This is a genomic window from Myxococcus sp. MISCRS1 (assembly GCF_026626605.1).
GTDB lineage: Bacteria > Myxococcota > Myxococcia > Myxococcales > Myxococcaceae > Myxococcus > Myxococcus fulvus.
The window spans coordinates 9,523,200-10,445,945 of sequence record NZ_JAPNKB010000001.1; the positions used below are offsets into that span (position 1 = coordinate 9,523,200).

The window sequence follows — 922,746 nt, forward strand, 5'->3', positions numbered from 1 at the left end:
GTATCCAATCTGGGGCCGAAGGTGAGCGCGGCGATGCGGATGGTCTTCAAGGAGGAGGACCTGCCGCGCAACAGCCTGTACGGGGATGGCACGCCCATCCGCGATGCGGACCTGGAGGAGGTGCGCGAGGCGTTCCTGAAGACGACGTTCGCGTTCCCCTGGCAGGCGGGGGACGTGATGCTGCTGGACAACATGCTCGTGACCCATGGCCGGACGCCCTTCGCGGGGGCGCGTCGGGTGGTTGTGGCGATGGGCGAGATGCGCTCCGAGCGCGACAGCTGAGCGGCAGGGGGCTCCCATCTTCGCGGTCCTGAGACATCGTGACTTCGCGCTCATCTGGTGTGGCCAGCTGGTCTCCGGGCTCGGGGACTGGCTGCGCAACATGGCGCTTTTGTTCTGGGTCTTCTCCGTCACGGGGGGCGAGTCCCCCGTGGCCACGGCGGCCATCACCGTGGCGACGACGGCGCCCGCGCTCCTCTTGGGGCTGACGGCGGGGACGCTGGCGGACCGGTGGGAGCGGCGCAGCGTCATGGTGTTCTGTGACGCCGCACGGTGCGTGCTGAGCCTGTTGCAGCTGGTGGCGGTGGCGAAGCAGAGCCTGCCGCTGGCGTACGCGGTGGCCTTCTGCTCCAGCGCGGTGGAGCAGCTGTATGACCCGGCGCGGGTGGCGTTGATCCGCTCCACGGTGCCACGCGAGGACCTGGTGGCGGCCAGCTCGCTCAGGCAGGCCACGACGAGCGCCATCATGATTCTCGGCATGGCGCTGGGCACGGGCATCTACTTCGTGCTGGGGCCGTGGGTGAGCTTCGCGCTCGACTCGGCGTCCTTCCTGGTGGCCATGTGCATCAACCTGGCCATCCGCGCGCGCTGCGTGAGCGTGCCGTCCGCGCAAGGCACGTCCGTGCTGCGCGAGGCGAAGGAGGGGCTCGCGTACGTCCGGGGCAGCGTGTTCGTGCGCAGCCTGCTGGGGCTGGGCGCGCTGGCGATGGCGGCCTCGGGGCTCATCGAGGTGGTGCAGCTCTACCTGGTGACGCGGGAGCTGGGGCTGCCCGAGGAGCGGCTGGCGTGGCTGGGCACGACATTGGGCGTGTCCATGTTCGCGGGCTTCGCCGTGGCGGGGAGCCTTCACCGGCGGCTCCGGCTGGAGTGGCTGCCGGGGCTGGGGCTGGGCGTGTGTGGCCTGGGCGTGCTGCTGATGGCGGTGGCGCCGACGCTCGCGGTGGCGATGGGCGGCATGGTGTTCATCGGCCTGGGCAACGTGCTGCTCAACGTGGGCCTGGGGCCGCTGATGCAGACGCACGTGGAGCTGGGGCTGCTGGGGCGGGTGATGGGCGTCTTCCGCTCCGTGAGCACCGCGTGCCTGCTGCTGGGCGCCAGCAGCGCGGGCTACCTCATCGACCTGGTGGACACGCGGCGGATCACGGGGCTTGCGGGCGTCATCCTGATGGTGGCGGCGCTGGTGGCGGGCACCCGACTGGCCCGGGCCGTCACCGCGCTGCGCGCCGCTCCCCGGGTGGAGCCCCCTCGCGCGGCCGTCAGCGTGGAGTGAGCGGACGCGTGGAGGCCCTCGTCGACAGGCGCGGTGCACGCGTGGGCCGGGCACCAGGCTGGCTCGTCCTCCTGCTGCTGGCGTGGGGGCCGTCCGTCCTCGCGCAGGTGCCCACGGTGGAGGTGGAGGGGCGCCGCCTCCAGGCGAGCCGGGTGGACAAGGGGCCCTCGCTGGACGGCGTGCTGGATGACGACGCGTGGAGCAGCGCCGCCTTCACCAGCGACTTCCTCCAGAAGGAGCCCGTGCAGGGCATGCCCGCCTCGGTGAAGACCGAGGTCGCCTTCGTGTACGACGCGGACGCGCTCTACGTGGGCGCGCGCATGTCCAGCCTGGGCCCGGAGGACATCGAGACGGTGATGACCCGGCGGGACGAGAGCGGCTCGGCCGAGCGGCTCATCATCTCCCTGGACACGTACCGCGACAGGCGCACGGCCTACAGCTTCGCCGTCACCGCGGCCGGGGTGCGGGTGGACTGGTACCACCCGGATGACCACGAGTACGTCGTCGACCTGTCCTTCAACCCGGTGTGGGAGGCGCGCACCACGCGGACGGCGGACGGGTGGGTGGCGGAGCTGCGCATCCCCTTCTCGCAGCTGCGCTTCGACGCGGCCGACGAGCAGGTGTGGGGCCTCAACATCCAGCGCGTCATCCCGCGTCGCAACGAGGACGACTTCTGGGTGGTGGTGCCGCGCGACATCACCGGCTGGTCCTCGCGCTTCGGCGAGCTGTCGGGCCTGCGCGGCGTGGCGCCATCGCGTCGCGTCGAGCTGCTGCCGTACGTGACGGGGGACTGGCGCCTGGACTCGGGCGCCAACCCGCGCGAGGGCACGCCCTTCGAGGACCGGCGCGCGTACTCGGCGCGCGTGGGCGTGGACGGCAAGGTGGGGCTGGGGCCCAACCTGAACCTGGACGTGACGGTGAACCCGGACTTCGGGCAGATCGACGCGGACCCGGCCCAGGTCAACCTCACGGACTTCGAGGTGGTGGTCGACGAGCGGCGGCCCTTCTTCACCGAGGGCAGCCAGCTGTTCAACAACAACAACACGAACAACAACGGGCCCGCGTACTTCTACTCGCGGCGCATCGGCGCGGCGCCGCGGCTGCGCGCCAGCGCGGACTACGTGGAGCCCTCGCGGGCGACGCCCATCTGGGGCGCGGCGAAGCTCACCGGGCGCCTGTCGTCGGGGCTGTCGCTGGGCGTGCTGGGAGCCCTCACGGGCGAGGGCTACGCGGACACGTACGACTTCGCGACCCAGGAGCAGGGGCGCGTGAAGGTGGACTCGCGCACGGGCTTCGGCGTGCTGCGCGCGCAGCAGGAGCTGGGCAGGGGCTCGACGGTGGGCGCCACGCTCACCACCGTCCACCGAGACATCGGCGAGGGCGAGGGGCGCACGGGGGAGCTGGCGCGCGAGGCGTACACGGGCGGCGCGGACTTCCGGCTGCGGCTGCGCGACGGCGAGTACATCGTCTCCGGCTTCGCGGGCGGCAGCCTGGTGCGAGGCGACCCGGCGGCCATCAGCCGGCTGCAGCGCTCCAGCGCGCGCTACTTCCAGCGGCCGGACCAGACCTACGTCCGGTTGGATCCGGAGGCGCGCTCGATGTCGGGCTACACCGTGGGCGCGAAGGTGGTGCGCCAGAGTGGCGAGCACTGGCTGTGGAACGGCAGCGTGGGCGTGGAGTCCCCGGGCTTCGAGCTCAACGAGCTGGGCCGGCTGAGCACCACGGACGACGTGGACCTGAACCTGGGGCTGTACTACCGCGAGACGAACCCCGGCACGTTCCTGCGCGGCTACAAGGTGGGCCTCCTGACGTACGGAAACTGGAACCACGGCGGCACGCGCACCGTGAACCAGTTCATGCTCAACGGCGAGGTGACCTTCCCCAACTTCTGGGAGGCCAGCCTGCTCGTCACCTACTACCCCCGCGCGTTCTCGGACCAGCTGACGCGCGGCGGTCCGCTGATGCAGACGCCCCAGGGACTGGAGGCGAACCTGCTCCTGAACAACAACGCCTCCGGGACGAACCTGTGGGAGGTGGACGCGCTGGCGTGGACATACGAGGACGGCAGTGGTGGTGGCACGTTGACGGGCACCGTCACCGTGCAGCCCCTGCGCAACCTGCGCCTGTCGGTGGAGCCCGTGGGCTCGCTGTACACGGAGGCCCGTCAGTACATGGCCACGCTGGACGGCGGCCGCGAGGAGACGTATGCGCGGCGCTACGTCTTCGGCGCGGTGCGACGCCGCGAGCTGGCGCTGCGCTTTCGCGCCAACCTCTTCATCACCCCGGACCTGAGCCTGGAGGCCTACGCGGAGCCGTTCGCGTCCAGCGGTGTCTTCAGCGCGCCCGGTGAGCTGGCCCGGGCGCGGGGACGTCAGCTGCGCAGGTACGGCCAGGACGGCACGTCGCTGTCTCGAGGCGAGAACGGGGACTGGGACGTGACGGACGGCGCGAGCGGCTTCCAGCTGGCCAACCAGGACTTCAACGTCCGCTCCTTCCGCAGCAACGTGGTGCTGCGCTGGGAGTGGCGCCCGGGCAGCACGCTCTACGCGGTGTGGCAGCAGGACCGCTCCGCGGATTCGCTCGGGGGCAACGCGCTGGCGCCCAAGGCGCTGGGCGACGCGCTGCTGAGCCCGGGGGGACACACCTTCGCGCTCAAGCTGTCGTGGTGGTTCCCCGCGGGCTGAGCTTCACGGTGGCTCAGTCGTCGTCATCGTCATCGCCGTCGCCCGCGCCATCCCAGACGCTCCCGGCGGCCGCGGGCGTGGGGATGTCGAAGGTGCACTTCAGCTCGTCTCCACTCGCATAGCGATAGACGAAGTGGCCCTCGGCGTGATCATCCGCCAGCACCTCCACCGTCAACGTGCCGCTCGCGGGGACCCCCGAGCGCTCCGGGTAGCCCGTGCCGCTGCCCCCCGAGTCCGAGCGCGTGGGGCGCCAGCGCTTCACCCCGGAGCCCTCCTCGGGGGCCAGGGCAGCGCCGGTGTTGACGAGCTGCGCGGTGCGAGGGGCGTCGCCCCTGTCGAACGCCGCGCCATCCACGAGCTCGATGTCCACGCCGAAGTCGGAGAGCGTCGCCTGCCCGTCGGGCAGGTAGCTGATGAACAACAACGGGTCGATGACCCCGAAGCGGTCTCGCGTCAGGCGCGAGTACTCGCCGTCGATGGGCCAGTCCACCTGTTCTCCCTGGAGGGTTCCTCGACATTCCCCCCGGGCCTCCCGAGGATCTCCACAGGCCGTGGTAAGCAGGAGCGTGACGACACCCGGAACCGCCGCGCGACGAAGCCATGCGTTCATGCGGCCATCCTACGGGCCTTCGTCACTTTTCCCGCGTGGGTCGCGACCGCCTCCCTCCGTGCCGCGGCGCGTCCCGACGCACGCTCACGGGGGCGACAGCGGCAGGTCCTCGAGCCCCAGGGGAGGGTGGCCCGTGACACGCTCGACGTCGGAGGTGACGGTGGACATCTCCCCGGAGGCGATGGCCGTATAGGTGCTGACCCACGCGTCCACCTGCCACTGGGGTGCGCCGTAGTGCGCGCGCGAGCGGTAGGCCTCGTCGATGCTCTCGGCGTAGTAGCGGATGGGCCTGCCGAGCCTCCGCGTGAGCACCTGGGCGATGTCGTCGAAGCCCAGCGCCGCGGGGCCCGTCAGCGTGAGCGTCTGTCCCCGATGCGGCTCCGGATGGAGCAGCACGGTGGTGGCGACGTCGGCGATGTCCGACTGGGCGACGGCGGCGACGCGCCCGTTGCCCGCGGGTCCCCGGATGATGCCGTCCTCCCCGGCGAGCAGCGGCAGGAAGTCCAGGTAGAGGCTGTCGCGCAGGACCACCGACGCGAAGCGCTGCTCGCGAAGCTTCTGCTCGGTGGCCCAGTGGTCCCTGGCGAAGGTGAACGTCGCGTGGGGGGCCGCGCCCTGGAACGACGTGTAGACGAGCGTCTGCACGCCCACCGAGGCCGCGGTCTCGATGAAGGCGAAGTGCTCATCGAGCCGCGTGGGGGCCTCCTTCGCGGACACGAAGAGCACCGTCTTGATGCCCTCCAGCGCCCGGGAGAGCGCGGCTCGGTCCTGATACGTCGCGACGCGCACCTCGGCGCCGGGCAGGTGGGGGGCGCGCTTCTCGTCGCGGACGATGAGCCGCTGGGGGACGCCCTTCTCGGCGAGCTGTCGCGCGACGCGCCCGCCCAGCTTGCCCGTGCAACCGGTGACGGCAATCGATGGCTCCGCCATGGACTCTCCCTCGGGGTCTCAGTTCGACTGCGTCATCCGGATGACGGGCTTGAGCGTGTCGCCCTTCTCGGAGTCCTTGGCCGCCTCGTTGATCTGCGTCAGCGGGTAGAACTTCACCAGCTTGTCGAACGGGAACCTGCCCTGCGAGTAGAGGTCGATGAGCTGGGGGATGAAGACGTCCGGCACGCTGTCGCCCTCGACGATGCCCCGGATGCTCTTGCCGGGCACCATCAGGTCATTCACGTCGAAGCTCGCGGTGGTGCCCATGGGGGGCGCGCCCACGACGCCGCACGTGCCCAGGATGTCGAGCGCGTCCACGGCCTGCCGCAGCACACTGGGGTGGCCGGTGGACTCGAGCGTGAAGTCCACGCCCTTGCCGCCGGTGACGCGGCGGATGAACTCCACCGCGTCCTCGTCCTGGCCGTTCACCGCGTGCGTGGCGCCCAGCTCCAGCGCGAGCTTGAGCCGGTGGGGCTTGGTGTCCACGGCGATGAGGGTGGTGGCGCCCGCGAGCCTCGCGGCCATGATGGCGGAGAGGCCCACCGCGCCGGAGCCGAACGCCGCGAACGAACGTCCCGCGGTGACCTTCATCGAGTTGAGCACCGCGCCCGCGCCGGTGGAGATGCCGCAGCCGAGCGGTCCGAGCAGCTCCAGCGGCACGTCCTTGCGCACCTTGACGATGTTTCGCTCGGTGGCGATGGCCAGCGTGCCGAAGGAGGACTGACCGAAGAAGTGGTCGTGCAGCGGCTTGCCCTCCTTCTGCGTGGCGGTGGAGCCGTCGATGCGCCCGCCGCCCATGTTGCGCGCGAAGAACTCGCGGCAGTAGGCCGGGTGCCCGGACTGGCACAGGTCGCACTTGCCGCAGAAGGTGAAGGCCATGACGACGTGGTCGCCCGGCACCACCTTGGTCACCCGGCTGCCCACGCGCTCGACGATGCCCGCGCCCTCGTGGCCGAGCACCGCGGGCAGGGGCACCGGGTAGTACTGGTCCCGGACGATCATGTCCGTGTGACACATGCCGGTGGCGACCATCCGGACGAGCACCTCGTCGGCCTGGGGCGCGTCGATGGTGACGTCCTCGAGTTGGAAGGGACCGCCCTTCTTCCAGACGACCGCGGCCCTGGCCTGGGTTTGCTCGCTCATGGACTTCGTCCTCCGTCGCTTTCGGTACCCGCCAACGGTACGGATGGCCCGGAGGGCAGGGGAGCCTGCCGTGTGCCTCGAAGGGAACGCGGGCAGGCCCGCCCGTGCCCCCCCGCCGGGATGGACGGGCCTCCAGGCTGGCGGACGTGCGGGTGGTCGTCGCGCTCCAGGAGTCGGCGCGCACGGGGCGCGCGGTGAAGCTGCCGCCCTTCGAGCGTCGTGAGCGGCCGTCCATCGACCAGCTCATCACCCGTCCGGCCTTCGCGCCGCCCGAGCCGGTGAACGCGCCGTCACCCACGCTGGAGTGACACGTCCAGCTCCGCGACCCGCTGGGGGGCCAGCCCGAGCAGCGCCTTGCCGAGGCGCGCAGCGGCGTCCCCCGCCTCCCTCCGCCAGGCGATGCGCCACGGCCGCTCCAGGGGCCCGGTGTCCAGCCGCCGCAGGACCAGGTCGCCGCGCGCGAGGTGGGGCGCGACGATCCACTCCGACAGCACCGCGACACCGAGCCCCGCCCGCGCCAGGTCCAGCAGGGCCTCCGTGAGCGGGATGCGCTCGACGCGCAGGCGCGGGCGCTCCCGGCCGAAGATCTGGTTCACGAACCAGACGTCCTGCGCCCTGGGGGTGTGCGACGTCAGCAGGGTGTGGGCCTTGAGGTCCTCGGCGGTGAACGTCTTTCGCGCCGCCAGGGGATGGGACGGCGCGACCACGAAGACCAGCTCGTCGTGGAAGAGCGGGCGCACCTCGAAGGTGGAGGAGCGGCGCAGCGGGGAGTTGGTGAGCAGCGCCACGTCGATGTCGCCCGCCTCGAGCGCGGGGAGCGGGGACAGCGTGTGCTCCACCGCCAGGTCCACCGTGAGCCGGGGGATGGAGCGGCGCAGCTCCATCAGCAGGGACGGCAGCCAGTGATAGGCCGTGTAGCACTCGCACACCAGCCGCAGGCGGACGGGCGGCGTGGCGGGGGTGCGCACCTCGCGCTCCAGTTCTCCCAGCTCGACCAGCAGCTTGCCGGCCCCGGCGACGAGCCGGCGCCCCGCGTCCGTGAGCACGAGCCCGCGCGGCGTGCGGTCGAACAGGGAGGCCCCCAGCTTGTCCTCCGCGGAGAGCAGGGCGCGGCTGACGGCGGGCTGGGTGAGGTGGAGCAGGGACGCGGCCTGCGCCGTCGTGCCGGCCGAGGCCAGCGCCATCACCACCCGCAGGTCCTTGATGTCCAGGCGGGTGCTCGGAGGCGGAGCGATGTCATCCATGCATCGAGCCTATGCCAAGGATGCGTTGGACGCATAGGGTGGGGAGGGGCAGAGTCACGGGCGTTCCCGAGGGGCATCCAGCCCCGCCTCGTGGAGGTATGCCCATGCAGCTGTATTTCCTGCCGATGTCCTGCTCGCTCGCGACCCGGATCTCCCTCTACGAGGCCGGCGCGGACGTCCGCTTCATCCCGGTGGACCGCAAGACGAAGCAGACCGCGGAGGGACAGGACTATCGCGAGGTCCATCCGATGGCGCTCGTCCCTGCGCTGCGCAAGGAGGATGGGGCGCTGCTCTTCGAGAGCACCGCCATCCTCCAGTACATCGCCCACCGCTGGCCGGAGGCGAAGCTGGCCCCGGTGGACCCGCAGGGCCGGGAGCAGCTCCACCGCTGGCTGTCCTTCATCGCCACGGAGCTGCACAAGGTGGTGTTCGCGCCCGTGTTCGACCTGCACTCACCGAACGCCGTGAAGGAGTATGCGCTGGCGAAGGCGCCCGCGAGGCTCGACGTCGTGGAGCAGCACCTGTCGGGTCGCGAGTTCCTCCTCGACGCCTTCAGCGTGGCGGATGCCTATCTCTTCGTCGTCCTCAACTGGTGTGGCGCCACGCCGCTGGACCTGAAGAAGTGGCCCGCGCTGAGCGCCTACGTGGCGAGGCTGCGCGAGCGCCCGAACTTCGCCAGGGCGGTGAAGGAGGAGTGGGCCCTCTATTCGGAGCGCAAGGCCGCGCAAACGTAGCCGCGGGGGGCAATCCAGTCCCCGCCGCCGGGACGACAGGCTTTGACAAGGGCGGGGTCTGGGATTAGGGATGGGCGCAACGCGCATCTGGGGGGCCGGGACGCGCGAGTGAGAGCCCATGACTTCTCGTCCCGTGTCCCTGTGCGTCGTGCTGCTGCTGGTCTCGTGGCTCGGCGCCTGTTCCTCCGGTGGACAGCCGCCCACCCCCAATCCCTCCCGCGCCCCCGGGGTGGCCCGGCTCCAGCTCGACACGGTGGTGGTGGAGCCCGGCGCGCCGACGCCCATGCGCTGCACCGCGTCCGACCCGGATGGCGACGCCGTGACGTATGTCTTCGACTGGGGCGGTACGACGAGCCTGGTCACCTCTCCGGAGGTCCCGAGCGGCACGACGTCCGGCGTGGTCGCGACCTTCGAGCGGGAAGGGACGTTCCAGGTCCGCTGCCGCGCGGTGGACTCCCATGGCACCGCGGGCGAGTGGTCTGCCGCGGTGGCGCTGACCGTCCGGGACGCCTCGCCGGCGGGCACCTGGGAGCTGCGGGTCCGCGTCGTGGGGAAGGGGCGCGTGACGAGCACTCCGGTGGGAATCGACTGCTCGGAGGCGTGTGACGCGCGCTTCGCCACCGGGACGCGCATGACGGTGGAGGCCGAGCCCGCCGAGGGGTGGCGCCTGCTGGAGATGAAGCCCTGCCAGGGCGCGGCGCGAAGCTGCGAGGTGGTCATCGACGGCGACCGCTTCGTGACCGCGCTCTTCGCGCCGGAGACCGACGCGACGCTGTCCTGGCAGCGCTCGGGCGCGCGCCTGCCCGGGTCGCCGCAGTGGAGCCCCGACGGGACGCGGCTCACCGCGTTGGAGGGGACCTCGAGCGGCGGGCCGCTGCGCATCTGGGACGCGCGGAGCGGCGCGGTGACGCGGATGATCTTCGCGCCGGCCGACGCGCGCTTCGTCGGGCTCGCGTGGAAGCCGGAGGGCAACACGCTGGCCGCGGGGCTGTCGACGGGCCGCGTGGTCCTGCTGGACGCGGTGACGGGCGCCACGCTGCGCACGTGGGCCGTCCAGGGCGGGGCCGTGGAGGCGCTCGCGTGGAGCCCGGATGGCGCGCGCCTGGCCACGGCGACGAACGCGAGCAAGGAGGTCCATGTCTGGGACGCCGCCACCGGTGAGCGCGAGGGCGCGCCCCTGACGGCGGTGGACCGCGTGCGTGCGCTGACGTGGAGCCCGGATGGCTCACGGCTCGCGATGGAGGCGGGCCGGTGGGGCGGCGCCTTCTCGCAGTGGGTGGAGTTCCACGGCGTGGGGACGCGGACGCTCGAGGAGCTCTTGGAGATCCCCGGCGGCTTCGCGTGGAGTCCGGACGGGACGCGCTTCGCGGTGGGCTTCGAGGGCGAGGTCCGGGTCTACCTCACCGCGGGCTACCTCCTGGAGTCCACGTACAAGGGCGACTGGAGCCGGGCGACGCTGGTGGAGTGGAGCGCGAACGGGCGCTGGCTCGCGGTGGGAGACCCGATGCGCAAGCTGTTCGTGCTGGACGCGGCCACGGGCGCCGTGCTCGTGGATGCCAGCCAGACGCCGCCGACGGGCACCGCCACGGGCTACGACGCGCTGAGCTTCCATCCCACCGAGCCTCGCTTCGCGGTGGTGGATGACCTGCCCACGTCGGTCCTCGATGTCTTCACCCTGGAGCTGGACAAGGCGACGGTGGTCCGAAGCGAGCTGCTCGCGCACGACCTGTCGGTGGAGAGTGTGGCGTGGAGTCCGACGGGCGCGATGCTCGCGTCCAGCGGGGGCGAGGGAAAGGTCCAGCTGTGGGGGCCCGGCGGTGAGTGGTTGCGGACGCTCACCCGCCCCGGCGGGAAGCGGGTGCGGGCGCTCGCCTGGAGCGCGGATGGAACGCGACTGGTGTCGGGAGGCGATGACGGCCTCGTGCATCTCTGGAACGCGGCGGACGGGACGCTCGCGCAGCTCCCCATCACCCAGTCACCGGCGACGCTGGCCATCGACCACGTCGGCCTGAGCCCGGATGGAACCCTGCTGGCCACGGCGGCGAGCTCGCCGGGTCTGCCCACCGAGCGGGGTGTCATCCGCGTCTTCCGTGTCGGCACGGGCGCGGAGGTGTTCCGCTTCCCGGAGGGCGAGCGGCGAGTCCTGTCGCTGCAGTGGACGCCCCAGGGCCAGCTGGTCGCCACCTTCGTGGACGTGGGCTGGTCCATCTGGAACCCCACCACCCGCGAGGTGTCGACCGTCCCGGCGCATGGCGCGGACCTGTTCCGAGCCGCGGCGCTGAGCCCGGATGGGACGCGGCTCGTGTTGGGCAACAACGTCGGCCTGTTCGTGCGCGAGGTCGCCACGGGCAGCCTCGTCATGTCGGCGACCACCTCCGTCTGGCCGCTGTCGCTCACGTGGAGTCCGGACGGGCGCCGCTTCGTGGGAGGGACCCTGGCTGGACAGGTCCTGGTCTGGGACACGGCCCGGTTCGAGAGCCCCGCCGAAGTCATCGGCTTCCACGAGAGGGGCGTCGCCGCCGTGTCGTGGCGCTCCGCGGAGGACCTCATCGCCACGGGCGGTGGTGACGTGGCCGTGCGGGTGTGGCGCTTCGTGCCGTGAGCCTCACCGGGGCCTGAGCGAGGCGTCCGGGGGGAGCTCGAGCCGCGAGCTCCCGTCATGCGTCGTCACGCGGAGGACCTCCCGGGGGTCGAACGCCTCGGCCAGCGACTCCGACGCCGTGCACAGCAGCACCTGGGCATGGCGCGAGGTCTCTCGCACGCGCTGGACGGTGTCCCAGATGGCGGCGGGCGGCGGGTCCGCGTCGGGGGCCTGGAAGAGCACCAGCGTCCCCACGTCCTGGGGCGTCCGGCCCTCCACTCGCACGCCCCGCAGGAAGCACCGCATCTCCCACAGCACGCTCTCCAGGACGTTGCCCACGTACCAGCGCTCCAGGTCGTCGGTGCTCGTGCCCGCGGGGGGATCTCTCGACGGCTCCTGGGGGGCCAGCTCCGCCAGCGAGGACTCCTCGCGAGGCGCGTCCAGGTCCGGGTCCACCAGCAGCGCGGACAACCCGACGAGCAGGTCCGCCAGCTCCCAGCACACCCGCCACGTGTCCGTGCCCGTCCGCCGCAGCTCGACGCCGTAGTCGTCCGTCCGCAGGCCCAGCTGCAACCGGATGGACTCCCCCCCGGGCGCGGCCGGTGAGCCGCCTGCCTCCCTCAGGTGCCGCTGGAGCTGTCCCTCGGCCAGGGCCCGCAGCAGCTCGAACAGGTGGACGAAGTCGCGCGTCGCCGTCCCCTCGGTGTCCACCAGGACACAGATGGCGCCTGGGCGCAGCTCGACCTCCCGCAGGGAGCGGAAGCCCGAGACTCGGAGGCGGGTGAGGTCCGTCGGCATGCCCGCAGCCTATTCCAGCCGTCCGGATGCGGGAGATCCCTGATGCGGACCGGGACCGCGAGCATCGAAAGGGCGGCACTCCGGGTCGAGGTCCGCGCTCAACGTACGAAAGCCGACATCGTGCGCGAGGCGGAGGTGCGGGCCGTCGTCGGAGCCATGTTACGGGAGGCTTCCGCGTGTGGTCCCCCGCTGCCGGACGCGCTCTCCCATGACAGGTGTTCTCCCGTGCTGTGTGCGCGGACCTCGGGTCCGTCGGATGGTTTCCCAGGAGGGACAGTCCTCCTCGCGTGGAGGGCGTGAGTCGTGACTCCGCCTGCCCCGGACGGCTCGCGCTCGAGGGCCACGCGCTTCGGCCCGCTGCTGCCCACCGCCACCCTGGCGGGCTTCATCGTCGCGGCGCTCGCCATCTTCGTCATCGCCATCCTGTCGTACCGCTCGCTCGAGTCCCACGCGGACGCGGCGGCGCTGGTGCGCCACACGATGGAAGTGGTCGAGCGGATGAAGACGCTCCTGTCCACGCTGAAGGACGCGGAGACGGGCCAGCGCGGCTTCCTGCTCACGGGGGACCGCACGTACCTGGAGCCCTACACCAGCGCCAGCCGCGCCGTCTCCGAGCAGCTCGTGGGCATCCGCGAGAGCGTGTCCGACAACGCCGCGCAGGTGCAGCGGGTGGACGCCTTGAGGCCGCTCGTCGAGGCGAAGCTGGCCGAGCTGCAGGCCACCATTGATTTGAAGACGGGTGGGCAGGGGGAGATAGCCCTCGTGCGCGTGCGCTCGAACGAGGGCATCGAGCTGATGAACCGCATCCGCGTCCTCGTGGACCAGATGGAGAACGAGGAGCGGCGGCTGCTCGCGGACCGCACGACGGCGTTCCAGGCCTCGGCGACGCTGTCGCTGGTCATCAGCTGGCTGGGCGCCGCGGTGCTGCTGTCCCTGATGGGCATCTCCGCGTACATGACGTCCCGCGACTACCGCGCCCGCTCCATCCAGGGCTGGATGCAGCAGGGGCAGACGCTGCTGGCCGCGCGGATGCAAGGGGGGCCGGGGCTGGAGCAGCTGGGCGACCAGGTGCTCCAGTTCCTGGCCTCGTACCTGGATGCGCACGTGGGCGCCATCTACCTGGCGGACGGGCTGGACCACTTCCACCGCTTCGCGGGCTACGCGCTGCCCGCCTCCTTCCCAGCAGGGGACTCGCGGCTGCGCCCCGGCGAGGGCCTGGTGGGGCAGGCGCTGAAGGAGAACCGCACCTTCCACGTGAAGGACGTCCCGGAGGGCTACCTGCCCATCAACTCGAGCCTGGGGCAGGGGCGGCCGAGGCACCTGGTGGTGTTCCCCACGCAGGTGGACGGCAAGGTGAACGCGGTGGTGGAGCTGGGCTTCCTGCACGCGGTGCACCCCTCGGACCTGGAGCTGCTCCAGCGGGTGGCGGAGCCCATCGCCATGGCGGTGCGCTCGGCCAATGACCGCACGCGCCTGGAGCAGCTGCTGGAGGAGACGCGGCGTCAGTCCGAGGAGCTGCAGGCCCAGCAGGAGGAGCTGCGCGCGTCCAACGAGGAGATCGAGGAGCAGAGCCGCGTGCTGCGCGACTCGCAGGGCCGGCTGGAGCAGCAGCAGGCGGAGCTGGAGCAGACCAACGTGCAGCTGGAGACGCAGACGCGCCTGTTGGAGCGCCAGCGCGACTCGCTCACGAAGGCGCAGGCGGAGCTGACGCAGAAGGCCACGGAGCTGGAGCGCACCAGCCGCTACAAGTCCGAGTTCCTGGCGAACATGAGCCACGAGCTGCGCACGCCGCTCAACAGCTCGCTCATCCTGGCCAAGCTGCTGGCGGACAACAAGACGGGCAACCTCACCGAGGAGCAGGTGAAGTTCGCGCAGACCATCAGCTCCGCGGGCAATGATTTGCTCGCGCTCATCAACGACATCCTGGACCTGTCGAGAATCGAGGCGGGCAAGGTGGAGGTGGTGCCCGAGGTCTTCAGCCTGCCGCGCTTCGTGGAGGGCCTGGGACGCTCGTTCCAGGTGCTGGCCCAGGAGAAGAAGATTGGCTTCTCCACGCGCGTGGACCCCGGGTGCGCCGAGTCGCTGGAGACGGACCCGCAGCGGCTGGGGCAGGTGGTGCGCAACCTGCTCGCCAACGCGCTGAAGTTCACCGAGCGGGGCGAGGTGTCGCTGCGCGTGTCGCCGGCGGGGCCGGGGCGGGTGGCGTTCGCGGTGAGCGACACCGGCATCGGCATCCCCGCGCACCTGCAGGGCCTCATCTTCGAGGCCTTCCGACAGGCCGACGGCAGCACACACCGCAAGTACGGCGGCTCGGGGCTGGGGCTGTCCATCTCCAGGGACCTGGCGCGGCTGTTGGGCGGCGACGTCATGGTGGTGAGCGAGGCGGGGCGGGGGAGCACCTTCACCGTCACGGTGCCGGTGGTGCTCGCCACGTCGGGCACGGGCGCCAGGCCCGCGGCATCCGCCGAGCCCTCGTCCACGCAGTGGGTGGCCAACGCGGTGGCCCAGCTGCCGGCCCCGTCGGAGACGGACGGCGTCTCGGGGCTGAGCGCGCCCATCGAGGATGACCGCGAGCGGCACACGCCCGGCGCGCGCCTCATCCTGGTGGTCGAGGACGACGTGCGCTTCGCGGAGATTCTGAGGGACCTGTCCCGGGAGCTGGGCTTCCTGTGCGTCGCCACGGACCGGGGCGGGGCGGCCTTCGACGCGGCCGTCGCATACCAGCCGAGCGCCATCCTCCTGGACATGAACCTGCCGGACCAGTCCGGGTTGATGGTGCTGGACCACCTCAAGCGCGACCCGAGGACGCGGCACATCCCCGTGCACGTCATCTCCGTCACGGACGCCTCGCGCGAGGCGCTGGAGCGCGGCGCGGTGGGCTACGCGCTCAAGCCCGTCAGGCGCGAGCAGCTCATGGAGGCGGTGCGCAAGCTGGAGACGCGCCTGTCGCCGGGCGTGCAGCGCGTGCTGGTGGTGGAGGACGACGCCCGCCAGCGCGAGAGCATCGAGAAGCTGCTGGAGAGCGAGGACGTGCGCATCGACAGCGTCGCCACCGCGGCGGAGGCGCTGGAGCGGCTCCAGCAGAACACCTTCGGCTGCATGGTGATGGACCTGAACCTGCCGGACCTGAGCGGCTACGAGCTGCTCGAGCAGATGGCGGAGCTGGAGACCGTGTCGTTCCCGCCCGTCATCGTCTACACGGGCCGCTCGCTCACCCGCGAGGAGGAGCAGCGCCTGCGCCGCTACTCCAAGTCCATCATCATCAAGGGCGCGCGCTCGCCCGAGCGGCTGGTGGACGAGGTGACGCTGTTCCTGCACCAGGTGGAGTCGAAGCTGCCGCCGGACCGGCAGCGGATGCTCCAGGTCGCCCGCGACAGGGAGGCGGCGCTGGACGGACGGCGCATCCTGGTGGTGGAGGACGACGTGCGGAACATCTTCGCGCTCTCCAGCGTGCTGGAGCCCCGGGGCGCGAAGGTGGAGATCGCCCGCAACGGCCGCGAGGCCCTGGAGCGGCTGGCGGACAGCCTGGCGCAGACGACGCAGGGCGTGGACCTGGTGCTGATGGACATCATGATGCCGGAGATGGATGGCATCACCGCGATGCGCGAGATCCGCAAGCGCGCCGAGTGGCAGAAGCTGCCCATCATCGCGCTCACGGCGAAGGCCATGCGCGACGACCAGGAGAAGTGCCTGGCGGCGGGCGCGAACGACTACATCGCCAAGCCGCTGGACGTGGAGAAGCTGCTGTCGCTCATCCGCGTCTGGATGCCCAAGGCGTAGGCCGGGCCTGCTTCCGCGCATGGACTCCATGGCCCAGGACATCGAGCTGAGGCTCCTGCTCGATGCCATCTATCTGAAGTACCACTACGACTTCCGTCGCTACGCCACCGTGTCGCTGCAGCGCCGGCTGGTGCTTGCGGCGGAGAACTTCGGCTGCAAGACGCTCTCCCAGCTCCAGGATCGGCTGCTGCACGAGCCGCTCGTCTTCCCGGCGCTGCTGGACTACCTCACCGTGCAGGTGAGCGAGATGTTCCGCGACCCCTCGTACTTCCGCGCGGTGCGCGAGTCCGTGGTGCCGATGCTGCGGACCTATCCGTCGCTGAAGCTGTGGGTCGCGGGCTGCTCCACCGGCGAGGAGGTCTACTCGCTGGCCATCCTGCTGAAGGAGGAGGGCCTGTTGGAGCGCACGCTCATCTACGCGACGGACATCAACCCCGGCGCGCTCCAGAAGGCGGAGGCGGGGGTGTATCCGGTGGACCGCATCGCCACCTTCACCCAGAACCACGTGGCGTCCGGCGCGCGAAGCTCCCTGTCGGACTACTACACGGCGGCGTACGGCAACGCCGTGTTCGACCGCTCGCTCAAGAAGCATGTCGTCTTCTCGGACCACAGCCTCGCGACCGACAGCGTGTTCGCCGAGGTCCAGTTCCTGTCGTGTCGCAATGTGCTCATCTACTTCGACCGCGAGCTGCAGGAGCGCGCGCTGGGGCTGTTCAAGGACTCCCTGTGCCGCAAGGGCTTCCTGGGCCTGGGTGCCCGCGAGTCCATTCGCTTCTCCCAACACGAGTCGGCGTTCTCGGTGGTGTCCCGGGACGACCGCATCTTCCAGAAGGGGTGACAGGTGATTGCTCCCAGGAAGGAACACATGGAGTCGTCGCCCGCGGTGAAGTGCCTGCTCGTGGATGACCTGGAGGAGAACCTCATCGCGCTGGACGCGCTGCTCAAGCGCGACGACGTGGAGGTCCTCCAGGCGCGCTCGGGCGCCGAGGCGCTGGAGCTGCTGCTGGAGCACGACGACGTGGCGCTGGCGTTCCTCGACGTGCAGATGCCGGAGATGGATGGCTTCGAGCTGGCGGAGCTGATGCGCGGCATGGCGCGCACGCGGCACATCCCCATCATCTTCGTGACGGCGGGCTCCACCGACAAGCGGCGCCTCTTCAAGGGCTACGACACGGGCGCGGTGGACTTCCTCTACAAGCCGCTGGAGCCGCTGGTGCTGCGCAACAAGGCGGAGGTGTTCTTCCAGCTCCACCGGCAGAAGCAGCAGCTGGCCCGCCAGCTCGACGAGCTGACCGAGACGCTGCGGCTCAACGAGATGTTCACCGCGGTGCTGGGCCACGATTTGCGCAACCCCTTGAGCGCCATGCTCACGGCGGCGGACCTGCTCCAGCGGCGCTCGGAGGACGAGCGCGTCCGGAAGACCGCGGGCCGGATGCTGTCGAGCGGCAAGCGCATGGGGCGCATGATCGAGGACGTGCTGGACCTGGCGCGGGCGCGGCTCGCCGGGGGCATCCCGCTCCGACGTGGGGAGACGGACTTCGGCGCGCTGGTGCTGCGCATGGTGCAGGAGCACCAGTCGGCGTCGACGCGGCCCGCCATCGAGGTGTCCCAGCAGGGAGACCTGGTGGGGGACTGGGACTCGGACCGGCTCGCGCAGGTGGCGTCGAACCTCATCGGCAACGCGCTCCAGCACGGCGACGCGAGCGAGCCGGTGCAGCTGCGGCTGGACGGGACGGACGTGGATGCGGTGCGCTTCTCGGTGAGGAACCTGGGCGTCATTCCGCTGGACCTCCAGCCGCACCTGTTCGACCCGTTCCGGGGCGGCGCCCAGCGACGAGGGCGCACCGGCGGTCTGGGGCTGGGGCTCTACATCGTCCAGCAGATCATCCAGGCCCACCACGGCGCGGTGGAGGTGGAGTCGGGCTCCAGCCCCTACACCGAGTTCCGGGTGAGCCTGCCGCGCCGGGGCACCGAGGTCATCAAGCTGTAGCGGCGGCTATTCGCCGCGCAGCACGTCGTTGACGCTGATGCCGCGGCCCTTGGGCAGGAGCGCCTCGAGCGCGGCGGCGTCCTCGGGCTTGGGCGTCCACAGGCCGGCCTTGGCGTTGGCGCGCACCTGCTCGGCGGAGGTGGCGCCGGCGATGACGGAGGCCACGGTGGGCCGGGCCGCCAGTCCCCCCATGGCCACGTCGAGCAGGGAGAGGGAGCGCTCCTTCGCGAAGGTCTCCAGCTTCTCGATGGCGTCGAAGACCTTGTCGGCGAGCAGGCCGCCCATGTTCCACTGCTTCACGCGCGTGTTCTCGCCCGCCTTCGCGCCGCGCTGGTACTTGCCGGTGAGCAGGCCGCTGGCGAGCGGGAAGTAGGGGAGCAGGCCGATGCCGTGCTCCTGCAGCGCGGGGACCAGGTCCTCCTCCACGCTCCGGCCGATGAGGCTGTACTCGTTCTGGGCGCTGATGAAGCGCTCCATCCCGCGCGTGCGGGAGAGCCACTCGGCTTGCGTCACCTGCCAGCCCTTGAGGTTCGACGAGCCGATGTAGCGGACCTTGCCCTCGCGCACGAGCTCGGTGAGCGCGCTCAGCGTCTCCTCGAGCGGCGTCGCCGGGTCGGGCCAGTGCAGTTGGTACAGGTCGATCCAGTCCGTGCGCAGCCGCCGCAGGGAGCGCTCGATGGCGCGGCGGATGTAGCGGCGCGAGCCGCGCGCGCCCCAGTCCGCGCCGTTGTCTCCCTTCAGGTCGCTGCCGAACTTGGTGGCGAGGATGACGTCGCCCCGGCGCTTGCCCAGCGCCTCGCCCAGCAGCTCCTCCGACGTGCCGTAGGAGTCCGACGTGTCGAACAAGGTGATGCCGGCGTCCAGCGCCGCGTCCACGACGGCGCGCGTGCCCTGCGCGTCGATGCGCAGGCCGAAGTTGTTGCAGCCCAGGCCCACCGTGGAGACGGTGAGGCCGGAACGGCCGAGGCGGCGGTAGGTCATCTGGGTCATACGGGCTCCTGTGACTTCGGTGGCGGGGGAGGTGGATGACGTGGCGTGGCCCCGCCCGTCAAGGCGCGAGCGTGTGGCGCGGGGCCCGGCGCTGGTTTTCACACGAGGGACTTCCCGGCGCCGCGAGGCGATGTACGCGGGACGCGGCCGCGCTCTTGAAGCTCGATGACCGTGGGACGCTGGCGGCCGGCAAGCGCGCGGACTTCGTGCTGGTGGAGGGCCACCCCGCGGCGGACATCCTGGACACCCGCCGCATCGTCGGCGTGTGGCACCGGGGCAAGAGGGTGAGTGGCGGTGTGGAGGAACTCACGCCCTGAGCAGGAGGGGCTCCCCGCGCCCTCGTTGCCATGGAGCGCGAGACGCAGCCCTCCGTCCCGGGGTGAAGTGGCCCCGCGCGCGTTCGTCCTCCGCGCGGAGCCGTGGCGGGTCCGCAGGCTCACTTCGTCCCGCTGAGTGCGGGACGGAGCCGTGAGCCTCAGGCCGCGCCGCCCTCGGCGTACAGGCGCTTGTGGTCGCGAATCTCCGTGAGGCGGAACGCGCCCGGGGGCGGAGCCTTCGTCTCGGGCGCATCCGAGCCCAGCTTCATCAGCCGCTCGTACTCCTCGATGGGCACGCGCTCGCGCCGGGCCAGGACGGTGTCCAGGTCCGCGCGCGCCATGCGCTCGGCGGCCTTCTCCCCGACGACGCCGGAGAAGAACTCCGCCATGCAGCCGCTGCCGTAGGACAAGAGCCCGATGCGCTGGTTCGCGAGCTTCGCGCCCTCGCCGTGCAGCAGCCCCGCGAGCGCCAGGTACAGCGACGCCGTATACACATTGCCGATGCGCGCGTTGAGCCCCAGCGACGAGGCCACCTGCGCGTCATAGCTCGCGGCCGACTTCGCCAGCTCCTCGCGGGCCTCCGGCGTCCCGGCCTTCGAGTCCTTCGCGTCCTCCAAATCACACAGCCGCAGCTGCGTATGCGCCTTGCGCGCCATCTTGCAGAAGGGCACGTGGTACGCGATGCGCGCCAGCTGCTCACCCGGCAGCGAGCCGGACCAGCGCACCAGCCCCGCCGCCACCGCCTTCTCGCGCCAGCCCCGGTACGCGCCGGACAGCGCCTCCAGGTAGCAGCTGATGGAGTAGTGCCCGTCCACCACGGCCTCCCGCCGGCCGATGGGCCGCCAGAAGTCATACACATCCATGGTGCACGTGCCGTTGAGCCCCACGTCCAGGGCCAGCAGGTCCGGCTGCTCGGACACCAGCAGCGCCACCGCGCCGCCTCCCTGCGTCGGCTCGCCCGCCGTGTTCAAGCCATACCGGGCGATGTCCGCGCACACCACGATGGCGACCTTGCCCGCACCCGCGCCGGAGGCGATCCACTCCGTCGCGGCCATCAGCCCCGCGGTGCCGCCGTAACAGGCGTGCTGCGTGTCATACGTGCGCATCGTCCGCGGCAGCTTCAGCAGCCCCTGGACGTGGGACGCGACAGGCTTGGAGTGGTCGATGCCCGTCTCCGTGCCCACCACGAGCATGCCCACGCGCGACGGGTCCACGCCCTGCTGCCGGAGGAGCCTCGCCGCCGCCGTGGCGGCCAGCGCCACCGTGTCCTCACCCGGGTCCGTGACGGCCATCTCCCGAGCGCCGAGCCCCGAGGTGAACTTCGCCGGGTCCACGTTCCGGGCGCGCGCCAGGTCCTCGATGTCCACGTACCGGGAGGGCACCGCGACCGCCAGGGCCTCGATTCCAACTTTTCTCTGCATGGGCTTCCTCATTTCCAACTCGAGCGTCGATGTCTGGGGTTGCAGGATTCTTCTGCTCACGCCTCTGGTGGCACCAAGACCAACCGGCCCGCCACCTCGCGGTTCTCCAGTCGGAAATGCGCCCGCGCTGCTTCAGCCAGCGGAACCGTGTCCGTGACGAACTGGCGCACCCCGCCCGTCGCCGTCAGCCGGAGTGCTTCATCGAGCTCGGCCTGATTCGTGGCATACGCACCGATGATCTCCAGCTCCTTGACGATAATGAGCCCGGGATTCACCTGCACGAGCCCCGACTCCAGATTGCCCACCACGACGAGCCGGCCGCCGGGAGCCATGGCCTTGAGCGTCTGGTCGAAGGTGGCGCTGCCGACGATCTCCACCGCGAGGTCGACACCTTGGCCCTGCGTCCGCTTGCGCACCTCCGCCGCGAAATCCAGCCCCCGAGACAGGATGACCTCATCCGCGCCGGCGGCCCGCAAGGGCTGCACCTTGGCTTCGCCAGACGTCACGGCGATGACTCGCGCTCCGTCCAGCTTGGCCAATTGCACCGCGGACATTCCCACGCCGCCGCTGGCCCCGGTGATGAGCACTGTTTCACCCGCACGGATGCGACCGCGCGTGCGCAGGGTGTGCACCGCCGTGCCCGTGGTGCAGCACACCGTGGCGGCCTCCGTCCAGGGGAGCGACGACGGCACGCGGCCCAGTCCCGCGACGGGCGCCACCATGAACTGGGAATACCCGCCCGGCAGCTCCTCGCCGAAGAAGCGGTTGTCCGTCTTGCACAGACTGTTACGCCCGCTGCGGCACAGCGCGCAGGTGCCACAGGACATCCGCTGGAGCGTCGCCGCCCGGTCGCCTGTCTTCCACCCCGGTGTCTCAGGCCCCACCGCGACGACTTCACCCGCGGCCTCGTGGCCGAGAATCGCTGGCACGTGGGTGCGAGGCAGGTTGCCGCGACGGTTGATGACATCGTGATAACAAACCCCGCAAGCGTGAACCCGCAGCAAGACCTCACCCTTGCCCGGTGCGGGCACGGGGACGTCCTCCAGCTTCAAGTTGCCGGCTTCACCAAAACTGCGCAGAACAATGGCCTTCATCTCGTACCTCCGCGAGACACAAAAGTCGAAACAGGGATGTCTGGATTCAGCGACCGACGAGCTGGTCTCGCAGGCCGCGAGGGTCCAACGCGCGGATGGCGGCGACGGTGCGCGCGTCCGGCAGCGGGGTGATGGTGAGCGAGTCGTCCACCGTGAAGTCGAAGCCCGTGCGCTCGGCGATGTCCTCGGTCGAGGCCCACGGGTGGCGCGCCTTCAGCCTTGCACCGGAGGCGCCCAGCTCGAAGACGCCCAGGTCGGAGATGAGCCGCACGTCGCGGCGCGGGTCCCGGGTGGTGGCCACCTGCACCTCGGGCACCAGGTTGCGGCGGGACTGGCGCGGCACCAGCAACACGGGGCGGTGGACCCACTGGCGCAGCGTCGCGGCGCCGGCCACGCCGGGGAACTTGGTGCGCGGGCGCTCCAGGCTGCCGCTCGCCGTCATGTTGGTGCTGCCGGTGGCATCGACCTCGGCGGCGCCGAAGAAGACGGTGTCCACCCGGCCCCGGCGCGCGTGGTCGAACAGGTCGGGGATGGTGATCTCCGCCGAGCGCCCCTCCAGGTAGCCCAGGTCCTCGGAGGAGGGGAGCAGCGAGGAGATGTCCGGGTCCAGCGAGCCCACGCAGGCCAGGTACGTCAGGCCCGGCGCGTGCGTGGCGCGGGCCACGGCGATGGCGAGGATGGCCAGCGGCGAGGCGACGCCCGTGGCCACCACGGCGCCGTCGTCAATCTGTCGCGCGAGCAGGGAGACCACGGTCTCCGCGGGGGTGATGTCCAGGGCCGCGCTCATGCCGCCCTCCGCGTCTTCAGCGAGGCGAGGAACTCCGCCTCCTGGCCCGTCTCGGCGAGCGACAGGTAGCGCGCGAGCATCGCGTCGTCGTGGGGATACAGCCCCGCGCAGCCGGTGGGCAATGCGCCGCCGGGAGCGAGGACGATGCGGTCCACCTGGAAGCCGGGGATGGTGGCGCGAGGCAGCCTGGTCACGCGCTCCTCCACCGTGGCAATCACGCGGCGCGCGGCGCCCGCCACGAGCAGGTCCGTGGTGGGGTCCTCCATGTACAGGTTGCCGCGCTCGTCCGCGGCGCGCGCGTGGATGAGCGCCACGTCCGGGAAGTACGCGGGCTCCACCGGGACGCTCTCACCGGTGAACGGGTCCACCACGGTGCGCGGCGGCTCCGCCTGCGCGAGCCCCGACACATCCGCGTCCGGCGCGGGGATGAAGGGCAGGCCCATGGAGGCGGCGCGCAGGCGCTGGACGACGCGGTAGCCGTCATGCTCGCGCCACGACAGGGTGCCCTGTTCGATTCCCCGCTTGATGCAGGGCATGGGGCGCACGCGGCCCTCCAGGCTGAGCGCGCCGAAGGCGATGTCCAGGTGGGCCAGACACCCGCCCGCGACGAGCAGCTCGGCGGGCAGCGGGTTGGGCAGCGAGATGAGGCGCAGCCCTCGTCGCTCCTGGGCGATGAGCTCCATCACCAGCGCCATGGGCGCGCGGCCGAGCATGAAGCCGCCCGTGGCCAGCGACGCGCCGTCGGGGATGGACGCGACGGCGTCTTCCAGCGAGCACCAGCGCGCGGTCTTCACGTCCCCTCCGTTCCGGAGCGAGACACCATGCGCAGCGAGGACACCCCGGGCTGGCCATCCACCGCGGCGGCGACGATGGGCGGGAAGAGCAGCTCCACCATGCCGTCGGCGATCTGCTCATCCGAGAGACGGCCGTCGGGCTTGAACCACTTGTAGACCCACAGCACCATGCCCAGGAACGAGAACGCGCCGATGGTCGGGTCCACGGGACGGATGCGCCCCTGCTGCGCGGCCTGCGAGAAGGCCTCCTCCAGGAAGTCGACGTAGCGCTTCTTGCGGCTGTCGATGAACGCGCGCGCCTCACCGGTGAGCGTGGCGTGCTCGTGGAGGATGATGATGACCTCCTTGCTCCACCCGCGCGTCACCAGCAGGATGTTGTGGCGCATGCACGCGCGCAGCCGCTCCACCGGGTCCGCGATGTCCTGCACGCGCGAGAGGACCTGCTCCTCGAACAGGTCCATCCCGTAGTTCATGATGGCGAAGAGCAGCTGCTCCTTGTTCTGGATGTGGTGGTAGAGCCCCGCCTTCGTCATCCGGCACGCGGCGGCGATCTCCTGCATCGAGGTGCCTTCGTAGCCGCGCTCGCAGATGAGCCGCGCCGCCGTCTCCAGGATGGCCTTGTAGCGCTCGCCTTCATCCGGCTTCCGTCCGCTATGCGTCACGTGTGCCTCGTCACGGTGGACTGTAAAGTTTTCAAAAGCCACGACCTACCGACCGGTAGGTAGCACCGGTCGACGCGAGGTGTCAACGCGCTCGTGCGCCAGGGGTCGTGGGCCCCGCGTAGGAGTTTCAGGGGGTTGGGGAAGTGCTGGGGCTTCTGGGCAGGTGGATGGCCCTGTTCGGCGGGTCCATTTGAAGTCCCTGTTCGTAGCGGAGGCGTGGAATGCGATGCCGCCACCTCGAAGATTGTCTCTTCGAGGGTCGCGCTCCGGCCCCCTGGGTCCTTCCGTCGGGTCCACGCGATGTGGGAGGCCGGCGCGACGGTGGCACGTGTGGCCGTCCGCCGTGCCGTGTCCCGGTGATGCCTAGCTTGATGAGGCTTCGTGCTCGGCGTCTTCGCGCGCGAGTCGCGGCATCGGACGGTGGGGTGGGGAGGGGGACGACGGTCATGGCTGCGCGTCGACAGGCGGACATCCTGGTGGTCGGTGGAATCAGCAGGGACTTCCTGGTCCAGGGGCCTCGGCTCCCGAGGCAGGGGCAGAACGTGGAGGGGCACCTGTTCCTGGAGAGCCTGGGAGGAAAGGGCGCCAACGCCTCCGTGGCCGCCGCGCGTCTGGGGGCCCGGGCGACGCTGGTGGGGCGGGTGGGCGCGGATGCCCGGGGGCTCGGGCTTTTGGAGCAGTTGGAGGGCGAGGGCGTGGACACGCTCGCCGTGACGAGGGACCCGGGCGCGAGCACGGGCGTCGTGCTCGAGATGGTGGATGAGTCAGGGCACCGGCAGAGCCTGTCCGCGGAAGGGGCCAACCGACGGATGCGAGTCCCCGACGTGCTCGCCGCCGAGGAGCGAATCTCCCGCGCGGATGTCCTGCTGGTGCAGTTGGAGGTCCCGCTCGAGGTCGTCGTCGCGGCGGTCCATGTCGCGCGGGCCGCGGGGACGCATGTGGTGTTGGACCCGGCGCCGCCCACGGCGCTGCCCGAGGAGCTGCTCGAGGCGGTCCATGTCATCCGGCTCAATGACCTGGAGGCGGAGGTGCTGACGGGCGTCGAGGTGGTGGACCGCGAGTCCGCCCGTCAGGCGGCGGAGAACCTGTTGCGGCGGGGCGTCGGCTCCGCGGTGGTCGCCGCGCCGCAGGGCAACCTGCTCCTCGGGTCCGAGGCTGAGCTGTGGCTGCCCAACCTCCCCGTGGACTGGGTGGATACCACGGGGGCGGGAGATGCCTTCTCCGCGGCCCTATGTGTGGCATTGGGTGAGCGGCGCTCTTTATCCGACGCGGCCCGCTTCGCGCACGCCACGTCGGCCCTGGCCACGATGCGGCTGGGGGCGCTGTCGGGGCTGCCGAACCGCGAGCAGGTGGAGTCCTTCATGGCGCGTCTGGCCATGTCGGCGCTGTCGGGCGAGTCGGCCCGGTGGTGACGGAGGCGCCAGCGCCCGTCGCGGGTCTCTGGCTCAGGCCGCTCGACGGGCTCGGATGCAGATGAAGCCCGGGGCCTGGGACAGCTCCTCGAGCAGGCGTGGGTCGGCGACCTTCATGTCGTCGTGCGGCTTGGAGCGGCGAGGCCGAGCGACTCGTCCGCCTCGTTCGTGTCTGCCATGCGCGGCCTCCCGGTCGAGGGAGACCACGCTATGTCATGAGTACGCGGTCGTCGAAAGGGTTCTCCGGCCGCGCGCTCACCCGCGCTCGAGGTGACGGCGTCAGCTCAACCGCCTACCACCCGTTCCGGTACCAGGAGTGCCGCAGGGCGCCATCCGAACCGATGTAGAAGACGTCCATGTGGCCTGACGCCTTGCTCACGCCCTCCGGCGCGGAGGCCAGCTCGCCGCCGAGCCACGTCCAGCCGCTCCAGCTCGCGCCATTCCAGGTGTTGCTCCACAGCGCGTTGTCCGCGGTCCGGGCGAACACATCCAGCAGGTTCACCCCTCGGGAGACGACCGTGGGTGACGAGATGAAGTTGCCGCCCAGGGAAGACCAGCCCACCCACGTGGTGCCATTCCAATACTTCTGCACGATGGTGTTGTCCGTGGCCCGGGCGAACACGTCGATGCGGCCGGACCCCCAGCTCACCGCCGCCGGGTCCGAGGCAATCGTGCCGCCGAGCGAGAACCAGGAGCTCCATGTGGAGCCGGTCCAGAAGGACTGCCACACCGCGTTGTCCGTGCCACGCACGAACACGTCCATCCGGTTCGAGCCCCACGATGCGACGGTGGGCCCCGAGGCGAAGTTGCCGCCCAGCGACGACCAGGCCGTCCACGTCGTCCCGGTCCAGGACTTCTGATGGATGGCGTTGTCCGAACCCTTGGCGAACACGTCGATGCGGCTGGAGTCACGGCTCACGGCCGCCGGGTCCGAGGTCAGCGTGCCGCCGAGCGGGAACCACGAGAACCAACCGGTGCCATTCCAGTAGGCCTGCCACAGCTGGTTGTCCGTGCCGCGAGCGAACACATCCAGCCGGTTCGTGCCGCGCGCGGCGACCGCGGGCGCGGAGGTGTGGTTGCCTCCCAGCGACTCCCAGGGAACGCCATACGTCTGCTGTGCGCCCACCTGGTCCGTGACGCTGAGGTTGCCATCCCCCGCCCACTGGGGATTGCAGTAGTTCATCACCGAGGCCAGGTCCCACGCGCCGATGGTCTGGTCACCATTGGAGCCCTGCGGAGGCTCCGTGCAGGAGCCCGGCGTGTCGGGGCGATTGTGCTCGTGGGCGTAGCCCAGGGCGTGGCCGAACTCGTGCACGGCGATCGTCTCGATGCAGTACTGGCGCGTGTTCTGGCAGTCCTGGCTCCAGTTGTTGAACGTGAAGTTCAGCACCACGCCCGCGGCGACGCCGTTGATGGCGTTCCCCAGCCCCTTCGCATGCGGGCCGACATCGCTGATGTTGAGCCGGATGCCCATGGCCCCCGCGGCGCAGGTGCCCCAGCCGGTGAAGCGGACTCCCGAGCGGGTCGCCCACGTCCGCTCCACCGCGTCGCGCACCCACTGGCGCTGCGTGCCGTCATTCGCTCCCGGGTTCTCCCAACACACGGGGATGCTCATCGGCCGCCACAACCGCGTGGAGGCCACGTAGAGCTCGGCTTCGCTGTTGACCATCTCCTCCCCGGGGCCCGTCGTCTGCGTGCTGCTCCCACAGCCGGCCAGTGCTCCCAATCCCAAGGTCGCGAGCAGCGCTCCACCGCGGCGGACTGCCATTGCCATCAGCATGGTGTTCTCCCCCCCCCTCCATTGTCAGACGGGACCGGATGGGTCCTCTCGCCCTGGCAAGGAAGTCGGGAGTATGTCTGCCATATGGGTAGGCATGCTGCCAGTGAATTGTGGGTGCCGGCATTGTTCGGGCTCGGCTGGAGGATTCTTGTGTTGTCGTTGCGTGCCCGCACCAGCCAATCATTGCCCGCAAGTTCAGTCGGTGCTCCGTTGAACGCCGGAAAAGCCGAGTCTCTATTGGAGCTGCAAAGTACAACCGGGATGAAGCGTCGCTGCCCTCCTCATGGCGCCCCGCTGCCTGATTCCAGCCGGGTGTGATATGTCTTGCCATGCATGCTGCCGGCAATGGCGCTCTCCAGGGCAGCGCACCGGGAGTTCCATGAAGTCGACGCGGTGGACCGTCCTCTCCTTCCTGTTCCTGTCGGCGTGTGTCACCAAGACGGAGATCACCCGTCTACGGGCCGGTCCACCCCAGCTGACGGCAGCCGAGTCCCTCTACGTGTTCATCCCCGCCGACGGTGTCTATGAAGACAAGCGGTCCGCGGGCTCGGCCCGCAGTCGCTCCGCTTCCAGCGCATCGTACACGGGGCGTACCCCGTTCTCGGCCGCCTTGCGCGAGGCTTCGCTGACCGCTTCGGCCTTCTGCCGCGTGTCGTCCTCGAACGGGAGCACGGGGTTCTTCGCGTCACGGGCCGCGGCCTGGGTCAGCAACTCCAGCTCGAGGGCATCCGGCTCCAAGCCGAACAGCTCCACGAGCCGGGACACGGCGGTGTCCTGGAGTCCCCGGTGGTTCAGCAGCAACGCCGGTGACTTCCGCGCGCGATAGCCTTCCAGCCCCGCCTCGCACAGTCGCGCGAGGACCCGTGCGCCGTACTCCTCCAATGACAGCTCGGACAACTGCGCCGTGCCGAGCCCCACACGTGCGGGCTCCAACACCCCCGGCAGCATGTGCGCGCCCCGGTGCTTCTGATGTGAGGCCATGACCTCCACCGGGTCCCGATACAAGAACAGCCACGGTACCCCGGGAAACGCCCGCTCGAGCAGCGGCAGCTCCAACACGTGCCACGCATCCAGCTTGAGGAACACCGCCTGCTCCTCGGGGTTCCTCTGCTGGCCCAGCCCGGCCACCACCGCCCGCAGCCACTCGATTCGCCGCGCCTCATCCACCCACGGGAGCCGCGAATGGATGCGCAGCACCGTGTCCACGGGGGCCGCCTCGGACAGGACGATGTGGCGGGGCAGCGATGCCAGCAGTTGCGCGAGCAGCGTGGAGCCGCAGCGGGACATGTGGAACACGAGCCCTCGCACCGGCAACCCCGGGTGCGACGACTGTCTCTCCACCAGCGTCTCCATCGACGTCCGATGTCGGAAGAGCAGGGGGAACGGATGCCGCAGCCGGCGCTCCAGCGTCTCGTCGAAGAACGGGTCCGTGAAGCGCTGGCTCCCCAGGTGACACCAGTCGACCCAGGGCTGCTCACCCTCGACCTGCAGCCGTGCTGGTATCCACCCGTCCAGCCGCGAGCTCACACCCACGTCCCCAGCCACCGCTTGCGCTCCTCGCGCATCAGCTCGCGAAGCTCCGCCTCCGTGAAGTGACAGCCCCGCTCCGCCCCCAACCGGATGGCGAGCGCGATGAACCCAGGCACGTCCTTCGGCTCGCGCAGCGCCTCCTGGAGCACCCCGTCCTCCAGCACCCGCACGCGGAAGCGCTCGAAGTCCTCAAGCGACACGGGAGCCACCTTCCTCCGTCACGGCCCTCGCGAAGACGTCCCTCAGCCAATCATCCACCACGCAGTCGAGCACCAGGTGCACGCGGTCCGTGTCCCCGGAGTTGTCCACGCGGTGGGGCAGGTTGAAGTTCAGGTACCAGCACTCCCCGGGCCTCATGTCCACGCGCTGGCCCGAGAGCACGAAGCTCACCTCCGGATGCGTGACGATGGGGACGTGGATGCGCACCTCGCCATCCTCGAACGCCAGGTTGTAGTCCGTGTGCTCGCGGATGTTCGCGCGGGCCGCGAGCTTCAACAGCCGCGCCGAGCCGATGGGACACCGGAACATCGCGAGCGCCTCCCGGAACGCGGGGTGACGCCCGAGCAGCGGCGTGTCCGCGTACTCCTGTCGCGCGGTGGGGTCGGGGTAGATGCGCCCCTCCATCCCTCCCACCGAGCGCAACGGGACGCCGCTCCACTCGCCCTCGTAGAAGCGGGTGTTGAAGTGCGGCACCCACGCCTCCGGGGGCACCCGCGCCAGCTCCTCCTGGAGACGGCTCACGTCGAAGCGAAGAGGCAATCGCAGCCGGTCGGGCACGGAGGGCGGGGCCATGAGCCCCTGTTCTACACCGTTCCCCTGTCCCTCAGCCCGGGGTGCTCCGCCTTCACCCGCGCGAGCGCCGCATGGGCCCGGGCGAGCGTCTGCCCCGGGTCCTCCTCACCCTCCACGGCCACGGCGACGGTGTGGACCTCGAACGTCTCCAGCTCGGAGAGCAGGTGCTCCCGCAGCGCCTCGGTGGCACCCGCGTCCAGCCCCGGCAGGGCCACCAGCAGCGTGCCGCCCTCCCACCGCACCGCGAAGCCCGTGGGCGCCCCCACCGGCTCCAGATGCCGTGCCACATCCCGCAGCGCCGTGTCGCCCGCGTCGAACCCGTGCCGCAGGTTGAGCCGACCGAGCCCCACCAGGTCCACCAGCAACACGCCGCAGGGCACGCCGTCCCTCCGGCATCGGCCAATCTCACGCAGCAGGCGCTCTTCACCCGCGCGTCGCGTGGCCAGTCCCGTCAGCGCATCCACCCGCAGCATCCGCTCACGCTCGTCGCGCGGAGACACGCCCCCCGGCTCCGAGAGCGTCAGCAGCTGCGCCATGCCGCCCGGGATGGCGAACGGCCGCGCCACCCACCGGATGCGACGGGGACGTGGGTGCTCCAGCGTCAGCGACAGGTGCAGCCCCCGCGACGTGTCCGACGCCAGGTCGAGCAACGGCGAGTGCCCCGTCGGGTCCGCCGTCAGGCTGGCGACGTGCTGACGGAAGGTGTCGAAGGTCAGCTTCGCAATCCCCTCCAACGGCAGCCCCAGCAGCTCCGCCAGCGCGGCGTTGCCCGCGAAGGGCTGCCGGCCCGGAGCCACCAGCAGCGTCGCCACGTCGAGCGCTTGAATCGCGTCCCGCACCTGCGTCAGCGCGGCCAGCTCCGAGCGCGAGGGCTCCTGTCGCGAGCGGCTCCAGTCCCTCGCCTCCGTCCTCGCCCGGGACTTCAGCTCCAGGTCCCCGGCCACGCGCCGGGCCAGCTCCCGCAGCGCCGCCATGTCCTCGGTGCCGAGCACCAGGGGCCGCGTGTCGATGACACACAGCGTGCCCAGCACCTCACCGCTCGGCGTCACCAGGGGCGCGCCCGCGTAGCTGCCGACGATGCCGTCGCGCACCAGCGGGTTGTCCTTGAACACCGGGTGCCGCGTGGCGTCCGGGACGACCAGCGGCTCGCGCCCCATCACCACGTGGTGACAGAACGCCCAGTCCCGGGGCGTGCCCCTGTCGCGCGCCAGCGCGTGCGGCAGCCCCACGTGCGCCTTGAACCACTGCCTGTCTCCCAGCACCAACGTCAGCAACGCCACGGGCACGCCGAAGGCCTGCGCCACCTCGGTGACGAGCTCCTGCAGCTCCGCCTCCGGAGGGCCGTCGTCCACCAGGTGCAGCGCGTCGATGTGCGCCAGCCGCTGGTGCTCGTCGTCGGGGCCGCTCTCCGTGGGCGTGGCGGGCAGGGGACGCTGTCCCGCGAGGACCCGACGCACGGTGTCGCGCACCGTCTCCGTCGGCGCGCGTCGGCTGAGCAGCGAGTGGATGCCGAGCGCCTCCTTGAGCTGCCACGCGCGCACCCGCAGCTCGTCGAACGCCGTCACCACCACCACCTGCGTGCCGCCCGCGTCCTGTCGCTCGCGCAGCCACGACAGCAGCGTGAAGCCATCCACGCGCGGCAAGGCCAGGTCCGTGAGCAACAGGGCCGGGGCGCTGCGCTGGCGGACCACCTCCTGGGCCTCCGCGCCATCCCGGGCCAGGATGCCCTCGAGCCCTTCCCCCGCGACGAGGGTGAGCAGGCTGGCGGCGCGGTGGGGGTCGGGCTCGGCGATGAGGGCGTAGCGGGCCATGTCTCACCGATGCTGCCACGGATGGGCCCGCGCCGGTGATGGTCGCCACCGCGCGAGGTTGTTCGGGCAACGCTGCCCGCCCGGCCGCTACCGGCCCTCGCCCGGCGGGGCCGACGTCCCCGGCGCGGACTGGGGATAGCGCACGAAGAGTCGACGCAGGGCGCCACGCTGACGGCCCAGCTCCTCCGCCCGGAGCGCCGAGTCCACCAGCAGCATCAACCCCAACCCCAGGCCCCCGGGCACCAGCGGCAACACCCAGCCCAGGTCCGCCGCCAGCCACCCCACCAGCGCCATGTGCAGCACGCCGAGCACCAGCGCCGTGCTCCCCACGGCCCCCAGCGTCCGGACGCGGCGACAGCGCCATCCGAAGAGCCACAGCAGGGCCACGGTCTCCAGCAGGCCCATGAGCGCCACCCAGCCCGACGAGCGCATCAGCCGGTCCGCGCGGAGGTTGTCCAGCGCGAAGGCGTGGATCTCCACCCCCGGCACCGCCACCTGGCCCGGCAGCGTGCTCTGCCCGTGCAGCCCCGTCGCGGTGACGCCGACGAAGAGCGTCTTGCCCCGCAGCGCCAGGTCCAGCCCCACCGAGCGCGGGTCCGCCTGGAGCACGTCCGCCAGGCTCACCCTCGGCAGCCAGTCGGGTGAAGGCAGCCGCATCAGCGGGGCGCCCTGGTCCACGCTCGCCCGGCGCAGCAGGGACTCCGACTGCTCCGGCATCAGCTTGAGCGCCGTCGCCAGCGCCAGCGAGGGCCACCTCCGGCCGTCCACGTCGACGGCGAACGGGTAGCGCCGGATGACGCCATCCGCGTCCACCAGCATGTTCAAGGTGCCGCTGCCGTGCGCCGCCATCCGCAGCGGGGCGATGCTGCCCGCGACGCTCCGGGCCTGGAGCCGCAGCCGGTCCACGGGCATCGACACCGAATCGGCGGCCGCGGTGTCCTCGAGCGGCGCCATCATCGAGACCTCGTCCATCAACGCCGCGGCGCCCAGGATGACGGCGCCGTTCTCCCCGAGCGCCTCCGCCAGTCGCGCGTCGCCGTCCTGCTCGCGCAGCCGGTCCTCCAGGTCCGCCACCAGCGCCGCGCCCGCGGGCTGCCCGGCGAGCCCCGACTCCCGCAGCGCCGCCAGCACGTCCTCGCCCAGCTCCAGCGCGTCGCGCGGCCCGGGCTGGTCGAACACCACGTCCACCGCCACCGCCGCCGGACGCTGCGCCGCCAGGGCCTTGAAGGCCCGCGCCCACGTGGCCCGCGACAGGGGCCAGCGCTCACCCAGCGCCATCAGCGCCCGGTCATCCACCTCCACCAGCACCAGGTCCGCGCTGCGCGGGACACCCGGCAAGAGCCGGCTGACGACCTGGTCATAGAGCGAGCGCTCCAGGGGCCCCGGCGCTCCGCCCGTCGCCGCCGTCACGCACGCCAGCGCCACGCCCACTCCCGCCGCCACCAACCGAAGCAGCCCCGGAGAGGGGCGGGGAAGCCAGGGGCCTCGCGCAGGCGTGTCGGGGCTCGGGTTCATCGGCGCGTCTCAGGGCCTCAGCTCGAACGCATGGATCTTGGAAGGGAAGCCGATGAAGTCGTCCTTGTCCACCGGCAACACGCGCCAGAACCACTTGCCCGTGTGCTCACCGGGCACTGTCAGCGTGAGGCCCGTGGCCTCGAGGGTCCGCACGCCCGCGGCGAAGTCCGCCGTCCGCGCCAGCTCCACGCGGTAGTGCTTCGCCTCCTTCACCTCGAACCACTTCAGCGTGGGCGGCGTGGTGAACGTCCCGCCGCGGGGCCCTTCGAGTCGCGGCGCCGTGAGCAGCGCCCGGGGCGCCTCGGGCGCGACCCCCGGCAGCACGCGCGAGCCCTGGCCCGCGCCCACGTCGACCTCCGCCCCCTGCGCGCCGAGCGCCACCTTGCCCTCGAGCGTCTCCAGGCGGCTGACGCCGTCCTCCTTCGCCGTCACGCGGAACTGCGTGCCGCGCACCCCGGCCACCGCGCCGCGCGTGCGCACCTCGAACACGGAGCCCTCGCCACCGGGCGCGGCCACCGTCTCCACCGAGCCCTTCAAGAGCTCCAGGCGGACCACGCGCGTGCCCTGGGCGCTCAGCTCCAGGGTGCCCAGCCGCAAGAGGCTGTCGGGCTGCACACGCACCCGGCTCGCGTCCGCCAGCTCCAGCTCCGCGCTCGCGTCGCTGGCCGTCTGGAACAGCTCGCCCGTGTGGAGCGAGTCACCGATGGCGCGCGGCTGCAGGGCGTCCTCCGTGGCGCCCGCCAGGATGCTTCCACCCGCCGCGCGCACGCGGGCCACGCGGGGCTGCGCGGGGCGCTCGACGTAGGCGAGCTGGAGCTGCCCCGGCTGTCCCGGCACCGCGGGAGGCGCCACCACGGACACGCGCGTCTGGGGCACGCCCGCCGCCACCAGCACCTGCGCCGCCGCCTTCGCCACCGCGAGGCCCTGGCCTCCCAGCCGCTCCGCGTCCGGCAGCCGGGCGGCCACCGTCACCGAGCGGATGGCGGGACGGGCCACGAGCGCCTGTCCCACGTGCTTCAGGCACTGCTCCGTCTCCGGGCCCTGGGGCGCGAGCGTGCGGCCCAGCTCCACGCGGCCATTGTTGAAGCGCACGCCGCCGCACGGCTCCGCGCCCTGCGACTGCGCGAGCACGGGCGAGCCCGAGAGCGTCAGCACCATCAGCCAGGAAGTGGACCGACTCATGGCGTGGCCTCCCCCGCCGAGGAGTCGGCGGCCTTCACGATGTTGAATTCGACGCGGCGGTTGTTCTCGCGTCCCTTGGGCGTCTTGTTGGTGTCCACCGGCTTCGTCTCGCCGAAGCCCACCGCCTCCAGGCGCTCCGGCGCGATGCCGGACTTCACCAGGAAGGCCTTCACGTTGTTGGCGCGGCGCTGCGACAGGTCCAGGTTCTTCGCGTCCGAGCCCTGGCTGTCGGTGTGGCCCTCCACGCGCACCAACTGGAGCTGCGGGTTCGCCTTGAGCACCGAGGCCACCTGCGCGAGCAGGCTGAACGACTTGGGCAGGATGACGTCCTTGCTCGTGGCGAAGTAGACCTTCTCCAGGATGACGATGCGCGAGCCCTCCAGGCGCACGCTCGACGTGCCCTGGTCGGGGCAGCCGTCCTCGTCCTTCACGCCGTTGATGGTCTCCGCCTCCAGCGGGCACGCGTCGGCCGTGTCGGGGATGCCGTCCCTGTCGTTGTCCGGGTCGGGGCAGCCGTCCGCGTCCTCGAAGCCATCCAGGTCCTCGGGCTCGCTGGGGCAGCGGTCCTCGCTGTCGACGATGCCGTCCTGGTCCGTGTCCACGGGGGCGGGGGGGAGCGTCATCGGCGCGCTCGCCTCGGGGGCCTGGGTGGGTGCGTCCTCGGACGCGGGAGCGTGCTCGCCAGGCGAATCGGGGCAGCCGTCCTCGTCCTGATAGCCGTTGAAGGTCTCCGGCTCGCCGGGGCACACGTCCGGTCCATCGAGGATGCCGTCGTTGTCGTCGTCCGGGTCCAGGCAGTGGTCGTCGTCCTGGAAGCCGTCGTAGTCCTCGGGGCCGAGCGTGCACGCGGGGGCTGACGAGGGCGCCGAGGACGCCGTCCAGCTCAGTCCACCCAGCACGCGGAAGCTCGGGGTGCCGTAGCCTCGGGTGAGGCCGGGGCCCGCGCCCACATGGGCCGCGAGCTCACGGGTGAAGCGGTACTTCACCGCGCCGAGCGCCTCCAGGGGCCGCTCCTCCGTGTTCGTCTCCTTCAACCCCAGCGCGCCCGCGAGCGTCGCGGCGACCGAGAGCTTCTCGGTGAGCGGCACCTCGGCGCCGATTCCGTACGCGAACTCGCTGCCCACGCGCAGGTTGCGCAGCCGCTCCTCGCCGCGCAGGTTCACGCCCACGTTGGCGAGCAGGCGCACGCGCTCGGTGGCCCACTCGGCGATGAGCCTCGGCTGGAAGGTGAGCCCGTCGGAGCCCAGGAACTCGTCGCCTCCCGAGGTGGGAATCGTCACCGACGCGGCCACGGCCAGGTGCAGGCCTCCGTCCGTGGACAGGAGGCGCGCCTTGGGGACCAGCCGCAAATCCCCGATGCCCGTGGCATCCACGCCCTGCGCCAGCGACGGGGCCACCTCGCCCGCGGGCTGCGACGTGGTGGTGGAGATGGGCAGCGCCACGCCGACCTCCAGCCAGTCGAACAGCGCCAGCGCGCCCAGCACGTCCACGGTGAGCTGGCTGTCGACGATGCGGTAGACGAACGCGTCCCGCCTCGGGTCCAGCAGGTTGAGCGGATCATCCGCGTAGTTGACCGACAGCCCCAGGTTCCAGTCGAGGTGCCGGCCCACGCGCGCGCCGTGCAGCCCCAGCACGTCATAGGCGCCCGGTCCGGGCTTGTACTGCTGCACGTCGATGGCCTGGGAGGCGGGAATCTGTGCCTGGGCGCCGCTCGCCAGCAACAGCGCCAGCGCGAACCACGCCCACGGGCGGGTGGGAGGAAAAAGCACTCGCATGCTCCGACGGTGCCAGAAGGGCACCACCCACATCAACGTGCCGCCAACAATTGCGACACGTGTTGGGCCAGGGAAGGCAGGGGTTGCGGCTTGGGCAAGACCAGGTCGACGCCGAGCTCACGGGCCCGGGCCGTCAGCTCCGGAGAAGCGAAGGCCGTGAGCAGCACCACGCGGGTGTCCGGGGTGAAGCGGCGCACGAAGTCCGCCAGCACCAGCCCCTCCTCGGACTGCGTGCCGCTCAGCCGCAGGTCGCTGATGACCAGGTCGTAGCGGCCCGTCGTCATCAACCCCAGCGCCTCATCGAGCGCTTGCGCCGAGTCCACGCGGTAGCCGGCCCCCGAGAAGAACTGCCCCAACACCCAGCACAGGGTGGATTCGTCGTCGACGATGAGGAGGTTCTGAGACACGCGGCCGCCGGAGAGCAAGCCTGGGGCCAACCGTACTCAGGCCCCCCGCGATACGACTTTCCCGATACTTGCGGGCTGTCGCCCGGTGCCTCGTCCACCTTGCGTCCAGATCACGGATCCGATTTCTGGAATCCAGATCTGTTGATTCCCAAACGCTTGAGGCGCTCGTAGAGGGAGGAGCGGGGGATGCCCAGGCGGACGGCGGCGCGCTCGACGTGGCCGTTCTCCCGGCGAAGCACGCGCTCGATGTGGCGGCGCTCGAGCTCCTCGAGGGTCAGGTCATCCTCGGCGGCGGGCTCGTCGGGGGAGGACTCGAAGCGCAGGTCGCCGCGGGACAGGGCGCCGCCGCCGGAGAGCAGCACGGCGCGCTCCAGGACGTTGCGCAGCTCGCGGATGTTGCCGGGCCAGGCGTAGCGCATCAGGGCCGTCTCTGCGTCCGGCAGGAGGCCCACGCCGCCGCGTCCGCGCGCGGTGCCCATCTCCGCGAGGAAGCTCCGGGCCAGCACGGGGATGTCCTCGGGGCGCTCGCGCAGGGCGGGTACGTGGAGGATGAGGGTGCTGACGCGGAAGTACAAATCGCTGCGGAAGCGCTTCTCGCGGGTGGCGGTGCCCAGGTCCTGGTGCGTGGCGGCGATGAGGCGCACGTCGACGCGCCTGTCGCGCACGTCGCCCAGCCTCCGGAAGCGCTTCTCCTCCAGCACCTTGAGGAGCTTGGGCTGGACGGTGAGGTCCATGTCGCCAATCTCGTCGAGGAAGAGGGTGCCCCGGTCGGCGACCTCCAGCAGGCCCTGCTTGTTGGCCACCGCGCCCGTGAAGGCGCCCTTCTCGTGGCCGAACAGCTCCGAGTCGAGCAGGTCCCGGGACAGCGCCGCGCAGTTGAGGTCGACGAAGGGCGCGTCGGCGCGGGGGCCGCCTTCATGCAGCCAGCGCGCGAGCACGCTCTTGCCGCTGCCCGTCTCGCCGGTGACGAGCACGGGGCTGTCGCTGTGCTGCATGCGCTCGGCCTCGGCGCGCAGGTTCTGGATGGCGACGCTGGTGCCCAGGAACGGGTCCACCGAGGCGCGCGCGGTGCGCGACAGGTCCGCGCGCAGGCGCTGCCGCTCGCGGCGCTGGGCGACCAGGCGCTCCAGCACGACCTTGAGGACGGCGAGCTCCACGGGCTTGGTGAGGAACTGCTCGGCGCCCTCCTTCACGGCCTGCACGGCCAGCTCGATGGAGCCATGGCCGGTGAGGACGACCAGGGGCACGGCCGCGTCGATCTCCTTGAGGCGCGGGAGCAGCTCCAGGGCGGTGCCGTCCGTGAGGCGGTAGTCCACCACGGCCACGTCGGGGCGGTGCGTGCGGAAGACCTCCTGGGCCTCGGCGATGCTCTGGGCTTCGTCCACGTCGAAGCCGTGGGCGGTGAGATAGCCCCTCATGCCGAGCCGGACGCCGGGCTCGTCGTCCACGAGGAGGATGCGGGTACGGGTCATGAGGCGAGCGAGTCTAGGGGCACGGTGGCCGGAGGCGAGGAAACCGCTGGTAGCAGCAGGGTGACTTCGGCGCCACCCTCGGGGTGGTTTCCCAGGCGGATGGCGCCCTGGTGCTCCTCGAGGATGCGCTGGACGATGGACAGGCCCAGGCCGGTGCCACCCCGGCGCTTGCTGAAGAAGGGCTCGAAGACGTGGGGCAGGTCCTCCTCGCGGAAGCCCGGGCCGCCGTCGCGCACGGTGCAGCGCACCCAGGCGCGGCCCTCCTCCTCGAGCACCGCGGTGGACACGCGCACGGTGGCGCCCGCGGGGGAGTGCTGCACGGCGTTCTCCAGCACGTTGCGGAAGACATGGAACAGCCGCCGCGAGTCCATGCGCACGGGCGGCAGGGACTCGGTGAGCAGCGGCGCCACGGCCACGCGGGCCTGCTCGCCGGTGAGGGCGCACGCGGCCAGGGCCTCCTCGACGACGGGGCGCACGGGGCCCTCCACCCATTCGCCGCGCGTGGGCCGGCCGTACTCGAACAGCTCCTGGGTGAGGTGGTTGAGGCGGCGCACCTCGCCGCGCAGGACGTCCATGTACGGGGCCAGGTCGGCGCGCTGGCCCACGGTGGCCTCCACCGCGTCCACCACGGCGGAGATGGAGAAGAGGGGGTTTCTCACCTCGTGGGCCACGCCCGCGACGATGGCGCCCATGACGGCCATGGTCTCACTGCGGCGCAGGCTGGCCTGCAGCTCGAGCAGCCGGGTGACTTCGGTGGCGACCAGGATGATGCGTGAGTCGTCGCCTCCGGCCTCGTCGACCCAGGCGGCGGACAGCTCCCAAGTGCGGCGCGAGCGCGGGTCGGTGACTTCGCGGGTGATGGTGCCGTGGGTGCGGCGCAGCTCGTCGATGAGGGGCGGGGTGCTGGACCAGGGCGGCATGCTGGCCGCGGTGGACAGGGGCTGGCCGGAGGGGTCCAGGCCCCCGAACAGCGCGCAGGCCGGGGCGTTGAGGCGGTGGATGACGCCGTCCGCGCCGAGCACGAGCAGGGGGGCGGCGACGGCGTCGAAGGTGCGGGTCCACTCCTGGGCGGAGCGGCGGAAGCTGTCGTGGAGGCGCTGGCGCAGCTCGTCCGCGAGGTAGCGGTCGGTGATGTCGGTGACGACGCAGCCGACGTGGAGCTCGCCCTGGGCGTCTCGCGCGGAGGCGGCGGCGCGGCTGCGGACCCAGCGCACGCGGCCGTCGGCGCAGATGAGGCGGTGTTCCAGTTCCACCTCGGAGCCGGGGGCGAGCGACTCGATGCGGGAGCGGTAGCGCGCGCGGTCCTCGGGGTGGATCATCTCCGCCCAGAGGCGGGGCGGGCCGCCGCCGGGGGAGGGCTCGACGAAGGCGGAGGCGGGGTAGCCGGTGGTGCGCTCGATGACGGGGGTGCAGTAGAAGTCGCGCAGCCTGCCGTCGCGCAGCTTGCCGCCCCAGAGGTAGTCGGGCAGGGAGCGGGTGAGGACGTCGAGGCGGCCCTCGTGCTCCTGGAGGGATTGCTCGGCGCGCATGCGCTCGGTGAGCTCGGAGAGGGAGGCGATGACGCCGAGGACTTCGCCGCCGGCGCCGCGCACGCGCGAGTAGCTGCCGAACCAGAAGCGGGGCTCGCCGGGGGCGGCGGGGGTTTCGACTTCGAGGCAGGTGTCCTGGACGGGGGCGTCGGTGCCGAGGGCGCGCTCGAGGCGTGGGGCGAGGAGTCGGCCCAGCTCGGGCATGACCTCGGTGACGTGGCGGCCCAGGTGTCCACCGGCGGGTAGGCCGTTCATGGCGGCGAGCGCGGTGTTGACGTGGATGTAGCGCAGGTTGCGGTCGAAGAAGGCGAAGCCGACGGGGGTGACGTCCATGAGGGCGTCGCGCAGGGCGCTGGAGTCACCGGCGCTGCGGAGGGCTGCGTCGCGCTCGCGGCGGGTGCGCTCGCGGGCGTGGGCGAGGAGGAGGGCGGGGACGCCCGCGCAGGTGAGGACGAGCGCGGAGGTGGCGAGGATGCGGGGCAGGGGATTGGCCGCGTCCGCGCTGGTCCAGGCCCATTCGATGAGGGCGGCGAGCGCGGCGGCGGTGAAGGCGGCCAGGAGCATCTGACTGCGTGAGGGGAACTCGTGCATGGGGGCGTGGGCCGCGCGAGCCTACCTGGAATCCAGGGGCGCGCCGTGCATCGAGGCCCAGGGACGGGTGCTCTCGTCGTCTGGTGGGCAAGGGGGCGGGTCCGGGGTGCGCCGCGGGGGTGGCTCAGACTCCTGGCCGCGGCGCGGCGTCATGGGGCGAGCGAGCGAGGAGGTCCTGGACCTCTTCGTCGGAGGTCTGGTCGAAGTGCCGGTACCACAGGCCCACGGCGCCGAAGGGCTCCGGGGTCCGGGCACACACCATCTCGTCGACGAGCGGTGCCAGGGTGTCGCAGGTGTCGGGAGGGGCGACGGGGACGGCGACGGTGATGTGGGAAGGGTGTCGCAGGCGCAGGGCGGCGACGGCGGCGCGCATGGTGGAGCCGGTGGCGAGCCCGTCGTCGACGAGGATGACGTCGCATCCGTGGACATCGAGGGCGGGGCGGCCCTGGCGGTAGCTGACTTCGCGACGCTGGAGCTCGCGGGTTTCATGCGCGGTGACGGCGTCGAGCTGCGCGGAGGTGATGCCGAGCTCGTCGATGACCTCGGGGTTGAGGACGCGTGTGCCGCCAGTGGCGATGGCGCCCATGGCGAGTTCCTCGTGGCCGGGCGTGCCCAGCTTGCGGACGATGAAGACGTCCAGCGGGGCGCCGAGCGCGCGGGCGACTTCATAGGCGACAGGGACACCGCCGCGTGGGAGCGCGAGCACGCGGGTGTCGGGACGGTGGGCGTGGTGGCGGAGCAGCCGCGCGAGGGCCCGGCCCGCCGTGGAGCGATCCTGGAACGCGGGTCCTGTCATGTGTGGCTCCTCGGTGCGTGGAGGCTCCTGCCTCGATTCACTTCTCAAGGTGGGCACGTGCGCGTCGGAACCCGATGTCTGCCGTGAGGCCGCGGTCTTGGCTGGTAGTCTGAAGGGCATCCATGACGACTGTGCACCACCGAGGTCTGTGGCCTCATGAGGTCATCAGAACGCGTACGGGGATGTTTCTGGAGGGGGCGGATGGACGCAGGCAGGCCGAGGCCCTGCCCCGGTTGACCGTCGAGAGCATGGCCACCATTGACGATGGTCCCGAGCGGCTTCTGGTCGTGCTTCGAATCTGGCCCGGCCCTGTGTTCGAGCTGACCTGTCCCTGGCAGTTCGCGCCGTCCGAGTTTCTGACCCGCCCGGGCTCATCACTCTCTTTCATCGATACGAGGATGCTGGACCTGCCCGTGGGGGGGCCGCCGACGTGGGCCTTCATCCGGGCTTCAGGTGTGATCCTCAACGCGTTGTCATCAAGGCTGCTCTTGCAGTCCTCAAGTGAAGGTGCGCGCCGCGAGAGTGCCTACTCCCGAGGCGGCCTCATCTCTCCCTTGCAGGACTCAAGGACAGGCCCGTCGAACGGCTCACGCGTCGTATTCGAGCTGGATCCACTCTTCTTCGATGACGCAGCGAGAGCGCACGTGCACTCGGATGAAGTGCTCGACGCCCTCGCGGCCCGGTTCTCCTGGCTGACCATCGCCCAGCGCGCATCGGACGTTCGCGCGGGCGACCCGTGGTCGCCGTGAGCCTCTCTACGCGATGATGTTCGGCTTGCCCGGCTGCCCGGGAGGCGGCGGGTCGTGAATCCCCGGCGGCGAGATGTCAGGCGGCAGGGGAGGCTCGATCTCCGGCGGTTGCTTGCGCGGCGGCTCCTCGGCGGGAGGCTGCCGGAAGGGCGGCTCATGCTGGGGCTGCCGAGGGTCCGGCTCCTTGACCGGCGCGTTGGGCTCGGGCTCGGGAGGCAGGGGCGTCGGGTGCGGAGTCCCGGGGATCGGCGGCTGCTGCGTGGGCATTCTTGCGGCGCTCCTTGAAGGGATTCGGTCCGTCTGCCCGCTCAAGGTGTGCACGCCCGGCCATGCGGGCACCTTCCCGCACACGCTCGCGTGAGACACCCAGGCACTCGTGGCCCTCACGCGAGGGGGCCGTGCTCACGGGGCCCGGCTCGGACGTCCCGTGGTTGCTGCATCGCGCCATGTCCGCCGTCAGGTTCTCCCGATGGGACTTATCGACAACCCAACAGGAGGCACTTCATGAAGGCAGCCATTTGGGGGCTCGGGGGACTGGGGCTGGGCGTGGGGCTGATGTACTGGAGCGATCCACGCAGCGGCCGCTGGCGCAGGTCTCATCTACAGGGCAGGGCCGTGCACGCCGCCCACGAGGCCAGCTCCGCGGTCGACGTCGTCCGCCGCGACCTGGCCCAGCGCTCGCGAGGCCTGTTCTTCGAGTCCGTCAGTCGCTTCCGCTCGGAGCCCGTCGACGACGTCACCCTCACCGAGCGTGTCCGCGCGGCCCTCGGACGGGTCTGCTCGCATCCGGGCTCCGTGAAGGTGTCCGCAAGGGACGGCATCGTCACGCTCGAGGGCTCCATCCTGCTCGAGGAGCTCAAGTCCGCCGTCCCCTACCTCGGCCGCGTCCGAGGCGTGCGCGGCGTGGACAATCGACTGCTCCCCTTCGCCCAGCCCGGCCGCCAGTCCGAGCTCCAGGGCGGCATCGCGCGGCGACGCCCCTTCGGCTCCAAGCACTGGTCCCCCTCGTCACGCTTCTTCGGCGCGCTCGGAGGTATCTCCCTCGCATCCTGGGCGCTCCAGCAACGCGGTGTCCTGGGCTCGCTCCTGGGACTCGGCGGCGCGGTCCTCGGCATCCGCGCGCTCAGCAACCTGGAGCTGCGCCGGCTCACGGGGATCGGCGCGGGGCCTCGCGCCATCACCCTGCACAAGGACATCACCGTGAACGCGCCCGTGGAGGAGGTCTTCGCCTTCTGGGACGCGATGCAGAACTTCCCGCGCTTCATGACCCACGTGGACGAGGTGCGCGTCGACGAGCGCGGTCGCTCCCACTGGAAGGTCCGTGGCCCCGCCGGCCTCCACTTCGAATGGGAAGCCGTCGTCACGAAGCGAGTGCCCAACCAGCTCCTCGCCTGGAAGAGCGTGAAGGGCACCTCCGTGGAGAACGCCGGCGTCATCCACTTCGAGCCCACCGCGAAGGGCGGCACCCGCGTGGACATCCGCCTGTCATACAACCCGCCTGCCGGCGCCATCGGCCACGCCTTCGCCCGCCTGCTGGGCGTCGACCCCAAGCGGCAGATGGACGACGACCTCCTGCGCTTCAAGTCCCTGCTCGAGCGCGGCAAGGCCACCGGCCACGAGACCGTGACGCGCGAGTCCCTGGCCCCGAACCGGAGCGGGCGGACCTCCCTGATGCACTGACGCGCCGCCGTCACGCAGGATTTGCGCGCCCCGGACCATGCGCTCCGAGGCGCGCATTTCTTGCGTGCCACCGGGTCGCCCGGACCCGCTGCGGGCTGGCGCGGTGCTTGCTGCGGAGTTGCTCGTCCGATGTGGGGCGAGCGGTTAATGTCCGCCCCGAAACCATGGCGGAAACCTTGTTCGAGGAGCTGAAGCGGTACGTGGGGTTCGGAGCGCGGGACGAGCTGTCACTCGTCGGCCTCCACTCCCTCGCGAAGCCGCACTTCCCCCGCATCGCGCGCGTCTTCTACGACCGCATCCTGGAGCACGAGGGCGCCCGCCAGGCGCTCGAGGGCGGCGAGAGCCAGGTGGGCCACCTGCGAGGCACGCTCCAGGTCTGGATGGACCAGCTGCTGCGCGGCCCGTGGGATGAGGCGTACTTCGCGCTGCGCTGCCGCATCGGCCGCATGCACGTGCGAATCTCACTGGAGCAGCACTACATGTTCGGCGCGATGAACGTGCTGCGCCAGGAGCTCAACGCCATCATCGACACGGCGTTCACCACCCAGCCCCAGGTGCTCCACGACACGCGCGCGGCGCTCGGCCGCATCCTGGACCTGGAGCTGGCCATCATGCTCCACACCTACCGCGAGGACCTGCTCGCGCAGCAGGCGCGCACCGAGCGCCTGGCCACCTTCGGCCAGCTCGTCGGCTCCATCGGCCACGAGCTGCGCAACCCGCTGGGCGTCATCGAGACCTCGCTCTACATCCTGCGCAGCCGTCAGGGCGCCACGGTGGACGAGCGCACCGCCAAGCACCTGGACCGCATCGGCGAGCAGGTGGGCATCGCCAACCACATCGTGTCCGACCTGCTCGACATGATTCGCGACCGCCCCCTCCAGCGGCAGGAGGTCTGGTTGGACGAGGTCTGGCAGGAGGCCCTCAAGGCCGTGGTCCGCCCCGAGAACGTCCGTGTCAGCGCGGAGGGCCTGGTGTCCCTGCCCGCGGTGCACGGTGACGCGGGGCAGCTGCGCCAGGTGTTCGTCAACCTGCTGGAGAACGCGGTGCAGGCGCTCGAGGAGTCCGGCGGGGACATCTCGCTCCACGGCTCGACGAGCGACGCCGGTCAGGTGGAGCTGGTGCTGGAGGACTCGGGGCCCGGCCTCAGCGAGGCCATCCGCGAGCGCCTCTTCGAGCCGCTGATGACCACGAAGGCGCGGGGCATCGGTCTGGGCCTGCCGCTCGTGCGCCGCATCCTGGAGCGGCACGGCGGCTCCATCACCTACGCGCCCCGGGCCGGCGCGGGTGCCCGGTTCGTGCTCCAGCTCCCCAAGTCCCCCGAGGAGGGCACTCGTGCGACGCTACCTCCTGCTCGATGACAACCGGGCGTTGGCGGAGAACCTCGCCGAAATCCTCCGCGACGAGGGCCACCAGGCCACCGTCGTCTCCACGGGCGACGAGGCCCTGCGCGCGGTGGGCGCCACGCGCTTCGACGCGCTGGTGACGGACATGCGCATGCCGGGGATGAGCGGCGCGGACGCGGTGCGCTGCATCCGGCGCGTGGACCCGGGCATCGCCACCGTCGTCATGACGGCCTATCCCCGCGAGGACGACCTGGAGACCGCGCGGCGTGAAGGGCTGCTCGCGGTGCTGCCCAAGCCCGTCCCCATCTCCACGTTGATGGAGCTGCTCGCCAACGCACGACGCGACGGCCTGGTGGTGGTGGCCGAGGACGACCCGGCGCTCAGCGACAACCTCTCCGAGCTGTTGCGCGCCAGGGGCTTCTCGTGCGTGACGGTGAGCTCCGCGCTGGACGCGGACCTGCTCTCCTGCGCGATGCCGTTCGCCGCGCTGGTGGACCTGCGCATGCCGGGAGGCCCGGACGGCGAGGCCCTGCGTCGCCTGCGCGCGCGCTTCCCCAGTCTGTCCACCTTCGTCATGACGGCCTGGCCGGACCTGGCGCCCCTCGGCGAGGGCGTGGATGTCTACTCGAAGCCCTTCGACACCGGCGCGCTCATGGGCGCGCTGGAGACCGCGCACGCCGCGCGCCCCGTGTCCTCTCCATGACCGAGCCCAACTCCCAGTCCCCCGCGCGGGTCCTCGTCGTGGACGACAACGCGGCGTTCCTGGACAACCTCGATGAGCTGCTCGGCGACGCGGGCTACGTGGTGCACGCGGCGTCGACCTGTCGGGGCGCGCGGGAGAAGGCTCGCGACGGGTTCGACGTGGCGCTGGTGGACCTGCGGCTGCCGGACGGAGACGGCACGGCGCTGGCGGCGGAGCTGAAGGAGGGCTCGCCGGACTCGGAGGTGGTGCTGCTCACCGGCTTCGCCACGCTGGAGACGGCGGTGGCGGCGGTGCGCGCGGGCGCGTGCGCCTATCTCATGAAACCCTGCGCGCCGCGAGAGCTGCTCCTGACGCTGGAGCAGGCGATGCGGCAGGTGCGGCTGCACGCGGAGAAGCGGGAGCTGGCCCGACGCGCGCAGGTGACGGAGAAGCTGGCCGCGGTGGGGACCATGACGGCGGGGCTGTCCCACGAGATTCGCAACCCGCTCAACGCCGCGGCCCTCCAGCTGTCCGTGCTGGAGCGTCGGGTGCGCAGGCTGCCGGACCACCAGCAGGGCACGTTGCTGGAGCCGCTCCTGCTCGTGCGCGACGAGATTCGCCGGCTGGACCACATCCTGGAGGACTTCCTCCAGTTCGCCCGGCCCCGTGAGTTCCGCCCCGGCTCCGTGGACGTGAAGGCGCTGGTGCGCCGCGTGGTGGACCTCTTGAGCAGTCAGGCGGAGACGCGCAAGGTGTCGCTGACGCAGGTGGTGCCGGAGTCGAACCTGCCCGCGCTCTCCGGTGAGGAGGAGCGACTGCGGCAGGTGCTCATCAACCTGTGCCTCAACGCGCTGGAGTCCACGCCCGCCGGAGGCCACGTGACGCTCACCGTGGGCACCGAGGACACGCGCGTGTGGCTCACGGTGGACGACACCGGCTCGGGCGTCCCGGAGGCGATGAGGGATCGCATCTTCGAGCCCTTCTTCACCACCAAGGCGCAGGGCTCCGGGCTGGGGCTGCCCATCGTCCACGCCATCGTCACGCAGCACGGCGGGACGCTGGAGGTGGGCACCGCGCCGAGCGGCGGCGCCCGCTTCCTCCTGCGGCTCCCGATGGCGCGCTAGGACGACGCGCCACCGGGGGCTTCACGTCACTTCAGAAGCCGGCGACGGGAGGCGTCACCACGCTGGACGCGGAGACGCTCGCGCAGAGGATGCAGGCGCTCTGGCTGGAGCCGTCCGCGCGCTTGCCGGGCTTGTCCGCGCTGGCGAGCTGCTGGTCCCTGCCGCCACCGGGCTCGTTGGTGAACCAGATGTCGAACTCGTAGTGCACGGGCACCGGCTTGCCGTCGAGCGTCGCGGGCTCGTAGCGCCACGTCGTCAGGGTGCGGATGACGCCTTCCTCCAGACCGGAGAGGCTCTGCAGCGACTTGCAGTTGGTGACGCTGCCCTCGGCGGTGATGGTGCACCGGGTGACGATGGAGCCCTTGGGGACGGCGGAGATGCGCGAGCGCAGGTTCTGGGTGATGTCCTGGAAGGCGAGCCGCTGCCCGGACACGAAGCGGGGCGGGGTGATGCCGGGCCCCAGCGTGAAGGCGCCGTCGTCCTCCGGTTGGGGACGGGGCGGCGTCGGCGCGGCGGGCGGCGTCGTGGCCGGAGTGAGCGCGGGCAGCGCCGCGGCCATCACCTGCATCGAGATGCTGTCGTGCTCCACCTGCGCTTCGTCCACCGGGGCTTCGTCCACCGGCGTCTCGTGGCTCTCCACGGCCACGGCCTCGGAGGGGACGGCGGGCTCCACGTCGAGCGGGTAGGGCGTCCTGGGGAGCTGCGTGCGCGCAATCCCCTGCGTGTCGGGGATGAGCAGCGGCCGGGGGCTGGGCTCGCGCGCCTTGCGAGGCGCGGTCGAGACCTTGTGGAGCACGCGCGTCGGACGGCTGGGCGTCTTGGAGGTCAGGTCGAGCGGGAGGATGCGGGGCGCCGGAGCCACCAGGGGCCGATGCACGGGCGGGGTGACCTCCGTGAAGGCGCGCTCGTGCTTCGCCACCGGCGCCACGTCCAGGGCCTGGGGCGCCACGGCCATCGCCGTCATCGGCACCTGTGAGGAGCCCAGCGCCACGGCGAGCGCCGCGCCACCCAGTCCACTCACCAGCCGCCACGAGCGACGAGGCGCCCGCGTGTCGGGGACCGACAGCAGCCGCCGGATGCGGCCCAGCAGCGAGCCCCCATCCGCGCCCAGCGCGAGCAGCGCGGACGGCGGCGCGCGCAGTTGCTCGATGTGCGCCAGCGCGCGGGCGTAGAGGACCGCGTCGCCACACGACTGCACGGCCTGGTCATCGGCGCAGTGCTCGCGCTCCTCGCGGATGCGGTGGGACAGCCACCAGACGGCCGGGTGGTAGAACAAGAACGTCTCCACCAGCGCCTGGAGCAGGTTGACCAGGTAGTCGTGCCGCTGGATGTGCGCGAGCTCGTGGGAGAGCACCGCCTCCAGCTGCTGCGGCGACAGCCCGGTGATGGCCCCCGCGGGCACGAGGATGAGCGGACGCCACAGGCCGATGACCTGGGGCACGTCGATGCGCGTGGACGCCATCAGCCGCACGGGGCGCGACATCCGCAGCTTCGCGAGCGCGCGCTCCATTGCCTCGCGCCAGACGCTGTCGGGCTCGCGGGTGTGCAGCCGCGACAGCCGCTGCGCCGCGTACCAGGAGACGAGCGTCCGGGCCGACAGCAGCAGCACGCCGGCGCACCACGCCGGCAGCAGCCAGGGCCGCAACAGCTCCAGCCAGGTCACGGTGACCTCGGCCGTGGGCGCCAGGTCCGCCACCACGACCTCGCGGGCCACCGCCGCCGGAGCGAGCGCCTGGGGGGCGAGGCCCAACGAGGCCGCCGCGGCCGGACCCTCCATGAGGGCCCTCAGGAAGGTCACGAGCGGCAACACCGCCATGGTCGCGAGCCCCAGGCACGCGACGCCATAGCGCCCCTTCGCCGAGCGGCGCGACATCATCGCCAGCAGCCCCGCCACGACGAGGGCCACCGCGCCGCCCTGCCAGACGAAGTCGATGAGGGCCCGTTCCAGCGCGTCCAGCACGTGCATCACTTCCCCCGCCTCTCGTGCTCGTCCAGCAGCTTCCGGATCTCCGCCAGCTCCTGCGCCGAGGCCCGCTTCATCGACAGGGCCTGGGCGACGACGCTCGACGCCGAGCCCCCGAAGGCGCGGTCCATCAGGTCTCGCAGCAGGTCACGCTGCGTGCGCTTCTGGCTGAGGGCCGCCTCGTAGACGTGCGTGCGCTCACTCTCGTCGCGCTGCACGAGCCCCTTCTCCGTCATGTTCTGGAGGAGCTTGAGGACGGTGGTGTAGCCGGTGTCCTTCTCCTGCGTGCCTCGGAGGGAGTCATGCACCTGCCGCACGGTGCTGGGCCCCAACTGCCAGAGGACTCGGAGGATGGCCAGCTCGGCGCGCGTCGGCTGCGGTGGAACGGGCGTCATTCGCGAAAGTATTACGACGTATGTCGTATCTGTCAACGACACTCGTCGTAGATGCCCAGGGACGGGACACCGCGTCAGCGCGGGAGGACGGGTGTCCCGGGGCGCGGCTCAGGACTCCGCGGCCAGGTCCGGGCCGTTGGGCTCGTCGCCGTCGAGCCGGGCGTGGGCGCCGTCCGACTGGGCGCCGTACTCCTTGAGGCGGTACTGGATCTTGCGCACGCTGATGCCCAGCACCTCCGCCGCGCGCGAGGTGGAGCCCTGCACCATCTCCAGCGTGCGCAGGATGGCCTCCCGCTCGATGGCGGCCAGCGTGGCGCCGGGGATGAGCGAGCCCTGGCTGGTGCCCGAGGGCCGGGGGCCGCGCAGGACCGGGGGCAGGTCGTCGGTGGTCAGCTCCTGGCCCTGGGTGAGCACCACCGCGCGCTCGATGGCGTTCTCCAGCTCGCGGATGTTGCCCGGCCAGTCGTGCGCGAGCAGGGCCTGGAGCGTGCCCGGGGCCAGCCCCCGGACCTGCTTGCCGTAGGAGTCGCCGTACTTCTCCAGGAAGTGGTTCACCAGGGCGGGGATGTCGCTCTTGCGCTCGCGCAGGGCCGGGAGCGTCACGCTGACGACATTGAGCCGGTAGTAGAGGTCCTCGCGGAAGCGGCCCGCCTTCACCTCCGCGGCCAGGTCGCGGTGCGTGGCGGCCACGATTCGCACGTCCACCTTGAGCGTCTGGGTGCCGCCCACGCGCTCCAGCTCGCGCTGCTGGAGCACGCGCAGCAGCTTCACCTGCACGGTGGGGGAGATCTCCCCGATTTCATCCAGGAACAGCGTGCCGCCGTCGGCCAGCTCGAAGCGGCCCTCCTTGCGCGCGATGGCGCCGGTGAAGGCGCCCTTCTCGTGGCCGAACAGCTCGCTCTCCAGCAGGTTCTCGGACAGCGCGGCGCAGTGCACGCGGATGAAGGGCTTGTCGCGGCGGGGCGACTCCTGGTGCAGCGCCTGGGCGATGAGCTCCTTGCCCGTGCCGGACTCGCCCAGGATGAGCACCGTGGCGCGCGTGCTGGCCGCGCGGCGGATGACGTCGTAGATGCCCTGCAACTGCGGCGACTCGCCGATGATGTCGTGGAAGCGCCGCACGCGGGTGCGGACCTGGTCCCTGAGCGCCTCCGCCTCCTGGCGCAGGCTGCGCTTCTCCAGGGCCTTGGACAGGGTGACGAGCACCTGGTCCGCGTCCAGCGGCTTGAGCAGGAAGTTGTCGGCGCCGGACTTCATCGCCTCCACCGCCATCTCCACGCTGGCGAAGGCCGTCATCATGACGAACGTGGCGTCGCTGCCCTGCTCGCGCGCGGCGCGCAGCAGGCTCAGGCCGTCCATCTTCGGCATGCGCACGTCGGTGAGCACCACGGCGGGGGAGAAGTCCGCCACGCGCGCGAGCGCCTCGGCGCCGTCGGCGGCCTCGGCCACGTCGTAGCCCTCCTCGTTCAGGATGGTGGCGATGGCTTTGCGGGCGTTGTCCTCATCGTCGACGACCAGGATGCGCTGTGCGGACATGGGCGGGGGCTCGGGGTCAGGGGAGTGCGAGACTTGTGGGTTCGCGAACGACGGGGCGGGCGGCGCGGGCGTGCCACGTCTCCACCACGGGCTCGATGCGCGGGGATATCTGGATGACGGAGCTGGGGAAGCAGTGCGCGGGCAGCTCCGCGAAGATGCGGCGTACCACCTCCGCCTCCGCATCGGTGGCCACGGCCACGTGGGGGCGGACGATGATGTCGGTGAGGTGCGGCGCCTGGCCGGGGCTCGCCACCAGCCGGGCCACCGCGCAGCTCTGGTAGAAGAGGATGGACACCTCCGCTTCGCGCGCGCGCTCCAGGAAGGCCAGCAGCGTGCGGCCCTCGACAGCGCCCACCAGCAGCGTCTCCGGGGCCCAGCGGCCGGCCTCCGTCGCGCCTGGCTCCACCAGGGGCAGGCCGATGGGAACGGGGGGCGCACGGTCGCTCGTCAGGACGGCACCGTGGTCGCCTTGCCAGTAGAGACGCGTTTCGTACTCTGTGACGGTAACGGACGTCATGGGCGCTCCTCCCGCAGAGCCTTGTGCCGGCATTGCCCCTTCAACCCGTGTGCCGGGACAGTGCTTCATGGTGGACCCAGGCTTCGTCCTGGAGTCCTGGAGGTGCGGGCGAGGGTAGCTCATGGCAGCCCGAAGATTCGCAGGACCCAGGGGCCTGTCGCGCTGACCAGCAGACAGCCGGCCACCATGAGGGGAAGTCCCAACCGCAACAGCTCCGAGGTCTCCAGTCCTTCTCCCGCGGCCATGGCGTTGGGAGGGGTGCTGATGGCGAAGGGGATGCCGAAGGCGCACCCCATGGCGACGAGGATGGGCGTGGACGCGGAGGGCTCCACGCTGAGCGCCAGCGGCATGAGGAGCGCGGCGGTGCCGGTGTTGCTCATGAGCGCGGACAGCGCCGCGGCGACGACGACGAGCGCGCCGAGCCGGGCCGACGGGGGCCAGGTCGAAAGGCTCGCGCCGTCGAGCGCATGGGCCACCAGCCCCGAGTGCTCCAGCAGCTTCCCCAGCCCCAGCCCTCCGGCGATGAGCAGGAGGGTGGACCAGTCGAGCTTCTTGAGGTCCTCGCGTTCGAGCAGGCCCGTGCCGAAGAGCAGCGCGGTGGCTCCCAGGGCGACCACGGGAGCGGGCACGCCGTGCACGGGCTCCGACAGCCAGGCCACCACGCACGCGGCGCTGACCCAGAGGACCTTCCGGCCTCGGCCATCCAGCGGACGTGTCACCTGTGCGGGCAAGGACAGGGTGCCGCCCAGGCGGAAGCGCAGCAGCACCAGTCCGAAGCCCAGCACGAGCATCAGCGCCGTGAGGGGCAGGGCGAACGCCATCCAGCCCGCGAAGGTGACGTGCGCGTAGGCGCTCGCGGCGGACACCGCGAGGGCGTTGGGGCCGCTGCCCACGGGCGTGGCCATGCCGCCCAGGTTCGCGCCCAGCGCCACGCCCGCGAGCAGGGCGGGCCGCAGGGACGTGCCGGGAGGCGAGGTGTGGAGGACGGGACGGAGCGCGGCGAGCATCATCGCCGCCGCGGCGACGTTGGACATCCACATGGAGAGGAAGGCCACGCCGCCCATGACGAACAGGAGGAGTAGCCGGGGGCGTCCGCGCGACAGGCGCACCACGTGGCCCGCCACGGCGGAGTCGAGGCCGTGACGCATCGCCGCGACCTCGAGCGTGAAGCCGCCCAGGAAGAGGATGAGCACGGGGTCCGCGCACCAGGTGAGCACGGACGAGAGCGCGTAGTCCTTCCCCAGCGGGCCGAGCACCACCGGCGTCGCCCCGAGGAGCAGGAGGGTGGGGACGAACGGCGGGACCAGCTCGGTGAGCCACAGCACGAGGCAGACGCCGGCCACCAGCACCGTGCGCGACGCGACCTCGCCCTGCACCCCGAACGCGGACAGCCACGCCACCGCGGCCAGCCCCACCAGCGCCAGTGCGGGCCGCACCCAGCGGCGCACGGGGGGCGGGGGCGCCGCGTCGGGCGCTGGGGAGGTGAGGGCCTCGGCTTCACGTATCGAGGCGAGGGGAGCGTTCATGGTGGGAGTCGGTTGCGCGGTGGAGCGAGGGCCCGCGTCGGGGGCGCGTTCGTGGCCGAGGCCCATCGACGCGAGGGAGCATCGTCCGACCCGGCAGGCGCCCCGCGAGGGAGCGGCCGACGTGGGACCGCGGCCCCACGTCGAAGAACTCAGGCGTTGAACTCGCGCGCCAGCTCGCGGCGGTCCTTGTCCTCGATGAGGTGTTGCGCGTAGCGCACCAGGTCCGCCTCGGTGATGAGGCCCAGCAGCGTGCCGTCGCTGCTCACCACCGGCAGGCAGCCGAACTTGTTGCGCAGCATCATCACCACCGCGTCGCGCAGGGAGGCCTCGGGCGCGACCGTCGTCACCTCGCGCGTCATGATGTCCGCGGCCCACAGCGGCTGCGCGGCCGGATCATTCGCGCTCGTGGCCGCCGCCCGCAGCAGGTCGCGGTGGGTGATGAGCCCCACGAGCTTCCCCTGGCGCACCACGGGCAGATGCCGGATGCGGTGCAGCCGCAGCAGCTCTTCCGCCTTGCCCAGGTTCTGTGTTTCCTTGAGCGTGACCACCTCGCGTGTCATCAGCTCTCCGACGATCTGCATGTGTGGCGCTCTCCGGGTGAGTGTGGATGCCTCCAGGAGGCATTGCAGGACGGGGGCCAGCCCCGGTTCCCTCGGGCAACGGTGATTGCGGCCTGTGGCGCGCGCAAGGTTTGCGCGTCGAGGGGTCGTCCCGCATTCCTTGCGCCTGACTGTTCGCCGGTCGGCGCCTGGCTCCGCCCCCAGGCTGGGTTGAACCCCGTCCCCATGTGCGCTAGATGCTCACCCAGTCGCTAGGGGTGCCCCTTGGAAGGGGCTGAGACGGCCGCGCGGCGCGGCCAACCCTTGGAACCTGAACCGGGTCATACCGGCGGAGGGAAGCGGCCCGAAGCTTCCTTCCGGAGGCTTCGTCTGCCTTCCCGCCCGTCCTCGAGGAGAGAGAGATGAGCGGAGCATCCAAGAGCCTGAAGGTCGATGGGAAGCTGTTGGAGGGCATCAGTCGAGGCCCCCTCCCTGCCTCCCGCAAGGTGTACGTGAGCGGGGCGCTGCACCCGGACGTGCGCGTCCCCCTGCGCGAGATCTCGCAGACCCCCACGCGGCATGGCCACGGGCCGGACGCGCGGCAGACGCCCAACCCCGCGGTGCACGTCTATGACTCCAGCGGCCCGTACACGGACCCGGAGGCGGACATCGACCTGCGCCGGGGCCTGGCGGCGACGCGCGAGGCGTGGATCCACGCGCGAGGCGACACGCGCGAGCTGGAGGGAATCACCTCCCAATACGGCCTCCAGCGCGAAGCGGACCCTCGGCTCGCGGGGCTGCGCTTCGGCCACCGCCGCAAGCCGCGCGTGGCGCGAGCGGGCAGCAACGTCACCCAGCTGCACTACGCCCGGCGCGGCGTCATCACCCCGGAGATGGAGTACGTGGCGCTGCGGGAGAACCTGCGCGTGGAGGCGTCGCTCGCCGCGCAGCACCCCGGACACTCGTGGGGCGCGGCCATCCCGCGCGTCATCACCCCGGAGTTCGTCCGCGACGAGGTGGCCCGGGGCCGCGCCATCATCCCCGCGAACATCAACCACCCGGAGCTGGAGCCGATGATCATCGGCCGCAACTTCCTGGTGAAGATCAACGCGAACATCGGCAACTCCGCCGTCACCTCCTCCATCGAGGAGGAGGTGGAGAAGATGGTCTGGTCCATCCGCTGGGGCGCGGACACCGTGATGGACCTGTCCACCGGGCGCAACATCCACGAGACGCGCGAGTGGATCCTCCGCAACGCGCCGGTGCCCATCGGCACGGTGCCCATCTACCAGGCGCTGGAGAAGGTGGGCGGCAAGGCGGAGGACCTCACCTGGGACATCTACCGCGACACGCTCATCGAGCAGGCCGAGCAGGGCGTGGACTACTTCACCATCCACGCCGGCGTGCTGCTGCGCTACGTGCCCCTCACCGCCAGGCGCCTCACGGGCATCGTCAGCCGAGGCGGCTCCATCCTCGCCAAGTGGTGCCTCGCGCACCACCAGGAGAACTTCCTCTACACGCACTTCGAGGAGATCTGCGAGATCATGAAGGCGTACGACGTCAGCTTCAGCCTGGGGGACGGGCTGCGGCCGGGCTCCATCGCCGACGCGAACGACGCGGCGCAGTTCGGCGAGCTGGAGACCCTGGGGGAGCTGACGAAGATCGCCTGGAAGCACGACGTGCAGACGATGATCGAAGGCCCGGGCCACGTGCCCATGCACCTCATCCAGGAGAACATGACGAAGCAGCTCGCCGTGTGCGGCGAGGCGCCGTTCTACACGCTGGGGCCGCTGACGACGGACATCGCGCCCGGGTACGACCACTTCACCAGCGGCATCGGCGCGGCGATGATTGGTTGGTTCGGCACCGCGATGCTCTGCTACGTGACGCCCAAGGAGCACCTGGGGCTGCCGGACCGTGACGACGTGAAGGAGGGCGTCATCACGTACAAGATCGCCGCCCACGCCGCCGACCTGGCCAAGGGGCACCCGGGCGCCCAGGCGCGCGACAACGCCATGTCCAAGGCCCGCTTCGAGTTCCGCTGGGAGGACCAGTTCAACCTCGCGCTGGACCCCGAGCGCGCCCGCGCCTTCCACGACGAGACGCTGCCCGCGGAGGGCGCCAAGGTCGCCCACTTCTGCTCCATGTGCGGACCCCAGTTCTGCTCCATGAAAATCACCCAGGACGTTCGCGACTACGCCGCGAAGACCGGAGTCTCCGAGGAGGCGGCGCTGGGGGCGGGGATGGAGGCGAAGGGGGAGGAATTCAAGAAGGCGGGAAGCGAGTTGTATCGCTGAGCAAGAAACCCGGAATCGAGGGCGTCAAACGACGCTGTGCCTCACCTGTCCGAGACGTGACAATCAGAGTGTGTGCATGCCATGGTAGGTGGGCATGGGCGCGGCGTTCGCGCCCTCGATGATCGGGAGGGGAGACTTCATGGAGACTCCGCCGCGGGAACAAGTGGGTTCGTACATCACCGGCACGCCGATGCCGACCCAGGACGAGAAGACGATGGCGCTGATTGCCCATATGGGCACCATCCTGGGCAACTTCGTGGGACTGGGCTTCGCCGTTCCGCTGGTGCTGATGCTGACGAAGGGCAAGGAGTCGTCCTTCATCCGCGAGCACGCGGTGGAGTCGCTGAACTTCCAGATCACCATCTTCATCGCGGCGGTGGTGGCCTCGATCACGCTGTGCGTGGGCATCGGCTTCGTGCTGCTGCCCATCGTCGGCGTGGTGGCGCTGGTGTTCTCCATCATCGCCGGCCTCAAGGCGAACGAGGGTCAGCTGTACAGGTACCCGTTCGCCATCCGGTTGGTGAAGTAGTCCAGCGCGGGGCTCCCCATGGGAGCTCCGGTTGCACCGGGCGGGTCATGCGCGAGTCGCGCGGGCCCGCCCGTCGTGTTCCTGGGGGGCGCGGCCTCAGCCGCCGATGCCCATCATCGACAGCAGGGTGGCGCCGTTGCCGGGCTCGGTGAAGCGGTGGCCCTCCGGCTTGTCGCCCAGCGCCGCGCGGATGGCGCGCGCCAGCTCCACGTCGGTGGCGCCTCCGCGGATGAGCTGGTGCAGCGGCGCCTGCGCGCGTCCTCCCAGGCAGCTCCTCAAGTCCCCATTGGACGCCACTCGCACGCGGTTGCAGCCGCCGCAGAAGTTCTGCGTGAGCGGTGAGATGAAGCCCACGCGGCCCCCCGGCGCGCGCCAGTACCGCGCGGGACCGGAGGTGATGGAGTCCGCGGCCGCGCCCGTCTCCTCGGGCTCCGGTGACAGCTCGAGCCCCTCGCCGCGCAGCCGCTCGATGAGCTCCGCGGTGGGCAGGGGCTTGCCCTGCCCGAAGGGCATCAGCTCGATGAAGCGCGGCGTGATTCCCCGCGCGTGCGCGTACTCCACCAGCGCGCGCGCCTCGTCGTCGTTCACCCCGCGCATCACCACGACGTTGAGCTTGAGCGAGCCGTAGCCGACCTGGGCCGCGCGGTCGATGCCGCGCAGCACCGCGTCGAAGTCGCCCTGCTTGGAGATGCGCCGGAACGTCTCCGCGGACAGCGTGTCCAGGCTGAGGTTGAGCTGGTCCACGCCCGCCTCGCGCAGCGGCGCGGCCAGTGACTCCAGATGGCTGGCGTTGGTGGTGATGGCCAGGTGCTGGATGCCCGGGATGCCGGAGATGCGCCGGGCGACCTCCAGGATGTCCGGGCGGATGAGCGGCTCGCCGCCGGTGAGCCGCACGCGACGGATGCCCAGGGCCGCGAAGAGGGCGGCGATGCGCCCGAGCTCCTGCGCGTCGAGCAGGTCCTTCTTCCCGCCCCACGACGCGGGAGAGCAGTACGTGCAGCGGAAGTTGCAGCGGTCCGTGATGCTCAGCCGCAGGTACGTCATGCGGCGCCCCTGCGCATCCAGCAGGGGCGCAGCGAGTGGATCCGTCTGGAGGGCGGGCATCGTCACGGGCGGCCTGACCTCTTAACAGCCGGCTGGCGGCTGTTCATCTCATTCCCCGACGACGGGCTCAGCCTTCACTGCCTGTCGCCGAACGGATGGCGGTGACCTTCGGCTCGGTCGGCTCACTCGGACCCGAGCGCGGGGCGGCGGGGACGGTCTCCAGCTCGTCGTCCAGGTCCGTCAGGCGGGCGAGCTCCGCCTCGGCCTCGTTCGCCTCCTGCTCGGCCACGGGGAGCTGGAGCTTCTTCTTCTTCATCTCCTCCTTGATGTGGATGAGCCCTTCCTCGCCGATGTCGAGGAACGCGCGCACCACCTCTGGATCGAACTGAGTGTTCGCGCAGCGGCGGATCTCCTGGATGGCGTTGCCGAACGTCGTGCCCTTGCGGTACGGGCGGTCGCTCGTCATCGCGTCCAGCGTGTCCGCCACGGCGAAGATGCGCGCGCCGATGTGGATCTCCTGCCGCGACAGGTTGCGCGGATAGCCCGCGCCATCCCAGCGCTCCTGGTGCGACAGCACGATGGCGGACGGCGTGGACAGGAACGGGATGGCCTGGATCATCTGGAAGCCGATCTCCGGATGCTTGCGCATCTCCAGCCACTCGTCCGGCGTCAGCTTGCCCGGCTTGAGCAGCACCGCGTCCGGCACGCCAATCTTGCCGATGTCGTGCAGCAGCGCGCCGCGGCCGATCTCCTCCAGCTCCTTGCCTTGGATGCCCATTCGCCCGGCGATGGCGGACGTGTAGCTGACCACGCGCTGCGAGTGGTCGCTCGTCTCGTGCTCGCGCGCGTCCAGCGCGGCGACCAGGGCCAGCAGCGTGTTCTGGTAGGTGTTGGCGATGTTGTGCAGCGCGCTTCGCAGCTCCGCGGTGCGATCTCTCACCTTGCGCTCCAGCTTCTTCTGGTAGCGCTTGCGCGCCATCTCGATGCGGCGCTTGGCGAGCGCCCGCTCGATGGCCCGGATGAGGTCCGTCAGCTTCGGTGGCTTGAGCAGGTAGTCCACCGCGCCACGGCGCAGACAGTCCACCGCGGACTCCGTGTCCCCGTAGCCGGTGAGCATGATGACGGACGTGTCCGGCAGTCGCTCCCGCAGGTTCTCCAGGAGCCAGAGGCCGTCCTTGCCCGGCATCTTCATGTCGCTGATGACGAGCGGGGTGTCCTCTTCGCCCGCCACGTCCAGCGCCATCTCGGCGCCGCTCGCGACGACGCAGTTGTAGCCCTCTTCACGCAAGAGGACCGAGATGACGTCTCGCACGGAGTCGTCATCGTCGACGATGAGGATTCGGGGTGGTGCAGGGGGGATGGCTTCCACGGCGGGAGATTCTAGAGGTTTCCGGGTTTCAATGGCGAATGAGTCAGGGAAATTACCACCTTCCTCCACTTGCAGGTTGACAGTCCAGTGCGGCGGTCCAGAAGGCGACCCTGGCAGGCAGAGCGGGCAGGCGGGCGGAGCCCATCGGGCAGGTGGGATGCAAGGTGTTCAGGCGCGGGCCCGGGTGCCTCCCCGGTCATAGCGGAAGGGGGCGAGGTCCAGGGTGGTGCGCTCCCCGAGGACGGCCTGGGCCACGAGCTTCGCGGTGATGGGGGCCAGGAGGATGCCGTTGCGGAAGTGGCCGGTGGCGAGGAAGAGGCCGGGCGTGGGCCCCTCGCCCAGGTAGGGCCGCTTGTCCTCCGTCCAGGGACGGAAGCCGGCCCACGTCTCCGTGATGGGCGCCGAGCCCAGCTCCGGGCACAGCTCCAGGGCCATGTCGAGGATGCGCGCCAGTCCCGCCGCGGTCACCTGCTTGTCGAAGCCCACCAGCTCCATGGTGCTGCCGGCGATGACGCGGCCGTCCGCGCGCGGCACGACGTAGCCCTTCTCCGAGGTGAGGACGCGCTGCAGCAACGGCAGGCGCGTCTGGAGCTGGATCATCTGCCCGCGCGCGGGCCGCACCGACTTCGCCTCCACGCCCGCGCCCTGGACCAGGGAGGACCAGGAGCCCGCGGCGAGGACGATGGCGTCCGCGCGCAGCACCTCGCCATCCAGGTCCACGCCCACCGCGCGGCCGTCCTCGTGGACGATGCCGCGCACGTAGCCGCTGCGGAACTCGGCGCCCACGCGCGCGGCGGCCATCGTCAGCGCGCGCACCAGCAGCCGGTTGTCCACCTGGTGGTCATCCGGGAAGTGCGCGGCGGCCACGGCCCTGGCGGACAGCTTCGGCTCGAGCGCCCGGGCCTGCTCTCCGTCGAGCAGCTCCGCGCGCAGGCCCATGCCGCGCTGCCACAGGACGGTGGCCTCCAGGTGATGCACGGCGGTGTCGGCGAAGGCGACCTTGAGGATGCCGCAGGGCCGGTAGGCGATGTCCACGCCGGACAGCTCGCGCAGCTCCTCGGCGAAGGCGGGGTAGAGGCCGCGGCTGCGCAGGCACAGGTCGAGGAAGGGGCCCGGACCGTCCGACTCCATCTGGGGGGCGAGCATGCCCGCGGCGGCGCTGCTGGCCTCCGCGCCGGGGATGGAGCGCTCCAGGACGGTGACGCGCGCGCCCGCCTGCCGCAGCCGCAGCGCGATGCCGCAGCCCATGATGCCCCCGCCCACGATGATGACGTCCGAGACTCGCATGGCCTTGCTTCCTGCTCGCCCCGTCGAGGGTTTGCAAGCGGCATGACGCAGGTCGAGTTGACGGCGGGGCACCTTTGCCATTACTGATGGAGCCGTGCGTCTCTCTTCCGTGCATCCCCATCATGCGCATCATCGGCTCGGCCCCGACGGGACCGTTCGCCATGCGCATGCCTGGGTGAGCCACTAGACGCACCACCCTCCCGGCACCTGCCGCAGCGACCGAAGGCCCGTCCCCCCTGGACGGGCCTTTTTTCGTTTCCGCGCGGCCACCGTTCCCCCGCAGTCCCCCGCAGGTCCACCCATGTTGCTGAAGATCGCTCTTCCCAACAAAGGCCGCCTCTCCGAAGAGGTCCGTGAGCTTTTCAACGATGCGGGCCTGGAGGTCCGCGCCCGAGGCGAGCGCGCGCTCACCGCGTCGCTCGGCGGCGAGTTCGAGGCCATCTTCGTCCGCGCGCAGGACATCCCGGAGTTCGTCGCGGACGGCGCGGCGCACGCGGGCGTCACCGGCTGGGATTTGGTGAACGAGGCGGGCCGTGAGCTCGAGCACCTGATGGACCTGGAGTTCGGACGCTGCCGCCTGGTGGTGGCCGCGCGAGAGGAGAGTGGAATCAGCCACGCCAACGACGTGCGTGACGGCATGCGCGTCGCGTCATGCTTTCCGCGTCTGACGCAGGACTACTTCGCGCGCCGGGGGCAGAGCGTCACGGTGGTGCCCGTGTCGGGCGCGGCGGAGATCGCGCCGCACCTGGGCATCGCGGACATCGTCGTGGACCTGACGTCCACCGGGTCCACGTTGAAGATGAACGGCCTGCGCGAGGTGGCCACCGTGCTGGAGTCCAGCGCGCGGCTGGTGGCGTGCCAGGCGAACGTGCCGGAGGCGCGGAGGAAGCTGGAGGAGCTGAAGCTCGCGCTCGGCTCGGTGCTCGCGGCGCGGGGCAAGCGCTACCTGATGGCGAACGTGCCGAAGGACGAGCTGCCCCGGGTGCGTGAGGTGTTGCCGGGACTCAACGGTCCCACGGTGGTGGACGTGCTGGACGGAGGCCGGTTCGTGGCGGTGCACGCGGTGGTGCCGGCGAAGACCATCTACCGCACCGTCAACGCGCTGAAGACGCTGGGGTGCGAGGGCATCCTGGTCACGCGCATCGAAAGGCTGGTGGCGTGATGATGTCGCTTCCTTCGTTCCTGCGGTACCGGGGGCCGCTGGCCAGCCTCTCGCGTCAGGACCGTCAGCGGTTGTTGGAGCGCGGTGGGGACGTGGACACGCGCATCGCCGCGCGGGTGCGGGAGCTCATCGCGAAGGTCCGCCTGGACGGGGACTGGGCGCTGTTCGAGATGGCGCGGCAGTTCGACCGGGCGGAGCTGTCCTCGCTGGAGGTGCCCCGGGCGCGCTGTGAGCAGGCGCTCGCGTCGCTGGAGCCCTCGGTGGCGCGGGCGTTGGGGCGCGCGGCGCGCAACATCGCGCGGGCCCACGAGGCGCAGAAGCCGCGCGCGGTGGAGGTGGAGACGGAGCCGGGGGTGTTGGTGGGACGCAGGCCCGACCCGCTGGGCCGCGTGGGGGTGTATGCGCCCGGCGGGCGAGCGGTGTACCCGAGCAGCGTGTTGATGGGCGTGGTGCCCGCGAAGGTGGCGGGCGTGGGGGAGGTCATCGTCTGCTCGCCGCCGGGGCCGGATGGCCTGCCGCACCCGAGCGTGCTGGCGGCGGCGGTGCTCGCGGGGGCGGACCGGGTCTTCGCGTTGGGGGGCGCGGGCGCGGTGGCGGCCATGGCGTACGGCACGGAGAGCGTGCCCCGGGTGGACCGCATCGTCGGGCCGGGCAACGCGTACGTGGCGGAGGCCAAGCTCCAGGTGGTGGGCGCGGTGGCCATCGAGGCGCCGGCGGGACCGAGTGAAATCCTCGTCGTCGCCGACGAGACGGCGAGCCCCGAGGCGGTGGCGCGGGAGATGTTGGCGCAGGCCGAGCACGACCCGGATGCCGCGTGCGTGACGGTGGCGCGCGGTGAGGGGGTGGCGGAGGCCGTCGCGGAGCAGGTGCGTCGGCTGGCGGAGGACGCGAAGCGGCAGGAGATCGTCGCGGCGGCGCTGCGCTCCCGGGGCGCGGTGCTGAGCGTCGCCTCGCTGGAGGAGGCGTGGCCGTTCGTGGCGGACTTCGCGCCGGAGCACCTGTTGCTCGCCACGGCCGCGCCCTCCGCGGACCTGGCGAGGGTGCGCAACGCGGGCACCGTCTTCCTCGGTGAGCGCTCGTCGGTGGCGTACGGCGACTACATGACGGGCTCCAACCACGTGCTGCCCACGGCGGGGCTGGCGCGGGCGTACTCGGGCCTGAACCTGCTCGACTTCTACCGGTGGACCACCTACCAGCGCGTGGAGCGCGCGGCCTCCGAGGCGCTGGCGGAGGACGTGGGACTGCTCGCCGACAGCGAGGGGCTGTTCGCGCACGCCGACGCCGCGCGTGCCTGGAGGGGCGCATGATTCCCCTGCGCGAGTCCTTCCGGGACATCCCCCTGTATTCACCGCCGAAGCGGCCGTGTCGCGTGGACCTGAGCGACAACACGAACCTCTTCGGCGTGCCTCCCGCGGCGGAGCGGGTGCTGCGCGAGTCCCGTCCGGAGTCACTGTCCCGTTACCCGCGAGGCTACGCGCCCGACCTGCGCAACGTCCTCGCTTCTCGGCTCGGTGTCGGTGTCGGGTGCGTGACGACGGGCTGTGGCTCGGACGACGTGTTGGACAGCGCGCTGCGCGCGTTCCTGGAGCCGGGTGAGGTGCTCGCGTTCCAGGACCCGACGTTCGTGATGATGCCGCTGTTCGCGAAGGTGAACGGCTTGAAGGCGGCGCCGGTGCCCCTGCGCGCGGACTTCGACGTGGACCCGGAGGCGCTGCTGGCCACGGGGGCGAAGGTCATCTACCTGTGCTCGCCGAACAACCCCACGGGCACGTCGCTGTCCCGCGCGGCGGTGGAGCACGTGGTGGAGAAGGCGCCGGGCATCGTCATCATCGACGAGGCCTACGTGGAGTTCTCCTCGGCGCCGGACTTCCTGGGCCTGGCGCGCACGCGGCAGAACGTGCTGGTGACGCGGACGTTCTCCAAGGCCTATGGGCTCGCGGGCATGCGGGTGGGATGGGGCGTGGGCAGCCCGGCGCTCATCGCGGAGGTGGAGAAGGCGCGCGGACCGTACAAGCTCACGACATTGGCGGAGTCGATGGCCGTCGCCGTCCTGCGCGAGGACCGGATGTGGGTCGAGGCCCAGGTGGTCGAGGCACGGAAGAATCGTGAACATCTCCGCGCGGAATTGATGTCGATGGGGCTGTCGCCGCTGCCCTCGGAGGGCAACTTCCTGATGGTGCCGATGCCGGACGCGCTGGGAGTGGCCCAGCGGATGCGTGAGCGGGATGTGAACGTGAGGGCCTTCCAGGGGCTGACCGGCGTGGGGGATGCGCTCCGGATCGGCAGTGGACCGTGGCCCATGCTCGAGGCGGCGCTCGTGGCGCTGCGGGAGTCCTTGCGATGAGAGTCACCCTGTTCGATTACGGCGCTGGAAACCTGCACTCGCTCTCGAAGGCCCTGGCCACGGAGCCAGGCGTGGAGGTTCACGTCGAGGTGGATCCGCGCCGGGCAGTGGACACGGATGTGCTCGTGTTGCCCGGTGTGGGGGCGTTCGGTCTCGCGTCGGCGAGGCTGGCGCAGGGGCGGGACACGATGCGTCTGGCGCTGGAGCGAGGGCTGCCGTGCCTGGGCATCTGCCTGGGGATGCAGCTGCTGTTCGACTCGAGCGACGAGGGGGCGGGGAAGGGGCTGGGCTACTTCGCGGGCCACGTGCAGCGACTGGCGGCCCGGCGGGTGCCGCATATCGGCTGGAACCAGGTGGACGAGGACAGCACGTTGTCCGGAGCGAAGCTGGACACCGTGTACTACGCGCACAGCTACGTGTGCCGGGTGGCGGACCCGTCGCTCGTCACCGCGTGGACGACGCACGAGGAGGACCGCTTTCCCGCGGCGGTGCGCCGAGGGAAGGTGGTGGGTGTGCAGTTCCACCCGGAGAAGTCGTCGGCCTCGGGTGTGGCCTTCGTGCGGGCGTTCCTCCGTGAGGTGCGCTCATGAGGGCCATCCCAGCCATCGACCTGCGCGAGGGGGCCTGTGTGCAGCTCGTCGGAGGCTCGTATGACGCGGAGCGGGTGCGAGTGGATGACCCGCTCGACGCGCTTCGGCACTGGCGTGGCTTCGGCTTCCGTTCCTTTCACGTCGTCGACCTGGACGCGGCGCTGGGGCGTGGCTCCAACGCTCGGGTGGTGACGCGACTCACGTCGCACGAGCCGGGGCTCGCCTTCACGGTGGGCGGGGGTGTCCGGGACACCGCGCGGGTGACGGCGCTGCTGGAGGGAGGTGCCTCGGGGGTGGTGGTGGGCACGAGGGCCATCGAGGACGCGGGGTGGCTGGCGGAGGTGACGGAGCGCTTTCCGGGGCGCGTGGTCGTGGCGGCGGACGTGCGCGGGCGGGAGGTGGTGACGCGAGGTTGGACGGCGGGGAGTGGCAGGACGCTGGACCAGGTCCTCGCGGTGCTGGAGCCCTTGGCGCTCGGTGGGCTGTTGGTGACGGCGGTGCACAAGGAAGGACAGCTGGAGGGCGTGGACCTGTCCCTGATGCGCGAGGTGGTGGCGCGCAGTCGTCACCGGCTCTACGCGTCGGGGGGCGTGACGACGATGGACGACCTGCGGGCGCTGGCCTCGGCGGGGGCGTACGGAGCGGTCATCGGCATGGCGCTGTACACGGGACGACTGGATGCGCGTGAAGTCGCGCGGGAGTTCGCGGAATGACCCTGGTCACTCGGGAGACGAAGGAGACGCAGGTGCGCGTGGAGGTGTCGCTCGGTCGCGGGGCGACGCAGGTGGACACGGGGCTCGTGTTCTTCGACCACATGCTCTCCACCTTCGGGCGCTACGCGGGGCTCGACTTGAAGCTGCATGCGCGGGGTGACCTCAAGCACCACCTGATGGAGGACGTGGCGATCACGTTGGGGACGGCGGTGCAGCGGGTGATTCCCGCGACGGCGGCGCGCTTCGCGGAGCGGACCATTCCCATGGACGACGCGCTGGTGCAGGCGTGCCTGGATGCCGGGGGACGCTTCTTCTACGAGGGCCCGCTGAAGAACCGGCTGTACGAGCACTGGATGCGCTCGTTCTGTGAGCACGCGAAGGTGACGCTGCACCTGCGGGTGCTGCGTGGGAAGGACCGTCACCACGTGACGGAGGCCGCGTTCAAGGCGCTGGGGCTCGCGTTGCGGGACGCGATGGTGGATGGCGGCACGGTGTTCAGCATGAAGGGCTCCGTGGCCCTGGAGGTGACGTGATGCTCACGCGACGACTCATCGTCTGCCTGGACGTGAAGGGCGGCAGGGTGGTGAAGGGGGTCCGCTTCGAGGGGCTTCGCGACGTCGGAGACCCGGTGGAGCTGGCGCTGCGCTACGAGCAGGAGGGCGCGGACGAGGTGACGTTCCTCGACATCTCCGCGAGCGAAGAGGAGCGCGAGACGCTCTGGGATTTGGTGCGGCGCACGGCGGAGCAGCTGTTCATTCCGCTGACGGTGGGCGGCGGTGTGCGCACGGTGGAGGACGTGGGCCGGGCGCTGCGCGCGGGGGCGGACAAGGTGAGCATCAACTCGGCGGCGGTGGCTCGGCCCGAGCTGCTCACCGAGTGCGCCGAGCGCTTCGGAGCCCAGTGCGTGGTGGCGAGCATCGATGCTCGCAAGGAGGGGGAGCGCTACCGCGTCTACACGCATGGAGGGCGAAGGCCGACCGAGCTGGACGCGGTGACCTGGGCCCAGGTGTGCGTGGCGCGTGGGGCAGGGGAGGTGCTGCTCACGAGCATCGACCAGGACGGCGCGCGTTCGGGCTACGACCTGGAGCTGACCCGGAGGGTGGTGGACGCGGTCGCCGTGCCCGTCATCGCCTCGGGTGGCGCGGGCAGCGCGGAGCACGTGAGGGATGGGCTCACGCGAGGTGGCGCGGACGCGGCGCTGGTGGCGGGCATCCTCCACGATGGGCTCACGACGGTGGGCGCCATCAAGTCGCTCCTGCGTTCGAGCGGCCTGCCGATTCGGAGCACGCCATGACCCGGACCTTTCGCTGCGCGATGCGCGTGTCCGAGGCGCGATGTCTTCGCGACATCGAGCCCGCATCGAGGAACATCATCACCCGGTCGCGCCGCGCGAGCGCCGCGGAGCACGGGGGCACGAAATGACTCGGACTCTTCACGGTGCGACGCGCGAGCCCGCGCCCCGAGGGGTGCCTGCCGGCGGCGGTGCTTCGCTCAAGCCCCTCCGGTCGCTTCGGACGAACACGGTGGGAAACAGGAGCATGAGATGACGACCCAGGGACTGATGCAGGCGGCGGCGGAGGTCGCGCGCTCGGCGGGTGACGTCGCGCTCAAATTCTTCCGAGGAGGCATCGCGGTGGACACCAAGAGCGACGGCACACCCGTCACCGTGGCGGACCGCACCGCGGAGCAGACGGCACGCGAGTGGCTCGAGAGGCGCTTCCCCGAGGACGGCATCCTCGGCGAGGAGTTCGGTGAGACACGCCCCGGCGCGAAGCGTCGCTGGATCCTCGACCCCATCGACGGCACCAAGACCTTCATCCGCGGAGTGCCGCTGTGGGGCACGCTCGTCGCACTGGCGGAAGGTGAGCGCATCCTCGTGGGGGCCGCGTACTTCCCCGCGGTGGGCGAGCTGCTCGTCGCCGCTCCTGGCGAAGGTTGCTTCTGGAACGGCCAGCGCGCCCGCGTCTCCGAGCAATCCGACCTCGCCCGCGCGGTGGTCCTCTCCACCGACGAGCGCTTCTCCCAGTTCCCCGAACGAGGCGAGGCCTGGCGCCGCTTCACGCGGGACGCCGCCGTGTCGCGCACCTGGGGTGACTGTTACGGCTACCTGCTCGTCGCCACGGGGCGCGCGGAGGTGATGGTGGACGAGCTGCTCTCGCCCTGGGACGCGGCCGCGCTCCAGCCCATCATCGAGGAAGCCGGCGGCGTCTTCACCGACTGGACCGGCAAGCGCACCGCCTTCGGCGGCAACGGCATCGCCACCAACGCGGCGCTGGCCCGACTCTCACGCGAGCGCCTGGGCGCGACGAGGACCCCCTGATGCTGGACCTGGACACACTCGACTTCACCAAGGGCAACGGGCTCGTCACGGTGGTGACCCAGGACGCGGCCACGGGCGACGTGCTGATGGTCGCGCACGCGGACCGCGAGGCCCTGGAGCGCACGCTCGCCACCGGCGAGATGCACTACCGCTCCCGCTCGCGAGGCCTCTGGCACAAGGGCGCCACCAGCGGGAACACCCAACGCGTCGTCTCGCTGTCCGCGGACTGCGACAGGGACGCGGTGCTCGCTCGCGTCCACAAGGCCGGCCCCGCCTGTCACACCGGCGAGGAGACCTGCTTCGGCGCCGGTCGCTGGGATGCGCTCGCCGCGCTCGACGCCACGCTCACCGAGCGCGCTTCACACGCCCCGGCGCGAGACGAGAAGCCCGGCTACACGCGACGCCTGCTCGGCGACAGGAACCTGCGACTCAAGAAGCTGGGAGAAGAAGCCGCGGAGCTGGTCACCGCCTGCGCGGACGCGGACGCGAGCCGCGCCGTGGAGGAGGCCGCCGACCTGCTCTACCACCTGCTCGTCGCCATCAAGCCCCTGGGGCTCTCGCTCGAGGATGTGAAGGCCGTGCTCGCTCGTCGCGCGGCACCCCAGGTCTCAAACGACACGAGATGAGGCCGTCACACTTCACGTGAAATCCACGCGGGGCTGTCCGGACATTCCACGTATCAGCCCCCGAATTCCGGACGTGTCAGCGTCGACCCAGCGGGATTTGTCCGTCACGGCTGCATCCTCACAGTCGCACTGCGACGAAGAGGTGCGCGCCCCCAGCAGTGACTCTCTTCAATGAAAGGAGTGTTCCTGCTACACATCCAGACGCGCGGCGCAGTGGAGAACGCCGGCCGGGCGCTTCGTGGCATCGAAACCGTCCGCCTCACCGGAGGCATCGTGAACGGCCCCACCACGTACAAGGCAGAGCTCATCGACCGAGTCATCTTCTCCCGCTGGCAGAATCCTCCGACCAAGGAGGACGTCGCGGCGATCCTGGCTCAGATGGAAGAGGCGGCGACGAGCCTCAACACGCGCCTCATCTACATCGGCTCCGTGAGCCCGAAGTCCAAGGTGCCCGACGCGAACGAGCGCACCATCCTCAACAACTTCCTGGTGGACGCTCGCAAGAAGTGTGTCGAGCAGGCGTGGCTCATCTACGAGGGCACGGACCTGCAGCACAACCTCCAGCGCGTCATCATCTCCGGCGTGCTCATCCTCACCCGCACCTTCGACAACTTCCTGTCGGTGGCGAAGTCGGGCGAGTCCATCGTCAAGGACGTGAGCACCGTCCTGAAGAAGGACGCGGCGCCCATCTTCCAGCTCGCCAAGGAGCGCGGCCTCGTCGCCTGAGGCCGCCCCGGCGCGAACTCACCGGACGCCGAGTATCTCCAGCTCCGCGAGCTGGCCGTCCGCGCTCTCGGGGAACACGCTGACCGCGTCCACGTCCACCTGCGGCACGGTCAGCACGCAGCTCTCCCACGCGCCCGTGCCCTGGTAGCGGCACACCGTGGGGTTCACGAACGAGAAACCTCCCTCCGGGTCACCGAGCCCCACGCCCTTCGGGGTGCGCACGATGGCGCGCAGCGTGCCCGCACCCTTCGCCCGGACGCGCACGCCCACCAGGTGCTTGAGCGTGGGCGCGTAGCCCGCGCGCAGCGCCCCATCCGCCGCCCAGCGTGAGGTCTTCGACGCGTTGCTCACCGCGACGCGCGTGTTCTCGTCCCCGTCGAAGGCCTGGAAGCCGGGCTGGGCCCCGGTGAGCTGATCCGGCTTCACCGGCTCGGTCTCCACGCGCGGCGCGCTGACGAGCGTCCGGAGCGTGGGCACCTTGTCCCCCTGCTGGAGTGCCGCCGCGCGCAGCACGGACACGGGAAGGAGCCCGGCCCCCTGGCAGCGGGGGGCGAGACCCTCCAGCAATGGGAGCACCGTCGCGGGCAGGGCGACCTCCGCCTGGGCGGCCGGGGCCAGCCCCAACCGGACGAGGGTGTCGCAGGCTCCCGCCGTGCCCGGCCCCGCGTGCTCCAGGTTCCACAGCAGCTCCGGGACCTCCGGCGCGCGGCCCACCGTGGCGTCCAGCAGGGCCTGACCCACGCGCTGCGCGCAGGGGTTCACCGGGCCCGGGCACTGCTCGCACAGCGTGGCCAGGAGGCCCCGCAGCGGAGTGTCCACTCCCTGGCTGAACGGGGCCCGGGCATTCAGGGCCGGCCCCAGCTCGCAGGCGCGCGCGGTGGGCTGGGCGCAGGCCTTCAGGCGCGCCCGGGCATCGTCCAGGATGCTGGGGACCTCGGGGGCGCGCAGGGCGGCGTCCAGGGCCCGCTCCAGGGCGAGACAGTCGGGCGAGCCGAGCGTGACGGGGGCGGCCGGGGAGGCGGCGGCCCGGGCGGGGGGGCGCTCGGGCGGGGCAGCGCTCGTCACATCCTGGTGCGTCACGCACCACAGACGGCCGAAGGCGATGAGCGCCACGAGCATCAGGAGGAGGGTTCTGAGCGGGAAACGGCGCACGAGCAATCTCCTTGATTCCAACCGGGAGCGGGGGTTATCAGCCCCACCGGGTTCCATCCGCAAATAATGACGGAGGCGTGCGTGGCTGAGACGTTCGACGTGGTGATCATCGGTTCGGGCCCTGGCGGCTACGTGGGCGCCATCCGCGCGGGGCAACTCGGGCTGAAGACGGCCATCATCGAGAAGGACAAGCGTCTGGGTGGCACGTGCCTCCACCGCGGGTGCATCCCCACCAAGTCCCTGCTGTGGACGGCGGAGCTGTTCCACCACGTCAAGGAGGCCGGGGACTTCGGCATCGACCTGTCGAGCCCGACGGTCAACTGGCCGAACGCGATGAAGCACAAGGACAAGGTCGTCACCAAGGGTGCCAACGGCATCGACTTCTTGATGAAGAAGAACAAGGTGACGGTCATCAAGGGCCACGGCCGCATCGCGGGCAAGGGCAAGGTGGAGGTCACCGCCGCCGACGGCACCAAGCAGGTGCTGGACGCCAAGAACGTCATCATCGCGACGGGCTCGGTCCCCAAGTCCCTGCCGAACGTGCCGGTGGACCACAAGCGCGTGCTCAACAGCGACTCCATCCTGCAGATCGAGCGCATCCCCAAGAGCATCATCGTCCTGGGCGCGGGCGCGGTCGGCTGTGAGTTCGCGTCCATCTTCAACCACGTGGGCAGCAAGACGGCCATCGTGGAGTACCTGCCGGCGCTCTTGCCCATCGAGGACGCGGACATCTCCAAGGAGCTGGAGAAGATCTTCCGCCGCCGCGGCATCGACGTGCACACGGGCTCCGCGGTGGAGAAGGTGGAGCACACGGCGGACGGCGTGCGCGTCACGATGAAGGTCGGCAACGAGACCAAGACGCTGGAGGCGGAGATCCTCCTGTCGGCCGTGGGCCGCTCGCCGGTGACGGACGACGTGGGCCTGGACAAGACGTCCATCAAGACCGAGCGCGGCTACATCAAGGTCGACTCGATGCTGCGCACCAGCGAGCCCAACGTCTACGCGGTGGGCGACGTCATCCCCACCCCGATGCTGGCCCACATGGCCAGCGCCGAGTGCGTGGTCGCGGTGGAGCACATCGCGGGCAAGAACCCGCAGCCCATCAACTACGACCTCACCCCGTCCGCCACGTACTGCTACCCCGAGGTCGCCTCGGTGGGCCTGACGGAGAAGAAGGCCAAGGAGCGCGGCTACGACGTCAAGATCGGCAACGCCCCGTTCGGCGCGGTGACGAAGTCCGCCATCACCAACGAGTCCACGGGCCTCATCAAGATCGTCTCCGACAAGAAGTACGACGAGGTGCTGGGCATCCACATCATCGGTCCGCACGCCACGGAGCTGCTGGCCGAGGCCTGCGTCGCGCTGAAGCTGGAGATCACCACCGAGGAGCTGGCGGGCACCATCCACGCCCACCCGACGCTCTCGGAGATCGTCCACGAGGGCGCCGAGGCCACGCTGGGTCACCCGCGCCACTTCTAGTCGGCGAGGGTGGAGGACGGGCGCCCCTCACGGGTGCCCGCTGGGGCCGTCCCGGAGCGCGAGCTTCGAGGGCGGCCTCTCCATTTCCGGCGTCCTCCCGATGCCCAGGTCCAGCAGCTCCGCCAGGTCCAGCGCGTCCAGCAGCGCGTGCCCTCGCGAGTCGTTGTTGAAGTAGACCCAGGCGGTGTGGCCCGCGTCCCTCCACCGCTTCAAGTCGCGCGCCACGGGGCGCAGGGCCGCCTTGCCGTAGCGGCCCATGTACCGGGCCTCGGTGCCGTGGAAGCGCAGGTAGCGAAAGCCCCCGGTGGGGTGGGGAATCGGCTCGGGCAGCAGGTCGTGCTCGCAGAGCCCGGCGCGGTGCCGCTCCAGGACGTCCAGCACCTCCGGGTGGTACCAGGCGGCGTGACGGAACTCGACGACCTGGCGGATGCCCCGAGGCTGGTGGGCGAGGAAGCGGTCCAGCTTCTCCGGGTCCGCCCGCGTCATGTGGGGCGCGAGCTGCCAGAGGATGGGGCCCAGCTTGCGGCCCAGGCGCAGGACGGGGGCGTAGAAGCGCTCCAGGCCCTCGTCCACGTCGGTGAGGCGCTTGAGGTGGGTGAGGAAGCGGCTGCCCTTGCAGGCGAAGCGGAAGCGGCCGGGGACCTCGTCGCGCCAGCGGTCCACGGCCTGGGGCGTGGGCAGCCGGTAGAAGGTCGCGTTGAGCTCCACCGTGGGGAAGACGCGCGCATACCAGGAGAGCCAGCGGCGGGCCGGCAGGCCGGTGGGGTAGAAGCGCTGCTTCCAGTCCTTGTAGACGTACCCGCTGGTGCCCAGGTGGATGGCGGCCATGGGCTTCAGGCTGGGCATCCGGGGGCCCCGGTGCTCGCCGACAGGGGGCTGCCCGGCCGGGGCGCGGGCATTAGTAGGGAGACGACGTGCGCGAAGGCCCTGCGGGTGCTAACGCCTCGCGTTAGAGGCTTCCCGCTTGAACGTCTTCCGCCCAAACCATAGAAGGCCCGCGACCCATGGCGACTCCTGACCGGTTCCCTCTCCCCCAGGTGACAGAGACGACCCGCAAGCCGGACTGGCTGAAGGTCCGCCTGCCTCACGGCGAGGGGTACGAGCGGGTCAAGGCCATCGTGAAGCGCACGAAGCTGGCCACCGTGTGCGAAGAGGCCCGCTGCCCGAACATCGCCGAGTGCTGGGGTGGTGGCACGGCCACGGTGATGCTGATGGGCGAGGTCTGCACGCGCGCGTGCCGCTTCTGCCACGTGAAGGTGGGCGCTCCGCCGCCGTTGGATCCGATGGAGCCCATCCACCTGGCCCAGGCCGTCAAGGAGATGGACCTGGAGTACATCGTCGTCACGTCGGTGAACCGGGATGACCGGCCCGACGGTGGCGCCAGCCACTTCGCCTCCGCGATCCGCGAGCTGCGCCGCGAGAGCCCGCGCACCATCGTCGAGGTGCTCATCCCCGACTTCAAGGGCGTGGAGAAGGACCTGGCCACGGTGGCCGAGGCCCGGCCGCACGTCGTCGCGCACAACGTGGAGACGGTGGAGCGGCTGACGCCGACGGTGCGGGACCGGCGCGCGAAGTACGCCCAGTCGCTGCGCGTGCTCGAGTACCTGAAGAACCGTCCCGAGGGCCTCTACACCAAGACGTCGGTCATGGTGGGCCTGGGCGAGACGGACGCCGAGCTGGAGCAGACCTTCAAGGATTTGCGCGGCGTGGGCGTGGACGTGCTCACGCTGGGACAGTACCTGCAGCCCTCGCAGTACCACCTGCGCGTGGAGCGCTTCGTCACTCCGGCGCAGTTCGAGTCGTACAAGAAGCTGGCCGAGTCCTACGGTTTCCTCTACGTGGCCTCGGGTCCGCTGGTTCGTTCCAGCTATCGCGCCGCCGAGTTCTTCATGAAGGGCCTGATGGAGCGCGAGCGCTTGGAGCGACTCGGCTGAGCGGGCCCGATTCGAGCCTTGACGCAACCCCCGTTCCTCTCGGAAAGACACCCCATGGCAACCTTCGAATTCAAGCTCCCCGACCTCGGTGAAGGCGTGATGGAGGGCGAGCTGGTCAAGTGGCACGTCAAGGCCGGCGACGTCGTCAAGGAAGACCAGGTGCTCGCCGAGGTGATGACGGACAAGGCCACCGTCACCGTCCCCAGCCCGAAGGCCGGTCGTGTCATCCAGACGCACGGCAAGGAAGGGGACATCGCGAAGGTGCACCACCCGCTGGTGACGATGGAGATCGAAGGCGCCGCGCCGGTCCAGGCCGCGGGCCACGGGGCTCCCGCTCCGGCGGCGTCGGCGGCGGCGCCCGCTCCGGCGGCTGCCGCGGCGTCGACGCAGGCGACGAAGGTGCTGGCCACGCCGGTGACGCGTCGGATGGCGCGTGAGCACGGGCTGGACCTGACGACCATCTCCGGCAGTGGTCCGCAGGGGCGGGTGACGAAGGCGGACGTGGTGGCGGCGCTGGAGGGGGGCGGCGAGCAGAAGAACGTGGTGGTGGCGGCGCCGGCCCAGGCGCGTCCCGCGGCGCCGTCCGTGTCGACGGGGCGGTCGGATGAGCGCGTGCCGCTGCGGGGCCTGCGCAAGAAGATCGCCGAGAAGATGGTGCGCTCGAAGTTCACGATGCCGCACTTCGCCTTCGTGGAGGAAGTGGACGCGACGGAGCTGGTGGCGCTGCGGGCCCGGCTCAACGCGCAGCTGGCGGCGGTGGGCGACAACACGAAGATCAACTACCTGCCGTTCATCATCAAGGCGACCATCGCCGCGCTGAAGCGCTTCCCGCACCTGAACGCCAACTTCGACGAGGCGGCGCAGGAGCTGGTGGTGCGCGGCGAGTACAACATCGGCATGGCGGTGGCGACGCCGGACGGCCTGACGGTGGCGGTGGTGAAGGACGCGGACCGGCTGACGCTGGCCGAGCTGGCGCGCGAGACGTCGCGGCTGGGTGTGGCGGCGCGTGAGCGCAAGCTGAAGATGGAGGAGCTGACGGGCGGCACCTTCACCATCACCTCGCTGGGGCAGACGGGCGGCCTGTTCGCCACGCCCATCATCAACCACCCCGAGGTGGGCATCATGGGCGTGCACAAGCTCAAGAAGCGCCCGGCCGTGGTGAAGGACCAGGTCGTGGTCCGCGACATGATGAACCTGTCGCTGTCGTGCGACCACCGCGTCATCGACGGCTCGGTGGCCGCGGACTTCGTGTACGAAGTCATCAAGTACCTCGAGAAGCCGGACATGCTGTTCCTGGCGATGACCTGAGGTCCCTGGATGCGGGCCCGGTGAGCGGAGGCTCCCGGGCCTCGTGTCCACGGTAGGGCGTCCCGTGGGGTTGCCAGGGGACGGACCGCCCGCTCGACGGAGGTCGGGCGGTGGTCCTCCAAGACGGTTAGGCTCTGTCGGTATGGCCGAGAACCCTCGCGAGCTGATCCGCGCCGCGCAGTCCGCCGAGCTGAGCGGTGACGCGCCTCGTGCGGTGGAGCTGTTGTTCCAGGCCGCGACGCTCTTCCAGCGCGCGGGGAACGCACCTCGGGCGCTCCAGTTGCTGCGCCATGCGCGCCGACTGGATGCGCGCCGCGCGGACATCGCCGACGAGGTGGCGCGACTCGAGCGGATGTCGGCGATGGACGCTGACGAGCCTGCCCCTCCAGCGCCCTTGATGATGGGAGGCGAGGAGGGTGTCTCGCCATTGGAGCTGGCGTTGAGGCAGCGCCTCATCGAAGCCGCGCTGCGCGAGGAGGAGGCGCCTGGGCTCGCGCAAGCACCTGCCGAAGTCACCGCGTGGGTGTTGGACGCAGAGGTGAGTGAAGACCTGCAGCGCCTGGAGGCCCAGCTGTCGCGTGGGAGCGACTCGTACGAGGCCGAGGCGTCGCGAGATGACGCGCTCGCTCCGACGGACGAAAGCACAGGAGCGTCTCCGGGAAGGGCCGGGCCGCCTCGACAGGGGTGGGTCGCTGATCCGCACGACAGCATTGGCGCTGGTGTGACGTCGCGCGTGACAGCCGGAGCTTCGCCATGCTCGCGATCAGCCGACGATGGGGGAGGAGAATCTCCCGAGCAGGGAGGACTCGCGCCGCGAGGCCGGAGCAGGGTCGGGGCCGACAGCGAGCGCTCTGGCTCGACGCGTGGCCAGTCGTCGGGCGTGACAGCCGGAGTGCCGGCGCGGGACTGGGAACTGGACGCTGACGACAGTGCGAGTTCCGGCGAGGGCTCGAGCGTGGCAGCCCGAGCGTCGCCAGACTTCCGATTCATGGCCCGGAGCGCAGGTGCGCGAAGTCGAGCACGAAGCTTCGGTGGCGATCGACTCATGGGTGGCGCTGGCTCTGACGATGCGTCCTGGAGTCCAGGGCTGCTCGATGCGTGGGATGGCCCGGTGGCTGGCGTGTCCGGAGCCGATGACACGTCGGGCGCGGTGGGGTCGAGCAGCGCATCCGAGGTCGAGGATGAGACCTGGCTTCTGGGGGACCAGGGCGAGTTCGTGAGCGCCGAGGCGAGCCAGCCCCACCTCTTGGGTGTGACGGGAACCCGTCCGTTCGGAGCGCCGCTGCGCGAGTCGTCTGACGAATTCGAAGGCGGTGAGGATGACGTCGCGCGCGAGCCTCACGACGTGGAGGACACGCCACCCCAGCGTCGACGCAAGCCGCGCATCATCGAACGTGGCCCCACCCGCGCGGACGTGACGCTGGACGCGTGGTGCTCGTTCTGTTGCCGACCTCGCGCGGAGATTGGTGAGCTCGTCGCGGGACCGGCGGGCGCGTTCATCTGCAAGGCCTGCCTCACGGCCTCATCATCCCTGTTCGGTGACTCGGTGAGCCCGGTGTCGCTCCCGGCCCGTCCTCGCGTCGAGACGCCGACTCCGAGCGCGCCGGACTTCATCGGGCAGCCGGAGGCGCGGAGTGCGCTCATCGATGCACTCCGCACGGGCGTCCGCTGCGTGCTGCTCATCGGTGCGGAGGGCTGTGGGAAGAGCACCTTGCTCCAGATGCTCCAGCGAGAAGGGCAGGGCGCTCTCACCACGGTCGACGCGCTCACGGCGGCTCCATCCTCCACGCCGCTGTTCATCGAGGACGTGGACCAGCTGACCACGGAACAGCAGCGCACACTCAGCGCCTTCCTGGGTCGGGCCTCGAGGCCCACGGTGGTGCTCAGCGCGCGAGGCACGTCACCTACGTCGAGCAAGCTCGCGCTGCGTGGAAATGGCCTCCGCCTCAACGTCCCCACCACGGACGCCCTGTCGCGTGCCGTGAGCGGCACCGTCACAGTGAGCATCCTGGAGCACGTTCAGCGCCTCGTGTCCCTGCGTCCGCCCACGTCCGCCGAATACAGGGACATGGCCCGGGCCCACCTCGCCGCGCGTGAGCACACGACGACGGTGTCCGAGAAGGCCCTCTTCGTGCTCGTGGCGGAGGCCGCGCGTTCCCCGCGCGCGGGCCATGAACTCCAGGCGCTCCTTCAGCGCATCCCCCCAGGCACCTGGGACCTCGACAAAGTCACGAAGCCAGCCCCTGCTCGCAAGGGGCGGCGCAAGAAGGGAACGTCGTGAACACCATCACCGTCTACCGGCTCGGCCGGGTGGAGTACGAGGACGGCCTCGAGCTCATGCGCCTGTTCGGCGACGCGCGTCGCGAGGGGCTCTGCTCGGACGCACTGCTCCTCCTGGAGCACCCGCCCGTGCTGACCCTCGGCCGAGGCGCGAAGCGCGAGAACATCACCGCCTCCGACGCGAGCCTCTCCGCCGAGGGCGTCCAGGTCTTCGAGACCAATCGCGGCGGCGACGTCACCTACCACGGCCCCGGGCAGATCGTCGGCTACCCCATCTTCCTGCTCCCCGAGTCGCGCCGCGACGTGCGTCGCTACGTGCGCGACGTGGAGCGCTCCATCATGCAGGTGCTGTCCGAGTGGGGCATCACCGCCGGCCCCATCCCCAAGTGGCCCGGTGTGTGGATTGGCGAGGAGGGCGCCCCGGACGCGCGGAAGATCGCCGCCATCGGCGTCCACATCTCCCGCTGGCTCACCACGCACGGCTTCGCGCTCAACGTGAACACGAAGATGGAGCACTTCCGCTTCATCGTCCCGTGCGGCATCCGCGAGGCCGGCGTCACGTCCATGCAGCGCGAGCGTGGCAACGCCATCCCCGTGTCCGACGTGGAAGAGGCCCTGGCTCGCAGCTTCTGCGCCGTGTTCGACAGCGAGCGCGTCGATGCGCCGCCGCCCATGTCCACCGTCAGCGTCGCCGTGGTGCGCGGACATGGCCCCGAGGCCCGCGTCCTGCTCGTGCGCCGCCGCCCCGAGCGCGGAGGCTTCTGGCAGATCCTCACGGGCCGCGTGGAGCCCGGTGAATCACCCGCCCAGGCCGCCGCCCGCGAGCTCGAGGAGGAGACCGGACTGCGCCTTGCTCCCAAGGACCTCCACTACCAGCACGCCTTCGCCATCGGCGAGACCCTGCCCCCCGTGCTCGCGCGGGAGAACGGCTTCGCCGTCCAGGCCCCTCCGGACGCGGACGTCCGCCTGGGCCCGGAGCACGACACCTTCGAGTGGGTGGACGTGCCCACCGCCCTGGAGCGCCTGCCCTTCGTGGGATTGCGCGAGACGGTGAAGCGCGCGGTGGCCCGCCAGCGCGGCGGCGCCTGAGCTACAGCGAGAGGACCATCGCCTCCTTGGCGGCGATGGCCTCCGGGCGGTGCTTGCGCACCTGACGCAGCAGCTTGTCCATGGCCACGTCGTCGCGGGACGGGTCGTGGTGGAAGAGCACCAGCGTCTTGACCTCGGCCGCGTCCGCGGCGGCCACGGCGGCCTGCCACGTCGAGTGGCCCCAGCCCGTGCGCGCCGGCCCACTGCGGCCGTGGTACTCGTCCTCCGTGTACATGGAGTCGTAGATGAACAGGTCCGCGCCGCGCGCGAACTCGAACATCGCCGCGTCCAGCTCGCTGCCGTGCTCCACGTCCGTCGCGTACACCACGGACCTGTCGCCGCACTCCACGCGGTAGCCCAGGTTTCCGCCCGGGTGGTTCAGCTCCAGCCACCGCACCTTCGCGGGGCCCACCCGCAGCGTGTCCCCGGGCGCCAGGTCCCGATACGTCAGCTTCGCGCGGAACGTGCCCTCGGCCGTCACCGGGAAGTAGGGCTGCACCATCTGCCCGCTGAGCAGCTCGCGCGTGCTGCGCCCGTTGCGCGCGGGCCCGTTCACCGTCAGCTCGCTCGTCGGGATGAAGATGGGCGCGAAGAAGGGGAGCCCCTGCAGGTGGTCGTAGTGGTAGTGCGAGATGAAGATGTTGCCGCGCACCGGCGACGTGCCCGACGCCAGCAGCGCGTCACCCAGCGCTCGCGCCCCGGAGCCCAGGTCGAAGATCAGCAGCTCGTCCCCGCACCGCACCTCCACGCACGGCGTGTTGCCCCCGTAGCGCTTCGTCTGCGGACCCGGGGCGGGGATGGAACCGCGCACACCCCAGAAGCGCACCTCGAACGGCACGCGCGCCTGATTGCGCACGGCGGTGTTGCGCCGCCGCGCGGGCGTCTTCTCAGCCGGCCTTGGCTTCCGTGTCGTCGTCCTCGGCGAAGAGCTCAATCAGGTGCCCCGTACGCTCGCGCTTCGTCCTCAGGTAGTCGACGTTATGCGGATTGTGCTCGGTCCGGGAAGGGATTCGACGCAGGACCGGAATCCCTTCCTCCACCATCCCGGCGATCTTCAGCGGGTTGTTGGTGATGAGGTCCACCGAGCGTACGTCCAGCGAGCGCAGCATCTCCGCGGCGATGTCGTAGCTGCGCAGGTCGTCCGCGAAGCCCAGCTGCCGGTTCGCCTCGTACGTGTCCAGCCCCTTGGCCTGCAGCGCGTACGCCTTGATCTTGTTCCCCAGGCCGATGCCCCGGCCCTCCTGCCGCAGGTAGAGCACCACGCCCAGGCCCTGCTGGGTGATGAAGTCCAGCGCCCGGTCCAGCTGCTCGCGGCAGTCGCACTTGAGGCTGCCGAAGACCTCGCTCGTCAGGCACTCGGAGTGGATGCGCACCGGCACCCCCTCCACGCCCGACACACTCCCCGCCACGAGCGCCACGTGCTCGCGGCCGTTGCGCTTGTCCCGGAAGACGATGGTCCTCAGCGGTCCACGCCCCGTGGGGACGTCCGCCTCCGAGAAGCGCTCCAGGTGCTGGGTGGGCTTTCGGGTCGGAAGGACCTGGGGTGAGCGAGTATCCGACATGGTGTTCTGTTCTCCGGCTGCGAGGCCCCCTGTTTGGTGCCCCACGGAACGCAAGTCAAGGCGGACTCACCAACGGAGCCCACCTGGAATCACGGAAAGGATGCGTGACGGACACCTTCGGTTTCTCAAGCCCCCCAGGAGACTGGTAGCAACTCCACACCGTCCCCATGAGACAAGCTGCTGGCCTCCCGGGGGAAGTGCAGCAGGTGCGTCGCGGAGGCCGCGGAGCGCAGCGCTCCGGACGTCTGGGTGGACAACGGCCGTGCCCACAAGCTTCCTTCCCGCCAGGTGGCCGTCACCCGGACGAAATGCGCCAGCCCCGGGCTCTTGGCCAGGCGGCCGTCCAACCGCCCGGACACCCGGATGGGGGCTACGTCCGAGTGCCCCAGCAGGCGGCGCAGCGCCGGCCGGACGAACAGCTCGAACGTCACCAGGGACGAGGTGGGGTTGCCGGGCAGGCCGAAGAACAGCGTGCTGCCGCGCTTGCCCACCACCAGCGGCTTGCCGGGCTTGATGGCCACGCGCCACAGGTGCTGTTCCACGCCCAGGGCCGCCAGGACCTCCTTCACGTAGTCCCGCTCGCCCACGGACACGCCCGCGCTGGTGAGCACCACGTCGAAGCCGTGGGCGCGCGACAGGAACTCGCTCACCGAGTCCCGCGTGTCCTGCGCGATGCCCAGCAGGGACGGCAGTCCGCCCGCGCGGCGCACCGCCAGCGCCAGGGACGGGGCGTTGGTGTCGACGATGCGGCCCTTGGGGGGCTCGTCGGCCCGGCACAGCTCGTCCCCGGTGGAGAGGATGGCCACCCGGGGCGCGCGGGGGACGGGGATGGACAGCTGGCCCTGGCCCCACAACAGCCCCAGCTCGGGGATGCCCAGGGGCGTGCCCCGGGCCAGCAGCAGCGCCCCCTCGTGGGCGTCCTCGCCCCGCGGCCGCACGAACTGGCCGGACTCCACCGCCTCCAGGATGTCCACCTGATCCGCGCCGCCGTTGGGGACGGGGCGGGCGCGCTCGCGCATCACCACCGCGTCCGCGCCGTCGGGCAGGGGGGCGCCGGTCATGATCCGCACGCAGGTGCCCGGGCGGACCTCGTGCCGGGGCGTGGCGCCCGCGTAGACCGTCTCCAACACGGGCAGTCTCACCGGCAAGGGCCCCGTGAGGTCGGAGGCGCGCACCGCGTAGCCGTCCATGGCCGAGTTGTCCCAGGGGGGCAGGGTGCGCTGGGCCATCACGTCCTCCGCCAGCGTCCGGCCCAGGCCCTCGTCCAGGGACACCCACTCCGTGGCCAGGGGGGGGACCAGGGCCAGCACCCGGGCCCGGGCCTCGTCCTCCGGCAGCAGTGTCGCGGCGTCGTTCATGCGCGTGTTCTCCAGGGCTGTTCGCACCCAAAGTCCGAGAGAAAATCAAGTGTTAGTTTGACAGCCCTGCTGATCATCGTTACAAGCTCCAATCATCGCGAAGCCTGCCAGTCCTCCTGGGGGTGGCTTGGCAACCCGTTGAAAGTACACGGGAACTCTCAAGGAGACAGCGTCGATGGCCAAGCCCAAGTCCGGGGCCAAGAAGGCGACTCCCGCTGGAAAGACTGGCGCGAAGCCCGCCGCGAAGAAGGATAAATCCGCCCGGCTGGATCTGATCAAGAACGCGTCCAAGCGCGTCGCCACCTCGACGACGAAGGCGGTCAAGGCCGTCGCGGAGACGGTGGCCAAGGGCGCGAAGTCCGCGGCGAAGAAGGTGGCCGCGGAGGTCGCCCCCGAGAAGGGCAAGGCCGCCGAGAAGGCGGAGAAGGTCGACAAGACCGAGAAGGCCGCCGCGACCAAGAAGTCCGCCGCCAAGCCCGCTCCCGCCGCCAAGTCCGCCACGGCCAAGGCTCCGGCCGCCCCCGCGGCGAAGGCGCCCGCTGGCAAGGCCGCTGGCGGCAAGGCGGGCTCCAAGGCCTCCGCGCCCGTCATCCCCGCCGTGGAGAAGCCCCGTCCCCGCGCCACCAAGCTGCCGCCTCCGGGCGAGCCGCTCACCAAGCGCGAGATGGAGCAGCTGCTCACCGCCGGTGAGGGCCGCGGCGTGACGGGCGAGGGCAGCCTCAAGGGCCGCCTGGTCGTCCTCAACGAGATGCCCAACCTGGTGGTGGTGGGACGCGACAAGCGAGAGCTCACCTTCCTGCTCCAGGGGCCGGACCAGGAGGTCCTGCCGGCGTACGTGAACCACAAGGTCTCCGTCAGCGGGTTGATCCGCAAGACGACCAACCACGGCGGCGTGGTGGACGTGCGCAAGTACTCCGCCAAGAAGCCGGAGGCCGAGGTGGTGGAGGCGCCCCCGGCGGACACCGAGCCCCGGCTGCGCTACCTGTCGCCCGGCGAGGTCTCCATGGTGACGGCGGCCGGCATGGGCGCGGGCATCAAGGGCTTCGCGGCGGTGCGCGGCAACCTCGAGATGACGGGCGAGGAGTTCGTGCTCGTCGTGTCCAACGGCGGCACCCGTCAGCAGGTCTCGTTCCTCATCGAGGGCAAGGCCGCGGTGAAGGGGCTGCGCAAGTTCGTGGGCCACACGCTGCAGGTCATGGGCGTGGTGGACAAGACGTCCGGTTGGGGCGGTCGCATCGGCGCGGAGAACGTGGAGCCCCGTCCGTCCGAGGCGCGCGCGGTCTCTCGCGACGAGATGGAGCTGGTCCACATCGAGGGCGAGGTGCCCACGAGCGTGGACGTGAAGCTCAACCACGGCCTCACCGTGCGCCTGCCCGAGCAGCCGGGCTTCACCTGGGCCATCGAGCCCACCGCCGCCAAGCGCGTGGGTCTGCGCGAGGCCAACTTCGAGCCGGGCCTCAATGGGGGACCGGCCACCCGCGAGTTCTTCTTCACCCCCCGCAACCCGGGGACATCCGAAGTGGAGTTCTTCCTGGCCAAGGCGCTCGCGCCGGGCCTGGTGGACCGCTCCTTCAAGATCAACGTCACGGTCAAGCCCTGAACGTCGCTTCCCGGAGGAGGACTCCGGGAAGCAGTCGGTCGCCGGGGGGTTCCCGCCCGGCCGCTTCGGGCTTACCCGTTCCCGTAGCGGCCGAGCCGCGACCCCACCGTGAGCATTCCTCCCGACCTTCTCCAGCAGATTCTCTCCGACGCAGACCACCCGCTGGGCATCAAGGAGCTCCTGCGACTCGCGGGCCTGCATCCTGGCCAGCAGACCGAGCTCAAGCGCGCCCTGCGCGAGCTGGTCCGTCAAGGCGCCATCGTCAAGGAGGGCAAGCGCTTCCTGCGCCCCAGCCCCCGTCGTGACGAGGCCGTACGTCCTGCCCCCGCGCACCCTGAGCAGGCGCGTCCGGAGGCGCCCCGCTTCGGCAAGGCCCACTTGAACGACTCCCGCGCCCGCTTCCAGGGGCATGGATCGCGCGGACAGGAGGGCGGCCGTTTCCAGGACCGTGGTGCCCCGTCACGTGGCGCCCGCGACGCCGGACGCCATGGCGGTGGCCGGCGCGACGACTGGCGCGAGCGCTCCGGTCAGCGAGGCCGGAGGGAGCGCCGCTTCGGCGAGGTGCTCGACACGGTGGAGGGCATCCTCCACGTGCATCAGAACGGCTTCGGCTTCGTGCACCCGGTGTCGGGCGAGGGCGAGAACATCTTCCTGCCGCCGGGCGAGGCGCAGCGCGCGCTCGACAATGACCGGGTGGTGGTGGAGGTGGCGGGGCGGCCCGGACGTTACGAGGGGCGGCTGGTGCAGGTGGTGGACCGACGCCGCGAGCTGGCGGTGGGCGTCTACACCGCGCACGGGCGCCACGCGCTGGTGCTGCCGACGGACACGAGCCTGCCGGGGCCCATCCGCGTGCCGTTCACCCAGATGGCCCAGGAGGGCGACCTGGTGAAGGTGCGCCTGGGCGTGGGCGCGAACCTGTTGGACCCGGGGCGTGGGTTGATCGGCGAGGTGGCCGGCTCGCTCGGCAAGCCCGGCACGCCGAGCTCCGAGGTGATCGGCATCGCCTACTCGCAGGGCTTCTCGGACGAGTTCCCGCCGGAGGTCATGGACGAGGCGGACCGCTACGCCGTCACGGTGTCCGAGGACGAGGCGCGCGGCGAGCAGCGCCGCGACCTGCGCGCGATGGCGCTGGTCACCATCGACGGCGAGGACGCGCGCGACTTCGACGACGCGGTGTACGTGGAGGAGCAGCCGGGAGGTTGGCGGCTGGTGGTGGCCATCGCGGACGTGACGCACTACGTGCGCGAGCGCAGCGCGCTGGACGCGGAGGCGCTCCGGCGCGCGACGTCCGTGTACCTGCCGGACCGGGTGCTGCCGATGCTCCCGGAGCGGCTGAGCAACGGCATCTGCTCGCTGCGTCCGGACGAGGACCGGCTGTGCATGGTGGCGGACATGACGTTCGACACCCAGGGCCAGCGGCGCTCGTCCACGCTGTACCCGGCGGTGATGCGCAGCCAGGCTCGGTGCACGTACAACGAGGTGCAGGACGTCCTCGATGGCAAGGACGTGCCGCACCGCAACGCCTTCAAGCCGCACTTCGAGCGGATGATGTCGCTGGCGCGGGCGCTGATGAAGATGCGCAAGGAGCGCGGCGCCATCGACTTCGACCTGCCCGAGCACAAGGTCGTCGTGGGCAAGGACGGCCTGCCCGAGCGCATGGACAAGCGCGAGCGCAAGGACAGCCACCGGCTCATCGAGGAGTGCATGCTCGCCGCGAACGAGGCGGTGGCGCGCTTCTTCCAGGACGAGGGCCTGCCCACGGTGTACCGGTTCCACGGCGAGCCGGACGAGGAGAAGCTGGCGGCCTTCGCGGCGCTGGCGCAGGCGTATGGCTTCAAGCTGCGCTTCGAGGACGGGGTGTCGTCGAAGGAGCTGGACGCGTTCATCAGCCAGCTGGCGGGCCACCCGGAGCAGCGGGCGCTGAACCAGCTGCTGCTGCGCTCGATGATGCAGGCCGTGTACACGGCCTCGAAGGTGGGGCACTACGGGCTCGCGGCCGAGCACTACCTGCACTTCACCTCGCCCATCCGTCGCTACCCGGACCTGCTGGTGCACCGGCTGCTCAAGGCCCACTGGGCGAGGGCAGGCCGCAAGCCGTCGCAGGCCATGCTCGAGCGCGAGGAGGAGAAGCTCGAGGACATGGCGATGCAGTGCTCGGATCGCGAGCGCGCGGCCATGCAGGTGGAGCGCGAGGTGGTCTCGTTCTACGCGGCCCTGATGATGAAGGACCGCGTCGGCGAGGAGTTCGCGGCCACCATCGCGGCCATCACCGACTTCGGCTTCTTCGTCGAGCTGGACGAGGTGCACGTCGAAGGCCTGGTGAAGGCGGAGACGCTGGGGCCGGGCTCGAAGCTGGACAAGCAGACGCACGCGCTGGTGTACCCGAACGGGCGCCGCGTCCGCGTGGGCCAGAAGCTGCGCGTGCGGTTGCTGTCGGCGAACCCGACGGCGCGGAAGATCGACTTCGAGGCGCTCCAGTTCGACGGCGAGGCGCCGCTGGCGCGTCGTGAGGGCGGAGCGTTCTCGCACCGTCGTCCCGAGCGCCGCGAGCAGGTCGCGCATGGCAAGCACCGGGCCGAGCGGCCGGGGCGCTGGGAGCGCGAGGAGAAGAAACAGGGCTCCGCCCGAGGCTGGGCCGCGCGCGAGGAGCCCTCGAGTCCCCGCGGCCGGTTCGTGCGGGAAGGGCGCCGCGAGGAGCCCGCGCGGGGCGAGGAGAAGTTCAAGCAGCCCTGGCGCGACGAGTCGGCGAACAAGCCCCGCGAAGGTCGTCCCGAGCGGGAGGGCCACGGTGAGAAGCGTCGGGTCTTCGTGCGCCCCGAGCAGCAGGGTGCCGAGGTGCGAGGTGCGCAGTCCGTGGAGCAGGAGTCCTCCGCCGTGAAGACGTTGGAGGCCCCCTCCGCTCCCGAGGCGACGGGTGGCTCGCCGCATCCCGGATTCGACCGGCTCCGCGCCCTGGCCGCGCAGGGGCAGCGGGGCGGCGGTACCCATGGTGCCAAGGGCGGGCGTCCGCACGCGCCGCAGAAGCACGGTCACGGCGGGAAGCCCGCCTCGAAGGACACGCGCTTCCACCACCGGCCGCCGCCGAAGTTCGAGCCGCCGAAGCCTCGCGAGGAGACGGATGCCGCGTTCTCGCCCGAGAACTGGCAACCCTCCGTTCCCGCCGAGCCTCCCGCGAAGCCGCCGGCGGCCCGTGAGTCGCGCGACGTGACGACGCACGTGGAGCCGTCGGCTCGTGCGACGCCAGGGGTGGTGTTGACCGCGGAGCCCGTGGTGACGACCGCTCCGGAAGCGGTCTCCCGTCCGGTGACGCCGCCTGCTTCGCGGGTCCGTCCGGCGGACGTGATGGACGCGGAGGTCGTGGGAGAGGCCCCCGCGAAGAAGCGCTCCCCGCGTGCGAAGCCGAAGCGCGAGTCCTCCGCCCCGAGCACACGGAAGACGGCCACCAGGCCCGCGGCCACGAAGAAGTCCGCGAAGAAGCCCGTGGCCGCGAAGAAGGCGCCCAAGGCGAAGGCGGCCAAGGCCACGACGCCCAGGTCGAAGCCCGCGAAGGTCAAGGTCACCGCGCCCAGGTCGAAGCCGGCGAAGTCCAAGGCCGTGCCCGCGAAGTCCAGGACGGCTCGGGCTCCGACGAAGGCCGCCGCGAAGAAGGGCAAGAAGGCCGCGCCCGCGAGCAAGCCTCGCGGCACGGGCAAGGCTCGAACGAAGCGCTGAGCACCGAGCCAGGCCGCGCGAGCGACAGTCGCTCGCCGCGCGGTGTGGGGCAGGTGGGCCACATGATGTGGGGTGGTCCCCCCTGAATCCACGCGGATGCAACAGTGACGGCGGCACCTGCTCCCAGGTGACTCCGTGCGAGCGCCCCATGGCATGTCACTTGCCTTGGGGACGCGAACACACGACGCGTGTGCGCACAGTCATCTTGTCGAGGAGTGGAGCATGCGAGCCGTCCGGCCGGGCCGACGTTCGTCACCTTGGGTTCTCTGCCTCGCGCTCGGTGTCGCGAGTGTGCTCACGGCCTGCTCCTCCGATGACCCGGTCGACGGGAACCCCAAGCCCGACGCGGGCACGGGCGCTGATGGCGGCACGGGCTCCGACGCGGGAGGCAACCCCGACGCGGGTTCGTCCGGCTCCGACGGTGGCGCGTCCACGCCGGATGGTGGACCCGGCCCGCTGCCTCCGTTCACCTGGGGAAGCGGGCCGGAGACGGGCTCCATCTCGGGGGACGTGTGGACGCCGGGGCGTGACTCGACGGGTCTGGTGAACGAGGCCTCCTGGGCGCTGGTGCCCAAGGGACGCTGGATTGAAGTCGCGGGGACGCCGCTCACCACGCTCGACGCGGAGGTCAAGGCTGCGCTCCCGGGCTTCAGCGACCTGGGCTCGCAGGGCATCGCCGGGGTCATCAACGCGTACTCCGGCATCGCGCTGGATGCGCCGAGGGCGCGGTGGTGGGCCTTCGGCGGTGGCCACGCCGACAGCTCCAACAACGGCCTCTATCGCTTCGACATGGCGCGGATGCGCTGGAGCATCGAGCAGCTGCCGGACAACTCCGCGAGCTGGACGAACGTCCCCTGGGGCAACACCTACAGCGGCTATCCCCCCGCGGAGGCGTACGCCAAGGCGCATCCGGACAGCGACGTCTATTCGGACGAGTTCTTCGACCCGGACCGTCCCGCCGCGTCGACGCGCAACCCCACCGCGCGCCACACGTACAACGGGCTCGTCTACAACCCGGACCTCGACGAGGTGGCCACCGGAGTCCGGCGCATGTGGCGCTACAGCCTGAAGACTCGCACCTGGACGCGCCACAATCCGTTCAACACGCCGGGGGCCTCGTATGACGGCTCGAAGGGCTACGGCGGCGCCGCCGGCTGGACGTTCTGGGACGAGGTGCGCGGGCGCTACATGTTCGGCCCCACGGAGAACTACAACTATTCGCAGTGGTGGTCCTTCGGCCCCGAGGACACGTCCTGGAAGTGGGAGGTCGTCACGCCTCCCGCCTGGCACTTCGCGCAGATGGCCCGCGTGGGCCGCGTCCTCGTGAGCTTCCCCGCGCCGGGACACGAGGAGCCGCACGTGCAGATGCCGCGGTTGATCACCTACGACCTGGACACGACGAAGTGGAACGACATTCCACTGCGGAGCGACCTCGTGCGGGCGCGCTGCTATCCCGAATACTTCGAGGGCATGGTCTTCGCCCACGTGCCGCCGCTCAATCGCTACATCGCCGCGTTCCGGTATGACCGCGACGGGGACGGCTCCTTCGAATACCGCACCTACGAGGTCGACGCCGAGGCCCGCACCCTGCGCGAGGCCCCCCAGTGGGAGGCGGGCGCCTTCGGCGGCTGGCATGACCTGGTCAAGAACCGCTTCTTCTACCAGGCCACGCACGATGCCCTCGTCTATGTGCGCAAGGGCGAGGAGAACCTGCGAGTCTTCAGGTTGCCCTGAGCGGATTGCCTTCACGCTCAGCGCGAGAGTGATGTGATTGGGAGCAAGAAGGCCCTGCCTTTGCTGGCGGGGTCGTTTTGTTTTCACAGGCACATGAAAAAAAGTCCTGGATCTGCGTAGTCCGTAGAGAGCGGAGGTCCAGTGAGAGCAGCCCTTTCCGCATGTATCGTCCTTGCAACAAATCATGAATATGCGGGATCAATCGCCCCCCGCATGATAGGAAGCGCGCCCATGCGCACTTCCCTTCGGCTGTCTTCCCTCGTCCTTGCGTCGTCCTTCATCGTTGGTTGCCTCGGTCCCGAGGCGGAGCCGACGCCCGAGCCCGTCCAGGCCACCCAGGAGCAGGAGGCCACGGACCCCAACTTCCGCGTCTACAACATCGTCGAGGCCGTGCTGCCCGCCGGCAACTATGACGGCGTCGCGGGCAACGAGTGTGTTGCCCTCCTGAACCCCGAGCACCGCCTGCGCAAGGTCATCCTGGTGGCGCCCGCGGCCGCCAACGGCAGCTGCGCGCTGAGCGGGTACACGGCCGGCTCCGCCCTGAGCTTCACGTGGGGCGACACGTCCGTCTACCAGGGCTCCGCCGGCATCGCCTCCATCCGCGCCGCGCTGTCCGACTCGAACGGCGCCGTGCACCGCGTCGTCGGCTCCATCACCAACGAGGCCGCGGCCCTGGCCAGCCTCAACGCGTTCCTCGCGCAGCCCACCGCGACGCAGGGCGCCCAGCTGGGTGGCTTCACCGCCGTCCGGGTCCACTCCATCTATGACTTCGAGGGCCAGGAGCAGGTCAATGCCGAGGCCGCCTACCAGTCCGTCCGCGTCACCCAGCCCTGCGAGAACCCTGGCTCCCCTGAGCTCGTGGCGCGCGTGAACAACGGCTTCGTCTACGGCTACTCCGCCAGCAACACGGGCAGCTGCCACAGCGGCTGGTTCACCGTGACCCGCCGCTACAACCGCAACTGGCAGCTCGTCTACAACTACTCCTACTCGGAGTGATTCGCCGCGCCGCTCGGGCGCTCCCGTGAGGGCTCGAGCGACGCGTGGTTCCGCCGGTGCCCGCCATCCTGGGCGGGCGCCGGTGTAATGCGGTCGGACGCCTTCCATTGACTGCCATTGCGCCGCGCCGGGCGCGATGTGTGCCGTTGGGGGTGTCTGTCGTGCGGGTGGGCGTGGGTGCCACACCTGGGATTGCCGCCATCCCCCTACCCAGACGCCCCGCAAACAGACATCGTGTGGCCCGCGAAGTGCCACTTCGATGCGCCTCGAGCGTCCAGGACGGGTTGCCCGATGACCCAGGAGCCGCAGCAGAGCCTCGGACGTTATGAGCTCCTCGCCCAACTCGGCAGGGGAGGCATGGCGGAGACGTGGCGCGCGCGGCTGGTGGGCGCCGCCGGAGTCACCAAGCCCGTCCTCATCAAGAAGGTGCTCCCGGAGCACGCGAACGACGAGGCCTTCATCGCGATGTTCATCAGCGAGGCGCGCATCTCCGCCACGCTGTCCCACGGGAACATCGCGCAGGTCTTCGACTTCGGTCGGATGGATGGCCAGTACTTCCTGGCCATGGAGCTGGTGGATGGCCAGCCGCTGCACCGCGTGTTGAGGCGCGCGGCGAAGACGGGCCTCGCGTCGATGCCCATCCCGCTGGCCACGTACATCGCGATGGAGATGTGCCGCGGGCTGCACTACGCGCACTCGCGCACGGACGACCAGGGCGTGCCCCTGCACATCGTCCACCGCGACATCTCCCCCGACAACGTCCTCATCAGCTACGAGGGACAGGTCAAGATCGTCGACTTCGGCATCGCCAAGGCGCGCATGCTGCGCAGCTTCCACACCGAGCCGGGCATCGTCCGGGGGAAGTACCTCTACTTCTCACCCGAGCAGGCCCGGGGCCAGGAGGTGGATGCGCGCACGGATGTCTGGGCCACGGGCCTGGTGCTGTACGAGATGCTCTGCGGTCAGGCTCCGGTCTCCGGCTCGGAGGCCCTGGTCATGTCGAAGCTGGCGCACGGCGAGTTCCCCTCGCCGCGAGAGGTGCGCAAGGAGCTGCCGAACGCGCTGAATGAGATTGTCATGCGGGCGCTGTCCGTGGACACCCGGTTCCGCTACGAGTCGGCGAACGCCTTCGGTGACGCGCTGGCCGGATTCCTCCATTCCTTCGCGCCCCGCTTCGGGATGTCCAACCTGGCGTACCTGGTCCGCGAGCTGTTCCGCGAGGACCTGCTGCAGCAGGGAAGGGACCTCGCGGTGCCGGCCTCGTTCGTCGAGGAGCTGAGCGCGTGGCGAGGCACCGAACACGCTCCGACGCGCGCGCCCACGAAGCAGACCCGCGTTCTCCAGGACGTCGTGCCCACGACGCCGCTGCCCGGGAGAGGCCAGGCCAACCCCGAGCCGCCTCCGTCCGCTCCCCAGGAGCCGCCGAGCCGGTCCTGGCGCTGGGGGCTCCTGGCCGCCGGAGGACTGGTGGCGATGCTCACGCTGGCCCTGCTGCCCTGGGTGCTCGATGACGGGCCTCCTCCCGCGCCGCCCCCGCCGCCGGGGCCCCTGGAGCCCTTGGGGGAAGGAGGCCCGGAGGTCCTGGCCGGGAGCGGCAGCGCGCTGGGGACATCGGACTCGACCTCCGAGGTCCAGGGTGTCCCCGTGGCGGAGGCCGAGTCCGTCGCCGACCATCCCGACGCGACCTCCATCCGCCTGGACTCCCGTCGACATGTCTTCCGCGTGCCGGGGGAGATGGTGGCCTTCTTCCACCTGTCCCCGTCCGCCACGTACTCCCTCTGGGAGCCGGGCTTCTCGGCCCGGAGCCCGCCGCGCGCGGTCCTGGAGCCGGCTGTGTATGCCGAGCAGCCCATCTTCTATCTGCTCGCCGGAGATGCCGTCCCCGTCGCCCAGCGTCAGGGCGTCGTTCCGCGGCGTCCGCTGGCGCTCAAGGGCATCCGGTCCGTCGCCCTGTTCACGCTCGGGGAGCCCATCAAGGACGACCTCAGCCCGCAGAACGTGTCCCTGCGCGATCCCCACGAGCGCTCCGAGCGGCGCTTCATCTTCCATCCGGAGCCCATGCGGGTGTCCACCGCCCAGGGCTTCCTGCTCCGGGGGCTGGACGCCCGGCAGACGTACACCGTGTCCCTGGCTCCCGTGGGCGAGGGCGTCTTCCCGAGGGGCCGCCCGCTGGGGCCCGCGAACCACGCCGCCTGCGTCGAGTGGTCCCCGGGCAACGCCCTGCCGAAGCTGGACCGGTACGGCGACCCCATCCGGATGCAGCCCGTGCGCTTCTTCCTGTCGGGGACGCGCGAGGTGAAGGTCCGAGGCATCCAGGGGCTGCGCTGCGGTCTGCTCGACGACGATGTCTCGGACAACGAAGGTGAGGTCGAGGTGCGGGTGAGCTCGGCGGATGCGCGACGGCCCAGGAGCCCGAGCCCCGCCGCGTCCTCGACTCCCGACGACGAGGCGGCCCGGCTGTACGCCGAGGCCCAGCGGCTGTCGCGCGCGGGGAAGACCCACGATGCCTTCCTGCTCGCCGAGGACTGTCTCTCCAACGTGCCGGAGCAGGCGAGCTGTCTGCTCCTCTCCGGCGCCATGCAGGCACGTCTCAACCGGATGGAGGGCGCCCGCGAGCGTTACCGGACGTTCGTGAAGCGCTATCCCGCCCACCCCGAGGCCGCCAGGGTGCGCCAGCTCCTCGAGGACTATTCCAAGACACGCTGATGCCTCATGGCTGTCTCGGTACGACCGCCAGGAAGCATCCCGATTCAATCGGCACTCCGACGCCCGCGGAGGTGTCCGCCGCGGGCGTCGGCTCTTCAGGCAGAGCCTGGGTGGGCCTGACACACGCGCTTCGTGTCACGCCCGGATGGGTGGCTCAGAGCGGCTTGGCGATCTTGGACAGGAACGTGTCTGGGGTCCCCAGGATGGTGTTGCCCTGGTAGTGACCGTCCACGTAGCCGCCGACGTAGAGGTTGCCTGTCCCGTCCACGACGACACCCATGCTGCGCACGTCCTTGGCCACGCCGTTGATGGCCGCGGTCTCCTGCTGGATGACCCACTGCAGGTTGCCGGTGTGGTCCAGCTTCGCCACGTAGTTGTGGACCTTGCCTCCGCTGGTGTCCGTCACCTGCGTGATGTCCGCCACGCCGCCGCCCGTCGCGTAGATGCCGCTCGCGTCGACGTAGAGCCCCATCGCGAAGGAGCCGGAGCCCGAGTCGAGCTCCCACACCCACTGCTTCACGCCCGAGGGGCTGAAGCGGGCCACGAACACGTCGATCTGCGGGGTGACGTTGGGCACGCCATCCATGCCGCCACCCGAGTAGCCCGCGAGATACACGTTGCCCGTCGCATCGACCTGCGACGCGTACAGGTAGGCCGCCGTTCCGGGCGCACCCGCAAGCCGGGTCCACTGCTTCACGCCGTCGGCGTCGTACTTGGTGATGAAGGCGTCCTGGGGGCCCGTGAGGGTGTTTCCATCCAGGTTGCCGTCCGTCCAGCCGGACACGTAGACATTGCCGAGGTCATCCGCGGCGGCACGGCGACCATGGGTCGTCTTGCCGGCAACGCCCAGCTGTCGCGTCCACAGCCTGGTGCCGTCGGGGCCGTACTTCACCACGAAGGCGTCATAGCTGCCGATGCGCGTGTTCCCATCCAGGCCACCGTTCGTCAGGCCCACCAGGAAGGCATTGTCATTGGCATCCACCGCCACGCCGTAGCCCTCCGTCTGGGCATTCGCGACGCCAATCTGGCGCGTCCAACCATGGACGCCCGTGTAGCGATAGCGCATCAGGAACGCGCTCGACCCTGGAATGGACGGGTTGCCGTCCAGTGATCCCGAGGTCCATCCCGCGACGTAGATCTCCTCGAAGCTGCGGTTGCGCGCCACGCCGTAGCCCAGGGCGATGTTGCCCGCTGCGCCGATCTGCTTGTGGAACAGCAGGTTGCCATTCCAGTCTCGCGCCGAGAGGAAGGCATCCATCTGGCCCACCGCGGGCTGGCCCGACAGGCCCACCGAGGTCATCCCCGTGGCGTAGGTGCGCCCCGCCGGGTCTCCCGCGAGGTCATGGATGCGACTGAATCCCCCCGTGCCTCCGGTGGTCCGGGTCCACAGCGAGGACGTCATGGGGTAGGGCTGACAATTGTAGAACTCCAGACGTGAGATGGAGACCACGACGTTGCCCGCGCGGCTGTCATTGTCATCCGTCACGCTGATTCGATACTTCTTGTACGCGCCGGGGGAGCTGACGGCGAACTCGCGGCGCTCGTGGCCGGCCCAGCCCGTCTGGTTGGTTCGGGTGTCCATCACCGTCCAGGCGCTGCCGGTCCACCCCTCCAGCGTCCAGTTCTTCGGGGCGCGGGTGGTGATGGTGCCGTTGCCGTAGGTGACGGCATATCGCTGCACCAGCTGGGAGGTGCTCGGAAACTCATAGGCCAGCCACGCAGGTGTCTGTCCCTGGGTCGATAGCCAGAAGCTCGCCGCGTTGTCGAACCCGAGCCATGGCTGATAGCTGGGGTCATACATGCTGGAGGCAGATGCGACGCCCGACGGGACGTTGTTCCCCGTCATCACGGGGATGAGGCTGGTGCACGTCAGCCCCTGCTCCTGCGCCGACAGACTTGCGTCCGCCTTCTCCTCCTTCGCATCCACTCCGTCGCAGCCGACCAGCGCCAGCGCGCTGGCGACAAAAATGCTCCGAATCGTTCGATGACTCATCACGGTGTCTCCTCTCGACTTCCGCGTGCCGGATGGCACACGTCTCCCGGGCGCGTTCGTTCGTCGTCCCGGTCAGGCTTTGATGGCGATTGATTCGGGCCACAGTGACTCTGGGACTTGTGAAGTCTGACGGACTCTTTGTGTCAGTGTGTTTCCGGAGCCGTGGAGTAGGCTCGGGCGGGAGCGAGGGGAGGTCCCTCGTGTGACGGGGGAACTCCATGCGATACGTCGTCCCGTTCGTGCTGCTCTCCGCGACTTCCGTTGTCGCATCCACGCCAGCGCCGGAGGGGCAGGGTGGGGAGTACGTGGCGGTCATCTGGGGAGGCGGCAAGGACGCGGAGGCCGCGAAGGCGTCCGTGGCGAAGTGGGAGTCGGAGCGGGAGCTGGTCGCGAAGGCGCTCGTGTTGGCGGAGGGCTTTCCGAAGACGGTGTCGAGCGGCTCGGTGCCGGGGCTCAACCCGGGTTTCGAGGTCGTGTTGCTGGGGTTCTGTCGGAGTGACGAGTCCGCGGTGCAGCGCCGCTTGTTGAAGGCGTATCACCCGTTCATCTACGAGCGGCCGGTGACGCAGGCGGTGTCCGCGTGTCCGAAGTGGAAGGAGGCGGGGGGCGAGCGCGTGGTCCAGGAGCCGGCGATGTTGAAGGTGGGGCTGAGCGGCGTGACGCTGACGCGCGTCGTCTCCCGGCCGAAGCCTCCGGTGTCGTTGGGGAATGGGCGGGTGGTGCTGTGGCTGGACGTGGTGGCGCGCGACGCGGCGGGCAAGTACCTGGGCAAGGTGAGCATGGAGGACGAGCACTCCCCGACGGGCATGGGGATGGAGGGCTGCGACACGACGCTGGAGCCCTCCCGCAAGACGGCCTTCGTGGTGACCCGGCGCTGCACCTACGCGGCGGGGGCCGCGTGCAACTTCCTGCCGAGCGACACCACGCGCACCGTCGTGAAGTGGGACGGGCAGAAGCTGGTCGAGGAGGACAAGGTCATCGAGAAGCGGGAGCTGAACTACGACAAGGACTGCGCCGAGTAGCCCGAGGGCTCACGTCGACGTGCGGGACGATGACGGCTGTCAGGGGGCTGATGACTGCCGTCATCAGGCGACGCGGGGAGACCCGGGAGAGGGTGCTCGCCAACCGATGGAAATCAGGAGGGCTGCGCGTCCAGGTGGCGCGACACGGGCATGGCATGTGGGGTGCAGTGGGGAGGGGCATCGCAGTAACGACCCATCCGCCGCACTTCGAAGGAGCCTCCCATGTCCCCCCGCATCGGTAAGAAGCTGACCCGCTCCAACACGCTGCCGTCCTCGTCCACCCCGAAGGTGTTCCAGCCGAAGCCGCTGGGGCGGGCGAACACGCTGCCGGCCTCGGCGCCGTCCTCGCAGGTGACGAAGCCGGTGACGACGCAGCCGACGGCGGGCGCGCAGCCCGCGGTGGAGCCCAGGCCGCTGAAGCACCCGGGCATGGTGGAGGGCCAGCCGTCGTACAGCCCCTTCGAGAAGACCACGGGCCAGGCCTCGGACATCATGGTGAGCGGCGGGGACAACAAGCTCACGGCTCCGGCGGGCGCCCAGCCGAACATGCTCGTGGACCGGCCTGGCAAGACGTTCCAGAAGGACACCTTCGGTGGGGGTTCGCTGAGTGGTGGCACGGGCTCGGTGCAGGCCTCGACCACGCGGTACGACGCTCCGGGCGTGCACCACTACTCGGCGCAGGCCGAGGTGAACGGGCCCAACGCGGCGTTCGAGTTGCAGAAGACGCACGCGGGCCGGTTCGGCGTGACGAGCGGTCAGATCACGGGTGAGGCGAACAGCTTCAAGGCGCAGGGGCAGGCGGGGCTGTCGTACGACCGGCACAACCACGCGTACACGGCGGCGCTGACGGGCAAGGCGGAGACGGGCGTGGGGGTGACGGCGAGCGCGAACCACGACTTCAACCGGCACGTGGGTGGCTACGTGAAGGGTGAGGCGAAGGCGTCGGCGACGGCGTACGCCGAGGGCGTGGCGAGCCTGGACCCGAGGACGGCCACGGCGATGCTCTCCGGTCAGGTGGGCGCGGCGGCCACGGCGGGGGCGTACGGCACGGCGGGCGGGCACCTGGGCCGGCTGCACGGCTCCGTCACGGGCGGCGTGGTGGCGGGCGCGGCGGCGCAGGCGGGCGGCAAGATTGGGTTGGAGAATGGCTTCTTCAAGCAGTCGGCGGATGTGAATGCCGCGGCGGGCGTGGGCACGCACCTGAAGACGGACGTGGCGGTGGACCTGCGTCACCACATCAAGCCGGGCATCGCGTCGGGTCTGCGTCCGGCCGCTGGACTGGGCACGAGCGTGGCCTCGCCCGCCAACACCCTGGAGCCCGAGAAGTCCCGCATGGAGAACTTCTTCTCGAAGGTCTTCCACCAGTCCTGAGGCGTGCGTCGGGCGACCGGGTCGCCACGGTGAAGAACGAAGCCCAGCTCCCTGGTGGGGGCTGGGCTTCTGTCGTTCGTGCTCGTGCGCGGGTCAGAATCTCTTGATCAGCGCATCGTAGATGTTGCTGTCGACGGCGAAGCCCACGAAGAACCCAGGCCGCATGCCCTTCCACGTCTTCTCGGTGGGGATGTCTCCATCCCCCGTGAAGCTGCTGCCCACGGTGTAGCCCTTCGTCAGGCGCGTGTTCTTGTGCAGGCTGAGGCCCAGCGCCAGGGAGAGCGAGCCTGTGTAGGTGAACGCGAGCCCCACGACGGCATCCTCCGTGGGCGAGGTCGGCTTCACGGCCGCGAAGACGTTGAGGAAGTAGTCCAGCTCCGTCATCGCTTCGTAGTCCACCCCGGTCACCATCCATGTCGCACCGACATAGACCGCGAGGCCCTCCCGGTCCGTCACCTCCTGGACGAGCTGGGACGAATCCGTCTCGAAGCGCCGGGTCGTGGCCGTGTCGAATCCCACCATGGCCGTGGCGGCGAGGTGATAGCGGGGCCGCACCCGGGCTGTGACCACATTTTCGACGGAAGAGGACGCTGCTTCCGGAGTCGTTCCTGCTTCCTTCTGGCGCTTGGCTTCATAGCCGGAGAGTGGATGGACTTCGTATGAAAGGGCGCCCGCTCCACACCGGAACATCTGCCCTACGGGAACCAGCTTGAACTTGATAGGGCGCGCGCGCTCGTCGGGTTTCACGCCTGGGGGCACCATGTTGGGATCCGCGCCCTCCTTGGCCGACGGGGCCTCTTTCTGACGGAAGGTGTTGACGACCTCACAGTTCTTCGAGGTGATTCTCGGCATGCGCTCTTCAGTCTCGGGCAGGAGGAATGCCACTTGGATCCACTCTCCCTCCGAGACAGCATTGTCCATGGGAGATGCAATCGCACCCGATGGCAGGTGTACGAGAAGGATTCGCTTCCTCTTGTTGTCAATCGCCTTCAATTGCGTGAGCAGGTTGTTTTTGAGTGTTGATTCGTTTCCCAGCCAGAACTCAAGCGCACTTACGTCAATCGAGTCGGTCTTCGAAGTGTCCTCTTCTCCGAAATAAGAAACCGAGTCACCCTCCTCGGTCTTACAGTCGATGGGCGAACTCACCGCGCCAGCTGTGTTCATCTGGACCTGGAGGAACGCCGTCTCGCGTTTGCCGAACTTCGCACGCTCCAGGGTGAGCACCGCCAGGTTGCCACCTTCGGCGGGTGGGGAGATGCCGTCGAGTGGGAAGGAGACGACCTCGACAGGAGTTGTTTGCTTGACGAGGGAGGCGCTTTCCAGTTTCGAGCCAACAGGGACGGTGACTTCGATGCGAAGAAACTGCTCTTTCGTCTCCACGCCCTTTTGTTTCATCGTGCAGACGGGCGCGCCATCTTCCTGCTTGTAGACCTCATACCGGTACGTTGTCTCCTCCGCCCTGGCGAGACAGGAGAAGAAGATCACGCACCCCGCCGCGATGATCTTATTGCAATGCATTGAAGACCCCTTCCGCGCGAATGACCATGGTGTGCTTGTCGGCTGAACCGACGACAAATCCAATCAGGCGGCCTGCGTCATCCAGGACACAGGCGCCGCTGTCTCCCTCCTCCGTCACCCGGCCAGCGAGGCGGATGAGTGAGCGCATCCTCCCGTCAACGCCGAAGTCGGCCGGGGCCTCGAGCGCATCAATCCACGACCTGCGCTCACCATCGACGGTGATGACACGGACGCCGATGTCGTGCTCGGAGGACTTCAGCGTGCGGACCCGGACAGGCGACCGCGTGGCGCGAGCGATATCGTTGGCCTGCAGCGGCCCAGCCCGCGCACCGTCGATCTCCTCGTCGTCGCGGTAGCGCCTCACCACGCCCGCGGGGATGCTCCGTCCTCCCGGGAGCAACACCGTCACCTGTCTCCCCGTGGCCTTCGCCACGTGGCCGGAGAAGTAGATGTCTCCGGTGTCGAAGGCCGCGCTGAGCGTACCGAGCTTCTCTCCCACTCTCACTTGCGTGAGGTTGCCCGGGCGCACCGGTGTCCCCCATTGCTTCGTCCCTGTGGGCAGCTCCTGCACGTCCAGCATCACGGTGTGACGCACTCCTTCGACGCGTGCCTGGAAGGGGCCTTCGATGAGCGAGCGGACCTCGCGTGGTGGCTTCTTCTTTCGCACCCAGACGATGAGCGAGTCCGCCTGGCGTGGCAGTCCGCCCGTGTATTTCACGCCCCAGGACACGCCCACGACGTCCCGTCTGCGCAGGAACTTGCGACGCGCGGCCGTGAGGACCTTCTCACGGGCGCTCTCCGAGAGCTTGAGCTGCCGCCTGACCCAGGGAATACGTCTGTCCTGGTCCTTCGAGCGCGCCAGCTTCTCCTCGAGCCAACCCTTCATCCCAGGATTGGCGCGGAGGCTCGCGCGCAGGACCTCCTCGATGGAGAGCTGACCCGACTGTATCGCGCCCAGTGCTTCGAGGACCACGCCGCTTGAGGACGCGCTCATGGGCGGGCTCTTCTCTCCAATGCTTCAGCCAGACGCTGCTCTTCACGGTGACGTGCGGACATTCATCCTCCCGATGAAAACCGGCTCGATGGCGCCAGCCCCCCCTCGCACCTGGCACCATCGAGCCCACCCCCGTCGTTTGCGTGGGGCGCGCTTCCCCGGTGAGCAAAGCCCATGCCCGGTTCAGTCCAGTCGTGGACACACGTGCTCTCGCCCGGGGTGGTGTCCAATCGATTTGAATGCGCCGTGGGGGACTGTCCACTGGAGTTGACAGTCCAGGGAGCCGTCATTCAGAGGAGGCGGGCTGGCGCGCGGATTGCTCCTGTCGCGCGGCGAATGGGCTCAGCTCATTGCAGTGAATGACTTGTTCCTGGCGGGGTGTCGCAGCCACCGCCGGGGCTCGACACTCTCAATCCACTACCCCAGGAGCAGAGATGCCAGACGTTCCCCTGGCCGTATCCACCGAGGAGTATGGCGCCGCCGATATCGAACCCAAGGCGACCCCGCAGGAACTGAGGCGGTGGTGGCTCCGGGACACCATCGGGCCGCGTTTCCATCCCTATATCGTCAAGCGGGTCCGCGAGGAGACGACCTGCGACGGCCTGCGGATTTTCTATTTCCAGCTCGCGCGCAGGGAGGACCTGCGGGACCCCGTCGACCCCACCCAGCCGAAGCTCTTCATGGTGGAGTTGACGCAGCAGTTCCGGATCTGCTGGCCGGATCTCCCCTCGACTGCGCCGCGGGCGACGGACAAGCATCCGTATGGTTTCCTCATGCTGTCGGAGGCCTGGGAGCGCAGTGCGAATCTGGACCTGGGGACGGCCCTCAATGTCACGACCCTGAGGGAGGGTGGGAAGAAGTGGCCCATCGCGGCGAGCAGCAAGATGTTGCTGCGCGCCCTGAGTGAGGACGAGGCTCTGGAGGACACGCCGCTGCTCGAGGTCCTCAACCAAGTCATGTTGTCCCTTCGCTAGGAGCCCGCGCTCATGAAAACCCATCTCACGGTCGTTTCCTATACACAGGACTTTCAGGGCCTCTTCGAAACCATCGATGATGTGATTGAGTCAAGGGGGCCGATGCAAGATCAGAAGGTTCGGCCGAGCCCCCCATCGTCACATACCCTGGTCGAGCGCTGTCAGTACTGGCAGAACCTCCCGAACATCGCGTTGAATGTGGGCCGTCCCATCGACCTGCTGGACCTGGTGGGACATGGCTCGTCGGAGGAGTTCGAGCTCGGCGACGACACGTTCCTGGTGAGCGCAGTCGAGCCTCCTGGGGTCATCGCCATCCTGAAGCGGCTCAAGCCGCATCTCGCGCCCGATGCCCAGATCCGGCTGTTGGGCTGTGGGACCGGCGTGGGGGAGAGTGGACTGAAGATGCTGAAGAACGTCTCCAGGGCCCTGGAGCGAGAGGTGTTCGGCACGACCGTCGAGTTGCTCTCCACGGACTTCGTTCCCGGTGGCTTGAGCGAGGAGTTCACCTCGGCGTGGCTCTACTCCTCGCGCAACGACGTGCCGACCGCCGCCGGCAGCCGCGATGACACCTCCAGCCTGGTCCCCGAGCAGCCCGGACCCTGGACGCGGAGGCTGCCGGGATTCGAGGTGATGGGGCGCGGCGAGCCCCTCTGCGGCGCGGGGTTCAGCCTCCGCGTCCAGGGGAAGCCAGTCACCGTGTCCGCGGACCGACGGTGGGTATTCATCAAGGATGAACGGGAGCAAGCGCCCCTGATGCTGCGCTGGCCCAAGGTCGAGCCCGCGCCCGCCCTGGAGCAACTGCTGTCCACGCTGCGCTGAGCGCACGCAGCGCGCTCAAGGGTGCTCGGCGCAGCGCAGGCCGAGCGCGAAGTCGAAGCGCCTGGAGGGGAGGTGGGTACTCCAGGCGACGTCGTCGTGTCGCTCCTCGAGCGGAGAGTCCCAGCGGCCTCCGGTGGAGATTCGCAGGCCCTCGTTCTCTCCTCGCGTTGAGATGCTCCGCGTCCACTCCCCCACGTTCCCCGCCATGTCGAGCAGGCCGTAGGGGCTGCGGTCCTCGGGGAAGGAGCCCACGGGGGCGGCGGCGGAGTGCCCATCGTCTCCACTGAGATTCGCTTGAGGCTCTCGCCGTTCCACCATCCAGACAGTCCTCCTCCGGGGTGCCGGGTTCACCTCCGTGGCTCCGGGGCCGAGCGTCAGCCCTCCGCGAAAGGCCTTGCGCCACTCGTCCTCGGTGGGCAACTGCTTGCCCATGTATCGGCAGAAGGCCTGCGCATCGGCGGCGTCCACCCCGGTGACGGGCATGGCGGGCTCGAGCATCCGACTGAAGATGGGCAGCTTCGGCGGATGCTCCCGCCGCTCGAAGGTCTGCGGGAGGATTTGTGATTCGAAGAGCCGGAACTGCCCGTTGGTGACCTCGGTCCGGTCGAGCGAGAAGTCCGCCACCTCGACGAGGTGCTCGGGCTCTGGCGAATCCTCCGACTCCGGCTTCCAATACGGGCCCGCGGGGATGGGAATCGAATCCACCCTCGATGCCGCGCAGGTGGGGATGGGGAAGCGCAGCTCCCGCGGCGGCCCCCGCTGTCGGTCATCGAAGTCCGGCAGTTGCCGCAGGCGCACGATGGATGGCGCGCAGCCCGGACGCTCCACGATGAGCCAGGACATGCGCGAGGGCGCCTCGACACGCTCGCGCAGGCTCCCGTCCGGCATCCGGCGGAGTCGGCTCCGCAACAGCTCCTGCGCGGAATAGGATCTGGCTTCTTCCGGGCTGGACGTTTCATCCGCGGGCCGCAGGGTCCAGTCCAGGTCCATGTCGGCTGCGCGAGTCCACTGCTGCTTCACGGGGTCGAAGTCATGGGGCTCCAGGACCAGCTCGAACTCCCCCATGTTCGCGGCGGCCAGGCGGATGTCGTCCTGGCGGCGGATGGCCTCGAGCTGCTTCTCCCGGAACGCCCAGGCGGCCAGGAGGGAGACCAGGGCTATCAGGGCGAGGGCCGCGACATAGCCTCCCAACATCCACCTGCGTCGGCGTGTCAGGCTGCGCGCGCGTTGGCGACCTGCCTCCAGGAACTCGCGCGAGCGCGTCGGGAGTCGGACGTCCCACTCCGTGACACGCCAGAGCGCCTGGCTCAGCGCCTCGTCCGTCCAGGTCTCGCCAACCTGCCGCCCGCGCTGCTCCCAGAGCTGGGATGCCTGCTCCAACTGCTGAACGAGGACGCGCTCCTCGTGGGTCTCCTCGAGCCAGCGCGTCAGGTCCGGCCAGGCGAGCACGAGCGACTCGTGGGCCAGCTCGATGAAGGGCTCGTCCGTCTGGGGCTCCCGGGTGACGGTCACCAGCCGATTGGTGAGGAGCCGCTCGAGGACCCGCGCCCCCTCCGCGCCCAGCCCCTCCAGCAGCTCCGTCTGAGGGCGGGGGCGGCGGGTGCCCGCGGCGGTCACCAGTCGTAGGAGCAGCGCCCGCGCCTTGTGGAACTCCTCGGTCGGGAGCTGACGCAGCAAGCGCTGTGCATGCGAGGCCAGCGCGCCACCCACGCCGCCCAGCGCCTCGTGGACGGAGGCGAGCAGCAGCCGTCGCTTCGTATCCCGCTGCTCCCAGAGCGCCATGCAGGCGAACTGCAGCAGCGGAAGGCCCGCGGCGAGCTCCTGGACTTCGGCCACCAGCCGCGGAACGAGTGAGGCGTCATCGGTCGAATAGCCGACCCGGCGCAGGGGACCGCTGATGGCCTCGTGGAGCGCCGCCGGGCCCAGTCGCGCGAGCATGAAGGCCGCCCCAAGATGGGGCCGCAGCGGCTCCTGCGAACAGTAGGCGCCCAGATAGTCATCCCTGAGCACGAGGACGACGCGCCACCGGTCATCCGCGGCGGCGATGGCGGCCAGGCACGTGGTGAACTGGAGCCGCTCCTGGGGCGCGGCGAGCGTGAAGACCTCTTCGAACGCATCGAAGGCGAGGAGCACCCGCGTCTGCGTCACCTCACCGCGCCGCCGCAGCAGCCGGACCCCTTCGCCAGGGCGCCGGGCGAGGACCTCCCTGGTGGCCTCGGCGGTAGCCTCGTCCTCGAGCCCCGCGACCAGCATGGCGGCCAGCCTCCCCAAGGGGTTCGGGCCAGGGCGTGTGACGAGCACCGACCAGCGGTCCATCTGCCGCAGCCGGGGAATCACGCCGGCATGGAGGAAGGAGCTCTTTCCGATGCCAGAGGGCCCCACCAGCGGGACGAGCGGCTCGTGGCGCAGGCGTTCGATGAACGCATCCAGCTCCGGCTCCCTGCCGAAGAAGTCCTCGGCGTCCCCCTCCGTGAAGGGGTGCAGGCCCCGGAAGGGCGTGAGGTCTCCCGCGCGGCTGTGCCCCGGGCCGAGGGCTTCCGCGAGCGCCTGGGCGACCTGCTGCGCGGAGGGCCGATGCGCGGGGGCGATGGCCAGGCATGCTCGCAGGAGTTGGCCGACGGGGAGCGCCAGCTCGCGTGGTGAGTGCTCGAGAGGCCAGGGGGAGAAGACGAAGCTCGCGAGCTGCTCATCGGTCAGCGGCCTTCGTCCCTCGAGCAATTCGAAGGCGATGATGCCGAGCGACCACACGTCGATGGCGGGTGAGGGAGGCGCTCCGTGCCAGCGCTCGGGAGCCATGTAGGCGGGAGTTCCCGATGCGGCGCCCTGCTCGGTCCCCGCGTGGCGGGCCAGTCCGAAGTCGACGACGCGGACCCGTCCGTCCCTGGGCAGCAGCACGTTCTCGGGCTTGAGGTCCGCGTGGATGATTCCATGGCGGTGGGCTTCGGCGGTCGCCTCGGCGATGGCGCGGCAGATGCGGAGCGCTTCGTTGGGACCCGGCGGCTCGTGGGTGAGTCGATGCCTCAGGGATTCGCCGTCGATGTACTCGAGCGCGAGGTAGGGGCGGCCGTGGTGCTTGCCCACGCCGTGCACCGTGATGATGTGCGGATGGTTGAAACGCGCCGTGGTCCGGGCTTCCTCCAGGAGCCGCTCCGCGTTCTGCTGGCCCAGCAGCTCGACCTTGAGGAACTTCAGCGCGACCCGGCGTCCGAGCGAGAGGTCCTGGGCGAGGAATACCTGCCCCATGGCGCCTTCACCCAGCGGCTTCAGGATGCGAAAGCCGTCCACCACGCTGTCGACTTCAAGGATGCCCTCGCTCTCGGTCAGGAGGGCGAGCTCGGGGCCGCGCGCCATGTCGCGAGTGTCCGCCACCCGGGAGGATGGGTTCAACCGGGAGGCCCACCCGACTCCCCAGGAGAGGCGCTGGGCGGGTCTCGCCATGAAAGGGCCGTGGCGGCTGGGTTGAGTCGCTCACTGGAGGGCTGCCTTGGTTGGCGTTGAAACCATCATGGGTTTCGAATGCCCGACGAAGAGGCGAAGCGATATTCCCTGCCAGTCTGTCTGGAGCCGCGAAGGAGGTTCGGGGTGGGGCATCCCAGACCTCTGCCGATTCTCTCTTGCAAAGAGAGGCGTGCGGGGCCGTCTGGGGGCGGATTGCAGTGCTCACTTTCTTACCTCTCTCAGCCTGCCGGGCTAGGGTGCGCCATCGCCCGCAGTCGTTTGGATAGAACACAGGCCATGACCGCCGCCCCCTTTCGTCTGGGAATGCTCATCCCGGAGTTCCCCACGCAGACCCATGCCTTCTTCTGGCGGGAGATCACCGCCCTGCGCGCCATGGGCGTGGAGGTGCATGTCTTCTCGACGCGGCGTCCGGTGGAGGACTGCCCCCACGAGTGGGCTGCGCATGCGGCCGCTGAGACCACGTATCTCTTTCCGCCCAGGCTCTCTTCGGCGCTGGTCTCTCCAAGGGACTTCCCGGGCATGGCCCAGGCGCTCACGTACGTCTCCAAGCTCTCGGTGGGTGTGAAGCAGAAGGCTCGGGCATTGGGGATGCTGGCCTGCGCGGTGGACTTCCTGCACCACGCGCGGGAGCGGAAGCTGGACCACGTGCATGGGCATTCGGCCGCGGATGCCGCGCATGTGCTCGCGCTGTGCCGGATCCTGGGAGGGCCGCGCTACAGCTTCCATCTCCATGGGGATTTGCCTGTGTATGGGACGGACCATGCCGCGAAGGCCTGGGATGCCACGTTCGTGGCCGCCGCCGCGCGCCCCATGCAGCGCGAGCTCATCGAGTCCGTGGGGCTTCCTCCCGAGCGGACGTATACCCTGTGGATGGGCGTGGACACGGACCGCTTCCGCCCTCCGGCGAAGCGTGCGCAGTCTCCTCGGGGACTGCACCTGGTTTCGATTGGGCGACTCAATCTCTGCAAGGGGCACGTGCATACGTTCGCGGGGTTGCGCAAGGCGTTGGACCGGGGCCTGCGTGCGCACCTGACCTTGGGCGGGCGAGGGCCTCACGAGGAGGAGATCCGTCAGTCCATCGCCCGTTTCGGATTGCAGGCGCATGTGGACATGGTGGGGCCGCTCGGAGAGGCCGCCGTCATCGAGCTGCTGCACGGCGCGGATGCCTTCGTGCTGTCCAGCACGGGGCTTGGAGAGGCTTCGCCCGTCGCGGTGATGGAGGCGATGTCGTGTGGTGTCCCCGCGGTCTGTTCCATCATTGGTGGTACGCCGGACATGATTTCCGATGGGACGGATGGGCTGCTGGTGGGGCAGGGGGACGAGGAGGGGTTGGCGAAGGCCTTCCTCCGGCTCGGGCAGGACACGGCGCTGCGTGAGCGGATGTCCCGCGCGGCCCGTGAGCGTGCCGTGCGCTCCTTCGATTATCGCGAGACGAGTCGGAGCCTGCTGGATGCCATCCAGCAATCGCGTGCGCCGCAGCGCCGGGCCGCGTGACGGGCGGTCGGTCCGCGTCTGAATCCTCCGGGCTTGTGGTCTACTCGCGCCGCACCGCATCCATGTGCGGCGCTTGAACGACACACCTGGGGATGACAGATGACATCGACGCGTCCGACGAAGCTGACGGTGATTGGCAGTGGCCTCATGGGAACCGCGCTGGCGCGAGCGTTCGCCACGGCTGGGCACGAGGTCGCGGTCTGGAACAGGACCCACGCCAAGGCGCAAGCGGTGGGCAGTGGAACGCTGGCGTTCGAGAAGTTGAGTGAGGCGGTCGCGGGCCGCGAGCTTGTCGTCGTCTCGCTGTCGAACTACGCGGCCTGCGCGGAGTTGTTCTCCTCGCCGGGCGTCTCAGCGGCGCTCGCGGGGAAGACGCTCGTGCAGCTCACCAGTGGGTCGCCGGCGGATGCGCGCAGTGGCCTGGAGTGGGCGAGCGCTCACGGTGTGGACTACCTGGATGCGGCGATCCTCGCGTATCCCGCGTTCGTGGCCACGGAGTACGCCACCGTCTTCTACGCCGGGTCGCGAGCTGTCTTCGAGCGACACGTGGGGGCGCTCCAGGCGATCGCGAAGAACTCCGTGTATGTCGATGAGAAGATTGGGTCGGCGGCGACGCTCGACTGCGCGATTCTCGAGGCGTACTACGGCGGCACGCTGGCGGTCCTCCACGCCGCGGCCATGTGTAAGGCGGAGGGGTTGGATCCGAAGTTGTTCTTCGCCCAGAAGAGCTCGTTCCTTGGATTGATTTCTGTCACCGCCGACGCCGCGCAGGGAATGGTCGAGCGCAATGACTTCACGGGTGACCAGTGCAGTCTGAATACCCATGTCGCGGCCCTCGAACACATCGTCCGGCTGAGCAGCGATGCGCGCATCAGCACCCGCTTCCCGCGGGAGTTGTTGGAGAACTACCGGCGGGCCCTCGGTGCGGGGCTGGGTGAGCAGGAGTTGCCCGCGGTGTTCCGGACGTTGGAGAAGGACTGAACCTCCGATTCAGTCCCCGAGTGCGCCTGCGATTGCCGCGATGAACGTAGCTGGCGATGTGCTCTTCGGGCGATCGCTGACCTGGCCGTCTCCCAACTCGACGACACGCCAGACTCCGTCCGCGCGCAGCACGAGGTCGACCGTGACGAACGGCAGGTCAAGTGCTGCCACGGTAGATGCAATGGATTGGAGATTGGTACCCGTCGGCAGGTCACCAGGTGTATCGGGATGCGCGGTGACGAGGATGCACTGTCCATGGACCCACCACGTCCTCGCCTCCGTGGTGGTGAACTGCTCGAAGGCCCGGACGACCAGTCCGCCCGCGAAGTCCTCTCCGCGCAGCTCCAGGAACCTGCGGGCCACGGCTCGGGCCGCTGGAAGGTTCGCGGCGTCGGGAACGTACGAGGCTTCTGCCCAGGAGTGCTTGAGTGACTTCACATAGTCGCGCAGCACCGCGGGTCCCGAGCCCAATCGCGAGCAGCAGGCGTCGAATGCGTCCAGGTCCGGCCCATCTTCGATGAGCGCGGTAGAAGGGTGGGCACACGGTGATGCTACCTCCGGAATAGCGATTTCCGAGGTTCTCGCGCGGAGGGTGGAAATGGACCTCCGCGCAGATGTCCGGACGTCCTGGTCGCCTTCCTCCTCGCTGCGCGGCGAGTGCGTGCGGCCACTGTTGGCTTCCTCGAACGTGTCAGTCGTGCGTGCCAGGATTTGGGGGCTTTCCGTGGAAGGCTGCGAGAGGAAGAGGAATGCGTGCTGGCCTTTGGGTGGTGGGTGTCGCCCTGCTGTTCGTGGGCTGCGCTGGGGCTGAGTCGTCGACTCGCAGGGACACGTTCCATCAGCGCGCGGGACTTCCCGGGGAGCGGTGGAGCGTTTCGGGCGAGGACCCCGAACGCGAACAGGAAGCCGAAGAGGCCGACACCTCATCGAGGCAACCGCTCTACCGCCGCCACATGTTCCGGGAGTCTGTGTCCCTCGGGGCAGGCCGTAGGCAGCAGGATGCGTTCGATGTCCTGCTTCAGAGTGCGGGACTCGAAGAGCGCGACACGCGGCCAGTCGCGGGAAGTTCTCTCTCACCGACTCACGCGGCGCGACTCCTCAAAACGCTGTTGAAGAGGGACGTGACGCTCGGCCAGTTTCCTGCGCGTGTCGCGGTGGGCTTCCTGTTGCGGGAGGTGCTGGCGACGGGTGAGGTGTCGCGGGGGGAGCTGGTGCGCCGGGTGGCGCGCTTCAACCATCTGGCGGTGCTTCGGCCTGACGGGCGCCTCGCATGGGTGCATAGCGGAAGGACACAGCAACGGGTGGGGGATGTGGAGTGGAAGGACGGGGCCTTTCGAGCGCACGGCTTCGAACTGGGTCGCTTCTACGATGGGCGGACTGGCGTCTTCCGGTTGCTGAACGACGAGCTGCGGGAGGAGAACGGCTTCCCACTGGCCGACGTCCACGATGATGCCGACGTCATCAGCCGCACCCTGGACGGGGCCGAAGAGGCGTTCGTCGGGCTCGCCCTCGCGGTGGGCAAGTTCTTCTCGACGTCACCAGCGGACAACCTCGCGGCGCTCCGGGAGATGCCCGCCGCAGTGGTGGCACTACTGGAGTCATCGCCCGAGTACCTGGAGCGCTTCCAGTACATGCCGCGGGGCGAGCAGGTGCAGGCCGTCTCCAGACTGGTGACGAACCTCGTGGCCACCTGGGGGACCGTGTCCGCCGCGACGCGCACGCTGGGGGGAACAGGCTTCGCCACGTCAGAGGTCCCAGCGCTCGTGTTGGCCGCCGATGGCACCGTCGCCATGCGACTCGTGTCCGCATCGACGGGGCGTGCTGCGGCGGTGCTGAGCGGTGGGCCAGGCGCCGCCATCGTCCTTCAGCGCGCAGGGGAGGGAGGAGGCTCCAGTTCGACGCCACCCGCTGGCCCTGGCGGCATGAAGTCCTACTCGTCGTTCAAGTCCTTCAAGCGAGCGATGGGCCCCGCAGGTCCGGGGAAGGAGTGGCACCACATCGTCGAGCAGACCGACGGCAATGTGGGGAGGTTCGGACCGAAGGCGATCCACAACACGGAGAACGTCGTCGCGCTCGACAAGGAACTTCACATGAAGGTCAGCGCGTTCTATTCGTCGAACCAGCGCATCTCAGGAGGCAAGACTGTGCGTGAGTGGCTTAGGGCTCAATCGTATGAGGCTCAGCGCGAATTTGGGTTGAACATCCTTCGCGACTTCGGAGCTCTCCCTTAATGAAGACGCCCGCAAAGTCGTTGTCGCTTCAAGCCCTTGGTGCGCTCTATGCGGAGGCTGCCGCTGCACATGGTGCTGGGAGCGAGTCCGGCGACTACCGAGCGACCAACGCACAATTTCGCAGGATTGACGCGGCCTGGAGAGAGCTTCGAGCACGAGGCGCTGAGGGCACAGGCGTGCTTGCGAGTTTGATGGTCAGCGAGAATCCACACGTGAGGGGATGGGCGGCTTCGCACGTCCTAGAGGCAATGCCCGAGGCTGCGGAAGCTGTTCTTGGCGAACTCGCTAATGGCCCCCCCGGGGTCGCCCGGTTCAATGCGGAGATGGTTCTGAAAGAGTGGCGGGCCGGTTCCTTGAAGTTCGACTGAGGAAGGGGCAATGGCGCTATCGATTTCGCAGTTGGTCGAGGAGTTTGCAGAGAACGTCGCCGCCCAAACGGACTCCATTTGGCGCGGTGATGCCAAGACCGGGAACAAGCATGCGAATCGATGCATCGCCGCGTTCAAGAAGCTGCGTGCTCACGGAGATTCAGGGCGGGACGCGCTGGCCCAGTTGTTCACGCACCCACGGATGGACGTGCGCACCGCTGCTGCGACCTACCTGCTTCGGTACAGAACCGTAGAAGCCAAGGCCGTGCTCGAAGAAGCGGCGAAGGGCGAAGGGCTCATTCCCTTTGAGGCTCAGGAGGCGTTGAAGCGCTGGGCAGAAGGCGCCTGGAGCCTCGATCCGGAGTAGCGCCAGCAGCGCGCTCGCTTGGCCAGGAGAGAAGAGGTCCCCCGACTTGCTGGCCTGTGTCGGCTCGCGCTCGTCGAACTTCACCTAAGAGCGCTCGTGTCGTTACCCGGACTGGCGTAACGCCGTAGTAACGCCACTCAGCGGTCAAAAACGAACGGGGTTGGACAGTTCGCACCGTCCAACCCCGCGTTTTTACATGTCCCCGACGGGATTCGAACCCGTGTTACCGGCTTGAAAGGCCAGCGTCCTGGGCCTCTAGACGACGGGGACGTCGTCACTGCATGAGTCGCGGGGGGATCGAACCCCCGACCCTCGGCTTAAAAGGCCGGTGCTCTACCATCTGAGCTAGCGACTCGCACTATTCTTTTGTCCAAAATCCTCGGGCAACCCTCCTGGGCCCCGGAGGCAGGCGCTTCCTACCAGCACTCCTTCGCGCTTTCCACTGGCGAGCGCACGTCCGGCATCCTGACAGTGGCGCGCTCGTCACTTCGGGCACACCCGTCCTCTCGGCCCCCACCTCCGTCAGCCATCGGCGGTATACAACTCCCATGTCCCAGGACCTCTCCCCAGATGAGCACGATGACCTGGAGGCCGAGGACGGCGAGGAGAAGGCTCCGTTCCGTCGCTACCTCACCCGCTCGGGCGCCGAGCGGATGCACCGGGAGCTCATCCGCCTGCTCAACGAGGAGCGCCCCAAGGTCACCGCCGAGGTCTCCGCCGCCGCCGCCCAGGGCGACCGCTCCGAGAACGCCGAATACATCTACGGCAAGAAGCGCCTGCGCGAAATCGACCGCCGCATCCGCTTCCTCCAGCGCCGCCTGGACACCGCCACCATCGTCACGCCTGCTGAACAGACCGACCGTGCACACGTCTACTTCGGCGCCACCGTCACCCTGGAGGACGAGGACGGCCAGCGCACCACGTACCAGATTGTCGGGTCCGACGAGATCGACGCCGCCGGAGGTCGCATCAGCGTGGAGTCCCCCATTGGACGCGCCCTCCTGCGCAAGGGCGTGGGCGACACCGTGGAGGTGCGCCGCCCCCGCGGTGAAATCGAGCTGTCCATCGTCGACATCCGCTACGACTGAGTGAGGACGCCCCCATGCCTCGGACGCTGCCCATCAACCCCCGCTTCCGCCGCATCTATCAGCACCTGAGCGGGGCGGACCTGGCCGCGCCCGAACTCGAGGAACTCTCCCTCGAGGACCTCGGCCTGGGCGACTCGCAGAAGTCCCGCGTCGGCCTGCTCTTCGGCACCTACAGCCACCCGGGCCTCGAGCGCGTCCTGCGCGCCTACGGCCTCATCCAGCGCGCCGAGGAGCGCGTGGGCCCCGTGGAGCTGCGCGTCCAGGGCGAGGACCCCTTCCGCCCCCGCGTCATCCTCTGGAGCCGCCGCTTCTACGCCCCCGTCGCCGACCTCTCCCTGCGCATGGCCACCGGCGCCGAGGTCGGCCTGGGCGACGCGCTCGCCACCGCGCCCCTGCTCTACGTGGACGCGCTCCTGCTCCAGAACCCGGGTCGCCCCTTCGACTGGCACCGCCCGCCGCTCCCTGGCCAGAGCCACCCCGGGCTCGCGCTCTCCGCGCAGCTGCTCGAGGTGCTCATGCTCATGGCCCGCCGCATCGGCGCGGAGGCGCTGGCCCTCACGCCCTCCACCTTCGCCGCCGCCAGCGTCTATGACCGGCGCTTCCTCTTCGTGGACGGCGCCGCCCAGGGCCGCTTCCTCGCCATGCGCGACGCCGGAAGAGGCCGCCCGCGCTGGCTGCTCGCGTGGGCCGTGGAGCTGGGCTGCCTGCGCGACGCGGAAGGGCAGCCCGTTCCCTTCACCCCCATGCCCATGCTCGCGCCCCTGAGCCGCCGGTTGATCCGCACGTTCGACGCGAAGCGCTGGGCCGAGGCACGCGAGCAGACCGGACGACAGCCCCTCACGCTCGACGAGGAGGCGCTCCAGCAGCGCTTCCCCTGGCAGCGCATGCCCCCGGGGCCTCCGCCCGAGCGGCTGGCGGAGCTGCTCGGGTATGATCCGCTCGCCCCCGTGCTGGCCCACTGAGCCGCGCGCCCCCGGAGTGTCGGCCAGCCCACGTCCCCCCCTCAGCGAACGCTTCGACGGGAGGACCGGTGCGGGGCGTGGGGTTTCGAACAGCCCGCGTTCACGCACGAACACGGCTGCTTCCGTGGGAGCCGCTGCGTATATTGGAGTGAGCGTCAGGCATAGCCACGTCGCACGGTCACCAGCGGTCGCACCCGTACCCATCAAGGTCGCGCGAACCCACGATGCGAAAGAACTTCATCCTCGACACGAACGTCCTCCTGCATGATCCGCGCAGCATCTACGGCTTCGAGGACAACAACGTCATCATCCCCATCTACGTCATCGAGGAGATCGACCAGTTCAAGCGCGACCTCTCCGAGCTGGGCCGCAACGCCCGCCTCGTGGCCCGCTACCTGGATGGTTTCCGCGCGGAGGGCTCGCTGAAGGAGGGCGTACCCCTGCCTCGCGGTGGCATGCTGCGGGTGTCCTTCACGGACCGTGAGCTGCCGCTGTCCATGGCGGACAGCAACCTGATGGACAACCGCATCCTCGCGGTGGCCATCGACCTGATGGAGCAGGAGCCGGACACCCAGGCCGTCTTCATCACCAAGGACACCAACCTGCGCATCCGCGCGGACGCCCTGGGCCTCATCGCCCAGGACTACGACACCGAGCGGGTCGAAATCACGGAGCTGTACACCGGCTTCACCGAGCGGCTGGTCCCCAAGGAGCTGGTGGACCAGATGTACAAGCCCGGCGCCGAGGTGGAGCTGCCCGACGTGGACACGCTCTTCCCCAACCAGCTCGTGCTGCTCAAGGACGAGACGAACCCGTCCCACACCGCCATGGGCCGGCTGCACGGGCTCAAGAACCGGCTGGTGCCGCTCCTGCGCCAGAGCAAGGAAGGCACCTGGGGCATCCGCCCGCGCAACATGGAGCAGGCCTTCTGCCTGGACCTGCTGCTCAACGACGACATCAAGCTGGTGACCATCGTCGGCAAGGCGGGCACGGGCAAGACGCTGCTTGCCATCGCCGCGGGCCTGCAGAAGGTGACCGAGGAGAATCTCTACCAGAAGCTCCTGGTGAGCCGTCCCATCTTCCCGCTGGGGCGCGACATCGGCTATCTGCCCGGCAGCGTCGAGGAGAAGCTCAACCCCTGGATGCAGCCCATCTTCGACAACGTGGAGTTCCTGATGAACCTGAGCCGCGCGGACAAGAAGGCCGGCCGTGGCTACCACGAGCTGTTGGACCTGGGGCTGATGGAGATCGAGCCGCTCACGTACATCCGCGGCCGCAGCATCCCCAACCAGTTCATCATCGTGGACGAGGCGCAGAACCTCACGCCCCACGAGGTGAAGACCATCATCACCCGCGTGGGCGACAACACGAAGATCATCCTCACGGGGGACCCGTTCCAGATCGACAACCCCTACGTGGATTCGACCAACAACGGCCTGGTGCACGTGGTCAATCGCTTCAAGAGCGAGAAGATCGCCGCGCACATCTCGATGGCCAAGGGTGAGCGCAGCGCCCTGGCCGAGCTCGCCGCCAACCTGCTCTAGGCACCTGGGGTGCCCAAGCGATAGAGACGTGTCATGAAGAAGGACGGACCTGGAGACGCGCCCCCGGAAGAAGGGGAGAAGAAGCCCCTCATCGAGTACCCCTCGGTCTACACCTTCAAGGTGATGGGCAAGCAGGGCCCTGGCTTCGCGGAGCACGTCAGGGAGCTGTTCCGCCGGGCCATGGGCACGGAGATCTCCCCGGACTCCATCAGCGAGCAGCCCAGCAGCAAGGGCACCTATGTCTCGCTGAGCGTGTCGGTGTACCTGCTGTCGGAGGAGCAGCGCCGGGCCATCTACGACCTGCTCCACAAGGACCCGCGCGTCATCTATCACCTGTGACGCCAGGGGCTCGGGAGGGGGCTCCCTCTCGTCCGTCTCTGGAAGTCCGGACGGGGTTGGGTATATGAGGAGTCCATGAGCCCGGCAGAGCCCTTTCCGCTGTACCACCCCGCGGACGCCCGGCGCGCGTTCAGCTCGGACGACGTGACCCGGCGTTTCGCCAAGGTGGCCCAGCTGGAGCCGGGCTCGCAGGTGCTCGTGCTCGGGTGTGGCCCGGATGCCAGCGCCGCCCTGGTCCTGGCCCGGGAGATGGGCTGCACCGTCATGGCCGGCGACACGGACGAGTCTCATGTCGCCGCCGCCCGGGAGCGGGTCCGCAACCAGGGCCTCGGCGACCGGATCGAGGTCCGGGGCGTGGCCCTGGACTCCCTCGGGCTGCCAGACGGTGCCTTCGACGCCATCCTCATCCCGGGGCGGGTGCTCTACACGCTGAAGGGGACGATGTCCGTCCTGCGGCCGCTGCTCGCCAAGCGCGGGCGGCTGGGGATGACCTTCCCCGCAAGGGTGGGGCGCGTGGTCCCCAAGGCCGCCGCCGAGCTGTGGGAGCGCCGTCTGGGCGCGCCGCTGCTCCTGCCGCGTGAGCTGCTCATGTCGCTGGAGATGGGCGGGTTCGAGCCGGAGTCGGCCGAGACGCTGCACGACACGGAGCTCGACGACTATTACCGCGAGGTGGAGGCCAGCCTGCGTCCGACGTCGGGCCCCCAGGCCTCGTCGCTGCGCGAGGAGCTGGCGCTGCACCGCGAGAGCAACGGCAAGGCCAGCGTCAGCTACGCGTTCCTGGTGGGACGCCGCAAGGAGCCGGGCGAGAAGCCCCCGGCTTCGCGCGACCGCGGCTGATTCACGTCACCCCGCGTGTCCGGGAGCGCCTCCGTCCGTCCTGGGCGCCTCGCTGCATCCTCGTCGCATGGCTGCATCGCCCGGTGCCCGGGCGACGTGAAGGCGGCGGTGCGTTGGAGTCGCGCCCCTTGGGAGGGCGCGTGCGCTTCAGCTGCCGACGTGGCGCCTAGTTCAGCGCGCCGTTGAAGTCGACCAGCTCGATGGACTCGGGCGCGACGGACAGGCTGACCTGGTCGCGGTAGCCGGCCGCGTCGCCGCCGACCTGGAAGGGCATGGGGCGCGCGAAGCGGATGGTGGCCTCGCGGACGTGGAAGTCGTGCAGACCCTCCGGGAACCAGCGGCCGGCCCACATGCGCGGCAGGTTCGCCAGCACCTGCGTGGGCGTCACCTGGCCCAGGCGCAGCTGCATGAAGCCGCGACGGCCGCACGAGAAGGGGAACATGCGCAGGCCATAGCCGTAGAAGGGCATGGTGCCCGCCGCCGCCATCATCAGCTTCCCGCGGAAGAGCACGTCGCCGGGCGCCAGCGGCGCACCCTGGGGCTGGCCATCCGGGCCCAGGCGGTAGGCCTCGCTCGACGGGCCGTTGACGACCTCGCACTCCACCCAGGTCGAGTTCGTCAGGTAGTGCGGCACCGTCTTGCACGCCACCGCGGAGAAGTAGCCCCCGCTGCCCGTGAGCACGCTCTTGAAGAGCCCCTTGCCCAGGTTCTCCTTCACCCAGATGTAGTCGTTGAGCACCTTGCCATCCACGCCCAGGCCGGCGAACGGCGCGCGCTGCCCGTCCACCATCAGCAGGTCCATGGGGCGGAAGCCGGGCACCTCACCCGTGCGGGCGCGCAGCACGTCGTTCAGGATGCCGTCGCCCCGGGTGCCGGAGGCGTTGACGTGGTTGGCGATGCCGTTGCCCGTGCCGAGCTTGAGGATGCCGAAGCGGGGCACCGGCTGGCCGGCGAAGCGGCCTCGCGGGCCCACCTGCTGAAGCACCTCGTTCACGAAGCCCATGAACGTCCCGTCACCGCCGCCCGTGAAGACCATCGGGTAGCCCCGCTCGAGCACCGTCTGCGCGATGCGGCGCCCGTCCAGCTCCGAGCGCGACAGGAACAGGTCCTGCTCCGGCACCACGTGCGACAGGGACTTCACCACCCGGGCGTCCACCTTCCGGGCGTTGGCGTTGAGCAGCACCGCGACCTTGGGTTCGACGGAGACTTCCGCCGAGGGGGCGCGGCGGAGGTCCGGAGAGCGCAGGGGCTGAACCAGCATGGGGACATGCTCCAGGGTAGGTGCGGGTGGGGGGACCCGACATCGACGCTGGCCGTACTGTGCACTTTCATTGCCAACGGGTGACGCGGGGCGTCAGCAGGCAGGCAGGCACGTCATTCCAGGGGGTTGCAACGTTGGTTGCTGTGCCAAAGGCCGGCCGGTTGCTACCTCGGGGTGACGGGGGTGTAGAGCGGGTTACGCACCCGTGGCGTGAAGGTGGCGATGGCGTGACGCGGCAGGCGGCCTCATGCGCACTGCGCTACGCACCCAGGAGCATCACCTTGAGGCGTGAGGAGCCGACACCACTGCCTGGTTTGACACCCGGGGGTGGGTGGTTACGTTGGGCGTACATCAGGAGCTTTTGAAGAAAACGCAGTCATTTCCGGAGGATACGAACCGTGGGCAAGATTATTGGGATCGACCTGGGCACCACGAACAGCGTGGTGGCGATCATGGAGGGTCGCGAGCCCAAGGTCATCGTCAACGAGGAAGGCAGCCGCATCACGCCCTCGGTGGTCGCGTTCACGAAGGATGGCGAGCGCCTGGTCGGCCAGGTGGCGAAGCGCCAGGCCATCACGAACCCCGAGCGCACCATCTATTCCATCAAGCGCTTCATGGGTCGCCGGTTCGACGAGGTCTCCGAGGAGACCAAGCTGGTGCCCTACAAGGTCTCCCGCGGCCCCAATGGCGACGCGCGCGTGGACCTGGATGGCAAGCAGTCCAGCGCGCCGGAGATCAGCGCGCAGGTGCTGCTGAAGCTGAAGCGGGCCGCCGAGAACTACCTGGGCGAGAAGGTGACGGAGGCGGTCATCACCGTCCCGGCGTACTTCAACGACGCCCAGCGCCAGGCGACCAAGGATGCGGGTGAGATCGCCGGCCTGACGGTGCGGCGCATCGTGAACGAGCCGACCGCGGCGGCGCTGGCGTACGGCCTGGACAAGAAGAAGGACGAGAAGATCGCCGTCTACGACTTCGGCGGCGGCACGTTCGACGTGTCCATCCTGGAGGTGGGCGAGAGCGTCGTCGACGTGCTCGCGACCAACGGTGACACGCACCTGGGCGGTGACAACATCGACCAGCGGATCATGGATTGGCTGGTCGTCGAGTTCAAGAAGGACACGGGGCTGGACGTCACCAAGGACAAGATGGTGATCCAGCGCCTGAAGGAGGCGGCGGAGAAGGCGAAGATCGAGCTGTCGAGCGCGACGGAGACGGACATCAACCTGCCGTTCCTCACGGCGGACGCGTCGGGTCCCAAGCACCTGAACGTCAAGCTCACGCGCGCCAAGTTCGAGGCGATGATCGACGACCTCATCGAGCGCTCGCTGGAGCCGTGCCGCAAGTGCCTCAAGGACTCGGGCCTGGACCTGAAGGACCTCAGCGAGGTCGTGCTCGTGGGTGGCACCACGCGCATCCCGAAGGTGCAGGAGGCGGTGAAGCGGCTGTTCGGCAAGGAGCCGAACCGCTCGGTGAACCCGGACGAGGTCGTGGCGGTGGGCGCCGCGGTGCAGGCGGGCGTGCTCTCCGGCGAGGTGAAGGACATCCTCCTGCTGGACGTGACGCCGCTGTCCCTGGGCGTGGAGACGTTGGGCGGGGTGATGACCAAGCTCATCGAGCGCAACACCACCATCCCCACGCGCAAGTCGGAGACGTTCTCCACGGCCGCGGACGGCCAGTCGCAGGTGGAGATCCACGTGCTCCAGGGTGAGCGCGAGATGGCGAACGACAACCGGAGCCTGGGCCGCTTCCACCTGACGGGCCTGCCCCCGGCGCCGCGTGGCGTGCCGCAGATCGAGGTGACGTTCGACCTGGACGCCAACGGCATCCTGAACGTGAGCGCGAAGGACAAGGCCACGGGCAAGGAGCAGAAGGTCACCATCACCCAGTCCTCGGGCCTGGCGAAGGACGAGGTGGAGAAGATGGTCGCCGCGGCCCGCGAGAACGAGGCGGCCGACAAGGACAAGCGGGAGCTGGTGGAGCTGAAGAACCAGGCGGAGGCCCAGGCCTACGGGGCCGAGAAGCTCATCAAGGAGAACAAGGAGAAGCTCTCCGCGGATGTGGCGAAGGGCCTCGAGGACGGGGTGGCGGAGCTCAACAAGGTCCGCGAGGGCCAGGACAAGGACGCCATCAAGTCCGCGCTCGAGAAGCTCCAGGCCGCCAGCTACAAGGCCGCCGAGGAGATGTACAAGGCGACGGGCGGGGCGCCGGGTGGCGAGCCGCCTCCGGGGGCTGCTCCTGGCGCGCAGCCGGGCGCGAAGAAGGACGACGTGGTGGACGCCGAGTTCCGCCAGTCGTGATGCCGGGGCCGTGAGGCCCGTGCGTTGAGTCAGAAGGGCCGGTACCTCCGCCACGCGGGGGGCCGGCCCTTCCGCTTTGCGGGCGCGTGCGGCCGGCCCTCCGGGAGTCGGGATGGGCGTATGTGGAGCGAGACGCGGCGCTGACGCAAACGCCCGAGGACACTGGGGCGAGCGTGGGTGAGGGGGATGCAACGTGGGGCGGCTCCACGCAGTCTCGTGAGGTGCCCGCATGTCCCGAGTCCTGTCCCAGCAGTCGTCCGTCCTCGCGCTGAACATCGAGCCCGAGCCCGGAGCGCTCCCCGTCGACGCGTCGGCCACGAGGAAGACGCAGTCCGCGTCCGCGTGGCAGGAGGCCAGCACGCTGGAGGTCTTCCGGGGGCCAGCCTCGAGCGGTGGCGGTGTCTCGCCTGGGGTGGGGCCCCGATGCGGTCCCATGACGGGGACACCGAACGACTTCGACTTCGCGGTGGGGGGCGCTTTTCCTCCACGCCCCACGGGCAACGTGCGGGAGCAGATGAAGCAGGGAGCCCTGACGGTCGCCCAGTCCGAGGCGGCCGCGGCGAGCCTGCTGCTGGGGAAGGGGACGGTGGTGGACGCCTACGCGCGAGGGCACCTGCGGCTGCTGGACCCGAGTCCTCCCCTCGAGGGGGCTCCCACCTCCCTGACGGACTACACCAGCGTCCTGCCCGGCGTGGCGCCGGAGGTGGCGTGGGACTACCTCGTGCGCAATCCCGGTCCGGTGTTCGAGGCCGCGGGCATCCGGCTCCAGCCGGCCACGGGCGCGCTGGCGGACGGGGCGAAGGTGTTCCTGGAGGAGAAGGGGCCTCCGCCCGTCTGGGCGCCCGTGACGTTCCGGCTCGAGCCGGAGAAGCACACCGTGCACATCACCACGCTGGACGGACATCCCCTGCGGGGGACGAACCGCTTCGTCTTCGAGGACGACGGGGCGGGTGGAGCGCGACTGCGCCAGTACTCGGCCTTCCAGGGCAGCTCGCCCGCCACGTCGGTGGGCATGATGCTGATGGACCCCATCGAGCGGCAGCATGACATCTGGCGCTCCGTGCATGCGCATCTGCATGACACGCTGGCCTCTCGCTGACATAGAACCAGGGTGGAGGTGACACGGATGGTGCTGAGGACGACACCCCCGGGACATGATGTGATCCTCTACGACGGGCACTGCCGCATCTGCAGCGGCGCGGCGCGCGAGTTCCAGCGGCTGCTGGGCGGACGGGGCACGGAGCTGCGCTCGTTCCGGGACGAGGGCGTGCTGGAGGCCTTTCCGGGCATCAGCGCGGAGCGGTGTGAGCTGGCCATGCAGCTGGTCCGCGCGGACGGGCGGGTGATGGAGGGCGCCGAGGCCATCGTCCGGGCGCTGGGCCGGCATCCCCTGGGGAAGCTGTTGTACGTCTATTACGTCCCCGGACTGCGGCAGCTGGTGGATGTCGTGTACCGGGCCGTGGCGCGCTATCGGTTCCGGATTGCCGGGCGGACCTGCACGGATGGCGGTTGCGAGGTCCACTTCAAATAGACGGAGGGCGGCGGGTAGCATGGGGCCAACCCCGCTGCCTCCGGATAGTCCGTGCAATCACAGCCGACGACGTACCTCCAGGCCGCCCGGGCCTTTCGCCACTTCTTCAATGAGTTGCGGGATGTCTACCTGGAGCGGGAGACGCTCTTCACGCAGCTGGAGCTGGCGCTCCTGAGCCGGGAGCACGTGCTGGTGGTGGGGCCGCCGGGGACGGCCAAGAGCGCCATCGCCAGCGCGGTGCTGGGGCGCATCATCGACGAGAAGACGGGACTGCCGTCGCTGTTCTCCAAGCAACTGGCGGAGTCCACCGTGCAGACGGACCTGCTGGGGCCGGTGGACTTCAAGGTCCTGACGGAGACGGGGCGCACGGAGTACCTCACCGACGAGGGCATGCTGGGCTCGCAGCACGCGTTCCTGGACGAGGTCTTCGACGGCCGGGACATGCTGCTGCGCTCCATCCTCAACGTGCTGTTCGAGCGCGAGCTCAAGCACGGGCGGCGGGTGACGGCGGGCCGCACCGAGTGCGTGGTGATGACGAGCAACCGGTACCTCTCCGAGGTGCTGGCGCGCTCGCCGGAGCTGCTCCTGGCCTTCGCGGACCGGCTGAGCTTCATCAGCTTCGTGCCCAAGTCCTTCGCCCGGAAGGAGAGCCGGGCGGCCATGCTCCAGCGCTTCGAGCACGGCGCGCGAGCGGACCTGCGCGCGCCGCTCTCGCTGCAGCAGGTGGACCTGCTCCAGGACGCGGTCGCGCGCGTGCGGGTGCCCAGCGTGGTGATGGAGGGCGTGGAGCTCCTGACGGACGCGCTGGAGCGCGCGCTGACGTCGCACGTGTCCAAGCTGCCCGACTACGTGCCGACGAAGTACTTCTCCCAGCGCTCGGCGGTGAAGGCGCTGTGGGCGCTGAAGGCGGCGGTGGTCCGGGATCAGATCTACCGGCGGCCCGAGCGCCCGCTGGAGGCCTCCGTGGAGGACCTGGACGCGCTGCGCTGGTTCTTCCTGCTCGGAGGGCCGCCCTCGACGGAGACGGACGCGCTGCTCAAGTCCGTGGTCGACCCGAGGGAGCGCGCGCAGCTCGAAATCGTCCGGCTGGAGCAGCGCACGTTCGACGAGGTCATCGCCCAGGTCCGCCAGGAGCTGGGGGGCGGGCTGGAGCGCGAGGCCCAGGCGCTGGCCGCGGCGGACGAGGCCACCACGGTGGAGGCGCTGTCGCGCAACTGGCAGCCGGCCATCGCGTCCACCTCCGCGCGCAGCCTCATGTCCAAGCTGATGCCCGGTCCGCGCCACCTGCAGAACCGGGTGCCGCTGCTGGCCGCCGCGCGCGCGCTGGTGGCGGCGATGGACCAGCGGCTGGCGCGAGGCATGGCGGGGCAGGGCGAGGGGCGCGGCGGCCTGTCCCTGCTGACCTCGTTCCAGGACGTGCTGGAGCTCTGCCGCGTCCTCCCCGAGCTGAAGCCCGGGCTGACGCCGCTGAGCGAGGCCACCGCGCGCTTCCTCGAGGGCGCCCTGGAGATGATTGCCCTGACCGCGGAGAGCGCGGACTTCGAGGAGGGCCTCAAGCTGGAGGGGCTCGTCGGGCTGGCGGACAACCTGGAGGAGGAGCTGTCGCGGATGGCCGACCTGATGGGCCTGCTGGCCGAGGGCGCCCCGGCGACGGTGGAGCGGCTGCGCAAGGTGGAGGTCGACGCGCGCAAGCGGGTGGTGGGCGCGCTGCGGCGCCGGGCCACGGTGGCCTTCCAGGGGGCCTCGCCGCGAGGCCGCAAGGAGCCGCTGGAGGCGCTGGCCGCGGACTCGCGTCGGCTGTCCCAGCTGGAGCAGTCCCTCATCGCGCTGGACCCCAGCCAGCGCAGCTTCAAGGAGGAGCTGCTGCTGCCGCTGGGACTCTCGTATGCGCGCGAGGTCCTGTCCTCCACGCCGTTCGAGCGCGTCGAGCAGTACGGCCGCGCCGTGCAGTCGGTGGTCGAGAACCTCCGACGCGAGGGCCTCCCGGTGGATGTGGTGATGCGCGAGTGTCAGGGCATCCTCGACGGACGTCTGCGGGAGCACGCCAAGGCGCTCACTCGCGAGGTGGCGAGCCCTCCTCCCGCGGCGGCCTCGGTCATCAACGGCGATGCGTACGTCTTCTATCGCGGTGAGTTCTCCGCCAGGGCGCCGGACGGAGAGCTGGCCGCGCTGCTGGGGCTGGACGGACAGCTCGCGTTCACCCGTGGCGGTGGGGCGTCGGCGTTCTTCTCGGAGGAGGCTCGCGCGGCGGTGGCCCAGGCGGAGCTCGCCTTCCTCCAGTCGCGGGTGAAGTTCCTGCGCAGCTGGTTGACCCAGCTGCTCACCTCGCTGCCGGCGCCGGAGGCCTTGAAGGAGCGCAGCGAGGTGGAGCGCACCGTGGACCGGCTGGTCCGCAGCCGCTTCCCGTTGCTGGCGTTGAAGGAAGGCGAGCTGGTGCGGCTCAAGGGCGTGTTGTCACTGCTCTCGGGGCTGCCGGGAGAGGTGGGGGAGAACGCGCGTCGTCTGGGGACGTTGCTCCATGGCATCGAAGAGGACTTCGGGCGCTACAGCCGGCAGGTGCTGGAGCGCCGGGCCGCGGCATGAGCGCACCCGGGCCGCATAGTGCCGAGAGGCGGGGCTGAGCATGCTCTCGCGGCGGCTCACCGAGTTGCGAGCGCGGCTGGACGCGCTTCGTCAGCCTCCACCTGCAGCGGGCGGGCCACGGTGGTGGCCCTTCGGCCGGAAGGTCACGGGGACCGGGGACCTGTCGCTGCCAGTTCTCGAGGCGTTGGACCGCGAGCTGGACCGCGTGGGAGTCCACACGTCGGCGGATGCCCTGCTGCTGCATGCCCTGGGGGCTCGTCGCGGGCGCGCGGGCTCGCTGTCCCAGGGCCTGCAGGCCCGCGCGGGACAGGCGCTCGGGGAGTTCGAGGAGCGTCTGGGCCGCGTGGAGCGGGCATGTCGGGCGGGAGTGCTGCCCCCGGGGACACTCTCCATCCTCGAGCGGGCCTTCGTCCGGCTCGCTCGCGCGGTGAAGGTGGCCGACCTCTTCCTGCGGCCCTGCACGGAGGACCTCCCGGACGAGGACTTCGTCGTCTACGAACGTCCAGCGTCCGCGAGCCGACCCCAGCGGCCTCCGAGCAGCGCGCGGATGGCGGTGGCCGAGTACTTCGCGACACGGGCCCGGGAGAATGTCGCCGACGTCGTGCAGAAGCGCAGGGACCTGGACCTGGCGCATGAGATGTTGCTGCGACTGGGGGCGGACCATGACCGGGAGCGGGCGCTGCCGCTGCGTCGCGACGTGGCCGAGGCGCGGGAGCGCACGCGCGCGGTGCCCGCGGTCCGCTCGCTCGAGGAGCTGCTGCGTCACGTGCGGCACACCGCGCGCCACGAGCCCCAGGTGGCCTATCGCTCGCTGCGTGGCCTCTATGAGCGGGCCCTGGAAGCAGGGGACCTGGAGCTGGCCTCCGCGGCCCGCTCGAGCCTGGAGCCCTTGCTCCCCACGCGGACGCACCTGACGGTCATGGTGGAGAACGCGGAGCGCGACGCCCTGGCCGACTGGTTCGGCGAGGCGCCCCAGCCGGCGCGGCCCGAGGTCGACGCGCCCCGCCCGGACGAGCTGCTGGCCGACCTGGCCTTCTCGTTGCGCCCCGAACAGCTCGCGACCTTCGAACTGGCCGCGGGCTGTGCCCGGTACTTCGACGTGGAGGACGCGCTCTCCGAGGAGATCGTCCTGGCGGAGACGAAGACCGCCCGGCGTGTGGCGCGCCGCGTGCCCTATCCCACGCAGACGATGACCTTCGAGACGACAGGCGCCCTGCACGAGGTGAACAACTTCGTGCTGACGGACCCGCGCATGCTCCTGAGGGACCTCGCCGCCAACCGGCAGCTGGTGCGGGCGTACGTCGAGGACGCGCCGCCACCGCAGTCGAAGAAGGTGAAGCGCACCGCCGTGCGCGTCTACGTCTGTGACGCGTCCGGCTCCATGCATGGCGCCCGCGCCCGCTTCCGTGACGCCCTCATCATCGCCGAGCTCAACAACCTGCGCGTCAAGGCCCGCAGGGGCGAGTCGTTCGACCCGCTCTACTTCAGCTTCTTCAACGACGTGCCCACGGAGCTGGCCCGCGTGGACACGGCCGTCGAGGCCACCCGGCAGATAGAGCGCCTCTTCCGCGACTCGCCCGCGGAGGGGCAGACGGACATCTCGCTCGCGCTGATGTCCGCCTTCGACTCCATCCGCGCCGCGCAGGGCAGGGACCCGTACCTGGCGCGCGCCACCGTGGTGCTCGTCACCGACGGTGAGGACCGCGTGGACCTGGACCTCATCCGGCGCACGCGCGCGCCCATGGGCTCGCTGGACATCGCCCTGAGCTTCATCTCCCTGGGCGAGGAGAACCCGGACCTGCGCTCGCTGGTGCGCGAGCAGCGGGCCTCCGGGCTGCGCGCCTTCTACCACCACCTCTCCGACGAGGAGATCCTCTGGGCCCGCACCGAGTTCGACACACCCTGGCGCACGCTGCTGCCGCGTGACGTACCCGCCACGCCGGACGCGCTGGAGCTGCTCGCGCCGCACCTGGAGGCGCTCGAGGCCGTGGCGAGCGGACGCGGCTCGAACACGCCTGTCGCGGTGGAGGCCTCGTTCGAGGCGCTCTTCCCTGAATCGCCCCCCAGACCCGAGGGCGGGCAGGTTCCTGGCGCGGACGTGGTGGGCCGGGTGGTGGACATCCTCGGCGCGCTGGTGGAGGCCACGTCCCTGGCTCCCGCGGACAAGCGCGCCACCGAGAGCGTCGTGCTCCTCCAGCACCTGCTCACGGTGTATGGGCTGACCCCCGCGCGCTACCTCGCGGCGCTGTCCGTCGGCGGACCCTCGGTGGAGGACGCGCTGTCACGAGTGCGGCTGTTGTGCCGCCCCTTCGGTTAGGCTTGCCGCACGCCATGTTCTTCGGCCTCTGGAAACGCAAGAAGGAGCGCTCCCGGCCAGTGGACCCGCTGGCCGCCTTCGACGAGCTGCTCGAGAACCTGGAGCGGCAGGCCTCCGAGCTGCGCAAGTCCGCGGCCACGCTGCTCGCCCTCAAGGGAGAGCTCACCCGCGCCGTGGAGCGCTACACGCGCCGCCTCACGGAGCTGGACGCGCGCCGCGCCACCGCGGAGTCCCGCTCCGACGCCAAGGCGGTGGCCGTGCTGAAGAAGGACCGCGTCCAGGCCGAGGCACTCCTCGCCTCCACCCGCGAGTCGCTGGAGCGTGCCGAGGCCGACGGTGCGCTGCTCCTGGAGGCCGCCGCGGAGCTGGGCGAGCGCGTGGAGGAGCTGCGCCGTGAGCGGGAGAGCGCCTCCGCGCGCCTGGTGATGGGCGGCATCGTCACCGACGCGCTGAAGGAGCGTGTGGCGCGCTTCGAACAGGCGCTGGTGGTGGACGCGGCGCGCGACGAGGTGGAGCGCGCGCACGCGCTGGCGGAGGTCTACCGCGAGGAGCTGCGGGAGAAGGCGGACTGAGGCTTCAGGTCCGGCGTGCCGTCTGGTGGAGCTCGAGGACGATGTTGCCGCCCTTGAAGAGGCGCACCGCGCCGGACGTCTGGCTCACCACCAGCGCGATGCAGTGCGTGGTGGAGGTGATGCCCGCGGCGGCGGCGTGCCGGGCGCCCAGGCCGAGCGGAATCTTCACCGCCTCGTCCGCGGAGGACAGGTAGCGCCCCGCGGCCAGCACCACGCCGTCCTCGCGGATGACGAAGGCGCCGTCGAGCACGCTGAAGTTCTTGATGGCCTCGCGAATCTTCGGGTCCAGCACGTTCCGCTCCGCCTCGGAGAGGCCCTGGAACGGATTGATGGTCATCTGCCGGCTCTTCTCCAGCACCGTCGTGTGGTCGCCGATGGTGATGATGGTGCCGATGGGGTGACCCTCGAAGCCCTCCTGGCCGATCTGCAGCGCCAGCTGGATGAGCGCGTCCACCACCTGGGAGTTGAACTCCTCGCCCAGCTTCACGCCCTCGATGGCGAGCCGGTCATCCAACGAGCCACCGATTCGCATCTGCATCAGCGTGTCGGGAGCGCGGCCCACTCGCCCCGTCATGCAGAGCACCAGGTCGCCTTCCTTGAAGGCCCCCTGGGAGAGCGCGGAGACGAGCGCCACCTTCACCCGCTCGGTGCGCGAGTAGTCGTAGGCGGGGATGACGAGCGCGCGGACCTTCTTGAGCTGGTGCTCCTGTGCCAGCTTGTCCAGCGTCACCGCGTACACGAGCTTCTTGCGAGCAGGCCTGCCGCGCAGCTCCTCGGGAGGGATGGGCGTGTCGCAGATGTAGAGGAAGTGATCGACGTCACTCTTCGCGGCCAGGGAGAGGGCCGAGCGCAGGAACTCCCGATCGAACTTCGTGTTCTCGCTCAAACGCCCCTCCCTTCACCCGCAGTTCGTGACCACGTCAGCTTGACACCGAAGGCTCCCTGAATAAAGCTTTCGGGCCCTTTTTTTGGGGGACAGGGCCCAAAAACCCTCGCGTACTGGAGCGAAGGCTGTGAACCAGAAAGATCTCAAGCGTTACAAGAAGATGCTCGAGGACAGCAAGGCGAGCCTGCTCGAGAGCGCCAAGAAGACCCTGGTGGAGGAGTCGAGCTTCGACACCGACGATCTCCCCGACGAGATCGACCTGGCCTCTTCCGAGTATGCGCAGTCGATGGTGTTCAGACTCCGCGACCGCGAGAAGTTCCTGCTGCAGAAGATTGATAAGGCGCTCGAGCGCATCGAGAACGGCTCGTTCGGCGTCTGCGAGCGTTGCGAGGAGGACATCTCCCCCAAGCGGTTGGAGGCGCGTCCGGTGACGACGCTCTGCATCCGCTGCAAGGAAGAGCAGGAGAAGAAGGAGAAGTCCTACGGCTGATGGCCGTGGGGTCCTGGGGCCGCGCGGGAGGAGATGTCCCGTGCGGCCCGGGGAGTCAAAGCGCGGGGCGGTGCCTCAGGCCAGCGGTGCCTGGATCTCCACCCTCAAGAGCTGCCGACCGATGAGGTAGTGGTCACCGTTGTCGACGAAGGTCGGGCCGGCCAGCCGCATGAAGGTGCCGTTGGACGAGCCCACGTCGCGCACCGTCAGCCGGTCCTGGCGCACCTGCAGCACCGCGTGCCGGCCGGAGACGAAGCCGTCAGTGGGGAAGGTGAGGTCGCCTTGCTCGCGGCCCAGCAGGTTGTCGCCCTCGCGGAGCGGATAGGCCGCGCCCTTCAGGCCCCCCTCCAGCAGCTGGATGAGCCGCAGGCGGTAGCCGGGATCCGGTGAGCCCCAGACCTGGGTGCCTCCCGGGCCGGGTGTCGCGGTGGGGATGGGCTCCAGCACCAGCCGTTGCCGACCCAGACGCAGCTCGCCCCCGGGGGACAGCTCCCGCTCCTGGCGCAGGCGGACGAAGACGCCGTTGGCGCCTCCCACGTCCTCCACGGCCAGGCGCGCGCCGGAGAAGAAGAAGCGCATCTGCACGGGCATGATGAAGGGGTCGTCCGGGAGCGGGATGTCACCCTGCTGACCGCAGGTGAGGGTGTCGCGCTGCATGCGGACGACGGACTCGGGGCCGCCATCGGCCCGCACCACGCGGATGGAGACCTGGGGCCGCGAGGACAGGCTGGCCACGGCCATGACCATGGTGCCGGAGCGCAGCGGCGAGCCGCAGGCTCGGCAGACGGTGGCATCCCGGGGGTTCTCGGTGTCGCAGCGGGGGCAGTATTCCATCGCTTCCATGGGGCTGGGCGGGTTCTACCAGGGGTGGAGCGCGGTTGCTCGCATTGCGCGCGGCTTGCTCATCACCCGAGCGACGTGGTGAACTTCCAGCCCCACCCTTCGGGGACGTTTGACTTGCACTGCCCCTCCTGCGGCGCTGACGCCCAAGAATCCTCCCGTTTCTGCCCGGCCTGCGGCGCGACCCTCGTGCGCACGGCGGATGCTGACGATTACGTCGGCATGACGATTGCCCAGAAGTACCGGGTCGAGGCCCTCATCGGCGAGGGGGGCATGGGCAGGGTGTTCCGGGCCCGGCAGATCTCCCTCGACAAGGTGGTGGTGCTCAAGGTGCTGCGGCACACGTTGCTGTCGGACGAGCGCACCGTGGCGCGCTTCCAGCGCGAGGCCAAGGCGGCCAGCCGGCTCAACCACCGCAACTCCATCAGCGTGCTGGACTTCGGCCAGGCCGAGGACGGCGCGCTCTTCATCGCCATGGAGTACGTGGCGGGGCAGGACCTGCACCAGATTCTGAGCCGCGAGTGGCCGCTGGGCGAGGCGCGCGTGGTGCGCATCGTCAGCCAGGTGCTCGGCGCGCTGTCGGACGCGCACGGCGCGGGCGTCATCCACCGGGATTTGAAGCCCGAGAACATCATGGTGGAGCAGCGGCGCAACGAGCCGGACTTCGTCAAGGTGCTCGACTTCGGCATCGCGAAGATCACCGACTCCACGGACGACGGTCCGGCGCTCACCCGCGCGGGCTTCGTCTGCGGCACGCCCGAGTACATGTCGCCGGAGCAGGCGCGCGGGGCGCAGCTGGACCACCGCTCGGACCTGTACGCGGTGGGCGTCATCCTCTACCAGCTGATGACGGGGCTGCTGCCGTTCGAGTCCGACTCGGCGGTGGGCTTCGCCACCAAGCACCTCACCGAGGAGCCGCCGCCCCCGACGCGGCGTCGGCCCGACGCGCGCATCTCCCCGGCGATGGAGCGGCTCATCCTGCGCACGCTCTCCAAGGACCCGGATGATCGCCCGGCGAACGCGGAGGCCTTCCGCGCGGAGCTGCTGGCGGTGGAGAAGGAGCGCCGTCGCGAGGCGGCGGGCTCGCGGCGTCCCCAGCCCTCGGCCGTGCTGGCGCCGCTGCCGCGCAAGTCCGGCGGCCGCCCCGACGATGCCCGGGATGCTACGGCCCCCGGGTGGGGCAGCGAGATGACGGTGGAGGCCACCGTCCGCGCGCTTCCGGACGTGCTCTCGCCGCTGCCCTCGGGCGCCGACGTGATGCCCGCGACGCGGGAGAAGACGGACTCCGTCGTCCCCACGCAGCCCGGCGTCGGTGGGGGTGGACTGGCGTTCTTCTTCAAGTCGCTGACCGTGCTGCTGGTGCTGGGCGCGGGGCTCTTCTACGCCTACATCTATTACACGCAGGGTGCGGGGAAGGGCGGGGGCTCGCCCTTCGCGATTCCCTCCAACGCCCCGGTTCCCGGCAGGACGGGGAGCGTCATCCCCTCGGATGCGGACCAGCCGCTGTACGAGCGGCTGATTCCGGCGCCCGATCGCAACCTGGAGCTGTCCAAGAAGCACGCCCAGGATGGCGATCAGTCCCTGGAGCGGGGGAAGCTCGACATGGCCGCCACCAGCTACCGGCAAGCGTTCGAGGCGAACCCGGACCCGGAGCTGGCGCTGAAGCTGGGCGAGGTCTACTGGCAGCGGGACCAGCAGGATGAGGCCCGGAACTGGTGGATGCGTCACCTGCGCGACGTGCGGGACTCGCGGGCCCGCGCGCTCATCGAGCAGCGGCTGGGCGGCAGCGTGGCCCGCCCGTCGGCTCCGTAGCGTCGGTGCGTGGGTCGGTGGTGTCGGGTGGGGGGCCCGCCCGCGCGACTCCGCCGCTCCGTAGCGTCAGTGCGGTGGCGTCGGGTGGGGGTTGCCTGCCCGCGCCGACCCTGCCTCGTTCCCATGCAGGGCGGGGTGCTCGTCTTCACTGGCGGGGGGCGTGCTGCCACGGACATGCTGAGACCGCGGAAGGGTCGTCCTCAAGAGGTGCCGCTCCGCGGAGGGGCCATCTTCAGTGGCGGCACCGAGCCTCGCGAGGCCCCGGCTTGCTATCGGGCCTCATCGAGGCATGACTCGTCTCGCCCGAAGCGGTCATGCGCTCCCGCGCATGCTCTGATGCGTGCTGCTCGTGGGACGTCCGTGGGCGCCCGAACGGAGCACACCCGCTCGCTCAGGCGAGCGTCTCCACCTGCAGCACGTGCTGACCCAGCCGGACGCGGTCGCCCGGTCGAAGCGGGCGCTCCTCGCCGGGAGGGATTCGCACGTAGGTACCCAGGCCTCCGGACAGGTCCCTGAGCAAGGCACCCGTCGGAGTGGGGGACAGCTCGCAGTGCCGACCCGCGAGGCCCTCGTCGCCGGGGAAGCTCAGGTCGCAGTGGGCCTGTCCCAGGGTGAGCAGGGGCGCCGCCGTCACCACCGCGCGGCCACCTCGGCCGCCCATGATGACCTCCTCGACGCCGTACACCGCCTGCCCGAGCGGCACGGGCGCGCCGTACACCGTGGGCCGACCCGGCACCGGCGCGACGGGCTCCAGGCGCCCCGTGAAGCGGAACAGCCGCTGGCCCGCGCTGAAGTGCGTGCGCGCCGTGATGGCCTCGGTGCCCGCCACCGTGACGAACACCCCTGAGGCGCTGTTCTCGTCGCGCACGAAGAGCGCGCCGTCCTTCACCAGGAACGTCGCATGGAGCGGCGAGACGAACCCGTCATCCGGGAAGAGGATGGCGCCGCGCTGCCGGCCCACCACGCACCCCGTCACCGGCAGCTTGTAGCGCTGCCCCCGCGTGGACCCGGCGATGACCGCCAGCCCGAAGCGCGAGGCCGCCGGTGGAGGGCGGGGCGCCGCCACGGCCGGGGCGGAGGTCCCCGTGCGTCCGGGCATCGCCGCGTCGGGCACCGGCGGAGGCGGCCGGGTGTTCGCGGGGCCCTGCGGCGCGGCTCGGGGCGCCAGGGACGGAGGCGCGTTGCCCGCGGGCTGCGCCGCCGGAGGGCGGGTGTTCGCGGGGCGCTCCACCATCAACCCCGCGGCGGCCGTGGGGGGCGGCGTCCGGGCGGACGGCCTCATCCCCGGCGGAATGGCGCTGGGCGGGGGCGGGGTGGTGGGAGGACCCACGGGTTCGGAGCCCCGAGGCCCGGGGAAGGAGGCGACGGCCGCCGGGCGGCCTCCCTGGGGTGTCACGGCGGGCGGGGGGCGGCCCGTGGTGGCCGGCTTGGACGCGGGGGCCTTGGCGGTGGGCGCCTCCCCCGTGGCCTGGCCGCACAGCACACAGGTGGCCGAGCGCGGCGGATTGAACCCGTCACAGTTCGGGCAAACCACGGAGAGAGCCGACAACAAGAGCTGTGACATGGGCGGAGGCGAATCTACGAGCGCGTAAAACGTCGGGTCAACGAAAGCGAACGCGACGGGTGGGACAATCCCGGAAGAGAAATGTGACAGGCACTGTGGGGCAACGTTGCCCCCCCTCCGGCACGAAGTTACGATTCCCCCTGCTTCGATGATCCGCCTGAACGACATCCTCCAACGGGTTTCCTCGTACCACCCGGACCCCGACCTGGACATCATCAAGAAGGCCTACGTCTACTCGGCCAAGGTGCATCAGGGCCAACTGAGGAAGTCGGGAGAGCCCTATCTCGTCCACCCGCTGGAGGTCGCCGGCATCCTCGCCGACCTCAAGCTGGACGAGGCGTCCATCGTCACCGGGCTGCTCCACGACACCATCGAGGACACGCTCGCCACCGCCGAGGAGCTCACGGAGCTGTTCGGCGCCGAGGTGGCCCAGCTGGTCGACGGCGTCACCAAGCTGTCCAAGTTCTCCGCGTCCGCCAGCCTCTCCCAGGAGGAGAAGCAGGCGGAGAACTTCCGGAAGATGATCATCGCGATGGCGCAGGACATCCGCGTCATCCTCGTGAAGCTGGCCGACCGCACGCACAACATGCGGACGCTGGACCACATGAACGAGGAGAAGCAGGCGCGCATCGCCCAGGAGACGCTGGACATCTACGCGCCCCTGGCGAACCGGCTGGGCATCTCCTGGATCAAGACGGAGCTGGAGGACCTGAGCTTCCGCTACGTGAAGCCGCAGGAGTTCTTCGGGCTGCAGGAGAAGCTCAACAAGCGCAAGAAGGAGCGCGAGAAGTACATCGAGGACACCTGCGACCTGGTGCGCACCAAGCTGGCCGAGCGGAGCCTGAAGGGCGACGTGAGCGGCCGCTTCAAGCACGTCTACAGCATCTACAAGAAGATCAAGGCGCAGGGCATCGACTTCGATCAGATCCACGACATCATCGCGTTCCGCATCATCGCGCCCACCGCGCCCGCCTGCTACGAGGCGCTGGGCCTGGTGCACGAGATGTGGAAGCCGGTGCCGGGGCGCTTCAAGGACTTCATCGCGATCCCCAAGCCGAACATGTACCAGTCACTGCACACCACGGTGATTGGCCCCTTGAGCGAGCGCGTGGAGGTGCAGATCCGCACCGCGGAGATGCACAAGATCGCCGAGGAAGGCATCGCGGCCCACTGGAAGTACAAGGAGGGCAAGGCGGTCATCTCCAAGGATGACGAGAAGTTCGCCTGGCTGCGCCAGCTCATGGAGTGGCAGCAGGACCTGAAGGACCCCAAGGAGTTCCTCGAGACGGTGAAGGTGGACCTCTTCACCGACGAGGTCTTCGTCTTCACGCCCAAGGGCGACGTGCGCTCGCTGCCTCGCGGCGCGACGCCGGTGGACTTCGCGTACGCCATCCACTCGGACGTGGGCAACCGGTGCGTGGGCGCCAAGGTGAACGGAAAAATCGTTCCCCTGCGCTACAAGCTGAAGAACGGCGACACGGTGGAGGTGCTCACCAGCCCGCAGCAGCACCCGTCCAAGGACTGGCTCACCTTCGTCAAGACGAGCCGCGCGCAGCAGCGCATCCGCGGCTTCATCAAGCAGCAGCAGCGCGAGAAGAGCCTGCAGCTGGGCCGCGAGCTGACGGACCGCGAGCTCAAGCGCTTCCAGCTCAACTTCAACCGCCTGCTCAAGAACGGCGAGGTGAAGCGCGTCGCCGAGGAGCTGGGCTTCCGCGTCGAGGACGACCTGCTGGTGGCCGTGGGCTACGGCAAGGTGACGCCGCAGCAGCTGGTGCAGCGGCTGGTGCCCGAGGAGAAGCGCAACGAGGCGGAGGCCACGCCGCGAGGGGAGTCCTCCGGCAACGGCGCGTCCTCGGGGGGCTCGTCCATGCTGCCCGGCCTGTCGCGCGTGACGGACCTGGCCAAGCGCCTGGTGGGCCGCAGCAACCGCAGCGGCGTGCAGATTGGCGGCGTGGATGACGTGCTGGTGCGCTTCGGGCGGTGTTGCAACCCCGTCCCCGGCGACCCCATCGCCGGCTTCATCACCCGGGGACGGGGCGTCACGGTGCATACGGTGGGGTGCGAGAAGGCGCTCGCGACGGACCCCGAGCGGCGCGTGGACGTGAGCTGGGATGTGCGCGGTGACTTCAAGCGCCCCGTCACCCTGCGCGTGCTCACCGCGGACCGCACGGGCCTCTTGGCGGACATCTCCAACATCTTCTCGAAGAAGGGCGTCAACATCTCCCAGGCCAACTGTCGGGCCACCGGGGATGACCGGGCCGTGAACACCTTCGAGGTCATCATCTCCGACCTGAAGCAGCTCACGGACCTGATGCGCACCATCGAGCGCTTGAGCGGCGTGTACTCCGTGGAGCGAATCTAAAGGGCCGCCATTCGTGGTAGAGCGCCCAGGAAATCCGGCGGCCACCTCCGGCCGCCCGACTCCTCGAGGTGCGCTCCATGGCTCGACAGACCATCCACTCGGACCAGGCCCCCAAGGCCATCGGTCCGTACTCGCAGGCGGTGCAGGTGGACTCGGGGAAGATGACCTTCCTCTCCGGGCAGATTCCCCTGGACCCCGTCACCATGGAGATGGTGCCGGGGGACGTCGTCGCCCAGGCGGAGCGGGTGATGCTCAACCTCCAGGCGGTGCTCAAGGCGGCCGGGCTGGACTTCAGCCACGTGGTGCGCAGCACCATCTACCTCACGGACCTGGGTGACTTCGCCCGCGTCAACGAGGTCTACGGCCGCTACTTCACCGGCGCCCCGCCGGCCCGCGCCACCGTCCAGGTCGCGGCGCTGCCGCGCGGCTCCAAGGTGGAGATCGACGCCATCGCCGTGTCCTGAAGTCCCGCGCCTCCGCGGCGTGTGAAAGCAAGAGGCCGTCGGACCCAAGCGGTCCGACGGCCTCGAGTGCTTCAGGGCTGCAGCGAGCGGACTACTTGCGGTCCGCCGCCACCGCGCCCGCCTTCTTCAGCTCCTCATCGATGACGCGCTTGAAGGCGTCGAACGGCTGGGCGCCCACCAGGGTGCGGCCGTTGATGAAGAACGTCGGGGTGCCGGTGGCGCCCAGACGGCCGGCGTCCGCCGCGTCCGCCTCGATCTGCTGGGCGAACTTGTTGCTGTCCAGGGCGGCCTTGAACTTGTCCACGTTCAGGCCCAGCTCCTGCGCGTACTTGTCCAGCGAGGCCCGGTCCAGCGCGCGCTGGTTGGCGAAGAGCTTGTCGTGCATCTCCCAGAACTTGCCCTGCTCGTGCGCGGCCAGCGCGGCGGCCGCGGCGGCCTTGGCGTTGGCGTGCATGGGCAGCGGCTGGTTGCGGAAGGCCACCTTCACCTTGCCCTGGTACTGGTCCTCGATCTGCTTGAGCGTGGGGACCACGCGGCTGCAGAACGGGCACTCGAAGTCGGAGAAGGCGACGATGGTGACGGGCGCGTTCGCGGGGCCCTTCACCGGGGCGTTGCCGACGTCGACCTTCTGGACGGGCGGCTCGGCGGGGGCGCCGGGGGCGGCGGCGGCCGGGGCGTTGGCCACGTTGTCCGCGTTGAGCTTCGCGTACAGCTCCTCGGGCTTGGTGCCGGAGGCCAGCAGCTTGTCGGCCTTGGCGATCTCCTCGTCGATGAGGCGCTTGAAGGCGTCGAAGGGCTGCGCGCCCACGAGCTCGCGGCCGTTGACGAAGAACGTCGGGGTGCCGTTGGCGCCCACGGCGCTGCCAGCGGCGCTGTCCGCCTCCACCTTCGCCTTGAACTTGCCGGAGTCGAGCGCGGCCTTGAACTTGGCGACGTTCAGACCCAGCTCCTGCGCGTACTTCTCCAGGGAGGCGCGGTCCAGGGCCTTCTGGTTGGCGAAGAGCTTGTCGTGGTACTCCCAGAAGCGGCCCTGCTCACGCGCGGCCTCGGAGGCCTCGGCGGCCGCCTTGGCGTTGGCGTGGAAGGACAGCGGCTGGTGACGGAACACCACGCGCACGTCCTTGGGGTAGTCCTTCTTGATCTGCGTCAGCGTGGGGACGGCGCGGCTGCAGAACGGGCACTCGAAGTCGGACCACTCGACGATGGTCACCTTGGCGGTGGCCGGGCCGAAGGAGGCCGAGTCGGCCGGCACGTCGATCTTCTTCACCGCGGGGGCCTGCTGCTGCTGCTGGGCCGCCTTGGGGGCGGCGCGCTCGGCGCCCTTCTCGATGATCTTCGCGTAGACCTGGGCCGGGCGGACGCCGCCCTTCACCAGGGCCTCGGCCTTGCCGAGCTCCTCGTCGATGAGCGCCTTGAAGTTGTCGATGGGCTGCGCGCCGGAGAGGAAGCGGCCGTTGATGAAGAAGGCGGGCGTGCCGCTCGCGCCGAGCTGGCCGGCCAGCGTCTGGTCCTTCTGGATGACCTCGGACAGCGCGGGGCTGGCCATGTCGGCCTTCCACTTGTCCAGGTTCAGGCCCAGCTCCTTGGCGTACTGCTCCAGGGAGGCGTCATCCAGCTTCTTCTGGTTGGCGAAGAGCTTGCCGTGCATCTCCCAGTACTTGCCCTGCTCGCCAGCGGCCAGCGCCGCGAGGGACGCGGGCTTGGCGCGAGCGTGGAAGGAGAGCGGGTTCTGCTTCATCACCACGCGCAGCTTCTTGCCGTACTCCTCCTCCAGCTTCTCCACCGTGACGTTCGCACGGCTGCAGAAGGGGCACTCGTAGTCCGAGAACTCGACCAACGTGATGAGGGCCTCGGGGTTGCCCCGGGTGGGGGAACCCTCGACGGGAACCTTGAACACGGTGGGGTCCACCGGACGGCGCGCGGGGTTGGCCTGACCAGCCTGAGCGGCGGGCTTGGTTTCGGCCTTCGTGGGAGAGCCGCTGTAGACGCGGCCGCCGACGAAACCAAGCACCAGGCCGACCAGCAGGGCCACGATGATATTGGGCTTCATGGGTGGGTTCTGCTCCTTCGCCATAGGTCCGACTCCGGCCCCGAGCGTGGATGTACGAGAAAAGTCGAGAGGGCCGGGGTACTTAACAGAGGGATTTCCAGACACGCAAGCCGAGTGGAAGCCCTCCGGGCTCGCCACCAAGGCCCCTCAGGGGCCCGAAAACTGGGCGGTTCTCGGAAAAATTCCGCACGCTCGGATCTCACCCATGGGAGACAGTTCGCGGATGGACAACAGCGTGCGAGTGGACACCTCCGGCAGGCCTTGTCCGGTGCCCATCCTGGAGATCGCCAAGGCGATGCGGCGGCTGCCCGTCGGCACGCTCGTGGAGCTGGTCTCCACCGACAGGGGCCTGGAGGCGGATCTGCCCGCCTGGTGCGAGGCCACGGGCCACGAGCTCGTCCGCCTGGAGCGCAGGGAGACGAGCTACGTGGGCTGGGTCCGCAAGGTGGGTTGAAACCCGGTGGCTACAGCAACTGGAGGACGCGGTCCTCCAGGCGCCGGCCGCGGCTGACGCCGAGGATGAGCACGCCGCTCTGGAGCAGGTGGGCCACGACGCGGCTGATGACCTCCTCGGGAGGCACCTGACCGCCGAAGCGCACCACGAGGACGTGCTCGCCCTCCAGGCGCGCGTCGGTGACGTGGGGGAGGGTGGCGATCTCCGGTGGGATGACGGTGCCGCGGGCGATCTGCACGCGGAACTCCGCGCCCTGGCCGGTGAGCTCGGACATGCTGCCGTCCTGCGCCAGCGTGCCCTTGTCGAGGATGGCCGCCGCGTCGCACAGCTCCTCCAGTTCCTGGAGGTTGTGGCTGGAGACCACCACCGTCTGGCGGCCCTTCATGTCCTTGATGACCTGGCGCACCTGCGCGGCGATGCGGGGGTCCAGTCCGGCGGTGGGCTCGTCGAGCAGCACCAGCGGGGGCTGCCCCATGAGCGCCTGCGCCATCGCGGTGCGCTTGGCCATGCCGTGGCTGAGCGCCTGCGTCTGGACGTTCCAGGCCTCCATCAGCCCGACCTTCTCCAGCGCCTCGCGGGCCTCGCGCTCGGGGGCGTCGAGGTCGGACAGCTTCGCCCAGTACATCAGGAGCGCGCCCACCTCCCAGCCGGGGGGCAGCACCGCGTCCTGGGGCAGGGCGCCCAGCCGGCCCTTGAGGGCGCCGGGGGTGGTGGGGTCCACGTCCATGACCTTGAGCGTGCCCTCGGACGGATAGAGGTAGCCGCACATCATGGAGAAGGTGGTCGTCTTGCCAGCGCCGTTGGGGCCGATGAGGCCATACACCGCGCCCCTGGGCACGGAGAAGCTCACGTTGTTGACCGCGACCTTGGGACCGAAGCGCTTGGTGATGCTGAACAACTCGATGGCCAGCTCGCTCACAGGTCCCTCGCGCGCAGGGCGCCGTAGGCACCCAGCAGGAAGATGGTCGCGAAGCCCGCGTAGGCCGCGCCGCTCACGCCGAACTCGGTGAAGCTCGGGTGCAGCAGGTTCCCGGCGTAATAGGAAGGCGACAGGTAGCGCAGGAACCGCAGGGCTCCCTCCTCCTGGCCCGACGCCGCGCCCACCGTGCTGGAGGCCCGGCCCACGGTGTCCATCAGCCAGAAGACGAACAGGAGGATGAAGTTGAAGACCAGGCTCACCGCGGGGCTGCGGAAGAGGCTGGAGCACAGCGTGGTGAGCGCCACGTAGGACAGCGAGAAGACGATGGCGGCCATCCAGAACTTGAGCAGGTTGAGGCTCAGCGCGGCGAAGCCGAAGTCCGGGTTGGCGATGCGCGCGTAGATGAAGATGGCCAGGTCGATGACGAGCACCAGGCCCACCAGCAGCGCCGCCTGGGACAGGAACTTGCCCAACAGCACCGAGGAGCGGCGGGCGCGCACCGTGAGGTAGCGCATGGAGCGCGGGCCGACTTCACCGCTGATCTGATCGAACCCCATCAGCGCGACGTAGGCGGGCAGGAAGAAGAGGGTGACCTTGAAGACGAGCAGCACCTCGATGGGCACCTGCGCCAGGGCCTCCATCATCGCGGTGTCGTTGCTGGTGAGGAAGCCCAGCACCCCCTTGCGCATCTCCTCGGCGAAGCGAGCGGACGTGTCCGCGTCCGCGCCGCCGGCCTCGGCGAGCTTCTGGTTCACCGCGGCGCGGACTTCACGGGCGAGCCAGCCGACCACCAGCAGCACCAGCGCGGAGAACATGCTGTAGAGCCCGAGCAGCACCACCGCGCGCCCGCTGCGCACGGCCCGGCGCAGCTCCGCGCTCCAGATGACCAGGGTTTCTTTCAGTCCGTCCAAAGTGTGGGGGACCCTACTGGGGAGGTGCACACGCCGTCGCCTGGTTTTTGACGAGGGCGCCGTTCGGGCGGGCAGGGAAGCGTCCGTGGACAGCGGGCCGCCAGCCGCTAGGATTCGCCTGCCTCCCCCCTCCTCGCCCCCCTCGCGCCGCACATGACGATTCGCCGACGACTCCTGTCCGCCGCCGCCCTGCTGCCGCTCTCCCTCCTGCTGGGCGCGAACGCGTCCCCGCCCGGGAGCGCTCCGGCCGTGGGCCCGGAGGACGCGGGCGTCGTGGCGTCCTCCCCGGAGGCGGGGAGCGTGGCGATGGCGCCCGAGGACGCGGGGCCCGGGGCCCACGCGGGCGGCGGCGGTCCGCTGGAGGCCCAAGGAATTCCGGGAGAGGACGGCGGCTCGGACTCGGAGGCGGTGGCGGCGGCCGCGGTGCAGGGCGGGGCGGACGGTGGGCTGGCCACGCTGGTGACGGTGCCCGGGCTGGTGCCGCCCTCGCCGGTGCCCTCGCGGCTGACGGCGCCTCCCATCACCACGCTGCGGACGATGGCGAAGTCCCAGGACCTGCTGGCGCGCGCGAAGCTGCAGGGTGAGCGACTGGTGGTGAAGGAGAAGAACGGTGAGGAGAAGGTGCTCACCGTGGACCCGGTGCTCCAGGCGCAGTTGACGAAGATCCTCCGCGACTACGAGGTGCCGTACGGCGCGGCCGTGGTGCTGGAGCCGTCGACGGGGCGGGTGCTGGCGCTGGCGGAGCACTCGGCGGCGCAGCCGGAGCTGCGGGGGCTGCCGTTCCGCGCGGTGTTCCCGGCGGCGAGCATCTTCAAGATCGTCACGGGCAGCGCGCTCCTCGAGGCCGGTGTCTCGCCGGAGATGGAGGAGTGCTTCCACGGCGGCAAGCGGCGGCTGACGGAGCGGCACCTGGAGGACAGCGAGCGGGACGGGGCCTGCTATTCCCTGGCGATGGCGATGGGCAAGAGCGCCAACGTCATCTTCGCCAAGCTCACGCAGAAGCACCTCTCCGCGGAGGTGCTGCGGCACATGGCCGCGCGCTTCCGCTTCAATCGCGCCATCGACTTCGTGGTGCCCACGGACGTGTCGCTCGCGGCGGTGCCGGAGGAGGGCTTCGCGCTGGCGAACACGGGGGCGGGGTTCGGGGATGTCTACCTCTCGCCGCTGCACGGCGCGCTGGTGGCGTCCGTGGCCGCGAACGATGGGCTGTGGGTGGCCCCGGTGCTGGTGGAGCCCGAGCCTCGGCCCGGCGTGTTGCTGCCCCCCGAGGAGCCCGAGCGCGTGCTGACGTCCGAGGCGGCGAAGGCGCTGACCGACATGCTGGAGACGACCGTCACGCACGGCACCGCGCGCGGCGTCTTCCGGGAGCGGCACTTCCGCGTGGACGACGCGGTGGGCAAGACGGGCACGCTCGCGGACCGCAATCCCTTCCGGGACTACTCGTGGTTCGTCGGCTTCGCGCCCCGGGACAACCCGCGCGTCGCCGTGGCCGCGCTCGTGGTCAATGACCCGAAGTGGCGCATCCGGGGAACGTGGCTCGGACGTGAGGCCATCCGGCTCGGACTCGAGCGAGTGCCCGCGCCCGTCGAAGTCACCGCGCCCGCGTCGGCGGCTGGCAAGCACTGAGCGCGAGGCCCGCGTGGCCTCCTACCGCGCGGTGAGCTTCACCAGCCCCATGTCCACGAAGCCGTGGAGGAACTTCAGCGCGTCGAGCTCCTGCAGCGGCGACACGTGGACGATGGCGGCGATGTCCCGCCGTCCGTCGATGCGCGACAGCAGGTAGCGCTCCGGCGCGGTGAGCTGGAGCGTCTTGAGGTTCGCGGGCGCCACCAGCAGCGCCGGCACCTTCGCCGAGTCCATCAGCTCCCGCCGCAGCTCGGCCAGCAGCTTCTCCTGCGCCGACTTCACCAGCGCCGCGGAGCGGGGCGACGGGGACATCTCATGCGCCTGCCGCGCGAGCGCCTCGCCATCCCGGACATTGCCCGCGTCCAGGAAGAGCTGCGCTGCCTGCAGCACCTCGTCCGAGGACGACTCCGCGCCGATGACGCCGCCCTCCTGCTTCTCCTCCTCCACCACCGCCGCCGTGACGGGGACGGGCGCCTCGTCCGACACCTTCACCGCGTCCAGGCGATAGAGCGCGTACAGCCGCTGGTACAGGAAGAAGTCCGTGGCGTGCAGCGCCCGCGCCATCCCGTCGATGCTCAGCCCGTCATGGATGAGCTGGATGATGCGCTCGTCCATGCTGCCGGGCTTGCGCTCGGGCAGCTTGCGCTCGTCCACCGCCAGCCGCGTGCCGCCCGTGGGGAACACCGCGCGGATGGCCTCCCACGCCGTCTCCCGGAACTCGCCCTCGCGGTGGATGTCCACCAGGTCCACTTCCACATCCAACCCGGCGATGTCCGGCGCCGTGTCCGAGGCCTCGAAGGTGAACTCCCCCTCCTGCCAGTGGAAGGCGTCCAACATCATCTCCCGGAACTTGTGGCTCAACGTCGAGCGCGCCATCGCCTCCGGCACCACTCCCGACGTCGCCAGCACCTTGCCCAGGAACACCCGCGTCTGGGCTTGCGTGGCGAAGGCCTTCTCCAACTGGGCCTCCGTCAGATGCCCCATGTTGATGAGGAATTGACCGAAGAACTCCCGAGGCTGATTGGAGCTGGCGCAAACGACCTGCCCGTCACGCAGGACCCATTGCTTGCGCACGTCCCCGCGCTCCACCTTGAGCGAGCCCGTGGCCCGTCGGTTCCCGAGGTAGACGACGAGGTCCTTGAGGGGCATCGTCGAGAAGTCACCAGTCAGGCCGCGCATCGGCCGTCCATCCTGCACGCCATGAGAGTCGAGATCTACTCGAAACCCAAATGCTCGCTCTGCGACAAGGCAGCCGACGTCGTGGAGGCCGTCCGCGCTCGCATCCCCTTCGAGCTGCGGCTCATCTCCATCCTGGAGTCCCCGGAACTGTTCGAGCGGTGGCGCTACGACATCCCGGTGATCGTCATCGACGGGGTGCCCGCCTTCAAATACCGCGTCACGGAGGCCGAGCTGGAGGCCCGGCTGCGTGAAGTCCAAGGTGGCATGTCCATTGCTAAAACCGCTGCCCAGGATGGGTAGCCGAATGCCCTTCCCCAGGAAATCCGGGGGGATGAAGAGGTCAGGGAAGGGCTGGAGACTGTAATTCCGGGCACGCGCCGGAGGAGCGGTGGAGAAAATTCTGGTGGGGAGGCGGATGTGGTGAGCGTTCGACGCAAGCGGGTGGGGAAGGCGGGACAGCCGCCCACCGTGCTGCTCATCGAGCCGAGGGCGGACGACCTGGAGCGGACCCGGATGCTCCTCGGGGAGGCCGGCTTCCGTGTGGTTCCCGTGACTCGCTTCGACGCGGCGGTGCCGCTGTTCGAGGTCATCCGGCCGGAGGCGGTGATCCTCGCGGTGCAGGCGCCCGACTTCAGCGCCGTGCAGGTGGCCCGGCGGCTGCGGCAGCTCAGCCGAGGCACCGTGCCCCTGCTGTACATGGTGGACCCCCAGGACGCGGGGGCCTACCAGCACTGCCTGGAGAAGGGGCAGTGCGTGGACGTGGTGCCGCGCGGGGGCAGCGGGGCGGAGCTGGCGGTGAAGCTGCACGCGCAGCTGCGGCTGAAGGCCGCGGTCCTGCGGGCCGCGGCGGGTGAGGAAGAGGACACGGCGCTGGCGCTGCATGACCCGGTGACGGGCGTCTACAACAAGCCGTTCCTGCTGGCGCTGATGGGGTTGGAGGTGCGCCGGTGCGAGCGCTACGGCGGGACGTTCTCCGTGGTGGCGGCGGAGGTGGGGGGCTGGAGCGCGCTTCGCAAGGAGTACGGGCGGGGCATGGCGGAGCGTCTGCTGGTGTACAGCGCGGTGGTGCTGGGGCAGACGGTCCGCGAGGCGGACGCGGTGGCCCGGGTGGGCGACAGCCAGTTCGCGCTGATGTTGCCGGGCACGCCCGCGGAGGCGGTGCCGGTGTTGTTGTCGCGGGTGGCCGCGAGGTTCGAGGCGGCCCGCTTCCAGGTGGATGGACGGGTGGTGCGCACCACGTTGGAGCTGGGGGCCGTGAGCTTCCCGGACACCGTGGGGACGCCGATGCAGCTCTTGAGCGCGGCGCAGCAGGAGATGCGGCGCACGCGTGAATTTCGTCGACTGACCGGGTCCATGACCCGGCTCTCGGTGTGAGGATGGGCGGAGGTTCGATGCAGAGGGCGAGCGGAGGCGAGGGGATGGATCGGATCGCGGTGCTGGTGGTGGATGACGAGGAGTCGGTTCGCACCTTCCTGTCCGAGTTGCTTGGGAGCGCGGGCTATCAGGTGCGCTGTGCGTCCAGTGGCGCGCAGGCGCTGGAGATGCTCGCGGGAGGCTCGTTCGACGCGGTGTTGCTGGACGTCGTCATGCCCGAGATGAGCGGCCTGGAGGTGTTGCGCCGCTACCGGGGGCAGGGCGGCAACGCCCCCGTCGTCGTCCTCAGCGGCCTGACGGGCGCGGACGACGCGGTGCGGGCGATGAAGATGGGCGCCAGCGACTACCTGTCCAAGCCGTTGGGCAATGACGAGCTGCAGGACGCGCTGGCTCGCGCCCTGGGGACGCGTGCCCCGGAGCGTCAGCCGGTGGTTCAGGGCGTGGTGCCCCGGCCGGTGGTGGACACGGGCGCGGACGCGCGCGTGCTCATCTCCACGTCGCCGTCCATGCGTCGGGCGCGCGCGCTGGTGGAGCGCATCGCGAACGAGAACGTCCCGGTGCTGCTGTTGGGCGAGTCCGGCACGGGCAAGGAGGTCATCGCGCGTGAGATCCACGCGCGCAGCCAGCGCCGCGGCCGTCCCTTCATCAAGGTGAACTGCGCGGCGCTGCCGGGCGAGCTGCTGGAGAGCGAGCTGTTCGGCCACGAGCGCGGCGCCTTCACGGGCGCCACGGCGGAGAAGCCCGGCAAGTTCGAGCTGGCCGACCAGGGCACCATCTTCCTGGACGAGATTGGCGAGATGGCCATCCGGCTGCAGGCCAAGCTGCTCCAGGTGCTGCAGGACGAGGAGTTCTTCCGCGTCGGTGGCAAGAAGAGCGTGCGCGTGGACAGCCGCGTGGTGGTGGCGACCAACCGCGACCTCGAGAAGGAGATTGCCCTGGGCAACTTCCGCGAGGACCTCTACTACCGCCTCAACGTGGTGGCCATCCGGCTGCCGCCCCTGCGCGAGCGGCGCGAGGACGTGATGCCGCTGACGGACCACTTCCTCAAGAAGTACGGCCGCCAGTACATCTCCGGCGTCAACGAGCTGCCCACCGAGGTGCTCCAGGCCTTCGCGGACTACGACTGGCCGGGCAACGTGCGCGAGCTGGAGAACATGGTGCGCCGGCTGTGCGTGCTGAAGGACCCGACGCTGGTGCTCGACGAGCTCCACGGCGAGGGCCGCGCTCCCGCGAGCGCCCCGTCGCTGCCCACCGCGTACGCCGGCGACGACAGCGTCTACGGCGGCCGGGGCATGGAGGAGCCCGTGCGCGCGCCGCCGGCCTCGTCCGTCCAGGTGCTGGAGATGCCCTCGCGCAACGTGGCCGGCGCCACGGCCCTGTCCCACATGCAGCCGCACGCGCCGACGCCCGTGGTGCACGAGCCGCTCAACTCGGTGATTCCGGCGCCGCGCTACGTCAACCCGTTCGACGTGCCCCAGCCTCCGCCTCCGCCCCCGCCGACGGGCGAGCTGTCGCTGAAGGACATCGGCAAGCGCGCGGCGATGCTGGCCGAGCGCGAGGCCATCCTGGCGATGCTCCAGCGCACCGCGTGGAACAAGCGGCGCGCGGCTGGCAAGCTGCGCATCAGCTACAAGGCGCTGCTCTACAAAATCAAGGAGTGCGGAATCATCGACCCGCGCGCCAGCGCGGAGCTGTAGTCGACACGTCCCGCCTTGCGTTCGCCCCCCGCTCCCGTTATCGCGGGGGGCATGACGCCACCTCTCGTCCTGCTGGGCTCTGGATACACGCTGACGCGGCTCGCGGTCAGTCAAGCCCGGGCGGGGCGCGAGGTGCTCGCGACCACCAGGGACACCGCCCGCCGCGAGGAGCTCCAGCGCGCGGGCGCCCGCGTCGCCTCGCTGGAGGACGCGCTCCTCCAGACGAAGGGCGCGCACGTGGTCGTCTCGATTCCGCCCGAGGCCGGGCTCGACGTGGCCCTGGCCCAGGCGCTCTCGGCCCAGCCCCCCGCGCGGCTGATGTACCTGTCCTCCACCGGCGTCTACGGCGGCGCGCGCGGCGTGGTGGACGAGGACACGCCGGTGGACGTCACCTGGCCCGCGTCGCTGCCGCGACTGGAGGCCGAGTCGCGCTACCTGCCGCTGGGCGCGATGGTGCTGCGCATCGCCGGCATCTATGGCCCGGGGCGCGGCGCGCACTCGCGGCTGCTCTCCGGCAACCTCCGGCTCCCGGACAAAGGCGGGCGCATCTCCCGCATCCACGTCGATGACCTGGGCGCGGCCATCCTCGCGGTGCTCGAGCGCGGCACGCCGGGCGCGCTCTACTGCGCGGCGGATGACCGGGCCGCGCCGCTGGAAGAGACCGTCACCTGGCTGGCGCACCGGCTGGGCATGACGCCGCCGCCCCGCGTGCCGCTGGAGACGCTGCACGAGTCGCTCCGGGGAGATCGGGCCATCTCCAACGCGCGGCTCAAGGAGCTGGGCTGGTCGCCGCGCTACCCGGACTTCGTCCAGGGCTTCACCGCGGTGCTCAAGGAGGAGGGGCGCTCGAGCGGAGAGGGGGACATCGCCCTGCGCCCCATCTTCCCCTCGGAGGTGGAGGCCTTCTTCGCCCTGCGGCTGCGCGCGCTCAAGGAGCACCCGGAGTCGTTCGGCACCTCGTTCGAGGAGGAGTCCCTGCGCTCGCTCGACGAGATGCGCCCGCGGCTGGAGTCGAGCGACTCGCAGCGGGTGCTCGGCGCCTATGATGGGACGAAGCTGGTGGGCATGGTGGGCGTGCGCCGGGAGCCTCGCCGCAAGAGCGCGCACAAGGCCGTGGTCTGGGGCATGTACGTCCCGGCGGAGGCGCAGTCGCGCGGGCTGGGCCGCCGGCTGCTCCAGGCCGCCATCGCCGAGGGACGGAAGCTGCCCGGCGTCGAGCAGCTCCTGCTCGCCGTCGTCGCCGGCAACACGTCCGCGCACGCGCTGTACCGCTCCGTCGGCTTCCAGACCTACGGCGTGGAGCCCCGGGCCTTGAAGATCGGCGGCGCCTACGTGGACGAGGAGCTGATGGTCCTCACCTATTAGCCCCCCGCCCGAGTCGAGGCCCACATCCGCGCACCTGCGCCACTCGACGTCGGGGCGTGTCCTCACGGGCAGGTGACAGTTCCAGGGCAGGGTGGTGTTCCAGTGGGCGGAGGGCGCGGCGGAGGCCTGGAGATGGGCTTGTGGACCGCGCTGGAGGCTTCGTGAGCATGGCCCTGTGCACCCCTGACTGGCTGCTGGAGCGGATTGCCCTGGGCGAGCTGTCCCCGGACGCGCTCGCCGACGCTCGCGTCCGGCTGGAGCGCGAGCCTCACGGGAGGGCCCGGCTGGCGCGGCTGGAGGCGGACTCGGCCCAGACGCTGGCCCGTCATCCCCCCGAGGACTTCGCCCGGGAGGTCGCCCGCCGCGCGCGCACCGCGGACGTCCAGCGCGAGAGCGCGGCGCGCGACCCGGGCTGGCATGGGCTGTCCATGGGGCTGCCCGTGGCGGCGTCCCTGGTGCTGCTCATGCTGTCGGCCCAGCCGGAGCGGCTGGCGGAGCCCCCGGCGCTGGTGCCCGCGCGGGTGGAGCTGATGGAGGAGACGGTCGGCATCAAGGGCGACGCGCGGCTCCTGGTGTACCGGCAGCACGACGGCTCCACGGAGCTGCTCGCGGACCGCACGCGCGCCCGGCGTGGCGACTTGCTCCAGCTGAGCTACCTCGCCGGCGGACGGCGCTACGGGACGGTGGTGTCCGTGGATGGCCGGGGGGCGGTGACGCTCCACCACCCCACCACGCTGGTGGGCAGCACCCGGCTGCAGAAGGGGGACGCGGTGTCGCTGGCGCACGCGTACGAGCTCGACGACGCGCCAGCCTTCGAGCGCTTCTTCTTCGTCACCTCGGATTCACCCATCGATGTGGGCCTCGTGCTGGAGTCCGCGCGGAAGCTCGCACGTCAGCCCACCGAGGCGAGCACCCGGCCGCTCCCGCTTCCGGGTACCCTGGCCCAGACATCCTTCACGTTGGAGAAGGTGCCGTGATGGCGCGGTCACTCCTGTTCCTGTCCCTGTTGCTTCCCACCCTGGCCACGGCGGCCCCAGCCGGTACCCCTGCGTCCAACCCCGTCGCCGTGCGCCGGTTCGCGCTGCTCGTGGGCGTCAACGACGGCGGCGCGGGCCGCGCGAAGCTGCGCTACGCCGTCACCGACGCGAACGCCTTCGGCCAGGTGCTGGAGGAGCTCGGCGGCGTGCAGCGGCAGGACCGGATGATGCTGCTCGAGGGCGACCGCAAGGCGCTGGAGAGCGCGCTGGCCCGCTTCAAGGCGATGGTCGCCGCGGGCAAGACGCCGGGCGGACGCACCGAGGCGCTCATCTACTACTCCGGCCACTCCGACGAGGAGGGGCTGCTCCTGCATCAGGACCGCTTCGGCTACCGCGAGCTGCGGCAGGCGCTGGAGCAGCTCCCCGCGGACGTGCGCATCGCCATCCTGGACTCGTGCGCCTCCGGCACGCTGGCGCGCTCGAAGGGCGGCGTGCGCCGCCCCGCGTTCCTGGTGGACACGTCCACCGCCGTGCGGGGCCACGCCATCCTCACCTCGTCGTCGGAGGACGAGGTGTCGCAGGAGTCGGACCGCATCGGCGGCTCGTTCTTCACGCACAACCTGGTGTCGGGCCTGCGCGGCGCGGCGGACGCCACGGGGGATGGCCGCGTCACGCTGCACGAGGCCTACCAGTTCGCCTTCCACGAGACGCTCGCGCGCACGGAGCGCACGCGCGCGGGCGCGCAGCACCCGGCCTATGACATCGAGCTGGCCGGCACGGGCGAGCTGGTGATGACGGACCTGCGCACCACCTCCGCGGTGCTCGTCATGGACGAGAACGTGGAGGGGCGCCTGTTCATCCGCGACGAGCCCGGGCGCCTCGTGGTGGAGCTCAACAAGCTGGCGGGCCGCTCCACCGAGCTGGGGCTGCAGCCGGGCCGCTACACGGTGACGCGGGAGTCGCGCGGCGCCAGCTCCCAGGCGGTGCTCACGGTGGGCGACGCGGGCCGCACCGTGCTGGCCCACACGGCGTTCGTGGCGATGCAGGGCGAGCTGACGGCGATGCGTGGCGGTGGCGCTCCGGTGGCCGGCGCGCAGGGGCCGATGGTCGAGCCCCTGGCTCCCGCGCGCGGCAACTTCCGCTTCGTCAACCTGGGCCTGGCCCCGAAGCTCCAGACGAACGACCTGTGGGGCGGCGGGCAGCAGATGGACAACGCGCTCTCCATCTCCCTGGGGCTGGCGACCATGGGGCGGCTGGATGGCTTCGCGATGGCGCTGGGGGCGAACTGGGGCTCGGGTGAGACGCACGGCGTGCAGACGGCCCTTGGCGGCAACGTGGCGCGCGACATCATGGAGGGCGCGCAGCTCGCCGTGGGGGGCAACTGGGTCAGCGGCAGGGCGGAGGGCCTGCAGGCCGCGGTGGGCCTCAACATGGCGAGCCAGGGCGGCTTCCTCGGTCAGCTCGCGGTGGGCGCCAACGTGTCGCGCGCGTCCATGAGGGGCGTGCAGATGGCGGTGGGCAGCAGCTGGGTGAACGGCGACATGGACGGCTACCAGGCCGCGGTGGGCATGAGCTGGGTGGCCGGGACGATGCGCGGCGTGCAGATGGCGGTGGGCGTCAGCCGCGTGAACACCCTCCATGGCGCGCAGCTGTCGCTCATCAACGTGGGCGGAGACGTGACGGGCGCGCAGGTGGGCCTGATCAACGTCGCCGGGAAGATGAACGGCCTGCAGCTGGGCATCGTCAACGTGGCCAACAACCTGGAGTCCGGCGTGCCGGTGGGCCTGCTCAACATCGTGCGCAACGGCCAGTTCCACGTGGAGGCCTACGGCAACGACTTCAACTACGCCAACGTCGCGCTCAAGGTGGGCAGCCGCTACCTCTACACGACGCTGGTGGTGGGCATGGGCGCGGTGCCGGACCACCGGGGCCCCAGCCACTGGACGACGGGCGTGGGCCTGGGCGGCCACGTGCCGCTGACCGAGCGGCTCTACTTCGACGTGGACGTGGTGTCGAACACCATCCACGAGTGGGGCGGGGCGCTCGCGGACAACCGGATGCTGCACCAGGGGCGGTTGATGGTGGGCTACGCGTTCGCGCCGCGCTTCGCCATCTTCGCGGGTCCCACCTTCAACATCCTGCACGCCACGGACGGCGAGCCGGTGACGGCGCTCAGCCGGTTCTCCAAGTCGTCGGACCGCGACGTCCTGATGTGGGCTGGTGTCCAGGCGGGTCTGCGCCTCTGAACGGAGCGTCAAGGGAGCCACTCATGGGGTTCGAGCCCCGGGGTGGCCCCGAGCGGAGCGGATGGCTCCCATCAGTCGGACGAAGCCGGGACGACCTGGAACGGCTTTCCACTGGGTGCTCCACGGTGCGAGGCTGGATGAACGGCCAACGGCATGGCCGGGCAACCCTTGCCCTGGGGGCACGATGTCCAAGTTGCTGTTCGCGGCGTTCAACGAGGGCTCCAGCCTCTCGATGTCAGGCCAACACGAGGCCGCGATCTCCGCCTTCGACAAGGTCCTCGCCGTGGACCCGAAGCACTTCCCGGCCCTGACGGCGCGGGGGTCGTCCCTGGCTCGGCTCGGCCGCGCGGAAGAGGCCCTGCGCTGCTTCGAGCGCGCCATCGAGGTGGACCCGTCCGCCGCGGACCCGCATCGCGAGGCCGCCCTGTGTCAGCTCGAGCTCGGGGAGCCCGAGGCCGCCGCCCAGCTGATGGGCCGCGCCACCCAGCTCAACCCGGAGCCCGGCTACCGCGAGGCCGCCGCCATCGAGGTCTACGAGCGCGGCAACGCGCTGCTCACCCGAGGCTCCCGGCGTCCCGACAAGGCGCGCTATCGGCTGGCCCGGTACACCTTCGAGCTCGCCCTGGAGCTGTCTCCCGCGTACGTCGAGGCCGCCAAGGCCTTGTCCGACGTCTGGGAGAACCTGGGCGACACGACCCAGCGGGACCACTACGCGCAGCTGGCCCTGCGGCTGCGGCCCGCGGGCCATTGAAGCAGGCAGCGGGGCAGGGGGCCGCGTGCCCCGAGGCGTCCGCTCGCTCGGGACGGGCCGCGTGCCCGCGCGTGGACGCATCCGCGCGTCCCCGATGTTACAAGTCGCGCGACCCGGTCCGCGCCCACTCAAAGACCTACAAGACAGAGCTGTCTGGAGATTCCGAAGATGATCGTCATGCTCGAGCCGGACTCACCCGAGTCCGTGGTGTCCGCCGTCCTCCAAGCCGCCGCCCAGTACAAGGGGGTGACGCCGCGTCCTCACGTCATCGAGGGCGCGGAGTTCACGGTGACGGAGGTGTACCTGCTGGGCTCCACGGCCCAGGTGCCGACGGAGGTCTTCGAGCAGATTCCGGGCGTGCGGCAGGTGGTGCGGGTGTCGCAGAAGTACCGGGTCATCGGCCGGCACAAGGGCCAGCGCACGACGACGGGCTTCGAGTACAACGGCGTGACGTTCGATGAGCGCTCGGTGCAGTTGTTCGCGGGCCTGTGCGCGGTGGACACGAAGGAGAACGTGGAGACGATGATGGCGGCGCTCGCGCGCCACGACATCCGCACCACGCGCATGGGGGCGTACAAGCCTCGCACCAACCCGTACGAGTTCCAGGGCCTGGGCGCGGCGTGCCTGCCGTGGGTGTTCGAGTCCGCGGGGAAGCACGGCATCAAGGTCGTGGCGATGGAGGTGACGCATCCTCGCCACATCGACGAGATTCGCGACGCGCTGGAGCGCTCGGGCAACGCCACGGGGGTCATGCTCCAGGTGGGCACGCGCAACGCGCAGAACTTCGAGCTGCTCAAGTCCATCGGTCAGCAGCGCGTGTTCCCGGTGCTCTTCAAGCGCGGCATGGGAATCACCCTGGAGGAGTCCCTCAACGCCTGCGAGTACATCGCGAGCGAGGGCAACCCGAAGATCGTCTTCTGCCTGCGTGGCGTGAAGACGCACCTGGGTGACCCGCACCGCAACATGGTGGACTTCGCGCACGTGCCCGTGGTGCGGCGGCTCACGCGCATGCCCGTGTGCGTGGACCCGTCGCACGCCATCGGCCGCGCGGACCTGCCGCCGGACGGCTTGCCGGACATCTTCCACGCGATTGGCCAGGGGCTCATCGCGGGCGCGTCCATGGTGCTGGTGGACTTCCACCCGCAGCCCGAGGCCGCGCTGTGCGACGGCCCGCAGGCGCTGCGCATGGAGCAGCTCGGCGCGCTCCAGCGCTACACGCAGATCATCCGCGAGGCGTACCAGTCCGCCGTGAAGAACGGCGACGGCCTGACGGCCTGATGACGCCCGCGCGGCGTGGCGCTCGCCTCAGGCCACGCCGTAGCTGCCGAGCACGCGCAGGGTGATGCACGCCGCCTGTGCCGCCTGCACCGCCTCGCGCACGCGCGCCTCCTCCAGCGCCCCCTCGACATCCAGGCACCAGACGTACTCCCACGCCCGGCGCTGAGGCCGCGACTCCAGTCGGGACACGTCCAGCCCTCGCGCGGAGAACGCCCCCAGCACGCGGTACAGCGCCCCAGGCTCATTGGGCACCGTCAGGGCGAGCGCCGTCTTGCGCCGCTTCCACGTGTGCTCGGGCTGCTGCCCCAGCGTGACGAAGCGCGTGTGGTTGTCCGACGAGTCCTCCACGCCGTCCTCGAGCACCACCAGCCCGTACAGCTCCGCCGCCAGGCTGCTGGCGATGGCCGCGGTGCGCGGGAGCGCCTCGCGAGAAACCCTTCGCGCCGCGATGGCGGTGTTCGTCTCGGGCACGGGCCTGAGGCCGCGCCGCCGCAGATAGCCCGCGCACTGCGCCAGCGCCTGCGGATGCGACAGCACCTGCTCCACGTCCTCCAGCGCGAGTCCCGGGGGCGCGACGAGGCAGTGGTGGATGCGCAGCGACAGCTCACCTGAGATGGGCAGGTCATGCTCCAGCAGCAGGTCCACGCTCTCCGCCACCGGCCCGCCCAGCGAGCTCTCCACCGGAATCACGCCGCTGTCCACGAGGCCCTCGGCCACCGCCTCGAACACGGCGCGGAAGGTGGGGCAGGGGACCGCCTCGACGTCCGGCCCATACAACACGCGCAGGGCCTCTTCCCCATACGCGCCCGGCTCTCCCTGGAACGCGACGCGAATCTCCGAGGGCGACAACTCATCCATGGCTTCCCTCGGCCCGCGCATACGTGCCCAGCACGCGCAGGAAGGACGTCAGCGGCCGGATGTCCTCCAGCGCGGCCGTCAGCGGCGCGGAGGCCGCATGTCCCTCCACGTCGACATAGAACCGGTACTGCCACGGCCGCCCCGGGATGGGCCGCGACTCCAGCTTGCTCAGGTTCACACCCCGCAGCGTCAACCGCTGGAGCATCTCTCCCAGCGTGCCCGGCTTGTGCTCCAGCACCATCAGCAGCGACGTCTTGCACGGCACGCCCGGCGCCAGCGGCGTGGGCTCGCGGCCCACCTCCACGAAGCGCGTGTAGTCGAACTCCGGCTGGAGCTCGCGCGCCAGGACCTCCAGGCCGAAGCGCTGCGCGGCCGTCTCGCTGGCGATGGCGGCCACCGTGGCGTCGTTGCGCTCACGCACCTTCTGCGCCGCGCCACCCGTGTCCGAGTCCGGCACCGCCCGCACCCACGGCAGCTTCTCGCGCAGGTACGTCTCACACTGCGCCAGCGCCTGCGGATGCGAGATGACCTCGCGCAGCCCCTCCAGCTTCGCGCCCGGCAGCCCGAGCAGCCGGTGGTCCACCTGGCTCACCAGCTCCGCGGTGATGACCACGCCGCCCTCGGCGAGCAGGTCGTACGTCTCGTTCATGCTGCCGGCGGTGGTGTTCTCGATGGGCAGCAGCGCCAGGTCCTGCTCGCCGCGCCGCACCGCCTCCACCACCTCGCGCGCATCGTCGAACCCGGTCAGCAGCACGCCGCCCGCGCGGCCCGTGTAGAGCCTGCGCGCGGCCAGGTGGCTGTAGGAGCCCTCGACGCCCGGATAGCCCACGCGCAGCGGCGTCGTGTCCAGCCGCGTGACGAGCGCCTGCTGCCGCGCCACCGACATGTCGATGACCAGCCGCCAGATGCGCTCCGTCTCGTGCGGGTCCAACCCGTGCTCGGACGCGCGCGTGCGGATGCGGCGCAGCAGCAGGTCCTCGCGACGCTGGTCCCGGAACGGCGCCGCGGTGGCCAGCTTGGAGCGCGCCACGTCGTCCGCCAGGTCCATGCGGCGGCGGAGCGCGTCGAGAATCTCCTCGTCCAGGTTCTCGATGGCGGTGCGCAGCGCGTCCAGGTCCGGCGAGGTGCTCATCGCCCCGGCTCCCTCAGCTCGCGGGACATCAGGTGGTGGGGCCCGATGCCGGGCAGCTCGAACGGCTCTCCGTGCTGGATGAACCCGAGCGAGCGATAGAAGCCCGAGGCGGTCGACCGCGCGTTGCACCACACCTGCGTGCCCTTCTGCGTCACGGCGTGCTCCATGCACGCCTTCAACAGGGCCGCGCCCAGCCCCTGTCCCTGGCGTCCGTGCTCCACGGCCATGCCCCGCAGGCGCCACGCGGTGATGGCCTTCAGGGCGTAAGGTGGCGGCTCCCGATAGATGGAGGCCACCCCGAGCAGGCGGCCTTCCGAGTACAGGCCCAGGTGCACGGTGTCCGGGTCGTCATCTCCAGGATAGACGACGGCCTCGGGAGGCTGGTGGGGGCGAAGCACGGCGCGGCGCAGGCCACGGGTCTCCGCGGCGGGAATCCGTCGGATTTCGGAGGGGCTCACGCTTTCGAGTATGCCGTTTTCCGACCTCGTGCGTCCTCATTCCGTGGAAGCCGTCGAGGAGGTCTTTCCGCCGTGAAGGGTACCGCCATCCTGGAGGAGCCTGGAACTCCAGCGCGCGCCACCGCCGCGCCCGGGTTCGAGTCGCTCCTGGAGGCGGAGCAGGCCGGGCTGCTCCGCCTGGCCCGGCGGCTGGTGTGGGACGCGGAGGAGGCGAGGGACGTGGTGCAGGCAACCCTGGCTGATGCCTACGAGAAGCGCCACGGTTTGAAGGACTTGCAAGCGGGGCCCGCATGGCTGCGGCGCATCCTGGTGTCCCGCGCGATGAGCCACCTGCGCAGGCGGCGCGTGTGGAACGTGCTGCGTGATGCGTTGGATGGGGGCACGCCCCTGGAGCTGTCGCCGGAGGAGCGCTTCGTCGGCGCCGAGCGCTGGCGGGCCCTGGGCCGCGCGGTGCGGGCGCTCCCGTCGCAGCAGGCCACGGCCTTCAGCCTTCGCTACCTGGAGGGACTCGAGTTGGACGCTGTCGCGGAGGCCATGGGCATCGAGCGGGGCACCGTTCGCATCCACCTGTATCGCGCGCTCAAGAAGCTCAAGGCCGAGCGGGCCCTCGAAGGAGAAACGCCATGAGATGCCACGACGTGGCCCCCATCCTCCTGGAGTCCTCGCCCCCGTGGCCTCCCGAGGCGCGCGCCCACCTGGAGGGCTGTGAGGAATGCCGGACGCTCGCGGCCGTGCATGCCTCGGCGTCGCGGCTGCGCCTGCCCGTGACGCCGCCCCTGACGCCGGTGACTCGCGAGGCCGTGCTGGGCGAGGTGCGCCGCCGCAGGGTGCGCCGCCGTGTCGTCGCGGGAGTGGTGGCGTCGTGCTGTGTCCTCACCCTGACGTGGCTGACGCGGTCCGAGTCGCCGGCGCCCCGCGTGTCGGAAGACACCTACGTCCAGGTCGACGACACCGCGCCCCGGTCCGAGCTGGAGCTGCGCCGCGCGGACACGGAGGCCGAGCCGGAGCCGGAGGCCCTGGCGCAATGGGGCCGCACCTCGCTGTCCGACCTCTTCACCGAGGTCCGTGGCTACACGCGGCGCGACGCCGTGTACCGCGATGACCTCTACCGACCTTTCGGGGCGATGGCCGCGTGGCTGCGCCCCCCGGATTCCCGCGCGCTGGAAGCACCGCCGTTCCGAACGGCGATTCAACCCATCAGTTACCAGGAGTCGATGCCATGAAGCTTCGCACGTCCATGTTGTTGGCCGCGGCGGCGTTGAGCCCGCTGCTCGCATCCTCGCCCGCACAGGCCCAGTCCGAGCCCGAGAACATCGTCGTCCACCGCGCCGGCCCGGGAACGCTGCACGTCATGGGGCCCGCGGACAGCACGCTCCCGCTGGGCCCGCTGCCTCCCGCCGCGCACGGCATCCCGCCGCAGGTGGTGGAGAAGCTGGGCATCCCCCGGGACGTGGCGAAGCAGATTCAAGACCTGACGTTCGACGCGAACGAGGCCGTCATCCCGCTGGAGGCGGACCTCAAGCGCGCGCAGCTCCAGCTCGAGCGCCAGCTGCGCGCGGACTCCACCGATGAGAACGCGGTGCTCAAGCAGGTGGAGGAGGTGGGCCGCGCGGAGACGGCGGTGCGCAAGAACCGCCTGTCGTTGATGGTCCGCATCAAGCGACTGTTGGGTCCCGAGCTGTGGCGCAAGGTGGAGGCGGAGATGGGCACGATGCGCATCCAGAAGCGCATCGAGCTCCGCAAGGGCTTCCCGGGCGAGGACGGCCCCAGCCCCAGCGGCCCCTTCCCTGGCGGCTCCTTCCCGCGCAAGCCGTAGCGTTCCGGACAGACGCGGGCTCTTTCGGTGGACCCCTCCAGGGAAGGACGAGGGGGCCCGCGTATCCTGGGAGGCATGGCCCACCTTCCGGATTCGGAGCGTCAGCTCAAGGAGGATGCCGCCCAGCTCCAGCGGCTGGGGTACGCGCAGGAGCTGTTGCGCGGCATGGGGGGCTTCTCCAACTTCGCCGTCTCCTTCTCCATCATCTCCATCCTCACCGGCGCCGTGACGCTGTATGGCCATGGGCTGCGCTTCGGCGGGCCGATGGTGATGGGCGTGGGCTGGCCGCTGGTGGCGGTGATGACGCTCACGGTGGCGGCGAGCCTGGCGCAGCTCGCGTCGTCGTTCCCCACCGCGGGCGCGCTGTACCACTGGGCCGCCATGCTCGGCGGTCCCCGCGTGGGCTTCTTCACCGCGTGGCTGAACACCCTGGGCCAGTTCGCGATTACGGCGGGCATCGACTACGGGCTCGCGGAGTTCCTCGCGGACATGCTCGGCTGGCCCCGCGAGCGCATGTCCGTGCTGCCGCTGTACGCGGGCATCCTGCTGTCCCACGCGGTGCTCAACCACGTGGGCGTGCGCGTCGTCGCGTGGCTCAACGACTTCTCCGCCTGGTACCACGTGGGTGGGGTGGTGGTGCTCATCGGCGCGCTCGCGCTGTTCGCGCCCAAGCAGGACGCGGCCTTCCTGATGACGCGCTTCAGCTCGGAGACGCCGCTGTATGCCTATGGCTTCCTCATCGGCCTGCTCCAGGCGCAGTGGACCTTCACCGGCTATGACGCCAGCGCGCATGTCTCCGAGGAGACGAAGGACCCCACGCGCAATGCCCCCTGGGGCATCTTCCTGTCCGTGGCCGTCAGCGCCGTCGCGGGATACCTCCTGCTGGGCGCGGTGACGCTGGCCATCCAGGACCTGCCCACCACGGCCGCCGCCGCCAACCCGTTCCTCCATGTGCTCACGCAGGGCCTGGGCCCCGCGCTGGGCGGCGCGCTGGTGTGGGTGGCCATCGGCGCCATGTGGTTCTGTGGACTGTCCTCGGTGACGTCCAACTCGCGCATGCTGTTCGCCTTCGCGCGCGACAACGGCCTGCCCGCGTCGAAGTGGCTCGCGAGCGTGTCGCCGCGCTTTCGCAGTCCCGCCGTGGCCGTCTGGGTGTCGGTGGCGGGCAGCGGCCTGGTCGCGCTGTGGAGCGAGGCGTACGCGGCCATGGTGGCGCTGAGCACGCTGGCGCTCTACGCGTCCTATGCCTTGCCCGTCTGGGTGGGCCTGCGCGCGCGCCGCTCCGGGACGTGGTCGCACCGAGGGCCGTGGGACCTGGGGCGCGCGTCGTCGTGGGTCAACGTCGTCGCGCTGGTGTGGTGCGGGGTGGTGATGGTGCTGTTCGTGCTGCCGCCCAACCAGCTCGCCGGCTACACGTTCGCCGGCGCGCTGGGGCTGTTGGGCCTGTACTGGGCGCTGGTGCAGCGGCACAGCTTCACGGGGCCGAAGGTGACGCTGCTGCGGCCCCCGGAGGCCGCGGCTACTTCGGCAGCGCCGTCTTCCCCATCTTCAGGATGAGCTTGAAGTGCTCGGCGGTGACGGGGGCCACGCTGAGCCGGCTGCGGGTGATGAGCGGGAAGTCCTTCAGCGCGGCGGTGGCCTTGACGGTGGCCAGCTCCACGGGCGCCTTGACGGGGACGACGGCGGCCACCTTCACGGAGGCCCAGTCCTCACCCGGGGCGGTGGAGTCCTCCGTCGCCAGCGTGAGCACCCGGGCCACGCCCACCACGGCCTTGCCCTCGTTGGAGTGGTAGTAGAGGCACAGGTCCCCGGGCTTCATCGCCCGCAGGTTGTTGCGGGCCTCGAAGCTGCGGATGCCCGTCCACTCCGTCTGCTTGTCCTTCTCGAGCTGCGCGTACGGGTACACCGACGGCTCGCTCTTGATGAGCCAGTACTGGGTCTTCGACATGGCGGCGCACCATAGAGCAAGGCCGCGTCGCCGCGCGCGGTGTTCCTCAGTGCAGCAGGTCCGACGCCTGCCTCCCGGGCCCCGAGGACGTCAGGCACTGGGCCGCCCACGTCAGCCGCTCCACCTCCCGCAGGCTCGCGAGCATGGCGGCCGCCACGTTCCGCGGACTCTGGAAGTGGAAGTCCCCCCGGCGCGTGCCCTCGGTGAAGACGGACTCCAGGAGGGCGAGCTCCCGCGCGTGCAGGTCCACGACGTACAGGTCGATGAGCGGGAGGATGTCGAGCAGGGCATCGAAGGAGACGTTCAGCTCCCGGAGGATGCGCTCGGTCTGCTCCTGGCGGACCTCCACGAAGGTGCGCACCTGCTGCTCGGGGGAGGGCGCGCGGGCGACGGCGCGCTCCAGCGCCTCCATCGCCGGCACGCCGTGCTGCCGCACCACCTCGATGAACAGCGCCTCCTTGGTGGAGAAGTGGCGGAAGACCTGGCCGTGCTCCAGCCCCGCGCGCCGCGCGATGTCCTCGAGCGACACCCGGGTGAAGCCGAGCTGGGCGAAGTGCTGTGTGGCGGCGGTGAGGATGGCGGTGCGCTGCTGCGTGCTCAAGACGGACCTCGCTGTCTGGGGGACGACGGCTACATGGAGAGGCCCGCGGCGAAGCTGACGACGAGCTCTCGGGTCTGGGGGGCCCGCGTCACATCCAGGCCCAGGGCGGGGACGGCGACACTGCGCAGGTACATGCGCAGCCCGGCGCCGGGGGCGACGTAGCGCGTGACTGTATTCCTCCACTCCACGTGCCCGGCGTCGACGAAGGCATGCGCGGTGAAGGTCGCCAGGCTGGGACTCCAGAGGGGGACCTGGTACTCGAGCGTGGCGATGGCGGCCTGCTCCGCCCAGAGCGTGGCCAGCGTGAAGCCGCGCGTGCCCGTGCGCTGTCCCAGCAGCACCGCGTCCAGGGTGGAATCTCCGTCCACGTATTCGAGCGTGCCCGACAGGGTGAGCGCATGGTTCCCGAACAACGCATGGGTGTAGGCGGCCGTGAGGGTCGCCTGTCGGTAGTCCCGGGAGCCACTGCCCAGGTCGAACCCCTGACGCAGGTTCAGACGCGCGAACAGACCTTCGTTGAAGAAAAAGTGGAAGTCCTGTCCCAGATACTCCGCCACGGCGCTGACGCCCTGCGCGTGGCTCCGTTCAGGAGCGGGCTCGTCCTCGCTCGCGCGGAGCGGCCGGTTGAAGATACCGAACAGTCCCGCGCCCACGTTGAGCTCGGGCGTGAGCTGGTGGCCGAGCACGCCGGACACGTCCAGGCGTCGGTCCGTGTACTCGTCGACGACGATGTCACGCACGCGACGCTCGCGGTCCAGCTTGGCGTACTGCCCGAAGAGCGTGCCCGTCCACCTGCTGCCGCGGATGCCCGGGTCCTTGTACAGCGAGAAGACGTTGCCGCCGCGGTTGCCCGCCATCGCCCCGAGCACGAAGAGCTTGTGTAGGCCGAAGACGTTGCTCTCCAACAGGAACAGCCCCGCCTGCCACTGGCCGTTGCTGGAGGTGAACATGGGGATGGGCAGCAGCGTCCAGCGCTCCTCCACCTTGATTCGCAGCGCCACGCCGTCGCCCTCCTGACGCGTGCGCACCTCGACGTGCTCGAAGAGCTTCAGGTTGAGCAGCCGTCGCTTCAGCTCCTCCGTCGCGCCGGCGGTGAGCAGCTCCCCGGGCTGGGTGCGCAGCGCGCGCAGGATGACGACCTCCTGGGTGCGCTCGTTGCCCTCGATGTCGATGCGCTCGATGCGCCCCGTCAGCTCCGGCTCGGGTGCGGGCGGTGCCTCGGGCGGGGGGACGGCGCGGGACAGCTCCGGGGTGGGCGCGTCCGGGGGCGGCTCCTGGGCGCGCGCGTCCGAGGGCATCAGCGCGGTGTTCAGCGCGAGCACCAGCCACGCCGGTGGATACGTGCACACGCAGGAGGAGAAGGGCTTCATGCGCGGGGTCTCCTGGCCGCGTCGAGGCGCGAGGCGCGGGCCCGCGCGCGAGCGGGCGAGGGCGGACGGTGGAGCGGCTTCATGGTGGGAGCCAGGCGGGCGGGTGGAGGTCGTCCGAGCCTCCGCCTGGGGTCGGAGAAGAGGTGAGGGGCGCCGGGGGTGTCTGTCATGGCCCGGCTCCGGGGTCAGTCCTGAGGGACGCGCACGGTGTCGTGCAGGCGGTCCATGAGGCGGAAGAGCGTCTCCAGCTCATCCGGGGGCAGCGTGGCGAAGAAGCCCGCGAGCGCTGTCTCGATGCGCTCGCGGATGCCCTCGTAGATGGACCGGCCCTCCGGGGTGAGGGCGTTGACCACGCTGCGGCGGTCCGAGGGGTGGCGGGTGCGCTCGACGAGCCCGCGGGCCTCGAGCCGGTCCACCACCCCGGTGATGCTCTTGTCGTGGATGTCCGCCAGGCGCGACAGGGCGCCCGTGTTCAAGGGCCCTTCGTGGCCCAGCCAGATGATGACGTGGCTCTGGGGAGAGCTCAGCTCGTGCGCGTCGCAGAACTGCTTGACGGGGTCGCGCAGCACGGAGCGGTCCCGATTGAAGTCCAGCAGCTTCCCGAAGAACCGCGCGCCCTGCTCGCGCAGCCCCCGCGAGCTGTCGACGGCCGCCTTCGTCGCCTTCTTCCGCATGGAATCGCACCCACTCCCGCCAGACGCTCCCCTGAGGGACTGCCCCGGGCGCGGCACGTGTCATGCCCTGGAGAGATACACCATGTTGCCGATATTCCGCAATGTGGAATATCCGTGATGCGTCGGGATGGGGGTTTCCCTGGCGTGGCGGGGCGTGAAGCGGGCTGGCGGGGTCCCACCGCGCGCGTTACCTGTGGCCGCGCATTCTCACGAGGGAACGAATGGACCTGGACTTGAAGGACAAGGTGGCGTTGGTGACCGGCTCCACGGCGGGCATCGGCCTGGCAATCGTGGAGGCGCTCGCGCGCGAGGGGGCGGAGGTCATCGTCAACGGCCGCACCCAGGCGCGCGTGGACGCGGCCATCGCCGAGGTGCGCCGCAAGCAGCCGCAGGCGCGCCTGCGCGGCGTCGCGGTGGACCTGGGCACCGCCGAGGGCGCCGGCCGCTTCATCCAGCAGGTGCCCCACGTGGACATCCTGGTCAACAACCTGGGCATCTTCGAGCCCAAGCCCTTTGAAGACATCTCCGACGAGGAGTGGCTGCGCACCTTCGACGTCAACGTGATGAGCGGCGTGCGCCTGAGCCGCCACTACCTCAAGGGCATGCGCCAGAAGGACTGGGGCCGCGTCGTCTTCATCTCCAGCGAGTCCGGCGTGCAGATTCCGGTGGAGATGATTCACTACGGGGTGACGAAGACGGCCCAGATTGCCCTCGCGCGCGGCATCGCCGAGGGCCTGGGCGGTACGCAAATCACCGCCAACTCCATCCTCCCGGGCCCCACGCGCTCCGAAGGCGTGGAGGTGTTCCTGGGCGAGCTGTCGCGTCAGCAGGGCGTGGACGTGGCCACGGTGGAGAAGGGGTTCTTCAAGAGCGCCAGGCCCTCGTCGCTGCTCCAGCGCTTCGCCACCACCGACGAGGTCGCCGCCCTGGTGGCCTTCGTGTGCAGCCCCAAGGCCTCCGCCATCAACGGCGCCGCGCTGCGCGTGGACGGCGGCGTGGTGCGCGCCATCCCCTGAGGTCGTCGCGTGGACGACATCCAGCCACCCCCGAGTCTTGGGCGAGGCTGAAAAGAAGAAGGCCCGGCGTCCCATGGGACACCGGGCCTTTTTACTGTCACGGCGTCGGGCGTCAGGCCTGGTTGGCCATGCCGCGCGCCGTCTCCTCGCCAGGCTTGCCGCTCAACAGCGCGCTGCTCGCGTACAGGGCCAGGCCCACGACACCCAGCGCCGCGGCCTCCGTCTGCGCCATGAAGGCCACGCCCATCCACGCCATCACACCGGTTCCCATCGCGAACGCCGCCGCCACCGCCCCCGCTGCCTTCCTCATCCGCTGGCTCCCTGTCTGCTGGGCCCACTGGCCCGTTGTGGAAACAAAACTCCTCCCGCTCAACAGACTTCAAACCGCGTGCCGAGCACCCACCGTGCGGATTGAGAACCCACATGCCCCGCGGTGGGAAATCGTCTTCCATCAACAGGGCTCGGACTGTCGAAAGGACCAGACTCCTACCCTGTCGGATGCCAGTAATTCTTCCCGACCCGCGCGACGCCACAACGTGGGCAGTTTCGTAACCCACGGCGATCCATGGGCTTTCCCTCACAGGGCTCAGTGGCACACCCGCTGCTATGGCAACCGCGCCGAGAGCGACGGTCACCGCGAGGTGCGGGACCTCGGACGACATCCGCAGCGAGACGAGGGAGAAGACGATGGGCAAGACGAGCGCGGGGTTCTGGACGGTGTTGGGGGTGATGCTGCTGGGCGGGTGCGCGCACCAGCCGGCGGTGAAGGTGGACAACTCCGAGCAGCCCTACCGCATCGGTCGTGAGGACGTGCTGGACATCGCGGTGTGGCGGGACGCGGAGCTGAGCCGCACCATTCCCGTCCGTCCGGATGGCTTCATCTCCATGCCGATGGTGGGCGAGGTGCAGGCGGCGGGCAAGACGCCCACGGAGCTGGCCGAGTCGCTGAAGCAGAGCTTCCAGTCGTATGTGCAGGAGCCCCGCGTGACGGTCATCGTCCGCGAGGTCAACAGCAGCCGCGTGTTCGTCACCGGCGAAGTCACGCACCCGGGTGCCTATCCGCTGCGCGGCCGCGTGTCGCTCATCCAGGCCATTGCCCTGGCGGGCGGCTTCACGGACTTCGCCAACTCGGACGGCATCGTGGTCATCCGCAGCGACGGCAACGGCGGGCAGATTCCGGTGCGCTACAGCGACCTCATCTCTCCGGACGGCGGTCAGGACGTCATCCTGCGTCCCGGCGACACCATCGTCGTGCCGTGAAGGGGCGTCGAGGGCAGTCGGGTGGCGGTGGGTCCATGGGTCGAGGGTGGCGTAGGCGAGGGAGGACGACGGTGAAGGGCGACTGGAAGAAGTGGTTGCTGACAGGCCTGATGCTCACCGCGCCGGCGGCATCCGCGGCGACCGTGTGGGAGCCTCGGCTGCGCATCTCCGCCGAGGAGCGCTACGACGACGACCTGCGCCTGGGCGGCCCGGATGCGACGGGCGGCCAGCTGATGACGAAGCTGTCGCCGCGCGTGGGCGTGCAGGGGCGCGACGGGCGGCTGGACCTCAACAGCTTCTATGCCGCGGACGTGCTGATGCGGCATGGCTCGGGCAAGGTGACGCTGGACCACCGGGGTGGGCTGGAGCTGCGCCACCTGCTGTCTCGCAGGCTGCGGGTGGACTCCAACGTGCGGGTCTTCCGCGTCACGGACCCCATGTCCCTGCCGCGTGACGGCCTGGCGCGCTCCACGTCGCCCACGTTCTACACCCAGGCCCGCGTGGGCTTGACGGGCCGCGCCACGGACCGCATGGACGTGCGCGTGGGCTACGGGCTGGAGGCGGTGCGCATCCTCGAGGATGGCCAGAAGGCGGGCTATGCGCATACGCCGTCGCTGGAGCTGATGTATCGCACCACGCGCCGGCTCACCCTGGGCATGGAGTACCGCTACCAGGGCTTCCTGTATGACAATGAATTGTCCCAGTCGCACGGCGTGGCGGGGACGCTGCGCTACCGGCTGACCCGCCCGACGACGTTCATCGCCCGGGCGGGCCCGGTGCGCTACCTGGCGCCGACGGGGCAGGAGGGCGGCTGGGTGCCTCGCGTCAACCTGGAGCTGGCGCGCGAGGGCGAGCTGTTCGACCTGGGAGTCGCGGTGGGACATGACCTGGTGGGCGCGAGCGGCTTCGCGAACGCCCTGTGGGCGGACTACGCGACGGTGTCGCTGGCGCGCAGGTTCAACCACCAGCTGTCGGCGTTCGGCGCGGCCAGCTTCTTCCGCAACGGGCGGGCGCCCGGGCGGGACTGGTCGACGTTCAGCAGCACCCCCCTGGTGTCGCAGGGGTACGCAGTTGGAGGCGGAGTGGAGTACCGCTTCAGCCGCCAGGTGGCGGCTCAGGGGGCGGTGGATCGGATTGCCCAGGTGGGCGTGGCGGACTCGGCGGGCGTGGCGGGCGACCTGACGCGCAACGTATTCGCGGTCCGTCTCATCGTGACGGCGTGGTGACAACACGTGAGTGGGTTGGAGGAGGAGCGAGTCATGGAGCGTGGGATGACGGCGGACCAGCTGCTGGCCTCACTGTGGCGCCGCAAGGCGTTGGTGGGAGCCATCGCGGCAGTGGTTTTCGCGGTGGGCGCGGCCATCGTGTTGACCCGGCCGAGCATGTACGAGGCGTCGGTGGTGGTCCGCGTGGAGCCGCAGCGGCCCGGTGAGGAGATGGTGCAGCGCACGGTGAGCGAGCTCATCGAGCAGCGGTTGCTCACCGTTCGACAGGAGCTGCTGGCACGGCCCGTGCTCCAGAAGGCCATCGAGGAGATGAACCTCTACCCGGACATCGTGTCCGAGAAGGGCATGGAGGCGGCCGTCGCGCAGATGCGCAAGGATTTGACGGTCCGCGTGGAGGGTGAGACGGCGTTCGAGCTCACCTATGCGAACCGCGACCCGCAGGTGGCGTCGCAGGTGGCCAACCGGCTGCCCACCATCTTCTCCGAGGAGACCCTGAAGCTGCGCCAGGCGCAGGCGGCGCGCGCCACGGACCTCTTCAACGAGGAGATGGTGCAGATGGGCAAGGCGGTGTCCAACTGGGAGCACAAGATTGCCCAGTTCAAGGTCGCCCACCTGGGCGAGCTGCCCGAGCAGATGGAGATGAACATGCGCGGGCTCGAGCGGGTGTCGCACGAGCTGCAGACCAAGTCGGAGGAGCTGCGCGTGGCGGAGGCGCGTCGCTCGGACCTGGCGCGGGCTCGCAACGCGGTGGACAGCGAGGCGGGGCGGCTGGAGGCGGCGGAGAGCGGGCTGACGCGGGCCCTGGTCAACGCCCGCACCACGTGGACGGAGGACCACCCTGAGATCAAGCGCATGTCGTCGGAGCTCGCCGGCATGACGGAGCGCCGCAAGGAGGCCGAGGGCCGGCTGTGGGCCGAGCGCGCCGAGCGCACCCGGGTGGCCAGCCTCATCGGCAGCATCCAGAAGGAGATCGTCGACCTGCAGGGCAAGGCGGAGGCCTACCAGGCGCGGCTGAACAACACCCCGAAGTGGGCGCACGAGCTGGCGGTGATGAACCGCGACTACGAAATCGCGCGCACCAAGTACCAGAGCGTGGTGAGCCGCAAGGTGGAGGCGGAGATTGCCCAGGAGCTGGAGGCCAAGAGCGCCAAGAGCCTGTTCAACGTCATCTCCCCGGCGGGGGTGCCGGTGACGCCCGCCCGGCCGGACAAGTTCGCGGGGATGGTGATGGTGCTGCTGGTGGCGCTGGGCCTGGGCGTGCTGGCGGGAGCGGTGCTGGAGATGCGGGATGACAGCCTGCGCGACGGGACGGAGGTGCGCCAGCGCCTGACCCTGCCGGTGCTGGCGGTGGTGCCGGACATGCAAGGCAAGACGGAGCGGCGGGTGCTGATGCCTTCGTCGGGGTCGCGCAACAACGTGTCGAACCCCACCTCGTTGAACTGACACCCACGGAAAGGACGGAAGACGGACATGGATCAGACGATGGAGCGGGCGGGAAACTTCCTCCCCCGGGTGGATGACAACGCGGCGAATCCGAACGCGGTGGACCGGCGGGTGGTGACGCTGACGGCGCCGGCCTCGGCGGCGGCGGAGCAGTACCGCAGCCTGTACTACCGGTTGGAGCGGATGCGGGAGCTGCGGCCGATGAAGGTCGTGGCGCTCACCTCGGCGATGCCGGGCGAGGGCAAGACGGTGACGAGCGTCAACCTGGCGATGGCGGCCGCCCGGGCGAACCCGGACCGGCGCATCCTCCTGGTGGACGCGGACCTCCGGCGCGGCGGGGTGGCGAACACGCTGGGGGTGCGCAACAAGACGGGCCTGGCGGAGCTGCTCACGGGCGAGGTGGAGGTGCGCGACGTGGTGCGCCGCTTCAACTCCACGCGCCTGGCGCTCATCCCCGCCGGCGCCACGCCGGAGGAGCCGTCGCAGGTGCTGGCGAGCCCTCGCATGAAGCAGTTCCTCAAGGCGGTGCGTGAGGGCTTCGACGAGGTGTACATCGACCTGCCGCCCACGCTGCCCTTCGCCGACGCGGCGATCCTGGGCCACCAGGTGGACGGCGTGCTGATGGTCATCCGCGCCAACGTGACGCCGGGCAAGACGGTGCACCAGGCGGTGGAGCAGCTGGCCGGCGCGCCCATCCTGGGCTGCGTCCTCAACGGCGCGGAGGTGCACGCGACGCCGTATCTGAAGAACTACGAGAAGCAGAAGTAGAGAGGCGGAAGACCCTCCGCCCCGGCTCCCGGTGACGGGGCAGGGGCGGAGGGCTTTGTCGGGGGGGCGGGTCGTCGTGAGTCGGGCGGGTTGGTCGGAGGGGCAAGTGCTCCGGGTCTTTCACCACTATTTTTCAGCCAAGAAGCTGACGTTTTTTCTCGCCGAGAGCTCGGCAATCGCATTGGCCTGCGTGATGGGCGCGGCGGCCTGTGCGGCACTCTTCGCGCCCGAGGGCACCCGGCCGCCGATGGCGGCGCTGTGGCCCACGTTGCTGGGGCTGGGCGCGGCCTTCGTCGTCACGTTCCAGTTCACGCTGTACCTGTTGGACCTGTACGACCTGCGCGTCGCCGCGGAGGACCGGGCGCGCGGCTACCGCTTCCTGAAGGCCGCGGGGGTCACCGCGATGGTGACGGGCGGGCTGATGCTGGTGGCCCCGCTGCTGTTCCCCGTGGCGCTGCCGCCGGGGGCGCTGCTGGGCGGGGCGATGGGCGCCCTGGCCGGAACGCTGGTGGTCCGGGTGTCCATCCGCGCCCTGGTCGGCGCGCCGGACTCGGTCCTCATCGTCGGTGACGGCCTCAAGGCCCGCGCGGTGGCGAGCGCCATCGAGGCGGGCGGCGAGGGCAGCTACCGCGTCATCGGCATGGTGGACCCGCGCTCCAGCCAGGAGCCGCTGGACCAGATGGCGGCCCGATTGGGCGCGGCATATGTCGTGCAGGCTGCTGACGACATGCGCGGGGCCAACTGGGTGGACTCACTGCTCATCTGCCGACTGCAGGGACGTCGCGTGTACGACGCGACGGGGTTCTGCGAGCGCGTGCTGCGGCGGATTCCCGTGCAGTTCCTCCGGGCGAGCGACTTCGCCTTCGCGGACGAGCTCACCGTGTCGCCGCTGCGCCGGGCCTTCAAGCGGGCCTTCGACCTGGCGGTGGCGTCGCTGCTGCTCACGCTGTCGGCACCGTTCCTGCTTCTGGTGGCGGTGGCCATCAAGCTGGACTCGAAGGGCCCGGTGTTCTACCGGCAGGAGCGCACGGGCCTGGGCGGCGCGACGTACTACTTGTGGAAGTTCCGCAGCATGCGGACGGACGCGGAGAAGAACGGCGCGGTGTGGGCGCGGGCGAACGATGACCGTGTCACGCGGGTGGGCAAGTTCATCCGCCGCACGCGAATCGACGAGATTCCGCAGGTGTTCAACGTGCTGATGGGGGAGATGAGCTTCGTGGGTCCGCGGCCTGAGCGGCCCGTGTTCGTCGAGCAGCTCAAGCAGCAGATTCCCTTCTATGGGCTGCGCGAGGCGGTGAAGCCGGGCCTGACGGGCTGGGCCCAGATTCGCTACCCCTACGGGGCTTCGGTGGAGGACGCGCGCAACAAGCTGGAGTTCGACCTGTACTACGTGAAGAACGGCAGTTTGTTCCTCGATGTGGGAATCATCTTCCACACCGTGAGACATGTTCTTCTCGGTCGTGGAGCTCGGTAGGTACACCTCCCGCGGGCCCTCCTCCTCGTGAAGGGGAGGGGGCCCTAGGGGACCCGCCAGGGGTGGCGGGTCGGGCGTCGTGGATGGGGGTTGGGACATGGTGGGGATGGACATGGATTCGCCGCTCCCGGAGTCGTGGGAGGAAGCGCGTGCCCGTCGGGAGCGCGAGCGGGAGCGGGAGACGGAGCGCAACGAGCTGTTGCAGTCCCAGGTGGACCGGCCCACGCGCATCGTCGCCATCGGCGGCGGCACGGGGCTGCCCATGGTGCTCCGGGGCCTGGCGCGGCGCGCGACGCCGAAGGCGGGAGATCCGGGCGTGGACATCACCGCGGTGGTGGCCATGAGCGACGACGGTGGCAGCTCCGGGCGCCTGCGCCGGCTGCACGGCGCGCTGCCGCCCGGTGACATCCGCAACTGCCTGGTGGCGCTCGCCGGCGGCAAGAGCGCGCTCAAGGACGTGTTCCAGTTCCGCTTCGGCGGGGCGCGCGGCCTGGCCGGGCACGCGGTGGGCAACCTGCTCATCGCCGCGCTCGCGGAGCTGAAGGGCGACTTCCTGGAGGCGGTGCGCATGTCCGGGGAGCTGCTCGGCGCGCGGGGCAACGTGCTGCCGTGCACGCTGGCCTCGGTGCAGCTGGTGGCGCAGATGCACGACGACACGGAAGTGGTCGGCGAGCGCAACATCTGCCGGGCCCAGGGCCGGGTGCGCAAGGTGTCCCTGAGCCCGCGCTCTCCGCCGCCGGTGGACGGCCTCCTGGAGGCCATCTATGCCGCGGACCTGGTGGTGATTGGCCCGGGCTCGCTGTACTCGAGCCTGCTGCCCAACCTCTTGGTGGACGGCGTGGCCCAGGCGCTGAAGGAGACGCGCGCGCTGAAGGTCATGGTGGCCAACCTGATGACGCAGCCGGGGGAGACGGACGGCATGTCCTGCCTGGACCACGTGCAGGCGGTGCGCGAGCACGTGGGGCCGGTGCTGGACGCGGTGCTCGTCAATGGCACGGAGCCCTCGCCGGAGGCCATGCGGCGCTACGGGCGGCGCGGCTCGTTCACGGTGAACGTGGACACGCGCGAGCTCATCGCCGCGGGCGTGGTGCCGGTGCGGGCGGACCTCCTGAAGGAGGGGTCCAGGATCCGACACGACAGCCGCAAGGTCGCCGCCTGCCTGCTGAAGATGGCGCGCAGCGGCTTGTAGCCGAGCAACCCCATCACCACCTTGGGCGCCCGAACATGGAAGCAACCCTGAGCAGTCCCGGGCCGCGTGTCGTCGAAGTCGATGACCGCGCGGCCTTCATGGCCCTGGAGTCGGAGTGGAACGCGCTCGTCGAGGCCACGACGGACGAGCTGTTCTACCGCCACGAGTTCATCCGCATCTGGCTGGACAACTTCGCGCCGGGGGCGCGGCTGCGCGTGCTGACGCTGCGAAACAGCGAAGGCCAGCTCTCCGCCGCGCTGCCCCTGTGGGAGGAGCGCACCAACCTGTACGGCGTGCCGGTGCGCCAGCTCTCCGCGGCGGCGAACACGCACTCCTGCCGGTTCGACCTGCTGGCCCGCGAGCCGGACGCGGCCGCCGCGATGTTCCTGTCCCACCTGCGTCAGCAGGGTGGGTGGGACGTGCTGCGGTTGACGGACGTGCCGGATGGCGGCGCGGCGTGGCGGCTGCACGCGGCGGCGCAGGCGGCCCGCATGCCGGTGGGCGCGTGGGAGTCGCTCCAGTCGCCGTACATCCCGCTGCCGGGCACGCGCGAGAAGTTCCAGGCGTCGCTCCAGTCCAAGTTCAAGGCGAACTGCAGGCGGCGTCGCCGCAAGCTCGAGGAGAAGGGGAAGGTCACCTTCGAGCGGGTGGACGGTGGCCCGGGCCTGGAGGGCACGCTGGAGGAGGGCTTCCTGCTGGAGCAGAGCGGCTGGAAGGGCGAGCGCGGCACGGCCATGGCGCAGGACACCGCGACGCGGGGCTTCTACACGGAGCTGGCGCGCGACGCGGCGTACCGGGGGAAGCTGGCGCTGTACTTCCTGCGGCTGGACGGCCGGCCGGTGGCCTTCCACTACGGCCTGGAGCACGGCGGGCGCTACTTCCTGCTCAAGCCCGGCTACGACGAGCAGCTTCGCGAGTGCAGCCCCGGCCAGCTCCTGATGGAGGAGGTGGTGGGGACGTGCATCGACCGGAAGCTCGGCGAGTTCGACTTCCTGGGGCCGGACATGGTGTGGAAGCGGGACTGGACGGACCAGGTCCGGCGCCACACGTGGCTCTACATCTTCAATGACTCCGCCTTCGGCCGGGCGCTGTGCGCGGCGAAGTTCCGGTGGACCCCCGCGGTGAAAGAGGTGGTGGCGAAATGGAAGCGATGACTCCCTCGGGCCGGCTGTTCGTTCCGTCGCTGCCCACGCTGTGGCCCCACATGCTGGTGTCCAAGCCGAGGCCCGGCTCGCTTCCGCCGTTCTCCTCGCCCAACGTCCGCTACTTCTACTTCGCCCGCAACGCGGTGTGGTTGACGGTGAAGATGCTGGGGTTGGACAACGGCGAGGTGCTGATGCCCTCCTACCACCACGGCGTGGAGGTGGAGGCGCTGGTGGACGCGGGCGCGACGCCGCGCTTCTACCGCGTGGGCAGCCGCTGGGACGTGGACCTGGAGGACGTGGCCCGGCGCATCACCCCGAAGACGAAGGCGCTGTACCTGACGCACTACGCGGGCTTCCCGGGCCCGGCCGCTGAGATGCGCAAGCTGGCCGACCAGCACGGGCTGGTGCTCATCGAGGACTGCGCGCTGTCCTTGCTCTCGTCCGACGGCGCGGTGCCGCTGGGGACGACGGGCGACGTGGGCATCTTCTGTCTGTACAAGACGCTGCCGGTGCCGAACGGGGGCGCGCTGGTGGTGAACGGGCCGCGCTCGTACAGCCTGCCGGAGCCTCCGGCGCCGCCGTCCGCGTCGACGTTCAGCCACACGGTGTCCGCGCTGTTGCAGAACCTGGAGCTGCGCGGCGGCGCGGTGGGCCGCGGCCTGCGCGGGCTGGTGCGCACGGTGGGGCACGGCACGGTGAAGGCGGCGAGCATCGAGCGGGTGGCCACGGGCACGCAGCACTTCGACCGCAAGCACGTGGACCTGGGCATGAGCCCGCTGACCAAGCGCATTGCATTGGCGCAGGACCTGGAGTCCATCGTCGAGAAGCGCCGTCGCAACTACTTCTACCTGCTGGGCCGGCTGCGCGACGTGTCGACGCCGCTGTTCAACCAGCTGCCGGCGGGGACCTGCCCGCTGTTCTACCCGATGGTGGTGCAGGAGAAGGCGGAGGTGCTGGCGCGGCTGAGGGCGAAGGGCATCGACGCCATCGACTTCTGGAAGCGCTTCCATCCTGCGTGTGACGCGGGGGCCTTCCCGGAGGTGGCGCAGCTGCGGCGCAGCATCGTGGAGATTCCGTGCCACCAGGACCTGTCGCCGGAGGTGATGGCGGACGTGGCGTCGGTGGTGCGCGACGCGGTGCGGTCGGAGAATCGGTCGAAGAAGCGCGCGGGTTGAGCCGGACGGTGGGTTGGGAGGGGCGTGAAGCCCCCTCCGAGGAGGCGGGGCGGTGATTCGCGAGGACGAGCTGAGGCAGGGGCCCAAGGCCGCGCGGCGGCTGGACGTGAGCGCCGTGGGCAGTCTGTCCGCGCTGGCGGGGATGAGGGCCGAGTGGGACGCGCTGCTGGATGCCAGTGACGCGGGCCCCTTCAATGCGTGGGAGTGGCTGTATCCGTGGTGTCGGCGCATCGCGCCCCAGCGGCGCCCGCTGGTGCTCACCGCGCGCGACGCGGCGGGCACGCTGGTGGGGTTGTTGCCGCTGGGCCTGGAGACGCGCCGAGTCGCGGGCGTGCCGGTGCGTCGCCTGGGCTTCCTGGGCGAGACGCACGTGGGCAGCGACTACCTGGACGTGCTGGCGCGGCGCGGGCTGGAGCGCGACGTGGCGGAGTCCTTCGCGCGGATGCTGGTGGCGCTGCGCGAGGAGTGGGATGTGCTGGACCTGACGGACCTGCGAGAGGACTCCGTCACGGTGGACGTGCTGCGCGAGGTCTTCCGCGGGCACGACGTGCGGCTGTCGGAGCGGTACGTGTGTCCCTACGACGTGTTGGACCCGCGCGAGCCGTTCGACGCGTTCCTCAAGCGCACGGGCCGGCGCGACAACTACCTGCGCCGGCGCAAGTGGCTGGAGAAGCAGGAGGGCTATCGCATCGAGCGCACGGAGGCGCCGGGCGAGCTGGCCGGGCCGATGACGGACTTCTTCCGGCTGCACTCGGCCCGGTGGGCGGAGGACGGCGGCTCCCAGGGCATCAAGGGCACGGGCGTGGAGGCCTTCCACCGTGACGCCACGCAGTGGCTGGCCGAGCGCGGCCGGCTGTGGCTCTACACGATGAAGGTGGGCGGCAAGGCCGTGGCGTCCGTGTACGGCATCGTCCACGGCAACCGCTTCGTGTACTTCCAGTCGGGCTACGACCCCGCGTGGCGCAACCGCAGCGTGGGCCTGGTGCTGGTGGGGGAGAGCTTCAAGGACGCGCTGGCGGCGGGGCTCACGGAGTACGACTTCCTGCGCGGCACGGAGACGTACAAGTCCGACTGGGTGTCGAAGCAGCGGCGCACGGTGTCGGTGCGCGTGCACTCGGGCACGAAGGCGGGGCAGTGGTACTCGCGCGCGGAGGAGCTGGCGCGCAAGGCGCGCAACGCCGCCAAGCAGGTGCTGCCGGGCACGTGGGTGGAGAAGGTCCGCCGGCTGCGTCGGCGCCGCGCGGCGGTGCACTGAAGACAGCGTCGGGTCGGCGCCCCGGAGTGAAGCGGGGCGCCGAGGGGGGCGACTAGTTGCAGTAGAAGTTGAGCGTCTGCGAGTAGCGGCCCGACAGGGTGCCGAACTCGGTCAGCGTGCCGTCGCAGTCACAGTACTCGCGACCCACCTCGACGCCGTTCACCGTCCAGTAGCGGTTGAAGGAGCGACGCCCGTCGCAGGCCCAGATGAGGCCCTGCTCGCTCGACTCGAGCGTCTCCGTCTCGGACGGCGGCTGCTGCTCCGGGGCGCCACCACAACCACTCAGGACCAACGCGACGACACAGGCCAGCTTCGCGGAGTACTTGAACATGTCGAGCTCCCTACCAACGACGGGGGGACGGCGAGACATGTCTACCACGAAGATGACATCAGACCCGGATAAACTGTAGTGACTGTGTTACGTGAGCCTTGTCTCAGGGCACGTTGGCGATGTCCGCGCGGAGCTGGGCGATGGCGGGCCCGAGTTGGGGCGGCTGCATGTTGCGCGGCACCTCGACGGAGAAGCGCTCGAAGTGCTCCAGGGCCTTCTGCTTGTCGTCGCGGCGCAGGGCCAGGCTGCCCAGGAAGATGAGGGCCTCCTGCGCGTCGGGCCAGGTGTTGACCAGCTCGGTCAGCTCGGCCTCGGCGCCCTGGAGGTCGCCCTTGGTGGCGCGCAGCACGCCGCGGTGCACGCGCAGCTCGACGTGGAACGGGTCCACCGCGAGCCCCTTGGCCGTCACCTGCGCGGCCTCCTCGAACTGCTGGCGGCGGATGAGCTCGTGGCTGAGCATGGACGCGGCGTCCAGGTCGCCGGGGTTGGACTCCAGCCGCGCGCGGGCCTGGGCGAGCTCCGGGTCCTGTGACTCTCCCATGCCGCCCTGCTGCGCCTGCTGACCGGCCGCGGCGCCTGGGGGCATGCGGCCGGTGGCCTCCTGGCCGTCGACGCGGGTCTGCTGCTCGGAGACGAGCAGGTAGCCCAGGCCGCCGAAGAACAGGACGATGCCGGCGCCCCACAGCGCGCCGGACAGCTGGGGGTTGCGCGCGGACCAACCGGTGGGCGCGGGCAGCTCGCGGGCGCGGGGGCGGCCGTCGCCGCTGGAGGTGGCCTTGCGCTTGAGGTGCTCGTCCTTGGCGCGCAGGGCGCCGGCGGCCTCGCGCTCCAGGCGGGACTTCTCCGTGGCGTACTGCTCGGGGGCCAGGTTGTGCTTGTCGGCCTCCAGCGCGCGGAGCTGGTCGATGAGGGACTGGGCGCGCTGGCTCAAGTCGTCGAGCACGCCGTCCTTGGACGGCTCGGGTGGGGTGGCGGCGATGGCGCCCCGGCTGCGCATGTAGAGCAGCCACGCGGCGGCGGCGACGAAGGCCACGGAGAGGACGATGATTCCGGGCAACCAGTTCGTAGGCTGAGGCTGCATGGCTTAGCGCTCCAGCTCCCGGCGCACGGCCTGGAGGTAGGGGTCGGCGTCATCCGCCGCGGAAGGGGGGCCGCCCGGCGCGGCGGGGGCGGAAGGCGAGGTGGCCTGGGCGGTGGGCTCCAGGGCGGGGCCCTGCTGCAGCTGTCTCCAGATGACGAAGCCGCCCACGACGAGCAGCGCGACGGGGCCCAGCCAGACGAACCAGTTGAAGCCCTCGGCCTTGGGCTCCAGGAGGACCCACTCGCCGTAGCGCGACACGAAGAACTCGACCACCTCCTGGTCGCTCTTCCCCTCGGAGACGAGCTCCCGGACCATGTCCAGCTGCGCGCGGGCCATGGAAGACGGGCTGTCGGAGATGGAGAGGCCCTGGCACACCGCGCAACGCAGCGTCTTGCCGAGCTTCTGGACGCGCTCCTCCAGGGCCGGGGCGAGAGGCTCGCTCGCGGCCTGCTGGGGCGCGAACTGGCCGGTGACGAGGCCGAAGGCGAGGGTCAGGGACAGCAGGGCGGCGGTCATCGGAACTCCCGGAAGCCGTCTTAACTAGCGCTACCGCCCGGTGTTGGACAGCGAAACCTGAGCGCCGGGCGCCTGCCCCGCTTCCCGGACTGTAGGTGGGCATCCGTCACGGCCGGGCCGGCGCCGGCCCGGGCGGGGCACGGCCGCGACGCAATGGTTGGTCGCCCGGTTCGTTCCCGGTGGAGCATGGGACGCCGCCGGGCCGGCTCGGATGGAGCGGGGCGATTCAACTTCCTTGGAGAGCGGAATGAAGCTGGCTTGGATGGATGCGGGTGTCGCGGTGGGCCTGGGGTTCTTGTTGGCGGTCTCCCCGGCGGACGCGGCGAGCCGCAAGGACAAGGAGGCGATGGAGCGGCTGGCGGCGAGGTACCACGCGCTCAACCAGTTCAACGGGAGCCTGCTGGTCGCGGACGAGACGGGCATCGTCCTCAAGAAGGGCTACGGCCAGGCGAACATGGAGTGGGGGATTCCCGCGGGGCCCGACACGAAGTTCCGCATCGGCTCCATCACCAAGCAGTTCACCGCCACGCTCATCCTGCAGCTCGTGGGTGAGGGCAAGGTGGGCCTGGAGGACCCGGTGACGAAGCACCTGACGGACTACCGTCAGGACACGGGCTCACGCGTCACGGTGACGCACCTGTTGAACCACACCTCCGGCATCCCCAGCTACACGTCGAACCCGAAGTTCGGCGACGTGGCCAGAGACCCCTTCACCGTCGACGCGTTCGTGAAGGAGCACTGCTCGGGGGACCTCCAGTTCGAGCCGGGGACGAAGTACGCGTACAACAACTCGGGCTACTTCCTCCTGGGCGCCATCATCGAGAAGGTGACGGGCAAGACGTACGCGCAGGTGCTGGAGGAGCGCATCTTCAAGCCGGCGGGCATGAAGAACACGGGCTACGACGTGTCCGCGACGGTGCTGCCCAAGCGCGCGTCGGGGTACGACTTCAAGTCGGGCCAGTACGTCAATGCGGACTACCTGGACATGGGGTTGCCGTACGCGGCGGGCTCCATCTACTCGACGGTGGAGGACCTGTACCTGTGGGACAAGGCGCTGCAGGGCACCTCCCTGTTGTCGGAGGAGCTGAAGAAGAAGATGACGACGCCGGGCCTGGACCAGTACGGCTTCGGGGTGTCGCTGGAGCCGTTCAGGCTGGATGACGGCAAGACGAAGCTGACGGCCGTCTACCATGGGGGTGGCATCAACGGGTTCAGCGCCTTCTTCGTGCGGGTCCCGGAGAAGAAGCAGGTCGTCGTCGCGCTCTCCAACGTGGGACGCGGCGCCAGCCCCCGGCCGCTGTCCGCCGGCGTGCTGAGCATCCTGAACGGCGTCGCGCCGAAGCAGCCGCTCAAGTCCATCGCCGACGAGGTCTCTCGCATCCTGGCCACGGGCACCGCGCAGCAGGCGCTCGCCACGTACCAGCAGCTCAAGGGCAGCAAGGCGGGCGCCGAGTACTTCTTCGGCGCGGGCGAGCTCAACCGCGTCGGGTATGACCTGTTGCGCGGGGGCCGCGTGCCGGAGGCGATTGAAGTCTTCAAGGCCAACGTGGAGCAGTTCCCCGAGGACGGGAATGTCCACGACAGCCTGGGCGAGGCGTACCTGGCCCAGGGGAACAAGGCCCTGGCGAAGGCGAGCTATCGCCGCTCGCTGGAGTTGGATCCGTCCAACACGAACGCGGAGAAGGTGCTCAAGGAGATGGACGCGCCCGAGGCGAAGAAGGCCCCCTGAGTCGCGCGGCGGCTTCATCGGGCTCGCGTGATGACACGTCACGCGAGCCTTTGACGTGTCTGGCTCCAGGGCGGACACGTCAGGATGGTCGGACTTCGCGTGGCGCGCGGGGGCTGACAAGCTCAGCGCTTCGCCACCAGCCGGTTCTCGCGTCCGCGCTCCTCGTAGTCGGGCCAGCCGAAGACACCCTCGGAGTCCTCGACTCCGAGCTCCGCGGTGTCCGATGCGCGCAGGGCCTCGAGCTGGCCGCTGTCGCGCAGCTCGAGCAGCATCGCGACGAGCATCTTCCCGAGGTGCTCCTCCAGTCGCGCATGCGCCTCGGGGGTGCCCCACGTCCCATCCTCGCGGGCCGCGAGCTTCACGCCGTCGAGGCCCACCAGCGCCGGCTTGTGCTCCATCACGTCCGGCCAGCGGGGGACGAGCAGCTCCGCGAAGTCGTCATGGGTCATGCCTTCGCCCGGTTCGGACTCCGGGTTCAGGTCGAAGCCCACGTTCAGCGCCCCGTTTTCGGTGGAGTACCGGAGCGCCAGCCGCTGCACGGGCCGCGGGTCCTTGTGGCTCCGCGCGAAGTCCTTCACCGCCTTGGCCAGGAACCTCGAGACGCGCGCCTGCTCCTTGCCCAGGTCCAGCGGGGCGACCTTCTTCTTCGGCGGAAGCTCGACGTAGTACGACGCGCGGAAGGCGCCCTCGGTGCCCTCCCACGGCGCCAGCGCGATGAACGCCTCCGTCTGGTGGCCCTTGTCGCTCTTCAACACCAGGTCACACCAGTACGTGGGTTGCGGGTGCAGGCGCGTGGTGCGGAAGATGGACCACTTCGGCTGTACGAAGGGCTTCAGCTTCGCGCTCGCGACCCGGTAGCCGCTCGTGCCGAGCCCGCGGATGAAGCTGTCGTTCTGCTTGGGCGGGCCTGACTTCGGGAAGTCGGGATGCTCGTGGGCCCGCAGGGCGGCCCAGTCCCGCGCATCGAACAGCTCACGCCAGCGGTCCACGAAGGCGACCGCGCCAGGGGGGAGGGGAGGGGAGGACGACATGCCTCCGCTCTACCTCAACGGCCGCGAGGCTTGGGCTCCTCCTCGTCGTCCGGGCCCATGTCATCCGGGTTTCCCTCGTCGTCCGGATACATGTCATCGGGGTTCGGGTCCTCGACACGCTCCGTCTCGTCGAGGCCGTCGTCATACGCGGGCGCGGGGGCCAGCGCATCCCGCGACTCCCGCAGCTGACGGACCACCTGGACGCCCATGGCCGCCAGGCCCACGACGAAGATGAGCGGCCCGGGTGACAGCTTCAGGTGCAACAGCGCCCACAAGAGCCCCACGCCCAGCGCGCCCACTGGCGCGAAGCGCGTCCACGCGGGGCGGGACACCTCGGGCCTCAGCGCGAGCAGCGCCAGCACCGACAAGAGCAAGAGCTCCACCAGCACCGCGCCGGACAGATCCCATCCCGTCAGGGTGATGGTGCCCGCGTTCGCGGAGTACAGGACGTCATCCGCGGCCCGCTGCGCGCCGATGACCCGCAGCTCCGGCGGACCCGAGGGCACGGGCGCGTCCGGCACCTCCGGCAGCGTGCTCAGCGTGGCCCACGGCGCGAACAGCGTCAGCAAGGCCAGTCCCACGCCGCCGAGCGTGAGCACCGACGGCATCACCAGCAGCTGGCGCAGGTCGAACCAGCGCGCGAGCACGCCGTCGGGGCCGGCAATCACCTTCCGCCACTGGTCATGGATGATGAGCCCGGAGGCCAGCAGCCACAGCACGGGCATCACGCCAATCCCGAGCATGCGGAAGCTCAGCGCCGCCAGCAGCGCGCAGAAGGCCGCGGGAATCTCCGGGCGGTAGAGCACCTCCGGCAGGAGCTTCGTGACGCCCTGGGCCTCGCCCGCGAGCCTCAGCTCCCGCGCCAGCGTCAGCACCGCGCCCACCACCGCGAGCAGCGCGCCCACCACGCCCACGCCATCGAAGGCGGGGAGGATGGAGAGCGCCAGCGCGAACGACAGCACCGCGAGCCCCACGATGCTCTGCGAGTGCGCCGGCACGCTCGCCAGCCACCTGGGGCCGTCATATCCGGGGCGCGACTGGCCCGGGTCCGTGTCCTCGGCGGTGTCGCGGCTGCCCGCGGGCACGTAGGCGGCGCCCTGGCTGTGGGCCTCCGCCTCGTCGAGGATCTCCGCCGCGTAGGACGGCTCCTCCATGGCCCGTCGCGTGGAGTTCGTCCGCAGCGCGGGGCGCGAGCCCGTCAGCCCCTGGGGGCTCTCCGGCATCTTGCCGCCGCAGTTCTCGCAGTACTTCAGCCGCGCGTTCGAGGACTCACCGCACTCCGGGCACCGCATGAACCCACCTTGCTGTGCGGAGGGCGGGGGGAGCCCTCACGGTCAACGCAAGTCGTGGAATAACACGAGGTTTTCACCGGAAGCGAGAGGCCCCAGGTGAAGCGCGGGTGACGGTTGCAGCTCCTACGGACGCTGGGCCTCGGCGGCGGACGGGCTCGCCGTGGTCAGCTCGCGGATGCGCCGGGTGAGCGACTCCGGGTCGATGGGCCCCACGTGCTTGCCACGGATGGTGCCCGCCGGGTCGATGAAGTACGTCTCCGGCACCCCCGCCACGCCGTAGCTCACCGCCATGCGCGAGCGCGGGTCGATGAGCTGCGGGAAGCTGTACCCCTGGCGCCGCAGGAAGGCGCGGGCGTTGTCCTCGGAGTCCTCGAACACCACGCCCAGGAACACCGCCTGCGAGCCGTACTCGCGCTGGCCCCACTCGAGCACCGGGTGCTCGTACTGGCACGGCCCGCACCACGACGCCCAGAAGTTGATGACCACCGGGCGGCCCTTCAGGTCCGCCAGGCTCACCTTCTCGCCGGTGTCCAACGAGCGCAGCACGAAGTCCGGCGCGGGCTTGCCCGTCAGCATGAAGGGTACCTCGTGCGGGTTTCGCCCGAAGCCCTTGTAGAGCACCGTGAGTAGCGCCACGGAGAGGACGACGAAGCCCAGCGTGTAGCGCCAGCGCTTCATGCCGCCCCCCGTTCCGCGTCACCCCCGGCGAGGCTCGCGCCCACCTCCGCGCTCGACAGCGCCACCGCCGCCTTGCGCCGCGGCCAGATGGCGATGAGCGTGCCCAGCACCAGCAGCGGGATGCTCCACCAGATCCACCCCACGAGCGGGAAGACCCAGACGTTGAAGCTCGCGTTGCCGGCCTGCTCGGAGAACGCCATCAGCGAGACGTAGAAGTCCTCGCCGGCCGTCTCGCGCACCGCGGGCGTGCCGATGGGGTCCGTGCTCCGCTCGTAGTAGTTGAGCCGGGGCTTCATCTCCGTGACCTTGCCGCCCGGCGTCGTCACCTCCACGCGCGCGGCCACGAAGGTGCGGTGCGGCTCCTCGCCGCTCATCAGCCCCAGGTACTTCAGCTGGTAGCCGTCGAGCTGCATCGTCTGGCCCTTCTTCAGCGTGCCGGACGTGTGCTTGACGTACGCGGACGACGCGGCCACCGCGACGATGATGAGGACGATGCCCAGGTGCACCACGTAGCCGCCGAAGCGGCGCTGCGCCTTGGTGGCGCTGGTGACGAGCGCGGTGAACAGCCCCTCCTTGCGCTCCGACATGCGCACGCGCACCGGCGCCACCAGCTCGCGCACCGTGATGACGGTGACGAAGCCCGCGAGCCCGAAGGTGAGCAGCGGGTAGACGCCGCGCAGCCCCACCGCGAAGCACACCGCGGTGACGATGAGCCCCACCACGGCGGGGATGATGAACTGCCGACGCAGCGTGGCCTTGTCCGGCGTGCCCCACGGCAGCACCGGGCCCACGCCCATCAGGAACAGCACCGCGATGCCGCCCGGCACCGCCATCTTGTTGAAGTACGGCTCACCCACGCTCACGCGCACGCCGCGCACCGCCTCGGACACCAGCGGATAGAGCGTGCCCAGCAACACGGTGAAGGTGATGGCCACGAACACCAGGTTGTTGACCAGGATGCTCGCCTCGCGTGACACCAGCGAGCTCATCCGCCCCTCCGGCACCAGCAGCGGCCCGCGCACCGCCAGCAGGCCGATGCACAGCACCAGCAGCACGCCCAGGAACACCAGGAACGTGGGGCCGATGTCCGACTGGGTGAAGGAGTGCACCGAGTTGAAGATGCCCGAGCGCGTCATGAACGTGCCCAGGATGGTCAACACGAAGGACGCCAGCGCGAGCGACAGCGTCCACAGCTTCAGCATCCGCTTGCGCTCCTGCACCATCGTCGAGTGCATGAACGCGGTGGCCGTCAGCCACGGCAGGAAGCTGGCGTTCTCCACGGGGTCCCACGCCCAGTAGCCGCCCCAGCCGAGCACGGCGTAGGCCCACCACGCGCCGAGGATGATGCCGATGGACAGGAACAGCCAGGCGACCAGCGTCCAGCGCCGCAGGGGCGCCATCCACGCCTCGCCAATCTCCCCGCGCAAAAGCCCCGCCACCGCCACGCCGAACGGCACCGTCATGCCCACGTAGCCCAGGTAGAGGAAGGGCGGGTGGATGACCATCAGGATGTGGTTCTGCAGCAGGGGATTGGGCCCCGGGCCGTCCGGCGGCACCGGCGACACGGCGCCCCAGGGGTTGGCGGGGCCGGCGATGAGGAACGTGAAGAACACGCCCACCGCCAGCATGGTGCCCAGCGCCAGCGACATGTAGCGCGCGTGCTCGCGGCGGTGCAGCCATGCGAAGGCCGCCACGTACGCGCCCATGATGAAGCCCCAGAAGAGGATGGACCCCTCCAGCGCGCTCCACAGCGACACCACCGTGTAGAGCAGCGGCGTGTCCCGGCTGCCCACCTGCGCCACGTACTTCACGCTGAAGTCGTGCGAGACGAGCGCGTACACCATCACCAGGTTCGCGGCGATCATGCAGCCGGCGAAGCCCCACACCGCGCGCATCACCCACGGGAAGCCCGCCTCGCTGCGGCGCAGGCCCGTGACCAGGCCGACCAGCGCGCCGAAGGTCGCGAACGCGAGCCCTCCGAGCACCAGTCCGTATCCAAGCGAGCCGTTCACCGCGCCTCCGCTCCGGGCGTCGCGCTCGCCGTCGTCGAGCTGTCCGACAGCGTCTCACGCCACTTGTTCGGGTCCTCGCCCTCCTTGGGGGCGCGGTACTCGTTCGAGTGGTTCACCATCAGCCGGTTGGAGCTGAACACGCCGGAGGCGTCGTACGTGCCCTCCACCACGACGCCAATCTTGTCGCGGAACATCTGCGGCGGCGTCTCCGTGGAGCGCACCAGCACGCTGGCGGCGCCCTCCGTCACGTCGTTGGCGACGCGGAAGTGCAGGGTGGTGTGCTCGGCGTTCCACTGGATGCTGCCGGGCTGCACCACGCCGCCCAGGCGGATGGTGGCCGTGTAGGCCTTGTCCCCCTGGGCCAGCATCTCCGACGGGCTCCAGTAGTAGACGAGGTTCTCACCGATGTTGCCGAAGGCGACGAAGCCCAGGCCAGCTCCCGCGACGAGCAGCGCTCCCAGGGCGAAGATCCGATTACGGGCGACAGGCGTCATGACCACTTACTCCTTCGCGTCCTGCGAGGCCTGGGGCCGGCGCAGCCAGAGGGACAGCGAGTAAAGCACGAGCGCTGCCACGGTGATGCCGTAGCAGGCCCAGACATAGCCCCAGCCCCCCTGGATGCGGCCACTTCCCACCTGGCCCGCGGCCTGGGCGAGGACTCCCAGCGTCGTCAGCGTCGTCATGGTCAGGCCACCTTCGGGGTGTTGTGGACATCCGGCGCGCCCGCACCGGGCAGCGCGTCCGGCAGGGCCACCTCCGCCCGGCGCTCGGCCAGGGCGATGCGGTAGCGCTGGATGAGCAGGGCGATGGTGACCATCAGCATGCCGATGGCCGCCACGCGCAGGGGCAGCACCATCTGCGGATCCACCGTCTTCGGGCTCGACTGCACCTGGTGCAGGCTTCGCCACCAGCGCACCGAGAACCAGACGATGGGCAGGTTGATGGCGCCAAGAATCGCCACCACCGCGCTCCACGTCGCGCGCTTGTCGGGGTCCTCCACGAAGCGCCGCAGCACCAGGTAGCCGGTGTACGTCACCAGCATGATGGCCTCCGACGTCAGGCGAGGGTCCCACGACCAGTAGACGCCCCACGTCGGGCGGCCCCAGATGGCCCCGGTCACCATGCCCAGCGCGCCCAGCACCAGCCCCACCTCGGCCGAGGACTCCGCCAGGGAGTCCAGCTTCCAGCCCGGCTTCGACTTGAGCAGGTGCGCCACCGCCATCACGAAGTTCAGGAACATGGCCAGCATGGCCACCCACTGGAGTGGCACGTGCACGTACATGATGCGCTGCACGTCACCCATCTCCCGGTCCGGAGGTGCCCACGCCAGGCCCAACCACCAGCCCGCCGCGAGCACGCCCAGGCCCACCACCGGGAGGCCCCACTTGATGAGCTTGTTCATCCGTCAGTCCTCGATGATGCGAGGGAAGAGCATGAAGCCCACGCCCCAGTAAATCAGATTGAAACCGAGCAAAAGCCCCAGCCATGAGCCCAACTGATTCATGGGGTCTCCCTGCAATACGAGGGTGGTCGCCTTGGCCGCGGACAGCAGGGCAGGGATGACCAGCGGGAACAATAGCAGAGGCAGGAGCACATCCCTTGCCCGGGCATTGCTGGAAATCGCGGCGTACACCGTCCCCGGTGCGCTGAGGGCCAGGCTGCCGAGCAGCAGGACACTGCCCAGGTCCACCGCGCCCATGACCACCCGCACGCCGTACAGGGCGACCATGACGGGCAACAGCAGGATGCCCAGCGCGACGAGGAGCAGCGCGTTGCCCAGGGCCTTGGACAGGTAGATGGCGCGGGGGTCCGCGGGGGCCAGCCGCACGCCGTCCATGCAGGCGTTCTCGGACTCGACGCGGAAGGACTCGCCCAGGGCGAGCACGCTGGCGAAGAGGATGGCCAGCCAGAAGTAGCCGCCGGCGTTCTTCTCCAACAGGCGCGTGTCCGGGCCCAGCGCGAAGGAGAACATCAGCAGGGTGGCCAGCGCGAAGAAGACGATGGCGTTGAGGCGCGCGCGGGTGCGCCACTCGATGAGCAGGTCCTTGCGCAAGAGGGCCAGCGTGGCGCCCATGAGTCCGAGGGGCCGGGGGCGCTGGGGGCTTGTTGGCAGATTCACGCCGACACCGCCCGTCCGTCCTGCAGGTGCAGGCGCTCCTCGCACAGGGACAGCCCCTGGTCGATGAGGTGCGTCGCCAACACCACCGTGACGCCGCCCGACTTGAGCTGGGCGATGATGCCCTCCATCTCCCGGATGCCCTCCGGGTCCAGCTCGCCGAAGGGCTCGTCCAGCAGCGCGATCGTCGGGGCCTTCATCAGCAGCCGGGCGATGGCCAGGCGCTTTCGCATGCCGGCGCTGAAGCCGCGCACCGGGTTGTCCGAGCGCTTGCCCAGGCCCACCCGTGCGAGCAGGCCCTCCGCCGCGTCCTTCGGCGAGGGGTGTCCCAGCAGCCGCGCCAGCACGGTGAGGTTCTGGTGCGCGGTGAGGTCCTCGTAGAGGAAGCTGGCGTGGGACAGGAGCGCCACGTCGCGGCGCAGCTCGTCGCGGTGCACGACGGCGTCCTTGCCCAGCACCTCCACGCGGCCCGCGGTGGGGCTCAGCGCGGTGGCGAGCATGCGCAACAGCGTCGTCTTTCCGGAGCCGTTGTGGCCGGTGAGCAGCAATGAGCGTCCGGCGGGGAGCGCGTACGTCAGCCGCGCCAGCGCCCAGCGACGTCCATAGCGCTTGCTGACGTCATGCAACGCGAGCGCGGCAGCGGCGGAGTGGGGAGTCATCGGGATGCTCGTTCGTATCCGGAATCGCAACTGTCATCCAGTGAAACCCGGGCGGCTGGCCGGCCAGGGGTGGGGCGACCCTGAAGACAGGAAAGTTTTTCCAATGGGTGGGGCACGGTGTGCCCGCGTGGTCCGCCGTGTTTCCCTGGTGCAACGTGTCCAGCCGTCGTCATCCCTCTCGTCCCGCCGGGCGTCCCCCCGAGCGCGGACGTCAGGCGCCTGAATCGGCTATGGCATCACCCCTGCAATGGCTCCCGCGCGAGTTGGAAGTTCCCTGAGGGGAACGTGGGCCAGGGGTTCCTTTTCCGCGGAGGGCGTGATGGCAACGGCGAGGGTCTTGCGGAGGGCGGTCAAGGCGGCGACCGCTGGCGTGCTGCACTACAGCGGCATGCGTCGGGCGATGGCGGCCTATCGGAGGGTGCAGTCGGGTGGCAGGCGCATCCTCATCGTGAGTTATCACCGCGTGGTGAGCGACTTCACCGGGGAGCTCCAGCGCTCCATCCCGGGGTTGCTCATCAGCCAGGAGACGTTCCGGCGTCATCTCGAGGAGGCCTCGGCGGCCGGCTTCGAGCTGGCGTCGATTGGCGACGCGGTGGACGTGATGTCGGGCCGGAGGGTGGCGAAGAAGGACCTGTGCGTCATCACCTTCGACGACGGGTACCGGGACGTGTACCGGTACGCGTACCCCATCCTGAAGCAGATGGGCGTGCCGGCCATCACCTATCTGCCAACAGCGTTCATCGGCACGAAGCGGCGGTTCAACCATGACCGCCTCTTCCACCTGCTCAGGCGCGCGCAGGAGCGGCACTACCACCCGGTGTACGCGGCGCTGCCGGAGGCGTCGATGGAGCTGCTGGGCCCCATCCTCTCCGGACAGAAGACGGTGTCCGCGGCGCTGGATGACTTCATCGGAGAGCACCCCACGCGGGTGCTGACGGCCATCATCGACGCGCTGGAGCAGCAGCTCGGCGGTGGCCAGGACCTGGTGCCCGAGCAGGGCGACGTCATGAACTGGGACGAGGTGCGCCGCATGGCGCGCGACGGGTTCGAGTTCGGCGCGCACACGCTGGGGCACACGGTGTTGACGCTGGAGCCGCAGGCGGTGGTGGAGCAGGAGATCCTCGAGTCCAAGCGGACCATCGAGGCGGAGGTGGGCATCCAGGTGCGCGACTTCGCGTACTGCAACGGGTGGTACTCGGACGAGGTCATCCGCGTGCTCGCCGCGAACGGCTTCCGCTCGGGCGTGACGACGGAGGACCTGCCCAACCGCATCGGCGGGGACCCGTTCACCCTCAAGCGCAAGGTGCTGTGGGAGAACTTCAGCCTGGGGATGCTCGGGGACTACTCGTCGCCGCTCACCGGCTGCCAGCTGGATGACTGCTTCGGGTTGCTCGGCGTGAGCCGCCCGGTGCCGGGGCGCAGGACGCACTCCTTCCGCGGCGGCCTGATGGGCAACGTGCTGGCGACGCCCGACGGAGCGGCCCTGAAGGAGGCTCCGTGAGCGGAGCGGCATCACCGGCGGCGGCGGGGGGCTCGTTCCTCGGCCGCGCCGGTCCCCTGGTGTTGGCCCGGCTGTTCACCGCCGGGCTGACGCTGTCCATTCCGCTCGTGCTCGCTCGGGTGCTGAACCTGGACGAGTACGGCACGTACTACCAGCTGTTCCTCATCGCCACGACGCTCTACTACGTGCTGCCGTTCGGCGTGGTGCAGAGCCTGTACTACTTCCTGCCGCGCACCGGCGAGAAGCGGCCGTACCTGGGACAGACGCTGCTGTTCATGTCGGGCGCGGGCGTGGTGGGCGCGCTGCTCGTCTTCGCGTTGATGGGCCCGGTGGCGGGGTGGTTCTCCAACCCGCGGCTGCTCGACTACCGCTGGGAGCTGGCGGCCTACACGGCGTTCCTGCTGGGCAGCTTCCCGCTGGAGGTGTCGCTCACGGCGCAGGGGCGCACCAAGGCCTCGGCCGTGGTGTACCTGGTGTCGGACGCGGTGCGGGCCTCGGTGATGGTGCTGCCGCCGCTGCTGGGCTTCTCGTTGCATGGGCTGATGGTGGCGGTGTGCGGCTTCACGGCGCTGCGCTTCGTGGCGACGTGGGTCGTCTGTCTGCGCGGTGTCACGGGGCCCCTGGTGAGCGGGCCGCTGCTGCGCGCGCAGCTGGCGTACGCGGCGCCGTTCGGCGCGGCGATGTTCCTGGCGATTCCGCAGCAGAACGCGCACCTGTACATGGTGGCGGGCGCGGTGGCGCCGGCGATGTACGCGCTGTACCGCGTGGGCTGCTTCCAGCTGCCGGTGGTGGACCTGCTCTACACGCCCACCAGCGAGGTGCTGATGGTGCGCCTGGGGGAGCTGGAGCGGGAAGGGCGCCTGGAGGAGGGCGTGGACGCGTTCCGCGAGGCGGCGGGGAAGCTGGCGTACGTGTTCCTGCCCTTCGCGGCGTTCCTCTTCGCGGCGGCGCCGGAGTTCATCGGCGCGCTGTTCGGCGAGAAGTTCCTGCCGGCCGTGCCCGTGTTCCGCATCAGCGTGCTCGGGGTGGTGCTCTCCATCCTGCCCATGGACGGGACGCTCAGGGCGCGCGGGCTGACGCGGGCCATCTTCGTGTCGTACGCGGTGAAGGCGGCGGTGACGGTGCCGCTGGTGTACTTCGGCGTGAAGCACCTGGGGATGCTGGGCGGCATCGGCTCGTGGGCGGTGGCGGAGGTGGTGGGCAAGGTGCTGCTGCTCACCCGGATTCCGGCGGCGCTGTCCACGCCCCGACGCTCCTTGCGTCTGGTGGACGTCATCCCGTGGCGGGAGCTGGGGCGCGCGTCGCTGGCGGCGGGGGCGGCGGGGCTGGCCGTGTTCGTGCTCCGGGCGGCGGCGCAGGGGGCGTGGGGGCACCTGCCCCAGGGCTTCTTCTGGCGCGTGCTGCCGCTGGCGGTGGCCGGGGTGCTCTTCTCGGTGGGCTACGTGGTGATGCTGTACGTCGCGGGGGTGCGGCCGCTGGCGGTGCTCGCGGGCCTGCGTCCCCGGAGGACGGCCTGAGGAAAAGTCGGGATGCGCCTGGGGCCTACTTCCCTCTCGGGGGAACGGTACCTAGGTTGCTCCCCGTCGCGAGGTTGGGTCAGGGGAGGCGTGGATGGGTGTCGATGCGATGACGTTGTACCGGATGGCTCGCGGTTTGCGGCTGAAGAAGGTTCCGTTGCTGCCCGCGCTCTTGCGCAAGGCCATCTACTACCTGCACAGCTCCTACGTCCCGGACGAGGCCGACATCGGCGAGGGGACGCAGCTGGGCTACGGCGGAATCGGCGTCGTCATCCACAAGGCGGCGAAGATCGGCCGCCACTGCCTCATCTCTCAGCAGGTGACGATTGGTGGACGCTCGGGCATCGAGGGCGCGCCCATCATCGGCGACTACGTGCGGGTGGGCGCGGGCGCCAAGATTCTCGGCAACATCCACATCGGTGACTTCGCGGTCATCGGCGCCAACGCCGTGGTGCTCAAGGACGTGGCGCCGGGCTCGGTGGTGGCGGGCATCCCCGCGCGGGTCATCCGGCAGGATCCGGATCCGCTGACCACGTATCAGCGGGAGATGGGGCTCTTGCCGCGTCGCTCGCCGCTGTCGGCGGTGCCTCCTTCGGCGTCGTCGGTGCCGAGCTAGGGCCTGCCATGCGCGTGCTCCTGGTGGGAGACCATCCGCCTCCGTTCGGGGGCGTGGCGATTCACGTTCAACAACTTCATCGGTTCCTGCGCAGCCGTGGGGTCGAAGCGAAGGTGCTGGACATCGGGAAGGGCGGCCGGCCGGTTCCGGACGTGCTCCCGGTGCGCAGCCCCGCTCACTTCGGCCTCAGGCTGACCGGGTTTCTCGCCTCGGGGTGGACGGTGCATGTCCACACCAGCGGGAACAACCCCAAGGCCTGGCTGCTCGCGGCCATGGTGGCCGGGGTGCCCGCGGGTCGGGCGCCCCGCTTCATCACGCTGCACTCGGGGCTCTTGCCGGACTACCTGGCGGCGTCCGCGGCGCGGCGCGCGTTCGCCCGGGTGGCGCTCGCGGGCTACACGCGCATCATCGCCGTCTCGCTGGCGGTGCGTGAGGCGCTGCTGTCGTGCGGCGTGCCGGCGGAGAAGGTCCTGGTGCAGCCCGCCTTCTGCGCCTCGCAGGTGCAGGCGGGCGAGGTGCCCGTGAAGGTGGAGGCCGCGCGGGCCCGGCGGCGTCCGTTGCTGACGATGGCGCACCACCCCTCGCCCGTGTACGGGCGCAAGGTGGCCTTCCGGGCGCTGCGGAAGTTGATGGAGTCCCATCCGGACGTGGGGCTGGCGCTGTTCGGCCCCGGGACGGACTCCGAGGAGTTCATCCGCGACGCGCGCGAGCTGGGCGTGGCGGGGCAGCTCGAGGTGCTGGGAGAGCTGGACCACCCCGCGGCGTTGGGGCTCATCGCGCGCGGCGATGTCTTCCTGCGGCCCACGACGCATGACGGGGACTCCATCTCCGTGCGCGAGTCGCTGGCCCTGGGCGTGCCCTGCGTGGCGAGCGACGTCTGCGCGCGGCCGGAGGGGACGCGGCTGTTCCGGGCGGGGGACGCGGCGTCGCTCGCGACGAGCATCGGCGAGGCGGTGGCGGCGGGGCCGGCGAAGGTGGCCTCGCCCGACGTGGGGCCGGTGTTGCTGGAGCTGTACGAGGCGCTGGCGCCTCGTCGGTCCGCGCCCGTGCAGGCGGCGCCCGCGGCATGAGCGGTTCTTCACACGAGATTCGCGGGACTCCCGCGAGGACTTCAGACACAGGGGAGATGAGAGATGCGTCGCAGTGATGACCTGGATTTGACGCGCCGGGCGCTCCGAGGGCGCGACCTGGTGGTGTTCTCCAACGACTGGGACGGCGACCCGCTGTCGAAGGTCCACATCATGCGGATCCTCTCCAGGGACAACCGCATCCTCTGGGTGAACAGCATCGGCAACCGCGCGCCGAAGGCGAACGCGCACGACGTGAAGCGCATCTTCTCCAAGCTGGAGCGCTTCACACAGGGCCTGCGCGAGGTGGAGCCCAACCTCCACGTCCTGTCGCCGCTGGCCATCCCGTTCTACGGCTCGGAGATGGTGCGCGGGGCGAACCGCGAGCTGCTCCGGCTGCAGGTGCGCCGGGCGATGAAGCAGCTGAACTTCCAGCGGCCCATCTCCTGGAGCTTCCTGCCCGCGTCGGCGCCGGTGTCGGGCACGCTGGGTGAGGAGTTCGTCGTCTACCACTGCGTGGACGAGTTCTCCGCCTTCAGCGACACCAACGGTCGGCACATCGCGGAGCTCGAGGACCGGCTCCTGCGTCGCGCGGACCTGTGCATCACGTCCGCCGAGCGTCTGAGGGACAACAAGTCCCGCGTCAACCCGCGCACGGTGCTGGTGCGTCACGGCACGGACTTCCGCCACTTCGTGAAGGCGTGTGATCCGACGACGGTCATCCCCGCGGACATCGCGAACCTGCCCAAGCCGGTCATCGGCTTCTTCGGGCTGGTGGCGGACTGGGTGGACCAGGACGCCATCATCGCCACGGCGCGCGCGCACCCCGAGGGCTCGGTGGTCATCATCGGCAAGACGACGCCGGACTGCGATGACTCCCGGCTGCGGGCGGAGCCGAACATCCACATGCTCGGCCGCAAGGCGTACGCGGACCTGCCGGGTTACAGCCGCGCGTTCGACGTGGCGCTGATGCCGTTCAAGATCAGCGAGCTGACGCTGAACGCCAACCCGCTCAAGGTGCGCGAGTACCTGGCCTCGGGTCTGCCGGTGGTGTCCACGGACCTGCCGGAGGTCCGCAAGGTGGGCCTGTGCAAGATCGCCAAGTCCACCGAGGACTTCGTGGCCAAGGTGGACGAGTGCCTCGCGGAGGGCCCGGGCCCCAGCCGCGAGCGCGCGGAGAAGATCTTCAACGAGAGCTGGGACGCGCGCGTGGACGAGATTCGTCACCACGTGGGCACGGCGATGGTGGCCGCGGGCAAGTCGCTCTGAGTGTCGGGGCTGCCGGGCGCGGTGGTCTCGCGCCCGGTGTCCACGTGAGGACGGGACTCAGGAACGGTTGAGCGATTGTCGGCCCGCCACGGTGCGCTCCAGGTGCGCATAGAGGCGGGCCACTCGCGCGTAGTCCGAGGGCTTGACGGTGGCTTGTCCGAGCAGTCGGTTCAGCTCCGCCTTCGCGTCCAGGTAGTGCGACGCGGGGATGCCGCCGTCCTGTTCGAGGAGCCGCGCGGCCTCCGCGTCGGCGAGGGTGGGGGAGATGCCCAGGCGCTCCTGCAACTGCTGACGCAGGGAGGTGTCCAGCTCGGGGAGCAGGGACTTCTCCACCTTCGCGCGTCGCATGAGCCAGCCCATGCTGCGCACGTACTCCAGCGCGGAGCGGTGTTTCTCCTCCCGCTGCGGCCTCGGCGCGCCGAAGCGCGTGCCGCGTGAGAACGCATAGAGGCCGCTGACGACCAGGACCTGCGCGACGAAGACCCAGATGCCACGCGACAGCGGAGGCGGGGGCGCGAGCTGGTGGTGGTGCTCGTCGATGACGAGCGGGCCCCGGGCCGCGAGCGCGTTCCAGAAGCGCGCGTTGTCGAGCAGCTCGATGCGGCGGTTCTCCAGGAGGTCCGCTCCGGCGAGCACGTAGATCTCGCCCTGTCCGAGCGCACGTCGCCACACCGTCACCGCGCCGCCGAGCCCCGCGAGCGGAATCGCGTCCGGGTGCTCCATGAGGATGCCGCGGTCCTGGGAGACGCGCAGCGTGCTGAGTCCGCGAAGGGGACCCGCGCCCAGCCACACGTCCACCGTGGTTCCACCCGCGTCCGCGAGGTCCGTGGAGAGCCCGCGCTCGCTCGCGGGCAGCAGGGGACCGGGCTCCAGACGGAGCCACTTCTCCAGCGCGGCCTGGTGCATGCCGAGCTCGCGCGTCGACAGGTACACGAGCGTGCCGCCCTGCTCGACGAAGTGCTCGACCTTGCGCACCTCCTCGTCCGTCACGGGGCTGCCGATGGGGGAGGCCAGCACGAGCGTCCGGGTGTCGGCGGCGAGTGACTCCAGGGAGGCGAGGTGCGTGCTGACCGCGCGTCCTCCTTCTTGGAGGAACAGGTAGAGCGCGCGGGCGCCTTGGGGGCCCGTGTTCTCCACGGAGGGAACGGGCGAGTCGGGTGCATCCGCGCGTGTGGACAGGCCCATCGCCAGCGCGATGGCGATGAGGACCCCGAAGACGATGAGCGTCCGTGCGTTCTTCACGGCGTGACCTCCTGCTCCCCAGGCGCGGTGCCCGCGATGGAGCGGGCACCGGGCCGTGCAGAGGGGGCGTGAGGACGCGCACTTCGCGCGGGATGAAACAGGCTCCCGACTTCAGCGGCGAGGCTGTCGCGTGTCGTCGACCCGCCGAGGTCACGCGGTCGCAGCGACGAAAGAGGTCCGGCTTCAGCCGCCGGAACGAGCTTGCGTGTCGTCGGCCATCTCATGCCGCCGCCTCCGCGCCGAGCGTGCCGAGGAGCCGCTCCACCGCTTCGAGGAACCGCGTGGCCTCGTCCACGGGGACGGGGGACAGGGAGTAGAAGGCGTGGTCGTACCACTCCACCAGACGCTCCACCTCCCGGGTGAGCGAGGCGGGGGCTCCTCGCGACGGCAGCTCCGAGGCCAGCTCCCGGTTCGTCTTCACGCGATCGGGGCGCGCCAGCCGGCGCTCCTCCAGCGCGGACAGCATGGCCAGCAGTGCCTCGCGAATCGCCTCGCGTGAATCGTTCGCCAGGGCCGTGCGCGCGCGTCGCAGGTGCTCCGGTGGCGCGTCCAGCACGAGCGGCGCCGCGGGCCCGACACCGTCCTGTGCTCGCCCCGGAGCGCGCCCCCGACGCATGGCGCGAACCTTCAGCACGCCCCACAGCACGAGCGCCATCGCCAGTCCCAGCATCACCGTGCGAGTCGCCACCGCGAAGCCCTGGGCCTCGCGCGACTCGAACAGTCCCTCCAGCCACGCCTCCAGCTTGCGCAGCCACTGCTTCACCAGATCTCCGTGCCGCTGCCGCGCGCGAGCGAACTCCGGCCGGTCCAACACGGACTTCAGTCGCTGCTGCTCGCTCCCGGGCAACTCCGTCACCGGCTCGCCGGAGCGGGCCTCCTGCTCACGCAAGCCACACGCGCGCTCGAGGAACGCCGTCACCTGCTCGACGCGCTGAGCATCCGTCGCGTCCTCGGGTGCAGGAGGCAGCGGGACTCCCCCGAGCCTCCGCTCCAGTCGCTCCAGTGACGCGGACACCTCGGAGGGGCCCGCGCGCAGCGCCTCCTCGAGCGAGCGCGCCGTGTCCTCCCGCTCCTCGCAGGGAAGCGCGGTCAGCAGGAGCATCAAGGGCAGGAAGGACACGGACACGGGCGCGCGAGGTCAGGCGGCGAGCGGCGACGTCGGTGAGGTATCGCCGCCCAGCCGCTGCTCCAGGTCCAGGGCTTCCCGGCGCACGCGCAGGTCCAGGTAGAAGAACGCGCAGACGACGAAGTTCACGGGGGAGAAGAAGGACTGGGCCATGACCTGGAGCAGCTCGACGGGCACCAGCAGCCACTGGGGCGTGCGGGCGATGGTGTCCGCGGAGAACGGGTTGCCGTAGGGCAGCATCACCAGCCAGGAGGGGATGCCGAACAGCAGGTGCACCGAGAACAGGATGAGGCTGACGACGGTGAAGAGAATCATCCCCCGCACCACCACTCGCCCCATGAAGCCCGGCTCCACGCGCCCCGACAGCAGCGTCCCCGAGCGCTGGAAGGCGGCCCACGCGCCCAGGTCCTCCATCGCCAGCACCGGCGGCAAGAGCAGGAAGCGCAGGAAGTACCAGAGCATGGCACCCACCATGCCCAGGCCCAGCACCAGCGCACCCAGGATGAGCACCACCGCGCCCAGCGCCTGCGAGCCCATCGCCGACACGACTCCGCCCACGACGAGCACGATGATGCCGGGGACACACGCCACCAGCATCACCAGCAGCGACCAGCCCAAAGACAACACGAACGCCCCCGTCACCGGCCCCACCATGGAGAGGCTGCGGCGCAGGCTGTCCGCGGGGCTCACCGGCGTGCCGAGCTGCGTGGACACCACGAAGCGGGAGGTGGCGACCATCGCCAGCCAGTAGCTCCAGATGAGGAACGAGAACATCCCGCCCCACAGCACCATGGCGAGGGCGGACTGCCCCAGCATCTCGAACGGCTTCTGCTGGGCCAGCACCTGCTGGTCGGGGGAGTACAGCATGGGCGTCAGCACCCGCGTGAGCTGGAGCACGCCCTTGGTCGCGATGTAGTTGACCAGCGAGTAGCCCAGGCTGAGCACGAAGAGGGGCTTGAGGTGGCCGCGCCAGAAGGTGACGGAGCGGTCGATGAGCTCCCCCAGGGCCAGGGGACGCAGCGCGGATGCGGAGGCAGGTGAAGTCACGGGACCGGCAGCATAGCCCGGGGCGGGCAGGCCGCGAGCAGCGTGCGCGCCGCGCGCGCCGGGTCCTCCGCCTCCAGCACCGCCGAGATGACGGCCACCCCCGCCGCGCCCTCCAGCGCAAGGGCCCGCTCGCTCGTGATGCCCCCGAGCGCGAGCGCCGGGCACCCGAGCCCGCCCGCCAGGGCACGGAACCCCTCGGGACCGAGCGGTCGCCGCGCATCCCCGGGCTTGGAGCCGGGCGCGTGGACGGGGCTCACCAGGGCCAGGTCGGCGCCGCTCGCATCCAGGGCCTCGGCCTCGTCGTGCACGGCCACGCTGAGGAGTCGGCCCGCGGGCAGGCGAGGGCGGACCTGCGCGGGCAGCAGCCCGTGGGCGGGCAGGTGCAGATGGGCGTCCACCAGCAGCGCCACGTCCAGCCGCCCGTTGATGAACAGCGGATTGCCCCGGGCATGGCAGAGCGCGGCGAGCACCCGGGCCTCCTCGAGGAACCCGCGCGAGGTGGCCTCCGGATGGCGGTGCTGCACGGCGACGTCCGGTCCCGCGTCCAGCGCGCGGGACAACGCCTCCAGCAGGCGCCCCCGAGGAAGGCGCCAGTCGGTGATGACGACGAGCCGGGGGAGGGTGGGCGCCACGGGAGCGTCCTGTCCGTCCGCGGAGAAGGCTACTGGACGATGCCGTCGATGGGGCTGGACGCGGAGCCGTAGGCCTTCCGGGGGATGCGGCCGGCGAGGTACGCGTCGCGGCCCGCCTCCACGGCCTTCTTCATGGCCACGGCCATGCGCACCGGGTCCTGCGCGCCGGCGATGGCGGTGTTCATCAGCACGCCGTCCACGCCCAGCTCCATGGCGATGGCCGCGTCGGACGCGGTGCCCACGCCTGCGTCGACGATGACGGGCACCTTCACCGTCTCCAGGATGAGGCGCAGGTTGTGCGGGTTGCGGATGCCCAGGCCGCTGCCGATGGGCGCGCCCAGCGGCATCACCGCCGCGCAGCCCGCGTCCTCCAGCTTGCGCGCGGTGATGGGGTCATCGCTGGTGTAGGGCAGCACGGTGAAGCCCTCCTTCACCAGGATGCGCGCCGCCTTCACCGTCTCCTCGACGTCCGGGTAGAGCGTCTTCTCGTCGCCGAGGACCTCCAGCTTCACCCACTTGCTCATGCCCAGCTCCTCGGCGAGCCGGCAGGTGCGCACCGCGTCGTCGGCCGTGTAGCAGAGGGCCGTGTTGGGCAGCAGGCGCAGCTTCTGCCGGTCGATGAAGCTCATGAGCGACGCCTCGCCCGTGGCCTTCAGGTCCAGCCGGCGCACGGCCACCGTGACCATCTCCGTGCCCGAGGACTCGTGGCACTGCTTCATGATGGCGTGGCTGGGGTACTTGCCGGTCCCCAGGATGAGGCGGGAGGAGAACGTCACCCCCGCGATGGTGAAGGGCTTGTCCTGGATGCTCATGGCCATCTCCTCGCTACCCGCCGCCGACGAAGGTGACGATCTCCACGCGGTCCCCCGGCTGGAGGCGGTGCTCGGGGTGGCGGGCGCGGCGCACCACCTCGGCGTTCACCTCCACGGCCACGCCCGGGCCGCCGACCCGAAGCGACTCCAGCAGCGCCGAGAGGGTGATGGCCTCCGGCACCTCGCGCGTTTCTCCGTTGACCCAGACCTGCACGGCGTCACGGCTCCTTGCGATGGGGACCCGGGCACGCACTACAGGGGCCCTCTCGTGCTGTCAACGCACACTCCGGCAGTACGTCCGCCAGCGTCACCGCTATACTCGGCGCCATGCTCATGGCTCCCAGCAGGCTTGTCTCCACCGCGCTCGTCGTCGCGCTCGGGCTGCCCGTCACCGCCGCCGCCGCGGACCCCGTCGCGACCCTGGATGCCCCTGTCCGCGCGCCCCAGCCCCTGCTGCACGGTCACCGGTATGCCTTCGTCGCGGGCGGCGTGCTGGCCGTGGGGGGGCTGGGCCTGGGCTTCTTCGCGCAGGGAGAGGCGAAGCGCGCGCAGAGCCTGTCGTCCGCCCGGGAGGCGAGGAGCACGCTGGACCGCGCCCGCTCGGCGTCCACCGCGGCCAACCTGATGTACGCCGCCGCGGGCGCCGCCGTGCTGTACGGGCTGGTGCTGGAGCTGCTCCCGGACGAGGCCGCCGACACCGCCAGCCTCACCTACCACTTCTGACCGAGTCCCCAGTGGCCCTCCGCTCTCCTGTCCCCCTCCTGGCCTGCGGTGCCGTGCTGGTGGCCGTGGCCTGCTCCATCAACGTGGACGACCTCGCCGGGCGCGCCTGCTCGGACGACACCGAGTGTCCCTCCGCGTATGCCTGCACCGCCGTGGCCGCCGACGGCCAGCGCACGTGCGAGGTCATCTATCCCCCCAGCTACGCCGAGGCCGACGGCGGCACGGACGCGGGGCCGGTGCCCACGTACTGCAAGGACGTGGCGCCCATCCTCGCCGCCAGCTGCGTGAGCACCTGCCACGGCGCGGACACCAGCGGCAGCGGCCAGTCCTCGTTCCGGCTGGACTACTACGAGCCCACGGGCAACGGCGCGCCGGGCGCGCGCGCCAAGGCGCTGCGCATCCGGGTGCGCACGTCGGACCTGAAGGACATGCCTCCCTCGGGCAGCGGCGTCACCCAGCCCACCGCCGAGGAGCGGGCCCTGGTGGCGCGCTGGGTGGCCGGTGGTGCTCCCTTCTGTGACAGCCCCGATGCCGGGCCCTGACGTCGCGGCCGTTCCCCCTCGCTTCCTTCGTCCCCGGTTTCTCCCGAGCCCAACATGAAGAAACTCCTCGCGGGCGCCACCGGCGCGGCCGCCCTCCTCGTGGCCTGCACCATCGACGTGGCGGACTTCACCGGCAAGACGTGCGAGACGGCCGGCGACTGTCCCGACACGCACGTCTGTGTCGCGGTGAGGCAGGGGCAGGGGCGCACGTGCGAGGTGCTCGGCCTGCCCGGGTCCGACGCGGGCCCCAGCGACGCGGGGCCGGTGCCCACGTACTGCGACGACGTGCAGCCCATCCTCGCCGCCAGCTGCGTGAGCACCTGCCACGGCGCGGACACCAGCGGCAGCGGCCAGTCCTCGTTCCGGCTGGACTACTACGTGGCGCCGGATGGCGGCGCGGACGGTGGTGGACTGCCGGGCGCTTTCGCGAAGGCGGAGAGAATCCGCGCGCGCACTTCGGTGTTCCAGGACATGCCGCCCTCGCCGACCACCGTCCCGTTGCCCACGGCGGAGCAGCGTGCCCTCGTCGCCCGCTGGGTGGAGGGCGGCGCTCCGTTCTGCGATGACGCCGACGCGGGCGGCGGCGCGCCGGATGGCGGTTCTCCGGACGCTGGCGGCGACGCGGGGCCGTAGTCCATCAGCGCCTGGAGCACGGGGAGAAGCCGGCGCCTCTCAGGAGGCAATCCGTTTCTCTCCGATGGGCCGTGTCGGGGAATGTTCCCACGCAGAGCGGCCGGGCGAGCAAGGCCCGGGCGCACGCCGAGGGCCCCCTGTGTCCTCCCGCGCGTGTGCGCAACCCCTGTGCAAGTTCGAGGGGAGCGCTCACTTTCTGTCCAACACCGGGGAACACTCACTCCGGACAGCCTACCGAAAGGGGCAGGACGAACATGCGCAAGCTCATGATGGCGGTCGGTGCGGTCGCGGCGATGGCGATGGTGACCGGTTGCAGCAAGCGGGACAACGTGGCGGAGCAGCGCCAGGACGTCGCCGAGGCGCAGAGCGAAGCCCGCCAGGAGGTGGCGGAGATTCGCCAGGACGAGCAGCAGGACATCGCGAACACCCAGCGCAACGCGCAGGAGGACATTGCCGAGTCCCAGCGTGAGGCGAACGAGGAGATCGCCAGCGCCCAGGAGGACGTCCGCGATGAGCAGGCGGACCTCGCCGAGGCGCAGCGTGATCGCAACGAGGAGCTGGCCCAGGGCGGCTCCGGCACGGCGGGCGCCATGGCGGCGACCACCAACGTGTCCGGTCGCGTGCTCTCCACCAGCGGCAGCTCGCTGACGGTGGTGGACACCTCCAACAACCGTCAGCTCAAGCTGAAGACGAACGACCAGAGCCGCATCCTCCAGAACAACCAGGAGGTGAAGCTGGGTGATCTGAAGGAGGGTGACCAGGTCCGCGCGTCGTACGTCATGGATGGCAAGGACATGGTGGTCCGCGAGCTGAACGTCACGCAGAACGTGACGCCCACCAAGTAACCCACGGGGCGCGGTCGGGCGGCTCGTCTCCTCACGGGCGGCCCAGGGACGGCTCCCACTCCGGTGGGGGCCGTTTCCTTTTTTCCCTGAATCCATTCTGAAGGGTCGGAAGTGCGTGTCGGACCTGGATGGTAGGGAGGATGCGTGAGGTTTCCTCACGCCTTCCCAACCCTGGGGAGGTCCTTCGCACCAGGAGCCGTCCTTCGCATGGGCACCCACCACCCGGACCAGCCTTCCCTCAAACCCTTCATCCTCTTCTCCGCGGGCGCCACGTCCTATGAGTTGATCCGCTACCTGGGCTCGCGTGGCTCGGGGGAGCTGCTGCTCGCCCGCAGGCACTACGCGGACTCGCCCGGCGACCTGGTGCTCATCAAGCGCCTGATGGACGCGGAGGACGAACTCGGTCGGGCGCGGCTGCGCGAGGAGGTCAAGCTGCTGATGCGGCTGTCGCACCCGTCCATCGCGCGGGTGTTCCTGGTGCGCGTGCACGACGGCTCGCCCCACCTCGTCATGGAGTACGTGGAGGGCCAGAGCCTGGAGACGCTCATCAGCTTCGCGGCGCTGCGGCGCCGGCCGCTCTCGGAGGCCTTCACCGCCTACGTGGGGGAGCAGCTGGCGGACGCGCTCCACCACGCGCACTCGCTGGAGGATGACCGGGGCAGGCCCCTGGGGCTCGTGCACCGGGACGTCAGCCCGCGCACGCTGCGGCTGGACGCGCGCGGCCACGTGAAGCTGGCGGACTTCGCGCTGGCGTGGGCGCGGCTGCCGGGGCGCGTGGCCACCGAAGGCCACGTGGTCCGCGGAGACCTGGCGTATGCGTCTCCGGAGGTGTTGCTGCGCCGCCCGGTCGACGGGCGCTCGGACCTGTTCTCCCTGGGCGTGGTGCTGCTGGAGCTCGCCACCGGGTTGCACCTGCTGGACCTGGAGCCGGTGGAGCGCGCGGCGCTCGCGGCCGGCCCGCACGCGGACGCGGAGGTGCTCCAGGCGGAGTCGCCCAGCTGGCTGCCCCTGCCGTTGATGGCGGCGCGCGTGGCCTGCTTCGCGCCGGAGCACGTGGAGCATGCGACGCGGTCCCTGTGCTCGCCGCTGCGCTCCATCCTGGCGCGGCTGCTGCGCCGGGAGCCGGAGGAGCGCTTCCAGACGGCGCTGGAGCTGCGGGACGCGCTGCGTGGGGTGCTGGCGGGGCGGGGGTACACGTATGGCCCGCCGGAGGCCGCGCGGGAGGCCCTGCAGGTGCGCCAGGAGGCGCGCTCCCGGGGGCAGGCCGCGGACGTGCTGTCCCCGGAGGACGCGCTGGCCGGGCTCGCCTTCCCCCGTGGCGTCATCGCCACCGGGACATGAGGCCCGGCGTGGGTCGGAGGGTGCTTGTCTGGGGCCGTGGGATGGGCAGACTCAGGCACCTATGGGTGACGTGAACGAGCTCCACCAGCGCTGGTGCATCGCGGACGGACACGCGGACTCCCTCATGTGGAACCGGGATTTGTGTGTCCGCTCCGACGAGGGGCACGTGGACTTCCCCCGCCTGCGGGAGGCGGGGGTGAAGCTGCAGTGCTTCACCATCGTCACCCGGGGCTTCCCCTTCATCGGCGGCTTCCCGGTGTTCGCCGCGTGGCGCGGCTGGCCTCGGGAGGCGCGCGCCAGCGAGTGGACGCGGGCGCTGTGGCAGCTCGAGCGCATGGCGGAGTTCTGCCAGCGCTCCGGGGACACGGTGCGCGTGGCCGACTCGCGTCAGGTGTTGGACGACAACCTGGCCCAGGGGCGGCTGTCCGCGGTGCTGGGCGTGGAGGGCGGGCACGCCATCGAGGGGAAGGTGGAGCGGCTGGCGGAACTGCACCGCCGGGGCGTGCGCTTCATGGGGCTCACGCACCTGTCGAACAATGACCTGGGCGGCTCCTCGTTCCCGATGATGGGCAACCGGGGGCTGACGACGCTGGGCCACGAGGTGATGGAGGAGATGGCCCGGCTGGGATTGAGCGTGGACGTGGCGCACGCCTCCGAGCGCACCCTGGAGAACCTCTTCTCCCATCCCTCGGTGCGCTACTTCTGTTCGCACACGGGGGTGCGCGCGGCGGGGGGCGGGTGGCGCAACCTGAGCGACGCCTCGCTGCGCTTCATCGCGGACCGGGGTGGGGTGGTGGGAATCATCTTCGCCCCCGTGTACCTGGGCGGAGACTCGGTGGACGACGTGGTTCGCCACATCGAGCACGCGGTGGACGTCATGGGCGAGGAGGGCGTGGGCCTGGGCTCGGACTACGACGGCATGGTGCCCTTGCCCAAGGGCATGAAGGACGTCACGGACCTGCGCCTGCTCACCACGGCACTGCTGCGCCGCCATCCGGAGTCCTGGGTGGAACGTGTGATGGGCGCAAACTTCCGGCGTTTCTTCCAGTCGACACTGGGTGGTTGACCGGGAGCGGGACGCTCGAAATATTGGGTTCAGCCCATGAACCGCTCCTTCCTCGCACTCGTGTCCGCTGTTGGCTCCCTCCTCCTCACCGCCTGCGGTGGCCCCGGCTCGGGGGACGACTGCGACGAACCGGGGAGCTTCATCTGTCAGGAGGCCGTCCTGGCCCTGGAGTGTCGTTCCGGCAAGTGGCGGCAGCTGCCGTGCCGGGGCCCGCTGGGGTGCCGCGAGTCTGACGAGGCGGTGCGCTGTGACACCTCCGGCAACGGCCCGGGGGATGCGTGCGCGGCCAGCGCCGAGGGGCGGGGCCTGTGCCGTCAGGACGGGAAGGCCATCCTGGAGTGCCGCGAGGGCATCCTGGTGGAGACGGCCTCGTGCACCTCCTGCGTGGTGGAGGACACCGAGGTGTCGTGCCAGCCGTGAGGCGGTGAAGGCGGACGTCAGGAGTCCCCGGCGCGCGACGTGTGGTAGCCTCGGCGCGCCGCTCGCGGGACTCCGATGCGACTTCCGATTCAAGCCTTTGGAGCCTGACACGCTGGTCGTTTCACTCTTCCCCGAGCGGCGCTCCTCTCGTCTTCCCGGAGGCAGTGCGCGCGATGGCCTTGCCCGCAGAAGTCCGTATCGAACAGGTCGCCCGAGAGGACCTGGTGATGTTCGTCAACGCGTGCTTCTCCTGCACGGGCCAGCGGGAGTTCTACGGTGACGCGCGCGGGCAGTCGGTCTCCATCGAGTTCCTGCACCAGTACATCCTGGGCAACTACCGGCGCCTCTACCGCCGCACGCTCGCGGCGGGCATCAACCACTTCAACCAGGCGCAGATCATCCTCAACCTGCTCGCCGCCGGCAGTCCCGTGGACCCGGCCGGGCGAGCGGAGGAGGGGGCCCTCATCGCCGCGGCGCTGCGCCGGCTGCCCACGCAGCGCGCGTTCCGGGTGTTGGAGTCGCTGCGCTCGCGGCACGTCAACAACCGCCGCAGCCGCGCCATCGTCCGGGAGTACCTGGCCGGGCGCTCGAACCTCTCCTTCGACGCGGTGAAGTACCGCTCCAAGCTGCGCGCGGCGGTGGTGCACGGGCACGTGAAGCTGGAGGGCGAGCTGGGGCCGTTCCTCTTCAAGGGCTGGAAGAAGCGGGTCTTCACCCAGCCGCTGTTCGAATCCTTTCGTCGGGCGCACTTCGCGCAAGAAGCGCTCTACGAGCTGCCCTACACGGTGGCGGAGGGACTGGCGCAGAAGCACGGCGTCCCGCGCGACGTGTTCCTCCGACACATCGAGCCGCGCCTCACCCAGGCGGAGCGCCTGCGACTCCAGGAGTCCGCCGCGCGCGAGGGGGGCGTGGAGCCGGCGGTGGACCTGTCCCGCGCGCCGCTGACGAAGCTCGCGCTGTATGTGTTGTCATTGAAGGCGGAGGCGCGGGCCTCTCGCCGCGAGGAACTGCACACGGCGCTGGAGGGCTCGGCGGCGCGGGTGCTGGCGCGCGCGAAGCCCGCGTTGGGGAAGGTGGCGGCGGTGTTGGACCGGAGCTATTCGACGTCGGGCTCGCTGCAGAAGCGGCGGCGTCCGCTGGCCGTGGCGTTGGCGACGCACTACCTGCTGGCCTCCGCGGCGCGGGAGTACCGGGCCTTCTGGACGGGCGAGCCCGTGGAGGACCCGTTGACGGTGTCGGCGCGCGGGCAGACGGACCTGGCCACGCCGCTGTTGGATGCGCTGGAGTGGGGCGCGGAGCTGGTGGTCATCGTCTCGGATGGCTACGACAATGACCCGCCGGGCGCGGTGGCGGAGCTGACGCGGGTGTTCCGTGAGCGCCTGGACCGGGACCGGCGCACCGCGCTGGTGCACGTCAATCCCGTCTTCGACGCGGAGGAGTACGCGCCGCGCTCGTTCGGCGGAGCGGTGGCCACGGTGGGCGTGCGAGACGCCGAGGACGTCCCGACGGTGCTCGGGTTCGCGCGCTTCGCGGAGGGCACGGCGTCGCTGGCGGAGCTGGAGCGCTATCTGTCCGGACGCGTGGATTCGTGGCTGAAGCCCCAGGTGCATGAAGGCGCGGACGAGGTGGAGGCATGAGCGACACGCGACTCATCCGGCGACTGGAGGCGCACGGGCTGCGCTTCGCGCCCGCGCAGGCGTGGAACCGCATGCGGCTGGTGCCGGTGCTCCGCGACGAGGTGCGGGACGACCTGCGCTTCGCGCGCCGCGAGTACTCGGAGTGGGCGGCGGTGGTGTCCCTGGAGGGTGAGCTCGAGGGCCGCGGCCTCAAGTACATCTCCTACGTCCCGCACGGCATGGTGGTGAGCTGGGGCCAGCGCCAGGCGGACGCCGTCTACGGCACGCGGCTGAACGCGCGTGACGGCAAGAAGGTGATGGCCGGCCCCGTCCCGGTGCGCCTGTTGCACCGCATGGTGCACCGCGAGGACAAGAACCAGCTGCGCATGTTGCCCCTGCATCTGGCGATGGAGGGCTTCCTGGCGCAGCACTTCGGCGGGCCGGAGATCGCCTGGTCGGAGTACTCACGCGACGCGCTGACCTACGGGCTCAATCCCCGCATGGAGTCCTCCGTCCCCGGGTGGCTCAGCTCGGTGTTGGACGGGGCGCTGCGCACCTTCGAGGTCCACGAGAAGCAGGTGGGCCTGCTGCTCTTCAACGCGGATGAGCTGCTGTCCGCCTTCGTCGTCTCGCATCCCGACGACTACCGCGTCCTGCACCGCACGCTGCTCGAGGACTTCTACGGCGAGCTGCTGCTCCAGTACGGCTATCTCCAGGAGGTCGTCGAGCTGTGGACGCCACTGGACGCGAAGCGGGTGTCGAGCCTCGGTGACCTGCGCGCGGAGGTGACGCGCATGCGCGAGGACTGGGGCGCCTTCCACGGCTTCATGGCCGGAGGCCTCTTCGGCGTCGAGGTGTCGTCACAGAAGGTGTACGAGGCCGGCCCGTATCTCCTGCAGCGCTTCCACACGAGCCTGGTCCCGTCGGCGGAGAACCACCTGGGCGAGGCCATCGTGGACAAGGACGGCACGCTTCAATACCTGAAGACGTACCGCCTCTCCGCGGCGCAGACGCGTCGCGCCTACCTGCTGCAACGGCTCGCCCAATCCCAGTGGAACCTGGACGAGGTCGCCGAGCACATGGGCTCCACCCGTCAGGAACTCGTCACCCGCATCCAGAACGCGGGCTTCGGTTATCTCCTCAAGGCACATGTCCTCGAGGAGGCCCGCCGACTGGCGACCCGTGGGCGCTGAGTTCCTCAGAGTGACGCGAGGAATGAGTCCAGCACCGCGTTGACGCGCTCGGGCTGCTCCTGGTTGGCCAGGTGCGCGGCGCCGGGGATGACCTCCAGCCGGGCTCCCGTCACCAGGTCCGCCATCTGCTTCGCCTTCTCGGGCGGGGTGATGGCGTCGTGCTCTCCCGCCACCATCAACGCGGGCCCCGCGTAGCGCGCCAGGATGTCCTTGCTGTCGGGACGCAGCGCCATGCCACGCTGGGCGGCGGCGAGGGCCTGGGGCGAGGCCGCGCGCATCTGCGCCTCCACCGCGCGACCCACGGGTGAATCCGCTCCCGAGCCGACCAGCTTGGACAGCAGGGCCTGGATGACGGGCTCCACGCCTTTTTCGAGCGCCTCCTTCGCGGAGGCCTCGCGGCGCGCCTTGCCAGCGTCGTCATCCGCGGTGCACTGCGTGTCCATCAACACGAGGCCCGCAACCCGCCCCGCGTCCTCGCGCAGCAGCGCCATGGCCGCGTAGCCACCCATGGACACTCCACCCACCACGGCCCGGTCGATGCCGAGCGCATCCAGCAGCGCCAGGGTGTCCTGGGCGATGACGGACATGAGGGTGGGGCCCTCGCCGAGCCCGCTCCCGCCGAAGCCCCGCGTGTCCGGAAGGATGAAGCGGTAGCGGCCCGACAGGGCCTTCACCTGCGCATCGAAGGACTCCCCGTTGAGGGGAAAGGCGTGCAGCAGCACCACCGCCGGGCCCTGGCCCACGTCGCGGTAGTGCAGGGAGAGGCCATTCACGGTGACGGTCGGCATGCATCCTCCAGCGAGCGGCCTCACAGCCACTGCTTGCGTTTGAACCAGAAGAAGAGGGACACGGGCAGGGCGACAATCGAGACCCACATGGCGATGTACGAGCCCCGTCCCGACAGCGCATCGAAGTTCTGTCCGAAGAATCCGACGATGAACGAGAGCGGCAGGAAGATGGTGGCGAAGATGGTGAGCTGCTTGGTGATGTCGTTCGTCTTGTTGGCCACCATCGACAGGTAGCCGTCCATCACGTTGCCCAGGATGTCGCGGCCCGCGTCGATCTGCTCGTACAGCCGCACCAGGTGGTCGTACACGTCGCGGAAGTAGAGCGTGGAGCGCTCGTCGACGTGGGGGATGCCTCGTCGCGCCATCAGCCCCACCACGTCGCGCTGGGGGGAGAGCACCCGGCGCAGCTGCACCAGCATCCGCTTCAGCTCGAAGATGCGCTGCAACTGGGCCTTCTCCACCTGCTCGAAGATGGCCACCTCCAGGTCCTCCAGCTCGTCGCTGAACGTGTCGAGGATGGGAAACTGGGCATCCACCAGCCCGTCCGCCAGCAGGTAGAGGATGAAGTCCGTGCCGCGCCCCAGGGTGGTGGCAGGGTCCGCGCGCACGCGCTGTCTCACGGACTCCAGCCCGTTGAAGGGCAGCTCGTGCACGCTGATGATCCACTCCTTGGCGAGGAAGAAGTGGTGCTCATGGAGGGTGAGCTGGCAGACGTCCTTGCCCGCGCTGAAGCCCTGGAGCACGACGAAGACGTGGTTGGGGTACTCCTCCAGCTTGGGGCGCTGGTCCAGGTGGAGGCAGTCCTCGACGGCCAGCTTGTGCAGGCCGAAGCGCTCGGCGAGCCGGGCCATCTGCGCCTCGTCGGGCTGGAGGACGTCGATCCACTTGCGCCCCTCCTCGGCGAGCAGCTCCTCACCCCCGGTGAAGAGGGCTCCGTCCTTCAGCAGACAGACCTGAATCATCCCGTAGCGCTCCCGGGCCTTGCGGCGCGGCCCCGGTCCGAGTGCTAGAACTCCCCCGCGCGGAAGTCGAGCGCTAGAGTGTGCCCCCCGTGTCCGCAGACGCCGAGAACCCGCAGGCCTCCCTGACTCCGAGGCTCGAAGAAATCCTCCAGGCCCACCCCGACGGCGCCTTCGCCGGCCGGCTGCGCAAGGTGTACGCCGCCGCCGCCCAGGCCATCGCCCGGCTGAGCGACATGGACCTGGTGAAGTACGAGACGCCCGTGGTGGATTCCAGCCCGGACCTCTCCCTCTGGGAGGAGATGGCGCCCGTCATCCGTGACACGGTGATGGACGTCAACGCGCTCCTCAACGTCATCCGCGTGCAGTTCCCCGCGCAGCCCGGTGGAAACCTGGCCGACCTGGTCCTGAGCGGCACCAAGGACCCGGGCATGCTGATGCATGACGCGATGACGCAGCTGGCCCAGGGCATCACGCAGCTGGGCGAGGCCATGCGCAACCCCTCCGTGGTGAGCGACCGGTGGACGCTGCTGGCGGAGATCCAGCGCTTCCGCTCGAGCTTCCGTGAGCGCGTCAGCAACCTCGTGTTCGAGACGGCGAGCACGCTGGGCGAGGTGACGCGGGCGCAGGTGGTGCCCGGCCACGAGGCGGAGGTGAAGGCCGCGGTGACGGTGCGCGCCATCTCCGCGGACCTGGGCCGCATCCTGACGGCGCGGCTCAACAAGGTGCGTGAGGCGGAGGCGCAGGACGTGCAGTGGAACGCGCAGCAGCTCCAGACGGAGATGGACGCGTTCGGCCGCACGGCCGCGTACCGGAACCTGCGCGCGCAGGACAAGCGCCACATCGTGGAGATGCGCGCGGAGGTGGGGCGGCTGGCCATCCTCGCCAACCCCTCGCGCGAGGAGCTGCTGAAGGTCGTCAGCGAGCTGGACACCTTCGTGCGCGGCCTGTCCGCGGTGAACCAGCGGCAGATCCTCATCATCCACGACCGCGAGGTGTGGGCCTCCTGCGGCGTGAAGCTGGAGCGGGCCCTGTCGCTGGTGGACGAGGACGCGCCGGTGTCCGCGCGGCTGCTCGCCGAGGCGGCCCAGGCGGCCCAGGCGCTCTACGGGCGCGCGTCGGACATGGACGCGTTCCTGCGCAAGGCGCGCAAGCAGCCGCTGGCCCAGCTCACGGGCCCGGAGCTGGGGGCGACCATCGAAATCTTCCAGGGACTGCTCGCCCAACTGGACGTGATGTGATGCCGGCCTCCAGCAAGGTCGTGACGCCGCGCCCGCTGCGCGAGGCGGACCTGTCCCGTGTCGAGGGCGTCTTCACGGACGTGGATGGCACGCTGACGACGGGCCACAAGCTGCGCTCGGACACCGTGCGAGCGCTGGAGCGGCTGTCCGACTCCGGGCTGCGCGTGGTGCTGGTGAGCGGTCGTCCGGCGGGGTGGGGTGAGGCGTGGGCCCGACAGCTCCCGGTGGACGGCGTCATCGTGGAGAACGGTGGCCTGTTCTTCCTGCGCGGCAAGCGAGGGCTGCGCAAGGTGTACCTGGAGGCGCCCGCCGAGCGCGTGGCGAACCGGCGCAGGCTCCAGGCCGAGGTCGCCCGGGTGTTGAAGCAGGTGCCCGGCGCGCGGCTGTCGGTGGACAGCGCGTACACGGAAGTGGACCTGGCCGTGGACTACAACGAGGAGGCCCGCCTCGGTGAGGAGGGTGCTGCTCGCATCGAGTCGCTGCTGCACGCGCGAGGCGTGACGGCGGTGCGCTCGTCGGTGCATGTGAATTGCTGGCTCGGCCGCTTCGACAAGCTGAGCGCGACGCGGAGATTCGCGCGGGTGGCGTGGGGGGAGAAGCTGGAGCCCCGAGACGGCCGCTACGTGTACGTGGGGGATTCTTTCAACGACGCCCCGATGTTCCAGGCTTTCGAGCTGGGAGTGGGCGTGGCCAACGTGCGCGCGGTGCTGGACCGCATCGACGCGCCGCCGGCCTTCATCACCCGGGCGGCGGAGGGCAAGGGCTTCGAGGAGCTGGCCCGGACGCTGCTGGCCCGGCGGAGCCGAAGGGCTCGTGAGGAGTGACACCGTGAATGTCGTGAAGTTGGAGCTGGCGCGCGGACTGGGACGGCACCTGCGCGCGGGGCACCCGTGGGTGTTCCGCAAGGCGCTGGAGCACGTGCCGCGCATCCCCGCCGGCAGCGTGGTGGACCTGACGGAGAATGGGAAGTTCGTCGCGCGTGGGTATTACGATCCGCACTCGGCCATCGCCGTGCGGGTGCTGACGCGCGACTCGCGGGACACGGTGGACGCGGGCTTCATCACCCGGCGCGTGCGCCAGGCGCTGGCCGAGCGCCAGTCGCTCATCGACCTGACGGACACGGACAGCTACCGCCTGATCCACGGCGAGGGCGACGGTCTGCCGGGCGTGGTGGTGGACCTCTACGCGGGCTGGGCGGTGATGAAGCTGTACTCGGCCGGCCTGACGCCGTACCGGCCGCTCATCATCGAGGCCTTGAAGGCCGGGGTGCCGGGGCTCAAGGGCATCGTCGGCCGCGACGAGGTGGCGCGCGATGACGTGGAGGAGGACGAGGGCCGAGGCACCGGGCGCATGCTGTACGGCCCGGAGGCGCCCGAGCAGATCGCCATCCGCGAGCGCGGCGTCACCTTCATGGTGGACGTGTGGCGCGGACAGAAGACGGGCTTCTTCCTGGACCAGCGGGAGAACCGTCACCTCATCCGTCGACTGGCCAAGGGCCGCGACGTGCTCAACTGCTTCAGCTTCAGCGGAGGCTTCTCCGTCAACGCGGCGCTGGGCGGGGCCAACAGCGTGTTCTCCGTGGACCTGGACCCGGAGGCCATCGCCCTGGCGCGCGAGAACTTCACGCGCAACGGGCTGCCCGCGGAGAAGCACGACTTCCTCGCGGCGGACGTGTTCAAGGTCATCCAGTCCTTCAAGGACGAGGGCCGCACCTTCGACCTGCTCATCCTGGACCCGCCCGCCTTCGCCAAGAGTCAGCGCGCGGTGCAGGCGGCCATCGACGGGTACGCGTCGCTCAACCGTCAGGCGCTGGGCATCCTCCGGCCCGGTGGGCTGCTGGCCACGGCGTCGTGCTCAGCGCGCGTGAGCCCGGATGAGTTCATGGGCGCGGTGCGCGAGGCGGGCTTCAAGGCGGGCGTGGACCTGGCGCTCGTCGAGGAGCGCTACCAGCCGCCGGACCACCCGGTGCGCCTGCAGTTCCCGGAAGGGAAGTACCTCAAGTTCTACGTGCTGCAGGCCGTCTGACGCGCGCTTGCTGCTCGCCGTCGCGTGGGGGCGCCGCGGAGCTTGGGGGATGAGTGTCGCTCCCTCCCGGTCGGGGAGGGGGCGTGCCCCAGGCGAGTGGCCGTGCTCCGGCCGGTGCCTCACCACCCTGGCTTGCTGCGAGGCGCGAGAAGCCGAGGTATGCGGCTGGCGGACTTGCGCCGCGCTCAGGTCCCGAAGACGCGCGACGCCACGCGGTCCAGCACGGTGGTGCCCCACGTGAGGCTGGCCTTCATCAGCCGCTCCATGTCCTTCGTGAAGGCGGAGCCCACGGGCAGCTGCGTGTAGTCGCGGCTGAGGAACAGGCTCTTGTTCTCCGTCTCGAAGTCCACGGTGCCGCCGCCCGCGTCGGTGCCTTCCTCGGCCTCACGACGGAAGCCGTCGATGACGCCCGGCTTCGGGTCCTCGCGGAAGCGGTACACCAGCGCGCTGCACTCGAGCGTCTGCGTCGCCTCGTGGTGCTCGAAGTAGAGCTGCGCGTCGCCCACCATCGCGCCGCCGAAGCCCTGCGCATTGAGGCCCTCGCTCATCCCCGCGCCCTGCGTCTGCAGATACCAGCGCACGAGCTCCCGCGCGGCCTCGCGCGTCATCGGGCCGCCCGGCGGGGGAGGGGGCTTCGCCAGGCCCATGGTCGACAGGAGCCACTGCAGGTGGCGGGAGAACGCGAGCGCCATGTCCGAAGCCCTCCTACGTCACTTCGCGGGGATGACCTTGGAGGCCACGCGCTCGAACACCTCGCTGCCCCAGCGCAGGCTCGCCGCCATGAGCTTGCTCAGCTCCGAGGCGAAGACCAGGTCGATGGGCGGCGTCTGGTACGAGCGGCTGAGGAAGAGGCTCTTGCTCTCCGACTCGAAGTCCACCGTGCCACCGCCGGCGTCCGTGCCCGCGGCCTGCTCGGCGCGGAAGCCCTCGAGGACGCCGGGGCGGGGCGCGTCACGGAAGCGATAGATGAGGGCGCTGCACTTGAGCTCGCCGGTGTCCTCGGAGTGCTCGAAGTACAGCTGCGCCTCGCCCACCGACACTCCACCGAGCCCCTTGGGATTGAGCCCGGGGCTCAGGTGGACGCCCTGAGCCCGAAGATACTCCTGCACCAGTTGAGTGGCCTCGTCACGCGTCATGGTGGTGGTTTACCACGACTGGCGTGTGGGCCATCAGAACTGGCCGGCGCGAGCCTGCTCGAACGGGACGCGGTGGTTCAGGTACGTGCCCACCAGCGAGTGCGCGCCCGAGAACACGGTGTCCTCGGAGAAGTAGTGCACCTGCGCGCCCTTGCCCGCGTGGCGCAGCATGTCCGCGGGGCTCCAGCCCTTGCCGCCCAGACCGAAGAGCGTGGGGACCGCGTCGCGGTTGTTGATGTAGTGCACGTAGTTGGGGCCGTCCGGATAGGTGCAGGCGGCGGCCGCGAACGTCTCCACGTTCAGCTTGCTCATCGTCTGCTCGACCTGCTCCTTGGTCATCCCGTCTTCGATGCGCAGCCGGCGCGCCACATCCGACAGCGCGCGCGAGGTGATGAGGCCACCCTGGCTGTAGCCGACCAGGTGCACGTCCCGGCCCGCCTTCAGCTCGTTGTAGACGGTGTCCGCCAGCGTATCCACGGCCGGGTTGGTGCCCTTGTCCAGCTTGTCCTTCACGGCCTGGAACAGGTCGGCGACGGTGCCCTGCGTGGAGTTGTGGATGCCGATGGTGCGCATGCCCGTCGTGTCCGCGAGCGCCTGCAGCTCCGCCGTCTGCTTGGCCAGGTCCGTGCGCATGCCGTTGGTGTAGATGACCGTGGCCGTCGCGTTCGGGTTGTTCTTCGGCGTGAAGGCGGGGATGTCGCTCAGCGGCGTGCCGGGCTCGAACGTCTGGCCACCAGCGCCCACCAGCTTGCCGTCGTAGACCTTGTCCTTCGAGCCCGGGGGCGCCGTGAAGACACCGGCCACCGTCGCCGTGCCCCTCGCCTTGCCGCTCTCGAAGCCATCCACCACCGCGTTCGCGCGCGCCGCGCTCGGCTGCACCGCCGGCGTCGCCACGGTGTTCACTTCCGACGTGCGGCCAACAGGGGTCCGGGGGGTGGTGCCGACGACGGGGCGGCCACGCTCGATGGTGCTCATGCTGGAGGGCTCCTGCGGACTACGACGGGGGGATGGAAGATGACGTCCTTGCCCCATTGTCCCAGGAAGCCGTCCGAAGTTGCGCACGAACGCGGTAATTCGCTCCAAACACTCAATTCCGACGCGGTGCGTCGTGGTGACTTGTCGCGTCACATCCCGAGTGAAGCGGGGAAGCCGAGCCGAACCCGAGGTGCTCTCCAGGGTTGGAGGTCTTCCGAGGGGCGGTGCGGGCAGGAGTATCGGTCCGGCGCCCGCCCTCCTATGGTGGATTCCATGGTCCAGAAAGGTCAGTTCCTGGAGCGCTCCACGCTCATCCCCGTGGGCGCGGAGGTGATGGAGGGCACGGCGCATCGCGGCAAGCGCGCGCCTCCGTTGCTCATCATCCCGCCGCGGCCGGACGAGGGTGGGGGGATGGATCACGTCATCGCCGCGGAGCTCGCCTGGGCGGCGGCCAGCGCGGGCTTTCCCACCCTGCGCTTCAACCACCGGGGCGTGGGCGCGAGCCAGGGCAAGCGGGGCAAGGACCTGGCGTTGCTCGAGGACGCCGAGGCGGCGATGCGGGTGCTCCTGGAGACGGCCGGCACGAGCGCGGTGGCGGTGGCGTCGCTGCACGGCGGCGCGCAGGTGGCCCTGGCGCTCCAGGCGCGCTTCCCCGCCGTGGGGGGCCTGTGCCTGGTCGCGCCGGCGGACGTGGACCCGGCGGTGCTGGGGCGCGTGACGTGCCCGTTGCTGGTGGTCCAGGGGGAGGGGGACGCACGGATGCCTCGGGCGGCGGTGTCGGCGGCGGTGGCCCGGGCGGGGGGGGATTTCGAGGTCATCGACGACGCGGGCGCCACCTTCCAACGCAACCTCCCGCAGGTGGGGCACGCCCTGTCCACCTGGCTCCAGCGCCTCTCCGGCGGTTGACCGATGCTCCGCAACCCAGCGGACTTCTTCACATTTCTTCAGCCTCCCGCACTTGCACGCCGGGAGAGTGGGCGTACAGACTGTCCGTGCAGACCCAATCGTTTCTCCGTTCGTTCGTAGGGTCTTCCGGAAGCGTGCCTCGTTCCTCAAGGAGCAACCCGATGCGGATGGTGCGATGGAGTTTGGGCGGAGCCGCGCTGGCCCTGGCCGTGACGGTGGCGCCCGCGTGCAAGTCCGCCCAGAGCGAAGCCGAGCGCCCTGCGCCGCCTCCCGCCTCGCTGGTGGACGCGGTGGATGTGGTGCCCCACGCCATCGTCGTGGACTTCAAGGACGGCACCACCAAGGCGGAGTTCGACGCCTGGGAGGCCGACTGGGGCGTGGACCTGGAGCTCAACTCGGTGGAGAGCGCCGACGAGGCCCTCACGCTGGCGGTGGGCGTGGACGACGTGGCGGGCGTGCTGGAGAAGATCCGCCGGCACCCGAGCGTCGAGGCCGCCGAGCCGCTGATGGAGGTCCGCGCGAGCTTCACGCCGAATGACCCGGAGTACGCGCGGCAGTGGAACCTCCAGATGATCGACATGCCCAAGGCCTGGGAGCGCAGCCGGGGCAAGGGCGTCGTCGTGGCCGTGCTGGACACGGGCATCGCGTACGAGGACCACGAGGACTTCAAGCAGGTGCCCGACCTCAAGGGCGTGAAGTTCGTGGCCGGCTACGACTTCGTCAACGACGACGAGCACGCCAACGATGACCACGGCCACGGCACGCACGTGGCGGGCACCATCGCGCAGGCCACCAACAACGGTGAGGGCGTGGCGGGCGTGGCCTTCGAGGCGACGCTGATGCCGGTGAAGGTGCTCAACCACTTCGGCGGTGGCACCACGGCGGACATCGCGGACGCCATCCGCTTCGCGGCGGACAAGGGCGCCAACGTCATCAACATGTCGCTGGGCGGCGGTGGCTATTCGCAGGTGATGGCCCAGGCGGTGGAGTACGCCCGCAAGAAGGGTGTCACGGTGGTGGCGGCTGCGGGCAACGGCGGCCGCGCGCACGTGGAGTTCCCCGCGGCCTATCCCGGCGCCGTGGCGGTGTCCGCGGTGGGGCCGGAGGGCTCGCTCGCGCCGTACTCGTCCTATGGCAAGGAGCTGGACATCGCCGCGCCCGGTGGTGACAAGCGCCGTGGGGACGCGGGCGGCATCATCCAGAACACCATCGACCCGAGGGACGTGTCGCGCTCCGTCTACGCCTCGTACCAGGGCACCAGCATGGCCACGCCGCACGTGGCCGCGGTGGCCGCGATGCTGTACTCGGCCGGCGCCAAGGGGCCCGACGAGGTGGAGAAGGCGCTGTACGCGGGGGCGACGAAGGTGGCGGACCAGGCGTGGACCGAGCAGTACGGGCACGGCCTGCTCAACGCGGAGGCGTCGCTGGCGTCGCTCGGCGGTGGCATGTCGCGCTGGCCGCCGCTGTACTGGGCGCTGGCGCTGCTGGCCTTCGTGCTGCTGACGCTGCGCGGCCGTGAGCGCCCGGGGTACCTCAACGCGCTGCTGCGTCCAGCGTTCCTCGTGCCGCTGCTGCTCTCCACGGTGGGCGTGTACTTCGTGCGCGCCTGGTTCATGGGCACGGCGGGCGCCGCGGGAGACGTGGTGGAGATGGCCTCGCTGCCCATCCCGGATTGGGAGCGCATCATCTTCGGCCGGGGTCGCACGGTGAACCCGCTGTTCTACAGCGCGCTCATCCCCGTGCTGCTGTCGCTGCCCGCCATCGGATGGAAGGGGATGCGCTCGGCGGTGGGGGGCCTCGCGCTGGGCTTCGCGGGCTTCCTGGCGTACTCGGCGTGGGCGGGCGCTCCGGCGCTCTCGTGGATGCCCTTCGCGTTCCTGGCGAAGCCGTGGCTGGGTTCAACACGGTCGTCTGCCTCATCGTCGCTCGCGCCATGCTCAAGCGTGAGGACGTGCCGTGACGCTCACCGGGCGCGTTGTGTTCCGTGACATCGAGACGGGCGTGTGGGTGCTGGAGGCCGATGACGGCACCACGTACCAGCTCGCGGGTGGCGACCGGCACATCAAGAAGGACGGCCACCGCATCGAGGCCGAGGGCCGCGTGGACAAGGACGTGCTCACCGCCGCGATGGTGGGGCCCGTCTTCCACGTGAGCTCGTATCGCTTCGTCTGAAGTGGGGGGCCGGGGTTCGCTCCGGTCCTCGCTTGTCGCGGAAGACGTCAGGTGCTGGCCCGTGAGCCTGGGCCAGGCGCGGGTACGTCCTGCCGCCAGCGTTCCTGTCCGTGATGGGCTCGTGGGCGCGCTGTCTTGTGACGTGGCACGCCGCGCCGAGACGACCATCGTCAGGGCGACGTGCCGAACCGCGCTTGCTCCATGGCATGAGAGCCGCCAGCGTCGGGGTGGCGGCACCACGTACGCAAGTCGCTCAGTGAGCGGCGCCCATCAGCGCCCAACCGTTGGCTTCGCGGCCGCTCACGGTGACTTGGTACCGCCTTCGGCCTTGTGCGCGCGCGCCTGACGCGTGCGCTCCTCGCTGTACGCCTCCAGCGGAGCCTCTCCCCGGCGCACGGCCTCGCGGAGTTCCTGCAACGACTCCCGCTCCGCTTGGAGCCCCGCGGGCGCGTCCTTCTTGAGTGGCGCCAGCGGGTGGGCCACGTCATGGAGGTTGAGCGCGATGCCGCGCCGGTCCACCACGGCGAGCAGCACCAGGGACACCGTCGCGGCCACCACCCACGGCAGCACCAGCTTCGCCAGCGACGGCACGGGCTTCGTCTCCCGCGCGCGCGCGTCGCTCACCGCGATGCCGGTGCCCCAGACGGGGACCCACCGCGACATGCCCAGCAGCGCGAGCACTCCCGCCCAGCCGAGGCTCGCCAGCATCAGCACGTCCTGGGGGCTGGTGTCCGTGTCCGCGGCCTCGGTGCCCATCGACTTCGCCACCAGGAACGCCGCCGAGGACACCAGGTTGTTGGCCGCATGCGCGGCGATGCCGGGCCACAGCGAGCCGGTGCGCAGGTAGAGCCAGCCAAACAGCAGGCCCAGTTCCACGCGCGCCACGAAGCCCACCGGGTCCAGGTGGAACGCGCTGAACACCACCGCGGAGATGACCAGGGCCGTCGTGGGCGAGCGCGGCGACGGGGGCGTCAGGCCCCGCTGGAAGACGCCTCGGAAGAACAACTCCTCGCAGATGGGCGCGGCGACCGTCACGCCCGCCAGGATGATGGCCAGCTCCACCGGCGTCTGCTGCTCGAAGAGCCGCGAGCCATCGAACATGTCCTTCATCCACTCGGGCGCGAGCTTCTGCGCGGTGAACTGGATGGGCACCACCAGCGCGAAGAAGTTGGCGATGCCCAACAGGAAGCCGAAGAGCGTCGACACCGGATGCAGCGGCGTCAGCCCCGTGAAGAGCGCGGGCTTCCATCCTCCGAGGCGCGGCAGCAGCCACCCCAGCGCCATGAAGATGAAGACCTCGGTGAACCAGATACCGAAGGCCGCGTTGAGCAACTGGACGGAGCCGCCCACCAGGATGAAGAGCACCAGCGCCAGGGCCGCCCCGCCGAGCGCCAGCATCCGAGGGCTCCTGGGCTCCGGAAGGGGAGGCTCGGAGGGGCCCGTCGGCCCGAGGGGCGCGGCGTCGCTGGGGGCGGAATCTTCCAATTTGTCGTCTCCTTGACGCGAAAAGCTGAACTGTCGCGACAGCAGGTTCTCTATACTGTCAGCACCTTGACGTCCTACATCCTGGCTCGAACGGTGCAGCGGACGTGGTGGAAGCCCCCTCGAATCCTTGGCGCTGTCTGTGCCCTGGGCCTGGGGCTGGGAGCAACGACGTCGCACGCGTCGGCGTTCCTGGTGGAAGCGCGAACCGAGGCGCAGGCGTACCAGATTCGTGCGTGGCGTGGCAGCACGTCGGACGACCCGGTGCTGCTGCCAAGGCGGCGAATCGTCCAGTACCTGGGGCTCAACGCCTTCGAGCTCGCCACGGGGCAGGACCTGGGCTTCGAGTCCAACATGCGCATCTGGGCGGACTTCGGTCTGCCCAAGGGTGAGGCCGAGCGCGTCGACGGGCTGAAGTCCGAGGACGCGGAGCTGCTGCACGCGTACGTGCGCTACGCGAAGGGCGGCTTCGAGGGACGGCTGGGCCGTCAGCTCTACACGGACGTCTCGGACATCATCGCGTTCGATGGTCTGCGCGCGCGCTACGTGACGCGCATGGGCCTGGGCGCGGAGCTGTACGGCGGCCTGTGGGTGAAGGGCGCGAGCTTCCTGGGCTCGTCCGTGTATCAGCCGGACGGTACGCGGGAGAGCGACTCGCGGCGGCTGGACCAGGGCGTGGCGGGCGCGGACCCCACGCTGGATTCGATGGAGCCCGTCTTCGGCGCCAAGCTGCTGCTCGAGGACCTGAAGGGCTTCAACGCCGCGGTGGGCTACCGCAAGGCGATGGTGGAGGGGAAGACGGACCTGGAGCGCGCCACGGTGGAGGCGCGCTATGGCCGGGGCCTGGGTCTCAACGCGCTGGCCGGCGTGGACTACGACGTGCTGCAGGGCAAGGTGGCCCAGGTGCGCACGCAGGTGCGCTGGGACGGCACGCGCGTCGCGACGACGCTGGAGGTGATGCGCCTGTCGCCCGTGCTGTCGGCGGACTCCATCTGGTACTACTTCGCGTGGGCGCCGCGCGACGAGGCGCGGGTGCGCGTGGACGTGTTCACCCCCGGCCCGCTGCGCTTCTACGTGCAGGCGCTGGGCAGCCGGTACAACGAGAACGTCAACCCGGAGATGGCCATCGCCTCGCAAGTGGACGCGGAGGGCGCGCCGGAGTCCACCAGCGTCGGTGGGGCGGCGGGCGCGGCGTGGCGCTCGGGCGCGTTCCGCTCGGCGCTGGACGTGACGTACCGCACGGGCTTCGGCGGAGACCAGCTCTGGGGCGACCTCACCGGTGGCTACACGTTCGACCGGGAGCGCTTCACGCTGGACGCGCGGGTGTCCTTCGCGCGCATCTTCGACAGCTTCAACGCGCGCCTGGGGGGCAACTTCTACGGCGCCCAGGTGTGGGCCAGCCGGGCCCTGACGCGCGCGACGCGGCTGTCGCTGGTGGTGGAGCAGAACTTCAATCCCTTCACCGACTCCGACACCAAGGCCTTCCTCCTCTTCGACCTGAAGGCGAGCTTGTAGATGCTTCACCGTCAGAACCGACATGCACTGCTCGCCCTGGCCGCGCTCGCCATGCTGGTGGGCGCCGGCGTCGCCTGGGCCGCCACGGCCCGCGAGCGCAGCCTGGCCGTCTATCCCGCCCAGCACGTCCCGCTGCGCTTCGACCACGCCCAGCACCTGGAAGCGGGCGCCGAGTGCACCACGTGCCACGACTCGGCCCGCGCCAGCGCGTCCTCCAAGGACCTGAACCTCCCGGGCCACGAGGAGTGCGAGACCTGCCACGACATCGAGGCGGGCCGGAAGGGCAAGCCCACGGACCCTCCGTCCGCGTGCAACACCTGCCACCCGGGCTTTGACGCCACCGTGCGCAAGGAGCCCGCGAAGCTGTCCATGCCTCCGGCCAACCTGCACTTCAGCCACCAGCAGCACGTGGACAAGAAGGTGGAGTGCTCGGTGTGCCACGGCGAGATGAAGGACGTGAAGCTGGGTACGCGAAACCAGCTGCCGAAGATGGCCACGTGCTTCAAGTGCCACGACGGCACCGTGGCCTCGAACACGTGCGCGACCTGCCACCCGACGGAGCCGTCCGGCCGGCTCAAGCTGACGTTCGACTCGGGCCTGCTCAAGCCCATGCAGGGCAACCCCCTGGGCCTGGACCACGGCCCGCGCTTCGAGTTCAACCACGGGGCCCGCGCGTCGACGGACCGGCTGGTCTGCATGCAGTGCCACAGCGAGAGCTACTGCCAGACGTGCCATGACGGCATGCAGAAGCCGCTGTCCATCCACCCCAACGACTTCATCACGCTGCACCCGGTGCAGGCCCGGACCAACTCGCCCCGGTGCGAGAGCTGCCACCGCGCCCAGTCGTTCTGCGCCGCCTGCCACGAGCGTGCGGGCGTGGGCATGGACGCGGCCCAGTCGCTGCGGCCGCGCAACCAGAAGGTGCACCCGGACTACACCACGTGGGTGGAGCTGCCCGGACCGCAGCACCACGGCATCGCCGCCTCGCGGGATTTGACCAGCTGCATCTCCTGCCACCGCGAGGAGTCGTGCATGAGCTGCCATTCGGAGCTGTCGCCGCGGCGGCAGATCAACCCGCACCCGGCGGGCTTCGCGCAGTCGTGCAAGAAGCTGGCGTCGGCGAATGACCGCGCCTGCCTCAAGTGCCACTCGTCGGAGAGCCTGGCGCAGAAGGGGTGCCGGTGATGGGCGCGCGCTCGAGTCGGTTCGTCGCAGGAGTGCTGCTCGCGCTGTCGTCGCTGTCCGGGTGCCTGGAGCCCGGGGACGCCATCTACCTGCCGCGCGACACGGTGCCGCCCCGGGTCGTCTCCACGGCGCCGGGAGGAGGGGAGACGCTTCCGAGGGGCGGCTCCCTGCGCGTCACCTTCTCCGAGGCCATGGACGTGCGCAGCCTGCGCCCCGGCTTCGCGGTGTTCTCCGGTCGGGATGAGCTCCCGCTGGTCCTCACCGCGCCGCCCGTGCCGGAGCTGGACGAGGATGTAGAGCGGGGCGACGTCCCGTACACGGTGGAGGCCGCCTTCGCCGAGGGCGTCGTGCTGACGCCCAACACGCAGTACACGCTGGTGCTGCGCACGGTGCTCACCGACTACGAGGGCAACCCGCTCTCCAGCGAGATTCGCATCGTCTTCCGCAGCGCGCCGTGAGGTGAGCCCTCGCGGGCCCGTCGCTACATCTGGAAGAACTCGAAGCTCTGTCCCGCCTCCTTGCCGTCCTTCTTCCCCTCGATGCGGGCGGTGAGGCGGTTGGCGGTGGGGCGCTGGTAGAAGATTCGCTGCGGGTAGTCGTGCTGCGGGTTCTCGAACAACACGCCGTTGCTGTTGCAACGCAGCATCTTGAAGTCCGAGGGCGGCCGTCCCATGGGCTGGGCCACGAAGTAGAGCCCGTCCTTGCGCGCCTCGATGCGCATGTACTCGAAGAACACCGTCTTGCCCTGGACGATGGTGCGGCTCACCCCGAAGAGCGTGCCGCCCGCCGCGGGCGTCCAGTGCTCCTCCATGAGGTTGCCGGCCGTGTCCTGACGCCAGCTCCCCGCCAGCCAGGCTACGTCATGGATGGAGTCGCCACACTCACGCGAGGCGGGCTCACGGGAGTTCGGCGTGGAGCCACAGCCGAGAAGCGGGGAGGCACCGAGGACGAGGGCCAGGAGGGCAGGGCGAGCAGTCATCCGCCCATCCTCCCATGCCCCGCTGACGGGCCGCACCGTCCTCGAGGAGGCGGCGCGGCCCGGTGTCGACACGTCAGCGCTGCAGGTACTCGCGGATGCTCTCGACCAGCTGCTTGCGCGCGTCCGCGTCCGTCGCCTGGGGACCGACCTTGAGCTTCTTGTCCTCTTCGACGAGGAGCTTCTGGTCCTGCAGGTACGTGACCGCGTTCTCCAGCGTCACCTTGGCCAGGGACTCGGCGGCGGTGATGCGACCGGCGTGGTACTCGGCGCGGCCTGTCTCCAGGGCCAACCGGAGGAAGGCCTTGCGGTCCTCGGCGACGCCCGTGGCCACGTCGTTGAGCGTCATCGCGGCCAGCAGGTACGCCTCCAGGTAGTCGCGCAGCAGGTCCGCCAGGAACTCCAGTTCCGGCTGGGCGTGGGGCTCGGGCGCGACGCTCAGCGTGTCGCCCTCGTGCATCACCAGGCCCATGCGCACCAGCCGCTCCACCGTCTCCGCGAAGATGGTGTCGAAGGTGGTGTTCACCCGGTAGATGAACTCGAGCTTGAACAGGCGCGAGAGGAACAGCGCGCGCGCCTTCACGTCGTCGTACGAGGCGGACGTGCCGGCGGCCAGCATGGCGTTGGCCACGAGGCTGCGCGCGGCCACCAGGTTCATCAGCGTGTTCTTGTAGAAGGACATCTCCGCGCGGCGGTCGTCCTCCACCTGGTAGATGACGTCACCCTTGGCCTCCTGGGTGCGCACCATCTCGTCGCCGATGAAGGTGCGCATCGCGTCCTGGATGGGCCCCATCGTCTCGGGGTTGCTGGGGGCGTTGCCCAGCTCGCGCGACTGCGGCGCGCCGTCCTCCTGGGCGATGCGGCGCAGGATGCTGATGCGGTCCGCCAGCTCCCGCTGCGTCAGGCCCCGGCGACGGTGCGCGAGCAGCGACGTGCTCACCAGCGCGTGCGGCGTCACGGTGGACACCTTGCTGATGCCGTACATCACGCGGTTGCCGAGCGCGCGGACCAGGCCCTTCTTCTGCTCGTCCGTCACCGGCTGCTCGGGGTCGAGCCCGCGCTCCTTCATGAACTCCACGAGCGAAATCGGCTCGTCGAAGCCCAGGTGGATGCGGCCATAGCGCGCCGCGAGCACCTTGGGCGTGCTGAGCAGCGCCTTGAGGTCCTCGGGCTTCTTCTCCCCGCCGGCCAGCTCCTTCGAGTAGCTGCCCGACTCGACGACCTTCTCGTAGTCGATGGCCACCGGGACGAAGAGCAGGTCGTTGCGCGCGCCCTCTAGCACCGATTCCACCTGCCAGGTGAACATGCCCAGCTTGGGGGAGAGCAGCTTGCCCGTGCGCGAGCGGCCGCCCTCGGGGAAGAACTCCTGGTGGATGCCGTCGTGCACCAGCTTGCGCACGTAGGCCTTGAAGGACGCGGCGTAGACCTTGTCGCCCTTGAACGAGCGGCGCAGGAAGAACGCGCCGCAGCGGCGGAAGATGCTGCCCAGGGGCCAGAAGGACAGGTTGGCGCCGGCGGCCACCAGCGGCACCGCGTAGCCGCGGTTCCACAGCACCCAGCTCATCACCAGGTAGTCCATGTGGCTCTTGTGGCTGGGGCACAGGACGATGGGCGCGCGGGTGGCGGCCTTGAGCGCGCGGTGCAGGCCCGCCTCGTCCACGTGCATGCCGTCGTAGATGCGGTTGAACACCCAGTCGAGCAGCGGGGCGACGAAGGCCAGCGTCGTGGGGCTGGGCTTCGCGGCGATGGCCTCCAGGTTGCGGCGGGCCTCGCGCAGCACGCTCTCCTGCTTGCGGCCGGACTGCGCGGCGTGCTCGTCCACCACCTTGCGCAGCTGCCTGTCGCGCAGGGTCTCGTCGATGATGCGCACGGCCGGCTTGGCCGGCGGTCCGAACACCGCGCGCGTCTCCCGGGCCAGGTGCACGTGCAGCGTGCTGCGCACCTTGCGCGCGAGCACCTCCACCGAGTCCTTCGGGTTCTGCTCGGCGAAGGCGCGCAGGTCGATGGGCTCTCCCACGCGGAACTGCGCGCGCTTGTAGTTGCGGAAGAAGGCCAGCATCGAGTGCAGGAAGCCCGGCGCCTCGGGGCTGCCGAACACCATGTCCACCCAGTTGGGCTTCAGGCGCGCGCTGCGCTTCTCCCAGACGAACAGCTCGGGCACCAGGTACACGGGCCGGTCCGACGTGCGCGCCAGCTCCACCAGGGCGGGGAAGGGGTCCTCGTGCGTCTCCTTCCCGGACGCGTGCAAGAGCGCCGTGCGCCGCAGGAAGACCAGGCCGCTGCCTCCCTGTTGGCGCGCGTACTCGAAGCGCTCCAGGAACGCGCCGCCCTGCTTCGTCTGGCGCCACGGCTTGGTGAACCACGGGCGCAGGTTGGACACCGCCCGCACGGGCGGCAGGCTCCGGCGCACCATGGCCCAGGTGAGGTAGAGGAAGTTCACCCACGCCGTGGAGCGCATGACGTGCACCACGAACCCCTTGGCGTGGAGGTTTCGCAGCTCGTCCTCGGCCTCGGGTGGGAAGTGGACGCTCTCCAGATAACGAGTGCCCAGTGCCCGACCCATCGGGCCGAACTCCGCCTTCAGCAAGGACTCTCCCTGATTCGCAGACTGCGACAGCGCGGTTTCCAAGGCAGCCCCCGGGGCTACATGTTCTCGGGTGTCGGAATGCCCAACAAGGTCAGACCCGACGCGAGCGTAACCCGCGCCGCGTCCGCCAGGGCGAGTCGCGCGGAACGCAGCGCGTCATCCCCTTCGACGTTGATGCGCTTGTCGCGCTCCTGGTTGCCGAGCGTGTAGTAGCGGCTCAGGGCGGCGGCCACGTCGAGCAGCAGGCGGGCCACGAGGCTGGGCTCGTACTGCTCGGCCGCGTCGCGCACCACCTCGGGCAGGCGCATGATTTCGCGCACCAGGGCCTGCTCCTCGGGGAGCGTCAGCAGGCTGGCGTCGTAGGTGGCGGGCGCGCCGCCGCCCTTGCGCAGCACGTTGACCACGCGCGCGTGGGCGTACTGGAGGTAGGGGCCCGTGTGGCCCTCGAAGCTCACCACCTCGTCCCAGTCGAAGGTGTAGTCGGTGGCGCGCTTGTGCTTGAGGTCGCCGAAGGCGATGGCGCCCAGGCCGATCTGCTCGGCGAGCTTGTCCGGGTCATCCGTCTGGAGCCGGCCGGCTTCCTGGTTCTCCTTCACCTTGGCGGCGGCGCGCTCCTTGGCCTCGTCGAGCACGTCGTTGAGCTGCACCACCTGGCCCTTGCGCGTGCTCATGCCGTGGATGCGGCCGAACGCCACGTGCACGCACTTGTCCGCCCACGGCTGGCCCATCTCCTTCAGCGTGCGGAACACCTGACGGAAGTGCAGCGCCTGGTCCTGGGCCACGACGTAGAGCGACTTCTCGAACTGGAAGCGCGTGTGGCGGTCCTCGGCGGCGGCCAGGTCGCGCGTGGCGTAGAGCGTGCTGCCGTCGTTCTTCTTGAGCAGGATGGGCGGCTCGTTCTCCGCGTAGGGCAGGTCGACGATGAGCGCGCCCTGCGACTCCTTCACGCCGGGCTTCTTCGCAATCTGCTCGATGACCGCGTCCATCTTGCCCTGGTAGCGGCTCTCGCCCTCGATGTGCTCGAACTCGATGCCCATCCGCGCGTAGATCTGCTTGAAGCCGCGGATGCTCGTCTCGCGGAACTGGTTCCAGAGCTTGAGGGCCTCGGCGTCACCGGCCTCCATGCGGCGGAAGAAGTCGCGGGCCTTCTCGTCGAACGCGGGCTCCGTCTCGGCGCGCTTGTTGGCGCGCACGTAGACCTCCACCAGGTGGCCCATGTCGTCGATGCGCGCGGGGTCTCCGTACTCCTGGAAGCCCACCGCGACGAGGCCGAACTGCTTGCCCCAGTCACCCAGGTAGTTGATGCCCTCCACCCGCCAGCCGAGCGCCCGGTAGATGTTGGCGATGCAGTGACCCAGGAACGTGGTGCGGATGTGATGGAAGCCGATGGGCTTGGCGATGTTCGGCGACGAGTAGTCGATGACCACCGTCTTGCCGCGCCCCGCGTCCGCGTCTCCGCCGTAGGTGGCGCCCGCCTTGCGGGCCGCGTCGAGCACCTCGCTGGTGAAGGGCACCGCGTTGAAGCGGGCATTCACGTACGGGCCCACGGCCTTGATCTCCAGGCCCGGCACGGAGAGTTTCTCGGCCAGTTCCTTGGCGATGACGGGGGGCGCCTTCTTCTGGGCCTTGGCGAGAGGGAAGGTGGCGAAGCTCAGGTCGCCGTGCGCCGCTTCCGCGGGCTTGACCTGGGCTTCGATGTCGGCGGCCTGCACGCCCAGGGCGCTGGCGAGGCCCTCGGCGAATGCGGCGCGGTAGCGGGAATAGACGGAAGTGCTCATGAACGCGCGGATACTAGCCAAGCCGAGGTGGCGTGCGGCCACCTCTTGTTCGTTCCGCGGTCCATTCCGTCCCCCTCAGGGGACGGCGGGAGCCCGGCGGCTGGGCCGCACCACCGCCGACACCGTGTCCAGCAGCTTGGGGAGCTGGAGCGGCTTCTCGAAGAAGCCGTCGATGCGCTCCAGGCCCTGGCCGGAGGTGAGGGACGCCACCTCGCTGGCACCCGAGATGATGTACACGACGATGTCCGCGAGCGACTCGGTGCCCCGGATGAAGCGGAGCACCGACTGCCCGTCCTCCTCGCTCAGCCGCAGGTCGAGCAGCACCATGGCCGGCCGGATGTGCGAGAGGATGGAGCGCGCCTCGGAGGCCCCCGAGGTGGCCATCACCCGGTAGCCCTCCTGCTCCAGCACCTGCTGCAGCACCTCGCGGCAGTCCGCGTCGTCCTCGACCAGGAGGATGCCGCCCGCCTTGGGCGCCGCCTGGCTCGGGTCCGGGGAGCTGACCGCCCCGGCGAACATCGGCAGCACCAGCTGGAACGTGCTGCCCTCGCCGAGCACGCTGGACGCCTCCACACGGCCGCCGTGCAGGGCGACGATCTTCCCCACCAGCGGCAGGCCCAGCCCCGCCCCGGGAGGACGCGGCACGCCCGGCTGCGCCCGGTAGAAGGCGTCGAAGATGTGCTCCAGCGCCTCGGCCGACATGCCGGGACCGCTGTCCTTCACCGTCAGTGCGGCGAGCCCCTCCTCGGCGGAGACGGTGACCTCGACGGTGTCATCCTGCTCGCTGTGGTGGATGCCGTTCTCGACGAGGTTGTGGATGGCCTCGGCGATGCGCTCGCGGTCTCCCCGGACGAACACCTCCGCGCACGGGGGGATGTGCACCTGCACCTTGCCGTGCTCGGCGACGACGGCCAGGGAGCGGACCACCTCCTCGGCCACGGCCTTGAGGCCGAAGGGGCGCTGGTTGAGCTGCATCTTCCCGGACTGGAGCCGGGACATGAGCAGCAGGTCGTTCACCATGCGCAGCATGCGGTCGGAGTTCCGGTCGCAGATCTGCACCGCGCGGCGCTGGGCGTCCGTGAGGGGCCCCAGCTTCTCGCGTCCCAGCATCGCCAGGTACGACTTGATGGTGGTGAGCGGGTTCTTGAGGTCGTGCGAGACGTTGCCGAGCAGCTCCTCGCGGTTCTGCTCCAGGCTCTTCAAGCCCGCGATGGCTGTCTGGAGGTCTTTGTTGCGGCGGGCGCTGTCGTCGCGGAGCCGGGCCACCTCGTAGGCGGCGGCCAGCTGCGCGGCCAGCGACTGGAGCACGGTGTCGGAGACGGCGCGGCGCGCGCCCAGGACGACGAGCACGCCCGTGACGCCGTGGGGGCTCTCCAGCGGCACCGCGAGGGTGTCCGCTTCGCGCAGGAGCTTCTTCTCGGAGAAGGCGCGCCCCACCACGCCCTCGCCCGGGACGGCGGCGACGACGCGGCTGTCGTAGCGGCCGCGGACGTGCTCGACGTGGAGCTGCTCGCGCGAGGCGAAGAAGCGGGCCACGTAACAGACCTTGGGCTTGAGCAGCGCGTGGAGCGTCTGGAGGTGGGAGCGCAGGGCCTCGGTGGGGCCCGCGTTGTCGGTGAGGTGGCGCGCCATCTCCAGGAGGGCGCGCGCGACGGCGTCGGCGTCAGCCGGGGGAGCCGGCTTCGCTGCTCGACGGGTGGACTTCTTCGAGGTGGTGGGGCGCAGCGGCACGACCTCTGCCAGGGCCCCTTTCTTCTTCGAGCGCACGGGAGAATCCTGCTCCAGGTTCCGAGCGCCTGGGAACGGCCCCGGTGTGCAGGGCCTTCCGGAGGACAGTGGTCGTGTCGGCTGCCCGACACGACCGGGCCCGGGCGCTCAGGCCCGGCGCTGGATGCGGCCGTCCTTGTCCAGGACGTAGGGCTCCACCAGGAGCGACTCCACGCGGGCGCGCTGCTCGCCCACGCTGAAGCCCGCGTCCGCCAGGGCGGAGAGCGCCGAGGTCTGCACCCGACGCGCCGTCTCGTCGGCCGTCAGGAGCGCGAGCATGGGCTCCCTGGCCGGCTCGTACTTGAAGGAGGCGAGCGCCTTGAGCGCGGCGATCTTCACGTCGTCCGACATGTCCGAGAGGAACGGGACGACCACCGGGGGGATGCGTGCGTCCTGGCGACCGGTGACGTGGTGGAGCAGGACGACCTTCTTCTCCGGGTTCTTCGTGTAGGTCGAGGACAGGTGCTGGAGCGCCTTCACGCAGGCCTCGGTCACCTCGTCCTCGCTGACCAGCTCACCCAGCAGCCTGAGCGCCCACGACGTGGCGGGCTCCGTCTTGCTGAGGAACTCGACGATGGGGGGGACGGCGTCCTTGCCGAAGGCCTTCACCAGCTCGAAGGTGTGCTCCTTCTCGTCGGCGTCCGTGGTGAGCGGGTCCACGGTGATGGTGAAGCGGGCCAGGAGCACGGAGACGGCCTCGGGGAACTTCATCTCCCCGAGCTGCTGGATGGCCTTCTGGCGGGTCGCCGGGTCGCCGTACTTCTGGGTGACCTTGGGCTTGAGCTTGAGGGCTTTCTCGGGGCCCGAGCCGCCCGTGAAGATGTCTAAGAGGCCCATGTGCGCGTGTGCTCCGTTTGCGGCGACGTGAAATCCGACTGTGGGAGGGGCCGTCTATGCCTTGGCGGCGCCCAGGACAAGAGACAAGAGCTTCAGAGGGTCAGCTCGCGACGGACATCGTCCCGGTAGGCCTTGGCCAGGGTTTCCGCCGCGGCGCGGGTCTCCGGGGTGTCGGTGTCCGGCACCTTGACCTGGAGGCGGAGGTAGAGGTCACCCGGTGAACCCCCCTTGAGGGAGGGCACCCCACGCCCCTTGAGGCGCATCTGCCGGCCGGACTGGGAGCCAGGGGGGACCTTGACGGTGAGCTCGCCCTGGAAGGTGGGGACGCGCACCTCCGCGCCCAGCATGGCCTCCGGCACCGTGACGGGCACGTCCATGTGGAGGTCGTCACCTTCCCGACGCACCAGGGGATGCTCCATCACCTCGGTCTCGATGTAGAGGTCGCCCGGAGGCCCACCCCTCGCGCCGGGGGTGCCCTGGCCCGCCAGCCGGACCTTGGAGCCGGTCTGGACGCCCGCGGGAATCTTCACCGTCAGGCGGACGCGCTCGTCCGGGGTGGAGCGGTCGGGGGAGGCGCGGCTGATGGACAGGGGCCGCTCGGTGCCGTTGACGGCCTCGGCCAGCGTCAGACGGACCTGGGCGTTGAGGTCCTCGCCACGCTCGGGACCCATGGGGCCGCGCCCCCGGACCCGCCCGAAGGGGTCATTGAACCCGCCCCCACCGCCCCTGCGTCCTCCGAAGAGGTCGTTGAAGAGGTCCCCCAGGTCGAAGTCCTCGCCTCCGTAGGGGATGCCGCCCACGCCCCCCCGGGACGCCTGGGCGCGGTACTGCCGGTACGCCTCCGCCTTCTTCTCGTCGAAGCCGATCTTCTCGGCGTCCTCGCCGAACTCGTCGTAGAGCTTGCGCTTCTTCGGGTCCGACAGCACCTCGAAGGCCGAGTTGATCTGCTTGAACTTCTCCTCGGCGGACTTGTTGCCGGGGTTGACGTCGGGGTGGTGCTGGCGCGCGAGCTTCCGGAACGCCTTCTTGATGGCCTCCTCGGAGGCCGTCCGTTCCACGCCGAGGATCTGGTAGTAGTCGTCCGCCATTTGTTCCCGCCGAGCTGTACGTGATTGAAAGTAACCAGTCGGTGGGAGTGCGCCAGCAAGGACTGTTCGGCTGGCCTGGGGTGTATAAAGTCCGGCGGAAGATGAGGGAGGCCATGGCAGCGCCGCGCCGAGCGGGAGCAGGTACCTTCTGGCTGGCGGGCTGGCTCCTCCTGCTGGCCGCCCCGGCCGTGCATGCCCAGGCTCCCGCGGGAGAGGCGCAGGGCAGGGTGGTGGACCGGGTGGTCGCCATCATCGAGGGGCGGGTGCTCACCCAGAGCGAGCTGGAGTTCGAGGCCCGGGTGGCGCTCGTGCAGCGGGGCGGCCTCCAGGCGCTCGAGGTCCCCCTGGACGAGGAGCTCCTCCGGGGGGCGCTGGAGCTGGCCATCAGCCAGCGGGTCCAGGTGCTCAACGCCGACCGGCTCCAGGCGTTCCCCGCCGAACCCGCCGAGGTGGACGCGCGGCTGGAGGCGTTCCGGCTGCGCGTCGGGGGCTCCCAGGCCCTGGAGCGCTTCCTGGCCCGGGCGGACGTGGACGTGGAGGGGCTCAAGGCGGTGCTGACGCGGGGGCTCAGGGCCGAGCGTGTCCTGGACAGCCGCATCCGCCTGCGGGCCCAGGTGGGCGAGACGGAGATCCGTCGATTCTACGAGCAGCACCCCGGGGACTTTCCGGCCGACTACGAGACGGTGCGGGAGTCCATCCGGGAGAAGCTCTTCCGCGAGCGCTATGCGGCGCTGGCCGTGGAGGAGCTGGCGCAGGTGAGGGCCTCGGCCCAGGTGCGTCGGGTGGCGCCCTTCACACGGGAGGCAAAGCGATGAGGCGGATGCGGGAGGACGCCGAGCCACGCGAGCCGCATGGCTTCTCCATCCGTCAGATGACGGAAGGGGACCTGCCGGCGGTGATGGCGCTGGAGCAGGCGGCGTTCAAGAACCCCTGGTCCCCGGAGCTGCTCAAGCGCGAGCTCCAGCACGAGTGGTCCACCATCCTCCTGGTGGAGGAGCCCCGGCAGTTCGTGCCCCCGCTGCTCTTGGGCCTGGCCATCTTCTGGATCGTCCACGACGAGGTCCACGTGCTCAACGTGGCCACCGCCCCCCAGCACCGGCGGCGGGGCGTCGCGCGGGCCGTCATGGAGGAGGTGCTGGAGCGGGGCAGGGCGCGCCGCTGCAGCCTCGCCACCCTGGAGGTCAGGAAGAGCAACGAGCCGGCGATCCAGCTCTACCGCGCCTTCGGCTTCCGCCCGGTGGGCATCCGGCCGAACTACTACGCGGACGAGGGCGAGGACGCCGTGGTGATGGTCCTCGACTTCTGAGCGCACGCGGAGTAGAGGACCGACCCGTCGTAAGCTGGGTTGACGAGTCTCAAGGAAAGACCTCATGGACGCTGACCTGTTCCAGGTCTGCGTCATGCCGTGCTTGACACGGAGGGGTCGCTCCCTATACTCGCGGCCTTTTTCAGTAGTCCTGTAGGTAGATATGCGCCGCCTCGTGTCTCGTGGCGGCTGCGAACCCGAAGAACGAGGTATCAGTGCCGACCATTAGCCAGCTGGTCCGCAAGGGCCGCGAGAAGCTGAACATCAAGGGCAAGAGCCCCGCGCTCAAGGAGTGCCCCCAGAAGCGCGGCGTCTGCACCCGCGTGTACACGACGACTCCGAAGAAGCCGAACTCGGCCCTCCGCAAGGTGGCCCGCGTGCGTCTGACCAACGGAATCGAAGTGACGTCCTACATCCCCGGCGTGGGCCACAACCTCCAGGAGCACTCGGTGGTGATGATCCGCGGCGGTCGTGTGAAGGACCTCCCGGGCGTGCGCTACCACATCGTCCGTGGAACGCTCGACTCCGTGGGCGTTGCGGGCCGCAAGCAGAGCCGCTCCAAGTACGGCGCGAAGCGTCCGAGCTGAGCGCGACCACCTTCGTTGTTCCAGAGTCTGGACGTTGAGCCCCGCACCCTGGGGAGCGTCCTCGTGAAGTTTCCTTCAGTGGTACTTGAAGCCCGTCGTAGCGTGCTCCCAAGGGAGCCAGGGCGTAAGGGAAGAGAGAAGAGATGCCTCGCCGTCGCGTAGTCGCCAAGCGCAAGATTCTTCCGGATCCGAAGTTCCAGGACCGGCTCGTCACCAAGTTCGTCAACGACCTGATGCGGAAGGGCAAGAAGTCCATCGCGGAAGGCGTGTGCTACGGAGCCTTCGCCCTCATCGAGGAGCGCGCGAAGGAGGACCCCCTCAAGACGTTCAAGAAGGCCCTCGACAACGTCAAGCCGGTGCTGGAGGTCAAGAGCCGCCGCGTCGGTGGCGCCACCTACCAGGTGCCCGTCGAGGTCCGTCAGGACCGTCGCGTCGCCCTCGGCATGCGTTGGATCATCACGTACTCCAAGGCCCGTGGCGAGAAGACCATGCAGGAGAAGCTGGCCGGCGAGATCATGGACGCCGCCAACAACCGCGGCAACGCGGTGAAGAAGCGTGAAGACACGCACAAGATGGCGGAGGCCAACAAGGCCTTCGCGCACTACCGCTGGTAGGTCTTTCGGCCTCGCGGTGTCCCGCCCGGATGCAGAGGTTGCATCCGGGCGGTTTCTTTAGGTGAAGCAGGTTCTCTGAAATCGTCCGGGTGGGAACGTGAGACGGGGCTCCCAAGCCCTCCCGCCCTCATGGAGAGGTACCGACGCAATGGCTCGCGAGCATCCCCTGGAGCGCTACCGCAACATCGGCATCATGGCGCACATCGATGCCGGCAAGACGACCACCACCGAGCGGATCCTCTTCTACACCGGCGCCATCCATCGGATGGGCGAGGTGCACGAGGGAAACACCACCACGGACTGGATGGTCCAGGAGCGTGAGCGCGGCATCACCATCACCTCCGCCGCCATCACCGCCTTCTGGCAGCGCAACGAGCAGCGCTACCGCGTCAACATCATCGACACCCCCGGACACGTGGACTTCACCATCGAGGTGGAGCGCTCCCTGCGTGTGCTCGACGGCGCCGTCACCGTGTTCGACGCGGTCAACGGCGTGGAGCCGCAGTCGGAGACGGTCTGGCGCCAGGCGGACCGCTACAAGGTCCCCCGCATCTGCTTCATCAACAAGATGGACCGCATCGGCGCGGACTTCGAGATGTCCGTGGGCACCATCCGCGAGAAGCTCGGCGCGCGCGCGGTGCGCATGCAGCTCCCCCTGGGCGCCGAGGACAAGCACCGCGGTGTCATCGACCTCCTGACGATGAAGGCCCTGGTCTTCGTCGACTCGGAGCAGGGCAGCCGCTACGACATCCAGGAGATTCCCGAGGAGCTGCGCGAGCAGGCCGAGGCCGCGCGCGCGGAGTTGCTCGAGGCCGCCGCGGAGCAGGATGACGCGCTGACGGAGAAGTTCCTGGAGGGCCAGGAGCTCACCGAGCAGGAGGTCCGCGCGGCCATCCGCAAGGGCTGCGTGGGGCTGAAGCTGTTCCCCGTGTTCTGCGGGTCTGCGTTCCGTCACAAGGGCGTGCAGCCGCTCCTGGACGCGGTCATCGACTACCTGCCGAGCCCGCTGGACATCCCGCCCGTGCACGGCAAGACGCCCAAGGGCGAGGACGCGGTGCGCGAGACGCGGGACGACGCGCCTTTCAGCGCCCTGGCGTTCAAGATCATGAACGACCCGGCGTTCCAGTCCCAGACGCTGACGTTCCTGCGCGTGTACTCCGGCAAGCTGGAGGCGGGCACGGCGGTGTGGAACTCGGTGAAGGGCAAGCGCGAGCGCGTCAGCCGCCTGGTCCAGATGCGCGCGGACAAGAAGGACGAGCTGACCGAGTGCTACGCGGGTGACATCTGCGCGGTGGTGGGCCTGAAGCTGGCGGCGACGGGCGACACGCTCTGCGACGACAAGCAGCCCATCATCCTGGAGCGGATGGAGTTCCCCGAGCCGGTCATCGACATCGCCATCGAGCCGAAGTCCACGGCGGACCAGGACAAGATCATCCAGTCGCTGCAGCGCCTGGCGATGGAGGACCCGTCCTTCCGCGTGCGCACGAACGAGGAGACGGGGCAGACGCTGATCGCCGGCATGGGCGAGCTGCACCTGGAGATCATCGTCGACCGCCTCCTGAGGGAGTTCAAGGTCGACGCGAACATCGGCAAGCCGCAGGTGGCGTACCGCGAGACCATCACCACCCAGATGGAGGCCGAGGGCAAGTTCATCCGTCAGACGGGCGGCCGGGGCCAGTACGGCCACATCTGGCTGCGGGTGATGCCGAACGAGGCCGGCAAGGGCTTCGCCTTCGAGAACAAGATCGTCGGCGGCGTGGTGCCCAAGGAGTTCGTGGACGCGGTGCGCGACGGTGTCCAGGAGGCCCTCCAGAACGGCCCCGTGGCGGGCTACCCCATGGTGGACGTGAAGGTGGAGGCCTACGACGGCTCCGTGCACGACGTGGACTCGAGCGAGATGGCGTTCAAGATCGCCGGCTCGCTGGCCTTCAAGGACGCCGTGCGCGCGGCCAGCCCCGTGCTGCTCGAGCCCATCATGAACTGCGAGATCGTCACGCCGGAGCCCTTCATGGGCGACGTGATTGGCGACCTGAACGGCCGGCGAGGCAAGGTGCTGGGCATGACGCCCCGCCCAGGCGGCCTGCAGGCCATCCAGGCGCAGGTGCCCCTGGCCGCCATGTTCGGCTACTCGACCGACCTGCGCAGCCGCAGCCAGGGAAGGGCGACCTACACCATGCAGTTCAGTCACTACGCGCCGGCGCCCAAGACGGCGCTGAACCGCTACTGACGGCCCGGCAGTCGACCCTGCGGGCGATTTCAGTTGACGTTGTGGCGGGTTTGGAGCAGGACGCAGCACCTTCGCAGTGAGTTTTTGCGGGATTCGATACGCGCCGGGTGATTGACCGGCTCAGCCGCGGTGAGGAGTGTCATGGCCAAGGAGAAGTTCGAGCGTAACAAGCCCCACGTGAACATCGGCACGATCGGACACGTGGACCACGGCAAGACGTCGCTGACGGCGGCCATCACGAAGGTGCTGGCGAAGACGGGCGGCGCCACGTTCCTGGCGTACGACCAGATCGACAAGGCGCCGGAAGAGCGCGAGCGCGGCATCACGATTTCGACGGCGCACGTGGAGTACCAGACGGCGAACCGTCACTACGCGCACGTCGACTGTCCGGGCCACGCCGACTACGTGAAGAACATGATCACGGGCGCGGCGCAGATGGACGGCGCGATTCTGGTGGTGTCGGCGGCGGACGGCCCGATGCCCCAGACGCGTGAGCACATCCTGCTGGCGCGCCAGGTCGGTGTTCCGTACATCGTGGTCTTCCTGAACAAGGTGGACCTGCTGGACGACCCGGAGCTGCGCGAGCTGGTGGAGATGGAGGTGCGTGACCTCCTGAAGAAGTACGAGTTCCCCGGCGACACCATCCCCATCATCCCGGGCTCCGCGGTGAAGGCGCTCGAGGGTGACACGAGCGACATCGGCGAGCCGGCCATCCTGAAGCTGATGGCGGCGGTGGACAGCTACATCCCGACGCCGCAGCGCGCGACGGACAAGCCCTTCCTGATGCCGGTGGAGGACGTGTTCTCCATCGCCGGCCGTGGAACGGTGGCGACGGGCCGCGTGGAGCGTGGCAAGATCAAGGTCGGCGAGGAGGTCGAGGTCGTCGGCCTGCGCCCGACGCAGAAGACCGTGGTCACGGGCGTGGAGATGTTCCGCAAGCTGCTGGACGAGGGCATGGCGGGCGACAACATCGGCGCGCTGGTCCGCGGCCTGAAGCGTGAGGACATGGAGCGTGGGCAGGTGATTGCCAAGCCTGGCAGCATCACGCCGCACACCAAGTTCAAGGCGCAGATCTACGTGCTGTCGAAGGAAGAGGGTGGTCGCCACACCCCGTTCTTCAAGGGCTACCGTCCCCAGTTCTACTTCCGCACGACGGACGTGACGGGAACGGTGAAGCTGCCGGAGAATGTGGAGATGGTGATGCCGGGCGACAACATCGCGATCGAGGTGGAACTCATCACCCCTGTCGCGATGGAGAAGGAGCTGCGCTTCGCCGTTCGCGAGGGTGGCCGCACGGTGGGCGCCGGCGTCGTGGCGGAAGTGATCGAGTAGCAGACCTCCTCCCGGCTCCCCGGAGCTCCCTTCCGGGGAATTTCCAGGGAGCCGGAGGAAATCCAGTTGCATACACTGGGGCGGGATGGTAATCACCGCGCCCCTTCGTTCTGAAGAAACGGCTCTGTGACAACCAGGGGACGTCGGTCGTAGCGCCTTCCGGGGCGTTGGCACAAAGTTCGTTCTAAGAGGTTCTTGCGAATGGCGACACAGAAGATCCGCATCCGGCTGAAGGCATACGACTCGAAGCTCCTGGACCAGAGCGCGGGTGAGATCGTCGAGACGGCTAAGCGCACTGGCGCGAAGGTGGCCGGTCCGATCCCCCTTCCTACGCGCATCAACAAGTTCACCGTGCTGCGTTCCCCGCACGTGGACAAGAAGAGCCGCGAGCAGTTCGAGATCCGCACCCACAAGCGCCTGCTCGACATTCTCGAGCCTACGCAGCAGACGCTGGATGCGCTCATGAAGCTGGATCTGTCGGCCGGCGTTGACGTCGAGATCAAGTCCTAGGAAGCGGGTGGGCGTCTGAGTGGTTTCACTCCGACCCCCGCGAGGAAAGTGCCATGGCGAAGTTTGACGTTGTCGACCTGGATTTGAAGAAGGTGTCGGAGATCGAGCTCTCCGACGACATCTTCGGCGCTGAGCCGAACACGCACCTCTTTTACGAGGTCGCGAAGATGCAGCAGATCAACCGGCGCCGCGGCACGGTGGGGGTGAAGAACACCTCGCTGGTCAGCGGCGGCGGCAAGAAGCCCTGGAAGCAGAAGGGCACCGGCCGCGCCCGCCAGGGTTCCATCCGCGCTTCCCACTGGGTGGGCGGCGGCAAGGCGATGGCTCCCAAGGCTCGCGACTACTTCTACCGCCCGCCCCGCAAGGTGCGCCGCGGTGCGCTCAAGTCCGCGCTGTCCCTGCGCGCCAAGGAGAAGACGCTCATCATCCTGAGCGGGTTCTCCCTGGACGCCCCCAAGAGCAAGCAGGCCTTCGAGGTGCTGACCAAGCGCCTGAAGCTGCAGAACGCCCTGGTGGTGGACGAGAAGGGCAACACCAACCTGCACCGCAGCGTGCGGAACCTGGCCAAGTTCGACGTGCTTCCTCCCGAGGGTGTCAACCTCGAGATGGTGCTGAAGCACTCGCACCTGGTCCTGACCTCCGCGGCCGCGAAGACCCTCGAGGGGGCGCTGTCATGAAGATCCACGACGTCATCAAGGGCCCGCTCATCACCGAGAAGCTGGACAAGGCCCGCGAGAAGCTGCGTCAGTACTCGTTCATCGTTGACCTCAAGGCCACCAAGCACGACGTGGCCAACGCGGTGTCGACGCTGTTCAAGGTCACCGTCGAGGACGTGAACACCAACATCGTCCGCGGCAAGATCAAGCGCGTGGGTCGGAGCATCGGCAAGCGGCCCAACTTCAAGAAGGCGGTCGTCACCCTCAAGGAAGGCGACTCGATCGAACTCTTCGAGGGAGGGGCGGCCTGACGCTACGGCGTTGAGGTCAGCCTGAGGAACACACCATGGGCATCAAGAAGTACAAGCCGACAAGCGCCGCCCGCCGTCTGATGACGGTGTCCGATTTCGCGGACATCACCAAGGACGCGCCCGAGAAGAAGCTGACCGAGCCGCTGAAGCGCTCGGGTGGCCGCAACGTTCACGGCCACATCACCCGCCGTCACCAGGGTGGTGGTCACAAGCGCCGCTACCGCGTCATCGACTTCAAGCGTCGTGACAAGGACGGCGTGCCGGCCAAGGTCACCGCGGTGGAGTACGACCCGAACCGCACCGCCAACATCGCCCTGCTGACGTACGCGGACGGTGAGAAGCGCTACATCCTGGCCCCCGTGGGCCTGAATGTGGGCGACACGGTGTTCGCCGGTGAGAACGCGGACATCCGTCCGGGCAACTCCCTGCCGCTGCAGAACATCCCGGTGGGTACCGTCATCCACAACGTGGAGCTGAAGCCGGGCCGTGGCGCCCAGGTCATCCGCTCCGCCGGCACGTCCGGACAGCTGATGGCGAAGGAGGGCCGCTACGCGCAGGTGCGCATGCCTTCCGGGACCGTCCGCATGGTCCTCATCGAGTGCCGCGCCACCGTGGGCCAGGTGGGCAACATCGAGCACGAGATCATCCGCGTCGGCAAGGCGGGTAAGAGCCGGTGGCTGGGCATCCGCCCGACGGTTCGTGGTCTCGCGATGAACCCCGTGGACCACCCGCACGGTGGTGGTGAGGGTAAGTCCGGTCAGGGTAACCCGCACCCGGTGTCGCCGTGGGGCAAGAAGACCAAGGGCCTCACCACGCGCACCAACAAGCGTACTGACAAGTTCATCGTGAGCGGCCGCCGCCAGGGCGCGCGCAGCCAGTAAGAGGATTCGCAAGCCATGGCTCGTTCGATCAAGAAGGGTCCGTTCGTCGACGACTTCCTCGTCAAGAAGATCGAGGACATGATCAAGACGAACAAGAAGACTGTCGTGAAGACGTGGTCCCGCCGCTCCACCATCCTGCCGGAGTTCGTGGGTCACACCTTCGCGGTGCACAACGGGAAGAAGTTCATCCCGGTGTTCGTCACGGAGAACATGGTGGGCCACAAGCTCGGCGAGTTCGCCCCGACGCGTACGTTCGGCGGTCACTCGGCGGAGAAGAAGGTCGCCAAGGCCCCGGGCAAGTAGCCTGGCGCATTGCCTGAGAGCCTGAGGAGATGACCATGGAGTCGACTGCACATCTGCGTTTCCTGCGCATGAGCCCCCGCAAGCTGTCCACCGTTGCGGCGCTCGTCCGGGGCAAGCCCGTTGAGGCGGCCCTCAACATCCTGAAGTTCACCCCGCGCGCCGCGGCCCTGCCGGTGGAGAAGCTCATCAAGAGCGCCGTGGCCAACGCGACCGACAAGTCCAAGGGACAGGTCGACGTGGACACGCTCTACGTCAAGACCATCTCGGTGGACCAGGGTCCCACCCAGCGCCGGTTCATGCCGCGCGCCATGGGCCGGGCCACCCCCATCAAGAAGAAGACCGCCCACGTCCACGTGGTGCTGGCCGAGGCCAAGAAGTAGGACCCGTCGGGCCCTGCCCGGACGTTCAAGGAGATTCACGTTGGGACAGAAAGTTCATCCGATCGGGTTCCGGCTTGGCGTCATCAAGACCTGGGACTCCAAGTGGTTCGAGCACAAGAACTACGCGCAGTGGCTCCATGAAGACATCCGCATCCGCGAGTTCGTGAAGAAGTCGCTGAACCACGCGGGCGTGTCCAAGGTGGAGATCGAGCGCGCCGCCAACAAGGTGAAGGTCAACGTCCACACCGCGCGTCCGGGCATCGTCATCGGCAAGCGCGGCGCGGGCATCGAGACGGTGAAGAAGGACCTCCAGCAGTTCACGAAGAACGAGGTCTTCCTCAACATCGTCGAGGTCCGCAAGGCGGAGACCGACGCGCAGCTGGTGGCGGAGAACATCGCCACGCAGCTCGAGCGCCGCATCGCCTTCCGCCGCGCCATGAAGAAGGCGCTGCAGACGGCCATGAAGTTCGGGGCGAAGGGCATCCGCGTGGCCTGCTCGGGCCGCCTGGGTGGCGCCGAGATGGCTCGCTACGAGTGGTACCGCGAGGGCCGCGTGCCCCTGCACACCCTCCGCGCGGACATCGACTACGGCTTCGCCGAGGCCAAGACGACCTACGGCAAGATCGGCTGCAAGGTCTGGGTCTGCAAGGGCGAGGTTCTCCCGGGCAAGGGCGGCCAGGCCCCCATGCCCTCCAACCGGTAATTGCCCTCCCGCGCCGGGTGTCTCCGCGAGGAGGCGCCCGGGGCAGGGTAGGGAAGGACAGCGACGATGCTTCAGCCTGCACGTACGAAGTACCGCAAGATGCACAAGGGCCGCATGCCGGGCGCCGCTCACCGTGGCAGCGACCTGACCTACGGCGAGTTCGGTCTGATGAGCCTTCAGCCGGGCTGGATCACCTCCCGGCAGATCGAGGCGGCCCGTATCGCGATGACCCGCCACGTGAAGCGCGGCGGCAAGATCTGGATCCGAATCTTCCCGGACAAGCCCATCACCAAGAAGCCCGCCGAGACCCGAATGGGTACCGGTAAGGGTGGCGTGGAGTACTACGTCGCGGTGGTGAAGCCCGGCCGCATCCTCTATGAGATGGAGGGTATGACGACCGAGGTGGCCACCGGGGCGCTGAAGCTGGCGCAGGCGAAGCTGCCCGTGCTCACGAAGATCGTGAAGCGCGCGGACCTGAGCCTCTAGGCACCGCGGCGGGAGCCGTCCTCTGGGTGGCTCCCGCACGCATGTGGAGATTGCAATGGCGACTGCGAAGGAACTGAGGGAGCTGTCGGCGGACGACCTGCAGCGGCGGGCGACGGAACTGCGTGAGACGCTGTTCCAGGACCAGCTCAAGCGGCGGACCGGCTCGCTGGACAATCCGGCGGAGCGGACCGGACACCGGCGCGACCTGGCCCGGGTGCTGGCCGTGCTGACCGAGAAGAAGAAGGCGGCGAAGGCGTAACGCCTTCACCCGCGAATCCTCCAAGCGCGCTCGCCACAGGTCGGGTGCGCAAGGCCATCCGGGACGTGAGAGCGCCCGGGTGCATGAGAGACAGTGAGAGAGAAGATGGCTGAGACGACCGAAGCGCCCAAGGCAGAGACCTCCACCCGCGGCCGTCCCAAGACGCGCGTGGGAATCGTCACCTCCAACAAGATGCAGAAGACGGTGGTGGTCACCGTCCAGCGCCGCGCTCCCCACCCGAAGTACGGGAAGATCATGAGCCTGCGCGAGAAGTACAAGGCCCACGTGGAGGACCACGACTACCCGAAGAAGGTCACCATCAACGAGGGTGACCGGGTCCGGATCGCCGAGACCAAGCCCGCTTCGAAGGACAAGCGTTGGCGCGTGGTCGAGGTGCTGGAGAAGAGCAAGAACGTCTAGCACGCACCTCCACATGCGCGGCCGAGAGGCTGCGCGGTGGAGACACCGGCGATAGGAGATTCCCAGATGATTCAGATGACGAGCGTGCTCGACGTGGCGGACAACTCGGGCGCGAAGAAGGTGTTCTGCATCAAGGTGCTCGGCGGTTCGAAGCGCAAGTACGCGTCCATCGGCGACGTCATCGTCGTGTCGATCCGCGAGGCGCTGCCCAACTCGAAGGTGAAGAAGGGTGACGTGGCCAAGGCCGTCATCGTCCGCACCAAGCGCGAGGTGGGTCGTCCCGACGGCAGCTTCATCAAGTTCGACGGCAACTCCGCGGTCCTCATCAACAAGGACATGGAGCCCATTGGTACGCGTATCTTCGGGCCGGTCGCCCGTGAGCTCCGCGCCCGCAAGTTCATGAAGATCATCTCGCTGGCGCCCGAAGTCCTCTGAAGAGGACCCACCAGGCCGGACGGCGAGCAGCCAGAGAGACGAGGAAGCCATGCAGAAGATGAAGGTGGGAGACACGGTCCAGGTCATGGCCGGGGCCGAGGCCTCCGAGAAGACCCCTGCGACGAAGCGCGGCAAGGTGCTGAAGATCGATCAGGAGGCCGGCCGGGTGACTGTGGAGGGCCTGCGCCTGGTCAAGCGGCACCTGAAGAAGACGCCGCAGAACCCCGAGGGTGGCATTGTCGAGAAGCCCGGCACCATCGCCCTGGCGAATGTCCAGGTCGTTTGCGTGAAGTGCGACAAGCCGACCCGCGTGGGCATCAAGACGGACGGTGAGAAGCGCCAGCGGTTCTGCAAGAACTGCGACGCGCTGATTGACTAGGAGTCCCTGTTGGGGCATGTATGCGCGCCCTTCTGTCCGCCCTGGTAGGCGGGTAGGGGGGCGTGCAGGCAACGAGGGCCTGGGTAGTCCACGGGGCCCTCGCGGTGTTTTCAGTTTCCAGGTGAAGGACTGATCGGACGCGCTGGGTCACGACGGCGCCCGAAGCAGAGGATACGACGATGGCTGACGAGAAGAAGCCGGACCAGAAGGAAAAGAAGGCGAAGCGGGGCAAGAAGGAAGAGGCCAAGAAGGTTGGCTTCGCGGCGAACATCGAGGAAGGCCTCGAGAGCAAGCCGGCCCGCATGAAGGAGCGCTTCCGCAAGGAAGGGGTGCCCGCCCTGATGAAGGAGCTGGGCCTCAAGAACCCGATGGAGGTTCCGCGTCTCCAGAAGATCGTCGTCAACATGGGTCTGGGCGAGGCGCTCGCCAACAACAAGATCCTGGAGTCCGCGGTGGACCAGCTCGCGGCGATCACGGGCCAGAAGCCCATCGTGACGCGCGCCCGCAAGAGCATCGCGAACTTCAAGCTGCGCCAGGGCCAGGCCATCGGTGCCGCCGTCACCCTGCGTGGCGCCCGCATGTACGAGTTCATGGACCGCCTCATCACGGTGGCGCTGCCGCGCGTGCGTGACTTCAAGGGCGTGTCCCCGAAGGCCTTCGACGGGAAGGGCAACTACACGCTCGGCGTGCGCGAGCAGATCATCTTCCCCGAAATCAACTACGATCAGATCGAGAAGGTGAAGGGGCTCAACATCAGCTTCGTCACCACTGCCCGGAACGACGAGCAGGGGCTGGCGCTGATGCGTCACTTCGGCATGCCCTTCCGCCAGTAAGCCCTCGAGCCAAGGACCTCAAAGACAATGGCCAAGCTCTCCAAGATTGCCCAGGCGAAGCGCAAGCCGAAGTTCGCCGTGCGCCAGTACAACCGCTGCCCGCTGTGCGGCCGGCCGCGCGCGTTCCTGCGCAAGTTCAAGATGTGCCGCATCTGCCTGCGCAACCGTGCGCTGCGCGGTGAGATCACCGGCGTGACCAAGTCGTCCTGGTGAGCCGGTAGGGCAGGGTGCCAAAGGGGCCTTGACGGTCCCGTTGGCGCCCTGGACGCGCTTCGGAAGGAGCGTGTCCACGAGCAGTTTCAACCCAGGTAGTTGCGCTCGGCGCGAACCCCCGGGATGGGCCCGGCAGGCGCGACGAACGCGAACACGAAGCACCCGGACCGGGTGCTCGTTTGGAAGGTAGCCCATGCCGGTCAATGATCCCGTTGGCGACATGCTGACCCGCCTGCGCAATGCGTCGCGCGCGCGTCACGACAAGGTCGTCATTCCCCACTCGAAGCTCAAGCTCGAGGTCATCAAGGTCCTCAAGGACGAGGGCTATATCGGGGAGTACGTCGTCCACACGCAGGACGGCTCGCCCCAGAGCGAGATCACCGTTCAGCTCAAGTACGGGCCGGACCGCGCTCCCGCCATCACCGGCATCCGCCGCGTGTCCAAGCCGGGTCTGCGCCGCTACGTCGGCGTGAACGACATCCCGCAGGTGCTGGGAGGCATGGGTATCTCCATCCTCTCCACGTCCCGCGGCATTCTGGTGGACTCCGAGGCCCGCAAGCAGAAGGCGGGCGGCGAGCTGCTCTGCACCGTCTACTAGCCAGCGGCCTGGTGGCCGCGCCTCGTGAGAGTGCGCGCCCCGGGCATACAGGACCGAGGCAACCATGAGTCGGATTGGAAAACTGGCGATCAAGCTCGGCGACAAGACGAAGGCCGTCGTCGCCGGCCAGCAGGTGAACTTCGAGGGCCCCAAGGGCAAGCTGTCCGTGAAGCTGCCCGGCAAGGTCAAGGTGGAGATCAAGGACGGTCAGGTGACCGTGCAGCGCGCGGATGACTCGCGCGAGGCGCGCAGCCTGCACGGCCTGACGCGCACCATCCTCGCCAACGCCGCGAAGGGCGTGTCCACGGGCTTCGAGAAGAAGCTGGACATCCGCGGCGTCGGTTTCCGCGCCGAGGTGAAGGGCAAGGCCATCCACTTCGCGCTGGGCTACTCCCACCCCGTCGTCTTCGACCTCCCCGAGGGCGTGACGGCGGAAGTGGACAAGACGGCCCGCACCGAGGACAGCCTCCCTACCGTGGGGCTGACGCTGCGTTCGGCGGACAAGGAAGTGCTCGGCGCGACGGCGGTGAACATCCGCTCGCTGCGCCCGCCCGAGCCGTACAAGGGCAAGGGCATCAAGTACTCCGAGGAGCGCATCCGCCGTAAGGAGGGCAAGACCGGAACGACGTAATCGTTCCGTCTGTCCTGAGTGTTCCCAATCCCGCCGGGCCCATGGGGTCTGGCGGCATCATCCGGCGGCGGAAGACCGCATCGCCGCCGGAAGGACAAGGAAGCAGCCATGCCGACGAAGATCGATCCCCGTATCAAGAGGAAGAACCGCATCCGCAAGAAGCTCTCGGGTACCACCGAGCGGCCGCGGCTTACCGTCTACAAGAGCCTCAAGCACATCTACGCGCAGGTGGTGGACGACACCACGGGCAAGACCCTCGCGTACGCCTCGTCGCTGTCCAAGGAGCTGAAGGGCCAGGACGAAGGCGACAAGAAGGCGGACGCGAAGCGGGTGGGTGCCCTCATCGCGCAGCGGTGCAAGGCTGCCAACGTCGAGGCGGTGGTGTTCGACCGCAACGGCTTCCCCTATCACGGGCGCATCGCCGCCGTGGCTGACGCCGCGCGCGAGGCCGGGCTGAAGTTCTAGCTTTCGAAAGGATTTCCAAGTGGCAACTCCGATCAATCCGAACGATCTGGACCTCACCGACCGCGTGGTGAACATCAACCGCGTCGCCAAGGTGGTGAAGGGCGGCCGGCGGTTCTCGTTCGCCGCCCTCGTGGTGGTGGGTGACGGCGCCGGACACGTGGGCGTCGGCCTGGGCAAGGCCAACGAGGTTCCCGAGGCCATCCGCAAGGGTGGCGAGAACGCGAAGAAGAACCTGTTCCGCGTTCCGCTGATGGGTCACACGATTCCGCACGAGGTGCTCGGGCACTTCGGCGCCGGCTGGGTGCTGCTGAAGCCGGCCAGCGAAGGTACGGGCGTCATCGCGGGTGGCGCGGTGCGCGCGGTGCTGGAGGCGGCGGGCATCCGCAACATCCTGACGAAGAGCCAGGGTTCGCGGAATCCGCACAACGTGCTGAAGGCCACGGTCGCGGGTCTGAAGCTGCTGCGCAGCGCGGCGCAGGTGTCGCGCCTCCGCGGCAAGGACGTCGAGTCGGCGAAGCTCGCCGGGGAGCAGAGGGGCTAGTCATGGCGCTCAAGGTGAAGCTGACGAAGAGCTACGCGGGCGCTTCCGAGGACATGCTGGCCACCATCCGTGGCCTGGGTCTGAAGAAGTTCGGTGATGAGCGCCTGCTGAAGGACACGCCGGCCATCCGCGGGATGGTGTTCAAGGTGAAGCACCTGGTCTCCTCGGAGACGGTGTCCGCCGAGGCGCCGGCGCCCAAGCGCCGCAAGCCGCGCAAGATCGCCCTGCGGGACCGCGCGCGCGCCTACCAGGCCAAGGCCTGAGCACGAGAGGACCTAAGACAATGAGCACTCTGCACGGTTTGAAGCGCCCCTCGCGCTCGTGGCACCGCAAGAAGCGCGTGGGCCGCGGTCAGGGTTCCGGCCTGGGCAAGACGGCCGGCCGCGGTGGCAAGGGCCAGAAGGCCCGCACCGGTAACATGCGGTTCGAAGGCTTCGAGGGTGGCCAGAGCCCCTTGCAGCGCCGCCTGCCGAAGTTCGGCTTCAACTCCCCCAACCGCACGGTGTACGCGGTGGTGAACCTGTCGGATGTGGACACCCACTTCGACGCCGGTTCCACGGTGGATGAGGCCTCGCTGAAGAAGGCGGGTCTGGTGAAGGGCCGCTACGACGGCGTGAAGCTGCTGGGTCGGGGCGCGCTGACGAAGAAGGTCACCATCCGGGTGCACAAGGCCTCCGAGACCGCCAAGTCGGCGGTCGAGAAGGCGGGTGGCGCGGTGGACGTCCTTCCCCTGATGGCCCACAAGCCCGAGGCGGCCGCCAAGGCGCACGCTGGCAAGGGCGTCAAGGCCCCTCGGCAGCCGAAGGCCTGAGCATGTCCGACGCGCATCACTTGTCGGTGGTGCGCGTCATTTCGCTTGTGTAGGCTTCTGCGCCCCTTTCCCATCCGTGGAACAGGGGCGTTTTGTCGTCCTGGCAGAACCCTCACGAAGAGGATGGCTACCCCGTGGCTCTCAATGCCTTCGCCAACGTCTTCCGCATCGCGGAGCTGCGCAGCCGGCTCGCGTACACGCTAGCCCTGCTGGCCGTCTACCGCATCGGCATCTTCATCAACACGCCCGGCGTGGACCGGGCCGCGATGAACGCCTTCATGGACGCCCAGAAGCAATCGGGCGGGCTGGTCTCGCTGTTCAACCTCTTCTCCGGCGGCGCGCTGGAGCAGATGTCCATCTTCGGATTGGGCATCATGCCCTACGTCAGCGCCTCCATCATCATGCAGCTCCTGGCGGTGGTCATCCCCAGCCTGGAGCGCCTGCAGAAGGAGGGGGCGGCGGGCCGGCAGAAGATCAACCAGTACACGCGCTACGGCACCATCGTCCTCTCCGTCATCCAGGGCATCGGCATCTCCCGCTGGCTGGCGTCGCTGGGGCGCTCGGACGCGGGGCAGAGCGGCTTCAACCAGGTGGTGGTGCCGGACGACAGCGTCTGGTTCACCTTCATGACGGTGGTCAGCCTGACGGCGGGCACGGCCTTCATCATGTGGCTGGGTGAGCGCATCACCGAGCGCGGCATCGGCAACGGCATCTCGCTCATCATCTTCGCGGGCATCGTGGCGGGTGTGCTCCCCGGCGCCAGCACGCTGCTGGACCTGACGCGGCAGGAGGTCATCGCGGTCGCCGAGGTCCTGGCGCTGCTGGTGTTCATGCTCCTCATCATCGCGGTGGTGGTCTACGTGGAGCGCGGCATGCGCCGCATCCCCATCCAGTACGCCAAGCGCATGGCGGGGCGGCGGATGTTCGCGGGCCAGGCCACGTACTTCCCGATGAAGGTCAACACGGCCGGCGTCATCCCGCCCATCTTCGCGGGCGCGGTGCTGTCGTTCCCGGCGACGCTGGGCACGTGGTTCCCGTTCCTCCAGGACGTGCAGCGGGCCATCGAAGGCAACCTGTGGATCTACAACGGGCTCTTCGTGCTGATGGTCATCTTCTTCGCCTACTTCTACACGGCGCTGACCTTCCGTCCGGATGACGTGGCGGACAACATCAAGAAGCAGGGCGGCTACATCCCGGGCATCCGCCCGGGCCGGCAGACGGCGGAGTTCATCGAGCGGGTGCTGAACCGGCTCACGTTCGGCGGCGCCATCTACCTGGCGGTCATCTGCGTGATTCCGTCGGTCATCAGCGGTCTGCTCAACGTGCGCTTCACGTTCGGCGGCACGGCGCTGTTGATCGTCGTGGGCGTGGCCCTGGACACGGTGCAGCAGATCGAGGGTCACCTCATCAGCCGCAACTACGAGGGCTTCGCGGGTCCGCGCGGTCCCCGCATCCGCGGTCGGGTGCGCGTGGCGGCCTGAGTCACGGCGACAACGTCACGGGCGCCTCTCCTCGTCGTGGGGAGGGGCGCCTCGTCGTTCCGGGGCGCAGTCATTCGAGTTATTCGGTGGTGCACATGGGGGGCGCGTGAAAGTTTCGTGGCTGACGACTTCCGTGCCTTCCTTGGGAGCTGAGAGGAGCACATGAACCTGATCCTGTTGGGACCGCCGAACGCGGGGAAGGGTACCCAGGCGAAGAAGCTCTTCGCCGACTTCCACATCCCGCAGATCTCCACCGGTGACATCCTCCGCAAGGCTGTGGCGGAGAAGACGGAGCTGGGGAAGGTCGCGGGGCCGCTGATGGCGGCGGGCCAGTACGTGCCGGACGAGGTCGTGATTGGAATCGTCGAGGAGCGCCTGAAGGAGGCGGATGTCGCTCAGGGCTTCGTCCTGGACGGTTTCCCTCGCACTCCGGGCCAGGCGGACGCGCTGGACAGGATGCTGGAGCGGCTGGGCAAGAAGCTCGACGCCGTCGTGTCGCTCGAGGTGCCGCACGAGACGCTGGTGAAGCGTGGCTCGGGACGGCGCGTGTGTCCGAAGGACAGCAGCGTCTACCACGTGGAGACGAGCCCGCCGAAGCGCACGGGCTTCTGCGACAAGTGTGGCGAGGGCCTGGTGCAGCGGCCGGACGACATGCCGGAGGTCATCGAGAAGCGCCTCCAGAAGTACGACGCCGAGACCAAGCCCCTGAAGAACTTCTACGAGAAGAAGGGCGTGCTCAAGAGCGTGGACGGCGTGGGCTCTCCGGAGGGCATCTACGAGGAGATCAAGGCCGCCGCGGGTCGGAGCAAGGCCTGATGGACGGACGGGCTGGCGAGCGGAGTTCGGGGGCTTGCGGTGCCTCGAGTCGCTGGCCACCCGTGTCCCGTGCAGGTGAGGTTGGCGCGGGACTCCGATGAGCCAAGTGGAGATCAAATCCCGGGAGGAGATCGCGCTCATGCGCGAGGCCGGTCGCATCGTGGCCGACGTCCTGGATGCGCTCGAGCAGGCCGTGGCGCCGGGCATCACCACCTGGGAGCTGGACGCGCTCGCGGAGAAGATGACCGCGGAGCGGGGCGCCAGGCCAGCCTTCAAGGGCTACCTCGGCTTCCCGTGTGTGCTCTGCGCCTCCATCAACGACGAGGTGGTGCACGGCATCCCCAGCCGGAAGCGGAAGCTGGTCGAAGGCGACCTGATGAAGCTCGACTTCGGGGTGTCGTACCGGGGGTGGTTCGGGGACTCGGCGCGGACGGTGCCGGTGGGGAAGGTGTCCCCGGAGGCGCGGTCCCTGGTGGAGACCACCCGGGAATCGCTTCAGAAGGCCATCCAGGCCATGAAGCCGGGCAACCGGCTGGGGGACATTGGCCACGCCGTCCAGCGGCACGTGGAGGCGCGGGGATTCTCCGTGGTCCGGGATTTCACGGGCCACGGGATTGGCCGCAAGCTCCACGAGCACCCACACGTGCCCAACTACGGGCAGGCAGGGGCGGGGATGAAGCTGCGCGCGGGCATGGTGCTCGCGGTGGAGCCGATGGTGAACGCCGGGACCTCGGACATCGAGATCCTGGAAGACGACTGGACGGCGGTGACGGCGGACCGGAAGTTGTCCGCCCACTTCGAGCACACCATCCTCATCACGGATGGGGTGCCCGAGGTGCTCACCCGAGGGCGTTGAGGACGGCCGGGACTGCGGGTGAAATAGGTCCTTGTTACGGTGGGTTGGTAGGAATCCGAGTTTTGCTGCGCGGGACGCTTGCCACTTGCGGACCAAAGTGCTACTCCGCCGCGCTTCCAAGAGGTTCGTGGTCCGGGAAGAGGTTTGACGCTTGCCGAAGGATGATTCCATCGAAGTTGAGGGGACGGTGATGGAGCCCCTCCCCAACGCGATGTTCCGTGTGGAGCTGGACAACGGCCACAGGGTGCTCGCGCACATCTCGGGCAAGATGAGGATGCACTTCATCCGAATCCTTCCCGGTGACAAGGTGAAGGTCGAGCTGTCTCCGTACGACCTGACGCGTGGACGGATCACGTACCGGGCGAAGTAACGAAAAGGGCGGCCCGCCGATGTAGGGGTGGGTGGCCCGCTGGCTTTTCTCTGTTCGAAGGAAGGAAGTTCGCTCCATGAAGGTTCGGGCGTCCGTCAAGAAGATCTGCGACAAGTGCAAGGTTGTCCGCCGCAAGGGTATCGTGCGCGTGATTTGCGCCTCCAACCCCCGGCACAAGCAGCGCCAGGGCCGATAGCCGCAAGGCTGTTGGCTTCAGACCAACTCCACTCCAGAAGGAAGACCGAAGATGGCTCGTATCGCCGGCATCGACCTGCCGCCCAACAAGCGCGCCGTGATCTCGCTCCAGTACATCTACGGGATCGGCAACAAGTCCGCGCAAGACATCATCGCGGCGGCGGGTATCGACCCCACCACCCGGACCAAGGACCTCACCGAGGACCAGGCTCGAAAGATCCGCGAGATCATCGAGGCCAGCTACAAGGTCGAGGGTGACCTCCGGCGTGAAGTGACGATGAACATCAAGCGCCTGATGGACCTGGGCTGCTACCGGGGCCTGCGTCACCGCAAGGGTCTGCCCGTCCGCGGCCAGCGCACCCACACCAACGCGCGCACCCGCAAGGGTCCGAAGCGTGGCATCGTCCGGGCGAAGCCGGCGGCTCCGGCTCGGTAAACCGCAGCGCCGGCGCCATGAGGCGCTGGCGTCGATCACCTCTCAGGAGCAGCAACTCACATGGCTGACGAGACCAATACTTCGGCTGCGGCGCCCACGGGTGCCGAGGGCGAGGCCCCGGCCGCGAAGAAGTCCAAGCGCAAGGGCAAGAAGAGCATCCTCAACGGCGTGGTCCACATCCAGTCCACGTTCAACAACACCATCATCACGATCACGGACGTGTCCGGGAACGTGATCTCCTGGTCCTCGGCCGGGGCGCGTGGCTTCAAGGGAAGCCGCAAGTCCACCCCGTTCGCCGCCCAGGTGGCCGCCGGCGACGCCGCCGCGAAGGCGATGGAGCACGGTCTGAAGAACGTGTCCGTGTTCGTGAAGGGGCCGGGCGCGGGTCGTGAGTCGGCGCTGCGCGCGCTGGCCGCCGCTGGCCTGAAGATCAACCTCATCCGCGACGTGACGCCCATCCCGCACAACGGGTGCCGTCAGCCCAAGCGTCGTCGCGTCTAAACCCTTCGTCCGGGTCGCCCCGCGTGCTCACGCGCGCCGGGGCGGCTCCAGATCATCTCCAAGGACAAGACCATGGCCCGTTATACCGCGAGCGCTTGCCGTATCTGCCGGCGCGAAAACCTCAAGATGTACCTGAAGGGCGACCGCTGCTACACGGACAAGTGTGCCATCGAGCGCCGCCCGTATCCCCCCGGCCAGCACGGCCAGGGCCGCGTGAAGTTCTCTGGTTACGGCGTGCAGCTGCGCGAGAAGCAGAAGGTCAAGCGCATGTACGGCCTGCTGGAGAACCAGTTCCGCGGCTACTACCACCGCGCGTCCGCCGCCAAGGGCAAGACGGGTGAGAACCTCCTGCAGCAGCTGGAGCTCCGCCTGGACAACGTGGTGTTCCGCATGGGCTTCGCGGACACGCGCAACGAGGCGCGTCAGCTGGTGCGTCACGGCCACTTCCAGGTGAACGGCCGCAAGGTCAACATCCCCTCGTTCTCCATCAAGCCGGGCACGGCCGTCGAGGTGGTGGAGAAGAGCCGCAAGGTGCTCCGCATCTCCGAGGCGCTGGAGACGGTGGACCGCCGTGGCGTTCCGCAGTGGATCGACCTGGACAAGAAGGCGTTCAAGGGCACGGTTCGCACGGTCCCCAACCGCGAGGACCTGACCATGCCCATCCAGGAGCAGCTCATCGTCGAGCTGTACTCGAAGTAATCGTCCACGCCAGGCGCAATCTGGCGCCTGGAAGTGGAACCCAGCGCCCTGGCCGACGAGGCCGGGGCGTCGTGCTTTATCGCAGTCCCCTACGTGTCCATCCTCCCGCCGTGCTGGTGGGTAAGTCGGTGGTGGCGCACGTCTTCAGGAGCCGTACACCATGGCAGATACGTTCGTTGCGAAGAACTGGCGTGACCTCATCAAGCCGCGCCGGATGGAAGTGGACCAGGACAGCCTGACGCCCACCTACGGCAAGTTCGTCGCGGAGCCGCTCGAGCGCGGCTTTGGCACGACGCTGGGCAACTCGCTGCGCCGGGTGCTCCTGTCGTCGCTGCAGGGCGCGGCGATCACGTCCGTGAAGATCGAGGGCGTGGACCACGAGTTCACCACCATCCCCGAGGTGTCGGAGGACGTCACGGACGTCGTGCTGAACCTGAAGGAAGTCCTCCTTCGGATGCACACGAACGAGACGAAGACGCTGCGCATCGAGGCGGAGGGCCCCAAGGAGGTCAAGGCGGGTGACATCATCGCCGACGCCGACGTGGAGATCCTCAACCCGGGCCACCACATCTGCACCATCTCCGAGGGTGGCAAGCTCCGCATGGAGCTGACGTGCCGCCGGGGCCGTGGCTACGTGCCGGCCAACTCGAACAAGGTGGCGGGCTCGCCCATCGGCACCATCCCCATCGACTCGCTGTTCTCGCCCACGCGCAAGGTGAACTACCAGGTCACCAACGCCCGCGTCGGTCAGGTCACCGACTTCGACAAGCTGTCGCTCGAGGTCTGGACGGACGGCTCGGTGTCGCCGCAGGACGCGGTGGCGTACGCGGCGAAGATCATCAAGGAGCAGCTGACCGTCTTCGTGAACTTCGACGAGACCGAGGAGCCGGTCATCGCCGAGGCGCCGAAGGAGGAGGCGAAGCTCAACGAGAACCTGTTCCGCTCGGTGGACGAGCTGGAGCTGTCGGTTCGCTCGGCCAACTGCCTGCAGCAGGCGAACATCAAGACCATCGGCGACCTGGTGCAGCGCACCGAGGCCGAGATGCTCAAGACGAAGAACTTCGGCCGCAAGTCGCTCAAGGAGATCAAGGAGATCCTGGCGGAGATGGGCCTGTCGCTGGGCATGAAGCTGGAGAACTGGCCGCCGAAGCAGGCCCCGGCTCCCGCGGCGCCCAAGGCCTAGGTCTTTCGCGGTACGTGGTACTTTCCCCGCGCGCCCGCGACATGGCGGCAGGCGGCGCGCGGCGGGAAGGAGCCCGGTGAAGTCCTCCGGGTTCGACGAGCAGTGGTGGGCCTCGTGTCGGGTCCACCCTTCCCACCCGGTACCTGATACGGCCGGAGTGGTGGGTCCCCACGGGGGCCCGGAGCACGACGATGCGTCACAGGGTAGGACAGAGGAAGCTGCACCGCACCACGAGCCACCGGCTCGCGATGCTGAACAACATGGTCACCTCGCTGCTCGAGCACCAGGCCATCCGCACCACGCTTCCCAAGGCCAAGGAGGCCCGGAAGCTGGCGGAGCGCATCATCACGCTGGGCAAGCGTGGTGGGCTCTCCAACGTGCGCCTGGCGGCCCGGACCGTGAAGGACCGTGACGTGCTGAAGAAGGTCTTCAGCGAGTACAAGGACCGTTACGCCAACCGCCCCGGCGGCTACACCCGCATCGTTCGTCTCGGCTTCCGCCGGGGTGACGCCGCGGAGATGGCCCTGCTGGAGCTGGTGGATCGGCCCGAGAAGAAGGCCGCGCCCGCCGCCGAGGCTCCTGCGTCCACCGAGGAGACCAAGGCCGAGTAACGGCCGCCAGCCGCGCCCCTTCGCGAGGAGGGGCCGGTGGCAACGCGAGGGCGCTCTTCCCGCTGGGGAGGGCGCCCTTCGCTTTTGCGGGGCTACTTCTTGGGGCTCAGCAGGCGCTTCCACTCGTTGCGCAGGTCCTCGGTGAGGTTCGCGCTGTCGTCGTGGCTGCGCATCTCCAGCGTCTCGAAGCGCAGGTCCGCGGGGGCCGCGCCGCTGGTGCCCATGAGCTGCTTGGGGGTGATTGTCATGAACTCCCCCGCGCCCACGGACGCCACCGCCGCGCGGTACTGGCCGTTGACGATGAGGGTGACGTCCTTCCACTCCTCCTTGCTCTCGTTCCAGATGGTGATGGACGGGCGGTCCAGCTTGTCGCTGAGCACCAGGCGCGCGTCCATGTCACCCGTCTGCACGGAGCTGCCAGGGCAGGCGATGGCGAAGCTCGCCGCCGTCATCACCAGCCACCCGGCGACGATGGAGGCCTTGTACTTGAAGAACCTGTCGCGGTTGCTGAAGTCCGCCGCGAACTCCTTGAGGACGGAGAGCGCGTTGAGGGCCTGATTGGAGGCCTCGCCCGCGAGCCGCTTGCCCAACGGCCCATCCTGCTTCGACTTCTCCAGCGGCGCGGTGCGCGCGGCGGACATCACACGCATGCCGGGGCTCGTCGGCGTGCGCGGCATGCCCGGATTCGTCGGAGTGCGCGGCTGGGAGCCCGTGGGGGCGGCCGTGCTCGGAGACTTGCGACCTTCGCTCATCGGAACTCGAAGTGTAGAGGGCCGGGCCCGTCGGTGGCTACTGGCCCTTGAGGCTTTGCAGCGCGCGCGAAGCCATTGCGTTCTCCGGCTGCGCTTCCAGCACCTTGGAGAGCCAGCGCTCCGCCTCCTCGGCCGCCGCCTTGCGCACCTGCGGGCGCGTGGACTTCAGCGTCTGCTCGGTGAAGAGCAGCCCCAATCGCAGCGTGAACTCGACGTTCTCCGGGTCCTTTTCGACCACGTGGCGCAGCTCGCGCTCGGCGGCGGGGTAGTCCCCCTCGAGCTGGTACACGAGGGCGAGCTTGCCGCGCGCGGGGAGGGAGTCGGGCGTGAGCGACACCGCGACGGTGAACGCCTCGCGCGCCGCGGGCAAATCCCGCCGCTCCAGGTGCAGGTCTCCCAGGCGGAACCACGCCGCGTCCAGGAGAGGGTGCAGCGCGACGGCCTTCTCGAACGAGCCGCGCGCCGCGTCGGGGCGCTGGCGGGCCGCGTAGAGCTCGCCCAGGTACAGGTGGTTCTTCCCGTCGCGCGGGGCGCGCTCGATGGCCTGCTTGAACTCGTCCACCGCGCGGCCCGCGTCGTCCAGGCGCTGATAGGCCAGGCCCAGCAGCGAGTGGAGCACCGCCAGGTCCGGGTAGTCGTGCAGCACCTCCTCGAAGGCGAGGATGGCGTGCTGCGGGGCGTCCAGGTCGTTGAGGTAGCGCAGGCCCTCTTCCAGCTTGGCCTCGGCGGCCTTGGGGATGCCTCCGAAGGGGTCGCTGATCTGCTCCATCAGCGCGCGCGCCGTGGCCACGTCCGCGGCCGAGGGGCGGCCTCGCACCACGACGCCGAGCGCCTCCACCGCGCCCGGGGAGTCCCCGGTGCGATGCAGCGCCTTGGCCAGCGGCAGGCGCCACGCGGTGCGCTCCGGCGCGAGCAGGGCCGCGCGGCGCAGCGGCTCCACGGCGGCGGGGTACTGCTCGGACTCGAGGCGGGCGACGCCCAGGCGGTAGTGGTACTCGGCCGTGTCCGGGGCGAGGGCGATGGCGCGCTCGAAGGCGGCCACGGCGGGGGCGCCGGCGTCCCTCGCGCGGGAGAACAGGGCCAGGCCCAGCATGTACTGGTCCACGGCGCGCTCACCCGTGGCGATGCGCCCCTGCAGCTCCTGGATCCACGCGTCCGCGCGGCCCGCCTTCACCTGGGCTTCCGTCAACGTGCGCGCGACATCCAGGTCCTCGGGGGAGCGGGCATGCAGGTCCGCGAGAATCCCGAGGGCCTTCTGGGGCTGGTTCTCCTCCAGGTAGGCCCGCGCGCGGGAGCGCTCGTCGGTGGGGGCCTCGGCGCCCGTCTTCGTGGCGGAGGTGTGGCCGCAGCCAGCGGCGAGGAGTCCCAGACCCAGCACGGCGGCGCGAGCCCAGGGGCGGAAGCGGAAGGCGGGAGTCATCGTCACGGAGCGTGTCTCAGGGAATGAGGGAGGCGTGGGCGGAGCCGACGCCCTCGTGGCCGGCGGAGGCGATGGCGTCCTCGCGGTCGCCGCCCTTGCCGCCCATCGCCAGGTTGTCCGCGATGATGGCCTCGCGCACGGCCCGGGCCAGGCCCTCGCGATCATTCTCCGCGAAGCCCGTGGTGTCGATGGGCTTGCCCACCCTCACGCGGATGGGGCCGGGGGTGATGTTCCAGCTGTCCTTGGGCATGAGGTCCCCGGAGCCCTCGATGGTGACGGGGCAGATGGGGACGCGGGCCTTGAGCGCGAGCGCGAAGGGGCCCTTCTTGAAGGGCAGCACGCGGCCATCCGAGGAGCGGGTGCCCTCCGGGTACAGGAAGATGCTGGTGCCCCCGCGAATCTTCGCCGCGGCCGCCTCCAGGGAGCTGATGGCCTTGGCGCGGTTGGAGCGGTTGATGAAGACGTGGCCGCCCAGCGCCAGGTACCAGCCGATGAGCGGCACCCACTTGAGCTGATCCTTGGCCACGAAGCGGAAGGGCACCGGCACCGCCATGAAGTGGGCCGGGATGTCGATGGTGGACTGGTGGTTGCCCACGTAGATGGTGGGGCGCTTGGGGTCCACGTTCTCCTGGCCGGAGACCTCCAGCCTCGCGCCACCGGCCCACAGGAGCACCGGGGACCACAGCTCGCGGACGACCCACAGCGCGCTCGAGGAGCGCAGCGTGACGAGCATCGCGACGAGGGTCAGGGGAAAGCAGACGAGCGTCCAGACTCCAGCGGTCAACATGCAGAAAAGCTTGCGCATCCCTCGGCCCCCTCCTCGGGGCCGGCTCGACGCCCAGGCAGAGGCCTGGACCCGAGGGCAGTCCCGCCGCGAGATGTCCTGTCCCGAACGTCCAGACGGGCGGCCGCACCCTGGGTGGTGGCGGCTCCCGGGACGTGGCGGGACGGTGAGGGCGGGGGCATGCACTTCTTCTACCACGAGCCTTCCGTACCTTGTTGCTGGTGTGCTCCGCTCGCCGGGGTTACAAGCAGGGGTGGCTTGGCCAGGAAAAAGTTCATCGCCATCGCGGGCAACATCGGCGCCGGGAAGACGGAGCTCACGTCCTTCTTGTGCCGGAAGTACGGGTTGACTCCGTCCTTCGAGCCCAATGACCAGAACCCCTATCTCGCGGACTTCTACAAGGACATGAAGACGTGGGCGTTCCGCTCACAGCTCTTCTTCCTCACGCACAAGTTCCGCCTCCACCGGGAGTTGGAGCGCACCTCCGGTACCGTGTTGCAGGACCGCACCCTCTACGAGGACGCGGAGATCTTCGCGAAGAACCTCCACCGCCAGCGGCTCATCGACAAGCGGGACTGGAAGACGTACTGCGAGCTGTACGAGACCATCTCCGAGTCGCTGCGGCCCCCCGACTTGATGATCTACCTGCGCTGCCCGGTCCCGACGCTCAAGGCGCGCATCCGCCTGCGCGGCAGGTCCATGGAGAAGGACATCCCCACCCGCTACCTCCAGCGCCTCAATGCCCTGTATGAGGAATGGTTCGGTGCCTACCGGTTGTCTCCAGTGCTGGTGCTGGCCACCGACAAGCTCGACTACCTGACCAACCTGGTGGACCGCGTGGACCTCTTTCAGCAAATCGAGAAGCACCTGTGATGGAGGTCTACCTCCTGGCGACCGAGCAGGAAGGGCCCGTGCCGTTGGATGCCCTGCGGGCCTCGTTCGCGACCGATGAGGTGGAGTTCACCCCGGACGAGGATGCGCAGGGGTTCGTGCTCCGGGCGGACAGCTCGGAGGTGCGGGTCCGGCTGACCGTGGGCCCCCAGGAGCTGCCGAAGTTCAACAAGGCGGCCTACAGCGGCAGTCCGGAGGCCTTCGCCAGGCTGGGCAAGGCGCGCGCGTACTACCACCTGTCCCTGGAGCCCGGTGGGGCGCAGCCCACGCTGCCGGTGTTCGAGGCGCTCTGGGCGGTGCGCACGCTGCTGGAGCACGTGCCCGGCGTCCTGGTGGACCTGGCGGCCTACAAGCTGCACGAGCCCGAGGACGTGGTGGAGATCACCGAGCTGGACTTCGACATCCGGGACCACGTGCACCTGCACGCGGTGGAGGTGACCGAGGGCGACACGCCCCTGTGGGTGCACTCGCACGGGATGGAGAAGTTCGGGGCGAGGGATTTGGAGATCTTCCACCTGGCGGAGCAGGACCTGCTGCCGGCGGAGAGCTTCCTGCACGAGCTGTGCACGGACCTGGCCTTCGGGCAGGGGCCGGCCTTGCGCTCGCAGGTGGGCACCAGCGAGGGCCAGGCTTTCATGGTGGTGCCGTCGGAGGAGGCCCGGGCGAACCTGCTCGGCGTGCCGCTGGAGACCTTCGAGGGGCATGAGGGGCTGTTCCTCACGGTGGTGTCACCCCTGGGGCGGCACAACACGTCCCAGCTGTTGGCACCCTACCGGGAGCGCTTCTCGCAGGAGCCGGAGGAGCAGACGGAGTCCATGCGCCGCGAGGCCCAGGCGCTGCTGCCGGCGTTCCTGGCGCGCTTCCAGCGCCGGGGGCTGATGGAGCCGCTCACCTTCCTCGTGCGGGCGCCGTTCGATACCCACCCGGATGGGAACAAGGTGGTGGAGAACCTGTGGCTGGAGCTGATGGCCCGGGACGACGGCAGCCTCGTGGGCAAGCTGGTGGATGGCGCGGTGCACACCACGGAGTGGCGCAAGGGCGCCCACGTGGAGGTCGAAGAGACCCAGGTCAACGCGCTGGCGCTCAGCCGCGAGGGCCGGGCCCTGGACGAGTCCGAGATCCGGGCCCTGCTCAACGCGGAACGACCGATGTAGTGCGACGCGGCTCCGCTTGCCCGCGTCGTCCAGGGCGCTAGGCTCGCGCGCCGCATGCCCGCACTCCTGCTGCTCACCGGCCCGTCCGCGGGGCGCCATTACGAGGTGCTCTCGGACATGGCCATCGGCCGCAGCCCGTCCTGTGAAATCCCCCTGCGGGATGACCAGGTGTCGCGCAAGCATGCCCAGCTCACCGTGCACGAGGGGCAGGTCCGGCTGACGGACCTGGACTCGCGCAACGGGACACTCGTCAACGGCGCTCGCATCAGCGGGCAGGTGGTGCTGCAGCCGGGAGACCGCGTCCGCGTGGGCTCCACGATGGCCGTCTTCGAGCCGGCGCCGGTGACGCTGGTGGAGGGCGGGCCGACGTCACCAGGGCATGTGCCCATCGAGGAGGTGCTGCCTCACGTCGGCGCGGCGGCGGCGCTGTACTCGGCGGGCACCGCGCTCCTGGGCGCCACCAGCGAGGCCATGGTGCTGCGCAGGCTGGCGGACGAGACGGCGCGCGCGCTCAGCGCGGACCGGGCGGCGGCGCTGCTCGGGAGCAACACGGGCCTGCTCACCGCGGCGGTGTCGGGCGCGGACGCGGTGGCGGTGCCCCGCTCGCTCGCGCAGGTGGCGCTGGACCGCAAGGAGCTGGTGCAGGCGGAGACGGAGATGTGCGCGCCGCTGGTGGCCTCGGGGGGCATGCCGTTCGGCGTGCTCTATGCGACGCGGGCGGACTCGTCGTTCACCGGTGGAGAGGGACAGCTGCTCGCCGCGCTGGGGCGGTTGGGGGGCGAGGCGTATACGGCGGTGCGCTCGCGGGTGGAGGCGGAGGCGCCGGTGCCCTTGCTGCTTGGCACGTCCAGGCCGCTGCGCGCGCTCGCGGATGCGGCGCGACGGGCCGCCAACAGCGCAGCGCCAGTGGTGCTGCATGGCGAGCCGGGCACGGGCAAGACGCTGCTGGCTCAAGTCATCCATGCCCGCTCTCCGCGCGCGCTGGAGCCCCTGGTGACGGTGGACTGTCGTCTGCCACAGGCCGCCGTGGAGGAAGCCCTGTTCGGCCGCGCCAGCGCGCCGGGACAGCCTCCGGTGGCGTCCGCGTTGCTGCGCGCGGACCGGGGCTCGCTGCTGCTCCAGCACGTCGAGGCGCTGCCTCGCGCCACGGCGGAGCGACTGGTGCGGCTGCTGGCCCGGAGGACGGCCCCCGCGCGGCAGGGCGGCGAGGAGCCCGTGGACGTGCGGCTGCTCGTCACGTCGTTGGCGCCGGTGGCGGCGCTGGGCTCCAAGGGCGAGGTGGACGCGGCCCTGGCCCGGGCGCTGATGGGCTTCGAGCTGGAGGTGCCGGCGCTGCGGGAGCGGCGCGCGGATGTGATGGCGCTGCTCGAGGGGTTCCTCGCGCGGGCCTCGCGTCGGGTGCGCCGTGAGCCGCCGACGCTGGGGCCCGATGCCCGCCGGCTGCTGACGGACTACCCCTGGCCCCACAACGTGCGGGAGCTGGAGCTCGTGGGCGAGCGGCTGGGGTTGCTGTACGCCGGTGCTCGCGTGGGCGCGCTGCACCTGCCGCCCGAGGTGCAGCAGGGCGCGGCGGCGAGTGATGCGCAGACGCTCCAGGCCCGTGTCGGGAGGCTCGAGCGCGACGCCATCGCGGAGGCGCTGCGTGAGGCGGGCGGCAAGAAGGTGAAGGCCGCGGCGCTGCTCGGCATCAGCCGGCCCACGCTGGACAAGAAGATCGAGGAGTACGGCCTGTCGGTGGAGCGCGGACGGCGAGGCGAGGACGGGCGCTGACGGCCGGCGCGGCTTGGTTTCCGGCCCCGCGCTGTCAATCCTCGACGCGAACCAAGGCGAAGGGCCTCAAGCGGGCCGCGAGCCGAGGACGGACGCGGTGCTGCCTCGAGGTGGAGGGGCGCTCAACGACTCACGGGTATCGCGATGTGGCTGGGGCCGAGGCTCCGCGGCTCACTCCAGCAGGCGCCCTTGCTGCCTCGGAACCCTCTCGGTCGCGCCGAGGGAACGGGAGATGCGTCGAGGGGCGTGATGGTCGTCCGCTCACTTCCTGCGGCTGAGCAGCACGCCCCCGAGGATGAGCACCGCGCCCAGGGCCTGGAGCCACGTGGGCCGCTCGCCGCGCACGCCCCACGCCGTGAGCGCCGCCACCACGGGCACGCCCGTGTTGTAGAGCGACGCGCGGGCGCTGCCGACCTGCTGCACGGTACGGCCCCAGATGAAGTAGCTGAGCACCAGCGGCACCAGCGCCGAGTACACCACGCCGGCCCACGCCCCGAAGCCGATGCTCCCGACGTCCAGCGCGAGCACCTCCGGCACTCCCGCGAGCACCACGCCCGGCGCCCCCGTCAGCATGGTGATGGCGGTGATGCGCAGCGCCGACACCTCGTTGCCCACCGAGCGGATGCCCACCGTGTAGAGCGCCCAGCACGCGCACGCCCCCAGGATGAGTCCGTCGCCCAGTCGCGTCCCCGTTCCCAGCGACGGGCCTCGCGCGGCGACCACCAGCACCATCCCCACCACCGCCAGCGACATGCCCATCACCAGCGGACGGCCTGGACGCTCCACGCCCAGCACCGCGCCCAACGCCGCCACCAGCACCGGCGTCACCGCCGTCAGCAGCCCGCTGTTCGCCGCCGTGGTGTTCGCCAGGCCCAGGATGAAGCACAGCTGGTACAGCGTGTTTCCCACCAGCCCCAGCGCCGCGAGCTTGAGGAACACCGGCCGGCTCAGCGGCTTCCAGCCCTCCACCACGAGCAGCAGCGCGGCCATGGCCACCGAGGCGATGGCGAAGCGCACCGCCATGAAGGCGAGCGGCGGAATCGTTCCCAGCGCCTCCTTCACCACCGTGTAGTTGGTGCCCCAGACAACGACGACACACAGGATGGCCACGTCGTTCGCGGAGAAGGTGCGAGGCGGCGCGGCGGGAGCGCTGGCGACAGTCGTGGACACGGCGCGCGAGGGAATAAGGCCCGGCACTCCCGCGTGCAAGCCGACGTTTCCGCGCGCGCCTGGCTTGTGCCCCAACGACAGCCATGGCTTAACCGCGCGTCATGGACCTACGCTTTTCGGACGAGGTGCGTCGCGCCCTCGACTCGCGCCAGCCTGTGGTCGCGCTCGAGACGAGTGTGGTGGCTCAGGGGCTTCCCTATCCGGACAACCTCGCCGCCGCTCGCGCCTGTGAAGAGGCCATCCGCCGCGCGGGCGCCGTGCCCGCCGCGACCGCCGTGGTCGATGGTCAGGTGTGCATCGGCCTGCAGGACGCGCAGCTGCGTCGGCTCGCCGAGGGCAAGGAGAAGCTGCTGAAGCTCGGCTCTCGTGACCTGGCCATCGCCGTGGCCACGCGCGCCACGGGCGGCACCACCGTCAGCGCCACGTGCGAGCTGGCCGCCGCGGCCGGCATCCGCGTCTTCTCCACGGGCGGCATCGGCGGCGTCCATCGGGGCGCCTCCGAGCACTGGGACATCTCGCAGGACATCGCCGCGCTGGCGCGCTTCCCCGTGGCCGTGGTGTGCGCGGGCGCCAAGTCCGTGCTGGACCTGCCCAAGACGATGGAGCTGCTGGAGACCGCGGGTGTGCCCGTCATCGGCGTGGGAACGCGCGAGCTCCCGTCCTTCCACAGCCGCGAGTCCGGCATCCAGCTGGAGCACAGCGTGGGGGACGTGGCGACGGCCGCGCGCATCGCTCGCGCTCGCTTCGAGACGCTGGGGCAGGGAGGGGTGCTCTACACCGTGCCGCCGCCGGAGGAGACGGCGCTGCCCAAGCACGAGGTGGAGCTGCAGATCGCCTCCACGCTGGCGGAGGCGGAGCGTCAGGGCATCCGTGGCAAGGACGTGACGCCGTTCCTGCTGCGCGAGCTGGGCAATCGCACGGGAGGCAAGACGCTCAAGGCCAACCTCGCGCTGCTCGCCAACAACGCCCGCTTCGCCGGACAGCTCGCCGTGGCCTACGCGCGCGGGGACTGAGCCCGCGCGCCCGGGCCCGCGTCGTCTACTCCTGGAACCAGCGCATCATCGTCTCGAGCTCGCGGCGGTCCACCTCGTCGAAGGTGGACTTGCTCGCGGAGTCGATGTCCAGCACGGCGATGAGCTCGCGGTTCTTCCCGTACACGGGCACGACGATCTCCGACGCGGAGCGCGCGTCACAGGCGATGTGCCCCGGGAAGGCGTGCACGTCCGCCACCACCTGCGTCTCGCCCTTCTCCGCGGCCGTGCCACACACGCCCTTGCCGAACTTGATCTCCAGGCACCCCAGCGTGCCCTGGTAGGGGCCCACGCGCAGCAGCTTGCCCGGCGTCACCACCCGGTAGAAGCCCGTCCACAGGTGGCCGAAGGCGTGGTGGATGAGGCAGCTCATCGTCGCCATGCCGGCGATGGGGTCGTCGATACCCGCGAGCGCGGCCTTCACATGCTGCTGAAGCTCCTCGTACGCCTGCGCCTTGGGAACCGCGGTCAGGTTCAGCGTGATTTCCGCCATGATGGGCTCCTCGAGCCAAGGGCTTGCGCACCCACGAGTCAGCCCCGGGGGCGGTCAACGTCCCGCTTCATAACCTGAATCCCATGTCGTGCAGGAGGCTCCATGGAAACGCTCCTTCTTGATTCCAATACCTGGCTGCTCGTCCTCACCGGCGCCGGTGTCTCCGCCGAGAGCGGAGTGCCGACCTTCCGAGGAATGAACGGGTTGTGGGAGGACCAGCCCGTGACGGAGGTGGCTTCACCCCGGGGCTTCGCGAAGGACCCGCTGCGGGTGTGGCGCTTTTACTCTCAGCGCCGGGCCGGAGCGGCCGACGTCTCGCCGAACCCGGGCCACGACGCCCTGGTCGCCTGGGAGCGCCACCTGGGAGACCGCTTCCTCCTGGCCACGCAGAACGTGGACGGCCTGCACCGCCGCGCCGGCAGCCAGCGCGTGGTGGAGATGCACGGCAACCTCTTCACCACCCGCTGCAGCAACCCCGACTGCACGCGCGCGCCCTTCCCGGACACCACCGTGTACGCGTCCGGCACCGTGCCCGGCTGCAAGGAGTGCGGAGCCCTGCTCCGGCCCCACATCGTCTGGTTCGGGGAGCAGCTGGACCCCGACGACCTCACCCGCATCGAGTCCTTCGCGGTGAAGGCGATGCGCTCGGGCGGGCGCCTCGTCTTCCTCGCGGCCGGCACGTCCGGCGCCGTGTATCCCGCGGCGGGCATGGTGGACAACGTGCGGGCCGCGGGCGGAGAGACGTGGCTCGTGAACCTGGATGCGTCGGAGAACGCCTCCAGCTTCGAGCACTTCGTCCAGGGCAAGAGCGGTGAGGTGCTGCCGAAGCTGGGCCGGCTCGTCTGAGGCCCTCGTCGTGCGGCGCGGCTCCCCGTGAGGTGACGGGGAGCCCGGGCCACGACTCACTCGAAGACGTTGATCTCCTGCCCGGAGTTGGTCGGCCGGGTGGGGCGCGGCTTGGGCGGCGTGGCGGCGCGGATGGGCTCCAGCGACACGTCCACCGTCTGGCTGTCTCCCGCGACGCGGCTGAAGTTGAGCGAGCGCTCCTCCGACTTGTGGTTCGCCAGCCGGAAGGTGAGCTGGTGCGACTTGTCGCGCGGGAGCATCAGCTCGATGGGCGTGGTGCCGATCTGCTCCTCACCCTCGAAGATGGCGGCGCCCGCCGGCGACGAGTTGAACTTCACCCGGATGGACTGCGCCGCGGCCTGCGTGGGCGGCGTGTTCGCCGTCGTCGGCGGAGGGCTCGTGGGACGATCTCTCGGGACCTCGACGACCTGCGTGGGGGGCGTCTTGGAGCCGCCCTGGCCTCCGATGACCACCGCGGCGGCGATGCCGATCAGCAGCAGCGGCACCACCACGAGGGCCGCCTTCTTGCCCGTGGACATGCCCTCCGGCGCGGGGGGCTCGGGAGGCGGGGCCTGGACCGGTGCGGGGCGAGGCGGGCCCTGGCGGACGCGGCTGGGAGATGAGCCGCTGCCTCCAGGCACTCCCGCCTGGCTGCGGGCCACGACGACGTTGGACGGCGTGGAGCCCCGGCCCGGTGCGCCGCCGGCGCGAGACCGCACGCCACTGCCGCTGCCCGCGGAGGGACGTCCGGCGCGGCTGCTGGCCCGGCTGCCGCTGCCGCGCTCGTTGACGCCGGAGGAGGAGCCGCCGCTGGGCATCGCGTCGAACTGCTCGGGCGTCGCGTCCGCGACCGAGTCCATCATCGCGTCGATGAACTCCTGCGCGTTCTGGTAGCGGTCGTCCTTCTCGGGCGCGAGCGCCTTGCGGAAGAACGCGTCCAGCGCGGGCGGGACGGGGGCGCCCTGGCGCTTGGTGTTGACGGCGGGCACCTGCTGCGTGAGCGACGCGGTGAGCGCCTTGCGCACGGTGTTCGCGCCGAACGGCGAGCTGCCCGTGAGGCAGAAGTAGAGCACGCCCGCCATCGAGTACAGGTCCGAGCGCTGGTCCACGGACTCACCGCCGGCCTGCTCCGGCGGCATGTACTGGGGCGTGCCCAGCACCTGGCCGGTGGAGGTGAGCTGCTCCTCCTCCTCGGCCTCGAGCGCCTTGACCAGACCGAAGTCCAGCACCTTGACGAAGTCCCGCCCGCCCAGGTCCTGCACCATGATGTTGTGGGGCTTCAGGTCGCGGTGGACGCAGCCCTCGGCGTGCGCGTGCGCGAGACCCTGGGTGGCCTGCTCCAGGAGGCTCGTCGCGCGGCGCAGGGACATGGGCCCCTCTCGCTTGACGACCTCCTTGAGGCTCTCGCCCTGGAGCAGCTCCATCACGTAGTAGCAGGTGCCGTCGGGGGCGCGGCCGAAGTCGAAGATGGTGATGACGTTCGGGTGGCGCAGGCGGCTGGCGATCTCCGCCTCGCGGCGGAAGCGCTCGAAGAACTGGGGCGCGGCGGCGAGCGACGGGTTGAGCGTCTTGACGGCGACGGGGCGCTGCACCGACGTCTGCGTGGCGCGGAACACCATGCCCATGCCGCCCTGGCCGAGCACGCTCTCAATCTTGTAGCGGCCATCGAGCACCTGGCCGATGAGCTGGAGGCTCTGGCCTGCGCAGAGGTGGTCGACGCCGTCGGTGCTTCCGCAATGGGGACAGGGGGCAGCCATGTGGGGCCGGAGTATAGGCAGGCCCCGGGCGGGTCCGGAAAGGGGGCGTTGGGCCGCAGGGCCTCCGGGCAGGCATCTGCGCCATTTCCCGAGGCGCCGGAGGCTGTTACATCCCCGCCCGCCATGAGCCTCGTCATCGCCCAGGACCTCAGCCTCTCCTATGGGAAGAAGGTCCTCTTCGACAGCGACAACTTCACCCTCGGCCCCAAGGACCGTGTAGGCCTCGTGGGGGCCAACGGGACGGGGAAGAGCACCCTGATGAAGATTCTCGCGGGGGTGCTCCAGCCGGACTCGGGGACCTTGACGTACCGGCGCCGCGCGCGGTGGGGGTATCTGCCCCAGGAGATCGCCGGCCTGCCGGAGGGCACGGTGGTGGAGGCGGTGATGAGCACCGTCCCCGGGCGCGACTCGCTGGAGGTGCGCCTGAAGGACACCGAGGAGGCGCTCGCGGCGGCCACCGACGAGGAGGAGCAGCTCGAGCTGGCCCAGTCCCTGGCCGACCTGCACGCGGAGCTGGACGACTTCGAGAACCGCTTCGGGAAGCACCACGCCGAGCGCATCCTCAAGGGCCTGGGCTTCAGGGACCTGGACCTGGCCAAGCCCACGTCGGCGCTGTCGGGCGGCTGGCGGATGCGCGCGGCGCTGGCGGGCCTGCTGCTCCAGGACCCCGACTTGCTGCTCCTCGACGAGCCCACCAACCACCTGGACGTGCCCACGCTGGCCTGGTTCGACGGCTTCTTGCGCCGCTCGAACAAGGCGCTGGTGCTCATCTCCCACGACCGCGACTTCCTCAACCGGCAGATCGACCGGGTGGTGTCGCTGGAGCTGGAGGGCGTGCGCGAGTACGCGGGCAACTACGACGACTACAAGCGCCTGCGCGCGGAGGAGAAGGAGCTCCTGAAGGCTCGCGCCGAGAAGGTCGAGGCGCGGCGCGCGGAGCTGCAGGGCTTCATCGACCGCTTCGGCGCCAAGGCCACCAAGGCGAAGCAGGCGCAGAGCCGCGCGAAGATGCTGGAGAAGCTGGAGAAGGTGCACGTCCTGGAGGAGCGCTCGACGATGCGCTTCCGCTTCCCGGAGGTGGACCGGAGCGGCCGGGACGTGGTGACGCTGGAGCGCATCACCAAGAAGTACGGCGCGCAGACGGTGTACGACGGCCTCACGGGCCGGGTGGAGCGCGGGCAGCGCATCGCCGTGGTGGGCGCCAACGGCGCGGGCAAGACGACGCTCCTGAAGATGGTGGCGGGGGAGCTGGCGCCGGACACGGGCACGGTGACGCTCGGGCACAACGTGGTGGTGGGCTATTACGCGCAGCACCACGCGGACAAGCTCGACCGGCAGAACACCATCATCGAGGAGGTGCGGCCCCTGGCGGCGGACAAGCCGGAGAGCTACGTGCGCGGCGTGCTGGGCGCGTTCCTCTTCAGCGGTGACGACGTGGACAAGCCCATCGGCGTGCTCAGCGGTGGTGAGCGCGCACGCGTGGCGCTGGCCAAGCTGCTGCTGGTCCCCTCCAACTTCCTCTTGATGGACGAGCCCACCAACCACCTGGACCTGGACTCGTCCGAGATGCTGATTGAAGCGCTCAAGGGCTACGGCGGCACGCTGCTGTTCGTCAGCCACAACCGCAGCTTCATCAACGGGCTGTCGTCGCACGTCTGGGAGGTGGCGGAGGGCAAGCTGACCCCGCACCCGGGCAACCTGGACGACTACCTGTACCACCAGGAGCAGCAGCGACTGGAGGCGGAGGCCGCGGCGGCTGGCTCGTCACGCGGAGGGGAGAAGGTGTCCTCCGGGCCCGTTTCGGAGAAGGACCGCAAGCGACTGGAGGCCGAGGCGCGCCAGCGTCGCAGCGTGGTCGAGGGGCCGCTCAAGAAGGAGATCGCGAAGCTCGAAGAGCAGATCGCCAAGGTGGAGGCGGAGCAGAAGGAGCGCGAGGCGCAGCTCGCGGACCCCGTGCTCTACAACGACTTCGCGCGCGCCAAGCCGCTGATGGATGCGCACCGCGCGGGCAAGGAGTCGCTGGAGGACCTCTACGCGCGCTGGGAGGCGGCGCAGGAGAAGCTGGCGGAGGCGACGGCGTCGTTGGGCTGAGCCGTCCGTGAAACGCGGGTCCGCGCGCGGGCCGCGTCACCCCGTGACGTGAGCCTCAGCCCGCCTTGCGCTTCCGCTCGCGCTTGCTGGCGCGCGGGGCGGGGGAGGGCGGCTTGGGGGGCTCGCGCAGCTCCTCGGGCACGGGAATCGACTGGGAGATGCGCGTGGCCGGAGGCGGCGTTCCCGTTCCTTCCGGCAGCGCCTCCACGGGCTTCTCCACCGGCAGCGCGGGCATGCGGATGATGAACGTGGTGCCTTCGCCCGCCTTGCTCTGCACGGAGATGCTGCCTCCGTGGTTCTTCACGATGCGCTGACAGATGGCGAGCCCCAGCCCCGTGCCCTTCTGCTTCGTCGTGAAGAACGGCACGAAGATGTGCGGCTGCTGGTCCAGGGGGATGCCCGGGCCGGTGTCGGAGACCCGCACCTCCAGCAGCTCGCCGCCCGCGTTGCGGAACTCACCGAAGCGCTCCGGCCGCTCCGTGCGCACCGTGATTCGCCCCTCGCGCGTGTCCAGCGCCTGCACCGCGTTCTGCACCAGGTTGATGAGCACCTGCTTGAGCTGCTCCGCGTCTCCGTCCACTCGCGGCAGCTGCAGGTCCAGCTCCACCGCCAGCGCGACGCTCGACGGCACGTCGTTCTGGATGAGGCGCATGGTGCGCGTCACCACCTCGTTCAGGTCCGTGGGCCCGAAGCTCTGCTTCATCGGCCGCGCATAGTCGAGGAACGCCGTCACCACGCCGTTGAGCCGGTTGACCTCCTCGACGATGACCTCCAGGAACTCGCCGTCCTCGCCCGGCAGCCGCCTGGGGTCCAGGCACTGCGCCGCGCCCTTGATGGCCCCCAGCGGATTGCGGATCTCGTGCGCCAGGCCCGCCGCCATCTCACCCAGCGCGGCCAGTCGATCCCGCTCTCGAATCTTCTCGTAGAGCTTCGAGTTCTCCAGCACCGTCGCCAGCTTCTCCGCGACCTCCAGGATGAGGGCAATCTCGTCGGACGCGTACGCCTCCGGCACCCGCTCGTCCCACAGGTTCAGGAAGCCGATGACCCTGTCGTTGCCCACCAGCGGCACGCTGATGCCCGCGCGCATCTGCACCAGCGCCGCGCGCGTGTCGTTCAACCGCTTGAGCTCGTCGCGATACCGGCGCCCCTCCACCGACTGGAGCCGCATCGTCGCGCCCCGGCGCTCCACGTTCTCCAGCAGCACCGCCTTCTGTCCGCTCGCCACCGCGAACAACAGGCCCCGCGCCGCCGCCGTGTCCAGGAACGCCCCCGGCAACGGGCCCCGTGAGTCCAGCAGCCGGTAGCCGGGCCGGTCCTCCGCCAGCAGGTACACCGAAGAGTGCGTCACGCGCCCCGTCTCGTGCAGTGTGTCCAGCACCAGCGTGGCCAGCTCGGAGATGTCGATGACGTTCGCCATCCGCGCGCGCAAGGTCCCCAGCGCGTCCAGCAGCGCGAAGCGCTCGCGGAAGAAGATGCGCACCACCATCTCCTCCACCTTTGTTCGCAGCGGGTCCAACAGGATGAGGATGACGAAGGCCGCCACCACCGTGTTGAACAGGAACAGGCCCGTGTCCTCGTCCACCCACGCCGTCAACACCGTGAAGACGGCCGCGAGGATCACCGCCAGCACCGTCTGCGACGCAATCTTCCCCAGCAGCTCGTGCAGGTCCATCAGCCGCAGCCGCAGCAGCGTCTGCGCGAGGAAGAACAGGTACAGCGTGGTGAAGACCGGCCCCAGCGTCGGCAACGGCACCGAGCTGCCGATGAAGTCCAGCGCGGAGAACAGGATGCCCGCCGCCGCGCCGATGGCCAGGTACATCAGCCGCAGCTGCTCGATGCGCGACTCGTTGCTGCGGACCCGGTGGAGCAGCAACGACACCGAAGCGAGCAGGGAGCCGTGCACCCAGACGCCCATGGCCACCCGGGCCCACAGCTTGTCGGCCAGGGGGGTGACCGCCACGGCCAGGCCCAGGAAGACCGACAGGAGGGCGAGCCGGCGGCCCACCAGGTGTGTTCCCTTGCTGACATCCAAGAACTCGAGGAAGAACCCCACGGCGGCGCCCGGGATGAGCGAGGCGACCAGGACGGTGATGCCCAGGGTGATGCGGTGCGCCCAGGGGTACGTCACCTCGGGGAAGAGGCTGTGGAAGAAGAACGAGAGGTAGTACCCGGCCACCGTCAGGGCGAAGACGGAGTACAGGGTGAGCACCTTGGGCCTGGCCGGGCGCAACAACATGGACACGCCAAGGGCGAGGCCGATGATGGATGCCAGCAGCGCGCTCTGAGTCCGGATGTCCATGGGCGGGCGGACAGTCTAACCTGTGACAGCCTCCGGAAATTTTCCATGCACCCCCGGTTGTCCTGGGGCGAGCCCGCGCCCACCTCCCAGGCTCCCCAGCCCCGCGTATGAAGCCCTTCCTGCCCAAGCTCGCCGTCATCGCCTCCGCGCTCATGCTGTCCGCGCAGGCTCCCTCGTCCCCGGCCCCCTCCGGGACGGAGGCCTCCGAGGCCCCCACGACCCACACCGAGAACGCGCCTCCGGAGGCGCAGCTCTCGCCGCCGCCGGACGCCGAGAAGTCGCCGCTGCCGCCTGGCTTCGTGGAGGTGTTCAACCCGGCCTTCCCCAACGCCGCGCCGCCCGCACCCGTCGTCCACCGGGGCCGCCGCTACGCGCTGGAGGACCTGTCGCCGTACTTCGGTGAGGGCAAGAAGAAGGAGGCCCGCGCGGCCTTCGACAAGGGGCACTTCGCCCGCGCCCGCGAGCTCTTGAAGGACGAGGGTGACAGCCCGCCGGTGCGCTACCTGCGCGCCCTGGCCGCGCTGCGCTCGGGGGACGAGGAGACCGCCGCGAAGGAGCTGGCCGCCCTGGCGCCGGACTACCCCGCGCTGAGGGACCGGTGCCTGACCCACTCGGGCGTGGCGCTGGAGGGGCTGCGCCGCTACGACGAGGCCGCGGTGCAGCTGGCCCAGGTGCCGCCCGAGTCACGGCTGTACGTGGACGCACGGCTGGCGCTGTCCCGGGTGCTGCGCAAGAAGAAGGACGCGGAAGGGGCCATGGCGGCGCTGGAGCCGCTCACCTCGCGCGCGGCGCCCAGCTGGGGGCGCAACGTGGGCGCCGAGGCGCTGATGGCCATCGCCGACATCGCCGCGGAGAAGAAGGACAAGGCCGCCGAGCGCGCCGCGCTGTGGCGCCTGTGGGGCGCGCATCCGTTGTCACCGCTGGCGGTCCAGGCCGACAAGCGGCTCAAGGGGCAGACGGCGCCGGTGGAGGCCCGGGTGGCTCGCGGCGAGGCGCTGGTGGAGCTGCACCGCAACAAGCAGGGCCTGGCGCAGCTGGAGCCGCTGCTCACGCAGCTGAAGCTCCCGGACGCGCTGGCGTGCCGCGCGCACTTCTCCTACGGCAAGGGCCTGCGCAAGGAGCGCGAGCACACGCGCGCCATCCAGACGCTGTCGCCCGTGGTGGAGAAGTGCACGGACAGAGACCTGCTGGCGCGAGCGCTGTATGTGCTCGGCTCGTCGCGCTCCATCGTCGACTCGTCGCGCGGCACGGAGACGTACGAGCGGCTGGCGCGCGAGTTCCCGGACCACAGCTTCGCGGACGACGCGCTCTTCTACGCGGCGGACCTGTACGTGAAGACGGGCCGCCCCAAGGAGGCGATGGCGCGGCTGGACGAGCTGGCGCGGCTGTATCCCCAGGGGGACTTCCTGGGCGAGGCGCTCTTCAAGGCGTACTGGATCGCGCGCACGAGCAAGGTGGAGGACGCGGGCCTGTCGTTCCTGGACCGCATCGAGCAGCGCTTCGCTCAAGCGGACGAGAGCTACGACGTGGAGCGCGCGCGGTACTGGCGGGCGCGCACGTTCCAGGACCAGGGCAACATCCAGGGCGCGGCGGAGCTGTTCGAGAAGATCTCCGTGGAGCACCCGGCGACGTACTACGGGCTGATGGCGCGCTCGCAGCTGTCCGCGTTGGACCCCCAGCGACTGGAGCGAATCTCTCCGGAGATCTTCGCGGTGCCGGAGGCGGCCAGTCCCTGGCCGTTGTTCGCGGGCCCGGTGGGGGAGGACCCGCACTTCCGCGCGGGCGTGGAGCTGTTGCGCCTGGGCTTCCCGGAGGCGGTGTCGTCGGAGCTGCTCGCGGTGAGCCGGACGAACCAGCCCGCGGAGGCCATCCGCTTGTTGGTGCTGGTGCTGCACGAGGCGGGCGATGAGCGCGCCGCGCACGCGGTGGCCCGGTTGGCGCTGCGCAAGGACCTGAGCGGACGCATCACGAGCGAGACGCGCGTGGTGTGGGAGGTGGCGTATCCCAACGCGTTCCGCGACCTCATCGAGAAGCACACGGCGGTGTCGGGTGTGGAGGCGGACCTGCTCCAGGCGCTGATGCGCGAGGAGAGCGCGTTGGACCCGAAGGCGCTGTCGTGGGCCGGCGCGCTGGGGCTCACGCAGCTCATGCCGTCCACCGCGAAGGGCGTGGCGCGCGAGCTGAAGCTCAAGCGCTTCACGGTGGACCAGTTGCTCCAGCCGGACCTCAACATCCGCTTCGGCGCGCACTACCTGGGCGGGCTGCTCAAGAAGTTCGGTGGGCACACCCCGTACGCGGTGGGCAGCTACAACGCGGGGCCGGGCGCGGTGAACCGCTGGCGCGCGGACAAGCCGGACCTTCCGCTCGACGCGTGGGTGGAGGAGATCCCCATCTCCGAGACGCGCGGCTACATCAAGCGCGTGCTGCGCTCGTACAACACCTACCAGTTGCTCTATGGCCGGGCGCCCAAGCTGCCCGTCATCAAGACCGCGAACCGGGAGTGAGGGCACAGCGGCTCGCTCACGCTGCAGGGCCGTGAGCGAGCATGGCGCGCCGCCAGGGGCGCGAGGGCACTTGGGGCGCATCCGTCGACCGTGTTGCTCGCAGTCCGGTACATGCTCCGGCGCAAGTGTGACTCCGCCGTGGGCATCGGCCTGTCTGTCCGCGCAGTCGAAGCGGAGGCTGCCTGTGCGTGGCTGCGTCCCTCCGGCATCGGGTCACGGCGCATCCAGGCCGGACGTCGCCGCGCCGACCTCCTCCTCATCCCAGGACCGTCGTCAACGCGCCCCCACGCCGGACCATCGCGAGGGCCCGAGGCCGATACTCAGTCGAGTCGCTTCAGGGCGCGCCCGATGGACGTGCCCTTGCTTCGCCTCGCGAGCCCGCGTCGGCGCGAAGCACTCGAAGAGGACGGATTCAGCCGGGTCGCTTCAGGACGCGAGCGATGGACGTGCCCTTGTTCCGACGCGCGAGCAGCGTCAGCGCGAAGCACGCGAAGAGGACGGGGACGGAAGACGCGCCCGGTGACGCCGAGCAGCCACTGGATGACGGAGTCCTGGGCGGAGCCGGGGGCGCCTGCACTTCGATGCGCACCCGTCCCATGACGGTCTCGAGCCCGTCGGACGCCGTGTACGTGAACGACGCCTCACCCGCGAACGAAGAGCTGGCGCGATAGGTCAGCGTCGGCGCCTCCCCCGTGAGCGTGCCCGACGCGGGCGCCTGGGTGATGGCATACGTCAATGCATCGCCGTCCGGGTCCTCCGCATCCAGCACGATGTCGATGGACTCGCCCTGCGGGACGACGAAGGTCTGCTCCCGGATGACAGGGGCCTGGTTCCTCCGCTGGGTGACCTCAATCGTCACCATCGCCGTCGCGCCGAGCGAGCCATCGCTGACGGAGAACTCGAACGAATCCTCCCCCGGCTCCGTTTCATCCGCGCGATAGACGAGGCGAGGCGGTGTGCCCGAGAGCGCTCCCCTCAGGGGCTGCCGGGTCACGCGGTACGCCAGCGTATCGCCATCGATGTCGCTGCCCTCCAACATCACCTCGACGCTCCCCGCCGCGGACACCGTGAAGCGGCCGGCCTGGGCGATGGGTGCGTCATTGACGGGTGTCACCGTGAGCGACGCGGCAACGGGCGTCGAAGCCTGCCTGCCATCGTTCGCGACGAACTCGAAGGCATCCACGCCATGGAAGTCCGCGTGTGGCGTGTACGTGAGCCTCGGCGGTGTGCCCGTCAGCGTGCCGTGCGCGGGTTGCACCGTGACGGTGAACATCAGCGGGTCTCCATCTCCATCCGAACCGTCGAGCACGAGCTGCGCCGCCGTGTCCTCCTGGAGTGAGAGCGTGAGCGCCTTCGCGACGGGGACATCCTCCTTCGATGTCACCGTCAGCGACACGGTGGTCTCATCCGAGGGCGCGCCACGGTCCCTGACGAGGAACCGGAACTGGTCCGTCCCATGGAAGTTCTCGTCCGGCGTGTAGACGACCTTCGGCGGCGTGCCCGTCAGCGTGCCGTGCGCGGGAGGCTCCGTGATGACGAATCCGAGCGCATCGCCCTCCGGGTCCGTGCCCGTGAGCGTGATGGGCCGAGGCGTGTCCTCATCCAGCACGGCGTGTCCCGATTCGGCCTCGGGGCCCGCGTTGTAGGCGACCTCCCGCGTGTGGACCCTCGGTGCGGCGTGGGGCTCGCCCCTGAGTCGCGAGGAGACCAGCATGAAGTGCCCTGGGCCCACCGAGGCGATGCTCGAGCCTTGAGGCGCGTGTGGGTCCTGGTCCGGCGCCACCTCCATCAGGTCTCCCGAGGCTTCGCCCGAGGGCAACACGCGCCGGGCCCAGACCCGCCAGGGGTGGTGCCACGGTTCCCCGGACAGCCTGCTCACGATGCTGACGAGGAACCCCTCTCCATCGAATGCAAGGTTCGGCGTGCTCGGACCCTCGAGCCCAGAGGCGAGCACCCGCGGCTCCAGGTCGAGGAGGGTCCCGGCCCTGCTCACGCGCTGGCTCCGCACCGTCGTCTGCTCCCCCCAGACCATGAGGTGGTTCTGCCCATCGAACGCCAGCCCGGGTCGGCTCACCAGGTCCTTGTTCGGCTCCCCGAGCACGAATCGCCCCGGTTCCAGGAGGAGTCCATCCTTGTCGACGCGAACTCCCTCCAGTTGATGAACCCCGTCTCCGAGGTAGCGGTTCCAGATCACCATGAAGTCCGCTCCGTCGAACGAGACGGAGGGCGCGGCCATGACGTTCCACACGTCCGGCGTCAGGACGATGGGCTGAGGATCCAGGACCACGCCCGCCGCGCTCACGCGCGCCGCGAGGATCTGGTAGCCGCTCCCCCAGGTCACCAGGCATGCGCCACCGCCGCAGGCGACCTGCTGGTCCATGTTGTACTCGTACTCCGTCGAGATGGGGAACTCGGCTCCGAGCGCTCCGTGGCCGGGCGGCGGAATCCTCCGACCGTAAAGCTTGGGCTTCTGGGGCGTGGCGCGCTCGTCCTGCCAGACCACCAGGTACTGCGTCCCATCGAACGCGACGGTGGGGAACCGCTGGACTCCCACGGCGTCGCTGATGACGAAGCCTCCAGGCGTCAGCTCCGTGCCCGCCGCGCTCAGGAAGGTTCCATGGATGTCCTCGAACCGGGGCGTCCGGGTTCGGTTCGTCCAGACGACCAGGTACCCATGGCCATCCGTGGCGATGGCGGGGAAGGTCTGCGTATTCGTGGAGCTGCTGAGCCGCTGCTCTGATTTCAGGACGGTTCCCGACAGGCTCATCACCGAGGCCCACGTGTCCTGCTCATCACTCGCGTGGGAGGCGTCGTGCCACGCGACGAGCACGGAGCCCTGGCTCAGCGCCAGCCCGGTGGCCTGACGTGCTCCATCCACGGTGTTCCTCCGGAGGACGATGCTGGCCGGGGTGAGCACGGCGCCCGCGCGACTGATGCGCGTGGCGCGCAGGCCACCCGAGTCGTAGGGCTCGCCCCCCGCGTAGTCAGTCCAGGCCACCACGTGGTTCGTGCCGTCGAACGCCACGCCCACGGGCCGTCGGTCACCCGCGCCGGAGAAGAGCGTGACGGCGGTCGCCATCACGCCCGCGGCGCTCACGCGTGCTCCCATGACCGCGACGGCGGTGCGGTTGACGTCGTGGGCCTCGCTCCAGGTGACGAAGTACCCTTCGCCGTCTGAGTCGATGGCGGGATGCCCCAGGATGCGCCCCTGGGGCCGCTCCAGGAAGATGCGCTCGATGAGCGCGCCGCTCGCGTCCAGCCTCGCGCCCCAGAGGGCGTTGTTGGAGAGGAAGACCCCATTGGAGACGACGAGATACTCCGAGCCACTCCAGGCCACCCTCGCGTCACCCCCGTGGTACATCTCGTGGCCGACGGGGGTCGCCGGGAGCCCGTCCAGGCTCACCCGGGTCGCGCGAAGCTGAGGCGTCTCGGAGGAGGCGACCTCCCGCTCGCCCCAGACGAGGAGGAGGTCCACCCCGTTGGAGACGAGCGTCACTTCGACGAACTCCCGATGGGACGCGGAGGGGGCGGGGACGATGACCTGCGGCGTGGCCTCGACAAGAGTGCCGTCCGGACGGACCCGGACGCTGTTGAGGAGCGTTCCTCCCGTCGGGGCCTGGCCCACCCAGACGACGCGGTAGTTCGTGCCGTCGAAGACCACGGCGGGCGGATGCCGGGTCTCGCTCCCCGGCAGCGCAATCCCGAGCGGGTCCAACAGCTCTCCCGACGGACTCACGCGTGTCGCGCGAAGCTGGCTCGCGTTGCGTTCGTCCCGGTCGTCGATCCACACGACCAGGAAGTTCGTCCCATCCGACGCGGCCCTCGGTGTGGACTGCGTCCTGCGTGCGGGGCCGAGCTGCCGCACGCCCACGTCGCGCTCCGATGAGAGGAAGGGCGGGGTGCCCTGGGCCGGAACCGGGTCCAATCCGTGCGATGGGGCCAGGAAGTGCCCGAGCTGCCCTGCGGACCAGGCGTCGTGCGTCGCGGTGTCGGGCCCGCGAGATACAGCCGCGCCGGACACATTCCTCGATGAGGTGGTGCCCCATGCAGGGCTCGGCCTCATGCACATCCCAAGACACACCATGAGCGCGGCGATGGCTCGCGCTCGCATCCACGATGAAGACATGTCTGACCTCGCTGGGAGTCGAGGCCGGGGGGGTGTTTCGTCGGTGGCACTTCAACCCGAAGGGGCGAAGGCGCTCATCACGGAATCATCATGACTTCCGCATGCGTGGGGCACCGTCGCGCCCGCGGGACGGCTGAAGCCAGGCTTCCATGAGGTGGGCTCGAATGCCGCGCGTGGGCCCGAAGCGACGCGGGCCCACGCATGACTCCCGGTTTCAGCCGAGGTGCTTCGTGGCGCGTGCCCTCACGAGGCCGAGGACGCGCTGTCGCCGCGCGATCAGGGCGAGGACGCCGAGCACCAGCACCAGCGACGGTGCGCCGCCGGACGACGAGCATCCTCCCGACTTCCCGGCGGGCGGCTCCACCGGTCTGGCCAGAGACCGGATGAACACGCGGCCGGTCGCTGACTCCAGACCATCGCTGACGACGTAGGTGAAGGACACCTGGCCGGTGAACGAGTCGCTCGCCTGGAACCGCAGGTGGGGAGGCTCGCCGGACAGCGTGCCCGAGGCGGGCCGCTCGGTGAGCTCGTAGGTCAACACGTCACCGTCCACGTTCTCGACGTCGAGCTCGATGTCGATGCTCTCGCCGGGGTTGACGGAGACCTGTTGATCCACGGCGAAGGGCGGCACGTTCAGGAACCGGACGTCGATGGTGACGGTGCCCGTGGCCACACGCTTCCCGTCGCTCACGGTGAAGACGAGCGACTCGTCCTCCCGGGCATGGGGGAAGGGTGTGTAGACGAGGTCCGGCGCGGTGCCGGTGAGCGTCCCATTCCGCGGCTGCGCCACGGAGTAGGTGAGCGCGTCTCCATCCACGTCGTGGGCCTTCAGCACGATGGCGACGGAGGCGTCCCGGTCCACGACATAGGACGAGTCCTCGGCGACCGGCGCGTCATCGATGGGATGCACGGTGATGCTCACCCGGACCCGCGCGGACTCGAGGCGGCCGTCGCTCGCGGCGTACTCGAAGAAGTCGGTGCCGCTGAAGTCCGGGTGCGGCGTGTACGAGAGGTCCGGCGGTGTCCCCATGAGCGTGCCGTGCATGGGCAGCGGGCCGATCAGATACGTCAGCGCGTCGCCGTTCTCATCCGTGGCCCGCAGGCGGAGGGTGGCGCTCGTGTCCTCGTCCAACTCGACGTAGAGCGGCACCACCTGAGGCGCCACGGGCGCGCGGAGGACCTTCACCCGGACGGTGGCGGTGCTCGACATGCCCTGGGCATCGGTCGCGGTGAACTGGAAGCGGTCCTCGCCCAGGAAGCCGGACCCGGGCGTGTACGTGACGTCGGGCGGTGTGCCCGTCACCGCTCCGTGCGCTGGCCTCTCGCTGACGCTGAACGTGACGTCATCACCCTCCACGTCGCGCGCCGTGAGCGTGAGGTCGAGCGGCGTGCTCTCCACCAGGTCGAACGAGCGGTCCGTCACCTGGGGCGCGGTGTTGTAGTGGGCCTTGCGTGTGAAGAGCCGATGCGTGCCATGCGGCGGTCCCTCGAACCGCGAGTACGCCACGAGGAACTGCCCGCGCTTCACGGAGGCGCCCGCCGCGAAGGTGTCGCTCCACGGCGCGGAGGCCAACACCTGGGGCGTGCCCGGGGTGCTGTCGAACGCCATCGTCCGGGTGCCGTGAATCGTGTTGAGCATGGAGCCCTCTGGAGGACGCGAGGCCCAGAGCACGAGCGAGGAGATGCCGTCGGAGACGACCGTCGGGCGCTGCTCGAGCGAGGACTCCACGGGAGACAGCTCCCAGGGCGTGGTGTCCAGCACGGTCCCACCGGGGCTCACGCGGGCGCCGCGGACCTGCGAGCCCTCCATCCACGCGACGACATGGTTCGTCCCATCGAACGCGACGGATGGAGCGCGCAGTCCCGGTGACTCCCCGCGAATGGGGAAGGAACTGGCGGAGGGCAGATCGGGGGCCGCTGGCATCGGCTTGCCTTCGACGCGCCTGAGGTTCGTGCCCGTGCTGCCGAAGCCCGTGCTGTACACCACGAGGTAGTTCGTTCCATCGAAGGAGACCGACAGGTCCTTCTCCAAGGGGCCGCGCCCCAGGAGCCTCAATGCCGAGCCACTGGGCAGCACGGCGTCATTCGCGTCCACGTAGTTGCCGACGATGGAATCCCACGCAGGGTCGGAGGACGCGGAGTACCACGCCACGAAACACGTCTTCGGGCCGCACGCGAGCTGCGGTCGAGCGGTGGGAGACTCGAGCTGGCGGAGGCGGAACTCGGGTCTGACGGGGACCCCGAACGCGGGGACCCGTCGCGCCATGACACTGACGGTGTCGGACACGGTCTCCGTCCAGGTCACCAGGAAGTTCGTGCCGTCGAACGCGACGGCGGGGTGCTGTTGGTCCCTCGCGGATTGGGTGATGGGAAAGCCGCCCGGTGTCACCTCGATGCCCGCGTCATCCAGGAAGGTGCCGAAGATGTCCGAGCCCTGCGGGAGCGCGTTCGGCTCGCTCCAGACCACCAGGTGGTGATTGCCACCCGCGGCCGTCGCGGGCGAGAGCTGGGTGTTGGACGACGACGAGACCAGGAGGTGGTCCGTCGCGAGCGCCCCCACGCTGTCCAGCCGCGAGGCGTGGAGGGTGATGCCGGGAGCCGCGAAGTCGCTCTGCCAGCCGAGGAGGAGGTCCGTGCCGGAGGCCGCCATCCCCTCCAGGAAGAGGTAGACGTTGCTCGGGTTCCTCCGCACGAGGTAGCTGTCGGCATCGAGCACCTCGCCCGAAGGAGCGACCCGCTTGGCGTGCACGCTGCTGACGCGTGCGCCGTCGATCGCCCGCTCGTCCTGCCACGCCACCACGAAGTTCGCGCCATTGAAGGCGACCTGCGGAAAGGGCTGGAAGGTGGGGTCATCGTTGATGACGAAGGGCGCACCGAGGACGCCCTGCGTGGCGCTGACTCGCGCGCCCAGGATGTTCTGTCTCACGCTGCCTTCCGAGTCCGGCTCGGACCAGATGACCAGGTGGTTCGTGCCGTCGAACGCGAACCGGGGGCTGCCAGTCCCCTCTGCGCCGGGCGCGCTGATGCGGAACGCGCTCTCCTGGGCCTCTCCGCGCGCGTTCACCCGGACGCCCCAGACTCCCTGGGCCGCATAGACGATGAACCCGCCCTGGGGTGTCCAGGTCACTCTCGAGGACCCTCCCTCTCCCAGGTCCACGCCCCTGGGCTCGAGCACCGTTCCGTCGAGCTCCACCCGAGCCGCGCGAATGCGTCGTCCCGGCCCGCCGTCCGGTCGTTCGTTCCACACCAGCAGATAGCCATCTCCCGTGAAGGCCAGGCTGGTCAGCGTGGAGGTGCCGGGCCTCGGGCGGAGCAGCTCCCTGCCGGCCCAGAGAACCTGTCCATCCGCGCCCACTCGCGTGCCGCGGAAGGGAGCGTCGGTGATGCCGTCGAGCGAAGCGTCCTGCCAGACCACGAGGAAGCCCGTGCTGTCCCCGGCGATGGAGAGGCCCTGGTGATACAGCGGCACATGGGAGCCCGTGCTCAAGCGGATGCCCGCGGGGTCCAGCACCTCGCCCGAGGTGTTCAGCCGGGTCGCGTAGACCTGCGTTCCCTCTCCGCCCTCCCCATGGATGCCGTGGCGCGCGTCCACCCAGGCCGCGAGGTAGCTCGAGGTACCCCAGGCCAGGGCGGACTCGGTCTGGCTCAGGTGCGCCGGGCCCGTCCGGGTGGCCCCCATCGGCCGCTCCGTGGAGAGCTCGGGCCCCGACTGTGGCGTGGCACCCCACGCGCGCCCCTGAACGCCCGACACCCCGAGACAAAGGACGAACGCCGCGATGGCTCGCGTTCGCATCCGTGACGACCACATGGTTGACCTCGAAGGGAGCCGAGGCCGGGGGGGCTTGCGTCATGAACGGACGTCGGACGTCCGCGTCGCACGCGAATCCGCTCGAGGGCTGTCCTCACCTGGAGAAGAACGACGGGCCGCGCGAACGGGGCGTGTCCGCGCGGCCCGTGTTGGCGTCAGCCCTGGATGAAGGCGAGCAGGTCCTCGTTGATGATGCCCTTGTTGACCGCGCACATGCCGTGGCTGAAGCCGGGGTAGACCTTGAGCTTCGCGCCCTTGACCAGGGTGGCGGTGAGCTTGCCCGCGCCCTCGAAGGGGACGATCTGGTCGTCATCACCGTGCATGACCAGCGTGGGCACGTCGAACTTCGCCAGGTCCGCGCGGAAGTCCGTCTCCGAGAAGGCCTTGACGGTGTCGTACTCGGCCTTGATGGAGGCCATCAGCCCCTGCATGACGAACGTGTCACGAAGTCCCTCGGAGACCTTCGCGTTCGGGCGGTTGAAGCCGAAGAACGCCAGGCTCAGCTCGCGGAAGAACGACGCCCTGTCGGAGCGCACGCCCGCGCGGATGTCGTCGAACACCTTCATGGGGAGCCCGTTGGGGTGCCAGTCCGTCTTGAGCATGATGGGGGGCACGGCGCCAATGAGCACCGCCTTCGCCACGCGCGAGGTGCCATGCCGGCCGATGTACCGGGCCACCTCGCCACCGCCCGTCGAGTGGCCCACGTGCACGGCCTTGCTCAACCCCAGCGCCGAGGTCAGCTCCGCGAGGTCGTCCGCGAAGTGGTCCATGTCATGCCCGCTCCACGGCTGTGACGAGCGACCATTGCCCCGCCGGTCATGCGCGATGGTCCGATAGCCGCGGTCCGACAGGAACATCATCTGGTCCTCGAACGCGTCGGCCGACAGCGGCCAGCCGTGCGAGAAGACGACGGGCTGGCCATCCCGGGGGCCCCAGTCCTTGAAGTAGATCTGCGTGCCGTCGCGGGTGGTAAGGTAGCTGCCGGAGATCTTCCCGGCCCCTGTGGACGCTTGTGTCGCCATGGCATGTCCTCGCGTTTCGGGTGGGTGCAACCGTCGCGAAGATGGGGACCCGAATCAGGGGACGCCATTGAACCCGGGCGCGCGGACGGACGGCGATTCGGGTGCCAGGCGGAGGGAGCCGACCAGGCTGGCCAGCAGGGGAGCGCCTGGGAGCGGACATCCGATGACACGGAAGGATGCAGGCCGCGTCGGCGGTGCTACCCTGCGCCGCGATGAAGAAAGTCCTCGCGGCTCTGGCAGTGGTCATCGTGTTGGCGGCGGTGGCGGGTGTGGGTGCCTTCGTGGTGATGGAGGGGGCGGTCAACAAGGCCGTCGCCGCTCCGGGTGCGCCCGTGGTGGAGTTCACCGTCCCCAAGGGAACCTCGGGCAGGGGCCTGGGCGGCCTGCTCGTCACGCAGGGGTTGCTCTCGGACACCAGGGTCTGGCGCTACCACCTGTTCCGTCGGGGTGGGTTCTCGCCCAAGGCGGGGCGTCATCCGGTGAGCCCGTCCATGACGGTGGCGGAGCTGGCCAAGGCGCTGGAGGGCAACCCGCTCCCGGACGACATCCCGTTCGTGGTGGTGGAGGGCTGGCGGCTTCGCGACACGGACGCGGCGCTCGTCGCGGCGAACCTCATCAAGCCGGGCGAGTACATCGCGGCGGCCAGCAACCCCAGCCGCTTCAAGGCGCCGTTCCCGCTGCCCGTCACCACGCTGGAGGGTTACCTCTACCCGGAGACGTACGGCATCATCCCAGGGGACGTGGACGTGGAGGACCTCATCCAGCGGCAGCTGGACGCCTTCGCCGCGCGCTTCTACACGCCGAACAAGGACGCCATCGCCATGAGCGGACGCTCGCTGCACGAGGTGGTGGTGATGGCCTCCATGCTGGAGCGCGAGGAGCCGGTGCCCGCGCAGCGTCCCCTGGTGGCGGGCATCCTCTGGAAGCGCGTGGACAAGGGCTTCCCGCTCGGCGTGGACGCGACGTCACGTTACGTGCTGGCGCAGTGGAACGACCGCAAGGAGTTCCTCAAGCGCCTGCGAGACCCCGAGGACCCCTACAACACGCGGCACCGCAAGGGCCTGCCGCCGGGTCCCATCGGCGCGCCCACGGTGGAGTCGCTCCAGGCCGCGATGGCGCCGAAGCCGAGCGAGTTCTGGTACTACCTGCACGACGCGCAGAAGAACCTGCACCCCTCGCGCAACGCGGACGAGCACGAGGCGCTGCGCAAGAAGTACAACGTGTATTGAGCCTGGATGGCGCCCCCCTGCCGAGGAGGCGGGGGCGCGGTGCCTCGGCTCCATCTGTCCTCGGGTGGCCAATCGCTGGCGCACCTGTTGCTCAGCGACCTCCCTCGTTGAACACGAGGGAGAGGTGCCGTGCGGCGCAAGACAGTCGGGGCGGTGGGGTGGGGGCTGGGTGTGGCGCTCGGGCTCCTGGGTGGGTGCGGGCCTTCCCAACATGGGGAACGGAGTTCCACTCCTCCGGTGGAGGCCTCCCCGGACACGCGCCCGGAGTCGAGCGACGAGGAGCTGGTCACCCGGACGGTGACGTTCGGCGCGGGCGCGGACACGCACGTGGTGGCGACGTCGCCGACGACGAGCTTCGGCTCCTCGCCCACGCTGGAGGTGGACCGCGCTCCCGAGTCCGAGGCCTACCTGCGCTTCTTCATCGAGCCCTTCACCGGCACGGTGACGACGGCGCGGCTGCGGGTCTTCGCGGTGGATGGCTCGGTCGATGGCCCCACGGTGTACGACCCGCCCGGCGTGCGTTCGTGGAACGAGCTGACGACGTGGAGCAACCGCCCGGACTGGGGCGGGTACTGGGGCGTGGTCAGCGCGGGCGCCGTGGCCAGCGGCACCTGGATGGAGCTGGACGTCAGCGACATGTCCATCTCCCAGGGCAGCTACGTGGACGTGTTCCTGCGCGCGGACAGCACGGACGGCATGACGCTCGCGTCGAGCGAGCACCCCGACCCGGCCCTGCGTCCCCAACTGGTGCTCACGTTGGAGTCCGCGTCGGACCATCCGCCGCCGCGCCCCGTGCCGCTGACGGTGTCCGGTGCGCCGGTGTCCTTCGCGCCGAGCGCGGACACGTTCGTCTCCGAGGATGCGCCGGGCTCCTCGGAGGGTGGCTCGGCGCGGGCGCTGCGCGTGGGCACGAGTCCGGGGCGCGAGGCGCACCTGCGCTTCTCCGTGACGGGGTTGACGGAGACGGTGCAGCGCGCGGTGTTGCGCTTGCGAGTGGCCGCGGACGGTACGGAGGGCGGTCCGTCCGTCTTCGGGACCCAGGGCACGTGGAGCGAGTCGGGCCTGACGTGGAGCACGCGTCCGGCGCGGGTGGGGGGCACGTTGGACCGGGCGCCGTTCCTCGCGCCCTATGGCTTCGTGGAGTACGACGTCACGAACCAGGTGCGTGGCAACGGGGACGTCACCTTCGGGCTGTATGGCAATTCCGGGGACGAGGTGACGTTCCACTCGCGCGAGGCCGCGGACCTGGAGCCTCGGCTGTTCGTGTGGGCGGGGGCGTCTCGGAGCGAGCCGGGCGATGACTGCATGACGCGACAGGAGGTCATCGCGACCACCATCCCTCCGCTCCATGACACGTATGCGACGCCGGAGACGCCGTCGACGACGTACCACCGCGAGGCCTCGCTGCGCGTGGATGGGGCACCTCGAGCGGAGGGCTTCCTGGACTTCGACGTGCAACTGGGCACGCAGCCCGTGCGCCGGGTGCTGCTGCGCCTGTATGCGCTGGATGCGTCGGCGAATGGACCGCAGGTGTTCTCGGCGCGGCCGTTCGACGAGGCGACGACGGACTGGGCCCATCGCCCCGTCGTGAGCGGGAGCGCCCTCGCGAACCTGGGCGCGGTGACGCGGGACTCCTGGGTGGAGATCGACGTGACCGATGTGGTGACGACGTCGGGGCGTCATGCCTTCGCGTTGGTGCCGGACTCGGCGGATGGGTTGCGCTTCGCCTCGTCCGAGGCCAGCGAGCGCGGCATCCTCGACGCCGCGCCCCAGCTCGTCGTCGTCAAGGACGCGGCGCCGCGCTGCTCGTACCGGGGCACCCGGCCCTCGGGGACGACGGCGTGGGTGAAGCAGTCCACGGCGGCGGAGGCGGAGCGCTCGCACCACACCGCGCCCGCGCCAGGCGGGGGCTTCGTCGTCCTCAGCCACCAGGAGCAGACGCGGGATGCCCCTCCGTCTGCCGAGCGGACGGACGTCGTCACGCTGCACCGCGCGGACGGGAGCGTCGTGTGGACGCGGGCCTTCACGCAGGCGCAGGTCTCCTTCTCGAGGGTGGCGGTGACGGCGCGGGGACACGTGCTCGCCGCCGGCTCCTACGCCGGGACACCGGACCTGGGGACGGGCGCGCTGCCCCAGGGCACCGGCATGTTCGTGCTGGAGCTGACGGCGTCGGGCGCGGTGGCGTGGGCGCGGGGCTACACCGCGTGGTTCCAGCGGGCCGACGAGCGGCTCGACAATCCGATGCAGGTGCTCGACCTGGCCACGGACGCGCAGGGCGGCGCGGTGCTGGTGGGCACCTTCTGGGGCTACACGGACTTCGGCGCCGGGCCCGTCTACTCCGGCAAGCCGTTCCCCTATGACGACACGTATCCGAACTCGTACGTGCTGAAGCTGGACGGGCAGGGGGGCTATCAGTGGGCGAAGCTGCTCCTGGCGGACACGCTGCGCGGCACGGAGGCGACGAGCGTGGCGGTGGACGCCGGAGGGCAGGTCACCGTGGGCGGCTGGGCGGGGAGGGCGACGGACTTCGGCGCGGGACCGGACGCGCGAATCGGTCCGTTCGTGGCGCGGTGGGACGCGAGCGGTGCGCTCGGCTGGGTGCGTGTCATCCCGGTCTACTTCAGCAGCCTGCGTGCCCTGGCCGTCATGCCGGACGGCGGTGTCGCGTTCATCGGAGACTTCGGTGGCCGCTTCGACTTCGCGGGCCAGCCCTACGCCAGCCGCGAGCCGGATGAGTACGACGGCGGGCCTCGGGACACGATGCTCGGTCGGCTGGGCGCCACGGGGGCGGACGTGGTGCTGCGCACGTTCCGTGAGCTGACGTTCCAGGACCTCATCGTGGACGCCCAGGGGCACCTGGTGACGACGCAGGCGGGCGGCGGGAGTCTGCTGGGCCTGGGAGACGTGGGCCCGTCGGAGTCGGAGGCGCCGTACCGGCCCACGGTGGCCAGCTTCACGGACGCGCTGGAGACGCGTTGGGTCCGGGTGTTCGACCTGCTCCAGTCGAACCTCCTGCTCACGCCGCAGCCGGGCGGCATCCTCTTCACGGGAGACCTGGTCAGCGCGTTCGAGGTGGATGGCGTCTGGTACACGCCGACGTCACGCCGCTCGGACGTGCTGCACCTGCTGCTGCGGCCCTAGCGAGGCTCGAATCTTCGTTGCGCGGGGGACGGGCGCGGGCACCCACGGTGGGGCTCGCGCCCGCACGCGTTGGCGCACCTGTTGCTTTCCCATCGCAATGGCAGCACGCGAGGGAGAGATGACGTGAATCGGTGGACAGTGGGAGCCGTGGGTGGGGGTCTGGGAGTGGCACTGGTCTTCCTGGGTGGGTGCGGGGGTGCCCAGGAAGGTGTTTCGGTTTCACAGACGGAAGTCATCGAGCAGGAACGTGACGCGCTGGTCACGCGCACGGTGAGCATCATCGCGATGGCGGACACGCACGTGTCCTCCGCGCAGCCGACGTCGAGCTTCGGCTCATCACAGACAATGGTCGTGGGGCGCGCTCCCGAGTCGGAGGCGTACCTGCGCTTCTTCGTCGACCCCATCCCGGAGGGGCGCATCACCACGGCGAGGCTGCGGGTGTATGCGATGGAGGGCTCCTCGGATGGGCCCACCGCCCATGGGCCGGGCGTGTACCGGAGCTGGAACGAGGAGACGACGTGGAACACGCGGCCCGTGCACGCCACCTCGTGGCTCGCGACGTCGGCGGTGGTGCCGGATGGCTCGTGGATGGAGTTCGACGTCACCAACGTCCACGTCGGTCCCAACGCCTTCAATGACCTCTTCTTGAAGGCGGATGGGGACGACGCCGTCACCATCGCCTCCAGCGAGCATCCCGACCCCGCCCTGCGCCCCCAACTGCTGCTCACCGTCGAGAGCGCGCCGGACCACCCCACGAACCCGCTGGTGCCCCTCGCGGTGGTCACCCCTCCGCTGACCCTGGTCGCCGTCGCCGACACGTTCGTCTCCGCCGACGCGCCGACGTCGTCCGCGGGAGGCAGCGCCGACACGCTCGTGGTGGGCAATGCCCCGGAGCGCGAGGTGCACCTGCGCTTCAACGTCCAGGGGCTGCCGGAGACCGTGCAGCGCGCGGTGCTGCGGCTCCACCTGGGGTTCGACGGCACGACGGGCGGCCCGTCCGTCTTCGCGACCCAGGGCCCCTGGAATGAGGCGAGCGTCACCTGGAGCACCCGCCCGACGAAGACGGGCCGTGAGCTGGACCGCATGCCGTTCCTGGAGCCCTGGGGCTATGTCGACTACGACGTGACGGCGCACGTGCGCGGCAATGGGAGCGTGACGCTGGGGCTCTACGGGAGGTCCGCGGACGCGGTGACGTTCCACTCGCGCGAGTCCGACCTGTCGTCGGCGAATCCTCCCCAGCTCCTCATCTGGACGGGGACTCCCCGCGAGGCGCCGATGGATGCCTGCCTCACACGCCGCGAGCTCCAGACGACGACGGTGCTCCCGCTGCATGACACCTATGTCGACGCGCTCCACGGCACCCGGACGTTCCATCGCGAGGCGACGCTGCGCGTGGACGCATCGCCGGGAGCCGTCAGCTACCTGGACTTCGACGTGCAGCCGTTCCCGGGACAGGTCCGCCGTGTGCTGCTCCAGCTCTACGCCCTGGAGGCGACGGGCAGCGGCCCGCGCATCTTCAAGGCCCGGCCCTTCGACCCGTACACCATCAACTGGCACCAGCAGCCCACCACGCTCTACCCCTTCGGAGACCTGGGCCCGGTGAAGAAGGACCAGTGGGTGGAGTACGACGTGACGAACGAGGTGACGGCGCCGGGTCGCCACGCCTTCGGGTTGGTGCCGGACTCGTCCGACGGGCTGAGCTTCGCCTCGGTCGACGCGCACTGGGGCTATATCCTGCACGCCGCGCCCCGGCTGGTCATCGTCACGGAGAGCGAGCCGTTCTGCTCGTATCGCGGCACGAACCCCGCGGGAGGGACGCTGGCAGGCACGCAGGCCGGCCGTCCGGAGGCCGAGCGTTCGAGGGACACGGCGCCCGTGCCCGGTGGCGGCTTCGTCGTGTTGAGCGCGGTGGAGCAGACGCTGGACAGCACGCCCTGGTCCTCGCAGACGGACGTCGTCACGCTGCACCGTGAGGACGGCGGCGTCGCGTGGTCGCGCGAGTTCGCCCAGCCGGGTGTGGAGCTCCGCAAGGTGACGGTGACGACGCTGGGCAACGTGCTCGTCGCCGGTGAGTACCGGGGCGCGCCGGACCTGGGCAAGGGCCCGCTGCCCCTGGCCGGGAACACGGGCCTGTTCGTGATGAAGCTGACGCCGTCGGGAGCGGTGGACTGGACGCGCGGCTACACCGCCTGGTTCGACGACGGCACGGTGCGCCACGAGAACCCGATGGCGGTGTTCGACCTGGCCACGGACGCGCATGGCAGCGCGGTGGTGACGGGCAGCTTCTGGGGGAAGACGGACTTCGGTGGCGGGGAGCTGCACTCCGGCAAGACCTTCCCCTACGACGACTCCCGCCCGAACAGCTTCATCGTGAAGCTCCAGTGGGATGGGGCCTATGCGTGGGCCAGGACCCTCAAGTCACCGGGCATCCGAGGCGCCCAGGCCACGGCCCTCACGGTGGACGCGCAGGAGAACATCACCGTGGGCGGCACCACGGGGCAGGGCATCGACTTCGGTGATGGCCCCGTCTACCGCAATGGCCTGTTCGTCGTGCGATGGAGCCCGAGCGGCGCCTATCAGTGGTCCCGGGTGATGGGCGTGAACCACTCCAGGATGACGGGGGTCGTCGTGCTTCCGGACGGAGGCGTGGCCTTCGCCGCGAGCTTCGAGGGAGGCCTCGTCTTCGGTGGGCGCACCTACCTCAGCAAGGAGCCGGACGAGTACGAGGGAGGTCCCTGGGACGCGGTCCTCGGCCGCTTGAGCGCCACGGGCGAGGAGGTGTCGCTGCGGCACTTCCAGCAGACGCCCGCTCACTCCAGCTTCTTCCACGACCTGGTCCTGGACGGTGCGGGCAACCTGGTGGTGTCGCTGGGGGGCTTCGGCGGGCTGCTCGGGCTGGGCGAAGTGGGGCCGCCGGGCGTCACCTCGCCGCCGCGTCCGACGGTGGCGAGCTTCACGGCCGCGCTGGAGCCGCGCTGGGTCCGCGTGCTCGACGTGCTCCAGTCGGACCTTCGCCTGACGCCCGCGGGCGAGGGCGTCATCGTCAGCGGTGACTTCGCGGGGGCCTTCGAGCTGGAGGGCACCTGGTACACCTCCACGGCCCAGCGCTTGGACCTGCTGCACTTCAAGCTCCGGCGCTGACCCGCAATCCCTGACGTGATGTTCGCGACCGCTCGGTCCGCTGACCGGGCGGTCGCATTTTCATGTCAATCGTAGACACTGCGAGTGGCTCAATGACTCACACGCGTTGGCGCACCTGTTGCTTTCCCAATTCAGTGGCAGTACGCGAGGGAGAGGTCACGTGAAACGGTGGACAGTTGGCGCAGTGGGTTGGAGTCTGGGAGTGGCACTTTTCTTCCTGAATGGGTGTGGAAGTGCCCAACCAGGAGCAGGGGTTGACCCGGAGACGGGGAGCCACGAGCAGGAGCTCGTCACGCAGACGGTGGCGATCGTGGCGGCGGCGGATACGTATGTGTCGGCGGCCTCGCCGGCGACGAGCTTCGGCTCGCAGCCGACGATGGAGGTGGACCAGTCACCCGAGTCGGAGGCGTACCTGCGCTTCTATGTCGCTCCGGTGGACGGCACCATCACCACGGCCCGGTTGCGGGTGTATGCCTTGGATGGCTCGGCGGACGGGCCCACGGCGCATGACCCTCGCATCGGGGGGCGGGCCTGGAACGAGCTGACGACCTGGAACACGCGGCCGACCCGGGATGGGTTCTCCGCGTTGAGCAGCGCGGGGGCGGTGGCCAGTGGCACGTGGATCGAGCTGGACATCACCGGGATGCACATCTCCACGAGCGCCTTCACGGACGTCCACCTGGTGGCCGACAGCACGGACGGCGTGACGATTGCGTCGAGCGAGCATCCGAACACGTCACTGCGCCCCCAGCTGGTCCTCACCGTCCAGTCCGCGGACGACCACCCTCCGCACCCCGCGCTACCCATCACGGTGTCGAGCCCTCCGGTGGTCTTCACCGCGAGCGACGACACGTATGTCTCCGCCGACGCGCCGACGTCCACCGAGGGCGGTTTCGCCACGGACCTGCGGGTGGGGCAGTCGCCCGACCGCGAGGTGCACCTGCGCTTCGACGTGCTGGGCCTGACGGAGTCGGTGCAGCGCGCGGTGCTGCGGATGCACGTGGGCCTGGATGGGACGACGGGGGGACCGGCGGTCTACGCCACGCAGGGGCCCTGGAGCGAGATGAGCGTCTCCTGGAACACCCGCCCCACGAAGGTGGGCGCGGAGGTCGACCGGCTGCCCTACCTGGCGCCATCCGGGTACGTGGACTACGAGGTGACGGACCTGGTGCGTGGCAACGGCAACTTCACCTTCGGCGTGTACGGGACGTCGGGTGACGCGATGCTCTTCCACTCGAAGGAGTCCTGGTCCGGGAGCGGAGGCCCGCGGCTGCTGGTGTGGACGGGGGCGCCCAGGGCCGCGCCGACGGATGCGTGCATGACGCGCCGGGAGCTGGTCTCGAAGGTGAGCGAGCTGCGGCACGACACCTATGTGAGCGCCGAGCGTCCGACGACGACGTTCCACCGCGAGGCGTCGATGCGCGTGGATGGCTCGCCGGGCATGAACGGCTTCCTGGAGTTCGACGTCCAGCTCGACGCGACGCCGGTGCGCCGCGTGCTGCTCCAGCTCTACGCCCTGGAGGCGACGGACAACGGGCCGCTGCTCTACCAGGCGCAGCCGTTCGACCCGGCGGCCGCGACCTGGCAGCACCCGCCCGCGATGACGGACCTGGTGGGGGACGCGGGCGCGGTGAAGAAGGACCAGTGGGTGGAGTACGACGTGACGAGCGTGGTGACGGCCTCGGGGCGGTACGCCTTCGGGCTGCTCGCCGACTCCTCCAAGGGGTTGAGCTTCGCGACGGGGGATGCCAGCGCGAAGGGGCTCCTGGACGCGGCGCCCCGGCTGGTCGTCGTCACGGAGAGCGCGCCCTTCTGCTCGTACCGGGGCACGCAGCCCTCGGGGACGACGGCGTGGGTGAAGCAGACGAACAACGCCTCGGCCGAGCGCGCGCGGGACACGGCGCCCGCGCCGGACGGTGGCTTCGCCGTCGTGGGCACGCAGGAGCAGACGCGGGACGGCGAGTCCTGGGCCGAGCAGACGGATGTGGTGACGCTGCACCGGGCGGATGGCTCGGTGACGTGGCGACTGACGTTCGCCCAGCCGGGCGTGGAGTTCCGCAAGGTGACGGTGACGACGCTGGGCAACGTGCTCGTCGCCGGTGAGTACCGGGGCACGCCGGACCTGGGCAAGGGCGCGCTGCCCCGGGGCACGGGCATGTTCGTGATGAAGCTGACGCCGTCGGGCGCGGTGGACTGGACGCGGGGCTACACGGCGTGGTTCCGCATGGACGACGAGCTGCTCGACAATCCCATGTTCGTGCACGACCTGGCGACGGACGCGCACGGCAGCGCGGTGGTGACGGGCGGCTTCTGGGGCAAGACGGACTTCGGCGGCGGCGAGGTCGACGCCGGCAAGCCGTTCCCCTACGACGACGAGTACCCGAACTCCTTCGTCCTCAAGCTCCAGTGGGACGGCGCCTACCAGTGGGCGCGCGTGCTGAAGACGAACGCCATGCGGGGCACCCAGGCGGTGAGCGTCGCGGTGGACGCGCAGGAGAACATCACCGTGGGCGGCTGGGCCGGGCCGGGCACCGACTTCGGCGCGGGCGCGCTCGCGCGGGGTGGGGTGTTCGTGGCGCGCTGGAGCGTGACGGGCGACCACCAGTGGCACTGGCTGCTGCCGACGTCCTACGACACGGTGTTCGCGGACCTGTACCAGGTGGCGGTCTTGCCGGATGGGGGCGTGGCCTTCACGGGCGACTTCGACGGCCGCTTCACCTTCGCGGGCACCCCGTATGTCAGCGCGGAGCCGGACGACAACTACGATGGTCCCCGCGAGGCGATCCTCGGCAGGCTCACCTCCACGGGCGCGGAGCTGACGCTGCGGCAGTTCCCGCTGAGCACGACGAGCTCCTATGGCCTGGGCTCGCTGGTCGCGGACGCCAACGGGAACCTGTTCACGGTCCAGGCGGGGCACGGCGGCCTGTTGGGGCTGGGCTCCGTGGGGCTGCCGGAGACGGTGGCGCCACAGCGACCCACCGTGGCCAGCTTCTCGTCGACGCTGCAGACGCGCTGGGTGAGGGTGTTCGAGCCGCTCCAGTCCCCCCGGCTGACGGCGGTGACGGGCGGCGTGGTGCTGACAGGAGACCTGGGGCGGTCCATCGAGGTGGATGGCACCTGGTACACGCCGACCTCCCGCCGGCTGGACCTGCTGCACGTCAAGCTGAGGCCGTGAGCGACGGGTGACTCCGGGGCTGTGACCGTCCGTGCTTGTCCGGGCGGGCGGTCACCTGCCCGGGGTGCGACGGGGCGAGCCACCTGTCCATTGGCGCGCGTTCGTCATGTTCGCGGGGGATGGTCTCTTCCTGCTTCCCGGGAGCGGGATTCGCGATATGGACGGAGGGGTACATGACTCCTTTCCCCAAGAAGCTCCAAGATCGTGCAGAGGCCCTCGAGGCCGCGGATGAGCAGCTCACCACGTTGGACGAGGACGGCCTGTTGGCCGCGCCCGTCGATATCTTCTCGATGCTGCGGGATGGCATCGACCTCCACGAAAACCTGAAGGACACCTCCCGGACGTTCGCCTCGAACGACTGCGTGGTGGTGACGGGGAACGTGGATGTGGAGACGCTGGTGTTGAAGGGGCCGGGCGGGATGCTCGTCCTCGGTGACCTGCGGGTCGGCACGGCGGAGCTCCACGCCAACGTGCTCGTGCTGGGGAACTGTGAAATCTCCGAGCGTGTCGTCGGACACGACGAGCCGCACACGCTCACCGTCCTGGGCGAGGTCCAGGGTGGCCGGGCGGAGATGCAAAAGCAGTTCATCATGCAGTTCCTCGGTGGCGGCAAGCTGACGGCGCTGGTCGACAGCGAGGGTGGCGCGGCGGAGCTGCTCGAGCTGCTGAGCGGCGCGGGCAGTGAGCTGGAGGTCGACGAGGTCGACCCGTAGTCGTCGTGCAGGCAGACCGCCGGGACGCGCAATGCGTCCCGGTGGCCCTGCTCCGAGGTGTCAGGCCGCCACGCCGAGCAGCTCGCGGAGCTGACGCAGCATCTCGATTTCGCTCGGGTGGATGTGCCCGTCGCTGGCGATGAGGTCATGCGCCGCGTCGATGACGGCCTTCGGGTCGGCCTTGAGGATGCCCAGGTTGGGCGCGGGCAGCGGCGTCCCGTTCTGCAGGCACTTCGCCAGCTGCTCCAGGTCCGGCAGGGGAACGCTCATCCCCCGGGCCGTGGCCATGATGTGGTCGATCTCCTCCCGGCTGACCCCCTCGTCTCCGCTGGCGACCTGGAGCAGCAGCTTGAGGACTTCAATCTGGAAGCGGGCGTCGGGGCTTGAGGCGGTGGACATCCTTGGTACATCCTCCGAGGTGGGCTCGCGAGTGGGCGCGACACATGTATCGCTCCTACAAGTGCACGGGCTTCGCGGAGAAAGCTTCTCATGAAAGTGGTGGAGACGGAGCGGCTCGTCCTGCGTCGCGTGACGCACGAGGACGCCGCTTTCATCCTGGGGATGTTGAACGAGCCCGCGTGGCTGCGCTTCATCGGAGACCGTGGCGTGCGCACTATCGAGGGCGCGCACGACTACATCACCAACGTGCCCCTGACGCAGTACGCCCAGCTGGGCTACGGGCTGTACCTGGTGGAGGGCCGGCAGGACGGCGTGCCCATGGGGTTGTGCGGCCTGCTCAAGCGCGACTCGCTGGAGCACCCCGACATCGGCTTCGCGTTCAAGCCCGCCTACTGGAGCCAGGGCTACGCGCGGGAGGCCGCCGAGGCGGTGCTGCGCCACGCCCGGGAGGACCACAAGATTTCGCGCGTCGCCGCCATCGTCTCCAAGGACAACGTCAGCTCCATCAAGCTGCTGGAGCGGATGGGCCTGCGCTTCGAGCGGCACATGCGCCTGCCCGGCGCCACCGAGGAGATCAGCCTCTATCTGACGGCGCCGTGAGTCGAGCGGGGAATCCAGGAAGACGCCCGCGCGTGAGCGGGACGTCACCTGGCTGACACCGCCGCTGGCTTGGCGTGCGGGGCGTGCGTCTCCTAGACTCGCGAGCGTGGGCCCCCCGTCGAACAGCGTAGACGGCGGGAAGAACGCGCTGCTGCGCGCACTCCCCTCCATCGAGCAGCTCCTGCGACGGCCGTCGCTGGAACCGCTGCTGTCTGGTGTTCCCCGCGCCAGGGCCGTGTCCGCGCTGCGGCTGGCCGTGGACCGCGTGCGCGCGCGCCTGCTCCAGGGCGACCCGCGCCCCTTCGACGACGCGGACGTGGGCGAGGCGCTCAGCACGCTGTCCACGCCGGGGCTGCGCGCGGTGCTCAACGCCACGGGGGTGGTGCTGCACACCAACCTGGGGCGCGCGCCGCTCGCGCCGGAGGCGGTGGCGCGGGTGGCCCAGGTGGCGCGGGGCTATTCGAACCTCGAGTACGACCTGGACGAGGGCGAGCGGGGCAGCCGCTACGCGCCGGTGGTGGGGCTCTTGCGTCAGCTCACCGGCGCGGAGGACGCGCTCGTCGTCAACAACTGCGCGGGCGCGGTGCTGCTCGTGCTGGCCGCGCTGGCGTCCGGCCGCGAGTGTGTCGTGTCGCGCGGGGAGCTGGTGGAGATTGGCGGAGGCTTCCGGGTGCCGGACGTCATGCGGCAGTCGGGCGCGCGGCTCGTGGAGGTGGGCACCACCAACCGCACGCGGCTGTCCGACTACGCGGCCGCGGTGGGCCACGACACGGGCCTGTTGGTGAAGGTGCACCGCTCCAACTTCGCGGTGGTGGGCTTCACCGAGGAGGCGAGCGTGGGGGCGCTCGCGACGCTGGGCCGGGAGCGCGGGGTGCCCGTGTTCCAGGACCTGGGTTCGGGGGCGCTGGTCCCCATGGTGGGAGAGGGGATGGGACAGGAGCCCACGGTGGCCGAGGTGGTCGCCGAGGGAGCGGATGTGGTGGCGTTCTCGGGGGACAAGCTGTTGGGCGGGCCGCAGGCGGGCGTGGTGGTGGGACGCTCGGCGTTGCTCGCGCGCATCAAGGCGCATCCGCTCACCCGGGCGTTGAGGGTGGACAAGCTGACGGTGGCCGCGTTGGAGGCCACGCTGGAGTTGTATCGGGACGGCAAGCCAGGGGCCGTGCCCACGTACAGACTGCTCGCCCAGTCGTCCCAGGAGCTGCGCGCCCGCGCGCTGCGGCTTCAGGACTTGCTGGCCGAGCAAGGCGTGAGTGCCCGAGTGGACGGGGTGGTGGGACAGGTGGGCGGGGGCGCCATGCCGCTGGCCCGGTTGCCTTCCTTTGCGTGCATCCTCAACGTGGGTGCACCGGAATCTTTCCTCGAGCGCCTGCGCGCCGGCGGAATGCCGGTTATTGGCAGGATCGCGGATGGCGAGGTGGTCCTCGACGTCCGCTGTCTCGCGGAGGAGGAGCTCAGGTCGGTCGCCGAAGCGGTGGCGACCGCAAGTCCCGGGAAACCACCATGATCAACAGCGCCGTCCTCGTACTCAACCGGTATTACCAACCGGTGCATGTCACGTCGGTGAAGCGGGCCTTCAGCCTGTTGTATCAGGGCGTCGCCAAGGCCATCGACGCGCAGTACCGGCTCTACGAGTTCGATGATTGGGCGGCGCTGAGCGCCACCAATGACTGCATCACCACCATCAACCGGACCATCCGCGTCCCCCGGGTGCTGGTGCTCAGCGCGTATGACCATCTACCCCGCGGGCGGGTGCGCTTCTCCCGGCTCAACATCTACGCGCGCGACGCGGACACCTGTCAGTACTGCGGCAAGAACCTGCCGCGCAGCGAGCTGAACCTGGACCACGTCATGCCCCGCACGCAGGGTGGCAAGACGACGTGGGAGAACGTCGTGTGCTCGTGTGTGCCCTGCAATCTCAAGAAGGGGGGCCGCACGCCGGAGCAGGCGGACATGCGGCTCCTGAAGAAGCCGGTGCGCCCGCGCTGGACGCCGTTGTTCCGGGGCGCCACGCGCAAGGTGACGTATCAGGAGTGGCTGCCGTTCCTGCACCTGGCGGATGCCTCGTATTGGAACGTGGAGCTGCTGGACGAGTAGGGCGCCCGAGCGCTTGCTCACCGGCCTGCCCGGCGAATCCTGTAAAATGGGGTGTCGCGGGGGGAGTCATGGCTCGGGTTGATCCACGAAGTGGCCACGGATTGGCGGGGAGTCGACTCGGGCGGTAGGACGGGCTTTGATGCCCCTGCCCATGTCCAAATCCACGCGAGCGCCCCAGGCCGATGCCCGTGCCCTGGGGACCCCGACCGCCGAGCCGGTGGCCCCAGGGCCTGGCGGCGCTCGGCAGCGGCCTCGGCGCATCATCGCCGTGGGCGGTGGCAAGGGCGGCATCGGCAAGTCGATGGTGTCCGCCAACCTGGGCGTGGCGCTGGCCCAGGCGGGGCTGAACGTGCTGTTGGTGGACGCGGACCTGGGCGGCGCGAACCTGCACACGTGCCTGGGGGTGGGGCAGCCCGAGGCGACGCTGTCGGACTTCCTCAGGCGCAACAAGTCGCGGCTCGAGGACGTCATCGTCCCCACGGGGGTGCCCCGGCTGTCGCTCATCGCGGGCGCGCAGGACGCGTTGGACGCGGCGAACCTCAAGTACGCGCAGAAGCAGAAGCTGCTCAAGACGCTGATGGGCGCGTCGGCCGACTACCTCATCCTGGACCTGGGCGCGGGGACCAGCTTCAACACCATCGACTTCTTCATCCTGGCGGACCACGGGTTGTTGGTGGTGCTGCCGGAGCCGACGTCGGTGGAGAACGCGTACCGCTTCGCGAAGGCGGCGTTCTTCCGGCGGCTGCAGCAGATGGAGGCGGAGTACGGCATCCAGGACCTGGTGGACAGCGCGCTCACCACCCGGGAGGGCTCGCTGCGGACGCTGCATGACGTGCTGGCGCAGGTGCGCAACAAGGACCCGGCGGGTGCGGAGCGACTGGAGCGGGAGCTGTCCGAGTTCCGCATCCGGCTGGTGGTGAACCAGGCGCGCACGGACGCGGACCTGAATGTGGGTGCGGCGGTGGCCTCGGCGTGGAAGAAGTTCTTCGGCATCGCGATGGATGACCTGGGCGCCATCCGGTATGACGATGAGGCCTGGCGCGCGGTGCGCAAGCGGCGCCCCGTGCTCATCGAACGACCCGACGCCCCGGCCGCCCTGGCCATCCAACGTATCGCCTCACGACTGCTCGCCCTCGACGCGACCCCCGACCCTTCCTCGTCACCATGAAGCCTTTCGCGCAGCAGACCTATTACGAGCTCCTGGAGGTCCCGGTCACAGCGCCCATGGAGGAGATTCGCGCCGCGTACTCCCGACTCATGGAGCTGTATGCGCCGGACTCCATCGCGGTGTACGCGCTGGTGGAGCCGGACCAGGTGGATGCGCTCCGCGCCCGGATGACCGAGGCGATGGAGATCCTCACCGATGGCGACCTGCGCGGTGAGTATGACCGCGACCTGGGGCTGCCGGCGCCGTGGGGCACGGTGAAGGCGGCCGAGGCGCTGGCGAGCGCGGTGGCGGAGGGGAAGAAGAAGCGCGCGTCCGAGGACGAGGCTCCGGCCCTAAGCGGGCCCGAGGCGTTCCGGGCGAGCTTCGTCAGCGGCTACTCGCTGTCGTATGTGACGAGCTCCCTGCAGACCGCGCCGCTTGTCGGTGGGCTGGTGGATGTGCCCGCCTCGCTGAGCGTGGGCGCGGAGGCGCAGGCCCCGGCGGCGGAGCCGGGGCCCGTGTCGTCCAGCTCGAAGGCCGTGGGCGCCATGGAGCAGGGTGCGCCTCGGCAGGAGGGTGGCGCCTCGGTGGAGTCGGCTCCAGTTGCCGCGCCCGGGGTCGCGCAGTCGGTGGGGTCCGCTCCTGTCCCCGCTGTCCCGTCGGCGCCTGTCGCCCCGATACCGACCGAGTCCTCTCCGTCGGGGGCGTCCGTCCCCGTTGCCTCGGTCTCGACCGGGGGCTCGTCCTCGGTCCCCGCGCCTGTTGCCTCGGCACCGGCCGTGGTGGCGCCACCGGTCGAGTCTGCCCCTGTGGCCGCGCCGCCGGTCGCGTTCTCCTCGCCTGTGAGCTCGGCGCCGGTTGGGGCCGTCCCTCCCGTGGAGGCGGCCCCTGTCGTGGCTCCGGTTGCCTCGGCGCCGGCCGTGGTTGCGCCGCAGGTGGGGGCGACGCCTGTTGCCTCGGCACCGGCCGTGGTCGCGACGCCTGTTGCCTCGGCACCGGCCGTGGTCGCGCCGCCCGCGGAGCCGGCGCCCGTTGTCGCAGCACCGGCCGTGGTCGCGCCGCAGGTGGATGCGACTCCTGTTGCCTCGGCACCGGTTGTGGTCGCGCCGCAGGTGGAGGCGACTCCTGTTGCCTCGGCGCCAGCTGTGGTCGCGCCGCCGGTAGAGTCGACGCCCCCCGTCGCCTCGGCTCCGGCCGTGGTCGCGCCACAGGTGGACGCGACGCCCGCTGCCTCAACGCCCGAACCGTCGCCGGCTCACGTCGCCACGGAAAGCCCCGCTCCGGCCCCCGTCGCCGTGGCCGCGAGCCCGGACGTCCCCGCGTCGGTGCCGACCCAGCCCTCGGAGCCGGGGACGTCCATCGTCGTGGCTGGAACGCCCGCCAGGGCTCCGGAGCCCGCGCCGCCCCCCGTGACGCGTCCGGTCGGACCGACGGCGCCGCCGCCCGTGGCCCCCTCGCAGAACCGTGTTCAGACGGGGCGGCAGTTGAGCGAGGCGCAGGTGCTCGCCCAGGACTCGGCCATCGCCACGGCGGAGGCCGCGCTGGCGCAGGTCGCCGCCAGGACTCGCGAGCCCCGTCCCCGTCTGCCGGACATCCCCGCCGACGCCGAGTTCAACGGCGAGCTGCTGCGCCGCGTCCGCGAGACGCGGGGCTACACGCTCCAGCAGGTCGCCGACCGCACCCGCATCTCCTCGCGCCACCTGGAGAACGTGGAGGCGGACCGCTACACGGCGCTGCCCGCGCAGGTCTACCTCCGGGGCATCCTCATGAACCTCGCCCGCGAGCTGGGGTTGGATCCGCTCCGGGTGTCCAGGAGCTACCTGGCCTTGGCTTCTGAGAAGTCAGGCAAGAAATGACGCCGCCCTGGAGGGGTGCCGACTTTTGCTCGTACCACAAGGAAAGTTGACTCCCCTCCGAGCGGTGCCTATGTAGGAAAGACGATGACGGACGAGGAAAAGATCAAGGCGATGCGGCTCGCCCGTGCGATTGCCTCGGATATCTCGCTCTACAACGAGCAGAAGATCATCAAGGGTATCGAGCAGGACAACCTCTTCGAGGTCCTCAAGGAGGAGCTGGAGGAGGGCCGAGAGCTCTACAAGAGCCGCGTCAGCCAGGAAGTCTTCACCACGGCGAACTTCTTCGAGCGCGCCATCAACGACATCGTCCTGCGCTCCAAGGCGCACGTGAAGTCGAAGATCTGGTAGTCCGCCCCCCGTGGCAGCGCCCGACACGCGAGAGCATCGCGCCCCGCCGGAAGCCCGCGGAGAGCGCATCGACCAGTATCTCGCGGGCGTCTTCACCGACCTGACCCGCTCCCGCATCCGGGGACTCATCGACGACGGGCACGTGCTCGTCGCCGGCAAGCCCGTGAAGGCGGCGATGCGGCTGCGCGGTGGCGACACGCTCACCCTCCATGTCCCGCCGCCCGTGGCCGCCCTTCCGGAGGCCGAGGAGCTGCCGCTGTCCCTGCTCCACGAGGACAAGGACCTCGTGGTGGTGGACAAGGCCGCGGGCATGGTGGTGCACCCCGGCGCGGGCCACGCCTCCGGCACCCTGGTCAACGCGCTCCTGCACCGCGTGAAGGACCTGGCCGGCGTCGGCGGCGAGCTGCGCCCGGGCATCGTCCACCGGCTCGACAAGGACACCACCGGCTGCCTCGTGGTGGCCAAGAACGAGCAGGCCCTCGTCGCGCTCCAGAAGTCCTTCAAGGGGCGCGAGGTCTCCAAGACGTACCTGGCCCTCGTGCACGGCGTCCCCCCGGCGGAAGGCCGCATCGAGACGCTCTACGGCCGCCACCCCGTGCACCGCCAGCGCTTCACCGGCAAGGTGCGCGAGGGCAAGCCCGCCATCACCCTGTTCCGCGTGCTCCAGGCCTTCGACGGCGCGGCCCTGGTGGAGGTGGACCTGCTCACCGGCCGCACGCACCAGATCCGCGTGCACCTGGCCGAGTCGGGCCACCCGCTGCTGGGAGACACCCTCTACGGCGCGGCCGCAAGCCCAAGGGCGAGGCCGCCGCCGCGCAGGAGCGCCTGGGACGTCAGGCCCTGCACGCGTGGAAGCTGGCCTTCGCGCACCCGCGCACGGGCAAGGCGCTGTCGCTGGAGGCGCCGATTCCGGAGGACTTCGCCGCGGCGCTCACGCTGCTCGGAGGCCCGGAAGCGCCCCCGGTGGCGGAGGCGAAGCAGAAGGCCCCCGCTCGCAAGAAGGCGGCGACGAAGAAGCGCGCGGCTACAGCCCGGAAACGCTGAGCGACTGCTGGCGCTTGCTCAGCACCTTCACCGGCTGGATGGCCATGACGCGCATGAAGACCTCGAGCAGCTCGGGGTCGAACTTGTTGCGCATCTCCGTCCACATCAGCATCAAGGCCACTTCCGGTCCGTAGGCATCCCGGTACGGGCGCTTGGACGTGAGCGCGTCGTACGCGTCGCAGATGGCGATGATCTTCGCGTATGCCCCCAGGTTCGTCTTGGGGATGATCATCTGGATGTTGCCGCGTGAGTCGCGCACCGCGGTGCCGAAGTCCGTCTTGTGCTCGAACGTCGTCACCACGCGCAGCAGCGTGGAGCGGCTGAAGCCCTTCTCCATGAGGATGTTGCGCACGGAGATGAGCGGCGCGCGCTGCACCGCCACGCGCTCCTCGGGCGTGAGCGCCCCGCGCTTGGTGGCCAGCTCCTCCGGCAGCGTCGTCATGCCCGCGTCGTGGAACAGCGCGATGTAGCCCAAATCACGCAGCTGCGGCTTCGTCAGCCCCAGCTCCGCGCCGAAGACGATGCTCATCAGGCACACGTTGACCTGGTGGTACACGAGGTACTCGTCCTCGCGCCGCATCGTCGTCATGCCCAAAAAGTGCGTGCGCTGGTCGTAGCTGATGTCCACGAAGTCCTGCACCAGCCGCAGCGCCTTGGAGGCGTTGATGGGCTTTCCGGCGCGCACCGACTCCAGGTACTTGCTGAGGAAGAACACCGAGCGGGCGTAGACGGTCATCGCGTACTTCTTGCGATCGACCTTCTGGTCGCCCGGGTTGTTCATGTCCTTGTCCAGCTTCTCCTTGAGCTTGGAGAACTTGGCCACGCGCATGTTGAGCAGCTTGCGGCCGGACAGTCCGTCCTCCTCCGACTGGGCCGTCTGCTCCTTGCTGAAGATCCAGATGAAGTTCTTCAGCTCCGGCACCGTCACCGGCTTGGTGAGGGTGAAGCCGCCCACGTCCTTGCCGCGCATCTCGGCGAGCAGGTAGCGCTGGTTCTCGATGGAGTTGAGGTCCACCTTCACCAGCATGCCGTTCAGGTAGAACGAGTCCTTGACGCCCGCGAGCTCCAGCCGGCCTTCCTTGCCGATGATTTGATTGATGATGTCCTGGAGCTGGTGCAGCGGCTTCTGGAAGACGGCGTTCTCGGGGTCATACATCTTCACCGAGCGCACGAGCATGTAGAGGCCGGCCACCATGGCGCGCGAGAGCGACTGGAGCTTCTCGTTGTGCTCGCGCCCGAACTCGCTGGTGTTCTCGTCCTGGCTCTGGGTGATTTTCAGATTCTCGGCCATCGCTCAGTTCTCCTCCGGCAGTGCCGAGTCCCCGAACAGCGCCTTGCGTGTCTGATACATCGCCTTGCGACCCGCGGTGAGCAGCTCCACCGGCTGGTTGCGGTCCTCGACGACGGCCTGCAACATCTTGTAGCTCTGGATGGAGCACGCGCCCGCCAGCCCCGCCACGGCCAGCAGCTTGTCCTCCAGTACCCGCTTCTTGTTGAGCAGGGACGGCTTCACGGCGAGCAGCTGCTGCATGTGCGAGAGCGCGCCCGGCGTGCCCGTGGCGCCCACCGCCGCGTAGAAGGCCGTGCGCTCGTCGGGCGTCTTCTTGTCGAAGGCCGGCTCGCGGATGAGGCGCATCAGGTCCGAGTACGCCTTGTCCCGGTCGAACTCCGGCAGCATCCGCGCGGCGAGCATGCGCACCTGGGAGACGGGGTCCGCCAGGGCCTCGGCCACCAGCCGGCGCGCCTCGCCGGTGCGGCCGCGGCCGATGATGCCGAGCACCTCCAGCTTCACCACCAGGTTGGGGCTCTTGAGCACCTGGCCGAACATCTTGATGCGCTCGGGGTGGTTGCTCTTCTCCAGGATGTAGACCATGTCGCGCACCGTCTGCGGACGGTCCGACGTGAGCCGCGCCACGAAGGGCTCCGGCGTGTCCCGCGCGACGATGGCCAGCGCGTCGCAGAGCAGCGCGCGGTTCTCGGGAATCTCCAGCGTCTCCAGCACGGTGAGCAGCGGGATGACGGAGTCGCGCCCCAGGGCCTGCAGGTAGCGCGTCACGTCCTGCGGCTGCTTGGGCCGCGCGCCCTTGAGCGACTCGCCCAGGCGCATCAGCCGCTGCTCCTCGCCCATCCTGTGCAGGAAGGACTCCAGCAGCTTCTCCAGCGACTGTCCTCCGTCCTTCTGCGACAGCGCGCGCAGCTTGAGGACGATTTGATTGATGGTGCCGAAGTCGTCCTGGAGCAGGAGCATGTCGAGCAGCTGCACGAAGATCTCCTCGAGCAGCGTGCCGTCCTCCACGCCTCCTTCGACGACCTGGAACACGGCGCTCACCAGCTTGGGGAACAGCCGCGAGCCCTCCTCCTCCATCACCTCGCGCTGCAGCCGCGCCTTCAGCTCGTCCGACGCGTGGCGCCCGCCGACGACCAGGCCGCGGATCTGCTCCACGCCGTCCATCTTCGCGTCCAGGTCCTCCGCGGACACGCGCGCGAAGCGCAGGTAGTCATCCGAGTTCGTCTGCAGGCGCGAGTAGAGGTAGCCCACCACCTTGTCCACCTCGACCTGCACCTCCTCCTCGCTGGCGTTCTCCATGGAGAAGCCTTCCACCACCACGTACTCCACGTGCTCCATGCCCGCGCGCCACAGCTGCGCCAGCACGTCGTCCGCGCCGCGCTCGGGCTCGGACAGGGAGATGAGCGTGAAGGTGGTCAGCTCCTCCACCGTGAGGCCGGGGCGGAAGATGAGCTGACGGATGCCGTCGCGGTAGAACTTGTAGGGGAGCGGCGTGTCTTCCGAGAAGAGCGAGTCGTTGTGGAGCGTGAGGTTCTGCTGCTCCACCTTCAACGACAGCGGTCCGAACTTCTCCGTGTACTGGGAGATGGCCTCCAACGCCTTCGAGAGGAACTCGGGGAAGCGAGCCTCGTTGTGGCGGTACATGCCGATCTGCTTGATGCCCTTGAGGAGATGGAACGCGAACGTGCGCGCCATCTCCACCTTCTCTCGGACCTCCGGGGACTGCTCGGCGTCCGTGCTCGCGTCCTGGGTCTTTTGGGGCTGGGCCATGCGTCTGCAACTCTCCGCTCGGGCGGTATCACCAGCCTACTCCGAAATCCTCCGAAGCCCCAGCCGGCGGCGGTAGGAACTTCGGGGACTTGGAGGGAGATGGGTCTACCCCGACACGCGCGCACAGGGATTCCCGAGTAAGAGCCGGGTGCCGGGCTCCGTGGGCTCGCTCCGAAGCGGTGCGTCAGACGTGCTCGCTAGGCTTCCTTTCGAGGGGCCAGGGAACTGGCCTCCATTGGAGGAGTTCACATGCATCGTCTCTTGAAGCGCGGAGCCTCGGCCTGCTGTGTCGCGACGTTGCTGGCCGCGCCCGCGGTCCTCGCTGGTTTCACGACGGAGTCAGCCCATTGTTACAAGAACGCGGATGGCTCTGGCCGGTGCCAGGGCAGCCTCCTCGGCTTCCGCAATCACGCCGGCGCCAACACGCAGGCGCTCTTCTCACGGTCCAGCAACGCGGCGCCGTACTTCTACGCGGCGCTCACCACGGGCGCGACGACGGAGTACTTCAGCTGCACGCCCGACGCGGTGACGGGGGCTCACTGGAACAAGGCCATGAACCACGAGGGCTTCTTCTCCATCTACTGGTCGGCCGGGGGGAGCTGCTATTCGTTGTTCCTGATCAACGGCAGCCAGTACTCGAATTTCTGAGCCATCTCATGAACACCCAGGTGTTTCAGGGCTGGCTTCCGAGCCTGACCACGGCGGTGGGGTGCGCATTGGGGTGCTGGCTCGCGGTGAGCCAGGCGCAGCAGTTCCAGGAGCAGCGCGTGGAGCAGCTCACGGATGAGGTGGGGGCGCTGCGCCGGGCACTGGAGTCTCGTGCTCACGCCGCGGGGGCTGGCTTGATGGTGGGCGCGTCCTCCCCAGTGGCCTCCGGGCAGGGGCGCCTCTCCGGGGAAGAGCTGGAGGCCATGGCCCTGCGGGTGGCCACGCTGCTGAAGGCGTCAGGAGGGCCCGTCGTGGGGGCCGGTGAGCCCGAGGCGTCCGCGCCTTCCGTGCCGGAGCTGTCCTCCGAGCAGCGCGAGTCGGCAACGCGGGTGGGCACGATGGTGGACCGGGTGGTCTCCAGCGGACGCATGACTGCGCAGGACGTGCTCGAGATTCGGCGCGAGCTCGCCCACCTTCGAGGCCGTCCCGAGGCCGACGCGCTCCGCAAGCAGCTCATCGTCGCCATCAACCAGGACCGGCTCATCCCCGCTCCGGATGCCGATGGTCTTCCGTAGCTCTCGCTTCACTTCGCTTCGAGCAGTCGAACGTCACACGGCTCAGGAGTCACAACACATGAAGCAGCTCTCTTCTTCGAGGTCCCTTGTTCGCAAGGGCCTGTTGCCTGGTATTGCGCTCGCGGCCCTGGCGCTCGCTCCCGTCGCGTGGGGAGGACTCCAGTCGCAGACCCTCTTCTGCCAGAAGAACACGGATGGCTCGGGGCATTGTTTCGGCAACCTGGTCGGCTTCCGCCAGGACGCGGTGACGACCTCCTCCGCGTCCTTCCGGGATGACATGGTCGGCGGTCGCCTCTTCCAGTCCTATTTCACCCCGGCAGGGGCCACCACCCACACCATCTACAGCTGCGTGCCCGACGCGGTCGTGGGCGAGCTCTGGGAGCAGGCCCTGAGCACCCGGGGCTTCTTCCGGGTGGAGTGGGACGCGACGGGCACCTGCAAGTACCTCAGGCTCGTGAACGGCTCGCAGAACACGAACTTCTGATGACTGGAGGGACGGCGCTCCCAGCAAAGGGGAGCGCCGTCGCCTCACGGGGCTACTTGCCAGCGGGCGGCGGAGACACCGCGGCGCTGGGGCCACGCAGGGCCGAGCGCAGCAGGAACAGCGTCAGGCCGCCGAAGAAGAGCAGGCCCCAGAGGTTGGACCAGAGCGGATGCGCCAGCTCGCTCTCGCCCACCGTGTTGAGGAAGCCGCCGATGGCGCCCTCGTGGCCGAGCACGGCCGGCAGGTTGATGGCGCGCGAGCCGGCGCCGTCCGTGGCGATTTCGAGGAAGGCGATGAGCACGCCCGCGATGGAGCCGCCCGCGATGTAGCCGGAGGAGAGCAGGGTGCCCGGGGAGAAGTCGGACTCACCGCCGCGCACGCGGTCCACGAAGTAGCGCACCATGCCGCCCACGAAGAGCGGCGCGCTGCTGCTGATGGGCAGGTACACGCCCACCGCGAAGGGCAGCGAGGACACGCCGCACAGCTCCAGCATCAGCGCGATGAACACGCCCAGCAGCACCAGGTCCCACGGCAGCCGCTGCGTGAGGATGCCGTCGATGATGAGCGCGAACAGCTGCGCCTTGGGCGCCGCGTAGCGGGTGAGGGCCTGGCCCTCGTAGGTGCTGATGCGGCCGCCGATGCCCGGGTCCACCACGTACTGGATGGTGCCGGCGCCGTCGACCAGGTACTTGCCCGCGGGCACCGGCGTGTCCGCGCCGCGCACGTAGCCTTCCTTGAAGGTGCGCTGGGGGCCCTCGGTGACGGCGCCCAGGTCGGACACCTTCACCTGCGAGCCGCCCGTGGGGCTCAGCGTCACGCCGCCCACGTCCTGCGCGCCCACCTGCCGCCAGCTGCGCAGCTCCAGCGCGCCGTTCGTGTTGGCCAGCTCGTAGCCCTGCGCCCAGGCCGCCTTGCGCAGCGCCGCCTCGTCCAGGTTGCGCGACGCCAGCGCGTCCGCGGACACGCTCCAGGGGAACACGTACTGGGTGCGCGTCTCCTCGGTCAGCTCGGTGACCTGCACGTTCGGGTGCGGCTCCGGGATGGTGACGGTGGCGCCCTTGTTGAGCGTCACCAGCACCAGGCCGATGAACATGGCGCTGGTCAGCACGCCCACGAAGAGCGCCGTCTGCTGCCGCCGGGGCGTGCCGCCCACCAGGAAGGCCGTCTTCAGGTCCTGCGCGGTGGTGCCACCGTTGGACGCGGCGATGCCGACGATGGCCGCCGTGGTCAGCGCCATGAAGCGGTCATTGGAGTTCGTCCAGCCCAGCATCAGGTACACCAGGCACGTGACGAGCAGCGTGGCCACCACCATGCCGGAGATGGGGTTGGAGGAGCTGCCGATCTCCCCCGTGATTCGCGCGCTCACCGTCACGAAGAAGAAGCCGAAGACGATGATGAGCAGGGCGGAGATGAAGTTGACGTGCAGCGGGGGCGCCAGCCAGATGGTCAGCACCAGCATCAGGCTGCCCACCAGCACCACGGTGATGGGGAGGTCCTGCTCGGTGCGCAGCAGCTGCGGCGCGCCGCCGTGCGCGCGCGAGGCCTTGAGCGACTCCACGCCGCGCTTGAACGCGCCGATGATGGTGGGCAGCGACCGGATGAGGCTGATGAGGCCGCCCGTCGCCACCGCGCCCGCGCCGATGTAGAGCACGTACGCGTTGCGAATCTGGTCCGGGGACATGTCCCGGATGAGCTGCCCGTTGTGCACCAGCAGCGGCTGATCCAGCCCGCCGCCGAAGAAGGAGATGGCGGGGATGAGGATGAGGTAGCTCAGCACGCCACCGGCGAAGGTGATGGCCGCCACCCGGGGGCCGATGATGTAGCCCACGCCGAGCAGCTCCGGGCTCACCTCGGTGGAGAGCGTGGCGCTCTTGAGGCCCTTGAGCGGGGTGCTCAGCACCTCGCGGAACAGCTTCATGCCGGAGTAGGCGAACTTGTAGATGCCGCCCACCAGGAAGCCGATGATGACCGTGCGCGCGTTGGTGCCGCCCTGCTCACCGACGATGAGCACGTCCGCGCTGGCCGTGCCCTCCGGGTAGGGCAGCTTGCCGTGCTCCTGGACGATGAGGCCCTGGCGCAGCGGAATCATCATCAGCACGCCGAGCACACCGCCCAGCGCCGCCGTGAGGAACGCGTGCGTCAGGCTGATGTCGTAGCCCAACAAGAGCAGCGCCGGGAGCGCCGCCGCCACGCCGAAGGCCAGCGACTCTCCCGCCGAGCCCGTCGTCTGGACGATGGTGTTCTCCAGGATGTTCGACTTGCCCAGCGCCCGGAAGATGGCGATGGAGAGCACCGCCACCGGAATCGACGCGGACACCGTGAGGCCCACCTTGATGGCCAGGTACACGGACGAGGCGGCGAACACGATGCCCAGCACCGAGCCGAGCACCAACCCGCGGATCGTCATCTCCGTGGGGGACTGGTCGGGTGGGATGTACGGGGAGTGTTGGTGGGGCGCGTGCGATTGCGCGAGCGGAACACGCTCGTCGACGACCGGCGGGGTACCGTGGGCCAAGCGAAAGGCTCCTTACGAGGGAATCGGGCCCCTTCTAGCAGGGCCCCGCCCGGCGCGCGAAGCAATGCCCCTCAAATGGCAAGCGCCCCCACCCCGGGAGGGATGGAGGCGCTCGGGGGGGCCCCCGTGGAACCGGGGCCGACCTGCCGCGTCAGGCGGGGACTACTGCTGCAGCGCCGCCGCGTCCGGGTCCACCTCGGCCATCAGCGCGGCCAGCTCCGCCTTGAGCTTGTCCTTGGCGCGGATCTCGAGCTGGCGGGCGCGCTCGCGCGAGAAGCCGAAGTGCTCGCCCAGCTCCTTGAGCGTCATGGGGCGCTCGTTCATCACGCGCTGCTCGATGATGAAGCGCTCGCGCGGGTCCAGGCGCATCAGCGCGGTGCGGACGCGGGCGTTGATGAGGCCCGCCTCCTCCTTGTCGGCGAACTCGTCGTCCTGCGGGGCCGCGGCGCTGACCACGAAGTCCACGTGGCTGTTGCCGCCGTCCTCGCCCATGGGCGCGTCGAGCGAGAGGTCCCGCCCGCCCATGCGCTGCTCCATCTCCCGCACCTCGCCGGGCTTCACGTGCAGCCGGCGGGCAATCTCCTCCACGTTGACCACGGCCTCGCCGTTGCCGAACTTCTCCAGCTCACGGCGCGTGCGCGCCAGGCTGAAGAACAGCTTCCGCTGCGCCTGGGTGGTGCCGAGCTTCACCAGCGACCAGCTCTTGAGGATGTAGTTCTGGATGTACGCGCGAATCCACCACACCGCGTAGGAGATGAGGCGGATGCCCTTGTCCGGGTCGAACTTCTGCACGGCCTTCATCAGGCCGATGTTCCCCTCCTGGATGAGGTCCGACATCTTGATGCCGTAGGAGCGGTACTCATAGGCGACCTTGACCACGAAGCGCAGGTTGCTCGTGACGAGCCGGTGGCCCGCGGCCAGGTCTCCCTGGATGAAGCTGCGCGCCAGCGCCTGCTCCTCCTCCACGGTGAGGAGGTTGTAGTGGTTGATCTCCGAGAGGTACATCGCCAGGGAGCCGGAGTTGGACGACTGCTCGGTGGACGCCTGCATGGATGGTTTCTCCCGACGTGGGGCCTCGTGGAGGCCGCTAGGTTTTTTCGGACCGCTTGACGACTGAACGAGGGCTGTCATGAGCAACCCGGATGCCAGCGCCACCCACACCACCTTCCCCTGTGTCTGCGGGGGGTTGGCGGAACCGTCGCTCATGTACAAAGAAGGAGGGCTGTAACCGTTACGGCCGACCTGGGAACTCGCCGGGACTTCGCGGCTGTAGAATGTGCCCGTCTGTGCACGTGACGCCTCCAGGGAGGAGCACCTGGGCCCTGTCGAGGAGCCGAGGTGCCGAGCGAGCGCGGAAGCTCCCTTGCCCGCCTGGCAGGTGAGCGCCCTTGGACGAGAGGGCCGCGCACGGCGCCTTTCGCCTTCCCGTGGATGAACGGCTAACGACTCCGGCGGCCGCTGTCCGGCGCGATTTTCCGCGCCCGGGGGGACGCCCGGAGGGCCACCCGCCACGCGAGCCCATGGCGCCCGAGGCGGGCAGGGCGGTGAGGCTCAGCCGCGCCGGGCGCGACGTCCCCGGCGGGAATCCCTGGGGTCTGCCGCCGTGCCGGGGCTCGCCGTTCGAGGCGGGCGCGTGCCGGTGCGCACTCCCTCAGGAGGCGCGGGCGCGCCGCTCATCCGTACGGGCCCGCAGCTGGGCCTCCATGCGGACGAAGTCGGAGACGGCGCTCTTCAAGGCGCGCAGCAGCGTGTCTGCTTCGCCCTGTCGCAGCGGACGCCCGCCGAAGCGGGCCTCCAGGTAGCGCCGGGTGATGGGCGCGAGCGCGGGCGCCAGCGCGTGGCCGTCCGAGGCCATCCGCGCGTGCAGCTCCTCCAGCGTCTCGTCGTCACCCCGCGCGATGCCCGCCGAGGCGAGCTGTGCCTCCACCGCGTCCACGAAGCGCGTGGCCTCCAGCGGACGAGGCCGTCCCGACAGCCGCTCCACGAGCCGCCACCCGGCATAGACGAGCATGCCCACCACCAGCGCCGCGCCCCAGGCCCGCGCGGGGGGCAGCTGGCTGCGCTCGTTCTTCTCGGAGCCCTTGGGCGGACGCACCAGCGCGCGCGCCACGTCCACCTGGTCCCGGAACGAGTAGTCGACGACGGAGTTGCGCCACCGCGACTCGATGGCCTCGTACAACCCCAGCAGCCGCTGCATCCACTTCGAGCCCTGGCCCGGACGATTGGCCGGCGGCGTCGCGTCCACGGTGACGAAGCCGCGCTCGGGCACCAGCACGTGCGTCCACGCGTGGGCGTCACCGGCGCGCAGGATGTAGCCCTCGTTCACCCGCTCGCCGCCGAAGAAGCCCGTGGCCAGCCGGGCCCGGATGCCCTGGGTGCGCAGCATCAACGTGAGCGCGGTGGCGAAGTGCTCGCAGTGCCCGGCCTTGCGCTCGAAGAGGAAGTCCGCCAGCGGGTCATCCCGCTCGCCGGCCTGCTCCAACGTGTACGAGTGCTCGCGCTGCAGCCACGCTGCCAGCTTCTGCGCGGCGGCCATCGGCTCGCGCTCGCCGTCGAGCACCCGCGCCGCCGTCTGGGCCACGCGTGGGTCGATGTTCTCCGGCAGCGCCAGCAGCGCGTCCTGCTCCACCGGGGGCAGCTTGCGGAACCGGTCGCCACTGCCACCCGGCGGCAGGCTGTACGCCTCATAGGAGTAGGAGATGCCCGGCTCCAGGAAGCGCGCCTCGCCGCCGGACAGCTCCTGGAGCGAGGTGCGCCGGCCGCCCGTGCTCGTGTTCGCCACCGCGTTGCCCAGCCGCGACGGCGTCTCGAGCGCGATGAGCGTGCGACCGCCGTAGGCCGGCAGCAGCTCCACGCGCTGGTGCACCAGGTTGTCGCCGCCCGGACGCAGCGTCAGCAGCGGCTCGCGCTCCTTGCGCACGCCGCCCGCGTTCGTCCACTCCAGCCCGTCGAAGATGTCGTAGGTGCGGCCCACCCAGTACGCGCCGAGCGCATCCACGCCCGGGTCCGGGTTCAGCGTCGCCCGCAGCACGACGCGCGGGTTGTCCTTGATGGTCCCCGTGCCGCCCAGCCGCACCGTGTTGGAGAAGCCCGTCGTCGCGGGGCCGATGCCCGGCGACGCGCGAGGCCCCGTCATGTTCCAGTTGAGGCGGGGGAAGAGGATGAAGAAGGCCACCGCGCCGGCCACCGCGAAGCTGACGCCCGTGCTCAGGGGGCGCAGCACCTGGCGCACCGGGATGGGCTCACCCTCGGGCACCGCCGACTCCACCACGCCCAGCGCCAGCGAGACGCTGGACAGCACGCTGAAGGCGACCAGGAACAGGCCGTAGACCAGCTCACCGGACAGCGCCGCGCCGCCCGCCACCATCAACAGGCCGGACAGGTGCACCTGTCCATCCGTGGCCGGGTCCGGCGTGGACAGCAGCCGGTGCGCGGAGATGAGGCCCGCGAAGGCACACGCGGCCACCACCAGGTTGAGCGAGCCCGCCGTGACATTGACGGCCAGCACCGCCGCCACGCCCAACAGCAACAGTGCGGTGAGCTTCGCGCGCCGGGCGAACAGCCGCTTGCCCAGGAGCGCCGCCACCAGCGAGAAGCCATAGAGGCCCAGCGTCCACAGCGGCAGCTGGCCGGACACGGCCATCGACCCGAACGCGCAGCCGGAGGCCACGTCGCGCAGCACCAGTCGCAGTCGTGAGCCGCGCGTCATGCCTCCGCCTCCTCGTCCCGCGGCCGCTCGAAGCCCAGCCACGCCAGGGCCCTGAGGATGCGCCGCTCCTGCGCCGCGCCCGTGCCCGCGCGCAGCCGCTCCTCCGCGGTGTGGAGGCCCACCTCATGGCCGTCCTCGAGCAGCCGGTGGGCCAGCGCCGCGACCTCCTCGCAGCGCCGCTCCAGCGCCTCGCCCTCCAGGCCCGGCTCGATGGACAGCATCCACGTGCGGCGCTCCTCGCGCTCGCGCTCCACGCGCAGGAGCTTCCCCATCGACGCGCTCTTGAGCCAGTGGATGCGGCGCGCGTCCTCGCCCTCGGCCAGCTCGCGCAGGCCCGTCATGTCGCCGCTGCCGTCGTTGCGGCGCGGGTTGCCCGCGTCCCCCACCGGCCCTCGCTCGGCGTCGCCCGGGTCCATGCAGGCATAGCCGCGCTTGGGATAGACGAGCAGCAGGCCGTCGAGGGAGAGCACGCGCGTCTTGGCGAACAGCCCCAGGGGCCACGTCGTCGTCACCTGCACGCCCGTCAGCCGCACCGGCCCGCGGCGGGGCGCGACCAGGTCCGCGCGGACGATGTGCTCCACGCCGGAGGGCAGGTAGCCCACGCCGCCCGCGCCCGTCAGCGGCGAGTCCGCCTCCGCGAGCGCCAGGGCGAAGGCCTGCCCCTGCTTGCGCGACACGGCCCAGCGGAAGGCGAAGGGCTCACCCGCGAAGGCCGCGTCCGTGCCCACCCGGCGCACCGACAGGTCCCGGATGCACCGCTCCGACAGCACGCCGGACACCACCACCATGCTCAGCAGCAGGCCCAACAGCAGATAGAGCAGGTTGTTGCCCGTGTTGAGCGCGCCCAGCCCCACGCCGAACGTCACCACCAGGTACGTGCGGCCGATGCGCGTCACCCGGAGGGTCCGCGGCGGACGGAGCCTGGCGCGAAGCCGCGCCCAGCGCTGCTTCCACGTGGACTTCACCGCGGCGCCGGGACCTTTCGGACCAGCTCCTCCAACAGGTGCGCCGCCTCGTCCCGCGCCGCCACGCCCTGCACGGCGCTGCGCAGCAGCACGCGGTGCGCCCAGCACGGCACCAGCACCGCCCGCACGTCCCCGGGCGTCACGAAGTCCCGGGCCTCCCAGAGGGCCTGCGTGCGGGCCGCCGCGCCCAGCGCCAGCACCGCGCGCGTGGAGGCGCCTCGCTCGATGTCGCCGTGCTCCCGCGTCGCCCGCGCCAGCCGCACCACGTACTCCGCCACGGACGCGTCCAGCCGCTGCTCCGCGGACAGCGCGCGCAGGGCCGCCAGCTCCTCGGGGCTGGAGACGCCCTTGACGGCCTCCAGGGGCGGCGTGCGGCCCCGCGTGGCCAGCAGCCGCGCCTCCACGTCGGCGGCGGGGTGCCCCAGGGACAGGCGCACCATGAAGCGGTCCAGCTGCGAGTCCGGCAGCGGGTAGGTGCCGGAGAAGTCCACCGGGTTCTGCGTGGCCACCACCGTGAAGGGGGAGGGCAGGGCGTGCGTGCTCCCGTCGAGCGACACCTGGCCCTGCGCCATGGCCTCCAGCAGCGCGGACTGCGTGCGCGGCGGGGCGCGGTTGAGCTCGTCCGCGAGCACCAGCTGACGGAAGAGGGGACCGGGACGGAACTGGAAGGTGGCCGTCTGCGCGTGGAAGACCTGGGCGCCGAGGATGTCGGCGGGCATCAGGTCCGCGGTGAACTGCACGCGCGCGAAGCTCAGCCCACAGGCCCGGGCCAGGGCCTCCGCGAGCGTCGTCTTGCCGACACCCGGCACGTCCTCCAGCAACAGGTGCCCACCGGAGACCAGGCACGTCGTCACCAGGCGCGCCTGGGCCTCCTTGCCCTCGACGGCGCGACCGAGCTCGGCGGCGATTCTCTCCATCGCCGGGCGCGCGGAGGCGGGGGACGGTACGTCGGCGGCGAGGACGCGGGCGGGCTGGGTCATCCGCCGTCACTCTAGCCGACTCCCCCGGGGGCCGGCACCGCCAACTCCAGGGCACCCTCCAGGGGCGCCCGCCTGCTCGGCCTCCCTCGACTAGAGGGAGAGCACGTCCTCGGGTGTGTAGTACGGACGCTGCACCACCACGCCCGTCGTCACGCCGAAGTAACGGAACATCCGCTCGTGGTGCGACGCCAGCCCGCGCAGCTTCACCGAGTTCGCCAGGTTGCGCGTCAGCACCCCCACCGCGCTGTCCTTGAACTCCCGCAGGTGGGTGAAGTCCACCACCACGTCCTGGCCCTGCAACGTGTCCAGCGACGTCTGCACCTCCTGCGCCGTCTTGCCGTCCAGAACCCCTTCCAGACGCAGGGTGATGCGACCTGCGACGTCCTCACGGTGGATCTGCAAACCCGCCATTGCTGTGCTCTCCCAATCGATGCGTGTGCGCGCTGTGCCGAAGTCTCGGGCACGGCGGCAGGAGCACATTCCGGGCCAATGTCGCACCCGGAAAACCCATGGAATATCCATGGGGTGCACTGCCAGGCGCGAACACTGCCTGGAGATGGGAAGGAATTTCAGCCGCCGGGATGCAACATCTACACGACTGTCAGATGGCGGGCGTCCTGGTTGTCGCCTGCCGATCAACCCTGCCGGTCAATCGTCTTCTGCTGATCTCGCAGGGTCAGCTCGCGCTCCTGCTGGGCCTTCAGCTTGCGGAACTCCTTCACCACCTTGGTGGGGTAGCCCGCCATGAACTTCGTGCGCGCGTCCTTCTTGGCGAGGATGCGCCGGGCCAGCCCCGGGCCCGCGTTGTAGGCGACCAGCGCCTTCTCCACGGAGCCGAAGCGGTTGATGAGGTCCGCCAGGTAGGCCGTGCCCAGCGTCACGTTCGTCTCCGCGTCGAACAGGTTGGTGGAGCGGCCCAGCCGGAAGCCGGCCTTGTCCGCCAGCCACGTGCCCGTGTCCGGCATCACCTGCATCAGGCCCATGGCGCCCACGTGGGACACCGCGTAGTTGTTGAACGAACTCTCGCAGCGGATGACCGCCACCACCAGCAGCGGGTCCACGTTGTTGCGCTGCGCCTCGCGGACGATGGCCACCGCCAGCCGGCGCTGCTGGTGCACCGGCAGCCCCGACGCCTTCACCATCTCCACCACGCCCAGGCGCTCGGCCTGCGCGAACATCGCCTCATCCTCGTACTTCTCCAGCTTCGCCAGCGCCGCCTTCAGCTCCCGCTCCCGCTGCTCCAGCGAGGCGCGCAGGTACATCACCTCCGCGGGCTCCCCCTGGGGCCCCGTGGGCACCTGCACCGGAAACGCGTACGCCCCCGCGCTCAACAGCATCGCCGCCGCCGTCACCGCCACCGTCCAGCCCCTCATCCCACCCTCCCCGGCAACCCCATGCCCACAAGCCCACGGAAGTCGCGCTCAGTCACCCCGACTCCGACGAGGAGGCACCCAAGCAGGCGCCGTGCCAGGGCCCAGGGTGCCCCTTGCGCGCGGGTATCTCCTTTAGATCTCTTGGAACACCGAGTTCCTGGTGGGCACGCGGGCTTCTCGGGCGTCGGAAAAAATGCCCGGACAGGGAACTTTGCTTCCTGTGAAAAGCACTGGGTTGCCGGTGGGCAACCGCGTTCCTACCTTGGGCCGCTCCGGGATGGGGATACGGGGGAGGTGCCGACGTGTACTGGACCATGGGGATGATCCTGCTCGTGCTGTGGGGCACGGGACTGACGGTGGGCTCCACGGAGGGCTACTGGGTCCACCTGTTGCTGCTGTTCGCGCTGCTCACGTTCGTGTTGGGCGTGGTGTCGCGGGGCCGGAGGACGGCGGTGTCATGAGCGCGGTCCGAGGTCCCAGGGCGGACGGGGTGGAGCTGCCCCGGGACACCGCGGGCTTCACCCGCCGCGAGTGTCCCAGCTGCATGCGCGCGTTCAAGACGCGCCCCGGCCCGCATGACGCCCGTGCGCTGCTGCACAAGCTGCAGGCCTTCTTCACGCTGGAGAACGCGCACGAGGGCGAGGAGGGGCTGCCGGTGTGGCGCTGTCCCTACTGCGGCCACCGCGCGGAGGCGGATGGCTTCCTCACGCCCGCGCAGCAGACGCATCTGGAGTCGGTGGCGCGCGCGTGGGCCAACCACGTCCGCTACGAGCAGCTGGCGCACGTCTCGCGCACGCTGTCGCTCAACCCCCGGCCCACCTTCGTCGCCGTGGAGCCCGAGTCGATGCCGGGCCCCATGGACCCGGAGCCGGATGAGCTCCTGCGTGTGATCCCCATGCTCTGCTGCGGCGAGGACGTGAAGCTCCTGTGGGAGTGGGATCAGCTCATCTTCTGCCCCCGCTGCGGCGCCCGTCACGGCGGGCTGAGCGGCCGGCAGCAGATCCAGCTCGAGGTCATCCAGGAATAGGGCGGGGTGGACTCGGGCGCCGCCCGGCGGCAGGCTCGCGCGCCATGAAGAGGTTCCCCTGGTGGGGGCTCCTGGCGGGCCTGCTGTTGAGCGCGCACGCCGCCTCCGCCCACGACGCAGACATCCTCTACACCCAGGTGCGTCGCACGCCGGACGCCCGCGCGTCCGAGGTCCGCCAGGTCCTCACCCTGACGGCCGCGACGCTCGGGCGGCTGATCCCGGCGGGCGTGGACGTGGACTCGGATGGTGCCCTGTCGCAGGCGGAGCTGGACGCGCGCCCCGATGTCCTCTCGAGCGGCGTGTGGGACGTGCTGCCGCTCACCGCGGGCGGCGCTCCTTGCGCGCGCACGGCCCAGGCGGCGCGGGCGCGGGCCACGTTCGTCGAGCTGACGGCCACCTTCACCTGTCCCGAGGGACGGCTGCGCCAGCGCTACGGGGTGTTGTCCGTGCTGCCCTCGGGCTACCGGGTCATCCTGGGCAGCGTGGGGGAGGGCGGGGCGCCGGGCGCGCTGTTCGCGGAGGCGGGCCAGCCCTCGCTCGACATCCCCGACCCCGGGGAGGTGTCCTCGTCCGCCATCGGAGGTTTCCTCGGCTGGGTGGGGCTGGGCATGCGCCACATCGTCGAGGGCGTGGACCACCTGGCGTTCCTGCTGGCCGTGCTGCTGGTGGGCGGCGGGTTCAAGCGCGTGCTGCTGCTGGTGACGTCGTTCACCGTGGCGCACTCGCTGACCCTGGGGGCCACGGCGCTCGGCTGGGTGGTGCTGGATGGCGAGCGGGCGCGGTGGGTGGAGGCCGCCATCGCGCTGTCCATCATCTACGTCGCGGTGGAGAACCTGGTGCTGCGCGAGCACCGTCACCGCGCGCTCGTCACGTTCCTCTTCGGGATGGTGCACGGCTTCGGCTTCGCGAGCGTGCTGGCGGGCTATGGCCTGGGAGACTCCGTGGTGAAGGGGCTGCTCGGCTTCAACCTGGGCGTGGAACTGGGCCAGGCGCTCGTGGTCGCCGTGCTGCTGCCGCCCCTGCGGATGCTCCAGCGCCGGCCGCGCGCGCACCTGGGGACCGTCCGCGTGTTGTCCGTGGGCATCCTCGCGGCTGGTGGGTACTGGATGGTCCAGCGCGCACTCGGTTGAATCCCGCGGACCCCGTCCCTACGTTGGCCTCGAAGAGGGTAGGGATCGGGGGACGTAGATGGGTGCGAGGCATACCCGGCTGGCCGCGGCACTGGCGGCCGCGTGGGAGGCGGAGGTCGTCTCCGCGCGGCGGATGACGATGCTCGCCGAGCGGATCATGGATGCGCGCATGCGCGCGAGGCTGATGGTGCTGGCCGCCTTCTGCCGGGCTCATGCCTCCAGGTTGCTCGCGCGACTGGCGGCGCTGGGACGGGGGCCGCTACCGGTGCCTCCCGAGGAGATCATCCTGGACCCGGACACCCTGTTGGAGCTGCGGCGCGAGGGGGCCTTCGCCCGCGCGTCCGCCGCCCGCTACGAGGCCACCGCGGAGCTGGCGCGCCAGCAGGCGGACCTGTCCTCGGCCTGGGTCTGCGAGCTCAACCGCACCGAGGAGCAGGACCGCTCCCGCGAGCTGCTCACCATGGCCGAGGGCGCCCTAGCCGGCGCCACCATGGCGAGCCCCGCCCAGGCCGCCGCGCCCGCCGACTCCTGAATTCGAGCGCCGGGGGCGCGCTCTCCCGGTGACAGTCCGGGGGCCTTGGGCGTAGAAATCCGCCCATGGCGAAGGAGAGCTACGACGACCTCATCTTCCAGCTGGGAGACCTGTCCCGCGACAGGCTCCCGGGCAAGCCGACCTGCCCCCGCTCCATGGACCGCGTCTACAAGGCGGAGGAGGCGGTGGTGGCGCGCCGCGAGGAACTGGCCGCGTTCGAGCAGGAGATGAACGACGAGGATGCCGCCTACCAGGCCTTCCTCGACGAACAGGAGCAGGAGAAGGCCGGCCACCAGGCCATCGTCCGCAAGTGGAAGAAGGCGGTGGATGCCATCGACGGCAAGGTGAAGGACCTGCGCAAGACGCTCGCCAGCCGGCGCGCGGAGCTGCGCTACGCCGCCGACGGCCTCATCAAGCTGGAGAAGAAGATCGCGGACATGGAGCTGACGCGGCAGGACCCCGCCCGCATCGACACCGCGCGCACCAACCTCAAGAAGAACCGCCTCACCCAGATGCGGCTCGGCCGGGAGGTCGAGGACCTGGACGCGCGCCTGGCCACCGCCCTCACCCCGGAGCCCGGCCAGCCCGGCGCCCCCGGCATCCTGGCCCACAAGCGCCTGCTGGAGATGGAGGACGAGGCCGAGGCCCGCAAGGAGGAGCACGAGGCGCGCATGGCGGAAATCGACCAGTCCATCGCCACCCTCGAGGAACAGGTGAAGGCCGCCGAGGATTATCTGGACCAGGCGCTGTTCCTGCTCGGGGAGGACGTGTACGCTCAACGCATCGCTGATCCACAGCTGGCCGCGTTCTATCCCCGGCTCGATCGCGCGCAGTGAGGGATCCTGGCTCCCGTAGTGCTTGACGTCAGGGGTATGTCTGCTACATTGCGCCGCTTCCTGGGGACCGCAGAGTAGTTCGCGGGCCAGATCATTGATTTTATTGGGTTTTTCCGCGCCTACGCGCGCTGGCAGTGTGAGGACGACGTGAAGGGTCTGATTGGCAAGAAGATCGGAATGACCCAGGTGTTCACCGACGAGGGCAACCTCGTTCCCGTGACGGTCATCGACGTGAGCACCTGCCAGGTGGTGGGCAAGCGCACTCCCGAGAAGGATCAGTACTCCGCGGTCACCCTGGGCTTTGGTGAGATCCGCGAGAAGATCCTGAACAAGTGCGAGCGGGGCTTCTTCAAGAAGAACAACGCCCCCTACCGCCGGCACCTGAAGGAGTTCCGCGTCACGGTGGAGGAGGCGACCTCCTTCAACGTGGGCGACGCCGTCAAGGCGGACCTGTTCTCCAAGGGCCAGCTCGTGGACGTCACGGGCGTGACGAAGGGCCGCGGCTTCTCCGGCGTCATGCGCCGCTGGAGCTTCAAGGGTTCGCAGACGAAGACGCACGGTACGCACGAGTACCAGCGTCACCCGGGCGCCATCGGTCAGCGTAAGACGCCGGGCCGCACCTACCCCAACAAGAAGATGCCGGGTCACTACGGCGTGGAGCAGGTCACCACGCAGAACCTGACCGTCGTCGACGTGGACCTGGAGAAGGGTCTCGTCCTGGTCAAGGGCGCCGTCCCGGGCCACAACAACGCCATCGTGTACGTCCGCCCGAGCATCAAGGTGGCCATGCGCGAGCAGCACAAGGCCGCGCGCCGCGCCTGATCCGCTGTCCGAGCGGCTTCGCCTGAAGCCCTCATGACGCCCCGCCTCCGGGCCCGATTCGTCGGGCATCCGGGCGGGGCGTTCGCTTTTCCGCCTCTGGTTCCCCCGCGGTGAGTGGGCACAGGTGTGTCCCGCCGTGGGAAGCGTGGTGGACCATCTTCCGTCCTCGGGGGCTGTCGGGCATCCGGAAACGTTGAGAGGTGGTCGGCGCGGGAGCCTCGGGGTGAAAATAATTCCGCCTCCTGGGCTCCGTGGCTTGTCTGGCGTGGAAGGCGTGTGCACATGGATGCGCCATGAAGGGGCCTGGCCGTCGGTGACGCAGGCGCCCTGGCACACGTCGGCCCAACCCCTTGGGCCGGGCAGGAACCATGAACGCACGCACGCTCCGCGTCTTCGCACCACTGGTGGTCTGGCTGGCGGCCTCGGCGGCCGCCGCGCAGGATGACGAGGCCGTCCTCGACAACGTCGTCGTCCGCAACCGGCTGTACGAGCCGGGCGGCAAGCTCGAGGTGTCCCTGGGGGTGGGGCTGCCCCTCCAGACGCACCTGACGGCGCACTACTTCTTCAACCTCGGCGTCGCCTACAACCTCTTCAACACCTTCGCGGTGGAGGCGCGCGCGGGCTACGCGGCCAGCCGCCACACGGGCCTGGCGCGCTCCATCTCCGAGAGCTTCCTGGCGCGCGAGGACAAGCGCGTCACGGACGAGCTGGAGGACCTCTGGGAGATGAACCTCCACGGCGTGGCGGGCATCCGCTGGGCGCCCATCTACGGGAAGCTGAGCCTGGTGTCGGACCTGCCCGCGCACTTCCAGGCCTATGTGTGGGCCGGCGGCGGCCTGGGCAGCTTCCAGCGCAACTCCGTCATCCAGTGCTCGCAGGTCGTCAACCGCCAGGCGGGCGTCTGCGACAACCGCACCTCGCTGGATGACCGGGGCAGCGCGTCGGAGGACTACTGGGTGCGCGAGACGCGCGTGGCGCCCATGGTGTCCGCGGCGGTGGGCTTCCGCTTCTTCATCCTCGACAAGCACGGGCTGCGGCTGGAGGTGCGCGACTGGGTGTTCCGCGACAACTACCGCGTCAACCTGGTCCGCGAGGACTGGGAGGCGGGCCGCGTGACGGGTGAGTCCGCGTCCAGTCCGGGCCTCACGCACCTGGTGCAGTTCGACCTCGGCTACACCTACTCCTTCTAGGGCACCTTCGAACCATGCGACCGATTCTGTCCCTCGCGCTCCTCGTCGCCGCGGTGGCCCAGGCGGCCCCGCGCTTCCCGACGTCCGCGGCCTTCCTCGCCCAAGCCGAGGAGGCGCCGTCCGTGCCCGCTCCGGGCGCGGAGACCTCCGTGCCGCCGCCTCCCGCCGCGCCCGAGCCGAAGCTGGAGGCTCCCCGCGCGCCGACCTCGCGTCCAGAGCCCACCGTTCCCACGCAGTCCGCCGAAAAGCCTTCGGTGCAGCCCGCGCTCGCGCCAGTGCAGGAGGAGCTGCCTGCCCAGGAGGACACCGAGCCCGCGGTGGCCGAGCCCGCGCGCGAGCACGACGTGGACGCGCCGGTGACGCCGGATGACGCGCCGGTGCTGGCCTCGTCCGACGAGGCCCCACGCACCACCGACGCGCAGCAGCAGCGCCTGGTGAACGGCGCGCCGCTCTACAACCCGAACGTGTCGCTGCACATCGTCCAGAAGAAGCGCTTCGCGGACGAGGGCAAGCACGAGCTGGCGCTGTACCCGGCGGTGGTGCAGGTCAACGGCAAGTACACCAACCACGCCGGCACCGCGCTCCAATACATCTACCACCTGCAGGAGAACTTCGGCCTCCAGGTGACGGGCCAGTACAACTGGCACACCAACGAGAGCGGCTTCAACCTGGAGCTCATCGACAAGGTGCGTGAGCAGGCGCAGGCGGCCTCGTCGCTCTTGTTGGTGTGGGGCGCGCAGGCGGGCGTGGAGGTGACGCCGCTGTACGGCAAGTTCGCGTTCCTGGACAACAAGCTGGCGCAGTTCAGCCTGGTGCTCAGCGGCGGCGCCGGCATCGGCTCCACGCGCCACCTCATCCGCCCCGCGGTCTCCAACGAGGTGGACGGCCAGCGCTACGACGTGCCGGCGCGCTTCGGCGACACGGGCACCAAGTTCCTGGGCTCGGTGGGCGGCGGCTTCCGGCTGCAGTTCGGTGAGTCCTACGCGTTGCGCCTGGAGGTCCGCGACCTCATCTACACGGCCCGCGTGGACAAGGTGGACGGCTGCAACCTGGCGGACTTCGAGGCGCTGGAGGCCGCGCGCTCCACCGGGCAGGACTTCGCCGCGCTGCAGCTGAGCGGCAGCTGCAACTACCAGAAGTTCGACGGCGTCGACCCGAAGACGAAGAAGAACTACCGCGAGGACATCATCCTCGGACGCGACCTGGTGGCCGAGCCGTCCTCCGACGTGCTCAACAACATCAGCTTCTACGCAGGCTTCTCGTTCCTCTTCTGATTGCGCCATGAAGGCACGACTCGCCATGAAACGACTGCTTCCTCTCCTCGCCGTCCTGGCTCCGCTCGCGGCCAGCGCCCAGGACCCGGGCGGCTACAACCGCGCCCTGGCCGCCTTCAACGCGGGCGACCTCGACACCGCCGCGCCGCTCTTCTTCCAGGCCTCCGAGGCCGGCGGCGACGCGCAGACGCAGGGCAAGGCGGAGTACTTCCTCGCCCAGTCGCTCGCGAAGAAGGGCCTGCCGGTGGCGGCCTTCATCTCCTACGCGGCCATCGTCAACGCCGGGCCCTCGCACCCCTCGTACCTCAAGGCGGTGGAGGGGCTGGTGGACATGCAGCAGCAGTTGGACGAGCAGAACCTCATCCCCAGCATCCTCAACCAGGCGTACTCGGACGAGGTGAGGGACCAGTGGGTGACGCTGCCCAAGGAGGTGCTCGCGCGCATCAACTACCTGGTGGGCACGGTGAGCCAGCGTCGCATGCGCTTCGAGGAGGCGCGCTCGCTGCTGGAGGCGGTGCCCAGGGACAGCCGCGTGTACGCCAAGGCGCGCTACCTGCTGGGCGTGGTGCTGGCGGACCCGCGCTTCCCCGGCCGTCCCGGTGAGGGCGAGGCGCTCGACAAGGAGGCGCTGGCCGCCTTCAACGTCGCGCTGGCCTCCCAGGAGCCGCAGGTGGAGCTCAAGGCGACGCAGCACCTGGCGCTCATCGGCCTGGGGCGGCTGCACTACCGCCGGGGCGAGTACGCGGAGGCGACGGCCGCGTACGAGCGGGTGCCGCGCTACACGCGCTACTGGGACCAGGCCCTGTTCGAGAACGGCTTCGCGCGCTTCCAGAACGAGGACTTCGGCGGCGCGCTCGGCAGCCTCCAGGCGCTGCACGCTCCGCAGTTCGCCGGGGCCTTCCAGCCCGAGTCGTGGATCCTCAAGTCCACCGTCTATTATTACTCGTGCCTCTACGACGAGGTGAAGACGACGCTGGCGGCCTTCGACGAGTTGTACGGCCCCATGGCCAGGCAGCTCGAGCCCTTCACCGCCGAGGACGGCGACCTCATCCAGGCCTACAACCTGGTGGCCGCGGAGAACCGCCGCCTGCCGCGCCCGGTGTACCTGTGGCTGCGCAACAACGAGCGCATCCGCGAGGTGATGCGCGTGCTGACCCGCGTGGACCAGGAGAAGCGCGAGCTGTCCTCCGGGCCCTGGCGCGGCACCCCCCTGGCGACGCAGACGGTGGCGTCGCTGGAGGAGATTCGCGGCACGCTGCTCCAGGTGGGTGGGACGCTGGCCCGAAGCCGCATCCGTGAGGCGGCCGACAACCTGCGCACGTTCTCCGACCAGGCCGAGATCATCCGCGTGCAGACGGCGCTGGATGAGAAGGACCTGCTGCAGGCGGGCCTGGACCAGAAGGCGCTCCTGACGCGCCAGTCGCTCTACCGACCGAAGATGCCGGGCGCGGCGTGGAACTACTGGAAGTTCCAGGGCGAGTTCTGGATCGACGAGATTGGCTACTACCAGTACACCTTGAAGCGGGGCTGCCCGGCGAAGACGGCGGACGCCCAACCGTGACATTCCGGGCACACGGTGCCCGGCCTTCGTACCCAAGGGGACCTCCTTCGCGCACATCGTGTGCCGGGGTGGTCCCCTTCGTGTTTCCTGCGTCGCAAGAGCCGTTCCACACCACTTCTCATTCAGGGTAGGCGCGTCTACTTTCGTTCGTCCCTCGTCGCCGGGTGAATGACTGCTCGGGGGGCGGGGCGGCGTCACAGGCGGGAGCTCGCATGAAGGTGGTGCTTCGTTTCGGTGCGCTGGCGGTGGGCGTGGCGCTCGCCACCAGCGGGGTGGGGGAGGCGGCGGAAGCGCCGGCGCGCAAGGCGGCGAAGAAGCCCGCGGCTTCGGCGTCGAAGAATCCAGGGGCGGACAAGGGCAGGAAGGGCGCCCAGGCGAAGAAGGCCGAGGAGAAAGCTCAGCCTCCGCCCGGCGTCGCGCCCGAGGACGTGCGGCGAGGCCCCGCGCGCGTGAAGCCCGCGACGGCCAAGTTCGCGGACATCCCGCGCATCGCGGACTCGCGAAAGAACGCGCTGGCGGACAAGAAGCGCGACGAGGCGATTGAGGCCTTCAAGCGCCTCATCCCCAAGCTGCAGGACGGCAACCAGCAGAAGGCGGAAATGCTCTACCGCCTGTCGGAGCTGTACTGGGAGAAGTCCAAGTACCTCTACCAGCTGGAGATGGACCGCTTCCTGGCGGAGGAGAAGAAGTACGACGCGGCCGTGGCTCGCGGCGAGAAGGCGGAGCCGCCCAAGCAGGACCATCGCGACAGCGAGCGCTACCGCACCGAGACGATGGGCATCTACGAGGACATCCTGCGCGGCTACCCGCAGTACCCGCAGCGCGACGAGGTCCTCTTCTCCATGGGCTACAACCTCTACGAGCTGGGCCGCCGCGACGACGCCGTGGCCCGCTACGAGGAGCTCATCAAGGAGTTCCCGCGCTCGCAGTTCGTGCCGGACGCGTACATCCAGCTCGGCAACCACTACTTCGAGTCCAACAAGCTCATCCCCGCCAAGGCCAACTACGAGAAGGCCCGCGACTCCGGCGTCCCGAAGATCTACGCGTACGCCGTCTACAAGCTGTCCTGGTGTGACTACAACACCGGCGACTACGACGCGGGCCTGGCCAAGCTGCACGAGGTGGTGGACTACGCCGCGAAGCAGCCTGAGCTTGGCGACCTGCGCACCGAGGCGCTCAACGACCTGACGGTCTTCTACGTCCAGCTGGACCAGCCCAAGCAGGCCATCGCGTACTTCCGCGAGAAGGCGCCGGCGAAGCGCCAGGGACGGCTGCTCGCGAAGACGGCCGCGGGCCTGGTGGACGCGGGACACTTCGACAGCGCCATCCTCCTGTACCGCACGCTGGTGGATGACGAGCCCATGGGCGCCAACGCGCCGGAGTACCAGCAGGCCATCGTCCGCGCCTTCGAGGGCTTGAGGAACCGCCAGCAGGTCCGCAAGGAGATGAAGCGGATGGTGGACCTCTACAGCCCGGGCGGCGAGTGGTGGAAGTCCAACGAGGGCAAGGCCCCCGTGCTGCGCAACGCCTTCAACGTCACGGAAGAGGCGATGCGGGTGATGGTGACGGAGTACCACCAGGAGGCGCAGAAGACGCGCCAGGTGGAGACCTACCGGCTCGCGCGCGACATCTACAAGCAGTACGTGGACGCCTTCGCGTCGAACGCGAACCCGGAGTTCGTGGCGGACTCCGCCTTCAACCTGCGCTTCTTCTACGCGGAGATTCTCTGGGCGCTCGAGGAGTGGCAGGCCGCCGCGGCCGAGTACGACGCCGTGGTCGCCTTCCAGATTCCGGACCGCGACTCGGCGCGCGAGGTCTCCAACGAGAGCTACCGCAAGAGCGCCGCGTTCAACGCCATCCTCGCCTACGACAAGCTGGTGAAGATTGAACGGGGCCAGCTGGCCAAGAGCGACCTCAAGGACGGCCAGAAGGTCGACGAGAAGAAGGACAAGGGCGACGTCGCCCGCCAGAAGATCGTCAAGCGCGACGCGAAGGAGAAGCAGGAGGAGGCGCTCACGAAGTTCGAGGAGCGGCTGGTCTCCGCGTGCGACGTCTACGTGAAGCTCTACCGGGCACGCAGGATGAAATCGACCTGCGCTACCAGGCCGCCGTCATCCTCTACGACCGCAGCCACTTCGTGGACGCGGCGCGGCGCTTCGGAGAAATCATCGAGAAGTTCCCGGAGGAGCGCCGCTCGCGCGACGCCGCGGACCTGACGATGTACGTGCTGGAGAGCCGCCAGGAGTGGCTGGAGCTGGCCACGCTGTCGCGCAAGTTCCTCGAGAACAAGAAGCTGTCCAAGCCCGGCTCCGAGTTCGCCGCCCGCGTCGCCCGCGTGGTGGAGGGCAGCCACTACAAGTGGGTGGACGAGGTCGTCTACAAGCAGGAGAAGAACCCGAAGAAGGCCGCCGAGGAGTTCCTCAAGTACGTCAAGGAGTTCCCCAAGTCGGAGAACGCGGACCGCGCCCTCACCTACGCCATGTCCATCGCCCAGGAGGCGGGGGAGCTGGACCGCGGCATCGAGGCGGGCGAGCGCGTGCTGGCCGAGTACCCGCGCAGCCCCTTCGAGCTCAAGGCGCGCTACACGCTGGCGGGCCTCTACGAGAAGGTCGCCGACTACCGCAAGGCCGCGACCCTGGCCGAGTCCTTCCTCTCCAGCTACGACGCCGCGCTGAAGGCGGGCGATGCGGAGGGCAAGAAGGGCAAGGACGCTCGCGCGAAGACGGTGGCGAAGAAGGGGGACACGCCGGGCGCGGAGGAGGACGCGGACTCGCGCCGCTCGCAGAAGGCCGCCGAGCGCAAGGCGCTGGTGGCCGAGGCGGGCGCGTGGGTGGCGGATGCCCAGTTCAACGCGGGCGTGTGGTGGGAGAGCGCCGGCGAGGCCCAGAAGGCCGTGGCGGCCTACAACGCCTACGTCGCGCGCTTCCGCGACCGCAAGGACGTGCCGCAGGTGGCGTACTCCGCGGCGCTCGTCTGGGAGAAGGAGCGCAAGTGGAGCGAGGCGGCCCGCGCGTTCGGCGCCTTCGCGGACGGCTATGGCCGCGACGCGCGCGCCACGCCCTCGCAGCTGTACCTGGCGCGCTACCACGAGCTGCTCGCGTGGCAGCAGCTCAAGAACGTCCGCGAGCAGGAGCGCGTGCAGACGGAGCTGGTGCGCGCCTGGGGCCGGCTGCCCGAGGCCACGCGCAAGGAGGACGCGGCGCTCAACGCCTACGCCCACGCGCGCTTCCTGGCGCTGGAGCCGGCGTGGAAGCGCTACACGGACATCCGCTTCTCGCGCGTCGCCACCATCCGACGGGATTTGACGGCCAAGCAGCGGGAGATCCAGCGCGTGGAGAAGGAGTACCTCGCGGTGCTCTCCACGGGCTCGGGTGAGTGGGGCATCGCGGCGCTCACGCGCATCGGCCTCGCGTACGCGGACTTCGCGCGCAACATCATGGACTCGCCGGACCCCACGGGGCTCGACGAGGAGCAGCTCGGCATGTACCGCTCGGAGCTGGAGAACCTGGCGCTGCCCCTGGAGGACAAGGCCAACGAGGCGCTGGAGAAGGCGCTGGAGAAGGCCTACGAGCTGGGCATCTACAGCCCGTGGACGCTGGCCGCCCAGGACCAGGTCAACCGCTACCACCCGGGCACCTACGCCCAGGTGCGCAAGGTGGGCTACCGCACGCACGACTCGCTCGCGGCGGCGGAGCTCGCGCGCGAGCCCGGTGGCCCCTCGGGCGCGACGGCCACGCCCGCGGTGACGCCGGAGCCGGGCGCTCCCTCGATTCAGCTCCCGCCGGTGGAGGGCGCGCCGAAGACGCCCCTGCCGGAGGACAGGACGCAGGCACCCACCGCCCAGGTCCAGGAGGTGCGGCCATGACCCGCGACGCGAAGAACGCCTTCACGCCTCACACCGGAATGATGCCGATGAAATGGTTCCGCTCGCTCGTCGTCGGCTCGCTGGCCTTCACGGCCGCGTGCGCGACGGGCCCCCAGACGAAGCCCACCACCACCAGCGCGCTGCCGGAGAAGCCCACGGCCGCCGCGCCCTCGACGACTCCGGAGGTGACCCCCGCGGCGCCCAAGGAGACGTCCACCATGGCCGAGCAGTTCGCGGCGGCCATCAAGTCCTACGAGGCCGGTGACCTGGACGCCGCGCGCCAGGGCTTCGAGAAGGTGCTGGTGATGTCGCCGCAGACGCTCAACGCCCAGTTCAACCTGGGCGTCATCGCCGAGCGGCAGGGCCGCGTCGACGACGCGCGCACCGCCTACGAGAAGGTCCTGCTGCTGGACCCGGCCCACACGCCGTCCGTCGTCAACCTGGCGGGCGTGTACCGCGCGCAGGAGCGGGGCGATGACGCGATTGCGCTGTTCGAGAAGGCCTTGAAGACGCCGGGCCGCGCGTACGACGCGTCGCTGCTCAACGGGCTGTCCGCGACGTACCGGCACCTGGGCAAGCTGGACGAGTCCGAGGCCACCGCGCGCCGCGTGCTCGAGCGCAACAAGGACCACCCCGGCGCGTACAAGAACCTGGCCTACGTGGCCTACGCGCGGGAGAAGTACCGGCAGGCGGAGCTGCTCGTCGGCACCGCGCGCAAGCACGCGGAGAAGGACCCGTCGCTCTACAACCTGCTGGGCATGGTCTACCTGAAGCTGGATGAGCGCTCGCGCGCGCTGGCCCAGTTCCAGAAGGCCGTGTCGCTCGATGACCGGTACGCGCCGGCCTACGTGAACCTGGGCGCGCTGGCGCTCAGCTACCGTGACTACGCGGGCGCCGAGAAGGCCTTCACCCGCGCCACGGAGCTGGAGCCCGACTCCGCCGAGGCGCGCCTGTCACTGGCGTGGGCGCTGGATGGCCAGAAGGGCAAGGACCCGAAGAAGGGCATCGCCGCGGGTGAGACCTTCGAGAAGGTGCTCGCCAACCGCGCGGACCTGCCCGAGGCCGTGTGCGGCGCGGGCTGGGCCTATGCCTCCGACCGCACGGGCTGGGAGCGCGCCATCGGCTTCCTGGACCGCTGCAAGACGCTGGAGTCCACGTCTGAACAGGACCGGCAGATGATCACCGCCAAGGTCACGGGCCTCACGAACATGCTCAAGGCCCCGCCGCCCGAGGCCGCGACGGCCGGCGCGGAGGGCGACAAGAAGGACGAGGCCACCGGCGGTGGGGGCAACATGCTCAACAGCCTGCCGCAGGACGCGAACGCTCCGGAAGGCGCACCGGCCGACGGCGCGCCCGCCGAGGGCACCGACGCCGCGGAAGCGACGCCGCCCGCCGACGAGCAGGCCCCCGCGGGCGCGTCCAACGCCGTGCAGCAGGGAACGGACGCCCAGGCGCCCGCGCCCGTGCCCACGGCCCCGCCGCAGCGGGACGCGAAGCCCGCGCCTGCTCCGTAGGACGGCAGTCCCTACAGGGCCGGGAGGAAGTTTTTTCCTCCCTCCGGGCCCTGGTTTGGAAGGCGGCGAGCGAGTTCCATAGGATTCAGGGACTTGGGTGTGGATCGCCTCGTGCAAAGAGTCGCGGGTACCCAACTCGGAACCCGCTGTCACACCCGAGGAAGCAAGAGGAGGTCTGGAGATGCGGCGACTGGCAGCGACGGTGACGATGATGGGCCTGCTCGCGGCGCCGGCGGTGATGGCGCAGGAGCAGTCAAAAGACTCGGTGAAGATCATCCAGGAGGAGGACCGCACGGTCTTCCGGAAGAAGACGGTGATCGACTTCACCGATGTCGCGGTGGAGGGCGAGCTGACGAAGCCGGAAGGCTCATACGTGCTCCACCGCAAGAAGACGGACTTCCAGAGTCTCATCAAGGTCCGGGAGAACTTCGACCCGGAGCTACAGAAGTCCGTCGACAACCTCTAGCGGCGGCGGTCAGGCGTTTTCGGGAGCGGAAGGGAAGAAGGAAGAACTTCATGGCGGCGGCGAAGAACAACGGCTTGACCCTTCGAATCACGGGGCCTGATGGCTCCACGGTGGAAACCGTGTCGGAGGCGGAGAGCGTTATCGTGGGGTCGGGCGCCCAGGCGGCGGTGAAGGTTCAGGATCCGCGGGTCTCCAATCTCCACGTGATGCTCAAGGTGGACAAGGATGGTTCGGTAACGGCCATCGACCTCGGCAGCGAGGGCGGCACGGAGGTGAGCGGCCAGAAGCTGGTCATCCCCACCGCGCTCAAACCCGGGGATGTGCTGCGCGTGGGAGGCACGCGGGTGGAGGTCCTCTTCGGAGGCTCCGACGAACCCGAGCGTCTCGCACCCGCGGGCGCGAAGGTGGCGGGACCGCGCTTCCAGGGCTCGTTCCAGGGCTCTGTGACGCAGCGGACGCCCACTCCGCCGCCCGTGAACCGGACGGTGCCGGAGGTGGTCACTCCTCCGTCGGCGGCGGGCGGCAACACGCGAGGCGGCTTCGTCTTCACGAATCCGCGTCCTGCTCCCTCGGCGAACGTCGGCGGCCTGCGCACCGAGCGCGTGGCTCCGCCCGGCCTCAACCGCGTGGGACCTCCGCCTCCGCCGCCCATGGCGCGCGAGGAAGCGCGGCCCACGCCCCGGGTGGACACGCCTCCCGTCGCGGCGGCCCCGCGTCGCGCGGTGCTGCCTCACCTGCAGGAGCAGCTCCCGCCGGAGGCCATGCCCACGGCGCGGGAGAAGGTGCTCCAGGTGTCCATGCTGTGGGGCGACACCCTGTTGCAGGTGCAGCACTTCAAGGACGGCGTCCCCGTCACCATCGGCGAGGGCAAGAAGAACTTCTTCCACGTCTTCGCGCCGACGGTGGGCAAGCGCCACGAGCTGGTCATCAGCCGCGGTGACGTGCTGGAGGTGCACGCGCCGCAGGGCACGGGCGTCATCGTCACCGAGCGCGGCAACGTGAAGTCGAAGGACACGCTGCGCGCCGCGGGGCTGCTCACGGGCACGCCCGAGGACAAGGAGCAGGTCTTCAAGCTGGGCCTGCATGACCGCGTCGAGGTGTCGTTCGGCACGGTGGCCTTCGTCGCCCGGTACGTGAAGCCGTCGCCGGCCATCGCCGCCACCTCGTTGGCGGAGGCCGACTACACGTTCTTCAAGATCGTCAGCATCTGCCTGCTCGCGGGCGCGGCGGTGGTGGCGGCCATGGCGCTCACGCCCCGCTCGGAGCAGGCGCCGGCGAACGACATCTTCGAGTCCCAGCAGCGCGTGGCGAAGTTCCTCATCACCCCGGAGAAGAAGCTCGAGCAGAAGAAGCTCCAGCTGTCCGGCGTGGAGGAGGGCGCGAAGGCGAAGGACGAGGAGGGCAAGTTCGGCAAGGAGGAGGCCAAGCAGGCCGAGGCCGCGCCGTCCAAGCCCGGCACGCCCGTGGTGGACAAGACGAAGAAGGAGAAGGACCGCCAGGTGGTGGGCAAGGTCGGTCTGCTCGGCGCGTTCAAGGGCCTGAAGGGCGGGGCCTCGGACGTGTTCGGCCCCGGCGGCTTCGGCACCGGCCTCAACAACGCGCTGGGCGGCCTCAAGGGCGGCGCGGCGATGGGTGACGCCCAGGGCGTGGGGGGCCTGGGTTCGCGTGGCTCCGGCACCGGCGGTGGCGGCACGGCCATGGGCATCGGCGGCCTGGGCACCAAGGGTGAGGGACGCGGCGCGGGAGGCTCGGGTGGCATCGACCTGGGCGGCCGCGGCAAGTCCATCACCAAGGTCATCCCCGGCAAGACGACGGTGGTGGGCGGCCTGGACAAGGACGTCATCGCCAAGGTCATCCGGCGCCACCAGAACGAGATCAAGTACTGCTACGAGTCGGAGCTGAACAAGGACCCGAGCCTCGCGGGCAAGGTGGCGGTGGCCTTCACCATCGACCCGGCGGGCATGGTCTCCGACGCGACGGTCTCCGAGTCGACGCTGGGCAACTCCCGCGCGGAGCAGTGCATGATCTCCCGCATCCGTCGCTGGAAGTTCCCGGAGCCCAAGGGCGGCGGCGTGGTGGCGGTGACGTACCCGTGGATGTTCTCGCCGGCGGGCTCCGAGGGCGAGGGGTAGTCACGCGGGTGTAAAGCCCGGGACGGCGCTCCGCCGTCCCTCCAAGTGGCGTGGACGGAACGGTCCACGCCATTTTCATTCCCGCCCCTCATTGCCGGAACGAGGGGGGCGTCATTAACGTCCGTCGCCACTTCCGGTTGGACCGGAGGGGCACCGCGTGGGGAGGACCCGTGAAGAAGTCCCAGCTCGTTGCCGCGCTCGCCTTGCTGTCGTCTCCGGCCCTCGCGGCCACGCCGCCGGAGGGAGTGGAGTTCCAGCCGCGCCGCGGCTTCTACACCGACACCAACGTCGGCGTGTTCTTCACCGTGGGCGGTGAGAACGCGTACTCGAACGCTCAGACCTACCTGCAGCTCGGCATCGGCTACGACCTGACGGAGCGCATCTCCCTGGGCGCGCACTTCGGCATGGGCTCGTCCGCGCAGAACTGCTTCGCGGGCTACCTGCCGGGCACCGAGACGTGCTCGCTGTCCGACAACTTCACCATGCAGTTCCTGGACGTGTCGGCCGCGTACCACGTGCCGCTGATGAACCGGCTGTACCTGACGCCCAAGCTGGTCGCGGGCTACACGCGCATGGACCCGGCGCCGGTGGACCCCGACGAGAACGATCCGGGCCGCGCCGTCAGCTCGCCCAACGCGGGCGTGGGCGTGGGGCTGGAGTACGCCACGGGCATGGACCACTTCACCGTCGGCGCGGACCTGCTGGCGCGCTACGTCATCGGCCCCAACATCACGTCCTTCGCCATCTTCCCGAAGGTGAAGTACACGTTCTGAGCGTGGGCTGAGGGCTTCACGGGAAGAAACGCCGGGGCCGTCGTTGTCCCGGCATGTCCCCTGGAAGGTCCCTGCCTCCGCGCTGGCCGACGCGGGGGCTCGTGCTGTTGTCGATGTGCGGGGTGCTGGGCGTCCTGTGGGGGCTGTCCTCGCGCATCGCGCCCTCCCGGCCTGGAGGACCGCTCCCCGTGTCCCCGGCCTGTGAGGGCCTGGAGGTGGACCCGCGCCCCCAACATCATCCCGCGTCGTCGTGGCGGCCATGTGGCGAGGGCTGTCAGGAGCTGGCACCGGACCCGGGCTCGGGGCACCGGTACTTCGCGCTCTTCGGCGCGGCTCGCGATGGGACGCGGATGCTGGGCTACTCCCAGGTTCGTGACTCCGCGCTGGAGCTGCGGGTCGAGAACCTCTCGCTGGGGCAGGTCCTGTTCCTCGCCCGCGTGCTCGATGGGGCGAAGGGCTGCGACTTGCGGCTGCGGGACCTGCGCACGGACCAGGCGCTGTTCGAGGGCAACGCCGTCGATGGGCGCACGCGTCCGCGAAGCCTCATCGGCGTGTTGTTCGAGGGCGCGGGCGCTTCGGTCCGGGTGTGGCCCCGGCCCGAGGGCGCGAGCCCCCTGGAGGCCATCCTGGGGCCTGGATGGATGGCGAGCACCCCCACGCGTCGCCGGGTCTGGAGCGCGCGCTGGGAGGGCGACGGCGGGCCCGTGGAGGCATGGAGCGCGCCGGACCGGACCGTGGCGGCGCACCTGACCGTGGGCGGCGACGCGCTGCTCTTCAGCGCGTTGGACGAGGGCCGCGCGTCGCTGTGGTCCTGGAGGGAAGGGGAGCCCGCGCAACCGCTCGTGGTGCCCTCGATGGGCGGCGGAGCGGCCTGTCCCCGGACGGATGGCGAGCACCTGGTCTGGTTCGAGGGCCACGGCTACGACGCCGAGCGCCACGCCTTCACGCGCATGGACCTGATGACCTCTCCGCTGGCGCACCACGCGGAGGACCTGCGCCCGAGGCGTCTGCGCGCCTCGCGGCAGGACTTCCTCACGGAGGTCTCCGCCGTCGTGGGCGGAGGTCACGCGCTGCATCTGGAGACACGCAGAGGCGAGCCGCAAGGGACGCTGGTCCTCACGCGCCTCTCCGATGGCGCCACGTGGCACCTCCCGCCGAGACCCGGCTTCCACTGGGGCGCGCCGCTCTACGTGGACGCGGAGGAGCTCGCGGTGGTCGAGGACGCACCCGAGCGAGCCTTCGCCTCGGGCGAGCTGGGCCCCGGCGAGTCCTGGACGGTGGTGCGCCGCACGTTGGCCTCGCTGGGCCCACCGGACCTTGAGCCGGTGACGCCTTCGGGCATGGATGCCTCGTGCAGCGCCACGTCCGACTGAGAAGCAGGCCAGTCGGGCCCCGCGAGACCCGGTGCCTCGTGGGTCGAAGCCGTGGACCAGGAAGCCACCCGGAGCCTGCGGCCGGCGATGCCCCTCGAGGCGGAAGGCCCGCCCCTGGAAACACGAAGGGCCCGCTCCCAGGAAGGAACGGGCCCTCGTGCATCAAATCAACTCAGCGCGACTACTCGGCCTCGGCCGCGCGGTCCTCGCGCTTGCGGTCGCGCTCGGCGCGGTAGCGCTCGCCCACGGAGAGGGCCTTCTTGCGCATGCGCACGGACTTGGGCGTCACCTCGACGAGCTCGTCGTCGGCGATCCACTCCAGGGCCTTCTCCAGCCCCATCTCGCGCGGCGGGACGAGGATGACGTTCTCGTCGCGGCCGGCGGCGCGGATGTTGGTGAGCTTCTTCTCGCGGCAGCAGTTCACGTTCAGCTCGGACGGGTGCGAGTGCTCGCCGATGATCATCCCCTCGTACACGGTGGTGCCCGCGCCCACGAAGAGCTGACCGCGCTCCTGGATGCTGAACAGCGCGTACGGCACCGTGTCGCCCAGGCGGTCGGAGACCATGGCGCCGTTCTGGCGCTTCGCGATGTAGCCGAACCACGGCTCGAAGCCGTCGAACTGGCTGCTCATGATGCCCTCACCGCGCGTGATCGTGAGGAACTCCGAGCGGAAGCCGATGAGGCCACGCGCGGGGATGCGGAACTGGAGGCGGGTGCGCCCCGAGCCCAGCTGCCCCATGTCCGTCATGCGGCCCTTGCGCGTGCCCATGCGCTCCGTCACCGAGCCGACGCTCGTCTCCGGCACGTCGCAGAACACCAGCTCCATGGGCTCGTGCAGCACGCCGTCCACGGTCTTGGTGATGGGCTCCGGGTTGGAGGCCGTCAGCTCGTAACCCTCACGGCGCATGTTCTCGATGATGACGGCCAGCGCGAGCTCGCCGCGGCCCACCACGCGGAACGCGTCCGGCGTCGCGGTGTCCTCCACGCGCACGGCCACGTTGCGGTAGGCCTCGCGGTACAGGCGCTCGCGCAGGTTGCGCGACGTGACGAACTTGCCTTCCTTGCCGGCCAGCGGTCCGTCGTTGACCTTGAAGATCATCATCATCGTGGGCTCGTCCACGGTGATGCGCGGCAGCGCCACGGGCTTCTCCGGGTCGCCGAACGTGTCGCCGATGGACACGTCCTCGATGCCCGCGATGGAGACGATCTCACCCGGGCCGGCGTCCTGGATTTCGACGCGCTTGAGGCCCGAGAAGCCGTACAGCTTGACGATCTTGCCAGGCTCGACCTTGCCCCCCTCGCGAACGACGGAGATGGGCATGTTGGGCGTGAAGCGACCTGCCTGCACGCGGCCCACCGCGAGACGGCCGACATAGTCGTCGTAGTCCAGGTTGGCCACGAGCAGCTGCGGCGTCGTCTCCTGGGAGGCCGGCGGGGGCGGGATGTGGTTGATGATGGCGTCGTACAGCGGCTCCAGCGTCGTGCCCGGGACGTCGAGCTTCGTGGACGCCTGCCCCTGACGGGCAATCGTGTACAGCACGGGCATCTCGAGCTGCTTATCGTCCGCGCCCAGGTCGATGTAGAGCGAGTAGACTTGGTCCAGCACCTCGGGGGCGCGGGCGTCCTGACGGTCGATCTTGTTGATGACCAGCACCGTCTTCAGGCCCATCGCCAGCGCCTTGCTGAGCACGAAGCGCGTCTGGGGCAGGGGACCTTCGGCGGCGTCCACCAGCAGGATGACGCCATCGACCAGGCGCAGACCACGCTCCACCTCACCACCGAAGTCGGCGTGACCCGGGGTGTCGATGATGTTGATCTGCATGCCCTTGTAGGAGACCGCGGTGTTCTTCGCGAGAATGGTGATGCCCTTCTCGCGCTCGAGGTCGTTGGAGTCCATCACCCGTTCGGCGACGTGCTCGTTGCTACGGAAGGTGCCCGCCTGCCGCAGCAGGTGATCGACGAGCGTGGTCTTGCCATGGTCAACGTGGGCGACGATGGCGACGTTACGGATGTTTTCGCGAGGAATCATACGAACCGAACTGAGGTGAAAGGGCGGGGGGGATGCCCCGAGAAAGACAGGTCTCCCGAACCCCACCGGAACCCGGAAGGCGGGGGCTTATATGCCGTGAGTGCGTCCCCTGCAATGAGCGTGGACGGCCCCCGGGCGACTGGACGGCCGGCACACCCCTCCCGACAGGGGCTCCCAGGGGGGCCTTGTCACCCCGTCGTCACTCTCAGGAACCCGTGGTGGGGGCCCGGACGGACGCAGCGAGGGGCCGGCCAGCGGAGGGCCCGCCCAGCCGCTCCCGGAGGAAGCGCTCGACGCGGACCTCGACCAGCCCCGGGGCCTCCAGGGGGGCGGTGTGGGTGCCGTCGGGGATGAGGACCAGCTCGGCCTCGGGGATGCGGGAGGCCATCTTCCGCGACAGCCACCCCGGGGTGAACTTGTCCCGGCCTCCGGCCACCACGAGCGAGGGCACGTCCACGTGGAGCAGGTGGTCCCACGCGCTGTGCTCGGACAGCGAGTCCAGCGTGCGCACGAACACCACCGGGTCCATGCGGGCCAGGTGCTCGAAGTAGGGGGCCAGGTCGTTTCGCGCGATGCGCTCGCGGTTCATCTCCAGGGAGATGGCCAGCTGCACCGCCAGCTCCGTGCGCAGGGCCGCGTGGATGAGGCGCGCGGACTGCTCGGGGAAGCGCTCCACCACCCGGCGCAGGGACGGGAAGAGCTTCTTGAGCACGTTGGAGTCATGGAAGGTGTCGAGCGGGTTGCCGTAGCTGCCGCAGATGAGCACCAGCCCCGCGACGCGGCTGGCGTAGCGGCGGTGGAACTCCAGGGCCACCTGCACGCCCATGGAGTGGCCGAAGAGCACGGCCTTCTCCATCCCGGCCGCGTCCATCACCCGCTGCAGGTCGTCGCAGGTGTAGAGCATGCCGATGCGCTCGCGGTCCTCGGGGATGCCCGAGCGGCCGTGCCCGCGGTAGTGCCAGCGCAGCACGCGGTGGCGGCGCGACAGGTACGGGGCCAGGTACTTCCAGGCGAACCCGTCACAGCCCAGGCCGTCGCACAGCACCACGCCCGGCTCTCCGTCGCCGGTGACCTGGTAGTACAGGTCGGCGCCGTCGGGGACGCGCAGGTAGTCCTGGTGGAAGTAGACGGCCTCCGCCTTCATGCCTCCACCTCGGCCTCTTCGTCCTCGGGCAGGCCCCGGTCCAGCCCGTAGCGGGCGATCTTCAGGATGAGGTTGGAGCGGCTGATGCCCAGCTCGCGCGCCAGCCGGCTCTTGTTGTTGCGCGTGCGCAAGAGGCCCTGGTGGATCATCTCCCGCTCCAGCGCCTCCACCGCCTCGTGCAGCCGGCCGTGCGCGCGCGGCGGGATGAAGGGGCCACCGCCAGGCACCACCGCGTCGCGGATGCGGCTGGAGAGCAGCTCCGCGGGGAGCATCTCCAGGTCTCCGCCGAGCACGAGCAGCCGCTCGATTTCATTCTCCAGCTCGCGGATGTTCCCCGGCCATGCGTAGGCGCCCAGGATGGCGAGCGCCTCCGGGGACAGGCCTCGCGTGCGCTGGCCCTCGCGGTGGTGCTTGCGCAGGAAGTGGTCGATGAGGACGGGCAGGTCATCGCGGCGCTCGCGCAGCGGGGGCAGCTGCACGCGGATGACGTTGATGCGGTAGTAGAGGTCCTCGCGGAACTCGCCGCGCTTGACCAGCTCGCCCAGGTCCTTGTGCGTGGCGGCCACGACGCGGACGTTGACCTCCTTGTGGTGCGTGCCGCCCACGGGGAGGAAGGTGCCCTCCTGAAGCACGCGCAGGAGCTTCACCTGGAGGGCGGGGGACATGTCGCCCACCTCGTCGAGGAAGAAGGTGCCGCCGTCGGCGACCTCGAACAGGCCCTTCTTGTCGCGCAGCGCGCCGGTGAAGGCGCCGCGCGTGTGGCCGAAGAGGGCGCTCTCCAGCAGGTTGTCGTTGAAGGCCGAGCAGTTCTGCACCACGAAGGGCTGGTCCTTGCGCGGGCCGTTGTGGTGGATGGCGCGCGCGACCAGCTCCTTGCCGGTGCCCGACTCGCCGTTGATGAGCACGGTGGAGTCGGAGTTGGCCACCTTCTCCATCAACCGGAAGACCTCCATCATCGGCCCGGAGCGGCCGATGATCTTCTCGAACCGGTAGCGCTCCTGCACCTCGGGGGATGGCGGGGGCAGCTGCTCCTCGCGGCGGGCGAGCTCCGACTCGTGGTTGGCGATCTCCAGCGCGGCGAACTCGAGCAGGTCGGACAGCTTCGCCAGCTCCGCGCCGTCGAGCACGGGGACGCGCTCATCGGCGCGGTCCAGGTCGGAGAAGGGCGGGGCGAACTGGAGCAGGCGTGAGCGCAGCACCTCCACCTCACGCGCGTTGAGCATCTGGCGGGAGAAGCCCTCGACGAAGAGGCAGCCGGCGTACTCGTTGTCGACGTAGAGCGGGGCGCCCACGATGCTGAAGTTGAGGTGGCAGTCGTGGAAGAGCGAGCGGCGCAGCTTCTTGTTCCCGCGGAACTTCTCGTGGAGCACGCGCACGGACTGGCTGCAGCGGCGCAGGCCCTCCCTCGAGAACAGGGCGATGCGACAGAACGGGTTGGGAGGCGGGGAGATGTCCCCCCGCTGCCACTCGTGCACCACGCCGTGGCGATCCGCGAAGGAGAGCTCCATCTGCCACCACTTGCGGATGACATCTCTCAGCATGATGATGGTGTGCAGGCTCTGGTGCTTCTCGAAGTCCATCCCTACCTCCGTCCGGCCCCGCGCTCCGGGGAGGGACCGGGCCGTCGGAATCGCGTTTCTCCCCTCTCTTACCCCAGGACCTGGCTGTATCCTCACTTCTCTCTCCCGTGACTACCTCCACTCACACACGCGGCGGGGCGGGGCATGGGCATGACCACGGCCATGGGCATCACCACCATGGGCATGGGCACGGCCATGGGCACGGTCCCAAGCGGGGGGGCCTGGCGGAGGAGCGGCGCAAGGACCGTCGGCGGCTCATCTTCGCGCTGGTGCTGACGGCGACCATCGCGTTGGCGGAGGCGGTGGGGGGCTGGCTGACGCACTCGTTGGCCCTCATGTCGGACGCGGGTCACATGTTGACGGACGTGTCCGCGCTGGCCCTGAGCCTGGTGGCGCTGTGGTTCGCGGGCAAGCCGGCGGACGTGAAGAAGACGTACGGCTACTACCGGATGGAGATCCTGAGCGCGCTGCTCAACGGCGTGCTGTTGCTGGGCATCACCGGGTTCATTCTCTACGAGGCCTGGGAGCGCTTCCACTCGCCGCAGCCGGTGGACGTGAAGCCGATGGCGTTGGTGGCCACGGTGGGTCTGGTGGCGAACCTGGGGGCCTTGGGGTTTTTGCATCGCACACACTCGATGAACGTCCGTGGCGCGTTCCTTCACGTGCTGGGGGACACGTTGTCCTCGGTGGGCGTGTTGATTGGCGCGGGCATCATGGCGTTGACGGGGTGGTTCGTGGTGGACCCCATCATCTCCGCGGTCATCTCGGTGGTCATCGTGGTGGGCGCGGTGCGGCTGGTGCGGGACGCGGTGGACGTGCTGATGGAGGCGGTGCCCTCGCACGTGGACATGCCGCAGGTGCGCGAGCTGATGCTGCGCGTGCCGGGCGTCACGGCGGTGCACGACCTGCACGTGTGGACGATCTCCAGCGGCGTGTACGCGCTGTCCGCGCACCTGGTGGTGCTGGACCCGATGGTCTGCAACAACGACGAGATTCTCTCGGCCGTGAAGCACGACCTGTACGACAAGTTCGGCATCGACCACACCACCATCCAGATAGAGAGCGAGAGCTACGCCCATCTGGGTGAGGTGCACTGAGGGCGGTCGGCGCGTACGAGCGCGAAGTCAACCGAATATCATGACAGACCGGATGGGTACGGTCTGGCGCGTGCTGGGAATTGCCAGCGCGATAGAGCGGCGTAGGGGTGTCACCGCAAGAGGTGGCATTGGCCGTCAGGATGGACGACGAGGCACTGACCACCCCGGAGTGCCTCACCCCGCGTCAGCGCAGTCGCTGCCTTGCCTGTCGCGGCGGCAATGCATCAGAGTCGCCGCATGCTCAACGCAGGCGCCCTCGTGCTCGCCGCCGTGCTCACTGCTTCACCCACGAACAAGGCCGACGTGGACCTGGATGGTGACGGCACACGCGAGCACCTCACGCTCGATGTAACGAAGCCCGGCGCCTTCCGGCTCACCGTGGGCACAGCCATCACCGAAGGCGAGCTGCCCGGAGTGCGCGGCATCACCGTGCTGGACCTCGACAGCAGCGACAAGCAGCGCGAGGTGCTCGTCCACGGCGAGTCACGCTTCCGCCTCTTCCGCCAGGAGGGCACGGCGCTCCGGGAAGTGCCGCTGCCTCCCGGAGTACCGAGCGCCTCCGGCAATGGCATCCTCCTGTGCGACGTCCCCATGTCCGACGGCTGGGCTCGCCGCGACAAATACCTCTACGACGCGAAGCAGCCGGGCTTCACCGAGGTGCCGCAGGAACTCTACGCCGTGGGCCGCGACCTCCCGCCTCCAGGGTGGGTGTCGCTCCAGCAGACGCCCGGCAGCAAGGACGTCGTCACCCTGGCCGGCCCCGAGCATGCCCTCTCGCTGCACGCCTTCAAACCAGACCCCGCGGACCGTGATGGCGGCTGGTACCTCGCGGGACTCGCGCGCAAGTCCGAAGACGCGCTCGGCTGGGTTTCCGCCCGGGAGCTCCGGAAGAAGGTGAGCGTCGACGACGGCGCGATGCTCGGGGCCATCGTCGTGTTGCCAGAGCTCTACGCCTCGGGCGCCAGATCGAAGGTCGCCACCTCCTTCCCGCTCCTGCGCACGCGCCAGGACGACGCGGAGCCCGTGGCGAAGCTGCGCGCGGGCAGCACCGTCACCCTGCTGGCCACGGACGGTACGTGGTATCTCATCCAGTCGGAGACGCGGCTGCTCGGCTGGGCCCGAGCCGGTGCGCTGTCCGCACTGAAGAAGGCCCCGGTGCCCGACAAGCGCGCCCAGCTCTCCACCCTGCAGCACCGCCTGCGCGCGGCGATGCCGAAGCCCACCGCGAGCGGAGACTGGCGACCCGACGCCGCGGGACTCATCCTCGAGAACGAGTACGCCAGCACACTGGACACCTACCACTTCTGCCCAGACGGCCGCCTCGTGCTCGAGTTCCTCGTCGACGACTACAAGAAGCACGGCACCTGGACGCTCGACAGGGACACGCTGAAGCTGGCCTTCACCCGCGAGACGAAGCAGCTCGGCGTGGGCGAGCCCATCGGGCCTCCGGAGGGCGTGGAGGGGGTGCGCCAGTACCGCGAGACCACGCCGCACGAAGCCACCCTGGCCGAGACCCAGACACTCGACTGGAACGAAGTGCTGGAGGACGTGAAGACCCCTTCCTCCAGCTACAAGCCGAGGCGCGGCAACCCGAGCTGCCGCTGAACGCAGACGACACACCCGGGACGCCAGGTCACACTGCCAACAGCGACCGCGTCGATAGACGCCTCGCGTCCACACGGCAGGCGCGCATTCTCCTGGCACCGCTGGAAGTGCACGCAAGGGATTGCGTACGTTGAGTCCGCCATGGTCGAGCGTGCTCAAGAAATGCGGAGTCCCGCCTCGAACGTCGACGAACTGCGCCGCCAGTTGGAAGGAGGGATCGAGTCCATCGAGTCTGCCTCCTCCAGCTACGCGCGGCTGGTGAGCGCGCTGCGCCGCTCGAAGTGGCGCGCGCTGCTATGGGCTCAGCCAGCCCTCGTGGCCGAGGTGCTCGCCCAGGACGCCGCCTGTGTGGAGGCACTGGAGCGGGGCCTGCGCCGCGCGGAGCAGGAGCGATGCGCTCCGCTCCGTGTCGCCACAGGACCCCACCTTCCTTGTGTGCGTGCCTCAAGCGTTCCCGACGCGGCGAGCGAAGCTCGGTCAGGCACACCCGTCGCGACGCGGCTGTGGCTGTCTGCCACTCGGACCGAGGGGAGCGCGCGCGGGCTACCTCGCGCTAGCGCTTCTTCGTGCAGCGGGCGTCGGGACGGAAGGGCAGGGCATGCAACTCGCGCCCGGTGCTTTGCTCCGCGGTGAAGAACACGTCCCAGCCAGAGCGGATGAAGTCGCGGGGGGAGGAGGAGGCCGGGCCTGGCGCGACCTCGTCGAGCGCCCGCGTGCCAGAGGCCGTGCCGTCACTCACCCAGGGTTCGGCCCCACGTCCTGGCGTCGTCGCGCTGAAGAACAGCCAGTCCTGAAGGGCCGTCACGCTCGCGGGAGCGGCCCCCTGGGCTCCGGGCACGATGTCCTTGAACAGCCTCGTGCCGGAGGCCGTGCCGTCGCTCATCCACAACTCGCGCCCGTGCGTGCCATCATCCGCGGCGAAATACAGCCTCCCTCCGGCGACCGCCAGGGCGGTGGGCTCCGACCCAACTGCACCCGGGCGCACGTCTTTCACCCGCCGCGTGCCCTCTGTCGTGCCGTCGCTGACCCAGAGTTCCTCACCCTCGGGCAGGCCCGAGCCCGCGCTGAAGTATAGCTTGCCGTGAAGCGCCACCAGGTCGTGGGGAACTCTCCCTGGGAAGAAGCGGAGGTTGCGCGTGCTCGAAGCCGTGCCCTCGGTGACGTAGAGGTGAGCCCCGCCGTCGTTGAGGTCCACCAGGAAGAAGAGCTTCCTGCCTACCGACTTCATGCGAAAGATGAGCGCGTCCTCCGTGAGCGTGCCGTCGTGGACTTTGAGCATCGGAATGATGCTTGTTCCGCCGTCGCTGCGTACCAGCCAGTTCTCATCCCCCATGCTGATGACGAAGAAGAGAGATCCGTCGTGGACGATGAAACGGCGCGGGAAGGAACTCGCCTGTCCGGGAGCGATGTCCTTCACGCGATAGGTGCCCGCCTCGGTGCCATCGCTCGTCCACAACTCGTACCCATCCGTGCCATCTGGAACGACCGAGGAGAAGTAGAGCCGGTTCTTGTAGGCCACCAACGTCTGGCCCTCACCGAAGCTTGCGTCGATGGGGAGCACCCGCTTCACCAGGACGGTGCCCGCCTCGGTGCCATCGCTCGTCCACAAGGCGCGGCCTCGCACGTCGTCATCCGCGACGAAGAAGAGCCGGTCCCCCACCATCGTGAGCTCCGTGGGCCCCGAGCTCTCCAGCCCTCGCGCGATGTCTCGCACCATCACCGTGCCCGCGCCCTCGGTACCGCTGCTCATCCAGAGCTCGGTGCCATGGACGCCATCGCTCGCGGCGAAGAAGAGAACGCCATCCCCGTGGACGAGGTCGTAGGCGTAGACGCGCGCCGAGCCGAGATTCCTCAGCCTGCGGGGCGTGAAGCCACAGGGCGCCCACTCACGACGGCTGAGCGCCGCCACCTCCAGGCTCTCACTGGATGGCTCGGCCTCGTCGGCCATCGACGGCGCGCAGCCCACCAGCAGGCCCAACGGGAGGAGAAGGCACCCAAGGGCTTCATCATGGCTCGCTGTCCTGTTCTGGAGTCCAACCCGTGTATCGAGATGAATGGCATCGACGGCGCTCGCTGTCGGCGCCGGGCTACTCGTCATGGAAGCTTCCTCGTGCCGGGCCTTGGCTCGAGGGTGAGCGGCAGGGCGGGCGAATCCTCGATCTCGGCATCGTGGCCCACCCGAGTCCCCAGCACGAAGTGGGGCAGGCCAGGCGTCGAGCTCTCCCCCGCGCCGTATATCGCGAGGAAGCGGTTGCCTCCGTAGGCGACCGCCGGTCCGAAGGCCTGTGAGGTGTCATTTCCCGAGACAGGGAAGCCCGCTGGGTCCCACGTCGAGCCATCCTCGCCGAGGCGCGTCCCCCAGACACGGTGCGAGCCTTCACGCGTGTCATCCCAGACGACGAGGGACTTCGAGCCGTGGTGGGCCAGCCGAGGGTCCCGCTGTTGTCCTGGAGCCACGGAGACGTCGAAGCCCGCGGGAGTCTCGACCGAGCCATCCCGGCGCACGAGCGCACCGCGGATGTTGGCGTCCATCCCCTCGAGGTCGGACCAGACGACCTGGAACCTGCGCCCGGTCCACGCCACGTCCGGAGTCACCTGGAGCCCTGGAGACGTGGAGATGGCGAACCCGGTTCCGTCGAGGATGATACCGCTCTCGCTCACCCTGTTGCCGTAGATGTCGTTCTCGTCCTCCGTGTCACCACGGGCGTCGGACCAGACGACGAGGAACTGCTGCGTGCTGGGGTTCCAGGTGACGGCGCTGTCGAAGGCGAAGGCGAACCCCTGGCTCACGGTCTCGTCCGGAGAGGGCTGGACGACGCCCTCACGGCTCACCCGCTTGAAATGGATGACGGACTCATCCGTGCCGATGACCGTGAAGGTCACCAGGCAGGCCTGAGGGGAGCATGCGATGCGGACGGGGCCGAAGGTCTCACCCGAGCTGATGACGGAGAAGACCTTCCCCTTCACTGTACCGTTCGTCCCGACGCGGATGCCTTCGATGCCACTGCCCGTCTCCCAGACGACGAAGAAGTGGGTGCCATCAAAGGCGATGGCGGGGGCGCGGCCCCTCGACGTCCCCACGTTGATGCGGATGCCTTCGGGGTCCAGCACGGTGCCGTCCCGCGCCACCCGGGTGCCGTAGATGCCTCCCTGGCGAATATCTCCCCAGACCGCGAGGTATTTGCCACCACCCGAGGCGACCGCCGCACCACTGCGGGCCAGCGGCGCCGCCTGGAACGCCTTGTTCGGCGCATGCCTGTTCGCGAGAGGGGACTCCTCTACCGCGCCCGGCTTCTCTCGAATCGTCGTCTCCCCCTCCTCCCGAACGGGTCCACATCCCGCATGAAGTGCACCCGCCAGGATTGCGCTCCCCAGGACCATCGTCCACGTGCGTCGCATGGGCCCTCCCGTTCCGTGACTCCGCGAAGGTGGGGGCCGTGCGGCGCCTCGGGCCATCCGCCCGGGGGAGGGCAACAAGGATGAATTTCAGCGACGGGGCATCCCCTTCAACCGATGCCTCGACCTGGTTCCGCCTGTGCTCGCGGCGACGTGCGAGGGACTCGCTTCAGCCGAGAGGGAGGGACAGGTAGCCGAGCGGCTGGTCGGAGTCGCCGCATCGAGCATTCCGGACACCGCTCGCGGATGGACACCCTCGGCTGCCGCGGAATCGAGTCAGTGTCTCCTGCGGATGAACCTGCCGCCCCCGCGTGTGCGGGCACAGCTTCGGCTTCATGCGGCTGCGCGGCTTCTACCGTGGCATCTGCTTGGTGCCGTAGGGTTTCGATATGCTGGCGACGTGAGCGAGGCCCATGACGTGTCGCGGAGCGCCCGCATCCTGGAGCAGTGGTTGCCGCGCGTCCATGCGAACCCCGAGGACGAATCCACGCGGCTGGTGATGGCGGACCAGTTGCTGGAGGTGGGCGACCCCCTGGGCGAGTTCATCGTGCTCCAGTGCTCCGCCGCTCCGGACCCGACGCGCATCGACGCGTTGCTCGCGAAGCATGTCCGGAGCTGGGAGCTGTCCCTGGGGGGCCTCGTCGAGCCTGGGACGACCCGGTTCGAGCGGGGCTTGCCCGTGGCGGTGCGGATGTCGGGAGAGGCGGCGCGTCGGATTCCCCCCGAGCCAGGACCGGCCTGGTGTTCGGTGCGGGAGATCGACTGGGTGGGGCTCGCGTGGTCTGTGGTCCATGGACAGTGGCTCGCGCATCCGCACCTTCGGGGCGTGACAAGGATGCGGAGCGTGGAGCTGTTCTGGGCCCGGTTGATGGGGCAGCCGCCTGGCGTCACTCGACTGGAGCTGTGTGGGCCTGTCGTGCCCCAGGTGCGCGGCACGCCCGTGGCGGCGGATGTGTTCGACAGGCTGGCCCTGCTGCCGAGCCTGTCGTGGCTGGAGCTGCGTGACGCGCACCTGGACGATGTGAGCCTGTGCGCGGGATCCAGGCTGGCGACGAAGCTGGCGCGCATCGACATCGTCGGGCAGGGACGTTGGTCGCTCACGGTGAGGCCGGGCGCGGAGGTGCCCATCGAGGCGACGCTCCTGAGCGAGCGGGCCATCGATGATTTCGAGCGGGTCCTGCGCGCGGCGGAGGGGTTCGGGTCCCGGGGCCTGCGGGTGCGCCGGGAGCACAGCCTCGATGCCGTGCGCGTCGAGCGCCTGCGCCGGGCCGCGTCTGGGTTCTCCCACGTGGAATGGATGTGAGCGTGTCCACGTCGCGGTAGAGTGGTGGTGTGGAAGACAGCGTGTTGGGTCACCTGGAGCGCGCCGCGGAGTCCTTTGCCCGGTACGACGAAGACGAGGCGCTCGGCGCCCTGTTGGCCGCCTGGCGGGTGTGTCGCTCACCGGCGCTGGTCAAGCTGTGTGAGGAGGTCGAGCAGCGCCTGGTCGCGAGTCGTCTCGACGCGGAGGGCAACGAGAAGCCGTCGCCGGACGGGACGCGGGAGGTCACTCCCAGAGCCATGGCGTCGACCCTCGTGTCGGAGACAAGGCGGTCCTCGACACTGGAGATGTTCTACCTCGACCAGGTCCTGCGGATGTCCCCGAACCCGCAGCTCGGGCCCGCGCTGGTGAGCCTGTCCGGGCGGCCCGAGTTCCAGGTTCCGCTGAACCTGACGAAGCTGTGTCTGGCGCTCAAGCACGTGGGCCCGCCCTTCGACATCGCGCCGCTCCAGGCGCTGCAAACCAGACTGGCGCCGGACAACGAATCCGCCGGTCGGCTCGCCTTCATCATCCGGATGGGGCGTGAGTGGGTGCCTCCGGTCCTGGGTGCGCGCGCCGAGGCCGTGCTGCGGGACGTGCGCAACGCGCTCGACGCGAGAGGGGACCACGAGCGGCGCCGCGCGAGCATCCGGGAGCAGTGGCTGCCCCAGGTCTACGCCCAGCTCGACGACGATGCCGCGCGGCTGGTGATGGCCGATGAGCTGGTGGCCCTTGGAGACCCCTGGGGCGAGTTCATCGTGCTGCAATGCTCGCCCGCTCCCGATGAGGCCCGGGTCGACGCGCTGCTCGCGGCGCATCGAACGAGCTGGGAGGAGCCTCTGGGGCTGCTCGTCATGCCGGGCACGACGCGTTTCGAGCGAGGGTTCCCAGTGGCTGTCCAACTGGGTGGGAGAGCCACCCTTCAACCGCCCTGGCCCGAGCCGGGCGTCGCGTGGAGCACGGTGCGGGAGATTGATTGGGGCGGAGGTTTCGACAGGGAGTGGTTCATGCATGCGCACCTGCGCGGTGTCCGACGGATTCGTCGGATGGCTTTCGCGGCGGCGCACGACCTGGACCTCCATCCTTCCGTGAGCAGGCTGGAGTTGTGTGAGTGTGGAGGGCACGGGGCCCATCTGGTCGCCGGGCCTGGGGTTGGCTGGTCGAAGACGTTCGAGAAGCTGGCGCTGCTGCCGAGCTTGTCGTGGCTGGAGCTCCGCGACGCGGACCCGGTGGGCCTGCGCCACTGCGCCAGCTCGTCCCTGGTGAGGAAGCTGGAGCGCCTGGATGCCGACAGGCAGGCCGCATGGCGGCTGACGGTGCGGCCCGCGGAGCAGGTGCCCATCGAGGCGACGCTGGTGAGCGAAGAGGCCGTCGGCCGTTTCGTGGACGTCCTTCGCGCGGCGGAAGGATTCGGGACGCGAGGGCTTCGCGTGCGCTGCGAGCGCAGGCTCAAGCCCTGGCAGATGCAGGAGCTGAAGCAGGCCACGGAGGCCTACGCTCACGTCGAGTGGGGGTGAGGCCCGCTGGGCCCAAGGACAATTCATCTGTCCGGTGGCGGACTGCCCTCCCGCGCTCGCTTGAGCAATGTCTGGCAATCCCTACCATCTCCAGGTGGAGGTCCCACGCCCATGGACACCCGACTCGATCTCCTGTCCCGCGAATACCTGGAGTCGCCTCACGCTCATCTCGCGGAGCTGCGACGCCGTGGCCCCGTCGTCCAGGTGGACCCCGGTGGCATGTGGCTCGTCACCCGCTACGACGAGGCGCAGCAGGTGCTCAAGTCCGCGAGCCTCTTCTCGTCCCAGGGGCTGCGATTGACCGCGCAGCCGCCGTGGCTCCAGCGCGTCAACCCCTTCGCCGACTCGCTCCTCTTCCTGGATCCGCCCCAGCACGGGCGACTGCGCGCGCTCATCAGCCGTGCCTTCACTCCCGCGGCGCTGGCACAGTTGGAGGCCCGCCTGCGCGGGGTCGCCCGGCGGCACGTGGCCGACATGATGGACAAGAAGCACGTGGACTTCGTGGACGCCTTCGCCATGCCCATTCCCGCGACCGTGATGGGCTGGCTCCTCGGGCTGGATGCCTCGTTGCAGCAACACTTCATGCGCTGGACCCATGTCCTCGTCACCATGAATGGAGTCCAGCCGGAGGGCGCAGTGGAGATGGAGCGCCAGCACCGCACCCTCGATGAGATGGAGCGGTATTTCCAAGGCGTGCTGGACGAGCGGCGGAGCGCTCCGCGGGATGACATGGTCAGCGACCTGCTCCGGGCGCGGATGGACGGGGTGGCGCTGACCCATCACGAGTTGATGAGCTTCCTCTTCCTGCTGCTCGTCGCGGGGCTGGAGACCACCGTCAACCTGCTCAGCCAATGCGCGCGGGTGTTCTTCCACCATCCGGAGCTGCTGCTCCGCCTGCGCAAAGACCCCACTCTCATCCCTCGCTTCGTCGAGGAGACCCTGCGCTACGAGCCCAGCGTGATGTCCACGCTGCGCCTGTGCACCCAGGACGTGACGCTGGCCGGAGTGGAGCTGCCCCAGGGGGCCCTGGTCCTGGTGTCGCTGGCCTCCGCCGCCCGCGACGAGAAGTATTTTCCGGACGGCGACCGGTTCATCCTGGAGCGGGAGGGCCCGCCGCGCCTCTCCTTCGGACATGGGGCCCACTACTGTCTGGGGGCCATGCTCTCGCGGATGGAGGCGCGCGTCGCCCTGGAGGAGCTCGTCTCCCGGGTGGAGCGGCTGGAGCTCCGCACGGAGCACATCGACTGGACGACCTCCCTCATCGTCCGTGGGCCGGTCACGCTTCCCGTCGAGGTCTTTGCTCCCGCGACGGGACAGCCCCTGCCGGCGCGCCTCGCGTGACCCAGGACCTGTCCGCCAGTCTCGTCACCCTGGGGAGCCTGGAAGGGGAGGGGAGACCAGTTCCAGTGGTCGGACGAAGCGCGGGCCGCGAGGGAGGGCGGGGTGGGTGGGGCCCAGGGCCAGGATGGCCACCAGGGTGATGAGCGACTGCTGCTCCCAGCTCAGGGCCCCTGCGGAACGTAGCGCAGGCGGGTGCCTCCGATGCCGTGCTCGAGGAGCACCTGCTCGAGCGGGGAGGAGAGGTCTCCGCCCGTGGCGGTCCGCTTCAGTTGGTCCTTCTGTCGGTTCTCGACCTTCGTGGGCGGGTGGGCGGCCTTGTTCGCGAAGAGATTTCTCTCGGACTCCTCTGCCTTCCGTCCTGCCTTCGCGGTGCCTCCGCCGGTCATCGGATACAGGCCGTCGTCCGGGAGCATGTCCGCGAATTTGTGGGTTCCGTTGGCGATCTCCTGGAGACTCAGCACGCTGTTGAAGATGACGGAGCGGTGCCGGGCGGGCTCAGCGACCATCCAGGTGACGAGCATCTCCCTCAGCAGGTTGTGGAAGCTGGCGAGCGCGTCCGGAGGATCCTCGGCGGGGTTCTTCACCATCGCCAGCATCGCCTGGGCGAGCACCGGGTCGTCCACGCTCTCTGCTGCCTGCAGATGGGTCAGTCGCTTGAGGAACTCGGGATAGCTGACCTTGTGCTCCGCTCCGGCGTTGCCGGGCGTTCGCAATCCCTGCTGGTTGGGGTTCTCGTCGTAGGCAATCGGCGCGCCATGTCCGAGAACGATGAACTCTCCCTTGAGCAGGCTCTTGCTCGGGCCCTTCACGCCAATGGGGACCCTCCCGGAGCCCACCGGCAGGTGGAGCAACTTGCTTTCTGTCTTTTTGCTCTCCGCGACCTCGCGCAGGCCCTGGGCCGCCGAAGCCCACCAGATGAGCCCGTCACCACTGGGCGTCAGCTCGCCAGTGCTGACGGAGCGGGTCCGGCCGGTGGGATCTTCGGATATCGCGGAGTCGATGACGTTCACGTCAATGGGGGCCCCGGGAGTGTCGGTTCCAGGCTTGACGTGGTCATGGAGCCTGTTGGCCGCGCCGCCCAGCGCCAACGAGGCCCTGGCGCTCTCGTTGTCTGGGGGGAGGGTCGGCTGTTCACGGAGCACGGGGCGGCTCTTGATGGCTTCGATTCGCGCCTTGAGCCTGAGGCCCGCCATCTCCTCCTCGCTACCCGGAGGCGCCTCTTTGGCCATCCACGCCCCGATGTTCTTGGACAGGGTGTTGAGCTTGGGGAGATAGTTCTTGAGAACGTTCTTGCTCGCGGCGGGCGGACCCTCGCTCAGCATGTCGAACTGCGCTTGCAGGTCCCCTGGAACCAATGCGTCTCCCGGCTGGGGCACGTGATGGTTGGCGCGAAGCAGCCCGGTGGCGCCGTCGTAGATGTTGTTCGTGGCGTCATCCCAGATCTGGTGCTCCAGCAGTCCCGGAGGAATCAGTGCGAGGTCGGGCGCCGGGCCGGCGTAGGCGGTGTCCTCCGGGACGACGCCCGCTCCCTGCCTTCGCCATTCCATCCGCTGGATGGGCGCGGCGGAGCTCGGTGCGCCCGGGTTGAGCGAGGTGCCGACGCGCGACAGCGCCCGCACGCGAGGACTCTGGTCGAGCTCTCCCTGACGCGCTCTCAACTGGCTGACGTGGGGGGAGTCCGTCGTGTGCCCCGCGCGCATCACGGGCTGCCTGGCGCGCTCGTGGGTTGACCGGGCCATCTGGGTCCGCATGCGGGGCTCCTGTCCATGCCACGTGGAGGCCAGGGATTGTGGAGGGCCCCCCGGGGCGAAGGAAGGAGCGGGGACGTTCGGCCCTGTCCCAGGACTCGCTGGGGCGGTGGGATGCACCACCGCTGACCTTGTCAGGTCCACGAACTCCATGACGGGTTCGAGCGCGAGTGGAGGACGGAGGGCTGACGAAGCCGCGTGGGCGGTGGCCCCAGGGGCGGGCTGAGGGTAGCGTGACCGTCCATGCGTCACACTCTCATCGTGTCCTTGTCGGTCGTGCTGTGGGCGACGGGCTGTGCCCATTCGGGGGCTCCGTCACTCCCCGCGAGTCATGGACAGCTCTCCCTCGCGATGGCGTACCAACTGGACCCGGAAGGCAATCCGCGCGAGGCCTCGGAGCTGCCACCCGCGTCGTTGTTCAACCCGGGGGCGAAGGGAGGCGTCGCGCCGGAGAGGGCGCGTGAGGCCTTCGCCGAGGCCGTGGCGCTGTTGAAGGGCGCGCCCACGGAGGCGCAGGTGCGGCAGGCCTCCGCGACGCTGTCGGCCGCTTGCGCCGTCGACCTGTTCGACGCCTGTGAGTTCCTGCTCACGAACTTCCAGCCCGTGAAGCGGGTGGAGGGGCCGTCGATGCCGGACATCCCGAGGGAGGCTTTCCTCCTCCGCAAGCCGCAGGTGGTCGTCCTCCGGGGCCGGGTGGACACGGACGGACGCGCGCGGGAACTCCAGGTCGTGGAGTCTCTCTTCCCGAAGTTCGGCGAGGAGCTGGTGAAGGTCTTCGCCGCGACCCGGTATCAACCGGCCATGCTCGCGGGGCATCCCATCGCGACCTCGCGCCTCTTCCGGATCCAGTTCCAGATGCCCCTCGAGAACCGGACTCCCGAGGCGGAGCTGGAGTGGGTCCGGATGCGCGTCGCCCGCTTCCCCGGGAGCGCCGACGCCTGGTCGCACCTGGCGAAGTTGCTGGGCTCACAGACTCCCGAGGCCCCTGGCTATGTCGAAGCGCTCGAGCGGTTGAACGCGTTGGCACCGACGTACTGGTGGGCCGCGAACGAGCTGTCATGGCACTACGTCCAGGCGGGGCGCCACGCGGAGGCGGAGCCGAGGGTGCGGGTGGCCCGGCAACTGGCGCCGCGCAACGCCTATGTGCTGGAGACCTCCGCCGCGGTCCTTCGGGGGATGGGGCGGTGCGAGGAGGCGCTGGCGGACCAGCGGCAAGCCGTGGCGAGGCTCCAGGAGCAGTGGCCGCGAGAGGAGCGGGAGCGGTTCGAGCGCACCCTCGCGGACTACCAGCGGGACTGCCCGGGTGGGTCCCCGCCCGCGCCGAGTCCTGTCGCGCCCTGAATCGCCGCGTCGTCGTCCTGCCTCACGCGACCTGGCTGGTGCCGAATTCTCCCGGCGCCGCCTACGCGTGAAGAAGGAAGCCGCGAGCGCCGGGTTGCGAGGATGCGCGGTTCGATGATTCCTCTCATCCGCGAGCGCCCCGGCCCACGTCGCGGGAGGCTCCCGCTTCATGCTCCACCGCATCGGGGAGGTGGGGTCGCCATGGCGAAGCTCTCGCTGCCTCGCCTCGTCGCGGACGTGCGTGGCGTGACAGCCGCGTGGCGGTTGGAGATCATCTCGTGAGCCCATGCACCTCCGCGCGGGCGCCGTGAACCCTCACGAGGTCATCCAGCGATGCACACCGTCATTCAACGGGTCGAGTCAGCACGGGCTTTGGAGTCGCATGCGGCGAGGCCGGTCGCGCAGCGCTTCTCCGCGGGAGGGAGCGCGTTGGGGATGCTGGCGGAGCGCCTCAATCAGCGCCCCTCGGTCCAGGCGCAGCTCCAGCGTCAGCGCGCGTACGACGGAGGGCCTCGCGCGGCGCCGGTGCAGCGGATGTCGTGGGGCGGGAGCGGCGTCGTCCAGCGCGAGGGTGACAGCGACAGCGAGGACGTGGTGGACGCGGACCCGTCGAAGTACGCGGACTTCGATCGGAGGGCGCATGAGGAGTTCCTGCGCAACCCCATCTATCAGCAATGGGTGCAGTCGATCCTCGAACAAGGCTCGGTCAATGTCAGCACCGGGAACACGGACCCATATGCCCCGCTCGCGGCCTGGCGCCCGCTGGCCCGGCAGATTCTCATCCAGGAGCGGGTGACGCCGTCGCCCCGGCGCGCCAGCATGATGGCGTTCGAGATGACCAATGCCTTGCAGACGCCGCGGACGGACGCGTTGAAGGCGCGGGCGCTGGCGGGCGAGTTCGAGGACCCGTCCGATGTGAACGCGGGAGAGACACGCTATGCCCACGAGGCGGAGCGCTCCGAGTACGACGGCCTGTCCATGCACCACCAGATGATGGCGCATGGCATCCAGAACCTGGGATGGCCCGCCGCGCTCGACACCTACGGGCCGAAGCTGCAGGAGGGTGGAGTCTGGGACACCTTCGAGAAGTACCTGGCGCAGCAGGAGCAGCGCGGGCACACGAACATGCATCGCTCCAACTACAACCAGTGGCGCGCCCCCTGATACCGGGGGGCTGGCGGTCCCAGGTTCCTCGCGGCATCAGCGCGGTCGTCAGCGAGGCTGTGTCGCGTGGACCTCCCACGCGACCTCCAGGCTCTCGTGCCGCCGGACGGTGACGCTCTTCAAGAAGCCCGGCGTCTGCCCTGGCCCGAGCCGGAGCCCCGGGAGGCTCCGGAGCAGGGCCTCCAGCGCCAGGCGCGCCTCGAGCCGCGCGAGCGGGGCGCCGATGCAGAAATGCAGCCCCTGCCCGAAGGCGAGGTGCTTCTTGACGTCAGGCCGTCGGACGTCGAAGCGCTCCGGCTCGTGGAACCGGGCCTCGTCGCGGTTGGCGGACGCGTAGACGATGCGGATGTGGGCGCCCTTGGGGATGGGGACGCCCCCGAGTTCCACGGGCTCCAGCGCGGTCCGGAACATGGCATGCACGGGGGAGGTCATCCGCACGGCCTCCTCGACGGCGCCCGCGATGAGGCTCGGGTCGTCCCGAAGGGCCTGGAGCTGCTCCGGATGTTCGAGCAGGAGCTCCACCGCGCCCACGATGAGGCCCGCGGTCGTCTCGTGCCCCGCGAAGTGGACCTGCATCAGCATGCTGACGAGCTCCGCCATGCTCATGGGCGGCGTCAGCTCCCGCGAGCCGGTGACGATGTCGCTCAGCAGGTCCTCCCGGGGCGCTGTCTTGCGTTCCTCGAGCGCCTGGGCGAGGTAGCGCTGGAACTCGACGACGCCTCGGGCGCAGGCGACCTGGTGCTCGATGGGGCCATGGGCGGCGAGGACCGTGGTCAGCTCGTCGGACCAGCGCCGGAACCGGTGGATGTCCGCGCGGGGGATGCCGAGGATCTCCGCGATGATGCTGGCCGACAGCGGATGGGCGAACCGGAGGAACAGGTCCGCCTTGCCCTCGTTCCGGAAGGAGTCGATGAGCTCGTCCACGAGGGCGCGGATGAAGGGCTCCTTCTCCGCGAGGCGCCGTCCGGTGAAGGCCTTGCTGACGAGGCCGCGGAAGCGCGAATGCGCGGGCGGATCATTGTCGACGAGGCTGGGGACCAGGGGGTAGCCGTCCATCAGCGCGGCGACGACTTCGGGAGGCGTGGTCGCGGCGCCCACGGTGATGGATTCAGCGGAGGAGAAGCGCTCGGTATCGGCGACCACGGCGCTGATGTCCGCATGACGGGTCACCACCCACGCCCCCAGCGCCGGGCTGAAGAACACCGGCGCCTCCCGCCGCGCACGCGCGAGGAACGGGTGGGGGTTCTCGAGTTGGGGAGATTCGAGCGGGCGGTACTCGGACCCGAGTCCTGACGCGGCGCTGTCCTTGAACATGCGTGCTGCCCTCCCTCGAAGATAGGTCGGAGGGCAGAAGCCTAACCCAAGGGAGGGTCGCCAGCTCAGGGCTCGGAGAAGCCGCCGCGCACCCAGGCGTTGGCGGTGTCTCTGTTGAACTTGAAGTTCATCGGCACGCGATGCTTGGCGACCGTGGTGCCCGCGTCGTCGATGGCCGAGAGCAGGGCGTGGGGCTCATATTCGTCGGCCACCAGCTCCATGCGGACCTCGTACCAGCGCCCCTCCCAGGCGATGGAGAGCTTGCGGGTCATGGCCTGGTCGCGCTGTCGGGCGGAGCGGTCGAGGACCTCCGAGGCCGTCTTCACGAAGGTCGCGAACGCGGGCGCATCGAAGGGCTTGGGGTTCTTCTTGTCGCGGCCCATGACCCACGGGCTGATGAGGACGGGCTCGGGGATGCCCTGCTTGCGGATCTCCACGGCCCAGCCGTCATCCTCCTCGTTCTTGATGACGCGGGCCGACCAACCATTCTTCCGCCAGAACGTGGGCTCCATCACTTCGGGTTCGGCGGGCGTACGCTCTTCACTCATGCGGTTCTTCATACCCTCCGACGGCGGTGGGACGGAGCGGAGAATGCGCCTTCTCCGCACCCCGGCAGTCGACCGCGCGCTCGACGCCCTCGCTGTCGAGCGCTCCACGACATCGCCTCCGTTCGACGGGCACACTGCTGCAGACTCAAACGTCCGCAGGCGGGGCTCATGGCGGAAGAGGGCCGACGCCAGGAGTGAGCGACTGATTCGGAATTGGAATCCGTGAGGATGCCACGGCGCTGCCCATCGGCCCGCACGAGTCAGCGCGGGATGGGCTCGGAGGCGCGAAGTAGGGAGGTGAGGGGAGGTGGCTCGGGGATGATGTAGCGGTCCATATCCCAGACGAGCGCGAGCGAGCCGGTCCACCCCGCCCGAGGGCCGCCGAAAGCTCGGCCCGCCGAAATGCCGAGCGCGCCGTAGGAGCCCAGCCGCACGGCGAGGGAGGGGGCCGCGAGCGCGGAGAACTCGGTGGGCGCGTCGTCTTCCTTGGCGCCTCGCCAGGTCGTCGAGAAGTCGATGCCGACGTGAACAAGTGATTCGATGCCGTATCGGCGCCCGCCCATGCCTCCGCCGATATGGATGGCGGCACTCCCCTCGTTGAGGGAGTCGGGCAAGATGCGGCGCCCCATGAGCTGGAAGGCCACCCAGGGCGTCACCTCGTAGATGAGGCCGAGCGCCGCAGCGCCGACGCGAACGTCGGGGAGGCTGGGTGGCTGGGTGTCGGTGGGGGGGGCGAGCAGTCGGGGGCTCGTCTCAAGCGTGACTCCCGCGCGCACCCCGAGCCGCCAGGTCGGTAGGGCTTGCCTCGCGCAGAGGGAGTACAGGGCGTACCGCTGTTGCTCGAGGACCGCCAACTTCTCGGGCTCCGTGCCGAGGCTGGGACTCAGTGCCTCGGCGGACTGGTAGCACTGCTCGCGCTCCGGGCGTCGCGGGTCGGTCAGGTCCCGGATGTTCCAGAGAGCCCACAGTCCGTATTGATAAGCGATGCGCTGATGTTCGTCTGGGAAGGGCTCGGTGACAGCAGTTCGGGTGAGCGGTAGCTCGAAGCGGAACCCGAGGCTGTGCTTCAGGCCTGACTCCCCCTTGTCTACGTTGTGCGCGCCTGTGTCGCTCTTGCCAGTGATGTCGTCCTCGTTGGTGAACAGGCTGTTCATGATGCTGGGGAGATTGACTTGGAGCCGGCCTCCGGAGAGCGCGTGGGCCGCACCTAGTCCACCGGAGAGCGCAAGGGAGAGTTGGTCAGTACCGCCCAGGCGCTCGACGAGCCCGAGGGGTTGGGAGGTGATGGATCCAAGCGCGGAGGAGGTGGTGGCTAGGACGTCGCTGGAGACGGCGCGGAAGAGGAACGAGGCTCTGAGCAAGGACTCCTGCTCCCTCCAATGCGAGGCGACCTGGGAGGTGCTCGAAGCGAGGGCCTCGGCCGTCGCCTTCGCGAGCGTCGCGCAGGTGTAGGAAGGGGAGGGGGCGAGCAGGTGTGTTTGCAGTCGCGTCGCTGCGTTCCTTCGCGGAAGGAAGAGTTCAGTCTTGCGCGTGCGGAGCCGTTTCTCGAGCTTCTCGAGCGTGCGTGCCTGCTCTCCCAGTTTGGAGCAGATGGGGTCAGAGGTGTCGGAACCGAGGCACTTCTGCTGGAAGTCCTTCAGGGCGTCGCCGAGACTTTTGATGTCTGTGTCGAGCCCAGAGAGGGCGTTGCTGGCATCCTCAAGCTCTGTCTCAGAGGTACCCCAGCAGTCCTGCTGGGCTTCCTTGAACCTCGGATCTACGAAGAGAGTGGAGAGCGCCGCGACGAGCTGCGCCTGATGCTCGTGGCGTCGAAGCAGGGACGAGATGACCTCATCAGGAGGGGGGCGGTCCGCCGAGGCGACACCCGCCAGCAGGAGCGACCCGATAAAGACTCCAAGACGATACATGGGTGACATGGGGCGCCTCCTCATCGCTTGGATTGGTCGGCCAGCCGGAGCGCTTCATCCAGGATGCGTTCGAACCCCAGGCCCACGGAGAAGTAGACGGGGCGACCGCTCTTGATAGGAAACACGGCTGTGTTGAAGCCTACACCCGCTGTCAGCATTCCCCTGAAGAGGAGGAGATGCCCCTCGATGCCAAACTCCGCGGCTTGGCGCTCGTCGAAATCGAGCTGATCCACGCGGATGCCCACTCCCGACACGACGGCGAGCACACCTCGCAGCTCAGGGGAGATTTCCTTGCCTGGGAAGTAGGTGAAATCCGCGCCGACTCCGAGCGAGAGGGTGCCCCACGTTCCTCTGAGGTTCTCGGCCTCGGGAGTGTACCTCCGACTGAAGTTCATGCTGAGTCGAGGGCCCGCGAGGACGTACCAACCCGTCCGGTCGACGAGGAATCTCAACGTCCAGGTTGCGGTGCGGAGCCGGCCGTCGAACGCTGATGGGTTGGCGAGCGCTGGCGTCGTGGTCGTGGTCGCCGTTGTTCCAGAAGGAGGAGGTGGGCCGGCGCCAGGAGGCACGTAGCTGATGGTGATTTCGATGACGTCCCCGGCCGTGGCACCGATGATACGTGGTTGAAGGCGAATTTCTCGGAAACCCAGCATCTCCACGGAGTGGATGTTCTTTCGAAGCAGGTTCAGGACTGCGCTGCTTGAACCTGACTGTTTGCTCTCGGTTGCGATCTTTTCGAGCGCACTGATGAATGAGCTGAAGTGAGGGGAGGTGCGAGAGAGCGTGAGCAGGTCGGTGGCTTCCTGTTTTGCGCGTTCGTCACTCTCCCATCTTCGCCAGTTTTTGAGGGTCGCTCGGAGTCGCTCCTGCACCACCGGGGCATCGAGAGTCGACAGCTCCTGCGCATATTCGGTGCTTCGCTGCGCCATAAGGGGGCGCGCCTTCTCATACTCGGCCTGAAGGATGGCGAGCGTGGGGGCCGCGGGGCCAGCTCCGTCGCAGATGCGGGTGGTTGCCCGGGTGAGGAGGTCACACGCCGCAGTCAGACGAGAGTCGGTACACCATTCGAAACTTGCGGCACGAAAGCGAGTATGCGAGTCGCATACATCATCGCGCGCGCTGCCGCGTTCACCGGTTCCGGCGGCGAGTTGTTGCCACCGTCGAAAATGGAGGAAGTAGATGTTGAACTGATCGAGTTCGAGTGTCGCGCGGCTTCGCGCGAGCTTCTCTCTCAGTTCCCTGATGCTCTCATCGTGAGTGGAGAGGATGCTCTTGCCCAATTGAGCAACCGTCAAGATTGACTTGAGTGTCTCGCCTGCCTTGTCGTCAAGGGTCTCTTCCTCGCGACTAAGGGCGTCGCCATTGGCCAGCAGGTTGTTGAACGAAGCCAAATAGGCGTCACGATTGGGAAAGAGATTCAAAAGCGCCCAGAGGACTTGCACTTGGTGTTGTTGCTTTTCAGCGGGAAGGGATGGATTGGAGTCTGTCTTCTTGGAAAGGGGCCTTTTTGAGTTGGAATACCCTGCAGATAGGGTGTCGAACAGCTCACTGTGATAAGTCTCGCTCGTGGTCCGCATATTCTCGACCATTTGGAGGATGAGGAGGACGTCCGCGACAAGGGCTTCGGCGCGTGCGAATTGATCTGTGACGGATGGGGTGGCCCTACCAATTTCCCGATAGCCGGGAATCTCGATCTCCCGGGACGTAACCCCCCCGGTGATGACCTTTCCTTCAACGTCGACGCGCCCTACTTGGCCGGAGAGCTCCTTGATGAGTGAAGGGTTGAACGCGATGACGATCTCGGAGCGTTCCCCCACCTGGAATCGGCCGGGTAGGAAATGATTGCCCTCCAGGCACGGCGGCATCTTGAGGTTATTGAGCTGAGCGAACCTGCGCAGGGTATGCGAGACGACGTCCGTGGTTGGCTCTGCATCTGTCTTGCCGAAGGGCTCGTACAGGTCGAAGCTCGTCTCGGATAAGAGCGACTCCCGTCGCTCTTGGATATAGGTGAAGTAGCCAGGGTGAAGCGCGTCACATGATGTGCTGGGCGGCTGAGCGAGCACCGGTCGCGCAATCCCGATGGTCACCAGCGTCACCGCCAGCACTCCGCGCGCGTTGCGCCAGTTCATGGGGCACCTCCGTCCTCACCAGCATCCGTGCTGCCAGCATCAGCTCCCGCGTCCCCTATGCCCGCGTCTTCTGTGCCTCCATCCGCGGTGCCCCCGTCTTCTATTCCTCCATCCGTGCCGCCTGCATCCCCGCTGCCGCCATCTCCGGCTCCCGCGTCCGCGATACCGCTCCCGGCATCACGTGGCGGGAATGGCCAGACATCGACGGGGCCTCCTCCCGAGACGTTCCATCGGCGCGATGGACACACGGCTCCCTGTTCGGAGAAACAGAGTCCTCGCATGGTGTCGCATTGGCAATCCTTAGGACAGTCTACGCTCTGCCGGCAGTCATTCGTGCAGAAGAGCTCCGCGCAGCAGTAGTACCCTTCTTTGCACTCGGTGTGCATCCGGCAGTATTCACGGAAGTCCGCCCCTCCCGCATCAGGGCTCTGACCATAGGGCTGTGGATCGCAACCCGTGCCAGTGAGGCCCCATAGCAGAATGGCGACAAATGGCGCGGAGGCGGTCAGCCGCCTGCGTGTGACTGTCATTGTTCCCCCACCTGATCAACGACGTGGTGCTGCCATTGTTGCTTGTGGTGGATTGGATACGACTGTGAGCTATTTGTCAATCAACGCAGGTCTTGCGCATGGCGCCACTTCGAATGAGTGGATTCCCGTCGGTGGGTGGCTTTCACCTCATTTGTGGATGGGTCGAGATGGACTCGCTGTCGGAAACCATCAGCACTCGACTTGTGCCAGCTTCGTTGAGTCAATTCACCGGACTTGCATCAGCAGAAAGGCGATGCGTGATTCCTCGAGTAACTCACACATTCGAATCTGGGCAGAGTGACTCAAGTGCTCGGAGTGGATGTGGATTAGGTGCCTGGATTGGGGGGCGTGTCGCTGCCGGTGCGGGGGACGAAGTTGGTCAATCGGTATTCGCTGACGACGAGAACAATACTCTGCGCTGTTGCGGCTATGCGCAGCGCTGTCCACCGTGGGGCATGATCAAAAGTGCCGTCTCGTCGGGATGCCGATGTCATACTGGTAGCGGCTCACCGCGAACATGCAACTGGCGAAGGAATAGGGATGCGCTACTACCGACTCGACCCTATCGACGACGCGGCGGCCGCCCAGGGGCGCTGGAGCCTCGACGCGAAGCGACGCTGGGGCCTGCCGGGGACGGAGTGCCCTCGGTGCCACTCCTCGCCGTTGGCCATCGCGCTCAACTACCCGAGCGTCGATCTGTCCAAGCTGCCTGAGGAGCGGGAGTACCGGAAGGCGAGGGTGGCCCCGTGGGACGAGTACGTCCAGCTCCGTGACCGCATCCTGCCGCTGCTGCCGCCAGGTGCCGTCGTTCAGCCGGGAATAGGGATGGGGCCGCTGGCGGGGCGGGTCCGTGGGCGCCCGCCACCCGTCGCGATGGATTCGTCGTGGAACCTCTTCGCCCAGCCCGAGGGCGTGGAGCGGTTACTGGCGGCGGGCCTGTGCGGCATCTCGCCCGTGCCGACCGCGATAAAGACTGCGCGCGACGTCCCTCCACTCCTGGAGATGGAGCTCCAACTGGGCGGTGACTACACGCCAGAGTGCCGCCCCGCGCCGGTGGGCGAGCCGTGCCCTGTGTGTGGAGCGCAGAGAAGGCGGAGGCCGGCGGTGGGTGCTGAGTGGCTCGACTCCTCCGCGATGCGCGGGCTCGACGTCTTTCGGTTCACATGGAACCCAGCCATGACGGTTGCGAGTGAGCGCTTCGTGGCGGTCCTCCGCGACCTGGGCGACACCGGTATCCGGGTGACAGAGGTGGCCGTCAGGTGGCCAGCCGAGGCTGGCTCGTCCCCGTAGCAGGCGGTGCGGCCTCCGGACAGCGCACTCCAGGTCAGTCGAGGGGCAGGAAGTCCGGCCGGGACGCGCTCTTGGACATGGGCCCGGTGGGCCCGTCGTTGAGGATGCACTCGCCAGCGATGGGCTCGGACACTTCGCAGCCCGACTTCGGGTTGCCCCAGCGCTCGGTGCGGTTCAGCCAGGACAGGCTCCCCTCGAAGGTCCCCGGCGTGCGCCAGTCGAAGGGGACCAGCGCGCTCCACGTGTCCCAGGCGATGCCGCGGCCGGTGTCGTCCGCCAGGAAGTCCCCGTTGGGCAGGTTCCGGTAGATGTGCCGCGCGGCATCCGCGTAGAGGCCATGCGAGCCGTGCGCGGAGAAGAGCTCCGGTCGCCAGCCCAACAGGCCCAGGCCCTTGTCGCCATACGTAAAGGTCTGCCCGCTGGCGTGCTGGCTCAGGTAGACCTGCGACGGGCGGCCGTCCACGAATCTCACCGTGGCGTGCTCCCAATCCCCCACGTGGTTGCCGAAGGTGGAGTAGCCGCCCACGCAGCCCCAGGGAGAGTACCAGCCGATGCAGACCCGCTTGCCATTGTTGTAGGGATAGAACATCCAATACACCACGTCGGTGGTGGACGTGGGCTGGCCATTCACGGTGCGGGTGATGAGCTCCGCATAGACAGGCACCGGCGTCTGGTTCGGTCGCTGCCCGTCCAGGAACTGCGGGTCCGTGCAGGAGTCGCAGCCCAGCGCCTGGTTCGTCACCTGATGACCGCCCTCCACGTGCACGTTGGCGAGGTGGAACTCGGTGGAGGAGGGGAAGTAGGCCTCGCTCGGGTGCAGCCACACGCGAGGGGCGAAGGCCGCCGCCGTGGCCGCGCTCACGGGCAGCCCCTGGAGCTCCGGGTGCGCCGTCGCGCTCTTGTTGATGGCCCAGTAGCGGCTGCCCCCCGTGTCCGAGTGACTGGGACGCGCGACGAAGGTGGAGGCGGGCAGTCCCCGGTGATCCCTGGCGTTCGGCTGCCAGAGTCCCACGTCATCGTCCGCGCCGGAGCCGCTGTCATTCCACAGGGCGACCGGATCGGCGGCCACCACGTACTCGCTCTTGAGGCAGCGGATGAGGTCCGTGGAGGGCTTGCCGTACCCCAGCACACCCACCGCGCCCAGGCAGGTGTAGCCAGCGGGCGCCACGGGCTCCCAGAACGAGCCGTCATGGGTGCCGCCGGAGCCCTTGTCGTTCCAGACCCAGACGTAGTCCACGGGCCGCGCGAGCAGGTCTCCCTCGCCTTGCACCACGAGCGCTGTCGAGGGGGCGGGACCGCCGCCGCCGTTGGGCATCGCGACATCGCCCAGGGAGTAGTAGCCCGGAGCCTGGGCGAGATTGGGCCGCCAGATGGAGACGTCGTTGTTCGAGCCCGTGCCGCTGTCGTCGTAGATCCACTGGAAGGCGGAGACGGGCTTGAGGAGGAGTCGCTGACTGAAGCGCAGCGGCGCCCTGTCGGAGGTGAGGGTGAGGTCCGCGCTCTGGCCCGGAGAGGCCGTCGCCGCGACGAGCTTGTACGTGCCGGGGGAAAGGGAGGCGGAGATCCGCGCGCCCAGGTTGCCCGCGCTGTTGTCGTCCTCGGCGAGCACGTTGCCGCTGGCGTCGAGGAGATAGAGGTAGGCGTCCACGGACGAGGTGAGCGAGAAGGTCACCGTCGCCGAGGGGCCCGCATGGTCGACGATGAAGGTGCGATTGCCGGGATGCGTGGGATTCCTGCCACCCGAGCCGAGCCAGCGCCCATACACCGTGTTGCCCTGGAGTCCCGCGAGGGACGCCTCCGTGTCGCGGAGCACGGTGTCTTCCACGGCCTCCAGCGGACCTCCACATCCCAACGCGCTCACTCCCAGCGACGACAGCACGAGCCAGCGGCGTGAACCCAGACGTCCAGCGAGCATATGGGCCTCTTCATGAGCCTGCGTGAGCGCGCAGGATACACTCGATGCGGAACGCGACCATCGCTGCCCCAGGCTCCAGGCAGCGGGCCTGGCATTCGAGCCCCGGACCCGAGAGGGCATGTCAGACCGGTGATGTGCAATCTCCTCGGCGGGCGCGCGCGGCCCAGGGGACGGCGGACCCCTCTGAGCAGCGGCGCCACGACATGAACCCGTGGAGGCTTGGGACTTGGAACCCTCTGGACGCAGATTCGGAAGCGCCGTGGTCATTGGCGGCAGCATGGCGGGACTCCTGAGCGCCCGGGTGCTCGCGGACCACTTCGACACGGTGACGCTGGTGGAGCGGGATGTCCGGGGGGAGGGGCCCGCAGCGCGCAAGGGTGTTCCGCAAGGGCCGCACATCCACGTGCTGCTGGACGCGGGCCGGCGCATCCTCGACAAGTACTTCCCGGACCTGTTCGAGCAACTCCAGGTCCAGGGCGCCGAGCTCATCGACTCGAGCGGGGACCTCGCCTGGCACCACTTCGGGGTGTGGAAGCTGCGCCGCACCAGCGGCATCCCCGGGTTGCTGTGCACCCGGCCCCTGCTCGAGTGGAACGTCCTGCGCCGGGTGAAGGCGCGGCCCAACGTCGTGGTGCGCGAGGGCTGTTCCATCGAAGGGCTCATCCACGACGAGAAGGGCACGGGACGCATCACGGGCGTCCGGGTCAAGACACCCCAGGGCGAGGAGTCGTGGTCGGCGGACCTCGTCGTGGATGCCAGCGGCCGGGGCTCGCGGATGCCTCAGTGGTTGGAAGCCATCGGCTACGCGCGCCCGGAGGAAGAGCAGGTCGTCGTGGACCTTTCCTACACGACGTGCCTGCACGAGCCGCCGCCCCACTTCCAGAAGGAATGGAAGGCGCTCTTCCTCTATCCAAATCCTCCCAAGGCCTGGCGCGCGGGCTTCATCTCCCACGTCGAGGGAGGCCGGTGGATCGTCACCCTCAATGGCTACTTCGGGGAGCACGCGCCCACCGAGTACGCGGGGTTCCTCGAGTACGCGCGCTCACTGACGCGTCCGGACCTGTACGACTTCCTGAAAGAGGCCACGCCGATAGGGCCCATCTCCCAGCACAAGGTGAAGGACTGCCGGTGGCGGCACTACGAGAAGCTGCCCCGCTTTCCCGAGGGGCTGGTCATCCTGGGAGACGCCGCGTGTGCCTTCAACCCTCTCTACGGGCAAGGCATGTCGGTGGCGGGGCTTGGCGCCGACCTGCTGGACACCTGCCTTCGCGAGCAGACCGGACGAGGCGAGCTGTCGGGCCTGGCGCAGCGCTTCCGCGAGCGGCTGCCTGAAGTCATCCGGCTCCCGTGGCTGTTGGGCACGGGCATGGACCTGCTGTATCGGCAGGCCGTCGGGAAGCGGCCCTTCGGGCTGGGCTTGCTGCACTGGTACATCCTGCGGCTGATAGAGCGCACGTCGACGGACGCACACGTCCATCGCCAGTTCTACCGGATGCTGCACCTGCACGCGGGGCTGGAGGCGGTTCTCCAGCCCTCCGTGGCCTTGCCCGTCTTGGGCCATGGCGTCATGTCGCTCTTCCGCCCCCTCGCGCGGCTGGCGAATACCGAGACACGACCTCCCCCTGTCACGCCCCCGCGTCCAAGCCCTGTCCCGGTCGAGAAGTCGACGGGGTAGAGGGGCGTGCTCAGCCTCAACCCTCGCTGCGCGGAGAACTCCTTCTGCGTCAGGCCGCTCGCATCGAAGGCTTCGGCGACCTGGAACCCCTCCTGCTTCTCAACCGGCTTCGATATTCCGGCCAGGGCCCTCCACAACTGCTGGCCCGGCAGTGACTCCCGCCACGTCGCTCGCCGGACGGTGACGTCCGTTCTGCTCGGCCAGGGGACGGGAACCGCCAGCTCATCGCGGCTTGCGCGCCATCAGGAATACGTTCTGCGCGCTGTCGCCGACGTCGGGCGTCTCGATATCGACGAACCCCGCATCGGCGACAGCGGCCCGAAGCTCGTCTCGGCGGAGCATCGTTACCCGTGGCGCCTTGCCAAGCCAACGCATCACCGCGAGGAGGCCCCCGAACATTGGCCCCAGGGGGCCGCCGAGGCACGCAGTGGAGGTGACGAGCGTGCCCCCCGGCACGGTCACGCGATACATCGCGTGCAGGAGCGCCGCTGGATCGTCAAGCAGGTGCAGGAGGTTGTAGGCGCATACGCAGTCGAACTGCGCGTCCGTGAACGCGTCCAGCGTGCCGGCAGGCTGCGCGTGGAAGACGACGTTCGCGGTGCCCGCAGCCGCGGCCTTGCGGTGGGCGATGGCGATCATGTTCCGCGAGATGTCGACCCCATGTGCCTCCGCCACGTGGGGCGCGAGCTCGAGGACGATGCTGCCGGTGCCACACCCCACGTCGAGCAGTCGGTCCGTCGGGCGGAGCCGGTCCCTGCTCAGTGCGAGCTTGCGAGCGGTCGCGGCGGGGTTCGGGAGCGGTTTCTTCGCGTACCTCTCGGCGATTCCGTCCCAGAATCGAGCGTTCGGGTGCGTCGTCATGTCGGCCTCCTGGTCCGCTGGTGGATACACCGGAGGCGTTCGGTCAGGCTGGTGCGTCGGCGGAACGCTGTGGTGCGTCCGTGCGCCGCCCGGCGTACCGCGCGATGCGACGCTCGAACCCCTCGCGGATGACGCCGCGGACCGCCTGCACGCGCGCGTTGTCGCGCAGGTCCGGGTGGTACAGGAGCCAGATATCGGCGACGTGCCGGGCGTCTGCCTCTGGAAGCCGTACCAGCCCGGGCTCCGCGTCTCCGACATAGGCGGGGATGATCACGAGGCCGAGCCCCTCGATCGCCGCGCGCACCAGCAGATGCAAGGTGGAGAACGCGCCCCACATCGGCAGCCCCGGATAGCTGCCCTCGCGGACGAGGGGCTCGAGTTGACGACGATCTTCGATGGTGAGCCACCGCGCCGCGCCCCCGCGTGGATCAAGCCGCTCCACATGCGCCGCTCCAACGAAGTTGACGCACACGATGGGGGCAAGCCGCCGCCCGGCCAGGTACTCCGGTGGCGTGGTGTCCCTGGGGAGTGCCCGCACGGCGAGGTCGGCTTCGCCCTTGGCGAGGTTGAAGGGCCGGCTGTCAGTCGTGACCGCGATCTCCACGCTCGGGTGCTGCGCGCACCAGGGCCGCAGGTCCTCGAGGATCTGCCCTGCGACGTACTCGTCGCAGCACGTGAGATGGACCGTCCCCGACAGGCTCTCGTCATGTCCGGCAGCGCCGCGCGTCAGCGCGCAGACCTCGTCTTCGACGCGCACGGCCGCCGGCATCATTCGCTCGCCGGCATCGGTGAGCACGAACCCGTCGCGATGCCGGTCGAACAGCCGGGTCCTCAGCTCGAACTCGAGCGCGTCGACCCGCCGGACCACCGTGCTGTGGCTCACGCCGAGTGCAGCGCCGGCGGCGCGCACCGAGCCGAGCCGAGCCAGGGCGAGGAAGTAGCGGAGATCGTTCCAGTCCACGGGGGAAGACTATACCTGTGACGCACGGTAACGAGCCGCCGCGGAGCGAACCTCCGTCAACTCCACCGCGCGAGGGGCTGAAGCACAGGACGGAGACAAAGGGCCTGGAATCCTTGAGGTTTCCCTCTCGACTCCAGGTCCTTCCAGGGGCGCGGCGTACGGGACTTGACCCCGTGCTCCAACCGACGCTCCCCCAAGCTTCACCTTGCCACGGGCCCCACGGGCGGACGATTCTCCGCGCCCCATGAGCGTGCTCGACAAGGTGCTGTCATTGCGGCCCGGCAACACGGTGGCCCGGGTGGGCGCGAGCTCGCGCGTGCCGCTACTCAATCCGCGTGAACCCCTGCGCGCCCTCGAGCGCCTCCCGGTCGCCCTGGCCTGCCTCCCCGTCCAGTCGAAGGCCGCGCTGCCGGGCCTGCTCCGCGCCGCGCGCTCCGAGGACGCGGTCCTCGGACTGGCCTGTCCACACCCCACCGCCGACCGTGGCGCCGCCGAGCGCTTCATCGCCGCCGTGCACGAGGCCGCCGCCGAGGCCGAGCACGCGCGCCCCCTGTTCCTCCAGGCCGGTCCCATCCGCGTCACCGGCTCCGACGAGGACTCCCTCGCCCCCCTGCGCGAGGGCCTCTTCCGCGTCGTCGACGCGGGCTTCACCCTGGTCTCCCTCGACCTGTCCCGCCTGGACTCCTACGCCGCCGTGGAGGCCGTGAACGCCCTCGTCGGCCCCGTGACGGAGCGCGAACTCGCCCTCGAACTCAGCGCTCCGACGCCCGCCTCGGGCGGCCTCATCGACGCCTACCGCACCCTCCTCGAGGGACTGTCCCAGTGGAAGGTCCCCCTCCGCTTCGTCCGCGTCTCCGAACGTGACCTCGGCGGCGCCGAACCCGACGTGGGCACGCTGCGCTCCATCGTCGACCTGGCCACGGACTACAACGCCTCCGTCTGCGTCGGCGACGTCCGCGAGGGCTTCCCCCGCATGCTCCCCACCTACGTCGCCGCGGGCGCGAAGAAGGTCGACTGCGTGGGCCCCTTCGAGCGGCTCGCGCTGACCTCCTGGCCCCCCGAGGTCCGCGAGAGCCTCGAATCCAAATCCACCGCCTCGGGCGTCGCCGCCGGAGAGCTCCTGAGCGTCGTCGAGGACTCCCTGCCTCCCCTCGACCCCCAGGCCCGCGAGCGGCTCGAGGCCCTGTCCTTCGCCGAAGCCGCCGAGGTCCTCGCCGCCCTGGGCGCCGCCGGCACGGGCCACTCCGTGATGCGCTTCCTCGCGCAGAACCAGGGCGAGTAGCCCCCGCGCAGTGTAGAAGGCCCCATGCGAATCGTCTCAGGCTCCGCGAAGGGCAGGGCGCTGGCCGGCCCCAAGCCCACGTCGCAACACATCCGCCCCACCGCGGACCGTGTGCGGGAGACCGTCTTCAACGTCCTCGGCCAGTTCCTCGACGGCCAGCGCGTCCTCGACCTCTACGCAGGCACCGGCGCCCTGGGCCTCGAGGCCCTGTCCCGCGGCGCGGGCGCCGTGGTCCTCGTCGACCAGGACCGCGAGGCCCAGGCCCTGTGCAAGCAGAACACCCAGGCGCTCGGCTTCTCGGCCCAGGTGGAGCTGCTCTCCCAGCCCGTGGCGCGGGGGCTCGACACCCTGGGCCGCCGGGGCGACCGCTTCGAGCTCATCTTCGCGGACCCGCCCTACGCGGCGCGCGTGGTGGAGACGGTGCTGGAGGCCGTCATGGCGGCGAAGGTGCTCGCGCCCGGCGGGATGCTCGTCGTCGAGCACGACAAGCGCGAGGAGGCCCCCGAGTCCCACGCTGGACTCACCCGGGAGGACCAGCGCCGCTTCGGGGACACGCTGGTCTCGTTCTACCGGGCGCCGTGAGCATTCCTTGACCGGCCCTCGGCCCCGTCCGAGACTCCCCGTCGCATGCCTGTCGCCATCTACCCAGGTTCGTTCGATCCGCTCACCAACGGGCACCTGAGCCTCATCCAGCGCAGCCTGAAGATGTTCGACAAAGTCATCGTCGCCATCGCGGTGAACCCCAAGAAGACCCCCCTGTTCACCGAGGACGAGCGCCGCGACCTCATCCGCGACGCCGTGAAGGACGACCGTGTGGAGGTGGACGCCTTCCATGGTCTGCTGGTCGACTACGTCAAGCGCCGCGGGGTGAACGTCATCGTCCGCGGGCTGCGCGCGGTGTCGGACTTCGAATACGAGTTCCAGCTCGCGAACATGAACCGCAAGCTGGCGCCCACCGTCGAGACGGTCTTCATGATGACAGGTGAGGACTACTTCTACATCTCCTCCCAGCTCGTGCGTGAAGTCGCCTCGTTCGGAGGGGACGTCACGGGGCTGGTCCCGCCCAATGTCCACGCGGGGCTGCAGGCGAAATTCGCGCGGAAGACGTAGCGGCCCGACAGCCCTTGTCGGGCCGGCCCTGGCGCGCTACGCATCCGGGCCATGAAACTCGCCCGCCGGCTCCAGGCCATCAAGCCCTCCCCGACGCTCGCTCTCAACTCCCGCGCCAAGGCGCTCGCGGCCCAAGGCGTGGACGTCGTGGTCCTGGCGGCGGGCGAGCCCGACTTCGACACGCCCGACTACGTCAAGCAGGCCGCAATCGACGCGCTCAACGCGGGCTTCACCAAGTACACCGCCACCGCGGGCATCGCCGAGCTGCGCGAGGCCATCTGCCACAAGCTGGAGCGCGACAACGGGCTGCGCTTCACCCCCGAGCAGGTGCTCGTCACCTCCGGCGGCAAGCAGGCGCTCTACAACTTCTGCCAGGCGGTGCTGGACGAGGGTGACGAGGTCATCATCTTCGCGCCCTACTGGGTCAGCTACCCGGACATGGTGCGGCTGGCCGGCGCGACGCCCGTCATCGTCAACACGCGCGAGGAGGACGGCTTCGCGCCGGATCCGGACGCCATCCGCCGGGTGCTCACCCCGCGCACGCGCGCCATCATCATCAACAGCCCGGGCAACCCCACCGGCGCCGTGTACTCGCGCGCCGCGCTGGAGGGCATCGCCGACGCCGTGCGCGGCCACGACTGCCTCATCGTCACCGACGACATCTACGAGAAGCTCCTCTACACGGGCGAGCGGCTGGGCATCAGCGACGTGGCCCCGGACCTGGTGCCCCGGCTCGTCGTCGTCAACGGCATGAGCAAGGCGTACTCCATGACGGGCTGGCGCCTGGGCTACGCGGCGGGGCCCCGGCCCGTGCTGTCCGCGATGCAGCTGGTGCAGGACCAGTCCACGTCCAACGCCTCGTCCATCGGCCAGAAGGCGGCGCTGGCGGCGCTCAAGGGCCCGCCGGACACCATCGCGGCCATGGTGAAGGAGTACAAGGAGCGCCGGGACTTCTTCGTGGGCGGCCTCAACGCACTCGACGGCGTGAAGTGCCGGATGCCCGAGGGCGCCTTCTACGCACTCGCGGACGTGCGCGGCCTCTACGGGCGGCCCTACAAGGGCAAGGCCGTGGCGGGCTCGGTGCAGCTCTCCGAAATCCTGCTGGACGACTTCCGCGTCGCCGCGGTGCCGGGAGATCCGTTCGGCGCCGAGGGCTACATCCGCATGAGCTTCGCGACCTCGCGCCAGGTGCTCGGCAAGGGGCTGGAGCGGCTGGGCGAGCTGGTCCAGGCGCTGCGCTGAAGTCCCTCGAGCGCTCCGGTGTCGCCCGAGCGCGACGCCGGAGCGAACGGGCTCAGTCCGTGTAGGCGAAGGCGCGGTGCTCCTCGCCATAGGGGCGATAGACGAGCACCGCGGCGCGGCCGGAGAGGTTGCCCACGGCCACCCAGATGTCCTTCGTGTTGCGCAGGTCCAGGCCCAGCCGGGCGGGGGCCTTGCCGTACTTCTTCTCCATCGCCTCGAGCGTGAGCACCTCCACGTCGTAGAGCGAGATGAGGTCCGTGCGCTTCACGCGCAGCTGCTTCACCCACGCGGCGACGAGCTCCTCGGGCGTGGCGTAGCGCTTGTCCTCGAGCTGGAACGGGTAGAACAGCTCGTTGGCGGTGCTGCGCACGTCGCCGGTGAGCAGGAACTGGAAGAGCACGCGCGCGCTCGTCTGGATGTCCTGCCGCTTGAGCTCCTCCGCGGAGGTGGGCGGCGGGGGCGCCGTGTCGAGCCCCGCCTGGAGGTTCGTGGGCATGGCCGGCACAGGCGCGGCGGCCGTCGGGGGCACCGTGGTGGGCTTCTGTGCGGGCGCGGGGGCGACGGGCTCGGCGCGCCTGGGCGACGGAGGCTTCGCGTCCTCGGCGGGCTTCTCTGGCGCGGCGGCGGGCTTCTCCGGGGCGGCGGCGGGCTTCTCTGCGGCGGCGGCTTCGGCCGGCTTGGGGACGGGGGCGGGGGGCGGCTCGGCCTTCACGGGAGGCGAGGCAGCGGGGGCCTGGGCGGCGGGCTCCTGGGGGGCGGGGGGCGCGGCGGTGGGCTCGGGCGTCTCCTGCGCCAGGGCGAGCGCGGGCGAGGTGAGGGAGAGGATGAGGGCCAGGGACCAGCGACGCATGCGACCTCCGAGAAGGGGCGGAGCGTAGCAGAGCGGGGCGCCCTGGCGCGTGCCGGGTGTGGACCCGGCGCACCGGGCGGCTGGGCGGCCGGCAGGACACGGCCACATAACATCCGTGCATGCCGGGGCAGAGGTTGGTATGGGGGCGCCCCGATGCCCAAGCGTACCGATATCCGCAAGGTTCTGGTGATTGGCTCGGGCCCGATTGTCATCGGGCAGGCCGTCGAGTTCGACTACTCCGGTACTCAAGCCATCAAGGCTCTCCGGGATGAAGGCGTGGAGGTGGTGCTGCTCAACAGCAACCCCGCCACGGTGATGACGGACCCCGAATTCGCCTTTCGCACCTATATCGAGCCCATCACCGTCGACGCGGCGGAGCGCATCCTCGCCGCCGAGCGGCCGGACTCGCTGCTGCCAACGATGGGTGGTCAGACGGCCCTCAACCTGGCCAAGGCGCTCGCCGAGCAGGGCATCCTGGAGAAGTACGGGGTGCGGCTGATCGGCGCGTCGCTGGAGGCCATCAACAAGGCCGAGGACCGCCAGCTCTTCAAGGCGGCCATGCAGAAGATCGGCGTGGCGCTGCCCAAGAGCGGCTATGCGACGACGCTCGACCAGGCCATGTCGCTGGTGGAGGAGATCGGCTTCCCGGCCATCATCCGGCCCTCCTTCACGCTCGGCGGCACCGGCGGCGGCATCGCGTACAACCGCGAGGAGTTCGAGACCATCTGTCGCTCGGGCCTGAAGGCCTCGCCCACGTCCACCATCCTCGTCGAGGAGAGCGTGCTGGGGTGGAAGGAATACGAGCTGGAGGTGGTCCGCGACACGGCGGACAACGTCATCATCGTCTGCTCCATCGAGAACCTGGACCCCATGGGGGTGCACACGGGTGACTCGATCACGGTGGCGCCCGCGCAGACGCTGACGGACCGCGAGTACCAGCGGATGCGTCAGGCGTCGCTGGCCATCATCCGGGAGATTGGCGTCGACACGGGTGGCAGCAACATCCAGTTCGGCATCCACCCGAAGGATGGCCGCATGGTGGTCATCGAGATGAACCCGCGCGTGTCGCGCTCCAGCGCGCTGGCGTCGAAGGCGACGGGGTATCCCATCGCGAAGATCGCCGCGAAGCTGGCGCTGGGCTACACGCTGGACGAGCTGCGCAACGACATCACCCGCGACACGCCGGCCTCGTTCGAGCCGACGCTGGACTACGTGGTGGTGAAGGTGCCGCGCTTCAACTTCGAGAAGTTCCCGCACGCGGACCGGACGCTGACCACGAGCATGCGCTCGGTGGGCGAGGTGATGGCCATCGGCCGGACCTTCCCCGAGGCGTACATGAAGGCGCTGCGCTCGATGGAGCTGGGGCGCGTGGGGCTGGAGCCGCCCGAGCTGCCGCAGGAGAAGGAGGAGCGTGAGAAGGTGCTGCGCGAGGCCCTGCGCATCCCGCGCCCCGAGCGGCCGTGGTTCGTGGCCCAGGCCTTCCGCGAGGGCCTGACGGTGGCGGACGTGCACCAGCTGTCCGCCATCGACCCGTGGTTCCTGCGCTACATCGAGATGCTGGTGCGCGAGGCGCAGTCCATCCAGGAGTACGGCCGGTTGGATCAGCTGCCGGACGAGGTGCTGCGGCAGGCGAAGGCGCACGGCTTCTCCGACAAGTACCTGGGCAAGCTGCTCGGCTACCCGGAGGAGGAGGTGCGGGCGCACCGGCACTCGCGCAACATCCGTCCGGTGTTCAAGCGGGTGGACACGTGCGCGGCGGAGTTCGAGGCGTTCACGCCGTACCTGTACTCGACGTACGAGGAGGAGGACGAGGCGCCTCCGACGGACCGGCAGAAGGTGCTCATCCTGGGCAGCGGTCCCATCCGGATTGGACAGGGCATCGAGTTCGACTACGCGTGCGTGCACGCGGCGTTCGCGCTGCGCGAGGCCGGGTACGAGACGGTGATGGTCAACTGCAACCCGGAGACGGTGTCGACGGACTACGACACGTCGGACCGGCTGTACTTCGAGCCGCTGACGATTGAAGACGTGCTCGAGGTGTCGCAGCGCGAGAAGCCGGTGGGGGCGATTGTCCAGTTCGGTGGGCAGACGCCGCTGCGCATCTCGGTGCCGCTGGAGAAGGCGGGCCTGCCGATTCTCGGGACGCCGCCGGACGCGATCGACCGGGCGGAGGACCGTGAGCGGTTCAGCGCGCTCATCGAGAAGCTGGGGCTGACGCAGCCGGAGAACGGGGTGGCGCGCAGCCACGCGGAGGCGTTCAAGGTGGCCGAGCGCATCGGCTACCCGGTGATGGTGCGTCCCTCGTACGTGCTGGGTGGGCGGGCGATGGAGACGGTGTACGACGCGGCCAGCCTGGAGCGGTACATGCGTGAGGCGGTGAGCGCGTCGCCGGAGCACCCGGTGCTCATCGACCGGTTCCTGAAGGACGCCATCGAGGTGGACCTGGACCTGGTGGCGGACCGGACGGGCGCGGTGATGATTGGCGGGGTGTTGGAGCACATCCAGGAGGCCGGGGTGCACTCGGGTGACGCGGCGGCGACGTTGCCTCCGCACTCGCTGTCGCCGGACCTGGTGGAGCGGATGAAGGACCAGGCGATTGCGCTGGCGCAGGAGCTGGGGGTGGTGGGGCTGATGAACGTGCAGTTCGCCATCCAGGGGAAGACCATCTACATCCTGGAGGTGAACCCGCGTGCGAGCCGCACGGTGCCGTTCATCTCGAAGGCCACGGGTGTGGCGATGGCGAAGATCGCCGCGCTGTGCATGGTGGGCAAGACGCTGGCGGAGCTGGGGGCGACGCAGGAGCCCCAGATGAACCACGTCGCGGTGAAGGAGAGCGTGTTCCCCTTCGCGCGCTTCGCGGGCGTGGACGTCATCCTCGGGCCCGAGATGAAGTCGACGGGCGAGGTGATGGGGCTGGCGCAGGACTACGCGTCGGCCTTCGCCAAGAGCCAGCTGGCGGCGGGGGTGAAGCTGCCGAAGAGCGGCAAGGTGTTCATCTCCGTGAAGGACGATGACAAGCCGGCGGTGGTGGACCTGGCGCGGCGCCTGCGGGCGATGGGGTTCACGCTCATCGTGACGGCGGGGACGCACAAGTACCTGGCGACGAAGGGCATCGAGGCGCAGGTGGTGCAGAAGGTGAAGGAGGGCCGGCCGAACATCGTCGACAAGATCGTCGACGGGGAGATCGTGCTGGTCATCAACACCACCTTCGGCAAGCAGGAGATCGCGGACAGCTTCTCCATTCGCCGTGAGTCGTTGATGCACTCGGTGCCGTACTACACGACGGTGCAGGCGGCGCGCATGGCGGTGGGCGCGCTGGAGTCGCTCAAGCGGGCGGACCTGGAGGTCAAGCCGTTGCAGGAGTACCTGGGCGTCACCAGCACGGTGCCGGGCAAGGCTCGCCGGTAGGGTTCAGGGCGCTCGGTCCTGAGGTGAATCGCGGCCCCGTTCCCCTGAGTTGGGAGCGGGGCCGTGGTGCTTCCGGGGGAGGAATGCCTCGGTTGAATGGTTACCGAGCCCGAGACAGCGTCACCGTCAGCGAGGTGATTGCCGGCGGCAGGGAGAGGGAGACAGTGCCTGCCTTGAGCTCATCCTGGGTGAGCTGGTGCTTGATGGTTCCAATCTCGTCGTCGAGGAGCGTGTCGATATCGAGGACCTTGAACTCGATGGGCTGGGCGAGCAGCACCTCCGCGGAGGTGGAGCAGCCACCCGTGCTCCACTGGGGCGTCCAACTGGAGATCTCGGGTGTCCGCGTCACCAGCGGCTCGCCAGCGACGGAAGTCGGGCACCGCAGCTCGACGACCACATCCGGCGCCGAGCCATCGACGTCCCAGTCAAGGTTGTCGTTGGGATCCTGCGCGGAGATGGTGGCCTGAGAGGGCTGGATGGCCACCAAGGAGGAGACATCCAGCACGCACTCTCGTCGCTCGACATTGCAGGAGTTCAAACCCACGCACGCGGAACAGTAGAGGCCGCTGTTCCCACAGGCGTTCGTCGTGTTCCCCGCGATACAGGTGGTTCCCTGGCAGCAGCCCGAACACGACTCCGGGGTGCATTCCACCAGCGGGGGCGGTAGGGGCTCGGAGGTATCTCCGCAGCCACCTTCATCCGCTCCCATCAACACAACGGCAAATACAGCCAGAAACAGGGATTTGTGCATGAGCTTTTCAGTTGATGCGACGTGAAGGATTCAATGAGGCGCGGTGGGCTGAGCCTCGGATGTAAAAGTCAGTGAGGTGCTTCGCTCAGCGACACCAGGAGGACTCGGCTTCCTCCGTCCGAACGCAGCCCCAAGGAGGAAATCCGCTGGAAGGGGACACCGAGGAGTTGCTGTCGTTCCGAGTCAGGACGCGGAGCGAGCACGAGGTTCATGGCTCGCCCTTGGTCGAAGGCCGTTCGGCTCGCGGGCTGGACGTAGCCAACCAGGGTGAAGGTGTCGTTTCGAAGGCGGTGGAGTTCGAAGGCTTCGCCCATCGGGGAGGCGACGACGGTGGCCGCTCTCAACTGATAGACCGTCTCTGTTGGCGCGAAACCGTAGGAACCCTCGGGCATGTCGTTCGCACGTTGAGGTCTGTTGCTTCGGGGGATGAGACTGACCTGGTTCTTGCTGCGGAGCCCCTCGATGGTGGAGGGGTGCGTTGAAGCACCGACAAGGCCGCTGATGGGAACGGCTCGCGGTGGTGCGGGCTGCTGCGCGCCTGGAACGATCGGCAGGTCGGGGTTGCTCCCTCTCGACTCCCGCTGGCGCTGGGACCTTCCGCGCTCTGGAGAGGGCGTGGTGGGCTCGGGGCGGTGGGGCGTCGACTCGGACTCGCGCAGGTACAGGAATCCCACTGCGACCAGTAGCAGAGGGACCAGCAGTCGTGGCCCGAAGCGCGTTCTTGAAGGTTCGACTTTCGTCGGGGGGAGGCTCGCTGTCGGAGCCACGGGTGGATCGACTCGCCCGGCGGTGGTCGCAGGGGGCGCTGGAGGCACGGCCTTCACGACGTCGGCCGGACTCGGGCGAGGTGGGGCTGCGACCGGAACGAGGACCTCCTTGGGCACGGAGGGGGGCGGAGCAATGGACGTAGGTGTTGCCAGACGTTCAATTTCCCTATGGAGGTCATTGAACATCGTGTGACAGTTGATGCCTCCGTACATGCGGAACCGGCCGCGTCCGGAAATGGAGCCAATGCTCGAGATGAGAGACTTGTATCGAAAGTGGACCAGGGCACTATCCGACTCATAGAAGGCCCAGACGATGTCCACATTGGCGTGAGTGTCATGGCCACACTTCGCCAGGGCCTGCGTGACGATATCGTCCCATCCGCCGTAGCCAACCACCACCAGGATGTACTCACGCAGAAGTGACTGGAGTGATGCGTCAAGATTCGGGCGTTCCTGGGTCAACTGTATCGGGGTGTGAAGCGTATCCGAGCGGGTCCAGTACCCATGCAGATGGACGACGCTATGGTCGCCCCGCTCGGGCCGCACGGCATCCAGTCGTCCGTCTGCGTGAAGAATGACCTGCGACACCCGGCCCCCCGCTTGCCGAATGGCAACGGAGATGAGGGGGTCGAAATTGGTCGTCAGGATGGGACCGAATCGCTCGGGGAACGATACGACCAGCTTTCCGAGATCTCGCGTCGCGGCAGGCAGGTACCAACCGTGGTGGTCTTCGTCGAAGCGCTGGACGTCAGCGGTCTCGGCGGAGGATGCAGTCAGCCTGGCTTGCAACACGGCTTCGCGAATGACCCGATTGACCGCCTCCTGATTGCTCCAGTTCCGAAGGAGCTGCATCGCGAGTTGGTACTGCCGTGTGCTGTCCGCCGTCGCAAGAGTGGCATCGAACTCGGCCTCTGCCTTCGCGCCTGCTGCCGCCCTGGCGCGCCTGACCATCTCCGCGGTGCCTGGGACACCGGGGGATCCCGGTGTGTCCGGCATCGACAACGGAGAACCCACAAGAAAGGCAATCTTCTTGTCGCTGTTGCTCAGCGAGTTGAGCAGAGAGTTGGGTGACGCGAGTCGTTCAAGGGCTTCAACGGGCATGAGTGGGGCGGGTTCCTGAGTAGGTCAAACTGACGTCGTGTTCTCGGAGGAGCCACCATCGGCGTTACCGCTGCTCTGTCGTCTGGCTTCCTCCTCGTAGGCGACGAGCACCAGCGTCCGGAGCTTCTCGATGTCGCCAGAAGCGTTGAAGTAGATGCGGCTCCTACCGATGCCGTCCGGCGCCGCCTCCACCTCGAACCCCGGGGCGAGCATCGCCGCTTGTTCCGCGGGTAGCCGGGTGACGAGCGATTTCTTCTTCCCGTTGGTGAAGGCCCGGATGAACCAGGACGTCACCTTGCCCAGGTTGATGCCGAAGTAGGTGGTCGAGTCCTTGTAACTGATGGACTGCCTGAGCGCGGATTCGGCGCACTGCTTCTGGACGATTCGGAAGATCTCCAGTTCGAGCTCCGTGGTCTCGATCTGTGGCACCACTGGCCCATCCGCGACCTCTGCCGTTCGCTGCAGCGCCTCCGCGGGACTCGGCGCGGCGGCACTGGGGGCGTTGGGCTGGGCGATTTCCTGCTGGATCGACTTTGTCATCATGTCCAGGAGCGTGGTCTGGATGGACTTCTTCACGATGGGGACGAAGCGCTCGACCACGTTGCGTGTGACGCGCCCGGAAACCAGCTCGACCTCCGCCAGCAGGAACCGAACGAAGCTCTCGGAGGGGTTGCGCAGCAGCTCGTTGATGAGCGCCGTGACCTTGCCGACGAAGATGATCTCCTCTGCGTGTCCCTGGATGGACGTCGCATCGAAGAACTCCTTCGTGAAGGGGCGAAGCAGGTCGACATCCCGATCGGTGAAGTTGAGGACGTTGAACTCCATGAACGGAGTCGCATCCATCATGTTGGAGGACTGGAGGTCGGTGAAGAACCGGTAGCGCGTGCCATTCGTCACGACTCCGATGCGCACGGACGGCGTGGCGTTGAAGTAGCGCGCCAGTTGTCCGTCGTGGTCCTCGGGAACCGCGTCCGCGGCCTTGCACTCGATGAAGAGCGCGGGCTGCCCCTTCAGGTGCAGCGCATAGTCCACCTTCTCCATGACGCCGCCGCGCTTCTTGGCGAAGTCCGCGACGTACTCCGGCTGCGTCTCCGTGGGATCGTAGATGTCGTAACCCAGCGCTTGGATGAACGGGAGGATGAGAGCCTGCTTCGTGGCCTCCTCCCCCTTGATGAACGCCTGCCGCTTACGAACCTGCTCGGACAGCAGTCGCAAATCTTCGCCAAGGCCCATGTCGTTCCCCCACGTCGTGCACGGCGCACCGCCGCATCCCTTACACGCTAACGCATGGCGCGAATCACTCAAACACCTCTCGGTATCGGCTGTTTGAGCAAGGTCAAGGCAGACCCTGTGTCACGCTTTGACCCTACTACCGTGGTGGTATTGCATCTGGCATTGGGTTCGCTCGCGGTGTGCTCTGCCTTCGTCGCCGGACGGAAGCGCTTCCCGTCCCACGCTTGGGCGGCTACCCTTGACGCGCTGCTTCCGCCCCTGGACCTACATCCTCCCCCGAGGAGCTTCACGCATGTCGTCGTCTCTGCCCCCCGCCTTCAACATCGCCTCCGTGGACGTGGAGGGCTTCCACCGGGACCTGAAGGCACTGCGCGCGGAGCTCGACGCCAATCTGGGCGAAGCGGATGCGAAGCATCTCCGCAAGATCGAGCGCTGGGGCCGCATCGGCACGCTGCTGGGCATCGCCACCTGCTGGATCGCCCCGAACCCGTTCAGCGCCGCCGCGCTCAGTGTGGGCCGCTCGACGCGCTGGCTCCTCATGCATCACGTGGGACACCGCGGCTATGACCGCGTCCCCGGGCTCCCTGCGTCCCGCACCGGCAAGGGCTTCGCCAAGGGCGCACGTCGCTATCTCGATTGGCTCGACTGGATGCTCCCGGATGCCTGGGTGTTCGAGCACAACGTCCTCCACCACTCGTACACCGGTGAGGAGTCGGACCCCGACCTCCTCGAGCGCAACGCGGAGGGCACGCTGCGCAACCCGGCCCGGCCCCTGTTCCTGCGCTACGTCCAGCTCACGCTCCTGGCCCTCACCTGGCGCGCCTCGTACTACGCCCCCGAGACGCTCAGCGCCCTGCGCCGCAAGGGCCGTCGCGATGGGGGCTCGCTCTCCGGCGCCGAGTGGAAGGAGCTGCTGCTGCGCTGCTACCTCCCGTACGCCGCCGTCCAGTTCGTCCTCTTCCCGGCCCTGTTCCTCATCATCGGTTCCTGGGCGGCGTTCAGCGCGTTCTGCAACTCGCTGATGGCGGACGTGCTCACCAGCGTCCACACGTTCCTCGTCGTCGGCCCCAACCACACCGGCGAGGACCTGTACCGCTTCGACACGTCCCCCGCGAACAAGGGCGAGCGCTACGTCCAGCAGGTCATCGGCAGCGCGAACTACCGCACCGGCGGAGACCTCAACGACTTCGCCCACCTCTGGCTGAACTACCAGATCGAACACCACATCTGGCCCGACCTGCCGATGCTCAAGTACCGCGAGGCCCAGCCCAAGGTCCTCGCGCTCTGCCAGAAGTACGGCATCCCCTACGTCCAGGAGAGCGTCTGGACCCGCGTCCGGAAGATGGTGGACGTCGTCGTGGGCAAGCGCTCCATGCGCAAGCTCACCCCGCGCGAGAGCGCGGAGACCGCTCCGGTTTCCACCGAGTCACTCCAGGCTCACGTGGCCTGACGTCGAGGGCTCAGCTCGGCGACGCGCGACGCTGGCGGGGCGGCATGGCCCGCGTCAGCGTCTTCTCCGCCGTGCCACCGTTGTCCTCACGGCGCAGGACCTCCGCATCCACCACCCGCGCACCATCGGCGGAGACCGGCGGCCCGAGCGTCACCACGAGCACCCGGTAGGACTCCTCCAGCCGCTTGTGCAGCTTGATGAAGTTCACCTGCGCCGTGCCCGGCATGTCCTCGGTGTACGTGAAGTACCAGCGCAGCTCGTCCAGGTGCGTGTAGTACCTGTCCACCACCGCCTGCTCCTGCTCGGGCAGGTGGATGAGCTGCTCGAAGGCCCCCTCCGCGTACCGCGAGGCGATGGTCTCCAGCAGCGGCTCGCGGCTGCGCAAGCGCGAGAAGAGCGCGAACATCTCGTCACGCCGTGCTTCCAACCGGCGCATGATTCCAGCCGCGTCCATCGCAATCAGGTTGCGGACACGCGCGGCGATCTCATCGGCCTTCTTGCGACGAGCCATGGGCCGCAGCCTAACCTCTGCTCACAAGCCGGGCCAATGGGGGGCGAACAGCGTGGCCTGACAGACGAATCGCGGGCCGCCGTTTTTCGGCGGCAGGGGACTCCAGTTCGCCTGCTACGCTCGTCGCATGGTGCTCAAGATCGTCCAGGCGGGAGAGCCGGTGCTGCGTCAACAGGCGCGAGACCTGACGCCCGAGGAGATTGGCAGTCCGGAGATTCAGCGGCTCATCGTGTTGATGCGCGACACGATGCGAGACGCCCCGGGCGTGGGGCTCGCGGCGCCCCAGGTCGGCGTGGGCCTTCGCCTGGTCGTCATCGAGGACCGCGCGGAGTACCAGGCCGGCGTGGCTTCCGCGGACCTCGCGGCGCGCGAGCGGCAGCCGGTGCCCTTCCATGTGCTCATCAACCCGAAGCTGACGGTGGAGGACGCGACCCCCGCCGAGTTCCACGAGGGCTGCCTCAGCGTGACGGGCTTCGCGGCGCTCGTGGCCCGAGCACGTGGCGTGCGCGTGGAGGCGCTGGACGAGCAGGGCCGCCCCGTGACGATTCGCGCCACGGGCTGGTACGCCCGCATCCTCCAGCACGAGCTGGACCACCTCGACGGCACGCTCTACGTCGACCGGATGGCCACTCGCAGCTTCACGACGGGGGAGAACCATCGTCGCCACTGGGCCGGACTCTCCACCGCCGAGGTGCGCTCCGCGCTCCGGATTCCCTCCGACGCCGAGTGAGGCCCTGGGAGGCTCGTCGAGGAGCACAGCTTCGATGGGCCCGCAGCGGTACAGCGCGAAGTCGAGTCCTCCGCGCGTTGTACCCGGGGAGGGGAGCGCCTACGGTGGCCTCCGTCAAACCCTGACGGGGGTACACCGATGACTGTCGCGAACGAAGACCTCACCCGGCCCATCCTGATTGGCCGCTCGAGCTCTCACTTCACCCGCATCGCGCGCATTTTCGCGGCGGAGCTGGGCGTCGCCTACGACTTCCACATCCTGCGCGACATCATGTCGCCCAATCTCCAGGATTACGGCGGCAATCCCGCGCTCAAGATTCCCGTGCTGCGCACGGCCCGAGGCTCGTGGTTCGGTACGCTCAATGTCTGTCGCGAGCTGCGGCGCCACTCCACCCACAAAGCACGCGTGCTGTGGCCCGAGGACCTGACCGAGTCCCTGTCCGCCAACATGCAGGAGCTGGTCCTCCAGACCATGGCCACGGAGGTGACGATCGTCATGTCCAAGGTGGGGGGCGGGGCCCAGTCCGGGGCTCACCACGACAAGCTGCGCACGAGCCTGCTCAACATGATGGCGTGGCTGGAGCAGAACGTGGACGCCGCGCTCGCCGAGCTCCCCTCGGAGCGAAGCGTGAGCTTCCTCGAGGTCTCCCTCTATTGCCTCGTGATGCACCTGTCGTTCCGCGAGGTGCTGGACACCACTCCCTACGCGGCGCTCACCGCGTTCTGTCAGCGCTTCGGCCAGCGCGCCTCGTGCGTCGAGACGACCTTCCGCTTCGACACCTGAGCACTCGCGTCATGCCCGGGGCCTGCCGTGCCCCGGGTTGCGACGTGACACGAGTCGCGCGATAAGCGACGGCGATGATCACCGAGGTCCAGGCAGGTCCCTATACCGTCCGAGGCATCTCCGTCGGCGGTGTCTACACCTCCCTCCAGGTGCCCGAGCTCGACGTGGTGCTCGACGTCGGCATCCCCATCCGCTCGTTCGCCGGGTGCGATCGCATCTTCCTCAGCCATGCGCACCCGGACCACGCCAGCGCGCTCGGGGCGCTGCTCGGCATCCGCCGGTTGATGGGGAAGGGCGCTCCGCAGCTCTTCATCCCCGCCGAAATCGAGGCGCCCGTCCACGAGGCCCTCCAGGTCCTCTCCCGGCTCCATCACACGTCGATGGAGGTGACCACCGTCCCCATGCGGCACGGAGATGCGCAGCCCCTGGGGCAGGGGCTCCACGTGCGCGCCTTCCGCACGCATCACCCCGTGCCTTCGCTCGGCTATCAGTTCTTCCGCCGCGCGACGAAGCTCCGCCCCGAGTTCCTCGCGCTGCCGCCTCAGGAGATCGCCCAGCGCCGCAAGGCCGGTGAGGACCTCTTCACGCAGGTGGACCACCTGGAGCTCGCGTACGCGACGGACACGCTCTCGCGCATCCTGGAGACCGAGCCGACCTTGTTCGACTCGCGCGTGCTCGTCATCGAGTGCACCTTCGTCGACCCGAAGCGCTCCGTGCAGGACGCGCGAGATCGCGCGCACCTCCACCTCGACGAACTCCTCGCCCAGGCTGACCGCTTCCGCAACGAGGCCCTCGTGCTCATGCACTTCAGCCAGGCGCTCGGGCCGCAGGAGGTGCACGCCCTCGTTCGTGAGCGGTTGCCGCCCACCCTCGCGGAGCGCGTCCGCATCTTCGCGCCCGAGTCGGGCCGCTGGTTCGGTTGAGCACTGGGCTGTCGCGCTGAACAGCTCAGTCCGGCCGCAGTGCCTCCAGCTCCGCGAGCACCGCGCGCAACTCAGGCGCCTCCAGCGCCTTCTCCACCGACGCGAAGAACTCGGACAGGTCTCCCGCGCCCTGGTGTTCGTAGACGCAGGCCTGCAGCCCCATCTCCAGTCGGTCCACCTGCCGCACGAGCCGCGCCTCGAACGACGTGCCCTGCTCGTACTCATCCCAGAGCGCCAGGTACTCCGCGCCGCGCGGCAGCTTCCCCACGAGCTGCTCCATGGCCCGCCGCTCCCGCGCGTGCTTGTCCTCGCGCCCCACGCCGTCGTGCGGCGTCAGGTCTCCCACGTACGCCTCACCCAGGTCATGCAGCAGCGCGATGCGCACCGCTCGACCCGCGTCCGCCTCCGGGAAGTGGCTGTCCGCGATGAACAGGCACAGCAGCGCCACGAAGAGCGAGTGCTCCGCCACGCTCTCGCAGCGCTCGGCTGGAATCCCCACCCGCAGCCAGCCCTGACGGAAGAGCTGCTTCAAGTGGTTCAGCTCGAAGTACGTCTCGATGAGCGGGAGCGTCTTGCGTCCTCGCAACAGGGCCACGGGCGGCGAGCTCTTCGTCTTCATGTCGCCCTCCACGGTACACCGGCCCGCGTCCGTACTCCGGGTGGGTCGCCGTCCCAGGTCCGGGAACCCTCCGTGTGCGTCTTCGCTGGGCCCACGTGCGTTCACCCCGTCACCTCGGGTAGAGGGGAGGCGAGGGGAGCGTGTCCACGCATCCGGACATGGCTCCGAGGAGGGGGAAGCACCCATGGAGTCGTCTCGTTGGTTCGTCGCCGCGCTGCTCGTGTGTGTCGTCGCCTGCAAGCAGGAGCCTCCCGCGCCCCCGCCGGCGCCCGTGGCCGCGCCCGTTGTCACGGAGCCCGAAGACCTGCCGTTCCCCGAGACACCCCTGCCGCTCGTCGCCGAAGCCGCGCCGCCCGACGCCGAGCCCGCGAAGCCTCCCGAGCCCCCGTTCACCGGTGACCTACCGGCCCTGCGCAAGCGCGGCGTCCTGCGCATCCTCGTGGAGACCACCGATGAGAGCTCCCTGCCTCGCCAGGGCACGCCCCGCTCGCAGGACCGCGAGCTGCTGGAGCGCTTCGCCGAGAAGCACGGCGTGTCCGTCGAGCTCATCGCCGTGGAGCGCTTCGACCAGCTCATCCCCCTGCTGAAAGAGGGACGCGGGGACATCATCGCCGCCGACCTCACCGTCACCCCGGAGCGCTCCCGCGAGCTGTCCTTCACCCGCCCCATCGCCCTGGTCAACGAGGTGCTCGTCGGCAAGAAGGGCGCCACGGACCTGCCGCGCAAGCCCCAGGACCTCGCGGGCCGCGCCGTGCACGTGCGCGCCAGCTCCACCTTCGCCACGTCCCTCGCCGCGCTCGCGAAAGCCCAGGCCCCGGGCCTCACCGTCCATCCCGAGCCCGAGAGCCTCGACTCCGAGGAGCTCGTGTGGAAGGTCTCTCGCGGCGAGCTGCCCCTCACCGTGGTCGACAGCCACCTGCTCGCGGCCATCCAGACCTACAACCCGGACGTCGAGGCGCTCTTCCCCGTCGCGGAGAAGCGCGCCCTCGCCTGGGCCGTGCGGCTGGAGAACCCCCTGCTGCGCACCGCGCTGGACGCCTTCCTCGTCGAGCGCGCCCTCACCGACCACCGCGAGCAGCGCTTCACCGGAGACCTCGACGGCATCCGCAAGCGCGGCGTGCTCCGCGTCCTCACGCGCAACAGCCCCGTCACGTACTTCCTCCACCGCGGTGAACAGGCGGGCTTCGACTACCAGATGGCGAAGCTCGCCGCGGACGCGCTCAAGGTGCGCCTGGAGGTCGTCGTCCCGGACACGTACGAGGAGCTGCTCACGTGGCTCAAGGAAGGCCGGGGCGACGTCATCGCTGCCGCGCTCACCGTCACACCCGAGCGCCAGCGCGAGGTCGCCTTCAGTCGCCCGTATCTCTTCGTGGAGGAGGTCCTCGTGCAGCGGGTCGGCTCGCCGCGTCCCGCGTCCCTCGCGGACCTGAAGGGCCAGTTCATCCACGTGCGTCGCACGTCCAGCCACTTCTCCAATCTGAGCACCCTCGCGACCCAGCACGGGTTCACTGTCGTCGAGGAGCCCGAGGACCAGGACACCGAGACGCTCATCGACCGCGTGGCGCGCGGCGAGATTCCCTTCACCGTCACGGACAGCCACATCCTCGCCGCCGAGCGCGTCTATCGCGAGGACGTGGAGGCCGCTTTGACGGTACCGGGGCAGGGCGCGCCCGCGGGCAAGGACGGACACCACGGCATCGCCTTCGCCGTGCGCCCGGGCAGCGTGAAGCTGCGTGCCTTCCTCGACGGCTTCGTGCAGAAGACCTACCGCGGGACCGAATACAACCTGGCTCGCCGCCGCTACTTCGAGGGCCGCCGCGCCGAGGCCCCGGCGACCACCGAGGCGGCCGTGGCCGCGGGCACCATCTCCCCCTATGACTTGCTGGTGCGCTCGTACTCCTCGCGCTACGGCATGGACTGGCGGCTGATGGTTGCGCAGATGTTCCAGGAGAGCCGCTTCGACCCCTCGGCGCGCAGCTGGGTCGGCGCGCAGGGCCTCTTCCAGGTCATGCCCGCCACGGGCCGCGAGCTGGGCTTCCGCAAGCTCGAGGACCCCGACCAGGGCATCCACGCGGGCGTCAAGTACATGCACCAGCTCCTCGGCCGCATCGCTCCGGAGATTCCCTTCAAGCAGCGCCTGCGCTTCGCCCTGGCCTCCTACAACGCGGGCCTGGGCCACGTGCTGGACGCACGCCGGCTCGCGCAGGAGCAGGGCCTGGACCCCAACCGCTGGTTCGGCAACGTGGAGAAGGCCATGCTCCTCCTGGAGAAGCCCAAGCACTACCGCCGCGCGCGACACGGTTACTGCCGGGGCTCGGAGCCCGTGAAGTACGTCTCCGAAATCCAGACGCGCTACGGCGCCTACGTGTCCGTCGTCCAGCACTGACGGGCACGGGACGGAGTCACAGTCCCACGCCCACGTAGGCCGCGGCCCACGGGCCGCTGAGCGAGACGGAGAAGCTGTCCGGGCCCTTCACCGGGCTCACCTGGAAGTTCTTCGCCTGCGACACGAACTGCGTGTAGCCGACCTGCATCCGCGTGTGGAACCAGCGGTTGAGCTGGTACTGCAGCGCCGCGCCCGCGCCTCCGCCGAAGATCCACTTGCGCGAGCGCGCCTGGAAGTACCGGCCGTCGATGACCGGGTCTCCGCCGCCCGTCCCGGGGATGTTCGCGGAGATGCGGCCGGTGGCGAGCGACACCTCCGACGCGGCGCCGAACAGGCTCACGCCCAGGCTCAGCGAGTCCGTGAGCGACAGGCGCTTCTCCAGGCCCGGCCTCAGCGCCAGGACCTGGACGTCGTCACCCAGCAGGTACCAGTCCACGCCATTGGTCCACCACCAGTCCGTCCGACCGGAGCCGCGCACCATGTTGAAGTGGATTCCTCCGGCCAGTCGCACCGCGTTGGCCCGGGCGCCCACGGTGCGCACCTCGTTCCTCAGCCCGGGGATGTCCGTGGTCGGGTGCTGCATCCGCCCCCAGCCGCCGCCCACGTCCACGGCGACCTGGGGGATGCGCCGCTCCTGCTCGGGCTCCGGTGGAGGAGGCGGCGTGTCGGCGAAGGCCGGGGACACCGGCCCCCACGCCATGAGCAACCCGAGTCCATACAGGGACGTGCGCATGAGGGACCTCTAGAGCCCCGCCACCTTCGCGGCGCTGCTCACCGTGTAGACCAACGTCAACTCCTGCTGAGAGCGCGGCGGCGCCGTCAGCTCGAAGCGGGCGATGCCCTCCGCGCTCACCTTCGTGGGCGCCGGGCGGGTGGTGTCCTTCTGGAGCGTCACCTCCACCGACTCCACCTCCGAGACGGGGATGCGCTCCTCCAGCGCCACCGCCGCGGGCTGGGCGCTCATGTTGGAGAGGAACATCTTCACGTGGTGCGTCTTCTGCTTGCGCCCCGACAGCCGGCTCGTCTCCTCCTGGATGTCCGTCATCCGGGCGACGCGCAGCGAGTCCTCGCTGCCGAAGCCCAGGCGCACGCGCTCGCCCTTGCCGGTGAAGCGCAGCTGCGAGCGCCCCACGTAGCCGCTGGTCCGCACCAGGTCCACCGGCCCCGCCAGCAACACGGACGGGCCCACGTTGTCGAACCTCGCCACGCGGTGCACCAGCGGCGACAGCTCCGGGCACACCACCAGCTCCGACGCGGCAGGCGCGGTGAAGTGGAAAAGGGGGATGCGGTGCGGCTCTCCGTCCGCGGGGATGTGGGCGCGGTGGGGCGCGGTGAGGGACAGCGCCTCGCCGCCGTCATCCATGCCGGGAAGGCCCTCGTCGCGTCGGGCACCGGCGCCCTCGCCCGTGTTCTGGATGACCTCCTCGCGCACCGAGACGTCCACCACCTGCTTCTCGCGCTCCGTCTTGTCGCGCAGGAAGAGCCAGTCCGACTCCAGCCGGGGCGGCGCCGCGCCCAGCGTGGGACGCGCCGTGGACAGCGCCAGCTCCACGTCCTTCCATTCCTCCTCGGTGCGCTGCCACACCACGGCCTCGCACTCCAGGCGCACCGTCGGACCCTGGGTGCCCTGGGCCGGCTCCAGCGTCGCGCGGTACGCTGGACGCCACGCGGCGCAGGGCACCAGGTAGGTGATGGACAGCAGCGCCGTGCCGCCCGCGGGATGGCCGACCTCGAGCTCGGCGTGCACGTCCAGCTTCGTCTCGGGCTTCTGCGTGTTCGACAGCGCGCCGCGCGCCTGCGCGAGCTGCTGTTGCAGGCGCTGCTCCTCCACGGCCGCCAGTCGCCGGGCCGAGTCCACGGCCTCCAGCGCCTCGCGCACGTTGTCGAGCTGCTGCTTCCACGTGTCGGGCTGCGCGACGCCTCCGCCGGACTGCTCGGAGATGGCGCGGTACACGTCCGCGTGGGCCGCGGTGAGCAGGCCGTGGCGCGTGTTCAGCCGCTCCCGGTCCGCGCGGGCCTGTCGCTCCAGGCGCTCCAGGTCCGCGACGCGACGGCTCAGCTCCGTGGCGTGCTCGCGCAGCGCCTCCGGAGGCTGGGCGCGCGTCACGCGGCGCACGCGGGCCTGGGACACGGTGCCTCCGGCGAGCTTCGCCTGGAGCGAGCGGTCCACCGCCAGCGGCGACAGGCCGGCGATGACCAGCCGCTGCGCTCCGGGGACCAACGGGACTTCTCCGCGACGCTCGACGAGCGCGCGATCTTCCAGGACGGTGACCTTGACCACCGGCAGGGTGAGGGGCGTGCTCATCAGGTCCTCCGGTTTCCGCCGCCCAGCATCTTGCTGGCGGGAATCTTCACGGTCCACGTCGCCTTCAGGGTCTGCGCCTCACCGGGCTGGAGCACCACGCGCCAGGCACGCTCGCCCTCCACGGGGGCCTCGCCCGGAAGCGGCGTGCGCTTCTGCCAGGGGGGCGCCGTCTCCGTCTCCTCCACCTTGATGTCCTTCTCGTAGCCGGTGGGCACGGCGGGCACGCGCTCGCAGACCTCCACGAGGATGCGGTTGGAGAGCCGGTTGGCCAGCTCCACCGACACGTGGTGCGTGAGCATCGTCGCGCCACCGAAGATGCCGCCGGTGGCCTCGTCGAAACGCGTGTTGCGCGCGACCTTGATGGACTCCTCCACGCCCAGGCCCAGGCGCTGCGTGGCTCCCGGGGGCATGGTGGGCAGCGGGGAGGTCATCAGGAACTCGTCGCCGAGCGTGACGTCCACGGGGCCGGCGAGCAGCGGGTAGGGCGTCCGGTTCTCCACGCGCACCGTGCGGAAGGCCCTCGGCTCCACGGAGGGGACGATGACGTACTCGGCGGACAGGCCCACCGGCACCGACAACACCGGCAACGTGTGCCAGGCCGAGTCCGAGGGCACGTCGACCCTCGACTCCAGGTCGAACTTCGCGTCGAAGTGCATCGCCGACTCGCGCGGCGGCACGGACCACGTCGGAAGGGGCAACTGGCGGAGGCTCGACACCTGCTGCTCGCTCACGGCGATGAACGAGAGGACGTTCACCTGGATCTGCATGGCCTGCAGCGCGATGAGCTCCCGCGTGACGTGGGTGGGACGTGAGCGCAGTCGGCCCCGGCCCTCCAGGTCATCGGCGGCGGCCAGCGTGAGCCGGTCGTAGTCCAGCAGGCTGTCGGAGGGCTCCAGGCGCGGCGCGGCGGCGGAGAGTCGGTCCACGCTGGCGCCTCCACCTCCCCTGGCCCCGTCGAAGTCGGCGAGGTCCATGGAGGCCATCGGCATGTCGTCGTCGTCGCCCGGCGCTTCGGCCAGGACCTCTTCCTCCAGGGGCGCCTGGTTCCTGGCGAAGCCGCCTCGCGAGCGCGACAGCTCCCGCTGGGGCGCCATGGAGGGACGGGGCGGTACGGACGGAGCGGCGAGACGCTTGGCCCTCGCCGACGGTGGCGCGGAGCCCACGGCGCCACCGGGCGCGCTGCGGAGCCTCTCCATTCCCGAGTCAGTGCTCTCGTGGTCCGCGACGTACGGCGCGGGCGCGGGGGGCGGAGGTGGCTCCATCGGCGGCGGCCTCGGCTTGGTGAGCGCCGGAGCGCGCCGGGCGTCGTAGCCCGCGAACAGCTCGTCGAGCCCCGGCGGTGGCTCACGCCAGCCCGAGCGCGGCGGTGGCGGCTGGCGACGGCCGATGCGCAGCGCCTTGAGCTCGGGGACCTCGGCCCGGCGGTCCAGGGCGGCGGTGGACACGGACAGCTTCACGCCGGTCCAGTCCTCGCCGGTGTTCTGGCTGACGGTGGCCCTCATGCGCAGCGAGCCTTCCTCCAGCGTGCGAGGCAGCCGCAAGTCGTAGGTCGGCACCCAGAGCGCGCCGGGCACGGCGTACTCCAGCGCGATGAGCGCGGGCGTCTCGCGGGGCCAGGGGTTGCCGGACAGCGTGAGCACCGCGGCGCGGTACACGCGGGCGCGCTCGCCGCGGACGGACGAGGAGGCCTCGTGCAGGCGCTGGCGTCGCAGGCGGACGTCGCTCTCCGCGTCGCGCAGCTCCCGCTCCAGGTCGAGCTGCCGCGCGTTCAGCGTGGCCAGCTCCGTGTCCACGAAGGACGTGAGCGCCAGCAGTGAGTCGAGGGGCGTCTGGTGGGGCGTGTAGCGGGCCTTCTTCTGCGGCGGGAAGGTGGGCTTGAGCTTGCCCACGGCCTGCAGCTCGCGCCGGGTGACCTCCAGGCGCGCCGTCACGTCCGAGACGCGCGAGAGGGCCTCCTCCAGGGCGCGGTGCTCCTGGGGGACGTCGACCTCGGGAGGGAGCTGGACATCGAAGGTGGGCCGGATGGCGCGGATGGTGAGGCCGGGCGGGCCCTGTCGCACCGCGGCCCGGAGCGTCCCGGTTCGCAGCGAGAGGGGAAGTCCGTTGAGCTGGATTTCATTGGGGACGCGGTCCTCCACCAGCTGGAGGGTGGCGATGCGCGTGCAGAGCGCCCCCTCCGCGTGAACGGTGACCGCATCCAACATGGATGGCACGACGAGCATGCGCCCCCTCGGCTCAGGTGAGGGCGCAAGGGTAGTCGAGATGGGCTCCGGAATCATGTCCCCCTGGGGACGTCCACCCCGGGTGGGGCCGTGGGGCCCTGGGGGTGGGGTTCCGGGGCCCACCGCAGCACGCGTCCACCGGGCAGTCGCAGGGCCCACTGGCGCCGGCGCGTCGTGTCGTGACGCCGGGCGATGAGCACGAGTCCCCAACGTCGCACCAACTCGCCCGAGGCTGTCACGCGCCAGCTCGCGTCGAAGTCGAGCAGGTCCCTGGACAGGTCGCCCGGCAGTCGGCCCTCGTCGCGCAGGGCCTGGGCGAAGCGCCGTCCCTCCACGCGCGAGTCGGGCTCCACGGACATGGGGTTGGACCGGGCCCATTGCTCGAAGCGCGGCGCGAAGTCGGGACCGAGCGCGGAGGCCAGCAAGGGCCACGCACGCTCCACGCCCCGGCGGCGCTTGCTCATCAGGGACTGCGCGGCCGCGAGCACGCGGGCCTCGTCGAACCCTGGTGGAGCAGGCGCGCCGACTCCGAGCGCGCGCACGAGCTCCGCCTGGGCGCGGGCCTGTCGCTCACGGGCGCTCATGCCATGCCCTCCCGATTCGCGTCGGTGGCGCCGCGCTCCTGCGTGGCACTCCGCGTATCCCGCTGCTCATGGACCCCGCGGGGGACATCTCGCTCGGGCGTGCTTCGGTGGGCCTCTCGGCCATGTCGCTCCGTGCCGCGCAGGAGCGCCTGCTCCATCGCGGACAGCTCCGCGGTGAGCTCCGCCTCGGGCGGGAAGCGGTCATCGCGCTCGAGCATCACCGGAACGGGCCCCAGTCGCGCGGCCAGTCGCTCCAGCAAGGTGAGCGGCCCCGGGGGGAGCGGATGCGCATGCGTGTCGTGATACAGCCCGCCGCGCTGGACGCCGCCGGCCACGTGGACGTAGGCCAAGCGCTCACGAGGCACGGCCGCGAGCACCGCGTCCGCATCCGTGCCGTGATTCAGCACGTGGGCGTGGAGGTTGGCCACGTCCAGGAGCAGCGAGGCCCCGGTCCGCTCCAGCACGCCGCGCAGCAGGTCCTCTTCCGAGAAGGCCGCGTCGGGCCACTCGAACAGCGAGGCCACGTTCTCCAGCGCGAGCGGCACGGGCAGCGCGGCCTCGGCCATCCGGATGTTCTCGGTCAGCACCTCCAGCGCCTCCTCGGAGCGCTGCACCGGCAGCAGGTGCCCCGACTCGAGCCCTCCCGCGCGGACGAACGCGAGGTGCTCGCTGACGCACACCGCGCCCAGCCGCTCCGCCAATCCCGCCAGCCACGCCAACCGCCGCGGGTCGGGCGGCTCCGCGGAGCCCAGACCCAGCGAGACCGCGTGCAGCACCACGGGGACACCGCGCTCGCGCAGCCGTGAGAGCGGCTCGGGGACGGGGCCCTTCGGCGAGAGGTGCTCGGCGAGCACCTCCACGAAGCCGAGCCCGGGGCGCCGGTCGATGAAGAGCGCCAGCTCGCGTCGCCACCCGATGCCGACTCCCCGAAGACCGGGCACCGTCAATCGCCACCTCCACCGCAGCCGCCGCAACCACCACCGCCGCCTCCGTCGCCGCCGCTGCTGCAACTGCTGGAGCCGCTGCAACCACTCGAGCTGCTCACGCCGCCGAAGGATGAGCCCGAGGGGTCGATGTGCCGGCGCATCAGCTCGAAGTCGCTCATCGCCACCGCGCCCAGGCCGAAGAGGGCCACCGCCACCCCCAGGTCCTGGCTGTTCAGTACCTGGGAGTTCTCCGTGCTCATGACGGACGTCTTCAGCGGCTGCTGATTCCAGCGCAGCGCGTGGAGCAGCGCCGAGCCCCGGCGGCTGGTCCACACGGGCCTCGTGAGGAAGAAGAGGGTGACCGCCGTGACGAAGCAGAGGAAGACCAGGAAGGACACGGGCTTCTCGCGCTCCTGGCCCACGTTGATCTTGGCGAGCCCCAGCAGGAGGACGCCGAGCAGCGGCAGCAGCGGCAGCCACCGGGCCCGCGTGGCCTGTCCTTCGTCGACCAACCAGCCGCGCTGTTGCAGGGGATGCTTGAGCCGCTCCAGCGCGGGCTCGATGCTGGCGACCAGCTCCGCGTTGCTCTTCTTCGACTCATGGACCGCGGCGTAGACGAGCCGCTCGAAAGGGGACGCGAAGTCGGACCGCTTGCCCGTCGTCGTCAGGGTCGTGCCGTCCATGACCAGGGCCTTGTCGTGGAGCAGCCTCGCCAGGGCCGTGTGCGCCACGGCCTTGGGGCCGGAGAGCATCGCGAGCTCGTACGGGTCCAGCTTCTGCGGCAACACGTCCGGGCCGCCTCCCGGTGTGCGCAGCATCCAGCGCAGCAGCAGTCCGAGCGCCACGGCGCCCATGGCCAGCAGGACATACAGCGCGAGGAAATCCGGGCCCGACAGGTTCAAGGGGTCCATCATTGCGCCCTCCCACGGTGGGTTCGCCCCTTGATGAAACGCTGCCGGGCGCACGTGACAGCCCGGTCCCGTGACGTCTTCGTGACGTCCGGGTGTCACCGGGGCGCCATGTGTCGGGACCTGTCGGCCAGCCTAGCGTGGAAGCCTTTTCGCTGGGGAGGTGCGGCCTGCGCGACCCAGGGTCAGCTCGCGTCCTGACGTGCGACGGGCTCGGGCGTGGGCTTGGGGCGCTTCACCTCCTTGCCCGTGCAGTCGTGTCCGACCACGGGCGGGAAGGTGCTGCTGGGGCGGTACTCCCAATGCCACGGCTCGGAGGGCACGGTGCGGCGGAAGCCGAAGCGACAGGCATTGGCCTGGAGCCATTGATAGCGCTTCGACGTGCGCTTGCCGATGACCAGGTCCACCGCGAGTCCGCGCTGATGGTTGGAGCGTCCGGGCCGCGCCGCCTTGTTGCCCCGACCCCGGCGGTACTGCTCGTACAGGAGGCGTTGCTCGGGCAGGGAGCGGTAGCCGCTGGTGACCCGGAGGGCGATGTCGTGCTTCGCCGCGTCCAGCGTCATGCGTTGGAGCGCGGAGGCCGCGTCGCGGTGGAGACGGTGGCCGCCATCGATGTGGACCAGCTTCGCGGCCTTCGCCTTGCGACGAGGACGGGCCTCGGCCGCGAGGACGGCGGTCGTGAAGAGGCACACGAGGAGAACGGCACTCCAGCGGAATAGCGCGAGCGACATGGCGGAATCCGGCCCGGGGGGTTGGGGCCTGACTTTCGCGCGTCCATTCCCGCAGGCAAGCAGCCGGGGAGCCGAGCCCTCGACGGACGGTTTCGCGTCGTCAGAACAACGAGAGCTGCGCGGCGGCGGGCTTGGCCGTCGGCGCGGGCAACGGCTGGAAGCCGCGGGCGCGCGCCCAGTCCTCGCTCGGGCCGGACCAGTGGTGCAGGTCCATGCGCGCCTGGCCTCGCTCGTCGAACCCGACGCCCTCTGCCTCGAGCAGCTCCTTCTGTCCGTGGCCCGTCAGGCTGATGCCGCCCGTGCGGTTGATGATGCGCTGCCAGGGCACCGTGGCCGAGCGTGCGCCCAGCGCGCCCAACGCATGGCCGACCACCCTCGCGTCGCAGCCGTCACCGACGATGGTCGCGATGTCGCCGTAGGTGGCCACCTTGCCGGAGGGGACGGCCTGGACGACGGTGTAGATGCGCTCGAAGTAGTCGCGCTCGTCGCGCGCGGGCTGCGTCATGGGGGCGTTGCTCCTGTCGAGGACACTGTCACCCTGTGGGGCCTTCAGCCGCTGCGCGAGCCCAGGCCCGTGGCTTCGCCCGCCTTCAGGCGCTCGTGCAGCGTGCGGGCCTCCAGGTACCAGAACTGCACGTTGCCGAAGCTGAGGATGTCGCCGTCGCGCAGCGTCGCCTCGCGCAGGCCCAGGGTTCCCGCGTTGAGGAACGTGCCGTTGGTGGAGCCCAGGTCCTGCACCGTGCAGCGGTGCTGGGATTCGTTCCAGCGCAGCTCGGCGTGCAGCTTGGAGACGGACGCGTCGTCGATGACCACGTCGCAGTCCATGCGCCGGCCGATGCGCAGCCGGTCCGTGGCGTGCAGCGGCGGGAGCGTGGCGACGCGCAGGTGTTCGAATTCGAACAGGAGGGTCATCATGCCCAGGCTGATGTCCTCGGGCGCGGCCATGCGGGTGGGCGCGAGCACGGCGGCCGAGGCCTCCGAGGGGGGACGCTGGATGAGGGCGAAGGGCCCCAGCTGGCGCTCGAAATCCCTGGCGGGCAGTGACGCGGCGAGCGCGCGCAATTCCTGGACGGACAGCACGGAAGGCAGCCTAGCGGCTCACCCCGCGTGCGCCCAGCGTCCGCGAGGGTCCCTGTACGGCTTTCATTGACCTGCATGTCACGGGTTCCCTACATTGGGAGCTTCATGGAGGGGGCCGGGCTCCGGGAGGAGCGCCGGCCCTCGACTTTTTCGTGAACCTGGGAGTGGTGGAAGGAGCTGTGTCGATGGCTAGCGGGAGCGACAACATCCCGATGACCCCCTCCGGGCTGCGCAAGCTCAAGTCGGAGCTCAAGCACCTGCAGTCCGTCGAGCGAGGCAAGATCTCGCGAGAGATCGAGGTCGCCCGCGCCCACGGGGACCTGCGCGAGAACGCGGAGTACCACGCGGCGAAGGAGAAGCAGTCCCACATCGAGGGCCGCATCCTGACCCTCAATGACTGGATTGCGCGCGCGGAGGTCATCGACCCCAGCAAGCTGGGCGGTGACAAGGTCATCTTCGGGGCGACGGTGGACCTGCTGGACACGGAGACGGACAAGCCCGTCACCTACCGCATCGTCGGGGAGATGGAGGCGGACCTGAAGAAGCGCTGGCTCGCCGTGACGTCGCCGGTGGCGCGGGCGCTCATCGGCAAGCGCGTGGGCGACATCGCCACGGTGCAGAGCCCCGGTGGCACGCGCGAGCTGGAGATCCAGGAGATCCGCTTCGAGGATCCCCAGGACGAAGCCCCGGCTGGCGAGGGCTGAGTCCGCCGTCCGACGGGAACAGCTGAGGACAGCCGACGGGGGAGCGGGCCTTGGCTCGCTTCCCCGGTCGCGTTTTCTGGGAGACGTCACCCCCGTTCCGTAGGATGGATGGACGTGACTCACGCGTGAACCATCCGCTCGCCAGTCTTGTAGGGCCCCTGCGCTACGCGTGTCAGCGCGACTTCGCCATGCTCGCGACGGTGAAGGGGCTGACGCCCGTCCTGGAGCGCGCGCTGGCCGGAGCCAGCGGCGTGAACGCCGAGGCGCTGGGACACCTGCGCGCGGCGCTGCCGTACGTGGACCACCCCACGCCCGAGCGCCGCAAGGCCGCGCTGCGGCGGGTCGTCGCGGGCCTGAAGCTCAGCGGCGTCGCGCTGCCGGCGGAGCTGGAGGGGCTCGCGAGCGGGGAGGGGGCCGCGGACGCGGGGCACGAGTCGCGAGGGACGCTGGCCTCGGAGCCGCGCGGTGAGGCGTCAGGCGCGCGGCGCGCTCCTTCTGGCGAGCCGAACCCTCCGCGAGGGACGTCGGAGTCGGAGCCTCGCCAGGCCGCGTCCGGAGCACGTCCTCCGGCGTCGGGAGACCAGGCGCGTGGAGGGGCCGACACGGCGCGGACGCCTCGCCCCCATCCGAACGCGGGACGGGTCCAGGAGGGCCAGTTGGGCCCGGTGGTCCGGGGGGCGAGCGGACGCGCCTCGGTGGACGGCGGACAGGGTGGGCCGCCTCCGGGCTACGTCCAGATTCCACCGTGGAGGTCGAACGAGCCCGTGCCGACCTCTGCCCGGGCGAAGACCGCGGCGCCCCGCACCGGGGGCGCGGAGATGGGGAACGCGCCCCGCGCTTCATACGGCGCGCAGACGGGACTCGCGCGTCCTGGTACGCCCCCAGCCCCGCGCGCCGACGGACGTCCGGGCCGACAGACCTCCATCGACACGGGCCCCGCGAGCACGTCCCCGGCCAAGGCGCGCAAGGAGAAGGAGCAGCGCAAGAAGAAGCGCGCCGTGGCGGCGGAGGCCTCCCGCTCCGAGGCGAAGCTCTTGTCCATCGCGCCGCGCTCGGGGCCGTTGTCCTCGCCGCTGAAGACGCTGGGCAAGCGGCTGGGGCCCCGGCTCATCTCCGCGTTGGACAAGAAGGGCCTCCGGCGGATGGGCGACATCCTCTTCCTCCTGCCTCGCTGCTACGAGGACCGCAGGCGGCTGCTCACCATCGCCGAGCTGGAGCCCGGCGCGCGCGGCGTCACGGTGGGCATCGTCAAGGTCGCCGACTTCGTGCCCGGCAAGCAGGGACGGCGGATGTTCCGCGCGGTGGTGGGGGACCGCTCGGGCAGCATCGCGGCCACGTATTTCAACGCCGGCCCGTGGCTCAAGAGCCGCTTCACCGTGGGCAAGCGCATCGTGCTCTCCGGCGAGGTGCGCGCGACGATGAGCGGGCGCGAGATGGCGCACCCGGAGATCGAGCCCGCCGAGGACCTGGACTCCGCCGGCTCCGTGCACTTCAACCGCATCGTCCCCGTGTACCCGGGCTTCGAGCGCGGCGAGCAGCGCTCGTTCCGAGAGCTGGCCTCGCGCGTCGGTGAGCAGTACGCGCACGAGCTCGAGGACCCGCTGCCCCCGGAGCTGCGCCGTCGCCTGGAGCTGATGCCGCTGCCGGAGGCGCTGCGCTTCATCCACTTCCCGCCGGACTCGGCCGACCTGGAGGCGCTCGACGTCCACCAGAGCCCGGCGCACCGTCGGCTCGCGTTCGACGAGCTGTTCTTCCTCCAGCTCGGCATGGCGCTCAAGCGCCAGGGCGTCAAGGCGGAGCTGGGCATCGCGTTCGACGTGTCCCCCACGCGGATGGACAAGGCGCGCGCGGCGCTGCCCTTCCAGCTCACGGGGGCCCAGGCGCGCGTGGTGGAGGAGCTCGCCCGGGACATGGCTCGCGAGGAGCCGATGAACCGGCTGGTGCAGGGCGACGTGGGCAGCGGCAAGACGGCGGTGGCCATGGTCGCCGCGATGGTGGCGCTGCAGGCCGGCTACCAGGTCGCGGTGATGGCCCCCACCGAAATCCTGGCGGAGCAGCACGAGCGCAACTTCCGCAAGGTGCTCGGTCCGCTCGGCTTCCAGGTGGGGCTGGTGAGCGCGTCCGGCGCGGCGAAGGCCAAGCGCCAGGTGCGCGACGCCGTCGCCCGGGGAGACATCCACCTGGCCGTGGGCACGCACGCGCTCATCCAGCAGGACATGTCCTTCGACAAGCTGGGGCTGGTGGTCATCGACGAGCAGCACCGCTTCGGCGTGCTCCAGCGTCACTCCCTGATGAGCAAGGGCCCCAAGCCGGACGTGCTGGTGATGACGGCCACGCCCATCCCGCGCACGCTGGCCATGACGCTCTATGGAGATCTGGACCTCTCCATCATCGACCAGCTCCCGCCTGGCCGCACGCCCATCAACACGCGCGTGTTCAACGACAAGCAGCGCGCGCGCGTCTACGAGTCCATCGCCTCGGAGCTCGCCAAGGGCCACCAGGCCTATGTCGTGTATCCGCTGGTGGAGGAGTCGGAGAAGCTGGACCTGGAGGACGCGACGCGCGGCGTGGAGAAGCTGCGGGCGGCCTTCCCCCAGGCGAAGGTGGGCCTCCTGCACGGGCGGATGAAGGCGGAGGAGAAGGACGCGGTCATGGAGGACTTCCGCGAGAAGCGGCTGGACGTCCTCGTGTGCACCACCGTGGTGGAGGTGGGCGTGGACGTGCCCAACGCCTCGGTGATGGTGGTGGAGGCGGCGGAGCGCTTCGGCCTGTCCCAGCTCCACCAGCTCCGTGGGCGCGTGGGACGTGGCGCCGCGGCCAGCTACTGCTACCTGGTGGCGAGCAGCGCGCGCTCGTGGGAGTCCACCGAGCGGCTGTCGGTGATGGAGGCCAGCAGCGACGGCTTCGTCATCGCGGAGAAGGACCTGGAGATTCGCGGGCCGGGCGAGTTCCTCGGCACGCGGCAGAGCGGCCTGCCGGAGCTGGCGGTGGCGAACCTCGCGCGGGATGGGGACCTGCTCTCCATGGCGCAGGCCGAGGCCCGGCGCATCCTCGCCAGGGATCCGGACATGAAGTCTCCCGAGCACCAGGGACTGGTGAAGGCGCTCGAGGAGCGGTGGGAAGGCCGGCTCGCGCTCGCGCGGGTGGGGTAGCGCGCGTCAGGGCTCCGCGTCGGGGCTCTTGGGCTTCGGGAGCGGCTCGTAGCCGCGCTCCTCCACCCAGGCACGCTTGCGCGTGGCCGTCCTCCCCTCCGGTCCGGCGAGGACGCCCTCGCCCTCGGTGCAGGCCAGGCCCAACCTCCGCTCGCACGGGTCCACCGCGACGACCGTGCAGCCCTTGAACGAGTAGATGCCGGGGCTGTCGTCCGAGGTCCCGGCGAAGGTGTCCTGGCTTCCACCCAGGTCGATGGTCGTACAGCCCCCACCCTCCGAGGACTGGGGCTCGGAGCACAGGAAGACCGCGCTGTAGGATCCGCCCGAGGTCTCCCCGGACGTTCGATAGAGGTCCGAGTACGGGTCGGCGCAGAGCCAGGCGGTCTCGGCGCACGCCGGCAGGTGGGCCTTCTTGCAGGGGGCGTCGTCCCCATCGCGGGTGAACACCCCATCCTCCCCGCCGAACTTGTCCAGGTTGAAGTAGGTGCTCTTGCGGGTCTTCTCATCGCCCCAGCGCACGGCGTGGCGCGCGGCGTCGAGGGCCGCGGGCTTCTTCTTCGCGCGGAACAGGCACAAGGACAGGTCCGCCCACGCGGCGCCGTCCTGGGGTGAGAGCTGGGTGAGCTTCTCGAACAGGGGACAGGCCTTGGCGAACTGCTTCGCGTCATAGGCCTTCTGGGCCTGGGCACGCAGGGTGGCGGCGTCCGGGGGCGCGGCCGTGAGCAGCAGGAGCAGGGGTGTCATCATGGAGGGCGTCCGCGTCAGAGGCGGGTGGCGGCCGTGACGTACACCGGGAGGCGGAAATTCACTTCCAAGGTCTTCTCCTGCTCGGTGACGCCCCAAACCTCGAGCTCCCAGGAGACCTCCTCGCCCAGCTGTCGCCAGGTGGAGGAGCGCGCGTCGGTGATAGCGTCCGAAGACGCGGCGTGCCTTCCAGCGGCGATAGAAGGCCCGCAGCAGGAAGCGCCAGGTCACGTAGAGCCCCAAGGTCGTCAGCGCGAGCAGCATGAATCCACCGCCGAGCCGCTGCTTCTGGGGCGTGTCCGGGCCCAGGACCTCGGGGGCGAGGTGCCCGAAGGCGCCGAGCAGCCCCACGATGGCGAGGCACCCGAGGATGGGACGCAGGAGCGGCCCGGTCGTGAGCTGGGGGGCCACCGTCTCCTGGGTCCAGGGGTGGTCCCACAGCCAGGGCTCGGCGCGGTGCGCCTTCGCGAAGGCTCGCAGCCGCAGCGAGCGCCGCATGCGGACCGCGCCCCAGACGCCACACGCCAACGTCCCCACGAGCAACGCGCCCTGGACGCTGACCGGCTCGAGCGTGGTCGGCCGGAGGCCGAGGAGCTGATACCCGCCGACGAGCGCCAGCAGCAGCGGGATGATTCCCTGGACGAACGGGAGACGCGTGGGCGGAGGTTGGATACCGCCTGGGGATTCGACTCGCCCGAAGATGTACGCCGGCTCGGCCATCGCGCGAGCGTAGGGTGGGGGGCCTTGCCTTGGATAGCGTGCCGCCGGGGAAATTCCCGCGAGGCTTGTCGGACCCGCCCGCTGCTGCGAGCGCCTCGCGTGGTTAGGCTTCGGGCATGGGAGATCTGGAGCGCGCCGAGTATCTGTCCCGACAGGGCATCCATGATCCTCGGGTGCTGGAGGGCATCGGCCGCTTGAGCCGGGCGGAGTTCGTGGCGGAGCACTCGCGCTCGGAGGCGGGCGTCGACGCGCCGCTGCCCATCGGCCATGGACAGACCATCAGCCAGCCCTATGTCGTGGCGTTCATGACGCAGGCCCTGCGCCTGGAGGGGCATGAGCGGGTGCTGGAGATCGGCACGGGCTCCGGCTACCAGACGGCGCTGCTGTCGCTCTTGTGCCGCGAGGTGTTCACGGTGGAGATCGTCCCGGAGCTCGCCCGCTCGGCGCGCGAGCGGCTCCACCGGCTGGGCTTCCAGAACGTGTACTTCCGCCAGGGCGACGGCGCGGAGGGCTGGCCGGAGCAGGCGCCGTTCGACGCCATCACGGTCACCGCCGCGCCGGTCGAGGTGCCCTCCTCGCTGCTCTCCCAGCTCCGGCGCGGGGGCCGGATGGTGGTCCCCGTCGGACCGCTGGAGGGCGCCCAGCAGCTGCTGCTCATCCATCGGGCCAAGGAGGTGGGTCATCTCCCCCGGGTGGAGTCCCTGCTGCCCGTGCGCTTCGTCCCCCTGACGGGGCCGACGGGAGTCCCCCGGCCCTGACGGGTCCGAGAGGGGAGCGGTCCGCCCGGATGCCTGGAAGCCACCACGGGCCGAGAAGTCGCGTTGCCCCCGAACGTGGCCGCCCGCTAACGTCCCGGCATCATGATCATCTGTCCGGTCTGCGACCACGTACAGCCCGAGGGCACCGAGTGCGATGTCTGCGGGAAGCGCTTCCCGGTGGACGCCGCGGGCGCGACGCCCCCGGTGGCCCCGCTGCCGGAGCTGGAGCTGACGCCGCACGCCGGTGGCCGCGACGCGGTGAACGCGCAGCCGCTGCCGGAGCTGGACATCACGCGCCTTCGCAGCGGGCCGGACCTGCCGCCGCAGGTGGTGCAGGACCTGGAGCTCACGCGCTCGGCGCCGACGGGGGACCTGCCGGTGGCGGTGCTCCCCGAGCTGGACACGGGCCGCGCGCCGGATGACGGCGTGCGCACCGCGGCCCCGCTGGGCGCGGTGGTCTGCCGCTACTGCCGCAACGTCCAGGCGCAGGGGCTGCTCTGCGACAACTGCGGCATGCGGCTGCCTCGCGCCCGCGTGGCGCCTGTCGTGGTGGCCGGGAAGCCGGGCGAGGACAACGACTGGATGGCCTGCCCCTCGTGCCACACCCGGGGCCGCCCGGGTCGGGCCTGCTCCGAGTGTGGCACGCGGCTGGTGGAGCAGACATGAGCGCCTCGGAGTCCGGCTTCAAGGCGGAGTACGCGTGCAGCGAGGGCTGCGACTTCCGGGCCTCGCTCCTGGACGTCGTCTATCGCTGCCCCCGCTGCGAAGGCCTGCTGGAGGTGCGTCACGACGTGGACGCCCTGCGCGCGGTGCCCGCGGCGGAGTGGAAGCGGCGCTTCGAGTCGCGCTTCGGTTCATCGCGCCTGCCGGAGGGCTCCGGCGTGTGGGGCAAGCGCGAGTGGGCCTACCCACAGCTCCCCGTGGAGGACATCGTCTCGCTGGGCGAGGGCCGCGTCCCGCTCAAGCCCCTGCCGCGCATGGCGTCCGAGCTGGGGCTGTCCGCGTTGGACCTGAAGGAGTGCGGCGTCTCGCCCACGGGCAGCTTCAAGGACTGGGGCATGACGGTGCTCGTGTCCGCCGTGAAGCACATGCGGGCCCGGGGCGTGCCCCTGCGCGCCGTGGCGTGCGCGTCCACGGGAGACACCTCCGCGGCGCTGTCCGCCTACTGCGCGGCGGCGGGGATTCCCGCGGTGGTCTTCCTGCCGCGCGACAAGGTCTCCCTCGCGCAGCTGGTGCAGCCCATCGCCAATGGCGCGCGTGTGCTGTCGCTCGACACGGACTTCGACGGCTGCATGCGCCTGGTGCAGGCGGTGACGGCGGACACGGGCCTGTACCTGGCCAACTCGATGAACTCGCTGCGCATCGAGGGCCAGAAGATGGTCGCCGTGGAGCTGTGCCAGGACCTGGGCTGGGAGCCACCGGACTGGGTGGTGATTCCGGGCGGCAACCTGGGCAACGCCAGCGCCCTGGGCAAGGGCTTCGAGCTGATGCTCGAGCTGGGCCTCATCACCCGCAGGCCGCGCATCGCCGTGGCGCAGGCCCAGCGCGCCAACCCCCTGGCCCGCGCCTTCCGGGGTGGCTTCCAGGAACTGCGGCCCATGCAGGCCGAGAGCACGCTGGCGTCCGCCATCCAGATTGGCAACCCGGTGTCCTTCCGCCGCGCGGTGCGAATCCTGAGGGCCTTCGACGGCGTGGTGGAGGAGGCGACGGAGTCGGAGCTGGCCAACGCCGCCGCGCGCGCGGACCGCGAGGGGACGTTCACCTGTCCCCAGACGGGCGTGGCGCTCGCGGCGCTGGAGAAGCTCGTCGCCCAGGGTGTCATCGAGAAGGGCTCGCGCGTGGCGGTGGTGTCCACCGCGCACGGGCTGAAGTTCGCGGACTTCAAGGTGGGCTACCACCGGGGCACGCTGGCGGACGTCACCAGCCGCTACGCGAATCCTCCGGTGCAGCTGCCCGCGAACCTCGAGGCGGTGCGCTCGGCCCTGTCGGACCTGGGCTGACGTCGCGAGGGAAGGGCGGGGCTCACCTCGAGGGGAGCCGCCGCCCTCGGAGACGGCGAGGCGCGCGTCAGTCCGCGAGCAGCGGGACGCGCTTGTCGATGGTGAGCCCGAAGCCCGCGAGGCCCCGGTAGGTGATGTCCGTGTTGGTCATCACCTGCAGCGTGCGCACGTTCAGGTCGTTGAGGATCTGGCAGCCCATGCCCAGGTCGCGCGTCTCGTGCGGGCCGCTGCGCAGGTCGGCGCTGCCGTCCGCGTTGCGCTTGTGGTGGATGCCGAAGTCGTCCCCGTGCATGCCGGGCAGGTACACCAGGACGCCGGTGCCCTCACGCGCGATGCGGGCGAGCGACTGGTCCAGCAGCGCGTTGCAGTTGCACGTGGGCGAGCCGAACACGTCGCCCATCGTGCAGGCCGCGTGCAGGCGCACCAGGGCGCTCGGGCGGGCGGCGGGGTCTCCCTTCACCAGCACCAGCGACTTGGCGCCGTCCGGCAGCCACGTGTACGTGAGCGCCGTGAAGTCGCCGTAGCGGGTGGTGACGGTGTGCTGGCCCGGCTCGCGGCGCACCAGCCGGTCCTTGCGGCGGCGGTACTCGATGAGGTCCGCGATGGTGATGACGCGCAGCTTGTGCTCCAGCGCGAAGGCCTGGAGGTCCGGCATCCGCATCATGGTGCCGTCGTCCTTCACCAGCTCGCACAGGATGCCGGAGGGGCCCAGGCCCGCCAGCCGGGACAGGTCCACGGTGGCCTCGGTGTGGCCCGCGCGGCGCAGCACGCCGCCCTCGCGGTAGCGCAGCGGGAAGATGTGCCCGGGGCGCAGGAAGTCGTTGGCCTGGCTCTCCGGGTCCGCCAGCGCCAGGATGGTCTTCGCGCGGTCCGCCGCGGACACGCCCGTGGTCGTCCCGTGCCGGTAGTCCACGGACACCGTGAAGGCCGTGCGGTGGGACTCGGTGTTGTCCGACACCATCTGCGGCAGCCGCAGCGCGTCCAGTCGGTCCGCCAGCATGGGCATGCAGACGATGCCGCTGGTGTGGCGCACCATGAAGGCCAGGTGCTCGGGCGTCACCTTCTCCGCCGCCATGATGAGGTCGCCCTCGTTCTCGCGGTCCTCGTCGTCCGCGACGATGACGAACTTGCCGTCGCGGATGTCCTGGATGGCATCCTCGATGGAGGAGAGCTTGGCGTCGTGGCTCATGGTGGCTTCGGTCCGCTCGCGGGTCTGCATGTGCAGGCGCATGTAGCGTCTAGGTCCGGGGCTGGCAAGCCAACCCGCCTCCCGGCGTGCGCCCGGATGATGGGCCGGAGTAGGTCCTCCTGGGGCGCTCCTCCGACTGCCCGTTTCGGTGTGGGCGGAATCGTGTGCGACCTGGAAGGTTGGAGTCCCCAGGGACGATGACTCGACGCGTGGGACGGGCTGCTGTAGGGTGCCCGGTTCCGAGATGAGCGCCAACACCCAGGACTTGAGGACGCGGCTCGACCAGCTCCAGGAGAGCCTGTCCGTCCGCCAGAGCACCACCCACTTCGCCCACACCGGGGTCGCCACCATGGTGGCCCTCATGTTCGGTGGGGCGGCGGGCAAGCTGTTCTACGACTCCCTGCGCACCCCGCTGCTGGCCTGGGGCGTGGCCCTGCTGGCCGTGGTGCTGCTGGGGTACGCCTTCCGCCGCTACGTGCTGGGACGCCGGGTGCTGGCGGACGAGCTCCAGCGCTACCAGACGATGCTGGAGCTGCGCAGCCAGCTCCGGCTGGACGAGCCCTCCGCGCTGCTGCCCCAGTGAGCGGGGCGCGCAAGGTCTCCCGTCGGGGCCGGTTCATCGTCCTGGAGGGACTGGATGGCGCCGGCACCACCACGCAGGCGGAGCGGCTGGCGGCCGCGCTGCGGGCGGAGGGGCATGGGGTGCTCACCACGCGTGAGCCCTCGGACGGGCCGGTGGGCACGCTGATTCGCCAGGCCCTCACGGGCCGCCTGGGCCTGCCCCAGGGCGCGGGGCCCCTGACGCCCCAGACGCTGGCGCTGCTGTTCGCGGCGGACCGCACGGACCACCTGGCGGCGCGCGTGTTGCCCGCGCTGGAGGAGGGCAAGCTCGTGCTGTGTGACAGGTACGTGCTGTCCTCGCTGGCCTACCAGGGGGCGTCCCTGCCCATGGGCTGGGTGGAGCAGGTGAACGATTACGCCGTGTCGCCGGACCTGACGCTGTTCGTGGGCGTGGCGCCGGAAGTCGCCGCGAAGCGACGGGCGGCGCGGGGTGGGGCGGCGGAGCTGTTCGAGGCGGACGAGGCGCAGCGGCGCATCGCGAAGCAGTACCTGGCCGCCATCCGCCGCCGCGCGAAGAAGGAGCGCATCGTCCACATCGACGGTGAGCAGGGCATCGAGGCGGTGACGCAGGCCTCGCTGGTCCAGATTCGCAAGCTGCTCGGACGCAAGCGCTAAAGGGGGCCTGCAGCCCCCCGTGGTCCGGTGCGCCCCAGCCCCGAGGGGCGGGGCCGAGCCCTTTGAATTCGGACATCGCGGACAGTCCCCCCGACTCGCGCCACGGAAATCCGAGCCGTTGCGGTAGAGTCCACCGCTCCATGGAGCGCACGGGCGCGGCGGCGATCATCATCGGCAACGAGGTCCTGACGGCGAAGGTCCAGGACCAGAACGGTCCGCACCTCATCAAGAGGCTGCGCGAGGTGGGCATCCCCCTGCGTTCGGTGGAGACCATCCTGGACGACGTGGACGCTATCGTGGACGCGATGAACCGGGCGCGGCAGCGCGCGCGCTACGTGTTCACCAGCGGCGGCATCGGCCCCACCCACGACGACGTCACGGTGCGCGCGGTGGCGATGGCGCTGGGCAGGTCCGTGGTGCGCCTGCCGGAGATGGTGTCGCTCATCGAGGCGCGCGCGCCCGAGGGCAAGGTGACGCCGGAGGGCATGCGCCTGGCCGACGCACCCGAGGGCGCCGTGCTGCTGCCCCAGGCGGGCACGTGGTACCCGGTGCTCACCGTCGGGGACGTCTACCTGCTGCCCGGCGTGCCGCAGCTCTTCCGGATGCAGCTGGAGACGGTGCTCGCGCGCCTGAGCGGCAGCCCCGTGGTGCTCCAGAACCTGTTCCTGCGGCTGGGCGAGAGTGAAATCGCCGCCGTGTTGGACAGCGTGGCGCTGAACATGCCTCACGTGGCCATCGGCTCGTATCCGGAGTTCGACCCGGCCAAGGACTACCGGGTGAAGATCACCGTCGAGGCCGGCGAGCGAGGCCCGGTGGAGGAGGCCGTCGCGCGCATCATCGGCGGCCTGCCCGACGGCGCGGTGCTGCGGCGGGAGTGACGAAGCCTCCCGCCGCGACCGGCGACTACAGCGACAGCCCCAGCCGCTGGCGCAGCCGGAAGAAGTCGTCGGTGAAGGACCAGGACACCAGGGTGCGCAGCCGCTCTCCCTCGCGCACGGCCTGGATCACGGGCTCGGCCGAGTCCAGCTTCGCGCCCGCGAAGTTCGGGTCCTCGCGCAGCACCATGCCCAGGCCCACGGACACGTCGCCCGCCATCAGCAGGCCCGCGCGGTCCGCCGAGTAGTCCAGCGCGTCCAGCCACGGCGCCAGCTCCAGCTTCTGCACGTCGCCCAGCGACATCGCGGGGCCCTCCAGCGCCTTGATGGCCTTGCGGGAGAACGCCTTGCGCAGCTGCTTCACCGCCTCGTCGTTGCGCCGGCCCAGCGCGGAGAAGTTCTGCGCGTGGATGCGGATGGCGTTGCCGAACAGGTCCGCCGTCTCGCCCTGCGACAGCTTCTCCAGCACGGCCGCCTTGTTGAGCAGGCCCAGCGCCGCGCGGCCCAGCAGGAACTTCTGCTCACGCGCGTTGAAGCGGCGCACCACGTCCTGACCGATGCACACCGACATGGGCTCGGTCGTCTCCAGCACCGTGAGCCCGCGCCGCGCCTGGTACGCGTCGAACTCCTCGACGCCGAACACCTGCGCCACCGCGCGCACGGCCTTGTACACCGCGCTGTCCGGCTTGAGCTTGTCGGTCTTCGGGTTGACGCCGACGATGTCGAAGCTCGGCGGGTAGACCTTCTCCAGCTGGTCACCCATCGCCCGCAGCACCTCCAGCAGCGGGCCACGGACGCCCGGGTGCAGCAGCACCGTGTCCACGTCCGTCGACGTCAGCGCCTCGCGAGCCTCCTGTGCCAGCCGCGCGCGGCCCTCCGTGTAGAAGGCCAGCTCCACCTCGTTCGTCGAGCGCAGGAACTGGAGCACCGACGCCACGCAGAACGCCTTGTCGAGCTGCTTGAGGCCCTCCCACAGCTTGAACAGCGCGTGCAGGCTGTCCACCCGCGTCGGGTCCTGGCGGAGGATCTGCTTGTGCTCCTCGATGGCCATCGGCACGGACGACGTGTCGCGCGCGTACAGCCCGGCCAGCGCGAAGCGGGCCGTGAGGTTCGTGCCATCCGCGTCCACCACCTGGCGGTACAGCCCGGTGGCGCGGGCGGGCTCGGACAGGGCGCCCGCGTACAGCTCCGCCACCCGCACCCGCAGGGCGCTCGCGCGTCGTGGGTCCGTGGACGCCGAGGCCTGGGCCTCCAGGAGCTGCGCCAGCTCCGGCAGGTTCCTCGCGCGCTCGTACAGCGTCACCAGCTTGTCGATGAGCGTGGTGTCGCCGGGCGACAGCTCCAGCGCGCGGCGGTACAGCGGCGTGGCCGCGGCCGCGTCACCCAGGCCCTCGTCGTACGTGCGCGCCAGCTCCAGCGTGAAGCGCGCGCGGGCGTCCGGGGGCAGCTCCTGCTGCAACAGCTTGTGCAGGCAGTCCACCGCGCCCGCGTAGTTGCGCGCCTGCGTGTGCAGCGTGGCCAGCCGCTCCAGCGCCTCCTGGTGCCGGGGCTGCGAGGCGAGCACCGTCATCAGATACGCGATGGCGCGCGTCGCGTCGTTCAGGTGCGTCTGGTACAGCGTGCCCAGCGTGAGGTGGAAGGGCGCGAGCGTGCGCACGTCTCCGCCCAGCTGCACGCGCTGGGTCAGCATGGCCGCGGCCTCCGCGTACTGCTGGGCCTCCAGCAGCAGGGCGGCGCGCAGCTCCAGCGCCTCGATGTGGCCCGGCTGCGCCGACAGCGCCTTCTCCAGCAGCGCCACCGCGCGCGGCTTGTCTCCCAGCGCCCCGTGGTGCAGCCGCGCCGCGCTCACGAAGCCCGTGGCCGCGGCGACGTGGTCCTTCTGCGCCAGCTTCGCCTCGGCGCGCCGCTCGTGCAGCGCGGCCAGGTCCGCCGAGCCGCCCCGGTGCGCCAGCAGCTCCTCCAGCCCCGCCTGCGCCGCCGGGTGCAGCGGGTCTCTCTCCAGCGCCTGCTTGTAGAGCGCCGCCGCGCCGTCCGTGTCCTTCTGGATGAGCGACGCCAGCCGCGCCGCGCCGATGAACGCGTCGATGGCGCCGCGCGGGTCCTTGCTCAGCCGCGCCTCGGCCTCCAGCGCCGAGCGCGCCTCGGCCGCGTCTCCGCGCCGCATCGCCACGCGCCGCGTCCCCTGCAGCGCCGGGATGCACTGCGGCTGCAGCTCCAGCGCCTGCTTGTAGAGCGCCGCCGCGCGCTCCAGGTCCCCGAAGCGCGTCTCCGCGAGCTCGGCGGTGCGCAGCAGCATCTCCAGCGCCTCGTCCGCGTCGCGCGCGTGCGCCAGCCGCAGCGTGTACAGCCGGGCCAGGCCCGACACGTCTCCCGCCAGCTTGAGCGAGCGCTCCAGCGCGAACGCGAGCCGCGCGTCACCCGGGTCCGCCTCGAAGGCCCGCTTGTACGCCTCCAGCGTGCCCTCCGCGGGGCCCTTGTCCAGGTCCACCACGGCGGACAGCCGCAGCGCGGTGGCCAGGCGCGGATCATTCACCCGCTCGGCGATGCGCTGACGCAACTCCGCGCGGCGCGGCCGGTCCGAAGCGCGGATGCGCTCCAGCAGGGTGAGGGCGGTGAGGTTGCCCGCGTCCAGGCCCAGCACGGCCTCGCAGCACAGCGCCGCGCGAGAGGGCTCCTGGAAGCGGTCCAGGTACAGCCGCGCCAGCTTCAGGTACGCCGTCACCTTGGCCGCGGGCGTGTTCCCCACCTGCGTCTCGCGGTCCAGGATGGCGACCAGCTCCTTCACGTTGTCCTGCGCCAGGAACAGCCGCTCCAGCGCGCGCAGCGTGGCGGCGTGCCCCGGCGTCAGCCGCAGCACCTCCTGGTAGGTCTCGATGGCCAGGTCCGGGCGGCGCAGCGCGTCCTCCCAGATGACCGCGGCCTGGAACAGCGCGTTGGCCCGCTCCAGCGGGTCCGTGCGGTTGGCGGCCTCCTCTCGCAGCATCGCGACCAGGCTCTCCCACGCGCCCTGGGCGCGGTAGATGCGGGCCAGCGCGCGCAGCGCGGGGAAGTAGCTGGGCGCCAGCATCAGCGCCTCCTGGTACGAGGCGATGGCGTCGTCCTCGCGGGACAGGCGCTGCTCGTACAGCTCACCAATCTTGTAGATGAGCGCGGCGGCCTGCTCGGTGGACTGCGAGCTCTCCGACTCCGCCCGGTACATGTCCACCAGCTTCTCCCAGCGGCCGTCCTGGGCGTACAGCCGGCCCAGGGCCTTGAGCGCGGGGAGGTACGACGGCGACAGCGCCAGCACGCGCTCGTACGCCGTGATGGCGCCCGCGCGGTCCTTCAGGTTCTCGTCGAGAATCTCCGCGTTGCGGTGGAGCAGCGACAGCACCTGCTTGGTGTCGCCCGCGAGCGACGCCTCCAGGTCGTGCGTCTCCAGCAGCTCCCGGAAGCGCTGCGCGCGCTCGTACAGCCGCGCCAGGTTGCGGATGGTGGGCAGGTGGTCCGACGCCAGGTCGAGGATGCGCTTCATGCACTCGATGGCGTGGTCCAGGTCTCCCAGCCGGTCCTCGTACACCCCCGCCATCTTGTTGAGCGTGGTGATGAGCTGATCCCGGTCCGACGTCTGGAGCAGGTCCTGCTCGAACATCGCCACCAGCTCCGCGAAGCGGCCCTGGCGCTCGTAGAGGCGGGTGAGGGCCTTCTGCGCGGGCAGGTAGCCGGGTTGCAGCTGGAGGCAGGCGTTGTAGCGGGAGATGGCGTCCTCCTGCCGTCCCAGCCGCTCCTCGAGAATCTCCGCGGCCTTGTACATGCGCGCGGCCTTCTGCTTGGCGTCCTCGGCGGCGGCGACCTCCGCGTCGAAGACGGAGACCAGCCCCTCCCAGTTCTGCATCCGGTAGTAGAGCTTGCCCAGGCCCGCGAGCGCCGCGGCGTGGCCGGGGATGCGCGCGACGATGGCCTGATAGCGCGCCGCCGCGTCGGCCTCGCGCTTGAGGACCTCCTCGTACAGCGCGGCCAGCCGCAGGTTGGTGGCGACCAGCTCGCTCTCGTCGTTGAGCGAGCCCACGCGCGCGAGCAGCACGTCCGCCAGCTCCTCGAAGCGGCCCTGCGTCTCGTAGATGCCGGCCAGCTCGCTGAGGATGAGCGGGTCATTGGGCGCCGCGTGGCGTCCGTCCAGGAGCGCCGCCAGGGCCTCGCCCTTCTGACCCATGCGCTCATGGACCTTGGCGATCTGCAGATAGGCCGGCGCGGCCTGGGGCCCCAGCAGCGTGGCCTCCGCCGTGAGCGCCTCCAGCAGCTCCTCGGTGTGGCCCTCGCGCTCGGCGGCGCGCTTGAGCGCGGCGAGCAGCAGCGGGTCCGCGCGGTCCAGGGCGAAGGCCTCGCGCAGCAGCGACGCGGCGGGCTCGCGCTGCTTGAGGCGCTCCTCGAGCAGCAGGCCCGCGGACGTCAGGTAGTGCGCGCGCAGCGACGGCTGCTGCATGGTGGCGGCCAGCAGCCGGTAGACCTCCACCAGCGCGGCGGCGTCATTGCGCGCGGCGTAGACGGACTCGAGCTGCGTGAGGACCACCACGTCGGTGGGGCGGCGCTCCAGGCACTGGCGCAGGCACGCGGCGGACTCCTCGTCGCGGGACAGCCGCTCCTGCAGGACGATGCCCTTCTCGAACAGGAGCGCGGCCTGGTGGCGCGCGTCGTCGGTGGCGGCCAGCTCCGCGTCGAGCAGCTGGATGACCATCTGCCAGTTGCCCACGTCCGCGAAGAGCCGGCGCGCGGCGCGGATGTTGACCAGGTAGCGCGGCGCGAGCTTGTACGCGTTCTGGAACGCGACGGCCGCGTTGCGCGGATTCTTGAGCGGCTCCTCCCAGAGCAGGCCGACCTCGTGAAAGAGCTGCGCGGCGGTGGTGGCGTCCGTCGCGCTGAGCGTCCGGGCCTCGCGCTCGAGCGAGGCGATGCGCTCGCGGGCCTCGTCCTCCATGCTGGGCGTGGGCGCCGCCTGGGGCGCGGCCTGGACGGACTGCGTGAGCACTTCCGTGGCGGAGGGGCCCGTCTTGCCAGACACGACGGCGGACGGAGGAGGGGCGGCCGTGACAGGGGGTCGCGGGATGTCGTTGCGCTCGCTCATGAAAGGCCGGCTCCGGGGGCCAGGGATGATGAGGGGAGAATGGCCGGGAGCGGTCGTAACACGCGCTTGCCCGGTCCCTCAACTTCCCGACTTTCCAGGCGATTTGGGTGTCCGGATACCCGGGGAGCAGCCGTGCGCCTGCTCGGGAATCCGGGGGGAGGCGGTGGTGACACGCCCACGAACCGGCCAGGCGATGGAACCGCCGCGGCGTTGTGGTGGAGTTCGTGGTGAGCAGGGGTTCCCACGAAGGAGAGACACAGGTGCCGACCCAGATGACGCGGTCCCAGGTGATGAAGGCGCTCGAGGCGGCCGGCGACCCGAGGGTGCGAGAGCGCTATGTGCGCGACGGCGCCGGCGAGAACGTGTTCGGCGTCTTGATGGGGAAGGTTCGCGCGCTCGCCGGCCAGGTGGGGCAGGACCACGCGCTGGGCCTGGAGCTCTGGGCCACGGGGAACCACGAGGCCCGCCTCCTCGCCTGCATGCTGCTGGACCCGGAGGCCCTCACGGAGAAGGCGGCCCGCGAGCTGGTCGAGCCGCTCACCCTGCCGCTCCTGGTGGACGAGCTGGTGGGCCGGGTGCTCGTGAAGGCGCCGGTCGCCGAGGCCCTGGAGAAGCGCTGGCGAGACGGCGATCAGGAACTGCCGCGCCGCGCCGGCTGGAAGCTCCTCGCCGGACGGATTCCGGCGGGACTGGCGAAGGACCTCGATGTCGGGGCGACGCTCGCTCGCATCGAGAGGGAGCTTCCGGGTGCGCCGTACCGCGTGAAGGAGGGCCTCAACCATTGCCTCGTGTGGATCGGCCTCCATCTGCCGGAGCACCGCGCCGAGGTCATCGCCATCGGTGAGCGGTTGGGGCGCTGGGACACGAGGCCCATCCCGAAGGGCTGCACGTCCAGCTACGCGCCGGAGTGGATCGCCGCGGTCCTCGCGCTGCGCAAGGGCGAGAAGACCGAGGCGCGCAAGAAGATGGAGGCCGCGGCCGGGAAGAAGAAGCCCGCCCCGGCGCGTGAGAAGCCCTCGACGAAGAAGGCGGCACCCGCGAGCAGGAAGAGCGCGTCGAAGACGCCAGCTCCGGCGAGCCAGAAGCGCGCGCCGAAGAAGGTGGCGGCCCGGAAACGCGCGGGCTGAGCGGTGGGCGGAGCGAGGCTCCGCCGAACCGGACTGGCCCTACAGCAGCTCGCTCAGGTTGCTCTCCGCGATGCTCGTCAGCAGGGAGACGCGCTTGTGCAGCCACGACCCGAACGGCTGGATGCGGCCGACGGGCGTCTTCTTCGGCAGGTCGGTGATGCTCTCGTCGAACGCGACGATGGCCCGCTCCCCGGCGGCGTTCACGGAGCGGTTGTCGAAGGCGAAGGACCGGTCGACATGCCAGCCGCCATGGAAGGGCTGGAGGTCCTCCAGCGCCTCATTGCCCGAGGCCTCCACCAGATCGTTGATGTCGTAGACGTCGTCGGCGATCTCCATGCAGCTCCAGCCACCACCGGTGACGTTGCCGGCGTGGAAGCACGGCAGGTCCTCATCGGCGTTCGCGGAGATGATCCACGTGATGGAGCCGTAGACGCGCAGGAAGTAATCCCAGCTCGACTCCTTCTTCCTGGGCTTGAGCGGCCTGGCCTTCAACCACTGCCCGATGCGCGGCTTGTGGAAGCGCACGAAGAACGACACATGTTCCTCGGCGGACGCGATGCGCTGCTTGTCCTTCTTCGCGTCGACCAGCTCCGCGATGAAGTGCCCCGAGGGGATTCGCTCATGGAGGTCCTTGAGCATCGCCACGGCGAGGTCCACGGCCTCGAAGGCGTCCTGGGGCTTCGGGAACTTCGTGCCCTTGGGCCGCGAGGGCTTCCTGGGCGCGCCCTTCACGGGCTTGGGCTCCGGATTGGGGTGCTTCGCTTTCCAGAGCTCCTGGTTGTACTGCACGAAGCCCTCCTTCTCCTTCGCGCGGACGCGCTTCTCCGCGTAGGCGACGGCCGCCTCCCAGCTCTCGTGCGCCTTCTCCTGGCGATCCTCGAGCGTGTGGTTCCCATCGACCTGGATGGACCAGTACTGCTTCCCACCCTTGAGGTACTGGCGCTCGAGCACCTTCTTCGAGTTCGGGTTCCAGGCGTTGCCGTCACGGAAGCCCAGCTTGCGGTAGCGAGCCAGCAGGTCCTCGACCTCGGAGGCGTCGACGAGCGCGACGTGGTGGTGCCCGTTCAACGTGCCACGGCGAACCTGGGCCTTGTCCCCGCGCACCGAGATATCGACGTAGAGGAGCCAGCCCCCCCGATACAACACGTGCCGCGCCGTCACGGGCGCGGAGAACTTCTCCGCCTTCGGGTCCCGCTTGTAGAGCCTCCCGGCGCTCGAGACGCGCAGCTCACCGCCCTCCGAGTAGAGCCAGATCTCATCCTTCACATCGAGCTGCGGGTCCGAGTACCAGATGGCGTCACCGCCATTGAGCTCCTGGAGTCGCTTCCAATCAGGATCAGCCATGGATGGGTTCTCGCCTGGGGCCTGGAGGACGTCAATGCCTCGGGCATCCGCTCCCTGTTTGCCTGGAATCCTCGCGCTGCTCGAGTCGGCGCATGAAGTCATTCAGGTGTCGCGCCATCGTCGTGACGTGCGGCGGCTCGATCATCGTCTGGTGGTTTCCTGGGACGCCGATGAGCTCCAGCCCGCCGCGCACCAGCTCCTGCCATGGGCGCTCGGGATGGAGCGGATGGGGCGGGGTGTACTCCTGGGCGCGCAGATAGATGGCGCGGCCCTCGGTGGGGCCGGGCTCGTAGCTGAACAGCGCGCGCATGTGCGCCTTCCAGACGGAGAGGAAGATCTGCAGGTCCACCAGGGAGAACGACTCCGGCACCGTGGCGCCATCCCGCGCGCGACGCAGCACCTCGAGCATCTGTGCCCGCGGCTCCAGTCCGCGCAGCAAGGTGATGAGCGCGGGTGACGAGTCCCCGAAGATGGCCGCGAGCAGCTCCGCGTCATCCTCGAAGCGCGTGGGGAGCTGCCCCGGGCCCGGCGTGTCGAGGAAGACGAGCAGCTCGGGAGGGACGCCGAGCCGCCGCAGCCGCTGCGCCATCTCGTAGACGATGGTGCCGCCCATGGAGAGGCCCACCAGGTAGTAGGGCGGCTCGGGGCGCAGCTGGAGCAGCGCGTTCAGGTGGACGGAGGCGAGCTGCTCGACGGTCTGGAGGGGCTCGCATTCTCCGTTCACGCCGGGCGCCTGGAAGCCGTAGACGGAGCGCTCGGGACCGAGTGCCCGGACCAGCTCCTGATAGCAGAACACCGTGCCGCCAATCGGGTGCATGCACAGCAGCGGCGGCAGGCGGTCGTCACGTCCTCGTTGGAGGAGGACGACGCCGTCGGGCAGTGACGGCGCCTTCGTGGTGGAGGCCACGGGCGCGCGTTGCTCCTCGAGCCACGCGGCGAGCGCCGCCACCGTGGGGCTCTGGAAGAGGACCTGCAGCGGGACCTTGAAGCCGAAGCGCTCGGACAGCTTCGCGACGAGCTGCGCGGCGAGCAATGAGTGCCCACCCAGGTCGAAGAAGCTCGCCGTCACGTCGCGGACCCCGCGGCCCAGCACCTGCGCCCACAGCGCTGTGAGCGCTTCCTCGAGGGGCGTGCGCGGCGCCACGCGCGTCGAGTCGTCGGCGGACGCGGTGGGACGAGGCAGGGCGCGATGGTCGACCTTGCCATTGGCGGTGAGTGGCAGCGCGGGCAGCACCACGAAGTCCGAGGGGACCATGTGCGGTGGCAAGCAGCCCTGGAGGAAGTCGCGGAGCGCGCGAGGCGCCAGCTCCGGCTCACTCGCGACGTAGCCGACGAGGCGCCGGTCGCCGGGGATGTCCTCGCGGACGAGGGCGATGGCGTCACGGACTTCGGGATGGGCGCGCAGCGCGGCCTCGACTTCGCCCAGCTCGATGCGGAAGCCGCGCAGCTTCACCTGGTTGTCGGTCCGGCCGATGAAGTCCAGCGCGCCGTCATGGCGAAGCCGGACGAGGTCTCCGGTGCGGTACAGCCGCGCGCCGGGCGTCGTCGAGAACGGATGCGGGACGAAGCGCTCGGCGGTGAGGTCGGCTCTGTCCCAATAGCCCCACGCGAGCCCGTCGCCGCCGACATACAGCTCGCCCGTGACGCCCGTGGGCACGGGCCTCAGGTGGGCATCGAGGACGTAGGCGGTGCTGTTGGCGATGGGCCGCCCGATGGGAACGGAGTGTTCCTGCGGCGTGCTCACGGGGTGCCAGGAGCTGAACGTGGTGTTCTCCGTGGGACCGTAGACGTGGAGGAGCCTTTGAGGCGCGCCGGCGGAGAGGACCCGGTTGACGCAGGCGAGGTCGGCGTTCTCCCCACCGAAGAGGAGGAAGCGCAGGTCGCAGAAGGCCGAGGGCTCCGTGCGTGCGACGAGGTTGAAGAGCGCGGTGGTGAGGAACAGCGCGGTGATGCGCTCCTCGCGCAGCCGGCGGGAGAGCATGGTCGGGTCGATGACGTCGTCCTTGTCCAGGATGACGAGCGTCGCGCCATTGAGCAGCGCGCCCCAGAGCTCGAAGGTGGAGGCGTCGAAGGCGATGGTGGCGGCCTGGCCGACGCGGTCGTCCGGTCCGAGCTGGACGTAGTCGGAGCCCAGGACGAGCCGGAGGACGGCGCGGTGGGGGATGCAGACCCCTTTGGGCCGGCCCGTGGAGCCCGAGGTGTACGTGACGTAGGCCAGGTCGTCCGGTCCGGTGTCGCGTGTGGGGCGGTCCGTCGCTTCCTCGTCGGTGAGGGAGAGGGCGTCGATGCACAGCGGTGCGGCGATGCCCTTCGGCACGCGGGACACGAGTGAGGTCTGCGTGACGATGCACTGGACCTGCGCGTCCCGGGCCATCAACTCCAGCCGTTCGGAGGGATAGTCCGGGTCGAGCGGCACGTAGGCACCACCGGCCTTGAGGATGGCGAGCAGCGTGACCACCAGCCGAGGCGAGCGGGGCAGGCACACGCCGACCCGAGGCAGTGCACGGCTCACGCCCTGGGCACGAAGCAGGTGCGCGAGCTGGTTGGCCTGTCGTTCCAGGGCCGCGTACGTGAGCACCGTGGTGCCATGCTGGAGGGCGATGGCCTCGGGCCGTCGGGTGGCCTGGGCCTCGAACAGGTCGACGATGGAACTCTCAGCCGGGTAGTCGCGAGCGGTGTCGTTCCACTCGACGAGCCATTGCTGTCTCTCTTGTGCGGAGAGCAGGTCGAACGCGTGGATGGAGGCATGGGGATGCCGGACCACATGCTCCATCAGCGCGCGGAGATGCCGCGCCATGCGCTCGATGGTCGCGGGTGAGAACAGGGCCGTGGCGTACTCGAAGACGCCCACGAGCCCATCCGCGGACTCCTCCAGGGAGAGCGTGAGGTCGAACTTCGACGTCCCGGGATGCAGCTCCACCGCGTCCACCGTGAGGCCCGGGAGTTGAAGCTGACCGGTGGGCGCGTTCTGGAGAGCGAACATGACCTGGAGGAGAGGGCCATGAGAGAGGGAGCGCTCGACGCGGAGCTCATCGACGAGCTTCTCGAAGGGAAGCTCCTGGTGGGAGTAGGCGGAGAGGCAGACGTCGCGGGTGCGGAGGAGGACGTCGAGGAAGGAAGGGTTGCCGGAGAGGCGAGCGGGGAGGGGGAGCGTGTTGACGAAGAAGCCGATGAGGGATTCGAGCTGGGGGCGAGTGCGATTGGCGATGGGAGAGCCGACGAGGAAGTCGAGCTGGCCGGAGTAGCGGGAGAGGAGGAGCTGGAAGGAGGAGAGGAGCGCCATGAAGAGGGAGGCGCCGTGGTGACGAGCGAGGGAGTCGAGAGAGGAGCGGAGGGAGAGGGGGAGGGAGAAGCGGTGGAGGGCGCCGTCGAAGCGCTGGAGGGAGGGGCGAGGGAAGTCGGTGGGCAGCGAGAGGAGGTGGGGGACGCCGTCGAGGAGACGAGTCCAGAAGGAGAGCTGGGAGGAGAGGAGGTCGCCGGAGAGGAGAGAGCGCTGCCAGGAGGAGAAGTCGGCGTACTGGAGGGAAAGGGGAGGCAGCGAGGGGGAGGAGAGCTCGCGGTAGAGGACGCCGAAGGACCAGCCGTCGGAGATGATGTGGTGGAGGTTGAGGAGGAGGACGTGGCGCTGGGGAGCCAGGCGGAAGAGGCGAGCGCGGAAGAGCGGACCCTTCTCGAGGTCGAACGGCGCCGCGGCTTCGAGTCGCACGCGTCGCGTGGCCTCCTCATCGGGCGATTCCAGGGCGGAGAGGTCGAATCGCTCCCAGGACAGCTGTGCTGATTCCTGGATGTGCTGGAGGGGAGCACCGTGGCCTGGGAAGGTCGTGCGAAGAGACTCGTGTCGGTCCACGAGGCGCTGGAGGCGCGCGCGGAGCGCCTCGGCATCGAGCTCGCCGTCCAGTCGGAGCGCGAAGGGCATGTTGTAGACGCCCTGTTGCTCGTGGAGCTGGCTGAGAAACCAGAGTCGCTCCTGCGCGAAGGAGAGCGGAGGCGCCGTGTCCCGAGTCCTCCGGGGAATGAGCCCGGAGTCTTGTACCGAGGGCGAGGTTCCGAGGAGCTTCTCCACGGCACGCGCGAAGCGTTCGAGCGTCGGCGCCTCGAAGAGCAGCTTCACGGGAACGGTGACACCGAGCGATTCCCGCGCACGGGAGACGACCTGTGTGGCGAGCAGGGAGTGCCCGCCCAGCTCGAAGAAGTTCGCCGTGACACTGAGCTGCTCGAGCTGGAGGACCGAGGACCAGATGGCCGCCAACGCCACCTCCAGCCCGGTGCGAGGCGCCACGAAGTCCTCGACGGTGCCTCCCTCCGGGGCCGGGAGTGCGCGTCGGTCGACCTTGCCGTTCGGTGTCAGGGGCAGCGCATCGAGCACAACGAAGGCCGACGGCACCATGTGAGCCGGGAGCTGGCTCCGCAGGTGCTCACGAAGTGCTGTCGCGGTCGTGGAGGTCGCGGCGTAGGCCACGAGGCGTCTGTCTCCAGGAGAGTCCTCGCGGACGAGGGCGATGGCGTCGCGGACCTCGGGATGTGCACGCAGCGCGGCTTCAATCTCACCCAGCTCGATGCGGAAGCCGCGCAGCTTCACCTGGTTGTCGGCGCGGCCGACGAACTCCAGCTCACCGTCCTGGCGGAGTCGGACGAGGTCCCCGGTTCGATAGAGCCGAGCCCCTGGAACCGAGGAGTCCGGATGCGGAACGAAGCGCTCGGCGGTGAGGTCGGGTCTGTTCCAATAGCCCCACGCGAGCCCCTCGCCACCGACATGCAGCTCGCCGGTGACGCCCAGGGGAACGGGTTGCCCGTGGGCATCCAGGACGTAGGCCGTGCTGTTGGACACGGGGCGACCGATGGGCACCGAGTGCTCCTGTCGCTGACGCACCGGATACCAGGTGCTGTAGGTGCTGTTCTCCGTCGGGCCGTAGAAGTTCGCGAGCTGCACGGGGGCGCCATGGGTGAGCACGTCGTTCACACAGGACGGGTCCGCGGCCTCTCCGCCGAACCCCAGCCATCGCAGACCCTTGAAGACTTCCGGCTGGGAGCGCGCGACGAGGTTGAACAGCGCGGTGGTGAGGAAGAGGGTGGTGATTCGCTCGTCCTGGATGCGGCGGTTGAGCAGCACCGGGTCGAGGACCTCGTCCTTGTCCAGGATGACGAGCGTTGAGCCATTGAGCAGCGGAGCCCACAGCTCGAAGGTGGAGGCATCGAAGGCGATGGTCGCGGCCTGTCCAACGCGGTCGTCAGGGCCGAGCCGGATGTGGTCGGCCTCGCGAACCATGCGCACCACGCCGCGATGGGGAATGCAGACACCCTTGGGAAGGCCCGTGGAGCCCGAGGTGTAGATGATGTGCGCCAGGTCCTCCGACGTGCTCTCACGAGGAAGCGCGCTCGCATCGGACCTCGTCGGTTCCTCGGCAGGTGACTCGAGACTCAGCACCGGGATGTCCGAGGAGAACGTCGAGCGGAGCGCGTCGAGGCTCACGATGGCGACGACCCGAGCGTCACGGACCATGAAGTCGAGTCGCTCAAAGGGATAGTCCGGGTCGAGCGGCACGTAGGCGCCACCGGCCTTGAGGATGGCGAGCAGCGTGACGACCAGTTCGGGCGTGCGAGGCAGGCAGACGCCGACCTGAGGACGCGCACGGCTCACCCCCTGGCCACGCAGGCGTCGCGCGAGACGATTGGCGCGAGCGTCGAGTTCTCCATAGGTGAGGCTCGTCGACCCGTGCCGCACGGCGATGGCGTGGGGACGCAGGGACACCTGCTCCGCGAACAGGTCGATGATGGACGCACCGGCCGGGAAGGCGCGGGCCGTGTCATTCCACTCGACGAGCCACCGAGTGCGCTCCTTCGCGGAGAGCACGTCGAGAGAGTGGATGGGCGCGTGAGGGTTTCGCGCGACCTGCTCCATCAGGTTCCGGAGATGCTCGGCCATCCGCGCCACGGTGTCCGGCGAGAACAGGGCCGTGGCGTACTCGAAGACGCCGTTCAGTCCGTGCGGCGTCTCCTCGATGAAGAGCGTGAGGTCGAACTTCGACGTCCCGGGATGCAACTCGAGATGCTCGACCGTGACGCCCGGCAAGGTGGGCGGGACACCGGGCGCGTTCTGGAGAGCGAACATGACCTGGAGGAGAGGGCCATGAGAGAGGGAGCGCTCGACGCGGAGCTCATCGACGAGCTTCTCGAAGGGAAGCTCCTGGTGGGAGTAGGCGGAGAGGCAGACGTCGCGGGTGCGGAGGAGGACGTCGAGGAAGGAAGGGTTGCCGGAGAGGCGAGCGGGGAGGGGGAGCGTGTTGACGAAGAAGCCGATGAGGGATTCGAGCTGGGGGCGAGTGCGATTGGCGATGGGAGAGCCGACGAGGAAGTCGAGCTGGCCGGAGTAGCGGGAGAGGAGGAGCTGGAAGGAGGAGAGGAGCGCCATGAAGAGGGAGGCGCCGTGGTGACGAGCGAGGGAGTCGAGAGAGGAGCGGAGGGAGAGGGGGAGGGAGAAGCGGTGGAGGGCGCCGTCGAAGCGCTGGAGGGAGGGGCGAGGGAAGTCGGTGGGCAGCGAGAGGAGGTGGGGGACGCCGTCGAGGAGGCGAGTCCAGAAGGAGAGCTGGGAGGAGAGGAGGTCGCCGGAGAGGTGGGAGCGCTGCCAGGAGGAGAAGTCGGCGTACTGGAGGGAGAGGGGAGGCAGCGAGGGGGAGGAGAGCTCGCGGTAGAGGACGCCGAAGGACCAGCCGTCGGAGATGATGTGGTGGAGGTTGAGGAGGAGGACGTGGCGCTGGGGAGCCAGGCGGAAGAGGCGAGCGCGGAAGAGCGGACCCTTCTCGAGGTCGAACGGCGCCGCGGCCTCGCGTTGGAGGCACTCCTGGAGGTCGTCAGGAGACGAGGTCAGGTCGACGACCCGCCAGTCGAGCTCCATGTCGTCGGAGATGACCTGCGTGGGAGTGCCGCCCCCAGGAAAGCGCGTGCGCAGAGACTCGTGACGAAGGACGACGGCTCGAAGACGCTCACGTAGCGCAGGGACATCGAGCTCACCTTCGAGTCTCAGCCCGAAGGGCATGTTGTAGACGCCCTTCTGGTCATGGAGCTGGCTGAAGAACCAGAGTCGCTCTTGCGCGAACGACAGGGGCAGCGCCGAGTCCCGGCTCACCGTGGGAATGAGCGTGGACCCGGTGGGCTGGGGTTCGCCGAGGAGTTGCTCCAGCACGCGCGCCAGGGACTCGATGGTGGGTGACTCGAAGAGGGCTCGGACGGGGACGTGGACACCGAGCGTGTCCTGGATGCGCGAGACGACCTGGGTCGCGAGCAGTGAATGCCCACCGAGGTCGAAGAAGCTCGCGGTGACACTGACGCGCTCCAAGGACAGCACCGTGCTCCAGATGTCGACGAGTCGCGACTCCAGCTCCGTGCGAGGCGCGACGAAGTCCTCGGCGTCGAGCAGGCCGAGGATCGGAGGCGGAAGCGCGCGTCGGTCCACCTTCCCGTTGGGCGTCAGCGGAAGCGAGTCGAGGACGACGACCGTCGAGGGGACCATGTAGCTGGGGAGTCGGCGTCCCAGCTCCTCGCGAAGCCGGGTCCCCTCCACCTGCGTCACGGCATAGGCCACGAGGCGTCTGTCCCCCGGAGTGTCCTCCCGGACGAGGACGGCGGCGTCACGGACCTCGGGATGCGCACGCAGCGCGGCTTCAATCTCGCCCAGCTCGATGCGGAAGCCGCGCAGCTTCACCTGGTTGTCGGCGCGGCCGATGAACTCCAGCTCTCCATCCTGGCGGAGTCGGACGAGGTCTCCCGTGCGATAGAGCCGATCCCCCGGCACCGAGGAGAACGGATGGGGAACGAAGCGCTCCGCGGTGAGGTCGGGCCTGTTCCAGTAACCCCACGCGAGGCCGTCACCACCGACATGCAGCTCACCGGTGACACCGACGGGGACGGGTTGCCCGTGGGCGTCCAGGACATAGGCCGTGCTGTTGGACACAGGTCGCCCGATGGGCACCGAGAGCTCCGAGGATGGCCGCGCCCGATACCACGTGCTGTAGGTGCTGTTCTCGGTGGGGCCATACCCGTTCACGAGCGCACCAGGGGCGCCATGCGTCAGCACGCTCTGGAGACACGTGGCATCCGCGGCCTCGCCACCGAAGATGATCCAGCGCAGGCCGGAGAACGCATCCGGGTGCACGCGCGCAGTGTGGTGGAAGATGGCGGTGGCCACGACGAGCGCGGAGATGCGCTCCTCCCTTAGCCGGCGAGCGAAGACCGAGGGCTGGATGAGCTCGTCCTTGTCGATGATGACCAGCGTGGCCCCGTTGAGCAGCGCGCCCCAGATCTCCAACGTGGAGAGGTCGAACGTCACGGTGGTGACCTGGGCCACCCGGTCGTCGGGCCCCAGGCGGACCTGGTCCGGGTCCAGCGCCATGCGCACGACGCCTCGATGTGGAATGCAGACGCCCTTGGGGCGCCCCGTGGAGCCCGAGGTGTAGATGATGTGGGCCAGGTCCTCCGCGGTGCTGTCGGTCGGCAGCGGCGTGGCCTCGGTGCACTCCAACGTGTCGAGCTTCACCGTGCGCCACGGACCCTCGGGCAGCCGCTCACTCAACGCGCCATGGGAGACGAGGGCCGTGAGGCGTGCGTCGTGGGCCATGAAGGCCAGCCGTTCGGTGGGGTGCTCCGGGTCGAGCGGGACGTAGGCCCCGCCCGCCTTGATGGTCGCCAGGAACGCGACGATGAGGTCCGCGGACCGGGGCAGGCACACGCCGACCTGCGGACTCCGACGGTCGACGCCTCGCGCGCGCAGCACCCGGGCGAGCGCATTGGCGCGGGCATCGAGCTGGGCATATGTCAGCTCGGACACTCCGTGCCGCACGGCCACGGCGTCGGGGTTGCGCGCCACCTGCGCGTCGAAGAGCGCTCCGAGCGGTGTCTGCGACGGGTACGCGCGCGTCGTGTCGTTCCACTCGACCAACCACCGTTGCTGCTCATCCTCGGAGAGCAACGAAGCCCGGGCGCAGGCACGTTCCGGCGCACGGACGAAGGTCTCGGCGAGCCGGACGAAGTGCTCCGCCATCCGCGCGACGGTGGGCTCGGAGAACAACGCGGTGGAGTACTCGAGGGTGCCTCGCCATCCGTTGGACGTGGGCTCCACCGAGAGGAAGAGCTCGAAGCGCGCCGTGCCGGTGTCCACCTCCAGCGGCGCGACCTGGACACCTGGAAGGCGAAGCTGTCCCCCCGGTGCGTTCTGGAGCGCGAACAGCACCTGGACCAGCGGGCTGCGTCCCGGCTCCCGTTCGACTTGGAGCTCGTCGACGAGCCGCTCGAAGGGATGCTCCTGATGTGCGTAGGCGCCGAGGCACGCGTCACGGGTGCGATGGAGGACGTCGAGGAAGGAAGGGTTGCCGGAGAGGCGAGCGGGGAGGGGGAGCGTGTTGACGAAGAAGCCGATGAGGGATTCGAGCTGGGGCCGCGTGCGATTGGCGATGGGCGAGCCGACGAGGAACTCGAGCTGGCCGGAGTAACGGGAGAGGAGAACCTGGAAGGTAGCCAGCAAGGCCATGAAGAGCGTGGCGCCTTCATCCTGCGCGAGTCCTTCGAGGGCCTCGACCAGCGGCAGCGGAAGCGAGAAGCGGTGGAGCGCGCCCTCGATGCGTTGATGTGGCGGGCGAGGGAAATCGGTGGGCAGCGCGAGGACGTGAGGCACACCGTCCAGCAGTCGCTTCCAGAACGTCTGCCGCGTCGCGAGGGCCTCACCCGCGAGCCGCACCCGCTGCCACGATGAGTAGTCAGCGTACTGGATGGAGAGCGGAGGCAGCACCGGGGGCGTGCCCCCGACTCGCGCGGCGTACTCGGTGGACAGCTCCCGGAAGAGCACTCCGAAGGACCAACCGTCGGAGATGATGTGGTGCAGGTTGAGCAACAACAGGTGTCGCTGCTCGGCCCACGTCACGAGCATCGCTCGAAAGAGCGGACCTCGGGCCAGGTCGAAGGGTCGTTCCGCCTCCGCCTGCACCCGTCCTCGCGCCTCCTCCAGGGACGCAGCGGACCGCCGCTCCAATGTGATGGACCATGACTCCAGGACCACTTGCTCGGGCGCTCCTTCGCCGGGGAAGCACGTGCGCAGGGATTCGTGCCGGGCCACCAGGACCCGCAGGCTCTGCTCCAGCAGGGAGGCCTCGAGTGGCCCGTCCACCTGGAACGCCATCGGGAGCGAGTAGACCGCGCTGCCCGGCATCCATCGGTCGAGGAACCACAGTCGCTGCTGGGCGAACGAAGGGACTCGACGCTCGGCACCCACGGCACGTGGGATGAGGCCTTCATCCTCGTTGTCCGACGGAGCCTCCTCGAGGCCCGCGCACAGCTCGCGCAGGACGGGCTGGTCGAAGAGGGCACGCAGGGGGATGTGCCGCCGCGTCGCCTCGCGCATGCGGGTGACCGCCTGGGTCGCGAGCAGTGAGTGGCCTCCCAGGTCGAAGAAGTTCGCGGTGGCGCTCACCGCGTCCATCCCCAGCACCTCCGCCCAGATGCGCGCGACGGTCTGCTCGAGCCCTGTCTCCGGCGCGACGAGCTCCGAGGCCGCCTGGGGCGCGGGCAGCCGCGCGCGGTCCACCTTGCCATTGGGGGTGAGCGGCAGCGCCTCCATCACCACGATGGCGGATGGGACCATGTGCCCGGGGAGCTGGCGCTGGACGTGCTCCCGCAGCTCCGACGACGAAGCCCTCGCGACGACATACGCGACCAGCCGCCTGTCACCGGGCGAGTCCTCGCGAACGAACGCGAGCGCCTCCGTCACCCCCGTGTGCTGGCGCAGCGCGCTCTCCACCTCGCCCAGCTCGATGCGGAAGCCTCGCAGCTTCACCTGGTGGTCGCGTCGCCCGATGAACTCCACCGCGCCATCCGGACGCACACGGGCGAGGTCTCCCGTGCGGTACATGCGACCTCCAGGCGTGTGGCTCCATGGGTCCGGCAGGAAGCGCTCACCCGTCAGGTCCGCGCGCTGCCAGTAGCCCCACGCGAGCCCGCATCCTCCCGTGTACAGCTCTCCCACGTCTCCGTCTGGGACGGCGCGGAGCGACTCGTCCAGCACGTACATCCGGGTCCCCGAGATGGACCGGCCGATGGCCACGGCCGTGGAGTCCTCCTCCGCCAGCGCGCCTCGCATGGGGTGGAAGCTGGTGAAGGTCGTGTTCTCCGTGGGCCCGTAGAAGTTGACCAGGCGCACGTGGGGAAGCTGCGCCAGGGCCTTGCGCGCATGGGGCACGGAGAGGACCTCGCCTCCCGTGAGCAGCTCGCGCACCTTCGCCGTGCCGGGCAACCCCAGCTCCACCAGCTGGTGGAACAAGCCCGTGGTCATCCAGACAATCGTCACACCCTGCGCTTCGAGGAACGGCCCCAGCTCATCCAGTCCCGCGGCGCCCTGGGTGAACACCGCCAGCCGCGCCCCGTTGAGCAGCGACCCCCAGATTTCGAACGTCGACGCATCGAAGGCGACGGGCGCCAGCTGCAGCAGCACGTCCTGGGGCGTCACGTCGACATAGTTGGCCCCCAGCACCAACCGCAGCACTCCGCGATGCGGCACGCAGACGCCCTTGGGCCTGCCCGTGGAGCCCGAGGTGAAGACGACATACGCCAGGTCATCCGGGCACACGTCCCGCGCGGGAGGATGGTGGGGGAGCACGGCCAGCGCGTCGCCGAGGACATCCAGACACAGGCGCACGCCCTCCGAGGGCAGGCGCGGCAGCAGCGACGTGCGCGTGATGATGACCCGAACGTCCGCGTCCTGGGCCATGAGCGCCAGGCGCTCGGAGGGGTAGTCCGGGTCGAGCGGTACGTAGGCGCCACCGGCCTTGAGGATGGCCAGGAGCGAGACGAGCAGCTCCGCCGAGCGCGGCAGGCAGACGCCCACCCGGGGGTTCTCGCGTCCGACGCCCTCGGCGCGCAGCCGCCACGCGAGCTGATTGGCCCGCCGCTCCAGCTCCGCGTACGTCAGGCTCACGCCGTCACTGGTGAGCGCCAGCGACTGGGGCCGCAGGGCGACCTGGGCTTCGAAGGCCTCCGCGATGCTGGCCGGAGCGGAATCCTGCGGGAGGGTCGACAAGGAGGGGGCGTCGAGCATGTCAACGCGTCGCCCCCAGGAGATGAGAGACGGTGGCTGCCGCGTGCGACACGGCAGCCGATGGGACAGGGCGTCACGCGTGAGACATATCTAGGAGGCCTGGCCAGACAGACGCAAGATTGGCTGGCCCTCCCCGCCCTGGTGAGGCGGATCTGAAACTGAGTTGTGTTTCAGGCCGTTGTTCTCACGGGTGACTCGTCGGGTCCGCTGGATTCGTCCCGGCCGCGCGCTCGTCCCCGTCACGCGCGCCGTCGAGGTCCCGGTCGATGCCGATGCGCGTGCCCGAGCCGAGCGGCACGCAGGTGTACGTCAACACGCCGCCGCTCGCGGTGGTGGCCGTACGCACCGTCGCATCCATCACCGCCGGCAGGGCCTGCCGGTCCGACGTGAACTTCCCACCTCCCACGTAGAGCAGGCCCACCTCGTGCGAGCCCACCCGGCCCTTGGCCACCAGGTCACACTCGCCCGCGTTGGCGCGCGCCAGCAGCAGGTCGATGCGCGGCCCCGCCACGGCCGCGCGCGCGGCCGTCAGCGTCACCTGCTGCCCGACGATGGGCGCCAGGTTCGTGTCGAACGCGAGCATGAACTGCTCCATGTTCAGCTTCGCCGTGTGGCCCTCGGGCGTGTTCGGGATGCCCACGGAGTTGAAGATGGGGTGGAAGTCGAAGCCGCTGTTGAAGGTGAGCAGCGTGGGGACGCTGCCGTCGCTCAGGAAGCCAAAGCCCCGGACCTGGTCTCCCAGGAAGGGGTCGATGGGAGAGTTGCCGCTGACGAACGGCGCGCCGAACATGCCCACCTTCTGGTACGCGTTGCGCAGGTGCGGCACCTTCGGGAACTGCGGCTCCACGTCGAAGGATGACTGGCCCGCCGTGCCGAAGAAGCCCTTGAACGCACCCTCGGACGGGTTCGCCTCCGGGTCGATGACGTGGCATGCGCCGCAGGAGCCGTGGAAGAACGTCGTCGTGTTCAGGAAGAAGTCCCGCCCCGCCGCCTGCGCGGGCGTCAGCGAGTTGTCCAGGTGGCGGATGGGGTTGGGCGGATAGACGACCTGGAGCACGAAGTCGGTGAACTTCTGCATCTGCGCCGGCGTGAGCGTCGTGTCGCGGCCCAGCAGGTCCACGAAGGCCGGGTTGAACTGCTTGAAGGCCGCCGCCTCGTCATGGGAGCCCGAGTTGGGTTGCGCGGTGGCCGCGTCGAAGCCGCCGTTGCGGTCGCCTCGCCAGTGCATGGGGCCCTGGTTCGCCATGCCGCGCAGGCTCTGTGTCGCCATGGGGCCCTTGAGCGGATGGAACGCGGTGGACTGGCCGAACGTCGGGTCGTCGCCGAACTCCGGGAGGATGGGGACGATGGGGCTCGGGTTGGCCTTCACCGCGCCGTCCGGGTTGCCCAGGTCCCACGCCAGGCTGTCGAAGTCGCCGAAGATGTGGCAGCTGCCGCACGACGAGTCACCATGGCTGGAGCTCAGCCGCGCGTCGTAGAGGAAGGGCCGGCCTTCGACGACGCTCGCGGGCTCCGGGTTGTACATGGGCAGGTGCGCGATCTCCTGGCGCGTCGTCGTGTTGATGACGGAGATGGCGTTGTCGAAGCGCGTCAGCACGTAGATGCGCCGCCGGGCCTCGTCCAGCACCATGCCCGTGGGCCCGCCGCCGGAGAGGAGGATTTGATTCGCCGTGCTCGGCACGAACGTCCCGTTCTCCAGCGCGGCCGTGGAGTAGACGCCCAGCTTCGACGAGCCGAACGCCGCCACGAACAGCGTCGAGCCGTCCGCCGTCACCGCCATGCCCAGCGGCTGCGCCAGGCTCTTCTCACTCTCCGCGTTGGGCGTGGGCGCGCAGCACACGTCGTAGTCGATGTGCTTGTTGAGGTGGCGCGCCGTCACGCTCGAGTTTCCGAGCACGGTGATGCGGCTCTCGTGCAGGTGGCCGCGCAGCGAGCTGCCCGCGAAGGTGCCCGGCCCTTCGAAGCGCAGGTCGTTGCGCGCCTCGGTGTTGCTGACGTACACCTTCCCGTTGACCGGGTTGACGGCCATGTTGAACAGGATGGTGCCCACGCCCGAGTACACGCTCCCGGGGCCGTGGATGGGCGCGGGCGGGTTGGCGTTGGCGTTGAGGGTGAAGACGTCCTTGTCCGGCAGCGAGAAGCGCACCGACGACGTCCAGGAGCGGTTCAGCACGTCCACCCAGTCCTGGCCGTTGTGCTTGAGCAGGACCCCGACCTCCGGGGCGCGGACGCCCGCGAAGTTGGTGTTGGGGCCGGGGACTCCGCCCACGGCCTCGCCGCCGTCCGGCACCGCCAGCTCATGCATCACCGTGGTGCGGTTGCCGGAGTGGAAGGCCGCCGCGTACACCCGCGAGCCGTCCGGCGTCACCGCCAGCGCCCGGGGCGTGTCCGCGAACAGGGAGACGATGGTGAGCGGCGTGCCACCCAGCGTGGACCCCAGCTGCTCCGAGTCGAACACCCACACGTCCGCGCGGCCGATGCCCGGCGTGGTGAGCTTCGGGTCGAACGGCGCGTTCTGGCCGCGGTGCGCCGCGGTGATGAATGCGCGCCGACGCCCAGGACCGGCGAAGACCAGGTCCCGGGGCTCGTCGCCCACGAGCAGCGTGCGCGTCACCACGCCGCCCTGTCCGTCCACGTCCACGCGCACCACGCTCACGCTGTCCGACAGGTGGTTGACGACCCAGACCTCGTCGTTCGTCCGCGCGGCCACCGCCACGGGCTCCAGGCCCACGGGCACCGAGCCTCGGTGGGTGAGGCCGTTGTTCGCGACGCGGAAGATCTCCAGCCGGTTGTCCGGCGTGTTGACGGCGAAGAGCAGCTTGCCATCGGGGGACAGCGCGAGCGGCCGCACCTGCCCGCTCTCGAACAGCGTGAAGGACGAGGCCTGGGCTCGGGGGCCCACCACGACTCCCGCCACCAACAACAGCGCGACGACGCTTCTTACGGCACCAGCTCGAACAGCCGTACACGAGGCTTTCACGATGATGCGCTCCAGGGGATGGGTGACGCTTCCCTCCCTCCGACAGGGGAGTGACGGCCGGGTGGGAATGGGCAATCTTCCGTGGTTCCGCACCGTGACGTAAATGCTGACATCACGACGCGTGAAGGTTTGACACGCGGGCGGGCCGCGCTTGACAGACGCCATTCGTTGAGTCGCGAAGGGGGCGGGTGGTTGGGACTGGAGCGTCCGGACCGACCCATGGCATGTGTGGACGCGCAGGACCTTGACAGGAGTGTGAGCGGATGGCCTGGAAGATGCCCGAGGAACCCTTTGTCGACGCGGAGCCTGACTCCCTGCTGGAGACCGTCATCGTCCCACGCACCCGGGATCTGGGAGACGGCTTCGAGGTGCGCCGCGCGCTGCCGTCGTCGCGGCGGCGGATGGTGGGCCCGTTCATCTTCATGGACCAGATGGGCCCCGCGGTGCTCCAGGCCGGCAAGGGGCTGGACGTGCGGCCCCATCCGCACATCGGCCTGGCCACGGTGACGTACCTGTTCGAGGGCGAGGTGCTCCACCGCGACTCGCTGGGCGTGGTGCAGCGCATCCGCCCCGGCGCGGTGAACTGGATGGTGGCCGGGCGCGGAATCGTCCACTCGGAGCGTACGCCTCCGGAGCTGCGAGTCGCGTCCAACCGCATGTTCGGCATCCAGTTCTGGGTGGCGCTGCCCGGCAAGCACGAGGAGGACGCGCCGTCGTTCGTCCATACGCCGTCGGAGGCGCTGCCCGTCGTGCAGGATGGTGGCGTCGAGCTCAAGCTCATCGCGGGGGAGCTGGCCGGTGCGCGCTCGCCGGTGACGACGCAGTCGGCGCTCTTCTACGCGGACGTGAAGCTGGACGCGGGGGCGCGGATTCCCGTGCCCGCGGTGCACGAGGAGCGCGGCCTCTTCGTCGCCGAGGGACAGGTGGAGGTGGGCGGCGAGAGCTTCGGCCCCGGTCAGCTGCTGGTGCTGCGTCCGGGCAGGGAGGTGGTGGCGCGGGGCGGCGGGACCACGCGCTCCAGGCTGCTGCTCTTCGGCGGCGAGCCGATGGATGGGCCCCGGCACATCTGGTGGAACTTCGTCTCCAGCTCGAAGGAGCGTATCGAGCAGGCGAAGGAGGACTGGACGGCCCAGCGCATCGGTCAGGTCCCCGGTGAGTCGGAGTTCATTCCGCTGCCGGAGCCCGAGCCGAGCGTGCCCCGCTATCCCTGACGTGCCCCGCAGGACGGGACTCGCGGGCCCCGCAGGCGTCACGCGTCTGCGGGGATTCCGGTGGCCCGTGAGTTGTTCGAACCCTGGACAGACATGCCAACCTCCCGTGAGTCGCCGCTCGGACTGAGGGGAAGCCGACGGGCGAGGGGGGCTGGTTGTGTTTGGATTGTGCTGTGAGGCACTCGGTGTAATTGCTTGCGTGCCGGCCCGGGGCGGTTGTCGCCGCCCGGAGAGGTCCGCATGCGGGGGAGTCGCCGTGAGCCTTACTTGTGCCAAGGTCCAGGAGAAGACGGTTTCCGTGGGGGATTATCTGTGGCTCCGTCTCCAGGAGCTGGGAGTCCGTCATGTCTTCGGCGTGCCCGGAGACTTCAACCTGGGGATGCTGGAGCAGCTGTTGAAACAACCCGGGCTGACCTGGGTGGGGTGCTGCAACGAGCTCAACGCCGCCTATGCCGCGGATGGGTATGCGCGATTGAAAGGCATTGCCGCGCTCGCGACGGCGTATGGCGTGGGCGAACTGAGCGCCGTCAACGGGCTGGCGGGCGCATATGCGGAGCGGGTGCCGGTGGTGGCCATCACCGGGGCACCACCGTTGTCCCATATGCAGCGGCGCAGCTGGATACACCACACGCTGGGGGACGGTGAGTATGGCAATACGCTCGCCAGCATCGCGCCGTTCACCGCGGCGCGGGCGGTGCTGACACAGGCCAACGCGGCGATGGAGATCGACCGGGTGCTGCGCACGTGCCTGCGTGAGCGGCGGCCCGTGTACCTCCAGCTCCCCACCGACGTGTGCTTCCAGCAGGTGCCCGCGCCAGAGGCGCCGCTCGAGCGGGAGGCGGCTGTCAGTGACAGGGCCAGCCTGCGCGCGCTGCTGGAGGAGCTGGTGCCCCGGCTGCGAGGGGCACGGCGCAGCGTGCTGCTGGTGGACAGCGACGCCCAGCGCTTCGGGCTGGGGCCCCAGGTGGTGGCGCTGGCGGAGTCCGCGGGGATGCCCATCGCGTCGCTGGGTTCGGGGCGAGGCCTCCTCGACGAAGCTCACGGGGCCTTCCTGGGCTTCTACGGGGGACGGCTGTCGGACCCGTACGTGCGGGAGTGGGTGGACGGGGCCGACTGCGTGGTGGGCCTGTCCACGCGCTTCATGGACCTCAACACGCACTCCTTCACCCAGCGGCTGGAGCCCTCGCGGTTCGTGGACCTTCAGCCCACCACGGCGGCGTTGGGGCGGGCGGAGTCTCCGTGGCTGCCCTCGCTGTACAGCGGGCTGGTGCTGGGCGAGGTGCTGGAGGCCCTGTGCGAGGCGGTGGGCAGTCGGAAGCGGCAGGACTTCGTGCCCCGCTCGCTGCGACTCCGGTCCCAGGCGGCCTCCAGGCCAGCGGCCCCGGCGGCGAGGAGCGAGGGGCCCCTGACGCACGCGCAGCTGTGGCCCGCGCTGTCCGCGCTGCTGGAGCCGGAGGATGTGCTCGTCGTCGAGGCGGGCAGCCCCATGGTGGGCTTCGCCTCCGCGCAGCTGCCACGGGGAGCGAGCTGGGTGGCCCAGCCGCTGTGGTGCTCCATCGGTTACACGCTGCCGGCGGTGCTGGGCACCAGCCTGGCGGCCCCGGAGCGGCGCCAGCTGCTCTTCATCGGGGACGGCTCGTTCCTCATGACGGCGCAGGAGCTCTCCACGCTGCTGCACCTGAAGCTCAAGCCGCTGGTGTTCCTCATCAACAACGCGGGCTACACCGTGGAGCGCCTCATCGTCGGTCCGCGGTCCGTCTACAATGACATCCCGAAGTGGAACTACCCGGCCATCTGCGATGCGCTGGGGCCGCCGGGGCAGGCGCTGACCCTGCTCATCGAGAAGCCCGAGCAGCTGGCGCCGGTGCTGGCGGAGGCTGTGAGTGCCCAGCAGGAGGGACGTCTGGTGTTCGTGGAGGTCCGGCTGGCGCCGCTGGATGCCCCCGCTGGCCTGGCCCAGCTGGGCGCCTCCGTCTTTTCGCTGTCATATCGGGAGGACAGCGGATTGCCTCGCCCCTGACGCCTGGTGGCATTCCCTCTCAGGGGGTGTCCATGGGCAAATCCCTCTCAGGCTGGTAGCCTGGGAGGGTCGTACAACCCGTGGAAGTTCCCTGGAGGCACGAATGCAGGCTGGAAGGTTCGTCAGCGGTGCGTTGCTTGCGGTGGGGTTGATGCTGGTGGGCTGCGGTGGTCCCGTGGTGGAGGACGCCGAGGCGCAGGACCTCACGTCGCGCGAGGATGCCGCCCCCAATTGCAATGGGGTGTTCTACGAGCACACGTACTACAGCGACGCCACCTACTCGACGGTCGTGGGCTTCCGTGGCTGTGACTGTGCTTTCTGGTTGAACTACGGCCGGACCTCGGCGTTCGTCGAGTCCTACTACGGGACGTGTCGCTAGCACGTCGCGCTGAAACGAAGACGGCCCGCCCCGGAAGTGCTCCCGGAGCGGGCCGCGGTGTCTGTGAATGACAGGCTCAGGCCGTGGCCGCGCGCACCGCCGCGAGCAGCTCGCCCGAGTCGACCAGGTCGCTCACAGCCTGGATGTCCTTGTGCAGCTCGCGGTCCTTCTCCATGTGCGGCACCTTGGAGCGGATGAGCTCGTAGGCCGCCAGCGCGCCCTTGCCGGGCTTGACGGGCAGCCGGAAGTCCAGCGCCTGCGCCGCCACCAGCATCTCGATGGCCAGACACGAGCGGGCGAAGTCCCCCACCTGCCGGCCCTTGAGCGCCGCCGTCATGCCCATGGACACATGGTCCTCGCGGCCCGCGGACGACGGAATCGAGTCCACCGACGCGGGGTGGCTGAGCACGCGCGACTCGGCCACCAGCGCCGCGCTCGTCACCTGCGCGATCATGAAGCCCGAGTTGAGCCCGGAGTTCTTCGCCAGGAACGCCGGCAGCCCCGACAGCGCCGGGTTCACCAGCTGCTCCACCCGCCGCTCGCTGATGGAGGACAGCTGCGTGAGCGCCATCGCCACCACGTCCATCGCCAGGGAGATGGGCTGGCCGTGGAAGTTGCCGCCCGAGACGATGCGCTCGGTCTCCGTGAAGACCAGCGGGTTGTCCGTGGCGCTGTTGACCTCCACCTCGAGGATTCGCCGCGCGAAGGACAGGCCCTCGCGCGCCGCGCCGTGCACCTGCGGCATGCAGCGCAGCGAGTAGGGGTCCTGCACCTTGCTGCAGTTGACGTGTGTCTCCACCAGCTCGCTGTTCACCAGGATGCGCCGCAGGTGCGCCGCGCACGCCTTCTGGCCCGGATGGGCTCGGACGTCGTGAATCTCCGGGATGAACGGCTTGTGGCTGCCGAGCAGACCTTCCAGCGTCATCGCGCCGGCGACGTCGGCCAGCTCCGCCAGGGACTCGGCGCGCAGCTGGAGCAGGGTGCCCACCGCGCACATCGCCTGGGTGCCGTTGACCAGCGCCAGGCCCTCCTTGGCCTCGAGGATGACCGGCTGCAGGCCCGCCATCTCCAGCGCCTTGCGCGCCGGCAGCCGCTGGCCCTGGTGGAACGCCTCGCCCTCGCCGATGAACACGAGCGCCAGGTGCGCCAGGGGGGCCAGGTCACCGGACGCGCCCACGCTGCCGCGCTCGGGGACGACGGGGACGACGTCGCGGTTGAGCATGTCCAGCGCCAGCGTCAGCGTCTCCGGACGGATGCCCGAGTAGCCCTTGGCGAGCACGTTGCAGCGCAGCAGCAGCAGCGCGCGCGCTTCACCGTGGGGCAGGGGCGTGCCGACACCACAGGCGTGGGAGAGGATGAGGTTGCGCTGCAGGTCGCGCAGGTCCTTCTTGTCGATGCGGACCTCGGCCAGGGTGCCGAAGCCGGTGTTGATGCCGTAGGACGGGGTGTCGCCCGCGGCGACCCGGTCCACCAGGGCTCGCGAGGCGCGGACCCGGGCGGCGGCCTCGGGGGCCAGCTCCACGGTCACCTCGTTGCGGGCGACCTGGAGGATCTGCTCCAGCGTCAGGGTGTCACCGTCGATGAGGATACGGGGGCGCGACATTGGGGGCTCCAAGGGGTGGTGGAATGCGAGACAGCGGCAGCGGGGCTTTACACCGGGGAGTGGGGCTCGTATAGGTCCGCGCGACTGAAGAGGGAGGTCACGGTCCTCGTGGCGCTGATCGTCCAGAAGTACGGCGGTACCTCCGTTGGTGACACCGAGCGGATGAAGAACGTCGCCCGCCGCTGTCTGGCCGCCCAGCAGGCGGGCCATGACGTGGTGGTGGTGGTCTCGGCGATGTCGGGTGAGACGAACCGGCTGCTCAAGCTGGTGGCGCAGATCACCGACCGGCCGGACGAGCGTGAGCAGGACGTCGTCGTGGCCACCGGGGAGCAGGTCTCCATCGGGTTGGTGGCGATGGCCATCCAGGCCCAGGGTGGCAAGGCGACGAGCTTCCTGGGGCACCAGGTGCGCATCGTCACCGACAGCACCTTCTCGAAAGCGCGCATCAAGAGCATCGACGCGCAGCCCATCCGACAGGCCCTGTCCAAGGGGCACATCGTGGTGGTGGCGGGCTTCCAGGGCGTGGACGAGGAGGGGAGCGTCACGACGCTGGGGCGCGGAGGCTCGGACACCACGGCGGTGGCGGTGGCCGCGGCGCTGAGCGCGGATGCGTGTGAAATCTATACGGACGTCGACGGCGTCTACACCACGGACCCGAACATGGTCCCCGCCGCGCGCAAGCTGGAGCGCATCGCCTACGAGGAGATGCTGGAGCTGGCGAGCGTGGGCGCGAAGGTGTTGCAGATCCGCTCCGTCGAATTCGCCATGAAGTACAAGGTGCCGCTCTGGGTGAAGTCGTCGTTCACCCAGGACCCGGGCACACTCGTGTGTGAGGAGGACAAGTCCATGGAGGACGTGCTGGTCCGCGGCGTGGCGTATGACCGCAACGAGGCGAAGATCACCATCTGCGGCGTGCCGGACGTGCCGGGCGTGGCGGCGAAGATCTTCGGCCCGCTCGACGAGAAGCACATCGTGGTGGACCTCATCGTCCAGAACCAGTCCCGCGAGGGGCGCACGGACCTGACCTTCACGGTGGGCAAGTCGGACTTCCTCAAGGCGCAGGAGGTGGTGCGCGAGGCGGTGAAGGACATTCCCGTCTCCGGCATCGAGACGGACGACAACGTGGCCAAGGTGTCCATCGTCGGCGTGGGCATGCGCAACCACTCGGGCGTGGCGGCGCGGATGTTCACGGCGCTGTCGGCCGAGGGCATCAACATCCAGATGATCTCCACGTCGGAGATCAAGGTGTCGTGCGTGGTCCACTCCAAGTACACGGAGCTGGCGGTGCGGGCGCTGCACACGGCGTTCGGGTTGGATCAGCCGCTGCCGCCCGAGGGCGCGACGACGGTGTCGGAGACGGCGGCGCTCAAGGGCGAGAAGGTCTGAGCCGGTGGCGGGGCGGACGGCCGCGCTCGCCGTCGTCGCGTTGGCGGTGATGGGCGTCGGGGCGGTGGCCCGCTGGCGCTGGCCGGATTCCCGGTCAGCGTTGGATTGTCCTCCGGAGGCGGTGCGCATCCGGGAGGACGGCGTGGCGACGTGTGGTGGGGGCGAGGAGCCCACGGGGGCGGCGGCGCTGGCGTTGGGGCGCAGGCTGGACCTGAACGTCGCCACGGCGGAGGAGCTGGCGTTGTTGCCGGGCGTGGGGGCTTCGCTGGCGCGGGCGCTGGTGGAGGCTCGGGACCTGGCGGGCGGTTTCCGGAGCTGGGAGGCGGTGGACGAGGTCCCCGGGGTGGGTGAAGCCCGGTTGAAGACCCTCCAGGCGGCCACGGTGTTGGGCTCGCCTCCGGATGCCGGGCCCGTGTGGTAAGCACGCGGCGTGCAGATCGCCTGCCCTCAGTGCTCGATGCAGTATGCCTTGGATCCCCGCCTGCTTCCGCCGGGAGGGGCGTCGGTCCAGTGTACTCGCTGCAGCCATGTGTTCCTGGCCTCGCCGCAGGCGCAGACTCCGCGCCCCGTCGCCGCGGACGGCGCTGGCCCCAAGACGCCGAGTGGCTCGTGGGGTACGGCGCCCGGTGGCAATCCCAGCTTGATGCGCACGCAGATCTTCGGCTCCGGGAAGGCGTCGGAAGGCGCTGGCGGTGCGCAGGTCGCGGGTGCCTCGGGCGTGCAGGGGACGACACAGCGCTTCGGCGCGGTGGACGGGGCGCATGATGCCGTGAGCGGGCAGGGCGGGACGCAGGCCGCGGGTGCTCATGGGGCCACGCAGACCTTCGGCGCGGTCGGCTCCCAGGGCGCGCCATCGACCGAGGGTGCGGGCGCCTACGGGGCGACGCAGACCTTCGGCGCAGTCGGCGCTCCCGGAATGACGCAGGCCTCCGGCGTGGGGGCTCAGGGTTCGACGCAGACGTTCGGAGCTGTGGGTGCCCCTGGCATGACGCAGCCTTCGGTGGCGGGCACTCACGGCTCAACGCAGACCTTCGGCGCGGTGGGCACGTCTGGAATGACGCAGGCCTCGGCGGGGGCTCACGGCTCGACGCAGACCTTCGGCGCTGTCCCTCCGTCGGGCCCGGCCCCCACTTCAGGAAGCCCGATATTCCCCAGCCACACGGGCGGAAGTCCTCGCCAGACCACGCAGGTCTTCGGTGCGGCCACGTCAGGCCCCCCTCCGTCGCCTCCATCGATTGCCCCCGTGACGCTCGGAGCTTCGGGCACGTCAGGCACGAGCCCGTCCTCACCCGCGAGCGGGACTCCCGCCCATATCGGGCGCACGCTCACGTACGGAGCCGTGTCTGACCCGGCCGATGCGGGAGCCGTCCCCGAGCTCCCCGCCGAGAGGTCCACGAGCCTCTACGGCGAGGCCTCGTCGTCCACCGAACTCTTCGGTGCCGCCAACGCGCCCGGGTCTCCGGTCAATCGCAAGACCTCCGCGTACGGCGCGGCCACCGACGCCGGGTCGCACGGCGTGAACCTGCCGCCCATGGAGCTGCCGGGACTCGGCGCCCTGGGCGCCGCCGGTGGCCAGGGACCCAGCACCTCGGAGCCCGCCTACCGCCGAGGCGCCGTCTCCCTCCCACCGGAGCTGCTGTCCGCGAACCGCGAGTCCGCGGACCTCGTGGCCTCGACCCCTTCGAGCTCTTCCTCGCGGCTCTGGCTGGGCCTGGTCGTGGCGGCCGGGGTGCTGCTGGCCGGAGTGCTCGCCTATCCCGCGTGGAAGAACCGTGACGCGGACATGCCGGCCACCGCGGTGACGGAGAAGGAGCGGGCCTCGGTCCTGCTGCGCAGGGACGACTCCGTCTCCAGGGACCAGGCCATCCAGAGCCTCAAGGCCCTCACGGCCACGTATCCAAAATACACCGAGGCCCAGGCCGAGCTCGTCGTGGCGCTCTCGCTGCGCCTGGGCGAGCTCCAGGCCGAGGCCGAGCGGCTGCGAACCCAGGGCGAACTCCTCCAGCGAGACATCGACGAGCGCGCCGCCGCCCAGGCCACCGTCGACTGGGAGAGCCGCGTCAACGCGCTGAAGGCGCAGCGCGAGGACGTCATCAAGCTCGGCGGACCGCTGCGCATCGAGATCGACCGCCTGCGCAAGGAAGTGGACGTCCTGGCCGAGGCCCTCGAGGCCGCGCCCGAGGTGGAGCCCACGCCGGCCCTGGCCGCGCGGGTGAAGGCCCGGGCCCTCCACGCGGGGGTGACGGCGGCGCCGGATGCCCTCGCGCTGGCCGAGCGCCTGCGCAACGTGGAGGGCGCCCCGAAGGCGTGGAGCACCGTGGCCCGCGCCGAGTACGTGCTCAGCTCCGGCTCTCCGCCGGAGTCGGTGGCCCAGTCCGTGTCGGAGCTGGAGGCGCTCCGTCAGGCGGATGGCACCCTGCTGCGCCCCTACGTCCTGGGTGCCCGGCTGGCCCTGCGCCAGAAGGACCCGGCGGCGGCGCGTTCACTGCTGGACGACGTGCTGGCGCTCAACAAGAACCACGAGCTGGCGCGAAAGCTGCTCGAGCAGGTCTCCACGAGCGCCCCGCGGCCCTGAAACGACGTGCGTCCCACCCGGGCGGAGGACTGGAGAAAGTCCAGTCCCACCCGGCGCTGATCCCCACGCCTGCCTCCGCGCTCCGAGCGGAGCGGGGTGCTCACGCGGGGCATGCCTCTTGCTGAACCCAGGGCCGATTCGAGGACTGGGTCTTGGGAGGCATGGTCGATGGCGGAGGTCTTCTTCTGGTGTGCCGCGCTGCTGCTGGCGCACACGTATTTTCTCTACCCATTGAGCCTGTTCGTGCTGGATGGGGCGGCGCAGGTGGCGCAGAACATCCGGGCGATGCGAGGCGGGGACGCGCGCCGTGAGCTGCCGGGCAGGCGTGGGGCGGCTCCATCGGTCAGCCTGGTGGTCGCGGCGTACAACGAGGCGTCCTGCATCGGGCAGAAGCTCGAGAACAGCCTCGCGCTCGACTACCCGGCCGACCGCTTCGAGGTGCTCATCGGCTCGGACGGCTCCACCGACGGCACCAACGAGCGCGTGCTGGAGTGCCGGGACGAGCGCGTGCGCCTGTCCCCCGCGCCCCGCGCGGGCAAGACGACGGTGCTCAACCGCTGCATCCCCATGGCCAAGGGCGACATCGTGGTCCTCTCGGACGCGAACACGATGATCGAACCCGACGCCATCGAGAAGCTGGTGCGCCACTTCGATGACCCGGAGGTGGGAGCGGTCTGCGGCAAGCTGCGCCTCTACAACCCGACGAAGAAGGACTACGAGGAGAGCGCGTACTGGAGCTACGAGTCCCTCATCAAGATGTACGAGGGGCGCCGGGGCGCGGTGGTGGGGGCCAACGGGGGCCTGTACGCCATCCGCCGCACGCTCTACACGCAGCTGCCGCCGTCCACCATCGTGGATGACTTCGTCATCCCGCTGCGCATCCTCGAGAAGGGCTACAAGGTCGCGTACGAGGAGAAGGCCGTCGCGCACGAGGAGACGACGGAGGACTACGGCAAGGAGTTCGGCCGCCGCGCGCGCATCGCCGCCGGCAACTTCCAGAGCCTGCGCATGGTGCCGGGCCTCCTGCTGCCCACCGCGGGCTTCCCCGCGTTCGCGTTCTGGTCGCACAAGCTCTTGCGCTGGTGCGCGCCCGCGCTGATGGGCGTGGCGCTGCTGGCGAACCTGTTCCTGCTCGACAGCATGTTCTACCGCGCCACGCTCTTCGCCCAGGGCCTGTTCTACGCGCTGGCGTACCTGGGGAAGGTGGGCGTGCTCAAGCGCGGCGCGGCGAAGCGGGTGGCCTCGGTGGCCTACTACTTCGTCACCATGAACCTGGCCATCGTCGTGGGCTTCTGGCGCTTCCTGCGCAACTCGCAGCGCGCCGCGTGGGACCGCACCGCGCGCGCATCCTGAGACGAAGTCCTCGCCGCTTCACCGGCGCCCGGCTCTTCCTGGAGTCGGGCGCCGTTCGTTTCAGCGCAGGGCCACAGGGATGGGCGCGGGCTTCTTCTTCGCCGGGGCGCTCGCGGGGAGCACGCTGCCGTAGGCCGCGAAGAGCTGCCCGGTGTGCACCGGGGCCTTGTTCGGGCCGGGGTGGCGCAAGAGGTCGTTGAGCACCTCGCCCGTCTTCGGATCCCTCGGCAGGTGGGGGCGCGCCAGGTTCATCCGGTAGCGCACCACGCCCCGGTTGACCCGGTGGATGACGGTGACGGTGCCCTGCGCGTCCACGCTGTCGACGATGCCCACGTGGGTGAGGCCATCGTTGCGGCGGCCGTCCCGGTTCTGGTCGTACGTCTCGTGGAAGAACACCAGGTCCCCGGGCACGGGCCGGCCGTCCTCGTACACGCGGCCATGGGCGCGGGCGTAGCGGTACAGCGCGGTGACGCCGTTGTCTCCGGGCTTGAGCGTCCCGCGGAAGGACAGGCCCGCCTGCGCGTAGACGCCCTCGATGAGGCCCGTGCAGTCGGACGGGTACTTGCGGCCGTCGAAGGTCACCTGCGGCTTGCCCACCACCGAGCGCGCCGCGGCCAGGACCTTCTCGCGCGCATCGGCCGAGACGGGGCGCGCGCCCTGGGTGCTCACCTTCGTGGTGGCTGGCTTGCCCTTCGCGGGCCGGGACGCGGCGGCGCGCGCGGGTGTCTTCGCCTTCGCCGGCGCGGGCTTCTTCTCCGCTTGCGCCGTCGCCACGGGCGTGGAGAGCGACTCGCGCGGGAAGGCCGGCGGCGAGGCCGAGTGGTAGCGGACCGCGTACGAGTCCAGCCAGGGCTCCAGCCGGCCGGACGGGGTGGCGCAGCCCGTCGCGAGCATCGAGAGCATTCCCATCAGCGTGAGCCACCGCATGCGCGACCTCCCTGTAGCGTCCTGGGGCACCATGCTGGCCCCGGCTTCGTGTGTCGTCAAAAAACCTACCCAGGCAACCGTCCGTGGCGGCGCGTGTTTCCGGGGGGAGCGGGGTGCGGTATTGCTCCAGGAGAATGTTTTCACTCCGCCGAGCCTTCCCCGTCCTCCTGCTGGCCACCGGGTGCCTGCCCAATCCGTATGACCGCGCCGCCAGCACGGACACCGTGGAGGGCTATCGCGCCTTCCTGCGGGAGAACCCGACGCACCCGGATGGTGACGCCGCCGAGGCCCGGCTGGAGGAGCTGGAGTTCGAGGAGGCGAAGCGGCTGCACACGGTGCTCGCCTACAAGCGCTTCCTGGAGGCGTACCCGGAGGCGCCGCACACGCGCACCGCGAGGACGCTGCTGGAGGGCCTGCGCTTCAACGCCGCGAAGGAGGCCGACTCCGTGGCCGCCTGGAAGCAGTTCCTCCAGGAGCACCCGGACGGCGCCCAGCGCGACGAGGCGAAGCGGCTGATGCTGGAGGCGGAGTCGCGCGAGCTGGCGACGACGGAGGACCCGAAGCGGCTGGCCGAGTACCTGCGCGAGAAGCCGGATGATCCACGCCGACTCCAGGTCGAGTCGCGGCTGGACGCGCAGGCCTTCGAGCAGGCCAGGGGCTCCGGCGCGACGAAGCTGTTCGCCTACCTCAAGGACTTCCCGGCCGGCGTGCACCGCGAGGAGGCGCGCGTCCTGCTGCTGGGGCTGGAGGTGGAGGGGCTGCTCGTCTCGGGGCTGGTGGACGAGGCCGAGGCGCGGGTGAAGGCGCATCCGCTGGGGCCCAAGCTCACGGACTTCCCGGCGCGACTGACGCGCGCCCGCGCCGAGCAGGTCGCGCTGGCGCATCCGGATCCGCTCGTGCGCGCCGCGCACGTGGGCCACTACCTGCGCGACCTGGAGGACCTGAAGCGCTCGCTGCTGGCGCCGGACGCGCTGGACCGCTGGCAGGCGGCGGAGGAGCTGGGCCAGCACGTCTCCGTGCGCGCGGTGGATCCGCTCCTGGACGCGCTGCGCTCGGCGCGCAACCCGTTGATCCGCCAGAACGCGCTGGAGTCGCTGCGCACGGTGCTCACGTCGCTGCCGCGCCCGGTGGCGGAGTACGAGGTGGCCTCCCGGCTGGACGCCCTGCGCGAGCGGGCCAGCAGCGCGGAGATGTACCTCACCGTGGCCGTCCTCCTGGACCTCTCCGGGCAGCTGCCGCAGGCCTCCACCGAGTACCAGCGCGCCTTCGACTCCGGCGTGCCGGACCCCGTGGTGCTGCGCCGCTGGGTGGACATCCGCGAGGGGCGCAAGCAGCCCTTCTCCGCCGCGGTGGCCGCGCGCCAGCTCGCGGTGTGGGCGCTGAACGTGGCCCGCGACGAGACGGTGACGACGGAGGGCCGCGTGCCCCTGGCCTCGGCGCGGCAGCTGTGCGCGGCGGCCGTCAACGCGAGATTCGCCCAGGAGGCCATCGCCCGCGCGCGCGCCGTCTCCACCGAGTTCCCCGAGGACCTGGCTGAGTTCGAGCGCCGCGCCGAGGAGGCCCGCCGCCTCACCGAGGCCCGGCTGGCGGACGCGGAGCTGATCCTCCGCGAGCAGTCGCCCGGGGTGCGCACCTGCGCGGACCGCGGCGTCACCGAGCGGCTGGAGGGCGGGGTGAAGGAGCGCACCGCCGCCCTCGCCACGGTGAGCACGAAGCTGCCCCAGGTGGGCCGGGTGCTGCTGGAGCTGGCCCGGGAGCGGGACCCGTCCGCCCAGGTCCGCGAGGCGGCCTCGGCGCGGCTGACGGCGCACAAGCCCGTGCCGTGAAGTCCGGCTGATCCGTTCGTCCCGGGCGGGCGGGGCGGTTAGAGTTCCGCGCCCCATGGTCTCCCCGCCCACCCCCAGGCCGCTCGGTCCGCCGAGTGGCCCGTCGCGCATCGACTACGCCCGGCTCCTCAACGAGGAGCAGCTGCGCGCGGTGGAGGCGGACGCGGGGCCGGTGCTGGTCATCGCCGGCGCGGGCTCCGGCAAGACGCGCACGCTCACCTTCCGCGCGGCGCGCAGGCTGGAGCTGGGCCTCTCGCCCGACCACCTCCTGCTCTTGACGTTCACCAACAAGGCCGCGCGCGAGATGACCCGCCGCCTGGCGGAGCTGGTGGGCGGCTTCGTGGACGTGGGGCGCGTGACGGGCGGCACGTTCCACCACGTGGCGCATGCGCTCCTGCGCGAGCACGCGACGGCGCTGGGCTACTCGGAGCGCTTCACCGTGCTGGACCGGCAGGACGCGCGGGACCTCATGGTGAGCTGTCTGGCCGAGCGCAAGCTCAAGAGCGACAAGCGCTTCCCCCGGCCGGAGCTGGTGCTGGAGCTGGTGTCGCTCGCCACCAACCTGCAGCAGGCCGTGTCGGAGGTGCTGGTGGACCGCCGGCCGCAGTTCGTCCCGCTGGCGCCGGAGGTGCTCGCCACGGCGGCGCTCTACCGCCAGCGCAAGACGCGGCTGCACCTGATGGACTTCGATGATCTGCTCCTCAACCTGAAGCGGCTGCTCGTCGAACACCCCCGCGTCCGCGCCCTGCTCGCCGAGCGCTTCCACGCCGTGCTCGTGGACGAGTACCAGGACACCAACAGCCTCCAGGGCGAGCTGGTGGATCTGCTCGCCGGGGAGCGTCAGGACCTCACCGTCGTGGGGGACGACTGCCAGTCCATCTACAGCTTCCGGGGCGCGGACTTCTCCAACATCATGGGCTTCCCGGAGCGGCACCCCGGCTGCGCCGTCTTCACCCTGACGCGCAACTACCGCTCGACCCCGGAGGTCCTCCAGCTCGCCAACGCCGCCATCGCCCAGAACACGCGGCAGTTCCCCAAGGCGCTCGTCTCCGAGCGTGCCTCCGGGCCCCGGCCCCTCGTCGTCCCCACGCTGGACGCGGCCGAACAGGCGACCTGGGTGGCCGAGCACATCCAGACGCTCCACGCGCGGGGCGAACCCCTGGAGTCGATGGCCGTCCTCTACCGCGCCCACAACCACGGCCTGGAGCTCCAACTGGAGCTGACGCGCCGGGGCCTGCCGTTCCGGGTGCGCTCCGGGGTGCGCTTCTTCGAGCAGCCCCACGTCAAGGACGTGCTGGCCCACCTGCGCTGGGTGAACAACCCCCGGGACGAGCTGGCGTTCCGCCGGGTGGTGCGCGCGGTGCCGGGCGTGGGACCCACCACGGCGGAGCGCCTGTGGACCTCGCTGCGCGCCCTGCCGGAGGGCCTGTCCCTGGGGGAGCGGCTGGTCCACGAGGACGTGCGGCGTCACGTGTCGAAGAAGTCGCTTCCGGCCTTCGAGCGGCTCACGGCGCTGATGGGGCGGCTGGGACGCCCGGAGGCCACGCGCGACCCGGGGGGGCTCATCGAGGACGTGCTGGCGGGTGGGTACGCCGCCCGGCTCGCCCTGGAGGCCACGCCCGAGGACGGCCGGGAGGACGACCTTCGGCGGCTGGCGGAGCTGGCCCGGCGGTTCGAGGACCTGCCGCGCTTCCTGTCGGAGCTGGCGCTGGTGGCGGAGTTCGCCGCCAAGGAGGCCCTGGAGGGCGATGCCCCCGGGGACGTCCTGACGCTCAGCTCCGTCCATCAGGCCAAGGGGCTGGAGTGGCGGAGCGTCTTCGTCCTCTGGCTGGTGGATGGGCGCTTCCCCATGTCCCAGGCGACTCGCTCGGCCGAGGAGGAAGAGGAGGAGCGGCGCCTGTTCTACGTGGCCACCACCCGGGCCCGGGACCTCCTGGTGCTGGTGTACCCCCTGTCCGTGCTGCCCCGGGAGGGAGAGCGCATCGTCCTGCGTCCGTCCCGCTTCCTGGACGAGCTGCCGACGGGGGAGGGGGGGCCGTATGATCGCCTGGTCCTGCCCTCCACCGAGGCGGTCCGAGGGGTGCTCCCACCCCCCCTGGGTTGGAACGAGCCGGGTCCGGAGGGCTCCGAGGTGGAGGACTGAGGGCCTCGCCCAGAAACGCGCGCGCGGAGGCGCGACGTGATACAGAGTGGGACGGGGGCGCGCGTCTGGTGGCCCGCGCCCGTGAACTTCATGGCGGACAGACCTCGCATCGTCGGGATTGACCTGGGCACCACCAACACGCTGGTGGCGTCCGTGCGCAACCGCATCCCGAAGATCGTCCCCACGGATCGCGGCAACCTCATCCTCCCCACCGTCGTCGCCCTGTCGGCCAAGGGAGACCTCCTGGTGGGCGGGGTGGCCAAGGACCAGATGGTCACCAACCCCCGCAACACGCTGTGGGGGACCAAGCGCCTCATCGGCCGCAAGTACCACTCCAAGTCGGTGGAGGACCTGCGCGGCTCCTTCCCGTACGACATCGTCGAGGGCCCCAACGGGGACGCCGCGGTGATGATGGGCGGCAAGCTCTACACGCTGCCCCAGGTCTCCAGCTTCGTGCTCTCGCAGCTGAAGACCATCGCGGAGCAGTTCCTGGGCGGCCCCATCGACGCGGCCGTCATCTCCGTCCCGGCCTACTACAACGACAACCAGCGCCAGGCGGTGAAGGAGGCGGGCCGGCTCGCCGGCTTCGACGTCAAGCGCATCGTCAACGAGCCCACCGCGGCGGCGCTCGCGTACGGCTTCAACCGGGGCCTGGACCAGAAGGTCCTCGTCTACGACCTGGGCGGCGGCACCTTCGACGTCTCCGTGCTGCACCTGGCCGGCAACGTCTTCGAGGTCCTGGCCACGGGCGGCGACACCTTCCTGGGCGGCGCGGACTTCGACACGCGCATCATGGAGTACGTGCTGGAGCGCTTCCGGGAGGAGACCAAGGTCGACCTCACCGAGAACCCCATCGCCCTGCAGCGCATCAAGAACGCCGCCGAGGCGGCGAAGATCGACCTGACGCTCATCCCCAATGTCGTCATCGACCTGCCCTTCATCGACGAGCGCAAGGGCAAGCCGGTGGACCTGCGCATCCCCCTGACGCGCGAGTTCCTCAACAGCCTCACCGGCGACCTGGTGGACCGCACCTTCGAGATCTGCGACCGCGTGCTCGAGGAGAAGGGCATCGCCCGCTCGGACATCGACGAGATCATCCTCGTCGGCGGCCAGAGCCGCATGCCGCTCGTGCAGCAGAAGATCCAAGCGCACTTCGGCAAGCCGCCCAGGAAGGGCGTGCACCCCGACGAGTGCGTGGCCCTGGGCGCGGCGCTGCTGGGCGACTCACTGGGCAGCATCGACGCGGTGACGCTGCTGGACGCGGTGTCCATGCCCATCGGCTACGCGCTGCCCAACGGCCGCGTGAAGCGCATCATCGAGAAGAACTCGCTCATCCCCATGGTGAAGAGCTTCCGCCTGCCTCCGCCGAAGGAGCCGGGCTCGGCCTACATCGAGCTGGACATCTTCCAGGGGGACAGCGACCTGATGGTGGACAACGAGTACCTGGGCACCGTCCGGGTCCCGTCCGCCGCGGCCGGCAGGAAGATCGACTTCCGCCTCACTGAGGAGTGTCTGCTCCAGGTGACGGTGGAGGAGGCCAGTGGGACTCCGCGCCGGGTGGACCTGGCCACGCGCGATACCCCGGAGCAGCTCAAGCGGGCGCTCTCGGATGTCCTGCGCAACAACGTCGACCATCAGCCCGTGGCGAGCGGCTCCAACGGCGCCAGCGATGACGAGCGGGGCCTGCTCTCCAGCATCAAGAGAGTCTTCCGAAGAGGATAGGTAGCAGCTCATGGCGAAGTTCCCGTCGAAGGAGTGGCTGGACGAAGCGGTCCGGCTCACGAACGAGGACCCCGAGTGCGCCGTCGCCGGCAAGGGATGGAAGGGCGACTTCGGGGCCATCATCGAGGCCGAGCCCGGCAAGCTGGCGAAGTCCTTCGTGGTGCATGTCGTCCCGGGCGACTGCCGCATCGAGAAGGCCCGCGTGCTCGCGGACCCGGATGACCTGGACGAGCTCGAGCCCGTCTACCTGGCCCGCGCCCCGTACACCGTCTGGAAGCAGCTGCTGCAGGGGACGCTGGACCCCGTGGAGGCGGTGCTCAAGCGCCGCATCTCCATGAAGGGTGACCTGCAGCCGCTCATCGAGCGCATGAAGTACAAGGGCATCGCGGACCGCGTCTTCGCGAAGCTGCAGACGCAGTACATCGACGAGCCGTAGGCTGGGGGGCAACGAGCCATGGGTATCCGTGACGACTTGAAGAAGCAGGCGCTGGAGCTCTCCAGCAAGGCCGTGGAGAAGCTCATGGCCGACGAGAAGCGCGCCATGGCCATCGCCAACGCCATCGGCAAGGCCCAGCGGGGCAAGCAGGCCCTGGACCGCGGCCAGGAGGAGCTGCTCAAGGCGTTCCACTTCGCGCCGAAGAGCGAGTTCAAGGCCGTGGGCAAGCAGCTGTCCGGCCTCAAGCGTCGGCTGCGTGAGCTGGAAGAGAAGCTGGATGGGCTCTCGTAGAAATTGCGTTGACACCCGAGGGAGCAGATGGCATCTAGCTCCCCGTCGCGACGCGGTGGCAACACGCAGCGCGGGCGTATAGCTCAGCGGTAGAGCACTGCCTTCACACGGCAGGGGTCGCAGGTTCAAACCCTGCTGCGCCCAACCAGAAGAGGCCGTGAATCCAAGGGGAAACCCAAGGGTTCACGGCCTCTTCGCTTTCCGGCGCATGACTTTGGCGGCGCCCGGCTCCGGCGCGCCCGGCATGAGGTCCGGACGCGCCCTGGCTTCGGGGGATGTGCTGCGGGCTGCTTCAGCTCTCCGACGGTTTGACGAGCGTGTCGGCGCCCGTCTCCGGCGTGTGCGGCGGCAGGTTCTTCGCCTTGATGAGCGAGGCGACGATGCTGGCGCCCAGCAGCGTGGCGATGACGCCCAGCGAGACGGCCGGGTGGATCTTCACGAAGTCGATGAGCGCCATCTTCGCGCCCACGAACACCAGCACGCCCGACAGGCCCACCTTCAGGTAGCTGAACTTCTCCACCGCGCCGGCCAGCAGGAAGAACAGCGAGCGCAGGCCCAGGATGGCGAAGATGTTGGACGTGAAGACGATGAACGGGTCTCGCGTCACCGCGAAGATGGCGGGGATGGAGTCCAGGGCGAAGAGGATGTCCGACGCCTCCACCAGGATGAGCGCCATCAGCAGCGGCGTGGCCAACCGGCGGCCGTTCTCCATGGTGAAGAAGTGGTGCCCGTCGAAGCGCGTGGTGGACGGGATGCTCTTGCGCAGCATCCGCATCATCCACCCGTCCTCCGGATGGTCCTCCTTGTTGCGCTGCACGAACAGCTTCAGGCCGGTGATGATGAGGAAGCCGCCGAAGACGTAGATGAGCCAGTGGAAGCGCTCCAGCATGGCCACGCCGGCGAAGATCATGATGGCCCGGAGCACGAGCGCGCTCAGGATGCCCCAGAAGAGCACCCGGTGCTGGTACAGCGCGGGGATGCGCATCGCCGAGAAGATGACGACGAAGACGAAGATGTTGTCGACGGAGAGCGACTTCTCGATGAGGTAGCCGGTGAGGAACTCCAGCCCGGGCTTGCCTCCGAACTTCCACCAGAGCCCCGCGTTGAACAGGAGCGCCAGGCTGATCCACACCGTGCTCCAGCCCAGCGCTTCCTTGAAGCTGACCGTGTGGGCCTTCCGGTGGAAGACGCCGAGGTCCAGGGCGAGCATCGCGATGACGAAGGCAATGAAGCCGCCCCACAGGACGGGACTGCCGACGGTTTGTAGAGGTTCCATAGGTGGGGTTCAGATAAGAGCCACCGTTCTCTTCGACAAATAGGGATTACAGACTCACTCCTTCGGAAAAACCGAAGGATGGCTCCCGCAAGCGCTCCAGGGCTGTCCCGGGAGGGGGCGGCCCGGGGAGGGCCGGAGCGGGCGTCACTGGCTGGGGAAGGGTTGCGGGACGTGGTGGGTTTCGGGCCGTCCGGTTGGAAAAACGACAGTCACCGGGCCGCTGAGACCAGCCAGGCGTCGACGCCCCGAGGCAATCCTGGCCTCGGGGGAGCGGCGCGGCGAGGGCCCGCAGGGCGATAGGCGTCCGCGGCTCCTCCGCCACTCTCGCGGCCCCTCGCAGAAGGACCGCCATTTGATCCGGAACCGTGTTCTCTCATCCCTGTGTGGCGCCTTGTTCCTCCTGTCCGCCTCCGCGTGCGGCGCCGACCCGGGCGCTCCCGGAGCCCAGACGCCCGGCGGCACCGAGTCGCCGTCCGAGCAACCCCAGGTCCCGAGCCCCGACCCCACGCCGGGCAACCCCGCGCCGGAGCCCACGCCCGGGGTGACTCCGACACCTGAGCCGACGCCCGAGCCGACGCCTGAGCCCACCCCGGAGCCGACTCCCGAGCAGCCCTCCGTGGACAAGTTCGGCGTGACGCGGCTGTACCCGTCCAAGGCGGGCGGCGAGTCCTGGGCGCTGGCGGACGACCCCACGTCGGACCCCCGGTTCGACCCGCAGCGCGCCATCACCCGCAACGCGGACGGCTCGTGGAAGATGAAGCACAGCCAGGTGCGCATGGGCGTCACCACCTCCACCGGCTACTCCGCCGCGAAGATTCCGACGTATGACCGGGATGTGCTGGCCAGCCGGGGCTACATGCAGGCGCCCAACGACTGGAAGAACGTCGAGATGACGGGCTTCGTGAAGCTCAACGCCGCGTCGGACGGCTCGGACAACTTCGACTGGTACGCGCGCGGCGGCAAGCACAACAACAACAACTCCGGCTGCGAGGGCAGCAGCTACAAGGGCGGCCTGCACTACGACGGCCGCGCCCGCTGGCAGAAGGAGACGTGGCATGTCTCCTACGACCAGGCGCCGTACAAGCCCGCCACCTCCGCGCTCAAGGGGCGCTGGGTGGGCTTCAAGGCGGTGATGCGCAACACCACCGTCAGCGGCAAGGAGGCCGTGCGGCTGGAGATGTACGTCAACGAGAACGCCGACAAGGTGACGTGGAAGAAGGTCTACGACTGGGTGGACGCTGGGGACTGGGGCGGGGACGCCGGGCACTGCGGCGGCTCCGTGGGCGCCATGCCGATCACCTGGGGTGGCCCCATCGCCACGTTCCGCTGGGACAACGCGGAGGACGTCGACTTCAAGTGGCTGTCCGTCCGTGAAATCCAGCCGTAGTCGCTGAGCCGTCTCCACCGACGACGACACCGGGGCGCGGGAGGTCCTCCTTCCGCGCCCTTCGCGTCTCCCGCCCGGGGCCGTGTCGGGACGCGGACGCGAGCCGGGACTGGAAGGCCCCTGGTCCAGGTGACACCCCGTTCGCAGCCTACTTCACGCCGGCCGTGAGAGCGGGCGGCGACTCGGGTGTGTGCGGCCTCGGCGCGTCGTCGGGCCGCTTCGGTGGGGGTGGGGACATGCGAATCACTTTCCTGGGCCATGCAGGCTTCGCCGTGGAGTGCGCGGGGAGCGTCGTCGTCATGGACCCGTGGCTGTCCCCGCGCGGGGCGTTCGACTCGGCGTGGATGCAGCTGCCCCGCAACCACCACCTGGCCCCGCGCGTGCGCGAGCTGTTGGAGACGCCCGGCCGCGAGCGCTACCTGTACGTCAGCCACGAGCACAAGGACCACTTCGACCCGGAGTTCCTGGCCAGCCTCCGCACCCGGGACTTCACGGTGGTGATTCCCCGCTTCCAGCGCTCGGAGCTGCAGGACATCTTCGCCCGCTACGGCTGCAAGCGCGTCATCGCCTGCGAGGACGGACGCGAGGTGCCCATCAAGGGCGGCTACCTCAAGCTCTTCGTGTCCGAGCAGGGCACCAACCGCGACTCCGCCATCATGGTGCGCGGCGACGGCCAGTGCTTCGTCAACCTCAACGACTGCAAGCTGCATGACCGGCTGGCGCGCATCAGCGAGGAGGAGGGGCCCATCGACCTCTTCACCGCCCAGTTCTCCGGCGCCATCTGGCACCCCACCTGCTACGAGTACACGCCGGAGACGTACGCGGCCATCTCGCTGAAGAAGCGCGAGAGCAAGTTCGAGGCGGTGGCGCGCGCGCTGGAGGTGGTGAAGCCGCGGGCCTACCTGGCCTCGGCCGGCCCCGCGTGCTTCCTGGACCCGGCCCTGTTCGCGCTCAACCTGGAGAAGGTGAACATCTTCCCCAACGCCACCACGCTGTTCCGCTTCCTCGAGCAGCGGCTGCCCGGCGCCCACACCCGCTTCCTGGAGCCCATGCCGGGGGACGTGCTGGACGCGGCCTCGCTGGAGTACGTCTCGCTGGACGGCGCGCGGCTGACGGAGGAGGGCTTCGAGTCCTACCTGCGCACCTACGCGGCGGACATGGCGCACCTGTTCCGGGAGCGGCGGCGCAACATGCTGCGCGCGGAGGTGGATGAGATCCACGCCCGGCTGCGCGTGGAGCTGCAGCGCAAGCTGGACCTGTTGGACCTGCACGAGCGGGTGGGGATGCCGCTGTACGTGGAGCTGACGGAGCTGCCCGAGCGCCTCTTGCGCGTGGACTTCAAGGGCCGGCGCGTGGACGAGGTGGCGGAGATTCGCGAGACGACGCGCTACACCATGAAGGTGAGCGCCGCGGACATGGTGCGCGTGCTGGACCGGAAGCTGACGTGGGAGGACTTCCTCTTGTCGTTCCGCCTGCGGCTGAGCCGCTTCCCGGACGTCTACGAGCCCATCCTCCACGGCTTCCTGGGCGTCGAAATCGAGGACATGCGGGCCTTCTGCGAGGGCGTGCGCTCCACCGAGTCCCAGCGCGAGCGCACCGTGGTGACGGTGGGCCACCGGCGCTTCTCCGTGCAGCGCTTCTGTCCGCATCAGGGCGCGGACCTGTCCGAGGGGTGGGTGGAGGAGGGCAGGTACCTGGTCTGCCCGCGCCACCGCTGGCAGTTCGACCTGGAGGACGGAGGCCGGTGCGCCATGAACGGCTCCACCCTCTGCGCCGAGTCCGTGTCGGAGAAGCCCGCCACGCCCGCACCGGCCGAGGAGCCGCTCGCGCTCTGAAATCCTCGTGTGTCGACGCCATGGCACACCGGGCCATGCGGGAACCCCGTATGTGTTTCGCACCCTCCTGTGACATTCCAGGCTACATGGGTGGGTCGAGAGCCTTTGATTTGTGGCGCGGGGTGTCACACGTGTGGTCGCCGTCGCCTCGGGTCTTTCGTGACGTGTCTGTGTTTGATGAACATTGGTGCTGGGATTGAAACATCCGGCGCTACCGTGTCAATGTCAGATGAATCACATACCATGCGAGGAGGTGACGCCCTCGGGGTGTCGCCTTTCTTCAACGGGGAGGTATGTGATGTCTCTGTCGGCAATGGTCAGCAAGCGGTGGATGTGGCTGTGTGGCGCGCTGAGCGGCACGATGCTGCTGGGCGCGGCCTGTGGTGCGCCCGAGGGTGAGGCGGAGGCTCCCGCGGCGGTGGAGCACGTGCAGCCGCTGGTGACGTGTACGCCCGCCAGCTCCGGCACCACCATCTGTGGCGTCGTCACCAACGCGGCCGGAGTCCCGCTCGCCGGGGCGAGGGTGAGCGTCGGCAGCGCCGCGGGGACGTCGGCCTCGGACGGCTCGTTCTCGGTGACGGCGGCGGTGCCCATGGGCACGCCGGTGACCATCGATGTTCCGGGCTACATGCCCTACGTGGGCGCCGTCACACGCAACGTGCTCGGGGCGCGCTTCGTGTTGCACTCGCTGCACCGGCAGACGTTCAGCGCGTCGGGCACCGTCGTGGTGACGGACCCGCGCAACGGCGCCTCCATCCAGGTGAACCTGTCCGCGCTGCGCGGCCCCTCGGGTGAGCAGGTGCAGGGCCCGTTCACGGTGGGCGTGCGTCACATCGACACGGGCCTGTTGTCGATGCCGGGCACCGACGGCGCCGTCAACCTGTCGGGCCAGCAGGTGTTCCTGGAGTCGCGCGGCGCCATCTACACGGAGGTCCGCGACGGCAGGGGGCAGCTGCTCAAGTTGGCCCCGGGCGCCACCGCGCGTGTCTTCATCCCGCTGACGAATGACCTGGCCCCCACGGCCCCGGCGAACATCGCCTTCTGGTCCATGCCCGTGGGCTCCAACCAGTGGCGGCAGCAGCCCACCAGCGGCACCCGCACGAGCAACCCCGTGCAGTGCAACAACCGCGAGACGGTGAGCTGCAACGCGGATGACTGCGCGCGCATCTCCAACAGCGGCTTCACGGCCAACACCAATGAGGTCGGCTTCATCAACGCCGACATCGAGAAGACCAACCCCGCCTGTCTGCGCATCGACGTGAACGCGGCCTCACTGCCGCCGGGCACCACGCTGCCCATCTGCCTGGAGCTGGAGATTCCGCTCCCCACCGGTGGCAGCCAGACGCGCAACATCTGCGTGGGCGCGGGCACGGACGTCCTCTACAACCTGCCGGCCAACGCCAACATCGTCGTGCGCCAGGCCCAGGGCTACGGCTGCCCGCCGCCTCCGGGGGGCAGCGTGGTGGTGAACACCGGCGCGCCCTGGGGCGGCACCGGCGTGCCCTCGACGCCCGGCCAGTGCAACGGCGTGCTGATGCTGCCGCCGCTGCCGTGAAGTCCCTGACACCCTGAAGTCCAAGGGCCCCGGTGCGTCCATCGCGCCGGGGCCTTCTTCGTGGGAGGACGGGGACGCGCCTTGGTCGTGCAGGCGACAGCCATCCGGGACCGGCAGGCGATTACGAGCCCCGGCCCGAGCGGACACCATCGGCCACCCCCATGAGAGTCATTCCCAGAGGCCGCGCTTTCGACCGGCGATTCCGAGTGGCTGTCCTTGGCGCGGGAGTCGGCGGCGTCGTGTCCGCGGCCGAGTGCCAGCGGGCGGGGCACGAGGTGGAGCGGGACTCTCGCCGCGAAGCGGCCCGCTGGCTCGCGCCGGCTGAGCGGCCGCGGGCCGTCTGGTTTCACATCGTCGTTGGAGGAGTTCCACATGAGGGAAGTCGCGCACACCACCCCGCTGCATTCGGAGCCCCGGGGGCCCGCCGAGCTCGTCCGCAGCTTCCTGCCCATCCTGTATGGTTGTGATGAGCACCGTCCCCGCGCCGCCGCGTCGAGGCACTATCACCCGGACACCACGTTCCATGACCCACTCGTCACGGTGCAGGGGCTGGAGCGCGCCCGGCGGCTCGTGTATGTCAACAGGACCTTCCTCTCGGATTGTCGCATGGCCTTCGGCGACGTCACCGAGTCGCGGCGTCCGGATGGCTCCCATGTCGTGATGGCCGAGGTGAAGACCTCGCTCGTCTTCAAGCACTTCCTCGCCCTGCGGCCCTGGCAGGCGCTGGTGGGGGATACCTTCACGTACCACGCCGTGCACAAGGTCGTGCTCGACCAGGACCTGAAGGTCACCGAGCACGAGGAGATCTGCAGCGTCCGCTCCGTGCTCGACTCCTCACCTCTGGGGCGGGTGTTGTATGGCCTGGTCCGGAAGCTCAACCACGCGTGCACGTCCGACTTCGGCTACACGCTGAACCAGTACATCGCCGGGGACCGGAGCGTGCGGACCATCTTCTGACGCCCCAGGGCCCGCGCGGATGTCAGGGATTGAACGGCGTCCGCGGCCCCGCGATATGGGGAGGGCCCCTGTTCGTTCGAGGGATTCCGGGTCGGCCTTCCTCCGTGCACGTCCATCCCGCTCGCGCCGGCCCCATCCCCGGGGGCAGACATGGTGAAGTGGACGTGGGTCGTCGTCGCAATGGTGTGGTGGCTCGCTGGCGCGGGCGGGTGCGACAGCCCGGACCGTGAGGTCATCGAGGTGCCGGTGGATCTGTCTCCCGGCACGCCGCTGCCGGACCCGGGAGACCTGGGGCCACCGCCGACCGTGAGCTGCGCGCTCCGGGTCTCCGTCAGCACTCCGGATGACTGCGGCAAGCTGGAGTCCTACGACCTGACGGGCTGTGATCTGGAGAGCCTGAAGGGCGTGGACACCTCGGGCCCCTTCAACGCGCGCTTCCACGACACCTCGACGGGGCCGGGGCGCGCCACTGATCAGCTGCTGGGCCGGTACTACTTCCTCGAACCGGAGGCGGCCCACCCGATGTTCCTGGTGTCGACCGCCAATATTCCCGGCCGTCCCTACAGCGTGACGGCGGAGCTGGGGTGCCGGGCGGTGGGGACGGACCGCGTGCTGGGCTGTGACGTCTACTGCGAGGCGGGGAAGCCGCCCCGGGTGCTCAGCTTCGAGAGCGTCCGGACCCGCCGCCGGCCCGGGGAAGCAGAGTCCTCGGGCGGGCTGCGACTCATCGGCGAGGCCTCCACGGGGGCGAACACGGGCATGGGGGTGGATGTCTACGTCACCAAGGGGCACGCCTACGTGGTGAACATCGAGGCGGGCTTCCCGGGCGAGGGAGGGCTGTTCGTCTTCGACCTCGCGGACCGCACCGCGCCGCGTCTGGTGGCGTCCATCACGCACCCCGATGATGCCTATTGGAACGGGGTCTGGGCGAAGGACGACGCGCTCTATGTCGCCAGCGCGGCCCGGGGGGTGCTGGTGTTCGACATCGCCGACCCCGCGTCCCCCCGGCTCATCCAGGACCTGTCGGGCGGCATGCGGCGCAGCACCCATACCCTCTTCGTGAATGGCAATCGGCTGTATGCCATGGACAACGGGGACGTCCTCATCTTCGACGTCACCCACGCGCGCGAGCCCGTGTTGCTGGGCAGCTACCGGGACGAGAGCTCCCGGATGCCGGGGCGCAACTCCTATCCCCACGACGCCACCTCCCTGAACCATCTGCTCTTCGTCAACCATTGGGGCGCGGGCCTGCTCATCCTCGACGCGCGCGACCCCGCGAACGTGAAGAAGCTGGGCGCGTACGAGTATCCCAACGCGATGAGCCACTACTCGCGCGTGGCGTACTTCCAGAACAACCTCATCGCGTTCGAGGGCGGCGAGGGGTGGGGCGCCCACCTGCGGGTGCTCAACCTGAACGACCCGGCGAACCCCACCCTCATCGGCGAGTACAAGCTGTCGCCGGAGGTCTCCATCCACAACATGGAGCTCGTCGGCAACCGGCTCTATCTGGCGCACTTCCAGCAGGGCGTGCGCGTCCTGGATGTCACCGTTCCGAGCCGTCCCCGGGAGATCGCCTATCACCACACCTGGCGGGAGCACGACCCCGTGTTCCTCAACGTCTCCTCCTGGGAGGGCGCCGTCGGCATCCGCGTCCCAGGGGACGGCTATGTCTACGTGGTCGACTCGCAGCGAGGCCTGCTCGTCTTCCCGGAGCTGTGAGCCCGCCAGGGGCCCGGGTGTCCCCCGCACCGGGCCTCTGGTAGCCTGGATGCCAATGCAGTCCAGGAGGGGGAAATCCGATGAAGGCGCTGATGATTCCGCTCGTGACGTCGTGTGTCGTGGTGGGCGGCTGTCGCGAGAACAAGGTCGAGGGTGACACACCGGGTCCTGGGGCACCCGAAGTCGAGAAGCGACTCGAGGTGCCACCCAACGGCAAGGTCGTGATGCACAAGCTGTTCGACGACAAGTTCATGGAGATGGCGGCGATGCCGCTGCCGGACAACTGGATCGTCAACAACGGCAAGGCGGTCATCAGCGGACCGGGCAACGTGAATGTCTACATGGTCCCCATGAAGACGTTCATGTTCTCGGGCGACCCGATGATGCAGCAGGTGGCGGCGCGCAGCGGCCAGCCGATGCGGCGCTTCGAGTCCATCGACCAGGTCATCCAGCAGGACCTGGTGCCCATTGCACGCAAGGAGGGCGCGAAGCTGGTGAAGCAATACGACGCGCCGGACATCGCCGCGTCCGACAAGGGCTTCTCGGACCTGCTCTACAAGGTCGCCCCCATGCGCCAGCTCTTCCTGGCGAAGGTGACGGAGTGGACCGACAAGCGCGGTGAGCCGTACATGATGGTCGTCCACCTGAGCGCCACCGACCTGGGCAACATGGTGTCCTGGAACTACTACACGCACGCGCTCGACGCGCCCAAGGAGCGCTACGAGGAGAGCAAGAAGGTCGTCCTCCAGGCGCTCGCGGGCACGCGCTACAATCCGCAGTACGTCCAGGCCTACAACCAGGGCGAGATGGCCCGGGAGCGCGCGAGCTGGGCGGCGCACCACCAGCGCATGCAGGCCAACAAGGCCGCCTTCGAGGCGCAGCAGCGTGCCTTCCACGAGAAGAACGACGCCATCAACAAGTCCATCGCGGAGACCTACGCCAGCCGCGACGCCGCGTCGGACCGCATGCACCACCGCTTCGTCAACTACATCAAGGACGAGGAGACGGTGCGCAACACCGCCACGGGCACCCGGCATCAGGTCCAGACGGGCGCCAATCAGTACTGGATGAACGGCAACGGCCAGTACGTCCCGTCGAACGACCCCAACTACGACCCGAACCGCGACCCCCACCTCAACCACCAGCAGTGGGACGAGGCGGAAGTCGAGGACTGAGATGCCCGACTCCCAGCCACCGTGCAGCCGGTTGCACAGCTTCGCCCGCTCGGCGTGCTGTCCCCTGCACGGTGGTGCCCCTGCTTCACGCGCGGACGCCCTGACACCCTGGTGGGCATCCGGAGTGCATGACATCCTGGGCTGACTTCCAGGAAAGGGGATGTGATGGCCTTGGAGCTGGCGGTAATCCTCGGTTGTGCGATTGCCGTGTCCTTCATCCTGGGGATTGTCTTCGCGCTCCCCAGGACCCACTCGAAGAAGACGCGTCGGCTCGGAGCCGGGCTGCTGATCGCGGGCGGGGTGTTGTCGGCTGGCGGGATGGCGTGGCTCGTCTGGAGCGTCGTCGACTTCTTCTCCAACACCAACTTCTCCAAGGGGCGGGTGCTGCGCCTGCGCGGGCGTGCCCGCGTGGCTCGCCGGGCGCTGGGGGCGGGCTGGGCGGATGACGCCGTGCCGGAGGTCTCGGGGCTCACGACGTGGCAGCGGACGGTGCTCGGGGAGGCGTGGATGACCTCGGCGCGGATGGAGCATGCGTCGGTGCCAGCCTTCGCGAAGCTGTCGCTCCGGCTCTCCGCGATGGGGGCGCCGTCGGCGCTGCTGGAGGACTGCCACCTGGCGGCGCTGGACGAGGTCCGCCACGCACGCAGGTGTTTCGCGCTCGCCCGGGCCTTCTCGGGAGTGGACTGGACGGCGGGGCCCATTCCGGAGCTGGAGCAGGAGGGCGTGACGCCCATGGCGACGGGCTCCGAGGAGGCCTGGGCGCGGCTGGCGCGCGGCTCGTTGCTGGACGGGTGCCTCGCGGAGGGCGTGGCCTCCCTGGTGGCCGCGGAGGGCGCGCGGCGTGCCGCGGACCCCGTGGTGCGCGAGACGCTGTCGGTCATCGCCGAGGACGAGGCGCGGCACGCCGAGCTGGGCTGGGACGTCCTCGACTTCGCGCTGGAGCGGGGCGGCGGCAGCGCGAAGGCCGGTCTGCGGCGCGCCCTGGCGGAGCTGGACTCACGCGGCACGCCCGTGCTCCCGCCCATCCCGGGCGTGGACGAGGACTTCCTGGCGCGGCACGGCCTGCTATCCCAGGCGGAGCTGGGGCGCTGGACCCGCGAGTGCATCCAGCGGACGCGCGGCCGGGCGCTGGCACTGCTCGAGCCGGGCCTCGCGCCTCGGGCGGATGACGGAGGAGGCGGGGCCCCGCTCAAATCGCCTGCCACGGTATGACGGTCTTCAGGTAGCCCTGACGGTTCGAGCGCAGCCCGGAGCGGTTGTAGTCGGTGACGCCCGCGACGTGGAAGAAGAAGTCCCAGGTGTTCACGGCGGTGCGGATGCCGAAGACCAGGCACATCGTCTCATGGAGCGCGACGTTCGTGCGGCCCTGTCCCTGCTTGTAGTTGCGGTAGGCCAGCGTCACCGGGGATTCGACCTTCGCGCCCGCGATGGGGTCCCAGACCCTGGCCAGGTAGTCGTCCTTGCGCATCTGGTGGGTGATGACCTCGTTGGGGCCCTGCGCCGCCGCCATCAACCCGTCCATGTAGGCCTCGGCCAGGTCCGGCCGATTGTGGTCGGTCGACATGCCAATCTTGTTGGCGTTCGCGTGATGAACCCGGACCTGGTTCGTGACGGTGTCCTGCGTCACATAGAAATGACAGCCGTTGAACGGGCCCGACATCATCAGGGGCGGCCCCACGTTGGAGAGGTCCATCGAGACGATGCAGGAGTCCTCCCAGCTCAAGTACTGGCAGGCCAGCGCCCCTCCTGGATTGACTTGATAGGCGTGGAGCTCGTTGGCTGGCGCGTTGCTGAAGAAGGCCTGTTTCCCCGCCGTGATGTCCAGGTAGATGTCGATGTTGTTCTGTTCGATGACGGCGTTGTTGGGCGCCCCGACGACGCCCCCGACGACCATCGCCGCGACGTCGGTCGCGAGCAGGTGCACGAACGGGGCGTTCCCGGCCAGGGGCTTGGTGCGGTTGTACCAGCCGGGCGCGGGCCGGTGGGTGTGGTGGAGGAACAGCGGCTTCTTCTGGAGGAGGTTCAGCCGCGTGCCGTTGTTGTTGAACTGTCCGATGAGGGTCATGTGTGGCTCCTGGCGTGACTGGCTTCAGAGCCAGGTGAACTTCAACTTCTTCGAGCTGCCCACGTTCTCGAACATGGCCCAGAGGTCTTTGGGGTCCCTGCGCGCGAGCCCCACGCAGTTCGCCTGGTGGCGCTCCTCGGCCGAGTCATTCCAGCACGCGCGCGGGACTTCATACATCCCGTGGATGCCGTAGTGGTTGACGAGCCTCGCCTTGACGGTGGTCGCGAAGGCCGCGTCGTCGATGTGCACGTCCAGCTCGCCGTCGTAGTCCATGGCCCGGCAGTCGAAGTTCGCGCTCCCCAGCACCACGTGCTGGCTGTCGATGATCATCAGCTTGGTGTGCAGGTAGACGGTCTCCGGTGCCTGGTTGATGCCCCCGTAGCGGTATGGGAAGTAGACCTGGATCTTGGGCGCCACGTCGTCGTGCTTGGGCTGGGCCTTGCTCTTCTGGCCCGTCCCCTTGTGGATGAACCTCAGGACGGCGTCGAGCCGCACCTCCGTCCTCGCCTGGGTCTTCTTGTGCGTCAGCCGCAGGCGGTAGTCCTGCTGGGGCCAGTCATGCAGGTTGATGGAGGGCTCGTACACCTCCCAGACGTAGTCGTCCTTGGAGTACGTCTTCGTCCCCTGGGTTCGCGGGTCGACGTGCGTCGTGATCTCGCCGTCGATGACCTCCACGGCCAGGCAGTTCTCGTCCAGGTAGCCGCTCTCGATGGCCATCATCGCGTACGTGATGCGCGTCAGGTACGTGACGCCCTTGTCGGAGTCATGGAGGGGATCCGGGATGACCAGCACCACCTTGAGCTGCTTGGCGCCCATCTGCTTGATGCGCGTGCGCACCGCCTTCACCAGCTCCGGATTGAAGAACTGGAAGTTCTCGATGTAGATGTATTTGTTCGCGTGTGAGATGAGCTCCACCAGCTTGTCTCGGATGTGTGTCTGGTTCGAGAACGACTCGCTGTTGGTGGTCAGCGCGGTGATGGTGAGATTGCCGCCCTGGATGACCTGGTCATTCGCGGTGGCCTGGAGGGTGGAGCGGGCAGCGGCGGGGTGCGGCTTGCCGAACAGGCTGAGCGTGGGGAGCTGCTTCCTCCAGCGGCGCAGCCACTCCGACTCGATGTCGAGCGTGACGGGGCCCTGGAGCAGCACGCCGGTGTCGTGGCAGGAGTGTCCGTAGGGCCGGGAGTGCGCGATGTTGTCCCAGTACTCGTGCTCGATGTTGAAGCCGCCCACGAGCACCTTCAGCGTGCCGGCGATGGAGAAGATGGCGATCTTCTGGTGGAGCGAGTAGCCCACGCCGGCGCCGCTGTGCTTCTCCAGGTACACCTGGATGCGCTGGTTGTGGTTGTGCAGCAGGGCCTGGGTGGCCTTGTTCTTGGCCAGCGTCTGCAGGGAGAAGTGGTCCGACATCTTCGCGAGCTCGAGCCCCTTGACGGTGAGGTCGTCGGGTTGCCAGAGGCAGATGTCGATGGGGTGGCCCGCGTCCGCGACCTCCTTGAGGACCTCTCCGAAGTTCCGGTTCGCGTGGCGGTCGAGCAGGGTGTCGTGCTGGAGGCACCACCAGCCCAGGCGCACATAGGTCTTCGCGTGGGGCTGCGCGTCCCGCACCTCGTAGAGGCAGTCGCGGAACATGTCGAAGTACTCTTCGCCGTCCATCAGGAACACGGCCGTGTTGTTCTGGGTCGGGGGCATGGACCTTCCTCGAGGGGGACCTCGAGACCGAGCCCTGACGAGGACATGGCCGCGGAGAACGGCGGGTGACAGGACGGCGCTTCCGGGGGATGTCCCGGAGACCTCTCGCGGAGGGACTTCGTCAGGGATGAGTCACGAGGCGGGCTCCCACTGAGCAAGGCACGTACCAGTGGGAGCCCGCGGGCTTCTGGAGCGAGGAGGACCCTGGTGGAGGCCCGCTGCTTGCCCCCGGGACGCAGGCGCGTTGCACGGGGACGCAGGGCGGGTATCAGGGGACGGTCGAGGTCGCGCAGGGCCACCAGGCGGGCGGCGTGGCGCGGTCATCCCAGGTTCCGTCCCAGTCATCACGCAGCGTGTAGACCTCCGTGTTCGCGGAGACGCAATAGCGCTCCGGATGCCTGTTCACGTAGAGGGCCGGCTCCTGGGTGTTGAAGCTGGAGTTCCTGCAATACGTCTCGCTGCCCGACGGAGGCGGCGTCGCGGTGGCGGCGCGCACCTGTGTGCGCAGGGCGCTCGTGTTGTGCTCGCAGACGTACCCGCGGAATCTCCCGTCCAGCTCGATGAAGAGGTCCATCTGCACGCGGCCGCTGTCGACGTCGCAGCCGTCGAAGTAGGTCTGACCCGGTGGCAGCGCCGGGTCTTCCTTGTATCGATACGAGACCAGGGAGTAGCCCTGCGGCGGCTCGGGGCACTGCGGGAACATGGCGTTGTAGAAGGGGTGGAGCGCGCCCTCGCGATACACTACGTAGTGGTAGACGCAAGGCGTCGTCCTCGCCCTCTTCTCCGAGGAGGCCGCCGCAGCCCATCGATGCGCCGGCCAGCAGTCCCAGGCACAACACTCCGTGTCGCCATCGTCTCGTCATGCTTCGCTCCCGTGGTGGGTTCATCCCGGAAGACGCGGCACGGGTGTGGCGTGGGACATGTCGAAGCGACGAGAGGTCAGGGCTGCTCCCGGCGCAGCTCACGCACCACGTGGCGCAGGGACGGGAGTGGCTCGAGGGTGGGAGGGAAGCGGGTGGTCCGGGCCGCCTGCTCCAGCCACCGCCGCACGGCTGTCGGTGAGGGGGCCTCGGGGGCGGATGCCGTCAGCACGAAGACGAGCGCCTCGCGCTCCGGGCCCGCATCCAGCTCCAGGCTCCCGGGGAGCGCCATCCGTCCAGGCTCCAGCCGGAGCGCGCCGCCGGTCTCCGCGAAGCCATGCAGCGGAGTGACCTGGCCCCGGCTGTCGACGGCGAGCACGTACAGCGCGCCGCCCACCGGGTCCTCGACCTCCAGGCGCACGCGGTCTCCGGGGCGCAGCGCCGCATCCAGGGCCTGCTCGAAGACGGCGTCGCCGCGTTTGACATGCAGGCGCGTGGTCAGTCCTCCGCGCACGCGGATCCGCTCCTCGACGTCCGGCGCGGGGCGCAGGAGCGGCAGGCCCAGGGCGAGCAGCGCACAGAGCGCGAGCGCTGGCTGGGCCCAGCGCAGCGGCCTTGCCCAGGGGTGGACGGGGGCGGGCTCGAGCTCATGCAGGCGTGCCGCGATGACGGTGAAGGGGCGCCGCCGCACGAAGGCACTCTGGGCGGCGCGACGCTCCTCCAGGTGGGCCGCGAGCAGGGGCATCTCGCGCGCGGCCTCCTCCATGGACCGGGCCTCCTCGGGGGTCACTTCACCGCAGAGGTAGCGTTCAATCAGGAGATCCGGGACGCCCGGGAAGCGGGGCAGGGGTGAGGGGTTCATGCGGAGGCGGGTCCTTTCCACGAGACGGCGCTCTCAGAGACCTCGAGGAGGCGCCGGGCGGTCTCGAAGAAGGTCTGGAGCTTTCGTTGCACGGTCTTGCGTGAGACGTCGAGCAGGGTGGCGATCTGCTCCTGTTCCAGCTCATCGAGGAACCGGTGCGCGACGATGCGCTGGACGTCCTCGGGACAGTGGGCGAGCACGTGTCTCAGGAGGTCCGCGTCGGTGACGAACCGCTCCATCGAGGTATCCAGCTCGTCGTCCATGGGGGCGCGCAGGGTGATGGCGGAGGTGCGCTCGGTGCGACGGCGACGCAGTAGCGAGAAGCACTGGCGATCCGCCACGATGAGCAGCCAGGAGAGCGCGGAGGTGGCCTCGCGCACCTGTTTCAGGTGGACGTGGACCCGCAGGAACACCTCCTGTGTCACGTCCCAGTCTTGCGCGTCGTCCCCGAGCAATCGCTGGCAGCGCCGGTACACGGCCTCGCCATAGCGGTGGTAGTAGCCTTCGGTCCGTTCGACGTCCTTCGGTTGCACGTACGACCTCACGTGGCCCCCGGCCAGTGTCTCCGAGCCGCGCGGTGGATGGGATGGGGTTCCTCGGTGCGAGCCACATGGTCATCACGGCGTGGGGCATCTTTCCGGGACAGGCTTCACCTCTTGACGCGCGGGGCTGTTGTTGTTCCCGCGATGTCTTTGTGGATGGGGCTTGTCTGTGTGGCGGAGGTCTGCTGGGGTGTCTGTCTTATGTCGACCCTGCAAGAGCGGATCGCCGCGTTCTATGACTTCCTCTGGCCATTCCTGGAGGAGGAGGGGACGCGGTATGCGTATCTGGACGCGTCGCCCGGTGGACGGCCGATGTCGGAGCTCCTCGATGCGATTCCCTCGCGGCGGGACGTGGGGAAGGGCTCGCGCGTGGTGGACGTCGGGTGTGGCAAGGGGCGTCAGGTGGTGGCGCTGGCGCGGCGGCTGGAGGGGCACGTCGTCGGGGTGGACCCGTTGGAGCAGAACCTGTCGCTCGCGGCGGAGCGGGCCCGACGGGAAGGGGTGGAGGGGCGGGTGAGCTTCGCGCGGGGCGGAATCGAGCGGCTGCCGCTGGAGACGTCTTCGGTCGACTTCGTCTGGTGTCTGGACATGCTCAACCACGCCGAGGACCTGGAGGGCGCAATGAAGGAGTGCGCGCGTGTCCTTCGCCCGGGGGGGTCGATGATGAATTGCAGCGCGCTGGCCACGGAGCTGCTGGAGCCTCGCGAGGCGGAGCGCGTCACCTGGCGGTTGGGGTTGAACCCCGCGACGCTGTCACGTGAGCGGATGTCGGCGGCCTGCGCTGCCGCCGGGCTGCGTATCGTGGAGTTCGGCACGACGACGGACGAGGGCTCGCCGTACCTGGAGGAACTCGACGAGGGGATGGCTCGCCACGCGCTCCGGCTGGCGAAGGTGCGGCGGGCGCGCAAGCAGATGGAGTCCCGGCTGGGGGCCGACGCGCTCGAGGTGCTGTGTGCCTATGACGAGTGGAACATCTTCCTGTTGCTCGGGAAGGTGACCTATGGCGTCTGGGTGCTGGAGCGCGCCGCGTGAGGCCCGGAGTACCTGGCCATCTCCCCGTGCTCCTCGGCATCGACACGGTGGCCCTCGGCTACTAATGCACCGAGCACGTGGCCACCGCCCATGCGACGCACGGGGTCCTGACGAAGTCGAAGTAACGCGACGGCCCCTACTGGGAGACCTCGTACCGCAGGTGTCCCAGGTCCGTTCGCTGCCCGGGATGGATGACGAAGGCATGCCGCTTGGGGTCCTGCTCCAGGCTCAACGCGTGGTCGCCCGGCGGAAGCCCCGCGATGATGAAGCGTCCGTCCCCGGTGATGCGCTTGAGCGGGCGGTCGTCGTCATCCCAGACACGAATGGAGGGCCACTGTGCGAAGTATGGTTCGGCCGGCGGGTCGAGGCTGCCCACGACGGCGCCCGTGTCCTCCAGGCGGATGTCGGCGACGATGCGCTCGCCCTCCTTGCCCTCCACCGTCACGCTTCCGGAGCGACCATCGTCGAGCCACGCATGGACGGTCCGATGTCCGGCGGCGGGCTTCACCGCGAAGCCGGAGCCCTCGAACCGGACGTGATGGTAGGTCGGAGTCGTGTTCCCGCAGCGGAGCCAGTACGTCGGCGGCTGCGCGACCGCGATGCGCGCTCCCTGCGCCGGCGTGCCGTCGGGCAAGAGGACGTGTCCGGCGAATTCGAAGTACCGGGGCGTGGGCGCATGCGGTGGGCCGATGACGTGGAATGAACTCGGGTCGTAGGGAACCTGCACGACCGCGGGCTCTCCGGGTTTTAGCGCCACCTCCTTCCCGCCGTGGAAGTCGCGCCACCCGTGGTAGCCCGTGACGGCGACGGTGTGGTTCCCGGCCTCGACCAGGCCTGTCCACGTGCCGTCGTCCTGTCGTCGCAGGGGAACGCCCACCGACACGGCATCGATGGCGTCGTCAGCGGCCGGCTGGAAGTGGCGCCACCTGGCGCTGCGGCTGCGCCGGGGCTTCACCGTCACCGGGGTGAAGCCCGCGAGCTGGATGTCCAGCGTCGCCCACGCCTCGGCCTGGACCTCCGCCTCACGCGGATGGGCCTGGGCCTCGGCCGTGAATGGATGGATTCGCACCGCGCCTGGAGTGACGCCGTCCAGGATGTAGCGGCCATTCGCATCCGTCACCGCCTGGGTGGGCATCTGCCGGGGGTGGGATGGAACGCTGAGCGCCATCAGCCTCACGCCCACCGCGGGCGTGCCATCCAGGTTGCGCACCTGTCCGCTGAACGTCGCCCCAGGAGGCAAGGCCAGCACCGTGGAGATGCTCCCGCCCGCGACGAGCCCGAGGTCGTGCTCACAGGCCTCGCCGTGTCCGACACCTCGGGCGCACAGGTGGACCACACCCGTCGGCGCCTCGGAGAAGAGCGCGATGCCCTGGGCGTTGGTGACGGCCGTCTCCATTGGCATTGAGACGTCGATGGGATCTCTCAGCAGCGCCACCGTGGCGCCTGGGAGCGGCCGCTGATCCTTCGCCGAGACCACCCGGACCTGCGCCTTCCCCCTGCCGTCCAGGGATGGAGGAAGGCGCGGTGGAGACTCTCTGGGGACGGCGGGCTTTACCGGCTCGGGGAGCGGCGCCGGGGTGGTGGTGGACACGGGCGGAGGCGAGGCGCGGGTCAACTCCTGTCGCACCAACGCCGCCGCGCAGAGCGAGACCGCCAGCCCGGTGACGGCAATCCATCCACCTCGTCCTCGCATGACGCGGACCTCCGAGCGCTTCGTGGGCGCGACGGTCCACGGTACCACCGCCCTGCACAAGGCAGACAGGCGCCCCTGAATATTTCCAGGGAGAGCGCGTCTTCAGCGCACTCACTGGCCACGCGTCCCCCTGGCCACATCCCCCGGAGCTGACATGTCTTCGCGCGCCTTCGTCGCGTCCCTGGTCGCGTTCTCCCTCACCGGCTGCGCCGGCATGGTCGTCACCACGACCAAGACGGGGCTCGATGGAAAGACGGTCGTCACCAGCTCGGACCCCGCGAAGCAGGCGCGCATCGACGCCGAGGCGCGTGAGAACGAGGACTACGCCAAGGCCATCGCCGCCGCGCCCCGCCGCGCGCCCCAGGACGTCATCGAGGTCGCCGTGTTCGAGACCTCCGTCTCCGAGGAGCTCTCCCAGTCGGTGGACCGCAAGAAGCTGGAGGCCATGCTCCTGGGCGAGCTGTCCCATGACTCGCGGCTGCGCATCGTCCCCGTGAAGGGCCTGTCCTCGACGAGCCTGCGCCCGGGGGCCTCCGCCGAGGAGCGCATCGACGCGGCCCGTGGGAAGGGAATCTCCCCGGACGTGTGGGTCTTCCCGGCGGTCTTCCTCTCCGACGCGGTGGGCACGAGCGGCGGCAAGCTCGTCTCCATGAATGCCTTCACCGTGCGCGGCGAGGTCATCTCCGCATACGGCACCGGTACGTCGCAGGTCGAGGACAAGGGCACCCTCTTCCAGAACGAACAGGTCGTGAGGAACACGGCGGCGAAGACCCGCTCCGTGGTCCTCGACCAGTTCGGGCCCAACCTGCCTTCACGCGAGGCCGTGGCCGGGCTGCAGAAGGCGCGGATGCAGAAGAAGGTGGCCACCATCGAGGAGCAGGCCGGCATCCTCCCCGAGGACGACGGACAGACGCGCCTGCGCAAGATCCTCGAGGCGGCCAAGAACGGCCCCAAGCCCGCGCCGCAGGCGGCCGCCCAGGAATAGGCAGACAGGTGTGCCACCCACAAGGACTGACGCGGGCGGCTTCGGACAAGAGGGGGCTGGGGACGCAGCCTGCTTCCGCGCGGAGCGGAGGCGCTGCCATGGGGGCCGGAGTGGGGTAGGGTGTCGCCCCTTCTCGCACCTCGGGATTCCTCGACCGCATGTCCACGGACGTTCCTGTCACCGAAGAGGCCGTGCGTCCCGCGCCCTGGCGGGTGAGACTCCGGGCCCTGGGCTCGGAGCTGGCGTTCCCCGTCAGCCTCTTCTTCTTCAGCCGGCTGGCGTTGCTGCTGCTCGCGCGGGTGTCGCTGGTGTTCGACAACCGACTGCACCGCCCGCCGTTCCAGCAGACCGGCCCGGCGGGGCTGGATGCGTTCTGCCGCTGGGACTGCGGCTGGTACACGGAGATCGCCCGGCAGGGTTATGAGCGCCCTCAGGCCACCAACTTCTTCCCGCTGTTGCCCATGCTGGGGCGGCTGGTCCATGAGGCGACAGGCCTGAGCATCCAGGTGTCGCTGGTGCTGGTGGCCAACGTGGCCGGGCTGCTCGGGCTCATCGTCCTGTACCGGCTCTTCCGCGCGCTCGAGGACGAGGACACGGCCCGCGCGGCCCTGCTGGTCTTCACCGCCTATCCGTTCGCCTTCTTCCAGTCCGCGGGCTACCCGGAGTCGTGGATGGTGTTCCTCACCGCGCTCGCGGTGCTGCTCAGCGTGCGAGGGAGACACGGGTGGGCGGCGCTCGCGCTGGGCTTCGGCGGACTGTCACGTCACCTGTCCCTCGTGGCGGGGCTCTCGCTGCTCTATCAGCAGCTGCGCTCCCGAGGTGGCGGGCTCAAGGCGTGGTTCCACCGCGACATCCTGGCGCTCGCCGTGCCGCTGGTCGTGACGTCGCTCTACTTCGTCTTCCTCGCGTGGAAGTTCGGCGACCCGCAGCTGTGGTGGAAGGTCCGCGCCGGCGAGTGGTCGGGCGCGTGGTCGGGACTCGGGACGTGGTGGCTCCGAGATGACTGGGCGCCCGAGGTCAGCCTCTACGTGGCGGTGTCCTTCATCCCGGGCGTGGGGGCGCTCCTGCTCACGCGTCGTCGCCAGTGGTGGCCGCTGGCCGCGTTCGGCATTCCGTTGATGCTGGTGCTGTGGACGGTGGGCCTGGTGGGCCTGGGGCGCTACAGCGCGGCCGTGTGGCCCGCGTTCCTGCCGCTGGGCGCGTGGCTCGCGCGCCGGCCCGCGCTGCGAGGGCCCGTGGTGCTGGGCATGGCCCTGTTCCAGGGCATGCTCGTGTTCCTCTTCGTGCACTCCTATCCCATCAACTGACGTCGAGGGCCCCGGTGGCGCATGGCCGCCGGAGCCCTCGGTGGCTCATCCGTCGCGACGCGCCCGGCGACGCAGCGGCAGGGCGAGGAGCAGCAGGGCCAGCGGCGCGAGCGTGGCCGCGCCGCCGGTGCTGCAGCCGCCTCCGGCGATGAGGAAGTCATCATTGCCGTCCAGCGGGTTCGAGCCGTCTGCGACCTCCACGCCGTCACTGGCGCCGCCCCCATCCGTGTCGGGGTTGTTCGGGTCCGTCTCGCCCGGGTCGACGCGGCCGTTGTGGTTCGCGTCCTCCTCGCCGTCCGGCAGGCCATCCCCGTCCGTGTCCGGATTGAGCGGATCCGTGGGGTTCTCGCCCTTCACCTCGATGCCGTCGGGCAGGCCGTCACCATCCGTGTCGGGGTTGTTCGGGTCCGTCTCCCGCGCGTCGACGCGGCCGTTGTGATTGGCGTCCTCCTCGCCATCCGTCAGCCCGTCGCCATCCGTGTCCGGGTTCTTCGGGTCGGTGGTGGTGCTCGGGTCCTCGTCCGGACGGAAGTTCGGCGAGGTCTGGTCCGTGTGCGGGTGCGCCGTCTCGCGCGTCACGCCCAGCTCCGTGCCGTCCAGCACGCCGTCGTTGTCGCTGTCCGGGTCCAACGCGTCGATGAGGCCGTCCCCGTCCGTGTCGGTGATGCCATCCACGCCATCCGGCACTCCGTCGGAGTCGGAGTCCGCGTTGCGCGGGTCGAGGCCCAGCGCAATCTCGGTCGCGTCATCGATGCCGTCCATGTCGGAGTCCACGTCGTCGGGGGCGAAGAGCGGGTCCGTCTCGCCGGCGTCGACGCGGCCGTTGTGGTTCGCGTCCTCGATGCCGTCGCGCACGCCGCCGCCATCCGTGTCGGGGTTGAGCGGGTCCGTCTTCGTCGAAGGGTCCGCGTCCGGCGTGAAGCGCGCCGGGTCCGTGTCGGTGCCCTGCGGCTCGGTGAGGCCCAGCTCCAGGCCATCCGTCAGCCCGTCGCCGTCCGTGTCCGCCTTCTTCGGGTCCGTCTCGCCGTCATCGACGAGGCCGTTGTGGTTGGCGTCCTCGTTGCCATCCAGGAGACCGTCGTCATCCGTGTCGTCATCGAGCGGGTCCGTGCCCGCGACCTTCACCTCGATGCCGTCCGGCAGACCGTCGCCGTCGGTGTCGGCGTGGTTCGGGTCCGTGCCGAGCGCGAGCTCCTCCGCGTCCGTCAGTCCGTCACCATCCGAGTCGGCCGTGATGACCCACGCGTAGGAGGCCGGCGAGCCATCCACGTTGCCCGCGGCGTCCACCGCGCGCACCTCCAGGGTGTGTGTCCCGAGCGCCAGGTTCGTGAAGGCCACAGGGTTGGTGCACGGCGTCCAGGTCGCGCCGTCCAGGCTGCACTCGAAAGTGGAGCCGGGCTCGGTGGACTCGAAGACGAACGTGGCGTCGGCGGGCGCCTCCGTGAGCGGTGGACCACTGACGATGCGCGTGTCCGGCGCCTGGGTGTCCACCGTCCACGTGTACGAGGCGGGCGTCGGGTCTACGTTGCCGTCCTCATCCTTCGCGCGGACCTCCAGCGTGTGCTCGCCGTCGGTCAGGTCCGTCAGCTCGGAGGGGTTCTGGCACTCGCCGAAGGGAGCGCCGTCCAGGCTGCACTCGTACGTCACCGGGGACTCGTCCGAGCTGAAGCCGAAGGTGGCCGAGGACTGACGCGTCAGCGTGGGCGGCGTCTGGGTGAACGCCGTCTGCGGCGGCTCGGCATCTACGGTGAAGGTGTGGACGACGGGTGTGCTGGTGTTGCCCGCCTCGTCCGTCGCGCTGACGGAGACGGTGTGCGAGCCCTCGCCGAGCGGCGCGCTCCCCGTCAGCGTCCACATACCCGAGCCATCCACCTCGACGGTGCCCAGCACCGTGCCGTCCACCGTCACGGTGACGGTGCTGCCCGGCTCCGCCGTGCCCGAATACGTCACCGTCGCGACGCTCGACACCGAGCCATCCGCCGGCGTGTCGATGTCCACGGCGGGCGCCTGGGTATCCACCGTCCACGAGTGCTCCGCGGGCGTCGCGTCCGCGTTGCCCGCCGCGTCCACCGCGCGCACCGCGAGGGTGTGCGCGCCGTCCGCGAGGCTGTCGAACGTCGCCTGGGCGGAGCACGCGAGGAAGGCCGCGCCGTCCAGGCTGCACTCGAAGGTCACCGGCGACTCGTTCGAGGAGAAGACGAAGGACGCGGAGGCCACGTTCGTCAGGGCCTCGGGACCGCTGTCGATGACCGTGTCCGGCGCCGTCGTGTCCACCGTGAAGGTGACGCTCGTCGGCCCGCTGGTGTTTCCCGCGGCATCCGTGGCGGTGACGACCGCCGTGTACGTGCCGTCGCCCAGCGTCACGGGCGGCGTGAAGGTCCACCCACCGGCGCCATTCACGGGGATGGGACCGTAGGTCGTCCCTCCCACCGTCACCATCACCGACGTCGCGTCCGTGGCCGTGCCCGTGAGCGTCACGACGCCGTCATCCAGCACCGCGCCCTGGGCGGGCGACGCGATGAGCGGAGCGGCCGGCGGCGTCAGGTCCACCGTCCACGTGTACTCGGCGGGCGTGGGGTCCACGTTGCCCGCGGCGTCCACCGCGCGCACCGTCAGGGTGTGCTCGCCCTCGGCGAAGCCCTCGAACAGGGCCGGGCTGGTGCAGGCGACGTACGTCGCGCCGTCCACGCCGCACTCGAAGGTGGAGCCCGGCTCGCTGGCGGCGAGCTCGAACGAGGCATCCACGGCGCGGGTGGGCGAGTCCGGACCGGACACGATGAGCGTGTCCGGCGCAGTGGTGTCCACCGTCCAGGTGTGGGTCGCGGGCGTCGCGTCCACGTTGCCCACCGCGTCCACCGCGCGCACGCGGAGCTGGTGCTCACCGTCCGCGAGCCCCGAGTAGCTCACGGGTGAGGTGCAGGCCACATAGGCCGCGCCGTCCAGGCTGCACTCGTAGCCGACCGCGCCCCCCTCGGAGCGCAGCTCGAAGGTGGCAGAAGTCTCACGGGTGAGCGCGTCCGGTCCGGACTCGATGAACGTCTCCGGCGGCGTCAGGTCGATGGTGAAGCCGTGGGACGTCGCATCGGAGGTGTTGCCCGCGGCGTCCACCGCGACGGCCGTGAGCGTGAGGGGGCCTTCGGGCTGCGCGGTGGGGAAGGTGAAGGTCCACGTGCCGGACGACGTCACGGAGATGGGGCCGTAGGTGGCGCCGTTCACCTCCAGATAGACCTGACTGTCCGACGCGGCCGTGCCAGTGATGGTGGGCGTCGCGGTGCCCACCGTGCCGCCATTCGCCGGCGAGACGACGACAGGATCCGAGGGCGCCTGCAGGTCCACCGTCCACGTGTACGTCGCGGGCGACGGGTCCGCCGTGCCCAGGGCGTTGACGGCGCGGACCGCGAGGACGTGGGTGGCCTCGGAGAGGCCGGTGATGCTCAGCGGGCTGGTGCAGGGCGTGAAGGCCGCGCCATCCAGGCTGCACTCGAAGGAGACGCCGCCGTTCTCCATGCGGAGCGCGAAGGTGGCCGCGGTCTCGCGCGTGAAGACCGCGGGGCCAGAGTCGATGAAGGTCTCCGGCGTGGACAAATCGATGTCGAACCCGTTGGACGCCGTCTCGCTGGTGTTGCCCGCGGAGTCCGTCGCGGTGGCCTCGACCGTGTGGAGACCTTCGCTTAGCGCGGTCGGGCTGGGCAGGCTCCACTCGCCGTCGATGTTCGCCGTCACCGTGCCAATCACGTCCCCGTCCACCTCCACCGTCACCTGAGCGAAGGGCTCGGCGGTGCCGGAGTAGACGGGCGTCGCGGTGGCGATGGTGGTGCCGTCCGCCGGCGTGGCGATGACCGGGGCGTCGGGAGCCACCGTGTCCACGGTGAACTCGGAGGGCGCGCTGTCGTCACTCACGTTGCCCGCGGCATCGGTGGCCGTCGCCGTGGCCGTGTGGAGCCCCTGGCCCAGGTCCACGGCGGGGGTGTACGTCCAGCGGCCCTGGGCATCCACGGGCGCGGTGCCCAGGACGATGCCATCCACGCTCACCGTCACCAGCGTGCCCGCCGTCCCCGTGCCGGAGATGACCGGGCGCTGCGTGGGCACCACGACGCCGTTGGCGGGCGTGTCGATGACGGGCGCATCCGGCGCCGTCGTGTCCACGGTCCAGGTGTATGTCGCGGGCGAGGCGTCCACGTTGCCCGCCGTGTCGCGAGCGCGGACCGCCAGGGTGTGGCTGCCTTCCAAGAGGCCCGTGAAGGTGCGGGGGTTGGAGCAGGTGATGAACGTCGCGCCGTCCAGTGAGCACTCATACGTCACCGGGTCCGTGTCGCTGCCGAAGCCGAAGGTGGCGGAGGTGGCGTTGGTGATGGAGGGCGGGGTGCTGGTGAACGTCGTGGTGGGCGCCACGGTGTCGACGGTCCACGTGCGGGTGGCCGGCGTCGGGTCCACGTTGCCCGCGCTGTCACGGGCGCGCACGGTGAGCGTGTGGCTGCCCTGGGACAGGTCGTCGAACGTCACGGGGTTCGAGCAGGCGACGTACGTGGCGCCGTTCAGCGAGCACTCGAAGGTGACGCCGGACTCCGTGCTGTCGAAGCCGAAGGTCGCGCTGTCGCTGTTCGTCAGGCCGGAGGGCCCGCTGACGATGCTCGTGTCCGGCGCGGTGGTGTCCACCGTCCACGCGTACGTCGCGGGCGTCAGGTCCACGTTGCCCGCGGTGTCGCGCGCGCGGACCGCAAGAGTGTGCGCGCCGTCCGAGAGGCCGGGGAAGGACTGCGAGGCGGCGCAGGTGGCGAACGTCCCACCGTCGAGCGAGCACTCGAACGTCACCGGCGTCTCGGTGGCGCTGAAGGTGAACCCGGCGTCCGCCGAAGCGGAGAGGCTCGGCGGACCGCTGACGATGGTTGTGTCCGGCGCGAGGGTGTCCACCGTCCACGTGCGTGTGGCCGGCGTCAGGTCCACATTGCCCGCGGCATCCACGGCGCGAACCGCGAAGGTGTGCGAGCCATCCGCCAGGCTCGAGAGCGACGTCGGGCTGGTGCACGCGGTGAACGGTGCCCCGTCGAGCGAGCACTGGAACGTCTGTGGGCTCTCGGTGGAGGTGAAGGTGAACGTCGCGCCGGTGTCCGAGGTCGTCCCCGTCGGGCCGCCCGAGAGGGTGGTGTCCGGCGCGGTGGTGTCGATGGTCCACGTGTAGACGGCGGGCGTGGGGTCCACGTTGCCCGCGGCATCCACGGCGCGGACCTCCAGCGTGTGGCTGCCCTGCGCGAGGGCAGGGAAGCTCTGCGAGGCGGAGCACGCGGTGAACATCACCGCGCCGTCCAGGCGGCACTCGTAGCTCACGCCGCTCTCGTTGGAGCTGAACTGGAAGTTGGCCACCGCCGAGTTGGACACGGCCGGGGGCGTGCTCGCGAAGGACGTGTCGGGGGCCACCGTGTCGACGGTCCACGTGCAGGTGGCTGGCGTCGCGTCCACGTTGCCGGCGCTGTCGCGTGCGCGGACCCGCAAGGTGTGGCCGCCCTGCGACAGCCCCGTGTACGTCATCGGGTCCGTGCAGCCAGTGAAGGTCGCACCATCGAGCGCGCACTCGTACGTCACGCCGCTCTCGTTGGAGTCGAAGTCGAACGTCGCCTCGGTGGAGACCGTCGTCCCGGATGGGCCGCTGACGATGGTCGTCTCGGGCGCCACGGTGTCCACCGTCCACGTGCGCGTGGCCGGCGTCCCATCCACGTTGCCCGCGCTGTCACGCGCGCGGACCGCCAACGTGTGGTTGCCCTGGGACAGGTTGTTGAAGGTCGCGGGCGTGGTGCAAGCGGAGAAGGTCCCACCGTCCAGGCTGCACTCGAAGAGGGCGGGCGACTCCGTGGAGGTGAAGGTGAACGTGGCGCTGTTGGAGTTGGTCGTCCCCGTCGGGCCCGAGGTGATGCTGGTGTCCGGCGCCACGGTGTCCACGGTCCAGGTCCGGCTGGCGGGCGTGGCGTCGAGGTTGCCGGCGGCGTCCACCGCCCGCACCTGCAAGGTGTGGCTGCCCTGAGACAGGCCAGGGAAGGTCACCGGGTCGGTGCACGCCGCGAAGGGGGCTCCGTCCAGCGAGCACTGGTACGTCACCGCGAGCTCGTTGGAGTTGAAGTCGAACGTCGCGCTCGCGCTGTTCGTCAGGCCGCTCGGGCCGCTGACGATGGTCGTGTCCGGCGCCACGGTGTCCACCGCCCAGGTGCGACTGGCGGGCGTCGGGTCCACGTTGCCGGCCGCATCCCGGGCCCGCACCTGGAACGTGTGGGAGCCCTGCGCGAGCCCCGTGTAGCTGGTGGGCGAGGTGCAGGCCGTGAAGGCCGCGCCGTCCAGGCTGCACTCATACGTCACGCCGCTCTCGTTGGAGTCGAAGGTGAAGCTCGCGCCCGGCGCCGCCACCGTGCCCACGGGGCCGGTGAGGAGGCTCGTGTCGGGCGCGGCGGTGTCGGTGGTGAAGCTCACCGTGGTGGCGGGGCTGGTGTTGCCGGCCGGGTCGCTCGTGGTCACCGTGGCGGTGTGCGCGCCGTCGGGGAGCGCGCTGCTCGCGCAGGACCAGGCGCCCGTGGTGGGGTGGGCCGGAGCGGTGCAGACGACCACGCCCCCAATCACCACGCTGACGGTGCTGCCGGGCTCCGCCGTGCCGGTGAACACGGGCTGGTTCGTCCCCAGGGTGCTCCCGTTCGAAGGCGCCGTCACGACGGGCGCGGGCGGCACGGACACGACGATGTTGGTCGGGCCGGTGGTGCTGGGGGACGGGGAGCTGCTCGCGGAGCTGGCCGGCGCGCCGCGCTCGCCCTGGGCCGTGATGGTGGCCTGGTTGGCGATGACGCCGGAGGCCGCGGGGTTCACCACGGCGCGGAAGCGGATGCTGGTGCTCTGGTTGAGCTGCAGGCTGCCACCCAGCGTGCTCGTCGCGCCCGTGCCCAGCCGCACGGTGATGACCCCCGTGGGGCTGACCTCGCCCACGTCGTCACCCTGGATGTCGGTGAGGGGGCCCGCGTTGGGGCCGGTGAGGATCTCGAGCGAGCCCGGGACATAGGCGAGCTGGGCGGGGAGCGGGTCCTGGAGGACGGTCTCGATGCTGACGTCGTCACCGGTGTTCGTGGTGACGATGGTGTAGTCGATGAGGTCGCCGCCGCGCAGCGAGCCGTCCGCGCGCGGGTTCACCGCCGTGGCCGTCTTGTACGTGTTGGTGAAGTCCGGGCGCAGCGTGGCGATGGACGTCGCGAAGGCGCCGAGGATGTACGAGTCACCCGAGGACGTCGCCGTGACGGTCATCGACGTGGCGCCACCGGAGACGTGGTTGGTGATGTCCACCACGTCCATGTCCACACCGGACATGCTCGCCGACGCGCCCGTCAGCCGGGGCAGGTCGTCGGCGTGGCTCGCGGGCGTGCCGAGCACCGAGCGCGTGCTGTTGAAGAAGTTGTTCACCGGGTTGGCGCCGTCGGAGATGTTGCTGCCGTTGACGCGGAACTGGTCGCCGGTGCGCGTCGCGTCGCCCTCGAAGGCCAGCACGCCCAGCTTGGCGTCGAAGCCCGAGCTCGGCACGTTGAAGCCAGACAGCGTCACCGTCTGGGGGTTGCCATTGCTGACGTAGTCCATGCCGTCGAACAGGGTCAGGTTGCGGATGGGCGAGTCCGGGTGGCGGTAGAACACCACCAGCGCCCAGGCGCTGAACGTGTCCGTGTTGTTGAGGCTGGCGAGGGGCGCGGAGTCGACGTCGCTCACCTCGTAGACGCCCGAGCCGTTCGTGGCGACCAGGGTGGTGACGTCCGCGGAGGACTCGTAGATGTAGCGGCCGCTCGGCGCGTAGCTGTGCGAGACATCCGCCGTCAGCAGCTGCGTGAAGACGCCGGGCCGGCCGAACTCGGCGGTGGTGTCCGGCGTCCGGGCGTTGGTGCTGGTGGACAGGTGCGCGGCCCAGTACAGGCGCGCGTACGTCACCACCGCGCCCGGGGGAATCACCAGCGCGGCCCGGCTGCGCGCCTGCGTGGCCGTCACCGAGGTGTTCGCCTGGGCCACGCCCGACTGGAGGGTCCAATAGACATCCACCGCGTCATCGGAGGTGTTCGAGCCGCAGTTCCCGACGGTTCCCACCACCGGCCCGGGGACGTTGGGGGCGCAGTCGTGGGCGAGCGTGTTGCCCACCATCAGCAGGTCGCCGCGCTGGTCCGCCGTGTGGCGAAGCACCGGCGCCGCCTGCGCCTGGCCCGCGAAGGCGGTCATCAGCAGCGGCAGCACCCAGCGCGTTCGCGACGCGGCGCCGCGAGTGGAGGTCGTGGTCATGGTGGGGGGACCTGAAGAGGCGGGAGGAGGGGACCGATGAGCGAGGTCCGCGACGACCTGGAGCTGGACGCTACGAGCCCGGGAATCGCCGGGGGGCATGGAATCCCAGTCAGCTGTGGCTCGCCGGTGGGACGGCTCGGAGGCGGGGGTGGCTCGCTCTGTCACGGACCGTCGAAAAAGCAACCGGGGTGCCAGCGTGAAACACAGGATTCACGGCTGGGTTGTCGGTTTTCGAGGCCGCGTGAAACACACGCTCGAAGTGTCTGTCTGGGAGCTGGATCCAGATTCTGGAATCCGGACGAGCGTGTTTCAGCGGGGCCGCGAGCGCGCGGAGGGTGGATGTCTGGGATTGCTGTTTCGCGGCGAGAGAAATCACGCGTCGTGTCGACACGCGCAGCAGCGGATCCGCTGGCACGCGTCGGCAGGGTCAATGTCGACGCGGGGCCTACGGAGGAGGGACGCGGAGCTGGAGCGTCAGGCGCACGTTGTCCGAGCGGAGCCCCACCGGGCCATCGAAGGAGAAGGCCTCGGCAGGCAGCGCTCCCTCCCACGCCAGGGTGTCATCGGCCCAGACGCGCAAGGTGGGGCGGGTGAGTTCGACGCGCAGCACGTGCTCTCGTCCCCAGGCGGGTGCGCCGAGCGCGACACGGCGGGTGGGGCGCACGGTGACATAGCCTGAGTTCCCGCAGTCGGCGCTGCGGTGCAGGCCCGGGTTGCGCTTGTAGTTGACGACGAGGCCGGGCTTCGGCGTGAAGCGCCACATCACGTACACCACGTTGCAGCCATCCAGGGCGCGCAGCTTGAGGCCCACCTGCTGGCGCGGTGCTCTGGACTGCAACGCGCGCTGCTCCTCGGACGGGGCGTGGGGCGTGAAGCGCAGCTCGGCCCGCGAGGAGTCGGAGCCCGGGAGGATGGCTCGCAGCCGCGCTCCGTCCACGTCGAGCCGGCCGTCGGGCCGCCGCCGGGTCGCCCCCTCCGTCACCTTCAGCTGGCTCGGTGGCAAGGGCTTGTCCGCCGTCCTGGGCGCGGCCGCGAGGGCTCCTGAGCCCAGGCAGGTCACCAGGAGCCACGTGCGCGCGCGGGTCCGCCTCAGGGCTGGGTGTTCCCGAGGAACGAGGTGAGCGCCTCCACATGGGCCGTCAGGTAGGCCTGCTCGGCGCGAAGCCTCGCCAGCTCCAACAGGAGGTAGTCCCGGAAGCGGCGAATCTCTCGCGTCTGCAGCGCCTCCACGTCGCGCAACTGGCCCTCCAGGTCCGTCACCAGCGCGGAGACCTCGCGCAGCCGGGCCTCCTCCGTCCTGTGCCGGGAGCGCAGCTCCACCAACAGCTCGGAGACCTGCTGGTCCATCCCCTCCACGTCATGCAGCGTCGCGCGGCGGCGGCCGTCGCGCGCGCGGGCGTTCGCCTTGCCCTGCCACAGGTGGCCCAGATCGTACGTGAGCATGACCTGCCCGAAGAGCGGCACGTCCTGGTCCACGTCGAAGACCTCGTCGTACCCGCCGCGCACGCTGAGCTGCCAGGCGCGGGCTCGACGCAGGCCACCGGCGGCGGACTCCACCGCGTCATCGGCCGCCCGGAGCTCCTCCAGCAGCGTCTCCAGCCGCTGCCCCCGGGCGAAGGCGGGACGTGCGGCCAGCCGCTCCCGCGCCAGCGCCGTGTCCGTGCTCAGCGAGCGCAGGTGGTCCAGCCGCACCTGGACGGCGTTGAGCTCCTCGAGCGTCGCGCGGCCTTCCTTGAGGTCGTCGCGCAGCGCGGTGACGAGCGCCTCCGCGCGGGGCAGGGCGTCCTGGAGGACACGGGCACGGGCCTCCAGCGCGGAGTCTTCGCCCAGCCCCGAGCCCTGGCGCACCGCCGCCTGGAGCGACGAGAGCGCCTGGTAGCGTCGGCACTCCGCCGCCGCGCGCCGGTGGATGGTGCGTCCGCGGTACAGGCCCACGAAGTCGTAGCTCAGGCCCGCGGTGACGCGCAGCTTGGGCTTGCCCAGGGCGGTGCCGCCCTCGGCCTCGCCGGTGTTCACCGCGCCGAAGCTCCCGAACACCTCCGGCGCCAGCTCAAGCGCGGCCTCCGCGTCACCCATCCCCTGGACCCAGTCGCAGTAGCCCGCGGAGCGCTCCTCCAAGCGAGCGTCCAGCGTGGTGGCCTCGGGCGTCGACTGGGCCCAGGAGACGGGAGTTCGAGCGGCGAGCAACAGCAGCGCGCCGCAAGTCAGGCTCTTCCGCATGGGACTTCTCCACCGTGTCGTCATGGGCGCGCGGCTCACAGCACCAGGGGCGCGCGGCCCAGGTGCAGCAGGTCCTCCCGGGCCGACGCGGCGTCCGTGAGCTTCAGCTCCACCATCACCCCGCGCAGCATGTGCTGGCGGATGGGGTGCTTGATGGAGACCTCGCCCTCCAGCACCCGCCCCACCACGCCCACCTCGCGGCACCAGACGACCTTCAGGGCGCAGGCGAACAGGGGCGCGCCCTCCGCCGCGTTGCCCAGGTTCTCGTACGGCACGAAGGCCACCGTCAGGTCCTTCTCGATGGCGCGCAGGTACGGCGAGGCCTTGAGCGACGCGATGAGCGCCTCGTAGCGCTGGGCCACGTCGTCGAGCGCCTTCGCGTCGTGCTCCAGGCTGCGCAGCGTCGCCTCCGCGCGCGCCTGCTCCAGCATCGAGTGCGTGTACTCCCGCTCCAGCAGCAGCACGTCCGACGTCATCCCGTCCGGCGTGCCGTCCTGCACCGCCGTCAGCCCCGCGATCTCACGGTGGATGCCCTCCACCCGCGTCTCCAGGTCCACCGTCGTCTGCGCCAGTGACAGGTTGCTCTGCGCCAGCTGCGCCAGGTGGTGGTTGAGGGTGAGCTTGTCTTCCTGCTGCAGGAGCCGGGCGCCATACAGCGCATCCGTGCGCGCGCGGGACAGGCCCGCGTAGGCGCGGTTGGACTCGAGGATCTCCTTGCGCGCCTCCTGGTACTCGCGGCGCAGCGTGGCCAGGCGCTTGGCCGTGCGGTCCTTGGAGGCGCGCTCGCCGCGCAGGGCGACCAGGAAGCGCTGCTGGAACGAGCGCTCCGCGGCCACGGTGCGCTGCGCGTCCGTCATCCGGTTCTCCACCGCGCGCTTCTCCGCGAGCACATGGTCCCGGGACGACGTCTGCGCGGCGAGCTGGGTGTTGAGCGTGAGGATCTGCGGGTCGGTGGGCGATATCACCGTCGGCGTCGCCCAGGAGTGGCTCAAGAGGAAGAAGCCCTGCACCGACAGGAACGAGATGAGGGCCGTGAGGATGAGACCCAGCAATACCGAGCCCATCATCTTGTAGAGCGAGACGGCCACGGCGTTGATGCGATTGGCGACGCGTTGGTTCATGGAGAGCCCTCACCAGCGGGGTCGGTCGGAAGCTCGCCGCGGTTGGCCGCGGGACTGGGGGCCGGCGCGGCGCTGGGACTGCCCCGCGTCTCCCAGCTGCCGGAGTCCAGGGTCAGCAGCGCCAGCGGCGTGAACAGCGCGTACGTCACCGGCATCAAGAGGGCCATGGGCAGGAAGCACGCCCCATGCACCCGTCGTTCTTCAGGCAGGTGCCGCGTCTCCAGCCGGTAGATGATTCCCAGGAGGCCGATGACCAGGAAGTGGAACGCGAGGATGTCCATGAACTCACCCGTCAGGACGTTGTGGACGATGACGACGGGGTAGGCGAGCAGCAGCGCGAGCTGCGACACGTAGTGGATGGTGATGACCGGGTGCAGCCGCCACGCGTGGGACAGGCCGCCCAGCAGGTCCACTAGGTTGGAGCGCCGCCACCGCAGCTGCTGGGAGAAGTAGCCCGCGAGCGTCGCCGGCGCGGCGGTGAAGCAGAACGCGTCCAGCGTGTAGACGGTTTCGTAGTCGTGCTTGACGATCTGCCGCGTGAGGAAGCGGTCCTCGCCGTACTTGATGGGCACGCCCGCGATGGCGCGCGCCTCCAGGATGGGCTCCAGCTCCAGCAGCACGTCGCGGCGGTACGCGGTGAGGCAGCCCGACAGGCACATCACCTGTCGGAAGCTGCGCTCCAGGTCCTTGAGCCACTGCTGGGCGAAGTGGAACTTGATCTCCACCATGCGCGTCAGCCAGTTCTGGTGGCGGTTCGTCACGTAGGTGCGGCCGCCCACCGCGGCGATGCGCGAGTGCGTGAAGCGGCGCACCAGGTGGCGCACGGCGGCGCGGTCCACGATGACGTCCGAGTCCACCGAGACGATGATCTCCGCGTCCACCGCGGCCTTCACGCCCCGGTTGATGCCCTTGCGCTTGCCCAGGTTCTCCGGGTTGCGCATCACGAGCACGTTGGGGTGGCCCTCGGCGGCCTTCATCGCCCACGCGTAGCTGTCATCCTTGGAGCAGTCGTCCACCACGACGATCTGCAGCAGCTCGCGGGGATAGTCCTGCTCCAGCAGGCTGCGGACGGCCTGGAAGATGCCCTGGCCCTCGTTGAAGAGGGGGATGACGATGGCGACCCGCGGCCGGTACGACTCGTCCACTTGGTCGATGCTCCGGCCCCGCACGCGGCGCAGGAACGGCCCCAGGATGTAGCGGTTCATCAGCACGACGATGAACAGCAGGTGGATGGGAAAGAGCTCCATCAGACCCCGCCCCCCATCACGCCACCCTCCCTCGCCACGGGGGGCGCTCCGCCCCTCGGCCCCCATGAGGGAGCGGTGGGAAAGTTGGCGACGCGGGGGCCCGCGCCAACTGCCCCCAGGGACGGTGGAAGGGGATTGCCCACCGGCGCGAGCGCGCGCCCCAGTGGCCGTCCGGAACAGGTCAGCCGGCCCGCCCCCGCGTCGAGGGGCGCTTCCGCCAGCCGACGCTCCCTCGGGACGTCAGTGCGCCGCGGGCGGCGAGGGCGACGTCAAGGCATCCGCGCGTTGCAGGTCGCGCAACAGCTCCGTCTTGCGCGCGTCGCGCTGGGCCGCGGAGGTGAAGGCGATGCCCTCCATGGACTCGCGCGCCGCGAGCGCCACGCGGGCCAGGCCATCCCGGGAGATGAGGCCCACCGCGAACGCGTCCACCGCCGCGCCCACGTAGGTGTCGAAGAAGTGGATGCGCTTGTCGAGCCACGCCCGCCGCGTCGTCTCCGGGGTGTCCACCACGTCGTGGATGAAGACGGCGTGCACCGCCTCCGGCGCGTGCTGGAGCATCCGGTCGCCGAACTCCACGTCGCCCTGGCCGCTGTCGCCCACGAAGACGAAGCTGTACTCGGGGAAGCAGCGCAGGTAGCGCAGGAAGTTGTCGAACTTCTTCGTGGCGATGCGCGAGTTGCCCAGGAGGTGCGTGAGGCTGCCGGACAGCACCACGTGCGGTGGAACGCCGTGCTTGCGCAGGCTGTCGAACGTCAGGTTCTCCACCGCGCCCAGCGGGTCCATGGGGCGCGCGGTGACGAAGGTGAGGTCGCCCTCGCGTCCGGGGATGATGCCCGGCCCCCGGTCCAGCTCCGCGTAGAAGGCGAGCACGCCCGGGTACACCGTCTTGGGCGGGTACCGGCTGTCCTTGAGGTTGGCGTAGAAGGTGTCGTCGATGTCGCTGAGCACCTTGCTCTCGCCGCTGGGCGCCAGGCGGGCCTCGTGCTGGATGTGGCCGAGGATCTCCTCGCGCAGCGCCACGTTGTCCACGTCGTCGAAGATCAGCTTCTCCAGGTCCTGGTGGTTGTTGCCGGCGTCGAGCAGGTTCTTGAACGCCGTCAGCTCGCGGCCCCGCACGCCGAGGAACAAATCCTTGATGCACTGCTCGGCGGTGTAGGGCGTGCCGCCCCTCTGGATGGCCGTCACCAGGCTGGCGCGCACGGGCAGCGCCAGCTCCTGCGCCCGCTCCCGGCACAGCAGCTTCATGAGGACGGTGTGGTGGTCCGGGCCGAAGACCCGGTCGTCCAGATCGCCCAGGAGCGACTCCAGGTCGACGTTGGCCAACAGGTAGTTCAGCTCGGCGGGCGTCGCGTCACCGAGCAGGTCCAGGATGCGGCGCTCCTCGCTGGCGTCGGTATGACCGGCCATGAGCGTGCGCAGGGTCTCCAGCTTCTTCGTCGCGGCGCGTGGATCCATGTGGCTCCCCCCGTCCGGCGCGAGGCCGGCCTTGAACCTGGGGAGCCTACGCGGGGGTGGGGTGGGCGTGGTAGAGCAGGCGCATGTCGACTGTCGCGCCGCTGGAACTGGGTCCGGACGAAGTCCACGTGTGGATTGTCGAGCCCGAGCGCATCCTGGAGCGGCACCTCCTGGACGCGTACTGGGGCCTGTTGGACTCGGCCGAGCGCGAGAAGCAGCAGCGCTTCCGCTTCGAGCGCCACCAGAAGCAGTACCTGGTGAGTCACGCGCTGGTGCGCCTGACGCTGTCGCGCTACGCGCCGGTGCCGCCCACGGCGTGGAGCTTCTCGACCAACGCCTACGGGCGGCCGGAGATTCGCGGCGAGCACGGCGCCCGGCTGCGCTTCAACCTGTCCCACACCGACGGCATGGCGCTGGTGGCGGTGGGGCTGGACGCGGAGCTGGGCGCGGACGTGGAGGACGCGGAGCGCAAGGGCGAGACGGTGGAGATCGCCGACAGCTTCTTCGCCGCGCCCGAGGTCGCCGCGCTCAAGGCCCTGCCCGAGGGCGAGCAGCGCGGCCGCTTCTTCGAGTACTGGACGCTCAAGGAGTCCTACATCAAGGCCCGGGGCGCGGGCCTGTCCCTGCCGCTGGACCAGTTCGCCTTCCACCTGGAGGCGGGCAAGGAGCCGCGCATCTCGTTCGATGCGCGGATGAAGGACACGCCCCAGACCTGGCGCTTCATGCAGCTGCGGCCCTCGGCGCGTCACCAGGCCGCGGTGGCGATGCGCCGGCCGTGGGACCAGCCGTTCCGTGTGCGCTGGCAGTTCACCGTCCCGCTGGCGTCGGATGCGCCGCCCCGGTTCGAGGCGGCGCGGGGCCTCACGCCGGGGTCGACATCCACCGGGTGAGGTCCTCGCCCAGCGCGGCGAGCAGCGCGGCCTGCTGCGCGCGCAGGAAGAAGTGCCCGCCGTCGAAGTGACGGATGCGGAAGTCCGGGCTGCGCGTCTCCTCGCGCCACGTCTCCAGCCGGGCGAGCGACACGTGCTTGTCCGTGGTGCCGCCCATGACCGAGATGGGCACGTCGAGCTTCACGGGGGAGACGCCGTTCTCCCACCACGCGAGCGCGAAGTCCGCGCGCAGCGTGGGCACCAGCAGCTCCAGGAGCTCGCGGTGCTGGAGGATCTCCTCCGGCGTGCCGTCGTAGCGGCGCAGCTCCTCGATGAACTGCTCCTGCGGCAGGTGGTGGATGGGCTTGCGGTCCGACTCGCGCGGGGCGCCGGACGCGGCCAGCACCAGCCCGCGGGGCATGGGGCCGTTGCGCGCCTGCAGCCGCCGGGTGAGCTCCAGGGAGATGCGCGAGCCCATGCTGTAGCCGAAGAAGGCGAAGGGCTTGTCGAGCAGCGGCGCCAGCACCGGCAGCAGCGTGTCCACCAGCGCGGGCAGGCTGTCGAAGGGCTTCTCCATCAACCGCCGCTCGCGGCCGGGCAGCTGCACCGCGCACAGCTCCACGCCCGGTGGCAGGCCACCCTGCCAGCCGCTGTAGATGGAGGCGCTGCCGCCCGCGAAGGGCAGGGCGAACAGCCTCAGCCGAGCGTCCGGCAGGGGCTTGCGGGAAGGAAACCAGCGTTCGGGAGCGTTCGGATTCGAGGTGGGCGCACTGGGCATGACGGTACGGTTCTGTCGCACAGCCGAGGAAAACGGGTCAAGCCCTGGCCACTTCGAGCCCGCTGAAGACTTCCACCCCGTGTACATACCTGCCTTGTTACGCGCGTATTTCGTGAATGAGTGGACTGGCGGGACTCCGCGCGAGGCGTGCTAGCGTTTTCCCTCGTGAGCTACGAGCTTTCGCACCTGGACGCCCTCGAGGCGGAGTCGGTGTTCATCATCCGGGAGGTGGTCGCCGAGCTGGACAGCCCGGTGCTGCTGTTCTCCGGCGGCAAGGACTCCGCGGTGATGCTGCACCTGGCGGTGAAGGCCTTCGCGCCCGCGCCGCTGCCATTCCCCCTCATGCACGTGGACACCGGGCACAACTTCCCGGAGGTGCTCGCGTACCGGGACGCGCGCGTGGCCGAGCTGGGCGCGAGGCTGCTGGTGGCGTCCGTGCAGGAGGCCATCGACGCCGGGCGGGTGGCGGAGGAGAAGGGGCCCCGCGCCTCGCGCAACCGGGCGCAGACGGTGCCGCTCCTGGAGGCCATCGAGAAGCACCGCTTCAACGCCGTGTTCGGCGGCGCGCGCCGGGACGAGGAGAAGGCGCGCGCGAAGGAGCGGGTGTTCTCCTTCCGCGACGAGTTCGGCCAGTGGGACCCCAAGCACCAGCGCCCGGAGCTGTGGAGCCTGTACAACGGCCGCCACCGCCGGGGTGAGCACCTGCGCGTCTTCCCGCTGTCCAACTGGACGGAGCTGGACGTGTGGCAGTACATCGCCCGCGAAGGTGTGGCGCTGCCCTCCATCTACTTCAGCCACCGGCGCGAGGTGTTCCGTCGGGATGGCATGTTGATGGCGTGGTCCCCGTACCTGCCGCTGCTCCCGGGCGAGGAGGTGACGACGGCGGCGGTGCGCTTCCGCACGGTGGGCGACATGACGTGCACCGCGTGCGTGGAGTCGGAGGCGGTGAAGGTGGAGGACGTCATCTCGGAGATTGCCGCCTCGCGCGTCACGGAGCGGGGCGCGAGCCGCGCGGACGACAAGTTCAGCGAGACGGCGATGGAAGACCGCAAGCGTGAGGGGTACTTCTAGTGGAACTGCTACGCTTCGCGACCGCGGGCTCCGTCGACGACGGCAAGAGCACCCTCATCGGCAGGCTGCTCCACGACACGCGCTCGATTCTCGAGGACCAGCTGGCCGCGGTGGAGCGCACCAGCCGCGCGCGCGGGGACGAGTACGTCAACCTGGCGCTGCTGTTGGACGGGCTCAAGGCCGAGCGCGAGCAGGGCATCACCATCGACGTGGCGTACCGCTACTTCGCCACGGCCAGCCGCAAGTTCATCATCGCGGACACGCCCGGGCACCTGCAGTACACGCGCAACATGGTGACGGGGGCGTCCACGGCGGACCTGGCGCTCATCCTGGTGGACGCGCGCAAGGGCGTGCTGGAGCAGACGCGGCGCCACGCGTTCCTCGCGTCGCTCTTGCGCGTGCCGCACCTGGTGCTGTGCGTGAACAAGATGGACCTGGTGGGCTTCGACGCGGCCGTCTTCGAGGCCATCCGCGAGGAGTTCCGCCAGTTCTCCATGAAGCTGGACGTGACGGACCTGACGTTCATCCCCATCTCCGCGCTGGGCGGGGACAACGTGGTGACGCGCTCGGAGAAGATGCCCTGGTACCAGGGGCCGACGCTGTTGCACCACCTGGAGAACGTGCACATCGCGTCGGACCGCAACCTCATCCACGTGCGCTTCCCCGTGCAGACGGTCATCCGGCCCATGTCGTCGAGGTTCCCGGACTACCGCGCGTACGCGGGGCAGGTGCTGGGCGGGGTGCTCAAGCCCGGCGACGAGCTGATGGCGCTGCCCTCCGGGTTCACCACGCGCATCCGCTCGCTGGACCTGGCGGGGCGGGAGGTGGCCCAGGCGTTCCCGCCCATGTCCGTGAATGTGTCGCTGGCGGACGAGCTGGACATCAGCCGGGGCGACCTGCTGTGCCGTCCGGGCAACCCGCCGCACGTGGGGCAGGACCTGGACGCGATGGTGTGCTGGCTGGCGGAGGGCGTGTCGCTGCAGACGGGCTCGCGGCTGGCGCTCAAGCACACCACGCGCTCGGTGCGCGCGCAGGTGAAGCAGCTGCACTACCGGCTGGACATCAACACGCTCAGCCGCGACGAGCAGAGTCCCCGGCTGGCGCTCAACGAGATTGGCCGGGTGACGCTGCGCACCACGGCGCCGTTGTTCTTCGACGCGTACCGCGACAACCGGCACACGGGCAGCTTCATCCTCATCGACGAAGCGACGAACGCGACGGTGGGGGCCGGGATGATCAACGGCCCCGCCGTGTGAGGTGCGCATGAACCGGCGGGGCTTCATCCTCTGGCTGACGGGCATGTCGGGCGCGGGCAAGAGCACGCTGTCGCGGGCGCTGCGCGAGCGGCTCTCCCCCGAGCGCGCCGTGGAGGTGCTGGACGGCGACGAGGTGCGCACGTGGCTGACGCGGGGCCTGGGCTTCTCGCGCGAGGACCGCGAGGAGAACGCGCGGCGCATCGGCCATGTGGCGCGGCTGCTCGCGCGGCACGGCGTGGGCGTCATCGTCGCGGCCATCTCCCCGTACCAGCGCTCTCGCGCGGAGGTGCGCGCGCTGGCGGCGGAGGCCCAGGTGGACTTCGTGGAGGTCTACATCGAGGCGCCCCTGGACGCGCTCATCACCCGCGACGTGAAGGGGCTCTACAAGAAGGCGCTGGCGGGGGAGCTGCCGCACTTCACCGGCGTCTCGGACCCCTACGAGGCCCCGGAGTCGCCGGACGTCACGGTCCGCTCGGCGACGGAGCCGGTGGAGGCGGGGGTGGAGCGCGTGCTGGACGCGCTCCGGGCGCGGGGCCACCTGTCACCCCGCGCCGCGTGAGCGCTCGCTAGAGCACGCGCTCCATGCGCACGTACGGGCGCTCGGCCTGGATGCCCTTGGCGCGGCAGTGCTCCAGGTACTTGTTGGACTCGATGAGCTGGGGCGCCGTCTCGTCGTAGACGAGGATCATCACGTGGCGCAGCCAGGGCTCCTGACCCATGGCGTAGACGTAGACCTCCTTGGGCGTCAGGTAGTTGGAGATCTCCGACGCGCGGGCGCAGTCGGAGCCGTTGAGGCGCCGGGCCTGGTCCATCTTCCGGGGCAGCGGGTTGGTGAGCAGCGGGCCGTACATCCAGCTCATCGGGCCGCCCTCGCACTCCATGCCGAGGAAGAGGATGTCGATGGGCCCGATGATTTCGCGCAGGTGCTGGTACATCCGCGGCTCGAGCGCGTTGGAGTCCGCCGCCATCAGGATGGACTTGCCGCCCAGCCGCACCAGGTGCGCCGTCTTCGCCTGGATGGCCAGGTCACTGTGCTCGCCGATGAAGGGCAGGCCGGTGATGGAGCCGCCGGGGATTTGAATCTCCTGCAGGTCGTCGATCTCCACCACGTTCTTGAAGCCCGTGGCCTGGAGCATCAGCCGCAGCGAGGGGTCCGCCAGCGAGTTGCCGTTGTTGCGCGGGACGATGATGGTGCCCACGCGGTGACGCAGCTGGATGAGCGTCTCCATCATCAGGTGGTCGGCGTGTCCGTGGGTGATGACCACGTAGTCCACGTGCTCGGGCAGGTCCGCGTGGGTGTAGCGCGGCAGGTCCGTGGGGAACTCGTAGCTGATGACGGGGTCGGTGAGGATGCTCACCTCCCGGGTCTCCAGCAGCACGCAGGCATGGCCGAAGTAGCGCACGCGCACGCCCTCGCCGTCATAGCGGGCGGCCTTGCGCGGCACCACGTCGGTGAACAGGTCCGCGAACGCGGCGGCGGCCTTGGACGGCACGCCGAGCATCTCCGCCACCTGGCCCGGGGAGCCCGGCGTGTGGCGCATGCGGAACAGCGCGTCCAGGCCCTCGTGACGGAAGGGCACGTTGAGCCAGATGGGCGTGTCCTCCTCCAGGCGCGGCGTGCTGAAGATGTACGGGCGCCAGTCGCCGTCCACCTGGGACAGCGTCACGCTCTGCGAGGACTCCTGGTAGAAGCGGCTCTTGTAGAGCAGGGGCTCGATGAAGCGGGCGCTGGCGCGGTTGCTCAGGTCGTACGTGAGCTCCACGTAGCCGCGCAGCAGGTCGGGCACCTTGGCGTAGAGCGCCTCGAGCGAGCCGCCGTTGTTGGGCGCGAGCAGCTGCTCCAGCTCGCCCACCGCCTTGGTGTAGGCGAGCATGTGGGCCTGCTCCTTCTGCGTGCGCTCCAGGAGCTCCTTCACGCGAGGGGCCTTGGCCGTGGGGTGGTTGATGAAGGGGCCGCCCATCAACATGGGGTTCTTCAGCGCGGCCACGTGCACGTCCGGGTTCGCGACGAAGGACTGCATCAGCTTCTGGTGCAGGTTCGTGACGAACAGGGGCGCGGTGGCCGGCGAGAGCAGGTACCACCACGCGTACCACTGGTTGTACAGCGGCTCGATCGCCACGTTGGGCTTGAGGTACATCGGTCGGTCCAGCATCGGTTCTCCAGGCGAGCTTCGATTATCGAGGAGGGCTCGGAGACTGGGAAGCCCCAGGTGACGGCTGGCCGCCCGCCGAGCGCGAGTAGGGCTCCGGGCCCACGCGGGGTGTGTCTTCTGGGTGTGGCTTCCTGCTCGCTCGGCTTTCCCGTGCGCTACGATTGCGGCGGAGTTTCAAGAGTGCGCAGGTTTTGCGCGTCATCACGTGGAGACATCGTGAAGGCTCCGTCGAGTGTGGCCGAGTTGCCGGTGGCGTCGTGGGCGCGGGGGCTGGGGCCGTCCGCCATCCAGGACATGTTGCAGAAGATCACGCGGCCGGGGGTGTACTCGCTGGCCCTGGGGTTGCCGGCGGCGGAGCTGTTCCCGACGCAGGGGATGGCGGAGGCGGCGGCGCGGGTGCTGGCGGAGCAGGGGCAGGCGTTGCAGTACTCGGCGACGCTGGAGCCGTTGCGCGAGCAGGTGGTGGCGCTGATGGCGAAGCGGGGCGTGCGGTGCTCGCCGGCGCAGGTGTTCCTGACGACGGGGGCGCAGCAGGGGATGAACCTGCTCGCGCGGCTCTTGTTGGAGCCGGGGCGGAGCGTGTTGTTGGAGGACCGGGTGTATTCGGGGTTCCAGCAGGTGCTCGCGCCCTACGACGTGCGTCGGGTTCCGGTGCGGCGGGATGCACGCACGGGGTTGGACCTGGATGGGATGGAGGCGCTGCTCGCGGCGGGTGAGCGGCCGGCGCTGTTCTACACGATGAGCGACGGGCACAACCCGCTGGGGACGAGCCTCGCGCGGGAGGCTCGGGAGCGGCTGGCGGGGCTGGCGCGCGAGTACCGGATGCCGGTCATCGAGGATGATGCGTATGGGTTCCTGCACTACGAGGAGGGCGGGGCGCTCGCACCGGTGAAGGCGTGGGAGTCGGAGTGGGTGTTCTACGTCGGCTCGTTCTCGAAGATCCTCGCGCCGGCGCTGCGGGTGGGCTGGGTGGTGGTGCCGGAGTGGATGGTGTTCCGGCTGGCGACGGTGAAGGAGGCGAGCGACATCGACACGACGACCTTCCCGCAGCGGATGGTGCTGGCGTTCCTCCAGTCGGGGCGATTGGAGGGACATCTGGAGACGCTGCGGCGGGAGTACCGGCTGCGGCGGGACACGTTGCTGAAGGCGCTGGAGACGCAGTTGCCAGCGGGGGCGACGTGGACGACGCCCACGAGCGGGATGTTCGTCTGGGTGGAGCTGCCCGAGGGGATGGACAGCACGGTGTTGCTGTCGCGCGCGCTGGAGACCCAGCAGGTGGCGTACCTGCCGGGGCAGGCGTTCGCGGTGAGCGGCGGGCGCTCGGCGTCACACGGCCTGCGGTTGAACTTCTCCGCCTGCGCGCCGGAGCGGATCACCGAGGCGGTGCGCAGGTTGGGTGAGGTGCTGCGGGCGGGGTGAGCTCCGTCAAGTGTGTCGCGGCGCCAGGTCGCGGAGCGCTCGCCGGTCGAGCTTGCCGTTCTGGGTCCTTGGCAGCTCCGCCAGCACGCGGAGCTCGTCGATGATCATGTACCGGGGCAGTCGCTCGGCGCAGTGTTTCTTGAGCTGGAGGAGGGTGGGCTTCGTGCCGTCGGCGGCCACGACGAAGGCCACCAGTCGCGCGTCCAGGCCGGACTCGGTGGTGACGACCCCTGCCTCCCGCACTGCTGGATGGGTCAGCAGCGCCGTCTCGATCTCGCCCGGCTCGATGCGCCGCCCTCGCACCTTCAGCATGTTGTCGCGCCGGCCGAGGTACTCGAACCCGCCATCCGGAAGCTGACGGCAGAGGTCCCCCGTCGCGTAGGGCCGCGCCTCCTGTGGCGGCTGACCCCAGTATCCCAGCATCACCGTGGGCCCCTCCACCATCAGCTCTCCGACGCCCGGCTGCGTCGCTTCGTCCGCCAGCCAGACGCGGTTACCACAGCTCGCATGTCCGATGGGCACCGGCTCGGTGCGCTCGGGGGCGATGTCGCCCACTTCGTAGGCGGTGCAGACGTTCGTCTCCGTGGGACCGTACAGGTTGAAGAACCGCGCGGTGGCGAGGCGCTCTCTCAGTGGGCGCAGGTGGCGGATGGGGAAGGGCTCGCCCGCGAACAGCACCGTCCGGAACGGGAGGTCTTCGTGCTCCAGCAGTCCTCCCTCCGACATCATCAGGATGAGCGCGGAGGGCACCGAGTACCAGACGGTGAACCGCTCGCGCAGCACCAGCTCCACCAGCTTCTTCGGCGTGAAGGCCAGCGCCTCCGGGATGAGCGTGACGGAGGCGCCCCCGAGGAACGCCGCATAGAGGTCCAGCACCGAGAGGTCGAAGAAGAACGGCGCGTGGTTGCTGAAGCGGTCCTCCGGCGTGGTGCCCAGCAGCGCATGGCTCCACTCGATGAAGGCCAGGGCGTTGCGCTGGCTGATGCACACGCCCTTGGGTGTGCCCGTGGAGCCGGAGGTGTAGAGGATATAGGCCAGTGCGTGGTCGCCCAGGCCATGTCCCGGCAGTGGCTCCGGAGAGACGCTGCCCAGGCTCGTCCACGCGCGCGCGGGGCCCGTGTCGTCCACCAGCAGGAAGCGCAGGCGCTCCAGTCCTCCGTTGCGCAGCTCGGCCGCGCGCGCGGCGCTGGTCACCACCACGTCGATGCGGCAGTCGTCGAGGATGAGCCGCGTGCGCGCGGCCGGGTTCAGTGGATCCAACGGGACATAGGCGGCGCCCAGCCGCGCGATGCCCTGCATGGCGGCCACTGCTCGCGCCGACTTCTCGGTCCACAGGCCCACCCGGTCGCCGCGCTGGACCCCCAGCTCCTGGAGGACCCGCGCCACCTGGTTGGCGAGCGCGTCGAGCTGTCCGTACGTGAGGATTTCATCGGGACCCCTGACTGCGATGGCCCCGGGGTTCCGCGCCGCGGCGCGCATGACAATCTGGTCGAGCGTCATAGGCCCAGGTGACTGGCGATGATGTCGCGTTGCATCTCCGAGGTGCCGGAGAAGAGGGCGCTGGGAATGGCGTCACGCAGCACGCGCTCGATGCCCACCTCGGCCACGTAGCCCAGGCCTCCGTGGATCTGGATGGCATCCAGGCCGCATTGGATCGCCCCCTCACTGATGGCCAGCTTGGCGAGGGACACCTCCATCGTCGCGTCCTGCCCGCGGTCCATCAGCCAGCAGGCCCGGTACAGGAGCAGTCGCGCCGCATCGAGCCGCTGCTTCATGTCCGCCAGCCGATGGGAGATGGCCTGGTTCTTTCCGATCGCCCGCTTGAACTGCTTGCGCTGTCGGGCGAAGTCCACCGTCTGCTCCAGCACCCGCTCCATCAACCCGACATAGGCGCCGAACAGACACGCCCGCTCCCACTGCATCGAGCGCTTGAACATCGGCGCGCCCTGGCCTTCCTCCCCGAGCCGCGCGGAGGCGGGCACCCGACAGCTCTCCAGATAGAGCGGGGCGATGGGGGAGGTGGACAGGCCCATCTTCTGGAAGGGCCGTCCCACCGAGAGCCCCGGCGTGTCCTTCTCGATGAGGAAGGCGCTCAAGCCCATGTAGCCGTGTGAGGGCGAGGTGACGGCGTACACCAGGAACACGTCGGCGACCGGCCCGTTGGTGACGTAGCTCTTGCTCCCATCGAGCACGTAGTCGTGGCCGTCGCGCACCGCCCGCGTCTTGAGCGCGAAGACGTCCGAGCCCGCCTCCGGCTCCGAGATGGCGTTGGCGCCCACCCACGCTCCCGCGCACAACCGGGGGAGGTAGCGCTGCTTCTGCGCCTCGTCGCCGCACTCCAGCACCGGCAGCACGCACGCGAACAGGTGCGCCCCCACGGAGAAGACCAGCCCCGTGTCCGCGCATCCGCGTCCCAGCGCCTCCATCACCCGCGCCGTCGTCAACGTGTCCAGCCCGAGCCCTCCGTGGTGCTCGGGCACGGGCAGGCCCAGGAAGCCGAACTCACCGCATCGGCGCCAAAGGTCCCTCGGGAATCCCTCATGGCCGCTGGCCTCCGCGCTCAACTCCGACTTCGCGAACGACAGAGCGCTGTCGTACAGCTCCACCTGTTCACTCGAAAAGCTGAAGTCCATGCGGTCCTGAGTCGTCAGGGGTTGATGGGCCAGCCGCGCCGTGAGATTCGTGGGCGTCTGAAGACTTTCACCCTGGTGTGTGTGAATCGTCAAGAATCCCCCGGGTTGCCTTGGCTTGCATGTGTGCCGGGTTGGGTCTGTTTTGATTGTCTGGTATGTGATTCGCAATGTTTGACCTGGAGATTCCGGGTGCGTTAAGGGTTTGTGCAATGCGACACGAGGCAATCGCTGTCGTGGGCATCGGCCTTCGATTTCCTGGGGCCGAGTGTCCGCGGAGCCTGTGGAGGCTTCTGTGCGAGGGATTGGACGCCACCCGAGAGATCCCGACCTCCCGCTGGGAGAAGGGCTTGCTCCATGAGCCCACCCCGGCCACTCCGGGGAAGGTGCGCCACTGGCGCGCTGGACTGCTGGAGGACGTCGCATCGGCGGATCCCCAGGCCTTCCGTCTGTCGAAGCGGGAGCTGCGGCAGATGGATCCCCAGCACCGCGTGCTGTTCGAGTGCGCGTGGCACGCGCTGGAGGACGCGGGCCTCCCCCTGGATTCCCTCCGAGGCAGCCGCACCGGGGTCTTCGTCGGGGTCAACTTCAATGACTTCCAGCGGATGCTGGCGCGGGACTGGGGGGCGCTGGATGGGTATTCCGTGCTGGGCACCACGCCGTCCTTCGCGGCCAATCGCATCTCCCATGCCTTCGACCTCCGGGGGCCCAGCACCTGCTCCAGCGTGGGCTGCGCCTCGTCGACGACGGCCGTACATGAGGCCTGTAGAAGTCTGATGTTGGGAGAAGTTGACTGCGCGCTCGCAGGTGGCGTGGAGCTGATGCTCTCTCCGGACAGCAGCATCATGCTCTCCCAGGCCGGGGTGCTGTCGGCGCGCGGGGAGTGCCGGACCCTGGATGCCGGAGCGGATGGCTACATCCGTGGCGAGGGCGCCGGGATGCTCGTCCTCAAGCCGCTGTCCCGGGTGGACCCGAGTGATCGCGTGTACGCGGTGATCCGTGGCAGCGCCGTGAACCACAACGGCCGCAACGAGTGGATCATGGCGCCCAGCATCGAGGCGCAGACGGACGTCATCCGTCAGGCCTGCTCACGGGGCGGCGTGGAGGCCGCCAGCCTGGACTACGTGGAGCTGCACGGCTCGGCCTTCCTCAAGGGCGACGCGGCCGAGGCCCTCGCCATCGCCGAGGCGCTGGGTGGCGCGCGCTCGGAGCCCTGCCGGCTGGGCGCGATCAGCAACAACCTGGGCTATCTGGGGGCGGCGGCTGGCATCGCGCAGCTCATCAAGGTCTGCCTGTCGCTGTACCACCGCACCCTACCACCGACGATTCATGTGGATTCCCCTAATCCCACACTCGCTTTCGACGAGCTGGGGCTGCAAATCCAGTCAAGCCTGGAGGCCTGGTCAGACCGCGGGGCAGGTCGACCCGCACGCGCTGGCGTCGTGTCTACCTCCCTGGGTGGGTCCAATGCCTTTGTCGTCCTGGAGTCCGTCCCGGAATTTCCTCTCATGCAAGGGCTTGCGGCCATCTCGTCGAACCACCTCCTGGTGCTCTCCGCGCTGACCCCGGAGGCACTCAGGCAGCAGTCCCAGCAGGTTCTGGATTTCCTTTCGGAGAACGCAGACTCTGCTATCCGGCTCGGGGATGTCTGCTTTACCGCGATGTTCAAGCGGCAGCACCATCGCCATCGTGCCGCGATGCTCGCCGGGGGGCGGGAAGGATTGATGCGAATGCTGAAGGCATTCATCGGTTCTCCGGAACAGACCCTCTGGGTGGAGGAGGGCCTGCCGAGCCACTGGGTCGAGGCGGGGCGGACCTATCTGGAGAAAGGCAGGGTTTGCCGCGAGGCCTTCCCAGGGCTCGAAGGACGATGTGTAAGTCTTCCGGCCTATCCCTTTCAGAGACAGCGTTTGTGGCCGGAGTGGCTTTCGCCCGAGGTGGTGTCTCGTGCTCCCTCGCGTTCGAGGCCGGAGTCCGCCGAGGCGCCCGTGCCCAGGACGGCCACGGGAATGGACTTCCGGGAGGGAACCACACCAGCGCGCGAGGCCCGGCTGCTGGAGTTCCTCCTGGGGCAGGTGGCGGCGGTGCTGGAGGTGGAGCCCGCGGAGCTGGACTGGCGAGGGCGGACGCTGTTCGAGCTGGGAATGAGCTCGGTGTCCCTGGTGATGCTCTCGGGTCGGCTGACGCGGGAGCTGGGCGTGGCGGTGCCGACGACCTTCCTCTTCGAGCATCCACGGTTGGACTCGCTGGCGACGGGCCTGCGGGGGCTCCTGGATTCGCGGGCGGGGGGCGCTCGGGCGTCTGACGAGGACGCGGGGCTGGTGGAGCGCATCTCCGGGTTGTCGGAGGCGCAGGCCCGCGAGCTGATTGCGCGGAAGCTCGCGGAGCTCGACCACGAGGAGGTGGAGGGATGAGCCGCGAGGACGGTGCGGGCGTGGAGTTGACGCCGCTGCAGCAGGCCTTGCTGACCATCGAGAAGCTCCAGCGGAAGCTCGGGGCTGTCGCCCGGGCTGACGACGGCGCCATCGCCATCATCGGGATGGGCTGTCGGTTTCCAGGCGGAGCCTCGAATCCCGCACGTTTCCGTGAGCTGCTCTGGAGTTCGGGTGACGCGGTGACGGACGTCCCCGCTGAGCGTCGAGCGCTGCGGGGCGCTCATGACGCTGAGCCGTCCGCGCCTGGCAGGACGACGATGCGCCGGGCGGCGTTCGTGGAAGGCGTCGACCGGTTCGACGCGGAGTTCTTCCGCATCTCCCGACGGGAGGCGGAGGGGATGGACCCGCAGCAGCGCTTCTTCCTGGAGGTGAGCTGGGAGGCGCTCGAGGACGCGGGGCTCTCGCCGCACCGGCTCGCGGGGACGCGGACAGGCGTGTTCGCCGGCATCCACGCTCGGGATTACGCGCTGATCGCGGACGGTGGGTTGGAGCGCGTCGACGCGCACTACTCGACGGGCGTGGACGCGAGCTATGTCGCCGGGCGCCTCTCGTATCTGCTGGGCCTGGAGGGGCCCTGCATGGCCGTGGACACGGCTTGCTCGTCCTCGCTGGTCGCGGTGCATCTGGCCTGCCAGAGCCTGCGCGCGGGCGAGTCGACGGTGGCCATCGCGGGCGGCGTGAAGCTCCTCCTGGCGCCGCATCTGAGTGTGTTCCTGGCCAAGGCGGGGGCGCTCTCTCCTCGCCAGACCTGCCGCGCCTTCGACCGTGACGCGGACGGGATGGTGCAGGGGGAGGGATGTGGCGTGATCATCCTGAAGCGGCAGCGGGACGCCGTCCGGGATGGAGATCGAATCCTCGCGACGATTCGAGCCACGGCGACGAACCATGATGGCGCGAGCGGTGGGCTGACGGTGCCCAATGTCCGAGCGCAGGAGTCGCTGTATCGGCTCGCGCTGGAGCGCGCGGGACTCGAGGCGGGGCAGGTGGACTACCTGGAGGCCCATGGGACGGGGACCCGGCTCGGAGACCCCATCGAGCTGGAGGGGATTGCCAGGGTCTACGGGCGTGGGCGGGGCTCGGCGCGGCCGCTGTGGATCGGCTCTGTCAAACCGAACATCGGTCACACCGAAGCGGCGGCGGGAATCGCGGGGATCATCAAGGCGGTGACGGTCCTGCAGACGGGGGAGGTCCCGCCCGCTGTGCACTTCGAGCACCCGACGCCCGAGTTCACCTGGGAAGGCTCCGGTCTCGAAGTGGTGCGCGAGCGCAGGTCCCTCCCGGAGCTGGGTCGTCCGCATCGGGTCGCCGTGAGCTCGTTCGGGATGAGCGGGGTGAATGCTCATGCGCTGCTCGAAGCGCATCGGGAGACGGTGGCTGCCGCTCCGGATGTGGGGCCCTACCTGTTGCCGCTCTCGGCGCGTGGCGAGGCCGCGCTGAGGGAGTTGGCTGGGGCGTGGTCGCGTCAGTTGCCGGGGATGAACCTCCGGGATGCATGCTTCACGGCGGGGGCGGGACGTGCGCACCACGAGCGGCGCCTCGCCTTGGTTGCCAGGACGCGCGAGGAGCTGCAGGCGCTGCTGCGCCGCGCTTCGGAGGGGCGCGAGGGGGAGGGGGCGTTCCAGGGGCGGCTCAAGGGCTCGGGCGGACGTGGCGTGGTCTTCGTGTTGGGAGATGACGTCTCCGCGGCCCGTGGGCGCATGCGCGCGGAGCATGGCCAGGAGCAGGCATTCCTTCGCCACGTCGAGCAGCTCGACGGCGTCTTCCGGCAGGTGGCGGGCGTGTCCGTGTTCGAACTTGCGCGTGAGCGTGAGGCCGGGCACCTGCGCTCCGCCGACCAACGCGACGGCCTCGCCCACGAGGTGGCGGGCGAGTCGGTGGCCGAGCAGGAGCGCACGAAGGCGGCTGCACGCCTTCGCCCTATCGACGGGCGCGATGGCTTCGTCGGCGAGGCGGGCGATTCGGTGCTCGCGCAGGGGCGCGACGAGGTGGCTGCGCGCCGTCCCCATGGCGAGAGCCGCGATGGCCTCGTCGGCAGAACGCAGGGTGAGTCGGTGTTCCAGCCGATGGGTGGGCACGAGGGGGATGCAGCGCTCCTCCTCATCTGTCAGCTCGCCCTGGCGGAGATGTGGCGCGCCTTCGGCGTCGAGCCGTCCGCTGTCGCCGGTCATGGCGTGGGTTCAATCTCCGCCGCCGTCATCGCGGGCCTGCTCACCGTGGAGGAGGCGCTCCGGAGCGTCCTGGGGGTTCTCTCGCCTGGCTCGCTTCCTGTCCGTCCGGCGAAGTGCGCCTTCCTGTCCTTCCGAGAGGAGGCGTGGCTGGACGCGGGAGCAAACGGGACAGCTGGCGACCTGGCGAACCGGGATGCTCCCGACGTGGACCTGTCCGCCGAACAGTTGATGGAGCGGAGCGCCTCCGTCTACCTGTCGCTGGCGTGTGAGGCCTCTCTCGGCGAAGCGTTGGAAGCGGCAGCGCAGCGCCGGGGCCGGGACGTGCTCGTGCTGCAGGCCGGCTTGGGGACCCGTCAGGAGCTGCTGACCCTCGCCGCGAGGCTCTACTGTGCTGGATTCCCTCTCCGCTTCGAGCACCTCTTCCCGGAGGGGAGGAAGGTCGTCGCTCCGACCTACCCGTGGCAGCGCGAGCGCTTCTGGTGGGACGGCGAGATCGCGCCCGTGGTGGTCGAAGATGCCGCCGCGGGTGCGGAGTTGTTTCACGAACTCTCGTGGAGCCCTCGTGAGTCGGAGCACGCGCAGGCCCGACTGGATGGCACCTGGCTCATCGTCTCCGAGGAACCGGAGGCCACCCAGTCGCTCCGTGATGCACTGGCCGATGCGGGAGGCGAAGTGGTGCTGGCGCGTCCAGGCGCTGCCTTCGAGCGCGTGTCGGATCGCGACCATCGTCTCGACTTCACCCAGGTCGCGTCCTTCTCGATGTTGCTGCGCGAGCTTTGCTCCGCTGACCAGCCGCTTCGCGGAGTGCTCTTCCTGGCTCGCGCCGGAAACCCCGAGTCCTTGCCCCGTGATGTCCGGGCCCAGGCCGTCGCCCTGACCTCGCTCGTTCAGGCCCTGGCCCGCGCGACGCTGGAGAGGCCCCCTCGGCTGTACCTCATCACCCGAGGCTCGCAGGCCGTGGGCGGAGGCTCGGAGTCGGTGTCTCTCCTGGGCGCCTCCCTCTGGGGGCTCGGGCGGGTCATCGCCTACGAGCACCCCGAGCTGCGGTGCCTCCGCATCGACGTCGACTCCGCGTCGGGGGTGGATTCGTCGCGGTTGCTCGTGGACGAGCTCCGTCGCTCCTCCTCGCCCGGCGCGGAGGACGACGAGGTCGCGCTGCGCGGAGACAGACGGCTGGTCCCGACGCTCACCCAAGGACGTCGTCCCTCCACGAAGCCGTTCCGTCCGCGAGCGGACCGCACGTACCTCATCACGGGCGGGCTCGGCGGCATCGGGCTCAGGTTGGCCTCCTGGCTGGTGGACCACGGCGCGCGTCACCTCGCGCTCTGCGGCCGGATGGGAGAGACGCCGGAGGCGCGTCGGGCCCTGGCTCCCATGCGCGCCACGGGAGCGCGGGTGGACGTCTTCTCCGTCGATGTGAGCCAGTCCGAGGCGGTCGCGGACCTGTTGCGCTCGGTGCGCAGTGGAGGACCTCCCCTCGGCGGGCTCTTCCATTGCGCGGGTGTGCTGGCCGACGGCTCCCTGCTCCAACTGGAGCCCCGGAGCTTCGACCGCGTCATGGGCCCCAAGGTGGACGGCGCCTGGAACCTCCACACACTGGCCACGGATGACTCGCTGGAGCAGTTCGTCCTGTTCTCATCGACCGCCTCGTTGCTGGGCGCTCCGGGGCAGGCCAACTACGCCGCGGCGAACGCCTTCCTCGATGCGCTGGCCCACCTTCGTCGCGCACGGGGGCTGCCCGCCATCAGCCTCCAGTGGGGAAGCTGGGCGGAGGTCGGCATGGCCGCCGCGGACGCCAGGCGCGGTGCCCGACTCGCCGAGCACGGCATGGAGCCCATGTCCGTCGACGCCGCGCTGTCCGCCATGGCCCTCACGCTCGCGGAAGCCCCCGTGGTCCGCGCCATCGCCCGCTTCGATGCGGAGCGCTGGGCACGCAGTCACCCGTCCGTGGCGCGCTCGTCCCTGTTCCGTCCCCGGGTCCACGCGCCCGCCGCGGAGGCTGAGCCGCGCAAGCTCCGCGAGGTGCTGCTCTCGCTGGAGGGCTCCGCGCGCTCCCAGATGATGGAGGCCCGGCTGAAGGACATGGTGGCCCAGGTCTGCCGACTGGCTCCCGAGCGTCTCGCGGCGACGGATTCGTTCGAGTCGCTGGGCCTCGATTCCATCATGGCGCTGGAGCTGCGCGACCTGGTCCTGGGCGAGCTCGAGGTGGGGCTGCCCCTCAAGCGCTTCGTGGATGACGGCTCCATCGGGCAGGTGGCGGCCGAGCTGCTGGAGAAGCTCGCCGTCGCCAGCGTGATGGGCGGAGTGTCCTCGGCGCGCACCGACACCAAGCGGGTCCTCCTATGACGCTGGCGGAGCTCCTCCAGTCGCTGGCCGCTCACGGCATCACGCTGAGCGTGGACGGCGAGCACCTGGCCGTCGACGCGCCGGACGGGGTGCTTCCCCCGCACCTGCGCGAACAGCTCATGGAGCACAAGGCGGCGCTCCGCGCACTCCTGTCGGAGCGGGACGAGCCTCTGTCAGGCACTCCCTTGGAGGTGGTTCCTCGGCCCGAGGAGCGGCACCTGCCGTTCCCGATGACCGAGCTCCAGCAGGCCTACAGCGTGGGCCGACAGGCCGAGCTGGAGATGAACGCGTCGATGCACGCGTACAACGAGCTCGACTGCCCCGCGCTCGACCTCGCGCGCTTCGAGGAGGCGTGGAACCGGGTCGTGGACCGACACGAGATGCTGCGCGCCGTGGAGGCCCCGGGCTTCCAACAGCAGATCCTCCCCTCCGTCCCTCGCTACCACCTGCCCGTTGAGGACCTGCGCGGGCGCGGCCAGGAAGAGGCAGAGGCACGCCTCGTCGCCATCCGCGAGCGGCTGTCCCAGCAGGTGCTCCCGCTCGACCAGTGGCCCTTGTTCGAGCTGCGCGCGTGTCTGCTCGACGGCGACCGCGTGCGCCTCTTCATGAGCATCGATGGGACCTTCATCGATGGGTACAGCTTCCAGCTCCTCTACCGGGACCTGGTTCACTTCTACCGGCACCCCGAAGCCACAGTCGCGCCCCTCACGCTGTCGTATCGGGACTACTCGCTCGCCGTGCACCATGCCCGAGATGCCCGCCATGCGCGCTCGCTCGAATACTGGCGCGCGCGCCTCCCGCACCTTCCACCCGCGCCGGACCTCCCGCTGGAGAAGGACCCCCGCACGCTCCGGCGCCCGCGCTTCCGCCGCTGGTTCGCGCGCGTGGACGCGGAGGTGTGGCAGCGGCTCAAGCAGCGGGCCCGTGCACGCCGGCTGACCGAGCCCGAGCTGCTGCTGGCCGCGTACGCGGAGGTCATCGCCCGTTGGAGCCGTGGCCCGCGCTTCACGCTCAACGTCCCGCACTTCAACCGGCTGCCCGTCCACCCCCAGGTCAACGACATCATCGGCACCTTCGCCAGCTTCACGCTGGTCGAGGTGGACCACCATCCGGAGCGCAGCTTCACCGAGCGCGCGCTGGCGATTCGCGAGCAGCTCCTCCTCGCGCTCGAACATCGCGAGGTGAGCGGCGTCGAGCTGCTGCGAGAGCTGTTCCGCGCCCAGGGGCGCATCTCCGGCGCCATCATGCCCGTGGTGATGACGAGCTTCGCCTCCCACTCCCGGAGCGGGGACTCGCATTGGGTGGACTTCCTGGCGGAGTCGTTCGGCGGGCTCGTCGAGGCCCTCACGCAGACGCCACAGGTGTGGATCGACCTTCAGATCGTCTACCAGCGGGGCGGCGTCTTCCTGAACTGGGACGTGGCGGAGGAACTCTTCCCGTCCGGGATGCTGGAGGACATGTTCGCCAGCTTCCACGCGCTGCTCCTCCGATTGGCGGAGGACGACGCGGCCTGGGAGCGCGCGGACCTGGACCTGCTTCCGCCGCGCCAGCGCGAGCTCATCTCCCGCGTCAACGACACGGCCCGTCCGCTGAGTGGTGAGCTGCTCCACACGGGCTTCTACCGGAACGCCGCCGCGCGTCCCGACGCACTCGCCCTGGTCGCCGAGGGGTGCACGCTGAGCTATGGCGAGCTGGCCCGCCGCGCCAACCGCCTGGGCCATGTGCTGCGCGAGCGTGGCGCCGCGCCCAATCACGTGGTCGCGGTGGTGATGGAGAAGGGGTGGGAGCAGGTCGTCGCGGTGCTCGGCGTCCTGGCCTCGGGCGCCGCGTACCTGCCCATCGACGCGGGCCTGCCGCTGGAGCGGCGCTCCTTCATGATGCGCAACGGCGGCGTCGAGCGGGTGGTGACCCAGCCGAAGTTCGCCCGGGACTCGTGGCCCGGGTCCGTCCAGGTGCTGGTCCTCACCCCCGAGGCCTTCGGTGAGTACCCCGACGCGCCGTTGTCGACCGCGCAGCGGCCCGAGGACCTCGCGCACATCCTCTACACGTCCGGATCCACGGGCCAGCCCAACGGGGCGATGCTCACGCACGCGGGGATGGTCAACGCCATCGAGTGGACGAACCGCAAGTACGGCGTCGGGCCGGATGACCGGCTCATCGCCCTGAGCGCCCTCCACCACGACTTCTCCGTCTACGACGTTTTCGGAACGCTGAGCGCGGGCGGCACGGTGGTGATGCCCGATGCCTCCCGGCGCAGAGACCCCTCGCATTGGGTCGAGCTGATGGCCCGTCACGGCGTCACGCTCTGGAGCACCGTGCCGGCGATGATGGAGATGCTGCTGACGTACCTCGAGGGAGGCAACGTCCGGCTCGCGTGTCCGCTGCGGCTCGTGATGTTGGGGGGCGACTGGATCGCCGTCACGCTCCCCGGGCGCCTGCGCGCGCGCTTCGGCGGTGTGAAGGTGGTGAGCGTCGGCGGACCGACCGAGACGTCGCTCTGGAACATCACCCATCCCGTCGAGGAGGCGGACGAGCGTCGTCGCAGCATTCCGTACGGCAAGCCCATCGCCAACACCCGGTACTACGTGCTGGACGAACGGCTGGAGGAGCGGCCTGTCTGGGTCCCCGGCGAGCTGTGCTGCGCGGGCATTGGCGTGGCCCTGGGCTACATCGGCGCGGGGGCGGGCTCGCGGAAGTTCACCGTCCACCCTCGCACGGGCGAGCGCATCTATCGCACCGGAGATCTCGGCCGGTATCTGCCCGATGGCACCATCGAGTTCCTCGGCCGCGTCGACTTCCAGCTCTCCATCCGTGGACAGCGCATCGAGCCCGGAGAAATCGAAGCGGCGCTGCTCCGTGCTCCGGACATCCGCGCCGCCGTGGTGGGGGCCGTCGGTGAGCACCATGAGAAGCGACTCGTCGCATATGTCGTCCTCGCGGACGGTGCGCGGGAGCTCGACACGAGGCGTGTCCGCGAGTTCCTCTCGCGCGTGCTCCCCGAGCACATGGTGCCCGCGACGTATGTCGTGCTGGACGCCCTTCCGCTGACCCGCAACGCCAAGGTGGACCGCCGGGCGTTGCCTCACCCCGACGAGGTCGCCCAGGCGAAGCAGGACCCCGCATCGCGGCCGCCCCCGGCGATAGGGGGCGGCGAAGGGACGCGCGCGCTCCAGGACGCGCTGTCCAAGGCCGTCGGGGCCGTGCTGGGGATTCCGGCGGTCCATCCGGATACCAACTTCTTCGAGCTCGGCGCCAACTCCGTGCACCTCATCCAGCTCCACCTGCGCATCAAGCAGGCCCTGGCGCTGACCATCCCCGTCGTCGAGCTGTTCGGGAACCCGACGGTCCGCTCGCTCGCGGCGCGACTCGGCGCTCCGGGGACCGCGGCGCGTACCACGCCCGTCGTCGAGGCACCTCCGACGCAGGAGGACCGGGACATCGCCATCATCGGGATGAGCGGACGCTTCCCCGGCGCGGCCACGCTCGATGCGTTCTGGCGCAACCTGGTGGATGGCGTCGAGTCCGTCGGCACCTTCACCGATGACGACCTGCGGGCCGCGGGCGTGAGCGAGTCGGCGTTCCGGGACCCGCGCTACGTCCGCGCCTCGGCGGTGATGGAGGACTTCGACGCGTTCGACGCCGACTTCTTCTCCCTCACCCCCCGCGAGGCGCGCTCGCTGGACCCTCAGCAGCGCGTGTTCCTGGAGTGCTCGTGGGAGGCGCTCGAACACGCGGGCTACCCACCTGGCGCGGGCGACGCCGTCGTCGGTGTCTACGCGGGCAAGAGCGTCAGCCACTACCGCTATCCGTATCCGGACCTCACGCGGCCGCTCAGCTTCTTCCAGGACCTCGTGTCCCAGGACAAGGACTTCCTGGCGACGCAGACGTCCTACAAGCTCGACCTGCGCGGTCCGAGCCTGAACCTCCAGACGGCCTGCTCGACGTCGCTCGTCGCCGTGTCGACGGCCTGCGACGCGCTGCTCGACGGACGCTGCGACATGGCGCTCGCGGGCGGGGTGGCCATCAAGGTCCCGCACAAGGTCGGCTACCTCTACGAAGAGGGCAGCATCTTCTCGAAGGACGGCCACTGCCGGCCGTTCGATGCCCGGGCCAGCGGCACCCTCCCTGGAAGCGGCGCCGGCGTCGTCGTGCTCAAGCGCCTGAAGCGAGCGCTCGCCGATGGGGACCGGGTCCTCGCGGTCATCAAGGGCTCCGCCATCAACAACGACGGGCACCGGAAGGTCGGCTTCATGGCGCCCGGTGTCGAAGGGCAATCCGACGTCGTCCGCCGGGCGCACCAGCGCGCCGGCATCGACCCTCGGAGCATCTCCTACGTCGAGGCGCACGGGACGGGGACCGCCATGGGCGACCCCATCGAGGTCGCGGCGCTGACCCGGGCCTTCGGTGAGCAGGCGGAGTCCCGGTCCTGTGCGCTGGGCTCGGTGAAGAGCAACATCGGGCACCTGGACAGCGCGGCGGGAATCGCCGGGCTCATCAAGGTCGTGCTGTCCCTCCAGCACCGCACCCTCGCGCCCTCGCTTCACTTCGAGGCGCCGAACCCGCGCATCGACTTCGAGCACAGCCCGTTCTTCGTGGTCGACAAGGCCACGCCGTGGAATGTGGCGAGCGGCCCGCGCCGCGCCGGAGTCAGCTCTTTCGGCATCGGCGGCACCAACGCGCATGTGGTGGTGGAAGAGGCTCCCGCGGCACAGGTGCCCGAGGCCTCCGGCGCGGATCGCCCCCGTCATGTCCTGACGCTCTCGGCGCGCAATGACGCGGCGCTGCGGTTGCTCGCGGGCCAGTACCAGGCGCTGTTGGAGGGAACCGACGTGTCGCTCGCGGACGTGTGCTTCTCCGCGAACACGGGCCGGGTCGCCTTCGAGCATCGGCTCGCGGTGGTGGCCTCGGAGCGTGGTGCCATGGCCGCCTCGCTCGGCGCCGCGGCGAGGGGCGAGGAGCGTCCGGGGTTGGTACACGGCGTGCTCGACGCGAGGTCGTCGCCGAAGGTCGCGTTCCTCTTCTCGGGGCAGGGCTCGCAGTACGTCGGCGCGGCTCGCGAGCTCTATCCGACGCATCCGGGTTTCCGCCGCCGCATCGATGCGTTCGATGTGCTGCTGCGTGACGTCTGGGGACGCTCGCTCCACTCCGTGCTCTATCTGGAGCCGGGACACGACTCGCCCATCGACCAGTTCGACTACGCGCAGCCGGTGCTCTTCGCGCTCGAGTACGCGCTGGCCGAGCTGTGGATGTCCTGGGGCATCCAGCCCGATGTCCTGCTCGGACACAGCACGGGAGAGCTGGCGGCGGCGTGCCTCGCGGGGGTGTTCAGCCTCGAGGACGGACTGAAGCTGGCGATCCACCGCGGCCGGCTGATGCATCAGCTCCCCGAGGGCGGAAACCTCGCGGTCTCCACGGGTGAGGCGGAGGTCCGCGAGGTCCTGGCGCGAGGCGGATGGAGCTGCTCCATCGCCGCGCTCAATGGTCCCGACAACGTGGTCGTCTCCGGTCCCCCTGGCGAGCTGGGGGAGGTGGCCTCGGCCCTGGAGTCGCGCGGCCTCAAGGTGCGCCGCCTGAACATTCCGCGCGCGGCCCACTCGGTCATGGTCGAGGCCATCCTCCCGGAGTTCAGGGCCGTCGCCTCCACGCTCTCCTACGCGCGGCCCGCCGTCCCCATGGTCTCCGGGATGACCGGCGAGCCCATCACGGACGCCATCACCACGCCGGACTATTGGTGCCGCCAGCTCCGAGACCCGGTGCGGTTCGCTCAGGGCGTGGAGCACCTGTACCGCGACGGGGTGCGGGTGTTCATCGAGATGGGGCCCAAGGCGACGCTGCTCGGCATGGCGGCGCGGTGCGTTCCGGAAGGGGAGTGCGCGTGGCTGCCGAGCCTGCGGCCCGAGGACGGCGGCTGGCAGCAGATGTTGGAGAGTCTGTCGGCGCTGTATGTCCGAGGCGTCCGCGTGGACTGGACGGCCTTCGAGGCGGGCTTCACCCGGCGCAAGGTGGCGCTCCCCACGTATCCCTTCCAGCGGCAGAGGTACTGGGAAGAGGGCGCGGGGCTGCAGCGGCTTCAGGGCACGAGCGTCACCCGGGAGGAGCACCCCCTGCTCGGCGCGCGCCTGCCGTTGGCCGTGCTCGGGGCGGACGCGCTGCTGTTCGAGTCGACGCTGGGTCCTTCGTCGCAGGCCTTCCTGGGGCAGCATCGCGTCTTCGGGACTCCGACGTTGCCCGCGACGGCCTACGTCGAGATGGCGCTGGCCGCGGGCGCGCGACTGCTCGGCACGAAGGCGCCGCGGTTGGAGAACCTGTCCTTGCTCGCGGCGATGACCTTCCCTGGAGACTCCAGTCGCAGGGTGCAGTGCTCGGTGAGCAAGGACGAGGCTGGCACGGCGACGGCGCGCATCTTCAGTCGCGCGATGGATGACGCGGAAGGCGAGTGGGTCCTTCATGCGACCGCGACGCTCCTCGCCCCACTCGAGGGAGAGGCGCCTGGTGAGTCAGCGGGATACGACGCGGTGCTCGCGATGCAGCGGGCCGCGCTGCTCATCCCAGACCCTTATCGAAGGGCGCGGGAGTCCGGGGTCGACTTCGGCGCGGAGTTCCAGGGCATCACCGAGCTGCGCCGACAGTCGGAGCAGGTCCTGGCCCGGATCGAGAGGCCCGCCGTGCTCGGGGACCACGACGCGTTCTTCGCGCACCCGGCGCTGCTGGATGCGTGTCTCCAGGTGGTGGGCGGCGTGTATCCGGAGTCGAGCGGCTCCGAGCTCTATGTGCCGATGAACGTGGAGAGCCTCGAGCTGTTCGGAGGACTCGACGCGCGGATGTGGAGCCACGCGGTGGTGCTGCCCCTGGATGCCACGTGGAAGCGGCTTCGCGCCGATGTCCACGTCTTCGGGAGGGAGGGGAGGCTGTGCGCGCGAGTCCTCGGACTGGAGCTCCAGCGGACCCGTCGGGAAGCGTTGAGCCCGGCGACCCAGTCACCGCTGGATGGATGGCTCTACGAGCGCCGGTGGGAGCCGCTCGCGCTGGAGGCGGCGGGCACCCCTCCGACGGAGCGCGGACCGTGCCTGATTCTCGCGGACGAGCGTGGGCTGGGGCTGCAGCTCGCGCGAGCACTCGAACGGGATGGACGGACCTGCTTCATCGCGTTCCGCGGCCAGACGTTCCGTGCCATCGGCGACACGCGCTTCGAGTTGCCGGAGGACCCCGAGGTGCTCGCGGAGGCCCTGCGGACCCTGCGGCTTCCGGCCTCGCTCTCGGACGTCATCCTGCTGTGGGGGCTGGACGGCGCGGATTCGGAGGACCTCGACCCGGCGAGCCTCGACGCGGACGCGCGGCGCGGATGCGGAGGCGGCCTCGGGCTGCTGCGCTACCTCATCGAGCGTGGATACTCCCAGGCCGTGTGGTGGGTGACGCGGGGCGCGCAGGCCGTCGTCACCGGGCAGTCACTCCCTGGGATTGCACAGTCGCTGCTCTGGGGCCTGGCGCGACCTGTCGCCATCGAGTCCTCCGAGCTGGATGTCCGGTGCGTCGACCTTGATCCACGGAGCGCACCGGATGCGCAGGTGGAGGCGCTCACGCGGGAGCTCCACGCGCGAACAGAAGTGGCGGACAACCAGGTCGCCTTCCGCGGTGGCCGCCAGGTCGCACGGCTGCGCAGGGTCTCTGCTCGCGAGGCTCTGCCCGCGTCCTCGCGGCGGGCGGGCGCTGACGCTGTCCGGGAGGATCGCACCTATCTCGTGGTGGGTGGGCTCGGTCGGCTGGGGTTGCTGACGGCGGAGCTCCTGGCGAATCGGGGCGCGCGGAGCCTCGTGCTGACGGGGCGTGGCGCGGTGGGGCCGGAGGCGGCCGAGCGGCTGGCGCGACTGCGCACGCTCGGGGTGCGCGTCGAGTACCGACAGGTGGACGTCGCGGACGAGGACGCGCTCGCGGCAGTGCTCCGGGAGATCTCCGACGAGCTCGCGCCGCTGGGTGGCGTGTTCCACTCGGCGGGTGTGCTGGATGACGGAGTCCTGCGCCAGCAGCGCTGGGCCCGCTTCGAGAACGTGCTCAGGCCCAAGGTGAGGGGAGCGTGGAACCTGCACCGGCTGACCTCGAAGCTCGCGCTCGACCACTTCGTGTTGTTCTCGTCCGTGGCCTCCCTGGTCGGCTCCGCCGGACAGTCGAACCACTGCGCGGCGACGGCGTTCGAGGACGCGTTGGCGCATCACCGCCGAGCCCTCGGACTGCCGGGGCTCAGCATCAACTGGGGGGTGTGGGCGGGAGACGCCGGAGCCCGCGTGGACGTCGGCGCGCGCTCCCACACTCCGGGCTGGGGGAGCCTCCCCGTGCGCGAGGGGCTGGCGGCACTGGAAGCGCTGCTCACGAGCCCTGTCGCGCAGGTGGGCGTCGCGGAGATCGACTGGGCGGTGTTCGGCGGTGGCCGCTCCTCGCCCTACGACGCCGAGCTGCGCGACGCGGCCCGGGGGCGGACCGTGGAGCGCGCGCGCTTCCTGGAGACACTCGCCCGCTCGCCCGTCACGCAGCGTCGCAAGCTGCTCCTGGACTACCTGCGTGAGCAGGTGGCGTGGATTCGCGGCGCGGCCTCCGGTGCCTCGGTCGACCCCTCGCAAGGCTTCAGCGAGATGGGCATCGACTCCCTGGCGGCGCTGCAGCTCAAGAACCGGCTCCAGAGCGGCTTCGGGCTCTCGCTGCCCGCCACCCTCGTCTTCAACTACCCCACCACCGAGAAGCTCGCGGAGCAGCTCGCCACCGCGTTCCTTCCCCTGGAGTTCGCCTCGCCCACCATCGCCCCTCCCGAAGCCCCGGAGCAGGGCACGTCCGAACTGGAGAACCTGTCCGAAGCGCACCTCGCCCACCTGCTCGAAGAGCAGCTCTCGAAGATGAACTAGGAGCCCGCCGTGTCCGCCCAGGCAGACCATGCGGAGTTGATGAAGCGCGCGCTCCTGAAGCTCCAGGAGGCGCAGGCACAGCTCGACGCCCACGCACGCGAGCGGCATGAGGCCCTGGCCATCGTCGGCATGGGATGCCGGTTCCCGGGCGGCGCCTCGACTCCCGGTCGCTACTGGCGACTGCTCCTCGACGGTGTCGACACCGTCACCGAGGTCCCCAAGGAGCGATGGGACGCGGAGGCCTTCTATCACCCCGAGCCCGACCAGCCGGGGAAGGTCTACTGCCGTCACGGCGCGTTCCTGGAGGACATCGACCAGTTCGAGCCCCGGTTCTTCGGCATCTCCCCGCGCGAGGCGGCGCGGATGGACCCGCAGCACCGGCTGCTGCTGGAGGTCGCCTGGGAGGCACTGGAGAGCGCGGGGCGCGACCCGAGCTCCCTGCGAGGAAGCCGAACGGGCGTGTTCATCGGGATGATGGGGCAGGACTACACGCAGCTCGCCACCCAGTCCCCCGAGCTCATCGACGCGCACACGGGCTCGGGCAATGGCGCGAGCGTCGCCTCGGGGCGGCTGTCGTACACGTTCGACTTCCAGGGGCCGAGCCTCACGGTCGACACCGCGTGCTCGTCGTCGCTGGTCGCCGTCCATCTCGCGCTCCGCTCGCTGCGCCAGCGCGAGGTCGACTTCGCGCTGGTGGGCGGGGTGAACCTGGTGCTGTCGCCGGTCGCGACGTTGATTGAGTCGCGCGCGCACATGCTCGCCGTGGACGGGCGCTGCAAGGCCTTCGATGCGGCGGCCAATGGGATGGGAAGAGGGGAGGGCTGTGGCCTCCTCGTCCTGCGGCGGCTCGCGGATGCCCTCGCGGACAAGGACCCCATCGTCGCGGTGATTCGCGGCTCGGCGGTCAACCAGGATGGCCGGACCAGCGGGTTGACGGTCCCGAACGGGCTCGCGCAGCGACAGGTCCTCGCGGAGGCACTGAGGGATGCGCGCGTCGATGCGGCGCGCGTGGGCTACGTCGAAGCCCATGGGACCGGGACGGCGCTCGGTGATCCCATCGAGCTGGAGGCGCTCGCCGCGGTCTACGGGGACAGGGCGACGCGCGAGCAGCCCCTGATGGTGGGCTCGGTGAAGACGAACCTGGGCCACCTGGAGGGCGCGGCGGGCATCGCGGGGCTGATGAAGGCCGCCCTGTGTCTGGCGAACGAGGCGATTCCTCCCCACCTCCACTTGCGGACCCCCACGCCGCACGTCGACTGGAGCCGGCTCTTCGTCGAGGTCCCCACCGCGCGGCGCGACTGGCGAGCCGAGGCGCCGCGCTTCGCGGCCGTGAGCTCGTTCGGGTTCTCGGGCACCAACGCGCACGTCATCCTCGAGTCCGCGCCGCGTCCGGAACAGGCGGCCGTCCAGGCCACCGCGCGCCTGCCGCAGCTCTTGACGCTCTCGGCCCGCACGAGCGGCAGCCTGCGCCGGTTGGCGGCGTCGTTCGCGGACGCGCTCGGCGGGGCGCGCGAGGATGCGCTCGCGCAGGTCTGCCACACGGCGAGGGTCAGCCGGAGCTCGCTGGAGGAGCGCGTGGCCTTCGTGGCCTCGACCTCCGAGGACCTGGCCGCCGCCCTGCGCGACTTCAGCCGTGGCGAGTCCCGAACCACCGGCGCTTGGGTCGAAGGGCAGCGAGGCCCGGAGGCGCCGCTCGTCGCGTGGCTCTTCACCGGGCAGGGGGCCCAGTACGTGGGCATGGGGCGGGAGCTGTTCGAGACGGAGCCGGGCTTCCGTCGCGACCTCCTCCACTACGAGGAGATCCTCCGCCCCCATCTCGACCGGCCGCTGACCGAGGTGCTGTTCCAGGGCGACGCGGGCGCGCTGGACGAGACGCGGTACACGCAGCCGGCAATCGTGGCGCTCGAGCTGGCGGTGGCCGGTCTGCTGCGCTCGTGGGGCCTCCACGCCGACGCGGTCCTGGGGCACAGCGTCGGTGAGTATGCCGCCGCCATCTTCGCCGGCGCCCTGACCGCCGAGGCCGGGCTCCCGTTGGTGGCCGAGCGCGCGCGGCTGATGCAGGCGCTGCCCGAGCGCGGCGCCATGCTGGCCCTCTTCACCGACGAAGCGCGAGTCCTCCGAGCCGTGGCGGGGCATGAGCGGGTGTCGCTGGCGGCGCTCAATGGGCCAAGGAACACGGTCATCTCCGGAGCGCGGGAGTCGCTCGACGCCATCGCGCGCGAGCTGGCCGCCGAGGGCATCGAGAGCCAGCGCCTGAAGGTCTCGCATGCGTTCCACTCGCCGCTGATGCAGCCGATGTTGGAGTCGTTCGCGCGCGTCGTCGCCGGTGTGCGCCTCCAGGCGCCGCGGGTGTCCCTCATCTCCAACCTCGACGGCGCCGAGGCAGGGGAGGGCTTCACGTGTCCGGACTATTGGGTCCGGCATTGCCGCGAGCCGGTCCGCTTCGCGGAGGGACTCCGCACGCTCCTCCAGCGTGGGGTGCGCGCCTTCCTCGAGGTGGGTCCGAAGCCGGTCCTGTCGAACCTCGCGCGAGACCTCGCGGCCTCCGAATCCGCCCTGTGGCTGGAGACGCTGCACCCGCGTCGCTCGGACCGGATGGGACTGCTGCGCGCCGTGTCGGAGCTCTACGTGCGTGGCGCGACGGTGGACCTGGCGCGCGTCGATGGCGCACGCGGGCGCATCGCCCTTCCGACCTATCCGTTCGAGCGGCAGCGGCACTGGCTGGACGTTCCCGCGCCCTGGTCACGTCCCACGAGGCCCGCGGTGCATCCACTGCTCGGTGAGCGGTGGGACTCCGTGGCGCTGCGTGAAGGCACCGCCGTCTTCTCGCGAGAGCTGGAGGCGCGGGCCCTTCCACTCCTGGAGGACCACCGCGTGTTCGGCAAGGCGGTGGTCCCCGCCGCGGCCTTCGTGGAGATGGTGGCCTCGGCCGTGGCGCAGGTGTCGGGCTCGGAGTCCATGACGCTGGAGGCGGTGACGCTCCACCAGCCGCTCATCCTGCCGGAGTCGCGCACGCGCGTCGTCCAGACGCTCCTGGAGGAGCAGGGCGCCGCGGGCTTCACGTGCACCGTGATGAGCCGGGAGGACGAAGGGCGGGGCGAGCGCTCCTCCTGGAGCACCCACCTGACCTGTCGGGTCCACGCGCCCGGTGCGACGCCGCCGCCTCGGGTGGCGCTGGAGGCACGACGGCAAGACTGCCCCAGCCCCGTCGACCTCGAGGCCTTCTCCGAGGCGATTCGTCAGCGCGGGCTCGACTACGGCCCCTCGCTGCGAGTGCTGTCGTCGCTGCACCGGGGGCCTGGGGCCGCGTGCTCCTTCAGCGAGGTGGAAGCGCGTGGCGTGGGCTACCGCGCCCATCCGGCGCTGCTCGATGCGTGCCTCCGGACCGCGGCCGCCGTCACGCCCCTGTCGCCAGACGACGCGCTGCTGCTCCCGGTCGCCATCCACCGCCTCGACCTCTACCAGCGCCTGCCCGCGCGCCTCTGGACCTTCGCCTCGCAGCGCGCCCAGGCCGGCTCGACGGAACGCCCCACCACCGACATGACCCTCTGCGCCGAGGACGGCAGCGTGGTCGCGTCCCTCACCGGGCTCTCCGTCCGCAAGGCCGAGCGGGAGGTGTTGCTGCGCGGCCTCGATGTGGACTGGCAGGACTGGCTGTACCGCGTCACCTGGCGCCCGTGTGCCTCCCAGGGCGAGCTGCGCCCGGCGGGGCAGCACTGGGTCGTCTTCATCGGCGATGAGGACGTCGGGGACTCGCTGGCCGCGCTGCTCGAACAGCGGGGTGCCCGAGTCACCCGCGTACGCAAGGGCCTCTCCGTGGACCCCGCGAGGCCCGACCACTTCGACCACCTGTTCTCGCAGTGGCACGGCGCGGCTCCGCACGGCCTCGTGTACCTGTGGGGCGACGATGAAGAGGGGTCGAGCTGCGAGGGCGCGCTGCACCTGGTGCAGGCCCTGACGCGAGCTTCCTGGACGCCCCGGTTGATGCTCATCACCCGAGGCACTCAAGCGCTGTCTCCGATGCCCACGAGCCGCGCATCGCGCAGGCGCCGCTGTGGGGCCTCGGGCAGGCGGTGTCCACGGAGCTGCCGGAGCTGCGCTGCCTCCGGGTCGACCTCCCCGGTGCGCCCGTCAACGGGGAGGCCGAGGCCTGCCTGCGTGCGTTCGCGCTGGCCGAGCAGGAGCAGCAGGTCGCCGTGCGCGCGGAGGGCTTGTCCGTCGCTCGCTTGGAGCGCGCCCGCGCTCGCGCGGTGACGCGGAAGCTGGAGCTCTCCTCGGACGCGTCCTACCTCGTCGCGGGTGGACTGGGCGGGCTTGGACTCCGACTCGCGGGGTGGCTGGCGGACCGGGGCGCGCGACACCTCATCCTGCTGGGGCGGCATGGGCCATCGGCGGAGACCCAGCGGCAGCTCGACGCGCTGACGGCGCGAGGCGTCCACATCCGTGTGGCCCTGGCGGACCTGGCTTCTCGCGACGAGCTCGCGGCGGCCCTGGCCCAGCTGAACGACGCTCCTCCGCTGCGAGGACTCTTCCACGCCGCGGGAGTCCTCCGCGACGGCACCCTGGCCCATCAGACGGCGGAGCGCTTCCGCGAAGTGCTGGCACCCAAGGTCCAGGGCGCGTGGAACCTTCACGTGCTCACCGCCGGGATGCCGCTGGATTTCTTCGTCTGCTTCTCCTCGGCGGCCTCGGTGCTGGGAACGCCGGGGCAGTCCAACTACGTCGCCGCGAACGCGTTCCTCGATGCACTGGCCCAGCTCCGGCGCGCGCAGGGGTACCCCGCGCTGACCCTCAACTGGGGCTCCTGGGCAGAGACGGGGATGGCCGCGCGAATGGGCCCGGCGTCGGCGAGGTCGCCCGCTGCCCTGGGCTTCGGGACGATTCCGGTGGAGCGGGGGCTGGAGGTTCTGGAGCGCCTCATGGGGGGAGCGAACACCTCGCTCGGTGTCTTCCCCATCGACTGGACCCGGCTCGCGGAGCAGTGGCCGGGACTCTCGCGTCAGGCCTTCTTCCAGGGCCTGCTGGGAGGCGCGCCGATGGAGCCGCGGGCGCCTTCCTTCCGCGCGCGACTGGACGCGGCCGCGCCGAACCGGAGGTTGGAGCTGCTGCGCCAGCACGTGGCGGAGCAGGTCGCACGCACGTTGGGGCTGGCGGAGTCGGAGCGGCTCTCCGGTGGCGAGCGGCTCTTCGACCTGGGCTTCGATTCACTGCTGGCGGTGGAGCTGAAGAACCGGCTCGCGAGCAGCCTCGGCAAGAGCCTGCGCTCCACGCTGGTCTTCGATTTTCCCTCGGTGTCGGGGCTCGTCACGCACCTCGCGGGAGAGCTGGGGCTGGGCGAGCCCACCCAGCGGCCACTGGAGGGCCCGACGCGGGAGGACGCATTGACCGCGGAGATACAGGCGCTGTCGGAGCAGGAGCTCACCTCACTCATCGACCAGGAGCTGGTGAGCGCGCTCACCCGCTGAGGACCGGATGGCGAAACTACCGACACGCATCTGCGAGCTGCCGGCCGTCAAGCTCGCCTATCTCGCGAACCAGCTCCGCGCCAAGAAGGACCTCCTGGCCGCGGAGCCCATCGCCGTCGTCGGCATGTCCTGCCGCTTCCCTGGCGGAGGCGAGCTGCCGGAGACCTTCTGGCAATTCCTCCGCGAGGGAGGCGATGCGACCCGCGAGGTGCCTCCCGAGCGCTGGAACATCGACGAAATCTACGACCCCACGCCGGGCGCGAAGGGGAAGGTGTACACGCGCCGGGGCGCCTTCATCGAGAACGTCGACCTGTTCGAGCCCGCGTTCTTCGGCATCCCTCCGCGCGACGCGAAGGACATGGATCCGCAGCAGCGCATGCTGCTCGAGGAGTGCTGGCGCTCCCTGGAGCGCGCGGGCATCCCTCCCGCGGGGCTGACCGGGAGCCGCACCGGTGTCTTCGTGGGGCTGATGCACAACGACTACAACGTGCTCGGCATCACCGCGGGCGTGGAGATGCACTCCGCGTCCCTCAACTACCCGTCCATGGCGGCGGGGCGCATCGCCCACACGCTGGGCCTCCAGGGGCCGGCGCTCACCGTGGACACCGCCTGTTCATCCTCCGCGGTCGCCGTCCACCTGGCGTGCCAGAGCCTGCGCAACGACGAGAGCGACCTGGCCCTCGCGGGAGGCGTCAGCCTGAGCCTGTCCCCCATCACCATGATGTTCGAGTGCCAGAACCGGATGCTGGCGGTCGATGGTCGGTGCAAGACCTTCGATGCGTCGGCGGATGGCTTCTCGCGCGGGGAAGGGTGCGGCGTCGTCGTGCTCAAGCGCCTGTCGGACGCGCTGGCCCAGGGCAACCCCATCCTCGGCGTCATCCGGGGCTCGGCGCTCAACCACGATGGACGCAGCAGCGGCTTGATGGTGCCGAACGGGCGCGCGCAGGAGCGCGTCATCCGCATGGCGCTGGAGGGCTGCGGCGTGGAGCCCGAGCAGGTGGGCTACGTCGAGGCCCACGGCACGGGGACGTCGCTCGGCGACCCCATCGAGATGGAGGCGCTCCGCTCGGTCTTCGGCCGCGCGCCCGCGCGAGCCTCGCCGCTGTTCGTCGGCTCCGTGAAGACGAACATCGGACACCTGGAGGCCGCGGCCGGAATCGCGGGGCTCATCAAGGTGCTGCTGGCCTTGCGGCACGAGGCCATCCCCGCGCACCTCCACTTCTCGCGGCCGAACCCGAACATCCGCTGGGAGGACCTGCCGGTGGTCATCCCCACCGCGCTGCAGCCCTGGCCGCGAGGGGAACAGCGGCGGCTCGCGGGCCTGAGCAGCTTCGGCTTCAGCGGCACCAACGTGCACCTCGTGGTGGAGGAGGCCCCGCTGCTGCCTCGCCCTCCGGTGGTGCGTGAGCGCCCCGTCCACCTGCTGACCCTGTCGGCCAAGACCGAGGCCGCGCTCGAGGCGCTGGTGGAGGTGCATGCGTCCACGCTGCCCGACGAGGGCGAAATGCTCGGAGACTGGTGCTACACGGCCAACGTCGGTCGCTCCCACTTCGAGCACCGTGCGGCGGTCTCGGGCGCGAACGCGGCCGAGCTCCGGGCGGGCCTGTCGCGTCTGGGCGCGGGGAGGACCCAGCCCCAGCGCGAGCCTCGACGGGGGACGGAGGGCCCGAGGCCGGTCTTCCTGTTCACGGGGCAGGGCTCGCTGCGTCCCGGGGTGGGGCGCGAGCTCGCGCAGACCTGGCCCGTGTTCCATGCGGCGGTGCAGCGGTGCTCGGAGGCGCTGAAGGGGCTGCTCGAACCCAGGCTCGAGGACATCCTGCATGGCGAGCAGTCCTCCTCCTTGCTCGCGGACACGCGCTACGCCCAGCCCGCGCTCGTGGCGCTCGAATACGCGCTCTGCGAGCTGTGGTCGTCGTGGGGCATCGTCCCAGGAGCGGTGGTCGGTCACAGCCTGGGCGAGTACGCGGCCGCCGTGGTCGCCGGAGTCCTGTCCATCGAGGACGCGCTGAAGCTGGTCGTCGCGCGCTCCCGGCTCATCCATGAGGCCCCGGGCGAGGGCGCGATGCTGGCCGTCAACGCCACGCTGGAGGTGCTTGCTCCGACGCTCGCGCCGCTCTCCCAGCTCATCTCGCTCGCGGCGGTCAACGGTCCTCAGGACCTGGTCATCTCCGGAGACCGCGCGGCGCTCTCCGAGGTCGCGGCGCGTCTGTCGCGTGAGGGCATCGGCTGCAGGCCGCTGTCCGTCACCCACGCCTTCCACTCGCCGCTCATGGAGCCGGTGGTGACGGCGTTCGAGGCGTGCTTCGACGGGGTGGCGCTCGCAGCGCCACGGCTCCCCTTCGTCTCCACGCTGGAGGACGGGCTCGTCTCGGAGGCGCTGACCCGCCCCGCGTACTGGTGCCGCCACCTGCGCGAGCCCGTCCGCTTCGCCGACGCGCTGGAGACATTGCGTGAACAGAAGCACCGCACGTTCCTGGAGGTGGGGCCCACGCCGGTCCTCACCGGCCTCGGCCTGCGCAGCTACCCCCACGAGGAGGCGCTGAGCTGGCTTCCGAGCCTGCGTCCCTCCTCTGGCGAGACAGCGCAGCTGCTCACCGTCCTGGGCGCTCTCTACGAGCGGGGCTTCGAGGTGGACTGGAGCGCGTTCGATGCACCCTTCGAGCGGCGGTCCGTCACCCTCCCGACGTACCCCTTCCGTCGCGAGCGCTATTGGATCGACTCCCCGACGGGGGGCTCCATGGCGGAGCGGAGGACGGCTCGCGCCAGTTCCCCTCTGCTCGCGGGCGCACCGTTGTCACTCGCGGGGACGAAGGGGACGCGCTTCGCGGCGCGCCTGGGTATCCGGGAGCCCTCGTTCCTCGCCGAGCATCGGGTCTTCGGCGCGACGGTGCTGCCGGCCGCCTGCTACGTCGAGATGGCGCTGGGGGCCGCGCACTTCACGGCGTCGCCGGAGGCGTCGTTCGACGTGCTCTCGTTCGAGCTGGAGCGCCCGCTCGTGCTCGGCGAGGCCGAGGGCCGTGAGGTCCAGACGGTGCTGACGCCAGGGGAAGGGCGCACGCACTTCGAGATCTACAGTCAGGAGACGACGGGCGCCGAGGGGGACTGGGCTCGCCTCGCCCATGGTTATCTCGCGGAGCATCGCGAGTCCGCGCGACACGTCGAGCTGAAGGCCGGGCTGCTCGCGCGCTTCTCCCCGCCGCGACCGGTCGAGCCGTTCTACGCGCTGATGGCTCGCCATGGCATCGAGTACGGCCCGTCGTTCCGTGCCATCGATGCGCTGAGGTTCGGGAAGAACGCCTGCCTCGCCCATGTCCGGCTGCCCGACAACCAGGTCATCGGGATGGGCGAGTACCGGCTGCATCCGCTCATCCTCGACGCCTGCTTCCAGACCGTCGCGGCCCTGTTCATGGAGGAGGCCAGCGAGGCACGGGACCACCGCCAACGGATGCCGGTCGCCATCCAGCGCCTGCGCTGGTTCAAGAAGCCCGGGAGCAGCGCCTGGGTCCACGCACGCCACGACGAGCGAGCCTCCGCCTCCGATGAGCTCTTGAGCATCGACCTGCGCATCCTCGGGGAGACAGGGGAGGTCATCGCCGAGGTCGAGGGGCTGCTGCTGAAGCGCATCGACCGGCGAGCGCTCTCGACGTCCCTCTCCGGCTCCACGCGGGAGCTGCTCCTCGAGCTGGCGTGGCGCGAGCTGGATTTTCCTCCGACCCGGACACCGACTTCCCTCCAGACCCAGCGTTGGTTGTTGCTCGCGGACTCGGGCGGCGTCGCGGAGGGCCTGAAGGCGCAGGTCCAGCGTCACGGTGGAACATGTGTCTGGGTGACGCCGGACGCGAGCGACGAGCCGGGCCACGTCCATGTCGACCCGAGCGATCCAGACGGCTTCGTCCGACTCCTCCAGGCGCTGTCCGACGAGGGGGCCGCGCCGACGACGGTCGTCTGCCTCTGGGGGCTCGACGAGCGCCGGGCCGAGGCGCTCTCACCGGATTCCCTCATGGGGGCAACCGCACGGAGCGCGACGGGCGTCCTCCACCTCGTGCAGGCCATGGCGCGCGCGAGCTGGGCCCAGCGGCCGGCGCTGTGGCTGGTGAGCCGAGGCGCCGTCGCGGCCGCACCAGGGGACACCGTGGATGGCCTCGCGCAGTCGATGCTCTGGGGACTTGGACGCGCGGCCGCCATCGAACATCCGGAGCTGGGGTGCCGGTTGGTGGACCTGGACGACGGCGAGGACGCCGCCTCGCGGTTGTTCGAGCGGATGACCCGCGTGACAGGGGAGAACCTGCTGGCGCTCCGAGGCGCTCGGCTCCTTGGCGCTCGGCTCACGCGGCCCGTCGCGCCGTCGAACACCCCCCGCCCGATGGGTGTGCACGCCGATGGCGCGTATCTCATCACCGGAGGCTTGGGCGCGCTCGGGCTCGCCACCGCCGCGTGGTTGGTGGAAGCCGGCGCCCGTCACCTGGTCCTGGTCGGCCGAGGCGCACCGACAGAAGCGACGAAGCCGCGACTCGACGAGCTGGGCGCGCGCGGCTGTGAGGTCACGGTGGCGCGCGCGGATGTCTCGCGCCTGGACGACGTGCGGCGCGTCCTGGAGGACCTCGCCGGGAGAGGCACCCGGCTGCGAGGCATCTTCCACGCGGCGGGCGTGCTGGAGGACGGCGTGTTCCTGCGGCAGGACCGGGAGCGTCTGGAGCGTGTGCTCGCGCCCAAGGTGATGGGCGCGTGGAACCTGCATCACGCGACGGCCGGCCTGCCGCTCGACCTCTTCGTCATGTACTCGTCCGCGGCGTCGCTCGTCGGCGTCGCCGGGCAGGCCAACTACATGGCCGCCAACACCTTCCTCGACGCGCTGGCGCACCACCGCCGCGCGAGGTCGCTGCCCGCGCTCAGCGTCAACTGGGGACAGTGGGCCGGCGAGGGAATGGCCCAGAAGGCGAGGGGACGCACGGCGACAGCGGGCGTCACAGGCCTTCCGCCCCAGCGGGCGCTGCGTTTGCTCGAGGAGCTGCTGGGCCGGGAGGTCGCGCAGGTGGGGGTGCTGCCCTTCGACCCCTCCACGCAGGGGGCTTCGCTCTCCGAGGTCCACGGCGCCCTGTTCTCCGAACTGGCGGCGCGTGAGAAGGCGCCCTCCGCCGGCACGGGCCGGATGGTGGAGCTGCTGGAGGAGTTCACGCGCTCGGATGGCGCGCGTCGGCGAGGGCTCCTGACGCACTACGTGCGGGGCCGGTTGGCGCCGTTGCTCGGGTTCCCGCCGGAGCACGAGGTGCTCCAGAAGAAGATCTCCCTCAACGAGATGGGGCTCGACTCGCTGCGCGCCGTCGAGCTGAAGAACCGCATGGGTCGCGAGCTGGGGGTGGACCTGCCCATGGCCCGCTTCATCGACGGCACCGGTGTCGCCGGAATCGTGGAGGCGCTGCACGAGCAGCTCGAGCTCAGCGAGCTGCTCGCGCGTGTCCCCGTCTCCGCCGCGCAGTCCGAGGTCGAGGAGCTGACGCTATGAGGATGGGTGAGCTGCTCGCCGAGCTGAATCGGCGGGGCCTCGAGGTCCGTGCCGAGGGCGAGCAATTGAAGCTCCGAGGCCCGAAGGGGGCCGCGGGCGAGGAGCTCCTGAAGGTGCTCGCCGAGCACAAGCAGGAGCTGCTGGCGCTGCTGAGAGAGCGCCAGCGGGTGGACGAGGAGCGCCCCATCACCCCCGTCGAGCGCACGGGGCCAGCCCCGCTGTCGTTCGGACAGCAGCGGCTGTGGTTCCTCGACCGGCTCGAACCCGGAGGCGCCAGCTACAACCTGGTGATGCCCATGCGGGTCGAGGGACATCTCGACGTGGGGATCCTGGAGCGCTGCTTCGTCGAGATCGTCCGCCGTCACGAAATCCTCCGCACGCGCTACGCCGAGCAGGAGGGCGTCCCGGTGCAGCTCGTCGACCCCGAGCCTCGGCTCGAGTTCGAGGTGATGGATGAGGCGGAGGTGTTCGCCTATGAGCCCTCGGGCACGGAGGCGTTCCTGCGCCGCGAAGGGGAGCGGCCCTTCGATTTGTCCGAGGGCCCGTTGATCCGCATCCTCGTGGTCGACCGGGGGCCCCAAGGCCAGTACGTCCAGGCCTGCCTGCATCACATCTCGGCGGATGTCTGGGCGCGCGGCCTCATCATCCGCGAGCTGACGGCCCTCTACGCGGCCTTCGTCCAGGGGCGGCCCTCTCCTCTGCCTCCCTTGCCGCTGCAGTACTCCGATTTCGCCATCTGGCAGCGGGGGCACCTGCGGGGCGAGGTCCGCCGCGAGCTGGTGGATGCCTGGAAGCGGCGACTGGCCGGGATGCCTCCGCTGCTGGAGCTCCCCACGGACCGCCCGCGTCCCCGGGTGCGGACCTATGCGGGAGGCGAGGTCCGCCTCGAGGTGGAGGCCCCGCTCACCGAGGCGCTGAAGACCCTGAGCCATGCGGCCAACGCCACACCCTTCATGGGCATGCTGGGCGCCTTCTTCGTCCTGCTGCACCGGCTCACCGGACAGGAGGACCTGGTCATCGGCGCGAACTCCATCAACCGGACCCGCACCGAGCTGGAGCCGCTGGTGGGCTTCTTCGTCGACAACCTGGTGATGCGAGTGGACCTGGGGGGCCGTCCGGACTTCTCCACCGTGGTGAAGCGCGTCCGGGAGGTGGTGCTCGACGCCTTCGCTCATCAGGACCTGCCCTTCGACCTGCTCGTCGAGGAGCTGAAGCCCCCGCGCAACCCCGGCTACAATCCCCTGTTCCAGACCGTGTTCTCGTGGACGCGGGCCATGGAAGGCACGCCGGCGCCGAGCGGGATGAACATCCTCCCGCTCGAGTTCGAGACCACCACCTCGCGCTTCGACCTGGACCTCTTCGTGGAGGACCACGGCGACCGGCTCACGGTGCGCTTCGTGTTCAACCGGGGCCTCTTCGACCAGGGCACCGTCCAGCACTACGCGGACTGCTTCCAGCAACTGCTGCGGGGGTTGGTCACCGAGCCCCAGTGCCCGGTGGGCGAGCTCCCGTTGCTGCCCGCGGACGCGCGCGAGCGCCTCCTCCGGCAGTGGAACGACACGCGAGGGGAGGGCGCGGACGGGCCGTGCCTGCACGTGCTGTTCGAGGCCCGCGCGGCGCGGACGCCGGACGCCTGCGCGCTCGTCATGGGGGACTGGGAGCTGACCTATGGCGAGCTGGACCAGCGCGCGGACCGACTCGCGGCGGCGCTGCAGGCGCTGGGCGTGGGGCCCGAGACGCGGGTGGGCCTCTGCATGGAGCGCTCGCCCCGGCTCATCGTGAGCCTGCTGGCGGTGCTCAAGGCGGGCGGCGTGTTCCTCGCGCTCGACCCCGACGAGCCGCACGCGCGACTGCGGCGCATCCTCGACGACGCCCGTCCGCGGGTGCTGCTCACCTCCGGGACACACCCGGAGCTGGAGGCCGGCATGACGGTCCTCCACGTGGACGCGGCGGCGGAGCGGCTCCCGGACGCCACCGGTGTGCACCTGCGCCGTGACGTCACCCCGGACCACCTGGCCTACGTCCTCTACACCTCCGGCTCCACGGGCCAGCCGAAGGGCACGGAGGTCACGCACCGGAGCATCGTCAACTATCTGAAGTGGAGCGTGCGGACGTACCGGCTCGACGAGGGCACGGGGAGCCCGGTGCTCGGGTCCATCAGCTTCGACGGCACGCTGACCAGCCTCTTCGCGCCGCTCATCTCGGGCCGCGCGCTGTTCCTGCTGCCACGGGGGCGGGAGCTGGACCTGCTGTCCTCCAGGGACTACCCCGAGCAGGGCTTCAGCTTCATCAAGCTGACGCCCTCGCACCTGCGCGCGTTCGACGGGCTGGGGCGGCTGCGCGAGGTGCTGGAGCGCACCCATGCGGTCGTCCTCGGTGGCGAGGGACTCCACGGTGGAGACCTGGAGACGTGGCGTGCCCTGCGCCTCCCCACGCGCGTCATCAACGAGTACGGCCCCACGGAGGCCGCCGTGGCGTGCTGCTTCCACGACGTGCCCGCGGACGGCGGCGCGCTCCCCGAGCGCATCCCCATCGGCAAGCCCATCTCGAACACCGCGCTGTATGTCCTGGACCGCTGGGGGCAGCCGGTGGCCGTCGGCGTGTCGGGGGAGCTGTACATCGGCGGCGTGGGGCTGGCCCGGGGATACCTGGGGCGCCCGGACCTGACAGCCGAGCGCTTCGTGCCCGACCCCTTCGAGGCGGGCGCGCGGCTGTATCGCACGGGAGATCTGGCCCGGTATCTGCCGGACGGCACGCTCGAGTTCCTGGGGCGGTTGGACGACCAGCTCAAGATTCGTGGTCACCGCGTCGAGTCCGGAGAGGTGGAGGCCGCCCTCGCGCGGCACCCGAGGGTCACCCACGCCGCCGTGGTGTTGCAGCGCGCTCCGGGACAGGAGCCGCGCCTCGTCGCCTACGTCCAGCCCTCGGAGCCGCGAGCGCCGGGTGAGGACCTGGAGCGCGTGCTGCGCGAGTTCCTCCAGGGAGAACTCCCCGAATACATGCGCCCGTCGGTCCTCCTCATCCTCGACGTGCTGCCGCTCACGCCCAGCGGCAAGGTCGACCGCAAGGCGCTTCCCAGCGCGGAGGCAGGGCCACGGACCCGGGGCCTCGCCGTGCGCGAATCCGGCGTGCTGACCGACACGGAGCGAAAGCTCCAGGCCCTCTTCCGCGAGCTGCTGGGGCTCGACGCCGTGGCTCCCGGCGACAGCTTCTTCGACCTGGGCGGGCACTCGCTGCTCGCCGTCACCCTCATCGCGCGCATCCGGAGCGTGCTGGACGTGGAGGTCCCCCTCAACGAACTCTTCGAGCGACCCACGGTGGAGGGACTCGCCCGGTGGGTCGACGCGCAGGCCGGAGTGCTCGCGCCGCGCCTGCCCGAGGGCGTGGTGGTGCTGAGGCCCCAGGGGCGCAACCCGCCGCTGTTCGTCGCGCCTCCCTCCGCGGGCAATCCCGCCGTCTATGTCTCGCTCACCCGCCACCTGAGCCCCGAGCAGCCCGTCTTCGGCTTCCAGATGCCGGGGCTGCTGGACGACAGCGCCCCCAGGGCCACCATCGAGGAGGCGGCGGCGCACTACGTGGACATCATGCGGCGGATGCAGCCTCGGGGGCCGTATCGCCTCGCGGGGTGGTCCTTCGGCGGCATCATCGTGTGCGAGATGGCGCGCCAGCTCGAGGCGCAGGGAGAGCAGGTCGCGCTGCTCGGCCTGATTGATGGCGCCTCACTCGACCGCAAGGCCGCGCAGGACAGTCGGGACCTCCGGCAGGCGGTCTCCACGGGCTCGCAGCTGGTGAAGGTGCTGGCGCAGACGCCGCTGCCGCGGGACTACGAGAACCTCCGGCTCGTGGGCGAGTGGATGGGCATCAGCCTCCCGGAGACGCCCAAGGACCTCTGGCGCAAGGACTCGGGCGGGCAGCGCACGTACCTGCGCAGGTTCCTGAAGGACGTGTCGCGAACGGCGCGGAACATGTTGGTCACCCTGCGGGCGGAGCGCTCCTACACCTTCACCGCGTACGGGGGCCGCGCCACGCTCTTCCGGGCCGAGCCCCCGAGCCAGGGGCGGGATTCGCTGGTCGACAGCGTGCGCAGGTTCGCGCCCAATGGCTTGCAGGTCATCGTGGTCCCCGGCAATCACATGACACTCGTCATGGATGAGAAGAACGCCGCGGTGCTGGCCTCGCGGCTCCAGCAATGCCTGGACGCGGCCCTGCCCGGAGTGCCCGGACAAGAACCTTCTCGGGCGCTCCTGCCCGCGAATGGGTGGAAGGCGCAGTTCTCGAAGGAGGTCGCGTGATGCCGCACCGGATCCTGTCAATGGATGGTTCCTCCATCAGTGGAGGGGAGGGCTACGTCACCACGGGCATGCTCGGAGCGCTCCGACAGACGCTCGACGCGGGAGGAGACCGACGGGCCCTGCTCAATCAGGTGGACCTCTTCGTAGGCACCTCCGCGGGCTCGTTCAACGCGGCCTTCTTCGCCAGCGCGGCGGACCCGGACAGCGCCTACGACAAGAGCCTCCAGTTCTGGGGCGAGGCCGTCGCCATGAACAGGAAGGGCGTCTCCCTGGGACGCACGCTGCTGGCCCTGACGGGCGCCAGCTCCTTCCTCGACTCGAACTACATGCGCGACTTCCTGGGCGGCTACTTCGGGATGACGACGCGGCTGGGCGATCTGAAGCGCAAGGTCGTCATCCCGAGCTTCCAGCTCGACGGACAGCGCAAGGGCGTGCGGACGTGGAAATCGAAGATCTTCCACAACACGGGCCCGGAGAACGACCCGGACATGAATGAGCTGCTCATCGACGTCCTGATGCGCAGCGGCTCGCCGCCGCTCTCCTATCCCATCTACCAGGGGCTCAAGGAGCGGGGCAGCGGCTACGTGGATGGCGGGCTGTACGCCAACAATCCCTCGCTCGTGGGGCTGGCCCAGGCCATCAACAACAGCTCCCGCAAGAACAAGCACGAGCAGGTGGACACGCTGGCGACCGAGCCGCCCAGCCTGGACTCCATCCTGGTGCTGTCCATGGGCAACGGCATCATGTCCTCCTTCCTCTCGCCCACCTTCCGGAGCGGTGAGTCCAACTGGGGCTTCGCCCGGTGGCTGTTGGACACCCGAGACCCGATGGTGCTGGTGAAGATGTTGCTGGAGGCGGGCTCGGACGCGGTGAACTACCAGTGCCGGATGATCCTCCGGAAGAAGTACTTCCGGCTGGACCCCATCGTGGAGCAGCGCATCTCCGCCTACGACGCGAAGCATGTGGAGGCGGCGCTCGTCCAACTGCTGAGTCAGCAGTCCACCATGGACCAGCTCCAGCGCACGCGGCACTGGCTCGAGAAGTCCGGCTGGCTGGGCGACTCGCGGCAGGACACGCAGCCCTCACAGGTGGGAACCTGATGGCTGAGACGACGCAAGTCCTCCTGGTCTCGGGGAGCGGCGGCGCGGGCCGGACGACGGTGGCGGCGGCGACGGGCCTTGCGGCCTCGCGTCGGGGCCAGCGCACGTTGGTCTTTTCCTTCGACTCCTCACGAGACCTGCGTGGGGCCTTCGGCCTGGTGGCGCCGGTGCTCCCGGAGGCCCGGGGGCTGCCCGTTCGCGTCGATGACCGGCTGCACCTTCAGGAGCTCGACGTCACGTCGGAGCTGAAGCGCCGCTGGAGCGAGGGCCGCGGCGAGGTGGCCGCGCTGCTCGGTGGTGGCCTGGAGGGCGTGACGGCGGAGGAGGTGGCGCTCGCTCCGGGGGTGGAGGTGCTGCTGGCGCTCCTCCTGCTCGGCGAGCACAGCCGCGCGCGGACGTACGACCTCATCGTCATCGATGCGGGGGACGCGCCGCGCTTCGTCGGCGGCGCGGACGCCGTGGGCTGGTATGCGCGCAGGTCGAGGGCTCCGGAGCAGAGCGCTCGGCGGGCACGGCCGTCGCGCGTGGACCCGGATGTCCTCCACTCGGTCAGCGACAAGCTGACGGACGTGGGCGCGCTGCTGCGAGACCCCACGGTGACGCGCGTGCGGTGGGTGACGACGCATGACCACCGGACCGAGCAGGGCCTCCGGAGGGCCTGCTCGGCGTTCGGTCTGCAAGGCCTTGCCCTGGATGGAATCATCCTCAATCGCCTCTCGCTGGTGGGGGAGGATGCGGCCCTCGCCCGGCACCCGGCGGTCGAGAACCTCCAGCACCTGGTCGGCTCCATCCCGGTGACAGGGATTGCGCTCCAGGGGCGGGACATCGTCGGGGAGGAGGCGCTCGAGGCCTTCGCGACGCTGCTGTACCGAGGCGAAGACCCGGCGCGGCTCGGGAGCACGCCTCCCAGCGTTGGCGTCGGCAAGCAGGCCGTGGATGTGTACAGGCTGGAGGTCCAGCTCCCCTTCGCGCGCAAGGAAGAGGTCTCGCTCTCCCGGCGCGAGGCGGAGCTCGTCATCCAGGTAGGTGCCCTCCGGCGCAATGTCCTGCTCCCCAGGATGGTCGCGCCACTCGCCACCGCCGGGGCGAGCCTGGAGGGCGACAGACTCGTTGTCGAGTTCAAGAAAGAGAGGGTTTGAACATGGTCTGGCAGAACAGACGTTTGCCGAAGGACTTCTTCCGGTTGGAGACGCAGCCCGAGGAAGGCGCCCGCGTCGCGGAGGTCGTCGATGCCGTGATTCCAGGAGGGAAGGGCTTCATCCAGCAGCTCTTCCGCGCGAAGAAGGACGTGCTGCAGGGGGTCTCCCACCTGCTCCAGGCGCAGATCCACGAGCTGGAGCACATCGACTCGGCCATCCGGGGCGAGTACCGGCCGGGCGTCGCCGGTGCGGCGGCCTCGTGCGCGGAGTCGCCGCTCAGCCCGCGCATGATGACCATCAAGCAGATGATGGAGGAGGCCAGCGCGAAGCTCCGCGGAGAGCGGGTCGCTCACGCCCATGGGCCCGACGCCGCGTGTCCTCCGGCTCACACCACCCATGGCGCGGTGGAGCGCCCCAGGAGCACGGAAGGTGAGCCGGGCAGCCGTCCCGGCACCACGGGTCCGGAGAAGATTTCGCTCACCTGAGTCCACGTCGTCCGCGTCGTGCATCCACGGTCTTCCTCGCCACGTCGGTGGGCGCTGTCCCACCGCGGGCGAGGTGTCGTCGAGGAGGCGGTCTCATGGAACAAGAGGGACAGGGACGTATCCTCGCGGAGCGACTCGCCGCGCTTTCACCCGAGCGCAGGGCGCTGCTGGAGCTGGCGCTGAAGCGGGCCCCGGCACCTCGTGCGGTGGGTCCGCGTCCTGGCCTGGACGTGTTGCTCCAGGAGGGGACGGAGGACTTCGCGACGTTGGCGCCGTTCCCGGAGGTCGCCGCGTCGTTCTCCTGGGTGCTCGCTGCGCGAGGGACGCGGACGTACGAGCAGGCCCGGCTCCTGGAGGACGCGCACCGCGAGCTGCGCGGGGTGCTGTTCCGGTCGGTGGACCTCACCGCGTGCGAGCGGGTCCTCGGCTTCGGCGGCGGTGAAGGCCGCGAGTGGGTGTCGCTGGCCCGACGGCCCGGGACGTTCCGCGTCTTCGGTCATGCATCCTCGTCCCGAGAGGCGGAGGCGGCCCGCGAGCGCGTGCGTGCCCAGGCGCTGGAGGGCCGCATCGAGGTCGTGACGGGCGGGCTCGACTCCGACGCGCTGGAGCCGGGCTTCGATGTCGCCTTCGGACTGGAGGCCCTCGTCCCTCCGGAGGACCGGCGGGCTCTCTTCGCGGCCCTGGGGAAGAAGGTCCGCGAAGGGGGGCGACTGGTCCTCGGGGACGTGTTCCTGAAGACGGGCCTGGCGCCGCCGCACGTCGAGCGACTGTCGCTGCCGCTCATCGAGGAGCTGGCCGTCTGGCTCACCACGAATGGCTTCCTCGTCGTGGACTGCGTGGACGCGGCCCGGGAGATGGGGAACTTCCTCCACGAGCCCCAGATGGACGCGCGGCTGTCGCAGCTGGGCTGGGGGGGCGAGGATGCGCGTGCGCAGGTGGCCCGCGCGTACGAGGTGATGGGCGGTCTGCTCCGTGGCGGCGCGGCCGCCTATCTGCTGCTGACCGCCGAGCGGCGCGGTGGGATGGAGTCAGGGCAGCTGGAGGCGCTGAACCGCGAGAGGCTGACGGCGGCGACTCCCTACGCCGAGCTGCCACACACGTGGGTGTATGCGCCCACGTGGCGACCCGTCGCCAGCCCTCCGCCCGCGGAGGACGCCACCCCGTCGCCCGGGCACTGCCTGGTCTTCGCGGACAAGGGAGGGGTGGGCGAGGCGCTCTCGCGGCGCGTGAGCGAGGCGGGGGGACGCTGCACCTTCGTCCACCGCGGCGAGGTGTTCCGACAGCGCGAGGACGGCGGTTACGAAGTGCCCCCGCGGAACCCGGAGTCCTTCCTCCGGTTGATGGAGGCGCTGTCCGCCGCCGGGCTCGTGCCTTCCCAGGTCGTCTACCTGTGGAGCCTCGAGGTGCCGGAGCCGGAGGGGCTGACCGTCGCGCGGCTCCAGGACGAGACGCTCGATGCGTGCGGCGGCCTGCTGTACCTCGCCCAGGCCCTGCTCACGGCGGGCGCGAGCCACCCGGCCTCGCCTTCACTCTGGATGGCCACGCGGGGCGCCCAGCGCGCCGACGACACGGGTGGGCTCCCGGGCCTGCTGGGGGCTCCACTCTGGGGCTTGGGGAAGGCGATCGCCTATGAGCACCCGGAGCTCGACTGCCGCCGGGTCGACCTGGATCCGCGGCGCGACCTCGAGGACGGAGCTCAGGCGCTGTGGACGGAGCTGCGCTCCCGCGACGACGAGGACCAGGTCCTGTTGCGCGAGGGGCGGCGCCACGTGCTGCGGCTGGCCCGGCATCGGCGGTGGGACTGGGAGGGCGCGGGACGCCTCCAGTTCAGGGCGGACGCCACCTACCTGGTGACGGGAGGGCTGGGCGGACTGGGCCTCCAGGTGGCGCGGTGGATGGTGGAGCGCGGGGCGCGCAACCTGGTGCTCCTGGGGCGCAAGCGGGCGAGCGACGTGTCCGCCGAGGAGGTGAAGGAGATGCGGGCCCGGGGCGCGGCCATCATCTCGCTCGCGGGTGTGTCGGTGGACTCGGACCTCGACTTCGTGATGGCGGGCATCTCGAAGCGCATGCCGCCGCTGCGAGGCATCATCCACGCGGCGACGGAGGTGGACGACGGCATCCTCGTGCACCAGACGCGCGAGCGCCTGGGCCGGGTGTTCGCGGCCAAGGTCGCCGGTGCGTGGAACCTGCACCGGTGGCTCGCGGGCACGCCGCTCGACTTCTTCTTCTCGCTGTCCTCGTCCACGTCGTTGATGGGCGCCTCGGGGCAGGGCAACCACCTGGCGGCGACAGCCTTCCTGGACGGGCTCGCCGAGTACCGACGCTCCCAGGGCCTGCCAGGGCAGAGCTCGAGCTGGGGCGCCTGGACTCAGCCCGGCGACGAGGCCCAGGCGGCGCTGGACGCGCGCATGCGCAAGCGCGGCGTGGGCCTGGTGCCTGCGAGGCAGGCATTCGCCATCCTGGAGCAGGTCTTTGGTCCGATGCCGGCGGTGGTGGGGGTGATGCCCATCCACTGGCCCACGTTCCTCGGCGGCCTTCCGGGGGACGGGCCTCCGCCGTTGTTCGCGGACTTCGGTGGGGATGCTGGCGCGGGTCACGCGGGCGCGGAGCTCAGACGCGAGCTGCTGCGCCGCGTGCGCCAGGGCTCCGCGGAGGACGGGCGGAGCGCGGTGCTCGAGTGGTTCCGCGCGCGGGTGGCGAAGGTGCTGGAGCTGGGCGTCACCCAGCTCCCGGAGCCGGAGCAGTCGCTGCATGAGCTGGGGCTCGACTCCCTGATGGGCGTGGAGCTCAAGAAGCTGCTGCACGCGGAGCTGCGGGTGGAGTTCCCCCTCCAGGAGCTGTTGGGGGGCAAGAGCATCGGTGAGCTGTCGGGTTCTCTCTACGAAGCCCTGCGTTGAGATTCGCAAAGGAGTGGAACGTGTCTGGTGATTCCGTTCAGGTCCGCTTCGTCGTTGCTCCCTTCCTCCCCGAACACCAGCCCGCGCTGGGCGTGAGCACGCTGATAGGGGTGCTCGGCAGGAGCGGCATCCAGGCGGATGTCCGCTACCTCAACGTCCAGTTCATGCGGCAGATCGGCTGGGAGCTCTACTACTACCTCTCCTACGCCACGCCCCCGGAGATCCTCGCGGGGGAGATGGCCTTCCTGCCGGCCTCGCCGGACCTGCTGCTGGGGGAGATGGTCTTCGCTCCGGCGCTGTGGGGCGACGCGGCCTCGAACTGGGAGGAGTACGCGGACCGCCTGACGCCGCTGCTGGAGGTGAAGCAGCACACGGAGGGCGCCACCTCGGGCGGCGCGCGGCGTGAGCAGGCGCTGCACTGGGGACGTGCCCGCGAGCTCATCCGCGCCCTGCGCGAGGACAGCCCGCGCATCGTCAGGCAGTGGGCGCAGGACATCCTCGTGGACAATCCGCGCGTCATCGGCTTCACCTCGACGTTCCAGCAGAGCGTCGCCTCGCTCGCGCTGGCGAAGGAGCTGCGCCGGCTGCGCCCGCGCGAGGAGCTGACGCTCATCATGGGCGGCGCCAACTGCGAGGCCGACATGGGCAAGGCGCTCTCGGACAACTTCCCCTTCATGGACCACGTGGTCTCCGGAGAGGGCGAGGGCGTCATCGTCGACCTGGTCAAGGGCGTGTTGGATCGCCGAGGCGGCCGCCCCCAGCCTCGCTACGTGGCCGCGCCGCCGTTCGAGGCCATGGACACGCTGCCGATTCCGGACTTCGACCACTACTTCGAGGCCATCAAGGACATGCCGATGGCCAAGCGCGCCAACCTGACGGCGGAGTCGTCACGTGGCTGCTGGTGGGGGGCGAAGTCGCACTGCACCTTCTGCGGCCTCAACGGCTCCGGCATGGCGTACCGGAGCAAGGACCCGGGTCGCTTCGTCCAGGAGCTGCGCACGCTGGCGGGTCGCTACGGCTTCAACTTCTTCATGATGGCCGACAACATCCTGGACCTGAAATACATCAAGTCGGTGTTCCCCGCGCTCATCGAGCAGGGGGACGAAATCACCATGTTCTATGAGACGAAGAGCAACCTCCGGAAGGAGCAGCTCGAGCTCATGGTCGCCGGGGGGGTCACCGAGCTGCAGCCGGGCATCGAGAGCCTCAGCACGCCCATCCTGGAGCTGATGGACAAGGGCACCACGCGCCTGCAGAACATCCAGCTCATCAAGTGGTGCGAGGAGTTCGACATCAACGTGAACTGGAACATCCTCTTCGGCTTCCCGGGTGAGGCGCCCGAGGAGTACGCGGAGATGGCCCGGCTGATGCCCTCGCTCGTCCACCTGCCCCCGCCTGGAGGATGCGGGCGCATCCGCATGGACCGGTTCGCGCCGTATTGGAAGACGCCGGAGAAGTACAACCTCAAGAACGTCCGCCAGAAGTGGGCGTATGACTATGTCTACGCCGCGCTGCCCGCCGAGGAGCGCCGGCGCATCGCGTACTACTTCGACTACGACCTCGAGGGCGACATCGACCCGACGGTCTATCTCCAGGACACGCTGAAGCGGACCGAGGAGTGGCGCGACGGGTACAGCCGGGGCGTGACGCTCGAGCTGAAGACGCGCGATGGCGCGACGTACGTGCTGGACACGCGGGACGGGGCGTCGCGGGAGACGGAGGTGACGGTGGACGGCATCCGGCTGTTGAAGGCCATGGACTCCATCCAGAGCGCTCGTGTCGGGCTCGAGAAGGTGAACGAGTCGCGCGAGGGAGGCCCGATGCCGGCGGCGGACTTCGACGCGATGCTCGCGCGGTTCCTGGAGTGGGGTTGGGTCATCCGCGAGGGCGCGAAGCACCTGAGCCTCGTGCTGGACCGCACGGAGCGCCAGCGCATCATCGACCTGAAGATGGCCGCGCAGTTGGGCACGATCGACTGGGCCCGTCTTGGGGCCAGGCCGGCGGTGAGCCCCGGCCCCGCGCAGCTCGTCGCCTCTTCGACCTAGGCCCACGCGATGCCCGACGACTCGACGTCCTCCCCCACGGAGGAGCTGACGCCCCTGCAGCGGGCGGCCCTGGCCATCAAGACCCTCCGCGCGAAGGTGGAGGGGTTGGAGCACGCGCGCTCGGAGCCCATCGCCATCATCGGCATGGGGTGCCGCTTCCCTGGGGGCGCGGACACGCCGGAGCGGTACTGGGAGCTCCTGCGCGCGGGAGTCGACGCGGTGGGGCCGGTGCCCGCGGACCGCTGGGACGCGCAGGCCTATTTCGCCGAGGACCCCGATGCCGCGTGGAAGATGGTCGTGCGCGAAGGGGGCTTCCTCTCGCAGCCCATCGCCGCGTTCGACTGCGAGTTCTTCGGGCTGTCGCCACGCGAGGCGAGCTACGTCGACCCCCAGCAGCGCTTGATGCTGGAGGTCGCGTGGGAGTCGCTGGAGGACGCGGGCATTGCCCCGGGCTCGCTGGCGGGGAGCGACACGGGCGTGTACGTCGGCTTCCTCAGCAGCGACTACGGGCGCGTCCCGTTCAATGCGCTGCCGACGAGGGACCTGCCCTACATGGGGACGGGGAACGAGCTGAGCTTCTCGGCGGGACGCGTCTCGTATGTGCTGGGATTGCAGGGCCCGTCCATGGTCGTCGCGACGGCGTGCTCGTCGGCGCTCGTCTCGGTCCACCTCGCGTGCCAGGCGCTGCGTCAGGCGGAGTGCTCGCTGGCACTCGCGGGGGGCGTGAACCTCATCCTCCATCCGGACAACAACATCGTCCTGTCGAAGATGCGGGCGCTGGCGCCGGATGGGCGCTCGAAGACCTTCGATGCGTCCGCCAACGGGTACGGGCGAGGTGAGGGCTGCGGCGTCCTGGTGCTCAAGCGGCTCTCGGATGCGCTGCGGGACAAGGACCGCATCCACGCCGTCGTCCGGGGCTCGGCGGTGAACCACGACGGGCCCAGCGGTGGGCTGACGGTGCCTCATGGGCCCGCGCAGGAGAAGCTGCTGCGCAGGGCGCTGAGGTCCGCGAGCCTCTCGCCGTCCGACGTGCGCTACGTGGAGGCGCATGGGACGGGGACGCCGCTGGGAGACCCCATCGAGCTGCGGGCCCTGGACGCGGTGCTCGGGGAGGGGCGAGGTACAGGGGCGCCGCTCCTGGTCGGCTCGGTGAAGACGAACCTGGGCCACCTGGAGTCAGCCGCTGGCGCCGCGGGACTCATCAAGGTCGCGCTCTCGCTGCGCCATGGCGCCATTCCTCCGCACCTGCACCTGCGCAATCCCAACCCGGCCATCGACTGGGAGCAGCTGCGGCTCCGGGTGCCCACGGAGATGACACCGTGGCCCGCGGGGCCCCGGGTCGCGGGCATCAGCGGGTTCGGCCTCAGTGGGGTCAACGCCCATGTCCTCGTCGCGGAGGCCCCGCCCGAGGCCCCCAGGGGCCCGGAGGAGTTCCCGAGGCCCGTCCACGTCCTGGCGTTGTCGGCGAGGAGTCCGGAGGCGCTGGGGGCGCTCGCGCAGCGCTACGACGAGGCGCTCGGGAGCGCGGAGCTGGCCGCAACGCCCGTGGAGGATGTGTGCTTCACCGCGAACACGGGGCGCACCCATTTCCAGTACCGTCTCGCCGTGCTCGGGGACTCGCACGAGAGCCTGCGTGAGCAGCTCCGCGCGAGACGTGACGTGCAGCGCGTCCAAGGTGCTCCTCGCACCGCGTTCCTGTTCACGGGACAGGGCTCGCAGTGGCTCGGGATGGGCGAGGAGCTCTTCCGGACGGAGCCGATCTTCCGTCAGACGCTGCAGCGCTGTGACGAGGTGCTGGCTCCGCTGCTGGGACAGTCGCTCCCCGGGCTGCTGTACCCGTCCGAGCGCGACGAGGCCGCCCGCGCGCGACTGGACGCGACGGGCTTCACGCAGCCGGTGCTGTTCGCGCTCGAGTACGCACTGGCGCGGGTGTGGATGTCGTGGGGCATCGTCCCTGACTTCGTGATGGGGCACTCCGTGGGCGAGCTGGTGGCCGCGTGCGTGGCCGGTGTCTTCACGTTGGAGGAGGGTCTCCAGCTCATCGTGGCGCGCGCCCGGTTGATGCAGTCGCTCCCCTCGGGGGGCGCGATGGCCACCGTGTCCGCGGACCCGTCGATGGTGGAGGCGCTGCTGCCCCGGTATGAGGGACAGGTCTCCATCGCGGCGCTCAACGGTCCGCGCAGCGTCGTCATCTCGGGTCGCGAGGGCGCGGTGCGCGACTGTCTCGGCGAGCTGGACAAGCAGGGCAAGCGCGGCTCGCTCCTGCGTGTGTCCCACGCCTTCCATTCGGCGCTGATGGACCCCATCCTCGACGCGTTCTCGCGCGAGGTGGCCAAGGTCCGCCTCCAGCCTCCGGCCATCCCACTCATCTCCAACGTGAGCGGTGAGGAGGCCCGTGGTGAGCTGCTGGAGCCCCGGTATTGGGTGGAGCAGCTCCGGGGGCCCGTGCGGTTCGCGCGGAGCGTGGAGACGCTGAGCCGGGCGGGGGTCCAGGCCTTCGTGGAGGTGGGGCCCAGGCCGACCCTGACCGCGATGGGGCAGGCGTGTGTCTCCGGGGAGGGAACGCTCTGGTTGTCGAGCCTCCGGCCGGAGCGCTCGGATTGGCGGCAGATGCTGGAGGGGCTCGCCTCGCTCTATTCGGCGGGCGCGACGGTGGATTGGCTCGGGCTGGATGCAGGCCGGGAGCGACGCAAGGTCTCGCTGCCGGGGTACCCCTTTCAACGCAAGAGGCACTGGATGGAGCTGGCCGGCACGGGGTGGGATCGTCAGGGCGTGCGAGCCCGGAGCACCGCGGGCGTCCACCCGCTGCTGGGGAGCCGACAGGACTCGCCGGCCCGGACACGACAGTTCGAGTCCTCGCTGGGGGCCTCCTCGCCCGCGTTCCTTCGGGACCACGCCGTATACGGACAGCTCGTCGTGCCGGGAGCGGCGTACGTGGAGATGGGGCTCGCCGCGGGCCTGGCGCTGTTCGGAGCGGACGGAGGCGTTGTCGACGAGCTCGGCTTCTCGCAGGCCCTCTTCCTCCCTGAGGAAGGGGAGCGGCGCGTGCAGTTGCTCTACACGCCGGAGGGAGACCGCGCGGGGCGGTTCGAGATCTTCAGCCAGGAGTCGACGGCAGGTGAGCCCGAGCCGTCATGGACCCTCCATGCCCACGGCAGGCTCCGCGCGGCGACGCGAGAGTCGGGTGGACGTGTCGACCTTCACGCGCTGCGGACCGCGCTCGGCGCCGAAGTGGCCGTGGATGGCTACTACGACAAGCTGGGCAAGGCGGGTCTCGCCTATGGCCCCAGCTTCCGAGCCATTCGCGGGCTGTGGAGTGGTGGGAGCGAGGTGTTGGGGCAGCTCGCCCTGGCCGGTGGGGCCGTGGTGGATGCGGAGCGCTATGTCCTTGTGCCCGCGCTCCTGGATGCCTGCTTCCAGATGGTGGGGGCCGTCCTGGAGGAGGAGGGCGATGCCGCCTATCTGCCGGTCGGCGTCGGAACGGTCCAGGTGTGGAGAGCGGGGGCACGTGAGGTCTGGGCGCACGCGCGGATGTCGCGTGACGAGGAGGCGAAGGGGTCCGGCTACACGTGTGACCTGGAGTTGTTCACCGCGGAGGGGGAGCTCGTGGCCGTGGTGGAGCGGCTGCGACTGCAGCGTGTCGGTCGCGACGGATTCCTGGGAGCAAGGAGCAAGCGCTTGCAGAACTGGCTCTATGAGCTGGAGTGGCGGGACGCTCCGTCAGTGGCGGCGTCCCGGTCTGTCGGCTTCGGCCTCATCCTCGATGACGGGACAGGGGTGGGGAGCCGCCTCGCGGAGGGGCTCCGGGCACGAGGCTGGCGCGTGGAGACGGTGGCGCGAGAGCGTGCCTTCGACCGCGAGCGCGCCGAGGCGCTCCTCGCGATGCGTGAAGGCCCGGCACCGGTGCACGTCATCGACCTCTGGAGTTTGGATGGCGCGGGGACCGATGTGCCCGGTGCGGCCTTGGAGCACGGCACGCGGGTGCTGGAGCTGGTGCAGGCCCTCGTCCGGGCCCCGATGGGGTCCACGTCGCTCTGGCTCGTGACACGAGGGGCGCAGGCCGCTGTCGAAGGAGGGCCGCTCTCCGGACCCGCGGGCGCGGTCCTGTGGGGACTCGGCAAGGCGATTGCTCGCGAGCATCCGGAGCTTCAATGCCGCCGCGTGGACCTGGACCCGAGTGCTCCCGAGCACGAGGTGGAGCAACTGCGGGACGAGCTGCTCGGCGGGAGCGAGGAGGAGGTGGCCCTTCGAGGTCGGAGCCGCCGCGTGCCACGACTGGTGCGCAGCCGTCGACTGCGGCTGTCGAGCGGCGAGACCGAAGCCTCGCTGCGTCCGGATGCGAGCTACCTCGTCACGGGGGGGCTCGGCGGGCTGGGGCTCGCCGTGGCGGAGCGACTGGTGGAACGTGGGGCGCGACATCTCATCCTGCTGGGACGCAAGTCTCCGGGGGATGCTGCACGCAGGCGACTGGCGGCACTGGCGGAGCGGGGCGTGGAGGTGCGGACGCTCTCGTGCGACGTGTCCGTGGCTTCCGAGCTCGAGCGTGCCCTCGAGGGATGTCAGCCGCCCATCCGTGGCGTGGTGCATGCGGCGGGTGTCATCGACGACGGGCTGTTGATGCAGATGACGCCCGAGCGGTTCGCCAACGTGTTCGCCGCGAAGGTCTCCGGCGGATGGAATCTGCACCGTGTGTTCCAGGGGGCGGCGCTCGACTTCTTCGTCCTCTTCTCCTCGGCGGCGTCGATGATTGGCTCCGCCGGTCAGTCGAGCTACGTGGCCGCGAATGCATTCCTGGATTCACTGGCGCACCTGCGTCGTGCCGAGGGGTTGCCCGGCCTGAGCCTCGACTGGGGCGCCTGGTCCGAAGTCGGCGCCGCCGCGGAGGAGTCACTCCAGCGGCGCATGGAGCAGCTGGGCTTCGGCGTGATTCCTCCCGCGGACGGGCTGCGCGTCTTCGAGCAGGCGCTGGGGTTGGGAGGTCAGCTCGGCATCCTGCCGGTGGACTGGGCCGTGCTCGGGCGCCGGGGGCGCGCCGCGCTGTACGAGGACTTCGTCGCGCAGCCGGGGCCGGCCGCGAGCGAAGACCTCCGGGCGAAGCTGGAGCGCCTGCCGCCCGCCGAGCGCCGGGCCGAGCTGCGCGTGCACGTGGGCGGCCTGGTGAACGGTGTGTTGGGGCGACCTCTGACGGAGGCGCTGGACCCGGGCCAGGGCTTCTTCGACCTGGGCATGGACTCGCTGATGTCCGTGGAGCTGCGCAACGTCCTCCAGCGAAGCCTGGGCGTCTCGCTGCCCGCGACGGTCGCCTTCGACAACCCCACGGTGAACGCGCTCGTGGACCATCTGGCCAGGGAGGTGCTGGGCCTGCCGGAGCAGGCGGCACCCGCGAGGGAGCGGGTCGAGGACGCGGACCTGGAAGCGCTCCTGTCCGACGTGGATGACCTGGCCGATGGCGACGTCCAGGAACTGCTGCGCCGTCGCCGCTGACCCGAGCCCTTCGAGGACACCATGACGACGGATTCCACCCCCCGCCTCAGTGACCTGCCGCCACTCAAGCTGGCGTTGTTGGCGCGCAAGGTCGAGTCGAAGCTGTCGCTGGCGTTGAGCGAGCCCATCGCCATCATCGGGATGGGGCTGCGGTTCCCTGGCGGCGCGGACACGCCGGAGTCCTTCTGGGAGTTGTTGAAGGAGGGGCGGGAGGCCATCGCTCCCATTCCTTCTTCGCGCTGGGATGTCGACGCGTACTACGACCCGACGCCGGGGACGCCAGGGAAGATGTACACGCGGCACGGCGCTTTCATCCGGGGAGTCGAGGACTTCGACCCGCAGTTCTTCGGCATCTCTCCGCGAGAAGCATCCCGGATGGACCCTCACCAGCGATTGCTCCTGGAAGTGACCTGGGAGGCGCTGGAGCGCGCGGGCCTGTCGGCGGCGGACCTCAAGGGCAGCTCCACGGGCGTCTTCGTCGGCATGATGAACGAGGACTTCTCGCACCTGATGACGGATGCGACGCAGATCGACCTGCACACCGCCTCGGGCTCGGGGTTGAGTGTCGCGGCGGGGAGGCTGGCCTACAGCCTGGGACTGCAGGGGCCGACGATGGCCGTCGACGCGGCCTGCTCTTCGTCGCTGGTCACCGTGCACCTGGCATGTCAGAGCCTGCGGACGCGCGAGTGTGACCTGGCCCTGGCCGGTGGCATCAGCCTCATCCTGTCGCCGCTGACGTCCGTGGTGAACTGCGCGATGCGCATGCTCTCCGCGAAGGGGCGGTGCAGCACGTTCGACGCCTCGGCGGATGGCTTCGTGCGAGGCGAGGGCTGCGGGATGCTCGCGCTCAAGCGACTGTCGGACGCGGTCGCGGACAGGGACCCCATCCTGGCGTTGCTGAGAGGCTCCGCGACCAACCACAGCGGTCAGTCGAGCGGCCTGACGGTCCCCAATGGCAACGCGCTGGCGAAGGTGATGCGCGCGGCCCTGAAGTCCGGAGGGGTGGAGCCCGAGCAGGTGGGCTACCTGGAAGCCCATGGCACGGGAACGGCCATCGGGGACCCCATCGAGATGGAGGCGCTGGGCCGCGTCTTCGGACCCGCGCAATCGCGAGAGGCGCCGGTGGTCGTCGGCTCCGTGAAGACCAACATCGGCCATACCGAGGGCGCGGCGGGGGTGGCGGGCATCATCAAGGTCGTGCTCGCGCTCCAACACGAGGAGATCCCCGCGCACCTGAACCTGGAGACGCCCAACCCCAACATCCGCTGGGATGCGCTGCCCGTCGTCGTGCCGCGCGAGCGCATGTGCTGGGCGCGAGGGGCGAAGCGGCGAATCGCCGGAGTGACGGCGTTCGGCTTCAACGGGACGAACGCGCACGTGCTCGTCGAAGAGGCGCCCCTCGTCGAGTCCGCCCCGATGGAGGTCGCACCGTCACCCCAGCTGCTGCTGCTGTCGGCCCGCTCCGCGCCAGCGCTCCAGTCCCTGGCGCGGCGCTACGTGGAGCACTTCTCGGCGGAGACGGCGCACCGGCCCTCGTTCGGGGACGTCTGCTTCACGGCCAACACGGGCCGGGTCGCGTTCGCGCATCGGGTCGCTCTCGTGGCGTCGAGCGACAGCGAGGCCCGCCAGAAGCTCACGGGCTTCATGCAAGGCGACCAGGTGCCAGGTGTGTGGACCGGCTCCGGGCGACAGCGGCCCCGTCTGGCGTTCTTGTTCGCGGGCTGGGCGTGGGAATGGCAGGGATGGGGACGAAGACTCTTCGAGTCCGAGCCTGTCTTCAGGGAAGCCATCCTCCACTGCGAGGGCGCGCTGGGCCGGCCTCTCGTCCCGGGGCTCTTCTCCGTGCGAGGGGCGGACTCGGGCCCGCTGGGACCAGGCCTCACGCTTCCGGGGATGTTCGCGGTGCAGTGTGGACTGGTTCAGCTGTGGAGGGCGTGGGGCATCGCGCCGTCGGCGGTGTTGGGCGTCGGCGTAGGAGAGTACGCGGCGGCCTGTGCCGCGGGTGTGCTCACCTGGGCGGATGGAATGGCGCTCGTGGCGACGCTGGGTGAGCAGCTCGAGCGCGCGGCCCCCGGCGCCGAGCTGAGGGTCGAGCAGCCCGAGCAGCTCTCGGATGTCCTCCCGAGGTTTCCGGACGTGTGCCTGTTGGGGCTCGATGGCGAGGGGCGCGGCATCCTCTCAGGCACTCGCGCGGCCATCGAAGCGGTGCGAGCGGAGCTGCTCGAGCAGGGGATTCATGCCGAGTCGCGCGACACGTCACACGCCCTCACCCTGACGGCCTGGGGCGCCGCGCGTGAGGCGGTGGCCGCGGCGGCGCGCTCGAAGGTGCACGAACGACCCCGCGTCCCCTGGCTGTCCGCGCTCACGGGAAAGGTGATGGAGGCGCCGAGCGCGGAGTGCTGGCGAGAGCGCTCGGGGGCCCCTGGGCAATGGCTCACCGCGATGGACGCGTTGAGGGGGCACGGGGTGAGCGGCTCTCTGGACGTGGGCCCCGGCGCGGGCTGGATGGCCCTGGGGCTGCGTGTCCGTCCCGTGCCAGCGCACCCCTGGTTCCCCAGCCTGCGTGCACCGGACGATGACAGGACCGTGCTCGTCGAGAGCCTCGCGGGCCTGGTGGCCGCGGGGGCCGAGGTCGCGTGGTCGGAGGTCTATCGGGACAGGGCCCACGACAAGGTGGTGCTCCCGACGAGCTGCTTCCAGCGCAGTCGGTACTGGTTCGATCGCCCCGCGACGCCCGAGGTGCCCACCGCCTTGCCAGGAGGGGACCTGGAGGCGTTGGCGGGACAGCTCGACCTGCTCGAACAGCTCACGGACGAGCAGGTCCAGGCGCTGTTGGAGGGCCAGCAGCGAAGAGGCTGAGGGGCGCTATCGCTGGGACGCCTGCGCGCAGGCCTGGACCATGGCTGTGATTGCGGACAGGGTGGCGAGGTTCTCCACGCGCATCGCGTCCGCGGGGATGGTGATGCCGTATTGCTTCTCGATGAAGCTCATCATCCGCGCTGTCTCCAGCGAGTTCAGGATGCCGAGCTCGAGCAGGGGAGTGGAGGGCAGGAGCTCCTCCGCCTCACCTTCGAGAATCTCTTCGGCGATGTACCGGGTCAAACTGGCGAGAAGCTGAGTCTGATTCACGGCGTCGACCCCCCATGGGCAGGCAGGGTCGACGGTAGAGCATGTGCCGTGGACCCACCAGCACGTCATGGGTTCCCTCGTGCACTGCATGACGCGAGGGCCGCAGCGCTACGGCTGGGCCGTCGGAGCCGTCGCGGGCTCGGCGGCCTTGTTGTCCGCGCCTTCGATCTTCACCTGCTCCAAGGCCGCGTCCTTCACTTCGATCTTCGCCTTCGACTTCAGGCCGTCGATGAAGCCCTCCATCGCCTTGGAGCGGCGCTCACCCAACAGGCGCGCCTCGATGCGCGGCCGGGCCTGCTCGAAGGACAGGTCCATTCCCACCTGACGGCTCTGCAGCTTCACCAGGTGGAAGCCCTTCTCCGTCTCCACCACCTGGCCGATGTCCGCCGGCGTCTTCAACCCGAAGGCCGCCTCCGCCAGCGTGGCGCCCCAGCTCTGCGTCAGCTCCTCCCGGCTGCGGAAGCCCAGGTCTCCACCCGAGGACTTGGAGACGGGGTCCTGCGACTGCTCGGACGCGGCCAGCTCGAAGGCGCTCTTGGTGGGGCCCGCCTCCTTGCCCTTCAGGTCCGCCAGGAGCTTCGTCGCCGCGGTGCGCGCCTGGGCCCGCCTGGCCGCGTCGGCCTGCGGGGCCTCCAGGAAGATGTGGCTCACCCGCACGCGCTCGGGCCGGACGAACTCCGACTGGTGCTCCTCGAAGTACTTGCGCAGCTCGGGCTCGTCGAGCTTTCCGGCCGCCGCCTCCTGCTGCTTCCGGAGCAGCTTCTGCACCATCACCTTCTCCACCGTCGCCTTGATCTCCGGGTCGTCCTCCAACCCCTGACGTCGGGCCTCCTGCACCAGCAGCTCGAAGCGCACGAGGTTGTCGACGAACTCCTTCTTCTTCTCGAGCGTGGCGTAGCGGTTGCGAACGAACAGGGGCTGCTCGTCCAGCTTCGCCTTCACCTCGTTGGCGGTCAGGTTGCGGTCATTGATGACCGCGACGACGGGGCTCGAGTCCTGGGGCGCCTGCTTCGAGGGGCCCGCGCTTCCCCCCTCGCAGGCGGAGAGCGCGAGGACGGCGAGGGCGGCGGAGAGGACTCGGGTTCGGATGGAGCGCGTGTGCATGGGTGGAATCAACCTCGGGGCCTTCACCTTGCGTGTGGGAGCTCCGCGTTCTCGAGCGGAAGCCGCAAGCAACGCGTGAAGCGACAACCAAGAAGTGGCGCTGAATCGTATATCCAACATGGCGCAAGGTGCGAATCCCGTCGTTCCTCGTTTTGGGTCCAACGGGCGGAAGGAAAGCGTCCCTCCAAGGACGATACGGACGCGTCGGGTCCTGCTGGTCGCGTGGGCGCTGTGCGCGGCCTGCACGAAGCCGGCCCCCGTCGCGAGTCCCTCCCACGCGGGGGAGGGCCCCGTCGTGGGCCGCTTCGATGGTGGCGTGGTGACGCAGGCGGAGCTGGCCGAGGAGTCGGCCCGGCTGCCCTCGCCCCTGCGCGAGCAGTTCGAGCGCCCCGCCGGTCAGCGCGAGTTCGTGCGCTCCATGATCGACAAGCGCCTGTTGGCCCAGGAGGCCCGGGTCCGTGGCCTCCATCAGAAGCCGGAGATCCACAAGCAGGTGCAGGCCCTGGAGGAGCGGCTGGTCATCCAGGAGCTGCTCGCGGCGGAGGAGAAGGCGGTGGGCACGCCGGGCGAGCAGGCGCTGCGCGAGTACTACCAGCAGCACCGCGACGAGCTGGCCCAGCCCGAGCGGCTGCGGCTCGCGCGGGTGCAGGTGGTGGTGCCGCCCGCGGCGACGGCGACGCAGCGCGCCCAGGCGAAGCAGAAGGCGGAGCGGCTGGCGCAGCGACTGCGGTCCGGCGAGGCGCTGGAGAAGGTGGTGGCGGACGGGGATGGGCGCAGCGGGGAGCTGGGCTGGGTGGCGCGGGGAGACCTGCCGGACCGGGAGCTGGAGAGCGCGGCGTTCGGCTTGAAGAAGGTGGGAGACACCAGCGCGGTGGTGGCGGAGGCGAAGGGGTACTCGGTGGTGCGGCTGCTGGAGCGCCGGGAGGCGAGGGTGCCGGCGTTCGAGGAGGTGAGGGCGGAGGTGGAGGGGCGGGCGCTGCCGCAGTGGAAGCGAAAGGTCCTGGAAGGATTGCTGGCCCGGCTGCGTGAGACGGGCTCGGTGAGCATCGACATGCCTGGGACGCCCTGAGGGCGCAGGCGGGAGGGGTTGTGCATCTCTTTGTCTCGGACGGCTTGGGCGCCGTCGACGGCGTCGTGTGCCCTGAAGACCGAACCGCGCTGCGCCCGGGGCTCCGGCGCGCATGGCGTTGCTGCGCGTGGGTCCTGCTCGCGCTCACCCTGGGCGCCTGCCAGGACGAGAGCCTCGTCGCCGAGGTCGGCAAGCGCGACATCTCCAAGGCGGACGTCTCCGCGCTCATCGCCTCGCGCAGCTCGCGCGAACGCCCCACGTCGAGCGAGGCGCTGGACGCGCTCGTCGAGCGCTCGCTGCTCGCCGAGGAGGCCCGTCGCTCGGGGCTGCATGAGGACGCGGCCGTCCAGGCTCGCCTGCGCAGCGCCGAGCGCGAGGTGCTGGCCCAGGCGCTGCTCGACAAGCACCTGGCGGAGGTCATCACCGAGGCCCGGCTGCGGGAGCGCTACGCGGCGACGCGGGAGCAGCTCGGCCGCCGCGAGGTCCACGTGCGGCAGCTCCTGGTGCGCGTGCCTCCGGGCGCGGACGACGAGACGCGGGCCCGGGCGCAGTCGCGGATGAACGCGCTGTTCGCGCGGCTCGCGGGCGGTGAGCCCTTCGAGAAGATCGCGAGCGAGACCTCCGAGGAGACGGTGAGCGCGGCGCGAGGCGGAGACCTGGGGCCGGTGCTCGAAGGCCAGGTGGACGACGTGTTCTTCACCGAGGCCGCGCAGCTCTCCAAGGGCGAGCGTTCGCGGCCGTTCTCCACGGCGTATGGCCTGCATCTGCTCGAGGCCGTCGCGGACATGAAGACGGTGGTGCCGACCTTCGAGGAAGCGCGGGGGCGGCTGGAGTCGGACGCGCGGCGTGACGCGCAGGCGCAGCTCATGAAGGAACTTCGTGAGCGCATTGCCGTGAAGACCCACCCGGAGCGCCTGGACGCCGCCGCGTCCGTCGCCACGAGTCAGACGGGCAAGGAATAAATTCCATGAATGGTCGTGGCGTGTGGGTGGTGGCCCTCCTCGGCTTGTGGCTGGGGTGTGGCCAGGAGCGGTCTCGTCCCGAGACCTCCGCCGCGAGTGATGCGCCTCGCGTGGAGCAGGTCCGTCAGGCGGTCGCCGGAGATGCCTCGCCTCCGACCATCGTCGTGAGCGGGGTGGCGCCGGACGCCTCGGTGAAGGTGCCGCCCACGCTGTCGTGGGTCGTCACGGACCAGAGCGCCACGCGCGTGGAGGCGTGGCTGGACGGCAACCCCGCCACCAGCGGCGTGACGGTCTCCAGCCAGGGCGCGCACACGCTCGTCGTCCGCGCCACGGACACCATGGGGCTCACCACCACGGTGACGCGGAGCTTCCGCCTCGACACGACGGCGCCCGTCGTCACCGTCTCGGGGGTCGACGCGGGATGGGAGCGCGACGTCCCGCTCACCATCACCTTCAGCGCCACGGACGATACGGGGACGCCGCCCACGGTGGTGGCGACCCTGAACGGCCAGCCCTTCACCAGCGGCACCACCGTCTCGACGGTGGGCTCCTACACGTTGATCGTCACCGCCACGGACGCCGCGGGCAACGCGACGACCCGGGAGCTCCACTTCATCCTCGACTGGACGGCGCCGGTGGTGGCCGTCAGCGGCGTGGCGAACGGCGGCCGGTATCCCAGCGCCGTCATCCTCTTCAGCGTCACGGATCTGACCCTGGACACCGTCGTCTCGACGCTCGACGGCGCACCCTACGAGCAGGGGACCACCATCTCTGCCCATGGGGCCCACACCTTCCAGCTCACCGCGAAGGACCGCTTCGGCCGCACGTCCATCGTGACGCGCAACTTCTTCGTGGATGCGCTGGGACCCGTCATCACCATCACCGGGGTCCACGAGGGCTTCATCAGCAAGCTGTCCTCGGTGGTCATCCACTACAGCGCGACGGATGACTCGCGAGGTCCCGTCGACGTGCGCGCGCGGCTGAATGGCGAGTCGTTCAACAGCGGGGATGCCACACCCATCTGGGGCAACCTGACGCTGGAGGTCACCGCCGAGGACGACCTCTTCAACCTCTCCCGCGAGGTGGTGAACTTCATCCTCGACCCGGTGCCCCCCGTCCTCACGGTGACGGGCCTGCCGAGCAGCCCCGTGGTGGATGTCGAGGAGGTGGTTCCCAGGTTCGAGGCCACGGACTCGCTCACGAGCGTGTCGATCTCCGCCACGCTCAACGGGAATCCCATCGCGAGTGGTGACCCCATCACCCTGCAGCGGCTGCACACGCTCATCGTGGAGGCCACCGACCAGGCCGGAAACGTCACGCGGCAGGAGCACACCTTCACCATCGACCGGACGGACCCGTCGCTGACGGTGACGGGCGTGGAGGAGGGGGGCCGCTACGCCGCGCCGGTGGCCATCACCTTCTCCGCCACCGACGCGAACTTCCTCTCGGTGACGGGGACGCTGGACGGAGCGCCGTACACGTCGGGTGACCCCATCACCACCCATGGGCCCCATGTCTTCGTCGCCGTCGCGCTCGACCGGGCGCAGAACCGCACGGAGGTCCGGCGCGAATTCCGCGTGGACGCCCAGGCCCCGGTCATCACCATCACGGGTGTCTCCGAGGGCCTCATCACGAAGGAGACGGTGACGCCGAACTACACCGTCACCGATGAAGGCACGGTGACGGCGTCCGCGACGCTCGATGACGCACCCTTCGAGCGTGGGACGCCCGTGACCGGGGAAGGCCCTCACACGCTGGTCGTCACCGCCTCGGACGACCTGGGCAACGAGGACTCGCGGACGGTCCACTTCACGGTGGACCGCTCGGCCCCCGTGGTGACGCGGGTGAGCCCCGCGGATGGCACCAGCACCCCCCAGGAGAGCCTGGAGCTGGTGCTCCAGGTGACGGACACCTGGTCGAACGTGACGGTGGAGCTGGGGGCCACGGAGCTCTCCCCTGGCGGCGACGGGCGCTATCGGACGTCGCTGGCGCTGGTGGAGGGGACGAACCTCTTCGAGGTCGTCGCGACCGATCAGGCCGGCAACGTCACCCGACACGCCGTCTCGCTGATTCGCGACTCGAAGAAGCCCGAAATCATCGTCACCGCGCCGGAGGACAACGTCCAGGTGGCGGAGCTGTTCACCGACGTCATCGGCCGCGTCGTGGACGCGTCCTCGGTGACGCTCACCCTCAACGGGGCCCCGGTGACGCTCGCGTCGGATGGGAGCTTCTCCCACCGCGTGACGCTGACCGCCGGAGTGAACACGCTGACGCTCGTCGCGACGGACGCCCACGGGCACGTGGAGACGGTGTCCCGCACCGTCCGCGTGAGCGCCACGAAGCCCACGCTCGTCGTCACCTCGCCCGCGGAGGACATGGTCGTCACCACGGCCACGGTGACGGTGGTGGGCAACGCCAAGGCTGGTGAGCCGCTGGGCACCGTCACCGTGACGGTGGATGGCGCGCCAGCGACCGTCTCGGCCTCGGGCGATTTCTCGCACGTCGTGTCGCTGTCCCCGGGCCAGACGCGCTCCATCTCCATCATCGCGCGCGACAACCATGGCGCCACGGAGGAGGTCGTCCGCACGCTCACGCGCGCGGAGGCGGACGGTGGGTCGCCGGACGCGGGCGCTCGCCCGGATGCTGGCGGTGGCGCGTCGAGTGATGGCGGCACGGCCTCTCCGGATGGTGGCGGCCAGGGTTCGCCCCAGGACGCGGGGCCCGGCGTGGAGCCCGACCCGATGCTGGTGGTCGAGGCGCCGGTGGAGGGCGGCGTGTACGGCGGCGCCCGCTTCGTCGTCAGCGGTCATGTCGAGGGTGGAACGCTACCGCTGCGCGTCACCGTGCAGGGCGTTGGCGTGGCGGTGAACGGGCGCGACTTCACGGGCGCGCTGACGCTCGATGATGGAGACCACGACCTCCAGTTCAAGGTGACGGATGCCCGGGGGCGCAGCCACACCCAGACGCGCGCCGTGGCGGTGGACCGAACGCCGCCGCACCTGGTGCTCACCGAGCCCACGCCTCCCGAGGCGTGGAATCGCCTCTCACGCTCGCCCTACCTGCTGCAGGGCACCGCCGGAGACCGGCACCTGACGGAGGTGCTGGTCAATGGCACCCCCGCGCGCGTCATCGCGGGCGCGTTCAGCGCGTACGTGCAGCTGGTCCCCAACACGCCGACGCCGGTGGTCGTCACCGCGTCCGACGTCGTGGGCAATCGCAGCCAGCGGTCCGTGGAGCTGACCCTCCGGGGGGGCGCGCCGCGCGTCACCATCCTCGAGCCCGCGCAGGGCTCGGAGTCCGAGGACGCGGTGGTGACGGTGCGCGCTCGCGTCGAGAGCGCCGCGCCGCTGCGCGAGGTGCGCATCGGCACGAGCACGGTGACGTCGACGACGGACGTGTACTCGGCGGAGGTGCCGCTGTCCCACGGGGAGAACGTCATCCACGTCACCGCCGAGGACACCCAGGTTCCCGAGGGCGAAGCCAGCGGCATGGTGGGCTCGGCCAGCGTCACCGTGCGCTACCTGGAGGCGAGCAAGGCCCCGCTCGTGGTGACGGGGGTGTCGCCCCGCGCCGGTGAGCAGGGCGTGGAACCCGACGCGCTCATCAGCGTGTCCTTCAACAAGCCCATCCTGGGCACGGGCCTGTCGGAGCGCTTCCTCGTCCGTGTCCAGGGGCAGTCCACGCCGCTGCCGGGTGGCTACTCGGTGGTGCCGGGCTCCCAGACGGTCTCCTTCATCGCGAGAGATCCTCTCCCCGAAGGGGCCCGCCTGACGGTCGAGGTGAAGCAGGGCCTGGCGCCCGAGACTCCGCCGGGCATGGGGGGCGACTTCTCCAGCGACTTCACGGTGCGCAGGCCGCTCACGCGCGTGCGCGGCTACGTCGTCGACGCGGACTACCGCCCGCTGCCCGGGGTGAAGGTCGCGATGGAGGGGACGAGCCTCTCCACCGTGACGGGGCCCGATGGCAACTGGACGCTGTTCAGCCCCCGGGGTGGGGAAGTGGTGATGCGGTACGAGGGCGGCCTGACGTCCGAGGGCGCCACGTACCCGAGCCTGCGTCGACGCCTGTTCGTCAACCACGAGGCCGACACGCTGGACGCGCCCCTGGTACTCACCGCGGTGGACATGGCGTCCGCGCAGGTCGTGGACGCGCTGCACCCCATGGCGCTGCGCTTCGCGGACCGTCAGCCCGACCTGCACATCGACGTGCCCGAGGATGGGCTCTTCTTCGAGGACGGCATGACGCGTGGGCTCGTCACCGCCACGGAGCTCCAGCCGTATGCGCTGCCGCTGCCCATGGATGGACGCGCGGCGCTCGGCGCGCTGTGGCAGATAGGCCCCGCGGGCGTGCGGCTGCAGAAGACCGTGTCCGTGACGTTCCCCAACCGCGCCCAGCTCCCCGTCGGACGGCTGGCCCTGGTGCTGGGACATGACCCGCAGCGCCACGTGCTCAAGCGCGTGGGCTTCGCCCAGGTGTCGCCGAACGGCAAGACGCTGGAGCCGCTGGCGCCGCTGGGGCTCACGTCGCTGGAGTTCATCGGCTACGTGCCGCTCAACGACGAGCAGCATGTCGCCGTCGCCCAGGCGCTGGGGCTCTCGCTGCCGGATGCGGGCACGGAGCAGGGCGAGGGATTCCAGGGCTCGAGGCCGCGGAGCACTCCATCCGAGCCGCTCTGGAAGAAGTTCATGACGAACTTCATGGTGACCCAGGCGCATGCCCAGCTCGGTGGGCTGGACCTGGCGGGGTACAACGCCTTCGACACGATGCTCGGGATGGCCGTGCCCGGCGCGGTGCTGGGCTCGGTGCGCGCGCCGCTGGAGCGGCAGCTCGAGCTGGAGGTGCGTGCGCCCGCGCTGCCCGCCGTGGGACAGCCCGCGTCCGAGCAGACGGTGGCGATGCCGTACACGCTGGCGCTCGACTTTCGCTCGCAGTTCGTCTCCTCGGACCCGTATGACGTGGAGAATCCGGAGACGGTGCTCGTCAAGCTCGTGGCGCAGGGGCCCTCGGGCAACCTGCCCGAGCCCACCGCCGGCGCCTGGCAGTCGGAGGGCGAGGGTGAGGCCGCGCTGGCGCCTCGCGTCGCGCTCCCCGTGGGCAAGACGACGCTGACGCTGTCCGCGCAGTCGAAGTCCACGCACCGCTTGATGAAGTTCGAGGCGGAGCTGGTGGTGGAGCCCTCCGATGGCGGCCCGGCGAGCGCGAAGCTGCGGCTGCGCACGCTGGAGGACACCTTCTCCGAGGCCGGGGACGAGGCGGTCCACAGCCCGGTGCGCTTCAAGAACCTGCGCGTGACGCTCACGGGGCCCGGCAGCGGCTCGGCGGGCACGACGGGTGAGTCGGGCGGCTACGGCATCCCCGTGCCGGGCTTGATGGGCGGAGAGATGGGCATCTCCTGCACCGAGATTCCCACCGGCCCGCGAATGGTGGAGCGCCTGGGCGAGGACGGGGTGATGCACTACACGCCCACGCTCAACCAGTTCCCCGTCTGCTCGCAGACGTACTGGCTGTACCCCGGCAGGACGACGCGCGCGGACATCCTGGTGGACGTGCGCATGCTGTACGGCGCGCTGACGTTCGTGGACCGCCACGGCGAGCCGCTGGCCCTCAACTGCGACCCGGAGGCCCACAGCCAGAAGGCGCCCGTGCAGGGCGAGTACACGGACATCGCGCTCAAGGATGTGAAGTCGACGGAGGTCCACTTCTTCCGCGCGGATGACCTGGAGCACCCCATCGCGACGTTCGCCGCGGGCACGCCCAACGGCGTGGCCTGCACGCAGGGCCCGACGGAGGATTCGCCGCACGGCTACTACGCGCGCGTGCGCACCGGCCCGGCGGCTCGCATCCGGCAGATGGCGCGTGAGCGCTGCCGTGAGCTGGACAGGCAGCTGGGCGGGGCGGATGCCGGTGGGCTGAGCGCCGAGGACCAGGGCTATTACGACGGCAACTGCCGCGACAACCGCACCAACACCCTGCGGCTGAACCCGGGAGACCGGCTGGTGGTCTTCGCGGTGAACCACGCGACGGGCTACTCGGGCATGACGTCCGTCATCGTGCCGGCCATCAACCGCGTGAGCCGCACGGAGACCGGCGGATGCCAGGCCGACGACGAGGCCGGCGGACCGCTCCAGGTGACGGAGCTGGGCGAGCCGATGACGCTGTCCCGGTGCACGCAGACCGAGCTGGGCATCCCCGCGGACCTGAAGCTCTTCCCGCCCGAAATCGATGTCCGCGTGGCCCGACGCATGACGCCCGAGGGTGTCCAGGTCGCCATGCGCCCCACGCTCATCCGGCACGGCGGCGCGGCCACGACGCGCGATGACTTCCTGCAGATGGCCACGCACTGGCGCGTGCGTCAGCTCCCCGAGCCGACCACCGATGGCGGCGTGGTGGACGCCGGCGCGTCCGGTGGCGGTGATGGTGGCTCCTCGGGCTCCGAGTGCACGGACGCGGGCTTCCTGCCCGACGGCGGCATCTGCGAGCCCGACATCCTGAGGGACCGTGGCGCGCCGGGTGAGGAACTGGAGCAGTTCTGCTCGGAGCTGCCGCCCACGTCGCCCCAGCGTCTGCAGGGGCGGTGCGACACGGGGACGCCGCGCGTGGTGGATGTGCCGCCGGGGGTACCCCCGCTCGCGGGCCGGCTGGTGCAGGTGACGCAGACGGCGGTGGAGCAGCCGGTGGTGGTGGCCTTCCCGGTGCGACCGGGTCGCCACACCGCCTCCGTGCAGGCGTCGCTGACGTACCAGAACGAGTCCGGGGCGATGGTGTCGCTCAGCTCGCTGACGCGCGCGAACTACTACCTGCACGTCGTCGGTCACCCGATGTACGAGCGGGACCGGAACGACGACGGCTTCCTGCAGCCGGACGAGGTGAACTCGCCGCCGCCGAACTTCTGCGAGCCCGGCGAGTGCCAGAACCGCGACGGCGAGGTGGAGCCCGACGAGGAGTCGGAGACGAACCCCGACAAGCTGCCCAAGTGGGCGGTGGGGCTGAAGAACGTCTACCGGCACCGTGAGTCGGATGGCTCGGCGCTGGAGCGGTATGACCGCGCTCGCGAGCACGAGTTCCGCGTGCTGGAGCTGGGCAAGGTGACGGTGAGTGCCCGGCCGGGGGACTCGGCGGGCGCCGATGGTGGCAGCCCGGACGCGGGGCGGGTGCTGACGGGGGTGCCGAGGCCCTCGGCCAGCGAGGATGACCTGGCGTACCAGTTCCTCATCGACGGCCTCCAGGAGCCGGACGTGCCGGGCCGCGCGGGCACGGTGAGCGGTGAGTACCGCCTGCGACTGGGCACGGATGACTTCGGCATCGAGTGCCCGGTGGTCATCGAGGGAGGCCGCATCCGCGGCACGTGTGATGGCGAGTTCCTGCCGGAGGTGCTGTCGGCGGCGGACATCCTGTACTTCGAGCTGTACCTGAGCGGGAACGCGGACAATGTGCTGTACCGCTTCAACTTCCACGGAATCTCCCCGCGCACGGACTTCGTGACGGCGGGCAGCGAGGACACGCTGGAGCGCTCCCTGGCGCGGGCGACGTCTTCGTCCCCGTCGCTGACGAGCCTGGCGTCACCGGAGGTCGCGCGTCCCATCTCCGTCAAGGCGATGGCCCACTTCGCCATTGAACCGGAGACGATGACGAACGGCATCGTCCGGCTGTGCGAGGGGCCGGACTGCAACGCGAACACGCTGCTGAAGGCGGCGGAGCTCAAGTACAGCCGGAACGCGGACACGGGCGTCGGGACGTACGATGTGGTGCGCTACCTCGACGAGGGCAACGCGCGCGTCAAGCAGCCGCTCATCCTCTTGACGAAGCCCGGCGCGAATGGCGCCCGCCGCTTCGCGCTGCCGCTGTCGAACGATTTGGGCCGCATGCACGACATGCTGTCGAGCGGGCGGGAGCTGTTCCTGGTGCTGGAGCCGGAGCCCGGCATCTTCGGCGCGAGCGCGCCGGTGAAGATGGCGCTGGGCGAGCCGGTGGGCCGCTACAGCTTCGTCAACGCGCGTGCGGCGGGTCAGTCGGTGGTGGAGAACGTCAACCTCGCCGGTGGGCACCTGAGCGTCACGCACGAGGACTTCTCCGTGCCGCACCTGGCGGAGTCCGTGAGCTTCTCGCGCACCTTCAACAACCAGCGCAACGAGATGACGCCGCTGGGCGTGGGCTGGTCCCATGCGTACGAGGGCTTCGTCGTGGAGGAGGAGCTCGGGCGCTACATCGTCGTCCTGAGCGGCCAGTCGTATGACTTCCCCCGGTGCGAGACGGTGCTTCGCCAGGACCAGTCCGCGAGCGACTGCCGGACGGACAAGTCGCACGGTGGCAGCCTCACGGTGACGCGCGCGGGCGCGGAGTTCGTGACGCCTCAGGGCATGGTGTTCCGGTTCCTGCGGCCCTCTGTGCTGGACACGGGCATCGCGGAGCAGCGCCGGTGGGTGCTCTCCGAGTACTCGGATGGGTTGGGGCAGGACAGCCCGAAGCAGGGCTGGACGGCGCTGACGTACGCGCAGGACTCGGACCGGGTGCTGCGCGTGACGCGGACGCCCGGGCATGTGTCGCTGGCGTTCGAGTACGAGGAAATCGACGAGGACGAGGCCTCGGAGAAGCTCCAGCTCCTGGCGCGGACGCAGGGACTGAAGTTGCTGTCGGCGGTGGGGCTGTATCGCAACGAGCACCTGCCCTCGGACCCGGAGGACGCGCCCGACGACGACGACGCCATCCATCGGGTGGAGTTCGAGCACGACAAGTGGGGCAACCTGAGGCGCGCGGTGCGGCGCACGGGCCTGCCGCAGCAGGCGTGGGTCTACGAGTACGCGCCGCTGCCCGAGACGGGCTCGGGGTACAACAAGTGGCGCCTGGTCAACGAGCTGCGCACGGCGCGCTACCAGGTGACGGCGGTTCCGGTGCCGGTGCTGGGCGAGCCGACGTTCCACGACCAGTGGGTCGCCGACTACACGAGCAGCGGGACGTCCCGCACCTACGAGCACGTGCAGTCCGCGGAGGTCATCGACTCGGCGACGAGCTCGGGCAAGGGGCCCCGGCCGTACCAGTACGTCTACGCGAGCGGCGGCAGCCGCACGGTGACGCGGCCCGATGGCGTGCAGGTGCTCTACACCCTGACGAGCTACGGCAGCGCCGAGAGCGTCACCGTGGGCTCGTTCAACGAACACAAGACGGTGTGGCGCTCGGATGGACAGGTGTCGCCGAAGGAGGTGACGCTGCCCAACCAGTCGAAGCTGGACTACGACATCGACGCGTCGCACCGACTGCTGTCGCTGAAGGTGACTGCGCCTGGGGGCAACGAGTACCAGGGGCCCATCGCCCCCGGCACCCAGGCGGAGGTGGTCCGCCAGACGTTCCCGAACCCGGCCAACCAGAAGTTCGGCATCCCGGACCAGCGCATCACCCCCGCCACGACGGGGACGCAGTCCCTCACCACGCGCGTCACCCCTCAGGGGCAGGTGGAGGGTGTCACCGTCACCAACAGCAACGGGACGACGGCGCGCAACACCGGGACGCGGCGGTTCAAGACGGACGGCTCGGGTGTCCTCGAGTCGGAGACCGACGCCCAGGGACAGGTGACGACGTACAGCAATCCCAATGCCTTGGGGTTGTCGCAGCGCATCGTCGTGACGAACCCGAACGCCACGGATGGGCTGGGGCTGGGGACGCTGACGCGCGAGCTGACGTACGACGACTTCGGCTACGTCACGAAGCTCACGGAGGTGGAGACCGGAACCTGGGAGGAGTGGAGCTACGACAGCCTGGGCCGTGTCACCCGTCACCGCGTGCAGTTGTCCCCCACGCAGGGCTGGGCATGGACGTACACGTACACGCCCGCGAACCGTCGGGTGACGATGACCGAGCACCTGGATGGCTCCGCGCCCGTTCGCACGATGGACACCTGGGAGGTGACGGAGGGCGAGGAGTCGACGCGCGGGCTCTTCGAGGAGGAGCGCACGCCTTACGGAGCTCCCGGCCATGAGGCCATCGCGGTGCGCAAGCGGCACCTGCGCAACGGCCGGTGGGTCTCCACGACGGATGCAGCGGGGGTCGAGCGTGCGTACGACTACGACACTTCGGGTCGCCTGCTGGCGGTGCGCATCGTCAGCGCCGGAACGAGTTCCGGTCCCTCCTCGGCCGTGGAGAAGAGCTTTTCGGAGTTCGACACGAACGGGAGCGCGCGGAAAATCACGGACCACAACGGGCTGGTGACGCGCATCGGTCACGACTTCCTGGGTCGGCCCGTGTACTGGGACTACACGGGCGCGGACGGACTGAGCGGAGATGCCAGCACCGAGGAGTGGCGCCGAAACTTCCAGGGCGACGTGGTGTCTCGCTCGTTCGGCAACAGCGCTTCCAGCCATGTGCTGGACATCGCTCCGGACGCGCTGGGACAGGTGCGCTCGACGAAGACGAACCTCGCGGGGGGCGCGGCGACGAGCGTCGACGTCACCACGGACTATGACGACCTGGGGCGCGTGACGCGGCAGCAGGACCACGTCATGGAGACGGACGAGCACTTCGAGTATCGCGACGTGCTCGGTCGCCAGACGCGCTACACGCGGACGATGGCGACGGGCTCAGCGCCGCTGCAGCTCGTGGAGACGCGTCGCTACGAGGACGGGATGCATTCCTCCGAGTACCGCCGCAAGGTGACGATTACGCGGACCATCGGTCTGCCAGGCGGAGGGACGCCGCGCACCGAGGTGGAGGAGGAGTACTACGACCTGGCGGGACGGCTGGTGGAGCAGTCCCGCACGCTCTCGGGGCAGGTCTCCCGGTGGCGCTACACATACAACCCTCGGGGCCAGGTGCTGACCGAGGTGGTGCCGACGGATGCGTCGGGTACCGAGACGACGACGTACCACTACGACTCCGCGGGCAACCTCTACCGCAAGAACGAGCCTGGGGACGCGGCCAACCCCGCCGCCGTCACGGAGCTCTTCGTGGATGGGGAAGGGCGCACCGTGCGCCAGGTGGGGCCGCATCCCGATGTGGACTGGCGCTACCGGTACGACGCCTTCGGACAGCTCTCGCGCAAGGAGCTGGTGGCCGCGGGGGAGAACACCGTCGGCGCCACGTGGACGTATGACTATGGGTTGAGTGGGAAGCCGGGCGCGGATGGCTCGGTGCCGGACTCGGCGACGGTGGAGACGGACCCGCTCGGGTACAAGACCTATCGCTACTTCAACGCGCGCTACCAGGTCCTCAAGGAGGTGCGCGAAGACAAGCTCGAGGTCGCCGGTGGCGGGACGAGCACGAGCGGGAACACCCGGACCACGACGTACAGCTACGCGGGGCCCTGGCTGCAGAAGCAGGTGACGACGGAGCAGACGGCGGGCGGCGCGGGCTCTCCGACGGTGCTCACGTTCGAGCACAAGAAGTTCGATGACCGGGGCCGCTCGCTGGAGGCGCGCGAGCACTGGCAGCGGGGCTCGGACTCGTATGAGTACGTGACGAAGTCGCCGTGGATGGGGCGCACCGTGACGGTGCTCCAGACGGGGACGATGAGCGCCTCGCCGCCTGTCACGCTGCCTTCGCGGCAGTTCGAGGTGGAGACGAATGGCCTGGGGCAGATGGAGTCCCGGACGCAGGGCGGGCTGACGGACACCTGGGCGTATGACGCCGTGGGCCTGATTGCCCGCGAGCAGCCCGCGGGGCAGCCGTCGAAGCGCTACACGTACGAGCAGGGCTTGCTGACCGAGCTCGTCCTGGGCACTGGCGCGGACTCGGAGCCTACTTACCTGGCGTACCGGCAGGACGGTCGGCTCAAGAGCGTGACGGACCCGGCCGAGCGCGTGCGGGCGTACTTCTATGGGCCGCGTGGCTTGCTGGTGCGCGAGTGGTTCGGCAAGGGCGGCGAGTCGACGGAGACGAACCTCTCCTACGACGCGGGTGGCTTCCTCGCGAAGGTGTGGAAGGACCCGGCGAAGCCCGCGGAGGCATGGGAGTACAAGAACGGCCCGTTCGGAGAAGTGCGCCGGGTGACGCCGCCGGGGCTCGCGGCCTTCAATTACGAGTACGACGCCGCGCGGCGATTGACGGCCATCCACCGTCCCTCGGGTGGGGTGCCCTCGGAGTCGTTCGAGTACGACTACCTGGGGCGGAGCACGAAGCGGAAGCGCGGGACCTCCGAGTGGGTGTCGTCGTGGGTGAACGGCGTCGTGCACTCGACGAGCCCGAGCAACTCGGAAACGTCGGGTGGCAGTGATTGGGACATCACCGAGACGCTGGTGGATGGTCGGGGACGGCCGGTCTGGAAGGCCATCACCGCTGGGGCTTCGTCGGAGGACCAGCAGGACATCAGCCGTGTGGGCTTTGCCTACGACGCGCTGGACTCGCTGGTGCAGGCGCACGAGACGCGTGGTAGCGGGAACGTGCTGAACCGGTTCAGCTACGACGGACGCGGACGCATCGAGTGGCTCGAGCGCGGCAAGGACCACGCGACGGACAAGGATGACCGGGTCGACTTCACGTATGTGACGGGGAGCGATCTGCTCCACCGGAGCACGTCGGGTCGCGCGGCGGATGGGGCTCGGCTCGAGGAGGAGTTCAGCTACGACGCGCTGGCTCGCATCAACGCCGTGCGGATGCGCGTCGATGGCGTCCAGCAGAGCGAGCGCACCGTGGCGTGGGAGCCGGGTGGGAGTCGGCTCTCGCGTATCGCGGACGGCTCACTCGTCGAGCGCAACTGCTACGACGGCCGTGGTTGGCTGACGTCGGTCCGGGCCACGACGGTGGCGATGGATGTGGAGTGCAGCCAGTCGCCCAGCGCGCCGCGGCTTGCCTTCGAGTACACCTATGATGCTCGCGGCAATCGCATCCGCGAGGACGCTCGACGCCCGGACGCGCTGGGCGCCCTGGTCAACGAGCCGACGGAGTATGGCTATGACCTGGCGGACCGGCTGACGGGAGTCCGTTACCCGGGTGGCGCGGCGGAGCTGTACAGGCTCGCGGCGGATGGAACGCGGCTGGGGGCGCGGTTCGCCACGAGCCACTCCGGCTCGCTGTCGACGGAAGGGTACGACCTGGCGTCGGGGGCGCAGCGGCGCCTGGTGTACGGCTTCGACGGCGCGGGTGGACTGAAGTCCATCGATGACCAGGCGCTGTCGAGCGGACAGCGCGTGGCGACGTACTTCACGGATGGCTCGGGACGTGTGCGGCGCGAGAAGCGCTCGGACACGGACGTGACGAACTACGACTGGGATGCGGAGGGGCGGCTGGCCCAGGTCCGTGACCAGAAGCCCGGCGTGGGCGGGGCTCCGTCCGTGACGACGGAGACCCAGTACCGGTACGGCTACGACGGCCTGCGGCGGGCGCGGACGACGGCCTCGGGCACCACGCGCTACGTGTGGGCGGGGGAGCAACTCGTCGAGGAGCAGCTCGTCGGGGGCGCGCGACTCCACCAGGAGGTACTCGCTGGGCTGACGCTCTCCTCCGGGGGAGAGCGCATCGTCCACGACGGACTGGGCAGCGCGGTGGGGCGCGTTGACGGGACCGGAAACCTGACGACGCAGTCCCGGTTCGATGCCTGGGGTGGATACCGGGCGGGCCATGTCCCGGGTGAGAACCAGTCCAGTGTCGGCTTCACGGGGCATGCATGGGACGCGGCGGCGGGGCTCACCTATGCCCAGCAGCGCTGGTACGACGGAAGGACCGGACGGTTCCTGTCCGAGGACTCCGTGGGCGCGGAGGCGTACCTGAATGCTCCCATGGGCATGCAGCCCTGGGGTTATGGCAATGCCAATCCGACCCGATTCACGGACCCGGATGGTCGGTCCTCTTGTTACAGCGGAGAGAGCCACACTGCGTGCGAAGCGCGCCTGGCGTTGTCGGGACGTTGGGGCTCCTCACCCTTCCACCAAGGTGATCTGACCGATTTCCGCGGGCCCTATGAGCGGATGGAGGAGGAGCGGCAGCGGGAACTCCAGAAGAGCGTCCAGGGGGCTTTCCTCGCCGTGGGCGTGGGGATCTCTCTTGCGGCTCCGCCGATCGCTCTTGCAATGGTTGAAGCTGGGAGCATCTCGGGGACAACGGCCGCCACTGGCGTGTGGCTGGTCGAGACAGGGGCAGGAACTGTTTCGGAGTATGGCCTGACCGGCAACGTCACGGCCGAAGGCGTGGCGTTCAATGCCGTGACGGCGGGGCTCGGAACGGTGGGGCTACTGTCTCACGCGGATGTGTTCATGCCATCCGTTGGAGGGACGATTGCCGAGGTCGATGGCGTGGCTCAGGTCGTCCGGGCCGGCGGCACTGGTGGTTTTGCTCGCACCGGCGCCAGGAGCTATCGGGGAGGCCTCACGGGACCCGTGATGGACTCTGGTCCCGCCACTGTCGCAAATCGGCTTTCCCCCAAACGTTTTGCTCGGCTGAGGTCGATTAGGCCGAAAGGCGGACAGGGCGGGATTCCATATTTGGATGAGGTTCCTACGAGCAGGATGTTTGGGCAGGAGCGGATAAACTCCTGTGGACCGGCTTGTGCTCGCCAGCTCCTCAAGGATGTTGGCGTGGATGTCAGTGAAGCTGTTCTTCGCAAAAAGGCTTTCCTGAAGCCGGATTCGGATGGCATCAGTGCCGAGACCTTGGCAGGGCTACTGGATGAATTGGATCCGAAGTCGCACTGGGATGGCGGTAGCGTCTCTTTCGAGCTGTTGGACAGAATTCCGCGTCCGTTCGCTGCGATGCTCAAGACCGACTCCGGAAATCATCATTGGGTGATTATTGATGAGGTGCTGCCGACTCAAGTGAAGCTGCGGGACCCATGGGGGCCTGAAGCCATCGCGAAGCCAGTGCGTCCTGGACCTGGAAGAGGAACTGTCGCGACGGGGGATCGGGCGACTATTCAGTACCGATGGGATCTTTCGCTTAATAAGGTGGTGTGGCGAAGGAGGCCGAAGTGAAACCGAATGAGGTGGTGTCTGTTCTGAGAGGGTATGGGGTGAGGGCTGATTTCAACGAGGAGGGAGGACGCCGGATCGTGGGTGGGCGACGACTCGAGGGCATGAAGGTGATTGATCCGTTCATCATCTACGAGAAGGGTGGGAAGTGGCTCTTCGGCGTTCCCGGGGCGAGTGGGTTGGGGGAGGATCATGAGATGGCGTCTCTCGATGAGGCCGTCGAGAGAGTTCGTGGGTATTTGAAGTTGGGGTGACGAGATGACTTCGGGGAACGTGGCGGGTGAGAGGTCGTGAGTCACGAACTCATGAGGTGATTCGTATGCGATGTCCTCGTCTGACGGCGCGTTCTTGGTTCGTGAAGGCGAGCCCTGAGCGGGCGCTTCCGCGCTGAAGAATCTCGAGAGCCCCGAGGCGTGAACGCAGTCGCGGTTGACCCGCGACGCCACGCCGGAGGTGTGTCCGAGAGCCTCGATTCCCGCTCCCGTGAGGGAAAGCGGAAGGCCTGACGACCTCAATTAATGGGTGGCCCCGTATGTGGGTAGGTGCGTCTCGATTGTCGGGAAGTGGGCGGCGTGCAGGTGGGGGTTTCGGAGTTCGTGGTTCGTCGGTGGGAGGGGCTGTGAACAGTCAGGGTTGGAGCGGTGTTCGCGCGGTGCTCACGGTGCTGTGTCTGGGGTTCGCTCTGGTGGCCCGGGCGGAGCCCCCCGTGGTGACGGCGGCCTATCCCCTCGCGCCTCTGCGCCCCGGCGCCCAGAGTGTCGAGATCGGCTTCGACATCGAGCAACAGGTCTCCCAGGTCCTCGTCACCCTCGAGGGCACCTCGGACGCCCACGGCTCCTTCGTCGCCACCTCCAACCTCCGGGTCGAGCGTGACTTCGCGGGCGCCGTGCCCTTCCACGTGCTCGTGCCCCTCAAGGTCGCCTTCCCCGACGACGGCGCCCTGAAGGTCACCGCCACGCCCATCGGGTCCGACTCCGTTCCGGGCACCCCCTTCGTCACCACCTTCAACGCCAAGGGCAGCCCGCCCGGCTTCGCCGCCACGCCCGTCACCGTCCGCTCCGACGCCACCGCGGGCGGCATCGTCCTGCAGGTCGCCTACACCGGCCAGGTCGCCTCCGCCGAGCTCTCCATGATGGGCGCCTCCGCGCTCGCCCTGCGCACCGTGCACGGTGACCTCGGCGAGGCCGAGGCCCAGGCCTTCGTCACCGTGCGCCGGCTGGTCGGCCGTCCCCATGTCGCCACCCCCGGCCGCATCAGCTTCTTCATCCCCACCACCGACGGAAGGCTGCCCCCCGACGGCGTCGTCATCGCCGACGTCGCCCTCCAGGACCCCTTCGGCCGCACCGTCCACACCTCCGCCGTCGAGTTCACCAGCTCCACGTCCTTCGACCCGCTCGTCGACATCACCGTCCAGCCCAGCTCGCTCCTGCTGGAGCAGGTGGGCCAGCGCGAGGACCTCAAGGTCTTCGGCAACTTCGCCGTCGCCGGACAGGCGGACCTCTCCGGCGGCCGCCGCGGTGTCCTCTACGAGTCCAGCAAGCCCGCCGTCGTCGCCGTCACCCAGTCCGGTGAGGTCATCGCGCTCGCGCAGGGCGAGGCCACCATCAAGGTGAAGTACGCCGAGCGCACCCGCGAGGTCCCCGTCATCGTCACGGACCCCTCGCGCATCGCTGGCGTGAGCATCCTCCCCGACACCGTCACGCTCGCGCGCGTGAAGGACAGCCTCCAGCTCCAGCTGCAGGGCCGCCTGGACCACCCCGTCACCGGCCGCGTCATCGACCTGACCCCGAGCACCCTGCGCACCACCTGGAGCTCCTCGCACCCGGCCATCGTCGCCGTCAGCTCCGAGGGCAAGGTCACCTCGCTCGCCCCCGGCAGCGCCACCATCACCGCCACCCACCTCACCTCGGAGAACGAGTCGTGGACGGACACCCGCCGCGTCGAGGCGAAGGACGGCGTCCCCTCGGTGCGCCTGTCCGGCCCCACCTCCATCGCCGCCGGCGCCAGCGTGGAGCTGCGCGCCGTGGCCTCCGACGACGTGGCCGTCAAGCACGTCAGCTTCCTCGTCAACGGCGTGCCCACCGTCATCGACGACACCGCGCCGTACACCCTGCGCATCCAGGCCCCGCCGAACGTGGGCGCGAGCTTCAAGCTGTCCGCCATCGCCGTGGACTCCGGCGACCAGGAGTCCACGCCGGCTGTGCTCCAGGTCAAGGTGACGCAGCCCCCGGGCCCGAGCACCCGACAGGTCGTCTACGAGCAGCCCGTCTCCGGCGCGAACCTCATCGAGGGAATCCCTCACATCCTTCGCGTGACGAGCGGCGACTGGACGTCCGGCACGCTGTCCCCGCTGGACTTCCAGGTGGTGCGCTTCACCGTGGACGGGGCCCCCGTGGGCGTGTCGTCCACGGCCCGCATCGAGCTGCGCCCCATCCCCGACAAGGTGCCGCAGGAGATCGTCGCCGTCCCGCTGTGGGAGGTGAGCTACGTGCCGCCGCCGGGCAGCGCCGGCACGGGCGCCTCCATCAAGGCCATCGCCGTGGACCGCCATGGCGCCACCGCGGAGGGCTCCGCCGTCCTCGTGCGCATCGTCGGCAACGCGCCTCCGCTCATCACCCGCCGCGCCCCGCTGGGCAGCACGGTGGAGGTGACGGAGAAGGTGCCGCTCGCCGTCGAGGGCACCGTGGGGGACGACGCGCTGTCCTTCGGCGTCAAGGTGGCGCTGCTGGTCAACGGCAACGCCGTGGCCACCACGCGGCTGGACGAAGGAGGGCAGGGCGGCACCGCGCAGGGCTCGCAGAACTTCCGGCTCCTGTGGACGCCGCCCGCGGGCTCCGCGGGCAGTCGGCCTCGCGTGGAGATTCAAGCCATCGACCACGGCGGGCTCGAGCGCCGCGTCGGCTTCGAGGCCGTCGTCGTGCAGGACGGCCCCCCCAACGTGGCCATCCAGACGCCCACCTTCACGGATTCGTACGTGGGGGGCACGCAGGTGCTCCTCACCGCCGCCGCCTCGGATGACAGCGGCGAGGCGCCGCAGGTGACGTGGAAGGTGAACGGCGTGCCCGTGGGCCAGTCCTCCGTGCCGCCCTACCGGGTGACGTGGCGCACGTCCGTGGTGACGACGGCCACCACCTATCGCCTCATCGCGACCGCCCGCGACGCCCAGGGGCACGAGCGGGAGAGCCACCACGTGGACGTGGTGATTCGCCCGGACCTCAACAAGCCCAAGGTGAACATCCTCACGCCGCAGCACCTGGTGAAGGTGCCCAACTCGCAGGGGCTGCTCGTCACCATCGCCGGCTTCGACGACGTGGGCGCCAAACGCGTGGAGCTCTTCCTGGGCGAGGAGCTCAACACGCCCGTCTTCACCGACACCTCACCCGGCGACAACGCGGGCGTGCCCGGCTCGTTCATCAGCTACACCGTCATCCCCACCGAGCACTTCTTCGACGGCACGGTCCCCAAGACGAGCCTCAAGCTCACCGCGCGCGCCTACGACACCTCGGACAACCACGACGAGGTGAGCCACACCGTCACCCTCCAGGGGGACCTTCCGCCCACCGTGGAGTTCCTCAGTCCGAGCCCCGGCTTCGTCGGCACCGCGAACACGCTCGTCCCCATCGTCCTCCACGCCGAGGACGACGTCGCCGTTTCCAGGGTGGAGCTCTTCGAGTACCGCGGCGCCACGCGCCACTCCGCCGGTGTCGCCACGCTGCCGCCGTACCGCTTCGACCTGCGCCTGCCCTCGACGGCGGGGAGCGTGCGGTTGGAGGCCGAGGTCACCGACAGCAACAACGAGAAGAACACGAAGACGGTGAGCCTCACGCTCGACGTGACGGCGGACGAAGAGCCGCCCATGGTGGCCTTCCGGAGCCCCGCCGAGGGCACGCGCGTGTTCGCGGGCCCCAACCGGAGCGTGGACGTCGTCGTGGTCGCCACGGACAACGTCCACGTCAAGAACGCCCGGCTCTTCCTCCAGGACCCCCTCCAGCCCAAGAACCCGGACGCTCCCGAGTCGCCGGTGGGCTCCGTCAACGCCGGGACGGAAGAGGGGCTGTACCAGGTGTTCAAGTGGAAGCTGGACGTGCCGGCCGCGTACGCGGGCCATCCGCTGCGGCTGCGCGCGGAGGTGGTGGATGACGGGGACCGCTCCGCGGAGCGCCGGCTGGTGCTCCAGGCGGTGGAGAACACCGCGCCCGTGGTCAACCTGATGCTGCCCGCGCCGAGCTCCGTGGTGAAGGAGGGCCAGGACGTCACCATCACCTTCACCGTGTCCGACGACGAGGGCGTGGCGAGCGTCGCGGGGCGCTCCGGCGGCGTGACGCTGGAGCCGTTCATCGGTCCGGTCAACACGGCCATCCAGCAGAAGCTGGTGGTGCGCGCGCCCATCGTCACGCCGACGACGCCCGCGTCCGAGCGCTCGGTGGGTGTCGTCGCCAAGGACGTGAGCCCCGTGCCCCAGCTCGGCCACGAGGACGTGCTGCTCGACGTCATCGACGACGTGGAGCACCCCACCGCGCTGCTCCTGTCGCCGATTCCCGGCACGGCCACGCAGCCCCTGCAGGTCGCCAACCGCAGCAGCCTGGGTGTGCGCGTGGATGTCTCCGACGACGTGCGCGTCTCGCGCGTCGCCGTGGTGCTGGACGGTGTCGAGATCCGGCCCGAGCCGCAGAAGGACTACCTGCGCGCAAGCCACGAGGACTTCGAGGAGGTCCGCGCCCCCAACCCGCAGGGCCCCGGCGACATCCTCGTCAGCCGGCGCTACGTGGGCACCTACTCGGGGACGATTCCCGTCCAGCGCACCGGCACGGACCCGTCCAACACCGCGCCCGAGAAGCACGTCGTCTGGGCTCGCGCGTATGACCCGGCCGGCAACCCCACCGACACGTCCAAGGTCGAGTTCGAAGTCATCACCCCCGAGGACAAGCTGCCGCCGGTGGTGCGCATCTCGCTGCGAGGCGTGCCCGACGCGAAGACGTGCGTGTCCGGTTCGGAGGTCACCCTCCAGGCGCAGGCGTCCGACGACAGCGCGGTGCAGTCGCTCGCCATGAGCTTCGATGATGGCCTGGAGGAGCCCGAGGGCATCGAGGGGCTCGAGCAGCGACCGGAGACGCTGCCCGCGGCCTCGGTGAGCTTGAGCGGTCCGTTCGTGATGCCCACGCTGACGAGCGGCGCGTCGCGCACGGTGAGCTTCGAGGCCAGGGCGACGGACACGCTGGGCCGCACCACGGTGTCCGGCTACTCGTGCCTGCTGGTGCCCGACGCGGCGCCCGTCGTCCGCTGGGTGTCGCCCACGAGCGGGGACCTCATCGAGGAGCAGCGCTACACGGGCTCGATGGAGCTCCAGGATGACGTGGGGCTGCGCGCGGCGTGGCTCGTCGCCTCCACCTCCGAGGTGAAGTCCGCGACGGCCACGGGCCTGGCGCTCGATGCCCCGTTGCTCACGGGCACGCCGCAGGTGCCCTTCTCGCTGTCGAACCACGCGGTGTCGAGCGCGACGCTCACCTTCGGCGCCCAGCCCGGGAGCGGCACGTCGGCGGGCACCCCGTTCACCTTCGTGGTGACGGGTGAGGACGGCGCGGTGCGCGTCACGCCGCACGCGGCCCATCCCTCGGACAACGGCCCGGGGCAGCTCCGCCTGAAGGTCGCCGCGGACTCGCACGGTGCCCAGGCGCACGTCTCCTACCACCTGCGGCCGAAGACGCAGCTGTCGACCGAGGCGCAGGCGGAGCTGGCGGCCTTCAAGGCCCTGTTCCCCTCCGGTGACTTGACGCAGACGCGTGTGCTCACGCTCGACGCGGGCAACCTGTACGAGGTGGACCTCGGCTTCCCGAAGAACGCGGTGGACGTGGAGCAGGTCCTCGTGTCGCTGCACGCCGTCGGTGGAGACTCGCGCCCGGTGCTCGTCTCCGAGCTGGCGCTGCGCTACCAGTCCGGCCAGCCCCACCAGGTCCGCGTGGCCGCCGCGGGGCAGCGCCTGACGGTGGACCCGCTGTCCGCGACGCTCACCGCGGGGCAGCTGAGCTCGCGTCAAGCGGGCTTCCGCATCCCGGCGGCGTGGACGGCCACGGACGCGCGCCTCACCACCGTCGCGGTGGACACGGCGGGCGTGGTGGCGAAGGACGCTCGCGTCCTGAGGGTGGTGCCCGACACGGTGGACCCGACGGTGGCCTTCGTCGGCTTGGGGGAGGGCGCCTCGGCGGTGACGGGCCAGCCCTTCAAGGTGCGCCTGCGCGCCGCGGACAACGCGAGCCTGGCCAAGGTCCAACTGCTGGTGAACGGTGAGCCCCAGGGCGACACCCTCCTGGTGGGGACCTCGCAGGACGTGGAGCTCACCCTGCAGCGCACGACGCTGGGGCCCGTCAAGCTCGACGCGCTCGTCACGGACCGCGCGGGCAACGACGCCGTGTCCCATCCGGTGTTCGTGCAGATCGTCCCCGACGCCGCGCCGACGCTCCAACTGGATCGACTGGTGGCCACGGGGGAGACCATCCACCGCGCGGAGCTGGAGAACGGCTTCGTCAGCCTCCTGCAGGGCAAGGAGGCGACGCTGCACTTCACCGTCAAGGACGACGTGGGCGTGGCCTCCGTCACCACGACCTACGGAGACGGCCTGCCCGATACGCGGCCCTTCACCCCGGCGGCGACGGGCAGCAGGTCGCTGAGCGTGAAGTTCACGCCGCCCATGGGCGCCGATGGCCAGCCCACCGTGTTGACCCTCACCGTCAAGGACACGGCGAACCAGGAGAAGAGCGCGCGGCTGGTCATCGAGAGCCGCAGGCCGCGCGCGCCCCAGCTCGCCTTCCTGGAGCCCGCGGCGGATGCCTACCTGGTGGAAGGCAGCATCCAGCTGCGCCTGGGCGCGCTGGCCGCGGACGACACGAAGGTGACGGGCGTGGAGTTCTTCGTCAACGGCAAGCCCGCGCTCCAGCTCGCCGAGCGCGACGGCACCGTGGTGCCCACGCTCTTCGACCCGGAGGGCAACCCCGTCGCCGCCGACGTCACCGTGCGCGACACGCTCGCGGCCCTGCGCGTGGCGCCCGAGGACATCTCCCGCTTCCGCATCTTCCGCGGGCTGCTGTCGCTGCCCCCGGGCTTCGTGCGCCTGGACCCCGCGCGCACCGAGAGCCATGTGCTGCTGCGCGTCGAGGCTCGTGACCTGGAGGGCAACCGCTCCTCCGTCGAGCGGCGCATCCGCATCGCCGAGGACACGGCCCTGCCGGTGGCGAACGTGCTGCGCCCCAGTCTGGGCCGCGACGTCATCGAGAACACGCCCGTGCTCATCCAGGTGCAGGCGCACGACAACGCCTTCGTGGACCGGGTGGAGATCTACGCCGGCCCGAGCGCGGAGGGTCTGAAGCTCATCCACGTCGCCGGAGGCTTCCCGTCGGAGAACGGGCTGCCCGGCTCGCCGTTCGACGTGTACTCGCCGGTGGTGACCTTCCAGTACTCCGTGCCGAGGCTCTCGGAGCTGGGCGGCCTGGACCTGGTCCCGTACTTCATCGCCACGCGTGCCCGTGACGTCTCCGGCAACCAGGGCGAGCTGGAGTACCAGCAGATCGACATCGTGAGGGACCGCGAGCCCGCGCTGGCCATCCTCTCCCCGTCGGATGGCACCACCGTGGTCGCGGACAACCCGCTGCCGGTCATCCTCTCGGCGGAGGACGACGTGGGCGTCACGTCCGTGTCGCTCTACCTGGATGACCAGACGGCGCCCGTCGCCACGCTGAACCAGCCGCCGTTCCGCTTCCTGGTGCCCGTGCCCGCGTCGACGGGGGGAACCCTGCGCCTGCGCGGCCACGCGGTGGACAGCTTCGGGCACGAGGTGAGCTCGCAGACGGTGGTGCTCTCCGTGGTGGGCGACCAGCCTCCCACGGTGGCCATCGCGCAGCCGGCGCATGGCGCCATCGTCACCGAGGGCCGCGACTTCGCCGTGCTGGTGGCCGCGCAGGACGACGTCGAGGTCCAGCGCGTGGAGGTCACCGTGGAGGGCGGGGTCGAGGGGCCGCTGCGCTTCGCCAGCGCCACCCGTCCGTACTCCTTCCGCGTCCCGCTGCCGCATGGCTCGGCGGGGCGTCACCTGACGATTCGCGCCAACGCGCGGGACTCGTCGGGCAGGACGGTCCAGGCGCGTGAAGTGACGGTGCAGGCGAAGGCGGACACGCAGGACCCGGTGGTGAAGCTGGTGTCCCCGGCGAACGGCTCGGCGATGGTGTCCGGCCTGCGGATGGATGTGGAGGCGCGCGCCGAGGACAACGTGGGCGTGGCGAGCGTGACGTTCTTCGTGAAGGTGGGCGACGGGGCGGAGACGCAGCTGGCCCAGGTCCCCGCGCCGCCGTATCGCTTCTCCTACCTGGTGCCCAAGAACCTGGTGACGGAGGCCGGGGTGAGCGTGCCGCTGCGCTTCACCGCCCGGGCCGTGGACCTGAGCAACCGGACCTCGTCGGACGTGGTCACCGTGAGCGCCATCAACGACAGGCCGCCGTCGGTGTCGCTGCGAAACCCGCCGTTCAAGGTGGTGGCGAAGCTGCCGAGCACCTTCGCGACCGAGACGGGCGACGACGTCGCGGTGTCCTACGTGACGTTCCTGGTGGGGCCCGCGAGGGACCAGCTGGCCGAGGTGGGGCGCCGCTTCCAGCTCCCGTTCGAGCACATCCACGTGGCGGACCCGGCGGACGTGGGCAAGCGGCTGTGGATCGCCGCTCGCGCGGTGGACACCGCCGGACAGGCGACGCAGTCGGAGCCCATCGCGTTCAGCGTGGTGGCGGACCAGCTCCCCTCGGTGGAGCTGACGCGGCCGGAGCCCGATGGCACCGTCTTCGCGGGCGCGCGGCTGCGGCTGGAGGCCAACGCCTTCGACGTGGACAGCGGCATCGAGGCGGTGTCGTTCTTCGTGGACGGCCGCAAGGTGGCCACGGCGCTGACGCCCGCGGGCATCCCCGGCCGTCCCCATGCCTACGTGGGCAGCTTCGTGGCGCCCATCGGCAGCGGCAGCCGGGAGTTCTTCATCAAGGCCGTGGCGGTGGACAAGGCGGGGCAGGAGGTGGAGACGCCCGAGCGCAAGGTGGGCACCATCCCCGACACCACCGTTCCCGAGGTGGAGCTGGTGGACCCGCCGCACCTGGACGTCGTCACCGAAGGCGACCCGCTGCTCCTGTCCGCCTTCGCCGAGGACAACGCCGGCATCCACGAGGTCGCCTTCCACGCGGCCTACACCAACGTCGCCGGCCAGCCGGTTTCCGAGCAGGTCGGCGCCTCCGTGGTGCCGGTGACGAGCAGCGCGAACCGGCCCCAGTACCGCTACTCGTGGCTGGTGCCCACGCCGATGGCCGGCAAGGCCATCACGCTCCATGCGCTCGCGAGCGACCTGTCGGGCAACCCGAAGGCGACGCCCGTGGTCCAGGTGGAGGCCGGCATGCGGCCCTCCCGCGCGCCCTACAAGCCCTTCGGTGGCTCGGGTGAGAGCACCCGGCTGTCCGCCCTGGCGGTGGACGGCGAGGGGCTGGGCATCGTCGGCGCCACGGGCCTGCCCAAGGGCGCGCCCTTCTCGCGTGGCGTGGAGTTCTTCCGCGTGACGGACGCCCCCCTGGCGGCCCTGGTGGGACATGCCCTGCAGGGCATGCCGGTGGCGTCGGCGTTCCACGACGGCCTGGCGCTGGTCAGCGTCCGCCACGACTCGGCGGCGCGCAACGGGGAGCTGGTGCTGTTCAAGACGAACGACGCGGCCAACATCCTCCAGCAGGGCAGCATCGAGCTGTCCGGCCCCGAGGTGGGGGGCGTGGTGGCGGCGGGGCAGCTCGCCTTCGTGGCCAACGGCGCCGCGGGCGTGGTGGTGGTGGACCTGTCGGACCGCGATTACCCCCAGCGCGTGACGACGCTGCCCACGCCGGCGCCTGCGCGCGACGTGGCGGTGCTCGGCGACAAGCTGCTGGTGGCCGCGGGGACGAGCGGCCTGCGGGTGTTCGACCTGCTGGACCCGAAGCTCGGTGAGCTGGGGTACGCGGCGGTGCCGGGTGGCGCGGAGACGGTGACGGTGGTGGGCGAGCGCGTCCACGTGGGCTGCCAGGGGGCCTCGGCCTCGCTGGCGGTGGTGGACGTGCGCGCCGCGCCGCGCGTGCTGTCGCTGCTTTCCCACGCGCCGGGACGCGCGGACCTGCTGGCCACCGGCCAGCGCTCCGTGTCCGGCCTGGGCAACGTGTCGGTGTCGACGGTGCAGCTCATCGACCCGACGAACCGTCCGGTGAAGGGCCTGCTCACGGCCTCCATCGTGGACGCGGAGGGCGTCACGACGACGTCCGTGCGCGCCAACGTCCCCGCGGCGGGCGACGTGGAGATGACGTCCGGCGGGCCGATGACGCTCTTCGGTCACCAGGGCGTGGCGGAGTTCACCCTGCCGCGCTTCCTGGTGACGGACGTCACCCCGGCGGACGGCGCGGAGCAGGTGTCGTTCGAGGCGCCGGTGTTGTCGGTCGGCTTCTCGCAGCCGGTGGACGCGGCCACGGTGAGCGCGTCGCGCGTCATCCTGCGCGAGGGCCTGCTGAATGGCCGCGTGGTGACCGCCGACGTGCGCGTGAGCGCGACGGATGCCTTCCGCGTCGAGCTGGTGCTGCCCGCGGGCGTGAAGCTGGCGCGCGGCAAGGAGCACTCCATCGCGGTGGAGGCGGGCCTGGGCAGCACCTTCGGCCAGACGCTGGAGCGGCGCTACCTCTCGCGCTTCCGCACGCGCACGACGGAGGGCGAGCTGCCCAGCGTGGACCGCGTGGTGCCTCGCGCGGGCCCGGTGGATGGCGGCACGCGCGTGACGATTCACGGCGAGCGGTTCGCGCAGGGCGCGCGCGTGTACTTCTCCAACGCGGAGGCGACGGAGGTCTCCGTCGATGAGACCGGCACGCGCCTCACCGCGCGCACGCCGCAGCAGGTGGAGGGCCCCGCGCGCGTCACGGTGGTCAACCCCGGCGGGCTGCAGGGCAGCCTCCTGGGCGGCTTCATCTTCATGGACATCCTCCAGGTGAGCCACGCCTCGCCGGCCTCGGGGCCGCTGGCGGGCGGGCAGATGGTGGAGCTGTCCGGCGCGGGCTTCCAGCACGGCGCGGAGGTCTTCTTCCGGGGCCAGGGCTCGCAGACGGCGCGGGGGCGCCCGGCGCGCTCCGTCACGGTGCTGTCGCCGGGCCGCCTGCTCGTGGAGACGCCCGAGGGCGGCTACGGTCCGGCGGACGTCTTCGTCGCCAACCCGGACGGGCAGCTCGCGGTGGCCGAGAGCGCGTACCTCTACACGAACCTGTCGACGACGAAGCGCATCGGCCGGTACCAGCCCTCCATCGATGGCACGGACGGCCGCCCGTCGGACCGGATGCCGCAGGGCCGCCCAGGGCCGCTCGTCATCTCCGGGGGCCGCGCCTACGTGCTCTCCGAGGCGTCCATCCAGCAGGGCGTCGACGTCATCGACGTGCTCAAGCGCAGCACGCAAGGCGCGCTGTCGGTCATCGACGTCTCCGTGCCGGAGAACGCCGGGATGATGGGCGGCGTCTCGTTCCCGCCGCCCTACGAGCCGAAGGCGCTCACCGTGCGCGGAACCATCGCGTACGTGGCGGCCGACGCGGCCGAGCTGACCCACGTGGACATGGTGGGGGAGGGTGGCCCGTCGCTGCTCGTGGTGGACGTGAGCAAGCCGACCGAGCCCAAGCTGGTGCAGGCGCTGCCCTACGAGGGCGAGGCGCTGGATGTCGCGGTGGTGGATGACCTGGCGCTCGTGGCCGCGGGAGACAGCGGCCTGGCGGTGTTCTCGCTGGTGGAGCCGCTGCGCCCCATGCTGCTGGGCGCCGTGAGGTCGTTCGTCATGAACGGCACCGTCAAGACGCCCTCCATCGAGCAGGTGCGCATCCTCGGCCGCCACGCGGTGCTGCGGGCCCGGCTGGGGAACGCCGCGGCCACCCTGACGGTGGACCTGGCGCGCCCGGGCTTCCCCGTGGTGGGAGAGACGCCGGACGTGGGGGACCTCGCCATCCACTCGGGCCGGGGCCTCGCCTCGCTCGAGACGGCGGCCACGGTGTCGCTGTCTCCGCCCACGCTGCCGCGCAAGGTGGCGTCCATCCCGTCCCTGGTGGGCACGCGCTTCTTCCAGTCCGCGCTGGGGCCGCACCTGGGCGTGAACGCCGGCGCGGGCGTGCTCCAGCTGTCGGCCGCCTCCGAAATCGACGCTCCGCTCGCCGTGGATGCGGTGGACCTGTGGCCGGCGACGTCGCTCGCCGACGTGGGCATCGACCGGGGCGTGGTCGTGGCCAGCATCAACGGCGTCTTCTCGCCGAGGAACCTGCCCACGCCGAATGACGGGTTCGCCGTCGTCGCGGTGCCGTTCCCCATGGTGACCGCGATGCGTCCGGCCGCTTCCGAGCTGGGCGTGTCCACGCTGGAGACGCTCGTCGCCGAGCTCAACGTCCCCATCCGGAACGTGTCGTCGGTGAACGCGCGCCTGTACGCGCTGGATGGCTCCGCGCTGGGTGAGGAGATCACCACGGAGCTCCGGACGCCGGTGGAGGAGGGCGTCCAGAAGCTCGTCATCGACCCCGTGAGCGCGCTCGCGGGAGATGCGCGCTATCGGTTGATCATCTCCGGACTCCAGGCCGACGACGCGGACGGCTCGCTCATGCCCGGGCGCTTCGTCACCGAGTTCCGGACGTCCAAGGACACCGTGACGCGGCAGGTGGTGGTCGACACGATTTCGCCGCGCGAGGGCCCGGTGGCGGGCGGCACGCTCGTCACGCTGAAGGGGCGTGGCTTCGAGGCGGGCCTGGAGGTCCGCATCGGCGGCCTCCCCGCGGACATCCAGTCCTTCTCGGCGAACGAAGTCACCGTGCGCACGCCCGTGTCCACGGTGGACGGCGCGGTGGCCATCGAGGTGCGCAACCTCTCGGGCACCTCGCTGACACGCGCGGGTGCGTTCATCTACACGCGGCCGCTGTCGCTGGTCTCGATTTCGCCGGGGCGCGGCCCGTCGTCGGGCGGCACGAAGGTGGTGCTCGAGGGCAACGGCTTCTCCACCAGCGGCACCGTCCGGGTGCTGTTCGGCACCACGCCGGCGCTGCGAGTGCGCGTGCTGGGCATGAAGCGGCTGGAGGCGTACACGCCCAACGGGCTTCGTGGGGCGGTGGACGTGTCGGTGGTCCAGGACGGCGCTGCGCCCGCGGTGCTCGAGGATGCGTACATCTTCGACCAGCCCACGGACGCCTCGGTGGCGTTCCAGGGCGAGATTCGCGACATGGTGGCCATCGGCGACCACGTCTACATGGTGGGCGCGGGCGGGCTGCGCATCGTCGACCTGTCGGGCCTCTACCTGAAGGGGCGCCTGGCCGGGACGCCGATTCCTCCCGAGCGCCGCAGCGAGCTCATCGACGAGGACAACGACCGGCTGGACGACCGCATCATCGGGAAGTGGGACTACCTGGGCGCGGACCTGCTCTCCATCGCGTACGCGTCCGAGTGGAATGACCGCCTGTTCCTGGGCTCGGGCTCGATGCGGGGCCAGAGCTCGTACTCGGCGGCCACGGTCCTGGAGCTGGACATCTCCAACCCCGCGCGGCCCCAGCTGGTGCGGACCACGTCCGCCGGCGACGGCGCGGCCTTCGGCCTGGACCTGCGCGGAGACCGGCTGCTGACGGCGGCCGGCAAGGGCGGTCTGCTCGGCTTCGACATCACGAACGCGGCGTTCCTGCTCCACACGCTGAAGTCACCGCTGGCCCCCGAGGTCAGCGCGCTGGCCGTGGAGGAGGGCCTCGCGGTGGTGGGGACCGGCACGTGGACGCCGGGGCACCGCTTCACCGGGGGCCAGCTGCACACGGTGCGGGTGGACAAGCGTCCGTCGCAGCGGGGCTCGCTGGCGCTGGATGTCCAGCGGGTGCGCCTGCGTCGGGACCACTGGGCCGTCGTGGCGGCGGGCAACGAGGGCCTGGTGCTGGTGAACGTGTCCAACCCCGATGCCCCCCAGCGGGGCGCGTCGGTGGGCACGGACGTGCTCAAGGGCTTCGCCTCGGATGTGCGGGTGGTGGGGGACGTGGCCTATGTCGCGGTGGGCGCGGCGGGCGTGGCGGTGGTGGACCTGAGCAACCTGGCGGCGCCTCGGCTGATGCACCACGTCGCGGGTGCGAACGGTGGCGCCGCCGAGCGGGTGGCGGTGGCGGGGGGCCGCGTCGTGAGCGCCAGGAACCGTGGCGCCGCGGGCTGGGCGCTGGAGTTCGGTCAGGCGGCGGAGCTGACGCTGGTCTCCGCGAGCGTGAAGTCGGGCGACGTCGTCCCGCTGGGCCTGTCCTCGATGATGCTGTCGTTCTCGACGACGGTGACGCCGGAGAGCGCGAAGCAGGCCGTGTCGCTGAGGGTGGACGGCGTGGAGTGGCTGGGCCCGGATGCGCCCGGCGCGGACCTGGAGGCGGGGAGCGCGGAGCAGCCCGTCAGCACGGTGCTCGTGCGCTTCCGTCCGGAGATGCCGTTGCCTCCGAGCGCGGTGCTGCAGCTCTCCGTGTCCACGGACCTGCTCACGCCGGACGGCCAGCACCTGCTGACGCCGTTCTCGGTGGTGCTGGATGCCGCGGCCGACGACGGCGCGCGTCCGGAGATTTCGCAGGTGGTGCCTCGCGTGGGGCCCACGGGGGGTGGCTCGTTCGTCCAGATCCTGGGCCGCAACTTCGCGGAGGAGACCACCGTCCTGATTGGCGGCGCGAAGGCGACCGTGCTCCCGTCGGACGGGCCCGCGTCGTCGGAGCGGCTCGTCGTCATGGTCCCGGGCGGAGAGCCGGGGCTCGCGGACGTGGTCGTCATCAACGGCGTCGTGAACGACGCGGGCGTGCTCGTGTCGGGCTCGGGGTTGTGGGACCGCAGGGCGGGTGGCTTCCTGTACAAGGCGCCGCTCTTCCTCTCGGCCGCGACGCCGCGCTTCCTCAACCCGTTCGGCGGCAGCCCCATGCGGCTGCGCGGTGACGGCTTCCTGCCGGCGTGGGCCTATGGCGCGCTCGGACCGCCGAAGGTGTATGTCGGCACGTTGCAGGCCACGGGTGTCCAGGTGGTGTCCACCGAGGAGCTGACGCTGACGGCGCCCCTGGGCTCGTTCGGCGAGGACGGCTTCGCCGAGGTCCGCGTGACGTCGCAGCTCCCGGACAATCGGGGCTCCGAGACGGGGACGGACCTGTTCGAGGACGTGCGCCTGGCGCGCAAGGTGGGCTACGGTCTGGAGCGTGGACGTCCGGAGAACGCGACGGGACCCGTGCTGCCCTCGGACGGCGTGGTCTCCGTCAGCGACTTCAACACCCGCGCCCTGGTGGCGGACCTCGACTCGCCGCTCTACCTGTACTCCGCCGCCGGTGCCTCCATCCGGGGCAACCGTCAGCGCAAGGAGTTCCAGGGGACGCACGTCGACGAGGGGTACTTCTTCGACGCGTTCACGGCCGCCACGTTCGACGTGCGGATGCCCGGTCAGGCCCTGGCCTCGATTGGCCAGACGCTGAACCCGAACCCGGCCCGGGTGGACCTGCTGCAGGCCATCCTGTTCGGCTACCTGCCCGCGCAGACGCCGTGGCCGGAGCTGGAGCTGACGGCGGACTCGCTCGACGTGGCGACGCTGCCGGGCCAGGTCCTCATCGCCAACGGCGCGTCGGGCCTCGCGGTGACGACGGCGAATGACCGCGCCATGACGGAGCTGGGGCGCGCGAAGTTCGGAGGCTGGGCGGACCCCGAGTTCGCGACGCGCCTGCTGCCGACGCCCATGGGCAGCTGGGTGGCCTTCAACAAGATGGTGCCGAATCCTCCGCCGGACGCGGGGCCCTGCAAGGGCTTCGAGCCCGCGGCGGGCAACGGCGGTGTCCTCCGGTTGATGGACACGCGCTACCCCGCGGACCCGCTGCTGGTGGGCAGCCTCAGCCCCGGCGGCGAGCCGTACGGCATGACGGTGCACGGTGGCCGGCTGTTCGTGGCCACGGGGCACCACGAGGGCGTGCACTACTGCAACAACCCGGAGGGCGCGCTGCCCCCGCCGCCCGAGTACTCCGTCGGCGGAGGCCTTGGTGGTGGTCAGCGCACGACGTACCACGCGAAGTCGTCCGAGGCGGGCCCGCGCGGCAGCCTGGTCATCTACGACTCGGCGCGCCCGGACGCCTCGGTGGTGAATCGGCTGGACTACGACGCGAACCTCACCGACGTGGTGGTGGTGGGCGACACGGCCATCGTCGCGGCGGCGGAGCTGGGGCTGCTCTTCATCGACATCAGCAACCCGGCGACCGCCGAGGAGCTGGAGTCGCTGCGCATCGACTTCGACGAGACGCTCTCCAACACGCCGGGTCAGCCGCAGCGTCTGCGGCTGGTGGGCGACATGCTCTTCGTGTCCGCGAAGGATGGCGGCGTGGTGCTGGTGAACGTGGCGAACCCGCGTGAGCCGGAGCTGGTGAGTGGCGGCAACACGGAGTCCGCGCTGGACACGGCGCTGGCGGGAGACCGGCTGCTGCTCGCGGGGGGCGACAAGCTCACGGAGCTGGAGATTCCGTTCTCCTTCGTCACCGACGTCTCGCCGGAGCGTGGCGCCATCATCACCCCCGACAGCCCCGTGCTGGCGGTGCGCCTCAACCGGCCCGTGCATGGGCCCAGCGTGACGCCCAGCTCCGTGTACCTGCTGGGCGAGAACGGGCAGCCCGCGCTCGGCGCGAACGGCCAGCCGGTCTCCCTGGACCTCACGGTGGAGCGCGTGGATGCGAAGCGGCACTACACGGTGAAGGCCACCGTGCAGGGCACGCTGAAGCCCGAGGAGGACTACACGCTGGTGCTCACGAAGGACGTGACGGATGAGCGCGCCGGACGGCTGCTGTCCGAGTTCCGTGCCACCTTCACGACAGGCAAGGCGAACGCCCGGGTGCCGATGCTGGTGTCCGTGTCGCCCACCTCGCTGCCGCGCACCACGGGCGGCCGCATCACCCTGGCGGGCTCGGGCTTCACGGGCACGGAGGAGGTGCGCGTGGGGACGGACGTGGTGAACTGCGCCCTGGTGGCGGGCACGTGTCTGGTGACGGAGAGCGGCACGCGGATGTCGCTGACCGCCAGGGCGGCGGCGCAGGCGGGCCCCGTGGACGTGTCGGTGAAGCACCCGGGGGGCCCGAGGTCCGAGCTGCCCTTCGCGCTCTTCTTCGTCGATGACCCGGGCCAGGCGGTGGCCACCCTCTCGCCGAACCACGGTCCGGTGGGCGGGGGCACGCGCGCCACCCTGACGTTCGACAAGTCCGTCCTCGAGCCCGGCATGAAGGTCCGCTTCGGCGAGTCGCTGGAGGCGGAGGCGGTCGACATCGTCGACCTGCGCACGGTGCGCTTCACGGTGCCCGCGGCGACCGCGCCGGGACTCGCGACGGTGACGCTGGTGCGCCCGGGCTCCACGCCGGAGACGACGCACACGTGGAACGTGGCGACCTTCGCCTACGACCTGCCGTTCGGCTCGAACCTGGGGCTGCCCGGCTACCCGCCCAAGAGCATCTCCGAGCTGCGGCTCTCCGGGAACACGCTGTACGTGGGCGTGGGCGGACCGGCGAACGCGGTGGGGCTGGACATCTTCGACGTGACGCTCGAGGAGCGTCCCATCCGCCTGGGCGGCGTGCGGACGGACAACCCGGTCAACGGGCTGGACGTGAGCGGCTCGCTGGTGCTGCTGGCCGAGGGCTCGGGGCTCACCGTGGTGGACGCGAGCAGGAGCCGGCTGCCGTACATCACCGGCCGGGTGAACACCGGTGGCCTGGCGACAGGGGTGCGCATCGAGGGCTCGATGGCGTACGTCAGCATCACCCAGCCCGGCGTGCCCAGCGGGCAGATCCAGGTCTTCGAGCTGCTGGGACCGCAGCCCGAGTTCGACCATGCCATCCTGCTGTACCCGGAGGACGGGCTCGCGTTGGACCTGGGGCCGGACCGCTTCTACGTCCTCACGTCGAACATCAACGCCTCGGGTGGAAACGGCCTGCGCCTGGCCATCCATGACCGCGCGGGTGCGCGGGTGGGCGGTGTCACCGTCGACGCGAACGCGACGCTGGAGCAGATGATGCGCGCGCGCATCACCGTGCGCGCCGGCCGGGCCTACGTCACGGTGGGCACGCGCCTGTACGTCTTCGACGTGACGACGGCGAACGAGGGCCAGCCGAAGCTGCTCCAGTCCACGTTGCTGGAGGCGGAGGGCTCGGGCCTGACGTGGTTCGGCGGCGCGCTGTGGGTGGCCACGCGCGGTCAGAATCGCAGCGTCGTGGAGGTGCCGTCCTCGGAGCTGCTCGCGGTGGGCTCGGCTCCCGCGGATGGGGCCATGGCGCCGGTGGGCACGGACGTCCGCATCGACTTCACGATGCCCGTGGCGCTCAACACGCTGCAGCCGGGCGCGCTCGTGGTGGAGGCCGTCTCCGACGCCCACCCGACGGGGCGCATCGTGCAGGGGACGCTGAGGGTGGAGGCGACGGGGCTGAGGACGTCGTCCCTGTTCTTCACGCCCGACGCGGGCCATGTCTTCGAGCCGGAGGAGGAGGTCGAGGTGTCGCTGACGGCGGGAGGCGTGCGGTCGATGCTGACCGAGGCCGGCCTGACGTATCCGCTGGCGACGCCCGTGCACTTCCGCTTCAAGGTGGACAAGGCGGGCCGGGCGCGGCCCTCCATCACCCAGCTGACCCCGTCGAGCGGCCTGAAGACCGAGACGACGACGGTGCGCATCGACGGCACGAACCTGGGCAGCCCGGGGCTGGTGGTGTTCGTGGGCGAGACGCCCATCACCGGCGCGGGTGACGTGGTGTACGACTCCGAGACGGAAGCGCTCACCGTGCGCATTCCTCCCTCGACGAACTCCGGCCCGGCGGCGGTGCGCGTGGGGTACGCGGATGGCATGACGGCGACGCGGCTGGGGACGTTCACCTACCGCGAGGCGCTCCAGTTGAGCGCGCCCGTTCCCGACAACTCGGGTCAGCAGGGCGGCGTCGAGGTGGCGCTGCGCGGCACGGGCTTCCTGCCCGACATGAAGGTCTTCTTCGGTGACGCGCGCTCCTTCACGGTGCACGTGCGCTCGGCCAACGAGGCCACGGCGGTGGCGCCGCCTCACGGCGCGGGCCTGGTGGACCTCACGGCGCGGCTGGAGCTGCCCATCCACTCGGGTGGGACGCAAATCAAGGAGGGTGTGCGGCCCGACGCGTTCCTCTACGGCGCGGGCGCCATGGCGCGGCTGGAGACGCCTCCGCTGCGGCAGGTGCTGGTGGACCGGGGCGTGCTGTATGGCGCCATCGGCGGACAGGTGGAGGTCACCGGGCCCAACGGCGCGGCGGTGGAGGGTGGCGGCTCGCGTGCGCAGTCGCAGGGCGGCCTGTACATCGCGGACCTCTCCGAGCAGACGGCGGTCCGGCAGATGGCCCGGGTGATGTTCACCGACAGCGGGACGTCGGGGGCGTACCAGCTCGCGAAGCAGGGCAGCACGCTCTACGTGGCCGCGGGCACGGCGGGCGTGAAGGTGGTGGACGTGGCGCGGCCCTCCGCGGCGAGCGTGAAGTACACGCTGCCGGGAACGGGGGCCACGGTGGGCGTGGCCGCCGCGGGAGACATGCTCTACGCGGCGGACGCCTCGGGCATCCGGGCCTATCGGACCACGGAGAACCCGCAGCCCCGTTTGACGTCGCAGCGGCTCATCCCGGGCGGCGTGACGGCGATGGCGCTGCATGGCCACCACCTGCTCGCCGCCACGGAGGGCGCGGGCGGCACGCGCCTGCTCGTGCTGGACGCGCGGCGCGGAGACCTGGCGCAGGTCGGTGAGCACGCGCTCATCGGCGCCGCGCGCCACATCGCGATGGACGGCTCGCGAGCCTTCGTGTCGCTCGGCGCCAAGGCCCAGGTGTCCATCATCGACGTGAAGACGCCGGACGCGCCGGTGCTCCTGGGGGCGCTGGTGCTGGCGGACGTGACGGGCCGTGGCCGCGTCTCCGCGGAGCAGACGCGCGTGGCGGCGGGCATCGCGTACGTCGCGTCGGGCGGCGGCAAGGTGCAGCGCTTCCGGGTGACGCACGCCGGGGCTGTCACGCCGCTGGAGCATGCGCTCGTCCAGGGCGACGCCACGTCGCTGGCGATGATGGACCGCTACCTGATGGTGAGCACGCTGGTGCTCGACAAGAACGGTCGCGCGGTGGAGCTGCCCGTGCAGCCTCCCGACGACGGGCGCGGCGAGCTGGCCGGCACCCTGGCCTCGGTGATGCTCGACCACCTGGAGGTGCGTGGCTCCATTCCCGAGGACGGCGAGACGGTGCCGGTGGGCACGCGCCCGGCGGTGCTCCTGTCGGAGCTGCCGAGCACGGACACGCTGGATGAGCTTCGCCTGGAGACGCTGTCGGCGTCGCCGCAGACGGTGGCGGGCACGGTGGAGGCCCGCTCGGACGAGGGCGGCGCCAGGGCCACGTTCATCCCCGCGTCCGCGCTGACGGTGGGCACGCGCTACGTGCTCAAGGTCGGAGCCGGCCTTTCGGACCTGCAGGGCGGCGCGCTGGGCGCGGACACGGAGGTGCGCTTCCAGACGGCCACGCGCAACACCGTGGAGCGCCCGACGCTGGGCGAGGTGAGCCCGGGGTATGGCCTCACGGCGGGCGGTGAGACGCTGACGATCCACGGCACGGGCTTCGAGTCCGGCTGCACGGTGCGCATCGGCGGGCAGCTGGCGGGCGCGACGTCCCTGGGTGCCTGCGCGGTATCGCAGGGGGGCAAGGTCATCACCGTCCTGGCGCCTCCGGGCGTCGCGGGCGCCGCGGCGGTGGAGGTCATCAATCCGGATGGCCTTTCCGTGTCTCGGCTGGGGGCCTACCGCTACCTGCCGGTGCCCAAGCTCACGAAGGTGGAGCCGGCCTTCGCGGAGACGATGAGCCGCGCGCAGGTCCGCCTGTCGGGCGAGGGCTTCTACGCGGGCTCGAAGGTGACGTTCGGCGGCGTGCCGGCGCTCACCACGACGGTGGACGTGTCGGGCACGCTGACGGCGACGGTGCCGGATGGAATCGTCGGTCCGGTGGACGTGCGCGTGGAGACGGGCTCGGGCGGCAATGCCCAGGGCAGCTCCCTGGTGGCGGGCTTCACCTTCACGCTCGCCCAGCGCGAGAGCCTGACGGTGGGCGGGGCCGCGAGCGCGCTCGTGGGGACCACGCTGCTGCAGGCGCGGGACAAGGACCTGGTCGCCATCGACCTGTCGACGTCCGGCAACAAGCTGGAGCTGGGCCGCGTGGCCGGTGTGGAAGGCGCGCTGTCGCTGGCGGTGTCGGGCGACCGCGCCGTGCTGCTCGGGACGAACGTGGTGGTGCGCTACGACCTGGGGACCTGTGGCAGCGGTCCGGGTGTGCCTTGCGCGCCCGAGGAGCTGGACCGTGTCCCGTTGGTGACCGGCGCGCCCCTGTCGACGGTGGCCGTGGGGCCCGGCGCGACGACGGTGGTCGTGGCGGGGGGAAGCGAGCTGGTGGTGCTCGGTGAGCTGCGCGAGGGCGCGCAGACCCGGGACGCGCTGGTGGTCGTGGCTCAGCACTCGGTGGCGCCCGCGCGGGTCGTCGCCCTGGGCGTGGTGGGCGAGGCGCTGGCGGTGCTGATGGACGAGGGCCAGGTGTCGCGCATGGAGCTGCGAGACCTGAGCGACGGCGAGCTGGAGCCGCTCTCCGTGGTGAGCGGGCTGGCGGGCGTGGCCCAGGCCCTGGCCGTGGATGGCAGCCGCATCGCCGTGGCCACGGGCCGCACGGCCCATGTCGTGGAGGTGTTGGACCCGAAGCTCCCGAGGCGGCTGGGCTCGTGGACGTCGGCGGATGAGTCGACGAGCACTCCGCGCACCGTGGCGCTCGCGGGCCCGTGGCTGCTGGCCGCGGGGACGAACCGCGCGGCGTGGATCGACACCACGACGGCGCCGGGTTTCGTGGAGCGCACGTTCTTCATGCACACGGTGTCGTCGCTGCCGAAGGCGCTGCTGGGAGACGGCATCGCGCTGCTCGCGGGCGCTTCGCGCACGCAGCTCTTCGACACGCTGCCGTATCCGACGGTCCGGCACACGTCGCCGCCTCCGGGAGGCGCGCTGTCGCCGGAGGCTCCGGTGAAGGTGTCCCTGGCCAGCGAGCTGCCGCTGACGGTGGCGGCGCAGTCCTCCATCCTCCTGCTGGAAGGGGAGACGGAGGTGCTCGCGAGCGTGGAGCGTTCGGGCTCGGTGGTGCGTGCGCTGCCCGAGGACACGCTGGTGTCCTCGCGTGACTACACCGCGCGCGTCACCCTGGGCGCGACGCCGTACCGTGGCGGAACGGTGCTGAGCCCCTGGTCCTTCTCGTTCAAGGGCGGCGCCGGCGAAGCTGGCGTGCGCGTCAGCCACATCAGCCCGGACCACGGGCCGGTGGCCGGTGACACCGTGGTGACGCTCACGGGCCAGGGCTTCTCCGCCGCGTCCCAGGTGTACTTCGGCGCGACGCGGGCGGAGGCCGACCCGACGCACACCGCGAGCAGCACGGAGCTGCGGGTGCTGGCGCCGTCGACCCTGTTCGCGGGGCCGGTGACGGTGCGCGTGGTCGACGGTGGTGACGAGGCGCGTGTCCCGGGCGGGTTCGTCTACACGGCCCCCATCACCGTGTCGGAGGTCACCCCGAACCGGCTGGACTTCGCCGGGGGCTGGGTGACGCTGAAGGGCACGGGCTTCACCCGGGGCCTGGAGGTCCGCTTCGCGCCGGGTGCTCCCGCCGCGAAGCTGTCCGGCTTCACGTCGACCCGCGTGGATGTCCAGGTCCCCGCCGGAGTGGCGGGCTGGGTGCCGCTGTACCTGTCGCAGCCCGGCGCGAGCCTGGTGCTGCCCGAGTCCCTCTCCCGAGGCGACCTGAAGCCGCCGACCTCGCGGCCCGTGTACGCGCCCGTGGGCGCCGTGCCGCTCGCGCAGAAGGTGTTCAGCGCGACGTTCGACGAGCCCATCCGGATGCACACGGGGAGCGAGTCGGCCACCACCGCGGTGCTGACGAACATCGCCACGGGTGAGGTCCTGCCGGGCACGGTGAGCGTGTCGGGCTCGACGTTGACCGTGACGCGCGGCACGACTCCGCCGACCCTCGCGTCCAACGGCGCTTACAAGCTGACGCTGAAGAACGTCTACGACCTGGTGGGCAACGTCCAGGCCTCGCCGGACGCGCACTACTACTACGCCCAGGACACCATCGACCCGACGGTGGCGCTGGCCTTCGTCGGCCGCGCGATGCCCGTGCACAACGCCACGCTCGGCATCGGCACGGAGTACGTCTTCGCGGTGTCAGGCACGGACGCCAGCGGGACGAATCTGGAGATGGAATTCTTCATCGACGGCGAGGAGGTGTCGCGCGTGGACCGCTGGACGCCGCACTTCCGCTACACGTGGCGGAGCATCCCGCCCAGCGGCCAGTCCACGCTCGTGGCCCGGGTGACGGACCCCAGCGGCAACGACGCCGAGCTGTCGGCCACCGTCTTCCTGACGAATGACCGGGTCCCCTCGGTGCGCTTCCTCGAGCCCACGCTGTCCGCCGTGGAGCGCACGGAGGGGGGCACGCTCCCGCTGGTGGTCCGCGCGGAGGACCCCGACGCCCTCAACGCCCTGGAGCTCAGCCTGGACGGTCAGCCGTTCCGGCGCGTCACGGGCCTGTCGGGCCAGCTGCATGACTTGACGGAGTCGCTCCCGCTGACGCTGTCGGGCTCGACGAGCGAGGTCCACGAGCTGGTCGCGGTGGCGACGGACTCGCGGGGCCAGACGTCTCCGCCCGCCCTGTTGCAGGTGACGGTGACGCCGGACGTGCAGGACCCGACGGTGGCGTGGTTGTTGCCGACGGCGGGCGCGAAGCTGCCCTCGGGCGCGGGGCTGGACCTGCGCGTGAAGGTGACGGACGACAACCGCGTTGCTCGCGTCATCATCGAGGAGCTGGTGGGGACCGGCGCGGCGAAGCAGGTCGCCTCGTTCACGGGCGTGCCCGGGGCGGTGCGCTGGGTGGCGCCGACCGTGTCCCAGGACACGCAGGTGAAGCTGCGCCTGCGGGCCTACGACGCGCGCGACAACGACGCGGAGGCGACGGTGGACGTCACCGTGCTGGGCGCGAGCTCGAGCGCGACGCGGCCGATGGTGAGCCTGCGTGAGCCCGCCGTGGGCAACACGCTCGCGGAAGGGGCGCTCGTGGACGTGCTCGTGGACGTGAGCGCGCCCGCCGGCATCGCGTCCGTGCGGCTGGAGATGGACACGCAGTCGGTGACGCTGACGAACGCGCCGTGGCGGCACACGTTCAAGGTGCCCGTGCTGGTGAAGGACGCGCCGTACTACGTGCCCGTCCGGGCGGTGGCCACGGACGTGGACGGACTCCAGAGCGAGCAGCTGGTGCGCTTCTTCTCCGTGGTGAACGCGCTGCCGGACCCGGTCATCCAGGTCGCGACGCGCCCCGTGGGGCCGATGTGGCTGGGAGGCTCGTCGCTGCGCGTGGGCGCCGAGGCGGGGTACATGACGCCCGTGCCCTCGCTCCAGGTGGGCGCGGTCGCCCTCACGGAGACGGCGCCGGGCGTGTACCACCTGCCGTCCGGGCCGGAGTCGGCGCCGGTGGTGGCGAGGGTGGAGGCGCTGGAGACGGGCTCGCAGCGGCTGGCGAGCACGAAGTCCGGAACGCTGGCGGTGTTCGCGGGCACGGAGGCGTCCGTGGTGCGAGAGCCGTCGCTGCCGGTCATCGCGGTGGCGGCGCGGAGCGACGCGTGGGCGGTGGTGCGTGAGGACCCGGCGGGCGAGAGCCTGGTGGAGCTGCGCTCGCGCGGCGCGCTGGGGGTGTTGGCCGAGCGTCGGGTGAAGGGCCGAGCGGTGGGCCTGGCCTTTGTCGAGGACTCGCTCGCGGTGGCGGTGCGTCGCGACGGCGCGGGCGTCATCGAGTTGATGTCGCTGCCCGACCTGACGGTGACGACGGTGCCCGTGAGGCGTACGCCCACGGCGCTGGCCTCGGTGCGTGGCGCGCTGTTGATGGTGGGCACGGACGAGGGCGTGGAGGTCCTCACGGCCTCGGGTGCGCTCGCCGCGCGGCTGTCCGGAGCGCCGGTGAAGTCCCTGTCGGCGAACGGGACGCGCGCGCTGGTGCTCGAGTCCACCCGACTGGTGTCGCTGGACCTGTCCACGCCGCACGCGCCCACGCAGAAGGCGTCGGCGCCCGTGTCGGATGGGCAGCTCGTCGTGGGCGTGGGCGCGGACCAGGCCTGTGTGATGGGGACCCATACCGTGCGCTGCTTCGAGGAAGCCGGGAGCCTCCTGGAGCAGCAGGGGACGGGGGCCGGCGTGGATGCGCCGGTGCGCTCGGCCTCCGTGCTCGGGCCGTGGCTCGCGGTGGGGACGGACCTGGGCGTGCGCGTGTTCGACGTGCGCTCGGAGCCGGTGTCGGGTGGTGCGTATCCGGTCGGCGTGGGTGATTTCCCCGCGCTGACGGGGGCGGCGGTCCTGGCGGCGGGAGACCTCCTGTCCGCGGAGGCCGGGACGGTGGCGCGCCTGCCGCTGGTCCGTGGGCCGGCCAGGCCCGAGCTGTCGCTCCAGGTGGCATCGTCGACGGCCGTGGCGGGGAGCCGCCTGGCGCTGACCGCGTCCATGACCGACGAGGCGGACACCTTCGAGGCCTTTGTCTCGGTGCTGAAGGTGAACGGCCGCACGGTGCAGGTGCTGGACGGACGGTTGCCGTCCGCGGTGGACCTGCCGTTGACGGGGGCCACCGCCCGCCTCGAGCTGTCGGTGTTCGACCAGGCGGGCAGGTCCGACGCGAAGGTCGTCGAGGTGGGGCTGACGCCGCCGACGACGGGCCCGGAGTTCGTGTCGCTGGACGCGCCCGCGCAGGTGTACGAGGGCACGCTCATGACGGTGGTCCCGAGGTTCGTGGACCCGTCGCGGGTGAAGCAGGTGACGGTGACGCTGAAGGATGGGGCGACGGTGCTCGACAGCGTCACCGTGAGCGCGCCCTTCCTGCGGGCGGTGCTGCGCGTGCCCATGGTGGGCACCGGCGTGGGCCATGGCGTGACGGTGGAGGCGACCGCGACGGACGACGTCCACACGGCCATCTCCGCGCCCACGCCCGTGCTCGTCTTCACCAACCCCCAGCCGGTGGGGACGGCGTTCACGCTGACTCCCGCGGTGGCCCAGGTCGTCGAGGGCCAGCCGGTGCAGGTGACGATGGCCTTCGGCAGCGGGGTGAGCGCGCCGGAGCGGTACACGGTGAGCTTCTCGGTGGGCAGGACGACGATGACGCAGACGGAGCAGCAGGTCATCGTCTCGCCCGCCACCGTGGCCACGCCCCGGATGCCGAACCTGGCCCAGGGAGAGGTCCAGGCGCAGATGCTCATCACCGCGCGCCTGGTCGATGGTGACGGCCGCGAGTCGGTGGCGAGCACGCAGGTGCTGGTGCTGGAGGATGTGTCGAACCCGACCATCTCCGACATCGTGGTGACGCCGACGGGGACCGAGGTGTCCGCGGGCTCGACGGTGACGGCGAAGCTGGTGGCCGCGGATGGGACGTTGCCGCTGGCGGAGCAGGTGCTGCGCGTGAAGCTGGGCGGGGCGCTGGTGGCCTCGGGTGGGCCGGCGCTGAGCTACACCGTGCCGGTGGGCACGCCCTCGGGCACCGTGCTGCGCGTGGAGGGTTGGGTGAAGGACCTCCAGGGCCGCGTCGGCGAGGCGTTCCGGGAGCGGACCGTGAGCGCGCCGGTGTTGTCCGACGGCGCGGTGACGGTGGCGGGCATGTTCGCCAACGCGGTGGACCTCGCGGTGCTCGGCGACCGGGTCCTCGTCGCCACGCCCTCGGGAGTGGCCGTGGGTCTCCGGGTGGAGGACGCGCAGGGCGTCACCGTGACGCCCGTGGGACAGGTGCGCGTGGAGGGCACGCCCCGCTCGCTGGTGGTCCAGGGACATCACGCCCTGGTGGCGGTGGAGCAGGGCGGCCTGTGGGTGGTGGACGTGTCGAGGCCGGAGGCCCCGCGCGTGGTGGGCCGGCACGAGACGTCGTTGGTGATGTCGATGGGCGCGTCGAGCCGGGCCTTCGTGGCGCACGAGTCCTCGTACAACGTCGACGAGGTGCACCTGACGGAGCCCTCGGCGCCCGAGCTGCGGCGGTACGTGGAGCGCTACAACCCGTGGCTGAACACGCCGCTGCTGGGCGTGTCGAACGACCGGCTGTTCTACGCGTCCGCGCAGACGCTCTACTCGCACAAGGTGGAGTCGGAGTCGGTGCCTTGCTGCGGTGGGCCCATGTCCGTGGGCCTGCAGTCCACGGTCCGGCAGGTGGACGTGGAGGGGGGCATGGCGGTGGTGGGCACCGCGCGGGGCATCCACGTGGTGCACCTGGGCGCGTCGAACATGGTGGCGCTGGGCGAGGCGCAGCTGGGCATCGGGACGCGGGCGCTGACCGTCAGTCGGGGCCTGGCCTACGTGGCCGGCGACGACGACGTGCTGCGCGTGGTGGACCTCCGCGAGCCCACGGCGCCGCGAGTGCTGGGGCAGATGCCGGTGGCGGCCCGTTCGCTGCGCGTGTCGGGTGGCGCACTGCTGGCGGCGACCCCGCGGGGGCTGGTGGTGCTGAAGCTCGTCGACCGGGTCTCGGAAGGGACGCAGCCGCCGATGCTGGGCGATGGCTGGTCCACGACCGATGCCGTGGTGGGCGTGTCTGCGGCGCGGCGGGGTGTCGTCGTGGCGGCCGGGCTGGGGGGCGCGTCGCTGCTGGACCTGGCCGACCCGTCGCGTCCGGTCCTGAATCGCGCGGTGTCCACCACGCTGAAGGCGGTGCGGCAGACGGAGCGGCTCGGCGGGGACACCTTCCTGCTGAACGACGCGACGCTGTCCGTGCACACCGACGCGAACAGCACGGGAGCCTTCACCGTGGACTCCACGCGGGGAAGCCGGCTGGGCAGCATCGGGAGCGTGGAGCGGTTCGCCGTGAGCACCGGCCGGCTGTGGACGGTGGGCGGCGGAGTGCTCGCCACGGCCAGCCTGCCCACGGTGGAGTCCATCAAGAAGCTGGACCTGCAGGGGCCCACGCTCGACGTGGCGGGTGATGAGCGCCGCGCCGTCATCGCGCAGGGCCCCCTGGGCTTCACCTGGGCGGAGCGTGACAGCGCCGGAGACATCCTCCGGAGGGCGAGCGTGTCCGGTCAGGCCGCGAACGTGGTGGCGCTGGAGGGACAGCGACTGCTGGCGGGCAACGACGACGGCTTCCGCGTGTACACGCTGGACGCGGCGGGGAGCCTGCGCGAGGTGGGCACGGTGCCCACCGAGGGGGCCGTGCGCCGCATCCGGATGGTGGGCCTGCTGGCGCTGGTGTCGACGGACGAGGACGTGCAGCTCTGGGATGTCTCGTCCCATACGCCCGTGCTGAGGGCCACGCTCGACGCGCCGGACGCGCGCGACGCGGTGCTGGCCGGCGACCAGGTCGTCGTGGCGCGGGGCTTCCAGGGCCTGTCGGTGTTCACGGCGCCCGCGCAGCTCGCGCCTCCTTCGGCGACCCTGCGGTTGGCGGCCGCGCCGCTCATCGTGGAGCCGGGCACGCTGGTGTTGTTCGACGCCCGCACGTCCGGGGCGCGGCTGGGGAGCGCGACGCTGTGGGTGGACGGGGCGCCCTTCGCGCACCTGGAGACTGGAGCGGTGTCGGGGCAGTGGTGGGTGCCGGAGTCGGCGCTGCCCGGCTCGGAGTGGTTGCTCCAGGTGCGCGGACGGACCGCCAGCGGCGCCGAGGCGCAATCCGAGGCCCAGGTCATCCGCGTGAGCGCTCCCGAGGAGGAGTCGCTGTGGGTGTCGATGCAGGAGCCGTATGCCTATCAGGAGTTCGCCAGCGGTCAGCTGGTCCCGGTCCGGGTGGACGTGTCCGGCGGCGCCCGGCCGTACACCGTGACGGTGAGCATGGAGGACGTGTTCGTCGGCGTGCTGTCGCCCGTCGTGGGCGCTCCGAGAAACTACGCGGGGGTCGCCCGGCTGCCGGCGCACCTGGTGGGCAACCCCGAGGTCCATGTCGACGTGGTGGACGCCCTGGGCCAGTCGGTGCGTGGAACCCTGCCGCTCCAGGTGCGTGACTCGTCGAGTCCGCCGACGCTGCTGTCGGGTCTGCCGCCGCGCCTGTTCGCGAGCCCCGCGAAGAACCCGCTCTACCTGTCGGCGTGGGACGACGGGCCGTCCGTGCTGCGCTTCTCCGTGGACGGCGTGGTCGTCGCGAGCAGCGCCTCGGACGCGCAGGGCGGCGAGCACGGCTTCGAGCACCTGCTCGAGTTCCCGACGAAGCAGGCGGGAGACACAGTGACGCTGCGGCTGGTGGTGGAGGACACCCTGGGCCAGCGCGTGGACACGGGTGAGCGCAGCTACACGCTGCTGGAGCCCGTGGCCCTGCCGGACATCGAGTACGTGTCGATGTACGAGACGCGAGCGGAGGGGACGTCCACGAACATGAGCGCCGAGGCCAGCGACGTGGACGGAGACCTGGACACGGTGAGCGCGTGGATCATCTACGGCGCGACCTGGGTGAGCCCCACGCACATCGTGGGAGGCGGGACGCCGCAGCACCTGGCCACCAGCACCGACGGCTATGTCGAGGCCACCTTCCCGGTCCCGCTGCTGTCGGACCCGGTGTTGGAGGGCAAGACGTCCCTGGTGGTGATGGTGGTCGCCCGGGATTTGATGGGCCACGAGAGCCGGCGCTACACCGAGCTGAACATCAGCGAGAACGAGGTGCCCGAGGGCACCTTCAACTTCGGCTCATGGCCGTGGGGCCGGGAGCTGGTCGCGGACCATCCCGTCGAGGCGGGGGTCAGCGCGTGGGATGACGTGGGGCTCCAGTCGGTGTCGCTGACGGTGACCGACTCCACGGGCGCGGTCTTCACCGCGTCGACGACCTGCTCTGGCACGAACAACTGCTACGTGGCGCTTCCGTCCAGGGCCTTCCCGGCGGGTGCGCTGCACCTCGAGGCGGACCTCACCGACGTCCGGGGGCTGTCCGTGTCCATCGAGGCCACGCACCAGGTCGCGGTGAACCGCGCGCCGTGGTTCTACCTCTCCTCACGTGAGAGCTATGCGCTGGCCGGCCGTCCCATCCAGGTGCGGGCGACCGTCTACGACGAGAAGCGCATCGCCCTGATGTCGCTGACGGCGGACAGCGTCACGCTGGGCGGCAACGGTGGGATCGACGTGAGTCCGTACTCCGGTTACACGCTGACGGGCACGCACACGCCGTCGGCCCCGGGGACGATGACCGTCACGTCGTTCGCGGCGGACTGGCTCGGCGCGACCGCGACGTCCGCGCCGCTCCAGGTGCCTGTCTATCCGTCCGACCGGGGCGGGGCGTGCCAGTCCTCCATCACGATTCCCACGGGCGTGGACTTCTTCCCGCTGAACGTGGCGCATGCCACGACGGTGCAGCAGCCCTGCGGGTATGGCTCCAGCTCGGGCAGCGGGACGTGGTTGTCGCTGCCGTTCGATGGCCCGGTCGAGCGCCTGGAGGTGTCGGGGAGCTCGGGCTACTACCTGCCGCTGGCGTTCTTCATCCAGGACATGACGGGCGAGGAGGGCTGCACGCCGGTCCCCGAGCGCGCCACGTGCCGGACGACGGCGGTGACGAGCCTCACGACGGGGCCGCTGTCGAAGGACGCGAAGATCTACTTCCCGAACTCCGGGCCGGGCGTGGGGCTGCGGCTGGCGAGCGCCGTGCTGGGGGTCGGGGCGCGGTGCACGCCCGGGAACGCGAACTTCGTCTGCGGCCACGGTGTCTGCGGCGAGCAGGAGGACGAGCAGGACCCGGATGGCTCACCGGTGTACCGCTGCCAGGCGAACGCGTGTGACGACGGCAAGAACAACGCGGACGGAGACCTGGTCTACGACTACCCGAGCGACCCGGGCTGTGAGTCGCCCGAGGACGACGACGAGACGGACCTGCTGCCGCAGCCCGCCTGTGCGGATGGCGATGACGACGACGGGGACGGTCTGGTGGACTGGCCGGAGGACCCGGGGTGTGGCAGCGCGGCCGGGACGTCCGAGTCGGGTGAGGGGGAGAGCTGCGAGGCGCCCATCGACCTGACGACGGAGGCGAGCGTGGGCCTGGAGCCGCGGGCCGTGCTGCCGCTCGACTTCACCGAGGCCGTGGATGACCACCGGTTGAGCTGCTCGACGGCGGGGCAGGTGGACCGGGTGGTGGGCATCCGGGTGCCGGGGCCCGGGTCGGTCTTCGTGGTGGGAGACCCGCAGGTGCAGGGCATCTCGCTGCGGGATGCGTGCGCGCTGGACTCGCGGACCCGGACCTGTGACGTGGCGTCGGAAGCGCAGGTCACCGGCTACACGTACCTGCCGGAGGCAGGCGTGGTCTTCGCCGTCGTCGAGGGGACGGGCCTGGGACGCATCGACGTGTCCGGCCTGCTCGATGACGACGCCGCATGCGACCCGCTGCAGCCCTGGTTCCAGTGCTCGGAGACGCAGGTCTGCCGGCCGAAGGAGCTGGAAGGGGGAGGCGTGTCCTCCACGCTGTTCCAGTGCCGGCTGCCCCGGTGCTCGGACGGGGAGGACTCGGACGAGGATGGGAAGAACGACTTCCCGTACGACCCGGGGTGCGAGAGTCCGATGGACGATGACGAGACGGACCCGACCCCGGTGCCGGCGTGTGGCGACTCGGTGGACAGCGAGCCGGTGGGCTTCACGGATGGGTTGATCGACTTCGCCCTGGCGCCGGGGGGAGACCCGTCCTGCACGAGCGCCGCGGATGACGACGAGGTCGCGTGTGGACAGGTCCTGCCGGCGCAGAACCTCCCCACGGCGCCGCTGGCCCTCGCGGGGAAGACGGCGCGGGCGGAGCGGTACGTGGCGGCGCAGTGTGGCGGGGTGAGCGGGGCGTCCATCAACGCGGTGGCCTATGACCTGGTGGCGCCCATCGCGGGGACGTACCGGTTCGCGGTGGAGGGGCGCTCGAACCTCTACCTGTCCCTGCGCCAGGAGAATTGCCGGGGTGGTTTCGTCGCGAAGTGCAGCCGGAACAACTGGCCGGACGGCGTGATGGGCGAGGTGACGCTCGCCGCGAACGAGCGCGTGGTCGTCGTCCTGGAGAGCTACGGCCCGCAGGACTTCACGCTGAACGTGGACATGCCGTACGCGTGCAGCAACGGGCGCGACGACGATGGTGACGGGCGCGTGGACTACCCGAGCGAGCCGGGGTGCGATTCGCCCAAGGACGAGTCCGAGGTGGACCCGGCGGTGCTGCCCACGTGCTTCGACGGCGTGGACAACGACGACGACGGGGACGTGGACTATCCGCAGGACGCGGATTGTCAGGCGGCCTCGGGCCGGACGGAGCGCGCCAACTGCCAGGGCGTGGAGGGGGTGACGCTGACGGGGGCGCTGCCCCTCTGGACGGCGGGGAGCACGTCGGGGGCCGGTCATATCGACCACGATGTGCCGGCGTGCCGCTATCCCTCCTCGGCGCCGGAGAAGGTGTTCTTCTGGGAGGCGCCGGCGGCGGGCTCGTATGTGATTGATACGGCGGGCTCGAGCATCGGCACGGTGGTGGCGGTGTACCCGCGCACGTGCGAGCCGAGGCAGGTGCTCACGTGTGATGGGAACTACCGGGGCGAGGGCATCTCGGAGGTCCGGATGCCGCTGGCGGCCGGTCAGGCCATCTCCATCGTCGTGGATGGCTACAGCGACTGGGACGTCGGCAGCTTCCAGCTCAGCATCCGACAGGAGTGAGTGGAGGGAACACGGCCCGCGCTCGAGGAGGAGCGCGGGCCGGAGCGTCGTTCAGCAGTGGCCGAAGTCGAAGGTGAGGTACCAGTTCGTCTCGACGCCGGATTTGTAGCCCACGCCGCAGCGGCAGATGTCGGTGCCGACCGAGTAGGTGTAGTACCCGTCGCTGTAATAGGTCGTCTCGACGTTGAGGAAGTAGGGGCAGATGTACGGGCCGTTGGGGCCGCCAGGGTTGGTGGGGCCGCCGCCCGTTCCAGCGTCCTCATCGGTGCCGGCGTCCTCGCTGCCCGCATCCTCGCTCCCGGCGTCCTCCTCGCCCGCGTCCTCCTCGCCTGCGTCCTCTTCTCCCGCGTCCTCGGACGCTCCGCCATCCGGGTCACCCCCCGCGTCGTCGAGGAGGAAGCGGTCGTCTGCGAAGGGGAGGGCCTCGGGGGCGGCATTGCCTCCGCAGCCCGTCAGGGCGAGCAGGGTGGAGAGCAGTGCCACACGGCAGGACGGTCCTGGTTGCATTCACGACTCCTCGAGGGGCTGCGTGGGTGCGGGGGCATCCGCGTCGCGACGCCCCAACCAGGCCGCGACGAGGTGGCGCAGGAGCAACGCGAGCGTCAGTGGAGCCAGCATGGTGCCTTCCCCCGGGAATCCTGGCGGGTGCTCCAGGGACTGAGCGCTGGTGACGCTCCTGGGTGGAGACCCAGCGTGAGCGAGGCCTCACGGGCAGGTCCATCCCAGGAATGTGGGGGCGCCCGGCCTCTGCGCGGTTCACGCCGGGTCCCGTGGCCCACGGCGTGGACGGGCGATCTGTTGATGGGTGGACGGAGCCCTGGCGGTCGGTGCCGCGAACCCGTACGTAGGGTCCAGCAGGGACGTACCCGGTGTCGATCTGCCGGAATTCGACCGGATTCGGTGCGCTTGGGCAGCCGGGCGAGGGGGGACGTACGTGGTGCTTGAGGTACCCCGGGGCTCTTGCTAGAAAGCGCCGTTGTTTCAGGCGTTTGTTGGCACGACCCCGTAGCTCAGTTGGATAGAGCGGCGGTTTCCTAAACCGCAGGCCACAGGTTCGATTCCTGTCGGGGTCACTCGCCAACTTCCTGGAACCCCAGCGGTTTCCTGGGGCGGCGGAGGATGTCGCCGGTGAAGTGGCTCCCGGCGTGGCGTCCACGTGGCGTTGGGCCTGCGCGGCGGCGAGTTGGAACGCCCAACGCAGGACCACCGGTCCAGGAACCATCGCCTTTCGCGCTGCCTTGGAGCCTCCCGTCCGGATGTCAGCGCAATGCCTGACATCCGGACCGACAGACGGGTAGGGCAGACGCTGCTGCTTGACGAACTGCGCGACCTGGCGCTCGTTCGCCTCGGACACGGGAAGCCCCCGCGCCATCGCATCGAAGACTTTGATTCGGACCCACTCCACGACTCGGACGGAAGCGGGAGTTCAGGAATGCCGCTGCCCTCCGCGACATGCTATCCGAGAACAGCTGCACATCGAAGGTCGATGAAGGATGACATTTCGAGCAGGGCTGGACCTGGACATCAATCACATTCTCGCTCAAGCTCGGAATCCTCCCCTCCCAGGAGCATTCAATGAGAGGCATATCTCCGTGGGGCCTAGCGAAGACACTCGCGCTCGTGGCCTTGCTGACGACCTCAAGCGCCCTCGCGCAGAGGACCATCACCTACAACAGCTCAAGCGGACTCTCGACCGGCATCTGCAACGTCTTCAATCTCGCGACGCCTGCGAAAGTCAACGACATCATTCATTACCCGGTCTCTGGAGGGGCCAGATTCAATGGCAGCGCTGTCATCCTCGAAGCCCAGGCAGGAAACACCTCAGCCTCGAACCTGGGAACGGCCTATGCCCTGAAGGTCGGGTTCAAGGCCGGACGCAAGTACACCCTCGCGGTGACTGCGTCGAAGATCTCAGACGATCCTGTGTCCAGCCCCCATCTCATCTTCTCTGTGCGCACGTCGCTCCCTGCGCCCAATGAGACCCAACCCACGAGCTGCGGGCCCGTTGGCGCGGACCGCTGGTCGATGCTGCTGAATGATGTCGTGGGGGCGGCCTACATCAGCTCGGCGACCGCCAGCAACTACCCCCTCACCGAGTGGACCGCCAGCGAGGACCTGGACTACCTCTTCGTCCTGGCGACCCAGGGCTCCAGCACGAAGTCGACGCAGGTCTTGATCAACAAGATCTCCATTACGGAGACGATTCCTCCCGTGTTCTCCCTCACCCCTGCGTCCATCGCCCTGGCGTGCGGGGACACGTCGGCGCGGACCTTCACTGTGAACAACCTCGGAGGAATTCCGAACGTCACGGCGTACGAGTGGGACCTTGGCTCGGCGAGCAATGGCTGGCTCCACCAGGGCGGACCAGCACCGGCCACGCTGACGACCTCCGAACCGTCCCTCACGTTGACTCCCAACTGCGGAGCTGCTCAGTCGGGCATCGCCGTCTCGGTGAAGGCCGGGAGCACCACTCATGGGCCCTATCGGTCCAGCGTGGCTAACTCTGGCTACCCCACGATGGCTATTACAGGCCCCGACATCCTTTGCGCCGCGACACCCCAGGAGTATCGAGTTACAGGGCTGCCTTGTGGTGCCTCCGTCGTCTGGAACTCAAGCAACCCGACCTTGGCGACGGCGACCACCCACGGCAACAACACTGGAACGCTCGCTCGAGGTCCTCAAATCGGCGATGTCGACCTGACCGCGACCATCTCCGGTGCCTGTGGAACCAGCACCCTCACCAAGAGGGTCCGTTCTGGCCCCTACTCATTGACCCGGCCCTACGGAACCCTCACTTTCGAGACCAATGCAGGCTCCTACAGGACGGTGGAACTGGTGACCGGGACGGACTTCTACGGTTGGACCTACGGCACGAATGGCTTGCTGCTGCGGGCCTCCGTGACCAGCCCAGGCATCGGTGGGTACTGGCTCCTGGGGGAGCCCACGGGATCGAGCGCCGAGGTCCTGTCGTTTGAAACGACGGATGTAGGCAGGACCGCCATCGTGCGATTCAACCCATTTGCGCCGGGGGACAAGGTCGTCCATATGACGTTCTACACGACCGCCAATGGCTGCAGCAGTGGCGGCGCCAACAGCCACTGGCTCTTCTATCGAGGAAGCAGCGGTCTCGCGCCAACAGGCGCGTCTACCCCCCGGTGACGCGCGGGGCGAAGGCCTTGGGCCACGAGGAAAAGGAGTCTCCCTGGTCCCAGCATGAGATTGCCCAGATATGACATTCACGCTCCATGATCACCGCGGCGATGCTCCCATCCATCCGCGAGACGGCCTCTGCGGTGCTGGGCTGGCCGGCATCGGCGCTCGCTGGACGTTCGGCCAGTAGTGGCGGGCAGCTCGCTATGGCCTCAGAGCGGGCTGCCCTCTCCCATCCGGCTAGTCCACTCCTCCCTGGCCACAATTTGGCACGCAGCGCGCGGGAGAGCCGCAGCACTGCATTCCCGCTGGGCAGGTGACAGTCTTTCCGCAGATGGCGGGCGCGTGATAGCTCTGTTCAATTTCAACGAGTTGCGCTTCCGACGCGTTCTCGGTGTCATCGACGGGCCCACCACACCCGAACATCAATCCAAGCGCCAGCAGACCACCAGTCATGAGCAACTTCATGGATTCCCCTCCGTTGCAGTGGTAATGCAGTGGCGGAATCTAGCACTCAGTGTGAAGGCTGCGAATAGGGGCTCCGGTGGCGATCGACTCGGTAGCCCTTCGGGTCGCTCCCGAACACCGGGGCGTCCGTCTCCCTGTTGTCCCTGACGAATCGGGCTGGAGGGGTGGGGAGCGAAACGTGCTGTTCCAGCATGCGCTCGCGCTCCTCCGGACTCAACAGCTCGTAGGGTCGTGCGCCTGGCACGTCGGAGACGCGAAGGGTCAGCTCGATTCCAGTCGCACGGTCCCGGAGCCCGACTCGCAGCCAGCCCTCCTTCTCGAGGGCTGGGCGAGCACCTTCGAAGCGGGTGATGAGCGCAGACGCAGTGGCGGCTCGACGTTCCTGCAGCAGTTCCTCTAGAACCCACGCGGCCACGCTGTTGAACGTCGCGAGGCGGCATGGTCGCCGCAGGCGTCGTCATTCAGAGAGGGAGAACGGCAGTCAGATAGGTTGGATGGTGCGATTTCAAGATGAGCCCTCGTGGGGTAAGGGGATGAGTGGGCCGCTGCTGGAGTGTAGCTCCTCTGAGTGGCCAATCAGGTGTCAGCAGCTCGAGTTGGGGCAGATTTGATTGAAGACGGATTCATAGATGTTCCATTGTTGCTGGTAGGCGTAGTTGTACTCCCACATCCTGACGCTGAGGCTGTGGTAGTTGTCGATGCAGTAATTGGGTCTGAGCCTGCTGCAGATGCGAATCCCCTTGATGCCTGGGGCGGTTGGTCTTCTCGGATTTGATTGAATGATCCATCGCTGCTGTGTGCTGCTGTTGCAGATTCGCAAGTATATCTGCCTGTCCCCATCTTCGAGACAGCCGTCTAGCTTGACTGACTTTATCGTGACGACGTTGTGTGCTTCTCCGGGGATTCCAGAGAACGTCCAGAAGGGAGGCGCAGGTGTCTCGCAGTTCTTTGTCTCTATGGGAAGGAGGGGCGCGGACCCCCATCCAATGCAGCGGTAGTGAAATTCGTTGGCGATGAACGTGGAGAGAGGCGCTTGTGCCTTGGCGGACGCGGGGAGCATCAACGCCAAGAGAATCACAATGACACTCAGTACTGCTTGGAGCTTGGGTGGGGGGTTCATGTGCACTCCCTTGCGTGGAGCCCGGCGATGGGGTGCTGGGAGATTGTCTGTGAACGATGGGGGTGTCCATCCCAGGTTTCTGGGAGAGAGCACGGAGTCGAGGCGAGGGAAGGACCATCGAGAGGTTGAGGAGCACAAGCGAGCCTTGCCGATGCTCTCGGCTGAGGGCTCGGCATGCTTGAAACCCGGTGTGTGTGACATGCAGGGGGGAGCGTGTGCTTCTTGCTCGACCGATTCGCGCCGCATCCTCCAGGTCGAGTCCTCCGCGCCCTTGGATGTCCAGCCTTTGTCTGACTGCTCCGGACGGCGTGGCTCTGCCGTCCGGAGTGAGTCGGTGGGCTACGGCGACCAGCGAACGCGCCGAACGCCACCGTGGTTGCTACACCTGCCCTGAGCCCAATCCAGACAGTTGCCACAGATCTGGTAGGAACTGTCCAGGTCTCCATCGCAGCAACGGACTTCGCACGTGCGCCATCCGGGAACGCAGGCTTCCGCGAACTCGAAGCACGCGAGGTCCGCACCTGGCTTCTCGACCACCTCGGACGACTCCTCTCGGGGGGGCGCCTCAACTCCCTCCTGCTCCTCCGGGAGGGGGCCTCCACACGCGGTCATCAACGTGATCCCAACCCACAACACATAACGGCGCAGTCCAACATTTGTCATTGCGGCCTCCACTTCGTTTGTGTCTGGGTGGAGCCTGAATGACGGACATGTGAAGGGCAAGGCCGTGGGGTGCGGTTCTGCTGTTGTCGGGGTTTGGGTGTGCTGGAGTTGACGAATGGGTGCTTGTGGTTGAGGTGGAAAGTTCTGATGCCCTGGCATCGGCGCTTGGTTGTTCTGGTGCTGCTTCGCCAGTCATGTGCCGGGATATGTCCATGCATCTCGGCTGCAAGTCCCTATCCAGGTTGGACGGACACGTCCTCGAAGTACGTCAGCTCCGGGAACACATCCTTCCAGCCGTACCGCTCACAGGACATGTGGAAATAGATGTAGCCCTTCATGTAGTTCTCCAGGAGTGAGCGCATCCGCTCCGCCCCGGGTGGGGCCGCCGCCAAGATGAACTTGTAGGCGGCCAGCCCGTCGTCGGCGGCCTGCTGGGTGACCTCCACGAAGGGCACCCGCTTCTTCACGGACCGCTTGTACAAGATGGAGTTCGCGAAATCGACCTCCGAGACGGCCTCCTTGTACACGGACAAGACGTCATTCACCGTCTGCACGAAGATGATGATGGCGTCCATGATCTCCAGCCAGAACAGCTTGTTCTCCGAGAACGTCAGGCAGGTGTCCGAGAACTGGAGCGTGATGAACCAGAACTCGCAGAACCCGTTCATCACGCGGATGTACTCAGATCCACTGCTGATGTACTGGGTGCCCGTGCGGTGCTGCTCCGCCTCGAACAGCGTCCCCACGAAGCCCTGGTAGAAATAGAACTTGAAGAGTGCCAGGAACCCCGGATCGCAGAAGGGCGCCACTTCGGCGAAGGCCAGGTCGCAGTAGTCCGCCAGGAGCGAAGGGGGCTGCTTGACGTTGAGCCCGCATTTGAGCAGACAGAGACTGTTCTCCGGCTCGTACTCGCTGATGTCATCACAGTAGGTTCCCAGCACCCACAGTCGGCTGATCGCCAGGCCCAACGCGGGATTGTCCGTGGGCACCATGAGCGCTCGCATGTAGACCAGGGTGCGGACCATCCGGCCCTTCCCGATGAACCCGCGGGCGTCCATCTCCGCCTGAATCGTGGCGACCTCACGGTCGATGCTCGCCAGATCCACCCGCGGCACATAGCGCGGGTCGGCGGGGGCGCTTGGATTCGCACCAATCACCTGAAGCAGCTTCCGCAGGCAACCCGCATCAAGGACACGCTCCACGAGGGCTCGGTATTCCTCGTTCTCGATTCGGCTCAGCCCGGGCGTGCTTCGATCATTTGCAAGCATGGCTGTCTGTTCCTGGCGATAGGGGGCGTTTCGGGCATCCAGCGTCCAAAAGGCTACGCTTCTTCTTGGACACGGACTCTCGACAAGCGCCCCCACCGCCTGAGGCGTCCTCCATGTGTCATTGTCATGCCCTCGAGGCGGAAAGGAGCTCCAGTCCGACTCTCTGGCCATATGGAGCGCAGCCCTTGCGCTCCCGCAGCCTTCTCTCGGAGTCCGGCCTCAATCGCCCCGTGAAGCGATGAGCGCGAGGTTCCGGGGAGACACGTCGGGCTCGAAGAGCTGGAGCAGCTCGACCTGGAAGCCCAGTTCCTCCAGGAACATCGCGCGATCGAGCAGGAGCACGACCTCCAACGCCCTCGCGAAGCGGTCCCTCAGCAGATGGCAGAGCAGGAGCTCCCGCGTCTCGGCGCGAACGGAGACCTCGAAGGCATTCAATTCGGCCTCGGTCATTCCCGAGGAGAGCCCCAGGCGCTCCAGGCGGTCGAGCGCATAGATGGCGAAGGGGCCGTCATAGAGCGCCCGGGGCGCGTCTCCCGCCCTCACGAAGTCTCGCTCGGGAAACCGCTGCTTCGACAGGAGATGGAACGCGAAGCGCCACGCGTACACCTGCTTCATCCGCGCGAACTCCGCCTCGGTCTTCCGCGGCCGTCCCCGCGTCGTCAGTGCCAGGGCATGCGGTGTGAAGGGCAGGGGATGTTCGCGGCCGACTCGGGAGACGGGGTAGTCCCTGGGGACCTCGAGCTTGTCGTAGCAACAGCCGATGTTCAGGACGAAGCCCGCTCCCAGACTCTTGCGGAGCTGCGTGAGCGCGAGCGGCCCGCAGGTGTGCAGACCGATGGACGCGCGGTCTCGACCGGAGAAGAGCGGATCGATCCCCGGTTGGGGGGCGTCCTCGACGGAGGCCTGGATGAAGTGCAGGGTGTCTCCGACCGAGGCTCGGGTCCTCTTCAGCCACTGTCGGCCCTTGTCCTGCAACGCGGCGTCCCTGTCGATGCTGTGGAAGGTCCAGCCGAACGTCCGCGCACAGAGGCGGGCCAGGTGCCCCATGCCGCCGCCGATGTCGACCGCCTGCTGGATGAAGCGCGTTCTGGGCCCCAGCAGGGCCAGCACCCGTTCGAGCTCGTGGGTCTTCTTGTCGCTGAGTCCCTGCGTCTCCGTGACCGTCAGCGCGTGACGGCCGTCGTGCCAGGGAATCGCCGTCAGCTCCTGGAGCGCGCCCAGGAGCGCAGCCAGGGAGGGAGGCGGCACTCCCTGGAGCACTCCTTGGTCCAAGCTCCGCTCGCCTGCTTCATCGAGTGACCGGGCATAGGCCCGCCACTCCTCGGGATAGGCGGCGCCGGACTCGGGCCAGCCCTGGAGGATGGAGCGGGACCAGAGCGCGGACCAGGGGCGGAGTTGGTGCGTGAGCGCCTCGAGCCGCGCCTGGAAGTCCATGGCGGCGCATCCTATGCGCCACCGGGGACGAGCGCGTGTTACGTCGTGCTCGGCGGCCCGAACCATCGGGCCAGGGCTTCAGGCAGTCCCTGCTCCGTGCCCTCGCCGACCCATGCGACGTGTCCGTCCGGACGAATCAGCACCGCGACGGGTGCGGGGACCACGCCGAGCACTGGGAGCACCCACTCGCCCGGGTCGCGAGCCGAGACCCGTTGAACCCGGTCCGCCCAGGGCGCGAGGTCGAGGGACCCTGGTTCGCCCAGGTCGAGCAGCACCGGTCGTGCCTCGTGCAGCAGTTGGAACACGCGGCGTGGGCCGTCGGCGGTCACCAGGTCGAGGTCCGGCACGCGCCGCCCGAGCAACGGGTGTCCAGCGCCCAGGTCATACTGGACGTCCAGCCCCGACATCATCGCCGCGTACTGCTTGCGAGGCTCGTCCATCCGCAACAGCTCCGACAGCGTCTCGCGCACGGCATCCATCCGCGCGTCGCCGCGACTGAGCGCGGTCTGCGCCATGGTCTTGCGCAACGCGCGGGCCGCGACGGGGTGCCGCTCGGCCTGGTACGTGTCGAGCAGGCTCTCCGGCGAAACGCCTCGCACGACCTGCGCCAGCTTCCACCCCAGGTTCACGGCATCCTGCACACCGAGGTTGAGCCCCTGTCCGCCCATCGGCGAGTGCACGTGGGCCGCGTCTCCAGCCAGCAGCACCCGACGGTCCCGGTAGGACGCCGCCTGCCGCGTCATGTCGGTGAACCTGGAGAGGTACGTGGCGCTTCGCAAGCCGAAGTCCGACCCGTAGAGCCTGACGAGGCCCTCGCGCAGCGTCTCGAGTGTCGGCGCCTCGCCCGTGTTGACCTGTTCCTCTCGCAGCACGACGCCGACGCTTCCGTCCGCCTGCTTGCCCATGGCGAACGTGCCCTTCTCGTCCCGGCGGATGCCGAACGCGGGGGCTCCCGTCATCTCGACCTCGGCGATGAGGTAGCTGATCGACGCGTCCCACCCCGGGAACTCGATGCCGGCTGCCTTGCGGACCAGGCTCCGGCCCCCATCGCATCCGACGAGGTACTTCGCCCGCAGCGCGCGGCCGTCGGACAGCGCCACGTCGACGCCCGTGTCGTCCTGCGCGAAGCCCGTCACCTCGCATCCTCGGTAGATGGGCACCGCGAGCTCCTCGACCCACTGCGCCAGGATGCGCTCGAAGCGCTCCTGCAGGAGCGCGAGCCCGTGGTTGTGACGCGTCGGGAAGTCACTGAGGTCCAGCGGCGTCTGTCCGAACGCCACGTTCTGGACCGGCTGCCCTTGTGAGACGAAGCGCTCGACGACTCCGCGCTGATCGAGCACCTCCAGGCTGCGCGCGTGCAGGCCTCGCGAGCGCGAGCCGGCGACATCCTGACTGGCACGACGCTCGACGATGGCCACGTCCACCTTCGCCAACGCCAGCTCCGCCGCCAGCATCAGCCCGGTCGGGCCTCCTCCCGCAATCACCACGGCGTGTTGCGTTATCATGTCCCTGTGCATGGCTCGGTCCTCCCGCTCCTGGGTCGAAACGGGCGAGGGTGGACCATGACCGGGGGGGCTTGCGGCAATACCCGGGGTCTGGCATTTGCTGATGGTGGAAGGAAGGCGGGCCCGCGCCGCGGCGGTCGGCCAGGGCGAGCGCCGCGAAGAAGCGCCACGCAGCGGCCAGGTGATTTCCTGCCCGGAGCCCTCTATGTGACGGTGGGGAGTCCGCCCTCTGCTGCTGGGAGCGGCGGGCCGTACCATTGCCTCCCAGCGACCCGTCCAATCACATAGAGGCAGATGTTGAAGGGCAGCAGATACGTGAAGAAGAAGGGCATCGTGAGGAACTCGGAGCCCGAGACCTCATATTCGATGGATGCGATCTCTTTCTCCTCGCCTTGGGTGAACAGCACCTCCCGATAGGCAAAGAGGTCATTGCTGAGTTCTCCCGACGTGCAGGTGATCAATCGCATCTGCCCCGAGTCGCCTTGCACGGTGATCGCCTTACCTCGTCGTGACGAGGCCCAGTTCCCGCAGACGCTCTCAATCTGCGGACGAAGTTCTTCCACCGACTCCGTCCGAGAGAGGTCTCCCGGTAACGTGATCACCGCCGCCATCAGCCGGTCATGCATGCACCTGGACGTGAAGTCGAAGAGCGGGCATCCGATGAACTCGCTCGGCACGATGGGCTGAGTCGGACGCAGCTCCACATCCCCGTTCGGGTCGCTCCTGAAGGACGTCAGTGCTTCGAGTCGGCGCGAGGCGGCCAGCACGCCCGCTCCACTTGGCGGCGTGATGAAGTAACCCCAGAGGCTGTAGCAGAAGACCGAGGCCTCGAGACCGCTGATGAACACCAGCGCGAGGACGACGAAGGCCTTGTTCAGCATGGCGTCGAATCCCTCCAGGGATTCCGGGTGACGCGCCGGCAGCGCCACACAGAAGAATCCCTCGCCATCCTACCTGGAAGACTCGTGCACCGCCGCCCCTCCCGTGTCCGGCATGGGACGGGAGGGGCGTGGTTCCAGCCATCCTCGAGCGGCATGGATGATGGCCGTCAATGCGCCGCGACTAGAACGCGCAGGCCCACCGGTAGGGAGGCCGCGTCGCGCCGGCTCGGAAGCACACGCAGGAGCTCTCCCACGAGCCGGACGTCTCCACGATACAGCAGGGCGTCTCGGCGTTGAGGGAGTTGCAAAGCTGGCCCTGGAGCGTCGTGCAGAGCGGCAGGGAAGGGTCGCACTCCTGCGGCTCCGGCGGAGGGCACGGGATGTCAACGCCGTCGCACGTCACGCCCACGTAGTGGGTCGCGGAGCACGTCGTCGACGAAGACGGACAGCTGACCGTGCCCTGCTCGCAGGTCGCGGTACATCCAGTCAGCTCCTGGGCAGCGCCGGTCGCGTCCTCGACGGCGAGTTCGTCCGACGGAGTTCCGCAACCGAATGCGAGCACGGCGACGCATCCCAGCAACAACAGCTTCAAGCGGTTCATGGAGAATCCCCTGATGTGAAGATGTGCGAGCGAAGGACGACCGGGCCGCGCGCATCGTCGGGGATTCAAGTGCGGGGAGCAACCTGGGTCGATTCCAGACACCTGAGTCGTCCCGGCCCCGCATCCCGTGACTCGTCACTTCTCGCAGGTCAGGTCGTAGCCGGTGTTCCAGCTCATGCCATCCATCGAATACTGGCCGCGCAGGGTCAGCATCCCAGGCGAGACGAGGTGCTCGGTGTCCTGGATCTTCATCCTGCCCATGGGGCCGGTCGACTCGCCGACCCAGGTGACGCCGTCCGTGGACGAAGACGTGGCATCGCCTCCCATGTTGTCGAGGATGACATTCCTCCAAGTGCGAGCCGTTGAATCGAACGTCCGGTACGACGTGAACTTGTAGGGGTACTCACCGGACACCGCCACGAAGTCGGTGCGCAGCCAGGCCTTGTCGAGCTCGAGCCGGGCCTCGAATCGGACTTTGCTCGGGCTCGCACCGCCGGGTCCGTGGATGGAGCCGTTGCAGGTCCAGGTCCCGGTCAGCTCCCTGGCGGCGTCAGACACTGCTGACGCCGCAGGGGCCGCGGATTCGGCCATGGAGGGTTGCTCGGGGGCGGTGTTCGAGGACGTGCCTCGACAGCCCATCAGGCAGACAACGGTGACGAACACGGTGAGGGTCGGACGCGCGAGCAAGAGATCCTCCGGGAAGGCTGCTGTGAATGAACAGGGCATCTAAAGCAGCCTCGCTCCATGAGGACAGGGCGCCGTTTACGTGAGGATCGGCGAATCCGAGGGTGGGTTCGGATTAGAGGCCGTTGATGTACAGGCGGCCTGCTCCGCAATCGCCGCTGTAGCCGTCGACGATGATGAAGAGTTTGCGGCCCTTGGGTTGGTCCCGGAGCACGACTCGAGACCGATAGTTGCCATCCGCCCAATCGTCATTGCAGGCATAGACAACGCCCGTGTCCGCGGCCCTGCGGACCTCCAAGATCGTGTCGTACGACGACCCGTAGGTGGTGATGGAGTAGTCCCCGGTGACAGGAACCGTCCACGTGTACGACATGTCCCGCGCCGCGCCCGTGCCGCAGGTCGTGCGCCACTCGTTGTTGGCGGCGCAGCTATCGAATGAGGCGATGTGGCCCAGCGCACTGCCCAGATGCCCCCCGAACGTCGCCTGCGACACGCTGCCGTCCTCTCCTGGCTCTTCGACTTCGGGCGAAACGTCCTCCGACCGAGAAGGAGCGCCGACGTCGCCTTCGTAATCGGGGCCGCAGGCGCTCAACAGCAGGGCACAGCTCAACGACGAAAAGACTGCTCTGAGAGGGATGGGCATGTCTGGACCGGCGGGGGTGAGCGCCCAATGCTTGTCATGACAGGCTGGGCGGTCAGGCACCAGGGAGTGTGCCTGGCTGCTCTATCCTTGGGTCCACGGCTGGAGCCGGCCACTGTCTCTGTCGGGCAGGTCTCCGTCCGCTGATGGACGCTGGTGGCAATCACTCACCGAGCGAGCGTCGGCGCCTGCTGGAACGGCCGCGCGTCCTTGGGAATGTCGATGGTGAAACGGGTGCCACGCTCGGGAAGGCTGTCCACGGTGATGGTGATGGGCCGCTCCGAAGAGCCGTACTTCACCGCGTTGCTGGTCAGGTTCTCCACCGCGCGCCGCAGCGGCTCGGGCGCGGAGTACCCCCGGACCTGTGAACGCCTGGCTTCAAAGCCGGGCGCCAGGCCGAGTCCCAGGCAGGCCCGGCGAGCTCCTGTCCGCAGGGCTCGCCGACGGAGCGTCTCGGCTCACCGCTGTAGTCCTGGCAGCAGCGGCCCGGCGCCGAACTCCGGCGTCGCCGCGAGCCTGCGCAACGCCAACGTCAACAACCCCAGCACCTCCAGGCGCGTCAGCCCTTCCTCATCGCTCCACACCGTGAGGCTCAACGGCGGCGCCATGTTCCGCCGCGCGCTCTCACACGCCTCATCCCAGAGCCGGTGCTCGACGACCTGGGCCGCCGATGGCTCCGCCGGGAAGGGCCGCCGCAGCTCCTCGCGACTCGACTCCTTGCGCGTCTCGGCCAGAAGCTTGTCGAGGTACGCGTGGGCCTCCGGGGACATACGCACCTGTCGCTCGACCAGGTGCCGCGCGGCCTTCAAGTCCGGGTCCCCCGAGGCAATCCGGGTCCGGAGCTCCTTCAAGGCCTGCGTGAGCGTGTGGCGAAGCATTCGTGAGCCTCCCGCGACTGGTGGGGACCCGCTCCAACACCAACACCCTGGCCATGCGCACGCCGCACGGCCACCGCCCAGCGTGCCACGTCCGAGCCCCGCGCCTCCAATCCCGGCCCCGCCCCTGATGACGACCGTCATCACCCCCTTGCCCCCAGACATCACCGCCCCCGCCCGAAATCGTCCCCTCAAAACCGCAACCCACTGGAATCACGAGCCCCAGGTGACGGAGTCGAAGTGGGGAAGGGTCGGCACGGCGAATGCTCAAGGGCTTCCTCGTCACCGACTCCCACTCCGAGGCGATCCCCCATGAAGCTCCGCTCCCGCCCATCGTTCTCCACGCCGGCCCCCAAGACGGACACGACGTCGCGCCCCCGCTCCAACAGCACCCCGGCGAAGCCCGAAACGACGTCGCTGCCCAAGGCCCGTCCGTCCGCCATGGAGCTCCAGGATGGGAAGAACCACCTCAAGCCCACCGACTACGGCGTCACGCACCCGGACCTCCCGGGCATCCGGACCCGCCGCGATGGCGGCCAGAGCGGCGCCCAGTTCGCGGACTTCACCCGCGACACGCGCGAGTCCACCCACACGTTGATGAACCGGCCCACCGGCAATCGCATGTTGACGGAGCTGGACGGCCGCACCCAGGCGCTCAACCCCGGCCAGACGGGCACCGTGCGCAACCCCATCACCTCCACGGACATCTACTCGGGCCGCAACGCCGACATGCCCATGTCGCACCTGCCGCGGCACCAGGGCACCTACGAGTCCATCCGCCCGGCCTACCGTCACGATGGCCAGCCCAGCGCGGGCCTGCCCAGCCGCATCAACTACGATGAGACGGCCCCCGGCAACATGCGCTTCAACAGCCTGGGCCACGAGTCGGTCCACGCGTGGCGCGCCTCCAACGGCCTCCAGGTGGGCTCCATCGAGTCGAGCAAGCACGCCAACGCCGACGTCTTCAAGCGCTACCCCGACTTCGCCGACAACATGAAGGCGAACCTCAACCGTCGCACGATGCTGACCGAGGAGTTCGAGACGGTGGGCCTGAAGCCCACGCCGCACACGCCCGCGGGCTGGGCGCCCACGGAGAACAAGATCCGCGCCGAGCACGGCCTGCCCAGCCGCAATGACTACTCGGGCCGCGCGCCGAACCTGCCCAACCCGACGAACGAGGCCATCCAGCGCTACGACGAGGGCTCCGACAATCGCAGCGTCTTCCAGAAGATGATCGGCACCCCGACCCCCATCGGGAAGATCCTCGGCGACATCGAGGGCTGAGCACCCCCGACGCCCGGCTCCCACAAGGGGCCGGGTAGGGGAATGCGAGGAGGCAACTGCCGGACTTCCAGGCCCGCTCCGTATACGTCACGGACTGTTCTCCGGAGGCGTCGTGAGCCAGCAGGCTGGGATGAAGAGGGGCGCCGCGCTCCTGGGAGTGTTCTTCGTGATGGCGTGCGGCTCGCCCGCGCCGAAGAGCGCCGAGCCCGCCGCGCTGGTGTCCCAGCAGACGCGGGTCCTGACGGCCTCGCCCACGTACAACCGGACGGGCTTCACGCAGACGACGCTCGCTGATGGGCGGGTGCTCGTCGCCGGAGGCACCGCGCAGGGCGCTCCCGCCGACTTCCGCGCCACCGAGCTCTACACGCCGGGCGCCTCGACGCCGTGGAGCGTCACCGGGGACATGGTGGTGGCGCGGTACGAGCATGCCGCCACCCGGCTCCAGGACGGGCGCGTGCTCGTGTCCGGAGGCATCACCCCCCTGGGAAATGGCCGCGACGCGGAGCTGTATGACCCGGCCACGGGGACGTGGACCGCCACCGGCTCGCTCATCGCGGCGCGGGCCCGACACACCCAGACGCTGCTCCAGAACGGCAAGGTGCTGGTGGTGGGCGGCGACGGCACCGCCACCACGCAGGGCCTTGGCTCCGCGGAGCTGTATGACCCCGCCACCGGCACGTGGACCCTCGCCGCCTCGCCTTCGAGGGGCGGGTACTCCGGCCACACCGCGACGCTGCTGCGCAATGGCGACGTGCTGCTCCTGGGAAACCGCAACCAGCACGAGCGCTATCGGCCGAGCACCAACACGTGGATCGCCACGGCGAACAGCGGCGCGGTGCTCGCGGCGGGACACTCGGCGACGTTGCTGACGACCACGGTCAATGGCGAGGTGCTCGTCGTGGGGCCGCAGTGGCAGAGCGATGTGCCCAGCCAGATGGCCTCCCGCTACGACCCCGTCGCGAACACCTGGACGACCGCCATCTGGGCGCCGTTCCCTCGCGTCGGACACGGCGCGGTGGAGCTGAGCAACGGCTCGGTGCTGGTGGTCGGCGGATATCACCCGACGACGGGCGCGCCGGCGCAGTGGGTCTCGCGCTACGACATCGGCACGGGCGGCTGGACCGCGTTGACGGCGCTCGCGCTGGCGCGGCGGGACTTCGGCATGTCGCTCGTTGGAAACGCGCCGGACCAGGTGCTGCTCAACGGCGGGTGGAACGTCGACTCGAATGGCGTGTGGTCCCGCCAGCCCAGCGAGCTGTACTCGACGGGCTGTGTGCCGAAGACGTCGTGCCTGGCGAACAACTGGCAGTGCGGCAGCCCCTCGGATGGCTGCGGCGGCAAGCTGGAGTGTGGCTCCTGCGGGGTCGGCTACGAGTGCAACCCGCTGAACTACTGCGAGTCGAGCTGTGTGCCGGACCCCCTCCTCACCACCTGCCAGAACCGCTGCGGCTGCGTCGCCAACAACTGTGGGACGTCGGTGAACTGCGGCCCGTGCCCGGACGGCGGCGCGTGCCCGACGGGGCAGCAGCTGTGCTGTGACGGGGTGTGCCGCTCCAAGAACGAGTGTTTCATCATCGCCTGCGCCACCTCCGCGCAGCCCCACGAGTCCGTCGGACTGTCCTGCGCGCCGGAGTCCTGAACACGACGGCGCATCCTGGGCCTGGATCCAGAGCGGGGGGCGCAAGTACAACCCAGGTGTCAGGCGGGCACGACGCCCGCCGACCTGGGACGCATGCTCGCCAATCTCCATAACGCCGACATTCCCCGCCCCGTGCTCGACGTCATCGCGCGGCTGCGGGAGCTCAACCACGCCGTGTACCTGGTGGGCGGCTGCGTGCGGGACATGGTGCGCCAGGTCCCCCCGAAGGACTTCGACGTGGCCACCAGCGCGCTGCCGGAGGAGGTCCAGCGCGCCTTCCGCAAGGTCATCCCCACCGGCATCCAGCACGGCACCGTCACCGTCGTCCAGGGCGGCACCCATGTGGAGGTGACGACGTTCCGCTCGGAGGGGGACTACCTGGACGGGCGCCGGCCCAGCTCCGTCGCCTTCGAGCGCGACATCGTCAAGGACCTGTCCCGCCGCGACTTCACCATCAACGCGATGGCCTACAACCCGTTGGACCGCGACCTGGTGGACCCGTTCGGCGGCCAGACGGACCTGCAGGCCCAGCTCATCAAGTGCGTGGGCTCCGCGTTCGAGCGCTTCTCCGAGGATGGCCTGCGCCCCATGCGCGCGGTCCGCTTCGCCGCGGTGCTCGGCTTCTCGCTGGACTCGGCCACGCGCGACGCCATCCCCGCCACGCTCGGCGTCTTCCGCAAGGTCGCGCTGGAGCGCGTGCGCGAGGAGCTGGTCAAGCTCCTGCTGTCCCCGCGCGCCGAGGGCGGGCTCGTGTTGCTGGTGGAGACGGGGCTGTTGGACGTGTTCCTCCCCGAGGTGGCCCGCGCCGCGCCCGAAGAGGCCCGGCTCGCGCGCGCCGCCGTGCAGGCCGCGCCGGCGGAGGTGGAGGTCCGGATGGCCGCGCTCCTCGCGGACCTGGTGGACCGGAGCCAGGCCCGGGACATCGGCCTGCGCCTGAAGTTCCCCAACAAGGTCGCGGACCTGGTGGCGCTGCTCGTGGAGACCGCGAAGCTCGAGGAGCGCTTCGCGGACCCGGACCCCGCGCTGCGCCGGCTCCTGGCCCGGGTGGGGCTCGCGCAGCTGCCCGCGCTGCTCACCGTGGCCCGGGCCCGCGTCCAGGCTCGGGCGCCCGAGCGTTCGGCGGAGCTGGAGCGGCTGTGCGCCCGGCTGGAGGCGCTCGCCGCCGCGAAGCCGCCCCTGGTGGCCAAGGACCTGGCGCTCACCGGCGGCGACATCATGTCCACGCTCGGGGTCGGCCCGTCGCCCATCGTCGGAGAGGCCACCCGCTTCCTCATGGACTCCGTGCTGGATGACCCCGCGCTGAACACCCGCGAGGCCCTGGCGCAGCGGCTCAAGGACTGGCACGCGGCCCGCCCGAAGGCTTGAGGCGGGGACTGCTCGCGCGGCGGTGCGCGGGCTGACACCTGGCTCGGTCGAAGGCCCGAGGTGAGCCCCTCGCGCGGCGGCGCATGGCTTGTCAGAGGGGCCCCGAGGTTGGCGGCCCGGCGTCCGAGCTGACACGTGGCTTGCCAGCGCCGCCAGGGGCGGCTCGCTTCCCCTGTCGGGCGTGGGCCCACCGGGGCGCACGAGGGCGCGCCTGCTCTCGTGTCGGCCGGGGCTGCCCTGTCCAAGGGGGGCTCCCGGTCGGGTTCCGGGGGCATCGGGCGTCCTGCCGCGTGCGCCCGGAGGCCGGGGCGTGTAGGAAGGGACACCATGCGAGTCGTCGTTGCGATGAGCGGCGGGGTGGATTCCTCGGCCGCTGCCGCCCTGCTCAAGGAGCAGGGCCACGAGGTCATCGGCATCACCCTGCGCGTCTGGTCCTACGAGGGCAAGGCGAAGTGCGGCAGTTGCTGCAGTCCCGACGACATCGATGACGCGCGCGCCGTCGCCCAGGCGCTGGGCATCCCGTACTACGTCGCCAACGCGGAGGAGATCTTCCAGGACCGCGTCGTCAACCCCTTCGTCCAGTCGTACCTGGGCGGACGCACGCCCATCCCGTGCGTGGCCTGCAACCGCGACGTGAAGTTCAACTTCCTGCTCAAGCGGGCCCGGGCGCTCGGCGCCAGGTTGGCCACGGGCCACTACGCGCGCGTCGAGGAGCAGGACGGCCGCTACGTCCTGCGCCGCGCCGCGGACCTGGCCAAGGACCAGAGCTACTTCCTCTTCACGCTGGGCCAGGACGAGCTGCGCGACATCGTCTTCCCCGTGGGCGACATGACCAAGGCCCAGGTGCGCGCCGTCGCCGAGCGCCACGCGCTGCCCACCAGCCACAAGCCGGAGAGCATGGAGATCTGCTTCGTGCCGGACGGCGACTACGCGGGCTTCGTGGAGAAGGTCGCCGGCCCCCAGCCCGAGGGCGACATCGTCGACGCGGAAGGGCAGGTGCTCGGCAAGCACCACGGCATCCATCGCTACACGGTGGGCCAGCGCAAGGGCCTCAACCTGGGCGGCGGCCAGGTGCGCTACGTCCAGCGCCTGGAGCCGGACACCCACCGCGTCGTCGTGGGCAACGCCGAGGACACGGGGCGGGATCGCTTCGGGCTGCTCCAGCCCCACTGGGTGGACGCGCCCCCGTCTCCCGAGACGCCCGTGGAGGTCCGCATCCGCCACCGCCACGCCGGCGCCGCCGGGCGCGTGGAGATCTCCCCCCACGGGCTCGTTTCGGTGAAGCTGGAGGCGCCGGCGCGCGCCGTCACGCCGGGACAGGCCGCCGTGGTCTACGCTCAGGACCGGGTCCTGGGTGGTGGGTGGATCGTCTGAGCTCGAGTCAACCGGGAGGAGTACGGGACATGGCGCAGCGCCTCGTGGGATGCCTGCTGGTCGCGGCCAGTCTCGTCGCCGGCTGCAAGGAGCGCTCGGACAAGCCCATCGCCGGACTGCTCGCGGCCGGCGCCCCCGTGGTGCGCAAGGAAGGCAAGGCCGAGTACACCATCGCCGTGGGCGCGCAGCTCCTGGGGGACGTGAAGCTCACCGCCACCGGGCCCGCGGTGCTCGAGTACTTCGGCGGCGGCCTGCGCTTCCTGGAGAAGGGGGACACGCTGGAGGTGGGCGACGCGGACGAGGCGAAGCTGCACGGCTCCAACCTCCCGTCGTACCGCTGGGTGGACGGCGGCGTGCAGGAGGCGCCCCGCGCGCTGCGCATCGTCGCCGCCCGCTACACCAACGTGCAGGTGACGCCCAAGAGCGCGCACGAGGACGCGTACACGTCCACCCAGTACTTCGTCGCCTTCTTCACGCCCAACGGCCTGAGCCGGCTCGGCTCCGACACGAAGCACGAGGGGCCCCACCAGCCGCTGCCCGCGCCGCCGTTCCGCCCCAAGGTCCCCTTCATCCACGCCGGAGACCTGGGCGAGGGCGGGCTGGTGGCGGTGGTGGAGGACGGCTTCGCCGTGGCGGAGACGGATGACCTGGCCACCGCGGTGCTGCTGGAGGGGCGCGAGGTGCCGCTGGGCCGCACCGTGCGCCTGCTGGTGCCGGACGGCGCGGAGGTCACCCTCAAGGGCGCGGGCGGCGTCGAGGTGGAGGTGGAAGGGCCCGCCGACGTGCGCCTGCGTTGAGCCTGGACCCGGGGACGGTTTGTCCTCGCGGGGCCGGCTTCTGTAGAGTCCCTCGTCCCTCTCGGCCGGGGTGTGCCATGACGAGGAGTGAGCTCATCGAACGCATCGCGGAGCGTGCGCCCCACGTGCCGCGACGTGAGTTGGAGTCCATCGTCCACGCCGTCTTCGACTGCATGGCGGAGGCCCTCGTGGCCGGCCGGCGCATCGAACTGCGCGGCTTCGGCGTCTTCTCGCTGCGCACCCGGCGCGCGCGCACCGGCCGCAACCCGAAGACGGGCAAGAGCGTCGCCGTGCCCGAGCGCCGCACGCTCTCGTTCGCCGCGGGCAAGGAGCTGCGCGCGCGCCTCAACGCGCCAGCGCCCCGACAGGAGCCCGTGGGCTCCGTGCTGCCGCCGGGGGTGCTCGCCACGCAGCCGCTCGCGTCGACGTCGCTCGCCCCTTAGCGGGGGCGCGGGCGCGCGGCTTTCCGTGAATTTGACCGTGTGGGAGGTGGGGCGTACCTTCCCTCGACGCCGACGCTACAGGCCGCAACACGGACTCGTGTGGCCCGCTCTGTCCGCGCGCGAGGATTCCTGAGTCATGCGTGATGCCCACCGGATGAAAGAGAAGTTCGATGTCTCTCTGGACAACCGGCAGATTGTCAGCCTGTTGATCGCCGGCATCGTGGTGCTCGGCGCCGTCTTCGTGCTGGGCGTCGTCGTGGGCAAGAAGCTCGCGGGCGATGCCCAGACGGCCAGCGCCCCCGACCTGCTCTCCGCCCTGGACGCCAACGCCCAGGCGCTGCAGGCCGTGCGCAAGGAGCCGCAGCTGACGTTCCAGGACGAGCTGACGCGCAAGGCCAGCGCGGAGCCCATCGCGCCTGTCGCGCCCAAGCCCGCCCCCAAGGCGCCCGTCGTCGCCGAGAAGCCCGTGGCGAAGCCCGCCGAGCCGGTGAAGACCGCCGCGCTCGCCCCGACGCCGGACCCGGACACCGGTGAGCTGCCCCCGGAGGAGCCGGCCGAGGAGCCCAAGGCCGTCGTCGAGGCACCCAAGCCCGTGGAGAAGCCCGCCGCCGAGAAGCCCGCGGCCCTCGCGGTGAAGCCCGCGGTGGTGTCCGGCAAGGTGGAGGTGGCGGCCGTCCCCACGCGCACGACGCAGAAGGAGGGTGGCGGACTGAAGGAGGCCATCGCCCGGGCCGCGCAGCTGCCGGACCCCGCGGTGAAGGGTGGGGCGTTCACGCTCCAGCTCTCGGCGTTCCAGGACAAGCAGGAGGCCGAGCGTTTCATGGGTCGGTTGCGCGACCGCGGCTATGCCCCGTATATCGTCACCGCGGAGGTGGCCGGCAAGGGCACCTGGTACCGCGTGCGCATGGGCACCTTCGCCTCGAAGGACGCTGCCACCCGGTATCTGTCAGACTTCAAGCGAGAGACGCAGCTCGACGCGTTCGTGGCCGGCACGAACTGAAGAGCGGCCGAGGAAGACAGGAAGCACCATGACGACGACGAGGCGGGTGGAGAAGCCCTGGGGCCACGAGCTCATCTGGGCCCACACCGAGCGCTATGTGGGCAAGCTGCTGCACGTGAAGCAGGGCCACAAGCTCAGCCTGCAGTACCACAACCAGAAGGACGAGACGATCCACGTCCAGAGCGGCAAGCTGCTCTTCGTCGTCGACGAAGGCCAGGGGCTCATCGAGAAGGAGATGAACCCGGGCGAGAGCTACCACATCAAGCCGCTCACCAAGCACCGCATGGTGGCCCTCACCGACTGCGACATCCTCGAGGTGAGCACCCCCGAGCTGGATGACGTCGTCCGGCTGGAGGACTCCTACGGTCGCACCGGCACCAGCAAGCCGTAGCCGTCCTCGCCGCACCCGGAAGGTGGACGCGGCCCGGCGCCCTCAGTCGCTGGCCGCGTTGTTGGGATTGCGGGTCCACTTGTCGACGGTGCCGTCGCCGTCCAGGTCCTCGCCGATGCGGTCCACCTGGCCCTTCTCCCAGTACTCCCAGTAGTCCACGCGGCCGTCGCCGTTGGTGTCGCGCTCCTTGCGCACCAGCACGCCGCGCTCGTAGTACGTGACGCTGTCGGGCTTGCCGTCCCCGTCGAAGTCCCGCTCGCGGCGCGTGTTGGCCCCCTTCTCGTAGAAGTAGGTGGCGTCCACCTTGCCGTCGTAGTCCAGGTCCATCACCTCGCGCATCAGCGCGCCGGACTCGTCGAAGTAGCGCGTCAGGTCCACGCGGCCGTCCCAGTTCAGGTCCAGCTCCTGGCGCACCTTGCGCAGCGTGTCCGAGCCCTCCACGTCCACCGTGTACGTCCACACGTCGGGCTTGCCGTCGCCATTCACATCCTGCGCCGTGACGTGCTCGCCGCGCGCGCGCTCCGGCTTCACGGACTCGCCCGTGGTGGTGGGTGAGGATTGACCCGAGGCGCCCTGGTTGGGTCCGGAGGCCTTGTTCCCGGCGCAGCCCGCGAGCAGGCCCGTGGTGACGAATCCGAGGAAAATCCAGCGCTTGCCGACTGTCATCCGGGGCTCCCGCGACGATGGGGCGTCTGGGCCAGGACATGTGCACGAGATGCTTCCGCGCGCCACGTCATTCCATATATTTTCACATATCGCCATGGCCCGAAAGAAAGTCAGCACCACCATCTACATTACCCCGGAGCAGAACGAGCTCCTCAAGGCGCTGAACCAGAAGACCAAGGTGCCCGTGGCCGAGTACATCCGCCAGGGCATCGACCTGGTCCTGGAGAAGTACAAGGCGCAGCTGCCGGGGCAGGCGACCTTCGACGAGATTTGAGGAAAGAGGCGGCACGTGAAGAGCATGCAGGGGAAGCGAGTGGTGGTCCTGGGCGGCGCGGGCTTCGTTGGCTCGCACCTGTGTGAGCGCCTGCTGGATGACGGCGCGGCCCGGGTGACGGCGGTGGACAACCTGATCACGGGCAATGAGGAGAACCTGCGCACGCTGAAGGGGCGCCCGGGCTTCTCGTACGTGAAGGCGGACATCACCGAGGGCATCCCCGTGGAGGGGCCGCTCGACTACGTGTTGAACCTGGCCTCGCCCGCCTCGCCCATCGACTACGCGAACCTCCCGCTGGAGACCTTGCGCGTGGGCTCCATCGGCACGGAGAATGGGCTGAAGCTGGCGGAGAAGCACCACGCCGTCTTCCTGATGGCCTCCACCTCCGAGGTGTATGGAGACCCGTTGGTGCACCCGCAGCGCGAGGACTACTGGGGCAACGTCAATCCCATCGGTCCGCGCTCGGTGTACGACGAGGCCAAGCGCTACTCGGAGGCGATCACGGCGGCCTACGGGCGCAAGGGCGTGCAGGTGCGCATCGTGCGCATCTTCAACACCTACGGCCCGCGCATGCGCCTCAACGACGGCCGCGTGGTGCCGGCCTTCGTGGGCCAGGCGCTGCAGGGCGAGGACTTCACGGTGTTCGGTGACGGCAGCCAGACGCGCTCGTTCTGTTACGTGAAGGACCTGGTGGACGGCCTGGTGCGGCTGGCGCTGTCGGACGAGCCCAACCCGGTCAACATCGGCAACCCCCGGGAGATGACCATCCGCCAGTTCGCGGAGGCCGTGCGCACGGCGGCGGGCGGGGGCGGGAAGATCATCGAGAAGCCCTTGCCCAAGGACGACCCCAAGCAGCGTCAGCCAGACATCACCCGGGCCCGCACGATCCTGAACTGGGAGCCCAAGGTGCCGCTGGAAGAGGGTTTGCGAGAGACCATCGCGTACTTCCGCGAGGTTGCCGTGCGACGCTCCCCGGCATAGGTTGCCGCCGCGAGTGATCCTGGATGTGAAGACGGGTCCGGCCACGGCCGGATGGCGGGGAGAGCGATAGCGTGAAAGTCCTGGTGACGGGTGGCGCGGGCTTCATTGGCTCGCACGTGTGTGACGAGTTCCTCCGGGGTGGGCATGAGGTCATCGCCCTGGATGACCTGTCCGGCGGCCGGAAGGAGAACCTGGACCCTCGCGTCCGGCTGGCGGTGCATGACATCCGCAGCCGGGAGGCCTCGGAGCTCATCAAGGCGGAGAAGCCGGACGTCCTCTGCCACCTGGCCGCGCAGATGGACGTGCGGCGCAGCGTGGACGACCCGGGCTTCGACGCGGACGTGAACATCCGCGGCATGCTCAACCTCCTGGAGGCCGCGCGCGTCTCCGGCGTCAAGAAGGTCATCTTCAGCTCCACGGGCGGCGCCATCTACGGAGAGCAGGACGTGTTCCCCGCGCCGGAGTCCCACGCCACGCGGCCGGTGTCGCCGTACGGCGTCTCCAAGGCGGCCGGCGAGCTGTACCTGGGCTACTACAAGGCCCAGTACGGCCTGCCGTACGTCGCCCTCCGGTACGCGAACGTCTACGGCCCGCGCCAGAATCCGCACGGCGAGGCGGGCGTGGTGGCCATCTTCTGCCAGCGCCTCTTGTCCGGGCAGGGCTGCACCATCTTCGGCGAGGGCAAGCAGACGCGCGACTTCGTCTTCGGTCCCGACGTGGCCCGCGCCAACCGGCTGGCCTTCGAGAAGGACTACGTGGGCGCCATCAACATCGGCACCGGCGTGGAGACGGACATCAACCGCCTCTATGGTCTGCTGGCCGAGGCGGCCGGCTCGTCCGCGCCCGCGGCCCACGCCCCGGGCAAGCCGGGTGAGCAGCTGCGCTCGTGCATCGACAACTCGCTCGCGAAGAAGGTCCTGGGCTGGGAGCCGACGGTGGACCTGCGCGAGGGCGCCCGCCGCACGGTGGCGTTCTTCCGCGAGAAGGCCGAGCCCGGCCGCGCCCACGGCTGAAGCCCGCCGGGTCGCAGGGCAGGGGAGTCCGGGAGGGGCCCTCGGGGTGCCTCCCGGGGTCCTGTCATGGCCTGGGGCGTGCCTCGGGCGGCATGATGCTTGGGGAACAATCGAGCGCCCCTGACGGGTTGCTCGTCGGGCAGTCGTTCGCGCGTAGATTTTCGCGCGGTTCGATGTTACTCACGCCCGCTTCTTTCGACGAGCGCCCCGAACATGCCGGCTGAAAACGCGCACATCCGCAACTTCTGCATCATCGCCCATATCGACCATGGGAAGTCGACGCTGGCCGACCGCCTCCTCGACAAGACGGGGACGCTGAGCAAGCGCGAGGCGCAGGCCCAGTTCCTCGACAACATGGACATCGAGCGCGAACGGGGCATCACCATCAAGGCCCAGTCCGTGCGGATGAACTACACGGCGAAGGACGGCAAGCAGTACGTCCTGAACCTCATCGACACGCCGGGGCACGTCGACTTCGCCTACGAGGTGAGCCGCAGCCTGGCCGCGTGCGAGGGCGCGCTGCTGGTGGTGGACGCGTCGCAGGGCGTGGAGGCGCAGACGCTCGCCAACGTCTACATGGCGTTGGATCACGACCTGGAGATCATCCCGGTCATCAACAAGATCGACCTGCCCAGCGCCGACGTGGACCGCACGCGCGCCGAGATTGAAGACGTCATCGGCATCGACGCGTCGGTGGCCGTGCCCGCGTCCGCGAAGGAGGGCATCGGCATCCACGAGATCCTCGAGTCCGTGGTGGCCCGCGTGCCCCCGCCGACGGGCATGCCGGACGCGCCCCTCAAGGCGCTCGTGTTCGACTCCTGGTACGACAACTACCGGGGCGTGGTGACGCTGGTGCGCGTGCTCGAGGGCACGCTGAAGCTCAAGCAGAAGATCAAGCTGTGGAGCAACAACAAGGTCTTCGAGGTCCAGGAGCTGGGGGTCTTCAGCCCGTTCTCCCGTCCGGTGCAGCAGCTGATGGCCGGCGAGGTGGGCGTGCTGGTGGCCAACATCAAGGAGCTCCAGGACGCCAAGGTCGGTGACACCGTCACGGAGGAGGCCCGTCCCACGGACGCGCCGTTCCCCGGCTTCCAGGAAGTCAAGCCGATGGTGTTCTCCGGCATCTTCCCGGTGGACTCGGACCAGTACGAGAACCTGCGCGACGCGCTGGCGAAGCTGAAGCTCAACGACTCCGCCTTCACGTACGAGCCCGAGTCCTCCACGGCGCTCGGCTTCGGCTTCCGCTGCGGCTACCTGGGCCTGCTGCACATGGAGATCGTCCAGGAGCGCCTGGAGCGCGAGTACAACCTGGACCTCATCACCACGGCGCCCAGCGTGGTGTACCGCATCACCACCAGCAAGGGGGACGTCCTGCTCGTGGACAACCCCGCGAAGCTGCCGCCGGTGCAGAGCATCGAGAAGTTCGAGGAGCCCATCCTCACCTGTCACATCCACGTCCCGAATGATCACCTGGGCGCCATCCTGAAGCTGTGCCAGGAGCGCCGCGGCGTGCAGAAGGACATGAAGTACCTGGGCAGCAGCGGTCAGCGCGTGCAGGTGACGTACGAGATGCCGATGGCCGAGGTGGTCTTCGACTTCTTCGACAAGCTCAAGAGCGTGTCGCGCGGCTACGCGAGCCTGGACTACGAGCTGACGGGCTACGAGGAGGCGGACCTGGCGCGCCTGGACATCCTCATCAACGGGGACCCGGTGGACGCGCTGAGCGTCATCGTGCACCGCGAGCGCGCGTACCTACGCGGCCGCGAGGTGTGCCAGAAGCTCAAGGAGGTCATCCCGAAGCAGATGTACGAGGTGGCCATCCAGGCGGCCATCGGCGCGAAGATCATCTCGCGCGAGACCATCTCCGCCATGCGCAAGAACGTGCTCGCCAAGTGCTACGGCGGCGACATCAGCCGCAAGCGCAAGCTCCTCGAGAAGCAGAAGGAGGGCAAGAAGCGCATGAAGCAGGTGGGCACGGTGGAGATTCCGCAGGAGGCCTTCCTCGCGGTCCTGAAGACGGAGCAGTAGCCCATGAACGCCGCCAGTCCTTCGGCCACCCCTCCCGCGAAGCTGGCGTCCGTGATGGCGGCCCGGCGCACCCCCGAGCAGGTGCGCGCCCGGCGCACGCTGGTGTGGCGGGAGATGCTCACCAGTCTGTGGGCCCCGCTGTGCATCATCGCCATCGTCCTGTTCCCGTACACGGTGCTCATCGAGTACGTGCCCACGGCGGCCTCGTGGGCGCAGCCGGCGATGAAGGGGCTGGGGCTGTTGATGGTGGCGTACTTCGCGGCGCTGCTCGTGTGGCGCAACGTGTCGCCCAAGGAGAAGCAGCTGCGGCGCCTGCGGCACGAGGCGCACGAGCTCATCTCGGAGAACGAGCGCATCCTCCAGAAGCCGGGCGTGCGGGAGAAGGTCTCCCCGGCGGTGGCGGAGCAGATCGCCGAGCAGGCGCTGAAGGTGGAGGGCGCGTCGGCGGCGGGTGACTCGGACGCGCTGGTGCGCGAGGTGAAGGCGCTGGAGGCGCTGACCACGCAGCACCTGGGGGCGTTCCGCAAGGAGTCGGCGGCGGACTTCGTGGGCGGCTTCGTGAAGATGCTGCTGGTGGCGCTGGTGTTCCGCACCTTCATCGTGGAGCCCTACCGGATTCCGTCCGGCTCCATGCTGCCCACGCTGCAGATCGGCGACCAGGTCTTCATCAACAAGTTCATCTACGGCGTGCGTGTGCCGTTCGCCAACGTGGTGCCATTCGTCATCGTCCGCCCCCCCCGCGCGCGGCGACGTCATCGTGTTCAACAACCCCGTCAACGAGGCCACCGACTACATCAAGCGTGTGGTGGGCGTGCCGGGCGACACGGTGGAGATGTACGACGGCGTGGTCCACATCAACGGTCAGCCGCAGGCGCGCCAGCTGGTGGACGGCGAGTACATCGTCCACAACATCACCGACAGCGGCCAGTGGTACGACCAGCAGGAGGCGCTCTACCAGGAGAGCCTGAGCGGCGTGCCGCACAGCGTGCTCCAGACGCCCACGCGCATGCCCCGCCACGAGGGCCCCTACGTCGTCCCCGAGGGCCACGTCTTCGTGATGGGCGACAACCGCGACAACAGCTCCGACAGCCGCCACGGCCTGGGCGTCACCGGCTACGGCCGCACGGAGTTCGTGCCGTACGGCCACATCAAGGGCAAGGCCATGGTGGTGTGGCTGTCCCTGGGCTACCACGGCCTGTTCCACGGGCTGTTCGGCGGCACCGGCCTCCGGTTGGACCGCTTCTTCGAGCCCGTGCGCTGACGTCGCCTGTCCCGGGCTGACGGGAGTTCCTGGCAATCGTTCCCCTCGTGGTTCGTAGTGGGGAGCGGTCGACCATGAGCTCCTCGCGTCCCTTCGCCGTGTCCGTGGTGTCGTTGCCCTCCCTGATGGCGACCCGGCGCACCGTCGCGCAACGGCAGGCCTACCAGCGGCTCCGGTGGCGAGAGCGGCTCACCAGCCTGTGGGCCCCGGTGCTCATCATCGCCGCGGCGCTGTTCCCGTACATGACGCTCATTGCGTACGTGCCCTCGGCGGCGAGCTGGGCGCAGCCGCTGATGAAGGGGCTGGGGCTGCTCATGGTGGCGTACTACGTCGTCCTCTGGGTCCAGCGTGGCGTCCAGCCCACCTGGTTCCAGGCCCGTCGCGCCGCGCGCGAGCAGCTCGACGAGAGCGAGCGGGCCCTGGCCCGGGCGCAGGCGAAGCAGGCATTGGCCGTGGGGACGGGCGAGCTCTTCGCCGAGCAGGCGCTGAAGGTGGAGTCAGCCTCGGTGCGCGGGGACGCGGACGTGCTGCACGGCGAGGTGAAGCTCCTGTCGGCCCTCACGGAGCGGCACCTGGGCGCCTTCCGCAAGGAGTCCACCGTGGAGCTCTTCGGCGGCGTGGCGAAGTTCCTGCTCATCGCCCTGGTGTTCCGCACCGCCTGCGTGGAGCCCTATCGGATTCCGTCCGGCTCCATGCTGCCCACGCTGCACATCGGCGACTTCGTCCTCATCAACAAGTTCATCTACGGCGTGCGCGTGCCGTTCGCCAACGTGGTGCCGTTCGTCATCCTGCGTCCCCCGGCCCGCGGGGATGTCATCGTGTTCAACAACCCGGTCGACACGTCTGCCGACTACATCAAGCGCGTGGTGGCCGTGCCGGGGGACACGGTGGATCTGTTCGACGGCGTGGTGCACATCAACGGCCAGCCGCAGGCCCGCCAGCTCGAGGACCCGGAGTTCGTCGTGCACGACCTCGCGGAGGGGACGTGGTTCGAGCGGCGGGAGGCGCTCTACCGGGAGGACCTGGGAGGTGTGTCGCACGCGGTGCTCCAGACGCCCACGCGGACGCCTCGCCACGAGGGGCCCTACGTCGTCCCCGAGGGCCATGTCTTCGTCCTGGGGGACAACCGGGACAACAGCGCGGACAGCCGCCACGGGCTCGGCAGGCCCGGGGGCTACGGCGAGCCGGCCTACGTCCCGTATGGCCACATCAAGGGCAAGGCGCTGGTGATGTGGCTGTCGGTGAGCCACGGCGGTCTGTTGCACGGACTGTTCGGCGGCACCGGTCTGCGGGTGGACCGCTTCTTCGAGCCCGTGCGCTGAACCACACCCAGGGGGCGAGCGACCCGCCGTCCCTCGGACGGTGCTTGACGCGCCGCACGGCCCGGGGTACGCGGCGGCCCCGGCCATGAGACACCTCCTTGGAATCGAAGGCTGGCGCCGGGACGAGCTCGAAGCGGTGCTCGACAGGGCGCGTGCGCACCTGCCCGGTGGCCCGGATGCCACCCACACCCTGCGCGGCAAGGTCGTCGCCAACCTCTTCTTCGAGGACTCGACGCGCACTCGCACCTCGTTCCACATGGCCGCCCGCGGCCTGGGAGCGGGCGTGCTCAACTGGAGCCCCTCCGGCTCGTCCACCTCCAAGGGCGAGACGCTGCTGGACACCGCCCGGAACATCGAGGCGACGGGGCCAGTGGCCATCGTCATGCGGCACCGCTCGTCGGGCGCGCCGCACCTGGTCGCCAGGCACGTGCGCTGCGCCGTCATCAACGCGGGCGACGGCACCCACGAGCACCCCTCCCAGGCGCTGCTGGACGCCTTCACCCTGCGCCAGCGCTGGGGCGGCCTGGACGGGCGCACGGTGCTCATCGTCGGCGACATCCTCCACAGCCGCGTGGCCCGCTCCAACCTCTGGTGCCTGAAGGCGCTGGGCGCGCGCGTGGTGTTCTGCGGTCCGCCCACGCTGATGCCGCCGGGGCTGGCGGAACTGGGCGCGGAGGTGACGCACAACCTGGACGCCGCGCTGCCGCAGGCGGACGCGGTGATGTGCCTGCGGCTGCAACTGGAGCGGATGGGCGAGGCGTTCCTGCCCTCCACGAAGGAGTACTCGCGGCTGTTCGGCCTCACCGCCGCGCGCGAGGAGCGGATGAAGGCGGGCGCGCTGGTGATGCACCCGGGCCCCATCAACCGAGGGCTGGAGCTGGCGCCCTCGGTGGCGGACGGGGCGCGCAGCGTCATCCTGGAGCAGGTGTCCAACGGCGTCGCCGTGCGGCGGGCCATCCTCGAGGTCTGCACGTCATGAGTGCCACAGTGCTTTTCCGCAGAGGCCGCGTCATCGACCCGCGCAACGGCGTGGACGGCGTGCGCGACGTCCTGGTGCAGGACGGCAAGGTGGCCCAGGTCTCCGACGCGCCGCTGTCCGCGCCCGCCGGGGCCGAGGTGGTGGACGCCGACGGCAAGTGGGTGCTGCCGGGCTTCATCGACCTGCACGTGCACCTGCGCGAGCCAGGCGAGGAGGGCAAGGAGACGGTGCTCACCGGCTGCCGCGCCGCCGTGGCCGGAGGCTTCACCGCCGTGGTGGCCATGCCCAACACCAAGGTGGTCAACGACAGCGGGCTCGTCACGGAGCTGGTGCTGTCGCGCGCCCGCGCCGCGAACCTGTGCCACGTGTATCCCGCGGGGGCCATCACCAAGGGCCTCAAGGGCGAGGAGCTGGCGGAGACGGGCGAGCTCATCTCCTCCGGCTGCGTGGCGATCACCGACGACGGCCGGCCGGTGATGAACGCGGCCCTGATGCGCCGCGCGCTCCAGTACGCCACGCAGTTCGGCGTGCCGGTGATGGTGCACGAGGAGGACCTCACGCTGTCCGCCGGTGGCGCCATGCACGAGGGGCCCACGTCCACGCGGCTGGGCCTGCGCGGCATCCCCGCGTCCGCCGAGGTGGCCATGGTGGCGCGCGACCTGGTGCTGCTCGAGGAGACGAAGGGCCGGCTGCACATCGCCCACGTGTCCTGCGAGGGCAGCGTGCGGCTCATCCGCGAGGCCAAGCGCCGGGGCCTGTTCGTCACCGCCGAGGTGACGCCGCACCACCTCATCCTGGATGACCGGGCGGTGGGGGACTACGACACGCACGCGAAGATGGCGCCGCCCCTGCGCGCGGACCGGGACGTGGAGGCGCTGCGCGAGGCCATCGTCGATGGCACCATCGACGCCATCGCCACGGACCACGCGCCCCATGGCGTGCTGGACAAGCAGGTGGAGTTCGAGAAGGGCATCAACGGAATCGTGGGGCTGGAGACGGCCCTCGGGCTGACGATGGAGCTGGTGCACGCGGGGCGGCTGGACGCGAAGCGGGCGGTGGAGCTGCTGTCGCATGGCCCGGCGAAGGCGTTCGGCCTGCCGGGCGGCCACCTGGCCCCCGGGGCTCCGGCGGACATCACCGTGGTGGACCCCTCGGAGGAGTGGACGGTGGATGCCCACCGGTTCTATTCCCGCAGCCGGAATACCCCCTTCCATGGCCGTAAGCAGAAGGGACGCGTGGTGCAGACCTGGGTTTCTGGCCGGAAGGTGTACGCCGACGGTCAGGTGAAGGAGTCGCGGTGATGACGAAGCGGGCAGTGCTCGCCCTGGCGGATGGCACCACCTTCGAGGGTCGCGCTTTCGGCGCGGTCGGCGAGACGGTGGGTGAGGTGGTCTTCAACACGTCCATGTACGGCTACCAGGAGATCCTCACGGACCCCTCGTACGTCGGGCAGATCGTCACCATGTCCTACCCGGAGATGGGCAACGTCGGCACGACGCCGGAGGACGAGGAGGCGGGCAAGCCGCACGCGGTGGGCATGGTGGTGCGCGCCCTCGCGAGCCAGCCCTCCAACTGGCGCTCGAAGGAGTCGCTGGACGCGTACCTGAAGCGCCACAACGTCGCCGGCATCGAGGGCCTGGACACCCGCCGCCTGGTCCGCCACCTGCGCACCCACGGCGCGCAGATGGGCGTCATCTCCAGCGAGGGCCTGTCCCCGAACGCCCTGGCCGAGCGCGCCCGCACGGCGCACGGCATGGAGGGCCTGGACCTTGCCACCGGCGTGTCCACCAAGACGCCGTACACCTTCACCGCGCCCTCGCCGGACGTCTTCACCGGCATCGGCGAGGCCCACCCCCAGGGCGAGCCCCGCTTCGACGTCGTCGCGTACGACTACGGCCTGAAGAAGTCGATGCTGCACTTCCTGGTCGACGTGGGCTGCCGCGTGACGGTGGTGCCGTCCCACACCACGGCGGACGAGGTGCTGGCCCGCAAGCCCCACGGCGTCTTCCTGGCCAACGGCCCCGGAGACCCGGCGGCGGTGAAGGGCGCGGACCGCACGGTGGCGGCGCTGCTGGGCAAGGTGCCGGTGTTCGGCATCTGCCTGGGGCATCAGATCATGGCCCTGGCGCTGGGCGGCCGGACGTACAAGATGAAGTTCGGCCACCGCGGCGGCAACCAGCCCGTGAAGGATTTGACGACGGGCAAGGTGGAGATCACCGCGCAGAACCACGGGTTCGCCGTGGACGACGCCAGCCTCAAGGGCAAGGCCGTGGTGACGCACATCAACCTGAATGATGGCACGGTGGAGGGTCTGGCCGTCCCGGACGCGCGGGCCTTCAGCGTGCAGTACCACCCCGAGGCCTCTCCGGGCCCCCACGACGCACGCTATCTCTTCGGCCGCTTCGCGAAGCTGATGGCGGGGTAGGATCTACCACCCAATATGGACTCCCCGCTGTCACCGCTCTCCTACCAGCCGTACCTGGACCAGCTCATCGCCTTCGGCAGCGCGGAGTCCCGGAAGGAGGACCTCCTCGCGGCCAAGGCGGAGTACTTCCGCCTGACGGGCGAGGTCTTCGAGGACGACAAGCTCTTCGAGCTGCGCATGGCGTCGTTCCTCGACTTCTACCTCTACGACCGCGTCTCGCCGCTCACCGGCAAGACGCCGGCCGCGGAGTTCTACGAGCAGCGGCTGGCCAACACCCCGCCCGAGGAGGCCAACGCCTTCCGCAGCTTCACCGAGACGGTCCACGGGCTCTTCGAGGTCCGCAAGCTGGCCAAGGGCCTGGTGCGGCTGCGCGAGCTGTACTCGGGCAAGGACTTCGACGTGACGGAGCGCCGCCACATCGCGGGGCTGGAGACGGGCGACATCCTGGAGGCCCGGCTCATCCCCTTCGGCGGGCACCTGCTGTTCTCCGCCGCGTTCTGCTACCACCCGCGCGTGGCGCTGAAGTCCATCAAGGCCGAAGTCAAACGCCGCAAGAAGAAGGAGCCGCAGCGCACCCCCAACGAGCTCGTCTGGGAGTGCGCCCGCCGCGCCCTCAACATGGACCGCTACCGCCAGCTCTCCGTCGAGAAGATCTACGACTTCGAGCAGAAGGTGCTCTGACGACGCGCGTCCACCGCGCTCACACGCGGTGGATGCTCATCAGGTTGGTGTTGCCGGGGATGTTGAGCGGCACGCCCGCGACGACGACGACGGGCGCGCCCTCCTCGCAGATGCCCTCGCGCAGGCACAGCTTGCGCACCTGGCCCAGCATCGCGTCGGTGGTGCGCACCCGGCGCACCTGCAGCCCCGTCACACCCCAGTACAGCGACATCCGGTTGACGGTGGTCTCGCTCGGCGTCAGCGCGATGATGCGCGCGTTGGGGCGGAACTCGGAGATGAGGCGCGCGGTGTGGCCGCTCTCCGTGTACGCGACAATCGTCCCGATGTTGAGCTGACCGGCCGCCGCCACCGCCGCCGCCGCCACGCCCGTGCCCAGATCCTCGGAGCGCTCGAAGGGGGAGTGGTGCTGGTGGCGCGTCACGCCGCGCTCCGTCTCCTCGACGATGCGGGCCATGGTGGCCGCGGCCTCCGTGGGGTAGCGCCCCGCGGCCGTCTCGCCCGACAGCATCACCGCGTCCGCGCCGTCGAGAATCGCGTTGGCCACGTCGGACACCTCCGCGCGCGTGGGGCGCGGGTTGCCCACCATGCTCTCCAGCATCTCCGTGGCGACGATGACCAGGCCGCCCATCTGGTTGACCACCTTCACCATGTGCTTCTGGATGGCGGGCAGCTGCTCCAGCGGCATCTCCACGCCCAGGTCCCCGCGCGCCACCATGATGCCGTCCGCGGCGCGGGCGATGGCCTCCAACTGCTCCACGGCCTGGGGCTTCTCAATCTTGGCGATGAGCGGCGTCTTGTTCTTCGCCACGTGCTTGCGGGCGCGGTGGATGTCCTCGGCGGTGCGCACGAAGGACAGCGCCACGTAGTCCACGCCCACCTCCTGGCCGAAGGCGAGGTCCGCCTCGTCCTTGGCGGTAATCGTGGGCACGGACATGGGCGAGCCGGGCAGGTTCAACCCCTTGTGGTCCTTGAGCAGGCCGCCCACCTCCACCTCGCACAGCACGTCCTGGCCGGACACCTTGCGCACCCGCAGGCGCACCCGGCCGTCGTCCAGGAGGATGGCGTCCCTGGCCGCCACGTCCTTCACCAGCGACTTGATGGGGGTGGGGATGATGGAGCCCTGGCCCACCACGGCCCGGGTCGTCACCGTGACGCGTTGGCCCGGCTTCACCACGAGCTGTCCTCCCTCGAACTTTCCCAGGCGGATCTTCGGCCCCTGGATGTCCTGGAGGATGGCCACCGGCAGCTTCAGCCGCTGGGCCGCCTTGCGGATGAGGGACACCCGGTGGCGGTGCTCGTCATGCGTGCCGTGCGAGAAGTTCAGCCGGGCCACGTTCATGCCCGCGCGGATGAGGCCCTCGATGGCCTCCAGCGAGCTCGTTGCGGGCCCCAGGGTGCAGATGATCTTCGCCTTGCGCATAGGTGCGCGCATCCTAGGCGCCCGGGTGCGTGGCTTGACAGCTTCGCGCTCGGGGGACTAACTCTTCGCGTCCAAGTACCGAGCTTCAGCAAGAAAGCCCGGCTTCCCTGGGAGGGGGGGCCGGGCTTTCTCGCGTCCAATGGGGCGCGTCACAGCTCGAGGGTCTTCCCCGTGCCCTTGGGCCCGCCCAGCGGCGGGTGGCCCGGCGGCAGCACCTCCGCGTCCATGTCGATGGGAGGCGCGCTGCCCGGGGCGGGCATGCCGGGAGGAGGCAGCGGGGCGGGCTCGTCCATCAGGCCTCCCGGGCCGCTGCCACCCACGCCAGGGCCGCCCTCCTGGAGGGATTCGATCTCCTCGCGGCTGATGCCCGCGAGCGTGAGCACCTTGCGCGTGACGCGGATGCGCGCGTGGCTGGTGAGCGCCATGGCGATGGAGTCCGAGGGCCGGGCCTCCAGCGTCATCTTCTTCGCGCCCTGCTCCAGGAAGACGCGGCCCGAGTAGACGTTGTCGCGCAGGTCGTCGATGCGGACCTCCGTCACCTTGCCGCCCAGCTCGTCCACCACGTTGTCCAGGAGGTCCTGGGCCAGCGGCTGCGGCGGCTCGCGCTTGGCCAGGCGGAAGGCGATGGAGACGGCGGAGGCCTCGTCCACGAAGACGGGCAGCACCACCTGGCGGTCCTTGGTGGTGAGGACCACCGCGTGCGTCTGGGCCTCCATCAGCGGCACGACGTCCTGGACTTCCAGTTCGACGAGCTCCGAGCAGGCCTTGGGGTCGCCCCCGTGCTCGGTGATGCAGGGTTGCTCGGTGGCGCCAGGCAGGGTGGCGGCGACAGCACCGGGCGCCGTGAAGGCGGGGAGCAGCAACGTCCCCCCCAGCGCCAGCAACAGCGCCGAGAGGGGGGCGAAGAAGAAAGTGGCGCGGTTGGGTGTTCTCACACCCTGAAGCTACGCACCCGCACCCCTGTCGGGAGGGTACGGCTTCCGCCCGGTTGCCCTGGGCGCCACGAACCGGCCGCCCGGAGGGCAAGGGAGCGAACGTCAGCGGCGCTCGTCGTCCTCGTCCTCGTCGTCGTAGTCCTCTTCGTCGTCGACGTCCTCGTCCTCATCCTCGTCGAGGTCGTCATCCTCGTCCTCGGAGTCCTCGTCCTCGTCTTCATCCTCGTCGTCGAGGGTGTCCGCGACGTCCTCCGACTCCAGCGTCATGGAGACGGCGAACTTCTTGTCGAGCACGGCGATCTGCGCGCGCATCTCCGAGAGCGCGGCGACGAAGTCCTCCGTGAGATTCGCGGGCGCCTTCGCGTCGCAGTGGGGACAGACGATCTTCTCCGTCCCCTCGATGAGGTCTTGAACGTCAAGCTCGAAGCTTGCCTCGCACTTCTGGCAGGTGAAGTCGATGCTCATGGTCGGGCGCGGCATACAAAGCCCTCCAACCAGCTGTCAACGTCCGCGAAAAGGGGGCGTGGTGGTGAGGGCCCTACATCCGGTAGCGTCCGTCGGATGGACCTCCCGAAGACGATGGTGCATGCCCTCCATGACCGGGCCGCGCAGCATGAGCATCGGCCGGCCCTCTGGACGCGTCGAGGACGCGCCTATGTCCCCACCTCATGGTTCGAGTACGCCCAGAAGGTCAAGGCCTTCGCCCTGGGCCTGAGGAGCCTGGGCTACGGCGCGGGCCAGCCGCTGGGCATCATCAGCTTCAACCGCGAGGAGTGGCACGTCGCGGACCTGGCCGCCATGGCCATGGGCGGGGTGCCGGTGGGCCTGTACACCACCAGCGCGCTCGAGCAGCTCGAGTACATCCTGGGCCACTGTGAGGCCACCGTCCTCGTCGTGGAGAACGAGAAGCACCTGGCCACGGGCCTGGCGCTCAAGGCCCGGCTGCCCAAGCTGCGCCACATCATCGCCCTGGACGTGCCGGAGGGGCCCCTGCCCGAGGGCGTGTGGCGCTACTCGGAGGTGCTGGCGCGCGGCACGGGCGTGGACGACAAGCCCTACTGGGACAGCGTCAATGCGCTCCAGCCGGAGGCGCTGTGTACGCTCATCTACACCTCCGGGACGACGGGCCACCCCAAGGGGGTGATGCTCAGCCACCACAACATCGCCTGGACGTCGCGCCAGCTCATCATGGCCGTGGAGTTCGGCAAGCAGGACGGCGTCATCCTCTCGTATCTGCCGCTGTCGCACATCGCCGAGCAGGTCATCTCGCTGCACAGCCCGCTGATGCTGGGCGTCCAGGTGTACTTCGCCGACTCGGTGGAGGCGATGCCGGGCAACCTCAAGGACGTGCGCCCCACGTTCTTCTTCGGCGTGCCCCGCGTGTGGGAGAAGTTCCGGGCCAAGGCAGAGGAGGGCCTGCGCTCCCAGCCCCCGCTCAAGCGCCGCATCGTGTCCTGGGCGCGCGGCGTGGCGTCCGAGTACCACTCCCGGGCCCAGCGCCACGAGCGCATCCCCGTGACGCTGGACGCGCAGTACAAGCTGGCGCAGCGGCTGGTGTTCGAGCCGCTCAAGGCCCGCATCGGCATGGAGCGGGTGGACTTCTTCGCCACCGCGGCGGCGCCCATCGCCCGGGAGGTGCTGGAGTTCTTCGCCTCCATCGACATCTTCATCCACGAGGTGTGGGGCATGACGGAGGTGTCCGGCCCCGGCACCGTCAACACCCAGGAGGCCACGCACCTGGGCACCGTGGGGCGCGCCATGATCGGCGTGGAGGTGCGCATCGCCGAGGACGGGGAGATCCTCGTCAAGGGCGGCAACGTGTGCATGGGCTACTACAAGAACCCGGAGGCCACCGCGGAGCTGCTGGAGGGCGGGTGGCTGCACTCGGGGGACGTGGGCCAGCTCGACGGCGAGGGCTACCTGCACATCACCGGCCGCAAGAAGGAGATCATCGTCACCTCCGGCGGGAAGAAGACGGCCCCGGGCAACATCGAGGAGCTGCTCAAGTCGCTGCCCGCGGTGGGCCACGCGGTGGTGGTGGGCGAGCGGCGCAACTACCTGGTGGCCCTGCTCGCGCTGGACGTGGAGAAGGTGCGCGCCCTGGCGAAGGAGAAGGGCTGGCCCGAGGACGTGGGCACGCTCGCCCGCGACGCGCGCCTGCGCCAGCTGCTCCAGGAGAAGCTGGACCGCGACATCAACCCGAAGCTGTCCCGCTTCGAGACCATCAAGCGCTTCGCGGTGCTGGAGCAGGAGCTCTCCGTGGACGCCGGTGATTTGACGCCCACGCTGAAGGTCCGCCGCAAGGCCGTGGAGCAGAAGCACGCGGCGCTCATCGAGTCGCTCTACGCGGAGCTCGGCGCGGCCCACACGGGCTGAGGCGGTGCGGGGCAGGGTGGCCCGCAAGCAGAAAGGGGCGGGAACCTCTTGGGTCCCTCGCCCCTTCTCACCTCACGGAGGACCGCGGCCTACTTCGCGGCGCGCTTGTCCATGGGGACGTAGTCCCGGCGCTTCTGGCCCGTGTAGACCTGGCGCGGACGGGCGATCTTCTGCTCGGAGTCCAGGACCATCTCCTCCCACTGCGCGCACCAGCCCACCGTGCGGGGGATGGCGAAGAGGACGGGGAACATCTCCGCCTGGAAGCCCATCGCCTCGTAGATGAGGCCGGAGTAGAAGTCGACGTTCGGGTAGAGCTTGCGCTTGACGAAGTACTCGTCCTGCAGCGCGATGCGCTCCAGCTCCACGGCCAGCTCCAGCAACGGGTTCTTGCCCGTCACCTCGAAGACCTCGTCCGCCACGCGCTTGATGACCTTGGCGCGCGGATCGTACGACTTGTAGACGCGGTGGCCGAAGCCCATCAGCTTCTTTTCGCCCTCGCCGCTCTTCACCGACTTGATGAAGTCCGGGACCTTGGAGATGTGGCCGATCTCACGCAGCATGCGCAGCACCGCCTCGTTGGCGCCGCCGTGCAGCGGGCCGTAGAGGGCGCCGATGCCCGCCGTGACGGCCGAGTACGGGTCCACTTCCGACGAGCCCACCGTGCGCACGGACGTCGTCGAGCAGTTCTGCTCGTGGTCCGCGTGCAGGATGAAGAGGACGTCGAGCGCGCGCTCGAGCACCGGGTGCACCTTGTAGGTGGTGGTGCCGATGCGCTTCACCATCGCCAGGAAGTTGGCGACGTAGGACAGGTCATTGTCCGGGTAGATGTAGGGCAGGCCCATCGTGTGCCGGTAGGAGAACGCGGCCAGGGTGGGCATCTTGGCGATGAGCCGGGTGATCTGGATGCGGCGGCTGAGCGCATCCTTGGTGTTCTTCGCGTCCGGGTAGAAGCTGGACAGCGCGGCCACGGTGGAGCCCAGCATGGACATGGGGTGCGCGTCGTAGCGGAACCCGTCCATGAAGGACTTCACGTTCTCGTGCACGAACGTGTGGTGCGTCACCAGGTGGACGAACTGCTCCAGCTCCTTCGGGGTGGGGAGCTCACCGTTCAGCAGGAGGTAGGCGACCTCCAGATAGCTGGACTTCTCGGCCAGCTGCTCGATGGGGTAGCCGCGGTACTCCAGGATGCCCTTGTCACCGTCGATGAAGGTGATGGCGCTCTTACAGTTCGCGGTGTTGAGGAACGCCGGGTCGTAGCCCATCAGACCGAAGTCATCGTCCGAGACCTTGATCTGGCGGAGGGCGTTGGTGCGAATACAGCCGTGCTCGACCGGGACCTCGTACGTCTTGCCGGTCCGATTGTCGGTGATCGTCAGCGTGTCCTTGGGCATGGGCGGAGATTTCACAGGGCGCAGATCGCTTTCAACAAAAAAGAACGATAAGTCGGTGAGGGAGACACTGATGTTTCCTACGGGGACGCTGAAATGCGGACGCCCGAGCGGGTGAGCTGACGCCAGAAGCCCGGAAAGCTCTTCTCGACACACTCGGGGCCGGTGAGGACGAGGGTCACTCCGGACAGCACGCTCAGGGTCGCGGCCGTCATGGCGAGCCGGTGGTCACCCCGGCTGTCCATCTCGAAACGGGCGGGCGGCGTGGACGGGGGCGTCACGAGGAGGGTGTCATCCTCCAGCTCCGCCTTGCCGCCGAAGGCCGTCACCAGGTCCCGGATGCCTTCCAACCGGTCGCTCTCCTTCAGTCGGAGGATTCCGACGTCCGTGAGCGTGGAGGGCGCGGGGAGCACACAGGCGAGCGCCGCCAGGGTCGGCAACAGGTCCGGGCACTCCTTGCCCGAAGCCCGCAGGCCGCCCGTGGGCCGTCCCGTCACCTTCAGGACGTGCGCCTCCGACGCGGGTTCGGTCTTCAAGCCCACCTGCTCGATGAGCCGGAGGATGGCCTGGTCCGGATGGGCGCTGGCCGTGTCCGCGCGCTCCACGGTGCCGCCGGCCTTCCAGGCCACGAGCAGCAGGTAGCCCAGCGAGGACCAGTCGCCCGGGAGCGTGGGGACGCTCGGCGGCGGGGTGTAGCCGCAGACGGTGTAGCGGGAGGCGGACTTCTTCAGCTCGAAGCCGAAGCGCTCCAGCCACGTCAGCGTGAGGTCCAGGTAGCCCGCGCTCGTCAGCGTGCCCTCGATGTCCACGCTCCACGCGCGGCGCTCGCGCAGGTACAGCGCCGCGCAGCCCAACAGGAGGCTGGAGGCGTACTGGCTGCTCTGCGAGCCGGGGACACGGAACACGGGCTCGACGGAGGACGTGTCCGTGGGCGCGGTGATTTCCACCGGCCAGGGCTGTCCCTCGGTGAGGGTGAGCCCCGCGGGGCCGAGCGCGTCCTTCAGCGACGTGAAGAGCGGCCCGTGGGGACGCTCGCCCAGGCGAGGGGTGCCGGTGAGGCGCACGCGCGCGCCGGGCGTCACCGCGACCTGGGTGGCCAGGATGCGGAACGGGGCGCCACCGTCGGCGCAGTCCACGTCTCGCACGGGGCCGGCCGGAAGGCGCAGGGCCTCCACGCCCCGGCGCAGCACGCGCACGTCGGCGGGCAGGTCCTCGTCGGACTCGGCCTGCACGGAGGGCAGCGGCCAGGAGCCGGTGAGGTGGCCCAGCACCAGCGCCCGCTGCGCGTCCGACTTGGACACGGGCGGCGTGAGGGGCGAAGCCTTCAGGCCCGAGGTCTCCACCACGATGCGATGGGTGCTGGCGCTCACGGGCGCACCCCCTTCGTCCACGCGGGCCACAGCGCGCGCCACGTCTGCGGGCCCACGTCGCGGACCTCGGTGGCGCCGATGGCCGTCAGCAGCACCATGCGCAGCTCGCCCTTGGCGCCGGCCTTCTTGTCGGCGTCGAGCAGGGTGGTGATGGTCTTGAGCGATGCGGGGCGCAGCAGCTGGGCCACGCGCTCGCGGCCGAGCACGCCGGGGCCGTTCTCCAGCGCGGCCTCCGCCTGGGCGGCGATGGGCTCGGGGGTGACGCCCAGGTGGCGGCCCACGTCCAGGGCCAGCAGGATGCCCAGCCCCACCGCGTCGCCGTGCGACAGCTTGAAGTGGGACACGCTCTCCAGCACGTGGCCGAAGGTGTGGCCGAAGTTGAGCACCCGGCGCAGGCCCTGGAACTCGTACGGGTCCTGGGCGCAGACCTTCTCCTTGAGCCCGCGCGCGTGCTTGACCAGCCTCTCCAGCGCGGGGGGCGTGCGCGTGTAGCGGCGGAACAGGGCCGCATCCAGGCTGATGACCATCTTCCACGCCTCGAGCGAGCCCTCCCGCACCTGCGTGGGCGACAGCGAGGCGAACAGCTCCGGGCAGATCCACGACTCGTCGGCGTAGTGGAAGACGCCGGCGGGGTTCTTCACCACGCGGCCCTTCACGGTGAGGTCCACCGCGCCCTTGCCGCCGAGGCTGCTGTCGACGGCGGCGAGCAACGTGGTGGGCACCTGCACCAGCCGCACGCCGCGCTTGAGCAGGTGCGCGGCCACGGTGGAGACATCTCCCACGGTGCCGCCGCCCACGGCGACGAGCGTGCCCGAGCGCGGCAGGGACAGGCCCGCGGCGAGCACCTTCTCCAGCGCCGCGAAGCTCTTGGCGCTCTCACCGCCCACCAATTGGACGATGGCGCGAGGCGCGCGGGCCTCGAGCGCGGGGAGGAGCGTCGGGTGGAGCCTGGCGACGGTGCGGTCCACCACCGCGAGGCTTCCCTCGGGGAGGCGCCTGGCGAGTCGGGTGAAGGGTCCCCAGCGATCGTTGGGTGGACGGTAGGCGCCGGGAGGGTAGGGGGTCATAGGGTGTTGGGGCGTGCGTTCATCTGTTGGACGAGGTCTGCGATGACCAGGGACACCATGGACTCCAGCACCGGGACGGCGCGGGGCATGATGCACGGGTCGTGACGGCCACCCTTCGCGTGGTCCGCCAGCGTCGCTGGGGGTTTGAAGTAGGCGCGGACCTGGAGCGGCTCGCCGTTGGTGAGCCCGCCCTGGATGCCGCCGTAGACGTCCTTCACGGAGTGGAACTGGGTGCCCGGCTGACCGATGCGCTGCATCAGGTCCGGCGGTCCCCAGACGACGCCGGTGACGGCGCCCACGCTGCCCAGGGCCTGGGCGATGAGCGCCTTGATCTTCCCGAAGATGGGCTCGCCCAGTCCCACCGGCAGGCCCTCCACGCGGATGTCGATGGAGCCGCCCAGGCTGTCTCCGGCCTCCTTGGCGGCGAGGATGCGGCGGGACATCTCCTCGCGCACCGCCTCATCGGGGCAGCGCGTGGGGTGTGCGTCCACCATGGCGCGCGTCAGGCCCGGGGCGGGCACGGAGGCGACGAGGTCGCCCACCTGGGACACGTACGCGACGGTGCTCAGGGTGGGCATGTCCCGCTCCAGGTACGCCTCGGCGATGGTGCCGCCGATGACGCGGCAGAGCGTCTCGCGGCCGCTGGTGCGCCCGCCGCCGCGGTGGTCGCGGTGCTTGTAGCGCTCGCGCCACACCGCGTCCGCGTGGCCGGGCCGGTCCACCTGCTTGAGCTCCTTGTAGTCACCGGAGCGCTGGTTGGTGTTGCGGACGATGGCGGCGATGGGCGTGCCGAGCGTCTTGTCCTCGAACACACCGGAGAGGATCTCCACCTGGTCCGGCTCGTTGCGGGGTGTGACGAGCGCGGACTGGCCCGGGCGGCGGCGGTCCAGCGCGGCCTGGATGCGCGTGCTCGTGAGCGGCACACCCGCGGGGCAGCCGTCCACCACCGCGCCGAGCGCGGGGCCGTGGCTCTCGCCAAAGGTCGTCAAGCGAAAGAGGACGCCGAAGGTGTTCATGTCGCGGTCTCCCAAAGCTGGCGCTGTCGCCGGGCCTGCGCGACGAACCACGCCGCACCCAGCAGGACCGGGGTTCCGCCGCGCCGCGTGATCTCCGCCGCGATGCGTCGGCCGGGCGCACCGTACGCGATCACCGCGACGCGCGCTCGCTCGAATCGCAGGGAATCCGGTGGAGCCACCCGGTCCGGCCAGGTCCACACGACGGCCCCCGTCACCGGCCCCTGGATGTCGGCGCGCCGCAGGACTCGCAGCGCCTGGCCACGCTCGGCGGCCACGGTGCGCAGCGCGGAGGTCGCCCCGCCGTCGCCCAGGACGATGATGTCCTTCGCGTCCAGGCGCTCCAGCACCTTCCGGGCGCCCTCGGTGTCGGTGTTGAAGGACTCCCACTGGGAGCCCCGGCGGACCAGGGTGTTGATGGCGTCCAGCGACGAGCCGGTGTGCTTCGCGAGCCGCAGCTTGAAGGGGCTGGTGACGGCGAAGCCGCCGTAGTGGGGCACGAGCGAGTCGAGCACCGCCTCGACGGGTCCGTCCTCGGGGAGGTCGATGCGGTCGAAAGGCTGGCGGTGGATGCGGGGCGAGCGGGAGTGGGTGATGGCCGTCCCGAAGATGCCCAGGCGCAGGGGGGCGGGGAGCGTCGTGCGGTCCGCGCCCCTCCACTCGCGCACGGCGTCGTCGAGCAGCCGCTGTCCCGGCGCCGCGGCCCAGGAGCCGCCCGCGGCCACGTAGTCGAGCAGGTTGTTGCGCGCCAGCACCGCGCGCGCCGGCAGCGCCACCGCGCCCATGCCGAGCACGGTGACGCGCGACACGCCGAAGCGCTCGCCCAGCTGTCGCTGCGTCTCCAGCAGCACGGAGAGGTGGGCCGGGTCCGTCATGGGCTCCACGTGCTTCACCAGCGCGTCGGCGGGCAGCTCGCGCGACCACAGCGCGAGCGCTTCCTCGGTGGTGAGCTGCCGGTCCGCGTGGTGCGACGCGAGCAGCTTGCCGGAGGGCGCGTCGAGCGGGCCCTTCTGCCCGGTGGCGTCCATCAGGTCCCGGTCCACGCGCCACGCGGCGGCGACCCAGGCGGGAGGAAGGGGCTTGCCACGCTCGGACACGAGCAGCGGGAGCACGTCCGCGAGCGCGGCGGCGTCCACGGCGTCGGGGGCGTGCAGGTCGGTGCGAATCTCCAGCACGTCGGCGCCGCGACGCTGGCACCCCCGGGCGAAGTGCACGGCGTCGGGGCCGAGCAGGGTGGGGGGCAGCGTCACGATGCGCCGGGCGGGCGTCACAAGACCTCCTCGGGATGCAGGCAGCCCCGGAGGAAGTCCACCAGGGCGACGGTGGGAACGCGGGCGTGCAGCGCCTCGCGCTCGCGGAAGATGGAGGCGATCTCCTCTTCCAGGGAGACCTCCGGTCGCAGCCGGGGGCGCGTCCGGTCCGTGAGCAGCCGCTCGCGGTAGGTCTCGAACGTCACGGGGATGATGAGGGTGAAGGTGCCGGCGAGCGCGTCCGGGTGATGCGACAGGAACCCGCCGCCCACGGCCACGAGCCCCCCGGGGGGCAGCTCCAGCAGCGCGCGGCGCTCGGCGGCGCGGAACTCGGCGGGGGCCTGGGCCACCCAGGTGCGCAGCGGACGTCCGTGCGTCTTCTCCAGGTGCGCGTCCAGGTCCACGCCCGTGCGCCCGAGCAGCCGGGCCACGCGGGGCAGCAGCGTGGACTTGCCGGCGCCCCGGTGGCCACCCAGCACCACGGTCTGCCCCGCAGCGGGACGGGGCGTGGGCCCCGGGCGCGTGAGGGCGTCCCTCAGTGCCGGCCTGAGCCGGGGATCCACCGAGGAGAGGACATGCTCGACGAGGTGTTGCCGCGGCTCAGCGGACGAGGCCGACATACACGTTCGCCGTTCCGAACGTCAGCGGATGCGCGCTTCGCTCCGCATAGGCGCCGGACTGGTCCATCAGCGACAGGAAGCGCTCCCCTGCGGGGAACGCCGCCGACGTGCGGGGCAGGTACTCATACGCCGCGCGGTTGCCGGTGAGCAGGCCGCCCACCGTGGGCATCACCGTCTTGCTGTAGAAGCGGAACAGCGCGCCGAAGACGCCCGTGGGCTGACCGAACTCCAGCACGACGACGCGGCCGCCCGGCTTCACCACGCGGCCCATCTCGCTCAGGCACTTCACCGGGTCATCCACGTTGCGGATGCCGAAGGCGATGGACGCCACGTCGAAGCGGTTGTCCTCGAAGGGCAGGTCCATGGCGTCGGCCACCTGGAAGTCCACCTGGAGCCCCGCCTTCGCCGCCTTGGCGGGGCCGCTCTCCAGCATCTCCGCGCAGAAGTCGGTGCCAATCACGTGGCCCGTGGCGCCCACCTTGCGCTTGAACGCGAGCGCCAGGTCACCCGTGCCGGAGGCGCAGTCGAGGACGCTGTCCCCCGGCTTCGCCTGGCTCAGGCGCACCGCCGTCCGTCGCCACAGACGATGGATGCCGAACGACAGGACCTCGTTCGTCACGTCGTACTTCGTGGCGATGGAGGAGAACATCTGACGGACTTCGGTGCTCATCTCGCCCTCACGACCTGGGCCGGACTCTCCGGCCGCCAAAGATGTCGACCCACCGCGTCTAGCACGGGTGGTAGCCGCTGCATCAACGTTTGGAAGCGCTCCGGCGTCAGCGCCTGGTTCCCATCGCACAGCGCCTGCTCGGGCCGGGGATGGACTTCAATCAGCAGCCCGTCCGCGCCCGCCGCCGCGGCGGCCAGGGACATGGGCAGGATGAGGTCCACCTGCCCCGTCGCATGGGACGGGTCGACGATGACGGGCAGGTGCGTGCGCTGCTTGGCCCAGGCGACCGCCGCCAGGTCCAGCGTGTTGCGCATCTCCGTCTCGAACGTCCGGATGCCCCGCTCGCACAGCATCACCTGCTCGTTGCCGCCCTCGAGCACGTACTCCGCCGCCAGCAGCCACTCCTGCAGCGTCGCCGACAGGCCCCGCTTCACCAACACCGGCCGGCGCACCTTGCCCAGCGCGCGCAGCAGCGAGAAGTTCTGCATGTTCCGCGCGCCCACCTGGAGGATGTCCGAGGACTCCGCCATGAAGGGAATCTGCGCGGTCTCCATCACCTCACTGATGATGGGCAGCCCGTGGCGACGGCCCGCCTCGGCCAGCAGGTGCAGGCCGGGCTCGCCCATTCCTTGGAACGCATAGGGACTGGTGCGGGGCTTGAACACGCCACCCCTCAGCACGTGGGCGCCCGCCTGGGCCACGGCGGCGGCGGTCCGGTCCACCTGCTCCAGACCTTCGACGGCGCACGGCCCCGCCATCACCACGAACCCCGGTCCACCCACCTCCACCGAGCCCGCACGCACCCGCGTGCCCTCGGGACGGAAGGCTCGGAGCACACGCCGCGCGCCCGTCTCCTTCCCGGCCACCGCCGGCGCGGATTCGTCTGGCTGCTTGCCTCCCACGAGCCCTCCCATCCACCGAGTTCAAGAGGTTTTGAACTCCTTGGTGCATGTATAGCCGTTATGGCTTAGAAGACAACCGAAGGTGATTTCAGGGCAGTCGCGGATGAGGACCGCTGATGAAGACGCTCAATCCCGTTGAGGGCCAGCGCTGGGTGGCCGGAATGATGCCCCTGGCGGCGGTGGATCCACTCTCCGGAGCGGATTCGCTGGGCGTTCCGACGGTGTATTGGGAGCGGCCCCTGGCGCGCGAGGCGGCCGCGGGCTGGGGCGAGGCGGCGGTCGTCGAGGCGACCGTGCCCGCACAGGTCCCCGCGGTGCTGGGCTCCTTGGGTGTCCTCTCGTTGCGGTGGTTGGGCCCGGCGCCGTCGGACATGCCGGGTCCCTGGTTCGGCGGGCTCCGCTTCGGCGCGGCGGGGGTGGTGGACGAGGCGTGGGCCGCGCATGGCGTGGCGCGCTGGACGCTGCCGGAGGTGCTGGTGTGGCGCACCGGGAGCGGGCTGGCCGTGGCCGCGTTCGCACCGGAGGCGCGTGGGGGCGAGGACGTGGTGCGCTCGCGGCTCGAGCGGGTCCGCGCGCGCTTCTCCGAAGGGTATCGGCACGCGCGGGGCGCGGAGGTCGCGCTCACGGTGGTGTCGTCGCGGCCGGAGTTCGAGGCGCGTGTGGAGCGGGCGCTGGAGGCGATTGCCTCGGGACAGCTCCAGAAGGTCGTGCTGGCGCGGCCCGTGGATGTGGAGGCCGCCGAGGCGTTCGACGTGGTGGACGTGCTGGCGAGGCTGCGTGAGCAGAACCCGCGCTGCGCCACCTTCTTGTTCCGCGCGCTGGACGGGACGTGCTTCCTGGGCGCGACGCCGGAGACGCTGTGTCGGGTGGAGGGCCGGGCGCTGGAGACGGAGGCCCTGGCGGGCACCGCGGCGCCGCGCGAGGCCGAGGGGTTGCGAGGACAGGACAAGGACGCGCGTGAGCACGCCGCGGTGGTCCGCTACATCCTCGCGGCGCTGCGCACGCTCGCGGACGAGGTCCACTCCGACGCGGAGCCCCAGCTGCTGGCGTTGAAGAACGTGGTGCACCTGCGCACGGGCATTGGCGCGCGGCTGCGCGAGGGGGTGTCGGCCGCGCAGGTGGTGGAGGCGCTGCATCCGACGCCGGCGGTGGGCGGGACGCCTCGGGAGCGCGCGTTGTCCTTCCTGGTGGAGCACGAGGGGCTGGACCGGGGCTGGTACGCGGGGCCGGTGGGGTGGGTGGGGCCCGAGCGGGCGCACCTGATGGTGGGGCTGCGCTCGGCGCGGGTGCGGGGTGCTCGCGCGCGGTTGTACGTGGGTTGCGGAATCGTGGCCGGCTCCATCGCGGAGGCGGAGTGGCGGGAGACGGAGATGAAGAGTCTGGCCGTGTTGCGTGCGTTGGGAGGCGGGGATGTCGGGCGACAGTAATCTCAACCTGCTGTGGGCTCGCGCGCTCGTGGAGGAGCTGGTGCGCGGCGGCGCGCGACACGCGGTGGTGTGTCCGGGCTCGCGCTCCTCGCCGCTGGCCATCGCCTGCGCGCGCGCGGAGGGCCTTCGCACCTGGTCCGTCATCGACGAGCGGAGCGCGGCCTTCTTCGGGTTGGGGCTCGCGAAGCAATCGCGCACGCCGGTGATCCTGGTCGCGACGAGCGGCACCGCGGGCGCGCACTTCTACCCGGCGGTCATCGAGGCCTCGCTGTCCCAGGTGCCCCTCATCGTGCTCACCGCGGACCGACCGCTGGAGCTGCAGGGGTGGGGCGCGGCGCAGACGGTGCCGCAGGCGCGCTTCTATGGTGAGCACGCGCGCAGCTTCACGGACGTGGGCGTGCCGGAGTCGAGCGACGTGGCGCTGTCTCACCTGCGCGCGACCGCGGCCCGCGCCGTGGCCACCTCGCTGCGGGCCCCTCGGGGCGCCGTGCAGCTCAACGTGCCCTTCCGCGAGCCGCTCGCGCCGGTGACCGAGGCATATGGTGAGGAGCGCCTGTCCGCGCTCGCGAAGCACGGTCGCCCGGGGATGCCGTTCACGCGCATCGCCGCGCCCGCGCCGGTGCCGGACGCGGCGGTGCTGGAGTCGGTGCGCCAGCGCGTCGCCGCGACGGAGCGGGGTGTCATCGTCTGCGGTCCTCGCGACGAAGTGGACGGCTTCGCCGAGGCCATCTCCGCGCTGTCGCAGGCCACGGGCTACCCGGTGCTGGCGGAGGCCACGTCCCAGGCTCGGTATGGCGGCGGTCCGCTGACGCTCTCGCACTACGACGCGATGCTTCGTCACGCGCCGTTCGCCAGGGCGCATCGGCCGGAGCTGGTGCTGCGGTTCGGGGGGGGGCTGACGCCCAAGGTGCCGCAGCAGTGGCTGGACGGCTCGGGCGCGGACATCGTGCTCTTCAGTGACGGGGGGGCGCTGTTCGACCCCGCGCACCGCGCGGCCACGGTGGTGGAGGGCTCGGCGGTGGCGGCGTGTGCCGCGCTGGCGAAGGGCGTGAAGCGGAGCGTGGGCCGGTGGACCCAGGGCTTCCTCGCCGCGGAGCGGATGGTGCGCGGCGCGTTGGAGACGGCCTTCGCCGAGCGACCGGACTTGCTCAGCGAGCCGCGCATCGCTCGCGAGGTGGTGGCCGCGCTTCCGGCCGAGGTCCCGCTGTTCGTCTCCAGCAGCATGCCCATCCGGGACGTGGACGCGTTCGCCCCGGCGAGTGGTGTGCCGCTGCGCGTGCTGGCCAACCGGGGCGCGAATGGAATCGACGGCATCATCTCCAGCGCGCTCGGTGTCGCGGCCGCGGCGTCGCGTCCCGCCGTGCTGCTGACGGGGGACCTGGCGCTGCTGCACGACGTGGGCGCGTTCGTGACGGCGGCGCGCTCGCGCGTTCCGCTCACGGTGGTCGCGGTGAACAACGACGGTGGCGGCATCTTCTCGTTCCTGCCCATCGCGCAGGCGGCGAAGCCGGACGAGTTCGAGTCGCTGTTCGGCACGCCGCACGGCGTGGACCTGTCGCACGCGGCGGCGCTGGGTGGGGCTCGGCTGCATCGGCCCACGACGCCCGCGGCGCTGCGAGCGGCGGTGCGTGAAGGACTGGAAGGCGGCCTGCACCTGGTGGAGGTGCGCGTGGACCGGGCCGCGAACGTGGATGACCACCGGCAGCTCTTCGCGAGAATGGCCGCCGCACTCGGAGAGGGACCATGGGCGTGACGCTGGCGTACGAGACGTGGGGCGAAGGCCCCCGACCGCTCGTGCTGCTCCACGGCTTCACCGGGAATCGCGGCTCGTTCGACGGGCTGAAGCCGCTGATGGGCCGCTCGGTGAAGGCCATCGCGGTGGACCTGCCGGGCCACGGCGCCACGCCGCTGCCCGAGCGGCGCGGACGCGATGGCTTCCTCGAGACGGTGGACGCGCTCGTGTCCCTGGTGGACTCGCTGGGGCTGGGCACGGTGGACCTGCTGGGGTACTCGCAGGGCGCGCGCGTGGCGCTGGCCGCGGCGGTGCGCGCGCCGGACCGCTTCGGTCGGCTCATCATGGAGAGCGGCTCGCCCGGGCTGCACCGTCGTCAGGAGCGCGCCGAGCGGCGGGAGTCGGACGGGCAACTGGCGGCCTTCATCCGCGCGAAGGGCGTCGACGCCTTCGTGGAGCGCTGGGAGGCGCTGCCGCTGTTCGACTCCTTGCGCGCCATGCCCGCGGAGCGGCGGGAGCGACTGCGGGCCCATCGCCGGGCCTGCACGGCGGAGGGGCTCGCCGGAGCGCTGGAGTGCCTGGGGCTGGGCGTGCAACCCGATTACTGGTCGGAGCTGCACCATCAGCGCCTGCCCACGCTGCTCTTGACGGGGGCGAAGGACGAGAAGTTCACGAACACGGCGCGGCGGATGGCGGCGGAGCTCCCGGTGGTGTGGCGACATGCCTTCGCGGACTGCGGCCACGCGCCCCATCTGGAGACGCCAGAGGAGTACGTCCGCGAGGTGCTGGGCTTCCTGCAGACGCCCTGGTACGAGGCGCCCCAGTTCGAGGCGGCCGCCACGGGGGCGGACCCTGGGAGGATGAGTCCGTGAGCACGTCGGTTCCTGGCGCACCGGTGTCCCTGTCGAAGCCTCGTCCCACGGTGAAGACGTGGTTGATGGCCGTGCGTCCGAAGACGCTGACGGCGGCGCTGGTGCCCGTGCTGGTGGGGACGTCGCTCGCGTTCGGCCTGGGCGTGGGGCGACTGCTCCCGGCGCTCGCGGCGCTGGTGGGTGCGGTGCTCATCCAGATCGGCACCAACTTCATCAACGACTACTACGACTTCAAGAAGGGCGCGGACACCCACGAGCGCCTGGGCCCCGTGCGCGTCACGCAGAGCGGGCTCATCGCGCCGGGCACGGTGTTGATGGGCGCGGCGGTGTGCTTCATCGCGGCGACGGCGGTGGGCGCCTATCTGGTCGCGGTGGGCGGCTGGCCCATCGTCGCGATTGGACTCGCGTCGCTGCTCTGTGGCTACGCGTACACGGGTGGGCCGTTCCCCTTGGGGTACAACGGCCTGGGCGACCTGTTCGTCTTCATCTTCTTCGGGCTGGTCGCGGTGACGGGGACGTTCTACGTGCAGGCCGGCACGGTGCATCCGGCGGCGTGGTGGGCGGCGATCCCCGTGGGGGCGAGCGGCACCATGCTCATCGTGGTGAACAACCTGCGCGACGTGACGACGGACGTGAAGGCCGGCAAGCGGACGCTGGCGGTGCGCTGGGGCACGACGGCGGGCAAGGCGGAGTACGTGTTGTTGCTCGCCGCCTCGTTCGCCACGCCTGTCGCGATGTACGCGCTGGGGTACGCGGCACCCTGGGTGTTCCTGTCGTTCCTGAGCCTCCCGTTGGCGGTGCCTCCGCTCCAGCGCGTGATGCGCGAGCAGGGGGCGGCGCTGAATCCCGCGCTGGGCGGCACCGCGCGCTTCCAGCTCATCTTCGGAGTGCTGTTCGGGCTGGGCCTGTACCTGCGATGATGTGAGTCCATGCGCATCGTCAAGGCAACCCTGACCCCGCTCCGACTGGAGCTGCTCCAGCCCCTGAAGACGGCCCGAGGCACCTATTCCGCGCGCGAGGGTTTCCTCGTGCGCCTCGAGGACGAAGAGGGGCGGGTGGGGCTCGGTGAGGCGATGCCGCTGCCCGAGTTCGGCACGGAGTCGCTCCCCGTCTGCGGCGAGGTGCTGGCGGCGTGGCTGTCCTCGCTCGAAGGGCAGTTCCTGGGCGACACGGTGCGCGCCGTCGAGGACACGCTGTCTCCGTTCCCGCCGACAGTGGCGAGAGGAGAGGGTGTCCGGGTGCGAGCCCGTCATCCCGCGCCCCCGGGGCCGGTGCCCGCCGCGGAGCATGCGCTGGAGCTGGCGCTGTTGGACCTGCTCGCGAGGCGGCAGGGGGTTCCGCTGTGCTGGCTCCTGGCCGAGGAGGCGCGCCCCGAGGTCCTGGTCAATGCGCTGCTGGGCGGTGAGACGGCGGAGGCGCTGGTGGATGAGGCGCGAGTGGCGGTGGCCGAGGGGTATGGGACGCTCAAGCTGAAGGTGGGCGGTCGCGCGCTGGAGGAGGACGAGCAGCGCGTGAAGGCGGTGCGCGAGGCGGTGGGGCCGGACGTGAAGCTGCGGCTCGACGCGAACGGTGGCTGGTCGGAGCTCGAGGCGAAGCGCGCGTTGGACAAGCTGGGCTGGTACCAGTTGGAGCTGGTGGAGCAGCCGACGCCGGCGGACGACCTTGCCGCGTTGTGGCGCGTGCAGCGACGTGCGCCGTGCATGGTGGCGGCGGACGAGTCGCTCGGTTCTCCGGAGACGTTGCGCGCGCTGCTGGGTTCGGATCCATTGTTGGGCGGTGGGCCGGCGGTGGGCGCGGTGGTGCTCAAGCCGATGGTGTTGGGAGGGCTGCTGCCCGGGCTCGTGGTGGCGATGCGCGCCGCTCGGCTGGGCATGCAGGCGTATGTGACGAGCTCGTTGGACGGCGTGGTGGCTCGGGCTGGGGCGGCGCACCTCGCGGCCGCGTTGCCTTCAGGGGCGCTCGCGTCGGGGCTCGCGGTGGGGAAGCTCTTCAAGAGTGAGCCCGCCGTGCATGACTACCGGCCGCTGCATGGGCGCATCCGGTTGCCGGAGACGCCGGGGCTCGGGCTGGATGCCGGAGCGGTGGTGTGACGACGTTCGGTTGTCCCATCCGCGAGGGCGCCCGCGTTCATCCGGAAGCGGAGGCGCTCACATACGCCGGGCGCTCGTGGAGCTACGGAGCGTTGGACGCCGAGGTGAATCGGTGGGTGGCCGCGCTCGAGGCCCGGGGCATCGGCGCGGGAGAGCGGGTCGCGCTGCTGTCGACGAACCAGCCGGCCTGTGTGTTCCTGTTCTGGGCCCTGGGGCGGCTGGGAGCGCTGCTGGCGCCGCTGAACGCGCGCCTCACTCGCGCTGAGTTGGCCCCGTTGGTCGAGGACATCGCGCCCGCGCTCACCTTGGCGATGGGGGCCTTGCGAGAGCGTCTGCCAGGGGCGGAGCCGCTGGAGACCTTCGCGTCGACGGCGTACGTGGCTTCAGGGGAGGGGCTCCCTCGCGAACGGACGCCGGATGCCTTCGCGTCGACGACGTTCGTGGCGTCGGGGGAGAGTCTCTCACGCGAGCGGACGATAGAGACCTTCGCGTCGCCGGCGTACGTGGCGTCGGCGTACGTGGCGTCGAGGGAGCGGCTACCGCGCGAGCGGACGAGGGAGACCCGCGCGTCGTCGGAGACGCCGATACCTGAGCTGGCGTCGAGAGGGCAACTGCCGAATGCGCAGTCGCTGAAGTCCTCTGTGGCGTCGGCAGTACGACCGCCAGACGAGGAACTCTTGGTAACGGGTGCGTCGCTGACGCCGTCCACGGCCTGTGCGTCGTCGACAGGGCGACCGACGGAAGGCGAGCCCCTGGCTCCCTCGGAGCCCTCGACGACCTGCGTGCCGCTGGTTGAGGACGCACCGCGCGTCGTGCTCTTTACAAGCGGGACGACGGGCAGGCCGAAGGGCGCGGTGCTGACGGAGGGCAACTTCCGTGCGTCGTGCCGAGCCTCTGCGGAGAACCTCGGAGCGCATCCCGCGCCGCGCTGGCTCGGGACGTTGCCACTGTTCCATGTCGGTGGTCTCGCGATGTTGACGCGCACCGCGTACGAGGGAGGCTGTCTCGTGCTGCACGAGCGCTTCGACGCGGAGGCCACCAGTCGAGCCATCGACGAAGGCGTGACGCACGCGAGCCTCGTCGCCACGACGCTGGAGCGGGTGCTCGACATCCGAGCCGGTCGCCAGGTGCCGGAGACCTTCAAGCTCGCGCTGATTGGCGGTGGGCCCGTGCCAGTGTTCCTGTTGGACCGGGCACGCGCAGTGGGGCTCCTGGCGCTCCAGACCTACGGTCTCACCGAGGCCTGTTCCCAGGTGACGACGGAGTCTCCCTCCGAGGCGGATGGGAAGACCGCGGGACGCTCTCTGCCGGGGACCCAGGTGCGCATCGTCGGAGATGACGGCGCTGCACGAGGCCCTGGCGAGGAAGGCAACATCGAGGTCCGAGGCCCCACGGTGATGGCGGGCTACTGGAATCGTCCCGACGCGACGCGCGAGGCGTTCCGTGACGGATGGCTCCACACGAAGGACCTCGGGGTGCTGGACGCGCGAGGTCGCCTCACGGTGCTCTCACGTCGAACGGACCTCATCGTCAGGGGAGGGGAGAACATCTACCCGGCGGAAGTGGAGGCGGTGCTCGCCAATCATCCCGCGGTGCAGGAGGCCGCGGTGATTGGCGTCCCCGACGCGAGATGGGGCGAGGTCCCCGTGGCCTTCCTCGCGCCACGCACCGGCCAGCAGCGTCCGGATGCACCGGTGCTGGAGACCTGGTGCCGTGACTCACTCGCGGGCTTCAAGCTGCCTACGCGCTTCATCTGGCTGGACGCGCTGCCCCGCAACGCGATGGGCAAGCTCGAGCGCACGGCGCTGCGCAAGGGCATCACGGAGGGGTGATAGGACTTTCCGCCGTGGGAGGCAGTGGCGCACGGGCCGAGGACTTCAGGAGCACCTCCCTGAAGCGCCCATTACGACCAGCCACGCAGACGTTGAACCCGTCCACGTTGCCGCAGCTGACCAGCTCGCCCAGGCGCTGGAACAAAGCCAGCTTCGGTGGGTCCACGACGTAGAGCGTATCCGCCGAGAGTCGGCCTTGCTCGACATCGGCCTTCAGCTCCTCACAGACCTGCTGGACATGTCGTTCATTGAAGCGCGCGGCGTATCCGCTGTTCGTCGACATACCCTTGCGATACGCGAGGTCCCCCCATCGCACGTAGTCATCCCGGGCGAAGGTGTTCTCGGTGCACGGCAGCTCCGAGTCATGGATGTAGGGTGGATACAGCACCACGTGCCGGTAGAACGAATCGAGCTGGGTCCACTCCGTCGCGCGCAGCCGGGGCCAGGGCGCCGAGCGAAACCGTTGCTGTGCCCAGAGCTCCTCGGTGTCGACCACCTGGATGAGCAGCGCACCGAGCAACACGCTCGTGATGACGACGGGGCGCTCGCGCCAGCGCCAGGTGACGAGCGCGAGGATGCCCGTGAGCACGACATAGTGCAGGGGCCAGATGAAGCGCCCCGAAGCGCGGAACATGCCCAGGACGGGCATGAACGGCTCGGCGACCTTCCGCATCGACAGCACGGTGGTGCCACCGAGGGTCATCGTCGTGGAGAACGCGAGCAACGCCAGCAGCCCCACCACGGCCAGGAGCGGCCCGTGTGCTCGAGCACGTGCGCGCGCCTGAGGCCACCAGGCGGACGGCCTGCCCAGCAGCGCGACGAGCGCGAGCACGAGGACGCCAGTGCCGAGATAACCGAAGCCCTCGTATTGGCCACTCCGCGCGGGCAGCCACGGCAACACCCGTGACCACCCCATGGGATTGATGAGCGACAACATGTCCGCGCTGTAGACACCGAATCCCTGTGTGCCTCCGCGTACGTCCTGGCCCACGTATCCGAACGCGAAGAAGACGCCACCCACGGCCAGGCATCCAGCCAGGAGCGCAAGTCCCGCCTGTCGCCAGGTGAGGTGTCTCTCCTGCCACGCCATGCTGACGAGCAGGGCCGTCGAGAGCGCGAGGACCATGACCGCCAGGTACGGGTGGACGCCAGCCGCGAGCACGTTGATGAGCAGGGCACCGCGCAACGTCCGCCACGCGCTTCGCGCATCCGGCCGCGGACGCAGGTGCAGCCACAACAAGGCTGTGAGCATCCAGTGCGCGCAGAGCGCGTCGTGCCCGAACCGGAAGACGAGCACGGGCGCGAGCACGAACAGCGCGGCCCCCAGGAGCTGATGCGAGGCCCGAGGCGTGAACAGCGCCATCAGCTTGACGCCCATGAACCCCTGGAGCGCCAGGCACGACGCGAGCCACAGCCCGATGAACTGGAAGTCCTGAGGCAGCCACCCGGAGAACGGCTTGAGCACCAGCGAGACCCACGGTGTCGAGTCCGTGAAGCCCACCGTCGTCGTGAGCGGCGCCATGTAGCCGGGCGTCCTGCCGAGGGGAAACCCCCAGGGGGCCTCACGGAAGAACCACCAGCCGAGGATGCTCTTCGTCCAGTCTCCCCATCCCAACCAATCCAGGTAGGTGGGGTCCAGCGCGCGTACACCGCCCAGCGCGACGAACCAGAGCACGCCCAGAAGCGCTCCGGCCCAGGGGAGATGTCGTGAGGCCGCGCTCATGGAAGGGGCCTCTGTGCGCGATTCGAGGACCTCAAGAGCGCCTCCCTGAACCGACCGTCACGAGCGGCGACGCAGACATTGAACCCATCCACCGTGCCGCAGGTGACGTGCTCTCCCAATCCCTGGAACAACCCCAGCTTCGGAGTATCGACGACATAGAGCGTGTCCGACGAGAGCCGGCCCTGCGCGACATCGGCCACGAGTGCCTCGCAGCTCTGCTCGACGTGTCGCTCATTGATGCGAGCGACATAGCCGCTGTTCGTCGACAGGCCCTTCCGGTACGCGAGGTCCCCCCAGCGTACATAGTCATCCCGGCGGAACGTGTTCTGGGTGCATGGCAGCTTCGAGTCATGGATGTACGGCGGATACAGCACCACGTGCCGGTAGAACGAATCCAATTGCGCCCACTCCGGTGCACCGAGCCGAGGCCACGGCGCCGGTCGAAACCGCCTCTGCGTCCACAGTTCCTCGGTGTCGACCACCTGGGTGACCACCGCGCCCAGCAGGATGCCCGTGAGAACGGCGGGACGCTCGCGCCAGCGCCAGATGACGAGCGCCAGGATGCCGGTGAGCACCAGGTAGTGGAGCGGCCAGATGAAGCGGCCCGAGGAGCGGAACATCCCCAGCACGGGCATGAACACGTCGGCCATCTTGCGCGCCGACAGCACGATGACGCCGCCGAAGGTCAGCGTCGTCGAGAACGCGAGCAGCGTGAGCAGTCCCACCGCGACCCACAGTGGCTGATGGGCTCGGGCCCACGCTCGAACCTCGGGCCACCAGACAGAAGGTCGCCCCAGGACCGCGCCGAGCGCGAGCACTCCCGTGCCGAGATAGCCGAAGCCCTCGTACTGGTCCTTGCGCGTCGGGAGCGCCGGCAACATCCGTGACCACGCCATCGGGTTGATCAACGTGAGCATGTCGGAGCTGTACGCCCCGAAGCCATGCGCCGCGCCTCGTACCCCCTGGCCCACATAGCCGAACGCGAAGAAGAGCCCGCCCAGCATGAGCGTGCCCCCCAGGAACGCGAGTCCCGCCTGCCGCCGCGTGAGCAGCCGCTCCTGCCACGTCATGCTGACGAGCAGCGCCGTCGAGAGCGCGAAGACCATGACCATCAAGTACGGGTGGACGCCAGCCGCGAGCACGTTGATGAGCAGGACCTCGCGCAGCGTCCGCCACGCACTTCGCGCATCCGGCCGCGGACGCAGGTGCAGCCACAGCAAGGCCGTCAGCATCCAGTGCGCGCAGAGCGTGTCGTGCTCGAATCGGAAGACAAGCACCGGCGCGAGCACGAACAGCGCGGCCCCCAGGAGCTGATGCGAGGCCCGGTACGTGAACACGGCCATCAGCTTGACGCCCATGAACCCCTGGAGCGCCAGGCACGACACGAGCCACAGCCCGATGAACTGGAAGTCCTGGGGCAGCCAGCCCGCGAAGGGCTTGAACGCCAGCGCGAGCCACGGATTCGAATCCGTGAAGCCTACCGTGGTGGTCAGCGGCGCCATGTAGCCGGGGGTCCTGCCGAGGGGAAAACCCCAGGGGGCCTCACGGAAGAACCACCAGCCGAGCACGTGCTGCGCCCAGTCCCCCCATCCCAACCACTCCAGAGATGTGGGGTCCAGCGCCCGCGCGCCGCCCAGCGCGATGAACCAGAGCACCCCCAGGAGCGCCCCCGCCCAGGGGACAAGTCGCGTCAGCGCCGTCTCGGGGCGCGCTGCGAGGCCAGGGCTGCGTGTGTGGGTACCCACCGACGTCCTCTTCCGCACACCAGGACCGCGACGAGGCGCGGCACTCGAAGTGGGAGGGGAGCAATACCCCGGGCGAAGGACCGGAACCAGCCCGCCGATACGCGGGAGGAGGAGCCACCGTGGATTGACAGGTCAATCAAGTGCGCGGCGAACCGCGAGGTCCCTGTCGTTTCCACCGGAGGGAGGCGGGCATGGAGCCCTCGAGGGCCCTTCATGCGCTCACCGTCGACGGTGGAGCAGGGTGTGTCCCGAGCATCACGAGGTGCCGGAGCCCCGGGGCTCACGGCGGCCCCGCCTGGGGCTCAGGACTCCGAGACGGGGTGGCCCCAGGGGTTGGTGCGCGGATACTCGCGGAGCATCGCGCTCAAGCGGTACGCCGCCGCCACCGTGGCGCTCATCCGGACCCGCCGGGTCAGGGAGGCTCCGCGGGCCGCCGTGTCGCCCAGCCGCGCCGCCTGCTGCGCGAGCTGACGCTCCACCTCGGGAGACCAACGGGAGAATTCGAGCCATTCCATGGAACTGCTCCTTCGCGAACCACGCGTGAGGGGGAAGCGCCACCTAACCACTGGCGATCTCCGAATGCACGACGCCGCGCGTTGCCCACGACGTCAATGCGGTGTTTCCGACGGCGATTCCTTCTGCCGTTCGACAACTGTGATTCGGTGTCAGTGCAATGTTGAAGTCCGTAAGGAATGTCTGCCCACCTTGACTCCTCGCGGGAACCCACCGGGTGGGGAGTGCACCCCCGCCTGCAACCGCGAACACCCAGGGGCTGATTCCAGAGGCTCGCCGAGGGGTGAAACTCAAACATGCAAGGAATTTTCCCCGGGGCGTTCTTTGAATCGAGAGGCACGGGGTGGGGGTGACGGGATGGGTCGCACGCTCGCCGGTGGAGTTGGCGAGGACTCGGGGCCGCATTGTTTGCGTGGGCCGAGTGAAAACGCGACGGCTGCGCCTTTCTGGAGTCCACTCGCGTGAGGGGACCGCGCGAGAGCGAGGGTGAATGGCCCGCTGATAATTCCAGCCATGGCCTGGGGGATGAATCATCAAAGGCAGCTCAACAACGAGACGACCCGGAGGGCGGACGTGGCTCCAGAAACTGTTGATGTCATCATCGTGGGATGTGGACCGGTCGGAGCGATGGCGGCCAACCTGCTCGGACTGCAGGGCGTCAGGACGATCATCGTGGAGAAGGAGCTGTCCGCGCATGCCCAGTCGCGCGCCATCAGCCTGGATGACGAGGCGCAGCGCATCTTCCAGTCCGCGGGCCTGGAGGGAGAGCTGGGGCCGGGCTTCCATCCCTGCAAGACGCTGCGCTACCTGGATGACCGCCTGCGCGTGCTCGCGGAGGTGGACTTCACGAAGCTGGACCGCCCCTACGGGCATGACGTGGCCACCTTCTTCCAGCAGCCGCGGATGGAGGCGATGCTGCGCAAGGGCATGGCGCGCTTCGAGCACGTGGAGCTGTGGCAGGGCCACGAGGTCGAATCCTTCGTGCAGGACGCAGAGGGCCTCACGGTGCGCGTGCGCGAGCTCGCCAGCGAGCGGGTGCTCACCGTCCGCGCCCGCTACCTGCTCGCGTGCGACGGCGCGCACAGCCCCATCCGACGCAAGCTGGGCCTGAAGCTCGAGGGCACCACGGGCCTGGAGCACGCGCTCGCCATCACCGTGAGCACGTCGTCGCCGGAGCCCGACTACACCAGCTACCTGTGTGGCCCGAAGCGCCGCGGGTTCATCGCGCGCACCGCGCGGGACGAGATGCGCTTCGACATCATCGTCGACCCGGACGCGGACCTGGAGGCGGTGCGGCAGCCGGACCACGTGCGCACGCTCATCGCGCCGTACATCGACCCGTCGACGGTGAAGATCCGCTCCATCAACGTCCACTCGTACCACTCGCGCCTGGTGGACCGCTGGCGGGTGGGACGCGCCTTCCTGATGGGGGATGCCGCGCACCTGATGCCGCCGTTCCTGGGCCAGGGCCTGTGCGCGGGCTTCCGCGACGCGGCGAACCTGACCTGGAAGCTGGCGCGGGTGCTGGACGGCTCGGCGGACGACTCGCTCTTGGATACGTACGAGCAGGAGCGGCGCGGCCACGTGGCCGAGGTCATCAAGAGCTCGGACGCCATGGGCCGGGTGATGATGTCCGGAGGCCAGGTGCTCTCGCGCGTGCGCAACGCGCTCATCCAGCTCCTCTACCGCCTGCCCGTCACCGGGGAGTTCATCCGCCAGTTCAAGGTGAAGCCCGTCTTCGCGCTGGAGCAGGGGTTCCTGCTCGGCGCGCGACGCAAGAAGGCCGCGCCGGAGGGCACCTACTTCCCGCAGCCGCGCGTGGAGGTGCTCGAGGGGCAGCGGGTCCTGCTGGACCACGTGCTGGGCGATGGCTTCGTCGTGCTCACGCGGCCGGGCGCCTCGCAGGACCTGCAGCGGGAGGCCCGTGCGCTGGCGGCGGAGCTGGGCGCGCGTGCGTGGACCGTGCTCTCCGCGGAGCGCATCGGCGAGCCTCCGCCGGAGGCGCTCGTGGACACGGAGGGCCGGCTGGGCGCGTGGTTCGCCCGCCACGGCAAGGACGTGGTGGTGCTGCGCCCGGACCGCTACGTGTTCGGCACGGCGACGGGGCCGGAGCTGGAGGGGCTTCGCCGCTCGCTGCGTGGACGCATCCGTCCGCGCGCGCGCACGGCGGACGCGGTGGTGCGTCGGGCGGGGTAGGGCGGTGGAACACGACGGGGCGCCCAGGCCGATTCCTCGGCCCGTGACGCCCCGGGGCATGACTGAGCGGGGCTCGCCTTCCGAGCGGGCCCCGGTGGGACCTCAAGCCGCGGCGGGCTTGATCATCTGCTGGGCGCGCTCGACACAGTCGCCCATGAAGCGCAGGTAGATGTCCAGCGCCTGCGCGCCCGTCTTGCCGATGACCGCGGTCTTCTCCGGGACCTGGTCCAGCAGCTTGCCGAGCATGACCTCGTTGAGCGCGGTGTGGCCCACGTCCAGCTCCGCGTGCTCCTTCACGAAGGACATGGCCTCCATGATGTCCTCGCCACAGACGCGCTTGGCCTGCTCCATCAGCCCGGGCGCGAACACGACGGACAGGTTCTCGATTTCATATTCGATGGCCACCTGCGCCGCCGGCATCTCGCCGACGATGGTGTCCTCGTGGATCTTCCGGTACTCGACCATCGCCTGCGTGGGCGTCTGGCTCAAGAGCGCGTTCACGTCCAGCTGCGGAGAGCGGCGCGAGTTCCACCGGGCCACCAGGTTCTTGGTGTCCTCGATCATCATCAGGTGGTGGCCCTCCTCGTGCTTCGCGTGGGTGATGAGCTTCTCGCCCACGTCCTTGAGGCCCATCTTCACGGAGGCCTCGCCCGCGCGGCGGATCCACTTGTCCACCGGCTCCGTCATGTAGACACCCAGCGAGTTGAGCTGGATGAGGAAGCCCTCCACGAGCGCCGGGTCCACGTTGGGATCCAGCAGCGCCTTCAGGGCGGGGGACGTCTTGAGGCGCTCGCGCACGGGGGCCACGTGCGGAACATAGTTCTGCTCCACGAATTGCTTGCTCATGTGTCTACCTCTGGGGCGTTTAGCGAGGGTTGTGGGCGCCGCGGCGCCCGATGGTCAGCTCACTGATGTGCTCGAGGAAGTCCGGAATCAGCTTGGAGGAGATGATCCACATGTAGGGATCGGGCCCTCCGTGGATGCCGGCCTCCTGCACGTAATCCCCCCCCTCGTCCTCACATAGGAAGTGGAACGAGGTGCGGCGGCGCGCCGCGTACCACCGGCGCGCGGCGTCCACCAATGCGACATAGGTGGACGGTCCTTCTTCGGTCAGCGGGAACAGCCGGGCCATGTCCAGCAGGCAGTACAGGTTCGTGCCCCGCTGACCCAGCTCCAGCACCGTCGCGGCCACGGGGACTCCGTTGCGCCGCGCGACCAGGATCTCCCGCTCACGCTCGAGATTGAACTGCTTCCAGCGCGCCTGCACCGGACGCATGTCGATGCGCTCGCGCGTGAAGTCCAGCGCGTCCACGTAGCAGGCGGGGCGGGTGCGCGCGATGGTGTCCGCCAGCAGCGTCAGCTCCTGCGCCGTCGCGAGGCCAATCTGGATGCCCTCGTGCGCGCGGCCCGTCTGCTCGTGCGTGTACACGTCCAGCATGTGCACCTTGCGCGTGAAGGCCAGGCCCTGGCCCGTCTCCATCTGCCGCTCGGCGTAGCGCACGTGCGCCTTGGCGATCCACGGGTTGAGCGCCTCCACGTAGGCCACCACCCAGCGGAAGTCCGGGTCGCTCTGCGGATGCTCGAAGGTGCGCACGTACAAGTCGCGCATGATCTGCCCCGGCTCCTGCACGCTCGGGGGCGGCTTGCCGGGACGCTTGGCGACCTGGTGCCCCATCCACGCGTGGCGGTAGGGCTTCATGAAGGACAGCGTCGCCTCGGGGCCGCGCTCGGACGGCCACACCGCCTGGCAGAACAGCTGCGGAATCTCCGCGCCGCGCTTGGCCATGCTCCGGAAGGCCAGCCGCTGCTCCTCGAACTCCTCGGACGTCTTGCCCGCGAGGCTGAAGAAGCCCGAGCGGGTGAACAAATCCCACAGCCCGTCCTCCATGTTCTCGCTGGTGCGAGTGGCGGGGGACGTCGTCTGCGACACGAAGCGCACCCAGCGCGCCTCGTCCACGGAGTAGGGCTGCACGCTCAGGCCGCACAGCATGTAGCCATCCGCGCGGGGGCTGGTGACGTAGCGGATCTCCCCGCGCAACGTCAGCGTCTGGCCCTCGCCCGTCTGCAGCTCGATGTGCGGCGGCAGCAGGCCGGGGAACATCAGGTCCTCGGGCTTGCAGCGCAGGCACAGGCCGGAGAACGACAGGTCCACCACGTCGCGCTGCAGCTCGCCCAGCTCCCGCCACAGCGGGTGATGGAAGCGCACGTTCGCGCCCGCGGGGGCGGGGACGCGGCGGTGCCAGCGGTGACGGATGCGGGAGATGCGCGTGGGCAGCTGCGTGTAGAGCCGCTCGCCGTCGCCGCTGCCGCCGTCCAGGCGCATGCGGTACGCGCTGTTGTAGCCGATGACGTCCACGTCGAAGGGCGCCTCGCCCCACTCGGTGACGGGCTCCTCGGAGCGCCACTCCAGCTGCGACGTCGCCGTGTTGAAGCGCTCGAGCACCATGCGCACCGAGCGGCCCTTGCGGCGCAGCACGCCGTTGTTCCCGGACGCGCAGATGGCCACCAGGATGGAGCGGATGCGCTCGGCCTGCTCGATGGTGTCCTGCACCGGCAGCACCGACGCCGCCGGCTCCGCCACGCCGTTCTTCAGCGCGTCCGCCAGCAGGGAGAGGATCTGCCGGCCCTGCTCCACCGTCACGCCCACCAGCTGCAGGCCGACGGGCGCGCTCGCCGTCTCCGCGTCCGCGCGGATGAACGCGCCGACCAGGGGACCGATGGTGAGCCCACGGCCCTTGAGGAAGATGGGCAGGGTGGGGCCCTCGGTGTGCGTCACGGGACCGCGCGGCATCACCCAGACCACGGTGGGGCTCAGTCGCGTCACCTCACCGAGCGTCGCGTCCAGCGTGCCCAGCGAGCACGTAATCGCGTTGGCGCCCCGGCCGTGCAGCGAATAGCCCGAGTCGTCCAGCGCGGCTTCCGCTGGCGGCAGCGGAATCACATTGATGAAAGCGTCGCGGCTATCGAACTCGACCGTCCGCCGGTCGGAGAGCGGGTTTCCCCCTTCCATGTCCAGGAGCCCCCTTCTCCGGTAGTGAGGAACGCCTGATGCGGATGGCGAAGTTGCAAGCACAACAGTTCCTCCCTGCTCCAGCGGTGCTGCGGTGGGCGGCATTTCGCTATGGGTCCGTATCATACGGAGTCGAGAGGAACAGTCAAATCGAATTTGTGCAGCCTTGCTGTTTTCGTCAAGGCCGGAATCTAGGGCACTGGGTCAACCGTGACAGGCCATTTCTCCAAGTTTCACGAACTGCATGCCCAGCACCCGACAACGGCACGGCCAAGATGTCGCGAAGCTGTAATGTCTCCAGTCAACCACGCCCTGCGTACTTTCTCGTAGTGAAATGGAGCGCGTCGGATTCCGCCAGTAAAGTCCCTCTGTAGGGCCAACGGGACGAGGTGCGGCATGAGCGCGGCGCGGGATTGGGTGGACAGGACGTCGGGTGAAGCCGGGGCGGCGCCCCAGGCTGCTTCCCCGAGGGCCTTGCTGGCGTCGGTGGAGGGTCCGGATTCCCAGCAAGTGGATGTCGCGGCGCTCATGGAAGAAGCCCTGGAATTGCTGGAAGCCACGCGAAGAATCCACGGCATCGAAGTGAAACTGGAACTTCCAGGGGAAACCGTTCTGGCGCGGACAGGGGCGCGACGTACACGGCAGGTGTTGCTGCTGTTGCTGTCGCACGCGGCGGACCACGCGGGGGAGGGAAGTGTGCGCGTGGTGCTGGACGCGCCGGATGACTTCGGTGACGAGCCGCCGCGCTTCCAGGTGGTGACGTCCGCGGCGCGGCTGTCCGCGCGCGAGCTCCAGGCGGTGTTCCTGTCGCCCATGTTGGTGGGGCCCGCGCATCGTCGGCTCGCCCGGGCGCGGGAGCTGGTGGAGTCCGTGGGCGGGGTGCTCGGCGTGGAGCGCGGCGATGGCGAGGGCCTCACGGTGACGGTGGAGCTTCCCGCGCCGGGCCTCGCCTGCTGGTAGGTCGGTGCGCAGGCGCGGTCCTCCAGGCCTGGCGCGCGTGCCCGAGCGCATGCGGCGCCGCTGGGTCCGATAAGTCCTGCAACCTGGCGGAGCGGCCAAACTCCTTGACGGGAGGGGGGCGGGTTCTCGACTATCCCGCGCAAATTCTTACACGGCCACACCTTCCAGGAGTACGTCCATGGCTCCCCCGACTTCCGGCGAGAAGATCACCCTCCAGAACGGCAAGCTGTCCGTGCCGGACCATCCGATCATCCCCTACATCGAGGGCGACGGCACGGGCCGCGACATCTGGCGCGCGTCCCAGGCCGTGTTCGACGCCGCGGTGGAGAAGGCCTACAAGGGCAAGAAGAAGATCGCCTGGCATGAGGTCCTCGCCGGCGAGAAGTCCTTCAAGCAGGTCAACAACTGGCTTCCCGACGAGACGGTCGAGGCCTTCCGCACCTACCTGGTCGGCATCAAGGGCCCGCTGACGACGCCGGTGGGCGGCGGCATCCGCTCGCTGAACGTGGCGCTGCGCCAGCTGCTGGACCTGTACGTCTGCCTGCGCCCCGTGCGCTACTTCAAGGGCGTGCCCAGCCCGGTCAAGTCGCCGGACAAGGTGGACATGACCATCTTCCGTGAGAACACGGAGGACATCTACGCGGGCATCGAGTTCGAGGCCGGCAGCCCCGCGGCGGCGAAGTTCCTGGACCTGCTGAAGAAGGAGTTCCCGAAGGAGTTCGGGAAGATCCGCTTCCCGTCCGACATCGGCCTGGGCGTCAAGCCCGTGTCCAAGGAGGGCAGCGATCGGCTCATCCGCGCGGCCATCCAGTACGCGGTGGACCACAAGCGCAAGAGCGTCACGCTGGTCCACAAGGGCAACATCATGAAGTTCACCGAGGGCGCCTTCCGCAAGTGGGGCTACGAGCTGGCCGCCCGGGAGTTCGGTGACAAGGTCTACACGTGGGACCAGTGGGAGGTGACGAAGGCCGCCAAGGGCGAGGAGGCCGCCAACGCCGAGCAGAAGGCCGCCGTGGCCGCCGGCAAGATCGTCATCAAGGACTCCATCGCGGACATCACGCTGCAGCAGGTGCTCACGCGTCCGGACGAGTTCGACGTCATCGCCACGCTGAACCTCAACGGCGACTACCTGTCGGACGCGCTGGCGGCGCAGGTGGGCGGCATCGGCATCGCCCCGGGCGGCAACATCAACTACGTCACGGGCCACGCGGTGTTCGAGGCCACGCACGGCACGGCGCCCAAGTACGCGGACCAGGACAAGGTGAACCCGGGCTCGGTCATCCTCTCCGGTGAGATGATGTTCCGGCACCTGGGCTGGCACGAGGCCGCGGACCTGATGATCCAGGGCATGGACCGCGCCATCGCCGCCAAGACGGTGACGTACGACTTCGCCCGCCTGATGAAGCAGGAGGGGCAGTCCGGGGTGACCGAGGTGAAGTGCTCCGAGTTCGGTCAGGCCATCATCAAGCACATGTAGTCCCCTCGCGGGGAATTGGGAGACGGCGAAGCCATGGCTCAGAATCGCAAGAAGAAGATTGGCCTCATCGGTGGCGGGCAGATCGGCGGCAACCTCGCGCTGCTGGCGGTGCAGAAGTCGCTCGGTGACGTGTTCCTGTACGACATCCCGGCGGCCGAAGGCCTGGTCAAGGGCAAGGCCCTGGACATCAACCAGCTGGCGGCGGTGGACGGCTACGACTGCCGCGTCACCGGCACCACGGACTGGAAGGATGTCGCTGGCTCGGACGTGATCATCATCACGGCCGGCATGCCCCGCAAGCCGGGCATGAGCCGCGAGGACCTGCTGGAGATCAACCTCAAGATCATGACGGACGTGGCGGGCAACATCAAGCAGCACGCCCCCAACGCCTTCGTCATCAACGTGGCGAACCCGCTGGACGCGATGGTGTTCGCGCTCCACAAGATCGCCGGCCTGCCGGACAACATGGTCGTGGGCATGGCGGGCGTGCTGGACACCAGCCGCTTCAAGTGCTTCGTGGCCGAGGCGCTCGGCTGCTCCATCCGTGACGTGGAGGCGCTGGTGCTCGGCGGCCACGGTGACGACATGGTGCCCCTGGTGCGCCACAGCACCGTGGGCGGCGTGCCCCTCACGGAGCTCATCGCGAAGGACAAGCTGGACGCCATCGTCAAGCGCACCCGCGAGGGCGGCGCGGAGCTGGTCGGCCTGTACAAGACGGGCAGCGCCTACTTCGGGCCCGCGGCCTCCTCCATCGCCATGGCGGAGAGCTTCATCTTCGACCGCAAGCGCATCCTGCCGGGCGCGGCCCTGCTCAAGGGCCAGTACGGCATCAACGGCTACTTCTTCGGGACCCCCGTGCAGATCGGCGCGGGCGGCATCGAGAAGGTCATCACCGTCGACCTGAACGACGCCGAGAAGGCCGAGCTGGAGAAGTCCTTCCAGTCGGTCAAGAAGACGGTCGACTCCGTCAAGCTGTAGGCCGTTCCAGTCAGAAGCCCGTCGGGGACCCCCGGCGGGCTTCTTGGCTGATGCCGCGAATGACGCGGGCTTATCGAGTTTCTCGCCGCCGTTGCGGCGTGCTTCCAGCAAGTTAACTAGCCTGTAGAACTCGCACGGAGATGTCCGGAGCGTGGCGCGCCGGTTGTGGCGGGCCGGCTGACGGCAGGCGCCCTGGATCCGGCGGTCAAGGAGACGATGATGGCAGCAGCAGCGCGGTTCACAGTGGTGGGCGGCGGTCTCGCCGGGCTGATGACGACGATCAAGCTCGCGGAGGCGGGCCACCAGGTGGATGTGCTCTCGCTCGTCCCGGTGAAGCGCTCTCACTCGGTCTGCGCGCAGGGAGGCATCAACGGCGCGGTGAACACCAAGGGAGAGGGTGACCACCCGGAGATCCACGTCAAGGACACGCTGCGCGGCGGCGACTTCCTGGCCGAGCAGATCTCCGTGAAGGGCATGTGCTACGCGGCCCCCGGCATCATCTACCTGCTGGACCGCATGGGCGTGACGTTCAACCGCACGCCGGAGGGCCTTCTGGACTTCCGCCGCTTCGGCGGCACGCTCCACCACCGCACCGCCTTCGCCGGCGCCACGACGGGCCAGCAGCTGCTCTACGCGCTGGACGAGCAGGTCCGCCGCTACGAGGCCGAGGGCAAGGTCACCAAGTACGAGTACTGGGAGTGGCTCGGCACGGTGAAGGACGAGGGCGGCCGCTGCATCGGCAGCGTGGCCGTGGACCTCCGGACGATGGAGATCCGCACCTTCCCGGCGGAGGCCGTGTGCCTGGCCACGGGTGGCCCGGGCATCGTCTTCGGCCGCTCCACCAACTCCGTCATCAACACCGGCACCGCCGCGGGTCGCGCCTACATGGAGGGCGCCATCTACGCCAACGGCGAGTTCATCCAGGTGCACCCGACGTCGATTCCGGGCGAGGACAAGCTGCGCCTGATGAGCGAGTCGGTGCGCGGCGAGGGTGGCCGCGTCTGGGTGCCGCGCAAGAAGGGCGACACGCGCGGGCCCCGGGACATCCCGGAGAGCGAGCGCTGGTACTTCCTCGAGGAGAAGTACCCCAAGTACAAGAACCTGGTCCCCCGCGACGTCGCCACGCGCGAGATCTTCATGGTCTGCCGCGACCTGGGCCTGGGCGTTGGCGGGCGCGACGGCGTGTACCTGGACGTCACGCACATCCCGGCCAAGACGCTCGACGCCAAGATCAAGGGCGTGATGGAGATCTACGAGAAGTTCGTCGGAGATGATCCGCGCGTCACGCCGATGGTCATCTTCCCGGGCATGCACTACTCGATGGGCGGCCTGTACGTGACGTTCGAGGCCGACTCGAAGACGCTCACGCCGCTCGAGGGCAGCCCCAAGAACCAGTCCACCAACATCCCGGGCCTGTACGCCGCGGGCGAGGCGGACTACGCGTTCCACGGCGGCAACCGCCTGGGCGCCAACTCGCTGCTCTCCTGCATCTACTCGGGGATGATCGGCGGCCCGGCCATGGCGTCCTTCGCCAAGAGCCAGACGACGAGCGCGGCGGCCATGCCGGAGAAGTACTTCCAGGACGCCAGGCGCTACTGGGAGGACCGGTTCGCCACCATCAAGAAGATGGCGGGCCCGGAGAACCCGTACGGCCTGGCGCAGGAGCTGGGCGACGTGATGACGGAGAACTGCACCGTCGTGCGCTACAACGACCGCCTGAAGAAGACGGTGGAGAAGATCCGCGAGCTCAAGGGCCGCTGGAAGAGCGTCAACGTGCTGGACACGGGCAACTCGTCCAACCGCTCGATGTCGTTCGTCAACCAGCTCTGGAACATGCTGGAGCTGGGCGAGGTCATCGCCACGAGCGCGCTCTTGCGCGACGAGAGCCGCGGCGCGCACTACAAGCCGGACTTCTCGCTGCCCGAGCCGAAGACGAAGGATCCCAACGACGATCCCGCCTGGATGGCGCTGTGGCAGGCTCGCCACGACAAGTGGGCGAAGACGACCATCGCGAAGTACGCGGAGCAGGGGCCGAACATCTCCTACGAGGATGTGCCGACGCCCGTGCTGAAGCCCGAGCCGCGCTGGTACGCGTAAGGCACCGGGGAACTTTCTGGGCGTGCCCGCGCCTGAATCGCGCGGGCCCCCGTAACTGACTTGGAAGCGAAGGGTCGAGCGACATGGACACCGCACAGGCAGGCGCCGTCAGCAGCCAAACCATCTCCTTCCGCATCTGGCGGCAGGATGATCCGAACCAGCCGGGCCACTACGAGGAGTTCAAGGTCCCCTATCGCAAGGGCGCCAACGTCATCTCGTGCCTGATGGAGATCCAGCGCAACCCCGTCACCGTGGAGGGCAAGAAGGTTGCGCCGGTGGTGTGGGACGCCGCGTGCCTCGAGGAGGTCTGCGGCAGCTGCGCGATGAACATCAACGGCCGCGTGCGCATGGCCTGCTCGGCGCTCATCGACAAGCTGGAGCAGCCGATCACGCTGGAGCCCATGAGCAAGTTCCCCGTGGTCCGGGACCTGGCCGTGGACCGCAGCCGCATGTTCGAGGCCCTCAAGAAGGTGAAGGGCTGGATCCCGACGGACGGCACGCACAACCTGGGCCCCGGCCCGCGCCAGTCCCCGGTGGACCAGTCCACCATGTACGTGCTGTCCACGTGCATCACGTGCGGCAGCTGCCTGGAGGCGTGCCCGCAGGTGACCCTGGGCAACGACTTCGTGGGCGCCGCGGCCATCAGCCAGGCCCGCCTGTTCAACATGAACCCCACGGGCAAGCTCAACTCCGAGGAGCGCGTGCGCGCGCTCATGGGCCCCGGCGGCGTGCAGGACTGCGGCAAGGCGCAGAACTGCGTGAAGGTCTGCCCGAAGGAGATCCCCCTCACCACCTCCATCGCGATGATGAACCGCCAGGTGACCAAGCTGGTCATCAAGGACCTCTTCTCGCAGGAGGAGGAGAAGAAGGGCCACAGCGGTCCAGGGTGACGCTCGCGCGGGCGCTCCGCCGTGTCCTCGGCCCCGCGCCGGTCTCCCTCGTGGAGCCCGGGCGGGGCTGTTGACGTTCCAGGGGCAGGGGCGCGGTGAAGGGCGCCTCATCTGCCCGGACATTCCTGGTTATCAGCGGTCCACACCGTGCCGCACCGCGGTGCCTGTCGGGTCAAACGGCCTTGCCATCCGTCGGTTTCTGCGCAATGAGGGCGACGCGCTGACGCCTGTAAGGGGTCGTCCCCCTCGTCTCCACATGGAGCCTCGATGAAGATCCACGAGTACCAGGGCAAGGAAATCTTCCGGAAGTACGGCGTGCCCACGCCGAAGGGAATCCTCGCGCTCTCGCCCAACGACGCGGAGGCCGCGGCGAAGACGCTCGGCACGCCCGTCGTGGTGGTGAAGGCCCAGATCCACGCCGGTGGTCGTGGCAAGGGCGGCGGCGTGAAGCTCGCCAAGAGCCCCGCCGAGGCGAAGGAGCTGGCCAAGCAGATGCTTGGCATGAAGCTCAAGACCATCCAGACCGGGCCCGAGGGCCAGACGGTCCACAAGGTCTACATCGAGCAGGGGCTCGACATCGGCCAGGAGCTGTACCTGGGCGTGACGCTCGACCGCGCCACCAGCCGCGTCACCTTCATGGCGTCCCGCGAGGGCGGCGTGGAGATTGAGGAAGTGGCGGAGAAGCACCCGGAGAAGATCCTCCGCGAGACGGTGGATCCGGCGGTGGGCTTCCTGGACTTCCAGGGCCGCAAGCTGGCCTTCGGCCTGGGCCTGACGGGCCCGACGGTGAACAAGTTCGTCCAGTTCTGCACCGCGCTCTACAAGATGTTCGTGGAGACGGACGCGTCCCTGGTGGAGATCAACCCGCTGGTCATCCTGAAGGATGGCGGCGTGGTGGCGCTCGACGCGAAGGTGACCTTCGACGAGAACGCGCTCTACCGGCACAAGGACCTGCTCGAGTACCGCGACCTCGCCGAGGAGGAGGCGCGCGAGACGCAGGCCAAGGAGTGGGACCTGGCGTACATCGCGCTCGATGGCAACATCGGCTGCATGGTGAACGGCGCGGGCCTGGCCATGGCCACCATGGACACCATCAAGCTGGTGGGCGGTGAGCCGGCCAACTTCCTGGACGTGGGCGGTGGCGCGACGAAGGAGAAGGTGACGGCGGCCTTCAAGCTCATCCTGGCCGACCCTGCGGTGAAGGCGGTGCTGGTCAACATCTTCGGCGGCATCATGAAGTGCGACGTCATCGCCGAGGGCATCATCGCCGCGGCGAAGGAGGTCCAGCTCAAGGTCCCGCTCGTGGTGCGCCTGGAAGGCACCAACGTGGAGCTGGGCAAGCAGCTGCTCAGCAACTCCGGCCTCGCCATCACCCCGGCGGACAACCTGCGTCAGGCGGCCGAGAAGGCCGTCGCCGCGCTGAAGTAGTCCGCGCGCTTCATTGCCCACACTTTAAGGAGCGCCATGAGCATCCTCGTCAACGAAAACACGAAGGTCCTCTGCCAGGGCATCACCGGCTCGGCGGGCTCGTTCCACTCGAAGCAGATGCTGGAGTACGGCACGAAGCTCGTGGCCGGCGTGACGCCGGGCAAGGGCGGCACCCAGTTCGAGGGCAAGGTTCCCGTGTATGACACGGTCGCCGACGCCGTGAAGCAGACGGGCGCGAACACGTCCGTCATCTTCGTCCCGCCCCCGTTCGCCGCCGACTCCATCATGGAGGCCGCCGACGCGGGCGTGTCCCTCATCATCACCATCACCGAGGGCATCCCCGTCCTCGACATGGTGCGCGCCAAGCGCTACCTGCAGGGCAAGCCGGGCGTGCGCCTCATCGGCCCGAACTGCCCTGGCGTCATCACCCCCGGCGCCAAGTGCAAGATCGGCATCATGCCGGGCCACATCCACAAGCCGGGCCGCATCGGCGTGGTGTCGCGGTCGGGCACGCTGACGTACGAGGCGGTGCACCAGCTCACCCAGCTGGGCCTGGGCCAGTCGACGGCCGTGGGCATCGGCGGAGACCCGGTCAACGGCACCGACTTCGTGGACGTGCTGAAGCTGTTCCAGGCGGACCCGGACACGGACGCCGTCATCATGATTGGTGAGATCGGCGGCAGCGCCGAGGAGGCGGGCGCGGAGTACGTGGCCCGCGAGTTCACCAAGCCCATCGCCGGGTTCATTGCCGGCCAGTCGGCGCCCCCGGGCAAGCGCATGGGCCACGCCGGCGCCATCATCTCCGGCGGCAAGGGCACGGCGACGGAGAAGATCAAGGCGATGGAGGCCGCGGGCATCCTGATGGCCGCCAGCCCCGCCGAACTGGGCACCACCCTCCAGGAGGCCGTCAAGCGCGGCCCCAAGAAGCGCTAACACCCCTTAAAGGGAAAAGGAGCCAGTCACATGGCCATCGAGCGTACGCTGTCCATCATCAAGCCGGACGGTCTGCAGAAGGGCGTCATCGGGAAGATCATCAGCCGCTTCGAGGAGAAGGGTCTGAAGCCGGTCGCCATCCGGCTCCAGCAGCTCTCCCAGAAGGAGGCCGAGGGCTTCTACGCGGTCCACAAGGCCCGGCCCTTCTTCAAGGACCTGGTGCAGTTCATGATCTCCGGCCCCGTCGTCCTGATGGTGCTCGAGGGCGAGAACGCCGTCCTGGGCAACCGCGACATCATGGGCGCCACCAACCCCGCGCAGGCGGCCGAGGGCACCATCCGCAAGGACTTCGCCACCAGCATCGACCAGAACACGGTCCACGGCTCCGACAGCCTGGAGAACGCGAAGAACGAGATCGCGTACTTCTTCCGGGAGACGGAGATCCAGCCGTACGAGTACACCGCCAAGAAGTAGGCGACAGGGCCCTTCCAAGGGCTCCTGACCCGCGGCCCGGTGTCGGCACCCGTCATGGGGCTGGCCCGGGCCGTTGGTTTTCGAGCGGGGCGGTGTGGGGATGCGTAGGGTTGGGGGAGGGGAGTGCGTTCCCGTGTCGACCAGGCGACTGGGGCCTCCTTTGACACCTCGACCCCAGGTGTGGGAAGGGACGCCCCCGGGCCCCCGTTTCACTGCGCGACGACGATGACCGAGACCACCGCCACCGCCACCCTTCCCGTCACGGAGCCCTTGCCGGCGCCTGCTCCCGCGAAGCTCGTGGACGTGGCCAGCCTGTCCATGGAGGGGCTCACCCGCTTCGTCACCGAGCAGCTGGGCGAGCGCGCCTTCCGTGCCCCGCAGATCTACCGTTGGCTGCACCAGCGCGGCGCCACCTCGTTCGACGAGATGACGGACCTGTCCAAGGCCTTCCGCGAGAAGCTCAAGGTCGCCGCGGAGATCATCCCGCTGGTGAAGGACCTGGAGCAGCGCAGCGTCGACGGCACCATCAAGTACCGGTGGAAGACGCGCGACGGGCGCTACATCGAGTCCGTCTACATGCCCTCCGAGGACCGCCGGACGCTGTGCGTGTCCACCCAGGTGGGCTGCGCCATGGCCTGCGGCTTCTGCATGACGGGCACCATGGGGCTCAAGCGCAACCTGACGCCCAGCGAGATCGTCGCGCAGGTGCACGCCGTCAATCGCGAGGTCCGCAAGAACGAGGGCCACGAGACGCTGCGTCCCTTGAGCAACCTCGTGTTCATGGGCATGGGCGAGCCCCTGCACAACTTCGAGAACCTCAAGACGGCGCTCGCCATCCTCCAGTCCGAGGACGGGCCCAACTTCAGCCACCGCCACATCACCGTCTCCACCGTCGGCCTCGTCCCCATGATCGAGCGCTTCGGCCAGGAGACGGACGTGAAGCTGGCCATCTCGCTCAACGCCAGCACGGACGAGCAGCGCAGCAAGACGATGCCCGTCAACCGCAAGTGGAACATCGCCGCGCTGTTGGACGCGTGCCGCAAGTTCCCGCTGCGCCAGGGCCGCCGCATCACCTTCGAGTACGTGCTCATCCAGGGCTTCAACGACAGCGATGAGGACGCGCACCGGCTCATCCAGTTGCTCAAGGGAATTCCGGCGAAGGTCAACCTGATTCCCTACAACGAGAACCCGGGCCTGGGGTTCCTCACCACCGCGGAAGAGCGCGCGGAGCAGTTCCGGGCCATCCTGTCGGACGGCCACGTGGCCGCCTACATCCGGAAGAATCGGGGCCGGGACATCGCGGGGGCCTGCGGGCAGCTCGCGAATCGTGGCGAGGCCACTCCGGCCGAAAGCACGACATAAAGTCCCGAGCTTCCTTGACAATCCCGCGGGTGCGGCGTTAAGAGCGCCACCCCGTTTACATCGTCGTTTCCTGTTCGCTGGAGCACTCCATGGCCGTCGTCCTCCGTCTTGCCCGCGCGGGCGCCAAGAAGAAGCCCTACTACCACGTGGTCGCTACCGACTCCCGCAACCCCCGGGATGGCAAGTTCATCGAGGCCGTCGGCGCGTACGACCCGAACCTCAACCCGCCCAAGGTGGAGTTCAACGAGGAGCGGCTGAACTACTGGCTGAAGACGGGCGCGACCCCCTCCGAGACCGTCGCGGACCTCATCAAGGTCAACGCGAAGGCCGTGAAGTCCACCCCCGCGGCTTGATCCGCGACCGGCTTTACTGAGCGGACGTGGAGCAACTCCTCACGTATCTGGCGCGGGCCCTGGTCGATCAACCTGACCAGGTGGGCCTGCGCATCTCCGAGGTGGACGGCGCACGGCTCTACGAGCTGAAGGTCGCCCCCGAGGATGTCGGCAAGGTCATCGGCCGTGACGGGCGCACCGTGAACGCCCTCCGGACGCTGCTCAATGCCGCCGCCCAGAAGTCTGGCCAGAAGGTCCGGCTGGAGATCCTGGACGACCGCCGCAACGCCGCCGGCACACCGCCCGCCGCCGCACCGGACGCGTCGCGGTGACGCAGAAGCCGCTGCTGGAGCTGGGCTTCATCTCTCGCGCGCACGGGCTGCGGGGCGAGCTGGCGGTGCGTCCGTTCGACCCGGGCTCGCAGACGCTCTCCACCGTGGACCGGGTCCGCGTCCGCACCCGTGCGGGCGTGGAGCGGGACCTGGTGCTGGAGTCCCTGCGCCCCACGCCGAAGGAGGACATCGTCGCCTTCGAGGGCGTGGAGTCCCGCACCGAGGCCGAGGGGCTGGTGGGCTCCACGGTGTTCGTGTTCCGCGAGGACCTGGAGCCGCCCGAGGAGGGTGAGTTCTTCCAGGGAGACCTCCTGGGCCTGTCCGCCGTGGACGAGGCGGGGACGCCGCTGGGCAAGGTGGAGGAGATCTGGGCCACCGGTGAAGTGCCGAACCTGGTGATCCGCGCCGCGGGCCGGCAGGAGCTGGTGGTGCCGTTCGCGGACGAGTTCGTCCCGACGGTGGACCTGGCGGCCCAGCGCATCGTGATCCGTCCTCCCGAGTACGTGGAGGTCGGCCGGCGCGACGCCGACAAGGACGCCCCGGACGGGTCCGAGTCGTGAGCCCGCCGTATCCGGTGGAGCTGCTCACGCTGTTCCCTGGGATGGTGTCCGGCTACCTGGGCGCGAGCATCCTCGGCAAGGCCCAGGAGAAGGGCCTCTTGTCCGCCACCGTGACGGACATCCGCGAGTACGCCGAGGGCAAGCACCGTGTCACCGACGACGCGCCCTACGGAGGCGGTGCGGGCATGGTGATGAAGCCCGAGCCGCTGGTCGCGGCGATCAGCGCGGCGCGGGCCCGACTGCCCGGGGCGAAGGTGCTCTTGATGAGCCCTCGCGGCGCGACCTTCGCCCAGGTCACCGCGCGCGAGCTGGTGGCGCACACCGCCGGGCTGATCCTGGTCTGCGGCCGCTACGAGGGCGTGGACGAGCGGGTGATGAGCCACCTGGACGGCGAGCTGTCGCTGGGGGACTTCGTGCTCACTGGCGGGGAGATCGCCGCGATGGCGGTGGTGGACGCGGTGGCGCGGCTGGTGCCCGGGGTCCTGGGCAACGTGGCGTCCTCGGTGTCGGAGAGCTTCGAGGAGGGGACGCTGGAGCATCCCCAGTACACCCGCCCGCCCGTGTTCCAGGGCGTCGAGGTGCCGGCGGCCCTCCAGTCCGGAGATCACGCGCGCATCGCCCGGTGGCGCCGGTGGAAGTCGCTGGTGCTCACGCGCGAGCGACGGCCGGACCTGTTCGCCCGCCTCACCCTGTCCAAGGCCGACGAGAAACTGCTGGCCCGACGGGAGGAAGAGCTGTAACCCTGGGGGTTCTTTGGGAGTCGGGCCTCAGCGGGCTTGTCCGACACCGCTCTCTCTGCTAGTACGGCCCGCTCTTTCACGCGTTCTCATCGCGTCAGCTTCCGCTTCACTGGAGTCCGAAATGCGTAACGCCGCCATTCAGCACGTCGAGGCCAAGTACCTGCGCCAGGACGTCACCTCGTTCCGTCCTGGTGACTCCGTGCGCGTCTTCTGGAAGGTGAAGGAGGGCGAGAAGGAGCGCGTTCAGGCGTTCGAGGGCACCGTCATCCGGAAGACCTCCGGCAGCCACCGCGCCACGTTCACCGTGCGCAAGATGTCCTTCGGCGTCGGCGTCGAGCGCATCTTCCCGCTGCACAGCCCCCGCTACGAGAAGATCGAGGTCCTCTCGCGCGGCCGCGTGAACCGCAGCCGTCTGTTCTACCTCCGCGACCTCAAGGGCAAGGCCGCCCGCGTGGACGTGCAGGAGGAGGCGGACACGACCCAGGGCAAGGGCGCGAAGGCCTGATTCCCTGAGTCCTCGTCGGCCCTCGGGCCGTCGTGAGAAGGAGCGTCCGATACCGGGCGCTCCTTTTTTCATTCGCGCTAACATGGACGCGCCATGCAATTCGTCGAGGTCGCCGTCCAGAATGTCCGGGGATTCACTGCCGCGGGCCGCTTCGCGCTGAAAGCCGGGTACCTCGTCCTCAAGCCGCCCTCGGCGGAGGCGAGCCCCTTCGCGGGCGTGCTGCTCGCGCTGCTCTACGCCGACGGGCGGGGCGGGGATGCGTCCTTCATCGCGCCGGGCGCGAAGTCCGGCAAGGCCGCGCTGACCTTCGTGGGCATCGACGGCGCCACGTACCGCGTGCTGCGCGAGCTGGGGGGCTCCGGGACGCTGCACCGGATGAACAAGACGACGCAGCAGCCGGAGCTGGTGTCGTCGGACGCCTCGGAGATGAACCAGTTCCTGCGCGGACAGGTGGGCCTGCCGCCGCGCACGAGCTTCGAGCAGCTCTACTGTCTGCAGCCGGGGCAGCTGCCGTCACGGCGCCCGCGCAAGGCCGCGGCGAAGGCGGCGGATCCGAAGACCTCCGGCAAGTTCCCCTCGCTGGCGAACGCGTCCTCGGTGGCCGCGGCGGAGGACATCCCCGCGGCGGAGGCGAAGGTGCGCGCGCTCGAGGCGGAGCTCGTCTCCGCGCGCGAGGTGGATCAGCTCCAGTTCAAGGTGGATGGGCTGTCGTCGCAGATCTTCGACGCGGACCAGCGCCTCAAGGGCACCGAGGGCCTCAAGGCGGCCATCCACGAGGCGGAGAACGCGTGGCGGGCCGCTCCGACGCCGCAGACGCTCGGCCTGCCCCAGGACATCCTCAACCGCGTGCAGCGCTACCCCAAGGCGCTGTCCCGGCGTGACGAGGCTTTGAATCGGCTGGGCGCGGACCGGGACGCGGACGCGGCGGACGTGCCGGACGCGGTGGAGCCGCTGACGCAGGACCGGATGTTCTGGTTGGGCATCGTGGTGGGCGTGTTGTTCCTCGGGTTGTCGTTGGGCCTGGGGCTCGGCGTGCACCGCGCGTTCCGCTACCTGGCGCTGCTGGACATCCCGGCCTTCGGCTTCGCGGCCTTCCTGGCGCTGCGCTACGTGGACGAGCTCCAGCGCGCCTCGCGCAAGGGCAGCAAGGAGGGGCGCTTCGACGCGCGCGAGAAGAAGATCCACGAGGAGTTCGAGGCCGAGGCCGCGCCGGTGCGCATGGCGCAGAAGGCGCTCGGCGTGGAGAGCCTGGACGAGATTCCCGCGGCGCTCGAGCGCAAGGAGCTGCTGGCCGCGCGGGTGGTGGAGCTGAAGGATCAGCTCGCGGCCGTGGAGGCCGACCCGGAGTTCGTGGCCGCGTCCACCCAGCGCCAGGCGCTCAAGGAGCAGATGGACGCGCTCAACGCGGAGCTGACGCGCAAGGGCTCCTACGTGCGCGACATCCGCGAGGTGGAGCGTGAGCTGGGGCGCGTGAAGGAGTCGATCACCCTGGCCAAGGCCCCGCCCGCGCCGGTGACGCAGGCGGATGGCTCGCCCGCGCCCGTGGAGCCGCTGGAGGACCCGTCTCCCGCCGTTCTGTCCCAGGCGGCGGACATCTTCACGACGGATGTGCTGAGCGTGCAGGGGATGCTCAAGGAGCGCTGCGTGCAGTACCTCACCGCGCTCACGGACCGGCGCTACCAGGGCGTCGAGTGGGACAAGGAGGGGCGGGCCTTCGCGCTCGCCTCGGGGCGCCGCGTGCCGGTGGGTGAGCTGCCGCCGAAGGACCTGGACCTCTACTACCTGGCGCTGCGGATGACGGTGGTGGAGAAGGGGAGCGCGCGGGTGAAGCGGCCCTTCGTCCTGGAGGACGTCTTCGCGGGCATGGACGAGGTGAAGCTGCCGCTCATCGCCCGCATGCTCAAGCACCTGGGCACCCTCACGCAGGTGGTCCACGTCACGTCGCACCCCGGCTTCGCCCAGATGTCGGACGGCACGGTTAACGTGTAGTCCGATGTAGCGGGTGCCCTCCATGGGGGAGGGAGCGGGAGGCGGGATGGGGCGTGGGGTGCGGCGGGAGTATGGGGACGAGGCGGAGGCGGCGGCGGTGCGGTACCTGGAGGAGCGGGGCTGGCGCGTGCGAGCCCGCAACTGGCTCTGTCGGTATGGCGAGCTGGACGTGGTGGCCGAGCGCGAGGAGCTCCTGTGCTTCGTGGAGGTGCGGATGCGCTCCACGGCGGTGTGGGGAGACCCGGCGCACACCGTGTCGTTCGCGAAGCAGCGTCGGGTGGTGAAGGCGGCGCTGCACTATCTCTTCGCGCATGAGCTCCAGGGGCGGATGATGCGCTTCGATGTGATAGCCGTTGTCGGGCGCGGCGAGCGGGCCACCGTGGAGCACATCCCCGGCGCCTTCGATGCGGGCATGTGAGGGAAGGCATGGCTGGAACGCTGTACCTGGTGGCCACGCCCATCGGGAACCTGGGTGACATCTCTGCTCGCGCGCTGGAGACGCTCCGCGCCGTGCGCTTCATCGCCTGTGAGGACACGCGGCACTCACGCGTGCTGCTCGACCACTTCGGCATCGGCGGCAAGGACCTGGTGAGCCTGCCCGCGTTCGCGGAGGGGCAGCGCGCCGGGCGCATCCTGGACCGGCTCGGGGAGGGCGAGGACTGCGCGCTCGTCACCGACGCGGGCAGCCCGGCCATCAGCGACCCCGGTGAGAGGCTGGTGGCGGAGGCGCTGGAGCGGGGGCTGACGGTGGTGCCCGTGCCGGGCGCCACGGCGCTCGTCGCGGCGCTGAGCGCCTCGGGGCTGCCCACGGGCCGCTTCCACTTCCTGGGCTTCCTGCCGCGCAAGGGGCCGGAGCGGCGGGCCATGCTGGAGGAGGTGGCCTCGCTGTCCGCCACGCTGGTGCTCTACGAGTCTCCCCGCCGCCTGGGTGAGACGCTCCAGGACCTCCAGGAGGCGTGGGGAGACCGCCGCGCATGCGTGGCGCGTGAGCTGACGAAGCTGCACGAGGAGTTCATCCGCGCGCCGCTGTCCGAGCTGTCCGCGCGCTACGCGACGGAGGAGGCCCGGGGCGAGGTGGTGGTGCTGGTGGAGGGGCGCACCGGGGAGCGGCGCTGGTCCGAGGAGGAGCTGCGCCGGGCGCTCGAGGACGGGCTCGCGCGAGGCGACAAGCTCAAGGCCCTGAGCACGGAGCTGGCCCGCCGGGCGGGGTGGTCGGGACAGGACGTGTACCGACTCGGGTTGTCGCTGAAGAAGTAGGTGGTCCGGAACCGGGAGGCGCGTGCTCGAGGCCCGCGTCTCCCGGCGACTTCCCTGGCGCTAGAAGTTGAAGGACGCGCTCAGGTCGAAGCGGAACGTCGTGCTGCCGATGGCGCGGAACCGGCGCGACACCAGGTCGTAGCGCCAGTCGAACGTGGGGTTGAGCTCGGGCGAGCCGAGGCTCGCGTCAATCTCGCCGTTGCCGTCCAGGTCCTTGCCCAGCTCCTCGTTCGTGAGCGTGTGGTCCGTGTTGTAGAGGAACGTGCCGCCCGCGCGGATCTTGAAGGACTCCGAGGCGCTCGCGGTGACGCCGAGCATGCCACCGACCTGGAAGTACTCCTCCGAGGTGAGCAGCTTGCGCAGCGCCGCGCTCAGCTCGTTGTGGTAGCGGCCCGCGCCCACGTAGTTGCCGATGGCGCGCAGGTCCAGGGTGAACTTCTGGTGCTTCTGCGGCCGGTCGAAGGGCACCAGCTCCACGCCGGCGAGGATGCCCATCATCTTGGGCGCCTTGATGCCCGTCTCCTTGCGGTCCCACGGCCCGGTACCGCAGTTCGCGGGAGCACCCAGGGTGGCGGGATCCGCGTCGCGCTGGTCGCAGTTCGAATAGAAGACCGGACCGCGCACGGGGATGGTGTAGCTGGCCTTGAAGTACGGCTCGGCCACGCCGATGCGCCGCGAGAACGACGTGTAGAGCTGGTACTTGTGGACGCGGTCACCGATGTTGCCGCGGTCGTCCGAGTTCGTCGTGTCGACGCTCGGGTCCCGCTGCTTGGCCGTGGGCGCCTCGTAGTCGATGCCGACGATCCACGTGGGCTTGGTGACGTCCTTGTCCTGGTTGAAGAACGCGTAGGCCAGGCCGAAGTGCAGGTTGCCCAGACCGCCGCGGAAGCTCTCCTGCGGCATGCCGAACAGGGGCACGCCGTTGGCCTGCGGGTCGTCGAGGCACCCGGGGATGGTGGAGCCGTCCGGGTTGATGCAGTTGTTGGTGATGGTGGACGTCTCTTGCGACGACTGGGAGGTGAAGTCCCAGCGCTCGTTCTGCTGGAACACCAGCGGGAGCGTGAAGGACAGCTCCAGGTCGCGGTAGAGGCCGACGGCCATCCTCAGGTTGAGGCGGGCGTCCACGCCCTTGTACCAGAGCTCCGAGGCATCACCGCGCCCGGGTTCACTCCCCACCGGCGCGAGCTGCTCGCGGATGATCTTCGCGCGAGTCTGGGTGCGTTCGAACCCGACGTCGATGAACAGATCGAACGGGTCATCGTCCTCGAAGGACGAGGCGATCCGGGTGATATCCGCCGCGCTGGCGGCGAACGGCGCGCCTAGCGTCAGCGCGGCGAGTACGGCGCGAAGCCTGTGCATCCGACCTCCGACGGCGAAACGACCGGGCCTTCCGGCAAGCCCGGGGGGCTTCCAGCTAGCCGCGCCGTCGGAGGAGTGTCAAGAATCGGGTTGCTTTTACTTCCCCGCGACGGACGTCCCGAGCAGCCCTTCCAGGCGGCGGACCTCGTCGTCGAAGGCCGTCTTGTGGTTGGCGGCCAGGGTGCGGCGGTAGGTCTTGTGCTGGTCGAAGGGGTCCAGGACCTTCTCCTCGCCCTGCATGAGCTGGTAGTGCAGGTGGGGCGCGAAGGAGCGGCCCGTGTTGCCGCTCCGCGCGATGACCTGGCCCACGTTGAAGCGCGTCCCGGCCTGGATGTCCTTGGACACCTCGTCCAGGTGCAGGAAGAGCGCGCGGCGGCCCTTGCCGCCCGTTTCAATCAGCTCCAGGCAGTTGCCGTTGCTGCTCCAGTTCCAGTTCTTGCGCTTCACCACGCCGGAGAAGGGCGCCTTGACGGGCGTGCCCACCGGGGTGCGGAAGTCCACGCCCTTGTGGCGGCGGCCATCGCGCAGGAGCGACGTCACCTGCTCGTAGTCGTCCAGCGGGGACTTCTCCAGCCGCAGCTCCAGCTCGTCGCCGGAGGGCAGGTAGTAGCGCGCCGTGTTCTCCGCGGAGCCCTGGAAGCGGTAGGCGCTCATCGTCTTGCCCAGCTTCGCGCTGGTGAAGCGCACCGCGTGCACCAGCGGCTCCTCGTTGGGGCGGCGCTGGAAGAGCACGTCCAGGGTGTCCCCGCGGAGGATTTCGTTGGGGACGGCCACCCACCACACCAGCGTGCGCGTCACCACCTGCGCCAGCGCCGGGCCCACGTCCGCGCCCGCGGAGTTGACGAACGCCGTCTCCAGCGGCCCGTCGATGCGCATTGAAGCGCGCTCCATGCCCGCGGCCTTCACCGGGTCGGTGGGAGCGGCGGGGGCGGTGGGCGCCGCGGCCAGGGCGCCCGCGTCGGGCGTGGCGGCGGCATCGGCGGTGGCCTGGGTGACGGCGGCCTCCTGCGTGGCGGTGGCCATGCGCTGCTTCCACCACCACACGCCCCCGGCAGCGCCGCCGAGGATGAGTGACACGGCGACCACGGGCCCGATGGGGCTCCGCTTCGGAGGTGCACCGAGGGTGGGAAGGTTCGGCCGCATGCTGGCTCCATGAATCGGAAAGAGTGAGCGGGCGCGAAACCAGCGCCCGCGACGAGGAATTCCGCCAACCGAGGGTCAATCCTCGGGGCCGTCCTCTTGCTCGTCAGGCGTGGTGTCTCGCAGACCGAATTCCTTCATCTTCGTCTGCAGGGACTTCCGGCTGATCTGGAGGAGACGCGCGGCGCGGGTGACGTTGCCGCCCGTCTCGTCGAGCTTCTTGACGATGAGGTCCCGCTCCAACTCCGCGGCCTTCATCCGGACGATGTCCTTCAGGCCCACCTCGCCCGCGGGAACCTCCAAGGCGGGCAGGGAGGGCGCCGAGGTGGGGCTCGCCTGGACGCCCGCTCCCTGACGGATGGGCTCGGGCAGGTCCTTGGCGGTGATCAACGGCCCGTCCGCGAACAGCAGGACGCGCTCGATGAGGTTCTCCAGCTCGCGGATGTTGCCCGGCCACGAGTACGCCTGGAGCAGCGCCAGGGCGTCGTCGGTGATGCCCTCGATCTTCTTGTTGAGGCGCTTGTTGTACTTCTCCACGAAGTGCCGCGCGAGCATCAGCACGTCGCTGCGGCGCTCGCGCAAGGGCGGCAGGGACAGCGGCACCACCGCGAGGCGGTAGTACAGGTCCTTGCGGAAGCGGCCCGCTTCGATCTCCGCCTGCAAATCGCGGTTGGTGGCGGCGACCAGGCGCACGTCCACGCGCGTGGTCTTGATGCCCCCCACGCGCTCGAACTCGCCCTCCTGCAGCGCGCGCAAGAGCTTCACCTGCATCTCGACGGGAATCTCGCCAATCTCGTCGAGGAAGAGCGTGCCCTCGTCGGCCAGCTCGAAGCGGCCCGGCTTGGAGGTGACGGCGCCGGTGAAGGCGCCCCGCTCGTAGCCGAACAGCTCGCTCTCCAGCAGCGTGGCGGGGATGGCCGCGCAGTTGATCTTGATGAACGGCTTGTCGCGGCGGCTGGACGCGCCGTGCAGCGCGGTGGCGATGAGCTCCTTGCCGGTGCCGCTCTCGCCGGTGATGAGCACCGTCGACGGCGTGTCCGCCACCTTGTCGATGACCTTGTAGACCTCCTGCATCTGCGGCGCCTCGCCGATGATGGCGGCGCGCGCCTTGAGGTCCGGACGCACGGAGCGACGGGCGCTCTCGTTGGTCTTGGCGGCCTTCGCGACGACGGAGGACAGCTCCACCTGATCGAAGGGCTTGGTGATGTAGTCGAACGCGCCCGCCTTGATGGCGTCCACGGCGGAGTCCACCGTGCCGTGCGCGGTGATGATGATGACCGGCACGTCCGGGTTGGCGGCGCGGATGGTGCCGAGCACCTCCATGCCGCCCACCTTGGGCATCACCAGATCGGTGACGATGATGTCCGCGCCGTTCTTGTTGAACTCGGCCAGGCCCTGCTCACCGTTCTCCGCGACGGTGACGTCGAAGCCGTCCCTGCGCAGCATGGCGGCGAGCACCTTGCGCAGGTTCACCTCGTCGTCGATCACCAGGACCTTGGCCATGGGGGGCTGGACTACCGACGGGCGGCAGCCGCGGGAGCGCCCTCGAGGGTGCAGATGGCGTCCGGGTGCTTGATGCGCAACAGCAGCGCCTCCAGCACGCGGAACGGGTGGTTCATCCTCGACGCGCCCAGGTACGCGGCCACCATGTCCATGGAGACCGCCAGGTCCATGTTCTCGCGGCCGGTGGACACCACCACGCCCGAGTCGCCGCGCAGGCGGTTGGACTGATAGACGCCGTCGGCGGCCAGCTGCTTGATGGTCTCGATCTCCAGCACGCCCGTCTTCTCGTAGATGCGGTGCAGCTGCGAGTAGAGCTTGGGCGACAGCACCACGGCGTAGGGGCCGAAGTGGCCGTGCTCGTTGAGCGTGCGCGTGGCCTCGACGATGGCCTGGAACCCGCCACCCGCCGCCGTCCAGTCACCGAGCGGCACGGTGAGCCGGCCATTGGCCGTCATCAGGCCCTCGTAGCCCAGGCGCGCGTCGCCGTAGAAGATGAGCTCGTCCTCCTGCTGCGCGCACAGCGCCGCGGCGCCGGCGGCGGCCGAGACATCCAGCGGCATGTTGTGCGTGCGCGCCGCCTCGATGTCCCGCCAGTGCAGCAGGAAGTCCTTGTAGATGATGGGGATGGTCTTGAACTTGCGAGCGTCCGTGAAGACCATCGCGGTCTCCTGCTCGCCGACGATGTCCACCGCGCCCGGGGACACGCCCTGGAACTCGTCGTAGGGCACCGTCTGCACGCCCGCGCCCAGCGGACCGTAGATGTCGAGGATGCGGCGGCCCACCAGTGAGCGGCGCGCCACCTGGATGACGGTTTCATTCAGGCGCGCCCACTCCTCCTCACGAAGCGGGTTCTCGGCATGTCCAAGGAAGTCAGGCATCGAACAATCTCCGGCTCAACATCTAGGGAGAAAAAGGGGAACGTCGTCAGCGATTACCGCCACCACCGCCACGGCGCAGCGAGCCCACCGTGAGGGGGTGGGACTCGACGGCGGGCGGCGGGGCGGGCAGGCCATACATGAGCCGCTGCGGGGGCAGGGCGGTGAGGGGCTCCACCGGAGAGCGGCCGTTGAGGACCTGCTTGGCCGGAGGCGGAGGAGGCGGCGGCGCGAGCACGGCGGCGGGAGGCGGCGCCTCGCCCACGGCCTGCTGGAAGTGACCCGGCGCGATGGGCGTGGTGAAGCGCGAGTCCTGGTGGGCGTCGAGCATGCGCAGCATGTGGACCGCCTCGGACACGTGCTCCTTCTCCTCCGTCGCCAGGTGGAGGAAGAAGGCCCGCACCTCGGGGTGGGAGGACGCCCGGGCGAAGGCCTCGTACTCGTTGATGGTCTCGAGCTCGCGCGCCAGCACGAGGCGGATACGCGCCACGTCGTCCAGGTCGCTGTCCGGTATGTCGGCCATTGAGGACGGACCCTCGCAATCCGCCGGGGGCACCGTCAAGAGAAACAGGGGCCATGGGTTTCCCGCTTCATGCCACTTGACGTCACGCATAGAGTCCCCGGCCCGTGACCGCCTCCGCGCCCGAGCCTTCCCCGACTCCTCCCGCCTCGTCAGGTCGGACCGAACGCTCGGGGGGCAGGGGCGCGATGCTCGTGGCCACGGGCATCCTCGCCTCGCGCCTGATGGGCCTGGTGCGCGAGCGCGTCTTCGCCCACTACCTGGGCAACGCGGAGGCGGCCGCCGTCTTCAAGGCGGCGCTGCGCATCCCCAACTTCCTGCAGAACCTCTTCGGTGAGGGAGTCCTCTCCGGCTCCTTCATCCCCGTGTACGCCCAGCTGCTGGGCCGCAAGGACACGGAGCAGGCGGACCGGGTGGCGGGCGCGGTCTTCGGCCTGTTGTCCCTGGCGACGGCGCTGCTGGTGTGCGCGGGCATGCTGTTCACGCCCGTGTTCGTGGACCTCATCGCTCCGGGCTTCGAGGGCCACGCGCGAGAGCTGGCCATCCGCGTGGTGCGCATCCTCTTCCCCGGCACGGGCTTCCTGGTGCTGAGCGCCTGGTGCCTGGGCATCCTCAACAGCCACCGACGCTTCCTGCTGTCGTACCTGGCGCCCGTCGTCTGGAACGGGGCCATCATCGCCACGCTGCTCGTCGTGGGCGGCCGCTACGAAGAGGACCGGCTGGTGGAGCTGCTGGCCTACGGCGTGGTGGCCGGCGGCTTCCTCCAGTTCGCGGTGCAGGTGCCCCGCACGCTCCAGCTGCTGGGGAGGTTCCGCCCGTCGCTCTCCACGGCGACGGAGCCGGTGCGGCAGGTGCTCCGCAGCTTCGGCCCGGTGGTGCTGGGGCGCGGCGTGGTGCAGTTCAGCGCCTGGGTGGACACCGCCTTCGCCACGCTCATCTCCGAGCGCGCCATGTCGTCCCTTGTGTACGCGCAGACCATCTACCTCATCCCGGTGAGCCTCTTCGGCATGGCGGTGTCCGCGGCGGAGCTGCCGGAGATGGCCCGCGCGGCGGACGGCGCCGGGTCGGAGGAGGTCGCCGCGAAGCTGCGTCAGCGCATCGACGGAGGGGCGCGGCGAATCGCCTTCTGGGTGGTGCCCTCCGCGGCGGCCTTCCTGTTCCTGGGCGACATGGTGGCCGCGGCGCTCCTGCAGACGGGCCGCTTCGACGCGGCAGACTCGCGCTACCTCTGGTACCTGCTCATGGGCGCCGCCGTGGGGCTGGTGGCCTCCACCGTGGGCCGGCTGTACGCCTCCGCCTTCTACGCCTTGAAGGACCCCAAGACGCCCCTGCGCTTCGCCATCGTCCGCGTCGCGGTGGGCTCGGTGGGCGCCTGGGTCCTGGGCCTGCATCTGCCCGGGTGGCTGGGACTGCCCTCGGAATTGGGCGCGCTGGGGCTCACGCTCGCCAGCGGGCTCGTGGCCTGGCTCGAGTCGTATCTCCTGCGCCGCAAGCTGACCCGGCAGTTGGGGCCCGTGGGTGTTCCCCCGGGGCTCCTGCCCCGGCTGTGGGGCGCGGCCGTCATCGCGGGCCTCTTGGCCCTGGGCGTGAAGCTGGGGCTCGCGGCCGTGCTGGGCCCCATGCCGGGAGTGCAGGCGGAGTGGGGCGGGGCCTTCCTCGCGCCTCCCAGGCTGCACCCCGTCCTGGGCTTCCTGGCCGTCGCCATCCCCATGGGAGGCATCTATTTCGCGGTGGCCGCCGCGCTGGGTGTCCCCGAGGCCGGCGCGGTGTTCCGCAAGGTCTCCGGACGGCTGCGCCGGGCGCGCTAAGTGCTCGCCGATGCTCGGCTCCTCACGGAGCGGGCAGGGGGTGGTTGGAGCAGCAAGGAGGGGGTGGGCGGGATGGGCTGGCGGGGGGCCTCCGTTGAGGTCCTTGCGGTGGTGTGGGCCGCGTGCCTGTCTTCGGGGCTTCCTCCGGACAGGGCGCGCGTGTAGAGTGCGCCGCCTTTTTCATGGGCCCGGCTTCACGGGAAGTCTGGCTGACTTCGTCTCAGGAAGGTCTCGGCAGTGAGCGACGAGAAGAACGGTTCCAATGCGGGCGGTCCGGGTGGGATGGGCGGCCCCAAGAAGCCGAAGGCCACCTTCGGTGACGTGATGCTCGGCATCCCTTCGGGCGGCAGCGGCCGTGGCGAGGGTCCTCGCGGCGGCGGCGAGCGCGGCGGTCCCGGTCAGGGCCGTGACGCGCGTCCGCGCTCCGAGGGAGGGGCTCCGCGCGACGAGCGCCGTCCTCCTCGTGGCCAGGGCGGTCAGGAGCGGGGTGGAGGCGAGCGCCGCGGTGGCGGCGAGCGCCGTCCGTCCGGCCCCATGGTCGTCGTGAAGCGCGCGTCGGGCGCCATCGAGACGCGAGGCCCGGTGGGGGAGAACCCCGCCGAGGCGACCGCGACCGCCGAGGCGACCACCGCGGAGGCCGAGGCCTCCGGCGCGCCGACGACGACCTCCGCGCCGCGCCCTGTGACGCCGACGCCGGCGCCTTCCTCCGCGCTGTACGAGGAGGTCCCCGAGTCCGAGTCCTTCGCCGAGATGTTCGAGGCGCAGGCCAAGGAGGGTGGAGCGCCGGGCCGCCGGGGCGTGCGCCTGGGCGAGAAGGTCAAGGGCACCATCTTCCAGCTCGGCGCGGACACCGCGTTCGTGTCGCTGGAGGGCGCGTCCAAGAGCGAGGCGATGATCGAGCTGCGCGAGCTCAAGGACGACGAGGGCATCCTGCGCTACGGCGTGGGTGACAGCCTGGACGCGCACGTCATCGAGGTGGGCGCCAAGGGCATCGTGCTGAGCCGCGCGCTGGCCAAGGGCAGCGCGTCCATGGCGATGCTGGCCGAGGCCCGCGCGTCGGGCATGCCCGTCGAGGGCATGGTGCTGAGCGTGAACAAGGGCGGCGTGGAGGTCGCCATCGGCGACGTGCGCGCGTTCTGCCCCATCAGCCAGCTGGACCTGCGCTACGTCGAGAAGCCGGACCAGTTCATCGGCGAGAAGCTCAAGTTCCGCGTCACCGAGGTCCGGGACCGCAACGTGGTGCTCTCGCGCCGCTCGCTGCTCGAGGACGAGCAGCGCCAGCTGGCCGCGGAGACGCGCAAGAACCTGGGCGACGGCAAGGTCGTCAAGGGCAAGGTCACCGGCGTCCGGGACTTCGGCGTGTTCGTGGACCTGGGCGGCGTGGAGGGGATGATCCCCGTCTCCGAGCTCTCGTACACGCGCGTGGGTCACCCCAGCGACGTGGTGAAGGTCGGTGACGACGTGGAGGTGGAGATCCTGCGCATGGAGGCCGCGCAGCCCAACTCCCCCGACAAGAGCAAGCAGAAGGAGCGCATCACGCTGTCCATGCGCTCGCGGCAGGAGGACCCGTTCAAGAAGGCCATCTCCGAGCTCAAGGAGGGGGACCGTCTGCAGGGCAAGGTCGTCCGGCTCCAGCAGTTCGGCGCCTTCGTGGAGCTGCGTCCGGGCGTGGATGGCCTGGTGCACATCTCCGCGCTGAGCGACCGCCGCATCGCGCACCCGCGCGACGTGGTGAAGGAAGGCGAGACCATCTGGGTCGCCGTCGAGAAGATCGACGAGAAGGACAAGCGCATCGGCCTGCGCCGCATCTCCGAGGAGGAGGCGCAGCGTCCCCCCGAGGAGCGTCCGGCCGCCTCGGCGGAGAAGGCCGCGCCCGCGGCTCCCGCGGCGCCCCGTCCCAAGGTGGGCCAGGTCGTCGTCGGCAAGGTGGACCGCATCGAGCCGTACGGCGTCTTCCTCGTGTTCGCCGGTGGCAAGGGCCTGCTCCCCGCGAGCGAGACGGGCACCGAGCGCGGCACGGATCTGCGCAAGCACTACGCGCTGGGCCAGGAGGTGAAGGTGGCCATCCTGGACATCGACGCGTCCGGGAAGATCCGCCTGTCCGTCACCGCCGCCGTCCGCGCGGAGGAGCGCGCCGAGGTGGAGGCCTGGCAGAAGACGCAGCAGCCGCAGGGCGCGGGCAAGAAGGGCTTCGGCACGATGGCCGACCTCTTCAGCAAGCTGCGCAAGTGAGTCACACCGCGCGCTCGAGCACGTGTTGGATGCGTGCTCGGGTTCGCTCGAAATAGATGTTGCAGTCCCCGGCGAGGGGCGGTACTACCTCCCTCGCCGCTGACGCGGGGTGGAGCAGCCTGGTAGCTCGTCGGGCTCATAACCCGAAGGTCGCAGGTTCAAATCCTGCCCCCGCAATTCAGGAAGCCAGAGGTCCGGTGAATCAAAGCCGGACCTCTGGTGTTCAAAGGCAGACATCAACATGACGCGGGGTGGAGCAGCCTGGTAGCTCGTCGGGCTCATAACCCGAAGGTCGCAGGTTCAAATCCTGCCCCCGCAATGATGTTTCAAGAGACCCCATCCTCCCGCTCCGGAGGATGGGGTTTCGCTTTTCAGGCGTCCTGCTCCGCGAGTTCCGCGTGCCGTTGCCCAGGCTCGCGTCGAGCTTTCGCCAGAGGGGCTCCGAGTCCCGCCTGTCTCCGCCGCGACACTTTGTCCGCCGTGCGGGTCATCACTGACTTGACTCTGGAGAAACTGGGTAGGTCCGTCCTCACTGGAATGTGTGCCAGGGACATTACAACCCTCTGTTCTTGCTGGAGAAATTTTGCGCTGGGTCTCCCGTGCCCATGAAAATCTCCCGCGAGCGTAGAAAAAACGGCTTTGTCGCCTTTCAACCTACATCAGTAAAGGTACTAATCTCTTCAACAGGTGACAATTTGTCACCTGGGGGCCTTCCCGAAGAGATCCGTGTACCCGGTGAGCTGTCCGGGGCGCGCAATACCCGTCTCTTCGGGGTGGCTTCCTACCCCCGCGCTTTCCCAAGGGAGCACCCCCACGTGAGAAGGTTGGTTGCCAAGCTGTCCGGCCTGGCGCTGGTACTTTCGGGTACCGGTTCCTTCGCTCGGACGCTGCCGAACTACGACGCATACCTGGAAGCCAAGCCCGCGGAGCCCAAGTCCGCGAAGCTCAAGTCCGCGGCTGGTGACACGAGTGCGCGTGTCTCGCTGCCCGCGGCAGGCTCGAGTGCTCCTCGCTTCATCTGGGCCCGGACCACGGACGCGCAGAAGGCGCAGCGTGCGAAGCTCGCGAAGATGTCGCCCGAGGCCGCGGCGCTCTCGCAGCTGAAGGACTACGCCTCCGACTTCGGCCTCCGCTCCTTCGAGGAGGCCGGCGCGCGCGTCACCTCCGTGAAGCTGCTCGGCAACGCCCGGCTCGTCACGCTGACGCAGGAGTTCGGCGGCGTCGAGGTGTTCCGCAACAACGTGACGGTGCTGCTCGACAAGGGCAACTCCGTGGTGGGCCTGTCCGGTGCGCTGTCCGAGCACGTGTCCACCAGCGCCGTCCCCGAGCGCCTGGCGTTCAAGGGGAGCGCGAGCGCCGCCATCGCCGCCGCGTACCAGGACGTCACCGGCACGCGCCTGGACGCGAGCCTGCTGGCGCAGGTCAAGAGCGCGCGGCCTGGAGACCGGTACACGCACTTCTCGCTCGCGACCTACGCGCGTCCCCTCGAGGAGGGGCTGCGCGTCCCGGCCCGGGCCCGGCCAGTCTACTACCCGTTCGAGGACAGGCTCGTCCCCGCGTACTACGTGGAGGTGCAGAGCGGACGCGAGGACAGCCTCGAGTGGGATGCGTACTCGTACGTCATCTCCGCGGTGGATGGGCAGGTCCTCATGCGCAAGAACATGCGCGAGGAGGCCGCCTTCAGCTACCGCGCGTTCGCGGACACCACGCCTCCGTACACGCCGCATGACGGCCCCGCGGGCACCAACGCGAGCCCGCACCCGGACGGCGCGCCCACCGGCTTCCGCCCGGCCTTCGTGCCCCCCGCGCTCATCACGCTGCAGAACGCGCCCTTCAGCCGGAACGACCCGTGGCTGCCCGCGGACGCGACGGTGACCACGGGCAACAACGTGGACGCCTACGCGGACCTGGTGGCGCCTCCGCGCTTCTCCGCCGGAGATTTGCGGCCCACCGTCACCGCGCCGGGCGTGTTCGACCGGACGATGCAGTTCGACATGCGGCCCAACATCAACGACGAGCAGATCGCGGCCGCGACCACCAGCCTGTTCTTCGTGAACAACTGGCTGCACGACTGGTACTACGACTCCGGCTTCGACGAGGCGTCGGGCAACGCGCAGACCGACAACTTCGGTCGCGGTGGCATCGGCGGTGACCCGGTCCTCGCGGAGGCGCAGGACTACAGCGGCACCAACAACGCCAACATGTCGACGCCGGCGGACGGTGCCTCGCCCGTCATGCAGATGTACGTCTTCAACGCGGAGCGCATCGCGACGTTGACGGTGACGGCACCAGCCGAGGTCGCGGGCAGTGTCCCCGTGGGCATCGCGATGGACATGGGGCCGCAGGGCTTCGACCTGACGCGGCCCGCTGTCAACGCGCTGGACGCGGCGGGTCCCGGCTCGACGGACCGTGATGGCTGCAGCCCCCTCACCAACGCCGCGGAGGTGGCGGGGAACATCGCCATCATCGACCGAGGCGGCCCCCCTGAGTGCTCCTTCGTCGTGAAGGTGCAGAACGCGGAGGCGGCTGGCGCCGCGGCCGTCATCATCGCCAACAACGTGGCGGGCGCGGTCGCGAACCTCGGTGGCTCCTCGAGGACCATCGGCATTCCCGTGGTGCTCATCACCCTGCCGGATGCGACCCGCATCCGCAACGCGCCGGGCCTGACGCTGCACCTCAACCGCACCGCGACGTACCGGCCGGATGGCACCGTCGACAACTTCATCGTGGCCCACGAGTGGGGTCACTACATCAGCAACCGCCTCGTCCAGAACGCCGCCGGCCTCACCAACAACCAGGGCCGCGCGATGGGCGAGGGCTGGGCGGACTTCCACGGCCTGCTGATGATGACGCGTCCGGAGGACATCCAGGTCGAGTCCAATGCCAACTGGATGGGCGCCTACGGCCCGGGCGAGTTCGCCACGCGCGCCATCTCCCTGGACAGCGCCTTCTACGGCATCCGCCGGGTGGCTTACTCGTCGGACATGGCGAAGAACGCGCTGACGTTCCGCCACATCATGAACGGGGTGCCGCTGCCCACCACCGCGCCCATCTCTCCGAGCGCCAGCGTCAACTCGCAGGTCCACAACTCGGGTGAGATCTGGGCCACCATGCTCTGGGAGGCGTACACGTCCCTGCTGCGGGTCCACCCGTTCGAGGAGGCCCAGGCGCGCATGAAGCGCTACCTGGTCACCGGCTACATGCTGACGCCGGCCGCGCCCACCTACAACGAGGCGCGCAACGCCCTCATCGCCGCCGCCGAGGCGAATGATCCCGAGGATGCGCAGCGCTTCTGGGTGGCCTTCGCCAAGCGCGGCATGGGCCCGGGCGCCATCTCCCCGCCGCGCGGTTCCACCACGCATGCGGGCGTCGTCGAGAGCTTCAAGGTTGGCGCCTCGCTCGAGTTCGTGGCGCTCACGCTCGCGGACGACTCTCCGACGGGCTCGTGTGATCGCGACGGCGTGCTCGACAACGGCGAGACGGGCCGCCTGGTCCTGACCGTCATCAACAATGGCTCGGTGCCGGCGAACGCGAGCACCGCCACGGTCATCTCCCCGACGCGGGGCATCACCCTCGGCAACAATGGTGTCGTCGCCATCCCCGCGCTGGGCTCCTTCGAGCAGGCGACGGTGTCCGTGCCGGTGACGCTGACGGACGCGGCGCCCAGCACGGTCGCGGAGTTCACCGTCGCGCTCCGGGATCCCGACAGCGCGAACCCCGGAGACGTGGTCGCCTCGATGGCCGCCACGACGAACTACAACGAGGCGCCGGCGACCAGCACCACGGAGACGGTCCAGTCCAACATCCTCCTGCTGCCATGGGAGATGGAGTCCGCCGAGGGTGGTGGCATCACCGAGCAGTACTTCTCCTTCACCACCTTGGACACGCGTGGCCTGAACCGCGCGTTCCTCGGGCAGGCCGCGGGTCGACCCACGGACTTCTGGCTCAAGACGCCGGAGCTGAACGTGGCGGAGACGGGGGACCTCATCGTCCGGTTCGACCATGCCTACCAGTTCGAGACGGGCACCAACCCCACCGTCTATTACGACGGCGCCGTCATCGAGCTGACCCAGGATGGCGGGCAGTCATGGGTGGACGTCGGCACTCCGCTCTATGGCGGCACGCTGAACACGGCCGCGGGCATCATCAACAACCTGCAGGGCCGTCAGGCCATCGTCGGCACGAGCGCGGGCTTCCCGAACCTGGTGGCCGCCACGCTGAACCTGGGCACCACGTACGCGGGCAAGACGGTGCAGCTGCGCTTCCGCATCGGCACGGACAACGCGACGGGCACGACGGGTTGGGCCATCGACAACATCGCCTTCACGGGCATCACCAACACCCCGTTCACCAGCCTGGTGGCGGACACGGGCGTCTGCTTCAACCGTCCCCCCGTCACCAACGCGGGCCCTGACCTCACGGTGGACGAGCGCACGCTCGTCACGGTGGCGGGCAGCGGCACGGACGCCGACGGCGATTCGCTCACGTTCCAGTGGACGCGCGTGTCCGGCGCGGCGGTGGCGCTGTCCGGCGCGACCACGCCGACGGTCACCTTCACGGCGCCCGAAGTGGCCGTCGACTCGAACATCGTCCTGCGGCTGACCGTCAGCGACGGCACCCTGACGACCTCCGACAACGTCACGGTGCGCGTGCGCAACGTCAACCGCGCTCCCACGGTGAACGCGGGCGCGGATGGATCCGCCGACGAGCGCAGCACCGTCACCCTGTCCGGCGCCGCGACGGACGCGGACAACGACCCCCTGACGTACCTCTGGACCCAGGTGTCCGGTACGCCCGTGGCCATCGCGAACTACACGACGCCGACGGCGACCTTCGTCGCGCCCGAGGTGACGGGGGACGAGACGCTGTCCTTCCGCCTCACGGTGTCCGACGGCAAGACGAGCGTGAACGACACGGTGAACGTGGTCATCCACCCCGCGAACCGCGCGCCGGTGGTGACGGCGACGTCCGTGACGGTGAACGAGCGCAGCACGGCCACGCTCACGGCCGTGGCCTCGGACGCCGACGGCGACACGCTGACGTACGCCTGGACGCAGCTGACCGGTACGCCGGTGACGCTGGACAACGCCAACACGGCGACGGCCACGTTCGCCACGGGTGAGGTGGCCGCCAACGCCGTCCTCACCTTCCGCGTGACGGTGTCCGACGGGACGGCCAGCGCCACCCAGGACGTGTCGGTGGACGTGCTGAACGTCAACCGCGCGCCGACGGTGAACGCGGGTCTGGATGGCACCGTGGCCGCGCGCGCCACGGCCACGCTGAGCGGCTCGGCGACGGACGAGGACGGTGACACGCTCTCGTACACGTGGGTGCAGACGGCGGGTACGGCGGTGGCGCTGTCCAATGCCACCTCCGCCGTGGCGACGTTCACGGCGCCGGACCTGTCGGCCGCCGAGACGCTGACGTTCCGCCTGACGGTGAGCGATGGCAGCGTCATCGCCAGCGACACGGTGGACGTGCAGGTCACCCCGTCGCCGATTCCGAACCAGGACCCGGTGGCGAAGGCCCGCATCATCGTCAACGGTTCCCAGACGTCGCTGACGCTCGACGGCTCGGAGTCCAGCGATCCCGATGGTGATGCCCTGACGTACAAGTGGGAGCAGACGGGTGGGCCGAGCGTCACGCTCAACGAGTCCACCCGCGCGGTGCTCAGCGTGGACGTGCCGGACCTGGACGGCGAGAGCGCTACCTTCAGCTTCAAGCTGACGGTGAAGGACCCCAGCGGCGCCTCGCACAGCGTCACCGTGCAGGCGACGGCCAGGCCGGACGAGGGCGGGGGTTGCTCCTCCACGGGCGCGGGTGCTCCGGCGGGCATGATGGCCCTGGCGCTCCTCAGCCTGCTGCACCGTCGTCGCCGCGTGAGCTGAGCCGGACGCTGCCTCTCTTCGGAGAGGCGGCACCCTCCGGGGCCGGGTGCCTGACAGGCCCGGACCCGGAGTCGCTCGAGACAGTCTGAAGCAGTCCGACGGCCGGCATCCTCGCGCGAGGGTGTCGGCCGTTGAGCTTTCGCGCGGCAGCGGGCGCTGACTGGTGCACGAATGCTCCCGTGGGGCATGAAGCCCGGACGCGGGCCCGGAGCAGGCTGGAGGCACACGGCGGGCCCATCGCGGGGCCTGCGTGTCGCGCCCCATGCCCCAGCTCGCCACCGCTACCGCGCCGTTCCTGCAGGAAATCGTGGTGCTGATTCTCGCAGGCGCGCTCATGGCCTATGTCGGCCATCGCTTCCGGCTGGTGCCCATCGTCGGCTTCCTGCTCGCCGGCGCGCTGATTGGTCCCAACGCGCTGAAGCTGGTGAAGGACCTGGAGCTGGTGAACTCGGCCGCGGAGCTGGGCGTCATCCTGCTCCTGTTCAGCATCGGCCTGGAGTTCAGCCTGGAGAAGCTGGTGCGCCTCCAGAAGCTCCTGTTCGGCGGCGGCGGGCTCCAGGTGGGCCTTTCGTCCGTGGGGATGATGGGCCTGCTGATGCTGTTCGGCGTGGCGTGGCGGCCCGCGCTCTTCACGGGCTTCCTGGTGGCGCTGTCCTCCACCGCCATCGTCCTCAAGCTGCTGGGAGATAGGGGCGAGACGTCCTCGGACGTGGGGCAGGTGTCGCTGGGGCTGCTCATCTTCCAGGACCTGGCCGTGGTGATGATGGTGCTGCTGGTGCCCGTGCTGGCGGGGAAGGGCGATACGCCACTCCACTTCCTGGGGGCCTTCGGCAAGGCACTGGGCATCATCGTCGCGGTGCTCGTGGTGGCGCGCAGGTTGATGCCCAGGCTCCTCGAGGTGGTGGCGCGCACGTGCTCACCGGAGCTGTTCCTGCTCACCGTCATCGCCGTGTGCTTCGGCACCGCGTACCTCACCAGCCTCGCGGGTGTGAGCGTGTCGCTGGGCGCCTTCCTGGCGGGGCTGGTGGTCAGCGAGAGCCGCTTCAGCGAGCACGCCTTCGGCGAAATCCTCCCGCTGCAGATCCTCTTCAGCGCCACGTTCTTCGTCTCCGTCGGCATGCTGCTCGACGTGGGCTTCCTCGTGGAGCACCTGCCGGAGGTGCTCCTGGCCATCATCGCGGTGCTCCTGGTGAAGGTCCTCACCACGGGCATCGCGGTGCTGGCGCTCGGCTACCGCATGCCGGTGGCGGTGGAGAGCGCGCTGCTGCTGGCCCAGGTGGGCGAGTTCTCCTTCGTGCTGGAGCGCAGCGGTCGTCGGCTGGGCCTGTTCCCCGCGGGGCTGGAGGAGGGCTCGCAGGCGTTCATCGCGGCCACCGTGATGTTGATGGTGCTCACGCCGCTGCTGTCACGGCTGGGCGGCTGGGCCCAGGGGCGGCTCACCCGCAAGGTCCATCGCGCGGTGGCGCAGGCGGGCCCCACCACGGACGAGGCGGAGGCGCTCGCGGCCGAGTCCTTCGCCCGCTACGAGAACCACGTCATCGTCGCGGGCTACGGAGATGGGGCACGCAGGCTCGCGCGCGTGCTGCGCGGCTCGGGCATTCCCTTCCTCGTCTCCACGCTGAGTCCCCCGGGCGCGAACGAGGCGGAGGCCGAGGGGATGGCGGTGCTCCGCGGCGACTACGCCCGACAGCGCACGCTGCGCGTCGCGGGGGTGCAGCGCGCCAAGCTCCTGCTCGTCGTGGATGACGACGCGGCCATGGCCCACCGTGTGGTCGCTGTCGCGCGGATGGAGAACCCGACGCTGCGACTCGTCGCCCGCGTGCGCGCCGTGGCGGACGTGGAGCCGCTGCGCGAGGCCGGCGCGGACATCGTGGTCTGCGAGGAGCTGGAGAGCCTGGTGGCCGTGCTCTCCTCGGTGCTCGAGGACTACCGCCAATCCCCCGAGGACATCGAGGGCCACGAGGACTCCGTGCGTCGCTCCGGCTACGCGGCGCTGCGCATGTCCGGCGCGCTGGAGAAGCCGCTGCTCGTCTGTGCGCTGGAGAAGGACTGTCTCGGCTCCCGCCGCGTGTCGGTGCGCCCGGGCGCGCCCCTCGTGGGGCTCTCGGTCGCGGCGCTCATCGAGCGCGCGGGCGGCGCCCTTGGAGTCCTGGAGCTGCGACGAGACGACGTGCCGCTGACCTCCGTCACGCCCCACACCCTCTTCGAGGCCGGTGACGAGCTGGTGCTCAAGGGCGCCGCGGACGCCTTCGAGCGTTGCGCCGAGCTGTTCCGCACCCCCGCGCCCGAGGGGCTCGAGCTGGAGCCCGTGCCCGCCGCGCCTCGCACGTCGGCGGAGCTCATCGACACGCAGGCGACCCTCGAGTTCCTGCCGAAGCCGGGCACAGGGCCTTGTGGCCACCTCGATCGGCTGCGACCCGTGCGACCGAGGACCCGCGGGTGCGAGGAGTGCCTGAAGCTCCACGACACCTGGGTGCACCTGCGGCTGTGCATGACGTGCGGCCACGTGGGGTGCTGCGACGACTCGAAGAACAAGCACGCGACGCGGCACTTCCACGAGTCGGACCACCCCATCATCCGCTCCCTGGAGCCGGGCGAGCGCTGGGGCTGGTGCTACGTGGACAAGGTCCAGCTCGACAGCGAGCCGCCCGCGCGCACGTAGCACCGCTGTCGCTTCAGAGCGGCCGCACGTGCTCGGCGAGTCGGCCCGTGGTCATCAACTCCTGGAGCTCGTCGCCCATGCGATCGCTCTCGGCGACCACCTGGTTCCAGGCGCGGATGCGCGCGGTGTCGCTCATGCGCTCGAAGTCGGTGCGGTCCGGAATCCGTCCTCCGGGCAGGCGCGCCACCAGCTCCGGGGAAGGGGAGATGAGCAGGGCCCTGCGGAAGTTCAGCGGCTTCGCCCGTCGCCAGCGCAGCGCCTTGTCGAACCAGCCCGGCACCACGTACGGATAGAAGTGCGGATAGAGCACCAGGCCCTCGCCCGCGCCGAAGTCCAGGTCCAGGTGGTAGTCGATGACGCCGCCGTCCCGGTATACGCCCGTATGCGCCCCGGGGATGCGCACGCCGCTGAGCACCAGCGGGATGGAGCCCGACGCGATGAGCGCCGGCTTCAGGTTCTCCTTCGTCAACGGCAGGTGGACCGAGGGCAGGTCCTTCTGTCCCACGAAGGGGCTGGTGTCGCCCGCCGTGTCGAAGATGACGCGCTGCAGATGCAGGCTCAGGCTCCGGCGGCTCACCACGTTGCCCATGGCGCACAGCGCCAGCCCGAGCAGCTGCACGCGTGGATGCTCCACGCCCAGCGGTCCCTTGCACAGCGCGGTGACCACGTGCAGCCGGGCCCACGGGTGGCGGAGGATCTCCTCCACGCCGTCATCGCCCAGGAGCGCGTCGAGGATCCGCTCGCTCGTCTCGCTCACCAGGGCGGGGGAGGGCTTGGGCGGATAGCGCTGGTCGATGTACGCCGCCTCGAAACGATGCAGCGCGGCGACCGGGTCCTTCTGCGCCAGACACGCCAGCCGCCAGCTGCCGATGGAGCTGCCAATCAGGTGCAGCGGACGGGTGCGCCCCTGGAAGAGCCCACCGAAGAGCGCCCGGTCCAGCCCCGCGAGCACCAGCCACTTGGGACCTCCGGAGGCCCCAGGAACGACGTCCACGTCGTCACCACGCAGGCCCCGCGCGCGCAGGAGCCGCAGTGCGTCGGGGCCGGCCAGAAGCGTCAGGTTCGATGCCATGTCGACCCGGTACGCTAACAGGGCGACGCGGCGTGCGCGGGACTTCCTCCAATCGTCCCACCCGGGTTGCGGCCGTTGATGCACCACTGCTGTAGTGCGCGCGACGCCATGAAAAAGCTCCCGCCCTCCGAATGGAATCTGAGTCGTCGCGCCTTCCTCGGTGGCACGGCCGCGGCCACCGCGCTGGCCACGCTCGACGCCTCGGCGAGCCCCGACGCGACGAAGTCCCTGCCCGCGCCGTTCGAGCTGGAAGAGGCCACCGTCGCCGACCTCCAGGCCGGCATGCGGGAAGGGAAGTACACCGCGCACGGCCTCACCCAGCGCTACCTGTCGCGCATCGCCGCCCTGGACCGCTCGGGCCCGCTGCCGCTGTCGTCCGTCATCGAGGTGAACCCGGACGCGCTCGCCATCGCGCAGGCCCTGGATGAAGAGCGCAAGAGCAAGGGCGCGCGCGGACCGCTCCACGGCATCCCCGTGCTGCTCAAGGACAACATCGCCACGACGGACCGGATGCAGACGTCGGCGGGCTCGCTCGCGCTCGTCGGCGCGGTGCCTCCTCGCGAGGCCTTCCTCGTCACGAAGCTCCGCGCGGCCGGCGCCGTCATCCTCGGCAAGACGAACCTCAGCGAGTGGGCCAACTTCCGCTCCACGCGCTCGGCCAGCGGCTGGAGCGGACGGGGCGGGCAGTGCCGCAATCCCTATGCGTTGGACAGGACGCCGTCGGGCTCCAGCTCCGGCTCGGGCGCGGCCACCTCGGCCAACTTCTGCGCCGTGTCCGTGGGCACGGAGACGGATGGCTCCATCGTGTCCCCGTCCTCGGCGTGCTCACTGGTGGGCCTCAAGCCGACGGTGGGGCTCATCAGCCGCGCGGGCATCATCCCCATCTCCCAGAGCCAGGACACCGCGGGGCCCATGACGCGCACCGTGGCGGATGCCGCCGCGCTGCTCACGGTGCTCGCGGGCATCGACCCCGCGGACGCGGCGACCGCGCGCAGTGAGGGCCACACCGGGCTCGACTACACGAAGTTCCTCGACGCCGACGGGCTCAAGGGCGCGCGCATCGGCGTCCCGCGCGAGCACTACTACGGCTACCACGCCGCCACGGACGCGCTCGCGGAGCAGGCCCTGGAGGTCATGCGCTCCAAGGGCGCCATCATCATCGACCCGGCGCCCATCCCCAACGTCGAGAAACTCCAGGAGCACGAGTTCGAGGTGATGCTGTACGAGTTCAAGGCCGGCACGGAGGCCTGGCTCGCGAGCCTGGGCGACCAGACGAAGCTGCGCACGCTCGCGGACCTCATCCGCTACAACGAGGAGCACTCGGACCGGGAGCTGCCGTACTTCGGCCAGGAGCTGTTCCGTCAGGCCCAGGCGCGCGGGCCGCTCACCGACGCGAAGTACCGCAAGGCGCTGGCCGCGTGCCGCAAGCTGTCGCGTGAGCAGGGGCTGGACGCGGTGATGCGCAAGCACCGCCTGGACGCGCTCGTCGCCCCCACCGAGGCGCCTCCCAGCCTCATCGACCTGGTGAACGGAGACCACTGGCTGGGCAGCAGCTCCACGCCCGCCGCAGTCTCCGGCTACGCCACCCTCACCGTGCCCGCGGGCTACGTGCGCGGGCTGCCCGTGGGGCTGTCCTTCATCGGTCAGGCCTGGAGCGAGCCCACGCTGCTCAAGCTCGCCTACGCCTACGAGCAGGCCACCCGCCACCGACGTCCGCCCGGCTTCCTGCCCACCGCCGAGCTGCGGCTGCTCGCCGGGCGCTGAGTCGGCGCTACACCGCTCAGGGCGACGCGGCCCACGGCAGCGTCGCCTGCATCACCGCCTCGTGCAGCGCGGCGGTGCGCAGGTGGTTGAAGCGCTGGTACTCCGGGTCGCTCACCATCTGCAGGAAGGCGGCGCGGCTCGGATAGCGCACCAGCATCACCGCGTCCCACGTCTGGCCCGGCTCGGCCACCAGCGGGGTGGAGCAGTCGCCCGCGTACAGCGGCTGCGCGCCCGCCTTCAGCATGAAGGGCATCACGGCGTTCGCGTACTCGGCGAACGAGGCGCGGCCACCCTCCTTGAACTTCACCAGGTTCATCATCACCAGGGGACCGCCGGGGTCTTCCTGGAGAAATCGCTCGATGTCGTTGCCCTGCGGATCGACAGCCACGGTGATGCCTCCTCGCTCCTGTGAATCAATCCGCCCCCCATCGAGACGGCGGGCCATTGTCTCCCAGACGCGCAGTGTGGTGCACCTGGCGCGCCGGCGACTCGGGCCTTTCAAACACTGGGGCCCCCGCCACCCACGACGAGCACGTCGCGAGCGGCGGAGGCCCCGGTCGGAAGCCCGGCGCACCAGGCCCCGGGCTTCACGGCATCAGCGGTAGTACGGCGACAGCGCGGCCTGGATGCGCGCCAGCAGGTCCTCGGCCTGGATGAGCTCGGTGCCGCTGAGCGTCCCCAGCTGGGCCTGGACCGCGTCGCGGCCCTGGCGCAGGGCCACGTAGGCCGGCAGGCTCTGCATGTTCTTCAGGATGTCCACCATGGCGCGGCGGGACTGGAAGCCGCGCACGCCGTCCACGTTGATGAGGATGCCGTGGATGTCCGCGAGCACCTGCGGCGTGATGGCGCTGTCCTCGCCGGGCGTGGCCGTGAAGCTGCCGCGCGCCGCGAGCGGGTCCAGGTACAGGCGGGACAGCACGCGACGGGCGAGGTCATCGGCCACCGCGCCGTAGCCCGGGCCCGCGTCCGGCGGAACCGCGAGCGGAGGACGCACGGCCGCGATGGCGACGTCGTACGCGTACGTCTGGTCGACCTCCACGCCCGAGCGCGCCCACTGCAGCGTCGCGTTCAGGTAGTAGTCGAACGAGCCCGCGAGCAGCGGGAAGGGGAGGACTTCGTACAGCAGCAGCTCCTGCACCAGCGCGTACGTGGAGCCGTAGAAGGCGCCCAGCGGGTCGGAGTAGCGGTCATACGGGTTGCAGTACGGCTCGAGCTCCGTGTCCTCGTCCGTGCAGAACAGCTCCGTGGGCTCGTCCGGCGACAAATCGTACAGGTAGCGGACGGCCTGCACGTCGTAGGACTGCGGCGTGTCCACGAAGATGGCGTCGGGATCGTACACGTACTCCATCACCGAGTTGGAGCGCGGGCTGTTGGGCGCGCCGGTGTACACGAGCGAGCCGGCGAAGTTGTGGCGCAGGCCCAGCGTGTGGCCCACCTCGTGGAGGATGACGTGCGTCAGGTACGCCTCCACCTTCTCCTTCTTCGTGCGCTGCGTCTCCGCCGCGGGCCCCGGCAGCTTCTTGTGCTTCGCCAGCGCGTCGTCGCGCATGGGGGGCAGGGGCATGGCGCACAGGTGGTCCTTGTCGAAGCCGCCCCACGACATGCGCACCGGCTTGCGCGCGTTCTTCAGCTTCGCCGCGACGGCGGCCTGCGCGTCGTCGCCGAACTCACCGTCGGCCAGCTCCAGCCACAGCGCGTTGACGTAGACGGTGGCGCCGCGAATCTCGCTGGTGTTGGGGTTGAGGCGCCAGTCGGCGAAGGCGAAGCCCGCGGACGCGTCCGGGTCGAAGATGATGACGTTCTTGTCGTCGTCCGCGAAGCCCGACGTCGCGCCCACGGAGGCCTCGAACACCTTGAAGCCGAACGCCTGGTTCCAGCCCTCGACGCCCCGCTTCACCGCCGCCACCACGTCGTAGTTGGCGAAGCGCGGGTCGGCCTGCACCTTGTTCACCGTGTCGGTGATGATCCACTTGATGGGCTTCATGCCCGGGCGGATGTTCCACTTCGCCGCCGTCTGGGTGACGTAGCCCGTGTTGGGGAGGATGCGCGGCTCACCGCGGAAGTAGTGCTCCAGCCACGGCAGCTCCGTGGGGGTGTAGCCCTGGCCCTCCTTGTACTGGCGCAGGGCGATTCCCAGCGTGCCGGAGGTGCGGAACAGGTTGTCCTCCAGGAAGTCCGGCGCGGACGGGTCCGGCACGTCCGCGTAGCCGGTGAACACCTGCTCGAACGTGACGCCGTCGGAGATCTTCCGGAAGCGCTGCGCGAAGCTCAGCTCCGTCTGGAAGCGCACGCCGGTCGCGCCGTAGGCCTCGCCCATCACCCCGTAGCGGTTGAGCCCCGCCGTCGGGTCCACCAGGATGTAGCTGTTGGAGCCGCGCAGGACGTTGAAGGCGCCGTAGTCGTTGACGATGGGCCACGCCTCGATGAGCACCTCCGGGTCGAACACGTCGCTCATCGTCTTGCGGTCATCCGCGTCGAAGACGAACAGCTTCCCGTTCTGCTCCTTGAAGCTCACCACGCGCGTGCCCAGCGAGGACGCCGCGCCGTAGTACACCGCGCCGGGGTGCAGCTGCTTGAGGTACGCCGACATGAACCAGCGCTGCCCCAGCTCGCTCTTGCGGATGGCCAGGTAGAAGCTCTCGCCGGAGTTGGACACGGAGCCGTCCAGTCGCTGGACGACCCGGCCCTGCTCCTCGGCGCTCACCTTGCGCGGAACGGCGACGAACGCGTCATCCAGCTCCACCTGCAATGACTCGGCGGGTGCTTCAGGGGTCGGGGGTTGAGGCTCGTTCGCGTCGGATGCGGGACCGCAGCCAACGCCCAGGGCCAAGATGGTGGTGACGGCGCCGAACAGGCCGCGCCGCAGCGGGGAATTCCACCTCATTGTTGCCTCCATGGGGTTTCGCTACTTCGCTTCGCGGCTTCCCCCTTGCTCCAGGAGATGCCGCAAAGAGTCATCCGCGCAGCCTGCCTGGAAGTTGCTCCTCACATTGATTTCTTGGTTTCGCGCAATCCGGTGACACCAGCAGTACGGATGCGGGTCAGCCGTCGGTGCGCTCGCGCTGCGAGTCCAGGTAGGCCGCGAAGCCCGCCTTGGACTGGATGCGGAAGGGCGGCAGGCGCGCGAGGGCCTCGGGCGCGAAGACGTACTGCTCGCACACGAGGCTGGCGCGCTGGGTGTCGTCGCTTGCGCCGATGAAGGGCTGCACCTCGTGCTGGAGGTGTCCCTGGAAGTGCACCAGCAGTCCCGGGCGCGGCCGCACCTCACCCAGCGGGCGGTTGTCCTCGAGCAGCCGCAGCGCGCCGCCTCGCGCGCCCGGAGGCACCTGGAGGTAGAGCACGCTGACGTGGCGGGGCGTGGCGTCCGGCACGCCGCTGGGCCCCTGGAGCGTGGCGTCGATGTGCCGGCCCACGCCCATGCCCGCGTCGAGCAGCAGGAGGTTCAGATAGAAGGCGTTCGGCTCGGCTCGGGGCTGTCGTCCGCTGAACAGTCGCTCGCGCCACGGCAGCAGGCCCCGCGCGCTCCCCGGCTCCAGCACGCGCGCCAGGAAGGGCGTGAGGAAGGGGAAGCGCGCCTCAAGCGTGGGGCGGCCCTCCCGGGTGAAGATGAGGGCGAAGCCCCGGCTGCCCTGGAACGTCCCCATCAACGGGCTGCGCGCCACGAAGCGCGAGCCGAGCAGGGCGTCCCGGAGGGCCTCCAGCTCACCGGGAGGCAGGGCTTGACGGTGGGTGATGTAGGCGCTCAAGACGAGAAATAACGGAGTTTCAGGGGGAGCGGATCAATTGGCTTTTACTGCCTACCTTTTAGGTTCCAGAATTGCGGGGCCGTCCCTCCCCCCCGCGCAAGGTCCCCCCTGCATGAGCCAGCAACCTCGTTCCGTCAACAGTGCTCCCTCCGCTGCTCCCAGCTCTCCGCCGGCCGCGGCGGTGATGACCCAGATGGTCTACGGATTCTGGATTTCTCGCAGCCTGCAAATCATGGCGGAGCTCGGCATCGCCGACATCATCGGTGACGTGCCCAAGACGGCGGAGGAGCTCGCGCAGGCGAGCGGCACGTATGCCCCCGCGCTGCGCCGCATGCTCCGGCTGCTCAGCGGGCTGGGCGTGCTCATCAAGGACGAACAGACACAGGCCTTCGGGCTGACGGAGCTGGGGGAGATGCTGCGCAAGGACAGCCCCGGCTCGGTGTACGGCTCGCTGCGGGCGCATGGCCACCTGCTGTCGTGGTCGGCCTGGGGTGACCTGGTGTCGTCGCTGAAGACGGGGCAGCCGTCCGTCGAGAAGTTCATGGGGGACAGCTTCTTCGGCTACCTGTCGAGTCATCCGGAGGACGCGGCCATCTTCAACGGCAGCATGGCCGCGTACCAGAGCCTCAACGCGCCGGCGGTGGTGGGCGCGTACGACTTCTCGCAGGTCCGCTCGGTGGTGGACGTGGGCGGCGGCACGGGCACGCTCCTGGGCCACATCCTCCAGTCGCACCCGCACCTGAAGGGCGCGCTGTTCGAGCTGCCGCACGTGAAGGCGGAGGCGACGGCGCGGCTGAACGGGATGGGGCTGGGCAACCGCTGCCAGGTGCTGGAGGGCGACTTCTTCGCCAAGATTCCGGCGGGCCACGACGTCTACATCCTGTCGCAGATCCTCCACGACTGGGACGACGAGCGCAGCCTGAAGATCCTCACCAACATGCGCGAGGCGATGGGCCCGCAGTCCAAGCTGCTCATCGTGGAGACGGTGCTGCCGGGCGACAACGTGCCGCACTTCGGCAACCTCTACGACATGGCCATGCTGGTGCTGGTGGGCGGCCGCGAGCGCACGGGCCCGGAGTACTCCGCGCTGGTGGAGAAGGCGGGCCTGCGCGTGCACCGCGTGCTGCCCACGTACATGCCGCCGAGCGTGGTGGAGGTCGTCCCGGCCTAGGCGCGGGAGGGGCCCCGGCCCGGCTCACGCGTCGGGCCGGCGCCGGGGCGTGTCGAGCAGTTGCAAGAGCGCCTTCTCCGAGCAGTGCAGCCGGTCTCCGCGCGACGACGTCAGCTCGTCCACGGAGTCGAAGTAGCGGTCCACCACCTGGCCCCGCTCGAACAGGGCCAGCACGGACGGGTAGATGTACGAGGAGCGCGCGACGGCGGGCGTGTTGCCCAGGTGCTCGGCGACCTCCTTCACCGCGGCCACCATGCTCTTCTTGAGCGCGGGGCCCTTCGCCTGCTTCGCGCGGGCCCGGGCCCGGGCCAGGGCGCACGCGCAGATGAGGGTGCCCGCCCAGGTGCGGAAGTCCTTGGCGCTGTAGTCCTCGCCCATGACCTCCTGGATGTACGCGTTGATGTGGCGCCGGCGGACGTCCACCACCAGCCCGTCATCCAGCACGAACTTGAACACGTCCCGCCCGGGCACCTTCAGGAGCTTGCGCACGAGCGTGGCGACGCGCCGGTCGGTGAGCTGGCGGTGCTGCTGCTTGCCGCTCTTGCCCGGGAAGTCGAACGACACCGTGTCCCCGGACACGCGCACGTGGTTCCTCCTCAGGGTGGCGATGCCGAAGCTCGCGTTGTCCTCCGCGTAGCGCTGGCTGCCCGGGCGGATGAAGCACGTGCCCAGGATGCGCAGGGTGGCGGCCAGCACCTTGTCGCGCCCCAGCCCCTGGCGCCGCAGGTCCGCGTTCACGCGCCTGCGCATGCGCGGCAGGGCCCGGGCGAAGCCGACGATGCGCCGGAACTTCGCCTCGTCCGCCTTCCTCCGGTACGCGGCGTGGTAGCGGTACTGCCAGCGGCCCGCGGCGTCGCGGCCCACGGCCTGGAGGCTCGCGGTGGGGGAGGGGGAGATGAACACGTCGCGCCACGCGGGCGGCAGTCGCAAGGCCTCGATGCGCTCCTTCGTCCTCGCGTCCACGCGCCTTCCGCTCGCGTCCACGTAGCGGAAGCCCCGGGCTGGTGAGCCCACGCGGCGCAGGCCCTCTTGCTGGAGCCGCTCCAGCCGCGTGAGACCCCGGCTCCGGGCGGGGGCTCGAGGCGGGCGGGCAGTGGCGGCGGTGGCTTGCATTTCGCGGCTTCCGGGTGGAGGTGGACCCCGGGAACCCTTGGGTCCCGGCCCTCTGGAGGTGCCAATCCCGAGCGCGCGCGGCAACGAAGGTCGCCTCTGCTTTCCCGCCCGTGGAGCAGGCAGGAAAACGACCCCCCCGGTTTTCGCAGGGAATGCCCGTGGATTAGAGTCCGGAGCGCTGATGACGCCCTTCTTCGACGCCATCCTCGCGTTCCCCACCGCCCTCTTCACCACCGCCATGGGCGTGGTGCTGACCTATTGGCTGTTCGTCATCGTGGGCGCGGTGGGGATCGACCTGCTGGACGGCGGGCACGTCGACTTCGAGTCGGGCGGCAAGGCGCTGGGCGCGGCCATCGAGGGTGGCGGCAAGGCGCTGGCGGGCTCGCTGGAGGGCGGGGCGAAGGCGGCGGGCGAGGCGCTCCAGGGCGGCAAGGCGCTCGCGGGGCATGACCACGACGCGCACGTGGACGGGGGCATCCTCTCCACGCTGGGCTTCGCGGGGATTCCGCTCACGGTGTCCGTGAGCCTGGTGTCGTTCTTCTCGTGGTTCCTGTCGCTGCTGGCCACGCCGCCGGCGCACGCGCTGCTCGGCGGGGCGCTGCCCTCGTGGCTCATCAACTCCACGCTGGGCATCCTGTGCTTCATCGCGGGCCTGGTCATCTCCGGCTTCGCGGTGCGGCCGCTGCGGCCCGTGTTCGTGGCGCACAAGGCGCCGGGGCGTGACTCGCTGCTCGGCCGGGTGTGCACCATCTCCAGCGGCAGCGTCACGGACAGGAACGGCCACGCCACGTTCGAGGACGGCGGCGCGGGCATCATCTTGAATGTCATCTGCGCCAAGGCGAACGGCCTGAAGCGCGGAGACCCGGCCCTGGTGCTCGCGTACGATGCCGAGCTCGACGCGTACGAGGTGGAGCCGGTGGACTGGTTGTTGCCGGAGGAGATGGACCAGCTTCGCGACCCGGTGCGGGCCGCGGCGCTGGCGCGCTCCCGGGCGCGCGCATGACTTGAGTCGAGGCACGGGTCCGCTTCAGAGGGGGGCGGGCCGTGAATGGATTCGACGCCAGGGGGCTTTCGCGGGGGATCCCTGGCGCCTGATACAAGGCCCGCCGTCAATACTTCACAGGAAAAGGCCATGGATCCCATCACGCTGGTAGCCGCCGTCGGCGGAGGTGTCATCCTCCTGACCGGCATCATTCTCACCATCGTCCGTCTCTACCGGCAGGTGGACCAGGGCAAGGTGCTCATCGTCAACACGCTCAAGAGCGAGCCGCTGGTGACCTTCTCCGGCGCGGTGGTGTTCCCCATCATCAACCGGGCGGAGGTGATGGACATCTCCCTGAAGACGGTGGAGATCGACCGCCGCGGCAAGGAGGGCCTCATCTGCCAGGACAACATCCGGGCGGACATCAAGGTCACCTTCTTCGTGCGCGTGAACAAGACGCGCGAGGACGTGCTCAAGGTCGCCCAGTCCATCGGCTGCGTGCGCGCGAGCGATCAGGAGACGCTGGAGAAGCTCTTCGAGGCGAAGTTCTCCGAGGCCCTCAAGACGGTGGGCAAGAACTTCAACTTCGTGGACCTCTACACCAAGCGCGCCGAAATCAAGGACAACGTGGTGGAGGTCATCGGCCGCGACCTCAACGGCTACATGCTGGAGGACTGCGCCATCGACTACCTGGAGCAGACCCCGGTGGAGATGTTGGACAAGGACAACATCCTGGACGCCGAGGGCATCCGGAAGATCACCAAGCTCACCACCGAGCAGAACATCGTCACCAACGAGCTCAAGCAGACCGAGCGCCAGGCGGTGACCAAGCGCAACGTCGAGGCCGACCAGAGCATCTTCGAGCTGGAGCGTCAGCGCGAGGAGGCGGCCGCCAAGCAGAAGCGCGCGATTGAGTCCGTGCAGGCCGAGGAGTCCGCGGAGGCCGAGCGCGTCAAGCAGGAGCAGTACTCCAAGGCGCAGCTGGCGCGCATCAAGGCCGAGCAGGAGATCCTCGTCCAGGAGCAGAACAAGACGCGCGACATCGAGGTGGCCCAGAAGCACCGCGAGCGCGAGGTGAGCGTGGAGGCGGAGAACGTGGAGCGCGCCCGCTCGCTGGCGGCCATCGGCCGGGAGCGTGAGACGGAGCTGGAGCGCATCGCCAAGGAGCGCGCGCTGGAGGAGCAGAAGAAGGACATCGCGGACGTGGTGCGCGCGCGCATCGCCGTGGAGAAGACGGTGGCGCAGGAGGAGGAGCGCATCAAGGACCTGCGCGTGGAGTCGGACGCGCTGCGCAAGAAGCAGGCGCTCATCATCACCGCCGAGGGCCAGGCGCAGGAGAAGACCGTCAAGGACGTGAACGCCGCCAAGGCCAACAGCGAGATGGCGGTGTACATGGCGAAGGAGAAGCTCACCCTGGCCGAGGCGGACCTGGAGGCCGCGGACAAGACGGCCAAGGCGAAGACGCGCCTGGCCGAGGGCATCCAGGCGGAGGCCGCCGCGACGGGCCTGGCCGGCATCCGCGTGAAGGAGGCGGACGCCGCGGCCACGGAGAAGCTGGGCATGGCGCAGGTGCGCGTGCAGGAGGCCGAGGCGGGCGTCATCGAGAAGCAGGGCCACGCCCAGGCGCAGGCGGTGCGCGAGAAGCTCCTGGCGGAGGCCGCGGGTGAGCAGGAGAAGGGCCTGGCCCGGGCGCGCGTGCAGGAGGCGGAAGCCGTCGCCATCCAGAAGCGCGGCGAGGCGGAGGCCATCGCGACGAAGGAGAAGCAGCTGGCGGAGGCCGCGGCCATCCAGGAGAAGCTGCTCGCCGAGGCCCGGGGCCTGGCGGAGAAGGCGGCGTCCATGAAGCTGATGGACGGCGTGGGGCGCGAGCACGAGGAGTTCCGCCTGCGGCTCGGAAAGGAGCGCGACGTGGAGCTGGAGAACATCCGCGTGCGCAAGGACATCGCGCAGGCGCAGGCGGAGGTGCTGGCCAAGGCGTTCGCCAACTCGAAGTTCAACATCGTCGGCGGCGACGGCGAGTTCTTCGAGCGCTTCGTCAAGGCAGTGTCCTTCGGCACGGCGGTGGACGGCGCGCTGGACCACAGCGAGTCGCTGAAGAAGGCGCTGGGCGGGTACGTCAACGGCGAGAAGGACCTGCCGGCGGACCTCAAGGAGATCCTCTCCAAGCCGGGCCTGAGCAACGACGCGCAGAACCTGGCCGTGGCCGCGCTGCTGCACCGCATGACGCCGAGCGCGACGGACGCGACGGCGGCGAGCCTGAAGGCCCTGCTGGGCTCCGACGGCAAGGCCGCCTCCGCCGACAAGCAGGGCTGAGGCCATCAGCAGGGGGCCGCCATCGCCGCGCGAGCCGTGCGGTGGCGGCCATGACGTCACGACGACTCCGCCCCGGGCCATCCGGGGTGGCGTCCCCTCGATGGGGGACGGGGCGGGGTCCATGCGCAATTCCGGTGAGCACTCATGGCAACTGAAGGTGGCAAGGGCGCGGCGCCCACGGGCGAGGTCGCGCTAGAGGGGGGCAGCTACGAGGTCATCCGGACGCGACTGCTCGCGCAGGCGGAGGCGCTGGGCACCAAGGCGGCGGACCTCAACGCGCGGCGCAAGGCGTTCTTCGGTGGCACGGAGCTGGCCGTCATCGGCAACGAGCGCGTGCGCACCGAGAACAACTGCGTGGCGCGCGACATCGTCAGCGTCGGCAAGTACCTGCTCTTCGGCTACAACGTCTTCATCGGGCTGAAGAAGGAGACGTCCGTCGCGGACGTGTTCTCGCTGCACCGCTTCGAGAAGACGGCGGACGGCTTCGACCTGTCCGCGGTGCCGCACACGGAAGCTGGCGGCTTCCTGGCGGACCCGCGCTTCATCAAGGACTTCGGCGAGCTGTACCGCTACTACAAGGACGCGAAGCTCCTGCAGCTGCGGCGCAAGGACGCGCGCCTGTTGGCGGTGTTCAAGACGGGCCAGTCCGCGAGAGACCTGAAGGTCTTCCGCTTCAGCCTGGACACGGACGGCAACGCCACCTACCTCGACAACCAGGGCGACAAGGACCACACCTTCCCGCCGTCGCACGACTTCGAGTGGACGGTGGCCACGCGCGAGAACTACGTGCTGGGCGCCCACCCGCACGTCAACGTGCTGGACCAGGTCTTCGTGGAGACGGTGAAGGGGGACCTCACCGTGAAGGTGGAGGACAACACGTCCTCGGGCCTGGGCATCTACAGCGAGCCGGTGGAGGACGCGAACCAGTCGCTGGACGACGCGCGCTTCGCCTGGGCGCAGGTGGGCACGCTCATCCTGCTGCGCGTGCTGCCCTTCCGCGAGAAGGTGCAGCGCTACCTGGTGTTCAACTCGCGCACGCAGCACGTGGTGCGCATCGACGCCATCGGTCAGGCGTGCATCCGGCTGCCCGAGGACCAGGGCATCATCTTCCCCGGCGGCTACTACCTCCAGACGGGGGACTACAAGGTCTTCGACGGTGAGGCCACCGGCGAGGGCATGGAGTTCAAGAAGGTCATCCGCTCGCCGAATGGCGAGGACGTGCTCTACGTCTTCCACCAGCGCGAGGTGGGGCGCTACCTGCTCTTCCCGTACAACCTGGTGCGCAAGGAGGTGCAGAACCCGCTGGTGTGCAACGGGTACAGCCTCTTCGGGGACGGCGGGCTGGTGGTGTTCCGCGAGACGTCGGCGGACCCCACGCGCGTGCACCCGATGCAGGTGTGGCAGACGCCCTTCGCGTCGGACGAGCACGCGGCGGCGACGCCGCCCGCGCCCGGGTACCTGGGCAAGGTGGGCAACGCGGAGCTGGTGCGCGGCATCTCCGACTCGCTGACGCTCCAGCGCATCGCGAAGACGGACAAGCCCAGCCGGCGCACCTACGAGGACCTGGTCGCCGCGGCCACGCGCGCGCTGGACGCGTACTACTGGCTGGGCCACGCGGAGACGGGCCTCCAGGAGCCGATCGAGACGCTGCGGCGCACCTCCGAGCTCATCATCGACGAGTTCGAGAAGGTGCTCGCCCTCCAGAAGCGCGCCACGGAGGCCCTGGCGGAGGCGGAGCAGGCCCAGGCGAAGCTGCTCGCGCGGGTGCGGCCGGAGCTGCTCACCACCGCCGAGGAGTTCATGCTGGTGCTGGCGGAGCTGCGCCAGCAGCGCGGGCACCTCATCACCCTCAAGGACATCCGCTACATGGACCTGGGGCGGGTGGACGCCCTGGAGAAGGCGGTGGTGGAGGCGTCCGACTCCACCAGCACCGCGTGCGTGGAGTTCCTCCAGAAGGGGGAGGCGCTCCAGCCGCTGGCCGCGCGACTGGACGAGCTGCTCGCGAAGCTGGAGCCGGTGCAGACGACGGCGGAGCTGCAGCCGCTGGGCGAGGACATCGAGAAGACGGCCCAGGGCCTCACCGTGCTGGGCGAGGTGGTGGGCGGCCTCCAGGTGGGAGACCCGCTCGCGCGCGCCCGCATCCTGGAGGGCATCTCCGAGCTGTTCGGCCGGCTCAACCGCGTGCGCGCGAGCCTGGCCGCCAAGCGCAAGGAGCTGTCCGGCCGCGAGAAGCGCGCGGAGTTCGGCGCCCAGTTCAAGCTGCTCGGGCAGGCGATCGAGAACGCGCTGGCGCAGGCGGACGTGCCTGAGAAGTGCGACGAGGGCCTGTCGCGCCTCACCGTGCAGCTGGAGGAGCTGGAGGGCCGCTTCGGCGAGTTCGATGAGTTCCTCGGGCAGATCACCCAGAAGCGCGAGGAGCTGCTGGAGGCGTTCGGCGCGCGCAAGCAGACGCTGGTGGACGAGCGCCAGCGCCGCGCGCAGAGCATCTTCGGCGCCGCGGAGCGCATCCTCCAGGGCGTGCAGCGCCGCTCCAAGGCGTTCAAGTCCGACGACGAGCTCAACGCGTACTTCGCCACCGACGCGATGATCCTCAAGCTGCGGCAGCTCTCCGAGCAGCTGATGGCGCTGCAGGACAGCGTGCGCTCGGACGAGGTGCAGTCGCGGCTGAAGTCCGCCAAGCAGGACGCCCTGCGCGCGCTGCGCGACAAGCAGGACCTCTTCGCGGACGGCGACAACGTCATCAAGCTGGGGACCTACCGCTTCAACGTCAACACCCAGCCGTTGGATTTGACGCTGGTGCCGCGCGACGGCGCGCTGTACCTGCAGCTCACCGGCTCCGACTACGCGCAGAAGCTGGAGGACCCGGCGCTGCTCGAGCAGAAGGACCTCTGGGACCAGCACCTGGTCTCCGAGACGCGCGAGGTGTACCGCGCCGAGTACCTGGCCGCGTGCATCCTCTCCGACGCGGAGGAGGGCAAGAACGGCCTGTCCCTGACGGGGCTGCACGCGGCGGTGATCGGCGGGACGCTGCTGGAGCCCGTGCGCGCGTACGCGGCGGACCGCTTCGACGAGGGCTACGAGCGCGGCGTGCACGACGTGGACGCGGCCGCGGTGCTGGAGAAGCTCCTGGCGCTGCACCAGGGCGCGGGCCTCTTGCGCTTCGCTCCGGTGCCTCGCGCCCTGGCGGCGCTGTACTGGGCCTTCGACACCGAGGAGGCGGCGCGGGCGCTCCTGCACCGTCGGGCGCGCAGCCTCGCGCGGCTGCGGCAGACGTTCTCCGCGGCGGGCGGCCTGCACGAGCTGGGCATGGCGCTGGGCGAGGCCGTGGGGGCCTTCCTGAAGGCGCAGGGGCTTTCGCACTCGCCGGCGGAGGCGCGGCTGGCGGGTGGCTACCTGGTGGAGGAGCTGGCCGTGGAGCGGCCCCGCTTCACCACGAGCGGCGAGGCGCTGGTGCTCCGGGACGCGTTCCTGGCGCAGCTGGAGCGGCAGGGGACGCGCACGGCCTTCGAGGAGGATTTGCGCGGGCTGGAGAAGGACCTGGCGTCGCGGCTGGACATCGCGCGCGCGTGGGTGCAGGCGTGGCTCGCGCAGCGGGACGGCGGCCCCGGGGACTCCGGCTACTTCGTGCTGGAGACGGCGGTGTTGCTGCTCACCGAGCGCAAGCTGGACCGCGAGCCCGCGGGCGCGCTGACGGCGGCCGAGGTGACGGGCCTGTTGGGCAGCCACCCGCGCATCCAGGACCGCAAGCTGCCGTTGCGCCTGGATGAGTTCCTGGCGCGCCTGGGCGAGTTCCGGCAGCTGCGCGTGCCCCGGTATCAGGCCTACCGCGCGTTGCAGCGGGACCTGCTGGAGCGCGAGCGGCGCAAGCTGCGCCTGGAGGAGCTGACGCCGAAGGTGCTGTCGTCCTTCGTGCGCAACCGGCTCATCGACGAGGTGTACCTGCCGCTCATCGGCGCCAACCTGGCCAAGCAGCTCGGCGCGGCGGGCGAGGGCAAGCGCACGGACCGCATGGGCATGCTGCTGCTCATGTCGCCGCCGGGCTACGGCAAGACGACGCTGATGGAGTACGTGGCGAGCCGCCTGGGCCTCACCTTCGTCAAGGTGAACGGCCCCGCGCTGGGGCACTCGGTGAAGTCGCTGGACCCGGCGGAGGCGCCCAACGCCACCGCGCGGCAGGAGGTGGAGCGCATCAACCTGTCCTTCGAGATGGGCAACAACGTGATGCTCTACCTCGACGACATCCAGCACACGGACCCGGAGCTGCTCCAGAAGTTCATCTCCCTGTGCGACGGCCAGCGCCGCGTCGAGGGCGTCTGGAATGGCCGCACGCGCACCTACGATTTGCGCGGCAAGAAGTTCTGCGTCGTCATGGCCGGCAATCCCTACACGGAGACGGGGGAGCGCTTCCGCATCCCGGACATGCTCGCCAACCGCGCGGACACGTACAACCTGGGCGACATCCTGGACGGGAAGGAGCACCTGTTCGCGCTGAGCTACCTGGAGAACGCGCTGACCTCCAACACGGTGACGGCGCCGCTGGCCACGCGGGATTCGGCGGACACGCATCGGCTCATCCGCATGGCCCAGGGCGAGGAGGTGCCTGCGGGCGAGATGAAGCACGGCTACGCGGCGGCGGAGCTGCAGGAGATCATCGCCATCTTCCAGCGGATGTTCCGGGTGCAGTCGGTGCTGTTGAAGGTGAACATGCAGTACATCGCCTCGGCGGCGCAGGACGAGCGCTTCCGCACCGAGCCGGCCTTCAAGCTCCAGGGCAGCTACCGCAACATGAGCAAGCTGACGGAGAAGCTCGTGTCCGCGATGACGGACGCGGAGCTGGAGCGGCTCATCGACGACCACTACCAGGGCGAGTCCCAGACGCTCACCACCGCCGCGGAGCAGAATCTGCTGAAGCTGGCGGAGATGCGCGGCCGGCTCACCCCGGAGAAGGCGAAGCGCTGGGAGGAGATCAAGCAGGGCTTCGCGCGCGTCAAGCGCATGGGGGGCAAGGAGGACGACCCCGTGGCCCGCGTCACCGGGCAGCTCAGCGGCATCGAGGAGCAGCTCGGCGCGGTGCGCGACGCCGTCTCGCAGGCGGCCACGCAGCTGGCCCAGGGCGCCGCGAATGACGAGGCGGACCCCACGGCCGAGGCCCTGCCGTACCTGGAGGCCCTGCGCGACGCGGTGCTGGAGGTGGCGCGGGTGGGCCGCGAGGTGAAGCAGGCTCCGGTCGTCGCGGCCGCCGCGCCCGTCGCCGCGAGCCCGGATCTGACGCCGTACCTCAAGCACCTGGCCCAACTGCTCAAGGCGCTGACGGAGCGCGCGGCCATGCCCGTACAGGCGCCCGTCGTCCAGCAGGCGCCCGCGCAGGACTTCGGGCCGTACCTGGACCAGCTGTCGCGAGCGCTCGCGGCGCTGGCGGACCGCCCCGTGAATGTGTCGGCCCAGGTGCCGGCGGAGGCGCTCCAGCGGACCGCCGTGGCCGGACCCTCGCCCGCGGAGCTCAGCCGGCAGATCGAGCTGGTGGAGGGTGTGCTGCTGCCCCTGGAGCGGGCCTCCCGTCGCGCGGTGCAGGGCGAAGGGGAGGGCGTCAAGTCGCTCCAGGTCTGGCAGAACGTCACCGAGGCGCTGGAGCTCCTGCGCTCGATGCTGCGGCGCTGAGGGGCTGGCCGGGGCTCGCTTCGCGCGAGCCTCGGTCCGGGGTGCTCGGGGTCAGCGGAACTGCTGGGTGCCGCGCACGCTGTCGTCGTCGAGGACGCGGGGGAGGGTGTCCTCCACCTGCTCGCCGGTGGACGACGTCACGCGCACGGTGAACGCGCCTTCGCCCATTCCGCCCGACTCGACGAAGTAGTTGTAGTCCTCGCGCGGCACGTTCTTCCAGGCGCCATCGCCGCGTCGCCACTCGAGCTTCGAGATGGGCAGCCGGTGGTTGCGGACCTGGATGGCGGTCCACCACGGGTTGCTGCCGTTCTTGAAGTGGTACTCCAGGTTGCCGGCGACGTCGCAGGAGACCACCTTCCAGGTGATGTCCACGCGGCCCAGGCGCATCTCGGCGATCTTCGCGAAGGCCTCGCGGCTCAGGTCCAGGTGGCCCGCCTCGCATTCAGGGCAGCGGTCGACGATGCGCACGCGCACCGAGCCGCTGGGGCCCTGGATGTCCACACACTGGCCACAGGCGGCACTGTTGGCGTACTGGGGCGTGTTCATCGCCGCCACCATCATGTCGTCCGGGCTGGCGTCGTAGCTGCAATTGCCCGCGCCGGTGGCGTCGTAGAACGTCGCGATGCCCTTCTGCTCCTCGCCCAGGGGCACGCCTCCGCCGGAGGGGTCATCTTTTCCGCAGCCGCCGCAGGCGAGGAGGGAGGCGGCGAGGGGAACGAGCAGCACTCGGGAGGACAGGTGGGATGGGCGCATACGTGGCGGAGGATACCGCAAGGCGTCCTCCCGGTGCCCAGGCCCGTTGCCTGGAAATGTCGGTGCAATGACTTGCAGGCTGCTAGCGTGCGGGCGCTGTTCGCGAACCAGGGGGTTGTCACGTCATGCGAAGCTTCCGACGCGCTGTCTCTCTTTGTGCTGCGATGGTCCTTCCGGCCTGTGGTGTGGAGGAGCCCACGGGCGGACTCGAGGAGGTGTTCGACGTCCGCGAGGCGGAGCTGGTCTCGGCGGTGTCCCGTGGGTGTGTCTTCGAGCTCACCTCGGTGGTGCGCGCGGGCACGCTGCCACCCATCCACGACATCTTCCTGAGCCGGCTGGCCTCCGGGACGTGCGCGTGGCCCGCGGCCAGCATCGGGCTGGGCACCTCCATCAACTCCACACCCAGCCTGTCCCTGGTGGCCAATGACCTGGGCGTGGCGGCGGGCTTCACGGTCAAGAGCGGCTACAGCGGCAGCTCCCCCAGGACCGTGGGCATCAAGCACGTGGACCCGGAGCTGCTGACGGTGGTGCGCAACACCGGCTTCGCCGTGTACCTGGGCACCGGCAGCGTCTTCCTGGGCTACCTGGCCATCGGCGCGGACGGCACCACGCTCACCGCGGGCGGGACGAAGGCGGGCATCATCAGCCCCACCGAGACGGGCAGCGGCAGCAACTTCATCGCGACGTTCCCGGACTTCTTCACCAGCACCACCCCACCCAGCGTCGTCGCGTACTGAGCGCGGCCGTGGGCGGACCGGGCCTCCAGGTGATTCTCGGAGACGGAGAGGATGGGGTTGGGGTTCTCAGCGCGTGAGTCTTTGTCTGGCTGCGATTCCGGATGCAAGACATTGCGGGGGTGGTACGGTGCCGCCGCCACATTCCTGAACCGGGGGTTGTCACGTCATGGGGTTCCTCAAGAAGTCTGTCTGTCTTTGTGCGATGTCGGTCCTCTCCGCCTGCGGTGGGGAGGCTCCCGGGAGCGAGCAGGAGGCGTCACTGGAGGCTCGGGAGGCGGCGCTGTCGTCCACGGCGACGTCCAGGGGCTGCACGTTCGAGGTGACGTCGGTGGTCGTGACGCAGGCCCCGGTGCCTCCCGTCACCGAGAACAAGCTGCACCGGCGCGCGTCCGCGTCGTGCCCGTGGGCGGCGGCGAGCCTGTCCCTGCCCTCGTCCAGCGGCTACGCGCCCCCGTCGCTGTACGTCGCGGCCAACGAGCTGGGCGTGGCGGTGGGCCTCACCTACAAGAGCAGCTATGGCGGCGGGCCCTACCGCACGCTGAGCTTCTTCCACGTGGACCCGGAGACGATGACCATCGTCCGGCGGGATGGCCACCAGGTGTCCGGCACGATTGACCTGACGTCGGTGGCCATCGAGCTGGACGGCACGACGCTGACGTCCTACGGGACCAAGGCCGGCGTCATCTACGGTGAGACGGGCACCGGCCCGGAGTTCGTGGTGTCGTACCCCGACTTCTTCACCAGCACCACGCCGGGCACCGTCCTCGCGTTCTGAGCGGGCGTGCCGGAATGAAAAAGTGGGGTGGAAGGCTCCCCCAGTGGGCCTTCCACCCCACGACCCCCGACAGCGAACCTCTCTTCAGCGACCGCGCGCCGAGGCACCCGACAGCGCGCGGGCCTGCGTCACCAGCCGGACGAACTCGGCGCGGTCCGCGTCACCGCCCACGGCGCCCTCGGCCAGCTTCTGCGCGGTGGCCAGGCTCCAGCCCTCGGCGGCCGGGTTGCCGCGCAGCACGTCGGCGGTGGCGGCCACGGCCAGCGCGAAGCGGAAGTCGGGCGAGGCCGCCTCCAACGAGTCGCGCAGCAGCGAGCGCTCCAGCGGGAAGGCCTGCTCGGAGGCCTCCGTGCCGTTGGGCGCCTTGGCGCGCACGCGCACCGTGGCCAGCGACTCCCTGGCGCCCTTCACCAGCTCCACCTCGTACAGCGCCGTCACGTTGTGGCCCGCGCCAATCTCACCCGCGTCCACCTTGTCGTCGCGGAAGTCCTTGTCCGCCACGTCGCGGTTCTCGTAGCCGACCAGGCGGTAGCGGCTCACGGCGGCGGGGTTGAACTCCACCTGCAGCTTCACGTCCTTGGCGATGACCTCCAGCGTGCCCGTCAGCTGCGTCTCGAAGACCTTCTTGGCCTCCTTGTAGCTGTCCACGTAGAAGCTGTTGCCGTTCCCCTTGTCGGCCAGCTTCTCCATCATGTCGTCGCGGTAGTTGCCCATGCCGAAGCCCACGGTGGTGAGGGTGACGCCCTCGGCCACATACTTGCGGATGCTCTCCAGCATGGACTCCGGGGACACGCTGCCGATGTTGGCGTCGCCGTCGGTGAGCACCACGACGCGGGAGACGACCTGCCCGGACGCCTTCTTCACCGCGTGCTTGTAGGCCATCTCCATGCCCGAGCCCATCGCCGTGCCGCCGCCGGACTCCAGCTCGTCCAGCGCCGCGTGGATGCGCTTGACGTCCGTGGCGGGCGTGGGCGCCAGCACGTCCCGCGTCGAGCCCGCGTAGGTGACGATGGCCACCGTGTCGTTCTCGTTGAGGTTCTTCACGGCGATCTTGATGGCCTCCTTGGCGAGCGGCAGCTTGTCCTGCGACGCCATGGAGCCGCTGGTGTCGATGAGGAACACCAGGTGCGCGGGCTTGCGCTGCGAGCGCGAGACGACCTTGCCCTGCACGCCCACGCGCACGAAGTGGCGCTTCGAGTCGAACGGGGAGGGCGCCGCCTCCAGGTGCACCGTGAACGCGCCCTTCTCCGGCGGGGCGTAGCGGTACTTGAAGTAGTTGACGAACTCCTCCACGCGCACCGCGGAGGCCGGCGGCAGGTTGCCCTGCTGCAGGTAGCGGCGGGCCACCGTGTACGACGCGGTGTCCACGTCCGCGGCGAAGGTGGACAGCGCGTCCTTGGCCGTCTCGGTGAAGGCGTTGGGCTTCCAGTTCTCGAACGTGTTGCCCTGGTGCGTGGTGTCCGCGTCCGCCGGGGCCAGCGTGTCCTGCGCGGGCTTGCGCGTGGGGAGGCTGGGCATGCTCTTGCTGGGGCCGGGGGCCGCGCGCTTGGCGAGCTCCATGGACCTGGGCGCGGCGCCCGCGCCGCCCAGCGTGGCGGGGCTCGGCGGAGGAGGCGCGGCCATCATCACTGCGCTCGGCTCCTCCATGGGCGCGCCTTCCACCGCGGAGGACTCGTCGTGCTCGGTCTCGGCGAACGTGTGGGGGTCGGCCTTGGGCGCCTCGGGCCGCATCGCCTGCGCCACGGCGCCCGCGGGGGCCTTCTCCCTGCGCTCGTCCTTGGCGCCGTCCTGCGCCGCGTCATCTCGGTGGGCGGCCCGGGGCTTGTAGTCGGCCTGGGGGGCCACGGAGAGGCCCTCCGCGGTGGGCTTGGACGACGTGCACGCCGGCAGGGTGCAGGCGACGAGCAGGGCACTTCCCCACTGGCTCAGGCGGCGCTTCAGGAAGGACTGGGACATGCGTTCTCCGGGGGACGGATACGACGTTCGCCGCTTCGAAACGCACGACCTGGGAAATGGGTCTATTCCCCCGGATTTTCCCGTGACAGGGTGCCCCTCCATGGAGACCTCGAGACCCTTCCGAATCCTGGGCGTCCAGCAGATCGCCATCGGCGCCGCCGACAAGGCCCCCCTGCGCAAGCTGTGGGTGGACCTGCTGGGCCTGACGCCTCACTCCACCTATCGCAGCGAGCGCGAGAACGTGGACGAGGACATCGTCACGGCCGGTGCGGGCCCCTTCAAGGTGGAGGTGGACCTGATGCAGCCCATCAACCCCGAGGGCAAGCCCCGGGTCCACGAGACGCCGCTCAACCACGTGGGCCTGTGGGTGGATGACCTGCCCGTCGCCGTGGCGTGGTTGGAGAAGCAGGGCCTGCGCTTCGCCCCCGGCGGCATCCGCAAGGGCGCCGCGGGCTTCGACATCTGCTTCGTGCACCCCAAGGCCAACGAGCAGTTCCCCTACAGCGGAGAGGGCGTGCTCATCGAGCTGGTGCAGGCCCCGCCCGAGGTCGTCTCCGCCTTCGAGAAGCTGGCGTCAGCTTCCCACTGACGTCAGCGCCCCACGCGGGCGCTTCGTCACGGCCCGGAGCGCGCTCTTCACCAGGCGCTCCAGCCCGTCCCACGCCAGGCACAGCATCCACGTGGCGACGATGAGCACGGCGGTGAGCAGCCAGTACTGGGGCCAGTCGCTCTGGTCCCCCCAGAAGCGCTGGAACGAGAAGACGCCCCCCAGCCGGTAGAACAGCAGCATCTCGTGGAAGAAGTACGCGGAGAGCGACGAGGTGCCGAACACCTCGATGAACCGCCGAAGGCGCGAAGGCGCGCTCGCCTCCGCCACGCGCCCCTCCAGCCACATCAAGCCGAGCAGCACCGCGCACACCCACGCGAAGCGCGCCGCGGAGTTGGACGGGTTGGCCACGAAGAAGCGGTGGTGCGGGTAGAGCTGGAAGAGGAAGTCGCCGGACGCGGCGCCCACGGCGCCCACCGTCACCAGCGCCAGCAACGCCAGGGCCAGCGCGCGGCGGCCCCACGCGCCCGCGAGTGTCCCCGCGAACGCGCCCAGCCACCCGAAGCCCAGCCAGGGCAGCAGGGGGAACGGCGCGAAGGAGGACTTGTTCGTCAGCGTGGCCCACGGCCCCGTCACCTGTTCCCCCAGCGGCGCCACCGCGAAGACGGTGAACGCCAGCGCGAGGCACAGGCCGGCCAGCGCGCGGGGACGCGAGGCGAGCAGGGCGGCCACCGGCAACATCAGGAGCAGGCACACGCCCACGCACTGGAGGATGTCCATGCGCAGCAGCCACTTCGGCTCGCTCAGCAGGGGGAACCAGGCCCAGTTGACCAGCGAGGCCACCAGCAGCACCTCGCAGGCGCGGCGGAGGTTTCGCGGCACGCGCTCGCGCAGCTTCCCGGCGGCGGCGCTGCGCACCATGACGAGGGCCAGGGCGAAGCCCGCGGAGAAGATGAACGCGGGGGCCACCAGCCCGTCCACCTTGAGCAGGCGGCCCACCCAGACGCTCTTGCGCAGCTCCGGGGTGAGCAGGGCCAGCGAGTGCGTCTGGACCATGAACAGCACGGCGATGCCGCGCAGCCAGTCGATGGCGCGCACGCGCTCTTGGGACACGGCGAAGGGGGGGGATGGGCTCACGGCGGGCGAACCCTACGGCAACCCCGGGCGAAGGTGTATGGGGAGCGGGCTGGCGGGCCCCGGACGTGAAAGAATGCGCCCCGGGCTGGCCGGGATTAGAGGCTCCGGACGGCGTCACGCGTGGCAGGAGGCCCCTTGAGCGAGGAAGTCAGTCGGAGAGCGGCGCTGCGGTTGCTCGCGGTGGCGGGGGCCACCACCACGGCGAGCTGCACGAAGAGCCCGGGAAAGGCAGAGGAGCAGGGGATGAGCCAGTCGTCGAAAGGGAGTGAAGCGCCACCCGTCATCCTGGGGATGGGCCCCCTGCGGGGCATGCCCTGGCCCACGCCGGACCCGTTCCTGTTCTGCGTCCACCACGTCGACGCCTACCCCCAGGGCAACGAGCAGCTGGGGCCCACCGCGTCGCTGGCGGGCCGGCAGCTGGGCCAGGACTTCGAGGGGCGCGACGGCTGGAACATGTACCACGGCACCGTGGTGCCGGGCTTCCCGCAGCATCCGCACCGGGGCTTCGAGACGGTGACCATCGTCCGCAGCGGGCTGTTGGACCACTCGGACTCGCTGGGCGCCGCGGCGCGCTTCGGCGGCGGGGACGTGCAGTGGCTCACGGCGGGCAGCGGCGTGCTGCACTCGGAGATGTTCCCGCTCCTGAAGAAGGACGCGCCCAACCCCGTGGAGCTGTTTCAAATCTGGCTCAACCTCCCGCGCGCCGACAAGCTCGTGGCGCCGCACTTCTCCATGCTCTGGGACCACGCCATCCCCCGCCACGTGGCGAAGGACGAGGCGGGGCGCACCACCGAGGTCACCGTGGTGGCCGGCAGGCTGGGGGACGCGAAGCCGCCGTCGCCTCCGCCGAAGTCCTGGGCCGCGCGGGTGGACTCGGACGTGGCCATCTGGACGGTGAAGCTGTCGCCCGGCGCGCGTTGGACGCTGCCCGCGGCCCAGCGCAGCAGCAACCGCTTCGTGTACTTCTTCAAGGGCTCCGCGCTGAAGGTCGGCGGCCGGGACGTCCCCGCCCGGCATGTCCTGCAGCTGCGCCCGGACGCGGACGCGCTGCTGGAGAACGGCCCGGACGAGACGGAGCTGCTCATGCTCCAGGGGCGCCCCATCAACGAGCCCGTCGTGCAGCACGGGCCGTTCGTCATGAACTCGCGGGAGGAGATCGTCCAGGCGTTCAACGACTACCAGCGCACCCAGTTCGGCGGGTGGCCCTGGAAGAGCGACGACCCGGTGCACGCGCGCGAGGAGGGGCGCTTCGCCCGGCACGCGGATGGCCGGCTGGAGCGGCCGGCCTGACGAGTCCCCCGCGCCCCGTCCGTGATTCCACCGGGGCGTCGGCCGAGTGCCGGCCGCCCGGTGGCAGGGTGGGCGAGGGGCCGCCCGCGCGCAGTGTCGTCGAGCGTGACAGTCGCGCGGCCACATGTGCATAGAAGAGAGGTGTCCGACTCCCCTGGCTCCTCTCCACCCGGCTCGCCGCCCGCGTCCTCCCAGAGAGGCTCCCGGCTGGCGTCCATCGCGGTGGCGAGCGCGCTGTTCATGGAGTTCGTCGACTCCACCGCGCTGTCCACCGCGCTGCCGACGTTGTCCGCGGCCTTCGGCACGGACCCCATCCACCTCAAGCTGGCGCTGACGTCGTACATCCTGGCCCTGGCCGTGCTCGCGCCGGCGAGCGGCTGGGTGGCGGACCGCTTCGGCCCTCGTCGCGTCTTCATGGTCGCGATGAGCGTCTTCCTGCTGGGCTCGGTGCTGTGCGGCTTCTCGCGCACGCTGCCGCAGCTGGTCCTGTTCCGCACGCTGCAGGGGTTGGGCGGCGCGCTGATGACGCCCGTGGGCAGGCTCATCGTGGTGGGCTCGGCGCCGCGCGAGAAGCTGGTGTCCGCGCTGAGCTGGTTCACCATGCCCGCGCTCGTGGGGCCGCTCATCGGTCCCCCCATCGCCGGGCTCATCCTGGGCGTGGCCGACTGGCCGTGGATCTTCTTCGTCAACGTGCCGGTGGGCCTGTTGGGCATGCTCGCGGTGGCGCGCTTCGTGCCGGAGCTGCCGCAGCCGCACCCGGGGCCCTTCGACTGGAAGGGCTATGCCATCGCCGCCGTGGCGATCACGCTGACGATTGTCGCGGTGGAGACGCTGGGCGTGGGGCTGGTGCCTCCGGAGACGCAGCTGGGCATGGCCCTGGTGGCCGTCGGCGCGGGGGTGCTCTACGTGCGCCACGCGCTGCGGCGCCATCGGCCGGTGCTGGACGTGCGGCTGGTCAAGGTGGCTACGTTCCGCGCCAGCATCGCGGGCGGAGGGCTGGTGCGCATGGGCCTGGGCGCGACGCCCTTCCTGCTGCCGCTGCTCTTGCAGGTGGGCCTGGGATGGGGCCCCTTCGAGGCGGGCATGATGACCATCGGCACGGGCCTGGGGGCCATGTCCTGCAAGCCGCTGGCGCCGTGGGTCATCCGCAAGCTGGGCTTCCGCGCCACGCTGACGGGCTCCAACCTGGCCGCCGCGGTGCTGACGGCCGTGCCGGCGTTGTTCCGCGTGGGCACGCCCATCCCGGTCATCGTCGTCACGCTGTTCGTCAGCGGCTTCGTGCGCTCGCTCCAGTTCACCGCCATCAACGCCGTGGCCTACGCGGACATCCCCCCGGAGAAGATGAGCCAGGCGTCGACCATGGCGGTGGTGACGCAGCAGATGGCGTTGAGCGTGGGCATCAGCTTCGGCGCGCTCATGCTGCACCTGGCGCGCGGGGCCGGCGAGCTGCCCCTGACGCCGGACCGCTTCCTGATGCCCTTCATCGCCATCGGCGTGGTGTCCTCGCTGGCGGGGTTCTTGTTCCGCCGGCTGCCCGAGGACGCGGGCTCGCGCATCGGTGGACGCGCGGCCCGGGCCTCGTGAGGCACCCGGGCCGCGAGGAATGGCGGTGACTACAGGCCGTCGTGGTAGCAGAAGCCCATGGTGCGGTCGAAGCCGCCGGGCGGACGCGAGTAGCTGAAGTAGCCCAGCTCCTCACCCGGACCGCAGTTCGTGCGGGCCCGCTCGTAGCGCAGGCAGGTGGCGGTGCCCGTGCGGCCCAGGTCCAGGCACGTGCCGCGCGCGCCCTCGCTGCCGCAGAACTCGGCGAACGTCACGCCCGGGGTGCACGTGGAGCCCACCGGCGCGGTGTCGAACCGGAAGCCGAACGACTGCAGCACGGCCTGCGTGGTGCACAGGCCGTAGACGCCGCACATCATGCCCTCGGGGCACCCGGGGTCGGCGGCCAGGAAGTCACACGTCTGGGTGCACTGCGCGTTCTCCGACAGCAGATCCGTGCAGGTGTAGCCCTGCTCGCAGTCCGTCGACGCCAGCTCGTACTCGCTCGCGGCCGGCGTGGTGGTGCACGCCTCGCCCTGCGTCTTGGTCCCCAGCGAGCGCTCCAGCGTGCCGTCCGAGGCCACGTAGTTGGTGGGCACGCACGTGGTGTCCGGCAGGTTCGCCGTCAGCGAGCCCTGGCGGGGATCACACCCGCCCTGGCGCACGGTGTTCCACGTCGCGAAGCGGATCCACTTGCACTCCCCACCTGGCACCAGCGCGCTGCCCCAGAAGGGCGCGTTGAGGGGCGGGGCGTCCACGGCCTCGCGCAGCACCACGTTGGCCAGCGCGCCGATGGTCTGGTCGGGGGACACCTTCAGCGCCAGCAGCAGCGTGCCGGACTCGGCCACCAGGTCCTTCTGCGTGGCCGCGCCCGAGTCCTTGGTTCCGAAGACGCACTGGTCGCACGCGAAGGTGTTTCCGCCCGCGGTGGCCAGGTTGTAGAGGCCCGGCGTCGTGTCCACGTCCAGGCGGATGAACGCCCGGTCCCGGGCGGCCGGGTCTCCGAAGCTGCTGAAGTCGCCGCGCAGCGTGGGCTGGTTGGTGTACATGACCGGCGTCAGCTCGACGCCATTGGCCATCTCCCCGAGGGTGATCTCCTCACAGCCCGGAGGCGCCGTCAGCAGCCTGGCCTGCTCCTCCAGGGAGCCCACCTCCTGGTGATTCGTCGCGGGCTCCTTCGTCGTCGTGGGCTCACAGCCCACCAGGCCCGCCAGCAACACCGCACCCCAACGCAAACCCTTCACGCTCGAAACAGCTCTGACGTAGGACGCCATGTGTCTCCCTTTCGCTCGAATGCTGACTGGAATGACATGGGCGCCGGTGTGCCGGCCTCCCATGCATTGGATTGAACGAGCGGGGGCGGGAATTGTCGCGGGAGATTTGTCAGGACTGGCTATTTTGTCTGGATTTCATGGTTAGGTGTGACTGGGTGTGTGATTGATGTCACTCGCGGCGTGGCTCATCTCGCGGATGGGGTGGGGTGGCCAGACGTGGCGGCTCCTTCCTTCGAGAGGAAGGGGCCGCCATGCTGCGGACGTCAGGGCTGGTAGTCATTGACGCGGAAGCCGCCGACCCAGGTGAACCCGTTCGGGTCCCTGGCCGCGAAGCCAATCACATACCGCTCACCGGCCAGGATGGTGTGCGCGGGAGGCGTGCCCCGCGCGTCCATGCCTCACCCCAGGCCGCGCGGCTCACGGCAGGAAGTAGCGGGCGCGGAAGCCGTAGAAATTGACGCTCGCGTTGGGGTCGCGCGTGCCGAAGCCAATCGTATACCGGTTACCCACCGTCACCGTGTGGGCCGGCTGGGACGCGGAGAAGATGGGGAAGCTGGTGAAGCCGCCGTTGAACGCCACACCCGAGGACTGCCAGGTGCCTCCCAGCGCGTGCACGGTCGACAGATGACGAGGCATGTCGATGTCCTTTGGGTTCGGAGCGCGTGCGTGGGTGCTCGCGCCCGAATGTCGATGGGACGACACATGCTGGAGTTGCTTCAATTGCTGCTTAGTCTAGCTGTTGTGAATCCTACGTTTCCCGCCGCACCTCGAGGATGATGCCCTCGGACTCGGGCGTGCCGAGCGAGACGAGCTGCTCCAGCTCTCCGCGGACCAGGAAGTTCGCCTGGGCGCGGTGATAGGGAATGTCGCCCTGCAGCTCCAGGGTGCGATGGACCTCCACCAGGGTTGCCTGGGGTTGGAGCAATCGCAGACGCACCCCGGAGGTCTCCGCCTCCGTGTCCTCGTCCTCCAGGTTTCCCAGGTCCGCGGACGCGGCCAGGGCCGCGGCGAGCGCGCGGGACAGCAGCGGCGCCGCGTTGCCCGGGGACTTCACCCACGCGCGGACGGACAATCGCAGCTCACAGCGCCGCCGCTCCAGGAAGCCCTCGGCGCGGGTTCCTCGCAGGTAGGCCACCACGGCCTCGCTGGCGACCGCGGGCGCGCGGTACAGGCGCAGCGTGGACTCCTCCACGACGTAGTCGTCGCCCCGACGCAGCGGACGGCCAGGAGGGGACTCCACCTCCACCACCTGTCCCGTCGCGTTCGCCGGCAGGGTGAAGTCCTTGCGCGTGCCATTGCCAGCCCAGCGATGCACCTGCGCGAAGTAGGACGGCTGTCGCAGCGCGGTGAGGTCATCGCCCTCGGGCAGCGTGAGCTTCATCCGCGAGGCGATGACCTCGACGAGCGCCTCCATCTCGGCGGAGGGCCCTCGCGAGGGGCCGGTCGCGACCTCCACCGTCTCGGGAATCGCGGCGCGCAGCGCATCGTGGAAGTAGGACTCGATGGCGAGGAGCATGGTGGGGGCTCGCTATCTCGGGAAGAGCGCGTACGTCTCCTGCCGGGGGATGACGACCTGGAGTCCGGAGAGGGTGACCTCACCGGCTACGCGGGATTGGACGATGAGCTCGAGCGATGGTGCTTCGCCCGTTCCACCGGGCGGAGTGAGCACCGCCAGCGCCTGGGCGTCCAGGTGGACGACGCCGTCACCGTCCGGTGTCACGTCGAGCACCTTCGTACCCCAGCGCAACTGGAGCCGGGGCGGTGGCGGCGGCACGGGCGCGATGGGGCGGAGGCGGGGACGGGCGCAGGCCCAGAGCGGCGCGGCTCCCGGGGCCTCTCCGGGCAGCTCGCTGTCGCGCGGCAGCCAGGGGCCGGTCGGCTCGGTGCGATGCAGCGTGGTGTCCGGTGTCACCGCTCCCGGCTCGGGTGTGCCGGACGCGGGCTCGATGAGGCTCCAGAGGACCTCTCCCTCGTCGGTGGTGACGACCACCCACCAGCGCCCCTTGTTCAGCGCGAGGGGCTTGGGGAGCGTGAAGGACACCCAGCGCGCGGGCCACGGCGGAGGCCCCGACGCCTCGAGCAGCAGTGGCACGGCGCTCCCCGGGAGCGGCGCCTCGTCGGGCCGGTCGTGCACGTCCGCGTGGAGGGCGACAGTGCCCGTCACCTGGCGCGTCCCCGGGCGCAGGTGGAGGTCCACGGCCGTCAACGCCCCCGGAGCACGCGACGCGATGAAGGCCTGTGCGGCGGAGCGCCCGGAGCCGCAGCGATGAGCGCGCGAGGGCCGCGCGGGTGGACGCGGAATCAGCGGCAGGTGCTCGTCGCGCAAGGCGTGGCGCACGTGGAAGCGCACCTCCGACAGCGCGCGGTCCCTTGGGACGGAGACGCTCGCGATGGCGGTGCCGTCCGTGTCCAGCGCGAGCGTCCGCTCCTCGGCGCCGTCGCTGAAGCGCCGGATGTCATCGAGCGTGTCCAGCGCGAGCCGGACGCGGTCGAACATGCCCAGGCCGGAGGCGCGCAGGGACACCGTCACGCGGCCCGCCTCGAGGTTCGCGGGCCAGGCGCGCTGGAGCGCCTGGGTGAGCACGTCCTCCATCACCAGCTCCTGGCGCGCGTTCATCGGGAGCGCCTGGTGGAAGAAGAGCGCGCCCGAGCCCGTACCCGCGGAGGCGGTGAGGTCCGGCGGACGCGCGGGCGCGCGCAGGGTGAGGCTCGCGAGCTTCGTCGCCGACAGCGTCTTCGGCGTCCCCAACGGAGGATGGGAGTTGTTCGCCTCCACGAACTCCACCAGCAGGCGGCTGGCGAAGATGCCCGGCAGGGGCTCCACGGCGTTGACGCCCACGGTGTCGGACGGCGTGGGCGGATACCAGGCGCCGCCCTCCGCGATGCTGAGGCGGCCCTTCTTGGCCGTCTGGGTCGGTGACGCCGGAAGGGTCAGCTCCATCGAGGACAGGGGCCGCCGAGAGCCCCAGTCCAGGCTGAGCCAGGTGATGGCCTGGCTCGCGTCCACCACGTTCTGCCCGGTGCTCGTGGCCAGCGTGGCGGTGGGAATCAGGTTCACCGTCACGTCGTCGCCAGGGGCGCGCAGGGCGAGCGACGCGCGCAGCAACACCACCCCCGCCGGCACCTCCAGCGCGACGACGAGCCCGGCCGGGTCCACCGGCACCTGCGCGGGCGTGGGAGGAGTGGCCGTTCCGGTATAGGTCAGCGTGGCGCCGACGCGCGTGTCGCTCATGGCAGGAGTCTCTGCGCCGCGGGGCTTCAGCGCGCGGCGTGCGGGAGGTTCGTCACGGTGGCGTTGGTGGCCTCGTCGGCGGGCAGGAGCTCCTGGAGCACCTGCATGGCGCCCTCGATGCGCAGCATCGTCTGCACCAGTCCCGTGCGCTTCGCATCCAGCTCCGCGAGCATCTTCTGTCCCGCCTCGTGCTCGGCCTTGAGGTCCGCGAGGCGCTTCTCGATCTGGCTCTTCATCCGTGCTGCTCCTGGTCGTGGAGGCGCCGCTCCAGCGCCTCGATGCGTGTGTCGTAGTGCGCCTTGAGCTCCTGGAGCGCTGCGATGGCCAGCACGCTGAAGGCCTCGTACGCGAGCCCCTTGAGCGGCTTGCCGTCCTCGAGCATGGGCGCGTCCGAGACGAGCTCCGGGAACAGGGGCTCCACCTCCTGCGCGACGAGCCCCAGCTGGTGATGGCCCGTGGACTTCAGGTCGAAGCTCACCGGGCGCAGCGCGAGCACGCGCGGGAGGATGCCCTGGAGCGACTCGATGTTCTCCTTGAGCTGGACGTCGGAGAACTTATGCCACTCACCATCCTGGGGCATGTAGCGGCCGTTGCCGCTGCTGTGGAACATGCGGAAGGTGCCCTGGCCCTCGTACGCGATGTCGATGTAGCGACCGGAGGTGTTCTCGCTGAGGCGGATGCCCACGTTCGCCTCGCGCTGCTGGACATGCAGGGGGGCCGAGGGCCGCGCCGCGCCGATGCCGACGTTGCCGTTGACGATGCACAGCCGCTCCGCGGTCCCCTGGAAGATGGCGAACGCGTCCCCGGGGTCGTTCTCGACGCCGATGACCAGCCGGCCATTCTCCTCGTCGCCCGGGAGCGGATTGGGGAGCCGGTAGTAGCGGATCCACGCGCCGTCGCCCGCGCCACCGAAGGCGTCCACGGGGAACTGGATGCCATTGCCCGTGGAGTTCCCGATGGAGGGCGTGATGGCGCCGCCGACGCGCAGGTTGCCCCCCTGGACGTCCAGTCGCGCGCCCGGCGTCTGCGTGCCGATGCCGATGTTCCCATCCGCGTTCAGCCACAGCGTCGACGTGTTGTTGACGATGAAGGAGAACGCGTTGTTCGCGCGCGCGCCCACGTCCCAGAACAGGCCGGAGGCCGTGCCGCCGCTCAGGCCATAGCGGATGGACGCCCGCGACTCGCCCTTGTGCCAGACGACGTGGGGGTTGTTGATCATCAGCCCCGCGGCCTGCCCCGCGCCGATGGTCACGTGGGACATGCCGGGGGACCAGTCGCTGGTCAGGTTCACCACGAAGCGGTCGAACCCGGACGCGCCCCCTGGCAGCCGCACGTCCAGCGCGCCCTGCGGATCGTTGGTGTTGAGCCCCACGCTTCCGCCGGCCTTGATGTGCAGCCGAGGCGTGCCCGGGCCCGAGCCCGTCTCCGGGTCTCCTCCGTCCTCGGTGATCTGCAAGCCCAGCGCCGCCGGGCCGGGCTCTCCGCGCACCTGCCAGCTCTTGGTTCGGGTGCGCAGGAGCATGGACGCACCCTCCGCGCCGCCCATCGTCTTGACGACGAGGCCGATGCCCCAGGTCTGGCTGCCCGAGGTGCGCACCTCCAGGGGCGCGGGGGCCTCGGTGTTCGGCGGTGCCACCACCAGCAGGCGCTTGGTCCCCGGCGCCGCGCCGATGCCCACGTTGGCGTTCGCCGTCAGCGGGCCACTCAGGGTGCCTCCCGTGAGGGACAGCTTCTGGGCCTCCAGGTCCAGGAAGCGCGTGGTGACGTCGACATTCCTCACCACGAGGGTGTCGGTGGCCTCGACGCGGGTCACCTTCAATATGGCGGAAGGGGAGATGCTGTCGCCCGCGAGCTGCTTGCCATCCAGGCCGCCGCGGTGGGTGTGGTTGTGGATCTCCGCTCGCGCCTGCAACTGCATGTTGTTCCAGGTGTCCGCGAGGATGGGGTCACCGGGACGGGCGGGGTAGTAGGGCTGACTCATGGCTGGAACCTCGAGGTATCGAAACGGGTGCCGTCGAAGACGCCACCCCAGGTCAGCGACTCCTGGGGCGCGGGGAACTGTTCATGCAATTCGATGTGGGAGCCGAACGACGTCAGCGCGTCGGTGGGGACGAGCCGCTCGGAGAAGTCCGCCTCCAGCACGACGCCCAGCGGGCCCTCGCGCGCCACGAGCGCCTCGGCGGGCATGGGCAGCGTCAGCTCGATGCGCGTGCGCACGCCGGCGCACCGTCCGTACTCCAGCGCGGCGGTGAGCTCCTGCACCAGCCCTGGCAGTCCGGGCGTCACTCCCTCCTCGTTCGGCTCCAGCAGGTGCGGCGGGATGTGGTCCGCGGGGATGCGCAGCGAGAAGGTGGCGGGGGACACCTCCGTCCAGTCGAAGCGCAGCTCCAACGGCGGGGTGTCCCGCTGGGGCAGGGCCTGGGCCTCGGCCTCGAGCACGTCCTCCTCGCTCCACCCGAGCAGATAGGCGCGCACCTCGGGCCGCTCCAGCGTGCCGTAGGTCCAGTGACTCTCGCCGGGCGGCAGCTCCGGCAGCCGATGGTCCTCCTTGAACACGGAGAAGCGGGAGTCCACCGCGTCGAAGCGCGTCGGTGGGCTCGTCCCGTTCTCGTCGGAGAAGCGGGTGGGGTGGGCCAGGATGATGGGCCGCTCCACGGGGACGCCGTCGAGCATGGGCGCGAAGCCGTCCCGCAGCTTCAGCGTGGCGCCCTGGGGGATGCGGCCCAGGTAGATGAGGTCGAGCCCGGACTCCGCGTGCCGCAGGATGGGCACCGCGACCTCGCGCGAGGTGGCCCGCAGGGTGATGGTGGGCATCGCCGTCGCGAGCCCCGCGTTCGTGGTGAGCAGCCGCTGGCCGCCGCTCACGTCGCGGAAGCCGGCGGTGGCGGGCGTCTGCGGATTGTCCACCAGCTCCAGGGTGAGCGGCCGGAAGGTGCCGTCCTTCCGGGGCACGACGAGCCGGGCCACCGTCCGGCCCTCCTCCCACGTCACCGCCGGAGGTTGCCGCGCCATGTAGACCAGGGAGACCAGGCGCAGCAGCGCGGACGCCGAGCCCAGGCCCGTGCGGTGCAGCTCCACCACCGTCGCCAGTCGCGTGCGGAAGTACTCGGCGGACTCCCCCCGGCGGGGCAGCAGCCCGTGGAGCGCCCCGAGCCGCCCCAGCTCGGAGAGCGCCTTGTCCGCGGGTGACTCCGCCACGGCGAAGCCCCGGGCCAGGGTGTACCAGCGCGAGCGCATCAGCCGCGTCAGCCCGCCCTCCATCTGCTCCAGCTCCAGGGCGAGCGTGGAGAAGAACGCGTTGAGCTTCGTCCCCGATTGGAGGACCGGGGGAAGGTAGCCGACCATGCGGCGTCTGCGCTGGTCCGCGCTCATCCGACCCCCACCAGCTCCGCTCCGCCGAACACGAGGCGCAGGTCCGCGGACACCTCAAGCTGCGTCACCTCCTCGGTGAGCGCATTCGCGGAGGCGGCGGAGACCAGGGCCACCGTGGTCCCCGACGGCAGCGTGACGTCACAGCCGAGCAGCCCCGCGACGTGGGCCTGCGAGCGCAGCGCCTCCTCCAGCTTGCCGCGCGTGAGGTACGTCGGGAGGGTGGGGCGCTGCTGCGCCTCCTCGGTGAGCCGCGCCGCGTGGACCTCCATCGCGCCGCGCAGCGCGTCGCGCACCTGCTCCGCCGTGCGCGTGTCGCCCTGGGCGAGCGTGACGACCAGGTCCAGCCGCCACGTCGGCGGGCGCAGCCGGGTGATGCGCGGCGGCTTGCGCACCAGGTCCACGCGCGCGGCCTCGAGCGACTCCAGCCGCCAGTCCCGGTTGGCCCCATACAGGCGGCTGGTGGACTCCAGCACGAGCGTCTTCCCGAGCGCGGCCTCGGAGGCGGTCCCCCACACGTACGTCTCCACCTGGATGTCGGAGATGCGCCGCACCGCCGGGTCGCCGTAGAACAGCGCCTCCAGCTTGCGCCGGCTCACCGACGCGCCCACGGGCAGCTCCCGCATGTAGCTGGACAGCTTCTGCTGGAGCTCGCGGCGCAGCCGGTCGAACGTCGCCTCGTCCATGGCGTCGTCGTTCGGCTCCACCTTGAAGTCGAGCAGGAAGAAGATGGTGCGCGCATAGCGCAGCCGCACCAGGATGCCCGCGGCCTTGGACTCGCGGATGGCGGCCTCGACGCGCCGGACGCCCTCGACGTCCGACTCGAAGTCCGTGTCGCCCACCAGCACGTCGACGACGCCAGGCGGCGCGTCCGAGGGCTCTCGCACCGTGACGTGTTGGACCCCTTGCTTGCGCACCGCCGCGGCGATGGACTCCAGCGTGCCCTTCTCGCCGTCGCGCATCGCGGTGCGCGCGCGGGCGCGCAGGTCTGTGTCCGTCTCGTCCTCTGAGTCCCGGCGCAGCGGGGCCGGGTTGGAGACGGCCTCGATGCCCAGGATGGGCCGGGGCATCAGCGTCAGCTGGAAGGGGTTGATGACGGGGGGCGCCTGACGCGCGTCCTCGTCGTCCGACTGGACCTCCTGCACCGGGATGAGCACGCGCGTGTCGCCCTTGCGCAGCGTGGCGTCCTCGAGCGTCTCGAAGAGGGGCAGGGGCTGGCCGTCCGCCGCCATGCCCGTTACCTGCCGTCCGGCGGGGATGCCGATGTCCTCCGGCGCGGGCGCGGCGCGGCTGAGCTCCACCTCGCCGGTGAGGCGTCCGGCGCGTGCGCGCGTGAGGCCCAGCACTGCCACCACGTTGTCCAGCGCCGCGCCCTCGGCGGTGTCCAGGTAGCCCGAGCGGTGCGCCAGCTCCATCATCGCGTAGAACGTCGCCATCTCCCGCGCGTACGCCTCCGCGAGGGTCCGAGCCATGCCTCCGGCGTTGGGGTCCGTTCCTGCCCCCATGTTCGCCAGCAGCCGCTCGACGATGGCGCTGAACGTGGTCGTCTCCGGAGGGATGAGGCTCAAAAGGAGATCTCCCACGTCATCTTCATGACCATGTTGGAGCCCCGGTTGACCTCCTCGAAGCGCACGCGGTTGAAGAGGATGGGCGCCCCCGTCCCCAACGTGACGAGGATGCCGGCCTCCGTCAGGGGCTGGACCGTGGACTGGGCCGGCGGCGGGGGCAGGGTGGCCGTCACCAGGGCGCGCACCGTGCTGGTGCCGTCGCCGAGGATGACCTCCTCCACCTTGGGCGCGGTGTCCGCGGCCAGGTCCACCTGGTTGTCGAGCCTGATGTTGGAAGGCATCGGCTGCGTGGTGCCGGTGCCCACGGCGATGGACCAGCTCGTGGTCAGCGCGTTGACGCGCCCCATGAGCAGCTCCGCCACCAGCCGCTTGCCGGCGATGGTGATGAGGTTGGGGACCTTGCGGCGCTCCATCAGCGTGCCGTCCAGGTTCAAGAGCTCCAGGGTCAGCACTCCGTTCATGCCCTGCGTTTCCTTGCCGTTCATCACGCTCTCCCGAAGTCGTGTCCGTACCCCGTGTGTCCCGCCGCGCTCAGCCCAGGTCGAGCGACAGCCCCAGCTCCACCGGGTCGCCGGTGATGGCGCGGATGCGCGCCCGCACCTCCACGGCCCCCGGGAGGTCCGGCCGCGCGGAGACGGTGAGCTGCAGCACCTCGTCCACGCGCGGGTCCTCCTTGATGGCCTGCCGCACGTACCTGCGCAGCAGGTCCAGGTTGGCGCGGTCCAGCGGCTCGCCGATGAGGTCCGCCACCCGGCTGCCGTAGCGCTGGTGGCCCAGCTGCTCCAGGTGTCCGCGGTAGACGAGCAGCCGCATCGTCAGGGCCTGGATGAGGTTGTCCTTGCCGCTCACCGTCGCGGCGCCGCCGTCGTCGGACCAGTCCAGGTCCACGCCGCCCGACTCCTTGAAGGAGAGCCGCAGGTCGGTCTTGAGCGCGTCCGCCATCAGAGCAACCTCCCCGGGCCCGCGGTGGCGCCGGGCGAGCTGGGGATGCCCGGGGCGACCTTCAGGCGCGTCATCATCTGCGTGAGCGCGTCGGCCAGCGTCTGCGCCATCGCGCCCGCCAGGTCCGGCGCGTTCTCTCCCCGGATGCCACCGGCCTGGAGGAAGCCGAGCGCAATCGGCTGGAGCATGGGCTTGGCGGGCGCGGCGCCCATGAGGCTGCCCGGCGACGTGGTGGTGAAGCCCGCGATGGCCATCCCCGGCGCCACCATCACCGTCGTGGTGAAGAGCACCAGGGCCTGCTCCACCGTCTGCGCGATGGCCTTCGCCAGCGCGTCGCGCTGCTCGCCGTTGAGCTGGTTGGACGCGAGCAGGCCCTTGGCGATGGGCTCTATCTGCGACGCGCCGGGGCCGCCCGCGGGCGGGGGCAGCATCATGCCGGGCCCCGCGGTGCTGCCGGCGCCCGGCGGCGGAGGCGCGGCGGCGGGGATGCCTGGTGACACGATGGCCATGTTCGCGAAGAGGGTGAACGCCTGTCCGCACGCGTCGCCGAGCGCGGTGGCCAGGTCCGGGGCGTTCTCTCCCCGGAGCCCCGCGGACTGCATGGCGCCCTTCGCCAGGCCGCCTATCTCGCTTCCGCTCGGTGCGGGCATGGTTACTTGGCCTTCACGTCCTGCGAGCCCTTGAGCGGCGCGCCGGTGAAGTAGCACTTGTGGCTCTGCTCGGTGATGACGCCGCTGCCGCCCTTGCCCAGGTCGATCTTCCCGGACGCGTCCACCGTGCAGTCGGTGCACTTGAGCTGCACGTTGCCCTCCACCTCCAGCGACAGGTCCGTCTTGCCCTTGATGGTGATGACGTCGTCCTGCTTCACCGTGACGACGGTCTCCCCGGCGGTGATGACCACCGACTGCTCCTGGTCGATGGCGATGGACGTCTTGCCGTTGGGGGGCGAGACGACGCGCCACTCGTCCGCCTCGTGGATGGGCGGGTTGAGCTTGTCCGAGTAGAGCCGGCCGGTGATGACGGGGCGGTTGGGGTCGCCGTTGAGGTACGTGATGACGACGAGGTCCCCGGCGTGCGGCGCGCTCACCATGCCCAGGTGCGGCGTCGCGATGGGCACGCGGCGCAGCTCCAGGCCGCTCTCGCGCAGCTTCACGTTGCACTCGTGGTTGTGCGCGTCGCCGTCCGCGTGGGGGAAGGCGCTCGTCACCACGCCCAGGTCTCCCAGGCGCAGCGAGGCCAGCTCGTCGCGGATGATGGCGCGGATGATGGTGACCAGGTCGCTCATGCTCCGCCTCCCACGAGCTGGGGCGCGCCGGACGGCAGGGCGGTGAACGACTCGGTGCCGGGGGCGACGAGCGCTTCGGCCAGCTCCTTCAGCGTGTCCTTCAGGTCGATGACGGCCCCGCGCAGCGACGCGAGGGACTGCTTGGGCAGATAGCCCTGGAGGACGACGGTGACGCCCGCGCGGATCTTCTCGAGGAGCAGGTACGCCGCGTGCGCCGCGCCCGCGAGCGGGGCCAGGGGCTCCAGGCCCATGTCGCGCATCTCCTGCTCGGACTTCTCGCCCAGCGCCTTGAGTCCATCGAGCGCGGGGTCCAGCTTGTCGAGCAGGTCCGGGATGGCCGCGACCTGCTCCAGCTTGCCGATCCACGTGATGATGAAGTCCAGCGCCTTGTCCATGCCGTCGAGGACGACCTTCACGGGGGCGCCGATGCCGCACTTGCGCACCAGCCGGACGATGGCGGCGACGGTGTTGGACTCAAGCAGCTCGTCCAGCGCATCGATGAGCCGGGTGATGCCATCCACGATGTCGGCCGTCGTGCTCACGGGAGTTTCTCCAGGTCCTTGAAGGGGCCGAGCGGATCGAACCCGCTGATGACCTCGCCCAGGGCGACGGCCTCCTTGCCCACGCGCTGGACCTTGGCGAGGAAGTCTCCGGCGCCCGCGATGTCCTTGATGATTTCGAGCGCGTCGCCCAGGTCCAGGCCCGTCATCTGCTCCAGGATGTTGATGCCCTCGGTGGCGAGCTTCTCGATGAACTCGCCCAGGCTCCCCGCCTGACTGAGTGACTGCACGAAGCCGATGATGGCGCCGGGGTTCACCTTGCCGAGCTTGCCGAGCAGGCTGCTGAAGTTGCCTCCGGTGAGCGAGCCCTTGGTGCCGTTGACCACCGAGCCCAGCTCGTCCGGCGACAGGTGGCCGAGCAGGTCCGGGTTCGCGTCCACCGCGTCCATCAGCGTCTCCGGCTTCTGGAGCACGCCCGCGGCGTCCGTGGAGCTCTTGGCCCAGGACTGCGCGTCCTGGGAGACGGCGTCGTTCACCGCGCCGACGCCCGCGTCCGCCTTGGCGGGGGGCTCGACGTACTCCTTCACGCGCAGGAAGAAGCTGAAGCGGCTCTGGTGGCCCGCGAGCTGGCGCACCTGGAAGTCCGCGATGAGGACGTCGGTGAGGTCCGCGCCGGCGATGGCGTCCGAGGCGAACGACAGGGGCGTCGCCTTCATCTGCGCCTGACGCAGCTCCTCCAGCGCGGCCTGCGGATCCTCCCCGAGCAGCAGGCCCTCCATGACCACGGTGACGGGCTCGCGGCCCAGGTCCTGGAAGACGCTGCCGGCCTGCCCGGGCACGCGCTGCTGGACGAGGTTGCGCGCGTCCTCGGTGTAGATCTTCGTGAGCCCGATGAGCTCGATTCTTCCGATGCGGACGGGCATGTCAGAGCTCCATCCGGGTGGTGAAGCCCGTGCGGGCGTCGAGCTGGTGGCGCACGGTGCGCACGCGGAGCACCTGTCCGGAGAGCAGGTCCTCCACGGGGTGTCCCTGGGGGATGTCCTTCACGGCGATGAGGTCTCCGGGTTGGACGGCGGGCGCGCCGAGCACGACGAGGAAGCCCTGGAGCTTGCGTGACGCCAGCGCGGTGACGCGGCCCTTGGCCTGCGCGGAGGCGCTGTCACCGCTGCGCACGGCGCCGTCCTTCACCTCGCGCGAGTGCTTGCCCACGGAGCCAGCGCGGACCTGCCCCTGGTCACCCAGCGCGGCCTTGCCGTGGATGGGGGCGACGTCGTCCACCAGCCAGTGGGCCTTGCTGTCGCCCTGGGAGCTGGCCGCGCCCTCGCCCCAGACCTCGAAGCCGTCGATGGCGGGGAGCGCCTGGTGCAGCTGCGTGCGCAGCACCTGGGTGCGGTAGACGAACGTGTGGTCCGCGCCGCCCTTCCTGGGCGCGGAGAAGTGCACCTGGCCTCTTCCGTTCGTGAAGACGTCGAAGCCGCACTGTTCGGCCAGGCGCTGGATGTGGCGCAGGGCGCGAGGGCCGCGGTGGAGCACGTAGCTGGGGAACGTCAGGCCGTCCTCGACGGTGCCCGCCTTCGCGCTCGCGAGTCCGAGCAGGTCTCGCACGATGGCGCCCGCGGACATCTGCTCGTAGGCGCCCGTGGCGTCGATGCGCGCGAGCTGGGTGAGCGCGTCGCCGCCGATGACGACGGCGGAGTCCGCGGCGGCGCGGGCCTCCAGCACCTGTCCGGTGAAGACGGTGACGGAGCCGTCACCCGGGTCCAGGGCGATGGTGGTGGACTCGCCGGGAGAGGGGAGCCCCGCGTCGGAGGGGACGAGCTCCACGGTGCACCGTCCGCCTACGCCGTCCATGGTCAGCTCGCTGGAGATGGAGCGGACCAGGGCCTGGCCCTGTCGGGAGGAGTTGGAGGCCCGGAGCGAGCCGATGCTCACCGTGTATCCGATGCCGGCCATGGCTCAGACCTCCAGTCCGTGGCGACGCGCCGACTCGCGGAGGATGTCCACCAGCGCGTCCTCCAGCGTGCGCCGGTCCATGCCCGTCGCCGTGTTGTCGGCGCCGACCTGCACGCTCACGTTGAACGTGTTCTGGACGGGGGCGCTGGTGTTGGGCTCGGTGCTCGGGGCGGGGACGGAGAGCTGTCGCGCGTGCTCCAGCAGCGGCGCCATCGCGTGGGAGACATCACGCGAGAGGGGGAGCACCGGCTGGGGGGAGGGCGCGGCAGCGGGCGACGGCGCTTCGGGAGGCGCGAACGTGAGTCGGGACTTGGGACGAGCGTGGGGAGCCGTGGGCGACGGCGGTGTGGGAGACAGCAGCTGCACGACGCGTGGGCGTGGGCCGACGTCCGCGCTCGTGGGAGTACCGCTCGCGGCGGGCGAGGGGAGGGGGACCTCGAAGGCTCGCTCGTGCGGAGCTGGGAGGGTCGTCGCATCGGCGACGAGCGGCGGAGCGGGCACCGCGGTGCTGCTGGGAGGCAGGGTTCGCATGAGCCGGACGACCTGTCGCTTCGGCGAGGCCGGGTCCGTGGACTTGACGGTGATGCGGAGTCCTTCCGGTGCGGGTCTTGTTGCGGCGGAAGCAACGGGCGTCCCGGCGGAGACCTCGGGCCCTCGGGGACCGCTGGCGTGCGGCGATGCATCGGGGCGCGGTCCCACGGAGACGGACAGGGGAGTCGTGGCCGTGCCGCTTCCGTCATCGCTCGCGAACATCGAGGCGTCGGAGGACCACCCCCTGGGAACAGGAGAGGCTCCGAGGGACTCGGACGCCCGCGACGCAAATCCGTGTTGCACGCGCGGAGCGTGTTCATGTGTCGCGGAGGCACCGGTTCGCACCGAGTCACCCGACGAGGCGTGAGACGCGGACGCTTCAGGGGAGAGCCCCCGAGCGGCGAGGGCGGCTTCGCTCGATGACGCAAGCGATGTGAGGTCGGATGCCCCATGCGCCGCATCACGGGATGAGGCCCAAGACGGGCTGGAGGCCGCTGCTCCATCTGCTGCGTGACTCGCGACGGGACCGTGCCGAGCCTCGCGCGTCGCAACCATCGAGAGGGCAAGAGCGCGCGTCCCGTGTGCCGTGTGACTCGCGCGCGAAGCGTGCTGCATCTCACGCGGCGCATCCGTTGAGAGGGCGAGGTCGCGTGTTCCCTGCGCAGTGTGACCCGCGGAAGGAGCCTGCTGCGCCTTGTGCGCGGCATCCGCCGAGGGGACGAAGTCGCGCGGCCCAGGCGCAGTGTGACTCGCGGAAGGATCTTGCTGGGCTATGTGAGCGGCATCCGCCGAGGGGACGAAGTCGCGCATCCCAGGCGCTGTGTGACTCGTGGAAGGAGCTTGCTGGGCCTTGTGCGCGGCCTCCGTCAAGAGCGCGAAGTCGCGCGGCCCAGGCGCTGTGTGACTCGCGGAAGGAGCTTGCCGCGCCTTGTGCACGCCATCCGTCGAGAGGGCGAAGTCGCGCGGCCCAGGCGCTGTGTGACTCGCGGAAGGCTCCTGCTGGGTCATGTGCGCGGCAGCCGCCGAGGGGACGAAGTCGCGCATCCCAGGCGCTGTGTGACTCGCGGAAGGAGCCCGCTGGGCCTTGTGCGCGGCCTCCGTCGAGAGGGCGAAGTCGCGCGTCCCAGGCGCTGTGTGACCCGAGGAAGGGCCTTGGGGGGCCATGTGCGCGGCCTCCGTCGAGAGCGCGAGGTCGCGCGTCTCATGCGCTGCGTGACTCGCGGCCACGTCCTGCTGGATCTTGTGCGTGGCAGCCGTCGAGAGGCTGCTCGGAACGGATGCTTGGGACGCAAGCCCCCGCGTCTCAATCGATGGGGAGAGGGGTGCTCGTTGGGGCGGCGCCACGTCCCTCGACGAGAGGCCTGAGGGCACCTCGTGTCCATGCGCGGGCTTCAAGAGGGCTCCGTCATTCGCCATGACGAGCGCTCCGGACCGCATGTGGCTTGACGGGTTCGGAGTGCGAGCCAGGCGGGATGCGTCGGTTCCAGCCGTCGCGCTCGCGACGTTCTCCTCGGCTGGCCCGGGACGTGGCTCCTCGAGGGGGCGCGGGAGGGGCGCGCCGATCTGCCGCGCGACCCCTTCGAGTGCACGCAGCGCCGGGGTGCGCAGGCGTGAGGTCAGCTCCGCGGTGGTGAACGTCGTTCGCATCAGTCGTCCTCCACCTGGATGACCACCGCATCGGGAAGGTCGGACAGCCGCGGGGCCCGCGATGCGGGGGGCTGACGCGGAGGCGGAGCAGGAGGCTCCGTGAGCTTCAACATCGTCAGCAGTCGGTCCACCTCGGAGGCGGGCGTCGCCCAGACCTGGGCGGGAGTCCACCCCAGGGCACGGCACAGCTTCAGCGTCATCTCCGCGAGGACCCGGGCCTGCTTGCCGGAAGTCTCCAGCATCCGGTCCTCGGGACTCGCGGCGTCCGCGTTGACGGTGACCACCGCCTCCAGCAGCGCCGCGGTGGTGGCGCCGTCCAGCGACTCCAGCGCCACCGGGGGAACCCACTCGACAACCGACGTGTCGAGCATCCCCCGCAGATACCGCTCCAGGCTCAGCTCGCGGGCACCATCGGCCAGCGTGACCAGGCTCGCCTCGAGCACCTGGGTGCGCTCGGCGAACGTCCATGGGCGCAGCCGGGCACGCACCTCGCCCACCTGCCGCCATCCCTCGGGAAGCACCCCGACGGACGGCTCGCGAAGTCCACACAGCGCCCACCACAGCGCGAGCGGCGCCAGCTCCGTGAAGCACGACTCCGGAACGCCCGAGTCCCGCAGCACGTCGAGCGCGAAGGCCTCCGCGTCGAAGTCCAGCCTTGCGCCCTCCAGCCGCGCGTGCGAGTCCAGCGCGCGCAGGTGCGCCCCGAAGCCCCACCGTCGGAGCGGGACGCGCTCCCCGGTGGCGACCTCCACCTCGATGCTCCGCGAGGAGTCCTCGGTGTGGAGGCGGAATCGCCGGCCGTCGATCTCGATGGAGACCGACGCTCTGGGCGATTCCGTGTGTGGGCTCGCGGGCGCCTCCCTCACGGACTATTCCTCGCGCAGGCGGGTCGCCGTGAAGGCGTACGTCGTGGCGGCGCTGCCGTGGGCGTCCATCTGGAACGACTTGCTCTCCACGAAGCAGTCGTCGAAGGACAGGGTGCGCGTGTCGTCCGTGCCCTCGGTGCGCTTGAGGTTGGCCACCAGCTGGAACTTGCCGCGCGCGTCGAGCAGCGAGTCCAGCTTCACGGCGGCGGAGCGGATGACCAGCTCACCGATGACGGTGCGCAGGCCGAAGATGACGTCCACGCGCTCGTTGGAGCCGATGGCGCGGATGTCCTCGCGCTCCGTGACCACCCGGAAGGCGAGCGACTGGAGGCCGTCCACGGCCTCGCCGTCGACGAGGATGCTGCTACGGTTGGCTGAGAATACCGTTGGCATCGATGCGTTCCCTCATCAGACCTGGACCGTGATGGTCGCGTAGATGTAGTCGATGGCGCGCACGGGCCTGACGGCCATGTTGACCCTCACGATTCCGAGCGCGAAGTCCTGCTGCGACGAATAGACCTCCACCTTGAAGGCGGGGTCCTTGCCGTCGGTGGAGGGGACGATGGCGCCGTCCTTCTCCATCTGCACCAGCGCTTCCACCAGCTTCTGCTTCAGCGCGCTGCGCCCGTCCGCGTTGTTGAGCAACCCGATGAACAGGTCGCCCACCATCTTCAGCGTGCGCACCGCGCGGTCCGCCACGCGGCGCACGTTGATCTGATCTCCATCCGTCGTCAGGCCCCGCACGACGATGGTGCCCCGGCCGCGCTCCGTGACCACCGGCACCACGAAGGCCCTGAGCAGCGCCTTCTGCTCCTCCACGCTCAGGGACAGCTCGTTCAACCCGGACACGCGCTTGAACGTGGGCGACTGGTGCGGCGTGAGGCCACCCACCATGCCCGCCACCGCGCCCACCACGCCGTGCGGCGCGACGAGCACGAACCTGTCACTCACCAGGTTGGAGGCCAGCTGCGCGGTCTCCTCCAGCGTCCCCGTGGGCGGCACCTGTCCGAAGCCCAGGCGCCCCTTGCTCTCGCCGCTCAGCGCGTTGCAGTGACTGATGACGTCGCCATAGATGCGCGACAGCTTGGCCCTGTCCGTGAAGTCCTGCACCGCGGCCAGCACCAGGTCCACGTCGGGATGGTCCTTCAGCTTCCCCAGCGCCGCGGCGTACTCGTCCGGCGACGCGTCCTTGCCGCCCGCCAGCGTGTACGTGCCCGCCGTGGGCCAGCCCACGCCCTTCGTCGTGTCCACGCGGATGAACGACGAGGTGTCCAGCGTCGACACCAGCCCCGCCGAGTTCACGTTGCGCAGCACCTCCGCCGCGCCGCTCGCCGGGTGGATGACCTCCAGGTCGAACGACACCGTCTTGTCGATGTTGTCCCGGTAGCTCACCTTGACGGTGATGCCGTTGGCCCACGGGCCGGCGACGCGCGCCTGGAACGTCGCGCCATACTTCTCCCCGGTGGAGCCGGAGGGATACTTGCTCGCATCCGGCGGCGCGGTGATGGTCGCGCTCGTCCCCGCCGTCGCGGCGAGCGGCGAAATCACCAGCTCCGAGACACCGTTGTCCAATGCCTGTCGCGCCTCCGGGAGGCTGTAGGCGCTCGCGCGCCCGGCCACCTCCAGGAACCGCGACCAGCTGCTGGCACGTATCACCTTGCCCTGGGCTGACTCCAGGAAGCCGGTGATACCGAGAACCCCCGACGGTGCGAGCTGTTGGGGCAACACTTCCTTGACGACCGTGACCTGGACACCGGGAATGATGAGACCTGTGGCCATACGCTCCCCGACCCTCGTGAGCGAGGGGGTATCGAACCCTGCTCAGGGTGCAGGTTCCCCGGACCGTGTCACTGGGCACACGCCCACCCCGACCGGGGCACGGTCCTATTCAATGACTGGTTGGTTTGAGCCGACGACGTCTGGAATCAGGGATTGGTGGCGGGAATCTGCACGCCCGTCTTGCGCAGCGCCGCGAGCGTCGCCGGCAGCAGCGTGGACGCCTCGTTGATGAGCGCCTTGCCCACGTTGAGCAGCAGGTCGACGATGGCGACGATGTGCTCGACGCCCGCCCCCACGAAGTCGACGATGATGTTCAGGAAGCGCTGTCCCGTCAGCGCCAGGTTCCGCGCCGAGTCCGGCAGCAGATCCAACGTGGAGTTCACCAGGTCGCGCCCGGCCTCCAGCACGTTCTTGATGGAGTCCACCACGTTGGGGTCCATCAGGGGCTTGATGAGCCCCTCCACCTGCTTGAGCACCGAGCTCAGGACATTGCGCACCGGCGTCCAGATGACAGCAATCTTGTCGGTGATGGTCTTGAAACCCGAACCGCTCACCGCCAGATACAGCTTGTACAGCGCCTGCTCGACCTGGATGGCGATGTTGTCCACCGTGGCCAGGGCGTCGGATACGTTCGCCGCTGCGTCTGCTGCCATGGAATGTCCCCCTCGAGTGTTTTGAGCGCGCTCATGCGAAACATGAACGCACACGGAGAGTATGCGAGGGAACACTCCGGATTCAAGGTTTTATCGGGTAGGCAACAAAACAGCGTTTCACCCTACCAGGCTTGAGTTGTCGCGAGTGACCCATGCGAGGGCCTTCTAGAGCGGCGCGGGCCAGACGAGCGCGCCCAGGCCCAGGTGGGTTCCTTGCGCGTCATGGACGAGCCACAGCTCCGTGTCGTGAATCCGGAACAGCTCCCCACCCTGGGTGATGCGGATGCCGGAGTAGCCCTTCATGAAGCCGCGCTCCTCGACCTCTCGAATCATGGCCGCGCGATGCTCCCGGCCATCGGGTGGCGCGCTGAGTCGAGCGGGTGTTCGGAGGAACTCCTCGGCGGAGTAGCCGAACTGCCGGGACGCGGCGGCGTTGGTGTAGAAATAGACCGGCTCTGGCTGGGCATCCTGGGCCAGCAACATGAACGGCGCCTGGGTGTGGACCCACGAGAGGCGGGTCGGGTCGGCGGCGTGCTCGAGGTGGGGAGGGCAGAAGCCGACGCCCAGGGGCTTGTTGAAATATCGCCGGTAGGTGGTGTCGAGCAGCTTCAGGAGAGGCATCACCTCATGGATGGCTTTCATCGGGGTTTCTCCGGGCAAGCGCGGGCGGTCAGAGGTTGCCGGCGCGGGGGTTGAGGCCGAGCACCTGTTCGCTGTCGACGGGGATGGTCACCAGGATGGACTGCCCCGCGCGAGCACGGTGGAGGCTCAGGATGGCGTCCAGGTTGGTGAGGTCTGGCTTCAGCTCGAACCCCACCCAGCCACAGGCGCGAGCGATGTCGCCGAACTCCATGGGGGTGAGCTGGGTGTGACGGCGCGAGGTCTGGATGCCCGGGAGGATGGTGGGCAGGGCCTGCTCGACGATGCCGTAGCTGGAGTTGTCGAGCACGAACAGGAGCAGGTCCAGGTGGCTCGCCTCGGAAAGACATCCCGCGAAGAGCCGGAAGCAGCCGTCACCGGTGAAGCCGACGACGTGGCTGTCGGGGCTTGCCAGTCGCGCGCCGATGCACAGGCCCAGCACATTGCCCATGGCCGAGCCCCGATAGAGTGAGAAGAAGCGCGCGTTCGGATGGGGGCGCTGGGTGACGTATTGCCGGTCCTTGTAGGAAAGACAGACATCATCGAAGCCGAGTGTCCCCGGAGCCCAGCGGGAATCCAGCTGGGTGAAGAGCTGGCGCAGGTCCACGAAGCCAGGACGGGGTGGGGGGCGCGGCGTGTGGTTGAGGTTCGCGGGCGCGGGGGAGGCGCGTCGGGTGCGCGGAGGGCTGTGCTCCAGGTGCTCGACGAGCGCATGCAGGGCGCTGTCCAGGGGCGTCACCCATTGATGGAACTCGTGCCGCGAGCGGTGGGCGAAGCTGCCGTCGAGCTGGCCGTAGCCGTCCTCGATGGACGTGACGACGAAGGTCTTCCCGGCGGGGTAGGGCTGGAGGTTGACGGTGTACTCGTCCGGACACGCTCCGAGCACCAGGAGGACATCTTCCTCGCCCAGGTCCTTCCAGACGTCCATGGCCGCGTCGTTGCCCCCGAAGGAGATGTAGCCATGGCCCCACGGGTTCTGTCGCTCGACACCGTTGGCGCCGTTGATGCTCCAGACGAGCGAGGCTCCGAGCTGCTCACACAGGCGGGTGGTGAGCCTCGGTGCCCGAGGTGCGCGCGCCAGTTCCTCGCCGGCAAGGATGACGACGCGCCGCCCCTCCGCCGCGGCGTGGAACGTCTTGACGAAGTGACGGACGTCCTCCGGCTTCGCCTCGGGTGGACGGAGCGGGTGGAAATGGCAGGACTCCTCGCCGCTGGGGAGCTTGAGGAGGTTCGGCTCGATGACGAGCACGATGGGCTTGGACTGCTGGAGCCGGTGCTGGGCCCGACGCAGCTGTGGGATGAGGGTGGCGGGCTGGTCGAGCACGAACACGCCCCCGGGGAGCTCCGCCTGGATCTGGGGAACGATGTTGCTGCCGAGCGGGGAGGTGTCCTGGAGTGGGCTGAGCCCCTGACTCTTCGTGGAGCACAGGGGCACCAGGAAGACCGCCGGGATGTCATGCAGCTTGGCGTCGCTCAAGCCGCAGGACAGCAGCTTGGTCGCCGCGCCCGTGGTCGCGACGCAGCATCCCAGCCCGCCCGCGGCGAGATAGCTGCCCAGGGGCGTGAAGCCCGCGGCGTACTCGCCCAGTGTGAAGAACCAGGGAGACTCCTCGCCGCGCGGCTCCTCCCGTCGTCCTGGATGGGGCTCCAGGTTCTGGAGGAAGTGCAGCAGGCCGCCACCCGTGACTCCAGTGCAGGTCGTGACGCCCCAGGCCCGCAGCGCGGACAGGAGCACGTCATAGCCACTCGGTCGCTTCGTTGGATTGGTTGTCATGCGCACCAGGGTAGGGATTCATGTATTTGTTTGCACGATTATGTTTCGAGTTGATTGGGGCATGGCGGGCCGCTCTGCGGGTGACGGTGTGTTGATGGTTTGTATTTGATTTCCAGGTGTGGGCCCGGAGGCTGGCGGGGCTCGAGGCGGGCCGCGTCATGCGGGGGAGATGCGCGAGGCCTGCGGGCCGAGGCAACAAATCCGCGCGCCAGGCCGAGAACTGGTTTGTCAGTCATTTCCTTCAAGCACGCGAGAGTCTACCCATGACCGCCCGCATCGATGGCAAGCCACGCCCGCACGTCGGGAGCACCCAGAAGAAGGAGGAGCCTTCGGCCGTGCCGGTCCGGACGCCCTCCGGGAACGGCGTCGCGGAGCGGGCGCGTCAGAAGGGCGTCGTGGATGCCTTTCAGGGAGCGCGGCTGAGCGAGCGTTCGCTGGCGAGCCTCGGCAATCCCACGGCGCTCGCGAAGCAGGGGGCGGCGTGTCCTGTCCCGGTGCTGACGCCCGCGGAGGAGGCGGAGGCGCGGCGGGCCATCGAGGAGGCGACGGGCCGCGAGGACCCGGAGACCATCGCGGAGTGGCTGAGGGCGCATCCGGACCCCGCGGAGCAGGCGGCGTTCATGGACATGCTCTTCGACTACGGCCCCACGGTGGGGAACATCCTCGACAACGCGGACGACCTGAGCCCGGAGGACCAGCAGCTCCTCTCGGACGCGCTGGACGCGGCGTACCGGCGGGGAGAGGTCACGCTCGAGGAGCTGAAGGAGGCGGTCGGCTCCCACGGGAACGGGACGTGGAGCGGCGAGTCCCACGAGATGTTGGCGAAGATCATCGCCGGGACGGCGAACCCGGACCTCATCAACGCCTACGTGGAGCGCGAGCTGGAGATCATGCAGGCCGAGAACGTGGAGGACCCCGCGCGAGCGGTGGCCATCGCCACGGCCCTCGCGAGCCTCCCGCCGGACGAGCTCCAGAAGTTCCTCGAGCGCAACCCGGAGGTCGTCTCGCTGGTGTTGAAGAACCTCGAGGAGCCCATCGCGCGCATGGGGACGGGGTCGTACGAGGCGCTCGGGAAGCTCCTGGACGCGGCCGGCGCCATCCAGCCGCCCACGCCTCAGTCCCTCCAGGTGTTCATGGACAGCATCCCGTACCTGGGTGAGAACGAGGAGTCCCGCGCCGCGGCGGCCCGGTTCTTCACGCGCAACGCGGATGCCATCCTCGCGTCCGTGGCGGACGCCTCTGGAGCCATCAGCAGCCAGAGCGCCGGGAAGCTCGCGGAGTTCTTCACGAGGACGCTCTTCACCGACCCTTCATTCGAGGGACAGGAGGCCCTGCACACGTTCGTGGTGCAGAAGCTGGGGGAGATGCAGAGGCGGCTGGAGACCGAGGCGATCGCCAATCCTCCTTCCCAGGACGCTCAGCGCCTGGCCCGGGGCATGGGCAGCCTCGTGGGCGCCATCGAGGGCGGCTTCATGCTCGCCGTCGAGGAGCTGGACGCGCGCAACGAGGCCACCGAGGGCCTGGTGGGGTTGATCTTCAAGGCCAAGGACCTGCTTCCGGATGTGTCGCTCCCCGTGATTGGGAGCGTGCGCGACCTCACGCTCGACCAGATCCAGGACTGGGTCACCGACGCGCTGAAGGAGCATCCGGATGACCCGAAGGATGCGATTCCCTTCCACCTGCTCTTCGGAGAGGCCATCTCCAATCCGCTGCTGGCGACCATCTACGAGACCGCGCGGGGCACCGCCCTGGACAACCGCGAGCTCGGCCTGGACGACTGAGTCCGGACGGGAACGACACGGCTCCGGCCCTCGAGTCGAGCGCCGGAGCCGTCGTGCTGGTTGCTACCAGGCCACGCTGTCCAGGTGGACGGTGCCCGTCCAGCCCGCGTTGGTGATGAGCTCCACGCCCAGCTGGTACAGCGGCGTGGTGCTGTCCGAGGGCAGGGGAAGGGTCAGCGTGTTCCAGGCCCCCGTCTGGAGGCTGCTCGCGGCAGTCCACTTGCCCGTGTAGCGCCAGTTGCTGGTGGCGCCCTCCAGCGCGAACGGCTGGACGGCGGTGAGCTTGCTCCCCGCGGGAACCCACAGCCGCATCGTGACCACGCCCGCTTGAGGCACGGTGGCGGTCATCACGGACACGACGCCCGTGCCCGCGGTGCCACTGAACGCAATCGCGAGCGAGCGCGTGCCCGACTGGGGCCGGGTGGTGGTGGACGTCGCGGCCTTGAGCGGCGCGCCCGTGGCCGACCAGCCCTCGGTGCCGGACTCGAAGCCATACCCACGACCCGTGCCCCCGCCCGAGCCGGCATCCGGTGTCCCCGCGTCGGTGCCGCCCGAGCCGGCGTCTCGCGGCCCTCCTGCATCCGGAACCCCCGCGTCGGTACCGCCATCCGTGCCGGTTCCCGGGACGGGCAGGGTGGTGCCCGTGGCCGGCAGCGTCAGTCCACCGGCGGTCAGGAAGGGTGAGGCATTGCTCTTGAGATAGGGCTGGCCGTTCGTGCCCAGGTCATTGGTGTAGGAACTCTGTCCGCCCGCGCCCGCGCCGAAGAGCAGCGCGATGACACCCGCGTTGGCGAACTTGCGCCGGTGCGCGTCTCCAGCGGGGCCGAAGAAATACTCGGTCCGGTTGTCTCGGTAGCCCGCGCGAGGGGTGCCATCGTTGTTGATGTTGCGGTGCTGTGAGTTTCCGAGCGGAATCTGCCAGAGCACCCAGCGCTTGCCGGAGGTCTGGTTCATCAGCGTGAGCCACTGGTGGTAGCGATTGAACGAGCGCGAGGCGATGGCGGCGTTGTCGTTCGTGTCCCACCACACGTCCTGGCCCCGGGTGAGCTTGTAGAAGTCCGCGTCACGGTCCAGCGGGTCTCCGACGAGCACGTCATATGTCGCGCCGGTGCTGTTGGCGCCCAGGCCCAGCGGCTTGAGGAAGTTGACGACCTTGTCCACCTCCGGCTGCAGGGGATCGCTGATGGAGCAGCAGGAGATGTCCTTGCCGCTGGCCCACGCGGAGATGTGGAGGCCGAGGATGACGTTGTTCGCGCCCACGGCCTTGCGCAGCTGGAGGAAGGCGAGCCCCCATCCGGCGACGGTGTTGGGCAGGCCCGCGAGCTCCGGCATGCCCGTCGCCGCGACGGCGGCGTACGTGTTGGGGTTGGAGTTCGTATAGAACTGGAGCAGGCCCACCGCGTCCGGTTCGATGGGCATCAGCACCGGCCTGCCGTACTCCTTCGCGCGCTGGAGGAGGATCTTGAAGTCACTGAAGTAGCCACGCATGGTGTCGATGTTCTGCACCTTCGCGAGGGACTCGGCCTCGCCGCCGCCCGGCTCCGCGAAGAGCTGGTAGAAGACGGGCGCGGGGATGAAGCCCTGGGAGTTGGACTCGGTGAGGAAGGTCTTCGCCCACGCGCCATCGCGCGGGCCCCAGCCCCAGTTGTCCACCCAGCCCTTGGTGAGGTAGCGGTAGCGCACGTCCCAGGGGACGCCGCTGTCACGCATCCAGTTCTGGCCCGCTTCCTCGAACAGGCCGATGGACAGGCGATTGGGGAGGCCCGTGGGCACGGGGCCCTTCACGCCGGGCGGTGCGGCTTGAGCGAACGCGGACGACACAGCCAGGGTCGTGCAGGCCAGCGCCAGCACGGCGACGGTTCTTCGGAGCGTTGTTCTCATGCCCCTGAATACAAACGGCGTGCGGTCGCCACGCCGGTTGCCCGCAGCGGGAGCCTCGTCGCCTGCTGCACGTCCGGGGCCTCAGCCCCTCGGTGTCACGGGCCGGGACAGGCGAGGCCCGGCTCGGGCGCGTCCGTGTCCTGGAAGGCGAGCAGGCAGCGGAGCGCTTCCGGATCCGCGGCGTCAGCCAGGTACGTGCGCCGCCACAGCATCGCGGCCACGCGGTTGGGCAGTCGCGGGTCCTGCGCGATGAGCGCGCGGCGCACGCCGTTGGCGCCGATGGGCACGGTGGCCGCCGCGGCCTCCAGCTTCGCCACTTCGTCGGGACAGCCGTCCGGGCAGTTGTAGAGGAACACCGCGTGTCCGTGCTCCAGGTTGTGGACGTACAGGCAGCGCGACACGGGTTCTTCGTAGATGCCACAGCGGGCCACGCTGGCGCAGTGGGGACCGGAGTTCGGAGGGTTCTCCCCGTTGCCGCAGGCGGGGCTGTCGCAGACGGCGAGGTGCCCGGAGGACGTCTGCGTGGAGAGGGGGAAGCTGAACTGGCCGCAGCCGCCAGGCGCCGCGTCCGAGGAGTCGCAGGCGGACAGGGACAGGAGCGCGAGCAGCGAGGGGAGGGTGAGGAGGCGTTGGGCGTGCACGCCCCCGTCATACCGCATCAGCCGGGGAACGCACCGCGACGCTCCACGTCCTGGGCGCGCAGCCCTGGCAGCCCCACGGCTTCGGCGAAGCGGAGGAAGTCGGACTGGCTCACGCTGCCTCCCGTGGCGCGAGCATGGCCGTGGCCCAGCTCCTCGCCCATCGGCGGCAGGCCCAGTCCCTGGATGAAGGCCCTGAGGTCGATGGGCGCATGGCTGCGCATCGCGAAGTTCACGCGGCCGGGCAGGTAGCCCGTGTTGGCCGCGATGACGATGTGCTCGGGCAGCCGCTGCGTCCATCGCACCGCCACCAGCGGATGAACCTGCGCCGCTGAGCTGAACAGGAGCAGCGCCACACGCGAGGCGACGCGCGGCGGTGTGCGAGCACACCGTTCGACCTCGCGGCGCACCTCCACGCGGCAGTCGTGCAGCTCGTCCACGCCGGGCACGCGACCCTCGGAGATGTCCTTCGCGGCCCCCGCGCGCAGCAGGACCTCCAGGGCCCGGGGCGCGGCGAAGCGGGCCGAGCGTCGGGCCGCGTTGATGAGGGACACCGTCTCCGTCACCGCCTTGCGGTTCGCGCGTCGCAGCGCGTCCTTGAGGAACGGCATGGGGGCATCCGCGCCCAGGTCCCCCACGGTGCCGAGCACCGCGAGCCACTCCAGCGGCCCCGGCACGACGAGCGGCGACACCAGCACGAAGGTGAGCAGGCTGCTGCTCGCGATGGGCTCATGGCCGTACGCGGTGACGACGCGTGCCTCGGGAGGGAAGGACTCCGCCGCGTGGTGGTCCACGATGAGGGTGGGGACGGAGGGCAAGAGCGGCGCGGGCCGGCTGCCCATGTCGAGGACGACGAGCGCGTCGGGCTTCGTCGCGCGGAGCCGCTCCAGGAAGCCGGGCGAGTGGGCATGCTCTCCCTTCCCGGGTACGCGGACGGCGACGCGGGCGCCCATGGCCTCGAGCGCTCGCACCATCAGGACGCCGGAGGCCAGCCCATCCACATCCGAGTGGGGCGCCACCAGCACTCGCTTGCCGCGCTGGGCTTGGATGAAGCGTCGGGCCTGGGCGAGCGCCTCTTCGGACGTGGGCCAGGCGGGGTCCTTCGTGTGACCGAGCAGCATGCCTTCAAGCTGTAACGCCAACCCCTGACAGCAGAAGGAGCGGCAAGGGGAGCCCGCCTGCTCCACGAGCGTGCCCGAGTGGGGCTGGTGGCCCGCTGTGCGTGGGCCCGTTCGTGGCGAGCTTGTCTCAGGTGATGGAAGGCTTCGACTCCTACCGACTCGGCTATGTCGCGCAGAGCCTGACGCTGGGCGTGAGCGCGGGGCACACCTGCCGCCTGGCGGGCGCCACGCCCCAACGCCTGGAGTCGCTCATCGCTCAGAACCTCGAGGAGCTCCAGCGCCTGCTCGAGTTCAACGCCTCGCGAGGCATCGAGGTGTTCCGCATCGGCTCCTCGCTCATCCCGTTCGGCTCGCATCCGGTGAACACGCTCTCCTGGTGGAAGACCTTCGGCCGGGACTTCGAGCACCTGGCGCGCATCGCGCGCCGCTCGAATCAGCGGCTGTCGATGCATCCCTCGCCGGCGGGAGCCTCGCTGTCCTCCCGGCACGCGCGGGTTCGCGAGGCCTCGCTGGCGGAGCTGCGCTACAGCGCGCGCGTGTTGGACTTGCTGGAGGCCGGGCCCGAGTCGCGCGTGGTGCTCCACGTCGGAGGCGCCGCGCCGACGCGCGAGGAGGCGCGGGTCGCCGCGCACCGCTTCCTGGACGAGATGCCCGAGTCGCTGCGCGAGCGACTCACCATCGAGCACGACGACAAGGTGTGGAGCGCGCGGGAGGTCCTGCCCCTCGCGCGCGAGCACGGCGTCCCGATGGTGGGAGACAACCTCCACAACGCGGTCCTCGCCTCGACGCCTGTGATGTCATTGAAGGAGCTCCTGCGCGAGGCCGCGTCGACGTGGACTGCGCTGGACCTGCGGCCCAAGTTCCACCTGGCCAGCCAGCGTCCCCAGGCGCGGGCCGGGGCCCACTCGGACCGGGTGGACCCGGCGGACTTCCGGAAGATGGTGGCCGCGCTGCCCGTGCCGGCGGACCTGATGCTGGAGGCGAAGGAGAAGGACGTCGCGGTTTTCGCATTGCGTCAGCTTGCGAACGCACGCCGAGGCCGACGCGGTGGGGTGGGCGCGCCGGCGCCGTAGACATTGTTTTCTTGGATGTCTTCGGGCGGCGGTTCCTCTACGGTCCGCGTCCATGAACCGGACCCGACTCACGCAGTCGTTGCTGCGCTCGGCCCTCGCGGCCCTGGCGCTGACCGCCGCCCCTGGCCTCGCCCAGACGCCCGCCGCCAAGGCCACGCCCGAAGAGGCGAAGCAGTTCGCCGAGAAGGTGAACGCCGACCTCAAGCGCCTGTGGACGAAGCAGGCCACCGCCGAGTGGATCAAGTCCACGTACATCACCGACGACACCGAGCGGAACGCCGCCTACGTCAACGAGGAGGTGCTCGGCTACGTCAACGGCGCCATCAAGGACTCGCGCCGCTTCGACGGGCTGAAGCTGGACGCGGACACCGCGCGCATGCTGCACCTCTTGCGCGTGTCGCAGGCGCTGCCCGCGCCGTCGGACGCGAAGAAGCGCGCGGAGCTGGCCACCACGGCCGCCAAGCTGGAGGGCCTCTACGGCAAGGGCAAGTACTGCGGCGCCGATGGCAAGGGGAAGTGCCGCGACCTGGAGGAGCTCTCCGACGTCATGGCCGAGAGCCGCGACTACGCCGCGCTGCTCGATGCGTGGCAGGGCTGGCACTCCATCTCCCGGCCCATGCGCCCGCTGTACGAGAACCTGGTCACCATCTCCAACGATGGCGCCAAGGACATCGGCTTCAACGACCTGGGCACGCTGTGGCGCTCCGGCTACGACATGCCGCCCGCGGAGTTCGAGAAGGAGGCCCAGCGCCTGTGGGGCCAGGTCAAGCCCCTGTATGACGACCTGCACTGCTACGTGCGCGGGCGGTTGGCGAAGCAGTACGGCGCGGACAAGGTGCCCGCGGGCAAGCCCATCCCGGCGCACCTCTTGGGCAACATGTGGGCCCAGGAGTGGAACAACATCTACCCCCTGGTGGAGCCGTTCCCCGGTCAGGCCAGCCTGGACGTGGACGCCGCGCTGAAGGCGCAGAACTACGACGCGCTGAAGATGGTGCGACTGGGGGAGAAGTTCTTCACCTCGCTCGGCCTCAAGCCGCTGCCGGAGACCTTCTTCGAGCGCTCGCAGTTCACCAAGCCCAGGGATCGCGACGTCGTCTGCCACGCCAGCGCCTGGGACGTGACGTACGAGAACGACCTGCGCATCAAGATGTGCATCAAGCCCACCGAGGAGGACCTGGTCACCATCCACCACGAGCTGGGCCACAACTACTACTACACGTACTACTACAACCTGCCCGTGCTCTATCAGGCCGGCGCCAACGACGGCTTCCACGAGGCCATCGGCGACGCGCTGACGTTGTCCATCACCCCCGCGTACCTCCAGCAGGTCGGCCTGCTCAAGGAGGTGGCGAAGAACGACAAGAACCTCATCAACCTCCAGCTCAAGGACGCGCTGGAGAAGGTGGCCTTCCTGCCCTTCGGCCTACTCGTGGACCAGTGGCGCTGGGAGGTCTTCTCCGGCCGCGTGAAGCCGGCGGACTACAACAAGTCCTGGTGGGCCCTGCGCCAGAAGTACCAGGGCGTGGCCGCGCCGGTGGCCCGCTCCGAGCAGGACTTCGACGCGGGCGCCAAGTACCACGTCCCCGCCAACGTCCCCTACACCCGCTACTTCCTGGCCCGCATCCTCCAGTTCCAGTTCCACAAGGCCCTGTGCGAGGCCTCCGGCTACAAGGGCCCCCTCCACGAGTGCTCCATCTACGGGAACAAGGAGGCCGGAAAGCGGCTGCAGGCGATGCTGGAGCTCGGCGCCAGCAAGCCCTGGCCGGATGCGCTCCAGGTCGTCACTGGGACTCGCCGCATGGATGCGACACCGTTGCTGGATTATTTCAGCCCTCTGCGTCAGTGGCTGAAGACCCAGAACAAGGGCCAGAAGTGCGGATGGTGAAGGTCCCTGGTGGACTTCCCGGGGAAAGGCCGCGTAGATTCTCGGGGTCCGTTAGAGTTCGCTCGGTAGGACCGGACGGCGGATTTTCGCGTCCGTGACGAAAGAAGAAGAAAGCAAATGGCTACTGGTACCGTGAAGTGGTTCAACGATGCGAAGGGCTTTGGCTTCATCACCCAGGACGGCGGTGGTGAGGACGTGTTCTGCCACCACACCGCCATCAACATGGATGGCTTCCGCACCCTCCAGGAGGGGCAGAAGGTGGAGTTCGAGGTCGCCCGCGGCCCCAAGGGTCTTCAGGCGCAGAACGTCCGCGCTGCCTGATTCCCGGCGTCGTTCGTAACGACTTCCTGGATGCATCATGAGGGTCCGGCCTGCCAAGGGTCGGGCCCTTCGTGCTTTTTCGGAGCGGTCCATGTCCTCGTCGAAGTCGTGTCTGGTGTCCCCGCTGCGTGCCTGGACCCTGCTGATGTTGCTGGGGTGCTCCACGACGCCCCCCACGCCGACGCCCGCCGCCGCGGTGGATGCGCGGCCCGCTCCCGAAGGCCCCGCGATGAAGCCCTCGTCCGACGCGCTGGCCCAGGTGACGGCGGAGCTGGTGGCGAAGCACGGCGAGGCGCAGCGCGCGCGCATCGAGCGCGGCGTGGCGCAGGTGGCGCTGCTGTGGCGCGCCGAGGACGGGGACCTGGCCGCCTTCGCGCGTGAGCAGTTCGTGTCGGACCCCCAGGTGCTGGACGCGACCTTCGCGCGGCTGGAGCGCCTGTTCGAGCAGCTCGACGGGCACATGCTGGAGCTGGGGCGCGAGACGCAGTGGTACACGGACCTGGACCTGGGTCCGCTGCTTCCCGTGGAGCCGCTGGTGGCGTCGTATGACCCGTCCTCGCATGTGACGGAGGATCTGTTCCGCGCGAAGGTCGGCTTCGTGGTGCTGCTCAACTTCCCGCTGACGACGTTGGAGGAGCGGGCGCGCCAGGGCGCGACGTGGACGCGGCGGCAGTGGGCCGAGGCTCGGCTGGCGGGGCGCTTCAGCATGCGCATCCCCGCGGACGTGCAGCAGGCGTCCTCGCGCGAGGTGGCGGCGGCGAACCTGTACATCGCCGAGTACAACGTGTGGATGCACCACCTGGTGGACGAGCGCGGCGAGAGGCTCTTCCCCAAGGGCCTGCGCCTCATCAGTCATTGGAACCTGCGCGACGAGCTGAAGGCGGACTACGCGGACCCGCGCGGACACGAGAAGCAGCGGACCATCGTGCAGGTGATGGAGCGCATCATCACCCAGACGATTCCGGCCGCGGTCATCGACAACCCGAGGCTGGACTGGAACCCGTTCACCAACGCCGTCACGGTGGCGCCGCCCCAGACGGTGGAGGCGGACGCGCCCTCGCGCGAGGCCCGCGCGGACGCCACGCGGGAGGCGGACGTGCGCTATGCGCGGATGCTCGCCATCTTCCGGGCGGAGCGGAAGCTGGACGCGTACGCGCCGGTGGCGCCCACGCGCATCGCCCGCTCGTTCGAGCTGGGACGTGAGCTGCCCGAGGCGCGGGTGAAGGCGCTGCTGACGCAGGTGCTGGAGTCACCGCTGGTGCCCCGCGTGGCCGCGGAGATCCAATCCCGGCTGGGACGGAAGCTGGAGCCGCAGGACGTCTGGTACGCGGGCTTCAAACCCGGGGCGAAGCGGCCGGAGTCGGAGCTGGATGCGCTGACGCGCAAGCGCTACCCGACGGCGGAGGCGTTCTCGAAGGACCTGCCGCGCATCCTCCAGGGCATGGGCTTCAGCGCACAGAAGGCGGACTGGCTGGCGGCGCGCATCCGCGTGGATGCCTCGCGTGGCGCGGGCCATGCGCAGCAGGCGCTGCGGCGCGGTGACTTCGCCCGGCTGCGCACGCGCGTGGAGAAGGGGGGCATGGACTACAAGGGCTACAACATCGCGGTGCACGAGCTGGGGCACAACGTGGAGCAGACCTTCGGGCTCTACGGCGTGGACCACACGCTGCTCACCGGGGTGCCCAACAACGCCTTCACGGAGGCGCTGGCCTTCGTGTTCCAGGCGAGGGATCTGGAGCTGCTGGGGCAGGGCAGGCCCACCGCGGAGAGCGAGCGGGAGCGGGTGCTCGGCGACTTCTGGCAGACCTGGGAGCGCTCGGGCATCGCGATGGTGGACATGGCCGTGTGGCATTGGCTGTACGCGAACCCGGAGGCCACGCCCGCGCAGCTGCGGGACGCGGTGGTGTCCATCTCCCGCGACGTGTGGAATCGCTACTTCGCGCCGGTGCTGGGTGGAAAGGACACCACGCTGCTGGCCGTCTACAGCCACATGATCAGCTACCCGCTGTACCTGCCGGACTATCCGCTGGGGCACCTCATCGCGTTCCAGATCGAGGAGCACCTGTCGCGCAAGGGGCCGCTGGGGGCGGAGTTCGAGCGGATGGCGACGTACGGCTCGGTGACGCCGGACCTGTGGATGACGCACGCGACGGGGGCGCCAGTGAGCGCGGAGCCGCTCTTGCGCGCGACAGAGGCGGCGCTGAAGGCGCGACCGTAGGGTAGGCTCGGCGCCGCTCATGCCCATCAAGCGTCGCATCAAGGAGCTGTTGGCCCAGGGGTTGGTGAAGGGAAGCCGGCGGCTCGGGTTGCTCGACGACCCGAGGCTGTTCCAGGTCTACGAGCGTGGCGGCTACCACGTCACGCCGAACCACTTCTATCAGCCCATCCCCGACACGGGCTCGCTGCCCGAGGCGCTGTGGGGCACGCGCTCGAAGATGGTGGGAATCGACCTGCGCGAGTCGAGCCAGCTCGCGCTGCTCGAGCGCCTGTCCTCGAAGTACTGCGACGAGTACCAGGCGTTCCCGAGGTCCGCGACGGGCGAGCCGCACGTCTACCACCTGGGCAACAGCGAGTTCGGGACGGTGGACGCGGAGGTGGCCTACGGGCTGGTGCGCGAGCTGCGGCCGCGAAGGCTGTTCGAGATCGGCTCCGGCTGGTCCACGCGGCTGTCCGCGCAGGCGTGTCGGAAGAACGAAGGGGAGGGCGCGCCCGCGTGTGAGCTGGTGGCCTTCGAGCCCTATCCGAGCGAGGTGCTGCGCGCGGGCTTCCCGGGCCTGACGCGCCTGGAGCCGCTGAAGGCGCAGGACATCCCGTACTCGGAGGTGGAGCGACTGGAGGCGGACGACATCCTCTTCATCGACTCCAGCCATGTGTTGAAGGTGGGCAGCGACGTGCAGGTGGAGTTCCTGGAGCTGCTGCCTCGGCTGAAGAAGGGCGTGGTGGTGCACGTCCACGACATCTTCCTGCCGGCGGAGTACCCGCGCGCGTGGGTGCTGGAGCACCGGCGCTTCTGGACGGAGCAGTACCTGCTGCAGGCGTTCCTGAGCTTCAACGACAGCTTCGAGGTGCTCTGGGGCAGCAGCTTCATGCACCTGACGCATCCGGAGCGGTTGCGTCAGGCGTTCCCGTCGTACCGGGGGGCTCCCGAGGACTGGCCCGGGAGCTTCTGGCTGCGTCGGGTGAAGTGAGGCGCTGACTACTGACGGGTGTCGCCGGGGATGGCGACCAGCTCCACGTCGAAGGTGAGGACGGCGTTGGGCGGGATGCGCGAGCCGGAGGGCGGACGCTCGCCGTACGCGGTGTCTCCGGGGCAGGTGAGCTTCGCCTTGCCGCCGACCTTCATGCGCGACACGCCCTGCGTCCAGCAGGGGATGACGCCGTTGAGGGGGAACTCGACGGGGATGCCGCGCTTGGCGGACGTGTCGAAGATGGAGCCGTCCACGAGCCGGCCCTCGTAGTGGACCTTGACGGTGTCGGTGGCGCGCGGGCTCTTGCCCGTGCCCGCCTGCGTCTCGCGGTAGATGACGCCCGAGGGCAGCTTCACCGCGCCGGGCTCCCTCGCCGCGCGCACCAGGGCCGCGTTGCCGGCCTGCGCCTGCCGCGACTTCGCGAAGGCCTGGATCTTCGGCGCGAACTCCTTGGGCTCGAGGGCGGCCGTGCCGGCCATGCCGTCCACCATGCCGCGCTGGAGGATTTGCACCTCCTCCGGCGTGAGCGCGAAGAGGGACAGGTCCTTCCCCACGCTGGCGCCCAGCGCGTAGATGGTCTGCTGCTCCTCGGTGAGCTCGCCGGGGTCCACGGCCGCGGGCGCCGTCGCTGGAGCCTTCGCCGCGGGCTCGGCCTTCTTCGCGGGAGCCGGAGCACCGCCTTGCGCGTGCGCGCCCGTGGCGCCGAGCACCAGGGCGAGCGTTGCCATCCTCATCGTTCGCATGGTTCCACCTTTCCTCATGGGCACTGGAATATAGGGCCCGAGCGTCCGCGCCCAGCACGAACTGGGAGTCGCGAAAGGGTCGTTTTCTTGCGCGACACGCTCGTGCCTCTACCCTGCGTCCAGGTTGCTTCAACCCCGGAGCAACCTGTTGCACGCAGCGAAGGAGCTGGAGCGATGAGCGACAAGCGTAAGTCGAAGCGGGCGCCCCTCGACATCTACCTGAACAAGTACATGGGCGGCGTGCCGTACATGTCGCGGGCCGCGGACATCAGCCCGGAGGGTGTGAGCCTGGCCCGGTTGATCGAGCCCCAGCACGACGCCAAGCGCGTGGGTCTCCAGTTCCAGCTGCCGGGCTCGGAGGAGATCATCTACGCGGAGGGCGAGGTGGTGCGCGAGTGGGTGGAGCTGTCCACGGCCAAGCGCGAGCACTCGGGTGTGCGCTTCACGCTGCTCACCGAGCGGCACCGGAAGATGATCGACGCGTACGTGGACCGTCACGGCCGCGCGGGCAGCGAGAACTGACGCGCCGCGCTGTCGGGCCTCGGGGGTTGCCTTGACATCCTTCGAGGTGGGCTCGTTGAATGGGTTGCCATTCTGCCCTGGGACTACCCAAGGTATCGGGTGAGGACAGGAGGAGCTCCGTGAGCCGAGCACGATGGGCGGTATTGCTGGTGGTGCCGATGGTGGCATCGGCCCAGGGCAAGGCGGTGAAGCCCGCTCCCACCGTGGAGGTTGTCCGTCCGGTGGGAAGTGTGGGTGTGAACTGGGAGGGGCAGGTGCTCCGGGCGACGGGAGCGGGTGCTCCGGACCTGAAGGCCGCGAATCCCTCTCAGGCGAGACTCGGGGCCGAGCGGGTGGCGCGGCAGGTCGCGTCCCGGAATCTGCTCGAGCAGGTGCGCGCGCTGCAGCTGCGGGCGGACCGGAGCGTCGGCGACGAGATGGCGCGCGACGACGTGCGCGGCCGGGTGGAAGCGGCCGTGAGCGGGTTCAAGGTGGTCGCGAAGCGTTTCTATTCGGACAGTGGCGTGGAGCTGGACGTGGAGGTGCCGCTGGCGGCGATCACCTCCGCGCTGGTGGACCGCGGGCCGGAGTCCGTCATCGTCTTCAACCGGGAGGGCGCGAAGAAGTACACGGGCCTGGTGGTGGATGCGCGAGGGCTCGGGGCGAAGCCGGTGCTCGCGCCCAGGTTGTTGGATGCGGCAGGCAAGGCGCTCTATGGCGCGGGTGCGTTGGCGAGCGAGGTGCGGGAATCGACGGGGGTCGCCGCGTGGTTCCGGAGCCTGGACGCGGCGAAGAAGGCCGCGCTCGTCGGTGAGAAGCCGATGGTGGTGAAGGCGACGGGGCTGAAGGGCTCGGACCTGGTGCTCGCGTCGGAGGATGCGAAGACCCTGGGCGAGGTCGACGCGCGCTTCCTCGCCGAGGGCCGGGTCGTCATCGTCACGCAGTGACCCGGACATGGATTCGCGGCGCGACTCCGCGGGGAAGAGTGGGTGACGGGGTGCGACGCCGTTTCGTGGTCGGGTGGAGTGCGTGGCTGGTGGTGGGCGTGCTGTCGGGGTGTGGGCGCAAGGAGCCCGACTCCGTGGCGAAGGCGCGCGAGCTGATGGCGGGTGCGAAGCCGACCAGCGGGGATGTGTCGCTGCGCTGCGTGCCCGAGGACGCCGAGGTGTATCTGGACGGCGTGCTCCAGGGCGTGTGCAGCGACTACGCGGGCAATCCCCGGGGGCTCAACCTGGGCGTCGGACTGCATCAGATTGAAGTGAAGAAGCACGGGTATTGGCCGTACACGACGTACTACGAACCCAGTGGTGCGCGGGCGCGGCTGAATGTCACGCTGCGCGCCACCGAGTCCGCGCCTCCCGCGGAGGGAACGCCCTGAGGCGCGTGAGTCCTCGGCTGTGACTCGGGCGCTGTGGTGCACGGCGCGACGGTGATTCCCGGGGCGTGCCGGACCTCGCCTGGGATGGCAGCCCTGGGTTCGATGTCGCGAGGAAGCACGAGCAAGGCGCGTCGCCCAGAAAACGAGGCGCCCGGGCGAGAAGATCCTTCTTCCATGGTCTCGCCCCTTCTTTCCGGATGGCAGCCCTGGGTTCGATGTCGCGAGGGAGCACAGCAAGGTGCGTCCCCCTGCCCACGAGGCGCCCGGGCGAGAAGATCCTTCTCCAGTGTTCTGGTCCCTTCCTTCTGGATGCCAGCCCTGTGTTCGATGTCGCGAGGACGCACGAGCAAGGCGCGCCCCAGACCACGAGGCGTCCATGCGGGAAGGTCTTTTTCCAGTGTTCTCGTCCCTTCCTTCGTGCGTCGGGACGGCCCGCGCGGGGCGTAAGGAGGCACTTCGACCAGCCGGTCTCTCGCTCCCGGTGCAGGCCCCGGGCCTCGCTCGGGATGGCGGCCCTGTGTTCGATGTCGCGAGGATGTACGTGCACGGCGCGCTCCCCTTGGGCCACGAGGCGCCTGAGCAAGGAGCCCCTCCGGGGTTCTCGTTCCTCCGCACCTCGGGACGACCCGCGAGGGGCACGGCGGCACTTCGACCAGCCAGGCGCTCGCTCGCCGAGGTATTCAGGGCTGCGAGGGCGCGGCCCGAGGTGGGTCCTTCGTCCAGGAGGGGCTTGCAAGCTAGGCTGCGCGCTTTCGGGTCGTGACATGGCGGCTTGTAAGGAGCCGGAGTCCGCGAGTGCTTCGCGGAGGAGCGTGGGTCATCGGACGGCGCAACAAGAAGAGCAGCCCTGGGTCCATCAGCCGTGCGCCGGTGCCGCCCGTGCTTCACTCGGTGAAGACGGAGGAGCCCGCGGCCCCCGTGGCCGAGTCCGTACCTGACGTCGAGCTGACGGAGACCGAGGCGCGCCGCATCGACCTGTGGTGGTCGGCGGTGATGGTGGGCTCGCTGGGGCTGGTGTTCGCGCTGCTCGCGGTGTTCGGCGGCGTGGCGGTGCCCGTGCTGCTGGCGCTGTCCGGCGCCTACATCTTCAACCCGATGGTGACGTCCCTGGAGCGCCGCGGACTCGATCGAACCCTGGGGACGACGCTGGTCTTCGTCGCCGGGACGTTGCTGCTCGTGGGGGCGGTGCTCTACCTCATCCCCGTGTTCCGCGACGAGGCGTTGAAGCTCCCGGACTTCTTCTCGCGAGCGAGCACGCAGGTGGTGCCGCGTGTGGAGGCGCTGGTCGGCGCCTCGTTGCCGGACCTCATCCGTCAGCGCACGACGGAGCTGGGGCAGCAGGCCTCCGAACTGGTGCAGAGCGCGGGGCCCGCGGCGGCGCGAATCGTGGCGGCCTTCGCGGGCAACACGGCGCGCTTCGTGGTCACGCTGCTGGGGCTCGCCGTGGTGCCGGTGCTGGCGTTCTTCTTCCTCCAGGACTACCCCCGGTTGATGGGGCGGGTGAAGGACTTGCTCCCGCGTCGCTCGGTGGCGCTGGTGGCGCGCCGCTTCGCCGAGGTCGACGAGGTGCTCTCGGCCTTCGTGCGCGGGCAGCTGACGGTGGGGGCGCTGCTGTCGGTCATCTACGCGGCGGGCCTGTCCATCGGCCGCATCGACATGGCCATCGTCATCGGGGTCATCGCCGGCTTCGGCAACATGGTGCCGTACCTGGGCACGGGCGTGGGCATCCTGCTGTCCCTGGTGGGGCTGATGCTGTCGTGGCAGGGACCCTGGCAGATTGGCGTGGTGGCGGGCACGTTCATCATCGGCCAGATGCTGGAGGGGTTCGTCATCACCCCGCGCATCGTGGGCGAGAAGGTGGGCCTGGCGCCCGTGGCGGTCATCATCGCCATCCTGGCCTTCGGCGAGCTGTTCGGCTTCGTCGGCATCCTCCTGGCGGTGCCGGTGGCGGCCATCCTCAAGGTGGTGCTGCGCGTGGTGGTGCAGCGCTACCAGCGCACACGCCTGTACACCGGCGAGTCGCAGTCCGCCTGATGGGGGAGGGCGGCTCCCTGCGAGCCGCCGGTCCACCCTCGGGTGGGAACCCCGCGCCAGGAGCGGGCCTCCGCGTTATGCCCGGGCTGGCTTCGAGCGGCGGAGGGCCGCCTTGAACAGGAGCGCGCGTTGACGAAGCTGGAGAAGCTGCACCAGGAGATCACCTCGTGTCGGGCCTGCCCCCGGCTGGTCGAGTGGCGCGAGGAGGTCGCCCGGGTGAAGCGCCGTGCGTACCGCGAGTGGACCTACTGGGGCCGTCCCGTCCCGGGGTTCGGTGATCCACGGGCCCGGCTGGTCATCGTCGGTCTGGCGCCGGCCGCGCACGGAGCCAACCGGACGGGGCGGATGTTCACGGGAGATCGCTCGGGCGACTTCCTGTTCGCGGGGCTGCACCGCGCGGGGTTCGCGAACCAGGGGACCAGCGAGCACCGGGACGACGGCCTGGCCCTGAAGGACGCCTTCATCGTGGCGGCCGCCCGCTGCGCTCCCCCCGATAACAAGCCGCTCCCGGAGGAGGTGGCCCGCTGCGCGCCGTTCCTGGACCGCGAGATGGCGCTCCTGCCCGCGCGGGTCCTGCTCGCCCTGGGCGCCATCGGCTGGAACGCGGCGCTGGCCTCGCTGGAGCGGACGGGGGTGACGTTCGGCTCGCCCCGGCCGGCCTTCGGGCATGGGGCGGAGCTGCCGCTGCCGGGCGGGCGGACGCTGGTGGGCTGCTACCACGTGAGCCAGCAGAACACGCAGACGGGGCGGCTGACGCCCGCCATGTTCGACGCGGTGATGGCGAGGGTCCACGCGCTGATCCGCTAAAAGAAGGAAGATCGAAGGCTCATCTGCGTGTTTGCTTGACAGTCGCGGGAGCCCGCTGGTATTCCCCGCGCCACCTCAGCACCAACGGGTCGTTAGCTCAGCGGTAGAGCACTACCTTGACACGGTAGGGGTCAGTGGTTCGATCCCACTACGACCCAACTCAGTTGAAGTGAATCTCCAGCGGGCGGCACGGCTTCTCAAGAGCCCTGCCGCCCGCGGTTTTTTCGGAGGTATCGCATGTCCGACATGATCACCGTGACGCTCCCCGACGGCACCCAGAAGCAGACGGCCCGGGGGACGACCATCGCGGACTTCGTGCGGGAGGGCATCGGCGCGGGCCTGGCGAAGGCCGCCCTGTTCGCCCGGGTGAACGGCCAGGACATGGACCTGAGCCGCAAGCTGGACGAGGACGTGAAGCTGCAGATCTTCACGCCCAAGAGCCCCGAGTCGCTGGAGCTCATCCGTCACGACGCGGCCCACGTGGTGGCCAGCGCCGTCCAGCGCATCTTCCCCGGCACGCAGGTGACCATCGGTCCGGCGACGGAGGAGGGCTTCTATTACGACTTCTTCCGCGAGAAGCCCTTCACGCCCGAGGACCTGGAGAAGATCGAGGCCGAGGCCAACGCCGAGCTGAAGAAGGACCTGGCGTTCGTCCGCACCGAGATCTCCATGGAGGAGGCCATCCGCCTCTTCGAGGAGAAGGGTGAGAAGTTCAAGGTGGAGATCGTCAAGGACATCGCCGAGCGCGGCGCCAAGACGCTCACCCTCTACACCCACGGCGACTGGGTGGACTTCTGCCTGGGGCCCCACGCCCCGAGCACGGGGAAGATCGGCGTCATCAAGATCCTCTCCTCGAGCGGCGCCTACTGGCGCGGCGACCACCGCAACCCGATGCTCCAGCGCGTCTACGGCACGGCCTTCTTCGACAAGAAGGCGCTGCAGGAGTACCTGACGCGCATCGAGGAGTCGAAGAAGCGCGACCACCGCAAGCTGGGCAAGGAGCTGGACCTCTTCCACTTCCACCCGTACGCGCCGGGCGCGGCCTTCTGGACCGCCAAGGGCACCACCTTCTACCAGACGCTCTCCGACTGGATGCGCCGCCTGACGAAGGACGACGGCTACGTGGAGATCAAGACCCCCTTGATGTTCAACAAGGGGCTCTGGGAGACCAGCGGCCACTGGGGCAAGTACAAGGAGAACATGTTCCTCGTGCTCGACAGCGAGTCGGGGGAGCATGACTTCTCGCTCAAGCCGATGAACTGCCCGTCGCACCACCTGTTCTACGGCTTCAAGAAGCACAGCTACCGCGACCTGCCCCTGCGCCTGCACACCCAGGACGTGCTGCACCGCAACGAGGCGGCGGGCTCCCTGGGTGGACTCACCCGCGTGCGCCAGTTCGCGCAGGACGACGCGCACATCTACTGCACGGAGGCGCAGATCACCGACGAGGTGAAGCGCTTCGTGAAGCTGCTGGACCACGTCTACAAGGCGGTGGGCCTGACGTACGCGGTGAAGCTGTCCACCCGTCCCGAGCAGCGCCTGGGGGACGACTCCCTGTGGGATCGCGCCGAGGCGGGCCTCAAGACGGCGCTCGAGTCGCTGGGCCTCGCGTACGAGCTGGCCCCGGGCGACGGCGCCTTCTACGGCCCGAAGATCGACTTCGCGGTGTCCGACAGCATCGGTCGCCGGTGGCAGCTGGGCACCATGCAGCTGGACTACCTGGCCCCGGAGCGCTTCGACCTGTCCTACGTGGGCGAGGACAACGCGCTGCACCGCCCCGTGGTGCTCCACCGCGCCATCTTCGGCTCCTTCGAGCGCTTCACGGCCATCCTCATCGAGCACTTCGCGGGGGCCTTCCCGGCGTGGCTCGCGCCCATCCAGGCGGTCATCGTCGTGGTGGCGGACCGTCAGGCGGACTACGCCCGCAAGGTGCGCGACACCCTGCGGGCCAAGGGCTTCCGGGTGGACTTCGATGATCGCGGCATGTCGCTCAACGCGAAGATCCGCGAGGCCCAGCTCCAGAAGATCCCGTTCACGCTCGTGGTGGGCGACAACGAGGTCTCTTCCGAGAGCGTGTCCCCCCGTCGCTACGGCGGCGAGGACCTCAAGAGCATGAAGCTCACCGACTTCGAGGCCCTGCTGGCCAAGGAGTCCGCGCTGCCGTGAGCAGTTGGCCCGCGTCTTGCGGACGGGTCTTGACTCCCAGTTGCACCCAAGTAAGGTGCGGCGCTTTCCGATGGGGGCGTACACCGCTCGGGTGGTGAGCGAGCGGGTGGCTGGGCGAGGGTGGAGGACTGGGAGGGTGGCCAGGGCGGACGGACGGTGTGGGAGTGGGCAGGCAACCTGGAGAGGCGGCGACCGTGTAGGCGCGCGGTGCCACTTCTGAGTGCGGTAGCCGTTCCAGTCGAGACGAAAGAGTGATACAGGCTGCCGCCTCCCGCCGTGGCCTGGAAGTGACAACGCCTGAGGCCGCGAAGCTGACGGCACGCTGTAAGGAAGGAATCAGGACGATGCCGAAGTTGAAGACCCGCAGTGGCGCGAAGAAGCGCTTCCAGGTGAAGAAGAGCGGCCAGGTCAAGCACGGCAAGGCCTACGGCAAGCACCTCTTCACGCACGCCAAGACGCCGAAGCAGAAGCGCGGCAACCGCGGCACCAGCCATCTTCGCGATATGGACGCGAAGAAGGTCATCAAGGAGATGTTCCCCTACGGGGCCTGAGCCTCGGCTCGGCAACCCTGACGTCCCTGGTGGAGCGGCGTGAAGCCTGCGCCCCGGGACCGACAACCTACGCAGTACGGAGTGAGTGAGACATGCGCGTCAAGAAGGGTGTAAAGGCTCGTCGCCGTCGCAATAGTATCCTGAAGCTGGCCAAGGGCTTCCGCGGCCGTCGCAAGAACTGCTACCGCCGGGCGAACCAGGCGGTCGAGCGCGCGCTGGACTACGCCAGCCGTGACCGCATGCAGCGCAAGCGCGACTTCCGTCGCCTGTGGATCGTCCGCATCAACGCGGCGGCCCGCACCGTGGGCCTCTCGTACTCCAAGCTCATCGCGGGCCTGGCCAAGGCGAAGATCAGTCTGGACCGCAAGGTCCTGTCGGACATGGCCATCGCGGATCCCGCGGGCTTCGCGGCCGTCGCCAACATCGCGAAGGCGGCCTGAGACACGCCGGCCCTCACGGGCGGGTGACAGAGCGGGTGGGGTGGCCTTCACGGGCCGCCCGCCTGCGAGAGTGAACGGGTCGCCTCACCAGGCGGCCCTTTTTTTTGTCCCGGAAGAAGCCCACGGGCCCGGGGAAGCGACAACGGAGGCACACGGCCATGCGAGACAGGTTGCAGGCGTTGGCGGAGGCCGCGCGGCAGGAGATTGCGGGCGCTTCGGACAGGCCCGCGGTGGAGGCGCTCAAGGTCCGCTACCTGGGCAAGAAGGGCGAGCTGTCCGCGGTGCTGGGCGGCATGGGCAAGCTGGCCCCGGACGAGCGCCGGGCGCTGGGCGAGGTGGCCAACACCGTGAAGGCGGAGCTGGAGACGCTCCTGTCCGCCGCCCTCCAGCGGGTCGAGGACGCCGAGCTGGAGGCGCAGCTGCAGGGCCCCGGGCTGGACGTGACGCTGCCGGGCCGCGCGGTGAAGCCGGGCAGCCGGCACCCCGTGTCGCGGACGATGGAGGACATCGTCCGGACGTTCTCCCGGCTCGGCTTCGACGTGGCGAGTGGTCCGGAGATCGAGCTGGACTACTTCAACTTCGAGGCGCTGAACCTGCCGAAGGACCACCCCGCGCGGGACATGCAGGACACGTTCTACGTGGACGAGCCCTCGCTGGGGCACGCGAAGAAGGCGGACAGCTCCGTGCTGCTGCGCACGCACACGTCGCCGGTGCAGGTGCGCTACATGCTGCAGCGCAAGCCGCCCATCCGCGCGGTGATGCCGGGGCGGGTGTACCGGCGCGACTCGGACATCACGCACACGCCGATGTTCCACCAGGTGGAGGGCCTGCTGGTGGACAAGGACGTGACGTTCGCGGAGCTGAAGGGCTCGCTGGACGCGTTCGTGAAGGCGTTCTTCGGTTCGGAGACGAAGACGCGCTTCCGGCCGTCGTTCTTCCCCTTCACCGAGCCGTCGGCGGAGGTGGACATCTCCTGCACCTCGTGCGGTGGCAAGGGCTGCCGGGTGTGCAAGCAGACCGGGTGGCTGGAGGTGCTGGGCAGCGGGATGGTGCACCCGAACGTCTTCACGTCCGCGGGGTATGACCCGGGCGAGGTGACGGGGTACGCGTTCGGCATGGGCGTGGAGCGAATCGCCATGCTGCGCTACCGCATCGACGACCTGCGGATGATGTTCGAGAACGACGCTCGGTTCCTCGAGCAGTTCTGAGTCCTGGCGGGCGCGGGCCCGCATGCCGCTCCCTGGAGGAGTGGCGCGGCCCGCGCTCCTGTCTTCGTCCCGAGAGAGCAAGAGGGTGGACCTGTGAAGATTTCGGTGAAGTGGCTCGGCGATTACGTGGCGCTGCCGCCGTCGGTGGACGAGCTGGCGCGCAAGTTGACCGCGGCGGGCCTGGAGATTGAGGGCCAGGAGAGTCCGGCCGAGGGCCTGCGCGGCGTGGTGGTGGCGCAGATCAAGGAGTCGGTGCAGCACCCCAACGCGGACAAGCTCTCCGTCACGAAGATCGACGCGGGCGGGGACGCGCTCATCCAGGTGGTGTGCGGCGCGAAGAACTACAAGGTCGGCGACAAGGTGCCGCTGGCCACCGTGGGGACGAAGCTGCCCAACGGGATGGAGATCAAGCAGGCGGCGCTGCGCGGTGTGGACAGCTCCGGCATGCTCTGCTCCTCGAAGGAGCTGGGGCTGAGCGAGGAGTCGAGCGGGCTGCTCATCCTCTCGCCGGACCTGAAGCCGGGCACGCCCATCGCGCAGGCGCTGGGGTTGGATGACGTGGTGCTGGAGGTGAACGTCACGCCGAACCGGCCGGACGCGCTGAGCCACCTGGGCGTGGCGCGCGAGGTGGGCGTGGTGACGGGAGCGGCGTTGAAGCTGCCCCAGCCGAAGCCGGTGGAGTCGGGCTCGCCCGCGTCCGAGAAGGTGAAGGTCCGGGTGGAGAGCCCGGAGCGCTGCCCGCGGTATGCGGCCCGGGTGGTGGAGAACGTCACCATCAAGCCGTCGCCGCAGTGGATGCAGGAGCGACTGAAGGCCTGTGGCGTGCGGGCCATCAACAACGTGGTGGACGTCACCAACTACGTGAACCTGGAGTACGGCCAGCCGCTGCACGCGTTCGACCTGGACAAGCTGTCGGGGCAGGAGCTCGTCGTCCGCACCGCGGCGAAGGGCGAGAAGCTGACCACGCTGGACGGCAAGGCGCGCACGCTGGACGTGGATGACCTGGTCATCTGCGACAAGGAGCGGCCGCAGGCGCTCGCGGGTGTCATGGGCGGTGGGGACAGCGAGGTCACCGAGAAGACGACGCGGCTGGTGCTGGAGTCGGCGAACTTCGCGGGCGCCGGGGTGCGCCGGACGGCGAAGCGGTACGCGCTGCACACGGAGGCGTCGCACCGGTTCGAGCGGGGTGCGGACCTGGATGCGGTGGTGCCGGCGATTGATCGCGCCGCGCAGCTCATCGCCGAGCTGTCGGGCGGCACGGTGGCGCCGGGTCGGGTGGAGGTGTACCCGGCCGAGAAGCCGCGGCGGCAGGTGACGCTGCGCTTCGCGCGGGTGGAGAAGGTGCTGGGCGTGGCGGTGCCGGAGGTCGAGGTGCGTCGCATCCTGGCGGCGCTCGGGTTCGAGCAGGTGTCCGAGGGCGCGGGGCAGGCGACGTACGAGGTGCCTCGGGCGCGCGTGGACGTGGAGCGTGAGGAGGACCTGCTGGAGGAGGTCGCCCGCGTGTTCGGCTACGACAACATCCCGGCGAAGCTGCCGCGCGGGCTGGCGTCGCTGGCGCCGGAGCCGGCGAACTCGGAGGCCGAGCGGCGGCTGCGTCACGCGCTGGCGGGGGCGGGGCTGGACGAGGTGGTGAACTACTCGTTCGTGGCGCCCAAGAGCCTGGAGGTGCTGGGCCTGAAGGAGCAGCCGGTGGCGCTGCTCAACCCGCTGAGCGTCGAGCAGTCGGTGATGCGGACGAGCCTGCTGCCGGGGCTCCTGGAGAACCTGTCGCGCAGCGTGAGGCACCAGGTGGAGTCGGTGTCGCTGTACGAGACGGGCCGGGCGTACTTCCGGGATGCGCAGGGCGGGCAGGGGACGCGGCCGGCGGCGCGCGAGGTGAACCGGGTGGCGGGCCTGGTGTGGGGCCTGCGGGGTGGGGAGCGGAGCTGGACGCAGAAGGACGCGCGGGCGGACTTCTACGACGCGAAGGGGGCGGTGGAGGCGCTGCTGGCGGCGCTGCGGGTGGAGGGAGTCACCTGGTCGCTGGGCGGGCCGTCGGCGTACCACCCGCGAGCCAGCGCGGAGGTGAAGCTGGCGGACGGCACGGTGCTGGGCCACGTTGGGGAGCTGCACCCGAAGGTGGTCAAGGCGCTGGGGCTGCCCGAGGGCGTGTTCGTGTTCGAACTGGACACGGAGCCTTTGTACGCGGCGTCCCGGCTGGTGCCCGAGTACCGGGCGCTGCCGAAGTTCCCGGCGGTGCTGCGCGATTTGGCGGTGTTGGTGCCGGTGGAGCTGGAGACGGGGGCGGTGCGGAAGGTGATTCTGGAGGTGGGCGGGGCGCTGGTGGAGGACGCGTTGGTGTTCGACGTGTACACGGGCAAGCAGATTCCCGAGGGGAAGAAGAACCTGGCGTTCGCGCTGCGGTACCGGGCTTCGGACCGGACGTTGACGGACGTGGAGGTCAACGAGGCGCACAAGCGGATCGTCTCGGAGGTGGACCAGCGGCTGGGTGCCTCGTTGCGTGCCTGAATTCCTGAATGAAGTCAGAGGGTTGACTTGGCTTCGGGAAGGCTGCAACAGTGGCCGGGCGTTCACCGCGCTGAGGGTGAGGGCATCCCGAGGATTCGCATGACGAAGGCGGACATCATCGAGGGCGTCTACGAGAAGGTCGGCTTCTCGAAGAAGGAGTCGGCCGAGATCGTGGAGCTCGTGTTCGACACGCTCAAGGAGACGCTGGAGCGTGGGGACAAGATCAAGATCTCCGGGTTCGGCAACTTCCAGGTGCGCCAGAAGAAGGCGCGCGTGGGCCGCAACCCGCAGACGGGCAAGGAGATCGAGATCTCGGCGCGTCGGGTGCTGACCTTCCGGCCGAGCCAGGTGTTGAAGAGCGCGCTGAACGGCGAGGCCCCGCCGGAGGATCATGCGGAGATCGACGCGCGGGAGGAGGCGGCGGCGGACGCGGCGGAGGCCCGTGGCGAGGACTTCGACGAGGAGGGAATGGAGGACTCGGAAGGGTAGGTTTTTCCACGGCGCCCTGCTGCTCTTGCTTGACCTGGGCGTTGTGTAGGGGCATAAGGGCGCACCGTTTCACGACGGCGGCCGCAAAGAAGTTCTCGGGGCGTAGCGCAGCCTGGTAGCGCACTTGCTTGGGGTGCAAGTGGTCGCAGGTTCAAATCCTGTCGCCCCGACCAATAGAAGGCCCTGGAGTCCTTGGCGAAAGCTGGGGGCTCCAGGGCCTTCGACTTTTGGGATGGGTTCGCTCCGCGTGAGGCTGGCAGGATGCTCAGGAGGTGAGCGCGGTCCTCCACGCGGAGAGCGTCTTCTCCCGATGAGCCGGGCTCCTGAATCCGAAGGGGATGCCGGCGAGAATGAGTCGGACGCGCCTCTTGCCTGAGGCCATCGTGGCGACGGCAAAGAGGGGATGCTCCTCGCTCGTGCTGAAGTCCGGATAGGCCAACACCGTGTCCACATGGTCTACGGCCGCGAGGTTGGCGTAGGCGAGCGCCTGGTGTAGGTCCGCGCGGTGAGCGTTCCTCACGTCCTCGGTCAGTCTTCGCCAGCCCTGTTGGGCCAACAGCGACAGGTGCGCTTTGTACTTGGCGTCCACCCAGACGACGCGGTCCGCGCCCCGGAGCGCTACGTCGGGGATAAGGGCGCCCATGGATTGGAGGCCGCCTGCCCAGTTGAGCCGATACTTCACCCCGCCGTGCGGCGTAGGCTGCAGGCCAAGTCGGGTCGCGAGGTCGGCGGTGAAGGTCGCAACCCACGCTTCCCAGACCTCATCGATGGCCAGGTTCCAGGACAGCCCATCGAGTGAGCCTGTTCCTCCAAGGCCTCGTTTATCCGCAACCCAGCCCATGGCTTGGAGCGCCTCCGCAACGAACGTCGACTCCGACGCACGGTGGTGAGATCGGGGGCGTTGTTGCGGACCTGGCCCGAGTTGAAGGGCCAGACTTCGTGTTCGCTCAAGCAGCGTCCGGCCGACTGGAGTCTCCGCAACGCGACCTAGCTCTTCGGTGAGGCGGGACACCGTCCAGCGCAGCTCGCCCAGAAGCTGTGGATCAAAAACAGGCTCAGGGAAGGCGCAGGGGAAGCGCTCCCATCGGCCCACAGGGACGTTCCGCGTCGCCCACGTGCGCCAGTCAATACGGCCTCGTGGGCTGGGACGCTCTTCCTCCACTTCCGCGAACCCACGACGTTGGTGTCGCCAAAGGGCTTCCAGGCGACGCAGCACCGGCGCCGCCAAGAGCCACGGAGGTACTTGCCGCGCGGACCCCGGCACCAGCAGCGAATCACCGAGTGTGGGCTCGACCGAGAATCCGATGCGTTCAAAGACGGAGCCCAGAGAGGTCCAACGGAAGCGCGGCTCGACCAACAGCCCCGCGACGACCTTTCGCGTGGATGGAGAAAGCAGCGGTACCGCGCCGATGCGCCCTCCTGGATGGAGGACCAGATGGACGCCTCGCTGCGCTCGTACCTCCGTACGAATGTCCATCCGCTCCAGGAGAGGACGGTTGGCTGCAAGGAACGGCTCAACCCACCGGTCTCCGGACTGGCCCACTTTCTCGGCGGGCAGCAACACGGGCTTCCCGTGGTCTTCAGCAAGAATGAGGGGCCGTGCGGGAGGGAGCGCGGGGCGAAGTTTCTCTGCGCGGGCGCGCGCTGGTGCCGTCTTGCCACGTGTCACGTGGCGCGCTCCTCCAGGAGTCGCGAGGTGATGCGATCTGCGAGGCCTGCGATGGGCTCACTGGCGCTTCCGGCGATTCGTTCGGAGAGGTACTCGCGAAGGAGCGGAACAAGCTCAAGTTCGAGGCGGCGTGCTACACGCTTTTCCCGGGCCTTGGTGTCTTGGTCTCGCCTCGGGTCGAGGAAGTAGGAGTGACCCGGCGTGAGCTTCAGGGTCTCCTCGTCGGCAAACTCGGTGAAGGTATGGAGGACGTCGTCGAAGCATGCCTTCGCTAGAGGCACGCCCTCATCGTCCACAGGGCGGCGATCCGGCCACATCTCCAAGAAGGCAAATCGGCGACGGACCGCCAAGTCCATTCGAGCAATGGTCCGGTCGGCGGTGTTCCGCGTTGCAAGAATATGGAGCCCCCGAGAGAGGGAGACCTTTCGCTCGCTCCATCCATCCGGAAGGTGGGGCAGTTCAATTTCGCGCTGCTCGCCGGGCTCGAGGAGGACGATGGCCTCGCCAAGCACTCGAGAGAGGTCCGCGCGGTTGACCTCGTCAATCAGGAGGACGTGTTCTCCCTTCACCGCGGCGGCATTGGCTCGCAAGAAGTCACCCATCCGGACCTCAAATGCGAGCCCTCCCGCAGCAGGCTTCGGGTACAGCCCCACGACGAAGTCCTCATAGGTACGGGCCGGATGGAACTGAATGGGCGTGACCTGACCCATCTGGCGCGCCACTTCATAGGCCAGTCGTGTCTTCCCGGTTCCCGGTGGGCCTTCGAGGATGACGAAGCGTCGCTCCTGAAGGAGTTCCAGGACCTGTGCCAAGTTCACCTGCGGGAAGATGGCCCCCAAGATGTCTGAGTGGCGCGTCTCCCAGCGGTCCTTTGTCGCGCCAGTCAGTGGGGTGTCATGCTCGGAAAAGAAGAGGTCCAAAAGGTCCTCAACGACCGCTCCATCATGGGTTGAGCGAATCGGAACGGCGGCATAGATGACGCTGCCGTAGGACTTGCTGACAGCCTCGAGTTGCTCGGGCCACTGTTCGACGATGGTCTCTGGCACTCGTGACGACGTATCGAGCAGGTCAGGCTTCACCCACAGCTTGCCCTTGTGGAGTCGAGCCAATGCGCGAAGGCGGCGGGCGTGTCCAGGGCGTCCAAGGATGTGTGCATCCGCACCGAAGCCGTCCGTTCCAATCACGAGGACGGCGATGCTCCCTTCTTTTCCCGGCATCCAGACGAAGGACGTCCCTTGGTACGGACCCGAGGTGGGGTTCTCCGCAGTGATGAATCCGGCGTACGCGGCGGAATCGTCCTTTTTCTGGAGATTCACCCGCACCTGGTAGCGCGACTTGTGATGGTCGGCCTTGTGATAGCGCTCCTCGTAGACATTCCAAAGGAGCTGACGCACGGGTTCGGCGTCTCCCATCTGCCCCCACCCCCGGCCTTCGATCATCCCTGACAGCAGCGCATCAAAGGCTTTACCCATGGCTCTCCCTTGAGGAGAGAGGCTCGAGCAGGAGGAGGACGACGTCAAGGCTCCAGGATGAGCACCCGCCCGGCCTTCACCGTATCTGCCTTGCGTCGGGGAGTTCCTCTTCCAGTCGGCGGATGCGTGGGTGGAGGAGCGCCAGGAGCGTGGCCACCAGGACGAGCGCACCCGCGATGACGAGCAGCGCCGCGCTCCCTCTCCCGGTACCCACTCCAATCCAGGTGCCGAGGCTCGTGCTCCATCCTCCCCCTGGCGCCATGCGTGGCTCGAAGACGCGGTCGACCAGCGGCCCTGCCACCGCGTAGGCCAGAGGCGTCGGGCTGGTGGCGAGCAGGAGCCGGATGGCGAAGACGCGTCCCTGCACAGCGGGCTCGACCTTGGCCTGCCAGAGCGCCTGGCTCGAGGCGTTCGCCACCGCCGCCCAGAACATGAACGAGAAGGCGGCGAGCTGAATGAAGACGAGCGACGGCCGCGCTCCAGCGAATACGAGGCTCACACCGAGCATCGCTCCGGAACCCAGCACCACATACATCCGGCCTCTTCGCGGGCCGCCCCAGACGCTCATCAAGAGGCTTCCGCCCAGCATTCCAGACCCGGCGATGGTCAGCGTGATTCCCAGGGCCGCGGGCGAGGCCAGACTCAACACGATGGGCTGTGCCAACACCTCCGTGAAGGCGGCGCACAGGTTGATGAGCGCGAAGTACACCAACATTCCCATCAACCCTGGGCGCGCGGCGACGTAGTGCCAGCCCTCAAAAGCATCTCGCCAGAGTGAGCCTCGCGCGGTGGAGGTGCTTGGCATGCGACCCAGCGGAGGAATCCTCGCGCTCAGCAGCGTGACCAGCGCGACGAGGAAGGTCGCGAAGTCCACCAGCATCACGCCCTGGATGCCCACTGCTACGAGCAACAACCCCGCCACGGGGGGCGCCGCGAGCCTCCCTAGGGACTGGGACAGCTGCACCATGCCACTGGCTCGACCCAACTGCTCCCTTGGCACCAACTGCGTCGTGGCCGCCGTATACGCGGGCACCTGGAAGGTGCTGGCGATGGCTCCCACCATCACGGAGACGTGGATGTGCCAGACCTCCAGCCTGCCCGCGAACATCAGCAGCGCGAGACTCGCCGTGGCTGCCGCCGCCAGCGTGTCGCTCAGGATCATCACCCGACGACGGTCCATCCGGTCCGCCAGCACTCCCGCCAACGGCGAGAGCACGAGCGAGGGCAGCGCCGTGTAGAGCGAGATCAACGCGAACTGCGTCACCGACCCCGTGCGCTGGTAGACCCAGACCCCCAACGCGAACGCCGTCAGCCTGGAGCCCAGGATCGAGACGAGCTGACCTGCCCAGATGCGCAGGAAGACGGCGAAGGCCGGGGCAGGGGACTCCTTGGGCTGGACTACGAAGCCTCCTGCCACTGGCGTTCCCGTGGCCAGGGCAGGTCCATCCGGTTGTTCCTGTCGAGAAGCCATCGGACCGGGCCCCCCGAACTCACGGTTGCTGCTCGCTCAGCTTCCGACACAGGTCCGCGACGATCCGGAGTGAATCGCGTTGCGTCTGCCCCAGGCTCTGCGCGTCGGTGAACTGTCCGCACACGTTCGGGCCCATGGCGTACATGGCCGTCCGGTTCGACCCACTGGACTCCAACTCGTACGTGCCTCGTGGGATGACCTCTCCGGTCTTCGGGTTCACGTAGATGCCTCCGGTGACGAGGTAGGCCTGTTCCCCTCGGGTGATGACGGACCTCTTCTTGTCCGAGGGCACCGAAAGCCCCTCCGTCGAACGGAAGGCGCGGAGGCCGGGTTGGATGAGCCCAGTGCCCAGCATGAACTGAATCAGCGGCGACGGATGCGCCTCGATGCTCGAGTACTGGCCCGTGGCGTCGACCACGTCGGTGAACCGCCGTGTGTGCGAGCGCCCCAGCGCATCTCCGTACGTGACGCTCACTCGCCAGACCGGGTCTGTCACAGGATGGAGCTCATAACCCCGTCCCAGCGCGATGACCTCCAGATGACCCGAGCGCATCATGGCTTCAATCTGGAGCGCGTTCCCCAGCGTCATGGGCAACATCGTGTTGAAGAACGTCGTCCGGAGCTCACGCTCGAAGTACAGGTGGTCCTCCGCGGAGAACCACGGGGAGTTCTCACTCCACAACTGGATGGCCGCGTCGATGCACATCTGCCACTCCACCACTCGCATGTGCTCGTAGCCACCGTACGGCTTCCCCGTGGTGAGCACGGCGGCGATGTCCTGACGCAGCGTCTCCGCCTTGTCCGCGCGCGCGAGGCGCCGCTGCCATGCTCGGATGCGACGACGCACGGGCGCTCCACGTCGACGGCCGCGCTGACGCCCAGCTGCCTTCGCCAGTTCGTCGCCCAGCATCTCCAGGGTGGTGTCGATGGAGAGGAGCCTGCCGCTCCCGCTCGTCTGGAAGGTCTCCTGCAACCGCTCCGTCGTGAACCAGCGTGGTTGATAGGGCGAGGATGCCTCACGCCCCCAGACCTTCGGCAGTTGACCCGTTCGCGAGCCCAGGGTGACCTTGAAGCCTTCGTGCGCCTCATAGTGCAGACGACCCTCGGCATCCGGTACGAACCGTCCTGTCTTGACCGCGAGCGACAGCGCCGCGTCGATTCCGTTCAGATACGAGCCGAGGATCAGGACGTGCTTGGGGCGGTTCTCGTCTCCCTCCAGCACCGCGTCCTGGAGCGCCTTGGCCGGCCACGGTGAACCGTGGACTCCAGGCCGACCATCCAGCAGGGACTCCGGCAGGGCCCGGCTCCTCCAGGCCCGCTGTCCATAGCCCGTCGCGAGGATCACGTAGTCGGCGGTGACCGACGGCGCGGACGCGAGGCCTATCTCAAAGTGCTCTGCTTGCTGTTCGAGCGTCAGGGCCTCCTGGCCCGTGATCAACTCGACCGAGAGTCCCAGCTCTCGAAGGAGACCCAGCGTGCGCTGGAACTGCACCTGTTGCCGCTCGCCGAAGCTCCACCGGCTCATCTTCGCCGGCAGGCTCGCGAGATGCTCCTCCAGTGCGTTGCGTCGGCTCCACGCGAGGCCTGTCCCGACCTCCGTCTGTGCCTCGATGATGGTGAGACGGCAGCCTTGCAGCGCACGTTCTCCTCGCGCGAGCCGCTCCGTCAACGCGAAGAGGAACCACCGCGCGGACTGTCCACCTCCCACGATGGCGATGTGGGGCGTCCGCTTCGTGGCGTCTCCGGGACTGATGCGATGGACGTTCATGTGCTTCCCCGTTCAGCCATTCATCGAGCGCAGCGCGGGCTGCTCCAGGAGAGAGGTGAGGAGGCGTGCGAGTGCCTCGACATGGGGCGGACGCAACAGTGAGTAGTGATCGCCCGGAAGCTCGATGCACTCCGTGGACTGGGTCGCCAGTGCCGCCCAACCTCGAGCGGGTTGGGGCGTTTCTTCAGCTTCGGTGGTGTCCGTGCCGAGCACGACCGTGAGCGCCCCCGGCCACGGTCGCAGCGCATGCTGATGCAGCGCTTTCGCATTCGCCGTGAAGACCCTCATCAAGGGACGAAGCTGTGTCTCGGAACTCTCAACAGGAGCACCCGTCGTTCGCGCCAGGTCCGTGGTGAACGCGGCCCACGGAGCGTCGCCTTCAATCGGCGCTCCTCGCGCATAGGTCGTGGGGCTGGGCTCGATGAGCACGAGCACCTCGACCGTTTCCCCCTGTTGCTTCAGCTGCTGAGCCATCTCGTACGCGATGACGGCCCCGAGTGACCAGCCACCCAGGCGATAGGGGCCGCGTGGCTGCACGGCGCGGACATGTTGGACGTAGAGCGCCGCCATCTCAGGGAGGGACTCAAGTGGCGGCAGGCGGCCGTCGAGCCCTTGCGCCTGGAGTCCGTAGAACGGCTGTTGCGAACCCAGGTGTCGAGCCAGCTCCGCGTAGCAGAGGACATTGCCGCCGACGGGATGCACGCAGAAGAAGGGTGGTCGGTTTCCGCGGGGCTGGATGGGGACGAGGGGCGACCAGGGGGCCTCATCGCCTCGGAGCTTCGTGGCGAGTCGCTCGACCGTGGAGGCCTGAAACAGCGCGGAGAGGGGGATTGTCCTCCCCGTACGTTGCTGGAGTTGGGTCATCAGTCGCACGGCCAGGAGCGAGTGTCCGCCGAGCCCGAAGAAGTCGCCGTGAAGCCCGACAGGCCGCACATCGAGCAGCTCTTCGAAGAGGTCCGCCAGCACTTGCTCGAGCGCATCCCGAGGTGCGACGTACTCACGATGGTGCAGATGCGAGGCGTCCGGAACGGGCAGGGCCTTCTTGTCCACCTTGCCGTTCGCCGTGAGCGGGAGCTCCTCCATCGGAATGAAGGCCGCCGGCACCATGTACTCGGGCAGGTGCTTCCCGAGGAACGCACGGAACGAATCCACCTCCAGCTCCTGCCCGGGCGCGAGCACGAGATACGCCACCAGCCGCCTGGCTCCGTGCGAATCCTCACGTGCGAGCACCACGGCGGCGCGCACGGCGGCGTGTTGGAGCAGCGTCGACTCGATCTCCCCCAGCTCGACTCGGAAACCACGCACCTTCACCTGCGTGTCGATGCGTCCGATGAAGTCCAAGTCGCCGGTCGGTAGATAGCGGACCAGGTCTCCGGTCCGATACATGCGCGCTCCCGGCACTGGATTGAACGGGTCCGGCAGGAAGCGCTCCGCGGTCAGCTCGGGGCGTCCCAGATAGCCTCTGGCCACTCCGACGCCTCCGAGGAACAGCTCCCCCGTCACACCTACCGGCACCGGCTGCAACGCCGCATCGAGCACGTACGTGCGGACATTCGCGAGCGGGCGGCCGATGGGCGGTGTTCCCTCGTTCGTCTCGCACTCGGCGAAGGTCGCCAGCACCGTGGCCTCGGTGGGACCGTAGGAGTTGAGGAACCGCCGACCGGGCGCCCAACGCGCGACGAGCTCTGGCCCGCAGGCCTCGCCCCCAGAGATGACTGTCCGCAGTGCTGGAAGTCCCTCGGAGGGCGTGAGTGCCAGCGTGGCGGGCGTGACGCTGAGGGTCGTGATGGCCGCGTCCCGTAGGAGTTGGTGCAAGGCCAGCCCCGGCATCGCCTTCTCCACTGGCGCGAGCCACAGCGTGGCTCCCGCGCACAGCGTGGTGAGGATCTCCTCGACAGACAGGTCGAAGCCCAGGTTGGCGAGCTGGAGCAGCCGGCCGCCCGGCCCGAGTCCGAAGACCTCCGCCTCCTGCACCACCAGATTGCACACACTCTGGTGTTCGACGAGCGTCCCCTTGGGCCGTCCCGTGGAGCCCGAGGTGTAGATGACGTACGCCAACGCGCGGCTCGGGAACGCGAGTCCGAGGTCTCCTCCCTGTTCTCTCGAACGCGTCTCCTCCACGAACACCACGTGCCCAAAGGCCCCCGGGACTCGTTCACGCAAGGCCTTCTGCGTGAGCAGCACACTCGCTCCACTGTCCTGCACCATGAAGGCAAGGCGCTCACGAGGCAGCGTCGGATCGAGCGGCAGCCAGGCGCCCCCTGACTTCAGGATGCCCAGCAGACCCACGACCAGGTCCGGGGAACGCTCGACACACAGGCCCACCAGCACCTCAGGCCCCACTCCGAGCCCACGCAGGTGTCGTGCGAGCCGATTGGCGCGCTCGTTCAGCTCCCGATAGGTCAGCCTCTCGTCCTCGAAGCCCACCGCGAGGGCCTCGGGGGCTTGGCGGACGCGGGCTTCGAACAGATGGTGGATGCATGCATCCGACGGGTACTCGGCCCGCGTGTCGTTCCACTCGATGAGCAGCTGTTGCTGTTCCCGCGCGGTCAACAGAGGCAAGGCGCGCAGGGCCGTCTCGGGATGAGCGACCGCTCCCTCCAGCAGGACGCGAAGGTGCTCCGCCATGCGCGCCACGGTGGCCGGGTCGAACAGGTCGACGCTGTATTCCAACTCTCCCTCGAAGCCCGTTGGGGTCTCGATGAAGCTCAGGGTGAGGTCGAACTTCGCCGTATCGAGTGCGGTGGGAATGGGCTCGAACGTGAGGCCCGGCAGCCGCAGGGGCTCCAGGGGCGCGTTCTGGAGCGCGAAGAACGCCTGGAACAACGGACTGCGGCTGAGGTCGCGGGCGGGCTGGAGCACCTCCACCAGCTTCTCGAAGGGGACCTCCTGATGCTGGAAGGCCGCGAGGGTGGAAGTCCGTACCTCGGACAACAACTCCCGGAACGACGCGTGTCCCCTCAGATGGGTGCGCAACACCAACGTGTTGACGAAGAAGCCGATCAACCCCTCGGTCTCCGCGCGCGTACGCCCCGCGATGGGCGAGCCGACGGAGATGTCCTCCTGGCCGGAGTACCGAGCGAGCAGGACCTGGAATGCGGCCAGCAACGTCATGAAGGGCGTGGTCCCCTCGCGCTGCGCGAGGGCGAGGACGGCATCGGAGATCTCGCGGGACAGGTGAACCGGGACGACCGCACCGCGTGCCGAGAGGACCGCGGGTCGAGCCCTATCGGTAGGAAGCTCGAGGACCGCGGCTTCCTCGAGGTATTGCTTCCACCACGCGAGCTGGCCCTCCAGCACCTCGCCTTGCAACCAGTCCCGCTGCCACAGCGTGAAGTCCGCGTACTGCACGGGCAGCGGTGGCATCGTGACCCCGTGGCCCGACGCGAAGCCCTCGTACGGGGCTCCCAGCTCCCGTACCAACACCCCCATGGACCAGCCGTCCGAGACGATGTGATGCATCGTCAGCAGCAGCACGTGTTCCTGTTCGCCCAATAGGAGCAGGGTGGTCCGCAACAACGGGCCCTTGGTGAGGTCGAACGGACGAAGGGCTTCCTCGCGCGCGAGTCGGGTCGCCTCGGCCTCCCGCGTGGGCAGGGCGCGCAGGTCGACGATGCTCAAGGGGAGGGCGACCTGGGACTCGATGCGCTGGAGGGGCTGGCCCTGTTCCGACGGGAAGGTGGTTCGCAGGGACTCGTGCCGGACCACGAGCGCCTCGAAGGTGCGCCGGAGGGCTTCCACATCCAGCGGGCCTCTCAGCCTCACCGCGGCGGGGATGTTGTACGTGGCGCTCCCGGGTTCCAACTGGTCGATGAACCACAGGCGCTGCTGTGCGAACGAGAGGGGCACGGGCCCTGTTCGCGGCCGAGGCACGAGCAGCGGTGCTTCGACACGGGGTGCGGCCTCCAGACGCTGGGCGAACGACGCCAGGGTCGGTGCCTCGAAGAGGGCCCGTAGTGGCAGCTCCACCCCGAGCCGCGCGCGGATGCGCGAGATGAGCTGCGTCGCCAACAGGGAGTGCCCACCGAGTGCGAAGAAGTCATCCAGCACACCGACACGCGGGACGCGGAGGATCTCGGCCCAGAGGTCGGCCAGGCGCTCCTCCGTGGGATTCCGTGGGGCGACATACTCCGTGCTTGGAAGCAGTCCCTCCGGCGCCGGGAGCGCCTTGCGGTCCACCTTGCCATTGGCCGTGAGAGGGAAGGACTCCAGCGTGATGAGGGCCGAGGGCACCATGTACTCGGGCAGGTGCTCTCGCAGCGCCTCGCGCGTGGGCGGTGTCCCGCCTGGATTCACGGTGACGTAGGCCACCAGTCGCTTGTCTCCGGGGCCGTGTTCGTGGACCAGGACCAGCGCATCACGGACGCTCGGGTGACGGCGCAGGACGGATTCGATTTCGCCGGGCTCGATGCGGAAGCCGCGCAGCTTCACCTGGAAGTCGATGCGGCCCAGGAACTCGAGCGTCCCATCCTCGCGCCAGCGGACCCTGTCGCCCGTGCGATACACGCGACCAGGACCCCAACGGTTCTCCACGAACCTCGTCGCTGTCAGCTCGGGTTGATTCCAGTAGCCGCGTCCCACTCCCTCTCCACCGATCCACAGCTCACCCGCGACGCCCACCGGGACGAGCTCGCCCCGTGTGTCCACGACATAGGCCGTCGTGTTGGAGATGGGACGGCCAATGGGCACGGACTTGCCGACCTGCTCGGGGCGCACCACCGCGTGACAGCACGCGAACGTGGTCGTCTCTGTCGGCCCGTAGCCGTTGATGAGCCGGCATCCTCCGACCTCCAGGAATCGCCGGACGTGTCCCGGAGAGAGCGCATCTCCTCCCGCGAGGACCTGTCGGACGTGCGCAAGGCTCCGTGCGTCCTCGTCCACGAACTGGTGGAACAGGCCCGCGGTCAGCCACAGCGTCGTCACGCCGCGCTGCTTCACCAGCGTCGCGAGCTGGCTCAGCGTCGGGTCATGCGGCGGATGGACCACGAGCCTGCCGCCGTTCAGCAGGCTGCCCCAGAGCTCGAAGGTCGACGCGTCGAAGGCGAGCGGCGCGAGTTGGAGGAACACCTCCTCCGGACCGAAGTCGGCGTAGCTGGCGCCGCGTACGAGGCGAACCACGTTCCGGTGCTCAATCGCGACGCCCTTGGGCTCGCCCGTCGAACCGGAGGTGTACATCACGTACAGCAGGTTGCTGGCGGTGGCTCCCCTCTGGGGATTCTCGACCTCGCCCGAGGACTCCACCCACGTCCCGAGCTCCAGCACTTCCCCCAGCTTCTCCGCCACGCCACGGTGTGCTCGCGACGCCACCACGAGCCGCAGCCCCACGTCCCGGGCCATGAATGCGAGTCGCTCCAGTGGGTGGCGCGGGTCCAGCGGCACGTAGGCACCGCCCGCCTTCAAGATGCCCAGCACCGCGGCCACCATCCCGGAGGACCGCTCGACGCACAGGCCCACCCGTGTCTCGGGCTTCACTCCGCGCTCGCGCAGGGCGTGGGCCACCCGGTTCGCTCGCGCGTTCAGCTCACGGTAGGTGACGCGCTCCTCCTCGAACTCCACCGCGATGGCGTCGGGACGTCGTGCGGCCTGCTCCTCGAACAGTTCGTGGACACAGCGATCGCGTGGAAGCTCGGTGGTCGTCGCGTTCCACTCCTCCAGGATGCTCCGTCGAGTCTCTTCGTCCAGCAAACCCAACGTCGAACAGCGCGCCTTGGCAGGCGCGGCACACAGGCGCTCCAGGAGCGTCGTGTACTGGTGTCCGATGCGCTCGATGGTCGCCGCATCGAACAGGTCGACGTTGTAGGTGAAGGCCGCTTCGAGGCTCCCGTGCTTCTCTCCCATCTGGAGCGTGAGGTCGAACTTCGACCTGCCGTTGTAGACCTCCATGGGCGTCGCCGTCAGACCCTCGAGCCGCAAGGCGCTCGCCCAGGAGTTCTGGAAGGTGAACAGCACCTGGATGAGGGGAGGGCGTCCCGGCTCTCGCGGCGGCGCGAGCTTCTCCACCAGCATCTCGAAGGGCACGTCCTGGTTCGCGAAGGCCCCGAGCGTCGTCTCCATCACCCGACCGATGAGCTGCTCCACCGTCGGGTCGCCGCTCAGGTCCGCGCGCAGGACCAGCGTGTTGACGAAGAAGCCGAGCAACCCCTCCAGCTCACGGTGCGTCCTGCCCGCGATGAGCGCCCCCACCACGAGGTCGTCCTGCCCCGAAAGCCGGGACATCAACACCTGGAACCCGGCGAGCAGCACCATGAACGGGGTCGCGCCCTCGCGCATCGCGAAGGACTTCACCGCCTCCGTGACCTTCGGAGGCAGCTTGACCACGAGCTCCGCCCCCCGGTCCGTCGCCACCACGGGCCTCGGACGGTCCGTGGGAAGTCTCAGTGAAGAGGGCACGTCGGCGAGCTGTTCGCTCCAGTACGCGAGCTGCCTCTCCAGCGTCCCTCCCGTGAAGCGCTCCCGCTGCCAGGCCGCGTAGTCGCCGTACTGCACCGGCAGCTCGGGAAGTGACGCCGTGCGCCCCTGCCGCAGCGCCTCGTACTGCGCCGCGAACTCCCGCATCATCAGCCCCGTCGACCACCCGTCGCTGATGATGTGGTGCATGTTCACGAGCAACACGTGCTCGGCTGCATCGAGCTTCAGGAGCGTGGTCCGGAACAGCGGCCCTCGCTCCAGGTCGAACGGTCGCCGTGCCTCCTCGTCCGCCAGTCTCCGCGCGTCCGCGGTGCGTGCGTCGGGATCACTCCCGGACAGGTCGACCACCGGCATGGCCCACGCCGAGGGAGGGTGGACGCGGAGGAACGCCTCGCCCTCTCGCTCCTCGAAGGTGGTGCGCAGGATTTCGTGCCGGTGCGTGAGCAGCTCGAACGCCCGACGCAGCGCCTCCACGTCCAACGGGCCCGCGAGGTGCAACGTGAAGGGCATATTGTACGTCGGGCTGTTCGGCGCGAGCCGGTCCAGGAACCACAGGCGCCGCTGGGCATAGGACACCGGCGTCGGTCCATCTCCCTGACGGCGCGGGATGGTCTGGGATCGCGCCTCCGGTTTCATGGCGCCGTCCTCTCGAGCACCAGCTCGGTGGTCACGAGCGCCGGGTCCGCGAGGATGTCCTCCTGCTTGAAGAGGACCGGGCGGAGCTGCTTCCGCGAGAAGAGCCGGGTCTGGTCGGCGAAGAAGGGCGAGGCCGGGTCCGTGGCCCCGGAGTAGGCCAGCACTGCGTTTGCTCGGGGCCCTTCCCGGGTGAACTCCATCACCATCAGGAAGGAGGCGCCGTGATTGACCAGGTAGCCCTCCGACGTGAGGCCCGTGGTCTCCGACAGCACCTGCTTCCGCTCGGTGCGCGGCAACAGCGTCGAGTTCGCCAGCGAGAAGCCCGCGATGTTCGCTGCGCCCTCGATTCCATCCACGCCACCGTGAATCGGAATCACCTGCGACCCCTTCCGGGCGAACTGCACGTCACGCAGTCGGGCATCGAGTGGAAGGCTCGCCTCTCGCAGGACCGAGACAGCCTCGCCCAGCTTCTGGAGGATGGGGTCCGGGCCCGACGCGGGTGCCGGAGTCAGTCCCGCGGGCGTCTGCACCGGCCGGCTCGGGTCGAACGGCTCGGCGAAGAGCGGTCCCCGGTCATTGAGCTCCGCGCGCGTGAACCGCCCCAGGAACTCTCGCCACACCAGCGCGCCCTTGCGGTCGAGCTCCAACCTTCCGTCCCACTCCGCGAGCAGTCGACAGGCCTCGCGGAGGTCGACCTGCGCCTCCTTGACCGACACCGTCGTCGCGCCCTGGCAGCGCTGCGCGACAGGGGCCCTGAGCTGCTCTGCGAGCCAGTTGCGATTGTTCAGGACGGCCTGCTCGAGTTCTTCACGTGTGAAGACTCCATCCGGTCCCGAAGCCGAATCCGGCCCCTTCTCCGACAGGATGGCGAGGTTCGTGCGCGAGCGGTTGGAGAGCCGGCCTCCCGGGCTCGCGTAGTTCTCGTAAGGGAAGGGGACCGAGGCGAGCAGCTCCGCCGGGTTCGTGTACCGCGCCGAATCGTTCGCGTTCATCACGAAGTCCGCTCGCGTGAGGCGAGGCGCCTGGTCGACGGGGAACAGTCCTCGGCCCGGGCCCGACAGGTCGACCCACTCGTCACGCGACGTGCTGCCATCGAGGAGGATGACGCGCAGGCTCGCGAACGCCTTCACGTCCGGAACCGTCTCCCGCGCGGTGCGATACGCGGCGAGGGCCTCGTCGCTCAATCGGGGAACCCGCGAAGCGTCCACGTAGCGGGTGTCTCCCCGAGCGCTCGTCATGATGGTGTTGACCCAGGGGATGCCGCGCACGGTGCGGTCCACCTCGGCGAGGTCGTCGAGGCTCTCCGCCCGGTTCATCCGGAGCCACTGCTCTGCGAACTGGTGGTTGTCCTCGTTCGCGTCTCGCAGCGTGTAGGCCACCGTGTCCGTCCAGGGGACCAGGCCGGGCCGCTCGACCATGGGCCCGTAATGCGAGCGCCAGAACGTGCGCGTCACCTGACTCATCCGCCCGTCCGCCTCGAGCACGTCCACCGTGTGCTCCTCGTGCGTCATCCGACGGACCTGCCCGTCGTACAGATACGCCGTGGGATCTCCAGGGACCAGGCGGAGCCGGTACGCGGTGAAGTGGCTCGACGCCGTCACCGTATGGGTCCACGCCACATTCCGGTTGAAGCCGATGTTGATGACCGGGATGCCCACCAGCGAGGCGCCGTACACATCCAGCCGTCCCGGGATGGTGAGGTGGCTCTCGTAGAAGCGCAGCGCCCCTTCCCACGGGAAGTGGGGATTGGCGACGAGCATCCCTCCGGCACTCCGCGAGCGCTCACGCCCGACCGCCCAGCCATTGCTCCCCAGGCTCGTCTCACGAACCCCCGGAGGCCACCCGAAGGGCAGTGAGGCTTCCTTCGTCGACACGCTCTCCACACCAGGAGGCTGGGCGTTGGCGATATCCCCGAGGAGCGGCTGCAACGTGTCCAACAGCGAGACATCCAGGTGGTACGCGAGCAGGTCCAGGCTGGTGATGGGCTTCACCCAGTTCGCGCCCGTGCACGGCGCGGGCAGTCGCTCCGGCGGGGTCTGCGCCAGGTAGTGGTTGTAGCCCTGTGCGAAGCCCTCCATCAGGTCGCGGACCTCCTGGGACTGACGCCCATACGCGGCCTGGGCCCGGGGCCGCAGCGCGAGGCCCCGATAGACGAGGTCGCTCTCGACGTGGACGTCCTTCTCGCCTCGACCGAAGTACCGCGCCCGCTCACCCCGGACCTTGAGGAACTGGTCCGCGAGCGTGCAGACCAGGTCCTGCGCTTGCGCGTAGCCGTAGCCCGCGCCGAGGCCTCGGTAGTCCGAGGCCGTGATGTGCGGAACCCCATGGGCGGTCCGATGAATCGTGGCCTTCAGCGGCGCGGGCGGCGGCTCCGCCCTCCCGCACTTGGAGAAGGCGGCCATCCCGAGGACGAGCAGGTAGAGGCGCATGGCGGAGTCGGTCGAGTGGGTGGGCGCGACGGCTACGGCTCGATGAACGCGGAGAGGGCGCGGATGGTCGGGTGCTTGAAGAGGTGGGTGATGGACAGTTCCTTGTCCACGGCCTCCCGCAGCCGGTTGAACACGCGCACGACAGAGAGTGAGTCCCCACCAATCTGGAAGAAGTTGTCGTCCAGGCTCACCGACTCCACGTTGATGGCCTCCTTCCACAGCGCGGCGATGGTCCGCTGGAGCTCGGTCCACTGCGCCTGCGAAGGGGCCTGCGTCACCACGCGCAGCGTCTCGGGCGCGGGCAGGGACTTGCGGTCGACCTTGCCGTTCGGCAGCCGCGGCAGGCTGTCCACCTGGACGAGTTCGGACGGGACGGCATGGCTGGGGAGCTGCTGGAGCGCAGATTCCCTCAGCGCGGTGAGTGACACGCCCGCGTCCGCGACCACGTAGCCCACGAGCCGCTTGTTCTCGCGCTCATCGTCACGAACGGCGACCACGGCCTCGCGGACCGAGGGCAGGCGACTCAGCACGGCCTCGACCTCGCCCAGCTCCACGCGGAAGCCGCGCACCTTGACCTGGTCATCGACGCGCCCCAGGAACTCGAGGCTGCCATCCGGCAGGTACCTCGCCAGGTCTCCCGTCTTGTAGAGCCGGGCCTCGGTGTCCTGGATCGAAGGGTCTCGGATGAACCGCGCCGCCGTCAGCTCGGGGTGGTTGAGATACCCGCGTGTCACCCCCGGGCCTCCGACGTGCAGCTCGCCGGGGACACCGATGGGGACAGGGTGCAGGTGCGCATCGAGCAGGTAGATGCGCGTGTCCGAGATGGGGCGACCGATGGGAACACTCGCGCGACGCGGAGCCTCTTCGAGCCTGTGCACCGTGCACCAGACCGTCGCCTCGGTGGGGCCGTACTCGTTGTAGAGGGCCGCGGTCGGGATGACCCGGCGATGCTGCTCGAAGAGCCGAGGCGGGCAGGTCTCGCCCGCGACCATGACGGTCTTCAGGGATGCGAGGTCCTCGGGACGGGTCTGCTCCAGCAGGAGCGAGTACACCGATGGGATGCACAGCAGGTGCGACACCCGATGCGCGGAGATCAACCCGCCGAGCACGCCGAGGTCGGGCAGGCCCTCGCCCTCGGGAAGCACGAGCGTGCCTCCCTGGCTCAGCGTCCAGAAGATGCCGGCCACGGAGCTGTCGAACGCGTAGGACGACAGCAGCAGGAAGCTGCTCACGGGCTCGCGGTAGTACGTCCACCTCGCGATGGTGGAGTGCACCACGTTCCGGTGCGTCACCTGCACGCCCTTGGGCATGCCGGTGGAGCCGGACGTGTAGATGACGTACGCCAGGTCGTTCTCACCGGCCAGCGGCGTGGGGCGCTCCTTGCCCTGTCTCGCGAGGTCGCTCCCGTCCACGCAGACCACCTGCGCTCCGTGCGTGGCGAACCGCGTGCGCAGCGAGTCCTGGGTCACCAGGACCGCGGCCTTCGAGTCCTCGAGCATGAAGCCCAGGCGCAGCGGGGGATACGACGGGTCCAACGGCACGTAGGCGCCACCGGCCTTCAGCACACCGAGCAGCGCCACGAGCAGCTCCGGAGCGCGCTGCAGGCAGACGCCGACGAGCTTTCCCGGCCCGACGCCCAAGCCACGCAGGTGGTGCGCGAGCTGGTTGGCCCGCTCATCCAGCTCGCGGTAGCTCAGGCGTTGACCGGCATGGGCCACGGCGACGGCCTCGGGTGTCCGGGTGGCCTGGTCCTCGAAGAGCCGGTGCAGTGAAGGCGCCAGGGGGAACACGGCCGGCTGCGTCTGGTTCCACTCGACGAGCAGCCGCCGCTCCTCGGCCTCGGGCAGCAGGGGCAGCTCCGCGAGGGGCCGGGTCCCGTTCTCGACCACCGCGCGCAGCAGCACCTCCAGGTGCCCGCTCATGCGCCGGATGGTGTCCGCGTCGAACAGGTCGCTGTTGTACTCCCAGTGGCCGTGCAGCCCGTGGGGCGTCTCGTCCATCACCAGCGTCAGGTCGTACTTCGCGGTGACGCTCCCAATCTCCAGGGGCGAGAGCGTCAGCCCCGGCAGCGTCAGGTCCGACGCCGGCATGTTCTGCAGGATGAACATGACCTGGAACAACGGGTTGTAGCCGAGGGAGCGCTCGGGCTTGAGCGCGTCCACCAGCTTCTCGAAGGGCAGCGACTGGTGCTCGAACGCGGCGAGCGCCGTGGCGCGCGTGCGCTCCACCAGCTCCTCGAAGCGAGGGTTGCCGCCCAGGTCCCCGCGCAGGACGAGGGTGTTCACGAAGAAGCCGATGAGCTGCTCCAGCTCCGGCTGCTCGCGGTTGGCCACCACCGTGCCCACGGGGAGGTCCGTCTGACCCGTGTACCGGTGCAACAGCGTCTGGAAGCCCGCGAGCAACGTCATGAAGAGGCTCGCGTTCAGGCGGCGGCTCAGCGCGGACAGGCCCTTGCTGACCTGCGCATCCAGCGTGAAGTACTCCCGCGCGCCCGCGAAGCGCTCCGTCTCCGGGCGTGGATTCGCGAAGGGCAGCGTCAGCAAAGGCGGCGCGTCCTTCAGCTGCCGCGTCCAGTACTCGAGCTGCCGCTGGAGCACGTCGTCCTTCATCCACTGGCGCTGCCACACCGCGTAGTCCGCGTACTGGATGGGCAGCTCGCGCAGCGGAGACGGCCGGCCCGCGCTCAGCTCCCGGTACAGCTCCGCGAGCTCTCGCTGGAAGACGCCGATGGACCAGCCGTCGAGGACGATGTGGTGCACCACCGTGAGCAGCACGCTCTTGCGCGCTCCCAACTGGAACAGCGTGGTCCGCAGCAGCGCGCCCTTCGTGAGGTCGAAGGGACGGCGGGACTCGGCGTCAATCAATCGCTGGAGCTCTCGGGACTGCTCCGCCTCCGCGAGCCCACCCAGGTCGACGACGTGCAGCCGTGTCGCCACCGTGGGAGTGATGATCTGGACGGGGCCCTCGGCGCCCTCGGCGAAGGAGGTGCGCAGGACCTCGTGGCGGCGGACGATCTCCTGGAGGCTTTGCTCGAGGACCGCGACGTCGAGCGTCCCTTCGAGGCGCAGCGCGGACACCTCGTTGTAGGCGTGGCCACCGGGGCGGAGCTGCTCGAACAACCACAGCCTGTTCTGCGCGAGCGAGACGGGGACCGGCGCATGCGGGTCCGCGCGCCGGGTGATGCGCGGCGACTGCGTCTGAAGTGCCTCCTGCTTCAGGGACTTGAGAACCTGCGCGCGCTTCTCCGGCGAAAGGCTGTTGAGCAGCTCGAGGGTGTCCTTGGTCGCGGTCATGGGAAGGTTCGCTTCGTGAGGGTGTGAGGGGCGAGCTACGACCGGTCCTTCTTCCGGCGGTTCAGGTCGAGCGCTCGCTTCTGCTTCCGGATGCGGTCCTGGATGCGCTGCAGGTCGGTGTTGTCGGTGGCGCTCTCGTCGCCTCGGCTCAGGTAGGCCGCGAGGGAGCGGATGGTCGGGTGCTGGAAGAGCTGCACGAGCGGGAGTTCACGCTTCAGCGTCTCCTGGAGCTGGTGGTGCATCTGGGTCGCGAGGAGGGAGTGGCCTCCCAGCTCGAAGAAGTTGTCGTCCACGCCCACGCGGTCGACCCGGAGCAGGGACCTCCAGAGCGCCGCGAGCGTCTGCTCCAGCTCCGTGCCGGGGAGGACGTAGGCAGCGGCCAGCTCCGGGCGCGAGGTGTCCGGAGCGGGCAGGGCGCGTCGATCGACCTTCCCATGCGACGTCAGCGGCAGCGCCGCGAGCGTCACGAAAGCCGAGGGCACCATGTAAGGCGGCAGTGAGTCGGCGAGGAAGCGTCGCAGCTCCACGACTCCGGGCCGCTCGGTGGACGTCTTCCAGACGAGATACGCGACCAGCCGCTTGTCACCCTGGGCCTCGGCGCGCACGCCGACGGCGGCATCGAGGACCTCGGGGTGCTGGCGCAGGGCAGCTTCAATCTCTCCGAGCTCGATGCGGAAGCCGCGCAGCTTCACCTGGTCGTCGACGCGCCCCAGGAACTCCAGCGTGCCGTCCGGCAGATACCGCGCGAGGTCGCCCGTCTTGTACATCCGCTCGCCGGGCTCGGGATGGAAGGGGTCCGGCAGGAAGCGCTCCGCGGTCAGCTCGGGGCGGCGCAGGTAGCCGCGCGCCACTCCGGATCCGGCGATGTGGAGCTCTCCGGGCACTCCGATGGGGACGGGGCGCAGATGGCCGTCCAGCACGTAGAGCCGCGTGTTCGCGATGGGCCGGCCGATAGGCACGGTGCCCGCGGCGAAGTCGAGGTCGGTGACTTCATGGACGCAGCAGCCGACCACGGTCTCCGTCGGGCCGTACTCGTTGATGAGCCTCGTCGAGGGGGCGTGTGTCCGCCAGAAGCCCAGGCTCTCGCGTGAGAGGGCCTCGCCGCCGATGACGAAGGTGCGTGTTGCCCCTTCGGCGCACTTCGCCGGGAGGGAGCTTCGCAGCACGTCGAGATGCGCGGGCGTCAGCTTGACGAGGCTGAAGTCGCGTTGCTCCCGGAGCAGCTCCACGAGCGCGGCGAGCTCCTCCTGCTCCCGCACGAGGATGACCTTGCGGCCCACCCAGAGCGGCGCGAAGAGCCCGGTGATGGTGGCGTCGAAGCCGATGGAGGTGATGACGGGCGCACCGTCGCCGTTCGCGACCTCGTAGGCTCGGGTGCTCCAGGCGAGATAGTTCGTCAGCCCGCGGTGCTCGATGAGCGCGCCCTTGGGGCGCCCGGTCGAACCCGAGGTGTAGATGATGTACGCCAGATTCGCAGGCGTGGTCCGGCGCCCCAGGTTCTCGCGTCCGTTCCTCGCCAGCTCATCCCAATCCGAGTCCAGGCGGACGACCTTCGCGCGGGTCTCCGGCAGTCGCGACAGGAGCGCGTGGTGCGTGAGCAACACCGTGACCTGCGCGTCCTCCAACATGTACGCCAGTCGCTGCGGGGGGTACGACGGATCCAGCGGGACGTAGGCGCCGCCGGCCTTGAGCACACCGAGCAGCCCGACCACCAGGTCGATGGAGCGCGGGAGACAGAGGCCGACGAGCTTCTCCGGTCCCACGCCGAGCCGCACCAGGTGCCGGGCGACCTGGTTGGCGCTCTCGTTCAGCTGGCGGTAGGTGACCTCCGCGTCACCCTGAACGAGCGCGATGGCGTCCGGGGTCCGCGCGGCCTGGGCCTCGAAGCGCTCGTGGAAACACGGCTCCTCGGAGATGGGGATGCGGGTGTCGTTCCACTCCACGAGGATGCGCCGTCGCTCGACGGTGCTCAGCAGTGAGAGGTCCTCCACACGCTGACGCGGGTCCTCGATGATGGCCACGAGCAGGGTCCGCAGGTGGTCGTCCATGCGCCGCACCGTCGCCGCGTCGAACAGGTCGCTGCTGTACTCCCAGGCCGCCGTCATCGTCTCGCTGCCGTCGGTCAGCTTGAGCGTCAGGTCGAACTGCGCCGTGTGCTGCTCCAGCGCCACCGATGCGAGGGTGAGGTCCCCCAGGACGGCGGAGGCCCCCGGAGTGCCTGTCACCAGGGCCGCGATGGCTTGCTGGCGGTGCGGCTTCTCCAGCACGAACATCGTCTGGAAGAGCGGCGAGCGGCTCGTGTCTCGCTCGGGCTGCAGCCGCTCCACGAGCAGGGCCAGCGGGTACTCCTGATGGGCCAGGGCCCCCAGGACCGTCTGTCGGACCTGCCGCAGGACGTCCTCGAAGGTGGGGTTGCCCGTGAGCCGTGCACGGAGCGCGAGCTGGTTCACGAGATAGCCCACGGTGCCCGCCAGCTCGGAGCGGGTCCGCCCCGTCACCGAGGTCCCCACGAGCAGGTCGTCCTGCCCCGAGTAGCGGTGGAGCAGGAGTTGGTAGGCCGCGAGCAGCACCATGTACGGCGTCGCGCCGTGCGAGGCCGCGAGCGCCCTCACGCCCGCGACGAGGTCGCCTTCCCAGCGGGAGAGGTGCACCGCGCCCCGGAAGCTCTGCACCGGCGGGCGGGGCCTGTCCGTCGGAAGCGCGAGGACCTGTCGGGCTCCGGCCAGCTGCTCCCGCCAGTATCGCCAGAGGTCATCGCCGGCGGGGCCCGACAACTGCTCCACCTGCCACTTCGCGTGATGCGAGGGCTGCGCGAGGACGGGTGGGAGGGAGACCGGGCGCCGGGCCCTGAGGTCGGAGTACACGACAGCCAGTTCGTCCAGCAGCACCACGAGCGACCAGAAGTCGGTCACCAGGTGATGCGCGGTCAGCACCAGGACGTGGTCTCCAGCGGCCCTGTGGAACAGCCGGGTTCGCAGGAGCGGCGCGACTCGTGTGTCGAAGGGACGGTGGGTGTGCTCCAGCACCGCCTTGTCGATCGTGTCCTGACTCCAGTCCCTGGCGTCGAGGTTCGCGAAGTCCAGCGGGGGTGCTTCGTGCACGCGCGCCATGGGCTGGCCCGACATCGTCTCGAATGACGTGCGGAGCGCGGAGTGTCTCTGGGTCAGGAGTCCGAGTGCCTCCTTCAGCTTCTCCACATCCAGGTCGGAGACGATGCGCACCGCGAACGACACGTTGTAGGCCGCGCTCTCCGGGGCCAGTTGATGGAGGAACCACAGCGCCTGTTGTCCTCGCGAGAGCGGATGGGTGGGCTGAACGGACGACTCGAGCGTGATGGATGGCTCGGTGACGGGTGTCGATGTGTTGCCCAGGACCTCCAGGAGGTGCGCGGCGAGCTGCTCCAGCGTGCTGTCCTGGAGGAACAGGACCAGCGAGACGCTCACGCCGAGCTCCGTCTCGAGCCGGTGTTGGAGCTCCGTCGCGGCGAGGGAGTCTGTTCCGAGGTGAAGGAGCGTTCGCGTGGGCTCGACCTGGGAGACGGGCAGGCGCAGGACCTGTGCGACGACCTGCTGGAGCCACCCGGTCAGCCTGGGGAGGGTGAGCAGTTCCTCCCGGGCGACGACGGTCCCCGGTGTCTCGACGTAGTCCGAGGCGAGGATGCTGTCGCCGATGGACTCGAAGGTCCCTTCGAGGAAGCGTGCGCGACACGCGCTTCGTTGGATCTTGCCGCTCGAGGTCTTCGGGAGCTGCCCGGGCTTGAGCAGGATGACGGCGTGCGCCTGCAACTCGTGGTGCTCGGCGATGGCGTGACGGATGGCCGCGATGACCGCTTCGACGTTCGCCTTGCGCAGCGCGACGCGCTCGACCTCCTGCGCGATGACCAACCGCTCGGTGCCGTCCACGACGACGGAGAACGCCGCGCCCCCATCGGGCCGCAGCGCGGGATGACTCCGGGCGACGGTCAGCTCCAGGTCCTGGGGATAGTGGTTGCGCCCCCGGATGATGAGCAGGTCCTTGAGGCGGCCCGTGACGAAGAGCTCCTCGCCTCGGAAGAACCCCAGGTCTCCGGTTCGCAGGAACGGTCCTTCTCCCGTGTCGGCGAGGTGGGCGTGGAAGGTCTCCTCCGTCTTCGCCGCGTTCCGCCAGTAGCCCATGGCGACGCTTCCACCCGAGACCCAGACCTCGCCAATCTCGTCCGCGCCGCGGCGGGTCCGGGACTCGGGGTCGACGATGACCACCGTCGTGCCGGGATGGACCCGCCCCGAGCCGACCAGCGCCGTCGCCTTGTCTCCCCCGGACGCGGGCGCGACCTCGTGTCGCTCCAGTCGCTCGGTGTCCACGTCACAGTAGACAGGCGGCGCCTCGACGAGCCCTCCGGTGACCATCAACGTGACTTCGGCCAGGCCGTAGCAGGGATAGAAGCTCCGAGGGCTGAAGCCCTGTGGCGCGAACGTCGCGGCGAACGCGTCCAGCGTGGCGCGGCGGATGGGCTCCGCGCCGTTGTAGGCCATGGTCCAGCAGCTCAGGTCCAGCCCCGTTCGTTGCTCGGGCGTCGTCCTGCGCACGCAGTGCTCGTAGGCGAAGTTCGGCCCTCCGCAGTGCGTCGCGCGCAGGTCCGAGATGGCCTTCAGCCAGCGGATGGGCTGCTGCAGGAACGACGCGGGGGACATGAGGTGCGCGGGGAACCCGGCGTAGATCGGCTGGAGGATCCCGTCGATGAGCCCCATGTCGTGGAAGCTCGGCAGCCACGTCACCGACACGTCCTGGGGTCCGAGCCCGAAGGCCCGGCGGATCTGCCCGGAGTTGTGGAGGAGGTTCGCGTGGCTGACCATCACGCCCTTGGGCGTCGACGTGGACCCCGACGTGTACTGGAGGAAGGCGAGCTTGCCTCCCTCCAGGGCGGGCCTGCGCCAGGCGGTCGCGCGCGAGTCCTCGACCTCGTCGGTCGACAGCAGCCTCATTCGCGCGAACTCGGGCTGCTCCGCGAAGTGCGCGCGGATGCCGTCGGCGAGTGGGGACAGCGTGAGGATGGCGGTGGGCTCCGAATCCAAGAGGATGGACCGGAGGCGTTGGACCTTCTGGTTGCGCCGGGGCGGATAGGCGGGCACGGGCACGACGCCCGCGTACAGGCAGCCGAAGAACGCGGCGATGAAGTCCAGGCCGGAGGGGTAGAGCAGGAGCGCGCGGTCTCCGACGTGACTCGAGTCCTGGAGCGTGGCCGCGATGGCCTTCGCCTTCCTGGCGAGGAGCGCGTAGGTCAGCGACGCGCCCTGGGTCATGTCGTCCCCCAGGAAGGTGAACGCGAGCCGGTCGGGCTGGTGCTCCGCCCGATGCTCCAGCAGGTCGACGAAGGTCGGGTGCTCGCGGCCCGACCCGGGCTCACTTGTCGCCATCGAGCTTCCTCAGGATCTCAGCGAGCTTGTCCGCGCTCACCGTGCCGATGAGCGCCTCGTCGATGGCCGTCGACATGCCTCGGAGGGTGGGGTGCGTGTAGAGGCTCTTCGTGGACAACTTGACGCCGAAGCTCCTGTTCACCCGGGAGATGAGCTGCGTGCCGATGAGCGAGTCCCCGCCCAGCTCGAAGAAGTCGTCCGTCGCTCCGATGCCGTCGATGCCGAGCAGCTCCTGCCACAGTGGGGCGAGCGACTCCTCGGTCTCTCCTCGTGGACGCTCGTAGGTGTTGCCCAGCTTCGGTCGCGCGTGCAGGGACGTCCCGCCCAGGGCCTCCATGTAGAGCTCGGAGAGGTCGCGCCCGCGCGTCTTCATCACCTGGAGGTAGTCGGACGTGGAGACGAGCACGTGCGGGAGTCTGGACCCCAGGACCCGGCGGAAGACCTCGACTCCCTCGTGGTGCAGGATGCCGCGCTGGTCGAAGTCCTCCTCCTTCAGCTTCTGGAGTACCCGCGGCGCGCGCGCGTCGTAGGCCATGCCCTCGCCCCGCCACACGTCCCAGCTGATGCACGCCACGCGGCGATGGGCGCGCGCACTCCGGCCGTGGACGAACGCGTCGAGGAAGTTGTTCGCCGCCGAGTACGCGACCTGGCCGAACCCCGGCTCGATGGCCGAGAGCGAGGAGAAGAGGAGGAAGAAGTCGAGCGGCGCGTCCGCGAAGAGGTCGTGCAGGACCAGCGTCCCCATCACCTTCGGCGCGAGCACGCGCGACAGCTCCTCGGGTGACTTCTGCTGGATGGCGCCGTCACCGAGCACGCCGGCCGAGTGGATGACGCCCTGGATGGGACCGAAGCGCTCGGTGGCGCGTGCGCGCGCCGTCCGCATCTGCTCGGCATCGGCGACGTCCGCGCGGAGCACCAGGACCTCGGAGCCCAGCTTCTCCAGCTCGCGCAGCGCGAGGATGTGACGGTGGGTCGGGTCCTCTTTGGGATGCGCGGACAGCCACGCGTCCCACTCCCTCGGGTCCGGGAAGGGGGAGCGCTGTGTCAGCACGAGCTTCGCCTGGACGGCGCGCGCCAGGTACTCGGCCAGCGTGAGGCCCACCTTTCCCAGGCCGCCGGTGAGCAGGTAGACGCCGTGCTTTCGCAGCACCGGCGGAGGCTCGGGTGGGGCCTCCAATCGGACCGGCTCGAGCGTCCGCACCCAACGATGGGGGCCTCGATACGCGACGATGGCCTCCGATGACGTGGCCTGGAGCTCCTCCAGGAGCTGCGTCACCGGGTCCTCGAGCCCCGCTCGGGTCGGCACCGCGAGGTCCACGCTGGTGCACTGGATGTTCGGATACTCCAGCGGGATGACCTTGCACGGCGCGAGCAGCAGGGCCTTCTCCGGAGCCACCTCGTCGCCGTGGACCTCATGCAGGTCGTTGGACACGACCCAGAGCCGGAGCGCGTCCGTGACGCCTCGGCTGCCCAGGGTCTTCGCCAGCAGGAGCAGGCTGTCGAGTCCGAGCACTCGCGCCTGCTCGACCGCCGCGAGGCCCACCGTGGCGGTCTCGGAGGCGGTGACACTCCACAGATGCACCATCCTGCTCGGGGTGATTCCCTGTCCCTGGAGCGCGCCGAGGAGCGCGTCGTAGTCGGCGGGCGCCTTCGGGTCGATGGTGAATCGATTCGGCCCGTCCTGGTGGAAGCCGGTACCGGCCCGCACCGTGATGCTGGCGTTGCCTAGTCGCTCCGCCAGCGCGTCGCCCACGCCCAGCGCGTCGACGAAGAGCAGCCAGTGCCCGGCCTCACCCAGGGCCGACGGCTCATGACGGGGCACCCGCTTCCATGAGGGTACGTAGAACCAGTCGCCCACGTCGGCCTTCTTCGTGAGTCCCGAGGCCGCGCGAGGCTCTGTCTCGCCCGCGAGCCGCGTCGACTCCGTGAAGGCCGGCGCCACCGATTGTCCCGAGAGCGGTGACGAAGAGGCCTGAGCGAGCAGTGCGTGTTGTCCCAGGACATCCACGTCAGGCGCGGCCGCGGTCCTGCTGAACCCACTGGCCCCGAGGACCGCGCTCCACTGCGCGGGCGTGAAGAAGGGGTTGCCCTGGTCTCGCTCCGGGTCCTCGACCGGATTCATCATCAGGCTGTAGGTGATGGCGAAGTCCGGTGTGGGCTCGGTCAGCTCGCCCAGGAGCAGCAGACCTCCGGGCGCGAGGAGCGAGCGCACGTGCGCGAGCGTGGTGCGCAGGTTGCGCGTCGCGTGGAGCACGTTGACGGCGACGATGACGTCGAACGACTCCAGGGGAAGCCCCTGCGCCTCGGGCGCGCGCTCGATGTCCAGCGGGACGTACTTCATGAACGGCCAGGCGCTGAACTTCCGCTTCGCCTGGGACAGGAACAGCGGCGCCACGTCGGTGAACGTGTACTCGGTGCGCTCGCGCGGCAGGATGGGGAGCAGCTCCGTGGTCGCGATGCCCGTGCCGCCGCCAATCTCCAACACCCGGAGCTTCGTGGCGGGCCCGAGCTGCCGCACCAGTCGCTCCACACCGGCGCGCAGGATGCCTCGGTAGTACGTCTTCAGCCCGAACTCCGTCTGCGCCTTCTCGGCCGAGCCCTCCAGGATGGACGCGAACAGCTCCGTCGGTGACTGCTCCCCGCTCAGGACGTCCCTCAGTGCGTCACCACACCGGCGGATGAGGTCCACCACCTGTGGCGTCCTCGCCCAACGCTCCTCCGCGTCCCGCACCCGTGACTGCACCGTTTCAAGGGAACACGGGCGCAACGACCGATAGCGCCCCGTCGTGTCCTGTTCGAGCTGCCCTGCCTCCACGAGCAGTCGCAGCCACCGGGACAAGAGCTGCTCGTACCGGCCGATGACCCGGCACTGTCCGAGGAGCTCCTCGCGCGTGTACGCCGCGCTCGAATCAGGGAAGGCCCCGAGGGCGCGCAGCGTCACGTTCATGTACGCGGTGCAGGCCGCGTCCAGGCTGTGCTTGTCGAGCTGATGCGAGGAGGCATCGAAGCCCGCGAGCTCTTTCTCCGCCTGGGCACGCGCCGCCTCCAGCACGGGCTGCCAGAGCGTGGGCGATTCGGTGGCCTCCGCGCGAGCCGGGTCGATCCAATAGCGCTGACGCTCGAAGGGGTACGTCGGTAGGGGGACACGGCGGGGACGTGCGTCCCGCTGCGCCCTGGGCCAGTCCACCGAGAGCCCCTCCATCCAGAGCTGCCCGAGCGTGTCGAGCACGAACGAGAGGTCCGACGTCTGCTCTCGCGGATGCGGCAGGGACGAGAACACCGCCTGCGCGGGCGCGCGTCCGGGATGCTTCCTGACGAGCTGGGTCAACGTCCTGCCCGGGCCGACCTCGAGGAGCGCTCGCTGCCGGTCCTCGAACAATACACCGACACCCGCGGAGAAGCGCACCGTGCGCCGCAGGTGCTGGACCCAGTAGTCGGGGTCCGTCGCCTGGGCGGCCGTCAGCCACGTGCCGGTGAGGTTCGAGACGATGGGCGTCCGGGGCGCGTCGAGGCGCAGGCGTCGGAGCTGCGCCGCGAAGGGCGCCAGCACCGGCTCCATCATCTCCGAGTGGAACGCGTGCGAGGTCTCCAGGAGACTGCCGCCGAGCCCGCGTGAATCGAGCTGCTGTCGCAGCGCCGCGATATCCTCCGTCGTCCCCGAGACGACGCAGGACGAGGGCGCGTTGACGGCGGCCAGGCTGAGCCGTGTGCCTCCCAGCAGCGGTGTCAGCTCCTGCTCCGACAGCGGGACGGCGAGCATCGCGCCGGGCGGGAGCGCCTGCATCAGTCGGCCCCGAGCGACAACCAGCGCCAGCGCGTCCTCCAGCGAGAACACGCCCGCCAGTGTCGCGGCGACGTACTCCCCCAGGCTGTGGCCGATGGCCGCGTCCATCCGCAGGCCCCAGGTCATCCACATCCGCGCGAGGGCGTACTCGATGACGAAGAGCGCGGGTTGGGCGTTCTCCGTGCGCTTCAGCTTCTCGGCCGCGAGCTCGCGCTGCGAGTCCGGCGGGTAGAGCAGGGCCTGGAGATCCACCCCGTGGCGACTCCGGAGCAGGTCGAAGCACCGGTCCGCGTGCTCCCGGAACGTCGGCTCCGTCCGGTGGAGCTCGCGTGCCATGCCGACGTGCTGGCAGCCTTGTCCGCTGAAGAGGAACGCGATGCCCCGGGCCGGAGACTCCGTATGCCGGGTGCGCACGCGCTGTGCGTCGCGCGTGCCCAGCGCGGAGGCCGCGTCAGCGAGGCCGTGGCACACCAACACACGGCGATGCGCGAAGGGCTTGCGTCCGACCTGGAGCGTGTAGGCCACGTCCGCGAGCTCCAGCTCCGGGTGCGTATCCAGGTGATGGGCCAGGTTCGTCGTCGCCTGCTCCAGCGCCTCGCGCGTCTTCGCGGAGAGCACGAGCAGGTGCGGCCCCGCGGCGGGCTTCGTGCGCGAGGGTACCGGCGGCTCCTCCAGGATGGCGTGGGCATTCGTACCGCCCAGGCCGAAGGAGCTGACGCCGGCGCGCCGGGGGAACCCCTGGGGCTTCCACTCGGTGAGCGCGGTGTTGACGAAGAAGGGCGTGCTGGCGAAGTCGATGCGCGGGTTGGGCGTCTCGAAGTGCAGGCTCGGCGGCAGCTGCCCATGCTGGAGGGCGAGGGTGGTCTTGATGAGCCCCGTGACCCCCGCCGCCGCGTCCAGGTGCCCGACGTTGGTCTTCACCGAGCCGAGCGCGCAGAACGACGTGGCCTCCGTGCTGGCGCGGAACGCCTGCGTCAGCGCGGCGACCTCGATGGGGTCTCCGACGGTGGTGCCCGTGCCGTGGGCCTCCACGTAGGTGATGCTCCGGGCGTCGACCCCCGCGGAGGCGTGGGCCTCCATGATGGCGGCCGCCTGCCCGTCGATGCTCGGCGCCGTGTAGCCCGCCTTCGTCGCGCCATCGTTGTTGATGACCGCGGACTTGATGACCGCGTAGATGCTGTCCCCATCTGCGAGCGCGTCCTCCAGCCGCTTGAGGACGACGACCGCCGCGCCGTTGCCGATGACGGTGCCCTGGGCCCGCGCGTCGAACGCGCGACAGTGTCCGTCCGGCGAGAAGATGCTGCCGGGCTGGTGCAGATACCCCGTCTGCGGAACGGTGATGGAGACGCCACCCGCCAGCGCCAGGTCACACTGGTACGTGAGCAGCGCCTGGTTCGCCACCGCCGTGGCCACCAGCGACGTCGAGCAGCCCGTCTGCAGCGTGAGGCTGGGCCCCTTGAGGTTCAGCTTGAAGGAGACCCGCGTCGCCAGGTTGTCCTTGTCGTTGCCCAGCAGGACCTGGTGCCCCGTCTCCGGGCCGAGCAGGTGAGGATGCGTCGCGAGGTTGAACAGCAGGTAGCTGGGCCAGCCCGCGCCCGCGTACACGCCCACGGTGCCCGCGTGGGTGTCCGAGGTGTAGCCCGCGTGCTCCAGCGCCGACCACGCGACCTCCAGGAACACCCGCTGCTGCGGGTCCGTCAGCTCGGCCTCGCGGGGACTGAAGCCGAAGAACGCCGCGTCGAACAGCTCCGCGCCGGCGAGCACCCCCTTCGCCCGCACATAGTGCGGCGAGGCCAGCGATGCGGGCGGGACACCGCGGGCGCGCAGCTCCTCGTCGGAGAAGAACGTGAGCGTCTCCGTGCCCGCCTTCAGTGCGCGCCAGAACGAAGCGATGTCCGCGCAACCCGGGAACCGCCCCGCCATTCCGATGATGGCGACCGCGGCCCCGGCGTCGCTGGTGGGCTCGAGTGACTCCACGGGCTGCGACTCCTTGGGAAGAACGCCAGGGATGGACGTGCCTAGAAGTTGAGGAAGCTGAGGCTGGAGAAGATCTTCCGCCGCGTGTCCGTGTAGGCATTGCGGCCATGCAGGTAGCGGGAGTTGTCGATGAACGCCAGGTCCCCCGGATGCCAGGCGATGGCGTCCTCCAGATCCTTCATCGCCTCCTGGACCTCGGAGACGATGTCGTCCGAGATGGCCGAGCCGTCATCGAAAGACATCAGGTCCCCCAGTGTATTCTTGCGCTCCGACAACAGGCTGTTCGCGAACGCGTCCTGCCCTCCGTAACGGGTCTTCACCACCGCGGGACAGACATATTCGAGGTAGATGGAATCGTCTGGGCTGACGTAATAGGAGACACCCTCAATTCCATCCAAGGTGGTCTGAACGTCGGCCAGGGTGGCGCCATTCCCCATGAAGCGCTGCCATTTGTCGTTGGAGTATCGCTGGAAGAATCGCAGCTTCTTGTTCCGGAAGAGCTGCTTGAGCTCCGGGCGGAGCTTCTCCCAGAGGCGGACCCCGTCCCAGGCGAGCGTCTCGCCGCCCTCCGCCGCGGGGACGCTGCAGCAGAACCAGAGCGCGTCCGGACGGAAGGGGGAGTTGGCCTGCTCGGCGTGGGGCTCCACGTAGCCCATGCCCTCGGTCACCATCTGCACGTAGCCGTCGCTCCCGGCGACGACGGGGCGCAGGCGGTCCCGGTTGAAGCGCGTGCTGAAGCGACCCGCAAAGTCATGCATCACCTGCGGGCTGGTGGTGAAGCCCCGGAAGATGACCAGACCCGCGGACTTGAAGAGCGCGATGAGCTCCTCCGCGGGCAGCTGGAGGATGTCGTCCGGACCCTCCCGGTGGACGAGCCGGCCACTGCCGCTTCCAAACGGTTCGATTCTGAGCGTCATGGACGCCTCCCCTCGATGCGGGTGATGGCTGTAATTTTATGGATAGACAGTCTTGGTCAGGCTATCCGGGTATATGCCGGAATATGCGCTAGGCTTGATGATTTGATTGAATGGGATGGAAGTCAATACGAAGTCAATGCAGAGGCCCCTCATGCGAATCGGTCTCGTTGCACTCCCCTGGTCGCTCCATCGGCATCCCTCCTCGGCGATGGGGGCGCTGTCCGCGTACCTGCGTCAGCAGGAGCCGACGGTGGAGGTGGAGTGCCGCTCCGCCTATCTCGAGGTGGCGAACGAGATCGGGCTGGCGTTCTATGACCTCATCTCCCAGAACTCGTATGAGGTCGGAGAGATGTTGTACACGCCGTGCCTCTTCCCGCAGCAGAAGCAACGGGTGCGTGACTTCTTCGTCAAGCGGATGGAGGCGACCGGAGAGGCATTGACGGGGCCCGGCGCCATCGTGTCCCCGGCCCACTTCGGGGAGGCGTCGACGTGGGAAGAAGTCTTCGACACGCTCACCGCCCGGCTGGAGGCGCACCTGGACCGGCTGGCGGACGCGCTGGCGGGGCGCTTCGACGTGGTGGGCCTCACGACCTGCTTCGGTCAGCTCTTCGCGAACCTCTCGCTCTGTCAGCGCATCAAGCAGCGCTCGCCCGCCACGAAGACGTTGCTGGGCGGGTCGACCATCTCCAACCAGGTGGGGCCGTCGCTGCTGAAGGAGTTCGACTTCCTGGACTACATCATCCAGGGAGAAGGGGAGCAGCCGCTGCTCGCGCTGGTGCGTCAGCTGCGCGAGGGGCAGACGGAGATGCGGGGCATCAAGGGCGTCATCTCGCGGGCCACGGCGGGGGAGCTCGCGGGCGGCGCGCAGCTCTGGGAGGTGCCCAACATCAATGCGCTCCCGCTGCCGGATTACGACGAGTATGCGCGCAAGGCGGAGGAGGGGAACCTCCTGTGGTTCCTCACCATCGAGGGCTCGCGCGGGTGTTGGTGGGACCGGGCCAAGCGCACGGGGAACCCGAAGGCCACGTGCTTCTTCTGCAACCTGAACGTGCAGTGGAATGGCTACCGCGAGAAGAGCGCCGAGCGCGTGGTGACGGACATCCTGGCGCTGAACGGGCGCTACCAGACGAACGTGCTCTTCTTCCTGGACAACATCATCCGCGCCAAGGGCATCGAGGAGTTCGCGGACCGGGTCATCGACACCGGGAAGGACTTCGTCATCTTCTATGAGATGCGCGCCAGCGTCCGGCCCTACGAGCTCTTGCGGCTCTGGGAGGCGGGCGTGCGCTACGTGCAGTTCGGCATCGAGGGGCTGTCCAATTCGTACCTGAAGCGGATTGGCAAGGGGACGTCGGTCATCGCCAACCTGCAGGCGATGAAGGTCTGCCACGAGCTGGGCATCCTCAACAGCGCGAACCTGTTGACGGACTTCCCGGGCGCGCGGCAGGAGGAGGTGGAGGAGACGACGCAGACCATCCTGGACTACGCGCTGCTCTACACCCCGCTGAACCCGAACCGCTTCTGGCTGGGGCGGGGCGCGACCATCGACACGCTGAGCCAGGAGTACGGCCTGTCGAACATCCGCAACGCGGACTTCTACAAGGTGGGGTTGCCGGAGGAGGTCTATCAGCGCATCTCGCTGCTCGACCTCTCGTATGACAGCCCGAGCACGCCCACGGACTGGAGCAGCGTCTACGACGCGTGCCGGAAGTGGGGGAAGGCCTACGCGGCGGCGAAGGAGACGCAGTACCGGCACCTGCTGACGTACCTGGACAGCGGCGACTCGATGCGGCTCTACGACACGCGCAGCGGGATGCTGAACAACATCGTGCTGCGGGGACTGGAGCGGGACGTCTACATGGCCTGCATGGAGATCCAACGCTGGGAGGACCTCCGCGAGGAGTTCATCGAGACCGGGCGCGCGACCCAGGACGAGGTCGCGGCGCTGCTCGGACGCTTCGTCGAGCAGCGCATCGTGTACCAGGAGGGGAGTCGGCTGGAGGGCAGTCGCTTCCTGTCGCTCGCGCCCGCGTACACCGCGGAGATGGCGACCCGCCGCATCCGCCGCGCCCACGAGGCCGCGCAGCTGCGCCGCAAGAAGGGGACGGCCGCGCCTCGACAGGAGCAGCCCGTCGCCCTCGCCGAGAGCGCCTGAGCGGACGCCCCGGCGTGGACCCTGCTGGGGGTGTGTAACCATCGGGGGCGATATCGCGTATGGTGGGAGTCTGGCCCCCCGCGTCCATGGTGCGGGGGGCATCCGTTCATCCGGAGGCCTCCCCGTGGTCAGCCCCATCTCCCCTCGGACCGTTTCCATCCCCACCCAGGCCCGTACGACGGAGCCCGTCGCGTCCCCGGCGACGCCGCTCCCCGCCGTGAGCCCTTTCTCCCAGGACGCCCTGGAGCGCGCGAAGCCCGAGCTCGTGAACCTCACGGGGCACAGCCCGGCGCGCACCGCCGCGCCCGAGGGGGCGAGCGCCGTGGCGACGGACGCGGGGGCCGCGCAGTCGGTCGGCCCGAAGCTGCTGCACCTGGACGCCGGTTGGACGCCGCAGGGGCAGGGCTACGACGCGAAGCGCGACCAGGTGCTCACGACCTACTACGCCGATGGCCGTGGCGTGCTGCTCTCGCTCCAGGACAAGGACTCGGGCGTGGAGGCGCAGCAGGTCCGCCTGGGGGGCTCCAGCTCCAACCCCGAGGCCGGGGCGCCCTCTCATGGTGGCGGTGTCTCCACGGACGGTGAGTTCGTCTACGTCTCCGACACCCATCACCTCTACGTCTACCGGCGCGAGGACATCGAGAACGCGAAGCCGGGCGCCGAGGTGCCGGCCTTCCAGGTGACGGAGGTCCCCAGCGGCGACGGGCTGACGGACCCGGCGACGGGCATCGGCCTGGTGTCCGCCGGCAGCTACATGACGGTGAGCGATGGCTACGCGTACGTCGGCTCGTACAGCAAGGACGGCGATGGCAAGGCGGGCGCCGTGTGGCGCTACGAGATCGACGAGAAGACCGGGGAGATCATCGAGGGCTCGCGCCAGGGCCCCATCCGCGCGCCGGACCGCGCGCAGGGCATGACGGTGGTCGACGGGGCGCTGCTGTTCACCACCGGCGACCAGAAGCTGGTCTACCAGCCGTTCGAGGGCACCCCGGACTCCTTCACCGCGGACATCTCCGAGCGCAAGGACATCAGCAACGGGCTCATCGACCCGTATGCCCAGGGCTTCAACATCATCGATGGCCAGCTGTGGGTGACGTACGAGAGCGGCTCGGAGAAGTACCGCGACAAGCTCAATCCCAAGTACGAGCCCCGGGAGCACATCCAGCGGATTCCGCTGGAGGACCTGGACCTCGAGGCCGTCGGCGTCACGCCCGAAGACCTCGAGGGCTGAGGCTCGCGATGCGGCGCGCCTCGCAGGCGAGGCGCTGCATGCCGCGTCGGGTGTCCGCTCACCCCGCGGTGCGCGTGAGGCAGTAGAGGGTGGTGAGCTCGCGAGAGCGCGCCATGTGCAGCGGGTCCGAGGTGTCCTTGGACTTGGAGTGTCGGGCCGCTGTCGAGCGGCTCCACTTCACCGTCAGGCCGCAGCGGGCGAACTGCTCCTGGAGCCATCCCTGGGGGCGCAGGCCGAGCAGGACCGCGAGGTCGGAGAGGATGAGCAGCCCCTCGCCTCCGGGCGTGAGCGCGTCGGGGAGCCCTTCGAGGAAGCGCCGCAGGAACTGGTTGTCCTCGTCGAACACCGCGCGGTCCACGCGGTTCTTCGGGGGCTCCGGAATCCACGGCGGGTTGCACACCACGAGGTCCGCCTTGCCCTCCGGGAAGAGGTCCCCCTCGGTGACCTGGAAGGACTTGCGCAGCCCCAGCCGCTCCGCGTTCTCCCGGGCACAGGCCACCGCGCGGGAGTCGATGTCCGTCGCCTGCACGGACGAGGCGCCTCGCTGGAGGAGGATGAACGAGAGCACACCCGTGCCCGTGCCGATGTCGAACACGCGCGGGCCCTTCAGCGTGGGGAGCGAGAGGAGCAGCTCCACGTAGTCGGTGCGCGTGGGCAGGTACACGCCGTAGTGCGGATGGATGAGGCCGGTGAGGCCGGGCACCGACAATCCCTTGCGCCGCCACTCCGCGGCCCCGAGCATGCCGAGCAGTTGCTTGAGAGGGACGACGGTGAACTCCGTCTCGGGCTCGCCCCAGACCTGTCGGCAGGCCAGGGCGACGTCGGGTGCGCGTGAGAGTGCGAGCCGGTAGTCGCGGTCGAGTGACACGACGATGCGCGACAGCGTCTCGTGCTCCAGTTGCCGTGCGCGGCGCTCGGCGCGGAACGCCTCCAGGGGAGTGCGGGCGTTCGACGCGCGCTCCAGTCGGCGGCCCAGCGCGCCCAGCAGCTGCTTCGCGTTGTGGAAGTCGCCGGAGTACAGGAGGAACTCGCCTCGGCGGACCCGCTTGAGCGCCGTGTCCGCGCTGAGCCGGTCGTCCACCGGGTGCAGCCGGGCGGGAGAGGGCTCATCGCTCTCCGAGCGCCAGGTGAACGGGGCGCCAGCAGGCAGCGGTGCGGCGGGGGCGACGGTGGGCGCCGGTCCCTTGGACGGGGGAGCGGTTCGAGGGGGGCGTGGCATGGACCCGGTGGGTAGCACGTCCACGCGCGGGTGTGGAGACAGCGTGCGGAGAGGGGCATGAGGCCCCCCTCCGCGTCGCCTTCGTCACGGAATCTCGGGCGGGCAGTAGATCGCGCAGTTGCCAGGACCCTGCGGGAAGCAATCCTCCGGGCACGTCGCCCGGGTCTCCGAGCCATTGCAGATACCGTCACCGCAAACCATGCAGTCCGCCGGGCAGAGCTCACCTGACTCACAGACGTTGTCCCCGCACGGTTCCCCAGGGGAGTCCATGGTGACATCTGTCGTGGGTGTGTGGCTTTGGCGCTCGTTGAATCGCAGACAGGGTGTCTGGATGTGTCGGCGAGCGGCGGGGTGCGCGATTCCCTCGCCAGGTCAGGGGCACCTCCGAGCTCGATGGCGGAACGCCCCGCGAGCGGCACCCGTCAGGCAGCCAATCGCCCGCCCCGGCGAGCGAGCGATTTCAGTTGCGTCGCTGAAATTGCGAGTCAATATTGAAATGAAAAGTGAAGGAGAGCACGTGACGACGAGCGTGACCGAGAAGGTGTACCGACGGGGTCCGTTCCCCGTGAAGTTCCGCTGCCTGGAGGTGCTGCGGGTGACGCCCGTCACCCCGCATGTGGTGCGCATCACCCTGGGCGGCCAGGACATCGAGGGCTTCCACAGCGAAGGGGCCGATGACCATGTGAAGGTCCTGTTCCCGGAGCAGGGCAAGCGCCAGCCCGTGATTCCGACCATGGGCCCCACCGGCCCCCAGCTCCAGCCCGGTGAGAAGAAGCCCGACTCGCGCGACTACACGCCGCGCCGCTACGACTCCACCACCGGCGAGCTGGACCTGGACTTCGTCCTCCACGGCTCCGGCCCCGCATCTTCGTGGGCCGCCCAGGCGAAGCCCGGCGACATGCTCGGCGTCGGCGGCCCGCGCGGCTCGCTCTTCGTCTCCAATGACTTCGACTGGTACCTGCTCGCCGGCGATGAGACCGCCATCCCCGCCATCGCCCGCAGGCTGGAGGAGCTGCCCGAGGGCGCCCGCGCCATCGTCTTCGTCGAGGTGGCCGACGCCAGCGAGGAGCAGCCGCTCACCACCCGCGCCAACGTGACGCTCACCTGGCTGCACCGCAACGGCGCCGAGGCGGGCTCCACCGGCCTGCTCCACAAGGCCATCCGCGAGCTCGACTTCCCGCCCGGCGACTACTTCGCCTGGGTGTCGGGAGAGTCATCGGAGATGCGCACCATCCGCGAGCACCTGCTCAACGAGCGCGGCACGCAGAAGAGCTGGGTCCGCGTCACCGGCTACTGGAAGCGCGGCCACGCGGACCACATCCACGATTCCAAGTGAGACGCCCCTCGGGGAGGCCAGGCACTCCGGCCTCCCCGAAGGCGAGCCTTACGCGGGCTTCGCGAGCGATCGCAGCACCTCGCCCGCCATCTCCACCGTGTAGTCGATCTGCTCCTCGGTGTGCGCCGCGCCGATGAAGTTCACGTCCCGGCGCAGCAGGATGCCGCGACGGGCCATGCCACCCTGGAACGGCGTCATCCGCTTCGCGTGCTCGGCCATGTCGGGCGAGTAACGGAAGAAGGGGATGGCGTCGTAGCCCAGCACGCGCAGCGACGAGCCCGCCGCCTCCGCCTTCTGGTTGATGCCCTCGCGCAGCCTGCGGCCCAGGTGCGAGACGTGCTTCGCCGGGTCGTTCTGCTTGTAGTGCTTGAGCACCGCCTCGCACACGGCCAGCGTCAACAGCTCACCGCCGAAGGTGGTGGAGACCTGGAGGTCCGCGAGCTTGGAGAGGTACTTCTCCGGGCCGGAGATGGCCGACAGCGGCATGCCCGCGGCGATGCTCTTGGACATGCAGCAGATGTCCGCCCTCACGCCGAAGAACTCCTGCGCGCCGCCCAGCGCCAGACGGAAGCCCGTCACCACCTCGTCCATCACGAACATCACATTGTGCGCCGTGCACGCCGCGCGCACCTGCTTCATGAAGTCCGCGGACAGCACGCGGTTGTACGGGATGGAGAGGATCACCGCCGCCAGCTGGCCGGCCTGCTTCTCGATGGTGGACAGCAGCACTGCCTCGTCCGGCGGCGTGAAGAGCGGCAGGCGCGTCGTCAGGCCCGCGATGGCGGCCGGCACTCCCGGCGTGTCGAACATGAAGTGGTCGTGCCAGCCGTTGTAGCCGACCGTGATGATGCGCTCCTTGCCCGTCACATAGCGCGACAGGCGCACCGCCGCGGACGTGGCGTCCGCGCCCGTCTTGAAGAAGCGCGCCTGCTCCGCGCCCGGCACCAGGTCCAGCAAGGCCTGGATGGACGTCACCTCGACGGGCGTGGGCAGTGAGTGGAGGACCCCTTCCTCCAGGTGCTTGCGAATCGTGTCCACCACCGCGGGGTGGTTGTGGCCCAGCATGTTGGCGCCGAGGCCGCTGATGAAGTCGATGTACTCCTGGCCGTCCACGTCCTCCACCAGCGCGCCTCGGCCCCTGGCGAGGAACACGGGGAAGGAGCCGGGGGCGAAGTGCTCCGGCTTCTTCATCATCGACTGGGTGACGCCGGGGACCGTCTTGCGCGCCTCGGCGAGGAGCTGGTTCGAGCGCTCCAGCTTCATCTCACCCTGGATGGGGCGAGGGAGGGACGGGTGCTTCTGGGTGGGCATGTCCATGGGGCTTCCTTTGAATCGAGGTGCTTCGGGTGCTGCGTTCCAGGGAGAAGGTTCGAGGCTCACGTCGTCGCCGTCTTCAGGGCCACCGCGCTTCGGCCGAACGTCCACAGCAGGCCCAGCGACAGGAGCGTCACGGCCACGGCCATCCACCCCACCTGCCCGAAGCCGACGAGCGCGCCGTCCGGAGCGGTGGAGATGAGGAGGCCGCTCACCCACGCGGCGAGCCCCGAGGCGCCGTCGCTCGCGGCCATGTTGACGGCGAGGAACCGGCCGCGCAGCGAGGGCGGCACGCGCGATGACACCAGCGCGATGGTCGGGATGGCGCGCGTGGACGTCACCGCCATGAAGAGCACGAAGGCCGCCGTCACCACCGGCAGCGAGGACGAGGACAGGTGGGTGAACAAGAGGTGCGGGCCCACGGTGCCCACCAGGAGCCACCCGAGCATCCGCCCCGCGCCCAGGCGGTCCGTGAAGCGGCCCACCAGCTTCGCCGCCACCAACGTGCCCGCGCCGCCGCCCAGGTACACCCACGGCAGGTCCGTCTGCGCGAGGCCCAGGTTGCCCACCATGAAGGTGCCCAGGTACGGAATCAGCAGGAAGCTGGCGAACACCACGAAGAAGGTCAGCACCCAGCCCAGCGCCACGCCCGGAGACGCCAGCGTCGCCAGTGGATTGCCCCGGGGATCGTGGGCGCCGCGCGACAGGTGCTGCACGACGGGCGGGAGCACGCGCCACAGGCCCAGCCACATCACGAGCGCCAGCGCGCAGATGGCGAAGAACGGCGAGCGCCAGCCGAACAGGTTCGCGATTCCCAGGCCCAGCGGCACCCCGGCCACGGCGGACAGGCCAAGCGCGGACATCACCGTGCCGATGGCCCGACCCCGGCGCTCACCCGGCACGACGTCCGCGATGATGGCCATGATGACCGCGCCCATCAGCCCCGCGCAGGCCCCCGCCAGCGAGCGCGCCACCAACAGCGACACGAACCCCGACGCGAGGCCGCAGGCGGCGGTGGCGACGATGAACCCCGCGTAGATGGCCAGCAGCGTGCGCTTGCGGTCGAACCTGTCCAACCAGAACAGCCCCAGCACGCCCATGGCCGCGGAGGCCAGGGTGTACGAGGAGACCATCGCGCCGAACCGCGCGGTGGTCAGGCCGAAGCGGCGGATGAACTCCGGCCCCAGCGGCATGATGATCATGAAGTCCAGCAGGTGGCTGAACTGGACCCCCGCGAGCAGCAGGGTCAGCACTCGCTCCTGAGGGGGTGGAGAAGCGGCGTTCACGAAACACTCCATCGTCACGGGCCCGCGTCGGTCGCGCGGGCGAGCGTCTAGGGGCGCACGAAGCGCACCCGAATTGGGGGAGAGACAGCCGCGTGGGGACGACCCTCGCGGTCCAATGCGGTGTCGAAGCGCGCCTTGCGCGCACACGCGAGCGCGGCCTGGCCGAAGCCATGGCCCGGGTCCGAGACGAGCTCGGCGGACGTCACCTCGCCGTACACATCCACGGCGACGCGCAGCACCACCGTCTGGTCATCGATGCGCAGCGTGTCGGCTTCCTTCGGCCAGGGGCAGCTCCAGCTGCGCGCCGACAGCTGGATGGCGCGCGCCCGGCTTCCACCGGTGCCCGTGCCCTCGCTGTCTCCCGCGGGCACCGTGTTGACGGCCGTGGTGGAGCGGCCCGTGGAGGCCGTCACACCGCCCGCGTAGCGCGGGGCATCGCCGGTCGTCATGTCGAAGTCGGTGAAGTCGAGCGGCGCGGCGGGCTCCTTCGCCGTCACCACGGCGCCCGCCCGAGCGGGCTCGGCGCGAGCGGGGCGGGCGGCGTCTCGCGGAGCGGGGCTCGGCGTCTTCACGCGCGGCGCCGGCGGGTCCGCGCGGGCGACGCGTTGGGGAGGCGGGGGCGGCGGGGGATTCAGGTCCACCTCGTGGTCCACCTGGATCACCTGCTTGCGCGGGGCGGCCACGGACGGCCGTCGCTCGGAGGAGGACCTCCAGCCGTGCCAGGCCACGACTCCCACGGTGGCGTGCACGAGGCCGGAGATGAGCAGCGTCCACGCGAGGCCATGGCGGCTGCGTCGCGGGGGCGGCGGTCCCAGGATGATGCTCGCGATGTCGTCGTCGCGACGAGGCGCGGGCTCAGGGAGTGACACGCCCGTCCTCCGCCGTGAGGGGGGCCTCGGTGGGCTCCGGACGCACGGTGCCGAAGGCGACCTTGGTGAGCCCCGCCTCCTTGAGCTGGTCCAGCACGAAGATGACCCGGCGATGGGGGACGGCGCCGTCCGCCTGGATGACCGCGCGCAGCTCCGCGTCCTTCGCCAGCGCCTGGCGCGCGCCGTCCCGCAGCGCGACGTCGGAGACCTCCTCGCCGTTCACCAGCACCTGGCCCGTGGAGGTGAGCGCCACCGCGTAGACCGTCTGCACGTCCTCGCTCTGGGCCGCCTTGGGCAGGTCCAGGGGCACGGCGGGGCTGTCCACCAGCCGCGCGGTGACCATGAAGATGATGAGCAGCACCAGCATGATGTCCACGAGGGGCGTGACGTTGATGCCCTCGATCAACCCACCGCGAGGCTGCGTTCCGCCGGCCATGCTCAGGCGCCTCCGTTCCGCTCACGGGCGGAGACGTAGGCCAGCACCAGGTTGGTCAGCGCCTCCGCGTCCGCGAGGATGCTGGCGATGCGGCGCTGGAAGTAGTTGTAGGCGGCGACGGCGGGCAGGGCCACGCCGATGCCGACGGCGGTGGCCACCAGCGCCTCGGCGATGCTGCCCATCACCGCGTTGGAGGCGACCTGGCTGGTGCCGGAGGGCGCGCCCTGCGTCTTGCTCAGCGCCTCGAAGGCCAGCAGCACGCCGATGACGGTGCCGAACAGGCCGATGAACGGCGCGTTGTTGCCCAGCGTGCCCAGGAAGGCCAGCCGGTTCTCCAGCGTGGAGCGCTCGATGGCGAGCGCGCTCTGCATGCCCTTCTCCGCGGCCGTCATGCCCTGCGGCGCCAGCCTCAAGCCCGCGCGCGCCACGGCGGCGCCCACCGACGTGCGCTTCTCCAGCGTGGAGATGGCGGCGGGGAAATCGCCCGTGGACAGCGTCGCCTCCAGCGCGCCGGACAGCTCGCGGACCCGGTCCTGCTTGGTGCGGAACAACCACCAGCGCTCGAGGATGATGCCCAGGCTCACCAGCGACAGCGCGAACAGCAGCCAGAGCACCCAGTTGGCGCCCCACTGGATGAAGACATCCTTGACGATTTCGACGATGTGCATGGGTGTCCGGTCCTCGAGGTCGTCGGCGGGGCGCGGTTCGACCCCGGAGGCACCCTGTGTGAAGCCGGTGCCTCCAGGTCCATCCCGCCAGGACTTCAGCGCAGCTGCAGGAACGAGAAGATGAGGCCGTCGGAGCTGAAGACCAGCCTGCCGCTCTGGTCGGTCAGCTCACGGAAGTGGGTGAGCGAGGAGTTGTTGGTGAACTCGGTGAAGAGCAGGCGGTTGTCGTCCGCCTCGTAGAGGAACGTGCTGCCGGAGGAGGCGGGCAGCGTGTTCACCGCGGTGGCGGTGAAGGTGCTCAGGTTGAGCTGCCAGAACTTCCAGGCCGGGGCGCTGGCGACCAGTCGCGGGTGGGCCTCCGGGTCCACCGTGTAGCCCTGCTCGTCCAGCACGCGCAGGTAGGCGGTGCCGTTGGGGCCGCGCACCAGCGAGCCCGTGGTGGTGCCGTTGGTCAGCCCCGACAGCTCGCGGTAGAAGTTCGCGTCGAACGCGCCGCTCTCCGGGTTGAAGCGGATGAGGCAGGGCGTCGCGGCCTTGTCCGCGCCCTTCAGCCGGTTGACGGCGGAGCCGTACGCCTCGGTGGCCAGGTACACCTGGTTGTCCGGGCCGACGACGCTGTCACGCACCCAGCCGCAGCGGTTGTCCGTGACGACCTTGACCGAGTCGTTCGTGGTGTCGATGACCACCACGCCGGCCTGGTTGATGACGGCGATGTCCGCGCTGGGGCGCCAGGCGATGGGGATGATGAGGCGGGTGCCCACGCGCACCGGCATGGTCGAGAAGGACGTGAGCGCGCCCTCGATGGCCAGGCCCGGCAGGGGGATGGCGCTCGTCACGGACATCGCGGTGGGGTTCCACACGATGATCTGCGCCGTGTGGGCGTCCACGAAGTACGCCTTGGTGTCGGAGATGAACTGGAACTGGTGCTGGTACTCCTCGATGTTGTCGATGCCGCGGCCCTTGAAGCTGACCTCGCCGTCGGACTCGAGCTTGCCCTTGGCGGTGATCTTGAACCGCTCGACCTTGGCCTCCTCGCTGTGGCTGACGAACAGCACGCCCGCCTTGCGGACGCCGGAGCCGAGCGCGCGGCCGGGAATCTCCACGGCGTCCTTGAGGGAGATCTTCTCGGTCTGGTCGACCGAGCGCAGCAGCGCCACGTAGCTGATGGCCTCGCCGTCGACGCTCGACTGGGTGATGGCGGCGTAGAGCGGGCCGTCGTAGTCGGCCTCGTCGGAGTCCTCGTCGTCACCGCAGCCCGTGAAGAGCGACAGCGCGAGCGCCGCGGCGGTGATGCGCGGCAGAGGGAAGAACGAACGGACCTTCATGGGGGGATTTCCTTTCACGACGTTGCGAGATGAAGCGTGGGGACTGAGTCAGAGCTCGGCGACCATCTTGGCGGACACGCTGCGGCCGGGGCGTTGCACGCCGAAGAAGTCCATGGCGGTGGCATCGGTGAGGTTGCGCACGTCGACCGTCCAGCTCAGCGTCGCGCGAGCGGTCCGCGTGACGTACGTGACGGCGAGCGAGTGCAGCAGCTGCGAGGGGATGCGCGACTTCGAGTCCTTGCTGCCCAGCCCCTCCCAGCCCCGGTAGAAGGTGTTGACGAAGCGGGTGTGCCAGGACAGCGACAGCTCGTCGCGCGCGGAGGCCAGGCCGCTCAGCTGGAGGCGGGCGCTGCCGTTGGCCAGGAGCGAGGGCCGGCCGGGCAGGCGCTGTCCGTCGAACGCCCCGAAGTTGCCCTCGGAGGAGGCGTTGCGGATGTCCTGGAAGGTCGCGTTGCCATCCAGCGAGAGGTACTGGCCTGGCGAGGTCCACCCCGCCGCACCCGTGGCGCCCAGGATGCGGGCCGCGAAGACGTTCTGGTAGGTGAAGTAGCCCTCGCGGCCGATGGGGATGATGAACTGGTCGGTGAGGCGGGCGAAGCCCAGCGCGCCGCCGCGGAACGTGCCCCGGGGCGTCTCGCCGCTGTCGAACGCGAGCTCCAGGTTGACGTTGTGGCTGGTCTCCGGCTCCAGGGTGAGGTTGGAGTCGATGAGCATGCCGTCGCCGAAGATCTCATCGGGGCCGGGCAGGCGCGTGGCCCACTCGTACGCGGCCTTGGCGGTGAGCCGGGGCGTGACGTGGTAGCGCAGCGAGTCGCCCACGCCGAAGTTGAGGGTGTCCCGGTCGACGGGCGCGAAGGCGCCGCTGGCGCTGATGCGCTCCGCGCGCGCCAGCTGCACGTAGATCTTGGCGAAGGCGATGTTCTCCAGCCGCTCGTCGAGTGCATCGAGCTCGTGCTCGAGCCCCGTCACCAGGTTGAACAGGCCGCGGTCCCCCCTGAGCGGGTCCTGCTGTCCCAGCCGCGCCAGCGCGCGGTCCTCTCCGGCGCGCGTCACGTACGTGGGCGCCACGGCCAGGCGCAGCATCTGGTTCGGGGCGAAGGTCCACCCGGCGTTGGCCCGGACGAAGGCCGTGTGCTGTCCCACCCGCCGGTCGATGGCGCGGGACTGCAGCTCCCCGGGCTGGGGCAGGGTGAGGATGCAGCGGCCGAACCAGTCGTAGGCGCAGGAGCCCAGGTCCGTCAGCGAGGCGCGGCGGTAGACGTAACCCCCCACGGCGTCCAGCACGAGGTCGCGCCCGGCGAGCTGCTCGAAGCGGAGCGTGGCGCCACCGGAGCGGTTGCTCGTGTCGACGTCGCCATACGCGTTGCTCATGGTGGCGTCGTGCTGGACCTCCTTGGTGGAGGCGGAGCCGAAGACGCGCAGGCTGAGCCTGCGGGCCCAGGGCCGGTTCAGCACGCCGACCTCCACGCCGCCGCCGCCCGCGCGGAAGGCGTCATGGAAGCGCGGCAGGCGCGCGTCGTGGATGCGGCCCTCGGCGTCGTCCACCTTCACGTCCACCCGGTAGTCGTTGGGGCTGGAGTCGAAGAAGCCGCTGGCGCGGACGAACATCCCGGAGCCGGTGCCGTGCTGCGCGCTCGCCGTCACCCGGTGCGTCTCGAACGAGCCCAGCTCATACGAGGCCGAGGCGCCCGTGCGCTGGAGGTTCTCCGCGGTGACGATGTGCACCGCGCCCCCCAGCGCGTCCGCGCCGAAGCGCGCCGGCACCACGCCCTGGTACAGCTCCATGCGCTGGACCAGGTTGACGGGCACGTTCGCGAAGTCCGGGCCGAAGCCGGCGAGCTCCAGCGGGACGCCGTCGATGAAGAAGCGCACCTGGTCCTCGGACAGGCCCGCCAGCGAGAAGCGCGCGCGGCTGCCCAGGCCCCCTCCACGCCGCACGTCGACGCCCTCGGTGCGCGCCAGCGCCTGGGCCATGTCCACGGCCTCGCGCTGGAGGTTCTCCGTCTCGATGACCTTCACCGACTCGGCGGAGCGCCGCCGACGGTTCGCCACGGACTCGCCCTCCACCGTGACCTCGATGGCCTCCTGGGTGACGTCCACGGGCGCGGTGGTGATGACCGGCGGTGGCTCGGTGGGCTCGCCCGGAGAGGAAGGCCCCTGCGGCGCGGGCTCCTCCGATGCGGTCGGCTCGGAAGCGACGTCTCGCGCCTGGCCGGGAGCCTCCGTCACCACGGTGGGCTCGGGGATGACGGGGAGCCGGAACTCGTAGCTGTAGGCGATGCGCGAGGGGACGGCGACCCCGTCACGTCGCGCGGGCTCGAAGCGGAAGCGCAGCGCGGCGTCCTTCGCCGCCTCGTCGAAGCCGTGGCCCTGGGGTTCCAGGACCTGCGCCTCGATGACGCCGCCCTGGTCATCCAGCGTCAGCTTCAGCCGGACGGTGGCCTCCAGCCGGGCCTGCTCCGCCTCGGCCGGGTAGGGCGCCTCGATGAAGGTCACCAGACTCGGCGGCACCACTGACGGCGGTGGTGCCTCCGCGCCAGGAGGGGGCCCACCGTCGACCTGCGCCCACACGGGCAGCGGCGCGGCCAGGCACGCCAGCAACGCCGCGCCCTGGAACACGCGCCCCGCTCCACGCCGGGCGTGGATTATGAAAATGGTTCGCATTTTCATTTTCGATGCCGTTTATTCCCGGGGTGCCAGTGATGTCAAGGTTTGGGGGTTGAGTCAGGCGGCACGGGCATGGGGAGACTTCATGTCCCGGAGCTTTTCCGCGACCATGAAGGAGAGCTGGAGCGCCTGGTCTCCGTTCAGGCGAGGGTCGCAGTGCGTGTGGTAGCGGCTGTGGAGGTCGTCCTCGGTGACGGCGAGCGGGCCGCCCAGGCACTCGGTGACGTTCTGGCCGGTCATCTCCAGGTGCATGCCGCCGGCGTGGACGCTCTCGGCGGCGGCGACCTCCAGGAAGGTCTTCACCTCGGAGAGGATGCGGTCGAAGGCGCGCGTCTTGTAGCCGTTGCTGGCCTTGTGGGTGTTGCCGTGCATCGGGTCGATGGACCAGATGACGGGGCGGCCGTCGCGGCGGGTGGCGGTCATGAGGCGCGGCAGACAGTCGGCGACCTTGTCGGAGCCGAAGCGGCCGATGAGCGTGAGGCGGCCTGGGAGGGCGTCCGGGTTGAGGGCGTCCATCAGGCGCAGCAGGTCATCGGGCTCCATCGTGGGGCCGCACTTGACGCCAATGGGGTTACGGATGCCGCGCATGAACTCGACGTGGCCGCCGTCGAGCTGGCGGGTGCGCTCGCCAATCCAGAGCATGTGGGCGGAGCCGTCGTACCAGTGGCCGCTGGAGGACTCCTGGCGGGTCATCGTCTCCTCGAAGTTGAGGAGCAGGGCCTCGTGGCTGGTGAACAGGTCCACGGGGATGGGGGACGGCGTGTTGTGCTCGGCGGTGGGGCTGAGCGCGTTGATGAAGCACAGCGACTCGAAGATGGAGTCGGCGAGCTTGCGGTAGCTGTCGGCGCCGGGCGTGCCGGCGACGGAGTCGAGCGACCACTGGTGCAGGTTGCACAGGTCCGCGTAACCGCTCTGGGCATAGGCCCGGAGCAGGTTCAGCGTGGCGGAGGACTGGTGGTAGGCCTTGAGCAGGCGCTTGGGGTCGGGCGTGCGCTCCGCGGCGTCGAAGTCCATGCCGTTGATGATGTCGCCGCGATACGCGGGGAGGGTGACGCCGTCGAGCGTCTCCACGGGGCTGGAGCGCGGCTTGGCGAACTGGCCGGCGATGCGGCCCACCTTCACCACGGGCCTGCCGCCGGCGAACGTGAGCACCAGCGCCATCTGGAGGATGAGGCGGAAGGTGTCGCGGATGTTGTCGGAGGTGAACTCCTTGAAGCTCTCCGCGCAGTCGCCGCCCTGGAGCAGGAAGGCCTTGCCCTGGGCGACCTGGGCCAGGGCGGAGGTGAGCCGGCGCGTCTCCGCGGGGTTCACCAGCAGGGGCAGCCGGGACAGCTCATCCTCGACCTGCGTGAGGGCGCGCGCGTCCGGATAGTCCTCCGGCATGTACTTCACGGGCTTCTGCCGCCAGGTGCGGGGGTTCCAGGTTCGGTTCATCGGGAGGGGGCCGTTTCCAGAGGGGTGCCGGGCGTCGCCGGCAGCAGGCCGTTCGCGACGCAGTAGGCGAGGTATCGGAAGAAGAGGGGGCGGTCCGCGGGGGGGCAGGTGATGGCCGTGCCCTCCAGGGCGTGATGGAGGCGCTGACAGCGGATGGGCCCCAGGCCGAACGCGGGTTGGGAGTCACCGGAGCGCAGGTCGAAGAAGGCCAGCGTGGTGGTGTTGTCGGCGGTGCCCGCGCGCTCGGCGACCTGGGCGCGCCACTGGGGGACGGGGAGCAGGTCCACGGGGTAGCCGTACTCGCGCACCCAGCGGAACAGGTCCGGCAGGCGTACGTCGGGGACGGGCGTGACGTTGAACACCGTGCCGGGCGTGGCCGTGCGCGACAGCTTGACGATGGCGCGCGCCACGTAGTCGACGGGCGTCCACGTCTCGCCCACCTCGAGCATCGGCAGCGTGCGGGCGGGGATGCCCGCCAGGAGGATTCGCCAGACCAGGTCCTGCGGGTTGACGATGGCGGTGTCGGTGGCGCCGACGACGCGGCCCAGCCGGTACACGGCGACGGGCAGGCCCCGCTCGGACGCCTGTTGCACGAGCCGCTCCGCGACCCACTTGCTCTGCTGGTAGCCGTCGCGCAGGCCGGGGTGCGCGGGCACGAAGTCCTCGGGCACCTCGGGGCTGACATCGGCCTGGGGCGCCACGGCCAGCGTGGACACGTAGTGGAAGGGCTTGGGCCGCACGGCGGCGGCCAGCCGCAGCAGCTCGCGCGTGCCCCGGACGTTGACGGCCTGGAGGCTGCCGTACTCTCGCACCACGCTCACCACGGCGGCGTTGTGCAGGATGACGTCGCACTCGGCAGCGAGCCCATGGAAGCGCGCGCTATTGAGACCGAGCGAGGGCTGGGTGAGGTCCGACGGGAGCGCGAGGACGCGCTCGCCGAGGCCCTCGGTCGACAGCCGCTGTGACGTCATCGCCGCGCGGATGCGCTCCAGGGCCTGGGCTTCGTCCTTGGCGCGCACCAGGCACACCACGCGCGCCTGGGTCTGGCGCAGGAGCTGGTCGAGCAGGTGCGCGCCGACGAAGCCGGTGGCACCGGTGAGCAGCACCTGGCGGGGCTCGGGGAACAGCGCCTCGAAGGTGCGCGCGGCTCCCGTCGTCGCGGGAGGCGCGAGGCGGGGGACGATGTCCTCGGACAGCTCGGCGTCCGCGAGCATCGTCGTGCTCGGGCCGGAGGTGTCGTGGCCGCTGGACTCGCCGTGCTCCAGCGCCTGGGCGAGCGCGGCGGCCGTGGGGTAGCGGAACACCGTGGCGACGGGGACCTCGCGGCCCAGGGCGATGCCCAGGCGGTTGGCCACCTGGATGCTCTGGAGGGACTGGCCGCCGCGGTCGAAGAAGTCATCCTGCGCGGTGAGGCCCGTGGCGCCCAGGACCTCCTCCCAGATGCCCAGCACCACGCGCTCAAGCTCCGTGGTGGCCTGCGCCGTCTGGGTGGCGGGGTCGACCACGGCTGCCTTGCGCAGCTCGGCGCGGTCGATCTTCCCGGTGCTGGTGCGAGGCAGTCGCTCCACGAACACGATGGCGCCGGGCACCATGGGGGCCGGCAGGTTCGCGAGCAGGTGCTTGCGCAGGTCCGCGGCGGACGGTGCCGGTGACTCCGCGACGATGTGCGCGCACAGCCGGCGAGCGCCACCCGGGAGCGTCTGGCCCACCACGGCGGCCTCGCGCACGCCGGGGTGGCCGAGCAGCACCGTCTCCACCTCGGCGGGGTCGATGCGGTGGCCGCTGATCTTCAGCTCGTCGTCCACGCGGCCGACGAAGACCAGCTGTCCGTCCTCGCGCATCCGGGCCTTGTCGCCGGTGCGGTAGGCTCGGGGCTGGCCGGGCAGCGCGGCCAGCGAGATGAAGCGGGCCTTGTCCAGCTCCGGGCGTCCCAGGTAGCCGCGCGCGAGCGCGCCACCCAACAGGCACAGCTCGCCCTCGGAGCCCCGGGCGACGATGCGACCGTGCGCGTCCACCAGCGCCGCGCGCACGCCGGGCAGCGGCACGCCGATGGGGACCTCGTCACGCTCGGACGTGAGGCCGTTCGCGTCAGCGAGCGAGGTCGTCGTGTCCGAGCGCATGCCGGGCGGCGGCACGCCGATGGGGACCTCGTCACGGTCGGACGCGGAGCCATTCGCGTCAGCGCGCAAGGTCGTCGTGTCCGAGCGCATGCCGGGCGGCGGCACGCCGATGGCGACCTCGTCACGCTCGGACGCAGGGGCGTTCGCTTCACCGAGCGAGGTCGTCGTGTCCGCACGCACGTCGGGCATCGGCAGCTCGGACGTGGGGGCCTTCGCATCGCTGAGCGAGGCCACCGTCGCCACCACCGTGGCCTCGGTGGGGCCGTAGGTGTTGAGCAACTCCACGCTCGGGCCCACCGTGGCGCGCCAGCGGGCGACCCGCTCCGGGAGCGCGGCCTCGCCGCCGATGATGACCGTGCGCAGGGAGGAGGGCAGCTTCGCCGCGCCCGTGGACACGGCATAGGCCAGCTCGTGCCAGAAGGCGGTGGGCAGGTCGAGCACGGTGATGCCGTGGGCCGCGCAGGCCTCGAGCAGGCGCGGCACCGACTGGAGCATCTCGTCGGTGCGCAGCACCAGGCGTCCACCCACACACAACGTCAGGAAGACCTCCTCCACGCTGGCGTCGAAGTGCAGCGGCGCGAACTGGAGGACCCGGTCCTCGCGGGTGAAGCGGTAACGGTGCGTGGCACCCGCGACGAAGTGCGCGAGTGCGTCGTGGGAAATCTGCACGCCGTTGGGCTGGCCCGTGGAGCCGGACGTGTAGATGACGTACGCCAGGTGCTCACTGGCGGCGCGCGTGGGCTGCTCGGCGACGGCGACGTCGCGCCGCTGGATGTCCAGGTGCCCCGAGGCGCGAGGGCTCGCATCGGTGGCCTCGACGGCATCGGAGGGGAGCACGAGCAGCGAGGGCGTGGCGTCCTCGAGGATGGCCGAGGCGCGGGACGCGGGGCCGTTCGGGTCGAGCGGCAGGTAGCCCGCGCCAGCGCGGAGGATGCCCAAGGACGCGATGATGGCGTCGAGCCCGCGAGGCACCTTCACCGCCACGGGGGTGTCGGCGCGCGCGCCCTGCTCGGTGAGCCGGGCCGCGAGCGCTCCGGAGGACTCCCACAGCTCGCGGTATGTGAGCCGGAACCCGCCGTGCTCCACGGCGATGGCGTCCGGCTGCTCGCGGACCTGCTGCTCCATCAGCTCGAGGACGGGCCGGGGCGCCGTGGGGAGCGGGCCGCCGTCGAGCAGCGAGGCCTCGGCGGAGGAGACCCCCGCGCCCTGGCCACGCACGGGCGCATCCGGCGCGCCCAGCCAGGTGTCGAGCGCCTGGAGGAACTCGCGCTGGTGGCTGTCCACCGTGCGCGCGTCGTAGCAGGAGGGGTTCGCGTCGAAGTCGACGCGCAGGCCGCCGCCGTCGGAGCGGGCGTACATGCCGATGGAGAGGTCCTCCACCGGGCCCGCGGAGATGTTGTGCGCGATGCCGGGCAGCCCCGCGAAGCGCAGGCCGTAGTCGAACGGCATGATGTTGACCACGGGCCCGAACAGCTTGCGCTGACCACCCACGCGGCGCAGGTCGCGGCGCAGCTGCTCGTAGCGGTAGCGCAGGTGCGGCCGGGACGCCTTCAGCTCCGCGGCGATGTCGCGCGCCAGCGACGCGAGCGAGGCGTCCGCCGCCACGGGCACGCGCAGGGGCACGATGTTCATCGCCATGCACGGCACGCGGATCGCCGCCGAGCCCAGCCGCGTCATCACCGGCAGCCCCAGCACCACCTCGGGCGCGCCCGTGCGCTGGTGGATCCACGCGGCGGCCGCGGCGAGCACCAGGTCCGGCCACGTCAGGCCCACCTGCTTCGCCACGGCCTGCATCCGCTCCACGTCGACCTTCTCGAGCTGCCGCGTGGCGCGGACGAAGGTGGCGGACATGGGCGCGGGCGGGGCCAGCGTCACCGGCAAGGGCGCGTCCGTGAGCCGGCCGACCCAGAACTCACGGTCCTTCTCGAGCTGCGGCCCCGCGCGGTACGCGGCGTCCTCGTCCAGCACGGGACGCAGGGGGCCGAAGCCCGCGGGCGCGGCCTTTCCCGTGACGCGCGAGGTGTAGAGGTCCGCCACGCGGCGGGCGAGCAGCGAGAAGCCGAACCCGTCCATCGCGATGTGGTGGACGCGCTGGAACCAGAACCAGCGCTCGGGACCGGCCTTGAACAGGACCTGCGCGAAGAGGGGACCACGGGTGAGGTCCACGGTGCGCGTCAGGTCCTCGCGCATCCACGCCTGGGCGGCGGCCCACGGGTCCTCGGCGGACGTCAGGTCGACGTGCTGGAGCGCCCAGTCCACCCGCGGCGTGACCTGCTGCGAGGGGCCCGCCTCGGTGGTCTCGAAGCGCGCGTGGAGGGCCTCGGCCTCGGAGACGGTCTGCCGGACGGCGGCCTCGAAGTGCGCGGGGTCGATGGCGCCGCGCAGCTCGATGCACTCGCCGGCGTTGTAGATGGGGCTGGCGAGGTCGAGCTGCTGACCGACCCAGATTCCGTGCTGCGCCGCGGAGAGCGGCCAGGGTGCGGCGTGTGATTCGGGCATCGCCAGATCCTTCTGGGGGGACGTCGAGCGGGAGCGAGGTGGGGGAGGCCTCGCTCCGTCAGCGGTGCACTACGAGCGGGCGGACACCTGGACGCTGCTGGCGTCCGGGAGCGGGAGCGTCATGGCGCCGAGCATCGAGTACCACTCGGTCAGCGTGGGGCGTTCGGCCAGCTCCACGAAGGAGGACTCGAAGCCGTAGCTCCTCCAGCGCTCCACCAGGCTCATCAGGCGGATGGAGTCCAGGCCGAGCTCGAGCAGGTTCGCGTCCTCATCCACCTCCTGCACCGACTGCTGGAGCATCTCCGCGACCTCCGCGCGAATCTGCTGCCGGGTCAGGCGCGGGAGCGTCGTCGGCCCGGGCGCGCCCAGCATCTCCAGGACCTGCTGCGTGGTGGTGGTGACCGCGCACAGCTTCGCGGCGTAGTTGAGCGCGAGGTGGTGGTGGTCGAGCGAGAAGTCACCCAGCGCGTCCGCGACGAGGAAGGGCTGGATGTGGCTCATGAAGCCGTCGCTGGCCGTCTGCAGGCAGCCGATGTGCGCGTAGATGCCGCAGATGATGAGCTGATCCCTCCCGAGCGCGCGCATCGTGTTCAGCAGGTCCGTGCGGCGGAACGCGCTGTAGGTCCACTTGGTGAGCTGGAGGTCGACGTGGGTGGGCGTCAGCTCGTCGATGATCTTCTTCTGCTCCGGGGCGTCGGGGATGCCGCCCCCCCAGAAGTCCAGCAGGAGCCCGCGCTGCTCCGGCGTCTGGCCTCCCGGCTGCGCGGAGTACGCCACGGGGATGCCCATCGAGTGGGCGTGCTGGCGCAGCCGCTGGATGTTGGGGACCAGCTCCTTCACGGGCGACTGGCCCGGCGTGAAGGCGTTCACGAAGTAGTGCTGCATGTCGTGGATGAGCAGCACCGCGCGCTTCGGCTCGAGCTTCCAGGCGACCTTGTTCTTGGGCAGGTCGGCGGCGCCGGGCATCGGATAGGGGGAGATGGCGGGGAGCGCCATGGGGGAAGAGCCTTTCTGGTGCGGACGTGGGGGGAGTGGGCTTCAGCGGGGCGCGTTGGGCTGACTGAGCTTCTCGCGCAGCGCCTTCTTGCTGACCTTGCCGACACCCGTCTTGGGGAACGCGTCGAGGAACTCGACCCGGTCCGGAATCTTGAAGGCCGCCAGGCCCCGCTCCCGCAGGAACGCGGTGAGCGACGTGGCCGGAGGCGGCGTGCCGCGCGGGATGACGAACGCGCAGGTGCGCTCGCCCAGGAACGCATCCGGCATGGACACGACGGCGGCGTCGTGGACCGCGGGGTGCGCCAGCAGGTGGTTCTCCACCTCTTCGGCCGCCACCTTGTCACCGCCCCGGTTGATCTGATCCTTCGCGCGGCCCTCGACCACCAGGTAGCCGTCCGCCGTCATGCGCACCAGGTCTCCGGTGCAGTAGAAGCCGTCGGGGGTGAAGGCGCGCGCGTTATGCGTCTCCGCCTTGTAGTAGCCGCGGATGGTGTACGGCCCGCGCGTGAGCAACTGGCCCGTCTCGCCCACCGCGACGTCCTGCCCGTCCTCGTCGACGATGCGAAGCTCGTCGTCCACGCAGATGGGGCGGCCCTGGGTGTTGACGATGCGCTCCTCGGAGTCGTCCAGGCGCGTGTAGTTGACCAGGCCCTCGGCCATGCCGAAGACCTGCTGCACGGTGCAGCCCAGCGTGGGCTTCACGCGCGCGGCGGCCTCGGCGCTGAACCTGGCGCCGCCCACCTGGAGCACGCGCAGGCTGGACAGGTCATGCCGGCGCGCCTTGGCCGAGTCCATCCACACCATGGCCAGGGGCGGCACCAGGGCGGTGATGGTGACCTTCTCCTTCTCGATGAGGGGGAAGGCCACGTCGGGGCTGGGGTGCAGGGCCAGCACCGCGGTGCCACCCGCGTAGAACGTGCCGAACACGCCCGGCGAGCTCATGGGGAAGTTGTGCGCCGCCGGCAGCGCGCACAGGTACACGCTGGAGGTGTCGAGCTGGCAGATCTCCGCGCTGGCCCGGAGGCTGTAGATGTAGTCGTCGTGCGTGCGCGGGATGAGCTTGGGCACGCCCGTGCTGCCGCCGGACAGCTGGAAGAAGGCGACGTCGTCGGGGCGGGGCTCGGTCAGCGCCACGGGTTGAGCGGCGTACAGGCTCTCCAGCGAGGTGAAGGGGCCCGCGTCGCCCACGACGAGGACGTGCTTGAGCGTGGGCGTCTTCGCCTGCACGGCGGAGGCGAGGTTGCGGTAGTCGAAGCCGCCGTGGCGGTCCGCGATGACGTAGGCGACCGCCTCGGTGAACTCGCAGAAGTAGCCGATCTCCGAGCCGCGGTGCGCGGGCAGGGCGAAGACGGGCAGGGCGCCCAGCCGGAACAGCGCGAAGCATACCTCGTAGAACGCGGCGATGTTGGGCAGCTGCACCACCACCCGGTCCTGCGCGCGGATGCCCAGGCCGTGCAGGCCCGCGGCGAGCTGGTCCACGCGCGCGTCGAGCTGCCGGTACGTGAGCCGCTCGGCGCCGGAGACCAGCGCGGTGAGGTCGCCGTGGCGCTCGGCGCGCTCGCGCAGGAGCATGCCGAAGGTCTCCCCGCGCCAGTAGCCCGCGGAGCGGTAGCGCGCGGCATATTCCTCCGGCCAGGTGGGGCAGCCGGGGAGCCGGGACGCGGTCGTGCTCATGGCTTCACCTCGGCGCCCTGGCCCAGGCCCATGGCCTGGAGCATGGTGCGGAACTTGGCCTCGGTCTCCGCCAGCTCCGACTCCGGCTTGGAGCCCGCGACGATGCCCGCGCCCGCGAACAGCCGCAGCGAGCTCTCGTCCGCCTCCGCGCACCGGATGGTCACCGCCCACTGCCCGTCACCGTTGGCGTCGCACCAGCCCACGGTGCCCGTGAAGTAGCCCCGGTCGAACGGCTCGATGTGGCCGATGGCCTCGTGCGCCAGCTCCGTGGGGAAGCCGCACACGGCCGGCGTGGGGTGCAGCGCCATCGCCAGCGTCAGCGAGGAGATGGACGGGTCGGCGATCTCCCCGACGATGCGGCTGGACAGGTGCCACATCGTCTGCGTGCTGACGAGCGACGGCCGGGCCGGCACCTCCAGCGTCTTGCAGAACGGACGCATCGCCTCCGCCACCGCGTCGATGACCACCGCGTGCTCATGCAGATCCTTGGGGGACTCGAGGAGGCGGGCCGCCCGGGCCTGGTCCTCGACGGGGTCCGGGCTGCGCGCGGCGGAGCCCGCCAGCGGGTTGGCCACCACCTGCATCCCGTTGCGAGACACGAGCAGCTCGGGGCTCGCGCCGATGAGCGTGCGCCGGCCCTCGCCCGCGCTGGCGCCGGGCAGGTCCACGGCGAAGGTGAAGCCGGACGGGTTGCGGCGGGCCAGGTTGTGCAACAGCCGCTGCAGGTCGATGGGCGTGGTGGCGCTCAGGTGCAGCGAGCGCGACAGCACCACCTTGCGCAGGGGGCCGCTCTGCATGAGCTTGAGCGCCTGGGCCACGCCGTCCAGGTACGCGGCGGGCTCCGGCACCGGGCGCACCGTGTAGCTTTGCGGGAGGACGGGGTGCGGCATGGCCACGTCGTCGAACACGAGCGGGCCGGCGCGCTGGAGCGTCATCGGCACCACGAGCTGCGCGGGCGCGCGGCCGACGAAGGGCACCGCGCCCACCGCCACCGGGATGTCATGGTCCGCCTGGCGCGCGTCGCTCAGCACCTTGGCCACGCGCTCGCCCAGCCGCTCCAGCGAGCTCTGGCCGCCCACGTGCGGCACCGTGGCGAAGGTGCCCCGCGCCAACAACGTCCGGCGTGGCGAGGCGAAGAAGAAGGAGGAGCCGGCCTCGTAGCTCTCGAGCAACTGCGCCGCCAGCTTCTGGGGTGCCACTTCGGTCGTCTTCACAGCCAACCTCCAGTCGCGGAGGACCCGGAGCGCGCATCGGACGCGACTTCCGTGGCCTTCCACTGTTTCAATCGTGAAACAAAGGTAACAAGTCGAACAGAGAACCACGGGTGCCCGGCGGGGGAGGGCACGTGCTCAGGTGCCCAGGGTGGCGCCGCCGTCGACACACAGGTCGTGCAGGGTGATGTGGCGCGCGCGGTCCGACACCAGGAACTGCACCGCGTGGGCGATGTCTCGCGGGTCGGCGATGCGCTTGAGCGGGATGCCGACGCGGAAGCTCTCGGAGGAGCCGGCGATGACGGCCTGGGCGCCGTTGGCGTCCTTCCACATGCCCCGCTGCATGTCGGTGTCCGTGGAGCCCGGAGACACCACGTTGCAACGGATGCCGTATTGCGCCAGCTCCAGGCCCAGGCACTTGGTGAACATGGTGGAGGCGGCCTTGGACGCGGCGTAGGCGCCCATCCGCAGCCGGGGCGTGCTGGAGGCGTTGGAGGCCACGGTGACGATGACCCCCTCGCGCCGGGGGACCATGCGACGCGCCACCGCGCGCGAGACATGGAACACGCCGTTCGTGTTCACCCCGAAGGTCGTCGCCCAGTCCTCGTCGCTCAGGTCCACGATGGAGGACATGCGCAGCACGCCCGCCACGTTCACCAGGATGTGGATGGGGCCCAGCTCCTTCTCGATGCGCTCGACCGCCGTCTCCACCGCCGCGGCGTCACTGACGCTGACCGGCCATGCGCTGGCCTTCTGTCCCCGCGCTCGCAGCTCCGCCACCAGCGCCAGCAGCCCCTCGGCGTTCGTGTCGAGGGCGGCGATGGTCGCCTCGGGGGCCAGCACCCGCGCGACCTCGGCGCCGATGCCCCGCGCCGCGCCCGTCACCAGTGCCACCCGCGGTGTGTCTCCCATCGAGTCCGTCTCCTTCGTCCTGGGCCCGAGGGTCCGTCCGGAAAGTGGGATAATGAGAATGGTTCTCATTATCGTTATTGGACGTCTAAGTGCCATGCGCAAACGAAGGTGTCAAGGGTGGTGACACGGTGCGCGAAGGTTGCGGAGTATTTCGGGGCGCCTTCCGGTGTGAGGTTGTCTTCCATCACCGGGACGTGGGGCGGTGGTGTCTGTCATCCCCGCGTTGTTTCGTTTGACGCCCGAGGACCCGGCGGCAACCGCCAACAAAGCCTCGGCCGGGCCGTCCTCCCGAGGGAAGGGATGGGGGTTGGCGTCCCGCGGCGGGCGGGAAATGCATGTGGGAATCCCGTAGTACCGGCGGGCTGCTGGGAGGAAGTTTTCTTCCCAACGACAATTCCGGACGGTGGAGACGTCTGTCATACGTATCCACTCTGTGTCCGAGGGGGGGCATGACGATGAGCCGGTCCACCGCATTGCCAGTCGTGTCTCCGGATTCTCGGAACCCCGAGAATGACGGAGAGGGGCCTCCGGCGGTGCCGACCATCCCTTCGAGAGACCGGGAGCCGGTGGGGCGGGCTCCACTCCCCGTGTGGACGCGGTTCCTGCCGGCGGGGCGGGTGGTGGTGCGCGAGGGAGACCCGGGCTCGTCGATGTTCGTCATCCTGGAGGGGCGGGTGGGGGTGTACCGGGAGCCCGCCGGCGCCGAGGCGCGCATGGTGGGGCAGCTGTCGGGGGGGCACTTCTTCGGCGAGCTGGCGCTGATGACGAAGTGTCCGCGGACCGCGAGCGTGGTGACGATGGAGCGCACCGTGCTACGCGAGCTGACCCGGACGGGGCTGGTGCTGATGGGCGCGCGTCACGGGCTGGAGGCGCCGGTGGTCGAGATGCGATGCCGCGAGCGGTTGCTGGAAGATGCGTTGCGGAGCAGCCCGCTGCTGCGCGGGTTGTCACCGGAGCTGTGGGCGCAATTGGGCAGCGCGCTGGTGCCCTGTTCCATCGGCGCGGGGGAGACGCTGCTCACGCGCGGCGTCCCCGGCGAGGCGCTCTACATCCTGCTGCGCGGCAGGTGCGCTGTCTTCCACACGCACCCGGATGGTCGTGTCACCCCGTATCCGGACATGGGGGAGGGCGCCATCTTCGGCGAGGTGTCGTTGCTGCGAGGACGGCTCGCGACGGCGACGGTGAAGACGCTGACGCCGTGCACGTTGCTGCGCCTGGACCGTGACGTGTTCCGCAAGTTCTTCTGGGGACAGGCGGAGATTCGTCGTGCGCTGGTGAGCCTGGGGCTGGAGCGCATGCACCGGACGATGGACGTCATCGTCAACCCGTCGGAGTGAAGCGCGCCTCCGTTCAGCGCTGAGCCTGGTTGATCGCTCGAGTCATGTGCGGGCGCGTCACACGCATCGCGTCGGACGTGCCCGCACGGGTCGCGTATCCAGGTGTGGGGCAATTTTCCGAGTGCCCTGACGCGAACGCTTCAGCCCGGGTCCCGCGCACACCACGCTCGGAAGTGTGAACCGCACGTCCTTGTGGGGAGGCTGCGTGCAATTACACCGGTTTTGTATGTAAGACATGTTTTACCTGGACTCCCCTCCCAGGCCCCTCTCTCATGACCCAGCCACGCTCCCAGGACCTCCGCGTTGAGCGCAGCGTCACCCGTGCGATGGAGCCCCGCACCGAGACCGAACGCGCGGTGGCGCTCATCTGGAGTGAGGTATTGAACATTCAGCAAGTGGGCGCGCTCGATGGCTTCTTCGAGCTGGGGGGCCACTCGTTGCTGGCGACGCAGGTGTTGTCACGCATCCGGACGGTGATGCGCGTGGAGGTGTCGCTCCAGGAGATGTTCGACCTGGGGACGGTGGAGGCGCTGGCGGGGCGCATCGACGCGTTGGTGGCGCTGCGGCCCGGAGAGGTGCTGGAGCCGGTGCGCGCGTCGCGGGAGCGGCCGTCGTCGCTGGTGCCGTGCGAGCGGCAGGCGGAGTTGTCCTTCGCGCAGCAGCGACTGTGGTTCCTGGACCAGTACGCGCCGGGCAGCGCGCTCTACAATCTGCCGGCGGCCATCCGGTTGGAGGGCACGCTCGATGTGGCCGCGTTGGAGCGGGCCTTCACGGAGCTGGTGTGTCGGCACCAGTCGCTGCGCACGGTATTCCCGGCGCGGGATGGGCGGCCGTTGCAGGTGGTGGCGCACGCGGGCAACGCGCCGATGGCGCTGGAGGTGGAGGACCTGCGCTACCTGCCCGCGTCGGAGCGCGAGGCGCTGGGGCTGCGCGCGGTGCGCGAGGAGGCGCGCAAGCCGTTCGACCTGGTGCGAGGGCCGCTGTTGCGCGCGCGCTTGCTGCGGCTCCAGGAGAGCGAGCACCTGGTGGTGGTGACGATGCATCACATCGTCTCGGACGCGTGGTCCATCGCGGTGCTCATCCGGGAGATGGTGGCGCTCTACGAGGCCTTCAGCGCGGGCCGCGCGTCCCCGTTGCCCGAGCTCCCCATCCAGTACGTGGACCACGCGGTGCGGCAGCGCGACCGGCTGCGTGGCGAGGCGCTGGAGCGTCAGGTCGAGTGGTGGCGCAAGCAGTTGGACGGAGCGCCTCCTTCGCTGGAGCTGCCGACGGACCACCCTCGCGGCGAGGACACGTCGAACCCGGGCGCGGTCATCAAGGTGACGCTGCCGGTGGGGCTGGTGCGGATGCTGCGCGGCTTCTGCCGACAGGAGGGCGCGACGCTGTTCATGGGCCTGCTCGCGGGGCTGCAGGCGCTGCTGGCGCGCTACTCGGGGCAGGACGACATCTGCGTGGGGGCTCCCGTGGCGGGGAGGACCTCCGCGGACACGGAGGGGTTGATCGGCTTCTTCGTGAACACGCTGGTGCTGCGCACGAAGCTGGAGGGGGAGCCGACGTTCCGTGAGCTCCTGAAGCGGGTTCGGGAGACGACGCTGGGTGCGTACTCGCACCAGGACGTGCCCTTCGAGAAGCTGGTCGAGGTGCTCCAGCCGGAGCGACAGCCGAAGCGGACGCCCTTTTTCGAGGTCGCGCTGGTGCTGGTCAACACGCCCATGGCGGCGCTCGAGAGCCCGGGGCTGCGCTTCCGTCCGCTCGATGTCGACAGTGGCACGTCGAAGTTCGACTTCACGCTGACGTTGAGTGAGTCCCCCGCGGGGCTCACGGGCACGCTGGAGTACCGCACGGACTTGTACGAGCCCGCGTCGGCCGAGCGCCTCGTCGCGCACCTGGAGCGGTTGCTGGAGCGCGCGGTGCTCGCGCCCGATGTCCGGCTGTCCGAACTGTCGCTCCTCACGGAGTCGGACCGGCGGCTCGCGCTGGAGAGCTGGAACCCCGCGCCGTCGGAGACTCGCGTCGAGGTCTGCGCGCACGAGCTGGTGGAGGCGCAGGCGAGGCGGACGCCGGAAGCGGTGGCGGTGGTGTGGGGAGGGGAGTCGCTGACGTACGCGGAGCTGGAGCGTCGAGCGAATCAGCTGGCGTGGCACCTGGGGGTGCTGGGAGTGGGGGCGGGGGAGCGGGTGGGGTTGTGCATGGAGCGCTCGTTGGAGCAGCTGGTGGGGCTGTTGGGGATATTGAAGGCGGGGGCGGCGTACGTGCCGCTGGACGCGAAGTACCCGGCGGAGCGGCTGGGGTACATGGTGGAGGATGCGGGAGTGGCGCGGGTGCTGACGACGAAGCGTCAGCTGGGGGCGCTGCCGGAGGGGGTGAAGAAGAGGGCGCTGTGCGTGGACGAGGAGGCGGGGGAGGTGGCGCGCAGGCCGGAGATTGCGCCGCCGAGGGCGGTGCCACCGGGTGGCACGTGCTACGTGGTGTACACGTCTGGGAGCACGGGGAAGCCGAAGGGGGTGGCGCTGTCGCACGCGGCGCTGTGCAACCTGCTGCTGTGGCAGAAGGCGCACTCGGTGAAGGCGGAGGCGAGGACGCTGCAGTTCGCGTCGCTGAGCTTCGACGTGTCATTCCAGGAGATTTTCGCGACGTGGAGCGCGGGAGGGACGCTGGTGGTGCCGCCCGCGGCGCTGAGGCAGGACGTGCCTGCGCTGCTGGACTTCATGGCGAGCCAGCGGGTGGAGAGACTCTTCGTGCCCTTCGTGGCGCTGCAGGCGCTGGCGGACGCGGTGGCGCACGGGGCGAGGGTGCCGGAGTCGCTGCGAGAGGTGGTGACGGCGGGAGAGCAGCTGCAGGTGACGCCGGCGGTGGTGGCCCTCTTCGAGAAGCTGCCGGGGTGCGTGCTGGAGAACCAGTACGGCCCGTCGGAGACGCACGTGGTGAGTGCGTACCGGCTGAAGGGGCCGGCGGGGAGCTGGCCGAGGCTGCCGCCGATTGGGGTGCCGCTGCCGGACACGAAGCTGCTGGTGCTGGATGAGAAGGGGAGGCTGTGTCCGGTGGGGGTGGCCGGAGAGCTGCACATTGGAGGGGCGCAGCTGGCGCAGGGGTACCACGAGAGGGCGGAGCTGACGGCGAAGCGCTTCGTGCCGGACGGGTACGCGAGGGAGGTGGGGGCGAGGCTGTACCGGACGGGAGACAGGGCGAGGTGGAGGAGCGACGGGGTGGTGGAGTTCCTGGGGCGACTGGACGCGCAGGTGAAGGTGCGCGGCTACCGGATTGAGTTGGCGGAGGTGGAGGCGGCGCTGAGGGAGTTGGAGGGGGTGAAGGACGCGGCGGTGGGGGTGCACGAGGAGACGCCGGGGGACAGGAGGCTGGTGGGGTACGTGGTGCCGAGGGCGGGGGCGGCGTGGGAGCCGGAGGGGCTGAAGGAGGCGCTGGGGCGCAAGCTGCCGGAGTACATGGTGCCGCCGGCGCTGGTGAGACTGGATGCGCTGCCGCTGACGCCGAGCGGGAAGGTGGCGAGGGCGAAGCTGCCGGCGCCAGACCTCGCGAGCCTGAGGGGCGTGGCGCCCTTCGTGGCGCCGAGGGACACGCTGGAGACGCAGCTGGCGGAGGCCTTCGCGTCGGTGCTGAAGCTGCCGAGGGTCAGCGTCACCGATAGCTTCTTCAGCCTCGGCGGCCACTCGCTGCTGGCGACACAGGCGATGGCTCGCATCCGTCATCACCTGCGCAGGGAGCTCCCGTTGCGCATGCTCTTCGAGGCGCCGTCCGTGGCCGCGCTGGACCGACGCATCGAGGCCGAGATGCCTCCGCTGGAGAGCCGCGCACCGACGCCGATGCGGGCGCGGACGAGATTCCGAAACGAGAACGAGCAGGGCGACACGGAGGAAGAGATGCTCTCTTTTGCCCAGCAGCGACTGTGGTTCCTGGACCAGTACAGGCCCGGCAGTCCCCTCTACAACATCCCCGCGGCGCTGCGGCTCAAGGGCGCGCTGGATGTGCCCGCGCTGGAGCAGGCCTTCACGGAGCTGGTGCGGCGTCACCAGTCCCTGCGCACCGTCTTCCAGTCGCGCGAGGGCAGGCCCATGCAGGTCATCTCCCGGAGCGCGCCCCCGCGAATCCTGCTCTCGGTGCAGGACCTGGCCCCGCTCTCCGAGTCGGAGCGAGAGACTGAAGCACACCGCCGGGCGTGGGCCGAGGCCCGTCGCCCCTTCGACCTGACACGCGGGCCGTTGCTGCGCACGGCGCTGCTCCGGTTGGGGGCGCGTGAGCATCTGCTCCTCGTGACGCTGCATCACATCATCGCGGACGCGTGGTCCATCGCCGTGCTCATCCGCGAGGTGGTCACGCTCTACGAGGCCTTCAGTGAAGGCCGGCGGTCCCCCTTGCCCGAGTTGGCGATCCAGTACGCGGACTACGCTGTCCAGCAGCGCGAGTGGCTCCAGGGCGACGTGCTCGAGCGGCAGCTGACGTGGTGGCGCAAACAGCTCGACGGGGTCCCCGCCATGTTGGAGCTGCCGACGGACCGGCCGCGCCCCGTGGAGGCTCGCAACCCGGGCGCGGTGCTCAAGGTGGACCTCTCGCGTGAGCTCACCCGCTCCCTCGTCAGCCTGTGCCAGCGCGAAGGGGCGACGCTGTTCATGGGCCTGCTCGCGGGGTTGCAGGCGCTGCTGGCGCGCTACTCGGGACAGGACGACATCTGCGTGGGGGCTCCCATCGCCGGGCGCCAGCAGATGGAGACAGAGGGGTTGATCGGCTTCTTCGTGAACACGCTGGTGCTGCGCACGAGGCTGGACGGAGACCCGACGTTCCGCGAGCTGCTGGGGCGGGTGCGGGAGACGACGCTGGGCGCGTACTCGCACCAGGACGTGCCCTTCGAGAAGCTGGTCGAGGTGCTCCAGCCGGAGCGACAGCCCGGACACACGCCGTTCTTCCAGGTGGCGATGGTGTTGCTCAACACCCCGCCCATGGAGCTGTCCACGCCGGGGCTCTCCTTCGAGGCGATGGACGTGGACAGCGGCACGTCCAAGTTCGACTTCACGCTGATGCTCCGGGAGACGCCCACGGGCCTGACGGGCACGCTGGAGTACCGCACGGACTTGTACGAGCCCGCGTCGGCCGAGCGATTCGTCGTGCACCTGGAGCGACTGCTCGAGGGCGCTGTCGCCAATCCGCTCCACCGCGTCTCCGAGCTCCCGCTGGTGTCCGACGCGGATCGCCGTCTGGTGCTGGAGGACTGGAACGCGACGAGCACGGGGTCTCGTTGGGAGGTCTGCGCGCACGAGCTGGTGGAGGCGCAGGCGAGGCGGACGCCGGAAGCGGTGGCGGTGGTGTGGGGAGGGGAGTCGCTGACGTACGCGGAGCTGGAGCGTCGAGCGAATCAGCTGGCGTGGCACCTGGGGGTGCTGGGAGTGGGGGCGGGGGAGCGGGTGGGGTTGTGCATGGAGCGCTCGTTGGAGCAGCTGGTGGGGCTGTTGGGGATATTGAAGGCGGGGGCGGCGTACGTGCCGCTGGACGCGAAGTACCCGGCGGAGCGGCTGGGGTACATGGTGGAGGATGCGGGAGTGGCGCGAGTGCTGACGACGAAGCGTCAGCTGGGGGCGCTGCCGGAGGGGGTGAAGAAGAGGGCGCTGTGCGTGGACGAGGAGGCGGGGGAGGTGGCGCGCAGGCCGGAGATTGCGCCGCCGAGGGCGGTGCCACCGGGTGGCACGTGCTACGTGGTGTACACGTCTGGGAGCACGGGGAAGCCGAAGGGGGTGGCGCTGTCGCACGCGGCGCTGTGCAACCTGCTGCTGTGGCAGAAGGCGCACTCGGTGAAGGCGGAGGCGAGGACGCTGCAGTTCGCGTCGCTGAGCTTCGACGTGTCATTCCAGGAGATTTTCGCGACGTGGAGCGCGGGAGGGACGCTGGTGGTGCCGCCCGCGGCGCTGAGGCAGGACGTGCCTGCGCTGCTGGACTTCATGGCGAGCCAGCGGGTGGAGAGACTCTTCGTGCCCTTCGTGGCGCTGCAGGCGCTGGCGGACGCGGTGGCGCACGGGGCGAGGGTGCCGGAGTCGCTGCGAGAGGTGGTGACGGCGGGAGAGCAGCTGCAGGTGACGCCGGCGGTGGTGGCCCTCTTCGAGAAGCTGCCGGGGTGCGTGCTGGAGAACCAGTACGGCCCGTCGGAGACGCACGTGGTGAGTGCGTACCGGCTGAAGGGGCCGGCGGGAAGCTGGCCGAGGCTGCCGCCGATTGGAGTGCCGCTGCCGGACACGAAGCTGCTGGTGCTGGATGAGAAGGGGCGGCTGTGTCCGGTGGGGGTGGCCGGAGAGCTGCACATTGGAGGGGCGCAGCTGGCGCAGGGGTACCACGAGAGGGCGGAGCTGACGGCGAAGCGCTTCGTGCCGGACGGGTACGCGAGGGAGGTGGGGGCGAGGCTGTACCGGACGGGGGACAGGGCGAGGTGGAGGAGCGACGGGGTGGTGGAGTTCCTGGGGCGACTGGACGCGCAGGTGAAGGTGCGCGGCTACCGGATTGAGTTGGCGGAGGTGGAGGCGGCGCTGAGGGAGTTGGAGGGGGTGAAGGACGCGGCGGTGGGGGTGCACGAGGAGACGCCGGGGGACAGGAGGCTGGTGGGGTACGTGGTGCCGAGGGCGGGGGCGGCGTGGGAGCCGGAGGGGCTGAAGGAGGCGCTGGGGCGCAAGCTGCCGGAGTACATGGTGCCGCCGGCGCTGGTGAGACTGGATGCGCTGCCGCTGACGCCGAGCGGGAAGGTGGCGAGGGCGAAGCTGCCGGCGCCAGACCTCGCGAGCCTGAGGGGCGTGGCGCCCTTCGTGGCGCCGAGGGACACGCTGGAGACGCAGCTGGCGGAGGCCTTCGCGTCGGTGCTGAAGCTGCCGAGGGTCAGCGTCACCGACAGCTTCTTCAGCCTCGGCGGTCACTCGCTGCTGGCGACACAGGTGGTGGCGCGCATCCGCCATCGGCTCAAGGCGGACATCCACCTGACGACGCTCTTCGAGGCACCGTCCGTGGCCGCGCTGGCCCGACGCATCGAGGCCGCGCCGCGCGCGCCGCTGGCGACCCTGCCTCCCATCGTCCCCGCATCACGTGACAAGCCGGTGCCGCTGTCCTATTCGCAGGAGCGCCTGTGGAAGCTGTTCAAGGCCAACCCCCAGTCCACGGCCTACAACCAGCCCGCGGCGTACCGCTTCAAGGGCGCGCTGAATCCGGATGCGCTCCGGGCCGCGGTCCAGGCCCTGGTGGACCGACACGAGTCCCTGCGCACCACCTTCACCGAGGAAGCCGGTCAGCCCGTCCAGAAGGTCGCCGCGACGTTGCGAATCGACCTGCCGCTGGAGGACTTCCGGGCCCGCGAGGACCGGGAAGAAGAAGTCCTCCGTCGCATCGCCGAGGACGCGCGCAAGCCCTTCGACCTCACGCAGGGGCCCCTGGTGCGCGGCGGTCTGATCCGCCTGGCGGACGACGAGTACCTGTTCATCTTCAGCAAGCACCACATCCTCTCGGATGGCTGGTCCGAGAGCGTCATCACCCGCGAGGTGGTCCACCTCTACACCGCCTTCGCGCGCGGCTCGGCGCCGTCGCTGCCTCCGCTGGTGATTCAATACCCCGACTACGCGGCCTGGCAGCGCCGCTGGCTGTCCGGTGTCGAGCTGGAGTCCCGGCTGTCCTACTGGCGCAACGCCCTGGCGAAGGCGCCGAAGCTGCTGGAGCTGCCTCTCGACAAGCCCCGTCCGCCCACGCGCACGTTCAACGGCACCTGGATTCCCGTGTCGCTGGGGCGCGCGCGCAGTGACGCGCTCAACCTGCTGTGCCAGCGCGAGCGCGTGACGCCGTTCATGGCGCTGCTGTCCCTGTTCGGCACCTTGCTCTGCCGCCGGGCTCGACAGGAGGAGCTGGTCATCGGCTCTCCCATCGCGAACCGCGCGCTCCCGGAGGTGGAGTCCCTCATCGGCCTGTTCGTCAACACCGTCGCGCTGAACGTGGATGTGCGCGGCAATCCCTCCTTCCGGCAGCTGTTGGCCCGGGTGCGCGACGTCACCCTCGGCGCCTACGCGCACCAGGAGGTGCCGATCGACCAGGTGGTGGACACCCTCGTCCCCCAGCGACAGCAGAACCGGGCGCCGCTCTTCCAGGTGATGTTCGTGCTCCAGAACACTCCCGCAGAATCGCTGGAACTGCCGGAGCTGACCTTGATGCCGATGCCGTCGGATCGCGGTGCCTCCATCTACGAGCTGACGCTCTCGCTCCAGGAGCAGGAGGACGGGTTCTCCGGGCTGCTGGAGTTCAACACCGACCTGTTCGAGCCCGACACCGCACGACGACTGTGTGACGCCTTCTCCGCGCTCCTCGACGCGGCGCTGGCGACGCCGGACATGCGGGTCGGAATCGACGCGGTCATCCCAGGATTCGAAGGGCAGGAGTGAGCCGTCATGGAACTCAAGAATCGCTATCGCAACACGGAGTCGATGATCGGCCACGGCAACCCGTCGTTCACGTCGGCGAAGGAAGCGGGGCTGCTGGACCTGTCCGTGCACAACACCGGACGCGGCACGCTGGCACTGCCGGATGGCCGTGAGTTCATCAACATGTGCTCGTGCTCGTACCTGGGGCTGGACTCGCACCCGGACGTGCTCCAGGGCGCCATCGACGTGCTCCAGCGCGAGCGCACCCTGTGCATGTCCATCTCCCGGCTGCGAATCCGGCTGGCGGACCTGGACGCGCTCGAGGAGGAATTGACCCACCGCTGGCGCGCGAAGACCATCGTCACCAACTCCGCCAGCTCCGCCAGCGCGGGCCTCCTGCCCCTCATCGCGTCCGGCCACCTGCTGCCCGACGGGCACAAGCCCATCCTGGTCTTCGACAAGTCCGCGCACTTCTCGATGAACCTCATCAAGCCCATCTGCGCGGATGAGACGCACGTCATCACCGCGCCGCACAACGACCTGGACTTCCTGGAGGACCTCTGCCGCAAGCACGCGCGCGTCGCGTACGTGGCGGACGGCTTCTACTCCATGGGCGGCGTGGCCATCGTGAAGGACCTGTTCCACCTGCAGGACAAGTACGGGCTGTTCCTCTACTTCGACGACTCGCACTCGCTCTCCATCTACGGCGCGTCGGGCGAGGGCTACGTGCGCGCGACGATGGGCGGCGAGGTCAACTCGCGCACCATCATCATCGGCTCGCTGGGCAAGGGCTTCGGCACGGCGGGCGGCGCCGTCATGCTGGGGCCCCAGCAGCACGCGGACCTGGTGGGCCGCTTCGCGGGTCCGCTGGGCTGGTCCCAGAGCCTGTCGATTCCGGCCATCGGCGCGAGCCTGGCCTCGGCGCGGCTGCACGGGGGCGCCGACCTGGCCGAGCGACAGCGCGCCCTCCGGGCCAACGTGCGCTACTTCGACGAGCGCGTGCCCACGCGGACCGCGGGCGAGGACTTCCCCATCAAGATCATCGACGTGGGGCCCGAGCCCCTGGCGGTGGAGCGCTCGCGGCGGTTGATGGCCGCGGGCTTCTACTCCTCCGCCGTGTTCTTCCCCATCGTCCCCAAGGGGCGGGCGGGGCTTCGCATCATGCTGCGCTCCAACCTGTCCACCGAGGACCTCCAGCGGCTGTGTGACGCCGTGCTGGAGCTGGCGGCGCCCGGGACCTCGGAGCCACTCGCATCATGACCATGCCCTTGCAGTGCAGGTCCTTCCTGGTGACGCCCGCCATCGACCCCTCCCGCTTCGACAAGGCGGTGGAGGTGGGCGCGGACATGGGACTGCTCGACCTGGAGGACGGTGTCCCCCACGCCCTGAAGTCGGAGGCTCGCCGGCTGGCGCTGTCCTATCTGTCCTCCTCCCGCCCGCGCGGGCCGCTGTGCCTGCGCATCAACAGCCTGCGCACCGAGGCGGGCCTGCGCGACGTGCTCGCGCTGCTGGACTCCAACGCGCGACTGGATGCCCTACTGCTGCCCAAGGTGGAGTCGCCCGCCGAAATCCAGCAACTGGACGCGCTCCTGGGAGACCGCTTCCCGGAGCTGTCGCTCCTGGCCATCATCGAGACGGCGCGCGGTGTGGAGGCCGTGGACGCCATCGCCCTGTCCGCGCCCCGCCTGCGCGGCCTCATCTTCGGCGCCGCGGACCTGTCCGCGCAGATGGGCGTGTCCCTGTCCTGGGAGCCCATGCTCTATGCGCGCTCGCGCATCGCCATGGCGGCGGCCATCGCGGGGCTCAACGCCATCGACTCGCCGTACTTCGGCCTGGGAGACCTGTCGGGGCTGGAGGAGGAGACGCGCAAGGTGGGGGCGCTGGGCTACACCGGGAAGATCGTCATCCACCCGGACCAGGTGGGCGCGGTGCACGCGGCGCTGCGGCCCACGCCGCAGATGGTGGCCCACGCGCGCCGGGTGCTCGCGCAGGCGGGTGACGGAAAGGGCGGCATCCACGTGGTCGGAGGGAGCATGATTGGCCCCCCGCTCGTGACGGTGGCGCGGCGGGTGCTGGCGAGCGTCCAGCATGACGAGGCCATGGCGCCCGTCCACCTGCGCGCGGGCTCCGGGAGCGGGGACTCATGAAGAAGATGGTGGCCGCCCACAAGAAGGTGGGCAAGCAGCGCTACCGCGAGACACACGGGCTGTTCTACGAGGACTTCGAGGTGGGCGACGTCTTCGAGCACCGCCCCGGCCGCACCCTCACCGACGTGGACAACATGTGGCAGTCGCTGCTCAGCCTCAACACCCACCCGCTCCACATCGACGCCGTCTACGCCAGCAAGACCGAGTGGAAGCGGCCGCTGATGTCCAGCCTCGTCACCCTGGCCATCGTCGGGGGGATGAGTCTGAACAGCACCAGCGCCAAGGGCGTGGCGAACCTCGGGTGGGACCGCATCCGGTTGACGGCCCCCGTCTTCGTGGGGGACACCCTGTACGCGGAGAGCCGGGTGCTGGCCAAGAGGAGGTCCCGCTCTCGCGCGAAACAGGGAGTGGTCACCGTGGAGACCAAGGGCCTCAAGGCGGACGGCACCGTCGTGATGACCTTCGAGCGCTCCTTCCTCGTGCCCTTGCGGCGCCATGGCGTGGACGTGGATGCGAACTACTGAGGTGATGACCGCGGTCGTCGTGCGGACTCCAGGCGGTCCGGAGCAGCTCCACCTGGAGACCCGACCCCGGCCCGTCCCCGGCCCCCGTCAGCTCCTGGTGCGCGTGCGCGCCTCCGCCCTCAACCGTGGAGACACCAGCCAGCGCGCCGGCGGCTACACGCTGCCTCCCGGCGTCACCAGTCCCTTGCTCGGCATCGAGGTCGCGGGCGAGGTGGAGGCCGTGGGCCACGAAGTGCGCGCCTTCCAGCCCGGCGCGCGCGTCTTCGGGCTGGTGGACGGCGGCGGCTACGCGGAGGCGTGCCTGATGGAGGAGGGGATGGCCCTCCCGATTCCGGAGGGCTGGTCCTTCGTCGAGGCCGCGGCCGCGCCCGAGGCGTACTGCACCGCGCACGAGTCGCTCGTCGAGCTGGGCGGACTGGGGCCCGGTCAGTCCGTGCTCATCCACGCCGCGGGCAGCGGCATCGGCACTGCGTGCATCCAGGTGGCGCGCGAGGTGGGTGCCACCGTCTTCGTCACCGTGGGCAGCGACGAGAAGCTGCGCCGGTGTCTGGCGCTGGGCGCCTCGGCGGGCGTGGTGCGCACGCGCGAGAACTTCGCGGACGCGGTGCCCGAGTGGACGAAGGGACGCGGCCTGGACGTGGTGGAGGACTTCGTCGGAGGCGCGGCGCTGGGCCGCAACCTGCGCGCGCTGCGCTTCGGCGGCACGCTGATGCTCGTGGGGCTGATGGACGGAATCCGCGGCGACCTGGACCTGAAGCAGGTGGTGCTGCGCCGCCTCCAGCTCAAGGGCATGGCGCTGCGTCCGTTGCCCCTGGCCGCCAAGGTCGCCGTCGTCCAGCGCTTCCGCGAGCGCTGGCTGCCCCGGCTCGTCGACGGCCGCGTGCGCGCGGTCATCGACACCACCTTCCCGCTGGCGCGCGTGGCGGACGCGCACCGGTACATGGAATCCAACGCGAGCTTCGGGAAGATCCTCCTGGAGCTCTGAGGCGGGGGCTTCAGCTCCCCGTGGCGCGGCGCAGGTTGCCGCGGGCCGCGGCCCCCGGCTCGTGCAGGAGCGAGTAGGGATCCAGCGCGTCGCCCCCCACCGTCTCCAGCCCCACCGACGTGCCCAGCCCCAGCCGCTCCGCGTGACGCAGGAACAGCGCGGTGACGACCTGGTCCTCCAGCGCGTACCCGGTGGAGTCGAACACGGTGGCCTTCTGGCGCCAGGACTCGTAGCGGTCCGGGTTCTTCACCAGGGTGACGAGGTCCGGGCCCACCTGCTCGGGCTTCAACTGCTGGCACTCGCCCTCCACCAGCGCCTGCACGGTGAAGTCCGGGCACACCAGGCTCTTCTCCAGGAGCGCGCGCGGCAGCTCCGTCTTGCCCGGCAGGTCCGAGCCCACGGCGTTGACGTGCACGTGCGGCTTGAGCGCCTTGCCGGAGATGACGGGGCCGGCGCCCACGGCGATGGAGGTCGCGGTGCAGATGATGTCCGAGCGCTCCTCCAGCTCCGAAAGCGACACCTGCTTCACGTCCAGCCCGAGGAACGCCGTGCGACGCGCGAGCGACGCCTGCGCCTCCGGGTTCGTGTCGTACGCGAGCACCTCCGTGAGCGGGAACACGCGGCTGATGGCGTGCAGCTGCGTCACCGCCTGCGCGCCGCAGCCCACCAGGCCCAGCACGCGGCTGTCCGGCGAGGCCAGGCAGCGCGTGGCCACCGCGGAGGCCGCGCCCGTGCGCAGCGCCGTGGCGAACACGCCGTCCATCAGCGCGACCAGGTGGCCCGTCCTGGAGTCATACAGGCTGTTGGTCGCGATGATGGTGGGCAGCCCCTGCTCCTCGGGGTTGAACGGGCTGTAGCTCACCATCTTCACGGTGACGGCGCCGCCCTTCTGCATCACCGGCATCCACTCGAGACACCCGGGCTGGCGCGGATGCTCCGTCAGGAAGCCATCCCGCTTGCGCACCTCGGTGAGCTCTCCGTCGAACGTGCGCAGCGCGTCGGTGAGCGCGCGGATGAGCTCGTCCATCAGCGCGTCCGCACCCACTGCCTCCACGATGCAGCGCAGGTCCGCCCGAGTCACCAACAGTGTCCGTGTCGCGTCGCTCTTCACTCGAGTGTCCCCTGGGCCAATCCGCTGTTTCAGTCGCTGACTCGCGAAACAGGATCTGCTGATAACACAGCTCTGTAATGGGAGCGCAAACTAGCAGGGCTTTCGTGTTCACGACAGGGGGGGCCCAACCCAGCGGAACCCGGTCGTTTTTTCCGGGCGGAACGTTGGCGTCTCACGCGTCCGAGACATGGACGACACATCGGAATCCGATGTGCGAGGTTCCGCTGTCGATGGACTGCGGCGAGCGCGCGGCGGGGCGGTAGCGCAGGCAGTAGTTGGACGCGCAAAGGTGGCTGCCGCCCTTGAGGACGCGGCGGGGGATGCTCACGTGCGGAAGGCTCGGGTCCAGGCTCTTGCCGCTGGAGGCGGGGCCGCGCGGGTTGACGGGGATGCAGCACGCCTTGCCGCCGTTGCCCTGGTGGCGCTCCTGATACCAGTCGCAGGTCCACTCCCACACGTTGCCCGCCATGTCGAAGAGCCCATACCCGTTGGGTGGGAAGCTCCCGACTGGCGAGGTCCCCTCGAACCCATCGGTGTTCAGGTTCTGCCAGGGGAACTCTCCTTGCCAGATGTTGGCCATCTGCTGGCCTCCCGGAGAGAACTCGTCGCCCCAGACGTACACCTTGCGGTCCAGGCCGCCGCGGGCCGCGCGCTCCCACTCGGCCTCGGTGGGCAGGGCCTTGCCGGCCCAGGTGGCGTAGGCCTCCGCGTCTTCATAGGCGACGTGGACCACCGGGTGGCGCTCGCGGCCGAGCCACGTGCTGCCGGGCCCTTCCGGGGCCTTCCAGCAGGCGCCGGGGGTATAGGCCCACCACTGCGTCAGGTCCTTCAGGCTCACGCGCCGGGCCGTCTTGCGGAAGACGAGTGAGCCGGGCACGAGCAGCTCCGGCGTGGCGCCGGGGAAGTCGTCCGGATTCAGCGGACGCTCGGCGACGGTGACGTAGCCGGTGGCCTCGACGAAGCGCGCGAAGTCGGCGTTGGTCACGGTGTGGCGGTCCATCCAGAAGCCGCTGACCGTCACCTGGTGCGCGGGCTTCTCCTCGGGATAGTGATGGTCGGAGCCCATCCAGTAGGTGCCGCCCGGAATCCACACCAGGTCCATGGCGGGTGCGTCCTTCTCCGTCACCTCGTTGCGCGAGACGGGGGACTGCAGGCCCTGGGTTTCACCGACGACATCCACGCTCATCCGCCGCCTCGCTCTTCGTCTGTCCACACCGGTGGAGGGGCACGCTCGTGGCCCCAGGCGGCAAGCTGGGTGGCTTCGTCGCGCGGGACAACCGGGCCCCGCGGGGCGGGGCGACCGAGGGGCCCCGGGCGCTCGGAGGCACCCGGACCTGCGAGCGCCCGCGGCGTGTCCGCCTTCGGATTGGCGGCGTGTGCACGCGTGGACAACGTCCTGTCGCCAACGTGCAGGAGGGGCTCATGGAGACGAGGACCGAGACGGAGACGCGCGTGAGGGAGCAGACGGACACCACCACGCCCCGCGAGCTCCACAAGCTCAGCCCCTTCGAGCTGAAGGACACGCTCATCGAGATGGCGGACGAGTCCGCGAAGACGCGCGCGGCGGTGATGCTCAACGCGGGGCGGGGCAACCCCAACTGGATTGCCACCACGCCGCGCGAGGCGTTCTTCCTGATGGGGCAGTTCGCGCTGAGCGAGAGCCGCCGCACCTGGAACGAGCCCGAGGTGGGGCTGGCGGGCATGCCGAAGTCACCGGGCATCGCCCGGCGGCTGCGCGACTTCCTGGACGCACAGGAGGACAGCGCGGCCGTGAGGCTCCTGCGCGACTCGCTGGAGCACGGCGTGCGCGAGCTGGGCTTCGACGAGGACGCGTTCGTCTGGGAGCTCACCGACGCGGCCATCGGCGACAACTATCCGGTGCCGGACCGGATGCTCGTCCACGCGGAGCGAATCGTTCAGGCCTATCTGGCGAAGGAGATGTGTGATGGCCGTCCGCCGCCGGGGCGCTTCGACCTGTTCGCCGTCGAGGGCGGCACCGCGGCGATGACGTACATCTTCCGCTCGCTGATGGTGAACGGCCTGCTCCAGAAGGGGGACACCATCGCCCTGGGCACGCCCATCTTCACGCCCTACCTGGAGATTCCGCGCCTGGAGGAGTTCGACCTGCGCACGGTGGACATCCGGCAGAGCGAGATGACCGAGGAGGGGCGGCACTCATGGCAGTATCCGGAGTCGGAGCTGCGCAAGCTGGAGGACCCTCGCATCAAGGCCTTCTTCGTGGTCCACCCCGGCAACCCGGGCGCGACGGCGATGCGGCGTGAGTCGCTGGACCTGCTGGTGGACATCGTCCGGAAGAAGCGGCCGGACCTGCTGCTGCTGACGGATGACGTGTACGGCACGTTCGTGGAGGGCTTCCGCTCGCTCGCGGCGGAGCTGCCCCACAACACGCTGCTCGTCTACTCGTACTCGAAGCACTTCGGGTGCACCGGCTGGCGCCTGGGCGTGGTCGCGCTCCACGAGGACAACATCCTCGATGACATGATCGCGCGCCTTCCGGCCGCCCAGCGCGAGATGCTCGAGGAGCGCTACGGCTCCATCACCCTCGAGCCCGAGCGGCTGAAGTTCATCGACCGGATGGTGGCGGACAGCCGCGCGGTGGCGTTGAACCACACCGCGGGCCTGTCCCTGCCGCAGCAGCTCCAGATGTCGCTGTTCTCGCTGTTCGCGCTCCTGGACAAGGACGACGCGTACAAGAAGCGCTGCCGGCGCATCTGCCGCGAGCGGCTGGCCGCGCTGTACCAGGGCCTGGGCGTGGACCTGCCGGAGGACCCGCTGCGCTCGGCGTACTACCAGACGCTCGACCTGGAGGCGTGGGGGCGCAAGCACGTGGGGAAGGACTTCGTGGAGTACGAGGAGGCACGGCATGACCCGCTCGACATCGTGCTCGCGCTGGCGCGCAGGCATGGCGTGGTGCTGCTCAACGGCAGCGGCTTCGAGGGGCCGGAGTGGTCTGCCCGCGTGTCGCTGGCGAACCTGGACGACGAGGCCTACCCGCGCATCGGCCAGGGCCTGAAGGACATCGTCATCCGCGCCATCCAGGAGTGGAAGGGGCGCGAGCTGGACTCGTGAGCGCGCGAAGATGCCCACCTTCGACGGAGGCCCATCATGAATGGCTCGAAGAACTCGATGCGAGGACTGTTGTGCGCGGTCGGCCTGCTGCTGACGGGCGCGGGCATCGCCGCGCAGGAGGGCTCGGCGCGGCCCACGTCCCCAGGCGCGGAGGCGTCGTCGACCCGCGGGGCCCCGGCGGACACGAAGGCGAAGGACGGCAAGGACGCGGCGCCGCTGCAGTCGGTGCGCATCCTGGCGACGGGCGGCACCATCGCCGGCTCGCAGGGCAACCCCCAGGGGTATGGCTACAAGGCGGGGGCCTTCAAGGTGGCGGACCTCATCAAGAGCGTGCCGAACCTGGACAAGCTGGCGCGGCTATCCGGTGAGCAGGTGGTGAACATCGGCAGCCAGGACATGAACGACGCGGTGTGGCTGAAGCTGGCGAAGCGGACCAACGAGCTGCTGGCCTCGCCGGACGTGGACGCCGTCGTCGTCACGCACGGCACGGACACGCTGGAGGAGACGGCGTACTTCCTGGACCTGGTGGTCAAGAGCGACAAGCCGGTGGTCCTGGTGGGCTCCATGCGGCCCGCCACCGCCACCAGCGCGGACGGGCCGGGCAACCTCTACAACGCGGTGGCCGTGGCGGCGTCGCCGGAGGCGAAGGGGCGGGGCGTGCTCATCGTCATCAACGACGAAATCCACGCGGCCCGGAACGTGACGAAGACGAACACCACCAACGTGGAGACCTTCCGCAGCCTGAACCGCGGGCCCGCGGGCGTGGTCAACACGGGTGACATCCACTGGTTCGAGAAGATGGACAAGCGGCACACGGTGGACTCCGAGTTCTCCATCGCGGGCGAGAGCGCGCTGCCGCGCGTGGACATCCTCTACGCACACGCGAACATGAGCCCGGACCTCATCGACTCGGCGGTGAAGAACGGCGCCAAGGGGCTGGTCATCGCGGGGGTGGGGGATGGGAACATGACCCAGCCCGCGCTCGACACGCTGGCGAAGCACGTGAAGAAGGGCGTGGTGGTGGTGCGCAGCACGCGCCTGCCGAGCGGCCTGGTGCTGCGCAACAATGAAATCGACGACGACCAGAAGGGCTTCGTGGCCTCCGGGGAGCTGAACCCCGCGAAGTCGCGCGTGCTGCTCCAGCTGGCGCTGCTGGAGACGAAGGACCCCACGCGCGTCCAGCGGATGTTCGAGGAGTACTGAGGCCCTCCGCCTCGCGGTGCTCCCATGGTGGGCTCGGAGACGCTGTCGGACTTCTCGCTGGTGAGGGGCGGTCCATTCCAGACGCTGGGACGGCGGCTGCGCGGTGTCGAGCCGCGCCGCTCCGGCCTCTTCGCGCTCGTGCTCGCGTTGGGGTGCTGGGGGCCGCTGGTCCTGATGACGTGGATGCAGGGGGGCGACGCCCCGCGCCTGCTGCTTCGGGATCTCCAGGTCCATGGCGAGCTGCTGCTGTCGCTGCCGGTGCTCGTGGCGTCGGGGCCCTACATCGACAGCCGCCTGGGCGCGGCGGCGCGTCAGTTCCTCCGGGCGGACCTGGTGGGCGAGCGGGGACGGGGCGCGCTGGAGGCGCTGGCCCGGAGGTGCACGCGGTGGTGTGACTCGGCGGGCGTGGAGCTGCTGCTGCTGGGGCTGGTCATCGCGTTCGCGTGGCTCACCTCGCCGGACCCGTCGCGGGCGTGGCAGGTGTCATCCTGGGGCCAGCCGTCGCTCGCGGGCGGCTGGTACCTCTGCGTGGCCCAGCCGCTGGTGCGCTTCCTGGTGCTGCGGTGGCTGTGGCGCGGAGTCGTGTGGGCGGTCTTCCTGCTGCGCGTCTCGCGGCTTCCGCTTCGCCTGGCCTTCACGCACCCGGACCAGTCGGGCGGCCTGGGGTTCCTGGCCGTCTGTCAGGCCAGCTTCGCGCCGGTGGTGTTCGCGGTGTCCGTGCCGGTGGCGTCATACTCGTTCCGGACGAACGCCGCCGCCATCACCGAGTCCCCGCTGGTCTACATCATGCCCCAGGTCCTCTACGCCGTGCTGGCCTGCCTGGCCGTCTTCGCGCCACTGGCGTGCTTCTTCCGGCCGCTGGTGGCGGCGAAGCGGCGAGGGGACCCGTGGTTCTCCGCCGTCGCGGCGCACCACTCGCGCGAGTTCGAGGACCGGTGGTTCCAGAAGAAGCCCGAGCTCCCCGCGCTCGGCGCGCCGGACTTCTCGTCGCTGGCGGACCTGGGCTCGTCCTTCATGGTGGCTCGCAAGATGAAGCTGTTCCCGTGGGACCAGCGCGGGCTGCTGGCGGTGGGAGCGGCCGGGCTGGCGCCGCTCGTCATCCTGCTGATGGTGGACCGGCAGTTCCTGGCGGTGGTGAACCAGCTGCGCCAGAGCATGAGCTGAGCGGCGGCCTGCGCTCGGGTGCCTGTCCGCCGAGGACTGTCGGCAGGGGGCGGACGTGAGGATATCCAACGACGGCGGCCGGTGTGCATGCCGCTTGGAAGGAGGCGAGCATGCTCAGGACCCTGGCCGTGTTCGTGCTGGGCAACATCGTCACCCTGTTCATGTTCACCCAGGGCCTGGAGCGAAGGCCCGGTGACATCCGGCACGTCCTGGAGCGCCCGGCGCTGTATGCGCGCTCGCTGCTGGTGGTGCTCCTGCTGGTGCCGTTGGTGGCCATCGCGTTGGTCCATGTCTTCCGGCTGCCGACGGTGGTGGCCAGCGCCGTGCTGCTGATGGCCGTCTGTCCGGGCGCGCCGCTCCAGGTGAACCAGGCACGCTCCCTGGGCGCCAGCAGCACCACGTCCCTCAACCTGTTGTTGCTGCTCAGCCTCTGCGCGCTGGTGACGGTGCCGCTCTGGGTGCGGGGCGTGGACCGGCTCCTGGGCGTCGAGTTCAGGGCGGCGCCGAGCCTGGTCTTCCGGCTGCTGCTGGTGAAGATCGTCCCTCCGCTCATGGTGGGAGTCGCGGTGGGGCACTACTTCCCGAGCCTGGCCCGGACGCTCGCGCGCTGGTGTGGTCGGGTGTTCAACGTGCTGCTCATCGCCGTGTCGGTGGGCGTGCTCTTCATCGTCGGTCCGAAGCTCATCCACACCGCGTGGCTCGCGGTGGTGGCGTTGGTGTTGCTGGTGACGATCTCGGCCGTGCTGGGACACTGGGCGGGGGCGCCGCGAATGGAGGACCGCAAGGCGGTGGTGCTGGCCGCGGCCTTCGCGCACCCGGTGTTGTCGATGACCATCATCACCCAGAGCTATCCGAACTACCGGGCGCTCGAGGTGGCGGGTGTGGTGGGTGCGTACGTCGTCATCCGCGTCCTGGCGCTGACCCCGTACAAGCTGTGGGTGAAGCGCCATGGAGAGTCCGAGGGCTCGAAGCGGGTTCCTCCGGGTGGCGTGCCGGCGTAGCGGGCTCACCTCCTGTCGTCCGGCGACGGTGTTGCCCGGGTGGAAGTGGCGGCTCAGCTTGCGGGCATGAGCCGGGCTTCGGACCCGGCACCCACGCCATCGAGGTGAGTCATGTTGGAGCAATCGACCACGGGGCTGTCGCCCCAGGAGGCGCGAGACATCGCGCGTGAGGCGTATGTCTTCGGCCTGCCCCTGGTGGAGCACTACCGGCTGTTCGCGCTGAACTTCCGTCCGGAGTCGCCACAGCTCCGGCCCGCCAACCAGTTCCTGCACTTCTCCCGGCTGTTCACCTCCGAGGACCGGGAGGTCGTCTCCCCGAACAACGACACGCTCTACTCGGTGGCGGTGTTGGACCTGCGAGGCGGGCCCGTGGTGGTGGAGACGCCGGAGCTGAACGGGCGCTACTTCTGCATCCAGCTGGTCGACATCACGACGAACAACCTGCCGTACATCGGCACGCGGGCCACGGGCACGGCCCCCGGGCGGTTCGTCGTCTCGGGGCCTGACTGGACGGGGCCGCTGCCCGAGCCGCTGAAGGACGCGAGCATCATCCGCTCCGACTCCTGGTTCGTGGCTGCGCTGCTGCGCGTCGGCGTGGACGGTCCGAAGGACCTGGCGGCCGCGGTCCCGCTCCAGCGGGAGTTCAAGGCGACGCCGCTCCACGTGTTCTCCGGGCTGCCGGCGCCGAAGCTCCCCGAGGTGTCGTGGCCTCCGTACTTCGATGACAAGGCGGACGCGTCGCTGAAGGCGTTCGAGTACATCAACTTCATGATGCGGTGGCACCGCTTCTCCGATGCGGAGCGACCGCTGCTGGCAAGGCTCGCGCGCGTCGGGGTGCGCCCCGGGGAGTCCTTCGACGCGAAGTCGCTGCCACCGGACCTCCGTGACGCGATGCTGGCGGGAGTCCGCGAGGCCCGCGAGTCCATCCAGCAGCGGCCGATGCTGCATCAGGGGTGGGAGCTGCCGGACCCGAAGGTGGGTGACTTCGGCGACGACTACGCGCTGCGCGCCCGCGTGGCGTGGAACTACCTCTACGCGAACTCAGCGGCCGAGGCCGTCTATCCCATCACCCACCTGGATGGCGCCGGCCGTCCGCTCGATGGGGCGCGTGCCCGCTACGTGCTGCGCTTCCCGAAGGAGGCGATTCCTCCGGTGCGCTTCTTCTGGTCCCTCACCGCGTACGACGCGAAGAGCCACATGCTGGTGGAGAACGACATCCACCGGTACTCGCTGGGAGATCGCTCGCGCACGTTGAGGCGGTCCGAGGATGGCTCCATCTCGTTCTTCCTCCAGAGCACGCCCCCGGAGGCCGCGCGTCAGTCCAACTGGCTGCCGGTGCCCACAGGGCCGTTCTATCTCCTGCTGCGGCTCTATGGTCCCACCGAGGCCGCGCTCCGGGGGCGTTATGTGCCTCCAGCCGTCGAGGCGCTGAACGACTGAGCCCCGGCTCCCCCGGGACGACGCGAGTGTCGTCCGTTGACGCTCGCGCCGTCCCGGGCGGCCGGGAGGTCCGCCCCGCGGGGTGGGGCGGATTGTCGGCCCTCGTATCCGTCCGGTCAGCGACGGGGCGTGAGCGGTTGAAGGCGGACGAGGTCCGTGCCCAGCAGACGCCGCGACCGGAGGAGCGTTCAGGGCTGGGGCTGGAAGCGTGACTCGGGCGGACCGGTGATCTGCTGACGCTTCCACTCGTGAGGCGGCAGCTCCGCGATGCGCGAGTTGGGGTTGGTAGGGCCCTTCGTTCAGCTCCGCGACCGGCTCGCACGCGAGGCTGCAGAACGGGCACGCGGTGGACGCGCATCGGATGTGACGTTGGCAACCAGCACAGGTGCGAAGGCCCATGGACCGAGGCTACCCGTGAGCCGTGGTGGTTGACCTCGAGCCGCCGACGTCAGGCGCGAACGACGCGGCCTCGGTACACGCCCAGCATGCTCAAGTCGTCGGGGGCGCGCGGCGGGCGGTCCTCGAACGTCCATGCGTTGTCGAGCAAGAGGCCGTCCACGCTGGATGCGACGGTGCTCGTGTCTTTCAGCGGGCCGCCGATGGCCCGCGAGGCCACCGCGAGCGCCTCCGGCTCCCAATCTTCTGCTCCTGAGAATCCCCACACCCACCGATTGGCGTCGACCTGAACATAGAGGTTCCAGAATGGGCGCATCGCCGCGCCGAGGGAGCACACGACGATGGCGTCGCCGACCCCCAGCGTCCCCACATGGACCGCGCTCTCCCTGCTCCACCCGCCGATCCGCATCAGCGCCCCCTGCTCTCGAACCGGCTTGCTCTCCCAGGTGCGCAGTGCGCTGGCCACGAGTGCCGCGAGCGAGGGCGCCCAAATGGGGCGCGAGGCGTCGTCGTGTCGGTACTCGACCAGCTGGCCGGCCTCGGTTCCCGACAGCACATACGCGACGTGGTCGCCGTTGCCCTTCGTGAGCACGGGAACCCAATGTTCGGAGAACCGCGCACCGTCACTGTCGAACCCGAGGAGAAACCGACGAGTCGAGATCGCCTCGACGCAGCCCATCATCGAGTAAACGCTCGAGCCATCGAACGACACCAGCGCGGTCCCATCGTGCCAGCTGAACAGGGCGCGAAGGTCGCCTGGCAGCGCCGTCCCGAGCTCGGCCTCGAGCCCGGCCAGCTGCTCGGGCGCAGCCGGAGGTAGGAACGAGGCGTGCCCCCCGGGGTCGGCGCGGCGGATGGCCACATCGAGACGTTCGAGAGCGCGGACGAGATCCTTGGGAGCCTGCGGCATCGAACGACATCACCACTGGAGGGACGCTGCGTCAAAGATCTCCGCGAATCAGACGCGAGAGCCCGCGGCGACCTCTCGATCACCGCGGACCTTCGGGTGTGCAGGCGGCTCAGCGCTCGGGGGCGGTAACCGACCGATGGGAGACGTCCGACGGATGCACTCGTCCACTCGCACCGCATGAAAGCCGCGCGTGGAGGTCAGGGGCGCCGAGGCTTGCCTGACTTCAGGAGGAGTCCGGCGCGAAGGAGGAGGACGGCTGCCAGCGGTGCGGCCGCAACTCGTCCAGCGAAGTCCAGCAGCGCCTGTCGGGTGGCGCCGTCGTTCCACGAGGGAAGGGGCTTGCTCATGGCGGCCTCACTCAGCCCATCAGGGCGAACAGGTAGCAGATGAGGGTCAGCAGCAGGTTGGAGATGGCGAACGTCACCGGGTAGCCGATGGCGGGGACGATGCTCTTCGACGCCTCCTGCGCCGCCCTCATGCCGGCGCTGTTGCACCGGGCTCCCGCGATGGCGCCCATCAGCACCGCGCTGTTCATCTTGAAGATGTACTGGCCCACCATCCAACCGATGATGGGCGGGATGAAGGCCGCGATGGAGCCGATGATGAGCGTGGGCCCCAGGAGGCCGCCCTCGATGGCGTGCGCCACGCCCGCGCCGGAGTTCAGGCCGAGGATGGCGATGAAGACATTCAGCCCCACATCCTCGAGCAGCTGACGCGCGGACTCCGGGAACGGGCCGCCGAGCGCGGGGTTGTGCGTGCGCAGGATGCTCAGGCCGATGCTGACGATGAGCAGGCCCACCGCCGAGCCCAGGCTGAACTTGATGCCGTAGAGCGGAACCGTGATCGCGCCGAGCAGCGCGCCCGCCGCGAGCCCCAGGCCGAGGGTGATGATGTCCGTGGAGAGGCTCGGCTTCACGGGCGGACCGAGCACCTTGCGCAGGTCCGCCACCCGCTTGGGGCTGCCGGTGATGCGCAACACGTCGCCCTTGTTCACCACCTGCTCACGGCTGACCGGCAGCTGGTCACCCGCGCGGAACAGGGCGTTGAGGTAGATGCCGTGGCCCATGCGCAGCGCGAGCTCTCCCAGCGTCTTTCCGACGACCTGCTTGTCGTGGACGATGAACTCCACCGTGTCGAACTTCACGTTGCGCAGCTTGGAGTCGTCCACCTCCGGGCCGATGTGCGGCCCACCCGCCAGCAGCAGCGACACGGGGCCGAGCATCGCCACCTCGTCGCCCCGGCTCAGCACCAGGTCCGGCGGCGGGTTGTAGACGCGGCCGTCGTGGTAGACGCGCTCGATGGCCACGCGAGGGTGCGCATGGTCCAGGTCCGCCACGGTGCGCCCCTCGAGCGCGGGGTTCTCCACGCGGAACACCCGCAGGTCCAACGGCATGTAGCCCCGGATGAACGAGTCCGCCGTGCCCGGCAGCGGCGCGGAGTCCTCGCCCGCCAGCTCCTTCTCCATCTTCTTGCCGTCCGCCACCGCGTCGCGGCCGAACATCTTCGGCATCACCGACATCATCACGGTGAAGAGCACCATGCTGATGCAGTAGAGGAACGCGTAGGACGTCGTCAGGTTCCCGGGCGCCTGCCGCGCGGCGTCCCCCGTCAGCGCCGCCGAGCCGCTCGCCAGCGCCGCCTGCGCCGCGCCGAAGCCCGGCGTCGCCGTGTTCGCGCCGGAGAGGATGCCCGCGAGCAGACCGGGCGCCAGGTGCGTGAAGTACCGCGAGGCGTAGACCAGCGCGGCCGACAGCAGCGGCACCAGCAGGGACAGGAGGATGAGGTGCTTGCCCTCGCGATGGATGCCGCCGAGGAACTGGGGACCCACCTTCATGCCGATGGCGAAGATGAAGAGGTTGAAGAACACCGTGCTGGTGAACTCCGGCAGGGCGTATTCGATCTGGTAGGCGTCGAAGGCCCAGAAGCTGACGATGAGGGCCAGCAGCAGCGTGGCCGCCGTGGAGCCCATGCCCACGCCCTTCACCTTCAGCTCGCCGAGCGCGTAGCCGACGGCCACGACGAGGAAGAGCAGGATGAAGGGCTGCCGGCGCATGTAGTCCAGCACCACGCCGAAGACGCCGTGGGGGTGGGGTTGCACGGCGGGCGCCGGCTGACCCTGTGCGAAGGCGATGACCGCGAGGCCCACGACGGCGGCGCCCGCGAGCAGGGCGGTATGGCGCATCTGGCTTCTCATGCGTGCATCCCTCCAGCGTTTCCGGTCAAGGTAGGGCGCGAGGCTCCTCGCCGGACGTGCCCCACGGGGAGAGGCGGCCGACGCGCCGGCCCGTCGTCAGAAGCGCAGCCCCAGGTTGATGGGCAGGTACTGGCCGTTCGCCCGGCGCGCGCCCGTGGCCGTCTGGTACTCGGGGCCGAAGATGTGGTGGTAGCGCGCCTCCAGATACACGCGCACCGTGCCGTAGAGCCGGTACGTGAGGCCCACGCCGCCATTCACGCCGATGTCCGTGGAGCTGCGCGAGTCGAGGATGACGTCCACCGGGACGACCTCCGTGTAGCAGGTGAAGAAATAGGGATCACACACGGGGACGAGCCCCGTGCCGGCGAACTGGGTGAGCTCCACCTTGCGGTAGTAGAGGCCCGGTCCCGCCGTCACGTAGAGCCCGAGGCGCCTGCCCGACAGCAGGCCGAGGAAGAGGTTGAGGTCTCCGTACTGCATGATGTGATCGCCGGAGACGCGCTCGTCGGGGAGGACGTCGCTCTTCAGGTTGTAGTCGCTGTATTGGTACTCGGCGCGGAGGCCGAAGTGCTCGGTGAAGTGGTAGCCGCCGCCGAGAAGGAAGCCCCAGCCCGCCTTGAAGCGGCTGTGTGATTCGCCGACGGGGAAGACGAGGCCGACCCCCAGGTTGAAGGTGAAGCGCCCGGCCATCGGCGGCGAGTCCTCCACGAAGCCCGCGGCGGGGTCCTCCGCGACTTGTCTCAGCGGACCTCCTCGCGCGACCCAGGGGACGAGCAGCGAGGACAACAGCACGAGCCTGGCGATGCACCGAGGCATGCGACCTCCTCACGACATGGCTCGCTGAAGCTGGGGACGTGGTGCCCTGGGGGCCGCGCGCGGCGCGGGCTCGTGGCTCCCTCTCGCGCCGGGTCGTCGTGGCGTGTTGGACAGCGTCGCCCGGCTGCCCCTCCCCCGGGGCCCGTGCCGCGGCGGGCCCGAGGACACATCGTCGAGGCGTGACGAGGCTCACGGCGACAGCAGGCTGGCGACGCGCCCGACGGAACGTGCCGGGGCTGGGGTGGATGTCCACCTACTCGCGGGCCTGGCTGCGCCCGGACCTGCTCTCCGCGCTGACGATTGGCGCGATGCTGGTGCCGCAGGGACTGGCGTACGCGCAGATTGTCGGCGTGCGCCCGGTCACCGGCCTGTACGCGGGCGTGGCGGCCATGCTGGCCTACGCGCTCTTCGGTCCCTCGCGTCACCTGATGCTGGGGCCGGAGGCGGGCGCGGCCATCATCGCCGCGAGCGCCCTGGGCGGCGTCGTGTCGGGAGACGACCCCGCGCGGTATGCGTCGCTCGCGGCGCTGCTGGCGCTGATGGTGGGGCTGTTGAGCCTGGCGGCGGGCCTGCTCAAGACGGGAGCGCTGGCGGACTTCCTCTCCAAGCCCATCCTCATCGGCTACACGAACGGGGCCGCGCTCATCATCATCGGCAGCCAGCTGGCGCGGATGTTCGGCCTGGAGCGGCGGGCCGAGGACTTCCCGGGGCAGGTGCTGGAGGTCGGCCGCAACCTGCACGGCATGCACCTGCCCACGGTGCTGCTGGGGGTGGGCATCATCGGGTGTCTGGTCCTGCTGAGGCAGTGGCTCCCGAGGCTGCCGGGGCCGCTCATCCTGGTGGTGCTCACCACCGTGGCGGCGAGCGTGTTCCAGCTCCACCACGCGGGGGTGAAGGTGGTGGGGCCCATCGCCTCGGCGCCGCCGTCGTTCGGGTTGCCCCGGGTGGGCTTCTCGGATGTGCGGGCCTTGCTGCCCGCGGCGCTCAGCCTGGCGCTGGTGAACTACGCGGGCTCGGTGCTCGCGGGGCGGCTGTATGCCGACAAGCACCACTACCGGCTGGACGGGAACCAGGAGCTGCTCGGGCAGGCCGCGGCGAACGTGGCGTGTGCCTTCACGCAAGGGTTCCCGGTGACGGGAAGTGACTCGCGCACGGCGGTCAACGACGCGATGGGCGGGAGGTCGCAGCTGGTGGGCGTGGTGGCCGCGGTGCTGGTCGCCGTGTTCGCGCTCTTCTTCACGCCGCTGCTCCAGAGCCTGCCGCTGGTGACGCTGGGGGCCATCGTCATCGTCGCGGCGGTGTACCTTGTGGACGTGTCCTCGCTCGTGGCCCTGTGGCGGATGCGGCGCGTGGAGGCGGTGCTGGCGGTGGTGACGACGGTGGCGGTGCTGGTGCTCGGCATCCTCCAGGGCATCCTCGTCGCCGTCGCGCTCGCGCTGGGGGACCTCATCCGACGTGCCGCGCATCCCCACGACGCGGTGCTCGGCGAGCGCGAGGGCGTGTCCGGGTGGCACGACGTGACACGGCACGAGGGCACGCGCACCGTTCCGGGGCTCCTGGTGTATCGCTTCGATGCGCCGATGTTCTTCGCCAACGCGCGGCACCTGCGCGAGCAGGTGCGCGTCCTGGTGGCCCGGGCGTCCCCTCCCGTGCGCGAGGTGGTGCTGGACGCGAGCGCCGTGTTCGACCTGGACGTCACGGCGGCGGAGGGGCTGGAGAAGCTGCGCCAGGAGCTGGAGGACGAGGGCATCGTCCTGGTCATCGCGGACGCGAACGCGCCGCTGCGAGGCATGCTGCGGCGCACGGGGATGATGGAGCGACTGGGGGAACAGAACGTCTACCTCACCGTGGAGGCCGCCGTGGCGCGGTTCCAGGCCTTGCATTGACGTGGGGCCCCAGCCGGCCGCCCGCCTGGGGAATGAAGGGGGATTCGAGGACGTTGAAGACAGAGGGGCGAGGCGCTATAGACCTCGCCGTCCGTCGTTCCCAGGGTGGGTTCGGCGGGCCCGGACGAGGTGCGCCGTACCCGGTCACGACAAGACGACGCTCATCTCTGGAGTCGTACGTCATGGCGTGGATCATTCTCGTCATCGCGGGTCTGCTCGAGGTGTGCTGGGCCATCGGCCTCAAGTACACCGAGGGCTTCACCCGTCTTGTTCCCAGCATCCTCACGGGCACGGCCATCGTGGCCAGCATGTTCCTGCTGTCCACGGCGGCGAAGACGCTGCCCATCGGCACGGCCTACGCGGTGTGGGTGGGCATCGGGGCGCTCGGCGCCGCGGTGCTGGGCGTGGTGCTCTTCCACGAGCCGCTCACCCCGATGCGCATCGTGTTCCTGTCGATGCTGCTGGTCGCCATCATCGGTCTGAAGGCGACGAGCGGCGCGGACCCCTGACGGGGCTCACCAGACGTAGCGCAGGATGAGCTGTCCATAGGACAGCGTCGGGTCTCCGGAGCTCTGCTGCGAGCCCTCGTCGCCGTAGCCCCGCTGGGGCTCGCCATTCAGCATCACCACCGCGCCCAGGCCGAGCTGGAGGTTGGCTCGGCCCGAGTAGTAGACGCCGAGCCCCAGCGAGCTGTTCTTCAACGTCCGGTCCGAGCGCCCGAGCTCCTCCTGGCGGCCGGTGCGGAACAGGTATTCGCCCATCACCGCCACCGGCACCGACGTGGTGGGGTAGAGGTCCAGGGCCGCCGCGAGCGAGAAGAAGAAGCGCACCGCGTGGGTCTTCTGCTCCAGGCGGTCCCCGAGGATGCGGTCGAACGGCCTGCGCTTCTGCCAGGCGTACTCCGCCAGCGCCGAGCCCTGCAGCGAGAACATCCGCCCCAGCGTCTGCGCCGCGTAGACGCCGCCGTTCGCCGTCGTCTCCTCGCTGGGGACGAACAGGAACTGTCCCAGGCTGCCGTTGATGATCTGCTCCACCGTGACCTGGGGCGTCTCGACGATGGCGTTGATGAGGGGCAGCAGGGTGATTTCGCGCCCCTTGTCGTAGCCGAAGTTCGCCCGGACGGAGACCTGCGTCCCGCTGTGCTCGCTGCGGAACAGCCGCACCACGCCGCCCACCTGGCCCAGCAGGTTCACCGTGGCGCCGGAGGACAGCAGGCCGTCCGCGTTGGTGCCGGTGATGATGGTGGCCCGGCCGAAGCCCGCGATGCCCAGCCAGTCGGTGATGCTCAGGCTCAAGTCCAGCGTCTGCTGGACACCGGTGAGCGTCACGTCCAGGGGCTGCAGGTCATTCACCGGCACATCGGGGATGTCATAGAGCGCCAGGCCCTCGCGGATGCCGACGTGCGAGGTGACGAACGCGCTCTGCTGGAGGATGGGGAACACGTAGGTGTGTCCCGCGAGTTGGCGGGTGCGCGCGCCGCAGGGCTCCTGGCAGGACTCCGCGCCCGAGGGCGCACCCGCCGCGACTCCCGCACCGAGCAACAGGCCCACGCCGAGGCTTCGAAGAAGGGTCTTCATCTCGGGGAACGTGGGGAACGTGGCCACTGCGGACCATTGCCCCGCGCGCGCGGTCAGCGTCGCGACGAAGACAGCCCACGGGTGGACGACGCGAGCGCCGTCGTTCCACGGACATTGATGGGCGGGGAGTTGGAGCTCGGTGCTCTGCGTGGGCCCGGGGAGGGGCATCTTGCGCGCGCTTTTCGGGGAGGAGACGTGGAATGGAAGTGACGGAGACCTTGCAACGCACCGAGCCCGCGCATGCCTGGCGCCCTCAGCTGACGACGGCGCACGAGCAGCTCGCGCCCAGGTTGGAGGCGTTCTATCGGGACCTGCATGAGCACCCGGAGTTGTCCATGCAGGAGCATCGGACGGCCGCGAAGGTGGCGAAGTGGTTGGAGGACATCGGCTACGAGGTGACCTCGGGCGTGGGGGGGACCGGCGTCGTCGGCATCTTGCGCAACGGGCCGGGGCCCACGGTGCTCCTGCGCGCGGACATGGATGGGCTCCCCGTGGAGGAGAAGACGGGCCGGCCCGACGCGAGCCATGTCACGGTGAAGGACGCACAGGGGCACACGGTGCCGGTGATGCATGCCTGCGGGCATGACGTGCACCTGACGTGTCTGGTGGGCGTGGCGGAGCTGCTCGCGTCGTCTCGCAACCACTGGCGGGGCACGCTGATGATGGTGGCCCAGCCCGCGGAGGAGACGCTCCAGGGCGCTCGGGCGATGATGGACGACGGGCTGTATGCGCGCTTCGGCACGCCGACCGTGGCGCTCGCGCAGCACGTGGGGCCGATGCCCGTGGGACTGGTGGGGTACCACCAGGGCGCTTCGATGATGGCGTCCGCGAGCGTGCGGGTGCGCATCCACGGCAAGGGCGGGCATGCCTCGCGGCCGCAGTCCACGGTGGACCCGGTGGTCATCGCGGCCTACCTGGTGACGCGGCTGCAGACCATCGTCTCGCGCGAGCTGGACCTCACCCAGGGTGGCGCGGTGATCTCGGTGGGGAGCCTGCACGCGGGGAGTCGCGCGAACGTCATCCCGGACGAGGCGGTGCTGGAGATGTCGGTGCGCACGCCGACCGACGCGCTCCAGGACCAGCTCATCGAGGCCATCTCCCGGATGGCCCGCGCGGAGTGCGAGGCGGGGCGCACGCCTCGGCCTCCGGACATCGAGGTGATCAGCCGCACGCGGGTGATGGTGAACGACGACTCGTACTCCCGCCGGGTGCGCGCCGCGCACGCCGCGTGGTTCGGCGAAGGCCACCTGGTCGACACGGGCATGGTGAGCGGCAGCGAGGACTTCCCGTACTTCGACGGGCGCACGTCCAACGACGCGTCGAAGGCGAAGGTCCCGCTCGTCTACTGGTACTTCGGCGGCACGTCCCACGACGCGTGGAAGCGCGCTCCAGGCAAGACGCTCTGGGAGAAGCTGCAGAGCCTGCCGTCGAACCACTCACCGTACTTCAACCCGTCACCGGACTGTCTGCGCTTCGGCTGCGAGTCGATGCTGATGGCCGCGCTGGCGTGTCTGGATGAGGAGCCCAAGGCGGAGCAGGCGCCGGAGGCAGGCAAGCGGCTGCACTGAAAAGCGTCGGCAGCCGGCGCTGACATTTCTACAGGGATTCAAGCGGTCCGTGCGCCAACCGTCCGATTTTCTTCAAAGGGCGGATGGCACGCGGACTGCTTTGTGCAGCGACCGTCATGAAGTCACCCAGGAACACGCACCGCCCGTACACCGTCGAGATTTCGGCGGGAGCCTGGAGCCAGGTCGCCCGGCTCTCCCAGGAGCGCTATCGCGCCATCCAGGCCCACCTGGAGCGCGTGGCCTCGCTCGGCGCGCAGACGGAGGTCTCGGCGACGTTCCAGGTGGACGAGCTGCACGTCCACTACGCGGTGGATGCGCGGCGCCGGCTGGTGACGCTGGTGGACATCACCCGGGACAAGGCGGGGGTGATGAAGGCGGCGGGGCGGTCCACGGCGCCCAAGGCCCCGGGCCTCTGAGTCGGGGCGGTGTGCTACGCCCGGGGGCATGACACGGGTGGTGGACGGGGCATGAGCCAGGACGACAAGCGGGAGCCTCGGCGGCTGGCGGACCTGCTGCGTCGGGGCATGTCCCAGGCGAAGCAGCAGCCCTCGGCGGGCCTGGCCCAGCTGGAGGCGGACTGGAAGCAGCGGGAGCTGGAGCGGCAGCGGGCCGCGGAGGAGGCGAAGGCCCGGCATGCGTCCGCCCAGGTGCACGCGTGGCCCTCGCACCTGGAGCAGTGCGGCGCGCCGGCCGAGGCCGTGGCGGGCCTTCGAGGAGAGACGCCGCTCGAGACGGCGGCGCTCCGCGCGGCTCGGCATGTCCTGAGGGAGCGGCTGCGCAGCCTGCTGTTGTCGGGAGGCCCTGGCACGGGGAAGACGACGGGGGCGTGCTACCTCTTCCGGGCCGCCGTGCGCGGCGACCGGGGGCTGTCGGCGTGGGATTCGTCGGCGGGGCTCTTCATCGACTGGGCGCGCCTGTCGCGCGAGGAGGACTCCGAGGCGCGGCGGCGGTTGCTCCAGCGGGCGGCCCAGGTGCGGGTCCTGGTGCTGGACGATATCGGGGGGGAGGCGTCGGGCCCGCGGCGGCGGGAGCTGTTGGAGTCGCTCGTGGAGCAGCGGGACAGTCCGGACCTGGTGACGGCGTATACGACGCGTCTGTCGGTGCAGCGGCGCGAGGGTGGGCCCTCGCGCTTCGCCGAGTCCGTGGGGGCCCGCGTGGTCCAGCGCATGAGCCGCCAGGGGACGTTCCACCTGGCGGACTGTGGGAACAGGGACCTGCGTCAGGGCGGGAAGCCGTGAGCCCGGGCGAGGCGCTCAGGTGCAGCCGGGATCGCACGACTGCTGGGAGACGGAGTCGTAGCAGAGGTTGAAGACGACGTTGGAACAGCACTCCTGCACCTCGACGTTGCAGCCGTCCTGACAGGTCCAATAGGTGAAGACATGGCGGAAGCCGTCGATGCAGACCTCCGCCTTCTGCTCCTGTTCAGCCAACGGTGGTGGCTCCTGAGAGGGCTCCTCCACGCCACCACAGCCCAGCAGCAAGCACGTCGTCAGCGCGACTCCGAGAAGCTCTCGCATGTGACCTCCAGGGGTGAAGACTCGCGAGCGTAGCGCGGCCTTCGTGGCGCATGTCGAGGCCAGGGGACTCACATGCGGCGCCTCCGGGTGCAATTTTCTCCTGGGGATGCGAAAGCCAGACGTCTTCGCTCTCGCAGGGGTGTGCTGGGATTGGGGTGCCGACGGACCCTCGCGAGGATGAGAGGAATCGCTCGGCGGGGTGGGGTTGCGCTATTGGCAGTCACGCGTCCACAATTCGTCGCGTTCGCTCTGCATACCCTCGTGCTCGGATGCGACTCTCCCTCGTCCATAAAATCACCGTGGCGCCCGTGGTCGTGGCGCTGTTCTTCGCCCTGCTGTCCATGGGCTACACCATTCCGCGTCTGCGCCAGGTCTTCGAGGAGCAGGGCCACGAGATGAGCATGGCGGTGCCGACGGCGCTCGCCTCCGCGATGGCGGACCTGCTGCGCAACCGCGAGCAGCAGGAGGTCCAGCCCACGCTGGACGCCGTGGCTCGGGAGGGCGCGCTCGCCTACGTCGCGCTGGTGGACGCGCGGGGCTCGCTGGTCGCCGTGTCCGGGACCCACGCGTCGGTCCTCCGTGAGCACGTGGAGGGGCTGGCCATCTCGAAGGAGGGCACGCCGCTCGAGGCGCAGGGCATGGAGCTGCTCGACATGGCCGCTCCGGTCCCGGGTGGACTGGGGGCCGTGCACGTGGGCTTCAACCGCACGGAGGCTCGGGGCCGTATCGAGAGCGTCCTCGGCAACATGCAGCTCATCCTGATCGCCGTGCTCGTGGTGTTGATGGGCGCGGCGTGGACGCTGAGCCGCCGGATGGTGGCGCCGCTCGTCTCGCTCACGGGGGCCGTGCGCCGCATCGCCGAGCACGGGGACTTGCGTGAGCCGGTGCACATCTCGACGCAGGACGAGGTGGGGGAGCTGGCGCTCGCGGTGGGCATCCTGGTGGGGAAGCTGAAGGACCTTTTGCACCAGCTCCACTCGTCCACGGAGCTCTTGAGTGACTCCGTGCAGGGGCTCAACGAGTCCGCCAGCGAGCAGAACCAGATGGTCTCCCGGCAGGCCGCCGCCGTGCAGGAGACGCAGGTGACGGCGCAGGAGATCCGCCAGACGGCGCTGCTCGCGTCCAGCTCCGCGCAGTCGGTCATCGAGGTGGCCGAGCGCGCCGAGGCGCTGGGCAGGACGGGGGAGGAGGCGGTGGCCGCCAGCATCGATGGGCTGGTGGACCTGCGCTCCCAGGTGGAGCAGATCACCGAGCGCATCATGTCGCTGGGGGAGCGGACGCAGCAGATTGGTGGAATCACGGAGACGGTGAAGGACCTGGCGGACCAGTCGCATCTGCTCGCGGTGAACGCGGCCATCGAGGCGGCCCGCTCGGGCGAGCACGGCAAGGGGTTCGCGGTGGTGGCGCGGGAGATTCGCGCGCTGGCGGACCAGTCCATCCGCGCGACCAATCAGGTGCGGAAGATCCTCAACGACATCGGCGAGGCGATTGCGGGGACGGTGCAGATCACCGCGGAGGGGACCCAGCGGATGGAGGCGGGGCTCGCGCAGGCCCGCGCGTCCGGGGACACGCTGCGCGAGCTGACGACCATCGTCCAGGACAGCACGGCGTCCGCGCGGCAGATTGCGCAGACGGTGAACCAGCAGGCCACCGGCATCGAGCAGATCTTCACCGCCGTCAACGAGCTGAACGCGCTGATGGGCGACACGGTGAAGCGCATCTCCTCCACGAACGAGTCGGCCGTGTCGTTGAAGATGCTCTCCGAGCGGGTGGCGGAGGTGGTCCGGGCGTATCGGGTTTGAAGTCACGCCACCTCGAACAGCGAATTCCATGATGGGCTTGTTTTCAGCGTGAGCCTCGGGCGAGTCGGCGGGATGTGTGTAGGCATCCGCCGAATGCCCTGTCTCCCGAAGGTTTGTCAGACGTCAATGCCAGCATTTTGCCATGGGCCTTCACATAAGGAAGGCGTCGGGTGACGAATGCGTGCTGGTCTTTGGGTGGTGAGTGTCGCCCTTCTTTTCATGGGCTGCGCTGGAGTGGACTCCGCGACACGCGGGGACATGTTCCAGCAGCGAGCGGCGACACCAGGAGAGCGATGGGATTCTTCGAGCGAGACTCCCGAACGCGAAGTGGATGGCGACGCGATCGACGCTCCCTCCGGTCAACGGCTCCACCGACGCCATTTGTTCCGGGACTCCGTGTCCCTTGGTACGGGCAGGAGACCTCAGGATTCGTTTGTTGCCCTGCTTCAGAAGGCGGGACTCGAAGATCGCGACGCGCAGCCAGTCGGGGGAAGCGCTCTCACCCCGATTCACGCAGCGAGACTCCTCGAAACGTTGTTGAAGAGGGAGGTCACGCTGGGGCAGTTCCCAGCGCGGGTTGCGGTGGGCTTCTTGCTGCGGGAGATCTTGGTCACGGGCGAAGTGTCGCGGGTCGAGTTGGTGCGCCGGGTCGGGCGCTTCAATCATCTGGCGGTACTCCGACCTGACGGATGCCTTGCGTGGGTGCTCACCGGAAGGACTCAGCAACGGGTGTCGCCCGTTGAATGGAAGGGCGGAGCCTTTCGCGCGCACGGCTTCGAACTGGGCCGCTTCTACGATGGGCGAACGGGCGTCTTCCGACTCCTCAACGATGAGCTGCGGGAGGAAACCGGCTTCCCCCTGGCTGACGTCCATGACGATGCCGATGTCATCAGTCGCACCCTGGACGGGGCCGAAGAGGCGTTCATCGGGCTCGCGCTGGCTGTGGGGAAGTTCTTCTCGACGTCACCAGCAGACAACTTCGCAGCCCTTCGGCAGATGCCTGCCTCCGTTGTGGCGTTGATGGAGTCCTCTCCGGAATACCTGGAACGCTTCCGATACATGCCCCGGGGCGAGCAGGTGCAGGCTGTCTCCAAACTGGTGACGAGTCTCATCGCCACGTGGGGAACAGTATCCGCCGCGACACGCACCTTGGAGGGGACAGCCCTCGCCACTGCGAGAATTCCAGCCCTCACATTGGCCGCAGACGGCACGGTGGCGCTGCGTTTGGTGGCGGCGCCTGTGGGGCGTGCGGCTGCGGTGCTGGGCGGTGGGCGCAGCGAGACTTCGGGCTGAGGGCTGTCGAGAACGTCCGCAAGGGGAGTTGGTGATGGACCTGGAGTCGCTCGTCGCGCAGTTCGCTGAGAATATCGCGGCGCAGACGGATTGCATCCGGAGTGGGGATGCGAAGCGCGGAAACAAGCATGCGGACAAGGCCTATGCCGCGTTCACGAAGTTGCGTTCCCTCGGCGATGCAGGCCGCGATGCCCTCGCATCACTGTTCTCGTCGCCTCGGGTCGACGTGCGAGTCACCGCCGCGGCCTTCCTGTTGAGGCACAAACCCAAGGAGGCCAGGGGGGTGCTCGAAGAGGCGGCACGAGGCGAGGGGATCTCCGCGCTCGGGGCTCAGCAGACGCTCAAGAACTGGGAGAACGGCACCTGGGCGTTGGACCCCCTGGAGTAGCCGGCCCCCGCCCATGTCGGCGCTTCAACTCGGGCGGTGACTCCCGGTGCTCGCCCGCGCCAGCATCCTCGCCGCGTGCAGCCGGGGCATGAGCCGCGACACGAGCGCGCTCACCGACGTCACCGGGTGTGCCCCGGGCTCCGGGAGCCGCGCCGCGAGCAGGGCCGCGCCGAGCCTCGCCGCCGATGACAGCACGAACAGCACGTGCAGGTTCACCCAGGGCTGTCCTCCGAGCACGAAGTTCTCCGGCAGCGCGGAGGCGATGGCGCCCCCGAGCGCCGCGGCGAGCGCGTACGCCAATCCACCCGCCGTCGCGAACGCGGCCAGATAGAACGGCCGCCCCTTGCGCGGCGCCACCGTGAGCGGCAGCGCGAAGATGGCCAGGCCGTGCCCGCTCCACAGCGCCCCCGCGAGCACCACGTCGAACAGCAACGGCCAGAGCGTCCCCGCGGAAGGCAGGAGCCACAGCGCCGGGATGACGCCGATTCCCAGTGAGCACGCCATCAACACCGGCTGCGCCCCCACGCGGTCGATCATCTTCCCCCACAGGGGCGCGGTCAGGATGCGCACCCCCGCCACGGCCGCGGCATGCAGCGCCAGGATGACGAACGTCATCTTCAGGTTCTGGATGCTGTGCAGCGCGAAGAACGGCGCGGACACCCCCACCGCCGCGTTCCAGGCCACCTGATACGTGAGCACCCGCCGCGCGAGCGGGTCCTTCAGCGGCACCAGGGCGCCCTTGAGCTCCAGCCGAGGCGTGGTCCCCGGCGGCGCCGGGTCATGCTGACTGGCCATGAGCAGCGTCGTCACCACGCCCATCACGCAGGCCCCGAGCGCCAGCAGCGGCAGCGCCAGTCCCACCCCGTCCGCCGGACGCAGCCGGTCCAACAACAGCCCCGCCGCCAGCGACGCCAGCGTGCCCGCCAGCGTGGTGAGCGCGGTGCGCCGCCCGAAGAACCGGCCTCGCACCGCGCGCGGCACCAATTCCCCCATCCACGCCACCCACGCGTTGTTGCCCACCACCCCCAACACCGCCGACGCCCCCGCCACCCCCAGCAGCACGTGCTGGCGCGCCGTCAGGTCCAACTCCCACCACGGCAACACCGCCAACGGGAACATCACCAGTCGCGACAGGCAGATGGCCGTCAGCGCGACGCGCCGGTGTCCGAACGTCGACGTCAACCACGCCGCGGGGAACTGGATGAACTGCGCGCAGAACGGCAGCGCCGTCATCACCCCCACCAGCAGCGGTCCCAGCCCCAGCGCCATCGCCCACGCGGTGAGCACCGTGGCCCCGGCGCACGCGGTGAACACCTCCGCGAACATGCCCTCCGCCACGGACAGGCCCAGGGTCGCGCGCAGGCGCCGGGTGGGCGTCAGGTGCGCGTCCGGCCCGTCCACCGGAGGCGCCCCGAGCAGCGGCGCGGACGAGCCGGGCAGCGACGAGCCCGGACGGAAGAGGGGGACGGCGGAGGCGAGCGAGGCGAAGCTGCTCAGGACGTAACGACGGAAGGCGGCGGGGCTCAACGCGGTCCTTGCGACGAGGAAGCGGGGCGTCCCACGTCTGTCTCACGCCCGCGGCAGGGGCCTCAATCCGACCTCCCACCCCCCTCGGCCGCCCGCCTGGAGCCCTGCCTCCCCAGGCCGCCTGCTCCCCCGTCCGGAGGGGGACGCTGGAATCAGGTGCAGTTCAAGCGGTCTTGAACTATATGAACGTTCGAGGAGAACGGCGCACATGGAACTGGCTCGGGAGCTCACGGACTTTCTGGCGGCGGTGGAAGAGCGGCTCAGCGGCATGCTGGTGGATGGCAACGCCGGTCCGGACGTGAAGGGCGACACGCTGATGGAGGCGGCCCGGCACCTGTGCCTGGGGACGGGCGGCAAGCGGGCCCGGCCCATGCTGGTGCGGCTGTTCGGCGGCGCGGTGGGGGTGGCTCCGGAGCGGCTGGTGGACGTGGCGGTGGCGTCGGAGTTCATCCACTCGGCCAGCCTGCTGCACGACGACGTGGTGGACGCGGGCATGTTCCGCCGGGGCCGTCCCACGGTGAACGCGCGCTGGGGCAACATCGTGGCGGTGATGAGCGGAGACCTCATCCTGTCGACGGGCCTGCACCAGCTGGCGCTGCTCGACTCGCGGCTGACGCTGTCGGCGCTGTCGGTGGTCTCCGAGATGACCCGCGCGGCCATCGCGGAGGTGGAGGCGCGCGGAGACCTGGACCTGCCGCTCAACCGGCTGCGCTTCATCGCCGAGGGCAAGACGGGCTCGCTGTTCGGCTGGTGCGGACACGCGGCGGCGACGCTGGCGAACCAGCCCGACGCGGTGGAGCGCTTCGACGGGTTTGGCCGTCACCTGGGCGTGGCGTTCCAGATCGCCGACGACATCCGGGACATCCTGGGCACGGACGTGGGCAAGCCGCGGTACGCGGACGTGCACTCGCGCACCCCGTCGATGCCCATCCTGCTGGCGGTGGCCAAGGATGAGAGCCTGCGCCGCAAGCTGAAGGACGCGTGGGCCTTCTCCACCATCACGCCCGAGCGCACGAAGGAGATTGGCGCGGCCATCGAGGCCACGGGCGCGGTGGATGCGTCCATGGCGCGGATGAACGTGGAGATCGAAGCGGCGCTGGACAAGCTGGGGCACTTCGCGACGGACCCGGCGGGGGCGGAGCTGGTGGGCTGGGCTCGCAAGCTGTCGGCGGGGATCGCCGAGCAAGTGCAAGGACGCGCCGCATGAAAGGCTACCTGTGGACGGGGGGACACGGGAGCGCGGGCGGTGAGCCGCCGGTCGTCGAGGGCCGGCTCGCGCCATGGGAAGCCATCGCAGTGGACGCGGTGGGCAACGTCATCGAGTTCTGGGGCTTCAAACGCAACCAGGGCCGGGTGTGGGCGCTCCTGTACCTGCGCGGCGAGCCGCTGACGGCGGGGGAGATCGAGCGCGAGCTGGACCTGTCGAAGGGCGGGGTCTCCATGCTGCTCCGGGACCTGGAGCGCTGGGGCGTCATCCAGCGGGTGCGGCTGCCGCAGGATACCGTCTGGCGCTATGGCGCGGAGACGGACCTGGTGCGGATGGTCCGCCACGTCATCGAGGAGCGCGAGGCGGGCTTCGTGGCGCGCATCCGCGCGGACCTGGCGGAGGCGCGCAGGCTGGCGGAGACGACGGGCGGGGTGCCGCTGGAGCGGCTGGAGCGGCTGGAGAAGATGGCCACGCTGGCCGAGCACGTGGAGCGGGCGCTGCGGCTGTTCATCAAGACGTCGCGCCTGGACGTGTCCGGGGTGCTGGCGGTGTTCCGGGACGGGGCCTCGCGGCGCGGGGACCGGTAGGGGAGGGCTGATGGATTCGCACTACGACATGGTGATGAAGGCGCGCGAGGGCGCGGACCCGAAGGCGACGCGGCTGTACTTCGCGTACTCCACCATCCTGGACCGGGCGGCGTTCGAGGAGTGGCGGCAGCAGCACTCGTACGGCTTCTTCGACCTGCCGGAGGGGCGGCTGGCGGAGGCGGTGGACGTGGACCTGGTCTACGACTTCCCGTCGCGCTGGTGGGGGGGACGGGTGGCGGGGCTGGCGGATGCACCGGGGGGCCGCATCTTCGGGCGGCTGTTCGAGATTCGCGGGCAGGACTGGCCCATCGTCCAGCACAAGGAAGGCTTCGTGACGGGGATGTGCGTGGAGCGCGCGGTGAAGGTGCGCGTGGACGGGCAGGAGGTGGAGGCCACCGCGTTCGTCACCAATCCCCGGCGCGCGTCGCAGGACGGCCCGGTGAGCCCTCGCTTCGTGGAGGCCCTGGTGCGAGGCGCCCAGGCGGCGGGCCTGCCGGCCGAGTACGTGGAGCGGCTCAAGCGCGGGGCCTAGCGCGGGCGGTGGGGGCAACCTTCGGGGGCGCCGTGCGGATGCGCGCGGCGATGCCTAGGTTGCCTCCACGGCCATGTTCCTCTTCTTCTCCAACAAGCTGGGCTGCGCGGGCAGCATCCTCGTCTCGGTGGCGCTGAGCCTGCTGCTGTACTTCCTGTTCATGCGCGCGTGAGCGTGGGGGCTCAGACCTCGATGGCGCGCCCGGTGCTCAAGGTCACCCCCATCAGGCGGACGGAGTCCATTCCCAGCGAGGTGGCGATGGCCATCAGCGCGAACCGGGCGTACCTGTAGGCGTTGAACTTGAACTCGCCGAAGTTCGGGTCGAAGACGTACCAGTCCTGCCAGGTCATCCCATGGGAGCGGTAGACGCCGATGGCGTGCGCCCTGGAGGTCCCCTGCTTGTTGAAGAAGAGCAGGCAGGTGGACTGCTTGGGAACCAGCGCCATGAGGGCGTCGAACGAGGTCTGGAGGCTGTCCATGTTGCCGGGAGCCAGGGCCCAGTGGCCCAGCCCGGCGAGATGGAGGCCGAAGGCGAGGGCGAGCCCTGACTCCGTGGAGGTCAGATAGGCGCCATTGCCGTACTCCTGGCCTCGGGTGAGCCTCCTGATTTCGAGGGTGGTGGGGTCCTGGTCGGGTGGGACCTCCTCGTCATCGATGCGCCGGCTCTGTTGCGCGAAGAGCCGCGTCAACTTCAACTCGTCGATGGTGGCCTGGTCCCGGTCCAACTGCTCGCCGTACAGCTTGTGTTGTTTTGTAATCTCGGCGAGGTCGAGGAGGATGGCTGTGATGCGTTGATCCGGGGTCTGCTTGAGCGACCAGTTCATCCAGACGGCCGATGCCATGATTTCCCGGGCCCAGCGACACGAGAAGGCAAAACATATCCTGCCGCCTCCGTAGCGGCTTTGGTTCATCAGTCGATGACTGATGGCGTTCTGCTGAATCATGTCCGAGATGGACGGTTCATTTCGCATGGGTTCACGGTCCTGATCCCAGGGGAGATGACGGGTCGCGTGCGCCCCCGCCGCGCAGTGCCTGGCGACACAGGCAGTGAATGGCTGCAAGCGCGTGGCCAGTACGGGGACCCGAAGGCGAACCCAGGGCGGCTCCCAGGCGTGCGTTTCGTCCAGACGCGGCCGCGTCCCCATACCACGCGTGAAGTAGGGCGGCCCTGGATGTGCGCGGGTGTCGGTGTCCCGCGATGGCCGAGCGAGGCGTCGCGGCGGGCGACGACACTGGCGGGTTGATACAGATTTACATGTATTAATGAGAATGCGCAGGCCTTGCGGCTCAATGCCTGCTTCCTCTGAAATACGGTTGCCACATCCACGGGATTTCTCCAGCATGGCCAAGAATGGCCGTCCAGGATGACCCACCCCCCGCCGTGGCTGTATCAGCCCGGGACTCCACCCAGGTCGGGTTGAGACATCGTGTGGGGCGGCCGGGTGTCCTGGCATGTCTGGTGGGCGCGTGGCTCGTGGCCTGTATCGCGGGAACGGGCCTGCTGTGGCGCTACGCGAACGCCGCGGGTGAGCGTTCCCTGCCGCCCGCGAGGCTGCCGGAGTCGCTGGGGCTCGCGCGTGGCCCAGGCGACTGGGCGCTGCTCGTCTTCCTCCACCCGCAGTGCGCGTGCTCGCGCGCGACGCTGACGGAGCTGGGGAAGCTGGTGCACTTCGCGGGGGCGCGGCTGGTGACGCGGGTCTACATCTGGGCGCCCCGCGAGGCGCCCGAGGGCTTCGTCCAGTCGGAGCTGTGGGAGCGCTCGCGGGCCTTGCCGGGCGTGGAGGTGCTGGCGGACGTGGACGGGCAGGTGGCGCGGGAGTTGGGCGCGCTGACCTCCGGCCACGTGGTGCTCTACGCGCCGGATGGCACGGAGCGCTTCAGCGGTGGCATCACCTCCGCGCGCGGACATGAGGGGGACAGTCCAGGGGGACTGGCCCTGCGCGCGTTGGTGTCATCGGGCGAGGCCGAGCGCTCCGAGTCGCCGGTCTTCGGCTGTGCGTTGAGAACACCTTCACAGGTCACGGGGGCTTCGCCACGATGAGGATCCAGGTTTCCGAGGCGGAGCTCGCCACGCTGTCTCAACAGCTCCACGCGAAACAAAGTCTGGCATTGAGCCGCCGCACGGACCGGACGTTCGCGGCGTTGATGGTCTTGCAATGGCTGGGCAGTATCGTCGCGGCGCTGACCATCTCCCCCAGGGCCTGGGCGGGGCTCGAGAGCTCGGTCCACTTCCATGTCGAGGCCGCCGTCTGGCTGGGCCTGCTCTTCGGCGCACTGCCCGTCACCCTGGCGCTGACGCGGTCGGGGCGGGCCTCCACGCGCCATGTCATCGCGGTGGGACAGGCGTTGATGTCCGGCTTGCTCATCCACCTGATGGGCGGCCGCATCGAGACCCACTTCCACATCTTCGGCTCCCTGGCGCTGCTGGCCATCTACCGCGACTGGCGGGTGCTGCTGACGTTCAGCGGCGTGGTGGCGGTGGACCACTTCCTGCGCGGGGCGTTCTGGCCGGAGTCGCTCTTCGGGATTCAGGCGCTGGAGTCCTGGCGCTGGCTGGAGCACACGGCGTGGGTGGTGTTCGAGGACCTCTTCCTCATCGCGTCGTGTGTGCAGGGTCAGCGGGAGATGCGGGACGCGGCGCGGCGGGAGGCGCTGCTGGAGTTGTCCCGGCGCGCGGTGGAGGAGCGGGTGGTGCGGCCGCTGATGGAGTCGGCGGATGCGCTGCGGGACTCCATGCGGACCCTGACGCAGGCGACGGCGGAGCAGCGCCGGGAGCTGGCCCGACAGGCGGGGGCGCTGGAGGAGACGCGGGTGACGGCGGAGGAGATCCGCCAGACGTCGCTGGTGGCCTCGCAGCAGGCGACGCGGATGATGGAGACCACGGCGGAGGCCGGGGACATGGGCGAGGCGGTGGAGGCCGCCATCGGCAAGAGCGTGGAGGGGCTGGCCGCGCTGCGCGAGCAGACCGCGGACCTCACCGAGCGCGTCCGGTCGCTGGGGGCGCACACGGACCGCATCGCGGGCATCACCCGCTCGGTGCAGGACCTGGCGGACCAGTCGAATGTGCTGGCCATCAACGCGGCCATCGAGGCGGCCCGCTCGGGCGAAGCGGGGCGGGGGTTCTCGGTGGTGGCGCGGGAGATTCGCGGGCTGGCCGGGCAGTCGGTGGCGGCGACGCAGCAGGTGAGGGTGGTGCTCGGGGAGACGCGCACGCGCATCCAGGGCGTGGTGGAGATCACCCGACAGGGCGGCGAGCGCATGAGTCGAGGCATCGAGAGCATCCGTGACTCCGGCGAGCAGCTGAAGACGTTGTCCGCGCTGGTGAAGAACAACGCGGACTCGGTCCGGCAGATCTCCGCGGTGGTGAGTCAGCAGTCCGCGGGCGTCGCGCAGATCTTCAACGCGGTGTCGGACCAGACGGAGCTGATGCGGACCTCGATGGCCCGCCTGGAGACCACGCACGCGGCCGCGGACGGGCTGCGTCACGTCACGGACCAGATCCACGACATCATCGCCCTGTATCAGGCCAAGAGCTGAGGCGTCACGCCTGCCCCACTGCCCAAGCCCGCCGCATGGACTACACTGGGCGAACGGCATGGGCTCCAGGCATTCGATGAGGTTCGGACAGGGAAGGGCGCTGGCGGGACTGTTGTGGCTGTCCTGCGCGAGTGCCCTGGCGCAGACATCGGAGCCGGGCCCCAAGGAGCAGGTGCTCTCCGCGCCGCGTCCGCTGCTGGGCGTCGTGGTGGCCAGTCAGGTGCTGGACCTGGTGTTCGCGGTGGAAGGCCAGCTGAGCGAGGTCAAGGCCCACCTGGGGCAGCGCGTGCAAGCGGGCGAGGTCGTCGCCGCGCTGGACGCGGAGCCCCTCCGGCTGGAGCTGGGCACGCGTCAGGCCAACATGCGCGCGTCGGAGGCCGTCGTGCACCGGGCCGTGCTGGTCGTTGCCCAGGCCAAGCAACGACTCGCGCGCGAGCAGCGCATCCGGGACTTCTCCGCCGCTCAGGCCGAGGAGACGGCGCAGAACGACGTGGCGCTGGCGGAGGCGGACCTCCAACTGGCGCAGGCCCAGCTGGCCTCGACCACGGCCCGCGCGGCGCAGGCCGAGCGCGACGTGAACGTGGCCCGGTTGAAGGCCCCCTTCACCGGGACGGTCACCGAGCAGTACCTCACACCGGGCATGCGCGTGAGCATGGGCATGCCCGTGCTCAGGCTGGTGAGCGAACAGATGCGATTGCGCTTCGCCATTCCGGAGCAGCTGGCTCCAAGCGTGCGTCCCGGTGACACCGTGCGGGTGCGCCTGCCCGCGGTGAATCTGGAGCTGACCGCCGTCGTTGACCGGTTGTCGCCCGAGGTGGACCTCTCCTCGCGCCATCAGAAGGCCGAGGCCTTGCTCCAGGTGTCCGAGGCGCTGCGCAGCCAGCTGGCCAGTGGACTGGTCGCGGAGGTGTACCTCCAGCCCGGCCCCCGTGCGCGAGGCCGTGTCGTGACCACGCCTTGAGCCCGGGCGTCAGCGCGCGGCGTCCAACCGCAGCTCGCCGCGCTCGAAGCGCGCCACGTCCCCGGGGCTCCAGTCCAACACCTTCGTGCCGACGCCCAAGACCTTCAGGTGGTCGCGCACCGCCGCGCCGCAGGCGGCCTCGGACGGCTCGCCCAGTCCCCAGCCGACGTCCTGGATGGCTCGGCCCACGCCCTCGAAGCCGTTCGCGTAGGGCAGGAACCAACGTGCTCCGGCGGCGGCGCACACCTGGGCCACTCCCGCGGGCCCGGCCGTGGCACTGCGCAGCCGTCCGGCCAGGTGGTCCGCGTACAGCTCGCGCAGCCTCGTCCAGGGCAGCGCGGCCCAGTAGTGACTCAGTCCTCCGAAGAAAGGCGAGAGGAACTCACGCTGGCACGAGAGCACCGCGTCGACCGGCCCCAGCTCCCGGCGCGAGCGCTCGACCACCGCCTCCATCCGTCCCTCCGGGTCCGTCCCGCTGTCCACCAGCAACAGGCAGCTGAAGTCCTCGGTGGTGAAGCGGTAGCAGTTGCCCCAGCTCCGCAACCCCTCGGCGAGCGGCGGACCGTCCGGCGACGGCTGCTCGCCGTAGAAGGGCAGCACGTCCACGCGGATGTCCCCCACGTGCACCGTCTCACCCCACTGGGGCGCCAGGGCGCGCTGGCCACACGTGCCCAGCACCTGGGCGAAGTCCTGCATCGTCAGCAGGTTGGGGCGAGGCACGCGCGGCACCAGCACCGGCACGCTCGCGTCCGTCAGGTGCGACAGCATCGACGGCACGTGCCAGTGGTCCACATGCCCATGGGTGATGGCCAACGCGTCGGGGGGCCCGTGGGCCAGGTTTCCCGGTGCCAGTCCGATGTGATTCATCCGCCGCTGGAGCGGAATCGGGTCCACCAGCACCGACGTCGTCCGCGAGCGGATGAGCACACTCGCATGCTCGCGTCGGTAGATGCCCGGACCGGAGGGCTCCACCCAGGGCGCGGGGGGCGGCCCCGCGGCGAAGAGCGAGTCACGCCAGCCCGCCTCATCGAAGGGCCACGCCTCGCGCACCTCCTCCAAGGTCGAGGCGAGCGCCGTGGCGCGCAGGAACCCGGCCACCGCCGGCACGTCCTCCACGGCCAGCCGCGTGCGCCAGCGCTCCTCGCCCTGCTGGAGCACCCACCACCAGGCACCCTGCTCGGGGAAGAGCACCGGTGACTCCACCAGGAAGCCACCGTCGTCCACGCCCTGGGGACGCAGCAGCCTCGGCCCCAGTCTCGCTTGCGCCGCTTCCAGCACCCGCCGCGAGCCCTCGGGGTCGAAGCCCTCACGCAGCAGCCCGTCCAACAGCTCGGTGAACGGCACTGCGCCCACCCTGTCCGGCAGCGGCGTGAGGTCCAGGATGACGTCCGGCGCGAAGCGCATGCGGCTACCCCGCGGCCTGGTGGGGACGGTCCTGCGAGGACACCAGCTCGAAGTAATCTCCGCGCTTCTCCATCAGCGCGGCATGCGTTCCCTGTTCCACCAGCTGGCCGTTCTTCATCACCAGGATGAGGTCCGCCTCGCGCACGGTGCTCAGCCGATGGGCGATGACCACCCGCGTGCAGCGCAGCTCCGCCAGCGCGTCCTGTACCGCCCGCTCCGTCCGGGCATCCAGGGCATTCGTCGCCTCGTCCAGCAGGAGGATGGAGGGGTTGGCAGCCAGCGCGCGCGCAAGCGCCAGTCGCTGCCGCTGGCCTCCGGACAGCGAGGAGCCCATCTCGCTCAGCACCGTCTCGTAGCCCATGGGCATGGCGACGATGTCGGCATGCACCTGCGCGCGGCGCGCCGCCTCCTGCACGGTCTCCATTGGCAGCTGCGGGTCCGAATAGGCGATGTTGCGACGCACGTCGCCTCGGAACAGCGAGGGGTTCTGCAGCACCACTCCCATCTGCCGCCGCAGCTCCTTGAGGTCCAGGTCCTGGAGGGGCACGCCGTCGTAGCGGATGGTGCCCGAGCTGGGCAGGTACAACCCCAGCAGCAGGTGCGCCAGGCTGGACTTGCCCGCGCCCGACGCGCCGACGATGGCCACGAACTGTCCCGGCTCGATGGTGACCGACACGTCCCGCACCACCAGCGGCGAGTGGGGCCCGTAGCGGAACGACACGCCCTCCACCTGGATGCACCCCGCCACCTCGTGGCTGCGGCGACGCTCTCCCGGGAGCTGCTCGGCGGGTGACTCCAGCACGTCGTCCACGCGTGCCAGATAGCTGCCCACGAGCTGGAGCTGGAACGCCGTCGTCACCAGGTTCGAGACGGGCAGCAGGAAGCCCGCCGCCAGGGCGTTGAGCGCCAGCATCTGTCCGAGCGTGAGCTGCCCCTCCATCACCAGCAGCGCACCCAACCCCATCACCATCAGCGGCGACGCCATCCGCAGCGTCGCGGTCAGCGAGTCCGTGAGCGCCGACACCCGGCCGCGCTCCAGCGACACATTGAGCACGTCCACGTAGAGGTTGGACCAGTGCTGCACCGCGCGGTCCTCCAGCCCCATCGCCTTCAGCGTCTGCACGCCCGTGAACAGCTCCACCTCGTAGTTCTGCGCCGACGCGCTCACCTCCAGGTTCTGCGCCATCAGCTCGCGCTGACGTCGGCTGGAGAAGAGGAACACCGCGCCTTGCAACAGGGCGAGCACCGTCACCAGCGCGCCCATCTTCGCGCTGCCGGCGAACAGGAGCCCCAGGTAGAGCAGCACCAGGCTGCCATCCAACAGCCCGGACAGCGTGCCCGCGGTGAGCAGCTCGCGCACCGTGGTGTTGCTGTTCAGGCGGTTCATCAGGTCGCCCGCCGAGCGCAGCTGGAAGAACGAGAACGGCAGGTGCACCAGGTGGTCCAGGAAGCCCAGCGTCAGCCGCGCATCCAGGTGCGTGCGCAGTTGCAGGAGCAGGTGCGCGCGCACGAGCGACGAGAGGAACTGGAAGCCCACCAGCGCGGCCATCCCCGCGCCCAGCGTGGCGAGCAGCGGCACGTCTCCGGCCGGCACCACCCGGTCCACCACCGCGCCCGTCAGCGACGGCAGCGCCAGGGCGAACAGCTGGAGCAGCAGCGACATCACCGCCACGCGCAGCAACGCGGGGCGCTCCTCCAGCAGCAGGTGCAGGTAGCGATTGGGTCCTCGACGCGGCGCCGCCGTCTCGAAGGTCTCCGAGGGCTCGAAGAGCAGCGCCACGCCGGTGAAGGACTTGCGGAACTGCTCCAGCGGAACACGGCGCCGACCGAAGGCCGGGTCCACCACCTCCACGCCCGCGCGCGTCAGGCGCTCGAAGACGATGAAGTGACGGAACTCCCAGTGCAGCACCGCGCCCGGCTCCAGCAGGTCGAGCTGGTCCATGTCGACCTGGGCCGCGCGGCCCACCAGGTCGAAGCGCCGGCCGGCCTCCAGGATGGCGCGGGCGGAGATGCCCCGGATGGAGAGGCCCGCGGCCGCGTGCACCTCATCCAGCTTCACATGGCGGCCCCAGTAGCCCAGCACCATGGCGAGGCACGCCGCGCCGCAGTCCGTGGACGCCATCTGTGTGACGACGGGGATGCGGCGCCGGCTGAAGCGCGCGCCCAGCCGCTGCAGCGCGGGGAAGCGCTCGAGGAACGAGGGGGGTGGGGTGGGCTCAGTCACGTTGCTTCCCGAGCAGCTCCAGCACCGGCAGCAGCGTCAGCCAACCATTGCGCGCGCGCACCTTCACCCAGGCTTCTCCGGCCATGCCGGGGTGGTACGCGTAGGTCTCGCCATCCGACTCGAAGGTCTCCCGGGGCAGCCGGGCCTCCACCAGCACCACGGGGCCGTCGTCCACGGTGATGGCGTCCCCGACGCCGGGCCCCAGGTAGCGGCGCACCTCGGCGGGGCCCACCAGCTCGTCGCTGACGGAGGCGACCTGGAGCGACTGCCACGCGTACGGAAAGCCGGTGAGCTCCATGCGCAGCGGCTGTCCGGGGCGCAGCATGGGACGGTACTGTCCGGGCACCAGGGCCACGGCCCAGGCCTCCGCGCCGCCGCGCACCAGCGACACGACGATCTCGCCCGCGGTGAGGAACTGCTGCTCGCGCACGCGCACCTCGCCCACCTGTCCATCACAAGGGGCCTTCAGCACGCGCTCACCCATCCGGGCCTCGGTCAGCTCGAGCTGGGCCCGGAGCGTGGTCAGGGCCTGCCTGGAGTCGACATTGAGTGGCTCCAGCAGCCACATGGCGAGACGCGAGCGGAACTCCTCCTTCATCCGCTCCCGGTCCGCCGTCTCGCCCCCCGCGTACAGCTCCACCAGGGGCTGGCCCGCGCGCACTTGTTCGCCCCGGCGCACCAGGACCCGACTGACGCGGCCACCGGCGGTGGAGGTGACCTCCTCCATGCCCTTGATGCGCACCAGCACCGGACCCCGCGCGTAGTCGTTGATGTCCACCAACGCGAGGCCCACGCCGCCCACCACGACGAGCGCGACCACCAGCCACCAGACGGCGTGGGTCCACCCTGGCGTGATGCGCAGGAGCGCGCCTCGGGCCTCGGGCCGGGCGTGATGCTCCAGCGCCTCTTGTCGGAAGAGCTTCTGCGGGGGCGGCTGTACGTCGCTCATGTCTTCATCGTCCGTGCCCGGCGCGAACGATACAGGCGCGTCAGGAAGTCATAAAGGATGAGCTCCTGCGCGCGCTGGTCCGCGGGCAACAGCCGGTTGACGTGCATGTGCAGGAGGCTCTCCGCCAGCGCCTCCACCTTCCCGGAGAGCCGGCCTTCCGATTGGGCGTGTCGCAGGTGCTCGACCACGGGACGCATCGCCTCGCTCCGGCGCTGGAGGGCGCGCAGCCCCGGCTTCCAGGGGCCTTCCGTGTCGGGGGACGTCTGGAGCAGCGCCTCCAACGCGCGAGCCTCCTTGCGGAACCGGGTGCTCAGCTGCGCCTCGAAGTGTCGCTCCACCTTGAACTCGGCGCCGAAGCTCCGGCGAAGTCGCTGCATCACCTCCAGCTTCGCGTCGAGGTCCATCCCCAGGTCCTCGAGCAGCGCATCCAGGCCCTTCACGCCCAGACGCCACCGCGTCTCCGCGCCCGCGTCGCCGGGGTATGCCTCCAGCATGGCGAGGACCGCCTCGCTGTCCGCCTGGAATGCCGCCTCGCAAGCCTCCATTCCGGCCGGGCCTCCGTAGCGCTCCACCTCGCGTTCGTAGGTGTCGAGTTGCAGCCGCCACGCTTCACCCGAGGCGAGCGCTCGCGCACAGGCGTCGCGCAGCAGGGGCCACACCTCGGTGTCCAGTCGCCGCGGTGCGCCGTGGAAGCGCAGCCGCACGTGGGGCTCGGGGTCGTGATAGCGGATGAAGAACCACCGGTCCGACGCGCCGCTGGCCACCGCCGCGCGGATCGCCTCGCCCAACGTGGTGCGCAGCAGTCGGTCCAGCGTGCCGGTGCCGCCGTACAGCTTCACGTACAGCCACTCCGAGCCGGGCGGGAAGGTGCGCACCCCGGACGACTCGACGGTGCTCCTCGTGGCGGGCCGAGGGGGCTCCGCCGCGTGACGGAGGAAGGGGATGACCACCTCGTGTGAATAGCGTCCGGTCTCGCCCTCGATGCACACGTCTCCGGGGCCGGGCAGCAGCTCCTCCAGCGTCGCGTACGGGCGGGCCTTCACCACCTGCACCAGGGACTCGACGCTCAGCACGTTGTCCAGGTCCACGGGGAGCTGGTTGTCCGCGTCACTCAAGCAGACCCAGCGCGGCAGGCGCGCCTCGTCGCGATGGCGCTGCACGGCCTCGAAGCGCGCCACGCCTCGCGCCGCGCCCCAGGCCTTCAGCGTGTCGCCGCGCACGCGCCACGTGGCGGGCGACAGCACCAGTCGTCCGTGCGCCACTCGCGGAAGGAAGGGCGCATCCGACAAGGGCCCCCACTCGAATCGGAGCGCGTCGACGTCCTGGGATTGCAGCGCGCCCAGGAAGCGGTAGGCCCCCAGGCCGCGAGCACCGAAGTTGTGCGCGTTCGTCAAGCGCGGCACGACCTCGCGGCCCTCTCGGCCCGAGCGCAGCACGATGCGGTGGCCCTCCACCGACACCCACAGGTCCGTCATCGGGAGCTGCGACGACTCCGGCAGACCGGAGCGGCCGAGGAAGACCAGGTCGTGCTCTCGCAGCGCGGGGCGGCAGAGGATGTTGCCCACGCGGCCCTCGGGCATGTGCACCACCTCCGCGAACAGGGCGTCGGGTCGCAGGGCCTCCTCGGCCTGCAGGTAGCGCCGCACCGCGGCTTCCAGCTCCTTGTCCCCATGGCAGAAGCGCCCCAGGTAGAGCGCTCCCGAGGGGCCATGCACGTTCTCCAGCAGGAAGCGGAAGCGCCCCGCCTCCACGGCCTCCGGTGAATCCGCCAGCACCGTGCCCACCACGCCGAAGGACTCCGGCAGCCGCGCAGGGCGGCGGGCTTCCAGGGCCTGGAGGTCCGACTCGTCCAGCACCAGCTCCACCGCACCCGAGCGGCGTACGGACTCCAGCCGGTGGAGCAGGTGTGTCCAGCGCGGCTCCCACCGGGGGCCCTCCTGTCCACCCTTGCCGGGGAAGAAGAAGCCCGCGAGCAGCGGGCCGGTGCCCGCGCCCGGACCTCGTGACGTCATGAAGCCGACGCCGCTCTCTTCATCCAGGGCCTCCAGCAGCGGCACTGGACGTCCCTCGTAGCGTTCCAGCAGGCGCTGGCGGAAACGGCCCAGGGCGGTTCCTTCTCCCGCCGCGGGAGAGATGCGCTGGAGCAGCGTCACGCCTCGCACCACCTCGTCCAACACGCGACGCGGCAGACGCACCTCGTGCGCGGGGCGGAACATGTCCACCTGGAACAGGCGCGACAGCTCCACGGGGACCGGCAATGCCTCGAGCGTCCTGGCGACTTCGCGGTAGGTCTCCGGCGGCAGGCCCGGAGGCCTCGAGTCCAGGTCGGTCAGCGTGGTGGTGACCTGCGTGAGTCGCTCGCTCACGGTCGACAGCGCGGGGAGGTCCCGCGCGGACTCCAGCAGCGAAGGCAGGGGCTCGGGGCCGGTGACGACGGGCGCCCACGTGCTCACCAGCAGCTGCGCCTGCACCAGGCTCTCCAGATACTCGAGGGCCTCCTCCTCGGAGACACCCTCGGTCGAGACCAGCGCGTTGGCCAACGTCGCGAGTGGCGCGCCGCCGCGGGCCTTCTCCAGGGTGGTCTCCAGGTGGGGTTCGGGCTCCACCGCGACCAGGTGATACGAGCGCTCGCGGCCGTTCAGCCGGGACTCCATGTAGCGAAGCTGGCCACCGGCACGATACAGGCTGGAGTTGGGGACGTAGCGGAGCGCGCGTCGAACCTCCGGCTCTCGCGATACGTGAGACACCAGGGCGCTCACGTAGTCCATGTCCAGCCGCGTGTGACGGCGCACACCGGTGCGCCCCTGGATGCGCAGCGACGCGGTCTCACCCAGGTCGCCCACGGCGTGGCCCGCGAACAGGCCGAACGGGGTGGCGCGACCGGCCATGCGCGCCAGGTAGCGCACCAGGGTGTGCTCCACCTTCTGGCCCGCTTCGGACCCGGGTGACTCCAGCCATGTCGACAGGCTGTCCATCAACGAGGGCGAGGCGATGAACAGCGCCTCGCGCACCAGCGGATCCTCCACGTGCGCGCGCAGGCGTTGGCGCAGCAGCACGCGGTCCCGTGCCAGCGCCGCCTCGAGTGCCTCGGGTCGGGCTCCCGGCGCCTCGAGTCCGCAGGCCCACTCCACCAGCACGTCCAGCGGCAGCAGGGGCGTGCGGATGGCCAGGAAGCCGTCGTGTCGGAAGGGAGCCCTCCGCACGGAGGGGGAGCGAGCATCGGCGGCGGTCAAGGATGTCTCAAGGTGACGGACTGTGTCGCGAGTCTCCGGATAATGGATGTGCGCGTCATCCGTCAATCCGCCCATTTCTTTATGACCCACCTTTTCTTGACTTGATTGTTTGAGTTAGGAGTCAAGCTGTCCGCCACGGAAGGTTGTCGTGACGGATTCTGCACCGCGTCATGTTTCGTGACGTGAAACCCGTGTCGTCATCCCCCTCACTGATCAGGAGTTCTTGTGAACGAGCCGAAGAAGACGGTCGTCGCGAAGCGCAAGCTCACCCTTCACCGCGAGACGCTGCGCTCCATGGACGAGGGTGCGCTCCAGATGCTGGATGGCGTTGTCGGTGGCACCGGCACCACCAACCCCTACACCAACTTCCCCTCGGGCAAGTGCGGTGTGATCGAGACCTCTCCCGAGGTGGCCGGTCAGGTCGATCCGTAGTCGTCTTTCCGTGTCGCGGTGCACACCGTGACGCGGGAGTCGAAGGCCTGGGGTGCCCGGTCAGCCCGTGGTTGGCTGGGCGCCCTGTCGCGCGAGCTGGGTCGAGAATGTATCAGGTCTGGGGTGTTTCAGACTCGGCGCGCCTGTCTGTGATGGGTTTTGTGGCGCGTGACGTCTTGAGACATGAAACATGAACGGAGACATGGACTGCTCCGCGAAGTGGCGGCCCCTGGTGGCAGGGGCGCTTCAGGAAGAGGTGCTCCAGGTCGTTCAGGGGTTGGCTCGGGCGATCGAGGAGTCCCTCTCGCAGCGTGTTCCGGATGCATCGCTGGCGTCTGGGGACTCGGGCCTGGCGCTGCTGTTCGCCTGGATGGACAAGGTGGCCGCGTCCGCGCATCACGCGGGGTTGGCGCGGGGGCTGCTGGATGACGCGATGGAGGCGGTGGCGTCACGTCCCATGGGGATGGCGCTGCACTCAGGTGTGAGCGGGGTGGCGTGGGCGTTGGAGCACCTGGGGGAGGGCGGTGACGCGTTGGAGGAGGTGGACGCGGCGCTGGCCCAGCGGCTGGCCGTGGCTCCCTGGACGGGGCCCGTGGAGCTGCTCTCGGGGTTGGTGGGGTTGGGGGTGTATGCGTTGGAACGTTTGCCCCGGGCGGATGCACGGCGCTGCCTGGAGGGTGTGGTCGCTCGACTGGGGGAGACCTGGCGGCGCGAGTCGCCCGAGGGGGGGCACGACCTGGGCGTGGCGCATGGTGTGCCGGGCGTCATCGCGGTGTTGGCGGGGGCCGTGAGGGCTGGGGTGGCGGAGTTAGAGGCCCGGGGATTGTTGGACGGTGTGTGGTCCTGGGTGATGGCGCAGCGACTGCCACTCGTGGGGCGACGATTTCCGCACGGGGTTGTTGCTGGCAAGACGCCGCAACCCACTCGCGCCGCGTGGTGCTACGGAGATCCGGGCGTGTCGCTGGTGCTGTTCACGGCGGCGCGTGCCGTGGGGGAGCCTGGCTGGGCGGCCGAGGCGCTGGACATGGCGCGTGAGGCCGCGAGGCGCCCGCTGGAGGACTCCGGGGTGAAGGATGCGCCGTTGTGCCATGGCGCGGCGGGGCTTCTCCACATCTACAACCGGTTTCATCAGGCCACGGGGGAGGAGCTCTTCGCGAGCACGGCGCGGCGGTGGCTGGAGCATGCGCTGCGCTTCGGGCAGCCGGGGAGGGGAGTCGGGGGCTTTGCCTTCTGGGGGACGGATGCGCGGGGGGCGCCCGCGTGGGTGGCGCGTCAGGGGTTGGTGGAGGGGGCGGTGGGAATCGCGCTCGCGCTGCTCGCGGCGGCTTCGAGCGTGGAGCCGAGTTGGGATCGGGTGCTGCTGATGTCGCTTCGTGAGACGGCGTGAGTCTGAACGAGAGCCGTCGGAGGCATCGCACCTCGGGGCATGGGGGCGGGGGCTACAGGGCCCTCGCCTCACCGTTCATGACGGTAGGTGGCTACCCCGGGTCGAGCGCCCAGGTTCCTTCTTCCCATCGCTTCAAGGCCTGCTGCGCTCCGAAGGGGACAAGCCCCTTTCCCTTGGCGGCCTCTTCCAAGACCGCTTTGGCCTCGGCCGTTCGATAGCGGAGCAAATGGGCAGCAGCCATCACTCGCACATCCATTCGTTCGTGCTTGAGCAGGACGAGAAGCGCATCGCGCCCTTTATCTCCGTGAGACAGCAACGTATCGACGGCAGCACCGTACTTCCTGGCGTGCTTGTTCCCCGTCTTGGCGTCTCCCCGGAAGATGGCTTCGTTCTGCGCCGCCACGTTCAGCGCGAATTCCTCGACGAGCTTTTCCAGGTCCATCACCAGAGCCCCTTCGCCACGTTCTCGATGGCCAGCAGTCCAAAATCACGCTGGGCCCCGTACGACTGTGTGCTCAACCATTGCCGTACGGTCAATGGCGAGCCCGTAATATCGCGTCGAATCGAAGAGAAGAACGCGCTGACGTCCGTGTGCAGGAGCTTGTCCATCGGGATGACGTTCTCGGTGTTGTGAAGCGCCTGGGGCCCGAAGCGATTCACGTTTCCTGGGGTCTGCTCGACGATGTGGTGCCACTCCTTGTCTTTTCCCGCCGGGCCCATGGCCTTCTTGAAGCCACTGTACGACCCCCAGGCCCTGTAGCCCGCCGGCTGGACCTTGGTGGCCGTGCCTGCGCTAGTGCCACTCACCGCCATGGCCACGGCGCCGGGGGCGAGGGCGATGGTGACGGTTTCGGCGCTCACCGCCACCGCGCTGACTTCAGCGACCGCAGCGAGCCGGATTCCCACCTGTGCTTCGGCCTGCACCGCTGCCTGCGCGGCGGCTGGGAGCCCTGACACCTTCGAGCCCAGACCCGCCGCCGTGTTTCCGATGGCCGCCATGGCCAGCATGGCGAACGCGCGCGCCGCGTTGCGGCCCATGACCTGGCCGTATCGCATTCCCGCCTCGCGGAGTTCGTCGAACGTGGTCGCTCGCTCCGCCTCCGCCATCAATTGCTTGAAACCGACGATGAGACTCCAGAACGTGTCGAGCCCTACGTAGGCAATGAGCGAGGCAGTCATCACCGCGGCCACACCCTTCGAGAAGGGCTCGGGAACCGTGAGCAGGATGCAGTACGTGGTCCATGTCCAAAGGACCGCCGACATCACGGCCTGGGGATCGGCCATGTCCTCGAAGGCGTCCATCATCTCGTCCCACACGGCCCCCTGGGCCTGCGCCATGGCAAGGGCGTAACGACCATCTCCAGTGACGGTGGGGTTCTCTTTCAGGATGCTCAGGCAATCGCTGGGTTTGTTCGTACGTTCGCACCAGCGCAGGTAGGCGCGTGTCAGCGCGACTTCTGGGGCGGGTTGTTCGCTCTCCAGATGCTCGCTTGGTCCCAGCGGGATGACGCGGTGCCCACGTGGCTCGTACAGGTACGTGCCGCTGCGCGCATCCATCTCGAACAATCGCCGAGCTGCTTCCTGGGGATGACTTGGCAGCCGCACGCCGCGCGACAGCCTCTTCATGGCGTCAACGAAGTCGTCCTCATCCACTTCAACCGGCGCGGCCCCGGCGCCGCGTGGCGTCAGGAGGATGGGGGCATCACGGCCCGTCTGGAGTCGAACGGACCTCGTGGTGCCGCTGCATGCAGACAACAGCACGAGGAGTAGGGGGATCGACCATCGTGGCAGCATCCAAAGTCCTCTTGGCGAAGGCTCCCCATTCGAGAGCGTGCGTCGTCGCCAGGGATCGTGAAATACTAGCTAGTCATGAAATTGTCTCCCACTGGACTTGTTGCTGGGTCGAAGGGCTGCTGTCGACCCACGCTCATTCAGGCGGCATCCGCGCCGCGTGCCTGCTCCGTGGCGCCGAAGAGCTTCGTCCCCAGTGCATGCGCGGTCTTCAGGTGGACCTTGGGGTCCTGGGTCTCCGAGTCGACCAGCAGCTCCGAGGTGACGACCTTCGCTCCGCAGTAGTCGAAGATGCCGTGGTCGATCTGCGTCTTCATCGCCCCGAAGTACCCGTGCCGCGCATAGGTCCGCAGGTCCGCGCCGGCGATGGCGACCAGGTGCACCTTCAGGTGCCTCAACTTCTTCTCCAACCCCGTGTTCAACCCGAAGTCGAACGCCCACCCGTTCGAGAACACCCGATCGATCCACCCCTTCAACAACGCCGGCATCGACCACCAATACACGGGGTAGACCAACACCAACGTGTCCGCGCGGTCGATTCGCGCCTGCTCGACCAGGACATCCCGCGGCGGCGTCTCCTGTCTGCGATGCACCGCCAGGTCCGCCTCGCTGAACCGCGGATCAAACCCCTCCGCTGACAGGTCTGCGAGCTCGAACGTATGCCCCGCACCCTCCACAGCAGCCCCTATCCGGGCGGCGATGCCGTGGGTGAGGGACTTCTCTTCAGGATGCGCGACGACGATGAGGGCATGCATGGCGGAAGCTCCAGACGACGGTCACCTGCGGACCGCTGCGTACTCTTGGTAACTTACGTTTGGTAGGCTCGTTTTCAACCCGAAGTTCGAGGGCGCGAAGGCGGACGGAGCAGGATCACTCGCGGATCAGAATTGCCGTGCCTACATGAACAAACATGCAGCCCCTTGCGGTGACAGGGTCTGCTCGATTTGTTCAGCAATTCTCATGTGTTGAATGGCATCCGCCTGAAATCATTCGAGATCCCGACCCACTGAGTCTCAGTACAGGTGGGTCTTCCACCCCTGTCCCTGGCTCTCGTGCGGCTGTGATCGCGATCACCTGCGATCCTGATCGTCATGCCTACATGCACACTTTATCAGTGCCCTGGCGTCGCCTGAAAATCACGCCATTTCAAGGACAATACCTACATGCTCTGATGTTTAGTGGTTTTTCGAGGGCCCCAGGCCGCCCGGAAAGAAGGCAATGCCTACATGGTCCGATGTTCAGTGATTTTCCGGTCGCGATAAATCAATCACAAACACAAATATAGATATCTGTGATTGATTCATTGAATACGCAGACATCTCATGGGCGGCGCGGACTTCACGCCGCCCGCGGAAGTCTCAGCCCGGCGTGAACCACAGCACGGACAACGGGGGCAGGGTGATCAGCGCGGACGCCGGCTGCCCATCCCAGGGCGTGGGCTCCGTGTGGAGCTGTCCCAGGTTCCCCACGTTGGAGCCGCCGAACTCGCCCGCGTCGGAGTTGACGATCTCCGCGTAGCTCGTGTGCAGCGGGAAGCCCACGCGGTAGTTCTCACGCACCGCGGGCGACAGATTCGCCACGCACACCACATGACGCCCTGGCTGCCGTGCTCGCCTCACGAACGCCAGCACGTTCGACGCCGCCGAGTCCGGCTGCAGCCACTGGAACCCCACCGGCTCGCTGTCCGCGTCGTGCAGCGCCGGCAGCTCCCGGTACACGCGGTTCAGCGTCGCCACCAGACGCATGATGCCGCCGTGCCCCGGGTCCTGCGTCAGGTGCCAGTCCAGGCTCTTGTCGTGGTTCCACTCCGCCGGCTGGCCGAACTCTCCGCCCATGAAGAGCAGCTTCTTGCCGGGGTGCGCCCACATCCACGCGAACAGCGCGCGCAGGTTCGCCCGCTTCTGCCAAGGGTCTCCCGGCATGCGCCCGTACAGGCTGCCCTTGCCGTGCACCACCTCGTCATGGCTCAGCGGCAACATGAAGTGCTCGCTGAACGCATACAGCAGCCCGAACGTCAGCTGGTTGTGGTGGTACTGCCGGTAGATGGGGTCCTTCGAGAAGTACGACAGCGTGTCGTGCATCCACCCCATGTTCCACTTGAAGTGGAAGCCCAGGCCGCCCTCGCTCGTCGGCGCGGAGACCTTGGGCCATGCCGTGGACTCCTCGGCGATGACCACCACGCCCGGGTGCTTGCGGCGCACGGTGTCGTTGAGCTCGCGCAGGAACTGGATGGCCTCCTCGTTCTCCCGGCCACCCCAACGGTTGGGGATCCACTCGCCCTGCTTGCGGCTGTAGTCGAGGTAGAGCATCGACGCCACCGCGTCCACGCGCAGTCCGTCGATGTGGTACTCCTCGATCCAGAACAGCGCGTTCGCGATGAGGAAGTTGCGCACCTCGTTGCGGCCGAAGTTGAAGACCAGCGTCCCCCAATCCGGTTGCGCCCCCTTGCGAGGGTCCGCGTGCTCGTACAGCGCGGTGCCGTCGAACTCGCCCAGGGCATGCGCGTCCCGGGGGAAGTGCCCCGGCACCCAGTCCACGATGACGCCGATGCCCTCCTGGTGCAGGTGGTCCACCAGGAACCGGAAGTCATCCGGATGTCCGAAGCGCGCCGTGGGCGCGTAGTAGCCGCTGACCTGATACCCCCACGAGCCACCGTACGGATGCTCCGACACGGGCAACAGCTCCACGTGGGTGAAGCCCATGTACTTCACGTACTCCGCCAGCGCGGGCGCCAGCTCCCGGTACGTCATCGGCCGGTCGCCATCCTCCACGACGCGGCGCCAGCTCCCCAGGTGCACCTCGTAGACGCTCCACGGCTGGTGCGCGACGTCCTCGTGCTTCGCGCGCGTCTCCAACCACGGCGTGTCCCCCCAGTCGTACCGCCCCAGGTCGTGCACCACCGACGCCGTCGCCGGCGGCACCTCCGTGCGGAACGCGAACGGGTCCGACTTCAACACCCGGGGCCCACCCTGGCCCGGACGGATCTCGAACTTGTAGCGCGCGCCTTCGCCCACCTCGGGGACGAACAGCTCCCAGATGCCGGAGGCCCCCATGCGCCGCATGGCGTGCAGCCGCCCGTCCCAGCTGTTGAAGTCGCCCACCACGGACACCCCCGCGGCCGTGGGTGCCCACACCGCGAACGCCACGCCCCGCGTGCCGTTGTGGTGGCTCAGGTGCGCGCCCATCCGCTCCCAGAGCCGCTCGTGGCGCCCCTCGCCCGCGTAGTACAGGTCCATCTCCCCGAGCGTGGGCAGGAAGCTGTAGGGGTCTCTCAGCGTGAAGACACGCTTGCCGGGGTACTCCACCTCCAACAGGTAGCCGAAGGTCTTGTCGCGGCCGTTCACGCGCGCCTCGAAGACGCCACCCAGCCGGTGGCTCATCGGCACGCGCCCGCCGAACTCCGGGAGCACGTGGATGGCCACGGCCTCCGGACGGAAGGCGCGAATCACCACGCCGTCACCGTCCGGATGGATGCCGAGCACGGAGTGGGGCTCCGGGTGCCGCAGCTCCACCACGCGCTGCAACTCCGCGTCGACCTGCGCCTTGTCCGCGGGCTTCCTCACTGGCCTTCCTCCATCCGCATGAGGGCCTCGACGGGGATGCGCACCCAGTCGGGCCGGTTCGCCATCTCATACCTCACTTCGTACAGGAGCTTCTCCAGCTCGAACGCGCGCAGCATCGTGTCGAATGCCGCGTCGTCCGAGGGCAGGAAGGCCGCTCCCTGGGTCGCCTTGCGATAGCCCGACAGGAAGGCATCGCGGCTGGGGCCCACCCGTCCCCGAGGCGTCCCGCCCTCGAGCGCCACCGTGGCCTCCGCGTAGTCGAACGAGCGGATCATCCCCGCCACGTCGCGCAGCGGGCTGTACTTCTCCCGCCTGGACGTGAAGCTGCGCGCCGGCTCCCCCTCGAAGTCGAAGATGAGCCACTGGTCATTGGCCCGCAGCACCTGACCCAGGTGCAGATCTCCGTGGATGCGGATCTTCTGTCCGGACGGCGTCACCTGCGCGAGCCGCTTCGCGTGCTCGATGAGCCGCTCCCGCCGCTTCTCCAGGTCCGCATGCAGCCGACCGGCCTCCGCCAGCGTCACGCCCAGCTCGCCCACGATGGACGCGCTCCAGCGCTGCAGGTCCTCCTGGAGCAGCGGCTCCGGCGCGAACGCCGTGTCGTCCAGCGGCGCCGAGCCGAAGGCCTGGTGCAGGTCTCCCAGCCGCGCCCCCAGCTCCTCCATCTCGCTCAGGAACCGGTCGCCCACCGGCCGCGCCTGGCGCATCCGCTCCAGCGTGTACTTCCAGCCGTCCACCGAGTCGGGCACGAACCGGTGCACCAGCGCGAGCGTGGCTCCGGCGGCGCCCTCCAGCCGCAGCGCGCCCAGGAGCACGGGCGTGGCGCGGAACGAGGTGCGCGTGGCGAGGAAGCGCCCCACCTCGTACTCGGGATTCACGCCCGCCTCGAGCTTGCGGATGACCTTCACGATGACCTTCTCACCGAGCACCACCGACGTGTTGCTCTGCTCCACGAGCAGCCGCCGCACGGGGAGGGGGGAGGGCAGGCCCAGCAGGCCCTCGGGGCCGCCAATCCACTCGCCCACCACGCGGCCGGAGGCGGAGGGAATCTGCGCGCCGTCGCGGATGAGGTCGAACAGCGCGCGCAGGCACCCGTCGTCCTCGAGCGCGTCCTTGATGCCGTCCGTCGAGGGCTTCACCGGCAGCAGATAGCGCTCCGGCTGCCCCAGCTCGTAGACGACCTCCACCACGGCGAGCGACAGGTCGCACGGGGTGGCGTCCAGGTTGGCGTGGTCCACCACGCTGACCTGCTTGATGGGCCACGCCTTGCCGGAGAACCAGCGCTGGCTCTTGAGGTGTTCGGGCAGTTTCGTCAGGTCCAAGGTCGTCATGCTCGGCTCCCTCCGGCCACCGGCTGGTCCAGCCGAAACCACAGGAACATGAAGGGCCCCATCGACAGCTGATAGGGCAGGTCACTGATACGCGGGAACGGTGTGTCGCCAATCAACTCCACGGGCACCATGCCCTGCCACTCGCGCAGGTCCAGCACCGCTGGCTGCGAGAAGCGCGACAGGTTGCACACCACGAGCACCGTCTGGCCCTCCCATTCCCGCACGAACGCCAGCACCTTGCGGTTCTCCAGGGAGATGAACCGCAGCTTCCCCAGCGAGAACACCGGGTAGCGCTGGCGGATGCGAATCATCCGCTTCACCCAATGCAGGAGGCTGGACTTCACGCGCTCCTGCGATTCGACGTTGATGGACTGATAGCCGTAGACGGGGTCCGCGATGACGGGCGCGTAGAGGCGGGCGTAGTCCGCCCGGCTGAAGCCCGCGTTGCGGTCTCCCGTCCACTGCATGGGCGTGCGCACGCCGTTGCGGTCGCCCAGGTAGATGTTGTCCCCCATGCCGATCTCGTCGCCGTAGTACATCACCGGCGTGCCGGGCAGGGTGAACAGCAGGCTGTGCATCAGCTCGATGCGCCGGCGGCCGTTGTCCATCAGCGGCGCGAGCCTGCGGCGGATGCCCAGGTTGATGCGCATGCGCGGGTCGGTGGCGTACTCCCGGTACATGTAGTCCCGGTCCTCGTCCGTCACCATCTCCAGCGTCAGCTCGTCGTGGTTGCGCAGGAAGATGGCCCACTGACACGACTCCGGGATGTCCGGCGTCTGCTGCATGATTTCGACGATGGGGGTGCGGTCCTCCCGGCGCACGCCCATGAACAGGCGCGGCATCACCGGGAAGTGGAAGCCCATGTTGAACTCGTCGCCCTCGCCGAAATAGACGCGCACGTCGGCGGGCCACTGGTTGGCCTCCGCGAGCAGCATCTTCCCCGGGTACTCCGAATCAATCGTCTTGCGCAGGCGCTTGAGGAAGGCGTGCGTCTCCGGGAGGTTCTCGCAGTTGGTGCCCTCGCGCTCGAAGAGGTAGGGCACCGCGTCGCACCGGAAGCCGTCCACGCCCATGTTCAGCCAGAAGCGCATGATGTCCAGCATGGCTTCCTGCACCTGGGGGTTGTCGTAGTTCAGGTCCGGCTGGTGGCTGAAGAAGCGGTGCCAGAAGTACTGCTTGGCCACCGGGTCCCACGTCCAGTTGGATCGCTCCGTGTCGGTGAAGATGATGCGCGCGCCCTTGTACTTGTCCTCGGTGTCGCTCCAGACGTACCAGTCGCGCTTGGGGCTCTTCGGATCGCTCCGGGCCTCCTGGAACCAGGGGTGCTGGTCGCTGGTGTGGTTGACGACCAGCTCGGTGATGATGCGGATGCCGCGCTTGTGCGCCTCGTCCACCATGCGCTGGAAGTCCGCGAGCGTGCCGTAGTCCGGATGCACGCCGTAGAAGTCCGCGATGTCGTAGCCGTCATCGCGCAGGGGGGAGGGGTAGTGCGGGAGGATCCACAGACAGTCGACCCCCAGGTCCTGGAGGTAGGGCAGCTTCTCGATGAGGCCCGGGATGTCCCCGTGGCCGTCGCCGTTGGAGTCGTGGAACGCTCTTAGATGCAGCTCGTAGATGAGGGCCTTCTTGTACCAGAGGGGATCCAGTTCCATACGCCTCTCAGGGTGTCACTCGTAGTAGTCGAACGCGTGCTCGGTGCGACGGAAGCGGTACACGGCCCAGACGGCCGCGGGCTGCTCGGGTGTCAGGCGCACCTGGACGTCGGAGCCCTGCCACAACGAGCGCTGGTCCGTCATCAGTTCGTGCACCTGATACGTCTCGTCGGGCTTCGCGCCCAGCCAGTCCAGGGGGAGCCGCAGCAGCGCCTCCTGGGCGGCGTACGGGTCCAGGCTCACCGCGCACAGCACCGTGCTGGTGCCGTCCTTCGTGCGCTTGCCGTAGAAGAGGACCCGCTCGTTGTCGGAGTCGAAGAAGCGCAGCGTGTCGTACGTGTGCAGCGCGGGCTGGGTGCGCCGCGCCGAGTTGAGCTTCGTTATCCAGTCCCGGATGTTGCCGGGCCGGTCCAGGTCCCACGCGACGAGCTGGTACTTCTCCGAGTCCAGATACTCCTCCTTGCCGGGCAGCGGGCGGCCTTCGCACAGCTCGAAGCCGCAATACATCCCGTAGACCGAGGAGAGCGTGGCGGCAAGCGCCGCGCGCAGGCGGAACGCACCGGGCCCCGCGTTCTGCAACAGCTCCGGCAGGATGTCCGGCGTGTTGGGCCACAGGTTGCCGCGGAAGAAGTCGGACACGGGCGGGCGGGTGATCTCCTCCAGGTAGTCCTGCAGCTCGCCCTTGAAGTTGCGCCAGGTGAAGTACGTGTACGACTGGGTGAAGCCCACCTTGCCCAGGGCCTTCATCACCTTGGGGCGGGTGAAGGCCTCCGACAGGAAGAGCACGTCGGGGTGGCGGTCCTGCACGCGGCGGATGAGCCACTCCCAGAACTGGATGGGCTTGGTGTGGGGGTTGTCCACGCGGAAGGTCCGCACGCCCTGCTGCACCCAGTGGAGGACGACGGACTCCAGCTCCACCCAGAGCGACTCGCGCGCGGGGCCCATCCAGTCGAAGTTGACGATGTCCTCGTAGCGCTTGGGCGGGTTCTCCGCCGTCTTGATGGTGCCGTCCGGGCGGCGCTGGAACCACTCCGGATGCTCCTTCACGTACGGGTGGTCCGGCGAGCACTGGTAGGCCAGGTCCAGCGCCACCTCGATGCCGTGAGTCTGCGCGGCCTGCAGGAAGTGACGGAAGTCCGCGAGCGTGCCCAGGCTGGGGTGCACCGCCTTGTGGCCGCCCTCCGCGGCGCCGATGGCCCACGGGCTGCCCACGTCATCCGGGCCCGCCTTGAGGCTGTTGTTCTTCCCCTTGCGCGCGGTGCGGCCGATGGGGTGGATGGGCGGCAGGTACACCACGTCGAAGCCCAGCTTCTGGATGTACGGCAGCCAGCCTTCCGCGTCCTGGAACGTCGCGTGCGTGCGGCCGTCGCGCTTCGCCGAGCGCGGGAAGAACTCGTACCAGGCCCCGAAGCGCGCCTTCTCCCGGTCCGCGAAGACCTGGAGCATCGGCTCGTGGCGCCTGGCCAGCGTCCGGTCGGGGTAGGTCGACGCCACCGTGGCCAGCTCCGGCGCGAGCGCCACCGCGATGAGGTCCGGGCTCGCGGGCTGGCGCAGGCGCACGGCGGCCTCGGTGAGCACCCGCGCGTCGTCCGCGTCCACCGGCTTCGCGCGCGCGGCGGCGCCCTCCAGCAGCGCGGCCCCCTCCAAGAGCTCGCTCTTCACGTCCCGGCCCGCGTCCACCTTGCGCTTCAGCTCGGAGGTCCACGTCCGGAAGAGATCTGGCCAGGCTTCAATCGTGTACTCGTAGCGGCCATTGCGAGCCAGGGGGAACTCGGCCTCCCAGGCGTCGTTGCCGAGGGGGCGCATGGGGACCTCGCCCCAGTCGGTCTGCTCCTGTTGAGGGGAGACCTGACGCCAGCGGACGACGGCGACGAGGACGTCATGGCCCTCCTTGAAGATGTCGGCGCGGACGGTGAGGCTGTCCCCGGCGATGCGCTTGACGGCGTGACGGCCTCCGTCGAGCTGCGGCTGGACTCCCTCGATGAACACGCTCCCGATTCGCTCTTTCATATCGGCTCGCGGCCCTTATAGGTCTGAGGTTGGGTGAAGCCGGGCGGCGTGTCGCGGGGTGCGTTGATGAAGGACGACTGGCGCGTCGGCCGCGTTGGCTCGTGAACGTTAGGGATGGGGGGCGAGGACGCCCACCCGGTGGACTCGAAGGGGCTGAGTGCCCGGCTGCCCATACTTGAAGCTGGGATCCGCACCTCGGGTTGCGGTATCCGGGAAAGGCATGGCGCTTCCTTCACCCACTGCTCAGCGGGCGAGCGACCCGGCGGCCGACAGGGCCCTGCTCCAGCAGGTGGCCCTGGGCAGCGCCTCCGCCATGCGGGGCGTGTATGCGCGCTGCGCCTCCCGGGCGTTCGCGGCGTGTCTTCGCCTGCTGCCCTCCCGCGCGGACGCGGAGGAGGTGCTCCAGGAGGCGTTCCTGGAGGTGTGGCGGCGCGCGCGCGACTTCGACCCGGAGCGCGGGGGGCTGGAGACGTGGGTGACGACCATCGCTCGCACGCGCGCCATCGATCGGCTGCGCTCGCTGGGCACCGCGGCGCGCGTGGCGGAGGGCGTGGTGCACCATCCGCCTCCGACGAGCGCCACGCCGCTGGCCCCGGACGACGCGTTGGGAATGGGGCAGGACCGGGTGAGGGTGCGCGCGGCGATCCGGACCCTGCCTCCCGAGCAGCGGGAGGTGGTGGAGCTGGCCTACTTCGAGGGGCTGTCGCAGCGAGAGATCGCCGAGCGCACCGGGCATCCGTTGGGCACGGTGAAGACGCGGGCGCGGCTTGCGCTGGAGAAGCTCGCCGACGTGCTCGGGCGGGGCGGCTGAGGCTTCACGTTAAGGGAGTCTTAAGAACCTCCGGGTACTGTCGGCCTTCATTCATCCATTCGTGACGGCACCGTGGTGACCGGGAGGGAGAGGAGGCGAGCGGGAGATGGGGGAGCGAATCCTGCTGGTGGAGGACGACGCCCGGCTGGGCGCGCAGATCGTCGAGCACCTGAAGGGCGCGGGGTTCGAGGCGGAGTGGTGGACGGAGGGGCGGATGCTGCTGCCCGGCGAGCTCCCCGACGTGGGGTTGGTGGTGCTGGACCTGATGCTGCCGGGGACGTACGGGCTGGACATGCTCAAGGCGCTCCGGGGGTTCTCGGAGGTGCCGGTGCTCATCCTGAGCGCGCGCAACGACACGCTGGACAAGGTGCGGGCGCTGAAGCTGGGCGCGGATGACTACCTGACGAAGCCGTTCTGGCCGGAGGAACTCATCGAGCGGGTGCGCGCGCGGCTGCGCCGGCCGGTGTTGCAGAAGCCGGAGTCGGTGCTGGAGCTGGGGCCGCTGCGCGTGGACTTCCTGGGGCGCGAGGTGCGCGTGGAGGGGCGCGTCGTGGAGTTGACGCGGGTGGAGTTCGACGTGCTGGCGGCGCTGGCGCGCAGGCCTCGTGAGGCGGTGACGCGGCAGTGGCTGGTGGAGCACGTGTTGGATCCGGAGCGCGAGGGGACGGAGCGGACGCTGGACGTGCACGTGTCGCGGCTGCGCAGGAGGCTGGCGCCGGCGCAGTGCGTGGAGACGGTGTGGGGCGTGGGGTACCGGCTGGTCGAGGGGGAGGGGTCGTGAAGCTGCGCTTGCGCCTGGCGCTCACGGCGATGGCGGCGGCGCTGCCGGTCGTGGTGGCGATGGCGTACTTCCAGAAGTCCCTGCGGGAGCGCTCGCAGGAGGAGGTGCTCGAGGCCGCCACGCTGGCGCGCGTGCAGGTGGAGCGCTCGCGCTGCGAGGCGTCGCCAGAGACGTGGCGCCCGCGTCCCTCGGAGCGAGGAGCGCCGCCGCCTCGGCGTGGGGAGGATGGGCGGCCGCCACCATCGCGTCCGCTTGATGAGGGGGCGGAGCGGCGCCCGCCGCGACAGGGCGGGCTTGGTGCCGAGGCTGTCCGACCACCCCCACCGCGCGCGCAGGATGAAGACGCGGAGGGGCGCCCGCCGCGACAGGGCGGGGCTCGTGGCGGCGATGGGGCGGGGCCTCCCGCCTTCGCGGATGCTCCAGATGGCCGCGGGCGCTCTGGTGCTGCCACGGCGAATGGCCTCGGTCCGTCTCTCTTCGACAACGGGCGTCCTCCACCTCCGGCGGACGGTGATGGCGGGCGTGCACCCGCGCGAGTCGAGCACTTCCCCTATGACGCCCAGTTCGTCTCACGCAATCCGAGGGCCCCCGTGTTGTCGGAGGACATGCGGGTCGCGGCGAGTGACGGGACGGTGGTGCGCCGCTTCGAGCAGGACGGACGGCGCATGCTCGAAGTGCTGCTGCGCATGCCGTGGGAAGGGGGACCGTGTGCCTTCATCCTCGCGCGCCGGGAGGAGCCGCCGCCTCCCTCGATGCTCTCCCTGCCGCCGCTCAAGGACTGGAGCCTGCTGGTCTCCACCGTCGTGGCCTCGGTGGTGCTCGCGCTGGGCCCGGTGGTCCGCAGGATCCGCATGCTCACCGAGGACGTGCGCGCCTCGGCCCGCAGCGGCTACGCGCAGCCGGTGGCCGTGCGCGGACAGGATGAGATCGCCGACCTGGCGCGCGCCTTCCAGGAGGCTCGCGCGGAGATCCAAGCGCGGATGGCGCACCAGGAGGCGCGTGAGCAGGGCCTGCGTGACTTCCTGGCCAACACCACGCATGACGTGATGACGCCGCTCACGGTGTTGCAGGGCAACCTGTCCGCGATGCAGCAGCGCGTGTCGCGCGGCGAGCCCGTGTCCGCGACAGAGGTGGCCTCCGCGATGAGCGAGGCCCACTATCTGACCTCCCTCGTCCACAACCTCGCGGCGGCGACGCGGCTGGAGGCCGGCGCGCCCCACGTCCAGCGCGTACCCGTGGACCTCAATGACGTGGTGGGCCGGGTCCTCGGTCGTCACCAGCCCATCGCCCGGCAGCAGCGCATCTCCCTGGAAAGCGGCGTTCCCGCCGTGCCCGTGCGAGTGCTCGGCGACGTGACGCTCATCGAGCAGGCCGTGAGCAACGTCGTGGGCAATGGCGTGCGCCACGGCCGCGAGGACGGCCACGTGGCGGTGGTGCTGGAGAGCACCCGCGAAGGTCGCTTCCACCTGCGCGTCCTCGACGACGGGCCCGGCATCCCCGAGGACGAGCGCGCGCGGCGGCTCGCCCGGGGCGCGCGTGGCAACGCGGCCCGCACGCGCGCGCCGGAGGGGCAGGGGCTCGGGCTGCACATCGCCCACGACGTGGCCCAGGCCCACGGCTGGACCCTGACCCTGAGCCCGTCGGAGTACGGCGGGCTCGAGGTGTGCTTCTCCGGCGAGGTGCTCGCCGACGATGCCCCGGTGTCTCGCGGGTGACGCCGGGGCCGCGAGCTCACTCGAGCTCGCTGGCGTCGTAGCGTCCGCTCTCCAGCTTCCGCAGATACTCCTCGAAGAAGTCCTCCATCGAGTCGGCGAACGGGCCAAGCGGACCGCCGTGGATCTCCCAGCGAATCACCTGCCCGACGCTGCCGTGCTCCTCGGGCTCCAGGTCCACGCAGTACAGGTTGCCGCCACTGTCCGAGGCGAAGGGCACCCAGCCCGGGTGCCACCACGTCCACTTCACGAACCGCTGGTCCTTGGACAGCTCGTGGGGCCGGGCCTTCTTGAAGACGCCATTGTCGACGTGCTCCCGCAGGCCCTTCCACAGCTCCTGGATCTGCTCCGTGGTCAACACGTCGTACTCGGAGATGGACAGACCGCGGGACGTCGGGGCGCCGCCGCCGAACTTCTGGAGGAACGCGCGGAAGTCCGAGGGCAGCGCCTTGCCGACCTGCTTCTCCAGCGCGGCGATCCGCTCGGGCGTGGCGGGGCGGTTGACCGTCAGCCGCGAGGCATGGTCCGGGTGGTGCTTGTCGGCCCAGTCGCCAATCTGCTTCCAGATGCCGTCCATGCGCTTTCGCGCGGCCTGTTCCCGCGTGGGGCTTCCGGCCGCGAGCAGCCGCTCGATGACCTTCGTGTGGCCACGGCGCGTCGCCAGGTCGATGGGGTAGTAGCCCACGGTGTTGGCGAGGTGCGGGTCCGCGCGCGCCGCGAGCAGCGCCTCCAGCGGCTCCACGTCCTCGATGCAGGCCGCCAGGTGCAGCGGCGTCCAGCCTCGGGCATTGGGCTGGTTCGGATTGGCCCCCGCGCGCAGCAGCGCGCTCACGATTCGCGGCGACGGAGTGCTGAACAGCTCGTCCTCGTTGACGGTGAGGGTGAGCGCGGTGTCACCCTCGTCATCCGTCGCGAGGTGATTGACGTTGGCGCCCTTCGCGATGAGCCGCTCGACGGCACCCTCGTTCCCGGCGCGGATGGCCCACATCAGGGCCGTCCACCCGCGGTCGTTGACGGTCTCCACCGAGGCGCCGTGCTCCAGCAGCAGCTCCGTCAGCTTCGGCTGGTCCTTGAACGTCGCGGCCAGCATCAAGGGCGTCTCCTCCTGCCCGTTGGGAGCGTTGACGTCCACCCCCGCCTTCAGGAGCACCGCGAGGATGTCCTCCGACGGCGCCTCATTGTCCTCGCCGAACAGGTCCGTGAGCACCGTGGAGCCCGCTTCGTCGTTCCAGCGCTGGTTGACGTTGGAGCCCTTGTCGATGAGCAGCCTCACCAGCGCCACCCCCTCGTCACCCGACTGCGCCGTGGCGAACGAGAGCGCGATGGCCCCATCCGAGTCCTGGGCGTGGACGTCCGCGCCGGCGTCGAGCAGCAGTCGGACCAGCTCCAGGCTGCCCTCGCTGGCCGCGGAGTGCAGGGCGGGGTAGCCCTTGGCGTCGATGGTGTTCGGGTTGGCGCCCGCCGCGAGCTGCTTCGCGACGTCCTTGGCGTTCGAGGCTTCGATGGCTGCGAGCAGCCTGGCGTCCAGGGGGGACAACTTCTTCTTGGGCGACATGAGGGGGGCTCCGGCGGGGACGGTCGTTCTCCTGAACGTCGCCTCGGCGGAAATGTCGCGACCCGACCGGTTTCAGGGGAAGCGCGCGAGGAAGGCCGCGAGCAGGGGGCCTCCTCGTCGCGCCTCCTCGGGGGAGCCGGGCCCGCCCTCGCGCAGCCGGGTGCGCAGCTCCTCGAGCGCCGGCTTCATCGCGTCATAGGCCTCGCTCGCCGCCTCCGCGTTGTCGAAGAAGCGATGGTGGAGCAACCAGCCCGACACGGCGCAGGTGACGGCATGGAACGAGCGGCTGTCATCGCGCTCGTACGTGAGTCGCAACTGCCCCGCGAGCTCCTCATCCCGAGCGATGGTGCCCCCCTGCGAGCCCGCCCAGCCGAGCGAGGCTCCTGCTTCGTACGGGGTCCATTCGACCGGCGGGGCGTGCATCGGCCCACCATTCCAGCGAGCCCCGTGAGGGTGCAAGCGCTGGTGCGCGCGTATGTCCCGCGGGCGTCGACATGGGGGCAGGGGAGCGCCTCGATGACGCGAGGCAGGCCGCGCGGTGGGCCCGGGGCTCGCGCCCGGCAACGTGCGGGCCCGTTGCGCATCCCCGCGCGGTGCTCCACGTTCCAGACAGGTTCCCCTGGCTGACGCCGCGCCGCCGGAGGGGGCGGGTCTCGTGCCCAGGGGTTGGGGCGCGAGACACCTGGTCGAGTCGAGACGAGGGGGCCCGCGTCATGCCAGCCGAACCGTCCAGCCCACGTGGTCCTCGCCCGTCGGGGCGCTCCTCGCGAGGGTGGCCTCCGACGTCGCGACAGGCCTGGCGACGCTCCCTGTCCATCCTCGCCATGCTGCTGCTCCTCGTGGCCGGCGAAATCTATGTGAGCGTCCTGGTGGGCCGACGGCTGTCCTTGATGCTCGTCGTCGCGCTGACCTGCGTGGTCATCAGCGTCGTGGTCTTCGGCTACCTCTTCATCTCGGACCGCGGCGACCTTCCACGTCCATGACGCCGGGAGCGCGCGCCGTGGGGAAATGCACGGCGAATCGTCCTGGAGGCCCAGGTGTGGGGTGAACAGTGACACCGGGCCTGGTTTGTGTGGCGCGCCGCGAGGCGGCTAACCTGCCGTGTCCATGAAGGCGCTCATCGTCTCCCTGTTCTTGTTGGGTTCGGCTCCTCCCGCCGCGACTCCGGCGCTGGCACCGGAAGCACTCTCGGCGCCGCCCGTCTCGGATGATTCCCCGACGGCGTGGGCCTGTACCGTCGACACGCTTCGCGAGGGCAAGGAGTGTGTCTTCGAGTCCGAGGCCACGCCAGGCACACCGAGCCCCGAGCAGGACGCCGCCAACCGCAAGCTGCTCAAGGACATCTCCCGCGCGCTGTGCACGGAGACGGTGGGCAATGCGCGCGAGGGCGTCTCCGACGCGACGCTCGTGGCCATGTGCGAGAAGCGCTATCTCGCCGCCGCGGACAAATGCGGGCTGGGGGGCAACGTGTCCATCGTGGACTCGAAGGGCCGCTTCGCGGCGACGGCGCGCACGTGCTACCGCGGCCTGTCCACGGTCCTCCAGGAGGCGCAGTTGATGGCCACCGTGGCCGCGCCCTGCTGTGAGTGCGCCGCGCGCCGAGGCTGTCCCGCCGCCGGCGACCGCTGCTACGCGGACGTCGCCCAGCAGCAGACCAGCCCCGCGACGCTCGCGTGCCTGAGCGAGCGCTGCGAGGACGTGTGCTCCGTCGTGTTGCCCTCGACGTCCACGGCGCCCACCGCGCGCGAGCGTGCGGGGTCGTCTCGTTCCGGTTCGGCTTCGCTCTAGGAGTCTGCGCCATGCGCCACCATCCCTGGACTGTCCCCACCTGGGCCCTGTTGGGCTCGCTCGCCGCCGGCTGCGGCGCGTCGCACTCCCATGTCACCTGGACGGAGTCGCCGCCCCGCGAGGACGCGCCTGTCGTCGAGAAGGCCCGCGAGGCCCCGCCGCCCAGCGCCTCCGCGGACCCCAAGGGCTTCGTCGCGCGCTATCCGAATCCGGCCCTGTGCGAGGCTGCCGCGCGTCGGGTCCAGGCCGAGTCCCGCGACGAGGGCTGGGCCGCCCTCAAGGCCTGCATCGAGCTGACGCCCTTCACCCAGCTTCGAGCGCTGCTCGGCGGCGCGTGGGCGGAGGACCTGAAGGTGCGTCCCGAGGCCGCGAACCTCATCGCGCGCGTGGTGGCGCAGCGCGGGGGCAGCGTGCCCGGTGAGCTCCAGTACCTGCAGGAGCGCAAGATCCCCATCTTCTCCCTCGCCTCCGCGGTGGAGCGGCCGGACACGTACAAGGGCCGCTACGTGCTGCTGCGCGCGCGCGTGGCGGACCAGCGCTCGGAAGGGGAGAAGCCCACGGTGTGGCTGGTGGAGCACACGCTGGCCTCGGTGGAGTCGGATGCCCCGGTGGGCTACGGGGAGACGTTCGACACCACCACGACGACGAACGGTGACCTGGGTGGGCAGACGCAGCTCACGGGGCCGGGGCGGCTGGGTGGGAACCTCAGCACCCGCGAGCGCGGCACCGCGTCCACCACGCGCAAGCACTTCGACAATGTCTCGGATGAGACGGGCCGGGAGGCGCTGGGGCGGCTCTCCGGCGCGGACCCCTTCCTCGAGGCGCGTCGCGAGTACGTCTTCCTGGCGCGCTTCGACGGGGTGCGGTTGACGTCGGGCGGCAACGACGATGACGCCGAGGCGCCGCGCATCCCGGTGCTGACCATCGTCAGCTACCACGCCCCGCAGGCGCTCGTCGTCTACTGAGCCGTCGCGAGGCCCAGGCCCGCAAGAAAAAACGAGGCGCCGGGGACTGTCCCGACGCCTCGTCTGGGGAGCTGGCCCCGCGCCAACCCCACCTGATTCCGAGAGTTCCGCGGGAAAAAACGGCCTCTCATCCAGGAGACCCCTCGCGCTCGGGGCCGGCCACGAGCTGCGTGGATTTTTCCTCTCGCCGTGGCGCACGCACATCGCGTGCTGTGAGGCGGGGTGGGGAAGCGGGCCCCGTGAGGACTACGGGAGCTGGGCGCTCGTGACGACGAAGGCCTGGGTGCTGTCGCGTCCGGACTCGAGCCGCACGGACACCGGCTGGGCCGGCGTGGTGCCCAGGCTCACGCCCACCGGGGCCTCCACCTGCACCTGGAAGGTGCCGGGGATGAGGAACCGGAAGGTGGCCTCGAAGGTGCCGTCCGCGTTGGCGTCCGTCAGCGGCAGCGTCTCGCGGCTGCCCTCGGCGTTGATGAGCACCGCGTTGAGGTTCGCGAGCGTGAGGACCTGGCCCTCGAGTGTCGGCAGGACGACACCGGCGCCGAGCGTCACCTCCACGTCGATGCTCGCGGAGGCGGTCAGCTCCGCGGACTTGATGACCGGGCTCATCACCCAGCGGCCGGAGTTGCCGGCCTCCTTGCCGAAGCTCTGCGCCACGTCGAAGTCGACCAGGAGGATCTTCTGCTCACCCTCGATGGTGAGCTTCTCCGTGAACTTCACCTTCAGGCCGGAGGAGCCGTAGCTGGGCATGTGCAGCCGACCGGACACCTCGGCGCCCTCGGGCAGGCCCGCGTAGTCATCCGACGTGGCGAAGATGGACGTGGTGCCGTCCTCGTTGCGCACCTCCAGGTAGCCGCCGGTGATGACGAAGCGCAGCTGGTCGTAGTCGCCGTTGGGCACCACGGCCTCGGACACGAGCTCCGAGGTGGAGTTGGCCAGCTCCAGCAGGCTCACCGTCACGGGCTCGTCGCGCAGGACGACGCGACCGCCCTCGGAGTCTCCGCCCTGCAGGTAGATGCTCGAGATGGTGACCACCGCCGTCTCGATGCCGTCACCCGGCGCGTCCGTCAGCAGGAGGGAGACCTTTCCATCATCGCCACCACCACAGCCGAGCAGTGGCAACAGCAACACCATGGCGAACCTCGAGACGAGGCTCGCGCGAAGCGAGTCGATGAACGACATGAGGGCTTTTCTCCAGCGAAGGGGCCTCGGGGTGGAGGCCGTTTCGACGGAAATGACTCGCCACCGGACGCATCGGCCACGAGAAAGGCGGTGGACCTGTCCGCATCCTCACCCCGCGTGGAGGTGGGCGTGTCCGGTAGCGTGTGTCGCCGTCCGACTCAGGGCCCGCCCGAGTCCAGTCCGTGCTTGCGCAGGAGCTTGCGCAGGTACACGCGGTCGATGCCCGCTTCACGCGCCGCGCGGGACACGTTGCCCTCGCAGCGCTCGACGAGGTTGCGCAGGTAGTCGCGCTCGAAGCCCTCGATGAGGCGCTCCTTGGCTTCCTTGAAGGGCAGGTCGAGCGCCAGCGACAGCGTGGACTCGTCGTCCTCCTCGTCCTGGGAGGAGGGCGCGCGAGGGGGCGCCTCGGGCAGGTCGGGCATCTCCGGGAGCGCCTCCTCGCCCATGCTGACCACGCGGTCCACCACGTTGCGCAGCTCGCGCACGTTGCCCGGCCACGGGTACTGCGTCAGCAGGGCGCGCGTGACCTCGGAGAGGGCGCTGGGAGGCTTGCCCAGGCGCGAGAGGACGGTGTCGATGAGCAGGGGGATGTCCTCGGGGCGCTCGCGCAGGGGCGGCAGCACGACGCGCAGCACCGCGAGGCGGTGGAACAAGTCGCCGCGGAAGCGGCCCTGCTTCACCGCGCCCTCGAGGTCCTGGTGCGTGGCGGCGACGACGCGCACGTCGAAGGTGCGGTAGTCGTTGGCGCCCACGCGCTTGACCTGCCGGCGCTCCAGCACGCGCAGGAGGCGCGGTTGGACCTCGAGCGGGAGCTCGCCCACCTCGTCGAGGAAGAGGGTGCCGCCGTGGGCGCGCTCGAAGGCGCCCGCGCGATCCGCCTGGGCCCCGGTGAAGGCGCCCTTCACGTGGCCGAACAGCTCGCTCTCCAGGAGCTGGGGAGGGATGCCCGCGAGGTCCGCGATGACGAAGGGGCCCTTGCCGCGCGAGCCGTGCGTGTGGATGGCCTCCGCGCACAGCTCCTTGCCGGTGCCCGTCTCGCCCTGGATGAGGACGTCGGACTCGCCCTGCTGGGTCATCCGCTCCAGGAGGGTGAAGACCTCCCGCATGCGGCGGCTGGTGCCCACCAGGCCCCCGAAGCTCGTCCGGGTGGAGAGGGGCGGAGCCTTGGACTTCTCGCCTTCGGCGACGAGCCGCAGCTCCGTCGTCCCAAGGGTCAGCGTGGCCCCTGGACGAACCTCCAATTCCGAGAAGCGCATGCCCTCGCAGAAGGAGCCATTGCGCGAGCCCGGATCCGTGGCGCGCACGAGATTGTCCCGGACCTCCAGCAGCAGGTGCTGCCTGGAGACGGCGCGATCCGGCAGGACGATGTCCGCCGACGCCTCGGAGCCCACCCGGTAGCGCCCTGGCGCCAGCGGGTACACCCGTCCGGCATCCGGCCCGGACAGCACCGCCAGCTTCACCCGGACGCGCGCGCTCCGGAGTGCCGGCAGGGTATCGGTCCGGACCAGCGCGTCATCCCCATCCTCGTCTCCCATACTTGCCACGGTCCGGAACATAGCACGGGGAAGACCTGGGAAGTTCGGGGTCCCAGGAAAGTGGGGTAGGGTCTGTTCTTGATATGGCCTTGCAGCCCGGCGACAGGTTCGGCCGATACGAGTTGGTGTCCTGGCTCGGTCGGGGGGGAATGGCGGAGACGTGGCGCGCCCGGTGGATGGGCGACGCTGGCGTGACGAAGTCCGTCCTCATCAAGAAGGTGCTCCCGGAGTTCGTGGCGGACGACGCGTTCGTGTCGATGTTCGTCAACGAGGCGAGAATCTCCGCCACGCTGTCCCACGGGAACATCGCGCAGGTCTTCGACTTCGGACGGGTGGATGGGCAGTACTACCTGGCAATGGAGTTGGTGGACGGGCCGCCGCTGCACCGCATCATGAAGCGGGCGGTGAAGACGGGCCTGCCGCGGTTGCCCATTCCGATCGCGACGTACATCACGTTGGAGATCTGCCGGGGGCTGCACTACGCGCACACGCGGACGGATGACAAGGGTGTGCCGCTGGGCATCGTGCACCGGGACATCTCTCCGGACAACGTGCTGGTCAGCTACGAGGGGCAGGTGAAGATCGTCGACTTCGGCATCGCGAAGGCGCGGATGGCGCGCAACTTCCAGACGGAGCCGGGGGTGGTGAAGGGGAAGTACCTGTTCTTCTCGCCGGAGCAGGCGCGAGGGCGGGAGGTGGATGCGCGGACGGATGTGTGGGCGACGGGGCTGGTGCTGTACGAGATGTTGTGCGGGCAGCCGCCGGTGTCGGGCTCGCAGGCGGCGGTGATGATGAAGATGGCGAACGGGGAGTTTCCTTCGCCTCGGGAGGTGTACGCGGGCATCCCGGAGGAGCTGGACGACATCGTCATGAAGGCGCTGTCGGTGGATTTGTCGGCGCGGTACGAGTCGGCGAATGCGTTCGCGGATGCGCTGGCGGGGTTCCTGTACTCGTATTCACCGCGCTTCTCCGCGATGAACCTGGCGTACCTGGCGCGGGTGCTGTTCCGTGGGGACATGGCACAGGAGGGGCGGGAGTTGTCCGTGCCTCCGTCGTTCATCGATGAGCTGACGCTGTGGCGGCAGCAAGCGGAGACTCCGGCGGAGGAGCCGCCGCAGCCCTCACGTGGGTCGAAGCCGGTGGTCTCGCAGGCGCTGTCCAAGGTCGAGACGGACTTGAAGCCCCGGCTTCAGCGGGCGACGCGGAAGCTGTTGCCCGCGGTGAGCGAGGCGCCGCCTCCGGTCGTGGATGATGCGCCCGAGGTTCCGACGCACGCGACGGGGAGTCTCGCACGCGGGACGAAATGGGGGATGCTGATGGTCGCCGCGGCGGTCGTGGGCGCGCTGTGGGGGGGCGTCTATTGGCTCTTCGGGAGGAGTCGGGAGCTGCCCCTGCCGCAGTCCTCCCGCCCGCAGGTGAATCCCGCGTACCCGATTCCGGGGCGGCTCGACGAAGAACAGGGCGCGCGCCGGATGTCGGCCGCGGAGCTCGCCGAGGAGGCTCGGAAGAAGGCTCAACGCGCTCGGGATGACGGGGCCTATCGGAGCGCCGCGGACTTCGCGGATCAATGTCTCAAGAACGTACCGGACCATCCTCAGTGTCTGTTGATTGCTGGGGCCAGCCATGCGCGAGACGGGAGGTTCGAGGAGGCCGCTGCTCGGTATCAGCGGTTCGTCGAGCGTCACCCCGAGCATGATTTCGCGAAGACCGCGCGGACCCTGGTGGAGGAGTACTCGAGGAAGAGCGCGGAGGCGAAGGTCGCGCAACCCAAGGAAGCTCCTCCCGGATACAAGGTCATCTACGACAAGGATGCCCCTGCGAATCCACCAGCGGGAGCTGGTTCCGCCACATCTTCGAACCCGAGCACCCCTGAGAGCGTGGCGCGCGACTTGGTTCAGAAGACCCGGGAGTTGCTCAAGCGACAGAAATACCCGGCGGCTCTGGAGATCGCGCAGGAATGCCATGCGATGTTTCCCGAAGATCCTGATTGCCACCTGGTCCTGGGAATCACATACGCCCGGCTCAACAAGATCGATGAGGGGGCAAAGAGCTACAGGCGTTTCCTTGAGCTTGCTCCGAAAAACCATCCGAGCCGCAGCGGAGTGACGAGCCTGCTCAAGGCCTACGACTCAAGCCGCTATTGACCCATTCTTCCGCCACGGCACGCGCCCATGTCCACCGAACGGAACCAACGCTTCGGCCGATACGAGCTCCAGTCCCTCCTGGGCCGGGGCGGGATGGCGGAGACGTGGCGCGCGAAGCTCGTCGGTGCCGCGGGCGTCACCAAGCCGGTCCTCATCAAGATGGTGCTGCCCGAGTTCGCCAACCACTCGGACTTCATCTCCCGGTTCATCAGTGAAGCGCGCATCTCCTCCACGCTGTCCCACGGCAACATCGCCCAGGTCTTCGAGTTCGGGCGCGTCGAAGGCCAGTACTTCCTCGCCATGGAGCTGGTCGACGGCCAGCCCCTCCATCGCGTCCTGAAGCGCGCCGCCAGGCTCGGCCTGCCGCGACTGCCGCCTCCGCTCGCCGCGTACATCGCCCTGGAGATGTGTCGGGGCCTGCACTACGCGCACACGCGCACCGACGAGAAGGGCGCCCCGCTGGGCATCGTCCACCGCGACATCTCTCCGGACAACGTCCTCATCAGCTACGAGGGCCAGGTCAAGATCGTCGACTTCGGCATCGCCAAGGCCCGCATGGCCCGCGACTTCGAGACCCAGCCCGGCGTCGTGCGCGGCAAGTACCTCTACTTCTCCCCCGAGCAGGCCAAGGGCCTGGAGGTCGATGCCCAGAGTGACGTCTGGTCCACGGGGCTCGTGCTCTACGAGATGCTCTGCGGACAACCTCCCGTCACCGGCACCCAGGCCTCGGTGATGCTGCGGCTGGCCTACGGCGAGTTCCCTCCACCCCGACACCTTCGCCCCAGCCTCCCCGCCGAGCTGGACGCGCTCATAATGTCCGCCCTCTCGGTGGACCTGTCCGCGCGCTTCCACTCCGCGCATGCCTTCGCCGAAGGGCTCGCGGAGTTCCTCTACTCCCAGAACCGCTCGTTCTCGTCCCAGGACCTGGCGCACGCACTCCGGCTGCTCTTCCGCGAGGACCTCCAGAAGGAGGGACGCACCCTCAACGTCCCTCGCTCCTTCGAGGAGGAGTTCGCGTCCTGGCGCACCTCCGAGGCCCGCTCCAGGCCCCCCTCGAAGCCGCACCCCCGGGAGACCCTGGAGCTCCCCGCCGCTCCACACCCTGGCACCATGCCCCTGGCCAGGAGTCCGGACCTGGACCGCACGGTGCTTGATGCCGCGCGCCTGTCCGGCGAGCCGCCCACGCAGCTGCTCGGCGCGTTCGGGCTCATGTCGCGCCTGTGGCTCTCCCGCAGATGGCGTGTGGCCGGACTCGTGTCCCTCGGGGTGATCGGCACGGTGCTCACCGGACTCCTGATCGCCCGCGCCATCCCCTCGGACTCCACTGGCACTCCGGTCGCAGGGGGCGACACGCGGCCCGTGACCGGCGAGCTGCGCCCTCCCGCTGTCATCGCGTATCCCGTGAGGGAGCTGATGCTCGAGGCGGACCGCGATGTCCTCGTCGTTCCGCGGACGTTCCGGACCTTCGAGTCGCTCGACCCCTCGCGGACCTATGCGCTCGGCGACGCGACGGTCCCCGCTCAGGACGAGCCCGAGGTCCTTACCCCCGACGTCGACGGGCCGACCCCGGTCTTCCATCTGCTGTCCGGGGACGCGGACACACTCCCCGAGGCCGTCCGTCTCGGTCAGGTGACGCTCGCCCCGACGCGCTTCTCGGGGGCCCGCTTCGCCTCGCTGTTCAGGCTGGGACCGCCGGGGCTTCGCGCCATCCCCGGACGCACCATCCGACTCGCGGGCCGTGGCCGCGAAGAGTTCCAGACCACGACCTTCCGCCCGGACGCGGAAGGCCTCCTCCTGAAGCGAGCGCTCACGCTCACCGGCCTGGACCCGGCGGTCCTGTACTCCCTCAAGCTGGAGCCGACCGAGCGCGACGCGTTCCTCCACGGACCCAAGGCAGGACCCGCGCGCGCCGTCCTCTGCGCGCAGTGGGTGCCCGACGCCGATGCGGCGCCACGCAACGCCCCCAGGCCCGAGCGGGAAGGGGCCCTGCTCCAGTTCCTCCTCTCCGTCGGTACCGAGCGTCGCGTTCGAGGCGTGCTCGGGCTGCGGTGTGCATTCATCGACGACAGCGTGGACGGCAACTCGGGCGCGCTGCGGCTGCGCATCGAGGAGCCCGAGCCCTCCCAGCGTCCGCCTCCGAAGAAGGCGCGGAGCGCGGACGTGGGGACGCTGGTCCTGCAGATGCGGCAACGGCTGCAGGCCGGTGACGCCGGGGGCGCGCGCTCGCTCGGCGAGAAGTGTCTGTCCTTGGCCCCCCAGCACGCGGAATGTCTGCTCATGTCCGGGACCGCGTCGACGCTGGAGGGGCGCCCGGACGAGGCGGCGCGCCTCTACAGACGGTTCCTGGAGCTGCATCCCCGGCATGCACAGACGGAGGTCGTGAAGGGCTTGTTGTCAGGTCTGGAAGGGGTGGATCCACCGCGGTGAGCGTTCGTTCGTGACCTGTCGTATCTTCCGCGCAAGGCCCGGGGGGGCACTCATGGCGCATGATCCACATGAGCAGTTCGGACGCTACGAGCTCCAGTTCCTCATCGGCCGTGGCGGCATGGCGGAGACGTGGCGCGCGCGGCTGCTCGGCGCCGCCGGAGTCACCAAGCCCGTCCTCATCAAGAAGGTCCTGCCCGAGTTCGCCGACGACGACGCCTTCGTCTCCATGTTCATCAGCGAGGCGCGCATCTCGGCCTCGCTGTCCCACGGCAACGTCGCGCAGGTCTTCGACTTCGGGATGATGGATGGCCAGTACTTCCTGGCCATGGAGCTGGTGGATGGACAGCCGCTCAATCGCGTCCTGAAGCGGGGCGCGCGGATGGGCCTGCCGCGTCTGCCCATCCCCCTGGCCGTCTATGTCGCCCTGGAGATGTGTCGGGGATTGAACTACGCGCACACGCGCACGAACGAGAGGGGCGTGCCGCTGGGCATCGTCCACCGCGACATCTCTCCGGACAATGTCCTCATCAGCTACGAGGGCCAGGTCAAGATTGTCGACTTCGGCATCGCCAAGGCCCGCATGCTGCGCGGCTTCCACACGGAGCCCGGCGTCGTGCGCGGCAAGTACCTGTACTTCTCCCCCGAGCAGGCCCGGGGGCGCGACGTGGATGCTCGCACGGATATCTGGGCCACGGGACTGGTGCTGTACGAGATGCTCTGCGGACAGCCTCCCGTGGTGGGCCCCGAGCCGGTGGTCCTCACCCGCATGGCCCAGGGCGACTTCCCGCCGCCCATCCAATTGCGCCAGGAGCTGCCGCCCGAGCTGAATGAGCTGATCCTCAAGGCGCTGTCGGTGGACGTGGCGCGGCGCTTCGAGTCCGCCAATGCCTTCGGCGACACGCTGGCCGCGTTCCTCTATTCGTTCGCGCCCCGGTTCTCGACGATGAACCTGGCCTACCTGGTTCGTGAGCTGTTCCGGGAGGACTTGCAGAAGGACGGCCGTGAGCTCCAGGTCCCTCCCGCCTTCGTCGAGGAGCTGTCGACGTGGCGCGAGCAGGAGTCACCAGGCTCCGGTCCCCGAGCCCCGCTGCCGGACGTGACGCCCGAGGATGCTCGACCCACGACGCCCGGAGTGGGGGCCGGGGTTCGCCCCGCGCCATCCGGTCCTCCGCTGGCGTCCACGCGGCCCACGACGCCTGGACCCGCGAAGGCAGTGAGAGGGGATGGCGGGGCAGGGGAGCGCTCGACCGGCGGGGGCGCCTCGCCAGCAACGCCGCCGCGCGCCTCGACGTCGGGGTCAGCGACCCGGTCCACGCCGCCTCGGTCCGCGGTGACTTCCGGCCCCCGGGCCATGCCTGGCGGCGCGGTGTCCTCGGTGGAGGCGTCGAACGGTGGAGCCCCGAGTCCGACGACTCCGGGCCCCTCATCACCGCGTCGAACCCAGACGTCTGGGGAGCTGCCTGCGTCCTCGGCCAGCACCTCCGAGGCGCGGTCGTTCTCGGCGTCTCCAGCACGTCGTACCCGCACCGAGGGCTCGTTGCCCGCGGCACCTGAGCTCACGGTGCCCGCGTTCGCATTCTCCGCTTCCGCTCCGTCGGGGCCATCCGTGTCGCCGCCTCCTCGACGCACCCGCACGGAGGGCTCGCTGGCCGCGGTGGTCCCCGAGGCTCCCGACTCCACGGTGCCGGAGTTCTCGCTCTCCGCTTCGAACCCGTCGGGACCTTCATCGTCGCCGCCCCGACGCGCCCGCACGGAAGGCTCGCTGCCCTCGGTGGTCCCCGAGGCTTCCGAGTTCACGAGGCCGGAGTTCTCGCTCTCGGCGTTGATCGCATCGGGACCTTCGTCGACGACGCCACCGCGTCGCACGCAGACCTCGACCTTGTTCTCCGTGGCGAGCGATGACGCGGCGGAGAACACGATGCCCGCGTTCTCGGTCTCCGCCTCGAGCTCGTCGGGGGGCTCGGTTTCGTCACCTCGCCGTACGCAGACTGCGGGCTCGCTCCCCGCGGCGGTTCACGACGCCTCGTCGGCCGTGAGCACGCCCACCGTGCGGTTCCCCTCGGTCCAGGGGCCTTCCTCGTCGTCACCACACCGCACCCAGACCTCGGGCTCGATGCCCAGCGACCTCCAGGAGGTGTCGTCGGCGCGCGCGGCGAACAGCCATCCGGAGGGGTACCCCGGATCCGCCCAAACAACCTCGGGGGCGGCTCCTCCGCTTCCACGTCGCACGCAGACCTCGGGTCCGATGCCCATGGTCCTCCAGGAGGTGCCGTCGGCGCGCGCGGCGACCAGCTATCCGGAGGGGTACCCCGGATCCGCCCAAACAACCTCGGCGGCGGCCCCTCCGCCTCCACGTCGCACCCAGACCTCGGGTCCGGCTCCCCTCGTCGCCCAGGACGCGTCGACTCGTGCGGCGAGCTCGCCCGCGGAGGGGCACTCAGCTCCCGCGCCAGGAACCGTGGCGACCTCCACTTCGTCGCCACGTCGTACTCGCCCCCTCGGCTCGATTCCCGCGGTCGTCCCGGAGTCATCCGCGCGTGCGGCGAGCGCCTCCGTGGAGTCACCGCACCCAGGGGCCACCTCCGCGACGCCGGGGGCGCCACGTCGTACCCACACCCTGGATTCAGCTCCCAGGGCCATCCCGGAAGCCTCCACACGTGCGGCGAGCGCGCCCACGGAGGTGCTTCGCTCGGACGCCGTGCCGACCCCGCCTTTCCCCGCGTCGCCGCCTCCGCGTCGCACGCTGCCCGCGGGGATGGCGCCCATGTCGAATCAGGAGGCCTCGGCGCGCGCCGCGAACGCGCCCACCGTGGTGCTGAACTCGGTTCCCGCCGGGAGCGCGCCCACGGTCCGGCTCGCCTCCATCTCCATCCCGAGGCGTCATCGTCGAACCGTCATCGCCGCGGGCGCCGCCCTGCTGCTGCTCTCCGCGGTGGCCATCCCCTTCCTCGTATCGAGGCGGTCCGAGCCCGGGGAGATCTCCCCGACCCAGCCCATCCCCGCTCCGACGGAACCCGGTGGGGCGAACCCCCTCCGTCCGCGGGCGCGACCCCAGCCTGCCCCCGGTGACCCGACCGCCGCGTCCCCGGACCCACGGCCGCTCGTGGCCGTCTCGCCCCACGGTTCGCCAGGAGCCGACGGCACCGAGCCCACCGACGAGCCCGAGTCCGTGGGCGAGTACCCGAAGGAGACGGCCTTCGTGCTCGACTCGAAGCGCCACGTCCTGCGCGTGCCGCTCGACCTGGTCGCCTTCTCCCGCCTCGATGCCTCGGCCAGCTACAGCTTCTGGGGGATGACGCAGGCGAAGTGGATGGCCGACCCGCTCATCCAGGAGCCCACGCCGCGCAGGGAGCCCCTCGTCTTCTTCCTGCTCTCCGGAGACGCGGTCCGTCCCGAGGTCCGCGAGGGCATCGTGTCCCGCCACCCCATCACCCTCCAGGGCGTCCGCGCCATCTCGCTGTTCACCCTCGGCGAGCCCACGCGAGAGGACCTCTCGCCCCAGTCCGTCTACCTCCGCAAGGTCAACACCGAGGACCAACAGCGCTTCACCTTCCACCCCGAGCCCATGCGCCTCTCCGCTCGCAAGGGCTTCCGCATCAAGGGGCTCGACGTCCGGCAGACCTATGCCCTCTCACTCGTGCCCCGAGGGGAGGGCGTGTTCCTCCGAGGCCGCGCGCACGGCCCGGCCGCCCAGGTGGCCTGCCTCGAATGGTCCCCCCACGAGTCCGCCCCGGGCCCCCGCGAGCCGGGTGCCCATGCCGAGCAGCCCCTGCAGGTCCTCATCTCCGAGTGGCGAGAGGCCCGCGTCCGCGGCATCCAGGGCCTGCGCTGCGCCTTCATCGACGACGCCAGCTTCGACAACGAGGGCGAGGCCGAGGTCCACGTCACCCCATGGGAGAAGGCGCGCCGGCCCTCCACTCCGAATCACGAGGAGGCCGAGCGTCTGGCCCTCCAGGCGCAACGGCTGGCGCGCTCCGGTCAGCACCACGACGCCTTCCTGCTCGCCGAGGACTGTCTGCGCATGGCTCCCGAGCAGCCCGACTGCCTCGTCCTCTCCGGCGCCATGCAGCTCTTGCTCGGCAGGACCGAGGGCGCCCTCGAGCGCTATCGGACCTTCGTCAAGCGCCACCCCCACCACCCCGAGGCGCGCTCGGTGAATGGCATCCTCCAGACGTATGGCCAGACAAATTCAGGGAAAACGCCCCCGCCCCTCGGGAGATGAGAGGTCGCGGGTATTCCCTGACGACCCTTTTTGAACGGGATGCCCCGGGATACCCTACGCCGCAATGGCGAATGCGCAGCACGAACAGTTTGGCCGGTACGAGCTCCAGTCGCGAATCGGCCGCGGGGGGATGGCGGAGACCTGGAGGGCCCAGCTGTTGGGGGCCGCGGGGGTCACCAAGCCCGTCCTCATCAAGAAGGTGTTGCCGGAGTACGCCAACGACGAGGCGTTCGTCTCCATGTTCATCAGCGAGGCGCGCATCTCCGCCTCGCTGTCGCACGGCGCCATCGCCCAGGTCTTCGACTTCGGGCAGGTGGATGGCGAGTACTTCCTGGCCATGGAGTTCGTGGACGGGCAGCCGCTCAACAAGGTGATGAAGCGCGCGCTGCGCTCGCAGTTCGCCAGCCTTCCGGTGCCCATCGCCACGTACATCGCCCTGGAGATGTGCCGGGGGCTGCACTACGCGCACACGCGCACGGACGACAAGGGTGAGCTGCTGCACATCGTGCACCGGGACATCTCCCCGGACAACGTGCTCATCAGCTACGAGGGCCAGGTCAAGATCGTCGACTTCGGCATCGCCAAGGCGCGCTCGCTGCGCAGCTTCGACACCGCGCCCGGCGTGGTGAAGGGCAAGTACCTGTTCTTCTCCCCCGAGCAGGCCCGGGGCGAGGAGGTGGACGCGCGCACGGACGTGTGGGCCACGGCGGTGGTGTTGTTCGAGATGGTGTGCGGCCGGCTGCCCCTGGAGGGGCCCGAGTACGCGGTGCTGCACAAGCTGCACACGCGCCAGCCGATGCCTCGCGCGCGGGACGTGCGGCCGGACGTGCCGGTGCGCCTGGACGCCATCCTCCACAAGGCGCTCGCGGTGCGGAAGGAGGACCGCTTCGAGTCCGCGCATGCCTTCGGCGACGCGCTCGCGGGGTTCCTCTTCAAGGCCGCGCCACGCTTCTCCGCGATGTCCGCCGCCTACCTGCTGCGCGAGCTGTTCCGTCCCGACATGACGGAGCTGGGCAAGGACACCAAGGTCCCCGCCTCGTTCGTGGAGGAGCTGTCCGTCTGGCGCGCCACCACCAACCTGCTGCCCCGGCCCACGGAGCTGTCGGCCCCGGAGCTGCGCACCGAGCCCGCGACGCAGGAGAGCCACCCGAGCGAGCTGCCCGACGGCGGTCAGAGCCTGGCGGAGGACGAGGACGACACGGACGGCAACTCGCCGGACCGGGGCGGCTTCTTCGAGAACGGCTTCCGCATCTCCACGCACCACGTCGTGGTGGGCACGGGGCTGCTCATCCTGCTGGCGCTCCTGTGGTCGTCCTTCGACCGGCTCAAGGCGGACTGGATGCCGCCGGACAAGCCCGCGAGCGCGGGGCCGGCGAGGCCCCCGCTGCCCGGCCCGCAGCTCAAGGACGCGGACGCGCCTCGCGTGGCGCCGGGGCCGCCCGTCGTGAAGCCGGCGCAGCAGGCGGTGGTGACGCCCAGGAAGGAGGGCGTGGACTCCGCCCGGATGCCCGTCGCCTCGTTCCGGCTGGACGCGGCCCGGCACCTGTTCGCGGTGTCCTCCGGGCGCGCGGCGCTGGGCGCGATGGATCCGGCGCACACCTACCGCGTCACGGAGTCGACGTCGCTGACCGCGGCGGACCGGGCCAAGCCCCTGCCGAGCCTCTTCTACCTGCTGACGGGCAAGAACGTCGCGGCGGACGCGGCGGTGGGCATGGTCGGTCGCGACACGCCGCCGGCGGGCGCCGCGTCGGTGATGGTCTTCACGGTGGGCGGGCCCACGCCCCAGGACGACCTTCCCGAGCGCATCGTCTCCGTGGTGAACACCCGCACCCATCAGGAGCGCAAGCTGCTCATCCACCCGGAGTGGATGGTCACCGACGTGGGCCGCAGCTTCCTGCTCGACGGGATGGACCCCTCGGACAGCTACACGCTGTCGCTGTCGTCGGTGGGCACGGGCGCCTTCACCCGCGGCCCGGAGCAGGGGCCGGTGGTGACGGTGGCCTGTGTCCAGCAGGTCTCCCTGGAGCGCGACGGCCCCGGGACGCCTCCGGCCCGCGCCAGGCGCTTCCTCCTGTCCCAGGGCGCGGACGTCCCGCTCACCGGCGTCCACGGGCTCCACTGCGGCTTCGTGGACGATGACCCCTCGGACAACCAGGGCCAGGTGGAGGTCCGAATCACGTCCGCCAAGGGCGCGCTGGACCAGGACTTCGCCGACTCGGCCCGCCCGACGGAGCCCCCTCCGTCGCCCCAGCGCCAGGGGACCGCGAAGGCACCCTCCGGACCCCGGCCGGCGGCTTCGCTGGTCATCGACGAGACGCCCGAGCCCGAGACCCCGGGCCAGAAGCTGCTGACCGAGGTGCGTGAGCTGCTCAGGTCGAAGCAGTACGAGCCGGCCAGGGCGAAGGCCCGCGAGTGCATCTCCGTGGAGTCTGGGAACTACGAGTGCCACCTGCTGCTGGGCTCGGTGGAGGCCCGGCTCGGGCGCAAGGAGGAGGGGGCGAAGCACTACCGCCTCTTCCTGGACCTGGCGCCCAGCAGCCACCCCCAGGCGAGCAAGGTGCTGCGCGCGCTGCAGGAGTACGAGGGCGTGACGGGCGCCTCCCAGCAATAGGAAGGCCCGAGACGGCCGGGTGTCCGGTGCCGGTCAATCCCGGGGCGTGATGCGGCGAGTCAAAAAGGCGCCGGGTGGGGGCTTGGAAAACCGAGCGGGCCTCCCGTAGAAAGGCGCTCGCATGACGCACTCCCGCATGGTCCGTTCGCTCGCGCTTCCGGTGTTGCTCCTCTCCGCGGCTTGTGGTGACTCCGAAGACTCCATCCCCGTCCGGACCTGCGAGGTGGTGCTGACGTACGCGCCGCAGCAGTCGCTCGTGGGCGCGGTGTCGGTCGCGGGGGAATGGAATGGCTTCTCCTCCTCCGCGCTGCGCATGGCGGACCGGGGTGACGGGGTCTACACCGCGCGTCTGGAGGGGCTGGAGCCGCGCGACTACGGCTACCGCTTCGTCATCGGCCAGCAGCAGGTGATGGACCCGCAGAACCCGTACTCCCGCTGGGTGCGCGCGGAGGAGTACTCGCGCCTGACGGTGCCCGACTGCCGGCAGCCCATGCTGGAGCTGCGCCGCTTCACCGCGACGCCCGAGGGCGTGCTGGACGTGGAGGTCGCGTACGTCGACGGCACCGACGAGGCCGGCCCCGACACGGGCAAGGTGGTGGTGACGCTGGATGGCCAGCCGCGCCCCGACGCGTTCGACGCGAAGACGGGCCGCATCACCCTGCGCGAGGAGGCGCTGGGGCAGGGCAAGCACCACGTGAAGGTGGTGGCCACGGACAAGGCGGGCCGCTCGGCCGAGCCGCTCTACCTGCCGTTCTGGGTGGAGCCCCAGAAGTTCCGGTGGGAGTCCGGGCTGATGTACTTCGCGTTCACGGACCGCTTCCTCAACGCCCGCCCGGACAATGACGGGCCGGTGGCGGACGTGGACCCCATCGCCAACTACCAGGGCGGCGACTTCGCCGGCATCACCCGCAAGCTGGAGGACGGCTACTTCGACTCGCTGGGCGTCAAGGTGCTGTGGATCTCGCCGGTGGACCAGAACCCCGAGGGCCGCTTCATCGGCACGGGCGGCAAGTACTACTCGGGCTACCACGGCTACTGGCCCACCCGGCCGCGCACCACGCAGCACCGCTTCGGCTCGCTCGAGGAGCTGCGCGCGCTCACCGCCGCGGCCCACAAGAAGGGCATCCGCGTCATCGCCGACCTGGTGCTCAACCACGTGCACCAGGAGCACCCGTACTGGGTCACCCACCGCGAGGACGACTGGTTCAACACCTCCGCCAGCTGCGTGTGCGGCAGCCAGGACTGCGATTGGGAGGAGAAGCGGCTGACGTGCAAGTTCACCGACTACCTGCCCGACTTCAACTGGCGCTCGTCGAACATGGTGGACCAGTTCATCGCGGACACGCTGTGGTGGCTGGAGGAGGCGGACTTCGACGGCTTCCGCATGGACGCGGTGAAGCACATGGACCAGGTGGCGGGCCGCACCCTGCGCGGGCGCCTGCGCGACCTCACCGCGATGACGGGCACCGAGTTCTACCTGGTGGGTGAGACCTTCGTGGGCGCGGATGGCCGCTCCCAGATCGCCCGCTACATCAGCCCCCGCGAGCTGGATGGCCAGTTCGACTTCCCGCTGTACTGGCCGGTGCGCGAGGCCTTCGCGGACGGCCAGAGCCTGGAGCGCGTGGACCAGGCCGTGCGCGAGAACGAGGTCTACTACGCGCCCGGCACGCTCAACTCGCCCTTCCTGGGCAACCACGACGTGGCCCGCTTCATGTCCCAGGCCGCGAAGCAGCTGGACGGGGAGGGCGGAGACCCCTGGAGCAGCGCGCGCCCGGCGGCCACGGTGACGGACGCGGCCGCGTTCGAGAAGGCGAAGTACGGCTTCACCTTCGTGCTCACCCAGCCCGGCGTGCCGCTCATCTACTACGGCGACGAGGTGGGACTGCCCGGCGCGGGAGACCCGGACAACCGCCGGCTGATGCGCTTCGATTCCACGCTCACCGAGCTGGAGGCGGACCTGCTCGAGCACGTGCGCAAGCTGGGTCAGGCGCGGCGGGCGTCGCCGGCGCTGCAGACGGGCTCGCGGAACACCCTGCGCGTGGAGAAGGACCTGTACGTGTACCAGCGCTCGCTGCCGGACGGGCAGGGCGCGGTGGTGGCCATCAACCGGAGCGACGTGGAGCGCCCGCTGGTGGTGGAGCCCCTGGGGAGCCTGGCGGCCAGCGCCGCGACGTACGTGGACGTCTTCAGCGGAAGGACGCTCCAGCTCGCCGGCACGGAGACCCAGCTGGTCGTCCCCGCGCGCAGCGTCGCCGTGTACGTGCCTCGCGCCGAATAGGCCGCTCGGGATGAGGGAGGAGGGGGCCGCCCCCTTCCGGACCGCGGACCCGAGAGGGCCGCGGGGACTGCCTGAGACTACGGCTGCGACGGCTGCTGCTGCTTCCCGTGCCGGTAGAAGAGCACGAGGGTGTAGCAGTGGAATTCGTTATCGGACGACTGGCACACCACGCGATCCACGATCTCCAGATCGGAGTTGCTCTTCATCCAACGGGTGACGTTCTCACCCAGCTCCTCGCGCTCCTTCGCCTTGGTGGCGGAGAAGACCTTCACGCCCGTGAACATCGCCTGCCACTCCTTGTGCGGTCCCGACACAGGACAAGGGGGCTTTATCGCACGGGGTGTTCAGAGGTGTCAAAAACCCGGCTTCCTGGCGGGGGGTGTGGGGGTGGCCTCGTGGCGGGGGTTTGCAGCGCGGGGGACATGCCTAGATTGTCCTGGTCGCACCCGGTTGGGGGCGCTCGCGGCAGGGGCCACGAGTGGCGGCGTGTTGGGGAAGGGGGCAGGCCCGTGGACGTGAAGACCAAGAAGGATCTGGCGGTTGATTTCATCAACACCATCCGGACGATGGAGCCCACCGCGCTGAACGCGCTCATCGTCAAGGAGGCGGGGGAGGAGCTGGCGCAGTTCTTCCTCAACTACAGCGCCAATCTCATCTCGAAGGACCCGTCCCGGGTGCTGGAGAACACGTCCTCGCTGATGCTGATGGGCTACCTCATCCGCACCTACGAGGAGAAGAACACGCAGGCCAAGCAGGGGACCTTCCAGTCCTACGCCTTCGCCTGAGAGGGGCGGGGCGGGCAGCACGGGCTCGACAGCCCCGGGGGAGCCTGTTAGGGAGCGGCGCCCATGCTCATCGACCTGCACGCCCATTCCCACCTGTCCAAGGGGTGCGAGCTGGACCCTCGCGCCGTGCTGGAACGGGCCGCGATGTTCGGCCTGGACGGGGTGGCCTTCACCGAGACGAACACCCAGGACGGCTGCGACGAGCTGTTCGAGATTGGTGCGAAGGCGAAGGTGAAGGTCTTCGTCGGGCTGGAGCTGGTCACGGACCGAGGCCAATACCTGTGCTTCTTCCCGAAGCCGGAGCTGGCCCCGGAGCCCGTGCAGATGTGGGGCAGCAACCGCGAGAAGCCCTGGAGCGCCGCGGAGTGTCTGCCCAAGGTGAAGGCCCTGGGTGCGGCCATCGTCGCCGCCCGGCCCTTCGACAGGGATTCTCCGAACCCGGCCATGGATTACGTCCGCTCGCTCAACGTGCTGTGCGCGGTGGAGGGCTACAACGCCCGGGTGAAGCAGACGTCCAATGATCTGGCCGTGGAGGCCGCCGAGGCGCTCAAGCTGCCGTGCACCGGTGGCAGCGACGCGCGGGGCTCGCTGGACGAGGTGGGCCGGGGCGCCACGTTCTTCAAGAACCCGGTGACGTCGCAGGCCCAGCTCATCGCCGAGCTGCTCAAGGGCGAGTTCTGGCCGGTGATGGCCGGCGAGCTGCCCCGGCTGACGCGCCCGGGGGAGGCCCAGGCGGCCCGCAAGCAGGGCGGCGGTGGGGGTGGCAAGCGCCGCCGCGGTGGTGGCGGCGGTCGCCGGTAGGGCCTCGGCGGCTCAGGGCGGCACGCAGGCCCCGGCCTCGTCTCAAGGCAGAACGGAGGCCCCGGCCTCCTCGGCGCGAGCGAGCCGGCCGTCCGACAGGAAGGCCTTGCGGCGCCCGCCCGGGTACGTCCACTCCTCGTTCTTGGCGGCGCCCTCCAGCGAGCGGCGCACCAGCTCCGGCGGGCCCCAGGCCATGCGCACCGCGTCCGCCGACATGTTGGCGACCAGGCGCTTCTCCCGGATGGCGTCGCGCACGGGGGCGGCGAACGCCTCCATCAGGGCCTTGGGGTTCTGCGGGGAGAGGTACTTCTCCAGCTCCGCGCGGAAGTCGTTGGGCTGATCCAGGTTGGGCGGCAGCACGAGGATGAGGGGCGGGGCGTCGGGCTTCGCGCCGTCCTCGGCCAGGTACACCCAGGGCCAGGTGCGCGGGGTGTAGAGGACGCGCTCGGCCACCACCCACGCGGTGGGGAACTCCACCTTGGTGATGCGCAGCTTCGTGCCCACCGGCAGGGTGCGCTCCACCGCGCCGGGGGAGATGGGCTTGCCGCTGCTGTCGTCCAGGAGGCGCACGTCCTCGGGCGCGTAGGGCGTCAGCAGGCGCTTGGAGCCGTCGCCGAAGAAGGGAGTGACGTTGCCGGACAGGCGCAGGTACTGCTCCGCGTCGGGGCCGGTGAGGGTCCGCTGGAGGGACGTGCGGGCGTCCGGCGCCATGCGGGTGTAGTTGCCGCAGCCGGCCGCGAGCGCGGTCAGCACGAGGACTGTCAGGAGGGAATGGGGGCGTCGAGCGAGCATCGGGGCACCTTCCGCGACAGGGAGCGCGGGAGGTCCCGGTTTAGCTCAGCGCGAGGCCTGCGTCAGCGTGGACTCGGCCGCGCTGTCCCGCTTGCCGCCACGGCAGCCGCGCTGCGACGGACACACGGGGCCTCGGCCATGCGGGTCCGGAACGAGCAGGAAGCGGCCGAGCCCGCGCGTATCCGTGAGCTCCGGATGGCCACACAGGGCGCAGCGACGGGGAGGACGCTTGGAGGGAGGGAAGGGCACGGGGAGCGAGTGTGCGTCGCTCCCGGACCCCGCGCGAATTTTCAGCCCCTCCCGCCCGGGCGGCTACTTCTTGTCGCTGGAGGCCGCCGCCGGCGTGGAGGCGGCGGGACTCGACGCGGCGGGCGTGCTGCTCGACGACGAGCTGCTGCTGGACGACGCGCTGCTCGACGAGGACGAGCTGCTGCTCGAGGACGAGCTGGAGGAGGACGACGAGTCGCCGTCCTTCTTCGTGGAGCTGTACAGGTCCGAGTACCAGCCTCCGCCCTTGAGGACGAAGCTGGAGCGGCTGACCACCTTGGTCAGCGAGCCTTCCGCGCCGCAGGCGGTGCAGGCCGCGGGCGTCGGGTCGGAGATCTTCTGCAGCACGTCGATGATCTTTCCACAGCTCTGGCAGGCGTACTCGTAGATGGGCATGGGTGGTTTGCCTCTTCAGGGTGTTGAGGAAGGGCCACCGGAGTGCAGCTGCTTGCGCAGCCCCTCCGCCAGCCCCAGGCGCTCGATGGCGCGGAAGACCAGCTCACCGGGCGAGCCATACTTGCGGCCCACGGCCTCGGCCAGGCCGTGCAGGTCCGAGGCGGTGGGGACCTCGTCCTTCAGCAGCCGCTCCAGCTCCTTGCGGAGCGAGTCGTTGAACTTGCGCTGGATGCCCAGGTCCGCGAGGTACTTCTCGCGCCCCAGCAGATCCAGCCGGTGCGTCAGATGGGACGTGGCCAGCGCCTCGCGGCGGAAGCGCTCGCGCAGGGCCTCGACCTCCTCGGTCAGCCCCACCGCGGACACCAGCCGCTGCAGCTCCGGCGGGCTCACGCCCAGCGCCCAGCCCACCCGGCCCGTGGCGCCACGCTGCTGCGTGTAGGCGTCCAGGAGCTGGAGTCGCTCCTTCTCCTGCAGCGCCTCCAGCAGGCCGTGATCGCGCAGCACCGTCTCCAGATCCACCAGGGACAGGTCTCCACGCGAGCCATTGAAGCGGTGCGAGAGGTTTCGCAGCAGGGCGAAGCGGTGCTCGGAGCCCTCCAGCGAGGCCTCCAGGACGTCCTTGCCGCTCTGGCGCGTCAGCTCCACGAACGGGCTGCGAGGCGCCTCCACGCGGGTGAACCGGCCGCGGGGGCGGGGCAGGTCGCGGCGCAGGAAGCTGTGCCCCTCGTCCTGATCCATGGGCGAGGTCGTCTCCTCGTCCACGGCGACGCGCTTCTTGGGGGCGATGCGCTCCAGGATGGAGGGCTCCTCGGCCTTGGCGCCCTTCTTCGCCGCCTTGCTGGCGCCGTCGCCCGAGGGCTGGGGGGCCGGGGTGGCGAAGGAGGGGATGGCCGGGCTGGCGGCGGGCGCGGGCTTGGGCGTCTTCTGCTCGCGCACGTAGGCCAGCTCCCGCGCCACGTCGTAGAAGCCGCAGGACTGACGCTGCGCGGCGACGGCGGGGGCGGTGCCCTGGAGGATGTCCACCACGGCGAAGGGGCCGAGGGGGGAGGTCTCCGGCTCACCGTCGGCGAGGGCTCGGACCCGGAAGTCGTCGTCCTCGGCCAACAAGGCGAGTGCTTCCCGGACTTCCGGGGCGGGGGCCGGCGACTTCGCGCGCCGGCAGAAATCCGAGACGGCAACCGCCACGGGGGTGGGAACGTCGTCGGGCTGTCGTCTTCTCTGCCAGGGGCTGGTCATGGAAAGGTGCGGAAAAATGCTCGTTTACGAGGGCGGATGCCTCTATCTTCGCGGCCAGACAGGTGTCAATGAGCCAGTCCGACTCCATTCTAAACAGCCTGTGGCGGTTGCAAGTCGCGATGGGGGGCGAGCGGAGGGGGGAGGGCTTGCTGGCACCGGCTGCCGGACGTTGCCGGCGGGGTGGGCTGGAGGTATCAGATGCCCCACGTCCGGAGACCAACAGTCGTCGCTGACGCTTTACTTCGAGGATGACCGGAGCCTGGGGCGGGGCGGGAAGCGCGCGATTCGCTCGGCGCGGTTACAACAAGGATGAGGAGGGGCGCCGCAAGGCCGGCCTCCTACCGAGGGATTTCCATGCAGGGCCACGAAGAAATCAAGGACAAGGACGAGGTGCTCGCCCGCTACATGGCCCAACACGGCCTCAAGAGCACGCGGCAGCGCAGCCTCATCATCGACACCTTCTTCGCCGTCGGCGGCCACCTGTCGGTGGAGGAGCTGTGGAACAAGGTTCGCTCACAGGACGCGAAGGTCTCCGTGGCCACCGTGTACCGGACCATGAAGCTGCTCAACGAGTGCGGCCTGGCCCACGCGCGCAACTTCGGTGACGGCCAGACGCGCTACGAGGCGGCGGCGGGGAGGGACCATCATGACCACCTCATCTGCACCCGCTGCGGCACCATCGTCGAGTTCGAGAACGACCGCATCGAGACGCTCCAGGACGCGGTGGCCCGCAAGCACGGCTTCACGGTGACGTCGCACAAGATGGAGCTGTACGGCTTGTGTCGTGACTGCCAGCGCGGTGGCGGCCCACCCTCGGAAGCGTGACATGCGGGCCGTCCTCCGGGTCGCGGCCTGTGCCGTCCTGCTGACCGTCGCGTCGGCGGGCTGCGCCGGGTCGCGGCCGGTGGACGCGGGGCCGGCCTTCCTGCACGCGCTGGCCCTGCCGTCGGTGGGGCCCACGCGCCACGACGTGGGCAAGCTGTCCGGCAAGGTCGTCCTGGTCTCCTTCTTCGCCACGTGGTGCTTCCCGTGCCTGGCGGAGATGCCGACGCTGGAGGCGCTCCAGCGCGAGTACGGCGCCCAGGGCTTCCAGGTGGTGGCCGTGGGCATGGACCTGGAGGGCGCCCGCGTGCTCCAGCCCTTCGCGGACCACTACGCGTCGCCGTACCCGGTGCTGCTCGCCTCCGAGCGCATCATCGACGGCCGCAGCCCCTTCGGCCCCATCAAGGGGCTGCCCACCACGGTGCTGCTCGACAGGCGTGGCCGCGCGGTGGCCGGGTGGCAGGGCGTGGAGGGGCACGCGGACGTGGCGAAGGCGATCGAGAAGCTCCTGAAGCAGGACTGACGGCTCCGAGTCGCACGGCTTGCGTCGCGCGCGCGTGAGGCCGCGTCGACTGCTACAGGGCTGGAGCGGATTACTTGCGGGGGCAAGGCTCGCTGGTACCGTCCGTGGCGTTCATGACGGCACGCGGAAAGCTCCTGGGTGTGGCGGTGGGTGTGGCGGGGGCCTTGAGCCTGCTGTCGGTGGCGGACGCCAAGGGCTTCCGGCGCTACCTCTCCCTGCGTCAGGACGTGAGCGCGCTGCAGCAGCGCAACGCCGCCCTGGACGCGCAGAACGAGGCGCTGCGTCAGGAGATCGCCGCCCTGCGCAAGGACCCCGCGGCGCTGGAGCGGGCCGTCCGTGAAGAGCTTGGCTACGTGAAGCCGGGCGAACTCGTCTTCCACCTGGAGTCCCCATGACGTCGCTGAGCACGTTTCCGTCGCCCGGGAAGTTGCTGCGTCACGTCGTGCGGCTCATCCCCGCCGCGGCGGGCCTGTCCACCTTCGTGCACCTGGCGCGCGGGGGCTTCCGGGGGCTGCACACCCTGGAGTGGACCGAGGCCGGGCTGGTGCTGTTCCTGTTGGTGGGCATCGCCGTGGCGGCGTGGCGCCGGGCCATGCGCGGCTCGGTGGGCGCGGTCATCGACCTGCGCGACGACCTGGAGCTGGGCGGCGGGTTGATCGCCGCGGCGTTCATCGTCGTGGCCATCGGCGGCGGCGAGCTGTTCCCCATCGTCTATCTGTTGATGGCGTTCCTGGTCGCCTTCCTGCCGCGCAACGCGGGGCTGACGCTCTTGGGCGTGGCGCTGGTGTTCGACGGGCTGGTGACGCTGGGCGGCCCGTGGCCGAACCCGGCCAGCTTCGCGACGCACTCGGCGTTCCTCGTGCTCTTCGCGGGCCTGTACCACCTGGTGCTCGCCTCGCGCATCGCGGTGGCGCGCCGGGCGGAGAGCGACGCGGTGCAGAAGCGCATCCGCGAGGTGGAGGAGCGCGCGCGCACCTTCCGCCTGGTGAGCTCCGGCACGCAGGACAGCTTCAGCGGCATGAGCTCCGACGAGAAGTGGCTCGTCGCCTCGGTGAAGGAGATTGAGGGCGCGGTGCACGCCGCGCTGGAGATCGCCGAGACGGGGCTGCGCACGCACACCTGCGCGGCGTTCCTGCTCACGTCGGATGACCGGAGCCTGAAGCTCTATGACTGCCGCTCCGGCTCGGACCGGGTGCAGCGGGATCGCTTCGGGGCAGGGGAGGGCATCATCGGCGGCGTGCTCAAGCGCCGCGCGCCGGTGCGGATGAACTCGCCCCAGGGCCTGAAGGGCGTCTCGTACTACGACGGCGGTGGCCCGGGCGTGCAGGCGCTGTTGGCGGTGCCCATCATCGAGGGCGGCGGACTGGTGCGCGGCGTGCTCGTGGCGGACCGGCTGGGCAACGAGCCGTTCAGCGACCAGGACGAGAAGCTCTTGTCCACCATCGCCGGCGAGGTGCTGCGCTCCATCGAGGTCGAGCGGGTGATGAGCTACATCCGCAAGACGCGCGACGAGAAGGACCGGTTCTTCCGCGCCATCGAGGAGCTCAACCGCGCGGGCAGCCCCGAGCAGGTCTTCGTCGCGGTGCTGGAGAGCACCCGGCAGCTGGCGGGCCTGGACTTCTGCGCGGTGACGCTGGTGTCGGAAGTGGAAGGCAAGCGCATGCACCGCGTGGCGCGGATGACGGGCGTCACGGCGCAGGGCAAGGCGCTGGAGGGGCGCTCGTTCCAGGACAACAACGGCCTGGTCGCCAACGTGGTGCGCTACGGCGCGCCGCTGCCGGGGCGTGACCTGAAGGCGATGGACCGCCAGGTCATCTTCGACGACGAGACGCAGATTCGCGGCCTGGGCGCGCTGAAGATCTTCCCGCTGGTGGCGGGTGACCGCATCCTGGGCACGCTGGTGGCGGGCTCGCGCAAGAAGGCGAACTTCGAGCAGGACGTGCTGCGGATGATCGAGGTCATCGCCATCCAGGCCGCGCAGGCGGTGCTGCGCGCGCAGCTCTACGAGCAGATGGAGCGGATGGCGACCACGGACGGCCTCACCGGCCTGTTCAACCACCGCACCTTCCAGACGAAGGCGGACGAAATCCTGGCACAGGCGCGGCGCTACCAGCGCAAGTGCTCCGTCATCCTCACGGACGTGGACCACTTCAAGAGCGTCAACGACACCTACGGCCACCCGACGGGAGACCAGGTGCTCAAGGGCGTGGCGCGCATCATCAAGTCCATGGCGCGCGACACGGACATCGTCGCCCGCTACGGCGGCGAGGAGTTCGTCATCATCATGCCGGAGACGGACGCCAAGGGCGCGTACACCATCTCCGAGCGCATCCGCGAGGCGGTGAAGGCGGAGGTCTTCCAGACCGAGATGGGCCCGCTGCGCATCACCATGTCGCTGGGCATCGCCACCTTCCCGGACAACGGGATGGAGAAGCAGCAGCTTATCGACCTGGCCGACCAGTGCCTCTACCACTCCAAGCGCAACGGCCGGAACCAGTCGGTCACCGTGGCCATCATGCAGGGCGGTCGGAAGCTGCAGGCCGTCAACGAGGCTTGAGTCCTCCGAGCCCGGGGAGCCCGCGTGTGGCGGACTCCCCGAGCCCGGGATGAGGCTTCGGTTACAGCGTCTGGAGGAAGCGCAGCAGCGCGGCGCGGTCCGCGGCGCTCATGCCGGCGAACGCGTTGCGAGCGGCCTGACCCTCACCGCCGTGCCAGAGGATGGCCTCGGTGAGCGAGCGGGCGCGGCCGTCGTGCAGGTACGCCTCGCCGCCGCTGACGCCCGCCGTGAGGCCGATGCCCCAGAGCGGAGGCGTGCGCCACTCGGCGCCGCTGGCGATGCCCTCGGGCAGGTTGTCCGCGAGCCCCGCGCCCATGTCGTGCAGGAGCAGGTCCGTGTACGGACGGATCGTCTGGCCGCGCAGCTCCGCGTTCGGGTGGAAGGCGCTGGTGGTGAAGCTGGTCGCGTGGCACTTCGCGCAGCCGGCGTTCTGGAAGAGCGTCTCACCGCGCTGGGCCTGGGTGTCGCGCAGGTCGCGCCGCGCGGGCACGCCGAGCAGCGCCACGTAGCGGACCATCTTGTCCAGGTCCGTGGCGTTCAGCTCCTGGCTTGTGCCCGAGCACCCCTGCTGCGAGGAGCCGCAGTCCAGGGAGGGGAACACGGCGCTGGTGACGCCGATGTCCCGATTGAGGGCCTCGGCCACCTGGTGCTTGAGCCGCGCGATGCCCGCCTTCCAGCCGAAGCGCCCCAGCCGCGTCTGGCCCGTCTCCGGGTCGACGACGGCCTGCATTCGGCCGGAGATGCCATCGCCGTTGCTGTCGTTCGGGTCCGCGAGCGCGGCCACGGACGTCTCCGGGATGGCCTCCAGCAGGCCCAGGCCCACCAGCTGCGGGGTGATGCGGGCCGAGTGGTTCGTCGGGATGACGTTGAGGAAGCTGTAGTTGGGCTTGCGCAGCTCGTACGGCGTGCCGTCCGCGAAGGTGCCGGTGCTCGTCGTCCAGCTGGCGATGCGCACGTCCGCCTCGGGCGTGCCGCTGGTGCTGCGCGGCTGGAGGCGGAAGCCGATGAACGGGTCCGCCGTCACCGTGGTGCCGCTGACGCGTCCCACCTTCACCACGTAGTTGCCCAGCGTGGTGTTGACCGCGGGCGGCAGGCCCCGGCCGTTCTGGGTGTGGCACGCGATGCAGGAGCGGGAGATGTAGTTCGGCCCGAGCTTGTTCGCGTGCGCGGTGAAGAGCGGGTTGCCCGGCTCCGAGTGGCTGCCGTCGCTGAAGTCGGTGTGGTGCAGGCGCCGGCCCTCGACGAAGGGCTGCGCGTTCACCGGCGCGATGTTCAGCGCCATCTGGAGGAACCGGTTTCGCGGCTCGTTGGAGTACGGGTAGTTCAGCGTGGTGCGGCCGCCGAGCCAGGCCGTCTCCGGCAGGGGGAACGAGTCCAGGATGGCGCCCTGGCCCTCGAAGGGGACGATGCCGGCGGTGCCGACGATATAGAGCAGGGCGCGGCCGTAGTAGTTGAAGCGGCCTTCCACCGGTTGTCGAAGGAAGACGCCGGCTTCGATCTCCATCCGGTCGCCCACGCGGATGGCGCGGCCCTCCTTGGCGTTGAAGTTGACGCTGGCGGTGTAGAGGTAGTCGTTCACCCGCTCGAAGGTGCCGTTGTGGAAGTACTCCGCCACGGTGTTGAGGCCGCGGAAGAAGGCGCGGAAGTTGGTGCCGTCGTGGGGGTAGACGGTGTGCAGGTTCACCTTGATCTGACTGCCGCCCTTGGCCACCTCGTCGATGATCTCGAGCCAGAAGGTGCGGTTCTCGAAGTAGCGCGCCAGGTAGTGGTCGTACGCCTGGTACTGGGACTCGCGCGCGTGCCTGTCACGGACGCGATCTCCCACGCGGGTGATGAGCGCGGACGTCGTGTTCTGCGTGGTGGCGGGCTCCTGCGCGGTGCCGCTGTTGAAGAGCGGCACGATGTTGCCCACGTCGGGGGCAGGGCCGGCGTCTTGAGGCCCGGGGCCCGCGTCCGGTGTCCCGGAGCCCGCGTCCGGCGTCTGCGTGCCAGAGTGCGTGTAGCGCGCCCAGGCGGTGTCGTAGGCGCAGTTGCACGCCACGTCCCAGTACGTGAACGAATAGTCGACGACGTCGCCGGTGTTCAGCCCGCTCACCGTGTACTGGTTGCGGCCGTTCGTCACGGCCATCCGGATGTTGAGCTGCCCACCGTTGTTCACCTTGTAGTGGATGTCGGCCCACGACGTGGTGTCGATGAAGAAGATGGCGGACGAGCCAGACGGCTGAGCGCCATAGGTGGCGGCGCTCGCGGTGCTCGCCGCGAGGCCCGCCAACAGCAATGCCACGGCCATTCCTGTTGCTCTGTTACGCATGCGCGTTCTCCAGGGGGAACCTCCGCATGGTGGCCTCGGCTTTCTCCACCATCCGAAGGAAGTAGAGGTTTAGGCCGGGCAGACAAGAATTCCTATGATGTTCGGAAATTTTAGCTACTAGGGTCTAAATCCCGACATTCGTGAGAGGACGGACTTGCGTCCTGATGCGTTGCGTTGAGGTGGGCCTGGGGCAGGATGCGCGGCGTTCATGCAACCGGTGCCCTTGGCGGTGACGACGAGCAGCAAGGCGGACGAGGCCCAGCGAGAGGAGGCCCGGGCGGTGGCCGCGCGTTGGGGGCTGCCGTGGATGTCGCGCAAGCCGAAGGAGGGCATCGCCCCGTGGCTGGGCATCAAGGCCGAGGCCCTGCTGGTGGTGGGGGATGACGGCGTGACGCTGTGGGCGCCAGGCGGTTCCTTCGGGTTCCATGCGGGCATGGCGCACTTGAGGCGGCTGCGGCTGGCGGCGGGGGAGCCGGACACCTTCGTCCGGGTGGCGGAGCTGCGCGCCGGAGACGCAGTGCTGGACTGCACGCTGGGCCTGGCGCAGGACGCGCTGGTGGCCTCGCTGGCGGTGGGGCCCGCCGGGCGCGTGGTGGGCGTGGAGAAGAGCCTCCCGTTGTGCGCGGTGGCGTCGGAGGGCCTGCGGCACTTCGAGCTCGGGCCGGACTCGTGCGCCATCGAGGTGCACCACGCGGACGCGCACGCGTATCTGAAGGGGTTGGCTTCCGCGTCGTTCGACGTGGTGTTCTTCGACCCGATGTTCGGCAAGCCGAAGAAGGCGCAGGCCGCGTTCGAGGTGCTGCGGCTCTTCGCGGAGCACGCGCCGCTGACGGCGGAGGCGCTGCAGGAGGCCCGACGCGTGGCGCGCCGCTGGGTGGTGGTGAAGGGCGCGCGCTACTCGGATGACCTGCGCAAGCTGGGGATTGCTCCGGAGCCGACCTCGCGCTTCTCGGACGTCACCTGGGGCAGGGTGGCCGCGCTGCCCCAGGCACCGTGAGCGTCAGTCCTTCCCCGCGCCCTTCGGAGGTCCTTCGCCGCCCATGGGCGACAGGCGCGCGGAGAGCGCTCCGGCCTGCTCGTGGGGCATCTGGTCCCTGGGCGAGCGGTAGTACTGCATGGGCGAGTGGTGCAGGAAGTTCGACACGCGGCTGGTGTACAGACACGCGTACTGCTCCACCTGGTAGCCGAAGCGGCTGTTCTCGTTGCCCTCCTTGAACAGCAGGCCCCAGTACGGGTTGAAGCCCTCCTCGACGTCCTCCTCCAGCGTGTCCGCGATGTCCGTCGCCTCCTTCAGCGCGCGGCGCATCTTGTCCAGCTCCGACTTGAGCTGACGGCGCTGCTCCTCCGTCGCCTCGCGCTCCTCCGGCGTCAGCGGCTCGCGGTCCAACCGACGCTCCAGCAGGTTCAAGAGCGTCTTGTGGTGGTTGACCTCGTCGTCCAGGCGCTCGCGGAGGATCTCCATCTGCGTGAGCGTGCCGATCTCCTCCTGGCGCGTGGCCGTGTACGTGATCTCGTCCTCGATCTCCTGGACGATCATGCACGTGCGCCACAGCGACGACTTCTTCGACTTGAGGATGTCGCCGTAGATGTGGTCGCCCACGTAGAGGATGTTCTCCCCACGGTAACCGGTCAGCTCCTCGAAGCGCGCCAGGTTGCCGCCCGAGTACACCTTGCCGCGGTCCAAGGTCGTGGCCTCGCCGATGACGCGCCCCTCTTCGGTGGACGGATCCAGCTCGAGGAACGGACGGCCGTCGGTGAAGAAGCCCGGCTTGCCCGCCGCCGTCACCACCACGTCGAAGTAGTTGCGCCAGCTCGGGTACTCCGGCAGCTGTCCGTCCAGCAGGTACTTCATCAGCGCGTCCGTGTAGTCCCACGCGGAGTTCGTCAGCAGGAACAGCCGCTTCCCACCCGAGCGCAGCTTGTGCAACGCGGGCCCCAGCTCCGGGTCCAGGAACACGTAGCGCCCCAGGTCCTTGCGCACCTCGCGCTTGAGCGAGTTGTCCCGGTGCACCGCGTCGATGGCCTCGCGGATGTCGTCGTAGAGCTTGCCGTAGTCCACCTTCTGGCCCAGCGACTCCAGCAGCTCGATGATGCCTGCGAACAGGCACGTCTCCGGCAGCGCGAAGAGCGTGTCGTTCCACGCGAACTGCGGGTTGCGCAGCCGCACGCGCTTGTTGCGGTACAGCTCCCGCGAGACCTCCGACTTGAGCGGCCGCAGCCCGTGGTACGCGCGGCCCACGTGGCCGAAGCGGTCCATCTTCAGGATGTTGCCGTTCACCCGGTCCACCGCCAGCCCACGCATCACGAAGTGATGGTCGTAGAGCAGGTGCCCCACGACGGCGGGGTAGTGGTACTCGCAGATGAGCTTGGCGAGCGTCATGTCGAACGACAACTGCTCGAGCCGGCGCATGTGGTAGATGGCCAGCGTGTAGTCCATGTCGAAGCCGATCAGCTCGACGCCGGACATGCGCAGGTTGCGGTTGACGAACACCTCCCGCGCCCTCGGAACCGAGTCCCTCGGCTCGCGCCGGGTGGTGAGCAGCCGCGTCAGCGTCTCATCTTCGAGCAGCTGCTGGGCATGGCGCTCGGCGGCCTCGGCGCGCGCGCGGTTGAGTGGAGAACGAAAGCTCCCGTGAAGCGGGTCCGGCGAGGGCCCGCCTGGGATCGGACGGAAGGGTGACAGGGTTGGAGCCACGGGACGTCGACACATAACACGCGTACGGGCCCACGGCTCGGTCCTTGAGGGCACCGCTGGGCCATGGCACGCTGACGGACCGCGATGCGTTCGCCCGCCCGACGTCAGCCCTCGAAAGCGCCCGAGGACCTCCATGCGCGCCTGGCCCACCGGGTCGCCGCGCTCGAGGACCGGGTGCGTCGGCTGGAGGCCCGCCTGCGCGCCGCGTCCGCCCCGCCCGCGCCCCGTGCGTCGCCCCGGCGTGCGACCGAGCCCTCGGCGCCCGCGTCCCGGCGCGCGCGTCCCCGCTGTCCGGGTTGTACCCTGGAGCTGCCCCCGGGCCGACGCGGCGAGTCGTGCGTCTGGTGTGGCTTCGTCTTTTCCGCCGTGAGTCGGCGCCGCCCGGCACGAAAGAAGCGATGAGCGCCACCTACCGTCTGACGGGACGCATCGAGTCCGGAGAGCTCGCGGAGCTCTACGAGGCCGTCCAGGCTCCCTCGGGCGAAGTGGTGGTCAAGCTCTTCCACCCCAAGACGTCGGACCCCGCCTACGCGCTGGACCTGGCGGAGACGACGCGCCTGCTCCAGCCCGTGCGCCACCCGGGCATCCTCCACGTGGTGGACATGGGCGTCGTGCGCCAGCGGCTCGCCGTGGTGCGCGAGGACATGGACGGCTACCTCCTGGGCACCGCGCTCCAGCGGCTGCACACCAAGGAGGTCGTCCTCCCGTACACGGTGGCGCTCTACATCGTCATCCAGCTCCTGGACGCGGTGCAGAAGGCGCACGAGGCGGGCGTCGTCCACGGCGCGCTCACGCCCGGCAACGTGGTGCTGGGGCGCAACGGCACGCCCGCCGTCTGTGACTTCGGCGCCATGCGCGCGCTGCTCGCGGTGCCCCAACTGCGCAAGTCCTTCGCGGGCCGCGGTCGAGGCACCTACCGCGCGCCCGAGGTGACGCGAGGGGAGGCCGCCACCGAGGTGGCGGACGTGTATTCGCTGGGCGCCATCGCCTACGAGCTGCTCACCCAGCGCGAGCCGGTGGTGCCGGGCAGCGGCGGCGTCTCCACGCGGCGCAGCGAGTCGCTGCCGCCGCCCAGCCGGTTGGACCGGCGCATCAACAGCCGGTTGGATCCGCTCATCCTGCGCGCGCTGGAGCCCAACGCCGGGCGGCGCTTCCGCTCGTGCGGCGAGTTCTCCAACGCGCTCCGCAACTTCCTCTCGGCCAGCGGCGGCATGCCGGGCATCGAGGACGTGCGCCGCTTCGTCAACGAGCTGTTCCCCAACGAGGTCAGCGTCGCCAGCACGGCCCCGCCGTTCAAGGAGCCGTTCCAACTGGAGCCCATCTCCGGCGCGGAGATGGACGACCTGGGCGCCGAGGAGCCCGAGGCCTCCATCGTCCAGCGCGCTCCCTACAGTCGGGCGCTCACGGAGGCGGAGGCCGGCGCGGAGACCCAGGAGTCCGTCCCCGGCTTCGACGAGTACCGGCCCGAGGAGTACGAGCAGGACATCGCCTCCACGCAGACCCGCGTGAAGGACGCCCCCGCGCCCCAGGCCCCCGCTCACGGAGAGGACTGGACGGAGGGGACGCACACGGCGGCGGTCGAGCAGGACTGGGATGCGCCTCCGGGCGCCGCGCCGCCCAAGCCGCGGCGTCAGCAGGGACAGCAGGGGACGGGAATGGCGGCCCCCGGTGCGCGTCCGCCGGCGCGCAACGCTCGCATGCGCGTGGTGGAGGACTTCTCCGCGCCGTCTCCGCTGTCGGATGATGACGAGGAGTTCTCCGTCGCCGGCCGTCGCGCCGCGGCCCGTGCGAAGCGTCCGCCGCCGCCCGTGGAGAAGGGCCCGCAGACGCTGCCGGACCCCATGCCCGCGGTGGTTCGCCCGGGCCATCGCGCCGACATGGCGGTGCCGGCGTCGACCTCCCAGGACATCCCCGTGAGCTCCGCGGCGCCCGCCCGCCCGAGCACCCGCGCGCGGCTCATCCTCGCGACGGAGGCGCGTCGGGGCCGCTGGCTCGCCATCGCCGGCGTGCTGGCACTGGTGGGGTTCGCGACGTTCCTGGTCGCCGCGTGGCGGCTGGGTGATTCCGAGGCGCCCGCCGAGGAGGAGGTCGAGCCCCTCGGCACGGGCCCGTCGCCCGCCATCCCCATCCCCCGGCCCGCGCCTGCGCCGAAGGCCGCGGTGGTGGAGCGGGAGCCGGAGCCGCGCGCGGAGGAGCCCGAGGAGGAGGTCGTCCCCGCGAAGGCGATTCCGGCCTCGCAGCGCGGCTACCTGACGCTCACGACCAACGAGCCCGCCAAGGTGTATCTGGACGGAAAGCTCATCAGCAGGACCACGCCCCTCAAGCGCTATCCCATGCGCGTCGGCGCGCACGAGCTGGAGTTGGTCGCGCGCGCCACCGGCGAGCGCATGCCCCTGTCCGTTCAGATCCGACGAGGGAAGTTGACCTCCTCGATCGTGGTCGACTTCCGCCCCGCTCCCCGACGGTGACTGACTCCATGGACCGCACCCGCATCTTCGTCGTCGAGGACCAGCCGCAGCTGCTCAAGAACCTGCTCAAGGTGCTGAGCACCTTCGACGAGCTGGAGGTGGTGGGCAGCAGCCAGGAAGGGGAGGCCGCCGTCGAGGACATCGTCCGCGTCCGGCCACAGCTGGTCCTGTTGGACCTGGAGCTGCCGGGCATCAACGGCATCCAGGTGACGCAGAAGGTGAAGCGTCAGGCGCCCGAGGTGGAGATCCTCATCCTCACGTCCTTCGACGACGAGCAGAAGGTCTACGAGGCCATCCAGGCGGGCGCGTCCGGCTACCTGGTCAAGCGGGTGGGCCCGGAGAAGATCCGCTCCGGCATCCACGAGGTCATGGGCGGCGGCACCGTGCTGGAGCCCATCATCGCCCGGCGCTTCTGGAACTACTTCCAGTCCATCCAGGGCAAGCCCGCCACGCCGGAGAAGAAGGCGGACAACCCCTGGAAGCTGACGCCCACCGAGTTCGAGGTGCTGCGCTACGTGGCCAAGGGCCTGTCCAACGCGGAGGTGGGGCAGGTGATGACGCTGGAGCGGCGCACGGTGCGCACGCACCTGTCTCATATCTACCGGAAGATGGGGGTCAACTCCCACGTGGAGGCGGTGGTGATGGCCCTGCGTGAAGGGGTCGTGGACCTGTAGCCGCGCCCTGTATACGGTGGGGGTCTATGCGCAAGGCCCCCTCGAAGACGTCGGCTCCCGCCCGCGCCGCGGACCCCTCCCTCCAGTCGCTGTTCGACGTGCATGAGGCCACGCTGCCCAATGGCCTCCAGGTGCGCCTGCTGGCCAACCACCTGGCCCCCGTCGTCAGCCTCTACACCTTCTTCAACGTGGGCAGCCGCAACGAGCGCCCCGGCATCACCGGCATCAGCCACCTGTTCGAGCACATGATGTTCAACGGGGCCAAGAAGTACGGCCCCAAGATGTTCGACAAGACGCTCGAGTCCAACGGCGGCAGCTCCAACGCGTACACGTCCCACGACATGACGGTCTACTACGACGACTTCTCGTCGGACGCGCTGGAGACGGTGCTGGACCTGGAGTCGGACCGGATGCGCTCCCTGCGCATCTCCCAGGAGATGCTCACCAGCGAGCGCGAGGTGGTGAAGGAGGAGCGCCGCGTCCGCATGGACAACGACATCGGCGGGATGATGGACGAGGAGCTCGGCTCGCTCGTCTACAAGGCCCACGCGTACCGCTGGCCCGTCATCGGCTGGATGGCGGACATCGAGGCGATCACTCGCGAGGACTGCCAGAACTACTTCCGCACCTACTACGCGCCCAACAACGCCATCCTCTACATCGCCGGGGACATCGACCCGAAGAAGACGCTGGCGCTGGTGCGCCGCTACTACGGCGACATCCCTCGCGGCCCCGCGCCCCAGCCCGTCATCAACGCGGAGCCCGAGCAGCGCGGCGAGCGCCGCTCCACGGTGCGCCACCCCGCGCAGTCGCCCGCCGTCGTCATCGGCTACAAGGGCCCCCCGGCCCGGGACGAGGACACGCTGGCGCTGGACGTGGCGCAGTACGTGCTCACCAAGGGCGAGGGGAGCCGGCTGACGCGCTCGCTGCTGTACGAGCAGAAGGTGGTGGTGGGCGTGGGCCTGGACTGGTCCTGGCGCATCGACCCGGGCACCATCCTCTTCTTCCTGGAGCTGATGCCGGACTCCGATCCGCAGAAGGCGGAGGCCGCGCTGTACGCGGAGCTGGAGAAGCTGGCGCGCGACGGAATCACCGAGCGCGAGCTGCAGAAGGCCCTCAACAACCTGCGCTCGGACCACCTGCGCGAGCTGGGCACGAACAACGGCCGCGCCCACGCCATGGGCAACTACGAGGCGCTGCTGGGTGACTGGCGCCATGTGCTCACGCTGCCGTCCGCCTACGCGTCCATCACCCGCGAGCAGGTGCAGGCCGCTGTCAGGAAGTACCTCATCCCCGAGCGCCGCTCCGTCGTGACGCTGCTGCCCGCGCCCTCCGAGGCGTGAGCCCGGACCGACTCCAGAAAGACTCCATGGCCTCTCGCAAGAGCCGAACCTCGAAGAAGTCCGCCGCCCCCCGCCGCGCCGTGAAGAAGGCCCCGGCACGGGCAGCGAAGAAGAAGTCCTCCTCCCGGAAGACCGCGTCCGCCGTCGCCACGACGAGCCGGGAGCTGGTGTTCCCCACGCTGCACGAGAGCACCACGTCCAGCGGCCTGAAGGTCATCGCCGCGGAGCGTGGACCGCTGCCGCTGGTGTCCATGCGGCTGGTGATTCGCGCCGGCAGCTCCACGGACCCCGAGGGCAAGCACGGCATCGCGGACTTCGCGGGCCAGTTGCTGCGCCGGGGCACGCGGAGGCTGAACGCGCAGGCCATCGACGAGGCCGTGGAGTTCGTCGGCGCCAGCCTGGGCGTGGGCGTGGGCGAGGACACGCTGTCCGTCGCCATCACCACCCCGGCCGAGCACTTCGCGCAGATGCTGGGCGTCATGGGCCAGCTGGTGATGGAGCCCACGTTCCCGGAGTCCGAGGTCGCCGATGCGCGCGAGCGCGCGCTGGCCCAGTTCGCGAATGATTTGGACGAGCCGTCCGTCATCGCCGACCGCGCCCTGGTGCGTGCGCTCTGGGGCAAGCACCCCTACGGGCACAACGTGAGCGGCTCGGTGAAGACGGTGAGCACCTTCACCCGGGACGACGTGGTGCGCTTCCACCAGGAGCGGCTGGGGCCCAAGGTCGCCATGTTGGTCGTGGTCGGCTCGGTGGACCCGGGCCGGGTGGCCGCGGCGGCCGAGGAGGCCTTCGCCGGTTGGACGGGCGGGCCGGACAAGGCGCCCGTCATTCCTCCGCTGGAGAAGGTGGCCAAGGCGGGGCGGGTCATCGTGGTGGACAAGCCGGACCAGACGCAGTCGCAGGTGCGCATGGGCGGCCCGGGCTATCGCACGGGGCACGAGGACTACTTCCCGGCGGCGGTGATGAACACCGCGCTGGGCGGCGGCTTCACGTCGCGCCTGATGAACGAGGTCCGCGTCAACCGGGGCCTCACGTATGGCATCGGCTGCTGGTTCGACGCGATGCACGCGGCCGGCATCTTCGCGCTGTCCACCTTCACGAAGACGGAGTCGACGCGGGAGATCATCGACGTGTCGCTCGGGGAGATCGCCAAGGTGCGCGACTCCGGTCTCAAGCCGACCGAGCTGCGCGACGCGCAGGCGTACATGGGCGGGCTGTATCCGCTGCGCACGGAGACGAACGAGTCCATCGCGAGCGCCATCTCCGACATCCGGTTGAACGGGTTGGGGGATGACTGGGTGTTGCGCTTCCGCGACAGGCTCAAGGCGGTGACGCCCCGGCAGGTGGCGGCGGTGGCGAAGAAGTACTGCTTCGCGGAGCCGCCCACGATTGTCGTGCTGGGCAACGCGGCCGCGGTGAAGAAGCAGCTGAAGGGCCTGGGGCCCATCACCGTCGTGCCGGCGTCGGAGTACGAGTGACCGAGCCTCGCATCCTCTTCGAAGGGGGAGGGGTGCTGGTGGTGGACAAGCCGCCCGGGGTGCCCGTCATCCCCGGGCGGGACGGCGGGCCCTCGCTGCGCGATGCCTTGGAGTCGCAGCGCGGGCGGAAGATCTTCGTGGTGCACCGGCTGGATCGGGACACGTCGGGGGCGCTCGTGTTCGCGCTCGACGCGGCCGTGCACCGCGCGCTGTCCATCGCGTTCGAGTCCGGCAAGGTGCGCAAGCGCTACCTCGCGCTGGTGGAGGGCCGCATCGACGCGCCGTCGCTCGTCGATGTGCCGCTCATCGCCGCGCGAAAGGGCCGCATGCGGGTGGCGAGGCCGGGCGAGGCGGAGGCGAAGCCGTCACGCACGCGGGTGCGTCCGGTGGAGAGCTTCGACAAGGCCACGCTCGTGGAGGCCGAGCCGCTCACGGGCCGCACGCACCAGATTCGCGTGCACCTGCTGTCGCTGGGACATCCGCTGCTGATGGACCACCAGTACGGCCGCGACACGGCGTTGACGGAGAAGGACCTGGGAGGGCAGGGCGACGGCGTGGTCCTCGAGCGCACGCCCCTGCATGCCGCGCGGGTCGAGTGGCCCGCGCTGCCAGGCGTGGAGGCTCGCGGGGTGGATGCGCCGCTGCCGGAGGACATGGTGCGCGCGCGTGACCTGCTCCGGCGCACGCTGGGTTGAGCGGGTGGCGCCGAGGTGGGCGTCACTGCCGGAGGATGCGCGCGCCTGCGCCGGTGAAGCCGTGTGAGGTGCCTGCGCCGCTGCTGGCGACATGGCGCACGCATGCTGCTTCGGCCCGCGCCCTGTCGAGCCGAACGGGCTACTTCACCTTGAAGGCGTTGGACGACGCCTGCACGCCGAAGCGGTCCGTCACGGTCAGCACCACGTTGGCGCCCTGCGCGTCGATGGCGATGTTCTGCACGCAGATGCCCCCGACGAACTTGTCCAGTGAGGTGGGGCTCACGTTGCCGTTGTTCTTGCTGATGGACAGGTCGACCTTGTCCGTGAAGTCCGCGGCGCGCGGGCCCACGGCGCGGACCGTGATGGTGAAGGGCTGGCCGATGTCCTGGTCCGAGATGGGCTCGAACGCGTAGCCGGTGATGTCTCCCTCGCCCATCGGTCGGGTCGGATCCTGCCCCGCGTCGGGCTCTGGGCCTCCATCCGCGACGTAGACGCCTCCGTCGGGGATGCCATCGGGCCCCGCGTCCGGCGTTCCCGCGTCCTGATTCCAGAGCGTGAATCCCTGGGGGCTCGTGGTCTCACGCCCATCGTCCAGCGCCACGCGCACGTCATAGGCCGCGGCGCCGAGGTTCGCGGGGAGGTCCACCGCGAAGAGGCTCTGCGCGTTCAGCGCGATCACCCTGGCCTCCTGATCTCCGATCCACACCCGCGTGCGGCCTTGGAGCTGCGCCTCTCCCTCGGCGTAGTCCAGGCGGACGGGGAACGCCGCATCGAGCTCCAGGAGGATGGGGTCGGTGCGTCCGACGGTGTCCGAGGCGGGCCTGACGGAGACGATGCGTGGCGCGGGGAGCGATGTGCTCGAGCCACAGGCGGACAACACCACCATCGCCAGGAGCACGAGCGCGCGGGTCATGGCTCGAACCTCATCCCCAGCAGCACCGAAACACCGCCGAGCTGGGCGTCCAACCACGGCGTGCTCGCCGGAGCCCACGCACCGCGCAGCTCTCCCAACGCGCTCCAGCGCCCGAATCGGTACGCGCCCTGGATGGCCAGCAACCCCATGCCGGAAAGCTTGCTCTCTTTCACCTCCGCCGGGAAGTCGGTCTGGAGTCGGTGACGGAAAGGCGCCACTCCTCCTCCTGCTCGGCCGTACAGGGACAGCGCCGCGCCGCGCAACAACTCGACGCGCGCCGACACGAGCACCGGCACCGCGAACACCTGCGAGCGCACCGCGCCGAGCGCGCCCACCGTTCCCCGGAAGGACGCGGCCCGCACGCCCACCTCCAGCTCCCCCGCCAATCGTCGCTCCCACCAGGGCGTGGTGAACGCCACCCCCAGCGCACCGAAGGGACCCGAGTTGTCGCCCCGCGCGAACACGCCCCCCGCGAGCACCTGGACCGCCGGGCGCCACGGTGCATCGCCCACGAGGGCAGGGGGCGGTTTGGCCGCGGGAGGCTTCGTCACGACGACGACCCGGAAGACCTCCGCGTGCGCGCGCACGTCGTCTCCAGCGCCGTCGGCCTGGACGACGGCCGTCACCGAGGCCGCGTCCTCCTCCGGCGTCACCCGGAAGCGGGCGATGTCACCGACCTCGATGGGCTCGGCCCGTCCCCCATCGACGTGCAATTTCAACCGCGCCACATCCAGCGGCCCCTCGCCCGCCACGAGCAACCACCCGCCCCGGGCAGGCAGCGGTGCGGGCGTGAGGGCCGCGACATGGGGACTCACCCTCGGGACATCCAACGGCGCGGAGGCATCCGTGCGCAGCTCCCCGCGCGTGGCGAGCACCCGCGCCGAAGCGACCCCCGGAGGCACCTCGAGAGGGACACGTGCCTTGCCCTTCCCATCCGCCTGGACCGGGCCGAAGTGCGTCTCACCCACGAGCACCGTGACGGAGGCCCCTGGCGAGGTCGCCACGTCGAGCGTCGTCTGCCCCAGCAGGGCGAGCCGCAGCACGGTGACCTCGGGCGGGCCGTCGGCGGCCTCCACCCAGAACAGGAACACCGCCACCAGCGGATGCCGGACGGGCGGCGGCGTCCACTGGAAGGTCCGCACCGCGCCGTGCGCCAGGCGCTCCTCGGCGAAGTGTCCGGAGGAGGCGGCCACCCGCAGCGCCCCCGTCTCCGGAGGCACGCGGACCTGGAGGGACACCGTCTTGTCCCTCCCGAGGACGACCCGGGTGGGGGAGGCGAGCACCTCCAACCCGGGCCCTCCCGAAACCGGGACCGCCATGGCCGACGACGCGGCCACGGCGAAGACTAGAAAAGCCAGGAAGGGCGGTAAGCGGGTGCGCACGAGCGATTCCGCCGAACTTCGCCCTCCAGGCTCTTTCCGGTCAACCCTCGCTGACGGGGGCGTCCTCGGCGGGGGTGTCCAGCGCGGCGGCCTGCGGCTTGTCCGCGGGGCCGGTGGCCTGCCGGACGGGCGGGCTGAAGGCGGGCTTCTCGGTGGGAGCGCCGCCCCGACCGTGCACCAGCGTCTTGGTGTCGGTGCGGAAGGTGATGTCGAACTTGTCGCCCCGCACGGCCGTCACGAAGCCCACGCCGAACGTCGGGTGCTGGAGGACCTGATCCACCGCGTAGGTGTCCTTCGGGCTGTAGCGGGGCGCGTTGGCCACGTCCTTGCCCGCCAGCTGCTCCTCGAAGGAGATGATGATCTTCTCCGCCTTGGTGGTGCCGCTGGACGACGCCCGGCTCGCGCGCGGGGTGCTGCTGCTGGTGGAGGTGGGGCGGTCCGTGGTGCCAGGAGCCCCGCGGTAGGCGTGGTCCCCGTTGCACGTGTTGCAGCGCACCCGAGCAATCTTCGTCCCCACCATCGCCAGGATGGTGTGCGCGAGGGTGAGCTTGCAGCGGGTACAGTACGCGTCCACCTCGCCGCCGACCTTTTGAGTTGCCATGTTCGTCTGAGTTCTCGACCCGGCGCGCCTGTGACGGGGAGCCGGGCATGAAGGAAAGGGGCGCGGAACATAAACGCAACGCTTCGAAGTGAGGTAGTCCCTTCGTCGTCCGCTCGCACGGGAACACTTCGCTTGTGCCCCCCTTCGCACCACGTAAGAGTAGGCGCCTGAACGCATGACCACGCAGACCCCCAGCAAGCCGGCTCGCGAGCCCGGGATGCTCACCCAGACGGTGAGCAGCTTCGGCAAGGGCCTCATCGACGTCGTCAGCTCCATTGGTGGCGTGGTGACGCTGGCCTTCGACGTGGCCCGGTGGAGCGTCCGACCTCCCTACCGGCTCCACAACCTGTTCGCCCAGCTGGACTTCGTGGGGGTGGGCTCCATCTTCATCGTCGGGCTGACCGGCCTCTTCACGGGCATGGTGTTCGCCCTGCAGACCTCCGAGGCCTTCCGCATGTTCGACGCGGAGAGCCTGGTGGGCCCCACGGTGGCGCTGACGCTGACGCGGGAGCTGGCGGCGGTGTTCTCCGCGCTGATGGTCACCATGCGGGCGGGCTCCGCCATGTGCACGGAGCTGGGCACCATGCGCGTCACCGAGCAGGTGGACGCCCTGGAGACCATGGCCGTCAACCCGGTGCAGTACCTGCTGGTCCCCCGGGTGCTGGCGGGCCTGTTCATGGTCCCCATGTTGACCATGTTGTTCAACACCACGGGCATGTCCGGCGCCTACTTCGTCGCGGTGGGCGGGCTGGGCATCTCCCCGGGCACGTTCCTCACGCGCACCCAGGCGTGGCTGGAGCCGGCGGACGTCTACGAGGGCGTCATCAAGGGCGCGGTCTTCGGCCTCTCCGTGGCGCTCATCTGCTGCTACAAGGGCTTCAACGCCTCGGGCGGCGCCAAGGGCGTCGGTCAGGCGACGACGGAGGCGATGGTGGCCAGCGCGCTGTCCATCTTCATCCTCGATTTCCTCGTGGGCATCGTGATGCACTGATGGCTGCCTCCGGTCCTCCTCCGCGTCCCGAAGCCGGCGCGTCCACGAAGCCGATGATTCAAATCGTGGACCTGCAGAAGACGTTCGGTGAGAACAAGGTGCTCACCGGCATCAACCTCTCCGTGCCCCAGGGCAGCACGTGCGTCATCCTCGGGGGCTCCGGCTCCGGGAAGACGGTGCTGATGAAGCACATGATCGGCCTGCTCCGCCCGGACAGCGGCCAGGTCAACATCGATGGGGAGGACATCGTCCCCATGGGCGTCGAGGACCTGCAGCGGGTGCGCAACAAGTTCGGCATGGTGTTCCAGGCCGCGGCCCTGTTCGACTCGATGACGGTGTTCGAGAACGTGGCCTTCCCGCTGCGCGAGCACACGAA

The 922,746-nt window shown here is 69.9% G+C and carries 672 protein-coding genes, 8 tRNA genes, 6 pseudogenes and 2 riboswitches (2 of these 688 running past the window's edge); of the genes and pseudogenes, 395 read left to right on the forward strand and 291 right to left on the reverse strand.

Translation table 11 applies throughout. From position 1 onward, the window contains the following. The 3 genes in view from OWM54_RS38175 to OWM54_RS38185 are tightly spaced (at most 8 nt apart) and all read left to right on the forward strand, a layout consistent with a single transcriptional unit that may run on beyond the window. Positions 1-282 carry the 3' portion of a TauD/TfdA family dioxygenase gene (locus tag OWM54_RS38175; RefSeq protein WP_267700560.1) on the forward strand. The gene continues 705 nt to the left of window position 1, outside the view, so the window shows 282 of its 987 coding nt (coding positions 706-987); its start codon lies off the left edge, out of view; the stop codon is at positions 280-282. Beyond that, positions 206-1,549, forward strand: coding sequence for an MFS transporter (locus tag OWM54_RS38180; protein ID WP_267700561.1), 1,344 nt, complete (start codon positions 206-208; stop codon positions 1,547-1,549). Before OWM54_RS38175 ends, OWM54_RS38180 begins: the two co-directional genes overlap by 77 nt. A gap of 8 nt (positions 1,550-1,557) precedes the next feature. Then, on the forward strand, positions 1,558-4,233 hold the full coding sequence (locus tag OWM54_RS38185; RefSeq protein WP_267700562.1) for a DUF5916 domain-containing protein: 2,676 nt from the start codon (positions 1,558-1,560) through the stop codon (positions 4,231-4,233). 13 nt (positions 4,234-4,246) lie between these two features. On the opposite strand, the gene OWM54_RS38190 is transcribed toward OWM54_RS38185, so the two are convergent. The 3 genes from OWM54_RS38190 to OWM54_RS38200 all read right to left on the reverse strand — a co-directional run bounded on the left by OWM54_RS38190 (position 4,247) and on the right by OWM54_RS38200 (position 6,916). After that, positions 4,247-4,843: a hypothetical protein gene (locus tag OWM54_RS38190; RefSeq protein WP_141325854.1), complete on the reverse strand. Its 597-nt coding sequence runs from the start codon at positions 4,841-4,843 to the stop codon at positions 4,247-4,249. Between the two features lie 84 nt (positions 4,844-4,927). Further along, positions 4,928-5,773, reverse strand: a complete 846-nt coding sequence (locus OWM54_RS38195; RefSeq protein WP_267700563.1) for an SDR family oxidoreductase — start codon at positions 5,771-5,773, stop codon at positions 4,928-4,930. A gap of 18 nt (positions 5,774-5,791) precedes the next feature. Beyond that, a complete protein-coding gene (locus tag OWM54_RS38200; protein ID WP_267700564.1) occupies positions 5,792-6,916 on the reverse strand; it encodes an NAD(P)-dependent alcohol dehydrogenase in 1,125 nt (374 codons plus the stop codon). 104 nt (positions 6,917-7,020) lie between these two features. Here OWM54_RS38200 and OWM54_RS38205 point away from each other — a divergent pair, with 104 nt between their 5' ends. Further along, a complete protein-coding gene (locus OWM54_RS38205) occupies positions 7,021-7,224 on the forward strand; it encodes a hypothetical protein (RefSeq protein ID WP_267700565.1) in 204 nt (67 codons plus the stop codon). Here OWM54_RS38205 and OWM54_RS38210 read toward each other — a convergent pair. Further along, positions 7,207-8,160, reverse strand: a complete 954-nt coding sequence (locus OWM54_RS38210) for a LysR family transcriptional regulator (protein WP_223747583.1) — start codon at positions 8,158-8,160, stop codon at positions 7,207-7,209. The two genes, OWM54_RS38205 and OWM54_RS38210, sit on opposite strands and share 18 nt — an antisense overlap. A 104-nt stretch (positions 8,161-8,264) precedes the next feature. On the opposite strand from OWM54_RS38210, the gene OWM54_RS38215 reads away from it, so the two are divergent. Both OWM54_RS38215 and OWM54_RS38220 read left to right on the forward strand, forming a co-directional pair. Continuing rightward, positions 8,265-8,894: a glutathione binding-like protein gene (locus tag OWM54_RS38215; protein ID WP_267700566.1), complete on the forward strand. Its 630-nt coding sequence runs from the start codon at positions 8,265-8,267 to the stop codon at positions 8,892-8,894. A 118-nt stretch (positions 8,895-9,012) separates the two neighbouring features. Continuing rightward, positions 9,013-11,496, forward strand: a complete 2,484-nt coding sequence (locus OWM54_RS38220) for a WD40 repeat domain-containing protein (protein ID WP_267700567.1) — start codon at positions 9,013-9,015, stop codon at positions 11,494-11,496. Positions 11,497-11,499: 3 nt separating this feature from the next. Here the strand turns inward: OWM54_RS38220 and OWM54_RS38225 are convergent, their stop codons facing one another. Further along, positions 11,500-12,273, reverse strand: a complete 774-nt coding sequence (locus OWM54_RS38225; RefSeq protein ID WP_223785129.1) for a hypothetical protein — start codon at positions 12,271-12,273, stop codon at positions 11,500-11,502. Positions 12,274-12,576: 303 nt separating this feature from the next. On the opposite strand from OWM54_RS38225, the gene OWM54_RS38230 reads away from it, so the two are divergent. Genes OWM54_RS38230 through OWM54_RS38240 form a run of 3 tightly spaced genes read left to right on the forward strand, consistent with a single transcriptional unit; the run spans position 12,577 to position 18,043 of the window. Then, positions 12,577-16,053: a response regulator gene (locus OWM54_RS38230; protein ID WP_267700568.1), complete on the forward strand. Its 3,477-nt coding sequence runs from the start codon at positions 12,577-12,579 to the stop codon at positions 16,051-16,053. A gap of 28 nt (positions 16,054-16,081) precedes the next feature. After that, complete coding sequence (locus tag OWM54_RS38235) at positions 16,082-16,891, forward strand: CheR family methyltransferase (protein WP_223747588.1); 810 nt, start codon at positions 16,082-16,084, stop codon at positions 16,889-16,891. 27 nt (positions 16,892-16,918) lie between these two features. Continuing rightward, on the forward strand, positions 16,919-18,043 hold the full coding sequence (locus OWM54_RS38240) for a hybrid sensor histidine kinase/response regulator (protein ID WP_223747589.1): 1,125 nt from the start codon (positions 16,919-16,921) through the stop codon (positions 18,041-18,043). Positions 18,044-18,049: 6 nt separating this feature from the next. Here OWM54_RS38240 and OWM54_RS38245 read toward each other — a convergent pair whose 3' ends face one another. Further along, the gene (locus tag OWM54_RS38245) at positions 18,050-19,033 is read right to left on the reverse strand and encodes an aldo/keto reductase (protein ID WP_267700569.1); all 984 of its coding nucleotides are present in this window, start codon (positions 19,031-19,033) and stop codon (positions 18,050-18,052) included. A 35-nt stretch (positions 19,034-19,068) separates the two neighbouring features. On the opposite strand from OWM54_RS38245, the gene OWM54_RS38250 reads away from it, so the two are divergent. Further along, positions 19,069-19,350: an amidohydrolase family protein gene (locus OWM54_RS38250; protein ID WP_267700570.1), complete on the forward strand. Its 282-nt coding sequence runs from the start codon at positions 19,069-19,071 to the stop codon at positions 19,348-19,350. Positions 19,351-19,508: 158 nt separating this feature from the next. On the opposite strand, the gene OWM54_RS38255 is transcribed toward OWM54_RS38250, so the two are convergent. The 5 genes from OWM54_RS38255 to OWM54_RS38275 are packed head-to-tail and all read right to left on the reverse strand — an operon-like array spanning position 19,509 to position 24,108. Further along, entirely contained in the window at positions 19,509-20,771 is a 1,263-nt protein-coding gene (locus tag OWM54_RS38255) for a hydroxymethylglutaryl-CoA synthase family protein (RefSeq protein WP_267700571.1), read from the reverse strand. A gap of 56 nt (positions 20,772-20,827) precedes the next feature. Then, positions 20,828-21,865 (reverse strand): alcohol dehydrogenase catalytic domain-containing protein, encoded by a 1,038-nt coding sequence (locus OWM54_RS38260; protein ID WP_046714462.1) that lies wholly within the window; start codon positions 21,863-21,865, stop codon positions 20,828-20,830. Positions 21,866-21,911: 46 nt separating this feature from the next. Next, positions 21,912-22,652 (reverse strand): CoA-transferase subunit beta, encoded by a 741-nt coding sequence (locus OWM54_RS38265; RefSeq protein WP_267700572.1) that lies wholly within the window; start codon positions 22,650-22,652, stop codon positions 21,912-21,914. Beyond that, entirely contained in the window at positions 22,649-23,446 is a 798-nt protein-coding gene (locus OWM54_RS38270; protein ID WP_267700573.1) for a CoA transferase subunit A, read from the reverse strand. The genes OWM54_RS38265 and OWM54_RS38270 overlap by 4 nt, the downstream gene beginning before the upstream one ends. After that, entirely contained in the window at positions 23,443-24,108 is a 666-nt protein-coding gene (locus tag OWM54_RS38275) for a TetR/AcrR family transcriptional regulator (protein ID WP_223747595.1), read from the reverse strand. Before OWM54_RS38275 ends, OWM54_RS38270 begins: the two co-directional genes overlap by 4 nt. 446 nt (positions 24,109-24,554) lie before the next feature. Between OWM54_RS38275 and OWM54_RS38280 the strand changes: the two genes are divergently transcribed. Next, complete coding sequence (locus OWM54_RS38280; RefSeq protein WP_267700574.1) at positions 24,555-25,520, forward strand: ribokinase; 966 nt, start codon at positions 24,555-24,557, stop codon at positions 25,518-25,520. Between the two features lie 292 nt (positions 25,521-25,812). On the opposite strand, the gene OWM54_RS38285 is transcribed toward OWM54_RS38280, so the two are convergent. The 12 genes from OWM54_RS38285 to OWM54_RS38340 all read right to left on the reverse strand — a co-directional run bounded on the left by OWM54_RS38285 (position 25,813) and on the right by OWM54_RS38340 (position 40,700). Beyond that, positions 25,813-27,294 (reverse strand): hypothetical protein, encoded by a 1,482-nt coding sequence (locus tag OWM54_RS38285; protein ID WP_267700575.1) that lies wholly within the window; start codon positions 27,292-27,294, stop codon positions 25,813-25,815. Between the two features lie 528 nt (positions 27,295-27,822). Further along, entirely contained in the window at positions 27,823-28,845 is a 1,023-nt protein-coding gene (locus tag OWM54_RS38290; protein WP_267700576.1) for a sulfotransferase family protein, read from the reverse strand. Beyond that, positions 28,824-29,030, reverse strand: coding sequence for a Nif11-like leader peptide family natural product precursor (locus tag OWM54_RS38295; protein ID WP_267700577.1), 207 nt, complete (start codon positions 29,028-29,030; stop codon positions 28,824-28,826). Before OWM54_RS38295 ends, OWM54_RS38290 begins: the two co-directional genes overlap by 22 nt. Continuing rightward, complete coding sequence (locus OWM54_RS38300; RefSeq protein ID WP_267700578.1) at positions 29,020-29,622, reverse strand: aspartyl/asparaginyl beta-hydroxylase domain-containing protein; 603 nt, start codon at positions 29,620-29,622, stop codon at positions 29,020-29,022. Before OWM54_RS38300 ends, OWM54_RS38295 begins: the two co-directional genes overlap by 11 nt. Before the next feature lie 11 nt (positions 29,623-29,633). Then, a complete protein-coding gene (locus tag OWM54_RS38305) occupies positions 29,634-31,433 on the reverse strand; it encodes a GAF domain-containing protein (protein ID WP_267700579.1) in 1,800 nt (599 codons plus the stop codon). An 87-nt stretch (positions 31,434-31,520) separates the two neighbouring features. Continuing rightward, positions 31,521-32,948: a CHASE2 domain-containing protein gene (locus tag OWM54_RS38310; protein ID WP_267700580.1), complete on the reverse strand. Its 1,428-nt coding sequence runs from the start codon at positions 32,946-32,948 to the stop codon at positions 31,521-31,523. Between the two features lie 9 nt (positions 32,949-32,957). Continuing rightward, a complete protein-coding gene (locus OWM54_RS38315) occupies positions 32,958-34,130 on the reverse strand; it encodes a FecR family protein (protein WP_267700581.1) in 1,173 nt (390 codons plus the stop codon). Continuing rightward, positions 34,127-35,938, reverse strand: coding sequence for an OmpA family protein (locus tag OWM54_RS38320; RefSeq protein WP_267700582.1), 1,812 nt, complete (start codon positions 35,936-35,938; stop codon positions 34,127-34,129). Before OWM54_RS38320 ends, OWM54_RS38315 begins: the two co-directional genes overlap by 4 nt. Next, positions 35,938-36,312: a response regulator gene (locus tag OWM54_RS38325; RefSeq protein WP_046718138.1), complete on the reverse strand. Its 375-nt coding sequence runs from the start codon at positions 36,310-36,312 to the stop codon at positions 35,938-35,940. The genes OWM54_RS38320 and OWM54_RS38325 overlap by 1 nt, the downstream gene beginning before the upstream one ends. A 110-nt stretch (positions 36,313-36,422) precedes the next feature. Beyond that, a complete protein-coding gene (locus tag OWM54_RS38330) occupies positions 36,423-37,784 on the reverse strand; it encodes a sigma-54-dependent transcriptional regulator (RefSeq protein ID WP_267700583.1) in 1,362 nt (453 codons plus the stop codon). Further along, complete coding sequence (locus tag OWM54_RS38335; RefSeq protein ID WP_267700584.1) at positions 37,781-39,904, reverse strand: PAS domain-containing sensor histidine kinase; 2,124 nt, start codon at positions 39,902-39,904, stop codon at positions 37,781-37,783. The genes OWM54_RS38330 and OWM54_RS38335 overlap by 4 nt, the downstream gene beginning before the upstream one ends. 124 nt (positions 39,905-40,028) lie before the next feature. After that, positions 40,029-40,700 (reverse strand): phosphoribosyltransferase, encoded by a 672-nt coding sequence (locus OWM54_RS38340; RefSeq protein WP_267700585.1) that lies wholly within the window; start codon positions 40,698-40,700, stop codon positions 40,029-40,031. A gap of 248 nt (positions 40,701-40,948) precedes the next feature. On the opposite strand from OWM54_RS38340, the gene OWM54_RS38345 reads away from it, so the two are divergent. Beyond that, entirely contained in the window at positions 40,949-41,449 is a 501-nt protein-coding gene (locus tag OWM54_RS38345) for a hypothetical protein (protein ID WP_267700586.1), read from the forward strand. Between the two features lie 6 nt (positions 41,450-41,455). On the opposite strand, the gene OWM54_RS38350 is transcribed toward OWM54_RS38345, so the two are convergent. Further along, positions 41,456-41,716, reverse strand: coding sequence for a hypothetical protein (locus OWM54_RS38350; protein WP_223747610.1), 261 nt, complete (start codon positions 41,714-41,716; stop codon positions 41,456-41,458). 171 nt (positions 41,717-41,887) lie between these two features. On the opposite strand from OWM54_RS38350, the gene OWM54_RS38355 reads away from it, so the two are divergent. The 4 genes from OWM54_RS38355 to OWM54_RS38370 all read left to right on the forward strand — a co-directional run bounded on the left by OWM54_RS38355 (position 41,888) and on the right by OWM54_RS38370 (position 46,278). Then, positions 41,888-43,129: an SRPBCC family protein gene (locus tag OWM54_RS38355; RefSeq protein WP_267701204.1), complete on the forward strand. Its 1,242-nt coding sequence runs from the start codon at positions 41,888-41,890 to the stop codon at positions 43,127-43,129. A gap of 164 nt (positions 43,130-43,293) precedes the next feature. Next, positions 43,294-44,487, forward strand: coding sequence for a sensor histidine kinase (locus OWM54_RS38360; protein ID WP_223785145.1), 1,194 nt, complete (start codon positions 43,294-43,296; stop codon positions 44,485-44,487). Then, a complete protein-coding gene (locus tag OWM54_RS38365) occupies positions 44,462-45,175 on the forward strand; it encodes a response regulator (protein WP_223785146.1) in 714 nt (237 codons plus the stop codon). The genes OWM54_RS38360 and OWM54_RS38365 overlap by 26 nt, the downstream gene beginning before the upstream one ends. Beyond that, complete coding sequence (locus OWM54_RS38370) at positions 45,172-46,278, forward strand: sensor histidine kinase (RefSeq protein WP_223785147.1); 1,107 nt, start codon at positions 45,172-45,174, stop codon at positions 46,276-46,278. Before OWM54_RS38365 ends, OWM54_RS38370 begins: the two co-directional genes overlap by 4 nt. A 31-nt stretch (positions 46,279-46,309) precedes the next feature. Here the strand turns inward: OWM54_RS38370 and OWM54_RS38375 are convergent, their stop codons facing one another. The 6 genes from OWM54_RS38375 to OWM54_RS38400 all read right to left on the reverse strand — a co-directional run bounded on the left by OWM54_RS38375 (position 46,310) and on the right by OWM54_RS38400 (position 52,793). Further along, positions 46,310-48,244: a M56 family metallopeptidase gene (locus OWM54_RS38375; RefSeq protein ID WP_267701205.1), complete on the reverse strand. Its 1,935-nt coding sequence runs from the start codon at positions 48,242-48,244 to the stop codon at positions 46,310-46,312. After that, positions 48,244-48,636, reverse strand: coding sequence for a BlaI/MecI/CopY family transcriptional regulator (locus tag OWM54_RS38380; RefSeq protein ID WP_267700587.1), 393 nt, complete (start codon positions 48,634-48,636; stop codon positions 48,244-48,246). The genes OWM54_RS38375 and OWM54_RS38380 overlap by 1 nt, the downstream gene beginning before the upstream one ends. A gap of 108 nt (positions 48,637-48,744) precedes the next feature. Then, positions 48,745-50,169 carry a sigma-54-dependent transcriptional regulator gene (locus OWM54_RS38385; protein ID WP_267700588.1) on the reverse strand — a complete coding sequence of 475 codons (1,425 nt, stop codon included), beginning with the start codon at positions 50,167-50,169 and terminating at the stop codon, positions 48,745-48,747. 16 nt (positions 50,170-50,185) lie between these two features. After that, positions 50,186-50,686, reverse strand: coding sequence for an OsmC family protein (locus OWM54_RS38390; RefSeq protein ID WP_223747616.1), 501 nt, complete (start codon positions 50,684-50,686; stop codon positions 50,186-50,188). A gap of 119 nt (positions 50,687-50,805) precedes the next feature. Beyond that, positions 50,806-52,212 (reverse strand): SLC13 family permease, encoded by a 1,407-nt coding sequence (locus OWM54_RS38395; RefSeq protein ID WP_267700589.1) that lies wholly within the window; start codon positions 52,210-52,212, stop codon positions 50,806-50,808. A gap of 149 nt (positions 52,213-52,361) precedes the next feature. Then, complete coding sequence (locus OWM54_RS38400; RefSeq protein ID WP_074954787.1) at positions 52,362-52,793, reverse strand: CBS domain-containing protein; 432 nt, start codon at positions 52,791-52,793, stop codon at positions 52,362-52,364. 222 nt (positions 52,794-53,015) lie between these two features. Then, positions 53,016-53,126: riboswitch (TPP riboswitch) on the forward strand. Positions 53,127-53,173: 47 nt separating this feature from the next. Between OWM54_RS38400 and thiC the strand changes: the two genes are divergently transcribed. Together thiC and OWM54_RS38410 are read left to right on the forward strand one after the other, a co-directional pair. Beyond that, entirely contained in the window at positions 53,174-55,048 is a 1,875-nt protein-coding gene (gene thiC, locus OWM54_RS38405; protein ID WP_267700590.1) for a phosphomethylpyrimidine synthase ThiC, read from the forward strand. A 139-nt stretch (positions 55,049-55,187) separates the two neighbouring features. Then, entirely contained in the window at positions 55,188-55,577 is a 390-nt protein-coding gene (locus tag OWM54_RS38410) for a DUF4870 domain-containing protein (protein WP_223747619.1), read from the forward strand. Positions 55,578-55,673: 96 nt separating this feature from the next. Here OWM54_RS38410 and moaA read toward each other — a convergent pair whose 3' ends face one another. From moaA to thiO, 3 genes are all read right to left on the reverse strand, one after another. Beyond that, positions 55,674-56,681, reverse strand: coding sequence for a GTP 3',8-cyclase MoaA (gene moaA / locus OWM54_RS38415; protein WP_267701206.1), 1,008 nt, complete (start codon positions 56,679-56,681; stop codon positions 55,674-55,676). A gap of 67 nt (positions 56,682-56,748) precedes the next feature. Continuing rightward, the gene (locus tag OWM54_RS38420) at positions 56,749-57,990 is read right to left on the reverse strand and encodes an HD-GYP domain-containing protein (RefSeq protein ID WP_267700591.1); all 1,242 of its coding nucleotides are present in this window, start codon (positions 57,988-57,990) and stop codon (positions 56,749-56,751) included. A gap of 168 nt (positions 57,991-58,158) precedes the next feature. Beyond that, complete coding sequence (gene thiO, locus OWM54_RS38425; protein ID WP_267700592.1) at positions 58,159-59,277, reverse strand: glycine oxidase ThiO; 1,119 nt, start codon at positions 59,275-59,277, stop codon at positions 58,159-58,161. A 301-nt stretch (positions 59,278-59,578) separates the two neighbouring features. Between thiO and hisG the strand changes: the two genes are divergently transcribed. The 10 genes from hisG (at position 59,579) to OWM54_RS38475 (ending at position 67,758) form a co-directional block, all read left to right on the forward strand. Then, positions 59,579-60,439, forward strand: a complete 861-nt coding sequence (hisG, locus tag OWM54_RS38430; RefSeq protein ID WP_141332745.1) for an ATP phosphoribosyltransferase — start codon at positions 59,579-59,581, stop codon at positions 60,437-60,439. Then, positions 60,439-61,746: a histidinol dehydrogenase gene (hisD, locus tag OWM54_RS38435; protein WP_370640346.1), complete on the forward strand. Its 1,308-nt coding sequence runs from the start codon at positions 60,439-60,441 to the stop codon at positions 61,744-61,746. The genes hisG and hisD overlap by 1 nt, the downstream gene beginning before the upstream one ends. Further along, positions 61,743-62,783, forward strand: a complete 1,041-nt coding sequence (locus OWM54_RS38440) for a pyridoxal phosphate-dependent aminotransferase (RefSeq protein ID WP_267700593.1) — start codon at positions 61,743-61,745, stop codon at positions 62,781-62,783. Before hisD ends, OWM54_RS38440 begins: the two co-directional genes overlap by 4 nt. Then, positions 62,780-63,373, forward strand: a complete 594-nt coding sequence (gene hisH / locus OWM54_RS38445) for an imidazole glycerol phosphate synthase subunit HisH (RefSeq protein WP_267700594.1) — start codon at positions 62,780-62,782, stop codon at positions 63,371-63,373. The genes OWM54_RS38440 and hisH overlap by 4 nt, the downstream gene beginning before the upstream one ends. Next, positions 63,370-64,086, forward strand: a complete 717-nt coding sequence (locus tag OWM54_RS38450; RefSeq protein WP_223747624.1) for a HisA/HisF-related TIM barrel protein — start codon at positions 63,370-63,372, stop codon at positions 64,084-64,086. The genes hisH and OWM54_RS38450 overlap by 4 nt, the downstream gene beginning before the upstream one ends. Then, positions 64,083-64,619 carry an imidazoleglycerol-phosphate dehydratase gene (locus OWM54_RS38455; protein WP_141333024.1) on the forward strand — a complete coding sequence of 179 codons (537 nt, stop codon included), beginning with the start codon at positions 64,083-64,085 and terminating at the stop codon, positions 64,617-64,619. The genes OWM54_RS38450 and OWM54_RS38455 overlap by 4 nt, the downstream gene beginning before the upstream one ends. After that, positions 64,616-65,380 carry an imidazole glycerol phosphate synthase subunit HisF gene (hisF, locus tag OWM54_RS38460; protein ID WP_420715364.1) on the forward strand — a complete coding sequence of 255 codons (765 nt, stop codon included), beginning with the start codon at positions 64,616-64,618 and terminating at the stop codon, positions 65,378-65,380. Before OWM54_RS38455 ends, hisF begins: the two co-directional genes overlap by 4 nt. Positions 65,381-65,629: 249 nt before the next feature. Next, positions 65,630-66,406: a histidinol-phosphatase gene (gene hisN, locus OWM54_RS38465; RefSeq protein WP_267700595.1), complete on the forward strand. Its 777-nt coding sequence runs from the start codon at positions 65,630-65,632 to the stop codon at positions 66,404-66,406. Then, entirely contained in the window at positions 66,406-67,032 is a 627-nt protein-coding gene (gene hisIE / locus OWM54_RS38470; protein WP_267700596.1) for a bifunctional phosphoribosyl-AMP cyclohydrolase/phosphoribosyl-ATP diphosphatase HisIE, read from the forward strand. Before hisN ends, hisIE begins: the two co-directional genes overlap by 1 nt. A gap of 171 nt (positions 67,033-67,203) precedes the next feature. Then, complete coding sequence (locus OWM54_RS38475) at positions 67,204-67,758, forward strand: DofB protein (protein ID WP_223747628.1); 555 nt, start codon at positions 67,204-67,206, stop codon at positions 67,756-67,758. An 18-nt stretch (positions 67,759-67,776) separates the two neighbouring features. On the opposite strand, the gene OWM54_RS38480 is transcribed toward OWM54_RS38475, so the two are convergent. Next, positions 67,777-68,910, reverse strand: coding sequence for a hypothetical protein (locus tag OWM54_RS38480; protein WP_267700597.1), 1,134 nt, complete (start codon positions 68,908-68,910; stop codon positions 67,777-67,779). Positions 68,911-68,991: 81 nt separating this feature from the next. Here OWM54_RS38480 and lpdA point away from each other — a divergent pair, with 81 nt between their 5' ends. Continuing rightward, the gene (gene lpdA / locus OWM54_RS38485; protein ID WP_267700598.1) at positions 68,992-70,389 is read left to right on the forward strand and encodes a dihydrolipoyl dehydrogenase; all 1,398 of its coding nucleotides are present in this window, start codon (positions 68,992-68,994) and stop codon (positions 70,387-70,389) included. A 27-nt stretch (positions 70,390-70,416) separates the two neighbouring features. Here the strand turns inward: lpdA and OWM54_RS38490 are convergent, their stop codons facing one another. Further along, positions 70,417-71,235, reverse strand: coding sequence for a DUF72 domain-containing protein (locus tag OWM54_RS38490; RefSeq protein WP_267700599.1), 819 nt, complete (start codon positions 71,233-71,235; stop codon positions 70,417-70,419). A 158-nt stretch (positions 71,236-71,393) separates the two neighbouring features. On the opposite strand from OWM54_RS38490, the gene lipA reads away from it, so the two are divergent. From lipA to lipB, 4 genes are all read left to right on the forward strand, one after another. After that, the gene (gene lipA / locus OWM54_RS38495) at positions 71,394-72,323 is read left to right on the forward strand and encodes a lipoyl synthase (protein ID WP_223747632.1); all 930 of its coding nucleotides are present in this window, start codon (positions 71,394-71,396) and stop codon (positions 72,321-72,323) included. Positions 72,324-72,377: 54 nt separating this feature from the next. Further along, positions 72,378-73,631 carry a dihydrolipoamide acetyltransferase family protein gene (locus tag OWM54_RS38500; RefSeq protein WP_267700600.1) on the forward strand — a complete coding sequence of 418 codons (1,254 nt, stop codon included), beginning with the start codon at positions 72,378-72,380 and terminating at the stop codon, positions 73,629-73,631. Between the two features lie 1,120 nt (positions 73,632-74,751). Beyond that, positions 74,752-75,912 (forward strand): ClpX C4-type zinc finger protein, encoded by a 1,161-nt coding sequence (locus OWM54_RS38505; RefSeq protein ID WP_267700601.1) that lies wholly within the window; start codon positions 74,752-74,754, stop codon positions 75,910-75,912. Further along, positions 75,909-77,000, forward strand: coding sequence for a lipoyl(octanoyl) transferase LipB (gene lipB, locus OWM54_RS38510; RefSeq protein WP_267700602.1), 1,092 nt, complete (start codon positions 75,909-75,911; stop codon positions 76,998-77,000). Before OWM54_RS38505 ends, lipB begins: the two co-directional genes overlap by 4 nt. Position 77,001: 1 nt before the next feature. Here the strand turns inward: lipB and OWM54_RS38515 are convergent, their stop codons facing one another. From OWM54_RS38515 to glp, 3 genes are all read right to left on the reverse strand, one after another. Beyond that, a complete protein-coding gene (locus OWM54_RS38515; protein WP_223747739.1) occupies positions 77,002-77,838 on the reverse strand; it encodes an MBL fold metallo-hydrolase in 837 nt (278 codons plus the stop codon). Between the two features lie 49 nt (positions 77,839-77,887). Further along, the gene (gene ribA, locus OWM54_RS38520; protein ID WP_141325957.1) at positions 77,888-78,562 is read right to left on the reverse strand and encodes a GTP cyclohydrolase II; all 675 of its coding nucleotides are present in this window, start codon (positions 78,560-78,562) and stop codon (positions 77,888-77,890) included. A 125-nt stretch (positions 78,563-78,687) separates the two neighbouring features. Continuing rightward, positions 78,688-79,920 carry a gephyrin-like molybdotransferase Glp gene (gene glp / locus OWM54_RS38525; RefSeq protein ID WP_223747636.1) on the reverse strand — a complete coding sequence of 411 codons (1,233 nt, stop codon included), beginning with the start codon at positions 79,918-79,920 and terminating at the stop codon, positions 78,688-78,690. 175 nt (positions 79,921-80,095) lie between these two features. On the opposite strand from glp, the gene OWM54_RS38530 reads away from it, so the two are divergent. The 5 genes from OWM54_RS38530 (at position 80,096) to OWM54_RS43315 (ending at position 90,667) form a co-directional block, all read left to right on the forward strand. Then, positions 80,096-81,520, forward strand: a complete 1,425-nt coding sequence (locus OWM54_RS38530; protein WP_223747637.1) for a protease inhibitor I42 family protein — start codon at positions 80,096-80,098, stop codon at positions 81,518-81,520. Between the two features lie 108 nt (positions 81,521-81,628). Next, on the forward strand, positions 81,629-85,231 hold the full coding sequence (rnr, locus tag OWM54_RS38535) for a ribonuclease R (protein ID WP_267700603.1): 3,603 nt from the start codon (positions 81,629-81,631) through the stop codon (positions 85,229-85,231). A 222-nt stretch (positions 85,232-85,453) separates the two neighbouring features. Beyond that, the gene (locus OWM54_RS38540) at positions 85,454-86,965 is read left to right on the forward strand and encodes a hypothetical protein (RefSeq protein WP_267700604.1); all 1,512 of its coding nucleotides are present in this window, start codon (positions 85,454-85,456) and stop codon (positions 86,963-86,965) included. Between the two features lie 231 nt (positions 86,966-87,196). Further along, entirely contained in the window at positions 87,197-87,961 is a 765-nt protein-coding gene (locus OWM54_RS38545; RefSeq protein ID WP_223747640.1) for a hypothetical protein, read from the forward strand. Between the two features lie 291 nt (positions 87,962-88,252). Then, the gene (locus tag OWM54_RS43315; RefSeq protein WP_324289172.1) at positions 88,253-90,667 is read left to right on the forward strand and encodes a protein kinase domain-containing protein; all 2,415 of its coding nucleotides are present in this window, start codon (positions 88,253-88,255) and stop codon (positions 90,665-90,667) included. A 154-nt stretch (positions 90,668-90,821) separates the two neighbouring features. On the opposite strand, the gene OWM54_RS38555 is transcribed toward OWM54_RS43315, so the two are convergent. Beyond that, a complete protein-coding gene (locus tag OWM54_RS38555) occupies positions 90,822-92,660 on the reverse strand; it encodes an SBBP repeat-containing protein (RefSeq protein WP_267700605.1) in 1,839 nt (612 codons plus the stop codon). Between the two features lie 218 nt (positions 92,661-92,878). On the opposite strand from OWM54_RS38555, the gene OWM54_RS38560 reads away from it, so the two are divergent. Together OWM54_RS38560 and OWM54_RS38565 are read left to right on the forward strand one after the other, a co-directional pair. Next, complete coding sequence (locus OWM54_RS38560) at positions 92,879-93,682, forward strand: hypothetical protein (protein WP_267700606.1); 804 nt, start codon at positions 92,879-92,881, stop codon at positions 93,680-93,682. A 222-nt stretch (positions 93,683-93,904) separates the two neighbouring features. Then, complete coding sequence (locus OWM54_RS38565) at positions 93,905-95,053, forward strand: hypothetical protein (protein ID WP_267700607.1); 1,149 nt, start codon at positions 93,905-93,907, stop codon at positions 95,051-95,053. 93 nt (positions 95,054-95,146) lie between these two features. Here the strand turns inward: OWM54_RS38565 and OWM54_RS38570 are convergent, their stop codons facing one another. Together OWM54_RS38570 and OWM54_RS38575 are read right to left on the reverse strand one after the other, a co-directional pair. Then, positions 95,147-96,571: a hypothetical protein gene (locus OWM54_RS38570; RefSeq protein ID WP_267700608.1), complete on the reverse strand. Its 1,425-nt coding sequence runs from the start codon at positions 96,569-96,571 to the stop codon at positions 95,147-95,149. Continuing rightward, positions 96,558-97,565 carry a hypothetical protein gene (locus OWM54_RS38575; RefSeq protein WP_267700609.1) on the reverse strand — a complete coding sequence of 336 codons (1,008 nt, stop codon included), beginning with the start codon at positions 97,563-97,565 and terminating at the stop codon, positions 96,558-96,560. Before OWM54_RS38575 ends, OWM54_RS38570 begins: the two co-directional genes overlap by 14 nt. A gap of 434 nt (positions 97,566-97,999) precedes the next feature. Between OWM54_RS38575 and OWM54_RS38580 the strand changes: the two genes are divergently transcribed. Both OWM54_RS38580 and OWM54_RS38585 read left to right on the forward strand, forming a co-directional pair. Next, positions 98,000-98,539, forward strand: coding sequence for a hypothetical protein (locus OWM54_RS38580; protein WP_267700610.1), 540 nt, complete (start codon positions 98,000-98,002; stop codon positions 98,537-98,539). Between the two features lie 102 nt (positions 98,540-98,641). Next, on the forward strand, positions 98,642-99,358 hold the full coding sequence (locus tag OWM54_RS38585; protein ID WP_267700611.1) for a DUF4347 domain-containing protein: 717 nt from the start codon (positions 98,642-98,644) through the stop codon (positions 99,356-99,358). Positions 99,359-99,373: 15 nt separating this feature from the next. Here the strand turns inward: OWM54_RS38585 and OWM54_RS38590 are convergent, their stop codons facing one another. Further along, a complete protein-coding gene (locus OWM54_RS38590) occupies positions 99,374-102,745 on the reverse strand; it encodes a bifunctional serine/threonine-protein kinase/formylglycine-generating enzyme family protein (protein WP_267700612.1) in 3,372 nt (1,123 codons plus the stop codon). Positions 102,746-103,093: 348 nt separating this feature from the next. Here OWM54_RS38590 and OWM54_RS38595 point away from each other — a divergent pair, with 348 nt between their 5' ends. Next, positions 103,094-104,311 carry a glycosyltransferase family 4 protein gene (locus OWM54_RS38595; protein WP_267700613.1) on the forward strand — a complete coding sequence of 406 codons (1,218 nt, stop codon included), beginning with the start codon at positions 103,094-103,096 and terminating at the stop codon, positions 104,309-104,311. A gap of 99 nt (positions 104,312-104,410) precedes the next feature. Then, the gene (locus OWM54_RS38600) at positions 104,411-105,292 is read left to right on the forward strand and encodes an NAD(P)-dependent oxidoreductase (RefSeq protein ID WP_267700614.1); all 882 of its coding nucleotides are present in this window, start codon (positions 104,411-104,413) and stop codon (positions 105,290-105,292) included. 9 nt (positions 105,293-105,301) lie between these two features. Here OWM54_RS38600 and OWM54_RS38605 read toward each other — a convergent pair whose 3' ends face one another. Then, on the reverse strand, positions 105,302-105,763 hold the full coding sequence (locus OWM54_RS38605) for an ATP-grasp domain-containing protein (RefSeq protein ID WP_324289173.1): 462 nt from the start codon (positions 105,761-105,763) through the stop codon (positions 105,302-105,304). Between the two features lie 278 nt (positions 105,764-106,041). Here OWM54_RS38605 and OWM54_RS38610 point away from each other — a divergent pair, with 278 nt between their 5' ends. The 3 genes from OWM54_RS38610 to OWM54_RS38620 are packed head-to-tail and all read left to right on the forward strand — an operon-like array spanning position 106,042 to position 108,258. After that, positions 106,042-107,523, forward strand: a complete 1,482-nt coding sequence (locus OWM54_RS38610) for a hypothetical protein (protein WP_267700616.1) — start codon at positions 106,042-106,044, stop codon at positions 107,521-107,523. After that, positions 107,523-107,891 carry a DUF2019 domain-containing protein gene (locus OWM54_RS38615; protein WP_141332890.1) on the forward strand — a complete coding sequence of 123 codons (369 nt, stop codon included), beginning with the start codon at positions 107,523-107,525 and terminating at the stop codon, positions 107,889-107,891. Before OWM54_RS38610 ends, OWM54_RS38615 begins: the two co-directional genes overlap by 1 nt. A gap of 10 nt (positions 107,892-107,901) precedes the next feature. Continuing rightward, positions 107,902-108,258, forward strand: a complete 357-nt coding sequence (locus tag OWM54_RS38620; RefSeq protein WP_141332889.1) for a DUF2019 domain-containing protein — start codon at positions 107,902-107,904, stop codon at positions 108,256-108,258. Between the two features lie 197 nt (positions 108,259-108,455). Here OWM54_RS38620 and OWM54_RS38625 read toward each other — a convergent pair. Together OWM54_RS38625 and OWM54_RS38630 are read right to left on the reverse strand one after the other, a co-directional pair. Next, positions 108,456-108,528, reverse strand: a tRNA-Glu gene (locus OWM54_RS38625). A gap of 12 nt (positions 108,529-108,540) precedes the next feature. Continuing rightward, a tRNA-Lys gene (locus OWM54_RS38630) sits at positions 108,541-108,613 on the reverse strand. A 193-nt stretch (positions 108,614-108,806) separates the two neighbouring features. Between OWM54_RS38630 and greB the strand changes: the two genes are divergently transcribed. The 5 genes from greB (at position 108,807) to OWM54_RS38655 (ending at position 113,028) form a co-directional block, all read left to right on the forward strand. Next, positions 108,807-109,346 (forward strand): transcription elongation factor GreB, encoded by a 540-nt coding sequence (gene greB, locus OWM54_RS38635; RefSeq protein ID WP_141327954.1) that lies wholly within the window; start codon positions 108,807-108,809, stop codon positions 109,344-109,346. 14 nt (positions 109,347-109,360) lie between these two features. Further along, on the forward strand, positions 109,361-110,308 hold the full coding sequence (locus OWM54_RS38640; RefSeq protein ID WP_223747657.1) for a deacetylase: 948 nt from the start codon (positions 109,361-109,363) through the stop codon (positions 110,306-110,308). A gap of 224 nt (positions 110,309-110,532) precedes the next feature. Continuing rightward, the gene (locus OWM54_RS38645; RefSeq protein WP_046714397.1) at positions 110,533-111,852 is read left to right on the forward strand and encodes a PhoH family protein; all 1,320 of its coding nucleotides are present in this window, start codon (positions 110,533-110,535) and stop codon (positions 111,850-111,852) included. Positions 111,853-111,885: 33 nt separating this feature from the next. Further along, positions 111,886-112,191: a YbeD family protein gene (locus OWM54_RS38650; RefSeq protein ID WP_141327958.1), complete on the forward strand. Its 306-nt coding sequence runs from the start codon at positions 111,886-111,888 to the stop codon at positions 112,189-112,191. 75 nt (positions 112,192-112,266) lie between these two features. Continuing rightward, the gene (locus OWM54_RS38655; RefSeq protein ID WP_223747658.1) at positions 112,267-113,028 is read left to right on the forward strand and encodes an SAM-dependent methyltransferase; all 762 of its coding nucleotides are present in this window, start codon (positions 112,267-112,269) and stop codon (positions 113,026-113,028) included. A gap of 166 nt (positions 113,029-113,194) precedes the next feature. On the opposite strand, the gene OWM54_RS38660 is transcribed toward OWM54_RS38655, so the two are convergent. Next, positions 113,195-114,289: a diacylglycerol/lipid kinase family protein gene (locus tag OWM54_RS38660; protein ID WP_267700617.1), complete on the reverse strand. Its 1,095-nt coding sequence runs from the start codon at positions 114,287-114,289 to the stop codon at positions 113,195-113,197. A gap of 398 nt (positions 114,290-114,687) precedes the next feature. Between OWM54_RS38660 and dnaK the strand changes: the two genes are divergently transcribed. From dnaK to OWM54_RS38690, 6 genes are all read left to right on the forward strand, one after another. After that, entirely contained in the window at positions 114,688-116,586 is a 1,899-nt protein-coding gene (gene dnaK, locus OWM54_RS38665) for a molecular chaperone DnaK (protein ID WP_223747660.1), read from the forward strand. Positions 116,587-116,815: 229 nt separating this feature from the next. Beyond that, positions 116,816-117,685 carry a hypothetical protein gene (locus tag OWM54_RS38670; RefSeq protein ID WP_267700618.1) on the forward strand — a complete coding sequence of 290 codons (870 nt, stop codon included), beginning with the start codon at positions 116,816-116,818 and terminating at the stop codon, positions 117,683-117,685. Between the two features lie 27 nt (positions 117,686-117,712). Continuing rightward, complete coding sequence (locus OWM54_RS38675; protein ID WP_223747662.1) at positions 117,713-118,117, forward strand: thiol-disulfide oxidoreductase DCC family protein; 405 nt, start codon at positions 117,713-117,715, stop codon at positions 118,115-118,117. Positions 118,118-118,168: 51 nt separating this feature from the next. Then, positions 118,169-120,700: an AAA family ATPase gene (locus tag OWM54_RS38680; protein WP_267700619.1), complete on the forward strand. Its 2,532-nt coding sequence runs from the start codon at positions 118,169-118,171 to the stop codon at positions 120,698-120,700. Positions 120,701-120,740: 40 nt separating this feature from the next. Next, positions 120,741-123,017, forward strand: coding sequence for a vWA domain-containing protein (locus OWM54_RS38685; RefSeq protein ID WP_267700620.1), 2,277 nt, complete (start codon positions 120,741-120,743; stop codon positions 123,015-123,017). Positions 123,018-123,031: 14 nt separating this feature from the next. Next, the gene (locus OWM54_RS38690; protein ID WP_141327971.1) at positions 123,032-123,589 is read left to right on the forward strand and encodes a hypothetical protein; all 558 of its coding nucleotides are present in this window, start codon (positions 123,032-123,034) and stop codon (positions 123,587-123,589) included. Positions 123,590-123,593: 4 nt separating this feature from the next. On the opposite strand, the gene OWM54_RS38695 is transcribed toward OWM54_RS38690, so the two are convergent. Next, positions 123,594-124,475 (reverse strand): DNA integrity scanning protein DisA nucleotide-binding domain protein, encoded by an 882-nt coding sequence (locus OWM54_RS38695; protein WP_141327973.1) that lies wholly within the window; start codon positions 124,473-124,475, stop codon positions 123,594-123,596. Positions 124,476-124,602: 127 nt separating this feature from the next. Between OWM54_RS38695 and OWM54_RS38700 the strand changes: the two genes are divergently transcribed. After that, positions 124,603-124,965, forward strand: a complete 363-nt coding sequence (locus tag OWM54_RS38700; RefSeq protein ID WP_141327975.1) for a TraR/DksA family transcriptional regulator — start codon at positions 124,603-124,605, stop codon at positions 124,963-124,965. Between the two features lie 75 nt (positions 124,966-125,040). Here the strand turns inward: OWM54_RS38700 and OWM54_RS38705 are convergent, their stop codons facing one another. Beyond that, on the reverse strand, positions 125,041-125,808 hold the full coding sequence (locus OWM54_RS38705) for an FHA domain-containing protein (protein WP_174816797.1): 768 nt from the start codon (positions 125,806-125,808) through the stop codon (positions 125,041-125,043). A 114-nt stretch (positions 125,809-125,922) separates the two neighbouring features. On the opposite strand from OWM54_RS38705, the gene OWM54_RS38710 reads away from it, so the two are divergent. Then, positions 125,923-127,617: a serine/threonine-protein kinase gene (locus OWM54_RS38710; RefSeq protein WP_223785181.1), complete on the forward strand. Its 1,695-nt coding sequence runs from the start codon at positions 125,923-125,925 to the stop codon at positions 127,615-127,617. 391 nt (positions 127,618-128,008) lie between these two features. Here OWM54_RS38710 and OWM54_RS38715 read toward each other — a convergent pair whose 3' ends face one another. Further along, the gene (locus tag OWM54_RS38715) at positions 128,009-129,181 is read right to left on the reverse strand and encodes an FHA domain-containing protein (protein ID WP_267700621.1); all 1,173 of its coding nucleotides are present in this window, start codon (positions 129,179-129,181) and stop codon (positions 128,009-128,011) included. Positions 129,182-129,329: 148 nt separating this feature from the next. Here OWM54_RS38715 and OWM54_RS38720 point away from each other — a divergent pair, with 148 nt between their 5' ends. Both OWM54_RS38720 and OWM54_RS38725 read left to right on the forward strand, forming a co-directional pair. Beyond that, on the forward strand, positions 129,330-131,543 hold the full coding sequence (locus tag OWM54_RS38720; RefSeq protein WP_046714383.1) for a RelA/SpoT family protein: 2,214 nt from the start codon (positions 129,330-129,332) through the stop codon (positions 131,541-131,543). 77 nt (positions 131,544-131,620) lie between these two features. After that, positions 131,621-132,007 carry a RidA family protein gene (locus tag OWM54_RS38725; RefSeq protein WP_255653080.1) on the forward strand — a complete coding sequence of 129 codons (387 nt, stop codon included), beginning with the start codon at positions 131,621-131,623 and terminating at the stop codon, positions 132,005-132,007. A gap of 91 nt (positions 132,008-132,098) precedes the next feature. Here the strand turns inward: OWM54_RS38725 and OWM54_RS38730 are convergent, their stop codons facing one another. Further along, positions 132,099-134,057 carry a DsbA family protein gene (locus OWM54_RS38730; RefSeq protein WP_267700622.1) on the reverse strand — a complete coding sequence of 653 codons (1,959 nt, stop codon included), beginning with the start codon at positions 134,055-134,057 and terminating at the stop codon, positions 132,099-132,101. Positions 134,058-134,262: 205 nt separating this feature from the next. On the opposite strand from OWM54_RS38730, the gene OWM54_RS38735 reads away from it, so the two are divergent. Continuing rightward, positions 134,263-134,511 carry a sulfurtransferase TusA family protein gene (locus tag OWM54_RS38735; RefSeq protein WP_223747670.1) on the forward strand — a complete coding sequence of 83 codons (249 nt, stop codon included), beginning with the start codon at positions 134,263-134,265 and terminating at the stop codon, positions 134,509-134,511. 10 nt (positions 134,512-134,521) lie between these two features. Here OWM54_RS38735 and OWM54_RS38740 read toward each other — a convergent pair whose 3' ends face one another. Together OWM54_RS38740 and OWM54_RS38745 are read right to left on the reverse strand one after the other, a co-directional pair. Further along, positions 134,522-135,430, reverse strand: coding sequence for an ABC transporter ATP-binding protein (locus OWM54_RS38740; RefSeq protein WP_267700623.1), 909 nt, complete (start codon positions 135,428-135,430; stop codon positions 134,522-134,524). After that, entirely contained in the window at positions 135,427-136,341 is a 915-nt protein-coding gene (locus OWM54_RS38745; protein WP_267700624.1) for an ABC transporter permease, read from the reverse strand. The genes OWM54_RS38740 and OWM54_RS38745 overlap by 4 nt, the downstream gene beginning before the upstream one ends. 153 nt (positions 136,342-136,494) lie before the next feature. Between OWM54_RS38745 and OWM54_RS38750 the strand changes: the two genes are divergently transcribed. Then, complete coding sequence (locus tag OWM54_RS38750; RefSeq protein WP_267700625.1) at positions 136,495-137,967, forward strand: penicillin-binding transpeptidase domain-containing protein; 1,473 nt, start codon at positions 136,495-136,497, stop codon at positions 137,965-137,967. Between the two features lie 21 nt (positions 137,968-137,988). On the opposite strand, the gene OWM54_RS38755 is transcribed toward OWM54_RS38750, so the two are convergent. After that, positions 137,989-139,146: a DUF4388 domain-containing protein gene (locus OWM54_RS38755; RefSeq protein ID WP_223785186.1), complete on the reverse strand. Its 1,158-nt coding sequence runs from the start codon at positions 139,144-139,146 to the stop codon at positions 137,989-137,991. Between the two features lie 21 nt (positions 139,147-139,167). On the opposite strand from OWM54_RS38755, the gene OWM54_RS38760 reads away from it, so the two are divergent. The 8 genes from OWM54_RS38760 to OWM54_RS38795 all read left to right on the forward strand — a co-directional run bounded on the left by OWM54_RS38760 (position 139,168) and on the right by OWM54_RS38795 (position 148,834). Further along, the gene (locus OWM54_RS38760; RefSeq protein ID WP_141326019.1) at positions 139,168-139,446 is read left to right on the forward strand and encodes a glutaredoxin family protein; all 279 of its coding nucleotides are present in this window, start codon (positions 139,168-139,170) and stop codon (positions 139,444-139,446) included. Positions 139,447-139,566: 120 nt separating this feature from the next. Continuing rightward, the gene (locus tag OWM54_RS38765; protein ID WP_223747675.1) at positions 139,567-140,520 is read left to right on the forward strand and encodes a GGDEF domain-containing protein; all 954 of its coding nucleotides are present in this window, start codon (positions 139,567-139,569) and stop codon (positions 140,518-140,520) included. A 44-nt stretch (positions 140,521-140,564) separates the two neighbouring features. Beyond that, a complete protein-coding gene (locus tag OWM54_RS38770; protein WP_248546602.1) occupies positions 140,565-142,217 on the forward strand; it encodes a sigma-54-dependent transcriptional regulator in 1,653 nt (550 codons plus the stop codon). Between the two features lie 51 nt (positions 142,218-142,268). Further along, positions 142,269-143,582 carry a GNAT family N-acetyltransferase gene (locus tag OWM54_RS38775; RefSeq protein WP_141326021.1) on the forward strand — a complete coding sequence of 438 codons (1,314 nt, stop codon included), beginning with the start codon at positions 142,269-142,271 and terminating at the stop codon, positions 143,580-143,582. A 167-nt stretch (positions 143,583-143,749) separates the two neighbouring features. Beyond that, on the forward strand, positions 143,750-144,559 hold the full coding sequence (locus tag OWM54_RS38780) for an ActD protein (protein ID WP_223785217.1): 810 nt from the start codon (positions 143,750-143,752) through the stop codon (positions 144,557-144,559). Then, positions 144,559-146,805: a caspase family protein gene (locus OWM54_RS38785; protein ID WP_223747678.1), complete on the forward strand. Its 2,247-nt coding sequence runs from the start codon at positions 144,559-144,561 to the stop codon at positions 146,803-146,805. The genes OWM54_RS38780 and OWM54_RS38785 overlap by 1 nt, the downstream gene beginning before the upstream one ends. 184 nt (positions 146,806-146,989) lie before the next feature. Further along, positions 146,990-147,556: a tetratricopeptide repeat protein gene (locus tag OWM54_RS38790; RefSeq protein WP_141326023.1), complete on the forward strand. Its 567-nt coding sequence runs from the start codon at positions 146,990-146,992 to the stop codon at positions 147,554-147,556. Between the two features lie 168 nt (positions 147,557-147,724). Beyond that, positions 147,725-148,834, forward strand: coding sequence for a 3-deoxy-7-phosphoheptulonate synthase (locus tag OWM54_RS38795; RefSeq protein ID WP_141326024.1), 1,110 nt, complete (start codon positions 147,725-147,727; stop codon positions 148,832-148,834). Between the two features lie 27 nt (positions 148,835-148,861). On the opposite strand, the gene pheA is transcribed toward OWM54_RS38795, so the two are convergent. The 3 genes from pheA to OWM54_RS38810 are packed head-to-tail and all read right to left on the reverse strand — an operon-like array spanning position 148,862 to position 151,282. Further along, positions 148,862-149,692 carry a prephenate dehydratase gene (gene pheA, locus OWM54_RS38800; RefSeq protein ID WP_267700626.1) on the reverse strand — a complete coding sequence of 277 codons (831 nt, stop codon included), beginning with the start codon at positions 149,690-149,692 and terminating at the stop codon, positions 148,862-148,864. Next, positions 149,685-150,824 carry a bifunctional chorismate mutase/prephenate dehydratase gene (locus OWM54_RS38805; RefSeq protein WP_267700627.1) on the reverse strand — a complete coding sequence of 380 codons (1,140 nt, stop codon included), beginning with the start codon at positions 150,822-150,824 and terminating at the stop codon, positions 149,685-149,687. Before OWM54_RS38805 ends, pheA begins: the two co-directional genes overlap by 8 nt. Further along, positions 150,821-151,282 (reverse strand): GNAT family N-acetyltransferase, encoded by a 462-nt coding sequence (locus OWM54_RS38810; protein WP_267700628.1) that lies wholly within the window; start codon positions 151,280-151,282, stop codon positions 150,821-150,823. The genes OWM54_RS38805 and OWM54_RS38810 overlap by 4 nt, the downstream gene beginning before the upstream one ends. 72 nt (positions 151,283-151,354) lie before the next feature. Here OWM54_RS38810 and OWM54_RS38815 point away from each other — a divergent pair, with 72 nt between their 5' ends. The 4 genes from OWM54_RS38815 to OWM54_RS38830 all read left to right on the forward strand — a co-directional run bounded on the left by OWM54_RS38815 (position 151,355) and on the right by OWM54_RS38830 (position 154,655). Then, entirely contained in the window at positions 151,355-151,909 is a 555-nt protein-coding gene (locus OWM54_RS38815) for an RNA polymerase sigma factor (protein WP_223747683.1), read from the forward strand. Then, a complete protein-coding gene (locus tag OWM54_RS38820; RefSeq protein ID WP_223747684.1) occupies positions 151,906-152,505 on the forward strand; it encodes a hypothetical protein in 600 nt (199 codons plus the stop codon). Before OWM54_RS38815 ends, OWM54_RS38820 begins: the two co-directional genes overlap by 4 nt. Then, positions 152,502-153,098, forward strand: a complete 597-nt coding sequence (locus OWM54_RS38825) for a periplasmic heavy metal sensor (protein ID WP_267700630.1) — start codon at positions 152,502-152,504, stop codon at positions 153,096-153,098. The genes OWM54_RS38820 and OWM54_RS38825 overlap by 4 nt, the downstream gene beginning before the upstream one ends. A 75-nt stretch (positions 153,099-153,173) precedes the next feature. Next, complete coding sequence (locus OWM54_RS38830) at positions 153,174-154,655, forward strand: amino acid permease (protein WP_267700632.1); 1,482 nt, start codon at positions 153,174-153,176, stop codon at positions 154,653-154,655. Here the strand turns inward: OWM54_RS38830 and OWM54_RS38835 are convergent. From OWM54_RS38835 to OWM54_RS38850, 4 genes are all read right to left on the reverse strand, one after another. Continuing rightward, positions 154,618-155,046 (reverse strand): EVE domain-containing protein, encoded by a 429-nt coding sequence (locus OWM54_RS38835; RefSeq protein ID WP_141326032.1) that lies wholly within the window; start codon positions 155,044-155,046, stop codon positions 154,618-154,620. The two genes, OWM54_RS38830 and OWM54_RS38835, sit on opposite strands and share 38 nt — an antisense overlap. A 46-nt stretch (positions 155,047-155,092) precedes the next feature. Continuing rightward, on the reverse strand, positions 155,093-155,647 hold the full coding sequence (locus OWM54_RS38840; RefSeq protein WP_223747688.1) for a TetR/AcrR family transcriptional regulator: 555 nt from the start codon (positions 155,645-155,647) through the stop codon (positions 155,093-155,095). 29 nt (positions 155,648-155,676) lie between these two features. Continuing rightward, entirely contained in the window at positions 155,677-157,017 is a 1,341-nt protein-coding gene (locus tag OWM54_RS38845) for a POTRA domain-containing protein (RefSeq protein ID WP_267700633.1), read from the reverse strand. 185 nt (positions 157,018-157,202) lie between these two features. After that, positions 157,203-157,691, reverse strand: coding sequence for a MarR family winged helix-turn-helix transcriptional regulator (locus OWM54_RS38850; RefSeq protein ID WP_267700634.1), 489 nt, complete (start codon positions 157,689-157,691; stop codon positions 157,203-157,205). 221 nt (positions 157,692-157,912) lie between these two features. Between OWM54_RS38850 and OWM54_RS38855 the strand changes: the two genes are divergently transcribed. Continuing rightward, positions 157,913-158,707 (forward strand): SDR family NAD(P)-dependent oxidoreductase, encoded by a 795-nt coding sequence (locus OWM54_RS38855; protein WP_267700635.1) that lies wholly within the window; start codon positions 157,913-157,915, stop codon positions 158,705-158,707. A gap of 112 nt (positions 158,708-158,819) precedes the next feature. Here the strand turns inward: OWM54_RS38855 and OWM54_RS38860 are convergent, their stop codons facing one another. Then, positions 158,820-159,017, reverse strand: a complete 198-nt coding sequence (locus OWM54_RS38860) for a hypothetical protein (RefSeq protein ID WP_046714359.1) — start codon at positions 159,015-159,017, stop codon at positions 158,820-158,822. A gap of 377 nt (positions 159,018-159,394) precedes the next feature. On the opposite strand from OWM54_RS38860, the gene OWM54_RS38865 reads away from it, so the two are divergent. From OWM54_RS38865 to OWM54_RS38905, 9 genes are all read left to right on the forward strand, one after another. Further along, complete coding sequence (locus tag OWM54_RS38865; RefSeq protein WP_141326037.1) at positions 159,395-159,967, forward strand: polysaccharide biosynthesis/export family protein; 573 nt, start codon at positions 159,395-159,397, stop codon at positions 159,965-159,967. 71 nt (positions 159,968-160,038) lie between these two features. Continuing rightward, a complete protein-coding gene (locus OWM54_RS38870; protein ID WP_223747692.1) occupies positions 160,039-161,193 on the forward strand; it encodes a hypothetical protein in 1,155 nt (384 codons plus the stop codon). A 33-nt stretch (positions 161,194-161,226) separates the two neighbouring features. Continuing rightward, positions 161,227-162,636, forward strand: a complete 1,410-nt coding sequence (locus OWM54_RS38875; RefSeq protein ID WP_223747693.1) for a GumC family protein — start codon at positions 161,227-161,229, stop codon at positions 162,634-162,636. A gap of 27 nt (positions 162,637-162,663) precedes the next feature. Next, the gene (locus OWM54_RS38880; RefSeq protein ID WP_141326040.1) at positions 162,664-163,404 is read left to right on the forward strand and encodes a CpsD/CapB family tyrosine-protein kinase; all 741 of its coding nucleotides are present in this window, start codon (positions 162,664-162,666) and stop codon (positions 163,402-163,404) included. 106 nt (positions 163,405-163,510) lie between these two features. Beyond that, positions 163,511-164,878, forward strand: coding sequence for a polyisoprenyl-phosphate hexose-1-phosphate transferase ExoE (gene exoE / locus OWM54_RS38885; protein ID WP_141333477.1), 1,368 nt, complete (start codon positions 163,511-163,513; stop codon positions 164,876-164,878). A gap of 97 nt (positions 164,879-164,975) precedes the next feature. Beyond that, positions 164,976-166,067 carry a gluconeogenesis factor YvcK family protein gene (locus OWM54_RS38890; protein ID WP_141332910.1) on the forward strand — a complete coding sequence of 364 codons (1,092 nt, stop codon included), beginning with the start codon at positions 164,976-164,978 and terminating at the stop codon, positions 166,065-166,067. A 35-nt stretch (positions 166,068-166,102) separates the two neighbouring features. Next, entirely contained in the window at positions 166,103-167,221 is a 1,119-nt protein-coding gene (locus tag OWM54_RS38895; protein ID WP_046714354.1) for a GNAT family N-acetyltransferase, read from the forward strand. Next, complete coding sequence (locus OWM54_RS38900) at positions 167,218-168,387, forward strand: DegT/DnrJ/EryC1/StrS family aminotransferase (RefSeq protein ID WP_223747742.1); 1,170 nt, start codon at positions 167,218-167,220, stop codon at positions 168,385-168,387. Before OWM54_RS38895 ends, OWM54_RS38900 begins: the two co-directional genes overlap by 4 nt. Before the next feature lie 52 nt (positions 168,388-168,439). Then, positions 168,440-169,642 carry a GNAT family N-acetyltransferase gene (locus OWM54_RS38905; RefSeq protein ID WP_267700637.1) on the forward strand — a complete coding sequence of 401 codons (1,203 nt, stop codon included), beginning with the start codon at positions 168,440-168,442 and terminating at the stop codon, positions 169,640-169,642. A 52-nt stretch (positions 169,643-169,694) separates the two neighbouring features. On the opposite strand, the gene OWM54_RS38910 is transcribed toward OWM54_RS38905, so the two are convergent. The 3 genes from OWM54_RS38910 to OWM54_RS38920 all read right to left on the reverse strand — a co-directional run bounded on the left by OWM54_RS38910 (position 169,695) and on the right by OWM54_RS38920 (position 171,570). Continuing rightward, positions 169,695-169,973 (reverse strand): hypothetical protein, encoded by a 279-nt coding sequence (locus OWM54_RS38910; RefSeq protein ID WP_223747696.1) that lies wholly within the window; start codon positions 169,971-169,973, stop codon positions 169,695-169,697. A 103-nt stretch (positions 169,974-170,076) separates the two neighbouring features. Beyond that, on the reverse strand, positions 170,077-171,054 hold the full coding sequence (locus tag OWM54_RS38915; protein WP_267700638.1) for a tetratricopeptide repeat protein: 978 nt from the start codon (positions 171,052-171,054) through the stop codon (positions 170,077-170,079). A gap of 3 nt (positions 171,055-171,057) precedes the next feature. Then, positions 171,058-171,570 carry a cytochrome c-type biogenesis protein gene (locus OWM54_RS38920; RefSeq protein WP_223747698.1) on the reverse strand — a complete coding sequence of 171 codons (513 nt, stop codon included), beginning with the start codon at positions 171,568-171,570 and terminating at the stop codon, positions 171,058-171,060. A 247-nt stretch (positions 171,571-171,817) separates the two neighbouring features. On the opposite strand from OWM54_RS38920, the gene OWM54_RS38925 reads away from it, so the two are divergent. Then, positions 171,818-173,299 carry a serine hydrolase gene (locus tag OWM54_RS38925; protein WP_223785197.1) on the forward strand — a complete coding sequence of 494 codons (1,482 nt, stop codon included), beginning with the start codon at positions 171,818-171,820 and terminating at the stop codon, positions 173,297-173,299. Between the two features lie 122 nt (positions 173,300-173,421). On the opposite strand, the gene OWM54_RS38930 is transcribed toward OWM54_RS38925, so the two are convergent. The 9 genes from OWM54_RS38930 to ccmA form a co-directional block, all read right to left on the reverse strand. Next, positions 173,422-174,330 carry a hypothetical protein gene (locus OWM54_RS38930; protein WP_267700639.1) on the reverse strand — a complete coding sequence of 303 codons (909 nt, stop codon included), beginning with the start codon at positions 174,328-174,330 and terminating at the stop codon, positions 173,422-173,424. Between the two features lie 14 nt (positions 174,331-174,344). Next, complete coding sequence (locus OWM54_RS38935) at positions 174,345-175,622, reverse strand: zinc ribbon domain-containing protein (RefSeq protein WP_267700640.1); 1,278 nt, start codon at positions 175,620-175,622, stop codon at positions 174,345-174,347. A gap of 123 nt (positions 175,623-175,745) precedes the next feature. Then, positions 175,746-176,300 (reverse strand): TlpA family protein disulfide reductase, encoded by a 555-nt coding sequence (locus OWM54_RS38940; protein WP_223747702.1) that lies wholly within the window; start codon positions 176,298-176,300, stop codon positions 175,746-175,748. Continuing rightward, positions 176,297-178,312 (reverse strand): heme lyase CcmF/NrfE family subunit, encoded by a 2,016-nt coding sequence (locus OWM54_RS38945; RefSeq protein ID WP_267700641.1) that lies wholly within the window; start codon positions 178,310-178,312, stop codon positions 176,297-176,299. Before OWM54_RS38945 ends, OWM54_RS38940 begins: the two co-directional genes overlap by 4 nt. Then, positions 178,309-178,806: a cytochrome c maturation protein CcmE gene (locus OWM54_RS38950; RefSeq protein WP_267700642.1), complete on the reverse strand. Its 498-nt coding sequence runs from the start codon at positions 178,804-178,806 to the stop codon at positions 178,309-178,311. The genes OWM54_RS38945 and OWM54_RS38950 overlap by 4 nt, the downstream gene beginning before the upstream one ends. A gap of 6 nt (positions 178,807-178,812) precedes the next feature. Further along, positions 178,813-178,995, reverse strand: coding sequence for a heme exporter protein CcmD (locus OWM54_RS38955; RefSeq protein WP_141331425.1), 183 nt, complete (start codon positions 178,993-178,995; stop codon positions 178,813-178,815). Positions 178,996-178,997: 2 nt separating this feature from the next. Then, positions 178,998-179,714 (reverse strand): cytochrome c biogenesis protein CcsA, encoded by a 717-nt coding sequence (gene ccsA / locus OWM54_RS38960; RefSeq protein WP_223785201.1) that lies wholly within the window; start codon positions 179,712-179,714, stop codon positions 178,998-179,000. Positions 179,715-179,717: 3 nt separating this feature from the next. After that, the gene (locus tag OWM54_RS38965; protein WP_141331437.1) at positions 179,718-180,386 is read right to left on the reverse strand and encodes a heme exporter protein CcmB; all 669 of its coding nucleotides are present in this window, start codon (positions 180,384-180,386) and stop codon (positions 179,718-179,720) included. A 41-nt stretch (positions 180,387-180,427) separates the two neighbouring features. Further along, positions 180,428-181,087 carry a heme ABC exporter ATP-binding protein CcmA gene (gene ccmA / locus OWM54_RS38970; RefSeq protein ID WP_223747706.1) on the reverse strand — a complete coding sequence of 220 codons (660 nt, stop codon included), beginning with the start codon at positions 181,085-181,087 and terminating at the stop codon, positions 180,428-180,430. Between the two features lie 400 nt (positions 181,088-181,487). Between ccmA and exoL the strand changes: the two genes are divergently transcribed. The 5 genes from exoL (at position 181,488) to exoP (ending at position 187,057) form a co-directional block, all read left to right on the forward strand. After that, positions 181,488-182,588, forward strand: a complete 1,101-nt coding sequence (gene exoL, locus OWM54_RS38975) for a spore coat polysaccharide deacetylase ExoL (protein ID WP_324289192.1) — start codon at positions 181,488-181,490, stop codon at positions 182,586-182,588. Next, complete coding sequence (gene exoM, locus OWM54_RS38980) at positions 182,585-184,105, forward strand: spore coat polysaccharide flippase ExoM (RefSeq protein ID WP_223747707.1); 1,521 nt, start codon at positions 182,585-182,587, stop codon at positions 184,103-184,105. Before exoL ends, exoM begins: the two co-directional genes overlap by 4 nt. Before the next feature lie 94 nt (positions 184,106-184,199). Next, on the forward strand, positions 184,200-184,721 hold the full coding sequence (locus OWM54_RS38985) for a serine O-acetyltransferase (RefSeq protein ID WP_267700643.1): 522 nt from the start codon (positions 184,200-184,202) through the stop codon (positions 184,719-184,721). A gap of 8 nt (positions 184,722-184,729) precedes the next feature. Continuing rightward, a complete protein-coding gene (locus tag OWM54_RS38990; RefSeq protein WP_223747708.1) occupies positions 184,730-185,791 on the forward strand; it encodes a glycosyltransferase family 4 protein in 1,062 nt (353 codons plus the stop codon). A 63-nt stretch (positions 185,792-185,854) separates the two neighbouring features. Continuing rightward, positions 185,855-187,057: a spore coat polysaccharide biosynthesis glycosyltransferase ExoP gene (gene exoP, locus OWM54_RS38995; protein ID WP_141324511.1), complete on the forward strand. Its 1,203-nt coding sequence runs from the start codon at positions 185,855-185,857 to the stop codon at positions 187,055-187,057. 57 nt (positions 187,058-187,114) lie between these two features. Here the strand turns inward: exoP and OWM54_RS39000 are convergent, their stop codons facing one another. The 6 genes from OWM54_RS39000 to thiS form a co-directional block, all read right to left on the reverse strand. Further along, on the reverse strand, positions 187,115-188,299 hold the full coding sequence (locus tag OWM54_RS39000; protein WP_267700644.1) for a DUF4350 domain-containing protein: 1,185 nt from the start codon (positions 188,297-188,299) through the stop codon (positions 187,115-187,117). Positions 188,300-188,519: 220 nt separating this feature from the next. Beyond that, a complete protein-coding gene (locus OWM54_RS39005) occupies positions 188,520-189,425 on the reverse strand; it encodes a DUF4129 domain-containing protein (protein WP_324289174.1) in 906 nt (301 codons plus the stop codon). Between the two features lie 12 nt (positions 189,426-189,437). Beyond that, a complete protein-coding gene (locus tag OWM54_RS39010) occupies positions 189,438-190,472 on the reverse strand; it encodes a hypothetical protein (protein WP_223747710.1) in 1,035 nt (344 codons plus the stop codon). Continuing rightward, entirely contained in the window at positions 190,469-191,104 is a 636-nt protein-coding gene (locus tag OWM54_RS39015; RefSeq protein WP_267700645.1) for a thiamine phosphate synthase, read from the reverse strand. Before OWM54_RS39015 ends, OWM54_RS39010 begins: the two co-directional genes overlap by 4 nt. Positions 191,105-191,133: 29 nt before the next feature. Beyond that, positions 191,134-191,922: a thiazole synthase gene (locus OWM54_RS39020; protein ID WP_342742212.1), complete on the reverse strand. Its 789-nt coding sequence runs from the start codon at positions 191,920-191,922 to the stop codon at positions 191,134-191,136. Positions 191,923-191,929: 7 nt separating this feature from the next. Beyond that, a complete protein-coding gene (gene thiS, locus OWM54_RS39025) occupies positions 191,930-192,130 on the reverse strand; it encodes a sulfur carrier protein ThiS (RefSeq protein WP_141324516.1) in 201 nt (66 codons plus the stop codon). Between the two features lie 119 nt (positions 192,131-192,249). Between thiS and OWM54_RS39030 the strand changes: the two genes are divergently transcribed. From OWM54_RS39030 to OWM54_RS39070, 9 genes are all read left to right on the forward strand, one after another. Continuing rightward, positions 192,250-192,639: a hypothetical protein gene (locus tag OWM54_RS39030; RefSeq protein ID WP_223747712.1), complete on the forward strand. Its 390-nt coding sequence runs from the start codon at positions 192,250-192,252 to the stop codon at positions 192,637-192,639. An 11-nt stretch (positions 192,640-192,650) separates the two neighbouring features. Next, entirely contained in the window at positions 192,651-193,181 is a 531-nt protein-coding gene (locus OWM54_RS39035) for a hypothetical protein (RefSeq protein WP_267700646.1), read from the forward strand. Between the two features lie 54 nt (positions 193,182-193,235). Beyond that, positions 193,236-193,814, forward strand: a complete 579-nt coding sequence (locus OWM54_RS39040) for a hypothetical protein (RefSeq protein ID WP_267700647.1) — start codon at positions 193,236-193,238, stop codon at positions 193,812-193,814. Between the two features lie 254 nt (positions 193,815-194,068). Next, entirely contained in the window at positions 194,069-194,659 is a 591-nt protein-coding gene (locus tag OWM54_RS39045; protein ID WP_223747715.1) for a hypothetical protein, read from the forward strand. Positions 194,660-194,866: 207 nt separating this feature from the next. Further along, positions 194,867-196,000, forward strand: a complete 1,134-nt coding sequence (locus OWM54_RS39050) for a serine/threonine-protein kinase (RefSeq protein WP_223785204.1) — start codon at positions 194,867-194,869, stop codon at positions 195,998-196,000. Between the two features lie 61 nt (positions 196,001-196,061). After that, positions 196,062-197,066, forward strand: coding sequence for a dipeptidase (locus tag OWM54_RS39055; protein WP_267700648.1), 1,005 nt, complete (start codon positions 196,062-196,064; stop codon positions 197,064-197,066). Positions 197,067-197,102: 36 nt separating this feature from the next. Continuing rightward, positions 197,103-197,486, forward strand: a complete 384-nt coding sequence (locus OWM54_RS39060; RefSeq protein WP_141324522.1) for a hypothetical protein — start codon at positions 197,103-197,105, stop codon at positions 197,484-197,486. Positions 197,487-197,659: 173 nt separating this feature from the next. After that, complete coding sequence (locus OWM54_RS39065) at positions 197,660-199,123, forward strand: hypothetical protein (protein WP_267700649.1); 1,464 nt, start codon at positions 197,660-197,662, stop codon at positions 199,121-199,123. Beyond that, positions 199,120-200,295: an ARPP-2 domain-containing protein gene (locus OWM54_RS39070; RefSeq protein ID WP_223785205.1), complete on the forward strand. Its 1,176-nt coding sequence runs from the start codon at positions 199,120-199,122 to the stop codon at positions 200,293-200,295. The genes OWM54_RS39065 and OWM54_RS39070 overlap by 4 nt, the downstream gene beginning before the upstream one ends. Before the next feature lie 5 nt (positions 200,296-200,300). On the opposite strand, the gene OWM54_RS39075 is transcribed toward OWM54_RS39070, so the two are convergent. Both OWM54_RS39075 and corA read right to left on the reverse strand, forming a co-directional pair. Then, complete coding sequence (locus tag OWM54_RS39075; protein WP_267700650.1) at positions 200,301-201,083, reverse strand: alpha/beta fold hydrolase; 783 nt, start codon at positions 201,081-201,083, stop codon at positions 200,301-200,303. A gap of 20 nt (positions 201,084-201,103) precedes the next feature. Beyond that, positions 201,104-202,045 (reverse strand): magnesium/cobalt transporter CorA, encoded by a 942-nt coding sequence (corA, locus tag OWM54_RS39080; RefSeq protein ID WP_223747721.1) that lies wholly within the window; start codon positions 202,043-202,045, stop codon positions 201,104-201,106. An 80-nt stretch (positions 202,046-202,125) separates the two neighbouring features. On the opposite strand from corA, the gene OWM54_RS39085 reads away from it, so the two are divergent. Genes OWM54_RS39085 through OWM54_RS39095 form a run of 3 tightly spaced genes read left to right on the forward strand, consistent with a single transcriptional unit; the run spans position 202,126 to position 205,308 of the window. After that, complete coding sequence (locus OWM54_RS39085) at positions 202,126-203,283, forward strand: hypothetical protein (protein WP_141324527.1); 1,158 nt, start codon at positions 202,126-202,128, stop codon at positions 203,281-203,283. Beyond that, a complete protein-coding gene (locus tag OWM54_RS39090) occupies positions 203,283-204,107 on the forward strand; it encodes an HAD-IIB family hydrolase (protein ID WP_143097187.1) in 825 nt (274 codons plus the stop codon). Before OWM54_RS39085 ends, OWM54_RS39090 begins: the two co-directional genes overlap by 1 nt. A 4-nt stretch (positions 204,108-204,111) precedes the next feature. Beyond that, a complete protein-coding gene (locus tag OWM54_RS39095; protein ID WP_141324529.1) occupies positions 204,112-205,308 on the forward strand; it encodes a class I SAM-dependent rRNA methyltransferase in 1,197 nt (398 codons plus the stop codon). A 185-nt stretch (positions 205,309-205,493) separates the two neighbouring features. On the opposite strand, the gene OWM54_RS39100 is transcribed toward OWM54_RS39095, so the two are convergent. The 3 genes from OWM54_RS39100 to OWM54_RS39110 form a co-directional block, all read right to left on the reverse strand. Beyond that, positions 205,494-205,916, reverse strand: coding sequence for a hypothetical protein (locus OWM54_RS39100; RefSeq protein WP_267701208.1), 423 nt, complete (start codon positions 205,914-205,916; stop codon positions 205,494-205,496). Between the two features lie 102 nt (positions 205,917-206,018). Beyond that, complete coding sequence (locus OWM54_RS39105; RefSeq protein WP_141324530.1) at positions 206,019-206,444, reverse strand: hypothetical protein; 426 nt, start codon at positions 206,442-206,444, stop codon at positions 206,019-206,021. 33 nt (positions 206,445-206,477) lie between these two features. After that, positions 206,478-207,419 carry a hypothetical protein gene (locus OWM54_RS39110; protein ID WP_223747722.1) on the reverse strand — a complete coding sequence of 314 codons (942 nt, stop codon included), beginning with the start codon at positions 207,417-207,419 and terminating at the stop codon, positions 206,478-206,480. Between the two features lie 273 nt (positions 207,420-207,692). Here OWM54_RS39110 and OWM54_RS39115 point away from each other — a divergent pair, with 273 nt between their 5' ends. The 3 genes and pseudogenes from OWM54_RS39115 (at position 207,693) to OWM54_RS39125 (ending at position 210,497) form a co-directional block, all read left to right on the forward strand. Next, positions 207,693-208,325, forward strand: a complete 633-nt coding sequence (locus OWM54_RS39115; protein WP_223747723.1) for a serine aminopeptidase domain-containing protein — start codon at positions 207,693-207,695, stop codon at positions 208,323-208,325. A 161-nt stretch (positions 208,326-208,486) separates the two neighbouring features. Then, a pseudogene (locus OWM54_RS39120) lies at positions 208,487-210,285 on the forward strand (S8 family serine peptidase). Beyond that, complete coding sequence (locus tag OWM54_RS39125) at positions 210,282-210,497, forward strand: DUF5818 domain-containing protein (RefSeq protein ID WP_223747724.1); 216 nt, start codon at positions 210,282-210,284, stop codon at positions 210,495-210,497. The pseudogene OWM54_RS39120 and the gene OWM54_RS39125 overlap by 4 nt, the downstream one beginning before the upstream one ends. Before the next feature lie 300 nt (positions 210,498-210,797). On the opposite strand, the gene OWM54_RS39130 is transcribed toward OWM54_RS39125, so the two are convergent. Then, on the reverse strand, positions 210,798-211,982 hold the full coding sequence (locus OWM54_RS39130; RefSeq protein ID WP_324289175.1) for a type II CAAX endopeptidase family protein: 1,185 nt from the start codon (positions 211,980-211,982) through the stop codon (positions 210,798-210,800). Between the two features lie 192 nt (positions 211,983-212,174). Between OWM54_RS39130 and OWM54_RS39135 the strand changes: the two genes are divergently transcribed. The 3 genes from OWM54_RS39135 to OWM54_RS39145 are packed head-to-tail and all read left to right on the forward strand — an operon-like array spanning position 212,175 to position 215,137. Continuing rightward, positions 212,175-213,494, forward strand: coding sequence for a hypothetical protein (locus tag OWM54_RS39135; RefSeq protein WP_267700652.1), 1,320 nt, complete (start codon positions 212,175-212,177; stop codon positions 213,492-213,494). Further along, positions 213,495-214,679, forward strand: coding sequence for a cytochrome c3 family protein (locus OWM54_RS39140; protein WP_267700653.1), 1,185 nt, complete (start codon positions 213,495-213,497; stop codon positions 214,677-214,679). It begins immediately after the preceding gene. After that, entirely contained in the window at positions 214,679-215,137 is a 459-nt protein-coding gene (locus OWM54_RS39145) for an Ig-like domain-containing protein (protein WP_267700654.1), read from the forward strand. Before OWM54_RS39140 ends, OWM54_RS39145 begins: the two co-directional genes overlap by 1 nt. Positions 215,138-215,160: 23 nt before the next feature. Here OWM54_RS39145 and OWM54_RS39150 read toward each other — a convergent pair whose 3' ends face one another. The 6 genes from OWM54_RS39150 to OWM54_RS39175 form a co-directional block, all read right to left on the reverse strand. Next, complete coding sequence (locus OWM54_RS39150; protein ID WP_267700655.1) at positions 215,161-215,658, reverse strand: DUF6265 family protein; 498 nt, start codon at positions 215,656-215,658, stop codon at positions 215,161-215,163. Positions 215,659-215,731: 73 nt separating this feature from the next. After that, positions 215,732-218,284, reverse strand: a complete 2,553-nt coding sequence (locus tag OWM54_RS39155) for a 1-acyl-sn-glycerol-3-phosphate acyltransferase (RefSeq protein ID WP_267700656.1) — start codon at positions 218,282-218,284, stop codon at positions 215,732-215,734. Positions 218,285-218,298: 14 nt separating this feature from the next. Continuing rightward, complete coding sequence (gene argS, locus OWM54_RS39160; RefSeq protein WP_223747731.1) at positions 218,299-220,020, reverse strand: arginine--tRNA ligase; 1,722 nt, start codon at positions 220,018-220,020, stop codon at positions 218,299-218,301. Positions 220,021-220,095: 75 nt separating this feature from the next. Further along, a complete protein-coding gene (locus OWM54_RS39165; RefSeq protein ID WP_267700657.1) occupies positions 220,096-221,787 on the reverse strand; it encodes a hybrid sensor histidine kinase/response regulator in 1,692 nt (563 codons plus the stop codon). Between the two features lie 108 nt (positions 221,788-221,895). After that, positions 221,896-222,624: a HEAT repeat domain-containing protein gene (locus OWM54_RS39170; RefSeq protein ID WP_223747732.1), complete on the reverse strand. Its 729-nt coding sequence runs from the start codon at positions 222,622-222,624 to the stop codon at positions 221,896-221,898. A 92-nt stretch (positions 222,625-222,716) separates the two neighbouring features. Further along, positions 222,717-223,712, reverse strand: a complete 996-nt coding sequence (locus tag OWM54_RS39175) for a DnaJ C-terminal domain-containing protein (RefSeq protein ID WP_267700658.1) — start codon at positions 223,710-223,712, stop codon at positions 222,717-222,719. Between the two features lie 113 nt (positions 223,713-223,825). On the opposite strand from OWM54_RS39175, the gene OWM54_RS39180 reads away from it, so the two are divergent. The 36 genes from OWM54_RS39180 to rplQ all read left to right on the forward strand — a co-directional run bounded on the left by OWM54_RS39180 (position 223,826) and on the right by rplQ (position 246,741). Continuing rightward, the gene (locus tag OWM54_RS39180) at positions 223,826-224,527 is read left to right on the forward strand and encodes a hypothetical protein (protein WP_223747733.1); all 702 of its coding nucleotides are present in this window, start codon (positions 223,826-223,828) and stop codon (positions 224,525-224,527) included. Then, the gene (rimI, locus tag OWM54_RS39185) at positions 224,524-225,018 is read left to right on the forward strand and encodes a ribosomal protein S18-alanine N-acetyltransferase (protein WP_223747734.1); all 495 of its coding nucleotides are present in this window, start codon (positions 224,524-224,526) and stop codon (positions 225,016-225,018) included. The genes OWM54_RS39180 and rimI overlap by 4 nt, the downstream gene beginning before the upstream one ends. Before the next feature lie 215 nt (positions 225,019-225,233). After that, positions 225,234-225,605 carry a 30S ribosomal protein S12 gene (gene rpsL, locus OWM54_RS39190; protein ID WP_043408969.1) on the forward strand — a complete coding sequence of 124 codons (372 nt, stop codon included), beginning with the start codon at positions 225,234-225,236 and terminating at the stop codon, positions 225,603-225,605. Between the two features lie 143 nt (positions 225,606-225,748). Then, positions 225,749-226,219, forward strand: a complete 471-nt coding sequence (gene rpsG / locus OWM54_RS39195; protein WP_011553340.1) for a 30S ribosomal protein S7 — start codon at positions 225,749-225,751, stop codon at positions 226,217-226,219. A gap of 148 nt (positions 226,220-226,367) precedes the next feature. Beyond that, positions 226,368-228,446, forward strand: coding sequence for an elongation factor G (fusA, locus tag OWM54_RS39200; RefSeq protein ID WP_223747735.1), 2,079 nt, complete (start codon positions 226,368-226,370; stop codon positions 228,444-228,446). Positions 228,447-228,587: 141 nt separating this feature from the next. Then, positions 228,588-229,778 carry an elongation factor Tu gene (tuf, locus tag OWM54_RS39205; RefSeq protein ID WP_267696508.1) on the forward strand — a complete coding sequence of 397 codons (1,191 nt, stop codon included), beginning with the start codon at positions 228,588-228,590 and terminating at the stop codon, positions 229,776-229,778. A 201-nt stretch (positions 229,779-229,979) separates the two neighbouring features. Further along, positions 229,980-230,288 carry a 30S ribosomal protein S10 gene (gene rpsJ, locus OWM54_RS39210; RefSeq protein WP_002633608.1) on the forward strand — a complete coding sequence of 103 codons (309 nt, stop codon included), beginning with the start codon at positions 229,980-229,982 and terminating at the stop codon, positions 230,286-230,288. Positions 230,289-230,341: 53 nt separating this feature from the next. Then, positions 230,342-230,965 (forward strand): 50S ribosomal protein L4, encoded by a 624-nt coding sequence (gene rplD / locus OWM54_RS39215; protein WP_046714303.1) that lies wholly within the window; start codon positions 230,342-230,344, stop codon positions 230,963-230,965. After that, the gene (locus OWM54_RS39220) at positions 230,962-231,255 is read left to right on the forward strand and encodes a 50S ribosomal protein L23 (RefSeq protein ID WP_141327458.1); all 294 of its coding nucleotides are present in this window, start codon (positions 230,962-230,964) and stop codon (positions 231,253-231,255) included. Before rplD ends, OWM54_RS39220 begins: the two co-directional genes overlap by 4 nt. A 35-nt stretch (positions 231,256-231,290) precedes the next feature. Beyond that, positions 231,291-232,136, forward strand: a complete 846-nt coding sequence (gene rplB, locus OWM54_RS39225; protein ID WP_046714301.1) for a 50S ribosomal protein L2 — start codon at positions 231,291-231,293, stop codon at positions 232,134-232,136. A 15-nt stretch (positions 232,137-232,151) separates the two neighbouring features. Beyond that, entirely contained in the window at positions 232,152-232,439 is a 288-nt protein-coding gene (gene rpsS / locus OWM54_RS39230; RefSeq protein WP_046714300.1) for a 30S ribosomal protein S19, read from the forward strand. Positions 232,440-232,474: 35 nt separating this feature from the next. Continuing rightward, positions 232,475-232,819 (forward strand): 50S ribosomal protein L22, encoded by a 345-nt coding sequence (rplV, locus tag OWM54_RS39235; RefSeq protein WP_141327456.1) that lies wholly within the window; start codon positions 232,475-232,477, stop codon positions 232,817-232,819. A gap of 40 nt (positions 232,820-232,859) precedes the next feature. Next, entirely contained in the window at positions 232,860-233,522 is a 663-nt protein-coding gene (gene rpsC / locus OWM54_RS39240) for a 30S ribosomal protein S3 (protein WP_002633602.1), read from the forward strand. Between the two features lie 66 nt (positions 233,523-233,588). After that, the gene (gene rplP, locus OWM54_RS39245; RefSeq protein ID WP_046714299.1) at positions 233,589-234,008 is read left to right on the forward strand and encodes a 50S ribosomal protein L16; all 420 of its coding nucleotides are present in this window, start codon (positions 233,589-233,591) and stop codon (positions 234,006-234,008) included. 43 nt (positions 234,009-234,051) lie between these two features. After that, positions 234,052-234,267 (forward strand): 50S ribosomal protein L29, encoded by a 216-nt coding sequence (gene rpmC, locus OWM54_RS39250; RefSeq protein WP_174816815.1) that lies wholly within the window; start codon positions 234,052-234,054, stop codon positions 234,265-234,267. A gap of 105 nt (positions 234,268-234,372) precedes the next feature. Then, positions 234,373-234,687 carry a 30S ribosomal protein S17 gene (gene rpsQ / locus OWM54_RS39255; protein ID WP_015350179.1) on the forward strand — a complete coding sequence of 105 codons (315 nt, stop codon included), beginning with the start codon at positions 234,373-234,375 and terminating at the stop codon, positions 234,685-234,687. A gap of 66 nt (positions 234,688-234,753) precedes the next feature. Beyond that, on the forward strand, positions 234,754-235,122 hold the full coding sequence (rplN, locus tag OWM54_RS39260) for a 50S ribosomal protein L14 (RefSeq protein WP_046714296.1): 369 nt from the start codon (positions 234,754-234,756) through the stop codon (positions 235,120-235,122). A 49-nt stretch (positions 235,123-235,171) separates the two neighbouring features. Beyond that, the gene (gene rplX / locus OWM54_RS39265; protein WP_141327454.1) at positions 235,172-235,501 is read left to right on the forward strand and encodes a 50S ribosomal protein L24; all 330 of its coding nucleotides are present in this window, start codon (positions 235,172-235,174) and stop codon (positions 235,499-235,501) included. A gap of 302 nt (positions 235,502-235,803) precedes the next feature. Beyond that, a complete protein-coding gene (gene rplE / locus OWM54_RS39270) occupies positions 235,804-236,334 on the forward strand; it encodes a 50S ribosomal protein L5 (protein WP_174816817.1) in 531 nt (176 codons plus the stop codon). Positions 236,335-236,361: 27 nt separating this feature from the next. Continuing rightward, entirely contained in the window at positions 236,362-236,547 is a 186-nt protein-coding gene (locus OWM54_RS39275) for a type Z 30S ribosomal protein S14 (RefSeq protein ID WP_015350175.1), read from the forward strand. A gap of 193 nt (positions 236,548-236,740) precedes the next feature. Further along, positions 236,741-237,145 carry a 30S ribosomal protein S8 gene (gene rpsH, locus OWM54_RS39280; protein WP_141327452.1) on the forward strand — a complete coding sequence of 135 codons (405 nt, stop codon included), beginning with the start codon at positions 236,741-236,743 and terminating at the stop codon, positions 237,143-237,145. A 64-nt stretch (positions 237,146-237,209) separates the two neighbouring features. After that, the gene (gene rplF, locus OWM54_RS39285; RefSeq protein WP_223747255.1) at positions 237,210-237,776 is read left to right on the forward strand and encodes a 50S ribosomal protein L6; all 567 of its coding nucleotides are present in this window, start codon (positions 237,210-237,212) and stop codon (positions 237,774-237,776) included. A 108-nt stretch (positions 237,777-237,884) separates the two neighbouring features. Beyond that, positions 237,885-238,241 (forward strand): 50S ribosomal protein L18, encoded by a 357-nt coding sequence (gene rplR, locus OWM54_RS39290; protein WP_046714291.1) that lies wholly within the window; start codon positions 237,885-237,887, stop codon positions 238,239-238,241. A gap of 19 nt (positions 238,242-238,260) precedes the next feature. Next, positions 238,261-238,782 carry a 30S ribosomal protein S5 gene (rpsE, locus tag OWM54_RS39295; protein WP_046714290.1) on the forward strand — a complete coding sequence of 174 codons (522 nt, stop codon included), beginning with the start codon at positions 238,261-238,263 and terminating at the stop codon, positions 238,780-238,782. 2 nt (positions 238,783-238,784) lie between these two features. Continuing rightward, positions 238,785-239,045: a 50S ribosomal protein L30 gene (gene rpmD, locus OWM54_RS39300; protein WP_254038754.1), complete on the forward strand. Its 261-nt coding sequence runs from the start codon at positions 238,785-238,787 to the stop codon at positions 239,043-239,045. 20 nt (positions 239,046-239,065) lie between these two features. Beyond that, positions 239,066-239,593, forward strand: a complete 528-nt coding sequence (gene rplO, locus OWM54_RS39305) for a 50S ribosomal protein L15 (protein ID WP_046714288.1) — start codon at positions 239,066-239,068, stop codon at positions 239,591-239,593. 134 nt (positions 239,594-239,727) lie between these two features. Then, a complete protein-coding gene (gene secY / locus OWM54_RS39310) occupies positions 239,728-241,074 on the forward strand; it encodes a preprotein translocase subunit SecY (RefSeq protein WP_046718097.1) in 1,347 nt (448 codons plus the stop codon). A gap of 162 nt (positions 241,075-241,236) precedes the next feature. Further along, on the forward strand, positions 241,237-241,890 hold the full coding sequence (locus OWM54_RS39315; RefSeq protein WP_267700659.1) for an adenylate kinase: 654 nt from the start codon (positions 241,237-241,239) through the stop codon (positions 241,888-241,890). 97 nt (positions 241,891-241,987) lie between these two features. Beyond that, positions 241,988-242,746 carry a type I methionyl aminopeptidase gene (gene map / locus OWM54_RS39320; protein ID WP_267700660.1) on the forward strand — a complete coding sequence of 253 codons (759 nt, stop codon included), beginning with the start codon at positions 241,988-241,990 and terminating at the stop codon, positions 242,744-242,746. Positions 242,747-242,897: 151 nt separating this feature from the next. Further along, a complete protein-coding gene (infA, locus tag OWM54_RS39325) occupies positions 242,898-243,116 on the forward strand; it encodes a translation initiation factor IF-1 (RefSeq protein WP_046714285.1) in 219 nt (72 codons plus the stop codon). Between the two features lie 76 nt (positions 243,117-243,192). Next, on the forward strand, positions 243,193-243,312 hold the full coding sequence (gene rpmJ, locus OWM54_RS39330; RefSeq protein WP_074951669.1) for a 50S ribosomal protein L36: 120 nt from the start codon (positions 243,193-243,195) through the stop codon (positions 243,310-243,312). Between the two features lie 51 nt (positions 243,313-243,363). Continuing rightward, positions 243,364-243,747 (forward strand): 30S ribosomal protein S13, encoded by a 384-nt coding sequence (rpsM, locus tag OWM54_RS39335; protein WP_141327449.1) that lies wholly within the window; start codon positions 243,364-243,366, stop codon positions 243,745-243,747. Positions 243,748-243,807: 60 nt separating this feature from the next. Continuing rightward, on the forward strand, positions 243,808-244,248 hold the full coding sequence (rpsK, locus tag OWM54_RS39340) for a 30S ribosomal protein S11 (RefSeq protein ID WP_141327448.1): 441 nt from the start codon (positions 243,808-243,810) through the stop codon (positions 244,246-244,248). Positions 244,249-244,320: 72 nt separating this feature from the next. Then, complete coding sequence (rpsD, locus tag OWM54_RS39345; RefSeq protein WP_015350163.1) at positions 244,321-244,947, forward strand: 30S ribosomal protein S4; 627 nt, start codon at positions 244,321-244,323, stop codon at positions 244,945-244,947. Between the two features lie 160 nt (positions 244,948-245,107). Next, entirely contained in the window at positions 245,108-246,130 is a 1,023-nt protein-coding gene (locus OWM54_RS39350; RefSeq protein WP_141327447.1) for a DNA-directed RNA polymerase subunit alpha, read from the forward strand. Between the two features lie 191 nt (positions 246,131-246,321). Continuing rightward, entirely contained in the window at positions 246,322-246,741 is a 420-nt protein-coding gene (gene rplQ / locus OWM54_RS39355; protein ID WP_046714281.1) for a 50S ribosomal protein L17, read from the forward strand. Between the two features lie 92 nt (positions 246,742-246,833). On the opposite strand, the gene OWM54_RS39360 is transcribed toward rplQ, so the two are convergent. From OWM54_RS39360 to OWM54_RS39370, 3 genes are read right to left on the reverse strand one after another with little or no spacing between them, the layout of a single operon-like run. After that, positions 246,834-247,493, reverse strand: a complete 660-nt coding sequence (locus tag OWM54_RS39360; protein ID WP_223747258.1) for a hypothetical protein — start codon at positions 247,491-247,493, stop codon at positions 246,834-246,836. Between the two features lie 37 nt (positions 247,494-247,530). Next, a complete protein-coding gene (locus OWM54_RS39365; protein WP_223747476.1) occupies positions 247,531-248,913 on the reverse strand; it encodes a tetratricopeptide repeat protein in 1,383 nt (460 codons plus the stop codon). 16 nt (positions 248,914-248,929) lie between these two features. After that, complete coding sequence (locus tag OWM54_RS39370; protein WP_223747259.1) at positions 248,930-249,718, reverse strand: lysophospholipid acyltransferase family protein; 789 nt, start codon at positions 249,716-249,718, stop codon at positions 248,930-248,932. A 237-nt stretch (positions 249,719-249,955) separates the two neighbouring features. Between OWM54_RS39370 and OWM54_RS39375 the strand changes: the two genes are divergently transcribed. From OWM54_RS39375 to OWM54_RS39385, 3 genes are read left to right on the forward strand one after another with little or no spacing between them, the layout of a single operon-like run. Next, positions 249,956-250,570 carry a deoxynucleoside kinase gene (locus tag OWM54_RS39375; protein WP_046714277.1) on the forward strand — a complete coding sequence of 205 codons (615 nt, stop codon included), beginning with the start codon at positions 249,956-249,958 and terminating at the stop codon, positions 250,568-250,570. After that, on the forward strand, positions 250,570-251,742 hold the full coding sequence (locus tag OWM54_RS39380; protein WP_223747260.1) for a DUF2314 domain-containing protein: 1,173 nt from the start codon (positions 250,570-250,572) through the stop codon (positions 251,740-251,742). Before OWM54_RS39375 ends, OWM54_RS39380 begins: the two co-directional genes overlap by 1 nt. Positions 251,743-251,796: 54 nt before the next feature. Further along, the gene (locus OWM54_RS39385) at positions 251,797-253,512 is read left to right on the forward strand and encodes an FHA domain-containing protein (RefSeq protein WP_223747261.1); all 1,716 of its coding nucleotides are present in this window, start codon (positions 251,797-251,799) and stop codon (positions 253,510-253,512) included. 261 nt (positions 253,513-253,773) lie between these two features. Here OWM54_RS39385 and OWM54_RS39390 read toward each other — a convergent pair whose 3' ends face one another. After that, positions 253,774-254,682 carry a DMT family transporter gene (locus OWM54_RS39390; RefSeq protein ID WP_223747262.1) on the reverse strand — a complete coding sequence of 303 codons (909 nt, stop codon included), beginning with the start codon at positions 254,680-254,682 and terminating at the stop codon, positions 253,774-253,776. A 101-nt stretch (positions 254,683-254,783) separates the two neighbouring features. Between OWM54_RS39390 and OWM54_RS39395 the strand changes: the two genes are divergently transcribed. Continuing rightward, positions 254,784-255,695 (forward strand): pseudouridine-5'-phosphate glycosidase, encoded by a 912-nt coding sequence (locus tag OWM54_RS39395; RefSeq protein ID WP_223747263.1) that lies wholly within the window; start codon positions 254,784-254,786, stop codon positions 255,693-255,695. 25 nt (positions 255,696-255,720) lie between these two features. Here OWM54_RS39395 and OWM54_RS39400 read toward each other — a convergent pair whose 3' ends face one another. Continuing rightward, positions 255,721-256,206, reverse strand: a complete 486-nt coding sequence (locus OWM54_RS39400) for a GAF domain-containing protein (RefSeq protein WP_141327440.1) — start codon at positions 256,204-256,206, stop codon at positions 255,721-255,723. A 102-nt stretch (positions 256,207-256,308) separates the two neighbouring features. Between OWM54_RS39400 and OWM54_RS39405 the strand changes: the two genes are divergently transcribed. Continuing rightward, positions 256,309-257,052: an SIR2 family NAD-dependent protein deacylase gene (locus OWM54_RS39405; RefSeq protein WP_267700661.1), complete on the forward strand. Its 744-nt coding sequence runs from the start codon at positions 256,309-256,311 to the stop codon at positions 257,050-257,052. A gap of 56 nt (positions 257,053-257,108) precedes the next feature. On the opposite strand, the gene OWM54_RS39410 is transcribed toward OWM54_RS39405, so the two are convergent. Continuing rightward, entirely contained in the window at positions 257,109-258,677 is a 1,569-nt protein-coding gene (locus OWM54_RS39410) for a serine/threonine protein kinase (protein ID WP_370640342.1), read from the reverse strand. 255 nt (positions 258,678-258,932) lie between these two features. Between OWM54_RS39410 and OWM54_RS39415 the strand changes: the two genes are divergently transcribed. Then, positions 258,933-260,900 carry an ABC-F family ATP-binding cassette domain-containing protein gene (locus OWM54_RS39415; protein ID WP_248543408.1) on the forward strand — a complete coding sequence of 656 codons (1,968 nt, stop codon included), beginning with the start codon at positions 258,933-258,935 and terminating at the stop codon, positions 260,898-260,900. Between the two features lie 55 nt (positions 260,901-260,955). Here OWM54_RS39415 and OWM54_RS39420 read toward each other — a convergent pair whose 3' ends face one another. Continuing rightward, positions 260,956-263,199 (reverse strand): ATP-binding protein, encoded by a 2,244-nt coding sequence (locus tag OWM54_RS39420; RefSeq protein WP_267700662.1) that lies wholly within the window; start codon positions 263,197-263,199, stop codon positions 260,956-260,958. 107 nt (positions 263,200-263,306) lie between these two features. On the opposite strand from OWM54_RS39420, the gene OWM54_RS39425 reads away from it, so the two are divergent. Continuing rightward, on the forward strand, positions 263,307-265,703 hold the full coding sequence (locus OWM54_RS39425; protein ID WP_267700663.1) for a transglycosylase SLT domain-containing protein: 2,397 nt from the start codon (positions 263,307-263,309) through the stop codon (positions 265,701-265,703). 412 nt (positions 265,704-266,115) lie between these two features. Here the strand turns inward: OWM54_RS39425 and OWM54_RS39430 are convergent, their stop codons facing one another. The 3 genes from OWM54_RS39430 to OWM54_RS39440 all read right to left on the reverse strand — a co-directional run bounded on the left by OWM54_RS39430 (position 266,116) and on the right by OWM54_RS39440 (position 274,659). After that, positions 266,116-269,574 (reverse strand): Ig-like domain-containing protein, encoded by a 3,459-nt coding sequence (locus OWM54_RS39430; protein ID WP_267700665.1) that lies wholly within the window; start codon positions 269,572-269,574, stop codon positions 266,116-266,118. A gap of 469 nt (positions 269,575-270,043) precedes the next feature. Then, positions 270,044-273,508, reverse strand: coding sequence for an Ig-like domain-containing protein (locus OWM54_RS39435; RefSeq protein ID WP_267700666.1), 3,465 nt, complete (start codon positions 273,506-273,508; stop codon positions 270,044-270,046). 284 nt (positions 273,509-273,792) lie between these two features. Then, positions 273,793-274,659, reverse strand: coding sequence for an alpha/beta fold hydrolase (locus tag OWM54_RS39440; protein ID WP_223747271.1), 867 nt, complete (start codon positions 274,657-274,659; stop codon positions 273,793-273,795). 212 nt (positions 274,660-274,871) lie between these two features. Between OWM54_RS39440 and mltG the strand changes: the two genes are divergently transcribed. The 5 genes from mltG to OWM54_RS39465 all read left to right on the forward strand — a co-directional run bounded on the left by mltG (position 274,872) and on the right by OWM54_RS39465 (position 286,058). Next, entirely contained in the window at positions 274,872-275,888 is a 1,017-nt protein-coding gene (gene mltG / locus OWM54_RS39445; RefSeq protein WP_267700667.1) for an endolytic transglycosylase MltG, read from the forward strand. 237 nt (positions 275,889-276,125) lie between these two features. Next, on the forward strand, positions 276,126-279,029 hold the full coding sequence (locus OWM54_RS39450) for a DUF7594 domain-containing protein (RefSeq protein WP_267700669.1): 2,904 nt from the start codon (positions 276,126-276,128) through the stop codon (positions 279,027-279,029). A 165-nt stretch (positions 279,030-279,194) separates the two neighbouring features. Next, on the forward strand, positions 279,195-282,170 hold the full coding sequence (locus OWM54_RS39455) for a DUF7594 domain-containing protein (protein ID WP_267700671.1): 2,976 nt from the start codon (positions 279,195-279,197) through the stop codon (positions 282,168-282,170). Positions 282,171-282,471: 301 nt separating this feature from the next. Continuing rightward, entirely contained in the window at positions 282,472-285,345 is a 2,874-nt protein-coding gene (locus OWM54_RS39460; RefSeq protein WP_267700672.1) for a DUF7594 domain-containing protein, read from the forward strand. A 173-nt stretch (positions 285,346-285,518) separates the two neighbouring features. Then, positions 285,519-286,058: a hypothetical protein gene (locus OWM54_RS39465; protein WP_223747276.1), complete on the forward strand. Its 540-nt coding sequence runs from the start codon at positions 285,519-285,521 to the stop codon at positions 286,056-286,058. Positions 286,059-286,118: 60 nt separating this feature from the next. On the opposite strand, the gene OWM54_RS39470 is transcribed toward OWM54_RS39465, so the two are convergent. Beyond that, positions 286,119-286,457 (reverse strand): TerB family tellurite resistance protein, encoded by a 339-nt coding sequence (locus OWM54_RS39470; RefSeq protein WP_223747277.1) that lies wholly within the window; start codon positions 286,455-286,457, stop codon positions 286,119-286,121. Between the two features lie 90 nt (positions 286,458-286,547). Between OWM54_RS39470 and OWM54_RS39475 the strand changes: the two genes are divergently transcribed. From OWM54_RS39475 to OWM54_RS39505, 7 genes and pseudogenes are all read left to right on the forward strand, one after another. Next, positions 286,548-287,057 carry a GNAT family N-acetyltransferase gene (locus tag OWM54_RS39475; RefSeq protein ID WP_223747278.1) on the forward strand — a complete coding sequence of 170 codons (510 nt, stop codon included), beginning with the start codon at positions 286,548-286,550 and terminating at the stop codon, positions 287,055-287,057. A gap of 106 nt (positions 287,058-287,163) precedes the next feature. After that, on the forward strand, positions 287,164-288,561 hold the full coding sequence (gene selA, locus OWM54_RS39480; RefSeq protein ID WP_223747279.1) for an L-seryl-tRNA(Sec) selenium transferase: 1,398 nt from the start codon (positions 287,164-287,166) through the stop codon (positions 288,559-288,561). Further along, entirely contained in the window at positions 288,558-289,151 is a 594-nt protein-coding gene (locus OWM54_RS39485; RefSeq protein WP_015350138.1) for an HNH endonuclease, read from the forward strand. The genes selA and OWM54_RS39485 overlap by 4 nt, the downstream gene beginning before the upstream one ends. Positions 289,152-289,368: 217 nt before the next feature. Next, the gene (locus tag OWM54_RS39490) at positions 289,369-290,319 is read left to right on the forward strand and encodes a P-loop NTPase (RefSeq protein ID WP_046718094.1); all 951 of its coding nucleotides are present in this window, start codon (positions 289,369-289,371) and stop codon (positions 290,317-290,319) included. Further along, positions 290,316-292,154: a helix-turn-helix domain-containing protein gene (locus OWM54_RS39495; protein ID WP_267700673.1), complete on the forward strand. Its 1,839-nt coding sequence runs from the start codon at positions 290,316-290,318 to the stop codon at positions 292,152-292,154. Before OWM54_RS39490 ends, OWM54_RS39495 begins: the two co-directional genes overlap by 4 nt. 84 nt (positions 292,155-292,238) lie before the next feature. Then, complete coding sequence (locus OWM54_RS39500; RefSeq protein ID WP_046714254.1) at positions 292,239-292,502, forward strand: hypothetical protein; 264 nt, start codon at positions 292,239-292,241, stop codon at positions 292,500-292,502. Between the two features lie 10 nt (positions 292,503-292,512). Continuing rightward, positions 292,513-293,546: pseudogene (locus OWM54_RS39505) on the forward strand (RluA family pseudouridine synthase). Here the strand turns inward: OWM54_RS39505 and OWM54_RS39510 are convergent. Together OWM54_RS39510 and OWM54_RS39515 are read right to left on the reverse strand one after the other, a co-directional pair. After that, positions 293,527-294,837 carry an HD-GYP domain-containing protein gene (locus tag OWM54_RS39510; RefSeq protein ID WP_223747283.1) on the reverse strand — a complete coding sequence of 437 codons (1,311 nt, stop codon included), beginning with the start codon at positions 294,835-294,837 and terminating at the stop codon, positions 293,527-293,529. The pseudogene OWM54_RS39505 and the gene OWM54_RS39510 overlap by 20 nt on opposite strands. 3 nt (positions 294,838-294,840) lie before the next feature. After that, complete coding sequence (locus OWM54_RS39515; protein WP_223747284.1) at positions 294,841-296,604, reverse strand: HEAT repeat domain-containing protein; 1,764 nt, start codon at positions 296,602-296,604, stop codon at positions 294,841-294,843. A 249-nt stretch (positions 296,605-296,853) separates the two neighbouring features. Here OWM54_RS39515 and OWM54_RS39520 point away from each other — a divergent pair, with 249 nt between their 5' ends. The 3 genes from OWM54_RS39520 to OWM54_RS39530 are packed head-to-tail and all read left to right on the forward strand — an operon-like array spanning position 296,854 to position 298,311. Further along, on the forward strand, positions 296,854-297,252 hold the full coding sequence (locus tag OWM54_RS39520; RefSeq protein WP_223747285.1) for a hypothetical protein: 399 nt from the start codon (positions 296,854-296,856) through the stop codon (positions 297,250-297,252). Between the two features lie 8 nt (positions 297,253-297,260). Beyond that, positions 297,261-297,827, forward strand: a complete 567-nt coding sequence (locus OWM54_RS39525) for a hypothetical protein (protein ID WP_223747286.1) — start codon at positions 297,261-297,263, stop codon at positions 297,825-297,827. Positions 297,828-297,885: 58 nt separating this feature from the next. Continuing rightward, complete coding sequence (locus tag OWM54_RS39530) at positions 297,886-298,311, forward strand: hypothetical protein (RefSeq protein ID WP_223747287.1); 426 nt, start codon at positions 297,886-297,888, stop codon at positions 298,309-298,311. Between the two features lie 52 nt (positions 298,312-298,363). Here OWM54_RS39530 and OWM54_RS39535 read toward each other — a convergent pair whose 3' ends face one another. From OWM54_RS39535 to OWM54_RS39565, 7 genes are all read right to left on the reverse strand, one after another. Continuing rightward, the gene (locus OWM54_RS39535; RefSeq protein ID WP_267700674.1) at positions 298,364-300,826 is read right to left on the reverse strand and encodes an OPT family oligopeptide transporter; all 2,463 of its coding nucleotides are present in this window, start codon (positions 300,824-300,826) and stop codon (positions 298,364-298,366) included. Between the two features lie 162 nt (positions 300,827-300,988). Continuing rightward, positions 300,989-301,876, reverse strand: a complete 888-nt coding sequence (locus OWM54_RS39540; protein ID WP_141329544.1) for an RNA polymerase factor sigma-32 — start codon at positions 301,874-301,876, stop codon at positions 300,989-300,991. A gap of 601 nt (positions 301,877-302,477) precedes the next feature. Further along, entirely contained in the window at positions 302,478-304,535 is a 2,058-nt protein-coding gene (locus OWM54_RS39545) for a transglutaminase TgpA family protein (protein ID WP_223747289.1), read from the reverse strand. Further along, a complete protein-coding gene (locus OWM54_RS39550) occupies positions 304,532-305,500 on the reverse strand; it encodes a DUF58 domain-containing protein (protein WP_267700675.1) in 969 nt (322 codons plus the stop codon). The genes OWM54_RS39545 and OWM54_RS39550 overlap by 4 nt, the downstream gene beginning before the upstream one ends. Continuing rightward, positions 305,497-306,480, reverse strand: coding sequence for an AAA family ATPase (locus OWM54_RS39555; RefSeq protein ID WP_223747291.1), 984 nt, complete (start codon positions 306,478-306,480; stop codon positions 305,497-305,499). The genes OWM54_RS39550 and OWM54_RS39555 overlap by 4 nt, the downstream gene beginning before the upstream one ends. 90 nt (positions 306,481-306,570) lie before the next feature. After that, complete coding sequence (locus OWM54_RS39560; RefSeq protein ID WP_223747292.1) at positions 306,571-306,891, reverse strand: STAS domain-containing protein; 321 nt, start codon at positions 306,889-306,891, stop codon at positions 306,571-306,573. Between the two features lie 224 nt (positions 306,892-307,115). Then, a complete protein-coding gene (locus OWM54_RS39565) occupies positions 307,116-307,853 on the reverse strand; it encodes a lytic transglycosylase domain-containing protein (RefSeq protein ID WP_267700676.1) in 738 nt (245 codons plus the stop codon). 302 nt (positions 307,854-308,155) lie between these two features. Here OWM54_RS39565 and OWM54_RS39570 point away from each other — a divergent pair, with 302 nt between their 5' ends. The 15 genes and pseudogenes from OWM54_RS39570 (at position 308,156) to OWM54_RS39640 (ending at position 326,348) form a co-directional block, all read left to right on the forward strand. Next, a complete protein-coding gene (locus OWM54_RS39570) occupies positions 308,156-308,314 on the forward strand; it encodes a lmo0937 family membrane protein (protein WP_141323900.1) in 159 nt (52 codons plus the stop codon). Then, a complete protein-coding gene (locus OWM54_RS39575; RefSeq protein ID WP_046714240.1) occupies positions 308,311-308,880 on the forward strand; it encodes a hypothetical protein in 570 nt (189 codons plus the stop codon). The genes OWM54_RS39570 and OWM54_RS39575 overlap by 4 nt, the downstream gene beginning before the upstream one ends. A gap of 44 nt (positions 308,881-308,924) precedes the next feature. Beyond that, entirely contained in the window at positions 308,925-310,010 is a 1,086-nt protein-coding gene (locus OWM54_RS39580) for a HupE/UreJ family protein (protein ID WP_267700677.1), read from the forward strand. Positions 310,011-310,068: 58 nt separating this feature from the next. Beyond that, a complete protein-coding gene (locus OWM54_RS39585) occupies positions 310,069-310,542 on the forward strand; it encodes a hypothetical protein (protein WP_074951744.1) in 474 nt (157 codons plus the stop codon). Positions 310,543-310,607: 65 nt separating this feature from the next. Continuing rightward, the gene (locus OWM54_RS39590) at positions 310,608-311,378 is read left to right on the forward strand and encodes a hypothetical protein (protein ID WP_223747295.1); all 771 of its coding nucleotides are present in this window, start codon (positions 310,608-310,610) and stop codon (positions 311,376-311,378) included. A gap of 147 nt (positions 311,379-311,525) precedes the next feature. Beyond that, positions 311,526-312,200: a 50S ribosomal protein L3 gene (rplC, locus tag OWM54_RS39595; RefSeq protein WP_074951747.1), complete on the forward strand. Its 675-nt coding sequence runs from the start codon at positions 311,526-311,528 to the stop codon at positions 312,198-312,200. 368 nt (positions 312,201-312,568) lie between these two features. After that, entirely contained in the window at positions 312,569-313,390 is an 822-nt protein-coding gene (locus OWM54_RS39600) for an outer membrane beta-barrel domain-containing protein (RefSeq protein ID WP_223747296.1), read from the forward strand. A gap of 14 nt (positions 313,391-313,404) precedes the next feature. Continuing rightward, positions 313,405-314,664, forward strand: coding sequence for an outer membrane beta-barrel domain-containing protein (locus OWM54_RS39605; RefSeq protein ID WP_223747297.1), 1,260 nt, complete (start codon positions 313,405-313,407; stop codon positions 314,662-314,664). 25 nt (positions 314,665-314,689) lie between these two features. After that, positions 314,690-316,225 carry a tetratricopeptide repeat protein gene (locus OWM54_RS39610; protein ID WP_267700678.1) on the forward strand — a complete coding sequence of 512 codons (1,536 nt, stop codon included), beginning with the start codon at positions 314,690-314,692 and terminating at the stop codon, positions 316,223-316,225. Positions 316,226-316,437: 212 nt separating this feature from the next. Then, a pseudogene (locus OWM54_RS39615) lies at positions 316,438-320,090 on the forward strand (tetratricopeptide repeat protein). Continuing rightward, positions 320,087-321,604: a tetratricopeptide repeat protein gene (locus OWM54_RS39620; RefSeq protein ID WP_267700679.1), complete on the forward strand. Its 1,518-nt coding sequence runs from the start codon at positions 320,087-320,089 to the stop codon at positions 321,602-321,604. Before OWM54_RS39615 ends, OWM54_RS39620 begins: the two are co-directional and overlap by 4 nt. A gap of 181 nt (positions 321,605-321,785) precedes the next feature. After that, on the forward strand, positions 321,786-322,070 hold the full coding sequence (locus OWM54_RS39625; protein ID WP_063789782.1) for a hypothetical protein: 285 nt from the start codon (positions 321,786-321,788) through the stop codon (positions 322,068-322,070). A gap of 50 nt (positions 322,071-322,120) precedes the next feature. After that, complete coding sequence (locus tag OWM54_RS39630; RefSeq protein ID WP_223747301.1) at positions 322,121-324,202, forward strand: TonB family protein; 2,082 nt, start codon at positions 322,121-322,123, stop codon at positions 324,200-324,202. A gap of 170 nt (positions 324,203-324,372) precedes the next feature. Continuing rightward, positions 324,373-324,975: an adventurous gliding motility protein CglE gene (gene cglE / locus OWM54_RS39635; RefSeq protein WP_141323891.1), complete on the forward strand. Its 603-nt coding sequence runs from the start codon at positions 324,373-324,375 to the stop codon at positions 324,973-324,975. Positions 324,976-325,028: 53 nt separating this feature from the next. Beyond that, positions 325,029-326,348 (forward strand): hypothetical protein, encoded by a 1,320-nt coding sequence (locus tag OWM54_RS39640; protein WP_267700680.1) that lies wholly within the window; start codon positions 325,029-325,031, stop codon positions 326,346-326,348. 181 nt (positions 326,349-326,529) lie between these two features. On the opposite strand, the gene typA is transcribed toward OWM54_RS39640, so the two are convergent. The 3 genes from typA to OWM54_RS39655 form a co-directional block, all read right to left on the reverse strand. Beyond that, a complete protein-coding gene (gene typA / locus OWM54_RS39645; RefSeq protein WP_223747304.1) occupies positions 326,530-328,377 on the reverse strand; it encodes a translational GTPase TypA in 1,848 nt (615 codons plus the stop codon). Positions 328,378-328,582: 205 nt separating this feature from the next. Continuing rightward, positions 328,583-329,521, reverse strand: coding sequence for an alpha/beta fold hydrolase (locus OWM54_RS39650; protein WP_223747305.1), 939 nt, complete (start codon positions 329,519-329,521; stop codon positions 328,583-328,585). Then, positions 329,518-331,101 (reverse strand): sigma 54-interacting transcriptional regulator, encoded by a 1,584-nt coding sequence (locus OWM54_RS39655; protein WP_223747306.1) that lies wholly within the window; start codon positions 331,099-331,101, stop codon positions 329,518-329,520. The genes OWM54_RS39650 and OWM54_RS39655 overlap by 4 nt, the downstream gene beginning before the upstream one ends. Positions 331,102-331,208: 107 nt before the next feature. On the opposite strand from OWM54_RS39655, the gene OWM54_RS39660 reads away from it, so the two are divergent. Next, on the forward strand, positions 331,209-332,198 hold the full coding sequence (locus tag OWM54_RS39660) for a cation diffusion facilitator family transporter (RefSeq protein WP_267700681.1): 990 nt from the start codon (positions 331,209-331,211) through the stop codon (positions 332,196-332,198). 237 nt (positions 332,199-332,435) lie between these two features. Next, positions 332,436-333,803, forward strand: coding sequence for an SH3 domain-containing protein (locus OWM54_RS39665; protein ID WP_267700682.1), 1,368 nt, complete (start codon positions 332,436-332,438; stop codon positions 333,801-333,803). A 553-nt stretch (positions 333,804-334,356) separates the two neighbouring features. Here the strand turns inward: OWM54_RS39665 and OWM54_RS39670 are convergent. Both OWM54_RS39670 and OWM54_RS39675 read right to left on the reverse strand, forming a co-directional pair. Further along, positions 334,357-335,751 carry an ELWxxDGT repeat protein gene (locus tag OWM54_RS39670; RefSeq protein ID WP_267700684.1) on the reverse strand — a complete coding sequence of 465 codons (1,395 nt, stop codon included), beginning with the start codon at positions 335,749-335,751 and terminating at the stop codon, positions 334,357-334,359. Positions 335,752-335,897: 146 nt separating this feature from the next. Continuing rightward, positions 335,898-337,202, reverse strand: a complete 1,305-nt coding sequence (locus OWM54_RS39675) for a hypothetical protein (protein WP_267700685.1) — start codon at positions 337,200-337,202, stop codon at positions 335,898-335,900. 397 nt (positions 337,203-337,599) lie between these two features. On the opposite strand from OWM54_RS39675, the gene OWM54_RS39680 reads away from it, so the two are divergent. The 3 genes from OWM54_RS39680 to OWM54_RS39690 all read left to right on the forward strand — a co-directional run bounded on the left by OWM54_RS39680 (position 337,600) and on the right by OWM54_RS39690 (position 341,357). Then, complete coding sequence (locus tag OWM54_RS39680; protein WP_267700686.1) at positions 337,600-338,502, forward strand: TIGR02996 domain-containing protein; 903 nt, start codon at positions 337,600-337,602, stop codon at positions 338,500-338,502. A 41-nt stretch (positions 338,503-338,543) separates the two neighbouring features. Then, a complete protein-coding gene (locus tag OWM54_RS39685) occupies positions 338,544-340,016 on the forward strand; it encodes a hypothetical protein (RefSeq protein ID WP_267700687.1) in 1,473 nt (490 codons plus the stop codon). Positions 340,017-340,127: 111 nt separating this feature from the next. Further along, positions 340,128-341,357, forward strand: a complete 1,230-nt coding sequence (locus OWM54_RS39690; protein ID WP_223783720.1) for a cytochrome P450 — start codon at positions 340,128-340,130, stop codon at positions 341,355-341,357. Positions 341,358-341,518: 161 nt separating this feature from the next. Here OWM54_RS39690 and OWM54_RS39695 read toward each other — a convergent pair whose 3' ends face one another. After that, a complete protein-coding gene (locus OWM54_RS39695; RefSeq protein ID WP_267700688.1) occupies positions 341,519-343,108 on the reverse strand; it encodes a hypothetical protein in 1,590 nt (529 codons plus the stop codon). 240 nt (positions 343,109-343,348) lie between these two features. Here OWM54_RS39695 and OWM54_RS39700 point away from each other — a divergent pair, with 240 nt between their 5' ends. Then, a complete protein-coding gene (locus OWM54_RS39700; RefSeq protein ID WP_223747317.1) occupies positions 343,349-344,446 on the forward strand; it encodes an energy transducer TonB in 1,098 nt (365 codons plus the stop codon). A gap of 333 nt (positions 344,447-344,779) precedes the next feature. Beyond that, complete coding sequence (locus OWM54_RS39705; protein ID WP_223747318.1) at positions 344,780-345,610, forward strand: hypothetical protein; 831 nt, start codon at positions 344,780-344,782, stop codon at positions 345,608-345,610. A 48-nt stretch (positions 345,611-345,658) separates the two neighbouring features. Here the strand turns inward: OWM54_RS39705 and OWM54_RS39710 are convergent, their stop codons facing one another. The 4 genes from OWM54_RS39710 to OWM54_RS39725 all read right to left on the reverse strand — a co-directional run bounded on the left by OWM54_RS39710 (position 345,659) and on the right by OWM54_RS39725 (position 351,508). After that, positions 345,659-346,924, reverse strand: a complete 1,266-nt coding sequence (locus OWM54_RS39710; RefSeq protein WP_267700689.1) for a cytochrome P450 — start codon at positions 346,922-346,924, stop codon at positions 345,659-345,661. 65 nt (positions 346,925-346,989) lie between these two features. Then, positions 346,990-347,472, reverse strand: coding sequence for a hypothetical protein (locus OWM54_RS39715; RefSeq protein WP_223747320.1), 483 nt, complete (start codon positions 347,470-347,472; stop codon positions 346,990-346,992). A gap of 260 nt (positions 347,473-347,732) precedes the next feature. Then, positions 347,733-349,388 (reverse strand): hypothetical protein, encoded by a 1,656-nt coding sequence (locus OWM54_RS39720; protein ID WP_267700690.1) that lies wholly within the window; start codon positions 349,386-349,388, stop codon positions 347,733-347,735. 11 nt (positions 349,389-349,399) lie between these two features. After that, positions 349,400-351,508 (reverse strand): hypothetical protein, encoded by a 2,109-nt coding sequence (locus OWM54_RS39725; protein ID WP_267700691.1) that lies wholly within the window; start codon positions 351,506-351,508, stop codon positions 349,400-349,402. A gap of 1,070 nt (positions 351,509-352,578) precedes the next feature. Between OWM54_RS39725 and OWM54_RS39730 the strand changes: the two genes are divergently transcribed. Next, positions 352,579-353,328, forward strand: coding sequence for a double-CXXCG motif protein (locus OWM54_RS39730; protein ID WP_267700693.1), 750 nt, complete (start codon positions 352,579-352,581; stop codon positions 353,326-353,328). Between the two features lie 34 nt (positions 353,329-353,362). Here the strand turns inward: OWM54_RS39730 and OWM54_RS39735 are convergent, their stop codons facing one another. Further along, the gene (locus OWM54_RS39735; protein WP_267700694.1) at positions 353,363-355,243 is read right to left on the reverse strand and encodes a Vps62-related protein; all 1,881 of its coding nucleotides are present in this window, start codon (positions 355,241-355,243) and stop codon (positions 353,363-353,365) included. 259 nt (positions 355,244-355,502) lie between these two features. On the opposite strand from OWM54_RS39735, the gene OWM54_RS39740 reads away from it, so the two are divergent. Continuing rightward, positions 355,503-356,918 (forward strand): FAD-dependent oxidoreductase, encoded by a 1,416-nt coding sequence (locus OWM54_RS39740; protein WP_267701209.1) that lies wholly within the window; start codon positions 355,503-355,505, stop codon positions 356,916-356,918. Positions 356,919-357,140: 222 nt separating this feature from the next. Here the strand turns inward: OWM54_RS39740 and OWM54_RS39745 are convergent, their stop codons facing one another. Together OWM54_RS39745 and OWM54_RS39750 are read right to left on the reverse strand one after the other, a co-directional pair. Further along, positions 357,141-357,779 carry a class I SAM-dependent methyltransferase gene (locus OWM54_RS39745; RefSeq protein ID WP_267700695.1) on the reverse strand — a complete coding sequence of 213 codons (639 nt, stop codon included), beginning with the start codon at positions 357,777-357,779 and terminating at the stop codon, positions 357,141-357,143. 43 nt (positions 357,780-357,822) lie between these two features. Then, complete coding sequence (locus OWM54_RS39750) at positions 357,823-358,740, reverse strand: LysR family transcriptional regulator (protein WP_267700696.1); 918 nt, start codon at positions 358,738-358,740, stop codon at positions 357,823-357,825. A 244-nt stretch (positions 358,741-358,984) separates the two neighbouring features. Between OWM54_RS39750 and OWM54_RS39755 the strand changes: the two genes are divergently transcribed. From OWM54_RS39755 to OWM54_RS39770, 4 genes are read left to right on the forward strand one after another with little or no spacing between them, the layout of a single operon-like run. After that, the gene (locus OWM54_RS39755) at positions 358,985-360,022 is read left to right on the forward strand and encodes a hypothetical protein (protein ID WP_267700697.1); all 1,038 of its coding nucleotides are present in this window, start codon (positions 358,985-358,987) and stop codon (positions 360,020-360,022) included. 24 nt (positions 360,023-360,046) lie between these two features. Next, complete coding sequence (gene rsmD / locus OWM54_RS39760) at positions 360,047-360,604, forward strand: 16S rRNA (guanine(966)-N(2))-methyltransferase RsmD (RefSeq protein WP_223747330.1); 558 nt, start codon at positions 360,047-360,049, stop codon at positions 360,602-360,604. Between the two features lie 45 nt (positions 360,605-360,649). Beyond that, the gene (gene coaD, locus OWM54_RS39765) at positions 360,650-361,132 is read left to right on the forward strand and encodes a pantetheine-phosphate adenylyltransferase (RefSeq protein ID WP_046714191.1); all 483 of its coding nucleotides are present in this window, start codon (positions 360,650-360,652) and stop codon (positions 361,130-361,132) included. A 51-nt stretch (positions 361,133-361,183) separates the two neighbouring features. Beyond that, positions 361,184-362,374 (forward strand): pyridoxal phosphate-dependent aminotransferase, encoded by a 1,191-nt coding sequence (locus OWM54_RS39770; protein ID WP_267700698.1) that lies wholly within the window; start codon positions 361,184-361,186, stop codon positions 362,372-362,374. 52 nt (positions 362,375-362,426) lie between these two features. Here OWM54_RS39770 and OWM54_RS39775 read toward each other — a convergent pair whose 3' ends face one another. After that, positions 362,427-363,224 carry a hypothetical protein gene (locus tag OWM54_RS39775; protein WP_267700699.1) on the reverse strand — a complete coding sequence of 266 codons (798 nt, stop codon included), beginning with the start codon at positions 363,222-363,224 and terminating at the stop codon, positions 362,427-362,429. A gap of 153 nt (positions 363,225-363,377) precedes the next feature. On the opposite strand from OWM54_RS39775, the gene carB reads away from it, so the two are divergent. Continuing rightward, the gene (gene carB, locus OWM54_RS39780) at positions 363,378-366,632 is read left to right on the forward strand and encodes a carbamoyl-phosphate synthase large subunit (protein ID WP_223783706.1); all 3,255 of its coding nucleotides are present in this window, start codon (positions 363,378-363,380) and stop codon (positions 366,630-366,632) included. A 100-nt stretch (positions 366,633-366,732) separates the two neighbouring features. On the opposite strand, the gene OWM54_RS39785 is transcribed toward carB, so the two are convergent. The 3 genes from OWM54_RS39785 to OWM54_RS39795 all read right to left on the reverse strand — a co-directional run bounded on the left by OWM54_RS39785 (position 366,733) and on the right by OWM54_RS39795 (position 370,484). Continuing rightward, positions 366,733-367,137, reverse strand: a complete 405-nt coding sequence (locus OWM54_RS39785; protein WP_141323460.1) for a hypothetical protein — start codon at positions 367,135-367,137, stop codon at positions 366,733-366,735. Positions 367,138-367,451: 314 nt separating this feature from the next. Next, positions 367,452-369,251, reverse strand: coding sequence for an SIR2 family protein (locus OWM54_RS39790; RefSeq protein WP_267700700.1), 1,800 nt, complete (start codon positions 369,249-369,251; stop codon positions 367,452-367,454). Between the two features lie 24 nt (positions 369,252-369,275). Next, complete coding sequence (locus tag OWM54_RS39795; protein WP_267700702.1) at positions 369,276-370,484, reverse strand: type I restriction endonuclease; 1,209 nt, start codon at positions 370,482-370,484, stop codon at positions 369,276-369,278. A gap of 292 nt (positions 370,485-370,776) precedes the next feature. Here OWM54_RS39795 and OWM54_RS39800 point away from each other — a divergent pair, with 292 nt between their 5' ends. Continuing rightward, positions 370,777-371,934: a fatty acid desaturase family protein gene (locus OWM54_RS39800; RefSeq protein ID WP_267700703.1), complete on the forward strand. Its 1,158-nt coding sequence runs from the start codon at positions 370,777-370,779 to the stop codon at positions 371,932-371,934. 10 nt (positions 371,935-371,944) lie between these two features. Here OWM54_RS39800 and OWM54_RS39805 read toward each other — a convergent pair whose 3' ends face one another. Then, positions 371,945-372,445 carry a hypothetical protein gene (locus tag OWM54_RS39805; RefSeq protein WP_141323456.1) on the reverse strand — a complete coding sequence of 167 codons (501 nt, stop codon included), beginning with the start codon at positions 372,443-372,445 and terminating at the stop codon, positions 371,945-371,947. 127 nt (positions 372,446-372,572) lie between these two features. Here OWM54_RS39805 and def point away from each other — a divergent pair, with 127 nt between their 5' ends. The 3 genes from def to OWM54_RS39820 all read left to right on the forward strand — a co-directional run bounded on the left by def (position 372,573) and on the right by OWM54_RS39820 (position 374,881). Continuing rightward, entirely contained in the window at positions 372,573-373,175 is a 603-nt protein-coding gene (gene def / locus OWM54_RS39810; RefSeq protein ID WP_267700704.1) for a peptide deformylase, read from the forward strand. Between the two features lie 138 nt (positions 373,176-373,313). Beyond that, entirely contained in the window at positions 373,314-373,958 is a 645-nt protein-coding gene (locus OWM54_RS39815; RefSeq protein ID WP_223747337.1) for a glutathione S-transferase domain-containing protein, read from the forward strand. A 74-nt stretch (positions 373,959-374,032) separates the two neighbouring features. Then, the gene (locus tag OWM54_RS39820; RefSeq protein ID WP_267700705.1) at positions 374,033-374,881 is read left to right on the forward strand and encodes an MBL fold metallo-hydrolase; all 849 of its coding nucleotides are present in this window, start codon (positions 374,033-374,035) and stop codon (positions 374,879-374,881) included. A 25-nt stretch (positions 374,882-374,906) separates the two neighbouring features. On the opposite strand, the gene OWM54_RS39825 is transcribed toward OWM54_RS39820, so the two are convergent. Next, positions 374,907-375,500 carry an HD domain-containing protein gene (locus tag OWM54_RS39825; RefSeq protein WP_267700706.1) on the reverse strand — a complete coding sequence of 198 codons (594 nt, stop codon included), beginning with the start codon at positions 375,498-375,500 and terminating at the stop codon, positions 374,907-374,909. Between the two features lie 184 nt (positions 375,501-375,684). On the opposite strand from OWM54_RS39825, the gene OWM54_RS39830 reads away from it, so the two are divergent. Beyond that, positions 375,685-377,886, forward strand: a complete 2,202-nt coding sequence (locus tag OWM54_RS39830; RefSeq protein ID WP_267700707.1) for a transporter substrate-binding domain-containing protein — start codon at positions 375,685-375,687, stop codon at positions 377,884-377,886. 16 nt (positions 377,887-377,902) lie between these two features. On the opposite strand, the gene OWM54_RS39835 is transcribed toward OWM54_RS39830, so the two are convergent. The 9 genes from OWM54_RS39835 to OWM54_RS39875 all read right to left on the reverse strand — a co-directional run bounded on the left by OWM54_RS39835 (position 377,903) and on the right by OWM54_RS39875 (position 386,642). After that, positions 377,903-378,619, reverse strand: a complete 717-nt coding sequence (locus tag OWM54_RS39835) for a hypothetical protein (protein ID WP_267700708.1) — start codon at positions 378,617-378,619, stop codon at positions 377,903-377,905. Positions 378,620-378,628: 9 nt separating this feature from the next. Next, positions 378,629-380,191 (reverse strand): DUF4139 domain-containing protein, encoded by a 1,563-nt coding sequence (locus OWM54_RS39840; protein ID WP_223747342.1) that lies wholly within the window; start codon positions 380,189-380,191, stop codon positions 378,629-378,631. After that, positions 380,191-382,413, reverse strand: coding sequence for a DUF4139 domain-containing protein (locus tag OWM54_RS39845; protein ID WP_267700709.1), 2,223 nt, complete (start codon positions 382,411-382,413; stop codon positions 380,191-380,193). Before OWM54_RS39845 ends, OWM54_RS39840 begins: the two co-directional genes overlap by 1 nt. Positions 382,414-382,466: 53 nt before the next feature. After that, positions 382,467-382,997 (reverse strand): hypothetical protein, encoded by a 531-nt coding sequence (locus tag OWM54_RS39850; RefSeq protein ID WP_267700710.1) that lies wholly within the window; start codon positions 382,995-382,997, stop codon positions 382,467-382,469. After that, positions 382,994-383,938 carry a DUF692 domain-containing protein gene (locus tag OWM54_RS39855; RefSeq protein ID WP_267701210.1) on the reverse strand — a complete coding sequence of 315 codons (945 nt, stop codon included), beginning with the start codon at positions 383,936-383,938 and terminating at the stop codon, positions 382,994-382,996. Before OWM54_RS39855 ends, OWM54_RS39850 begins: the two co-directional genes overlap by 4 nt. A 2-nt stretch (positions 383,939-383,940) precedes the next feature. After that, a complete protein-coding gene (locus OWM54_RS39860) occupies positions 383,941-384,837 on the reverse strand; it encodes a TIGR04222 domain-containing membrane protein (RefSeq protein WP_267700711.1) in 897 nt (298 codons plus the stop codon). 179 nt (positions 384,838-385,016) lie between these two features. Further along, positions 385,017-385,523, reverse strand: a complete 507-nt coding sequence (locus tag OWM54_RS39865; protein WP_223783694.1) for a M15 family metallopeptidase — start codon at positions 385,521-385,523, stop codon at positions 385,017-385,019. A 139-nt stretch (positions 385,524-385,662) separates the two neighbouring features. Next, complete coding sequence (locus OWM54_RS39870) at positions 385,663-386,067, reverse strand: MGMT family protein (RefSeq protein ID WP_223783693.1); 405 nt, start codon at positions 386,065-386,067, stop codon at positions 385,663-385,665. A gap of 44 nt (positions 386,068-386,111) precedes the next feature. Continuing rightward, positions 386,112-386,642 (reverse strand): FHA domain-containing protein, encoded by a 531-nt coding sequence (locus OWM54_RS39875; protein WP_141323443.1) that lies wholly within the window; start codon positions 386,640-386,642, stop codon positions 386,112-386,114. Positions 386,643-386,827: 185 nt separating this feature from the next. On the opposite strand from OWM54_RS39875, the gene greA reads away from it, so the two are divergent. Next, positions 386,828-387,346: a transcription elongation factor GreA gene (greA, locus tag OWM54_RS39880; RefSeq protein ID WP_141323442.1), complete on the forward strand. Its 519-nt coding sequence runs from the start codon at positions 386,828-386,830 to the stop codon at positions 387,344-387,346. 125 nt (positions 387,347-387,471) lie between these two features. Next, positions 387,472-390,498, forward strand: a complete 3,027-nt coding sequence (gene recG / locus OWM54_RS39885; RefSeq protein WP_267700712.1) for an ATP-dependent DNA helicase RecG — start codon at positions 387,472-387,474, stop codon at positions 390,496-390,498. A 6-nt stretch (positions 390,499-390,504) separates the two neighbouring features. On the opposite strand, the gene OWM54_RS39890 is transcribed toward recG, so the two are convergent. Continuing rightward, positions 390,505-391,962 (reverse strand): tetratricopeptide repeat protein, encoded by a 1,458-nt coding sequence (locus tag OWM54_RS39890; protein WP_267700714.1) that lies wholly within the window; start codon positions 391,960-391,962, stop codon positions 390,505-390,507. Between the two features lie 116 nt (positions 391,963-392,078). Between OWM54_RS39890 and OWM54_RS39895 the strand changes: the two genes are divergently transcribed. From OWM54_RS39895 to thrC, 3 genes are all read left to right on the forward strand, one after another. Beyond that, entirely contained in the window at positions 392,079-392,720 is a 642-nt protein-coding gene (locus OWM54_RS39895) for a protein-L-isoaspartate(D-aspartate) O-methyltransferase (protein WP_267700715.1), read from the forward strand. A gap of 102 nt (positions 392,721-392,822) precedes the next feature. Then, the gene (locus OWM54_RS39900) at positions 392,823-393,386 is read left to right on the forward strand and encodes a hypothetical protein (protein ID WP_141323439.1); all 564 of its coding nucleotides are present in this window, start codon (positions 392,823-392,825) and stop codon (positions 393,384-393,386) included. Then, on the forward strand, positions 393,383-394,720 hold the full coding sequence (gene thrC, locus OWM54_RS39905) for a threonine synthase (protein WP_267700716.1): 1,338 nt from the start codon (positions 393,383-393,385) through the stop codon (positions 394,718-394,720). Before OWM54_RS39900 ends, thrC begins: the two co-directional genes overlap by 4 nt. 67 nt (positions 394,721-394,787) lie before the next feature. On the opposite strand, the gene ribB is transcribed toward thrC, so the two are convergent. Then, positions 394,788-395,939 carry a 3,4-dihydroxy-2-butanone-4-phosphate synthase gene (ribB, locus tag OWM54_RS39910; RefSeq protein ID WP_324289193.1) on the reverse strand — a complete coding sequence of 384 codons (1,152 nt, stop codon included), beginning with the start codon at positions 395,937-395,939 and terminating at the stop codon, positions 394,788-394,790. Positions 395,940-396,153: 214 nt separating this feature from the next. Between ribB and OWM54_RS39915 the strand changes: the two genes are divergently transcribed. From OWM54_RS39915 to OWM54_RS39925, 3 genes are all read left to right on the forward strand, one after another. Beyond that, on the forward strand, positions 396,154-396,492 hold the full coding sequence (locus OWM54_RS39915) for a hypothetical protein (protein WP_223747354.1): 339 nt from the start codon (positions 396,154-396,156) through the stop codon (positions 396,490-396,492). Then, positions 396,489-397,145, forward strand: coding sequence for a dTMP kinase (gene tmk, locus OWM54_RS39920; RefSeq protein WP_223747355.1), 657 nt, complete (start codon positions 396,489-396,491; stop codon positions 397,143-397,145). Before OWM54_RS39915 ends, tmk begins: the two co-directional genes overlap by 4 nt. A gap of 140 nt (positions 397,146-397,285) precedes the next feature. Further along, positions 397,286-398,023 carry a competence/damage-inducible protein A gene (locus tag OWM54_RS39925; protein WP_141323435.1) on the forward strand — a complete coding sequence of 246 codons (738 nt, stop codon included), beginning with the start codon at positions 397,286-397,288 and terminating at the stop codon, positions 398,021-398,023. A 25-nt stretch (positions 398,024-398,048) separates the two neighbouring features. On the opposite strand, the gene OWM54_RS39930 is transcribed toward OWM54_RS39925, so the two are convergent. Then, positions 398,049-403,121: an Adventurous gliding motility protein K gene (locus OWM54_RS39930; RefSeq protein WP_267700717.1), complete on the reverse strand. Its 5,073-nt coding sequence runs from the start codon at positions 403,119-403,121 to the stop codon at positions 398,049-398,051. A gap of 260 nt (positions 403,122-403,381) precedes the next feature. Here OWM54_RS39930 and OWM54_RS39935 point away from each other — a divergent pair, with 260 nt between their 5' ends. Further along, positions 403,382-404,248 carry a DNA alkylation repair protein gene (locus tag OWM54_RS39935; RefSeq protein WP_267700718.1) on the forward strand — a complete coding sequence of 289 codons (867 nt, stop codon included), beginning with the start codon at positions 403,382-403,384 and terminating at the stop codon, positions 404,246-404,248. A gap of 39 nt (positions 404,249-404,287) precedes the next feature. On the opposite strand, the gene OWM54_RS39940 is transcribed toward OWM54_RS39935, so the two are convergent. The 3 genes from OWM54_RS39940 to OWM54_RS39950 form a co-directional block, all read right to left on the reverse strand. Then, positions 404,288-405,592, reverse strand: a complete 1,305-nt coding sequence (locus tag OWM54_RS39940; RefSeq protein ID WP_267700719.1) for a hypothetical protein — start codon at positions 405,590-405,592, stop codon at positions 404,288-404,290. A 31-nt stretch (positions 405,593-405,623) separates the two neighbouring features. Continuing rightward, complete coding sequence (locus tag OWM54_RS39945; RefSeq protein WP_267700720.1) at positions 405,624-417,650, reverse strand: non-ribosomal peptide synthetase; 12,027 nt, start codon at positions 417,648-417,650, stop codon at positions 405,624-405,626. Between the two features lie 202 nt (positions 417,651-417,852). Then, positions 417,853-420,648 carry a hypothetical protein gene (locus OWM54_RS39950; protein ID WP_267700721.1) on the reverse strand — a complete coding sequence of 932 codons (2,796 nt, stop codon included), beginning with the start codon at positions 420,646-420,648 and terminating at the stop codon, positions 417,853-417,855. 263 nt (positions 420,649-420,911) lie between these two features. Here OWM54_RS39950 and OWM54_RS39955 point away from each other — a divergent pair, with 263 nt between their 5' ends. The 3 genes from OWM54_RS39955 (at position 420,912) to OWM54_RS39965 (ending at position 424,258) form a co-directional block, all read left to right on the forward strand. After that, positions 420,912-421,859, forward strand: coding sequence for a pirin family protein (locus OWM54_RS39955; protein WP_267700722.1), 948 nt, complete (start codon positions 420,912-420,914; stop codon positions 421,857-421,859). A gap of 256 nt (positions 421,860-422,115) precedes the next feature. Further along, a complete protein-coding gene (locus tag OWM54_RS39960; RefSeq protein WP_267700724.1) occupies positions 422,116-423,879 on the forward strand; it encodes an alpha-keto acid decarboxylase family protein in 1,764 nt (587 codons plus the stop codon). A gap of 103 nt (positions 423,880-423,982) precedes the next feature. Beyond that, the gene (locus tag OWM54_RS39965) at positions 423,983-424,258 is read left to right on the forward strand and encodes a hypothetical protein (RefSeq protein WP_267700725.1); all 276 of its coding nucleotides are present in this window, start codon (positions 423,983-423,985) and stop codon (positions 424,256-424,258) included. Positions 424,259-424,334: 76 nt separating this feature from the next. On the opposite strand, the gene hutH is transcribed toward OWM54_RS39965, so the two are convergent. Beyond that, complete coding sequence (gene hutH / locus OWM54_RS39970; protein ID WP_267700727.1) at positions 424,335-425,861, reverse strand: histidine ammonia-lyase; 1,527 nt, start codon at positions 425,859-425,861, stop codon at positions 424,335-424,337. 108 nt (positions 425,862-425,969) lie between these two features. Between hutH and OWM54_RS39975 the strand changes: the two genes are divergently transcribed. The 5 genes and pseudogenes from OWM54_RS39975 to OWM54_RS39990 all read left to right on the forward strand — a co-directional run bounded on the left by OWM54_RS39975 (position 425,970) and on the right by OWM54_RS39990 (position 431,175). After that, positions 425,970-427,247 (forward strand): aspartate kinase, encoded by a 1,278-nt coding sequence (locus OWM54_RS39975; protein WP_141323427.1) that lies wholly within the window; start codon positions 425,970-425,972, stop codon positions 427,245-427,247. Positions 427,248-427,251: 4 nt separating this feature from the next. After that, positions 427,252-427,668, forward strand: a complete 417-nt coding sequence (locus OWM54_RS39980; RefSeq protein ID WP_223747366.1) for a ComEA family DNA-binding protein — start codon at positions 427,252-427,254, stop codon at positions 427,666-427,668. 9 nt (positions 427,669-427,677) lie between these two features. Beyond that, positions 427,678-427,776, forward strand: a pseudogene (locus OWM54_RS43475) (zinc-ribbon domain-containing protein); the annotation flags it as partial. Positions 427,777-428,586: 810 nt separating this feature from the next. Further along, the gene (locus OWM54_RS39985; RefSeq protein ID WP_267700729.1) at positions 428,587-429,822 is read left to right on the forward strand and encodes a hypothetical protein; all 1,236 of its coding nucleotides are present in this window, start codon (positions 428,587-428,589) and stop codon (positions 429,820-429,822) included. Between the two features lie 168 nt (positions 429,823-429,990). Then, a complete protein-coding gene (locus tag OWM54_RS39990) occupies positions 429,991-431,175 on the forward strand; it encodes a glycosyltransferase family 2 protein (protein ID WP_223747367.1) in 1,185 nt (394 codons plus the stop codon). Positions 431,176-431,235: 60 nt separating this feature from the next. On the opposite strand, the gene OWM54_RS39995 is transcribed toward OWM54_RS39990, so the two are convergent. Next, on the reverse strand, positions 431,236-432,102 hold the full coding sequence (locus OWM54_RS39995) for a CHAP domain-containing protein (protein ID WP_267700730.1): 867 nt from the start codon (positions 432,100-432,102) through the stop codon (positions 431,236-431,238). Between the two features lie 134 nt (positions 432,103-432,236). Between OWM54_RS39995 and OWM54_RS40000 the strand changes: the two genes are divergently transcribed. The 6 genes from OWM54_RS40000 (at position 432,237) to OWM54_RS40025 (ending at position 438,664) form a co-directional block, all read left to right on the forward strand. After that, complete coding sequence (locus OWM54_RS40000) at positions 432,237-433,928, forward strand: HEAT repeat domain-containing protein (protein WP_267700731.1); 1,692 nt, start codon at positions 432,237-432,239, stop codon at positions 433,926-433,928. A gap of 55 nt (positions 433,929-433,983) precedes the next feature. Beyond that, positions 433,984-436,071 carry an ATP-dependent helicase gene (locus tag OWM54_RS40005; RefSeq protein ID WP_267700732.1) on the forward strand — a complete coding sequence of 696 codons (2,088 nt, stop codon included), beginning with the start codon at positions 433,984-433,986 and terminating at the stop codon, positions 436,069-436,071. Between the two features lie 90 nt (positions 436,072-436,161). Next, complete coding sequence (locus OWM54_RS40010) at positions 436,162-437,793, forward strand: Hsp70 family protein (protein WP_223747371.1); 1,632 nt, start codon at positions 436,162-436,164, stop codon at positions 437,791-437,793. Positions 437,794-437,803: 10 nt separating this feature from the next. Next, complete coding sequence (locus OWM54_RS40015) at positions 437,804-438,229, forward strand: SCP2 sterol-binding domain-containing protein (RefSeq protein ID WP_046714145.1); 426 nt, start codon at positions 437,804-437,806, stop codon at positions 438,227-438,229. Positions 438,230-438,247: 18 nt separating this feature from the next. Beyond that, positions 438,248-438,520 (forward strand): hypothetical protein, encoded by a 273-nt coding sequence (locus OWM54_RS40020; RefSeq protein WP_141332022.1) that lies wholly within the window; start codon positions 438,248-438,250, stop codon positions 438,518-438,520. Between the two features lie 72 nt (positions 438,521-438,592). Beyond that, positions 438,593-438,664: transfer RNA gene (locus OWM54_RS40025), tRNA-Val, on the forward strand. Positions 438,665-438,812: 148 nt separating this feature from the next. Here the strand turns inward: OWM54_RS40025 and OWM54_RS40030 are convergent. Continuing rightward, the gene (locus tag OWM54_RS40030) at positions 438,813-439,796 is read right to left on the reverse strand and encodes a TerC family protein (protein ID WP_223747372.1); all 984 of its coding nucleotides are present in this window, start codon (positions 439,794-439,796) and stop codon (positions 438,813-438,815) included. Between the two features lie 352 nt (positions 439,797-440,148). On the opposite strand from OWM54_RS40030, the gene OWM54_RS40035 reads away from it, so the two are divergent. From OWM54_RS40035 to OWM54_RS40065, 7 genes are all read left to right on the forward strand, one after another. After that, positions 440,149-441,183 carry a carbohydrate-binding protein gene (locus tag OWM54_RS40035; protein ID WP_223747373.1) on the forward strand — a complete coding sequence of 345 codons (1,035 nt, stop codon included), beginning with the start codon at positions 440,149-440,151 and terminating at the stop codon, positions 441,181-441,183. A 236-nt stretch (positions 441,184-441,419) separates the two neighbouring features. After that, entirely contained in the window at positions 441,420-443,018 is a 1,599-nt protein-coding gene (locus OWM54_RS40040) for a Rieske 2Fe-2S domain-containing protein (RefSeq protein ID WP_267700733.1), read from the forward strand. Between the two features lie 298 nt (positions 443,019-443,316). Beyond that, positions 443,317-444,573: a carboxypeptidase-like regulatory domain-containing protein gene (locus tag OWM54_RS40045; RefSeq protein ID WP_267700734.1), complete on the forward strand. Its 1,257-nt coding sequence runs from the start codon at positions 443,317-443,319 to the stop codon at positions 444,571-444,573. Between the two features lie 372 nt (positions 444,574-444,945). Continuing rightward, positions 444,946-445,530, forward strand: coding sequence for a hypothetical protein (locus OWM54_RS40050; RefSeq protein ID WP_223747376.1), 585 nt, complete (start codon positions 444,946-444,948; stop codon positions 445,528-445,530). Positions 445,531-445,680: 150 nt separating this feature from the next. After that, on the forward strand, positions 445,681-447,249 hold the full coding sequence (locus OWM54_RS40055) for a hypothetical protein (RefSeq protein ID WP_267700735.1): 1,569 nt from the start codon (positions 445,681-445,683) through the stop codon (positions 447,247-447,249). Between the two features lie 80 nt (positions 447,250-447,329). After that, positions 447,330-448,424, forward strand: coding sequence for a hypothetical protein (locus OWM54_RS40060; protein ID WP_267700736.1), 1,095 nt, complete (start codon positions 447,330-447,332; stop codon positions 448,422-448,424). Positions 448,425-448,589: 165 nt separating this feature from the next. After that, positions 448,590-449,636 carry a ferritin-like domain-containing protein gene (locus OWM54_RS40065; RefSeq protein WP_267700737.1) on the forward strand — a complete coding sequence of 349 codons (1,047 nt, stop codon included), beginning with the start codon at positions 448,590-448,592 and terminating at the stop codon, positions 449,634-449,636. Here OWM54_RS40065 and OWM54_RS40070 read toward each other — a convergent pair. From OWM54_RS40070 to OWM54_RS40090, 5 genes are all read right to left on the reverse strand, one after another. Then, the gene (locus tag OWM54_RS40070) at positions 449,614-450,489 is read right to left on the reverse strand and encodes a hypothetical protein (protein WP_223747380.1); all 876 of its coding nucleotides are present in this window, start codon (positions 450,487-450,489) and stop codon (positions 449,614-449,616) included. The two genes, OWM54_RS40065 and OWM54_RS40070, sit on opposite strands and share 23 nt — an antisense overlap. A gap of 24 nt (positions 450,490-450,513) precedes the next feature. Then, on the reverse strand, positions 450,514-452,178 hold the full coding sequence (locus OWM54_RS40075; protein ID WP_223747381.1) for a phospholipase D-like domain-containing protein: 1,665 nt from the start codon (positions 452,176-452,178) through the stop codon (positions 450,514-450,516). A 268-nt stretch (positions 452,179-452,446) separates the two neighbouring features. Beyond that, positions 452,447-452,920 (reverse strand): hypothetical protein, encoded by a 474-nt coding sequence (locus OWM54_RS40080; protein ID WP_267700738.1) that lies wholly within the window; start codon positions 452,918-452,920, stop codon positions 452,447-452,449. A gap of 197 nt (positions 452,921-453,117) precedes the next feature. After that, positions 453,118-453,900 (reverse strand): hypothetical protein, encoded by a 783-nt coding sequence (locus OWM54_RS40085; RefSeq protein WP_267700739.1) that lies wholly within the window; start codon positions 453,898-453,900, stop codon positions 453,118-453,120. After that, a complete protein-coding gene (locus OWM54_RS40090; protein ID WP_267700741.1) occupies positions 453,897-454,433 on the reverse strand; it encodes an RNA polymerase sigma factor in 537 nt (178 codons plus the stop codon). The genes OWM54_RS40085 and OWM54_RS40090 overlap by 4 nt, the downstream gene beginning before the upstream one ends. Positions 454,434-454,643: 210 nt before the next feature. Here OWM54_RS40090 and OWM54_RS40095 point away from each other — a divergent pair, with 210 nt between their 5' ends. Continuing rightward, positions 454,644-455,474, forward strand: a complete 831-nt coding sequence (locus OWM54_RS40095; RefSeq protein WP_267700742.1) for a class I SAM-dependent methyltransferase — start codon at positions 454,644-454,646, stop codon at positions 455,472-455,474. Positions 455,475-455,610: 136 nt separating this feature from the next. Here OWM54_RS40095 and OWM54_RS40100 read toward each other — a convergent pair whose 3' ends face one another. Further along, a complete protein-coding gene (locus tag OWM54_RS40100) occupies positions 455,611-457,167 on the reverse strand; it encodes a carboxypeptidase-like regulatory domain-containing protein (protein ID WP_267700743.1) in 1,557 nt (518 codons plus the stop codon). A 154-nt stretch (positions 457,168-457,321) separates the two neighbouring features. Between OWM54_RS40100 and OWM54_RS40105 the strand changes: the two genes are divergently transcribed. Continuing rightward, positions 457,322-458,152 carry a hypothetical protein gene (locus OWM54_RS40105; protein ID WP_267700744.1) on the forward strand — a complete coding sequence of 277 codons (831 nt, stop codon included), beginning with the start codon at positions 457,322-457,324 and terminating at the stop codon, positions 458,150-458,152. Positions 458,153-458,310: 158 nt separating this feature from the next. Next, positions 458,311-459,459 (forward strand): mannosyltransferase family protein, encoded by a 1,149-nt coding sequence (locus OWM54_RS40110; protein ID WP_267700745.1) that lies wholly within the window; start codon positions 458,311-458,313, stop codon positions 459,457-459,459. 45 nt (positions 459,460-459,504) lie between these two features. Here OWM54_RS40110 and OWM54_RS40115 read toward each other — a convergent pair whose 3' ends face one another. The 6 genes from OWM54_RS40115 to OWM54_RS40140 form a co-directional block, all read right to left on the reverse strand. Next, positions 459,505-467,742, reverse strand: a complete 8,238-nt coding sequence (locus OWM54_RS40115) for an Ig-like domain-containing protein (RefSeq protein ID WP_267700746.1) — start codon at positions 467,740-467,742, stop codon at positions 459,505-459,507. 445 nt (positions 467,743-468,187) lie between these two features. Next, positions 468,188-468,802 carry a hypothetical protein gene (locus tag OWM54_RS40120; RefSeq protein ID WP_267700747.1) on the reverse strand — a complete coding sequence of 205 codons (615 nt, stop codon included), beginning with the start codon at positions 468,800-468,802 and terminating at the stop codon, positions 468,188-468,190. Between the two features lie 29 nt (positions 468,803-468,831). Next, on the reverse strand, positions 468,832-469,962 hold the full coding sequence (locus tag OWM54_RS40125) for a hypothetical protein (RefSeq protein WP_267700748.1): 1,131 nt from the start codon (positions 469,960-469,962) through the stop codon (positions 468,832-468,834). A gap of 35 nt (positions 469,963-469,997) precedes the next feature. Beyond that, a complete protein-coding gene (locus OWM54_RS40130) occupies positions 469,998-471,083 on the reverse strand; it encodes a hypothetical protein (protein ID WP_267700749.1) in 1,086 nt (361 codons plus the stop codon). After that, positions 471,080-472,330: a glycosyltransferase gene (locus OWM54_RS40135; protein WP_141328034.1), complete on the reverse strand. Its 1,251-nt coding sequence runs from the start codon at positions 472,328-472,330 to the stop codon at positions 471,080-471,082. The genes OWM54_RS40130 and OWM54_RS40135 overlap by 4 nt, the downstream gene beginning before the upstream one ends. A 240-nt stretch (positions 472,331-472,570) precedes the next feature. Beyond that, positions 472,571-473,785 carry a phosphatase domain-containing protein gene (locus OWM54_RS40140; protein WP_267700750.1) on the reverse strand — a complete coding sequence of 405 codons (1,215 nt, stop codon included), beginning with the start codon at positions 473,783-473,785 and terminating at the stop codon, positions 472,571-472,573. An 83-nt stretch (positions 473,786-473,868) separates the two neighbouring features. Here OWM54_RS40140 and OWM54_RS40145 point away from each other — a divergent pair, with 83 nt between their 5' ends. After that, a complete protein-coding gene (locus OWM54_RS40145) occupies positions 473,869-474,675 on the forward strand; it encodes a 4'-phosphopantetheinyl transferase family protein (protein WP_223747393.1) in 807 nt (268 codons plus the stop codon). Here the strand turns inward: OWM54_RS40145 and OWM54_RS40150 are convergent. Next, positions 474,647-475,432 (reverse strand): thioesterase II family protein, encoded by a 786-nt coding sequence (locus OWM54_RS40150; protein ID WP_223747394.1) that lies wholly within the window; start codon positions 475,430-475,432, stop codon positions 474,647-474,649. The genes OWM54_RS40145 and OWM54_RS40150 overlap by 29 nt on opposite strands. A gap of 165 nt (positions 475,433-475,597) precedes the next feature. Here OWM54_RS40150 and cysD point away from each other — a divergent pair, with 165 nt between their 5' ends. Genes cysD through cysC form a run of 3 tightly spaced genes read left to right on the forward strand, consistent with a single transcriptional unit; the run spans position 475,598 to position 478,318 of the window. Then, the gene (cysD, locus tag OWM54_RS40155; protein WP_267700751.1) at positions 475,598-476,503 is read left to right on the forward strand and encodes a sulfate adenylyltransferase subunit CysD; all 906 of its coding nucleotides are present in this window, start codon (positions 475,598-475,600) and stop codon (positions 476,501-476,503) included. After that, entirely contained in the window at positions 476,503-477,759 is a 1,257-nt protein-coding gene (locus OWM54_RS40160) for a sulfate adenylyltransferase subunit 1 (protein ID WP_223747395.1), read from the forward strand. Before cysD ends, OWM54_RS40160 begins: the two co-directional genes overlap by 1 nt. Positions 477,760-477,766: 7 nt before the next feature. Continuing rightward, a complete protein-coding gene (gene cysC / locus OWM54_RS40165) occupies positions 477,767-478,318 on the forward strand; it encodes an adenylyl-sulfate kinase (RefSeq protein ID WP_046714122.1) in 552 nt (183 codons plus the stop codon). A gap of 7 nt (positions 478,319-478,325) precedes the next feature. On the opposite strand, the gene OWM54_RS40170 is transcribed toward cysC, so the two are convergent. Then, positions 478,326-479,912 (reverse strand): MBL fold metallo-hydrolase, encoded by a 1,587-nt coding sequence (locus OWM54_RS40170; RefSeq protein WP_248543510.1) that lies wholly within the window; start codon positions 479,910-479,912, stop codon positions 478,326-478,328. Positions 479,913-480,128: 216 nt separating this feature from the next. On the opposite strand from OWM54_RS40170, the gene OWM54_RS40175 reads away from it, so the two are divergent. After that, entirely contained in the window at positions 480,129-481,331 is a 1,203-nt protein-coding gene (locus OWM54_RS40175; protein ID WP_267700752.1) for a PLP-dependent aminotransferase family protein, read from the forward strand. Positions 481,332-481,337: 6 nt separating this feature from the next. Here OWM54_RS40175 and OWM54_RS40180 read toward each other — a convergent pair whose 3' ends face one another. After that, entirely contained in the window at positions 481,338-482,831 is a 1,494-nt protein-coding gene (locus tag OWM54_RS40180; protein WP_267700753.1) for an amino acid adenylation domain-containing protein, read from the reverse strand. Continuing rightward, positions 482,828-483,964, reverse strand: a complete 1,137-nt coding sequence (locus OWM54_RS40185; RefSeq protein ID WP_267700754.1) for an acyl-CoA dehydrogenase family protein — start codon at positions 483,962-483,964, stop codon at positions 482,828-482,830. Before OWM54_RS40185 ends, OWM54_RS40180 begins: the two co-directional genes overlap by 4 nt. Positions 483,965-484,173: 209 nt before the next feature. Here OWM54_RS40185 and OWM54_RS40190 point away from each other — a divergent pair, with 209 nt between their 5' ends. From OWM54_RS40190 to OWM54_RS40255, 14 genes are all read left to right on the forward strand, one after another. Further along, complete coding sequence (locus OWM54_RS40190) at positions 484,174-486,375, forward strand: beta-ketoacyl synthase N-terminal-like domain-containing protein (protein WP_267700755.1); 2,202 nt, start codon at positions 484,174-484,176, stop codon at positions 486,373-486,375. After that, positions 486,372-490,910: a type I polyketide synthase gene (locus OWM54_RS40195; protein WP_267700756.1), complete on the forward strand. Its 4,539-nt coding sequence runs from the start codon at positions 486,372-486,374 to the stop codon at positions 490,908-490,910. Before OWM54_RS40190 ends, OWM54_RS40195 begins: the two co-directional genes overlap by 4 nt. Beyond that, positions 490,907-499,801, forward strand: coding sequence for a non-ribosomal peptide synthetase/type I polyketide synthase (locus OWM54_RS40200; protein WP_267700757.1), 8,895 nt, complete (start codon positions 490,907-490,909; stop codon positions 499,799-499,801). Before OWM54_RS40195 ends, OWM54_RS40200 begins: the two co-directional genes overlap by 4 nt. A 9-nt stretch (positions 499,802-499,810) precedes the next feature. Beyond that, complete coding sequence (locus OWM54_RS40205) at positions 499,811-504,055, forward strand: type I polyketide synthase (RefSeq protein ID WP_267700758.1); 4,245 nt, start codon at positions 499,811-499,813, stop codon at positions 504,053-504,055. Continuing rightward, positions 504,013-505,266 (forward strand): beta-ketoacyl reductase, encoded by a 1,254-nt coding sequence (locus OWM54_RS40210; RefSeq protein WP_267700759.1) that lies wholly within the window; start codon positions 504,013-504,015, stop codon positions 505,264-505,266. Before OWM54_RS40205 ends, OWM54_RS40210 begins: the two co-directional genes overlap by 43 nt. A 7-nt stretch (positions 505,267-505,273) precedes the next feature. Beyond that, positions 505,274-510,769, forward strand: a complete 5,496-nt coding sequence (locus tag OWM54_RS40215) for a type I polyketide synthase (RefSeq protein ID WP_267700760.1) — start codon at positions 505,274-505,276, stop codon at positions 510,767-510,769. Further along, complete coding sequence (locus OWM54_RS40220; protein ID WP_267700761.1) at positions 510,766-515,061, forward strand: amino acid adenylation domain-containing protein; 4,296 nt, start codon at positions 510,766-510,768, stop codon at positions 515,059-515,061. Before OWM54_RS40215 ends, OWM54_RS40220 begins: the two co-directional genes overlap by 4 nt. Then, positions 515,061-516,161: a patatin-like phospholipase family protein gene (locus OWM54_RS40225; RefSeq protein ID WP_223747404.1), complete on the forward strand. Its 1,101-nt coding sequence runs from the start codon at positions 515,061-515,063 to the stop codon at positions 516,159-516,161. Before OWM54_RS40220 ends, OWM54_RS40225 begins: the two co-directional genes overlap by 1 nt. After that, positions 516,161-517,300, forward strand: a complete 1,140-nt coding sequence (locus OWM54_RS40230) for an ArsA family ATPase (RefSeq protein ID WP_267700762.1) — start codon at positions 516,161-516,163, stop codon at positions 517,298-517,300. Before OWM54_RS40225 ends, OWM54_RS40230 begins: the two co-directional genes overlap by 1 nt. A gap of 2 nt (positions 517,301-517,302) precedes the next feature. Beyond that, complete coding sequence (locus tag OWM54_RS40235; RefSeq protein WP_223747406.1) at positions 517,303-517,785, forward strand: hypothetical protein; 483 nt, start codon at positions 517,303-517,305, stop codon at positions 517,783-517,785. A 95-nt stretch (positions 517,786-517,880) separates the two neighbouring features. Then, on the forward strand, positions 517,881-520,682 hold the full coding sequence (locus tag OWM54_RS40240; protein ID WP_267700763.1) for an SDR family NAD(P)-dependent oxidoreductase: 2,802 nt from the start codon (positions 517,881-517,883) through the stop codon (positions 520,680-520,682). 20 nt (positions 520,683-520,702) lie between these two features. Then, positions 520,703-522,727: a RiPP maturation radical SAM C-methyltransferase gene (locus tag OWM54_RS40245; protein WP_223747407.1), complete on the forward strand. Its 2,025-nt coding sequence runs from the start codon at positions 520,703-520,705 to the stop codon at positions 522,725-522,727. Between the two features lie 9 nt (positions 522,728-522,736). After that, positions 522,737-528,211 (forward strand): type I polyketide synthase, encoded by a 5,475-nt coding sequence (locus OWM54_RS40250; RefSeq protein ID WP_267700764.1) that lies wholly within the window; start codon positions 522,737-522,739, stop codon positions 528,209-528,211. 21 nt (positions 528,212-528,232) lie between these two features. Beyond that, positions 528,233-531,070 (forward strand): type I polyketide synthase, encoded by a 2,838-nt coding sequence (locus tag OWM54_RS40255; protein ID WP_267700765.1) that lies wholly within the window; start codon positions 528,233-528,235, stop codon positions 531,068-531,070. Positions 531,071-531,076: 6 nt separating this feature from the next. Here OWM54_RS40255 and OWM54_RS40260 read toward each other — a convergent pair whose 3' ends face one another. Further along, positions 531,077-531,340 carry an acyl carrier protein gene (locus OWM54_RS40260; RefSeq protein WP_223747410.1) on the reverse strand — a complete coding sequence of 88 codons (264 nt, stop codon included), beginning with the start codon at positions 531,338-531,340 and terminating at the stop codon, positions 531,077-531,079. A gap of 108 nt (positions 531,341-531,448) precedes the next feature. Next, positions 531,449-532,444 (reverse strand): peptidylprolyl isomerase, encoded by a 996-nt coding sequence (locus OWM54_RS40265; RefSeq protein WP_223783654.1) that lies wholly within the window; start codon positions 532,442-532,444, stop codon positions 531,449-531,451. Between the two features lie 295 nt (positions 532,445-532,739). On the opposite strand from OWM54_RS40265, the gene OWM54_RS40270 reads away from it, so the two are divergent. The 5 genes from OWM54_RS40270 (at position 532,740) to OWM54_RS40290 (ending at position 582,058) form a co-directional block, all read left to right on the forward strand. Beyond that, positions 532,740-533,513, forward strand: coding sequence for a peptidylprolyl isomerase (locus tag OWM54_RS40270; RefSeq protein ID WP_267700766.1), 774 nt, complete (start codon positions 532,740-532,742; stop codon positions 533,511-533,513). Positions 533,514-533,533: 20 nt separating this feature from the next. After that, complete coding sequence (locus tag OWM54_RS40275; RefSeq protein ID WP_267700767.1) at positions 533,534-534,475, forward strand: peptidylprolyl isomerase; 942 nt, start codon at positions 533,534-533,536, stop codon at positions 534,473-534,475. A gap of 5 nt (positions 534,476-534,480) precedes the next feature. Then, positions 534,481-549,363 carry an RHS repeat-associated core domain-containing protein gene (locus OWM54_RS40280; protein WP_267700768.1) on the forward strand — a complete coding sequence of 4,961 codons (14,883 nt, stop codon included), beginning with the start codon at positions 534,481-534,483 and terminating at the stop codon, positions 549,361-549,363. Continuing rightward, entirely contained in the window at positions 549,360-549,614 is a 255-nt protein-coding gene (locus tag OWM54_RS40285) for a hypothetical protein (protein WP_223783650.1), read from the forward strand. Before OWM54_RS40280 ends, OWM54_RS40285 begins: the two co-directional genes overlap by 4 nt. Before the next feature lie 365 nt (positions 549,615-549,979). Next, entirely contained in the window at positions 549,980-582,058 is a 32,079-nt protein-coding gene (locus tag OWM54_RS40290; RefSeq protein WP_267700769.1) for an IPT/TIG domain-containing protein, read from the forward strand. 51 nt (positions 582,059-582,109) lie between these two features. Here OWM54_RS40290 and OWM54_RS40295 read toward each other — a convergent pair whose 3' ends face one another. Then, on the reverse strand, positions 582,110-582,565 hold the full coding sequence (locus OWM54_RS40295) for a hypothetical protein (protein WP_223783649.1): 456 nt from the start codon (positions 582,563-582,565) through the stop codon (positions 582,110-582,112). Between the two features lie 492 nt (positions 582,566-583,057). On the opposite strand from OWM54_RS40295, the gene OWM54_RS40300 reads away from it, so the two are divergent. Continuing rightward, a tRNA-Arg gene (locus OWM54_RS40300) sits at positions 583,058-583,131 on the forward strand. A 547-nt stretch (positions 583,132-583,678) separates the two neighbouring features. Then, a complete protein-coding gene (locus tag OWM54_RS40305) occupies positions 583,679-585,217 on the forward strand; it encodes a hypothetical protein (RefSeq protein WP_267700770.1) in 1,539 nt (512 codons plus the stop codon). A 1,042-nt stretch (positions 585,218-586,259) separates the two neighbouring features. Here OWM54_RS40305 and OWM54_RS40310 read toward each other — a convergent pair. From OWM54_RS40310 to OWM54_RS40355, 10 genes are all read right to left on the reverse strand, one after another. Beyond that, entirely contained in the window at positions 586,260-586,796 is a 537-nt protein-coding gene (locus tag OWM54_RS40310; RefSeq protein WP_267700771.1) for a hypothetical protein, read from the reverse strand. Positions 586,797-587,692: 896 nt separating this feature from the next. Next, positions 587,693-588,661: a hypothetical protein gene (locus tag OWM54_RS40315; RefSeq protein WP_267700772.1), complete on the reverse strand. Its 969-nt coding sequence runs from the start codon at positions 588,659-588,661 to the stop codon at positions 587,693-587,695. Positions 588,662-588,946: 285 nt separating this feature from the next. After that, on the reverse strand, positions 588,947-590,161 hold the full coding sequence (locus OWM54_RS40320) for a methyltransferase (protein WP_267700773.1): 1,215 nt from the start codon (positions 590,159-590,161) through the stop codon (positions 588,947-588,949). Positions 590,162-590,199: 38 nt separating this feature from the next. Then, positions 590,200-591,678 carry an FAD-dependent monooxygenase gene (locus OWM54_RS40325; protein ID WP_267700774.1) on the reverse strand — a complete coding sequence of 493 codons (1,479 nt, stop codon included), beginning with the start codon at positions 591,676-591,678 and terminating at the stop codon, positions 590,200-590,202. Between the two features lie 191 nt (positions 591,679-591,869). Continuing rightward, on the reverse strand, positions 591,870-592,595 hold the full coding sequence (locus tag OWM54_RS40330) for a hypothetical protein (RefSeq protein WP_223747419.1): 726 nt from the start codon (positions 592,593-592,595) through the stop codon (positions 591,870-591,872). 133 nt (positions 592,596-592,728) lie between these two features. Next, on the reverse strand, positions 592,729-593,148 hold the full coding sequence (locus OWM54_RS40335; RefSeq protein ID WP_267700775.1) for a hypothetical protein: 420 nt from the start codon (positions 593,146-593,148) through the stop codon (positions 592,729-592,731). Positions 593,149-593,283: 135 nt separating this feature from the next. After that, entirely contained in the window at positions 593,284-593,739 is a 456-nt protein-coding gene (locus OWM54_RS40340) for a DUF1579 domain-containing protein (protein WP_255665812.1), read from the reverse strand. A gap of 208 nt (positions 593,740-593,947) precedes the next feature. Next, positions 593,948-594,325 carry a hypothetical protein gene (locus tag OWM54_RS40345; protein ID WP_267700777.1) on the reverse strand — a complete coding sequence of 126 codons (378 nt, stop codon included), beginning with the start codon at positions 594,323-594,325 and terminating at the stop codon, positions 593,948-593,950. A 314-nt stretch (positions 594,326-594,639) separates the two neighbouring features. Continuing rightward, complete coding sequence (locus OWM54_RS40350; RefSeq protein ID WP_267700779.1) at positions 594,640-594,795, reverse strand: ATP-binding protein; 156 nt, start codon at positions 594,793-594,795, stop codon at positions 594,640-594,642. A gap of 135 nt (positions 594,796-594,930) precedes the next feature. After that, positions 594,931-595,350: a hypothetical protein gene (locus OWM54_RS40355; protein WP_223747423.1), complete on the reverse strand. Its 420-nt coding sequence runs from the start codon at positions 595,348-595,350 to the stop codon at positions 594,931-594,933. Between the two features lie 309 nt (positions 595,351-595,659). Between OWM54_RS40355 and OWM54_RS40360 the strand changes: the two genes are divergently transcribed. The 8 genes from OWM54_RS40360 to OWM54_RS40395 all read left to right on the forward strand — a co-directional run bounded on the left by OWM54_RS40360 (position 595,660) and on the right by OWM54_RS40395 (position 603,640). Further along, positions 595,660-596,631, forward strand: a complete 972-nt coding sequence (locus tag OWM54_RS40360) for a M91 family zinc metallopeptidase (RefSeq protein ID WP_267700780.1) — start codon at positions 595,660-595,662, stop codon at positions 596,629-596,631. A 112-nt stretch (positions 596,632-596,743) separates the two neighbouring features. Beyond that, positions 596,744-598,270, forward strand: a complete 1,527-nt coding sequence (locus OWM54_RS40365; RefSeq protein ID WP_267700781.1) for a Kelch repeat-containing protein — start codon at positions 596,744-596,746, stop codon at positions 598,268-598,270. Positions 598,271-598,363: 93 nt separating this feature from the next. After that, complete coding sequence (locus tag OWM54_RS40370) at positions 598,364-599,635, forward strand: CCA tRNA nucleotidyltransferase (protein ID WP_267700782.1); 1,272 nt, start codon at positions 598,364-598,366, stop codon at positions 599,633-599,635. Positions 599,636-599,962: 327 nt separating this feature from the next. Further along, entirely contained in the window at positions 599,963-601,009 is a 1,047-nt protein-coding gene (gene mnmA, locus OWM54_RS40375) for a tRNA 2-thiouridine(34) synthase MnmA (protein ID WP_223747427.1), read from the forward strand. Between the two features lie 29 nt (positions 601,010-601,038). Then, positions 601,039-601,806, forward strand: coding sequence for a hypothetical protein (locus OWM54_RS40380; RefSeq protein ID WP_267700784.1), 768 nt, complete (start codon positions 601,039-601,041; stop codon positions 601,804-601,806). Positions 601,807-601,883: 77 nt separating this feature from the next. Further along, the gene (locus OWM54_RS40385; protein WP_223747428.1) at positions 601,884-602,249 is read left to right on the forward strand and encodes an integration host factor subunit beta; all 366 of its coding nucleotides are present in this window, start codon (positions 601,884-601,886) and stop codon (positions 602,247-602,249) included. Between the two features lie 136 nt (positions 602,250-602,385). Beyond that, the gene (locus OWM54_RS40390) at positions 602,386-603,249 is read left to right on the forward strand and encodes an SPOR domain-containing protein (RefSeq protein WP_267700785.1); all 864 of its coding nucleotides are present in this window, start codon (positions 602,386-602,388) and stop codon (positions 603,247-603,249) included. Positions 603,250-603,277: 28 nt separating this feature from the next. Beyond that, entirely contained in the window at positions 603,278-603,640 is a 363-nt protein-coding gene (locus OWM54_RS40395; RefSeq protein WP_046714085.1) for a cupin domain-containing protein, read from the forward strand. 42 nt (positions 603,641-603,682) lie between these two features. Here OWM54_RS40395 and OWM54_RS40400 read toward each other — a convergent pair whose 3' ends face one another. Then, positions 603,683-604,306, reverse strand: coding sequence for a hypothetical protein (locus tag OWM54_RS40400; protein WP_267700786.1), 624 nt, complete (start codon positions 604,304-604,306; stop codon positions 603,683-603,685). A 94-nt stretch (positions 604,307-604,400) separates the two neighbouring features. On the opposite strand from OWM54_RS40400, the gene OWM54_RS40405 reads away from it, so the two are divergent. The 11 genes and pseudogenes from OWM54_RS40405 (at position 604,401) to OWM54_RS40455 (ending at position 615,267) form a co-directional block, all read left to right on the forward strand. Continuing rightward, the gene (locus OWM54_RS40405; protein WP_046714083.1) at positions 604,401-604,580 is read left to right on the forward strand and encodes a ribbon-helix-helix domain-containing protein; all 180 of its coding nucleotides are present in this window, start codon (positions 604,401-604,403) and stop codon (positions 604,578-604,580) included. Between the two features lie 24 nt (positions 604,581-604,604). Next, a complete protein-coding gene (locus tag OWM54_RS40410) occupies positions 604,605-605,561 on the forward strand; it encodes a UDP-glucuronic acid decarboxylase family protein (RefSeq protein ID WP_223783748.1) in 957 nt (318 codons plus the stop codon). A 71-nt stretch (positions 605,562-605,632) separates the two neighbouring features. After that, positions 605,633-606,574, forward strand: coding sequence for an NAD-dependent epimerase/dehydratase family protein (locus OWM54_RS40415; protein ID WP_223747432.1), 942 nt, complete (start codon positions 605,633-605,635; stop codon positions 606,572-606,574). A gap of 213 nt (positions 606,575-606,787) precedes the next feature. Then, positions 606,788-608,599, forward strand: a complete 1,812-nt coding sequence (gene lepA / locus OWM54_RS40420; RefSeq protein ID WP_141323305.1) for a translation elongation factor 4 — start codon at positions 606,788-606,790, stop codon at positions 608,597-608,599. Between the two features lie 564 nt (positions 608,600-609,163). After that, positions 609,164-609,232: pseudogene (locus tag OWM54_RS40425) on the forward strand (hypothetical protein); the annotation flags it as partial. Between the two features lie 124 nt (positions 609,233-609,356). Further along, positions 609,357-609,860 (forward strand): signal peptidase I, encoded by a 504-nt coding sequence (lepB, locus tag OWM54_RS40430; RefSeq protein ID WP_267700787.1) that lies wholly within the window; start codon positions 609,357-609,359, stop codon positions 609,858-609,860. Positions 609,861-609,934: 74 nt separating this feature from the next. Next, entirely contained in the window at positions 609,935-611,182 is a 1,248-nt protein-coding gene (gene lepB, locus OWM54_RS40435) for a signal peptidase I (protein ID WP_267700788.1), read from the forward strand. A gap of 85 nt (positions 611,183-611,267) precedes the next feature. Further along, positions 611,268-612,161: an aspartate carbamoyltransferase catalytic subunit gene (locus tag OWM54_RS40440; RefSeq protein WP_223747435.1), complete on the forward strand. Its 894-nt coding sequence runs from the start codon at positions 611,268-611,270 to the stop codon at positions 612,159-612,161. Continuing rightward, positions 612,158-613,462 carry a dihydroorotase gene (locus tag OWM54_RS40445; RefSeq protein ID WP_141323313.1) on the forward strand — a complete coding sequence of 435 codons (1,305 nt, stop codon included), beginning with the start codon at positions 612,158-612,160 and terminating at the stop codon, positions 613,460-613,462. Before OWM54_RS40440 ends, OWM54_RS40445 begins: the two co-directional genes overlap by 4 nt. Next, positions 613,462-614,586, forward strand: coding sequence for a glutamine-hydrolyzing carbamoyl-phosphate synthase small subunit (gene carA, locus OWM54_RS40450; protein ID WP_223747436.1), 1,125 nt, complete (start codon positions 613,462-613,464; stop codon positions 614,584-614,586). Before OWM54_RS40445 ends, carA begins: the two co-directional genes overlap by 1 nt. A gap of 15 nt (positions 614,587-614,601) precedes the next feature. Next, positions 614,602-615,267: a hypothetical protein gene (locus OWM54_RS40455; RefSeq protein WP_223747437.1), complete on the forward strand. Its 666-nt coding sequence runs from the start codon at positions 614,602-614,604 to the stop codon at positions 615,265-615,267. A 19-nt stretch (positions 615,268-615,286) separates the two neighbouring features. On the opposite strand, the gene pyk is transcribed toward OWM54_RS40455, so the two are convergent. The 3 genes from pyk to OWM54_RS40470 form a co-directional block, all read right to left on the reverse strand. Beyond that, positions 615,287-616,687, reverse strand: coding sequence for a pyruvate kinase (gene pyk, locus OWM54_RS40460; RefSeq protein ID WP_267700789.1), 1,401 nt, complete (start codon positions 616,685-616,687; stop codon positions 615,287-615,289). Between the two features lie 149 nt (positions 616,688-616,836). Then, positions 616,837-617,622, reverse strand: a complete 786-nt coding sequence (locus OWM54_RS40465) for a bifunctional nuclease family protein (protein ID WP_223747439.1) — start codon at positions 617,620-617,622, stop codon at positions 616,837-616,839. Positions 617,623-617,724: 102 nt separating this feature from the next. After that, a complete protein-coding gene (locus tag OWM54_RS40470) occupies positions 617,725-618,102 on the reverse strand; it encodes a hypothetical protein (RefSeq protein ID WP_194869028.1) in 378 nt (125 codons plus the stop codon). A gap of 81 nt (positions 618,103-618,183) precedes the next feature. Here OWM54_RS40470 and OWM54_RS40475 point away from each other — a divergent pair, with 81 nt between their 5' ends. Then, positions 618,184-619,998, forward strand: coding sequence for an AMP-dependent synthetase/ligase (locus OWM54_RS40475; RefSeq protein ID WP_223747440.1), 1,815 nt, complete (start codon positions 618,184-618,186; stop codon positions 619,996-619,998). A gap of 89 nt (positions 619,999-620,087) precedes the next feature. Here OWM54_RS40475 and OWM54_RS40480 read toward each other — a convergent pair whose 3' ends face one another. The 8 genes from OWM54_RS40480 to aroF all read right to left on the reverse strand — a co-directional run bounded on the left by OWM54_RS40480 (position 620,088) and on the right by aroF (position 628,278). Next, on the reverse strand, positions 620,088-621,389 hold the full coding sequence (locus tag OWM54_RS40480; protein WP_223747441.1) for a citrate synthase: 1,302 nt from the start codon (positions 621,387-621,389) through the stop codon (positions 620,088-620,090). 77 nt (positions 621,390-621,466) lie between these two features. Then, positions 621,467-622,756 (reverse strand): 3-phosphoshikimate 1-carboxyvinyltransferase, encoded by a 1,290-nt coding sequence (locus tag OWM54_RS40485; RefSeq protein WP_267700790.1) that lies wholly within the window; start codon positions 622,754-622,756, stop codon positions 621,467-621,469. Next, a complete protein-coding gene (locus OWM54_RS40490) occupies positions 622,753-623,823 on the reverse strand; it encodes a 3-dehydroquinate synthase (protein ID WP_267700791.1) in 1,071 nt (356 codons plus the stop codon). The genes OWM54_RS40485 and OWM54_RS40490 overlap by 4 nt, the downstream gene beginning before the upstream one ends. After that, complete coding sequence (gene aroC / locus OWM54_RS40495) at positions 623,820-624,839, reverse strand: chorismate synthase (RefSeq protein WP_267700792.1); 1,020 nt, start codon at positions 624,837-624,839, stop codon at positions 623,820-623,822. The genes OWM54_RS40490 and aroC overlap by 4 nt, the downstream gene beginning before the upstream one ends. Next, a complete protein-coding gene (locus tag OWM54_RS40500; protein ID WP_267700793.1) occupies positions 624,836-626,107 on the reverse strand; it encodes a shikimate dehydrogenase in 1,272 nt (423 codons plus the stop codon). Before OWM54_RS40500 ends, aroC begins: the two co-directional genes overlap by 4 nt. Further along, positions 626,104-626,649 carry a shikimate kinase gene (locus OWM54_RS40505; RefSeq protein ID WP_223747446.1) on the reverse strand — a complete coding sequence of 182 codons (546 nt, stop codon included), beginning with the start codon at positions 626,647-626,649 and terminating at the stop codon, positions 626,104-626,106. The genes OWM54_RS40500 and OWM54_RS40505 overlap by 4 nt, the downstream gene beginning before the upstream one ends. Before the next feature lie 37 nt (positions 626,650-626,686). Continuing rightward, positions 626,687-627,376: a bifunctional demethylmenaquinone methyltransferase/2-methoxy-6-polyprenyl-1,4-benzoquinol methylase UbiE gene (ubiE, locus tag OWM54_RS40510; protein WP_141323327.1), complete on the reverse strand. Its 690-nt coding sequence runs from the start codon at positions 627,374-627,376 to the stop codon at positions 626,687-626,689. Further along, positions 627,373-628,278, reverse strand: coding sequence for a 3-deoxy-7-phosphoheptulonate synthase (gene aroF, locus OWM54_RS40515; RefSeq protein WP_223747448.1), 906 nt, complete (start codon positions 628,276-628,278; stop codon positions 627,373-627,375). The genes ubiE and aroF overlap by 4 nt, the downstream gene beginning before the upstream one ends. Before the next feature lie 116 nt (positions 628,279-628,394). Here aroF and OWM54_RS40520 point away from each other — a divergent pair, with 116 nt between their 5' ends. From OWM54_RS40520 to OWM54_RS40545, 6 genes are read left to right on the forward strand one after another with little or no spacing between them, the layout of a single operon-like run. Next, positions 628,395-629,705: an isochorismate synthase gene (locus OWM54_RS40520; RefSeq protein ID WP_267700794.1), complete on the forward strand. Its 1,311-nt coding sequence runs from the start codon at positions 628,395-628,397 to the stop codon at positions 629,703-629,705. After that, a complete protein-coding gene (gene menD / locus OWM54_RS40525) occupies positions 629,689-631,458 on the forward strand; it encodes a 2-succinyl-5-enolpyruvyl-6-hydroxy-3-cyclohexene-1-carboxylic-acid synthase (protein ID WP_223783635.1) in 1,770 nt (589 codons plus the stop codon). Before OWM54_RS40520 ends, menD begins: the two co-directional genes overlap by 17 nt. Beyond that, positions 631,449-632,309, forward strand: coding sequence for a 2-succinyl-6-hydroxy-2,4-cyclohexadiene-1-carboxylate synthase (gene menH / locus OWM54_RS40530; RefSeq protein ID WP_223783634.1), 861 nt, complete (start codon positions 631,449-631,451; stop codon positions 632,307-632,309). The genes menD and menH overlap by 10 nt, the downstream gene beginning before the upstream one ends. Then, complete coding sequence (locus tag OWM54_RS40535) at positions 632,306-633,229, forward strand: 1,4-dihydroxy-2-naphthoate polyprenyltransferase (RefSeq protein WP_223747452.1); 924 nt, start codon at positions 632,306-632,308, stop codon at positions 633,227-633,229. The genes menH and OWM54_RS40535 overlap by 4 nt, the downstream gene beginning before the upstream one ends. Positions 633,230-633,238: 9 nt before the next feature. Continuing rightward, positions 633,239-634,399, forward strand: coding sequence for a mandelate racemase/muconate lactonizing enzyme family protein (locus OWM54_RS40540; protein ID WP_223747453.1), 1,161 nt, complete (start codon positions 633,239-633,241; stop codon positions 634,397-634,399). Further along, positions 634,396-636,231, forward strand: coding sequence for a class I adenylate-forming enzyme family protein (locus tag OWM54_RS40545; protein WP_267700795.1), 1,836 nt, complete (start codon positions 634,396-634,398; stop codon positions 636,229-636,231). Before OWM54_RS40540 ends, OWM54_RS40545 begins: the two co-directional genes overlap by 4 nt. Here OWM54_RS40545 and OWM54_RS40550 read toward each other — a convergent pair. The 3 genes from OWM54_RS40550 to OWM54_RS40560 all read right to left on the reverse strand — a co-directional run bounded on the left by OWM54_RS40550 (position 636,218) and on the right by OWM54_RS40560 (position 640,214). After that, the gene (locus OWM54_RS40550; RefSeq protein WP_267700796.1) at positions 636,218-637,906 is read right to left on the reverse strand and encodes a DUF6311 domain-containing protein; all 1,689 of its coding nucleotides are present in this window, start codon (positions 637,904-637,906) and stop codon (positions 636,218-636,220) included. The genes OWM54_RS40545 and OWM54_RS40550 overlap by 14 nt on opposite strands. A 44-nt stretch (positions 637,907-637,950) precedes the next feature. Then, on the reverse strand, positions 637,951-639,699 hold the full coding sequence (locus OWM54_RS40555; protein WP_267700797.1) for a DUF6311 domain-containing protein: 1,749 nt from the start codon (positions 639,697-639,699) through the stop codon (positions 637,951-637,953). A 302-nt stretch (positions 639,700-640,001) separates the two neighbouring features. Then, positions 640,002-640,214, reverse strand: coding sequence for a hypothetical protein (locus OWM54_RS40560; protein ID WP_223747456.1), 213 nt, complete (start codon positions 640,212-640,214; stop codon positions 640,002-640,004). Between the two features lie 571 nt (positions 640,215-640,785). Between OWM54_RS40560 and OWM54_RS40565 the strand changes: the two genes are divergently transcribed. Next, the gene (locus tag OWM54_RS40565; protein WP_267700798.1) at positions 640,786-642,408 is read left to right on the forward strand and encodes a bifunctional 3-(3-hydroxy-phenyl)propionate/3-hydroxycinnamic acid hydroxylase; all 1,623 of its coding nucleotides are present in this window, start codon (positions 640,786-640,788) and stop codon (positions 642,406-642,408) included. Between the two features lie 102 nt (positions 642,409-642,510). Here the strand turns inward: OWM54_RS40565 and OWM54_RS40570 are convergent, their stop codons facing one another. Together OWM54_RS40570 and OWM54_RS40575 are read right to left on the reverse strand one after the other, a co-directional pair. Continuing rightward, positions 642,511-643,254: a hypothetical protein gene (locus OWM54_RS40570; RefSeq protein ID WP_074952194.1), complete on the reverse strand. Its 744-nt coding sequence runs from the start codon at positions 643,252-643,254 to the stop codon at positions 642,511-642,513. A gap of 19 nt (positions 643,255-643,273) precedes the next feature. Further along, entirely contained in the window at positions 643,274-645,418 is a 2,145-nt protein-coding gene (locus tag OWM54_RS40575; protein WP_267700799.1) for a hypothetical protein, read from the reverse strand. A gap of 645 nt (positions 645,419-646,063) precedes the next feature. Here OWM54_RS40575 and OWM54_RS40580 point away from each other — a divergent pair. The 17 genes from OWM54_RS40580 (at position 646,064) to rsmI (ending at position 661,732) form a co-directional block, all read left to right on the forward strand. Then, positions 646,064-646,378 (forward strand): ATP-binding protein, encoded by a 315-nt coding sequence (locus tag OWM54_RS40580; protein WP_267700800.1) that lies wholly within the window; start codon positions 646,064-646,066, stop codon positions 646,376-646,378. A 178-nt stretch (positions 646,379-646,556) separates the two neighbouring features. Further along, on the forward strand, positions 646,557-647,855 hold the full coding sequence (gene icd, locus OWM54_RS40585; RefSeq protein ID WP_267700801.1) for an NADP-dependent isocitrate dehydrogenase: 1,299 nt from the start codon (positions 646,557-646,559) through the stop codon (positions 647,853-647,855). 33 nt (positions 647,856-647,888) lie between these two features. Further along, on the forward strand, positions 647,889-648,833 hold the full coding sequence (gene mdh, locus OWM54_RS40590) for a malate dehydrogenase (RefSeq protein ID WP_141328680.1): 945 nt from the start codon (positions 647,889-647,891) through the stop codon (positions 648,831-648,833). A gap of 219 nt (positions 648,834-649,052) precedes the next feature. Further along, on the forward strand, positions 649,053-650,930 hold the full coding sequence (gene sdhA / locus OWM54_RS40595; protein WP_267700802.1) for a succinate dehydrogenase flavoprotein subunit: 1,878 nt from the start codon (positions 649,053-649,055) through the stop codon (positions 650,928-650,930). Between the two features lie 83 nt (positions 650,931-651,013). Beyond that, positions 651,014-651,820, forward strand: a complete 807-nt coding sequence (gene sdhB / locus OWM54_RS40600) for a succinate dehydrogenase iron-sulfur subunit (protein WP_141328678.1) — start codon at positions 651,014-651,016, stop codon at positions 651,818-651,820. Positions 651,821-652,087: 267 nt separating this feature from the next. Then, positions 652,088-653,248, forward strand: coding sequence for an ADP-forming succinate--CoA ligase subunit beta (gene sucC, locus OWM54_RS40605; protein ID WP_046714051.1), 1,161 nt, complete (start codon positions 652,088-652,090; stop codon positions 653,246-653,248). A gap of 36 nt (positions 653,249-653,284) precedes the next feature. Next, positions 653,285-654,181 carry a succinate--CoA ligase subunit alpha gene (sucD, locus tag OWM54_RS40610; protein ID WP_141328676.1) on the forward strand — a complete coding sequence of 299 codons (897 nt, stop codon included), beginning with the start codon at positions 653,285-653,287 and terminating at the stop codon, positions 654,179-654,181. Between the two features lie 30 nt (positions 654,182-654,211). After that, entirely contained in the window at positions 654,212-654,655 is a 444-nt protein-coding gene (gene ndk / locus OWM54_RS40615) for a nucleoside-diphosphate kinase (protein WP_046714049.1), read from the forward strand. Positions 654,656-654,880: 225 nt separating this feature from the next. Continuing rightward, positions 654,881-656,017, forward strand: coding sequence for a 23S rRNA (adenine(2503)-C(2))-methyltransferase RlmN (gene rlmN / locus OWM54_RS40620; protein WP_223747465.1), 1,137 nt, complete (start codon positions 654,881-654,883; stop codon positions 656,015-656,017). An 89-nt stretch (positions 656,018-656,106) separates the two neighbouring features. Beyond that, positions 656,107-656,370 carry a 30S ribosomal protein S16 gene (gene rpsP / locus OWM54_RS40625; RefSeq protein WP_141328672.1) on the forward strand — a complete coding sequence of 88 codons (264 nt, stop codon included), beginning with the start codon at positions 656,107-656,109 and terminating at the stop codon, positions 656,368-656,370. Positions 656,371-656,396: 26 nt separating this feature from the next. Then, complete coding sequence (locus OWM54_RS40630) at positions 656,397-656,681, forward strand: KH domain-containing protein (RefSeq protein WP_046714046.1); 285 nt, start codon at positions 656,397-656,399, stop codon at positions 656,679-656,681. Beyond that, positions 656,678-657,241: a ribosome maturation factor RimM gene (gene rimM, locus OWM54_RS40635; RefSeq protein ID WP_141328670.1), complete on the forward strand. Its 564-nt coding sequence runs from the start codon at positions 656,678-656,680 to the stop codon at positions 657,239-657,241. Before OWM54_RS40630 ends, rimM begins: the two co-directional genes overlap by 4 nt. Continuing rightward, positions 657,238-657,981, forward strand: a complete 744-nt coding sequence (trmD, locus tag OWM54_RS40640; RefSeq protein WP_267700803.1) for a tRNA (guanosine(37)-N1)-methyltransferase TrmD — start codon at positions 657,238-657,240, stop codon at positions 657,979-657,981. The genes rimM and trmD overlap by 4 nt, the downstream gene beginning before the upstream one ends. A gap of 121 nt (positions 657,982-658,102) precedes the next feature. Beyond that, positions 658,103-658,486 carry a 50S ribosomal protein L19 gene (rplS, locus tag OWM54_RS40645; RefSeq protein WP_223747467.1) on the forward strand — a complete coding sequence of 128 codons (384 nt, stop codon included), beginning with the start codon at positions 658,103-658,105 and terminating at the stop codon, positions 658,484-658,486. Positions 658,487-658,579: 93 nt separating this feature from the next. Next, positions 658,580-660,475: a chromosome segregation protein SMC gene (locus tag OWM54_RS40650; protein ID WP_223747468.1), complete on the forward strand. Its 1,896-nt coding sequence runs from the start codon at positions 658,580-658,582 to the stop codon at positions 660,473-660,475. A gap of 46 nt (positions 660,476-660,521) precedes the next feature. Further along, a complete protein-coding gene (locus OWM54_RS40655) occupies positions 660,522-660,893 on the forward strand; it encodes a YraN family protein (protein ID WP_046714041.1) in 372 nt (123 codons plus the stop codon). A gap of 8 nt (positions 660,894-660,901) precedes the next feature. Further along, a complete protein-coding gene (rsmI, locus tag OWM54_RS40660; protein ID WP_223747469.1) occupies positions 660,902-661,732 on the forward strand; it encodes a 16S rRNA (cytidine(1402)-2'-O)-methyltransferase in 831 nt (276 codons plus the stop codon). Between the two features lie 60 nt (positions 661,733-661,792). Here rsmI and OWM54_RS40665 read toward each other — a convergent pair whose 3' ends face one another. The 5 genes from OWM54_RS40665 to OWM54_RS40685 form a co-directional block, all read right to left on the reverse strand. Continuing rightward, positions 661,793-663,091, reverse strand: a complete 1,299-nt coding sequence (locus tag OWM54_RS40665) for a hypothetical protein (RefSeq protein WP_223783628.1) — start codon at positions 663,089-663,091, stop codon at positions 661,793-661,795. A 96-nt stretch (positions 663,092-663,187) separates the two neighbouring features. Continuing rightward, positions 663,188-664,234, reverse strand: a complete 1,047-nt coding sequence (locus OWM54_RS40670; protein WP_223747471.1) for a M23 family metallopeptidase — start codon at positions 664,232-664,234, stop codon at positions 663,188-663,190. 75 nt (positions 664,235-664,309) lie between these two features. After that, entirely contained in the window at positions 664,310-665,734 is a 1,425-nt protein-coding gene (locus OWM54_RS40675; protein ID WP_223783627.1) for a sigma-54-dependent transcriptional regulator, read from the reverse strand. A gap of 11 nt (positions 665,735-665,745) precedes the next feature. After that, positions 665,746-666,612, reverse strand: coding sequence for an encapsulin nanocompartment shell protein EncA (gene encA / locus OWM54_RS40680; protein ID WP_141332916.1), 867 nt, complete (start codon positions 666,610-666,612; stop codon positions 665,746-665,748). A 46-nt stretch (positions 666,613-666,658) separates the two neighbouring features. After that, positions 666,659-667,132, reverse strand: coding sequence for a ferritin (locus OWM54_RS40685; protein ID WP_223747473.1), 474 nt, complete (start codon positions 667,130-667,132; stop codon positions 666,659-666,661). Between the two features lie 104 nt (positions 667,133-667,236). On the opposite strand from OWM54_RS40685, the gene murJ reads away from it, so the two are divergent. The 6 genes from murJ to OWM54_RS40715 all read left to right on the forward strand — a co-directional run bounded on the left by murJ (position 667,237) and on the right by OWM54_RS40715 (position 679,719). After that, positions 667,237-668,937, forward strand: a complete 1,701-nt coding sequence (gene murJ / locus OWM54_RS40690) for a murein biosynthesis integral membrane protein MurJ (RefSeq protein WP_267700805.1) — start codon at positions 667,237-667,239, stop codon at positions 668,935-668,937. Positions 668,938-669,174: 237 nt separating this feature from the next. Continuing rightward, positions 669,175-671,169, forward strand: a complete 1,995-nt coding sequence (locus tag OWM54_RS40695; protein WP_267700806.1) for a S1 RNA-binding domain-containing protein — start codon at positions 669,175-669,177, stop codon at positions 671,167-671,169. A 103-nt stretch (positions 671,170-671,272) separates the two neighbouring features. After that, positions 671,273-671,346: transfer RNA gene (locus OWM54_RS40700), tRNA-Met, on the forward strand. Between the two features lie 68 nt (positions 671,347-671,414). Then, positions 671,415-671,488: transfer RNA gene (locus tag OWM54_RS40705), tRNA-Met, on the forward strand. Positions 671,489-671,984: 496 nt separating this feature from the next. After that, positions 671,985-677,057 (forward strand): myxosortase-dependent M36 family metallopeptidase, encoded by a 5,073-nt coding sequence (locus tag OWM54_RS40710; RefSeq protein WP_267700807.1) that lies wholly within the window; start codon positions 671,985-671,987, stop codon positions 677,055-677,057. A 262-nt stretch (positions 677,058-677,319) separates the two neighbouring features. After that, complete coding sequence (locus OWM54_RS40715) at positions 677,320-679,719, forward strand: cation:proton antiporter (RefSeq protein ID WP_420715365.1); 2,400 nt, start codon at positions 677,320-677,322, stop codon at positions 679,717-679,719. A gap of 13 nt (positions 679,720-679,732) precedes the next feature. Here OWM54_RS40715 and OWM54_RS40725 read toward each other — a convergent pair whose 3' ends face one another. Continuing rightward, positions 679,733-680,791, reverse strand: a complete 1,059-nt coding sequence (locus OWM54_RS40725) for a patatin-like phospholipase family protein (RefSeq protein WP_267700808.1) — start codon at positions 680,789-680,791, stop codon at positions 679,733-679,735. 108 nt (positions 680,792-680,899) lie between these two features. Between OWM54_RS40725 and OWM54_RS40730 the strand changes: the two genes are divergently transcribed. Beyond that, on the forward strand, positions 680,900-682,555 hold the full coding sequence (locus OWM54_RS40730) for an amidase (protein ID WP_141323123.1): 1,656 nt from the start codon (positions 680,900-680,902) through the stop codon (positions 682,553-682,555). Between the two features lie 16 nt (positions 682,556-682,571). Here OWM54_RS40730 and OWM54_RS40735 read toward each other — a convergent pair whose 3' ends face one another. From OWM54_RS40735 to OWM54_RS40745, 3 genes are all read right to left on the reverse strand, one after another. Further along, positions 682,572-682,943 (reverse strand): DUF1330 domain-containing protein, encoded by a 372-nt coding sequence (locus OWM54_RS40735; RefSeq protein WP_141323122.1) that lies wholly within the window; start codon positions 682,941-682,943, stop codon positions 682,572-682,574. Between the two features lie 207 nt (positions 682,944-683,150). Then, the gene (locus tag OWM54_RS40740; RefSeq protein ID WP_267700810.1) at positions 683,151-685,439 is read right to left on the reverse strand and encodes a zinc-dependent metalloprotease; all 2,289 of its coding nucleotides are present in this window, start codon (positions 685,437-685,439) and stop codon (positions 683,151-683,153) included. A 157-nt stretch (positions 685,440-685,596) separates the two neighbouring features. After that, complete coding sequence (locus tag OWM54_RS40745; RefSeq protein ID WP_267700811.1) at positions 685,597-686,301, reverse strand: 2OG-Fe(II) oxygenase; 705 nt, start codon at positions 686,299-686,301, stop codon at positions 685,597-685,599. A gap of 184 nt (positions 686,302-686,485) precedes the next feature. Between OWM54_RS40745 and OWM54_RS40750 the strand changes: the two genes are divergently transcribed. Beyond that, on the forward strand, positions 686,486-687,472 hold the full coding sequence (locus OWM54_RS40750; protein ID WP_420715393.1) for a methyltransferase: 987 nt from the start codon (positions 686,486-686,488) through the stop codon (positions 687,470-687,472). A gap of 24 nt (positions 687,473-687,496) precedes the next feature. On the opposite strand, the gene OWM54_RS40755 is transcribed toward OWM54_RS40750, so the two are convergent. Then, positions 687,497-688,585, reverse strand: coding sequence for a DNA topoisomerase IB (locus OWM54_RS40755; protein WP_267700812.1), 1,089 nt, complete (start codon positions 688,583-688,585; stop codon positions 687,497-687,499). 181 nt (positions 688,586-688,766) lie between these two features. Here OWM54_RS40755 and OWM54_RS40760 point away from each other — a divergent pair, with 181 nt between their 5' ends. The 3 genes from OWM54_RS40760 to OWM54_RS40770 all read left to right on the forward strand — a co-directional run bounded on the left by OWM54_RS40760 (position 688,767) and on the right by OWM54_RS40770 (position 697,538). Next, positions 688,767-689,588, forward strand: coding sequence for a hypothetical protein (locus OWM54_RS40760; RefSeq protein WP_267700813.1), 822 nt, complete (start codon positions 688,767-688,769; stop codon positions 689,586-689,588). A gap of 129 nt (positions 689,589-689,717) precedes the next feature. Further along, entirely contained in the window at positions 689,718-691,880 is a 2,163-nt protein-coding gene (locus tag OWM54_RS40765; protein ID WP_141323116.1) for a hypothetical protein, read from the forward strand. A gap of 144 nt (positions 691,881-692,024) precedes the next feature. Continuing rightward, on the forward strand, positions 692,025-697,538 hold the full coding sequence (locus OWM54_RS40770; RefSeq protein ID WP_267700814.1) for a DNA repair ATPase: 5,514 nt from the start codon (positions 692,025-692,027) through the stop codon (positions 697,536-697,538). A gap of 51 nt (positions 697,539-697,589) precedes the next feature. On the opposite strand, the gene OWM54_RS40775 is transcribed toward OWM54_RS40770, so the two are convergent. Further along, a complete protein-coding gene (locus tag OWM54_RS40775) occupies positions 697,590-698,291 on the reverse strand; it encodes an expansin EXLX1 family cellulose-binding protein (protein WP_223751789.1) in 702 nt (233 codons plus the stop codon). Positions 698,292-698,455: 164 nt separating this feature from the next. Here OWM54_RS40775 and OWM54_RS40780 point away from each other — a divergent pair, with 164 nt between their 5' ends. Both OWM54_RS40780 and OWM54_RS40785 read left to right on the forward strand, forming a co-directional pair. Further along, complete coding sequence (locus OWM54_RS40780; RefSeq protein ID WP_267700815.1) at positions 698,456-699,028, forward strand: hypothetical protein; 573 nt, start codon at positions 698,456-698,458, stop codon at positions 699,026-699,028. Positions 699,029-699,230: 202 nt separating this feature from the next. After that, positions 699,231-699,803 carry a hypothetical protein gene (locus tag OWM54_RS40785; protein ID WP_223751791.1) on the forward strand — a complete coding sequence of 191 codons (573 nt, stop codon included), beginning with the start codon at positions 699,231-699,233 and terminating at the stop codon, positions 699,801-699,803. An 84-nt stretch (positions 699,804-699,887) separates the two neighbouring features. On the opposite strand, the gene OWM54_RS40790 is transcribed toward OWM54_RS40785, so the two are convergent. Next, complete coding sequence (locus OWM54_RS40790) at positions 699,888-701,759, reverse strand: vWA domain-containing protein (protein ID WP_267700816.1); 1,872 nt, start codon at positions 701,757-701,759, stop codon at positions 699,888-699,890. Between the two features lie 100 nt (positions 701,760-701,859). Between OWM54_RS40790 and OWM54_RS40795 the strand changes: the two genes are divergently transcribed. After that, the gene (locus OWM54_RS40795; RefSeq protein WP_223751793.1) at positions 701,860-702,348 is read left to right on the forward strand and encodes a VOC family protein; all 489 of its coding nucleotides are present in this window, start codon (positions 701,860-701,862) and stop codon (positions 702,346-702,348) included. Here OWM54_RS40795 and OWM54_RS40800 read toward each other — a convergent pair. Beyond that, positions 702,334-703,443, reverse strand: coding sequence for a heparan-alpha-glucosaminide N-acetyltransferase domain-containing protein (locus OWM54_RS40800; protein WP_267700818.1), 1,110 nt, complete (start codon positions 703,441-703,443; stop codon positions 702,334-702,336). The genes OWM54_RS40795 and OWM54_RS40800 overlap by 15 nt on opposite strands. 309 nt (positions 703,444-703,752) lie before the next feature. Between OWM54_RS40800 and OWM54_RS40805 the strand changes: the two genes are divergently transcribed. Continuing rightward, entirely contained in the window at positions 703,753-704,733 is a 981-nt protein-coding gene (locus OWM54_RS40805) for a pirin family protein (protein ID WP_267701211.1), read from the forward strand. 222 nt (positions 704,734-704,955) lie between these two features. Continuing rightward, entirely contained in the window at positions 704,956-706,317 is a 1,362-nt protein-coding gene (locus OWM54_RS40810; RefSeq protein WP_223751830.1) for a DHA2 family efflux MFS transporter permease subunit, read from the forward strand. A gap of 29 nt (positions 706,318-706,346) precedes the next feature. On the opposite strand, the gene OWM54_RS40815 is transcribed toward OWM54_RS40810, so the two are convergent. The 23 genes from OWM54_RS40815 to OWM54_RS40925 form a co-directional block, all read right to left on the reverse strand. Next, complete coding sequence (locus tag OWM54_RS40815) at positions 706,347-707,516, reverse strand: hypothetical protein (RefSeq protein WP_324289176.1); 1,170 nt, start codon at positions 707,514-707,516, stop codon at positions 706,347-706,349. A 293-nt stretch (positions 707,517-707,809) separates the two neighbouring features. Further along, positions 707,810-707,941, reverse strand: a complete 132-nt coding sequence (locus tag OWM54_RS40820; protein ID WP_255510287.1) for a hypothetical protein — start codon at positions 707,939-707,941, stop codon at positions 707,810-707,812. Positions 707,942-707,963: 22 nt separating this feature from the next. Further along, positions 707,964-708,182, reverse strand: a complete 219-nt coding sequence (locus OWM54_RS40825) for a hypothetical protein (RefSeq protein ID WP_267700821.1) — start codon at positions 708,180-708,182, stop codon at positions 707,964-707,966. A gap of 112 nt (positions 708,183-708,294) precedes the next feature. Next, positions 708,295-709,062: a hypothetical protein gene (locus OWM54_RS40830; protein ID WP_267700822.1), complete on the reverse strand. Its 768-nt coding sequence runs from the start codon at positions 709,060-709,062 to the stop codon at positions 708,295-708,297. A gap of 12 nt (positions 709,063-709,074) precedes the next feature. Next, positions 709,075-710,778: a hypothetical protein gene (locus OWM54_RS40835; protein ID WP_267700823.1), complete on the reverse strand. Its 1,704-nt coding sequence runs from the start codon at positions 710,776-710,778 to the stop codon at positions 709,075-709,077. Positions 710,779-710,804: 26 nt separating this feature from the next. After that, positions 710,805-711,014, reverse strand: a complete 210-nt coding sequence (locus tag OWM54_RS40840) for a hypothetical protein (protein ID WP_223751799.1) — start codon at positions 711,012-711,014, stop codon at positions 710,805-710,807. Next, the gene (locus OWM54_RS40845) at positions 711,011-712,759 is read right to left on the reverse strand and encodes a tail fiber domain-containing protein (protein WP_267700824.1); all 1,749 of its coding nucleotides are present in this window, start codon (positions 712,757-712,759) and stop codon (positions 711,011-711,013) included. Before OWM54_RS40845 ends, OWM54_RS40840 begins: the two co-directional genes overlap by 4 nt. Continuing rightward, on the reverse strand, positions 712,756-714,150 hold the full coding sequence (locus tag OWM54_RS40850; protein WP_267700825.1) for a hypothetical protein: 1,395 nt from the start codon (positions 714,148-714,150) through the stop codon (positions 712,756-712,758). Before OWM54_RS40850 ends, OWM54_RS40845 begins: the two co-directional genes overlap by 4 nt. Continuing rightward, entirely contained in the window at positions 714,147-715,730 is a 1,584-nt protein-coding gene (locus OWM54_RS40855; protein WP_267700826.1) for a baseplate J/gp47 family protein, read from the reverse strand. The genes OWM54_RS40850 and OWM54_RS40855 overlap by 4 nt, the downstream gene beginning before the upstream one ends. Then, positions 715,712-716,200 (reverse strand): hypothetical protein, encoded by a 489-nt coding sequence (locus OWM54_RS40860; RefSeq protein WP_267700827.1) that lies wholly within the window; start codon positions 716,198-716,200, stop codon positions 715,712-715,714. Before OWM54_RS40860 ends, OWM54_RS40855 begins: the two co-directional genes overlap by 19 nt. 46 nt (positions 716,201-716,246) lie before the next feature. After that, complete coding sequence (locus tag OWM54_RS40865; protein WP_141323099.1) at positions 716,247-716,657, reverse strand: GPW/gp25 family protein; 411 nt, start codon at positions 716,655-716,657, stop codon at positions 716,247-716,249. Continuing rightward, positions 716,657-717,307 (reverse strand): hypothetical protein, encoded by a 651-nt coding sequence (locus OWM54_RS40870; RefSeq protein ID WP_223751803.1) that lies wholly within the window; start codon positions 717,305-717,307, stop codon positions 716,657-716,659. Before OWM54_RS40870 ends, OWM54_RS40865 begins: the two co-directional genes overlap by 1 nt. Before the next feature lie 2 nt (positions 717,308-717,309). Then, positions 717,310-717,942 (reverse strand): phage baseplate assembly protein V, encoded by a 633-nt coding sequence (locus OWM54_RS40875; protein WP_223751804.1) that lies wholly within the window; start codon positions 717,940-717,942, stop codon positions 717,310-717,312. Continuing rightward, positions 717,939-718,484: a hypothetical protein gene (locus tag OWM54_RS40880; RefSeq protein WP_267700828.1), complete on the reverse strand. Its 546-nt coding sequence runs from the start codon at positions 718,482-718,484 to the stop codon at positions 717,939-717,941. Before OWM54_RS40880 ends, OWM54_RS40875 begins: the two co-directional genes overlap by 4 nt. Beyond that, entirely contained in the window at positions 718,481-719,365 is an 885-nt protein-coding gene (locus tag OWM54_RS40885) for a hypothetical protein (RefSeq protein WP_267700829.1), read from the reverse strand. The genes OWM54_RS40880 and OWM54_RS40885 overlap by 4 nt, the downstream gene beginning before the upstream one ends. Before the next feature lies 1 nt (position 719,366). Continuing rightward, complete coding sequence (locus OWM54_RS40890) at positions 719,367-720,395, reverse strand: hypothetical protein (RefSeq protein ID WP_267700830.1); 1,029 nt, start codon at positions 720,393-720,395, stop codon at positions 719,367-719,369. Between the two features lie 3 nt (positions 720,396-720,398). Continuing rightward, entirely contained in the window at positions 720,399-720,608 is a 210-nt protein-coding gene (locus tag OWM54_RS40895) for a hypothetical protein (protein ID WP_223751808.1), read from the reverse strand. A gap of 1,964 nt (positions 720,609-722,572) precedes the next feature. Beyond that, on the reverse strand, positions 722,573-723,439 hold the full coding sequence (locus tag OWM54_RS40900) for a hypothetical protein (RefSeq protein ID WP_267700831.1): 867 nt from the start codon (positions 723,437-723,439) through the stop codon (positions 722,573-722,575). Positions 723,440-723,442: 3 nt separating this feature from the next. Continuing rightward, a complete protein-coding gene (locus OWM54_RS40905) occupies positions 723,443-723,832 on the reverse strand; it encodes a hypothetical protein (protein ID WP_046713998.1) in 390 nt (129 codons plus the stop codon). 15 nt (positions 723,833-723,847) lie between these two features. Further along, the gene (locus OWM54_RS40910; protein WP_267700832.1) at positions 723,848-725,218 is read right to left on the reverse strand and encodes a phage tail sheath C-terminal domain-containing protein; all 1,371 of its coding nucleotides are present in this window, start codon (positions 725,216-725,218) and stop codon (positions 723,848-723,850) included. Between the two features lie 146 nt (positions 725,219-725,364). Next, positions 725,365-725,871: a hypothetical protein gene (locus OWM54_RS40915; RefSeq protein WP_046713996.1), complete on the reverse strand. Its 507-nt coding sequence runs from the start codon at positions 725,869-725,871 to the stop codon at positions 725,365-725,367. Positions 725,872-726,036: 165 nt separating this feature from the next. Next, positions 726,037-726,513: an MEKHLA domain-containing protein gene (locus tag OWM54_RS40920; RefSeq protein WP_267700833.1), complete on the reverse strand. Its 477-nt coding sequence runs from the start codon at positions 726,511-726,513 to the stop codon at positions 726,037-726,039. 28 nt (positions 726,514-726,541) lie between these two features. After that, a complete protein-coding gene (locus tag OWM54_RS40925; protein ID WP_267700834.1) occupies positions 726,542-728,284 on the reverse strand; it encodes a thiamine pyrophosphate-dependent enzyme in 1,743 nt (580 codons plus the stop codon). Between the two features lie 263 nt (positions 728,285-728,547). On the opposite strand from OWM54_RS40925, the gene OWM54_RS40930 reads away from it, so the two are divergent. After that, positions 728,548-730,065: a hypothetical protein gene (locus OWM54_RS40930; protein ID WP_267700835.1), complete on the forward strand. Its 1,518-nt coding sequence runs from the start codon at positions 728,548-728,550 to the stop codon at positions 730,063-730,065. Positions 730,066-730,128: 63 nt separating this feature from the next. On the opposite strand, the gene OWM54_RS40935 is transcribed toward OWM54_RS40930, so the two are convergent. The 3 genes from OWM54_RS40935 to OWM54_RS40945 all read right to left on the reverse strand — a co-directional run bounded on the left by OWM54_RS40935 (position 730,129) and on the right by OWM54_RS40945 (position 733,705). Next, a complete protein-coding gene (locus OWM54_RS40935; RefSeq protein WP_267700836.1) occupies positions 730,129-731,946 on the reverse strand; it encodes a hypothetical protein in 1,818 nt (605 codons plus the stop codon). Between the two features lie 95 nt (positions 731,947-732,041). After that, the gene (locus OWM54_RS40940) at positions 732,042-732,605 is read right to left on the reverse strand and encodes a DUF3105 domain-containing protein (protein WP_223785847.1); all 564 of its coding nucleotides are present in this window, start codon (positions 732,603-732,605) and stop codon (positions 732,042-732,044) included. Beyond that, a complete protein-coding gene (locus OWM54_RS40945; protein ID WP_267700837.1) occupies positions 732,605-733,705 on the reverse strand; it encodes a DHH family phosphoesterase in 1,101 nt (366 codons plus the stop codon). Before OWM54_RS40945 ends, OWM54_RS40940 begins: the two co-directional genes overlap by 1 nt. 113 nt (positions 733,706-733,818) lie before the next feature. Here OWM54_RS40945 and uvsE point away from each other — a divergent pair, with 113 nt between their 5' ends. The 5 genes from uvsE to OWM54_RS40970 all read left to right on the forward strand — a co-directional run bounded on the left by uvsE (position 733,819) and on the right by OWM54_RS40970 (position 740,172). After that, a complete protein-coding gene (gene uvsE, locus OWM54_RS40950) occupies positions 733,819-734,778 on the forward strand; it encodes a UV DNA damage repair endonuclease UvsE (RefSeq protein WP_267700838.1) in 960 nt (319 codons plus the stop codon). A 52-nt stretch (positions 734,779-734,830) separates the two neighbouring features. Then, on the forward strand, positions 734,831-736,663 hold the full coding sequence (locus OWM54_RS40955) for a M2 family metallopeptidase (protein WP_141323082.1): 1,833 nt from the start codon (positions 734,831-734,833) through the stop codon (positions 736,661-736,663). Between the two features lie 117 nt (positions 736,664-736,780). Then, positions 736,781-736,984, forward strand: a complete 204-nt coding sequence (locus OWM54_RS40960) for a cold-shock protein (protein ID WP_015349926.1) — start codon at positions 736,781-736,783, stop codon at positions 736,982-736,984. 91 nt (positions 736,985-737,075) lie between these two features. Then, the gene (locus OWM54_RS40965; RefSeq protein ID WP_267700839.1) at positions 737,076-739,202 is read left to right on the forward strand and encodes a hypothetical protein; all 2,127 of its coding nucleotides are present in this window, start codon (positions 737,076-737,078) and stop codon (positions 739,200-739,202) included. A gap of 19 nt (positions 739,203-739,221) precedes the next feature. Then, positions 739,222-740,172 (forward strand): class I SAM-dependent methyltransferase, encoded by a 951-nt coding sequence (locus tag OWM54_RS40970; protein WP_267700840.1) that lies wholly within the window; start codon positions 739,222-739,224, stop codon positions 740,170-740,172. Positions 740,173-740,180: 8 nt separating this feature from the next. Here OWM54_RS40970 and OWM54_RS40975 read toward each other — a convergent pair whose 3' ends face one another. After that, entirely contained in the window at positions 740,181-740,915 is a 735-nt protein-coding gene (locus OWM54_RS40975; protein WP_141323080.1) for an FKBP-type peptidyl-prolyl cis-trans isomerase, read from the reverse strand. Between the two features lie 174 nt (positions 740,916-741,089). Here OWM54_RS40975 and OWM54_RS40980 point away from each other — a divergent pair, with 174 nt between their 5' ends. The 13 genes and pseudogenes from OWM54_RS40980 to OWM54_RS41040 all read left to right on the forward strand — a co-directional run bounded on the left by OWM54_RS40980 (position 741,090) and on the right by OWM54_RS41040 (position 753,170). After that, positions 741,090-741,437, forward strand: coding sequence for a PilZ domain-containing protein (locus OWM54_RS40980; protein WP_046713983.1), 348 nt, complete (start codon positions 741,090-741,092; stop codon positions 741,435-741,437). A 119-nt stretch (positions 741,438-741,556) separates the two neighbouring features. Next, positions 741,557-742,363 carry a hypothetical protein gene (locus OWM54_RS40985; RefSeq protein ID WP_267700841.1) on the forward strand — a complete coding sequence of 269 codons (807 nt, stop codon included), beginning with the start codon at positions 741,557-741,559 and terminating at the stop codon, positions 742,361-742,363. A 50-nt stretch (positions 742,364-742,413) separates the two neighbouring features. Then, entirely contained in the window at positions 742,414-742,794 is a 381-nt protein-coding gene (locus tag OWM54_RS40990) for a PEGA domain-containing protein (RefSeq protein ID WP_267700842.1), read from the forward strand. A gap of 870 nt (positions 742,795-743,664) precedes the next feature. Continuing rightward, on the forward strand, positions 743,665-744,828 hold the full coding sequence (locus tag OWM54_RS40995; RefSeq protein ID WP_420715394.1) for an AI-2E family transporter: 1,164 nt from the start codon (positions 743,665-743,667) through the stop codon (positions 744,826-744,828). Between the two features lie 129 nt (positions 744,829-744,957). After that, positions 744,958-745,635 (forward strand): uracil-DNA glycosylase, encoded by a 678-nt coding sequence (locus tag OWM54_RS41000; protein WP_267700843.1) that lies wholly within the window; start codon positions 744,958-744,960, stop codon positions 745,633-745,635. Positions 745,636-745,721: 86 nt separating this feature from the next. Next, positions 745,722-745,793 (forward strand) — tRNA-Val (locus tag OWM54_RS41005). Between the two features lie 79 nt (positions 745,794-745,872). Next, positions 745,873-747,801 carry a threonine--tRNA ligase gene (gene thrS / locus OWM54_RS41010; RefSeq protein ID WP_223785854.1) on the forward strand — a complete coding sequence of 643 codons (1,929 nt, stop codon included), beginning with the start codon at positions 745,873-745,875 and terminating at the stop codon, positions 747,799-747,801. Positions 747,802-748,145: 344 nt separating this feature from the next. Beyond that, positions 748,146-748,352, forward strand: a complete 207-nt coding sequence (gene rpmI, locus OWM54_RS41015; protein ID WP_046713978.1) for a 50S ribosomal protein L35 — start codon at positions 748,146-748,148, stop codon at positions 748,350-748,352. 92 nt (positions 748,353-748,444) lie between these two features. Further along, on the forward strand, positions 748,445-748,792 hold the full coding sequence (gene rplT / locus OWM54_RS41020) for a 50S ribosomal protein L20 (protein ID WP_141323077.1): 348 nt from the start codon (positions 748,445-748,447) through the stop codon (positions 748,790-748,792). 158 nt (positions 748,793-748,950) lie between these two features. After that, positions 748,951-750,000, forward strand: coding sequence for a phenylalanine--tRNA ligase subunit alpha (gene pheS, locus OWM54_RS41025; protein WP_074952357.1), 1,050 nt, complete (start codon positions 748,951-748,953; stop codon positions 749,998-750,000). Between the two features lie 93 nt (positions 750,001-750,093). Further along, entirely contained in the window at positions 750,094-752,508 is a 2,415-nt protein-coding gene (gene pheT / locus OWM54_RS41030; RefSeq protein ID WP_267700844.1) for a phenylalanine--tRNA ligase subunit beta, read from the forward strand. Positions 752,509-752,607: 99 nt separating this feature from the next. Further along, positions 752,608-752,886, forward strand: a pseudogene (locus OWM54_RS41035) (integration host factor subunit alpha); the annotation flags it as partial. A 207-nt stretch (positions 752,887-753,093) separates the two neighbouring features. After that, positions 753,094-753,170: transfer RNA gene (locus tag OWM54_RS41040), tRNA-Pro, on the forward strand. Between the two features lie 92 nt (positions 753,171-753,262). On the opposite strand, the gene OWM54_RS43320 is transcribed toward OWM54_RS41040, so the two are convergent. The 10 genes from OWM54_RS43320 to OWM54_RS41090 all read right to left on the reverse strand — a co-directional run bounded on the left by OWM54_RS43320 (position 753,263) and on the right by OWM54_RS41090 (position 784,214). Beyond that, the gene (locus OWM54_RS43320; protein WP_324289194.1) at positions 753,263-754,474 is read right to left on the reverse strand and encodes a 5-methylcytosine restriction system specificity protein McrC; all 1,212 of its coding nucleotides are present in this window, start codon (positions 754,472-754,474) and stop codon (positions 753,263-753,265) included. Positions 754,475-754,662: 188 nt separating this feature from the next. Continuing rightward, entirely contained in the window at positions 754,663-756,138 is a 1,476-nt protein-coding gene (locus tag OWM54_RS41050; protein ID WP_267700846.1) for an McrB family protein, read from the reverse strand. Between the two features lie 76 nt (positions 756,139-756,214). After that, entirely contained in the window at positions 756,215-757,609 is a 1,395-nt protein-coding gene (locus OWM54_RS41055; protein ID WP_267700847.1) for an MFS transporter, read from the reverse strand. A gap of 19 nt (positions 757,610-757,628) precedes the next feature. Further along, positions 757,629-759,377 carry a hypothetical protein gene (locus tag OWM54_RS41060; protein ID WP_267700848.1) on the reverse strand — a complete coding sequence of 583 codons (1,749 nt, stop codon included), beginning with the start codon at positions 759,375-759,377 and terminating at the stop codon, positions 757,629-757,631. A 12-nt stretch (positions 759,378-759,389) separates the two neighbouring features. Then, a complete protein-coding gene (locus OWM54_RS41065) occupies positions 759,390-766,421 on the reverse strand; it encodes an amino acid adenylation domain-containing protein (protein ID WP_267700849.1) in 7,032 nt (2,343 codons plus the stop codon). Next, complete coding sequence (locus OWM54_RS41070) at positions 766,418-768,850, reverse strand: penicillin acylase family protein (protein ID WP_267700850.1); 2,433 nt, start codon at positions 768,848-768,850, stop codon at positions 766,418-766,420. Before OWM54_RS41070 ends, OWM54_RS41065 begins: the two co-directional genes overlap by 4 nt. Positions 768,851-768,882: 32 nt before the next feature. Further along, positions 768,883-772,143: a non-ribosomal peptide synthetase gene (locus tag OWM54_RS41075; protein ID WP_267700851.1), complete on the reverse strand. Its 3,261-nt coding sequence runs from the start codon at positions 772,141-772,143 to the stop codon at positions 768,883-768,885. A gap of 35 nt (positions 772,144-772,178) precedes the next feature. Continuing rightward, on the reverse strand, positions 772,179-777,536 hold the full coding sequence (locus tag OWM54_RS41080) for a non-ribosomal peptide synthetase (RefSeq protein ID WP_267700852.1): 5,358 nt from the start codon (positions 777,534-777,536) through the stop codon (positions 772,179-772,181). Beyond that, positions 777,523-783,297: a type I polyketide synthase gene (locus tag OWM54_RS41085; RefSeq protein ID WP_267700853.1), complete on the reverse strand. Its 5,775-nt coding sequence runs from the start codon at positions 783,295-783,297 to the stop codon at positions 777,523-777,525. The genes OWM54_RS41080 and OWM54_RS41085 overlap by 14 nt, the downstream gene beginning before the upstream one ends. Positions 783,298-783,338: 41 nt before the next feature. Then, a complete protein-coding gene (locus OWM54_RS41090) occupies positions 783,339-784,214 on the reverse strand; it encodes a TauD/TfdA dioxygenase family protein (protein ID WP_267700854.1) in 876 nt (291 codons plus the stop codon). A 151-nt stretch (positions 784,215-784,365) separates the two neighbouring features. Between OWM54_RS41090 and OWM54_RS41095 the strand changes: the two genes are divergently transcribed. Further along, complete coding sequence (locus tag OWM54_RS41095; protein ID WP_267700855.1) at positions 784,366-786,369, forward strand: RiPP maturation radical SAM C-methyltransferase; 2,004 nt, start codon at positions 784,366-784,368, stop codon at positions 786,367-786,369. Positions 786,370-786,586: 217 nt separating this feature from the next. Then, positions 786,587-787,600, forward strand: coding sequence for a hypothetical protein (locus OWM54_RS41100; protein ID WP_267700856.1), 1,014 nt, complete (start codon positions 786,587-786,589; stop codon positions 787,598-787,600). A gap of 58 nt (positions 787,601-787,658) precedes the next feature. Here the strand turns inward: OWM54_RS41100 and OWM54_RS41105 are convergent, their stop codons facing one another. Continuing rightward, positions 787,659-788,819, reverse strand: coding sequence for a class I SAM-dependent methyltransferase (locus OWM54_RS41105; RefSeq protein ID WP_267700857.1), 1,161 nt, complete (start codon positions 788,817-788,819; stop codon positions 787,659-787,661). A gap of 517 nt (positions 788,820-789,336) precedes the next feature. Here OWM54_RS41105 and OWM54_RS41110 point away from each other — a divergent pair. Beyond that, on the forward strand, positions 789,337-790,155 hold the full coding sequence (locus OWM54_RS41110) for a siderophore-interacting protein (RefSeq protein WP_267700858.1): 819 nt from the start codon (positions 789,337-789,339) through the stop codon (positions 790,153-790,155). A 48-nt stretch (positions 790,156-790,203) separates the two neighbouring features. Here the strand turns inward: OWM54_RS41110 and mxcL are convergent, their stop codons facing one another. The 13 genes from mxcL to OWM54_RS41175 all read right to left on the reverse strand — a co-directional run bounded on the left by mxcL (position 790,204) and on the right by OWM54_RS41175 (position 809,566). Beyond that, entirely contained in the window at positions 790,204-791,472 is a 1,269-nt protein-coding gene (mxcL, locus tag OWM54_RS41115; RefSeq protein WP_248542547.1) for an aminotransferase class III-fold pyridoxal phosphate-dependent enzyme, read from the reverse strand. A 59-nt stretch (positions 791,473-791,531) separates the two neighbouring features. Further along, positions 791,532-792,767, reverse strand: a complete 1,236-nt coding sequence (mxcK, locus tag OWM54_RS41120) for a myxochelin export MFS transporter MxcK (protein WP_267701214.1) — start codon at positions 792,765-792,767, stop codon at positions 791,532-791,534. Between the two features lie 35 nt (positions 792,768-792,802). After that, on the reverse strand, positions 792,803-793,624 hold the full coding sequence (locus OWM54_RS41125; RefSeq protein WP_267700859.1) for a TonB family protein: 822 nt from the start codon (positions 793,622-793,624) through the stop codon (positions 792,803-792,805). Beyond that, positions 793,611-794,060 (reverse strand): ExbD/TolR family protein, encoded by a 450-nt coding sequence (locus OWM54_RS41130; RefSeq protein ID WP_267700860.1) that lies wholly within the window; start codon positions 794,058-794,060, stop codon positions 793,611-793,613. The genes OWM54_RS41125 and OWM54_RS41130 overlap by 14 nt, the downstream gene beginning before the upstream one ends. A 2-nt stretch (positions 794,061-794,062) precedes the next feature. After that, on the reverse strand, positions 794,063-794,728 hold the full coding sequence (locus OWM54_RS41135; RefSeq protein ID WP_267700861.1) for a MotA/TolQ/ExbB proton channel family protein: 666 nt from the start codon (positions 794,726-794,728) through the stop codon (positions 794,063-794,065). 95 nt (positions 794,729-794,823) lie between these two features. Continuing rightward, positions 794,824-796,053, reverse strand: a complete 1,230-nt coding sequence (locus OWM54_RS41140; protein WP_267700862.1) for a hypothetical protein — start codon at positions 796,051-796,053, stop codon at positions 794,824-794,826. 48 nt (positions 796,054-796,101) lie between these two features. Further along, on the reverse strand, positions 796,102-798,672 hold the full coding sequence (gene mxcH / locus OWM54_RS41145) for a TonB-dependent siderophore myxochelin receptor MxcH (RefSeq protein ID WP_267700863.1): 2,571 nt from the start codon (positions 798,670-798,672) through the stop codon (positions 796,102-796,104). A gap of 105 nt (positions 798,673-798,777) precedes the next feature. After that, positions 798,778-800,154, reverse strand: a complete 1,377-nt coding sequence (locus OWM54_RS41150; protein WP_267700864.1) for a class II 3-deoxy-7-phosphoheptulonate synthase — start codon at positions 800,152-800,154, stop codon at positions 798,778-798,780. Beyond that, positions 800,151-804,773 carry a thioester reductase domain-containing protein gene (locus OWM54_RS41155; protein ID WP_267700865.1) on the reverse strand — a complete coding sequence of 1,541 codons (4,623 nt, stop codon included), beginning with the start codon at positions 804,771-804,773 and terminating at the stop codon, positions 800,151-800,153. Before OWM54_RS41155 ends, OWM54_RS41150 begins: the two co-directional genes overlap by 4 nt. 69 nt (positions 804,774-804,842) lie before the next feature. Continuing rightward, entirely contained in the window at positions 804,843-805,769 is a 927-nt protein-coding gene (locus OWM54_RS41160) for an isochorismatase family protein (RefSeq protein WP_223749098.1), read from the reverse strand. Positions 805,770-805,811: 42 nt separating this feature from the next. Beyond that, positions 805,812-807,443, reverse strand: coding sequence for a (2,3-dihydroxybenzoyl)adenylate synthase (locus OWM54_RS41165; RefSeq protein ID WP_267700866.1), 1,632 nt, complete (start codon positions 807,441-807,443; stop codon positions 805,812-805,814). Beyond that, a complete protein-coding gene (gene dhbC, locus OWM54_RS41170) occupies positions 807,440-808,657 on the reverse strand; it encodes an isochorismate synthase DhbC (RefSeq protein WP_223749096.1) in 1,218 nt (405 codons plus the stop codon). Before dhbC ends, OWM54_RS41165 begins: the two co-directional genes overlap by 4 nt. Positions 808,658-808,792: 135 nt before the next feature. After that, entirely contained in the window at positions 808,793-809,566 is a 774-nt protein-coding gene (locus OWM54_RS41175) for a 2,3-dihydro-2,3-dihydroxybenzoate dehydrogenase (RefSeq protein ID WP_223749095.1), read from the reverse strand. A 533-nt stretch (positions 809,567-810,099) separates the two neighbouring features. On the opposite strand from OWM54_RS41175, the gene OWM54_RS41180 reads away from it, so the two are divergent. From OWM54_RS41180 to OWM54_RS41205, 6 genes are all read left to right on the forward strand, one after another. Next, entirely contained in the window at positions 810,100-810,903 is an 804-nt protein-coding gene (locus OWM54_RS41180) for a cyclic nucleotide-binding domain-containing protein (protein WP_267700867.1), read from the forward strand. Between the two features lie 326 nt (positions 810,904-811,229). After that, entirely contained in the window at positions 811,230-819,311 is an 8,082-nt protein-coding gene (locus tag OWM54_RS41185; protein WP_267701216.1) for a non-ribosomal peptide synthetase, read from the forward strand. Between the two features lie 6 nt (positions 819,312-819,317). Then, positions 819,318-820,550 carry an aminotransferase class I/II-fold pyridoxal phosphate-dependent enzyme gene (locus OWM54_RS41190; protein ID WP_223783371.1) on the forward strand — a complete coding sequence of 411 codons (1,233 nt, stop codon included), beginning with the start codon at positions 819,318-819,320 and terminating at the stop codon, positions 820,548-820,550. Beyond that, complete coding sequence (locus tag OWM54_RS41195; RefSeq protein WP_267700868.1) at positions 820,547-821,437, forward strand: aldolase/citrate lyase family protein; 891 nt, start codon at positions 820,547-820,549, stop codon at positions 821,435-821,437. Before OWM54_RS41190 ends, OWM54_RS41195 begins: the two co-directional genes overlap by 4 nt. Then, positions 821,434-821,961, forward strand: a complete 528-nt coding sequence (locus OWM54_RS41200) for a MaoC/PaaZ C-terminal domain-containing protein (protein ID WP_046713949.1) — start codon at positions 821,434-821,436, stop codon at positions 821,959-821,961. Before OWM54_RS41195 ends, OWM54_RS41200 begins: the two co-directional genes overlap by 4 nt. After that, positions 821,948-822,946, forward strand: a complete 999-nt coding sequence (locus OWM54_RS41205; RefSeq protein ID WP_223749092.1) for an NAD(P)H-quinone oxidoreductase — start codon at positions 821,948-821,950, stop codon at positions 822,944-822,946. Before OWM54_RS41200 ends, OWM54_RS41205 begins: the two co-directional genes overlap by 14 nt. Positions 822,947-822,956: 10 nt before the next feature. Here the strand turns inward: OWM54_RS41205 and OWM54_RS41210 are convergent, their stop codons facing one another. Continuing rightward, positions 822,957-824,027 carry an ornithine cyclodeaminase family protein gene (locus OWM54_RS41210; protein WP_223749091.1) on the reverse strand — a complete coding sequence of 357 codons (1,071 nt, stop codon included), beginning with the start codon at positions 824,025-824,027 and terminating at the stop codon, positions 822,957-822,959. A 202-nt stretch (positions 824,028-824,229) separates the two neighbouring features. Further along, a complete protein-coding gene (locus OWM54_RS41215) occupies positions 824,230-825,243 on the reverse strand; it encodes a formylglycine-generating enzyme family protein (protein WP_267700869.1) in 1,014 nt (337 codons plus the stop codon). A gap of 236 nt (positions 825,244-825,479) precedes the next feature. Here OWM54_RS41215 and aspD point away from each other — a divergent pair, with 236 nt between their 5' ends. The 5 genes from aspD (at position 825,480) to OWM54_RS41240 (ending at position 831,955) form a co-directional block, all read left to right on the forward strand. Beyond that, entirely contained in the window at positions 825,480-827,147 is a 1,668-nt protein-coding gene (aspD, locus tag OWM54_RS41220) for an aspartate 4-decarboxylase (protein ID WP_267700870.1), read from the forward strand. Between the two features lie 36 nt (positions 827,148-827,183). Further along, entirely contained in the window at positions 827,184-828,350 is a 1,167-nt protein-coding gene (locus OWM54_RS41225; RefSeq protein ID WP_223783367.1) for a type II asparaginase, read from the forward strand. A gap of 24 nt (positions 828,351-828,374) precedes the next feature. Then, entirely contained in the window at positions 828,375-829,514 is a 1,140-nt protein-coding gene (locus OWM54_RS41230; protein WP_267700871.1) for a hypothetical protein, read from the forward strand. Positions 829,515-829,624: 110 nt separating this feature from the next. Beyond that, the gene (locus OWM54_RS41235; RefSeq protein ID WP_223749086.1) at positions 829,625-830,515 is read left to right on the forward strand and encodes a hypothetical protein; all 891 of its coding nucleotides are present in this window, start codon (positions 829,625-829,627) and stop codon (positions 830,513-830,515) included. A gap of 111 nt (positions 830,516-830,626) precedes the next feature. Continuing rightward, positions 830,627-831,955: a DUF1254 domain-containing protein gene (locus OWM54_RS41240; RefSeq protein WP_267700872.1), complete on the forward strand. Its 1,329-nt coding sequence runs from the start codon at positions 830,627-830,629 to the stop codon at positions 831,953-831,955. A 448-nt stretch (positions 831,956-832,403) separates the two neighbouring features. On the opposite strand, the gene OWM54_RS41245 is transcribed toward OWM54_RS41240, so the two are convergent. From OWM54_RS41245 to OWM54_RS41255, 3 genes are all read right to left on the reverse strand, one after another. Continuing rightward, positions 832,404-833,261, reverse strand: a complete 858-nt coding sequence (locus tag OWM54_RS41245; protein WP_267700873.1) for an SMI1/KNR4 family protein — start codon at positions 833,259-833,261, stop codon at positions 832,404-832,406. A gap of 358 nt (positions 833,262-833,619) precedes the next feature. After that, the gene (locus OWM54_RS41250) at positions 833,620-835,443 is read right to left on the reverse strand and encodes an aspartate:alanine exchanger family transporter (protein ID WP_267700874.1); all 1,824 of its coding nucleotides are present in this window, start codon (positions 835,441-835,443) and stop codon (positions 833,620-833,622) included. A gap of 108 nt (positions 835,444-835,551) precedes the next feature. Further along, the gene (locus tag OWM54_RS41255) at positions 835,552-836,271 is read right to left on the reverse strand and encodes an outer membrane beta-barrel protein (protein WP_223749082.1); all 720 of its coding nucleotides are present in this window, start codon (positions 836,269-836,271) and stop codon (positions 835,552-835,554) included. 179 nt (positions 836,272-836,450) lie between these two features. Here OWM54_RS41255 and OWM54_RS41260 point away from each other — a divergent pair, with 179 nt between their 5' ends. Together OWM54_RS41260 and sugE are read left to right on the forward strand one after the other, a co-directional pair. Beyond that, positions 836,451-838,157, forward strand: a complete 1,707-nt coding sequence (locus tag OWM54_RS41260) for a SulP family inorganic anion transporter (protein ID WP_420715366.1) — start codon at positions 836,451-836,453, stop codon at positions 838,155-838,157. Between the two features lie 94 nt (positions 838,158-838,251). Beyond that, a riboswitch (guanidine-III (ykkC-III) riboswitch) is annotated at positions 838,252-838,321 on the forward strand. Between the two features lie 18 nt (positions 838,322-838,339). Further along, entirely contained in the window at positions 838,340-838,666 is a 327-nt protein-coding gene (sugE, locus tag OWM54_RS41265; RefSeq protein WP_223749081.1) for a quaternary ammonium compound efflux SMR transporter SugE, read from the forward strand. A gap of 6 nt (positions 838,667-838,672) precedes the next feature. Here the strand turns inward: sugE and OWM54_RS41270 are convergent, their stop codons facing one another. Then, a complete protein-coding gene (locus OWM54_RS41270; RefSeq protein ID WP_267700875.1) occupies positions 838,673-839,902 on the reverse strand; it encodes a hypothetical protein in 1,230 nt (409 codons plus the stop codon). Between the two features lie 32 nt (positions 839,903-839,934). Between OWM54_RS41270 and OWM54_RS41275 the strand changes: the two genes are divergently transcribed. The 3 genes from OWM54_RS41275 to OWM54_RS41285 all read left to right on the forward strand — a co-directional run bounded on the left by OWM54_RS41275 (position 839,935) and on the right by OWM54_RS41285 (position 842,540). Next, positions 839,935-841,302, forward strand: a complete 1,368-nt coding sequence (locus tag OWM54_RS41275) for an amidohydrolase (protein WP_267700876.1) — start codon at positions 839,935-839,937, stop codon at positions 841,300-841,302. A gap of 116 nt (positions 841,303-841,418) precedes the next feature. Beyond that, entirely contained in the window at positions 841,419-841,718 is a 300-nt protein-coding gene (locus OWM54_RS41280) for a hypothetical protein (protein ID WP_141330885.1), read from the forward strand. Between the two features lie 51 nt (positions 841,719-841,769). Beyond that, positions 841,770-842,540, forward strand: a complete 771-nt coding sequence (locus OWM54_RS41285; RefSeq protein WP_267700877.1) for an ATP-binding protein — start codon at positions 841,770-841,772, stop codon at positions 842,538-842,540. 15 nt (positions 842,541-842,555) lie between these two features. On the opposite strand, the gene OWM54_RS41290 is transcribed toward OWM54_RS41285, so the two are convergent. After that, complete coding sequence (locus tag OWM54_RS41290; protein WP_141330881.1) at positions 842,556-842,819, reverse strand: hypothetical protein; 264 nt, start codon at positions 842,817-842,819, stop codon at positions 842,556-842,558. Positions 842,820-843,088: 269 nt separating this feature from the next. On the opposite strand from OWM54_RS41290, the gene OWM54_RS41295 reads away from it, so the two are divergent. The 3 genes from OWM54_RS41295 to OWM54_RS41305 all read left to right on the forward strand — a co-directional run bounded on the left by OWM54_RS41295 (position 843,089) and on the right by OWM54_RS41305 (position 846,302). Next, positions 843,089-844,621 carry a methyl-accepting chemotaxis protein gene (locus OWM54_RS41295; protein WP_267700878.1) on the forward strand — a complete coding sequence of 511 codons (1,533 nt, stop codon included), beginning with the start codon at positions 843,089-843,091 and terminating at the stop codon, positions 844,619-844,621. A 537-nt stretch (positions 844,622-845,158) separates the two neighbouring features. Next, the gene (locus OWM54_RS41300) at positions 845,159-845,914 is read left to right on the forward strand and encodes a hypothetical protein (RefSeq protein WP_223749075.1); all 756 of its coding nucleotides are present in this window, start codon (positions 845,159-845,161) and stop codon (positions 845,912-845,914) included. 34 nt (positions 845,915-845,948) lie between these two features. After that, positions 845,949-846,302, forward strand: a complete 354-nt coding sequence (locus OWM54_RS41305) for a DUF2019 domain-containing protein (protein ID WP_141330877.1) — start codon at positions 845,949-845,951, stop codon at positions 846,300-846,302. Between the two features lie 24 nt (positions 846,303-846,326). On the opposite strand, the gene OWM54_RS41310 is transcribed toward OWM54_RS41305, so the two are convergent. After that, positions 846,327-847,829 carry an MFS transporter gene (locus tag OWM54_RS41310; protein WP_267700879.1) on the reverse strand — a complete coding sequence of 501 codons (1,503 nt, stop codon included), beginning with the start codon at positions 847,827-847,829 and terminating at the stop codon, positions 846,327-846,329. A gap of 208 nt (positions 847,830-848,037) precedes the next feature. On the opposite strand from OWM54_RS41310, the gene OWM54_RS41315 reads away from it, so the two are divergent. From OWM54_RS41315 to OWM54_RS41325, 3 genes are read left to right on the forward strand one after another with little or no spacing between them, the layout of a single operon-like run. Further along, the gene (locus tag OWM54_RS41315) at positions 848,038-849,036 is read left to right on the forward strand and encodes a polyprenyl synthetase family protein (protein WP_223749072.1); all 999 of its coding nucleotides are present in this window, start codon (positions 848,038-848,040) and stop codon (positions 849,034-849,036) included. Continuing rightward, positions 849,033-849,623 carry a GbsR/MarR family transcriptional regulator gene (locus tag OWM54_RS41320; RefSeq protein ID WP_141332387.1) on the forward strand — a complete coding sequence of 197 codons (591 nt, stop codon included), beginning with the start codon at positions 849,033-849,035 and terminating at the stop codon, positions 849,621-849,623. The genes OWM54_RS41315 and OWM54_RS41320 overlap by 4 nt, the downstream gene beginning before the upstream one ends. Positions 849,624-849,633: 10 nt before the next feature. Then, positions 849,634-850,155: a gamma-glutamylcyclotransferase gene (locus OWM54_RS41325; protein ID WP_267700880.1), complete on the forward strand. Its 522-nt coding sequence runs from the start codon at positions 849,634-849,636 to the stop codon at positions 850,153-850,155. Positions 850,156-850,337: 182 nt separating this feature from the next. Here OWM54_RS41325 and OWM54_RS41330 read toward each other — a convergent pair whose 3' ends face one another. Continuing rightward, on the reverse strand, positions 850,338-850,997 hold the full coding sequence (locus OWM54_RS41330) for a YopT-type cysteine protease domain-containing protein (RefSeq protein WP_267700881.1): 660 nt from the start codon (positions 850,995-850,997) through the stop codon (positions 850,338-850,340). Between the two features lie 539 nt (positions 850,998-851,536). Here OWM54_RS41330 and OWM54_RS41335 point away from each other — a divergent pair. The 3 genes from OWM54_RS41335 (at position 851,537) to OWM54_RS41345 (ending at position 854,653) form a co-directional block, all read left to right on the forward strand. Next, positions 851,537-852,196, forward strand: coding sequence for a RedB protein (locus tag OWM54_RS41335; RefSeq protein WP_267700882.1), 660 nt, complete (start codon positions 851,537-851,539; stop codon positions 852,194-852,196). Next, entirely contained in the window at positions 852,193-853,692 is a 1,500-nt protein-coding gene (locus OWM54_RS41340; RefSeq protein ID WP_267700883.1) for a methyl-accepting chemotaxis protein, read from the forward strand. Before OWM54_RS41335 ends, OWM54_RS41340 begins: the two co-directional genes overlap by 4 nt. A gap of 76 nt (positions 853,693-853,768) precedes the next feature. Next, positions 853,769-854,653 carry an efflux RND transporter periplasmic adaptor subunit gene (locus OWM54_RS41345; RefSeq protein WP_223749067.1) on the forward strand — a complete coding sequence of 295 codons (885 nt, stop codon included), beginning with the start codon at positions 853,769-853,771 and terminating at the stop codon, positions 854,651-854,653. Between the two features lie 9 nt (positions 854,654-854,662). On the opposite strand, the gene OWM54_RS41350 is transcribed toward OWM54_RS41345, so the two are convergent. Genes OWM54_RS41350 through OWM54_RS41365 form a run of 4 tightly spaced genes read right to left on the reverse strand, consistent with a single transcriptional unit; the run spans position 854,663 to position 862,463 of the window. After that, a complete protein-coding gene (locus OWM54_RS41350; RefSeq protein WP_267700884.1) occupies positions 854,663-856,057 on the reverse strand; it encodes an MBL fold metallo-hydrolase in 1,395 nt (464 codons plus the stop codon). 4 nt (positions 856,058-856,061) lie between these two features. Next, positions 856,062-858,281 carry a peptidase domain-containing ABC transporter gene (locus OWM54_RS41355; protein ID WP_267700885.1) on the reverse strand — a complete coding sequence of 740 codons (2,220 nt, stop codon included), beginning with the start codon at positions 858,279-858,281 and terminating at the stop codon, positions 856,062-856,064. Further along, on the reverse strand, positions 858,274-859,230 hold the full coding sequence (locus OWM54_RS41360) for an efflux RND transporter periplasmic adaptor subunit (RefSeq protein WP_223749064.1): 957 nt from the start codon (positions 859,228-859,230) through the stop codon (positions 858,274-858,276). The genes OWM54_RS41355 and OWM54_RS41360 overlap by 8 nt, the downstream gene beginning before the upstream one ends. Beyond that, a complete protein-coding gene (locus OWM54_RS41365) occupies positions 859,227-862,463 on the reverse strand; it encodes a lantibiotic dehydratase (protein WP_267700886.1) in 3,237 nt (1,078 codons plus the stop codon). Before OWM54_RS41365 ends, OWM54_RS41360 begins: the two co-directional genes overlap by 4 nt. Positions 862,464-862,688: 225 nt before the next feature. On the opposite strand from OWM54_RS41365, the gene OWM54_RS41370 reads away from it, so the two are divergent. Then, the gene (locus OWM54_RS41370; RefSeq protein WP_223749062.1) at positions 862,689-862,895 is read left to right on the forward strand and encodes a hypothetical protein; all 207 of its coding nucleotides are present in this window, start codon (positions 862,689-862,691) and stop codon (positions 862,893-862,895) included. A gap of 190 nt (positions 862,896-863,085) precedes the next feature. Next, on the forward strand, positions 863,086-864,282 hold the full coding sequence (locus tag OWM54_RS41375; protein WP_267700887.1) for a lanthionine synthetase C family protein: 1,197 nt from the start codon (positions 863,086-863,088) through the stop codon (positions 864,280-864,282). A gap of 91 nt (positions 864,283-864,373) precedes the next feature. On the opposite strand, the gene OWM54_RS41380 is transcribed toward OWM54_RS41375, so the two are convergent. The 7 genes from OWM54_RS41380 to OWM54_RS41410 form a co-directional block, all read right to left on the reverse strand. Next, on the reverse strand, positions 864,374-864,724 hold the full coding sequence (locus OWM54_RS41380) for a DUF2019 domain-containing protein (RefSeq protein ID WP_223749060.1): 351 nt from the start codon (positions 864,722-864,724) through the stop codon (positions 864,374-864,376). Beyond that, the gene (locus tag OWM54_RS41385) at positions 864,724-866,076 is read right to left on the reverse strand and encodes a hypothetical protein (protein ID WP_267700888.1); all 1,353 of its coding nucleotides are present in this window, start codon (positions 866,074-866,076) and stop codon (positions 864,724-864,726) included. Before OWM54_RS41385 ends, OWM54_RS41380 begins: the two co-directional genes overlap by 1 nt. A gap of 137 nt (positions 866,077-866,213) precedes the next feature. Further along, positions 866,214-866,828, reverse strand: coding sequence for an NAD(P)H-dependent oxidoreductase (locus OWM54_RS41390; RefSeq protein WP_267700889.1), 615 nt, complete (start codon positions 866,826-866,828; stop codon positions 866,214-866,216). Positions 866,829-867,431: 603 nt separating this feature from the next. After that, positions 867,432-869,636: a 1,4-alpha-glucan branching protein GlgB gene (gene glgB / locus OWM54_RS41395; protein ID WP_267700890.1), complete on the reverse strand. Its 2,205-nt coding sequence runs from the start codon at positions 869,634-869,636 to the stop codon at positions 867,432-867,434. Further along, positions 869,633-870,967, reverse strand: coding sequence for a maltokinase N-terminal cap-like domain-containing protein (locus OWM54_RS41400; RefSeq protein ID WP_267700891.1), 1,335 nt, complete (start codon positions 870,965-870,967; stop codon positions 869,633-869,635). Before OWM54_RS41400 ends, glgB begins: the two co-directional genes overlap by 4 nt. Continuing rightward, the gene (gene treS, locus OWM54_RS41405) at positions 870,964-872,619 is read right to left on the reverse strand and encodes a maltose alpha-D-glucosyltransferase (RefSeq protein ID WP_267700892.1); all 1,656 of its coding nucleotides are present in this window, start codon (positions 872,617-872,619) and stop codon (positions 870,964-870,966) included. Before treS ends, OWM54_RS41400 begins: the two co-directional genes overlap by 4 nt. A 15-nt stretch (positions 872,620-872,634) precedes the next feature. After that, the gene (locus tag OWM54_RS41410) at positions 872,635-874,629 is read right to left on the reverse strand and encodes an alpha-1,4-glucan--maltose-1-phosphate maltosyltransferase (protein ID WP_267700893.1); all 1,995 of its coding nucleotides are present in this window, start codon (positions 874,627-874,629) and stop codon (positions 872,635-872,637) included. Positions 874,630-874,849: 220 nt separating this feature from the next. Here OWM54_RS41410 and OWM54_RS41415 point away from each other — a divergent pair, with 220 nt between their 5' ends. From OWM54_RS41415 to OWM54_RS41425, 3 genes are all read left to right on the forward strand, one after another. Beyond that, positions 874,850-875,440, forward strand: coding sequence for an RNA polymerase sigma factor (locus OWM54_RS41415; RefSeq protein WP_267700894.1), 591 nt, complete (start codon positions 874,850-874,852; stop codon positions 875,438-875,440). A gap of 106 nt (positions 875,441-875,546) precedes the next feature. Continuing rightward, the gene (locus OWM54_RS41420; protein ID WP_267700895.1) at positions 875,547-876,221 is read left to right on the forward strand and encodes a response regulator transcription factor; all 675 of its coding nucleotides are present in this window, start codon (positions 875,547-875,549) and stop codon (positions 876,219-876,221) included. After that, positions 876,218-877,936, forward strand: a complete 1,719-nt coding sequence (locus OWM54_RS41425; protein WP_267700896.1) for a HAMP domain-containing sensor histidine kinase — start codon at positions 876,218-876,220, stop codon at positions 877,934-877,936. Before OWM54_RS41420 ends, OWM54_RS41425 begins: the two co-directional genes overlap by 4 nt. A gap of 16 nt (positions 877,937-877,952) precedes the next feature. Here the strand turns inward: OWM54_RS41425 and OWM54_RS41430 are convergent, their stop codons facing one another. Together OWM54_RS41430 and OWM54_RS41435 are read right to left on the reverse strand one after the other, a co-directional pair. Beyond that, complete coding sequence (locus OWM54_RS41430; protein WP_267700897.1) at positions 877,953-879,488, reverse strand: ankyrin repeat domain-containing protein; 1,536 nt, start codon at positions 879,486-879,488, stop codon at positions 877,953-877,955. A gap of 72 nt (positions 879,489-879,560) precedes the next feature. Then, complete coding sequence (locus OWM54_RS41435) at positions 879,561-879,911, reverse strand: hypothetical protein (RefSeq protein ID WP_223749050.1); 351 nt, start codon at positions 879,909-879,911, stop codon at positions 879,561-879,563. Positions 879,912-880,312: 401 nt separating this feature from the next. On the opposite strand from OWM54_RS41435, the gene OWM54_RS41440 reads away from it, so the two are divergent. From OWM54_RS41440 to OWM54_RS41450, 3 genes are all read left to right on the forward strand, one after another. Further along, positions 880,313-880,471 carry a hypothetical protein gene (locus OWM54_RS41440; protein WP_223749049.1) on the forward strand — a complete coding sequence of 53 codons (159 nt, stop codon included), beginning with the start codon at positions 880,313-880,315 and terminating at the stop codon, positions 880,469-880,471. Between the two features lie 124 nt (positions 880,472-880,595). Continuing rightward, positions 880,596-881,276 (forward strand): hypothetical protein, encoded by a 681-nt coding sequence (locus OWM54_RS41445; RefSeq protein ID WP_223783347.1) that lies wholly within the window; start codon positions 880,596-880,598, stop codon positions 881,274-881,276. 11 nt (positions 881,277-881,287) lie between these two features. Next, positions 881,288-882,241, forward strand: coding sequence for a hypothetical protein (locus OWM54_RS41450; RefSeq protein ID WP_223749048.1), 954 nt, complete (start codon positions 881,288-881,290; stop codon positions 882,239-882,241). 246 nt (positions 882,242-882,487) lie between these two features. Here the strand turns inward: OWM54_RS41450 and OWM54_RS41455 are convergent, their stop codons facing one another. Next, the gene (locus tag OWM54_RS41455; protein ID WP_267700898.1) at positions 882,488-883,423 is read right to left on the reverse strand and encodes a DUF4382 domain-containing protein; all 936 of its coding nucleotides are present in this window, start codon (positions 883,421-883,423) and stop codon (positions 882,488-882,490) included. 158 nt (positions 883,424-883,581) lie between these two features. Continuing rightward, a complete protein-coding gene (locus OWM54_RS41460; RefSeq protein ID WP_223749046.1) occupies positions 883,582-884,979 on the reverse strand; it encodes a sigma 54-interacting transcriptional regulator in 1,398 nt (465 codons plus the stop codon). A 62-nt stretch (positions 884,980-885,041) separates the two neighbouring features. On the opposite strand from OWM54_RS41460, the gene OWM54_RS41465 reads away from it, so the two are divergent. From OWM54_RS41465 to OWM54_RS41485, 5 genes are all read left to right on the forward strand, one after another. Beyond that, the gene (locus OWM54_RS41465) at positions 885,042-887,102 is read left to right on the forward strand and encodes a protein kinase domain-containing protein (protein WP_267700899.1); all 2,061 of its coding nucleotides are present in this window, start codon (positions 885,042-885,044) and stop codon (positions 887,100-887,102) included. A 27-nt stretch (positions 887,103-887,129) separates the two neighbouring features. Further along, on the forward strand, positions 887,130-889,529 hold the full coding sequence (locus tag OWM54_RS41470; RefSeq protein WP_267700900.1) for a serine/threonine-protein kinase: 2,400 nt from the start codon (positions 887,130-887,132) through the stop codon (positions 889,527-889,529). Between the two features lie 52 nt (positions 889,530-889,581). Next, positions 889,582-893,751, forward strand: a complete 4,170-nt coding sequence (locus OWM54_RS41475) for a serine/threonine protein kinase (protein ID WP_267700901.1) — start codon at positions 889,582-889,584, stop codon at positions 893,749-893,751. Between the two features lie 64 nt (positions 893,752-893,815). Beyond that, positions 893,816-896,362: a protein kinase domain-containing protein gene (locus tag OWM54_RS43480; RefSeq protein ID WP_420715367.1), complete on the forward strand. Its 2,547-nt coding sequence runs from the start codon at positions 893,816-893,818 to the stop codon at positions 896,360-896,362. 121 nt (positions 896,363-896,483) lie between these two features. Next, on the forward strand, positions 896,484-898,640 hold the full coding sequence (locus OWM54_RS41485) for an alpha-amylase family glycosyl hydrolase (protein WP_267700902.1): 2,157 nt from the start codon (positions 896,484-896,486) through the stop codon (positions 898,638-898,640). Between the two features lie 77 nt (positions 898,641-898,717). On the opposite strand, the gene OWM54_RS41490 is transcribed toward OWM54_RS41485, so the two are convergent. After that, complete coding sequence (locus OWM54_RS41490; protein ID WP_141330411.1) at positions 898,718-898,924, reverse strand: hypothetical protein; 207 nt, start codon at positions 898,922-898,924, stop codon at positions 898,718-898,720. 225 nt (positions 898,925-899,149) lie between these two features. On the opposite strand from OWM54_RS41490, the gene OWM54_RS41495 reads away from it, so the two are divergent. Together OWM54_RS41495 and OWM54_RS41500 are read left to right on the forward strand one after the other, a co-directional pair. Continuing rightward, complete coding sequence (locus OWM54_RS41495; RefSeq protein WP_046713894.1) at positions 899,150-899,425, forward strand: hypothetical protein; 276 nt, start codon at positions 899,150-899,152, stop codon at positions 899,423-899,425. Positions 899,426-899,488: 63 nt separating this feature from the next. Next, entirely contained in the window at positions 899,489-900,226 is a 738-nt protein-coding gene (locus OWM54_RS41500) for a PHP-associated domain-containing protein (RefSeq protein WP_223749041.1), read from the forward strand. Between the two features lie 42 nt (positions 900,227-900,268). Here OWM54_RS41500 and OWM54_RS41505 read toward each other — a convergent pair whose 3' ends face one another. From OWM54_RS41505 to OWM54_RS41515, 3 genes are all read right to left on the reverse strand, one after another. Further along, the gene (locus tag OWM54_RS41505) at positions 900,269-901,018 is read right to left on the reverse strand and encodes a hypothetical protein (RefSeq protein WP_223749040.1); all 750 of its coding nucleotides are present in this window, start codon (positions 901,016-901,018) and stop codon (positions 900,269-900,271) included. 312 nt (positions 901,019-901,330) lie between these two features. After that, a complete protein-coding gene (locus OWM54_RS41510) occupies positions 901,331-901,681 on the reverse strand; it encodes an FmdB family zinc ribbon protein (protein ID WP_267700903.1) in 351 nt (116 codons plus the stop codon). A gap of 15 nt (positions 901,682-901,696) precedes the next feature. Further along, on the reverse strand, positions 901,697-902,788 hold the full coding sequence (locus tag OWM54_RS41515) for a hypothetical protein (RefSeq protein ID WP_324289177.1): 1,092 nt from the start codon (positions 902,786-902,788) through the stop codon (positions 901,697-901,699). Between the two features lie 483 nt (positions 902,789-903,271). On the opposite strand from OWM54_RS41515, the gene OWM54_RS41520 reads away from it, so the two are divergent. From OWM54_RS41520 to OWM54_RS41535, 4 genes are all read left to right on the forward strand, one after another. Continuing rightward, on the forward strand, positions 903,272-903,742 hold the full coding sequence (locus tag OWM54_RS41520) for a Fur family transcriptional regulator (RefSeq protein ID WP_194869482.1): 471 nt from the start codon (positions 903,272-903,274) through the stop codon (positions 903,740-903,742). A gap of 1 nt (position 903,743) precedes the next feature. Next, a complete protein-coding gene (locus OWM54_RS41525) occupies positions 903,744-904,262 on the forward strand; it encodes a TlpA family protein disulfide reductase (protein WP_223749037.1) in 519 nt (172 codons plus the stop codon). 113 nt (positions 904,263-904,375) lie between these two features. Beyond that, on the forward strand, positions 904,376-904,657 hold the full coding sequence (locus OWM54_RS41530; RefSeq protein ID WP_046718030.1) for an FtsB family cell division protein: 282 nt from the start codon (positions 904,376-904,378) through the stop codon (positions 904,655-904,657). After that, positions 904,654-906,819 (forward strand): sensor domain-containing diguanylate cyclase, encoded by a 2,166-nt coding sequence (locus OWM54_RS41535; RefSeq protein ID WP_223749036.1) that lies wholly within the window; start codon positions 904,654-904,656, stop codon positions 906,817-906,819. The genes OWM54_RS41530 and OWM54_RS41535 overlap by 4 nt, the downstream gene beginning before the upstream one ends. A 61-nt stretch (positions 906,820-906,880) precedes the next feature. On the opposite strand, the gene OWM54_RS41540 is transcribed toward OWM54_RS41535, so the two are convergent. Next, complete coding sequence (locus OWM54_RS41540) at positions 906,881-909,109, reverse strand: di-heme oxidoredictase family protein (RefSeq protein ID WP_267700904.1); 2,229 nt, start codon at positions 909,107-909,109, stop codon at positions 906,881-906,883. Positions 909,110-909,338: 229 nt separating this feature from the next. On the opposite strand from OWM54_RS41540, the gene OWM54_RS41545 reads away from it, so the two are divergent. Continuing rightward, complete coding sequence (locus OWM54_RS41545; protein ID WP_223749034.1) at positions 909,339-910,127, forward strand: class I SAM-dependent methyltransferase; 789 nt, start codon at positions 909,339-909,341, stop codon at positions 910,125-910,127. Positions 910,128-910,130: 3 nt separating this feature from the next. Here OWM54_RS41545 and OWM54_RS41550 read toward each other — a convergent pair whose 3' ends face one another. Beyond that, positions 910,131-911,840, reverse strand: a complete 1,710-nt coding sequence (locus tag OWM54_RS41550; RefSeq protein ID WP_223749033.1) for an HAD-IG family 5'-nucleotidase — start codon at positions 911,838-911,840, stop codon at positions 910,131-910,133. A gap of 383 nt (positions 911,841-912,223) precedes the next feature. On the opposite strand from OWM54_RS41550, the gene OWM54_RS41555 reads away from it, so the two are divergent. Genes OWM54_RS41555 through OWM54_RS41575 form a run of 5 tightly spaced genes read left to right on the forward strand, consistent with a single transcriptional unit; the run spans position 912,224 to position 918,483 of the window. Then, a complete protein-coding gene (locus OWM54_RS41555) occupies positions 912,224-914,293 on the forward strand; it encodes a serine/threonine protein kinase (RefSeq protein ID WP_267700905.1) in 2,070 nt (689 codons plus the stop codon). A gap of 8 nt (positions 914,294-914,301) precedes the next feature. After that, positions 914,302-914,967 carry a response regulator gene (locus tag OWM54_RS41560; RefSeq protein WP_223749031.1) on the forward strand — a complete coding sequence of 222 codons (666 nt, stop codon included), beginning with the start codon at positions 914,302-914,304 and terminating at the stop codon, positions 914,965-914,967. A gap of 26 nt (positions 914,968-914,993) precedes the next feature. Beyond that, the gene (locus tag OWM54_RS41565) at positions 914,994-916,310 is read left to right on the forward strand and encodes a M16 family metallopeptidase (protein WP_223749030.1); all 1,317 of its coding nucleotides are present in this window, start codon (positions 914,994-914,996) and stop codon (positions 916,308-916,310) included. A gap of 26 nt (positions 916,311-916,336) precedes the next feature. Next, on the forward strand, positions 916,337-917,788 hold the full coding sequence (locus tag OWM54_RS41570) for a M16 family metallopeptidase (protein ID WP_267700906.1): 1,452 nt from the start codon (positions 916,337-916,339) through the stop codon (positions 917,786-917,788). Continuing rightward, positions 917,785-918,483: an RluA family pseudouridine synthase gene (locus tag OWM54_RS41575; RefSeq protein ID WP_223783335.1), complete on the forward strand. Its 699-nt coding sequence runs from the start codon at positions 917,785-917,787 to the stop codon at positions 918,481-918,483. The genes OWM54_RS41570 and OWM54_RS41575 overlap by 4 nt, the downstream gene beginning before the upstream one ends. A 139-nt stretch (positions 918,484-918,622) precedes the next feature. Here the strand turns inward: OWM54_RS41575 and OWM54_RS41580 are convergent, their stop codons facing one another. From OWM54_RS41580 to OWM54_RS41590, 3 genes are all read right to left on the reverse strand, one after another. Next, on the reverse strand, positions 918,623-919,396 hold the full coding sequence (locus OWM54_RS41580) for a hypothetical protein (protein ID WP_267700907.1): 774 nt from the start codon (positions 919,394-919,396) through the stop codon (positions 918,623-918,625). Next, positions 919,393-920,715, reverse strand: coding sequence for a hypothetical protein (locus OWM54_RS41585; protein WP_267700908.1), 1,323 nt, complete (start codon positions 920,713-920,715; stop codon positions 919,393-919,395). The genes OWM54_RS41580 and OWM54_RS41585 overlap by 4 nt, the downstream gene beginning before the upstream one ends. 103 nt (positions 920,716-920,818) lie before the next feature. Then, positions 920,819-921,379, reverse strand: a complete 561-nt coding sequence (locus OWM54_RS41590) for a hypothetical protein (protein ID WP_223749025.1) — start codon at positions 921,377-921,379, stop codon at positions 920,819-920,821. 175 nt (positions 921,380-921,554) lie between these two features. Here OWM54_RS41590 and OWM54_RS41595 point away from each other — a divergent pair, with 175 nt between their 5' ends. Beyond that, positions 921,555-922,370: an MlaE family ABC transporter permease gene (locus OWM54_RS41595; RefSeq protein WP_223749024.1), complete on the forward strand. Its 816-nt coding sequence runs from the start codon at positions 921,555-921,557 to the stop codon at positions 922,368-922,370. Further along, positions 922,370-922,746, forward strand: partial view of an ABC transporter ATP-binding protein gene (locus tag OWM54_RS41600; protein WP_370640380.1) — the start only. It continues 415 nt past the right edge of the window; the window shows 377 of its 792 coding nt (coding positions 1-377); it begins with the start codon at positions 922,370-922,372; its stop codon lies beyond the right edge, outside the window. Before OWM54_RS41595 ends, OWM54_RS41600 begins: the two co-directional genes overlap by 1 nt.

What these genes read in the sequence shown, in the direction of transcription:
- OWM54_RS40225 (WP_223747404.1), top strand. Translation starts at nt 515,061, where the DNA reads ATGCCGCACCGGATCCTGTCAATGGATGGTTCCTCCATCAGTGGAGGG.
- OWM54_RS41545 (WP_223749034.1), top strand. Translation starts at nt 909,339, where the DNA reads ATGCAACCGGTGCCCTTGGCGGTGACGACGAGCAGCAAGGCGGACGAG.
- OWM54_RS39500 (WP_046714254.1), top strand. Translation starts at nt 292,239, where the DNA reads ATGACGGACGAGGAAAAGATCAAGGCGATGCGGCTCGCCCGTGCGATT.
- OWM54_RS39965 (WP_267700725.1), top strand. Translation starts at nt 423,983, where the DNA reads ATGCAGGCTGGAAGGTTCGTCAGCGGTGCGTTGCTTGCGGTGGGGTTG.
- rpmD (WP_254038754.1), top strand. Translation starts at nt 238,785, where the DNA reads ATGGCGCTCAAGGTGAAGCTGACGAAGAGCTACGCGGGCGCTTCCGAG.
- menD (WP_223783635.1), top strand. Translation starts at nt 629,689, where the DNA reads ATGTCGGGCGACAGTAATCTCAACCTGCTGTGGGCTCGCGCGCTCGTG.
- OWM54_RS40665 (WP_223783628.1), bottom strand. Translation starts at nt 663,091, where the DNA reads ATGCACAGGCTTCGCGCCGTACTCGCCGCGCTGACGCTAGGCGCGCCG.
- OWM54_RS40055 (WP_267700735.1), top strand. Translation starts at nt 445,681, where the DNA reads ATGGTGAAGTGGACGTGGGTCGTCGTCGCAATGGTGTGGTGGCTCGCT.
- OWM54_RS41500 (WP_223749041.1), top strand. Translation starts at nt 899,489, where the DNA reads ATGCTCATCGACCTGCACGCCCATTCCCACCTGTCCAAGGGGTGCGAG.
- OWM54_RS39060 (WP_141324522.1), top strand. Translation starts at nt 197,103, where the DNA reads ATGAACCGCTCCTTCCTCGCACTCGTGTCCGCTGTTGGCTCCCTCCTC.
- OWM54_RS39405 (WP_267700661.1), top strand. Translation starts at nt 256,309, where the DNA reads ATGGAAACGCTCCTTCTTGATTCCAATACCTGGCTGCTCGTCCTCACC.
- OWM54_RS40410 (WP_223783748.1), top strand. Translation starts at nt 604,605, where the DNA reads ATGCAGGGGAAGCGAGTGGTGGTCCTGGGCGGCGCGGGCTTCGTTGGC.
- OWM54_RS38555 (WP_267700605.1), bottom strand. Translation starts at nt 92,660, where the DNA reads ATGAGTCATCGAACGATTCGGAGCATTTTTGTCGCCAGCGCGCTGGCG.
- OWM54_RS38375 (WP_267701205.1), bottom strand. Translation starts at nt 48,244, where the DNA reads ATGCACGTGCTGGACGCGCTGGAACGGGCCCTCATCGACTTCGTCTGG.
- OWM54_RS39590 (WP_223747295.1), top strand. Translation starts at nt 310,608, where the DNA reads ATGGCGAAGGAGAGCTACGACGACCTCATCTTCCAGCTGGGAGACCTG.
- OWM54_RS40115 (WP_267700746.1), bottom strand. Translation starts at nt 467,742, where the DNA reads ATGACCACGACCTCCACTCGCGGCGCCGCGTCGCGAACGCGCTGGGTG.
- OWM54_RS40655 (WP_046714041.1), top strand. Translation starts at nt 660,522, where the DNA reads ATGGGGCGTGGGGTGCGGCGGGAGTATGGGGACGAGGCGGAGGCGGCG.
- OWM54_RS40795 (WP_223751793.1), top strand. Translation starts at nt 701,860, where the DNA reads ATGGAGACCTCGAGACCCTTCCGAATCCTGGGCGTCCAGCAGATCGCC.
- ribB (WP_324289193.1), bottom strand. Translation starts at nt 395,939, where the DNA reads ATGCAGACCCGCGAGCGGACCGAAGCCACCATGAGCCACGACGCCAAG.
- OWM54_RS40360 (WP_267700780.1), top strand. Translation starts at nt 595,660, where the DNA reads ATGAAGCTCCGCTCCCGCCCATCGTTCTCCACGCCGGCCCCCAAGACG.
- rpsD (WP_015350163.1), top strand. Translation starts at nt 244,321, where the DNA reads ATGGCCCGTTATACCGCGAGCGCTTGCCGTATCTGCCGGCGCGAAAAC.
- OWM54_RS40280 (WP_267700768.1), top strand. Translation starts at nt 534,481, where the DNA reads ATGAATGGTCGTGGCGTGTGGGTGGTGGCCCTCCTCGGCTTGTGGCTG.
- OWM54_RS39575 (WP_046714240.1), top strand. Translation starts at nt 308,311, where the DNA reads ATGAGCGCGGTCCGAGGTCCCAGGGCGGACGGGGTGGAGCTGCCCCGG.
- OWM54_RS39555 (WP_223747291.1), bottom strand. Translation starts at nt 306,480, where the DNA reads ATGACCCAGCCCGCCCGCGTCCTCGCCGCCGACGTACCGTCCCCCGCC.
- OWM54_RS38315 (WP_267700581.1), bottom strand. Translation starts at nt 34,130, where the DNA reads ATGAGTCGGTCCACTTCCTGGCTGATGGTGCTGACGCTCTCGGGCTCG.
- rimI (WP_223747734.1), top strand. Translation starts at nt 224,524, where the DNA reads ATGAGGCGGATGCGGGAGGACGCCGAGCCACGCGAGCCGCATGGCTTC.
- OWM54_RS40325 (WP_267700774.1), bottom strand. Translation starts at nt 591,678, where the DNA reads ATGCACAGGGACATGATAACGCAACACGCCGTGGTGATTGCGGGAGGA.
- OWM54_RS38785 (WP_223747678.1), top strand. Translation starts at nt 144,559, where the DNA reads ATGGCGCGGTCACTCCTGTTCCTGTCCCTGTTGCTTCCCACCCTGGCC.
- OWM54_RS38560 (WP_267700606.1), top strand. Translation starts at nt 92,879, where the DNA reads ATGCGATACGTCGTCCCGTTCGTGCTGCTCTCCGCGACTTCCGTTGTC.
- sdhA (WP_267700802.1), top strand. Translation starts at nt 649,053, where the DNA reads ATGGCAGCAGCAGCGCGGTTCACAGTGGTGGGCGGCGGTCTCGCCGGG.
- OWM54_RS40730 (WP_141323123.1), top strand. Translation starts at nt 680,900, where the DNA reads ATGAAAAAGCTCCCGCCCTCCGAATGGAATCTGAGTCGTCGCGCCTTC.
- rplT (WP_141323077.1), top strand. Translation starts at nt 748,445, where the DNA reads ATGCGCGTCAAGAAGGGTGTAAAGGCTCGTCGCCGTCGCAATAGTATC.
- OWM54_RS39800 (WP_267700703.1), top strand. Translation starts at nt 370,777, where the DNA reads ATGTCGTCGTCTCTGCCCCCCGCCTTCAACATCGCCTCCGTGGACGTG.
- hisD (WP_370640346.1), top strand. Translation starts at nt 60,439, where the DNA reads ATGATGTCGCTTCCTTCGTTCCTGCGGTACCGGGGGCCGCTGGCCAGC.
- OWM54_RS38600 (WP_267700614.1), top strand. Translation starts at nt 104,411, where the DNA reads ATGACATCGACGCGTCCGACGAAGCTGACGGTGATTGGCAGTGGCCTC.
- rplP (WP_046714299.1), top strand. Translation starts at nt 233,589, where the DNA reads ATGCTTCAGCCTGCACGTACGAAGTACCGCAAGATGCACAAGGGCCGC.
- OWM54_RS38620 (WP_141332889.1), top strand. Translation starts at nt 107,902, where the DNA reads ATGGCGCTATCGATTTCGCAGTTGGTCGAGGAGTTTGCAGAGAACGTC.
- OWM54_RS41380 (WP_223749060.1), bottom strand. Translation starts at nt 864,724, where the DNA reads ATGGACCTGGAAAAGCTCGTCGAGGAATTCGCGCTGAACGTGGCGGCG.
- OWM54_RS40685 (WP_223747473.1), bottom strand. Translation starts at nt 667,132, where the DNA reads ATGGCCGACATACCGGACAGCGACCTGGACGACGTGGCGCGTATCCGC.
- thrS (WP_223785854.1), top strand. Translation starts at nt 745,873, where the DNA reads ATGTCCGACATGATCACCGTGACGCTCCCCGACGGCACCCAGAAGCAG.
- rpsQ (WP_015350179.1), top strand. Translation starts at nt 234,373, where the DNA reads ATGGCTGAGACGACCGAAGCGCCCAAGGCAGAGACCTCCACCCGCGGC.
- OWM54_RS41490 (WP_141330411.1), bottom strand. Translation starts at nt 898,924, where the DNA reads ATGTTCACGGGCGTGAAGGTCTTCTCCGCCACCAAGGCGAAGGAGCGC.
- OWM54_RS41400 (WP_267700891.1), bottom strand. Translation starts at nt 870,967, where the DNA reads ATGACGACCTTGGACCTGACGAAACTGCCCGAACACCTCAAGAGCCAG.
- OWM54_RS41175 (WP_223749095.1), bottom strand. Translation starts at nt 809,566, where the DNA reads ATGGGAGACACACCGCGGGTGGCACTGGTGACGGGCGCGGCGCGGGGC.
- OWM54_RS38455 (WP_141333024.1), top strand. Translation starts at nt 64,083, where the DNA reads ATGACCCTGGTCACTCGGGAGACGAAGGAGACGCAGGTGCGCGTGGAG.
- OWM54_RS40010 (WP_223747371.1), top strand. Translation starts at nt 436,162, where the DNA reads ATGGCGGACAGACCTCGCATCGTCGGGATTGACCTGGGCACCACCAAC.
- OWM54_RS41340 (WP_267700883.1), top strand. Translation starts at nt 852,193, where the DNA reads ATGAGGATCCAGGTTTCCGAGGCGGAGCTCGCCACGCTGTCTCAACAG.
- OWM54_RS40870 (WP_223751803.1), bottom strand. Translation starts at nt 717,307, where the DNA reads ATGCCCGCACCGAGCGGAAGCGAGATAGGCGGCCTGGCGAAGGGCGCC.
- OWM54_RS38410 (WP_223747619.1), top strand. Translation starts at nt 55,188, where the DNA reads ATGGAGACTCCGCCGCGGGAACAAGTGGGTTCGTACATCACCGGCACG.
- OWM54_RS38775 (WP_141326021.1), top strand. Translation starts at nt 142,269, where the DNA reads ATGACGCCACCTCTCGTCCTGCTGGGCTCTGGATACACGCTGACGCGG.
- OWM54_RS39695 (WP_267700688.1), bottom strand. Translation starts at nt 343,108, where the DNA reads ATGCGGACCCAGATGGCCCGGTCAACCCACGAGCGCGCCAGGCAGCCC.
- OWM54_RS40095 (WP_267700742.1), top strand. Translation starts at nt 454,644, where the DNA reads ATGTCGACCCTGCAAGAGCGGATCGCCGCGTTCTATGACTTCCTCTGG.
- sdhB (WP_141328678.1), top strand. Translation starts at nt 651,014, where the DNA reads ATGGACACCGCACAGGCAGGCGCCGTCAGCAGCCAAACCATCTCCTTC.
- OWM54_RS38540 (WP_267700604.1), top strand. Translation starts at nt 85,454, where the DNA reads ATGCGAGCCGTCCGGCCGGGCCGACGTTCGTCACCTTGGGTTCTCTGC.
- menH (WP_223783634.1), top strand. Translation starts at nt 631,449, where the DNA reads ATGGGCGTGACGCTGGCGTACGAGACGTGGGGCGAAGGCCCCCGACCG.
- exoL (WP_324289192.1), top strand. Translation starts at nt 181,488, where the DNA reads ATGGCGGCCTATCGGAGGGTGCAGTCGGGTGGCAGGCGCATCCTCATC.
- OWM54_RS38650 (WP_141327958.1), top strand. Translation starts at nt 111,886, where the DNA reads ATGAAGAAGGACGGACCTGGAGACGCGCCCCCGGAAGAAGGGGAGAAG.
- OWM54_RS38280 (WP_267700574.1), top strand. Translation starts at nt 24,555, where the DNA reads ATGGCTGCGCGTCGACAGGCGGACATCCTGGTGGTCGGTGGAATCAGC.
- OWM54_RS39540 (WP_141329544.1), bottom strand. Translation starts at nt 301,876, where the DNA reads ATGCAGGCGTCCACCGAGCAGTCGTCCAACTCCGGCTCCCTGGCGATG.
- rplN (WP_046714296.1), top strand. Translation starts at nt 234,754, where the DNA reads ATGATTCAGATGACGAGCGTGCTCGACGTGGCGGACAACTCGGGCGCG.
- OWM54_RS38450 (WP_223747624.1), top strand. Translation starts at nt 63,370, where the DNA reads ATGAGGGCCATCCCAGCCATCGACCTGCGCGAGGGGGCCTGTGTGCAG.
- OWM54_RS40920 (WP_267700833.1), bottom strand. Translation starts at nt 726,513, where the DNA reads ATGAAAGCCATCCATGAGGTGATGCCTCTCCTGAAGCTGCTCGACACC.
- OWM54_RS38575 (WP_267700609.1), bottom strand. Translation starts at nt 97,565, where the DNA reads ATGAGCGCGTCCTCAAGCGGCGTGGTCCTCGAAGCACTGGGCGCGATA.
- OWM54_RS39140 (WP_267700653.1), top strand. Translation starts at nt 213,495, where the DNA reads ATGCTTCACCGTCAGAACCGACATGCACTGCTCGCCCTGGCCGCGCTC.
- OWM54_RS38400 (WP_074954787.1), bottom strand. Translation starts at nt 52,793, where the DNA reads ATGCAGATCGTCGGAGAGCTGATGACACGCGAGGTGGTCACGCTCAAG.
- OWM54_RS41150 (WP_267700864.1), bottom strand. Translation starts at nt 800,154, where the DNA reads ATGAACCGAACCTGGAACCCCCGCACCTGGCGGCAGAAGCCCGTGAAG.
- OWM54_RS40395 (WP_046714085.1), top strand. Translation starts at nt 603,278, where the DNA reads ATGACGACGACGAGGCGGGTGGAGAAGCCCTGGGGCCACGAGCTCATC.
- OWM54_RS40890 (WP_267700830.1), bottom strand. Translation starts at nt 720,395, where the DNA reads ATGGCCGGCATCGGATACACGGTGAGCATCGGCTCGCTCCGGGCCTCC.
- OWM54_RS40235 (WP_223747406.1), top strand. Translation starts at nt 517,303, where the DNA reads ATGGTCTGGCAGAACAGACGTTTGCCGAAGGACTTCTTCCGGTTGGAG.
- lepB (WP_267700788.1), top strand. Translation starts at nt 609,935, where the DNA reads ATGAGCTCCTCGCGTCCCTTCGCCGTGTCCGTGGTGTCGTTGCCCTCC.
- rplE (WP_174816817.1), top strand. Translation starts at nt 235,804, where the DNA reads ATGAAGGAGCGCTTCCGCAAGGAAGGGGTGCCCGCCCTGATGAAGGAG.
- OWM54_RS40790 (WP_267700816.1), bottom strand. Translation starts at nt 701,759, where the DNA reads ATGTCCCAGTCCTTCCTGAAGCGCCGCCTGAGCCAGTGGGGAAGTGCC.
- OWM54_RS39410 (WP_370640342.1), bottom strand. Translation starts at nt 258,677, where the DNA reads ATGGGCATGGTGTTCCGCGCCACGCAGACGTCGGTGCAGCGCCCCGTC.
- hutH (WP_267700727.1), bottom strand. Translation starts at nt 425,861, where the DNA reads ATGTCGCGCCCCCGTATCCTCATCGACGGTGACACCCTGACGCTGGAG.
- OWM54_RS39565 (WP_267700676.1), bottom strand. Translation starts at nt 307,853, where the DNA reads ATGAGGGGCTGGACGGTGGCGGTGACGGCGGCGGCGATGCTGTTGAGC.
- OWM54_RS40040 (WP_267700733.1), top strand. Translation starts at nt 441,420, where the DNA reads ATGCGAATCACTTTCCTGGGCCATGCAGGCTTCGCCGTGGAGTGCGCG.
- rlmN (WP_223747465.1), top strand. Translation starts at nt 654,881, where the DNA reads ATGACCGAGACCACCGCCACCGCCACCCTTCCCGTCACGGAGCCCTTG.
- OWM54_RS38265 (WP_267700572.1), bottom strand. Translation starts at nt 22,652, where the DNA reads ATGAGCGCGGCCCTGGACATCACCCCCGCGGAGACCGTGGTCTCCCTG.
- OWM54_RS39705 (WP_223747318.1), top strand. Translation starts at nt 344,780, where the DNA reads ATGCACACCGTCATTCAACGGGTCGAGTCAGCACGGGCTTTGGAGTCG.
- OWM54_RS39530 (WP_223747287.1), top strand. Translation starts at nt 297,886, where the DNA reads ATGAAGCAGCTCTCTTCTTCGAGGTCCCTTGTTCGCAAGGGCCTGTTG.
- rplD (WP_046714303.1), top strand. Translation starts at nt 230,342, where the DNA reads ATGGCGAAGTTTGACGTTGTCGACCTGGATTTGAAGAAGGTGTCGGAG.
- OWM54_RS40170 (WP_248543510.1), bottom strand. Translation starts at nt 479,912, where the DNA reads ATGCTGGACCGACCGATGTACCTCAAGCCCAACGTGGCGATCGAGCCG.
- OWM54_RS40650 (WP_223747468.1), top strand. Translation starts at nt 658,580, where the DNA reads ATGCAATTCGTCGAGGTCGCCGTCCAGAATGTCCGGGGATTCACTGCC.
- OWM54_RS41410 (WP_267700893.1), bottom strand. Translation starts at nt 874,629, where the DNA reads ATGAAAGAGCGAATCGGGAGCGTGTTCATCGAGGGAGTCCAGCCGCAG.
- OWM54_RS38940 (WP_223747702.1), bottom strand. Translation starts at nt 176,300, where the DNA reads ATGAAGCGCTGGCGCTACACGCTGGGCTTCGTCGTCCTCTCCGTGGCG.
- OWM54_RS38965 (WP_141331437.1), bottom strand. Translation starts at nt 180,386, where the DNA reads ATGGGCGCCACGCTGGCCCTCTTGCGCAAGGACCTGCTCATCGAGTGG.
- OWM54_RS38210 (WP_223747583.1), bottom strand. Translation starts at nt 8,160, where the DNA reads ATGGATGACATCGCTCCGCCTCCGAGCACCCGCCTGGACATCAAGGAC.
- OWM54_RS39675 (WP_267700685.1), bottom strand. Translation starts at nt 337,202, where the DNA reads ATGCGACGCACGTGGACGATGGTCCTGGGGAGCGCAATCCTGGCGGGT.
- OWM54_RS40560 (WP_223747456.1), bottom strand. Translation starts at nt 640,214, where the DNA reads ATGGAATGGCTCGAATTCTCCCGTTGGTCTCCCGAGGTGGAGCGTCAG.
- OWM54_RS40490 (WP_267700791.1), bottom strand. Translation starts at nt 623,823, where the DNA reads ATGACCCCCTACCCTCCCGGCGCCTACCGTCCACCCAACGATCGCTGG.
- OWM54_RS41450 (WP_223749048.1), top strand. Translation starts at nt 881,288, where the DNA reads ATGCGCCACCATCCCTGGACTGTCCCCACCTGGGCCCTGTTGGGCTCG.
- OWM54_RS39710 (WP_267700689.1), bottom strand. Translation starts at nt 346,924, where the DNA reads ATGTTCAAGGACAGCGCCGCGTCAGGACTCGGGTCCGAGTACCGCCCG.
- OWM54_RS39955 (WP_267700722.1), top strand. Translation starts at nt 420,912, where the DNA reads ATGGCCTGGAAGATGCCCGAGGAACCCTTTGTCGACGCGGAGCCTGAC.
- OWM54_RS38345 (WP_267700586.1), top strand. Translation starts at nt 40,949, where the DNA reads ATGGCCACCATTGACGATGGTCCCGAGCGGCTTCTGGTCGTGCTTCGA.
- OWM54_RS40140 (WP_267700750.1), bottom strand. Translation starts at nt 473,785, where the DNA reads ATGGATCCACGCGCCGCGACGAAGAAGCTGGAGACCCTGCGCACGCTC.
- OWM54_RS39600 (WP_223747296.1), top strand. Translation starts at nt 312,569, where the DNA reads ATGAACGCACGCACGCTCCGCGTCTTCGCACCACTGGTGGTCTGGCTG.
- OWM54_RS40725 (WP_267700808.1), bottom strand. Translation starts at nt 680,791, where the DNA reads ATGGCATCGAACCTGACGCTTCTGGCCGGCCCCGACGCACTGCGGCTC.
- OWM54_RS41565 (WP_223749030.1), top strand. Translation starts at nt 914,994, where the DNA reads ATGCGCAAGGCCCCCTCGAAGACGTCGGCTCCCGCCCGCGCCGCGGAC.
- OWM54_RS40540 (WP_223747453.1), top strand. Translation starts at nt 633,239, where the DNA reads ATGCGCATCGTCAAGGCAACCCTGACCCCGCTCCGACTGGAGCTGCTC.
- OWM54_RS39380 (WP_223747260.1), top strand. Translation starts at nt 250,570, where the DNA reads ATGGAGGTCTACCTCCTGGCGACCGAGCAGGAAGGGCCCGTGCCGTTG.
- OWM54_RS40755 (WP_267700812.1), bottom strand. Translation starts at nt 688,585, where the DNA reads ATGCAAGCCACCGCCGCCACTGCCCGCCCGCCTCGAGCCCCCGCCCGG.
- OWM54_RS39115 (WP_223747723.1), top strand. Translation starts at nt 207,693, where the DNA reads ATGGTCCAGAAAGGTCAGTTCCTGGAGCGCTCCACGCTCATCCCCGTG.
- OWM54_RS38825 (WP_267700630.1), top strand. Translation starts at nt 152,502, where the DNA reads ATGAAGCTTCGCACGTCCATGTTGTTGGCCGCGGCGGCGTTGAGCCCG.
- OWM54_RS39755 (WP_267700697.1), top strand. Translation starts at nt 358,985, where the DNA reads ATGAGCGTGCTCGACAAGGTGCTGTCATTGCGGCCCGGCAACACGGTG.
- hisIE (WP_267700596.1), top strand. Translation starts at nt 66,406, where the DNA reads ATGCTGGACCTGGACACACTCGACTTCACCAAGGGCAACGGGCTCGTC.
- OWM54_RS41390 (WP_267700889.1), bottom strand. Translation starts at nt 866,828, where the DNA reads ATGCATGCCCTCATCGTCGTCGCGCATCCTGAAGAGAAGTCCCTCACC.
- rpsS (WP_046714300.1), top strand. Translation starts at nt 232,152, where the DNA reads ATGGCTCGTTCGATCAAGAAGGGTCCGTTCGTCGACGACTTCCTCGTC.
- OWM54_RS39385 (WP_223747261.1), top strand. Translation starts at nt 251,797, where the DNA reads ATGCCCGCACTCCTGCTGCTCACCGGCCCGTCCGCGGGGCGCCATTAC.
- OWM54_RS40440 (WP_223747435.1), top strand. Translation starts at nt 611,268, where the DNA reads ATGAGACACCTCCTTGGAATCGAAGGCTGGCGCCGGGACGAGCTCGAA.
- OWM54_RS41470 (WP_267700900.1), top strand. Translation starts at nt 887,130, where the DNA reads ATGTCCACCGAACGGAACCAACGCTTCGGCCGATACGAGCTCCAGTCC.
- OWM54_RS38300 (WP_267700578.1), bottom strand. Translation starts at nt 29,622, where the DNA reads ATGGCCCCGCCCTCCGTGCCCGACCGGCTGCGATTGCCTCTTCGCTTC.
- OWM54_RS39715 (WP_223747320.1), bottom strand. Translation starts at nt 347,472, where the DNA reads ATGAGTGAAGAGCGTACGCCCGCCGAACCCGAAGTGATGGAGCCCACG.
- OWM54_RS41055 (WP_267700847.1), bottom strand. Translation starts at nt 757,609, where the DNA reads ATGGCTTCTCGACAGGAACAACCGGATGGACCTGCCCTGGCCACGGGA.
- OWM54_RS40445 (WP_141323313.1), top strand. Translation starts at nt 612,158, where the DNA reads ATGAGTGCCACAGTGCTTTTCCGCAGAGGCCGCGTCATCGACCCGCGC.
- OWM54_RS38260 (WP_046714462.1), bottom strand. Translation starts at nt 21,865, where the DNA reads ATGAAGGCCATTGTTCTGCGCAGTTTTGGTGAAGCCGGCAACTTGAAG.
- OWM54_RS38860 (WP_046714359.1), bottom strand. Translation starts at nt 159,017, where the DNA reads ATGAGGAAGGCAGCGGGGGCGGTGGCGGCGGCGTTCGCGATGGGAACC.
- pheS (WP_074952357.1), top strand. Translation starts at nt 748,951, where the DNA reads ATGCGAGACAGGTTGCAGGCGTTGGCGGAGGCCGCGCGGCAGGAGATT.
- glp (WP_223747636.1), bottom strand. Translation starts at nt 79,920, where the DNA reads ATGAACGACGCCGCGACACTGCTGCCGGAGGACGAGGCCCGGGCCCGG.
- OWM54_RS38790 (WP_141326023.1), top strand. Translation starts at nt 146,990, where the DNA reads ATGTCCAAGTTGCTGTTCGCGGCGTTCAACGAGGGCTCCAGCCTCTCG.
- OWM54_RS38715 (WP_267700621.1), bottom strand. Translation starts at nt 129,181, where the DNA reads ATGTCACAGCTCTTGTTGTCGGCTCTCTCCGTGGTTTGCCCGAACTGT.
- OWM54_RS39495 (WP_267700673.1), top strand. Translation starts at nt 290,316, where the DNA reads ATGAAGCCTTTCGCGCAGCAGACCTATTACGAGCTCCTGGAGGTCCCG.
- OWM54_RS41455 (WP_267700898.1), bottom strand. Translation starts at nt 883,423, where the DNA reads ATGTCGTTCATCGACTCGCTTCGCGCGAGCCTCGTCTCGAGGTTCGCC.
- OWM54_RS38190 (WP_141325854.1), bottom strand. Translation starts at nt 4,843, where the DNA reads ATGAACGCATGGCTTCGTCGCGCGGCGGTTCCGGGTGTCGTCACGCTC.
- OWM54_RS38580 (WP_267700610.1), top strand. Translation starts at nt 98,000, where the DNA reads ATGCCAGACGTTCCCCTGGCCGTATCCACCGAGGAGTATGGCGCCGCC.
- OWM54_RS40970 (WP_267700840.1), top strand. Translation starts at nt 739,222, where the DNA reads ATGCCCATCAAGCGTCGCATCAAGGAGCTGTTGGCCCAGGGGTTGGTG.
- OWM54_RS38760 (WP_141326019.1), top strand. Translation starts at nt 139,168, where the DNA reads ATGAGAGTCGAGATCTACTCGAAACCCAAATGCTCGCTCTGCGACAAG.
- OWM54_RS38395 (WP_267700589.1), bottom strand. Translation starts at nt 52,212, where the DNA reads ATGAACGCTCCCCTCGCCTCGATACGTGAAGCCGAGGCCCTCACCTCC.
- OWM54_RS40480 (WP_223747441.1), bottom strand. Translation starts at nt 621,389, where the DNA reads ATGCCCAAGGACACGCTGACGATCACCGACAATCGGACCGGCAAGACG.
- OWM54_RS39775 (WP_267700699.1), bottom strand. Translation starts at nt 363,224, where the DNA reads ATGCGTCGCTGGTCCCTGGCCCTCATCCTCTCCCTCACCTCGCCCGCG.
- OWM54_RS41475 (WP_267700901.1), top strand. Translation starts at nt 889,582, where the DNA reads ATGGCGCATGATCCACATGAGCAGTTCGGACGCTACGAGCTCCAGTTC.
- OWM54_RS41345 (WP_223749067.1), top strand. Translation starts at nt 853,769, where the DNA reads ATGAGGTTCGGACAGGGAAGGGCGCTGGCGGGACTGTTGTGGCTGTCC.
- thrC (WP_267700716.1), top strand. Translation starts at nt 393,383, where the DNA reads ATGAGCGCCTCGGAGTCCGGCTTCAAGGCGGAGTACGCGTGCAGCGAG.
- OWM54_RS40825 (WP_267700821.1), bottom strand. Translation starts at nt 708,182, where the DNA reads ATGCCTCGTCATCTGTCGACCGTGCACGCGCTGGGAGGCACCTGGCAG.
- OWM54_RS40780 (WP_267700815.1), top strand. Translation starts at nt 698,456, where the DNA reads ATGGTCCTTCCGGCCTGTGGTGTGGAGGAGCCCACGGGCGGACTCGAG.
- OWM54_RS40195 (WP_267700756.1), top strand. Translation starts at nt 486,372, where the DNA reads ATGAGCCGCGAGGACGGTGCGGGCGTGGAGTTGACGCCGCTGCAGCAG.
- OWM54_RS41235 (WP_223749086.1), top strand. Translation starts at nt 829,625, where the DNA reads ATGCTCAGGACCCTGGCCGTGTTCGTGCTGGGCAACATCGTCACCCTG.
- OWM54_RS39110 (WP_223747722.1), bottom strand. Translation starts at nt 207,419, where the DNA reads ATGAGCACCATCGAGCGTGGCCGCCCCGTCGTCGGCACCACCCCCCGG.
- OWM54_RS38615 (WP_141332890.1), top strand. Translation starts at nt 107,523, where the DNA reads ATGAAGACGCCCGCAAAGTCGTTGTCGCTTCAAGCCCTTGGTGCGCTC.
- OWM54_RS39440 (WP_223747271.1), bottom strand. Translation starts at nt 274,659, where the DNA reads ATGGCGACACAAGCGTCCACAGGGGCCGGGAAGATCTCCGGCAGCTAC.
- OWM54_RS40845 (WP_267700824.1), bottom strand. Translation starts at nt 712,759, where the DNA reads ATGAGTCAGCCCTACTACCCCGCCCGTCCCGGTGACCCCATCCTCGCG.
- OWM54_RS39790 (WP_267700700.1), bottom strand. Translation starts at nt 369,251, where the DNA reads ATGCCCGTTGAAGCCCTTGAACGACTCGCGTCACCCAACTCTCTGCTC.
- OWM54_RS39850 (WP_267700710.1), bottom strand. Translation starts at nt 382,997, where the DNA reads ATGAGCGCCCGTGAGCGACAGGCCCGCGCCCAGGCGGAGCTCGTGCGC.
- OWM54_RS39415 (WP_248543408.1), top strand. Translation starts at nt 258,933, where the DNA reads ATGAGCCTCGTCATCGCCCAGGACCTCAGCCTCTCCTATGGGAAGAAG.
- OWM54_RS39040 (WP_267700647.1), top strand. Translation starts at nt 193,236, where the DNA reads ATGAAGAAACTCCTCGCGGGCGCCACCGGCGCGGCCGCCCTCCTCGTG.
- OWM54_RS38585 (WP_267700611.1), top strand. Translation starts at nt 98,642, where the DNA reads ATGCAAGATCAGAAGGTTCGGCCGAGCCCCCCATCGTCACATACCCTG.
- OWM54_RS40000 (WP_267700731.1), top strand. Translation starts at nt 432,237, where the DNA reads ATGTTTTCACTCCGCCGAGCCTTCCCCGTCCTCCTGCTGGCCACCGGG.
- OWM54_RS38340 (WP_267700585.1), bottom strand. Translation starts at nt 40,700, where the DNA reads ATGACAGGACCCGCGTTCCAGGATCGCTCCACGGCGGGCCGGGCCCTC.
- OWM54_RS41275 (WP_267700876.1), top strand. Translation starts at nt 839,935, where the DNA reads ATGGAAGTGACGGAGACCTTGCAACGCACCGAGCCCGCGCATGCCTGG.
- OWM54_RS40740 (WP_267700810.1), bottom strand. Translation starts at nt 685,439, where the DNA reads ATGAGGTGGAATTCCCCGCTGCGGCGCGGCCTGTTCGGCGCCGTCACC.
- OWM54_RS41270 (WP_267700875.1), bottom strand. Translation starts at nt 839,902, where the DNA reads ATGCCCCTCCCCGGGCCCACGCAGAGCACCGAGCTCCAACTCCCCGCC.
- OWM54_RS38985 (WP_267700643.1), top strand. Translation starts at nt 184,200, where the DNA reads ATGGGTGTCGATGCGATGACGTTGTACCGGATGGCTCGCGGTTTGCGG.
- OWM54_RS39610 (WP_267700678.1), top strand. Translation starts at nt 314,690, where the DNA reads ATGAAACGACTGCTTCCTCTCCTCGCCGTCCTGGCTCCGCTCGCGGCC.
- OWM54_RS41060 (WP_267700848.1), bottom strand. Translation starts at nt 759,377, where the DNA reads ATGAACGTCCATCGCATCAGTCCCGGAGACGCCACGAAGCGGACGCCC.
- OWM54_RS41205 (WP_223749092.1), top strand. Translation starts at nt 821,948, where the DNA reads ATGCGAACTACTGAGGTGATGACCGCGGTCGTCGTGCGGACTCCAGGC.
- OWM54_RS41320 (WP_141332387.1), top strand. Translation starts at nt 849,033, where the DNA reads ATGAAAGGCTACCTGTGGACGGGGGGACACGGGAGCGCGGGCGGTGAG.
- OWM54_RS41185 (WP_267701216.1), top strand. Translation starts at nt 811,230, where the DNA reads ATGGAGCCCCGCACCGAGACCGAACGCGCGGTGGCGCTCATCTGGAGT.
- OWM54_RS41555 (WP_267700905.1), top strand. Translation starts at nt 912,224, where the DNA reads ATGAGCGCCACCTACCGTCTGACGGGACGCATCGAGTCCGGAGAGCTC.
- OWM54_RS40910 (WP_267700832.1), bottom strand. Translation starts at nt 725,218, where the DNA reads ATGGCCACAGGTCTCATCATTCCCGGTGTCCAGGTCACGGTCGTCAAG.
- treS (WP_267700892.1), bottom strand. Translation starts at nt 872,619, where the DNA reads ATGGAACTGGATCCCCTCTGGTACAAGAAGGCCCTCATCTACGAGCTG.
- OWM54_RS41290 (WP_141330881.1), bottom strand. Translation starts at nt 842,819, where the DNA reads ATGCGAGAGCTTCTCGGAGTCGCGCTGACGACGTGCTTGCTGCTGGGC.
- OWM54_RS40960 (WP_015349926.1), top strand. Translation starts at nt 736,781, where the DNA reads ATGGCTACTGGTACCGTGAAGTGGTTCAACGATGCGAAGGGCTTTGGC.
- OWM54_RS40975 (WP_141323080.1), bottom strand. Translation starts at nt 740,915, where the DNA reads ATGCGAACGATGAGGATGGCAACGCTCGCCCTGGTGCTCGGCGCCACG.
- OWM54_RS38370 (WP_223785147.1), top strand. Translation starts at nt 45,172, where the DNA reads ATGACCGAGCCCAACTCCCAGTCCCCCGCGCGGGTCCTCGTCGTGGAC.
- OWM54_RS38595 (WP_267700613.1), top strand. Translation starts at nt 103,094, where the DNA reads ATGACCGCCGCCCCCTTTCGTCTGGGAATGCTCATCCCGGAGTTCCCC.
- OWM54_RS39835 (WP_267700708.1), bottom strand. Translation starts at nt 378,619, where the DNA reads ATGCGCACGTCCCTGTATGGACTCGGGTTGCTCATGGCGTGGGGGCCG.
- OWM54_RS41505 (WP_223749040.1), bottom strand. Translation starts at nt 901,018, where the DNA reads ATGCTCGCTCGACGCCCCCATTCCCTCCTGACAGTCCTCGTGCTGACC.
- OWM54_RS41550 (WP_223749033.1), bottom strand. Translation starts at nt 911,840, where the DNA reads ATGTGTCGACGTCCCGTGGCTCCAACCCTGTCACCCTTCCGTCCGATC.
- OWM54_RS40470 (WP_194869028.1), bottom strand. Translation starts at nt 618,102, where the DNA reads ATGCCGCGCCCGACCATGAGCATCGACTTCACCTGCCAGAAGTGCGAG.
- ribA (WP_141325957.1), bottom strand. Translation starts at nt 78,562, where the DNA reads ATGTCGGATACTCGCTCACCCCAGGTCCTTCCGACCCGAAAGCCCACC.
- OWM54_RS38245 (WP_267700569.1), bottom strand. Translation starts at nt 19,033, where the DNA reads ATGACCCAGATGACCTACCGCCGCCTCGGCCGTTCCGGCCTCACCGTC.
- OWM54_RS41590 (WP_223749025.1), bottom strand. Translation starts at nt 921,379, where the DNA reads ATGGCAACTCAAAAGGTCGGCGGCGAGGTGGACGCGTACTGTACCCGC.
- OWM54_RS38845 (WP_267700633.1), bottom strand. Translation starts at nt 157,017, where the DNA reads ATGAAGCCCTTCTCCTCCTGCGTGTGCACGTATCCACCGGCGTGGCTG.
- icd (WP_267700801.1), top strand. Translation starts at nt 646,557, where the DNA reads ATGGCTCCCCCGACTTCCGGCGAGAAGATCACCCTCCAGAACGGCAAG.
- OWM54_RS38390 (WP_223747616.1), bottom strand. Translation starts at nt 50,686, where the DNA reads ATGACGTCCGTTACCGTCACAGAGTACGAAACGCGTCTCTACTGGCAA.
- OWM54_RS40105 (WP_267700744.1), top strand. Translation starts at nt 457,322, where the DNA reads ATGTCTTCGCGCGCCTTCGTCGCGTCCCTGGTCGCGTTCTCCCTCACC.
- thiC (WP_267700590.1), top strand. Translation starts at nt 53,174, where the DNA reads ATGAGCGGAGCATCCAAGAGCCTGAAGGTCGATGGGAAGCTGTTGGAG.
- OWM54_RS40200 (WP_267700757.1), top strand. Translation starts at nt 490,907, where the DNA reads ATGACGCTGGCGGAGCTCCTCCAGTCGCTGGCCGCTCACGGCATCACG.
- OWM54_RS40125 (WP_267700748.1), bottom strand. Translation starts at nt 469,962, where the DNA reads ATGCGGAAGAGCCTGACTTGCGGCGCGCTGCTGTTGCTCGCCGCTCGA.
- OWM54_RS41360 (WP_223749064.1), bottom strand. Translation starts at nt 859,230, where the DNA reads ATGAGCGACGTACAGCCGCCCCCGCAGAAGCTCTTCCGACAAGAGGCG.
- rpmJ (WP_074951669.1), top strand. Translation starts at nt 243,193, where the DNA reads ATGAAGGTTCGGGCGTCCGTCAAGAAGATCTGCGACAAGTGCAAGGTT.
- OWM54_RS40075 (WP_223747381.1), bottom strand. Translation starts at nt 452,178, where the DNA reads ATGCCCCCGACCCAGAACAACACGGCCGTGTTCCTGATGGACGGCGAA.
- OWM54_RS38900 (WP_223747742.1), top strand. Translation starts at nt 167,218, where the DNA reads ATGACTCCCTCGGGCCGGCTGTTCGTTCCGTCGCTGCCCACGCTGTGG.
- OWM54_RS39465 (WP_223747276.1), top strand. Translation starts at nt 285,519, where the DNA reads ATGACTCCTTTCCCCAAGAAGCTCCAAGATCGTGCAGAGGCCCTCGAG.
- OWM54_RS41460 (WP_223749046.1), bottom strand. Translation starts at nt 884,979, where the DNA reads ATGTTCCGGACCGTGGCAAGTATGGGAGACGAGGATGGGGATGACGCG.
- greA (WP_141323442.1), top strand. Translation starts at nt 386,828, where the DNA reads ATGGCTAGCGGGAGCGACAACATCCCGATGACCCCCTCCGGGCTGCGC.
- OWM54_RS39170 (WP_223747732.1), bottom strand. Translation starts at nt 222,624, where the DNA reads ATGGGCCTCTTAGACATCTTCACGGGCGGCTCGGGCCCCGAGAAAGCC.
- OWM54_RS39065 (WP_267700649.1), top strand. Translation starts at nt 197,660, where the DNA reads ATGGCCTTGCCCGCAGAAGTCCGTATCGAACAGGTCGCCCGAGAGGAC.
- map (WP_267700660.1), top strand. Translation starts at nt 241,988, where the DNA reads ATGAGCCAAGTGGAGATCAAATCCCGGGAGGAGATCGCGCTCATGCGC.
- OWM54_RS38865 (WP_141326037.1), top strand. Translation starts at nt 159,395, where the DNA reads ATGGGCAAGACGAGCGCGGGGTTCTGGACGGTGTTGGGGGTGATGCTG.
- rplX (WP_141327454.1), top strand. Translation starts at nt 235,172, where the DNA reads ATGCAGAAGATGAAGGTGGGAGACACGGTCCAGGTCATGGCCGGGGCC.
- pheA (WP_267700626.1), bottom strand. Translation starts at nt 149,692, where the DNA reads ATGGATGAGTTGTCGCCCTCGGAGATTCGCGTCGCGTTCCAGGGAGAG.
- ccsA (WP_223785201.1), bottom strand. Translation starts at nt 179,714, where the DNA reads ATGAACAAGCTCATCAAGTGGGGCCTCCCGGTGGTGGGCCTGGGCGTG.
- greB (WP_141327954.1), top strand. Translation starts at nt 108,807, where the DNA reads ATGTCCCAGGACCTCTCCCCAGATGAGCACGATGACCTGGAGGCCGAG.
- OWM54_RS40850 (WP_267700825.1), bottom strand. Translation starts at nt 714,150, where the DNA reads ATGAGCGCGGACCAGCGCAGACGCCGCATGGTCGGCTACCTTCCCCCG.
- OWM54_RS40885 (WP_267700829.1), bottom strand. Translation starts at nt 719,365, where the DNA reads ATGCCCGTCCGCATCGGAAGAATCGAGCTCATCGGGCTCACGAAGATC.
- OWM54_RS41350 (WP_267700884.1), bottom strand. Translation starts at nt 856,057, where the DNA reads ATGCGCTTCGCGCCGGACGTCATCCTGGACCTCACGCCGCTGCCGGAC.
- OWM54_RS39515 (WP_223747284.1), bottom strand. Translation starts at nt 296,604, where the DNA reads ATGGCCCAGCCCCAAAAGACCCAGGACGCGAGCACGGACGCCGAGCAG.
- OWM54_RS41430 (WP_267700897.1), bottom strand. Translation starts at nt 879,488, where the DNA reads ATGTCGCCCAAGAAGAAGTTGTCCCCCCTGGACGCCAGGCTGCTCGCA.
- pyk (WP_267700789.1), bottom strand. Translation starts at nt 616,687, where the DNA reads ATGCGCAAGGCGAAGATCATCTGCACCCTGGGGCCCGCAACGAGCTCG.
- OWM54_RS39630 (WP_223747301.1), top strand. Translation starts at nt 322,121, where the DNA reads ATGGCGGCGGCGAAGAACAACGGCTTGACCCTTCGAATCACGGGGCCT.
- OWM54_RS38820 (WP_223747684.1), top strand. Translation starts at nt 151,906, where the DNA reads ATGAGATGCCACGACGTGGCCCCCATCCTCCTGGAGTCCTCGCCCCCG.
- OWM54_RS38250 (WP_267700570.1), top strand. Translation starts at nt 19,069, where the DNA reads ATGACGTGGCGTGGCCCCGCCCGTCAAGGCGCGAGCGTGTGGCGCGGG.
- OWM54_RS38780 (WP_223785217.1), top strand. Translation starts at nt 143,750, where the DNA reads ATGGCCCTGTGCACCCCTGACTGGCTGCTGGAGCGGATTGCCCTGGGC.
- OWM54_RS41485 (WP_267700902.1), top strand. Translation starts at nt 896,484, where the DNA reads ATGACGCACTCCCGCATGGTCCGTTCGCTCGCGCTTCCGGTGTTGCTC.
- OWM54_RS40185 (WP_267700754.1), bottom strand. Translation starts at nt 483,964, where the DNA reads ATGGACTTCAGCTTTTCGAGTGAACAGGTGGAGCTGTACGACAGCGCT.
- OWM54_RS40220 (WP_267700761.1), top strand. Translation starts at nt 510,766, where the DNA reads ATGAGGATGGGTGAGCTGCTCGCCGAGCTGAATCGGCGGGGCCTCGAG.
- OWM54_RS39895 (WP_267700715.1), top strand. Translation starts at nt 392,079, where the DNA reads ATGGGAGATCTGGAGCGCGCCGAGTATCTGTCCCGACAGGGCATCCAT.
- OWM54_RS40020 (WP_141332022.1), top strand. Translation starts at nt 438,248, where the DNA reads ATGGGTATCCGTGACGACTTGAAGAAGCAGGCGCTGGAGCTCTCCAGC.
- OWM54_RS39845 (WP_267700709.1), bottom strand. Translation starts at nt 382,413, where the DNA reads ATGCTCGTCGTGCCATCCATGTTGGATGCGGTCACCGTTCACGCGGAG.
- OWM54_RS40955 (WP_141323082.1), top strand. Translation starts at nt 734,831, where the DNA reads ATGAACCGGACCCGACTCACGCAGTCGTTGCTGCGCTCGGCCCTCGCG.
- OWM54_RS38805 (WP_267700627.1), bottom strand. Translation starts at nt 150,824, where the DNA reads ATGAGCACCTCGCCGGACCTGGACGCGCTGCGCACCGCCATCGAGAAC.
- encA (WP_141332916.1), bottom strand. Translation starts at nt 666,612, where the DNA reads ATGCCTGACTTCCTTGGACATGCCGAGAACCCGCTTCGTGAGGAGGAG.
- OWM54_RS40775 (WP_223751789.1), bottom strand. Translation starts at nt 698,291, where the DNA reads ATGCGCCCATCCCACCTGTCCTCCCGAGTGCTGCTCGTTCCCCTCGCC.
- OWM54_RS38655 (WP_223747658.1), top strand. Translation starts at nt 112,267, where the DNA reads ATGAGCCCGGCAGAGCCCTTTCCGCTGTACCACCCCGCGGACGCCCGG.
- OWM54_RS41465 (WP_267700899.1), top strand. Translation starts at nt 885,042, where the DNA reads ATGGCCTTGCAGCCCGGCGACAGGTTCGGCCGATACGAGTTGGTGTCC.
- OWM54_RS38610 (WP_267700616.1), top strand. Translation starts at nt 106,042, where the DNA reads ATGCGTGCTGGCCTTTGGGTGGTGGGTGTCGCCCTGCTGTTCGTGGGC.
- OWM54_RS39220 (WP_141327458.1), top strand. Translation starts at nt 230,962, where the DNA reads ATGAAGATCCACGACGTCATCAAGGGCCCGCTCATCACCGAGAAGCTG.
- rpsJ (WP_002633608.1), top strand. Translation starts at nt 229,980, where the DNA reads ATGGCGACACAGAAGATCCGCATCCGGCTGAAGGCATACGACTCGAAG.
- OWM54_RS40100 (WP_267700743.1), bottom strand. Translation starts at nt 457,167, where the DNA reads ATGCGAGGACGAGGTGGATGGATTGCCGTCACCGGGCTGGCGGTCTCG.
- OWM54_RS38565 (WP_267700607.1), top strand. Translation starts at nt 93,905, where the DNA reads ATGTCCCCCCGCATCGGTAAGAAGCTGACCCGCTCCAACACGCTGCCG.
- OWM54_RS38670 (WP_267700618.1), top strand. Translation starts at nt 116,816, where the DNA reads ATGTCCCGAGTCCTGTCCCAGCAGTCGTCCGTCCTCGCGCTGAACATC.
- OWM54_RS39580 (WP_267700677.1), top strand. Translation starts at nt 308,925, where the DNA reads ATGAAGAGGTTCCCCTGGTGGGGGCTCCTGGCGGGCCTGCTGTTGAGC.
- OWM54_RS38475 (WP_223747628.1), top strand. Translation starts at nt 67,204, where the DNA reads ATGAAAGGAGTGTTCCTGCTACACATCCAGACGCGCGGCGCAGTGGAG.
- OWM54_RS39990 (WP_223747367.1), top strand. Translation starts at nt 429,991, where the DNA reads ATGGCGGAGGTCTTCTTCTGGTGTGCCGCGCTGCTGCTGGCGCACACG.
- OWM54_RS38910 (WP_223747696.1), bottom strand. Translation starts at nt 169,973, where the DNA reads ATGTTCAAGTACTCCGCGAAGCTGGCCTGTGTCGTCGCGTTGGTCCTG.
- OWM54_RS40380 (WP_267700784.1), top strand. Translation starts at nt 601,039, where the DNA reads ATGGCGCAGCGCCTCGTGGGATGCCTGCTGGTCGCGGCCAGTCTCGTC.
- OWM54_RS40310 (WP_267700771.1), bottom strand. Translation starts at nt 586,796, where the DNA reads ATGAACCCCCCACCCAAGCTCCAAGCAGTACTGAGTGTCATTGTGATT.
- OWM54_RS41200 (WP_046713949.1), top strand. Translation starts at nt 821,434, where the DNA reads ATGAAGAAGATGGTGGCCGCCCACAAGAAGGTGGGCAAGCAGCGCTAC.
- OWM54_RS38335 (WP_267700584.1), bottom strand. Translation starts at nt 39,904, where the DNA reads ATGCACGAGTTCCCCTCACGCAGTCAGATGCTCCTGGCCGCCTTCACC.
- OWM54_RS38215 (WP_267700566.1), top strand. Translation starts at nt 8,265, where the DNA reads ATGCAGCTGTATTTCCTGCCGATGTCCTGCTCGCTCGCGACCCGGATC.
- def (WP_267700704.1), top strand. Translation starts at nt 372,573, where the DNA reads ATGGTGCTCAAGATCGTCCAGGCGGGAGAGCCGGTGCTGCGTCAACAG.
- OWM54_RS41245 (WP_267700873.1), bottom strand. Translation starts at nt 833,261, where the DNA reads ATGCCGCAGGCTCCCAAGGATCTCGTCCGCGCTCTCGAACGTCTCGAT.
- OWM54_RS39520 (WP_223747285.1), top strand. Translation starts at nt 296,854, where the DNA reads ATGCATCGTCTCTTGAAGCGCGGAGCCTCGGCCTGCTGTGTCGCGACG.
- ndk (WP_046714049.1), top strand. Translation starts at nt 654,212, where the DNA reads ATGGCCATCGAGCGTACGCTGTCCATCATCAAGCCGGACGGTCTGCAG.
- OWM54_RS38645 (WP_046714397.1), top strand. Translation starts at nt 110,533, where the DNA reads ATGCGAAAGAACTTCATCCTCGACACGAACGTCCTCCTGCATGATCCG.
- OWM54_RS40875 (WP_223751804.1), bottom strand. Translation starts at nt 717,942, where the DNA reads ATGAGCGACCTGGTCACCATCATCCGCGCCATCATCCGCGACGAGCTG.
- OWM54_RS41095 (WP_267700855.1), top strand. Translation starts at nt 784,366, where the DNA reads ATGCGAATCGGTCTCGTTGCACTCCCCTGGTCGCTCCATCGGCATCCC.
- OWM54_RS39840 (WP_223747342.1), bottom strand. Translation starts at nt 380,191, where the DNA reads ATGAGCACGCCCCTCACCCTGCCGGTGGTCAAGGTCACCGTCCTGGAA.
- cysC (WP_046714122.1), top strand. Translation starts at nt 477,767, where the DNA reads ATGAACCGGCGGGGCTTCATCCTCTGGCTGACGGGCATGTCGGGCGCG.
- OWM54_RS40005 (WP_267700732.1), top strand. Translation starts at nt 433,984, where the DNA reads ATGGTCTCCCCGCCCACCCCCAGGCCGCTCGGTCCGCCGAGTGGCCCG.
- OWM54_RS41585 (WP_267700908.1), bottom strand. Translation starts at nt 920,715, where the DNA reads ATGGCGGTCCCGGTTTCGGGAGGGCCCGGGTTGGAGGTGCTCGCCTCC.
- OWM54_RS40520 (WP_267700794.1), top strand. Translation starts at nt 628,395, where the DNA reads ATGAAGACGCTCAATCCCGTTGAGGGCCAGCGCTGGGTGGCCGGAATG.
- OWM54_RS38240 (WP_223747589.1), top strand. Translation starts at nt 16,919, where the DNA reads ATGGAGTCGTCGCCCGCGGTGAAGTGCCTGCTCGTGGATGACCTGGAG.
- OWM54_RS38305 (WP_267700579.1), bottom strand. Translation starts at nt 31,433, where the DNA reads ATGGCCCGCTACGCCCTCATCGCCGAGCCCGACCCCCACCGCGCCGCC.
- OWM54_RS39995 (WP_267700730.1), bottom strand. Translation starts at nt 432,102, where the DNA reads ATGCGGTGGCTCACGCTGATGGGAATGCTCTCGATGCTCGCGACGGGC.
- OWM54_RS41435 (WP_223749050.1), bottom strand. Translation starts at nt 879,911, where the DNA reads ATGCACGCCCCGCCGGTCGAATGGACCCCGTACGAAGCAGGAGCCTCG.
- OWM54_RS39640 (WP_267700680.1), top strand. Translation starts at nt 325,029, where the DNA reads ATGTCCCCTGGAAGGTCCCTGCCTCCGCGCTGGCCGACGCGGGGGCTC.
- OWM54_RS40980 (WP_046713983.1), top strand. Translation starts at nt 741,090, where the DNA reads ATGAGCGACAAGCGTAAGTCGAAGCGGGCGCCCCTCGACATCTACCTG.
- rplF (WP_223747255.1), top strand. Translation starts at nt 237,210, where the DNA reads ATGAGTCGGATTGGAAAACTGGCGATCAAGCTCGGCGACAAGACGAAG.
- OWM54_RS39525 (WP_223747286.1), top strand. Translation starts at nt 297,261, where the DNA reads ATGAACACCCAGGTGTTTCAGGGCTGGCTTCCGAGCCTGACCACGGCG.
- rsmI (WP_223747469.1), top strand. Translation starts at nt 660,902, where the DNA reads ATGGCTGGAACGCTGTACCTGGTGGCCACGCCCATCGGGAACCTGGGT.
- OWM54_RS39900 (WP_141323439.1), top strand. Translation starts at nt 392,823, where the DNA reads ATGATCATCTGTCCGGTCTGCGACCACGTACAGCCCGAGGGCACCGAG.
- OWM54_RS38220 (WP_267700567.1), top strand. Translation starts at nt 9,013, where the DNA reads ATGACTTCTCGTCCCGTGTCCCTGTGCGTCGTGCTGCTGCTGGTCTCG.
- OWM54_RS39315 (WP_267700659.1), top strand. Translation starts at nt 241,237, where the DNA reads ATGAACCTGATCCTGTTGGGACCGCCGAACGCGGGGAAGGGTACCCAG.
- OWM54_RS38675 (WP_223747662.1), top strand. Translation starts at nt 117,713, where the DNA reads ATGGTGCTGAGGACGACACCCCCGGGACATGATGTGATCCTCTACGAC.
- OWM54_RS38855 (WP_267700635.1), top strand. Translation starts at nt 157,913, where the DNA reads ATGGACCTGGACTTGAAGGACAAGGTGGCGTTGGTGACCGGCTCCACG.
- mnmA (WP_223747427.1), top strand. Translation starts at nt 599,963, where the DNA reads ATGCGAGTCGTCGTTGCGATGAGCGGCGGGGTGGATTCCTCGGCCGCT.
- lipA (WP_223747632.1), top strand. Translation starts at nt 71,394, where the DNA reads ATGGCGACTCCTGACCGGTTCCCTCTCCCCCAGGTGACAGAGACGACC.
- OWM54_RS39145 (WP_267700654.1), top strand. Translation starts at nt 214,679, where the DNA reads ATGGGCGCGCGCTCGAGTCGGTTCGTCGCAGGAGTGCTGCTCGCGCTG.
- OWM54_RS40475 (WP_223747440.1), top strand. Translation starts at nt 618,184, where the DNA reads ATGGACCTCCCGAAGACGATGGTGCATGCCCTCCATGACCGGGCCGCG.
- OWM54_RS41255 (WP_223749082.1), bottom strand. Translation starts at nt 836,271, where the DNA reads ATGCCTCGGTGCATCGCCAGGCTCGTGCTGTTGTCCTCGCTGCTCGTC.
- OWM54_RS39100 (WP_267701208.1), bottom strand. Translation starts at nt 205,916, where the DNA reads ATGACGCGCGAGGCCGCGCGGGAGCTCGTGCGCTGGTATCTGCAGACG.
- tuf (WP_267696508.1), top strand. Translation starts at nt 228,588, where the DNA reads ATGGCCAAGGAGAAGTTCGAGCGTAACAAGCCCCACGTGAACATCGGC.
- OWM54_RS38795 (WP_141326024.1), top strand. Translation starts at nt 147,725, where the DNA reads ATGATCGTCATGCTCGAGCCGGACTCACCCGAGTCCGTGGTGTCCGCC.
- OWM54_RS39020 (WP_342742212.1), bottom strand. Translation starts at nt 191,922, where the DNA reads ATGGCCATGAGCATCCAGGACAAGCCCTTCACCATCGCGGGGGTGACG.
- rpmI (WP_046713978.1), top strand. Translation starts at nt 748,146, where the DNA reads ATGCCGAAGTTGAAGACCCGCAGTGGCGCGAAGAAGCGCTTCCAGGTG.
- OWM54_RS38530 (WP_223747637.1), top strand. Translation starts at nt 80,096, where the DNA reads ATGGCCAAGCCCAAGTCCGGGGCCAAGAAGGCGACTCCCGCTGGAAAG.
- OWM54_RS41540 (WP_267700904.1), bottom strand. Translation starts at nt 909,109, where the DNA reads ATGGCCGTGGCATTGCTGTTGGCGGGCCTCGCGGCGAGCACCGCGAGC.
- OWM54_RS41070 (WP_267700850.1), bottom strand. Translation starts at nt 768,850, where the DNA reads ATGCGCCTCTACCTGCTCGTCCTCGGGATGGCCGCCTTCTCCAAGTGC.
- corA (WP_223747721.1), bottom strand. Translation starts at nt 202,045, where the DNA reads ATGATTCAGGTCTGTCTGCTGAAGGACGGAGCCCTCTTCACCGGGGGT.
- OWM54_RS39805 (WP_141323456.1), bottom strand. Translation starts at nt 372,445, where the DNA reads ATGGCTCGTCGCAAGAAGGCCGATGAGATCGCCGCGCGTGTCCGCAAC.
- aroC (WP_267700792.1), bottom strand. Translation starts at nt 624,839, where the DNA reads ATGAACACCTTCGGCGTCCTCTTTCGCTTGACGACCTTTGGCGAGAGC.
- OWM54_RS38225 (WP_223785129.1), bottom strand. Translation starts at nt 12,273, where the DNA reads ATGCCGACGGACCTCACCCGCCTCCGAGTCTCGGGCTTCCGCTCCCTG.
- OWM54_RS40150 (WP_223747394.1), bottom strand. Translation starts at nt 475,432, where the DNA reads ATGCCCAGTGCGCCCACCTCGAATCCGAACGCTCCCGAACGCTGGTTT.
- OWM54_RS40015 (WP_046714145.1), top strand. Translation starts at nt 437,804, where the DNA reads ATGGCGAAGTTCCCGTCGAAGGAGTGGCTGGACGAAGCGGTCCGGCTC.
- OWM54_RS38320 (WP_267700582.1), bottom strand. Translation starts at nt 35,938, where the DNA reads ATGTGGGTGGTGCCCTTCTGGCACCGTCGGAGCATGCGAGTGCTTTTT.
- OWM54_RS38835 (WP_141326032.1), bottom strand. Translation starts at nt 155,046, where the DNA reads ATGTCGAAGACCCAGTACTGGCTCATCAAGAGCGAGCCGTCGGTGTAC.
- rsmD (WP_223747330.1), top strand. Translation starts at nt 360,047, where the DNA reads ATGCGAATCGTCTCAGGCTCCGCGAAGGGCAGGGCGCTGGCCGGCCCC.
- OWM54_RS38925 (WP_223785197.1), top strand. Translation starts at nt 171,818, where the DNA reads ATGAAGCTGGCTTGGATGGATGCGGGTGTCGCGGTGGGCCTGGGGTTC.
- OWM54_RS41105 (WP_267700857.1), bottom strand. Translation starts at nt 788,819, where the DNA reads ATGCCACGCCCCCCTCGAACCGCTCCCCCGTCCAAGGGACCGGCGCCC.
- OWM54_RS39560 (WP_223747292.1), bottom strand. Translation starts at nt 306,891, where the DNA reads ATGGCGGGTTTGCAGATCCACCGTGAGGACGTCGCAGGTCGCATCACC.
- lepA (WP_141323305.1), top strand. Translation starts at nt 606,788, where the DNA reads ATGCCGGCTGAAAACGCGCACATCCGCAACTTCTGCATCATCGCCCAT.
- OWM54_RS38235 (WP_223747588.1), top strand. Translation starts at nt 16,082, where the DNA reads ATGGCCCAGGACATCGAGCTGAGGCTCCTGCTCGATGCCATCTATCTG.
- OWM54_RS41065 (WP_267700849.1), bottom strand. Translation starts at nt 766,421, where the DNA reads ATGAAACCGGAGGCGCGATCCCAGACCATCCCGCGCCGTCAGGGAGAT.
- OWM54_RS39485 (WP_015350138.1), top strand. Translation starts at nt 288,558, where the DNA reads ATGATCAACAGCGCCGTCCTCGTACTCAACCGGTATTACCAACCGGTG.
- OWM54_RS41385 (WP_267700888.1), bottom strand. Translation starts at nt 866,076, where the DNA reads ATGCTGCCACGATGGTCGATCCCCCTACTCCTCGTGCTGTTGTCTGCA.
- OWM54_RS39670 (WP_267700684.1), bottom strand. Translation starts at nt 335,751, where the DNA reads ATGGCCGACGAGGCCGAGCCATCCAGTGAGAGCCTGGAGGTGGCGGCG.
- OWM54_RS43315 (WP_324289172.1), top strand. Translation starts at nt 88,253, where the DNA reads ATGACCCAGGAGCCGCAGCAGAGCCTCGGACGTTATGAGCTCCTCGCC.
- OWM54_RS40045 (WP_267700734.1), top strand. Translation starts at nt 443,317, where the DNA reads ATGTCTCTGTCGGCAATGGTCAGCAAGCGGTGGATGTGGCTGTGTGGC.
- OWM54_RS39030 (WP_223747712.1), top strand. Translation starts at nt 192,250, where the DNA reads ATGGCTCCCAGCAGGCTTGTCTCCACCGCGCTCGTCGTCGCGCTCGGG.
- OWM54_RS43480 (WP_420715367.1), top strand. Translation starts at nt 893,816, where the DNA reads ATGGCGAATGCGCAGCACGAACAGTTTGGCCGGTACGAGCTCCAGTCG.
- OWM54_RS41595 (WP_223749024.1), top strand. Translation starts at nt 921,555, where the DNA reads ATGACCACGCAGACCCCCAGCAAGCCGGCTCGCGAGCCCGGGATGCTC.
- OWM54_RS40230 (WP_267700762.1), top strand. Translation starts at nt 516,161, where the DNA reads ATGGCTGAGACGACGCAAGTCCTCCTGGTCTCGGGGAGCGGCGGCGCG.
- OWM54_RS40760 (WP_267700813.1), top strand. Translation starts at nt 688,767, where the DNA reads ATGACGCCCTTCTTCGACGCCATCCTCGCGTTCCCCACCGCCCTCTTC.
- OWM54_RS41225 (WP_223783367.1), top strand. Translation starts at nt 827,184, where the DNA reads ATGAATGGCTCGAAGAACTCGATGCGAGGACTGTTGTGCGCGGTCGGC.
- sucC (WP_046714051.1), top strand. Translation starts at nt 652,088, where the DNA reads ATGAAGATCCACGAGTACCAGGGCAAGGAAATCTTCCGGAAGTACGGC.
- OWM54_RS38285 (WP_267700575.1), bottom strand. Translation starts at nt 27,294, where the DNA reads ATGGCAATGGCAGTCCGCCGCGGTGGAGCGCTGCTCGCGACCTTGGGA.
- OWM54_RS40820 (WP_255510287.1), bottom strand. Translation starts at nt 707,941, where the DNA reads ATGGACGCGCGGGGCACGCCTCCCGCGCACACCATCCTGGCCGGTGAG.
- OWM54_RS38200 (WP_267700564.1), bottom strand. Translation starts at nt 6,916, where the DNA reads ATGAGCGAGCAAACCCAGGCCAGGGCCGCGGTCGTCTGGAAGAAGGGC.
- hisG (WP_141332745.1), top strand. Translation starts at nt 59,579, where the DNA reads ATGTTGCTGAAGATCGCTCTTCCCAACAAAGGCCGCCTCTCCGAAGAG.
- OWM54_RS40070 (WP_223747380.1), bottom strand. Translation starts at nt 450,489, where the DNA reads ATGACCCTCATCGGACAGTTCAACAACAACGGCACGCGGCTGAACCTC.
- OWM54_RS38890 (WP_141332910.1), top strand. Translation starts at nt 164,976, where the DNA reads ATGGTGGGGATGGACATGGATTCGCCGCTCCCGGAGTCGTGGGAGGAA.
- OWM54_RS41510 (WP_267700903.1), bottom strand. Translation starts at nt 901,681, where the DNA reads ATGCCCATCTACGAGTACGCCTGCCAGAGCTGTGGAAAGATCATCGAC.
- OWM54_RS41315 (WP_223749072.1), top strand. Translation starts at nt 848,038, where the DNA reads ATGGAACTGGCTCGGGAGCTCACGGACTTTCTGGCGGCGGTGGAAGAG.
- OWM54_RS40405 (WP_046714083.1), top strand. Translation starts at nt 604,401, where the DNA reads ATGGCCCGAAAGAAAGTCAGCACCACCATCTACATTACCCCGGAGCAG.
- mdh (WP_141328680.1), top strand. Translation starts at nt 647,889, where the DNA reads ATGGCTCAGAATCGCAAGAAGAAGATTGGCCTCATCGGTGGCGGGCAG.
- OWM54_RS38930 (WP_267700639.1), bottom strand. Translation starts at nt 174,330, where the DNA reads ATGTCGTCCTCCCCTCCCCTCCCCCCTGGCGCGGTCGCCTTCGTGGAC.
- OWM54_RS39360 (WP_223747258.1), bottom strand. Translation starts at nt 247,493, where the DNA reads ATGAGCGAAGGTCGCAAGTCTCCGAGCACGGCCGCCCCCACGGGCTCC.
- OWM54_RS39470 (WP_223747277.1), bottom strand. Translation starts at nt 286,457, where the DNA reads ATGTCCACCGCCTCAAGCCCCGACGCCCGCTTCCAGATTGAAGTCCTC.
- OWM54_RS38490 (WP_267700599.1), bottom strand. Translation starts at nt 71,235, where the DNA reads ATGCCCAGCCTGAAGCCCATGGCCGCCATCCACCTGGGCACCAGCGGG.
- aspD (WP_267700870.1), top strand. Translation starts at nt 825,480, where the DNA reads ATGGAGACGAGGACCGAGACGGAGACGCGCGTGAGGGAGCAGACGGAC.
- OWM54_RS40265 (WP_223783654.1), bottom strand. Translation starts at nt 532,444, where the DNA reads ATGCACACGCGCTCCATCCGAACCCGAGTCCTCTCCGCCGCCCTCGCC.
- OWM54_RS41240 (WP_267700872.1), top strand. Translation starts at nt 830,627, where the DNA reads ATGTTGGAGCAATCGACCACGGGGCTGTCGCCCCAGGAGGCGCGAGAC.
- OWM54_RS39350 (WP_141327447.1), top strand. Translation starts at nt 245,108, where the DNA reads ATGGCAGATACGTTCGTTGCGAAGAACTGGCGTGACCTCATCAAGCCG.
- OWM54_RS40355 (WP_223747423.1), bottom strand. Translation starts at nt 595,350, where the DNA reads ATGCTTCGCCACACGCTCACGCAGGCCTTGAAGGAGCTCCGGACCCGG.
- OWM54_RS39860 (WP_267700711.1), bottom strand. Translation starts at nt 384,837, where the DNA reads ATGATGGACCCCTTGAACCTGTCGGGCCCGGATTTCCTCGCGCTGTAT.
- OWM54_RS39425 (WP_267700663.1), top strand. Translation starts at nt 263,307, where the DNA reads ATGAAGCCCTTCCTGCCCAAGCTCGCCGTCATCGCCTCCGCGCTCATG.
- exoP (WP_141324511.1), top strand. Translation starts at nt 185,855, where the DNA reads ATGCGTCGCAGTGATGACCTGGATTTGACGCGCCGGGCGCTCCGAGGG.
- OWM54_RS41215 (WP_267700869.1), bottom strand. Translation starts at nt 825,243, where the DNA reads ATGAGCGTGGATGTCGTCGGTGAAACCCAGGGCCTGCAGTCCCCCGTC.
- OWM54_RS40945 (WP_267700837.1), bottom strand. Translation starts at nt 733,705, where the DNA reads ATGCTGCTCGGTCACACGAAGGACCCCGCCTGGCCCACGTCCGAAGAG.
- OWM54_RS41295 (WP_267700878.1), top strand. Translation starts at nt 843,089, where the DNA reads ATGCGACTCTCCCTCGTCCATAAAATCACCGTGGCGCCCGTGGTCGTG.
- OWM54_RS40145 (WP_223747393.1), top strand. Translation starts at nt 473,869, where the DNA reads ATGTCGACTGTCGCGCCGCTGGAACTGGGTCCGGACGAAGTCCACGTG.
- ubiE (WP_141323327.1), bottom strand. Translation starts at nt 627,376, where the DNA reads ATGAGCACCGAAGTCCGTCAGATGTTCTCCTCCATCGCCACGAAGTAC.
- carA (WP_223747436.1), top strand. Translation starts at nt 613,462, where the DNA reads ATGACGAAGCGGGCAGTGCTCGCCCTGGCGGATGGCACCACCTTCGAG.
- OWM54_RS40750 (WP_420715393.1), top strand. Translation starts at nt 686,486, where the DNA reads ATGACCCAGATGGTCTACGGATTCTGGATTTCTCGCAGCCTGCAAATC.
- OWM54_RS41420 (WP_267700895.1), top strand. Translation starts at nt 875,547, where the DNA reads ATGGGGGAGCGAATCCTGCTGGTGGAGGACGACGCCCGGCTGGGCGCG.
- OWM54_RS38570 (WP_267700608.1), bottom strand. Translation starts at nt 96,571, where the DNA reads ATGCATTGCAATAAGATCATCGCGGCGGGGTGCGTGATCTTCTTCTCC.
- OWM54_RS39730 (WP_267700693.1), top strand. Translation starts at nt 352,579, where the DNA reads ATGCGCTACTACCGACTCGACCCTATCGACGACGCGGCGGCCGCCCAG.
- OWM54_RS41325 (WP_267700880.1), top strand. Translation starts at nt 849,634, where the DNA reads ATGGATTCGCACTACGACATGGTGATGAAGGCGCGCGAGGGCGCGGAC.
- OWM54_RS38990 (WP_223747708.1), top strand. Translation starts at nt 184,730, where the DNA reads ATGCGCGTGCTCCTGGTGGGAGACCATCCGCCTCCGTTCGGGGGCGTG.
- OWM54_RS40840 (WP_223751799.1), bottom strand. Translation starts at nt 711,014, where the DNA reads ATGAAGAGCCAGATCGAGAAGCGCCTCGCGGACCTCAAGGCCGAGCAC.
- OWM54_RS39055 (WP_267700648.1), top strand. Translation starts at nt 196,062, where the DNA reads ATGGGTGACGTGAACGAGCTCCACCAGCGCTGGTGCATCGCGGACGGA.
- rplV (WP_141327456.1), top strand. Translation starts at nt 232,475, where the DNA reads ATGGAGTCGACTGCACATCTGCGTTTCCTGCGCATGAGCCCCCGCAAG.
- OWM54_RS38750 (WP_267700625.1), top strand. Translation starts at nt 136,495, where the DNA reads ATGACGATTCGCCGACGACTCCTGTCCGCCGCCGCCCTGCTGCCGCTC.
- moaA (WP_267701206.1), bottom strand. Translation starts at nt 56,681, where the DNA reads ATGCCCGCCCTCCAGACGGATCCACTCGCTGCGCCCCTGCTGGATGCG.
- OWM54_RS39395 (WP_223747263.1), top strand. Translation starts at nt 254,784, where the DNA reads ATGGACCTACGCTTTTCGGACGAGGTGCGTCGCGCCCTCGACTCGCGC.
- OWM54_RS39655 (WP_223747306.1), bottom strand. Translation starts at nt 331,101, where the DNA reads ATGGACTTCGAGAAGCACCAGAGCCTGCACACCATCATCATGCTGAGA.
- OWM54_RS39475 (WP_223747278.1), top strand. Translation starts at nt 286,548, where the DNA reads ATGAAAGTGGTGGAGACGGAGCGGCTCGTCCTGCGTCGCGTGACGCAC.
- OWM54_RS40765 (WP_141323116.1), top strand. Translation starts at nt 689,718, where the DNA reads ATGGATCCCATCACGCTGGTAGCCGCCGTCGGCGGAGGTGTCATCCTC.
- OWM54_RS39045 (WP_223747715.1), top strand. Translation starts at nt 194,069, where the DNA reads ATGCGCAAGCTCATGATGGCGGTCGGTGCGGTCGCGGCGATGGCGATG.
- OWM54_RS41155 (WP_267700865.1), bottom strand. Translation starts at nt 804,773, where the DNA reads ATGCCCGAATCACACGCCGCACCCTGGCCGCTCTCCGCGGCGCAGCAC.
- OWM54_RS40455 (WP_223747437.1), top strand. Translation starts at nt 614,602, where the DNA reads ATGGACTCCCCGCTGTCACCGCTCTCCTACCAGCCGTACCTGGACCAG.
- OWM54_RS39365 (WP_223747476.1), bottom strand. Translation starts at nt 248,913, where the DNA reads ATGACTCCCGCCTTCCGCTTCCGCCCCTGGGCTCGCGCCGCCGTGCTG.
- OWM54_RS39725 (WP_267700691.1), bottom strand. Translation starts at nt 351,508, where the DNA reads ATGAACTGGCGCAACGCGCGCGGAGTGCTGGCGGTGACGCTGGTGACC.
- OWM54_RS40670 (WP_223747471.1), bottom strand. Translation starts at nt 664,234, where the DNA reads ATGCGGCCGAACCTTCCCACCCTCGGTGCACCTCCGAAGCGGAGCCCC.
- OWM54_RS39830 (WP_267700707.1), top strand. Translation starts at nt 375,685, where the DNA reads ATGGAGTCGTCTCGTTGGTTCGTCGCCGCGCTGCTCGTGTGTGTCGTC.
- OWM54_RS40805 (WP_267701211.1), top strand. Translation starts at nt 703,753, where the DNA reads ATGCCCTGGCCCACGCCGGACCCGTTCCTGTTCTGCGTCCACCACGTC.
- OWM54_RS41140 (WP_267700862.1), bottom strand. Translation starts at nt 796,053, where the DNA reads ATGAAGGTCCGTTCGTTCTTCCCTCTGCCGCGCATCACCGCCGCGGCG.
- OWM54_RS41415 (WP_267700894.1), top strand. Translation starts at nt 874,850, where the DNA reads ATGGCGCTTCCTTCACCCACTGCTCAGCGGGCGAGCGACCCGGCGGCC.
- OWM54_RS39275 (WP_015350175.1), top strand. Translation starts at nt 236,362, where the DNA reads ATGGCCAAGCTCTCCAAGATTGCCCAGGCGAAGCGCAAGCCGAAGTTC.
- OWM54_RS39510 (WP_223747283.1), bottom strand. Translation starts at nt 294,837, where the DNA reads ATGGCCGAGAATCTGAAAATCACCCAGAGCCAGGACGAGAACACCAGC.
- OWM54_RS39175 (WP_267700658.1), bottom strand. Translation starts at nt 223,712, where the DNA reads ATGGCGGACGACTACTACCAGATCCTCGGCGTGGAACGGACGGCCTCC.
- OWM54_RS39870 (WP_223783693.1), bottom strand. Translation starts at nt 386,067, where the DNA reads ATGACGCAGCCCGCGCGCGACGAGCGCGACTACTTCGAGCGCATCTAC.
- OWM54_RS39070 (WP_223785205.1), top strand. Translation starts at nt 199,120, where the DNA reads ATGAGCGACACGCGACTCATCCGGCGACTGGAGGCGCACGGGCTGCGC.
- OWM54_RS41075 (WP_267700851.1), bottom strand. Translation starts at nt 772,143, where the DNA reads ATGACCGCGACCAAGGACACCCTCGAGCTGCTCAACAGCCTTTCGCCG.
- OWM54_RS40335 (WP_267700775.1), bottom strand. Translation starts at nt 593,148, where the DNA reads ATGAACCGCTTGAAGCTGTTGTTGCTGGGATGCGTCGCCGTGCTCGCA.
- OWM54_RS41090 (WP_267700854.1), bottom strand. Translation starts at nt 784,214, where the DNA reads ATGACGCTCAGAATCGAACCGTTTGGAAGCGGCAGTGGCCGGCTCGTC.
- OWM54_RS39690 (WP_223783720.1), top strand. Translation starts at nt 340,128, where the DNA reads ATGGACACCCGACTCGATCTCCTGTCCCGCGAATACCTGGAGTCGCCT.
- OWM54_RS41080 (WP_267700852.1), bottom strand. Translation starts at nt 777,536, where the DNA reads ATGGCGACAAGTGAGCCCGGGTCGGGCCGCGAGCACCCGACCTTCGTC.
- OWM54_RS40965 (WP_267700839.1), top strand. Translation starts at nt 737,076, where the DNA reads ATGTCCTCGTCGAAGTCGTGTCTGGTGTCCCCGCTGCGTGCCTGGACC.
- OWM54_RS41160 (WP_223749098.1), bottom strand. Translation starts at nt 805,769, where the DNA reads ATGGCGCTCCCCGCCATCTCCCCCTATCCGATGCCCGGCGCCGCCGAC.
- OWM54_RS38195 (WP_267700563.1), bottom strand. Translation starts at nt 5,773, where the DNA reads ATGGCGGAGCCATCGATTGCCGTCACCGGTTGCACGGGCAAGCTGGGC.
- OWM54_RS39720 (WP_267700690.1), bottom strand. Translation starts at nt 349,388, where the DNA reads ATGTCACCCATGTATCGTCTTGGAGTCTTTATCGGGTCGCTCCTGCTG.
- OWM54_RS39435 (WP_267700666.1), bottom strand. Translation starts at nt 273,508, where the DNA reads ATGGGGGCCACCCGGACGGGCCCGGCGCACCTGAGCCAGACCGAGTCC.
- OWM54_RS39180 (WP_223747733.1), top strand. Translation starts at nt 223,826, where the DNA reads ATGGCAGCGCCGCGCCGAGCGGGAGCAGGTACCTTCTGGCTGGCGGGC.
- OWM54_RS38330 (WP_267700583.1), bottom strand. Translation starts at nt 37,784, where the DNA reads ATGACCCGTACCCGCATCCTCCTCGTGGACGACGAGCCCGGCGTCCGG.
- OWM54_RS40385 (WP_223747428.1), top strand. Translation starts at nt 601,884, where the DNA reads ATGACGAGGAGTGAGCTCATCGAACGCATCGCGGAGCGTGCGCCCCAC.
- OWM54_RS38180 (WP_267700561.1), top strand. Translation starts at nt 206, where the DNA reads ATGGCCGGACGCCCTTCGCGGGGGCGCGTCGGGTGGTTGTGGCGATGG.
- OWM54_RS38705 (WP_174816797.1), bottom strand. Translation starts at nt 125,808, where the DNA reads ATGGAAGCGATGGAATACTGCCCCCGCTGCGACACCGAGAACCCCCGG.
- OWM54_RS39665 (WP_267700682.1), top strand. Translation starts at nt 332,436, where the DNA reads ATGCTCAACGCAGGCGCCCTCGTGCTCGCCGCCGTGCTCACTGCTTCA.
- OWM54_RS38735 (WP_223747670.1), top strand. Translation starts at nt 134,263, where the DNA reads ATGGGAGACAGTTCGCGGATGGACAACAGCGTGCGAGTGGACACCTCC.
- OWM54_RS38350 (WP_223747610.1), bottom strand. Translation starts at nt 41,716, where the DNA reads ATGCCCACGCAGCAGCCGCCGATCCCCGGGACTCCGCACCCGACGCCC.
- OWM54_RS38640 (WP_223747657.1), top strand. Translation starts at nt 109,361, where the DNA reads ATGCCTCGGACGCTGCCCATCAACCCCCGCTTCCGCCGCATCTATCAG.
- OWM54_RS38360 (WP_223785145.1), top strand. Translation starts at nt 43,294, where the DNA reads ATGGCGGAAACCTTGTTCGAGGAGCTGAAGCGGTACGTGGGGTTCGGA.
- coaD (WP_046714191.1), top strand. Translation starts at nt 360,650, where the DNA reads ATGCCTGTCGCCATCTACCCAGGTTCGTTCGATCCGCTCACCAACGGG.
- rplQ (WP_046714281.1), top strand. Translation starts at nt 246,322, where the DNA reads ATGCGTCACAGGGTAGGACAGAGGAAGCTGCACCGCACCACGAGCCAC.
- rpsG (WP_011553340.1), top strand. Translation starts at nt 225,749, where the DNA reads ATGCCTCGCCGTCGCGTAGTCGCCAAGCGCAAGATTCTTCCGGATCCG.
- OWM54_RS40390 (WP_267700785.1), top strand. Translation starts at nt 602,386, where the DNA reads ATGCGTGATGCCCACCGGATGAAAGAGAAGTTCGATGTCTCTCTGGAC.
- OWM54_RS40255 (WP_267700765.1), top strand. Translation starts at nt 528,233, where the DNA reads ATGACGACGGATTCCACCCCCCGCCTCAGTGACCTGCCGCCACTCAAG.
- OWM54_RS38255 (WP_267700571.1), bottom strand. Translation starts at nt 20,771, where the DNA reads ATGCAGAGAAAAGTTGGAATCGAGGCCCTGGCGGTCGCGGTGCCCTCC.
- rplR (WP_046714291.1), top strand. Translation starts at nt 237,885, where the DNA reads ATGCCGACGAAGATCGATCCCCGTATCAAGAGGAAGAACCGCATCCGC.
- OWM54_RS38875 (WP_223747693.1), top strand. Translation starts at nt 161,227, where the DNA reads ATGGAGCGTGGGATGACGGCGGACCAGCTGCTGGCCTCACTGTGGCGC.
- OWM54_RS38685 (WP_267700620.1), top strand. Translation starts at nt 120,741, where the DNA reads ATGCTCTCGCGGCGGCTCACCGAGTTGCGAGCGCGGCTGGACGCGCTT.
- OWM54_RS40110 (WP_267700745.1), top strand. Translation starts at nt 458,311, where the DNA reads ATGTCCACGGACGTTCCTGTCACCGAAGAGGCCGTGCGTCCCGCGCCC.
- OWM54_RS39075 (WP_267700650.1), bottom strand. Translation starts at nt 201,083, where the DNA reads ATGCCGACCGTCACCGTGAATGGCCTCTCCCTGCACTACCGCGACGTG.
- OWM54_RS40715 (WP_420715365.1), top strand. Translation starts at nt 677,320, where the DNA reads ATGCCCCAGCTCGCCACCGCTACCGCGCCGTTCCTGCAGGAAATCGTG.
- OWM54_RS39605 (WP_223747297.1), top strand. Translation starts at nt 313,405, where the DNA reads ATGCGACCGATTCTGTCCCTCGCGCTCCTCGTCGCCGCGGTGGCCCAG.
- sugE (WP_223749081.1), top strand. Translation starts at nt 838,340, where the DNA reads ATGGCGTGGATCATTCTCGTCATCGCGGGTCTGCTCGAGGTGTGCTGG.
- OWM54_RS41330 (WP_267700881.1), bottom strand. Translation starts at nt 850,997, where the DNA reads ATGGCATCGGCCGTCTGGATGAACTGGTCGCTCAAGCAGACCCCGGAT.
- OWM54_RS39930 (WP_267700717.1), bottom strand. Translation starts at nt 403,121, where the DNA reads ATGAGCGAGCGCAACGACATCCCGCGACCCCCTGTCACGGCCGCCCCT.
- OWM54_RS40130 (WP_267700749.1), bottom strand. Translation starts at nt 471,083, where the DNA reads ATGAACCAACGCGTCGCCAATCGCATCAACGCCGTGGCCGTCTCGCTC.
- OWM54_RS38690 (WP_141327971.1), top strand. Translation starts at nt 123,032, where the DNA reads ATGTTCTTCGGCCTCTGGAAACGCAAGAAGGAGCGCTCCCGGCCAGTG.
- rplB (WP_046714301.1), top strand. Translation starts at nt 231,291, where the DNA reads ATGGGCATCAAGAAGTACAAGCCGACAAGCGCCGCCCGCCGTCTGATG.
- OWM54_RS38725 (WP_255653080.1), top strand. Translation starts at nt 131,621, where the DNA reads ATGGCTCGACAGACCATCCACTCGGACCAGGCCCCCAAGGCCATCGGT.
- OWM54_RS40400 (WP_267700786.1), bottom strand. Translation starts at nt 604,306, where the DNA reads ATGACAGTCGGCAAGCGCTGGATTTTCCTCGGATTCGTCACCACGGGC.
- OWM54_RS41305 (WP_141330877.1), top strand. Translation starts at nt 845,949, where the DNA reads ATGGACCTGGAGTCGCTCGTCGCGCAGTTCGCTGAGAATATCGCGGCG.
- OWM54_RS38720 (WP_046714383.1), top strand. Translation starts at nt 129,330, where the DNA reads ATGATCCGCCTGAACGACATCCTCCAACGGGTTTCCTCGTACCACCCG.
- OWM54_RS38950 (WP_267700642.1), bottom strand. Translation starts at nt 178,806, where the DNA reads ATGACGCCTGTCGCCCGTAATCGGATCTTCGCCCTGGGAGCGCTGCTC.
- OWM54_RS38310 (WP_267700580.1), bottom strand. Translation starts at nt 32,948, where the DNA reads ATGAACCCGAGCCCCGACACGCCTGCGCGAGGCCCCTGGCTTCCCCGC.
- OWM54_RS40895 (WP_223751808.1), bottom strand. Translation starts at nt 720,608, where the DNA reads ATGGCGCCGCTGCTGGAGCACGCGCGACAGCTCTCCGTCCCCGCCCCG.
- OWM54_RS40295 (WP_223783649.1), bottom strand. Translation starts at nt 582,565, where the DNA reads ATGCAACCAGGACCGTCCTGCCGTGTGGCACTGCTCTCCACCCTGCTC.
- OWM54_RS40340 (WP_255665812.1), bottom strand. Translation starts at nt 593,739, where the DNA reads ATGGCCGAATCCGCGGCCCCTGCGGCGTCAGCAGTGTCTGACGCCGCC.
- OWM54_RS39420 (WP_267700662.1), bottom strand. Translation starts at nt 263,199, where the DNA reads ATGGACATCCGGACTCAGAGCGCGCTGCTGGCATCCATCATCGGCCTC.
- OWM54_RS41195 (WP_267700868.1), top strand. Translation starts at nt 820,547, where the DNA reads ATGACCATGCCCTTGCAGTGCAGGTCCTTCCTGGTGACGCCCGCCATC.
- OWM54_RS39650 (WP_223747305.1), bottom strand. Translation starts at nt 329,521, where the DNA reads ATGAAGGCGGAGGCCGTCTACTTCCACCAGGACTACCTGCGCGTCCCC.
- OWM54_RS38440 (WP_267700593.1), top strand. Translation starts at nt 61,743, where the DNA reads ATGATTCCCCTGCGCGAGTCCTTCCGGGACATCCCCCTGTATTCACCG.
- OWM54_RS41375 (WP_267700887.1), top strand. Translation starts at nt 863,086, where the DNA reads ATGAACGGAGACATGGACTGCTCCGCGAAGTGGCGGCCCCTGGTGGCA.
- OWM54_RS40905 (WP_046713998.1), bottom strand. Translation starts at nt 723,832, where the DNA reads ATGCCAACGGTATTCTCAGCCAACCGTAGCAGCATCCTCGTCGACGGC.
- OWM54_RS41440 (WP_223749049.1), top strand. Translation starts at nt 880,313, where the DNA reads ATGCTGCTGCTCCTCGTGGCCGGCGAAATCTATGTGAGCGTCCTGGTG.
- OWM54_RS41165 (WP_267700866.1), bottom strand. Translation starts at nt 807,443, where the DNA reads ATGAGCACGACCGCGTCCCGGCTCCCCGGCTGCCCCACCTGGCCGGAG.
- OWM54_RS40940 (WP_223785847.1), bottom strand. Translation starts at nt 732,605, where the DNA reads ATGCGGTATGACGGGGGCGTGCACGCCCAACGCCTCCTCACCCTCCCC.
- OWM54_RS38935 (WP_267700640.1), bottom strand. Translation starts at nt 175,622, where the DNA reads ATGCGGTGCCCGGAGTGCGGTGAGTCCTCGAACGCGCGGCTGAAGTAC.
- OWM54_RS38920 (WP_223747698.1), bottom strand. Translation starts at nt 171,570, where the DNA reads ATGACCGCCGCCCTGCTGTCCCTGACCCTCGCCTTCGGCCTCGTCACC.
- mxcL (WP_248542547.1), bottom strand. Translation starts at nt 791,472, where the DNA reads ATGGACATGCCCACCCAGAAGCACCCGTCCCTCCCTCGCCCCATCCAG.
- OWM54_RS41535 (WP_223749036.1), top strand. Translation starts at nt 904,654, where the DNA reads ATGACGTCGCTGAGCACGTTTCCGTCGCCCGGGAAGTTGCTGCGTCAC.
- OWM54_RS39050 (WP_223785204.1), top strand. Translation starts at nt 194,867, where the DNA reads ATGGGCACCCACCACCCGGACCAGCCTTCCCTCAAACCCTTCATCCTC.
- sucD (WP_141328676.1), top strand. Translation starts at nt 653,285, where the DNA reads ATGAGCATCCTCGTCAACGAAAACACGAAGGTCCTCTGCCAGGGCATC.
- OWM54_RS38385 (WP_267700588.1), bottom strand. Translation starts at nt 50,169, where the DNA reads ATGTCCGCACAGCGCATCCTGGTCGTCGACGATGAGGACAACGCCCGC.
- argS (WP_223747731.1), bottom strand. Translation starts at nt 220,020, where the DNA reads ATGAGCACTTCCGTCTATTCCCGCTACCGCGCCGCATTCGCCGAGGGC.
- OWM54_RS41135 (WP_267700861.1), bottom strand. Translation starts at nt 794,728, where the DNA reads ATGCACATCGTCGAAATCGTCAAGGATGTCTTCATCCAGTGGGGCGCC.
- rpsP (WP_141328672.1), top strand. Translation starts at nt 656,107, where the DNA reads ATGGCCGTCGTCCTCCGTCTTGCCCGCGCGGGCGCCAAGAAGAAGCCC.
- OWM54_RS38755 (WP_223785186.1), bottom strand. Translation starts at nt 139,146, where the DNA reads ATGCGCGGCCTGACTGGTGACTTCTCGACGATGCCCCTCAAGGACCTC.
- OWM54_RS39925 (WP_141323435.1), top strand. Translation starts at nt 397,286, where the DNA reads ATGGAGCGCACGGGCGCGGCGGCGATCATCATCGGCAACGAGGTCCTG.
- OWM54_RS40240 (WP_267700763.1), top strand. Translation starts at nt 517,881, where the DNA reads ATGGAACAAGAGGGACAGGGACGTATCCTCGCGGAGCGACTCGCCGCG.
- typA (WP_223747304.1), bottom strand. Translation starts at nt 328,377, where the DNA reads ATGATTCCTCGCGAAAACATCCGTAACGTCGCCATCGTCGCCCACGTT.
- OWM54_RS39745 (WP_267700695.1), bottom strand. Translation starts at nt 357,779, where the DNA reads ATGACGACGCACCCGAACGCTCGATTCTGGGACGGAATCGCCGAGAGG.
- OWM54_RS40915 (WP_046713996.1), bottom strand. Translation starts at nt 725,871, where the DNA reads ATGGCAGCAGACGCAGCGGCGAACGTATCCGACGCCCTGGCCACGGTG.
- OWM54_RS39150 (WP_267700655.1), bottom strand. Translation starts at nt 215,658, where the DNA reads ATGACTGCTCGCCCTGCCCTCCTGGCCCTCGTCCTCGGTGCCTCCCCG.
- OWM54_RS39625 (WP_063789782.1), top strand. Translation starts at nt 321,786, where the DNA reads ATGCGGCGACTGGCAGCGACGGTGACGATGATGGGCCTGCTCGCGGCG.
- rpsH (WP_141327452.1), top strand. Translation starts at nt 236,741, where the DNA reads ATGCCGGTCAATGATCCCGTTGGCGACATGCTGACCCGCCTGCGCAAT.
- hisN (WP_267700595.1), top strand. Translation starts at nt 65,630, where the DNA reads ATGACGACCCAGGGACTGATGCAGGCGGCGGCGGAGGTCGCGCGCTCG.
- OWM54_RS40370 (WP_267700782.1), top strand. Translation starts at nt 598,364, where the DNA reads ATGCTCGCCAATCTCCATAACGCCGACATTCCCCGCCCCGTGCTCGAC.
- OWM54_RS40215 (WP_267700760.1), top strand. Translation starts at nt 505,274, where the DNA reads ATGGCGAAACTACCGACACGCATCTGCGAGCTGCCGGCCGTCAAGCTC.
- rpsK (WP_141327448.1), top strand. Translation starts at nt 243,808, where the DNA reads ATGGCTGACGAGACCAATACTTCGGCTGCGGCGCCCACGGGTGCCGAG.
- OWM54_RS41230 (WP_267700871.1), top strand. Translation starts at nt 828,375, where the DNA reads ATGGTGGGCTCGGAGACGCTGTCGGACTTCTCGCTGGTGAGGGGCGGT.
- OWM54_RS40320 (WP_267700773.1), bottom strand. Translation starts at nt 590,161, where the DNA reads ATGGACTTCCAGGCGCGGCTCGAGGCGCTCACGCACCAACTCCGCCCC.
- OWM54_RS39795 (WP_267700702.1), bottom strand. Translation starts at nt 370,484, where the DNA reads ATGGGCCTTGGCGAAGATTTGCGACTGCTGTCCGAGCAGGTTCGTAAG.
- carB (WP_223783706.1), top strand. Translation starts at nt 363,378, where the DNA reads ATGCCCAAGCGTACCGATATCCGCAAGGTTCTGGTGATTGGCTCGGGC.
- OWM54_RS40830 (WP_267700822.1), bottom strand. Translation starts at nt 709,062, where the DNA reads ATGCTCCTCGCCATCGAGTCCTACTTCCACGATGCGCTGCGCGCCGCG.
- OWM54_RS40770 (WP_267700814.1), top strand. Translation starts at nt 692,025, where the DNA reads ATGGCAACTGAAGGTGGCAAGGGCGCGGCGCCCACGGGCGAGGTCGCG.
- OWM54_RS38545 (WP_223747640.1), top strand. Translation starts at nt 87,197, where the DNA reads ATGCGCACTTCCCTTCGGCTGTCTTCCCTCGTCCTTGCGTCGTCCTTC.
- hisH (WP_267700594.1), top strand. Translation starts at nt 62,780, where the DNA reads ATGAGAGTCACCCTGTTCGATTACGGCGCTGGAAACCTGCACTCGCTC.
- OWM54_RS41560 (WP_223749031.1), top strand. Translation starts at nt 914,302, where the DNA reads ATGGACCGCACCCGCATCTTCGTCGTCGAGGACCAGCCGCAGCTGCTC.
- OWM54_RS41250 (WP_267700874.1), bottom strand. Translation starts at nt 835,443, where the DNA reads ATGCGCCATACCGCCCTGCTCGCGGGCGCCGCCGTCGTGGGCCTCGCG.
- OWM54_RS41285 (WP_267700877.1), top strand. Translation starts at nt 841,770, where the DNA reads ATGAGCCAGGACGACAAGCGGGAGCCTCGGCGGCTGGCGGACCTGCTG.
- OWM54_RS40675 (WP_223783627.1), bottom strand. Translation starts at nt 665,734, where the DNA reads ATGGCCAAGGTCCTGGTGATCGACGACGAGGTGAACCTGCGCAAGGTG.
- OWM54_RS40865 (WP_141323099.1), bottom strand. Translation starts at nt 716,657, where the DNA reads ATGGCGGACGCGCTCAAGACCGACCTGCGGCTCTCCTTCAAGGAGTCG.
- OWM54_RS43320 (WP_324289194.1), bottom strand. Translation starts at nt 754,474, where the DNA reads ATGGACATTCGTACGGAGGTACGAGCGCAGCGAGGCGTCCATCTGGTC.
- OWM54_RS38830 (WP_267700632.1), top strand. Translation starts at nt 153,174, where the DNA reads ATGGCCCACCTTCCGGATTCGGAGCGTCAGCTCAAGGAGGATGCCGCC.
- OWM54_RS40575 (WP_267700799.1), bottom strand. Translation starts at nt 645,418, where the DNA reads ATGGAAGGGGGAAACCCGCTCTCCGACCGGCGGACGGTCGAGTTCGAT.
- ccmA (WP_223747706.1), bottom strand. Translation starts at nt 181,087, where the DNA reads ATGACTCCCCACTCCGCCGCTGCCGCGCTCGCGTTGCATGACGTCAGC.
- OWM54_RS38955 (WP_141331425.1), bottom strand. Translation starts at nt 178,995, where the DNA reads ATGACGACGCTGACGACGCTGGGAGTCCTCGCCCAGGCCGCGGGCCAG.
- OWM54_RS39370 (WP_223747259.1), bottom strand. Translation starts at nt 249,718, where the DNA reads ATGCGCAAGCTTTTCTGCATGTTGACCGCTGGAGTCTGGACGCTCGTC.
- mltG (WP_267700667.1), top strand. Translation starts at nt 274,872, where the DNA reads ATGAAGAAAGTCCTCGCGGCTCTGGCAGTGGTCATCGTGTTGGCGGCG.
- OWM54_RS39620 (WP_267700679.1), top strand. Translation starts at nt 320,087, where the DNA reads ATGACCCGCGACGCGAAGAACGCCTTCACGCCTCACACCGGAATGATG.
- rpsM (WP_141327449.1), top strand. Translation starts at nt 243,364, where the DNA reads ATGGCTCGTATCGCCGGCATCGACCTGCCGCCCAACAAGCGCGCCGTG.
- OWM54_RS38380 (WP_267700587.1), bottom strand. Translation starts at nt 48,636, where the DNA reads ATGACGCCCGTTCCACCGCAGCCGACGCGCGCCGAGCTGGCCATCCTC.
- OWM54_RS39400 (WP_141327440.1), bottom strand. Translation starts at nt 256,206, where the DNA reads ATGGCGGAAATCACGCTGAACCTGACCGCGGTTCCCAAGGCGCAGGCG.
- OWM54_RS40935 (WP_267700836.1), bottom strand. Translation starts at nt 731,946, where the DNA reads ATGAGAACAACGCTCCGAAGAACCGTCGCCGTGCTGGCGCTGGCCTGC.
- OWM54_RS40180 (WP_267700753.1), bottom strand. Translation starts at nt 482,831, where the DNA reads ATGACGCTCGACCAGATTGTCATGCGCGCCGCGGCGCGGAACCCCGGG.
- OWM54_RS41525 (WP_223749037.1), top strand. Translation starts at nt 903,744, where the DNA reads ATGCGGGCCGTCCTCCGGGTCGCGGCCTGTGCCGTCCTGCTGACCGTC.
- OWM54_RS40065 (WP_267700737.1), top strand. Translation starts at nt 448,590, where the DNA reads ATGGCCTTGGAGCTGGCGGTAATCCTCGGTTGTGCGATTGCCGTGTCC.
- OWM54_RS38915 (WP_267700638.1), bottom strand. Translation starts at nt 171,054, where the DNA reads ATGCAGCCTCAGCCTACGAACTGGTTGCCCGGAATCATCGTCCTCTCC.
- rplO (WP_046714288.1), top strand. Translation starts at nt 239,066, where the DNA reads ATGAGCACTCTGCACGGTTTGAAGCGCCCCTCGCGCTCGTGGCACCGC.
- OWM54_RS38880 (WP_141326040.1), top strand. Translation starts at nt 162,664, where the DNA reads ATGGATCAGACGATGGAGCGGGCGGGAAACTTCCTCCCCCGGGTGGAT.
- OWM54_RS38770 (WP_248546602.1), top strand. Translation starts at nt 140,565, where the DNA reads ATGGATCGGATCGCGGTGCTGGTGGTGGATGACGAGGAGTCGGTTCGC.
- OWM54_RS39890 (WP_267700714.1), bottom strand. Translation starts at nt 391,962, where the DNA reads ATGGCCGAGCCGGCGTACATCTTCGGGCGAGTCGAATCCCCAGGCGGT.
- OWM54_RS38730 (WP_267700622.1), bottom strand. Translation starts at nt 134,057, where the DNA reads ATGAAGCCCAATATCATCGTGGCCCTGCTGGTCGGCCTGGTGCTTGGT.
- OWM54_RS39825 (WP_267700706.1), bottom strand. Translation starts at nt 375,500, where the DNA reads ATGAAGACGAAGAGCTCGCCGCCCGTGGCCCTGTTGCGAGGACGCAAG.
- OWM54_RS38660 (WP_267700617.1), bottom strand. Translation starts at nt 114,289, where the DNA reads ATGCTGGTTCAGCCCCTGCGCTCTCCGGACCTCCGCCGCGCCCCCTCG.
- OWM54_RS41530 (WP_046718030.1), top strand. Translation starts at nt 904,376, where the DNA reads ATGACGGCACGCGGAAAGCTCCTGGGTGTGGCGGTGGGTGTGGCGGGG.
- OWM54_RS40135 (WP_141328034.1), bottom strand. Translation starts at nt 472,330, where the DNA reads ATGGAGCTCTTTCCCATCCACCTGCTGTTCATCGTCGTGCTGATGAAC.
- OWM54_RS39770 (WP_267700698.1), top strand. Translation starts at nt 361,184, where the DNA reads ATGAAACTCGCCCGCCGGCTCCAGGCCATCAAGCCCTCCCCGACGCTC.
- OWM54_RS41445 (WP_223783347.1), top strand. Translation starts at nt 880,596, where the DNA reads ATGAAGGCGCTCATCGTCTCCCTGTTCTTGTTGGGTTCGGCTCCTCCC.
- OWM54_RS41520 (WP_194869482.1), top strand. Translation starts at nt 903,272, where the DNA reads ATGCAGGGCCACGAAGAAATCAAGGACAAGGACGAGGTGCTCGCCCGC.
- OWM54_RS39815 (WP_223747337.1), top strand. Translation starts at nt 373,314, where the DNA reads ATGACTGTCGCGAACGAAGACCTCACCCGGCCCATCCTGATTGGCCGC.
- OWM54_RS41190 (WP_223783371.1), top strand. Translation starts at nt 819,318, where the DNA reads ATGGAACTCAAGAATCGCTATCGCAACACGGAGTCGATGATCGGCCAC.
- OWM54_RS40835 (WP_267700823.1), bottom strand. Translation starts at nt 710,778, where the DNA reads ATGAGCGACACGCGCGTCGGCGCCACGCTGACCTATACCGGAACGGCC.
- OWM54_RS39585 (WP_074951744.1), top strand. Translation starts at nt 310,069, where the DNA reads ATGGGTGCGAGGCATACCCGGCTGGCCGCGGCACTGGCGGCCGCGTGG.
- fusA (WP_223747735.1), top strand. Translation starts at nt 226,368, where the DNA reads ATGGCTCGCGAGCATCCCCTGGAGCGCTACCGCAACATCGGCATCATG.
- OWM54_RS39105 (WP_141324530.1), bottom strand. Translation starts at nt 206,444, where the DNA reads ATGACGCGTGACGAGGCCACTCAACTGGTGCAGGAGTATCTTCGGGCT.
- OWM54_RS40925 (WP_267700834.1), bottom strand. Translation starts at nt 728,284, where the DNA reads ATGACAACCAATCCAACGAAGCGACCGAGTGGCTATGACGTGCTCCTG.
- OWM54_RS41050 (WP_267700846.1), bottom strand. Translation starts at nt 756,138, where the DNA reads ATGGGTAAAGCCTTTGATGCGCTGCTGTCAGGGATGATCGAAGGCCGG.
- OWM54_RS39090 (WP_143097187.1), top strand. Translation starts at nt 203,283, where the DNA reads ATGCCGGCCTCCAGCAAGGTCGTGACGCCGCGCCCGCTGCGCGAGGCG.
- OWM54_RS40930 (WP_267700835.1), top strand. Translation starts at nt 728,548, where the DNA reads ATGACCGCCCGCATCGATGGCAAGCCACGCCCGCACGTCGGGAGCACC.
- OWM54_RS40785 (WP_223751791.1), top strand. Translation starts at nt 699,231, where the DNA reads ATGTCGGTCCTCTCCGCCTGCGGTGGGGAGGCTCCCGGGAGCGAGCAG.
- OWM54_RS38895 (WP_046714354.1), top strand. Translation starts at nt 166,103, where the DNA reads ATGGAAGCAACCCTGAGCAGTCCCGGGCCGCGTGTCGTCGAAGTCGAT.
- OWM54_RS39915 (WP_223747354.1), top strand. Translation starts at nt 396,154, where the DNA reads ATGAGCGCCAACACCCAGGACTTGAGGACGCGGCTCGACCAGCTCCAG.
- OWM54_RS39820 (WP_267700705.1), top strand. Translation starts at nt 374,033, where the DNA reads ATGATCACCGAGGTCCAGGCAGGTCCCTATACCGTCCGAGGCATCTCC.
- OWM54_RS40860 (WP_267700827.1), bottom strand. Translation starts at nt 716,200, where the DNA reads ATGAACGGCAAGGAAACGCAGGGCATGAACGGAGTGCTGACCCTGGAG.
- OWM54_RS41580 (WP_267700907.1), bottom strand. Translation starts at nt 919,396, where the DNA reads ATGACCCGCGCGCTCGTGCTCCTGGCGATGGTGGTGTTGTCCGCCTGT.
- OWM54_RS39940 (WP_267700719.1), bottom strand. Translation starts at nt 405,592, where the DNA reads ATGGCTGATCCTGATTGGAAGCGACTCCAGGAGCTCAATGGCGGTGAC.
- OWM54_RS39735 (WP_267700694.1), bottom strand. Translation starts at nt 355,243, where the DNA reads ATGCTCGCTGGACGTCTGGGTTCACGCCGCTGGCTCGTGCTGTCGTCG.
- OWM54_RS40060 (WP_267700736.1), top strand. Translation starts at nt 447,330, where the DNA reads ATGAAGGCGCTGATGATTCCGCTCGTGACGTCGTGTGTCGTGGTGGGC.
- OWM54_RS40050 (WP_223747376.1), top strand. Translation starts at nt 444,946, where the DNA reads ATGAGGGAAGTCGCGCACACCACCCCGCTGCATTCGGAGCCCCGGGGG.
- OWM54_RS41130 (WP_267700860.1), bottom strand. Translation starts at nt 794,060, where the DNA reads ATGGCCGGCGGAACGCAGCCTCGCGGTGGGTTGATCGAGGGCATCAAC.
- rplS (WP_223747467.1), top strand. Translation starts at nt 658,103, where the DNA reads ATGCGTAACGCCGCCATTCAGCACGTCGAGGCCAAGTACCTGCGCCAG.
- thiO (WP_267700592.1), bottom strand. Translation starts at nt 59,277, where the DNA reads ATGCGAGTCTCGGACGTCATCATCGTGGGCGGGGGCATCATGGGCTGC.
- OWM54_RS38500 (WP_267700600.1), top strand. Translation starts at nt 72,378, where the DNA reads ATGGCAACCTTCGAATTCAAGCTCCCCGACCTCGGTGAAGGCGTGATG.
- mxcK (WP_267701214.1), bottom strand. Translation starts at nt 792,767, where the DNA reads ATGGAGTGTTTCGTGAACGCCGCTTCTCCACCCCCTCAGGAGCGAGTG.
- OWM54_RS41280 (WP_141330885.1), top strand. Translation starts at nt 841,419, where the DNA reads ATGAAGTCACCCAGGAACACGCACCGCCCGTACACCGTCGAGATTTCG.
- OWM54_RS41570 (WP_267700906.1), top strand. Translation starts at nt 916,337, where the DNA reads ATGGCCTCTCGCAAGAGCCGAACCTCGAAGAAGTCCGCCGCCCCCCGC.
- OWM54_RS39700 (WP_223747317.1), top strand. Translation starts at nt 343,349, where the DNA reads ATGCGTCACACTCTCATCGTGTCCTTGTCGGTCGTGCTGTGGGCGACG.
- OWM54_RS39545 (WP_223747289.1), bottom strand. Translation starts at nt 304,535, where the DNA reads ATGACGCGCGGCTCACGACTGCGACTGGTGCTGCGCGACGTGGCCTCC.
- OWM54_RS40190 (WP_267700755.1), top strand. Translation starts at nt 484,174, where the DNA reads ATGCGACACGAGGCAATCGCTGTCGTGGGCATCGGCCTTCGATTTCCT.
- OWM54_RS40250 (WP_267700764.1), top strand. Translation starts at nt 522,737, where the DNA reads ATGCCCGACGACTCGACGTCCTCCCCCACGGAGGAGCTGACGCCCCTG.
- OWM54_RS40570 (WP_074952194.1), bottom strand. Translation starts at nt 643,254, where the DNA reads ATGAGCAAGCAATTCGTGGAGCAGAACTATGTTCCGCACGTGGCCCCC.
- OWM54_RS40085 (WP_267700739.1), bottom strand. Translation starts at nt 453,900, where the DNA reads ATGAACCCCTCACCCCTGCCCCGCTTCCCGGGCGTCCCGGATCTCCTG.
- OWM54_RS40030 (WP_223747372.1), bottom strand. Translation starts at nt 439,796, where the DNA reads ATGGAACCTCTACAAACCGTCGGCAGTCCCGTCCTGTGGGGCGGCTTC.
- OWM54_RS38850 (WP_267700634.1), bottom strand. Translation starts at nt 157,691, where the DNA reads ATGCGGAAGAAGGCGACGAAGGCGGCCGTCGACAGCTCGCGGGGGCTG.